Source organism: Candidatus Methylopumilus planktonicus, assembly GCF_000981505.1.
Lineage (GTDB): Bacteria > Pseudomonadota > Gammaproteobacteria > Burkholderiales > Methylophilaceae > Methylopumilus > Methylopumilus planktonicus.
On record NZ_LN827929.1, the window covers coordinates 454,644 to 1,356,428 of the forward strand.

Consider the following 901,785-nt stretch of genomic DNA (forward strand, 5'->3'; position numbering starts at 1 on the left):
GAAGGTGGAATTTCACATGGCCTTGAAAAAGGTTTTTTGATTTAGCTTTTATAGCATTTGTTATATAATTTAATTAACGCCGATTTGATTCAGCTTGCAGGGCGTAAACTGCTAAAGCGATATACCAGAAACCTGCTTTAGCTATTGTGCTAGACAGGTTTTTTTCATTTGGAGAAACGCATATGGGTTATAGAACATCACTTGTAGCAATTAGTTGGTGGCAAAGCGAATATAAAGTGGTAGACCAAACAATAGAGGGCGATATCAGTTTAGATAAGTTAAAAAAGAAAGGTATTGTGCATAATGTGTCTGACGATGTGGGATATATAGATGCAGGAGCAATCATTAGAAAATGTGATTTTCCTGAATATTATCTTCCTGCTAATGACCCATATTACGATGTCACTAAAAAGTGGTTTGAAAAGTTACCTAAACAAACAGAGTTTATCTTTGCTCACTTTGCAGAGTATGGTGACAATTTAACTTTAGCCCTTATGGGTATAAAGTAAATATGGCTGAACTTATTCAACCGATAGAACTATTAGTAGGAATCAAGTCACTAAATGGTCGTGCTGTCGGTTTAGCAAATACAGAAAATGGTGGATTAGCGTCAGTTATCTGGAACGCTTCATCAAAACGCTGGGATAAAGCAGTAGATATACCAGTAGGTGCTGTTGCAGGAGCTTTACCAATGCCTGATTCAGAAATGAAGGAACTAGGTATACGAGAATAATTTTTAAAAAAGGGTGGATTTAACCTCAACTTGCCACACCCAGACAATTGTCAAAGTGGCTAAACAAGGAGAAATAGCATGTCTAAATTATATCAAGACGAAAGTCGTAATCAAACTGCGTGGGAGTATGGATTAGAAAAGCGTTACGCAAATATTCCTGAAGGTGTTCATAATGAAAAAGTTATCAATGATGCAAAAAGTATTGTGGACTATGTATTACCTCAAAGATGGGGTCCTCATGGAACACCATACTATTCATTTAGAACACGAGAGTATGTTTTAAATTTAATCCTATATTTTTATCAAAAACATAAGCGATTCCCTAAAGGGGATGTCTGTTTTGTTAAGTATTGGTATTTAGAGAAGGAACATCCAGCAAAATTCAGTTGGTTTTTTACAGACAGAAAAAAAGCAAGGAATTACTTGCCAGGAACATGGATTCATTTACCTACTTTACGAGAAGTTAAGAAAAGTAAGGAGGTGCAACATGGCTAATTACCCATTTAAACATTGGTATGCCATCGTGGACGGTGGTTGCTGGTATGTTGGATACCACATCAATAGAGAAGATGCTAAAGCACAGGCAATAAGGACATGTAATGTTCACCATTCCAAAGCAGGATATGTGGTGGTGGATAGACAAGTGTTGCAGATTATTGCGAATGATATCAACGACACATTAAGTAAGGACAAAGAATGAATACATTTAAATACAAAGACGATGGTCTATCTGAAGAACATATAAAACAGATATATCGTTTTTTAGACACGTCTTATGTAAAAGGGGAGCATCAGAAATGGCATAAGTTTTCTCAATTCAAGTTCTGGCATAAAAGAGAGATGGATAAGAGAGATGCAGAACTTGCTCTAAAGAAGAAATAGGATGAGAATTGGATGATGAAAAAACAATTAGCAAAACTAACTAAAATTAAGCTGAGAGATGTTTGGCCGCACGAAGCTTTAGATTTTACTAAATGGCTTGCGTTAGAAGAAAATCTTGATGCTCTTAGCGAAGAAATTGGTATTGATATAAAACTAATCGGCACTGAAGTAAGTGTTTATAAATTTAAACGATATGAAGATGTAAGTTTAGAATATGTTGGTATTAATAAACATAAAGGTGAAGATGTGGGTTTATTTAGTACAACGGTTTCAAACACAGAATATCAAGAAATGCCAGGATAATTATGGCTACCCAAAGATACTCAGTAACGCCGCATCCAATTCAAACCCTTCTTACCTGGGTTCAGTCAAATGAAATTGCTATTCCTGAAATTCAAAGGCCCTTTGTTTGGGATGCAACTAAAGTCAGAAATCTATTAGATTCCTTATATCAAGGTTATCCCGTTGGATATTTAATAGCTTGGCGAAATCCCACAATAAAACTTAAAGATGGGACATCTTCTGCTGGTAAAAGAATACTTATCGACGGGCAGCAGAGAGTTACCGCTCTTATGGCATCACTTCTAGGCATAGAAGTATTAAATGATGATTATGAAAACGTCCAAATCAGAATTGCATTTAATCCCCAAGAAGAAGTATTTGAAGTGTCAAATCCTGCAATTCGTAAAAATGTAATCTGGATTCCAGATGTATCAGCGGTATTTAATCCTCAAACTAAGATATTTGATTTAGTTAAAAACTATTGCGAAGCTAATCCAGGTAGCAATCAAGAAACAATATTTTCTGTAATCGAAAAGCTTAAAGGTATCATCCACAATCATGTAGGTATTATTGAATTAGCAGAAGATTTAGACATTGAAACGGTGACTGAAATATTTATTCGGGTGAATTCTGCTGGAGCTCAACTATCACAAGCTGACTTTGCAATGTCTAAGATTGCTGTTAATGAAGTATATGGAGGTAATTTACTTAGAAAGGCAATTGATTATTTCTGTCACCTTGCCGTGTCTCCAGAATTTATTAATAAGATTAAAAAGAATGATACTAAATTCGTTGAATCTGAATTTTATGACAAGATCAAATGGATCGCTGATGTGAATGATGATATTTATGATCCAACCTATACTGATATGTTAAGAGTTGCTTTTACATCAGAATTTGGCAGAGGAAAACTTCAAGATCTTGTAGCTCTTTTGTCCGGTAGAAACTTTGAAACAAAACAATATGAAGATGTAATCGCAGAGGAATCTTTTAAGAAGCTAAAAGATGGCATTTTGGCTTTTGCTAATAAGACACATTTCGACAGAATTACAATGATTCTTCGATCTGCTGGTTTTATTTTAAGTCACTTAATTGTAGGTCGAAACGCTGTGAATTTTGCATACGTTATGTATTTGCGAGGTCGAGCCGAACAACTTCCAGCCGCAGACTTAGAGAAAATCGTAAGGCGTTGGTTTGTAATGTCAATATTAACTGGCAGATATAGCGGATCATCAGAGTCACAATTCGATTTTGATATACGTCAAATTACAAGCCGTGGTGTTATGGACTATTGCCACTCCGTAATAGCCAATGAGTTACCTGAAACATTTTGGACGGGCATGTTGCCACAGTTTATGGATACCTCATCTATTAATAGCCCGTATTTTAATTGTTATCAGGCAGCTCAAATCAATTTAGGTGACAAAGGTTTCTTATCAAGAGATATTAAAGTTATGGATCTCTTGCTTAATCGAGCTGACATTCACCATGTTTACCCTAAAAAGTTTCTTAAGGATCAAGGCCTATCAAAAAGTGTATATAACCAGATAGGTAATTACGTCATTGCGCAAAGTGAAATTAATATTTCTATTGGAGCAAAAAATCCTAACGTTTATTTCAAAGAAATTATTGCTCAATGTGAAAATGGCAATGGAAAATATGGTGGTATTACAAATAAGGAAGAATTGTTAAGCAATTTCAAAATGAACTGTATACCTTTATCAATGCTTAATGAAATAACACCTACATTTGATGAGTTCTTATGTGAAAGAAGAGAGCTTATGTCTCTTAAAATCAAAGAATGGTTTGAAAAACTCTAATAGGGTTAATTCTAAAAACTTATAAAAATATAGGAAGAGGCCTATCTTCATATTTAATAATCTGATCTTTTCCCCCTGGCCCCCTATCCCAAAGAGCCGGCTCTCAGGCTCACTCTATGAGCTAACAAAAAGGCAAAATGATAAGTTTATCTGTAGATTTTTGTGTCTTTGAAGTGCAAACTACTATTAAAAATTTAAGCGCTTAAAAAGGTCAATATGAAAAAAGATAGCATCAATAATTTCATCAATACAGTTATTAGTTATGTAACTACTAAAGACCTAAAGAAGCTTTGGCATTTTTATCTCTTCTTAATCATATTTAATACATGGCTAGAGCTTTTTCTATTTGCTTTGTATAAACCATTAAATATGAATTTAAGTTTGCTCATTACATTTATTATTGGCCTTGTTCCAATTTACGCCTTCTCAATTTACTGTATTAAGTACCATGCTATTAATAAGAAACGTCCATACTGGGTGTTGCCTTTTTTAGCTCTTTTGACATATATATTTTTTATGCCAAACCCAAATCCAATAGAATTTTCAGAAGCACCAACTTTAATAAGACTATATGCAGATAACTGTATATATCTTACTTTCCTAACAGCATTGAGAATTATGTTTGTAGTGAAGGGTAAAAAATGAAGCAATTAATCTTACTACTATCATTTCTCTTGGCTTGTAATGTAACTGCAGAGGTAATCTATAAGACTATTCCTGGCACACCTTTTAAAGACATTACTGAGCCAGTATTAGTTATTGATAAAAATGTTATCTATAAACCAATACCCGGAACTAATATGAAAGATATTACGGAGCCTGTCATGATTATTGATAGGGGTAACCTGTATCCCACCATACCTGGAACTAACTTAAGAGATTATTCAGTCACACCTCAATTCGTTATTGAATAATGTATGGCAAAAAAAGCACCAAAGAAAACAAAAGAGCTTCAGACTGACTTTTGGGAAGACGCAAAGTCATATATTGATATTCGTAATTGTTCTTTTGGATTTAAGTGTAATCAGAAGTGGGAAGATCTCTTAAAGAGAAAAGAAAAGACCATTAAATACTGCCATGAGTGTGAAAAAGAAGTATATTTGATTGAAACAAATGAAGAGCTCAGTCATGCAATTAAGTTTAATCATTGTGTGGCAATTAAAGTACGTCACGATGAAATACCACAAACAAAAAGGCCAGATATTACTGTTGGGATGTTAAGTCCTACTAATTATGATGAACCATCTTATTTAAGGAATAAGAAATGAAGGTATTTTGTTTTAATAAAAAGCTATTTTTCTTTTTGTTACTAATTCAATTTGAAGTTACGGCAGGCCCAATGTATCATGGTACCTCAACGTTTGGTGAAATAGAGGCTAAAAGAGCTAGGCAAAGAATGGCTAGGGAACAAATGTCAACAAACCAAGCTTTATTGCTATTTGGTGGTAATGACCATAAAACTTTTTTAGGCTGCTTAAATTGCGTGAAATCTGATGACGCCTCTATTTGTAACAAATTTGGCACTTACGGTTCAAAGTTCAATGAAGTAAGTATTTGGAATAAATTTGGCACTTACGGTTCAAAGTTCAATGAAGGAAGCCCGTGGAATAAATTCTCAAACTCCGCACCAATAATCGTTGATAAGAATGGGAATACTTACGGATACTTCTCTACAAATAAATTTCATAACAACAGAACTAGAATAAAAAGTTATGTAAATCTTTTAGACTGGTCGGCTGACAATGATGATTTAGAACAAGCTAGAAATGCATCCTGCGGAAACTAAATAAGAAATGAAAAAACTACTATCATCGTTATCTAGGAATATTAGGTTACTAACTAAGAAAACACCTCAAAGAAAATATCTAGTAATTATTGGAGCTCTTGTTATTGCTCTATTTGCTCTAGCTTATTCATATCAAGAAGTTAAATTATTTAATGATTTTCTCGTAGAGAAGCTAGATGAAAAGTTAGGACCTCATAAAGTTACAAAAAGAAACGACTGTTTTCATATCCCAAGCGGTGCTGAAAGACCAGTATTTGTAAATCGTGAAGATGAAATCAAGGCAACAGATTTGGTATGGACTGAAGAGTTTAATAAGCTTCCTGTCGCAGCTAAAAAGTTAATTAGAAAGCAAGTTCCCCAAGGCATTGAAGACTATGACATTAATGTTGCCTTCTTTGATCTTAATAATGATGGTGTTGATGAGGTATTTGTTAATAATAGAAGCATGGGAGGCTCAGGTGGACAAGGATTTTTAATACTTGAAAATCAAAAGGGTAAATGGAAGCAAATAGCTTTATTTACTGGCAGCTTTATTATGATCAATCGTTGGGTGCCAGAGGGTTACGATGGCTATCATGTTATTGTCTATTGGTTTAGAGGTGGTGCAGCTGATACGGATCAAGTTGTCATGGCCTATAAGAATCATGAATATAAAGACTACAGTGTTACACCTGTACCTTTGAATGTCCTGTATTCAAACGACTTCCAGAAAATGATATTAGATCTAAACTGGATGTGCTGGGATTCTTGGAATTAATATATGAAAAAGCTATTATCTTTTTTAGAGAAATATTTTATTTATATTTATTTTGGTTTTCCTTTACTCACAACCTTATTAGGGCATGGAATTTTGGCATATGACTGGGCACCAAATCAGGCATTTAACCCAAGGATTCATGAGGCTATTAACTTCCATGAGATTGAGATTGATAATGGCGTTACTTCTCCAAGGACAGAAATTGTTTATGATGAGTGGAAATCAAAATTAACAGGAGAAATATATTCAAGTGATGATTTTGAGAGTGGCCATTTTAAAAGTAAGTTAAGTGTAGTAATCAGAGTTTTTTTATATGGAATAATCTACTGTTTATTTAATGCTTATCAAAAACTCAAGAAAGAGAAAGAATATTGTTCTGAATGGGAAAGAGCTGTTAAACCGAGGTTCTTCCTAGATAAATTTAAAGAGAACATGATATACAACTTTATTATTTCAGTAATTTTGTTTTTTTATATGAACTAATGAAAATGAATTTATTCATCAACATTAAACCCCTCCTTAAAGATAAAGTTGTTATTGCCTACTTTATAAGTCTTGCCTTACTCCTTGTAGTCGGTATTTACCGATTGCATGTGGGGTGTGCAACAATGTTCGGTAGATGTTATGAAGAACAAAGGGATGATTTAATTGTTTTGTATCTCCCTAGCTTATTTATCTTTTGGACATCCACAGCAATCATTCTCTATCGATTTTTTTTATCAAAGATTATTAAATCTTTATTTGGAAGAAAATAAATCACTGTTAATAATGTATAACCTAGAATTTTAGGTAGATTTTTATACATATTTAATAATGTTGTCTAGGTGTTGTCTATAAATATTTTAATGGTAAATTTTATAAGATCAAACCTTTAAAACCCTTGTCATTATTGGTGGGGGATGCGAGGGTTGAACTCGCGACAAACGGATTAAGAGTCCGCTGCTCTACCAGCTGAGCTAATCCCCCAGAAGGTGATATTTTACAGTATTTGTCTGGGTTGTAGAGGGGGTAGGCTAGGGGATTTTGGCAGGGGTGGAATAGGGGTGTGTTAGAAAACATCCGGAATCCGGAGATTTGGATGATCAAGTTTTAATTGCAAATAAAAAGAAAGCCACTCTAAAGTGGCTTAGGTGAGCATCTATATGATTAAAACTTAATATTACTGACCACTATATTCAGCACCTTGATTAAATGGACCATTGCCACCAATCAATAATGCATCTGTAGGGTGAAATGGTTTAAAATCTGCTTCTGCTTTAACATCATTTCCATATTCAGCACCTTGATTAAATGGACCATTACCACCAATCAACAAGGCATCTGTGGGATGAAACGGTTTAAAGCCTAAATCTTCTTCCGCAAAAAGAGGAACATTTAAGAAGGAAAGTAAAAAAACAAAAGCTAATATTTTTTTCATAATACTTACTCCGGTAATTTAAACAAGTCTAAATGTGCAAAAGATTGAATATTTTTTGACCTTTAGAAAATAATCGTATTCCTGAGTTATGTAGATGTCAACAATGAGTATCATTTTTGTTAAATTATTCTTACTGGGAAGGTTCAAGGCGGGGGGATTTTGGCGGGGTTGGAATAGGGGTGTGTTAGAAAACATCCGGAATCAGGAGATTTTGGATGATATTGAACTTTCAATAATAAAAGCGTATCTTAAAGGTATGAAAGCTATTAGAAATTATCTAGTTTTATGTTTATTGCTTGTAATGCCACTGCAAAGCATTGCAGCTAGCTTTCAGCTCGCTTGTCAAAACAATCATAAAGCTTCAGTGACTGCTGAAACAAAGATGAGCCATTGCCATCAAACTAAAGAACATAAACAATCTAAAGAAGTGCAAAGTCATAATGCTTCTCATCATTGTTTATCATTCTGTGCCCAAGTTGGTATGGCTGCATTAACTCAGGATACTGCTGTTGTATTTTTTCAAGATATCGGCAACGTTTATAACGAGTATTCATATCATTACGATTCTGTAATTTCCCCGAGTATTCAAAGACCACCCATCAGCTTTTCTTAAAAAATAGTTTTAGGCTTTTTTTAAGCCTTATTTTTATTAATTAAGGAAATCTATGTTTACTTGTCACTATAGATTATGGGTCATTCCCTTAATCTTTATATCAAGCCACCTAGTAGTAGCAGCACCTATGGGTTTTGAGGGTTCTGTGATGACTATGGGGGACTTCAATCAAAATTGGCGTGAAGCTGGCTTTAATTATGCGATTACATCTCGTGACGCTTTAGGATTAACTCATCTTGAGTTTCGTTCAGATGATCACAAAGATAAACGTGAAGTTGATACGCTTAATTACACTCGCCTATTGTCTCGTTGGAATTTAACCGATGCTCAAAGTAATCTATGGTTATTTATGGGGTTTGGTGAGATCAGAGGAAGTATTGATAATCAAAGTATTGATAGTAAATTTATTGCATCTCCAGGCTTTCAGTTTGATTATGAGACAACTCGTATTTACTTTGCGACCACTCATAAAATCTACAGAGCTTCAAATTTAAATCACGACACCACATCAATTCGTGCAGGTTTTTCTTTTTACGAAGCTGATTATGAGAAGACACAGCCGTGGTTTATTTTAGAGACAAAATATACCAATCAAATATCTGACAAGATTGAAGTGATACCTATGTTAAGACTGATTAATAAAAATATCTTTGTGGAGGGTGGTGTGAACAATAGTGGCCAACCTCGCTTAAATCTTATGTATACATTTTAAGGAGTTTTTATGAAACATTTATTATTAGTAGTAAGTTTAGGATTATCTTTAACTAGCTTGAGTAGTTTTGCGACACCATCTTATAAAGTCACTGTGAATGGCATGGTATGTTCTTTTTGTGCGCAAGGCATTGAAAAGAAAATGAAAGCCTTAAGCGAAACAAAGGATGTCTATATTGGGCTAAAGAATCGTCTGGTCGTAGTTGAAGTCAAAGATGGTTTAACTTTATCTCAAGATGTTATTAGAAAAATCATCAAGGATGCAGGCTATGAAGTTAAAAGTATTGAAGTAAGCGAGCATCCTATTGAGCATATCAAATCAGGTGCAGATAAATAATGCCGAAAAAATATTTAGATCCTAAATTAATTAAAACCAAGCATATATCCTTGCTAACTCTGTTTTCGTCGGGAGGCACACTGGTTTGTTGTGCCTTACCTGCGTTATTAGTAAGTTTGGGAGCAGGTGCAGTGATGGCTTCAGTGGTAAGTTCTGTGCCGCAAATTGTTTGGTTTTCAGAATATAAATTAGGTGTATTTATATTTGCAGGGATGATGTTATCAATATCTGGATTTCTACAATGGAAAGCCAGATCCCTACCTTGTCCAAGTGATAAAGCGTTAGCGGAACTTTGTAATAAAACTAGAATAAACTCACTGAGAGTTTATTTTTTTTCAGTTAGTGTGTTTTTGATAGGTGGCTGCATGGCTTTTGTGGCACCTTGGTTAATCAGTTAATTTTTAATAAGGAAAAATAGTATGGAACATATGATGGGTGAAGCACACTGTTGGCATATGGTAATTATGTGCTTACTAATGACAACGTTTTTGGTTTTAGGTATTGCGTCATTTATTAAGTATTTGTTTTTTAGTAAGAAGAAATAAAATGTAAAAAGCCACATTCGACTGTGGCTTTTTTTATGTTCGGTATGTTGTGTTAGAAAACATCCGGAATCCGGAGATTTTTGTCACTATTCCCCGTCATAAATATTTCATCATAAATTCACAATCAATAGGTATTGTAGGATTGTTTTCCAAAGAATATTTGCCCTCGTAAAGAGGGCTTTTTTTACTTGAAACATGTATGGATAATTTTGAATATAACTTTGAGCTATTAAAAGCTACACGCCTAAGCAAAAAAGTATCAGCGCAAAGTATTGCTGTTGATTTGTGCTTGGCTGAACGACAGATTAAGTCGCTTGAAGAAAATAGCCTTCAATACTTCCCCTCCCAATCTATCAAATACATAGCTTTAAAAAAATACATAGCAGCTCTTGGTTTAAAAAATGAAGATGTTATTTCAAAGTTTTATGAAGTCGATCCCACCCCAATTTTATTAAAGAAGAAATAGTCGTATGAAAGTTAAATGTATATTTTTATTTATTGTATGTCTTGCATACACATCTTTATCCTTTGCCTCTAATTGGGATGAAATATTAAAACTTATTAAAAATGGCAATGAAACCGAAGCCATTGCAATAGTCAATCAATATATACAAAAATACCCAAACGACCCAGAGTTAATATTTCTTCGCGGCGCTACACTTGATCATTTTGGTAAAACTAGAGAAGCAAAAGAAAACTTTTTAATTTTATGCAATAAATACCCCAAAGACCCTATTATTAAAAATAATCTTGGTGTGCTTTATGCAAAGCTCGGTGAATACCGCAAAGCTAGGGTTTTTTTTGAATTGGCTTTAAAGCTAAAAACTGACTATAAGGAAGCGAAAAACAATCTATCTCTAATTCAAATGCAAGATAGAGTTTATTTAACTTCTAAATAAACTAAAGCTAATAGAATTTAGTTATCTAGTCCGTGTTTGATTCTCCATAAAGCTGTTCTCGTCTTAGGTCCAATTTTTCCGGTTTGCTCTAGATTTTTCGATTTTTGAAAGGCTTTTATTTTTTCTGGTGTTGAAACATCAGGCATCATAACTTGACGCACTTTAACTGATTGAGATTTTGCTTCAATCTCTTCACATAATTTTTTATCTTCAATCACATTTAAAGTTTTACAATTTTTGCCTGATAATTCAGAAATAGCGTGATCAGTTAAGGTTTTTCCCGTCACAGAAGCGCTTCCAATATCTCCTGCAGTCTTAATAATATCAATGGTTTGCGCTATTTGTATTGTAGCTGCTGAGCCGCCTGCAGATGATAAAAGTAATGCACAGCCCTCTAGATTTATTAATAAAAAATTGAGCCAAATAAGTCTGAGTAATATATTCATTTCTCTATAAGACTAAACTTATTTTGTGACTAGTTTGTGATGTCGTCAAAAAACTTTTGACCAAGGACACTAAAATATCCGGAATCAGGATATTTTAGTTAGGCATGAATCGCAAATAAAAAATAAAGCCTCTCGAAAGTGGCTTTTTTTATCTGTGGTGTGCTAAAGAAGTGTCAAAGCCTTTGACGCTTGGTTTAATTAATTAATCTTGAAATTGCGCTCTTAGTTTAATCAGATTCTCTCTCCACTCAGCAAGACATTCATCTCTCAAATACCAATAATTGAGTTCATTAGCTTCGTATTGCTTATAGTCAAAAACTGATGATTTAGCTGTTGAAGTTAGATTTTCAATATCACTCATAATAGATCCCTATGACTTCTTTTTGCCTTTGTTAAAGTGTCGATATAAGCGATTAACGCTTACTGCCCATATAGCTAATACATTTAATGTCATAGGATCTAAATTGCTTAAATTAAAATAAACAGCAAGCCCCCACAGAATACCAATGATTGCATTTACATTTTGTTCTTTAAACATTTAATAAGCCTTTCATTTAGTTTTGTGTGATTGGGCTTTCTTGTGTGGCTGGAGTTTTAGCTGGCGTAGTTTTTTTAATTCTTTTAGCCCTTGGTTTTGCTTTAGTACTTGGTTTTGTTTTAGCTTTTGATTCAACTGGAGCCGCAACACTTAATTTTTTTGCAATACCGCTGAGAGACGATGCTAATGATTTAGCAAGCCTTTCTGCCTCAGCCTTTCTTTTCTTTTGTATCACTTTGTCACCACTCTTGATTGCGTTAATAGATGCTTTTTGCTGTGATTGCATTTCCGCTCTTAGGAACGCATCTAATGCTTTAGCGATATTATTTACCTTCTTATTGTTAGAAGGTTTGGTTTTACTCTTTATTGCTACGGTCTTTTTTACTACTTTTTTTGAATTTTTTTTCATGGCTTTACCTCCCCCTGAGGATAAAAAGACTTTATTAATAAATGTCATACTAATGTCACAAAAAAAGTGTATGCGTAAATTTCCAAAAAATCAATAGTGCTTGCCACTTTTAAAGTACTAAATTTTAGATTTGATTGACGAAGATCCATCTCATTTGATAAAATGCGTGTGCTTTTCATATACGTCTCTGCAGTAAAGCATTACAAGTTCGCATTTAGCCCCAGCAATGGGGCTTTTTTTCGTCTGTAATATTGGCTTCATATTGAGTCTTTAATATAGCTAAACACTAAAAAATATAACAAAGGTTTACGGTATGAAGAAAAAAGGTTTTTATGATTATTTGAAACAACAAGCAGGCGAGGGCATTCACTATATATATTGCGCTCATTGTAAGGTCGATGCAGATTATATTGGTGACAGACTAGAAAGACATTTACCTTCTTGCGAATATCGTATTACTAAACAAAAGACTTTGGATGGAAACTACTCTTTCTAAATTTAATTCGCCATTTACGCTGAATTAATGAAGCAGTTTATAAAAAAGTTCTATGACATAAAAGTTAAATCGATTTTTTTGTCATAAATATTTTATATTCCTAGGGCTAAATACTCCTGAAGCTAAAGGCTTCTCCTAAAAAAATCTTTACTTATGTGTTTAATAACCCCTGCCTAAACATTAAGGGGTTATGCCTTTGTTGAAGGTTAACTTAAAGGAGTATTTAAATGAGCAAACCCATATCAAATACAAACATCCCTAATGCTAAATGTTCTTTTTGTGGCATTGATACTGAAATTAGCAATAAATTAGATCGTCATCTGCCTAGTTGCGAATATAGAAAAAATACCGAGCATTATATTGAAAAGATTGATCCACATTTTGATTTTCATAATTGGACAGAAGACTAATTCACTCTGGAATTATTCAAAAAGATAGAAAAATTATTATTTGGGGCAATAAAAAACCCATTTAATCAGACTCAATCAAATGGGCGGTAGACTAAAACGCAATTTGCAGTAGTTCTTTTAGGAGAAACTACAGGCTCACTTTAAACAAACACTGTTAAATAAATATGACAAAAAGTTAATTAGGTTTTATTTTCATACGGTTTATTTTTATACAAACTTCACTTTCAGACGCTTGAATCATCCCTGTAAGATCTTTAGCATGAAAGTCCGCTTCATCTAAAGCATTCCTTGCCTCACCAAGAGCCTTGCAAGCAAGTAACTTATCCCCATTATTCAATGCAATCACAGCTAGGTTCTCTAATCGAAGACTGTGTTCTAACTCAAAGTGGGAATCAAGCATTTTTATGTAAAAATATACGGCTGTTCCAATAGCTAAAAGCGTTACCCCAATCAATATTAAATTGATTCTTTTTAGTTTCTTTCTTTTCATTTTCATAATGATCGTACGCCCTTTAATTTTAGATAGTACGAGTCTAAACATTCAATATGAAGTAGATGTTATCTTTGAGTTAAATATTTATTACATAGAAGCATTTCAAATTTATTAGTAGAGGTATTCATCTTTGTCATAAAAGTTTTATATTCATCGTGTTTAATAGAGTTAGATTTCGTAATACGCCTTAACATAACCTTCCTAAAGGTTAGCATTTAATAGGCCCTGAATTTTTAAAGGGGTTATGCCTTAATTTTAATGAAAAACTTTCAATATGATTTTGCGCTTCTCAAAAGGACGCGTGAAGATAAACACATGAGCAAGCTTAAAATAGCTCATCAGCTATGTTTGTCTGTAAATCAAATTGAATCCATTGAAGAGAATAGCTTTAAATACTTTCCGGCAGAATCTATAAAGTTTGCAGCTGTCAAAAAATATGCCTTGGCACTTCATTTAGACTTAAACCTGGTGATAATAAATAGGGAAGATGAAGTGGTTCCATTGAATCTCCCTGCAGTGACTTCTCCATTGCTCTCAAAAGAAAAGCATAAGATTAAAAAAGGCACTTATAGAAATAAAGCCATTTATCTAAGAAAAGCATGGCAAGACTTGTTACGTAGATTGCTTAAAAATTAATCGAATGACAATTTCCCATATAAATCATAGTGGTTTTATAGTTATCAAAAATTTACACACAGACTTATCCACAGATTTTGTGGATATAGGTATTCAAACGAATATTAATCCTTTGTCATAATTCTAAAGAGCTTTTTAGCCCCGTAATCAAGACTTCATAATTCCTTCTCTAAAACATCACAATTCATTACTAATATAGGTATTGCTGACTAATTAACTTTAAAGGCTCCTACCTATGACAACCCTTGCTGAAATACTACTCAATTCCAAACTAAAATTCTTTAATAATGTGATCCGTCAGGAATTAGATCATTTCCCAATATCACCAAAACTGATTCAAGAAATCGATGATGTATATACGCTTGATTTTTTAGATCCAAGCTTTAAAGATCTCGAGAAGATTAAACAACCTACACCATATATGATTGTTGAAATGATGGAAGAGTGGGTAGCGGTTTCTAATCTAGATGATTACCTGTATGACAACTATCCAAAAGACTGGTCAGCCATACAAGATATTATTTTCTTTAACTTAAGAGATGAGTTATTGAATGCACATCATATCTTCCACCAAGAGTCAAAATCCGAAGATGATTACGGATTAAATGAAATGGCTTTTTACTTCTAAGTGGAGTCTTTAGCCAAACTTCTAATCAAGCATAAAAATAAATACTTCATGCGAGAGTTAGAGGGCGAGTTATCTGAGTTCAAGGCTTCAAAGAAATTGATGAAAGAAATCGATGAAGCCTACTCAAAAGATTTGTTAGAAAAATGTTTTAGTGGACTTGAGCATAAGAAACATTTCTCTCAAAAAAGTGCAGATCTTATGATTGAGCTTTGGTTTGATCTATCAGGTTTTCAGAAATACATTCAAAAAAATTATAGTGATGATTGGGTAGCTATTCAGGACGTGATTCATCTTAATTTAAGTGAAGAGCTCATGAATGCGCATTATGATATTCATAATTAAATGAATTAAGTCATCTTGTTTTTATTTTATAATGATTAAATGGAATTACAGTTCTTAGATAGCATAGAAATACTAGCTCATCGCTTGGGCACTTCTATGACTTCACTCTTTAAGATCACAGCTATTATTGTGATCGCTCTTATTTTAACTAACCTTATTCGTCGCGCAATTAACTTGTTTAGTTATGAGATAGCCAAGAATTCCTCAGGACGCGATGCTGCAACAAGGGTAAATACTCTAAGCCGAGTTTTTAGATATATCGCATCTGTTACCGTTTACTTAATCGCTTTTATGCTGATCTTAAGTGAATTGAAGATTAATATCGCTCCAATCTTAGGTGCTGCAGGTATTGTTGGTATAGCGATTGGATTTGGCGCACAGTCTTTAGTTAAAGATTATGTAGGTGGTTTATTTATTCTGATCGAAGATCAAATAAGACAAGGTGATACGATAAAAGTTGAAGGTTACGAAGGCACAGTGGAGGAAATTACACTCCGCTATGTAAGACTCAGGGATTACGATGGATTTGTGCACTTTATTCCTAATGGACAAATTCGTATTGTCACCAATATGGGCCGAGATTTTTCATATGCAACATTTGATATTACTTTAGGTTATGAAGTTAATCTCGATAAAGCAATTAAGCTTATGCAAGAGGCAAGCGAAAAACTAAGAAAATCTCTAACATACAAAACTATAGTGCTATCTGATATTGAGATTTCTGGTATAGATCGTCTTAATGAATCTAATCTGGTAATTAAAGCTAGAATTAAGACACAAGCTATGGAGCATTCAAATATTAAACGTGAATATTTACGCTTAATGAAACTAGCATTTCAAAAAGCAAAAATTAAACCACCTTATGCTCAAATTGTTATTCATCGATCAAGGTAATTAGCGTCAAAACTTTTAACGCTCGGTGTGCTTAGGCGTGCTAGAGAGCTTAATTACACTTCCAAATTGTAAATTCATTTTCTGGACTATTTGGGGTAATTAAAACTGTAAATTGATTCGAGGTGGCTTGAGTTACTAAAATGCCATAGTCAATTAAAGAGTTTTTTGCTGCTAATTTTTCGGCAGTTTCCCAAACATACTCCAAATTTTTTACATATGTAAAAATATATGCATTAAGTTTATTTTTTACTTTGGGATCAATTCGAACCAAATGAACATGCAGCTGATTTTGACTGCGGCGAGATTTTGGATTTACTGCTAAAGCTATTAAATCAGCCTCAATAATTTTTTTAGAGGTATCCCACGCAAATTGCCAGATTTCTTCTCGTCGCCTTATATCTTCAATCCCTGTTACCTCTGATCTGGGCATTGCCAAACCGTGAATAAAGTCGTTAGAACAACCACACATTTTGATGTCTCGTATAGCAACAAATTGTTCATTTTCAGACCAAACCTCAGTAGTATTTTTGCAGTCTCGAGGATTTCCACAGCTACTATCAATTCTAGGAGATACACATTGATTGCAATAATCTTGAGTTTTGGGATTTATGCATTGCGTGGCGATATTTAATAGGATATCGCTTCTAGAAATTTCTAGCGCAAAACTTGGATAAATTGATCCAAGTAAAAGAATAAGAATGAGTTTTTGAAATTTTTTAATTATCTAATTTCCTTTTAAAAACAGATAATCTTATTAAATTTATGTTTGTATTATGAGGCTAAGGGCTGGGAGTAGCTGTTGGGGTTGTAGTGGAAGTCGAGGAGGTAGAAGCAGGATTAGGCGTTATTACTGGTGTCGCTACTACTGATTGCGGCGTATTACTCACTGGACCAATAGAGACTGCTGTTTTTGCAGCTTCAGCAGTCCAGCCTTGACCAACAAGATCTAAAACTTTTTGAAAAAGTGGCAGAGCCTCTTCCTTAGTTAAGTTAAAGTTTGTGTATGTTTCACAAAGCCTGTAGAAAAGCTCCCTAGTAATAAGAACTGCCGGTGATCTTCCGTTCATCTCGTTACCTCCCTCAGCCATAGACGCTCCCGCTCCATCCGAGGAATTTTTAGAATTATTAACAAGCGCAATACTTAATGAATCTGAATCTGATGAATTAAATGTGGCGTCAGGAGATGGTGCAGCACACATTTGCTTGAGACTATTTTTTTGTTTAAATGTCGTAGCACTTGTTTCTGCTGTTGTACTTACTGTAGTGATATCTTCCCCGATTTTATTAATTTGGGGTTTTGGTGTTTGGATAGTGGAGCAGCCATTTAGCACTATAGAAAAAATACCTATTAGAAATAAATTTTTACTTTTTGACATGGTTAAGAGCTTTAAATTACTTTTTAAAAATTGTTTTGATTTTTACTTAATTCTGTAATATTTACTAAGAATAATAATATAAGAAAGTATTTTTGTTATTAAAAAATTTTCTTGGAGGGTATCATTATGATGAAATTATCAAAACTCTTTCTGTGTTTAACCCTTCTCTTAGGATTTAACTTCAACGCTTTGGCAGATAATAGCAAAGGCGATTATTTCTGGAATGGTAAAAACTATGGTCGTGGTGCTGGTCAGGCCGCACCTCTGAAGTGTGACGGCGGTTCAGAAATGAACGGTGGCTTATGTTACAACTCATGTAGAGATGGATATCACGGCGTTGGTCCAGTTTGCTGGCTCAATCAGGCTAGTTATGGAAGGGGCGCGGGTTCAATTCCTCACCTTGTTAAATTTAAACAAGTCTGTCGGGATGGTAAACACATGGAAGATGGCATGTGTTATGTCCCCTGCAGAGGCGGATTCCATGGTGTTGGACCGGTATGTCATGCAGATTCAAGTGGCAGCTATGGTCGCGGTGGAGGTCATGCTGCTAAATTAATATGTGATGGCGGCAAAGAAATGGATGCTGGCCTTTGCTATAAATCCTGCAGAGCTGGCTTCACAGGTAAAGGTCCAGTATGTTGGGGGACAGCACCTGCGGGTTATCATTCTTGCGGAATGGGCGTAGCTATTAATGAGTCTGTGTGCGCAAGCGTAACCGAAAGCCAGGTTCAGGCAGTAGCTGAGTTGATCGCTTTTGGTGTAACAATGGGAGGCTCGGGGGCGGCGAAAGTTGCTATTAAAGATGCTACAAGAATCGAAGAGGGAGAAAAAGCTGCTTCAATAATGGGCAAATTCTTTAAGTCGCTAGAAGGTAAGTTGAAAGAATTAAACGATGTAACAAAGCCTGTAACTAATACTCTTGCGGACCTAAAGGCTGAGTATAAAAATTTTCTTTCACCTGAAGTTAAGAGACAAATTAAGGCTGCAAATTTTACTTTTGCCGCGGGCAATGCTTCATTACAGTTATTTTTAGATTCTCAACAAAATTTAGATGAGGTAACTATGTTAACTTTGGTTAGAGATCTTGCGTCTTTAACTAGCCTTGTTGATCCTTCGCCTGTGTCTGATGTAATTTCAGCTTATGCTTACCCAGCTTTATAAATATAACCAGCTTACTTTTAAAGATTTAGGCTGTAGGTGCTTAGTTTTTTTCAATTACATTAATTAAGCTATTACTTTATTTGTTTCATAAAAAGCCACTCTTAGTAGTGGCTTTTTTTATGTCCGGTGTGCTTAGGTGTGCAGGCTGATTTTAATTTCAAAAAACTTCTACGTCTGCCACTGTTAGGATCTTGCAGGGTGAGATCTCTTGATATTTAACTGATACTAGGAAGTGGGAGAGTTGCACAAATTAATTCACAGAGTATAGTTGTCTTACCTATGAGATATTTCGCTTTATTTTTGTATCTTTATTCGATAGCAACAAGTAATGCTGCGAATGATTCACATTGCTACTCAATCAAAAGCTCTGACCAAAAAAATTTCTGTCTTGCCCTTGTAAAAAAACAAGATACCTATTGTTATTCAATTCATGAGCCTGACTCAAAAAACTTATGTTTGGCACAAATCAAGAATCAGAAAAGTTATTGCTATAGTATTAAAACTAGCGATATTAAGAATCATTGTTTAGCCATACAAAAATAGTATAGAAATGAAAAAACTAGCAATCAGTAAGAGGGTTTCAAAAGTTTTTTTCTGTAAGCTATAGACAAAGTAATGGTTTAGAATTTAGAATAAGTCATGTCAAAAAATCAAAAACTCTATATAACAATTAGTTTAATCCTAATTGGATCTTGGCTTTATGCCACGCCCTACCTAACCATCTACACCATGAAAAAAGCAATTGAAAATAATGATGCAACCAAATTTTCATCTCATGTGAATTACCCATCATTACGAGAAAGCTTCAAAAATATCTTTAAAGCGGCTATCAATAAAGAAATGATGAAAGATTCAGATAAGGATGGTCTCGGGAAGGCATTTAGCATTGCTTTTGCTTCCGCTATTATCGATCCTTTAGTGGATAGTTTTGTGACACCAGAAAGCCTTGTAATGATGATGGAAGGCAAAAAACCAAAAATTAATGAAAGTAACAAAAAAACAGCCACAAGTAGTAGCGAAAAAAAATCTAACATATCTATGGGATATGACGGAATAGATTATTTTGTTTTAGATGCCAAAGACGAAAAAAATGAAATTCAATTTTCATTTGTTTTTAAAAGGAAAGGTATTTGGGACTGGGAACTCACTTCCGTTAGAAATTTAAAAACCTAGTTAAAAGTAATCTAATTTTCAATTTAAGATATTTGTTTTATAGCAAAAAGAAATAAGATTTTAAAAGCCACATTCAACTGTGGCTTTTTTTATGTCTGGTGTGCTTTGGTGTGCTAGGTGATTTTAATCGAAAAAAAACTTCTATCTCTGCCACTGCCTGGGTCATCTAGGGTGAGATCTCTTGATATTTAACTGATACTGCGAGTCCGCTGCTTGACCTTTTGAGCTAATCCCCCAGAATGAGATATTTTACAGTATTTGTCTAGGTTGTAGAGGGGGTGGGCTCGGGGATTTTGGCAGGGGTGAAATAGGGGTGTGTTAGAAATATCCGGAATCAGGAGATTTTATGGGATGCGGGTACCATAATGATGCTGACAAATGGCTCGAAGAGTGCTTTTCAGAAGAGCAATAACTTATTTTTTGATATACTGTTGGAACTATGAAAAGTGCATATAAAAAAATAGGAAGTTGGATTGCAATCTTCACAATGCTTTTAACATCCTTTATGCCATTAATTTCACACGCAGTTGAATCACAAAATAACCTTCAGAATTTAGAGGTGATTTGTACTTCTCAAGGCTTTAAATTTGTTTCGACGCAAAATCATAGTCCGGATAAAAGTCCTATAAATATCAAACATGACCATTGTATTTATTGTTCCATCTCTTCAGATAAGACTTATTTACTTCCAATAAACACGCAATTGGGTTCAGCGGTAATTCCTACCTCTGCGAAATTTTTTCTAGATTACGAATCTCCAATACTTCAATCTTACTTTAGATCCTCCCACCCTCCTCAAGCCCCACCAGTTATTTAATCTATCTATTAATGCATTACTTGTGCATAAATTTGCACAACTTTTATCTATTTTTCGAGATTGATTAAATGATTTTAAAGAGGATTATTCCTGCCATTTTATACTTATTTTTTATAGAGTCAGCATTGTCTGAAGAGCCTTCTGATTTAGTGTCCGGCACTATTACAGTAAAAGATTCTTTTATAGATAGCCGCATCATTAAATTTCCTGCTACGGTTGAAACTTATGACAAAAAGCAAATTGAAGAAAGTATTAATGCTGCAACGCCTGCTCAAACATTAAAATACTTACCAAGTATTCAGGTGCGCGAAAGATCGATTGGTGACCTGAACGGAATTATTGCATCGAGAACGATTGGTTCAATATCTAGTGCTCAAAGTATGCTTTATATGGACGGCATACTTTTATCTAATTTATTAGGCAATTCATTTTCCTTTCCACCTCGCTGGGGAATGGTTAGCCCTGAAGAAATTCAAAATATAAGCATGATGTATGGGCCTTTTTCATCTATCTATGCAGGTAATTCATTAGGTGGCGTAATAAATATCAACACTCGTATGCCAGCGAAATTTGAAAGTCATGTTAGCGCTCAAGGATTTCATCAGAATTTTAAACTTTATGGCACCAATCAAACTTCAATTGGGAACCATGAAACAGCTTCATTTGGAAACAAGATAAATGATTTAAGTTTTTGGTTTGGCGTTAATCGCCTAGAGAACAGAGGTCAGCCCTTAGATTTTTCCGTCTTAAATCGTTCTACTACCGCTGCTGGCACAGAGAGTTTAATTACAGGGGCGTATCAAGATATTAGTGAAAAGAATACAAATAGGGTGGTATTTGGTGCCACGAATATAACCGACTCAACTCAAACAAATATTAAATTCAAAGCTACTTATGACCTAGCTAATCAAACTAAACTAAATTATACGATCGGGATTTGGGATCTTGATAGCAAAACAGATGTGCAAAGCTATATAAAAGATTTAAACGGCAACTCTATTTATTATGGCGATGTAAATTTTAATAACAAGAAATATACAGTTGGAGCAATGAACCCTGCAAAGGCAGAAGCGTTGCATATTATGCAAGCGCTTGATTTTAAATCTGATGCAAAGGGCTTTTATGATTGGCAGTTTACACTTTCAAATTACAACTATAGTAAAGACTTAAGTAATAGTTCAGATTTAGCTACCGCTGGCCAAGTTAATCCTTATACGCAAACTACCGTAGGTAAACTGACAGATCAAAATGGAACGGGCTGGACAATACTTGATGCAAGAGGAACATTTAGACCAAAAGATCATACGATTGATATTGGTTATCATATCGATGTCTATCAATTAAGAACTACAACAAATTTCACTAGTGATTGGACGGTAAATCAAAAAGGAGTATTAAACACAGCCTCAACTGGGAATACACAAACGCAAGCTCTTTATATTCAAGATAAATGGCAGCTTTCCCCGCTATGGTCTCTAACTTTAGGGGGTCGCGAAGAGTATTGGAAGGCTTATGAAGGGTCAAATTACAATAGTGCAAGTACTCCAATTTTAACTAATTATTCAGACAAATCGGATGCAAAATTTTCGCCTAAAGCATCTTTGAATTACGAACCAGTTCCAGCATGGGGATTTAGAGCTGCTTTTGGTAAAGCCTACAGATTTCCTACAGTAAATGAGCTTTATCAACAATTAACTTCAACAACTGGTAATAATGCCATTCAAAATAACCCTAATTTAAAGCCCGAGGAAATATTCTCTGCAGAACTTACTGCTGAAAGAAGATTTTTGAATGGCTTAGTAAGAGTGAGCTTTTTTAATGAACATAAATATGATGCACTACTTTCTCAAACAACTACAGTGAATGTAAACACAAATTGTCCATCAGTGGGTGCAACTCAACAGTGTACTTATATTCAAAATGTGGATCATATAAGAACATATGGGGCTGAGCTATCAACTCAATGGCAAAATGTTTTTATTTCCGGACTTGATTTGAATGCCAATGCAACCTTAACTGATGGAAAAGTTTTACAAGATTCATTAACGCCTACAAATATAGGTAAAAATGCCCCGAGACTTCCCAAGCAACTTTATAAAGCTGTCGCAACTTATCACGTTGATAATAATTTGACTTTGAGTTTAGCGACTCGCTATAGTGGAAGACAATATATTAATTTAGATAATAGTGATACGAATCCAGAGACTTACAAAGCGGCTAGCCAATTCTTATTCGTTGATGTCAAAGCAAACTATAAATTCAAAGATAGGTGGGCAGCATCATTGGGAGTAGATAATATTTTTAATGATCAAGCGTATGTTTCTCATCCTTATCCACAAAGAACCGGTTATGTACAAATTAAATTTAATTATTAAGAGGTGTGCTTAGGTGTGCTTGCAGAAATTACTTCCAAAAAAACTTCTTGGACTGCCACTGCCTGGGTCATCTAGGGTGAGATCTCTTGATATTTAACTGATCTGCGAGTCCGCTGCTCTACCAGCTGAGCTAATCCCCCAGAAAGTGATATTTTACAGTATTTGTGGGCGTTGAAGAGGGCTTGGGTGGGTCAAAAGTAGCGGGGGTGGAATAGGGGGGTGTTAAAAAACATCCGGAATCCGGAGATTTTGGTTGTTTATACTTTTTCTTTTTTGTTGCGAGCACGAATGTTTAGAACTTCTACCGCAAGAGAAAAAGCCATTGCAAAATAAACATATCCTTTTGGAATATGAACATCAAGACTTTCAGCAATTAAAACAAAACCAACAATCATCAAGAAAGACAGCGCCAAGACTTTAATCGATGGATGGCGATGCACAAAATCACCAATAGATTTGGCAGCCCAAAGCATAAAAAAGACAGACGCTAAAACAGCAGCAATCATGATTGAAATTTCATCAACTAAGCCAACTGCAGTAATGACACTATCTAGTGAGAAAACTATATCTAGAATCCCAATTTGGACGATAGCACCCCAAAAAATCTTCTGAATAGATTTTGACTTGAGATTTGAGGTGTTGATTTCCTTGGTAGTTTCTTCTTCTGCTTCAACCTCAAGATAAATTTCCTTACTGGCTTTCCATAAAAGAAATAAGCCCCCAAAGAGCAAGATTAAATCTCTACCACTAATTTCTTGGTTGTAAAAAGCAAAAAGCGGTTCTGTTAAGCCCATTACCCACGATAAACTCAGCAGTAATAAAACGCGTGTAATTAATGCGAATAATAGACCAAATCGACGGACCGATTCGCGTATTTCTAATGGTAGACGATTGGCAAGAACGCTAATGAAGATAATGTTGTCAATGCCCAAAACAATTTCAAGTGCTGTAAGTGTTAAAAAAGCAATGATTGTATTTGGGTCAAGAATGAATTCAAGCATTCTTTAAGTCTATCAGGGGAATAAAAGCTTTGGAATAGGGGTGTATTGCAAAAAATCCGAATTCGGAGAATTATTTTATGAGGGTATTAATAAATCTTCGCTGAGCAAATAGGGCAGGAACATTTCCAAGAATGCACAAACCACTCAAATACTTCATTTTTATTCTTATTTTTCATAGTTTACTCACAAGTAATTAAACGCAATCAGTCATTGCGGATGTATATCTTTGCCAACATACCGTATCACCCTGTTTACATACGAAAACATCACCGTCTGTAGTTTTTAAAACTTTGAGTTGAGTATTTTTAGAAGCTTTATGTGTTTTAAGTTTCCGCGATGCTTTAACTAATTGTCTTGATTTTGTAAGCATAACTATCCCCTTTAAATTTTAAAGAAAATTAATAATGTCTAGTTTATTAATTTACCAGTAACACGCAACTTTACTTGTTAAATGAATCTACTTTTATGAGCAAAACTCTATAGGATTAGTTCACTTAATATTGGCTAAGTAAATTCATGAAGAAAAATTAAAAAATTGGCTCTAAATGATTCAGGGGGCAAGCAGAGTTTGCGGTTTGAAAAAGATGAGGGTAAATAAAAAAACACCTAGAAAGGTGTTATAAGTTGCTGTAATTATTACAGGCAGTTTAGTCAAAATGATGCACTTTTATTATAAGTCGCCGAATCGGTTTTTCCAATTTTAAAAAGAAGAGTAAATCAGAATGCACACCGATTGTTTTAGCGCTCTTCAATAGTTAAATAAGCTGCATTTTTAAAGTACACTTTTACACTACGCCTTAATTTAATGCATTTCAAGTAGTTTTTAAGTTGTTACTCATTAGAGTTGTTATTTTAATTACACGACTGGGTTCTAGGCGTCAAAAGTTTTGACGAAGGACATTCGAAATATCCGGAATCCGGAGATTTTGCTATCAAATCTCCTTAATTGCGGAGGTAATGACCCGATAAGACGATTTAAGTAAAAAGACGGAAAGCACTAACCCTACTAAAGTATCTGCCCAACCATTATTTGTATACCAAACCAAACCTGACGCAATAATGACTGCAACATTATTCCTAATATCATTTCTTGAGCATTCCCATACTGAAGACATATTGATATCTTGATCTTTATGTTTAGTCAGTAAAAATAAGCAGGCAGCGTTACCAAGTAAAGCTATGAAACCTACAATGCTCATGACTTCAAATATAGGAATCGTGTGATTGATAATATGTTGGATAACCTGAAATAAAACGAATAACGCACCGACTAATATTAATAGTCCTTTAAACAAAGCCACTTTAGCTTTAGCTTGATTGCTCTTGTAGATGACAAATAAACTTAAAGCATAAGTAATCGCATCACCTAAATCATCTAAGCTTTCTGACATCAAGCCTGTTGAATGTGACATCCAACCAGAACTAAAAACAATCAAGAACAAGAACACGTTAATCGCTAAAACGATTTTTAATGTTTTTGATTGATTTACTTTTAAGGCATCAACAGCACAGCTTTTATTTTCGCAACAATCTGACATTTGGTATCTTATTAAGTTGAGTCTTAGCTGCTTGACCAGCTGAGCTAATCCCCCAGATAGTGATATTTTACAGTATTTGTCTGCTAGACAGAAGGTTCAGGCTAGGGGATTTTGGCAGGGGTGGAATAGGGGTGTGTTATAAAACATCCGGAATCCGGAGATTTTACTTGCCAACATAAAATGAATTTTTATATAGTAGATTAATGAATAGATTATTAGCCTTTTTAATTTTTATCTTTTTGAGTCTTGCTTCATCACGGTCTTTTGCAGAATGGATTGAGATAAACAAATCCGTATCTGGGAATACATTTTATATGGATACCGCAAAGATAAAAAATAATAATGGTAAGGTGTATTACTGGACAATACAGGATTACTTAAAACCTGCTGATGGGATTTTTTCAGGTAAAAGTTATATTGAAGCAACCTGCAAAACCCCATTGAAACAAAGATATCTTGCTGTAACTTTATATGCTGGCCCTATGGCAACAGGTCAAAGTTTTAGTGTTTCAGCGAAAGAAATTGAGGCGGTAGGTTGGAGAACTCCGCACCCAGGTTCTGCTGAGGAAGGAAATCAAAAATATGCCTGCAAGTTCAAGTGAAGCCGCAGCAATGGGGGTATTCTATGTGTAGTGTGCTTAGGTGTGCTATAAAACATCCGAAATCCGGAGATTTTTGTCACTATCCCCCATCATAAATATTTCATCATAGTTTCACAATCAATAGGTATTGTAGGATCGTTCCCCAAAGAATATTTGCCCTCGTAAAAGAGGGCTTTTTTTACTTGAAACATGTATGGTTAATTTTGAATATAACTTTGAGCTATTAAAAGCTACACGCCTAAGCAAAAAAGTATCAGCGCAAAGTATTGCTGTTGATTTATGTTTGGCTGAACGTCAAATCATTTCTATCGAAGAAAATAGCGCTCAATATTTCCCATCTAAATCTCTTAAATACGCCAGCTTAAAAAAATACATATTAGCGCTTGGATTAAAAAATGAGGATGTCATCTTCAATTTTAATGAAGTCGATCCCATCCCTAGCTTACTGAAGAAGGAATAGATTATGCAGAGATTAAGCAATCTATCTATTATCTTAAGCGCAATCATTGCAATACTATTTGGACTTGAGTATTTTTCTGAAGCAAAATCTGTGATCGTAGCATTTCCTTTGTATCTCACAGGGCATTATATTAAACATAATTTTACCTATCGCAATTTTAAGATAAGCACACGATCAAAACCTTTTTTTAAATCTATATTAAAAAATTCAATTCATGCTATCGCTTATATAACCATCTTTATTTTTCTAGGGTATTTACTGCTAGCCATCTCAAAAACTGATTTTTATCTAAATAATCTCCAGAGTTTGACTCAAGGCACTATTAGTTTAATGGATGAAGTTATTAAATTTTGGATCAACTTACCTTATCGATTGATGAAATATGGACAATAAGCACCCTGCACTACAAAACGCCTGTGATTTTGTTAAAGCCAATCTGCATCTTAAAATTTCGATGCTAGATCTAAAGCACCATACTAAATACTCTGAACGATCTTTACAGTTGATATTTAAGAAACACTTAAATAAAAGTCCATTTGAATATATTGAAGAGCAAAGATTGTTAAAGGCTCACGAATTGATTAAGCAGCATAAACAATCAAAGAAAACTACTCACATTGCTACAGAAGTAGGATTTAGGCATTTAGGAAGATTCTCTGTGAACTTCAAAAAAAGGTTTGGCATTCATCCTTCAGTTTTAGCTCGATCTTAACTTAGAGATCACCGTCAAAACTTTTGACACTTGGTGTGCTTAGGTGTGCTGTCAGAAATTACTTCCAAAAAACTTCTACCTCTGCCACTGCCTGGTTCTTACAAGGTGAGATCTCTTGATATTTAACTGATCTGCGAGTCCGCTGCTTGACCAGCTGAGCTAATCCCCCAGAAAGTGATATTTCACAGTATTTGTGGGCTAATCAGTTTCGTCTGCCCCTCGAATTTGATTCACATCAATATGTGACTTCTGCGATATGGTTTGCCTATAAGTTTTTTCTTGTTCTATTCTAAAAGTGCAATCTTCTTCGTGATTTTCAATGAGCCCGTTAATGGCTGTTGTTTCAATTTTGCAATAACTGCATCGATACTTATACATTTCGCCTTCAATATGTTCTTGCGGGTAATCAATCCAGAATTTAGGTTCCACGAATTACTTTAAGTTTGATACATGGGTAGGAGAGACACCCTGACACGTTATTTCTGCCGTCACTTTCGGCTTATGCCAATCCTGGCTCTTGAGGACTGATGAAGTACGTCCAGTATTCTTTGAAGCGAGTCTTAAAATGGGACGTTTAATTTTTATATGGACCACAGTCATAAGAAAATTTTCTTTAATTCATAATTAGAGCAATTAGGACATCGATGTAATTTTATGATTTCATCAAAAAAAGTTTCGACAATACCGCCATCCCAGTTACAGCTTGTAAATTCGTAAAGTATTCTATTATTCTGCGATTGCTTAATTTTAAGCATATCTATATTTTTTAATTTCATGATAGCTATAGCCTACTCTTAATAATGTGATATTCCACCTATTTTTGAAGTTTTTAAAACCATAAGAGTAGTAGTGTTTATTGAGTGTCGTTGAAACTTTTAACTCAGTTTCTAAAAGTCGTTTAAAACGACTTTTTTTGTCATATATAAAATATTCAGAATTCTGAGATTTTAAGTGTTGGCATTTGATGAAGATAAAAAGAAAGCCACTCTAAAGTGGCTTAGGTGAGCATCTATATGATTAAAACTTAATATTACTGACCACTATATTCAGCACCTTGATTAAATGGACCATTACCCCCAATCAATAATGCATCTGTAGGGTGAAATGGTTTAAAATCTGCTTCTGCTTTAACATCATTTCCATATTCAGCACCTTGATTAAATGGACCATTACCACCAATCAACAAGGCATCTGTGGGATGAAACGGTTTAAAGCCTAAATCTTCTTCCGCAAAAAGAGGAACGCTCAAGAAAGAAAGTAAAAAAACAAAAGCTAATATTTTTTTCATAATACTTACTCCGGTAATTTAAACAAGTCTAAATGTGCAAAATATTGAATATTTTTTGACCTTTAGAAAGTTAGCCTATGCCTATATTGTAGGGATGTCAACGATAAACAACAATTTGATTGAATATGTCTCTTTAAGATGTTTAGGCTATGTGTTTTTGGCAGGGGTGGAATAGGGGTGTGTAAAAAAAAGCCCAACAAAATTGCTGGGCTTTTTTAATTCTATTAACTTAGAAATTAGGCTGGTAAAATTACTGCATCAATTACATGTATCACGCCATTTGTACATTCAATATCTGTTGTGATTACATTTGCAGAACCATTAAGCTTAACGCCACCATCAGTACTAATTGCTATATCAGCCCCATTAACAGTTGTTGCACTTTTACCATTTAAGCTAACAACATCACTCGCCATTACTTTACCAGCAACTACGTGATAAGTTAGGATAGCTGTTAATTTTGGAATATCTGCTAATAGTGCTTCAACAGTGCCAGCGGGGAGATTTGCAAATGCCTCATCCGTAGGTGCAAAAACTGTAAACGGACCTGAACCCTTTAATGTATCTACTAAACCCGCTGCTGTTACTGCTGCTGCTAGGGTATTAAATTTACCTGCCGCAACTGCGGTGTCAATAATATCGTGCATGTGATTCCTTTTAAAAAAATTTAAATATAGTGTTTTGAAATTTCCTGCATAAAAATAAAATAGGGCACTTAACTTCATGCCCTATTAGGGTATTACTAATTAATTTTTTCGATTACAAAGTCAATTATTATTTAGGCATTAAAACGGAGTCAATAACGTGGATCACACCGTTAGAGGCATCAATATCCGTTGCCGTAACCTTTGACATATTAACTACAACACCATTAGCAGTTGAAATTTTGATTGTTTTGCCATTCACTGTTGCCACATCACCAGTTTTTACATCCTTAGCCATGACCTTACTTGGCACAACATGGTAAGTTAATACTGCTGATAACTTTTCTTTGTTAGCTAATAATGCATCTAAGTCAGCTTTTGGTATTTTTGCAAATGCTTCATCTGTTGGTGCAAAAACAGTATATGGGCCTTTACCCTTTAAAGTATTTACTAAATCAGCAGCTTTTAGCGCTACGACTAATGTTTTAAAATTACCAGCTGCAACAGCAGTGTCTACAATATCCTTAGCAGCAAAAGCTGTTAGAGATGAAATAGCGAAGATTGAACCTACGAGAATTGATACTAAAGTACGTTTCATTAATTTACTCCAAAAAATAAAGTCTTTCACTGAAGTAGCAACATTGCAACTTCAGAAGACAACACTTGGAGCTAACTATGCAACTTACGTTCGCTAAAATATTAATTTATTTTTAAAAATTGTCATATTCACGTCACAGACCCTTTACTTTTTAAGTACTGAAAAGTCTACCGCTCTAACAGCTGAGCTTACAACCCAGAGACAAGTATTTTGGGGTATTTGTCTGTGTTGAATAGAGTTCAACACGGGGTGCCACTAATTTAATCGCCATATTACACACAATCAGTCATTGCGGATGTATATCTTTGCCAACATACCGTATCACCCTGTTTACATACGAAAACATCACCATCCGACGTTCTTAACACTTTTAGTTCAGAGTCTTCAGGAGCTTTAAGTGTTTTAAGCTTTTGAGACGCTTTAACTTGTTGCCTTGTTTTTGAAGGCATATATTTCCCCTCTAAATTTTAAATAAAATTAATAATGTCTAGTTAATTAATTTACCAGTAACACGCAACTTACTTGTTAAATGAATCTACATTTATGAGCAAAACTCTATAGGATTAGTTCACTTAATATTGACTAAGTAAATTCATGAAAAGACTGTGTGGATGAGGCGAAGCTGATTAGAGAAATAAGATTTGATTGATATAAAAAAGCACTCAACACAGTGGTTTTTTTATATTCGGTGTGTTGTGTTAGAAAACATCCGGAATCCGGAGATTTTGAATTGAACTCGCTAAGTTAAATTAACTCTTATAAAATATGTTAAAAAAAGTTATTGTCCGTAAAATATAAGAATTAAGGAGAGCAACATGAGTCGTATATTAAAAAATTATTGGAAGATCCTACCTGACTTTTATTGGAGTTCAATTTTATTAAGAGTACCTTTAGCTACTCTGTTTATCACATCTGGACTAAGTAAATTACCTTATCATGCCGCAGATGGTATGGCCCTTGGTATGCCAGCTTTAGTATGGTTATTGGTGATTGTCAGTGAAATTGGCTCAGGTGTGGGATTGATGATAGGAGGCCTCACTACGCTGCCTCGAATAAGGGACAATGCCTTGTTGGCTGGATTGGGAGATATGTTGACTAGATTCAGCGGTATTGTGATGTGTTGTGTTATCACCGGGATAATTTGGACTGTTCTAAAACCAGACAATCTTTGGCGGTTTATTACCACCGACTACCTTCATTTTAGTCTTTGGGTTGGTGGGTTATATTTTGCCCTGCGTGGCAACTGGGCTGTGCGTGCAACTCAACTAAATTCTAATTAAATATAACTGTTGAAAGAGACCGCTCCTCTGCCAGCCGAGCTAATTACCTAGAGCGCGATTTAATAATGAATATTTTGATAATATAAAATTATAAAAAAGCTTATTTTTTCTTAGCTTGCCAGTATGTCACTTTTTGTTCTTTGCTAAAGAAATCAAACATGGCCTTTCTTCGTAAGGTTTCTTCCGCTTCTTCTTCTGAAATTTTTTCGGTTGTAGCTTTTATTTGTATCACGGATTTCATTTGATTGGACCACTGAGAATGAACCTCAAACCCATTTTCGTCCATACATCTTTCCATAATAAGAATCTTATCGCTTAGAATTTCATACTTTTGAAATTCCACAATGGCCTCCCTATTCGCAACTGCATTTTCTGCAACTCCAGTGCACATGTCACCTTTTTCTTGTAAGAAAGTTCTGGGACCCGCTGCACCTCTATCATCTCCCGCAGTAAAATTGGCCCTAAAATAAGCAGCCAAAAGAATTCCAATAACGCCTATCAAAATAGTTATCTTTCTTGCCATGCTATTAATCTTATTATTTGAATATTCCTTATCATAAAACTTTTTTTTCACTGGTTCAAATTAAATAAAATTGGCGGAATGAAAGTTATAATAAATTTAAAACAAAATTAATGAAGCGACATCTTAATTCTTGAATTACAACCTAGAATCTCATGATAAAAAGGTAAACGATGCATACAGAGATCACCTCGCTCCAAGATATTCATGAGCACCTATGGAAAGAATTGGGCCGCGCTTGCGTTGATCGCCATCATGAATGGCGTGCATTTACCCTCGCCTCGATTGGGATGGATCATCAAGTAAATGCCAGGACTGTAATTTTAAGACGTGTGGATAGGATTTCTGCAAAACTCGAGGCATACTCCGATAGTCGCAGTCCTAAAGTCAGTGAGCTTATAAAAGACCCGCATGCACTTTTTCTTTTTTGGAGTAAACGTTTAAATTGGCAACTCCGTATCAAAGTAACTATGACAGTCTTAACCTCAGGTCCTTACGTGGAAAATTTATGGGAACGGGTCAAACAATCTGCCTCAGCTCGTGACTATATGTCTCACTCCACTCCAGGATCAGCACTAAATGATAGTTCATCCCAAAAAATGAAAGACAATGATTCAAACTTTTTTGCAGTTTTGCAAGGCCATGTATCAGAAGTGGATTGGCTTGAGCTTTCAAAAAAAGGTCACCGCCGAGCGAAATTTATAGGAACATCCTCTGAATGGATAACTCCATAAAAAGGAGTGAGTTACAAAATATCCGGAATCCAGAGATTTTGTATAAGCTTATCTACTTTTCTTAGAATTATATTGACGCGCATAGTGCTAATATTCAATGTTAGGAACTACTAAAGGAACTTGATTATGACTATACGTATAGGTGATGAAGCCCCAAACTTTACTGCAAACACTACCGAAGGCAGCGTCAATTTTCATGAATGGATTGGAAATGGCTGGGCTATTCTTTTTTCTCACCCAAAAGATTTCACTCCTGTATGTACTACTGAATTAGGTTATGTTGCGAAATTAAAGCCAGAATTTGATAAGCGAAATACTAAAGCTATTGGATTAAGTATTGATCCTGTGAGTGATCACGAAAGATGGGTTGGTGACATCACGGAAACTCAAGGTTACGCTGTAAATTATCCGCTAATTGGGGATGATGACTTAGTGGTAGCAAAACTCTACGACATGATTCACCCTAATGCGAGTGGAGGTTCAAGAACAGCTCAAGATAATGCAACCGTTAGATCAGTCTTTATTATTGGGCCAGATAAAAATATTAAAGCTATTCTTATCTACCCAATGAGTGCAGGAAGAAACTTTGATGAAATCTTAAGGTTACTTGACGCAATACAACTAAATGCTAAACATCAGGTTGCAACACCTGTGAATTGGAAAAATGGTGATGACGTGATTATTCCACCAACTGTTTCCAATGAAGAAGCACAAAAGAAATATCCAAGCGGATTTAAAACAATTAAACCCTACTTAAGAACAGTGCAACAGCCAAAGTAATTTCAAATAACAAAAAGCCCACAATATTGTGGGCTTTTTGTTTTAGTTCAAGAGACTTATATATTGAAGAAGATCTGCAGTTGATTCTTTGGCCCCAAACCATTCTGGTTAGACATGAGTGACACCTTAATTAAAACATTTGGAATCCGGGGATTTTTGACTATGACAGTCTAAAAACTCTAAGAAATATTTAGTTTTTTCGGAATTATTACTTCTCAATATCTAAGGCTTTCCCTTGAAGAAGATGAATTGCTTGAACATATTGATAATCAGCTTTTGTCCCTGTTTCAAATGAAGATTTATCTGAAAATATTTTTTTATTTTGTTCGGAAAGCTTTACAATTTTCGCAGAAGTTTCCTGAAGAGTGCTCTCTTTCTCATTTTCTAGATGATTCTTATAAGACGATTCGAATGTTTTAGCGACTGGCGTATCTGATATATCTGATGGATCTTCAGCAATGTAGTTAGGCAAAATGCCTTTTGCTTGTATTGATTTTCCGCTAGGGGTGTAATATTTTGCTATTGTTATTTTGATAGCTGACCCTGTTTTAAGAGGAAATAATTGTTGTATAGTACCTTTCCCAAAAGTTTGGGTACCTAAAATTATAGCTCTCTTGTGATCTTGTAAGGCCCCTGCAACAATTTCAGCAGCAGAAGCTGATCCATTATTAACCAATACAACTATAGGTATTTTTTTATATTCTTCTGAAATATCTTTTAAATAATCATTTTTTTCGCCACCTTCAACATAATTGTATGGGTTAGCAAATAATTTCATTTTTGCGTTATTAGTTTTACCATCTGAATATACAATTAGCTTGTCCTTTTCTAAGAAAGCAGCTGCAACTGCTACCGCAGAGGAAACCATACCTCCTGGGTTATTTCTCAAATCAATCACCAATCCCTTTAAAGGCCCTTTATTCTGTTCAGTAATAAGCTTCAAATTTTTTGCCAAATCAACCCCAGTGTTTTCTTGGAATTGTGTAATTCTTAAATATGGATAGTCTTGATTTGATAATTTAAATTTGATACTTGGATTTTTTATCGTTTCTCGAACAATGCTGAAAGATAAAGGCGCAGCTGTTTTTTTACGAAGTACTGAAAGTTTAACTGTCGTACCTTTAGGACCCCGAATTTTATTGATAGCCTCACTCAAGGTCATTCCTTTAACATTTTTGCCATCAATTTCAAATACAAGATCACCTGTTTTAAGACCTGCTTTGTATGCTGGAGAATCCTCAATAGGAGAAACTACTCTCACTAAACCATCTTCCATACCGGTATCAATACCTACACCTGAAAATTCTCCACTTGTAGCAGCAGTGAAATCTTTTTGAGCATCAATATCCAGATAAGAAGAGTGAGGGTCTAAATTGGTTACAAGACCATTTATGGCTCCTTCCATCAATTTTTTATCATCAATATTATCTACATAATCAGATTTAATTTTTCCATAAACCTCTTCTAATTTTTTTTGTAGTTCCGGAGGAATAATTGATTCATTCTTGGTTAATGCAAATGCATTGGTATATATGAAGCATGTAAGTATTATTAATACACTTAGTTTTTTATAAAATTGGTTCATTTGATCCTCTATAAATAATAATCTTTATATTTTCCTTAGTATCTTATCTGTAAGAATAAATAGGTACAAAGCCTTAAGTGTTACTTGAAATTCTTTTCGATATACGCAAATAACTTATGATCAGGATTTGCAATGCCACACGAAATAACGCTAGCGTCATACCCTGCTTTTGGAATATCTTTTATTCATAAAATTTTGTTCCAAAATCTACTGAAATCATCAGAGGTTTAATCAAATTACAAGCTTTATCCATTTTTCTATATGTCCCTGTAAAACTTACATCAGATTTCTTCGTGACATTTGCATGCTCAATCGTGACTGTATCTGTATCATCAATAACAGTTTATAGCTCTGCTTCAGCGAATGAAATAAAAGAGAAAGCAAGGGATGCTAAAAGGGCTTCTGTAGTAAAACTTTCATTAATTTTACTCAGTAATGAAAATTAAAACTAAGTGTTTCCGTTAAGATATAAATAAAAGTACATGAATACTACTACTTTATTCACAACCTTACACACAATCTGTCATTGCAGATGTATATCTTTGCCAACATACCATATCACCCTGTTTACATACGAAAACATCACCATCTGTTGTTTTTAATACTTTTAGTTGGGTATTTTTGGAGGCTTTATGAGCTTTAAGTTTCTGTGATGCTTTAACTAATTGTCTTGATTTTATTAACATAACTATCCCTTTAAAATTTTAAAAAAATTAGTAATATTTTTTTATGGCCACTTATTAAAAACAGGTAACTTTAATTATTCTATTAATCAGATTTATTTTTGAGACTAGCTTACTCTTAGAATAATTCACTTAATTTTAACTTTAAGTAAATTCATTAAGAAAAATCTGTTGAGAGAAAAACTATTAGAAAGTAATAATTATTGAACTAATTGTGATAAAAACTATAGACAGTTTTTTTAAAATCTAACTTTCAAGAACTAAAATAAGTAATTTTTGTCGTAAAAATACTTTATTTCAATACTAATTAAGGAAAAATCATGAAAAAAATGTCAGTTATTCTTGTAGGGCTATTTGCAACTTCAGTCTATGCAGATGAATGTGATATTAATATCGAAGCAACAGCAGCTATGGCCTATAACACAAAGGAAATTACAGTTAAAAAATCTTGTGAGGAAGTCACGCTTAATTTTAAAGTTAATGGTACTCTGCCTAAGGCTGTAATGGGACATAATGTTGTAATCACAAAAAAACCTGATATGGATGCTGTTTTAAAAGATGGAATAGCAGCAGGATTAAATAGTAATTATGTAAAAGCGAAAGACGCCCGCGTAGTTGTTGCGACTAATGTTATTGGCGGTGGTGAATCAACCTCAGTTAAATTTAAATCAACCGTATTTAATACCAATGAGCCGTATGTTTTTGTTTGTAGCTTTCCAGGACATTCTTCCGTCATGAAAGGCAATGTTAAATTTAATTAAGGAGTTTTATGTTTCTAAACAGCTGCTTATACCCATTTGCTATTACTCTTTTAGCTGTTTTTTGGCTTTTTGTTAATAATACTTTGCTTAGCCAAACAATCAGTTCAAATTTAAGTAGCAATGCCACGTTTACTATCCTTAATTCATTAAGACATCAAAACGCAGCTTTGATTAACTTTGCTATGTTCATTCCAGCACTTTGGATCTATGCATCATTCTTAAGTACCAAAGGTGCTGGCGATTCTGGCCTTATTTGGATTTTTGCTAGCGTATGGGATTCCTATGCGCACAGTAAATATCCAAGCCAGAAGAGATGGGGACATTTAATTTCTCTCTTAGTTGTAACTGGATTATGGCTAGGTGGAGCTTATGGATTATTTTTAGGCTATCAGATTCATAGTTAATCTTAATTAGATTCACCTCAAGTTAATATTTTTAAGAGCTTAAAAGGTGCAAATATGAAAAAAGTATTAATCACAGGTGCAACTGGTGGCTTAGCTCAAGCTTTGGCTGAAAACTTAACTAAAAATAACTGGCAACTAGTTTTAGTGAGTAGAAATTCAGAAAAACTTCAAGAGATTTATGGGGATAAGCACATTCAAATTACTGCAGACTGCTCGAGTTTCCCGGGAGTTAAACAAATATTTGATGAAATTGTAGAAAGAAACATCACCATAGATAGCTTAGCGCATTGTGTTGGCAACATCAGACTTGGATCACTTCATAGAACTTCTGAAGCTGATTTCTTTGATTGCATGTCAGCAAACCTATTTAGTGCATTATTCACATTGTCAGGTTTTGTAGATCATTTAAAAAAAGCAGCTATTCATGGGTCAGCAGTTTTTGTTTCATCAGCAGCTGCTAGCATAGGCATTTCCAATCATGAAGTCATATCAGCTGCAAAGGGAGGGCTTGAGGCGCTTGTAAGGAGCTCCGCTGCTTCATATGCTGCTTCAAATATCCGTATTAATGCAGTTTCCCCTGGAATTTTGGATACTCCCGCATCAGCAAATCTTTTAACAAGTGATCTAATGAGAGAGATAGCTGCGAAACAGTACCCAATTAAAGGTATTGGAAGTCCTGAAGAAGTTGCTGATTTAATGGCTTGGCTGTTGTCTGAAAAAGCCCAAAGAGTCACAGGTCAAGTTTGGTCTATTGATGGCGGCTTTTCAAGTATCAGACCTTTAGTAAAATAGCTTTTTAGTAACTATCAAACCGAAAATAATTTAATAAACCTAGCAATATATTTTGATCAAAAAAAGTAAGCCAAAAATAGCTATTATCGGCGCAGGAATTGCTGGACTTAATTTAGCAAGACTATTGGGTGAATTGGCTGATGTTATTGTTTTTGAAAAATCTAATAAGCTAGGTGGCAGGCTTTCCACTCTTAATGAGCAAGGATTTTCTTTTGATCACGGAGCTCAGTTTTTTACTGCTAAGAATCCAGCATTTCAGACATTTGTTAAAGAGCTCGAGTTGCATCACGCAGTAGAACAATGGAATGCAAGATTTGTTGAGCTAAAGTTTGGTGAGATTCAAAGCGAGAGGACTTGGGACAAAGATTTTCCTCACTATGTAGGGTCGCCATCAATGAACTCAATCGCTCAATATTTGGCTCAAAATATTGACATTCGCTTCAATCAAACGATTACTGGGATTAAAAAAATTAAAGCCAATTGGTTGTTAGAAACAGCTAATTCTGAAATTGGCCCTTTTGATTGGTTGATAATTGCTGTTCCAGCAGAACAGGGAAATGATCTCTTACCTAAAAACTTATCCCCAAAAATGATGTTACAGGACGTGAAGATGCAGCCTTGCTTTACTTTAATGTTAGGCTATGAAATTGAAAACTTTTTTGATTGGGATGCAGCATTCGTTTCAGATTCAATTTTGAGCTGGGTTTCAGTGAATAGCTCAAAACCAAATAGAGGAAAGCCCCTTTCAATCATAGCAATGAGTACTAACGAATGGGCTAATCAAAATTTAAGTAAGCCTGACTCAATCATTATTAATGAAATGCTTAATGAGCTTGCTAAAATCAGCGGTAAAACTTTAAATAAGGCTTCTTTTATTAAATTGAAGAGGTGGAAGTATGCTAATGCTTCCAGACAGGAAAAAGCTCTAGAGATAATCGATTACCCATTAAAATTGGCTCTTTGTGGCGATTGGTGTATCAGTGGAAGAATTGAAAGTGCTTTCATGTCTTCCTTAAACTTAGCAAACAAATTAAAAAACTTGACCACATAAATGTTATCCAACTATATTTTATTAGATCTTGAAACAACAGGTGCGATACCGCTTAGGGATCGAATCACGGAGATCGCGCTAATTCATTTCAAAAATGGTATTGAAGTAGACCGATGGCAAACTCTAGTTAATCCAAAAATAAATATTCCTGATTTCATTCAGTCTTTAACAGGTATTACAAATCAAATGGTCCAGGATTCCCCAACGTTTGAAGAGACCTCAGGAAAACTTTTGGGCTATTTGGATGGCGCTGTTCTATGTGCGCATAACGTAAGATTTGATCATGGGTTTCTTAAAGCGGAGTTTAAACGTATTGGTATTGATCTAAAACAAAAAGTACTTTGTACCGTAAAGTTATCAAGAAAACTCTATCCGCAATATAAAAGCCATGGTTTAACTGCCATCATGGAACGACATAAATTCAATTGTACAAATCGGCATCGAGCTATGGGAGATGTAGAAGTGATGTTGCAATTAATTGATCTTGCAAAAAAGGAGCATGGATTAGAGAATTTAGAAATAGCTGTAGCTGAGCTTTGTAAAAAGCAGACTTTACCTTCAGGAATTGATGGACATTTAATTGATGATATGCCAGAAACTTCCGGGGTTTATCTCTTTTATGGGGAGAATAATTTACCACTTTATATTGGTAAAAGTATTAATTTGAGATCTCGTATCATGTCTCATTTTAGTTCGGATCACAGCTCGACTAAAGAAATGAGGATTAGTCAACAAATCAAACATATTGAGTGGGTAGAGACCGCTGGTGAATTTGGTGCACTTTTACTTGAATCTAGATTGATTAAAGAGCTTCAGCCAATTCATAATCGCAAACTTAGAAGAGAAAGACAGCTATGCTCGTGGCTTTTATCGAACAATCCTGAAACTTTACCGTTGATATCTTTGGTAAGTGAAGATCAAATTATCCCTAAAAATATGAATAATCTATTTGGAACATTTCGATCTAAAAAACAAGCGACAGACATTATTTTAAAAATTGCGGATGAATACTCCCTTTGTTTAAAAGTGCTGGGAATTGAAGTTGGAAAAGGCTCATGTTTTCGATCACAAATCAAACGCTGTAAAGGAGTCTGCGTTGGTCAAGAAGATAAAGAACTTCACTTCTTGAGGACAAAACAAGCCTTTCATTCTCTCAAATTGAAGTCATGGCCTTTTAAAGGCAGAATAGCTATAAAAGAATTTAATTTAAAGAATGAAAAAATAGAATTACATATATTTGATCAGTGGCGGCATCTTGATACTCTTAAAAATGAAATTGATATGTATGATTTTAAGGAATCAAAGCAAATACTAGCATTCGATTTAGATACTTATCAATTGTTGTCAAGACATCTGTCAAATGGTCATGCGAATGTTATTAACTTTTAACTAGTTTTTTTATATTAGAAATAAATTTATAAGGTGACTAATCATGGAAGATAAGCGTTGTTGTGGAAGAGGTGTTTGTATAATAAATGCTCAAGGCATTTGTTGGTGCGGACAAAGATGGGATGGTGAAAAAATGGTTCAAGCAAATTCAGACATCAAAAAAACGAAAGAATTAGATAAAAAAGATTTACCAAAAAAATAACTTACAAATAATCTAAGAAAATCTAAGCAATTTTCTAAAAAACTGCATTATCAGTTGAGCCACATTTTTTTATAGGTATTATTGGGGTCGTATTCGAGGTTCTGCTTTTTTGTGTTAAATTTTCTTCCACCTCTTGGGTCTGTTCCAAGTCCAGCAATATATAGCCAATTTCCTTGATTGCTATATACATCATAATCAATTAATTGAGATTCGAACCATAAGGCTCCTTTTCTCCAGTCACAACCAAGATCATAAATTAAGTAACTTGCTACAATTTGCCTCATTCTGTTAGAAAGATATCCAGTAAATCTTAATTCTTTCATACCTGCATCTATTAAATCATTTCCTGTTTCTCCTTGTACCCATTTATTAAAATTTTCATTATTATGATTTATCAAATTGTTATTATTACTTAGACCATTTTTAGAGTAGAGCTTTTTTCCAAATTTAAAATGAATAAATCTAAAATAATCTCGCCATAAGAGCTCAAACCATATCCAATATGTGCTTTCGTTTGCACCATGCTGATTTTCAAATTCTTTTATTCTGAATGCAATATATCTTGCTGAAATTGAGCCTAAAGATAACCAGGGTGAAAATTTTGTTGAGAAATTTATTCCATAAAGTTGATTACGTGTTTCTTTATATGTGTGAGGTAGTTTTTTTATTAAATAATTTTCAAGATGAGCCAGTGCATTTTTTTCTCCACCATAGAATTGATTCTCGAGGTAAGGAAAAGAAGTACATTCATATTTGATACTTGTAGGAAAATTAACATTTGAAACAAACTCAATATTTATATCAGGAAGAGGCGGAAGCTCCGCTGGAAGTAAGGTTGGTGTTTTAGTTAGAATTTTATTTGCTTCAATTAATTTTCTGAAGTCTGTAAAAATATCTGGCATATTTTTCAGGTTAAATGGTAGTTCTGTTGGCTCTATCATAGAAGACTGCCAAAAAGTTTCAACAGGAATACCTATACTTCTTATTGAATTTTCTTGATCTAGCTCCTCAGGACTTATAATTTTCTCCAAGATAATTTTAGTCGCACCTATTTTTTCTGATATTTTCTTTATTTCCTCATAAATATTGCCATTTACTTCAAGAAGATCTGAATTAAGAGATTTAAGATTGTCTTTTAATTGATTTAATGCCTGTCTTAAAAAAGTTTGCCTATGAATACCAATTCTTTGAATATCATTATGAATTAGCTGATTATTCGGATGACAGAATAAAGGTAATAAAATATCACTTTCAATAGTTGCTTTTAGAAAGGCTGCATTATCGAATAAGCGTAAGTCATTCCTAAAACAGTAAATAGTAATATTCTTCAATTCTTTCCTAGCTTTCTAGCGAATTAATACACAAAAATACATCGGTGTTTAGATTTTTAATATTACTAGATTTATAGGGTTTATAGAGGGGTTGAGTAGGTCAAAAGTAGCGGGGCCATAAAAAGGTGCCTTTAAATCTTAACAATTATATAAAATAAGAGTATGAAAAAAATTATAAGTATTTTTGTATTGGGCATCCTCTTTGCTTGCCAAACAATACCTTCTGCAGATTTACCAATTTCAAATGTAGGAAAAAATCCCCAATTACCTGAGCCAAGCTCATCAATTATCCCTACAGTTAATATTGCAAAAGCTTCTCAATGGCCTGAAGGCATTAAACCGAAAGTCAAAGATAGCTTTATGGTAAATCTTTATTCAAAAGAGCTGTCGCATCCTCGTTGGCTATACGTTTTACCTAACGGGGACGTTTTAGTTGCGCAAAGTAACAAACAACCCCCTAAAAAAACACAGGGCTTAAAAGATCTTATAGCCAGATACATCATGAAACGGGCTGGAGCAGGTAATGATAGCCCAGACAAAATTACGTTGCTTCGAGATGAAAATGACGATGGAGTTGCTGAATTAGCCAGTGATTTTTTAACTAATTTACATTCACCTTTTGGTATGACGTTGATAGGAAATGATTTATATGTAGCTAATACTAATGCAGTTATGCGCTTTCATTATGAGCTAGATGCTTTAAAAATTGACACTAAAAAACATCCACCAGAAAAAGTTGTAGATTTACCAGAGGGGGAAATTAATGGACATTGGACCAGAAATATTGTTGCATCTCTTGATGGTACAAAGATTTATGTAACAGTTGGATCTAATAGTAATATTGGAGAGCATGGATTAGATCAAGAAAAAGATAGAGCTGTGATTTTAGAAATTGATCTTAAAACAAAACAAAAAAGAATTTATGCGTCAGGCCTTAGAAATCCAAATGGCCTTGCATGGCAACCATCTTCGGCTAAATTATGGACAGTGGTTAATGAAAGAGATGAATTAGGTAATGATTTAGTACCTGATTATTTAACTTCCGTTAATGACGGCGATTTTTTTGGATGGCCTTATGTGTATTACAAAGATCATAAAGACCCTCGCGTCAAAGAATCTATGCCAGATAACTTAAAACCTCGTTCACCTGATTATGCATTAGGGGCTCATGTTGCAGCTTTAGGCTTGGCCTTTTCTAATACTTCACAATTCAAAGCCCCTTATAACAGTGGTGTCTTTATCAGTGAACATGGTTCATGGAATAGAAAGCCACGAAGTGGCTATAAAGTTGTTTTTATAGCCTTTAAGAATAACGAACCTCAAGGATTGCCCATAGATATCGTCACTGATTTTGTAATTGAGGACGAAGCTTATGGAAGGCCAGTGGGTTTAGCTATTGATAAAAAAGGAAATCTTCTTATTGCAGATGATGTGGGCAATCGCGTTTGGAGAATTTCTTCAAAATAATAAGTAATTTAAGTATAAAACTTTTGACATTGCTCACCGTTCTAATGTCATTACTAATGATTTCTTGCTTGACAATAGCTAGTTAAAAAATACATGCTAAGATTATCTTTTTTTAAATTATAAGAAAATGGCTTTATGAGTTTTAGAAAAAGTATCGCTCGTGTTACATTTTTATTAGCATTAATTTCACTAGCATGGTTAATTTTAGGGATTTTAGAACTAGCTCCCCTGATATTCCATATACCTGGTGAAACAAATCTAAGAGCCCACGCCTCTGTAACTCTTTTATTCTTGCTTTTAGCTTCATGGGCTTTTTGGGATGAAAAATAGTAATAATTTATTAATGATAAGGAAAAATTATGCTTAAAATGTCTGATATATGTATTTTATTGTCTGTCTTGGTGGCTTTTATTACTACAGCTTATTTGTGGTTTTCTGGCCAACATGAGGAAGGGTTATTTACTTCTTCATGGATTCCTTCTATTTTAACTTTTGCAATTTATTTTAAAGTTATTTCCAGAAAGGAATAAAAATGAATAATACAATATTATTTAGTACAGGTTTATTCTGTTTTTTTCTTGCAATTGTTGGTGTTGTTTTAACAGTGCAAGAATTTAAAAACATGGAATTAAAAGAAAAATTAAAGAAGAAAAAATAATTAGCTTTTTTGACTGACAAAACTTTTGACGCTCGGTGTTAGGTTTGTTAATTATCTTAGGACACTCATATTCTCTAATCAGCTTTTATTTTTTTAGAAATAATTGTATTTAGAATGCTTACCGAAGCTTCTCTAAGATTAGTAGGTTCATAACCACCTTCTAATACAAACAATATACGATTAGAAGCATATTTTTGTGCAATTGTAGATAAAATTTCTGTAGCTTTTTTGTAGCCATTATTTGAATATTCTAATTGCCCTAGCAAATCATTTTCATGCGCATCAAATCCTGCTGACACTAATATAAATTCTGGCTTAAATTTTTCCATAGCAGGAATTAATTGGCTTTTTAAACCATGAATAAATTCTTTATCGCCAGCTCCCTTTGGTAAATCTATATTCAATGTATACCCGTAACCTTCACCACTTCCTTTTTCATCAGGGCGGCCTGTTCCAGGATAGAAGGGGTGTTGATGGATACTGAAATAGAAAACCGTATTATCGCTATAAAAAATATCCTGTGTTCCGTTACCGTGATGAACATCAAAATCAACAATCAATATTCGGTTAAAACCATATTTCATCTGTAGATATTTTGCTGCAATTGCGACATTATTAAAAATACAGAATCCCATACCTCGATCTTTAGTTGCATGATGGCCGGGAGGTCTTGAGAATACAAAGCCACTTGAAGCCTTGCCCTTCATGATTTGATCAACCCCTTCAGTTACTGCCCCGACAGATTTTCTGGCAACTTGATATGAGTGTTTTGATATCACAGTGTCGCCTGTGCTTAGCTTTGCAGTTAATTTAGTAAGTTTTTCAGATTCTTGTTTAACAAGATGAATATATTCTTTTGAATGTACAAGATTTATGACATCTATAGACGCATAACCAAAGCTAGGCCAAATTAAATTAGGTTTTAATTTAGAATCATTTTTGAGAAAGTTTATAGCACTTAACATTCGCTCAGAGTTTTCTGGATGATTAGGTCCAGTATCATGAAGAAGAAATTGCTCATCATAAAGAATTGCAATTTTTAGCGCACTTCTACCTGATTCAGCAATGAGATTCATCGGCTGAAAAAGCAATATAAGAAGCAAGCATTTAAAAAAATATTTCATTGAAATGAATTGTGATATAGGTAGTTCTTGAATTTTTTTAAAATGTATACGTTAGCGTTGCTCGAGCGGTAAGAGGGTAACCATACATAATATTATTATTGTTATGAGCCGACTGATAGTAAGTTTTATCAAGTAAATTTTCTATATTCAATTGAAGTTTAGTTTGCTTGTTAATATTTGCATATATAGCAGCATCTAATCGAGCGTATCCAGGAAGTTTTACTGCAGTTGATACTGTTGGGGTAGCAGCAAACATGTCACTTCGGCTGACAACACCAAGAGCTGCGCTCCATGTATCATTCAATTCATATTTATTCCATAAAGAAAATGTATGTTTTGGTACATGACCTAATGGTGTGCCTGAAGTAATTTGTGCGTCTCCAGTGCCTTGGTTTTTTGTTATTTCTGCATCTTGATAAGTGTAGCCACCATACATACTGTAAGAGTCAAATAATTTACCTGCAACACCCAATTCAAAACCTTTTGTAACTTGACCATCAACAATAATAGTATTTGTAGGACTTGAAGGATCTGTAATTGCCATCTTAGACCTTTCTAATCGATAAATAGAAGAGCTAATTGAAAAACTTTGTAATAAGTCATACTTAATCCCAGCTTCAATGTTTGTAAATTTTTCTGGATCAAATGTTTTAATACTAGACGTGAGCGATGTAAATTGTTCTCCGGTTCTTGGGAGATAACTTAAGCTATAGTTTGTGTATAAAGATACGGGCTCAATAGGCTTATATACTAAACCAACCCTAGGAGAAATAAATTGATCATTTACGTAAGCGCTATTTAAAGTAGTAACGCTATCATTAAATTTAGTTTTAAATTTATCATAACGTAAGCCCGCGATGATTTGAAATTGTTCACTCAAATATATTTGATCTTGTAAATATATAGCTTGATTAGAAATATCAGTGGATGTATTTCGGCTTCTAGAAGAGTTAAATGTGAGCAATGCAAATGGATTGGAAGCATTAACACCAGTTATGGGAGTAGCTAATATTCTGAAATTTTCATTTTCTTGTAATCCGATTTCCAAGCCAATTAGCAGCTTATGTGAAACGGAACCAGTCTTAAAGTTATATGTTAAGTCTGTTTGATTGAAAAAATTTTGTCTTTGTGTATTGTCATAATAACCATCAATCGTAAGAGTGCCGTTAGTTTGAACTGAACTATATGCATATACGTTTTGATAATATTTATCGTAGTCAGAAAATCTTGTGGTGTTTTTAACACTCATACCGTTGTCGAAGATGTGATCAATTATTGCATAGCCATTTTTAACTATGGCTTCATTTGGACTTTGTGATGCGTTTCCAAAAAAAGTTGATCGGCTTGTTGAGTAGGGACGGCTCTGAAGTCCATCACTAACAGAAGGAATGCCTCTATCATTCGTTCTTTTATCGTTAAAGTATTCCATACCTACAACAACTTTTGTTTTGTCTGACGGTTTAAACGTGAAAGTAGGATTAATAGCCTTTTTTTCACTTTCAACTCCCTGCCGAAAGCTGCCTGAGTCTTCAATCATAGCGTTGATTCTTATAGCCAGTGTTTCATTAATGTCGCTGTTAAGATCTATGGATGAGCGTTTATGGTCATAAGTGCCACCTTGCATTCTTAATTCATTCTTATTTTCCCAATGAGCCTCTTTGGTGACGCGATTAATCACTCCACCAACTCCGCCACGACCGAAAATCATGCCATTAGGCCCCATCAATACTTCAACACGATCGATATTGTAGAGATCTCGGTAATATTGAACATCATCTCTTACGCCATCTACAAATAAATCTGATGTACTTTGATTACCTCGAAACCAAACACTATCTCGATTGCCTTCGCCTTGTCCTGCCATAACACCAGGGGAGTATTTAATTGCATCCGTTAAACCTAAAAGAGACTGATCTTTTATTTGCTCTTCAGTAATGACTGAAATTGATTGAGGTATATCTCGAATACGCGTATCTGTTTTTGTTGCACTGCTTATTCTTTTTTTAAGATATGTCTTGGCCATATTGTCTTTAACTTCAATTTCAATCAATTCAATTTTCGTATCATCTAAACTATTTTTTTCGGAAGTACCAGCAATCGAAATACTAGGTATTAAACACCCTAGCAAGATATAAGTAATTGTTTTGATGTGATATTTTGACTTATTGCATATTTCCATACCTAAATGATAATCATTCTCATTTAAAATAGCAAGTAAACTATTTTCCCTTAGGTTTAAAGGTGAGCATTTTATTCACTTAGGATGGGGCTTGTTACATGCGGTAAACAGTATTGAACTTTGAAGGAATGAAAAGCATCCAATAAAAAATTAATAGGTAGGTGAAAAATGGCTAAAAGAAAATGTAAATATAATTGGCATATGGCTTTTACATGCGGCCTTGGGACAGCGTTTTATGTCCTAGGTATTGCAACTTTTATTAAATATTTGTTTTATTAAATATGGCTAAAGAGACGGTATATTTAGCAGGGGGATGCTATTGGGGCCTTGAAGACCTCTTAAGCAAGATACCAGGTGTCATTGAGACGGCTGTAGGTTTCTCTGGCGGACATGTTAAAAATGTCTGTTATCGAGAGGTTACAACAGGGACTACAGGGCATGCTGAAACAGTAAAAGTTATTTTTAATTCTGATGTTTTAAGCTTTACAGATTTACTTAAATTTTATTTCAAAATGCATAATCCAACCACACTGAACCAGCAAGGCAATGATATTGGAACTCAATATCGATCGGCAATTTTTGCGACAACGGACGAGCAAATTTTATTGGCCGAGGAATTAATTAAAAAGATTGATACATCAGGAGTTTTAATAAAAAAAATTACGACTGAAGTTAATAGATTTAATATATTTTTTCTTGCCGAAGATAATCATCAAAAATATTTAGAGAAATACCCAGATGGCTACTCATGTCATTTCATCAGAGATATTAATTTATCTTTCTAATTACTAATACTTGATCAACTCAATCTATTTAAGAAGTAGATGAAGCATTAAGCCAAAGTATAAAAAAGCAAAAATAGCCACAATCCAAAAAACTTTCAGCATATTCGTATTAATGTCTGAGAGTTTTTGATGAATTTTTTCTAGTAGTGCTTCTTGTTTGTTTTTTTTAGTCATATATCTCCTTTTAACTACTAGACACTCTCAATATTTTTGATTATTTTTTTTGCTTGTAATTGAATATCTTTAATTAGATTAGGATCCATATCTCTGATCTGTTTATTGACGATCGCTAATCTTGGGTTTTTACCTAATTGTTTGGACTTCGAAATAAAAAAATTCCAGTATAAGCTGTTGAATGGACATGCTTTGTCACCAAGCCTCTCACTTTTTGAATAATAGCATCCCTCGCAATAGTTACTCATTTTACTAATATAATTTGCCGTTGAAACATAAGGCTTACTTGCTAGCTTGCCTCCATCAGCAAATTGACTCATACCAAGTGTGTTTGGCATCTCAACCCATTCAAATGCATCAATATAGATACCTAAATACCATTCATGAAGGCTTTTAGGATTAATACCCACAAGTAGAGAAAAATTACCAACAATCATAAGTCTTTGGATATGGTGAGCATAAGCATCATCTAGCGATTGGTTGATTGTATATTTAAGGCAATTCATTTTAGTTTTGCCATTCCAAAACCAATTGGGCACTGGCAATTGATGATTAAAATAATTTTGGTCGCCAAATGCTGGCATATGAGCCCAGTAATATCCTCTAATGTATTCTCTCCAGCCAATAATTTGTCTGATAAAGCCTTCAGCAGCATTGATAGATAATTGATTAGAAAGATATGATTTTTCGACAGCTGATACAACTTCTTTAGGTGATAGCATTTTAGTATTCAATGCAAAAGAGATTAAGGAGTGAAACATCCTTGTCTCATCTTTATGCATCGCATCCTGATAGTCGCCGAAGTAAATTAAAATATTTCGAATAAAAAAATCTAAATGCTTTAATGCTTCTTTTCTATTTAAAGGCCAACGAAATTTAGATGCATTGTGATTTCCAAAACTCTTAATTTTAGCTTCTGTAATTTCATTCCATAATTCACTATGATTATGAGTTGGTCTATGATCTTCAAAAACTTTTGGTTCACCCTTCCAGGCTTTTCTATTCTCGTGATCAAAATTCCATTTTGAACCAACAGGTTTACCATCTTCAGACATCAAAACATTGTGCCTTTTTCTCATATAGCGATAAAAAGACTCCATAAGCCACTGCTTCTTATCAGTAAACATTTCGTTTACTTCGGAGCGATGGGTATAAAAATGTTCTGATGAAAAACATTCAGATGGAATAGAGATTTCAGAACAAAATTCCCTTAAATCACGATCAAGCCTGAATTCGTCAGGTTCTAGATACTCAAATTTCTGAATATTGTATTGAGTTAATAAAGGATTTAAATTTAACTTAAAAGATTGTTGATTGGACTTCTCATTTATTTTGAAATAAATGACTTGGTGATTTTCTTTGGTAAGCGTTATTTTAAAATCTCTCATTGCTGCAAAGATAGCTAAAATCTTTTGTGCATGATGAAGCACATAATTTGTTTCTTGTTTTACCTCCATTAAAACGTAAAGGATTTCATCATCTGTATTTTTAAACCACGAATGATTAGGATTGAGTTGATCACCCAGAATAAGTCTAAGAATTTTCATTTTCGAGATCTAATAATATAATTGGCACGTTAAGATTAAATAGCACTTAGATTCCAACTGAGCTACTACGCATAAGTAGATATTTTAATTGAAAACATATGGTTCGAGCAGCATAAGATTGTTGGGTAATGTAAATTTATATTCTCACTCTTATTGCCGCTAAAAATTTTGTCGCTAACAATGATATACAGATATTTGTAAAAAGTTATTGTAAAATCTAAATTAATTTTCAGTCCTCTAAAATAACCTTCGTAACATTATTTAATAGCCCTTTTAATAGGGCTATCTCTAGTCTAATCATTGCAAATGAAACCACTCAAAATCATTCAGAAGTTTATCTCTGACTATCTTCCATTACGAATCTCTAATGAAAATATTAGATTTATTCTTTTTTATTTAATTTTCTTGTTTTTAGTCTTACTTTTGGTAGCTTTTATAGAATACAACCGTCAAAACTTTTAACATTTTGGTGTATTCACTGATTAAAAATCTTTTCTTGAAGCGCCATATGTAAGAGTTACAGAACTTACCCACTCTTGAAGAGGGGTATTAAGATTACACTGCTATTGCGGCTGAGCCAATTCCTCACAAGTGGATATTTTTAGTATTTGTCGTTGTTTTGTTAGATCTAAGTTGGATATTATGTATGGGACAGAATAAGGGTATGCGACAAAAAAATGAATTTTCAATATAATTGAAGGACTTCTTTTATTATCTTAAGAATGGCGGGGTCTACTAAATGAAAGCATTGGTCAAAAAATACGCTAAAGAGGGTTTATGGCTAGAGGATATGCCAGAACCTGACATGGGTAATAACGACGTATTAGTTAAAATAAAAAAGACGGCTATTTGTGGCACAGACATTCATATCTACAATTGGGATGAGTGGGCCCAAAAAACAATCCCTGTTCCTATGATCACTGGACATGAGTATGCAGGAGAAATTGTAGATGTCGGCTCTAATGTAACAGATTTAAAAGTAGGCGATATCGTCTCAGGAGAAGGTCATTTAACCTGTGGTCGATGCAGAAACTGCCTAGGTGGTAGAACACACTTATGTCCTAATACAATAGGTGTAGGTGTAAATCGAACAGGATGTTTTGCTGAGCTCTTGGCAGTGCCAGCTAAGAACATTTTTAAACCAAGTCGTGAAATTTCAACTGACTTGCTTGCTATTTTTGATCCTTATGGAAATGCAGTTCATACAGCACTCTCTTTTAATATGGTGGGCGAAGATGTGCTGATTACAGGAGCAGGTCCAATTGGTATGATGGCCGCTTTGGTTTCAGATCATGCTGGCGCAAGAAATATTGTGATCACAGATGTAAATCAATATCGCTTAGACTTCATCAAAAAAATTCTTCCACGTGTTATTGCAATTAATGTTGAAAAAGAAACAATTAGTCGTGACATGATGAAGTCCGTTGGTATTTTTGAAGGATTTGATGTGGGACTCGAAATGTCAGGCTCCCCTAAAGCTTTTAGTGACATGTTAAGTCTCATGATTAATGGTGGCCATATTGCTATGTTAGCAATCATGCCTGCAGGTTCTGGGATAGATTGGGATATGGTGGTATTCAAAGGCCTCACAATTAAAGGAGTCTATGGACGTGAAATTTTTGAGACTTGGTATAAAGGTACGATGATGGTTCAAAGTGGATTACCTTTAGAAAAAATAATTACACATCGATTTCCTTATACTGAATTTAAAGAAGGTTTTGACATTATGCGATCAGGTAAGTCTGGCAAGATTATCTTAAATTGGGAAAATTAATATTAAGGATCTTTAAATGAGCTTTAAAAAAGCTAAAGAAAGTTTTTCGTCTGATTTAGAAGAAATTAAAAAAGTAGGACTTTGGAAAACTGAACGTATTATTAATTCCGATCAGAAAAGTAAGATTCAGCTTTCTGATAATCAAGAAGTTATTAATATGTGTGCGAATAACTATTTGGGTTTGGCTAATAATCCCGAAGTCATTCAAGCCGCAAAAGATGGTCTTGATCGATGGGGCTTTGGTCTTGCCTCTGTTAGATTTATATGTGGAACACAAACATTACATAAAACGCTAGAAGAAAAAGTGAGTGAGTATTTAGGCATGGAAGATACGATTCTCTATGCGGCTTGCTTCGATGCGAATGGCGGATTATTTGAAACCATCTTAACAGCGGATGATGCTGTTATCTCTGATGAACTCAATCATGCGTCGATTATTGATGGTATTCGTTTATGTAAAGCACAACGTTATCGTTATAAAAATAATGACATGAATGATTTACGTGCAAAACTAGAAGAAGCTAAGAAAAATAACGCGAGACGCATTCTAATTACCACCGATGGCGTATTTTCTATGGATGGCACGATTGCACAATTAGATAAGATTTGTGATCTTGCAGATGAATTTGATGCCATGGTGCATCATGATGATTGTCATGCAACAGGGTTTATGGGGAAAACAGGCCGTGGTATTCATGAATATTGTAATGTAATAGATCGCGTTGATATCATCACAAGTACATTTGGCAAGGCTTTAGGTGGCGCCACTGGTGGCTTTACATCCGGCCGTAAAGAAATTATTGATATGTTAAGACAAAGATCTCGACCTTACCTATTTTCAAATACACTTGCCCCTAATATTTGTACTGCTTCATTAAAAGTTTTTGAGATGCTAGAGAAATCAACTGCACTTCGCGATACATTAGAGAAAAATGTTCATTACTTTAGAGCTGGCATGCAAAAAGCTGGTTTTGATGTAAGCGATGGTGATCATCCTATTGTTCCTATTATGTTAGGTGATGCTAATCTTGCTCAATCAATGAGTAAAAAATTATTAGAAAAAGGTATTTTTGCGATCGGATTTTTTTATCCAGTAGTACCGCAGGGAAAAGCTAGAATTAGAACCCAAATTTCAGCTGCTCATACATTCGAAGATCTAGATAAGGCCATAGATGCTTTTACTACAACTAAAAATCAATTAATTTAATATCAAAAATTTTGTCTTGAATTGATACAAGTTAGAACGTTATTCAAAGCGTTTGATAAACGTCTCTATTTCATTATTCAGTTCATCATGGGCAATTAAGCCATCAATCCAGCGCTTAGGTATGGCTTCAAATCCCAAACTTGCGCCAAGGATGGCGCCTAAGATAGCACCACGGTGACAGTTGTCGCCGCCAACATTAGTATTAGCGATGAGTGCTGCTTCGAAATTATTGGAGTAGCGTGAGGCGAGGTAAAGGACGGACGGAAAAGACTGGTCTATGTAACAAGCAGAACTGAGTAAACCACCAATGACGTCACAATCTGAACTTTGCTTACTGCGCACAGAAGCAACTACTTTCGCCGCAGGGAATCCAAGGCGACTTGCTGCAGCGCAGGCGAGTTCTTCTGTATTTGGATTTGTCTCTTGAAAAATATGAAATAACAATGCGCTAAGTTCGCTAGAGTAGATTTCCAGTGAGGGTGAGCGGTGAGTTAGACGTTGATGGTTTAGGGCTTGAGCGATAGTAGTTGTTAAGTTGCCCTCGCTTAAGCTTGCTATGACAAGCATAGGGAGACTAACCAAGCCGCCTATAGAAGCCGTATCATGACCTTCGGCCCCAGCACACTTTTCAGGAGGGATACCTTTTGCGTAGTTAGCAAAAAAATCTCGATGGTAAGATTCCGCATAAGTATCGTTATGTCGGTCAGGCTCTGTCATAAAACCAATATACTCACGTAAAAAATCAGCGGGATCATAATCGCCTATTGTATTAAGCGAGCGCAACAAAACCCTCGCACACATTAAATTAAGCGTATTTTCGCCTGCTTGCATTCCCTGATGATAATGACGATTAGCTGGACCCCAATGGTGCTTTTTGCCTTTAAGTATAACGCTTCCAACAATATCGCCTTCTTGCGTTCCACGTCCCGCTTTGCTGGTGTTGGCGAGAGACATGATCGAGTTAGGATGATGCGCTTTAGGTGCTTGGAAATCTTTTATCTGACCAAAATCTTGCCAAAGGGTGGCAATACTGTAGTACCAATGCACTGGCATCGCCAGCGCATCACCTACAAACATGCCCCACAGCGCGCCACGCATGCGGTCAGTTTTATTAAGTGGCATAGTATTCATGAGGGCATCCTTAGCCTAATTGAAAAAGTATTATTCATAAAGCAATCTTTAGTGACACTTTTTACAGTATAAGTTTCAATGTTATGTGAATAAAAAATCAAGATTTTGATGTAGCGTATTGAGAACTAATTTTTTGAAACCACATCTGACTAGTACAATTTATTCACTCATAACCTTAAAGGTATTTTTATGCTGACTTGGCAAGATATTGAAAATCGCGTACTTCATGGCAATCCACCCGCGAATCAACGCGTAGAAAAAACAGACGATCAATGGCGCAAAATATTGCCTAGCGATGTCCATGACGTCACGCGCCACGCAGGAACAGAGCGTCCCTTCAGTTCACCCATGTGCGCTCACTTTGAACCTGGCTTTTATGCTTGCGCCTGCTGCGATACCATGCTGTTTGATGCAACACAAAAGTTTGATTCCGGCACAGGCTGGCCTTCTTTTACGCAACCCCTAGAGCCCAATGCGGTAGCTTATTTTAGCGATGGCAGTTTAAGTAGTGTTCGGGTTGAAATCACCTGCAGCACTTGCGATGCGCACTTAGGTCATATATTTCCAGACGGTCCAGCGCCAAGCAAGCTTCGCTATTGCGTGAATGCACTCTCATTAAAACGCATTGCCTGACCTAGCTTCTTCAATACAAGATCTTAATCACAGGACTAACGAATGGATCTGGCTTTGCTGCACACGCCACATTTCGGCATAGCGCTGACCATCCTTTAGAAGTGATTCATGGGTGCCGCGTTCAATAATACTGCCTGCTTCCATGACTAAAATCTGATGGGCATGTGTGATGGTTGAAAGGCGATGCGCGATGATTAATGTCGTGCGATTCTTAGCCAACTCGTTTAATTCTTTTTGAATGCTGCGTTCCGTTTCAGAATCCAACGCCGAGGTGGCTTCGTCAAAGACAAGTAAGGAAGGATTTTTTAGCAGTGTTCTTGCAATAGCGACGCGCTGCTTTTCGCCACCAGAAAGCTTGAGGCCTCGCTCACCAACATTGGTGTTGTAACCATTTGGTAGGCTAGAAATAAAATCATGGATTTGGGCAGATTGAGCTGCTGCTTCTATGGCAGATTGGCTCGCACCGGGCTTACCGTAGGCAATATTAAATCCTATGGTGTCGTTAAACAGCACCGTATCTTGCGGCACTATACCTATAGCCTGTCTAAGACCTGCTTGTTTAACAGTTTTAATGTCTTGGTCGTCCAAATAAATGGCGCCCGATTGCACGTCATAAAAACGGAATATCAGTCGACCTAAGGTACTTTTTCCGGCACCGCTGTGACCAACAACGGCAGTTGTTTGACCTGGCAATATTTCAAACGATACCTGATTTAATATGCCGCGGTTTTTTTCGTAATAAAAACTAACGTCTTTAAAACAAACATGCGGTCCTATCTTTGGAGATTTTATTTGCAATGCTGTTGCGTTTGGTAGATCAGAAATTTCTTGATCCGTTTCTAGTAAACTAAACATTCGGTCTATATCAGTTAACGATTGCTTCATTTCACGGTAGAGCACGCCGAGAAAGTTAAGTGGTATGTAAAGTTGTATCATTAGCACATTCACTAAAACTAAATCACCAATGGTCATTTCTTGTTTTGCAACTCCTTGACTAGCCAAACCTAAAATACATACCAATCCAAAAACGATAATAATTTGCTGACCAAAGTTTAAAAAAGCTAATGACTTTTGCGATTTAATCACAGCGTGTGCATATTTTTTTAGGCTGACATCATAACGTGCAGATTCAAACTGTTCGTTGCCAAAATACTTAACTGTTTCAAAATTAATTAAAGTATCTACAGCACTTTGGTTGGCCTGTGAGTCAAGGCTATTCATTTCTCGTCGAAAGTTTGTTCGCCACTCTGTAACAACCACTGTAAATACCACATAACAAATAAGTGCAATAAACGTCACCAATACAAACCTAACATCGTAAGCAAATAAAAGGTACCCTAACACCATAGCAAGTTCGATTAAGGTGGGAATAATACTGTAAAGAGAATACGAGATAAGCGATTGAATGCCGCGCGTGCCACGTTCAATATCTCTTGTCATACCCCCTGTTTGACGAGACAAGTGGAAACGTAAAGATAAGGCATGGAGATGATTAAACACTTGTAAACCTACTTGCCTTACAGCTTGCTCAGTGACTTTAGAAAAAATTAACTCTCGCAACTCTGCAAATAGGGAGGCTGAAAGGCGCAACAAACCGTAAGCCACAATTAAGCTCACGGGCACCGCCAGTAATGCTTTCGGCGTTGAAGTAATACTCATCGCATCCACTATATTCTTGAGCATAATAGGCACGCCCAAGTTAGCCACCTTCGCTAACACTAAGCATATAAGCGTAAAAATAATGCGTGCTTTGTAAGCCTTTATGTAAGGCAATAAGTTCTTAATGACATTCCAGTCTTGATGACGCTGTTTTTTTTGTTTAACGTTATTTTCTATTTTAGAGGAGTGCATAGGTGCGGTTTAGAGTGTGCAAGTAGAGGTTTATAAAGAAGTTAAAAAAAGCCTTTGTATTAATAAAGTAGGTTCGAGATAAAAGGGTGGTATAACCCTTGTCGTTAAGAGTAGAAAGTAAAAGCATCAAATCACGACAAAGCAGATTTCAAACGATCAAGCGCTTTCATGACATTTGCTCTGGGAGTGCCTATATTCATGCGCATAAAACCCTTACCACCGCATCCAAACATTGCACCACTGGATAAACCTAACTGCACTTCTTGCACAAAAAATAGCGCTAATGCTTTGTCATCTATGTTTAATTTTCTACAATCTAGCCAAAGTAGATAGGTACCTTCTGGGCACACCGCATTTATTTTTGGTATATGCGCACGAATAAACGCAACAGCCTCATCACGCGTCGCTTGAAGGTAAGCCATTAATTCACTTAACCAGTCAGCCCCGCCACGGTAGGCGGCTTCAAACGCAATCATACTAAATGGGTTAGTCACTGAAACAGCGATCTTAGTAAGATGTGATTGGATGGTTTGACGATAAGTGGCATCGGGTATGATTAATGCAGAAAGTCCCAAGCCTGGGATATTAAAGGTTTTACTGGGCGAAACGGCTGTGATGATAGCGTGAGGTGCATCTATGCTTGATGTTGCTGGGGCATTCTTAAAAGCAAGACGACTTAGCGTGTGATGTTGCGTATCGGCATACACCAAATCTGCATGAATTTCATCGGCTAGAATAATTAAATTGTGCTTTTTTGCAACAGCCAATAGGGCCAGTAACTCGTCTTTTAACCAAACCCGTCCGACTGGGTTGTGAGGTGAGCAAAACATTAGTAGGCTCGCTTCTCTAGCGCAGTTATCTAGCTGTGAAAGATCCATTTGGTAATGCAAATTACCCAAATCATCTTCTTCTAAAATCAAGGGGTTTTCTATCAAACGACGATGCTGATCTTTTACCGCAGATAGAAAGGGGAAATATACTGGGGGCTGGACTATCACACCTGCATTTTCTGCTGTTAATGCTGCCACAACCAAGTTTAAGGAAGGCACCACGCCAGGGGTCAGTACTATCCACTCACGTTTTACTGGCCATTGATGCTTTAGAAGTAACCAATCGATTAGAGCTTGATAGAGACTCTCTGGTGCAATTGAATAGCCGTATATGGGATGGCTGGCTCTTGCTTGTAATGCTTCTGTAACAGCATCGGGCACAGCAAAATCCATGTCAGCGACCCACATTGGCAAGATATCATTCGTGCCAAATGTTTCAAGCCTGCCATCATATTTTAGCGATGCACTAGTCTCCCGTGGGATTGTTTTGTCAAAACGTTGCATCAGCGCATGCGTTCCCACAAGGTCACTTCGGACAAGCTGTGTTGGAATTTATGGCGTGTTTCACGAATTACAAAAGGAATTTCAATGGGCGATTGCATAAGCTTAAAGTGCTCACCAAGCAATGCTTTGAGGCCATCTATAGTGCTGACATTTTCGCCGTCTTGCTTGTGGCCGCCTATCCATTGGTCACGCGGCGTGTGTTCTTCTAACCAAGTGTAGGGTGAGGTGATCATTAAGACGCCGCCTATATTTAACCTATGGTGAATATTGCTTAAAAAATCACGCGGGTTGTATAGGCGATCAATTAAATTGGCAGCAAGTATAAAATCGTAGCCAGTAAATTGTGGTTTAAGATTGCAGGCATCACCTTGCCAAAAATCAACCTTGTGCGCCACATCCGTTAATTTAAGATCAGCTAAACTGCGTTCCTGGTAGCTCACTAAATCACCTTCGTTCACCATGGTGTAACGCAGTATGCCTTGTTGGACTAGTTTTAGCGCTAAACCAATAAATCGTGCGGAAAAATCGATACCAGTGACATGGTCAAAATGCTTTGCTAACTCAAACGAAGCGCGGCCAGTGGCGCATCCCAAATCCAAGGCCTTTTTGGCGGGTCGTGTGTGTAAGTGTTGAACTGCAAAATCACTCAGCGCTTTAGGGAAATTTGGCACACCAAAGTAGGTATCACCATAATGAAACTCAGCATATTCTGAAAGTTGTTTATCGGTTTCGTAATGCGAAGCATGAATTTGTAGAGGCGTATCAGTCACAATATAGCGGAATCCTGCGTGTTGAAAAAAATGTCGGCGAAATGCGTAACGTGCATCTTTTAGGGCTTCATTGCCAGAGGCTATCCACGAACCGCCTTTAATGATGTTATGCCGACCATCGAATGTGGGTGTAGAGAAATCATCATATAAGGGGTGCACCTTAAACCCATCAAATGGAAAAATAGGGGTTTCTGTCCATTGCCAAACATTACCAACCACATCATACAAATCACCATGTGCATATGTATTGACCGGGCAAGAAGAAGCGTAATGGTCTAAAAATAGATTTGCATTCATACTACCTCTTACTTTTTCATCTGACAAGCCAGCATGGGCATAGAGGCTATACCACTCTTGCTCTGAGGGCATACGCACTTGCTTTCCCGTACTAGCAGAGTGCCAATTGCAAAAGGCTTTTGCTTCGTGGTAGTTGACTTCGACTGGCCAGCTCCAAGGCATAGCAACTTCTTCCGTCATTAATCTGAGTTTCCAAACATCACCTTGTTGTACCCAGAAAGTTGGATGCATTGCTTGAGCGTAATGCCGCCAAGCTAATCCTTCTTCCTGCCAATATGAGTCTTCTTTATACCCACCGGCTTCGACAAAAGTAAGAAACTCCGCGTTAGAGGTTAAGTATTTTGCTGCCTGAAACGCTGTGCATTCAGTTTCAAAATTACCGTACTCATTATCCCAGCCGTAATGTTCGGGAGATTTACTTAATTTAATTCGTCTAGGCGGTATGTCTACCAAACTATTGGAAGGTGCTGTGGTGTTTATTGCTGAACATGAACGCCAAGCGTCTTTTTTTTGCACATAGTGCAAAGCATGTTGGCGTATTAATACTGAGCTGGTTTCTAAATGAATGCGCTCATGCTCTATGCCCATTAAAATCGTCCACCATTGATTATCCCAATCCATAGGTAGGTTAAGTGGCAATGTACAAATTAATTGATCAACCACTTTGCGCACGCTGGCGCGGTAAGTTTTAACCTCTAAAGGCGTGGGCCAATTATAATTTTGCGCATTGATATCGTCCCAGCCCATTTCATCAACACCCACAGCAAACATCGATTCAAATTGAGGATTGACACGCTCAGTGATTAAGCCTGCTAATGTTAATTTATTAATAAAAAAAGTATTAGTATGGCCATAATAAAAAATCAGCGGATGCCTCAATTTAATAGGGTTCACATAATAGGCTTCATCACTAACTAATGTCTGAAACAAGCTCTCATATAAATCTGCAGTTTGATGAAAATACTGACGAGTTTGCTCACGCAAGGTCGTTGCTTCCTGGGTGTCTAGGAGTGTGCTGCGATTTAAATAGGTACTCATTAAATTTATGGCTTTGCTAATATTGGTTATGATGGATTTAAACTGACGCGCTATTTTATTACAAACTAAAAGCTGGCAATTGCCAGCTTTTAGTTTTCGCTATATTTCTTTTAATTTTTAAAAGCTTTTTTTTGTAAAATATTACAGAGACATCTATTGGTGCAGTTTTCCCTGTATTAGTTCACCATAATTTCCTTAATTTTTTTTGGATCCCAACATGCCATGGCTGTAATAGAGGTACTGGATTAAATTTCAGCCGATTGTGTTTTCGTCTTCATTTTTATATTTCACAGTTTTCTCAACAATAATTAAACGCAATCACCCATTGCTGATGAATACCTATGCCAACAGTCTTTGTCATTGTGCTCGCATACAAAATTATTTTCATCTTTAATTTCATCTATGTTTTTTGACATGTTTGAATTTTCTAAATTTTCATTTTTCTCTAAAATTTTAGATGTTTTAATTTCTTTTTTTGAGTTCATTTTCATTTCCTTACAAATAGTTTGTATGGGTGAATTCTATGTCTCTTATTTAGATAAATCCAATGATTTGTTTTTAAGTATGTGATAAGTATTACTTATCAATAGAAAAATCTATAAGAACTACAGGTAGGCGCTCATTAAGGTTTTTGTTAAGACGGTGATTGGGTTATGTTGCAAAGCGTTAAACTTCTGTGGCTCTTAAGCTGGTTTTCTTTTACTGCTAAGCTTCAAAATATTATTTCTAATTTGGATATACTCTTGTTCGGTTGGTTTGCTCCAATTGCCACCAGAAGAGTTAACCATATAAATTAAAGCCTCCGAGAAATCCTCTAGAGTTAAATCAGGCCTTCCGCCTTTTGCTGGCATTTTTCTGACACCGTTATAAGCTTCAGTAATGACATGAACTTTGCCTTCCTTAATAATAGGCGCCCAAGCGAGATTATTCTGAAATTTAGGAGCCCCATTCATGCCAGAAGCATGACAAGCTATACAAATTGATTTATAGGTAGACTCTCCACCCGCATAAGAAGTTAATGAGATTATTAAAGTCAGTACAAAGAATGAAAAAATTATAGTTTGTCGCAGCATAAGCTTAATTAATGGTAAGTAGTTTCGGTATTTGCAGATGTACTAAAAACAATATTTTAGCTGGGAGTAAAAGGGGTGTGCAAGCAAAAGCTTAATTTTGTGTTAATTTCTAGGTTATGAAGGGTACAAATAAATTACTTGCTTAATGTCTACATCTAATCAATCAGAATTAAATCAATGGTTAAGTAAGGATCTTACTTATACCTACCATTGCTCACCTTTTATAAAAAGGCTATTTGAGGCAGATAACGAGCTAGAGCAATCCTCACTTCAACATATGAGCCATCCATTTAGTCGGCAAGAAATGGAATCATGGTTAGATGACCGCAAAATTTCTGATGAGATAAGTTTAAATAAATCTTTACGTAAACTTCGTCAGCAAGTGATAGCAAATATTATTCTTCGTGACCTGAATAAATTAGCTGATTTAAATGAGATCTTAAAGTCAGTCACTGAGCTTGCTGAAATTACTCTACTTCATGCACATCAATTTCATTTTAATTACCTTAAGTCTATGCACGGTTCTCCGATAGGATTAAACGGACAAGAGCAGCAATTAAGTATTGTCGCCATGGGAAAGCTAGGTGGAGCAGAGCTTAATGTATCGTCTGATATTGACCTAATCTTTGCATATCCAGAAGAGGGAGATACTAAAAGCAATGCGTCTATCAGCAATCAAAGCTTCTTTATTAAACTTTGTAAAAAGATCATATCGAGTCTTAATGATATTACAGAAGATGGTTTTGTATTTCGTGTAGATATGCAATTAAGACCTTTTGGTTCTGAGGGTCAGATTGCATGTAGTTATCAGATGCTAGAAGATTACTATCAAAAATACGGACGAGAATGGGAAAGATATGCATGGGTCAAAGGTCGGGTTATTGTTGGGCCTCAGATAGAGCTTAGTCAAATTATTGAGCCATTTGTTTACAGAAAATATTTAGATTACGGAGCATTGAATTCTATGCGTGATTTAAAAACTCAGATTCAAAATGATGTAAATAAAAAAGGCATTCAAGAAAATATTAAAGTTGGTCGAGGTGGCATTCGAAAGATTGAGTTTATCGCGCAAGTTTATCAGTTGATCAGAGGTGGCCAAGATAAGTCATTAAGACTTAAATCACTTTTACCTACATTAGCAGTTCTTGAAACTAAAAATTTATTATCTAAAGACGGAGTTAAGTTATTAACTGAGGCTTATGTGTTCTTAAGAAATCTAGAGCATAGACTACAATATATGGAAGATATGCAAACACAAGAGTTACCAAAATCAGACGAGGGTAAATTAAGGTTAGTTAAATCTATGCACTACCAAGACTGGAATATGTTTTATCAAGACCTTGAAACTCACAGAGCCAATGTAGAATTTTATTTTGACGAAGTTTTTAAAGAAACAATTAAAGATCAAGATTCACCTCAATTAAATTCAACTAAAGCGCTTTGGAATAGCACTTTAAGTTTAGAAGATGCGCATAAGCATCTAGAGAGCTTAGGCTTTAAATTAACTGGTGAGACCTATCAAGTTATTGACGGATTAAAGCATAGTTCAAGTTATCTTCATTTGCCTGAAGTGAGTCGACAACGATTCGATCTTCTAATACCTTTAATTATCCATGAAGTTTCTTCTACTTCTGATTCGAATTCAGATTCAACGTTCATCAGAATCATTTCAATTTTAGAGAGTATATGTAGGCGTGCGAGTTATCTTGCTATGCTCACTGAAAATCCAAGTGCATTAAAGATACTTATTAAACTATCTAAAGCGGGCCCATGGCTTACACAATATCTTATTCAGCATCCGATATTGATTGATGAATTACTTGATATTAATCATTTTTATACAAAGCCTGATTTTGTAGCAGTAAAAGAAAAGCTTCATAAAGATTTATTGGAGGCTAAAGACGATATTGAGCTGCAAATGAATATCATGCGCAATATTAAGCACGCTAACATTTTTAAGTTGGCTGCCTTAGAAGTGATCGGTGATGTGTCAGTAGAAAATCTCTCTGATTACTTAACCGAACTTGCTGACTTACTTATAGAAGAAACACTTTTATTGGTATGGGGGCATATGTATCCAGAGCAAAATGACCCACCTAAATTTGCTGTCATTGCTTATGGGAAATTCGGCGGTAAAGAAATGAGCTATACCTCGGATCTAGATATTGTCTTTATCTATGATGATAAACGAGATGGCATGGCTGAAAAATATGCAAGATTTGCACAGCGGATCAATAGTTGGCTCAACACCTATTCCTCCTCAGGCGTTCTTTATGATATTGACCTTGAATTAAGACCTGACGGGGCGAGTGGCCTATTAGTGAGTTCCATTGATGCTTTTAGAGACTATCAATTAAAGAGAGCTTGGACATGGGAACATCAAGCAATTACCCGGGCACGCTTTTGTGCTGGAGATGTAGGAATAGGCAATCAATTTGAAAAGGTTCGACTAGATATTCTAGAAACCCAAAGAGATATAAAGCAGTTAAAGATAGATGTGGTGGACATGCGTGAAAGAATGCTCGAAAAACACAAAGTTAATCGTGAGCTTTTCGATTTAAAACAAGATCGCGGAGGAATTATTGATATTGAATTTATTGTGCAATATTTTGTATTAGCTTTTGGTTCTTCAAATAAGGCACTTACTCCTAATATAGGCAATATTGGATTACTTAATCTTTTTAGTGAAAAAAAATTAATTGAAGCTCTCACAGCCAAAAAACTCATCAGTGCTTATCGACGATATAGAGAACTTCAACATCAATTAGGTCTTGAGGCTAAATTAGATGGAAGAATAAAGTATTCTGAAGTTACTGATCACCCGGCTGAGGTTGTATCTATTTGGAAGAGTATTTTTAATGATTAATTTTTTTACGATTGAAAATATTTAATCTCAATATAAGTAATATCGAAATTATTACGGCGTAAATAAGTGGTTCTGTTAAATCTTTTTTGACAAGCCATATAAAATGAAGAACACCTAATATAGCTATGACATAACTAAGACGATGCAATCTTTTCCAATTCACTTTAAGTCTTCTCATCATCTTATCTGAAGAAGTGATAGCTAATGGCAGTAATAAAAGCCAAGCTAAAAAACCTACCAACACATAACGATGTTTAATAATGTCATTTTTGATATCTACCCATGCAAACTGATAATCTAGCCCTATATAACAGAGGAGATGAATTGAGGCATAGAAAAACACAAAAAGCCCTAACATTCTTCTATATAAAATCCACTCACTTATATTTGTTATTCTTCTTAAAGGGGTTATGCTTAATGTTAAGCATAAAAAAATAAGCGCCCACTTTCCAAAATGACGCTCAATAAATTCAACTGGGTTTGCCCCAAGATTGCTTTGAAAGATAGCAATGCCTAATGAAAGAATTGGCCAGAGGCTTGCGATAAAGATTAAACGCTTGACATATGATTGATTCAATTTCAAGGTAGATTAAAAATACCTATTTAAATCCATACCTTGATAAAGATGAGCCACTTCTTTTTGATAACCATTAAACATTTCTGTTTTAAGCCTTGGCGCTAATAGACTTTCTCCAATTCTCCTCTCCGTGGCTTGCGACCATCGGGGATGATCTACTTCGGGATTAACATTGGCATAAAATCCATACTCTTTGGAATTGGCTTTCATCCATGTGGAAACAGGCATTTTTTCTACTAATCTGATTTTGGTGATAGCTTTAATGCTTTTAAAACCATATTTCCAAGGTACAACTAATCTAATTGGTGCCCCATTTTGCTTAGGTAAAACTTTTCCATATAAGCCAACTGCTAAAATAGTAAGCGGATGCATAGCCTCATCTAATCTTAGCCCTTCAGTGTATGGCCAATCTAGCATGTCATCTTTTTGGCCAATCATCTCGCTTGGTCGCTTTAGAGATACAAATTCAACATATTTAGCATTTCCAGTTGGAGATACTTTTTTAAGTAATGAATTTAATGGGATACCTACCCAAGGGATAACCATAGACCAACCTTCAACACAGCGTAGTCTATAGATTCGCTCTTCTATTGGTATAAGTTTAATAAGCTCATCCACATCAAGTTTTAATGGCTTAGCAACAGAGCCTTCAATCGAAATCGACCATGGATCAATTTTTAATAAATCTGCATGATCATGCGGATCTGATTTTGAAGTGCCAAATTCATAATAATTGTTATAGCTTGTAATATCCTTAAGAGAAGTTAGCTTTTCATTGCCATGGTTTTTTGCTTGCGCAAATGATGGAAGGGAATTGAGAGCTCCAAAACTAGTGTTGGCAAATGTAGATAGAGCAGAGGAGCTTAAAATTAAACCTAAATTTTTTATAAAATTTCTACGATCATTATAAATATGTTCAGGTGTAATTTCTGAAGCTGGTATTTTTTTAATGTTAGTCATACATAATTTTAACTATTTTAAATATAGAAAGCTGGGTTAATTTGCTAGAAGTTGATATTTTATAGTATTTGATAGATTGACAGAATTCTAAAGGATAAGTTTCTTGGTCGGATGAAATAGATATGTGTAAGTAAAGACCAAACAGTATTGAACTTTAAAAGAAAGAAACATATCTAGATACTTAAATTAATGCGAAAGACAAAAATGGCAAAGAAAAAATGTAAATATAATTGGCACATGGCATTGAGATGCGGCCTTGGTTCAGCATTTTACGTATTAGGCATCGCTGCTTTTATTAAATACTTATTTAATTAAGCCTTATGTCAAAAAAAGAGATTTTATTAAGTGAAGGGGATATTTCTAGGCTGATTGAAATGGCTTGGGAGGATCGAACACCTTTTGAAGCAATCTTAAAGACATACCAATTAGATGAATCGTCTTTAATGAGGATTATGCAGGCTAACCTTAAGCCTTCATCATATCGGTTATGGAGAAAACGTGTTAAAGAAAAATCAAGCAAGCATTTAAAACTTAGATCACCTGACATTAAGCGAGATCACTGCGTAACTCAATATAAAATTAGTCGTTAAATTATTATGAGAATGGTAAAAAAAGAAAACTTACCAACAAAAATTTGCCTTGTTTGTCAAAAACCTTTTTCTTGGAGAAAGAAATGGCAGCTTGTTTGGAATGATGTGAAATACTGTTCAGAGCGTTGTAAGCGCCATAAAAATTAAGCATGATCGGAAAAATTAGAAAAAAACTTTTACCACTCGTATTTTCAGAGATCATTTCAGATCCAGTCATATGTCCGATATGCGGACGAAGTATTCCAGAATCTCAAAAAGATGCACACCATTTAATACCAAAATCTAAGGGTGGAAAATCTTTTGAATATCTTCACCGAATCTGTCATAAACAGATTCATGCGTTATTTAAAGAAAATGAACTCGCTAAAGTATTGAATACTGCAGAGTCATTAAGAAATCATTCAGATATGCAAACGTTTATTAATTGGGTGAAAAATAAATCAGATGATTTTTACGAGAGAGCTGCTAAAAGTTCACGTATTAAGAAGCAGTAAATTGTATTTTTCTGTATGTCGCATTTTAATTGATGTCATAACATTTATAGGATTTTTTGTAACAAATAAAAAAGTATAATCATGAGTATAGTTACCATAATCAGCGAAGTGAAATATCCGAAGCCATTTTTAAGCATCCAGCTTAATAACGGTAATACTGGCATGACTGGCAATACGTAAATAAAATTTTCATTGGCTAACTTAGCAATTTTGTCGGTATCCTTACTTTCAAACCAAATCATGGTGTAAGCAGTAAAAGAAATAATTGGTAGTGCCAGTAAAAGTGCAGCTATTTTTGTATCTTTCTTACTTAATTCAGTCACAAGTACAATCACCAGGACCGCGATAATAATTTTTATGAAGTAAATCATTAGTAAACGATTTGCATATTTGGTTTTTCTGGTTTTTCTGGTAAATATAAAGCTTGATTATTGACTATCCTTTTTGTGCTCCAAAGAACAACGAGGGCATCTAAAATATCATTATCCATCACGTCTTTTTTTTTATATTTATTTCTGATGGCATCAAAATTAAAGTTTAAAAAATGCTTATCAAGAAGAAACTTTCTTATTTTAAAGCCTTCAGCTGTCTTTTTACTTTCAATGATTACATTTTCATTGTTCATAGCCCTAAAGCTAACTTCTGGATGTATTTCGAATATTTTTATATCCTCATGATGAAGCACAGTTTGGACATCTCTTATTTTAGGAAACAAATACCAAGATTGAAGTGACATTGATTTACCAATCAGTTTTTTTGATACAAGGGATGCTTTTTCATAATTCGGTTGCTCTAACATTTCTGGCGTAGGCGCTGTAAAAATAGAAGAGGCTTTTTTACTTAGAAGCTTTCTAGCTAATTGGTCAGCTTCTCGAGGCATCACTTCAGACAAGACTACAGGTATGTCAATACCGATAATTAACTGATTGGACTTAATAAAAAAATCCTTGAGATTATTCATGCTTTGAAAAATTGCAGTTTCAATAACTTCATCTTGATTTTGCCAAACTGCAAACCAACCAGACTTACATCCATCGATGCCGATAATTAAAGACAACTAGCTCACCTTGCAATATTTCATTTTATTAAAACGCCATTGAGCAAAATATGAGTAGAAAATTTTACTGATAAAGTAAATTAGTGGCAGCTTGATTATAAAACTTAATAATCTCCATCTACTTAAGTTATTCCATATAAGGCAAAATGCATCTATACCCCTATGAATTCTATCTTTGTCGTCGATAGCGTGAAGACTTAATAAAGCATCGTTATAAGTAATGCCGTATTTATGAAGTAATTTGTTGTGTTTATGAAGATTGCACCACATGAAAATACCTTTTGGTGCGATTGATTTATAGTAATTAATCTCTTTTGAACAAAGGCTACAATGTTGATCGTAAAGGATTTTTATCATAATTTTCTTAATCTCAAAATGAGAAAGGCTCCAAACCATTCGGGGGAAAATTTGGAGCCAATCGAGCAATATTTCAGCTTATTGCCTACTTCCTAGACTAAAAATGCTCACAAAAATTCATTTTTTATAAAATATACAAAATATGTAAGCTATTGATAGCATTGAACTTAACGTCAAAAGTTTTTTTAACGCTGTCTCAAGCGACTTTTTTAGATTTAAGGTGAAGGTTGAGTGAGGGGGGGCGAGCTTATGAAAAAATTTATTTCAAAATAAATTTGTAACTTATGGAATTTTTCTTAATTTTTTATAATAATCAATATATTACAGCATGTTTATTTATGCCCACAATTTAATTGTGGGTTATGATTACCATGAATAATATTAAAAGATTTTGAAAAATACAAATCACAGGCTAAACTCATAGACAGATAATTTACTTGAATACCAGTTGATTATTTTTATTTTTTGGAAGTTGTTTTTTATCAACCACTAGGAGGTTCCTATGTTTCAAGATTTTTTTAAATCCGTAAAAAATAAATGCTTATTAGGATTATCTTTATTAGGCTTATCAACTTTAGCTTTTGCAGAGAGCCATGGAGCTCAGGTTCTCCAAGCAAATGATTTCGTTGGTATTTCTTTTTGGCTAATTTCAATGGCATTAGTTGCTTCAACTGCTTTTTTCTTCCTTGAAAGAGATCGTGTAGCAGGTAAGTGGAAAACTTCTCTTACTGTATCCGGTTTAGTTACATTAGTAGCAGCTGTTCACTATTTCTATATGCGTGACGTGTGGGTTGCATCAGGATCAACACCAACAGTGTATAGATATATTGATTGGTTAATTACAGTGCCTTTATTAATGATTGAATTTTATTTAGTTCTTTCAGCAATTACTAAGGTTTCTAACGGTGTTTTTTGGAGACTTTTAATTGGTACTTTAGTTATGCTTGGCGGTGGGTATGCCGGTGAAGCTGGTTACGCAGATGTTATGACATCATTCATTGTTGGTATGCTTGGATGGGCTTATATCCTCTACGAAATTTTCGCTGGTGAAGCAGGTAAGATCAATGCAAACAAAGCTCCAGCAACAGTGCAAAAAGCTTTTAATACAATGCGATTAATTGTTACATTTGGCTGGGCAATTTATCCATTAGGTTATTACTTTGGTTATTTAACTGGTTCAGATCCTGCAAGCAGCATGGCATCATTAAACATCATCTATAACTTAGCTGACGTTTTAAACAAAATTGCTTTCGGTATAATTATTTGGTCTGTAGCAGTATCAGAATCAAAATAAGTATGTAATTTTTTAAAAAACTGTGCAGCTTTGGCTGCACAGTTTTTTTTATTTTTACTGATTAAATTTTATAATATTAATAGCTTAAGACAATAAAATCGATTCACTAATCCCATGAGCATAGACGAGTTTAATTTAGTTTATAACGCGATCTCTTTTGCAATCGCTGCTTTTGGAGCATCAACCGTATTTTTTCTCCTTCAAAGAACACAAGTTTCCCCCGCATACAAAACTGCATTAACTCTTTCGGGGCTTGTTTGTTTAATTACAACCTACCATTACTTAAGAATCTTTGAGAGCTTCAATAGCGCTTATGTATTAAAAGATGGTTTAGTCATACAAACCGGCATGCAATTTAATAATGCATATCGATATGTTGATTGGCTTTTAACCGTCCCCCTGTTACTTCTAGAATTTGTTTTAGTCTTAAGATTGCCTCATGCAGAAACATACAAAAAAGGGCTGGTGCTAACATTAGCTGCTGCGTTTATGGTGATTCTCGGCTATCCCGGAGAAACCCTTACAACTGGATTTGCTAAGGTTATTTGGTGGGTTTTAGCAATGATTCCATTTTCTTATATACTGTACGAAATGATTAAAGGAGTAGGTGCATCAATCAAGACTCAACCTTTAGTTGTGCAGCCATTATTCAAAAAAACAAGATTACTTATTATCCTGTCTTGGTCGTTTTATCCGCTTGTATATATCCTGCCTTTATTTGGGCTGTCGGCATTTGTAAGCATCCAGGTTGGGTTCACTTTTGTTGATATAGTTGCTAAATCAGTTTTTGGTATTTTGATTTATATTATTGCGCAAAGAAAGTCAGAAATTGGCGCTTAGTTAAGTCTTTGACAAACAGATATATTTTCTACATATATTCTTTTAAATAAGACTCATTATGATTTCAAATGAAAGCGATTCACTAGAGAGCGTTAAAAAACATCTAGCCAAGTCTTTTGAGGTGAATGAAAAGAATTTATCTCTATGGCTTAATTGGCACGGGGAATCAGAAGGAAAATTAATCCGCTCGCACTTAGCGCTTTCTACCGGTGAAGCACTAGGACTGTCAAAGCATACAGCAATTATTTGGGCAGTTGTTTGCGAGTTAATTCATAGTGCCTCACTTCTCCATGATGACATTTGTGATAGCGATGAAGTTCGAAGAGGTAAGGTAAGTGTATGGAAAAATTTTGGTATACCCGCTGCTATATGCACTGGGGATTATTTAATAGCAGAGTCCTTTAAAAAAATTACTGAAATTGAACAAGGCTGGCATCAAAACATCTTGTTAGGCTTACTTTCAGGTACTGTGAAGGAAATTGTTTTTGGCCAATCAGGAGATCTCAGCACAAACTTCTTAAACTTAGGTTGGGAAGACTATAAGAATGTTGCTAAGGCAAAAACATCGCCACTTATTTGTTTGCCTATGATGGGAATGTTTAAATGTGCCGAGCTAGGTGAGCCTTACTATATTAATTTAAGAAAAATATCAGACGAAATAGGGCTTGCTTACCAAATTGTGAATGACTTGGAAAATATTTTATTAAATCAAGCCAATGAAATTCCCACAGATATTAAATTTGAAAGAATGAATGCATTGGTAGTTTTAATTAAAGAAAAGTCTTCTGAAAAAGAAATTAATTTTCTTAAAAAAAATAAAGAAGAGCTTAAGCAATTTTTAATTTCTTCAAATATTAAAGATGATTTAATTGATAGGATTCAATTGATATTAGTAAATATAAAAGATTCTTTACACCTTATGCCAATAGTCATAAGACCTATTATTTCTTCTCTTTGTGAAGGAATAGACAAAAAAGCTAGCCAATTTATATATGCAAAATAAAAAAATAATTGTGATTGGAAGTGGTTTTGGTGGCATAGCCGCAGCCTTGCGAATGAGGGCGAAGGGCTATGAAGTGGATTTACATGAAAAATTGGATCAAATTGGCGGAAGAGCAAGGCAGTTTAGTCGAAATGGCTTTGTTTATGACGCAGGCCCCACAGTAATTACTGCGCCTTACCTTTTTAGGGAATTATTTGAAATATTTAATGAAGACATTTTTGATTTTATTAAATTTATTCCTCTAGATCCTTGGTATCGCTTTAGATTCCATGACGGGACATTTTTTAATTATGGCCCAGATCAAGATCAGTTATTAGAGCAAATAAAAGCTATTGAGCCTAAAGACGTCAATGGCTATCTTAAAATGCTTCAGCATGCTGAGAACATATTTGAATTGGGCTATCTCAAGCTTGCTGACCAGCCTTTTCATAAATTAAGTAGTTTAATTAAATATACCCCCGATATTATTAAATTAAAGGGCTATCAATCAGTTTATCAATTTGTTTCAAGCTATCTAAAACATCCAAATCTAAGGCAAGCATTCTCAATTCAGCCATTGCTTGTTGGAGGAAACCCTTTTAATACCACTTCAATTTATGCTCTTATTCATGCGCTTGAAAAAAAATGGGGAGTATTTTTTGCCAAAGGAGGCACTGGAGAAATCATATCTCAGCTAAAGATGCTCATGGAGCGTAAGGGTATAAACATATTTCTCAATAGCGAAATTAAGAAAATTATTACTACAGACAAAATGGTTGAAGGTATAGAAACTGAGGAGGGTAAATTTTTCAAAACTGATTATTTAATTACAAATGCAGACCCTATTCATACAAACAGCAATTTAATAGGGCATAAGAAAATTTCGCTTCATAATAAATTTGTACAAAAAACAGCAAAGCACTCAATGGGTTTATTTGTTCTTTTCTTTGGAACAAAAGTCAAATATGACAATATTGCTCACCATACTATTTGGATGGGACCTCGTTATAAAGAATTGCTGAGCGACATCTTTGACCGCTACAAGCTATCCGAGGATTTTTCTATTTATCTCCACAGGCCAACAGCAACTGATCCTGATTTTGCACCTATAGGCTGCGATAGTTTTTATGCGCTAGTACCAGTGCCAAATTTAAAAGGAAATATTCGCTGGAAAGATGAGGCGTCGGCATTTACACAATCTATTATTAAGGCTCTAGAGCAAACCATGATGCCAAAACTCAGTGAAAATATTTGCGAATCATTTGTTATGACCCCTGAGGATTTTTTACAGGATTACAACACACCTTTTGGCTCAGGATTTTCTATAGCGCCGTTATTTAGGCAATCAGCATGGTTTAGAACGCACAATCAAGATGATTTATATCAGAACCTTTTTTACGTAGGTGCTGGGACTCACCCGGGAGCAGGTGTTCCGGGTGTTCTCAATTCAGCCAAGGTCATAGATAAATTGATTCCATAGTATGGAGAATAATTTATTGATGCGTAAGCATGGAAAAACCTTTTATTGGGCATCTTTTTTTCTTGATAACGTAAAAATGCAAGCGATTTACTCTATCTATAGCTTCTGTCGAAAAATAGATGACATGGTCGACGAAGCTAAAAACTTAAATATTGCAAAAAAAAAACTTCTCATATTTATTGATGCCTGGAATAAAGGTAGGTCTCATCCGGTCATTAATGTATTAAATAATATCCCAAAGGAAAATTGGCCGAACCAAAAGCTCGTAAAAATGTTTTTGAATGGACAGATATCTGATATTAAATTTACCTCATTCAAATCAGAAAAGGCTTTAATAATTTATTGTTACCAAGTTGCAGGTACCGTTGGATTGATGGTTTGTGACATTTTTGGTGTAAAAGATAAAAAAATGCGATATTTTGCAATCGATTTAGGCATTGCAATGCAATTGGTTAATATTTCTCGAGATATTTATGAAGATAGTGCGCGAAATAGGATTTATCTTCCTGAGAGTCTCATTGGTAAACACTCACCCGAAGACATAGCTCATCCAACAAAAAAAACTGCCGCAAAAATAGATTTAACGCGAAAAAAAATGATTAATTTAGCAAATATTTACTTTGCTAGCGCCAGTCAAGCAATTGATCATCTTCCCCGGGGTGCAGCTCTTGCAGTTAAATTAGCTTCTTCTCTCTACCAACAAATTGGATATCAATTAATTCAGACTCAATATCAGCATAAAGAAAAAAGGTGCTATGTAAGTAATATTTATAAGTTACTGATAACATTGAAGATTATTGCTAAATTCCTTATCACTTTTAAAGTTAAATTAAAACCGCATAATAAGAGTCTGCATAAATTTATAACGACTCTTCCAGACTGCCACTTTTAATATATGAAACAAAAATTTGATATTGGAATTATTGGTGCTGGTTTATCTGGATTAACTCTTGGCAACTCTCTTCTTAGTAAAAAAATTAACAATTTCATTTTATTTGAAAAAGATATCAATACAAAAAACGATAAAACATACAGCTTTTGGTCAGGCCCAGGATTGTTTGATATCAAAAAAAGTTTCAGTGTAAAACCTAAAAAAGAATGGTCACAAATAGAAATTAAGGTAAAAAGTAAATCTTATAAGATTGATCTGGGTGAATATAGATATGCTTGTTATAGCTCAGAATCAATTCTTGGTGAACTATACAAAAACCTTACTAAAAAGGGTATTCAAGTAAGGCAGGGGCAATCAGTCAAAGATATTAAAAAAAAACAAGATGGTTGGGAAGTCAAATTAAAGAGTAAAAAAATATTACTCAAAAATATAGTCGATAGCAGACCTAATAAAACATTTGATGATAAATATCCATCATTGAAGCAAGTTTTTGTTGGCTCCGAGATCATATCGAATCAAAAGATATTTGATGAGAATGTCGTGACATTGATGGATTTCGCCGAGTCTAAAAAAAATGTAATTTTTACCTACATTCTTCCATTCTCAAAAACTAAAGCATTAATTGAAACAACTTTTTTTTCTTCTGAGATAGATTTTAAAGCAGTTGAAAAGATTCATAAACTTACTTTATTGAAGTTTAATGTCAAAGAAATAACAAGAACTGAGAAAGCCGTGCTTCCAATGTCACCATACATTGATAGAAGAATGAAAAATCAATATTTTAAAATTGGGAACTTTGCTGGAGCTTCAAGACCTGCTTCTGGATACGCCTTTACTCGAATCGCTCTATGGGCTCACCAAATTAAAACAAAAAAAGAATTTAACTATGAAATGATTGCTCACAAAGAAAATTACCTTACAAATTGGTTAGATAAAATCTTTCTTTCTGTTTTAAGATCTAACCCTCAAATTGCCCCTGAAATATTTAGGATTTTTTTTACAAAAGTCCCAACTTCATCTGCTATAAGATTTTTATCTGACCAATCACGGATATTCGATTATTTAGCAATTATTTTGAAATTACCAAAATTAGTAATGCTTAGGGGTTTGATTAACTTATATGTTAAATAAGGTTAGAATTCACCAGTTTTTTTATTTGATATTAAGTCTTTTTTTAATATTTGTTACTCAACGAGATACAGCTTTCAATATTGCTGACGTTAATTCATCCCTAGCAATCCTATTCCTAATTATTATGTCATTTGGTGTTTCCCACGGCGCAGCGGACTCTATTGTTATATGGAAAACTTTTCCCAAGCTTAAGATGAAAGCCCTAGCTTTCTTAATTTATTTAATAATTGTGCTTTTAGGGCTGATTCTGTGGTTCCAAAGTCCCATGATAGGCTTAGTTCTTTTACTTTTAATGTCAATGGCCCACTTTGGCCATAGTGATCTTTCATACTTAAGTCGAGCTACTCAAGGCATTAAAATTTCTTGGGGCTTTGTCATGACATTGCTTCCTGTCATTTTTTTTGAAAATGATGTTAAATTAATTTTCGACAGTTTAACAAATTCAGATTTAAACCTTAAAGTATTTGAGATACTTAAATTTATTACAATTATCTTTATCGGTAGTTTTTTATTTTTAATTTATATTCATAAGGGTATTGCTAAAAAAGATAAATTTTTTCTTGTCCTCGAGTTATTAGTTACAGTTGTTCTCGCCAGTCTTTTAAGTCCAATTTATTGGTTTACCTTCTATTTCTGTTTTTTACATGGCCTTAGAGCTTTAATTAATATTGGAATTAAATCTTTAAGAGACCTAATGTTTCTAGTAGCCTTCACTTTGCCAGTTACCTTTTTTTCCTACTTTTTTCTTTTTTATAATTTGCAGATTAGTTACTTAACCATCATTTTTTCTTTTTTAATGGCTCTTACAATTTCCCATATGTTTTTGCCGTTAATCAACCGTTTACTATTAAGTAACTTTAAGAATCGGTAAAATTTTGACAGTTAGCTAATCTGCTACAATCTAATTACAAACAATAACTTGCCATTTAAAAATTATGCTTAGCGCTCTCATTATTATTTTTGTAATAACATATGCCGCAATTACGCTTGAACATTCTATAAAAATCAATAAGTCAGCTACTGCACTATTGGGCGCAGGATTGCTATGGACCATTTATGCGGTTTCAACAGGCGATCATTTACTTGTGGGTCATCAATTAAGTGAGTCTATTTCTTCTACTGCAGAAATTGTTTTCTTCTTAATTGGGGCGATGACCATTGTCGAGGTCATAGATGCGCATAATGGTTTTGAAGTTATTACATCTCGTATTAAAACTAAAAAGCTTTCACATTTATTATGGATAGTTGGGTTTCTATCCTTTTTCCTAAGTGCAGTTCTAGATAATTTAACTACCACAATCGTGATGATTTCACTCACAAGGAAACTATTACAAAAACAAGAAGATAGGCTTCTATTTGCAGCAATAGTAGTGATTTCTGCTAATGCAGGCGGTGCTTGGTCTCCTATCGGCGATGTTACAACGACAATGTTATGGATAGGCGGGCAGATAACATCACTAGCCATTATTAAAGGGTTGTTCCTAGCTTCATTAGCTAATCTCATTGCACCATTATTGTTTGTCAGTCATGCCATGCGAGGCAAACTTATTTCATCTCAAACTAAAACATATAACGCCTCTTTAATGCTGACTTCTAATTTTGAGCGAAATACGATGTTTTATTTAGGACTCGGTATTTTAATACTAGTGCCTGTGTTTAAAACACTGACTCATTTACCACCTTTTATGGGAATACTTTTTGGTTTAGGCTTGCTTTGGCTGGTTGGAGATTTAATACATTATAAGAAAGAAGATGCTGATAAACAGCAATTCACTTTAGCCCATGCATTGCATCGCATCGATATGACATCGATTGTCTTTTTCATTGGTATTTTATTGGCTGTCGCAACACTCGAGCATAGCCATATACTTCACTCACTCTCTGAGTTTTTAGATAAAACGGTGGGTCGTCAGGATTATATTGTGACGTTATTGGGATTGCTGAGTGCAATTGTAGATAATGTGCCCCTTGTCGCAGCTTCAATGGGGATGTATGACTTAGCAAAATATCCAGCTGATAGTTTCTTATGGGAATTTATGGCGTATTGTGCAGGAACGGGTGGGTCGATACTAATTATTGGTTCAGCTGCAGGTGTTGCAGCAATGGGTTTAGAAAAAATACCATTCTTTTGGTACGTTAAAAAGATTAGTTGGTTAGCTTTAATTGGTTATTTTGCAGGAATAGCTGTTTATATCACTCAATATAATCTAACTCATTAAAAATGTTGGTTCACCTTTTAGTTTTTCATGAGTATCAAGAATTTCGACGCTCATTCAAATTGTGTTCTCAACCTCATCTATCAAAGTACTTGGTTTTAATTTCAAAGCCTCTGCTAGTTTAAATACAGTGAATAAGCTTGGGTCTTTTTTACCTATTTCTAAATCACTGATATAAGCGCGAGATAAATTAGCTTCTGTAGCTAAAACTTCTTGAGTTAATAATTTTGCTAACCTTCTCTTCCTTAAGGTCTTTCCAAAAGCGGCATCTAATTTAATTAATGATATCAAGATCGGACTCAAATTGAGTAATCACAGTATTTAAATCAATACTTAATAATTCAGCATAGCGTCTTATGACAATCTGTCTTAAGAACCCATAGGAAGTTGCACTATTTAATTCAATATCACTTATTTGGTGGCTTGAAGAGCAGAGGGTATATGCAATATCGCCAATACTTTTATTTTGCGCGATTCTTGCTTGCCTTAAAATATTCCCATCGTAGATAAGCTTTGTTGGCATTATTAATTTCATCTTTTGTTAATATCTTTTTATTGGCTAATAAGAGATAATTTTTTGCAAATCTAAAGGAAGAAAACTTTAAAGTTTTATTTAAATGCACTTAAACTCTCTTAATTTATTTAAATTAGGATTAAATAATGCGCTTAATTTAATTGCAAACTGCCACTTTTAAAGCACTAAATTTTAGCTAAGAATTGACGTTCAGAAATTTCTTGATGGGAAATGGTGAGACATTGGTTTTCTTTTTCATGAAAAGAGGAAAGCTCTGCTATAAACCAATGTTTTTTAGAGGGGGCATGACAAGAGTATTTAAATACAAACTTTTTCCCAGGATTTTTCGCTAGATCTCGAATTGCAGAAGCTGTTTCCTTTGCATCTTCTTTTTCCAGACCCTTGACCTTATCTAATATCTCTAGATAATTTGCACCTTCACAAAAAGCGGTCGTTTTATGTAAAGGTGGATTGCGATTAGCCGCTGCTCTCCAAGCCTCATTGACCAGAATAATGATGCCGTCTTTATCCATGATAGCTATACGAGGGGAGACAAAATTTAAAGCATTACGTGCAAAAACTTCTCTTTTTCTTAAACGCTGTATTTTACTTGGTGGATAATTTTCGTCATCAACTTCTATTGAATTTAGATACACATAATCAGAATTTAGATTCAACCATTGAATAAGCGTAAGAAGTCGTTCGGATTCCGGCATGACTAAGCCATTAATCCATTTTCTTGCAGTTTCCCTTGTGATTGAATTTACTGAGCGTAAATTGAACTCATCAGAGAATTTTTGTGCAGTTGGAATGCGACTATACTTATTCACTAAACCTGAGCGCAGGGCAATAGAAAATCTTTCCAACATATTTGCTTTGGTATTCACAATAACTTTGTTCTTAAGATAGCCTTTATAAACTTTAATATAGAGTGACTATATTCTATTTATGGAGTGCAAAGGGTTATTGTATGTAAAGATCTCGTTACAATTGCCACTTTATAATTGCTATTTCAATTGCGGGATTTGATTCTAATGATCAAAAATTCTGATGCTTTAGATTTAGTGCGCGATGATTAACTGATCCCAGTTAGTTGTGTAGTTTCTTGATTTAAAGTTAGCTTTCATTTCCCATTCTTTTGTAATACCTTCACTGCCTAACTTTAATTTACCTTTCCATCTTTGATTGATGCTATCCATCACCCTCATGCGAGAATTTGAAATTGTGTCGCTGAATAAATTGCCTTGTACTTTATCTTTGGAAGTTAAATTACACAATGTAATACCAGCTTTTTGATAGTCAAAACCATCGCGATAAATATAATCCAATCCCAATAAGGCGGCATTTGTTAATATTATGGTGTCATCACTCAGTTGAAATAATGGAATGTTGACCCCATTAGCATATTGTTTTTTATCATTATGGGGGCTTGTTCTTATATAGATATATAAAGAGGTGGCTACAGAATTTTGCTTTCTCATTCTTTCAGCAGCACGGCTGGTATATGAAGTCACAGCTTCTATGAGTTCTTGTTTGTCTCTCACTCGTCTACCAAAAGAACGGGATACGATAATCTCTTTATTAGGCTCTTCTACATCCTTTAATTCTATACACATCACACCATTGAGTTCACGCACCGTCTTTTCAAGAACAATACTAAATTGCTGACGTATATAGTCTGCATCTGCATGTTTTAAATCTAGGACAGATATGATGCCAAGTTGATTAAGTTTAGGCGCTAATGATCTACCAACCCCCCAAACATCAGAAACAGGAAAATGACTCATCCAGGTTTCAAGCGTATCTTCATCCATGACATTTAAATTACATACACCTTTAAATGATGGATTCTTTTTTGCAATGTGATTAGCTAATTTTGATAATGTTTTAGTAGAGCCAATACCAATAGAAACAGGTAATCCTGTCCATTGTTTGATTTTAGTTTTAATTTGCTGACCATACTTAATAAGATCTTTAGATTTGAATGAGGTTAGGTCTAGGAAAGATTCATCCACGGAATAAATTTCTTGGTCAGGGCTAAATTTGGATAACAATGTCATTACGCGATGACTCATATCTAAATAGAGTGTGTAGTTGGATGAGAGAGCTGTAACATTCTCTTGTTTGGCAAACTCTTTAAATTTAAACCAAGGTGTTCCCATTTTAATACCAAGCTCTTTAGCTTCATTAGAGCGAGAGATAGCACAACCATCGTTGTTACTTAATACCACCACTGGTTTATTTTCTAACTTAGGATTAAACACTCTTTCACAGCTAACGTAGAAGTTATTAACATCAATAAGGGCGATGGATTTCATAAGTTTATTTTACTTGAAAATAGGGAGTTCGAGCAGCTTCAGGAGTGGTGATTTTGGTGGGGTTGGAATAGGAATGTGCTACACTATTCCTATGTTTAAGCGCCTTTATAGTACTTTATGTCTAATCTTTTTGTTTGCTTTTAGTCAGCAAGCAGCGATTGCGCATGAAATTTCTCATATACAGGACCATACCCAAAAGACCCAATCTCATAAGTCAGACCTGAATTCTTGTAGCCAATGTATTGGTTTCGCAAAACTTCAGCATATTAATGATAGTGAATTTACTTTCACTCTTGAAGAGTTAAATCATTACACGGTATTTGTAGTCCAATCTAATTCATACGAATCTCTTACAGCAATTCACTTTGCTGCTCGCGCCCCACCTCAAACTTCAGTATTAAATTAAATTTAATTTACTTCCTTAAATCTTTTAAGGAGGCTTTTATTACTAATTTTTTATTGAAGAGGTTTCAAAGTGAAACTTAAAAAAATAACATTTGCTCTACTTTTTATATTTACTTATCCAGCGATCGGTGCGGATAAAGGAACTTTAACTATACCCACCACAGCGGTGACTGGTAATCCTTTGGGTGTTGGCTCTGATCAAATGGTGATACCGATTTCTATCCTTAATGGTCGAGAGCTGTCATTAAGGCGAGAAAATACATTGGCCGAGACGTTAAATAGCATTCCGGGTGTAAGTAATAGCTCCTTTGGCCCCTCAGTTGGACGCCCCATGATCCGAGGTATGGATAGCGATCGCATTAAGATCTTACAAAATGGCGTCAATAATTTAGATGCTTCTAACTTAAGTTTTGACCATGGTGTATCGATTGACCCTTTAATTATTGAACAAATTGATGTCATTCGGGGGCCTGCCACACTTCTTTACGGGGGTGGTGCAGTAGGCGGTGTAGTAAATGCCATTGATCATCGAATTCCTAAAGAGAAATTTGAAGGTATTACAGGTCGAGGTGAAGTGCGTTATGGCGGAGCTAATTTAGAGCAAAGCAATGCTGCAGTGGTGGATGTGGGTACAGGTAATTTTGTGATGCACTTCGATGCCTATAATCGAGACGCTAAAAATTTACGTATTCCAGGCAATGCGGTTTCGAATAGAAAAAGAGATACTCGATCTTGGCAGATCGGAGAGGATGGCGCAGGGGGCTTCGCTCCAAGTGGTGAATACGGTATTCATAAGCTTATTAATAGTCAATCAGAAACTAAAGGAGGCGCTATAGGAGCGTCCATGATTTTTGATAGGGGTTATGCTGGGGCGAGTTACGCCAAACATCAAACACAATACGGGAGCCCATTAGAATCAGCAGTTTCTATTGATATGGATAATGATCGTTTTGATTTTGCATCTGAAATTAGAGATCTCGGTAATTTCTTTGATCGTGCTAAATTTCGAGCCGCTTATACGGATTATATGCATAAAGAAATTGAGAACGGCTCAGTTAACACAGCATTTAAAAACCAATGTATTGACGGCACATTTGAGTTAGGCCATCAACCATTACTAAGTTTGAAGGGTGTTGTGGGCTTACAATTTGAAAGCGGAAAGTTCCAAGCTCTTGGAGCGGAGGCTTTCGTACCTTCATCTAAAACCAATAGCCAGTCAATTTATCTCTATGAAGAATTGCCTATCGACAAACATAAAGTAACCTTTGGTTTAAGACATGGTCAGCATGATGTTGATTCCAAAGGAGGCGGGAATTTTATAGCTGCTAACAAGAATTTCAAAACGAATAATAGTGCGATTGGGGGTCTTTACACCTTAAATTCTCAATGGTCTTTAACTGGAAACTTAAGTCACAATGAGCGCGCACCTTCTTACTTTGAGCTATATGCGAATGGTGTGCATGCAGCAACTGGAACCTATGAGCAAGGACAAGCTAATTTAAAGATTGAAAAATCAAATGGGTTAGATGGTCAGATACGTTGGAAATCAGGACAAGATAGTTTGACTTTAGGAGCTTATTACACAAATTTTTCAAATTACATTGGATTAAGATCAACGAATGATACTCAACCTGTTGGCTTAATTAAAACTCACAAAATATCTCAATTTTCTGCTATCAAAGCTGAATTCAAAGGTGTTGAGTTAGAAGGTAAGAGTATGCTCACTGATACCTTGCAGTTGAATGTAAGAGGTGATTATGTGGATGCTAAAGATAAAACGAATGGTGGTTACGTACCTCGTATATCACCGCTTAAATTAGGCGCAGGCCTTAAGTATGAATTTGATCGTTTTGGCGCAAGGTTAGATGTGCTTCATGCTTTCAAACAAGATCGTGTTGCATCAAATTATAATTACGAAGGAGGTAAAGAGCTTATTACAGACGCATATACAAACGTCAGTATGATGGCGACTTATAAGTTACCTGCACAATATAATTTAGAAGCTTTTACAAAAGCTAATAATTTATTGGATGAAGAAATTCGTGAGCATGCATCTTTTTTAAAAGATATAGCACCAATGGGTGGACGGTCAATCATGTTTGGACTGCGAGGAGACTTTTAAAAAAGAATTTTGCCTAAGCTGGTAAAGGGCGTGACGCAAAAATATCAAAAAATTTAACTCTTGAACAACCTATTTAGTTAGCTGGTTTATTGTTCTTGTCTAACGACTTAGATTTGTACAATGTTTTAGATTTAACGTCACCATTTCTTTCCCAATAAGTTTCGTACCCAACTTTTTCACCATTTGCAAAATTTGATTCAGATCGTTTGCTGCCGTTGTCATAAAAAAGTGTAAATAAACCATCTTCTTTTCCATTTTTGTAATGCGCTTCTAGCTTTAATTGGCCATTTTCGAACCACTGATTCCAAATACCATCTTCTTTATCATTTTTATAAGTTGTCTGAATATATTTTCCACCACTGATATACCAGAAAATTTCTAGACCCTCTTTTTTACCATTAACATAATTAACTTCATATTTTAAATTTCCATTGTGAAACTTTTCGGTATATTTACCAGTTAATGGTTTTTCTGGTGAGTCTTTAGCCTGCGTGGCAAAAGAAAAGAAGAGAATAATTAAAAGATAAAATATCTTAAAGTTTTTAATAGATAACATATTGAAATATTACCTTATTATCATCATTAGCAGCAGATAGGTGCAAGCTTAAGACTGGACGTAAGAAAATAAGAGGTTTCATAAAAATAGCCACATAAATTTATTGATTTTTTGTCAAATATTATTGGAAAAAGTTCACAATAAAAGCCAATAAGAATTCAAATTGGAATAATATAAAATATTAAGAATCTGAAATTTTTGGATTAAACTCAAGAGGTTAAATTAACCTGTTAAAAACAATATGATAAAAAGAATAATTCATCATGAAGCCGAAAGCCCCTCCGATTACTTCGCTTTGGTTTGTACTAAATTTCTACGCGTCTTTGCCGATACTTTTTTTGCAGGGCGTTATGGACATAGGGCAGTAGTTTTAGAGAAGGTTGCAGGTGTGCCAGGGATGGTGGGCGGCACATTACAGCACCTGAAGTCTTTAAGGCGTATAGAAAATGATCAAGGATGGATAAAGACACTTCTAGAAGAGGCCGAGAATGAACGTATGCATTTAATGACCTTCATTGAAATTGCCAAACCCAATAGCTTTGAGAGACTTTTGATTATTCTAGCGCAAGGTATTTTCTATAATTTATTCTTTTTGCTTTATTTGATATCGTCCAAAACAGCCCATCTTTTAGTGGGCTATTTTGAAGAAGAGGCTGTTTATAGCTACACAGAATATTTGCAGGGAATTCGAGAAGGTAAATATGAAAATATTCCAGCCCCTCAAATAGCTATTGATTACTGGCATCTAAAAAATGATGCACGGTTAAGCGATGTGATTCTAGCTGTTAGAAAAGATGAGATGAATCATAGAGATGTAAATCATTCTTTTTCAAATCAGCTCACTTAATAATAATTTTACATAGAGGTATTCACTGATGAAAATAAAAGCTCTTTTATTTGTAAGCGTATTAACCCTTCTTTTTTCCTTAAATATTTTCTCTTACCCAAGAGATGGGGGGTCATTGAGCAAGCCTTCAGTGAATTTTGCTAACCTAAAAGATGGAGATAAAGTAACAAGCCCTTTTAAGGTGATCTTTGAATTAAATGGCATGCTGATTAGCCCTGCAGGAGAATATGTAGAAGGCTCAGGCCATCATCATTTATTGATTAACCAGCCATATATAGCAAAAGGGCTCACAATCCCCGCAGATTTAAATCATTTACATTTTGGTAAAGGACAGAAAGAAGTCGAGCTCAACCTAACATCTGGCATCTATACACTTACCCTTCAGTTTGCAGATGGTTATCATCGCTCGTATGGCATGGAGTTGAGTAAAACTATAAAAATTGAAGTGCAATAATTATTTTTAATTTATGACTTTTGATCATAAACAAGATGCGCAATTTGCAAAATCAGTTTTATTTGTTGCATTTGCTAATTTAGCTTATTTCTTTGTAGAGTTTATAGTCGCAAACAACATACATTCAACCTCTCTTTTTGCAGACAGCATTGATTTTCTCGAAGACGCCTCAATCAATATTCTTATTTTTTTAGCGCTTGGATGGTCAGTAAAAAATAAAGAAAGATTGGGTAAATGTTTAGCAGTTATTTTGGTTGTACCTGCAATTGCTTTTTTATATACAACCTGGCAAAAGTTTAATATGCCTTCAATTCCAGATCCATCTATTCTGTCTTTGACGGGGTTAGGGGCTCTCCTGGTTAACCTTGGCTGTACTTTTGTTTTAATTCGATTTAGAGATTATCAGGGCAGTTTAACAAGAGCCGCTTTTCTTTCTGCACGAAATGATGCATTAGCTAATATAGGTATTATTATTGCGGGCTTAATAGGATTCATTTGGTTATCGATGTGGCCAGACCTCATTGTGGGGTTCTTTATTATGGCCATCAATCTTGATGCTGCAAAAGAAATCTGGGAGGCTTCAGAGCATCACAAAATACCTTTGAAGCCGTAATTTTTTTTTAAGACTGGGTTAATAAGGCTAAATTAAGGAACAAAAAATAAATTATAAGGTCGTATTGATATGAAATTTTTCTTCTTGTTACTTAGTCTTCTTTCATTAATAAGCATTAGTGGTTGTCAGAGCCTTGCAGAAAAAAATCCCGTACTTAAAGGTGAGCTTACTGTATTCCATGAGCTTCCTAATGATTTCAAACCTCCTACTATTGCGATAGTACCATGGCACCAATCACAAAAAGGTTCTTTGGAGTTTAAAAATTATGTAGCAATCCTTAAAGATCGTATCGAAAAATTAGGCTTTACTGTTATTGATCACTCCAAAAAACCAGAATTACTACTTTTCTTTGATTATGGCGACGACATGGGAAAAGAGATGACTGAGACTTACACCGTCCCTGATTTCGGCATGATAGGTTATTCGGGATATTCACTAAATTCATGGGCTATGTATCCAGGTTTGCCTATGTATGGATATCGTGGCTATCAAACCCATACTAACAAATATACTTTGTATACAAGATATATCCATATTGATATAGCAAAACCTAAATCTAAAGACAAAGAGCTCGATAAAGTTTACGAGGGGAGTTTAAGAAGTAAAGGAACATGTTCAAAACTCACTGCGACACTTCCATATTTGATTGATATGTATTTCAATAATTTCCCGGGAAAAAATAATGAGACTCAATCATTAGAAAAATCTTGGAATGGTGTTTGTTAGTTTTTTTTATGAAAAATTACTCTTTTAAAAAATTTAGTCTTATTTTGCTTTTTTTCCCAATTTTTTGTTTCGCAAAAGACTGGAATTTTGACGTGCTTATGGATGGTAAATTGATTGGCGAACATACCTTTCAATTAAAAGAAGAAGAAAAATTTCATCAGCTGACGAGTAATGCAAACTTTAAAGTCACACTCTTATCTATTCCTGTGTATAAGTATAAACATATATCGCAAGAGCTTTGGAATAAAAACTGCCTTCACTCAATAAACGCTTCAACGCAAGATGGCGGTGACACATACAAAGTGCTCGGAAAATTTGAAGTCAATACGTTCAAGCTGATTGAGCCTGCAAAAGAAGCCTTTTCTGCAGAGTGCCCTATGACTTTCAGCTATTGGAATCCACTCATGTTAAAACAAAGTCAATTATTAAATGCCCAGATGGGTGATTATACTGAAGTACAAATTAAAAGTTTAGGTAAGGAAGTTATTAAGGTAAAAAATGAAAATATAGAAGCTGACTCATATCGCATAACAGCCCCTAAAATTAATATTCAGATTTGGTATAAAGATAATAAGGAATGGGTTAAGTTAGAGTCAATTACACCTGACGACCATCATATTTCCTACATCCTTAAGTAGATTTTGGCGGGGCGTAATAGTGTTATGTGACTAAGTGTCAAAATTTTGACTCTTATTAAAGTTAAGATATCAAAAATAATCCTGTTAATTTTGTAATATTTAAAACAGCTTTGATATTTTTTTCTTATTTTATTGGTTAATTAAAAAAGGTCTTTATGAAGTTATTACTAAAAGCGTTATTCGTCACGATAGTATTTTCTAGCAATGTTATTTCGGCTCCAGCCTACATCATTCCCTCTTTACCTGGCTGGCAAGTGCAACCAATTATCACTGTGGGAGAAGTTGCTGCCAACGGCTATGCCATGGCTGGTGTACCAGATGGTTTAGGTGTTTTTACAAATAACGACGGCACTTTTAGTTTGCTGATGAACCATGAGATAGCTCACGATAAAGGTATTGCTCGCGCTCATGGAGAAAAGGGTGCGTTTGTTTCTCGCTGGGTCATTGATATTGAAAGTCTCAAGGTGAAAAGTGGAACGGACTTAATTAAATCAACAGTTCCAGCGGGTTTGAATTTTAATCGATTTTGTTCTGCGGATTTACCCCCGTCCTCGGCTTTCTATAATGTAGCGACTCGGAAGGGATATAACGGGCAGCTCTTTTTAAATGGTGAAGAAGATAAAGCAGGTGGACGAGCTTTTGCTCACAGCCTAGAAGGCATCAGTTATTTAATGCCTGATTTTGGCCATATTGCATGGGAAAATTTATTGGCTAATCCTTCAAGCCAAGATCGCACTTTGGTAATAGGTTTAGATGACATTCAAGATGGTTTGCTATTAGTCTATATGGGCAATAAAACGACGGTGGGAAATCCGGTTGAACAATCTGGATTAATTGGCGGACAGTTGTATGCAATTAAAGTCACTAACGAGCGCTTTAGTTTAGTGCCCTTGAAGGCTATGGCAAGTTTAGATGGCAAAACTCTCAGAGAAGAAGCTAAAAAACTTGGTGCCACAGGCTTTGCAAGACCAGAAGATGGGGCTTGGGATGCTTTAGATGCAAGCAAATTTTGGTTTGCCACTACCGATAAAATCGGAGGCGACAGCCGATTAAATCAATTGATTTTTGATGACATCTCAAATCCTTTGCATGGCGGACGAATTAGTTCTCCACTCAGCGCCCAAAGTATAGGGGCTGAAATGTTCGATAATTTAGTTGTAGATGGCGATGGTCGAGTGTTGGTGCAAGAAGATCCAGGAGAAAATAACCGTTTAGCAGCGATTTGGATGTATGAGCCTGCTGTTAATAAAACCACTAAACTATTTGAATCTAATCCTGAGTTATTTAAACCTGGGGCAGTTGATTTTATGACGATCGATGAAGAACATTCAGGTATTGTTGAAATTACATCCTTATTGCAGAAAGCTTCATGGTTTGATGTTAAACGCAGATATTATCTCGGCACCACACAAGCGCATCTTGATCATAAAGATACAAAGTTAGTTGAGCATGGTCAGCTATGGTTGATATCAGGCCCATCAATAAAAAATTAATCGTTAGATTATTGTGGATACATTAAGTCACGCCTTATGGGGCTATGGATTATTTGGATATAAGAGATATCCTTGGACTGCAATTTTTTTTGGTGCAATGCCAGACTTAATTTCATTTGGCTTATTTTTACTTATGAATGTTGCAACAGGAAATTGGTATTTCGGTAAGCCTTCCTTGGCGTCTATTCCAGACTGGCTCTTCTTAACTTACTCAGTCGGCCACAGTTTCATTATATGTTTGCCGATTATCTATTGTGGTTATCGCTTTAATCGAGCTTTAGCTATGGCTATGCTGGCCTGGCCATTTCATATAGTTCTTGATTTTCCATTTCACTCAAAAGCTTTTTTTGCCACTCCAATTTTTTGGCCCATATCAGATTTTAAGATAGACGGCATTCCATGGACGCATTGGTATATCTGGTATCCAAACATTTTATTTCTTTCTATCTTGCTGATTTATCGCTTTAAGAAAAGATAAATTAAATTAATTTAAGTACGTACTAAATTCATCTTTTATAACTTCTTATTTTTTGTTGACTATTAAGGTTTCAATTTGATAGCTATTACTTTACAATTGCCGAAACCTTAAGCTTAATCTGAATTAGAGGCAATTATCATGTCAGAAAAAAACAACATTGATAAGAAATTATCTAGTATCAAAAATTTGCTAGCCAAGCAAAATTTAGTCGGAAACCTCATTCTTAAGCAAGAAATGTCTCGCCAAGATATTGTCGAATCTTTGGTTCAAAAACAAAATTCCATCGAATTAGAAAGACTCATTAAGAAGCTTGAAGTGAATGAAATCGCTCGGATTCTAGAGGTTTTATTAGAACACGAGCGAATCGTCGTTTGGGATCATATTGAGTCAAGTCGTCGTGATGATGTACTCCTTGAAGTTTCTGATGATATCCGCATGGACCTTGTGTCTGATGAAACTTCAAATAAAGAACAAATTACAGTGATTCGAGTATTCGATCTCTTTAAAGGGCGCTTACGTCAGATACCTATATACAGTAGAAAAGATCTCGAAAAAGCAAGGCCTATATGGGTAGATCTTGTGACACCTGAAATTGAGCAGCTCGAGTGGGCAAGGGAGATTTTTGGTGCTCACATCCCTAATCCTAACGAACTGACCGATCTAGAGACAAGTGCACGTTTTTATATTGAAGATAATGGTGAGATCCATCTACATTCTAATTTCTTACTCGACACAACGAAAGAATCTAAGAATGTCACCGTTGCCTTTGTTCTTAAAGACAAAATACTATTTACAGTGCGAAACGAAGAGTTGCCTGTATTTAGACTACAACGTTTAAGAGCGCGTGCAGAAGCAGGTTACGTGTCACAAGCTAAAGATGTCTTATTAGACTTGTATGCAGCAGATATTGAGTATTCAGCAAACGCACTAGAAGACGTTTACTCAAGATTAGAAAAAGTGGGCAGTCAAGTTGTGAAGTCTTATATGACGAATAGCCAAGCTGCAACCATACTTTCTGATATTGCGATCGAAGAAGATTTAAACGGTAAGATTAGACGCAATGTGATGGATACCAGAAACGCGCTATCTTTTTTAATGCGCTCAAAGCTTTTATCCGCGAGTCAACATGAAGATGTGAAAGAAATTTTACGTGACATTGATTCATTAGATGGCCATACATCATTCTTATTTAATAAGATCAATTTCCAGATGGATGCTACAGTGGGTTTCTTGAACGTAAATCAAAATATTGATTTGAAAAGATTAACGATTATTAGTGTGGTCTTTATGCCAGTGAACATTATTGCAGGTATTGGTGGTATGTCTGAATTTAGCATGATGACCGATGGTATTCCATGGCCATTGGCTTATAGTTGTTTTGTTTTAATCATGATTGCCATCGGAGCGCTCACTTTTATAGGGTTAAGAACATTTGAAAATAAGCGTATTGAACGATTAAGATCTGAAAATAAATAAATTTTTTATACTTTATTTTTCCGAAACTTCTTGATGAGATTAAATGTTATCGAGCACGTTTGAATATTTTTGGTGCAGACGTTTTATTTCTTGCGAATTGATGCATTCGTCTTGAATGGTTTTCAGATAAAGGTTGTCTTGCAGGGATGAGATGTTTTTTGCTATCTCCAATTAAATCAGTTCGACCCATGCGTTGTAATGCTTCACGTAACATTGGCCAATTCTTAGGATCATGGTAACGAATGAATGCTTTATGCAGTCTTCGCACACCACCTGCTCGAGGAATAGGAATTTCTTCACTATCTTTCGTCACTTTTCGTAAAGGGTTTTTGCCTGAGTGGTACATAGCTGTGGCCATTGCCATCGGTGTTGGTGTGAACGTTTGTACCTGGTCTAATTTAAAATCGTGCTCTTTCAACCATAAAGCCAAGTTCATCATATCTTCATCAGTGGCACCTGGATGCGCTGCAATGAAGTAAGGAATTAAGTACTGTTCTTTACCCACTTCTTTTGAGAAGCGATCAAACATTTCTTTGAATTTATTATATGAGCCAATACCTGGCTTCATCATTTTAGATAACACATTTTCCTCGGAGTGCTCAGGCGCAATTTTTAGATAGCCACCCACATGGTGCTGCACTAATTCTTTTACATACTCAGGCGAAGTAACAGCTAAGTCGTAACGAAGCCCTGATCCAATGAGTACTTTTTTAATGCCTTTGGTATTTCTTGCTTTTCGATAAAGCTCTATGAGAGCAGTATGGTCGGTATTTAAATTTTCACAAATGCCTGGATAAACACAAGAAAGTTTTCGACACGAAGCTTCAATTTTTTCTGACTTACAAGCCATGCGATACATATTAGCTGTAGGTCCACCGAGGTCTGAAATAACACCTGTAAATCCATCTACCTTATCTCTAATTTCTTCAACCTCTTTTAGAATACTTTCTTCTGAGCGACTCTGAATAATCCGACCTTCATGTTCTGTAATAGAACAGAAAGTGCACCCACCAAAACACCCACGCATAATATTGACTGAGAAGCGAATCATTTCCCATGCAGAAATTTTCGCATCCCCGTAACTTGGATGTGGTTTCCTTGCGTAAGGGAGGTCGTATACATAATCCATTTCTTTTGTGGTGAGCGGAATAGGGGGGGGATTAAGCCAAACTTCTCTATCACCATGTTTTTGGATAAGCGCTCGCGCATTTCCTGGATTGGCTTCTAAATGAAGTACACGCGATGCATGCGCATAAAGTATTGGATCATCAACCACTTCCTCAAAGCTTGGTAAGCGAACAACTTGCATACTTCGATCGGCTTTTGTTTTTCGAACTATCTTAATGGCCTGTATGCCATCAGGTAATTTTTCTTCACTCGATTTAGCGTTAGTTTCACAATCAGTCCCTGCGCCCATTTTCATTTCGTAAGGGTCGACATGTGTTTCAACTTTTCCGGGACGATCAAGATGTGCGGAAGCTACCTCTTCCCAGCCTTCAGGAATTTTTTTACGCAAGAATGCTGTACCTCGAATATCTTGAATGTCTTCTAACTTTTCGCCATCAGCAATGCGATGTGTAAGTTCAATAAGCGCTCGTTCAGCGTTACCATATAACAAGATATCAGCCTTAGAATCGACAAGAACTGAGCGACGCACTTTATCAGACCAGTAGTCGTAATGTGCAATTCTACGAAGACTTGCTTCAATACTGCCTATCATTAGAGGCACATCAGAATATGCTTCACGACAACGTTGAGTATAAACAAGCACTGCTCGGTCAGGGCGTTTGCCAGCGATAGCTCCAGGGGTATAAGCATCATCCGAACGAATCTTTCTGTCAGCCGTATATCGGTTCACCATGCTATCCATATTGCCGGCCGTGATGCCAAAATAAAGATTAGGTTTTCCTAGCGCCTTAAATGGCTCGGCACTTGACCAATCAGGCTGAGATAAAATACCCACACGGAAGCCTTGGTCCTCCAGCAACCGCCCAATTAAAGCCATACCAAAACTAGGGTGATCAATATAAGCGTCACCTGTCACCAAAATAATGTCACAACTATCCCAGCCTAATACGTCCATCTCCTTACGTGTCATAGGCAGCATATGGGCCGTACCAAAGCGCTTCGCCCAATAAGGACGGTATTTATTAATCGCTTGCGGCGTTAAATGAGTCGTGTTTTGCATAGTTGAGTATTTTACCCTGATAAATCTATTTAACGCTTTATAATTAACTACTTAAAAGAATTTAACTCAGCAAACCAGAGGCTTTATGCACTTTGAATTAATCGATTTAGCGATTAGCGTGTGTTTATTACTAGGCGCAGTCTTATATACATCTGTGGGACATGCGGGTGCTTCAATCTATATTGCGATCATGACATTATTTAATATTCCTAGCGCTGTGATTAAACCCACCGCATTAGTAATGAATATTTTTATTGCCTCATTGACGAGCTGGCGTTTCATACGAAAAGGTTTTTTTGATTTTAAAGTCTTATTACCTATTGCTATAGGTGCTATACCTTTTGCATTTTTAGGTGGTTTTATAAATGCGCCTAGTCATATTTATAAATCTATCGTGGGTATTATTCTTTTAATATCTGCTATTTCTCTTGTTACAAATCTTTCCAATAAAATTGATAAAAAACTTAAGAAACCACCATTTATTTTGGCAATGATTATTGGCGCTTTAATTGGATTTTTAGCAGGCTTGACTGGAACAGGGGGAGGTATATTTTTATCCCCACTTATTTTATTTTTAGGATGGAGTACAACTAAGACAACCTCAGGTATCACAGCACTTTTTATTTTAATTAATTCAAGTTTTGGTTTACTTGGAAATTATTCTTCTGTGCAAAATTTACCCGATCAATTGCCACTATTCATAGTGGCTACTTTGATAGGTGCTTTGATTGGTACAACGCTAGGCATAAAATTTTATACAGCTAATACCATTAAAAAAACATTAGCATTAGTTTTAGTGATTGCAGGATTTAAATTGCTACTTACTTGAAAGTAAAAAACTTAGAAAGGTAATTTTGATTCTGGAGATGCTTTAAAAAGTACTTTTTTAAATGCTTGCTGAATTCTCTCAAGCGCAATTTTATTTTCAGCTTCAAATCTCAAGACAATTACAGGTGTTGTATTGGATGCGCGCATTAAACCAAAGCCATCTTGATATTCAACTCGCAAACCATCAACTTTAATAATTTCTAGCGCATTATCAAATTGCGCTTCTGTTTGCAATTTTTTAATTAAAGCGTGAGGCTCACCCTCATTCATTTTAATTTGAAGTTCAGGTGTGCTAATACTGTTCGGTAGATTATTTAAAATTTCAGATGGATTATCAAAGCGACTTAAAATTTCTAGAAGTCTTACACCAGCGTAAATACCATCATCGAAGCCATACCAGCGCTCCTTAAAAAAGGTATGACCGCTCATTTCTCCTGCGAGCGCTGCATTTTCCTCTTTCATTTTTGCTTTAATAAGTGAATGTCCTGTTTTCCACATCAAAGGCTTACCACCTTTGTCTTTAATCCACTGAAATAAATTGCGTGTTGATTTCACATCAAAAATAATCGTCGCATTTGGATTGCGACTCAATACATCTTCTGCGAATAATAAAAGTTGTCGATCGGGATAAATGATTTGACCATCTTTTGTGACGACACCTAGACGATCGGCATCTCCATCAAACGCAAAACCTAATTCAGCATCACTTTTTTTAAGGTGTGTTATCACATCATTTAAGTTGTTTGGCTCAGAGGGGTCAGGGTGGTGGTTAGGAAATGTGCCATCCACATCACAGAATAATTCTTCTACAGAGCAACCAATGCTCTTATAAACTTGTCTAGCGAAAGCGCCTGCCACACCATTGCCACAATCAATGACAATTTTCATGGGACGTTTTAAATGAATATGATTTTTAATAGCATCAATATAATCGTTAGCAATGTCATATTTCTTTTCTAAGCCCTGGCCTTCATAAAAGGTTTCATCTTCTATGCGGGTATAGAGTTTTTGTATGGCTTCGGTTGACAAGGTGTCACCCCCTAAAACCATTTTTAAGCCATTGTAATCAGGCGGATTATGGCTTCCTGTCACCATGACGCCGGATTGGGTGTTAAGGAAGAATGTAGAGAAATAAACCATAGGCGTTGTCACCATGCCTAGATTAATCACATTGATACCTGTTTTAAGAATGCCTTGAATAAGTGCGTTCGATAGTTCAGGGCCTGAAAGTCTTCCATCAAAACCAATACAGATGTCTTTTTGTTTGCGATCAATCGCTTCACTTCCAATTGCACGACCAATGATCTCTACAAATTCAGGCGTAAGGCTTTTACCCACAATGCCACGAATGTCATAGGCTTTAAAAATCTCTTTGGGAAGTGATGCCATAATTTATTCTGACTCTTCAATCCATGCGAGCTGAATAGCCTCTAGAATTTTTTCCCCACATTTATTAGGATCATCTTGAAAGCCTTCAAGATCTAGGATCCATTGGTATAGATCAGTAAATCGAATTGTCTTGGGGTCTATATCGGGATGTTTATCATATAAAGCCTCAGCAATCCTTTGACTATCAGTCCAGTGCATACAAAACCTCTTCTTCAATTTAGTTGAAAGATTATAACTTTTAGATTTTATCTAAGATAGAACTTCATTGAGAAAGATAGGTCAGACCCATGATAAAATATCGACTTTTCTGAGACAAAAATCTCTAATCTTTTTAAATACATAGCGGATATATAGACATGTTTAGCAAAGCTGAAAAATTAAGTATTGTGGACCCAGAAATTGCACTTCAAGTCACTCATGAAGTGAAGCGACAAGAAGATCATATTGAGCTCATTGCTTCGGAAAACTATACAAGTCCTGCTGTGATGGAAGTTCAAGGTTCACAACTCACAAATAAATACGCTGAAGGATATGTTGGTAAGCGCTTCTATGGCGGTTGCGAATTCGTAGATAACGTCGAACAAATCGCGATCGATCGTCTAAAGAAATTATATGGCGCAGAATATGTCAATGTTCAGCCCCATTCAGGTAGCCAAGCTAATCAGGCTGTTTATTTCTCAATACTTAAGCCTGGCGATACTGTGATGGGTATGAGCCTAGGAGATGGTGGGCACTTGACGCATGGTTCCCCTGCAAACTTATCAGGCAAACTTTTTAATATCGTTGCTTATGGCCTTAATGCAAATGAGGAGATAGATTACGATGCCATGGAAAAGCTCGCGATTGAATCAAAACCTAAACTCCTTATTGGTGGCGCTTCAGCTTATGCCTTGCGTTTTGATTGGGAGCGTATGTCGCAGATTGCGAAAAAAGTGGGTGCCTATTTTATGGTAGATATGGCGCACTACTCAGGACTGATTGCTGCAGGTGTTTATCCTAGCCCAGTTCCTTTTGCAGATTTTGTGACATCCACCACACATAAAACTTTAAGAGGTCCTCGTGGCGGTATTATCTTAGCGAAAGCTGAATTTGAAAAAAGTATTAATAGTTTTGTGTTCCCTGGTATTCAAGGCGGACCTTTGATGCATGTGATTGCAGCTAAGGCAGTAGCTTTCCTAGAAGCATTAAAACCAGAATTTAAAGTGTATCAAACACAAGTGATTAAAAATGCACAAACGATGGCTGATTCATTAAGTAAACGTGGTGTGCGTATTATTTCTGGCCGCACTGAGTCACATGTCTTTTTAGTTGATTTAAGACCTAAAGGTTTAACCGGAAAAGCCGCAGATATTCTTTTGGGGCAAGCTCATATCACGGTTAATAAAAATTCAATTCCTAATGATCCAGAAAGTCCTTTTGTGACTTCAGGGATTCGTATTGGATCCCCAGCAATTACAACACGTGGTTTTAAAGAAAAAGAAGCCTACTTGGTAGCGCATATGATTGCAGACATCCTCGATAATCCTGCTAGTGAAAAAGTCATTAACGAGACCAAAGCCAAGGTGGTTGCTTTAACGGCTCAATTCCCAGTCTATGGGTCTTAATTTCAGATTTAAATATCCCAAGTGAAATGCCCATTCTGCGGAACTGATGATACCCAAGTAGTTGACTCAAGAGTTAACGATGAAGGCAATTCAATTCGCCGCCGCCGCCGTTGTTCGGAATGTGATAAACGTTTTACAACTTACGAATCTGTCGAGCTCACACTTCCTCAAGTGGTGAAACAAAATGGTAAGCGCGAAGACTTTAGTCGAAACAAACTTCACCAATCATTTAGCCGCGCACTTCATAAACGCCCAGTGCCTGTTGAATATATAGAGCAAGCCATTGAACGTATCATTCAAAAAGTTTTAGCTTATGGTGAGAAAGAAATCACCGCAAGAGAGTTAGGCGAAAACGTCATGCATGAATTAAAAAAAATGGATAAGGTAGCTTACATTCGATTCGCATCTGTCTATAGAAGTTTTTCAGATGTCGAGGATTTCCATGATGTTATCCGCGATCTTGATTAAATGAATTCACATTCACCTCAATTTTTCATGAGTGAAGCTTTGAGGCTTGCAGAAAAAGCTTTATTCACCACATCGCCAAATCCAAGAGTTGGTTGTGTCATCGTTAAAGATAATGAAATTATAGGTCGCGGTTTTCACGAAAAGGCAGGGGAGTCTCATGCTGAAGTGATTGCATTAAAAGAAGCGGGCAGTCAGTCGGAAGGCAGTGATGTATATGTCACATTAGAACCTTGTTCGCATAAGGGTAAAACGCCACCATGTGTAGATGCATTAATTGAAGCTAAAGTTAAAAAAGTATTTATTGCGATGCAAGATCCTAATCCCTTAGTTTCAGGCCGAGGCATTCAAAAATTAAAAGATGCTCATATTGAAGTTGAGTTAGGTGTGATGGAAGCCCAGGCTCAATTATTAAATATGGGTTTTATTTCTCGCATGACAAAGCAATTACCTTATGTAAGAGCTAAGCTTGCAGTCTCCTTAGATGGCAAGACTGCACTTCATAACGGCAAGAGTCAGTGGATTACGGGCGATGCAGCGAGAGTAGATGTTCAATACTGGCGCGCTTCTTCCTGTGCAATTATTACAGGGATTGGCACTGTGGTGCATGACAATCCAAAACTCTCCGTACGACTTTATGAGCATGCGCGTCAACCTTTGCGCGTGGTTGTAGATTCGGAATTAAACATTCCCTTAGCGGCAGACATACTCCATGAAAAACCTTTGCTTATCGCTTATGCAAATGATAAACAAAAAAAATTACCACAATTAAAAGCCTTAGGCGTTGAATGTCTTCAATTAGATGATAGTGGTAAAGTTGATTTGACATCACTTCTTAAAGAACTTGCAAAAAGAGAAGTGAATGAAGTTTGGATTGAAGCGGGTGAAGGCCTTAATGGCGCATTCTTAAAAGCTAATTTAATTGATGAACTCATGATTTATTATGCGCCTGTGATTTTAGGTTCAGAAGCTAAGGGTATGTTTACACTGCCTGCTTATGAAAATTTAGAAAATAAAATTACCACGACACTTTTAGATCACCGCTGGGTTGGTCAAGATTTAAGAATGCGATTTAAATTAAAGTAATCATTCAGAATGCTCATCGATAGCCATTGTCATTTAGATGCATTAGAGTTTAGTCATGAGCAAGATGCGATTATTAAAAATGCGCTTCATCATGGTGTTGAGAAAATTATTATTCCCGCAGTTAACCGAAAAAGTTTTGATGATGTCATCGAGCTTAGAAAAAAATTTCCCAATTGTTTTTATGCGCTAGGTTTTCATCCTATGTATATCAGTGACATGAAGGATGGTGATATAGATACGCTAGAAGCTTATTTAAAAACATACGAACCAGTTGCAGTAGGTGAGATTGGTTTAGATTTCTTTGTGACTAAAGACAACAAAACACTTCAAGAAGAAATTTTTGTAGCTCAATTAAAATTAGCAGCTACATTTAATTTGCCAGTCATTATGCATGTGAGACATGCGATTGATGATGTGCTTAAAAATTTAAGACGCTTCCCAGTGAAGGGTGGTATCGCCCACGCTTTTAATGGCAGCATGCAACAAGCAGAAGCTTTTATTGAGTTAGGTTTTAAATTAGGCTTTGGTGGTGCAATGACTTATCCCAGGGCAACACATATTCAAGCGCTAGCTAAATCATTACCTCTAGAGTCTATTGTGTTAGAGACAGACGCTCCTGATATTCCTCCCTCTTGGTTAGGACATAAAGGAAGAAATACACCCGGAGAATTACTTCAGATCGCCACTTTTTTTGCCGAATTACGCGGCATGAATTTAACTTCTGTGATTGAGACGTCGCATCAAAATACGCTCGATGCACTCCCTAAAATAGTGCAGTTATGCACATCTGCTGAGAATTTACATTAAGTGTGACCAAAAATCCTAATGGAATTAGGGACATAAGTTAAGTCATTGATTTTAAAGAAATTTTATTTAGCTTAAAAAATAAGCGATTTAAAAAAACGCTTATAAATTCGAGAGTTATAAATTTATGTCATCTTTATCCACAAAGTTATCCACAGATTTTGTGGAGATGTTTTTTTATTAAAACGGGTTGACAGCTCACTATTTTATCCAATAAAAGAAAGCCTATTTTCTTGATGATTTAGATAAAAAACGTTGAAATCCCTTTCCCTATTTGAGAAACCTCAAACTTCAATTGTGAGATACATAGCTTTAAAGTAAAATAGACTCCCGTCAGCAATTATTTAAAAGCCTTTCCATGACCAAATACGTGTTTGTTACTGGCGGTGTCGTTTCTTCCTTAGGTAAAGGTATCGCAGCCGCTAGTCTCGGGGCAATCTTAGAGTCACGAGGCATCAAAGTGACGATGCTCAAACTCGATCCTTATATTAACGTTGACCCTGGCACGATGAGCCCATTCCAGCATGGCGAAGTCTTTGTGACAGATGATGGTGCAGAAACAGATCTTGACCTTGGCCATTACGAGCGCTTTATCTCAGCGCGTATGGGCAAGAAAAATAATTTTACGACAGGCCAGATTTACGACAGCGTCATTCGCAAAGAGCGCCGTGGCGAATACTTAGGTAAGACCGTTCAGGTCATCCCGCACATAACAGATGAAATAAAATTACATATTAAAAATGGCTCTCATGGTGCCGATGTTGCTATCGTTGAAGTTGGAGGCACGGTAGGTGACATTGAGTCCCTTCCTTTTCTAGAAGCTATTCGTCAAATTGGATTTGAAGAAGGACGTGAAAATGCATGCTACATCCATCTCACTTTACTTCCTTTTATTTCAACAGCAGGCGAATTAAAAACAAAGCCAACCCAGCATTCGGTTAAAGAGTTAAGAGAGATTGGTATTCAACCAGATATTTTAATTTGTAGAGCAGATCGTGCTATTCCTGATGAAGAAAGAAAAAAAATAGCGTTATTTACAAATGTTGCCCCTGAGGCAGTTATCTCATCAGTTGATTCAGATTCCATTTATAAAATACCAAGTTTATTACATCAGCAAATGATTGATGAAATTGTTTGTCACAAATTAAATATTCTAGCCAAGCCTGCAGACCTATCGAGTTGGGAAAAAATTATAGACGCACTTAAAAACAGTAAACATGATATTGACATTGCATTCGTGGGTAAATATGTAGACCTCACTGAGTCCTACAAATCTCTCACAGAAGCATTAATACACGCTGGTATTCATAGATCATCCAAAATAAAAATTCATTATCTTGATTCAGAAGAAATTGAAAAAAGTGGCACTAAGCCATTAGCCAATATGGATGCTATTTTAGTGCCTGGTGGTTTTGGTAAGCGAGGTACTGAAGGTAAAATTAAAGCCATTCAATTTGCACGAGAAAATAAGATTCCATATTTAGGTATTTGTTTGGGTATGCAACTTGCTGTGATTGAATTTGCAAGACATAAAGCTATGCTGAAAAATGCAAACAGTTCCGAATTTGATCAGGATGCCGAACATCAAGTTATTGGATTAATTACGGAATGGAAGTCATCTGAAGGTGCGATTGAGAAAAGAGATGATTCATCAGACTTAGGTGGCACAATGAGATTAGGCGCACAGAAGTGTCCAATTGAATCTGGTACTCTAGCGCATAAAATTTATGGGTCTGAAGTGAACGAACGACATCGCCATCGTTATGAAGTAAATAATCATTATGTAGATCAATTGATCAAAGCAGGGCTGACAATTTCTGCAAGAACGCCTTTTGAGCAGCTCTGTGAAATTATAGAGTTACCAGAAGATCAGCATCCTTGGTTTATTGGCTGTCAGTTCCATCCAGAGTTTACTTCCAACCCAAGAACAGGCCATCCATTATTCAAAGCTTACATTCAAGCCGCGCTTAAATATAAACAGTCTAAAGGAAGTGCATCATGAAATTATGCAACTTTGACGTAGGATTAAATCACCCATTATTTTTAATTGCCGGACCATGTGTCATCGAATCTGAAGGGATGACTTTAGATGTGGCAGGCCAATTAAAAGAAATTACTGCAGCACTTAATATCTCATTTATTTTTAAATCCTCGTTTGATAAGGCTAATCGAAGCTCAAATAAAACTTTTAGAGGTTTTGGTATTGATGAAGGTTTAAGAATTTTATCTGAAGTGAAAAAACAAATTGGTGTACCAGTTTTAACGGATGTGCATGATCAATTTCAGGTTGAGCAAGTTGCAAGTGTTGTAGACGTTCTCCAAACACCCGCCTTTTTATGCCGACAAACAGATTTTATTAATGCTGTTGCAACTTCAGGTAAGGCTGTAAATATCAAGAAAGGCCAATTCTTAGCGCCCGGTGATATGAGGCAAGTAGTCACAAAAGCCAAAGAAGCTAATGGCGGCCTAGATAATATTATGGTTTGTGAGCGAGGCGCATCTTTTGGTTACAACGCGCTTGTCTCTGATATGAGAAGTTTATCTATTATGCGAGAAACAAATTGCCCAGTCGTTTTTGATGCAACGCATTCAGTGCAGCAACCTGGAGGGCAGGGGGATAAAAGCGGTGGTCAAAGTGAATTTGTCCCTGTCTTGGCAAGAGCTGCTGTAGCAAGCGGTATTGCAGGAATTTTTATGGAAACACACCCGAATCCAAAAGAAGCGTTATCTGATGGTCCTAATGCGTGGCCACTTAAAAAAATGAAAGCGCTGCTTGAAGTATTAGCTGAGATTGATAGATCAGTTAAAAAAGCAGGCTTCATTGAAATGTCTTAAATAATTAATTGCAAAAGAAGGACTTAGAATGAGTTTTGTGAAGCAAATCGTTGCTCGAGAAATTATCGATTCGAGAGGTAATCCAACCATCGAAGCTGACGTTTTTTTAGATTCCGGTGTCATAGGAAGAGCGATGGTGCCATCAGGCGCTTCCACAGGGAGTAAAGAAGCGATAGAGCTTCGTGATGGCGATGCAAAACGTTATTTTGGAAAAGGTGTTTTAAATGCTGTGAAGCATGTCAATACAGAAATTGCGAAAGCTGTCATAGGGCTTGATGTTGACGATCAAACATTGATTGATCAAACCATGATTGAATTAGATGGAACTGATAACAAAGGTCGATTAGGAGCTAATGCGATTCTTGCGGTTTCAATGGCATCCGCTGTGGCTGCAGCTAAAAATTCTAATGTCCCTCTTTACCGTTATCTTGGTGGCTCAAGCCCCATGCAATTACCTACACCTATGATGAATGTAATTAATGGTGGTGCGCATGCAGACAATAATGTGGATATGCAAGAGTTTATGATTATTCCAGCTGGAAGACCCACATTTAGAGAGGCCATAAGATGTGGCGCAGAAGTTTTTCAATCTCTTAAAAAAACACTCAGCAAAAAAGGTTTCTCAACAACCGTGGGTGACGAAGGTGGTTTTGCACCAAACCTTCCATCTAATGAGTCTGCTATACAGATGATTATGGAAGCAATCTCGCAGGCTGGATATGAGCCAGGTCGTGATGTGTATCTTGGACTTGATTGTGCAAGCACTGAATTTTATAAAGATGGTAAGTATCATCTTGCTTCTGAAAATTTATCTTTATCAGGCGAGCAATTTACTGATTATCTGGCTACATGGTGTGACAAATATCCAATCATCAGTATTGAAGATGGCATGAGTGAGTTTGATTGGGATGGATGGCATGTCCTGACACAAAGACTAGGTAAACATATTCAGCTGGTAGGTGATGATCTTTTTGTAACCAATCCAAAAATTTTAGATGAAGGTATTAAGCGTAAGGTAGCTAACTCTGTTTTAATAAAAGTGAATCAAATTGGCACACTCACTGAAACGTTTGAGACGATCGCAATGGCAAAAAAAGCAGGTTATACCGCAGTTATTTCTCATCGCTCTGGTGAAACAGAAGATACATCAATTGCTGATTTAGCAGTTGCTACAAATGCAATGCAAATTAAGACGGGCTCACTTTCAAGATCTGAACGTATTGCAAAATACAATCAATTGCTTCGTATTGAAGAAGAGCTTGGGAGTGCCACATCTTATGCAGGCCTTGCTTGTTTTTATCAATTGAGTAAATAATTTTATATGAAATCTTTAACTATCATTTTTGTGGTGCTAGTTGCTTTAATGCAGTACCCGTTATGGTTCGGAAAAGGAAGTTGGTTTCGTGTATGGAGTTTAAATCAGCAAATTGAAATTCAAAAGAAAACAAATAATGATAATCAGATAAGAAATAATGTACTTAATGCAGAAGTATCTGATCTTAAGCAAGGTTTTTCAGCTATTGAAGAAAGAGCGCGCAATGAACTTGGCATGACCAAGCAAGACGAAATATTTTTCCAAGTTACAAATCCAGAAAAAGATAAAAAAGAGACTGAAGTTCTGAATAATACAAAAGCTAAGAACTAATCAAAGATTTTTCTCTCTTCAGGGTTTATTTCAATTAAATAATTTTTAATATAGAGCGCTTCATGCGCTTGATCTACTCTTAGTTCAATCAGCATATTTGTTTTGCTATTATTTTCCACAGCCGATCGTACAAGTTGACCTATGATTTCTTTTTTTTCATTTAAGATTTGGTCGCCAGGCGTCAGAACATCTTGTGATTCAATAAAACCTCGGTACATTCGTCTTTTAACTTTACCTAAGTAGTGCGTTCGCGCAACAATTTCTTGCCCTGTATAGCAACCCTTTTTAAAATTAACACCATCAATAAGGTCCATATTTAATGACTGTGGAATGAACGCTTCCTGTGTACTTGGATAAATATCAGGAATCCCATCTAAAATATTTAAATTATTCCAGGACTCAATACTCATAGAAGTATATTCAGGTAAGTTGAGTTGCATAAATGACTTTACTTTGGAAGCTTCACCCATTAACTGAAAGCGTTCAGTATTTTTTCCTACACGCATAATCATCACGTCATGTGACCGAACAATATCTAAATAGCTTTTTGGTGGCCGAATACCTTGATCTAGAAGAGCTTTGTACCCCATAAAACCTATGCATGTAAATTGATCGCCTAGTAAACTCATAGAAACTTTAGAGCGAAGCACATACATTTTAAGGCGCTTAAGAAAAGACTCCTCAACTGAGCTATCTATTTGTATGTGAATTGATGCTTGATCCATATAACACAACATAAAAGCTAGGACTCTTCCTTTAGGATTGCAGAAGCCAGAAAACAAAGCATGATCAAGTGTAATGAGGTTCATGTCTTGGGTGAGTTGGCCTTGTAAGAATTGAACGCGATCATCACCCTCAACTTTGATCGTTGAATGTGTATTAAGATGAATGAATTTACTTTCTACGTTTAATGACATATTGCTTTATGTGTTTTATCGAAATAAATCGAAGGCTAAAAATGATTCCTGCGAGAGAAGCAAAAAACCATTTGAGATGAAAATCTGCTGTATCTTGCCATGCTGGTTTTTGTTTTTTCATAGCACTTAAAATATTAAGTACAGAATCGCCTCTTACATAGATGCCATCAATTTGTTTAGTAATATCTTTTAAGTAGGCTTCATCAAGTTTAGATATATAGCGATCACTTTCACCACCCGCTACAAGATTATCTCGTGTACCAAGATTAGCTTCAGAGATCTGTGCAATGCCTGGTTGCAATCCAAAGCTATCACTAGACCAATATCCTATTAATTGATTCTTACCGTCGAGTTTTGGGATAGGAGCGCCTTTAAGGCTGCCGACACCTACAATAATCCAGTCATTACCTCCTTGGAATTGGCCCAGATCTCTTGTATTAAATGTATGAAGTTTAGGTGCTTCTTCGCCATCAGTAAAATAAACCACTTGAGAGTTTTCAGGGAAACTTCTAATGAGGCGGGCTAGATTGAAAAAAGATTCTCTTATACGAGAATTGCCAGACCAGCCTGACCGCCAATCTAGATGATCGATGGTATCTTCAATGGCATCAAAATTTTCACAGATTATACCCCAATTTTCAATTGGGGTATAAGATGCTGAAACACTGACACCGACAAAAATTCCAATACTTACCTTCGTACCACAGGGGAGTTCAGACATAATTTCGTGAAGACTATGCTTCATGTGCTCTAGTCTTGTTAAGGGTTTATTCATGACGGACATATCTATTGTGTTCATACTTTGAGAGATGTCAGCCACAAATACATAGTTATAAATATTATGTTTAAGCGGTATCGATGGATTGATAATAGCTAGCACTATTAATACGATCGACAATATAAGTGAGAGGGTGTCCAAATCGAAATTGGATCTCGATTGTATTGTCTTCAGCCACTCTTTCATAATTCTAAGGCAAGCCTACAGGAATATTACCCAAAATAAGTCCAGGTGATTCGGAGTCGCCAACCCCTGGGGCTGGATTAGCAGGAAGTATCATCAGGACGCGATCGAGATTATGTTTCACATCCCACGCTTGGTTATCGATTTTAATAGAGAGCATATAAGCGGCTTTTGCTTGTCTAAATAAATATTCAGTTTCATTTTTTACAGTCATATCTGTGCCATTAATAGCTAATGCGCGCTTAAAGAAAATGTTACCAGTATTGTAGTGAATCGCTGCTTTTTGTGATGGTGAAGCAACAGGCAAAAGATTTGAAAAAAGAAGGCTTGCTTCTTTATATCTTTCTTTGGTTGTGAGCCAGTACGCAGTTGCATATCGCGCTTCAAAACTATTTAGAAACATGCGAGGCGATTTGCCTTCCTTAATATTTTGATTAAACACTTGAATATTTTTTAATTCGATAAATTGCTTAATAAATATACCGAGAGAAGCTATGAGGAGTATGACAAAAAGCCATGTTAGTTTTTTGGTGCTAAAAATATTTTTTGTTATTAAAGCCATGACTTGACCTCTATCAATTTAAGTGTCAGCAAAACAATCATCAAAAGAGCTGCCGTTACAAAGCAATGCGTTGAATAATCCTGACCAGGAATTTTTTCGAAATATTTAATTGGTTTCTTTTCCTTTTGATTAATATCTTCAATCGCTTTTTGGAGTGTTTTCGGGTCTTCAGCTTCGTAAGCCTGGAAGGAAGAAGGAAGTGTCTTAAAGAATTCATTTAATTCGATTTGAGGGGGCAAAGGATCATCATCTCTTGGTTTGTATGATGTATTAAAAATACTGATACCACCAGGCTGCCTTAATACGATCCAATAAAGACTAATTTTAAATCGGCCAAACCAATCTTTAATTTTTTCCTGCGTAGCAGCGTCAATACGACCCCCACCATCTGAAAGTAAGATCACAGCCCTTGAGCCTGAATCAGGTACTTTATTAAATAATTCTGCACCTGTGGTAAGTCCACTACCTATATTAGTTTGAAATAATGCATTACCAGCTGTGGCTCTGACCGCAGAAATAATCGCATTTTTATTATCAGTCAATGGTAAAACATACATCGCAGAGTTACTAAAAGTCACCATCCCAATCATATCATTTGCCCTAGATTGAACGAATTCAATAATAAGTCTTGCAGCAGCAGCAGATTTAATTTCCCCTACTTTTGTTTGATCATTCCCAGCAAAAGGGTCGTCCATACTCGCACTTCGATCTAGCACAAGACCAATTTGAGCACCTATGCCTATTTTTTCAATTTCTTTTTGACGTGAATGCGGACCGCTTAATCCTATAATAATCATGATTAAAATAAGCGTGGCGATAAATTTTAAAATAATTGCAATGATGCTTGAGAGACGATCTTTTGGAATCATTTCGTTCCATGAATAATATTGAAGAGAAGCCTCTTTAAAAATAAGTGGAATAAATGCTAAAGGCATAAACCATAAGACCCATGGAAATGAAAATGTCATTTAGCAACTCCTACCACGAGAGCACTTTTGTCAACGATAAGTTTTCTTTCACAATCTCGACAATGTCTCGAGAAATTTTTAAGCCATTTAAGTATTTCTTCTTGATCATATTTTTTAGATGAGGCGCTAAAAAATACGAGTGTTGAAAGTTTAAAGAACTCGCGAAGTTCTGAGTCAATATTTTCAAATGAAGCATTTTTTATATACAGATGAGGAAGATTGTCTTTAAAAAGTGTTTTTCCTGTCACAAGATCGAAAGCATGATGCATATCAGTTATGGCTTTTTGAACAGAAGCAGGCGTAGCTTTCAGCTTTCCAATCGTACGATGCGTTCTTGCAAATACACCTCTCTTATTAGGTAGCCAAGCATATTGACTATAAATATAAATAAGGCCGATAAATGCGAGAAGTGCGATGATGCCAGAAATTTTTAGAGTTTTAATGGAGGCTTCTTCATCCATTAATAAAACGCCTCTTAATGGGCTCATATCTTCTTCAATTTTAACGTTGCCGAAAATAGAAAGAGGAGAGATTGCGATTCGTCGCTCTGGGATTCTATATTTAAATACTTGTTTTTCAGGGTTATTAGGGTTTAACAGTCGAATATATTCAGAAGGTAAAAATCCTGGTTTAACGACAACCTTATTTGTAAAAATTTGGTAGGTGAGATCAAGTGTTAGCGTAGTTGATGTTTTACTTTCTTTTATTACATGTTTCATGGTGTCTAAAACAATACCCAAATCTTGACCTTGGTATTTTCTTTCGTAGCCCGGAATAGGAAGAGATTCTTTGATAAGAACATAAGGCTTTTTAATCGTGATTTCGATATATCTTGAAGGTTTGTCACCTATGGTATAACCCACTTGCTGGAGAGGCTCTTTTATTTTGATAGAAACGATACCCTCTTCAATATCAGGCCATTCTTGAGCATCCAGCGCAAAGCTCGAGGTTGAAAGTAAAAGTATCCAGAGAGAAATAAGATATTTCATAATCTTAGGCGCCCACAAATTGATTAAAGTACTCAGTCATTTTATTGGCATCGAAATGTTCATCCACAAAAAAAGGTGGAATATCAAAATTCATAAAAGATTTTGTAATAGTTGCTCGCCTTTTTTCAAATGAATCTATAATTTTTTCTTTCAATTCTTTTCTTAAAAAAAGTGTATCTTTTTTGCCACTCTCAGGATCAGTGATGGTCACAATGCCAAAATTAGGTAAGTTGATATATTCTTTCTTATCCCATAGCACGATAGGAACGACATGATGCCTCATAAGATTAGATAAGCAATTTTCCAAATCAACTTCTGGTATATGAAAGTCTGAAATAAAGAAAATAAGCGCACGCTCTCGCGGCATGTATTGATAAAGATCTTTAATTGCTCTGTTTGATTTATTTGTTGATGTAAATTTTTTAAGTTCATTGATGAGTGTCATTGCATGCTGTGATCTAAATGAAATAGGCGCCAACCAATCCTCTCTAATTTCATCATCAAAACCTACAACCCCTAAAGCATCATGACGATCAATCACTGAATGTGCAATGGATTGAGCGACTTCGGCCGCAAGATTAATTTTTTTATTTTTACCACCAAAATTCATACTGGCAGATAAGTCACACACAATCATGACGGGTGTTGCACTTCGCTGGTTAAATATTTTGACGTGAATCTCACCTAAGGGATCTCGAATCGATTGGCGAATATCAATTCTTCTTGGATCTGGATATGAGAGGAGTGTTGCATGACCAGCGAACTCAATACCCATACCTCTTTGGTTACTTTTGTGATGACCAGGATGCTTGCCTTTAGATTTCCAACCGATGTGGTAATCAAATAGTGGAGTTACTTGTGTCATTTTGTTTAGGGTGCTTTAATAACGTTCAAAATACCATTGGTTAAATCCCTAGCAATTACAGTTCTTCGCATTTCATAAACAGGATTAAATACGAGTCGATGTGCAATGGTTTCGTGGAATACCGCATGAATATCTGTTGGAGTCACAGAACTCCGTTCATTTAACCAAGCGTTAACTCGAGCTGCTCTCATCATCATCATCATTCCTCTGGGGCTTGATCCCGATATCATTAATCGATTCATATTAAGATCAGATATCTTAATCCCATAATCAGCAGGACTTTTTGTTGCTTTCCATAGATTAAGTGCATAATTTTTTAGTGCATCTGTTGCAGTAATTGTTTCTTGAATTGTCTTGGCTATATCTTTCAACTTATCAAATTTAAGTAAATTAGGTTTAACTTCACTTACAAGATTGTCAGCATCATGAAACCTTGTTTCAAAAGTTAAACTTTTCATCATGTCATCATTTTTAGGGATGAGTATTGGAATCTCCATCATAAATCGATCACGAGCGGCAGAAGGAATTTCAAAAGTTTCCTCACGTTCTACTTGATTTCTGTCTGCGAACACAATCATGTGCGGAAAGTAATGTTCCTTATTAAATGCTGAGAGTGTTCTTTCAGCCATAATTCTTAAAAGTAATGAATGAACTTGCGGCCTTGCTCGGTTAATTTCATTAAAGAAGAAAATAGATAAATCACTACCAGACATTAAGATAGGGCCGGGGGTTACATGTGGCTTTCCATCTTCACCAAGATAGGTATGATAAATAAGATCGTTTGGCATGAGATCAATCGTACCTTCAATACGTTGATAACCCCCACCAATGGCGCGAGTGAAAGCTTTAAGTAATGTTGTTTTTCCAACACCCACGTCACCTTCTAGAAGAACGTGACCACGTGCAAAAATTGATGTGGTAATAAGCCTTACAGGACGCTCTTGTCCTATAATGACCTTATTAACTTCTGTTTCAAGTTTGACTGCAAGTTTTCTCCAGTCGGCCAGATTTTGGTCGCTCATGTGGATTCCCTAATATATGAAATTGTTTGTTGAGTGTTTTACTATGTTTTTCATATTAGCGTAATAATTTGTCAGGGTAAATAGATAAAAACACGATAAAATAAGTGCGTTACAAAGAATATTTTCCATAATTTTTATTATCAACTGCTTATAAATTCAATGTCTAAAAAAAATAGCTATACAAAAGAAGAGCTTTTGTCTTGTGGTCGAGGAGAGATGTTTGGGTCAGGAAATGCTCAACTTCCGCTGCCCCCTATGCTTATGTTTGATCGCATCGTGGCTATCACAGATGATGGTGGCGAATATGGTAATGGACAGATTATTGCTGAACTAGATGTAAATAAAGACCTTTGGTTCTTTGGCTGCCATTTTGAGGGTGATCCTGTGATGCCTGGCTGCCTTGGACTCGATGCTATGTGGCAGTTGGTCGGTTTTTATCTAGGCTGGAAGGGTGGCTTAGGTCGGGGCCGTGCACTGGGTGGCGGTGAAATTAAGTTCACGGGCCAAGTATTACCTACAGCTAAAAAAATTACCTATACTATTGATTTAAAAAGAGTAATTATGCGTAAACTCATTATGGGTATTGCTGATGCTAAAATGTCAGTCGATGGCCGAGAGATTTACCATGCCAAAGATTTGCGTGTCGGTTTATTTACGCGTACTGATAATTTTTGATCGTTATTTAATGGGAGGCGACGCATGACTCGTCGTGTTGTTGTTACTGGATTAGGGATTGTATCTAGCCTAGGTAATAATAAAAAAGAAGTTCAAGATAGCTTATATCATGCTCGCTCTGGCATTACATTCCAGCCAGATTATGCTGCCATGGGATTACGCTCACATGTTGCAGGCTCCATCAAAAATCTTAATCTTGAAGAATTAATTGATCGAAAATTATTTCGCTTCATGGCAAAAGGTCATGCCTATGCTTGGCTCGCTATGCAAGAAGCGATTGCTGATTCAGCGTTGTCTGAACCTATGGTTTCAAATATACGTACCGGTTTGATTGTGGGCGCAGGAGGCGCTTCACATGAAAGTGTTTTAGAAGGTATAGATACCATACGAGAAAAAGGTATTCGACGTGTAGGACCTTACATGGTCACAAAAGCGATGGCGAGTGGCGTTTCAGCATGTCTTGCAACGGGTGCCAAAATTAAAGGTGTGAACTATGCAATTACTTCAGCATGTTCAACCAGCGCTCATTGTATTGGTGCGGGTGTAGAACAAATTCAGCTAGGTAAACAAGATATTATTTTTGCAGGCGGCGCCGAAGAAGAGCATTGGACACTTTCATTCATGTTCGATAGTATGGGAGCTCTTTCAAGTAAATACAATGAGACTCCAGAAAAAGCCTCACGGACTTACGATGTTAATCGAGATGGTTTTGTGATTTCAGGCGGTGGCGGTATTTTGGTTCTAGAAGAGTATGAGCATGCAAAAGCACGTCATGCAAAAATTTATGCAGAAGTCGTAGGTTACGGCGCGACATCTGATGGGTATGATATGGTGGCACCAAGTGGTGAAGGTGCTGAACGATGCATGGCTCTTGCACTCCAAGGGATCGACCAAGTCGATTATATGAATACACATGGCACAAGTACCCCTGTGGGTGATGTCAAAGAACTTGAAGCGATTCGTGCTGTATTTGGGGATGATAAATATGGCCCTATGCCACATATCGCGTCAACCAAATCCTTATCTGGTCATGCATTAGGTGCAGCTGGAGTCAATGAAGCGATCTATAGTCTTATCATGATGGAAAATAAATTTATTGCGCCATCAGTCAATATTGAAGAATTAGATCCTCTTGCTAAAGGCCTTCCTATTGTGACAAAGCGTATTGATAATATTGAAGTGAAAACAGCTATTTCAAATAGCTTCGGTTTCGGCGGTACAAACGCTTCCCTTGTATTTTCGACAAAAAACCTTTAAAGCATAAGCGCCAGCAATACTTTACGTTCTTCGTTTGCCAAAATATTGTAGGTTCTGCATGCCGATTGATTGCTCATAGATTCAATAGCTATATTTTTCTTTGAAAAATATTCCAAGAGTCTTGGCTCAAGATGTTGTTGCGTGTTGCCAGTACCCAATAAAATAATTTCAATATCTAAAGATTCGATAGCTTCAAAACTATTCTCTTTGATATCATTGATGGTTTTGACTGACCATTCAGGAAAAAGTCGATCAGAGGTCATAATTAAACTTGATTCATGGCGCGTTTGATTGACTTCCACCCAGTTTAAATCGTACCCCGTAATGAGATTTTTATTATCAGATTGAATTAAATGAAATTTCATAACATCGTGTTTTTAAAGAAATAAATTAAACCAAAACCCTCTCATTTGTTGGCGGAATGCGCGTTCACAAGGTAAGATATCATATATTCAAATATAGGTAATTAAATTGGCTCAGCTTAAAAAATCATCGAAATTAAATAACGTCTGTTATGACATTCGCGGACCTGTTCTAGCGCACGCTAAAAAAATGGAAGAAGAAGGGCAGCGCATTATCAAGCTTAACATTGGTAATCCAGCCGCCTTTGGATTTGAAGCGCCTGAAGAGATTGTGCAAGATGTGATTCGAAATATGGGTAAAGCATCCGGCTATACAGATAGCAAGGGGCTTTTTGAGCCAAGAAAATCTATCATGCATTACACACAGGAAAAAAATATTCCAAATGTGGATATTGATGATGTGATTATTGGTAATGGTGTTTCAGAGCTTATCGTGATGTCGATGCAGGCATTGTTAGATAACGATGATGAAGTATTGATTCCCATGCCAGATTACCCGCTATGGAATGCAGCTGTTACATTGGCGGGCGGAAAACCTAGACATTATTTATGTGATGAAGCTTCAAACTGGTACCCAGATCTTAAAGATATCGAAAGTAAAATCACAAGTAAAACAAAAGCGATTTTAGTAATTAATCCGAACAATCCAACAGGCGCACTTTACCCAAAAGAAATTTTAGAGGGCGTTATTCAAATTGCAAGGAAACATAAACTTGTTGTTTTTGCAGATGAGATTTACGACAAGGTGATTTACGACAAGAAGAAACATATTTCAATTGGATCTCTTGCCGATGATATTCTTTTTGTAACATTAAATGGCTTATCAAAAAACTATCGTGCGTGTGGTTATCGTGCAGGGTGGTTAGTCGTGTCAGGAAATAAGAAAGAATCTGCGGATTATATTGAAGGTCTTAACATGTTAGCTTCCATGCGTTTATGTGCAAACGTTCCTGGACAGCTTGCAATTCAAACTGCTTTGGGCGGATACCAAAGTATTGATGATCTTGTCGCCCCCTCAGGACGACTCTTCAAGCAAAGAGAACTTGCTTACGATATGCTTGTTTCGATACCTGGTGTTACATGCGTTAAGCCAGAGGCTGCGATGTATCTTTTTCCTAAATTAGATCCAAAAATATATCCAATTAAAGATGACCAAGAATTTATTTTAAAATTATTGATCGATAAAAAAGTCTTGTTAGTTCAGGGTACAGGATTTAATTGGAAAGATCCTGACCATATAAGAATTGTATTCTTACCCAATGAAGAAGATCTTAAAGAGTCAATCAATCGCATTGCAGATTACCTTGAAAACTTTAAAAAAAATACTGCGCACTAGAAAGCTATAGCCGATGAAAAGAATGAATATAGGTTTATTAGGAATTGGTACAGTAGGTGGCGGTGTATTTGAGCTTTTAAAATCAAACATTACGGAAATACAGCGTAAGACAGCAACTGATATGAAAATTATTGCTGTGGCAGACAAGGATATTGCGCGCGCAAAAGAAATCGTAGGAAGCTCTATCGAAGTGACCAACGACCCATTTAAGTTAGTGGCGGATAAAGAGATTGACGTCATTGTTGAACTTATTGGCGGAACAACCATTGCAAAAGATTTAATTATTAAAGCCATTGAAAATAAAAAACATGTCGTAACAGCAAATAAAGCATTGCTCGCAAATTTTGGCAATGAGCTATTCGAATTAGCCAAAAAGAATAATGTCACCTTAGCATTTGAAGCTTCAGTGGCGGGGGGCATACCTATTTTAAAATCAATTAGAGAAGGTTTGGCTGGAAATAAAATCGAGTGGGTCGCGGGTATTATTAATGGCACTACTAATTTTATTTTGACCGAGATGCGTGAAAAGGGTATTACATTTGCAGAGGCTTTATCTGAAGCACAGTCTTTAGGTTTCGCTGAATCAGATCCTACCTTTGATATTGAAGGTATTGATGCTGCTCATAAATTAACAATTCTTGCTGGATTGTCTTTTGGTATTCCCATGAGCTTTAAAGATGTTTATGTGGAAGGTATAACGACGCTTGAGCAAAAAGATATTCAATACGCTGACGAATTGGGTTATCGCATTAAATTATTAGGCATCGCTAAGAAAAGAGATAAAGGTATTGAATTAAGAGTGCACCCAACTTTAATTCCAGAAAAACGTTTAATTGCTAATGTAAATGGCGTAATGAATGCCGTTGTTGTTAAAGGTAATATGATAGGGCCAACACTTTATTATGGGGCTGGTGCTGGAGCTCTTCCAACAGCAAGCTCAGTGGTTGCTGACCTTATTGATATTTCTAGATCATCTCATGTGCCACCTCATGGCTTTGAAGATAATAAGATTGATAAGATTCCCATCTATAAAATTGATGATGCGATCAGCGGTTACTATTTAAGAATTAGAGTTTCAGATAAGCCAGGTGTTTTAGCTGAAATTACAAAATTATTTGGTGATAAGAAAATTTCAATTGATGCAATGCTTCAAAAAGAACCGAAAGAATATGAATCTGAAGCTGACATTGTTATATTAAGTCATTTAGCTGTTGAGAAAGATATCAATGTTGTGATTCATTCTATTGAATCCTTGCCAGCCACCATTGGGAATGTTATTAAAATTAGATTAGAAGAGCTTAGTAAATAAAGGTTTTTATGAAATACATTTCAACGCGTGGACAATCGAAACCACTTTCTTTTTCAGAAATTTTGTTAGGAGGTCTTGCCCCTGATGGCGGCTTGTACCTTCCCGAGATTTACCCAAAATTTTCAGCCCAAGATTTAAACAGCATGCAAAGCATGAGCTATCCTGGGCTTGCTTTTCACATTATTTCTAGATTTATAGATGACATTCCGAAGGATGATTTAAAGGCGATTATCAATAAAACATATACAAAAGAAGTATATGCATTTTCAAGGCCACAGCAAAAAGCGGAAGACATTACGCCTATTTTAAAAGTTAAAGACAACTTATATATTCTTTCGCTTTCAAACGGACCCACACTGGCATTTAAAGATATTGCAATGCAGTTACTCGGTAATCTTTTTGAGTATGTGCTCAAAAAAGAAAATGCTGAAATTAATATTCTCGGGGCAACATCAGGGGATACAGGTTCAGCTGCAGAGTATGCAATGCGAGGCAAAAAAGGTATCAACGTCTTTATGTTGTCACCCTACCAAAAAATGAGCCGTTTTCAAGCAGCCCAAATGTTTAGTATTCAAGACCATAATATTTTTAATTTAAGTATCAAGGGTGTTTTTGATGATTGCCAAGATATTGTAAAAGCCGTTTCTAATGACTTAAATTTTAAAAGAGATTTTAAAATTGGCGCGGTGAATTCAATTAATTGGGGAAGAATTTTAGCGCAGATCGTTTATTACTTTAAAGGTTATCTCGCTGTTGCAAAGAATAATGAAGAAGTCAGTTTTACAGTGCCTACAGGCAATTTTGGTAACATCTGTGCAGGCCATATTGCCCGCATGATGGGGCTTCCTATTAAGAGACTTGTGGTAGCTACAAACGAAAATAATGTTTTAGATGAATTCTTTAAGACAGGTATGTATAAGCCGCGAGACTCACAGAATACCTTCCATACATCAAGCCCCTCAATGGACATATCCAAAGCATCGAATTTTGAACGTTTTATTTTTGATTTAATTGGACGAGATAGTAAAAAGTTAAATGCATTATGGAAGTCAATCGATCAAGGTGGTAATTTTGATTTAAATCAAGAAGGCGTCTTTGAAAAAATCCAAGCTTTTGGTTTTACATCATCTTCAAGTACACATAAAGAACGTATTCACTATATTAAAGAAATCTTTAATCAATATAAAATTATTATCGATACACATACGGCAGATGGATTTAAAGCGGCCTATGAGCATACAGACGAGAATGTCCCAATGATTGTTCTTGAGACAGCTTTGCCCACTAAATTTGAAGATTCTGTTGTAGAAGCGATAGGTCAAAAACCTGAAAGACCAGAATCATTAAAGCATTTAGAGGATCTTCCGCAAAAGTTTGAGATTTTTGATAATCAAGTGGATCAGGTTAAAACATTCATTAGGCAAAACGTTTAAGACCATGAAGCAATATTTAGATTTACTGAATCACGTTAAAAATCATGGTGACGTCAAACATGACCGAACAGGCACAGGGACTATGTCTGTCTTTGGCTATCAAATGCGTTATGACTTATCAAAAGGCTTTCCTCTACTCACTACTAAAAAAGTCCACTTAAAGTCAATTATTCATGAGCTTTTATGGTTTTTAAGTGGTAGCACAAATATTAAGTACTTAAAAGATCATGGTGTGAGCATATGGGATGAATGGGCTGATGAAAACGGTAATTTAGGCCCTGTCTATGGCTTCCAATGGAGAAGCTGGCCCTCAACTGATGGAAAGCATATTGATCAAATTACAGATCTCATTGAATCGATTAAAAAGAATCCTGACTCAAGGAGACTCATTGTGTCTGCTTGGAACGTTTCGGAAATTTCTAAAATGAAATTACCCCCTTGCCATGCATTTTTTCAGTTTTATGTTTCGAATGGCAAGTTATCTTGTCAGCTTTATCAGAGAAGCGCAGATATATTTCTGGGCGTCCCTTTTAATATAGCTTCTTACGCGCTCCTTACGATGATGGTAGCGCAAGTATGCTCATTAGAGCTTGGTGATTTTATCCACACATTAGGTGATGCACATATTTACTCTAATCATATGGAGCAAGTGAATGAACAACTATCAAGAACACCTAAAACTTTACCTCGCATGAAAATTAATCCCGAAGTTAAAAGTATTTTTGATTTTAAATTCGAAGATTTTGTTTTAGAAGATTATGAACCTGATCCCGCGATTAAAGCGCCTGTAGCAGTCTAGTGTCTAAGTTGTCTATTATTGTCGCTATGAGTTCAAACTATGTCATTGGTGTCAATAACACCTTGCCATGGCATTTAACTGAAGATCTAAAGTATTTTAAATCTTTAACAACAGGCCATACCATTATTATGGGTCGAAAGACATATGAGTCTATTGGCCGTCCTCTTCCTCACAGACGAAATATCGTAATTAGTCGAAATACTGAAACTACTTATGAGGGTGTTGAGGTTGTTCACAGTATCGAGGATGCTTTTTCTATTTCAAAGAATGATAACGAAGTATTTGTTATTGGCGGTTCTAATATATACAAACAAGCGCTAGACTTAGTCGATCATCTGTATGTTACTGAGATTAAGAAAAGCTTTACAGGAGATACTTTTTTTCCTGAGATTGATAAGGAAAAATGGACTGAATTTTCAAGAGAAGATCATGTGACAGCAGATGGCCTTGAGTTTTCTTTTGTAGGTTACCAAAAAAATACTAAATAGAAACACAGTCTACAAAGTAGTGCGCTTTGCCATCAATCTTTTGTTTCACTAATCCATGATTGTCTGTTTCGAATCCAGGAAATTTTTCATTAAAATCTCTCGCAAACTTTAAATAATTTACAATAATATTATTAAAACGCTCGCCAGGAATTAAAAGTGGTATGCCAGGCGGATAAGGAGTGAGTAGCACTGCTGTAATTCTGCCCTCTAGATCATCAATCGCAACACGTTCAATTTCTTTATGGGCCATTTTTGCAAAAGCATCTGCAGGCTTCATTGCGGGCACCATATCCGAGAGATACATTTCTGTTGTAAGTCTTGCAATATTATGTTTTTTGTAAATTTCATGAATTTGTGTACATAAATCTCTAAGACCGATGCGCTCATAACTTGGTTGTTTCTGAATAAACTCAGGCAACACTTTCCATAAAGGTTGATTCTTGTCGTAATCGTCTTTGAATTGCTGAAGAGCAGCAACAAGTGTATTCCAGCGACCCTTAGTGATACCAATCGTAAACATAATAAAAAATGAGTAGAGCCCAGTTTTTTCAACAATAACTCCATGCTCTGCCAAATACTTTGTAACAATAGATGCGGGTATCCCAAACTCTAAAGAAAACTCTCCATCAACATTAAGTCCTGGAGTAATAATAGTTGCTTTAATAGGATCAAGCATATTGAAGCCATCAGCAAGATCACCAAAACCATGCCAATGATCATTAGCATTTAACATCCAAGCATCTCTATCTTCGAGACCTTCATCTGATAAATCGTTAGGGCCCCAAACTTTAAACCACCAGTCAGATCCCCATTCAATATCTACTTTTCGCATAGCGCGTCTAAAGTCTAGCGCTTCCATTAGTGACTCTTCAACAAGAGCCTTGCCCCCAGGTTCTTCCATCATTGCCGCTGCAACATCGCAACTTGCAATAATTGAATATTGTGGACTGGTAGAGCTGTGCATAAGAAATGATTCATTAAAGACTTCACGATCGAGTTTATTTTTTTCTGCATCTTGGACGAGAATTTGAGATGCCTGACTTAACCCTGCTAAAAGTTTGTGTGTCGATTGTGTTGAGAAGATTAAGCTATCTTTGCAGCGCGGACGATCAGCACCAATTGCATGATAATCACCATAAAAATCGTGAAATGTCGCATGAGGCAACCAAGCTTCATCGAAATGAAGTGTGTCAATTTTTCCATCTAACATTTCTTTAATCTCTTCAACGTTATAAAGAATGCCATCATAAGTTGATTGTGTAATAGTCAGTACACGAGGCTTATCTTTTTTGTTAGTGATGAATGGATTTTTTTGAATTTTATCTTGAATATTTTTCCATTCAAATTCTTTTTTAGGAATAGGGCCAATAATACCGAAGTGATTTCGAGTTGGCATTAAGAAGATTGGAATAGCGCCTGTCATAATAATAGAATGCAGTACTGACTTATGACAATTACGATCAACGATTACAATATCACCAGGAGCAACTGTTGAATGCCAAACCATCTTGTTCGATGTCGATGTACCGTTTGTAACAAAGTATAGATGATCAGAATTGTAGATTCGCGCTGCATTTCTCTCGGAAGCACCTACAGGGCCTGTATGGTCGAGTAACTGTCCTAACTCGTCAACTGCATTGCATACGTCAGCTCGCAGCATATTTTCACCGAAGAATTGGTGAAACATTTGACCAACAGGTGATTTTAGAAAAGCTACACCACCTGAGTGGCCAGGGCAATGCCATGAATAAGATCCGTCACCTGCATAATGAGTGAGTGCTTTAAAAAATGGTGGGGCTAGGCTATCTAGATATGTTCTTGCTTCTCGGACAATATAGCGCGCAACGAATTCTGGCGTATCCTCGTGCATATGAATAAAGCCATTTAACTCTCTTAAAATTTCATTTGGGATGTGACGGCTTGTTCTAGTTTCACCGTGTAGAAATATTGGAATTTCTTCGTTGCGATATCTTATTTCATCTACGAAATTTTTTAATTGCTGAAGCGCGGTTTGATTTTCTTCGACAAATTCTTCATCATCAATCGATAGAATAAACGCAGAAGCTCGACTTTGTTGTTGAGCAAATGATGTTAAGTCACCGTAGCTTGTAACACCTAGTACCTCAAAATTTTCTTTCTCGATCGCTTTTGCTAAAACTCTAATACCAAGTCCAGAAGAATTTTCGGATTTAAAGTCTTCATCAATGATGACTACGGGAAAGTTAAATTTCATGTTAACCCTTTATATTTTAGGTAATGTTACTCCTACTTGGCCTTGGTATTTTCCACCACGATCTTTGTAGGATGTTTCACATACTTCATCGGACTCAAAGAATAACACCTGAGCGCAACCTTCGCCTGCATAAATTTTTGCTGGAAGGGGAGTTGTATTACTAAATTCTAAAGTTACATAACCTTCCCATTCTGGCTCGAAGGGGGTGACGTTCACAATAATCCCGCATCGGGCATATGTTGATTTACCTAAACATATAGTGAGCACACTTCTTGGAATTCTGAAATACTCAACAGTTCTTGCAAGTGCGAAAGAGTTAGGCGGAATGATGCAATAATCACCGTTAAATTCAACAAATGAATTAGGATCGAAATTTTTTGGGTCTACTATAGTGCTATTAATGTTGGTAAATACTTTAAATTCATTAGCGCAACGAATGTCATATCCATAACTGGATGCGCCATATGACACAATTTTGTGATTATCTTTCTCGCGAATTAGCTTAGGCTCAAATGGCTCAATCATGCCGTGTTCTTCAGCCATCTTTCTTATCCATTTATCTGATTTTATCGTCATAATTTTCTTGTCTTAAAAAAGAAAAATCCCGTTTGCACAATCTTGACGCTACGGGATTTCTAATGATTTAAATTTTCATTACTTTAGAGCTTATTTTCACCGATTTCAATACTCTGACGCCAAAATTGTTCAGGCTTGTCAAAAATGATTTTGGATTCAGCAGGGTCGGCACTTCCAGCAGGGTAGGTAAAAACCGGGCTCTTATCTTCATTCCAGGCTTTAATCACAGGATCAAGGAGCCTCCAGGACGCTTCGACCTCGTTAATATGCAAGTATAACGATTGATCACCCTGCATGAGATTCAGGAGAAGTGACTCGTAAGCATCAACACTTTCATCACCTGTAATTCTATTCGGAGCATCCATAGCGACTGTTCTTACTTTAGTATCGAGTCCTGGAATTTTCGTTTGGATTTCAAAGCGGGTAAATTCTTTAGGTTGAATGCTAATGACGAGCCAGTTATCTGCTTGATCAGGGAGCGAAAGGGGTGATTTTTTAAATTTAATAGCTATAGCAGTATCAGATGCGTGAAGACGTTTTGCTGTTCGGACAAAGATAGGTACACCCTTCCATCTAGGTGTGTTGATGTAGAACTTCAGTGCTGCATAAGTTTCAACCACACTTGCCGGATTTTCTAATTCTTCTAAGTAGCCTTTTACTTCCTCACCATTGACTTTTCCTCGTCCATACTGTGCTTTAAAAGTGTGTTTTCTAAGCTCATCAAGTGGAATAGGTGTAATCGATTCAAGCACCTTAATTTTTTCAGCACGTATATGTTCAGGGCTTAATGTTACTGGTATTTCCATTGTGGTTAATGCAAGCATTTGCATAAGATGACTTTGAATCATATCTCTTAGGGCGCCTGTCGCATCATAAAATTTAGTTCTCTCGCCGACACCAAGCGTTTCATTATTAGTAATTTGGATATGATCAATGTGTTCGTGTGTCCAAAGTGGATCAAAAATATGATTTGCAAAGCGGGTCAGCAGAATATTTTGTAATGCAGATTTACCAAGATAATGATCGATACGATAAATTTGTGTTTCTTTTAAATGCTTTGTGATTGATTTTTGAAGTGCTTGTGCTGTTTCTAAGTTAGTGCCAAATGGTTTTTCAATAACAACACGACGCCAGGCTTTGCTTTCATCCGTTAAGCCAACGCCTGCAAGTAAATCAACAATAGACGCAAAGTCAGATGGTCTAACGGATAAAAAGAAAGCTAAATTTTGTGGGAAAGTTGATGCATCAGAAAGTCTTTCGCTAAGCCGTTTAAAAGCATTTTCATCATCAGGAGGATTCGCGTGATAAAAATTTCTAGCAATAAAACGGTCAAAAACTTTTGCGTCATAATTTTTTTTAAATTTAATATCAAGCATCGACTTAATGTCATCTCGCCATGCTGATTCTTTCACATCAGATCTTCCAACAGAGAGAATTTTTATTTTTTCAGGGAGTCTACCGAGAGAATCAAGCCTAAAAAGACCTGGAATAAGTTTTATTCTAGAAAGGTTTCCGCTTGCACCGAAGAGGACTAGGGTGCAGTCATCAATTTTTGTCATAGATAATTTGAGATGATATAAAAGTTATTTAGTTTTTTTTACTACATGACCACCAAATGCATTACGCATAACTGATAGCAATCTATAACCATAACCTTGTTTTTCTTGGCTTCTGAATCTCACTTGTAATGCAAGCGTCAGCACAGGTGTTGGAATACCTTGCTCGATGGATTCAACAACAGTCCATCTGCCTTCACCTGAGTCAGCGACATAAGGAGCAACTTCATCAAGTGTTTGATCTTCTTTAAGGGCATCTGCGGTTAAATCTAACAACCAGCTTCTTACCACTGAACCATGTTTCCATAATTCTGTAATTTGCGCTAAATCAAGTTTAAATTCACTTTTCCCTTTAAGGAGTTCAAGGCCTTCAGCGAATGATTCCATCATGCCGTATTCGATACCATTGTGAATCATTTTAGTGAAGTGACCCGAACCTACAGGACCTACATGAGCCCAGCCACGATCTTCGTGCGCCAATGCTTGGAGAATAGGTTTCATGGTTGCTGCAACTTCTTCTTTTGCGCCCACCATTAAGCAGTAGCCATTTGCTAAACCCCAAACGCCTCCTGATGTTCCACAGTCCATAAAGCCAATACCTTTTTCTTCAAGGAATTTACCGATACGCTGAGAATCTTTGTAATTTGAATTACCACCATCAATAATAATGTCACCTTTATTGAGCATGGGGATGAGTTCATTGATTTGCTCTGCGGTAGGGTTACCTGCTGGCACCATAAGCCATACGATTTTTTGACCGTCTAATTTTGTTAAAGCATCAGCAACTGAAGTTGCACCAATCATTTTTGCTTTTTCTTCTAGCGTTTTTACAACTTCTGCACTTCGGTCAAAGCCTACAACAGAAATACCTTTTTGAATGAGACGAGTAGCCATATTGCCACCCATTTTTCCGAGACCAATCATTGCTAATTTCATTTTTTTACCTTTTTATGGAAGATTTGTCATTACTTAATCTTTTGGATTAAAGCAAATTAGTTTAAAGTGCGATACAAGTTAAATTATATCAAACGCAAGCCCCTTCAAGGAATTGATTTCGATATAAAATCTTCATTATTTTGAAAGATTTTCATGAGTTTAAAAAATACTAAATGGCAATCATTTGAAAGCCAAGTTTCCCTTGATCAGGCAGCTATGGATAGGGTTGAAAGGCTTGCTGAGGCTTCAATTAAAGTACGAGGTCAATTCCATCTTGTATTGGCAGGAGGCTCAACACCTAAAAACGTCTATACACTGCTTAAAAACATCAGCGCAGACTGGCATAAATGGCAGATCTACTTTGGCGATGAGCGTTGTCTAGAACCAAATCACCAAGAGCGAAACAGCACTATGGCGTTTGAAGCATGGCTTAATCATGTAGATATACCTGCGCAAAACATTCACGTGATTCCTGCTGAACTGGGACCGGTTGAGGGTGCTCATTTATACAATAAAACATTAAGCCAGCTAGGTGATTTTGATTTGGTTCTTTTAGGACTTGGCGAAGACGCCCATACTGCAAGCTTATTTCCTGGGCATAGCTGGGATAACAGTTTAGATGCTTTAGCGGTCTTTGATGCACCTAAACCACCCCCATTAAGAATATCAATGTCTCCTGCACGTTTAAGCCGATCTAAATCTGTACTTTTTTTAGTAAGCGGAATAGAAAAACAAACGGCGATAAATCAATGGAAGGCAGGGGATGCAATACCCGCAAGTACTGTCACTTGCAATGATGGTGTAGATGTATTTTGTTTTAACGTAAGCTAGGTTTTTTGAATCACAATATTTGGGAACTTATTGCTGTAATCCTGAGCGAGTTTAGATACCTTAATTGCTGTTAAACGAGCAATTTTCTTGTAGGTTTTTGCAGCACTACTTTCAGGCTCCGCCACTACCATTGGGTTACCACTATCAGACTGTTCTCTAATTTTAATATCCAAAGGCAAGCTTCCTAAAAGAGATACACCATAATCTTTACACATTTTTTCGGCGCCACCGGATCCAAAGATATGTTCCTCATTGCCACATTTTGAACAAGTGTGCATGGCCATATTTTCTACAATACCAATAATTGGAATATTTACTTTTTCAAACATTTTTAAACCGCGTCTAGCATCAAGAAGGGCAATATCCTGCGGTGTTGTGACGATAATGGCACCTGTTACAGGCACTTTTTGAGACAGGGTAAGCTGAATATCACCGGTACCTGGCGGCAGGTCGACTACAAGGTAATCAAGATTATCCCATCTTGTTTCTTTTAAGAGCTGCTCAAGTGTGCTTGTCACCATAGGGCCACGCCATACCATAGGCGTTTCTGTATCAACCAAAAACCCAATCGACATAGCTTGAATATTGTGCGCCATGACGGGCTCCATAGATTTGCCATCCTTACTTTCTGGTTTGGTATATATCCCTAACATTTGTGGCTGACTTGGGCCATAAATATCAGCATCTAAGATGCCAACCCGAGCACCTTCGGCTGATAAAGCTAGAGCAAGATTGACAGCAGTAGTAGATTTTCCAACACCACCTTTACCTGAGGCGACAGCAATAATATTTTTAACGCCAGGAATAAGAGCGATACCTTTTTGCGCTGCATGAGAGGTAATCTTAAAATCAACCTCAATATTTAAATTGATTTGAGGTAGTGCTTTTTGAATTTGAGTGGCAATTAAATCTTTAATGTCTTTTAGTTGGCTTTTAGCAGGATAGCCAAGCAGGACTTTGATATCAACATCATTATTTTTAATTGAAATACTCTTGATAGATTTATCATTAACGAGGCTGTCGTTTGTATTAGGATCAACAACGTCCTTTAATAGATCTTTTATTTGTTCTTCTGTGTAAGCCATGAGGCTGTAATTTTAACCTATCTTAGTTAAGGCGTCATTTGATAGAATAGGGACTTAGTTAAATCAATAAAGTTTCTCAATTCATGCGAAAGCTCTTAATTACATCAGCCTTGCCTTATGCGAATGGAAGCATTCATTTGGGCCATTTAGTTGAATATATCCAAACTGATATTTGGGTGAGATTCCAAAAGATGCAAGGCCATGAAGCATACTATGTATGCGCTGACGATACGCATGGAACACCTATTATGCTTAGGGCTGAAAAAGAAGGAGTTACGCCAGAAGAGCTCATAAAAAAAGTGCATATAGAGCATTCAAAAGACTTTTCTGATTTCTTTGTAAATTTTGATAACTTTTATTCTACAAACTCCCCTGAAAATCTTGAGCTCTCTCAAATTGTTTATAAAAAACTTAAACAGAACAACAAGATTTATACGAAAACGATTGAGCAATTTTACGATCCTGCAAAAGAAATGTTTTTACCTGATCGGTTTATTAAAGGTGAGTGTCCAAAGTGTCATGCCAAAGACCAATATGGTGATTCATGTGAAGTTTGCGGTGCAACATATGCACCTACAGAATTAATTAACCCAACATCTTCTGTGTCAGGTGCGGTGCCTTTTAGAAAAGAAACAGAGCATTACTTCTTCAAGCTTTCAGAGTGTGAATCATTTTTAGCCGACTGGACATCTTCTGGAACGCTTCAACAAGAAGCCGCTAATAAAATGAAAGAGTGGTTTAAATCTGGGCTAGCCGATTGGGATATCTCAAGAGATGCACCTTATTTTGGCTTTGAAATTCCAAATGCACCTGGTAAATATTTTTATGTATGGCTCGATGCCCCAATTGGTTACATGGCGAGCTTTAAAAAACTTTGTGAAGATAAAAAAATAAATTTTGACGAGTTCTGGAATGCAGATTCAAAAACAGAGCTCTATCATTTCATTGGAAAAGATATTCTTTATTTCCATGCTCTATTTTGGCCCGCAACACTTGAATTTTCAGGCTACAGAAAACCTACTAAGATTTTTGCTCATGGTTTTCTTACAGTAAATGCAGAAAAGATGTCTAAATCACGTGGCACTTTCATAACCGCCCGAAGTTATTTAGATCATATTAAAAATCCAGATTATCTTAGATATTATTATGCAGCTAAATTAAATAGCACAATGGAAGATATTGATCTTAATTTGGATGATTTCTTATCTCGCGTGAACAGTGATCTTGTAGGTAAGTTTATTAATATCGCAAGTCGAACATCAGGATTTATTCATAAGTATTTTGAAGGTAAACTTTTCCTTGATGATTCAAAAACCGACCAAGAGCATATTTCTGTTTCGCAAAAATGTAAGGATATAGAAAATGAAATTAAAACGTGTTTTGAAGCAAGGGAGTATGGTCATGCGGTTCGTGAAATTATGCGTGTAGCAGATATTACAAATGAGTACGTGAATACTAAAGCCCCTTGGACGCTTGCAAAAGATGAAGCGCAACATAAACCTGGCTCAGAATTACATGTCATATGTAGCCGAAGTCTTGAGGCCTTTAGAAGACTTTCTATTTATCTCACACCAATACTTCCAAAGCTTACGAAAGATATCGCAATATTCTTTAATGAAAAAGAATTCGCATCGTTTAAAGATATTGATAAGAAAGATATTACTGTTAATGAGTATCAACATATATTAACTAGAGTTGAAAAGAAAGATATCGACATGATGATTGAATCAAATAAAGAATCGCTAGACAAACATACTGAACCCCCGAAAAAGGTAGACGACAATCAATCAACTATTTTGATAGATGACTTTTTGAAGATTGATTTAAGAGTTGCACTTATTAAAGAAGCCTCCTTCGTTGAAGGTGCAGACAGTCTTCTGAAGCTAACTCTAGATATTAATGATGGTCGATTAAGACAGGTTTTTGCTGGGATAAAATCGAAATATAATCCTGATCAGCTTGTTGGAAAATTAACTGTTATGGTTGCTAATTTAAAGCCGAGACAAATGAAATTTGGTTTATCCGAGGGTATGGTGTTAGCCGCAAGCAATGAATCTGAAGGACCGTTTGTTTTATATCCAGATCAAGGGGCTAAACCTGGTATGCGTATTAAATAATTAACTTTGGTTAATTTCTAGGTAAATCTTTTCTAAAGTTTTTGATGGATTTTCTGATTGAGTAATAGGCCTTCCAATCACTAAGTGACTTGATCCAGCCTTAATGGCTTCATAAGGTGTCATAGTTCTTCTCTGGTCATTCGCGACATCATCCGTCATTCTTATACCTGGCGTTACAAATAAAAATAATGAGTTAAAGTGATTTTTCAGAAATGATAAATCCTTAGCTGAGCAGACAACACCATTAAGCCCACTTTTTTCAGTTAACTTCGCAAGACGCAAAACCTGATCTTCTAAATTTCTAGATACACCAATTTCTTCTAAAGTCTTTTGTTCCATACTTGTTAAGACAGTGACCGCAATAAGAAGAGGTGATTGCTTGGCTTTATTTACACCTTCTAGAGCAGCCTCTAACATCATACTTCCTCCTGAAGCATGAACATTGATCATCCATACTCCTAAATAGCTTGCAGCCTCGCATGCTTTTTTCACCGTGGAAGGAATGTCGTGAAATTTAAGATCTAGAAATACTTTGAAATTTTTACTGTGCAGATATTCGATGAGAGCAGGGCCGGTTGCAGTGAATAATTCTTTTCCGACTTTAAGATTACAATATTCTGGATTAAGTTTCGAAACTAATGATTTTGCATCTGTAAGATTTGCATAATCGAGTGCTACAGTAATTTTATGATCTGCTGCCATTAACTAATTTCATTCATCTCAGTAGGTTCTGATGGAAGTGCTTCCCAAGCGTTACAAGCAGGACATTGCCAATGATGTTGCTTGGCTTTAAAGCCACAGTCGCTGCATGTAAATAAACGTCTATTACCAATAGCATTTCGAACAGTTTGTTGAATAAGCTGAATATCTTGTTCCTTTTGCTTGCTATTCATAGCACGTGCTTGAAATAATTGATCCAAGGCTTGGAGACTTGGTTTTCTTATAAGCTCTTTTCGTGCAAGTTCTTCAGCCATTTCAGAGCCTTCTAATTTTAATGTCGCTTCATAGATCACATTAAGTAATGATCTTAATTTGTAATTTTCAAAATAAAGATTTAGAAGCGATAAACCTTCTTCAGGTTTTTTGAGCTTTTCAAATGAATTAAGTATTTTAGATGCTACAAGGCCTAGAGACTCTGGATCTTGAAACTCAATTTTTTTCCAGTAATTGATCGCTTTATTATGTTCACCATCTTCTGCATCTAAATCTCCGAGTAGGATATTTGCACGAACACACTTTTTATGAGCATTGAGTGCGTCATTCAGTGATTTAAATGCTGACTTCTTGTCTTTATCTAAAATACCATCAAGTGCAATCTCGCAGTGGTAATGACTAATTTGTAATCTAAATGATACGCCTGATTCTTTTTCTAATTTTGTTGCCATCTTGATTGCATTTTGCCATTCACGTTCTTTCACGTAAATTTCCAAGAGCGCATTAGATGCATATTGTTTATATTTGCCAGATTCTAACTTTAAGAATAATTCTTCAGCGCGATCAAATAAGCCAGCTTTAAGATAATCTTGCGCTAATTCTGCTTTGACGGATTCTTCTTGGGCTGGATTAAGATCGCGATTTTCTAATAAATCTAAGTGCATATTAATAGCTCGATCTATATGGCCTATACGTCTTAAGATGCTGCCTAAAGCAAAGTGCAGCTCAAGTGATTCATTGTTAATACGAACTGCATCCATAAAAGCATCCACTGCTTTTTCGTATTGGTTAGTAATTAAGTAGTTAAGACCTTTAAAGTAGGTCGCAGGAAGGCTCGTAGATTCTTTCATGAGCTGTTTAATATCAATGCGAGCGGCTACCCATCCTAATGCAAAGAAGAAGGGGATAACAAGGAGCCACCAATATTCGAATTGAATCATAATTGATTTATTGTATATCTATTAATTGATAGATCAAAAAAAAGCATACCTTGGTAAGAAGATATGCTTTTAAATGATGTTTAGTCTTATTTATCAACGCGATCTCTAAGTTCTTTACCTGCTTTAAAGTGTGGAACATATTTTTCTGGTACTTCCACTTTTGAACCTGTTTTAGGATTTCTGCCTAAACGAGGTGGTCGGTAATTTAAACTGAAACTACCAAATCCTCTAATTTCAATTCTTTTACCTTTAGAGAGCGTTTCGCCCATAGCATCAAGAATTGTTTTGACGGATAACTCAGCGTCTTTAAAGACTAACTGAGAGAAACGGCTAGCAAGTAAGTTGATTAATTTAGACTTAGTCATAAGGTTAATTATTTTTTACTATCTAATTTTGCTTTTAATAAGGCGCCAAGATTGGTTGTGCCCGCATTATCAGAACTTTCTTCAACCTCTACTTTTTTCTTAGCTGCTTTTGGTTTAGCTACATTTTTAGATTTGAATGAAAGTTGCATTGTTTTTGCTTTTGCGTCGACATTAAGAATTTTAACTTCAATTTCGTCGCCTGCTTTAACAACAGATGAAGCGTCTTCAACTTTATCTTCGCTTACTTCACTAATATCAACTGTGCCTTCAACTTGATCAGCTAAAGTTACTACGATACCTGAAGCATCTGCAGACTTGACTGTTCCTTTAACAAAACTACCTTTGTCATTAGCTTTTGTGAAGCCTGTAAAGTTATCACCTGATAATTGTTTAAGTCCAAGAGAAATTCTTTCTTTTTCAACATCGATTGCCACGATAAGCGCTTCGAGTTCGTCACCCTTTTTAAAGTTTCTAATAGCTTCTTCACCTTTTTTATCCCATGAGATGTCAGACATGTGGATAAGGCCATCTATGCCGCCATCAAGACCAATAAAGATACCGAAGTCGGTGATTGATTTAATCGGCCCGCTAACTTTTTCACCTTTTTTATGTGTTTCAGAGAACTCTGCCCATGGGTTTGATTTACATTGCTTCATGCCCAATGAAAGTCTTCTTCTGTCTTCATCAATTTCAAGAATCATCACTTCAATTTCATCGCCGAGCTGCGCAATTTTTCCTGGGTGAATATTTTTATTAGTCCAGTCCATTTCTGAAACGTGAACTAAACCTTCAATACCTGCTTCAATTTCAACGAATGCACCGTAATCAGTTAGGTTAGATACTTTACCGAACAGACGTGTACTTACAGGATATCTTCTAGATAAGCCCTTCCATGGATCATCATCGAGTTGTTTTAAGCCTAATGAAACACGATTTTTTTCTTGATCAAATTTAAGTACTTTAGCTTCAACTTCATCACCAATATTTAAAATTTCAGACGGATGCTTTACGCGTCTCCATGCTAAGTCAGTAATATGAAGTAAGCCATCAATGCCGCCTAAGTCAACGAATGCACCGTAATCAGTAATATTTTTAATAATGCCTTTTACAGTAGCACCTTCAGTAAGTGTGCCAATAACAGCATCTCTGTCCGCACCTGAAGATTGTTCCATCACTGCTTTTCTTGAAACAACCACGTTGTTTCTTTTCTTATCAATTTTAATAACTTTAAGATCCCATTCTTTATTTTCGAATGGTGTTGTGTCTTTAACTGGTCTTACATCAACGAGTGAGCCTGGAAGGAATGCTGTGATTCCATTTACAGAAACTCTCAAGCCACCTTTGACACGACTACTTACAAAACCTCTGACAACTGTGCCTTCGTTCATTGCATCTTCAAGATCAAGCCATGCTTGCATTTTCTTCGCTTTATCTCTTGAAAGGATTGTTGAGCCGAAACCATCTTCTAATTTTTCAATTGCAACTTTAACAAAGTCACCCACTTTAACGTCAAGTTCGCCTTGGTCATTAAGGAATTCTTCTGCTTTGATAACGCTTTCTGATTTAAGCCCTGCGTTTACAATCACAAAGTCATTATCAATAGATATAACTTCTGCTGTAATTACTTCGCCCGAGCGCATTTCTTGAAGCGCTATGCTTTCTTCAAATAGAGCTGCGAAACTTTCTGTGGAATTTGATTCTATGTTTTTTGCTGTCGTTGCCATTAAATGTTACCTATAAAGTCCTACCTAGCGATAGGGATGTTAAAGTTAGCAATAGATCTTTGAAATCTATTACACCTAAATTGTTGTTTAAGACGTTTGAGACTTTAAACTGAAGAGATGGGTGATGTTATCAACGGCATCAGATATGCTTAATGTGTCTGTGTCTATTTCTATAGCGTCTTTTGTTTTTAAGAGGGGAGAGATTTCTCTTTGTAAATCACGCTCATCTCTTAAAATAATTTCACTTAAAACCGAAGTCATATTAGCAGGGTTTCCTTTTGAGATCAACTGTTTATATCTTCTTTCAGCCCTAATTTGTGCGCTTGCAGTTAAGAATATTTTGATACCAGCATGCGGGAAAACGACCGAAGTCATATCTCTTCCCTCGGCTACCAATCCAGGGTGTTTTTCAAAGCTTCTTTGAAATCCAAGGATTGCTTCTCTCAGACCTCTGTGAACCGCAACTTCTGAGGCTCCGTGGCCTGATTCCTCAGTACGTATAGCTTCAGATACATCTTTACCATTGAGTAAAATTTGATCATTTTTAAAGCTTAAGTTTGCATTTTCAAGAACTTTAAGAAGTAAAGTTTCATTATTGAGGGGTATGTTTTGTAAACGACCTGCATAAGCAATCGTTCGGTAGATTGACCCTGAATCTAGATAGTGAAAATTTAGTTTTTCTGCAATAAGTTTAGCCACTGTTCCTTTTCCAGAAGCAGAAGGACCGTCAATCGCGATAATAGGAATGTGAGATGTCATTTATGTCTTTACTATACTTTCCAAAACCTCAAAGTAAGTTGGAAATGTTTTGTTGACACACGCTGGGTCGTTTATTGTGATTGGGATATTTTTGAGGCTTACCAGTGAAAAACACATAGCCATTCGATGGTCGTCATAAGTATCAATCTCAACATGCTCTTTAATCCTAAGAGGGGGTGTGATTTCAATAAAATCTTCACCCTCAATCACAGCCGCACCTAATTTTCTAAGTTCAGTCGCCATAGCTTTAATGCGATCAGTTTCTTTAACGCGCCAGCTTCCAATATTAAAAAGTTTAGTAGCGCCTTTTGCAAATAGGGCTAATACTGCAAGTGTCATCGCAGCATCTGGAATGTGATTACAATCAAGGCTGATTGCTTGAAGTGTTTCGATTTTTGAAACCTGAATTGATCCTTCAAGAATATTAATATCAGCGCCCATAAGCTCTAAAGCTTCAGCAAATTTTACATCACCTTGAATGCTATTTTTTCCAATACCTTTAACTTCGATATCGCCTGCAAGCGCTCCCGCAGCTAAAAAATAAGAAGCTGATGATGCGTCACCTTCAACAAATATTTCACCTGGACTCACATACTTACTTGAACCCGGAATAATAAAATTTTCCCAGCCTATTTTTTTAACATGTATACCAAATCGCGCCATCAGATTAAGCGTAATATCAATATAAGGTTTTGAAATTAAATCACCCACGATTTCAATAACCACTTCTTTTTTTGTAAGTGGAATCGCCATTAGAAGAGCTGTTAAGAATTGACTTGAAATATCACCCCTAATTTTTATAGGACCTTGAATAACAATTTCAGATGGAGAAATATTTAATGGAGGGTAGCCGTCTTGATTAAGATATTTTATATCTACATTTAATTGCAAGAGTGCGTCGACAAGATCTTTAATGGGGCGCTCATGCATTCGGGGCGAACCGCTTAGTGTGTATTGGCCATTAGAAAAAGACAAAGCTGCAGTTAAAGGTCTAAATGCAGTACCCGCATTACCTAGAAAAATTTCAGCTGATTTATTTTTAAAACTACCCCGTGTGCCATGAATAAGAATGTCACCGTTATCTTTTTGCTTAAGATCAACTTGAAGTTTTACTAATGCTTCAATCATATGACGTGTGTCATTTGATACAAGTGGACCGATCATAGTTGTTATACCATCTGCCATTGCAGACAAAAGAAGAATGCGATTGGTGATACTTTTAGATCCAGGGAGGGTGACTTTGCCAGAAACAGATTGAACAGCTTTTAATTTCTTTTGATTTGCCATGCGCTTAAATTATCGTGACCATTCACTTCGAGTTTTACTTGCGTTTTCGAATAAAGCTAAAATCTTTTTTGCATCTTCTTGCTCAATAGCTTCCTTAAGTAATTTAATTTGATTTTCAAAGTGCTTAATATCTTCAAGAATAAATTCTCTATTTGCGAGTGTAATGTCTTTCCACATTTCAGGAGAGCTCGCTGCAATTCTTGTAAAATCCTTAAATCCACTTGCGGCGAATTTTAAAAGTTCATTTGCATTTGTTCTTTGGGTAATCATATCCACGAGTGAAAAAGCTAACAGATGAGGAAGATGACTAATCGTTGAAAATATTTTGTCATGATCGCCATGGGACATATTTGAAACTATAGCGCCTGCATTTTTCCAGAGCAATTCAATCACTTCTTTTGCTCGAGGAGATGTGTCTTGATCCGGCGTTAAAATGACATTTTTACCTTTAAATAAATCAATATGGGCTGCAGTTGCTCCATGTTTTTCGGATCCAGCAATAGGGTGACTGCCAATAAATTGTGAGTATTGACTACCTAAAATTTCTTTTGCCGATTCAATTACACTTGTTTTGGTGCTTCCAACATCGGTGATAATCGTATGTGAAGATAAATGTGGCTGAATCGTTTTGAGTATTGAGGAAAATTGAGCAACAGGTGTCGCAATAATAATAATATGAGCTTCTGCAATATCTTTATTTAATTCTTGGCTCGTGCGATCAATAAGTTTAAGTTTAATTGCATCATTAAGGTTATCTTGGTTTCTTCCGACGCCTACAATATCAGAAGCGATACCTGATTTTTTTGTGGAGAGTGCAATAGATCCGCCAATAAGACCTACACCAAAAATAAGAATTTTATTCACTGTATATAGTTGATTTATTTGATATTGTTTAACAATTGAATTGTATCATGTTCACTATTAAATGATCGCCATTCGTTATTTATGAAAAGCTCAAAAGGCTTAAAGTGAGTTTTGTAATTCATCTTTTTGCTCTCTTGAATCCAGTAGCCCAAATAAACATAATCTAGTTTTTTTTCAATACACCAATTGATGAGCCACAGTATGGAATAAGTACCATAACTGACAGATTTGTCGCTCGTATCAAAAAATGTATAAACCGCAGAGATACCGTTTTTAACTATATCGACAAAACTAACAATTTTTAAATCGCCTTGATCTTGAAATTGAATTAATCGACTATCAATATTACTTTGTAATAAAAATTCACTGTACTGATTTACGTCTTCATCATTTGCGCTCACTTTTTCATGTCTATTTTTTTGATATTCCAAATAAAGCCTGAAATGATCTTCATGAAAAGAAAGTGGTAGCAGGGAAGCTTGAAGATGCTGATGGTTTTTGATAACTCTCTTGAAGTTTTTTGAGCGCATAAAATTCTTAACATTGATGCGAATAGGAATGCATGCATGACAAAGTTCACAATAAGGTTTGTATGTGAATTTACCACTTCTTCGAAAACCCTTCTTTATAAGATCATCGAAGTGTTTTTGGCTTATGAGGTGATGAGGTGTCGCAACTAATGATTGGGATGCACGACCTTCTATATAACCACAGGCATAACTCGTAGTGACATAGAATTGAATCTTATGACTCGATAATTCGTCAGGAAGGCTCATGTTTTAATGTAAGTATTAAGTAATTGAATAAAACGGTCACGAGAAATCTCTTTAGCACCTAAACTTAAAAGATGATTCGTTTTCATCTGACAGTCTACCATCTTAATACCTATATTTTTTAGATACTGAATGGCAAGAACAAAAGCCATTTTAGAGGCGTCTCTTTCATAATGAAACATGGATTCACCAAAGAAAACCCCATCTAGAACTATTCCATAAAGGCCGCCGACAAGATTTTCATTAAAATAGATCTCAAAAGAATGGGCAACTTTCAGCCGATGTAATTCTGAGTATGCATTAATAATACGATCGTCAATCCATGTACCATCCTGGCCTTTTCTTTTTATTTCACTACAAAATTTAATGACAGATGAAAAATCCTTGTCTATTAAAAATTGATAATTATTTTTATTAATTTTCTTATATAAAGATGATGAAATTTTAAGATCTTCAGGAAATAATATTAATCTTGGATCAGGTGACCACCATAAAATAGGTTCGTGTTTATTAAACCAAGGAAAGATACCTTGTTTATAAGCTTCAATAATTTTTTTAGCTTCAAGTGTTTTGGATATTGCAATAAGACCATTCGGCTCAATAAGGGCTTGATCAGTCTTCGGAAAGGGGTCATGATTACTAAGAAAAGCGATGGAACCAAAATTAGTTTTTATCCATTGATCCATATGTTCTTGTGAGGAATGCTTAATTTAATTTCAAGGTATGAAACGTTTTTTTATATTAGTTATTTTACTCTTAAATATAGTCCCAATCGCTTACGCTAGTGAGCGAGGGTTGTTCTGGAAATTAAAAGCACCCAATGGCTCGACGCATTATTTATTCGGTACTATGCATACTGATGACAATAGAATTATTAAGTTCCTACCTATTGTTAAAAAATCCGTCAATGCATCAGATCTTCTTTTAGTAGAAATTGCGCCCAACGATCACTCACAAAATCTTTTTATGCAGAATCATTCCCTAGTCACGGATTTAAATGAGATAGAGCTGCAGCAAATTAAAAAACTAGCAGAATTTCATGTCATGCATTTTGAGAATGCTATAAGAATGAAGCCTTGGCTCTTAGCTATTATTTTTGATTCACCCAAGCCCCATACCGAATTCAATCAGGACTATCTTTTAACGGCAATGGCAGAGGATTTAGATAAAGAAGTTATAGGGCTTGAGTCATCACAAGAGCATTTTGCTACGATGGATTCTCTCTCTAACGATGAACAATTAATAATACTTAGGGCGGTTTTAAAAAAAACAGAGAAAGAAAAATTATCTGATTACAATTTACTCATGAAACAATACGTCTCAGGTGATGTTGAGCAAATACGAAAAACTGATGAACGATTAACAGGTAAATTAATGCCAGAAGCTATGTGGGCTAAAATTAAAGTTAAGCTTATGGGTGAGAGAAATAAGAAGATGGCCATAAAAATTAAAGAGCTTTCAAAAGATAAACAATTATTTATTGCAGTCGGCGCATCCCATTTAGCAGGTCAGGACGGCTTGTTAAATCAGTTAAGAGATTCAGGCTTTAAAATGTCACCTATAAAAGCATTTGAATAATATGAAACGCCAGTTAATTTCATCTCGTGGCAACCAACATTTTAAGCATTTAAAGAAACTTAGTGAATCCCCTCGTTATCGGTATGAAGTTCAGCAAACCATTCTAGACGGTATACACCTCATTGAGTCTTATGCTCAGCGCTTTGGCTCCCCAGACTCTGTGGCTTTAATTCAAGGTAGTGACATAAATAAGATCTCAGGATATTTAAATGAAGATACGCAAGTCTTAGAATTTCCAGCAGGACTTTTTTCTGAAATAGCTCCTGTTATGTCCCCGACAGGCATTCTTGCATCTATTAACATTCCACATTTAGATGCACCAAAAAAACAGAACTGTATTTTATTGTTGGAAAATATTCAAGACCCGGGTAATTTAGGAAGCATTTTAAGATCTGCAAGCGCCTCAGGCGTAGATCTTGTTTATTTGTCTGATCATTGTGCTGATTTATGGTCACCTAAAGTATTAAGAGGAGGGCAAGGCGCTCATTTTTATTTGCCATGTGTTGAGAATGCTGTTTTTTCTGACATTACAAATACTTTCGAGGGAAAAATTTTTGCAACTGAATTAACTGGAAAATCTATTTTTAAAGAAAACTTAAAAGGGCCCGTTGCTTTTATTTTTGGCAACGAAGGAAGTGGCCTTCAGTCAGAAACTATAAGTTTGACTTCGCATTCCATTCATATCCCTATGGAAATGGGGATTGAATCATTGAACGTTTCTGCTGCTGTATCGATATGTTTATATGAAAAATATAGGCAAGAAAATTTTAGTGATTAACCGAGTTATTCGATTCGTTAAATACAAAATCTACTTCATCTTCTGAATATTGATAGCACTCATTGCAGAAATCGCAGTGAATTGTTATGGAAGCTTGCTCTTCAATGATGGAGTTACATTCTTCCTTTCCAATAAGCTGAAGCATGTTTTCAACACTTTTTTTGGAGCAGCTACAGGCAAAGCCAAGGTGAGTTGGATCGTATAAGCGAATTGTTTCTGATGAAAATACATTCTGAAGAATCTCAGATACTTCTAATTCAGGACGAAGCTCACTAAACGATTGGTTAGCAGATTCAACAATTCTTTCCCAAATATTTTTCATTTCATCTTGATTTAATTCCTCCGCTGAAGAATTAAATGGAAGCTTTTGAATAAGAAGGCCATGAAAAATATCATTTTGAGAATAGATCCAGAGTTTGGTTTGAATCTGCTCTGACCTTATCATATAATTTTCAAGAAGTTCACTGATTGAGTTTCCTTCCATAGGCACGATGCCTTGATAGGGCGTTTTTGCATTTTTTTGAATTAAAGTAATAATGAAGTGGCCTTCTTTAATAAGGTCTATTGGCGTCAGAGATTCAATAGCACCTCTCCATTTAACCGTGCCCCGCATCCCTAAATTTCCATTACATTCAGCGATTAATAATTTGAGTGGTCCATTGGTTTGAATTTGCAACGTCAGTGAGCCGTCAAGCTTGAGTGTTGAAGCGAGGAGAGAGCTTGCCACCATAAGCTCTCCCAATATGGCATGAAGATTCTGAGGTAGCGCTTGATGTTGCGTAGCCTCTTCGATTGCATGACTTAGCCTTACGTAGTTACCCCGAATATCTGTGTTTTCAAAAATAAATCGATGTAATTTGTCTTCTGAGTTATGCATAAAATTAAATTTCCATGCTGATGTAGGGCGGGATATGCCAGTTATGTAAATGCTTTCCTAAGAGGAAAAGATTACATTTGATTCGATCGTTTGTGGAGCTGCTCACCATAAATTCGTAACATCTTAATATGGCAACCTGACCTTTTTCATTTCGTTTTAATGTAATTTTTTCGCATGCAACTGTCTCATCTAAAAACTGAAGATCAAATTGCTTAGATAAATTTTTCCCAAGTTGAATGGCAAGCTCACGTTTTGAGATTGTATCAATCCAAAACCAAACGGTCACAATAAGTAAAACAAGAAGGATATATTCAAGCATAAATGTAATTTTAAAAATGATCTTCATATCTTAAACGTGCTTCAGTGAGACTTTAATGATTATTTTTATGCTTTATTTGTGTGCATTAAAAAAGTATTTCATAGAAATGCACAAAAATAGTGCTTAAAAGTAGATTTTTTTACAAATTTTAAAATAAAAAAATCACAATCTCTTATTTTTATTCATCCTTATATAAAATCAAGTCTAATTTAATACTTATAGATGAGGAAAGCCCTTTATGGATAACTTAATTGGTGCAAATGATGTTTTATTTGTTTTATTGGGCGCAGTTATGGTGCTAGCTATGCATGCAGGCTTCGCATTTTTAGAGGTTGGCACTGTTCGTCATAAAAACCAAGTCAATGCGCTTGTTAAAATCCTTGTCGATTTTTCAGTATCTACACTGGCCTACTTTTTTATAGGCTATGGCATTGCCTATGGCGTGAGTTTCTTGTCACCCGCAGAAACTCTGTCTGCTAAAAATGGTTATGAACTCGTTAAGTTTTTCTTTTTACTTACTTTTGCTGCAGCTATTCCTGCAATTATATCGGGTGGTATAGCTGAAAGAGCTAAATTCAATTCTCAATTAGCAGCTACTTTTGCTTTGGTTGGCTTCGTATATCCATTTTTTGAAGGTATTGCTTGGAATAATCATTTAGGGGTCCAATCTTTCCTTGAAGGTAATTTTGGGTTTAAATTCCACGATTTTGCAGGTTCAGTAGTTGTCCATGCCATGGGGGGTTGGATAGCTTTAGCGGCTGTTTTATTACTTGGGGCAAGACATGGTAGATATGGTAAAGATGGAAGGCTGCATGCTTACCCGCCATCTAATTTCCCCTTTTTGGCTTTAGGTGCTTGGATCCTAACTGTAGGGTGGTTTGGTTTTAACGTTATGTCAGCGCAAACAGCGAATGGTATTTCAGGCCTTGTAGCAATTAATTCTCTAATGGCATTAGCGGGTGGGACTATAGCAGCTCTTGTCGTTGGAAAAAATGATCCCGGTTTTATCCATAACGGGCCACTTGCAGGTCTTGTAGCAGTGTGTGCAGGATCAGATATTTTTCATCCCATTGGCGCTCTGATTACGGGTTTAGTCGCAGGTATTCTTTTTGTATGGACCTTTACTCTTACACAAAATCGTTTAAAAATTGATGATGTGTTGGGTGTGTGGCCATTGCATGGACTTTGTGGTGCGTGGGGCGGTATTGCCGCAGGCATTTTTGGATCAACTTATTTTGGTGGCATGGGAGGTGTTAGCTTTGCATCTCAACTTATAGGAACTTTATTAGGCGTATTGATAGCACTTATCGGTGGATTCCTAGTTTACGGCACCCTTAAGCATTTCTTTGGTATTCGATTAACCCAAGAAGAAGAATTTAATGGTGCTGATATTTCGATTCATAAAACTGCAGCTAACGCAGAAGATTAATCTTATCTCTTAAAAGCATTGTCTGTTGCCATGTTAAAATTTCCCATGGCGAAATTTCATATCATTATTCCTGCAGCAGGCTCAGGTTCCAGAATGGGATTGGACCAGCCCAAACAGTACCTTAAAATTCACAAACAAACTTTCATTGAAAGAGTTATTCGTGTTTTTGAAAATATTCCCCTTGTCGATTCTATTCATATTGCACTTAAGCCAAAAGATGATCTTTGGAACACACTTAATCTTTCTTTGTCATCAAAAGTGAATGTGCATTATTGTGGCGGAGAATCTCGAGCTAAGACAGTTCTTAATACATTAGAAACAATAAAAACTCATATGAACGACAGTGATTGGATTTTAGTTCATGATGCAGCGCGACCAGGCGTCCAAGAAAAAGATGTTATTCATCTAATAGAGACATTAAAAAATGATCCAGTAGGCGGCTTGCTTGCATACCCCATAGCAGACACTATAAAAAAATCTGACAAAGAAGATAGGGTTATTGATTCGCCATTAAGAGATCATTTATGGCAAGCACAAACACCTCAAATGTATAGGTATAAAATGCTAATCGACGCACTTAAGTCATTTGATGGTATTCCAACCGATGAGTCTCAAGCAATCGAACGGTTAGGAATGAAGCCAAAATTAATTAAAGGCGATTTTAAAAATTTCAAAGTAACTTATCAAGAAGATCTTAGTATTCTTGAGCATTTAATCACTGAATAGGTATTTATGATGATAAAAGTTGGACAAGGTTTTGATGTTCATCAGTTAGTGAACGGCAGAAAATGTATTATTGGAGGAGTTGAAATTCCTTTTCATAAGGGATTGGACGGCCATTCAGATGCGGATGTTCTTTTACATGCAATTGCTGATGCAATATGTGGTGCAGCTGGGCTTGGAGATATAGGCAAGCATTTTCCAAATACAGACCCATCTATTAAAAATATAGACTCCAGAGACATTTTGAAGAAAGTAATTTTATTAATTCAAGAAAAAAAATATTCGATTATTAATATTGATGCCACAGTAATTTGTGAATTACCTAAATTAGCAGCGTATATTGACCTAATGAAAAATAATATTGCATTAGATTGTAATATAGATATTCACGCAGTGAATGTGAAAGCAACAACAACTGAAACTCTAGGATTCGCTGGAAGAGGCGAAGGTATTGCAGCTCAGGCTATTTGTTTATTAGAGTCTAAATAGGTTTTTATGTTTCAGCGTTTTGAAAAACTTCTTAATCCTTTTCCTGAGTACTTTTTAACTACACCACCCAAAACCTTGTTGTTGTTTGTATGGTCTTGCACTAAAAATCTTAGATGGCTCATTTTATTTATGGCTCTATTAACAGCTGTCATAGGTAGCTTCGAAGCTATTTTATTCTCATATATGGGCTATTTGGTTGACTTACTAAATCACTCAAACCCAGAAAATTTTTGGTCTGAAAATGCTTCTATGCTGATGTCAGCATTAGCAGTTTTAATTTTAAGTACATTGCTTGTTTTATTCCAAACCTTAATTAAGCATCAATCCCTCGCAGGTGCTTTCCCTATGCGAATGCGTTGGAATTTTCATCGATTACTTCTTAATCAGAGTATGAACTTTTATCATAATGAATTTGCAGGCAGGGTTGCTGCAAAAGTTATGCAAACTGCTCTTGCGGTAAGAGATTTATGGTTCATTTTGGCTGACATTCTGGTGTACGTGATTATTTACTTCTTAACGATGATTTTTGTTGTAGGTAAATTCAATTTAATCCTGATGCTTCCATTTCTTAGCTGGTTTCTTTTTTATATTCTTGTTCTTATTTATTTTGTACCACGCTTAAGTAAATTATCTAGAAATCAAGCTGATGCAAGGTCATTAATGACAGGGCGTATTACAGATGCTTATACAAATATAAGTACTATCAAGCTCTTTTCTCACGCCGGACGTGAAGCGAACTTTGCCAAGGTTGCAATGAATGATTTTTTAGGTGCAGTGAATATGCAAATGCGATTAGTTAGCTGGATTGAAATTATTAATCATTTTTTAAGTATGTTGCTTGTGATTGGAACAGCTATTGTTGCAATTTGGCTTTGGTCGAAGAATGAAATCATGGTTGGAGTAGTTGCAACTTCAACAGCTATGGCTTTGAGATTGAATGGTATCTCGCACTGGGTAATGTGGGAAATGACATCCTTATATGAGCAAGTCGGAACTCTTCAAGACGGCCTAAACACACTTTCAATTCAGCAAGAAATTAAAGATATTAAAAATGCAGAAGATCTCATCATAAAAAAAGCTTCAGTTTCATTTCAAAACATTGTTTTTAATTATCCCAATCAAAAAACATCAGTTATTCATAATTTTTCATTGAATATTAGGCCTGGCGAAAAAGTTGGTCTAGTAGGCAGGTCTGGATCAGGAAAATCTACACTCGTAAATTTGTTATTGCGATTTTATGATCTTAAATCAGGTGTAATTACTATCGACAATCAAGATATATCAAAAGTAAATCAAAATAGCTTGAGAGAAAAGATTGGTATGGTTACACAAGACACATCCTTACTTCATCGATCAGTTAAAGACAATGTGGTCTATGGAAGGCCTAATGCAACACGAAGTGAAATGATTGGTGCGGCGAAAAGAGCCAAAGCCCATGACTTTATTATGCAGTTGGAAGATAACCTTTCTAGAAAAGGCTACGAAGCTCATGTTGGTGAAAGAGGCGTTAAGTTATCAGGAGGCCAAAGACAGCGTATTTCTATTGCAAGAGTCATGTTAAAAGATGCGCCTATATTATTATTAGATGAAGCAACAAGCGCACTTGATTCTGAAATTGAAGTTGTTATTCAACAAAGTCTCTATCAATTAATGGAGGGCAAGACAGTGATCGCAATTGCACATCGCCTATCCACTATTGCTGCAATGGACAGGCTTATTGTGATTGATAAAGGTAAGATTATAGAAGAGGGGCCTCATAATGAGCTTATTAAAAAGAAAGGCTTATATGCGAGACTTTGGAAGCATCAAAGCGGAGGTTTTTTGGGTGAAGCTTAATGTGCGGTTAATAACACAATAACAGCTCCGCTACCTCCATCATGTGCTCGCGCCTGAGCGTATGCGATAACCTCTTCTTTTTGCGCTAACCAATGCTTGAGTTTATTTTTAAGAATAGGCTCTTTGTTTTTAGAGTTATAGCCTTTGCCATGGACAATACGAATACAGCGAATATTATTTTTTTTACATTCCACTATAAATTGAACCACATATGCTTTTGCTTCATCCGAAATCATGCCATGAAGATCAATAGATTTTTGCACCACCCAATAGCCTTTCCTTAGTTTTTTTAATACATCAGGCGAGTGACCTTGTCTGATATAGAATAACTCATCACCATTTTCAATGTCATGAAGTGGTTCGTAGTGATCGCTAATAGAGTCAATCAGCGCTTGTTTTTCATCCCTTATAAAATTTAGAGGGACGGGCTTAGGTTTTTTTTGAGGTACTTTATGTTCTTTTTTTTTCGGACTGATTTGTAAAGGGGTTGCACCTTTAACGGCTTCTCTGAATAAATTAATTTCATCTTTATCATTTTCATTTTTTGCCATAACATTATTTCGTTAAAAATCTCTCTGCATCAAGTGCCGCCATACAACCGCTTCCAGCACTTGTAACTGCTTGGCGATAAATGTGATCTTGAACATCACCTGCTGCAAACACACCAGAAATTGAAGTCGCTGTAAAATTACCATGACGACCAGCATTTGCGATGATATAACCATTCTCCATATCCAATTGACCTTCAAAAATTGAGGTGTTGGGTTGGTGACCAATAGCAATAAAAACACCTTTGAGTTCTATAGATTTACTTTCATTTGTATTTACATCTTTAATTTTTATTCCAGTGACGCCTGAGGCGTCACCTAAAACTTCTTCTAGGGTTTTAAATGTTTCAAGAACGATTTTTCCTTCTTTTACGCGATCGTGAATTTTATCCATCTGAATAGCTTCAGCTTTGAATTTATCGCGTCTATGAATTAATGTTACTTTATTTGCGATATTAGATAGGTAAAGCGCCTCTTCGACAGCTGTATTTCCACCACCAACAACCGCGACTTCTTGATTTTTGTAAAAAAAGCCATCGCATGTTGCGCAAGCAGATACACCCTTTCCTAAAAATGCAGTCTCACTATGCAATCCAAGATATTTTGCTGATGCGCCAGTTGCAATAATAAGTGCGTCACAAGTGTACTCAGATGAGTCACCTATAAGTCGAATAGGTTTTTCTTTAAGGTGTGTCGTATGAATATGATCAAACACAATTTCAGTGTTAAAGCGCTTAGCATGTTTTTCAAAGCGCTCCATGAGCTCAGGACCCATAACGCCATCAGGATCCGCAGGCCAATTATCAACATCTGTTGTAGTCATCAGCTGGCCACCTTGGGCAATCCCAGTGATAAGAACGGGATTAAGGTTTGCTCTAGCAGCATAAACTGCAGCAGAATAGCCTGCTGGACCAGAGCCAAGGATGATAAGTTGGGCATGTTTTGCCATAAAAAATTCCTGAAAAGAGTGTGAAGTTGCAAACGATCAATTTTAGTTTTCATCGCCTGATTAAGCAAACCTATTTTTGACTGAAGTGGCTCTTTTTGAAGCTTTTTTCACCATTTTTTGCCACTTCAAACTGATATAATTGGTGAAACATTCCGAGTGCTTACAACCTTGTTTTTTAAAAAAAAATCAGAAACTGGAAAAGCTAGCCAAACTCCACAGGATAATAAACTTAGTGGGATTAAAAGTAAGCTTACACGCGAAGCTTGGTGGTTAAGTTTAATTTTTTTAGGCCTTTATTTAACCATCACACTTGCGACATACTCTAGCCAAGATCCATCATGGTCTCATAGCGTCAGTGGCTCAAATTCGATTCATAATGCTGGCGGGATTATTGGTTCGTATTTATCTGATTTACTCCTCTATATTTTCGGTTTATCGAGCTGGTGGCTAAGCTTCTTATGTTTCTTTAGCATATGGCTTCTTTATCCTCAATACAATAAAGACTTAAAAGGCTATCGCTCTTTTTTATTTTTTAATTATTTTGGTTTCTGTCTTTTAATTTCTGCCTCGTCTGCTTTTGAAGCAGGACATTTAATAGATCTCCCAGCTCAATTTCCATTAAGCCAAGGCGGCTTACTTGGAAAATTGTTTGATCAAGCATTACTTTCCTCTTTGGGTTATGTAGGCTCAAGTATTTTCTTGATCACATCGATTGCGATCGGATTTAGCTTATTTACAGGATGGTCATGGCTTAAAATTTCAGAGCATTCTGGCCACTTTACTTTCGCTTTATTTCAAAGAGGGCAATATCGATATAGAGATTGGCAAGATCGCAAACATGGGAGAATTATAGAGCAGCAGAGATTAGAGCTCTTGGAGAGTGAGCGCAGAAAATCTGAAAATAGATCGCCATTAAATATTGAAACTTCTGACGTACAAATTAAAAAAAGTGAGCGTGTACAAAAAGAGAAACAAATTCCATTGTTTAATTTTAGTGACAATTTATTACCGCCTCTTCATCTTTTAGATCAGCCATCAGATCAAGTCGAACCGCAATCGTCAGAAACGATTGAGTTTATATCTCGACTCATTGAAAAGAAATTAATGGACTTTGGTATTGAAGCAAAAGTAATTTCAGCTCAACCTGGCCCTGTAATTACCCGATATGAGTTTGAGCCAGCACCTGGCGTTAAAGGCAGTCAAGTGACTAACTTATCGAAAGATTTAGCGCGTGCACTTTCTGTTGTGAGTGTTCGTGTTGTTGAAACCATTCCTGGTAAAACATGTATGGGTTTAGAGATACCCAATCCTAAAAGGCAGATTGTTTACTTGTCAGAAATTATGAGCTCACAAATTTTCGCAGATACGAGCGCTTCTCTCACGATTGCCTTAGGAAAAGATATTTCAGGTCGTCCCGAGGTCGCTGATTTATCTAAAATGCCACATGTATTAATTGCAGGCACTACAGGCTCGGGTAAATCGGTTGCGATCAATGCATTAATCTTAAGTTTACTTTACAAAGCCAACTCTGAAAAAGTGAGGATGATTTTCATTGATCCTAAGATGCTTGAGTTATCTGTCTATGAAGGAATCCCTCACTTATTAGCGCCGGTCGTCACTGATATGCGTCAAGCTGCCAATGCATTAAATTGGTCTGTAGGTGAAATGGAAAGGCGATATAAGCTCATGTCGGTATTGGGCGTTCGAAACTTAGCTGGATACAATCAAAAAATTAAAGATAGTATTAAAGATGGCTCTCCTATTGCAGACCCCATAAATCCAGAAAATACTGAACCATTATCTGAAATGCCACTTATTGTAATTGTGATTGATGAGCTTGCAGATTTAATGATGGTGGTAGGCAAAAAAATTGAAGAGCTTATTGCTAGACTTGCTCAAAAAGCAAGGGCTTCTGGTATCCACTTAGTACTAGCCACACAAAGGCCCTCGGTAGACGTGATCACGGGACTCATCAAAGCTAACATTCCTGCAAGAATAGCATTTCAAGTAGCTAGCAAAATTGATTCACGAACAATCTTAGATCAAATGGGGGCCGAGACTTTGCTTGGGCAAGGCGATATGTTATATCAACCTGCTGGGTCAGGTTATCCACAAAGAATTCATGGGGCATTTGTATCTGATCAAGAAGTTCATAAAGTTGTGAGTTACCTGAAGGCACATGGTGAGCCAAATTATATTGAAGGTATTTTAACCAACGAAACTTCAGAGAGTGGAGATTACGGTGATTCTTCCTCTAATTTCTCAGGCGAGAAAGATCAGCTTTATGATGAGGCTGTTGAATTAGTATTGCGAACTAGAAAACCATCCATCTCTTCAGTTCAAAGACATTTACGCATTGGCTATAACCGTGCCGCAAGAATTATTGAGGATATGGAGAGAGCCGGACTTGTTTCCGCAATGCAAAGTAATGGCAATAGAGATATCCTAGCCCCAAATCAAAATGATTAAACTGTTTTCTGTTTTTCTAATTTTTTCTTTAAATGTATCTGCTGAAGGTATTTCAGATCTTAATGCCTTTTTAAGTAACGTCTCAAGTATGTCTTCTGAATTTAGTCAGGTTGTTTTAGATAAGAAGGGTTTAAAACTCCAAGATGTTGAAGGCGTAATGCTATTTAAAAGACCTAATAAGTTTAGATGGGATTATTTAAAGCCTTATCAAAATCAAATCATTAGCGATGGTGATCGGCTTTATATGTATGACCAGGATCTGAGGCAAGTTTCTATCAATCCGATAGCTAAAGTTGGTGGGTCAACGCCACTTTTAATTATTGCAGGTAAAAATATTGAAAAATATTTCATACTTAAAAATATAGAAGCTCCAGTTGGAGGTGAAGCTAATCAAAATGTCATCTGGGTTGAGGCTATTCCTAAGGAGGAAGGGGCTGGATTTACTAAAATCATGCTTGGTTTAATCGAAAATAAATTATCTGTGATGCAAATTGTTGATGCATTTGAACATATAACAACAATTAGTTTTAAGAATGCAAAATTCAATGTGAGCTTGACTGATAATGATTTTTTATTCAAGTTACCTAATGGCGTTGACGTTTTTCAAAACGGTGGCACATCGAACAACTTTTCGACAACACCAAATCCGAATAAAAATAAAGATGCAGAGTTAATTGCTTTTGCAAATGACTGGGCAAATGCTTGGTCAACTAAAGATATTGATCTTTATTTAAGTAAATACGCACAAGATTTTAAAGCTCCAAATGGTGACGCATTATCTTTGTGGCAAGCCTCAAGAAGGCAAAAAATATCATCACAAGGAAAGATTCTCGTTGAAATTGAAGATATAAAGTTAATTACAAAAGTCGAAAATTTAGCTCGTATACAATTTAAACAAAGATATACTTCTGACAAGGTGTCTGAGATATCCAATAAATCACTTTTAGTTAAAAAAATAGATGGCGAGTGGTTAATTCAAGAAGAGATCTCAGGTAAATAATTCTTATGAATCAAATGTTCGAACCTAATCAGTCTCAATTGCCACTGGCTGAATATTTAAGACCTAAATTTGTCGGAGAAATAGCAGGCCAAAAACATATTTTAGGTGAAGGTAAGTCCTTGCGTGTAGCTATTGAATCTGGAAATTTACCTTCCATGATTTTATGGGGCCCCCCAGGTGTTGGCAAAACAACCATTGCACGTGTAATTGCAAATTCTATTGATGCGGAGTTCATATCAGTATCTGCAGTCCTCTCTGGCGTTAAAGATATCCGAGAGGCTATAGAAAAAGCCCAGCTTAATTTACAGCAATATAATAAAAAGACAATTTTGTTTGTTGATGAAGTCCATCGATTTAATAAAAGTCAGCAAGATGCATTTTTGCCACACGTTGAATCAGGATTGATTACTTTTATTGGAGCTACTACTGAAAACCCATCTTTTGAGGTTAATTCAGCCTTATTAAGTCGATCTCAAGTTTATGTTTTAAAAATGCTAGAAGATGAAGATCTTCTTTTGATTTATGAAAAAGCTAAAATTTATATTGCGCCCGACATTGAGGTAGATCTTGAAGCTAAGCAAGAGATTATTACCCATGTGAATGGCGATGCTAGAAGGCTGCTCAATTTTTTAGAATTACTCTTTAATACAGCCACCTCTTTAAAAGCCAAAAAAATTGATCGAGACTTTTTAAAGAAAACAATTACAAGCAAGGTAAGACGTTTTGACAAGGGTGGGGATCAATTTTACGACCAAATTTCAGCGCTTCATAAATCTGTGAGAGGTTCTGATCCGAATGCTGCTTTATATTGGCTTCATCGGATGTTAGACGGAGGGGTTGATCCACTTTATTTGGCAAGAAGAATTGTTCGAATTGCCGTTGAGGATATAGGTTTAGCTGATCCAAAGGGACAAACTATAGCACTCGAAGCCTACCAAATCTTTGAACGTCTTGGCTCGCCTGAAGGTGAGTTAGCGCTTTCGAACGCAGTAATTTATCTATCGATTGCAGCGAAAAGTAATGCGGCATATATGGCCTTCAATGAAGTGAAAGCATTTGTAGCGGAAGGGGATAATAGTGATGTGCCAGTTCATCTTCGAAATGCCCCAACTAAGCTTATGAAAGAATTAGATTACGGAAAAAACTATCGTTATGCTCACAATGAACCTGAAGCCTTCGCGGCAGGAGAGAAATATTTTCCAGATAATTTAGACCCTATTGAATTTTATAAGCCTACAACTCGAGGATTAGAGAGTAAAATTCTCGAAAAAATGAATTATTTAAAATCTCAGGATAAGCAAAAGAAATAGGTTATTTATGATTGATATTCAAATACTACGAAATGATATTGGGATTGCTAAAGATAAACTTTTAAGTAGAGGCTTTGATCTTGATGTAGCTACTTTTCAATCATTAGAAAATGTGCGAAAAGAACTTCAGGTAAAGACACAAGATCTTCAAGAAAAACGAAATTCTATATCAAAAGAAATTGGTATTTCTAAGTCTAAAAATGAGAATACTGATTTGCTTATGAAGAGTGTGAATGTAATTTCAGAAGATTTAAAAGCAGGCGAATCTGAATTAGCTGAGTTACAAAAAAAGATTAATCAGTTCATGCTTGATATCCCTAATATTCCTCATGAATCAACTCCGATAGGTAAGTCAGAATCTGACAATAAAGTTTTAAAGACAGTCGGCGAGCCTAGAAAATTTACTTTTAAGGTTAAAGATCATGTGGATGTAGGTGCTCAACATGGTCTAAATTTTGATTTAGGTGTAAAGCTCTCTGGCGCGCGTTTTGTAGTCATTGAAGGTAAGCTTGCAAAATTACATCGGGCTATTACCCAATATATGCTTGATACTCAAACTGATAAACATGGATATAAGGAATGCTATACGCCTTATTTAGTTAATAGCGATTCATTAATAGGCACAGGACAACTACCTAAATTTGAAGCTGATCTTTTTAGCCTTTCACATAATGAAAGTAAATTATATTTAATACCAACTTCTGAGGTAACGCTTACAAATTTTGTGCGAGATGAAGTCCTAAAACTGTCTGATCTTCCTATTAAATTGACTGCACATACTCCTTGTTTTAGATCAGAGGCTGGATCTTATGGAAAAGATACGCGCGGTATGATTAGGCAGCATCAATTTGATAAAGTTGAGATGGTTCAGATTGTTCATCCAGACAAAAGTTATGATGCATTAGATGAAATGGTTTCACATGCTGAATTTATTCTTACTTCATTAGAGCTTCCATATCGATTATTATCTTTATGCTCAGGCGATATAGGTTTTGGTGCTGCAAAAACCTTCGACTTGGAAGTTTGGCTTCCGTCACAGAATACGTACCGTGAAATTTCGTCTGTTTCAAATTGTGAAGCTTTCCAAGCAAGACGATTAAAAGCAAGGTTTAAGAGTGAGGATGGAAAAAATTTATTTGTTCACACATTGAACGGTTCAGGACTTGCTGTTGGGAGAACATTAGTTGCTATTATTGAGAACTATCAGAACGAAGATGGCAGTATTACAATACCTAAAGCATTAGTTTCTTATATGGGTGGCATTGAAAAGATTTAGTTTTTCCATATCTCACGGACTTTTCCATTACTACTAATTAAGGCGCCATGCGCTATATTATAAAAAATACCATGCTCTACAATGCCGGGTGTTTGGGATAGAAGTGCATTTAATTCTTCAGTACTTTTTTCAGGATAATTAAAATCGAGAACGAAATTACCACAAGAGGTTATCGCATACCCATCTTTTGCTGCATTAATTCTAATATCGCCTGTACCTTTCTTTATTAAAATATTTTTAACAAGCTCCCATGCAAAGGGTTGAACTTCAGAAGGTATGGGAAAGTTATCCCCAATCTTTTTAACCAATTTAGACTCATCCGCAATGACAATAAATTTTTTAGCAGATCGAGCTAGTAGCTTTTCTCGAACGAGATCATAACCACGCCCTTTCAGCAAAGTAAGGTCAGGTGCAATTTCATCTGCCCCATCAATATAAAGATCTATTTCCTTGATTTGTTCCATGGCTATAATTGGCAAGCCAGCTTCTTTAGCTTTAATCATGCTCACAACAGAGCTCGATACTGCCCTTATCTTTAGATTTTCTTCTTTGTTTCGTTTAGCTAAAGCATCAATAAAGTAGTTAGCGGTTGATCCTGTGCCTAAGCCAACAATCATATTTTCGCTAACATACTGTAAGGCCTGGTGCGCGACTAATTCTTTATCATTCATGATATTCCCTCTTAATGAATATTAGCTTTAAAGCTTATAATATTGCTAATTATTTATACATGCAATATATGCCATTAGAAGCAAATTATCAAAGTAAAGAATCACTATCGACAGCTGAAATTGATGGCTCTGATAGCTTTTCTCTCGTCAAATATATTCATGATGAAATTGTTAAAAGTAAAAAGTCTTTAGCAATTTTTACGGAGACTGCATTCGAAGCAAGGCGTCTTATGGAAGAGATGCTTTGGTTTAGCCCGGATTTGAAAATTAATTTGTTGCCCGATTGGGAGACTCTTCCTTACGATCACTTTTCACCCCATCCAGATCTAATCTCAGAACGACTTCTAACTCTTTACCAAGTGACTCAGAAAAGTTTTGATGTGGTTATTATTCCTGTGACCACAGCACTTCACTTATTGCCTCCTAAAAGTTATATACAACAATTTAGCTTTCATTTTAGTAAAGGGCAAAAAGTTGATATTGAAGCTTTTAAAAACCAATTAACATTAAATGGATATATGAACGTGGTTCGTGTCATGGCCCCAGGAGAATTTTCAGTGAGAGGAAGTCTCATTGATTTGTTTCCTATGGGCAGTATTGTGCCGTACCGCTTGGATTTCTTTGATGACGAGATTGATTCAATTCGAACATTTGATGTTGACACGCAAAGAACACTTTACCCAGTTAATGAAATTAAATTACTCCCGGCCCGTGAATGTCCAATGGATGAAAAGTCCATTAGTTCATTTCGACAAAATTATCGAGAGCATTTTGAGGGCGACCCCTCTCGCTCCTCAGTTTACAAAGACATCAGCAAAGGTATCCCTATTGGAGGCATTGAATGGTACATGCCGTTATTTTTTGAAGAGATGAGTGATATTTTTAGTTATTTCTCAGACAATACGATTATTTATAAGCACGGTAATCTTGACTTGGCTTGCAGTCACTTTTGGCATGAAACTGAAAAACGTTTTCGATTGTTTGCTTATGATGCTGAGAGACCAATTTTAGAACCTCAAAATCTTTTAATCAAGCCAGATCAATTTTTTAAATCCATTAATTCATATAAGAAGTTCGATTTAAAACGTACGGAAGTATATGAAAAAATTCCTGACATATCTATTGATCGGAAAAATATTCAGCCTTTATCAAAGCTTGATAATTTTATTACAGACAATCCTAAAAGAGTTTTTATATTAACGGATAGCTTGGGTCGTCGAGAAACAGTTTCTGAACTTCTGAAGTTGGCTGGTATTAAGTTTAAAGCAACAGATGATTGGTCTTCAGCTGCAGATATTAGTGATCAAGTAGTTTTGACTGTTAGTCCACTTCATCAAGGCTATATTTCATCTCAGCATGTTGTTATTACAGAATCTGAGCTTTATGTAAATACTGTGCGCCAAGTAAGAAGGCGTCATCGAGATAAGAATTTCTCAACGGATGCCATGGTGCGTGACTTATCAGAATTAAAAGAAGGTGACCCTATTGTGCATGAACAATATGGCGTAGGTCGATTTAAAGGATTATTTAATTTAGATTTTGGTGAAGGAGAGAGTGAATTCCTACTTTTACAGTATTTTGGTGAAGATAAACTATATGTACCTGTATCCAATCTAGACCTTATCTCTCGTTACTCGGGAGGGCCAGCTGAAACTGCTCCCTTACATAGGCTTGGTTCAGACCAATGGGATAAGGCGAAGAAAAAAGCCTTAAGACAAATTCATGATACTGCTGCTGACCTCTTGAACATTTATTCGCAGCGCTCCATTAAAAAAGGCTACGCCTTCAAAATTAACTTACAAGATTATGAGAGATTCACTGACGGATTTCCATTTGAGGAGACCGATGACCAATTAACTGCAATTAATGCTGTTATTACTGATATGGAATCTCAAAAGCCGATGGATCGTCTTATATGCGGTGATGTAGGATTTGGAAAGACAGAAGTTGCATTAAGAGCAGCATTTATAGCAGCTAATGATGGAAAACAAGTTGCTATATTAGTCCCGACAACACTTCTTGCTGAACAGCATTACAATAATTTTATGGATCGTTTTTCAGACTCTCCTATCAAGATTGCAGAAATTTCTCGTTTTAAATCTAAAAAAGAACAAGCTGAGTCGCTTGTAAAATTAGCTAATGGTGAAATTGATATTATCATTGGCACACATAGACTTATTCAAAATGACATTAATTTTAAAAATTTAGGGCTGATTATTATTGATGAGGAGCACCGTTTTGGTGTGCGCCAAAAAGAATTACTTAAATCTATGCGAGCTGAGGTGGATGTATTAACACTTACAGCGACTCCAATTCCTCGAACGCTATCTATGGCTATGGAAGGTTTACGAGAGTTTTCTATTATTTCTACTCCACCACAAAAACGTTTATCGATTAAAACATTCGTGAATAACTATTCAGAAGGCATCATTCGTGAAGCAGTTCTTAGAGAATTTAATCGAGGCGGTCAGGTGTATTTCTTACATAACGATGTTGACACTATCACTTCGATGAAAGAAAAATTAGAAAATTTAATACCTGAAGGAGTCATTGAGATTGCTCATGGGCAGATGAGAGAGCGAGAGCTTGAGAGAGTTATGCATGATTTTTATCAACAAAAAGCGAATATTTTACTGTGTACAACAATTATTGAAACAGGCATTGATATTCCATCAGCCAATACAATCATTATGAATCGTGCAGACATGTTTGGACTAGCACAACTTCATCAGTTAAGAGGTCGGGTGGGTAGATCGCACCATCAAGCATACGCATATTTACTTGTTGATCCAGACAGGAAGATCAGCAATCATGCTCAAAAACGGTTGGAAGCTATTCAGCTTCTTGAGGATTTAGGTGCAGGATATTATCTTGCTATTCATGATTTGGAGATTCGAGGAGCAGGTGAGTTGCTAGGTGACAATCAAAGTGGGCAAATGTATGAAATTGGATTCAATTTATATGTAGAAATGCTTAATTATGCTGTTAAGCAGCTGAAAATTGGCAAAAAACTAAGTCTTGATACCCCGCTTCAAAAAAATACAGAAATTAATCTTCATACGCCAGCCATTATTACTAATGCTTATTGTGGTGATATCAATGAAAGGCTTGTGCTCTATAAGCGCTTGTCAGGACTCAATCAGGATGAGCAGTTAGTAGAAATGAAAGAAGAGCTGATAGATCGTTTTGGTGTGATGCCAGAACAAACACAGTCCCTAATTTCTTTTCACGACTTAAGAATTTTTATTCAACATCTTGATATTAAAAAAATAGATGCTAGTGATGTTTCAATTCAAATTACATTTGCAAGTGATAGTAAAATTGACCCACTGAAGCTTATTAAACTTCTAAGTGAAGATAAGCGTTGCCGAATGAATGGCCCAGATAAGATTAAAATTTCCGTTACTCTTCCCGATATCCTAGAGCGTGTAAAATTTATAAAAGATTTCTTGGGTAAAATATTCTTATCTTAATAGCTATAAAAATTAGAAGAATGATTTCTTATATGCTGACTCATCAGGATTACTATTAAATTAACTTCAATCGCATGAGTTTTGGAACGAATTCCTCGATTTTGCCATTCAAAGTCCCTATCTCAGTATTTTCAATGAGTTTTTGCTCATAAAAATTATTGCCGTAAATACCCCAAAGCAGTGATAAGAAAGTACTTGAAGCAGGCTTTATTTCATCCTTATATGTAACCGACCCAACAAGATGAAGCTTTACTCTTGCTCTTGTCATCGCAACATAAAGAAGCCTTTTTAATTCATTTTCTTCTCTATTTTTTTCTATACCATGAATTAAATTATACAAATGAGGTGATTTATTATCAGGCTCACTAAATGCTGTGACGTCATATATAGAGTTATTCTCAGAGAATGTATCAGACATAATCATTTTTTTGTCTGATGCTCGTATTGTTGAATTCAATGATGGAATAATGACTACATCAAATTCGAGACCTTTAGCTTTATGGATTGTAAAAAATTGAATACGCTCTTCAGCTGAAGGAATGTCAGATAAATAAGTTTTTGTAATTTGATGTTCGACTAGTTCAAAATCGATTGATATAGGCGAGCTTGATGTTTGCAATATGTCAAAAAATTTATTAATGTCTACAATATCGTTAGGATTATGAAGGCATAATTCACCTCCTAAATTCATCCAAACTGATTCTATAAGTCTTCTAATATGAGTTTTACTTTGATTATCAAATGCATTTTTTAGGATATCGATAAGTCGTTGAATTCTTTTTCTTCCATCAGAGGAAATTTCATTCATTTTATTTGAATCTTGAATAATTTCCCATACTGTTGAGTTGTGATCATTTTGAAATAGTAGGGCTAGGTCATTCAGCATAACCCCACACCATGGGGCTCGAAGAATTGCAAGCCAGTGAATCCGGTCACTTAAGTCAAGCATGGCGTAGCTTAAGGAAAGAATATCCTGAATAGATTGATGCTTATCTAAAGCATCAATTTCTACTGCATTAAATCTGAAGTTAGGTTTGAATTTTCTAATGTAATTAATTAATTCAGAGAGGTGACTTCTTGATCTTGTGAGAATGGCAATTTTTTCATTTTTAGGAAATGTATCAATAAGATTACATACATACTTTGCTTCTTCGGTATCAATATCAATATTTTCAGTGAATGTTAATGCATGAAATTTGAATTCACTTATATTAAAGTCATACTCTTTCTTTGCAGATACAAAAGGTTTGTAAGATACAGCTCCTTCTTGAATTGAATCTTCTTTTGGTAGTATATTTTCAAATATCTGATTTATCTCATTCACAATAAGAGAAGAAGACCGGTAATTATCTTTAAGTCGTATGGTTTCTAAGGGAATTGTGTTAAAACCATTTTTTTTAGCCTCAATAAAAATACTAACATCAGCTTCCCTAAATTTATATATAGATTGCATAGGGTCGCCTACACAGAAAACAGTTTTTTGTGCTTCTGGTGTCCAGCCATCCACAATTTTCTTTAAGAAATTAAAATGACTTCTGCTTGTATCTTGAAATTCATCTATAAGTAAGTGGGATATTTTGTAATCCAAAGATAATAAAAGATCGCTTGCCGCATCATTTTTACCAAGTGCCTCATTCGCGATCTCTATGATCTCAATAAAATCGACAGTATTTCGTTGCCTAAATAGCTGCCGGAGTTTCTTTTCGCACTGCAGCAGAATATTTGAAATAGATTTTAGTTTTAAGGCGTATGTTTCATTAATAGGTTCCGGAATTGTCTTGATGGCTAATAAAAAGTCGATATTTGGTAGATTGCGACATTTATTTTTGTAGACTTCTCCCTCATCATCATTCTTAAATCCTTCTCGGACTGTAATGTTTTCTCGCCTAGTATTTTTATCTGTAAATAAGATTTTTGCAATCGTTTGCCATAAAGAGATTTCTTCTGTATCAAAATTAAAACTTCTTTTATTTTCTAGCTTTATATCTTTCCTAAGATTTACACTTTCTAAATAGTGAAGAATTTCTATAAGATCATTTAGCTGATCTTGATTTAGTACAGCATTAATTTTTTGATAGATGGTCTGTGTCAAATGTTCAAGATAAGCATTGCCTTCGTCGATAATTTGCTTGGTTGCTTTTTGGGTAAGCGTATGACATCGGTATTTCCACTGATCTCGAATTGACATCATCGCCACTAAACGGCGATTAATCTTTTCATACTCATTGTCATAATGAGTAAAGACAACTTTAATATCTTCGATGCTATCTTTAGCCTGTAAAGTTTGCTTAACTGACTCTTCATAGATTTTTTCAGGTGTATCGGTAATATTAGGCTTTTGCCCCATTTTGCTTAATACAGGAATTTGACTGACCACATTAAGACAGAACTTATCAATAGTCATAACTTTAAGTCGCGAGAGATTATGTTCAATATCCCAGCCTTTTTCTTTCGAGCGCTTTAGAATTGTTTGAGCAAAAGGACTTTGACTTTCTTTAATTCGCTCGATGATCTTAGCTTTCATTTCTGAGGCTGCTTTCTTTGTGAAAGTTATCGCTACAATCTCTTCGGGGGTATCAACAACCGTAAGCAATTTTAAATATCGATCAGTAAGTAAGCTTGTTTTTCCAGAACCTGCTGGCGCCTCTACAATAAATGAGCTTAAATGAAGCGCTTTCTCTCTTAATTCGGCGTCATTCATTGTTTGTTTTGCTCATATTGTAATGTTCGCTCAGGAAGCCTTAGGATAGATTTAACATGACAGTAAGCCATGTCTTTTTCACGTGCAAATCTAACAGTTGCATCACCCATTTCGTAGCTTTTAACCGCATCACTAATGCGACACTTCCAAAAGCCGAGTAACTCATCCCAAGATTGGTATTGGCTAGAGCAGGAAGCATCCTTTATACCTTTAAGAAGCCCGATATCTCGACCGATGCCAATCCATTGAGGCTTTGGTGTATTAATAATGCCAATAGTAATGGCATCAATAGGTTTATCTGAAGCATAGAGGGCATAGAATGGCATTTGAAGCTCTCCATAAGCATTGAGAAACCATTCATTTAAAGTTTTTGTTGCCCCAGATTTATAATCAATAACAATCGTGTTCTTATTAACTTCATCAATACGGTCAATCTTGATATTAAAGTTAAGATAGCCTAAATGGACGGGTATATTTTTTTCTGTCTCTTTAACTTCAAAGTCACCTCGTTTTAACTCATATTGAATCCAATTTTCAAGGTAATGTATTAAGCGCATTTCTTCGATATTAAAAATCTCAGGCAAGATTCTGGGGTACTTTTTCTTTTCAGTTGAAATATTCTTATGTGCAATATCTTTTATTTTATTTAAGAGTTCATTTTTGCTTAAAGCGCTAACTAGAAATGATGATTTATATTCCATCCAAAATTCTTCCAAGGTTTTGTGAAAGAGATTTCCGCGAAGCCTGGTAGTTAAATTTTCTTCATCATCATCTTCTAATTGTTTGGCGCCAAGCCTAAATTCATAGAATGCCCAGGCAGGGCAGATGGACTGTGCTTCAAGTAGTTTAATCCCTGATTTCACGGTCTGTTCAACGGTAATTTTAATTGAAGTATTATCTTCAATATATTCTATAACATCTTGATTAAATGTATTTTTTTTGTAATTAAAATTCATATCTTCATGTGGTTTCGAAGATATGAAAGTGTATAGAATAGGTGACGGAAAGATCTCTTCTTCACCCATTTTTTTGGCGTAAGAGAGTGTTACCAAGGCTGATGTATGGGTAAATTTGTCTAAAATATTTGTAGCATGTAAATGACGTTTTTCATGAGTATTGATATGGCAATCATGCTGAATTTTGATAGGGATAAATGGATTATATTGATGAGGTGCAGGCCAATTATGTTCATTCAAATTCATAATCCACGTAGCATCATAAATTTCATAAGTCGTTTCATGAAAGCCTAAGATATCAATTTTAAAATTACCCTCGTGTTGATGATGATGGGTAGTTTTTTTGAGGTAATACTGAAGTGTGACTAACATATCCTGAATAGATATTTCATCAAGGAGATTGTCTAGCGAACTTAAAGTTTCGGTAATTTTATTCCACGCCTCATAAATACCTTCTTCATAAAGGTCTTTTGGACTTAAAAGGCTAGATTGAATACTCTTTAAATACTCATCAAAGGTCTTAATCCATGCAGAAGGGGTTCTTTTCTTTTTCCATTGATGATGTGAGACTTGTATTTGATCTAAATGCTTCTTTAGAGAAGGAATTAAATCATTTAATCCTTCTGTCGACTCCAGGATTTCAATAAGTTCGTGAACTGAGACATTGCCCCTGCGTTTTCTCTCTAATTGGTTAATAAGTCTATAGCGAAGGCATAGCTCTTGGTTATCTGACCAACCGTTATGGCTCAAGATATTTTTAAGTTCTTTTATATTGAAAAATCCTCGCGCGCTCAGCTCAATCAGCATTATATTTAAATAAATGATGGATAAATGAAATAGAGGTGTATTTAAAGAAAACTGATAAATTCTTTTTTCTTGAGATAGGCTTGGGGTAAACGATTTAGGATGAAATGTTTTGTCAAGTAAGCTTGTAAGGCGATCTATGATTTGATCAAGCTGGGGCGTAACAATAAGTATTTTTTTATTTAGTTCTATTTGCTTTTTGCACCATTCAACAACTTGCACACATTCATGCTCTTCATTAAGAAAAATACGCGACTCTATATAAGGCTCTATTTTGGGCTCTTCAAAAAAGGTCACGTCAATTTGAGTTTTACATGCACCAATAAATGATTCCTCAATAGGTGTTCTAAATCCAAAATTTACAAAATGAATAGGGTAGTCAATAGATATATCCTTATTCGTGATATGTTCAATAGCAATTTTTATAAGACTATTAAAAGTGATGATTTTTTTATCACTGCAATATTTTTTAAAGATTAAACGCCAGGCGTTAAAAAATGCATGCTCTTCGCTGTGCTCTTCACTCTTCAAGGTATTTTCGCCAATAAGAAATTGATCTATGAGACGATTAGCCTGGCTGGCAGTCTCACTTAAGCTTTCAATATTAGATAAATCAAATGAAGATTTTTTGTATTGTTTAATGCTGCTTTCCCATAACAACTTTTCTTCGATACCATTAAGAACTCGGTATTGCATGTTGATGTTTGGATGTTTTTTAAAAAGATTATTAATAAAATCATTTAAAGCCATCACTTTTTCTTTTGAGTTAAAGTGTTGGCTTAATTTAAAAGCTTCTTTTGAATTACGACAGAGATATATAGGCTTTTGCTCAGAATGCATGCTTCTATTGTAAACTTATCCCCGTTAATTATTATTAAAAAATATGGCTGAACGCAAAAATTACATTACTAAACATGGGTACCAGAGCCTAAAAGATGAACTTGATTTTTTAGTTAAAGTTGATCGCCCTAAAGTAGTAGCAGATGTTTCCTGGGCTGCAAGTAATGGTGATCGCAGTGAGAATGGAGATTATATATATGGAAAAAAACGCTTACGTCAGATAGATGCAAGAGCCAAATTCTTATTTGGGCGTATTGATGAGGCCGTGGTAATTGATCCATCCTCACAAGAACAGCAGGACAAGATTTTTTTCGGTGCATGGATCACTCTTCTTAATGAATCAGATGATTCAGAGCATCATTTTCGCATTGTAGGACAAGATGAGATTGATACAGAAAAAGGCTTTATTAGTTGGGTGTCACCTATTGCTAAGGCGCTTTTGGGAAAGAACTTAGACGATGAAGTAAAAGTCGAAACTCCGGGCGGTTTAGTAAATTTTCGAATTATTGATGTGTCATATCATGAGTAACAAAAGCCCTATAGTTTGTCATTTAATATGTAAGGTGATTGATTTTTTTGGGGATATTGGTGTTGCATGGCGCATAGCAAAACAACTTAAAGTTGATTTTAATATTGAGGTACATCTTCTTGTCGATGACCTTATGACCACCCAAAGACTCATACCCTCACTTGATATTTCCTTAAAAAAACAAATGATCGATGGTATTAACATTTATTATTGTGATTTTAGTGACAATTCAAAATCGCTTCCGCCACCTCCAGCTTTTGTATTTAATCTTTTTAATATTGATTTGCCTGCTTTATATAAAGCGCTTATGAAAACTAACAAGTCTAAATATATTGCGATTGAATATTTGTCAGCTGAGCCTTGGGTAGATAATTTTCATTTAAAACCTTCTATAGATCCTGAGTCTGGTCTTATTAAAACTTTTTTCTACCCTGGCTTTACAAGACAAACAGGCGGCCTTATCCGAGAGAGGGATTTATTAGGACGCAAAGAGGCTTTTGTCCAAACTAGACTTGATAAAGTTATTAAGTCATTCGGTGGTAATCCTGACCTCTATTCAATATCCCTTTTTTATTACCCAATACAGAAAATTGAAGCTTTTTTAGATGTTATAGATACTATGAAGAAGCCTATTCAGTTTTTCATACCTCAATATTTGTTAGACATCTTAAAGATAAAAAAGAATTATCAGCATCTTCATATTATTTCCTACCCATTCTTAAGCCATGATGATTTTGATGATCTACTTTGGTCATGTAACCTTAATTTTGTGCGCGGTGAAGATAGTTGGATAAGAGCACTTTGGGCCGGTAAACCTTTTATTTGGCAGCCATATATCCAGGAAAACAATCTCCATTTAATTAAACTAAAAGCTTTTTTGAAGCGCTATTGTGAGGATTGTGAACAAAAGCTGTCAGAGATTTTAATTAAAACGCATGACGATTGGTCGAATAATAAATTTAACGAAGCTTTATGGCGTGATTTTTTCAAAAATCACGCTTCTCTAGAGTCTTTAGCGTTGAAGCGCAGTCATTACTTCTTCAAAGAGCCTTCATTTGTTGAGAGTTTGGTTGATTATTGTTCTGAAACATAATTTTCGAGTATAATTTCTCCCTTTTATTTGGTAAGCATTCCCAAGGATCAATATTATGAAAATCGCTCAAGACCTTCGCGCTGGTAACGTCATTATGGTTGGCACTGACCCCATGGTCATTTTAAAAGCTGAATATAATAAGTCAGGTCGAAATTCAGCTGTGGTTAAGATGAAAATGAAAAATCTTTTGACTGAAGCGCCGAGCGAAAACGTTTATAACGCCAGTGATAAATTTGAAGTGATTGTTTTAGATAAAAAGGATGTCACTTATTCTTATTTTTCAGATCCTGCTTATGTATTCATGGATGGTGAATACAATCAATATGAAATTGATCCTGAAAATATGTCAGAAGCTTTAAATTTCTTAGAAGACGGCATGCCATGTGAGGTTAAATTTTATAATGGAAAAGCTATTTCTGTAGAGCTTCCAAATTCTGTTACGCGTGAAATTACTTATACTGAGCCTGCTGTAAAAGGGGACACTTCAGGTAAGGTTATGAAGCCGGCTAAAATTAATACGGGCTTTGAAGTAATGGTGCCTTTATTCTGTAATACCGGTGACAAGATTGAAATTGATACGCGTACCTTAGAGTACAAAAATCGCGTTTTATAATTTTAAGCAGTTCCCCCTACAACCAAACCGTCAATTTTCATAGTGGGTTGGCCTACACCTACCGGAACACTCTGACCTTCTTTACCGCAGGTCCCTACACCTGAATCCAAAGACATATCATTACCAATCATACTGACTTTCTTTAACACTTCAGGACCGTTCCCTATCAAAGTTGCACCCTTGACTGGATAGAGTAGTTTTCCGTCTTCAATCATCCAGGCTTCAGCTGCAGAAAATACAAACTTACCACTTGTGATATCTACTTGGCCGCCGCCAAAATTAACCGCATAAATCCCTTTTTTTACTGACTTGATGATTTCTTCGGGAGTTTTTGTACCATTAAGCATATAAGTATTTGTCATTCTCGGCATAGGCAGATGTGCATATGACTCTCTTCTTGCATTCCCAGTAATTGGCATATTCATGAGTCTCGCATTTAATGTATCTTGAATGTAGCCTTTTAGAATGCCATTTTCAATAAGTACCGTTCTTTGTGTTTCATTACCTTCATCGTCAATATTAAGTGAGCCTCTTCGATCTTTGATAGTGCCGTCATCAACAACAGTAATATCTTTTGCAGCCACTTGTGTGCCAATTTTATTGCTAAATGCTGAGCTACCTTTTCGATTGAAGTCACCTTCTAGGCCATGACCAATAGCTTCGTGAAGAAGAATGCCAGGCCATCCGGGGCCCAAGACAACTGTCATGCTCCCAGCCGGTGCTGGTTTGGCATCTAAGTTAGTTATGGCTTGATGAACTGCCTCCTGCGCATATTGTTTTAATATGTCGTCTGAGAAATATTCAAATCCAAAACGTCCACCACCACCTGATGAGCCTTGCTCTCTTTTTCCATTCGATTCTGCAATAACATTGATAGATAATCTTACTAAAGGTCTAATATCAGCAGCAATTTTTTGTTCATTATTAATAACAAATATCACTTCATACTCTCCAGCAATTGATGCTGTGACTTTGGTGATTCGCTCATCCATTTTTTTAGCAAAATTTTCTATTTTTTTAAGAATCTTAATTTTTGTTTCTGCAGGCACAGCCGAGAGTGGGTCTTGAGTATTATATAAATTAGAAGTTATTTTTGGTTGATCTAGTTTATGATTTTGATTTAAGTTTTTCGAGGCAATGGCTTTAGCAATATTTGAAGAAGATAAAAGGGCTTCAATAGATATATCATCAGAATAAGCAAAAGCAGATTTGTCTTTGTTAACAGCTCTGACACCTACACCCTGATCGATTGAGAAGCTTCCCGATTTAACTTGACCTTCTTCAAGTCCCCAGTATTCATTTTTAGTGTATTGAAAATAAAGATCTGCATAATCGACACCATGAGACATCATGCCATTGAGTATTTTATTTAGATCATGAATTTCAATACCAGATTGGGCGAGAAGTAAATCTTTTGCATATTCAATTTTATGTTCCATAGAAAATATTATTTTATAGTTCGATGTTTAAGTGCAGGCAAGGATTTCCGGATAGACTTAATATAGTCTTTGTTTAAATACCCAGTGATTACACCCGAGCCGCGCGCGAGTTTGTCTAATATTGTGCCCCAAGGGTCTACAATGATTGAATTGCCATGTGTTTCTCTTCCTGATAAGTGGTAGCCTCCTTGAGCAGGTGCTAATACATAACATTGATTCTCAATTGCTCTTGCTCGAATCAGAATTTCCCAGTGGGCTTTACCAGTTGTCTCTGTAAAAGCTGACGGAATTACAAGAAGATCAATGTCTTTCATAGCTCTGAATAACTCTGGAAATCGTAGGTCGTAACAAATAGCAATACCAATTCTACCAAATGGCGAATCGACAACTACAATTTCAGAACCTGCTTCAATTAATTTATCTTCGCGATAATATTCCTCTCCCATATCAAATCCGAAAAGGTGAATTTTGTCGTAGCGATGAACTAGGTTTCCTTTGTCATCATAAATTAAACAGCTATTTCTGATTTTATTTTTATCTTTTGAGACTAAAGGGATTGACCCGCCAATAATCCATACTTTATGCTTCTTGGCTTGCTTTGATAAGAACGACTGAACAATTCCTTGATCAGGTTTTTCTCTCGCTTTTAATTTCTCTGAATCCTTAGAAGTCATAATAGAGAAATATTCAGGTAGGGCAATAATTTTAGCGCCTTGATTGGCAGCAATTGTAATTAAATTTTCAGCTTCATTAAGATTTGAATTGATATCTGGCCCAGAAGCCATTTGAATGCCTGCAATCTTTACGATATCTTTATTTACTAATCTTGCTTTAGTTGTTTTTATTTTAGATTTAATGGCCATTATTATTTTTTATCATTAAATAAGTTCTTAGTGTTATCAATTGTTGTTTTAATTTTATCAGCCGCTGAATTATTTACCTCTTCTGGTTTTTCCCACGTACCAATAATTCTATACTCAGAGGTTAGTACTTTATTAAGTGGATCTTTGAGTATTTTTTGTGCGATAAATGCTACCGCACCTACAAGCGGGCCCCCTGCAAGTGCTGCAATTGATAAGCTATCACTAATATGAGGCGTTACTTTAAGATTTAAATCCTGCGTCTCCTTGATGATATTTATTTCACCAGACATAAACACTTCAGCAGCTGGACCATCCATTCTAAAGTTACTTGTTTTCATAATGCCATTATTGACTCTAACAGCTACATTCATGGTATCAAGGACAAAGCCACTCCCAAATAAATCCCTAAAGTCTAAGCTGAGCCTTCTAGGTAAGCTTTGCAGGGTCAAGAGTCCAAAGAGCCTTCCTATGCCAGGCTCAACTTTTTGAACTATACCTTTACGCACATCAAGGTTGAAGGACCCATCTACTTTAGTTTTATCAAAAGAAAAAGGATTGCCTGGCCATCTCAATTGACCAGATACATCTGCTTCACCATCCTTTACAAAATTAGGAAAGCCAAGGAAATTAAGTGTTTCACCTAGATTGCTGATCTTCCAGCTAAAATTAATATTAGATATAGGGTTTTTATTCCAGTCTATCCAATCTCCCTCTGCTTGAAAAATATTTTTGTCATTAAAAATTTTAAATTTTTGAATATTAATATTTTGTTTTGAAGTCACAGAAACAAGCTCAAGCTTTCCGATTTTCTTACCATCAACTTCAAGGGAGTCAATTTTGATATCTAAATTAGGTACTTTTTGGCTGCTTGAACTTTGTGTTGAGGATATTTTTTTAATTTCATTTGGAAGCTTAAGTGCATTTAGTCTCGCAGTTAGCTTGTTATCTTTTTCAGTCCATAAAAGATTACCTGATGTTTCGTTTGAGCTAATTTTAAATTTTGTACTGGCATTAACTGGTGCTATTTCTATTTTCATATTATTAAATCGTCTATCAAAGAGGTCAGCATGTTTGAGCGCTATATCTGCTTTATCTATCTTAAAACCACTGCCACTATCTCCTTCGCTATAGACACTTATAAGGTCATCTAAATTTACATAGGGTAAATTAGCATTGAGATAAAGTCCCTTTTGCGTACTTGTTTTAATGTCTGAGTTAATTGATATATAACCCTTGTCAATTGACATAATATTATTTTTTTCGATACGAGTTATTTTTGAACTCACAATATTGCTATATGCAAATTCAATTTGATCTGTTTTTGTATTATTTTGTTTTTTAGTAAAGTAAAACTTTTCTTCCTTATCGCGCGCTTTATTGAATGGAGCAGGGTAGCTCATTTCAATCCCTTTTAAATCAGAAGATAATTGTATATTGAGTAAGGGTTTTTTATATTCCAGTAGACCTTCCCAATTTGCAGAGCCATTTATTTTTGAAAAACTTGTACCTAATTTCTCTTCAATACCTTTGTCAGTAAATTTTCCATTTAATTTAACTTTAATAGCCTTGCTTGAGTCTGCAACGAGTGAAATATTAGTATTGCCGCCAAACATGGTACCAGTTAGATTTTCAGTTTTGACATTTTTTTCGTCAAAAGTGACTAAGCCCTTAATTTTTTCTATTTTTGGAATCCCCACCGCAGGGTTAGTTAGATTGCTATCTAAAAATTGGTAATTACCCTTAAAAGTAATTGCATCAAGATTATCTATAGGGACATCAATATTTACTTTTAGTTTTCCTTCTCCAGACCCAGTGGCTTCATCGAATAAATGTTGAACAGATTCTTTTATGGGACTGTTATTAATAAATTTAATAGCTTCACGTGTTGGGCTATCAAGTGTGCTTTGAAGATTTAGTATAGGATGCTCGATCGCTATTGCAGGAATCTTTGTTTTAAGTTCTTTAATGGTGTTACCTAGAAATTGACCTTTCTTACTTAACAACTCGAAAGTGCCAGCATTAACTGAGGCATTAAAATCGAATTTCTCAATAACCGGCCAGCCTGTGCCATATTCGATCAGGGTATTTTTACCAGTAGTTGTAACAATAAAGGAGCCCTCATTAGGATCGGCACGGTTTTGTGCATCGACGAATGGAAAATCGTCTGACGAACCTTTAATTGAAACTAAAGTATTTTCAAGGCTACCCTCAAGGAGTGAAGTGTCTAGCCAGTGGAGACTTTCGGTACCGATCGTTTTTGGATAATAAGTTTTTGCATGCTTCAAATCTATAAAAGGAATGGAAGCTTGGATATCTAGATAAGCCCCTTTTTCCAGTGAATGTTTAATACTGCCATTAATTGAACCGTTAATAAATGCATTATTAAAGCTAATATTTTTAAACATTAAATAGTTTTTTGTCCATTTCAAGTCGCCATGCAAATCATTAAATTTGAGTTCTTCTCTAAATAATTTATTGTAAGTAAGAGATACATCAGTTGATTTTATTTTTAATGAGCCATCTTTGTCAGTCAGATGAATCGAGCCTGTAAGATTTTCAAAACCTGGTAAATCACCAAAGGCTTTTAGGCTTAACTTATCAAATTGGGCTTTAAGGCTTAATGCAATACTTTTATCATCAACCCACTTAAGATCCACCATAGAAAGAGAACCAGATGGCTTTATTGCATCAATTTTACTTTTAACATCATCAAAGTAAGGAATAGTTTGCAATATTTCACTTGCCGCATCGAGTTGAAGCTTATTTATTTGAAGAGAGAATGCAGTTGGTTTACTAGTTTCAGATGAAATGGTAATAGCCGAATCTGCATTTTCAATATTAATACCATTATTAGTAAGGAGATAAAGATTTTCAAATGTAACATGATGTTCTTTTTTACTAGAATACCAAATAATATTGCCTGAAAAATTCCGAAAATTAACCTCATTTTTATTAGCTTGATTCAATTCAGTTTTAAAATTTGTGAGTTTAATTGATGCATTAATTTTATCAATCACCGCATTGTTAATGCTTGCAGTTAAATTTAGATCACCAGTACCAGCATTAATTTTGATTGGGTAGTCGACCCAGGGTGTATAAGCTGCCAGATTAATATTCCCAGCTTTAATTTTAACTTCAGAATCCCAGGAGTAAATATCTTCAATTTTTTTTGCATAAATATTTCCGCTAAGATCAATAAATTGATTGTCACCATTACTGACTCTAAAATTGAGATTAAATTTGTGTTTACCAATGAGATCGATAATAAAGTGTGTTTTATAACTAAGATTTAAATCTTTTAATGTGAGTGCTGGTGCTTTCCTATACTCATCATGCCAATCAACCTCGCCTTGTTCAATGGATACTTTTTTTTGATTAAGAAGCCAGTTTGTTAATTTATTATTTGACGGGCCATCAATGGGTATGCCACCAATAAAAATTTTATTAGTTGCATCTCGTCTCATAAGAAGTTTAGGCGCCTTCAATTTTATTTCCGAAAGTGTTGGAGCTAAATAAAACGGACTTAACCATGAAAAGTCAGCGCTGATTTCTGCAAGTGCAAGTGTTTTATTATTTTGGCTGTCATAAAATACAACTTCGTTTAAGGCAAACTCTGGATTAATAAAATCCCATCGACCTTCAAGTGAATTTATTTTGATTGTTTGGCCCGTGGCCTCCGAAGCAAGAATTTCAATCCTTGATTTGTAGTTATTTAAGTTAGGCTTAATATAAAATTGAAATGTAAGGCTAGAGATAACGATAAAAAAAACGTAGGTAATGACGAGTGCAATACCTATTTTTTTAACGTAAGGAATTAATTTTTGTTTCATTGGTCTTTCTTAAACTTAAACCACTTACGCTATTTTACTTTAAATTATTGAATTGATTGTTTTAGTTGTTCAAGAATGGATGGGTTATCTAGGGTTGAAATATCAGATGTAATTTCTTCCCCTCTAGCAAGAGAGCGCAGGAGTCTGCGCATAATTTTACCTGAGCGTGTTTTTGGTAAGTTATCTCCAAATCGAATATCGTCAGGCTTAGCAATAGGACCTATTTCTTTTCCAACCCAATCTCTGAGTTGATTAACAATTGCTTTTGCTTCTTCACCTTCAGGTCTTTTGCCTTTGAGTACCACGTAAGCTACGATAGATTCACCTTTAATTTCATGGGGCTTCCCAACCACTGCAGCTTCTGCCACTAGAGGATTTGAAACTAGTGAAGATTCAATTTCCATGGTACCAAGCCTATGACCCGAAACGCTTAATACATCGTCGATACGCCCCATAATAGTGAAATACCCAGTCGTTTTGTCTCTGATAGCTCCATCACCTGCTAGGTAAAATTTTCCACCTAGTTCTTGAGGGTAATAACTCTTCTTGTATCGTTCAGGGTCACCCCAGATAGTTCGAATCATTGAAGGCCAGGGTTTCTTGATAACCAATAAACCGCCTGTACCCCAAGGTACTTCATGCCCTGCTTCATCAACAATTGCAGCATCAATACCAGGGAAGGGAAGTGTGCAAGAGCCTGGAACTAATGGCGTTGCACCAGGCAATGGTGTAATAACATGACCGCCTGTTTCTGTTTGCCAAAATGTATCTACAATAGGGCATCGATGATGGCCAATTTTTTCGTAATACCACATCCATGCTTCAGGATTGATAGGCTCGCCAACTGAGCCTAAAAGACGAAGACTTGATAAATCGTAAGCATCAGGATTAGATTCTTCATTTAATTCAGATGCCTTGATAAGAGATCTGATTGCTGTAGGCGCTGTATAAAAAATACTAATATGATGCTTTTCTATCATCTGCCAAAAGCGACCTGCATGCGGAAAAGTTGGAATGCCTTCATAAATAAGTTGTGTGGACCCCATAGCAAGAGGACCATAAACCACATAGGTATGTCCTGTAATCCATCCTACGTCCGCGGTACACCAATAAATATCATCCCCTTTAATATCAAATGTCCATCTCATGGTGTTCATAGCATGAAGAAGATAACCTGCTGAAGAGTGCTGGACGCCCTTGGGGGTTCCGGTTGAGCCTGACGTGTAGAGTAAAAATAGAGGATGTTCGGCATTAACATATACCGGATCACAATCCGTCGATTGGTTTTTAATAAGCTCATGCCACCAAATTTCTTTAGCTTTTAACTCAATCACTTCTTTTGATTTCTTAAGCACTATAGTGCTAATGACTGTTTCACAACCGCCCAAATTAAATGCTTCATCTACTGCAGATTTAAGGGGGAGTGTTTTACCGCCTCGAAATTGAATGTCTGCTGTAATGACGAGTTTAGCTTGAGCATCTTTAATGCGCTCTTGAATGCTTTTCCCAGAGAAACCACCAAATACGACAGAGTGTGTTAATCCAATTCTGGCGCAAGCAAGCATGGCGACAACTGCTTCAATACCCATGGGAAGATAAATAAGAACTCTATCACCCAGATCTAAATTGAATGTTTTAAGGCCATTTGAAAATTGACATACCTTTTGATAGAGCTCTTTGTAAGAGACTTTGGTGATATCTCCATTGTCAGCTTCAAAAATAATTGCGATTTTATTAGGCTGAGTGATTAAATGCTTATCAAGGCAATTATATGAAACATTCAATTCACCATCTTCAAACCATTTATAAAAGGGGGCGTTAGAATCATTGAGCGTTTTAGTAAACGGTTTTTTCCAAATGATTAACTCGCGAGCAAGATCAGCCCAAAATTTCTCATAATTTTTATTGGCAGAAGTGCACAGTTTTTCGTAAGCAGCCATGCCAGATACATTGGCATGACCTACAAACGCTTGACCTGGATGAAATATTCTATGTTCGCTTGAGACTGACTCAATACTCATACGGTTTAACTTTAAATTTAACTTAAAAAATTAAATCTATTATTAGTAGTAATTTATTTTATGTAAAGCGAAAAAATGACACTTCAATTATTTTCATTATTTAACGCTTGTGAGCTAGGCTTTATGTGTGGTAAAAGTCATCCATTACAATGATTATTAACAGTACATTATGAATTTAAGAGTCAGATTAAATCTTTTAATTACAGCCATCTTGCTGATCTTTTTTGTTTCAATGGGTTACACCATAATGAAGGGATCAAAAGAATCTATTCAAGAAGGGGTAGAGTCAGCCAATCGCGTGACAATGCAGCTATTAGATACAGTTATTATAAGTTCTTCTCAAAATCCAGAATGGGGCTATACTCATGATGTCTTAAAGAGATTTTTAGAAGAGCTAGGCCATGTTAGAAGCAGCAATATTAATTTATACACGCTTCAAGGTGAACTTCTCTACGCCTCCCCCCCTTCCAAATATCGTATAAACGATCCTCCACCTCCCAAATGGTTTGAAACTTCTCTAACACCTAAAGAAGTTATAGATACTAGAGTAATAAGATTTGGTAAGCTTATTGTGAAAACAAATCCCACCGGTGCCATAAAAGAATCTTGGGCCAAGATGAACCACTTCTTCTTGATCGCTTGTGTATTTTTTGTATTATTAAATATCGTGGTGTATTGGATGCTTGGTTTCTGGTTACGACCCCTTGAACCTATGGTTGAGGCAATTACCAAAATGGGTGAAGGTGATTTCGAAGCGAGACTTCCTAATTTTAACTTACCTGAATTTGCAGTCATAGCAGAGAATTTCAATCGCATGGGCGATTCACTCCAATCCAAGATTCGCGAGAATCAAAGGCTCGCATTAATTGCGCAACAAACTGCAGATGCTATTGTTATTCACGATCTTCAATCTAAAATTTCCTTTTGGAATGCTTCAGCTGAAAAAATATTTGGGTATTCTCCAAAAGAAATATTAGGGAAATCTGCTTATGTGCTTACATCTAAAGCACATGAAAATGAATTAAGAAAAAGCTTTCAATTAATTCATACAGGAAAAAATATCCACAATATAGAAACGCAAAGAATTAAAAAAAATAGAGAAGTAGTGGATGTCGCCATATCATTTTCGCCACTTATAGATCCGATTACGAATGAAATTATTGGTGACATATGCAGCATGAGAGATATTAGTGAAAAGAAAATTGCAGAAGAGTCAAAATTGAAACTTGAAGAAAATAGAAAATTCACTCAATTAATTCAAAGTCATATTGAAGATGAAAGAAGAAGTTTGGCAAGAGAGCTTCACGATGAATTAGGTCAGTATGTATCCGCCATTAAGATATTTGCTTCTAACATTTCTAATAAGGCTAAAAAAATATCACCTGAAATTGAAAAAAATGCAGACTCTGTTATTTCTGCTGCAAATCAGATATATGATGGGATGCATAGCATTATTAAGCAATTAAGGCCGGGTGCGCTGGATAACCTCGGTTTAGCAGAAACGCTAAAAGACACTGTAAATACTTGGCAAAAACAATATGAACATTTAAAAATTCATTTGTTGATTAAAGGCGACCTGAATCACCTTAATGAAACTTTAAATATTAATTTTTATCGAATTATTCAGGAAGCTATGAATAATGCTTTAAAACATTCGCAAGCTAAAACGATTAAAATTAATTTGGTTTTAATTAAAAAAGGATTTTTGGAATTAAACTTCAGTGATGATGGTCAAGGTATGGACCTTAAAAAAATTGATCAAACCAAAAATTTTGGCATTCTGGGCATGCAAGAGCGCATTCAATCTTTGAATGGTTCGTTTGAATTAATTTCTAAAAAGAATCAGGGTACGCAGATTTTAATCTCAGTGCCCATTTAAAAAGGATATAGATTGAGTCAAATTAAGATATTACTTGTTGACGATCATGCTGTAGTTCGCATGGGCTTTAAGATGCTTATCGAAGCCGAAGATGATATTACAGTCATCGGTGAAGCTGAAAGTGGAGAAGGTGCTATTAAATTGTTTCAAGAATTGAAACCTGACATTATTGTTATGGATATCACAATGCCTGGTATCGGTGGAATAGAGGCTATTGATCGCATTATGGCGAAAGATAAAAATACCAAAATCCTTGTTTTATCAGCTCATGAAGACTCGGTACATCCTAAGCGAGTACTTAATGCAGGCGCGATGGGCTATTTAACAAAAAGAAGTGCTGCAGAAGAGTTGATCAAAGCAATTAAATCTATTCATCAAGGAAAGCGTTATCTAGAGCCTAGTATTGCCCAACAAATGGCCATTACTCAGCTATCAGGAGAAACAAATCCAATTGAAATTCTTTCAGACCGAGAATTTGAAGTCTTTATAGCATTAGCTAAAGGCAAAAGTACAAATGACATTGCAGATACGCTATGCCTCAGTCCGAGAACAGTTGGTACGCATTTATATAATATTAAGCAAAAGTTAAATGCAAATAATTCAGCAGAGATTGCTTTGATTGCTATTCGCTGCGGCTTAATTAATCCTTGATTTTAAGCTAATATTTGACGCGATAGCGCCACTTATAATAATCATAATTGCGCCCAATATATCCTCAACCCTCATCGTCTCGTTAAAATATAGAAGACTAATAATGCCTGAAAAAACAATTGCTAGATAAGATAGGGTGGCTATAACAAGAGGCTTGCCAAGCCTATATGCGCGTGTCATTGCAATTTGAGCTATGGTGGCTGACAAGCCAAGTGGAATCAGTATCCACATATCGTTCCATACCAACTTTTGATAATCGGTAAAGCTAATCCACAATCCTGCGCCTATTGAAGATATAAGTGTGAAGTAAAAGACAGTTCGCCAATCAGGCTCATTAAGTTTGCTGAGTTGTATGACGTGAATGTAAGCCAAAGCTGCACCAATACCCGAAACTAATCCAATTAAACCTGCAAACCAACTTTGCCATTCGCCGTGTGGATCAAGAATTAATAAAGCGCCAAAAAAGCCCACAATTGTGCATAGTAAAATAGATTTTTTTATTTTTTGATGTGAGATGAAAGGCAAGAAAAATCCAAGAAATATAGGTGAGGTGTAATTGAGGGTCATGGCAGAACCTAAATTGAGATTTGCGATAGCATAAAAGAAAAAAGCTAAAGACAAAAAGCCCACAACACCGCGATCAATCTGTTTTCTAAGGTGTGGTGTTTTAATCTCTTTTTGACTTATAACAATGTAAATAAAAAGAAATAATAAGCTTATAAATGAACGGTAAAACACTAGTTCAACACTAGAAAAACGTGAAGCACCAAGTTTTACAAATGATCCCATAAGGGAAAAAAAGAAGGTCGCTACGATGATCCATAGCATGCCTTTTTTTTGATCTGTCATAAGTGGGAAGACATTTCTGTTTGATACCATTGATGAAAATGTTTTAAACCATCTTCCAATGGCTCGTGATAAGGGCCCATATCTTCTTGTTTGTTTTTGAAAAGTGAACGCCGTCCTTCATGCATCTTTTCACAAATAATTTTATCTTCAAGAGCAGTTTCGTTATAGGCGGCTTGTTGCGCAGCAATATAGTCTTGATCAAAAAGAATGGTTTCTTCTGGGTAATAAAACTCAATAATATTTCTGCAATGATTAACGTCATCGGGAATGAGGTGGGAAACGACGATAACATTTGGATACCATTCGATCATAAAGAAAGGATAGATTGTCAGCCAAATTGCACCAAATTGTGGTTTTGAATGGCCGCTTTGTTCATTAATTTTGGATTTCCAAAGATCATAGACTTCAGAGCTTTGTGATTGATTTTTTTCCCTAAAAGGCACTTTTTGAATAGATGAAAATGCTTTAAATTCCCATGATAAATCATCACAATCCACGATGTTATTAAGACCGGGGTGAAATGCCCAAACATGATAGTCCTCGAGATAAACCTCAATAAATGTTTTCCAATTAAAATCGTAATGATCAATTTTGACGCTATGTAGTTTGTAATCATCAAAATTTAATAATTGATTTAATTGTTTAAACTCCATTGCATCTTTGATATTTATCGATGACTGTTTATGTGTTTGTTTAAAAATGAGGTTATGGATTTCTTCTACTGGAAATGACTCCAAATTTAAACATGGATTTTCCTTAAAGTAGGGCGCACCTTCTAATGTGCCATCAAGACTGTAAGTCCAGCGATGAAGCGGACAGACAATATGGGAAGCCGAGCCTTGATTTTCGAGCATCAGTGCTTGCCTATGACGACAGACGTTACTTAATACGTTAATTTTTCCGTTGTTATTTACAAGAACTGCTGATTTATTAAGCGCTTCTAAAACATGGTAATTACCCTGCTGAGGCGCCATTAGGCGATGCCCTAAATATTTTGGATATTTATCGAAAATTGCTTTTTTTTCTATCTCAAAAATAGAAGGATCAATATAGCTATGAACAGGTAATTGACTAAAAATCTTAGCTTGGGAATCATCCGTCTTGAGTGTCAACATACGAGATTATTAAGTATTAGGAAATGATTTTTAAAAACTAGGGCAATTTTGCCTTAAATCGGTTTTTTTGCAAACTTAATTCGCCTTTTAACCGCGCTATCTTGCTTAAATCGGGTATTTAAGCTACTCTCATCCTTTAAATATTTATGTATTTTTTTGGAGGAGTTTATAGATGAAAAATCCACTGGATTCAATTTTAGGAGCAATCATTTCAGGCTTGGTTCTAACCCTAGTACTTTACGTTTTTCTTAAAAACTTTATTTTGTAGGAGCTTAAATAATGGAATATATACCTGGACTTGCTCGATGGCTCCACGCTGTGGCTGGAATTGCATGGATCGGTTTACTTTACTACTTTAACTTAGTGCAAATTCCTGCATTAAAAGATGCTGCCGCAGATGGTTCAGCGGGCGGCATTACAAAGCATGTTGCACCGCGAGCTCTTTTATGGTTTAGATGGGCTGCTGTAGCAACTTGGTTAGCAGGCGCTGCAATCCTGCAAGAGAACTTCATTTACGCATTTACCTTACAAACCGGTTACGAAGGTATCGGTATCGGCTCTTGGTTAGGCACGATCATGTTATTTAATGTATGGGTTTTAATTTGGCCAAACCAACAAAAGATTTTAGGTATGGTTCAAGCTTCGGATGATGAAAAAGTTAAAGCACGCAGAGTAGCTTTTCTAGCATCAAGAACCAACTTAACGCTTTCTCTCCCCATGCTCTTCTTTATGTCAAACGGATGGAGTCATCGCGCACTAATTGGTCTTTAATTTAATTTAAGCTGAAATAAACGGAGGCTTAAGCCTCCGTTTGTGTTTATAAGTACGGAAAATTGTATGTTAAAAATGATGGATACTTACGCTAGACAACCCGTAACCTTTGAAAAAGGGGAAGGTGTGTGGCTTTGGGCTAAAGATGGTAAAAAGTATTTGGATGCTTTATCCGGCGTAGCAGTTAACGGACTCGGACATGCACATCCTAAATTAGTGAAAGCCATTCATGAGCAAGTATCAAAACTTATTCATGTATCTAATGTTTATCATATAGCTGAACAAGAAAAATTAGCTGAAAAGCTCACAGCTATTTCTCATATGGATAATGTATTTTTCTGCAATTCAGGATGTGAAGCAAACGAAGCTTCTATCAAATTAGCAAGACTTTATGGACATCAAAATGGCATTGAAACACCAGAAATTATTGTAATGGAAAAAGCATTTCATGGGCGTACGATGGCTACGTTATCAGCTACTGGTAATCGTAAATCACAAGCTGGGTTCGAACCTCTTGTGGGTGGGTTTATTCGAGCAGCCTACGATGACCTAGAAGCTGTTCAGCAAATTGCCTCAAGAAAAAATAATGTGATTGCTATTCTTGTAGAGCCCATTCAAGGCGAAGGTGGTATCAATATCCCAAGTAACATTCAAAACTATCTTAAAGGCTTAAGAGAGATTTGTGATCAACATAATTGGCTTTTAATGTTAGATGAAGTGCAATGTGGTATTGGTAGAACAGGAAAATGGTTTGCACATCAACATACTTCGATTAAGCCTGATGTCATGACGCTCGCAAAAGGCCTTGGTTCTGGTGTGCCTATAGGCGCTTGCTTAGCTAGAGGTAAGGCAAGTCATGTATTTACGCCAGGTAAGCATGGATCTACATTTGGCGGCAATCCATTAGCAACTGCAGCAGGCTTCGCAACATTGAATATTATTGAAGAGGAAAAGCTTTGTAACCATGCATCAAAAATGGGCGCACTAATTAATGAAGAATTTACTAAGCAATTAAAAGATTGCCTTCAGGTTAAGGGGGTGCGTAATTTAGGGCTCATGGTGGGCATTGAACTTGATCAGCCTTGTGGAGATTTAACTAAATTAGCATTAGAAGAGGGCCTTCTGATAAATGTCACCGCAGAGAAAGTGATTCGTCTTTTACCAGCACTCATCATAAATGAAGCTGAAGCAAGAGAATTGACTGTGAGACTATCCAAAGTAATCAAAGCCTTTTTAGCAAAGTAACGTTCTAAGTAGAATTGATTTTATGAAAACAAAACATTTTTTAAGATTTAATGATCTCAAGCGAGACGAGTTTGAATATATTTTCGCGAGAGCAAGTTGGATCAAAAAACAATTTAAAGAATACGAACAGTATTGGCCTCTGGTCGACAGAACTTTGGTAATGATTTTTGAAAAGGCGAGCACTCGTACGCGATTATCTTTTGAAGCGGGCATTCAACAGTTAGGCGGCTCCGCAATTTATTTAAATACGAGAGACTCTCAATTGGGTAGAGGTGAGCCTGTAGAAGATGCAGGACAGGTTATTTCTCGTATGTGTGACCTTGTGATGATTAGAACATTTGAGCAAGATATCATTGATCGATTTGCACAAAACTCGAGAGTGCCTGTGATTAATGGATTGACGAATGAATATCATCCTTGCCAAATTCTTGCAGATATTTTTACCTATATTGAACATAGAGGTACTATTCAAGGTAAAACAGTTGCATGGATTGGTGACTCAAATAATGTTTGTAATACATGGCTCCAGGCGGCTGAGGTATTAGACTTTAATGTGCATGTTTCAACACCTAAAGGTTATGAGGTTGAAGTTGAGCGAGCAGGCTTGTACGGCGATAAACATTTTGAAGAATTTGAAGATCCTATGGATGCAGCGAAAGATGCTGAGATTGTAACAACTGACGTATGGACAAGTATGGGTTTTGAATCTGAAAACGAAGAACGTTTAAAAGATTTTGCAGACTGGCAAGTGGATCAGGAGATGATGTCAGTGGCATCCTCGAATGCTTTGTTTATGCATTGTCTTCCAGCACATCGAGGCGAGGAAGTGACTGCAGAAGTAATTGACGGCGCTCAAAGCGTTGTATGGGACGAGGCTGAGAATCGTCTTCATGTTCAAAAAGCATTGATGGAATACCTATTAGTAGGAAAAATGAAAAATGAGTGATATTAAAAAAGTTGTTTTAGCTTACTCTGGTGGATTAGACACGTCAGTTATTTTGAAGTGGCTACAAGAAACCTATCAGTGCGAAGTGGTGACTTTTACAGCCGATTTAGGGCAGGGTGATGAACTAGAGCCTGCAAAAGAAAAAGCTAAAGCTGCAGGTGTTAAAGAAATTTTTATTGAAGATTTGAAAGAAGAATTTGTTCGAGATTTTGTATTTCCAATGTTTAGAGCAAATACGATTTATGAAGGCGAATATTTACTTGGCACCTCTATTGCGAGACCGCTTATTGCTAAACGTTTAATTGAGCTTGCTAGAAAAACGAATGCAGACGCTATTTCTCATGGCGCAACAGGTAAAGGTAATGATCAAGTTCGCTTCGAATTAGGAGCGTACGCACTTAATCCTGATATTAAGATTATTGCGCCATGGCGTGAGTGGAATTTGCTTAGTCGAGAAAAGTTACTTCAGTACGCAGAGAAAAATAATATTCCAGTTGAGATGAAGCATAAGAATGGTGGCAGCCCATACAGTATGGATGCCAATTTATTACATATTTCTTATGAAGGACGTCATTTAGAAAATCCTGGTGCTGAACCTGAAGAGGATATGTGGCGTTGGACTGTAAGTCCTGAAAAGGCTCCAAATGAGTCTGAAACTATTGAGATTCAATTTAATAAAGGTGATCCAGTTAGTATTAATGGCAAAACCATGAAAGCACATGAACTATTAGCGACTCTTAATCAGATAGGCGGTAAGCACGGTATAGGTAGATTAGATCTTGTGGAGAATCGATATGTAGGTATGAAATCTCGAGGCTGTTATGAAACACCCGGGGGCAGTATTTTACTAAAAGCGCATCGAGCCATTGAATCTATAACACTAGATCGTGAAGTGGCACATCTTAAAGATGACTTGATGCCAAGATTTGCTTCTTTAATTTATAACGGCTACTGGTGGAGTCCTGAGAGGCTTGCATTACAAACACTTATGGACCACACGCAAAATAATGTAAATGGCTGGGTGAGATTGAAGCTTTATAAAGGCAATGTCAGTGTGATTGGTAGGGATAGCGCAACAGACTCTCTTTTTGATACCTCTATTGCAACATTTGAAGATGATGGAGGCGCATATGATCAAAAAGATGCAGCAGGTTTTATTAAACTCAATGCTTTAAGAATGAGAATCGCAGCAAAAATTAAAAAATAAGGTGAATTTAAATGGCTCAATTTGATAATGTAAGTGTAAAGAAAAAAGCAAATATTTATTTTGATGGTAAATGTGTAAGCCATACCATTCTTCTTCCAAATGGAACAAGAAGTACGGTTGGCGTAATTTTTCCAAGCACATTAACTTTTAATACACAGGCGGCTGAGGTGATGGAAATTCTCGCTGGGCACTGCCGCGTAAAATTACAGGGCGCTTCTGATTGGAATGAGTATAAAGAAGATCAAAAATTTTCTGTACCCGCAAATTCATCATTTGAAATTGAAACATCAGATACGCTTCACTATGTTTGTCATTTCGAATAAATTTATTAAGTAAGGAGATTCTGTATGCCATCTTTTGATGTTTCATCTGAAGTAAATATGGCTAATTTAACTAACTCTATAGATGTTGCCTCTCGAACGATTATTAATCGATACGATTTTAAGGGCACAACGGCAAAAGTCGAATTTTCAGAGAAAGAATTAACCATTACTCTTTACGGGGATTCAGATTTTCAATTGGGTCAAATTAAAGATATTTTGCTCCCTGCTATGGAAAAAAAAGAGGCTGATAGCTCAAAAAGAATAGAACCTCAAGAGATTCAAACTGTATCTGGAAACAAAGTAAAACAGTTGCTTAAATTAAAATCAGGTATCGATACTGAGCTTGCAAAAAAAATTGTCAAATTGCTCAAAGACAGCGGGCTAAAAGTTCAGTCTGCTATTCAAGGTGAAAGCGTTCGCGTTTCTGGTGCCAAAAGAGATAACTTACAAGATGCTATTGCATTCATTAAAAAAAGCATTTCAGACTTTCCCCTTGAATTTGGAAATTTTAGGGATTAGTAAGACGCATGCAAGCAAAAACACTTTATGAAAAATTATTTGAGAGCCATATTGTTAGAGAAGATGCTGGCACTTATCTCATTTACATTGATCGCCATCTTGTTCATGAAGTTACAAGTCCGCAAGCTTTCGAAGGTTTAAGAATTAATCATAGGCCTGTATGGAGAAATAAATCAGTTCTCGCAGTCCCTGACCATAATGTTCCAACAACAGATCGCTCACTTGGAATTTCTGATCCTATTTCCAAGACACAGATCGAAACACTCGATGAGAATTGTAAACATTTTGGTTTAACACAATTTCCTATGAATGATAGTCGTCAAGGTATTGTTCACGTCATTGGACCGGAGCAAGGAAGCACATTGCCTGGTATGACAATAGTTTGTGGCGACTCTCATACAAGCACACACGGCGCATTTGGCGCTCTTGCTATGGGTATTGGTACTTCTGAAGTTGAGCATGTTTTAGCAACTCAATGTTTGATCCTGAAAAAATTTAAAACAATGGAAGTGCGGGTAGAGGGAAAATTAAACAAAGGCATTACTTCAAAAGATATTGCTTTGGCCTTAATTGGAAAAATTGGAACAGCAGGTGGTACAGGTTATGCGATTGAGTTTACTGGTGAATCTATTCGCACTCTTTCTATGGAAAGTAGAATGACGATCTGTAATATGGCAATTGAAGCAGGCGCAAGAGCAGGTATAGTTGCAGTTGATGAAGTCACGCTATCCTACATTGAAAATAGACCTTTCTCACCTAAAGGTGAAGCGTTTGAAAAAGCAAAAGTCTATTGGAAAACATTACATAGTGATAAAGATGCAAAATTCGATAAAATAATCACGCTTAATGGAAATGAAATTCTCCCTCAAGTGACTTGGGGAACTTCACCTGAAATGGTTGTTGGTATAGATGGTATGACGCCTGATCCCAAAAAAGAAAATGATTTGTCGAAAAGAAAGAGTATTGAAGACGCTCTAATCTATATGGGGCTTGAGCCCAATCTTCCTATAAATCAAATTAGTATCGATAAAATTTTTATTGGGTCTTGTACTAATTCGCGTATTGAAGATCTGCGAGAAGCGGCAAGTGTACTTAAGGGCAAAAAAATCGCCAAAAATATTAAGTTAGCACTTGTAGTTCCTGGATCAGGTCTTGTCAAACTTCAAGCTGAAAAAGAAGGTCTAGACAAAATTTTCATAGACGCAGGATTTGAGTGGAGAGAGCCTGGTTGCTCAATGTGTTTAGCTATGAATGCTGATCGTTTAGACCCAGGAGAGCGTTGCGCATCAACTTCAAATAGAAATTTTGAAGGTCGACAAGGCCAAGGTGGTAGAACACATCTTGTAAGTCCCTCAATGGCAGCAGCTGCAAGCGTTCATGGTCATTTTGTAGATATAAGAGCTTTAAATTAATTTATGAAACCATTTGTAACTCATACAGGTATTTTGGCTCCGCTTGATCGTGCAAATGTAGATACGGATGCAATTATTCCAAAACAATTTTTGAAGTCCATCAAGAAGACAGGTTTTGGAGCTCACCTCTTTGATGAATGGAGATATCTCGATCACGGTGAGCCGGGTATGGATTTAACTCAAAGAGTAAAAAATCCTGATTTTGTTCTCAATCAAGATCGATACGAAAAGGCAACCATTTTGATCGCGCGTGAGAATTTTGGTTGTGGCTCAAGTCGTGAGCATGCGCCATGGGCAATCGAAGACTACGGCTTTAGAGTAATCTTGGCGACTAGTTTTGCTGATATTTTTTTTAGTAATTGTTTTAAAAATGGTTTACTGCCTGTCGTTTTGTCTGGTGAGATAATCGATCGCTTATTTAAATCTACCTATGCAAATGAGGGTTATGCCCTGACAATTGATTTAGAAAATCAATCCATTGTTCTTCCTTCGAATGAAAAAATAAGTTTTCAGATGGATGCATTTAGAAAGCATTGCTTAATGAATGGATTAGATGATATTGGATTAACAATGCAGCATAGCGAAAGCATTAAAGCGTTTGAAATGACTTACTACCAAAAAAATTCATGGCTACTTTAAATTAGAAAGACTTTCTAAATAAAATGAAAATTGCAATATTACCTGGCGATGGAATCGGCCCTGAAATTATAAAACAAGCGGTTGATGTTTTAAGAGCGCTTAATGTAGGTGCAGAATTAATAGAGGCTCAAATTGGCGGTGCTGGTTACGAAAAATTTGGCGATCCGCTCCCAGATTCAACACTTGATCTAGCCATTAAATCTGATGCAGTTCTTCTTGGTGCTGTAGGCGATTGGAAATATGACGCGCTTCCAAGAGAAAAGAGGCCTGAGCGTGGATTGCTTCGTATTAGAAAAGAACTTAATCTATTTGCTAATTTAAGACCTGCAACTTTATATCCCGAACTGGCTGGAGCCTCTTCGCTTAAACCTGAAATCGTATCTAATCTCGATATTATGATTGTGAGAGAACTTACGGGTGATATTTATTTTGGCCAGCCTCGAGGTATTCATGAGAATGAAAATGGTGAGCGTGAAGGTATCAATACAATGCGATATTCAGAATCTGAAATTAAACGCATTGCTCATGTCGCATTTCAGATCGCAATGAAGCGATCAAAAAAATTATGTTCTGTAGATAAGGCCAATGTTTTAGAAACAACCGAGTTGTGGCGTCAAGTTATGATGGACATTTCAAAAGAATATCCCGAGGTTGAATTGACTCATATGTATGTCGATAATGCTGCGATGCAATTGATAAAAAATCCAAAGCAATTCGATGTATTGGTTACAGGAAATATTTTTGGAGATATTTTATCTGATGAAGCCTCAATGTTAACTGGCTCTATCGGCATGCTTCCATCCGCATCTCTCGATAGTAATAATAAAGGCATGTATGAGCCTAGTCATGGGTCAGCGCCTGATATTGCAGGAAAAAATATTGCAAATCCGCTTGCTACAATTTTATCTTTAGCCATGATGTTTAGATATACATTTAATGATGAAAAAAATGCGAATAAAATAGAATCGGCTGTTAAAAAAGCATTAAGCCAAGGTTTCCGAACAGTAGACATTTATTCTGTCGGGGATAAAAAAGTAAGCTGTAGTGAAATGGGTGAAGCAGTGATTGCTTCGCTTAACTAATTAAAGAACGGGAAATCTAATGAATCGAGTTGGTTTTGTCGGTTGGAGAGGTATGGTGGGTTCAGTTCTCATGCAAAGAATGCAAGAGGAACATGATTTTAAAGAATTTGACTCAACTTTCTTTTCTACTTCTCAAACAGGAGACGCAGCGCCATCTTTTTCTGGAAGTCAAAGCACATTAAAAGATGCGCATGATATTAAAGAGCTTGCTGCAATGAATATTATTCTTTCATGCCAGGGGGGAGATTACACATCTGATATTTACCCCAAATTGAGAGATTCAGGATGGCAGGGTCATTGGATTGATGCAGCCTCTTCATTAAGAATGGAAAAAGATGCAGTAATCATTCTAGATCCACTGAATAGCGATCTCATTCAAGAGGCGTATAAAAAAGGTAACAAAAATTGGATTGGCGGAAACTGTACTGTATCACTTATGCTTTTAGCGCTTGATGGCTTGTTCAAGAAAGATCTTATTGAGTGGATTTCTTCAATGACCTATCAGGCAGCAAGCGGGGCTGGGGCTCAGAATATGAGAGAGCTGATTTCTCAAATGGGAAATGTTTACAATCATGCAAAAGATTTAATCGATGAACCTAAGGCATCCATCTTAGATATCGATCGAAATGTTTCGTCTACACTTAAATCTCAAGATTTTCCAATTGATAACTTTGGCGTCCCTTTAGCTGGAAGTTTAATTCCTTGGATTGATAAGGATTTAAATAACGGTCAAAGCAAAGAAGAATGGAAAGGCTCCGCTGAAACTAACAAAATTCTTGGAAGAGAAAATAATCCAATCGTCATTGAAGGATTATGTGTACGTATTGGAGCAATGCGTTGTCATAGCCAAGCCTTAACGATTAAATTAAAAAAGAATATTTCCTTAGAAGAAATTAATCAAACCATAAGCAGCGCTAATCAATGGGTTAAGTTAATTCCGAATGAGAGAGAAGCTTCAATGAAAGAGTTAAGTCCTGCCGCAGTCACAGGCAAGCTTTCTATTACTATTGGTAGAATTAGAAAGCTCAATATGGGGCCTGAATACATTTCAGCTTTCACAGTGGGTGATCAATTGTTATGGGGGGCTGCAGAGCCGCTTAGACGTATTTTAAGAATACTTATCAAATCTATTTAAAAGAAATTTATGAGCCAAAAAATTAAAAAAGTATTTTTATTGTGTATCCTTTTAGGCCCGCTTATTGCTAATGCACTTCAGCTGGGTAAAATCGTTGTGACATCATCTCAAGGACAGCCTCTTAATGCTGAGATTGAAATGATGTTAACACCAGGCGAAGATTTATCAAAACTTAAGACGTCGCTGGCGTCAAAAGAGAATTACGAGTCGCAAGGTATAGAACGCCTTGCTATTCATAATAATATTTCTGTTGAACTGCAAAAAAATGAAAAAGGGCTTACCGTCTTAAAACTGAAAAGTTCTCAGCCTGTTCCGGATCCTTTTTTAGATTTGCTCATTCAAGTCGACTCAGCTAAAGGAAGAAATTACCGTGAATATACGGTACTTCTTGATCCACCAGAAACCCCGATTATTCAACAAGAAAAAATTGTTGCTGTCGATAAAACAGAACCTTTGCCCATTAATGAGAAAAAAGAAGTAAAGGAAAGTACAGATAAAGATAAGACTACTTTCGAAAAAGAAATTAAAAATAATCTTAAAATGCTAGAGAAAAATAAGCCTGCTGATCTATCCTCAAAATCAATTACTGTTAAACCTGCAGATACTATCTATAAAATTGCCAGAGAAAATAAGATACCTGGTATTACTACGGAACAAATGGTAGTTGGTATTTTTAATCTTAATGAGCTTGCTTTCACAAATAAGAACATTAACGGTTTGGAAGTCGGACAGAAGATCGCTCTGCCAACACAAGATGATTTTATGGATTTAACTCATGCAAAAGCGATGGCTGAAATTAAAATTCAGTCTACACAGTGGAATAAATATAGTACGAAAACTGCTGAAGCTGTTGCAAATAGCCCTAAAGTGAGCTCACCGACGTCTGACGTGCCTCTAACTCCTGCAACCGTTGTTCAGAATCCTCCAGTTTCACCAGCTCCACGAATTAAATTGACCGGTGATACATTACCTAATAATAAAAATAGCAGAGAAATTATTCAAAAAGAAATTAATCAGAATAATGATGATAAGACAGCCTTAGAAAAAAATATTAAAGTTGCTGAACAAAAAATTGCACTTCTAGAAAAAGAGCTTGCTGATGCAAAAAAAATATTAACTGTATCTAATCAGGCTTTATTTGACCTTCAAGAAAAAGCAAAGCAAGTCAATCAAACTAAAGATTTAACTTCTAAAGTGCCTGTAGTTGAATCTAAGCCTGAGCTTACTTCTCTCATCGGCCAAGGAAATGAAGTTGATGTTAATAAAAATGATACAACCTCTCCTGCAGATACATCTTTTAAATCTTCTATTTCCGATAGCCCTATTGAGGAAAAAGCTAATGCTCAGTTGGCATCTGACAAGGAGGCCTCTAGTGTGTCATCGTCTATTGGACTATTTATCTTCTTAGGCGTTCTTTTTGCTATCTTAATTATGCTTTTTGTCATCAAAACCAAAAGGCAGAAAGAACAAAAAGAACTTATTGAGTCAATAAGTACTGACAAAGAAAAGCTTTATTCAGAAGTTCATAGTTCCGAAGCTTCTCCGACCATAGAAGAGGATACTATAAAAGATATTAATTTGTCAGATACTACAATCAATTTATCGGATAAGGATCAGAAGCCGACTCATTTTGACTAGGCTATTGAACGATTAAACTATCGTGCATCCATTAGTTAAATTGGTAGGTATTTTATGTGCTTTATTGCTAATCAATAAATATAATTTTTATTTTAATCTTCTTTTATTTTTCTTTATTGTAGCTATTTCTTTTTTTATAAAATTTTCAATACCTAAACTTATTTTTAGGTTAAAATTTTTTCTTATCATCACCTTCTTTCTCTATGTTTTTAATACGCCAGGTGAGTATATATTCCTTTGGCCCTACCTATCACCATCCTACGAAGGACTTTTTTTAGGCTCAACTCAAATTATGCGGCTTATTAATTCAGTTGCCATCATTACGATTATGATTTCATTGATGAGCTATCAAACTTTAATTGAAACTTTTTATTTAATCTTTAAGCCATTAAAACGATTTGGAATTGATGCAAAACGTTTTGCTGTTCGCCTTTATTTAACGATGGAATATGTGAAGACTTTCCAATCAACACGTAAACTTCGCTTTAATCTTAATGATTTGTCTTCAATGCTCTTATATTCAAATAATAAGAATCTTATGAATCTTTCTTACATTCAAATTAACGAAGAGAGAGTTAACAGCTCATCTGTACTTTTAATTGCTTTAATTGTTTCAATTACTTTTTTTTTAATTTTCTGCTTATAAGCTGCCATGAAAATCGCATTGTGTATTGAATATAATGGATCTAATTACTCTGGTTGGCAGAAACAAAATGATGTGGACTCTATCCAAGGCGAAATTGAAAAAGCACTTGAAAGTATTGCGCTAGAAAAATTGGATACTTACGCTTCAGGCCGAACAGATGCTGGTGTTCATGCACTCGTTCAAATGGTTCATTTCGAAACTAAAATTCAAAGACCTATCACCGCTTGGGTAAGGGGCGTTAATGCCTTCTTACCATTATCTATTCGAGTGTTATGGGCACAAGAAGTGGATGATTCTTTTCATGCGAGATATTCAGCCTCACAACGTCATTATGAGTATTTAATTTATAACGCTTCTTTCTCTTCTGCTTTATGGGCTAATAAGGTAGGATGGATTCATGATGAGCTTGATTTCAAAAGGATGAAAGAAGCTATTCAGTATTTTGAAGGTGAGCATGATTTTAGTGCGTTTCGATCCTCTGAGTGCCAAGCTAAAAGTCCAGTGAGAACAATGTCTCGAATATCTCTTACAAACTACCATCCCTTTTATCTCTTTAAGTTTTCAGCGAATGGCTTTCTTCACCACCAAATTAGAAACATGATGGGAGCTATTTTGTATATTGGCAAAGGAAATTACCCAAGCAACTATATTGAAGAATTGTTGTTATCAAAAGACAGAACAAAATCACCACCTACATTTTCACCGGATGGTCTTTATTTGTCTGGTGTGGATTATGACGCGCGCTACGCTTTTCCTTTTATGCGCCGAACTGTCAATATTTTTGACAATAATCATTTATGCCAAGATCGTTAATCCTTATAATGAATATCTTTCATTTTGAATTGATTTTACATTGAGAACACGTACTAAAATTTGTGGTATTACTCGCCTGGAGGATGCAAAAGCTTCTGTCCGTGCAGGATGTGATGCGCTTGGCTTCGTTTTTTATAAAGAAAGCCCGCGCTACATTGCTTTAGATGCTTCAAAGTCATTGTTAAGGAGTTACCTCCATTTGTGACTAAAACTGGCCTTTTTGTAAATGCTGACCCTGCTGAAATAGAAGAAGCAATTCAATCTGGATTAGTGAATGTTTTACAGTTTCACGGCGATGAAACACCTGATTTTTGTAGACAATTCAATTTTCCCTATATCAAGGCAGTTGCAGTTTCGTCTTCAGTAGATTTGATACAATATGCCAAAGATTTTCACGATGCAGAGGCTTTATTGCTTGATGCTTATCATGAGCATCTTAAAGGTGGCACAGGGCAAACATTTGATTGGAATTTAATTCCCCAATCGCTCTCTAAACCAATTGTATTAGCGGGCGGTCTTACTGTGGATAATGTAAAAGAAGCTATAAAGAAAGTAAAACCTTATGCAGTTGATGTCAGTGGTGGGGTTGAAGAATCAAAAGGTATTAAAAATTCTCTTAAAATTCAAGCATTTATAAAGGAAACTCAAGATGCAGCCTTATGATATGCCAGATGAAAAAGGCCATTTTGGTCAATTTGGCGGTGTATTTGTCGCAGAAACTTTAATTGAGGCGCTTGATGAATTAAGAGCGACATATGAAAAGTATCGCCACGACCCTGATTTTCTTACTGAACTTCATCATGATTTAAAGCATTTTGTTGGTCGTCCGAGCCCCATTTACCATGCTAAAAGGTGGTCTGATCGAGTGGGCGGCGCTCAAATTTATTTAAAGCGTGAAGATTTAAATCATACAGGTGCTCATAAAGTCAACAACACTGTAGGCCAGGCTTTACTTGCGAAGCGAATGGGTAAGCCACGGATTATTGCTGAGACTGGGGCAGGGCAGCATGGAGTTGCAACAGCTACTATCTCAGCTCGCTTAGGTCTTGAGTGTGTGGTTTATATGGGATCAGAAGATGTTAAGAGGCAAGCGCCTAATGTATACCGCATGAAGCTTCTTGGTGCTACGGTTGTGCCGGTAGAAAGTGGATCAAAAACTTTAAAAGATGCGCTTAATGAAGCGATGCGAGATTGGGTCACTAACATCTCAACAACTTTTTATATCATTGGCACAGTAGCAGGGCCTCACCCTTATCCTATGATGGTCCGTGATTTTAATTCTGTTGTAGGTGTGGAATGTAAAATGCAAATGAATGAGATGCTTGGCCGACAACCAGATGCAGTAGTTGCATGTGTGGGTGGTGGTTCAAATGCGATGGGTATTTTTTATCCCTACATTGATTTGCGCGAAGTTCGATTGATCGGTGTCGAAGCTGCAGGGCTTGGCATCGAAACAGGCAAGCACGCAGCACCTTTAACAGCCAATAGCCCTATTGGTGTTTTGCATGGCAACAGAACCTATTTAATGCAAAATGAAGAAGGGCAAATTATTGAAACACATTCAATTTCAGCAGGTCTCGATTATCCCGGTGTTGGCCCTGAGCATGCTTGGTTAAAAGATATTAAGCGCGCCGAATATGTTGCTGTGACAGATACCGAAGCCTTAGATGCGTTTCATAGCCTATGCCTTACAGAGGGTATTATTCCAGCGCTTGAAACTAGCCACGCTCTGGCTTATGCAGAAAAGCTTGCTAAAACGATGAAGCCCGATCAAGTGATTCTTGTGAATTTATCTGGCCGAGGTGACAAGGACATTAACACTGTGGCTAAAATTTCAAATATCAATCTATAAAGCTTATATGTCGAGAATTACAAATACATTTAAAAAGCTTAAAGAAAAAAATAAAAAAGCTTTAATCCCTTATATTACAGCGGGCGACCCTCACCCTGATCTAACTCTATCTATGATGCATGCCCTGGTAGATTCGGGTGCTGACATGATTGAATTAGGTATTCCTTTTTCAGACCCAATGGCAGATGGTCCAACAATTCAAAGAGCAAGCGAAAGAGCTCTAGCGCATCATGTAGGTTTATCTCATGTATTTAAAATGGTTAAAGCTTTTAGAGAAAAGGATACTCAAACACCTATTATTTTAATGGGCTATGCTAATCCTATTGAAGCGGTTGGTGCAGAGGCTTTTGTGGAAAGAGCTAAAACTGCAGATGTGGATGGCATTATTACTGTAGATTATCCGCCCGAAGAGTGCATGCAATTTACAAAACTTCTTAAAGAAAAAAATATTGATAGTATTTTTTTACTATCTCCAACCTCCGAATTGAACAGAGTAAAATTAATTATCGAGCAAGCCTCTGGTTTTTTATATTATGTTTCATTGAAGGGCGTTACAGGAGCTGCCAATATTGATATTGAGCAAGTAAAATCCAAAGTGGGTATGATTCGGGAATTAACAGATCTTCCTATTGGTGTTGGCTTTGGAGTGAGAGATGCAGCAACAGCGAAAGAGGTTGCTAAAATTTCTGATGCGGTTGTTGTTGGTAGTCGTATGGTTCAGGAAATTGAGAATTCAAATCAAGAAAATTTAATTCAAAATATTTCGAAGTTAATGCAAGAATTAAGAGAAGCAGTTAACTAATGATTCAGATAAATCTATGAGCTGGCTAAAAGATGTTCTACCTCCAAAAATAAAACGTATTGTTGGAAGCGTATCTAAAAAAAATATTCCCGAAGGTTTGTGGTGCAAATGCCCCTCTTGCCAGGCTGTGCTTTATCGAACAGACCTTGAGCAAAATATGGAAGTTTGTCCAAAATGTTCCTTCCATAATCGAATTTCAGCACGTACACGCATAGATACTTTGTTAGATAAAGACAAAAGGAAAGAAATCGGTGCGTTAATTCAGCCTTTAGATTCTTTGAAGTTTAATGATACGCAAAGTTATGCTGATCGCATTAAGTCATCACAAAAAGACTTGAATGAAAAAGACGCTATAGTTGTGATGCAAGGTTTAATGGAGGGTAAGTCCGTTGTAGTAGCCGCTTTTGAATTTAAATTTATGGGTGGGTCTATGGGCTCAGTAGTGGGGGAAAAATTTGTGCGTGGTGTTCAAGCTGCGATTAAAGCTAAAGCAACATTCATATGTGTCTCTGCAAGTGGCGGCGCCAGGATGCAAGAAGGATTGCTATCACTTATGCAAATGGCAAAAACAAGTGCTGCTTTAACTAAGTTAAGTGAAGCTAAATTACCCTATTTTTCAGTTCTTACTGACCCAACTATGGGTGGTGTATCTGCTAGTTTTGCAATGCTCGGTGATGTAATTATTGCTGAACCTAAAGCATTGATTGGTTTTGCTGGTCCTCGTGTAATTGAACAAACTGTGAGAGAAAAGCTACCTGAAGGATTTCAGCGCTCTGAATTTCTTCTAACACATGGCGCTATTGATATGATTGCAGATCGCCGCGACATGAAGAAGAAGATTACTAATTTAATATCTAAATTATCTAAAAATTAATTTAACTCCCTCTAAGTCTTTGCATAACCACCCTATGAATCTTAACGATTGGATAGGGTATATCGAATCAATTCATCCATCCACGATTGACCTCACACTAGAGCGTATCAAAATTGTTATCGAGCGGTTAAATTTAGACGTTTCTTTCCCTATTCTTACTGTTGGTGGCACGAATGGCAAAGGCTCTACTTGCAGTATTCTAGAATCGATATATAAAGAAGCTGGTTATAAAGTCGCTTGCTATACCTCACCACATTTTTTACATTTTAATGAGCGCATTAAAATTCAAGCGGTTGCTGTTTCAGATGAGCTTATTTGTGAGGCATTTTCAAGAATTGAATCGGCGAGAGAAGGTGTAACACTTACTTACTTCGAATACGGGACAATTGCCGCTATGATTATTTTTTCAGAGGCCCATGTAGACGTAGCTATTCTAGAAGTAGGTTTAGGAGGCAGATTAGATGCTGTAAATGTTTTTGATGCTGATTGTGCCATTGTTACAACTGTTGATCTTGATCATATGGATTATTTAGGGCACACAAGAGAAGCTATTGGATTCGAGAAAGCTGGTATTTATCGTACTGAAAAGATTGCCATTTGTGGCGACTTCGATCCGCCGCAAACTTTAATAAAGCATGCTGAATTTATTCATGCTGATTTAAAAATTATAGGCAAAGATTTTGGTTATGAAGCCCATCATGATTCGTTTGATTTTTTAATTGATTCATCATTTGTAATAAACTTACCCTTGCCTAAATTACAAGGTGATTTTCAGTTAGCCAATGCAACAAATGCGCTTATGGCAGTTAAAGCTATGGAAGATAAATTGCCTTTAACTGAAATTTCAATTCAAAAGGGTATTGCATTGACTTTATTACCAGGCAGATTTCAGGAAGTCAAAAAAATGCCTTCTTTGATTTTGGATGTAGCTCACAACCCCCAGGCTGCAAGATCTTTAAGCCACAACCTCGAAACACATGTTGTGCCCGGTAAAACAATAGCAGTATTTTCGATACTTAAAGACAAAGATATTTCTGGTGTGATTAAGGTATTAAACCTCTGCATTGATGCGTGGTTTATTGCAGAAATTCAAAACGAGAGAGCAGCAAGTATTGAAACTATTTCTAATGCTATCCAAAAAATTAATCCATCTGCTCATATAGAGGCATTTAAGAATATACAGGAAGCTTATCAATTTGCGTCCAAGGAAGTCACGAGAAATGATAGAATAATTGTATTCGGTTCTTTCTTTACCGTTGCAGATATTATGAAAATTATTTCCTAAGCTATGAGCGAAGACAATTCAATACAACCGCAAGAAGACAAACTGATTAGTCAGGCTAAAAAAAGACTCCTTGGTGCAAGTATTATTTTATTTATTCTTCTTATTTCAGCTCCTTTTGTTTTAAAAAATCGTAATGAAGAAGGGCCTACCGAGCCTATTAAAATTTCAATGGAAAGCAGTCCTGAAATTGTCGACGTAAATGTTGAAAGTATTAAACTGCCAGAGATTAAACAAGAGATTCCAGAATCATCAGGCTCTCAAATTAAAAAAGAACCAGTAACGCTCTCTAGTAGCGGTATCTATATTCAATTTGGTATTTTTTCAGATAACGAAAAAATTAAAGCCCTTCAGCAAAAATTAAATCAACTTAACATCCAAACTAAAAGTGAAACGATCAAAGTTAATGGTGCTGATAAGATTAGGTTGATTACCGATGAATTTAAGACTGAAGCTTTAGCAAAAGAAACATTACTTAAAATGAAGAATGCAGGGATCTCTGGCATTATCAAGAAGACTAGTTAATGACTTTTGTTGATTATGGTTTCTTCATTACCATCATCATCTCTTCTCTTCTAGGTTGTTATCGTGGTTTTGTTCGCGAACTCCTTTCTATCATTGCTTGGTTTTTTGCTTTCTACTTAGCGCAATCTTTTTCTCCCGCACTAGCTTCAAATTTGCATTGGGTTGATACTGAATCAGTTCGTGACTTAATTGCTTATTTTCTTATCTTTATATCTGTTCTTGTTTCTTCTATGGGTGTGATTGCTATCTTGAACAAATTTATTAAATACACCGGACTAACACTCCCTAATATTTTATTTGGTGGTATGTTTGGACTTCTTCGCGCTCTCTTTATAGGGCTTGTCTGTCATTTTGTTATTCAGTCAACCTCATTTGAAAAGAATTCTGCTTGGCAGGATGCCCTGATTAAACCTTATTTCGAATCTTTTACAGCTATGGTGGATGTTTATTTGCCACTTGATATCCTTAAGCATGTAAAATATTCTCAACGAACATAATTTTAAGGCGCTGAAATGTGTGGAATCCTTGGAATAGTCGGTAAAAATCCTGTTAATCAGCTACTCTATGATGGCTTATTAGTCCTCCAGCATCGGGGTCAAGATGCTGCTGGTATTGTCACCTGTGACGGCAATACTTTTTTCATGCATAAAAATAATGGTCTTGTGAAAGATGTATTTCATACACGCCACATGCGAAATCTTATCGGTAATGCAGGTATTGCACATGTCCGTTATCCTACAGCAGGTTCCTCCTCAGCTGCAGAAGCCCAACCATTTTATGTAAATTCACCCTTTGGAATTGTCTTAGGTCATAACGGTAATTTAACGAACGCCGAAAAGCTTAAAGAAGATATTTTTAGACAAGACCTTCGCCATATCAATACCACATCAGATTCAGAAGTCTTACTTAATGTGTTGGCTCATGAAATTGAGCAATCAGCAAAGAGCACTTTACTTAATAGCGACGTTGTTTTCGATGCTGTCACTTCGGTTCATAAGCGATGCAAAGGAGCATATGCTGTAGTTTCAATGATTGCTAATTTTGGACTTCTTGCATTTAGAGACCCCCACGGTATTCGCCCACTTGTAATCGGTAAACATGAAACCCCACAAGGTGTTGAATACATGGTGGCATCTGAAAGTGTTGCAATTGATGTATTAGGATTTAAATTAGTAAGGGATGTAGAGCCGGGTGAAGCAGTCTTCATTGATATGAATGGTAATTTTTATTCTAAACAATGCGCTGAACCTAATCATCATCCGTGTATATTCGAGTACGTCTATCTTGCAAGACCTGACTCTGTAATCGATGGTATTTCAGTCTATCAAACACGACTTAATATGGGTAAGACATTAGCGCAAAAAATTAAAAAAGCATGGGCTCATTTAGATATCGATGTTGTAATCCCTATTCCTGATACGAGTAGGCCAAGTGCTTTACAGCTCGCACTCGAATTAGGTCTAGATTATCGTGAAGGTTTTATTAAAAATCGCTATATCGGTCGTACGTTTATCATGCCTGGTCAAGCATTAAGAGAAAAATCAGTACGACAAAAACTTAATCCTATCAAAATAGAATTCCAAGATAAGAATGTGCTTTTGGTAGATGATTCGATTGTTCGAGGCACAACATCAAAAGAGATTGTTCAGATGGCTAGAGAGGCGGGCGCTAAAAAAGTTTATTTAGTCTCAGCAGCGCCACCTGTAAGATTTCCTAATGTTTATGGTATTGATATGCCATCACGCAACGAATTACTAGCACCCAATAAAACAGACGAGGAAATTCGAGAAGAAATTGGTGCAGATGAATTAATTTATCAAGACCTTGACGCGCTTATTGAGAACATTGCATCGATTAATCCAAAACTTAAAAAATTTGATGCCTCTTGTTTTGATGGCAAATATATTACAGGCGATATTGATGAATATTATTTAAAAAACATCGAAACACTTCGTGCTGATTCTAATATGTCTGATAAGCCATCAAATGGCAGCATACAAATGGATTTAAATTTAATTAAAGATGAAGAAGCAGTTTAATGATAAGCATTTCTTGACGTATTTTTTTTATCGTGCATAATTTGAACTGCGCTGATTTGAGTGATAAAGTTATTTCTCAGCTTGCGGGCGCGTTAAAAATACAGCTAAAGCGAGGTCTGTCCCGTTTTAGTTTTTTGTGAAACGGGTTTTTTTGTGCCCAAAAAAAGGTAACAGATTATGAATAACGATACATGGAAATATGATACACAAGCGATTCGAGCTGGCTCATTACGATCTGAGTTTGGTGAGAATTCTGAAGCTATCTTTTTAACTTCAAGCTATGTGTTTGATTCATCTGCCCAAGCTGCTGCTAGATTTGCCGGTACTGAGCCTGGCAATATCTATTCTCGCTTTACGAATCCTACAGTCACAATGTTTCAAGATCGCCTCGCAGCTATGGAAGGTAGTGAAGCATGTGTAGCGACTTCAAGTGGCATGTCAGCTATTTTGGCAATCATTATGGGCCTATGTTCCACTGGGGAACATATCGTGGCCTCTCGAAGTATTTTTGGTACTACCGTACAACTCTTTAGTAATATTTTAAAGCGCTGGGGTTTAGAAATTACTTTTGTATCGCTCACCAATCTTAATGAGTGGGAAGATGCTATTCAAAAAAACACAAAACTTTTTTTTGTAGAGACCCCGTCTAATCCATTGACTGAAGTGACCGACATCAAAGCTCTTTCAAAAATTGCACATCAAAAAGATATTAAATTGATTGTGGATAATTGTTTTTGTTCGCCTGCGCTTCAAAGACCTTTGTTATTGGGCGCCGACATTATTATTCATTCTGCTACTAAGTATCTTGATGGACAAGGGCGTTGTTTAGGAGGCGCAGTATTAGCAGATAAAAAAACGATAGAGCCGATTTATCAATTCCTAAGGTCAGCAGGACCTACAATGAGCGCATTTAATGCCTGGGTTTTTTTAAAGGGTTTAGAAACGTTATCTGTTCGCATGGACGCTCATTCTAAGAATGCACTTCATTTAGCTTCTTGGCTTGAGTCGCAGCCCCAGATCGATCGTGTTTACTATCCCGGATTAGCCTCTCATCCGCAGCATAAACTTGCTTTAACACAGCAAAAAACGGGCGGAGCTATTGTGTCTTTTGAGGTAAAAGGTGGGCAAAAAGAGGCATGGCGCTTAATTGATTCAACTCGATTGATCTCGATTACTGCTAATTTAGGGGATGTTAAATCTACAATTACACATCCGACAACAACGACACATTCAAGAGTTAGCCCTGAAGAGCGTCAAAAAGCTGGCATCAAGGACAATCTTGTTAGAATCGCTGTAGGCCTTGAGGATATAGAGGACCTAAAAGCTGATTTGTCTAGTCTTTCGCCCTAAAAAATACCTTTAGCAGGGCATAAATACAGCCCTGCTGCATGCTAAAATTTGGGTAGTTTTCTACTTAAATTATCGATCTAAATCCTATGAATCAATTTGCTAAAGAGACCATCCCAATCAGCCTTGAAGATGAGATGAAGCGCTCTTATCTTGACTACGCCATGAGCGTCATTGTTGGACGTGCACTTCCAGATGTCAGAGACGGATTAAAGCCTGTTCACCGTCGTGTACTTTTTGCGATGCATGAGCTTAATAACGACTTTAATAAACCTTACAAAAAATCAGCGCGTATTGTTGGTGATGTGATTGGTAAATACCATCCACATGGTGATACAGCTGTGTACGATACGATTGTTCGTATGGCGCAGGATTTTAGCTTGCGATATATGTTAGTCGATGGTCAGGGAAATTTTGGCTCAGTGGATGGCGATAATGCTGCTGCTATGAGATATACGGAAATCCGTATGTCTAAAATTGCACATGAGCTTTTAGAAGATATTGATAAAGATACAGTAAATTTCGGTCCTAATTATGACGGCTCTGAACAAGAACCTCTTATTATGCCGGCGCGTATTCCAAATCTTCTTATCAACGGAAGCTCTGGGATTGCTGTGGGCATGGCGACCAATATTCCACCTCACAATTTAAATGAAGTTGTAGATGCGTGTTTATTACTGCTAGAAAAACCTGAGTCATCGATTGATGCATTGATTAAATTAATACCAGCACCAGATTTCCCTACAGCCGGTATCATTTATGGCACTTCAGGCGTTAAAGAAGGCTACAGAACAGGTCGTGGTCGTGTTGTTATGCGGGGAAGAACGCACGTTGAAAAGCTCGATAAAGGTAACCGTGAAGCATTAATCGTTGATGAACTTCCGTATCAAGTTAACAAAAAAACATTCATCGAGAAGATTGCTGAACTTGTAAACGATAAAAAGATTGAAGGCATTTCAGATTTAAGGGATGAGTCAGACAAATCAGGTATGCGTGTTGTGATTGAATTAAAGCGCGGAGAGAATCCTGATGTTATTTTAAATAATCTTTATAAGCAAACACAGCTTCAAGATAGTTTTGGTATGAACATGGTAGCGCTTATTGATGGCCAGCCAAAACTTCTTAACTTAAAACAAATTTTAGATGCCTTTTTAAGGCACCGTCGTGAAGTTACCACAAGAAAAACTGTATTTGAATTAAGAAAAGCACGCGAACGTGGCCACATGTTAGAAGGTTTAGCAGTCGCATTAGCTAACGTCGATGAAATGATTAAAATCATCAAGGCTGCTCCAACACCGCCAGATGCTAAGAAAGAATTGATAGCGCGCACATGGAAATCTTCTGTTGTAGAGGCTATGTTGAATGGTGCTGCAATGGAGTTTTCTAGACCTGAAGGATTGTCTAAAGAATTTGGATTGACTGATTCAGGCTATAAGTTATCAGATGTTCAAGCACAAGAAATTCTGCAATTAAGATTACAACGCTTAACAGGGTTAGAACAAGAAAAAATTGTTAATGAATATAAAGAGATTATGAATGTTATTACAGATTTCCTTGATATTTTAGAAACACCTGCAAGAGTCACTGCAATTATCGTCGATGAATTGAAAGCGATTAAAGATCAATATGGTGATAAACGTCGAAGTGAAATTGTAGAGAATGCTTTAGATTTATCCACTGAAGATTTAATTACACCTGAGGATGTTGTAGTCACACTTTCTCATACAGGCTATATTAAATCACAAGTATTAGATGAGTATCGTGCCCAAAAAAGAGGTGGCAGAGGCAAGCAAGCAGCAACGACAAAAGATGATGATTTTATCGATAAAATGTTTGTAGCAAATACACACGATAATATTCTATGTTTTTCAAGTCGTGGACAGGTGTATTGGTTAAAAGTTTACGAAGTCCCACAGGGCAGTCGCACAAGTCGTGGTAAACCTATTGTTAATTTATTCCCGCTCCAAGAGGGTGAAAAAATTAATGCGATTCTTCCTATTAAAGAATTTGATGATAAGCATTATATTTTTATGGCCACTGCATTAGGTACAGTTAAAAAAACGCCGCTTACAGATTTTTCAAATCCACGTAAGTCAGGCATCATCGCAATTAATCTCGATGATAATGACTTTTTAATTGGCGCTGAAATTACTGACGGATCCAACGATATTGTTTTAGTCTCAAATGGCGGTAAAGCTGTTTGGTTTGACGAAGAAGATGTGCGGAGTATGGGTCGAAATACCCGAGGTGTTCGTGGTATGAAATTACAAGAAGACCAACAAGTACTATCCCTTCTTATCGCAAGCGATGATCAACAATCTATGCTCGTTGCAACTGAAAATGGCTATGGAAAACGCACTGTTTTATCTGACTTTAGACATTCTGGTCGGGCCACACAAGGGGTTAAAGCGATTCAAGTGAGTGAACGTAATGGCCTTGTTGTTGCTGCAAAACTTGTTAACGACGAAGATGAAATTATGTTAATTACGACAGGTGGGGTACTCATCCGAACACGTGTAAGTGAAATTCGTGAATTAGGTCGTGCGACACAGGGTGTCACATTAATTAATTTAGGTGAGAACGAAAAATTATCAGGCCTCGAGAAGATTGTAGAAGCTGACGTTGATCTAGAGGAATAGCTTTTAATTCATAATGAAATGTACTTATAACTTTTCAGCAGGTCCTGCCGTATTACCTAAGTCAGTAATGCTTCGTGCACAAGGTGAGATGATTGATTGGCATGACTCTGGATTATCTGTGATGGAAATGTCACACCGTGGCAAGCATTACATGTCGATCTTTGAGAAGGTAGAAAGTGATTTTAGATCTCTTTTTAATGTACCTAAAAATTACAAGGTACTTTTTCTTCAAGGTGGGGCGATTGCGCAAAATTCAATGGTGCCTTTGAACCTTCTCAATGGAAAAAAAGCTAATTATGTTGTGAGTGGTTATTGGTCTAAACGCACTTATCAAGACGCTCTTCCTTTTGGTGATATGTCTATTGCGGCCTCTTCTGAATCGATTGGGTTCGCGAAAGCTCCCGATCTAAATGATTGGAAGATAGACCCTTCAGCTTCATACGTTCACTTTTGCTCCAATGAAACCATACATGGTGTTGAATATTTTGATATGCCATCTATTAAGACGATTCCAGTGGTTGCCGACATGTCGTCTCATATTCTTTCAAGACCAGTTGATATTAGCCAGTTTGGTGTTATTTATGCTGGTGCGCAAAAAAATATTGGCCCTGCAGGTCTCACCATTGTGATTGTTAGGGATGATTTATTAGAAGTGGCTTCGCCATTAACACCTTCCGTTTTTAACTGGAAGACGCAAGCCGAGAATCAATCTATGATTAATACACCGACGACCTATAGTATCTATATGGCAGGCCTAGTGTTTGAATGGTTAATTGAACTCGGTGGTCTTAGTGCAATTGAAAAACAAAACATTAAAAAAGCTGAATTGTTATATAACTATATCAATTCAACAGACTTCTACTCAAATCCTATTGATATCAAAAATCGTTCGCGTATGAACGTGCCTTTTAGAATTCAAAATGAAGATTTACATACTTCTTTTGTAACAGGCGCTGAAAATTTAGGTATGATCGGTCTAAAAGGTCATCGACTTGTAGGTGGTATTAGAGCCTCAATTTACAATGCTATGCCGATTGAAGGTATTCAAGCTCTAGTTGATTATATGAAAGATTTTGAAAAGTCACACTAATATATGGCAGATGAATTAAAAAAATTAAGAGATGCAATTGATGAAATCGATAATGAACTTTTAGATCTCATTTCTAAAAGAGCAGCATTAGCATCTAACATCGGAAATCTAAAAACAGACGGGGTGATTTATCGTCCAGAACGTGAGGCTCAAGTCTTACGTCGTTTGGTTGAGCAAAATCAAGGACCACTTTCTAACGAAAGTATTGAAAGCATCTATAAGAGCATTATGTCTAATTGCAGAGCCTTAGAAAAACAAATCACTGTTGCATTCTTAGGGCCGCTTGGCACATTTAGCGAAGAAGCTTCTATGAAGCAGTTTGGTGAGTCCATTGAACCCATTCAAACATCAAGCATTGATGAAGTGTTTCATCTTGTGGAATCTCATAAAGCACATTATGGCGTTGTTCCAGTTGAGAATTCGACTGAAGGCGCTATTAATCGGACGCTTGATCTACTTCTGACATCTAACGCAATGATATGTGCTGAGATTATTTTATCTGTGCATCATAATTTAATTAGTAATGAAAAAGATATATCGAGCATTCAAAAAATCTATTCCCACACACAATCATTATCTCAGTGTCATCAGTGGTTGCTTAAGCATGCTCCAGGCATTGAATTGCAATCTGTTTCTAGTAATGCTGAAGCTGTTAAAATTGCATCAAAAGAAAAGGGTGCCGCTGCTGTTGCAAGTAATAGAGCTGCAGCATTATTTAATGTCCCTCTACTCGCTGAAAATATAGAAGATGATCCCAAGAATTCCACTCGTTTTTTGGTAATATCCAATCACGAAGTTAAACCTTCCGGATTAGATAAAACCTCAATTATTGTGGCTGCAAAAAATCAACCGGGAGCGATTGCTTCCATGATTGAGCCTTTTGCGAAAAATAAAGTAAGTATGACAAAACTTGAATCTCGTCCTTCAAAAACAGGTCTTTGGGAATATGTATTCTTTATTGATATTGATGGGCATATGACTGATTCAAAAGTAGCAGACTCACTCAAAGAAATTGAATCCAAAGCTTCATTCTTAAAAGTTTTAGGATCCTATCCACAGTCTAATTTGACTTAATGGATTTAAGGTCTGGTTTCCCATTTAAGTTTTTTTAATATTTCACTATGTCGATTCAATCTTTAATTCCAACATATATTTGTGATATTGCACCTTATCAAGGGGGTAAACCAATCTCTGAGGTGGCGCGCGAGCATCACTTAGAAGAGTCATCCATTGTAAAGTTAGCTTCCAATGAAAATCCTTTAGGCATGAGCCCCAAAGCTCGCGAGGTAATTTTAAAATCAATTGATCAAATTTATCGTTACCCCGATGGCAATGCTTTTCGGCTTAAAAATGCTGTAAGCCTTAAGTTTAATTTACATCCGGAGAGTTTAATTTTTGGGAATGGGTCAAACGATATTCTTGAATTAGCTTCGCGTACATTTTTAAAAGTAGGAGATGAAGTTATTTTTTCTCAACATGCTTTTGCTGTTTATAGTCTTGTAACCCAAGCAATGGGAGCTATTGGCGTTAAAGTGCCTGCTAAGGATTTTGCACATGATCTTGCAAAAATGTTTGCTGCAATCTCTCCAAAAACGAAGATGATCTTCATTGCTAATCCCAATAATCCTACAGGCACTCTCATCTCTAAAGAGGAACTTAAAACTTTTTTAACAAAAGTACCATCTCATATTATTGTGGTCTTGGACGAGGCTTACGATGAATATTTGGAGATAGAGAATAAGTCAGAGAGTTTTTCCTGGCTTTCTCAATTTTCAAATTTAATTATTTCCAGGAGTTTCTCAAAAGCTTATGGTTTAGCTGGATTAAGAGTGGGTTTTGGGGTATCGGATCCAGAGATTATTCAATTTATGAATCGTGTGAGACAGCCTTTTAATGTGAATAGTCTTGCGCAAGATGCTGCAGTGGCTGCATTAATGGATGAGGCATTTGTCAGTGAGAGTAAAATACTGAATAATAATGGAAAAAAACAACTAGAATCAGCTTTCCAAAGGCTTAAGTTAAGTTTTATTCCTACTTTTGGTAACTTTATTAGTTTTAAAGTAGATAAGGCTCCCCAAGTCTACGAAGCTTTATTAAAGGCGGGTATCATAGTGCGTCCAGTGGCTAATTATGAAATGCCAGATTATTTGCGCGTGAGTATTGGCCTTAAAGAGGAAAACGAAAGATTTATTCAAGCACTAGAAGCGATTATTTAAATAGGATCTAGCATGATTATTGTAATGAGCAACGTTGCAACCGAAGAGCAAATTGAATCGGTAATTAAACGTATAGAAGAAAAGGGACTGGAAGCTAGTGTTTCCCGTGGCACCGAAAGAACCGTCATCGGCGCGATTGGAGATGAGCGAAGTCTTGACCCAGAACTTTTAGAGTCTCTTCCTGGTGTTGAGCAAGCGCTCCATATTGTTAAGCCTTATAAAATTGTTGCGCGCGAATGGCATAAAGAAGACACCGTCATCGATATTCAAGGCAATCTCATTGGCGGCAAGCAAATTCAAATTATTTCAGGCCCGTGTTCCGTAGAAACACCTGATCAGATGGAAAAATCTGCAAAAGCTGTAAAAGCAGCTGGTGTTAGATTGATGCGCGGTGGTGCATTTAAACCTCGCACAAGTCCTTACACATTCCAAGGGACAGGCGTTGAAGGTTTAGAAATGTTTAGAAAAGCTGCAGACAAAGAAGGTTTACCTATTGTGACCGAGCTTATGGATGCAAGACAGCTTGATACATTTATGAAATATAAAGTGGATGTGATTCAAATTGGTACCCGCAGCATGCAAAATTTTGAGCTTCTAAAAGAAGTAGGTAAAGTCAACGTGCCAGTGATTTTAAAACGTGGGATGTCAGCAACGATTTCAGAATGGTTAATGGCTGCAGAATATATTGCAGCAGGCGGTAATCATAATATTATTTTCTGTGAGCGTGGTATTCGAACTTTTGAAACTTATTACAGAAATGTATTGGATGTTACAGCTATCCCAGTGTTGAAGAAAGAAACACATCTTCCCGTTATTGTTGATCCTTCTCATGCAGGTGGTAAAGCATGGATGGTGGCAGCGTTATCCAGAGCGGCGATAGCTGCAGGTGCTGATGGTCTTCTAGTTGAAATGCATCCTAATCCATGCGAAGCATGGTGTGATGCAGATCAAGCCATTAATCCGCAAGAGCTTATTTCACTCATGGGTGAATTAAGAGGTATTGCTAAAGTGATTGGCCGCGAAATTCTTTAACGAACTCATGGATTTCATGAGTTCTATTTAGCTAATTTCCACTATGAGATTAGGTGCTTTTACCTCAGTATCATTTCATTATTAAATATTAGTCTCATTGACAAGGTTCTATGCTTATACACGTATTAGGCGCAGGTGCGGGTGGAGGATTTCCTCAGTGGAACTGTAATTGTCAAAACTGCGACGGTCTTCGAAAAGGTACTATTAAGGCAACAAAACGCACACAGTCTTCTATCTGTGTAAGTTCTGACGGCGTTCATTGGGTGCTCTTTAATACGTCACCTGATGTGTTGCAACAAATTCAAAACTTTCCACCTTTACAGCCCGGTCGAGCTATTCGTGATAGTGGCATTTCAGCCATTATTCTTATTGATGCACAAATTGATCACACAACAGGTTTGTTGATGCTTCGTGAGGGTACGCAAAAACGTGAACTGTATTCTACTGATATGGTGTATCAAGATCTCACTACAGGTAATCCACTCTTAAAAATTTTAGATCACTACTGTGGAATTAATCATCATGAGATTTCGACTGATGGTAAAACTTCCTTTGAAATACCTCAAATAGAAAATCTTACATTCACTGCTGTTGTTTTAAAGAGTGCTGCACCCCCATATTCACCGCATCGAAATAATCCACACCCAGGTGACACGATTGGTATGTTGATCGAAGACAAAAAAACACAGAAGCGATTATTTTATGCACCAGGCTTAGGTGAAATCGAACCTCATTTGCCACCTTTATTTAAAAAAGCAGACTGTATTATGGTGGACGGTACTTTCTGGACGAATACAGAAATGATTGATATGGGTTTAATGACAAAGAAAGCGCGAGATATTGGCCATAACCCTCAATCGGGTGAGGGCGGTATGATTGAAGTATTGGATCGATACCCACAAGCTAAAAAAGTGCTTATACACATCAATAATACAAACCCAATTTTACGAGAAGATTCAAAAGAGCGTGCAATCTTAACTGAGCATGGCATCGAAGTTGCATACGATGGTATGGATATTGTTTTATAAAAGGATTCGTTAGACATGGATAAAATTTGGACAAGAGCAGAGTTTGAAGAAAAGCTTCGTGAGAAGGGTCGGGGTTATCATATCTACCATCCTTTCCATGTGATGATGTACGAAGGAAAGCTCACGAAAGAACAACTCCAGAGTTGGGTACTAAATCGCTTTTATTATCAAATTGGTATTCCACAAAAAGATGCAGCCATTCTTTCTAACTGTCCCGATGTTGAAGTTAGAAAGCAATGGATAGTGCGTATCACTGATCATGATGGTGTGGATGATGCAGTGGGTGGAATAGAAGCTTGGATTAAATTAGGTGAAGCAGTTGGGTTAACGAGAGAAGATGTCACTTCTTTAAAGCATGTAAGTCCTGGTGTTCGTTTCGCAGTCGATGCTTATATTAATTTTGCAAAACAAAGACCATGGCAAGAGTCAGTATGCTCATCACTCACTGAGTTATTTGCACCACATATTCACCAACAACGTATCAGCTCATGGCCTGAAGTCTATCCTTGGATTAATGAATCTGGACTCTCATATTTCAAAAAACGCTTAACGGAAGCAAGGCGCGATGTAGAGCAGGGCTTGTCTGTAACAGTTGATTATTTTAGTCAATCTCGTGCAATGCAAGAGCGTGCATTAGACATTCTTCAATTCAAACTCAATGTGCTATGGGTGATTGCAGATTCCATTATGCTTGCATCTTCAAATATTAAAGTTGAAGATCGCGATTATCTAAGACAGCCTGTATTCTAATCATGACGATTGAACACCAAGATATTTTAAAGATTGCAGCACATCACAGATTCCAGTGGGAAGAAGCGCAGCAGTCACACGTCATTTTATTTCCCGAGGGCATGGTCAAACTCAATGGAAGTGCGGGTGAAGTTTTAAGTTTGGTTGATGGAAAAAACTCAGTCGATCAAATTGTCAGTGCTCTAAAAGAAAAATTTAAAGATGTCGAAGGTATCGAAAAAGATATTTTATCTATGATTCAATTCGCTTTAGATAAGGCGTGGATTGAGAAAGCTAATTAAGAGGAAATACAATGGTAATACAAAATAATGGTGTAGCAGCATCTGTCACACATACACAACCTTTATGGCTATTAGCTGAAATCACATATCGATGCCCACTCCATTGTGCTTTTTGTTACAACCCTACTGATTATGATAAACATACACAGAGTGAATTATCGACAGAACAGTGGATTAATGTCTTACGTGATGCAAGAAAGTTAGGCGCACTTCAACTAGGTATTTCAGGTGGCGAGCCTCTGCTTCGAGACGACATTGAAGAAATTGTGATAGAAGCAAAAAAATTAGGCTACTACAGCAATCTTATTACTTCAGGTGTCGGCTTAACCGAAAAAAGAATTCAGGCATTCAAAGAGGGTGGATTAGACCATATTCAACTCTCAATGCATGATATTACTGAAGAAATTAATAACTTCATTACAAACACGAAAACATTTGAATTAAAGAAAAAAGTTGCCGCGATGATTAAGAACCATGGCTATCCTATGGTGCTCAACGTTGTAATCCATCGCTATAATATTGGCCATATCAAAGAAATCTTAGAGATGGCTGAAGCTCTAGGCGCTGATTATGTTGAATTAGCTAATACGCAATATTACGGTTGGTCGCTTGTAAATCGTAATCAATTAATGCCCACTAAAGAGCAAATTGATCACGCAGAAAAAGTAACCAATGAATTTAGAGAAAAAGTTGGCAACAAAATGAAAGTTTTCTTTGTGGTGCCTGATTATTTCTCGGATCGCCCGAAGAAATGTATGAATGGATGGGGAGAGGTCTTTATGATTGTCACTGCAAATGGCGATGTTCTTCCTTGTCATTCAGCACGCGTATTGCCTAATATGGAATTCCCAAATGTTAAAGATAAAGGCCTCATGTGGGCATGGCAAGATTCTCCAGCATTTAATCGATATCGAGGTGATAGTTGGATGAAAGAGCCTTGCAGAACTTGTCCTGAAAAAGAAAATGATTTAGGCGGTTGCCGCTGCCAAGCATTCTTATTATCAGGTGATGCAGAGAGTGCTGATCCAGTATGTAGTTTGTCGCCTAATCATCACATCATAGAAAAAGCGATTGAAGATGCTAAAAATCCTGTTCTCCAAGCGCAACCGATTCTTTTTAGAAATGATAAAAATTCCAAGAAAATTATTTCTGGCGAAGTAAATGATTTAATTAAAGACTTTCACGCAACACCTTAAAGTCTTTTAGTTTCATCTTTCCTCTATAATCATAAAACTATGAACTCATCTCATATGATGCGTGTATTTGTATTGGCAGGCTTGGCTGCATTAGCGCCATTTGCGATCGATACTTATTTGCCTGCATTCCATGTCATGACGAATGATTTAGAAACAACCCCTCACGCTATTCAGCAAAGTCTTACTTTTTATTTGTTACCCTATGCATTTATGACTTTATTTCATGGCGCCATCTCTGATGCAATTGGTCGCATTGATACCATTAAAATTGGCTTAGGTATTTTTATACTAGGTTCCCTCACGGCTGCATTTGCGAATAGTGTTGAAATGTTATGGTTAGGCCGAATTTTACAAGGCGTAGGTGGAGGAGCAGGTAATGTAGTTGCGCGTGCAATGGTGCGTGATTTATTTCAAGGCCCAGAAGCGCAACGTGTCATGGCGACTATACAAATGCTGTTTGGTATTGCACCTGCAGTAGCACCTATGATTGGCGGGCTTCTATTAGGCATTCATTGGCATAGCATTTTTATATTCTTAGCGATCTATGCATCTATCTCATTAATTGCTGCAATTAAATATTTACCTGAAACAATGCCTCAATCAAATCGCGTTTCTTTTTCTTTCCCAGCAGTCACACATCGATATAAAACTATTTTTTCAGATAAAGAATTTTTACTACTTGTACTTGCATTAGGTGCAAATTTCTCAGGATTTTTCTTGTATGTTTTATCAAGCCCTATATTTATTGTTGACCACTTAGGTCTTAGTTCAGCACAATTTGCTTATCTTTTTATACCCACTGTATCGGGTATGATTTTTGGCTCTTACTTATCAAAAAAAGCGGCCGGAAAATTATCCCATAAAAAAACAATTCAAATTTCCTACATTTGGATGTTTTTGATAGCTTTTCTTAATGTACTTTTTTGCGCTTTTTTTGAAACAAATCTATTGATTAATATTGGTTTAGTGGCTCTTTATAACATTGGTATGTCTCTAGTTATGCCTGTTCTATCTATTGCAGCACTTGACCGTTTTGAAAAAATTAGGGGGACTGCGTCATCAGGGCAAGCTTTTATTCAGATGTTGCTTTCTACAGTTTCTGCGGGTTTGATAGTGCCTTTTCTTTGGTTTTCACCTCTTGGGCTATCTATTGGTATGCTGGGATATTCTATTATTAGTGTTTTGATAATTTCTCAAACAAAATCATTAAGTTAATTATCTAACAAACTTCTTTTATTTGGTTTTCCATTAAAAGAGTCTGCTTCAGGAAGCGGGTCTTTTCTGGAGGAGATCACTGGCCATATTTTTGACATATCTGCATTGATCTTAATGAAGTCCTGTTGATCTGCTGGCACATCATCTTCTGCAAATATAGCTTCAGCAGGGCACTCGGCTACGCATAGAGTGCAGTCAATACATTCGTCAGGATTAATTGCTAGGAAATTAGGACCTTCAACAAAACAATCGACAGGGCAAACGTCAACACAGTCGGTATATTTACATTTAATACAATTTTCAGTCACTACGTAAGTCATATCAGTCCTTTTATCTCTTCAATATAGTTATTTTAATCTATTTTTTTTCTTGATCCAATAATTATGTAATCATGCCGGCGCCTACCGTATGATAAGTGGATTCATCAATAATGATAAAAGCACCAGTAGATCGGTTATTTTGATAGGGGTCGGCCATAATGGGTTGTGCTAATTTAAATGTTACTTGAGCAATATCATTCATACTTAAATTTGAAATAGATTCATGAGCCAATGTTTCGATATTTACTTTAAAATCGATCTTGTCTAATTTAGCTTTTGATTCGCGAGATGTATGGCGAATCAAATAAGTTCTTGATGATGCCATGGGAGTCTCTGATAACCAACATACCGTTGCATTAATACTCTTTGTGGGCTCTATAGCATCATCTGACTTAATAATCATGTCTCCACGTGAAATATCAATTTCATCTTCTAGAAGAATAGTCACGGACTGTTCCGAGATCGCTTTTTTAAGTTCTGTATCACCCAATTGAATTGATTTTATTTTTGATTTGTATTGAGAAGGTAGGACTGTAATTTCGTCCCCAACAGAAATGGATCCAGACTCAACGCGACCCATAAATCCTCTATAGTCATGAAGATTATGATCATCAGAAGCATGAGGACGGCAAACGAATTGCACGGGGAATCTGAAGTCTTTATCTTTTCCTGCATAATCTGCAGTTGTTTTTTCTAAGATATCGAGCAGTGTAGGGCCTTTGTACCATTTTATAGATTCACCGCGATCTACAATCATGTCTCCATTAAGTGCTGACATGGGTACAAATTCGATTGTACGATTTTCTGATAATTTAATTTCTTTTGCGAACGCTTTATAACTTTCACAAATCGCTTTGTATTTGCTTTCATCGTAATCGATTAAGTCCATTTTGTTAATTGCTACAACGATATGAGGAATGCCAACAAGTTTAGCTAAAAAGGAATGACGTCTTGTTTGTGTAAGAACACCTTTTCTAGCGTCGATTAGGATAATCGCTAAATGGGCGGTAGATGCTGCAGTCACCATATTGCGAGTGTATTGTTCATGCCCTGGAGCATCTGCAATAATATATTTACGAGTACCAGTACTAAAGTATCTATATGCAACATCGATCGTAATACCTTGCTCACGTTCCGCTTGAAGTCCGTCAGTAATTAATGATAAATCAACGGCTGTCATACCTCTTTTTTTAGAGGTTTTTTCAATTTGGGTGAGTGTGTCTGTAAGAATTGTTTTAGTATCAAAAAGAAGACGACCGATGAGCGTACTCTTTCCATCATCGACACTGCCGCATGTCATAAAACGTAATAAGCTATCTTGGAAATTTTCTTGTGACATTTTAGAAGTAACCTTCTTTTTTACGTTGTTCCATAGACGCATCTGATGTTTGATCATCTAATCTTGTCGCGCCACGCTCTGTGATTGTGGTACTTGCGGTTTCAATAATAATTTTTTTTACACTATCAGCCACACTTTCAACGGGGGCTGTGCATGTAATATCACCTACCGTTCTATAGCGCACCATAATTTCTTCAACGACCTCATGATCTTTTTTAGGTGTAAGCGATGTAATAGGCACAATGGCACCACCACGTCTCACTATGGGGCGTTTATGTGCGAAGTAGATACTAGGTAAACCTAAATTTTCTCGTTCAATATATTGCCAAACATCCATCTCAGTCCAATTGGAAATAGGGAAGGCGCGAATATTTTCACCCTTATGAACACGAGCGTTAAAAAGATTCCATAACTCAGGTCTTTGGTTCTTCGGATCCCACTGACCAAATTCATCTCTGAAGCTCATGATACGTTCTTTAGCACGTGCTTTTTCTTCATCACGCCTAGCGCCGCCTATACAACAATCAAATTCAAATTCAGCAATGGCTTCTAAGAGTGTGACTGATTGATGTTTATTGCGAGGTTCATCGGGTGTCTTTAAAACTATCGTGCCACGTTTCATGGAATCTTCAAGAGTGCGCACAATTAATCTTTCATTGAGTTCTTTCGCACGAAGGTCTCTAAATTGAATGACTTCGTCATAGTTATGTCCCGTATCAATATGAAGCAGCGGAAAAGGAAAGCGACGTGGTCTAAATGCCTTTTCTGCCAACCTTAATAAACAGAGTGAGTCCTTACCGCCTGAGAAAAGTAATACTGGGTTACTGCATTGGCCAGCGACTTCTCGCAAGATATGAATCGCTTCAGATTCTAGCCAGTCGAGATGCGTAAAATTTGAGAGTGTTGTCATATTATTTTACGTGCAGTCCACATTCTTTATTTTGAGGATCTTCCCACCACCAGCGTCCGGCTCTAATATCTTCACCTTCAGAGATTGGTCGCGTACAAGGAGCACAACCAATACTTGGATAAAATTGATCATGAAGTGCGTTATAAGGCACTTCATTAACTTTGATATAAGCCCAAATTTCAAGTTCACTCCAAGAGCTTAATGGATTCAATTTTTGAGATTGATGGGCTTCATCAAACTCTTCTTCTTTTAATGTCAATCGGGTTTGTGATTGTTCTTGTCTCATGCCTGTAATCCAAGCTTTTTTATCTTTTAAAGCGCGTTTTAAGGGTTCAACTTTTCGAATACCACAACACGATTTTCTTAAATCAAGGGAGTTGTAAAAAGCATTGATGCCATAAACATTGACATAGCTTTCCACTTTTTCTTGGTTAGGAAAATAAAGTTTGATTTTGAATTGATACTTATCTTCTACCTCTTGAATCAAATTGTAGGTTTCAGAAGGCAACCTTCCTGTGTCAATCGAAAAAATCTCAACATTCAGTTTATTTCTTCGGATGAGATCAACAAGAACCATATCTTCTGCACCTAAGCTATTTGCAAAAGCAACAGAATGGAGTTCTTCAATATTCTTTTGAATCAGTGAAATGACTTTTTGTGATTTTCCCTCAATCGTTTTTCTAAGTGCATCATTGATATCGATTGTATCGATATGCTTTTTAGTAAGCTTTATAGGTTGAATGCTCATGAACGCGCCTTCCTTTTCCAGATAGGCTCCTTAACGTCAACTGCGCCTTGATATGGATCACTGAAAGACTGAAGTGCTTTTAATGCCTCATTAGCATCTTTTCCAGTTTTAATAAGGTAGCTATCAAACCCTGAACGTTTTAAGTAAAACAATTGATCTTGTAAGACGTCTCCAAAAGCTCTCAATATATTTTTAAATTGATAACGTGTGCGAAGTAAGTTACCTAATGAAAATATACGCCCATCTTGAAATCGTTCCACAAATACAGCAATCAGTGGAAATACATTAATGTCTTTTTCTAGAACTAATAAAGCATCTAAGGTTTCATGTGTCGCTACCCACAATGCAATTTCTTTATTTTTAACTCTTACCTGCAACGTATCGCGATTTTTTAGATATACACTTAATGGCAAAATAATTTTTCCAGCTTGCGGGATAGCTGTTTCATTAATTTGTAAATCCGTAGGAAGTGATTCACCAGTTAATTTGAATAAAACAACTTTACCGGCTTGTTTTTTTACTTCTTCATTACCACTAGGAAGTGCTACAAATATCCATTCGTCTTCTACAATAGACTGATTAAGAATGAGTTGTGAATTATGCATACACATGCTCTTTAAAAGGATTCACACCTAAGCGTCTTACCGTATCAATAAATCCTTCTTCAGGATTGCGATGTTTGATGTAAACATCAATAAGTTTTTTTACAACCCCTGGCATTTCCTCGGCAGCAAAAGAGGGACCTATCACGGAACCTAAGCTTGCATCATTGCCTTGTTTGCCACCAATAGTGACTTGATACCATTCAGAGCCATCTTTATCTACACCTAATACGCCGATATGGCCAACATGATGGTGGCCACATGCGTTCATACAGCCTGAAATATTAAGCTCTAACTCTCCAATATCATGCAGGTAATCGAGATTATCAAAAGCTTCTTGAATAGACGTTGCAATCGGAATGCTTTTGGCATTAGCAAGTGAACAAAAGTCACCGCCAGGGCAACAGATAATGTCTGTTAAAAGACCAACATTGGGCGTTGCTAATTGATGAGCCTTTGCTTTTTCCCAAACTTTAAAAATATCTTGTAATTTAACATCTGCTAAAATCAGATTTTGTTCGTGCGATACACGAAGCTCACCAAAGCTATATTGCTCTGCAAGTTCAGCCACAATTCTCATTTGGTCTGAGGTCGCATCACCTGGAGCTAAGCCATGCGGTTTTAGGGACAAGGTAATAGCTCGATAACCTTTTTGTTTGTGAAGATGAACAGAGCGTTTTGCCCAAGATGCAAAAGCTTTATTATTTTGAATAGCCTCATTAAAGGCATCATCTTGATCTTTTAATTCTTCATAAGGCATGGCTGTGAAAAATTTTGCAACGCGTTTTAATTCAGCTTCATTAATGGTATTTGGTGAATTTTTTAAATGATGCCATTCCGCTTCCACTTGTTTTTTAAATTCTTCAATACCTAAAGCTTTCGCTAAAATTTTAATGCGCGCTTTATAGATGTTGTCTCGCCTTCCATGGAGGTTATAGACGCGAATAATAGCTTCGCAATAAGTAAGCACATGCTCCCACTCGAGATGTTCACGGATAATAGATCCAAGAATAGGGGTTCTACCTAAGCCTCCACCCACCCATACACGAATAGCCATTTTGTGCTCTTGATCATAATAAAATTCAAGGCCAATATCGTGGGCTTGAACAATCGCACGATCTTGAAGGCTACCTGATACTGCAATTTTAAATTTACGAGGTAGTAGCGAAAACTCAGGGTGGAAGGTGCTCCATTGTCTTAAGATTTCAGCAATCGCTCTTGGATCAATAATTTCATCAGGCGCCACACCTGCAAATTGGTCAGTCGTAATGTTACGAATACAATTACCTGATGTTTGAATAGCATGCATTTCAACTTTAGAAAGCTCTTCTAAGATATCAGGCGTCTCTTCCAACTTAGGCCAATTGAGTTGTAGATTTTGTCTCGTACTAAAGTGACCGTAACCTCGATCAAAGCGATCTGAAATGTCTGCTAACTTACGTAATTGTTTTGATGACAAAAGACCATAAGGAACCGCAATACGAAGCATAGGTGCGTGACGTTGAATATAAAGACCATTTTGCAAACGAAGTGGTCTAAATTCATCATCGGTAAGCTTGCCGCTTAAGTAGCGTGATGTCTGATCTCGGAATTGTGCAACTCGCTCATTGACAATGGTTTGATCGATATTATCGTATTGATACATAATTTTTTTAATACTTAATGAAAAATAAATTTCTGGCCAACATAGATTAAGATTAAAGCCAATACATAGCGGACAGTTTGTTCGCTGACTCTAGAACTTAAATGACTACCAATATAAATACCTGGAATTGAGCCGATCAAAAGCACACCTAGAAGAGAGTAATCGACGGTGCCTAGACTGACATGGCCAAGTCCTGCAACAAGTGTCAATGGTACCGCATGCGCTATATCAGTTCCAACAATTTTTGTAATGCCTATTCTAGGGTAGATCAGTAATAAAGCTGTGACACCAAGTGCGCCTGCACCTACTGAAGTTAGGGTTACCATGCCACCTAGGACTAAACCTAAGAGAATAGTTGCGATTGCGATGGCATTATCTGATTTTAAAAGGGTGACTTTTGATCTTTCAATAAGATAAGGCCTAAAGATCACAGCGATAGAAGTGAGCAATAGGGCGATACCCAGATAAAATTTGATGATATCGACAGCCCCTGTGGATGTTATATCAATCTGTTTTAAATAGAACGTCGTTAAAATTGATGCAGGGATACTGCCAAACATGAGCCTTTTGACAATTTTCCAGTCAATATTGCCCAATTTACCATGGGCAAAAATACCAACAGACTTAGTCACTGATGCATAAAGTAAATCCGTGCCTACAGCAAGCGCTGGTTTAATATGGAAAAATAAAACAAGGATAGGCGTCATCAATGAACCACCGCCAACGCCTGTTAATCCTACAAGAAGACCTACTATAAATCCTGATAATATAAACCCAATATCCATGACGACCCCCTATCAAAAATTAGCTTTTTGGTGCTAAAGTGAACGTGAATATAGCAAATTTTGATATTATTAATTAATAATATAATATTCTACCGTTATACCTTTTAGTTATATTGGAATAAGACATGAAGCTCCAACAGTTGCGCTGTATTCATGAGGTGGTCAAAAATGGTTTTAGCATCTCTAAAGCCGCAGAAGCTCTGCATACATCTCAACCAGGGGTTAGTAAACAAATCCAACTCTTAGAAGAGGAAGTGGGCCTCCATATTTTCTTAAGACATGGAAAGCGTTTAGTAGGCCTTAGCGAACCTGGGCAACATGTTTACCAACGTATCAATGAAGTCATACGAGAAATCAAAAGCATCAAACAAGTTAGCGAAGAATTCAGTCAATCAAGCCTTGGTGTGTTAACTATAGCAACAACGCATACGCAAGCACGATATAAGCTTCCAAATGTAGTACAAGCTTTTATGAGTAAATATCCTGATGTTAAACTTAATATCCACCAAGGAAACCCGACACAAGTCACTGATCAGGTTGTGAAAGGTGAGGCTGATATTGGTATTGCGACCGAGTCCATAAGTCATAATGATAAATTATTTTGCTTGCCCTGCTACACATGGAATCGTTGTTTAGTGATGCCAGCAAAACACCCACTTGCTAAAGAAAAAACAGTGACGCTCGCTAAGCTTGCCACTTATCCCATCATTACTTATGACTATGCTTTTACAGGTAGCACGATTGTGTCAAAAGTTTTTCACGATGCGGGCTTGACGCCCAACATTGTCCTAACAGCGATTGATGCTGACGTGATTAAAACATATGTAAACCTGGGTTTAGGCGTAGGATTAATTGCGCAAATGGCATACGACCCTAAAAGAGACCAGGGTCTAGTAAGTATTGACGTGAGTCATTTATTTCCTACAAGTACAACCTATCTAGGTATAAGGCGCGACGTATTTTTAAGAGGTTTCATGTATGATTTTATTGAAATGTTTATACCAGAATATCCAAAACAGATCGTTAAGAAACTTATGTTAGATCAGGAAAATATTTAATTGGAGGCTTTATGAAATCTGATGGAGAAATTAACCAAGCAGCACCATTAAAGTCGATTGATGAGATAGTCAAGTCACTTGATATCAAAATAGACGACTTAAATTTTTATGGTCCGTATCAAGCTAAATTAAAGCCTTCTTTCATCAACACCTTAAAAGAACCCAAGACAGCTAAATTAATTCTAGTTTCTGCCATGAGTCCTACTCCTGCAGGCGAAGGAAAAACAACCACCACGATTGGTTTGGCTGATGCACTTTTTTTAATTGGTAAAAAATCAGTCGCGTGTCTTCGCGAACCTTCTTTAGGCCCCGTCTTTGGAATGAAAGGGGGTGCAACAGGCGGCGGTTATGCGCAAGTGGCACCTATGGATAATATTAATTTACATTTCACAGGCGACTTTCATGCTATTACATCTGCTAATAATCTTTTAGCAGCTTTGATTGACAATCATATACATCACGGCAATGCACTCAATATTGATACCAACCAAATTTCTTTTAAGCGATGCCTTGATATGAATGACCGTGCTTTAAGACATGTCGAATTAAAGCTTGGGCAAAATCATCGAGATACAGGGTTCGATATTACAAGCGCAAGTGAAGTAATGGCCATTCTTTGTTTAGCAGAGTCATTAGAAGATCTTCAATATCGACTAGGAGAGATTGAAGTTGCAAAAAGAAAAGATGGCGTATCTGTTTGTGCAAAGGACTTAAAAGCAGAAGGCGCAATGACAGCCTTATTGAAAGATGCGTTTCAACCTAATCTGGTTCAAACATTGCATGGGACACCAGCTTTTATTCATGGCGGTCCATTTGCTAATATTGCGCATGGATGTAACTCAGTCATCGCCACAAAAACGGCATTGAAATTAGCTGATTATGTGGTGACAGAAGCAGGCTTTGGTGCAGACCTAGGCGCTGAAAAATTCATTGATATCAAATGTAGACAGTCGGGTATCAAGCCTGACATTATTGTCTTAGTCGCGACCATTCGCGCACTCAAATTTCATGGTGGTATCAGCGTTCCTGAATTAAATCATGAAAACTTAAAAGCACTCGAACTTGGGTTTAATAACTTAAAGCGTCATATCGAAAATTGCTCACAACATTTTGGACTTGATGTCGTAGTTTCAATCAATAAATTTAATTCTGATACAGAAAAAGAAATGACATGGCTTCAAAGCGCAATAGATAAGTTGGGATTTAAAGCAATCCTTTGTTCGCATTGGTCGGATGGCGCTATAGGGGCTAAGGATTTAGCTAATGCTGTTTTAGAAAAATTAGCAAAACCTAAATCTTGTAAATTTTTATATGAAGATCATTTAAGTTTAAAAGAAAAAATTACTACAATCGCTTTAAAATTATATCGTTCAAAAGAAGTTGAGTTTTCTGAAAGCGCCTTACAAAAACTATTATTGCTTGAAAAAAACTATTCAAGCTTTCCTGTCTGTATTGCGAAGACGCCTTTTTCGTTTTCAAGTGATCCTAAAGCACATGGTGCCCCTGAAAATCATACACTCATGATAAGAGAATTAAGGCTATCAAGAGGCGCTGGTTTTGTAGTGGCGATTTGTGGGGATCTTATGACGATCCCAGGCCTTCCTAAAGTCCCCGCAAGTGAAAATATAATTGTAAATGCACAAGGTCTTATCGAAGGATTGAATTGAGGGAATGAATTGTTTTAAAAGTATTGCATCACAAGAACAAACGATTCAAAAGTCTAGGTTTATTGGATATACCTTCATAGGTGAAACAAAACATGATATTTTGCGTACCCTACAATCCATAGCTAGAGAACATCCCCATGGAAGTCACTTAGCTTTCGCTTATCAACTCAAAACAGACCATGGATTTGAGCCTTATTACTCTGATGCAGGGGAGCCCTCAGGTACAGCTGGTAAACCTCTATTGCAATTGATCGATGTCCACCAAATTGTGGGTGGAGGAATTGGCGTAATTCGTTATTATGGCGGCATTAATTTAGGCACAGGAGGCCTCACAAGGGCTTATGGTGGTACAGGAAAACTTGCTTTAGCTCATTCCGTCATTGAGCCATATGTAGAATATATTAAATTAAAATTAACTATAAATTACAATGAGTTAGATAACTATACTCATGTAATTTATTCAATGAATGGAAGTATTTTAGATAAAGTTTTTGATGAAAAAGTAAGTCTTTCGATAAGGCTTCCCGAAGGAGAATTCGGTAAATTAAAAGCACGTTTTCCGACGACAGAAATACATGATTATTAATATGGTTAATCTTATAAAAACCTTAAAAAAACATCCGTTATAATCGATGTATGCTTAATTTTATTCTGATTCTTCTCGTTCTCCTGTGTGCTTTAGCTGCCTATTTGTTATGGCGCTTTCAAAACCAATCTCCTGAAGCGGGAACATTAAAGGCGCTTGAAGAAAAACATCGGGAAATGATTGTAGGTTTGAACGATAGTTTAAATAAGTTGACCGATCGTCTTAACGTGACATTTTCCGAACAAGGAAAGATACAAGGTGAAATTATTCGTGACACCATGGATAACGCCACCAACCAATTGAAAAATTTGCTTAATATGAGATTACAAGATATTGATAGCAAGGTTAAAGAAAGTTTGGAAGAGGGCTTTAAAAAAACTAACGATACATTCGATCGCGTGATGAAACAACTCTCTACGATTGATGAGGCGCAAAAAAAGATCGATGGCCTCACCAGCAATATTGTGAGCTTTCAGGAGTTGCTAGGCGATAAAAAATCTAGAGGGGCATTTGGTGAAGTGCAGCTTGAAGGTCTTGTTCGCAATGCGTTACCACCCGACGCATTTTCAATGCAACATACATTATCGAATGGCAATCGAGCAGATTGCGTTCTATTTTTACCTGAACCAACAGGCAGTGTTGCAATTGATTCTAAATTTCCATTGGAAAGTTATAGAAGAATGCTGGATACCAGCTTACCGCCAGATGAAATTAAAAATGCGCAAAAGCAGTTTAAGCTTGATATCAAAAAACATATTCATGATATCGCGAGTAAATATATTATTTCCAATGAGACTTCAGATGGCGCGGTCATGTTTATTCCTGCTGAGGCCGTTTTTGCGGAGATCCATGCTTACCACTCTGATTTGATAGAGGAGGCAATGAGTCAAAGAGTATGGATTGTATCCCCTACAACACTTATGGCTGTGCTGAATACTGCAAGAGCTGTATTAAAAGATGTTGAAACGCGCAAACAAGTCCATATCATTAAAGCGGAGCTTGGAAGACTTGGGCAGGAATTTGAGCGATTCGATATGCGTATGAAAAAATTAGCTGACAACATCAGGCAAGCTCATGAGCACGCTCAAGATGTTCATGTCACAAGTCAAAAAATATCTAGACGCTTTTCTCAAATTGAACGCGTGGAATTGAAAGATGATCCGAATGCGCTATTAGAATTTGAAGAAGAAATGCTTGCAAAACAAGAAGAGCAAAATAAAGATGAGAGTTAAGTTATTTTATTTTGCAAAAGTGAGGGAAGCGCTTGGTGTTGATCGAGAAGAAATAGATCTCGTGAGCAGTATTGAAACAGTCGCTGACTTAGTAGATTTTTTAAAAGGTAGGGGTAGTGCTTGGCATACTACCTTTAGTGAGGTTTCGTCAATCAGAATGGCAGTCAATCAGGAAATAGTAGAAGATGGTCACGCGATTAGAGCCAATGATGAAGTTGCCTTTTTCCCTCCTATCACAGGTGGTTGATTATGACAGTGCATATTCAAGAAGGCCTATTTGATTTATACACCATCGCCCAAAAACTAAAAAAACTACATAATAGCGGTGCTTCAGTTACCTTTGAAGGTTATGTGAGAGATTTTGATCTGGAGCAGGATAAGTTGGACGTGCTTGAATTAGAGCACTATCCTGGTATGACTGAAAAAGCATTATTAGATATTGAATTATTAGCATCTCAACGATGGAATTTAGATGATGTTTATATTGTGCATCGATATGGCAAATTGAAAGTAGGTGAGCCTATTGTTGGTATTATTGTATTTTCAAAACACCGAAAAGAGGCGTTTCAGGCCTGTCATTTTATTATCGATTTTCTAAAAACGGATGCCCCTTTTTGGAAGAAAGAGATTACCAACCAAAAATCATACTGGGTGGAGGCTAAGAAGTTAGATGATGAAGAAAAGAAGAAGTGGAATTTAATTTTATAATTAATACATATACTTATGTATACAATTTAAAGTTAAATATTAAAAAATAAAAGCCTATGAAAGTGATGTTATACCTATGAAAGCGATTAAAAAAGCTGTATTCCCAGTAGCAGGCCTCGGTACGCGCTTTTTACCTGCAACAAAGGCTAACCCAAAAGAGATGCTTCCTGTTGTGGATAAACCTTTAATTCAATATGCAGTTGAGGAGGCAATTCAATCCGGCATTACGGAGCTTATTTTTGTGACGGGTCGCAACAAAAGATCTATTGAAGATCATTTTGATAAGAATGTTGAGCTTGAAGCTAGCCTCATTGCATCCAATAAAAACTTTCTATTGGAGTCTATTCGATCCATCATTCCTTCTCATGTGAAATGTATCTACACCAGACAATCAGAACCCTTAGGTTTAGGTCATGCCGTTCTTCAAGCAAAAACAATTATTAATGATGAGCCATTCGCTGTTTTATTGGCTGATGATTTAACTGATGCTCATACGCCAGTTTTAAAACAATTGATCTTGCAGCATCAAAAAGAACAATCATCAGTCATTGCCATTGAAGACATCCCAAAAGAAAAAACGGTGCAATATGGCATTGTTGATGTTGGGGACTCTAAAAATAATTTATACAAAATTAATTCAATTGTAGAAAAACCTCAGCCAATAGATGCTCCATCCACTCTGGGTGTCATTGGTCGCTATGTATTTAATCCAGAAATTTTTGATTGTTTAGAAAAAATTAAACCTGGGAAGGGCGGAGAGATCCAACTCACTGACGCTATTCAGATGTTGCTTGGCCAGCAAGCTATCTTTGCATATTTATTTGAAGGTAAGCGTTATGATTGTGGTGACAAATTGGGTTTCATAAAAGCCAATATTGAATTTTCAAAAAAACATCCAGAAATCGGAAAAGAATTCACAGAATTTCTAAAATCAGCATCATGATGCAGTTTATTCGTTGATGGATACCATTCAAGCATTAATTCGTAAATCTTCTGTAATCTACTCAGAAATTGAAATAAAAACAGTAATTAAGAACATTGCAGATCAAGTTAATCAAACAATTAAAACAGACGATCTATACGTTTTATGTGTGATGAATGGTGCATTAATTTTTGCAGGCCAACTTTTACCTCGCCTAGAAAAGAATATTCAATATAGTTATATTCACGCAACGCGCTATGCAGCCTCTTTGACTGGCGGTCCAATTCATTGGCTTGTAAAGCCGCCAATAGACATTGAAGGTAAAACTGTTTTGATTCTTGACGATATCTTGGATGAAGGTATTACTCTTAGAGAAATTGCAGCTACATGCTTAGCAATGAAAGCCAAAGCCATCTATACCGCTGTGTTATTTGATAAAGAGATAGCAAAAGAAAAATCTTATTTCCCAAATTTTATAGGCCTTAAAGTGCCCAATAGGTTTGTATTTGGATACGGCTTAGATTGCAAGGGTTTAGGTAGAAATCTTCCACATTTGTATGCTTTGGATTAAAAGCATCTTATGTTTTCTTAATTTAATGTCACAATGACGCACATATGAGTAAAAAAAATAAATCTATAAGACAAGACGACCCTCAAAAAGAACGCGAGGCTATGTTTTATGAAAAACCCCTTCCAAGTCGAGAATTAATCTTAAAGATCATGGCTGATCAGGGTGTTCCTCTTTCAATTTTAAGGCTTACTGAGTTGCTTGAAATTGCTGATGATGAATCTGAAGCATTTAATAAACGTATTCGAGCAATGGAGAGACAAGGTCAGATTATGCGTAATCGTAAAGATGATTTTTGCATTTCCGAAAAATTAAATCTTATTGCAGGGCGCATACAAGGCCACGCCGATGGATTTGGCTTTCTTATTCCAGATCAAGGAGGAGATGATATTTTCTTGTCTTCTAGGGAGATGATGCAGGTCCTTCATAATGATCGTGTCATGGTTCAGACTGTAGGGCAAGATAGGAAAGGCCGACCTGAAGGTAAGGTGATCGAGATTCTTGAAAGAAAGAATGAAACGTTAGTGGGTAGGGTAGTTCAAGGGCAGGGCGTTACGATCGTTGCAGCTGAAGATAAGAGAATTAATCAAGACTTTCTCATTCCATATCACCTTGATATGGGCGCTAAACCTGGTCAAATAGTTGTCATTGAAATTACTGCTCAACCTTCATTCAAATCAAGACCTATGGGCAAGGTAGTTCAAATTCTTGGTAATTATGCAGACAGCGGTATGGAAATTGAGATTGCCTTAAGAAAACATCAACTTCCTTACAGTTTCTCAGAAGATACAATTCGCATTGCAGAGTCTTTTTCTAAAAAAGTATCAGAAAATGATTTTAAGGGAAGAATCGATTTGCGTGATTTACCTCTTATTACTATTGATGGAGAAACTGCAAGGGATTTTGATGATGCAGTCTATGCGGAAAGTATTGATAAAAATTGGCGTTTAATTGTAGCTATTGCTGATGTAAGTTTTTATGTGCAACCCGATAATACTTTAGACAAAGAAGCTTTTGATAGAGGCAATTCAGTTTATTTTCCAAGAAGAGTGATTCCAATGTTGCCTGAGGCTTTATCAAACGGCCTATGCTCACTTAATCCGCACGTCGATCGATTATGTATGGTTTGTGACATGATCATTGATGACCATGGAAAAGTTATTTCTTATAAATTTTATCCGTCGGTTATGGAGTCAAAAGCTCGTATGACTTATACGGATGTAAGCGCATTATTGAAAGAGACATCACCTGAGCTGACAGAAAAATATAAATCTATCATTCCACACATTAAAAATCTTGAGTCGGTATATAGAATACTTACCAAACAAAGGCATATAAGAGGCGCCATTGAATTTGACTCCTCTGAAACCATTATGATTTTTAATGACCAAGGAAAAATTGATCGTATTGAGCCTGTGATTCGAAATGAAGCACATCGTCTTATTGAGGAGTGCATGTTAGCTGCTAATGTATGTGCAGCTAATTTCTTGATTGAACATGAACATCCAGCGCTTTATAGAACTCACGAAGGCCCAACCGAAGAGCGCTTAGAAAATTTACAAATATTTTTGGCTGAATTTGGATTTATGTTAACTGGTGGTAGTAAGCCATCAATTAAAGATTATGCTGCGTTAATTGAAAAAATTAAAGGCCGGCCAGACGAACATTTATTACAAACAGTTTTATTAAGGTCGATGCAACAGGCTGTATATAGCCCAGATAATAATGGCCACTTTGGTTTAGCTTATGAAGCCTATGCACATTTTACTTCTCCGATACGCCGATACCCTGACCTTTTAATTCATCGTGCCATTAAAGCTACTTTACAAAAGAAGACAATGCCTGCTTCAAATTGGCATGTTTTTGGCCAACATTGTTCAATGACAGAAAGAAGAGCTGATGATGCTACGCGAGATGTTTCATCATGGCTTAAGTGTTATTACATGCAAGATAAAATTGGAGAGATATACGAAGGCACTGTTGCAGGTGTAACAAGTTTTGGTTTATTTGTGTCTATTGATGGTATTTATATTGAAGGTTTGTTGCATGTCACAGAATTAGGTAACGATTATTTTACTTATGACAAAGCAAGGCATGCCATGGTCGGAGAAAGATCGCATGTCGTTTATCGCTTGGGAGATCGATTAAAAGTAAAATTAGTGCGCGTCGATTTGGAACTTAGCAAAATTGACTTTAGCCTTGAAAGTCATCAAGAAGTTCAAAAGCCCCCATTAAAAGATAGAAAACCGAAAAATTTCTTTAAAGAGAAAGCCGCGCATAAAAAGAAAGCTCATCCTGCCAAGCATAAAAGTGGCTCAAAGTTATCTGGACAACCGAGAAGTAAGAAGAAGAAGACAAGAGCAAAATAATATGTCTCAAAGTCAGATTATTTTTGGTTTTCATCCTATTATCAGTCAATTAAGGCAGTCTTCAAGAAGCATACAAGAGATTTATTTGGACAGTGATCGTAATGATCCAAGAGCTAAAGAAATTGTTGAGTTGGCTAAAGACAATAATATTCGAATACTCATGGTTGATCGTGCAAGATTAGATGGCATTGCATCGCAAGCAAAACATCAGGGTGTAGTAGCTAAAATTATCCCTTTAGTAATTCCTTATAAGACGGTTGAGGATATTCTAGAGAGCGATCTTAAAGAACCCCCATTTTTCCTAATATTAGATGGCGTAGAAGACCCTCATAATTTAGGCGCATGTTTGCGTGTTGCAGATGGTATGGGCGTACATGCTGTGATAGCCCCTAAAGATCGAGCAGTGGGATTAAATGCGACTGTGAGAAAGGTCGCTTCAGGCGCAGCTGAATCAGTACCCTTCATTGTGGTCACCAATTTAGCGAGAACCATACGTCAACTCAAAGAGCAAGGTGTGCTTGTGGTTGGAACCGCGGAAGATGGCGCTGAATCACTTTATCAATCAACTTTAAGCGGCCCCATTGCTGTCGTTTTAGGCTCAGAAGGAAGTGGCTTAAGGAGACTCACTCGTGATGTGTGTGACTTATTAATTAAAATACCTATGCTAGGCGCTGTGGAAAGTCTAAATGTGAGTGTTGCTAGCGGGATTGTATTGTCAGAAATTAGACGACAACGTTTTAAATCTTAAATCCAAGTGTTTTGTAAGTAGATCGTCGAGTTTTATTGAACAAAGATGGCTGCTTACTTAAATCTTGATTGTATGATGGCACCATCTTTTCAATTTTATTCTTCCAAACTTTAGAGTTTATTCTTCCCTTAAAGCTTTTTTCAATCACATTTAACATTGAAAAAACAGATGTTGAGGCTCCAGGAGAGGCGCCTAAAAGCGCGGCTAGAGATAAGTCGTCTGACCAAACTACTTCTGTTCCAAATTCTAATTTGCCACCAATTTTTTTATAAGGCTTGATGATCTGAACCCTCTTTCCAGCTGATGCAAGCTTCCAATCTTTTTCGTTAGCTAAAGGATAAAACTCTTTCAATGCATTCATTTTATCTTTGTATGAACTAGCAGACTCTTTAATTAGATAAATTAGAAGATTTAGATTGCAAATAAATACATGTAACATTGGCAAAATATTTTGGATACGAATTGATTTAAATAAATCCAAATACGAGCCCGTCTTCAAAAATTTAAATGTGAAGCTTGCGAATGGACCAAACATAAGCTGTCTTTTACCATTAATAATCCTTAAGTCTAAATGAGGCGCTGACATTGGAGGTGCCCTAGGGCCTGCTAAGCCATAAACCTTAGAAAAGTGTTTTTTTGTAATAGATGATTTCTTGCATATCAACCATTCACCATTGATGGGAAAGCCTGCATAGCCAATTTGATTTTTAATATTACTTTTTTGGAGTAAATGAATAGTTGATCCACCAGCCCCAAGAAAAATAAATTTTGCATTTACTGAAATTATTTTTTTACTCTTCACACAGTAAATTTTTATATCCCAAGTTTTATTATCTGTCTGTGATATTGATTTAATTTCGTGATTTACATGAATGGAGAATTTTTTATTTAAAGATAAAATCTTTAACATTTGATGACTCAGTGATTCAAAATCTACATCACTTCCATACTTAACTCTTGTCATTGCGATATTATCTTTTAAGTCTTCAGCAATAAGTGGCGCCCACTCTTTAATGGTTTCTTTACTGCGAGAGAATTGCATTCCCTTGAATGGAAGAGTTTTACTTAAAACCTCATACCTTTTCTTTAAAAAAGATATATTTTTATCTCCTTTGACAAGGCTTATGTGAGGAACCTGGGTAATAAAGGATTTGGGCTTAAAGCTTTTATATTTTTTGGTTAAAAAACTCCAAAACTGAAGTGAGACTTCAAATTCACTATTTATCTTTAATGCTCTGTCTACACTTACAAGTTGCTGCCTATTCATGGGTGTGTAATTTAATTCACAGAAGCCAGCATGACCAGTTCCAGCATTATTGATTGATTGTGAGCTTTCAAGGGCGCAAGAAGAAAGCTTCTCGTAAATGGTAATATCTAAATCAGGATCTAACTCTTGAAGTAATCTGGCTAATGTGACGCTCATGATCCCGCCACCAATACAAACTACATCTTTTTTAATGTTCACTATCGATAAACCTTACTCTCTTAGTTATATTTTTTGATTTTATTAGTTGTTATAATCTATCGAAATAATTTACCTTTAAATTAACCATTAGTCACTACATTAATGCCTAAACTTTCCGTCATCATCATTACAAAGAATGAATCTCAAAATATTGCTGATTGCATTAAAAGTGCAAATTTCGCTAGTGAAGTTATTGTTCTAGATTCAGGCAGTTCCGATAACACTGTTTCTCTTGCTAAGAAATTAGGGGCTAAAGTTTTTAATAAGCCATGGAAAGGCTATGGTCAGCAAAAAAATATGGCCATTCAATTAACCAAGCACGAATGGATATTTTCTTTAGATGCTGATGAAAGAATTACACCTGCACTTAAACAAGAAATTTTAAAAGTAATTAATCGTTCAGACTTCAATGTTTATGATGTTCCTAGACGATCCTTATTTGTTTCTAGATTTATAAAATACTCAGGGTGGCAGCCAGATAGGACAAAGAGACTATTTAAAAAAGATAGTGCTAAATTTTCGGAACATCATGTGCATGAACATCTTGAGAGTAAATATGAAATCGGCCATTTATTGCAGCCCTTAATTCATTATTCATATAGAGATTTTGAGATGGTATTGAAAAAGATTAATGTCTATTCAAGCTTGGGCGCTAAAGATCTTAAAAGTAAAGGCAAAAAAGGTAGTCTTAAAAAAGCAATTCTTCATGCTTTATGGGCTTTTATTCGAACTTATATTGTAAGGCTTGGTTTTCTAGATGGTCGCGAGGGCTTAATGCTTGCAATCTCTGTTGCAGAAGGTACTTATTATCGTTATATCAAACTTATCTATTTAAAATAAAAAAGCCCATATGCATGGGCTCTTTAAATTTGGCTCCTCGACCTGGGCTCGAACCAGGGACACACGGATTAACAGTCCGTTGCTCTACCAGCTGAGCTATCGAGGAATTGAGAAAGTGATCATAAAACAGTTATTGCTTTAAGGTCAACTTAAACAAGGTGTAAATTATACTTGAATTGACCCCTCATTTAAACAGAGAGCGCGCGTTTGATGCGTTTCATTGCCTCTATGAGATTTTCCATAGAAGTTGCAAATGAAATTCTGAAATAACCATCCGAACCAAATGCAGATCCAGGCACTACTGCAACGCCTTCTTTTTCAAGCAAGTAATCAGCCAAAGCATGATCTGTTTTTTCTTTCAAAACCTTTTGATTGAATAAATATTCGATGGCTTTTCGTGCGTCAGGAAAAGCATAGAATGCTCCCTCTGCTTCGATACAAGACAAACCAGGGATTTCATTAAAGCTTTTTACGACATAAGCATGTCTTTCTCTAAAGGCTTTAATCATAGGATCCATACATGCCTGGTCTCCTGAAAGCGCAGCTTCGGCAGCGACCTGGGAAATGGAGGTAGGATTGGATGTCGATTGTGATTGAAGTATTTCCATGGCTTTAATAATGTAACTCGGTCCCGCTGCATAACCTATGCGCCACCCTGTCATTGAATATGCTTTAGATACACCATTCATAATCACACAGCGATCTTTTAATGCTGGGTTTACATTTAGAATATTATAAAAGGGCATATCTTTTAATTTAACATGCTCGTACATATCATCAGTGCCAATTAAAATATGAGGGTGTTTAACAAGAATGTCTGCAAGCGATGTCAGTTCTTCTTTTGAATAAACAGCACCTGTTGGATTTGAGGGTGAATTTAAGATCAACAGTTTTGTTTTGGATGTAATTGCTTTTTCAAGTTGTGATGCGGTCATTTTAAATTTTTGTTCAATGCCACACTCAACAATGATCGGTTTAGCATCAGAAACTAAAGCTATATCTGCATAAGATACCCAGTAGGGTGCTGGAATAATAACTTCATCACCTGAGTTTAAAACTGCAAGACAAAAATTAAAAATACATTGTTTCCCGCCTACACCAACGATAACTTCGCTAAGAGCGTAGTCGAGATTGTTGTCGCGCTTAAACTTTTCAACAATTGCTTTTTTTAAAGAAGGAATACCTGAAACTGGTGTGTATTTAGTGAAACCATTGTCGATTGCTTTTTTTGCAGCGTCTTTAATATGTTGGGGTGTATCAAAATCAGGTTCGCCAGCTGCAAGTCCAATAATATCCTTGCCTTCTGATTTATAGCGGGCAGCTTTTGCCGTAATAGCAAGCGTTGGAGATTCTTTGATACGTCTGACACATTCAGATAATTTTATGGATGACAATTTTTATCCAGGGGTGATTTATGTATCACCCTATTTTACGCAAAAAGAAGTTGAGTTGAAATAGACTTTTAATCTATTCGCAAGTCACAGAGCACCCAACGAGCTTGTAATAGTCCTCAAGTAGCTCAGGATTAATTTTAGAAATTTTTTCTTGAATCACCTTAATTTCCTTCTTGTCGTCTTTAGATTTGGCAATAAAACCCAACCTCAAAAGTGCATCTGTATTTTGGTCATCTAACAAAACTGATCGGCGATATGCTGTTTCAGCTGCACTTAAGTCATTAAGATGCTCATTTGCCAAACCAAGCTCGAACCAGGCTTCGGCATTATTATTTTCTTTTTTTGTCCACTCTAAAGATATATTTAATAGTTTTTTCCAGTCTTCTTTGATAGTTGGAATTGCTATTTGAAGGAAGAGTGGTTTTTTATTCTCTTCCTCTTCCCAGAGGGCTTTACCGACAACTGGAAAGGTAGTTTCAATGGGTTTATTTTTGAGCGCATTTAGCCATTCAATGGGGAGGGCATAGTAAAAAGAATTTTTTCCGGAGGTTTTAAAGGTGTTAATACCGACAAGCCTTCCTGCTGTATCAAATAAGCCGCTTCCAGAAGCACCCATTCTAAATTGGGCCGTACTTAGAATAACTTTGCCTTGATCTAGATCGTAGGTCGATTTTACAACGCCTGCTGAAGTTAAGGCCACAGGAGCGCCACTCGAGTGCCCAATAGCGATAACTCCTTGACCTTTTTTCAGGTCAGTACTTTTACCTATTAAAGCTGGTTTAGTGGCCATACCAAAAGTTGTGACTAAACACAAATCATGCCAATGATCTACTTTTACACTTGTTGCTGAGTAGGTTTCTTCTCCTTGAGATACCCAAGGTTGTTTTGTTTTTCTTAGCACATGACAATTAGTTATTACTTGATTATCACCCACTACAACACCGGACCCATAAGCAAGACCGCCTGCATCGTTATAACCCCTAATCATGACAACGCTAAAAAATGAACTCATTAATTGATCTTTATCTAATGACCATGCATTTCCCGAATAGAAAAAGGCGCTGACGAGGATAAAGGATATAAATTTAAAGAATGGGTTCATAAGATGAATTTAAAAAGTATAAATTTAAATGACTGGATGCTGCATTAAAAGTTCTTATTAGTTTTCACATATTTTCTTTTCTAAATCTTTTTTTAAGTAGAATATCACTATCTTGTTACTTACATTCCCAAACAGTCCCTATAAGTTATTTCAACCATTTTCTCCTGCTGGGGATCAGCCCCAGGCTATTGATCTTTTAACGAAAGGCATTGTAGATGGAAAAAAATTTCAAACACTTTTAGGCGTTACAGGCTCAGGTAAAACATTTACGATCGCAAATGTCATTGCAAGAACAGGTAAGCCGGCCATTGTTATGGCACCTAACAAAACATTAGCTGCACAACTTTACTCAGAATTTAGAGAGTTTTTTCCTCATAATGCAGTGGAATATTTTGTATCTTATTACGATTATTATCAACCAGAAGCTTATGTGCCTGCGCGAGATCTTTTTATTGAAAAAGATTCGAGTATTAATGAGCATATCGAGCAGATGCGCCTATCTGCAACTAAGGCGCTCCTTGAGCGTGACGACAGTATTATTGTAGCGACAGTATCCGCAATCTACGGTATTGGAGACCCTGTAGATTATCAGGGCATGGTCATGCAACTTGTGCAAGGTGAAAAATTATTACAACGTAATATTATTTTGCGGTTAGTGTCCATGCAATATGATCGAAATGATTTTGACTTTTCACGTGGTGCTTTCAGAGTCAGAGGCGATACGATTGATATATTTCCTGCTGAAAATTCAGAAACTGCAATTAGAGTTACTTTGTTTGATGATTTGATTGAATCTATTACGCTCTTTGATCCCCTCACAGGACAAATGTACAAAAAAGTTAAACATTTTACTGTGTATCCCTCGAGTCATTATGTGACGCCTCGAGACACAGTAGTGAGAGCTATCGAAAAAATAAAAAATGAATTAAGGGAGCGTTCTGATTATTTTGTTAAGGCTAATAAATTAGTTGAGGCACAAAGAATTGAACAGCGCACTCGTTTTGATATTGAGATGTTAAATGAAATAGGTTTCTGCAAAGGCATTGAAAATTATTCGAGACATTTGTCAGGAAGAAATCCTGGCGATCCACCCCCAACTTTAATTGAGTATTTACCTAAAGATGCTTTAATGATTATTGATGAAAGCCATGTCACCGTGCCTCAGGTGGGGGGCATGTATAAAGGAGATCGCGCAAGAAAAGAAAATTTAGTGGGGTATGGTTTTAGATTACCTTCAGCGCTGGACAATCGACCTTTAAAGTTCGAAGAATTTGAAAAAACGATGCGCCAGTGTATTTTTGTATCTGCAACACCAGCAGACTATGAGGCTACTCATACAGAGCAAGTTGTAGAGCAGGTAGCAAGACCTACTGGACTTATTGACCCTGAAATTACTGTGAAACCTGCAGATACCCAAGTGGATGATTTATTGAGCGAGATCAATATTCGTGTTGAAAAAAATGAAAGAGTATTGGCGACTACTTTAACTAAACGCATGGCGGAAGATTTAACTGATTATTTAACTGAGCATCAAATTAAGGTGCGTTACCTTCATTCAGATATTGATACAGTAGAGCGTGTTGAAATTATCCGCGACTTAAGATTGGGTAAGTTTGATGTTGTGGTAGGTATCAATTTATTAAGAGAGGGTTTAGATATCCCAGAGGTATCATTAGTAGCGGTATTAGACGCTGATAAAGAGGGATTTCTAAGGTCTGAACGTTCGCTTATTCAAACTGCAGGAAGAGCAGCCCGAAATCTCAATGGGCAAGTGATTTTCTATGGTAACAAGATCACACGAAGCATGAAGATTGCAATTGATGAAACCAACCGAAGACGCGAAAAGCAAATTGCTTTTAATCTGGAAAATAATATTACGCCAGTGGGGGTGATTAAAAAGATTAAAGATATCATTGAGGGCACCTTTGATAAGGCAGAGGTTGATCTTAATCGAGCCCTCAAAAAAGAAGAAGCTCGTTATGACCATCTTAATGAAAAACAGATGGCCAAAGAAATTCAAAAAATTGAAAAGACAATGCAGACGGCGGCTCGCAATTTAGAGTTCGAAAAAGCGGCTCAACTTCGAGATGAGGCAAAATTTCTTAAAGAAAGGCTTTACGGGGCAGGGCTTAAGGACCGAATTGACCTTTAAAAGTCATTGATTTAATCTAAAAAACACCTATAATACTTGATCTTTCTACCTTGCTTTACAGTGAGTTGCATCACTGAAAGCTTTTAACCATAAGGAGATTTATATGCGACATTATGAAGTAGTATTTATCGTACATCCTGATCAAAGCGAACAAGTGCCTGGCATGATTGAACGCTACAGATCTCTAGTCACATCCAAAGGTGGAAAGCTCCACCGCCTCGAAGATTGGGGTCGCAAACAGCTTGCTTACATGATTGAAAAAATTCATAAAGCTCATTATGTGCTGATGAATATCGAATGCGACATTGAAACGCTTGCAGAATTAGAGCATGCATTTAAGTTCAATGATGCCGTGTTACGTCATTTGATTATGAGCACAAAAACAGCCGTGACTGCACCATCAATTATGATGAAAGAAGAAAAATCAAAATCAGTGCTTGATAAAGATGAGCGCGCTGCACCTGAGGTTGCTGTAGCTTAATCTAGATTGAATTATTTAGAGATTTCTGGGGAAGTGTGCCATGTGGATCCGGTACGTTATACACCCGCAGGAATACCAGCTCTTAATCTTACGTTAAAACATAGTTCGGAGCAGATTGAGGCAAATTTAAAACTGACAATCAATTGTGAGCTAAGCGCAAAAATTATGGGTAATGATGCATTGATACCTTTAAAAATTGGCGACAGAATTAAAACAAAAGGGTTTATTGGAAATAAAAGCGCAAAAAGTAATCAGCTAATTTTCCATATTAATTTTATAGAATATCTATAGGAGTTTATGATGGCTAGAGAAATGTACAAAAGAAGACGTTACTGTAGATTTAGTGCTGAAGGCATTAAAGAAGTAGATTACAAGGATGTTGATTTATTAAAAGACTTTATTACTGAAAATGGAAAACTTATTCCAGCGCGTATTACAGGTACTAAAGCCATTTATCAACGTCAACTCAATATTGCGGTGAAACGCGCTCGTTTTTTAGCGCTTTTACCATACACTGATAAGCACTAAGGAGATTACAAGATGCAAGTTATTTTATTAGAGAAAGTAGCTAATTTAGGAAACCTTGGTGACATTGTTAAAGTTAAGGACGGCTTTGGTCGAAATTTTTTAATTCCACAAGGCAAAGCTAAACGTGCAACTGATTCAAACAAGGCTGAATTTGAGGCAAAACGTGCTGAACTTGAAAAGCAACAAGTGGTGCTTCTTGACGCAGCTAAAGAGAGAGCAAAAGCGCTTTCTGGCTTTACTTTATCTGTAACGCAAAAATCAGGTGTTGATGGCAAACTTTTTGGCTCGGTTACAAACACAGATATTGCTGAAGGCTTAACAGCTAAAAATATCAAGGTTGTGAAAGCTGAAATTCGTATGCCAAACGGACCACTTAAAACAGTGGGCCAACATCAGGTAACTATTGCTTTACATCATGATGTGACAGTTGAAATTTCAATTGACGTGATTGGTGAACCTGCTTAATAAAAAGCAATCTATTTTTTTAAAGGCTGCCTAGAGCAGCCTTTTTTTATTCCGTTATAATTAATCCATGGCCGACGATATTCTTAATAACCTTAAATTACCACCTCATTCTATAGAGGCTGAGCAGTCCTTATTGGGTGGTTTACTGATTGAAAATGAAGCGCTCGATAAAATCGCAGATCTTGTATCGCCAAATGATTTTTATCGTCAAGACCATCGTTTAATTTACCAACACATTATTAAGCTTGTTGAGCAAAATAGCCCAGCCGATATTGTGACTGTTGCCGAATCCTTAGAAAAAAATGCAGAATTGGTCACGGTAGGGGGTATTAGCTATTTGGGCTCCTTGGCACAGAATACTCCAACTTCTGCAAATATACGTCGATATGCGGAGATTGTTCGCGAACGTTCAATTATGAGACATTTAGTTGAGGTGGGTTCTGATATTGCTGATAGCGCATTTGCACCTCAAGGACGAGATGCTCAGCAGCTCCTTGATGAAGCAGAGGCAAAGATTTTCCAAATTGCTGAAAAAGAAAAGCATGACCAATCAGGCTTTAAAGATATCAAAGAGCTCTTACCCCAGGTAGCTCAAAGAATTGATGATTTATTCACCGCGGGTGCTAGTGACGTTACTGGGGTGCCTACAGGGTTTTCAGACCTAGATGCTATGACTTCAGGACTTCAGCCTGGTGACCTTGTGATCGTAGCTGGCCGCCCTTCGATGGGTAAGACCTCATTGGCGCTTAATATGGCAGAGAACGTAGCCCTAGATACAGGGCTGCCGGTTGCCGTATTTTCAATGGAAATGGCATCTACCCAATTAACGATGCGCCTTTTAGGTTCGGTGGGTCGTTTAGATCAGCACAAGATGAGAACAGGACGATTAGAGGATGATGACTGGGAAAGATTAACACATGCATTAGGCAAGCTTAATGAGGCGCCCATTCATATTGATGAAGGGGCTGCTTTAAATTCTTTTGATATTAGAGCCCGTGCGAGAAGGCTCTCAAGACAGTGCGGAAAATTAGGGTTAATCGTAATCGATTATCTTCAATTAATGTCAGCGCCCGGCGGTCGACAAAGTGAAAATCGTGCAACGGAAATTTCTGAAATGTCACGATCATTAAAAGCGCTAGCAAAGGAACTGGATGTACCAGTCGTTGCATTGTCTCAGCTTAATCGAAGTGTTGAGCAGCGGCCTGATAAACGACCTGTTATGTCAGATCTAAGAGAATCAGGCGCAATTGAGCAAGATGCCGATTTAATACTTTTTATTTATCGTGATGAAGTCTACAACCCTGATACACCCGAAAAAGGTGTTGCAGAGATTATTATTGCAAAACAAAGAAATGGTCCTATTGGAAGAGTTAAACTAACATTTTTAGGCGAGTACACACGCTTTGAAAATTTTGCTAATCCAGCTTTTCAATCCTACGACGAATAGACTAAATGCGTCCTCTTAAGGTAATTGTTGATCAGACTTCGCTGCGACATAACCTCGCTATTGTTAAGCAATTAGCCCCTAAATCAAAAATCATGTCCGTAGTGAAAGCTAATGGCTATGGCCATGGCCTTATTAATGTTGCGCAAGGATTAAGCGAGAGTGATGGTTTTGCAGTACTTGCTTTAAATGAGGCCATTGATTTAAGGGAGCATGGTTTTGAGCAAGATATTTTATTACTCGAAGGCGCATTTGAATCTTACGAAATTTCTATTGCAGCAAAAATGCGTTTTAATCTTGTAGTTCATAATCTTCATCAATTACAAATGATTGAAAAATTAAAACTTAATCACCCAATCGACATTCACTTCAAGATCAATACTGGCATGAATCGTTTAGGTTTTAATCCTAACGAAGCAAAAGAAATTCTTAAAACTTTACAAAACAAATCTCATTTTAAATCGATCACACTGATGACTCATTTTGCAACTGCAGATGAGCCGAAGGGCATAGATTGGCAATTGACTGTCTTTAATGATATCGCACAGCATTTTAATTTTTCTCATTCAGTTGCAAACTCTGCATCTATTGTGAATTTTAAAAAGACACATCTTGATTGGGTTCGACCTGGCATTATGCTTTATGGGGCATCACCAATTATGGGGCAAAAAAGTAGCGCACTCAATATCAAGCCTGTCATGCAATTAAAAAGTAAAATTATTGCGATACAAAATTTATCTAAAGATGATTCAGTGGGATACGGTGAAACTTTTAAAGCTAATAATAATATGCGAATTGGTGTTGTTGCATGTGGATACGCAGATGGATATCCGCGGCATGCACCAAACGGCACGCCTGTATATGTAGAAGGAAAAAAAACATCAACTGTAGGAAGGGTGTCAATGGACATGCTCTATATTGATGTCACCAACATACCTCAAGCATCTATTTCAAGTGATGTTGAATTATGGGGGGAACATATACCTGTTGATGATGTTGCAGAAAAAGCTGGCACAGTTGGTTACGAATTGCTCTGCGCTATCTCGGCTTCAAAAAGAGTTCCTATAGAAATTATCCATGGCTAAAAATAAAATTGCATACGTTTGTACTGAATGCGGTGGCCAATCAACCAAATGGCAAGGTCAATGTCCGCATTGTATGACTTGGAATACGATGGTAGAAAGTATTATCGAAGCTTCCGTGCCTAGCCGATATGCGTCTTTGACACAAACTTCAGAATTAAAAAAACTAAATGAAGTGAAAATGTCAGCTGTTTATAAAAGAACGACTTGTATCAGTGAATTTGATCGTGTGCTTGGATGTGGTTTTGTTCCGGGCGGTGTGGTTTTAATTGGTGGCGATCCAGGTATAGGTAAATCAACACTTCTCATTCAAGCACTTTCTCATATGACGAATGACAAAACTCAAACACCATGTAAAGTGATTTATGTTAGTGGAGAAGAATCGCCGCAGCAAATTGCTATGCGAGCAAAACGACTAGAGCTCGAAGTTTCAGATATTTTTATATTGTCTGAAATTAATTTAGAAAAAATTATTCAGTCGATTGAAAAAAATAAACCCGATGTGGTTGTTATTGATTCAATTCAAACAATTTATTCTGAAGAGTTGCAGTCTGCTCCCGGATCCGTCACACAAGTCAGAGAGTGCTCTGCACAATTAACTCGTATCGCAAAACAATTAGAAGTCAGTATGATTTTAGTGGGCCATGTCACAAAAGAAGGTTCTCTGGCAGGGCCTCGCGTGTTAGAACATATTGTTGATACCGTGCTTTATTTTGAAGGCGATCAAAATTCAAGCTTTAGAATGGTGCGTGCATTTAAAAATCGTTTTGGCGCTGTGAATGAACTTGGTGTATTTGCGATGACTGAAAAAGGATTGCGCGAAGTCACAAATCCATCTGCATTATTTTTATCGCATCATCATGAAGAGGTTTCTGGATCGTGTATTACTGTAACTCAAGAAGGTACGAGGCCTTTGCTTATTGAAATACAGGCACTTGTTGATAACGCGCATGGAGCTTCACCTAAACGACTGGGTGTAGGCTTAGAGCAAAATCGACTTTCTATGTTGCTAGCCGTGCTAAATCGACATGGTGGCATTGCATGTTTCGATCAGGATGTTTTTGTGAATGCAGTAGGGGGCGTTAAGATCACTGAGCCAGGTGTCGACCTTGCTATTCTATGTGCCATCGTTTCATCATTTAAGGATCAGCCAATTAATCAAAAGGCAATCATTTTTGGTGAGGTGGGATTGGCAGGTGAGGTGAGACCTATTCAAAGAGGTCAAGAAAGGATTAAAGAAGCAGCTAAATTAGGATTTACGCGAGCTATTATTCCAAAAGCAAATATCGCAAAACAGAAAATTGCTGGGATTGAGGTGTTAGGTATTGAATACCTATCTCAAGCTCTTCAATTACTCAAAGCATAAAGTTTATTTTTAAAGAAGCATAAAAGTATCACGAGTATTTTTCTGAGTGGTGGAAGCAACACTTTGCGATTGAGAGTTTGCTCTGGTTTATCTCTCTTAATTTCAAGAAGTAATGTTTCGTAAATTTTCCCCATAAGTAGTCCTGGAATTTGCTGATTAAGATCTTCTTTAGGAAGTTTTTGATAGGCATTTTTATAAAACACTTCTGCGCGCGCAATCTCATGCATCAACAGGTTTGATAAATTAATACTTTCATGAAATTTTAGAATTTCATCTTCAGATACATTAAATTCCTTGAGTTCGTCGAGCGGAATATAGATTCTATTTTTCCTTGCATCTTCTCCAATATCACGAATAATATTTGTTAGTTGAAGGGCAATGCCTAAATCGTGTGCGTACTTCAAAGTCCCTTGGTTTTTAAAACCTAATATCTTTACACTCAATATACCAACCACCCCAGCTACCCTATAGCAGTAAAGTTGAAGCTGTTTAAAGTTTTCGTAGCGATTAAATTTTAGATCCATTTCCATACCGTCTAGCATCTCAATAAAATAGGCTTCATTAAGTTCATAGATATGAACAAACTTTAAAAGTGACTTTGAGACAGGGTGTTGTGGCGTTTCATGAAATAAACGATTAATTTCAGTTTTCCACCAATTTATTTTTGCAGTAGCTACTTCGATCTCCAAAGTCTCATCCACAATGTCATCAATTTCTCTGCAAAATGCATAAAGTGATATGAGCGCGTCTCGTCTTTCTTTGCTGATAAAGTAAAAAGCCCAAGTAAAATTTGATTTACTCTTTTTGACTTTTTCGTAGCAATATTCAATAGGGGTCATAGTGATCGCAGTGCAACTTTTAAAAAAATGAATATCCAATCTAATGCATTAATTTTAGGCGGGCTAATGAATAAATTACAGTTATTTCTTTCCATTCTTTTTAATAGTAAAAGTGCCGCATGTTCTATCATTTGTATTTCTATACCAAGCTTACCTTTTATAGCTTCTCCTAAACCTAATCCTCTTTGGAGGATTTGATAATTCCGCTTAACCCAATATTTTTTATACTTTACCCACTGACTTGTAAAGTTTCTTTGTTGTATATCTTCAATATTCAAATTAAATTTTTTCATTTCTTCTTTGGGAAAATAAATTCGGCCTTTTTCATAATCTTCCACAACCCCTTGGGCGAAATTAATAAGCGCTAATGCTGTGCAAATTGCGTTGGATTTAAGAATATTTTCTTTGTTATCTTGTTTTACAAGACTTAAAATGAGCTCACCTGCTGGGTTCGCAGCATCGTCACAATATCTGATTAAGCCACTAAATCGAGCATGTTGTTTATAATTAATATCTTGATTAAATGCATTAATAAATCTATATAAGTTATTGATTTTAAATTTATATTTGATATATAATTTTTGTAATATTTTAAAATACCCGTCCTTAATTTTTTGGTTAAATTCAATTTTTTTAAGATGATTGTTGAGGTATCGAATCTCTTTGGTGCGTTGTTGTTTTGACTTATTTCCTTCATCGGCAATGTCGTCACCAAGTCTAGCAAATGCATACAAAGTGATGATTGCTTCTCGTAAATCTTTTCCCAGCACCAAAGTCCCTACGGTAAAATTTTCATAATGGTTTTTTGATTGAGTGATTTTGTAACGGCTGATTATGGATTGTGTCGGCTTCATAAGCTCTAGTATGTTATAGAATAGAAATCTTTAATAGATAAGGTGAGATTCATGTTCGGTATTATAGGTGGTACTGGCTTGGCTTCAATCCAAGAGCTAAAAGTTGTGAAGCGCGAGCTTATCAGAACCCCATACGGAGAGCCATCTCAACCACTTATTTTTGGAACTTTGTCAGGTAAAAATGTTGTTTTCTTAGCTCGCCATGGTTCAGGGCATACAATTCCACCTCATGAAATTAATTATCGCGCCAATATATGGGCATTACAATCAGTCGGTGTTGCAAAGATAATTTCAGTAGCAACAGTTGGTGTGATTGACGACAAAGTAAAGCCTGGGACTATCTGTATTCCCAATCAGATCATTGATTACACTTATGGACGAAAAAATACTTATTTTGATGGCGCTGAAATGCCAGTAAAGCATATTGATTTTACTTATCCTTATGATGAACCTTTGAGAAAAGTTATTATTAATATCGCTCAATCTTCTTTAAATACATTAATAGCTGATGGCGTATATGCGGCTGTTCAAGGCCCAAGATTAGAAACAGCCGCTGAAATTAATCGCCTTGAGAAGGATGGAGTAACTATAGTCGGCATGACTGGAATGCCAGAAGCTGTTCTAGCAAAAGAACTCAATATGGCTTATGCGGCTGTATGTCCTGTGGTTAATCACGCCGCAGGAAGAGGGCAGAGTAAAGACGCTATTTCATTCTCTAGCATTAATGAGCTTTGTGATAATGATGTCTGCCGTTTAATGATGACGGATGTGGTTAAGTTGATTCAAGAAGTCGTTTTAAAAAATTAAATGGCTATTAAACAGGTATTAAAAATGGGGGATCAGTTGCTCTTAAAAGTTGCAGAGCCAGTTCATGATTTTAAAAGCCAAGCTTTAAGAGATCTCATTGAGGATATGCAAGATACGATGCATGCTTTAAATGGAGCAGGTCTTGCAGCACCACAAATAGGTATTAGCTTAAGGGTTGTTATCTTTGGCGTAGAAAAAACACCAAGGTACCCAGATGCGGAAGAGGTACCTTATACAATTTTAATTAATCCAACACTTATTTTAATTGATGATGAAACGGAAGAGGGTTGGGAGGGATGTCTTTCAGTTCCTGGCATGAGAGGAATAGTGCCAAGATTTAAAAAACTTCGCTATCAAGGTTATGATTTGAATCACAATCCAATTGATCGCACAGTGAGTGACTTTCATGCGCGAGTTGTTCAGCATGAGTGTGATCATCTAGATGGCGTTCTTTATCCAATGAGAATTGAAGATTTGAGTAATTTTGGATTTTCTGACGTTTTATTCCCCGATTCAGACCTTCAAGATGATTAAAGGTTATGATAGAATTCACGCTCCGGAAGAGTGGCTGAGCGGTTTAAGGCAGCGGTCTTGAAAACCGTCGAGGGTTCATAGCCCTCCGTGAGTTCGAATCTCACCTCTTCCGCCATACATCTTTATTCTTATTCTGAGCGGCTCCGTTTTATTGGTAAATGATTAAAATCTTCTAGTTACCAATTAAATTCTATTTTTAGTATACTGAACTAAGATCTATCGAACTTGTCACACGTAAGTAATAATAGTATATTCAAATAGAAAATAACTAAGCCCGTTTTGCATTCATAGTAAAAATTGATTGGTTGAAGATGAAAAAAATAGACGTAGTTATTATTGGTTCTGGAATAGCTGGAATAACAACAGCATATTACTTACAAAAAAATTTCCCTAATCTTAGTTATGTGATCATAGAAGCAAGAAGTGATCTTGGCGGAACTTGGGATCAGATGAAGTTCCCGGGGGTTCGTTCAGACACTGATATGTATACCTACGGTTTCAGCTTTAATCCTTGGCAGGGATCAATCGTAGCTCAAGGAAGAGACATTAAAGCCTATTTAACTGATACTGCAAAAAAGTTTAATATCAGAGAGCACATATTATTTGATACAAAGGTCACATCATTATCCTGGAGTGATAACCAGTGGACAGCAAGAACTAGCCGTAATGATTTCACCAGTAAATATGTTATTTGCTGCACTGGTTCGCGTGATTATACATCCCCTAATTTTCCCAAGTTTAAAGATGAAAACAAATACCAAGGAGAGATTGTACATACCCAAGATTGGGGTGATGTGGAGTTTAAAGGTAAAAGTGTAGCTATTATTGGAAGCGGGTGCACGGCTGTTACTATGGCACCGGCAATTGTAAAAGAAGCTAAGAAGGTAACATTAGTTCAACGAAGTGCTGCGTGGATTGTAAATGTAGATGGTAAGGAAAAATCAACACGTCGCAATAAATCGTTTGAAACCTTAATGGATTATTTTCATAGCAGGCTTTTTAAAAAATCATATAAAAAAATGATTATAGCTCGCTACCCTTATTACAATAACACTAACATACCTTCGTATGATTACTGGGATCAACGGCCTGCTTGTAGCTTAGATAATGATTATTTTGATGCTGTAAAACTAAGTAAAGTATCTGTAGAGCACCAAGAGATTAGTAATTTCGAAAAAAATGGTATTAAGTTAAAAAATGGAAAAGTTATTGAATGTGATCTTACCATTATGGCTACAGGTCTTAATGCGCAATTGCTAGGCGGTATTGATATTTTAGTGAACGATAAAAAAATACATATGAATGATACGAGTTGGTACAGAGGGATGATGTTTAGTGGGATACCAAATCTTTTTGCACATACTGGATATATCAATTTTAGCTGGACTGCTAGATGCGAAATAGTTAGTCAGCGTATTTGCCGAACACTCAAGTATATGGAGAAAAAAAGATTAGCGAGTTGCACTCCTAAATACGTAGGTAAAGAATCAAAGCCATCAATAGAAGCAAATTATGTATTGCGATCAGTAGACAAATTTCCTAGTCGAACTTATAAATTTTACAACTCAAATTACTACCTAGATTATCTAATTTTTAAATTGACAAGAATTAATGACGGAGCAGTAGATTTCAAATGATAGTTAAATGGATACTCTTATGAAACTCGAAACAATAGCGCTACATCATGGTTATGATTCAGATAAAAATGACCAAAAATCAGCAAACACCCCAATCTATCAAACCTCAGGGTTCACCATTGACGATACGCAGCATGGCGCAGACTTGTTTGACCTTAAGGTCGAAGGAAATATTTATTCAAGAATAGGTAATCCTACGAATGATGTACTTGAAAAAAGAGTCGCGGCAATGGAAGGGGGTATTGGAGCACTGTCTCTCGCTTCTGGTATGGCTGCAATCACATATGCTATCCAGTGTATTGCAAGATCTGGGGATAATATTGTGAGTACCAATCAGCTATACGGAGGGACATACAACTGTTTTATGCATAGCTTTCCTAAGCAGGGTATTACTGTGAAAATGGTTGATGGCGCAGATTTTAAGGGGTTAGATGAGGCAATAGATGAAAACACTAAGGCTATTTATTGCGAATCAATTGGCAATCCTTTAGGCAATATTATTGATTTAAAGAAGTTTGCAGAAATTGCGCATAAACATGGTATCCCCTTGATTGTCGATAATACTGTAGCCACACCGTATCTTTGCAGGCCTATTGATTTTGGAGCAGACATTGTTATTCACTCCCTTACAAAATATATAGATGGTCATGGGGCGACGATTGGCGGAATCATTGTTGATTCGGGAAAATTTGATTGGGTTAAAGAAGCAAAGAAATATCCAATGCTTAATGAACCAGACCCGTCTTACCATGGAGTTATATATACAGAACATTTTGGCCCTGCTGCCTTTATTGCTTGTTGTCGGGTTGTTCCTTTAAGAGAATCAGGAGCCTGCTTGTCACCTCATAGCGCTTTTTTAATCATGCTAGGGCTTGAATCGTTGGGGGTAAGGATGGAGCGACATTGCCAAAATGCGCTTGCGTTAGCCAAATACCTAGAAAAACACGAACGAGTGGAATGGGTAAATTATGCTGGTTTGCCTAACGATAAATATCATGATGTTTGTAAAAAAATAACGAATGGCCAGGCTTCAGGCATCATCAGTTTTGGTATTAAGGGTGGAAGTGAGGCAGCAGCTAGATTTATTGACGCACTTCAAATAATTTTGAGAGTACTGAGTATGGGAGATGCTAAATCACTCGCATGCCATCCAGCATCAACCTTACATAGACAATTAACCCCAGAGCAAAAAGTTCTGGCTGGTGTTAGTGAAGATTTGATTAGAATTTCAGTAGGTATTGAGCATATTGATGACATCATTGGGGATGTTGAACAAGCAATTGAGGCTTCAAAGTAATAGCACTCCTTGATGTTCTATATTCTTAGTTAGGGTAAGTCGTCTTCCGCTATTTATTTCAACCTAATCTACTTCAAATCTGTTCTTAATAGCTTTATCATAAACTCCCAGAGATGATTTATACATAATGTCTAGCGTAAAAGGCCTGTGTATATTTTTCTTTTGTTTTGTATTGGTAGTTTTCATAGTCTTTAACATTGCTTTTGATAAGAGTTCTGGACTCTTAGGTTTTGTTAATAGAGCTCTTTTGTAGTTCCTGAGAGTTTCTGGAATACCTCCGACAGGACAGCTAATAATAGACAGGCCAACAGACATTGCTTGCAACAATGCTTGAGGAACGCCTTCATTTGCATAGCTTGGCAACACAAAACAATCCATAGCTTGCAAGTAGGGTACGATATTTTGAATATCACCAATAAATTTTATGTTATCAGGGTAATAAGAAGTTTTAGCCAGTTTTTTACAATTTTCCATTTGTGGACCATCGCCTATTATGATTAACGTACACAATGGATTTTTTAATAGATTAAAAGCTTCTATTAAATCGCTGTGTCCCTTCCATGATCTTAATGTTGCCGCAATACCAAAGATGAAATGTTTCTGCGGAAGTTTTAGTAATTTTCTTTGTTTTAATTTATTTCCAGGCACAAATATATCAGTATCAATACCTGTAGGGACAGAGGTAGTAGGGGCGTGAACAAACTTATCGCGAGTTAAATCATCTTTGATAGATTCGCTCGTTGTCATGATCGATTCGCAACCTTTGTTATAAAGCCATTTGGAAGATAGATTTCTATGCACATGAGTACTTATATGTCTCGTTCTTACAATTGCGGGTTTTATATTTAAGGTTAATCGAGCTAAAGCTGAAAGCCAATGATCAGTACTTGAATGACAAGAAATAACGTCTGGCCTCTCTTCCTTGATAAGCTTCCTTAAAGAGAACAAATCAGCAAGTCTCTTTTTTTGAAGATTAATACCATCACACTTTACACCGTAAAGGGGTGCTCGTTTTGCAATCATGCTATTTTTATCTGCGGCGATAATGACTTCATGCCCGTATTTAGAATATATCTTTGCTTCCGTAAGCACTCGAATTTCTTGACCACCCCAGCCTAAGGAAGATTCTGTATGTAAAACTTTTATTTTTTTATTTTTTAATAATTCATTGTATAAATGAAACCATTCTTTGTTTTTACTTTTTATTTCAAACGTCTTAGCAGCTTTTAAAGCATTTTTTGAAAATAATTTTCTTTTCTCCCATGCTTTAATTAAAGCATCAGCAATACTGTGTTTATTCTTTTTGCAAATGACACCAGCAAGATTTTTTTCAATGTGAGGAGCTAAGCCAACATCTTTTGTTAATACAATAGGTAGTCCGCAACATAGCGCCTCAAGCGCTGCATTCGGAAAGCTGTCATAGAGAGAGGGCAGGCAAAATATATCTGCTGCATCTAAATATTTTTGGATATTATTTTGGGGTCCAGTCACAAGAATATTATGGCCGCGAGCTAGATCTCTTAATTGATTTATTTTCTTATCTTGACCTACAATGATGGCTTGAAATTTTGGTAGTAATTTAGTGGCTGCAACAATTTCAAAAGCACCCTTTCTTTCAAAACCTGAGCCAACAAAAAGTACTACAGGTAATTTGGGGTTAAGCGATAATTGTTTTTTAGATGCTTCTTTCTTTGAAGCCGTTGCGGGGTGAAATGACCTTGTATCAATACCATTTTCAATCACTTTAATCCGTGATTCCGGTACTTTGTAGTAATTACATAATTCTTTTTTAACAAGATCGCTATTTGCGACATAAAAAAGATTTTTGTCTTCAGACATCTCTTTTTCGATACGAATAATTTTTTGATGGTAGGGGTCTATGGAAAGCCACGCTTTTTTATACCAAGGGCTAATTTCTTTTAATCTATCGATCCAAGCTGCATGAATGCCATCTCCTAATCTATATATATCCACCCCTGTAAGTCTCTCGTGAGACTGAATGAGGTCGAAATTATTCAGAGCAATAATTTTTCTAACTGATTTTTGGAATCTTATAAATTTAGTGAATCTAAATAAGCCATGGGACTTGGCTTCTATCCACTGAATATTTTTTGATTGATGAGCATTTCGCTTCCAAAGCTCAGAAATGATAAAAAAATTAATGCCAAGCTGACTTAAACCAGACGATGCTCTCAGGATAAAATTTTCTGCGCCACCAAAGGCTGTAAACTTTCGTCTAATAATTGCTATTTTCATATGACAATATCGTATGTAGAAATTGGATTATACGTGATTGAGATCTCACGCTATGACAGCTTTTAATTTTTCAACTAAATCATTTATCTTATTTTGATTCATTTTCAAGTTATTTTTGTATGCGACTAAGAATGTATCTTCAGCTCGCGATCCCAGTGTGTTTATTTTTGCTTGATTGATAGATATATCCTCTTTTGATAATTGGTCAGATATTAGGCTCAAAAGTCCACTCCTATCATCTGTAATAATATCCAACTGGTAAATAGGAGACTGTTCAACTTGAGAAATCGAAATTTTTGTATCAAAAGTGTGGTGTGTTGCTTGTCGGCTTCTTTCCGAAAGTTTTGTTGGTTTAGTTTCTTTGCTATTTTCTAATCGACTTATTAATTCTTTTTCTATAAATTTAAATAAGCCTTCGTAACTTACATTTTTTGGATTCGCATCAAGCAAATCGAAAAGATTGAGGGCATAATTATGCTGAGTTGTGAATATCTTCGCTGCTACTATGTTATATCCGATTTCGTCAAAAAAATTGCAGGTCTTGTTAAAAATATGCATTGTATTTTTTTGATAAATAAGAACCTCAATACCTTCGCCATTTGAGCGATGTCTAACGCGTATGATAGGTTTTTTTGGTGTTGGATGAGTAAACAATAGCCTTGTTTGCCATGCAATTTCTTCTTCTGTATATTTGTAAAAATAGTTCCCACCAAAACTCTCCCAAAGCCCTTTGTAGTGATGATCATTGATATTATATGTATTGAGTATTAAAGCTGCTTTTTCCTTCCGTTTTACAATTGAATCTTCATGGGATAAGTTGTCATGTTCTAAATGATTGAGTGTATATTTAAAAAGATTTTTAAGAAGGGTGGCTTTCCACTGGTTCCAAACATACGGGCTTGTAGCTCTTATATCGGCAACTGTTAATAGATAAAGTGAAGTTAAATTTTCTTTATTGACAACTTTTCTTGCAAATTCTTCAATAACTCTCGGATCTGACAAATCTAATTTTTGCGCTGTGTGAGACATCATCAGATGTGATTTGACTAACCATTCGATGAGCGCCTCATCATGTATTGGCAAATGATTAAGTTTTGAAAATTCACTAACATCTTTAGCCCCAAGGTCGGAATGGTCCCCACCTCTTCCTTTTGCAATATCATGAAATAGCGCAGCAAGGTAAAGAATATGTTTATGCGGGTAATTTTTAAATAAATCATAGCAATCGGGAAACTCATGTTTCAACTCATCTTTTGCGAACCTTCTTAAATTTTGAATGACATTGAGGATATGTTCATCAACAGTATAAATATGGAATAAATCATGCTGCATTTGACTGACTATTTTTCCAAATGCAGGAATATATGCGCCAATTAGATTACATTTATTCATGATTCGAAGCGATCGGTTGACCTTATCATTTGACTTTAGGATGGATAAAAACTTTTCTTGCTGACTCTTATCTTTTCGAAATACTTGGTTTATTTTATTTGCTGCATCGCTGAGGAGGCAGAGAAGGTTCGGACCTAATGATTTCAGGAGTTTATATTTTTGAAAGATAATGAATACATCAAAAATATATGGCGTTATATCTTTATTTTGAAATGTGGGATTTATTTCAAGATAATCATCTTTTATAATTAATAATTTACTATCAGTAATTTTAGTTGTGTTCTTAGTATCTTTTGGATTAAGTTTTTTTAAGAGCACTTCGTTAATGAAAGTTGTAAAATTAATTGCCTCATAAACATCCTTCATAAATAATTCACTTCTCTTCTTATGAGTAGTTTTTTTGTATTTTAATAGTAATGCCAACTCATTTTGATAGTCAAAAAGCAGCCTATCTTCACTTTGTTTTGCAGTGACATGAAGAAGGATTCTCAAATTCTTAAAAAAGATATCGGTTTTAATAAGTTTCTGATAATTTTTCTTATCAAGATATTTTTTTTGATTCAACTTTTCTGGTGTAAATCTTTTAGTACAGCTTTTGCCTATCCATTGAATCATCTGAAGATCCCTTAGGCCTCCAGGACTTTCTTTTATATTTGGTTCTAATTGGTATGCAGACTGATTATATTTTTGATGGCGACGGTCCTGTTCTTTTAACTTGCCTTGATAAAAATGTTCAGGAATAAGTGTGTCATTTATAATCTTTTGTAAGTTTTTATAAAGAACTTTATCGCCATTAAGATACCTGCTCTCCAAGAGGTTTGTTTGTACTGTGATGTCCCTTTTAACTTCAATTTTTGTTTCGTTAATACTTCTGACGCTGTGACCGATTCGTAAGCCAAGATCCCATATCAAACTAATAAACTGTTCAATTTTTTGACTTAGGTGTTTGTTGCGACTCTTTGGGATTAATATTAGTAAATCAACATCCGAATATGGGAAAAGTTCTTGGCGACCATAACCTCCGCAAGCTACGAGAGATGCGGTATTGCCGAATTGAAGATCTTTCCAAATTTTACTTAAAGTTTTATCAATAAGCTGTGAGTGATTTTGGAGGTAGGAAAGACCATCTCTTTTTTTTAAGAATATTTTAATGAGATTTAACTCATTTAAAGCCAATTCTTTTTTAAAGCTGAGTATTTCTTTTTGAATCAAGATTTAATTAGCAAATGCTGGAGGAGCAGGTGTTTTTTCAGAAACTGTAAGGACCTCATAGCCAGTTTCAGTAACTAATATTGTATGTTCCCATTGTGCAGATAGGCTTCGATCTTTGGTGACAATGGTCCAACCATCGGGCATTTGTTTAATATCTCTTTTTCCTGCATTAATCATAGGCTCAATAGTAAAAATCAAACCTGCTTCGAGAGTTAGTCCTGTGCCTGGCTTGCCATAATGAAGAACTTGAGGCTCCTCATGAAAGCGCTTACCAATGCCATGACCACAAAATTCTCGCACCACACTAAATCCATTTTTTTCAGCAAAATCTTGAATGACAAATCCTATATCACCTAATTTTGCACCTGGTTTAACTTGCTGAATACCTAACCACATCGCTTCATAAGTCATTTTACATAAACGCTTGGCTTGGATTGAAGTATCTCCCAAGAGAAACATACGACTTGTATCGCCATGGAAGCCGTCTTTAATAACCGTAATATCTATATTTACAATATCACCATCCTTAAGTGCCTTTGGGCCCGGGACACCATGACAAATTTGATGATTAATAGAAGTGCAAATAGATTTTGGATACGGGGTGTGTCCATCTGGTGCGTAATTTAATGGGGCAGGGATCGTTTTTTGTACATTGACCATAAAGTCATGACAAAGCCTGTCAATTTCTTCAGTGGTAATACCAGGGTTAACAAAAGGCGTAATATAATCAAGTACTTGTGATGCTAACGCACCAGCAATACGCATTTTTTCGATTTCTTGGGAATTTTTGATGTGTATTGTCATGATTACTGCGTTTAGATTACATTTGAACTTGTTTATCGTGCTATTATAACGCGCTTCTTCAAGGTTTTTGAGGAAATAATTTTGCATTACCTAACGTTAGGGTGTCTATGAAAATAGATGTAATTAGGTGATGTTTTTTTAACCCATAACAACGGAGTCAATTATGTCAGTTACTATGCGTCAAATGTTAGAAGCGGGGGTCCATTTTGGCCATCAAACTCGTTACTGGAATCCAAGAATGGCACCATACATTTTTGGTGATAGAAATAAAATTCATATTGTTAACCTAGAAAAAACATTGCCAATGTTTCAAGAGGCTTTGAAATACATCAGAACTCTTGCCGCAAACAAAGGACGTATTCTTTTTGTAGGCACCAAAAGACAGGCTCGAGAAATTCTTAAAGAAGAAGCTTCTCGTGCAGGTGTTTCTTACGTGAATCATCGCTGGTTAGGCGGTATGCTCACAAATTTCAAAACAGTCAGACAGTCTATTAAGCGTCTTAATGATTACGAAGCAATGCTTGAAGACGGAAGCTTGCTTAAGTTTAATAAAAAAGAAGCATTAGGTTATAAGCGTGACTATGAAAAATTACAACGCTCGATCGGCGGCATTAAGGATATGACCGCACTTCCTGATGCGATCTTTATTATCGACGTAGGCCATGAAAGCGGTGCTGTGGTTGAAGCGAATAAGCTGGGTATACCTATTATTGGTGTTGTAGACACTAATAATTCACCTGATGATGTTTCATATGTCATTCCAGGTAACGACGACTCATCTAGAGCGATTAGACTTTATGCAAGAGGCATGGCTGATGCGGTTTTAGAAGGTAAAAGTCAGGCATTAAACGAGCTTGCTAAGTCAGTATCAGAAGAAGAAGAATTTGTAGAAGTGACTGAGGCAGTTGCTGAGTAATTGTTAGACAATCTTTTAAAAGGGGCTTCATGCCCCTTTTTTAATAATTAAGTTTATTCATACAGAATTTAAGGAGTAATTAAATTGGCAGAAATAACCGCAAGTATGGTCAAAGATCTTCGTGATCGAACAGACGCACCTATGATGGATTGTAAAAAAGCACTGACGGAAGCTAATGGTGACAGTGCGCGTGCTGAAGAGATTTTAAGAGTCCGCTTTGGAAATAAAGCTAGCAAAGCTGCTGGAAGATTGGCTGCTGAAGGTATTGTAGTTGCTTTTGTAGCAAAGGATGGCAAAACAGGAACACTTCTTGAAGTAAATTCAGAGACAGATTTTTGTGCAAAAAATGAAGACTTTTTAAAATATACGCATGATCTTATAAATGCTATTAATGAAAAAAATCCAGCCAACATTGAAGCTTTAACAAGCTTAACTATATCTTTAGGCAATGCTGAAGAGGTCAGAGCTCAACTTGTAGGTAAAGTTGGTGAAAATATCACGCCACGTCGATTTGTTCGTTATCAAACGACTGGTCAAATTACAAGTTATGTGCATAGCGGAAGAATTGGTGTACTTCTGGATCTTCAAGGTGGTAACGATGTCTTAGGAAAAGACTTAGCGATGCATATTGCGGCAAACAAACCTAAAGCCCTTAATGCATCAGGTATTGATCCCCAATTGATAGAGGTTGAAAAACGTGTCGCTATTGAAAAGGCAAAAGAAGCTGGCAAACCCGAAGCTATGTTGGAAAAAATCGCAGAAGGTACCGTTCAAAAATTCCTTAAAGAAGTTACTTTATTAAACCAACCTTTCGTAAAAGACGATAAGGTAACTATTGAGCAATTATTAAAGACTAATAATGCGACCATCAACGCATTTAGTATTTATTCTGTAGGTGAGGGTATAGAAAAAGCAGTTGTAGATTATGCCGCAGAGGTTGCAGCAGCAGCTAAGGTTTAATTCAATAGCAATTAATAAAGGATTGTATGTTTTATACAATCCTTTTTTTATGTCCTCTAGTTTAAAAATACGTTAAACTTTAAGAAAATTATGACACGATCAGCCTACAAAAGAGTTCTCTTAAAAATCTCAGGTGAAGCCCTTATGGGTGATGATCCATTTGGTATCAATCAGCATACCATCTCAAATATTGTGCAAGAAATTCAAGAGGCGCTCGATTTAAAAGTTCAAATAGGCATTGTGATCGGTGGTGGAAATATATTCAGAGGTGTTGCGCTAGGAGCTGCCGGCATGGATAGGGCGACTGCTGATTATATGGGTATGATGGCAACAGTCATGAATGCCTTGGCTCTTCAAGATGCCATGAAGCATGCAGGGATTGTAGCTCGCGTTCAGTCAGCGCTCAATATAGAGCAAGTTGTTGAGCCTTATATCCGAGGTAAGGCAATGCGTTATTTAGAAGAAGGTAAAGTCGTTATATTTGCTGCTGGTACTGGCAACCCATTTTTTACAACTGATACTGCAGCAGCCCTTCGTGGTGTTGAGATGAATGCAGATATTATGATAAAAGCCACCAAAGTAGATGGCATTTATTCGGAAGACCCGAAAAAAAATCCAAATGCAAAGCGCTATGAGGTTATAAGTTTTGATGAGGCCATTCAAAAAGATTTGAAAGTGATGGATGCTACTGCACTTACTTTATGTCGAGACCAACAGTTGCCTATCGCAGTATTCAATATATTCAAATCTGGAGCACTTAAAAATATTTTATTAGGGCAAAATGAAGGCACGCTTGTGATGCCCAATGTTCATTGATTAAAGAGGACTGTAATGACTGAAGCAATCAAAATAAATGTAAGTGAAAAAATGCAAAAATCACTGGACTCTTACAAATCTGATCTAGCAAAAATTAGAACAGGTAGAGCGCATACAGGACTCCTAGACCACATTTTTATTGAATATTATGGATCTATGGTGCCCATTAATCAGGTAGCTGGTGTTAATTTAGGTGATGCAAAAACAATCAATGTGCAGCCTTATGAAAAAAATATGGTTGCCAAAGTTGAAAAAGCAATCCGTGACAGTGATCTTGGTTTAAATCCAGCGACATCTGGCGATCTTATTCGCGTCCCAATGCCCTCACTTACTGAGGAACGAAGAAAGGACCTAATAAAAGTCGTGCGGACAGAGGCTGAATCAGCAAAAGTGGCGATGCGAAATATCAGGCGTGATGCAAATGATTCACTAAAAAAATCTCTCAAAGAAAAAGAGATGAGCGAAGATGATGAGCGCAGGTCACAAGATGAGGTTCAAAAGATTACGGATAAATTTATTGCTGAAATCGATAAGCTTCTCCAGTTAAAAGAATCTGAATTACTAGCGATTTAGTGTTTAATTTTTTTCGTTCAGTAAAAACGCAAGACGCATTATCAGTAAAACCTAAACACATTGCTATTATTATGGATGGGAACGGCAGGTGGGCAAAGAAACGTCTCATGCCGCGTATGTCTGGGCATAGAAAAGGCCTGGAGTCAGTCAAAACTGTCATCACTCAATGTCAAAAGTTAAACATTCCCTTTCTTACATTATTTGCTTTTAGCACTGAAAACTGGCTAAGGCCTTCTCAAGAAGTTAAATTTTTAATGTCTTTATTTCAAGATTCAATTAAAAAAGAATCATCAGCTTTGATTAAAAATAATATTCGTTTTAAACTAATTGGGGACCGCAAACCATTTCCAAAGAAGCTCAATGATAAAATAAATAGTCTTGAGAAATTTACTGAAGAAAATACTGGACTTACATTGAGTATTGCAATTAATTATGGCGGAAGATGGGATATTGTTAATGCAGTGAATGAATATAGAAAGCAAAATCATTTCAAAAAAACATTCACTCAAAAAAATCTTATTCAAAACCTTTCTTTAAATTTTGCACCAGATCCAGATCTTTTAATAAGAACAGGTGGAGAAAAACGGATTAGTAATTTCTTGATCTGGCAATTTTCATATACCGAACTTTATTTTACAGAAAAATTGTGGCCGGATTTTAATGAAAAAGCCTTTATGGCAGCGCTCTTTGAGTTCCAAAAAAGAGAACGTCGATATGGCAAGACTAGTGAGCAATTATAAATGTTAATGCCTAGAATTTTTTCTGCGTTCATTATGCTGATAATTTTTTTATCTTCCTTATTTCTATTTTCTGGAAAAATTTTCCCTTTTATTATCTATCTATCTTCACTTTTAGCCCTTTATGAATGGTCAAAGCTTTTAAAATTTAACACCCAACAAAAAAATATTTTTTTAATTACTTCAGTCATATTAATTTACTTTACAGGCAGGTATTCAGGAGATGTTAATGGCCGATTAATACTTTTGTTGTCTTCTATTTTTTGGGTTTGTGTAGCTCCCTTATTTTTAATTTTCAATCCTAAGTTAAAAAACTTCCTCCTAGGGTCACTTATTGGGTGGCTTATCGTCATACCACTTATTATTTCATTTGATTATTTAATCAGCCTAGGACCGTGGATTGTTCTTCTTGTGTTAACTTCGATTTGGCTTGCAGATTCCGGGGCTTATTTCTTTGGTAAGCAGTTTGGAAAAAGAAAGCTTGCTCCATCGATCAGTCCAGGTAAAACCTGGGAAGGCTTTATAGGGTCTATCTTTGTTGTCACTTTATTTTCTATTGCTATGGTTTATTTTAAATTTGTAGACTCTTATTCATCCATCTTATTTTTTAATTTAGTTTTGGTATTAAGTGTTGAAGGTGATCTATTTGAGTCATATATTAAAAGAATGGCTAAGGTTAAAGATAGCGGCGATTTAATCCCTGGTCACGGTGGCGTGCTTGATCGCATCGATAGCCTTTGTTCTAGCCTCCCTTTTGCAACCCTAATGCTTATTTCACCTTCTTTTTTTGGAAGAATAATTTAAGTGGAAAAGATTGTTATCTTAGGCTCGACCGGAAGCATTGGTTGTAATGCACTGGAAGTCATAAAAATTCACAAAGAAAAATATAAAGTTTTTGCACTGACAGCCAATAAGAATGTTGATTTATTAACACAACAGTGTGTAGATTTTGAGCCTGAATTTGTGATTGCCTTAAATCAAGACGCTAATCAACAACTAAAGAAAAACCTTCTCGCATTAAATATAAAAACTATCGTTTTAGACGATGAAAAATCTTTGGATTGGCTTGCTTCTCACAAAGATACAGCCACTGTAATTTCAGCTATCGTTGGAGCGGCAGGCCTTATGCCCACCATGGCTGCTGCAAATAGTGGCAAAAAGATTTTATTAGCAAATAAAGAAACGCTTGTGATGGCGGGTGAGTTATTTGTTAAAGCCGTAAAAAAATCAAATGCAATTTTGATTCCTATTGATAGTGAGCATAATGCGATTCTGCAAGTGCTTCCACAAAGTAAAAAAATGAATTACAAGTCAAATGGCATTAGAAAAATCCTCTTGACTGCATCGGGGGGCCCATTTAGGACTTTCTCTAAAGAAGAGCTCAAGCATGTAACACCAAAGGAAGCTTTAAAACATCCTAATTGGCTAATGGGTAAAAAGATCACAATTGATTCTGCAACCATGATGAACAAAGGCTTGGAAATTATTGAAGCATGCTGGTTATTTGATATTCCAGCATGTGATATTGAAGTGGTTATACACCCTCAAAGTATTATTCATTCTCTTGTTGAGTATATTGATGGAAGCACCTTAGCTCAGATGGGAAATCCCGATATGAGAACCCCTATTGCTTATGCCCTAAGTCATCCAGAAAGAATTGAATCTGGAGTTTCAGGCCTTGATCTTATAAAAACGAAAAGACTTGATTTTGAAGCGCCTGACTTAGATAAGTTTCCATGTCTCGGATTGGCATATAAAGCTTTGCTTATGGGCCAAAGTGCTCCAACTATTCTTAATGCTGCAAATGAAGTCGCTGTCGATGCTTTTTTAGTTGAATCGATTACATTCAATCAGATTGCTGAACTTATTGAGTATTGCATGAGTGCCATGAAACCCCAACCCTTAGACTCTATTGAAATAGTTTTAGAAGTTGATAGCAAGACCCGCCAACTTGCGCTTTCATGGATTAATAGTCACAACTTAACTTCATGACAATCTTTTTAGTCTTTATTCTCACGATTAGTATTGTTGTTGGTATCCACGAGTTTGGTCATTACCAAATGGCTCGATGGTGCAATGTGAAAGTTTTAAAATTCTCAATTGGATTTGGCAGGCCTCTTTTCACCTTCTTTTTTGGAAAAGATCAAACCGCATTTGTTGTATCCTCAATACCCTTAGGAGGGTACGTAAAGCTTTTGGATGAAAGTCATGTTGATGAAAAAGAAAATTTTAAAAAAAGCGATCTTAAAAGGGCATTTAATCGACAACCTCTATTCAAGCGCTTTCTCATTGTCGCAGCAGGACCGCTCATTAACATTATTCTGGGTATCTGCATATTTTGCTTTATTTTCATGCATGGGTCGTCTCAAATTAAACCATTGATTACCGATGTGGCAATAACGAGCCAAGCGCACAAAAAAGGCCTAAGAGCTGGGGACGAAATTGTGTCAATTGATAACGAGAAAATAAAGTCTTTAGGTGACTTGGAAATTTATTTGAGATCCCATAAACAAGAATTTAAAAAATTAAATATTCAACGAGAAGGGCAGCTATTAAGGCTTAAAAACTTCTCATGGGATGAGGATATTAAAACTTTTCCATATGGCGTTCCCATTTTAATTCAGTCGGTAGAGTCTGGAAGCATTGCTGAAAAAATAGGGCTCAAATCTCGCGATCAAATCCTTATGATTGATCAAATTCCAGTCAATAATATCCAAGATTTGGTCGGTAATATCCAAAGTCATTGGCTAAAGTCTTATGATTTATCTATAAAAAGAGAAAATAATATCAAATCTATTCATATAGATAAAGATATTTTTGAAGGTAAAGTCGAGAAAAAGAGAATTGGCGTTGCATTGGGGTATGACGAAGTCGTTATTAAGGCAAATTTAGTTCAGGTAAAGCGAACATTTATTGAGTCTATGAAAAAATCACTGATCCAAATACAAAGCTTTTTTTATTTAACATTAACTACATTCAAGAATTTATTTACCCATAAAGCAGATTTAAAGGATTTGGGTGGGCCCTTAGCCATTGCACATATGGCGTCTTCTTCATTTTTAGAGGGTATTTTTCCTTATATTCAATTTATTGGATTAATTAGTTTAAATATTGGGATATTGAATCTACTGCCTATCCCATTACTGGATGGGGGCCATTTAGTTTATTATCTTATTGAATTTGTAAGAAACAAACCATTATCAAACAAAAATATGATGATAAGTCAAAGGGTTGGAATGTTAATTTTGGGTTTACTTACTGGAATTGCATTGTATAATGACGCCTATCGATACCTATTAGGAAGCTAATGACTTTCAGATCTAAAGTAGCTTTATTCATTTCGCTCCTCACTCTCTCTATAGCAGCATTTGCTATAGAACCTTTCGTCATCAAAGATATTAAAATTGAAGGTCTTCAAAGGACCGAACCAGGCACAGTTTTTAATTATCTGCCTGTTCAAGTAGGTGATACGATGAATGAGGATAAAGCGTCTGAGGCTATTAAGTCCCTTTATCGCACAGGTTTTTTTAAAGATGTCCGTGTAGAGTCTGACCAAAATATTCTTCTTATCACTGTGCAAGAGCGACCTTCGATTGCTGATATTCAATTTGCTGGAAATAAAATGTTTCAAACCGATAAATTGAAAGAAAGTTTAAAAAGTGTCGGGCTAGCCGAAGGTCAAATTTTCGACAAAACAAAGCTCGAATTTATGGAGCAAGAAATAAAAAAACAATATCTATCTCTTGGAAAATACACAGCATCAGTTAAAACAACGACATCGCCTCTCGAGAGAAATCGGGTAACCATAAGATTTGATATTGAAGAAGGTATCATTTCTAGAATTAAAGAAATTAATATTGTTGGAAATCAGGTCTATCAAAAATTAGATCTTACATCTCAATTCCAACTTCAAACAACTAATTGGCTCTCATGGTGGTATAAGGATGACCAATATTCAAAACAAAAATTAACTGCTGATCTTGAAACTCTCAAATCATTTTATATGAATCGCGGGTATCTAGAGTTTAGTATCGATTCTACACAGGTATCGATTACCCCGGATAAAGAGGATGTATTTATTACCATGAATATCACAGAGGGGCCTAAGTACAAAGTTTCTGATGTGAAGCTTGCAGGTGACCTTCAGCAAGTTCCTGAAAGTGAATTACAAAATCTAATCAAAATTAAAAAAGATGAAATTTTTAATCGACAAAAAATTTCTGATTCAACAAAAGCGATGAACAGTCGTTTAGGAAATGATGGCTTTGCATTTTCAAATGTTAATGCAATTCCAGAAATTAATAAGGAAGAACATACAGCCGCCTTTACATTTTTTGTGGATCCTGGAAGAAAAGTTTACGTAAGACGTATTGATATTGAAGGTAATCAGCGCACCCGCGACGAAGTCATTAGACGTGAATTTAGACAAGTTGAATCGGGTTGGTATGCGGCAGATAAAATCGAGCGCTCGAAGGAGCGACTTAAAAGAACACAGTTTTTTAGTGATACTAATATTGAAACTCCTGCAGTGCCTGGAACTACCGATCAAGTCGACCTTAAGGTCAAAGTGACCGAAAGAAACACAGGAAGCATCATGTTTGGTGCAGGGCTTAGTAGCCAGGAAGGCGTGATTGGAAGCTTTAATGTCACCCAAGCTAATTTTCTTGGAACAGGCGACAGGGTTTCAGCGCAGATTAATACAGGGCGTATAAATCGAACTTATGCCTTGAGTATGACCCAGCCATTTTTTACTCCTGAAGGAGTTGCTCTAAGTTATGACCTTTATAGACGAGATTCGAATGCGTCTAAGATTACGTTTGCAACATATGATACGTCATCTATGGGCGCAGGATTTAGGTTTAGTGTGCCTTTTACAGAAAAAAATGCCTTTTCATACGGTCTAACTTATGACAATACGGAAGTTGAGAATTTGACAAGCAATCTATCACCCATAAGATACATTAATTATTGTAATAAAGTGACGGGCGTTTCAAATGCCTCAGGCTGTTCCATGAATTCACTTATTGCGTCACTTGGATGGGTGGAGGACAGTCGTGACGATATTTTATTTCCTAAAAAAGGTGGTTTAAGGAGAGTAAATGCTGAAGTTGCAACGCCAGGCCTTGACGTTCAAATGTACAAGTTAACTTTCCAAGAAAGCTTATATAAGCAAATTACAAATGACGTTACCCTTATGGTGAATGGTCAAGTAGGTTATGCAAATAGCTACGGGGGTAAAGAGTTCCCGTTCTATAAAAACTTTTATTTAGGGGGAGTAAATTCTCTTAGAGGCTATCGATTATCGTCTGTTGGACCCGTATGTCGTGCAGGTGATACAACTTGTGGAACTGCTTCTCAAACAAGAGATATGTTCTTAGGCGGAACAAAACAATTATTAGGAAATATAGAATTATTTATGCCCGTCCCATTTTTAAAAAATAATAATCAATTTCGCTTGAGTGCCTTTATTGATGCTGGTAATGTATATGAAGAATCGGAATCTATCAAGTTATCCTCATTGCGCTATTCTGCAGGCCTTGGGGTAATGTGGATCTCGCCTTTTGGTCCTTTAAAGATTGTAGTGGCTCAACCATTTAATGAAAAATCGACCGATAGAACAGAGGTTTTTCAGTTCCAAATGGGTCAGCAGTTTTAAATTGTTAAATTAAAAAAATATTAGGAGAAAGTAATTGAAATTTAAATTTTTAGCTTTTGCAAGTTTGTTTCTTATAAGTTTAAGTGCGTATGCTGACCTTAAAGTAGGATTTGTTCAGGTCGATAAAATCTTACAAGAAGCGCCACAAACGATTGAGAGTAACAAAAAATTAGAAAAAGAATTTAGTTCGCGGACAGATAAACTCAAGGCAGATATCAAAACATTAAAAGAAAAAGAATCTGCATTTTCAAAAGATGTTTTAACTATGAAAGAATCTGAGCGTGCGACTCGTGAAAAAGGATTAGCGCAATTCAGAGTAGATGTTCAACGCACAGAACGAGAACTCAAAGAAGATATTAATATTAGACGAAATGAAGAGCTTGGTGGTCTTCAAGACCAAATCAATAAAGCTGTGACCGCAGTATCTAAAGCGGAGAATTATGATCTTGTGGTTTATAGTGGTGTAGCTTATGCAAGTCCAAGCATTGATATGACCGATAAGATCCTAAAATCATTAGGTAAAAAATAATAGCTGGCCTAAATTGTTCTTATGGGCCATACAATCACATCTGGTGATCTAGTAAAAAAATTAGGTGGCGAGTTAATAGGTGATTCAAACATACTTATTAACTCCGTTGCCTCTCTTGAGACAGCCCATAAAAATTCAATTTCTTTTTTTAATAATCCAAGATACAAAGATTTATTAAAAACCACAAAAGCAGCAGTTGTTATAATTGATAGAGATGATCTTCCTGATCGTTCAGGCACCTCCATAGTTATAGATAATCCATATTTGTATTTTGCAAAAGTATCTCAGTTACTGAATCCTAGCAAATCCTTAAAAAAAGAAGTTCATAAGTCTGCAATCATTCATCCGAGTTGCAAATTGGGTCAGGATATATATATTGGCCCCAATGTTGTTATTGATGAAAATGTTTCTATTGATGATGATGTTGTTATTCATGCGGGTTCTATGATTGAGGCTGACAGTGTAATTGGCAAAGCTTCAGTTATTCATCCTCATGTTGTCATAAAGGCGAATACAGTTATTGGTAAAAATTGTACCATTTATGCTGGCTGCGTGATTGGCTCAGATGGTTTTGGTTACGCAAAAGGCGATAGCAAGTGGTTAGCTATTCCTCAAATAGGAAGAGTGATTTTAGGCGATAACGTTGATATTGGCTCAAATTCAACCATAGATCGAGGTGCTTTAGATGATACTATTATCTCTAGCGGCGTTAAAATTGATAATTTAGTGCAGATTGGACACAACTGTATGATTGGTGAAAATACGATTATTGCAGGATGTGTCGGTATTGCAGGCAGTGCTAAAATCGGGAAAAATTGTGCTATTGGGGGAGCTGCGATGATCTTAGGACACTTATCAATTACAGATGATGTGACTATCTCACCAGGCTCAATGATTACAAGATCAATCAAAACTTCCGGAACTTATACTGCACTTATGCCTTTCCAAAACCATGAAGCATGGCTTAAAACTGCAGCAAAAATTAGAAGATTAAAATAATGGGAATAGTAAAGATGGCTGAAAATACTGCAATGGACATTCATGAAATTTTAAATCACTTACCCCACAGATATCCTTTTGTGCTTATTGATAGAGTAATTTCAATGGAGCTCGGGAAAGAAATTTTCGCCATCAAAAATGTTTCAATTAATGAACCATTTTTCCCAGGCCACTTCCCATACTATCCTGTGATGCCTGGCGTTTTAATCGTAGAGGCAATGGCGCAAGCTGCAGCAATTTTATCTTTTAAGACGATGGATACAAAACCATCAGATGATTCAGTTTATTACTTTGCTGGAATAGATAGTGCTCGGTTCAAAAAACCAGTTTCCCCTGGTGATCAACTTATTATCCATGTAAAAATAGATCGCGTTTTAAAAGGTATATGGAAATATATTGCAGTCGCTAAGGTTAACGATGAAATTGTTGCTGAAGCTAGCATGATGTGTATTCTAAAGCCTATCGAAAAAAAATAAATTTATAGAGTTGTAATACTATTTTGATTCATCCTACCGCAATCGTTAGTTCCAAAGCTAGTTTAGATTCCAGCGTTAATATTGGGCCGTATTCTATTATTGATGGAGATGTAAAAATTGGAGCGGGCTCAGTCATTGGAAATCATGTGACTATAACTGGGAATACTACAATTGGAAAAAATAATCACATCTACCACTACAGCTCTATCGGCGAAGCACCGCAAGATAAAAAATACAATCAAGAAAAAACATTCCTAGAAATTGGCAATAATAATACGATTAGAGAGTTCTGTACTTTCAATCGAGGCACGGCCCAAGATCAGGGAATAACAAAAATAGGTAATGATAATTGGATTATGGCGTATGTTCACATTGCCCATGATTGCAATATTAAAAATCAAATCATACTTGCAAATAATACATCCCTTGCTGGTCACGTATCAATTGATGATTATGCAATTTTAGGAGGTTTTACTCTTGTACATCAGTTTTGTAAGATTGGCAGCCATATTATTACAGCTGTCAACACGGTGGTCTTTAAGGACATTCCACCTTACGTTATAGCAGCTGGCTATGATGCAAAGCCAAATGGTATTAATGCAGAAGGATTGAAAAGAAGAGGCTTCGATCCAAAGATTATTACAAAAATCAAGGAAGCTTATAAGATTTTATATCGCCAAGGCCTTTCTCTAAATGAGTCTCAAGAAAAAATTAAATTACTAAGTAAGGATACTGAGGCTCTCAATCTTTATATCGACTTTATTGCTAAATCTACCCGCGGTATTATCCGTTAATTATGAAAACGATTGCCATAGTTGCCGGAGAATCTTCCGGAGACTTGCTAGGAAGTCACTTAATTAAGTCGTTAAAATCAACCCGTTCTGATCTTATGTTTATAGGTGTCGCCGGACCAAAAATGATTAAAGAAGGGGCGTTCTCATATTTTCCGATGGAAGAGCTTTCAGTAAGAGGTTATTTTGAAGCCTTCAAAAAGTTATTTCACCTCTTAAAATTAAGAAAAAATCTTTTTAAAAAAATTCTCGATGCGAAACCAGATTTATTTATTGGTGTTGATGCCCCCGACTTTAATTTTTGGATGGAAAGACAGCTAAAGAAAAAAGGTATTCCTGTGATTCATTACGTCAGTCCATCTATATGGGCATGGAGGGGGGATAGGCTTGGAAAGATTAAAAAATCAATAGATCATATGCTTACAATATTTCCCTTTGAGAAAAAAATTTATGCAAAGGCTCATATTGAAGCGACTTTTGTTGGGCACCCGCTTGCTGAGATGATTCCACTTCATCCAAATAAGAAGAAAGCGCAGAATAAACTTAAAATTATTAAAGCTACTAAAGTCATAGCTCTTTTGCCTGGAAGTAGGCAAGGGGAAGTGAAATGGCATGCGCAACTCCTTATTGACTCAGCGATTGAACTCTCAAAAAAAATACGAGATGTGAAATTTTTGGTACCACTGCCTACGAGAGAAACATATAATATTTTTTCGAGAGCTTTATTTAAAAATACGCATGCAGAATTAGATATCCAGCTTCTTATTGGTCATAGCTCAGATGCAATTAATGCAGCTGATCTTGTAATTGTGGCATCTGGAACTGCAACTCTTGAAACTGCGCTTTATAAAAAGCCTATGATAGTCATTTATAAAATGTCATCTATCAGCTGGCAAATTCTTAAACGTATGAGATATTTGCCATATGTAAGCCTCCCAAACATTCTTCTTAATAAATTTTTTGTACCTGAGCTTTTGCAAAATGACGCTACACCAGAAAATATCACTTCAAAAGCTGTTGAAATTTTAAAAGATGCATCTTATAGAAAAAATCTTTTAATTCAATTTACAAAAATACATCACCAGCTAAAGCAAAATACATCATACCGCTTGAATAAAATTATTTTAAAATTTATTAAATAAATGCAGGTAAATTTAATTTGTGGTGTAGATGAAGCGGGCAGAGGTCCTTTGGCAGGTCCAGTTTATGCTGCTGCAGTCATTTTAGGTCCTGATTTTGATACCGAAGGTTTGCGTGACTCTAAAAAACTATCAGAATCTAAAAGATATTCTCTTGCAGTACATATAAAGAAAAATGCTTTAGCTTGGTCTGTGGGTATATGCAGTGCCTCAGAAATTGATGAAATTAATATCCACCAAGCAACATTATTGGCTATGAAAAGAGCCATTGAAGGTTTAGATGGCTATAGATCAATTAAAGTCATGGTAGATGGGTTATTCTGCCCTCAAGTAGATTTTCCAGGTGAGGCGATTGTCAAAGGTGACGATAAAGTTGCTGAAATTTCGGCCGCTTCAATTATTGCAAAAACAGAACGAGATCTTAAAATGATAGAGATTGATAAGATTTATCCTGGCTATCAATTCAAGAAGCATAAAGGTTACCCAACAAAATTACATATAGAAATGATTAAATCTGAAGGCCCTTGTGAGTATCATCGCAAAAGTTTCTCACCTATAAAAGAAATGTTAGCCTTGTAGTAAAAATACACAGGGCTTATTTTTTAAATCTGGCGTCACTTCTTTTTTCCAATCGGCTATTTTTTTCGTCAAAATAAATTCATTTTCTGATGACATGTCTAATGCAATACAAAGTTTTGTTTTGTCTTGCAGTTTACTTATCAAATCATTAAAAATATGCTGGTTTCTGTAGGGTGTTTCAATAAAAATCTGAGTTTCGTGATATTTGCTCGATTCATTTTCAATTGCAATAATTTTTTTTATTCTGTCTTCTTTCTCTAAAGGAAGGTAACCGTGAAATTTAAATTGCTGCCCATTAAGACCTGATGCCATAAGCGCTAAAATGATTGAAGAGGGCCCTGTCATAGGTATGACCCTAATATTTTTTTGATGCGCCAAGGCAACCATCTTAGAACCAGGATCGGCTATTGCTGGACAACCTGATTCTGAAAGCAGCCCGATATCGAAACCTTCTAAAAGTGGTGTTAAATAACTGGTGATGTCTTCTTGGGTTTTGGTTTGATCTATTACTTCAAAATGTAATTGATTAATCGGCTTATGAAGATTAAGAGCGCCTAAGTGAAATCGTGCTGTTTTTTCATTTTCCACAACAAAATAATTTAAGTGCTCAACAATGTTTTTGTCCTTTGATAAAAGAATTGATGTGTTGTCATTCTGATCGATAGGTACTGGGATGAGATACAAATGACCTGTGACTTTCTCTCTCATTCAAAGGTCACACCTTCTTTTTGAAGCATTTCGCTAAGTTTCATGAGAGGTAAGCCAATGAGTGCGGTAGGGTCTTCACCCTTGATATATTCAAGTAAAATAATGCCTAAACCCTCGGATTTGACACTTCCGACACAGTTATAGGGCTGTTCTTTGAGTAAATATGATTCAATTCTTTTTTCAGTTAGTACTTTATACTTGACTTCAAAATCCACTACACATTCCTGCAATGCTTGAGTTTCTGTATTTAATACACAAAGTGATGTATAAAATTTAACTAGGTTACCACTTAAAAATTTAAGTTGCGAGACGGCTTGCGAGTGAATCATTGGTTTTTCAATAATACGACCTTCGCACTCTGCGGTTGTATCAGAGCCAATAATTAATGAATTGCCATAGTGAGGTGCCACATGCACAGCTTTTTCTCTTGCAAGTCTTACTGAAATTTCTTTTGCAGTTTCATTTAAACGAGGCGATTCATCAATGTCTGGATTGACTACATCAAAAGGCAAATTAAAGCGCGATAGTAATTCCCTTCGATAGGGGGAAGATGATGCTAATACAATTTTTATCATGCGTTGTTTCTTTAAGATTCAGGTTGAATTTCTAATAAAGTTTCATCGGGTGATACCGCATCACCTTTTGCAACATGAATCGCGACAATAATACCCGAAGTCGTGGATTGAATTTCATTCTCCATTTTCATGGCTTCAATCACAATAACGCTATCCCCAGCTTCAACCCTGTCACCAATTTTAACCTTCACGTCAATAATAGTGCCTGGCATGGCAGTTGTAATGCATCCGTCATGATTGGGTCTAGGTTTAACTAACTTGGTATTGTCCTGCGCAAGTTTTTTTGAAAAATTTTTTCCTTTTGCGACTTCAACTTCATGTAAAGTTTCCACTAACACCTCTTCCGAAATGCCATCAACGGAAACATAAAATGGACGTTTTGACTCTCCGGTATAGCCTGAACCTGTTAATTTAATATGAAATGTTTCACCATGAAGGGTTACGTTAAATTCACTAGGTGCGTATTTTTGAGCCGATGAAAATACATTGTCTTTTGGAAGTAGTGGTTCGGGTTGAATTCTTCCTGCATTTCTCTCCTGCAAGAAAATCTTAGCAACATCAGGAAACATGGCGTACGTTAAAATATCCTCATCCGATTTTGTAATCTGTTCTGCTTCAATTTTAAGTTTTGCTAGTTCAGGCTCCAAAAGATCGGCAGGTCTTGATGTCAGTGGTTTTTTTTCACCGATGGCCATCATTTGAATTTTTTGATTCACTTTGCCTGGGGCCTTGCCATACTCACCCATAAAATAACTTTTTACCTCATTGGTAATTGATTTATATCTGGCGCCTGTTAAAACATTAAGAACTGCTTGTGTGCCTACAATTTGGGAAGTCGGTGTCACAAGCGGCGGGTAACCTAAATCTTCACGAACTCTGGGAATTTCAAGAAGCACTTCGTTCATGCGATCAAGAGCACCTTGCTCTTTCAGCTGATTAGATAAATTAGAAATCATGCCACCAGGCACTTGATTACTTAAGACACGTGTATCTACACCAGTGTAATCAGATTCGAATTGCCAATACTTTTTTCTAACAACCTTTAGCTGCTCGCTAATTTCTTCAACTTTTTTAATATCAATATCTGTTTTGTAGCCCAAATCCTCTAAGGCAGCAATAATAGATTCTGTCGACGGATGGCTCGCACCTTCTGCAAAGCTTGAATTACATGTATCAATAATGTCTGCACCATTTTCCACTGCAGTTAAAAGATTGATACTAGCCAATCCTGAAGTTGAGTGAGAATGGACGTGAATAGGTAATGAGATTGTTTTTTTTAAAGATGTCACAAGCTCTTTAGTGGCTGAAGGCGTTAAAAGACCTGCCATATCTTTAATAGCGATTGTGTCACATCCGTAACTTTCCATTTCTTTTGCAAGACTCACGAAATAAGGGATGTCATTTACAGGGCTTGTTGTATAGCTTAATGTACCTTCTGCATGTTTTTTATATTTTTTAACTGCTTTAATTGATGTTGTAAGATTTCTGACATCATTCATGGCATCAAAAATTCTGAAAACGTCGACACCATTATTGGCTGATTGTTTGACAAACGCCTCAACAACATCGTCTGAATAATGGCGATAGCCTAACAAGTTCTGGCCACGAAGTAACATTTGTATTCGAGAGTTTGGGAGAGCTTTTCTTAGAAGTTTTAAACGTTCCCACGGATCCTCTTTTAAAAATCTTACACATGCATCGAATGTAGCTCCACCCCATGCTTCAATTGACCAAAAGCCAAGTGAATCTAATTGTGGACATATAGGAAGCATATCTTCAGTACGAAGTCTGGTCGCAATTTGACATTGATGCCCATCTCTTAAAACTAACTCGGTAATATGTATTTTTTTCATAGCTATTTAAATACCTTCATGGGCTGCAATCGCTGCAGAAATAGCTGCAGCCATTAACTCAGGAGGAAATTGACTTTGATAATTTATAAGCTCCGGATGGTCGTCCACAAAACTCGTATTAAAATTTGCTTTTTTAAATTCTCTATTGTTCATAATTTCTAAATAATAAGGGATTGTTGTTTTAACTCCAAATACAACAATATCATTGAGAGCTCTCTTGCCTCGTTGCATTGCACTTTCCCAGTTTAACGCCCATACAGTCAACTTTGCGCACATAGAGTCGTAATAAGGGGGAATGACATAGCCAGTGTATATCGAAGCATCAATTCTAACGCCGGGTCCGCCAGGTGCATAATAACGCGTAATTTTTCCAAAGGATGGCATGAAGTCATACTTTGGATCTTCCGCATTAATACGATATTCAATCGCAAAGCCTCGAAACTGAATTTCTTTTTGTTTGTATTGTAATGATAATCCAAACGCAATTCTTATTTGCTCTTGAACAATATCAATACCAGTAATTGATTCAGTTATGGTATGTTCTACTTGAAGACGGGTATTCATCTCCATAAAGTAAAAGTTATTTTCAGCATCTAAAAGAAATTCTACGGTGCCCGCATTTTCGTAGTTAACAGCTTTTGCAGCTTTAACTGCAAGCTCACCCACATAGTTTCTTTGAGCATTTGTAAGTTGAGGAGAGGGTGCGATTTCAATGAGTTTCTGATTACGTCTTTGAATAGAACAATCCCTTTCAAAAAGATGAACCACATTACCGAAGCTGTCAGCCAGAATTTGAACCTCGATATGCTTCGGCGATACGATACATTTCTCAATAAAAACCTCAGGCTTACCAAAAGCTTTTGTAGCCTCAGAAATCACTCGATCATAATTAGGAATGAGTTCTTTTTCATTATTACAGCGTCTAATACCTCGTCCACCACCGCCATTAGTTGCTTTAAGCATGATAGGGTAGCCAATAGAAGAGGCAAGCTTTTTAGCTTCATCAAGGCTCTCAATATTACCTTCACTCCCAGGAATGACAGGAATTGAAGCTGCAATCATTGCCGTTCTTGCTTGGATCTTGTCTCCCATCTGACGAATAATGTCGGCATTGGGACCAATAAATTTAATATCTCGCCTTGCGCATATCTCGGCTAATTCGGGATTTTCAGATAAAAAACCATATCCTGGATGGATAGCATCACATCCGGAAGTTACAGCAATATTCACAATATTATGTCCATTTAAATAGCCGGCAAGGGGGTCTGCACCTACATTGTAAGATTCATCAGCTTTTTTGACGTGAAGCGCATGACGGTCAGCATCTGAATAAATGGCTACAGAGGTGATATCGAGCTCAGAACAGGCACGAATAAGCCTTACCGCTATTTCACCACGGTTCGCTATGAGTATTTTTTTAAACAATGAAAAGCCTTAGGTTTTTAGCGAAAAATCACTAAATTAGGGTTAATTTATGAAAATTATAGCATGTCATTTCTTATATAATAATGATGTCTTTTAACCCGAAATCTATTGATGGAACAGCATATAGACAATATTGATTTTTCAAGAAAATCGAGAGAAATTCGTGATATAATTCGCCTCTCTGATTTTAAGCGATTGCAAGATTTATGCTTAAATCTCGAAGACTCAATTACTTTTGTTTTAAGAGGCTTCGAAAATAAACATAGAGAAGCTTGTTTAGAGCTATCCATTGAAGGTAAATTTGATTTAATTTGCCAAAGATGTTCAGAAAAATTAGAGCATACGATTTTTTTAAAATCAGGATTTTTAATTAAAGAAGAAACGCAGTTAACTGATTTTCAAGTTGACGATCATGCGGATTACGACTTAATTGAAGGCAGTGCAAAGATGGATGTTTTAAGTCTTATTGAAGACGAAATCTTACTTTCCATGCCTGGTGCACCGAAACATGAAAATGATAAGTGTCGCTATAAAAAAACTGATGACGTGCTAGATCGCACTCATCCGTTTGCTGATTTAAAACAAAAATTATATAAAAATTAAATTTAGGAGTTGCTATGGCTGTTCAGCAGAATAAAAAATCACCATCAAAACGTGGAATGCATCGTTCTCACGATTTTTTATCTAATCCACCACTTGCTTTAGAACCCACTACTGGCGAAGTTCATCTACGTCATCACGTAAGCCCATCAGGCTACTATAGAGGCAAAAAAGTTATTCAGAATAAATCAGAATAGTTCTTCTTAATTATTCTGATTTATTTCTTTCATTCCTCTTAAACGTTAAGAGAACAAATGACAATTACCCTAGCAGTTGACGCAATGGGCGGGGATCACGGTCCCTCGGTCACTATCCCAGCCTCCATAAATGCGCTATCAAAATATGATCAACTTCATATTATTTTAGTTGGCGATAAAGAGCTTATTCAAACAGAGCTCCAAAAAAATAAATATACCAATACCCGTTTATCTATTCAGCATGCAAGTGAAGTGGTTGAAATGGATGAATCCCCTCAAAGTGCTTTAAAAAATAAAAAAGATTCTTCCATGCGTGTTGCCATTAATTTAATTAAGGAAGAAAAGGCCCAGGCTTGCATAAGCGCCGGGAATACGGGTGCCCTTATGGCCACAGCCCGTTATGTATTAAAAATGTTACCGGGCATTGATAGACCAGCCATTGCATCAAGTTTACCCAATCAAAAAGGTACTACTTACATGCTTGACTTAGGTGCGAATACTGACTGTACAGCTGAGAATTTATTACAATTTGCGGTGATGGGCGCCATGCTTGTAAGTTCTGTAACAGGGAAACCAAAGCCTTCCATAGGACTTCTTAATATTGGCTCAGAGGATATCAAAGGTAATGAGGTTGTGAAACAGGCGGGTGAATTACTACGCCGAAGTCACCTTAATTTTTATGGTAATGTTGAAGGTAATGATATTTTTAAAGGCACAACCGATGTGGTTGTGTGTGATGGATTTGTTGGCAATGTTGCATTAAAATCTGCTGAAGGTATTGCACAGCTTATGGGTCGATTTTTAACGCAAGAATTTAAACGTAATTGGATTACAAAATCCATGGCATTCGTTTCTTTACTTGTACTTAATCGATTCAAGAAAAGACTTGATCCAAGAAGATACAATGGCGCTAGCTTTTTAGGTCTTAAAGGTATTGTAATTAAAAGCCATGGTGGGGCTGATAGTTATTCTTTTTACTATGCTATTCGAACAGCCATTGAAGAGTCAAAGAATAATGTATTAGAGAACATACAAAAACAACTTGAATTAGAAGTACCCTTGGATATTTCATCGTCTGAAAATATATGATTTATTCAAAAATCACGGGGACAGGAAGTTACCTACCCGAAAAAATACTAAGTAATCTTGATCTTGAAAAAATGTTTGAGACGACGGACGAATGGATTACAACAAGAACAGGTATTAAAGAAAGACATATTGTGTCAGCGCATCAATATACAAGCGATTTGGCGGTAGAGGCATCTAAACAAGCAATAGAAGCTTCTGGTATTGATTCAAATAAAATTGACCTCATTATTGTCGCGACAACTACCCCTGATAAAATATTTCCAAGTACAGCTTGCATCGTTCAGACCAAGCTTGGTTTGTCTTTATGCCCAGCATTTGATATACAAGCGGTATGTAGTGGTTTTGTATATGCGCTATCTGTTGCAGACAAATTCATTAAAACAGGTTCAGCAAAATGTGTGTTAGTGATTGGTGCTGACACCATGTCTCGCATTACAGACTATTCAGATCGAAGCAATGCTATTCTTTGGGGTGATGGTGGGGGTGCTGTTATTCTAGAAGCGTCAGATCAGCCAGGTATCTTATCTACTCACATTCATGCAGATGGTTCATATGAAAAATTACTCCATGTCCCCAGTGGCGTATCTCATCAAAAGGGTAAATCCACTATTGAAATGCAAGGTAATCAAGTATTTAAAATAGCAGTGAATACATTAGATTCGATTGTGGATGAAACGCTTGAAATGAATCAATTAGATAAGTCAGATATTGATTGGCTTGTTCCCCACCAAGCCAATATTAGAATTTTAGAAGCAACTGCTAAAAAATTAAATATGAGTATGGATCGTGTCATTGTTACTATCGACAGGCATGGTAATACTTCAGCTGCTTCAATACCCTTGGCTCTTGATACAGCGATTCGTGAGCATAAAATAAAAAGAGGGGAAACACTGTTAATGGAGGCTTTTGGTGGCGGATTTACCTGGGGATCTGCTTTAATTAAGTATTAAAAATCATATAGTTAAGAATGATATATCAAGTAAATTATGAATAATTTTTCTTTTATTTTTCCAGGTCAAGGCTCTCAAGCTGTCGGCATGATGGCAGATTTTAATGACCACCCATTGATTAGATCAACCTTCAATGAAGCGTCTCAAATTCTTAATGTTGATTTTTGGAAAATGGCCACTGAGCCTAATGAAGGAATACATCAAACAATTCATACGCAACCTATACTTCTTACAGCAGGCATAGCTACATGGCGCGTCTGGCAATCTAAAACAGATCGCCTTCCAAGTTTTCTAGCAGGGCACAGTTTGGGCGAATATACCGCACTTGTTGCCTCAAATGCGATGGAATTTAAGGATGCTTTAATGCTTGTTAAATATAGAGCAGAAATCATGCAAAAAGCTGTTCCGGACGGTGTGGGTGCTATGGCTGCTATTCTAGGTATGCCTGACTCGGATGTGATGGATACATGCAAGGAAGCTCGAGAAAATGAAGTGGTCGAAGCAGTCAATTTTAACTCACCAGGGCAGGTTGTGATTGCTGGTAATATTTTAGCAGTAGCGCGGGCTATTGACATAGCAAAAACAAAAGGCGCTAAGCGAGCTATTCTCCTTCCCGTGAGCGTTCCTTCTCACTGCTCTCTTATGCAGAAAGCTTCTGAAGAATTAAAAGAATATTTAACCAATATTACAATTAAAAAGCCAAATATTCCTGTAATCCATAATGTGGATGTCATGGAACATCATGATGCAAATGAAATTAAAGACGCGCTTTCAAAACAACTCTGTCATCCAGTAAGATGGGTTGATACTATCGAAAAAATAGCATTGAATAAAATTAGTGATATTGCAGAATGCGGCCCAGGTAAAGTGCTTACAGGTCTCACCAAGCGTATCTCGGCTGAATTAAAAGGCGCTGCTCTTATCAATGAAGGGGCTATAGATGAATTTAAAGCACTTATACAGTAAAACTATCTAGGGAAAATTATGTTTATTAATCTTGAAAATCAAGTTGCACTAGTCACAGGCGCTAGCCGTGGTATCGGGCAATCAATTGCTTTAAGTTTAGGAAAACAAAAAGCTTACGTGATTGGAACAGCAACAACAGAAGATGGCGCTCAAAAAATTTCAACATTCCTTAAAGAACAAAATATTTTAGGTAAGGGTATTAAATTAGATGTAAATAATAATGAAGCTATCTTACAAACGGTAGATGGCATTATTAAAGAGCATGGGGATATTACAATTCTTGTGAATAACGCCGGCATTACGAAAGACATGTTACTCATGCGCATGAAAGAAGAAGAGTGGGATGATGTCATGTCGACTAATTTAAAATCTATTTTCCGTATGAGTCAGGCCCTCATTCGCAGCATGATGAAAAGTCGCTACGGTAGAATTATTAATATCACTTCTGTAGTAGGTCATATGGGTAATGCAGGTCAAACAAATTATGCTGCCGCAAAAGCTGGTGTGACTGGATTCACAAAATCCTTAGCTAAAGAAATTGGTAGTCGAGGTATAACTGTTAATTGTGTTGCTCCTGGGTTTATCGATACAGATATGACAAAAGGATTGTCTGAAGAACAAAAAAAGCAACTTCTTGATCACGTGCCACTGGGAAGGCTAGGAAGTCCTGAGGATATTGGCGCTGCGGTATGCTTTTTAGCTTCAAAAGAAGCGTCTTATATTACAGGTGAGACACTTCATGTCAATGGTGGAATGCTAATGATTTAAGTTATTTTTTTAACTTTATTACAAAATTCTTAACAAGATTTGTTAAAATAACGCATGACTTTTGAGTCATTTCATAAATAAAGGGGTATTTTAGATGTCTGACATTGAACAACGTGTAAAAAAAATTGTTGCAGAACAACTTGGCACTAAAGAAGCTGATGTAAAAAATACATCATCATTTGTAGATGATTTAGGTGCTGATTCACTTGATACAGTTGAACTCGTAATGGCTTTAGAAGAAGAGTTTGATTGTGAAATTCCTGACGAAGAAGCTGAAAAGATTACCACTGTTCAGCAAGCTTTTGATTATATCAACAAAAATCTAAAATAATTCTTATGTTATCTAACCTTTTCTAAATATTGAAAGGGCTGGGTTAATCCATGTCGAAGAGAAGAGTTGTAGTCACCGGTTTAGGTTTGATTACTCCTGTTGGTATAGGAGTAGCAGAATCTTGGGCTAATATCATTAATGGCCAATCGGGCATAGGTAAAATTACCAAGTTTGACTGCTCATCATTTCCTTCGCAAGTTGCAGGTGAAGTCAAAAATTTCGACCCGCTTGCGTACATTCCTCCTAAAGATGCAAGACGTATGGATACCTTTATTCAATTCGGTATCGCAGCAGGCATAGAAGCATTTAAAGATTCTGGGATTGAAGTTAATGACAGTAATAGTGAGCGCATTGGCGTATCAGTTGGGTCTGGTATTGGTGGTATTAATTTGATTGAAGCTACCGGTGAAGTTTTTGATGAAGGAGGTGTCCGAAAGGTGTCACCATTTTTTATTCCAGGCACGATTATCAATATGATCTCCGGTAATCTTTCTATTATGCTTAATTTAAAAGGTCCTAATGTATCTATTGTGACTGCATGTACAACAGGGACTCATTCGATAGGTGATGCAGCACGCATAATTGAATATGGCGACGCAGATGTGATGTTGGCTGGTGGTTCAGAGTCTGCTATTACCGAACTATCAGTTGCTGGATTTTCTTCAGCTAAAGCACTTTCTTCACGCAATGATGATCCAAAAACAGCAAGTCGTCCATGGGACAAGGATCGTGATGGTTTTGTTATTGGCGAAGGCGCTGGAGTCATGGTGCTAGAGGAATATGAGCATGCAAAACAAAGAGGCGCTAAAATTTACGCAGAGCTTTCAGGCTATGGCATGAGTGCTGATGCGTATCATATTACCGCACCCAATATGGACGGACCAAGACGCTCTATTATGAATGCATTGAAAAATGCACATGTGAATACAGATAATGTGCAATACATTAATGCACATGGCACTTCGACTCCTCTTGGCGACCTGAACGAAACTAATGCTATTAAAGCTTCATTTGGAAATTACGCAAAAAAGCTTGTTGTCAATTCTACAAAGTCAATGACAGGCCATTTATTAGGTGGGGCAGGCGGTATTGAATCTATATTCACTGTGCTAGCTATTCACAATCAGATTTCGCCACCCACTATTAATATTTTTAACCAAGATCCTGAATGTGATCTTGATTATTGTGCCAATGAAGCAAGACCAATGAAAATTGAGGTTGCACTCAAAAATAACTTCGGCTTTGGCGGCACTAACGGAAGCCTTGTATTTAAAAGGATATAGATTTTTATCAATGGGTTACATCCAAAATGAACTCATTATTTAATTCACAACTGGCCGTTTAACTTGTCAAAACAATTCCTCATTAACGGTAAATTTAAGAATATAAGTCCCTTTGATCGTGCGTTTCAATATGGCGATGGTATTTTTAGAACTTTTGTGGTTGAGAATAAAAAACCTCGCCACTGGAAATATCACTATAAAAAAATAGTTGAAGATTGTCTTGCGATTAAAATCAAACCCCCAAAAGAAAAAGAATTACTTTCGGATATTCATTCTTTATTTAAAACTAATAAAAAAGCAGTAGGGAAAATTATTATCTCGAGAGGTATTAGTGAGCGAGGTTATAAATTCAATAAGGACATCCTACACAACCGTTTTTTAATTAAAACTAAAATGCCAAGCTACCCAAAGGCAAGCTTTAAGTCTGGCGTCAATCTCTTCGTATGCAAGCATAAACTTAATCCTTCTATTCTTTCTGGTGTTAAACATCTAAATCGATTAGAGAATATTGTGGCAAGGCAGGAGTGGACAAGTGATCAGTATGCTGAAGGTATTCTCCTTGATCACGATGGGCACGTCATTGAATGTATTTCAAGCAATATCTTTATGCGCATCGGTAAAATTATTTATACCCCAAAAATTAGCCATGTTGGCATCAAGGGCGTCACAAGAGGGTTAGTCATTCGAATTTCAGATCAGTTAGGTTTTAAAGTAAAAGAAGTTACATTTAATTTAAATAAACTTTTAGAAGCTGATGAGGTCTTTATAACAAATAGTTTGTTTGGAGTAATGCAGGTTAAAAAAATTAAAAATAGATCTTGGCAGCATCAAGAATCAGCCTCACTATTTAATCAATTACTCGAGAATTTAAATTCATGAAAAAATGGCTTATTCGATTAATGATTATTTTCATCCCTTTATTGGCTTGGATTATTCATTTTTTGGTAACACCGCTTCATATCAATAAGTCAGATTTAGCTATAGAAATTGAACCTGGAAGCAGTCTTAAAGCGATAGCCTTTCAACTCGTTGATGAAAAAATACTTAATGAACCATGGCGGTTTGTTCTCCTTTCTAAAGCTTTGGGTCAATCTACAAAACTAAGGCCGGGTAATTACAATCTTAATCCAAATATTACCCCTTACCAGTTGCTAAAATCATTTGTAGAAGGAAGAGCAACAGAAGGATCAATTACGTTTATTGAAGGACAAGACTTTAATTCGATGTTAGATAAAATAAAAGCTAACGATAACATTAAAAAAACAATGAAGCTTTATGATACAAAAGCTATTGCTTCTGCCGTTGGTATTCCATACGAGTCAGTTGAAGGGCAATTCTTTCCTGATACCTATTATTTCAGTAGAAATACGTCAGACATTGAGATTTTAAAAAGGGCTTATAAAGCCATGCAAAAAAAATTGGATTATGAGTGGGCCCGTCGAGCAGAAGAGGTTCCCTATAAAAATAGCTATGAAGCTCTGACGATGGCATCTATCATTGAAAAAGAGACGGGAAAATCTATAGAGGCCAATCTTATCTCAGGCGTATTTATTCATCGATTAAGTATCAAGATGAAGCTTCAAAGCGACCCCACGGTCATTTATGGACTTGGTAAGAAATTTACTGGGGATATTACAAAAAAAGATTTACTTGCAGACACACCCTATAATACTTATACAAGAGAAGGAATACCTCCAGCTCCTATTACTATGCCAGGTTTGATTTCCATTCGAGCTGCACTGCATCCTACCAAAACAGAAGCACTTTATTTTGTAGGGAAGGGTGATGGTAGCCATTATTTCTCTACCAATTTAAGTGAGCATAATAGCGCTGTTAGAAAGTATCAGATCAAATGACAATTAAAGGTAAATTTATTACATTTGAAGGTGTAGATGGCGCAGGAAAAAGCACACATATAGATGAAGTTATCTCTTTCCTTGAGTCGAAAAATATTTCAGTAAAAAGAACAAGAGAGCCTGGCGGAACAAAACTTGGAGAAAAGTTGAGAGAATTACTTCTTCATGATGAAATGGATCCAGAAACAGAAACACTTCTTATGTTCGCAGCTAGAAGACAGCACATCGCAGAAATTATCAAACCAAATCTTGATGAAGGTATATTTGTAGTGTCTGATCGATTTACTGATGCAACTTATGCATATCAGTATGGTGGAAAACAAGTGGCGTACTCTAAAATTCAAACACTTGAAGCTTGGGTTCATCCCGATCTTAAGGCTGATCTTACTTTACTATTTGATTTGCCTGTCGAAATAAGTATTGATCGCTTAAAAAAGAATAGAACACCTGATAAATTTGAAAAGGAAAGTGAAGCTTTTTTTAATCGACTTAGAAATGTTTACTTAGACCTTGCAAGACAGCATCCTAATCGCTATAAAATTATTAATGCTAATCAATCTATTGAAACCGTATCTCACGATGTCATTGAGGCTATAAAAACTATCTTATGATGGATTCCATTTACCCCTGGTTTAATGATGCTTGGACTGCTATTCATAGAAATGAAAAATTACCCCATGCTATAATTTTTAAGGGCAAGGAAGGGATCGGAAAGTATGATTTTGCGATCACATTTGCAAGGTCTTATTTATGTCAAAACGCGCTTTCCAGTTATTTACCGTGTGAGGTATGTTCAAGCTGCAAATGGTTTCCAGATTCACATCCAGACTTTAAACATATTGCCCCTATTGAAAGCGAAGATGATGAACCTTCAAAAAGAAAAACTATTCGTAAAAAAAATATTGTTATCAATCAAATCCGCGAGCTTTCAGAATATTTAGAACTTTCAGCTCATCAAGAAAAAGGCAAGCGTATTGTTTTAATTGAGCCAGCAGATTCTCTTAATCAGGCTGCATCGAATGCGCTGCTTAAAATTTTGGAAGAGCCACCAGAAAATACTCTATTTATTCTCGTAACGAGTCAAGCACAGAAGTTAATTGCTACCATTCGAAGTCGATGCCAATTACTAGCCCTTCGAGGTCCCTCATTTGATGAAGCTAAACTATTTTTGGATAGACAAAAAATAGCTCATGAAGAAAGTTTGCTTTCATTTACAGGTGGTTCACCATTTAACGCTATTAAAGAATTAGAAAATCAATCAGAGAGAAATGTTATTACACAGCTACTATCCCAGGGTCATAAAATTGATTTCACCAAAATTAATTATGCGATTCTGACTCAAGGGCTGGATTGGACAATAAATATGATTCAAAAATGGATTTTTGATTTATTGCTTAGTTTTCATACGCAGCAAAGTCACTATTTTAAAGGGCAAGAAGCGCAGATCTTCTCACAAACAAAGCAGATTAATTTAAATACTTTGCTCTTATTTGCTAGCGAATTAAATGAATTAAAAAAGATTGCATCACACCCTGTGAATCAGGAACTACAATTGCAAAATATTTTTATTAAATATAAACAAATTTTTGAGCCATCATGACAAACTTTGTAGACTCTCACTGTCATATTAATTTTCCAGAACTCTATCAAAATATAGATGATATTTTTTCTAAAATGTCATTGAATAATGTCACGCATGCCTTATGTGTGAGTGTCACCTTAGATAAATTTCCTGATATTTATAAAATTGCCAATACCTACCCACATATTTTCGCTTCTGTAGGCGTTCATCCCGATTACGAGAATATTCAAGAGCCTACTATTGATGAATTATGCGATTTTGCTAAAGAGAGAAAAGTGGTAGCCATTGGTGAAACTGGTTTAGATTACTTTAGAGTTCAAGGTGATCTTACTTGGCAAAGAGATCGTTTTAGAACACATATCAAAGCTGCTGTTCAATCAAATCTACCCCTTATTATTCATACAAGAAATGCGGCAGAAGATACTCTGAAAATCATGAAAGAAGAGGGTGCAGATAAAGTAGGGGGCGTTATGCACTGCTTCACAGAGTCCCTTGATGTGGCGTTAGAAGCCATTAAGCTGAATTTTTATATTTCATTTTCAGGCATTGTGACATTCAAAAATGCACTTGAACTTAAGGAGGTTGTAAAATCTATTCCTCTTGACCGTATCCTTATCGAAACTGATTCGCCATATTTAGCCCCTGTACCTTACCGAGGAAAAATGAATGATCCATCCAACGTTATTTATGTAGCAGAAGAAATAGCTAAATTAAAAAATATTTCAATAGAAGAGGTAGGCCAAATTACTACAAATAATTTCTTCAGACTTTTTTCAAAATGCAACCCATCGAATTAACTATTCTTGGTGCCGGCTCTAGCGCTGGGACGCCAGTTGTTGGATGTAATTGCCAGACTTGCATGTCAACTAACCCCAAGAATAAACGTACGCGCTGCTCCTCACTTATTAAATTAGGAACAGGAGAGCATATTCTTATTGATACGAGCCCAGACTTACGCTTTCAATCATTAAGAGAATCTATTCCTAGAATTGATGCAGTTCTTTATACACATACGCACGCTGATCATCTTCATGGTATTGATGATTTGAGAGCTTTTTGTCAACTTCATAAAATACAAATACCTATTTTCGGAAAGAAAGAGGCACTTGATCACATTGCCTTAAAATTTGGTTATGCTTTAATTGAGCCAAAGGGTTTTTGGGAAATGCCAGTATTAAAAGCTATGCCCATTCAAGAACCATTCAGTCTTTTTAACGAGCTTGTTGTACCAATTCCTGTTATGCATGGAAAGTTAGAAATATATGGGTATCGGATAGGTAACTTAGCCTATTTGACTGACGTATCTCACATCCCTGAAAATTCAATGAAACTTTTAGAGGGGCTAGATATCTTATTGCTTGATTGTTTGCGCATAAAAGAGCATCACACACATATCAATCTTGAACAAAGTTTGATGTTTGCAAATCAAATAAAAGCAAAGAAAACATATTTGATTCATATGACACATGATTTAGAATACGAGTCACTAAAAAAAGAATTACCTGATCATATCGATGTAGGTTATGACGGGCTTAAAATCACCATTAATTAAAGGTTAATATGTCAACATTATTTAAAAAATTATTATTTATATTCATAGCTTTAGGTTTTTCTTTTCAAGTGCTTGCTGAGGGAAAGAAACTCTATACAGAAAATGAGTTTCTCGATGCATTCGGGGCTAAATCTAAAGAAAAAGTACTACAAATTTTAGGTGAGCCTGCCAGGAAAGAAATGTCTGTAAAGCCTACTAATGCAAGTTCTGTGATTGGAAGGCCTACAGAAAAAGGAGTAGGCTCTAGTAACCGTGTCAATATTGAGATGTGGTACTACGATAATCTTGTGAAATCTGACGCAAAAAATACCTGGAAACAGACTGAGCTCACCATTATGAATGGTAAAGTTAACAATATAGGTTTCTTTAATAACCGATAATATTCATGCCTGGCTCACAAGAAAAGGAGCTGCTGAACCAAGCGATTGATTTCGCGATCAACGATTCGTGGGAGGCTTCTCACAAAATTGTTCAAGACATACACTCCGCAAAGGCTTATTGGATTCATGCTGTCCTTCATAAGATTGAGGGCGATGAATTCAATAGTCGCTACTGGTACGAGAAGGCGCAGCAACCCTTCGAGATTTATAATGACCCAATGCAAGAACTCATTTTCATAAAAAATAACTTATAGGAAATCCCGATGGATGATCAAGACGCTGTAGAGGTGACATGCACTGACAATGGCAAAAAAGTCACGGGATATATCTTAAATTATAGAGCAAAAGATCAATTAGAAATTTCTTTAAATACAGTGAAGGTTCGAATGCAGTATAAATCAGGCATATTTATAGGTTCAATGGCAGGCATGGAATTTGTAGTCCAGGAAGAGGCATTGCCAAGGCAATTTAAAGACTTTCATAGATAGGTTTGAATTAACCTAACTTCGTATAATGTGTATTATGTAAAATAGAAGATACAGTCTAGACTAAATAGTACTAAAAAGCGTTTTTAAGTCCTCTGCTCCAATATCATTGGCAATCTTATTTGCTTCATCCAACTTAGACTTACTAAGATCGATATTTGATTTCTTTTTGTAATACTTACTTTGGGTGAATAAAACTTTAGCAAGATAGTACATTCCCCCATTCTCTCGTGAAAACTTCTCCAATTTCAAAAGCGTTCTCTCAGATGAAGCTAGATCATTAGCCTCTAAATAATATAAAGCAAGATTAATCCCAGATTCTGCATATTCACCTAACAAACCAGTGCGATCGAAAGCCAAATTGGCTTTTAACTCATACTCGATAGCTTTCGTATAATTCTTAAGTAATGCATATGCAAAAGCAGCTCGATCTAAATTAGCCGCACGTTCTTCATCATTGGCAGTTAATGTATAAGCCTCAAGGAATACGTTTGCAGCTTCCTCATGCTTGCTAAGAAGTATTAAAGTTTCACCCATTTCAACTAAATAAAGACGCTTAAATAGTTTATTGACTTTTACATGTGAATAGGAATTTTTAAAATGTAAAAGGGCATCATCTAATCTTTTGGCTTCTTTTAATGTCATGCCCAGAAGCAAATCAGCCATAAAATGATCAGTATCACTTTTTGATAACTTATCCGCTAGCTTAAAGTTATTTATAGCCTCATCGAAATTTTTAAGCCTTAAATTAACTTTCCCATGACAAAAAGTAGATATGAATTCACTTTTTTTTGTTTTTAAAGCATCTTCATATTGGTTATCACTTAATAGCTCATCGCATGATTTGATTGGCTCTTTAGAAAAAGTATTTGTGGAAAAAAATACGCTCAATAGTATTACTAAAAAATGTTTTTTAAGTTTCATAGTTTTTAAATTATAAGTTTCAAAAGCTCTTCTTGTGAAATAATTTTAACACCAAGTTCTTGAGCCGTGGCTAGCTTACTTCCAGCATCTGATCCCGCAACAACATAATCAGTTTTTTTAGAAACACTTCCTGCTACCTTTCCCCCGTTCATCTCAATGATTGATTTAGCATCGTCACGTGACATCGAAGGCAAAGTTCCAGTGAGCACAAAAGTTTTAGTTGCAAATATTCCTGAAGCAGATTTTTTAATATCGTATTTAGGCCAATGAACGCCTAGCTCTATTAAGGATTTAATAACTTCCCTGTTTTTAGTTTGCATAAAAAAATCATTTATCGATTTTGCAACTGTAGGGCCAATATCAGGCACAAGCTGTAAGCTTTCTTCCGTTTGTTTCATAATTTCATTTAAATCACCATAGAAACCAGCAAGATCTTTGGCGGTAGACTCACCTACATTCCTAATACCAAGCGCATAAATAAATCGAGGTAATGATGTTAATTTGCTTTTTTCAATAGCATCTAATAAGTTTTGACCGGATTTTTCTGCCATACGATCAAGACTGACTAATTGTTGAAGTTCTAATTTGAAAATATCAGGTAACCCGTGAATCAGGCCTACGGTAACTAATTGTTCAACAGATTTATCTCCCAATCCTTCGATATCCATAGCCTTTCGAGATGCAAAATGAATAATAGATTGCTTTTGTTGTGCAGGACAAATTAGGCCGCCTGAACAACGAATGATTGCTTCATCATCAATTCTGACAAGAGGTGAGCTACATTCCGGACATTCTGCTGGCATTTTAAATTTCGTAATTGTCTTGGGTCTCTTATCAAGTAACACCCTTACAATTTCAGGAATCACATCCCCTGCTCTTCGAACGCTTACAATATCTCCAATATGAACATCTTTGCGAATCATCTCATCCTCATTATGAAGGGTTGCATTCGTCACAGTTACACCACCTACGAAGACTGGTTTCAATCGCGCTACAGGCGTTATAGCCCCTGTTCGACCAACCTGAACACTGATGTCTAAAATTTCAGTCAATGCTTCTTCGGCCGGAAATTTATGGGCGATAGCCCATCGAGGAGCGCGTGATACAAAACCCAACTCATTCTGATAATTAAAGGAATTAACTTTATATACTACGCCATCGATGTCATAGGCTAGTGAGTCTCTTAACTTTAATACCTTCTCATAAAAACTTTGCAAGCCTTTTATACCTTTAACACTTGTAGATAAATCAGAAATAGGTAAATTAATTTTTTTTAGAAGTTGAATTGTTTCCGTATGAGTTTTTAAATTTAAATTGGGTTCGCTTATGCCCAAACCATAGGAAAAAAATGTAAGTGGTCTTGTTACTGTTATTCTGGGATCAAGCTGCCTTAAACTCCCTGCAGCCGCATTTCTTGGATTTGCAAATTTTTTTTCGCCTAAAGATTCCTGCTTTTGATTTAGTAATTCAAAGTCTTTTTTAAGCATCAAGACCTCACCTCTCACTTCTAAAATTTTAGGTGGATTTATATGATTGAGTTTAGTTGGTATTGAGCGAATAGTTCTTAAATTATGTGTGACATTTTCCCCTGTGTAGCCATCACCCCGTGTCGCACCCTGAACAAAAATACCATCTTCATAAGTGAGTGTGATCGCAAGTCCGTCAAATTTCGGCTCAACTGCATATTCTACTTCATCGATACCAATATCATCTTTAATGCGCTTATCAAAAGCCATAAGCTCAGCCTCTTCGAAAGCGTTATTTAGAGATAACATTGCTTGACGATGAATAACACTCTCAAAAGCAGCTAGTGCCTTACCCCCTACCCTTTGGGAAGGTGAATCAGGTCGAATTAGCTCTGGATTTACATTCTCTAAATCAACAAGTGACCTAAAGATTGTGTCATATTCAAAATCTGAAATAGAAGGATTGTCTAAAACATAATATTGATAATCGAATACGCTTATCTTTTCGATTAGCTCTTGAATTTTTTTCTTAATATTTTCTTTATCAGGCTTCATTTAAGAAAATAGTCTTCGTGCGCATGAGCTTCCAGGTATGATATTTTTAGCTACCATTTGATTTTCAATTTTTTCAACCTGATATCTAATGCGCTCAATATGGTTAACATTTAATTCTTTTTTATTGGAATCAACAAGCATACATTCAAGTTCTTTTTGAAAATTAGTAATCGATTCCAACATTGCGTCAAACGATTCTTTACAACTCAAGGTAAGTGGCAAATCCATTTGAAAAAGAATGCCTTGAATATACGGATCAAGATTAAAACTTAAGGGCTGTTGATTTAAAGAAGTTACCCGAAATAAAGGGTGCTTATCACGACCCTTGAATTCATGATACCCATCTTTGTTTACTTTGAAACCATCTGTTTTTAATGTTTCAATTAGCTTTTCATTATCGAACAAGCTATTATTTTTGGGGATTAGAGTTAAAGTCATCATATGATCGACAAGAGCGCAAAATTGATTAAGCTCTTTTGCATCTTCTTCTATATTTGAATGGGAAAGCCAAATTAGGCTTCCATCTAAATCATTTTTAGTTTTCTCTGAAAGCATTCGAAATGTCTGTGTATGTGCTTGTGAAATTGGGCCTTGGCGATCTACCAACTGAATAGCTATAAGTATTTGATCGAATGATGCTGAGCCAGTTAAGCCCTCTGTAGACTGCCATTCATCTTCATTTCTACGAATGAAACAATGCGCATGAGGAAGTTCAATAAAGTCTCTTAAGTTTAATTTAGAAGTGGCATGGGTTGCTTTGTTAAGCCTTATAAAAGCAATAGCATCAATATCGCGATAGATATCTTTAGGTAAGTTCGAAAGTAAATATTTTTCTGAGATGCTTAAATCATGATCATAAGGATTTTTTTCTTCCAGGCTTAAACCATTTTCATCTTTATATAAAAAAGATTTTTCAGCATGGTTTTGTTTTCGGTACTGGATAAGACGAATCCAGTTAAAAATGATCATAATAAGGATAATTATTACTGCGAGAATCGTCAGGGCAAACTGAATGTCAGACATGCTTGTAATAAGTCCTGTTAACTTAATTTGCTAGCTCCATCTTCTCTACTTCCTCTAATGACACCTCAACAATTCTTGATACACCAGATTCTTGCATCGTGACACCTATAAGTTGCTGAGCCATTTCCATAGCGATTTTATTATGTGATACATAAAGAAATTGTGTATTTTTGGACATCTCAGTAACCATATTTGTGAAACGAAGTGTATTGCTATCATCAAGTGGTGCATCGACCTCGTCCATGAGACAGAATGGTGCTGGATTTAACTTGAATAGAGCAAATACGAGGGCTGTAGCAGTTAATGCTTTTTCTCCACCGGATAATTGACTGATGGTTGTATTCTTTTTGCCTGGGGGCTGAGCTGTAACTTGAATGCCCGTATCTAAAATCTCTTCGCCTAAAAGCTCAAGCTTTGCTTGGCCACCATCAAATAGCACTTTAAAAAACTCTGTAAAGTTCTTATTCACTTCATTAAAAGTAGTAATTAAGCGATCTCGTGTCTCTTTATCAATACGCCTTATAGCGTCCTCTAAAGTATTGCTCGCGGACGTTAAATCTTCAACCTGGCTATCAAGATAACCTTTCCTTTCCTTTTCTGAGGTAAGTTCATGAATAGCAGCTAGATTGACAGGGCCTAATAAATTAATTTCTTCTTGAAGTTTGTTGCACAGCTCTTGCACTTCTTTAACGGTTGTTTTGTCTGTGATTGATTCTGAAAGAACCACCTCATCTAATTGTGACTCATTGATCTCATTTTGAAATTGTTCAAATAGTAATTTTGATTCCTGCTCATTTAAACGAGATTGCTCGAGTTTGTCTCGGATTGGGTGAACCGCTTGCTCAGTTTGCAATCGTTTTTGTTCGCTTTCACGTAAATCTATTTCTTTTTGAGCAAGATTGTCACGCGATGCAATAAGGACTTTTTCTCGTTCGTCTTTAACTGTAAGTTTTTCTCTTAAGGTAGTTTGCAGTGCATCAACATGCTCAGTATTGATTGAGGCCTTAGCAATATCTTTTTTATTATTAAGAGTATTATTATCTTCAGATAATAGACTTACTCTGGTCTTTAATTCGCTAACTTTGTTATCAATAATCTTTAAATTAAAATGGCTTTCTTGAAGTTGTATTTCTGCCTCATTGACTTGCTTTTTAGCGCTTTCGTAATCGAATTCATGGCGTTTTTTAATTTCTTCAGTGGCTGTTTTTTGCTCTAAAAATCTATGTAAATCACCCTCTAAATTTTGAATGAGACTAGACTTGGATTTTTTATCAACCTCAATTTGGGTCAGCTTTACCTTTAACTCATTTTGCTCATGAGAAATATTGCTATGCTTTTCATTAGCGTAAGCTATGCTTTGTTGAATTTTTTCTACTTCTATCTCCGTTTGATGAAGCTCATTTAAGGAGTCCTTTAATTCCTCACTGAAAGAATCTGCTTGCTCTTCATAATCATTTAATTGAAGCTCAGCTTCATTAAGTTTATTTAATACATCTTTATAATTTTTTTCTATGGACGGAAATCTTTCTTGCAGCGCTTTGAGTCTTTCTTGGCGAACAAGAATGCCGTTAAGAGATGCATCTTTGCCATAAAAGGAAACGCTATTTTTAGTAAAAATATCGCCTTGTTGATTTACTAAGAATTCCCCCTGCTCCAAATCACCAATGAAATTTTTGTAGCTTTCGCCCTTTGGAATAAGGTAGCAATCAGATAACCATTCTGATAAGAGATTCATAAGAAGTGGATCGCTAATTTCAATAGTATCCAATGCGGAATTTAATTTATTATTTTTTGGCTTATAAGCATGAGACGCGTTTAAATTAGCAAGGACCATAGACGCAGGTGGCCTATGAGCTATTAATTCATATTGAGCTAAGACTGCATTTAGTTTTCCACCAAGCGCTGATTCGATAGCTGTTACCCAGTCTGTTTTGATTTTTAGCTTTTCCCAAAGACGATTTGAAGTGTTTATATTGTGCTGAGAAGTCCAGCTTTTAAGGCTTTCATTTCCTTGGGTATCATCTTGAATTTGAGCAAGTGTTTTAATTTCACCCTCAATCTGACTTAATTCTTTTTGTATTTCTATCTGATGCTGTCTGAAAGTATCAATTTCTTCTTCAAGGTCGGATGATAGTGATTTATTTTCACTTATCTTTTCTTCAATTTTTTCCACATCTGATCGCTTATCAGTAAGATCAATTTCTTTCTCTTCGAGTTGAGATTTACCAGACAAATCAATATTGTTGATCTCATTACTTAAAAATGAAATGCGTGCATTTGTTTCTTCTTCGGTTTTGTGAATGAAATCTATCGTCGCTTTTTCAAGATTGATTTTTTCTTGCGTTATCTGAAATTGGTTTGCAGATAAGTTAAATTGTTCTGATGATGAAAGGTATTGCGCTTCTACTGACTGAATTGATGATTTAAGTGTATTAAAGCTCTCATCTTTGGTCTTAAAGAGCTCGCTTAAGGCTGTTTTCTCAATTAATGCCTCTTCAATTTCTTTTGTAAATTTAAGCTGATCTTCTGCATTCTTAGTAAGATTAGCTTCAATTTCAACTAATTCTTTTTTGCTGCGCTCTAAAAGCTCATTTTGATTTCTAATGTTATTTTCAATATTGGAAACTTCAGAATTGATTTCGTAAAAGCTTGCTTGGTTCTTATTGATTTCATCAGAAGCATTAATGTGAGCTTGTCTTAAATTTTCTACTTCAGCCTCTATTTTTCTTAGAGCTGCAGTTTGTTGCTCTAATTCATTTACGAGCTTCTCAACCTGAGACTGATGTTTTTTCCAAACAATACTAGCATCGCGTTTTTTTAATACCCAGACTTGTGCTTGATGAAACTTATGCTTCTCAGTGAGTTCGTTATACTTTGTTGCAATCACTGCTTGAGATTCAAGCTTTGCAATCTGCTGAATAATTTCGTTTACGACATCTTGGATGCGACTTAAATTTTCTCGCGTGTCTCTTAGTCTAAATTCTGTTTCACGGCGACGCTCTTTGTATTTGCTAACGCCAGCAGCTTCTTCAAGATAATTTCTTAATTCCTCAGGTTTGGCTTCAATAATTTGTGAGATAGTATTTTGACCGATGATGGCATACCCTCTTCCACCCAAGCCTGTCCCTAAGAAAAGATCAGCAATGTCTTTTCGCCTAACAGCTAAATTATTAATATAATAAGTGGAGCCTTTTTCTCTTTCGATGACTCGTTTTACAGATATTTCTGCATACTGTGACCATTCTGTAGGCGCTTTTCCTAAAGAGTTATCAAAAATTAGTTCGACACTTGCACGAGAAATCGGTTTACGGTTTTCTGATCCGTTGAAAATGACCGAATCCATATTTTCACTTCGCATTTCTTTTGCTGAAGATTCGCCAAGCACCCATTTCACGGATTCCATGATGTTTGATTTTCCGCAGCCATTGGGGCCTACAATACCAACTCTTTGCCCTTGAAGTTGAATGGTGGTGGGGTCTACGAAAGATTTAAAACCAGCTAATTTAAGTTGTATAAGTCGCACAATATTCTTTTGTTGAAGTGAAGTAGGTGATAAGTAATAACAGTATAATAACTTTTTTTACTATCTTATTTTAATCTATGAACGCACTTTCTTTGGGAAAAAAACCAAGCGCAAAACCTACTAAAAAGCTTGAAACTTTCACTAATCCATGCACTTCTCGGGACTTCCATATTCAGATGCAAATTCCTGAATTTACCTGTTTATGCCCTAAGACGGGGCAGCCAGACTTTGCGACTTTATATCTTGATTACATTCCCAATAAAAAATGTGTGGAGCTTAAAAGTCTTAAGCTTTATATCTGGTCTTTTAGGGATGAAGGCTGTTTCCATGAGGCCGTCACTAATCGAATTTTAGATGATTTAGTAAAGGCAACGGAACCACGATTTATGCGGCTTCGTGCCGAATTCTTTGTGCGTGGCGGCGTTTTTACTAACGTGGTCGTCGAGCATAAGAAAAAGGGTTGGAAGCCAGAACCTACAATTGATTTAACGCAATTTTCAAAACAATCAAACACCCGATCTTAAAAGGATTGACTCGCCTATCAGTAGAACTTAAGATGGACGCCTTCGATCAAATATCTGGGGGTATAGCTCAGCTGGGAGAGCGCTTGCATGGCATGCAAGAGGTCAGCGGTTCGATCCCGCTTATCTCCACCAAATACCTTATATCAAACGCTGTTCTATAGTAGAATAGCACCTTCTTTTCTTAGGTCCCCATCGTCTAGAGGCCTAGGACACCTCCCTTTCACGGAGGGAACAGGGGTTCGACTCCCCTTGGGGACGCCAATTACCAAGCTAGCTCTGCAATTCAGAGATAGCTTCAAACATGCTAGAATCACTTTTTTTAAAATTTCCCGTAAAAACTTATGAGCTTAGATAACGTCCTTCCTGGTAAAAATATTCCAACATATTTTAACGTCATTATTGAAATTCCTATGAATGCTGATCCAATCAAATATGAGGTGGATAAAGAGTCAGGTGCGATCTTTGTAGATCGATTTATGGGCACTGCTATGCACTACCCTACTAACTATGGCTATGTACCAAAAACAATTTCGGGGGATGGTGATCCTGTTGATGTGCTTGTCGTTACTCCATTCCCTTTAATTCCAGGCGTGGTTGTAAGTTGTCGCGCTGTTGGCATATTAGAAATGGAAGATGAGCAGGGTCAGGACGCAAAAGTTTTAGCAGTTCCTGAAGATAGAATTCTTTCAATCTATTCGCGCTGGCAAAAACCGGAAGATATGAATCCTTTACGCCTTAATCAAATTCAACATTTTTTCGAGCACTATAAAGATTTGGAAAAAGGTAAATGGGTTAAAGTTAAAGGCTGGAAAGGTCCTCAAGATGCACACAAAGAAATTCTCGAGGGCATTGAAAGATACAAAAAAAGTTAGCTGTTAAAACCCATGACGTCCCACAATCTCGGACGGGTCTTCATCTTTAAGAAATGCATATTCTCCTGTGATATCTATTTCTATCCAATCACATGACAAAGATAAAGTTTCGAAGTTTTCATCAATGACGCAGCAATCTAGCCACTTCTTTTCGCCGTTAATTAAAACAGCTTGAAAGCCAATATCTCTCCAAGCATTCACTAAATTTTCCATATCAATTGGATTCATAGCGCCATCTCTAAACAGATGCTCATCATACCAAACGCGAGTTCCGAGGGAAGAAGCGTGATCGATCAAGCATTGTTCCCATCCGCCAGGATATTTCTCTTCAATAGTTAATCTTCGAACAATAAAATTAATATGCTCTAATGCAATGGCCATTTAAAAATTTTCTTTCTCTTCTAAAAAACGCCACATGCCTGTGGGCAGATCGCCAAGTAAAACATTTCCAATTCTCACCCTTTTTAATCCAGTCACATGAAGCCCAACAAGCTCGCACATTCTTCTAATTTGTCTATTTCGTCCCTCGGTTAAAACAAAGCGCAATTGATCGTCATTTTGCCATTCAACTTCAGCATTTTTTAGCTTGTAGCCATCGAGCGAAAGTCCATGTCTTAATAACTCCAAACCTTGACTCACTAATTTTCCTTCAACTCGAACTAAGTATTCTTTTTCGATAGCGCTCTGCTCACCAATAATTGTTTTAGCAATTCTTCCATCTTGTGTAAGCACTAATAATCCTGAAGAATCAATATCAAGTCTTCCAGCTGGAGCCAACCCATCGGTATTAAATCTTGAATTTCGAGACGATTTCTGTTTAGAAAGTTGAAAATTATCGTGGGTCACTAGACTGGCGGCAGGCGTAAAAGCTTTATCGTCATCAAGATGTGAAATATAACCCACGGGTTTATTTAAGATAACGGTAGCTTTGGAGGACTGCTGAATAGCTGCTTGCTTTTTTAATTCAACTTTTTGTGATCGATAAGCGCGTGTACCTAATTCAGTGACAACCTTACCATCAAGCATGACAAGGCCTTGTTCGATATAAGTATCAGCTTCTCTTCTCGAACAAAGACCAAGCTCAGATAGTATTTTTGAAATACGAACAGCTTCTTCCATTTATATAAGCTTTATGATTATTTAAGTTTGTAAACCAAGATGTTGTCACCTTCTTTGAAACCAAAGATAGAATTACCACCTGCAGCAACAGCAATATATTGCGTTCCATCAATCTCATAACTAATAGGTGGTGCATTAACACCTGCATCAACTTTATTTGTCCAAAGTAACTTTCCAGTTTTAGCATTGTAAGCATTAAAATTCCCATTACCCTCACCCATGAAAACAAGATTACCTTCAGTCGCTAATAAGCCTCCTGTTAATGGTTGATCTGTCTTAACTTGCCATTTAATTTTTTTACTATTTAGATCAATAGCAGAAAGTAGTCCCCATCTCTCATCTTGTGTAGGTTCGGAAGAAGCATATCTAATCGCAGGTAAATCATCACGCGCAGGCTCATCAACTAATGTGTATTTAATAGGTGCATGAATAGCTGAAACAAATGCAATTTGATTTTTTTCATCTAGGGAAGTTGGGCCCCAATTAGCACCGCCTAAAATACCCGGGTATAAAACTGTACCTTCAGCTGTGGCTTTTGCAAAAAGATTTTTTTGTGGCACAAAGGGTTCTGTTTTTGCCAAAAGATCACCCGTGATACGATTGTGAATGTAATACCAACCGGTCTTACTGGCCTGACCTACCGCAGAAATTGTTTTACCATCTTTCTTATATTCAAATAATACTAGGGGGCTAGCAACATCATATCCCCATACATCATGAGGAACTTGCTGATAAAACCATTTTAATTTACCTGAGGTCGCATCAAGCGCTACAAGGGAAACAGTATATAAATTGTCTCCAGGTCTTGAAATGTCATTCATCTGTGGAGAAGGATTACCTGTACCAAAATATAAAGTATTTGCATCTTCATCAATAGCTGGGGTGCTCCATGCTGAGCCTCCTCCATACTTCCAAGCCTCTTTATTATTCTTAAGACTTTCTTTTTCTTGAGCAATGTTACGGTTTAAAGAAATAATACCTTCAATTGTTTCTCTAAATTTACCCTCCCATCCTTCTGATGGAATCGTATCGAACTGCCAGACACGCTTACCTGTTTGAATGTTATAGGCTGCCAAAAATCCTGGGCGCCCAAAACGACCATCCACACCAATCACAGCGCCCATTGGTGCATCTGGTCTGGGGGTGTCGACATGTAATCCATATCCCACCCCTGTAATGCCCACAATTACTAAATCTTTGTAAGTTACTGGGGCCATAGCAATACCTACACCGGTTTGACCATAAACATCCTTTTGACTCTTACTGTCAGACTGACTTAGTGAGTCACTACTTTCAAATTTATTATCATTATCAGCAACATCAATATCCCAGATTTTTTTACCTGTTTTCGCATCTAAGGCAACCAATCTTGCATCAACGGTACCTATAAAAATTTTATTACTTGAATATGCCACTCCTCGATTTGCAGGTCCGCAACACATTCTCCAGCTATCTCTTTTTTTATGGTTATAACGCCATAACTCTTTACCTGTCTTTGCGTCTAATGCCACCACATGGTTATGCGGAAGACTGATAAACATTACATTATTAATAACCAATGGGGATGCTTGAAATGTCGCTGCAACACCCGATTTAAATTTCCAAGCGAGTTCAAGATTTTTGACGTTATCTTGATTAATTTGAGTTAAGGTCGAAAAGCGTTGATTGGTAAGATTCTTACCATATGAAGGCCATTGCTCGTCTGAGCCAAATTTGAATGACGGAAGCTTGGGTAGAGAAATCTTATCTAAAGACAATGAGTCTGGGGAAATAGAATCCATAGAAGCGCAACCTGTGAATATAAGAAAAAAGAAGCTTAATAGAGCCGCTCGAATAGATTTCAACGTATACCCTTTCAAAACGATCGTATGAGATTGCTAGATTAATAAAGCACTTTATGGATAATGCCTAATACTGATATCTTATCGCAAGCAATCTTTTTTTAATACCAGATATAGACTGACAACCTTACATGCAAAAAAATATAGTAATCATTGGAGCTGGTATTACAGGCTGTTCATTAGCACATTTTTTAGCAAATACCGGATGGGATGTCACATTATTAGAGAGCCAAGATGATATAGCGTCTGGGGGTTCGGGAAATCCAGTGGCAGCAATTTATCCCAAATTTATGCTTAACGATAAGGCATACAATGATTTCATGCTAAAAAGTTTTATGTTTACGACAGCATGGATAGATAAATTAGGTCTAAATAAAGATGATTATCGATTTGATGGTGCGATTGAAATTTTAGAGGAAGCATATTCCCATAAATTAGAAATTAATTTTTCAAGTGGAAGTGTAGACCAAGAAAAAATTTTAATATCAATAGATAAACCAATACTTAAAAAATATTTAATGAATCAGGATTTAAGTGGGCTTCTCTTCCATAGAGGAGGCTGGGTAAATCCAATAGCCCTATGTCGGCATTTAGTAAATCATTCAAATATTAAAGTACTCACAAACCAGAAAATAATATCGATTGAAAAATTAAATAATGAATGGACACTTAAGACAAAAAATCAGAAAATTTTCAAAAGCGATCATGTTGCCATTTGTAATGCAGCATATCTGCATCAATTTGACTTAACTCAACATTTACATACCGATGCTTTCCGAGGACAGATCAATTGGGTAAATTCAACACCATTTCAAATGCCTTCTATCGTGATCTGTGATGAGGGATACGTGGCGCCACTCATGCAAAATAAGCATATTTTTGGTGCAACTTATGGCATGAATGACTTTAATAAGGACTTAAGATTAAGCGATACAAAAAAGAATATCGCTTCAATAAAAAAAATACATCGAGAATTTCATAATTATTGTTTAGCGCAAAAAACAATTTCTGGGAGAGTGTCTTGGCGAGCATCTACAAAAGATAGAAAGCCTTATGTAGGTCGCGTATTTAATAATGAATTATTTAAAAAAATGCGTGTGAGAGAGCTGGCTCAGACAGATCAACTCCCATGGCTGGACAATTTGTATGTTGCGAGTGGATTTGGCTCCAGAGGCTTTACGTTTGCCCCCTACTGCACCTTCGTCCTCGCTAATTTAATCAACAAAAAATTATCTAAAGATGATAAAGGAACACTCAATTACACAAATCCGGAAAGATATAGGCTCAAAAAAATGAGTTTAAAAAAAGCAGCAAGTCGTATTTTTAAGGTATAAATTTAATCATGTCAAAATCCCTTATTGATCTTGCAAAAAAATATGAAGAAGAAGGCGATCTTGTAAGTGCCATAGAGGTTCTTACAAAAGCACTTCAAGCTAAACCTAACGATCTGTTTATTCAATTAGAATTAGGGAATCTTTGTACTTTAAACAAACAATTTGTTGATGCAGTAGGATATTTCCGAAATTCCTATATGGCTTTCAAAGATAATCTTGATATTAGAAATGCACTATGTTATTCATTGTCAGAGCTCGGTAATGCATACCAAATCCATTCACAATTTTCATTAGCAGAAGCTTGCTTTGAAGAAGCTATTCAATACGAAAAAAATAATTGGACTTATTATTACAATTTAGCCAATGCAAAAGATAAACTTCAAAAGAGAGATGAGGCTTATCAATGCTACCAAAAAGCATTAAATCTTAACGATGAGGATGCTGACCTCTGGAACAATTTAGGTAATGCAGAGCGTGAATTAGGTCACTTAGATAAAGCCGTAGCCTCTTATGAGCGCGCATTGTCTATCAATCCCCTCTTGTTCCACGCTTACCTTCATCTCGCCCATCAAAAACAGCACATGTGTGATTGGCATGGGATTGATCAGCTTTTTCAAAAAATATGCTCTATTGTGAATACAAATCCCAAAGCGCTCATTTCCCCGTTCGCTTTTATTTCAAATCCATTCTCTTCATCTCAAGAGCAAATGGTATGCGCAAATCAGTGGACGCAAAATCACTACAAAGCCCAGTCATTCCAAAAAGGCAAATGGAAAAGAAAAAATAAAATCCGTATTGGGTATTTGTCATCAGACTTTAAGTTACATCCCTTATATTTTTTAATACGCGACGTTATTAAATATCACGATCGTGATATTTTCGATATTTACGCTTACGATGCGACCCCAAGCGAAAATACAAATGAACGAACTACACTTATTGGTTTATTTGATCATTATCGTGATATCTCATGTACCAATGATGGAAGCGCTGTGACTCTTATCAATCATGATGAAATTGACATATTGATAGATTTAACCGGTTATACGAATAACAGTCGAGCATTTATTGCCCCACAACTTAAAAACACAATCACTATCAATTGGCTTGGTTACCCCGGCACAATGGGTTTGACAGGAGAAAAATCACTCTATGAATTTATCTTGGCTGATAATTTTATTATTCCTGAAGCTGATGAAAAATATTATGCAGAATCTATTCTAAGACTGCCCTTTGCCTATCAACCGAATATAGAAAATCGTAGCCAATCGAATGATAAAAATCGGCAAGATTATGGCATTCCTTCGGACGCTTTTGTATATTGCGCTTTTAATCAATCGTTCAAAATTACAGAAGTCATATTCAAAGCCTGGCTTACGCTTTTACAAAAATATCCAAAAAGCATTCTCTGGTTAACGCATTCCAATAAATGGGCTTCAGATCAACTAAAAAGGTTTGCGGAGACACATAGTATTAAATCTGAAAGAATTATTTTCGCGACACGCGTTCCTAATGAGGAACATATCGCTCGCCATGCCTTAGCAGATATTTATTTAGACACCCTGCCTTATAACGCTCACACTTCAGCCAGCGATGCCTTATCTATGAATTTACCAATTGTGACACTTAAGGGTAAAACATTCCCTTCAAGGGTGGCAGGAAGTTTACTTCATAGCTTAAATCTAGATGAGCTAATTACAGAGGATATTGAGAGCTACATTCGATGCGCTTCGAAGCTCACTGAAGATTCAACATATAGACAGGACTTAATTCACAGACTGAAAGAAGCCAAATCAACTTCACCAAACTTCCAGCCTCGCTTATTTGTAAAAAAATTGGAAAGTATCTATCAAGAAATTATTTAATTTTGCGCAGAAAGAATCACGCCAGCAATAATCAAAATTCCCCCTAGCCACTCTTTAAGTGCAATACTTTCACCTACAAGAAAATAAGATGAAATTGCAGCAACCACAATTTCAAATAGAAAAAAACTAGATGCTTCCACTGCTTTAATTTGCGTGACACCAAATTGTACAAGCAAAGTTGACAAAAATAAGCTTAATGCAATCATCATCATTATCGCAGCATCAACTGGCCTGAAAAAATCTAATGTTGGCATAGTATTTTTATCAAACATGATGCATATCATGGCTACTACGATCACACCAAGCCAAATTGCTAATGCTTTTTGATTGACTGTCATATGTGCATGTTTCCTTGTCATCACATTAGTAATTGCAAAACCTAAGCCGGAGCTAAGAGCTAACCAATCACTCTTTGAATCTAAATGAATGAGATAGCCCGGCTCCCAAAACATAATAAAAGCCCCAATAAGAGAAATAAAGACAGCGATGTAATGACGTTTTTGTGTATCTTCATTCAGCATAAAATGTGCTAAAAAAATAGTCCAAACGGGGGAGAGATAAAATAAAAGCATGACACGCACAACCTCTCCATCGATGACAGCAAGTACATAACTAATATTGGTATAACCTGCAACAAGAGCAAGAAGCCAAAAATCTTTTGACCATATAGGGACCTTTTTCTTAGCAATAAAAAAGTAAGGGAGCGCTATGGCAATCGTCAAAATAAACACATAAAAACTTGAATAAATGCCTGAAACACCGGCATTTGCCATTAAGCGATAGGGATACCAAATGATTCCCCAGACAAAAGCTCCAAAAAGTAGAGAAAATATCGGCAGCCAAGATTTAATCTTCATTAAAGTCTAGCCTTTACGAAAGTTATGACTTCTTTACTTATGAAGTCATTTGAACAATCAAATAGATTAAGATTTTCCATACTCCTCATCCATGTCATTTGCCTTTTTGCCAGCTGTCGTGTTGCAAAGATAATCTTATCGATACATTCTTTTTCTTCAATGTCCCCATTAAAGTACTCGAGGGTTTGACGATATCCCACTGATCTCATGGATGGCATATGGCTTTGAAGTATAGGATATTTTTGAAGTAAAGATCTCACCTCTTCAAATAAGCCGGCCTCTATCATTTCATGAACTCTAAACTCAATGCGCTGATGAAGAATTTTTCTATTGCTTGGCATGAGTCCTAATTTACAAACTGAAAATGGGAATACGTCTTTATTTTCTGATTGATGATAAGAAGATAGAGGTTTTCCTGATGAGTAAAAAACTTCTAAAGCACGACTGATGCGCTGGGCATCGTTAGGATTTAACTTTTCTGCTGTTTCTTTGTCAACGGATTTAAGCTTTTCATAAAGCTTCGGCCAGCCGACTTGACTCGCTTCTATTTCTATATCTTTTCGAAACTGCTCATCAGTCATAGGCATTTGATTAATTCCCTTTTCAAGGCCATTGAAATACATCATAGTACCTCCGACAAGGAGTGGAATATGGCCACGCATGAGAATTTCATCAATAAGTTTTAAAGCGTCTTTCGTAAATTGCGCTACGGAATAAGCCTCGTTAGGCTTCATAATATTAATAAGATGATGAGGTACCTTATCTAGAATATCTTGAGATGGTTTAGCTACACCAATATCCATGTCTTGATATATTTGTGCTGAATCAACACTAATAATTTCAAAAGGGAATGTATTGACAAGCTCAACAGCAAGATTAGTTTTGCCTGAAGCTGTAGGACCTATCAAAAAGAAAACAGCTGGCTTCTCTATAGCCATGCTTTAGAAATTCTTAGCAATATTAGGATTGGAAGCTAAATATTTTTTTATACCAATTAAAATATTTTTAGCTAAAATCTCTTGGTGCTCTTCATTATTTAAAATCTGCTCTTCTTTTGGATTACTTATAAAAGCTGTTTCCACAAGAATAGATGGGATATCAGGTGACTTAAGAACTGCAAATCCAGCTTGCTCTACATTATTCTTATGTAAGTCATTGATTTCGCCTAATTGATCCAATACAAAATTACCAAGCTTGACACTATCGTTGATAGTTGCTGATTGCGATAAATCGAGTAATGTCTTAGCAAGCATCGGATCTTTATCATCCAAACTTACACCGCCAATTAAATCAGACTCATTTTCTTTATTAGCTAAATATTTTGCAGAAGCAGAAGTAGCGCCCCTTTCTGATAAAGCAAATACGGAAGAGCCCTTAGCTTCCGGATTAGTAAAAGCATCGGCGTGTATAGACACAAAGAGGTCTGCTTTTAGTTTTCTTGCTTTAACCACTCGGACATGAAGGGGAACAAAATAGTCATCATCTCGCGTAAGCACCGCTCTTAATTGTTCGTCATTATCAATCTCTTTTTTAAGTTTTCTGGCAATCGACAAAGTAATATTTTTTTCTAAACTACCAGAAGCACCTCTGGCGCCAGAATCCTCGCCACCATGTCCAGCATCAATAGCTATCACGATTTTTTTAGTGAAACTTTTAGTCGTTTGTGATGGTGATGGCACTTCTTGAGATATTTTTTCTTTCTTAATTTCTGGGGGTGTTAACACAATCTCTTTTTTAGGTGGAGTGGGATCTTTTTTTTCTTTATCTTGTACGAACGCCATTAATTCATCAACTCTTGGGTACACATCAATGACCAGACGATGTTTGTATCCTCCTGCGGGCTTAAGAGAAAAAATATTAATTTTAGATTCTGATCTTAATTCGATGACGACTCGAGATACTTGGTTATTAAACTTAGCAACACGAATTTGTTTAATATTAGGATCGCTTGATAAAATTTTTGTGCTTAAGTTTTTTAAGTCGTCATTAAGATCAATATCATGAAGATCAATCACCAAGCGATCTGGATTCTTTAAGATCATTTGATCATTACTAATAGGCTTAGTAGACTCAAGAGTTACTCGTGTATATTCTCTTGCAGGCCATACACGAGCTGACTCAATCGCATTTTTTGCCAAGATATGATTGGGAAATATCACCAACATGAGGATAAAAATAATTTTCAGATAATAGTTTTTAAACATTCACTTCCTATAGGGGTGAAGCCAATCAAGTGAAGATGGCGACCAAATGACTCGTGACTCAGCTCAATTGAAATATCAGGCTCTGGAAGCAAACCCCCTGCTTTTTCTGGCCACTCAATTAAACAAATAGACGTTTCATTAAAATATTCTCTAAATCCAGCATCGTCCCACTCATGATCGCTTTTAAATCGATAAAGGTCAAAGTGATAGATCGTAAATTTTAGAAAGCTATAAGACTCAACCAGTGTGTAAGTTGGGCTTTTAACTTTATCTTGATAACCAAGCCCACGAAGGAGACCTCTTACAAATGTGGTTTTTCCAGCGCCTAATTCACCTTTTAAATATAAATTCATTCCGGGGTGTAAATGGCTCGACATGCTTTCTGCGAAACGAAGTGTTTCACTTTCATCTTTTAAGTCATAATTAGAATCAAACATCATAGACAGTACTTATAAAAAAATAATTAAAACATGGCAGACATTTGGGATCAATTAGCATTGCAAATTAAAGACTGGGGCCAAGAAATTGGTTTTGCTCAAATTGGCATTGCTGATATAGATCTTAATCATACGAAAGATCATTATCTAGAATGGATTAAACAAGGGTTTCATGGTGAGATGCATTATATGGTAAAACATGGTTCTCGGCGATATCAGCCAGATGAGTTAGTGCCTTATACCATTCGAATTATTTCAGCTAGGCTTAATTATTTTCCCCACTCTCACAATTCAGAAGCCGTTTTAAAGGACGATCAAAAAGCTTTCATTTCTCGGTATGCATTAGGTCGCGATTACCATAAAGTCATGCGTGCTAAATTAAAAAAACTTTCAGATAAAATTCAAAAAGAAGCCCATAAAACGCTTGATCAATCATTTGAATTTAGATTATTTACAGATAGCGCCCCCGTTATGGAAGTGGAACTTGCTGAGAAGTCTGGTCTGGGTTGGCGAGGAAAACATACTTTACTTATTAATAAAGAACATGGCTCTTGGTTCTTCCTCGGTGAAATTTATATTAATTTACCTCTACCTGTTGATAAAAAAGTGGAAAATCATTGCGGCACATGCACAAGCTGCATGGATGTATGTCCAACAAAAGCCATCGTAGGACCTTATAAGCTCGATGCACGAAAATGTATCTCTTACCTCACTATTGAACATAAATCCTCTATACCTTTGGAATATAGAAAACAAATTGGTAATCGTGTTTATGGGTGTGATGACTGCCAATTGTATTGCCCTTGGAATAAATTTGGTCAAATGACCAAAGAGGATGACTTTAAGGTAAGGCACGGCTTAGATGATATTGAGCTCGTGGAATGCTTTTTATGGACCGAAGCAGAATTTATCAAATACATGGAAGGTAGTGCAATCCTTCGCATTGGTTATGAACAATGGTTGAGAAATATTGCGATAGGGCTTGGTAACGCTAAAACATCTGAAACTATCGTGAATGCCCTTAAGGTTAGACTAAGTGAAGCCTCTCCACTTGTCAAAGAACATATATCATGGGCGCTCGCGCAACATAATTTTCATATGAATTAAGTATGTCTTTGCTATAATGTGAAGTTATATAGAAATTTTCATCATTAAATCCTTGAGTTGAACGTTATACATGTCGCAAATTAATCAGTCGCCTATCTGGCAAGCGCTAAATCAACATAAAAAAGATATCGAATCCATCTCACTTCGCGAGATGTTCAAATCAGACCCTGAACGTTTCAATCAATTTCACATTCAGTTTAATGATTTACTTCTGGATTACTCAAAACATCATATTTCAAAAGAAACAATTAGCCTCCTAGTTAAGCTTGCAAAAGAAGTGGATGTAGAGAATTGGCGAGATCGCATGTTTGAGGGTGAAAAAATAAACTCCACTGAACATCGTGCAGTGCTTCATACAGCACTTCGAAATCAAAATGAAACACCGATTATGTCCGATGGCGAAGATGTCATGCCTAAAGTTAAAAAAGTACTCAAAAAAATGCGCCGTTTTAGCGAAGAAGTAAGATCAGGCCAATGGAAAGGCTTTACTGGCAAAGCAATTACGAGTGTGATTAATATCGGTATAGGCGGCTCTGATTTAGGACCTGCTATGGTTTGTCAGGCATTGAAACCTTATGGCTCAAAAACTATAACACCCTATTTCGTATCTAACGTAGACGGTGCCGACCTTTCACAGGCATTAGAAAAATGTAATCCAGAAACAACGCTCTTTATTGTTGCTTCTAAAACATTTACGACGCAAGAAACAATGGCCAATGCTTTCTCGGCAAGGGATTGGTTTCTCAAGGCTGCAAAAGATAACCAACATATTAAGAAACACTTTGTTGCGCTGTCGACAAATCAGCATGTCGTATCACAATTCGGTATCGACACAGAAAATATGTTTGAGTTTTGGGATTGGGTAGGCGGTCGCTACTCCCTTTGGTCTGCGATCGGGCTTTCTATTGCGTTATATATTGGTATGGATAGTTTTGAAGAATTGCATAAGGGCGGATTCGAAATGGACGAGCATTTTAAAACAGCGCCCATAGAACAAAATATTCCAATGATGATGGGCTTATTAGGTGTTTGGAACATTAATTTCTTTAACTTTCCAACCCATGCGATCTTAGCTTACGACCAAGGATTATCTAAGCTAGCATCTTATCTTCAACAAGCAGATATGGAAAGTAACGGCAAATTTATCAATCGCGATGGAGAGCGTATTGATTTTCATACAGGCCCTGTCCTCTGGGGTGAGGTTGGCACCAATGGCCAGCATGCCTTCTACCAACTTCTTCACCAAGGTACAGAAATTGTTCCAGCAGATTTCATGATACCGATTGAGTCTCATTATGCGATAGGCAAAGACGGTGATGAACATCATAAAATTTTACTTGCAAACTTTATCGCGCAAACGCAATCGCTCATGCTAGGAAAAACATATGATGAAGCGCGCGCTGAAATTGAAAAACAAGGCTTTGAAGGTGAGGATATTGAAAGCTTTATCCCTCAAAAAACATTTGAAGGTAATCGCCCCACTTCATCCATACTTTTCCAAAAATTAACGCCAAAGACTTTGGGTCAGCTTATTGCCATGTATGAACATAAGATCTTTACCCAAGGCATCATATGGAATATCAATTCATTTGATCAATGGGGTGTGGAATATGGCAAGCAAATTGCAAAACAAGTTTTACCTAAGCTCTCTGAAAAAACACCTACACATGACTTTGACAGCTCTACAAATGGATTAATTAATTACATTAAAAAAAATCAATAACTCTTTGATATTATTTAATAATTAATTTTTGATTTAATATAGCTGTTCGTAAAGATTCATTCATAGAAGACCCTAAACTTGCACCAAATTTACGGGCAAAACGGTCAGCAAAACCTTCATAAGTCGTAAAATCAACCACCTCTTCAGCTTTAATAATTTCACGAGCAACATAATCATAATTACCAAAACCATCAGCCAAACCTAATTTAACAGCAGCCTCGCCATTCCAAAAAAGACCACTGAATGTTTCTGGAGATTCCTTAAGTCGATTACCACGGCCATCTTTAACCACTTTGATAAATTGTTGATGAACCTGATTGAGCATTTCCTGAACAAAGGCTTGTTGCTTTGGATTCACTGGAGAAAAAGGATCAAGCATGGCTTTGTTTGAACCTGCAGTCATCAGTCGTCTTTCAACGCCAGCTTTCTTCATGGTCTCCGTAAAACCAAAGCCATCCATGAGAACGCCAATGGAGCCAACAATGCTAGCTTTATCTACAAAAATTTCATCAGCTGCTACAGCAACATAATAACCTCCTGAAGCACAAATATCTTCCACGACTGCATAAACAGGAATAAGAGGATGTAATTTTTTTTGTCGTTTAATTTCATCATTAATCATTCCGGCTTGAACTGGACTTCCACCCGGGCTATTAATTTTTAAAATAATACCTTTTGTACCACGACTTTCATAAGCCCTTTGCACGCTCTCGAAAAAGTCTTTTGCATTAACCTCGTCCTTCTCTCCTATCACACCATTAATTTCAATCAGTGCAGTATGATTGCCAGACCCACCCTTGGTATGCGAGGCACCAAATGCAAAAAATAAAAGCACAAAAAGATATAAAAATGTAATCGATTTGAAAAAAATACCCCAGCGCCTTGCGATTTTTTGCTCGCCTAAAGCTGAAAGCGCAATTTTTTCTAAAGCTTCTCTTTCCCAATGTGCGTTTGTTTTACTTTCTGTCTTTTTTCTAACTGCCATTTGTCATACTCCATAAATGCTTTAAAAAATTTCAACCCATAATACATTGTTTGATTCTGTAACATTTAATTTTTGTAATGTTTCACCGCGACAAGGCCCTGAAATACATTCTCCTGAAGCAGGATGGTAAATAGCGCCATGGGTAGAACATACAATCCACTCTTTTTCATCATCCATAAATTCATTTGGTTTGTAATCAAGCTCAATCGGCATGTGCTGACATTGGTTAAGATAAGCATGGTACTTGCCCTCAAAAAGAACTGCAAAGCCTGATTGTGTTGCAGACGCTTTTTGATATTCAAATTTAACGGTTGAACCCTCACCTTGAAATTCTTTTTTATCTATTTCAATTTTTACGTTTGAACTCATGGTAACAAGAAATCGACAACCTCTGTAAAAGAATCAAGGCATGCCAAAGGCTCATAAGTGAGCAACACATCTTTAGGTTGGGCTCCATAGGTCACCGCGATACTTTGAATACGGGCGTTCCTTCCCATCTCAAGATCGTAGTGAGTATCTCCTACAATCACGGCGCGATCAGCTGGAATCTTAGTTTCCTCCAAAATAGCCTCTACCATATGAGGGTGAGGTTTTGAAAAGCACTCATCTACTGTTTTAGTAGATACAAAATATTTATTTAATTCAGTATCTTGCAACGCAAACTTCAACCCTTTTCTACTTTTTCCGGTGGCTACTGCAAGCTTACATTTATGCTGATAAAGTTGACCGATTCCCTCTTTCACGCCATCAAAAAGATATGAATTACCCTCATTTGCATGATAATGCGAGCGGTAACCTTCGGCTACTTTCTCTAATAATTCGGTAGATAAATGAGGGAACAGTTTAAGTAATAATTGATTTAAACCCAATCCTAAAGTTTTTAAAATTAATGCTCTAGGTGGCGCTATCACACCCGCACCTTCAGCTGCTGATATAACTGCATCTACAATGATGCCTGTCGAATCTGCAACCGTGCCATCCCAGTCCAAAATAACTAAATCAAAGCGAGGTGATTTCATGAGGCTTGCTGACTTAAAAATGCATCAAGCTCCAGGGGCAAAGGGGCTCGTAACTCCAAAGGCTCCTCAGTTAAAGGGTGTTTCATTTTCATAGAGAATGCATGAAGAAACATCCGTTTTAAGCCCTTTTTTTGGAGCGCCTTGTTTAAGGAAAAATCTCCATATTTGTCGTCACCTAAAATAGGGAATCCTAGGTGGGCGAGCTGAACTCTAAGCTGATGGGTTCTTCCGGTAATAAGTTTAGCTTCAAGGAGGGTGTAAGGCCCTAAAGATTTTTTTAAGTAAAAGATCGTTTTGCTCATTTGATTTTGGCTATCATCATCTTCATCCTCAGTCACGTTGACCCGTCTCTCGCCTCCTTGTGTGAAGGTTTTTTTGAGCATAAGTTCGACTGTTTTCTTGGATTCAGTCCACTCACCTTCAACCATCATGGTGTATTTTTTTTCAATACGATTATGTCGCATCATATCGTGCATATTAACAAGTGCTGAACGCTTTTTGGCAATCAATAAAATGCCGGAGGTTTCCCTATCAATACGATGAACGAGCTCTAAAAATTTGGCTTTAGGTCTTACATGTCGAATCAGTTCTATGACACCAAAGTTAAGTCCACTACCCCCGTGGACAGCATAGCCGCTTGGTTTATTAATCGCCAATAACGCATCATCTTCGTAAATAATATTAGTGTCTAACCAGTCGGTTTGTTGCTGTTTGGGTTCAATAACGTGCGGCGTTCTCTCAACCTCTATGGCAATAGGAGGGATTCTTACTTGATCCCCGATCATCAGACGATAAGTAGTGTCGACTCGCTTTTTATTCACCCTCACCTCACCACTTCTAAGAATTTTATAAACATGGCTTTTAGGCACATTTTTTAAAATTTTTAAGAGAAAATTATCGATTTTTTGTGTCTCGCTTGCTTCATCCACAAGGACAAATGTAGCTTTTTCATCAGAAAAAAGATTTTTAAGGTTTGTATTTTGAGCCATATTTTGTGTAATTTGATTTATACCCTATACTAGGTCTGTTCAGATGCTCTTAATCAATTGAATTAAAGAGATAATTTAAGCTGAATTATACCGTGACAACAAATTACTATGGCTTTTTCCGCTCGCCTTATTTTAAGTAGCGGCCTTGAATCAAGGTTTAAAAATTTAAAGAATATTTTAGTTTTATTGCACATGTTCACAACAAAGATTAATAAATATATTGCTCAACAATCTTACTAATAAGATTTGTGATTAAGTAAATAGTTTAAAAAAACTTTTTGACAAAAAAGTTTTAACTCAAGGAACGCTAACCTTTCCTAAGGTTAGGTGTGCACCTGAACAGCTGAAATACATTCTTTATCTTAAAACCTACTTGTAGGAGTTTTAGATAATGAAACGTATGCTTTTTAATGCAACCCAATCAGAAGAATTACGAGTTGCGATTGTAGATGGTCAAAAATTAATAGATCTAGATATTGAACGCGGAAGTCGCGCTTTAAAGAAAAGTAATATCTATAAAGGCATTGTGACTCGAGTGGAACCTTCGCTTGAAGCTGCTTTTGTAAACTACGGTGCAGAGCGTCATGGCTTTCTTCCTTTCAAAGAAATTTCACCGCAATACTTTAAAGACTCAACTCAAAATCTCCCTCGCATTCAAGACGTCATTGAAGAAGGTCAAGAAATCATTGTCCAAGTTACAAAAGAAGAACGTGGCAACAAAGGTGCCGCGCTTTCAAGCTACCTTTCTCTTGCAGGACGATATATCGTATTAATGCCCAATAATCCCGATGGCGGAGGTGTTTCAAGACGTGTTGAAGGTGAAGAGCGCAAAGAATTCCGCGATCATATTTCAAACTTAGATATCACAGAAGGTATGAGTGTTATTGGTCGAACTGCGGGTGTGGGTTCCTCTCTTGAAGAGCTGCAGTGGGATTTAAATTATTTAAAACAACTGTGGACAGCGATTGAAGAAGCATCTCAAGGCCAATCAGGCGCATTCCTCATTTATCAAGAAGGCAATCTTGTTATTCGTGCCATCAGAGACTACTTTCATCCTGAGATAGGTGAAATTCTCATTGATGCTCAAGAGATTTATGATCAAGCGACACAATTTATGAATCATGTGATGCCAAATTATGTAGATCGCGTAAAACTCTATGAAGATGAAGTTTCTTTATTTTCTCGCTTCCAAATTGAACATCAAATTGAATCTGCTTTTTCAAGAGAAGTGAGATTACCTTCTGGTGGCGCTATTGTGATTGACCATACAGAAGCTCTTGTTTCTATAGATGTGAACTCATCAAGAGCCACTAAAGGAAGCGATATTGAACACACGGCATTTAATACAAATATTGAAGCTGCTGAAGAAGTAGCTAAACAGTTAAGACTTCGCGACTTAGGCGGCCTAATTGTCATTGACTTCATTGATATGGAAAGCCAAAAAAATCAACGCGAAGTAGAAAACCGATTTAGAGATGCACTTCATCACGATCGCGCACGAGTCCAAACTGGAAAAATTTCACGCTTTGGATTACTCGAGCTTTCTCGTCAGCGACTTCGTCCAAGTATCGGCGAATCAAGCAATAGTTTATGTACTAAATGTAATGGTACTGGCTCAATTAGAGATATTCAATCATCGGCATTACATATTCTTCGTATGATTCAAGAAGAAGCCATGAAAGAACATAATGCAACTATTTCAGCTCAATTGCCTATTGAAGTTGCTACATTCCTTCTAAATGAAAAGCGCTCAGATATATACAGTCTCGAACAGCGCTTAAAAGTTGAAATTATTTTAATCCCTAATAAGCATCTTGAGTCCCCAAATTATTCAATCTCAAGTGCTAAACAAGAAGATATTGCTAATCAATCTAAGCCTAGTTACCAAATGATGGAGTCTCTTAATGAAGGTAACCAAGTTTTAAATTATAAACAAGCCTCTAGTGAACCAAAACAAGAGCCTTTAGTAAAAGGCATCGTTCCTGATACCCCTGCTCCAACAGGATCGGGAAAACCAAATAAAACATTATTTGGATTCTTTAAAAATCTTATTGCTGGTGATGATGAAAATACTCAAAATTCTAGTGAAGAAAAAATAGAAGTTTCAGAAACGACAGAAAATAATCGTCCACGTCCGCAAAATAATAATCGAGGACGTAATAATCGCAATCAAAAATTTAAACAGCAGCATAATAATAAAAAACCTCAAGGAGAGGCAAAACCTTCTGAAACAGATTTAACGCTTCCTTCAGAAAAAACATCTCCTCCTGAAACACGACCTAATCAAGATAACAATAGACGTGGACGAAACAATCACAATAGTCGCGGTCGTTTTAACAAAGATCGCGGAACAAGATCGAATCAAGGTCCAAATGATTTTGAGAAAAAAGCTTTAGCATCTCAAGATGCGCCAACTTTAAATAAATCTGCTCCTGAAGCAAGGGTCCCTCAGGTCACAAAATCAGAGCCTAAGCCAATTGAAGCATCCAAAAAACCTACTCCTCCCAAACCTAGAAAAAGAGTAGAAGAAAAACCAGTTGATCTAAAAGCAGTCGGTCTTGAGCTTGTTGAGACAAAAGCTAAATCGAAACCTAAGGCTAAAAAAGAAGTCGAAGAAAAACCGAAAAAAGTAGCGCCAAAGAAAACAGCTGCTTGGCAAAAGAAAGAAAAAGCCAAAGATGAACCTATCGTAATGGTTGAAACAAAGGCTACAAAGAAAAAACCTGCTAAATAGACTGTTTAATAAAGCCTATTGTCAACCAACCAAGGTAAGCCATTAATATCGATCCTACGACATGAAGCGCAATAAGGGTGAGCGAGGAGACGAGCTCATTCTTTTGCAACAACTGAAAGATCTCAGCAGTAAATGCAGAGAATGTAGTAAGGCTTCCTAAAAAACCTATATTAATAATAAGTTTCAAGTCTGGGCTAAGGTCACTAAAAAATTCAAAAGCTCCCATCGATACACCCATTAAAAAGCCACCCACAAGATTGATTGTTAATGTTCCTATCGGAAATATCGGATGAAGTGAATTTAATAATATACCTATACCCCAACGACTCCATCCGCCAATAGCCGCAGCAAAGCCTATATATAAAAAATTTTTCAAGATAATTTTAAGAAATGCTCGCGATAATATTTCAATTCGTCGATTGAATCATATATATCTGACAAGGCTTCATGTTTGCTTGTTTTTTTAAAACCTTGGTAGAGTGAAGGTCTCCATCGACGAGAAAGTTCTTTAAAAACACTGACGTCTAGATTTCTGTAATGAAAATAACTTTCTAAATTAGGCATATGTTTTGCCATAAAACGTCGATCTTGGCAGATTGAATTGCCGCACATCGGTGATTTACTTGGTGCAATATGTTTTTTTAAAAACTCAATGGTCGCTTCTGAGGCGTGGGCCTCATCAAAAGATGATTGCTTAACCCTTTCAATCAATCCTGATTTTAAGTGGGTAGATTGATTCCATGTATCCATACCATTCAATACCTCATCTGACTGATGAATAACAATAACTGGGCCTTCTGCAATGATATTTAAATGAGGATCAGTGACTACAGTTGCTATCTCAAGCACCTTATCGGTCTCAGTATTAAGGCCACTCATTTCCATATCAAGCCAAATTAAATTATCGTCCGAAGAACTCATCATGATTTCCATTAAAATAGTACTAATTGATTAAAACAATCTACAACGTGAGATTGTTTTCATACAGAATACTAGAATATTAACTTAATTCAGAGACATTATGGACGAAATACTACGCAACGCCTTTATTGCTGTTCTCACCTTAAGTACAGGCATTCACCTATGGCTTGCGATAAGACACATTAATTTTATATCTGATCATAAAAATAAAGTGCCTGATGCCTTTAAAAAAAATATCACTCTTAAAGATCATCAAAAAGCTGCGCATTATGCAATCGCAAAAAGCGAATTAGGCTCAAAAGATACAATCGTTCAAGCTTCCTTTCTTATTCTCCTTACTTTGGGCGGATTGATTAGTGGAATCTCTCATCTTTTTGATTCAATTTCATCTCCGCTCTTAAAAGATATTGCATTAATCTTAAGCGTTATGTTTTTAAGTAGCCTCATTGATCTACCTTTTAGTTATTACAAAACATTTAAGATTGATGAAGCGTTTGGTTTTAATCGCATGACAAAGAAACTATTTTTTTCAGATCTATATAAACAGATGATTTTAGTTTTATGTCTTGGTCTACCTATTCTATTTGTTGCATTGTGGATGCTACAAAATGCTGGGGCATATTGGTGGTTTTATCTATGGGCAGTTTGGAGTTTATTTAATCTTTTAATTCTTGCAATTTACCCTACTTGGATTGCTCCTTTTTTTAATAAATTCTTACCTTTAAAAGATAAAACTTTAAAAACTAAGATTATTGCGCTCTTAAAAAAATGTGGTTTTAAATCTCAAGGATTATTCGTAATGGATGGTTCTGCAAGAAGCAACCATGGCAATGCTTACTTCACAGGCTTTGGTAAAAATAAACGTATTGTATTTTTTGATACGCTTTTAGAGCGTCTTAATCATAACGAAATCGAAGCTGTCCTAGCTCATGAGCTAGGCCATTTCCATCATAATCATGTTAAAAAAAGAATTGTCATGATGCTCCTCGTAAGTTTTATTGGCCTTGCTATTTTGGGATATTTAAAAGATCAATTATGGTTTTATAATGCGTTAGGTATTGCCGAACCTACAAATGGCAGCGCCTTACTTCTTTTTATGTTGGTTGGCCCTACTTTCATTTTTTTCATAAGACCCATCATGGCATTCTATTCAAGACAAAATGAGTTTGAAGCTGATCGTTATGCTAAAACACACTCAAGTGCCAAGTATCTTAAAGAGTCACTCGTTAAACTATATCGAGATAATGCATCAACTTTGACGCCTGATCCTTTATATTCAGCATTTTATGATTCTCACCCTCCTGCGTTACAGCGTATCGCAAGACTTTAAAATTTCAAGAAAGCTTTTTTACCATTAACCAATGGTAAAATATCAGCAACTTATATGGCATAGCGCTCATAAATATGGACATTACAACCCGCCTAGAATTTGATGCAGGGCATCGCATACCGAATCATAAAAGTAACTGTAAAAATTTACATGGTCACCGTTATGCAATTGAGGTCACGGTAACGGGCCCCATTCATGACGACAGAAAAAGTTCAGATTTTGGGATGGTGATTGATTTCTCTGATGTAAAGCAAATCATTAAGGATTTAGTCGTAGAGCCTTGGGATCATGCATTTATTGTTTATCATGACGATAAAGATATTGTGAATTTTTTAAATACACTACCAAATCATAAAACTGTCATATTTCCAGTTGTACCAACAGCAGAAAATATGGCATCAGAAGCTCACCGAATTTTAAATAGTGAATTTAATAAACGCTTTAATGGCCAACTTAAAATAAAACAAATTCGCATGTATGAAACACCCAACAGCTGGGCTGACGCTGTATAACATAGATTACCAAATAAGCTTTTTTTCGCCCTTCATTTTATTTAAGTAAGCTTCATGACTTTTAAGTTCTTCGTCGTTTGCTTTAACGACGAAGAGATTAGCTGGCCGATGAGTATTTTTTTCTCCTGCAATATCTGATCCGCTATATTGAAAATCAATCATTAAGTCTTCTTGTCCACGGGTCATAGCAAGGTAAACTTCAGCTAAAAGTTGAGCATCTAGTAAGGCGCCATGAAGACTTCTTTGCGAATTATCTATATTATAAAAACGACATAAAGCATCTAAGCTATTCCGCTGCCCTGGCCTCATGTCCTTTGCCATTTTTAATGTATCAATAATATTATCAACCACACCTTCAATAGGCGGTCTTTCAATCAACCCTAGCTCCATATTAATAAAACCTACATCAAATGGTGCATTATGAATAATCAGGGTTGTGTCTTTTATGAACTCAATAAAATCAGAAGCAATTTCTGTAAATTTTGGCTTATCTTGCAAGAAATCTAGCGTAATGCCATGAACCTCTTGCGCTGCAGGGTCTATTTCCCTATCTGGATTTAAATAGAAATGAAAAGAGTTACTTGTAGGGCGGCGGTTTACAATTTCAACCGCAGCAATCTCAATAATTCGATGGCCTTGATTCGCATATAAGCCAGTTGTTTCTGTGTCTAAAAAAATATGTCTCACTACAGTCCCTTTAATAAGTTATCAACACCTTGATTTGCAAGTTGATCAGCTTTCTCATTGCCATCATCTCCGGAATGGCCCTTGACCCAAAACCACTCAATAGTGTGACCAGAAGCTAGCTCATCGAGTCTTTGCCATAAGTCTACATTCTTAATAATTTTCTTACTGCTATTTTTCCAGTGATTACGTTTCCATGAATGAATCCACTCGGTAATACCTTTTTGCACATAAGTTGAATCGGTATATATTTTAATTTCTGATGTCTGTTTGATGATTTCAAGTGCTTTAATTACAGCCAATAATTCCATACGATTATTTGTAGTATTTTTTTCACCACCACAAATAGATTTCTTATTAGCTCCTGATATTAATAAAGCCCCCCATCCACCATCACCTGGGTTGCCTCTGCATGCCCCGTCAGTATAAATAGTGATTGTAGACTTCATGGTTTTAGCCTAAAAGTTCTAGATCTCTGTGCTGAATATACCGGGGTTTTAATCAATTTCTTTTTCCATAAAGGTTGGATCGCATTCATACCATGCACCCTCTTTTGTATCACAAGAGAATAAAAACCTCCTAACATAGGCCACCATCGATCTCCTAGTTTCTCCATAGCATGTATTTTTCTTAACCACGATTCTTGCTGAATGGGGGGGACATAACATCCCATTTTTCCTTCAATCATTTCTAATCCCACGATAGGAAGCCATTCTTTAATTTTACTAAGTGATATAAATTTTGTATTCCAAGGGTAATCAATATCAAAGCTTAAAAGTCTTTTTATCCCCCATAAGCTTACTGGATTAAATCCAGTGATGATGAGACGACCTTCAGGCATAAGAACCCGGTGAATCTCTTTAAGTAATTCGTAAGGCTCGATCATTTGTTCTAATATATGTGGAGCGATAAGTAAATCTACCGAGGCTTCATCAAAAGGTAGCGCTTCGTTTGAGGTCATTAAATCAGGATGATTTGAGTTTAATGAAAACTTATTTTGAATACGTGACTGATCTAAAAAATCAATATCGAAGTTACCCATTTGAATGGCATAGAATCCAAACGTATCCATAACAACAGGATTTATATAATCATATTCTAACGCAAGTAAATATTGGCCTAAGGGGCTTTTAAACCATTCTTGTGGTGAAATTTTAGGCATAAAAATATCCTATAATGATCTAAATACTTTACTATGAATACAAATGACAGGCTACAAAGAAAATCAATTAATTCACATCGATCCCATTGAAGCCTTTCAAGATAATTATATTTGGTTAATTCATAACGATCAAAATAGTATAATCGTTGACCCAGGCGACGCTGGTCCAGTCATAAGTGCTCTAGAGAGAAAAAATCTTAATCTAGTCGCCATCTTAATCACCCACCATCATGCCGATCATATTGGCGGGGTTATGGCGCTTCAAGAAAAATACCCACATATTAAGATCTTTGCGCCACAAAAAGATAAATACGATTTTGTCAATATAAGCCTTAAAAATGGGGACGAAATTAATATTCCAGAACTTCAAATAAACTATAAAATAATTGAAATTCCCGGACATACCCGAGGGCATATCGCCTATTACGATAAGAAAAACCTTTTCTGCGGCGATACGCTTTTTGCCTGTGGTTGCGGCAAAATATTTGATGGAACCCATGAGCAAATGTATAACTCGTTAAAAAAAATTAGCGCCCTACCTAAGGATACAAAAATCTATTGTGCGCACGAATATACTAAAAAAAATATTACATTTGCCTTGTCACTTGATCCAGATGATACAAATCTAAAATTAAGAAAAGCACTTGTATCCAACATGAAAAATACTATTCCATCCTCACTCGAGGAAGAATTAAAAACCAACCCTTTTTTAAAATGTACTTCACTAGAAGCATTTAAGCGTCTTAGAGATCTTAAAGATCAGTATTAATATGACATCGCCATTTAAATATACCTTACTTTTTATATGTATTTCAGCAGCAATGATGCCAAGTGCTTTTGCTGAGGAAAATATTCTAGGAGAGGAAATTAGTATTCTAGATATCGATGTACTTGATCAAGAAATTAATAAGCTTAATTCGTTAAACCTGAACTCGGCTGCTTCATCCAGTAAAACACAAAATTACCAAGCTAATAAAGCTGAAATAAATCTGTGGCAACGTATTTATTCTCGATATGACATTAAGAATAAAAACAATTCAAGGTCTAAGAAATATGAAGATTGGTTCTCCGCTCGACCTGAGTATGTAGAAAGGATGATGGATCGCAGCCAGAAATATTTATTTTATGTTGTGGGTGAAGTAGAAAAAAGAGGTATGCCATCAGAAATAGCTCTTCTTCCGATGATAGAAAGCGCTTACAACCCCATTGCAAATTCAAGAAGTAAAGCTGTAGGTATATGGCAGTTTATTCCCTCCACAGGTAGGCTTTACGGTTTGAAACAAGACTGGTGGCATGATAAAAGACGTAATGTGGTGGAAGCGACAAATGCAGCACTTGATTATCTTCAAAAGCTTCATACATTATTTGGCTCATGGGATCTTGCTTTGGCTGCTTATAATGCTGGTGAAGGTACTGTCGGTCGCGCTATAGCTAAAAATAGAGCGAAAGGCCTGCCAACGGATTATGCAAACCTAAAACTTCCGCGTGAGACGAAAGATTATGTGCCGAAGCTACAAGCTATTAAAAATATTGTTTCAAACCCGACTCAATACGGACTTTATATAGATCCAATACCGAATAAACCTTACTTTACATCTGTGGAAGCCCCTGCCATGATTGATGCAGATCTTGCTGCAAATCTTGCTGAAATTTCTTATGATGAATTTTTACTTTTAAATGCTGAACATAGAAGACCTCTTATTAGAACAAACGATAAAACACAACGACTTATTTTACCGATTAATGCGGCAGATACATTTGTAAAAAATCTTAGTCAAAATGAAAAACCTTTAGTGTCCTGGAATATATACCAACCAAAACATAATGAAAAAATTAGAGCGATTGCAAATAAATTCGACATGCAAGAAAGTGATCTCATAAAAGCTAATGATCTGAATCCTCAAAAAGCAATCAAGACCTCTACCATGATGTTAGTAGCCAAAAAAGAAGGTACAGAGTCAAATGCAGATCAAAATATTGATGAGTCAAAAATTCAAAATGATAAGAACGCTGAAGAAACAGTGAAGCCTGCTAAGCACAAAGTAAAATCAGGAGATACGCTTAATAAAATTGCTAAAAGATATGATATACGTATCGATGAACTAAAAGACATTAATCAAATGACTTCCACAGACATTCAAATCGGATCCATACTTCAACTTCAAAGAAATAATTAACTTAATTACGCATAATATGTATTTTAAATATATTTTCCTCTTCTTTGTTTGGCTTAACTTAACTTCGTGTAGCGACAAAAAAGAAATCGCTTACAACTTTGATGGTACTTTTAGTAGTGAAAAAGGTGGCACACTAAACGATGCAATGTCTGGTGAGCCAAGCAATCTCATTTCGATGATTGCTGGAGATTCAGCATCATCAGCCATCTCAGTAAATATTTTTAATAAACTTATTAAATATGATAAAAATTTAGAGCTAGCTCCTGAAATAGCAGAAAAATGGACAATTTCAAGCGACCAAAAAACAATTACTTTTCAATTAAAGAAGGATCTTAAATGGTCTGATGGTCATAATTTAACAAGTGAGGATGTCCTTTTCACATGGAAACTTGTTACCGACGACAAAACGAGAACTCCCTATGGCTCTGATTACAAGTTAGTTGAAAGGGCTGAAGTTCCAGATCCTCATACATTCAGAGTTGTATATAAAAAAGCATATGCACCAGCCCTAGACAGCTGGGCGACCCTTCAAATTCTTCCGAAACATATCTTGAAAGACGAAGATATTAATCGCACTTTTTTCTCAAGAAAACCCGTTGGCTCTAGTTACTACAAATTAGCACAATGGGTTAATGGTGAAAAATTAACTTTGGAAGCTAGCCCCTCTTCAGTCATGGGCGAACCTAATATAAGTAACCTAACTTCACGCTTCATCCCTGACACATCTTCTCAATTTTTAGAACTGATCGCTGATAATATTGACCTTATGAATATTAATCCTATTCAATTTGCACGTGTGATTCCCTCTAGACCAGATCTAAAAAATAAATTAGCGCTTTATAAGGAACTTGGAAATAGTTACACCTACCTTGGTTTTAATTCAAAACATCTCCCATTTAATGATATAAAAGTAAGGCAAGCGATTAACTACGCAATTGATAAGCAGGAAATTATTGATGGTGTGCTTTTAGGATTAGGGGAGCCTGTTGCATCCCCATATAAACCTGGAACTCGATGGAGTAATAAACAACTTCAACCCTACCCTTACGATAAAAATAAGGCACTTAAGTTACTTAGTGAAGCAGGCTTTAACGACACTAATCAAGATGGTGTTTTAGAAAAAGATGGCAAACCTTTCTCGTTTGAGATTCTCACGAATCAAAATAAGCAAAGAGAAATGACCGCAGTCCTTATTCAAAGAAGGCTTAAAGATGTAGGTATTGATGTAAAAATTCGGGTAATTGAATGGGCAAGCTTTGTAAATCAATTTATTAAAACTGGTGATTTTGATGCTGTCATTCTTGGCTGGAGTTTATCGCTTGATCCTGATCAATATAATATTTGGCATTCGTCACAACAAAAACCTGGTCAATTTAATTTCATTGGATACAACAATAAAGAAGTCGATCAATTGCTTGAAGAAGGTCGTACCGAATTAAATCCTGACAAACGAGAAAAAATATATCATGCTTTTTCAAAAATCTTATTAAGTGATAGTCCTGTGATTTATTTATATGCTGGGTATGGTCTCACCGCTATGAGCAAACGTATCAAAGGAATTGAGTCCCCTACGCCGCCTGCTGGAATTGCGTATAATTCATACGAATGGTTTATTCCCTCTACAGTCAGAAGAAATGAAATAGCTCAATAAAATGCTTAACTATTTAATTAAACGGTTGTTATGGATGATCCCAATGCTCATTGGTATTAGTCTTATTTCATTTTTTATTATGCACCTAGCACCAGGTGACATTACCGCATCAGAATCAGCCTTCAATCCAAAAGCATCTGAAGAGTCTCGTCAAAAACTAAGGGCGCTTTATAACTTAGATAAACCCTTGGTTACGCAATATAGCTTATGGTTAAAACGGATTGTTAAATTAGATTTTGGTAATTCATTTGCTTCGCATCAGCGTCCTGTTTTATGGGAAACAAAAGATGATAAAGGCAATATCACTAAAGGTATGATTCAAGATGCTCTTCCTATAACCCTGATGATTAATTTGATAGGGTTACTTATTATTTTTGTGCTTTCAATATTTCTTGGCGTTGTTTCGGCAGTCAATCAAAATCGATGGCCAGACCGACTCATTACCATAATTGTATTCATAGGCTTCGCGGTACCTGGATTTTGGTTAGCGCTTTTATTAATGTATTGGACTGGGGTCACTCATTCTTGGCTCCCTATTTCAGGCTTACATAGCGTAGGGTATGAAAAGATGGGGCTAATGGCTCAATACCTAGATTTAATTAAGCATCTAATATTACCAGTCTTTGTTTCAAGCTTAGGCGGCCTCGCAAGCATTTCACTTTACGTCAGAAATGGAATGTTAGATGTACTTCAACAAGAGTTTATTACAACAGCGCGCGCAAAAGGACTCACAGAAAATAAAGTAGTTTATGGCCATGCCTTGAGAAATACATTATTACCTCTCATCACTATAGTAGGTCTATCTATTCCAGGCTTGATTGGTGGCTCTGTCATTGGGGAGTCAATTTTTGCAATTTCTGGCATGGGTAAATTATTTTTTGACGCTGTATTAATGAGAGATTTTCCAGTGGTAATGGGAATCCTTACGATCGGATCTGTCTTAACGTTGTTTGGAAATTTAATCGCAGATATTGGTTATGCTTGGGCAGATCCAAGAATTAGGCGAGGTATTACAAATTGAAAATCCTTACGCAAAATCCACTCGCTTTAAGTGGTTTCATTATTATTGTATCTGTTCTTTTTATCGCAATATTTGCTCCATGGTTATCGCCTTACGATCCAAATTACATTGATATTCAATCCATACTTCTACCCCCTTCTGTCTCGCATCTTATGGGAACTGACGGATTAGGAAGAGATGTTTTCTCACGCATGCTTTATGGATCTAGAATTTCGCTTTTAGTAGGTATAGTAGCTGTAGGTATCGCTACTGTCATTGGAACATTTTTAGGTGCTGTTGCTGGATTTTATCGAGGCTATATCGACTCTATTATCATGCGCTTTGTAGATATTATGTTATCCATTCCTACTTTCTTTCTGATACTTGCAGTCATTGCATTTTTAACGCCGTCAATTTGGAACATTATGATTGTGATTGGATTGACTTCCTGGATGGGTGTTACTCGTCTTGTTCGTGCAGAGTTTTTAAGTCTCAGAAATCGAGAATATATATTAGCAGCAGAAGCTATGGGCGCTTCAGATTACAGGCTTATTTCAAAGCATCTACTCCCCAATAGCCTAACACCTATCATCGTAACTTCAGTTTTAGGTATTGCAAGCGCGGTGTTAACTGAATCTGGATTGAGTTTTCTTGGGCTTGGGGTTCAAGCACCACAGTCCTCATGGGGTAATATTTTGACTGATGGCAAAGAGTATATTCAGTTTGCTTGGTGGCTATCATTATTTCCAGGGCTGGCTATTTTGATTACAGTCCTAGGTTATAATTTACTTGGTGAAGGCTTAAGGGATTTACTTGATCCTAAAAACAAGAATCAGCAAAAATAAAGGATTACATGATGGGGTTTTTAACTGGGAAACGAGTTTTAATTCTTGGTCTTTTAAGTGACCGATCTATTGCATATGGTATTGCTACTGCAATGAAACGTGAAGGAGCTGAATTAGCTTTTACTTACCAAATGGAAAAGCACGATGAGCGCGTAAAAAAACTTGCTCAAGATTTTAATTCAAATATTGTTCTACCTTGCGACGTTTCATTTGATGAGCAAATCGACAATCTCTTTCCTTTATTAAAAAAACACTGGGATAAATTAGATGTTATTGTTCATTCGCTAGCCTTTGTTTCAAAAGAAGCTTTAAAGGGAGATTTCGTTGAAGCAACGACCCGTGAAAACTTTAGAGTAGCTCATGATATTAGTTCTTACAGCTTTACAGCCCTAGCTAAAGCAGCACTGCCGATGTTAAGCGAGCATGCAAGTTTACTTACTTTAAGCTATCTTGGCGCTGAGAGAACAATGCCTAACTATAATGTGATGGGACTTGCCAAAGCAAGTTTAGAGGCTAACGTAAGATATATGGCTCAGAGCTTAGGACCAAAAGGTATTAGGGTTAATGCAGTTTCAGCAGGGCCTATTAAAACACTTGCCGCGTCTGGCATTGCTGACTTTGATCGCATGATAGACTTTAATGAGAAACATGCCGCTTTAAGACGAAATGTGACAATTGAAGAAGTTGGAAATGCAGCTGCTTTTCTATGTAGCGATCTTGCTTCAGGCATCACGGGCGAAATTACATATGTAGATGGCGGCATGAATATTACTGCCGCAGGTTCAATCGATTAATTCTTTTGTGTTGTCTCGAAGAATTTTTGATTCACTGATACATTGGCCTTCGCTTTTAACCCTTTCAGATAAGCACTCAAATATTCATTAGATAATGCATCTGTATAACTAGATGCGAATTCTTTTTTATTTTCTTCATTCTCATCATTCGGAAATGCTACTTTACTGACTTTAACAATCACGTAACCGTTATTGCCATCAATAAAACCGCTGTAACTAGGAAGCCTGTCTGTAGGCATTTTGTAAGCCTGATTAATGACAGCCTCGCCCAAGCCTTTTGTATTTTTTCGGTCGACTAAAACTACAGGTTGCCAAACAATTTTACGTGAAGAATCACTAATAGACTTCAAGGCTGCTTCACCATCGGTAGCCACTAATTTCTTTGCAGCTTCAAATTTTAAATATTCTTCAATATCGGCTTTAACTTCAGTAAATGGTTTTGTAGATTGCGCTTTGTAATCAACAACACGGGCAGAAATTAAGTTGTTAGGCGTGACTTCGATCGCTTCAGTATTTCGATGGTCCTTAATTGATTCTTTCGTATATATAGCGTTCATCAATGTTTCATTTTTAAAGAATTTATCTGTGTCGCTACGGCTAATCCATTCAGTTTTTTGAATAGGCAAATTAAATTTTTTCGAAACCCCATCAAGACTTGATGACTGCTCATACACTTTATTACTAAAATCTTCAGCAAGAGTTGCAAATTTATCTTGTGCTTTTTGGTAGATTATTTCAGCTTTAATTTGTGACTTGATGGCGTCAAAACCACCGCCTTCACCAATGATTTTTGTCAGTTTAATAATGTGGTAACCAAAATCAGATTCAACAATACTACTAATCTCGTTAACTTTCATTGAGAAAACAGCATCATCAAAAGGCTTAACCATCATGCCACGATCAAAGGTACCTAGCTCCCCACCTTTTCTGGCAGATTCAGGATCTTGTGAGTGTTTTGTTGCTAATTCTTCAAATTGCTTAGGATTCTTTTTAACCTGATTTAAGATGTCTTCAGCCTTTGCTTTAGCCTTAGCTTTTTCTGCTGGAGCGGCATTCTTAGATGAAGCTATTAAAATATGACTTGCTTCTCTTTGCTGCTTATTTTGATATTTATCTGCATTTGTTTTATAAAAAGCTTTCACTTCATCTTCGGATACATTGATGGTCGGTAGAATGCTTGTTAAAGAAAATATAACAAACTCGGCTTTCACTTGTTCAGGTGCTAAAAACTTAGATTTATTTTTGTCATAAAAATCTTGCATATCTTTTTCGGAAATATTTGCTTTAGCCATATATTCTTTAGTTTTAAATTCAGCAACAGTAACTTCCCTTTGTTGTGATGTTACTTTCAATGTTTCCGTTAAATTATTAGGCGGAATAAATGTAAGTTTTTGCAGTCCATCACGCACTTGCTGAATGAGTAAATCATTCCTAATGCTTTCTTCAAATTTCTTAGGGTTGAGTTGATTATTTTGCAAGACTTTATCGTAAAGTTCTTGTGAAAATTTTCCATCTTTTTGAAAATCAGGCATACCTATAATGTATTGGCTTAATTGTTGATCTGTGATTCTAAATTTAGATTTTTTAATATCATCATTTATTAATTGTTTTGTGATGAGTCCATCGACTACAGACTCTTTAAATTCTAATGAATCAAACATTGCAGGATCGTTTTTTTTACCTTCACTCATAATCCGATTACGAACATTTTCAATCGCACGATTATATTCTGGTAGTGTAATTTTATAGCCATCAACTTTGGCGATACTTAAATTATTGCCAGCTTGGTTGAGATATGAATCAATTCCAAACAATGCGAAAGGAATAAGAACCAGCGCCAAAATAACTTGTGCCGCTTTAGTTTGAGCATAACTTCTAAATTTATCTAACATTGGATTTATCCTATTATCTTTATAATTTTTTGATAAAAAAAGTTGCCAAAAAGTTCTCACTTAATGAACAAAAAGGCGAATCTTAAGATTCGCCTTAATGATATTGGCGGAGTGGACGGGACTCGAACCCGCGACCCCCTGCGTGACAGGCAGGTATTCTAACCAACTGAACTACCACTCCAAAACTTGTTACAAAAATTGGTGGGTGCTGACGGGGTCGAACCGCCGACATTCGCCTTGTAAGGGCGACGCTCTACCAACTGAGCTAAGCACCCATGCACACTCATTAGTAAGGCGGCTATTTTACAACATAGTCCTTACCAACGCTAGGTTTACGCTAATGTGTAATGGATTTTGTAATAGTGCTGGCGTTCTTATGAGGCACAGGAGTGGATTTTTGGTCCTTTGTAGCTATATTTTTTGGCATTTTAGTCAAAGCAAGCTCTAAAACTTCATCAATCCAACGTACAGGATGGATATCTAAGGCATTTTTAACTTCATCAGAAATTTCAGTTAAATCTTTTACATTTTGCTCAGGAATAAGAACAGTTTTAATGCCTCCCCTATGAGCTGCAAGCAACTTCTCTTTTAGGCCGCCAATTGGTAAAACTTCACCTCTTAAGGTTATTTCCCCTGTCATAGCAACATCAGCACGCACTGAAATATTGGTTAAAGCCGATACAATTGCTAAAGTAATGCCTATACCAGCACTTGGACCGTCTTTAGGTGTTGCGCCTTCGGGTAAATGAATATGAATATCATTTTTTTCGTAAAAATTTTCAGTTATACCTAGTTTTTTAGCGCGGCTTCTTACAACACTCATGGCAGCATGAATAGACTCCTGCATGACCTCGCCTAATTTACCAGTAATGATTGTTTTTCCTTTGCCTTGTAAAACCACAGCTTCAATAGTCAATAATTCCCCGCCTACCTGAGTCCAAGCGAGCCCTGTGACTTGACCTATTTGGTTTTTCTTTGAAGCAAGACCAATGTCATAGACTTTAACGCCTAGATAAGCCTCTAGATTCTTGCTATTTACAATAACTTTTTTAAGAGATTTTTTGCTCAATAACTCTTTCACTGCTTTTCGACATATTTTGGCGATTTCTTGTTCTAATTTTCTAACGCCCGCTTCTCTAGAATAATATTGAATAATCTCTCTTACAACTTTAGCGGTAATGCTAATTTCAGATTTTTTTAAACCATGCATTTTAAGTTGTTTAGGTAATAAATAATGCATCGCAATATTAAGCTTTTCTGCTTCCGTATAACCCGACAAACGAATAATTTCCATGCGATCCAAAAGTGGTTCAGGAATATTCATTGAGTTAGCAGTAGCCACAAACATCACATCAGATAAATCGTATTCAACTTCTACATAATGATCTGTAAAAGTGTGATTCTGCTCAGGATCCAAGACCTCTAAAAGCGCTGAAGCCGGATCACCTCGGTAATCTTGACCCATTTTATCCACTTCATCTAGTAAGAATAATGGGTTAGTCACTCCTGCTTTAGTCATGCTTTGTAAAACTTTACCAGGCATCGAGCCAATATAAGTTCTTCGATGACCGCGAATCTCAGATTCGTCTCTTACACCACCTAGAGCCATACGAATAAATTTACGATTTACAGCTTTAGCAATGCTTTGTCCTAGAGAAGTTTTTCCAACTCCTGGGGGGCCTACCAGACATAAAATAGGCGCTTTGAGTTTATCAACTCGCTGTTGGACTGCGAGATATTCAATAATACGCTCTTTGACTTTTTCGAGGCCGTAGTGATCTTCATCCAAGATCTTTTCTGCAAGCGCCAATTCGCGACTAATTTTAGTTTTTTTCTGCCACGGTAATCCTATTAATGTATCAATGTAGTTTCTAACTACTGATGCTTCAGCCGACATGGGCGTCATCATTTTCAATTTTTTAAATTCAGAAGTGGCTTTATCAAGAGCCTCTTTTGACATACCAGATTCTTGGATACGTTTCTCAAGTTCGTCTAAATCTACACCTTCATCTTGCTCGCCTAATTCTTTCTGAATGGCTTTGACTTGTTCGTTAAGATAGTATTCCCTTTGGCTTTTTTCCATTTGGCGCTTAACGCGACCACGAATTCTTTTTTCGACTTGAAGAATATCAATTTCAGACTCCATGATCTTCAAAAGATGATCTAAGCGATTTTTAATTTTCAATGTCTCTAAAATCGTTTGTTTCTCTTCTAGTTTTAACGTGAGATGCGCTGCGATCATATCTGCTAATCTGCCAGGGTCTGTAATAGCAGCAAGAGAGGTTAAGATTTCAGGAGGAATTTTTTTATTTAATTTAACGTATTGATCAAATTGTGAGAAAACCGTTCTCATTAATGCTAATGATTCTTTATCTTTAGGTTCAGGGATATTGATCTCATCGAATCGAGCAACGAAACAAGCTTCTTGATCAAGCACTTCCTTAATTTTTACGCGGCTTAAACCTTCAACTAAAACCTTCACAGTACCATCAGGTAATTTAAGCATCTGGAGAATAGATGCTACGGTGCCATACTCGTAAAGATCTTTGGCATCAGGCTCATCTTTACTTGCAGATTTTTGAGCTACTAAGATTATTTTTTTATCTTTATCAGATGCAATTTCCAAAGCTTTTACAGATTTCGTACGTCCAACAAAAAGTGGGATCACAAGATGAGGGTAAACAACTACATCCCTTAAAGGCAAAAGGGGCATGAAATCTTGCTGGGGGTCTTTAAATTTAATTTCTTGAGCCATTAGGATGCTTTCATAAGCGTTAATTAATCTAGAACATTGGGTCAGTTTATAATATTTCAAGGCCTTACTGACCAACTACGAAGCTTATTTTTTTCCTGAAACTTGTTTCTTTTCTGAGAATAAGAGTATAGGTTTGCTTGATTGTTCAATCACACCATCATCAATGACAACCTTTTCGAGATTCTTAATGGAGGGTAATTCGTACATGGTATCTAATAAAACATGCTCCATAATTGAGCGAAGACCCCGCGCGCCCGTCTTTCTTTCTAACGCTTTTTTGGCGATTAACCTTAGTGCTGAAGTTCTAAATTCTAGCGATACGTGTTCCATAGCGAAAAGTTTAATGTACTGTTTGGTTAAGGCATTTCTCGGCTCAGTAAGAATCTGCACTAGAGCATCTTCACTTAAAGATTCAAGAGTTGCAACAACAGGAAGCCTTCCTATAAATTCAGGAATTAAACCAAATTTTATTAAATCTTCTGGTTCGACATCTTTAATGACATCGCCGATCACTTTAGCATCTGCTTTGCTATTTACTTGAGCCCCAAAACCAATGCCGCCTTTTTCAGACCTTTGTTTAATAATTTTTTCTAGCCCATCAAAAGCACCGCCACAAATAAATAGAATATTTGTAGTGTCAAGCTGAACAAATTCTTGATTTGGATGTTTGCGGCCACCCTGAGGCGGAACTGAAGCGACAGTACCTTCGATAAGTTTTAAAAGCGCTTGCTGGACACCCTCTCCTGAAACGTCTCTTGTGATTGAAGGGTTTTCAGATTTTCTTGAAATCTTATCGACTTCATCAATATATACAATTCCCCTTTGAGCTTTTTCAATATCGTAATCACATTTTTGTAATAATTTTTGCATGATGTTTTCAACATCTTCGCCAACATAACCAGCTTCAGTAAGCGTTGTAGCATCTGCCATCACAAAAGGAACATCAAGTAATTTTGCGAGCGTTTGTGCTAAAAGTGTTTTACCAGAGCCCGTGGGACCAATAAGAAGAATATTACTTTTTGAAATTTCAACATCTTTGTGTTCAATATCTATCTCAGAATTACTATCTCTAAGTCTTTTGTAATGATTGTAAACAGCCACAGCTAAAGTTCTTTTAGCGCTTGTTTGTCCTATGACATGCTCATCAAGTTGATCACAAATTTCTTTAGGAGTGGGGAGCTGATCGTGGTCTTTAGCTTCTTTCGAAGGGCTCTTAACTTCTTCTTTAATAATGTCATTGCATAAATCAACACACTCATCACAGATGAATACTGAAGGGCCTGCAATTAGTTTTTTTACTTCGTGCTGACTTTTGCCGCAGAATGAGCAATAGAGTAATTTTTCGTTATCGCTTTTAGTGGCCATAAATAGATAGGATCAAATGACTTGGGATCTCTTCGAAATAACTTGGTCTACCATACCATAATCTACAGATTGCTCGGCGCTTAAGAAGTTATCTCTATCAGTATCAGCAGCAATTTTTTTAAGTGTTTGGCCAGTATGGGTTGCTAAGATTTGATTTAGCTTTTCTTTTAAAAATAAAATTTCTTTTGCGTGAATTTCTATGTCTGATGCTTGCCCTTGGAATCCACCTAAAGGCTGATGAATCATTACGCGAGAATTGGGTAAGCAGAAACGTTTTCCTTTTTCCCCGGCCGCAAGTAATAGCGCTCCCATGCTGGCGGCTTGTCCGATACATAAAGTGCTTACGTCAGGCTTGATAAATTGCATTGTGTCATAAATAGCCATCCCAGCGGTGACAGAGCCGCCTGGTGAATTGATATATAAAGAGATGTCTTTATCAGGATTATCTGCTTCGAGAAAAAGTAACTGGGCAACAATAACATTTGCTGTCATATCATCTACTGGCCCTACTAGAAAAATAACACGCTCTCTTAAGAGTCGCGAATATATATCGTAAGCCCGCTCACCTCGGCCGCTTTGCTCAATGACCATAGGCACATAGCCTAAATTATTTGGGGATGTATAAGCCATGATTAAGCTGGAGCTGGCCCCGTCATAAGCTCATCGAATGTTGTTTTTTTGTTCTGCACTTTACATTGCGTGATAAACCATTCAACAACATTGACTTCAGTTGCAAGTGCTGTTGGCTCTTCAAGTCTTGAAGGTTCAGCATAAAACCATTGAACAGCTTCTTCTGTATCATCAAAATTAAGTGCAAACTCATTGACCATAGCTTTAATTTGATCTGCAGATGCGCGCAAATTATTTTTAACAACAATTTCAGCGAGAACTAGCCTGAGCTTGCATGTTTTTTTTGCTTGCTCTTCAAACATTGAAGGATCTAGCTTAAATTGTTTTAAATCAGCACCACGCTGTTTTAAATTAGCGTAAGTGGATTGAGCCATGCGATTGATTTCAAGATTAATCAGTGCTTTAGGTAAGTCTGCATTACAGACCTCTAATAACTGAGTGAAAACCTGTTCTTTTAATTTAATTTTTACTCTTTTATCAAGTTCTTGCTCTAGGCTTTGTTTAATTTCATCACGCATTTGATCTACATTGCCATCAAGAACACCAAGAGATTGAGCAAACTGAGAATTAACTTCAGGAAGCTTAGGTTTTGCAACTACAATAAAATTCACATTATATTGAACTGTTTTTCCTGCTAATTCTTTAGGGTTATGCGTTTCTGGGTAATTCACTTCAAATGTTTTGGACTCACCTGCTTTTTCACCTACAAGATGGTCATCAAAAATCGCAAAGCGAGAGTCATCACCTAAGATAATCTGAATCGGTTTATCGCCTGTCGTTTCAACTTGTTTGTCATTTATAAAGGAGGTTAAAGTTAAAGTAAGTCGATCGCCTTTAGCGGAAGCTTCTTTAGACTCTATAAATTGGGATCTTTGTTTAAGAAGGACATCGATAGTTTTGTTAACATCTTTATCGGTAATTTGAGCTTCAGGCTTATCAATTGAGATAGCTTTAAAGTCACCTAAAGTAACTTCAGGGAATACCTCGAATGTCGCTGTATATTCAAAATCTTCTTTGACTTGATTAAGAGGTTTATGTTGAATATTAGGCATGCCAACAACGCGTAGTTTATTTTCTTCAATGGCTTGGCCGAATGAAGTCTCAATAGCTTCAGCAAAGACTTCTTCTTTGACTTGCGGGCCATATTGCTGCTCAATCATCTTTAAAGGTGCTTTACCGGGCCTAAAACCAGGCACTTTTGCTGTTCGAGTTAAGCGTTGAAAACGACTCGACATTTCTTGTTGAAGAGGTTCGACAGGCACCTTAACGGTTATACGTCTTTCTAAATTACTTAATGTTTCAACTGCTGTAGCCATACTTAAAATTCCCTAAAATTCATATCTGTGGTGCGAAAGGAGAGACTCGAACTCTCACGCCTTGCGGCGCTGGAACCTAAATCCAGTGCGTCTACCAATTCCGCCACTCTCGCGATGATTAAAAAAGTTATATATAACAAAAATTTAGCTCTATTTTATAACAATTTAGTCTTTATCTAAAAGGAATAATTCAATGAATCAATGAAATACGTAGATATTTTGATTTAAGATGTCATAAATTATTAGAAACTATTACGCTACAAACCTAAAAGATTCAAATTGAAAACTCGAGCCCTTATATTGCAATTTTTCCCTAGCCTATTTTTTGTATGTTTTGTTGCGATTAGTCTATCGGGCTGCAATTTTAACAGTTACGAGACTAAACCTATTGCTAATCAAGAAGTTATTGAAAAAATCACTACAAAAGACCCTGAAGATCCAAAATTTAAAGAGTTTTTAAGAGTTCAAGGGTTTAAAGAAGATAACCTTTCAATTAAAGAATGGGGACTTAGAGAGCTTATGCTTTGCGCACTTTTTTTTAACCCAAGAATTGAAATTGCAAAGAAAGAATGGGATGTTGCCAAAATTCAAGAAATAATCGCCCCAATTAAAGCACCCTCTTCTATAGGCTTTGAGGGTGGCAGACAAACCACAGGGGTCAAAGAAAGCTCAAGAGATGCTTTTGGCCTCACTTTAATCACATTATTTGAAACAGCCGACAAGGCTAAAATTAGAGAAGAGAAAGCAAGAAATCAGTCATTGATCAAACGGCTAGAACTAAGAAAGCTAGCATGGGATATTAAATCAGATCTCACTTTAAATTTTATTCGCTACCATCAACACCTCCTCAATCTTCAAATAGTAAGGAGTGAAATAAAACTGCAAAGTGAAATTTTAAATATGCTAAAAAAAAGAAAGTCGCTTGGGCTAAGTTCATCAATCGATAGTAATTTTAATCAAATTGAACTGAATAAAAATATACAAAAGTTAAATGAGGAGCAATACCAACTTAATGATACAAAATCAAAATTAGCCTCAATCTTAGGCATTTCAGCAGAAAAATTTAATACGATGCGAGTTGCCAATATAAATTTTGATCAAAATATTGAGGGCTTTAGCAAAATACTTGATGATGAAACAAAACAACAGGATATTATCAATCTTGGCCTGTTTAATCGTATTGATTTAAGAATAGCCTTAGCAAAATATGCGGTTTCAGAATCGCAACTCAAATTAAATATTGCAAATCAATATCCTGATATTAGATTTTCGCCTGCCTATATTTTTGATTACGGATCCAGCAAATGGCTTCTCGGCATAACTTCAATAATTCCAACAGTCGAAAAAAATAAAAACCTCGTTGAAGAAGCAAAAAAACTAAGAGATATTGAAAACCTACAAGTGGAAAGAATCCAAACGTCAATCGTCAATGAATTAGCAAAACTAAGAGATAATTATATAAATGCTAAAGATATGGTTAGGAAAGATACTGAAGACCTATCAGCAGCAAATGAGCTGGAAAATTCAATTGAAAGTAAATTTAATCAAGGTGAAATTGATCGAATTGAATTAACCCAGCAAAAATTAATAACTATGCAATACAAACGAAGATTTTATACAAATAAAATTACATTAATGAAAATAGGTTTTGACTTTGAAGCGCTTTTACAAGAACCCCTAAACAACAAGAAAAATAATGAAAAATAAACTGAATACTTTTCTTGTTATCCAAGTAATACTAATTTTAATTCTAGTATGGCTACTAACTTATTTCGGTCGAGATGAATTTAATAACATAAAACCGAATACAGATAATTCAAAAAATGCACAAAGTTTATTAAAGACAGCTAATGGAGTGAGCTATATAACTCTTAGTTCTGAAATACAGTCTAATAGCGGAATAAAGATCCAACCTGTCCAATCTTCAACTTATATAAAGAACCTTACAAATTATGCAACTGTGCTTAGTATTGACTTATTGATTGAACAAAAAAATAGATTTAATGAAATTAAAAATCAAATAAGCCTCTTATCGAATGAATTAGATAGGGATAAAAAAAATTACGAAAGATTTAAAGCGCTTAACGATGACAATAAAAATATATCAGATAAAGCATTACAAGAAATGAAAGTTAATTTTGACAATACAAAAATAAAATTACAGGCTACTCAAGAACTTATAACTGGAATTAAGCAAAATATCAGGGCTCAATGGGGTGAAATAATATTATCTATGATTGATGTTGGCGCAAGAAAAGAATTATTTGATTTTCTCGTTCAAGGAAAAGCGCGGATTGTAAAGGTAACATTATCTGAGAATGCTAATGATCAACCTCCAAAAAATATTAGCTTAGCTTTAATCGACAATCTAAATGAAAAATTTTTAGCAAACTATCTAGCAGAATCACCCACTTTAGATAAATCGATTAAGGGAAAAACTTACTTTTATATTGTTTACAGTAATCAATTAAGAATTGATTCAAAAGTAATTGCTAGTCAAGTGCAAGATAGTTTATCTTCTGATTCTGGAAAGTATTTAGCAATTCCAAAAGAAGCAGTAGTTTGGAACTCTGGACAAGCATGGGTTTATTTGCAATCAAGTGAAAATAAATTTTTCCGTAAATCTATTGAAACCAATACTGAAAGTCCGAATGGTTGGATTGTTGAAGAAAATCATATCAAAGAAAACGACCTAATCGTAATTAATGGCGCTCAACTCTTGCTCTCAGAAGAATTTAAATATCAAATAAAAAATGAAAACAATGACTAAATTAATATGATGTCGTCTATTGTAAAGTTTTCAATAAGATATACAGGCGTCATCATAGGCCTTGCAGTGATCGCTATCATATTTGGGCTATATCAAATTACCAGAAGTCCTTTAAATGTTTTTCCTGAATTCTCCCCCAACCAAGTAATTATTCAAACGGAATCTCCAGGTCTTTCATCTGATTTAGTAGAATCGCTTGTTACCCTTCCTATTGAGAAAAATTTAGGAGGAACTATTGGCATTGAGACAATAAGATCTCAATCCATACCCGGGCTATCTGTCATCACTATCATTTTTGATGAGCGGACTGATATATTTAGAAATCGGCAAGTGATCTCTGAAAGACTTGCATCAATCACAAGCATCATGCCACAAGGTATTATCCCTAAAATAACACCACTAACATCGGCAGCATCATCAGTTTTGGGTATTGGAATTACATCAAAAACAAAATCTTTAACTGAAATTAGGACAGTGACTGATCGAGTAATTATTCCTCATCTCTTGTCAATCCGAGGCGTTGCAGATGTAAATATATTTGGTGGCAAAGTGAAACAATATCAAATTGAAATCCAGCCAGAAAAATTGATTCAATCAAATATTTCAATTGAACAAATTATTAATGCAGCTAGCAAGTCTTCGGGGGTAAGAGGGGCAGGTTTCATTGAAAATAGTAATCAAAGAATTATTGTTAATACGGAAGGCCAATCTAAATCTTTAGAAGATATTGGTAAAACACCTGTAATTACTAATAAAAATCAGATCATTTATCTTAAAGATCTAGCTGTGATCAAAGAAGGGTCAGTCCCAACAATCAGCGCAGCATCAATCAATGGTGAGGAAGGAATTTATTTATCTGTCCAAGGCCAGTTGGGTTCTGACACTTATAAACTTACCCAGCTAATTGAGGCAGCAGTTTTAGATATGAAACCATCACTTCTTGAGCAAGACATTCAAATCAACCCCGAATTATTTAGGCCTGCAAATTTTATCGATGCTTCGATAAAGGGCGTTCGTCTTGATATATTAATTGGCTCATTGCTTGTTATTATAATTTTATTTTTATTTTTATTTAACCTAAGAACGGCTTTTATATCGGCAACAGCAATACCACTTTCACTTCTAAGTGCAATTATTGTTTTAAGCTATTTTAATCTTGGTTTAAATATTATGGTTTTAAGTGGTCTCGCCATTGCTCTCGGGGAAGTTGTTGATGACGCTATAATTGATTCAGAAAATATCTTTAGACGACTAAAAGAAAATCTTAAATTAGCAAATCCATTGCCTATTGCAAAGGTCGTTTATGATGCCTCAATGGAAGTAAGAAGTTCCGTTGTATATGCCACAATGATTGTTGTAACAGTTTTTCTCCCCCTTCTTTCTTTAAATGGCGTTGCTGGAAAACTTTTTGGACCGCTTGGTTTGGCTTATATTTTTTCTATATTAGCCTCACTGGTAGTCGCGCTTACAGTAACGCCGGCTTTGTCTTATCTGCTGCTTGGGAAACAAAAATTCAAATCGTCTGAATCACCAATGATGTCTTATTTAAAGGCTAGGTATATTAAGACACTTTACTTGATTGAAAAGAAATCAACGGCAATTACGTTATTTACATTTACTTTCATATTGATTGGCTTTTCTCTTGTGCCATTGTTTAAAACACAATTTATCCCTCCTCTTCATGAAGGTCATTTCATTATGCATATGACTACCCTTCCTGGAACCTCAGAAAAAGAATCATTGCGTATTGGAAATGAAATTAGTAAAAAAATTCGTGAAATACCTGAAGTAAAATCTGTTGCTCAATGGGTAGGCAGATCACCAATGGGGGCTGATACGTTTGGGACACATTACAGTGAATTTGAAATCGAACTTAAAAATTCAGATGGGCCAACACAAGATAAGATCTTGGGACAGATTGAAAACTTAACACAAAATAATAACTATGTAGGACTTAATTTTGCTATTAACACATTCCTAACAGAGCGAATTGAAGAAACGATTTCAGGGTACTACTCCTCGGTAGTAGTAAATATTTTTGGTACAAATCTTGATACTATTGACCAAGATACCCAGAAAATATCATCTGCTCTAGCTTCTATTAAGGGTGCAAAAAATATCAATATAGTATCTCCTGCTGGCACACCACAAATTACGATACATTTTTTATCTGAAAAATTGAGTCAGTGGGGCATTCAAAAGACTGATCTGCTAAATGCAATTCGAGCTGCGTTTGAAGGACTTCCAGTAGCTCAAGTATACGAGGGAAATGCAAAAGTAAATATTTCTATTATTCTAAACAAAAACTTTCGGGACGATATTACAGATATTCAAAAATTACCTATCATGGCAGCAGATGGAAAAATTGTTGAACTGGGTCAAGTTGCTTATATAGCTCAAGAAAATGGAAGATCCAAAATTCTTCATCAGGGCGGAAAGCGTATTCAAACTATTACAGCCGATATTGGTGAAAGAGATATTAATGACTTTAATAATGATTTAAAAAGTGAGCTTAACAAGCTTAAGTTAAATCAAGGTAACTACTATGAAATCACAGGTGAAGCCCAAGCAAATACAAAATCACAAGAAGAACTTATAGTTCATTCAGTTATAGCAGGTGCAGGCATCCTCCTGTTGCTTTATATCGCTTTTGGAAATTTAAGGAATTTATTACTTACATTATTTAATCTTCCTTTTGCATTAATTGGAGGTGTGTTTGCTGTTACCTTCAATGCGGGATGGATTTCTATCGGCTCAATTGTAGGATTTGTAACGCTTTTTGGGATTACCTTACGAAATTCAATTATGTTGATATCTCACTACCAGCATTTAATTAACATCGAAAATCGCATCTGGAATTTGGAAACTTGTATAAAAGGTGCTTCTGAAAGATTGCCTTCTATTTTGATGACCGCTATTGTAACTGCATTAGGTTTACTCCCATTAGCCCTAGGAAGTGGTGAACCAGGCAAAGAGATCGAAGGGCCGATGGCTAGTATTATTGTAGGTGGCCTTGTGACATCTACTATATTGAATCTTTTAATACTGCCGAGCATTATGTTGCATTTTGGAAAATTCGAAAAAGAAGAATAAATTACTTTTCTTTAAAAAAATCAATCCACTTTTTAATATTAGAAGCTTTGTAAGCCATTTCTTCAAATTCACTTTTTGCATCAGATTGGGCAACTATGCCACCGCCTGAATAAAAATGAATTTTATTATCTTTTTTAATCAAAGTACGAATTGCAATATTAGTATCCATTTTATGATTAAATCCGATGTAACCTATTGAGCCACAATATACATCTCGTCTATGTGGTTCTAATTCATCAATGATTTCCATCGACCTTATTTTCGGGGTTCCAGTAATTGATCCGCCAGGAAAAGAATCTTTAAGTAGCTTTGTTAAAGATGAGTCAGCTTTTAGTGTTCCTTCAACAATACTCTCCAAATGGTGCACATTGCTATACGACATCAGCTCACATAGTGCTTTAACATGAATACTTCCTGTCATACAGTTTTTACTAAGATCATTTCGCAATAAATCAACAATCATTAAATTTTCTGCCCGATTTTTTTCGCTGCTAAGTAAACGCTCTGCATTTTTTTTATCTATTATATGATTTGAGTCTCTTGGCTCAGTGCCTTTAATTGGCCTTGTTTCAACACGACCTAGACTTGAGTGAATAAATCGCTCAGGTGATCCACATAAAATATCAAAATCTTCATAATGCAAATAAGCCATAAAAGGTGAGCGATTAATTTCCCTTAATTTTTTATATCCAGTCCAGCTATCTCCTTCACATTGAGCATAATATTTATTGGATATATTAATTTGGTAGGCATCACCTGCTTTTATGAATCCTAAAATTTTATTAACAATTCCTTCATAAGATTTATAGTCTAAGAGTGGTTCGATAGATGAATGAATTTTAAATATTTGATTTTTAGGTTTTGCATTTCTAAACTTTTCAACAATCTCTTCCAAATTATTCTCTGTATCTTTATTTTGAAAATGAGATGCAATCCATGTTTTTTTTTCTTGGTGATCTACAATCAAGGCCCAGTCATATATACCAGCCATCATCAGAGGGATACCAATATGATCTTTATTAATCTTAATATGTGACTGTCCTAACTCATAGGAGAAGTAACCTAAGGCACCGCCAGTGAAAGGCAATGAAGAATCCTGAACTTTAAATCGAGTGAGAATTTTTTCTAAAACATCAAAAGCATTTTCCTTGAGAGTCTCTTTTTGATTATTTTCTTCAATGCATACGGTATTTTCATCTGCAACAATTTTTATAAAGGGATCGCTTACTATTATGTCGTACCTAGATTTGTCTGAAATATTTTCATCTAAATCATTATGAATGCCACTATCTAGATAAAAAGACCATGGGTCGTTAGCAATAGCCTCAAAGTAAATGGAGCTATCTGAAAAATAAGGCAAAGAAATGAGATGTGTATTATTCAACGGCTGTTGAGTTTTTAAACTTAATGATATGAAATTATATGCTGATTAAATAATTAAGGGCGCATAAAGCGCCCTTAATTATTTAATACCATACGAGGATTTACTCTAAGTTTGCGTGAATTGCTCGCATACCTTCTTCTGTCAATCCTTTAGTGTGAATTAATTCTGAAATAACTGCTTCAAGATAGATCAGTGTAGATAATTCAAATGAAGTGCCCATAGGCATTCCATTAGTAAGACCGAAAGAATCATCATTACCAATTTGCACAGTTAACTCTGCCATATCCGACATAGGAGATTTATTTTTCATAGAAATCACGACAATCTTAGCGCCTTTTGATTTAGCAGTTTCAAGAAGCGGCAACAGTGTTTTTGTGCCTCCAGAACCTGAAATCACTAAAAATAGATCACCTGCTTTAATTGCTGGCGTCACAATTTCACCCACCATATTAACTTGATAGCCGCTATGCACAAGACGCATTGCAAAAAAGCGCGAAACAAGTCCTGATCGTCCAGCACCACCTACAAAAATACGGCCTGCTTCATCTATGTGCTTGAGAAGCTTAGCCGCATTACTTTGTTCAGTGACTGCTAAAACGCTTGTAATTTTATCTAATAGTAATTTTTGATGCATGTTGAACCCTTTTTATTTAAAAATAAACAACCTATAAAAAAAATCCCGACTCATTGCTAAGTCGGGACTTGATTTAGTTCATCAATAATTGTTTCTTAACAATTATCCATGAGCAATTTTTGTGATTTCTGCAGCAGCAGCAGCTGGATCAGCAGCGCCGTAAATTGCAGCACCAGCAACAATAATAGATGCACCAGCATCTTTAACTTGCTGAGTTGTAGCAGCTTTTACACCGCCAGCAACTGAAATTTTAACGCCAGTTTTTAAACCAGCAATCATAGCTAAGTCAGCAAAAGGTGTGTGACCAGCAGCTTGTGCATCAAGACCAGTGTGAACACCGATAATTTGAACGCCTGCAGCAACACATTCTTTTGTTAAAGCTTCTTTGTTTGCAACGTTGATCATGTCAACTTGAACTTCTTTACCATATTTCTTAGCAGCAGCAACTACGCCCTTGATTGTAGCGATGCCTGAAGCGCCAAGAACTGTACAGATATCTGCACCAGCTTTATAGAATGGCTCAGACTCATACTCACCTGCATCCATTGTTTTTAAGTCAACAAGGATTTGGTTCTTTGGGAATTTAGCTTTTAATGTTTCAAGAAGCTTGATACCGTTATGCTTAATGCATGGTGTACCAATTTCAAGAATGTCTACGTGTGGAGCAACTTTAGCTGCTAATGCAACTGTTGCGTCAAAATCTAGTGAATCTAATGCCATTTGTGTTAAAGCCATGGTTTTTCTCCGTATTTATTACAAGTTTTCTAAAATAGTTCGTTGCTAAAAGGAAGTTTGAACTTCATGAAGCAGGAAACTGATCATATAGGGCTAATCATTTTGTGTCAATAATCAACCCTGCTCACTCTATAGTCATTTAAGGTCATTTTTATGACAATAAATGGCTTATAGTTTTTCGTTTAAAGCTGTTTCGAGTTTGTTTTGATCAACTACGAAACCACGAATACCTTCTGAAAGTTTCTCAGTTGCCATCGCATCTTCGTTTAATACAAAGCGGAATTCATCTTCAGTCATTTTAGCTGGGGCTGATTTTGAAGCACCGCCGTCTTTGAGTAACCGTGGTAAATCTCCCTGTGTTGCTTCAAGCTCTTGAAGAAGATTAGGTGCAATTGTTAAACGATCACAACCAGCTAGTGCTGTAATTTCACCAATATTTCTAAAAGAGGCACCCATTACGACTGTTTTATATCCATGCTCTTTGTAATAAGCGTAAATTTTACGAACAGATATAACGCCTGGATCTTCTTCTGATGTGTAAGTATTGCCAGTTTTAGCTTTATACCAATCAAGGATTCGTCCCACAAATGGGGAAATAAGGAATACGCCAGCCTCAGCGCATGCGCGAGCTTGTCCGAAACCAAAAAGAAGTGTTAAGTTACAGTTAATGCCTTCTTTTTCTAAAATCTCGCCTGCTTTAATCCCTTCCCATGTGGAAGCCAATTTAATAAGTACGCGATCTTTTTTAACACCAGCTTCATCGTAAAGACCAATTAATTTTCTACCCTTTTTAACCATCGCATCAATATTAAAAGATAAGCGCGCATCTACTTCAGTAGAAATACGGCCGGGAATGTGTTTTAGGATTTCAAGCCCTACAAGCACAGCTAACTTGTCAGCTGCATCTTCAACTTGCTGAGCTTTGTTGCTGCTTTTAGATTTGGCGTATGCAATAGCTTCCTTAATCATAGGCTCACATTGAGGGAGCGTACTTGCTTTTAATAACAAAGATGGGTTAGTGGTTGCGTCATAAGGTTTTACTGTTTTAATTGCTTCCACGTCACCTGTGTCTGCAACGATCGTTGTCATGCCTTTTAATTGCTCTAATAATGTTGCCATTGCTTTAAATCTCCAAAAAATGATGTCTTTGAAATCGGATCGTAAATTATATATGAATTGACTCTCAATCCTAAGATTTCAAAACATGTTTTACGCTTTAAATCACTAATTTTGGAGTAAACCTAGCATTTCTTCATAAAAATAAATGTGAATATTACATTTTAATGAAAATTAACAGATTTTAATGCTTTTTAGATACACTTTAAGTATATTTAGCAACATTTTTTATAATATGACGCTTAGTTTTATACCCTTTTCCACCCTCCACAATCGCCAACACATTAAACCAAAACATTAGGATGAGGATTCAGATGACAATAAGGTGTTAATTTGGCAAAATGACGTCTTTTTATGACGCCTCACATTAAAGATTTTTGAAGTTAACCGTCTTTGCCCTAAAAACCAATTAAACTAAAACACCATTACTAAAAATTAAATTCTAAGTTCTTCAAGTTACTAACCTAAGGGCCTTTATGTCAGCACATGTCATTCCACTAGAAAATCTTCGAAATACAGATGTTGGGTCTGTTGGAGGGAAGAATGCATCTCTAGGTGAAATGATTTCTCAACTTCATGCTAAAGGTGTTCGAGTGCCTACTGGATTCGCAACCACAGCGCATGCATTTAGAGAATTTTTAGCCCATAACGCGCTTGACGAAAAGATTGCTAACGAACTTAAAACATTAAATACAGACGATACTTCTGCGCTCGCAATTAGCGGAAAAAAAGTAAGGCAATGGATTATTGACACACCCTTCCCGTCTTCTTTAGAAAAAGCCATTGAAGAAAACTACACACGACTCACAAAGAATTCTGCAGAAGGAATGACTTTCGCAGTGAGATCTTCTGCCACCGCAGAAGACTTACCTGATGCCTCCTTTGCAGGCCAGCAAGAAAGTTTTTTAAATATCCATGGTGTAGAAAATATTAAACATGCGATCAAAGAAGTTTTTGCGTCACTCTATAATGATCGCGCTATTTCATATCGCGTACATAAAGGTTTCGTGCATGCTGATGTTGCAATTTCAGCAGGCGTGCAACAGATGGTAAGAAGTGATATTAGCTGCTCAGGTGTAATGTTTACGATCGACACCGAGTCGGGATTTAAAGATGTTGTATTTATCACCGCCTCTTATGGTTTAGGTGAAACGGTTGTTCAGGGGGCTGTTAATCCAGACGAATTTTACGTCTTCAAACCTCTTTTAAAAGAAGGTAAACCAGCAATCGTCAGACGCTCCATTGGATCTAAAAAAATTAAAATGGTTTTTAGTGACGCAACACAAGCTGGAAAAAGTACACATACGATTGATGTAGATCCTAAAGAAAGTGATTCGTTTAGCTTAAACGATCAAGATATTCTAGAGCTTGCTCAATATGCTGTCACTATTGAATCTCATTATGGATGTCCTATGGATATTGAATGGGGTAGAAATGGTTTAGATGGAAAAATTTATATCCTCCAGGCAAGACCTGAAACCGTAAAGTCTCAATCAAAAAACGCAATTGAAGTTTTTAAATTAAAGGGAACTGGCAAGGCCATTGTTGCTGGACGTGCGGTCACTCAAAAAATTGGTGTTGGTCCTGTTCGCATTGTGAAAGATCCATCTGAAATGCATTCCGTGCAACCTGGTGATGTCCTGGTCGCAGATATGACTGATCCCAATTGGGAGCCTGTGATGAAAAGAGCTTCAGCACTTGTTACTAACCGAGGTGGTCGCACATGCCATGCTGCGATCATTGCGCGCGAACTTGGTATTCCAGCTATTGTAGGGAGTGTCGATGCAACTGAGCTTCTTCAGGAAGGTGAGATTGTCACCGTATGTTGTTCAGAAGGTGAAACTGGATTTGTTTTTCAAGGTGCCCTTGAATATGAGGTGAATACAGAAAAAGAAACTGTCCTTTCTACTCCTCCAGTCAAAATTATGATGAATGTTGGCAATCCAGATATGGCATTTACGTTTGCTCAAACACCAAATGATGGCGTAGGTTTAGCACGTCTAGAATTTGTGATTAATAATATGATTGGGATTCACCCTAAAGCCATTTTAAATTATGCCGCCATGCCGCAAGATATTCAAAAACAAATAGCACATCGTGCGCGCGGCTATGCTAATCCTAAACAATTTTATATCGATAAAGTGGCTGAGGGTGTTGCAACGATTGCAGCAGCGTTTTACCCCAAACCCGTGATCGTAAGAACCTCTGACTTCAAATCGAATGAGTATAAAAAATTAGTAGGTGGAGATATTTACGAGCCAGATGAAGAAAATCCAATGATCGGTTTTAGAGGTGCAGCACGTTATATGTCAGAAGATTTTAAAGAGTGTTTCGTCATGGAATGCCAAGCTATGAAAAAGGTACGTGAAACATTAGGCTTAACAAATGTAGAAATCATGATTCCATTTGTGAGAACACTGGAAGAAGCAAAAGAAGTGACATCAATCATGGCAGCAAACGGACTTAAACGCGGGGAGCACGGACTTCGTTTAATTATGATGTGCGAAGTACCTTCTAACGCGATCTTAGCTGAAGCATTCCTTGAATACTTTGATGGATTCTCAATTGGATCAAATGATTTAACTCAACTAACATTGGGCACCGATCGCGACTCTGGTATTTTGGCGGATGGTTTTGATGAAAGAAATGATGCAGTAAAATTATTAATTCAAATGGCAATTAAAGCCGCTAAAAAAACAAAGAAATATATCGGGATCTGTGGCCAAGGTCCATCAGATCATCCCGACTTTGCTGAATGGCTTGTTAAAGAAGGTATTTCATCTATGTCACTCAATCCTGATACAGTGATCAGTACCTGGAAACGTATTAGCCAAAAATAATGTCACAACAAAAAAGAACAGCGTTCTTTATCTCAGATGGAACAGGCATTACAGCTGGCGCATTAGGCCAACTTTTAGCACACTTTCCAGAAACACAATTCACGCAAATTAGAATTCCATTTACTGATTCCGACGCTAAAGTGGATGATGCGCAAAAACGTATCGTCAATGCAAGAATGGAAAATGGGCAAAGACCGATTGTCATCATGTCGATTGGTAACCAAAAACTTCGCGCTGAACTTAAAGAAGTTGATGCTTACTACATCGACCTTTTTGATTCATTTATTGAACCTTTAGGTGTTGAATTACAAGAAGAACCACTGACACGACCGGGTGTAGCACATAGTATTTCAGGCGCTATTTATTCAGACAGAATGGAAGCAATTAATTTTGCATTAGGCCACGATGACGGCATGACACATAATGGTTTAAATCAAGCCAATGTCATTTTAGTGGGCGTATCAAGATCAGGCAAAACACCGACAAGTATTTATCTCGCGATGCAATTTGGTATTAAAGCCGCAAACTATCCCCTAACGCCTGAAGATTTTGAAAGAAAAGCGCTGCCGCCTATTTTAGAAGGTTATATTGATAAAATTTTCGGGCTAACAATACAAGCAGATCGCTTATGTAGCCTTCGAAGTGAAAGACGCCCAAATAGTACATATGCTTCGCTTGATAACTGCAGAAAAGAAATTACTGATTGTGAAAATCTTATGAAGCGAGCAGGCATACCTTGGGCAGATTCGACCACACGCTCAGTCGAAGAGCTATCAGCTATCATCCTACAAAAAATTCGCCAACCGAATACTTAAAACGTATTACTTTAATTCTGCCTTAATTTTGTCTAGTATCTCGGGTGAGTCAGGGTTAACAGCGCTCGAAAAAGCAAAGACTTTTTTCCCTTGAGGTAATATTAAATATTTGAAAAAATTCCATTGAGGCATTTGACCCGAAGTTTGAATCAGTTCCTGATAAAAAGGGTTTGCATTTTTTCCTGTTACACTTGATTTTGTTGTCATAGGAAAATCTACTGCGTAGGTTAACTTACAAAAATCTCTCACTTCCTTGTCAGTACTTAATTCTTGATTAAAGTCATTTGAAGGAAATCCAATAACTAACAAACCTTTATCATTATATTTCTTATAAAGCGCCTCTAGCGCATTAAATTGGGGAGTAAATCCGCACTTACTTGCAGTATTGACGACTAAAATAGGCTTCGATTGGTAATCACATAAATTAATTTTTTCACCTTGAAGTGTATTAAACTGATGGTTGTATAGAGGGGGGCAGGCGGCATAAGTCATGGCTGGTATTATCCAAAAAAATAATAATAAAAATGTTTTCATGAAACTAATCTCAAAAATTAAAATCAATTGACATTATATTCCTAACTTAATTCAAAAATGTTTAAAATTCTATTCGCCTTAATAATTTTCTTTACTTTAGCTACTCAAACCATAACATCCGAAGTAAAGGCTAATACTAATTACAATTATCTGATTTATATCAATGAGAGCTTTGATAAGCATCCAATTCGTTTAAGAGGTACTAGGAGCTACACCGGATATTGGGTTCAACAGGCTTCAATTTTAAAAAAATCTGCTTTATCAGGATTGCCTAATAGTGCATGGTGTGAAAAGGGGAATTATGGAAATTTGATTCTGTCTCTAGAGCCACATATTTTTTTCAACCCAATCATGACTACCTATTATGGTACTCTCAAAGCAAAAATTTATAATCAAGATGGAAAAATCATAAAAACAATAAAAGTAGAAGATGAGTTAAGCGGTATCCTAACTGTTTTGTATGAGGTACCTGTTGATAAGCTTTATAAAAAACTTTTATTAGCTCTCGATGAACAAATCAAAAACGATACTGAGACTAATCTTATCCTTAATGATAAAACATCAAAGGGAATAGAAGGTACTTTTTGCCTAATGCTAGACTAAGATTTATTCTTAGGAGTTGATAGGTATAGATTTATTTTTCCATCGAGATGGGGCTTCTGAATAAATAGACTTACCATGGGTATCGATAGATACCATCACAGGCATATCTTTTACTTCAAATTCATAAATGGCTTCCATGCCTAATTCAGGAAATGCAACTATCTTAGATGAAGTAATGGCTTTTGAAACTAGATAAGCCGCACCCCCTACTGCGCTCAAGTAAACGGATTGATATTTTTTGATTGTCTGAACGGCACTTTCACCGCGTTCTGCTTTTCCAATCGTGCCCATGATACCCAACTCAGCTAACATCATTTCCATAAATTGATCCATACGAGAGGCTGTGGTAGGTCCTGCTGGGCCTATCACTTCATTGCGAACAGCATTAACAGGTCCCACATAATAAATAAATTTATTTTTTAAGTTTACCCCAACAGGTAAAGCTTCCCCCTTCTCAAGAAGGTCAGCAATTTTCTTATGCGCACCATCTCTTGCAGTAAGTAATTTTCCAGTTAATAAAAGTAAGTCTCCTTCTTTCCATTCTTCGATTGATGCTTTATCAATAGAATCAAGATTAATTCTTTTAGCATCTTTTTGAGCGGCCCAAGTATCTTGAGGCCATAAATTTAAATCCGGTATTTTAAAATGTGCCGGACCATTGCCATCCAAGATGAAATGTGTGTGCCTCGTTGCTGCACAATTCGGTATTAATGCAATTGGCAATGACGAAGCGTGACACGGATAATCGATGATTTTAACGTCAAGTACTGTGGTTAGACCACCAAAGCCTTGCGCGCCTATACCTAGCTGATTTATTTTATTATAAAGTTCAATGCGTAACTCTTCAGTCTTATTCTTTGCACCACGCTTAACGAGTGACTGAATATCAATCGGTAACATCAGTGACTCTTTTGCCATTAACATTGCTTTTTCAGAAGACCCGCCAATGCCGATACCAATCACGCCAGGTGGGCACCAGCCCGCTCCCATCTCAGGAATGACTTTTAAAACCCAATCTACAATACTATCCGATGGGTTGAGTGTTATGAATTGAGCTTTATTTTCTGAGCCTCCACCTTTTGCATTGATAGAGATACTTACTTTGTCCCCTTTGATTAACTTCACGTGCGTGATTGCGGGTGTATTGTCTTTTGTGTTCTGCCTCTTGCCAGCAGGATCTGAGACCATCGACGGGCGGAGAGGATTATCTTGATTTGAATAAGCACGTTTAACACCTTCATTCACCATATCTTCAATTGAAAGATCTGATATCCACTCTACATTCATTCCAACTTCAACAAAGGCAATCACAATGCCTGTGTCCTGGCATATAGGTCTATGGCCTAAGGCACTCATTTTTGAACTCGTAAGAATCTGAAGCATGGCATCTTTAGCAGGAACAGAAGTTTCTTTTTCGTACGCTTCACGCATGGACAAAATAAAGTCTTCTGAATGATAATAAGAAATAAATTGCAAAGCATCACTGATGCTCTCGATAAAATCTTCTTTTTGAATTACAGTCTTCATATATTAGATTTCAGTAATCTCGATTACTTTTTTTGGCTTATATTCTGGCATCTGATCAAAATTTAAATACCGATAAATTGAATCTAAATCTTTTGAAAGTTTTTGATTATTAATAGCAAGATATTCATCAAGCGTTGGAATTTTTCCTAAAGCAGCACAAACTGCTGAGAGCTCTGCAGAACCCAAATACACTTGCGCATCTTTTCCCATGCGATTATCAAAATTTCGTGTGCTTGTTGAAAAAACATGCGCTCCATCACCAACTCTCGCCTGATTTCCCATGCAGAGTGAACATCCAGGTACTTCTGTTCGAGCGCCTACTTTATTGAAGACTTCATATACGCCCTCTTTCTTAAGTTCTGTTTCATCCATTCTAGTAGGAGGCACAATCCATAATCGTGTTGGAATTTTATCGGTATCTTCAAGTACTCTAGCTGCTGCACGATAATGTCCAATATTAGTCATACAACTTCCAATGAATACCTCATCAATTTTATTACCTGCAATCTCAGACAAGGGCTTAATGTTATCTGGGTCATTTGGACATGCAATTAATGGCTCCTTAATTTCATCAAGATTAATTTCAATAATACTTGCGTACTCAGCGTCTTTATCCGCTTCTAATAATGTTGGATTTTTTAACCAATCTTCCATCGCTTTCATACGACGCAATAATGTTCTTTTATCTTCATAATTGTTATCAACTAAATTTTTAATAAGCGCTATATTCGATTTGATATATTCAATAATCGGTTCTTTATTAAGTTTTACCGTGCACCCATTTGCAGATCTCTCAGCTGATGCATCAGCAAATTCAAATGCTTGCTCAATTTTTAGATCAGGCAAACCTTCGATTTCTAAAATACGTCCATTAAAAACATTTTTTTTATTTTGTTTTACAACTGTGAGATCACCATTTTTAATAGCTGCATATGGTATAGCGTTCACCAGATCTCTCAGTGTAATGCCTGGCTGCATCTTGCCTTTGAATCTCACCAAAACTGATTCAGGCATATCAATTGGCATGGCCCCCATGGCTGCTGCAAATGCTACGAGCCCTGAGCCTGCTGGAAATGAAATACCTATAGGAAAGCGCGTATGGGAATCACCACCTGTGCCTACAGTATCCGGAAGTAAAAGACGATTAAGCCAAGAGTGAATAATTCCATCCCCAGGTCTCAAAGTAACGCCTCCTCTGCTCGACATAAACTCGGGAAGCTCGTGTTGTAATTTAAGATCTACAGGCTTCGGATAAGCTGCTGTGTGGCAAAAACTTTGCATGACTAAATCAGCATTAAATCCGAGACAAGCCAACTCTTTTAATTCGTCTCTTGTCATAGCTCCCGTTGTATCTTGAGAACCAACAGATGTAACTTTTGGCTCACAATATGTGCCAGGTCTCACACCAATCCCTGCAGGCAAGCCGCAAGCTCGACCTACCATTTTTTGTGCAAGCGTAAATCCTTTTTTAGAAGAGACTGCTGGTGCAGGAGTTAAGAATAAAGTACTTGGAGATAATTTTAAAAACTCTCTTGCTTTAGAAGTTAATCCTCGACCAATAATAAGAGGTATTCTGCCACCCGCGCGATATTCATCTGCAAGTGTAAATGGCATTAAATTAAATGTAGCAATGGATTCATTTTTACTATTTACAATTTTTCCTTCAAATGGCTGAATAGTAATTTCATCCCCGGTTTTCATCTGGCTGACATCACACTCAATAGGAAGTGCGCCGGAATCTTCTGCTGTATTAAAGAATATAGGTGCAATCTTGTTGCCTAATACAATGCCACCCGTTCTTTTGTTTGGAATAAAAGGAATATCAATGCCCATATGCCATTGAAGAGAATTAATTGCCGATTTCCGAGATGAGCCTGTTCCCACAACATCACCCACATAAGCTAAGGGTAATTGTTTTGCTTTTAAGTCTTGAATTGTTTTAATGCCGTTTGGCATTTTATTGATTAACATCGCTTTTGCATGCAATGGAATGTCTGGTCTCGACCAAGCTTCTTGCGCAGGCGACAGATCATCGGTATTTGTTTCGCCATCCACTTTGAAAATCAGTACTTTTATTTCTTTAGGTAATGCAGGTTTTTTTATAAACCAATCGCCATTCGCCCATGACTCCATTAGGTTCATTGCGGCTTTATTACCTGACTTTACTTTTTCACTCACATCGTGAAATGCATCAAAAATTAAAATGGTATGAGATAAAACTTTTACGACATTATCAGCAAGATTTGAATCTAAAAGAGAAATAAGTGATTGAACGTTATAACCCCCTACCATGGTTCCTAGTAATTCAATTGCATACTTTGGCGAAATAAGCGAAGACTTTTCTATTCCCTTTGCAATATCTGTAAGGTAGGCAGCCTTAATATATGCAGCTTGATCAACACCTGATGGAACGCGATGACAAAATAATTCCATCAGCGTCTGGGTATCTTTTGTATCGGGTGACTTTAATAATGTTACGAGTTCTGCGGTTTGTTTTGCTGTCAAAGGAAGAGGCGGAAGATCCTCTTTTAATCGCTCAGCAGCTTCTTTTTTGTAATCATCGATCATTGGATTTAGATGGGCTTTAAAAAAATAATTTGTATCTCTTAGTATAAAGCTATTACATTGATCTTAAAAGATAAATCAATAGAATATGGCGGCAGGATACTTTAAATAAGGCAACTACAAACCTGTAACACACATCACTTTTTATCAGCTAAAACTTGAACGAAACAGGACTGAAATAGTCTTTTTAAATATGACTTTTTATAATTTACCTCTTTTTCCGCTCAATGTAGTTGTTTGCCCTAAAGGCATTATGAACTTACGTATATTTGAGCCAAGATATTTAGACATGACCAAAACATGTCTTAGAGAAAATACTAGCTTTGGTATTGTTGCAGTGTTGCCAGAAAAAAAGGCAGGTATGACAGATCATTTACCCTTCGCCAGCGTTGGAACCTTAGTAGATATTTTAGACGCAGATGTTTCAAAAGAAGATCTAATTATGATTAGCTGTCAGGGTAGCAACAGGATTAAAGTCAATGGATTTACAATTCAAGAAGATGGTCTAGTTATAGGCGAGGTATCAAACATAAATAATGATTTACAAATTCCAATTCCTGACGATTTAAAAAAAGTAAGTGAAAGTCTTAAACGTTTAATTGAATCATTACCTCAGCAAGGTATATCAGAACGAGATATTCCCATCATGAAACCATATGAATACGAAAATGCCACGTGGGTGTCAAATAGATGGGTTGAATTGTTAGATATACCCCTTATTGATAAACAGCGTTTAATGCAGATTGATAGTCCGATTGTGAGATTAGAGCTTATTAATGATGCAATAAATTAAATTGCAAAAAAGGTTAGCTAGCTATCAGGTGGATCAAGAAATTTGGGCATAAGCCTTAAAAAGTTCTCGAGACTCAAAAATTTAGGTAATTCTGAGGTAAATTGAGAATTACATTCTCTCAAGATTTAATATCTTTTTGCAAAAATGGCAAAAGGGTCAGTATGGCAGGGCTGAAACCCTTAAATTATAAAGTTCTTGACTACATGAACCAAAGAAAATTTAGTTTATGTAATTAATGTGATCACTAAAATTTACTAGGTTGGTTAAAGAGCCATGGATTATTTACTAGCAGGAATAGGGCTACAATATTAGAATGTTCATAACTCTTAAGAGATTTATTTCTCTTTAGCACCCACTAATCATTTGGACGAGAAAGATTTCCAAAAAGATTAGTAAAAGGATTGTTCAGGCTTATATAAATTTGAAAACTAAGCAAATATGCCTAACGAGATACGAGTTGAAAATAACCTCAAAAGAAAAACTACAGTAAATTAAAATTACATTACTAAAGTATTAAAAAAATGGAAATAATTGAAAAAACATTTACTCAACCTTTAAAAATTTCATATGGGGCTAAGCGGGAAAACCTGAAAAATCTCAAAAAGGAGATGATATGGATTAGGGTTAGATCAAAATTATTAAGAGCATGGGTCTATACGACTAATTTAGCCATTGACGGCAAAAAAGGAAATATTGTAAATGAGACTAATGAAATTGAGTTTGGATTCCAGGATAAATCAAAAAAAATAAAATGGCTAAAATGTTCCACAGATAAGATTAAGGATGGTTTTAACTCAGAGAGTGAGGAAAAAAAGTTAATACATAAGATTAGAAAAAAAATTAAACGAAATTCAGGAATTAATGTTAATTCTGATGAGATGATAAAAAGTAAATTACATAACATCACAGCAAAACTAAAAATTAAAGACACTAAAACTCTTATTGAGAAAATCACTTCAGGGAGCCACCCAGAAATTGAAAAGATCGCTTACGACTATTTTACAACTAACGACACCCTATTTTATCGTGATAGAAAAGTATTTGATGAGTTTTTACAAAAAGAGTTAAAAAAATTTTTAGAGGATAATGAAGAAAAAAAAGAAATTAAAATTTGGTCTGCTGCCTGCTCAGACGGGCGAGAACCATATACATTGGCAATGCTTCTTAAAGAATTTTTTTATAATAAGGGTAATTGGAAAATTAAAATTTACGCAACAGATTATTCCGAAGAAATGATACAAAAAGCACAGGCAGGAGTGTATTCAGCTGATGAGATTAACGATTTACCAAAATATTTCCGAGATAAGTATTTAAAGAAATTAAAGGGGAATAATTTTGCAATTGAAAAGAAAATTAAGAATTTTGTGCATTTCGAAACATATAATCTTAAATCTCATGTAGGGGAAAAATTATTTTCCTTTGACTATATTTTTTTAAGAAATGTTTTAGGGTATTTCGACGGAAAAGGGAGAAATAATTTGTTACTTGAATTATCAAAAAGCCTTAGCAATTCTCGAGGTGGTATTATTCTTGGTGCCAGTGAGGACCCTCAAAATATTGAATATAGATGTCGATCGTATTGTCATTTAAATATATATCATTTTCACTAGTCACTTTTTTTCTAGTCTACTATTAATAAAATCTTATCAGATAATGTAAATCCCTACCGAGCAGTTAGGTAACATTATATTAAGTATTTTTAGGTGAATTAGTTGGGTGTAGAAATATTTACCTTTCATATTCTGCGAATCACATTTTTTTTAGGTATTTAGGTTATAGTGAATTTTTTCTCTTTATGTTTTGAATAAGACGAACTATTTCTAGAAGATTTTTGGACATATTTTTATTTTTAAAAAGTTCATCAATGTGGTTGTAGAAGCATTGCTTATGTAATTTATCCCAATGACCACTATCTAATCCCCGTTTAGCAAGAAATGAAGCTCCTTGTGGATTAATTTTATCTAGGGTCAACACGCTTTTTGCCCAAAATTGATATCCACTCCCGTTAAGGTTATGAAAAGCAAAGGTGTTGATGTAAGAGAAGCTAGATAAGAGACTATTAGCACGATTTGGATTTTTGATGTTGAAATCAGGGTGTGCTTGAAGTTTTTTTATTTGGTCAATATAGTCTGGACCTTTTGGCAATTGAGTAGCCTGAACTGAGAACCACTTATCAATCAACATATCAATATTTTTATATTGATGATAGAAATCATCTAGCACTCCTTCAAAGTTCTTACTTGATTGAAGGACCAAAGGACATAATGCAAACCACCTATCATTCATATTGTCTGCTGAAAAATATTGTTTAATTGCAAGATGTTCATACTGATCGATATCACACCAAAGTAACATGTCTAAACATTTATTTTTAAGTGCTCTTCTATTGATCTGATCTGGGGTTAAATCGTATTTTTTACCGTCATTCATTGCATCGAAAAGCTTGAGCCATTCCAACTCAAAAAGTTGAGCCAACTGTTTCTTGTAAAAATGTATATTTTTTAACAGTGCCTCAGGATCATACTCATCGAACTTTTGTGCCAAAAAACTCTCTGTAGGCAAATTAAATAGAGTTGACCTAAATCCTACATCCAAATCCTCTCTCAATAGTATTTTTTTTAAAATAGCTAAAAACTTTTTACCAAATTTTTGTTTATTTAATATGATCAAACAATATGTACGCTGAATAATATCCCAGGTGTTGAAGGTATCATCCTCGTAGGCTAATTGCTCTAACAAATCCTTTTGTGTCTGCTCATATTCAATAATGATCGGTGCCGAAAATCCGCGGTTTATTGATAATATTGGCTTTGCGTTTATCTGTTGAAATTCTATTTTTGTCTTTTTTTTAGTAATATTTAAAATATATTCTTTGTTAAAACTTATGCCATTTTGACAGACTGGTTTTTTCAAATTGGGTGAAATGAATTTAATTTTTACTGGGATATGTAAATCAGGTTTTTTGCTGACATGATTTAACTTATTTGATTGTATAAGTGTCAGCGAATATATATTTTTTTTAGAATCAAAGTTTTCCTGAATACTTAAGATGGGAGTTCCTGGAGTTGAATACCACAACATAAATTGACTCAAATCAATTTGACTTGCATCTTGCATTGCACCAACAAAGTCATCACATGTGACAGCACACCCATCATGTCTCTTAAAATATAAATCCATGCCATGCTTAAATTTGTCCTCACCAAGTATAGTATGTATCATCCGCACTACCTCGGCTCCTTTGGAGTAAACTGTAGATGTATAAAAATTATCTATAGCTTCATATGAATCTGGACGGATAGGGTGAGCCATTGGACCTGCGTCCTCACTAAACTGGCTCGATCGAAGAGAATTTACAAAATTAATTCGTCTCACATCTTTTCCAGATTGTTTTGACAAACGATCCGATGAAAATTCCTGATCTCTGAATACTGTTAGACCCTCCTTAAGGGTTAATTGGAACCAATCCCTACACGAGACTCTATTTCCAGTCCAGTTATGAAAATACTCATGTCCCACAATTCTTTCTGTATAAACGTAATCCTGATCTAAGGAAAGATTCTGATCAGTATATATTGCAGAAGAATTGAAGATATTGAGGCCTTTATTTTCCATAGCGCCCATGTTGAAATCGTCAACTGCAACAATCATGAAGCGGTCTAAATCGAGCTTTAATCCAAATCTTGATTCATCCCAATGAATTGCATTTTCTAGTGTATCCAAGCAAAAAGTGGTTTTTTTTATATTTCCTTTATCAGCCCACACTTGAAGTAGTTTTTTTTCACCATTGGAACAAATTATCTCTTTTTCATTGCATGCTAAATTTCCAGCAACTAGCGCAAATAAATAGGATGGTTTTGGGAAAGGATCATGCCATGTTGCTGAGTGCATTTTATTTGCTAAATTCTCTTCATCGATCAAATTTCCATTTGAAAGAAGAATTGGGTAATCCTTCTTTAAAGCTATTAATTTTACTGTGAACACCGACATGATATCTGGACGATCTATAGAAAAAGTAATTTTTCTAAAACCCTCAGCCTCACATTGGGTTACCATTAAATTATTTGATACGTAAAGGCCTTTTAATGAGGAATTTTGCTCTGGGTGACATCGTGATAAAATTTCAATTTGAAAAGGATCAAGAAAAAGTTTTGATGCAGACTTAATTCTTAATTCGTTATTTTGTAGTGAAAATGACTTAATAATTTTACCATTTACTCTAAGGGCCTCAAGGGAGATATCTTCACCATTTAAAACAATTTCTTCAGCCCTTTGAGTGGAATTAGGATTTGGATAGAAGTACATTCTATTTCTCACTAATGTACTTTTTTTATCTAGGTTAATTTCAAGCTCAATTTTTTGACACAAAAAATCAGGAGCCCTATATTGCTGCCTATAGAAAGTCATTAAGGCTCTATTCCCATATTAATATATTGGGTAATTTTGAATCAATTTGTCTTAACGCAGTGTAGGCAATACCTGCAATGCCTCTGAATAAATTTAGATGAAGCTCACTATCATTGGCACCGCCAAACTGATAGCAGGATTGGTGAGATTCTTGAATAACTTTCGATAATTTTTGAGTAGCTTCCTCTTTGATTTGCTTGCTGTTTTGAAATCTTGCAAACTCATTCAGAAATTCAACATGTCCCATTCTTCCGCAACACATCGAATCACCTGCACAATATTGATGATTCTTGCTAATTGATTCAAAAGATTTTTTTAAATCATTCTCTATGTTAGTTTTATTATGAGAACTAAACTTCAGTAAGCCTATTCTGGATAAACCTACTCCCGCAGCACCATAGCACCACTGACATATATGTTCTTTAAATTTTCTCCGCGAACCCTGCACCTCATTGGAAATGACTGGTAACCAATTAAATTTACTTTCATCATAGAAGGAATTATCGTAATCCAAGGATTCTTGGGACGCTGTAGCAAAATCTTCTCTTTGGGTCACATTAGCAAGCAGGCCTAGTGCATAGGCAAAACCCGAGGCCCCATGAGCAAGACCCGAATAAGGAATTTTTCCAAAGCCCTGAGCCACCCATGATCGATAATTACCATGAGCAGTCCTTTGAGAACGAAGTAAATGCTCTCCACACATGATTGCTTTTGTGAGAATATCCTTATTCTGAGTAATACGATGGAGCTTCAGTAAGGCCAATATACAACCAGCTGAGCCGCCCATTAAATCATACTGAAAGTCAATCTTAATTAAATCATCGGTCAATAAAAGTGCTATTTTTTCTGCATCATCCAAAACAGATTTATCATCCAGTAATTGGCTAATACAGCTAAATGCATAAATAATAGACCCAATTCCTGATCCACCACCAATTCCAATTGAACGCGCATATCGTTGCGCATTACTGTCAGTCAGATCCGATCTGACTGACGCAATAGCTTCTAAGGCTATTTCCTTACTCTCCAAGTGCTTAAATACGGAATAGTGCGCTGCAAAAAATAAAGCGATACCAGATGCTCCACTGTATAAATCTGGTCCAATTGGTGAAAGCTGCGGTACCTCTGAATTTGCTACCCAATCTATGCATAACCATGAGGCTGTCCCACTCTCTCTTATCGCCAATTCTTTGATTGTATCAGCTATCGAATTTACTTCAGTTGAGAAAAACCTATTGACCTCATCAGGGTTAAAAGTCTTTATTTTTTTTGATTTTAAATTCTTAGAGATATTTTTTCGAAATTGAACTTGAGAAAAGGTACTTACTTTTATGATTTCAGATTGCCATTCTATTTCTCTATTAGATAAAGAACTTAATCTTGTCTTAGCTTGAGCTAATCCAGGTATACAGTCAAAATTAAAAATAAATCCCTCGTGATTATAAATTTTGTTGCTTTCAACATGCATAAAAAATACAGGGATGTTTAATTCTACAAGACCCTTCCTTTCTTTTTCTAGAATCGGCCAAATGGGATCATCAGAGATACTCCAATCACTGAATCGAGCAACAAAATCCAAATCTGCACTCCATGTAATACCATCATCCATCAAAGAATTATTTTTAAGACGCCTAATGAGAGTCGCGTAAAATCGAGTGGGTCTAAATACTTTTCGAGCATATAAATTTTTAAAATCTTCAAGAAAAAAAATTAAATTTTTCTTTTTGTATGTCGTCAACAAAAACTTGCTATATTCCTTATAACCCCGGAGAAAAATAGCTGCAAAATCATCTAAATTTTTTGTCTTATTATTTATGTAGGGCAAGTTTGTTGATAGTGGTGCAGGGAATTTTTTTACAGAATATCTTAATTTATCTGTTGCTAAATTATGCCAAATAATTTTCTTCACTGGATCCTTTCTATGGCTCAAACCACCTAAATCCCTGATCATGCCATCCTCTGGTGAGCGCACATAGGATGGTAAGAAACCCACAGACATGACTGAATTTATACTTTTTGTTGTTGCCATGTTTATAGCTTTTTTAGAAGGATCTTTACTAAAAAACTCTGCAAAGGAGCCCTGAAGAATCATCTCAATATCAATGGGTACTGGATGATCGCTATGAGCAATAATATTTTCAAAATGCATATCAGTTCCAGCAAAATTATGAAATAAACTTAATAAAGCCCCTGCTCTATAGTAGTAATCTTCTACCTGATTTAGGTTTGTTGAAGCTGCATGCTCAATAAATTCTGTCCAAGCATATATTTCACGGTCAAATATTTTCGGAAGTCTAAGATTAGTTGGAGGACTAAAGTTATTTAATTTTTTGACTAATTTAGAGAAGGCTTCATCGAGACGACAATCTTTTGGTTTATAAACTAGTTTTAAATGGCCACTAAATTCTAGAATTTGAACAGTGTGGCCAGAGTTATGAGGATCAGAAATTTGACCAGATATAGAATTTAACTTTGGAAATTTATTTTTAAAATCTGGAAAAAAACGTTTCTTAATAGCATCATAATCTTCTAAAAAACGAGAAATAAATTCATTATTTGTATCGACCCATTTTCTGACAAGAATGAAATAAGCCTTAGAAAAACAGGTTTCTCAAGGAAAATTTTTATCATTTCATTGCGAACTAAAAGTTCTTCAATAAATGCTATATAAATTTTATTATCTCTGTATTTTTTATTTTTATTTATTTTTTTAAAGTGTTTAAACTTCTCAAAGAGAAGAGGTGCAGCAAAATCAGTTAAATTTTTATAAAGTTGCTTACGAATACTATCAAGAAAAGTTTTTTGGTTAAAAACGTCATAATGTATATTTTCTGCAATTATTTTTTTTTCGGCTGCATCAACTATTTTTATAAATAATTGTTCGAATGGAAGCTCATAAATGGACTTGGTTATGTCAAAGCTGAGATGCTCATATTCTTGATGGAAGGTCTCCTGAACCCAAATAGAATCATTCACCCAGAGTGGAAAAGTTTTCTCTTGATTGATTTTTACAGTTGCAAAACGAGATAACACAAACTCGTAGTCTAAGCCATCTCTTTTTAAACGATTTGAAAACTGTTTCCAATTTCCATTTGATGATGCCCTGCACCAAGCTGCTAATCTTTTTGCTGCAATGTCAGTATCGGTTTTTTGACTAGGAAGCGTCTCAAAAGAATCGGAGAGGATTTCATCAATAGTGGCAGCTTTTTTAAAAATTTGCTCAGCAGAAAGCATTGTGTTAATTGTTCTCTTCGGTAAAAATCATGTTATTAATTGTTGATTAGAAATATTTAATTATGATGTTTTTGCTATTAATTGATTCTTCAGTGCATTGGGGATAGATTTCAACTCTTTGAAATCTAGACTTCAGTCACTCAGGTGAAGCAGCTATCATTAATCAAAGCTTTACAAGGATACAGATGGTTTTCATTAAACTTTCCCAAGGGTATTCTAGTACTTTATAAGATTGCAGTATAAATAATAGAAAATTGTTATTAATAATTATTATTATTATTAAAAAATGTAGGATTATTTCAATTCTAATTGTTAGTTAAAATTCCTACAGGAACTCTTTCGAAAATGGTAACGAAGTGTCCGACAGCATCACCAAAGCGCCCTGCAATATTAATAACCCCTATTAATAAATTAGTAGGGGTTATTTTACTTGTAGATCCTCAAAAAAAACCCATAAAAAAACTTTTTTTAGAAACAATTAGTCATAGCAAAAAGTCTCAACATGGATCGATTAGAGTGTTCACAACAGTCCAAAATTGTTGACAAGGTTTTGATGACGCCATTAACATTTCTAGAGATTCATCTGTTACGTTAAACATATTAGCTCCAAAATTAAAAAAAAGTGTTAAAGAAATTTATCAACTGCATTATTATTCTATTCGAAAATTTTTAAAAAAACAAAGAAACAAAGAAAAGGTCAATAATATTAAAAACCTCTCTACAATATTCACAAACTTCGAAATAAGGCCATTAAATTTATAAATATATTAACTTTCTGTGCTAATTATTTGAATAATTTTACATACTAATTCACCGCACACCCTTTATGTATTAAGATAGATCCAATTTAACTTAATTATAAAAAAATAGAATTCGCTCAAGGCACCCAATGAAAATTATAGCTATTGCCAACCAAAAAGGTGGTTGTGCTAAAACATCAACCGTCGTCAATTTAGCTGCTGCCTTAGGTGAAAAAAAATTTAAAATTTTAATTATTGATCTTGACCCTCAGGCAAATGCAACTTTTTGGCTTAATGCTGAAACAAATGGTATTTGTTCCTCCAGTCTTTTTTCGATTGATCAAAAAATTAAAAAACTGATTGTGAATACGAGTGCAAATAGCGTTGATATAATACCCGCAAGTGAAAAGCTTTCAGACCTTACTCTATCGGTTTCTCCTAATTTTGAGCAACTTAAACAAAACCTTAGTTTCACAGAGCTAAATTATGATTTTGTAATACTTGATACCCCTCCTACTTTGGGTTTTATAACCCAAAATGCATTAGTTGCTTGCCATAAAATACTAATCCCTGTAACAACACATATCTTGTCCCTTGCAGGGGTTTATCAATTGATGCAGAAAGTAAGTTTCATTCAAGTAAAATACAATAAAAATCTATCAATTTTAGGTTATGTAGCCTCACGTTTTGACACCCGCACCAGACATGCAAAAGATGTACTTAATTCTCTTATTGAAAATTTTGGCGATAAAGTGATGGAAACCATTATTCATGAGAATATCAGATTGGCTGAAGCACCTTCTTTTCAAAAGAGCATCCTTGAATACGCACCAACCTCTCAAGCCGCAAGAGATTATCGAGACCTTGCAGATGAGGTTATTAAAAAAATAATTAATGTTAATGCGCAAAATTTATCGCAAATTTAATCATCACAGGGCGGAAAGCATTTTTTTGTTAAGGTTTTATGACATCTTTTTATCTTTACAAAAAAATATTTATTGTCTTTTAAAAAAATCAGGGATAAGGTTTTATTAGGGTTATAGATATTTTTATATTCCTGCAGCATGTAAATATTTTATAAATTTTTTATAAGGAGTTTTGCGATGTATAACATTTCAGATGACGCTTTAGAAGCTATTGTAACAACATTAGGCGCATGTTCAAAGGTTTACACTATTGTTAATACCTACGATGATCCATGCTTTTAATATTTAAGTCTCTGTAGGAAAAGATAAAATTTAAATTCTGAGGTCAAAAATATTTTTCTCGTATTTCTGGCCTCATTTTTTAAATTTTTTATCAGGAGATTCAAAATGTTTAACGTTTCGGATGATGCTTCAGAAGCAACTGTAATATTCTTGAATTGGTTTGTACCTTATGTCTAGGATGGTGTAATATTTTCTGATGAAAGTAAAAAACACTATAAAAGTTAACCCTTTGGAGAAACTTCCCAATACTCCAAGTAAAGAAAAAGAAGGAAGAGTATTATTGCCAAATCAAAAAGCTTCAATTGATACAGATAACACCATTGGTGACCCAGAAAAATCACCGATACAACCTAAACTGGAGGAGAGAAATATGGCTAACGCGACGCAAATGCTAGATGAGGAGTTAAAACAAGTAACAGTCTCTGAGGATAAATCGCCTCAAACAATAGATTCATTGCAAAAACAATTAGCAATGGAAATGGTAAAAAAGTGGTCTACCTGGTCTGCTGCCGCTGGTTTCATTCCAACGCCGATAATCGATACAGCTGCAATCAGCGCAATTCAATTAAAAATGATACATTCTATTTGTCGTGTCTATGATGTGGAATTTAAGAAAGAAGTAGTAATTGCAATTATAACTTCTCTTGTTGGAGGAACCGTTGCAACTACTCTCGCAGGAGCAACGCAGGGTCAAGTAGCTAAGTTAATACCTGGAATTGGCACCTTTGTTTCGGCTCTCGTCCAACCTGGCACAGCCTATGCCTCAACATATGCTCTCGGCAGGGTTTTCATTGATCATTTTGATAAAGAGGGTACACTATTCAATTTTGACACGTCCAAAGTAAAAAATACTTTTAAAAATCAATATGATAGTGCTAAAAAATTATTCGTAAAAGATAAAACTATAGCTGATGTTCCAGCTTAACCCCAATATTAAATTTTCTTAGAAAAAAATTTTGAAAAATACCCCAAAAAGCTGGGGTATTTTTTCCCCTCTTTAATATGCAATCTATAACAAGTACACATTTATTTGAGTTCTTAAAGCGAGAGGGTTTCATCGAGATGAAATCACTCTTTTTTCTTTCCATGTTTGTCGCTCTCATTGGTACTTTGCTAGTTGCACTCATCAACATTGCTGCGACTAATTTAGGGACAGATAAACCAATTACATTGCTCTTTTTTTTCTACATAGCTCTTCTAATTGTATTTTGGCGCTTCAGCAAAGAGGCAAACCGTAAAAATGTCCAACAGGGCCAAATAATGGTCCATAAATTTATTTTACGCATGATGAGAATGGTTTTACAAACTGAATTATTAAATTATGAAAAAATCGGTGCCACCAGCATCCTCAATGCAATTGGTAGAGAAGCTCAAGTTCTCTCCACTTCAATTCCTCTATTAGTTGGCGCATTTACTAGTCTTTCAATAGTAATTTTTCTTATTATTTATACTGCTTTTATCTCATTTACAGCATTTGTAATCTTATCAATTTCAACATTAATAATCTTCTTGATAACATCACGTGCATTAATGAACTCACATAGAAATATTATGAAAGCTTGGCAAGGTGAAACGGTAAATTTTTCGCTTTACAATGATTTTTTATTTGGATTCCAAGAAGTCAAAGTTAACACTGAGCGCTCGAAAGCCATTACTTCAGAATTAATTCAACTTACAAAAAAATCACTTAAGGAAAAAACGGATGCACTTGTTGACATTACAAATTTTTTCGCATTCCTTCAAACAATGCTTTATATTCTAATTGGAATCATGATTTTTGTGGTGCCGATGCTTAGTGAGCACTTTGGAAATGATATCACGCAAGTTGCAACAACAACCCTCTTCTTAGTTGGTTCACTCAGCGCAACTATACAAATCATACCCTCTATCTCTCAAGCAAATGTTTCCGCAATGCGCTTACTGCTTATTGAAGAAGAATTAAAGAAAGAAGCTAATGATTTTATTGACCAAATAAGTATGGATGAGAAAATTGAAAGTATTACACTTGAAAATATACTTTTTCATTACAAACAAATTGAAAATACCTCTAATTTCACGCTTGGGCCCATAAATTTCCATTTTGCTAAAGGTAAAATATATTTTATTCGTGGTAGTAATGGTTCAGGTAAAACGACCCTACTCAGACTGCTTGTTGGCTTGATTCAACCCGAACATGGTTCCATTTCAGTCAATGGAAAAAAGGTTACAAAAAATATGTTGGAGGCTTACAGAAATAAATTTGCAATAGTTTTTAATAATTTTTACTTATTCAAAAAACTCTATGGGATTGCCAATTTTGAAGATACATATTTCGATGAGATATTAAGTTTGATGGAAATGAAGGAAAAAGTTAGTATTGATAGAGGGCAGTTTAGTGACCTAAAATTATCGACTGGACAGAGAAAAAGAATTGCCCTTATGGTGGCTCTATTTGAAAACAAAGATTTTATTATCCTCGATGAATGGGCTGCTGATCAAGATCCAGAATTTAGAAAAAAATTCTATACAAAAATATTGCCTATGCTGAAAAATCAAGGAAAGACCATTATTGCACTTACACATGACGACGCATATTATGATGTAGCAGACAAGATTATTGTGCTCGACAACGGAAAAATGGCATCATGAAAAAAAATAATGAAAAAAAGATTAGCCTGCTTCACCCTTATGGACTGATTCTTTTCATTCTCAGAACTTTGCTTGATTGGTTCAAGCGATATAGCATTACTATTATCCTTGTGACAATTGTCATCTCTGCATCAACAATTGTTCTATGGCCAAAAATAAGCGTACATGTTAAAGCTGGAGAGGTTGGTGTAATTTTCAGGCCGCTCAGTGGTGGAGTCGATACTTCTGCCCTAGCAGGTGAAGGTATCAACTTTAAATTTCCTTGGAACTCAATTGTTGTTTATAGTACACAGATTCAAAAACATGAGTTAAAAATTGAGATAATTACCAAGGATTTATTAAAGTCAATCGTGACTGTGGCATTTCAATACGAAATCAATAGGGATACAGCTCCACTTGTTCATCGATATGTTGGCGAAAAATATCTTGACAAAGTTATAATTCCTACAGTTGTGGCAATTACCAGAGGACAGATTTCAAGTTTTACTTCAGAGAAAGCATTCTCTGATGAAATATTTAAACTGCAAAAGGAGATTACAGTTCAAGCAGATACGGGAATCATTAATAACATCAGTCCGCCAGGGACCAGTGCCATTCGTTTAATTAAGATTAGTCAAATAGAAATAATAGATATACAGTTTCCTCCAGATGTTCAAAAGTCTATCGAAGAAAAAATTGCTCAAAGATCAAAACTTGAAGCTTACGAATATATTATTGCGACTGAACTTAAAGAGGCTGAAAGAAAAGCAATTGAAGCAAAAGGGATAAAAGATTTTCAGGATATCATTCAGACTGGTTTGACAAATAATTATCTAAGATGGAAAGGGATTGATGCCTCATCAAAATTAGCTAATTCGCAAAATGCTAAAATTGTAATATTCGGTCAAGGAACTGCTTCCCTTCCAATTATTATGGGTGATCTTGAGGGGTCTCCTATTGGTAAAAATCTCCAAAAAGACTTAGAAAAAATTAAAAAAATGGATGAGGGTGTGAAATACTAAGTTATGTATAAAATATTTATTACTTTTATTTGCCTATGCCCTACTTTTCAATATGTTTCATTTGCTTATGCAGAGACCTCTAATCAAATTAATAGCGGCTTTGAACGAAAAAATTTAAGTTCGGAGGTGGTTGCAAAAAATAAAATAAATGACAGGTCTATGACTGACCGACCAAATCCCTCAAACTCAATTGAAAAGGAAGAAACTTCTCAACATACACCGCGCGCTGGTTCAGAAGCAAAAGGAATTGTAGGTCCACGTTTTGTGGAACCAAATAAGGATCTTGTATGTTTTTTCTCTGCACTAAAATTCAATTGGCTTTATTTGGAAAGATTAACCTTCACTACAATGGGGATTTCAGATTGTGATAAGGAAAAGTATTACTCCATCAATGATCAGGGGATCATGGATAGTTTAAAAACAAGATTTAATCCCTATTATGTTAATAAAGAGGGAATTCATCTTATCACTGGGGACTTTCGAGCTGGGGTTAATGCAAATTATGTATATATTGGTACTGTTGCTATTTATCCTCTAGAGGAAACAAAAATTAGTTGGCCTAAATATTTGATGAAACAGTTGAATAGAAGATATCAGGGTACTCCTCCTTTTACACCCACAGCTATGGCAGGTATTAAACATTTCAATTTTGTAGAAGGTAGTAATTTAATAGTCCTTAAAAGTCCTAAAAAAGACCTATTCGTCTTAACCTCTTACGATAATGATCTGAAAAAATCCCTACAAAACATAAACGAAGATTTATTTAAAGTTATAAGTGGTACACAAACTCTAGAGGCTGGTTGGTCCTTTCATAATGTAACTCTTAAAAAACCTATGAGAATTATTACAAGCGGGCCAGATCATTTTATAGAAATAGTTTTAGATCGTTACGAAAACCGATACCAAAAAATTTCATTGGCGCTTAATATAAAAATACTAAATGAAGAAATTAATAACTAAAATAAAAGGTTCTTATGTATAGTAAAAATCAAATGTTTAAAAAGTTCTTTGTTATTCTTGTACCTCTATTTCTCATGGGATGCAAGACTCTCTATCCTCCGACTTTTGATCAACAAACTCAAGCATACACAAAGTCAATCGAACAATATCAAATTAATCAACTTTTCACTAATATCATTCGCGCATCTGAAAGTAGGCCTATTGCTTTTGTTGAGATTCCATCCGTACTCGGCAACGCGTCGTCTGCATCATCTTTAGGAGGCTCCTTTAGTTTGGCTGAAACTCAAGCAAATACAACACTATGGGGCATCTCGAACTTGACTGGTGCAGGTTTGTCTCCGAATCAAAGCTATTCACAAGGTTTTACTTTCACACAATCCTCGCTCGATAATGCTGTCTTTTGGAAAGAGTTTCTCAGCACGCTTAATCTTGAAAAAACAAAATATTTCGGCCTACATACATATCCGAGGGAATTAGTTTTCAAATTACTTATTGAAAATTTCAGCATAGTTGAAAAAAATGGTGATATGGAATTATTTCTGAATAATCCCTTATTTTCTGGTTATAAGAAGTTCGATGATCTGTTTAATTTTCTTATAGATAATGGCTTTACTCTTGCTGAATCAATATCTGAAAAAAATGCACCAAGATTCTGTCTTGCTAGACCCCCTCAGGAAAATTCGCAATACAGATTTGAAAAAGAATATTACTGTTATCCTGATCAGGTAAAATTCCCTGGAGAAAAAAAGTTAGTTATTTATGTCCGCTCTTCAAAAGATATTTTTGATTATGTAGGAAAAGTTGTGAAAGCGCAGCATTTACCCAATCCAGTTTATGTTGAAATTCGAGCAAATACTGAATACGTTTACAATGATGATCCAAAAAATAATAAAATTTTTGTTGCAATTAAAAATCCAAGTATGTTCACTGCAAGATATGCTCAAACTTATGATTTGAGGGGAACTAGCTATATTATCCCTGCTGAAGATAACGGATTTTCTCAGACAGTATTAAGTATCCTACACCAATTAGTTATATTAACTAAAATTCCAGGCTCAGCCGGACAAACGCCAGGTATCTTAGTTAGATGATTAAAATTTACTAATTCAATCAAAATGGAGATTATATATGCCGTACATTGATGTTACCGATGAGATTTTAGAAAATTCAGTACTGACTATAGAGGGGTGTTTGAATGTCCTGTGGACTGTTTATTGCACCTCTGCTGCATAAATCTTCTTGAAATATTGTGACCTTGATAACTCAATGATTAAGGTAGCATAAAATTATTAAACTGAAAGGCATACAAAATGGCTGGTGATATTTTTAGCACTCCAATTGGTTATGCCATTGCTGTTTTACCTATTTTTATTACCACTCGAATGATTATCTTTTTTTTAAGATACTGGACTCATGAACCCATAAAAAAAATTTTTGTAGTATATACTTTGGTAATAATCACAATTTGCATACTTTATGGATCAAGTTTCACGTATATCGGGGTCATGGAATACATGCCTGTGCTAGCTGTCCTTTTTCTAATAGACCTTATCTACATACTTCTAAAGATTAAAGGTTTTAGCTTACCAAATATTAATGATCTTCTCGCAAAGAAAAAATTACCTCCTAAAGATGAAAGATAAAACACAAGTAATTAACCTCTTAATTCAGAATATTTATTGCATATTTATGCCTCTAACAGGTGGTTAAATTTTGTTAAGTGGGCTTTGGAACTGGGATAGGATAATTTTTTTATTATTGAAAATTTAGAGGTCTAAAGCCAAATCTCAAAAAAATACAAACAAAACTGCCAAAAAAATAATAATTGGTGGGTCAAATGGTGGGTACAAAATTTTTACTAAATAACTTATACGATGTTACCTTATGGTTGGTAAATTTAGCCAGATGTTCAAAATACTTTAATTGTTAGTGAAAGTTATACGTCCTAGTTTTTAGGGGTTATAAAAAGGCTATTTATCCCCTCCACCCCTTCGTCTTATATATGGGATGTGGCACTAAAATTTTTGGTAAGAATTAAAGATTAATTAATATTCTTAAGAACACAAATACCAAACTTCTCTGTCTTCTCTTTCAGTCCTAATTTTTTGCATGTATTTTTTGCAATCTCAATTGGGTCTTGACTAGAAGTCTCATTAGGCTCATTTACTGATGAAGTTTGGTCTGTTTTAGGAAAACCGTTTTCATAAATTAACTCAGATATCTTTTCACCTTTATCATTCCATGATGTAACACGTCCATTAATAATATTGTCTTTATAATTTTCCTCAGATTGTTTTATGCCATTTCTATGCCAAGTAGTTCCTAACCCAGTAATCTTGTCCATACTGAAATTAATTTCAGACTTTTTTTGACCATTGTCATACCACCAAATTCTAGGTCCATCATTAATAGCTTCTGAATTAACAAATACGTATGAATACAGATACCCACCGTAATAATTTAAGGTGAATCTACATTTATCATCTTTTGAAATATATGTAATTTTTGGGTTATGGTAATTACTTACAGCTGGATTTTTTATAATTTTAGCTATCTCTTCGGAAGAACAATTTGCATAGCCATTAGTGCAAAAGACGAAAGAGACAAATAAAAATGAAGTTATTTTGTAAGGCATATTAATTTATGAGGATGACCTTATTACCTAGCTTAATAGCGTCCATTTTTTCAACACTAGCAGAATAATAACCATCAAAATGATTAGTGATGGTCGCTGTAATATGTTTTTTATCTGTTAATATTTTGACAGTACTTCCTTTTGATATTTCCTCTTCAATTGTAGATGCAAATACAACTGACTTATCTTTCTTCTTGATTGCAATAACAGTGCCAATTTGACCCATATTTTTATCTTCTGAATCAACTAAATCTCTGGCTTTAGAGGAGTCATCGTAACTTTCACCCTTGAATCTTGCTATACATTCTTTAAACTTTTTTGTTTTTGGCTTAAAGCCAATATCTTCACAAGTTTTATTGTAATCCTCAGTTGTAGTGTATGAAGCTTGAATGGTTGTATTTGAGTTGGTCTCAAATGTTTTTTCCTTATTAAATTTGTTTAGGCAGTTAATAAACAGTGTTGTATCAGGTATGAAGCCAATATCCTCACAAGTCCTTGCATAATTATCTAAATTTCTTTTTTCAGTATATGTATTAGTGGTATTTTGGCTGCTTTTTTCTGAGTAGGCTACTATAGTATTTGTATCATTTGAAGGCGCTTTTCTATATTGAGGATTATTTAGCATTGCAGTTCTAATATTTTCAACTCTAGTATCACTTGATGGATGCGTACTAAAAAAAGAGGAGCTTGCAGGAATAAGATTCTGCAGCCTAATAGCGCCATCAGCAGAATATCCTGCTGCCATCATATATTTAACTCCTTTCACATCAGCTTCAACTTCATCACTTCTTGAAAAGCTTGATTTAGTCAAATTTGAAGTTAATTCTAGCCCCTTCTCATAAAGACCCTTATAAGGATTTCTTGCAGAACCTCCATATGAATAATCAATTGCAATCATTGCTAAGCCTGCAAGTATATCTACGACTGCATTAGAAGTTTGTTGAGAGCCCATATGGTTTAATGTTAAGTGAGCAACCTCATGCGATATTACTGCAGCGAGAGCATCATAATCGTACCCAATTTTTTCTAACATCCCTAATGTATAAAGAGTAACTGGCTGACCATCTTGAAATGTAGCACCTGCATTCACAACGTCACTTGAAGAGATAATGAATTTTGGATAAATATGGGCTTGGTGAGAAATTTCTTTTCTTATTGAATCTAGTTTATTTATATACTCTGTTGTCAGTATAATTTGTCTTCCATTAGTTGTTTTTGCAGTAAGACCTGAATATATTTTTGATTGATGAACAACTGTATCTAAATCCCAAAGCGTATCTGCAAAAGTAAAGTTACTGAAAAGCAAACAAAGAATGAAAACAATTTTTTTCATTTCATAAGCTCCAAAACACAAATACCAAACTTTTCTGTTTTTGGTTTTAAGCCGAAGCTAGTGCATTTCTCTTTAGCATTTTCTAAAGATAGCTTTGTTTCTTTTAACTCTGGGGTACTTTCAACTATTTGACTAGCAAGCTTATCTTTAATTGAACACACATGATTAAAGTGATATAAAAATTGTCTTCCATGAGCTGTATCAAAAGTTGTAGTAAATTGCGAATTTTTCATTAATTTTTTTTCACAATCATAATTTGCTTCACTTGAAGAAAACATTTGTTTAGTTGATGGTTGGTATATGTGAATTTTGAAAGTAACGATAGACCCATGAATATTTTCTTTTGTAATATCCTCTGGACTCCAAGCGTAGAAAAAAATTCGTGGATTTTTTTCGAATTCATTTAAAGTTTGAACTAAAGCCATTATTCCAAAAAAAGATTTGCCATCAAGCTTAAAGCCACAAACTGCCTGTTTTGCAACAGCAGCATTAGTATTTTCAGCGAGTTGCATTTGATTTAACTTGAAGGAAAAAGTTTGTGAAAAAAAACTCTTTTCATATGCACCTAAACTGTCCTGAGTATTATTATCACAATGAACTCTCAACCATTCAATGTTATCTGAAGTTTTATTAGTTTGATATTGGTGTGTGACAGTGGGAATAAATATAAAATTGTCATTTGTTTTTTCTGATTTTGTATAGTCAGCAGAGATGGTCACTTTCTGTCCAAAATCTGCACTGAATGTTGTCCAATTCCAAGATATAGTCTTAGGGTCTTTCTTAACAATATCTGGTATTTCATAGCAATAAACTGAGCTTGAAAATAAACTTATAACAAGCATAAAGAAAAGTCTCATTTTAAAAACTCCAGAACACAAGCACCAAATTTCTCAGTCTTCTCTACAAAACCAAGATTCCTACATTTTATTTTTACCTTTTCTAACTGCTGCTCATTCAAATCTTTTTTTTCAGATTTAAGGAAATCTAATATGTCGTTTTTTCCACATGCTGTATTGTATAAAAATCTTAAATTCTTTGACTTCTCTTCTTTCAAATCATGAAAAATATTTTCTCCCGTACTCTCAAGCTTTTCTGAAGAACAATTCAGTATTAACTTATTCTTAAATCCCAATATTATTTTTCCTTTATTAAAGCCTGAATTGTAAGCATTGAAAGATATTATATTTTTATTTGTATTATCAATTTCAATTTCCTCAGGAATCCATGTAATAAGATGTCCTGTTTTATTATTAGGATTAGCATACAAAGCGAACATTAGTGCTTTTTTTCCATTATCAGCATCTGTAGGGCAAACAAACAATCTAGCTGTGTAATAGGTCATATTAGGGTCATTAGTTCTAGCTAGTGGATTATTCTCATAGGAGAATTTTCCATCTTTGTATGAACCTAAGTTTGTTACAAAATCTTCGTTGCAATTTATACGCATCCATTCAATTGAAGTCTTGAGTTTTTTAGAATTAAAGTCAATTGCATATATTGGAAGATAAATTGTTCCATCATTAGTCCTTTCATACTTATTAAATTCTCCTCTCCATGCTGTTTTATAATCATCCCCCATATTAAAGGTAGTCCATGCACCATTGGGTTCTGCCGCTGAATTTAATGTTTTATCTGAAATTGAATTTGCATTAATGGGTACAAATGCCACTGCAAAAAAAAGAAAATACTTTATTACTAGGGAATTAATTCTTAAGAATTGATAAAAGAGCTTATTCATGGAGTTTTATGTATCCTTAAACCTCTTGATGTTAAACAATCATAAGATATAAATGCTTTCTATTGACTAAGTACTTTTAAGTACATGGTGGACAAAAATATGGACAAAAACTAAATAAATGCACTTGTAAATGTCAGTGTATTCTTATGTAAACTATTGATTTTAAAAAGTTTACATTAGAAAAAACTTATATTAATATGGCGGAAGGGGCGGGATTCGAACCCGCGTTAGGTTATTCACCTAAACACGCTTTCCAGGCGTGCGACTTAAACCGCTCATCCACCCTTCCGGAAAGAGTCGGCATTATAACTGATACCTGACTTTACCTTTAAGAATCATCTTTTCTCTCTTGATTAAAGTGCTTACTCGTATTAAGGTTGTTCTATTGAATTTATTTACCGTACGTCTACCGCAGTACATCCGTTTTAATAATTTCATAACTTATTGATTTATATAGTATTTAATATTAATTAACTATTAACCTAGGGGCGATTCATGGGCTTAGAAACATTAAATAATCTTGGAGTAAAACATCCATTTAAGGCTAAATATGACAATTATATTGGCGGTAAATTTGTACCTCCACTAGACGGGAAATACTTTGAAAATATATCACCAGTGACTGGCAAAGTATTTTGTGAAGTTGCACGATCAAACGAAAAAGATATTAATCTAGCGCTAGACGCAGCGCATGCAGCCAAGGATGGCTGGGCAAAAAAGAGTCCTACTGACCGCGCAAATATATTGATGCAGGTAGCAGACATCATGGAAAAAAATCTTTCAACGATTGCGATTGCTGAAACAATCGATAATGGGAAACCTCTTCGCGAAACAACTTATGCTGACATTCCATTAGCGATTGATCACTTTAGATACTTCGCAAGTTGTGTAAGAGCTCAAGAAGGCAGTATCGGTGAGATTGATCACGAGACAATGGCTTACCATTTTCATGAGCCTTTAGGTGTTGTCGGACAAATTATTCCTTGGAACTTCCCTATTCTAATGGCAGCCTGGAAATTAGCGCCTGCGATTGCTGCAGGAAATTGTGTTGTGATTAAACCAGCAGAACAAACACCTGTATCACTTCTAGTCGTGCTTGAATTAGTAGGACATCTGATTCCTCCTGGTGTATTAAATATTGTGAATGGCTTCGGTTTAGAAGCTGGTAAGCCACTTGCAAGCTCACCACGTATTGCAAAAATTGCATTCACAGGTGAAACGTCAACAGGTCGTTTGATTATGCAATATGCATCACAAAATCTTATTCCAGTAACTTTAGAACTTGGTGGTAAATCGCCTAACATCTTCTTTGAAGATGTGATGGATAAAGACGATAACTTCTTTGATAAAGCACTTGAGGGCTTTACAATGTTTGCGCTTAATCAAGGTGAAGTGTGCACCTGCCCTTCACGAGCTTTAATACAAGAATCTATTTACGATAAATTTATGGAACGCGGACTCAAACGTGTTGCAGCTATCAAACAAGATAATCCTCTTGATATGGCAACCATGATTGGCGCTCAAGCATCGAGTGAACAAGTTGAAAAAATTATGTCTTATATGAAGATTGGTCAAGAAGAAGGCGCTCAACTCCTCATCGGCGGTAACCGTAAAAAATTAGGTGGTGAATTTGCAGAAGGATATTACATTGAACCTACTGTTTTTAAAGGTCATAACAAAATGCGTATTTTCCAAGAAGAAATTTTTGGGCCAGTCGTTTCTGTAACCACATTTAAAGATGAAGATGAAGCGCTTGAAATTGCAAATGATACGCTTTACGGATTAGGCTCAGGCGTATGGTCACGTAATGGTAATCGTGCATTTAGAATGGGCAAAGGTATTCAAGCAGGTCGTGTGTGGACTAACTGCTACCATGCTTATCCTGCACATGCGGCATTTGGTGGATACAAACAATCAGGTATCGGTCGCGAAACACACAAGATGATGCTCGATCACTACCAACAAACTAAGAATCTTTTAGTGAGCTACAGTGAAAATAAACTTGGCTTCTTTTAAGATTCAATTTAACTAAATTAAAGGCAAGACTTTTACGTCTTGCCTTTCTTTTTTATGGAAAAAACTTTTACACGTATAGATACAACCGAAGCTGCAGACACGCTGATTGATTCTTTAAAAGAAAAATATGGTGAAATCATATTTCATCAATCAGGTGGCTGTTGTGATGGAAGTGCACCTATGTGCTATCCCAAAGGTGAATTTTATTTGGGCGGCTCTGATGTCGAGGTAGGTATTACACATGGTATACATTTCTACATGGGTGCCAGTCAGTTCTCCTATTGGGAACATACACATCTAACGCTCGATGCCATCCCAGGCAATGGTGGCCAGTTCTCACTAGAAAATGGAACAGGCATGCGCTTTATTATTCGGTCGCGCTTATATAGCGATGAAGAATGGGCCTATTTAAGCCAACATCCTGCTAAACATTGCGAGTAAAAGGCGTTCCCTTAGGTTAAAATAATCATTGGCGGGCCTCCCCGCATTGTAATTTAGCCAACCTGGTCAGATGCGGAAGCAAGCAGCCACAACTAAAGAAACAAGTGCCGGGGGTCTGGCTCGCCTCTAATTAAATTGGATTGGTTAAAAATTATTCATGAGCTATCAAGTTCTTGCCCGTAAATATCGTCCCCGTTCGTTTGATACGCTTGTCGGTCAAGCGCATGTTGTGCAGGCACTCAAAAATGCACTTGATCAAAAAAGACTACATCATGCTTACCTTTTTACAGGCACACGTGGTGTTGGTAAAACTACACTAGCAAGAATTCTAGCCAAAGCTCTTAATTGCAAAGAAGGTATTAGTTCAAAGCCGTGTGGAACATGCTCTGCATGTGCCGAGATTGATCAAGGCCGCTACGTCGATCTTATTGAAGTTGATGCAGCATCTAATACGCAAGTCGATAATATGCGAGATCTTCTGGATAATGCGCAATACGCTCCGACACAAGGACTATTTAAAATCTATATTATCGATGAAGTCCATATGCTTTCAAAAAGTGCGTTCAATGCGATGTTGAAAACATTAGAAGAACCACCTGAACATGTGAAATTTATTTTAGCAACTACTGACCCACAAAAGGTCCCTGTCACTGTTTTATCAAGATGCCTGCAATTTAATTTAAAACAAATGCCATCTGCTTCTATTTCAGAATATATGGAAAAAATATTAAAAGAAGAAGCAATTAACTATGAAATCAATGCGATTTATTTAATTGCGAAATCTGCGAATGGCAGTATGCGCGATGCACTATCAATTCTTGATCAAGGTATCGCTTATTGCGGCGGCACAATAGAAGAAGCTACGATTAAAAAAATGTTAGGTGCTATTGATCAATCTTACTTATTTAATTTAGTTCATGCAGTCATTGATCAAGATGGTCATAAAGCTATTGAGATTGCGAAACAAATGGATGAAAGAAATCTATCTTTTGATGCAGCACTCAATGATCTAGCAAACCTAATTCAAACAATTAGTGTAACGCAAGCCATACCAGATAGCTTAGATGCCTCTTATCTTGATCGTGACCAAGTAATTGCGCTAACCAAAAAGATAAGTGCAGAACAATTACAACTTTTTTATCAAATTACTATATTAGGTCGACGTGATCTTTATTTAGCGCCCGATGAATATGCAGGCTTCACGATGACTATTCTCCGAATGCTGTCTTTTGCCCCACAAGATACAATCCTTGCAAAAAATTTAACGTCAGTAAAAACTGAACCAGTGCATAACGCAAATAAAATAGAGACTATCACAAAGTCAAACGACGATTCCTCTGAAGCCTTTGAAATTAAAAAAAAAATTGAAGTAACTCACGAGGCTGATGAAAATATATCAGATCAAGATACATCAGATCAAGATATACCGAAAGAAGTAGTCCCATTCAATGGAAATTGGCGTGAACTTGTTGACCAATTAAAACTAGGCTTAGTCAAAGCACTTGCCCAGCAGTCTGAACTAGTCAGTTTTAAAAATAACGAAATAATTTTATCGATTGCAGATGAACACAAGCATCTGCTCAATGAAACCTATCAAAAAAAATTAGAATTGAGTTTGTCTGAACACTTTGCTCAACGCATTAAACTTGTGATCTTACAAAAAGGTGCAAATAATTCACCGCTTAAACAAAAACAAGAAGAACGGTCAACACTTATGAAAGATACTGAAAATGCTATTCTTCAAGATCAATTCGTAAAATCACTACTTACTGAATTTAATGCTGAAATTATTCCATCAAGCATTAAACCTAATCAAACTACATAAGGAGTCATCATATGATGAAAGGCGGCATGGGTAATTTAATGAAACAGGCGCAAATGATGCAAGCTAATATGCAAAAGGCGCAGGATGAACTTGGACTTATTGATGTTGAAGGTTTGGCAAGCAATGGGCTTGTTAAAATTGCTATTTCTTGTAAGCATCAAGTTAAAAAAATATCGATCGATCCTTCTGTCATGAACGATCATGAAATGCTAGAAGATCTTCTCATTGTGGCTTTTAAAGATGCATTACAAAAAATTGAACAAACTACCAATGCCAAGATGGGTAATATGATGCCTCCTGGTATGAAACTACCTTTCTAATTTTACTGCATGAAAAATACTGAAGCACTCGAACAGTTAGTTGATGCCCTAAGGTGCTTACCAGGTATTGGTCCTAAATCGGCCTTACGCATGGCTTACCATCTTCTTCAGCACAACAGAAAAGGTGCCTCACAACTCTCAAGCGCTATTGCTAACGCAATCGAATTGGTGGGTCACTGCTCTTATTGCAATAACTTTTCTGAAGAAGTGGTTTGCTCACTTTGTTCATCCAAAGATCGAGATGCCTCAATTCTTTGTGTGATCGAAATGCCAAGTGATCTCATGATGCTAGAACAAACGCACTCTTATAACGGCATGTATTTTATTTTAATGGGTAAACTCTCACCTTTAGATGGTATTGGTCCAAAAGATATTCATTTAGATAGGCTTTTAAAACGTCTCGATGCTGGAATCGTTAAAGAAGTGATCTTAGCGAATAATTTTACGGTGGGCGGAGATGCTACTGCTCATTATGTCACTGAACTCCTTAAAGCACGCGGCATTCGATTAAGTCGAATAGCAAGAGGTTTACCTATGGGTGGTGAAATTGAATATGTAGATAGCGGGACACTTGCCCAAGCTATGATTGAACGTAAAATAATTAAAGATTGAGATAGTCCAAGAGCTCAGATGGCTTATCAATGATATATTGAGCGCCCCAGGATTTTGCATCATCCCCTACTTCTAAATAACCGTATCGTGCCGCCATACTTACCATACCAGCATCATTTGCTGCCATGACATCACGCCTATCATCACCTAAATAAATAATGTCAGATGGTTCTATTGAGAGCATCTGTGATGCTTTAATAAGCCCTTCTGGTGAAGGTTTCGGCACACTGACATCATCACCTGCAATAAGACATGCTGCGCTCTTTAAAAGCGGATGGGAAGACACAATAGGCTGCGCAAATTTCTTGGCTTTGTTTGTCATAATACCCCAAGAAATTTTTCTAAGGTTTAAAGTATTAATTAATTCTTCAATACCTAACATGCATTGCATATTTAGATTAAATACTTCTTTATAGATATCTAAGAATTCTTGAACACGCGCATCAAAAAGAGGATCATTTTTATCCATGTTAAACCCAGCTTTCAGTAAACCCGCCGCGCCATGCGAAGCGTACGGCCGTCCTACTAAAAAAGGAATGGGGGGTAAATCATACTGCTGTCTTAATTGATTAAGCGCTCCTACAAGTTGCGGTGCACTATCAATCAAAGTACCATCTAAATCAAAAAGAACAGCCTCCATAATTAATCTTTTGTGACTTCAAGAAGATAATTCACCGAAACATCATCGCCCAATTTATACACATCCGTGATTGGGTTATAAGTCATACCTTTTAAGGTAACAACCGTTAGATCTTCTTCTCGACACCAAGAAATGAGTTCAGAGGGTTTAATAAATTTTTCGTAATCATGTGTGCCACGTGGTAATAAATTTAGAATATATTCAGCACCAATCACTGCAAATAAATATGCTTTTATGTTGCGATTAATGGTCGACATAAAAAGTGTGCCACCTGGTTTTAAAAGTTTCGCACATAATGCCACAACTGCTGAAGGTTCTGGCACATGCTCTAGCATTTCCATACATGTGATCACATCAAAAATAGGTTTATTTTTTGAAGTAAAGGCTTCTAGGGAAGTACATTGATAATCAATATCTATCTTCGTTTGCAGCGCATGGAGCTTTGCAATGTTGATCACTTTCTCACCCATATCAATCCCTGTGACATCCGCACCCAGATTTGCCATAGATTCAGAAAGAATGCCCCCTCCGCAACCTATATCGAGCACTTTTTTACGCTTTAAATTAATTTTTTTATGGATAAAATTAAGGCGGAGAGGATTGATATCGTGAAGTGGCTTAAATTCACTCGTTTTATCCCACCATTTATGAGCGAGCTCATTAAATTTAGCGATTTCTTCTTCAGAAACGTTTATATGTTTTGTTTTATCTTGAGTTGCCATCTGAGTGCTATGTCCTTACATGATTGAATATCAATGGATGTTAAGTGTCCCTCTTCATATTGCAATAAACCATTCACCCACACATGACTGACCTCTTCACGCGTGGTTGCATAAACTAAATGACTCATAGGGTCGAACATAGGCAATGTGGATAAGTGATCCATATTAAATACTGTTAAATCTGCAAACTTTCCTTTTTCAATCGACCCAATACAATCTTCAAGCCCTAGTGCTTTTGCAGCATTAATAGTGACCATATCTAATGATATTTTAGCGTCAAGTATCGCAGGATTTTTTGTCATACCTTTAGCAAGCAAAGATGCTAATTGCATATCATGCAATACGTCTTGTTTATTATTGCTGGCACTTCCGTCTGTACCAATACATATATTAATATGGTTTTTTTGTAACGCTTCAATATTAGCGATACCACTGCCTAATTTTAAATTGGATGTCGGGCAATGAATGACCGATGCAGATTCTTTTGAAAGTGTGGATAAGTCTTCATCGTTCAAATAAACAGCATGCACTGCCATAAATTGTGGGCTTATGATCCCAAGACGATTGAGTCTCTCAATGGGTCTTATTTGATATTGTTTTAGGCTCTCACTAATTTCATTTTCTGTTTCATGGATATGCATATGAATCGTGAGATTAAGTTGATTCGCATAAGTTAACACTTGATTTAAGGTTTTATCTGAGATTGAGTATGGTGCGTGCGGGGCTAAGCTTGATGTGATCAGACTTTCATCACGCCAACCATCTCTGGCTTCAAGCCCTTTCATTAGATAATCTTCTCCATCATTTGCGTAATTCGAAGGATAATCCATCACAAAAAGACCGATGTTAGCTCTCATACCACTTTGTTTAATCGCACGAGATGCAGCTTCAGGATAAAAGTACATTTCATTAAATGTAGTCACACCACTCTTTAACATTTCAGCGCATGCAATAAGTGTGCCATCATGCACAAAATCAGGTGTGACCCATTTTTTTTCAAGTGGCCAAATAAAGTCATTAAGCCATGTATCAAGGGGTTGATCGTCGGCAAAACCTCTAAATAAATTCATCGCAGCATGTGTATGTGCATTAATAAGGCCAGGCGTAACGATATGATGATGGAGCTGAAAGTGCTGATTGGATTGATAAAGAGACGCGACTTTTTTAGTCTCAATAATATCGATGATTCGATCCTCATCAATAATAATCGAATGATCCTCGAGTACTTTATTGTGAGGCCTAACGGGACAAATCCATTTGGCAGAAATAATCGTACTGACAGGTTGGATACGCGTATCTGTCATGAGCTATTATTCGAAGGGATGTTTAAGGACGATCGTTTCATCACGCTCAGGGCCAGTCGATACAACATGAATAGGCACTTCGCATAATTTTTCTAATGTCTTGAGGTAAAGCTGCGCATTTTTAGGAAGATCATCCATCGATTTAATACCGAAGGTGCTCTCATCCCAGCCATCGACTTCAATAAAAATTGGTTTACAACGCTCTACTTGATCAGCACCCAAAGGAAGAAGATCAATTTTTTTACCGTCTAATTCATAGCCCACACAGATACCGATTTTTTTAATGCCGTCTAAAACATCAAGTTTGGTGATACATAATCCTGTGAGACTATTAATCATCGCGGAGCGTTTTAATGCAGCTGCATCAAACCAACCACAACGTCTTTTTCGTTTAGTCACTGTACCAATTTCCTTACCTTTGGTTGACATTTGATACCCTGGTGTCTCTTGAGTTTCTATATCAAGTTCACTCGGAAAAGGTCCGCCACCGACACGCGTCGTATAAGCTTTTGTGATACCTAAAATATAATGCAACATATGCGGACCCACACCAGCACCTGCTGCTGCTTGACCTGACACGCAATTTGATGAAGTCACATAAGGATAAGTCCCGTGATCAATATCTAAAAGTGAACCTTGCGCGCCTTCGAATAGTAAATTCTTATTTTTAGCATTTGCTTCATAAAGTTTTTGTGAAACATCAGCAAGATATGGTTTTATTTTTTCTGCATGCGTCATCGACAGATCAAACTGCTGATTGACGTCAATCGGATCTTTTTTTAAGTAATGTTGCAAGACAAAGTTATGGTAATCCATAACTTCTACAAGTTTATTTTTAAAATTATCTGGATTAAGTAAATCGTAAACGCGGAGCGAGCGACGAGCCACCTTGTCTTCATAAGCAGGGCCAATACCTTTACCGGTAGTACCAATTTTAGCTTCACGCATTGCTTCTCGACCTTGGTCGAGTGCTACGTGATGCTTTAAAATTAAAGGGCACCCTGGACTTACAAATAAACGACTTTTGACTTCAATGCCATCGGCTTCAAGCGTCTTGATTTCGTGAAGCAAGTGCTCAATATCGAGTACGACACCATTGCCAATAAAACAATCTACATTTTTACGAATAATGCCTGAGGGTACTAAATTTAGTTTATATTCTTTTTGGCTTGAGCCTTGGCCAATGACTAATGTATGACCTGCATTATGTCCCCCCTGAAAACGAACGACACCTTCTGCGTGATCCGTTAACCAATCGACAATTTTACCTTTACCTTCGTCGCCCCATTGTGTACCAATGACTACTAAATTTTTTGCCATCTTCAATTAAACCGTTTTGACTTTCCACGCTTTGCTCGCGTCTTGAATCAATATGCGATCACAATTATTTTGTATCGCATTCATATGGCCAAATAAATCAATCGCAACAATTTCACCTTGTTGACGTAATGACTCAATTGCATTTTGTAATTCACTATCAATTCCTTGAGGAGCTAAAATGGCTTTCGCTTTTTTACCGCTAGGAAATAAAGTGACAATATTTTTTAAATCCATCGTGAAGCCTGTGGCTGGACGATTACGTCCAAATGATGCGCCAATATTGTCATAGCGACCACCCAATGCAATGGGCGAATAGCACTGATCTGCATATACTGAAAACACTAAACCATTGTGATACTGATAGCCACGAATGTCACTTAGGTCATATGACACTTTAATTTGATTGTGTTTTAAAGCTTGATCAAGTTGGTTTAAAAATTGCAGCGCACTTTTAATAGCCTTATCTTGCGGCAATACTTTCTCAGCTTCTTTTAGGATATTGACATCACCATAAAGGCTTACTAAAGCAATGAGTGCATCTCGATTTTTTTTATCTATTGATTTGGTTAAACTAATCACTTCTGATTTATCTTTTTTCTGCATCGCTTGATACAAAAGATCAAGATGATCACGTGCCATATTGGATGATGCAATTAGGGACGTAAAAATATCAAGATGATTAAAATCAAATACTGGATTTTGAATGCCGATGGTACTCAGTGTTTTAATTAAAAGCGTTTGAATTTCAAGATCAGCTTCGATACCTTTAAACCCATAGAGCTCAGCTCCAATTTGGAATGGCTCTCTTGACTGAAGAAAGCTGGCTGGCTTTGTTCTTAACACCGAGCCTGCATAAGACAATCTTGTGACTTCATCATTTTGAATAAGGTGTGCATCAATACGTGCGACCTGAGGTGTGATATCAGCGCGAACACCCATAAGTCTTCCTGTCAACTGATCGACGACTTTAAATGTATCGAGATCCATATCCTGACCATTACCATTTAAGGATTCAATGTACTCCAGCATAGGAGGAATGACATATAAATAGCTGTGCGTTTGATAGAGATCAAGAATAGATCGTCTTAATGACTCGAGATAGACTGCTTCATCGGGAAGCATGTCTTCAATATAATCTGGGAGTGTCCATTGATTCATCCGCTATCGGCCTAAAAATAAAAAAATTAATCCTAGTGAAAAAGATATAAAACCCATAAAACGAATCTGACCACCTTTCATGGTAATCATTTTTTTGAAAGTATTACGCCAGCCCTCTGGAAGAAAAAGAGGCATGATACCTTCTAAAATCAACATAAGACCAATTGATAATAAAAGCCAACTTTTCATTTTTACTCTTTATTTCTTCTTAGAACTCCGCAAGTATTTTAAAAAGTCAGAGCTTGGGTCAAGGACCATAATGTCACTTTTATCTCTAAAACTATTTTTATAAGCCTCTACACTTCTATAAAAAGCATAAAACTCCGGATTTTTACCATAGGCATTGGCATAAATTTCTGCAGCTTTTGCATCGCCATCACCTTTTAATTTTTGAGCTTCTTTGTATGCTTCTGCAATGATAATATCACGCTGTTTTTCTGCATCTGCACGAATTTTTTCTGATGCAGCAAACCCTTGAGAGCGAAGTTCATTCGCGACAGATTTTCGTTCTGCATCCATACGTTGATACACTGATTCACTTACCTCTTTGGGAAGATCCACTCGTCTTAAACGTACATCTAAAATTTGAATTCCGAGAGAACGTAGATCACGATCCGCGCGCTCAGTTAAAATTTCCATAATTTCAGATCGCTCTCCTGCGACCACATTCTGGATTGTTCTTTTACCGAATTCTGCACGTAAACCATCATTTACAGTTTGTGAAATTCTTCTTTCCGCTTGAACTTCGTCTCCTTTGACTGAAACGTAGTATTTAGCTGGATCAATAATTTTCCACTTGATGAAAGAATCAACCAAAACATTTTTCTTTTCACTCGTAATAAAACGATCAGCTTCTTGCACGTTAAGCGTCAAAATACGATTATCAAAAAACCGTACATTTTCAATAAGAGGGGTTTTAAAATAAAGTCCTGGTTCTTTTTTGATGGATACAATTTCACCCAGCCTAAACACTATCGCATGCTCCCTTTGATCGACAGTATAGGTCGATGTGGCAAGAATCATGATCGTCAGTAGGAAGCCAGCTACTATATAAGGTATTTTTTTCATAGTCATTATCTTATTTCTCGCTCTCTTGATTTAAATGCGTCTCGTGATCTCTCCAAGTTTTGAAGAGATGTTTGGTTCATATCAATTTGAGGGGAGACATTAATGGGAGACGATACGTTGTCTTTAATATTGGCTGAACCTTGTTGAATAAGTTTATCTAGCGGCAAATATAAGAGGCTATTTGAACTCTTTTGATCCACAATGACTTTTGACACGTTCGATAAAATTTGCTCTTGCGCTTCGATATAAATACGATCTCTCATCACCTCGGGGGCGCGATTATATTGTGTCAGTATTTGTTCAAAACGACTTGCATTACCTTTCGCTTCACTTTCAACTCTGACACGATAACCTTGGGCTTCAGAGGCTAATCTTGAAGCTGTACCTTTAGCTTTTGGAATAACATCATTCGCATAAGCTTGTCCTTCATTTTTTTGACGCTCTAAATCTTGTTTTGCTTTGACTGCATCGTCGAATGCGGCTTGAACTTGTTCCGGCGGCTGTGCATTTTGCATCGTGACACTTGTCACATTAATGCCCGTATTGTATCGATCCAAGATTTCTTGCATGAGCTTTTTGGCCTTAACAGCAATCTCTTCGCGACCTTCATATAACGCAAAATCCATTTTACTCTTGCCTACAATTTCGCGGATCGCACTTTCAGCAGCACCTCTCACGGAACCATCTGCAGAGCGGTTATTAAATAAAAAAGCTTCAGCGGATTTGAGGTTATATTGCACTGCAAACTGAAGGTCAATAATATTTTCATCATCCGTTAACATCAATGACTCTCTTAGTTCTTTGGCTCTACCAGCAGCATCGCCTGCGGACCGATAACCCACTTCAATGGTACGCACTTGTTCAAGATTAACCACCTCAGCTGACTCAATCGGATATGGAATATGCCAACGTGGTCCTGGCATGGTCACTTCTGTATTTTTACCAAATCTTAAAACAACACCTCGTGAACCCTGGTCTACAATATAGAAGCCTGTAGCTGCCCAAAGCAGGACCATAATAAGGACAATCGGTACGATAGGAAGTTGGTCATTTCCTGGGTTTGGTGACGCATTGCCTCCGCTAGGTTTGGGTATTTTTTGATCTATTTCTTTTTTACCAAACATGCGGCCTATTTTTTTTCTTATATCGTTTAAAAGCTCGTCTAGATCCGGAGGTCCTTCTTCTTGATTGTTATTTTGTCCAGGGGTTTTTGCCATAAATTTATACTACCTAATTAATTAAGGGGATTTTCTTCAAATATTTCGGTTTCAGCTGAATGCTTTGCAACATATAATTGGAGGATAGCCTCTTTTAAAAGTTCAATACCCTCGCCTGTCTTTGCAGATAACTGAATAGTTGAAATTCTACCATATTCATCTTTTTCATGATTCGCCTTTATATCAAGTCTATCAATCTGATTTAAAACAAGAATTTGTGGTATTGACGCCGCTTTAATCTCTTCTAGAATCTTATTCACCGCAATGATTTGCTCACTATGATTTGGGTTGGCCATATTCACGACATGAAGCAGTAAATCAGCCTCTCTTGACTCTTCAAGAGTCGATTTAAACGCCTCAATCAAGGTGGTAGGAAGCGCCTTAATAAAGCCCACCGTATCTGAGATCACACATTCCACCCCTTCTTGAATGAAAAGTTTTCGAGAGGTAGTATCAAGCGTTGCAAAAAGCTGATTCATCGCTAATGCATTCGCATGCGTTAGCTGGTTAAAGAGAGTGGATTTACCCGCATTGGTATAACCTACAATGGAAATGTTGAGCACATTCGACCGACTTCTTTTTTTTCGCTGCATTGTTCGTTGTCGTTTTAATTTATCTAATTTTTCTTTCAACTGCTTAATGCGAAGTTTTAACATCCGGCGGTCAAGTTCTAATTGCTTTTCACCGGGGCCTCCTCTTACACCAATACCCCCTTTTTGTCTTTCTAAGTGACTCCAGCCTTTAATTAGTCTTGTCGATAAGTGATCAAGCTGCGCTAATTCGACTTGAAGTTTTCCTTCGTGACTTTTAGCACGCTTTGCAAAAATTAATAAGATGAGTGCAGTACGATCAAAGATGCGCGTACTAAAATATTTTTCTAAGTTTCGCTCTTGGGAGGGGCTGAGGTTATGATTAAAAATGACGGTATCAGCTTTTGACTCTTGAATGATGAACTTCACTTCTTCGGCTTTTCCTGAGCCTAAAAAATACTTAGGGTCGGGGGCTGATCTCTTAATATTCACTGTGCTGACAATATTCATGTCAGCACTTAATACGAGCTCTTTAATTTCTTCGACACTCTCTTCGAAATCGTTATCACCAAAGTTAATACTGATTACACAGGCGGACTTTCCTTCGTTCGGACGTTCAAACATCAATCATCGTCTGCTGGAGGCTCTATGTTGACATTACGCATAGGTACGATGGTTGAAATAGCATGTTTATAGACGAGTTGACTCACAGTATTTTTTAATAAAATAGCGTATTGATCGAATGACTCAATATTGCCTTGTAATTTAATACCGTTCATTAAATAAATAGATACTGATACATGTTCTTTTCTGAGTTGATTTAAAAACTCATCTTGTAGATGTGTCGTCTTTTTTTCCATAGAGGATTCCAAATATAGTTATAAGTAAAGATTCAAACGTTTCATCGTTTCATCATGCCCTAAGATTTCCATCACAGCATCAATACTCGGCGATTGTCCGATGCCTGTTAAAAGGACTCGAAGTGGCATCGCAAGTTTTGGAAATTTAATCGCATGTAAAGTCACCACGTCATTCATCACATTATGAATGGCTTCTTTCGTCCAATCAATCTTAATTAAAGCAGCTTGAAAGGATTTGATAAGGTCTAATGCTTCAGCATTAATATGCTTTTCAAAATCTTGCTGATTCGGTTTTTGATATTCAAAAATATAAGCAATATCACCAGCAAGACTTGTTAAATGATTTGCACGTTCGCGATGAATATCAATCGCCTTTAGTAAAAGGTTGGAATCGATCGGCGAATGCATTACTTCTTTTAAATAAGGTTCTATTGCCAAAGCTATGCGGTCAAGTGGCAGAGTTTTGATGTAATGGCTATTAAGCCAATCTAATTTTTCTGTATTAAATTGTGCAGATGAGGAAGTGATATGGTCTAGATCGAACCATTGACAAAAATCAGCCATACTAAAAATTTCATCATCGCCATGACTCCATCCAAGACGAGCTAAATAATTCAAAATCGCCTCAGGCAGATAACCTTGATCGAAATACTGCATCACACTCACAGCCCCATGTCTTTTGGATAGCTTTTGACCATCAGCACCCAATATCATGGATAAATGTGCATATGCTGGAATGGTTGCATTCAAAGCTTTTAAGAGATTAATTTGGCGTGGTGTATTGTTAATATGATCATCACCTCGAATGACATGCGTGACTTTCATTTCCCAATCATCAATGACTACGCAAAAATTATAAGTAGGTGTGCCATCTCCTCTTGCAATGACAAGATCATCGAGTTCCTCATTAGCAATCGTGATCTCACCTTTGACTAAATCATGCCATGTGACAACACCTGATGACGGATTTTTAAAGCGCACGACCGGTTGAATATTCTGAGGAATTGGAGGTAAGCTTTTTCCAGATTCAGGCCGCCACTTCCCATCATACTTTGGCTTTAAGCCAGCTTTCATTTGTGATTCACGTAAAATTTCTAATTCTTCTTTGGATGAATAACAAAGGTAGGCTTTATCTTCCTTAATCAATTGATCAATGTATGTTTTATAAGTTGCCATACGTTTTGTTTGGTAAATAGGACCTTCATCGTAATTAAGATGAAGCCATGTCATACCATCCATAATGGCTTTCACTGCTTCAGGGGTAGATCTTTCTAAATCAGTATCTTCAATACGTAAGATAAATTGACCTTGATGTCTTTTGGCATAAGCCCACGAGAATAATGCGGTTCTGGCGCCTCCAATATGAAGGTAGCCTGTGGGGCTAGGAGCAAAACGTGTGACAACGGTCATAGGGATTTCTTCTTAAACATTAGGGCCTGCAAATAAATCATGTTGATCATAAGATTCAATTTTAACATCGACAAAATCACCTGGCTTCAAAAGCTTGCCATCACGTAAGAAAACTTTGCCATCAATATCAGGTGCGTCTGCCATCGATCTCGCAATCGCATAATCACCATCATGACTATCAACTAAAACAGTGAATGTTTGGCCCACTTTAGCCTGAAGTTTTTTATGGCTGATGCGTGCTTGCGTTTCCATAAATTTTTGTAATCGTTCTTCTTTTATTTCTTCAGGGACATGTCCATCTAAAAGATTTGCACTCGCACCATCGACAGGCGAATATTTAAAACAACCCACGCGATCTAATTGGGCTTGTTCCAGAAAATCTAATAGCGATTCAAATTCAGATTCCGTCTCTCCTGGAAAGCCTACAATAAAAGTACTACGTATCGTGATATCGGGACACACTTCTCTCCATTTATTGATACGCAAAAGATTATTTTCCGAACTTGCGGGTCGCTTCATGAGCTTTAAAATGCGAGGACTTGCATGTTGAAAAGGCACATCCAGATAAGACAAAATCGAACCTTCGGACATCAAAGGAATGATGTCATCGACATGAGGATAAGGATATACATAATGCATTCTGATCCACACACCTAAAGATCCTAGGGCTTCGGCTAAATCATACAGTTTAGTTTTAATGGGACGGCCATTCCAAAAACCACTTCGATATTTGATATCCACACCATAAGCACTTGTATCTTGTGAAATCACTAAAATTTCTGATACACCGCTATTAACTAACGTTTCAGCTTCCTTCATCACATCATCAATGGATCGACTTACGAGATCTCCACGCATCGATGGAATAATACAAAATGAACATCGATGATTGCAGCCCTCTGAAATTTTTAAATAGGCATAGTGTTTAGGTGTTAAACGGATGCCTTGAGGTGGCACTAGATCACTAAAAGGATCGTGCGGTTTTTCTAAATGAGTATGCACAGCCGACATCACTTCATTTAATGCATGAGGTCCTGTGATGGCGAGTAAATTTGGATATTCTTTTTCAATGATGCTTTTTTTAGCACCCAAACAACCCGTGACTATGACTTTGCCATTTTTTTTAACGGCTTCCCCTATGGCATCCATTGATTCTTTAACGGCTGAATCAATAAAACCACAAGTATTCACTACGACTAGATCAGCATCTTGATAGGACTTTGAGATGTCATAACCTTCTGCACGTAATTGCGTTAATATTCTTTCGGAATCTGAACCGGCTTTAGGGCAACCTAACGATACAAAACCTACTTTAGGAATATGTGACGCCATTAGCCTTCTACAATCAGTTGTGTAAGAGCCACAGATGCCACACCTAATACAATGAGTGTGACTTGAAATACAGTGGAAAGTAATTCCGTTTTTTTATGAAGACCTGGAATCAAGTCAGCGATTGATACATAAATCATACTAGACGCTGCGAGCGCTAGAATAAAAGGCACCCAATCCATCATAGACTCCAAAATAAAATAAGCTAAGAGTCCACCTAAAACGGTCGAAAAACTTGCAAGAAGATTAAAAATAAAAGCTTCCTTTTTCTTATAGCCTGAATTAAGGAGAATCAAAAAATTACCTACTTCTTGGGGGATCTCATGCGCAATGATCGCTAACGCTGTCACAATACCTAAGCTGGTACTTACCATAAACGCTGAGCCAATTAAGATACCATCGACAAAATTATGAAATAAGTCACCCACCATAATCATGCTACCGCTTCGTCCTGCATCATGGGTATGTTGATGATCTTTAGAAGTATGACTTTCTTGATGCATATCATGCACTTCACAATGATCGCCATGACAGTGACGCCATAATAATAATTTTTCAAGCACAAAAAATAAAAGTATGCCGAATAAGACGACAAAGGTTGTAGCTTCTATATTATTTGTAAGTTTAAAAGCATGCGGCAATATTTCTAAGAAAACTGCGCCCAACATCGCACCTACTGCGTAACTTACTAAATGCGAAACAAGGTGCGTTCTCGTATTCATGGTCACAAGCGCTGCAGCCGTGACACTTAATAAACCACCAATAAAGCAAGAAAATAGAATCCAAAGAAGTGTGTGCATGGAGTTAAATTATGGTGACAGAATTAAGTATTATAACGAAACTTGAAATGATTGGATGTCTTTATGAGTCAATCCAAATAAGGGAAGCCATCCTACCAGTGATGCCATCACGTCTAAATGAGAAGTAATCGACTTCATTTGCAAAAGTGCAGTAATTGTCCGATACACTGCCCCCATAAATTTGGCTGATACCACATACATGAAGTCTTATTTTGGCAAGCGCATAAATATCTGCTAACCATTTTTGATCTGAGATTAAATGAAAAGCTTTTTCAGCCTCGCTATGTTTTTCGCAAAAACTATTTTTTACATCAAAGCCTACTTCAAAATGCTGTCGGCTGATTGCAGGCCCTAACCATACAAGTAATTCATTGGGTGAGACATTCATCTTCTTAATGGTATTTTCAATCACGCCATTTAAAAGGCCACGCCACCCTGCATGAATAGAAGCCACTATCGTCCCCTTAATATTTGTCACTAATAAAGGTAAACAATCCGCTGTTTGAACAACACATACCGTATTTTTTTCTGTCGTATAAGAGGCATCTCCATTTAACGTGGGTGATGGTAACTTTAAAACATCAACACTATGCGTTTGATTGAGCCAATATGGTGAAGTGGGTAGATATTGATTGAGTAGATCACGATTTGAATGAACAGTATTTGTTTCATCATTCACATGTGTGGCTAAATTAAAACTATTGTATTTACCTTCGCTTTTTCCGCCAGTTCGTAAGGTTTGCATGGATTTAATATGCGGAGGTACTGGCCAATAGGGAATAAAAAAATTACTCATCATCCTCCAGCATGTCGTCATCGATATCATCACTTACCTCATCAAGATAATCATCAAAACTTAAATCTTCTAGAGGTTCTGTTATACCTAATTGCTCAGCTCGAATGATTTCAAGTAAAGCCTTCATATCATCTGGTAAATCAATCGACCATTCCATCGCTTCACCACTTAATGGATGAATCAGTCCTAAGCGAATGGCATGAAGTGCTTGACGATTAAAACTTAAGACATGCTGACGTAATTCATCACTCATGGATTTAATCGGCATGATACTTTTTAAGCCATAGACAGGGTCACCCACTATAGGTGCTTTTAAATATTGCATATGCACACGAATTTGATGTGTACGACCTGTTTCAAGATTGCATCTTAAGTAAGTGTGAACGCCAAATCGTTCTAAAATTTCATAATGCGTAACGGCTGGCCTACCGGATAAATGAATAGCCATACGAGTGCGAATGGATGGATGCCTCCCAATAGGCTGATCCACTTTGCCATTTTTCCAAAGCTGCCCCCACACGATCGCTCGATATTCTCTTTTTACTGTTCTTGCTTGAAGTTGTTGCACTAAATGTGTTTGCGCATTTAAAGTTTTAGCAACCACTAAAAGCCCACTGGTTTCCTTATCTAATCGATGAACAATCCCACAGCGGGGGATGTGTGCGATGTCTGGCATATGATGCAGAAGTGCATTCAGTAGCGTGCCAGACCAATTACCTATCGCAGGGTGAACGACCATGCCGGCGGGTTTATTGATCACAAGCAATGTCTCATCTTCAAAAATAATATGAAGCGGAATTGCTTCAGGTAAAAATGCATTGTTTTCTGGGTTTGATTGAACGACTACTTTAATTTCATCACCTGCATAAACTTTATGTTTCACCGACACATAAGATTGATTCACCAGCACGAATTCATCCTTAATCCATTCTTGCAATTTGGAGCGTGAAAATTCAGGCAAAAGTTGCTGCAAAGCCACATCCACCCTTAAGCCGGCGTGACTATCTGGGACGATCAATAATCTTTCATCATCATTCATAATGCTATAATTCTTCGTATATTTTTATAGTTAAAGGTTAGTATGCGTATTGGTATAGTCGTTATTATGATGCTTTTTCTTGCATCTTGTGCCATTTTTGGCCCACCTACTGAGCTTGACGATACCAAAGGCTTATCAGCTGAACGCATTTATGAAAAAGCATCAGAAAGAATGGCCTCTAAAGATTATAAAAAATCTGTCGAGTATTTAAAAAAATTAGAGTCGCGCTATCCTAATAGCAAATACGGCGCTCAAGCAAAACTTGACATGGCTTATGCCTACTACAAGCAACAAGATGCTGCTCAGTGCGTCTCAACGATTGAGCGTTTTATTAAAATACACCCCAATCATCCGAATCTCGATTATGCCTATTACTTAAAAGGGGTGGCTTACTTTAAGGAAAGAGGCATAGTCGAAAAAGCGACTTTCCAGGATGTCAGTGATCGTGATCCTAAAGTTTTAAGGCAGTCGTTTCTTGCCTTTAAAGACTTGCTGACACTTTACCCCAACACGCGTTATGGCAAAGATGCCACGGAACGTATGATTTATTTAAAAAATAAATTGGCGGATCATGAACTTCATATAGCCCGTCATTATATGAAAGTGAAAGCGTATGTCGCGGCATTAAACCGTGCTAAATATGTCATTGAAAGCTATCCTGATTCTAGTTTCGTGGAGGAGGCGCTTGTGATTATGATCAGCGCTTATGACAATTTAGGTATGGATGATTTGAAAGAAGATAACTTAAGAATTCTAAAACAAAATTATCCTAATAGCCTCATGTTTTCTAAAGGTAAGGATACCAAAAAACAAGATTGGTGGAAATTCTGGGATAAAGACTAGCGTTTCTTAGCTTCTAGTTTATTTTTATCTGTGAGTTTTTTACGCAGTGCATTCTTGCGACGACGCATCGACACAACCCCCTCTTTAGGCTTCCTTTTTTCTTCATCCAGGTAAGGATTTTCCCCTTGCTTAAATTGCACCCTTAACGGTGTACCAATGATTTGAAATGCTTGTCTAAATGCGCTCTCTAAAAAACGCATATAGCTATCCTTAATGGCATTGACATGATTCCCATGAATGACAATCACAGGTGGATTGGACCCGCCTTGATGTGCATAACGTAATTTTGGACGAATGCCTTTTGAGATAGGTGGCTGATGCTGTTGTAATGTATCTATAAGGGCACGTGTTAATTTAGGTGTAGACATTTTAATAAATGCACCACGATAAGCCTCGTCGACTGATTTTAAAATTTCAGTGAGTCCTTTTTTCTTTAAGGCTGATACGTATTGAAATTCAGCAAATTTTAAAAATTGTAATTTACGTTGTATATCTTGTTTCACAATGTCTCTTTCATCTTCTTTTAATCGATCCCATTTATTAATAGCGACCACAAGTGCACGACCTGCTTCCAAGATATAAGCGCCCACGTGTGCATCTTGTTCAGTGATACCCTCTTCCGCATCTACGACTAGAATCGCGACATTCGCCTCTTCAATAGCTTGTAATGTTTTAATGACAGAAAATTTTTCTATCGCTTCAAAGACCCTGCCTTTCTTTCGAATGCCAGCTGTATCAATAAGTATGTAATTTTTATCATTGCGTTCAATTTCAATTTCAATAGAATCGCGCGTTGTACCGGGTTCATCAAAAGCAATCACACGATCTTCACCTAAAAATGCATTGACTAATGTAGATTTGCCGACATTAGGGCGGCCTACAATCGCAATCTTTGGAATTTTTTGGCGTACCTCATTAACTTCAATATCTTCTTTTTTAAAAGGCTCTAATGCTATCTGAATCATATCTCGCACACCTTCACCATGTGCTGACGAAATACCTGAGGGATCGCCTAAGCCTAGTTCAAAAAATTCAGCTGTCGCAATACCTCTTTGCATGCCTTCTGTTTTATTCACAAGAAGATAAATATTACGATTCATTTTACGTAATAGTTCAGCAATGACGCGATCATGAGGAGTCACACCTTGACGTCCATCCACAATAAAAAAAACAATATCGGCTTCATCAATGGCAAGCAGTGTTTGTTTTGCCATTTCCTTTTGAATGCCTTTTTCGATTAAGGGCTCGAAGCCACCCGTATCGATCACAATGTATGGCATATCACCTCCTAAGCCTCGTCCATAATGGCGATCGCGCGTTAGGCCTGGAAGATCTGCCACTAACGCATCACGAGATTTAGTTAAACGATTAAATAAAGTGGATTTGCCGACGTTAGGTCGGCCCACAAGCGCTATGGTGGGTAACATGATTATTGAATAGCGATGGCGTAGAGTCCGCCGTTACGTGTTTGCGCTAAGAACTTACCTGTTTCAAATTCAACCATACGTCGCATCACAGGCAAAGAATCATCGTCTAATTGAATGCGACCTAAAAAAGCACCGGTTTCTTTATCTAAGAAATGAACATAGCCTTCCAAGTCCCCTACAGCCACGTAATCGCCCATACCTAGGGGAGTCGTGAGTTTTCGGTTTAAGAGATCACCTTGACGCCAGTAGGTTTTACCAGATTCAATCGCTAGAGAGTAAAGAGCACCTCCGGTATGTGCTACATAAATTCTCGCACCCTCTATGTTAAGGCCTGTATAACTTGAGATATCACGACTCCATAGCGTTCGTGCATTCACGCGATCGACTGCTGAAATTTTACCTTGATAAGCGACTGTATAGATCGTTAGTCCATCAATGACGGGTACACTTGTGATATCAGATGCACGTTCAATTTCTGTCACACCTTTGGGTTGTGCCACATTAATTTCCCAAATCAACGAGCCATTGTCTTCACGAATAGCCGCTAATTTACCCCCCGGAAATCCTGCATAGATGACACCGTCACTTGCCACAACCCCTACACTTGATCTTAAACTCAAAGGTGGGCCTACTCTTGAGAAAGTCCATTTTTTTAGACCATCTTTAACATTGACGCCATGAATAAGATTGTCTGATGTTCTCACAATCACAAGACCTTCATGGATAGTGGGAGTGCTTAAAATTTGACTCGATAGTCTTGTCTTCCAAAGCAATTTGGCATTTAAATCATAAGCTACTAGTACACCTGTGGATGTGCCCACTGTAATTTCATTGACCCCAACACCCACGCCACCTGATAACTTTTCACCGGTTTTAATGTTCCAGATAGATTTACCGCTTTTTAAATCAAATTTAGCTAAACTTCCATCGGATGATGCAGCGTATGCTTCTTCTCCAATAATGCCAGGATAGAATTCAAATGATTCAGTGCCTTCTAATTTTGCAGACCAAAGTATTTTAGGGTTAAGTTTAGCTTTGAATTCTTTAAGGCTTGCAGGAGGGTCAATGGGGTCTTGACCTACAATGCTCTGTGAAACTTGATCCGTAAAATCTTTTACAGGACCACAAGCTAAAAGCGCAATAGATAAAAATACGAGAAGAAGATAACGAAATAAAATCAAACCTTACACCCCAAGTGATTCTAATTTTTCTTGTGTGAATCTGGCATAAGGATCTTTAGGTCCAAATCGTTTCAATGCTTCTTGATAGGCTTTTTTAGCCTCTTCTTTTTTACCCATCGCATTTAAAATATCACCCTTTAGATCATTCGATAGACCAAGATAACCCTCATTATCGACATTATTTGCTTTCTTTAAAGCCTCTTCATATTTTTTTTCTTCGACTAATATTTGACCTAATTGAATGAGGGCAATCGACTCTGTGGCTGATCCTTTTGCGTGGCTCGATGCCCATTCCAATTTTTCTTTGGCTTTATCTTTTAAGCCTTCAAGATAACTTGCTTTTGCAAATAAAATCGCAGCACGACCTGCGTATGGTGTTCCACCAAAATCATCAATTAGATTTTGAGACTTTTGCATAATCTCTTTGGTATTTTTTTCATCCAACACCACAATGCTTTGATAAAGTTCAGAAGCGGCTAATGATTGCTTGGTTTGGTAATAACCCCATCCTTGATAAAGCCCATATAAAACAAAAAATGCAATGACACCACGCGTGATGTAGTTGCCATATTTTTTCCAAAGCGCTTTAAGTTCGTCTACCTGTTCTTGTTCTTCTAAATCGAGTGCCATAGCTTTTTATTTCCTTTAAAAAAAATTAACTGACTTTAAATTTAAAATGATTACCTGGAATTGCATTTAAGAGTTCACGCGTGTAATTCGCATTTGGTTTTTCATAAATGCCTTTGATAGAACCTTGTTCTACAATTTTCCCTTGATGCATCACCGCAATGTTATCTGCCATATGTCGGACCACTCTTAAATCATGACTAATGAATAGATAACTCAAACCTAATTCTTTTTGTAAGTCTTTAAGTAATAATAAAATCTGTGCTTGAATCGATACATCAAGGGCCGAAACAGGCTCATCACAAATTACGAGCTCGGGTTCTACAATTAAAGCTCTTGCAATACCAATTCTTTGTCTTTGCCCACCTGAAAATTGATGCGGGTATTTATTCAAATCAGACACTTCCAACCCTACTTTTTTAATCATGTCGCGCATCTTTTTATCGCGCACAATTTTATGACCCAAATCATGAATTAATAAGCCTTCTTCTAAAATTTCACTAATCTTCATGCGAGGATTGAGTGAAGCATAAGGGTCTTGAAATACCATTTGTATATGGCGTTTAAGATATTTTTTATCCTTTACATCTAAAGAGTTGAGGTTTTTACCTTTAAAGAAAAGCTCTCCTTCATCAAGCGACAGCAATTGTAACAGACAACGCGCCAAGGTTGACTTACCACTGCCTGATTCACCTACAATCGCTAGCGTTTCTCCTTTTTTAATCGATACACTGACATTATTGAGTGCCTTGATGACTCTTTGTTTTTTTACAAAAAAGCCAGACGTTTGCGTATAGGTTTTATAAAGACCCTTAGCCTCTAACAACACTTCATTTTTAACAATTTTTGCCATGATTAAAATCTATCTCTTAAATGAATGTGCGATGTTGAATAGGTTTTAATTTCTTTATCCCTTTGGCATCTGGCACACATTGCAGCAAAGCTTTTGTATAAGCATGTTTTGGTTTTTTTAACACGTCCTTGACACTTCCTTTTTCAACCATGTGGCCTTGATACATGACAATGACATCATCTGCAATTTCTTCTACTACACCAAAATCGTGCGTTATAAAAAGCATGGCCATGTGTCTTTTTTCTTTTAAGTTTCGAAGAAGTTTTAAAATTTGTGCTTGCACTGTGACATCCAAAGCGGTCGTCGGTTCATCTGCGATTAAAATTAAGGGTTCACACGCAATACTCATCGCGATCATAATGCGTTGCCTTTGTCCACCTGACAGCTCATCGGGATAACTTGAAATACGATCTGCTGCGATGCCCACCTCTTTAAAAAGAGATAGCACTTTTTTATTTAAACTATTGTTATCTAAATTTAAATGCACACTGAGTGCTTCTTTAATTTGATCTCCAACGGTTAAGACCGGATTTAATGATGTCATGGGTTCTTGAAAAATCATCGCCATCGATTTACCGCGAAAAGATCGCATCTCCACATTAGATAATTGAGATATATTTTTTCCTTCAAAATAGATATCGCCAGTTTGTTTGAGTTGCGTGGACAAAAGTTTCATGATGGAGAGTGCCGTTAAACTTTTACCGCTACCTGATTCGCCCACAATGCAAGTGGTGCGACCTGGATATAAATCAAATGAAACATCATCCACTAAAATTTTACGTGGTTCATTTGTGGGAGACACTTTTAAATGTTTGACTTCAAGTATTTTTTTCATGATGTTTGTTTCAACAAGAATTGCGCTAATTCAACTAATGAAATTTTAGATTGTACGTTTTCAACTCTTAAGGATTTGACTTGGGCTACACCCTCTTTCATTTCATCATCACCTAAGATGACTGCATATGCAGCACCGCTTTTATCAGCGCGTTTCATTTGTGATTTAAAGCTACTGCCGCCTGAATTTAATACCACTTTTAATCCGTGACTTCGAAGCGTTTCAGAAAGCTTAAGTGCATACTTTTCAGCAGTCTCACCTAGATTCACCACATAAATATTGGGTTCGTTTTGGAGAACAACACCCATCTCTTCTAAAAGTAAGATGATGCGTTCTAGCCCAATACCAAAACCTGAGGCAGGTGTTTTATCCCCACCTAATCGCTCAATCAAATAATCGTATCTGCCACCCCCTGCAATAGTGCCTTGGCTGCCCAAGCGGTTCGTCACCCACTCATAGACAGTGCGATTGTAGTAATCAAGACCTCTGACTAAGCGATGGTGTAATTTAAAAGAAATCCCTGCTTCTTCTAAATAGCCACACACTGCGTCAAAGTGCGCTTTGGCCTCACTATTTAAGTACTCGGATAATTTAGGTGCCCCTTCAATCATGGTTTGCATGGCAGGATTTTTACTATCCAAAATCCGCAATGGGTTTTGGTGGAGTCGACGTTTCGAGTCTTCATCTAAAGTGTCTTGATGAGTTTCAAAATAACGAATGAGTTCAGTGCGATAGGTCAATCGATCTTCAGGGTCACCTATGGAATTGATATGAAGTTCAACGTCTTTAATATCGAGCGCTTTCCAGAGTCTTGCCAATAATAAGATTTGTTCAGCATCGATATTGGCATCACTAAATCCAAAGGCCTCAACACCCACCTGATTAAATTGGCGTTGACGGCCCTTTTGTACGTTCTCGTGTCTGAACATCGGACCTTGATACCACAAACGAATGGGGCCATTGTAGGTGAGGTTATGTTCAATGACCGCTCTCACACATCCGGCTGTGCCCTCAGGGCGGAGTGTGAGTTGATCCTCATTTAAAGGGTCAATCCAGGAATACATTTCTTTTTCAACAATATCAGTATGAGTTCCCACACTATCGACAAATAATGAAGTCGGTTCAACGATGGGTAAATTGATTTTTTCGTAAGCATAAAGATTTAATACTTCACGAATTTTGTCCTCAACAAAATACCAAAGTGGCGTCTTATCGGGTAAGACATCATAAAAACCTTTAATGCTTTGTAATTTTTTAGGCATAGCTGTTATTTTAACTTTGAATAGTGCGATTCTACATAGCTCATGACAATGGCTTTAAATTCTTTTGCAATATTGTCACCCTTTAAAGTGACCGTCTTTTCACCATCTACAAATACAGGGGCTACTGGAATTTCACCTGTACCAGGAAGACTAATACCAATATTGGCGAGCTTCGATTCTCCAGGGCCATTGACGACACATCCCATTACAGCGACTGACATATCTTCAACACCTGGAAATTGATCTTTCCATTGTGGCATCGAATCACGTAAAAAAGTTTGAATCTCGAGTGCTAACTCTTGAAAATAAGTCGACGTCGTTCGGCCGCATCCAGGACATGCAGTCACTAAAGGTGTGAAAGAGCGAATCCCCATGGTTTGTAAAATTTCTTGCGCGACCACGACTTCATTTGTTCTGGGTTCATTGGATATGGGTGTTAAAGATACGCGAATGGTGTCGCCGATACCTTGTTGTAAAAGAATAGCTAAAGCAGCGGTGGAGGCTACAATGCCTTTCGAACCCATTCCAGCTTCGGTTAAACCAAGGTGGAGTGGGTATGAAGTTCTTTTCGCAAGCTCATGATAAATAAGGATTAAATCTTGAACAACACTCACTTTACAAGAGATCACAATTTTATTTTTTGGTAACCCCCAAGAGACGGCTTGCTCTGCACTTTCTAAAGCGGATTGAATTAAAGCTTCCCGCATGAGCGCATCGCTAGACAATGGATTCTTTAATTTCGCATTCTCATCCATCATCATCGCTAATTTAGCTTGATCTAAACTTCCCCAATTGACCCCAATGCGTACCGGTTTATCATAGGTTTTAGCAATACTGATCATCGCTTCAAACTGTTCATCACGACGACTGCCCTTACCTACATTGCCAGGATTAATACGGTATTTGGCGAGGAGTTTTGCGCACTCAGGGTAGGCTTGTAATAATTTGTGCCCATTAAAATGAAAATCGCCTACGATCGGCACATGACAATTTCTTTGTTTTAGCTCTTCGACAATCTTTGGAATGGCGTCTGCAGAAGCTTCATTATTCACTGTGACTCTGACAATTTCAGAACCGGCTTTCCATAAATCAAAAACCTGTTCTACGGTTTTTTGAATATCTGCCGTATCGGTATTAGTCATGGATTGAACCACAATAGGCGAGCCCCCGCCGACGGGAACTGACCCCACCATCACTTGATAAGTCGGTTTTTTAATTAAGATTTCATTCATTTTTATACAATTAAATCAATAGTTTATTAAGTTAAATTCATTCTTTTTAGAGATCTTGTGGTCTTATCTTTCACCTGCCCTGCGAGCTGCCCACAAGCGGCATCAATATCGTCCCCTCTAGTTTTTCTGACCGTCACAATATAATCTTGATTCATAAGGACTTCTTTAAATTTACGAATTTGCTCGTAAGATGAACACTTATATCCGCTATTGGGGAATGGATTAAATGGGATTAAATTAAATTTACATGGCACATCTTTGACGATTTGAAGTAAAGCTTTGGCATCTTCTATCGAATCATTAATACCATCTAACATGACATATTCGAACGTCACAAAATCTCTGGGTGCTTTTTCTAAATAACGCTGACACCCTGCCATAAGTTCTTTTATAGGAAATTTTTTATTAATAGGTACAATTTCGTCCCTTAATTTATCATTCGATGCATGAAGCGATACGGCCAACGCCACAGGACAATCTTCTTTTAAGCGATCCATGGCGTTGACTAGCCCACTGGTAGAGAGTGTGACACGGCGGCGGCTTAAACCATAAGCCCTATCGTCTAACATGAGTTTCATGGCACTCACCACATTATCATAATTAGCTAAAGGTTCCCCCATACCCATCATGACCACATTACTAATAATGCGTTCTGAGTTCGCTAATGCGTTATAACCGTCTTGTTGGCGAACATAAAAATTAGCTAACCATAGTTGCCCAATAATTTCAGCAGTCGTTAAATTGCGATTAAACCCTTGTCGACCTGTGGAACAGAATGTACATTCAAGCGCGCATCCGACTTGAGACGAAATACATAAAGTACCTCGATCATCTTCGGGAATAAAAACGGTTTCGATACCATTATTGCCACCCACATCGAATAGCCATTTACGTGTCCCATCATCCGACATCGCGTCACTCATAACGGATGGAAATTCAATGGTGGTTTTGTCTTTTAATACATCACAAAATACTTTAGAAATATCAGTCATCTCATTGAAATCAATGAGACTTTCTTGATAAATCCAATGCATCAACTGCTTGGCTCGATAAGGCTTTTCACCGAACGTTTCAATATATGAAACGAGGTGCTCGTAGTCTAAATCGAGCAAGTTAGTCATTTAAAAATTAACCGAAGAAGTATTTGATTTCGATTTTTGCGTTATCTAACGAATCAGATCCGTGCACAGCATTCGCATCAATACTTTCCGCAAAGTCAGCACGAATGGTTCCGGGCGCTGCTTCTTTAGGATTAGTAGCACCCATTAAATCACGGTGTTTTAAAACAGCATTCTCCCCTTCTAAAGCTTGGATCATGACAGGGCCAGAAATCATAAAACCTACTAAATCTTTAAAGAAAGGGCGATCTTTGTGCACAGCATAAAAGCCTTCTGCTTCAGCTTGAGATAAATGTGTCATTTTAGCTTTAATAATTTTTAAGCCTGCATTCTCAAAACGTGAATAGATTTGACCAATCACATTTTTTTTAACTGCATCAGGTTTAATAATCGATAAGGTTTGTTCAATTGCCATTTGTAATGTACTCCGTAAGATTTAACATCGTTGAAAAGACTGTTAAAATAACATTTTTAGAGGTTTTAATAAAGAACAAAGCTCATGCAACGCACCTATTTAACAACTGCGATGTACTATTTTGTAAGCCTTCCTCACTTTAAAACGTTAAGAGAGCCACTTCTCAATTTCTGCATATCTAAAAACATCAAAGGCACCCTTCTTTTAGCTGATGAGGGTATCAACGGCACCGTCGCCGGCTCTGAAAAATCAACCATCGAATTGCTCGACTATTTAAAAACAGATCCACTTTTTGAAGGTCACTTCAAAAACTTAAGCCATAAAGAATCTTGGTCGGATAAACATCCCTTCTATCGCATGAAGGTGAAGCTTAAAAAAGAAATTGTGACTTTAGGGGTTCCGGGTGTATCACCTACTAAAGTGGTGGGGAAATATGTCAAGCCTCAAGATTGGAATAAGATTATTTCAGATCCGGAAGTAGTATTGATTGATACACGCAATGATTATGAATATGCGATTGGGTCTTTTAGAAATGCGATTAATCCAAAAACCAATTCCTTCCGAGAATTTCCTGAATACGTGAGAACACATTTTGATCTTAAGAAATATAAGAAGGTCGCTATGTTTTGTACTGGCGGCATTCGTTGTGAAAAAGCCTCCTCCTTCATGATGAGTGAAGGTTTTGATGAAGTGTATCACTTAGAAGGTGGCATTCTAAAATACTTAGAAGAAGTGAAGCCTGATGAGAGTTTATGGCAAGGCGAATGCTTTGTATTTGATCAACGTGTCGCTATTAAACATGGACTTGAAGTGGGCGATTACGATCAATGCTATGCCTGTCGTTATCCGCTATCTCATGACGATATGAAGAGTGATAAATACACGCCTGGTATCTCCTGCCCTCATTGCTTTAATACACACACCCCAGAAAAGTTAAAGAGCCTAACTGAGCGTCAACGACAAGTAATTTTAGCTAAAAAGCGCGGAGAAGAGCATATAGGTAAAAAACTTGTTTAATTACCTAACCACCTTCTCGTTTCAGGCCCCCCCTTAAATTGAGACTAATACTATGAAAATGTATGTCCAACAATTGTTTCAAGAAAAACCTTTAAAAATACTTGAATTACTTTTTTTAAGTCTTTTTATACTCGCCCTTCCAAGTCTAGAAGCCCCAAAAAATATTTTCTTAGCAGGCTTTATTTTGATAGCTCTATGGAATCAATTTCAAATAAATAAAAAACCATCATGGTCAGCTTGGGATTGGATTTTTTTATTATTCATAACATCCTCTCTCTTGAGTGCTATTTTTTCTGGCATTCATAATGGGGATGAATGGGATGGTTTTAGAACGATTTTATTTATAATTTCATTTGGCTGGGTGATGTCTAGAGCAAACTATCAAAAAAATCAGATTCTTTCATTATTTTTAATGAGTATATGCTCAGCATTTTTAGCCTTAATTTTTGCTTGGTATGAATTGAATATAAGCCATGCAAGAAGACTTTTAGAGCTTCATTCAGTTGGCCATGTCAATCATTCAGCAATTTATCTCACGACTATTATAGGTGCATCCACTGGGATGTTTTTATCCTTAAAGTCTTACAATCTCAAGCATTTTAAATGCACAGCACTTTTTATTATTACAATGCTATTCTTAATAGCAATAGCTATTCAAGCTAGCAGGATTGCCGCTGCAGTTTCTTTTTTAACTATAGCAATTCTTATTACAACACTTCTAAATACCAACAAAATAAAAATATATGCTTTTTTATCTCTCATAACCTTCGTTTGTTTTTTATTTTTAATTAACAGCAATATAGTCAAAAGAACTATGACTACATTCAGAGACGATATGAAAAACGAATACTCAAAAAACTATACGCTGCCTCAGAAATTGCTGGGGGAAAGAACGCGAGTATGGAGGGTTGCTCTTGAGGCATCTCAATTTAATCCACTATTAGGTATTGGTAATAAAAATTGGAGCAAACTCACACCTCAAATGATACAAAATCATGTGGAGGCTAAAGGAAAAATCTTTAATAGCGAAGATTATTTTTTATCAAAACACAGTCATAGCCTTTATCTAACTGCATGGGTTGAAAGAGGATTATTGGGACTTTCTGCAGTCCTAATAATGATGATTTTTTGGCTAAGGGAGCTTATTAGTGATTATAAACGTATTAAAAAATCGAGAGAATTAATCTATTTATGGTCAGGCGCTCTATCTGCTTGGATGTCGATTTTTTTAAATGGAATTTTTAATACATCATTTCAGCATGAAAATGCACTGCTTGCTCTTTTCTTTTTAAGTCTTTACCTCATAGCTAAAAAAAATTAGAGCTTGTATCCAGCAACCACAGCATCATTAAAAAACATCTTTACAGTATCTAGAGAGTACTCATTTAAATCATAGTCGATCATATCGAGTTTTTTAAGAATATCTTGTGTCACTGTAATAATATGACAGCCAATTTGATCCGCTTGAAATATATTTAAAAGTTCTCTTGGACTGGCCCAGATAAGTTCAGTTAGAGGTAATGTTTTTAAAATACTTAAAGATTTCATCATTAAGGGGATAGGGTCTACACCAGTATCAGCAATTCTTCCGGCAAAGATAGAAACATAACTTGGCACCTTGGGATTTAAAACTTTAGAAATCTCTTCAACTTGGTTTAATGTCATTAAAGCCGTGATATTTAATTTAACTTTCTCTTCAGATAGTTTTTTTACTGAGGAGTATGAAGGTATCCTTTTTGTATTCATGATAGGTATTTTCACATAAACATTGCTTCCCCAGCTTGCGATTTCAAGAGCCTGTCTCTCCATGTCATCAAAATCATCGGAGAAAACTTCAAATGAAATTGGTTTGTCTTTTATTTCAGACAATATATCAAGACAAAAAGCTTTGTAATCCTTTATTCCTGCTTTATTCATAAGTGTCGGATTTGTAGTAAGTCCTTTAATAAAAGGCTTGCTATACATTTCAAGCATCTTACTTTTATCTGCTCCATCGGCAAATATTTTCACATTTAAATTGTTAATTTTTTCCATATTAAATATCGCCTAATATAAATTCAGCAGCCTCAAGAAGATCTGAAGCTTTATAACCATAGGTTACGGGTTGCTTTTCTTTGTAACTGTAGTCAATGAAAATTGTTTTACATCCTGCAGATATACCAGCTTCAATATCCCTCCAGCGGTCACCAATCATGTAGCTATTTTTTAAATCAATATTATATTTTTCAGCTGCTTTTAATATGTTACCAGGATTGGGCTTTCTGCATTCGCAATGATCTGAGTCGTCATGGTAGCAGGACTTTATTTCATCAATTGGAAAGTTAGACTTTAGGAAGCTATGAATTAACTCAACTTTATCCTTGGAAATATCTCCTCGTGCCACATCTGGTTGATTAGTTACAACAATTAAATAATATCCGACGTCATGAAGAAGATTAAGAGCTTTTTCCACTCCATCAATAATTTTAAAATCATCTAATGACAATGGAGGGTAAGGCTTGCCATCAATAATTCTTGGGTGATTAATTACACCGTCACGATCAAGAAAAATTGCCTTATTCATCTATTTCTTTGACGATTCCCATTTTGTCTGATTTACCTTTAGCTTAGGATGCGAAACGATAAGGTGCCATACTACCGCCTGAAAAGCCTCAGTATGTGGCGTGATATTTTCTGGATTAACAGTAGGTATAATGACGCATGCATCTGCGACTTGTGCTGTATATCCACCATCTCTTCCAACTACGCCAGTAATTTTAGAGCCAACCTCTTTGGCGTACTGAAGAGCCAAAACAAGATTTGGGCTTATATTTTTTTCTAAACTACCTCCCCCAACCGAAAAGATAAAAATTAGATCCTTAGAATTAAGCTTACTTATCTTAAGCCATGACTCAAAAACAGTAGGCCAGCCCTCATCATTTGTGCGAGCAGTCAGCTCTGAAACATTGTCGGTTGGGGCATAAGACTCAATTTCAACAATTTTACGAAAATCATTTACAGCATGAGAGCAATTGCCAGCGCTACCCCCTACCCCAAGAAAAAAAATTCTTCCACCTGTTGCTTTAACCGTCTGCAAAAGATTAACAACTTTTTCTATCGAGTCAGTGTCAATCTGATTAATTATTTCTATGGCTTCTTTCAAATGAGATTCAGCGTAATTCATAAAATCATCCTAATTTAAAATTATTTAAATAATCTTCAGTTTCTTGTATACCTTTTTGTGAGCCAATTTCATAAAACCTTTCATAAACCTCAAATGCACTTAATTCACTTCTAGAAGACAATAAAGCAAAGAGATCAGAAAGATCAAAGATCTGTTCATTTATGAAATAATTAAAAGCACTTTTATTTAAAATAGATAATCCGTAATCGATATATTTCATATTGGGCTTAGGGTTTCTTTTATTATACTCAATCAATTTACCATCAAGATATAAAACATTACTTAAGTCCCATGCGTTATCATTTTTAATAATCGTCATAAGCCCTAATTTCTTTGCATCGTAAGCTTTTTGTACTTTTTCAAAATTGATAGGTAATAATGAATCTCCATATAAAACAAAAAAATTTGGATCGAGCAAATGCAATGCTTTTGATATGGAGCCCCCGGTTCCTAATTGCTTATCGCCGTCATATGAGTATTTGATACTTAAATTAAAATTGCGCCCATCGCCAACAGCAGACTCAATCATTTCTCCTAAATGACCTACACATAGAACTACATTTTTAACGCCTTGGGATTTTAAAATATCTAATTGATGAAAGATAAAAGGTTTTCCTGAAATCTCTAGCAAAGATTTAGGCAGTTTTTTTGTAACCTCTCCGAGACGCGTGGCCAACCCTCCAGCAAGTATAGCTACAGAATACAATTTAAGATGACAGTACTATCTTAGTACCTTCAAAATCAAACCTGAAGCGAACCTCTTCCAGACCTTCTTTACCCATGGCTTGCCTTAATTTTTCTGGATCTTTTGCCATAAACATTAAGAAACCCCCTCCACCCGCTCCAACAACTTTCCCCCCAATTGCTCCATTTGTAAGTGCTAATTCATACCATTCGTTAATTTTTTCATTGCTCATACTGGATGATCTATTTTTTTTATGCTGCCAATGCTCATGCATTAATTCACCAAAAGAAATTAAATCTCCCTCTTCCAGCGCTTTTTTACTTTTATAGCCAATATCTTTGGTGTAATGAAGGTTATTCAAGATCTCATCTTCATTATTATCTGATCGAATCTTTTGATCTTTTAATATCTCACTAGCGCTTCTTGAAAAGCCAGTGAAAAAAAGAAGTAAATTGTCTTCTAATTGATATAAAGTTTTACTAGATAAATTTAATGCTGAATAAGTAACAGTATCATCCTTATGAAAAGCAAAGCTTGAAATTCCGCCTACCGAAGCAATATATTGGTCTTGCTTGCCTATAGGCTCTCTAAGCTTTTCTATTTCAATAAAACATGCTAATTCTGCTAAGTCCTGTTGAGAAAGATATCTTCTGTTATAGACATATAAGGCTTTTAATAACGCTGTAGTAAAGCTGCCAGAAGAGCCAAGTCCAGTGCCAGCTGGAATATCTGCCATTGAGCTTATTTCAATTTGCAAATTCTTTTCGTCAAATAATTTTAAAGCTTCTCGAATAATGGGATGTTTAATTGAGTCAACATCCTGAGAATTTTCCATAGAAGAATATCTAAAAATACCACCTTTATTAAAAGGCTTATTAATAGCTACATAAATATACTTATCAATTGCAGCAGAAACTAAAAAACCCTCATGTTGCTTATAATAAGAAGGTAAATCTGTACCGCCGCCGCCTAGCGATATTCTTAAAGGACTTCTGGCAATAATCATATAACCCTTCTTTATCTAAAATTATGCAAATAAGAACTCTGCATTTTTAATTAACTCACTAACAGAAAAATTAATAGCTTCTTTTGATGTGTAAGATGGCAACCAGCCTAAAGATTTTATTTTGTCTGAATTCATTCTAACAACAGGCACGTCACCTTTCCAGCCCCTTTTGCCACCAGAATAATTAAAATTACATTTTTGATAATTGCCACCCATTTGCTGGATAACAATGTTTGCAATTTCGGTGACTGTGATATAGCTATCTGGAGCCACATTATAAACATCGAAGATCTTACTCTGTTTATAAAAAGCAATATCTAAGGCTTTAATTACGTCAGAAACGTGAATATAGGGTTTGCTTTGACTACCATCGCCCAATATTGATAACTCGGAAGAATTGTTTTTCAATCGTTTAATAAAATCATATGCAACACCATGTGTTTGACGGCCACCAATAACGTTACCAAACCTAAAAACACATGCTCTAAAATCGAACATGTGGCAATAACTTGAAATTAAGGCTTCACAAGCTAGCTTACTTGCACCATAAGTTGATATAGGCTCCATTGGACCATAATCCTCATACACAACTTTATCGCCAATATCTCCATATACTCCAGAACCTGAAGAGTAAATTAAATTCTTAGCCCCAGCTTTTCTCATCCCCTCAAGAACAATCTGAGTTAAAACAGTGCCTTGTTTAAAATCAATATCAGGCTCTTCTACTGCTTTGGAGATATCAGGATTGGCGGCAAGCAAAAACACTACATCTTTGTCTTTGCAGGCTTTAAAGATTTCATCGTCATAAATATCATTTTCAAAGATATGAAGCCTTTTGTCATTTTGATGATCTTTTAAGTGCCATAGCTTTCCTGAGGAAAAATTATCGTAAACAGCCACTTCAGAAGTTTTTGTATTTGATAAGAGATGGTCAACGATATAACTTCCTATAAAACCTGCTCCACCAATCACTAAATATTTCAATATATTCCCCGGTAAAATTATCTAAGCTTGTTATATCTGTTATAAATTAATCTCTTAAGACGAGAAGGCACAATAATCATTAATAGAGTTAAAAGTATGCCAATATAAGAAGAAAAAAAATAGCGAAAATTAAAATACTTGATTTTTAAATTTAAGGCGCTCACCCAGTTTCTAGGGCTGGATAATCCGTCTTCAGATTGTATTCGGTAATAAGTTAATTTTTCTTTAAGGTTATGAAACTTAGCACCTTGCAAAGACGCTCTTAACCACAGTTCATAATCCTCATTATTTCTCAAATTGGCATAATTACCATATCTCTTAAAAAAAGCAGTCCTTATCATGAGTGAGGGATGGCAAAGAGGATTCCAAATATTTAATTGTGACAGAATATCGTTATGAGATATTGGATAATTTCTAAAACCTGTTATTTTTCCAAAACTATCGATCTTAAAAACAGAAGAGCCAACCAAGCTAATGTCAGGATGGCCCATTAAAAAGTCATATTGAGTTTTTAAACGATTATCACTAGCAATATCATCAGCATCAATTCTCGCAACAAATTGAGATTTAATTTGACATGTGCCAAAAGCCAAAGAGCCTCCAATGCCTAATTTTTTTCTTGGCTTCAAAATTTTAACCTTGAAGCCTAATTTAAGATTTTTAATAAAATTTAAATCAACTGATGAACTCTCATCAACAATCAAAAGATCAAAATCCTTAAAAGTTTGCTTCTTTAGACTTGCAAGCATCTTTTTTAGGTAAATTAGATTTGGATTAAAAGTCGGGGTTAAAACGGTAATAGAAGGCATATTTATTATATTTTAATGTTAACTATTAACGAGCTTTTCCCAAGGAAGAACTAATTTCCTATTGCAATTTAGTTTCCACGATTTTGGGCTCATTGTGATTGATTTCTTGTCGTCAAGAGCGGATGCCCACCATGCAAAAGTGCTAGTGCCAATAACTCTAGACTTCGCATGAAGCAAAATCATAAAGTCATCAAATAAAGACTTTCTTTCATGGTCCAAAGAAAAATTAATATCTTTAAATTTGGGTTTAATAATGTCTAGCAGCGATTTTGAATATTGCAAATCGTCAGTCACGACATATATATTTGTTAACGCATGGCTACCTTTAAGCAATTTTAAGGCATCTATATAGAAATCAACACTATTAAGCGAGTTATCTAAATTAGCTAAAAAATCACCCCCTCTAATATGTATAATGCAATCATATTGACCGTATGGCTCATTATTAAATTGATCTTTTTTTAAGCCTGCTGATAACTGAATTAGTAAGGGCTGAATATGTTCATAACTCCAAGCATCCTGAAAATAGCCATCTAGGTAGACAGAGCTTTTCGATTGGCCAGTATTATTGTTAGAAAGGATCGATGAGAAATTTAAGTCGTTACAGCCAAAAAAAGAAGTAATTTTTGCTAATCTGAATTTAAAGACAACAATAGCAAAAAAACTAACATTAAAATATGTGGTTTGCGGAAGTTCAAAAAAATTTACCAATTCTAAATTTCGGCCAGCCTTGTAACTATTTAAAGCCTGTGTATAAAAATAAATTAGGTCACTTTCTTTCTTAATTAGAAGCGCTGCTGTGTATTGGAATATTTGATTGCCAAGTCCGCCAGCAAGTCTTAGATATATTTTCTTCAAATTAATCTCTAATTCTTAATGGCTACTATGTGATAGCCCATACACAAGCTATTAACTGACACTGGCGTTTTTCTTTTCATTGCATAATAAAGAAATGTCGGAAACAAAATAAGCTTCGCAAGTATGGAATTACTGATTGCTGTGCGTGCGACTTCGACCGACATCCAACTGTAATAATCCCCTACTGGTTCCATTTTCTTTATAGAAAAATTATTTTCACCTAAAATTTTTTCGTAAAACCTGTCTGTAAAGCCAGTATAAAAAAAATATGGGTCCATGTGACGCAAGCAATTGGACGGAGCTGTTAAAATCAAGATACCATTTTTTTTAAGAATTCTAGAAAGTTCTTTGATTGTATCAATGGGGTATGGAATGTGTTCAAGCACCTCTGTACATAAAACAGCATCAAAGGTGTTGTCTTTTGCTTTAATATCCCAAATATTACCAATGTAGTCGATTTGGCTACCGTATGCGTAAGCATCAAGATCTTGGTAAGAAGTATCAATACTTTTTTTAAGGTCGGTGGCATACTCTCCAAAATCCTGTGATTTGTATCTCAAATGAGAACAATTGCCTTTGTATCTTTGGCTTCCGCAACCAGCATCTAAAATTAAAGAGTTTTTCTTTATCTTTTTTAATTCTTGAGCAACAAATACATCCCTTACAAATTGATTATTTAGTTTTTGATAGAAAAATTTAAATGGATAGAAATTGGACAAAAGATGTCTAAGAAGAGAATTAAATTTCATTTAGCGCTAACCATGCTGGAAAAAAAACTTAATATGAAATAAAAAAACCTATGTAAAAAAGATTTTATGGGCGCATTATCCCAGACCTCAAAAGACACATACTCATAATTCAAGTGATTTTTAAATTTACTGATTTTATCAGGGTTATTAAGAACAGAATTACCATATCTAAGCCACTCTCGCTCTATTATATTGATTTCGTAAAAGAAATATTTATTAATATATGTCCCTAGACATTCGTATTCACTAAAACATTGTAATTTAGTTGAGTTAGCCAAATTTGAAATCACAGAAACAAAATTCTCACCCATGTTCTTTTCTATTGCCTTACACATTAATTGAGACCAAGAGGCTTTTAATAAAAAACATTGTGAAATAAATGATTTAGGGATGTTTTTTCTTAAATTTAGTACTTGTAATATTGAAATAAAATAAATTGGGTGATGCTCATCTGAGAGCCGGACATTTATCTTGTTATACTTAAAAAAATCTAACCTCTTCAATGGAACTGTATCACCATCCCAGAGCAAAATAATATCATTTGGTTTTTGTTGATTGCATAATAAAAGTTTAACTACCTGCTGTTTATACCAAGAATATAACTTTTTATTTCTGATATTTAAGTAGCGAAAATTTTCTCCCATAATACTCTGATCAGAAATAATAGAAAAGTTTAGTTTTTTAAAAATTTGAAATTTTTTTACATCTAATTCATCACATACCAAGAAATAAGAACTAGCGCTTATGTTTTTTAAAATAGATGGTAGGGAAAAATAGAGGGTAGGCATATCCTTAGCCGCACCAAAAACAAAAACTTTATCTATTTTCAAATTGATTTCTCGATCTTTTTTTGGATGAATATATATAGGAACCAGAATACCAGAATAAAATTAAAAGATTCTCTTGTAAATGATAACAAAATAAAACATAAAAGGCTGGTCGCAAGTTCATATTCCTTTCTGCGCAATATACTCATAAGGCATTTAAACATAAGAAAACTAGAGCTTAGAATAATTGGAATTGAGAAGATTCCTAATCGTGCAACCGTATAAAAAAAATTATTAGTATAATTCAGCAGCTCTGGGCCAACAATCCTTGTTGGGTAGATCTGATATAAAGGCAAGCTGAGAGAATTTGTATCGCTAATATGTCGCGAAAGTAGGAAATTAATTCTATTTACAGATAATTGATGCGAATCAGGATCAAACCATCTAACAAAAATCCTAGTTAAAGTAGCCTCTGATGTGAGATAGACGGCTATTAAAGTCATTACTAGAATTGATAGTACGATAAAAAAATTAAGTTTCTTTTGAAAAATAGACCAGAAAATGAAGATTAATAAAAATACTGGAACAGCTCCTGACCCAGAAATGATTATTGAAAATAGCGAAATGAAAGCCATTAAATAAAATTCATATTTGAGAAGAATAAAAAAACCACTGGCAATTATCCAAACAAAATCTGAAGGCTCACCAAAATACGAGATGTATCTCGAGGCTTCACCAAGAACTCCTGTTAGGTAATGCTCGTAAACTCTAGGCTGTATCGTGCCTAATTCAACCGTAAAAAAAGGATGTAACCGTAAAAAGTATACTTCAATAAACATTAGAATATTTAAAAAAGAAAGTAAGGCAGTAAAAGTTGAGTAAAATTTTAGAATTTTGTCAGGATTGTTCCCATGACCTGAATTAGCTAGTAACAGATAAATATAGAATATCGGCAGGGTATAAAAATAAGCGGCCTTAAGACATTGGGTATCGTCTTCAGAAATCCAGAAAAAAAGTAATATTAGTGTAATCGAGCAAATGGAAATTAAATAAAAAAGAAGAGCTTTATCAAATTTGAAATACTTGATTTTTAAAAAATTAGAATTTATAAAAATTAATAGTAAGAAAAAAATCGTAGCAATTTCAACTTGTAAATTATTAAGAAACTTAAAACCACGAGTTATATGAAAAAAACTAATAAGCAAAAGACTTAGGATATTAAATCTAGAATTCTCTAAAAATCTACACATTCTTAGAGAATTTACCAAAGAATTCTTTTATTTCAAAAATTGGAGAAACTTTTAGAGTTAAGAAAATAAAGAAAATAAATGTAATCGAAAAAATTACTGCCAAATCAATAAAAGTAAAAAAGTTTTCCTTGAAAATTATTATATAAAAATGTCTCAGAATAAATGAAAAGGCTATATGCATAACTGAACATATTGCTAAGTTTTTAAGAAATAAATAATTTTCTGTATTAATAATTAACTGCCATTGTCCTTTGAAGACATTTAAAAGTAACTTTATAAAAAATAAACACCAGGATAAAACAAACGCAATTGACAATCCAATTACGCCAAAATACTTTGTTAGCATTCCTGATAATCCAAAATAAATAATTGTAATAAATAAGCCAGATGCCGCCGTTGATTTATAATTGCCCTCAGCAAATAAATATCTCAAAAGTACCACTGACCCAGAAAAAAATATACTTGAAAAAATCGAAACTTCTAAAAGTCCAGAAACATTTTTTGTAGCTAATGAATCGAACAAACCCCTTTCCAATAAGATTGAAATAATATTTTCTGAATAAAAGTAAAAAAATACACACTGAAATATTAGCAATGTGGCAGATATTCTGAAAATTTTAATTATGTTTCGCATAGCGTCAGTTTTTTTTCCAGAATTTATGCTATTTGATAGATGTGGTAAGAATACTTGAATAGGCCATGAAATATTTAATGTCGTAAAAGCCACAAGAAATCGCTGCGAATAACTTACGTATGAAAGACTCGATGCTGATAAAAATTTACACCAATAAACGTCGCTAGATTGGAAAATGACATAGCATAGAATTGATAGAATAATTAGTGGAATTTTTTTATAAAATTCTTTTAGGCATTTATAGTCAGTTATGGTGAGCTTGTAAATATTTATTGGATTAATACTGAATTTGACAAGGTAAAGAAGACTAATAATGTTACCTATCAATAGACTATAAGCTAAAAGTGTTAGTCCAAAATTATCTCTAAAGACTAAAAATAAAAATAAGGTGGTTAAGACTGGAATTAAATTCGCTTTACCCACATAATTTACATTATTTCCGACTATGTTTATCGATTGAAAAAGTGAAATAATTGGAATTAGTGATGTCGCTAACCAATATATTTGAGCTATCTTAATAAACTCATCGCTATTAGATGCTCCAAAGTAAGACATTTGAAATGGTGATACTAAATAGCCTGCGCATGCTATAAATAAACTTAAAAATAAAAAACTTAAAAGAATAGAGAAACAAAACTTATTACGGAAATTTTTTTTTGTCTTTTTTGATATTTCAGGAATTAAATAATGATTTAAACTTGTCGTTATCAGTCCTGTAACAAAAAGTGGGTACGTGCTGGCTACTACAAATAAGTCGTAGCTTGACGTTGCGCCGAAGTATTTAGCAGTAAGTATTTGACAAAAAAAACCAACAAAACTCCCTAGAAGTCCCAGTAAGGAAATTTGCAACGCTTTTTTAATCAATACGATTTGACATCTAAACTTAAAACTTGATCTTGAATCCAATGATAGGTTTTTTCAAGCCCCCAAGTTAGAGGTTTAGATGGTCTCCAGTTCAATTTCTCTTGAATTAATTTATTGTCAGAATTTCTACCACGAACCCCTTCAGGCCCTTTTATATTATTAATTTTTATTTTTTTTTCGCTTATATCTGCAATCATAGAAACTAATTGATTGATTGAAACCATTTCTTCTGAGCCAATATTAACTGGGCCGGTATAATTGGATCTCATTAATTTCAATGTGCCTTCAATACATTCATCAATAATCAAAAAAGATCTAGTTTGATTTCCGTCACCCCAAACGTCAATGCTGTCTCCATTTTTTGCTTGCGCAATTTTTCTGCAAATTGCAGCAGGGGCCTTTTCTCTTCCGCCGCGCCAGGTACCTTCAGGACCAAAAATATTATGGTAACGTGCGATTCGTATATCGAAATTATAATTTCTAGCAAATGCTAAAAATAACCTTTCGCTAAAAAGTTTTTCCCAACCGTACTCGCTATCAGGATTTGCTGGGTATGCAGATGACTCTTCACAATTTGGTTTTAAGGGGTCAATCTGATTATGTTCAGGGTAAATACAAGCAGAGGATGAATAAAATATTTTTCTTGAATTACGTCTTAGGCTTGCTTCTAAGACATTGAGATTAATTAATGCCGAATTATGCATAATGTCAGCATCATTGTCACCAGTAAATATAAAACCAGCTCCACCCATATCCGCAGCAAACTGATAAATTTCATCAAACTTCGTATCAATAGCATCTCTGGCAATTATGGGATCGGCGAGATCCGCGCAAATGAAATCATCTGCTTCTGTTTCTGAAAATTCTGGGTATTTTAAATCAACAGATCTAACCCAAAAATTCTCGTTTTTTAACTTTCGAACCATGTGAGATCCTATAAAACCGCCACCGCCAAGAACTAGAGCTTTTTTCACGATTCACCTTTCAAAGGTCTTTGGTAATTATCTTCAAAACGAATAATATCATCTTCCTCCAAATATTCTCCTGTTTGAACCTCAATAATCTCGACTGGGTCTTTAGATTTGTTAAATAATCTATGTTTAATATTTTTTGGAACAAAAAAAGACTCATTTTCTTTCAATCGCAATCTCTTAAAGCCACAAATTACATTTACCTCACCTTTTATAACAACCCAATGCTCAGATCTTTTATTGTGCTTTTGTAAACTTAGAGAAGAATTTGGGTTAATAAATATTTTTTTAACTTTATAGCCGTTCGAGGAGTCCAAGACGTCAAACCAGCCCCAAGGGCGAAATTCTTTTCGATTTAATTTTCCTTCAAGGCGTTTAGTTTTTTTGAGTAATTCTATAATTTCGCCCTGACTCTCAAGGCAGGATTTCTTTCGAATCATTATGGCATCAGGCGTTTCAACTAAAATAATATCATCTAAATTATTAGCTACAACGAGCCGGGATGTTGAATAAATTATTGAATTACTTATTTTTGTGGCAATTACATCTCCAAATATAAGATTAGATGAAAACTTATTTTTAAATAACTGCCAAAAACTATTCCAAGTACCTAAATCATGCCATCTAGATTTTAATTCAACAGCCCTTAAAGAAAATTTCGTATTTTTGCACTTTTGTAAAACTGCATAATCTATAGAATTACTTTTTATTTTTTTAAAAAAAATATGACTTGGACTAATGAAATTAGCACTACATTCTCGATCTTCGAAAGATTTTTTACATAACCCATAAAGTTTAGTGTCGAAAAACTCTATGGCCTCAAGCCATACTTGAGCTTTAACAACAAAAATTCCAGCATTCCATAAAAAATTTCCTTTAGACAAAAAACTTTTTGCAGAATTTTGGGAAGGTTTTTCATAAAAATTAAGGACTTGCAATGCTGATTTATTTTTTAAGTCCTTATTGCACTCAATATACCCAAACTCACTACTAGGATTAGTTGGCTTAACACCTACAAGGACAAAATCATTAGATTTTGCAATTTTAATTGCTTTTTCAATCGTTGAAACAAAATTATTTATATTGGGCAAGAAATGGTCAGAAGAAGAAACTACCATCACTGAGTCTTTATCATTTTGATAGCAATTTAATGCAGCCAAAGTTAAAGAGGGTGCAGTATTTTTACCTTCAGGCTCTAATATATAATCTAAATCAAAATTAGAAATATTCTTTACTTGGTCTTGGGCTAAAAATTTATAGTCCTTGTTCGTAATTACAAGAGGAGTTTTTAAATTAATTCCTTTGAATTTTATTGATAATGAGCGGCTTACTGAGCTCTGGAAGGAAGAGCCTTTTCCGAAAAAATCGTAGAATTGCTTTGGAATAGACTCTCTAGATACTGGCCATAATCTCTTTCCAGACCCGCCGCATAATATGACGGGGTAAACACTGGTACTATTCCTATTTTTGATCATTAAGTAAAGCTCTGCTTAAATTTGTTTCCTATTATAATGTAAATGATAAATATCAAATAGGTCTGAATTCCATGAAAAAACTCAATAAGATCAAAACTCTTGTCAAAAAGGTTCCTTACTTAGCATATTGGGTTAGGGTAATTATCTACCAGTTTATTCTGATGAGAACAAACAAGCATCCTGAGGGCTATTTTTTTTCTGGCACACTCTTAATGGAAAATGGTACTTTTGAAATTGAAGAAACAAATGTTGTTAAAAATCAATTATCAAAAAGTGATAGGATGATTAATATAGGTGCGAATGTAGGCTACTATGTATGTATCGCAATGAAAATGGGCAAAGAAGTTACAGCCTTTGAGCCTTTAATTTCAAATCTCAATATACTTTATAAGAATCTAATTTTAAATAACTGGGTGAAAGGGGTTGAGATTTTTCCAGTTGCATTAGGAAGCACAAGTGAATTAAAAAAACTCTATGGATATGGAACTGGCGCCTCCCTGGTAAAAAAATGGGCTGGTTCAGATTTGCAACACTATAAAATTGTGCCAACGACTCTTTTAGATAATTCTGTTGCCCAGAGGTTTGCTAAAGAAAGACTTTTGATAGTCGCAGATATTGAAGGATATGAACTAGAAATGCTTTATGGGGCAGAAAAAACTCTCCAGCTAAATCCTAAGCCAATATGGATAATTGAAGTTTCATTTAACGAACATATTCCAATAACCAGCAAAAGAAAATTTACAGATGCTAAAAAGCTTTTTCAATTAATGTGGAAAAATGGTTACAAATCATACTTTGCGGATAATAATTACGTTGAAATCACACCGAAAATACTTAACAAAATAATGAATAATAAAGGCAATGGTTTATCATCTAATAATTTTATATTTGCAGATAAAAAACTTACATTAAATTAATCAAAAAATATTGACAAATTTTTTTCTGCATTTGCCAATCTCTCCTTGGTTCCGATATCATAAAATTTTCCTTTTAGAATAAATGCAAAGCAATTTTTTTTTGCAATAATCTCAGGGAATATATCATTTTCTAGTGAAAACGATTTATTTTTATGCGAAAAAAAATTAAAGATTCTTTTATTAAATAAATAAACACCTGCATTTATATATGATGCAACGCATGTAAAATGTTCTTCTTTTTTCTTTTCATGAAAAGAATTAATTCTAGAGTTATCATCTAAAAAAATACTTCCAAAATCTCGATTATTAGAATTTAGATTCTCGACAACTGCAATTGAAATAAACGCTTTCTTTGCAAGATGATACGAATGAAAAAAACTAAAATTAATATCACAAATTGAGTCGCCGTTTAAAACAATAAAACTCTCAGTCTTTATGTGTTTTAATGCATTTTTGATAGCACCACCTGTTCCTAGTGGAATATCCTCTTTGGAAAAAATACATATAAAATCTTTCCGACTCTCATAATGCTCAATTATTTTTTTCGATTCAAATCCTACACAAAAAATAGCTTTAGAAATACCATTTTTTTTTAATTGGTTAATTATAAGATCTAAAAATGGAAGTTCATTAATTCTAGCCATAGATTTAGGAGTATTCCCTAATATATCTTTAACTCGAGTTCCAAGTCCACCGCAAAGAACAAGAACATCAAGATCAAATATTTCTTTTTGAAATTTACTCATTTGCCTAAAAATTTTCAGAGCCTGACGAATATATAATATGGCTTCCATTTAAATCTATATCAACAGGAACATTAATAAGCTTGCTTAATGCGTGAATAATAGTTTTATGACTTGAGGGCTTGGCTAAAAATAATATAAAACCTCCTCCACCCGCACCTAATATTTTGCCACCATAGGCACCACACTGCATCCCTATATCATAAATTGTATTTATTTCATTATTGCTTATATTATATGCAAGTGATTTTTTTACTCTCCATTGCTCATTTAATAAACTTCCGAATAATTTCATATCAATTATTTGACTATTTAGTAGCTTCGTCGCTTCATTGACTTGGAGAATCATTTCCTGGAGAAGGGTTTTATTCTTGGGGATATTTTTAATCTGCTCTTGAGCAACATCGCTCGCTGACCTCATAATCCCAGTGAAAAAAAGCAGCATATGACTAGTAACCTTCGAAATATCATCTAAAAAAATTGGCTTTACTTTAAACCCATCAGAACTACTGAAATCTATTTTATTAAAACCACCATAGGCTGCTGCTACCTGGTCTTGTGAGCCGACATTTTCCATTATTAATTTTTGTTCAATAAAAATTGCATCTTTTGCTAGTTCATATTTATCGCTATTAATATTTTTCAAAGCTCTAAAAGCATTTAAAAGAGAAACAGTAAATGTCGAGCTAGACCCTAAGCCAGATTGGGCTGGAAGGTCTGCATGGTGAACTATATCAACACCATTTTGAACATTCATATATTTTAAAGCGGCTCTTACAACAGGATGCTGTATCTCGTCTATGCTATTTGTTTCTTCTCGCTTGTAATATCTAATACGGTATTTGTAATCAAAAAAAGGTGGTAAATAACGGCAGGTTATATAACAATACTTATTAATAGCCATACTAATAACTGATCCATCATTTTCTTCATACCATGCTGGATAATCTGTTCCTCCTCCGAAAAATGAAATTCTAAAGGGGGTTTTACTTATTATCATTATCTATTGAAGATCGATACCATTTTAAGGTTTTTTTAAGGCCTTCTTCTAAGGAAACCTTCGGCGTAAATCCGAGTTTATTAACAGCTTTTTGATTATCTATCAGTCTTTTTGGAATCATACTGGGCTTCGATGAGTCATAAATGATATTTGCATTTTCATACCCATCTAAATAAACTAATAAGTTAATAATCTCCTTGACAGTGCAGGGATTACTAATTGCTATATTAATAGGATCAAATCCAGTTAATTTTTCCATGGATAGTAGAAGGCCGTCTATAAAATCATCGATATAAATAAACTCCTTTAAATCATTACCATCCCCCCAAACCTCAAGGGGGTCCATTCTTTCCACAACCTTACGAATAAGAGCTGGTATTACGTGAGAAGTTTCCCATTCAAAATCCTCAAACTCACCATACACATTGGCCGGCCTAACTACACATACATCCATAGGCTTAGAAATTTTTTCGGAATACATTTGACAGACAATTTCAGTAAACCTCTTCATCCACGCGACAATAAAATATTTATCATAAAATTCATTAGTAACATCCTCTTCTTTTACAGGAAAGTCCGTCAATGGGTAAACTGTATTACTACTAATAAATAAGAACTTTTTTACATTGTTTTCATACGCTGCATCAAGCATTGAAATATTCATTAAAATATTTGGTGTTAAATGAGCCAAGGGATTTTTGGTCATGACTGCAGCCCCTGACGTGTTAGCTGCACACATAAACACGTAATCCACACTCTTCGTAACTCTTAAACAATCTTCAGGATTTCTAAGGTCGCAACGTAAATAATTAATTTTAGAATCCTTAATAAAAGGTTCTTTGATATGTAATGTAGCGCTAACATTCGCGCCTAATTTTAATAGCCTTAAAATTAAATGACTTCCAATAAATCCTGCGCCACCAGCGACCAAAACATTTTTATTTTTAAACAATTGATACTCCTGTATTAATCGACAAATTGGCCTAAATCATCACGTCTCGATAGAATAGGGTCTTTGATAGGCCACCAAATTGAGAACTCAGGATCATTCCACTTAATTGTAAATTGAGATGATGGGTCGTAATAAGATGTTTGTTTGTAATGAAAAATAGCTGTGTCAGAGATAACTAAGTGGCCATTTCCAAAATTAGGTGGAACTAAAATTTGCAATCGGTTTTTATCGCTAAGTAAAAATGATTGCCATTTTTTATATTGTTCTGATTTTGGATTATTATTAACAACTACGAAATAAAAACTGCCATATAAACATGAAATTAATTTCCATGTTTTATTATCACCATGAATGCCTCTGAGCACATTTTTAGATGAAATTGAAATATCATCTTGAACGAAATTTAAATTTAAATTTTTTAAATTATATGTTTCGTTATTAAAAATTTCGACATATTCACCCCTGTGATCATAGAATGTTTCTGGCTTAATAATCATTACATCTTTAAGAACAGAATCATTGTAGTTAACTTTTTTACTCATAATCTCAATCTTTCTTTATTTTTAGACTTTATCAAAGATTCTTCAATGTCAGAAATTTTATCGTTAAATATATTAAACTCAAAGTAGAGTTCTGCAGCTTTTAAAACTGCTAATCCTGCCATATGCTGAAATTTTCCAGATAAAATAATTTCTTCTAGCTTACCTCTTTTAATTTCTCGAACCTTAATTCCATGCATTTTTTTCGTGACAAAATTCTCTGTAAAACCGAAAAAGCCATATGCATGACTAGTCGATCTGTTAGGCATAATACTAAATTTTCCAACGCAGGACATTTTTGCATACAGCGAAGTCTCTTCGTAAAACTCTCTTTCAGCTGAAGCTAATGGTTGTTCATTATTTTCAATTTGGCCAGCAGGAAACTCTAAGGTCAGCAGACCTATGGCTGGCCTATCTTGCTCTACCAATATAAAACGATCTCTTGATCTAATATACAACAAATAACAGAATCTTTTTCGTTGATTCTATAATAAGAATCATTATTGTCATATTTTTTATTGCTTTGCTCTACAAAAAAATAGTTAGATTCAAAAACTTTTGTAAAATGATCAGACATTATCTAGTTAGTAAGCTTGAACCGTCTTTAACAACTTTTTCTCTCCAGTAGTCAAGCAGATCTCTAATTGTTTTTTCAAAGGGTATATTTGGCTCCCATCCAGTATGGTCACGAAATTTTTTAGTATTAGGGATTTGTAAATCTGCATCAATTGGCCTTAACCTAGAGGCATCTTCTTTAATTTGAATTTTTCCAGCATAGCTTGACAGAGAGATAATTTTATTCAATACATCGCCAATTGTGCACGTGTGAGATCCTCCAATATTATAATATTCGCCAGGAATTGGATTAACAGTAACTAGCAGATAATATGCCCTCACTGCATCTCTGACATCTGCTATCGTTCGTAAACTGTTTAAATTTCCAACTTTTACTTCAGGTGGAATCAACCCTCTCTCTATCATTGCCACTTGTTTAGCAAAGCTAGATTCAGCAAAAACATCGCCTCGTCTAGGGCCGGTATGGGTGAACATGCGAGTTGTCATGATATTCATATGATAGGCTTCAGCATAAAATCTACCTACTAAATCAGTACCAACTTTTGAAATTGCATATGGAGAAGCTGGATGAAAACTGCACTCTTCATCTATAGGCAATTTTTCCTTTGGTACACGCCCGAATACTTCAGAAGAAGCACAAATATGGACAATACAATCATTTTTATATTTCTTTAACGCCTCTAAAACTCTTACTGTGCCTTGTATATTCGTATCTAGGGTGTCCAAAGGCGCTTCAAAGCTGGTTAAAGGATAACTTTGAGCTGCTAAATGAAAAAGATAATCCGGTTTAGTTTTTTCAATAGCTTTATCAATAGACACTGTGTCTCGTAAATCCCCATAAACAAGACTAATTCGATCATTATTATTAATGCGTTTAGTTAAGGAGCTAATATTTTCCAATGGGCTTCTCCATCTAATAAGCCCGACAATATTCCAATCAGTATTTTCAATAATAAAATCAGCTAAATGTGAGCCAACCATTCCTGAAATTCCAGTAATAAATGCTGTTTTTTTAATTTTCATTCCAATCTATTTAGTCTAACTTTAAAAATATAACTCTTTTAAATTTCCTGAAAATTGTTTTAGGTGCTTCAAATGCATATATTTTTAAAAGTTTTAATGGTAAGAGTATTCTTTCAAAAAAAGACAAATGTTTTATTGCTTGAAAATTACCATCTATAAAAATATGTTTTTGAATACCAAAAATTATTGCAAAAAAATAAATATATTGTTTCCTTTTTAGAAGCCAATTGTATTGTATAAAATCGTAAAAACGATTTTTAGTAGTAAGATTATTAGGGTGAGATCTTCCTGCATGCGCTAATTCAGGAATATAAAGAGGCAAAAAACCATTTTTAGTAAAATTAAGAAGAAATTTATATATATATCCTAAGGGATCATTATCTTTTAAACAATATTTATATACATTCTTTTTTACAATAAAATTTAATTCAGGCAGGTATGGATTAAAAAGCCAATATGAGAAATAATCGAATTTATTTGGAGGGTAATTATAAAGATAATGATCACCCCAGACTCCTCTAATAATACCTCGGTCATTAATGTTTACTGCCGATCCCCAGACCAAAGAAATATCTTTATTGGAATCCAATACATTAATTGCTCTTTCTAACCATTTAAAGCTATACAAATAATCTGATGTAGTGGCTAGCATAATATATTCACCTTTTGCTTTTTGAAGCCCAAACAAATGTGCATCCTCTGCACTACATTCCCTAAGAAAGATTCTTGATTTCTTAAAAGACTCAAATAGTTTAATGCTGCCATCTGATGAAAATGAATCAACAACTATTAGTTCAAAGTCCTGAAAGGATTGGGCCTTTAATGCCAACAGCATATCCGGTATATATTTAGCCTGATTTTTACTTGCTACTAAAATAGATAGTTTAATCAAAATATTTCCAATGAAATTAAAATCAAAATGATTTCGTTTGGCCTCCATCAACAGTTATTTGTGAGCCGTTAACAAGAGATGCTTGCTCTGAGCATAAAAAAGTTACTACATTAGCAACCTCTTCTGGCGTTCCCATCCTTCCGAGAGGATATTCATCCTCGATCATTTTTTTAAATTTGATTGGATTTTTAGTAAGCTCCTCCTCAAAACCAGCGCCTTTAATATAAATACCGCCTGGAGCAACTGTGTTAAAAGTAATTCCACTTCTTACAAGATAATTGGTAAGAGATAATGATTTCATTAAAGCAACCTCGGCAGATTTTGCCATTGCAAACCAAGGCCTGCCTCCTCCTTCTTTGCCATATATTGAGGAAATCGTTATAACTCTCCCCCATTTTCTCTTGAGCATGTGAGGAATTAGCTTGGATGTTAAAAGCGCTGCAATCAATGCATTTTTCTGAAAAACTTCACTCCAAACTGAATCATTCGTAATTTCAACTCTCTCATTGCCCCATCGACCGCCGCCGCCAACATTATTAATTAATATATCAACGCCATCCCATCTTTTTTTAATTTCACTAACAATAAAATCTGCTGCATCTTGTTTCAATGCATCGACTTTAATTGTTAAAACTTCAACATTATGTTTTTTTAGAGCTTTAGAGGCGCTTTCGAGATTTTCTTTCGATCTTGAGCAGATGATGATATGAGCGCCTTGTTTTGCTAAAGATTCTGCAATCGAAAGTCCTATACCACGAGAACCGCCTGTAATTAGTGCTATCTTATTTTTAAATCCGTAATCAATCATATTTCTTTTTAGCTTAAAAAGGGCCCTTAAATTTATTTTCATGGCTATAAAAATCTATGCCATCAAGGATAGAAAGAGGTTTATCTAGCATTTTTTCAACTGCGTGAATAATGGTTCCGGCATTTGGGTAAAATTCATCTTCTAATATGCGGACTGTTGGACATGGGCAATCTGCAAAACCGATTCTTACAGGCGAGGAAATCATATATTGAAATAAATGCTCGCTAACTAAGCTGAGAATTTCTGCACTAAAGCCAGAATTTATCCAATCACAATCGGCCACAATTAGCCTTCCAGTTTTTTTAACAGAATTAAAAATTATTTCTGTATCTAAAGGTCTTAATGTTCTTGGATCAATAACTTCTATATCAATGCCTTTCTCAGATAAAATTTTCGCTGCAACCAATGTTTCAACCACCATCCAGGAAATTGCAACAACTGTAACGGCCTTTCCCTTGCGCAAGACTTTACCTTTACCAATTTCAACCAAAGAGAAATTATTATCAACAGATTCTTTAGCCCAATATAGCCATCGATGTTCCAGGAAGATAACTGGGCTATTTGATCTAATAGCTGATTGTAAAAGTCCAAGTGCGTCCGAAGGTGATGTTGGAGCTATAACTATTAATCCTGGAATGTGAGTAAAATAAGAAAATAATGACTTGCTATGCTGATAGCCTTGCCCCCATCCTCTTCCTATAATTGCTCTTATTACCAATGGTAACGAATGATTCCCATTTGTTCCGTAAATGAAACTGGAGGCCATATTTATCAATTGATTCATAGTGAGCAATAAGAAATCAACCCTAATATGAACATGAACAGGCCTAAGACCAGATATTGCAGCTCCAATAGCCAATCCTGTCATAGCATCTTCTGATAAAGGCGAATCAAAACAACGCTTCTTCCCATATTTTTCAAGCAAACCCTTGGTTGTACCAAATATTTTTATCTGATCAGGAACGCCAATGCCAAATACAAAAACAGAGTCATCCCTTTCCATTTCTAGGTGTAATGCCTTGTTTATTGCATCTGAGAAGGTTAACTCAATCAAAATACACTCCGGTTAACAGCTCATTTTTTTTGGGGAAGCTTGATAGTTTAGCTAAGTTAACTGCGGTATTAATTTGCCGATCAATTTCATCTTCAATTTTAATAGCTTCTGCCAATGAAGAAGCATTAATTAGTTTGTTTCTTATTAATTGCAAGGCATCATAATTTACTTGAATATCTTTATCAGAAGAATTTCTATAATAAGCCTCTAAATCATTTTTAATTCCAACATGCTCTAAATATCTTATGCATTTAATATGAAAAAAAACAGGCCTTGAATTTTCTAAAATTTTTTTTGCAATTAAACACTTATTGTAAATGTCTTCGGCATCGTTAGATTCGTCGAATATATAATCACATTCGAAAGATTCGACAATTGATTTTATGGAAGAAAACCCCCTTCTCTCATTTTTTTTAGTATGAACAGCATAATCATTATCCTCACAAACAAACAATAGCGGCAATTGCATTAAAGATGCTGCATTTAATGTTTCCCAAAAAGAACCTTCCTCAATTGCTCCATCGCCGAAATAAACTACACAAACATTATTAGTCAAATTATATTTTTCGGAAAAAGCAACGCCTAGCCCAAGCGGTAATCCAGCAGCAACAATTGCAGTAGAGCAGATATAATTATTTTCAATATCGGCAAGGTGCATAGAACCACTTCTTCCTGCAGCTGTGCCATTATCTTTTCCAAATAATTCACAAAAAAATTTATTAACTTGTTTGGTGTGGGCCAAGAATGGAGCATGGCTTCTGTATGTAGAAATAATTTTTGATTTATCGCCTAATGCTAATGAAATTGCTGCTGGTGCTGCCTCTTGCCCCATTGACATATGCATTGGCGTTTTCATTTCATCTTCATGATAAAGCTCACAAATTTTTAATTCCGAACTACGGATTAAATACATTCGAAAATAAATTTCTTTTAGCATTGGCAGCATTAAAAATTAACCTCTAAAATAATTTTGTTTATTTAGATGTTCTAGTGAATTAGATAAATACCATTTATAAGCTTGCTCTAATCCTTGTTTCAAAGAAATTTGTGGTATAAAATCTATTCGCTTTTTTGCATACGTCATATCCATAATTCTTCTTGGGAATCCAGCTGGTTTTGAGGTATCAAAAAATGCATTAAAGGGTGTTATTAATTGCAAAGTTTCAACTAGATTTTTAATAGTAATACCATAACCACATCCTAGATTTATTGGCTTACCATCGGTACCTTTAAGACAAGCGTAAATTGAGCCTATTGCAGCATCTGTAGCATGAAGAAAATCTCTTTCCGAAGAGCCATCCCCCCATATTTGAACTGGATCATCACCTCTGTGAACTCTTGCAATAAGTGATGGAATAACCATTGCATTTTGCTCATCAAAATTATCTCCAGGCCCATATATATTTGAGGGTCTTACGATTGAAAAATTATTAACCTTGTATTGAATTTGATATGCTTGAATTTGCAATTCAGCCATTCGCTTTGCCCAGCCTGGAAACATATCCATCGGTGGAATATTAAAATCATCATTTTCTTCAATGAAAATCTCAGCTGGCGAATAAGCTCCTATAGAGCTTGTATACAATATTTTAGATACATTATTTCGACGTGCAGCTTCCAACATATTTGTATTCATCATTAATAGAGGTACGAAAAAACTAGCTGGCTTTTCTTTAGTTACCACAACTGAGCCTTTTATCCCAGCTACATGAAAGACAAAATCAATATTAGAAGAAATATCTAAGCAAAATTTTAGATCTGACAAATCACCTTTAATATATTTTGCTCTAGAATCTAATTTTAATTCATCTAGAGAGACGCTTGTTACTTGGCACCCATGATCCAAAAGCAAGCGCACAATTTCACGGCCAATCATACCTGTTCCACCGGTAACTAAAGCTCTTTTTCCCTCTAATTCCCTTGTAATATCTTCAGGAAAATTAATTGCTATATGATTTTCAGCCATAACTAGAACGGTCCTTTAAAATGTTTATAAAAATCTGTCATTGGGGTTTTTATGGGGATGGGAATCTTTTGTGTAGCTTTTTTATCGGTAAGCTCAAGAACCGATAAAACTAAATCATGAACATCAGGATAATACATATCCTCCAATACTTTTGCTGTCGGGCAAGGCGCATATGCCATGCCTAAGGATTTGATAGGTTTTTTTAGAATACTTGGGTCTCTCTCTGAAATAATTCTGCTCATTTCAGCAGCGACCCCATAAGGGAGCCATGAGGTGTCAGCAACTAGTAAACGTCCAGTTTTTTTAACACTATTAAAAATTAATTCTCGATTTGGATGTGAAATCGAGTGTAAATCAATAATTTCTGGATAAATCCCAAATTTCTCTAGGTAATCGCATGCTCTTCTAACCTCAAGAACCATAACCGATGTTGCAATAATTGTAATGTCAGTCCCTTTTCGATCAACTCGAGTTTCAAATGGATGGTTATTTTCATTTCTTTGTTCAAACTCCAGCTCATACATAAGTCGATGCTCAAGCATTACAACTGGGCCTCTATAATGATTTAATGCATAATCATAACTCTCTAAAATAGACTGTGAATTAGAGGGCATTATTACGACAAGGCCTGGAATATGGGCTAATAAAGACTGCAGACTTTGTGAGTGTTGAGCACCCTGACCCCAGCTTCTTCCAATGACTAAACGAAACATCATTGGAATTTCAAATAAACCTCCAAACATATATTTATATTTGGCAATTAGATTGATCAATTGATTAAAAATTAAAAGGCTAAAATCTACTCTAATGTGTGTATTAATTGGATACATACCATTCAATGAAGCACCAAGACAAATACCTGCTATAGCATCTTCAGACAAAGGGGTCTCGATAACGCGATCAGGATATTTTTCTGCAAGACCTAAGGTTGTTCCCCAGATACCTTTATAATCAGTTACACCTTGGCCAATTAGAAGTGTATTAGGCTTCCTCATAGCTTTTGCCATTGCTTCAGTCAAGGCTTCTCTATATTTCAACTTTAAGGGTTCCACTTAAAAAATATCCGTTAATAAATCATCTATTGTAGGAAAAGGAGATTTTTCAGCGAATATAACTGCCATATCTATTTCTTTTTGAATAAACGGAATGAATTTATCTATGAGGGTTTTATCATTTATAAGCGGATCTTTCAATTGCCATTCTCTAACTTCTTGAATACTTCTATATCCAGCATGAAAATCATCAGAAGTACCGACATGCTCTTTATAGCGACAGGTTTTAACTTCAACCAATAAAGGCAAAGAATGTTCTCTTATTTTCTCGATAGATAAAGAAAAAAAATCACTCAATTCAGTAAAATTATAACTTTCTTCAATTAGGGTCGATTCAATTCCGTAGGATCTTGCATGAGCAAGTAAATTGTAAGATTGTCTCTCAGCTAAAGAGGCATGGACAGCAAGGCCGTTATTTTCGCATAAAAACAAAATAGGCAATTTGTGTAAAGAAGCAAAATTTAGTGATTCGTGATAAACACCTTGTTCAGTTGCTCCGTCGCCAAACACTGCAACAAAAACTCTTTTTTCCCCCCGAATTTTAGATGCTAACGCTGCTCCAACAGCATGAGAGATTGTTGAGCCAACAACTGCCGAGGAACCCATTAACCCATGCTTGGGATCTGCAAGATGCATTGATCCGGCTTTACCTTTTGATAAACCAGTTCTTTTGCCAAATAGCTCAGCAAATAATTCTGGCATCGGACCCTTTTTTGCTAAATAAAAAGCATGTCCACGATAATTTATAAATACCCAATCATCATCTCTTAATTGACTGCATAGAGTAACCGCAACAGACTCTTGTCCAATAGATAAATGAACAGGACTTTGTATTTTATCAGATGGATAAAGCTCAATAATTTTTTGTTCTACAAGTCTAATCCTGAGTGACTGATAAAAAAGTTCTTCATATGAAGAATTGAAAGTAATCATGAATATTTATTTAAATTTACTTTATATTAAGTTTAAAGACTTGCTAATTTGATGCGGGTAATTAAGTTAGAAAATAAAAATGGTAAAAAAATAGGATAGCCGTAAAAAACCTTAAACAATCCCTTCAAAAAAAAATTAAATTAAATTATTTTTACGTAACAAAGATTCGTACTCATCAAGAATTTTTTTCCCATTAGGAATATACTTTACCCCGTCAGTAAGTATAAGCCTTGCTAAATCATATGCATTATATGAAGCATGAGCTATTGCTGCAGAATTAAGGATCTTAGCTGGGTCATTTTTAAAATATTCGGGGCCTCTATAAAAAATACCTAAAGAAAAACCAATTTGTTTAGACCAAAAATGATTGTGATAAAATTCTGGACTACCATTACCTAATATTCTTTTAACTCCTGCAAGGCTAAATAAACCTAAACTACCAAAAGAAAAGAAAGTAAATCCTTTAGACTTCATGAAGTTAAAAACCTCGGGAAATAGTGGGGCTCCACCTTCAAACAATTCTATAAAATCTCCCTCAGCCTGAACAAATGAGACGTTTTTTAAAACATCTGCGCCATTTGTAAGCGCTGTAATTTCTGCACCTTGAATATCCAGCTTGATAAAATCAATTGAGACATTTTTAGGAATTAAATCATCAAGTTTTTTTGTTTTAATTCTTTTTACTTTTTTTATTTCAAGTGGCAAACCAATTCGATCCCATACTGGTTTATTGGGCGGGTAGATGCCGCTCGCTGCAGGTGGATTGCAATCGTAAAAATTAGTTTCAGTGCCGTCAAAAACAGCCTCTTGAATGGAAATAAAATTGCTACCCGGCGCTAAAATTTTAAGAGTTTTGTTATCCTGAATATCAAAACAATAAACATTGCATGAATAGTGAGAAATTAAATTTTTATATGAAGCATCCATTTCTCCGGAATAACATTCCGATCCAAGATCTATAATATTTAAATTCTTAGTATATTTGGAAAAAAAATCGCTTGGCAATTTAACTTGGTAATCTTCACTTACAAGAGCCTTGGGGATGTATTTGAGACGTAATTTACTAAGAACTTTCTTCGTTAAAGATTTTATTAATGTTTTATACATGCGTAACCCCTTAATTTTTTTAAACTGAATACGATAGTTATGCTAGCATCTTAAGTAACTTATGAAAACAGCAATTAAAGAATATATTAAACATGCATTTCTTTATATTGGCTTTAATATAACGCCAAAAAGGAAAAATACCTTAATTGAGCATAAAATAGATATTCTTTTCGATGTTGGGGCAAATGTAGGTCAATACGCAAATGATGCAAGAAGAGAAGGTTACAAAGGAAAGATTATTTCTTTTGAGCCTTTGCCCGAGGCACATAAAAAGCTATCAAAAAATTCACAAAAAGATCCTTTATGGATTGTTCATGAAAGAATAGCTTTAGGCTCAAAGAGAGGGGCTGGAATTATAAATGTCTCAGAAAATTCTTACAGTTCATCATTTCTTAAAATTACACAAAGATTATTATCTAATACGCCAGATACAAGATATGTAAAAAAAATAAATGTAGGGGTTACTACATTAGATTCAGTATTTAATTCTTACGTTAAAAAATCCAATAAAGTTTTTTTGAAAATTGATACACAAGGCTTTGAATCTGAAGTGCTCAAGGGATCAATTAAAAACCTAAGGAATATAAGCGGCATTCAATTAGAGCTCTCAACAGAAACGCTCTACGAAAAACAAAAAACTTACGAATATTTTCTAACTTTTTTAAAAAAATATAACTTTCGTTTATGGTCTATCATTCCTGGTTATTGGAATACAAAAACGGGACAGATGTTACAGTTTGATGGCATTTTTATCAAAAAGTCTGATGAATAAAAGCTCTTATTAATTTAAATAAGGATTATATTCTTTTACCCATTTAGTCATTTCTTTTTTAATACGATTTTCGTTGTAAATATTCGTAGATTCAATCCAAGTCAATAATTTTGATAATGAACGAGCATCAAAATGCTTGGCTTTAGCTGTTTTAATTTTCTTATGTGATGTCGGTAGAGAAAGTTCTTGGTCAGCAAGCAATTCTTCGTAGAGCTTTTCGCCTGGTCTGAGGCCTATATATTTAATTGCAATTTCACCTTTCTGGAATCCGGAAAGCTCTATCATCTTATTTGCCAGATCTTTTATCTTAATAGGTTTGCCCATATCCAGCACAAAAATTTCACCTCGATCCCCAATCAGCCCTGCTTGTATAACAAGCTGAGCAGCCTCCGAAATAGACATAAAATAACGTGTAATTTTTGGATGGGTGATGGTAATAGGCCCACCCATTTTAATTTGTTCGCGAAATTTCGGAATTACGCTCCCGCTACTTCCAAGAACATTACCAAAACGAACCATCAAAAACTTTGTGCCACTTTCTTTCTGCATTCCTTGACACACCATTTCAGCCAATCGTTTACTTGCTCCCATAACATTCGTTGGATTAACAGCTTTGTCAGTAGAAACAAGAATAAATTTTTCAACTTTAGCTTTCTGACAAGCTTTAGCTAAAATATAAGTGCCAAAAACATTATTATTTAGCGCTTCAGCAACATTATTCTGCTCCATCATGGGCACATGCTTATAAGCTGCCGCATGAAATAAAAGTGCTGGTCTATAAAGTGATAAGATTTTCTCTAAAGATTTTTTATTTTTAATATCTCCTACTAAGTAAATTGTTTCCGTATTAATTGCCAATCTACTCAATTCTGACTGTAACTGATATAGGGCATACTCAGAGATATCAAAACATATAATTTTATTAGGTTTAAATTTAGCAATTTGTCGGCAGAGCTCAGAGCCAATAGAGCCGCCAGCGCCTGTAACCATAATCACTTTATCTTTTATTAAATTTTTTATGCCAGAATTATCTAAATCGACAGATTCGCGGCCAAGCAAGTCTTCAATTTCAATGGGTCTAATCTGTGAGATTGTTACTTTACCAGTTATCAAATCATCAATTTTAGGAGCTATTAAAACTTTAAGTTTTAATTGATTAGCTAAATTTATTGCTTCAGATCGATCTTGAAATCTTGCTTCCGTCATCAAAATAATAACATTCTTGACCTTGTAGGCATTTGTAATTTTAGGGAGAAGGTTGATTCCTCCATAAACCTTAACTCCCAGGATTTCTCTGCCATGCATTTGAGTAATATTATCTAGGATTCCTATTACATTCCACGCTCTAGCCTTTTGTATATCTTTAATTAATGAAACAGCTGCATCTTCTGCGCCAATTATAATCAGAGGCGATCCAGAAGAATTATGTGACCCATAAGCTATATATTCTTTAAATATTCGATACATAAACCGACTACCGCCTATCACCAATATAAGTAAAATTGGATGTAGGATTAAAATTGATCTAGGTATGTAAAATGAATAACCTGAAAAAAAGAAGGGGGCATTTAAAGCAATTGATGTAGTTATTACTGTAATAAATATACGCTTAAGATCTAAAAGACCTACAAAACGCCAGGTACCCCTATAGAAACGAGAAAAAAGAAAAGCTAAGCCATAAAAAAACAAAACAATCCATAATGATTGATATGCATTTGCATAATGCTCGGCTGGAATATCAAAATTAAAACGAAATGCATAAGCGGCAAACCAAGTAAAAACTACCGCGAAAATATCATGAGTAAAAGCAAATATGCTACGCAAATTTAAAGTTAATTTTTTCATACGCCCATTGAATTAATATCTCTATTAATGTGAAATGCCATCCTGTCCGATTACTTTTAAAAAAGTAATCCATAATATATATAAATCGAAACGAAAAGATTTACGATTCAAATACTCTACATCCAAGTTTACCTTTTGCATAATAGATAAATGATCTCGGCCATTCACTTGAGCCCAGCCAGTTAATCCAGGGAGCAAACGACTAACACCAGCTTTTGATCTTAATTGGATCAAGTCATATTGATTAAACAGTGCAGGCCGCGGCCCAACGAAACTCATATGACCTAAAAGAATACTCCATAATTGGGGGATTTCATCGAAACTACTTTTTCTTAAAAAAGAGCCTATAGGCGTGTAAAAAAACGTCGGATTATCTAACAAATGTGTAGCTACATTTGGTGTTTCTATTCGCATAGTTCTGAATTTAGGCATTTTGAAAATTTTATTTTCAAGCCCAACTCTATCTGACCAGTATAAAGCAGGCCCTTTTGAAGATAACCGAACTGCAATACATAAAGATATAAAAGGTATTAGAAATAAGATAATTGCGAAAAAAACGAGTGCAAGATCAAAAAATCTCTTTTTATTTATAGATAAATGCATCATAGATCTTCAAATATATATGCTTTAGAAAATGCTTCGCTTTTTGAGTCTCTTGGAGAGGTAATAATATCAATATTGGCTGGCCAAGAAATATTTAAAATTGGATCATTCCATAAAATGGATCTTTCGAAATCAGCTTTGTATAAAGATGTTACTTTGTATAAAAATTCAGAGTTCCTAGAGAGCGTTAAAAATCCATGAGCAAAACCTTCAGGTATCCATATTTGTTTTTTATTTTTAGCTGATAGTATATTTATTACATGTTTACCAAAAGTAGGTGAAGATCTCCTTATATCTAAAGCAATATCTAATACCTCTCCTTGAATAACACGGACTAATTTGCCTTGAGCGTGTGGAGGGAGTTGATAATGAAGTCCTCGCAAAACTCCCCTTCTCGAACTTACGTGATTGTCTTGCACAAATGAAACCTTTAATGAAGTTTCTTTTCTAAAAAGATCGTCTCTAAAGCTTTCAAAAAAACAGCCGCGTGAATCTTCAAATACGTGAGGTTCGATTAAAAGCACATCTGGAATACTTAAAGGAGTCACTTTCATATTTAAATAATTTTTCTGATTAAATGCATTTTAAGAATTGTTCAAAGCAATCTTAATTACAGCCGCTACTTCCTCTTCCCAGCTTGGCAATTCTAGCATGAAGGTCGTTTTAATCTTTGTCATATCAAGCCTAGAATTCATAGGTCGTTTGGCTAGCGTTGGATATGCATTACTTAAGATCTTATTAATATCGTGAGAAGTCATTGTCGTTTTTAATCCTAAACGTATTGCTTCATCAGAAATAAAACACGCATATTGATACCAGTTAGCTTCCCCCTCGAGAGCGACGTGGTATGTCCCAAAATCTTTGAAGCTAGTTTTATTTAAAATAGTTTTTACAATGCTATAAGTAGCATCAGCTAAGATAGCTGATGAGGTTGGCGTACCTCTTTGATCACTTACAATATTTAAAGAGGTTTTTTCTTGAATAAGTTTTAATATCGTTTTTAAAAAATTTTGTCCGTGGCTACTAAAGACCCAGCTTGTTCTTAAGATAATATGTTTTTTGTGATTACGAACTGCCTCTTCACCCTTCCATTTCGTCTGACCATAAACAGATTGAGGATTAGTTTGATCAGCTTCTACATAGGGCTCATTTTTTAAACCATCAAATACATAGTCCGTTGAAAAATGAATTATAGGGATATCAAGTTGAGATGCTTTTTCTGCTAAAACCCTAGGGGCTTCTGTGTTTACTTTATGGGCCAATTCAATGTCTGTCTCTGCCTTATCAACTTCTGTATAAGCCGCAGCATTAATAATAATATCAGGTTTAATTTTTTCAATAAATGCTCGAATTGCATCAGGGTTTTCTAAATCAAGTTCATTGCGATTAGTCGCAATAACCTCCCCTACTGACACTAATTTTTTATGTAACGCGAAACCAACCTGACCATCTTTGCCTGTGAGTAAGATTTTCATGGGTACTGTTTTTGAATCCAATCTTGATATTCACCCGTCACAACATGGCCCATCCAGGCTGCATTTTCCAAATACCATAGGACTGTTTTGCGAAGTCCAGTTTCAAAGGTTTCTTGAGGTCTCCAACCTAAATCACGTTCTAATTTCGAAGCATCAATCGTATAACGTCTGTCGTGACCCGGCCTATCTTTCACAAAAGTAATTTGATCTCGATAACTTTTGCCATTTGATTTTGGTTTTAACTCATCTAATATCGCACATAAAGTTTCAACGACTTCTAAATTTGTTTTTTCATTCCGTCCACCAACGTTATAAGTTTCACCAATATGCCCTTGCTTTAAAATTTCACTAATAGCAGCGCTATGGTCTTTCACATAAAGCCAATCACGAACTTGTTGACCATTTCCATAAATAGGCAAAGGTTTACCCTTTAAAGCATTCAAAATACATAAAGGGATCAATTTTTCCGGGAATTGGTATGGGCCATAATTATTGGCAGAATTCACTGTAAGGACTGGCAACTTATAAGTCTGAAACCATGCACGGACTAAATGATCACTCGCGGCTTTGCTCGCACTGTATGGACTATTAGGTTTATATGGGTCGCTTTCGTTTGAAGGGGGATCAGTTAAATCTCGTGATCCATAAACTTCATCTGAGGATATATGTAAAAAACGAAAATCTTGTTTTAAATTTTTATCTAAATCATTCCAATAACTTCTCGCTGATTCAAGTAAGTTGTAGGTACCTACAATATTGGTCTCGATAAAATCTTTTGATTCATGAATTGATCGATCCACATGACTTTCAGCTGCGAAGTTTACAATCGCTCTTACTTGGTATTTTTTTAGGAGGCTTGAAACTAAATTTCGGTCTCCAATATCGCCTTGCACAAAATGATGATGCGGGCTGCCGTTTAAAGAAGATAAATTTTCTAAATTACCTGCATAGGTTAATAAATCCAAAGAGACTACATCTTCTTTTGATTGACTAAACCAATCCAAAACAAAATTTGAGCCAATAAAACCTGCAGCACCTGTCACAAGGATTGTCATGTTGTGAATTTTATCATCAGGATTAAATTTTAAGTCGCTCCTAGATTCTTAAATAAAAAATGATGATTAATCTTAAATGCGCTTACTTTTCTTTAAATATCTGCGATCTATTTTAAAGATTCAGGATATGTAAAGTGAAACTTGACATATGTGATTGATTTACTTGAAATTTTTATTATCGTCCCCATATAAAAAATTCGATTAATTATTCAAGAAAGAAGTGTTGGAAATGTCAACAGAAGCACAAATTAAAGCTAATCAAGAAAATGCTAAAAAATCCACCGGACCTGCAACATCTGAGGGCAAACAAAGATCAAGCATGAATGCCATGATCCATGGCATATTTTCCAAGATCCCTCTTCTTCGTGGTGAAAACCAAGAACAATTTAAATTGCTAGAAGATGAAATTATCAAAGCGTATCAACCAACAGATGCAATGGAATATCATTTAGTCCAGCGTATTTATCTCACCTGCATCCGTCAAATTAGACTTCGCGAAGCTGAAGCTGAAAAATTGGAAATTTCGATGATGCCTGAAGTGATGTGCAAAAGCGTCACGCAACTTTTTGAGCACAATAGCGATAAAAAATTTACCGCAGAAGATATATCAGAACTTACTGAAGCGCACTATATGTTCGCACAAACTTTGGAAAAGGAAATTAAAGAAAGTGGTTATGCATCTTTAGCGTTAACAATCGAAATGATTAAAGAAAAAATGCCGCTGACATCTCGCCATATGAAAGACATAAATGAAGAGGAGTATAAATTAAGTTGGGAGGAATTTATTCAAAAGCCAGGCATGCTTAGAGCAGCGATTTCTATGCTTGCTAAGAGAGTTAAAATTCAATTAGCTTCTACCAAAAACAATCATATTGCTTACACTTTAAAACATAAATTAAAAATTGTGCATCGAATACCGCAAGGTGATGATATGGCACTTTTTACAAAATATCAGGTACAACTTGATACAGATCTCTATCGTGCAATGAAAGCACTTCAAGAGTATCGGAATAACAAATCCAAACTTATTGAGGGAGAAGTAATCGGCGAGATGATTGCATAGCTTTCATCACCATAACTACTATATAAAAAACCACCTCTCGGCGGCTTCTTATCGTACCTTGGATGTGGTGGAGCTGGGGGGAATCAAGTTAAGCCAAATAGCTTCATTTAATCAATATCTTGTGGGTTTTGACAACCCCTCTTACCCACAAAACTACCCACAAAAAATTTAGGGTGGGTTTTGATGCCATGCTCCAAGTGTTAGGTGTATTTTAGCAGAGATAGTGAATATGCTCTTATAAGTCCGAAACTTGATAAACCTTCTATTTTTTCAAGATTTATAGCTATATACAATAGACAGAATTAGAATAATTTCTTAATATAGGCACTGTTAATAGTTCCAAGCACTAAAAGTAATCTACTTTTTAGCCTAATGCTCATCATTCCTGTAAATGAGTTTTTAACTAACACTTACACTTTGCAAGAAATGTTTAGATGAGAAAATTTTTTAGTTTATCCCAATGCTTTTTATTTTGCCTTGCCATACTTTTTAGTTTTAAAAGTTTTGCGACCTGCACTTCTTCTGGTACCCCCATTACTTCCGCTGGATCATATACAGGTAATATTGGGGTATGTGACAGTAGTAAGGGTATTTATTTGAGTAATGGCAACAATAGTATCGTGAATATGACAGGTAATATCACAGCAATTAATGAGGACAATTCAAATTTCAATGTCACTGTGGGTATTTATTTAGAGAATTTCGTTGTTAATCGTAATAGTATCGTCAATTTGACAGGAAATGTCACGACAAGCGGATTCAATTCTTACGGTATTTATTTATATAATGTAGTCGCTACCGGCAGTACTAACATGGTTAATATGACTGGCAATATCTCGATTGCTGGTGGTACTAGTTTTAATGTTAATGCTGGTATTTTAATGGATAATACTTTTAGCCCAAGCAGCAGCAACACTACTAATATCACAGGAAATATTACAGGAAGTGACAATTATTTATTTGGTATCGGTCTCAATAACACAGGTAGTTCCGACAGCAGCAACACTGCCAATATGTCAGGAAATATCATGTTAAGCGGAAATAACTCTCGCGGTATTGATTTGCAAAGACACAACACCTCTAGTATCGACGCCAACACCGTGAATATTATAGGAAATGTCACGACAAGTGGAAATGACTCTCGCGGTATTTCTTTATATACCAGTGGAAGTACTGGTAGCAATATCGTTAATTTGACTGGTCGCATTTCAGCTACTGGTTCAAATAGTTATGCTATTTACGCAAGCAACGCAAGCTCAATGAGTTCCAATATCGTTCAATTGAACAAAGGCTCATCTGTTATCGGTGCCATTAGTGGTGTTGGTGATTACACAGCAAACAATTTCTTAAAACTGAATCTAGGTGCTGGTGCTTCTTATAGTTTTGCGACCACAGGATTTACTGTGCAAGACTTAAATGGTCGTCCTATGGTTACAGGTTCAGCAAATGCGGCAGGTATTGGTAATGTCTCAACCGCTTCACAAAGTTTGTATGAAAGAACATCTCAAATCACACAAAGTTTAGATGACCGTGTCAGAACTTATGATGCCAAGCAAAATACCACACAAGATTTTTGGATTAATACTTACTACAGTGATTCAAGTCGTGGGGGTCAAGGACTATCAGGTTCAAATTTAAGTTTTAATCAATATCGTTCAGGGATTATGGCAGGCTTTAATGTGAAGAACAGTTATACACCGACTGAACTCATTGTGAATTACGAACATGGTCAATTGAATATTGATGAAGGTAATCAAGGTATCTCATTTAATAGTGTCATGGCAGGTGCCTTATTCCCTGATATTAAAAAACTATTCACAGGGACTTTAAGTGCTAAAGCCATGGTGGGTTATTCAGATTTTAATGGTGACAGAAAAGTCTTAACGAATGATGTGGCATTTAATGGTTCAAGAAATGTCACAGCCAGTTATCAATCCTCACATTTAACGATTGGTTCTGCTTGGACCAAGACTTTATATCAAACCGATAAAATCATTTTAGATACATTAGTCGGTATTGATTTAAATACACAACATATCAACTCCTATAGTGAGAGTGATTTGTTTAAATGGAATGGTAGAACCATTAATCAACTTCAAGAACGCGTGACCTTAGGTATGGAAATGAAACCGTTGGTGAAACCACTCACACTTTATGGCAGAGTGGGTGTCGAACGCCGTGATTTAATAAGTGGTGAAAACCAAAACTATGCGATTAATAATACCGCTGTAAGTTATAACGATAGTAATCAAGGCAATACTTATAGGACAATTAATGCAGGTGCTTATTACCCACTCACACCGACAGTCAAAGCATACGCTCAAGTGAGATATTACGATTCCACAAAAGATATTGATTCTCTATCAGGCAGTATTGGGATTTCAGGGCAGTTCTAGCTTATTGCCTGCTACTTTTTGAGAGTATAAAAAAACCACCTCTCGGTGGCTTCTTACTTGTACCTTGGAAGTGGTGGAGCTGCGCAAAATGGGATTGCTTTATTTTCCCGAATTTAATCAATAATTTGTGGGTTTTGACAACCCCTTCTACCCACAAAACTACCCACAAAAAATTAGGGGGGTTTTGATGCCATGCTCCAGATGTTAGGGGTATTTTAGCAGAATTAGTGACTGTCCTCTTAAGGCTTTGAAAGTTGGTTAGGGGGATTTTTCAAGCATCTAGCTGAAGACGACAGACGAAATTAGGATATTAATTTAAAGTCTGATTAATTAAAAATATCGTAATTCACAAAAATGAAAATCAATTAATCAACTTAAATTCTTCCTAGCGGTATTGCTATTTCCACTAAAGGGGCTAGGTTTAAGTTTACAAAATATGGCTAATTTATTATTATTTTGCAATGAAAAAAATATTACTGCTTGTAGTTTTCTTTTTTAATTTTACTTATAACAACATTACTTACGCTTACAATGTTAGTGTTGGAGGTCTGACCTATAGTGTTTCCAGGATCGAAGGTACTTATTCCGATAATATTTCACTCCTTCAATCGCAAATTTGGTGGGGGAATACCTCTTTAGCACATACCTTTGCTCAAGCCACGGGAGGCAATTTTGGTTATCAATATTTCCCAGGATCACCTTCAAATTTCAGTCTTTTATTTATGACCTCCCGCTATATAGATACAAGTCCCTTTTGTGTAGTCTTCTTTATGTGCAGTGACCAAAATAGCGGTGTTGTCATGGAAAATCCATCAGTCTATAGTCCAGCAAATTCAATCGCTGTAAATATGTTTGATTCTACCCTTTACTTTGCAATCGCATCACTTGCTGGCCCCTCCGCTATCAACACCCAATCCTCTATGCAATATCAAGCAAGCCAATTGCGTTCAGCCTTTAATACACAAACGGTAGCTGCTAACTTTGCTTTGAATTACGACTGTACTTTATTTGATGCGAAGGGGATGTGTATTTCAGCAGGTGGCAGATATACAACGATTGATAATCCAAACATTAATAATTCAGCAGCAGTTGTGACTTTAGGTTACAAGGTAAACCCTAACATTCGTATCGGTGCTTATTTAGATCAGAACATGAATATCAGCAAACCTACAGGCATTGATATCGGTAACAACACACCGCTCATGGGCCTATATGCTGTGTGGAATAAAGAACAAAGTGGGTTAGGTTATCAAGTAAGGCTCGCTAATACTTATCAAGATAAAGATGTGACATCGACTCGAACAGTATTTGATACTTCAGAAGCAGGCAGAGGTAAATCAAGTCTTCAATCACAAAGTTATTTAGCCGAACTCTCATACGCATTTCAGTACCAAGATAAAACACTCGTCCGTCCTTATGCAGGACTTCGTTACACACATTTAAAACAAAAAGGTTATACAGAAGCAACCTCAACTACTGTGACAGATCCTTTGACAGTCGCCGCCTTAACAGATAAAAGTGCTACGGCATTATTAGGTGTCAAAGTGCAACGTTCATTGACGGATAAAGCGACCCTCACAGCACAATTAGGATTAGAACAAGATGTGCATCATAAGGTGGATAACTATTCAGCGACCGATTTAAATGGCAGTGATTTAACAGCGATTGCATTTAATTCAAATATTAAACGCACAAGACCAGTAGCAAGTATTGGTGCTTTTTATGATGTTAGTAAAACACAACGCGCATCAGCCACCATTAATTACCAACAATTACCATTTCAATCTACTGGAAGTGCCACAGCTTATTTCAATTACATGATTGGGTTTTAAGGTATAAAAAAACCACCTCTCAGTGGCTTCTTACTCTAACTAGGATGTGGTGGAGCTGGGGGGAATCGAACCCCCGTCCGTAAGCACTCTACAGAAAGTTCTACATGTTTAGCTATCGTTGTTTTTATTTAACGGTTCAATCACCAACGAGCAAGCAATTTCGCCGCGAGTCACCTTAGTTTGATTATTAGTTAAGTGACCCAACTAATAACGAGCTTCTCTTTATGACGCTGCTGTGGTTGCCCACCCGACCGAGAAGCGCTTCGGTGCAGCGTCCAGCTGGATTAAGCAGCTAGAGCGTAAGTTTCGTCGTTTGCGACTATACTTGTTTCTAGATGGATTTACGAGGTAACTAGGCCTCGACATGCCCTCACCTGCTTTGCAACCCACGTCGAAACCGGGTCAGCCCCAAAGCAAGCAGTCATTATACTACTTCTTATTAGCTGCCCGCATGATTCTTGCCTTATCCCGCTCCCAATCGCGCTCTTTTTCAGCGTTACGTTTGTCGTATTGTTTTTTACCTTTAGCCAAACCTATTTCGATTTTAATACGCCCGCCTTTAAAGTGCATGTCGATAGGCACCAAGGTGTATCCAGAGCGCTCTACTTTACCGATGAGTTTTGCGATTTCTTCGCTATGGAGAAGTAGTTTTCGGGTGCGAATCGCATCGGGACGAATGTGAGTTGAAGCGGCTCCCATAGGCGTAATATGGCAACCGATGAGATAAATCTCGCCTCGCTGAATAATGACATAGGCTTCCTTGATGTTGGTTCGATTGTCGCGAATGGCTTTAACTTCCCAACCTTCTAATATAATACCCGCTTCATATTTTTCTTCGATGAAGTAGTCGTGGAAAGCTTTTTTGTTTTGAACAATACTCATGGAAACTAACTAATCCTTTAAAATGTGTATTTTACGCTAATTCAATTTATCTCATGGCTGATGTCAAAAAAAATGTGATTGTAAATCACTCGGTGGACCGGATGTTTAACCTTGTGGATCGTATTGAAGACTATCCCCTATTTTTACCCTGGTGCGGCGGCTCAAAAGTATTAGAGCGAAATAGTGACATCACAAAAGCCTCAATCCTTATTAAATATAGTGGGGTTAATCAAAGCTTCACCACACAGAACACTAAAGATTATCCCCATCGCATTGATTTAAAACTTATCGATGGACCTTTTAAAGTATTAGAAGGCTATTGGATATTTACAAAAATTAATGAAGAGGCATGTAGCATTGAATTTCATTTGCATTACGAATTTTCAAATTTCATTTTAGATAAATTGATTTCCCCAATATTCAGTCAAATTGCGAATACGTTTGTGGATGGTTTTGTAGCCCAAGCTGATAAAATATATACAAAATAACTTAAAGATTAAAGAGTGTTTTATGTCAAATGAAATCTTGATTGAAGTCGCTTACGCACTCCCAAAAAAGCAGCTCATTATTCCTGTCAAAGTGAAACAAGGCATCACGGCGGCAGAAGCGATTCAACTTTCAGGGATCATAAAAAAATTTCCTGAAATTGATTTGAGTGTGAATCAAATCGGTATCTTTGGAAAGCTCACACAATTGGATCATGTGATGCGTGAGCGTGATCGTATTGAGATCTATCGGCCTCTCATTGCTGACCCTAAAGAAATTAGACGTCAACGGGCCGCCGAAGGTAAAGTCATGAAAAAAGGTGGGGATAGCGCATAAAAGCTCGCATTTCTTAGCTATAACGAGACTTTTTCTGTATAATTTCTTTTTGCGCAAAGGATCAAAAGATGCGTTTAATACATCAAGCACTCACTTTCGATGACGTGCTCCTCGTTCCAGCTCATTCCACAGTATTGCCTCGTGAAGTTAATTTAACCACTCAATTAACTCGAAAAATCAAACTTCATATTCCCATTGTATCGGCTGCGATGGATACAGTGACTGAGTCAAGACTCGCGATTGCGCTAGCGCAAGAAGGTGGACTTGGTATCATTCATAAAAATATGACACCACAAGAACAGGCTTACCAAGTATCCCGTGTTAAACGTTTTGAGTCTGGTGTGGTGAATGATCCCATAACAATCAATCCAAATATGTCAGTGCGCGATGTCATGAACCTTACAGCACTTCATAAAATTTCAGGTTTACCTGTATTGGATCGCGGCAAAATTGTCGGTATTGTTACCAACCGAGATTTACGTTTTGAGACGAATCTTGATCAGCCTATTAAAAATATCATGACACCACGTGATCGATTGGTCACTGTCAAAGAGGGAGAATCCAAAGAAGAAGTGATTCGTTTACTTCATCACCATCGTCTAGAGCGTGTATTAGTGATTGATAAAAATGATGCATTAAAAGGTTTAATTACGGTTAAAGATATCCAAAAATCATCCGACCATCCTTATGCATGTAAAGACGATAAAGGTAGGCTCTGTGCAGGGGCCGCGGTGGGTGTGGGTGAAGGTACTGAAGAGCGCGTTGAATTATTAGCTAACGCGGGTGTTGATGTCATTGTCGTTGATACAGCACACGGTCATGCGCAAGGAGTTATTGATCGCGTCACATGGGTTAAAAAACATTTCCCACATATCGAAGTGATCGGCGGCAATATTGCGACAGCGGATGCGGCAAAAGCGCTAGTTGATGCCGGAGCTGATGGTGTCAAAGTCGGTATCGGTCCAGGTTCTATTTGCACCACAAGGATTGTGGCAGGTGTCGGCATTCCACAAATTACTGCGATTAGTAATGTCGCTGAAGCATTAAGTAAACTTAATATTCCATTCATTGGTGATGGCGGTATTAGATTCTCAGGAGATGTCGCAAAAGCGATTGCTGCAGGTGCTAACTCTGTGATGTTAGGCTCCATGTTCGCAGGTACTGAAGAAGCTCCAGGTGAGGTTGAGCTCTTCCAAGGTAGGTCTTATAAATCATATCGCGGTATGGGTTCCATCGGTGCGATGCAAAAAGGCTCATCCGATCGCTACTTCCAAGATTCTGAAAACAATGCCGATAAATTAGTCCCTGAAGGTATTGAAGGACGCGTGCCTTATAAGGGAAGTGTGATTAGTGTCATTCATCAATTGATGGGTGGACTCAGGGCTTCAATGGGTTATGTGGGGGCTAGAACGATTGATGAGATGCGCAATAAAGCTAACTTTGTACAAATCACAAGTGCGGGCATGCGTGAATCGCATGTGCATGATGTGCAGATCACTAAAGAAGCACCCAATTACCGTGTGGATTAATTTAAATCTATCAACCAAAAAGCCTCCGACCAAGGAGGCTTTTTAAATCCTATGGATAAAATTCTTATACTCGACTTTGGTTCGCAATACACACAACTCATTGCACGTCGTGTGCGAGAGTTGCATGTATATTCGGAACTTCATTCGCATGATATGAGCGAAGAAGATATCAAAGCATTTAATCCAAAAGCTATTATTTTGTCAGGAGGTCCTAATTCGGTTTATGAATCGGATACACCTATCGCACCTCCCATTATTTTTGATCTTGGCGTTCCAGTCTTAGGCATTTGTTATGGCATGCAAACGATGGCAGCTCAACTCGGTGGCAAGGTTGAAAATGCACATACACGTGAATTCGGTTATGCAGAAATTAGAGCGCATAACCACTCGCCTCTTCTAGAAAACATCCAAGATAAAACGAATCCAGAAGGTCACGGTCTTCTCGATGTATGGATGAGTCATGGTGATAAAGTGACTGAACTTCCGCCGCAATTTAAAGTAATCGCAAGTAATGCTTCCACTCCCATCGCTGGCATGATGCATGAAACAAAAAAATTCTATGGTGTGCAATTCCATCCTGAAGTCACACACACTAAACAAGGTTTTAACATTCTTAAACAATTCGTTACTTCCATTTGTGAATGTAAATCGAGCTGGACGATGCCTAATTACATTGATACGGCAGTTAAACATATTCAAGAGACTATTCAAGATGATGAAGTGATATTAGGTTTATCAGGCGGGGTGGATTCATCGGTTGCAGCTGCCCTCATTCATCGGGCGATTGGTGATCAACTCACGTGCGTATTTGTTGACAATGGCCTTCTTCGTTTAAATGAAGCGACACAAGTCATGAAAACTTTTCATGACAACTTAGGTGTCAAAGTCATTCATGTGGATGCCTCAGATAAATTTCTAGGTGATTTAAAAGGTGTGACGGACCCCGAACAAAAACGAAAAATTATTGGCCGTGAATTTGTGGAAGTGTTTCAACATGAAGCTAAAAAAATTCCAAAAGCTAAATGGTTAGCACAAGGCACGATCTATCCTGATGTCATTGAATCAGCGTCCGCTAAAACTAAAAAAGCACATACGATTAAGAGTCATCACAACGTCGGTGGCTTACCTGAAACATTAAATTTAAAACTTCTAGAGCCCTTACGCGAACTTTTTAAAGATGAGGTACGTGAATTGGGTGTGGCATTGGGCTTACCTAAAGCGATGGTCTGTCGTCACCCCTTCCCAGGTCCTGGTTTAGGTGTGCGTATCCTAGGCGAAATCAAATCAGAATTTGCAGACTTACTTCGTCGCGCGGATGCCATCTTTATAGAAGAGCTTATGAATTCAGGCTGGTATGACAAAACCTCTCAAGCTTTTGCAGTATTTTTGCCTGTGAAGTCAGTAGGTGTGATGGGCGATGGTCGAACTTATGAATATGTGGTGGCATTAAGGGCCGTTGTCACATCCGACTTTATGACGGCACACTGGGCAGAATTACCTTACGACCTATTAGGTAAAGTATCGAACCGTATTATCAATGAAGTGCGTGGTATCAATCGCGTCGTCTATGACGTTTCAGGTAAACCACCTGCAACGATTGAGTGGGAATAATCCATGAGTCGCGCATTTGTTAAAGAAAATGATTTAGAGCATGCAGGGATTGATATCCCTGAAAGACCCATCAGTGATGAGCCTAATTATGTCACGCCGAACGGTCTCAAATTGCTCAACGCGCAAATTGATGCGTTAGAAATTGAGCGTGAAGAATTAAAGAATAAAAAGGATGATCCTATCGCTAAACAAAAAATTGCTATCGTTGAGCGAGATATGCGTTATTATGCAGCGCGGATTGAGTCAGCGATTCTCACAGCGCCTAAAGAAGAAGATCATTCAATGGTATTGTTTGGTGCCAAAGTGACAGTCGAAGATGAAGATGGTGAATTAAGTACTTATGAGATTGTGGGTGAAGATGAAGCGGACATTCATAAAGGTAAGGTGAGTTACTTATCCCCTCTTGCCGAAGCACTTATTGGTGCAAAATTAAATGATGAGGTGACATGGGAAAAACCGATGGGTGACACCTATCTCATGATACAAAAAATAGAATATTAATTTTTAAAGAAAGAAATAGCATGCAAGTTAAAGAAGCGATACAACAAAGAAGATCGATTAAGCACTTTGATACCAATCACATGATGACTGAAAAAGAGATTCATGAACTTCTCTCGCATGCGATTTTGTCCCCTACGGCTTTTAATATTCAAAACTGGCGATTTGTTGTTGTGACAGATAAAGCTTTACGTCAAAAAATTCGTAGCGTCAGTTGGGGCCAAGCGCAAGTGGAAGAGGCTTCAATTTTGATTGTGTTGGTTGCAGACCTTATGGCGTGGAATAAAGAGCCCGCTCGCTATTGGAAGGATGCACCCAAACCTGTGCAAGATTATCTAGTGCCAGCCATTCAACAATATTATGAAGGCAAAAAAGAAGTACAACGTGATGAAGCGATGCGCTCATGTGGTATGGCGGCTATGAATCTCATGCTCACCGCTAAATCGATGGGCTACGATACCTGCCCTATGGATGGCTTTGATTTTGATAAAGTGGGTGAATTATTAAACTTGCCTTCGGATCACATGCCTGCCATGTTTGTATGTGTAGGAAAAGGTATTAAAGAAGCGATGCCACGAGGCGGTCAACTCCCACTTGATGAAGTCGTCATTCAGAATCAATTTAAATAAAAAATTTTAAGGATCTATCAGCGTGCTTATTAGTAATAACATCACCATTCAGTTTGGTGCAAAACCCCTCTTCGAAAATGTCTCCGTTAAGTTTGGTGACGGAAACCGTTATGGTTTAATCGGAGCTAATGGTTGTGGCAAATCCACTTTCATGAAAATTTTAGCAGGTGTATTAGAACCCACTTCAGGTAATGTCTCGTTAGATAAAAATGAACGTATGTCATGGCTTAAGCAAGATCAGTTCGCTTATGAAGATCAGCGTGTATTAGATGTGGTCATGATGGGTCACGAAGAAATGTGGAAAGCCAATATTGATAAAAATGCGATCTACTTGAATCCGGATGCGACAGAAGAAGATTATATGAAGGCCGCTGAATTAGAGGGTGTATATGCAGAATTCGATGGGTATACCGCTGAAGCCCGCGCAGGTGAATTATTAATTGGTGTAGGTATTCCCATTGAGCAACATCAAGGTCCTATGAGTGCGATTGCACCCGGTTTTAAATTGCGTGTGCTATTAACACAAGCCATTTTTTCAAATCCAGATATTTTGTTACTGGATGAACCCACGAACAACCTAGATATTCATACGATTCAGTGGCTAGAAGATACATTGAATAATCGTAACTCATCCATGATTATCATTTCCCATGATAGACATTTCTTAAATCAAGTATGTACGCACATGGCTGATATGGACTATGGAAAGCTCACAGTGTACCCAGGTAATTATGATAATTACATGGAAGCTTCCACCATGTCTCGCGCACAAAAATTGAAAGATAACGAGAAGGCCAAAGACCAAATTGCAGAGCTTCAAGAGTTTGTGCGACGCTTTTCAGCGAACGCTTCAAAAGCCCGTCAGGCCACAAGTCGTGCCAAACAAATCGACAAGATTAAAGTAGAAGAGTTTGTCCCTTCAAGTCGTCAATATCCTTACATTCGTTTTGATTACGATGATAAAGACAAACTTCACCGCCAAGCGGTGGAAATTAAAAATCTCACACATGGATATGATCACGACTTATTTAAAGATTTCAATCTGCTGGTCGAAGCGGGTGAACGAATTGCTGTCATCGGTGAAAACGGTATTGGTAAAACTACGTTTCTTCGAGCGCTTGTAGGTGACATCAAACCTAACCATGGTGAAATCAAATGGGCTGAAAAAGCTAAGATTGGTTACTTCGCGCAAGACCACGCGACTGATTTTGAAAAAGACGTAACGCTCTTTGACTGGATGAAAAATTGTGCACAATCAGGTGAAGATGATCAGGCCATTCGTAGTATTTTGGGAAGACTGCTTTTTTCAGGGGAAGATACAAAGAAATCTGTAAAAGTATTATCAGGGGGAGAGCAAGGTCGTATGCTCTTCGGTAAATTGATGCTTGCGAAATCCAATGTGCTACTTATGGATGAGCCCACCAATCACATGGATATGGAATCGATTGAATCTCTTAATACGGCACTTGATAAATTTAAAGGCACACTTTTCTTTGTGAGCCATGATAGAGAGTTCGTGAGTTCAATTGCAACAAGAATTATTGAAATCAAGTCAGATCACATTATTGATTTCACAGGTAATTACGAAGAATATCTTTTGACTCAAACGCAAACCGCTTAATTTTTATTTTTTAGGTTTTAGTTTTTAGCGTTGAGTGGATAGATTTTAAAATCATCTGAGGACTCATTTGCACCAAGCACTGACTTATTTTAGTGCCTTCACAACCATCCATGCCACAAGGCCTGCAAGCAAAGGTAGGGTCATCCGCTTTCGATAAAGCAATGACTTGGTATTTCACTTTCCAAGGACGCCAATTGAGATCATTGGTAGGTCCAAAGATACTCACCACGGGTGTTTTCATTGCACTTGCTAAATGCGTTGACATGCTGTCAATGGTGACAACTAAATCAGACATTTCATAAAGTGCTGCCGTATCTTCGATTGAGAAATCATTTGTTAGCATGGGTTTTGATTGGCACAAATCACTAATAGCTTGATTGGTGATTAAATCCACTTTTGATCCAGATAAAACGACATGCATTTTTTTGGATTTTAAGGCATCTATAATATTGGCCCATGTGCTGATAGGAATTTCTTTAAATTTCCAACGTGAAGAAGCGTGAATCACAATCAATGTATTTTTAGAAACCTGTTCCGCTTGCAACCATTTTTTAACTTTAAGTTGATTCTTATGAGGAGCACTTAATTGATAAGAAGGAGCTTCTTTTTTTTGATATAAGTTAGCCGCTCTTAACAAATCGACATCTTGCTCGGCTATTGGTCTATTGTCTTTTAAGGGGGCTATTAAATTAAATGACTGATGCCAGAGAGGTCCTCTTCTTGAGGCTTCTCTTGCAACGCTTAGATCAATATGAAGAAAACGCGCTAAGAGCGCACCTCTCCAATCCACTGAAAACTGCGCTAAGAAATCATAATGATTGGATATGAGCTTTTTAAATATTTTGTAATAGGAAGAATATTTTTGGAATCCTTTTAAATGCCTTGGAATAACAAAGACATCTCTGACTCGTGGATTCATTTTAAATATGGACTCACTTTCAGGTAAACACACAACATCCACATACTTAAAACTTTTCGGCAATGCTGCAATAGAAGACGTCAATATAATCGAGTCTCCGATATTTTTTGTTTTAAGGAATAAAGCAGTTTTGATAATGATTCCCTTATGAGGCTTTCAATAATGCGTTTATATTTTTCATGGTAAATGCTAATGCATCATCAACTTCAGGGCCTTCAAGGTTTTTATATTTATAGACAGACATACATTGCGCTTTGACATAAGGCTCAATAAATGTTCTATCTCTAAAAGAATTTTTATTATCTTTGTGAAGCACGACTGAAGGTATCTTTAACATAGAAGCCATCGTTTTAAACACGCTGTCACTTGCTATCATAAGATCAGACTGATTCACTAAGGATAGATTCTTAATGACATTTTGATCGTGTGCTAGCCTCATTCTTCTATCAGTTTTGATATGAAGCGACTTTAATTCATTTTTTGTACCAAATAAAATGACTTTATATTGTGCAGGTAGAAGTAATGCTAGAAGTTTTAGTACAAAGTCTGGGCTCAATGCCTTACCGGCGGCTAATTTACTCGACCCCATATGAATACCGATCACATATGGTTTTTTAAGCGCTTTCTTTCTTGTGCTAATAAAAGGATTGGTCTTAAAAAAAAGCGTTCGTGGGCAAATATAAGTGTCGGGTAGTTTTTGAAGTCTATCTCTGATCTCTACATAATCTTCCCAATTGGTATAAAAATAATATTTTTTTACATTTATGCCCAAAGCTTTGAAAAAAGCTTCTGCATATAAAAAATGGGTCAGTACAGTATATGAATAAGATTTATGTTTGAGAATAAAAGGGAGGAACTGAAGGAAGTCTCCGATACCGCCTTGGATTTGCAGTGTGATTTTTTTAGGGCTTTTTACGATCGCTTCCGCATACCTGATTTGACTATCCCAAAAAAACGATCGAAATCGTATCGTTTCGGCATAATAAGGTACTGATTTTTGATGCAAACCTACTGAATCAAAAATTCTTGCAAGGAAGTAAAAGTAATATTTTTTAAAATGTCGATTCATAAAAAATATTCTATAGATATTTAATCTATAAGAAAAAACTTATTCTTTAGATGCGCGTTTACGCTCATGCTCTAATAAAAAGCGTTTACGGATACGAATCGATTTTGGTGTAATTTCAACTAACTCATCATCCTCAATAAATTCCACTGCGGATTCTAATGTTAACTGAATGGGTGGCACTAACCTTACCGCTTCATCCGTACCTGATGCTCGCACGTTTGTGAGCTGCTTACCTTTAATCGGATTCACAATAAGATCGTTGTCTCTAGAATGAATGCCAATCACCATACCTTCATACAATTTATCACCCGGGCTTGAATACATACGACCACGGTCTTGCAACTTCCATAAAGCATAAGCCACGGCTTCGCCGTGTTCAGCTGAAATCAATACACCATTTCGACGTCCTGGCATATCAGGTTTCACAGGCGCGTATTCATCAAAGACGTGCGCCATGAGACCAGTGCCTTTCGTCATCGTCATGAATTCACCTTGGAAACCAATGAGTCCTCGTGCAGGAATTTTATATTCTAAACGTGTACGACCATTACCATCGGATTCCATATTTTGCACTTCACCACGACGACGGCCTAATTCTTCCATGACAGCACCTTGTGTATCATCTTCTAAGTCAACCGTTAATACTTCATAAGGCTCACATTTTTGCCCATTGATTTCACGGTATACGACGCGTGGTTTACCCACAGCCATCTCGAACCCTTCACGACGCATGTTTTCTAATAAAATTGTGAGGTGGAGTTCTCCACGACCTGAAACACGGAATACATCTGCGTCTTCTGTATCTTCAACACGTAACGCTACATTCACCAATAATTCTTTTGTTAAGCGATCTCGAATTTGTCGGCTGGTGACAAATTTACCTTCAGTACCTGCAAGAGGTGACGTATTGACCATAAAGTCCATCGTCAATGTGGGTTCATCGACCGCCATGATAGGAAGACCCACTGGGTTATTTGTGTCAGCAATAGTGACCCCAATACCAATTTCTTCAATACCAGAAATAATCACAATATCGCCCGCTTCTGCTTCTTCCACTGGAATTCTATCTAGCCCTTTAAAGCCCAAGACTTGATTGATACGACCTTGAGATACTTGTTTATCACCATGCATAACTACGACAGATTGGCCCGATTTGATCACACCATTTTTAATTTTACCCACACCTAATCGACCGGTATAAGTTGAATAATCAAGAGCTGAAATTTGTAGTTGCAGAGGTTTATCGCGACTCCCCTCTGGAGGTGCGACGTGTTTTAGTACGGCCTCAAATAACGGCTTCATCGTATCTGATTTTTGGTTCATATCGAGTGTTGCAAAACCATTTAATGCAGACGCATACACAATCGGAAAATCTAACTGCTCATCGGTTGCACCTAAGTTGGCGAACAAATCGAATGTATGGTTAATCACCCAATCGGAACGTGCGCCTGGACGGTCTACTTTATTAATGACAACAATCGGTTTTAAACCGAGTGCTAATGCTTTTTTAGTCACGAAACGTGTTTGAGGCATCGGGCCTTCAACTGCGTCAACAAGGAGTACCACCCCATCGACCATACCTAATACGCGTTCAACTTCGCCACCGAAGTCAGCATGTCCTGGGGTATCCACAATATTAATGTGTGTACCTTCAAAATTGACCGCTGTATTCTTAGCTAAAATCGTGATGCCACGTTCTTTTTCAATATCATTGGAATCCATGACGCGTTCCGTGACTGCCTGATGTTGTGCGAAGGTGCCTGATTGCTGAAGAAGTTTATCGACGAGGGTGGTTTTACCATGATCCACGTGGGCGATGATGGCAATGTTTCTTAAATTGCGTGACATAAAAAGTGCTACCGAAATTGAATTGAGGCCGAATTCTAGCATATTATGAAGAAAATAAGCTTTGATATTCATGGATTTATCTATATACTGCGCACTCACATAAAGTAACACCTTGCGCGTTTAAATCTAGTGATTGGAAGTTTTGAATTTTTTAAAAGATTAAATGCACCTAACCCTTTTTTAAGGAGTATGACATTGTCTTTTGAATCATTAAACCTCGACCCACAAATCCTGCGCGCTTTAAGTAGCGTAGGTTATACAACCCCCACCCCAATTCAAGCCAAATCCATCCCTGTCATTATGGAAGGTCATGATCTCATGGCATCCGCTCAAACAGGCACAGGTAAAACAGCTGCATTTATTTTGCCTGCACTCAATTTACTTGCCACACCTCATCCTGTGAAGGATCGTGGCCCACGTATTTTGGTATTAACCCCGACGCGTGAATTGGCAGCACAAATTAACGAAGCCTCACGTAAGTACGGCTCGTTTATTAAGGCTAAAACGACCAGTATCGTAGGTGGCATGCCCTACCCATTACAGAATAAATTATTATCCCAACCGCTAGATATTTTAATCGCGACACCTGGTCGACTCCTAGATCACATGGAACGCGGTCGTATTAATTTGTCACGCCTCCAAATGTTAGTATTAGATGAAGCCGATCGTATGCTTGATATGGGATTTATTCCAGACGTTAAAAAAATATGTGCAGCGATTAATACCAAACATCAAACCTTATTATTTTCAGCAACATTAGATGGTCAGATTAGTAAGATCGCCAAAGATCTTTTACACAATCCAAAAACGATTGAGATTTCTCACTCTAAAGAGAAACATGAAAATATTACACAGCACATGTATTTCGTAGATAACCTAAACCATAAAAATAAACTCCTTGAACATTTGCTCATACAACCAGGTGTGAAACACACAATTATCTTTACCTCAACTAAACGTCACGCAGATTTATTAGCTGATGAACTTTATAACGCAGGTCACAAAACAGGGGCATTACATGGGGATATGACACAAGGCGCTCGTAATCGAACACTCACTAAATTTAGACATAACGATATCAGTGTGTTAGTAGCAACCGATGTTGCAGCGCGTGGTATTGACGTCGATGGTATTTCACACGTGATCAATTACGATCTTCCTAAATTTGCAGAAGATTATGTCCACCGTATTGGCCGCACAGGCCGAGCTAAAAAAGAAGGTGTTGCGATTTCTTTTGTGGCTCCTATGGATGGTAAAGCATTACGTGATATTGAAAAATATACGGGTCACAAAATTGATGCGAAAGTGATGGCAGGGTTTGAACCTAAGGTTCAATCACGCGATCAATTAGGTGAGGAAAGAAAATCTAAATCTCGCGGTGGTAAACGTAGCTTCGGTGACAAGAAATCATTTAGTGATAAAAAGCCTTATGGTGATAAAAAGTCCTTTGGTGATAGAAAACCTTTTGGTGATAAAAAATCATTTGGTGACAGAAAGCCATTTAGTGATAGACCATCTTTCGGGGATAAGAAATCTTTCGGAGATAAAAAACCTTTTGCTGATAAAAAACCATTCCGAAAAGATTTTGGTGCGAGTGATGCACTGAAGCGCGATAGCGAACCCAGAACGCCTAGAAGTCCTTTTGAGAAAAAAGCGACTGAAAAAAGGTTATTCGGAAAAACATCTGATAGAAAACCTAGCTTCAGTAGATCAGATAGCGATAAAAAAACTTTTGGTGATAAAAAATCATTTGGCGATAGAAAACCTTCTGACAGAAAAACAAGTGATCGAAAGCCGGTTGCCAAACGTGAATCTGCGCCAAAAACTTTTGCTAAAAAGCCAACAACGATTAGAACATTCAGATCTTCCGATTCAAAATCGGAAGCACCAAAACGTAAAGTGCACGTTTAAAATAATTACTGATTTCGCATGAAATCAGCGATGGGATAGAGCGTATTCAAAAGCGCTTTTATTTTTACTTCATTCATTTTTAAATTAGATTGATGTTTTAATGAGGGATGAAACTTTTTGCGCTCTTGATCTCGCTTCATCTACATTATCTGCAGAAGCCAATGCAATACCCATACGACGACGTTTGAATGAAGTAGGTTTTCCAAATAATCGCAAATCTGATTCTGGAACCGTAAGCGCTTTGTCAATATTTTCAAAAAGGATTCCATCTGCATCGTAATTGCCATAAATAACAGCGCTCGCAGAAGGACGATTTAGAGATGTATTTACAGGTAATCCTAAAATCGCACGTGCATGTAATTCAAATTCGTTCTGTCGTTGGCTCGCCATCGTCACCATGCCCGTATCATGTGGCCTTGGGCTTACTTCTGAAAACCATACTTGATCATTTTTCACAAAAAGCTCGACACCAAATAAACCTAAACCCCCTAAGGCATCCGTAATTTTTTTAGCAATCTCACGTGCTTTTGTTAATGCCACTTCGTGCATGGGTTGTGGCTGCCAGCTCTCCACATAGTCCCCCTGCTCTTGTTTGTGTCCAATGGGTTCACAGAAATAAGTTTCAATATCACCCTTTTCGTTTTTGGCACGAACTGTTAGTAAAGTAATTTCATAATCAAAATCAATCTGACCTTCCACAATGACGACACCCTTATTCACCCGTCCAGCCGAGGCTGCATAATCCCAAGCGTCTTTCACTTTTGAAGCTTCTGTAATCCGGGACTGCCCTTTGCCGGATGATGACATGGTAGGTTTCACAAAACAGGGATAGCCAATACCACTATCAATGGCCTTTTGTAATTCTTCTAAACTTTTAGCAAACGCAAAAGGAGAGGTTGGAAGTTTTAATTGATTCGCAGCTAAATCACGAATGCCTTCACGATTCATAGTGAGTTGAACTGCTTTAACAGTTGGAATGACAATCGCATCCCCACTTTTTTCGATTTGAGCTAACACGTCAGTATTAATCGCTTCAATTTCAGGGACGATGTAATGAGGTTTTTCAGATTTGACTAGCTTTAAGAGGGCCTGACTATCGGTCATATCAATCACATGAGATCGATGCGCAACCTGATGGCCTGGTGCATTTTTATATCGGTCTACCGCAATCACTTCCACGCCTAAACGCTGCAAAGCAATAATCACTTCTTTACCGAGTTCGCCACTTCCGAGAAGCATGACACGCGTAGCATGCGGCGTTAAAGGAGTTCCAATCTTCATAGCCAAAATCATATCATGAGGAAAGGTATCCGATTAGTTTCTTACTTAAAAAGTAACCTAAAAAAAGAGTTGCTTAAAAATTCTAATTTTTAATGACGCCAGTTTTAATGGCATAGCGAATGAGTTCCACGGCAGTATTGATATTTAATTTTTGTTTAATCATGGTCTGATAATTCGATACCGTTTTGGAGCTTATATTAAGTGTTGCAGCAATCGCATCAATCTCAAGTCCTTCCGCTAATAATCGAAAGATTTCAAACTCACGTGCAGAAAGTTCATCAATCGGATCTTCTGCCCCTGAAATCGATTGCATAGCTATCTTTTTAGCAATCTCATCACTTAAGAAGATCTCGCCTCTCGCAACCATTTGAATAGATTTCACGAGATCATCGCCCAGCGTATTTTTAATAAGATAGCCCTTCGCTCCCAATTTTAAGGCCTGATTCGCAAATGATAAATCCTCATGCATAGATAATACTAAAATCCGGGCACGCTCATGACGCATCAAAATACGTCTTATTGACTCCAATCCACCCATCCCTGGCATGGATAAATCCATTACCATAACATCAGGCTTTAATTCTCCAAATATCTTGTAGGCTTTCTCACCGCTCTCCGCTTCGCCGATCACTTCAAATAAAGTTTCTTGCTCGAGAAGACGTCTTACACCAGCTCTGACCACTGCATGATCATCCACTAAAACAATCGTCACTTTTTGACTCATTTATTTTGGTATTCTTTTTAAAGGGAGTTGAATATCAAGACTTACACCTTGATGCACTTCACTCTTAATTTTTATAGAGCCATTAACTTCATGAATGCGCTCACGCATACCAGATAAGCCAAAGCCATCTCGATGTGATTTTTTGAATCCCACTCCATCGTCTTGCACATGTATATCAATCATTTTGGAAGATACATTTTTTTTGACGAACTGAATCTTTATATCCACATGTTTAGCTTTCGCATGTCTAGAAATATTGGTTAAACATTCTTGAATAATACGATAGGCCGTAATAGAGAGGGTCTCAGTGATCCTTGGTAAACCTTTTAGATCAACTTGATAGTCTAGCCTGATTTTAGGATGTCTTACTTTCCAAGAACGAATTAAGTCAATCAAACCTTCTTCTAAACCTAACTCATTTAATACACCTAGTTTTAATTGATTAAGCATACCGCCCACAAGATTCATGAGATGCTTCGATAGATCAGAAATAGCATGTGCTGATGGTTTAATCTTTGGGTATTCTTTAGTGGCTAAATTTTTTAACACAGCCGCATCAGCGTGAATAGCCGTTAAAGACTGTCCAAATTCATCATGGAGATCGCGCGCTAAACTTTTTTTCTCTTCCTCTTGAACACGAATTAATTTTTGCGAGAGCTTATGGTTTTGTTCAACACTTAATCTTAAAGTTTTCACCATATGATTAAATTTTGAACTAATCACAGATAGCTCTGGTGTTTTTAAGTCAGGCATTTTAACTTTCAGGTTCCCTAATTCTAATTGAGTTAAGGCTTGTAAAATAAATTCCACAGGGCTTAAAGCACGAAATACAATCCATGCAACCAAAATATTCGTTAAGATAAAGAAGGTTCCTGCTAAATAAAAAATACCTGTAAGTTGATTCCATATCTCTCCAAATTCATAACTCGGATCAGGGGTAATAATAATCGTACCCTTCGGCTGCCCCAATATCTCAACAGGTAAACGCTTCGGTTGCCATGGATCAGAAATGAGCCCCATAAAATTCACAAACCAAGGTGGAGCTTGATCCATTGTTTGTGTTCTAGTGTCCGAAATATTACTCTCGATCAACTTACCCTCTAAATTATAAAACTCAATTTTAAGATGTCGCATATGGACCAAAGTCTGAAGATTGAGAGGTTTATATTCACTCTCAATCGAATAGTATTTAGGATTTTTTAACACTCCGATTTCAAATAAATACAATGTGAGTTTCTCGGAGGAAGCAACCTCTGCGCGGACATTTTTTTTGGCCATATCGATTGCTAAAATCGATCCTAAAACTAATATCAGAAGTAATACCGCATTAATAATTAAAATAAGACGAAGCTTTAAGCTCAAAGGTAATTCCTTTTTTTAGTGGCCATTGTGTCGCACATTTATTAAAAGCATATCAGGAAAGCTTTCTAAATTATTTAAGAAAAATTTATATTGGCTAATTCTATGGTGCCAATCATTGGTACCTTTTATTCTGATATAAAAACTTACGCAAGATAAAAATATCAGCTATAAAAAAAGGAGCTTAAAGCTCCCTTTTTTATTCTCCTTAACTAGCATTACTTAGCTTCAGGCGCCCCCCCGAATTCATAACGAAGACCAACCCAAGCCGCGCGAGGTGCGCCTGGAACAACACCAGTAACCCCTCTATCATCAGTACCCCAAGTACCTGTTGGAGAAAAATAGGTCTCAGCTAAACGACCGCCAGAATAGTACTCTTTATCAAAGATATTGACGGCTTTCGCAAAAAGTTTCCAACCTTGTCCCGCATCATACTGTGTATCAAGATTGACCACTGTGTAGCCACTTAATTTACCGTAACATTTCTCATGGCCGTCTGCACTGTCATTACAATCACTCGCCGTGGTATTGCTATTGTGGGCATTGTTTTCATTACCATGAACAAATTGACTTGAGTAATAAACGACGTTACTTCCCACGAACCATTTAGGTAAAATCTCATACTGTGCACGAAGTTTAAATTGATGCTTTGGAATACCTGCTAAATAATTTCCTTTACGGACATTCACCACATCATCATCATTGCTTGAATTAATTTCATTCAACAACTGAATGTCAGAATCATACTTGGCTGAGATAAAGCTATAGCCTGCTCTAAAGAAAAATTTATCGATCGTACCATTAAGCCCTAAGTCAAAGCCTTGACGTTTGGTGCGACCTACATTATCAAAATAACCAAGTGCGCCTGAATTCGTACTTGAATTTATAAAATGAATATCATCATGATTCATCGTGCGATAGATGGAAGCATTCCATTTTAAGCTCTCTGTGAGTTTACCTCTGAGGCCACCCTCATACGTCTTGGCAACCACTTGATCCAACGGTGGATCAGACGCCATCGCATTAGGTAATTTACAAGGTCTTGCAGGGTTGGCGCAACCTAACTCGATTGAGGTTGGAGCTCTATTGGACTCGCTATAGCTGCCAAATACACTGAGATTATCATTCGGTGTATATGTTAGGCCAAGAGATGGATTCACACGATTAAAGTTATGATCTCCTGTGAGGCTTGCATCGCCATACCTTATATGATCTCGATTTCTGACCTTGGTATGGTTGTAACGAGCACTCGCTGTTAGATGCCACTGAGAGTTTAGCGACAAGGTGTCCGTTGCAAAAAGGCTCGCTGTTCTTGATCGACCACCCAACAACACATCAAGCTCGACTTCTTCATCTAAATTAATAGGGCGTCTTGCCGAATCAAACCATGTGCCAGCTGCAATATTCGTTCCGCCACTTGGTACTGGAGATCCATCTGCTTCACCAGCTGTACCAGCACTTACTTCACTAATTTGTTCTGTTTGGGTAAGTTTTGTTCTTGCAAGATCATAGCCAAGCCCTGTTATAAACTGGTTTTTTTTGCCCCAAATGTCTTGATTAAAAGCAGCCTGAAGATTAAATCCAAGGTTTCGTTGTTTGATTCTTGAGCGATTCAAAATACCTGGTGCACAAGCCTCTTTATCATAGTCCTCTCCAAGAGAATCCGTGCCTCTTGGTCGACAAAAGCCGGCAGTATCAACGCCACCGCTTGTTGAAGCTGGATCTAAAGTTTTATAAGTTCTAAAATCATCATTCGCATCACCATTGAGGGTATTTCGATTCGAGGTTCGATAATATGTGTTACCACTTAGCATCACATCTTTATTGAGCCAATGCGCCCCATTTAATGCAAAATGATTTAAGTAATTCTTGGTTTGATCTGGTGTTGTATGAATACCCGTGCGATCACTTCCTAACATGTCAATGGGTGTTAAACCATTACCGATCATATTGTTGTAAGCGCCAATGTAACTCAAATCTAATTTTGAGCTCTCATTCTGCCAACCGATCTTACCGAAGGTTTGATTTATATGGGTCGGTGAATGCTTTCTCCAGCCATCTTCGTCAATATTTTGTGCACCAAAGAAATAATCAACAGAACCATCTTTTGAAACGCCGCCAAATTGAGCAAGAGCTCTTTTTCTTCCCCAAGAACCGCCTTCAACCTCAAGCGCTGCGCCACGATTATTTCGGCCATCTTTGGTTTGAATTGCAATTGCACCGCCAAGCGTATTCATGCCATAAACTGGATTCGAACCAGGCACAACCTGCATATTTTGAATCGCAAAATTAGGTATCAGATCCCAATGGACAGTATCACCAAATGCTTCGTTGACCTTCACGCCATCCACATAAACCGACATACCCTGTGGCGTGCCAGCTAAGGGAGATGCTGAAAACCCTCTAAACATGACATCAGGCTGCCACGGATTACCTTGCGTTTCACTGAATGTCACGCCTTGCGCATTATTAATGAGCTGATCCGCAAAGGTCACACCTGGTTGATTGCGAAGATCTTTGCTATCAAATATTTGGATATTTGCTGGAATAATATTAAGGGGCAAACCAATCGAAGGAAGTGGTGTCGTGCTTATCACGTTGATTGTGCTTGTCGTAAATTTTTCAGCAGCGCCGAGTGATACTGAACTAGCAAGGGCTATAGCCACGATTGCAGAATTTTTTAGTTTCATGCTTACAAAATCCGAAAATATTAAAGATGTTGCGACTTTAATGAGATTCCTGATAAATTTCAATATCTTAGGTGCTTAAAATGCCTAGGAAAACTTCCCGAAGAAAGCCCCCCCTATTTCCCATTAAAAATACCAAAAAAATCAATAAGTTAATATGTTGTTAAAATGCCCAATATGGATGAATTTTGTTGTAAAAAACAACGATTTTTTTATAGCTACAAAATCACCTCCAAACCCACTTCATTGGGTTTGGTTTGGAACTTCATATCAATACCAAAATTTGGTACAAAAGCCAAATGATCACCTATAAAAATTAGAGGTAAAAAGTCTCTTTCCCAAGGAGGCAAATCTGACTCTTGTAAAAGCTGTTTAATTTTTTTGGTTGGTCTTTTTGAATCCGGCTTAAAACTTTCTCCACCCTGGCGGTTTCTAATTATTAAATTTTTACCCTTCAAAAATTTTAATTGGATACCCCTACCTTTTACTTTTTTGAACGTTAATTTTTGCCCATTTGGCAAAATAATTTCCGATTCACCCGCCCAAATAATTTCATAATTTTTATTCGTTTGTAGGTTTTTTGGGACGATATAAATCTCATCCTGATAGCGGCGAATTTCAAATTCTTTTGAGAGCTGAATTTTCAATTCTGCATCTTTTTTGGCCGTTAAAACTTGTCTTAAAAGTTCATCTAAAAGATCTCTAGATGGCATCAATTGATCATTCATTTCAAGCCAAAACCGTAAAGCATTTTTAGCTCTAGCATTTGATAATTTATCTAAAGTTTTTACATTAAGTTTATGTTTATAATTATCTGATTTTAAACTACTTTTTAAATCTATTTGTGCTAAGTCATCGAGCAAATGTTGCGCCTCTGCTAGATGAGAAGATGATCTAGAAATTACTTTAATAATATGATTAAACCTCTCCTTAAGTATAGGTAAAAATTTTGATCTAATGAAATTTCGATCAAAGTCGATATTTTGGTTACTTTCATCCTCAATCCACTTTAATTTGTGCTTTTTGGCATAGCTTTCAATGTCGATTTTTGAGGCATTTAGGAGTGGTCGCCATAGTCGTCGACTGTCATCAAAATGTGCCATAGATGACAAACCTTTGACCCCTGCTCCACGAATGAGTTGTAGTAAAAAAGTCTCGGCTTGGTCATCTTCATGATGTGCTAAAACCACCAAGTCGGATTTAGATTGTAGGAGTTTTTCATAGCGAAGTCGCCTTGCCTCCCCCTCAATGCCGAGGGACTTTTTTTGAGGTAATTTAACGTAATTTACATCGAGGGGAATGGATAATTTTCTGCATAACTTCTCACAAAATGTCACCCACTTATCTGCATTTTTACTCAAACCATGATGCACATGGCTGGCTTTTAAAGTGAATGTTTGTGTCTTTTGAAGTTGATGTATGAGATGTAAAAGAACAACTGAATCGATACCGCCACTTAAAGCGACCGTCATCGATTTCATCTTTTTGTGTGATTTCGATAAAGATACAAAACCTTTCTCGACTACATCGAGTAAGGATAGTGGTTTGGTTTTTTTGGGAGTAGTAGCTGAAACTTTGTTACTTAGCGGTTTCTTTGAAATTGCCATAGCTAAGTAGACGTTCGTATCTTAAATCAAGGAGCTGCTTTAAAGGTTTCTTTTGCAGTTTTGTGAGGTGTTCTTTCAAGGATTTTCGGACGGTTTCCATAAGTTGATTAGGGTCGCGATGCGCACCCCCTAGAGGTTCTGGAAGAATGGTATCGATGAGACCTAAATCTTTTAAGCGGGTGGCTGTAATACCTAATGTTTCAGCTGCCGTTGACGCCTTATCCGCACTCTTCCATAGGATAGAGGCACATCCTTCAGGGGAAATCACAGAGTAAGTCGCAAATTGAAGCATGATGAGCTGATCCACGACACCTAACGCTAATGCACCGCCTGAGCCGCCCTCGCCAATCACAATACCAATCATGGGTACTTTTAACTCGGCCATGACATATAAGTTACGCGCAATGGCTTCAGATTGACCGCGTTCTTCGGCATTAATGCCTGGATAAGCCCCAGGGGTATCTATCAAGGTCACAATAGGCACGTTGAATTTTTCGGCTAATTTATAAAGACGTAAGGCTTTTCTATACCCTTCAGGCTTTGGCATACCAAAGTTGCGGTGTTGTCTTTCCTTCACATCCCGCCCTTTTTGATGCCCTATGACCATGACAGGGATGCCTTCAAATAAAGCTAAGCCCCCTACGATCGCTGGGTCATCGGCAAAGGCGCGATCGCCATGCAACTCTTCAAAATCTGTGAAAAGTTTCTCAATATAATCAAGGGTGTAGGGTCTTTGTGGGTGACGTGAGACTTGGGAAATTTGCCAGGCATTTAAATTGTCATAGATCTCGTGTAACAGTTTTTCGGTCTTACCTTCGAGCTGACTGAGCTCTTTTGAAATATCAAGATTCTTATTCTTGTCATGCGTCTCTTTAAGCTTCTGGGTCTGAGCTTCAAGTTCTGAGATTGGCTTTTCAAAGTCTAAATAACTAATTTTCATTGATACAAAACTTTTAAAATCGGGAAATTAATTATAAAGGATTTTTACGTTTTCTTCGCTCAACCATTGGGTTAAACCGTCTATCAATTCATCATGCAAATCCACCTGCCATTCTCGACCTAAAAGAAGTTCTGCATGACCTAGGTCATTATGGTAATCAATTTTTACGCGGCAACGTTTTAAGTCATGTTGCGGATGACCGCAGTAAGGTTTTAGCATTTCTCTTAATTTATTAGCATCCGATTGACCATTACATGAGATCTTTAAATGGTGTGCGAATTGATTACGAGCGGTGGACAAATCAAAAAGTTTACGCGCAGTCACTCTGATACCCCCTGTGAAGTCGTCATGACTGACACGTCCTTCGACAATTAAAAGCTGATCTTCTTGAACTAGCCTTTGTGATTGGGTAAGAAGATCATTCCCTACCACGACGTCTACGCGAGAAATCGCATCATCTAATGTGACAATCGCCATTTTGCCGCGCGCTGTCATGCGAATTCGAATCGCCACAATCACCCCTGCAATTACATAAGGTTGCTCTTGCGGTTTTAATTCTCTGATCTGAGTTTTGATGAATGGTCGCACACGCTTTTCAAAGAAGGTGAATGGGTGGCCACTAAAATAAAAACCGAGCGCTGCTTTTTCTTCTTGCAGTTTTTGCTGGGGCGTCCATGAGTCCATATGCACCATATCCACTTTTTGCGTTTGCTCTTCGCCAAACAGACTATTTTGTGCAATGTTTGCTTTTCCTTGCTCAGCTGCGGTGATGGCTAAATTAACACTTGCGAGTAATGAAGCACGATTAGATTCAAGTGTGTCGAATGCACCGCCGCGGATAAGAGACTCTACGACACGACGATTCACTTTTCTTAAATCAAGTCTCGCACAAAAATCAAAAAGATTTTTGAATGGGCCTTTACTTTCGCGCGACTCTAAAATAAGTTCAATCGCGGCTAAGCCGGTACCTTTGATGGCACCTAATCCATATAAGATCTGTGTCGTATTGGTTGGAATAAATTCGAAACTACTTTGATTAATATCGGGTGCTAATAATTCGACACTATTTGGTTTACAATCCTCAAAAAATATTTGGATGTTGTCGGTATTATTCATATCAGCCGACATGGAAGCGGCTAAGAATGCTGCGGGATAATGTGTTTTTAAGTAAGCGGTTTGGTAAGCCACCATCGCATACGCTGCTGCATGTGATTTATTAAAACCATAGCCTGCAAACTTTTCGAGCAAGTCAAAAAGTTCACGCGCTTGTCTTTCATTCAATCCATTCTTTAGAGAGCCTGCAATAAATCCTTCGCGCTGCGCATCCATCTCCTCAACTTTTTTCTTACCCATCGCACGACGAAGTAAATCAGCCGCTCCCAATGAGTAACCTGCAACCGCTTGTGCAATCTGCATCACCTGCTCTTGATAAACCGCAATCCCGTAAGTTTCTTTTAAGATCGATTCGGTGGAGGGATGGGGATAGACGATGCGCTGTTGTCCGTGTTTACGTTTACAAAAGTCAGGGATCAAATCCATAGGGCCCGGACGATAAAGTGCTACGAGTGCGACAATATCTTCAAAGCAATCTGGCTTCGCTTGTTTTAACATGTCTTTCATACCGCGTGACTCAAGCTGGAAGACGGCAGTGGTATTTGCACTCTTTAAAAGCTGGAACACTGTTTTATCATCGAGTGGCAAATGATTCAAATCAAGTGGCGGTAGATTTTCATTGATCCGCAAAATATTTGCGTTCTTTAATGCCATCGCAAGAATGGTGAGTGTGCGAAGTCCTAAGAAGTCGAACTTCACTAAACCTAGAGCTTCAATGTCATCTTTGTCGAATTGACTCACCAAACTATCGCCATTCGCCTGACAATAAATCGGTGTGAAGTTTGAAATTTTTCCGGGAGCAATTAAAACGCCACCCGCGTGCATGCCGACGTTTCGCACGACACCTTCTAACCTTAATGCCAGATCAATCAGCTCTTTGACTTCTTCTTCTTTGTTATAACGATCTTGTAATTGTGGTTCTTTGTTTAATGCATCTTCTAATGTGATCCCTAATTCCATGGGGATGAGTTTCGCAATACCATCGACAAAATTAAATGGGAGGTCAAGAACACGACCCACATCTCGAATCACAGCACGTGCTGCCATCGTACCGAAAGTGACTATTTGCGAGACGGAACCTGCGCCATATTTTTGTTTGACATAATCGATCACACGATCGCGACCTTCTTGGCAGAAGTCGATATCAAAGTCCGGCATCGACACACGATCAGGATTTAAGAAGCGCTCAAAAAGAAGTTGGTAGCGGATTGGGTCGAGATCAGTCACACCTAAACTATAGGCTACCAAAGATCCAGCCCCTGAACCTCGACCAGGACCTACCGGGACTTCATTATTTTTAGCCCAGTTAATAAAGTCAGCAACGATTAAGAAGTACCCTGCAAAACCCATCTGGTTAATGATGGAAGTTTCAAAAAGAATGCGTGCATCATAATCATGTCTGACTTCATGACGTTTTACTTCATCTGGAAAAAGTTCTTTTAAGCGAACTTCTAATCCTTTTTTAGATTCTGAAATTAAAAAGTCTTCGAGCTTTTCTTGATTGGGTGTTGGGAAGTCAGGTAAGTAATTTTTACCTAAGGTAAATTCGAAGTTACAACGCCTTGCAATCTCGACAGAATTTTGCAGCGCTTCAGGGATGTCGCTGAATAAAGTAGTCATCTCCACTTCATTTTTAAAATACTGTTCGTGTGAAAATAATTTGGGTCGACGGCTATCTGCCATGATGAAACCTTCAGCGATACAAGTTCTCGCCTCATGGGCTCTGTAATCATCTTGATCCATAAATTGGATGGGGTGGGTGGCTACCACAGGAATTTCTAAGCTTGTCGCTAAGCTCAAAGATTGATTGATAAAACGTGCTTCATTTTTTTTATCATCTCCTTCTGCAATCCGTTGGATTTCAATATAGAAACGATTTTTAAAATGTGTTGCCCAATCTTTCATGGCATGCATTGCGATATCCGTATGCTCTTGAAGGATGGCTTGACCGACATCTCCCATAGCAGCACCTGAGAGAATGATGAGACCTTCATTTTTTTCTAACAACCAAGACTTTTTTACTTCAACGCGACCACGATACTGATTCTCTAAATAGGCACGCGTCAAAATTTCGGATAACGCTAAATAGCCTTTATCGTTTTGACAAAGCGCTAGAATTCGATAAGGCTGATCTCGGTTGACTTCATTTTCAATCCAAAGATCAGCACCTAAAATAGCTTTAATACCTTTTTCTCGCGCCGCCTTATAAAACTTGACCAAACCAAATACATTATTTAAATCCGTGAGCGCCAAGGCTGGCATATTTTGAGATGAAGCCTTATCGATGTAGTCATCAATGCGCACAATCCCATCGGTGATGGAATATTCACTATGGCACCTTAAATGAACAAATGAGACGGGATGGGCTTCAGACATGACTCTATTTTAAAGGATGAATGACTTAAATCTTAGCGTTTAGTCACAAAAAAATTACTTGATCTACCCATAAAAAAATAACTGATGTATATTGTCAAGTATTACTCAATTTAAAAGGAATTTTCATCATGGCAGTGACTCTCAAAGGCGGCCCAGTCAAAATAGGTGGTCAATTTTTAAGCAAGGGACAAAAAGCACCTGACTTTAGTCTAGCAGATAAAACGCGTGCAGATGTCGACTTAGCTCATTTTGCTGGCAAACGAAAAGTGCTCAACATTTTCCCAAGTGTCGATACACCAACATGCGCTACATCTGTGAGGAAATTTAACGAAGCTGCAGCTAAATTAAATAACACAGTCGTCTTATGTATCTCAGCCGACTTACCTTTTGCGCAGAATCGTTTTTGTGGTGCTGAAAAAATTGAGAACGTACAAACACTCTCAACATTTCGTAACACGAAAAAATTTGCCAACGACTTTGGTGTATCCATTGATGATACAAGTTTGGCTGGTTTAACTTCTCGCGCTGTGATCGTGTTGAACGAAAATAACGAAGTACTTCATAGCGAACTTGTTTCAGAAATTACAGAAGAACCTAACTACGAAGCTGCGTTAAATGTACTTTAGTCTTTTGGTTTTCGATTACTACCTGCCACCATTTTAATTTCGAATAAACGACACTCTAAAGCACCGTTATATAACGGTGTTTTTTTTGTGGGCTTTAATCGCATATCTTTTGGCATCTCAAGGTCTGCGGTTAAAAAATAAGTATTCCAACCCCCGAAGGATTCTTTCATATGCTTTGCCCAGGCCGGATACACCTCTTTTAAATCTTCGTCCTCTCCTATGCGCTGACCATAAGGTGGATTGGTTACAAGCGTCCCTTCTGATGCGGGTGGTTCTAATTTTATAAAATCACTTTGCATGACTTTTGCAACCTCTTCCAAGCCTGCAACTTTTAAATTGTGACGCGCAACTCGTACTGCCCTTAAATCCATATCTGATCCATAAATGTCTAAGAACTCAATGGGCTTCATTTTATTCATAGCTTCGTTTTCAATTTTTTTCCAAAGGCCTTCATCGAATGAAGTAAGTTTTTGAAAACCAAATGTACGTTTCATACCGGGTGGTTGATTGACTGCCATCATGGCTGCTTCAATTAAAAAAGTACCACTACCGCACATGGGATCTAAAAATGGTGTGCCTGGTATCCAACCGGACAGCATAATGATGCCTGCCGCTAAGTTTTCACGTAAGGGGGCTATCACACTCACATCACGAAATCCTCTTTGATAAAGTGGGGCACCCGAGGTATCTAAATAAAGTTGATATTGATCATGAGTGAGATAAGCATGAATGCGAACGTCAGGATCTCTCACACTCACTGATGGTCTTAACGCACCCTCTACACGGAAACGATCACATACAGCATCTTTAATACGGAGTGTCACAAAGTCTAAACTTTTTAGGGGGCACTTCACACCTGTGACTTTGACGCGAATCGTTTGATTCACTTTAAACCACGAAGGCCAATTCAGCTTAAACGTCGCCTTATAGATATCTTCTTCGCTGGTATAACTTCCCTGACCTACTCGGGACATAATGCGCGTAGCGATTCGACTATGTAAATTGACGCGATACATCGTCTCCAAATTGCCTTCAAACGATACGCCCCCATCAGTCACTATAATCTTTAATGCATGCTGTGCTAAAAGCTCATCTGCTAGCAAAGCTTCAAGGCCGCGCGGGCAAGTAGCAAAAAATTGAAAATTCAAATGTCTTAACCTTTAAAAATTATTGATCGAATGTAATCATGCTCGATGCTTGGTGATTATGAAGCACAAGCTGATTAAAGAATGATAAAAATTCGAGCCCATAAGTTTTTTCAAGTAACTTCGCTTTTGCTCGCAATGTCTTTACATCCAATTCTTTTGGGATGTCATGAAAACCTAACACAATTTGATTGCCAGGTTTACCTGTAGGAATCACTAAGATAAGCCCTTCGAAAACACCACGCATACGATCAATATAAAGATCGTAATGTGGATCACTCGCCCATATATTCATGACAAAAATACCATGTCGTCTTAAAGTTGCTCTGCATACATCAAAAAAAGAAAGGCTTCTGAAATTTCGCGGAATACCATCGGGGTCAAAAGCATCAATCATTAAAATATCGGCCGACTCCGGATGTTCTTTCATGAAAGGAATGCCATCACCGTGAATAACTTTGAGTGATTTATCGTTAGGAGGAAGATGAAACATAAGATGTGCTACACCAATCACTTTTCGATGAATCTCAACCACAATAGATTTCATATCAGGTAAAAACCGATGAATAAATTTAGGGATAGATGCGCCACCTAAACCAATCAATAAAATTTTACGAGGTCGGGCATGAAAGAGAAGAAACATCATCATGGCTCGTGTATAAGTGAGTTCTAAGTGAAAAGGTTTTTTTAAGCGCATTGAACTTTGGATTGCGTGCGAAGCAAAATGTAAAGAACGTATACCTTCAGATTCACTGACATCAATACTGATGTCATCATCCATCACTTCTTCACGAAATATTTTTTTAAATAAGTCTCTCATGGGTAAAAAGGAATATCATCCAACGCTTTTTCTAATCGTTTCAGTGATACAGGATATGCTGTTTTCAAATCTTGGGCGAATAATGACACATGAAGCTCTTCAATCTGCCATTGAAAATCTTTTAGGGCTTTAGGAGGTGTCATTTTTTTTGAGACATAGGGTTTTAATCGCTCACCAAGCAATTGGTGAATGCGATCAATATCTTTTTGCATGATTGCATCTTTATCTACTCTTGAAGGGTATTTCTCAATACGAATCATAAGTGCTTTCAAGTATCTTGGAAGATGAGAAAATGTATCTGAAGGTGTCGATATAATAAATTCATTATGGATTAAGAAGTTAATTCGACTTGCAAAAATAGATTCCGATCTTTTTTGTATGGGACTTAACGTTTTTAATAATTGTTTAATTTGGTGGTAATAGGTAGCACTCAAATGAATAGTGTCTAATATCGCCTTCATAGCTTGTGGCAGCGCATTTTTGATACGTTTAATTAGTGTAATAAAATCACCTGAAGTCCTTGGCATCAGCTCTTCAGAATTTAATGCTGTGTCTAAAATCATTTCAATCACATCACCTTTTAATTCTTCAGCATCAATCATGTCTCTTAAGAAAAGCTGGGCTTCTTTAAGTTTGCTCAAATCTTTTTCAAGTTGTTTGAGTTGTGGCTTCAATTCAAAACTGAGCAATCTTAAAACACCTTGACGATGCGATACTTTAGCCTCATCCTCTGAGACAAACACACGGATAGCTACTGACTCAACTTCATCAGATAATCCCACAAAACCTTTGTAGTCTTTTTGATGTGTATTTAATTCAATAGCATGTGGTAGTTCGTCAAAATCCCACCGTTTTAAATTGAATCGTTCAACTGCATTGGTCTTATCATTCTTTTTGACATGCACTTGTGGCTTGACTGAACCTTTTAGAAGGTTTAAATCACGACCTTGCGATACAAGTTCATTTTTTTGGTTCACTACTTCAATATTCATAAAACAATGACGAGGCAGACTTTCAATTTCCTCCTCACCTATCATGTAAGGTTCTTTTGTTTTCTTTAAAACAAAATCACTGATCGATTGAAATAAATGGTGATGGGTTTTGTATTGGGTTAAGAATTCAGTCACAGTATCTGTGAGCGGAAAAAGTTGAGTACGAATATTTTTAGGCAATGACTTAAAAATACAATTGAGTTTTTCACGAATCATCCCAGGAACTAACCACTGCATGATATTTAAATCAAGTTGATGAAAATCAATTTCAGATATAACTGCTGTCACACCGTCATCAGGATGACCGGGTTCAAACCGATATTTTAGTGGAATCGTAACACCTTCAATATTTAAAGTTTCTGGGTATTGAACTTCCGTAATCTCATGCGCGTCCCGCCTCATAAGAAGATCTTTGGTGAGGAACAAGACTTGAGGATGCTTGTCCTCTATCTCGCGACGCCAATCTTCAAATCCCACGCCATTGATAATACCCTGCGCTATTTTCTCATCATAAAACTGAAAAAGATCTTCTTCATTGACTAATACATCAAGTCGTCTTGCTTTATGTTCTAAAAGCTCAACCTCTTCTATGAGGCCTTGATTATGTTTCCAAAATAATCCTTTTGAAACGTAACCCCCTGAGACCAGGCCTTGTCTAATAAATATTTCGCGAGCGATTTCTGGATTGATCGGCCCAAAGTGCACATTGCGTTTAGGCACTATCGTTAATCCATAGAGTGTAATTCTTTCATGCGCATTCACGCGAGACAACTTAACATCCCAATAAGGGTCTGTATGGTGATGTTCTACTAAATGTAAGCTTAAGGATTCAATCCATTCCACATCTATTTCAGCCGCTGTTCTCGCATATAGTTTTGTCGTATCTACAAGATCTGCTGCCATCACCCATTTCGATCTTCTCCTCTTAATATTTGATCCTGGGGACAAGTGAAATTCAATGTTTCGAGCGCCCACGTATGAATCATCTTCTAATGCTTTGATACCGATATTTCCTAAAAGCCCGGCGAGTATTGATCGATGAATTTGAACATAATTAGCCGGCTTATCATTCTCTTTATAATTCATATCTAAAATGAGTTCTCGAATTTGATCATGCAAATCTCGCCACTCACGCATTCTAAGATAAGACAAGAAGTGTGCATGACAAAGTTTTCTTAAATTATTTTGTGTTGTCTTCTTCTGAATGGCCTCATCAAAGAATGTCCAAAGTTTTAAAAACGAGACGAAATCAGATTTTTCGTCAAAGAATCGAACTTGCGCTGCTTCACTTTCGGCTTTTTTATCCAAAGGTCGTTCTCTTGGATCTTGGATACTTAATGCACTCACAATAATTAAAAGTTCAGACAGTGCATTTTCTTTTTTTGCCTGAAGCAGCATGCGACCTAATCTTGGATCCATAGGAAGTTTAGCTAGATCACGACCTATGATTGTTAACTCATATTGATCATCCACAGCACCCAATTCTTGCAATAATAAATAACCGTCTTGAATGAATCGTCTGCTGGGTGGCTGAATAAAAGGAAATTGTGAGACATCACCTAAATGTAATGATGCCATTTTTAGAATGACGGAGGCTAAAGATGATCGATAAATTTCAGGGTCTAAAAATAAAGGTCTCGCATTAAAATCATCTTCCGAATAGAGCCTTACGCAAATACCATCAGACACACGTCCACATCGACCGCTTCGTTGCTTAGCTGATGCTTGAGAAATTTTTTCAATTTGTAATTGTTCAACTTTATTTCTGGTGCTATAGCGATTCACTCTGGCAATACCTGGATCAATCACATATTTAATTCCTGGAACAGTGAGTGATGTTTCAGCGACATTGGTGGATAAGATAATACGCCGTCCATTTGAGCCTCTAAATATTTTTTGTTGCTCTTCATTGGAAAGTCTTGAAAAAAGTGGAAGGATTTCGTAATGCGGTGGTAATTTATTTTTTAGAAATTCAGCGATATCTCGAATTTCTCTCTCGCCTGGTAAAAATATTAGAGTGTCTCCTCCTACTTTTGAGAAATCTTTCACAACATCAAGAATAGCCTCTTCAATTTTTTCTACTTGGTCGTCTTCGTCTTTAACTTCTAAAGGTCGATAGCGAATCTCAACGGGATATGTCCTACCTGAGACTTCAATAATAGGTGCATTATTAAAGTGTTTGGAAAAGCTCTCCACATCAATGGTCGCACTGGTAATAATAATTTTTAAATCAGGACGCCTAAGAGTTAGTTGCTTTAAGTAACCTAAAAGAAAATCAATATTAAGACTTCGCTCATGGGCTTCATCAATAATAATGGTGTCGTATTTTTTAAGATCAGGGTCTGTTTGTGTCTCTGCCAACAGAATGCCGTCAGTCATCACTTTAATAAGTGTTTGATTGGAGACTTTATCTGCAAATCGAATCTTAAATCCTACAGCATCGCCTAAGGGGGAATTTAATTCCGATGCTATGCGAGAGGCCACTGATCTCACTGCAAGACGTCTTGGCTGTGTATGGCCTATGAGGCCCTTAATACCTCGGCCTAAATGAAGACAAATTTTGGGGAGCTGAGTTGTTTTACCTGAACCTGTTTCGCCACACAAGATCACGACTTGATGATTAAGAATTGCCTCATTAATCTCTTTAACTCTTTGAGAAATAGGAAGCGCTTCAGGAAACTCAATAGGTAGTATGCTTTCTAGTCGAGCTTGTCTTGATGCTTCAATCGCTAAATTTTTATCTTTGTTTTTTAATGGCTCACTCACAATTTAAAAATTACTGCTTCACGCAATCTTCAAATCCTGAATTACCACCCTTAAATTGTGGTTCAAAATAAAACTTATGGAATTGCCATTGTCCTTTTGCATTTTTACTAAACTGTGAGATGCCTGTGCCAAAATCATGAGTTGATTGGTTTTCTAATGCAAAGTGCATAGCAGCACTCAAGCCATTTGCTGCCATATGGCCTGGGTATTTACCATAACCAGGTACCTCGAGTAAAAAGTCGTAACTTCCATACTGAGCTTGGCTATGCTCTTTTTTTAATTTTAATGTCACTTTCCCTTTGTATTCACCTTCATGCATATCAAGTCCGGTACATTGATAAACGCCTGTAAAATCAGGTCCGGTGAATGCAGGGATTTTGTGCGCAGCAAAACTTAGTGACGAGGCAATCAAAAAAATAAAAGTTAAAATACAACGCATACCGCTCTCCTTTTTTAAATGGTAGGTAAAAATCTAGATCTTAAAGACTCTAGATGACATGTTTTTAAAATTTCTTCTATTCGATCTAAGGCAATTTTTTTAGGCTGATGAATATTCTCAGCCATGATAAGTTCATTTTTCATGGAGTGTTCCCATCCCACTAATTCAGTGACTGTGACCTTGTAACCCATGCCTTCCAGTAATAAGCATCTTAATACATTCGTGAGATGGCTTCCAAATTCTCTTGTATGAATAGGATGTCGCCATAATTCAGATAATGTATATTTTAATTGATCTGACTTGTCAGACCGTAAAGTTTTAGACACCTCTGCCTGACAGCAAGGAATGAGCACAATATATTGCGCCTCCTTTTTGAGTCCAAAAAGAATTGCATCATCTGTAGCCGTATCACATGCATGAAGCGCTGTCACCATATCCACTTTATGCGGAAGGCTAGCATCATCTAATGAATTTTTTATATCAGATGCAAAGAAATGCATGCGATCAAACTTTAAAGTTTCAGCCAATGCTTTAGCTTTCTCAATGAGCTCAGGACGGTGTTCAATCGCGAAGAGTGCCCCGCCTTTGTCTTTTAAAAAAAGGTCATATAGGATAAAGCCCAAATAAGACTTTCCAGCCCCATGGTCTACTAAGGAAAAGTGGGGGTTAGTTACCAATGCTTTTTCTAAATAAGGCTCGATCAGCTGATAGAGATGGTAAACCTGTTTTAATTTGCGTCTTGAGTCTTGATTTAATTTGCCGTCGCGGGTAAGTATATGCAGCGATTTCAAGAGCTCGATTGATTGCTGAGGCTTAATGTCTTTGATTTCTTCCATAACATGATCAGTTTAACGTATACGTGTTCACTTATGACAGAGTAAAATGATGCAGATTTAATGAAAGATCAATCATGAGTATTCAGTGGTTCCCAGGACACATGGTGGCAGCGCAAAAAAAAGCCGCCGAAACTATGGAGTTTACCGATGTGGTCATCGAAGTATTGGATGCCAGAGCGCCTGCTGCATCTCAAAATCCGATGGTGAAAGAGCTTGGAGCAGCTCGGCAAAGAGCCCATCTTAAGATACTCAATAAGTCCGATCTAGCAGATCCTAAAGTGACCGACCAATGGATTCAATATTTCAACAAAATCCCAAAAACTAAAGCCATTGCTATTTCATGTAAAAAGGCAAATGAACCAAAAAAAATTCTATCACTTTGCATGGCTTTGGCACCTCACCGAGGCACCCCATTAAAACCACTTCGCATGATGATTATGGGTGTGCCCAATGTAGGTAAATCTACACTTATGAATGCAATTCTTAATAAAAGAATTGCAAAGGTTGGGGATGAGCCTGCGATAACAAAACAACAACAGCGCCATCAAATTAATGATCATATGATCCTTGTAGATACGCCTGGGATGATGTGGCCGAGAATTGAGCATGAACATGATGGATATTTATTAGCAACAAACAATAATATCGGCAAAAATGCTTACAATGAAGAAGATGTAGCTATTGAACTTGGTGCAATTTTATTAAAGCAATATCCAGAATTGCTTAAAACTCGATATGAAGTAAAAGAGCTTACTTTTGACTCTATCGAATTATTAGAATTTATTGCTAAGAAAAAGAATTTTCCGCTTAGAAACCATCTTCCTGATATAGAAAAAGCAGCAATTATTTTACTTAATGATTATCGCCAAGGCTATTTAGGAAAAATTTCAATAGAATCGCCAGAGTCAAGAAAATTGAAGTTAACCAAATAATTCAAAAAAATCTTTTTCAATCTGCTGTCGATTAATGCCATCAAAGCATAGGCGACTTGGCAAATGACACTCAATCCGAGCACAGGTATTTACCCAATTGATTTTAATCCCATGAAAAGTGTGCTTATCTTGACACTCCAATGGCTCGGTAGCAATTGAACGAGATAATTTAAAATACGGACTCTTCACGCCAAAAAGCTTATTATCACTCTGCCCCATCAAGGAAATATTGGGAACCAAAAATAGTCTTGCCCAATGAATAATGCCAGTGTCTACAGAAACAATACCTTTGGCATTTGAAACTAACTCCAAAAGTTCTTGAAGATTTGTTTGACTCATTAAATTTACAATCTTATTTTTTTGTCTATGCTCATCTACAATTTGATCCAATGCATTTTGATAAGAATCTTCTTGCTTGAATCCAGTTAAAACAATAGTTTTATTGGTAATTTGACATAGAGAAAATAAAAGCTTAATTAAATCTAATGGCCAAAGTCTCGCATGATGACTTGTTCCAATATGAATAATGAGGTACTCACCCAAATCACTAAACCGATTAGAAAGAGAAAGCGAGTTTAAGTGAATATTTTCTGCATCTTTTGAGGATGATTCAAGGAGGTCAAACATAATCATTGAGGCTGGGATAGGCTTTTCAGCAATAGAAATTATTTTACTAATTGCTCTATTTGATCTGGGTTTTCCACCTAAATGACTAATTAATTCTCCATGCGGCAATGCTTCTAATAGTGGGAGCCATTTCCATGAAAAAATATTAATCACTCTTCCATAACCCTCAGGCGAAGCTTTTCTTAATTCACCTAAAATACGCCAATTTAAATAATCAGCGTTAATAACAGTTAATTCAAAAAGATTTGCAGCATCACCTAAATTAAATTTACTTAAAAGTATAATTTTTCTAGATGGGTTTTCTTTCTTAATCTGAATAATAAGCCTTCCTGCCATCGCTAAATCACCAAAAAAAAGATCAGCAACTACTAAAATAGAACCATCACTCTCTTTAATTTTTTTCGCAGGAAACGCTTTCAAAAAGAATAAATAAAGAAGCAAAGACGACTTGTTAAGCCTTCTGAATAATGAATGCATCATTTAGATAAAAAAATCCTAATGGTTTCAGGCATGTGGTTAAAGAAATGAAGTAATGTGATCATTATGAGGTATCTCTGTTAAATATCTAACGAAGCCAGTTTGGGAGCGCTGGGTGAATTATCAGTACAAATCATAGTTTTTAACATGCGCCTTACCAATCAATTGATTAGTATAATGCTACTATTAAATTCCTTAAAAATTACATAATCGTTCACCGAAGCTTAACATATGCGCAATATTGATTTCATAAAACAGCCTTGGCTTAAGTTAGAGCGGTTTATTTTACATTTATGTTACCTAGCCATTCGCAAAAATGTTAAATCAAAAGCTTATCCAAAACACGTTGCGAAAATTCTTATCATAAGAAGAAATCGATTAGGTGACTCAATAAACGTATTGCCTATTATTGAAGCTATAAAGAAAAATTATCCATCCATCAAGATTAGCGTATTAGCCAATCAATACAATGCTGAGATCTTTAATTACTCAACATACATTGATCAAGTCTATTGTATAAATGAAAAATGGGGACTTGGAAGAATCACACTTTACTTAAATCCAGTTATAAGAAAACTCCGCCGTGAAAATTTCGATTTAGTTATAGGACTTGGAGGCTTCGCATCCATGTTGTCTCAGATCAGCTTCTGTATTAAAGGCAAATACAGTGTAGGACCAAAATCATTTGAAGGTAACTTTAACGATCTTTTATTTGACTTTACAGTTAAAAAAATTCAAGGCAAGAACAATCTGCATATCGATGAAATGGCAAATATTGTAAAGGGAGCCAAATTAAAGTTACCGAAAAAACTACCCTTCCCGAAACTTAATGTTTCCATCACAAAGAAAAAAAATTGGCTTGCCATTTGCCCAGATGTAAACAGAAAAGAAAGTCGCTATTCGATAGAAAACTATAAAAAAATTATTGAATACGTAATCTCAAATCAAATAACCAGTAAGGTACTTTTGTTTCTTGGCTCCCCTAACAGTCCTTATATGGCTTTAACTCAATATGGCGCTGAGTTTCAAACAACCAATAATCTAAAAGAATTTATCAAAAAGATAGCAGAATGCAGAATTGCTTTAACAGCAGCGGGCGGAAGTTCTCATATTGCATCTTCTTTAGGCATTAGTGTTGTTGTTATCTCAGGAATAAAAAATCAATCTTTTTGGCGTCCTTATGGAAAAAATATCAAAGTTTTTGAGAATGACATAAATATAAATCTTATTTACCCAGCGGATATTGGAAAAGCATTAAAAATTTTGACTTCGTAGGACGCAGATACAATATAGCGCCCTCGATACGAATCAAACTTAGACAAGCTAAGGAGAGTACTCTAAGCAGTGAGCTCAGTATTTCTGCTTGTAACTTCGAAAATTGATAAACCTTCTACTTTCTCAAATTATCTTTTTTATATAACTTCCATAGAGCTTTAATGCCTTTGATAATAAAAAAAATGATAAAACCTGCGTTGATAATGTAAAAAATAAAAATAGAAATATCAAGCAAATTAATCTTTGAAATCCATTCCAAAAAATCTACTATGATTTGCATAAAAAATTGTACTAACCGACCTTTCGGTCTCCAAGCGTTTTAAATTTTCCTGCAGCATAAGACGCTGCAAATGCATTTGGTTTGACCATTGGGATCACATTACATGTGCCGCGAATATAGCCAATAGCCTCATGAATGACACAATTAGAACCAAACATTTCATCTGGATTGATATCGAGATGAACTTCTACAGCTCTGTCCTCTAATATATCCGCTAATTTAAGGTACAAGTCGGATACTTTATATACTTCGTTCATTAACCTATAGCGAGGTTTATTCTTTTTTTGATCATAGTCTCTCTCACGTGCTACTTCGCCAAAAATTTTGCACCCATTATTACCATTGATATGAACAACAATGGCCATCACATAATCTGCGTACCAATCTTGTCCAATTCTAATTCTTTCAGAATCACAGCCAATATAAATTTTTGACTCGAAAGTTTGCGCCTCAATAAAATCTCGAACTTCTTCTAAATTTATCTTTTTCATTATTTATTCAATAGTATTTAACAAATTAGATCATTCATAACGGTTCTACGTTGGAATTCTTTTTAACGTCTTCGCTTCTTCCAAGTATAATCGGACCCATCGGGACACTTTCCTTCAAGCACAGCATCAACACCAAAGAATCCAATAATTTCAACAGCATCACCTTCAATAGTGACTAGTTCATTCATTTCTTTGGCTAACTTCATCGCCTCATCCAGAGTCACAACTTCACTTATTTTTGTTTTACTCTTAACCTTATACATTCCCACTAAATAGTCTCAAACTTTATAAGAAAAAGTTTAAAAAAATATTTTCCGTGGCAAATCTTCACTTAATTTATGCATGAAGATGGAATACCTTGCTCATGATTTTCCACTCGCCATCCACTTTAAGCAATGTGAAAAAATCTGTAAATTTATGCCCCGTCCAGTTATCTGACTCTAATCTTACTGTTGCGATGGAACCTTCAATATCGACATGTGCAATCTTTGAGATAATATCAGTCGCTGGCCCATTTTCATCATTCCAATCAAAAAGTTTTTGAATCGGTCCTGCAAATAAATCGCTTCCAATGTAACCAAAAATGGTGGCATCTTTATGAAAAGCAGGCTTCATATCATTGCCCTTTCCAGACTTAGCTCCATCAATATAGTGTTGGATTGTGGATTCAATGCGTTTGTAATCATCATTATTCATTTAATCATCCTTTTTTTATCTTTCAAAAGCTTAGTCCTAGGTCACTTCAACCTTTTAGTTTGAATGAATTATACTAAGTACATCATTATTTAATAGGCAATTGATGAAGCTGACTTATTGACGATAGTTTGCTCTATTTCATGCACAGAGTATAGTTATTTTACTTATGAGATATTTCGCTTTTTTCTTTTTTTCGTATCTTTATTTGATAGCAACAAGTGATGCAGCGAGTGATTCACATTGCTTCTCAATCAGAAACTCTGACCAAAAAAATTTATGTCTTGCCCTTGTAAAAAAACAGGGTACCTACTGTTATTCCATACGCGAGCCAGACTCAAAAAACATATGCTTGGCACAAATCAAGAATCAAAAAAGCTATTGTTATAGTATCAAATCTAGTGATATAAAGAATCATTGTCTAGCTATACTAAAATAGGATAAAAATGAAAAACCTAATATTCATTCTTTTGTTATTGCTTTCGCTACTATCATTTGCGGAAGAATTGACGGGGAAAGTGATTAAAGTTTCAGATGGAGATACGATTACTGTGCTTGATAGCAATAATCAGAAATATAAGATACGTTTACAGGGTATTGATGCCCCCGAAACGCAACAAGCGTTTGGTGAAACTTCAAGACAATCACTCGCTAACCTCGTTTATGACAAAGAGGTAATTGTACTTTGGGATAAAAAAGATAAATATGCTCGTATTCTCGGAAAAGTTATAGTTGATGGAAGAGATGCCAATTATGAACAACTTAAAAAAGGCTTGGCTTGGTACTACAAGCAATACGAGAAAGATTTAAGTGATGAAGATAAGCAAAGATATTCAGAAGCAGAAGGATGGGCAAGAAATTATACTGAAGGATTATGGACAGACTCAAAATCAATACCTCCATGGGAATTTAGGCACAAAAGGAAAAATTAATGAATGTTAGATATTGATTTGAAAAAGGAGTATTCAAAAAATGAAAAAACTTACTGAGCATGTAAATACACTAGGAAACGATTTAGTTTTAGGTTTCCACAAACTCGCTCTATTTGCTATTGGAGCAGGAACAGTATGGGCAGCTGGCTGGACATTTTTCGATATGTTTACTAAGCATCACGCCTCGATCGCCGATCTATTATTGATGTTTATCTACTTGGAAATTGGGGCTATGGTTGGTATCTATTTCAACACTAATCACATGCCTGTTAGGTTTTTGTTATACATAGCATTGACGGCTTTGACACGTCACATGGTGGATATTATGAGCCACTCCCCTATAAACATTGATGAAATGTTAGCAGTAGCTGGGGCTATTTTTATCGTATCCGCGAGTGTGCTGATAGTGAGATTTACCAGTGCAAAATTTCCCAGTGATAAAACAGATCAAGTGAAGTGAATTACGACGAGAAATTATTAAAGACTGCCCTCTTATAGCTTTGAAATAGTCTTTTTATCTCTTACAGCTTAATCCTAATTGATTTATCGTAAATCCTAAACTTACATGCGTTGAGACTTTTTGAAGATTACCATTAAATGCCATGTCTTTTCTCCATGCATCAATAATATTGTTATAAGAGGCTTTCCCATCAGAACAATAAAAACCTGATGAGGCCAGGGTATCGATCGTACTAATTAATAAAAGCTCACATTCATTATCTTTATTTACATTGCAAGATTTTGCTTTAGCTAAATCAGCATGTGAAGTCATACTAAAGAAAAGCACAAATACTGGTAAAAGAATTTTCATTTTATTGATAAATACTAGTGAAATTTTAAAACAATGCAAGCTGATCCTTAAAAAAATGTTGAATATGCTTACAATTTGTTACAAAAATAAAATACGAATAAATTTGGAGGATAAAAAGAATCATAACTAATTGATTTAATTGGTGCCCTCGACAGGAGTTGAACCTGTGACCCTCCCCTTAGGAGGGGGATGCTCTATCCACTGAGCTACGAGGGCAAAATTTAAAAATTACTTTTGTAAAACTTTTTTCAAAACCTGAATACCAAAACCTACACCAAAGCCATTCACTTCACTCAACGCCGCACCAAGTCCGCCTTTTCGATTGCTTGATGAAAGGTCGGTATGTAACCAAGGTATATTATTTTCAATAAAACGATTTAAGAAGCGTGCGGCATGAATATGATCAGGGCCGCCTTCAAGCGTGCATTGCTTAATATCTGCAATACCACTGTCAAGATCCTCTTCGTAATCTTCATCAAATGGGAATGCTGCAATGCGTTCCCCTGAATCACTTCCAGCTCCCACGGCTAAACAAGATAATTCAGGTCGATTAGATATCACACCACTATAACGATCGCCTAATGCTGTCGCCATGCTCCCTGTGAGTGTTGCAAAATCCATCATCATGTCAGGCTTCAAACGTGAAGCTATTGTTAACGTGTCGGCTAAGACCATACGACCTTCCGCATCGGTGTGAATGATTTCGATGGAAGTGCCATTAAGAGACTTCACCACATCATTTTGTTTATAAGCTTTAGGTCCAATATGATTTTGCGAAATAGCTAACCAGCAATCAATTTGAACTGGAAGTTTTAAGAGAGTGGTTGCCAATAAAATGCCAAGGGATACTGCAGAGCCATTCATGTCTTCATGCATACCGTACATATAACGTGCTGGTTTTAAATTATGTCCGCCTGTGTCAAAACAAATACCTTTACCAATGACTGCAATATTTTTCTTATATTGCTTAGGCTTGTATGTTAAATGAACGATGGCGGCATCTTGGGGTTCAGAACCTTGACCCACTGCCACAAAAGCACCTGCGCCCATCTTTTTTAATTTCGCCATATCAAACTCTTCGAACTTCCAGCCATGTGACTTCGCGAGTGATTTTATTTTTATGCGATAAATGGATGGCGTTAATTCATTTGGAGGCAACATCGTCAATTCACGTGTCAGTGTATTACCAGCGACAATAGCCATTTCATCTTTAAATTTATCTTTAATTTCAATACCAAATAACTCAATGGACCTGATATTTTTTTTGGTGCTTTCTTTTTTATAACTAGGTAATCTTTGACTGTTCATAAGCGCCACATAGACTGCAGCGCGCGCATTTATCTCTTTTGAATCTTCATCACCAAATACAGCGATATTAAGAACTTCAGGGTTTTCCGCAATTAAAGGCTTGAGTGCTTTTCGAATTAAAGTATGACGCTGAAACGTATTATTTTTTTTGTCTAAGACAACAAAACTTAACAAGCGGCCATCCTGGACCTCAATAGTGACAGGCTCTCTAGTGAGGCTCGACATTTTTTTATGGGCACGTTTTAGTTTTCGATCAAGCTCTGTGATAAAAGGAAATGTCTTTAATGTCGCATCACTTAAAACATAAAGAAAATGAGTGCCTTTGATGTTTTTTTCTGTCGCCACACTTCTTTTTTGTACAATTTGAATTGTCATAAGCCTTAATCCTTAAATATATGTCCTATAAAAAAATATCAATAAAATCAATAGAATATTGCTTTTTTTTAACACTTTTAACTTACTTTTTTACTTGACCCAAACGCTTAAAAACGCCAAACTTGAACCTATATGAGTTCATTCAATGCGTTATCGCTCACAAAATTGGAATACCCTTTAGGCGCTAGGTAAATACAGTCCTTATTATACCGTTAGCGTCCTCATAAAAATTCTGGAGTTATATTAAAACATGGCATCTATACCCGATATCGACAATCAAGAAACGCAAGAGTGGCTTGACGCCCTCAATGCCGTCATTGAAACAGAAGGTATAGAACGCGCCCATTTCTTGATTGAATCCATGATTGATCAAGCACGAAGATCAGGGGCTAATTTACCTTACAAAGCGACCACCGCTTACCTCAATACAATACCTACCCACTTGCAACAACGCCATCCCGGTAACCCCGATATGGAGCGTCGCATCCGTGCGCTCATCAGATGGAATGCCATCATGACGGTATTACGTGCGAATGAAAAATCACCAGGTGTAGGAGGTCATATCGCAAGCTTCCAATCAGCGGCGACTTTATATGATGTCGGCTTCAACCATTTCTTTAGGGCGGCGAATGATAAATTTCAAGGAGATCTTGTGTACTTTCAAGGTCACTCATCCCCTGGTGTGTATGCAAGAGCATTTCTAGAAGGTCGTATCAGCGAAGAACAATTGAGTAACTTCCGCATGGAAACGGGTGGCAAGGGATTATCCAGTTACCCTCATCCATGGCTCATGCCTGACTTCTGGCAGTTCCCAACTGTATCCATGGGATTAGGTCCTATCATGGGTATTTACCAAGCACGTTTTCTAAAATATTTACATGATCGCGGTATTGCAGATACTTCAGATCGTAAGGTTTGGGTCTTCTGTGGTGATGGAGAAATGGATGAGCCTGAGTCGCTCGGTGCTATTTCATTAGCATCTCGAGAAAAACTCGATAACCTTATTTTTGTGGTCAACTGTAACTTACAGCGTCTCGATGGTCCTGTGCGTGGTAACGGTAAAATTATTCAAGAGCTCGAATCAGATTTTAGAGGCTCAGGTTGGAATGTGATTAAAGTGATTTGGGGTTCTTACTGGGATCCTTTAATCGCGATGGATAAAACAGGATTACTCAAAAAACGCATGGAAGAATGTGTCGACGGTGAATACCAAAACTTTAAAGCTAAAGGTGGCGCTTACACGCGTGAACACTTCTTTGGTAAATATCCCGAATTAAAAGAAATGGTGGCTGCGATGTCAGATCAAGATATCTGGCGCTTAAATCGTGGCGGGCATGACCCTCATAAAGTCTTCGCCGCATACGCTGCAGCAACGTCACACAAAGGCCAGCCTTCAGTCGTCTTAGCTAAAACCGTTAAAGGTTACGGTATGGGGGACGCTGGCGAAGGTCAAAATATTACCCATCAACAAAAGAGCATGGATATTGATTCGTTAAAAGCTTTCCGTGATCGTTTTGATTTAGATATTAGTAATGCAGATGTGGAAAAATTATCTTTCTATAAACCTGCATCTGATTCACCTGAAATTAAATACATGATGGAAAGACGCCAAGAATTAGGCGGCTTTGTTCCGCAACGTAAACGTAAAGGCAATCCACTTAAAACACCACTCCTATCCGCTTTTGAAAATATGCTTACAGCGACAGGTGAACGAGAAATTTCTACGACGATGGCGTTTGTGAGAATTTTGTCTACGCTTGTGCGCGATAAAGAGCTCGGTAAATATATTGTGCCGATCGTACCAGATGAAGCACGCACTTTTGGTATGGAGGGTATGTTTAGACAGCTTGGTATTTATTCATCCGTCGGTCAATTGTACGAACCACAAGACTCAGATCAAGTCATGTTTTATAAAGAACAAACAGACGGTCAAATTCTAGAAGAAGGTATCAATGAAGCAGGCTCATTCTCGTCCTGGGTAGCAGCGGCAACTTCATATACCGTTAATGGCATTCAAATGATTCCATTTTATATTTTCTATTCCATGTTTGGTTTCCAACGTATTGGAGATCTTGCTTGGGCAGCCGGTGACTCACGTGCACGTGGATTTTTACTAGGTGCTACGGCAGGTCGAACTACATTGAACGGCGAAGGTTTGCAACACGAAGATGGTCATAGCCAATTAATGGCCGCCATGATTCCTAATTGCGTGTCATACGACCCCACTTTTGCATACGAACTTGCAGTGATTATGCAAGACGGTTTAAAACGCATGATTGAAAATCAGGAAGATGTTTTCTATTACATTACACTTATGAATGAAAATTATAGTCACCCTGAAATGCCTAAAGGAATTGAAGCAGACATCATTAAGGGTATGTACTCATTCTCTACTTCAAAAGCCAAAGGTGAAAAAGTACAGCTCATGGGCAGTGGTGTGATTTTACGTGAAGTGATTGAAGCACAAAAAATCCTAGAGAAAGATTTTGGTGTGTCGGCAGATGTGTGGAGTGTCACAAGCTTTAATGAGCTCCGTAAAGATGCATTAGAAGCGGATCGTTGGAATCGGATGAATCCTGATAAACCACAAAAAGAATCACACGTGGTAAAACTGCTTAAAAAAGTAGAAGGTCCCATCATTGCATCAACCGACTATATGAAATCATTCGCAGAGCAAATCGCGGTCTTCTTGCCGCATAGGTTTGTAGCGCTTGGTACTGATGGTTTTGGACGCTCTGACTCAAGAGAAAAATTACGACACTTCTTTGAAGTGGATCGTCATTATGTGGTGGTGGCAGCGCTTAAAGCATTAAGTGATGAAGGCAAGATTAAATCATCAGTGGTCACTGATGCGATTAAGAAATTTAAGCTTGACCCTAACAAACCGAATCCGGTGACGCATTAATTATGGCTATCGAAAAAATACTCGTTCCTGATATTGGTAACTTCGATAGCGTTGACGTAATTGAAGTTATTGCGAAGATAGGAGATGTCATCAAAAAAGATGACTCGCTCATCACCTTAGAAACAGATAAAGCTTCAATGGATATTCCAGCACCTCATGCAGGTACCGTTAAAGAGATTTTTTTAAAGGTAGGCGACAAGATTAAACAAGGCTCACCTATTCTCATGCTCGATGTTGGGCTTGATGAAAAAAAAGTAGAAACAAAAACTGAAATAAAAGAAACTAAAAAAGAAGAAGCCCCTAAAGCTGCCATACCAGAACCTTCGCGTCCAGCGCCTGAGCCACCACAAAAAATAAAACCACAACATACGCCAGCTCCTATTGGCGATTCTGTCGCGGTTGAGCCTAATAAAAAATCACATGCAAGCCCTTCGGTCAGAAAATTCGCGCGTGAACTTGGTGTTAATTTAGCATTTGTAGAAGGCTCAGGCCCTAAGCATCGCATTCTAGAGTCTGATGTACAAAGTTATGTGAAAGGAGAGTTAGCCCGACCTCGCACAGACAATATGGGCAATGCACCGACCGTCATACCTATGCCAATCATTGACTTTAGTCAGTATGGAGAGATTGAAACGAAGCCACTTTCTAAAATTAAAAAATTATCAGGGGCTAACCTTCATCGCAATTGGGTCACCGCGCCTCACGTCACACAATTTGATGAAGCGGATATTACCGATCTCGAAGCTTTTAGAAAATCAATGCAAGTCGATGCTGAAAAAAAAGGTGTCAAACTAACCCTCCTCGCTTTCCTTATGAAAGCATGTGTCAATGCACTTAAAACTTATCCTAATTTTAATGCGTCTCTCTCAGCAGATGGTGATCAACTCATTTATAAAAGTTATTACAACATCGGTTTCGCATGTGACACACCCGATGGATTAGTTGTGCCTGTTGTGCGTGATGTTCACCAAAAAGATGTACTCGCAATCGCTAAAGATCTCGGTGAGCTTTCCGCCAAAGCGCGTGAGCGTAAACTTAAGATGGAAGAAATGCAAGGTGGATGCTTCACGATTTCAAGTTTAGGCGGTATTGGTGGCACGAAATTTACACCGATTATTAATTGCCCTGAAGTGGCTATCCTTGGCATCTCGAGATCATCGATGGAACCGATATATGATCCTAAAACCAAAACATTTGAAGCAAGACTTATCTTGCCGCTTTCCTTGTCCTACGATCACCGTGTCATTGATGGGGCTGATGGTGCACGTTTTACCAGCCACTTACGCATGATGTTATCTGACGTGCGTCGATTGCTTCTTTAATACTATATGGCTAATACTTTTCAAATTACGGTACCCGATATCGGTAACTTCGACAGCGTTGAAGTCATCGAAGTAATTGTTAAAATTGGTGACATGATCAAGAAGGAAGATTCACTCATCACAGTTGAATCTGATAAAGCATCTATGGATATTCCTTCCACACACGAAGGTAAAGTAACAAAGATTGACTTAAAAGTAGGTGACAAAGTTAAACAAGGATCCAATATTCTTGTGATTGAATTAAGTGGATCGAGTGACAAACCGCAAAAAGTTGAAAATAAAACAGAAACAAAAGAGACAGCAAAAAAAGAAGCTCCTTCTCGGGCACCTTCAGAAACAATCGCAAAAAAACCAGATGTGACATCTACACATGAAACTGAAGTCCTTGTTTTGGGTTCAGGCCCTGGGGGTTACACAGCTGCATTCCGTGCCGCAGATTTAGGTAAAAAAGTAGTACTGATTGAAAGATACTCAACCTTAGGTGGGGTATGTCTTAATGTCGGCTGCATTCCATCGAAAGCACTTTTACATACAGCTAAAGTGATTACTGATGCAGAAGAAACAGCGGCCCACGGTGTCACTTTTGGTAAGCCCAATATTGATTTAGAAAAAATTCGCAACTGGAAATCCAATGATGTTGTCGGTAAATTGACGCAAGGTTTGGGCGCTATGGCTAAACAAAGACAAGTCAGTGTGGTTCAAGGTGAGGGTGAATTTACAACACCCTATCAAATTAAAGTAACAAAGGCTGATGGTGAAATTGAGACGGTAGGTTTTGAGCACTGCATTATTGCGGCTGGCTCACAGTCCACAAAATTTCCTGGTGTCAAAGATGATCCACGCATTATGGATTCCACTGGTGCCCTGGAACTCAAAGACATACCAAAACGTTTACTCATTGTGGGTGGTGGCATTATTGGTTTAGAGATGGGAACCGTTTACGATGCATTAGGCAGTCGTGTCAGTGTCGTTGAATTATCAGACGGACTCATGCAAGGATGTGATCGTGATTTAGTACGTCCATTACAAAAACGTATGGAGCAACGTTTTGAAAAAATTATGCTCAATACTAAAGTCAATACCATCGAACCTAAAGCAGATGGTATTCATGTCAATTTTGAATTTGAAGGTAAATTAGATTCACAAGTGTATGACCGTGTCCTGATTGCAATTGGTCGACGTCCAAATGGTAAAGCAATTAAGGCAGAACTCGCTGGCGTTAATGTCACTGACCAAGGGTTTATTCCGGCAAATAAACAAATGCGTACTAACGTATCCCACATCTTTGCGATTGGCGATATTGTAGGTCAGCCAATGTTAGCTCACAAAGCAACACACGAAGGTAAAGTCGCAGCTGAAGTGATTGCTGGACACAAAGTTGAATTCCAAGCGATTGCTATTCCGTACGTTGCCTATACGGATCCCGAAGTGGCATGGGCAGGGATGACAGAGACGGAAGCCAAAATACAAAATATTGAAATTGAAAAAGCAAGCTTTCCCTGGGCTGCTAGTGGCCGAGCGCTTGCTATGAATCGCTCAGAAGGTACGACGAAACTTATTTTTGATAAAGAAACCCATCGATTGATTGGTGCAGGCATTACAGGGATTAGTGCAGGTGAGCTTATTGCTGAAACAGTGCTAGCAATCGAAATGGGAGCTGATGCACATGATCTTGGTTTAACGATTCATCCGCATCCTACATTATCTGAAACGGTTTGCTTTGCAGCGGAAGTTAAAGAAGGTACGATCACCGATCTTTATATTAAAAAACGCTAAACCGTTTTTTAACTTTTCGCTAATACAAAAAGTCCTTCTAGTACTAAATCTTTTTTGATTGAAACATATTTTCTGAAACCTTCTTCCATATGCTGTTGAATAATTTCAGTATCACCCCCACTTAAAATAATCACGACATCTTTTGATTGATTCGATGCAAGCTCAAAAAAAGATTTGATATTTCCAAGAACACTCAAAATAAATCCAGACTCAATCGCATTGGCTGTATCAATAGGTGGCATTTGAAATATACCCTCGCCATTTTTTAAATCTGCAGTGTCATTGAACAAAGTATTTTTTGTGAGATGAAGTCCTGGCAAAATAACACCGCCTTCGAATGTGTGCCGATTATTTTTTTGATCATAACTCATATAATCAATCGTCACAGCAGTGCCCACTGAAGCAATCACTGCAGCCTTCTTTATATCATGCGATACGCTCAATGCTGATAGCCACCTATCTGAACCTAACCTTGTAGCGTCCTGATAATTATTTAAAAGATCCTTGTAAGTTTTATGTGGCTTAATAAACTCAATCGGACAAGAAAACTTTTTAAGTTTAATTTTTAAAATGGCTTCTTTCTCAAAACCTGCGACGTTTGAAATGAGTATTTTTTTGATCTTCTCACCAAATTCAAAATGATCTTGATCAATATCCTCTGTAAAAAAAGTGTCTTGTTTATAAATGCTCTTATCATCACGGAGCATCCATTTTGTTTTGGTATTACCTATATCAATGAGTAGGAACATATTTATGCTTTTCTTAATGTAATTTCACCAGATGAAAATGTTTCAATACCGTTCGATGGCGTTTCTATCATCAATGCTCCATCCTCAGTGACACCCTGGGCTAAACCTGTCACAGACCTCCCGTCACCTAAAGACAACGTGACTGTCTGATGCTGATACACATGATAGGTCATCCACTCTTCTTTTAACGAACTAAATTTTGAAATATTAAATTGACCCAAAACATCCGCTAAATCTTTTAAGATTTGTCCTAATAGTTCATTAGGGTTAATTTCTTCAACGCTCACACTTGTGAGATCTATCGCTGGCTGATCAATATGACTCAAGCTTTTTTTAGAGAGTTTTAAATTAATGCCAATACCAATGACAGCACTACTCTGCCCTTCCATATCGCCTTGAAGTTCAATGAGAATACCGGCTAATTTTTTATATTGAGACCCATCTTGAATTAATACATCGTTAGGCCATTTCAATAGGGCACCCATCACACCGAATCTATGAAAGCTTCTTATAAGAGCGATGCCAACCGCTAAACTCAGTCCTGAAAGTGTCGCAGCCCCACCATTAAATCGCCATAGAAGTGAAAAAGTTAAACTTTCACCTAGCGCTGATTGCCAACTTCTGCCGCGACGGCCGCGACCTTTCGTTTGAATAAGGGTGGCTGCTACAGAGGCATGGGGATGATCTGCTGAAGCTTTTTCCATAAGGTAACTATTGGTGGACTCCATTACGTCAAAAATTTCTATGTTAAACCAGTGATGAATTTCGCCCATGACTTGTTGGATAGAAGATTTTTTTAAAAGCGTAATGGGTTGAATTAATTTATAACCACGGCCGCGCACAGAATAAATCTCCACACCGAACTCTTCCGCTTTTTTAATTGCATTCCAGATCGAAACACGTGAGATATCGAAAGTTTTAGCAATGGATTCTCCCGAATGAAATTTACCATCGGAGAGCACATCTAAGACTTTAAAAACGAGACTATGCTGCATAAAACTCGTATGACATTAAAAACTTGATCTTATCATATGAGTCTATGTTTTAGCTTTAAGATCAATGGATTGGGGAGAATTAGGCCATCATTTCAGTGTAGAATATTGCCTATATATTATGTCAGATAACAAAACTACATCTCAAGCACCTTCTAATTTTATTCGCGGTGTGATCGAACGCGACTTAACCAATAAAAGTTATGACGGTAAAACCTGGGCAGGATCACCAGGAGACGCATCTCATCATGCAAAAGCACCTATTGATACAGCAAAAATTCGCACTCGCTTCCCTCCTGAGCCTAATGGCTATCTTCATATCGGCCACGCTAAGAGTATTTTCTTAAACTTTGGATTAGCCAAAGATTACGATGGCATTTGTCATTTGCGTTTTGATGACACCAATCCTGAAAAAGAAAATCAGGAATATGTGGATAGCATTAAAAATAATGTGTCGTGGCTAGGTTTTTCATGGGAACAAAATAAAACATCTCACCTTTATTTTGCGAGCCATTATTTTGACTTCATGTATCAAGCCGCTGAATCTCTCATTCAATCAGGTCATGCCTATGTGGATAAACAAACACCAGATGAGATTCGTATACATCGCGGGTCGCTCACCGAGCCTGGTAAAAATTCTCCATGGCGTGATAAATCAACAGAAGAACATCTCGCATGGTTCCGAGAAATGCGTGATGGCAAACACCCTGATGGATCGATGATATTAAGAGCCAAAATTGATATGGCATCTCCTAATATTAATTTGCGTGATCCTGCCATCTATCGAATTAAACGCGCGCATCATCACAACACAGGAGATACATGGTGTATTTATCCTATGTATACTTTTGCACACCCCATTGAAGATGCCTTAGAAAAAATCACACATTCTATTTGTACTTTAGAATTTGAAGATCAACGTCCTTTTTATGATTGGATTTTAGATCGTCTGATTGACAATAGTTTATTATCTAAACCACAACCACGTCAGTATGAATTTGCAAGACTTAATCTCACATACGCTGTTCTTTCAAAAAGAAAACTCATTGAGTTAGTTGAAGGTAAACATGTAACTGGTTGGGATGATCCAAGATTGCCTACACTTGAAGGTGCTCGTCGACGCGGCTATACACCTGAAGGATTTAAACTTTTTATAGATCGCATTGGAGTATCTAAAGCGGATTCCTGGATTGATTACGCAACACTCGAAGAATCCATGCGAGAAGTTTTGAATGTGTCATGCGAAAGGCGAATCGCAGTGCTTGATCCTATTGAGCTTGAAATTACAAATTATCCAGACAATAAAGAGGAGGATTGCTTTGCACCCAATCATCCACTCAAGCCGGAATTAGAAAAGCGAATAGTTAAACTATCTAAGTCACTTTGGATTGAGCGCGAAGATTTTATGGAAGAACCTACCAAACAATTCTTTAGATTATATCCAGGCAATATGGTGAGATTAAGATACGGCTATGTCGTGAAGTGCACATCTTTTGAAAAAGATACAAACGGTAAAGTTACAAAAGTAATATGTGAATACTTACCTGATACTAAATCAGGCACACCCGGAAGTGATAGCATAAAAGTCAAAGGTAATATTCATTGGGTTTCTAATGCACATAGCTATCGAGGCAAAGTTCGTTTGTACGACAAACTTTTTTCAGCCGAACACCCAGGCAGTCATGATACAAATTATCTAGAACAACTAAATCCAAATTCATGTACAGCCATCGAAGCGGAATTGGAAAAAAGTTTAGAGGCTATTCAACCGGGTGATCAATTTCAATTTGAACGTCATGGTTACTTTATTGCAGACGTAAAAGATTCAAAACCTAATCAACCAATTTTCAATCGCACTGCGACGCTTAAAGACACCTCGCAAAAAATATAATCTTATTTTAAAAGCTGTAGACAATAAAAAACCCTAAGCTCAAATCTGAGGTTAGGGTTTTTTAATATAAGAAGCTTGGCAGTGACCTACTTTCGCATGCAAAAAGCATACTATCATTGGCGATAAGTCGTTTCACTGTCCTGTTCGGGATGGGAAGGAGTGGTTCCAACTCTCTATGTCCGCCAAGCAAACTGGTTGAGATAATGATCAAAGATCAATGTCTCGAATTCGGACAAAATTTGAAGAAGTAAAGTTATTGTGTTTCTTGATTACAATGTCAGCTTTAAAAAAATCATATACCTTAAAAAGAACAAGTCTTAAGGTTATAGGATCAAGCCTCACGAGCAATTAGTATCAGTTAGCTTAACGTATTACTACGCTTCCACACCTGACCTATCAACGTCCTGGTCTTGAACGACTCTTTAGTGTGCTTAAAGCACAGGGAAGTATCATCTCGAGGCGAGTTTCGCGCTTAGATGCTTTCAGCGCTTATCTCTTCCAGATTTAGCTACCCGGCTATGCCATTGGCATGACAACCGGTCCACCAGAGATCTGTCCACTCCGGTCCTCTCGTACTAGGAGCAGCCCCCCTCAAACTTCCAACGCCCACGGCAGATAGGGACCAAACTGTCTCACGACGTTTTAAACCCAGCTCACGTACCACTTTAAATGGCGAACAGCCATACCCTTGGGACCGGCTACAGCCCCAGGATGTGATGAGCCGACATCGAGGTGCCAAACTCCCCCGTCGATATGAACTCTTGGGAGGAATCAGCCTGTTATCCCCAGAGTACCTTTTATCCGTTGAGCGATGGCCCTTCCATACAGAACCACCGGATCACTATGACCTGCTTTCGCACCTGCTCGACCTGTCCGTCTCGCAGTCAAGCAACCTTATGCCATTGCACTATCAGTACGATTTCCGACCGTACCTAGGTTACCTTCGCACTCCTCCGTTACTCTTTGGGAGGAGACCGCCCCAGTCAAACTGCCCACCATACACGGTCCCCAACCCCGTTTCGGGGTCTAGGTTAGAACCTCAACAACATCAGGGTGGTATTTCAAGGTTGGCTCCACATGATCTAGCGACCACGCTTCAATGCCTCCCACCTATCCTACACAGATCTTGTCAAAGTCCAATGTAAAGCTACAGTAAAGGTTCATGGGGTCTTTCCGTCTAGCCGCGGGTAGATTGCATCTTCACAAACATTTCAACTTCGCTGAGTCCCAAGAGGAGACAGTGTGGCCATCGTTACGCCATTCGTGCGGGTCGGAACTTACCCGACAAGGAATTTCGCTACCTTAGGACCGTTATAGTTACGGCCGCCGTTTACCGGGGCTTCAATCAAGAGCTTGCACCCCATCATTTAACCTTCCGGCACCGGGCAGGCGTCACACCGTATACGTCCACTTTCGTGTTTGCACAGTGCTGTGTTTTTATTAAACAGTCGCAGCCACCTTTTCACTGCAACCCCATCGGCCTTCGCAAGTAAATTGCTACAACCTACCGGGGCGCACCTTATCCCGAAGTTACGGTGCTAGTTTGCCGAGTTCCTTCTCCTGGGTTCTCTCAAGCGCCTTAGAATTCTCATCCTGCCCACCTGTGTCGGTTTGCGGTACGGTCTCAACTTAACTGAAGCTTAGTGGCTTTTCTTGGAAGCATGGTATCAGTCACTTCATGAGCAAGCTCACTCGTTATCACGCCTTGACATTGACTCTCCGGATTTGCCTAAAGAATCTGTCTACACGCTTGAACCGGGACATCCAACACCCGGCTGACTTAACCTTCTCCGTCCCCACATCGCATTAAATTGAGGTACAGGAATATTAACCTGTTTCCCATCGACTACGCATTTCTGCCTCGCCTTAGGGGCCGACTCACCCTGCACCGATGAACGTTGTGCAGGAAACCTTGGGCTTTCGGCGAGGGTGCTTTTCACACCCTTTATCGCTACTCATGTCAGCATTCGCACTTCTGATACCTCCAGCATCCTTCACAAGACACCTTCGCAGGCTTACAGAACGCTCTCCTACCGTGCATATAAATATGCACCCGAAGCTTCGGTTACGTGCTTAGCCCCGTTACATCTTCCGCGCAGGACGACTCGACTAGTGAGCTATTACGCTTTCTTTAAAGGATGGCTGCTTCTAAGCCAACCTCCTAGCTGTCTATGCCTTCCCACTTCGTTTTCCACTTAGCACGTCATTTGGGACCTTAGCTGTCGGTCTGGGTTGTTTCCCTCTTGACCACGGACGTTAGCACCCATGGTCTGTCTCCCGTAATTGCATTTCTCAGTATTCGGAGTTTGCAATAGTTTGGTAAGGTCTTATGACCCCCCTAGCTATAACAGTGCTCTACCCCCGAGAATGATATACGAGGCACTACCTAAATAGTTTTCGGAGAGAACCAGCTATCTCCAAGTTTGTTTAGCCTTTCACCCCTATCCACAGCTCATCCCCAAATTTTTCAACATTTGTGGGTTCGGACCTCCAGTACGTGTTACCGCACCTTCATCCTGGCCATGAATAGATCACTTGGTTTCGGGTCTACACCCAGCAACTGAATCGCCCTATTAGGACTCGCTTTCGCTGCGCCTCCCCTATCGGTTAAGCTTGCTACTGAATGTAAGTCGCTGACCCATTATACAAAAGGTACGCAGTCACCCTTGCGGGCTCCCACTGTTTGTATGCATACGGTTTCAGGATCTATTTCACTCCCCTTCCGGGGTTCTTTTTACCTTTCCCTCACGGTACTAGTTCACTATCGGTCGATTACGAGTATTTAGCCTTGGAGGATGGTCCCCCCATGTTCAGACAGGATTTCTCGTGTCCCGCCCTACTTGTCGTTACCCTAGTTCCACACGCGGGTTTTCGTATAAGGGGCTATCACCCTCTATGGCCGGACTTTCCATTCCGTTCTACTAACACACGTGCTAAAAATAACAGGCTGCTCCGATTTCGCTCGCCACTACTATCGGAATCTCGGTTGATTTCTTTTCCTCGAGTTACTTAGATGTTTCAGTTCACTCGGTTCGCCTCTTGTCTCCTATGTATTCAGAGACAGATACCCTTGCGGGTGGGTTTCCCCATTCGGACACTTCCGGATCAAAGCTTGTTTGCCAGCTCCCCGAAAATTTTCGTAGACTACCACGTCCTTCATCGCCTGTAATCGCCTAGGCATCCGCCATATGCACTTATTCACTTGACCCTATAACATTAAAACCTGAGCCCTTTTAAACTCAAATTTTGGTGACGCATGAGACGTCTTGTTATAAGTTTTTCTAAAGCAACTTAAGACCCATATTCACATCCTTATAAAAAGCTACATTCATAAGGTATAAACAAAGTCATATGTTGTTTCTGATTTTGCAATCAATTACCCATTTGAATTTATCTGCTCATCACAAGTCAGATAAATTCACTTTACTTCTTCCATTTTGTTAAAGAACATACTTAGCAATAAAGCTAAGCGTTAAAGATTGTGAATCACAACCCTTAAGGCTTGTCTTTAAGTTATCAAAGAATTGGTGGAGGATGACGGGATCGAACCGACGACCCCCTGCTTGCAAAGCAGGTGCTCTCCCAGCTGAGCTAATCCCCCATGTTTCGGAAAAAAAGATTAAATCTGGTGGGTCTGGTTGGGCTCGAACCAACGACCCCCGCCTTATCAAGACGGTGCTCTAACCAGCTGAGCTACAGACCCCTATAAAACGGGCCAATGATTCTTTGATAATGCCTAACAACTGATAAGTGTGAATGCTTGATAGTTCAAGACGTTCTCTAGAAAGGAGGTGATCCAGCCGCACCTTCCGATACGGCTACCTTGTTACGACTTCACCCCAGTCATGAATCCTACCGTGGTAATCGTCTTCCTTGCGGTTAGACTAACTACTTCTGGTAAAACCCACTCCCATGGTGTGACGGGCGGTGTGTACAAGGCCCGGGAACGTATTCACCGCGACATGCTGATCCGCGATTACTAGCGATTCCGACTTCATGCAGTCGAGTTGCAGACTACAATCCGGACTACGATCGGCTTTCTGGGATTGGCTCCCCCTCGCGGGTTGGCAACCCTCTGTACCGACCATTGTATTACGTGTGAAGCCCTGGCCATAAGGGCCATGAGGACTTGACGTCATCCCCACCTTCCTCCGGTTTGTCACCGGCAGTCCCATTAAAGTGCCCAACTAAATGATGGCAATTAATGGCAAGGGTTGCGCTCGTTGCGGGACTTAACCCAACATCTCACGACACGAGCTGACGACAGCCATGCAGCACCTGTGTTACCGTTCTCTTTCGAGCACTTGAACATCTCTGCTCAATTCGGTACATGTCAAGGCCAGGTAAGGTTTTTCGCGTTGCATCGAATTAATCCACATAATCCACCGCTTGTGCGGGCCCCCGTCAATTCCTTTGAGTTTTAATCTTGCGACCGTACTCCCCAGGCGGTCAACTTCACGCGTTAGCTACGTTACTCATAGATTTTACTCTACCAACAACTAGTTGACATCGTTTAGGGCGTGGACTACCAGGGTATCTAATCCTGTTTGCTCCCCACGCTTTCGTGCATGAGCGTCAGTGTTATCCCAGGGGGCTGCCTTCGCCATTGGTATTCCTCCACATCTCTACGCATTTCACTGCTACACGTGGAATTCTACCCCCCTCTGACACACTCTAGCCTTGCAGTTTCGAACGCAGTTCCCAGGTTGAGCCCGGGGATTTCACATCCGACTTACAAAACCGCCTGCGCACGCTTTACGCCCAGTAATTCCGATTAACGCTCGCACCCTACGTATTACCGCGGCTGCTGGCACGTAGTTAGCCGGTGCTTCTTATCAAGGTACCGTCAACCTCATGATTTATTCGATCATAAGTTTTCTTCCCTTGCGAAAGAGCTTTACAACCCGAAGGCCTTCTTCACTCACGCGGAATGGCTGGATCAGGGTTGCCCCCATTGTCCAAAATTCCCCACTGCTGCCTCCCGTAGGAGTCTGGACCGTGTCTCAGTTCCAGTGTGGCTGGTCGTTCTCTCAAACCAGCTACTGATCGTCGCCTTGGTGAGCCTTTACCTCACCAACAAGCTAATCAGATATCGGCCGCTCCATTAACGCAAGGTCTTACGATCCCCTGCTTTCCCCCGTAGGGCGTATGCGGTATTAGCGAATCTTTCGACTCGTTATCCCCCATTATTGGACACGTTCCGATATATTACTCACCCGTTCGCCACTCGCCACCAGAGAGCAAGCTCTCCGTGCTGCCGTTCGACTTGCATGTGTAAAGCATTCCGCCAGCGTTCAATCTGAGCCAGGATCAAACTCTTCAGTTTAATCCAAAACTATTACTTGATCCTTCAATAAAGAAGGATCGGTATATTGCATTTGCTTTATTAAATCTCAAATTCATTGAAAAGGTTATTAGCTCATAAATGAACTAAATGTCTTGTCATAAATTTAAAAAGTGTAAAGCACTTATATTTTGAGATCCTTATGACGAGCAAAGTTTGACCTTTGAAAGCCGTAAGGATTTGTCTTAAAACTATAAGCACCCACACTTATCAGTTGTCTATTTGTTAAAGAACGGTATTTGATCTTGGTTGCGGGGACAGGATTTGAACCTGTGACCTTCGGGTTATGAGCCCGACGAGCTGCCAGACTGCTCCACCCCGCGATCGATCTGCGTACATGACGCAGAGAGGTAAGACTATAGCACTTTTTTTGAAGGGGTGTCAAACATTAAGAGCCCCAAACTACAGGCTATTCGACTAAGAATTGATTAATCTTCTTGACAAAAGCAACGGGGTCTTTGAGCTGGCCGCCCTCAGAAATCAAGGCTTGATCAAAAATCACTTCTGCAAAATCATTGAAACGCCGACTGTCAGTAGTATTTTCAAGTTTCTGAATTAGTTTATGTGATGGATTAATTTCTAAAATCGGTTTTGTGTCTGGTGTTTTTTGGCCTGCAGCTTTGAGTAGGCGCTCTAGATTGCCTGATAAATCATGCTCTCCAGCCACCAAGCATGCTGGTGAATCAGTTAAGCGGTGCGTCACTTTTACTTCTTTAACTTTTTCACCCAATGCTTTTTGAATTTTTTCAATGAGTGATTTTGCATCTTTCTCGATTTTCTTTTTCTCTTCTTTTTCTTTTTCGTCTTCTAACTTTCCTAGGTCAAGATCACCCTTTGCAATGGATTGTAATTTCTTACTTTCAAATTCATTGAAAGTCGAAAGCAGCCATTCATCAACGCGATCACTCAGCAATAAAACTTCAATGCCCTTCTTTTTAAAAATTTCTAAGTGCGGGCTGTGCTTCGCTGCCTCATAGGAGTCAGCCGTGATGAAGTAGATAGCTTCTTGTCCGTCTTTCATGCGACTCACATAATCTTTTAAAGACACCACTTGTGCATCTGTTTCTTCGTGCGTTGAATTAAAGCGAAAAAGTTTTGCAATTTTTTCTCTATTTGCAAAATCCTCGCTGTGTCCTTCTTTCATGACCACACCAAATTCTTTCCAGAAATTTTTATAGTCATCTGGTTTTTTCTCACTCATATCTTCTAAAAGATCGAGGACTTTTTTAGTGGAGCCTGCACGAATTGCTTCGACTTCTTTACTATCTTGTAAAATTTCTCGTGAGACATTTAAAGGAAGGTCGGCACTATCAATTACACCCTTAATAAAGCGTAAGTAATTAGGCATGAGTTTTTCTGATGCTTCCATGATGAAGATACGCTTGACGTACAGCTTCACACCATGATGGCGTTCACGATCAAATAAATCGAAAGGGGCTTTAGTAGGTATATAAAGGAGTGAAATATATTCTTGCTTCCCTTCAATGCGATTATGGGAATAAGTAAGAGGCGGCTCATGATCGTAAGAAAGATTTTTATAAAACTCTTGATACTCTTCTTCCTTGATATCATTTTTATTTCGAGCCCATAATGCTGAAGCTGCATTGACTGTTTCATCTTCATCTGTCGGTACTTCTTCCCCATCTTGCCACTCAGATTTTTTCATGACGATAGGAAGTGTGATGTGATCTGAATATTTCTTGATGATGCTCTTGAGAGTCCAATCACTTAGGAATTCATCCTCGTCTTTTTTAAGATGCAAGATGATGTCAGTGCCGCGGGTATCTTTTTTAACTGCACTAATTGTGTATTCACCCTCACCTTTGGATTCCCACTGAATAGCTTCTTTGCTGCCAGCTCGTCTTGTAATGACAGTGATGAGATCTGCAATAATGAATGAAGAATAAAAGCCCACACCAAACTGGCCAATTAAATTAGCGTCTTTGGCTTCGTCACCAGTTAAGTTATTTAAGAATTCTTTGGTGCCTGATCTTGCAATCGTTCCGATATTGTTAATGACCTCATCTCGATTCATACCAATACCGTTATCTGAGATGGTCAAGGTGCGTGCCTTTTTATCAAAACTTAATCTAATTTTTAATTCAGAATCTTTTTCATAAAGGCTAGCGTCTTTGAGAGCTTCGAAGCGTAATTTATCAGCAGCATCACTTGCATTTGAAATGAGTTCACGAATCACGATCTCTTTATTACTATATAAAGAGTGAATCATGAGATGGAGCAATTGTTTAACTTCCGCTTGAAAGACTAATTTTTCAGATGCATTTTCTTTTGTTGCCATGTTCAATTACCTTTTAAAAAAATATTGGGATGATCTTACAATGGGGGTTGAGTCATGAAATTTCAAGGGCTCTTTTTAGAGTAATTTCCTTAAAGCGACTGATGCTGCCATAAAACCGAAAGTAGCTGTCACCATCACACTAGACCCATACCCACCACAATGAAGACCTGTGAGCGCCTCATCAACTTCACATGCTTCCTCAGGTTTTTTCATGACTTCATCCGTGAAAATAACGTCAATGCCTACTTTTTGCGACTCTTTTAATTGCAGTGCTTTTTTAACGTCATGCCGAATTTTGGCTGTGAGCCTATCGCCATGCGTTAAACTTAAATCAGCTATCTTTATAAATGAGGGATCAATCCGGCCGCCCGCACCGCCCGTCATGACCAGTGGGATTTTTTCATTTAAAGCATGAAGTGCTAAACTTGTTTTAATACCTGCCTGATCAATTGCATCGATCACGACATCAAAATTCTTCTTAATGAGTGCTGCTACATTTTCATTCGAAATAAAGTCATCCACAATATGGACATGACACAGGGGATTAATTTCTTGAATTCTTTCTTTCATAGCTAGCACCTTCGATTTTCCAAGCGTATGACTTAGCGCGTGAATTTGTCGATTGATATTCGATTCGGCAATATGATCCAAATCAATGAGGGTGAGTTGGCCAATCGCATTCCGCGCTAATGCTTCAGCAGCCCATGATCCAACACCGCCAATACCAATGACACAAACATGTGCTTTCTGAAAAAGATCTAAAGCTTTTTTTCCATAAAGCCGTTCGACCCCACTAAAGCGCCGATTAAAATCGATGTCTTCCATTTAATTTTAAGTTTCAAGAACTACAAAGGCAGTCGCAATATTCTTTTCATCTGAAATAGAAATATGCTGACTTAAGATATTTTTTTGTTTTAAGAAGTCTTTTAATTCTTCATCAAATTCTAGAATAGGTTTTCCTAAATCATCATGGCCTACGATGATATATTGAAAACGTACTGGCGATCTAAACCCAGTGCCCAAGGCCTTAGCAAAAGCTTCTTTGGCAGCAAAGCGTTTCGCTAGAAAACGAGATTGAGTTGATGACTTTAAGTAACTTTCAAATTCGGAATCACTTAAAATACGACGCGCAAAAGTATCACCAAATTTTTCAATGGATTCGTGAATGCGTGAAACTTCAACAACGTCAGTACCAATACCAAAGATCATAATAAATTTTTCTTTTTAAAAAATTACTTCGAATACGTACGTAATAGTAATTTCATTTCACGGATCGCATTATCCCACCCTACAAATAATGCGTGCGCCACAATCGCATGTCCAATATTAAGCTCTTCAATGCCAGGAATGGCTGCAATTAAGTTCACATTATGATAATGAAGCCCATGACCAGCATTCACAATAAGCCCTAATGATAACGCATGCGCTGCAGCTTCTTTGACACGTTTTAATTCTTTCTGCTTTGTCACTTCATTTTCTGCATCTGCATAACGACCGGTATGAATTTCAATTACGGGCGCGCCCATCTTTTTCGCTAAATCAATATCTCTTAAATCAGGTGCAATAAAAAGTGATACACGACTACCTTGTTGGGTTAGAGTTTGCGTTGCACGGTGAAGGTGATCATAAGATTCTTTTACATTTAATCCCCCTTCAGTCGTTCGCTCTTCTCGCCTCTCGGGCACGATGCAAACGTCTTGTGGTTTCAAACGGGATGCAATCGCAATCATTTCATCAGTGGCTGCCAGCTCTAAATTCATTTTTGTTTGCAGCAAAGGTCGAATGGCAAAAATGTCTTCATCTTGCATATGACGACGATCTTCGCGAAGATGGAGTGTAATACTATCTGCACCCGCTTGCTCAGCACGAAGCGCTGCCTCGACAACACTTGGATACTTGGTACCACGTGCTTGTCGTAGCGTCGCTACGTGATCAATATTAATTCCGAGCTTTAACATAAAATATCTTATCCTTGTAAATCGACAAAGAGTTGTTTCGAATGTAGTGGTTTATCGCCTAAATAAAAACCTAATAAATAACGCATCAATTGCTTACTTTGTTGTTGTGTTTCTTTGCTTATATATTGGTCACTTGCCATATCAAGTAAGGTCTTGCCTAAGACTTTAATGCCGTGATCGGTTTTCATTAAATCACACGCCCCATATTCAGCCTCATAACGATATATTTTATCAGGGATAATTGGATTTGAATCTTCATCATGATCTAAAGTGACTGCATAGCCTAAGGCTTGTAAAAGCTTGAGTTCAAATCGCCGTAATGTAATAGTGAGCTCACGGCCTTCACTTAAAGCTAAGATAGTTTCATGATAAAAATGAAAGAGGTCGATGTGAGGCTCGTCTCTTTGCAATAAACGCATCATCAACTCGTTAATATAAAATCCGCACATTAATGCGTCACCCTCTAAAATAGTGAGCCTCTCACACCACTCTAATCCATTTAAACTTTTAAGTTCCGACTTGCCTGACCAATTCGCAAGTAAAACCTGAAAAGATTGAAGCATGCCACGAATAGATGATCTTGGACGCCGGGCTCCCTTAGCCACCACTGGAATACGGCCAAATTTTTCAGTGAAAACTTCTGCGATTAAACTTGTCTCTTTGAAAGGGTAAGTGTGCAAAATATACACACGCTGATTTTCTTGACGATGATTGGGAGTCGCCATTTAAAAAATTACAGGCCTAATGATTTTAAAACACGCTGATCTGTCGACCAGCCACTTTTTACTTTAACCCAAGTCTCAAGCCATACTGTACCGCCAAAGAGCTCTTCCATGTCTTGTCTGGACTCAGATGAAATTTGTTTTAATTTCTCACCGTCTTTGCCAATCAACATAGGCTTCTGACTATCTTTGTCAACAATAATGGCGGCAAAAATGCGGCGTAATTTACCTTCGACTTCAAATTTTTCAATTTCAACCGCAATGGAATAAGGCACTTCCTGGCCCGTGAGACGAAAAATTTTTTCTCGAATAATTTCAGACGCAAGGAATCTTTCACTCTTATCGGTAATCTCATCTTCACCATAGATAAAAGGTTGTTCCGGTAAAAAGTCTCGGACGTTAGATAATAAATGATCTAGGTGTTTATTTTTTTTAGCAGACACAGGCACCATGGCTTTAAAAGTATATGTCTCGCTCATGGTTTTGATTTGTTCTAAAAGTGCATTCTTGTCTTTCATTAAATCTACTTTGTTCATGACTAGAATCGTCGGGCGATCTTTTGGAATGAGTTTCATGACCGCATGGTCTTCTTCTGTCATGCCTCGAGACTCAATCACAAAAAGAACCACGTCCACATCGCTTAATACTTGGTGTACGATTTTATTTAAACCCTTATTCATGAGGTTCAAATGTTTAAGCTGAAATCCTGGCGTGTCAATAAATAGAAACTGGGTGTCATCTATCGTTTGAATACCTAACAATTGATAGCGTGTAGTCTGCGCTTTTTTGGAGGTGATACTGATCTTACTACCTACCAAATAATTTAAAAGTGTCGACTTGCCTACATTAGGTCGGCCAACAATTGCAATCGTGCCACAGCGCGTAATTTTTTGTTTGCTCATTAAATTGTCTCCAGCATAAGTTGATAAGCTTTTGATGCAGCCTCTTGTTCTGCAATACGTCGGCTATTACCTATCCCTTGCGTTTTAATATTAGACTTCTTAATGATGCACTCAATCGTAAAGGTTTGGCTGTGTGCCTCCCCTTCAATTGAGACAACTGTATAAATGGGTAAATCACTTTTTTTGCTTTGTAATAATTCTTGCAGTAAAGTTTTTGGATCTTTTTGAATGAGTTTAGGATCAATCTCATTTAACTGCTTTTCAAAAAAACGAAGGATAAATTGATGTGTAGGTTCTATTCCCCCATCAAAATAAATCGCACCAATGATAGCTTCAAAGGTGTCAGCTAAAATAGATGGGCGTCGCCATCCTGCACTTTTTAATTCACCCTCACCTAATCTTATAAAGTCACCTAAACCAATTGATGTTGCTATACCACTCAACGAACTCTCTTTAACAAGTTGCGCGCGTAGACGACTTAAATCACCTTCATCAAGACGTGGAAATCTTTTATAAAGCTCTTCAGCAATAAGGAAACTTAAAACGCTGTCGCCCAAGAATTCGAGACGCTCATTATGTTGTGCTGAATAACTGCGATGTGTGATAGCCATGATCATTAAAGTAGAATCACTAAAGGTATAATGGATGATTCGACTTAACGAGGCTTGACGCTCTTTATCCATTAATGAATGATAGTCCCAATACGTTTTAATTCGCCGAAGTTAAACCAAATAAAAAAAGCACGTCCCACTAAGTTATGTTCAGGCACAAAACCCCATACGCGACTATCGGCACTATTATCTCGATTATCCCCAAACGCTAAGTAATGTCCGTGAGGTACTTCAAATTTAAAATTTTCTCCAGGTAAATCATGAATCAAAATGGAATGATTCACATTACCTAATGCCTCTTTAAATTCCTTGGCTTCAATATGATGACTTTCATTCATCATGTATGGATATTTATCAACGAATGTCTGCTCTATTTTTTTGTCATTGATATAAAGTGTTTTACTTTTATATTCAATTAAATCCCCTGGAAGACCTACCACACGCTTGATATAATCGATCGATGGTTTAGGTGGGTAATGAAAAACAAACACATCACCACGCTTTGGCTTGTCTACTTCTATCATCGTATAGTTCAAAATAGGCACACGAATACCGTAACTAAATTTACTTACTAAAATAAAGTCGCCTGCTAAAAGTGTTGGCATCATTGAACCTGACGGAATCTTAAAAGGTTCTGCCACGAATGAGCGGATAAAGAAGACTAATAAAATGACAGGGAAAAAACTTTTCGAATATTCAACCAGAATAGGCTCTTTTGCATTCGTCGCTCTTTTTTTGCTTAAGATAAAAATATCAAGCAACCAAATCAGTCCTGTGATGGTTAAGACGATGACCATGATTAGCGCAAACATCATTTTTCTTCTACCCTTAAAATGGCTAAGAAGGCTTCTTGAGGAATTTCAACATTACCAACCTGCTTCATACGTTTCTTACCCTCTTTTTGTTTTTCTAATAATTTTTTCTTACGCGAAATGTCACCTCCATAACATTTAGCCAGCACATTTTTGCGCATCGCCTTAACTGTTTCGCGCGCAATCACGTTTGCACCGATAGATGATTGAATCGCCACATCAAACATTTGTCTTGGGATCAATTCACGCATTTTGGACGCCACTTCTCGTCCTCGATAAATACTATTTGAGCGATGTACAATTAATGATAATGCGTCGACACGGTCGCCATTCACCATGATATCAAGCTTCACTAAATCAGCTGCTCTAAATTCTAAGAATTCATAATCCATAGATGCATAGCCTTTAGAAATCGATTTCAATCGGTCAAAGAAATCGAGTACTACTTCATTAAGCGGCATCTCATAGGTGAGCATCACTTGGCGGCCTAGGTATTGCATATTTTTTTGAATACCACGCTTGCCGTTACATAAGGTCATGACAGGGCCTACATAATCTTGTGGCATCAGTAAATTAATTAATATAATCGGCTCACGAATTTCTTCGATACGGGATGTGTCAGGGAGTTTAGAAGGATTTTCAATTTGTGTGACTTCACCATCTCTTTTGAGAAGTTCGTATACAACGGTCGGGGCTGTAGTGATTAGATCCATATCATACTCACGCTCTAAACGCTCTTGCACGATATCCATATGAAGAAGACCTAGAAATCCACAACGAAATCCGAAACCTAAGGCTGTCGAATTCTCTGGCTCAAAACGAAGCGATGAATCATTTAAACTTAATTTTTCTAAGGCCGTTCTTAAAGCTTCGAATTGATTGGATTCCACAGGATATAGCCCTGCAAACACTTGGGGTTTAACTTCTTTAAATCCAGCCAAAGATTCGGATGCGGGTTTATCTGCTGACGTCACCGTATCACCGACCTTAGCACTCGCAAGTTCTTTAATGCCTGCAATAATAAAACCTACCTCACCTGCAGAGAGTGATTCTTTGCTTCTCGATTTTGGTGTGAAGACGCCCACTTGCTCACAAAGATATTGATCACCTGTCGCCATCAGTTTAATTTTATCTTTTGGTTTTAAGCTGCCATCGACTACACGCACTAACATCACAACGCCCACGTAATTATCAAACCAAGCATCAATGATGAGGGCCTTTAATGGCTTAGTTACATCTCCTCTTGGTGGTGGAACACGAGAAACAATTGTTTCCAATACATCTCTGACACCTTCGCCAGTTTTAGCTGAGCAGCGAATCGCATCTGTGGCATCAATGCCAATCACGTCGCCTATTTCTTCGATCACACGATCTGGATCCGCAGATGGTAAATCAATTTTATTTAACACAGGGGTGACTTCAACACCTTGTTCAATTGCGGTGTAACAATTAGCGACTGTCTGCGCTTCAACACCTTGGCTTGCATCAACGACTAAAAGCGCACCCTCACAAGCCGCAAGGGAGCGACTCACTTCATAAGTGAAGTCGACGTGTCCAGGTGTGTCAATGAGGTTAAGGTTATATATTTTGCCGTCAAGTGCTTTATATTGAAGCGCGGCTGTTTGCGCTTTGATGGTAATACCACGTTCGCGCTCAAGATCCATCGAATCTAACACTTGCGCTTCCATCTCGCGATCAGATAAACCACCGCAATATTGAATGATACGATCCGCCAAGGTCGACTTGCCGTGATCGATATGCGCGATGATTGAAAAGTTTCTAATGTTTTCCATGCAGAATTATGATGTCTTTAGTTACCTAATAACAAAGGCGCTTAAAACTCTTTAAGCGCCTTTGATTGAAAGCATGTATTTTACAACAAAGCTCTTATACTAGCTGATTTTATCGCTCATTCGTGATCTTAACCGGCACATAAAGTGTCTCGTCATTTCTTAAAATAAGGAGCGCTACCGTCTTACCGTTAGGAATGGTAGATACATCTTTAGCAAAAGCTTCAGCACTTTCGACTTCGCTATTGTTAAGCGCTAGGACAATATCACCCCTTCGAATACCAGCTGCTGCTGCTGAACCTTGTGCATCAACGACTAGTAGACCTTTTTTACCGTTCATTTTTTTACGTTGTTGTGGTGGCGCTTCTTTTAAAACTAAACCTAAACGATTCACCTCTGCTTTGTCAGGGGCCTTATTACTTGCAATCACTTCAGATTGATCGGATGGCATTTCGCCAACTGTTAAGTTGAGTGTTTTGATACTGCCTTTTCTGAACACTTCAGCGACCACCATTTTACCGGGTTTAGTATTACCCACCGCTTTGGGTAAGTCAGATGAAGACTCAATCAACTTATTATCAAATTTAGTAATAACATCACCCGGTTGAAGGCCACCCTTTTCTGCAGGCGCTCCTTTTTCAATGCCTGCGACTAATGCACCATTGGTATTTTTCATACCAAAGGATTCAGAAAGTTCTTTGGTGATTTCTTGAATCGCAATACCTAACCAACCACGAATCACTTTACCATTAGTCCTAAGTTGACTCATGACGTCCATCGCAACATTGATAGGAATGGCAAATGAGAGTCCCATATAACCCCCGGTGCGGCTATAAATTTGCGAGTTAATCCCTATCACCTCACCTTTTAAATTAAACAAAGGTCCGCCTGAGTTACCTGGATTAATCGCTACATCCGTTTGAATAAAGGGCACAAAATTTTCTTGGGGTAATGCGCGGCCTTTGGCACTCACAATACCGACTGTCATGGTATTTTCTAAACCAAAAGGAGCGCCAATGGCTGCTACCCATTCGCCTACTTTGATCGTGTCAGGATTTCCAATGCTTACTTTCGGTAAGCTATTCGCATTGACTTTTAATACAGCAACATCCGTTCTTAAATCAATCCCAATCACTTTCGCTTTGAATTCGCGCTTATCATTAAGCTTTACCATCACCTCATCTGCGTCTTTGACGACATGCGCATTCGTTAATATGAAACCATCAGTCGTCACAATAAATCCAGACCCTGTGGCAGAAACTTGTTTATCTGGAGCGGGTTGTTGTCCGCGACCATTCTGAGGTGGCATACCCGGCGGCACTGGAATACCAAAACGCTTAAAAAATTCTTGCATCTGCTCATCTTCTGGTGATATTTGACCCATAGCATTTGCACGATTTTTTTGAATAGAGCTGATATTAACCACCACAGGGCTTTGTTTTTCTGCGAGATCAGTAAAGTCCGGAAGTTCTTTTGCAACTAATCCGGTCAGCATTAAAAACTGAAATATGCATACATAAAAAAGACGTCTTATCATGGTCTATATATTCCTTAAATGAATTATTTAAAACGAATTAATTGCGCTTCATTGTAAAACATTTGCATCTTCTCGTTAATGACGCGCTTAATCATCATGACACCTAAAGATAAACCTAAAACTGCACCCATCAACGTATAGAATTCGTTCATATCTTTCGCAAAACTATTGGCAATCATCATACCTAAAAACATTAAAAGAAGCGGGACGCCATAAAGCATGAGCGAACCTTTAAGCATAAACGTTTCATCAATACCTAAGATGACAACATCACCTAACTTCGCATTTAAATCATTTCTTGTTTCAATATAACCTGATCGATGTGAAAAAATTTTTCCCCAAATTGAATTGCCACAACCTCTGACCTGCCCGCATAAACCGCATGGCTTAGTTCGTACCACTTCGAGCGTGACTCGATCTTTTGAAGTTTTAATGACAATGGCTTGTTCTTCGATCATCTAATGCGCTTTCATATCCTGAATCGAATTCGAAATTTTTTGAATAGTTACCTCTGGTACTGAGCCTACCACCATAATTTGATGACCATTCATCACTCTCGCATGAACATGAGATGAGCCCACACGAGTTTCTCCACTGCGAGACTTCTGATCTTTAGGAATGGAATTAACAAATAAAGAGACAAAGGAAAGCCCGTCTGAGAATACCCAGTGATGAACAAGCTGTGGTTTAGTGCCCATGGTTCTTGTGACATGACTCACCTCTTTATAGCCTGCCGGCAAATTAGCAATGGTGCAATATTTTTCGAGGGGTACTTTATTTTCAGGCACCTCATTCATGATATATTTTTTATGTATATCGACATCCGGTTTGAACCAATTTAAATCTTGGCCACTAAATAATCCAATTTGATTAAAGCTTGCTTGTTCAATCATTTTTTGTTGATGGTCTAAAATACTCATCTTCAGAATCAAACCAAATTCTTTATCAAGCCAAAACTTATAAAGGTATCGAAACTGATCTTTAGGCTCCAGATAAACAATTTGTGCTTCGCGACCGCTAATCCTTTCTTGATTAGCAAAACGAAGGGTGTAAATTGCCTTAATACTTTCAATGTCCGCAGGCAAAATAGCAGGAAATAAACTCTGTCCCTGTCTCTGCTGAATGATGACATTGTCTTTATTAGAATTAAACACCGTCATATTATTCCCGCGTGATAACGCTTCACGAGGCTGACCTTCTAAAGTGACCATGCGGGCGAACTCTTCTTCACCATTATTCAGATGGGTGATTTCGATTGAGCGGATATCCTGGGAATTTTGATAGAGAAATATACCTTTGTAACTTAATTTTCTGGCGGCTTGGGAGGCTTTCACTAGATGAAGCCAGGGATCCTCAACACCATGTGCGTTAAAGCTTAAAGCAAGGGTGATTAACCCAATCACTAATCCTTGCATAAAAAAATTACTTAGCTTGTGTTTCAACATAAAACGCGACATTAGTCGGCGCTAACATTTGATGCGCTTCAATATATTCATTCGGAATTTCTTCCGCAATTTCAATGGTATTTGTTGTTTTCATATGAAACGAATTTGGAGTGATCATTGCCCCTACAAAAAGAATAGCAATAAATGATGCCGCAACCGGCCATGACATCCATGAAGATGCTGGGAGTGCAATCGCAGATTGAAGTTTAGATGACTGATTGAACTTTAACTGGATAGGCTCTTTATCAATGGCATCTAAGATCGATTTAGATGAAAAGGTAGCATCACTCAATTCATCTTTAATGGAGTCACGAATCAACTGATAAGTTTCGAAGCGCTCGCGTAAACGGCTATCTTTACTTATCTCTCTTACTGTTTGACTTGAGCTTTTAAGATCGAGCTCATCATCGAGGAGTGTTGAAATTTTTTCATTCATATAACTTTTCCTTTAAAATTAAATTTACCAACGTTTATTATTGTGTTGTGACAAAAGCGGTTTTAATTTTTCCGCAATTGTTTCACGCGCTCTAAAGATGCGAGAGCGCACAGTGCCAATCGGACAATCCATCATCTCTGCAATCTCTTCATAACTTAAGCCTTCAATTTCACGCAATGTAATCGCTACCCTTAATTCTTCTGGTAATGACTCAATCGCGGCATTGACAGTAATACCAATTTCTTTTGTGAGTAATGTGGTCTCTGGATTTTCAAATTCCGCTACTTGGTGTGTCTCTTCAAACTCACCATCTTCATTCTCAAATTCAGTCATGTTGCGCGGGCGTTTGCCCATTGCCACTAAGTGATTTTTTGCGGTGTTGATACCAATACGATAAAGCCAGGTATAAAAAGCGCTATCGCCTCTGAAATTAGGGAGGGCACGATAAGCTTTAATGAATGTTTCTTGAACGATGTCCTCAATTTCGGCTTGATCACGCACCATGCGCGTTAAGATGCGACCGAGTTTGCGATGATATTTTTCAACTAAAAGTCCGAAAGCTTTCTTATCGCCTTGCTGCGCACTTTCGACTAAAACCTGGTCGAGTGCACGATTCGGATTTTCTATTTTCTCACTCACAACGACTGATAGCGAAGATTTTTCATCCACAGGAGTATACACGGACGAATTATTTTCAACGAGTGATAATTTTTTTTGTTCTATGTTATTGTTAAGTCTTGGCATGAGTTATTAGATAAATTTCTTTCGTAAAAAAACATAAACATACTATATATTTACCTAGAGACGCCCTCATTCTAAATTAGTTCATGAAAAATACGCAAATGTTACTTTGTGATGTGCTTATTATAGGTAGCGGTCTAGCTGGGCTTACTTCAGCTTTAAAGTTAGCTGACCATAAAAAAGTACTGATTGTCAGTAAGCGAGAAATTTTAGATAGCTCAAGCCAGTGGGCGCAGGGTGGCGTGGCTGCCGTCATGTCAAATGAGGACTCCATTGACAGTCATGTGAAAGATACCGAATTTGTTGGGGGCGGTTTAACTAACCCTAAGGTCGCGAGCTTTGTCGCGTCTCACGGTAAAGAAGCGATTGACTGGCTTCATGATTTGCATGTGCCTTTTAGCCGGGACGACACAACACACCAATTTCATTTAACTAAAGAAGGTGGTCATAGTCATAGGCGTGTGGTTCACGCTAAAGATGCTACAGGTCGAGCAATTCAGGCGACTTTGAGTGAACAAGTTAAAGCGCACGCCAATATCACGATTTTAGAAAACCATATTGCGGTTGACCTCATTACAGAAAAAAAATCTTTAAAAGTTGATCACATTAAATCCAATCGTTGCTTAGGCGCTTATGTGCTTAATAACAAAACGGGTAACGTCATCACGGTATCTGCACAAGAAACCATACTTGCAGCAGGCGGTGTCAGCAAAGTTTATCTCTACACAACTAACCCTGATGTAAGTACAGGGGATGGTGTAGCCATGGCATGGCGCGCAGGATGCCGTGTGGCCAATATGGAATTTATTCAGTTTCATCCGACGTGTCTTTTCCATCCCAAAGCTAAATCTTTTTTAATCTCTGAAATTGTGAGAGGTGAAGGTGGCCTTTTAAAACTGCCTGATGGATCGCGCTTCATGGATGAGTATGACGGAAGAGGTGAATTAGCTTCCCGCGATATTGTGGCTCGCGCGATTGACTTTGAAATGAAAAAACGTGGGATCGATTGTGTGTATTTAGATATCTCGCACAAATCACCGGACTTTATAAAGTCACATTTTCCGACCATCTATGCCCGGTGCTTAGAACTCGGTATTGATATCACAAAAGAATGGATTCCAGTCGTACCTGCTGCCCACTATAGTTGTGGAGGTGTGATGACGAACCTTGCAGGTCAAACCGATTTAGCGCATCTTTATGCCATTGGCGAAACAGCCTATACAGGACTTCATGGCGCCAATCGTTTAGCAAGTAATTCTCTCCTCGAATGTTTAGTCTTTGGTGAAGCAGTCGCAAAACATATTCTTCAATCAAAAGTTGATTTCACTTCATTTGAATTACCTCACTGGGATGAAAGTCGTGTGACCGATGCGGACGAAGAAATTCTTATCACACATACTTGGAATGAATTAAGACGCTTCATGTGGAATTATGTCGGTATTGTGCGAACCAATAAACGTTTATCACGCGCACTTCATCGTATTCATATGTTGCGCGATGAGGTGCATGAGTTTTATACCAACTTTAAAGTGAGTCACAACCTCATTGAGTTAAGAAATCTTTTACAAGTAGCCGAGCTAATTGTGGAATCAGCCATTGCACGACACGAGAGTCGTGGACTTCATTTTAGTCGTGATTATCCAAAGCAATTAAAAATCGCAAAACCAACGGTCATGACCCCATCTAATTTTTATAGTCTCCTTGATCACAATCACGGACATTAAAATAATTTTAAAAAGTTACACCCTATCTCTTTATATCCTCTATAAAATATTAAAAAAAACATTTGAAGGAATTTTTTATGCAAGTCTCCATGAATACTGTGGTCACGATGACCTACGAACTTAAAGATGCCGACGGCGTTGTTTTAGAATCAAGTGAGCAGCCTGTGGCCTATCTCCATGGAGGCTATGACAATATTTTTCCAAAAGTAGAAGAAGCGATGCACGGAAAAAATATTGGTGACACGATTGAATTAGCATTAGAACCTGCCGATGCTTTTGGTGAATACGATGCTGAACTCGTTCAAATTGAACCGGCTTCAGCTTTCCCTCAAGAAAATTTAAAAGAGGGTTCGCAATTTGAAGGTGAAGATGAGACGGGTGAAGTTATTTTATATACAGTGACGAATGTTGCAGATGGGAAAGTCGTGGTGGATGGTAACCATCCTTGGGCTGGCCAACGTATTATTTTTAAAGCCACGATTAAAGATGTGCGTTCTGCAAATCAAGAAGAAGTGACTCATCAGCACGTGCACGGTGCTGGCGGTCATCACCACTAAACTTTAATATCTTCCGTGAGGTGGGGTGCTAAAGTTTCTAACATGGCATCATAAATTTTAGGTGAGGCTGCCAATACATTTCCAGACTGAAGCCATCCCTCTTTGCCATTTAAGTTTGAAATAATCCCGCCCGCTTCTTGCACTAAAAGTGCACCCGCTGCAATATCCCAGGGTGACAAACCAATCTCCCAAAAAGCATCCAATGACCCATTCGCTACATAAGCCAAATCAAGCGCTGCTGAGCCCGGACGTCTAATGCCTGTGGTTTTTTGCAGCATCGATTTAAACATAGCCAAATAAGTATCAAGATGTTTAAAGTCGCGAAATGGAAAACCTGTCCCAATAAGAGACTCTTTAAGCTTGTCGCATTTTGAAACGCGGATACGCTTATCATTTAAGAATGCACCACGACCCTTGGTCGCCGTATAAAGATCATTTCGATTCGGTTCATAAATAACGGCTTGCGTGATCTCGCCTTTATGCTGAAGCGCTATCGATACACAGTACTGCGGAAAGTTATGCAAGAAATTAGTCGTGCCATCTAAGGGGTCGATGATCCAAATGAAATCACTTGTGTGAGTGGTAGAGCCTGATTCTTCACCCATAAACCCGTGATCTGGATAAACTTCTTTTAAAGTATCAATGATCGCACGCTCAGCGGCTATATCCACCTCACTCACAAAGTCGTTAAAGTTTTTACTCTTCACTGTGAGTGTTCCGATATCTTGCGACGCTCGATTAATAATAGCGCCTGCGCGTCTTGCGGCTTTAACTGCAATGTTTAACATCGGATGCATAAAATGAATTTCTCTCTTTTTAAAAGAACGTGACTATTTATAAGCTTCGTTTTTAAATAGACTTGATAAAATGCTATTTTACATGAAGGAACTCCATGGTCGCCACTTCAGAAGCGTTCGATCGCATCCGCATCATACTCTGTCAAACGAGTCACCCCGGAAATATTGGTGCCACAGCGCGTGCGATGAAGACGATGGGCATTCACACACTCTATTTAGTCAACCCTAAAAAATTTCCACACCCTGAAGCAACAGCGATGTCGTCGGGCGCTGATGATGTTTTAACACATGCGCACGTCGTTCAAAATTTAGAAGAGGCTCTTAAAGGTGTCAAGCTTGCCGTGGGATTATCTGCGAGGCGACGTGAGTTGACACAGCCTTATCTAGAGGTGCGAGAAGTAGCACACGAAATGATGCGTGTCGCAGATCATTCAGATGTCGCTTTTGTCTTTGGAACAGAAATGAGTGGGCTCTCAAATCAAGAGATACACCAATGCCAAGTGTTAAGTTTTATTGATGCAAACCCAAATTATTCATCCCTTAATTTGGCTCAAGCGGTTCAGGTGGTATGTCATGAATTAAGACAGTCGAGTATTTCAAGAAACCCGCCCAAACTCTACACCAAAGACTTAAATCTTTTAGCCGATCACGATAGCTTAATGGGGTTTTTATCGCACTTAGAAGTGGTACTCGAGAAAATAGAATTCTTAGATAAAGTGCAAGGTGAGCGACTGATGCAGCGACTGCATATCCTTTTTGCGAGATCACAACTTGAAGTGGATGAGATCAATATTTTGCGCGGCATCTTAACGCAGATACAAAAAAAATTAAAAGATTGAAGACGGTTTGTATTAACCTAGTAATTTAGTCAAGTTAATCATTTCATGCGATAATTACGCCTATGTTTAAAAAAATTAGAGAAGATATCGCGATTGTTTTTGAGCGTGACCCCGCTGCGAGGTCCACTGTTGAAGTCTTAACGACTTATCCTGGAGTTCATGCCGTACTGATTCATCGGGTGGCGCACGCTTTCTGGGGAATCAAACTTTACTGGCTAGGTCGCTTCATTTCTCATATCGGAAGGTTATTTACTGGGATTGAAATTCACCCAGGAGCGACCATTGGTCGTCGTGTTTTTATTGATCACGGCATGGGTGTTGTGATTGGTGAAACCGCAATTATCGAAGATGATTGCACGCTCTATCATGGCGTGACATTGGGTGGCACTTCTTGGAATAAGGGAAAACGTCATCCGACTTTAAAGCAAGGTGTTGTAGTTGGAGCAGGCGCTAAAATCCTAGGCCCTATTACGATTGGGCGTGGAGCCAAAATCGGATCGAATGCTGTGGTGGTAAAAGATGTGCCAGCTAAAGCTACGGCCGTGGGCATTCCAGCACGTATTGTCGAAGAAGAAGGACAAACTAAACAAAAAAGCGCAGTGCAACTTCCAGCTTTTAACGCTTATGCGGTGGGCCGAGATGAGACTGACCCTATGTATAAACATCTTGATCAATTGATGATAGCCATCAAAAAACAAAATCAAACCATTGAGCGTTTAGAGGGCCAAATTAAATCCTTGAAACCTCCTACCAATGAGGATCTTAAACTCGCCAAAGCCTTCTCGCACAAGAAAAAAGCATCCAAATAATACTTGATTAAATTAATAGGTTATTCTATACTTTAGGCTTCAGAAACTAAATATTTCTTATAAGTCTTAAAGATAAAGGGTCTTATTATGCGTCTTACCACTAAAGGTCGTTTTGCAGTGACTGCTATTTTAGATCTCGCACTGAACGAGACAGAAAAGCCTGTGACCTTAGCTGACATCAGTGATCGACAATCGATCTCTTTGTCCTACCTCGAGCAACTTTTTAGTCGCATGCGTCGCGGAGGCATTGTAAAAAGCATACGTGGGCCTGGTGGCGGGTATCACCTCGCTAAAAAACATCAAGAGATTACCGTGAAAGACATCATCACAGCGGTCGATGAAGAAATTGATGCGACCCAGTGCTCTGGCAAAGAGAATTGTCACGATGGTGGTCGTTGTATTACCCATGATCTTTGGGTGTCCATCAATCATAAAATCTTAGATTATCTTGAAAGTCTAACCTTAGCTCACTTAGTTGAAGCGCAATCTAAAGATAGCAAAAACCGTGAGAGTGCAATTTTTTTCTTAAACGATAAACTCAGTCAAGGTAATTTAGCGAAAGCTGTTTAATAAACATCATGCAAAAAAATTATTTCGACCATAACGCGACGACAGCCTTAGACAAAAAAGTCTTAGGCGTCATGATGCCTTATATTGAGATGCAACAAGGCAATCCTACAAGTCAGCATAGTTTTGGTAGACATGCTAGAACCGCGATTGAAGAAGCGCGCGAACAAGTAGCACTTGCTATTCATGCGCACCCATCTGAAGTGATTTTCACATCAGGGGGTACAGAAGCTAACAACATGATCGTGCATGGGGCTGCTATCAAGGAGAGAGAAAGTACATTGGTCAGAAGTAATATTGAACATCCTTGTATAGCTCGCCCAATGGAAGCTATGAAACATCAGGGCTGGAAGCAGGCATTATTAAATGTAAGTCAAGATGGTGTGGTGACAAAAGAAGCTTACAAGAATATTACGGCTGAGAATGTCAGTCTTGTATCAGTCATGTTAGCGAATAATGAGACAGGTGCTATTCAAGACATGGCGCTCCTACATGATTTCGCAAAAGAAAAAAAAGCACTCTCGCATACAGACGCAGTACAAGCGTTTGGAAAAGTTGATGTACGCTTTGATGAGCTTCACATCGATGCCATGACCCTCTCGAGCCATAAAATATATGGCCCACAAGGTGTAGGTGCATTAATCTTAAATAAACGTAGCGATATTGAACCTTTGATTTACGGTGGTGGGCAGGAAAAGAATTTAAGGAGTGGCACTGAAAATATTGCAGCGATTGTAGGTTTTGGTAAAGCGTGTGAGCTCATTTCAGAATCTGTGAAGACAACTTCAACGCATACACATGAACTTCAAAAAATACTTGAAGTCCATTTAAAAGATTTAGGTGCTGTGATTTTTTCTGAAAAAGTTGCACGTTTAAATAACACGACTTTCTTTGCATTTAAAGATATTGAAGGATCAACATTACTTACTGCTTTAGATAAAAAAGGCTTCGCCATTGCAAGTGGCTCTGCATGTTCAAGTGTGAATAAAGAACCGAGTCATGTGTTGCTTGCGATGGGTATTGATGAAGATTTAGCGCGCGGTGCATTGCGCATTAGTTTTGGACAAAGAAATTCAGTGACTGAAGTCAAAGACTTTATAGAAACATTAAAAAAAGAATTGCAAACCTTAAAACAACTTACAGCGATCGCGGCATAACATATGATAAAAGACAAAGCACGTAAACCGATTTATTTAGATTACTCATCAACGACACCGATAGACGCTCGTGTGGCTGAAAAAATGATTCCATTCATTACAGAACATTTTGGTAATCCCGCATCTCGAAGCCATAGCTTCGGCTGGACTGCAGAAGAAGCTGTTGAAGAAGCGCGCGATGAAGTCGCTAAACTCGTCAATGCGGATCCTAGGGAAATTGTTTGGACATCGGGCGCCACTGAATCGAATAACTTGGCTATCAAAGGTGCAAGTCATTTTTACAGTACGAAGGGTAAACATATTTTAACCGTCGCCACTGAACATAAGTGTGTGATCGATTCATTCCGTGAACTTGAACGTGAAGGATATACAGCGACCTATTTAGAACCAGAGCCGAATGGCTTGGTCGATTTAGAAAAATTTAAAAAAGCGATCCGTCCTGATACGGTGCTAGCCTCTGTCATGTTTGTAAATAACGAGATTGGTGTCATTCAAGATATTGAAGCGCTTGGCAATATCTGTCGTGAACAGAAAGTCATCTTCCATGTTGATGCTGCTCAAGCAACAGGAAAAGTAGATATTGATTTAGAAAAACTGCCTGTCGATCTTATGAGTTTTTCTGCACACAAAACTTACGGGCCTAAAGGTATCGGTGCGCTCTACGTGAGACGTAAACCACGTATTCGTATTGAGGCACAAATGCATGGGGGTGGTCATGAGCGCGGTATGCGTTCAGGCACGTTAGCCACCCATCAAATTGTAGGCATGGGTGAAGCTTTTAGAATTGCGCGTATTGAAATGCAATTAGAAAATGAACGTATCAGAAAATTACGCGATAAATTATTACATGGCCTTCAAGATATGGAAGAAGTCTATGTGAATGGGGACTTGAAACACCGCATTGCACATAACCTTAATATCAGCTTCAACTATGTGGAAGGTGAGTCGCTCATTATGGCGGTAAAAGATATTGCAGTTTCCAGCGGATCTGCTTGTACATCAGCAAGCTTAGAGCCGAGTTATGTGTTGCGTGCTTTAGGGCGCTCAGATGAATTAGCGCATAGCTCTATTCGTTTTTCCATTGGACGATTTACGACAGAAGCTGATGTGGATTTTACGATCCAATTACTTAAAGAAAAGATTTATAAATTAAGAGAACTCTCACCATTGTGGGATATGTTTAAAGACGGTATTGATATTAGTAAAGTTGAGTGGGCTGCCCACTAAAATTTTAAAAGGATATATATGGCTTACAGCGATAAAGTATTAGACCACTACGAAAACCCAAGAAATGTGGGCACACTTGATAAGGATGACCCACATGTAGGGACTGGCATGGTAGGCGCCCCTGCCTGTGGCGACGTCATGAAATTACAAATTAAAGTGAGTGATGATGGCATCATTGAAGATGCAAAATTTAAAACTTACGGCTGCGGATCTGCGATAGCTTCCAGCTCTCTTGTCACTGAGTGGCTCAAAGGTAAAACATTAGATCAGGCCTCTGAAATTAAAAATTCAGCGATTGCCGAAGAACTAGCATTGCCTCCTGTCAAAATTCACTGCTCAGTTTTAGCAGAAGATGCAATTAAATCTGCGATTGCAGACTTAAAGAGTAAACAAGGTAAATTAAACTAAGATGGCAATTTCGTTAACACATAAAGCTGCGGAGCGCGTTGAAAAATATCTCAAGAATCGAGGCAAAGGGTTAGGGCTTAGACTTGGTGTTAAGACAACTGGCTGCTCTGGTATGGCATACACGCTAGAGTTTGTAGACGAAGCTTTGCCTGAAGATCAAGTCTTTGAGTGCTATGGCATAAAGATCATGATAGATCCAAAAAGTTTGGTCTATATTGATGGGACGGAACTTGATTTCGAAAAAGAAGGCTTAAATGAAGGCTTTAAATTTAACAACCCTAACGTCAAAGCAGAATGCGGTTGTGGTGAAAGTTTTACAGTGTGAGCTTAAATTTTTTTACGCTCCTCCAACTTCCGGAAACATTTACTATTGATTTAAAAAAGCTTGATCAGCATTACCAGAGTATCCAAAAAGAAATTCATCCTGACCGTTTTGCTTCCCTTGCTGATGAAGAAAAAATAGCATCTATCAAAAAAACAGCGGAAGTGAATGATGCTTATCAGACTTTAAAATCTCCTATTCGACGTGCCGAATATTTACTGTACTTGTATGACATGAATATTCATGATGAGAAAAATATGGCGGTACCTCAAGATTTCTTAATGCAACAAATGGAATGGCGTGAAGAGCTCGAAACACATAAACAAAATAAAGAAGCGCTTGAAAAGTTAGCGAGTGACATTCAAAAAAATAAAAATGAAATCATGAGTCAGCTCCCAGGATTCTTTGAAAAAAAAAGTAATCTTCATGATGCTATCAAAGTAACGCGTGAACTTAATTTTATTGAGAAAATTGAACAGCATATCAATGATGCTTTAATCGAAATTATTTAAAAATATGGCATTCCTTCAAATCGCAGAACCTGGTCAAAGTTCACTACCCCATCAGCACAAACTCGCAGTGGGTATTGATTTAGGCACAACAAACTCACTTGTAGCTGCTGTACAAAGTGGCTTACCTACAATCTTAAAAGATATGGATGAGCATAAGCTCGTTCCTTCGATCGTCTATTACGGTAAAAATGATACTAAAGTAGGTCATGAGGCATTACCCTATTTATCCACTGAGGCTAAAAATACAATTGTGTCAGTGAAGCGCTTTATGGGTCACGCGCTCTCTGATATTCAATACCGAGAATCACTTCCCTACGAATTTAATGGGGCGAGTTCTGATATTCAGATTAAAACTCCACAAGGATATAAACATCCTATTGAAATTTCATCTGATATCTTAAAAAAGTTAAAAGATACGGCTGAAGTTTCCTTGTGTGGCGAAATTACTGGAGCGGTCATTACGGTCCCCGCCTATTTTGATGATGCGCAGCGGCAAGCCACAAAAGATGCTGCAAAATTAGCAGGGCTTAATGTGTTAAGGCTCATCAATGAACCCACAGCAGCAGCCGTTGCTTATGGTCTCGATCAGAAAAAGGAAGGTACCTTCGTTATTTATGATTTAGGAGGTGGGACATTTGATATCTCTATATTAAAACTTCATAAAGGTGTTTTTGAAGTCCTAGCAACCAATGGTCATCCTCATTTAGGTGGCGATGATTTTGATCAAGCGATAGCCGAGATAATAAGACAAGAGAATCAACTCGATCAGCTTTCGCATGAAGATAAGCGCTCTTTGATCACACATGCTAGAACATTAAAAGAAAAGCTCACAGAAAGTTTCTCTGCCACAGCAATCATTAAGTTTTCAAGCGGTAAGGAAATTACATTCTCACTAGATCAAAATACTTTCTTTAAAACAACTCATGATCTTGTACAAAAAACAATTCAGCCTATCCGTCGTGCTTTAAGTGATGCTAAATTATCAATAGACATGGTTGATGGCGTTGTGATGGTTGGAGGCGCGACGCGGATGCCTCACATACAATCTGAAATTAAAACTTTCTTTAAGAAAGACTTACTTAACGACCTCAACCCAGATGAAGTAGTAGCTTTAGGTGCTGCAAGACAAGCGCATACATTGGCTGGCAATAAATCAGATCAGGATTTACTTCTTCTTGATGTGACTCCTTTATCGTTAGGTATTGAAACTATGGGTGGTTTAGTTGAAAAGATTATCCATAGAAATTCTACAATACCCATTGCTAAAGCACAGGAATTTACGACATATAAAGATGGACAGACAGCAATGTCGATCCACGTATTGCAAGGTGAGCGTGAGCGTGTATCTGATTGCAGATCACTTGCCAACTTTACCTTAACTGGTATTCCGCCTATGGTTGCAGGTGCTGCAAAAATTCGCGTGACTTTTCAGATTGATGCAGATGGATTACTCTCGGTATCAGCCTCTGAGTTATCTACAAACAAAGAAACAACCATGACTGTTAAACCGTCATACGGCTTATCTGAAGAACAAATTACAAGCATGCTAAAACAATCATTTGAAAAGGCTAGTGAAGATAAAGAAATTCGAGCACTTGGTGAGGCTAAAATTGAAGGGGAACAAATTATCACTGCTGTTAAAAATGCATTGAATAAGAATGGAAGTCAATTATTGTCAGATGATGAAATCAAAAAAATTGAATCTGTGATGCTTTTACTTTCATCTTCACTTCAGCTCGATGATCCTGATTTAATCATCAGTCATACAAAGAATTTAAATGCTCTCACAGAATCATTCGCAGCAATGCTCATGAATGAATCAGTGGATAGAGCTCTTAAAGGTCAGTCAATAGATAAGGTAAACTTGTAATATGCCAAAAATTATTATTTTGCCTCATATTGAAATTTGCCCTAACGGTGAAGTTATTGAAGCTAAACCAGGTCTTTCTATTTGTGAGAATTTACTTCAAAACCACATTGACATAGAGCATGCCTGTGATCAAGTGTGTGCTTGTACGACTTGTCACGTGATTGTGCGCGAGGGATTTGATACATTAAATCATGCGGATGATTTAGAAGAAGATCTTCTTGATAAAGCGTGGGGATTAGAACCTAAATCGAGGCTTTCCTGTCAGGCGATTGTCGATCAGCATGACCTCACGATTGAAATTCCTCGCTACACTATCAATATGGCAAAAGAAGGTTAAGTTTTAAGTTTTCTTTTTGCTGGTTGAGCTGCAGCGCTATACTTAAGTAATAAATTCTGTTGGCCCGAGGGCTGGGCATTTTGAGTCAAGATTTTTGATTGCCTATACGTACCATTTGAATTCATAATCCAGGCAGATTTATCTTTCAGAAGCTCATTCAATCCCTCATGAATAGCCTTTTGTTTTAGCGTTTTATCTAACACAGGAAAGGCAACCTCTATGCGTCTAAATAAATTTCTATCCATCCAATCGGCTGAAGATAAATAAAGCGTTTCCTTACCATTAGCATGAAAATAATAAATACGATGATGCTCCAAAAATTGTCCAATAATAGATCTTACATTTATATTTTCAGATAAACCTTTCACTTTTGGCTTAAGAGCGCAAACACCTCTGACAATTAAATCAATTTTGACACCGGCTTGCGAAGCTTTATATAGCTCAGTAATAATAAGCGGCTCTAAAAGAGCATTCACTTTTGCCACAATGCGTGCCGGCTTCCCAGCCTTTGCAGCCTTAGCTTCAGCCCTAATTGACCTCACAATATTATCAAACATCGTAAATGGCGAATTCCATAGCGCTTTTAATTTAATAGAGCGGCTAGTGCCGGTAAGTTGCATAAAGATCTTATGTGCATCTTCACATAAAGATATATTGGAAGTCATTAAGCCAAAGTCTGTATATAGCTTTGCTGTTCTGGGATGGTAGTTTCCAGTGCCTAGGTGGATATATCGCTTTAATATAAATTCAGGTTTTTTTCTTCCTTTAGTTGGTAGCTGCTCTTTACGAACAATCATCATCATTTTGGCATGACACTTATGTTTTACAACACCATACACAACATGTGCACCGACTTCTTCTAGCTTAGCCGCCCAAAAAATATTTGTTTCTTCATCAAAGCGAGCTAAGAGCTCCACTATCACTGTAACTTCCTTACCATTCTTGGCAGCCTCAATGAGAGCATCCATGACTGGTGAGACATTGCCTGTTCGATAAATAGTCTGTTTAATTGCAAGAACATCAGGATCTCTTGATGCCTCTCTTAAAAGATTTAAAACTGGTTCAAAGCTTTCATAAGGATGATGCAAAAGAATATCTTCTTTTTTTAGATGTTCGAAAATAGATCCATTGATAGTGAGTTGTTTAGGAATGTGCGTTGGAAATTTTAGATCTGGTCGTTCCACAATATCAGCCACTTGCATCAGACGATTAAGATTTACAGGACCATCTACGCGGTAACAATCTTCTTGATTAAGCTCGCATGAGCGTCTTAAATATTTCATTAGATGTTCAGGAATATCGGAAGATATTTCAAGTCTCACCGCATCACCTAGGTGCCTTGTAGAGAGCTCGCCTTTTAAAGACTCTCTTAAATCGGAAATATCATCGTCTGATACAAATAAATCAGAGTTACGTGTGACGCGAAATTGATAGCATCCTGTCACGGCCATACCTGGAAACAATTCATGAACAAAAGCTTGCATAAACGTAGATAGGATTACCAAGCTATATGGTGAAGGGCTTATACGTGATGGCATTTGTATCACACGGGGAATAGATCTAGGTGCTTGAACTACAGCTAATTTTGGAGTCCTTCCAAAATCATCTTTTCCCTCTAAAGTTACAAAAAAGTTTAAGCTTTTATTAATCACCTTAGGAAAAGGATGCGCAGGATCTAAAACGATAGGCGTCAATAAAGGCACTAAATCTTTTTGAAAATAAGTTTTAGCCCAGCGAAGTTGGCTTGAAGTCCAATTGTTATGATTAAAATAAAGATGAATGCCTTCATTATTTAATTTAGGAATAATATCTTTTTTAAAGAGAGTATATTTTGTCTCAACTAAAACCTGTGCCTCACTTACAATATCGAGATAAGCATCAGCTAATACTTGGCCATCCACAGTTTTGGATTTAGGATATTTACGAAGTTGCTCTTTAAGAACGGCAATACGAATCTCAAAAAACTCATCTAAGTTACTCGCAACAATACAAATAAATTTTAGACGCTCAAGAATAGGTGCTTTTTGATTTTGCGCTTGCGCTAGCACACGTCGATTAAATTCGATAACGCCTAATTCTCGATTTAATAAATTTAGTTTAGATTTCACGGTATTCATACTATCATTCTGATTAGACAATATGACGATTAAATGACATTTAAAAAAATTGTCATATATACGTCATATATTTACTTTAACTTAACGGCCTACATGATTTTACCAAAACTCAAAACAGAAAAATCTCCAGAACACGTCAACGGCTTATATGCCTCTATTGATCTAGGGTCTAATAGTTTTAGGATGATGATTGCTAAAATCAACCACCTTCCTACAGGTGTTCAATTTCAGACCATCGACACCCTAAGAGACACGGTAAGGCTGGCCGGTGGACTTAATAAAGATAATGAATTAAGTGAAGAATCCATGACTAAGGCACTGGCTGCCATTTTAAGATTTGGTGACCGTCTTCGTAGCTTTAGTCCTAATCAAGTTGTCGCGGTTGCGACCAATACTTTCCGTGTCGCTCGAAATGCCAAAAAATTTGTTGATGAAGCTGAAAAGCTTTTAGGTTTTCCCATCGATGTCATTTCAGGTAATGAAGAGGCAAGGCTTATCTATATTGGAGCTTCTCATATCGCACCGATGTGTGTAGGCAAACGTCTTGTTTTTGATATTGGTGGCGGCTCCACCGAAATCATTATTGGTGATGGCCACGAGCCTAAACTTTTAGAGTCGCTTCCTATTGGATGTGTTTCTTTTAGTCAAAGATTTTTTACGGAAGGTGTCGTTGATGAGGAGAATTTTAAAGCAGCACAAAATGCTGCCTTAAAAGAAATTAAAACGATCGCTCCTTTCTATAGAAAAATGGGTTGGGAGCAAGCTATTGGGTCCTCAGGTACCGCAAGAGCGATTGCAGAACTTATCGCGCTGAATGGTTTAAGTGGAGAGCCCCATGATCTTCCCGTTGAGGAAACGGGCGGTGTCATTACACGTCACGGATTAGATCTGCTCAAAAAAACGTTACTTGAAACAAAACATATCGAACGACTAAGTTTATTAGGATTAAAAGCGGATCGGAAACCTGTGCTTCCTGGGGGTCTTACTATTATGATTTCAGCCTTTGAGGAATTAGGTATTGAGCATATGGAAATTACTGAAGCTGCTCTTCTTTTTGGAGCACTTCATCATTTATATGATCAATCTAAAAATGGGGCACATACCAAGAAAAAAGGCATTCTTAAAACGCTGTTTAACTCATTTGGTAAATTAGAAAATCTAGACAAAAGACACGGGCTAATAGAACAATTAGGTAAGCGCTTTAATGTAGATGAAGCGCAGTTTAAAAGTATTAACGAGACAGCGGATTTTTTTCTAGATCAATTACCTACTTTCAAAAATGAAGATAGGAAAAATAATCGCAAGCTTTTAAGTTGGGCGTCATTCTTGCATGAAATTGGTTTAGCTGTATCTCGCACTGACTATCAAAAACATTCGGCTTATATTATTTCTAATGCTGACCTCCCGGGCTTTTCTAGATTGGACCAAGCAAGGTTAGCTGGGCTTGTGCTGGGTCACAACGGTAAGCTAAATAAACTTCCTATCAGTGCGGGTTATATCGACTGGCATTTATTATTCTGTCTAAGACTTGCCCATGTCGTCTCTAGAAAAAGAGAGAGTGGGGCGTTGCCACTTATAAAAGTGCAACAAAGTGCGAAAGGATTTAAATTAAAAATTTCTAAGACTTGGTTAGATAAAAACCCATTCATTCAATTTGGACTCAATAAAGAGGCGTCGGACTGGAAAAAGATTGAATGGAAATACGAAATCGAACTCTATTAAGTTGATTCTTTAGCGTTACCGATTCTTGTGTCCATGTATCGTGATAAAGAAGACTTTTGATTGATAGTGCTCTTATAAAACTTAGCGACTTTTTTAGCTAAAACACCTGCCCCCCATTTCTCTTGCGCATATTGTCTCCCCTTTTCGCCAATCATCTGACGTTTGGGAGCATCAGAAAGAAGAACACTTACTTTCTCTGCAAAGACATTAATATCATCTTTTGCAATAAGTACGCCCTCACCTTCAATTAAAATAGATTTAGTGCCAAGTTCTGCGATAGCCACGACGGCTGTACCTTGAGCCATTGCTTCTAGGAGGACTAGACCTTGTGTTTCACTTTTTGATGCAAATACAAAAATATCCGCCGCTTTATAACAGGCAATTAATTCATGACTGCGATCAAGATAGCCAATCATTCTGACTTTGTTTGAGATACCTAATTTGTCAATGGAATGTTTAATCGACTCTTCCGCTGGCCCCTCTCCTGTAATGACGAGCAACGCATCAGGATGTTTTTTAATAAGCTCTACATGCATTTCAAGTAGGAACCCAATATTTTTTTCATGTGCCACACGGCCTACAAATAAAAGCATAGGCTGAGTTAAAGGAATGTCATGACTCATACGGAAATGCTCACCATCCACGTTAGCAAAACTCGAGTCATCCAATCCTGTCGCAACTACTTCGGCAGGGGTTTTAATCCCGTACTGTTTTAATACATCTAACATCGGCTTCGAAGGTGAAACAATCCCATCTACCGCATTACATTGTCTTCTTGATATCGTTCTTGCAAGTTTTCTTGAAATGAACCGTGGAATAAAAGGGAGGTAGTGATGGAGATAATCTTCGAAGAACGTATGGTAAGTTTCAACCACAGGGATGTCTAATTTTTTACCAAAGTGAATACCCACGTAATGCGCTGCAAATGGCGTATGAATATGAATGACATCGAAATGTTTGTCCCTGATCCATGGCAGTAATCCTTTTAATTTACCAAAATTCATTAAACGATCTTCGGGATCAAAATAAATCTTACGGGAAGGCACTCTAACAATCCATTCCTCTTGTTTATCTTCATCAGTGTAAGAAGGTGCAATCAGTGTAACTTGATGTCCCAGTGCTTTTAATTCTGTTGCAAAAGTATTAATTGAAGTAGATACCCCGTTGACTCGGGGAAAGAAAACGTCAGAGATAAAAAGTATATTCATTTAAATAATAGAAAAAGAAATAAGTGAGATAAAAATACCAACTAAGGCACCGACCAAAACATCACTTGGATAATGAAGACCTAGGATGGGTCTAGATAATCCAATTAGAATAGTCAATGGAATTAAGCCTACTGAAAGCATTGGATAGTAATGAATAGCAACGAGTGTAAATATCACCGCATGTAATGTGTGGCCTGACGGAAAACTGAATTGGTCTAAAGGAACGCTTCTTAGCGAAATTTGCTGATTAACATTAAAAGGACGAGGACGCAAAGTTCTTGCCTTTAACCACTTATAAATTATAGTGCCTGTAAATCCTGCAACTATCATATGAACCACAGGAGTTACGGCTTGGGCTTGGTCTATAAGCAACATCAAAGCCATGAGGCTGTACCAAAAAACACCGTCGCCAAGTCGGCTCACCGCTTTAAAGAAATTTCTTATGAGAATATTATGGCTGGTTCGATTAAATGTAATGCATAAATGACTATCGACATGATGGAAATGATTCATGTATAACCGAAGCTTATTTGGCATAGTAGTACCCATACATAATAGTTATGCGATAAGAGTAATGTTTAATTGTGAAATTTTTATGACAAATTCTGTGATAAATTTTTATGGATTATTTCTTGTATGTAAACGGCTAATTCTTTCCGGTTTCCCTGAGGTCTTATCGGCTGAAGCACATCTATCTCAACACTGATATCATTTTCATTTTTAATCTTCATAATGGAGTCTACAAGTGACATATCACCCACAAATGCCACCTTATCTGAATAGACGCCCTTCTGTTTATATCTTAGGCACAAAGGTAAAATACTTTTATTTGTGTCAATAGACGACTGAAATAAATTACTTTTAAAAGGTAGTAGATATCGTCCATTTGTCGAAGTACCCTCCGGGAAGATACACACCGACCTCTTCATTAAACGTCGCTTCATTTTCTTTAATGCTTTTTTAATGTCCGACACCTTTTCGCGCTTGATAAATATCGTGCCTGTCATTTGGGCAACCCAGCCAAAGAGCGGCCAAGATGCCACATCAGATTTAGCAACAAAAATTGAGGGTTTAATGGACTGAATCACAATGATATCTATCCATGAAATATGGTTAGCCACCATTAAATATTGCTTTTGGTTGGAGAGGTAACTATCAAGACCTTGTACTTCCAATTTAATTTCAAAAATTGATAAAAGCCTCTTGCACCAAAACTGAATAATTTTTTCTTGTTGTCTTTTTGTGGAAATAAGAATCAGAAAACACAATGGGATGACAAAAAGTATATGTAAAAGTATCTTTAAGGTTTTCATCATCATATATTAATCACCTTCTATGTCATATTTGTGACACTGTTTTGTCACGAAACTTTCACACTCATCATATTTAATGCTCTGTATGAAACGTTATCGTGCGATTTGGATCTCCGATGTACATCTTGGCACCACAGAGTGCAAAGCGGATTATCTCCTCGACTTCCTCAAAAACAACACAGCAGAAACCATATATCTTGTTGGCGACATCATTGATGGATGGGCACTAAAAAAACGCTGGTATTGGCCACAAAAACATAATGATGTCATTCAAAAGCTCCTTCGAAAGGCTCGAAAAGGCTCAAAGGTTATTTATATTCCTGGAAACCATGATGAACTAGGTCGTCAATTTATCAATATGACATTTGGTGATATTGAAATTAAAAATGATTTGATACATACCACGCTCGACGGTCGAAGACTATGGGTCACACATGGCGATTTATTCGACAATATCATTGCATGCGCTAAATGGCTTTCGTTTGTCGGCGACACACTCTACTACGTCATCTTAAGAATAAATCATTTCTCGAATACCCTAAGGCACAAATATGGCTTTCATTACTGGTCTTTTTCGTCTTACATCAAGAATTCAATTAAAAATGTTGTGAAGTATGTTGAGAACTTTGAAGAACTTATGGCTAAGGAAGCTAAACGAAAAAAATGTGATGGCGTCATTTGTGGTCATATTCATAAAGCTGCGATAAAAAAGATTGAAGGTGTTGAGTATTATAACGATGGTGACTGGGTTGAAAGCCTTACAGCACTTGTTGAAACTAGGAAGGGTAAGTTAAAGCTTGTTGATTGGCATAAGAAAACATTGTCATAAAAAATTAAAGCTACCTTCACATAAATGAAATATTGCAGTTTTAAAGTTGTACAAACTTTACAGAGGAACTTGTTATGAGCGAATTAACTTTAGATCCAACATTGCTAAGCGAATTATCAAACCAAAATCAAGAGCAACTTCATTCCCATCACAATCAAAAAGATGCCATACAAATTTCCTGGGCACAAAATGATAACGAGGTTAAAGAAGCTCAACAATTAAGATACAAAGTGTTTGCTGAAGAGATGGGCGCTCACTTAACCTCAAACTATGAAAAAGTAGACAAAGATGTGCTTGATCAATATTGCGATCACCTTCTTATTCGTGATACAGAAACATTAAAAGTGATAGGTACTTACCGCGTTTTACCCCCTCACAAGGCAAGAGAGGCTGGTTTTTATTACTCAGATATGGAGTTTAATTTGGATCGCTTGAGCCATCTCTCAGAAAAAATGGTCGAGGTAGGTCGCTCATGTGTGCATAAAGATTATCGCACAGGTGGGGTCATCATGGCTTTATGGAGCGGATTAGCTCAGTATATGAAAAAACATGGCTATGAAGTGATGATTGGTTGTGCAAGTGTGCCTATGGGTGACGGAGGCCACTATGCGGCTAGCTTAGCTAAAAAAATTAATGCTTCACATCTTTCAAGTCTTGAATATCGCGTGACACCAAAATTACCTTTACCTATTCATGAGCTTGATCAGGATTTAGATGTAGAGCCTCCTGCTTTATTAAAAGGGTACTTACGTATTGGCGCTAAAGTCTGTGGCGATCCAGCGTGGGATCCGGACTTTAATACAGCAGATTTTTTTACAATGTTATTTCTTAAAGATATCAACCCGCGTTACGCTAAGCACTTCTTAAGTTAATTTAATAAATGGCTGTGAAGAATTTTAATGCATTTACTCCATGACCACTGCCGATTTATATTAGACGCAATACTTTTTCGATTAAGTTTTAAACATTTACGAATATTATCCTCCAAATTATTCCCTAGATAACCTGTTTTCCCTTCCTCGACAATGTCTTTAGGCCCTGTAACATTGTATGCTGCAATTGGCAATCCATTTGCCAGCGCTTCAATCATCACAATTCCAAATGTATCTGTTTTACTTGGAAAACAAAATACATCATGCGATTTATAGGTGTCAGCTAATGCTGAGCCAAATCGATAGCCTAAAAAATTAACTTTTGGAAATTTCAATTTTAATTTATTAAGCAAAGGCCCCTCACCTACAATTGTAATTTCAAACTTATCTTGCAACTCACATAAAACTTCTAAATTTTTTTCTTTACTGACCCGGCCCACATAAATAATTTTAGGTGTTTTTGACTTAGGGTAAGATTTTTTACTTATTAAATTTTTTGATACCCCTCTCGTCCATACAAAAACGTGATTAAAGCCCTTTTTATTTAACTCTTCCTTGCATGACTTAGACGGTACCAAGATAGCTTTACTATCATTATGAAAAACTTTTAAGTAGCTGTATGTAATAATAAGTGGGATGTGAGCCAACTTCCAAAGATACTCAGGGAACTTTGTGTGATATCCCGTTGTATAAGGTACCTTATTTAACTTACAGTAAACCCTTGCAGACAATCCTATAGGGCCCTCTGTTCCAATATGTATATGAGTGGGATTTATTTCTTTTATTTTTTTATAGGCCCTAAGAGGCTCTTTACAAATCTGGACTTCAGGATATATGGGGACAGTTTTCCACTTAAATAATCCTGGGTGAATGACGTATGTTTTTTTCCGTGAGTATTTGAGAATATTTCTATAGGTGGTGGAAACACCATTTACTTGATCAAAGGAATCTGTTGCAATGAGAATCTTATGCACAATAGATTATTACAACAAAATATGACATTTTTCTTACAAAATAAGAGATTCATTAAATTAAATTTAATAATGAATAAAGATTGCTTTAGAATTCCTCTTTAAACATTTTAAATTGATAAATTATGAAAAGTCCATATAAGGGTAAAACAGGTCTTCGTCGACTCATGAATGCATTTGGCTATTCGATCTCTGGCACATTTGCAGCATTTAAATATGAGGATGCCTTTAGGCAGGAAGTCTTTTTAAGTTTAGTCCTTATCCCTCTCGCCATTTACTTAGGTGAGAGTGAGATCGAACAAGGCCTTATGATCAGTAGCATCTTACTGATTATTATTGTCGAGTTACTCAACTCATCCATTGAAGCGACTGTGGATCGAATATCGATTAAACGTCATAAGCTTGCTAAACGCGCTAAGGATATTGGAAGTGCGGCTGTGTTTTTTAGTCTTATCAATGCCGCTGTAATTTGGTTCCTGATTCTAGTGAAATAAAAAAATATTTTTACTCTTAACTTTTAAGGTAAAAATGGGAGTGAGATTAATCGTAAGCCAATCGATATATTCTGATCCTCACCCAAATGATTAAAACGATTACCGTAGGTCGTATCAATCTGCACACGATCTTTCTCAATCCAGTAACGTAAACCAAATTGGAAGTAGCTGTACCTTGAAGACTGATTAAAAAGTTCAGTGATGAGTTCAACCTTGTTGCTGTATTTATACTCTGTAGAGATTCCCCAGTTCATCTGCTGTCTCTGCTCATCGGTTAATTGTGTCACCCCTATATTAGTATGAAGCACTAAAAGATCTGAGTACTGATAACTGATAGGGACATTTAAGTACCAATCCTGGACAATTTTTTTATTTATACGTTTCGGGTCACGTCCATTACCTAGTGTTACTCCAAATGCAAGAGGACTCTCCTCTAGAGTTCTTATGAGGGATTTTATTTGATAGGTTTCATTCGCGAAATAGGTATCACCATTCATGCGCTCATAGCTACCACCAATTGTGACCTCAGCATTGGTACCAATATTACACGCAGGATAAGCCCAGAATTCCTTGACCTGCTTTGTATCCTTATACCACGTCTCTAGTTGACAGGCTTTGCTATCAACAATTCTTGCGTCGTCCGTCATCATCGGGCGTGCTGCAAAACTAGGGGTTGCTTTTAATAATACCAAAAACGCGAGAAGTACTCTTTTGTTCATATCTAAAAAAATTTTATTTAGGTCCCGGCAAGAGATAGGGATCTCCTAACTCAATCAAGCCAGAGTCATCTATTTTTTTAGTCATCATTTTTAAAATTTAAGGTTTCAATTACTTTATTTATAGGTGAGCTCCAGTCACCTATATTATCCTGCTCGAAGATCTTCAATGTCGGGTACCACAAACTTGAATCTTGGCAATGGTGCCAATAAAAATGTTTTGCTTTTCCTTTTGCTGACAAAAGATAAGTTGTCTTACCTAAGGCACCTGCTAAATGCGCATTTATATTACTTATAGTGACAATAAAATCACAGGCATCTATTAAAGAACATAATGATTCTATATCATTATAAAGATCTATATCAGGAATGTTTACAATTTCCATTCCCATATTTTTAATTTCTTTTTTTTCTTGCTCGCTAATTTGATACTGCAAATTTATAAATTTAAACTCACTCAATTCTAGGAGAGGTTTTAATTCGCGTAAATCAATACTTTTTAAATTTCCGATCGTTTTATTATTGCTTCTCCATGATAAGCCACAAATTTTTTGCTTTGGATTTGTTTTTATTTTTTTGAATAGCTCTTTAAATTTTTCTTTCTGATTGTCTTCGCTTTTTAAAAAAAAATTTATTTCTTTTTTAAAGGCTTGAATATCTCTTCTTAAATAACCGCCAAGTGAAGCAATAGAAAGCACATGGTCGAATAATTTTTTATCTAGCTGATTTATATTTATTATAAACTTAATTTTTTTAAAAGAGCGTTTCATTAAAGGTAAAATACGCTCATCTGTCTCGACGATTATATTTTTTCCATCCAAGGATAAATCAGAGAGAATACTTGAAAACATAATAAAATCTCCAAGTCCCTGTTCCTTTAATATCAATATGTTTTTAGCGTTTTGGAATTTTTTTTTAGAAAAATCTTGAAATAATTCTGGATTTTGAGTTTTGTATGTCGTATGGCGATATTCATATAGCTTCCAGCCTTCGTTAAAATTTAACATCTTTAGAAGTGCTAATGATTTATTGTAAAGTACCATAAAAAATTTTGGATTGATTTTTAGTGCTAGGTCGTAGAACTTTAGAGCTTTTTTATTTTCATCTATATCAAGATAGATATCCCCTACCGTTCTATAAAAATCTGAGTTTTTATTGTCTATTTGGAGCGCTTTAAAAGCAAAAATAAGTGCTTCAGAATTTTGACCCATCTGATTAAGAGCAATCGCCATACAGTCATAAGGATCTGGAAAGGATTGGTCGAGTTGATTCGCTATTTCGGCCGCTTGGTATGCTTCCTGAAATCTTTTTAATTCATTGAGCGCATAGGCTTTATCAGAATATGCTTCGGCATATTTAGGATTTAGCTTGATTTCTTTATTAAAAGCAATTAGTGCGTCATCAAATTTTTTTATTTTAAAGAATGCCCTCCCAAGAACCTGGTGAGCAAATAAAGCCTCTTGCTGCTGCTCTATAAGGAAATATAATGAATTTATTGTATTTTGGTAATCTTCAAGATTGAAATATGCTATAGCCAAGCGCAGGGATAAGTCACTCTTATCTTTTTTATACTCTCCAGCAAGCTTATAAAGCTCTATCGCTTCTCTATATGCGCCCTGATCAGCGAGTTGATTGGCTGATAAGAACAGCTCATCATAATTATCTAGTCTAGTCATATCTTTCATTGTAAATAAAAAACCCACCATATGAGGTGGGTTTTTTATTTCAACTTTTATTTTAGAACATGTATTGCAATCTTGTCATAAACAAGGATTCTGCACCTACATCAGCTGAGTTAGCGGATCCACTTGATTGCTCAAGGTCAATTGGCGCATAATTATTGCCTAGTTTAGTATAAGCATAATTAACTTTGACAATTGCATTTGGGTTTAAAAGCCAACGAATACCTGCAGTATAAGTTGTTGCCTTAGATGTTACTCCGCTTCCAGTCGGACCAGATAAAGTACCTTGGAATCTACTGCTTGCTGATCCCGAATAGGAAGTGTCGTCAACTCTGTATCCTTCAGCACGGAATGCAAGTTCAATTGCACCTAGACCACCCTTGTCTAAATCAAAGTTATTTTTTGGTTTAAAGCCGCCAAATACACCATTCTTGTAACTATCAGCATACTTTTCACCGGTAAGAAAATAACCAATCTCAACATAACCTGTTTTAGTATCAAAATTCATTTGGCTAACTGTCTGAGATGCTTCGTATTGTCCTCCACTGTACTCGCCCATAACTTTCATAGGGCCTCGGGCAAAAATTCCCTCTAGACCATAGGCTCGTTGTTGGACTTTAGCACCAAATTCTAAGTTACTTGCTAAGCTAGATGCTCCGAGTGATTCACCGTGTATCTGAGCTCTAAAAATATTATTTAAGCCCCGGCCTGCACTCCTAAAGGATTGAATAGTCGCTCGGGCAGTACTAGATAAAGAGGTATCTGTTTGACTTGACGTAGTAGCAGTAGCTGAATAATTATTTTCTAAGCCGGCCACACCTATATGCATCACATTCTCTTTGTCGCCCATGCTCTCAGCAAAGTTAAATGTAAGTCGGCCAGCCCCACTCAAATAACCATCACCATTCAGATCACGCTCATTATCATTATGTTGAAATGTTGATAAGGCATAAGTCAAACCTTTCGCAGGAGATCCCATCACCTGAAGTCCTATTTTTTTACCAGGCACAGTTTGATCGAGATAACTTCTCTCCATCATAGTAATATTATTTGAACTAATAAGCTCTTCTAAACCAAACGGTTGCTTGAACTTACCACCTCGAATTTGGAATGCATCATATTTAGCCCAGTCAAAGTAAGCCACGTCAAGCGTGGCAGTGCCAGGTAAGTTACCCACTATTTCGTATTTGAAATCTTTTGCTATTTTGCCCTTAACACCTAAACGCGCGCGTCTAAGTTCAAACTGATCCGCAACTGATGCTGTGTCTCTGTCATCGGCTCTAGCCATTCCCAAGTCGTCATTGTCAAGACTTGAAGCCCTGAAATCAAGATGCATACGACCTGTGAGTTGAATACTGTTCGCTTCATTAGCGCTTTCCAAAATAAAGGCACCGTCTTTCTCTTTTACTACGGGTACTGCCTTAGTCTTTGATGTATGGCCTTTGTTAATTAACTTACCTTCTTCTTCTGTTAATACACCCTTCATCACTAAAGCATCAACAATATCTGTAGTACTGTCTGCTAAGGCAACTTGACCTGCCATGAGCAAAACCGCGCTTGACACCGCGACTGCTAATTTTTTATTGAAGTTCATTTGTTGCTCCCTTGAGTTTTACTTTAATTTTATTAAATTCGAATTTAGTCAAACTTATAAAGTCTTTTGACATTTGTATCTTACGGATAGAATATGACACTTATGTGACAAACAAATATTACATGTCGTTTTTTTGAATATATTTATGATTTGTTGTAAAAAAACAACAAAAATTCCAACTAAAGCCTACTAAGTCCCTGTTGAAGGGGTTTTCATAGATTATTTTAAATAAAAAATATTATTTAGCAATACCTATATATAAGTATGATTGTGATCAAACTCAACTTCACCCGATGCAAGGTTATACACAGCACCGATCAAACCAATTACTTTTCTATCAATCATCTCAGTTAAAAGCGAGCTTCTTTTTAAGATCCGCTCCATTTGAATCTCGACATTATGAAAGCAAACTTTACCCACAAATACATCGTTCGTGGAATTGCGGTGCTCTGTAATTGTTTTTTCTAAAGTCACAGCGGGATCAATGAGCTCAATAATCTCACCGATATTGCCACCCTTATAATGATCGCATGCCGCTTTGATCGCACCGCAGTTTGAATGCCCCATCACGATCACTAATTTAGAGCCTAAATATTTACAAGAGAGTTCTAGGCTACCAATCGCTTTATTAGATGCAATGTTACCCGCAAGACGCACGCTAAAGATGTCCCCTAAGTTCTGATCAAAAATAAGTTCCACAGTTGTACGCGAATCACTGCAACTTAAGACAGACGCAAAGGGGTGCTGCTTGTCAACAATCTCATCTCGAACACGAAGCATGTCACGCTCTCGCAGTACATTATTTTTGAAACGCTGATTGCCCTCGATTAAAATATCGAGCGCTTGTCTCGGTGTCAATTGATCTCGATCAATGTCTGGATGACGGTACATATCGATCCCCTTTATTGATTCACTTCAGCACGCATGTGCGGAAATAAAATTACATCACGAATCGAAGGGCTGTTAGTGAGGAGCATCACAAGACGATCGATCCCGATACCACATCCACCCGTGGGAGGCATGCCGTATTCAAGTGCGCGAATAAAATCTGCGTCATAGAACATCGCTTCATGGTCACCTCCTTCTTTTGCTTTGGCCTGATTGTGGAAACGTTGCGCTTGATCTTCTGCATCATTCAATTCAGAAAATCCATTTGCAATTTCTCGTCCCGCAATAAAAAGTTCAAAGCGTTCTGTGATGTCTTTATTTTTATCCGATGCACGAGCTAGAGGTGAGACTTCAACTGGGTAATCAACAATATAAGTTGGATTCCAAAGTTGCGCTTCTGCTGTTCCTTCGAAAAGCGCTAACTGCAATGCGCCAAGACCAGCGTGATCGAAAGCTTTGTGATCGTATTTTAAAAGTTCTTCGCGTAAAAATTTTTCATCGTTAAGTTGCGTGTCGATATATTGCGGTGCGTATTTTTTTATAGCGCCCACAATAGAGAGTCGCTCAAATGGGTCTGTGAAATTAATTTCACGGCCTTGATACTCGATGGTAGTTTTTCCTAATGCAATCATCGCTGCATCACGAATACAATCTTCAGTGAATTGCATGAGCCAATGGTAATCGGTATACGCCGCATAAAATTCCATCATCGTGAATTCAGGATTATGTCTCACACTCAATCCTTCGTTTCTAAAGTTACGATTGATTTCAAACACACGATCAAATCCACCAACGACTAATCTTTTTAAATAAAGTTCTGGTGCGATACGCATATACATTTGCATGTCGAGCGCGTTGTGATGTGTGATAAAAGGTTTTGCTGCAGCACCACCTGGAATAGGATGAAGCATGGGTGTCTCAACTTCATTAAAACAATGTTTCACCATGAACGCACGAATGCCACTCATAATTTTTGATCGAGTTATAAATGTTTGTTTTGTTTCATCACTCATGATGAGATCAACATAACGTTGGCGATACTTCACTTCTTGATCAGCTAACCCGTGAAATTTTTCAGGCAAGGGCCGAATCGATTTTGTGAGGAGTCTTAAATGACTTACACGAATAGAAAGTTCACCTGTTTTAGTTTTAAATAAAACACCAGTCGCACCTAAGATGTCACCTAAGTCCCAGTGCTTAAAATTGTCATAAATAGTTTCAGCATTATCACTTTTAATATTTTCTTTTGAAATAAAAAGCTGAATACGTCCTGATCCATCTTGGAGCGTTGCGAAGCTGGCTTTCCCCATGACACGTTTTAGCATCATGCGACCAGCGACTATTACTTCAACAGATCTAGGATCGAGCACTTCATTTTCTAGCGCACCAAATTCTTCGTGAATCGTTTTTGCAAAATGTTTCGGCTTGAAGTCATTCGGAAATGCAACGCCCGCTTCTCTTATTTTTTTTAATTTTTCACGACGTTCTAATATGACGTGATTTTCATTTGGCTCTATCGGTTGATTTTCTTCTGACAACTTTTATACTCCCTGCTTTAAACTTTCACTAATAAATGGATCAAGGTCGCCATCAAGGACGCCTTGCGTATTACCTACTTCAACATTTGTGCGCAAATCTTTGATACGCGATTGATCGAGCACATAACTTCTAATCTGATGTCCCCAGCCTATGTCAGTTTTAGCATCTTCTAATGCCTGCTTTTCTTCGTTACGTTTATTTAACTCTAACGCATAAAGTTGTGCGCGTAACATATTCATGGCCTCTGCCCTGTTGCGATGTTGCGATCGATCGTCCTGACATTGCACGACTGTATTAGTTGGAATATGAGTAATACGAACGGCTGAGTCGGTCTTATTAATATGTTGGCCACCCGCACCCGAAGCTCTATACGTATCAATTCTTAAATCCGCTGGATTAATATCTACTTCAATCGAGTCATCCACTTCAGGATAGACTTGCACACTCGCAAAAGATGTATGACGGCGATTTCCCGAATCAAAGGGGGACTTTCTGACCAAGCGATGCACACCTGTTTCAGTTCTTAAATGCCCGAACGCATAATCGCCTGAAATTTTTAATGTTGCACTTTTAATGCCGGCAATATCCCCATCTGAAATATCGAGCACCTCCACTTTAAATCCTTTTCTTTCTCCATACCTTATATACATACGAAGCAGCATATTTGCCCAATCTTGTGCTTCCGTCCCACCACTGCCTGATTGGAAGTTAATGAAGCAGTTATTCGGATCCATGGGATGAGAAAACATGCGACGGAATTCCATCGCCTCCACACTCTTTTCAAGTGAATGACTTTCGTCTAACAACACTTTAAGTGTCTCATCGTCATTTTCATGACGCGCCAATTCAAATAGCTCACACTGATCTTTTAGGCTCATTGCCAAGTTACTTAAGCCGTTCACGATAAAGTCGAGCTCGCGCTTTTCTTTGCCCAGAATCTGGCTTCTGGCTTGGTCATTCCAAATAGACGGGTCTTCAAGCTCCTTTGAAATTTGGTCTAGACGCGACTTTTTAACGTCAAAGTCAAAGATACCCCCTAAGCGCTTGATGGCGTTCATTTAATCCATCGAGTCGGTGTTGAATCTGGTTAAGGGTTTCTGCGTCCATGGGCTTTTTATCTATGAAAACAACGCATTATACATTTAAATGGCTAGTTAATTTTCTGTCATATATGTGTCACAATTAATCCCTAAACTAGTCCCTGATTCACTTAACTTAAAACAAAACCAGGAGCTTTTATGAAGTCTAACAAAATCAAGAACTTAGGTTTAGCAGCTTTAGTTGCTTCAACCTTTGCTTTTTCATACAACATTTATGCAGCAGATAAAATCATCCCAATTGACGGTTCTTCTACTGTTTACCCAATTACTGAAGCTGTAGCTGAAGACTTCCAAAAGAAAACAGGCACTAAAGTGACTGTAGGTGTTTCAGGTACTGGCGGTGGTTTTAAAAAATTCTGCCGTGGCGAAACAATGATTTCTAATGCATCACGTCCGATCTCTAAAAAAGAAATGGATGCATGTGCTGAGAATGGCATTACTTATATCGAATTAGCAGTTGCCTTCGACGCATTAACTGTAGTGACAAACAAAGGTAACGACTGGGCAAAATCAATGACAGTAGCTGAGCTTAATAAAGTTTGGGCATCAGGTAGCTCTGTAAAAAATTGGAAGGATGTGAATCCAGCTTGGCCTAATCAACCTATGAAATTATTTGGCCCAGGTGCTGACTCAGGAACATTCGACTACTTCACAGAGGCAATTAATGGCCGTGCTAAATCATCACGCTCTGATTACACAGCTTCTGAAGATGACAATGTCTTAGTGACAGGTGTTTCAGGCGACAAAGGTGGCATTGGATACTTTGGTTTAGCTTACTACCTTGAAAACAAAGACAAGCTTAACGCTGTTGCAATCATAGCTAAAGACAAAAAAGACGCTGTCTTACCTTCTGAAGAGACTGTCATGAATGGCACATACCAACCATTAGCGCGTCCTTTATTCATCTATGTCAACGGTAGTAAAGGTGCTTTTGATAAAGATGTGAAAGCCTTTGTGGAATTCTACCTAGCGAACGCACCTAAATTGGTGAAGGAAGTAAAATTCGTTCCGCTGACCACAACTGAGTATGCAGCGGTATCTAAACACTGGCAATCTAAAAAAGCTGGTACTGGCTTTGATGGTAAAAATGAAGTGGGTCTAAAGATCGAAGATCTTATCAAGCGTATTAAAGACTAAGTACTGAAGGGTCTTTAAGAACAAGTAAGTAACGACTAAAAAAGGCGGCACAAAGGCCGCCTTTTTTACCTTTAGTAAAGATACAATCATTAGTAAAGATCCAATCATTTTTAAGCATCTCAATCATAGAAAAAAATAAATTGACAACGACTCAATTAAAAGACCCGCCGATTAGTAAAAGACTCGCTAAAAATATTAAGCGAAACTTTGTTGAGCGCGTCATCGAAATTATTCTGATGTTTGCAGCACTTGCTGCTACTTTTATTACCTTAGGTATTGTTTATATCTTAGTCACTGAAACCTCAGGATTTTTTAAAGAGGTCAGTATTATCGAATTCTTAACGAGTAGGCAATGGAGCCCGCTCTTTGAAGACGCACACTACGGCATTCTTCCCCTCATAGCAGGCACACTCACCACATCATTAATTGCCCTTACTATCGCGATTCCGATTGGAACAGTTGCCGCAATCTACCTTTCTGAATTTGCATCTCACAAGACACGCGAGACTGTGAAGCCTATATTGGAACTTCTAGTGGGTGTGCCTACCGTAGTCTTTGGTTACTTCGCCCTTCTTTTTGTGACCCCTTTACTCCAAAAAATAAATCCTGACTTACCTACCTTTAACATGCTAGGGGCCGGTATCGTCATGGGCGTGATGATTATCCCTTACATTGCATCCGTGGCTGAGGACGCCATGAGGGCAGTGCCTATGAATATGCGCGAAGGCTCTTACGCAATGGGTGCCACCAAATTTCAAACAGCCATTCGTGTCGTGACCCCTGCTGCCACATCCGGTATTATTGCCGCTTATATTTTAGGCATCAGCCGCGCAGTGGGTGAGACCATGGTGGTTGCAATTGCAGCGGGCCAGCAGCCTACTTTTACATTCAACCCATTAGAAGGCGCTGCCACAATCACAGCGTATATTGTGCAAGTAGCTATGGGTGACTTGCCGCATGGAAGCCTGGGTTATCAGAGTATTTTTGCAGCAGGCATGGTGTTATTCGTGATTACCTTTGTGTTTAACATACTAGGTCATATGGCAAGAAAACGATTTGCAGAAAGATATTAATGATGAAAAAAAATTCAGTTTCTGAAGAAAGCCTAATCAAGCCCAAAACGCTCGAAGAAGTGCGTGTCATGATTCGCGCGCATAAGCGGAACGACTTTATTTTTTCATCTATTGGTTTATTGACCATCACGTTCGCACTCCTCACCTTGCTTATTCTGTTTGTGGATCTTGTGATGGATGGCTACCCTAAATTAAATTATCAATTCTTTACCGACTTCCCCTCAAGGCGGGCTGCAAACGCCGGGATCTTGTCGGCATGGGTGGGATCATCCCTTATTATGTTAGTGACCTTTATCACCGCAGTGCCTATGGGGGTTGCAGCAGGCGTATATCTAGAAGAATACGCACCTAAGAATTGGCTCACTGATATTGTTGAGATCAATGTCACCAATCTCGCAGGCGTACCCTCAATCATTTATGGCTTATTAGCGCTTGGATTATTTGTATACACATTCCATCTGGGTCAAACAATTGTTACAGCTGGACTCACACTTGGTCTTTTAATGTTGCCTATTGTGATTGTATCCACACGTGAAGCCATTAGGTCGATTCCTGTTGCGATACGCGAAGCGGCTTACGCTGTGGGTGCCACAAAATGGCAGGTTGTTTTACACCACGTGATTCAATACTCGTTTGGAGGCATCCTCACAGGGATTATTATTGGTATGGCCAGAGCCTTAGGTGAAACAGCGCCTATCATTACCGTAGGGGCTTTAACCTTTATTGCATTTCTCCCGCCAGCCCCTTTAACGAGCGTAGCTCCTTTTATTTCTTTTGAATGGCTCCAATCAGGATTCACGGTATTACCAATTCAAATGTTTAGCTGGCTCTCGAGACCTGAGCATGCATTCCATATTAATGCAGCAGCCGCTGGTGCTGTAATTATCATCCTCACACTTGTGATGAACGGAACAGCAATTTGGCTCCGCTATCGTATTCGCAAAAATATTAAATGGTAAATTTTATCTACAGGAAAAAAAATGGCACAAAATAAACTAAACATCAAAGCTGAAGCAAAGAATCTTAACTTTTTCTATGCAGACGGTACCAAGGCACTAAAAGATGTAAGCCTACCTGTTTATGAGAATAAAATTACAGCGCTTATCGGTCCCTCAGGTTGCGGCAAATCTACATTCCTACGCTGCTTTAACCGAATGCATGATTTATATCCTGGCAACCGCTATGAGGGTCAAATCCTTCTTCATCCAGACAACACAAACGTACTTGCTAAAGGTGTAGATCCGATCGAAGTGCGTATGCGAATCAGTATGGTGTTTCAAAAACCCAATCCATTCCCAAAGTCTATCTATGAGAACGTCGCTTACGGCTTAAGAGTGCGAGGAGAAAGATCAAAATCTGCAGTGGATGACAAAGTTGAGGAGGCATTAAAAGGTGCTTCACTTTGGAATGAAGTTAAAGATCGATTACAGGATTTAGCTTTTAATTTATCGGGTGGCCAACAGCAGCGTCTATGTATTGCGCGCGCACTAGCGACAGATCCTGAAATTATGTTATTCGATGAGCCTACATCAGCGCTCGATCCAATTGCGACGGTTAATATTGAGGAGCTTATGTCAGGCTTAAAAAATAAGCTTTCCATTTTAATCGTGACGCATAATATGCAACAAGCCGCTCGTATTTCTGATTACACAGCCTATATGTATTTAGGTGAAATGATTGAGTTCGATGCCACGGATAAGATTTTCACAAACCCAGGCAGAAAAGAAACAGAAGATTACATTACAGGTAAGTTCGGCTAAGCCTTTTTTAAATTGCTTCAAACTACACAAAAATTCTTCAAAAAAAATCTAAAGTGGTTCGCCACTTTTTTTATTCTGCTAGGACTTCTTCTTACCAACCTGAATCTCTATCCCTACAATATTTTTTCTCATAGCCTAGGTGTTTTGGGTTGGACGTTCACAGGGTATGTCAATAAAGATCGCGCTATCCTGATTAACTTTGGACTTCAAATTCCTTTATTTATGATTGGCTATTTCAAACTCTTTGGAATGAGCTAAGTAGCTTGTTTAACTTTTTCTGCAATAAGGTTAGCGTAACTTTTAACTTCGTCTAAGTCTTGACCCTCTACCATGACACGAATCTTAGGCTCGGTGCCTGAAGCCCTTAAGAGCACACGGCCTTTGGTATTTAATTTTTCTTCTACACTTTTCACTGCATCCTGAATTGATTTATTTTTTTCTAGATCAATTTTTTTATGTGTTTCAACATTAATTAACACTTGAGGATACAGTGGCGAATCTTTAGTGGCCTCATACAGTGATTGATTAAGAAGTCGTAATGATTTTAAAACTTGTAGAGATGCGATGATGGCATCCCCTGTTGAATGCTGATCAAGGGTCAGTATGTGGCCTGAGTTTTCGCCACCAATCGACCAGCCTTTTTCAAGAAGAGCCTCTAGAACATAACGATCCCCTACATGTGTCCTTATAAATTCAATGTCTAGATCATGAAATGCTTTTTCAATCGCCATATTAGTCATTAATGTTCCAACTACGCCACCTTTTAATTGATTTTTTGCTTTTAGGGCTTTTGCGATTACTAAAAGAAGCTGATCGCCATCAACAATATGTCCTAAATGATCAATCATCACGACACGATCTCCATCTCCATCAAAAGCAATACCTAAGTCTGCTTTATTTTTTAAGGTAGCTTCTTTAATCGAGTTGGGATGTGTGGATCCTACATCTAGGTTAATATTAAAACCGTTAGGCTCATTACCTATTGAGATAACTTCTGCACCTAATTCAGAAAATATTTTCGGGGCCACATGATAAGTAGCGCCATGTGCGCAATCCAACAAAATTTTGAGACCTCGAAGGTTAAGTTTTTCTGGAAAAGTACTTTTACAAAATTCGACATAACGACCTTCAGCGTCGTCTATACGCTTTGCTTTTCCAAGCTCACGAGGTAAAACTGTTTTAATAGGTTGGTTCAAAGCTGATTCAACTTCCGCTTCAAATGCATCAGGTAGTTTTTCTCCAGCATCAGAAAATATTTTAATGCCGTTATCAGGAAATGGATTATGTGATGCAGAAATGACAATGCCCGCTTGCGACCTTAATGCTTTTGTAAGGTAAGCAATAGCTGGTGTTGGCATAGGACCCGTTAAATATACATTGACCCCTGCCGCAATAAATCCTGACTCCAGCGCTGACTCCAACATGTAGCCTGAAACTCTTGTATCTTTACCAATGACAACGCTCGGATATTTGATTTTTTCATCTCGATTATTTTTAACTAGGATAGATCCAATCGCAAACCCTAGGCGAATAAAAAAATCAGGTGTAATGGGATCTTGACCCACAACGCCTCGAATACCGTCCGTTCCGAAATAATGTCTTGTCATATTTAAGCCATACTCTGCGCTACTTGAATAATTTTAAAAGCACTTTGTGTTTCTTTTACATCATGAACTCGTAATATTTTAGCCCCTTTTAAGACAGAAAGAATAGCCGCTGAAATACTGCCTGATAGATGATCGTCATAATCACCATTCAAGATTTTTCTAATGAATGATTTTCTAGAAAGTCCGACCAGAATAGGTAAATTTAAAGATTGAAATGATTCAATGTTTTGTAAGAGTTCTATATTATGTTCGAATGTTTTTCCAAAACCAAAGCCTGGATCTAAAATAATACGAGATTTATCGATACCTTCATTCGCAATAAGATTTGCACGCTCCTCTAAAAAAGATCTCACTTCACTCACAACATTTTTATAAGTCGGATTAAGTTGCATTGTTTTAGGCGTTCCTTGCATGTGCATTAAGCAGACGCCTACATTTGATTTTTTAAGTAGATCGATCGCATTTGGTTTTTGTAGGGCAAAAATATCATTGATCATCGCGACATCCATATCAATAACCTCTTTCATAACTTCCGGTTTGTATGTGTCAATTGAGATAGCGATATCAGAGATTTTTTTTATTGCCTCAATAATAGGTACAATTCTTTTTAATTCTTCATCTGTACTTACAGGGTCAGATCCTGGCCGGGTTGATTCTCCACCAATATCAATGATATCAACACCCTCTTCGATCATTTTATCAACGCGTTTTAAAGCCGCATTGGAATCTAAATACATACCGCCATCTGAGAATGAATCGGGTGTGATATTTAAAATACCCATCACGAGTGGGCGCTTTAAATCAAAGGAGTGTTTATTTAACTGGAGCATCATAAAAAACAAAGGCTAGATAAACTAGCCTCGATTTCATTTAGCCCTTGGCGCTCGGCTGGGGAACAACTGCAACCTTTGTGCCTGAAGATCCTTTATCAATCTTCGGAGGATTAGGTGTTTGTTTAGGTTTTGGTGGTCTCGCTTTTTTTCCTGCCATGATGTCATTGATCTGATCGGCATCAATTGTTTCATATTCAAGCAAAGCTTTTGCCATCGCCTCTACTTTGCGGCGATTTTTTTCAATGAGCTTTCTAGCAACACTATATTGTTCATCAAGAATACGGCGAATCTCAGCGTCAACTTTTTGTTGTGTTGCTTCAGAAATTGTTTTTGAAGACATCGCACCAAAGAAAGAATCTTGATCTTGACCCACATAAACCATCGTACCTAATTTATCTGACATACCATAACGCGTCACCATATCACGCGCCAATTTCGTTGCACGCTCAAAATCATTCGATGCGCCCGTTGACATTTGCTTCATGAAAACTTCTTCCGCAATACGTCCGCCAAAGAGAATCGAAATTTCTTCTAGCATCTTATTTTTATAATTACTGATACGATCGAACTCTGGCAGCTGCCATGTAAGTCCCAGCGCCCAGCCACGAGGCATAATCGTCACTTTATGCACAGGATCTGCGTGAGGTAATAGTTTTGCAACCACTGCATGACCTGACTCATGGAATGCTGTATTCATCCGCTCTTCTTCTCTCATCACCATGGATTTTCTTTCAGGGCCCATAAAGATTTTATCTTTGGCATCTTCAAAGTCTTGCATATCGACTGTTCGTTTATTTCTGCGTGCAGCAAACAATGCGGACTCATTCACAAGATTAGCTAAGTCAGCACCTGAAAAACCTGGAGTACCTCTCGCAATGATGCTTGCTTTCACATCAGGATCTGCTGGAATTTTTCTCATGTGCACTAAAAGAATTTCTTCGCGACCTTTAATGTCAGGAAGAGATACCATCACTTGTCGATCAAAACGTCCTGGGCGTAACAAAGCTTTATCGAGGACATCTGCACGATTGGTTGCCGCAATGACGATCACGCCTGAGTTAGGTTCGAAGCCGTCGAGCTCAACTAAAAGCTGATTCAGTGTTTGTTCACGCTCGTCATTACCACCACCTGAACCTTGACCGCGATGACGGCCTACCGCATCAATTTCATCAATAAAAATAATACATGGCGCGCTCTTTTTGGATTGTTCAAACATGTCTCTTACACGAGCAGCACCAACACCTACAAACATTTCTACGAAGTCAGATCCTGAAATGGTATAGAAAGGCACCTTAGCTTCGCCCGCAATTGCACGCGCTAGAAGTGTCTTACCCGTGCCTGGAGGTCCCACCATCAGAACGCCTCTTGGTATGCGACCACCTAATTTATGAAACTTGCTTGGGTCTTTTAAGAATTCAACAATTTCTGTGACCTCTTCTTTTGCTTCATCACACCCCGCTACATCAGCAAATGTTGTTTGATTATTTGTTTGATCAAGCTGTCTAGCTTTACTCTTACCAAATGAAAATGGGCCACCACCTTTGGAGCCGCCCTGCATCTGACGCATAAAGAAAATCCAAACACCTACTAAAAGAATCATTGGAAACCATGAAATAAAGATACTCATCAATACTGACTGCTGCTCTTCAGGCTTCGCTTCAACAATGACATTATTTTTTAGAAGGTCGGATACTAACCAAGGATCCGTTGGAGCATAGGTATTAAATTTCTTACCTTCGCTCGTTGTCCCTTTGATTCTATGATTATCAATCTCAACTTTGGCAATTCTGCCTTCTTTGACCTGCTGCATAAATTGAGAGTAGACAAGTGCTGTGTCAGTTTTCGAAGACCCTGAAAACTGATTAAAAATAGTCATGAGAAGGAGTGCTATCGCAACCCAGATGGCAATACTTTTAAGAGTGTTGTTATTCAATTGGTGGATGACCTCGTATCATCTATTTTCATTAGTTAATTTTAAACCTAATTCCGTGACTATATTATGACTTTTTAAGCTTTTGCAAAGCCCAGCAAATAAACCTCACTACTTCGATCACGTGAAGCTTTAGGCTTTACTGTGATCACTTTTTCAAACTCAGGACGCATCTTTTTCACCAGCTCATCAAAGTCAGCGCCTATAAAAGTTTTGACTAGAAAATGGCCGCTTGGTTTCAACCATTGTAAAGAAAAGTCTAGCGCAAGCTCAGTGAGGTGCATGACACCTGGCTGATCGACTGTCTTTATACCCGTAATATTGGGGGCCATGTCTGAAATTACAAGGTCTATAGCTGAATTATTTAAGTAGGTTTCAAGCTCCTTTAAAGAAGCCTCTTCTCTAAAGTCCCCTTGAATAAAATCGACCCTAGGAATAGGATCCATAGGCAGTAAATCCATAGCGATAATATGGCCTTTACCTTGAAGGAGTTTTGCCACCACCTGAGACCAGCTTCCAGGGCTTGAGCCCAAATCAACGACATTCATACCGGGCTTGATGAGTTTATATTTCTCATGGATCTCCATAAGCTTATAAGCAGCCCGGGATCGAAAGCCATCTTTCTGAGCTTGTCTAACGAAGGCATCATTGACATGCTCTTGCATCCAAGCCTTGCTAGTTCTTGTTCTTTTCATCTGTTAAAATCGATTCTTTAAAGATCTTAAGAAATTTTCTACCTTGAATTCAAAAGCCATTGCATACCTTCGAAGCTTAGCGCACACATTAAATCCAGTGGTGAGAATTGGTAATAAGGGTTTATCGGCATCAGTCATTACGGAAATAGATCTTAATCTTAACGCACATGAGCTTATTAAAATTAAAATTCAAAATAATGATAGATCAGTTCGTGAATCCATGTTAATTGAAATTTGTGGAGCACTTCAGGCAACAGCCGTGCATCATATTGGCTTACAAATTATTGTCTATCGTCAAGCGTCCGAACCTAAGATCGTCATACCCAAATAATTATCTAATTTTTAAGATCACAAAAACGCCTAAGAAACACTCAAGTAAATACGCAATACTTGAAACACCATGCCAAGTTGCAAATCGATCAGCAAATACGCTTTCCATCACATCTTTCGGCATCGCTTCTAATTTGAATTTTTCTAAGAGTGGATTAATCCCTAAATGACTAATCAGAATTAAAACGAACATCAACACAACCAACCAAAAGAAGCTTTGCTTTAGTGCATTCGTGCCAAACTGATACACGCGCTGAATTAATAAATAAATACTAGTGGCCATGCCCACAAAAGCCATCATCCGAAAAAGCTGCCCCGCAATATTACCTGCGAGTTGTGCCTCAGGCATGAGCTTGAATAATTCATAAGCCACAATACCTACCACCCACAATCCACCTATCCAAAAGGTTGCGGCAATCAGTGCTAAATTTTCTAACCATTGTTTCATTATGTTTTTAGTTTAATATAAAAATGGATTGAATTTATAGATACTTGACATCTAATATCTCGTAAGATTTGGCGCCACCTGGTGTATTGACTTCAGCCACATCGCCAACTGCCTTCCCGATAAATGCTTTTGCAATCGGTGAATTGATTGAAATCTTCTTTAGCTTAATATCAGCCTCATCATCGCCCACAATTTGGTAAGTAAAGATATCTTCTGTATCAAGATCTTGTGCTTCAACAGTGGAACCAAATACGCACTCACTCTCACCTACAATTGAAGAAGGGTCAATGACCATAGCGGTAGAAAGTTTGGCTTCAATTTCTGCTATGCGACCTTCAATAAAACTTTGACGCTCTTTCGCAGCTTCATATTCAGCATTCTCAGACAAGTCGCCTTGCGCTCTTGCTTCTGAGATTGCCTGAATGATATGAGGGCGATCAACACTTTTTAAGCGCTGAAGCTCTTCTTTGAGCTGTTCAGCACCTTTAATGGTCATGGGTATTTGTTTAAGCATATTCATTCCTAACAAAACAAAAACCACGCTCTTTAGATGGAGTGTGGTTTATAAAGGTTGAGTGTATTTTAAGTGAGTTCTTTATGCAAGCTTTGGATAGAATTGACCGTAATTTCTTCAACGAAGTTCATGCCAATACATGCGGCTTTAGCGCCTGCAATGGTCGTGTAATAGGTCACCTTGTTTTGTAATGCATATCTTCTGATTTCATAAGAGTCTGAAATAGCACGTTTATCTTCCGTCACATTCACGATAAAAGAAATTTCATTATTCTTAATCATATCCACAATATGAGGCCTTCCTTCTGCTACTTTATTGACCGGCTCAACATTTAAGCCCGCATCCATCAAAGCTTTTGCAGTACCTTTAGTCGCCACAATGGTAAAACCTAATTGATCTAATGATTTTGCAACCTCAACCACTTTAAGATGGTCTTCACGACGCACGCTGATAAATGCTTTCCCGCCTTTAGGTAATTTTGTAGATGAGCCGAGCTGGGATTTAATAAATGCTTCTGCAAATGTTTTACCTAAGCCCATTACTTCACCCGTTGACTTCATCTCAGGCCCCAAAATGGTATCGACTCCCGGAAACTTAATGAATGGAAAGACAGCTTCTTTCACCGAGAAGAATTTCGGCACAATTTCTTTTGTAACTTTTTGTACCTTAAGGCTAGAACCCACCATAGCGCGGGCAGCAATTTTAGCTAACTGTAATCCACATGCTTTAGAAACGAAAGGAACAGTGCGAGATGCTCTCGGGTTCACTTCTAAAACATAAATGACTTCACCTTGGATCGCAAATTGAACATTCATAAGACCTACAACGTTGAGTGCTTTTGCCATCTCAACTGTTTGCTTTCTTAATTGATCTTGAATTTTTTTAGACAAGCTATAAGGAGGAAGTGAGCATGCTGAGTCACCTGAGTGCACCCCGGCTTGTTCAATATGTTCCATAATGCCGCCGATAATGACATCTGTGCCATCTGATAGCGCGTCCACATCAATTTCAAGCGCGTCGTTTAAAAAGCGGTCAAGGAGTACAGGTGAGTCATGCGAAACTTTTACAGCCTCCCTCATATAACGTTCAAGCTGTGCTTGTTCGTGCACGATCTCCATAGCGCGACCGCCTAAAACATAACTAGGCCTCACGACAAGTGGGTAACCAATTTCTTCTGCTAAACGAATGGCATCTTCAGGTGTTCTAGCTGTGCGATTGGGCGGCTGTTTCAGTCCAATCGAATTGAGCATTTTTTGAAAGCGCTCACGGTCCTCCGCCATATCAATAGCGTCTGGAGAAGTGCCAATAATTGGCACGCCTGCTTTTTCTAAATCTTTAGCGAGCTTCAAAGGTGTTTGTCCACCATATTGCACAATGACACCAAGTGGTTTTTCAATAGCAACAATTTCTAAAACATCTTCAAGTGTCACAGGCTCAAAATAAAGTCGGTCTGACGTATCGTAGTCGGTTGATACTGTTTCAGGATTGCAGTTCACCATGATGGTTTCATAACCATCCTCACGCAATGCTAAAGCTGCATGTACACAGCAGTAATCAAACTCGATACCCTGACCAATACGATTAGGTCCACCACCTAAGACAATAATTTTTTTTCTATCCGTGGGTTTTGCTTCGCACTCTTCTTCATATGTGGAATACATATAAGCTGTATTTGTTGAGAATTCTGCAGCACATGTGTCTACACGTTTATATACAGGTCGCACATGATGCTTATGACGATACTGTCTAACGTCCTCTTGTTTAACTTCTAGAAGTGTTGCGAGTCTTCGATCAGAAAAGCCTTTTTGTTTTAAATCAAATAAATTTTTTTTAGATAAATCTTTGAGTGAAGTCCCTGACAAGCTTTCTTCAACATCAATAATATTTTTAATTTGATGGAGGAACCACGGATCAATTTTGGAATGTCCAAATACATCTTCAATCGACATACCCATTCTAAAGGCGTCGCCAACATACCAAATACGCTCGGGTCCCGGCTCTCTCATTTCTTTAATGATGAGATCTTGATCAGTCGTTTTTTCATCTAGTCCATCTACACCAATTTCGAGACCTCTTAATGCTTTTTGAAAAGACTCTTGGAAAGTGCGTCCGATGGCCATAACCTCACCTACAGATTTCATTTGTGTCGTCAGTCTTGAATCTGCTTGTGGAAATTTTTCAAATGCAAATCTTGGTACTTTAGTGACTACGTAATCGACACTCGGTTCAAATGATGCAGGTGTTGCGCCACCTGTAATTTCATTTTTTAATTCATCTAATGTAAAACCTACGGCTAACTTTGCAGCAATTTTTGCAATAGGGAATCCTGTAGCCTTTGACGCTAAGGCTGAAGAACGTGATACACGAGGATTCATTTCAATGACAATCATGCGCCCATCTTCTGGATTGATTGCGAATTGCACGTTCGATCCGCCTGTGTCTACCCCAATTTCTCGAAGCACCGCGATCGATGCATTACGCATGATTTGATATTCTTTATCTGTAAGTGTTTGCGCAGGAGCCACGGTAATGGAGTCGCCTGTGTGCACACCCATTGGATCTAAGTTTTCAATGGAACATATAATAATGCAGTTATCTTTGGAGTCGCGAACCACTTCCATTTCATATTCTTTCCAACCAAGTAAAGACTCTTCTATCAGAAGTTCTTTCGTGGGGGATGCTTCAAGCCCTCTTTCACATATCGCTATAAATTCTTCACGGTTATATCCAATACCACCACCACTACCTCCCATCGTAAATGACGGGCGAATGATCGCTGGATAACCAATGCCTGCTTGAACTTGTATTGCCTCCTCTAAGCTATGCGCAATGGCTGACTTAGCAGATCCTAAGCCAATTTTGTTCATGGCTTCTTTAAATTTTTGCCTATCTTCAGCTTTATCAATGGCTTCTTTTGATGCGCCAATTAATTCGACTTTGTATTTTTTTAATACGCCATACTTGTCTAAATCAAGCGCGCAATTAAGTGCTGTTTGCCCACCCATAGTTGGAAGGAGTGCGTCTGGCTTTTCTTTGGCAATAATTTTTTCGACAATCTGCCAAGTAATTGGCTCGATGTAGGTCGCATCCGCCATCTCAGGATCTGTCATGATAGTTGCAGGATTAGAATTCACGAGAATGACACGATAGCCTTCTTCGCGAAGTGCTTTACATGCCTGCGCACCGGAATAATCAAACTCGCATGCCTGACCTATCACGATAGGACCAGCGCCAATGATGAGTATGGACTTAATATCTTTACGCTTTGGCATAGCTCTTTTTCTTTTTTTCAATGAGATCAATAAAGTGATCAAACAAATAACTCATTTCAGATGGGCCTGGACTCGCTTCAGGGTGTCCCTGGAAACTGAATGCGGGCTGATCAGATCTTTCAATCCCTTGCAAACTGCCATCAAAAAGAGATTGATGTGTAGCTAGTAAATGTTTAGGTAGTGAAGTTTGATCTACAGTGAAGCCATGATTTTGACTGGTAATAAATACGCGTTTTGTTTTTAAATCTTGGACGGGGTGATTGGCACCATGATGTCCAAATTTCATCTTGGATGTTTTAGCGCCACTCGCCAAGGCTAAAAGTTGATGGCCTAAACATATACCAAAGGTTGGGTAGCCATCATCGACTAATTTTTTTATCGCTTGAATAGCATAATCACATGGCTCCGGGTCTCCGGGTCCATTGGATAAAAATACGCCATCGGGTTTTAGGCGAACTACTTCTTCGTAAGAAGTTTCTGCAGGCACAACAGTGACTTTACATCGCCTTGAAACTAGCATCCTTAAAATATTTTTCTTAATACCGTAATCAAATGCAACAACGTGATGATCCGATTCAATCTGATTACTGTAGCCTCTAGATAACGACCACTCGCCTTGATTAAATATATAAGATTTTTTACAGCTCACGACCTTGGCTAAATCCATGCCAGAAAGTCCTGGAAAGGCTTTTGCTTCTTCATGCGCTTTTTTATCGTCTTCTGATTCTGCAATAATGCAACCTGCTTGGGAGCCATGCTCTCTTAAATGTCTTGTGAGTTTTCTTGTATCAATATTTGCGATCGCAACAATATGATTTTCTTTTAAGTAATCTGAAAGGGTTTGTTCGCTTCTAAAATTACTATCAATCATCGCTAAATCACGAATGATTAAACCACTGGTATAGACTTTGTCAGATTCGATATCTGCTTTATTAACTCCTACATTGCCAATATGAGGATAAGTGAGCGTGACTATTTGTTTTGTATAGGAAGGATCAGTCAGAATTTCTTGATAACCCGTCATGGAGGTATTAAAAACAACTTCACCTGCGGTTAAACCTGGAGCCCCAATTGAAATACCTCGAAACTTAGTTCCGTCTGCGAGCACTAACACTGCCGACATATTTCGCGACAAAATGACTCTCCAGTATTTGCGAATTCAAGGGTTTGGGTACTGGATATACAAAACGGGAGAAGTGTTTAGCAGCTCCCGTTTCAAATATCGTAAATATTATAGTCGATTTAGCGCCTTAATTCAACGCACTAAACCTTGATAAATTGTTATTTGTCAGAAAGTCCCAAGACCTGCTGCATGTCAAAAAGACCTGTTTTTTGGCGCGATAAAAATTTAGCAGCCTTTAACGCCCCCTTAGCAAAGGTGGCTCGGCTTGAAGCTTTATGAGTTAATTCAATTCGCTCCCCTGTGCCTGCATACAAAACCGTATGATCACCCACAATATCGCCGCCACGAATTGTTGAAAAGCCAATCGTTGTTTGTTTACGCTCACCTGTATTGCCGAAACGTTCATACTGCGCTTCTTTTTTTAGGTCTCTGCCACTTGCTTTTGCAACAGCTTCACCTAATCTTAAAGCCGTACCTGATGGAGCATCAATTTTATGTCGGTGATGCGCTTCAATAATTTCAATATCAAAATCATCTTTAAGTAATTGCGTTGCTTTTTCAACAAGCGAAATAAGTAAATTAACCCCTACGCTCATATTGGGGGCAAAAACAATAGGTATAGTTTTTGAAGCATCAAGAATCAATTTTTTTTCTTGATCTGAAAATCCTGTTGTACCAATAACATATTTCACTTGATGCGCTTCGCATAATTTCAAATACTCAAGACTTGCTTCAGGCCTCGTAAAATCGATAAGCACATCAGCAGATGAAATTACTTTTACGATGTCATGATCAATGTTAATGCCTGTTGAAATACCAAGAGTCTCTCCTGCATCGCGGCCTAATTTATCACTCGACTTATGATCAATAGCCGCTATAAGTGCTAAGTCTTTATCAGCAGCAATTTCTTGAATAAGGCTCTGGCCCATTCGGCCTGAAGCACCCACGATAAGAATATTTATTTTACTCATACGATTAGAATCCTATTTTTTCTAACATCAAATCAAAATAATTTGGAGTAGTCTTAGATGGCAGTGGTTTCGTATCTTGAACCTTTGGAGCCTCAGGTTTTATATCTACAGGTTCTTTTTTAATGTCTGTTGGAGTGACTTCCGTGACAGGTTTTTTCACATCAGGCTCTATAGCTTTGACTGGCTCTGGCACATCTTTTTTCAGAGTCACGATTTTTTTATCTTCTTCAGGTACTTCTTTTTTAGGTGACATAGCTTTCTCAATTGGTTTTTCATCGTCTTCCCAAAATTTTAATCGATCAAGCATGCTCTTTTCTTTTTGAGCTGGATTTTGTTTGGCCTCATTATTCTTAATTGGCGCTATCTCTTGACGATCTTCATTTCGACTCGCAATAGCCGGCACAACATCGCCTTTTACTTGAGCTAACAAATCTTTTTCAAACATCAAAATGACTCTTCTTTTCTCAATGATTGCACCATCTTTTTCCATCTGATAAAAATAATCCCATTGGTCTTTGTGGAAACTATCTGAAATAAGAGGCGTTCCCATTACAAACCGCACTTGGGTTTTTGTCATGCCTGGCTTTAATTGCATCATCATTTTTGAAGTCACTACATTACCCTGTTGAATTGGCATTTTGTAGGGTTTAATAGAGGGTAATGAAGAAGAGCAGGCAGTGACTAAAAGACTTAAAACTAGAAGAAATATGCGCATTTTTATAACTTTAAACATAATGCGTATTAATATAACATGCTAGACAGTATTCAAAATACTTCCTAAAGCAAATTTTAAGGCGTTTCAATGGCACAAGATCATAAAGATTTAAAAAAATCAGGGCTTAAAGCCACGCTGCCCAGACTTAAAATCTTAAGTCTTTTTGAACACAGCGATGCGAAGCATCTTTCCGCTGAAGATGTCTATAAACTTTTAATTAAATCTGGTGAAGATGTCGGTCTTGCAACGATTTATCGCGTGCTCACTCAATTTGAACAGGCTGGTCTTTTAATTCGCCACCATTTTGAAAGTGATAAAGCTGTCTTTGAATTAAGCGACTCTCAACATCACGATCATCTTGTTTGTATACAATGTGGTCATGTAGAAGAATTTTGTGATGATGAGATTGAAAAAAGACAGAAAATTATTGCGACTAAAAAGGGATTTACTATCCAAGAACATTCGCTTTATATCTATGCTGAATGCAATAAAAACCCCTGCCCCAACAAAGTCTAAGCCTGCAACATTTCTTTCGCGTGCGCCCTTGTTGTATCAGTAATCGATATCCCGCCTAACATCCTCGCAATTTCATCGATTCGCATTTTGTCATCCATCAAATGAATGTGGCTGAGGGTCTGATTATTTTCTTGAGTCTTAGATACTTTGTAATGATGGATAGCCAATGATGCTACTTGCGCTAGATGTGTAATGACTAAAACTTGTCTTTGATCGTGATGACCTAGTTCTTTTAAAAGCTTACCTACAATTTCCGCCACACTTCCTCCAATACCTACATCCACTTCATCAAAAATCATGCAGGGCACATTCGCCTTTGAAATAGATGCAACACGAATCGCAAGACTTAGACGAGAAAGCTCACCACCTGAAGCTGCTTTATGAATTGGTCTTGATTCTGCACCCAAATGAGATGCCACCAAAAATTCAATTTGTTCTAATCCGTGCGCCGTTGGATCTTGAGATGTGAGTTTGACTTCAAAGCTTCCATGGCTGAAGGATAGTTTTTGCATGGCTGCAGTAATATTTTGACTTAAAGTTTCTGATGCGGTCTTTCGTGCCTCACTTAATAATTCTGCGCTTTTGTTAAAAGCTTCAAGGGCTGCTTTTTCTTTGGCATCAACGCCCTCATCTGATTGAAAAGACTCAAGTTCGTCCATACGAGCTTGCCAGGTGAGCAATGTTGATTCAAAATCTTCAGGCTTAATACGATGCTTCCTGCCAAAATTATGAATCGCTTGAATCCGCGCTTCAATATCTTTAAGTCTCTCTGGATCTAAATCGATTTTTTGTAAATATCTATTAAGTGAACGAAGTAGCTCTTCTGTTTGAATATTGATTGAATCAATGAGATCCGAAGATTCTTTTAATTTTTCATCAATACTAAGCGCATGAGAAATTTTCTGCTGCACTAAATGAAGCCTATCAGAAATTGCCGTTTCATCTTTTTCTAAATGCTCGATACAAAGATTAACATCCTCAATGAGTTCATTGCCATGAGACATCATGACATGATCTTGTTGCAAGGTTTCCCAGTCACCCAGGGTGAATGAAAATTGTTTTAATTCTCGTAATTTATCTCTCAATTCTGCAAGTTCATCGCTATAGATTTGCGCATTTTTTTCATACTCAGTTTTTTGCATATAAAGCTTATGCCATGCTTGATAAAGTTGAAAAGTCGTAGCTGCTAAATCTGAGTGGCCACCAAAATTATCTAGAATTTGTCTTTGTGCGCTTAATTTTAAAAGTGAGTGGTGAGAATTTTGACTATAGATATCAACGAGGGATTCGCCTAATTCTTTTAGTTGTTGGAGTGTAGCTACCTTGCCGTTAATAAAAGCCCTTGATTTACCGTCAGCATGAATGACTCTTCTTAAAATAAGTTCAGCGCCATCAGACTCCAGTTCATTTTCCTCTAACCAGTTGATCACTTCTTGATTACGTTTGATATCAAAGATAGCACTGATATCAGCTTTATCTTGATGAAGTCTGACGACTCCACCTTCGTTTCTTTGCCCTAGGGCTAAAGACAAAGCATCAATAAGGATAGACTTTCCAGCGCCTGTTTCGCCAGTTAATGCTGAAAAACCAGATTTAAAATCTAAGCTCATTTTGTCGACAATGACAAAATCAAGGATAGAGAGATTAATTAACATAGCGCTTTATTAACCCCAGTTTAATTTTTTTCTAAGCATCTCAAAATAACAGTAGTCTTTTGGATGAAGAAACGTGATCATTTTTTCTGCACGAATAATTTCCACGCGATCATGAATCTCAAGCGGCACTTTAAGCTGTCCATCAATACTTAAATAAGATTCATCCATGCTCACTACATGAATTTCAATAATACTTTTACTGCTCACTGCAATTGGGCGATTACTTAATGTATGCGGACTAATAGGCACGATAGAAATTGCCTCCAATTCAGGGTGAAGAATCGGTCCTCCAGCTGACAGTGCATAAGCAGTTGTGCCAGTTGGTGTCGTCACAACAAGTCCGTCTGATCTTTGCTTGTGGACAAAACTGCCATTAATAGAAACTTCCAATTCAATTAAGCGGGATCCACTTTTTACTACAACATCATTAAGAGCTAATGATTCATGAATACATTTTGAACCTCTAAAAATTTTAGACTGCAACAGCATTCTTTTGTCTTTATAAGAAGAGCCTTGAAATATTTCATCAATAGATTCAAACATATTGCTTGTATTTAGATCTGCTAAAAACCCAAAACGGCCTTGGTTAATACCTATTAATGGGATGTCAAAATTCACAAGCGATCTTGCAACCCCCAACATCGTCCCATCGCCACCTATAACGATTGCGAGATCAGCTTTTTCCCCAATTTCTTCTAGATCAATAGCCTTAAATGCTTGAAATTTTTCGGACCGGTGTGTTTTAGCCTCAATATAAATATTGATATGCTTATTCGTCAAATATTGAGCGAGCTCTAAAAGCTGAGACTCAATGTCAGAAGATTCACTTCCGCTCGTATATTTTCCGATAATTGCGACTGATTTATAGAGACTTTCCATAATTGAATTAAAGCATACTTAAGATGAAAGAATATATAGCAATTTAATAAAGAAAAACTTAGTATATTAAGCATTCATTTTACAAAAGTACTGCATGCTAGAATGGCTTATTACACTATGAAAACTAGGCTTTATTGACTATTTTAAAGCATATCGATTTATATGAATAACTCTATTTGATGATGCTAGATAAGCGCGCCCAAATTCTTCTAAAAACCCTCATCGAGCAACATATTTATGATGGGCAGCCTGTGGGATCTAGAACCCTCTCTCAATCGTCAGGCCTTGACTTAAGTCCAGCTTCTATTCGTAATACCATGAAAGATCTAGAAGATCTCGGTTTTATCACAAGCCCCCATACTTCAGCAGGAAGAATTCCTACGCAATTAGGTTACAGACTCTTTGTAGATTCTCTTCTAACTGTAAAACCTTTGGACGACAAAGCCATTCGCTCATTAAAAGATCAAATGAATATTGGTGACAATAAAAAAATTATTAGTAATGCTGCGGATATCTTATCAACACTGACTCATTTTGCGGGTGTAGTACTTATTCCTAAGGCTAAGAAAACAACCTTTAAACATTTAGAATTTATAGGCCTATCTGAGAAAAAAATTCTTGTCATCATTGTCACAAATGATGGCAATGTTCAAAACAGAATTGTAATGACAGAAAAGCACTACACTCATGATGACTTAGTTGAGGCTACAAATTATTTTAATCACAACTTTAGTGGCAATACTTTTGCTAAAGTCAAAGATACACTCGTGGACGAATTATCTAAAATGCATGCTGATATGATTAAACTTATGACGGCAGCTATTGAAGTTGGTAATGATGTCATTTCGCCAGAGAGTGAATCGATCGTGATCACGGGTCAAAATAACCTGATCCAATCTGAAGAACTCGCAAAAAATATATCGAGCTTAAGAAAAATTTTTGAGATATTTGAAAAGCGAACAGCGCTTATGAAACTTCTTGATCAAAGCCAGCTTGGGGAAGGCATTCAAATCTTTATTGGAAATGAATCCGGATATTCTTCTCTAGACGAATGTAGTCTTATTACATCGCCATATGAAACAGATGGTGAAATTGTAGGCACCCTTGGTGTGATTGGTCCTACAAGAATGGCTTACGAAAGAGTCATTCCTATTGTCGATATCACAGCAAAACTTCTTTCTAACGCACTGAGTCAACACTAAAAATGAATTACTATACAAAAGAACCACAATATCAACATGGCGATCCGCCAAAAATAGGGATTATCCTCGCAAACTTAGGCACCCCTGATTCTCTTAGCACGCATGCCGTAAGAAAATATTTACAACAGTTTCTTATGGATCGAAGAGTGGTCGAAGTGCCACGATTTATTTGGTGCTGGATACTTCATTTCATTATTTTAGTCTTTAGGCCAGGAAGTTCAGCAAAAAAATATGCAAAAGTTTGGACTAAAAAAGGCTCCCCTCTTTTAGTAAATGCGTCAAATCAAACAAAAGCATTAACCCTAAAAATTAAAAAGTCAGTATCTCAGCCCATTGAGGTTGAATTAGGAATGTCCTACGGCAATCCTTCAATGAAAAATGCGGTCCTCAAATTAAAAGAAAAAAATTGCACTAAAATTCTCTTGCTTCCACTCTATCCCCAGTATGCTGCTTCATCAAGTGCATCTGCAATGGACGCGCTATGGCGCATTCTTCTTAAAACAAGAAATGTGCCTGCAGTGAGAACTATTAGGAATTATCACGACCATCCTCTTTATATTAATGCGCTTAAATTATCTATTCTGCAATTCTGGAAAAAAAATGGAAAGCCTACAAAGTTAGTGATGAGCTTTCATGGGATCCCAAAAAAATCATTAATGCAAGGCGATCCTTATCATTGTGAATGCTATAAAACCGCTCGCTTACTTGCCGAAGCTCTAAAATTAAAAGAGAACGAATATGTGGTCTCATTCCAGTCGCGCTTTGGAAGAGCCGAATGGCTAAAGCCTTATTACGCTGAGATGATGGCTGACCTAGGAAAAAAGAAAGAGAAAAATGTTCATGTTATTTGTCCGGGATTCTCAAGTGACTGCTTAGAAACCTTAGAAGAAATTAATATTGAAGGTAGGCACATTTTCCTAAGTCACGGCGGTAAAAGCTTTAGTTATATACCTGCTCTCAATGACAATTCAGATTGGATTGATGCGATGCAAGGTATAATTCTAGAAAATTTACAAGGTTGGATTGATAAAAACTGGACTGCTAAAAAAGAATCTAACAATTCAGCTATCACTAAAAAAAGAGCTGCGCTTGTTGAAAAGAAACAGCCTTAATTATTTAAAGCCAATCATATTATGATAATACTTACGGGTGGTGCTGGCATGATTGGAAGTGTCATTGCTTGGCATCTTAATAGCATTCTCGATAAAAAAGATATCATCATCGTCGATGATATTCAGCATCCAGATCAACGGAATAATTTAAGCAAGCGAACGTATATTGATTACCTTGATAAAGATGATCTTTTTCCTTGGTTGGAAAAGAAAAAAGAGATTGAAGCAATCATTCATATGGGCGCTATCAGTGCTACAACCGAAACTAATTTTAATAAGCTTTTAAATCAAAATATTCGTTACAGTCAAAATCTATGGCGCTATGCAGCGGATCATGGCGTGCCTTTCCTTTATGCAAGCTCCGCGGCTACCTATGGCGGAGGCGAATTTGGCTATGATGACAATGAATCAGAGCTAAGGAAACTATCGCCTCTTAATGCTTACGGCTATTCAAAACAATTTTTCGACCAATGGGTAGTGCAGCAAGTCACTGCAAAAGAAAAAACACCTCCTCAATGGTGTGGATTTAAATTTTTTAATGTCTATGGTCCAAACGAATATCATAAAGATAGAATGGCAAGCGTTGTATTTCATGCATTTAATCAACTTAAAGCAGAGGGTGAAATTAGACTCTTCAAGAGCGATCGTCCCGATTATAAAGATGGCATGCAATTAAGAGATTTTGTTTATGTAAAAGATGCAGCAGCAGCTGTTTTACATTTTTTAAGTCACAAAAAACATTCAGGTATCTATAATGTAGGTACAGGAAAAGCCTCAAGTTTTAAAGCGCTTGCAGAATCTCTTGTGAAAAGTATTAAGGGCGATCTAAATGCAATTAAATATATTGATATGCCAAATGATCTTAAGGGAAAATATCAATACTTTACTGAGGCTAATATAAAAAAACTAAAGGATGCTGGATATACAAAGCCTTTTCATACGATTGAAGAGGGTATTAAAGATTACGCAATAAATTATTTAACTAAAAGTGATACTTACGCATGAGTAATGAAAATTTAAAAAAAATAGAATCTATTTTTAATGAGCATCAAAAGACGATTCAAAAATTAACCTTGCTCATTCCACAGATAAGTGAAATAGCAGGTCTGATAAAAAAAACACTTCACTCAGGGGGTAAAGTGCTTATTTTTGGAAATGGCGGTAGCGCTTCTGACAGTCAACATATTGCGGCAGAAATTGTAGGCAGATTTGTAAAGGAACGTAAAGGGCTTCCAGCTATTGCACTAACGACAGACACTTCAATTATTACTGCTGTTGCAAATGACTATGGCTATGAGCATATTTTTTCAAGACAAATCGAAGCGCTATGTTTAAAACATGATGTAGTGATTGGCATTTCTACATCAGGTAATAGTAAAAATGTCATTAAAGGACTAGAAAAAGCGAATACATTAGGCGCTATGACGATTGGCCTAACAGGTGGTGATGGCGGTCTCATTAAAAAAATAGCAACACACGCTATTGTTGTAGACTCAAATGAAACAGCAAGAATTCAAGAGGCGCATATTCTCATTGGACATACGATCTGCGAACTCATTGATGAAGGTCAATAGCCCATGAGTGAAATTGATATCATTAAAAATAAATTTAACGCAAAAAATCAGTGGGCTTTAGTGGTTGGTGATTTAATGTTAGATCGCTATTTAATAGGTAGCGTCTCAAGAATCTCTCCCGAAGCTCCAGTGCCAGTTGTCAGATTAAAGGAGTCATTTGATCGCATTGGCGGATCAGGCAATGTCGCAGCTAATCTAGCTCAGTTAGGTATCAAAACAGTTTTAGCTGGCCAAATTGGTGATGATGGTGATGGTAAAAAGTTACTTGATATTCTCAAAAAAAATCATATTGGTGTAGATGGTATTGTCAAAGACAAGAATCCCACAACTACAAAAACACGGATTATTGGCGAACATCAACAAATGATGAGAATTGATCAAGAGGCAACAGCAGATTTGATTGATTCTAAACCACTGATTAAAAGAATATCAACGCTCCTTAATAAAAAGCCTTCTATTGTTATATTGTCAGACTATGCAAAAGGGGTGTTAAGTGAAGCGCTATGTCAGCATGTTATTAAACTCGCAAAATCAAAAAAGATACCTGTGCTAGTAGACCCTAAAGGGATTGACTACAGTAAATATAAAAATGCAACTGCGATAACTCCAAACAAAAAAGAAGCTATCGAAGCTTGCCATATTCATGTCACAAAAAATCCGAACTTTTTAACGCCCCTTCTAAAATTAAAAAAATCTCTTAATTTGCAATTTATTGCCATGACGAAAGGAGAGGATGGTATTGATTTAGTGCAGAAAAATACTATTAAAAATTTGCCTGCCGTCAATCAACAGCAGGTATTTGATGTATCAGGAGCGGGCGACACAGTTATTGCAACGCTTGCAGCGTGCATGATTGCGAGGATGCCTATTGAGAATTGTCTTAATATTGCAAATGTAGCTGCAGGTATAGTAATTGGAAAATTAGGCACTATCCCTATTACGCTTCAAACCCTCATAGAAACTTTAAGTTCTAAGCATTCTGATCAAGAGAAAAAAATTCATTCCCTCTCGCGGCTCATGGAGCAAGTTCTGATTTGGAAAAAACAGAAAAAGAAAATTGTATTCACAAACGGCTGCTTTGATATTCTTCATGCAGGTCACGTGACTTATCTAGAAAAAGCAAAAAAATTAGGTGACATACTTATCTTAGCGCTTAATAGTGACTCGTCAGTCACAAAACTAAAAGGCAAATCAAGGCCTGTGATTCACCAAGAAGATCGAGCGAGAGTTCTTTCAGCCCTCTCTTCTGTAGATAGTATTATCATTTTTAGCGAAACTACACCGCTTCATTTAATAAAAAAAATTCAGCCTGACATTTTAGTTAAAGGTAGTGATTATAAAAAAAATCAAGTTGTAGGCCATAAAGAATTAAAAAAATGGCATGGCAAAGTTGAATTAGTTTCTGTTGTTCCTGGTAGAAGCACGAGTGCTATCATCAAAAAAATCTCTTAAGATTTTGAACCCAAAAAAAATTCTCATCATTGGACCATCATGGCTTGGTGATATGGTTATCGCACAAAAGCTATTTAAGACCATTAAAGATATTTATCCTAATAGCAAGCTTCACGTAGCCTCCCCTGCTTGGACAATTCCCTTAGTATCTAGAATGCCTGAGGTAGATCAATCCATTTCATTACCTTTTTCTCATGGCGAGCTAAATATACTCAAGCGTTATCAGATCGCTAAAGTTTTAAGATTGGAAGGTTATTCGCAAGCTATTGTCTTAACAAATTCATTTAAGTCCGCATTGATTCCATTTTTTGCAGGCATTCCAAAGCGCACTGGTTTTTTGGGAGAAATGCGCTTTGCTTTAATTAATGATTGCATTAAAAAAGATCCTTCACTGTATAGAACAGTTGATCAATTTTTAGCCCTTGCACCAAAATCGAAAAATACGAAAGTTAGTTTGTCTACAAGCTTAATCTCGAAGCCCAGTCAGGGTAAAAGAATTTTGGCAGGTAAATTAAGTAGGTTTAAAAAAGTTCTTGGTATCGCCCCTGGAGCAGAGTACGGTGAATCTAAAAGGTGGCCTATTGAGTATTTTGCAGATGTAGCAAATGAAGCTATACAAAATGGATGGGAAGTTATCTCGTTAGGCTCCGCAAACGATCAAGACTTAGGAAAAACATTAGATCGACTCACAAAAAACAAAGTGATTAATCTCATCGGCAAAACTAAACTCGGAGAAGTAATTGATGTAATAAGTTTGTGCCAATCATTTTTAAGTAATGATTCCGGACTTATGCATGTGGCGGCAAGTTTAAATATTAAACAAGTCGCTATTTTTGGCTCATCTGACCCTAAAAAAACTCCACCATTAAGTCGGCACGCAAAATTAGCTTATCTTGGTCTCTCATGCAGCCCTTGTTTCGAAAGAGTTTGCCCTCTTCAGCATACTAATTGCTTAAAAAATATTAGGCCTAGTGAAATTATTAAAAAACTTATTTAGTGATTCAGATCGTCTAGCTTTTGATGGACTTCAATTTTATTTTCTTCACAGAAATTTTTCCACTCGAAGAAATTTGTCCAGCCACTTAAAAAAATAAAATCTAAATTATTCTTCTTTGCAACTTGGTAATCATATTTTGAATCTCCAATAAACAGAGCGGGCGATTGCCCTGTTGATTTTTTTAATTCACGCGCCACAATTTCTTCTTTTGAATCAGGGCTTCCAAAAATACCAACATCAAAATATTTTAATAATGATTTTCTGGAAAAGAGCCTAATAATTTCTTCTTGATCGCCACCGGATACAATCATCCAGTGAGCCTGTTTTGTTTTTTCTCTGAGCCTTTCAAGGCCTTCAGCAATATCACAATTTTCAAGGAGTCTCTCGACTTCAATGTTCAATTGTTTTAGTAGATGATTCATTGATAACTCATCTACTGGCTTTTTAAGAATGGTTTCTAAGAAATAGGTAAATTTAATATTTCTAGATATGCCGGTATATTCGATGTGATGGTTAACTAACTTCATAACATCTTCTTCAGATGCTCCAAATTCTAATGCGGTTAAGCGATATGCTTCTATTTTTAGGAAGTTTGAATTTAGGACAACCCCATCACAATCAAATAAGATTGTTTTATATTGGGAAATAGGCAGCATTATTTTAAATAATGCTAAAGACGTTTAATCGCACTAGCTTCTTTTGCTAGCTTTGTAATTTCTTCCCAATTTTTATTTGCGACAAGATCTTTTGGGGTCAGCCAGGTTCCGCCACAGACAGGGACATTAGGAAGACTCAAAAAGTCTGATGCTGACTGAACAGTTACACCACCTGTTGGGCAAAACTTAACGTCAGAAAAAGGACCTGCAAATCCCTTTAGAAGATTAATGCCACCCACTGCAACCGCAGGAAAAAGTTTTAAGAAATAATAACCATCATTATTTGCCATCATGACTTCGCTACCTGTAGACACACCAGGCAATAATGGTAATCCAATATCTAAACAATGCTTTCCTAGTTCACTTGTATAGCCTGGGCTCACTGCAAACTGACAACCAATTGATTTTGCAGCTGAAGCATCTGCTTTAGTTCTAACTGTGCCAGCGCCAACAATAGCTTCTGGCAAATGCTTAATAATTCTATCCATGGCATCCATGGCGCATGCAGTTCTTAAGGTTACTTCTAACACTTTGATACCACCTGCAAGAAGAGCCTCTGCCATAGGCACAGCATCTTCAACTTTATCAATCACTATGACCGGTATCACTGGTCCATAATTTGCTAAATCTAATGTCTTCATATTGTCCTTATATTATTAAAGCCATGTGACTGCCCCTTCTTCGGCAGATAGCACATTTTTTCTCATACCAGCAAATAACTCGCGGCCAATATCATGGGCATTATCATTTCTATGTTTGTCTGAGAGTGTTTCATATTCTCTTTCATGCCATGTATCTTCATCAACTAAAACGTTGAGAGTACCTACCAACGCATTCAATCGAATCGTATCGCCATTACGGATTTTCCCAATAGGTCCATTTGCTGAAGCCTCTGGACTTAAATGAATTGCGGCTGGAATTTTTCCTGAAGCGCCACTCATTCTTCCGTCTGTAACTATAGCCACTTTAAACCCTTTGTTTTGAAGCACAGCTAAAGGTGGCGTCAGTTTGTGCAACTCTGGCATTCCATTTGCTTTAGGCCCTTGGAATCTTACGACTGCAACAAAATCTTTTTCGAGCTCTCCTCTATCGAAAGCACTTAGAAGCTCCTCTTGTGTATCAAAAATAATTGCAGGGCCTTCGATAATATATCGATCTTCTGGCACCGCAGAAATTTTAATGACTGATCGTCCAAGATTACCATTTAATAATTTAAGTCCGCCTGACTCGCTGAATGGATGATCTGCAGTTCTGACAATAGTTTCGTCACCACTTTTTTTAGGAAGATCAGTCCAAATAAGTTTGCCCTTTTCTTTACTAGGTTTTTTTGTATATTCTTTCAAGCCGCCTTCGCTGATAGTCATAACATCCGGATACATGCATCCAGTCTCAATGAGTTCACGAATCACAAATGCAGGCCCGCCTGCAGTTTGAAATTCATTTACATCAGCTTTGCCGTTTGGATAAATACTTGCCAATAATGGTGTCGACTTTGCAAGATCATGGAAATCTGTCCAGTCAATAATAATTCCTGCAGCTCTTGCAATCGCAACCCAATGAATAAGATGATTTGTTGATCCACCTGTCGCTAGCAATGCTGCCATTGCATTGACTATGACTCGCTCATCTACCAATTTTCCAATTGGCTTCTTCTGTTTACTTCCAATGATGTTTATTAGAGATCTTACTGACTCTCGAGTAATTTCTTCTCTAATATCTTCACTTGGATGGATAAATGCAGCGCCTGGAATATGAAGTCCCATAGCTTCCATTAACATTTGATTACTGTTCGCGGTACCATAAAATGTACATGTACCCTCCCCGTGATAAGCGGCAGACTCAGAAGCCAGCAGCTCCTCGCGCCCCACTAATCCTTGTGCATATTTTTCCCGTACTTTAGATTTTGAAGTGTTATCAATGCCGGTAGACATTGGTCCTGCGGGTACAAAAATTGTAGGTAAATGGCCAAAATGCAATGCGCCGATTAATAAGCCAGGGACAATTTTGTCGCAAATACCCAACATGAGAGCGCCATCAAATACATCATGTGACAAAGCAATTGCTGATGACATCGCAATGGTATCTCGAGAAAATAAGCTTAACTCCATGCCTGGCTCGCCTTGTGTAATGCCATCACACATAGCGGGCACGCCTCCAGCCACCTGAGCAGTAGCATCGAGCTTATTCGCTTCATCGCGAATAATTGAAGGGTAATTTTCATAAGGCTTATGTGCTGAAAGCATATCGTTATAAGCCGTCACAATCGCAATGTTAGGCTTCTTCTCACTAACAATTCTTAATTTGTCATTTTTAGGTAGAGCAGCGATTGCATGCGCAACGTTAGCGCAGCCGAGGCGATCTGCTCCTCGCTGCCTTTGAAGCATAGCATCTATGCGAGCTAAATAAGCAAGACGTGTTGGTCTACTTTTTTCTTTAATTCTTTCGGTAATTTCGACTATGGAATGTTTCATTAAATAGATTCGTTTAGTTGAATGAATAAAAATTTCTTTCTATAACAGATTATCCTAGAAACACTCAGTAAGCGTCAAACGATTAAATATTAATTAATTATATAAATGATTTATAGGCATTGATTTATATGAGAAAATTCTCTATATGGTTCGTATACTTATCATTAAAACATCCTCACTAGGAGATGTTATTCACTGTTTGCCTGTCATTAATGATATTAAGTATTTTGTCCCTGAGAGCTCTATTGATTGGCTGGTAGAGGAATCCTTCGCAGATGTGCCAAGGCTTCATCCAGGTGTTAACTCTGTCATAACCATCTCTCTTAGATCATGGAAAAAAAATCTTAGAAAAAAATCAACTTGGATTGGACTTTATAAATCAATTAGAGCTATCCGAGAAAATCATTACGATATTATTATTGATTTTCAGGGTCTTTTAAAAAGTGCTTTTTTTACTTTATTTACCCGTGGGGATATTCATGGTTTTGATAAAGCCTCTATCCGAGAAGCTGCTGCCTCTTACTTTTATAAATACACACATCCCGTATCAAAGCAAATTCATGCAGTTGTTCGCAATCGAGAATTAGCTTCCAAATGTTTTCAATACGAATTATTAGATCAGTCAGCTCATTTTGGATTAGAGATTCATAATATCAACAACTTTAATCTTTCTGAGCGCTATGTCGTTCTGATTCATGGATCTAGCAAAAAATCAAAACAATGGCCCATGGAACATTGGCTCAAAGTTATTCAGTTTTTTAATGTCCTAGGCTTAAGAGTTCTTTTACCATGGGGCAATCTTGAGGAATATCATTTCTCTAAATCTCTCCGCAAAGCCTCAACCAATTCTTTGGTGCTGCCTAAAATGAATATTAGTGATCTCGCTAATATTATTTCAGGGGCTAAATGTCTCATAGGCGTTGACTCTGGCCTCACCCATCTTGGCAATGCGTTAGGCATTCCAACTATTGGTCTTTATTTGGACAGCAACCCTTACCTCACTGGAGTTTATCCCAATATTAAGGTGCCATCAGTTAATCTAGGTGAGATAGGTGTGACACCTACCCCCGAATCCACGATTTCTCAAATTGAAGCAATTATTTAACTTCTACCCCTTGAAATTTACTACTTCACCCCCAAATTTATTTTAATACGTAGCATCTTTAAAAGATTTAAAAGGTAAAAATATGAACGCAGAAGAGAAAAACAATTTATCCGCAGACGAATCAGAAAACCATTCAGATCAATCAACTACAAATAATCTAGAAGAAAAACTAAATCTCCTAGAAGAAAAATTAGCTGAAGCTGAAGCACAGGTTCTTTATGTTAAAGCCGAGGGTGAAAACATAATAAAACGTTCTGTTGAAGATATTGATAAAGCTAGAAAATTTGCATTAGAAAGATTTAGTGGCGAATTGCTGTCTGTCAAAGATAGCCTTGATGCTGCCCTTGCTGTTGAAAATGCGAGCCTCGAAAGCTATAAGAATGGTGTTGAAATTACACAAAAACAATTAATTAATGTATTTGAAAAATTTGGAATCAATGAGATTAAAGCATTAGGTGAAAAATTTGATCCTAATCAGCATCAAGCGATTAGCATGGTGGAATCGGAAGAAGAGCCAAATAAAATTTTAACAGTGCTTCAAAAAGGTTATCTATTGAACGAAAGAGTGATAAGACCAGCATTAGTAACCGTTTCTAAAACTAAAAACACATAAGCACTTGAAATATTCAAGATCATCCCAATTATAGATTTAACAAATTAAACAGATTTTTTAAGGAAAAAAAATGGCTAAAATTATCGGAATTGACTTAGGAACAACAAACTCCTGTGTGGCTGTCATGGAAGGCGGAAAGCCTAAGGTGATTGAAAATGTAGAAGGCGCTAGGACTACCCCTTCAATTATTGCCTATCAAGATGATGGCGAAATCTTAGTTGGCGCGCCAGCAAAAAGACAGGCAGTAACAAATCCAAAAAATACACTTTATGCTGTAAAGCGATTAATTGGTCGCCGTTTTGAAGAAAAAGAAGTTCAAAAAGATATTGTTTTAATGCCATATGAAATTTCAAAAGCTGACAATGGTGACGCCTGGGTAACAGTGCGTGATCAAAAAATGGCCCCCCCCCAAATTTCAGCTGAAGTTTTAAGAAAAATGAAAAAAACGGCTGAAGACTATTTAGGTGAAGAAGTCACAGAAGCTGTCATTACAGTGCCTGCTTACTTCAATGATAGTCAACGCCAAGCAACTAAAGATGCCGGCCGAATCGCAGGCCTTGAAGTTAAACGTATTATTAATGAGCCTACCGCAGCCGCACTTGCTTTTGGTTTAGATAAACAAGAGGGTGATCGAAAGATTGCAGTATACGACTTAGGTGGCGGGACCTTTGACGTATCAATTATTGAAATTTCTACTGTTGATGGCGAACATCAATTTGAAGTGCTATCAACAAACGGGGATACATTCCTTGGTGGTGAAGACTTTGACAATCGCTTAATAGATTTCTTGGCAGATGAGTTTAAAAAAGAAAACGGGCTCGATTTAAGAAATGACTTACTTGCTAAGCAACGTCTTAAAGAAGCCGCTGAGAAAGCAAAGATTGAACTTTCAAGCAGTCAACAAACTGAAGTTAATCTTCCCTATATTACAGCTGATGCAAGCGGTCCAAAACATCTTGTCGTAAAAATCACGCGCGCAAAATTTGAATCTCTTGTCGATGATCTTATTGAAAGAACAATTGAGCCCTGCAAAGTTGCAATGAAAGATGCGGGCGTTACTGGTAGCGACATAGCAGATATCATTTTAGTAGGTGGACAAAGCCGTATGCCTAAAGTCCAAGAGAAAGTAAAAGATATTTTTGGCAAAGAGCCTAGAAAAGATGTGAATCCTGATGAAGCGGTAGCTGTAGGCGCTGCAATTCAAGGGGGCGTTCTTCAAGGTGATGTAAAAGATGTATTGCTGCTTGATGTAACTCCTTTAAGTTTAGGGATTGAAACACTAGGAAGTGTCATGACTAAACTTATTAAGAAAAATACAACAATCCCTACGAAAGCATCTCAAGTATTTTCAACAGCGGAAGATAATCAAAATGCTGTGACAATTCATGTGCTTCAAGGTGAGCGTGAGATCGCTTCAGGTAATAAGAGCCTAGGTCAATTTAATTTGACTGATATACCTCCAGCACAAAGAGGTACGCCGCAAATTGAAGTGACATTCGATATTGATGCCAACGGTATCTTGCATGTATCAGCTAAAGATAAAGCTACTGGCAAAGAAAATAAGATCACGATTAAAGCAAATAGTGGACTTAGCGAAGAAGAAATTAAAAAAATGGAAGATGATGCAGTTAAATACGCTGATGAAGACCGTAAAATTAGAGAACTTGTGGATGTTAAAAACGCTGCAGATGGCATGATTCATTCAGTAAAAAAATCAATCACTGACCATGGGGATAAATTAGATGCTGCAGAAAAAGAAAAAATTGAATCTGCTATAAAATCTTTAGAAGAGTCTTTGAAGACTGACAACAAGGAAGAGATTGAGGCTAAAACTAAAGAGCTTATGGAGTCATCGCAAAAACTAGGTGAGAAAATATATGCTGAACAACAAGCCCAACAACCTAACGCTGGCTCAGCACCTCAGGAAGAAAAAACGGTTGATGCTGAAGTTATGGATGCTGAATTTGAAGAAGTAAAACAAGACAAACAAGATAAATAACTTTTAACCACTAAAACAACATCATAAATTCTGATGTTGTTTTGCTTTTTGAAAAAAATATCATGGCGACCAAAAAAGATTATTACGAGACTCTTGGTATATCTCGTGACGCTTCAGAAGATGAAATAAAAAAAGCTTATCGCAAGCTTGCGATGAAATTTCATCCTGATCGCAATCCTGATAATCCAAAAGCTGAAGAAAATTTTAAAGTAGCTAAAGAAGCTTACGAAATACTTTCGGACTCACAAAAAAGATCAAATTATGATCAGTATGGTCATGCAGGTGTAGATCCAAGCATGGGTGGCTCCGGATCTGCAGGGTATTCGAACTTTAATGATGCCTTTGGTGATATTTTTGGTGATATTTTTGGTGGGGGTCGTGGCGGTCAAAAATCTAATGTATATCGTGGAGCTGATCTTCGTTACAACATGGAAATCAGTTTAGAAGATGCGGCAAAGGGCACGGAAACAAAAATACGTATTCCTGTTATGACTTCTTGTGAGCCATGTAAAGGAACTGGCGCTAAACCTGGTACACAACCTGTTTCTTGTGATACATGTAATGGTCATGGCCAAGTTCGAATGCAGCAAGGGTTTTTCTCTGTTCAACAAACATGTCCTAAGTGTCATGGAACAGGAAAAATTATCAAAGAGCCCTGTTCGACTTGTCATGGAGCTAGTCGTGTCAAACAAACTAAAACACTATCCGTTAAAATTCCTTTAGGTGTAGATGAAGGCGATCGAATTCGATTGTCAGGTGAAGGTGAGTCTGGGATTAATGGCGGTCCCCCGGGAGATCTTTACGTTGTAGTTCATCTTAAGAAACATGACTTATTTGAACGTGATGGTGGAAATTTGCATTGCGAAATGCCAATCAGTTTTTCTACTGCAGCCCTTGGTGGCGAAATTGAAGTGCCGACTTTAGACGGACATGCAAAAATGAAAATTCCTGCTGAAACACAAACAGGCGCTGTTTTCAGATTAAAAGGCAAAGGCATTAAGCCATTAAGACAAAATGTGCCTGGCGATCTTCATTGTCATGTTTCTATAGAAACTCCTGTAAAGCTCACAGACAGACAAAAAGAATTATTAAAAGAACTTGAAGAGATTAATCAGTTAGATCGAGGCAAGCACAGCCCAAAATCGAAAGGTTGGCTTGATAAAATGAAAGGTTTGTTTGATTGATTAAAAGGTGCCTGCTTGAATTAATTCAATTTTATAACCATCTGGGTCCTCAATAAAAGCAATGACTGTTGCCCCATGTTGCATCGGGCCGGCTTCTCGAATAACTTTTCCACCCTTACTTTTAATTAGCTCACAACTTTTATACGCGTCTTCAACTTCGATTGCAATATGCCCAAAGGCGTTACCTTTATCATAAGTTGTAACACCCCAATTATAAGTAAGCTCAATGACAGCATGGTCTTTTTCATCCCCGAATCCCACAAAGGCTAATGTAAATTTCCCATCCGGATATTCATGACGCCTTAAGAGTTTCATGCCTAAAATATTAATATAAAAAGCGATTGATTTTTCTAAGTCACTGACACGAATCATAGTATGAAGGACGCGCATTGCTAATTTACTTTGTCTTTTTGCAGGTGATGATATTTGAGCATAAGATCTTCTTTAGACTCCTTATATTCCGGATGGAGAGAAATGCAATCAACGGGACATACCTCCTGACATTGAGGCCTATCAAAATGCCCAACACATTCTGTACATAACTGGGGATTAATTTCGTAAATGTGAATGCCCTGATAAATTGCATTATTTGGACATTCAGGCTCACATACGTCACAGTTAATACATTCGTCCGTAATCATTAAAGCCATGATTAACGTCCAGTTTTTTTCATGGCTTCCTTGACGATTGGAGATACAAATTGCTCTATATTTCCGCCCAAAGTAGCGACTTCCCTCACTAAGCTCGAGGAGACAAAAGTAAATTGCTCGGAAGGTGTTAAAAAAAGCGTTTCAACATTTGGATATAATTTACGATTCATGCCTGCTAATTGAAACTCATATTCAAAATCAGAAACAGCTCTGAGTCCTCTAATTACTACATGTGCATTTTGCGCTTCAACAAAGTCCATTAAAAGCCCGTTAAAACCAATAACTTCAATTGCTTTATGCTCAGAAAATACAGCCTTAACTAAGCCTACCCTCTCCTCAAAAGAGAAAAAACATTTTTTACTTGCATTAGAGGCGACAGCTACGATAATTTTATCGAAAATTCTTGTGGCACGATGGGCAATATTCTCATGACCTAATGTAATCGGGTCAAACGTTCCAGGATAAATGGCAATAGATAGGTTAGATTGAGTCATTATTTTTTAATGTAACAAGATGATAAAAGACATTACCCGCTTTTCTTTTTTTTGCAATATTAAATACGCTATATTCTTTTATGCTAGCTTCTGATTCAAAGTATATTAGCCCATCCTCTGATAAATGGTTAGCTAATTGAGGAAATAATTTATCTTCCCATCTCTCATTAAAAGGTGGATCACAGAAAATAATATCGAACTTAGTAGTATTCTTTTCAAGAAACGTGAGCGCATCCGTGTGGTGAAGAACTGCTCCATCTGCTTGAAGGAGTTTTTGATTTTCTTGAATCATTTTAAAAACTTGAGGAGATTTTTCGATCATAACAACATTTTTAGCTCCCCTAGAGAGAGATTCAAAGCCAATTACACCAGAGCCTGAAAAAAGATCTAAACAAAGTTTACCGGTTAAATCTTGTTCTAACCAATTAAATAAAGTCTCTCTAACTCTTCCTGGGGTAGGCCTTAGTCCGGGGGCGTCAATGAAAGAAACATTTTTTCTTTTCCATGCTCCGCCAATAATTTTGACTTGATTTTTGACTATCTTCAAAAACTATTCTGCACCAACAATAATAGTCGTAAGTTTGTTAGGATCAATCTTATTTTTAAACGCTGTCTTTATTTGACTAATAGTTACTTTTTTAATTTCCTGTATGTAATTATCGATATAAGAAATAGGTAAATCATAAAAAGCAATCATACTTAGATAATCAACAATTTTCGCATTGCTATCTAACCTTAAAGGGAATCCCCCAACCAAATTTTGTTTGGCAGCCATAAGTTCTTTTTCGGATGGTCCCTCATCGATAAATTTTTTAACAGTGCTATTTACAATAGCGAGCGCTTCATCTGCTTGTTCTTTTTTTGTTTGCAACCCAATTTCAAGCGGGCCTTCAGCGTAGAGAGGCATAAAGTAACTATACACACTATAAACTAATCCTTTTTTTTCTCTAACCTCTTCCGTTAGTCTAGATACAAAACCACCGCCACCTAAAATATAATTGCCTACATAAAGAGGAAAATAATCTTTTTCTCCGCGCTTTAATGCAGGCATGCCCATTAAAATATGAGCCTGTTTTGCTGGGTGTTGTATTTTTTTAACGCCAACATAATTTGGGCCTGTCACAGGACTGATATTGTGCTTTGTATTTCCTTGAGGCAATCCTTGACTGATTGATTCACTTACTTTTCTGGCTTCATCAGCGCTAAGATCACCAACAATTACAATCGTAGCTTCAGATGATAAATAATAGTTTTTATAAAATTGTTTCAAATCTTCTTGATTCAGCTTTTGAAGTGTATCTATGCTACCAGCTTCATCATGCGCGTAAGGATGATCACCGTAGATAGATTTCATGAATGTTAAATTAGCAATCGTTTCTGGCTGAGTCATTGATTGCTTAATACTCGCAATAATTCTATTTTTTTCTCTGTCTATGACTGGTAGTGGAAAATCAGGCGAATGAATTATATTTTTAAAAAGAGTAAGCGCTTTATCTTTTTGTGAAGAGGAGCTTAAGGTTCTTAATTTAAAATAGGCTCTGTCAAGATCAACATCCCCTTTAATAACTGCTCCAATATCTGAAATTTGATTGGCTAGTTTTTCCTCATTGATACCTGCAGCTCCCAAACTCATAAGATGGCGAGTTAAGTTAGCAAGACCTTCTTTGCCAACAGGGTCTTGAGCGCTACCTGCAAAAAAATTTATATTGATATCAAGTATAGGAAGATCATGATTCTCAACAAAAAAAACTTTCCCCCCTGCTTGCGTATTCCATGTATCAATTTTTAATGCAGCATAAGAATTTTGCAGAATACATAAGAACAAGAAAGTAATTTGAATAAATTTAATGAACATGAGGCCGCCCTTTCGGTAAGGTGTCTTGGGTCATTGGCTGCGGATCTAGAATGACTATAGATAATTTATCCCGAGTTAAGTATTTCGTAGCTACGTTTTTTATTTGTTCAGAAGTGACACTATTAACTTTTTCAATATAACCATCACTTAAGTGAAATGAATAATCCATTGTTTCAAGCTGACCAATTTCCATCGCCATTCCAAACATTGAGTCTTTTTGGTATACATCGCTTGCGATGACCATAGACTTAACTCTATCTAGCTCTTCCTGAGTTACGCCATCTTTTTTAATTTTCTCAACTTCTTGGAGTAATGCACTTTCAAGCTCATTGATCTTCTTAAAATCATTTGGCGTGCCCTCCAGCTCAAAAAGACTAATTCTTCCTCTCGATGTTGAGTCATATCCAGCGCTCACACTCACTGCCAAACGTTGATTTCTTACAATGTTTTGATTAAGTCTTGATGAGCTATTCCCAGCTAGAATATTAGATAACATCTCTAAAGCGTAAGGCTCCCAAGATGATTCATTATTGCCCAAACGATCCATCAAAGTTGGCGCTTGATAACCCATTAAGAGATAGGATAATTCACTTGGCGCCTTAATAACCGATCTTCTTTCACCAATTTGCTGAGGCTCAACCTGAGGTTTTCTCTCGGGAATTTTTCGTACAGGAATTTTTTCAAAATACTTCTTTGCTAAATTTAGTACATCATTGGCTTGAACATCCCCAACTACAACAAGAATTGCATTGTTGGGTGCATACCAGTTTTGATACCATTCTCTTGCATCTTCTACCGTCATGTTTTCTAAATCATTCATCCATCCAACTACGGGCCTGCTATAAGGGTGGGATTTAAAAACTGTTGACGCAAATTGTTCTTTTACTTGTGAAGTTGGTTTATCGTCGGTCCTCCATCTTCGCTCTTCCATGACAACTTTAATTTCCTTATCGAACTCTTCCTTAGATAAATTAAGGTTTTGCATGCGATCTGCCTCTAATTTAAACGAAAGTTCGAGATTTGATTTCTCAAGTTGCTGGAAATAACACGTGTAGTCGGCGCCTGTAAATGCATTTTCTTTTCCACCTGCCTTAGCTATCAACCTTGAAAATTCACCTGACTTAATTTTCTTGGTCCCTTTAAACATCATGTGCTCAAGAACGTGAGCTACACCAGTTTTACCATTTACCTCATCAAGACTCCCTGCTCGATACCAAACCTGAGACACAACCACAGGTGAGCGATGGTCTTCTCTTACAAAAACTTTTAACCCATTAGAAAGCTTAAATTCTTGAGTTTGTGCTAAGAGCAAACTTGGAAATAACAACAAAAGAAGTAAAATTTTTTTTAACAACGCGTCTCGTCCTTAAATGATTTAGCTATTATAATGAATATCAATGTTTCATAGACTTTTCTTTATCTCATTAAGTTCTTAAAATTTTAAAAAATGTTTGAATTCCTAAAAAAGATCATTAAAAAAAATAGCCCAGAGAAAAAACCTGCGGCAAAAAAAGAAGTTATTAAAAAACCAGAAAAGAAGACTTCCTCAGCACCCAAAAAAATAGTTGCTAAAGCACCTAATCTTCCAAAAAAGAAAAAAGCTTTAAAAACTGAGTCCTCAATTAAGCCCCCTCCAAAAGCTTTAAAAAAGAAACCTCTTGAAATTAAAGAAGAGAAAGCCCCTCCAAAAGAAGAGAAAAAAAGTGGTTTTTTTAGTCTAGCTGACAAGATAAAGAAAGGTCTTACTAAGACTAGAGAAAAATTAACTACCGAACTTACCTCTTTATTTACTGGCAAAAAAATTGACGAAGCGCTTTTTGAAGAGCTAGAGACTATATTACTTACTTCTGATGTAGGTATTTCAGCTACTACCTACCTCCTGGATAGCATTAGGGCCTCCATCAAAAAAAATAAGATTGAAAATGCAGATGAGATTAAAGGCTTACTTAAAGAAAAATTAATCGAACTGTTATCCCCTATTCAAAATCCACTTGTATTAAAAGGCACAAGCCCTTTTGTTATTATGGTGGTTGGAGTCAACGGTGCAGGTAAAACAACCACCATTGGAAAGTTGACTAAAATTTTTCTAGATGAAAATAAATCTGTCCTAATTGCTGCAGGCGACACTTTTCGGGCGGCTGCCACTGAGCAACTTGAGGTTTGGGGCGAAAGAAATAATGTTCACGTTGTTTCGCAAGCTTCTGGCGATCCAAGTGCAGTAATTTTCGATGCGATCAATTCTGCAAAAGCAAAAAATATTGATATTGTTATTGCTGATACAGCAGGTAGATTGCCAACGCAAAAACATTTAATTGATGAAATTACAAAAATTAAACGTGTAATTAATAAATGTCATTTGGAGGCTCCCCATGAAATTCTTCTCGTTTTAGACGCTAATACAGGCCAAAATGCTATCAGTCAACTCAGGATATTTAATGAAGCCTTAGGTATTACAGGTCTTGCTTTAACCAAGCTTGACGGTACAGCCAAAGGCGGTGTAATTGCGGCAATCGCCAAGGAGCAACCCACTCCATTAAGATACATTGGTGTTGGCGAGTCTATAGATGATCTAAGAGTTTTTAATGCCCAAGAATATGTTGATGCACTTTTTTAAAATCGGCTTTTTTCCATGATTAAATTTGACCAGGTCCATAAAAGATATCCAGGAAATTTAGGGGCACTACAAAACATTACTTTTGAAATTAATGCTGGTGAGCTTGTTTTTGTTACCGGTCCATCAGGAGCAGGAAAATCAACGTTATTAAAATTAATCACGGCCATTGAACCCGCTACACATGGAACGATTATTTTCGAGAATCAAAATCTAAGCCAAGTAAAAAGCACTTCTATTCCTTACATTAGGAGAAAGTTTGGTTTAGTTTTTCAGGACCATAAACTTTTATATGATCGCAATTGTTTCGAAAATATTGCTCTGCCATTAGAAATTAATGGTGTAGAAATTAATGATATTAGAGGGCGTGTCCGCGCGGCCTTAGATAAGGTAGGATTGCTAAACAGAGAAAAATCAATGCCAATTAGCTTGTCAGGTGGAGAGCAGCAACGTCTCGCAATTGCAAGAGCTATTGCATGTAGGCCTTCCATTCTGCTTGCTGATGAGCCTACAGGAAATTTAGATAAGAAATATGCGGATGAAATTATGAACCTCTTTTATAGTTTTCAAGAGCTTGGTGTTACCGTGATTATTGCGACACATGAAATGCCAATAATTTCAAAAAAACATAAGCAGCTTTATTTGCAAGACGGCAATCTTATAAAGATGACTGAGCAATAAATGAACTATTTTACTTATCATTATCAGATGTTTCTTAAGGCACTTAAGCGAAGCCATGCGTCATTACTTGCTACCCTTATGATGTTTTTAGTTATAGGTATTACCTTTATATTGCCGAGCATATCTTTTCTTATAGTGCAAAATTTAAAATCTATTTCTGAAAATATTCAGCATGAATCACAAATAAGTATCTTCCTAAAAAAAGACACTTCAGCTGATGCTAAAAATAGAATTGAAAATGAATTAAAAAATCGCTCCGAAATTAATAGCTATCATTTTGTAAAAAAAGAAGAGGCTTGGCCTAAATTGCAAAAATCAATGGGATTTAATGATTCAAACAATGGGCTCTCTGAAAATCCATTACCCGATGCCTTCTTTATCTCTCCCAATACGATGAATCCAAATCAAATCATGGACTTAAAATCATTTGTAGAAAAGCTTGATGGGGTAGATCAAGCAGTTGTTGATACAGGCTGGGTTAAAAAATTGAACTCGGTACTTCACTTGGCAAATAAAGCTATTCTTTTGGCTTCAGTTTTACTTGCTTCCATGCTGACAGTGGTTATTGGAAATACAATTCGCCTTCAAATGACATCTCACCATGAAGAAATTGAACTGAGCAAATTAATTGGCGCTACTGATCAATTTATTAGGCGACCCTTTTTATATAGCGGTTTTATTTATGGGCTTGGAGGTGGATTAACTGCTGTCATCACACTTAAATTAATTGTCATTTTCTTAAATCACACTGTCATTGAGGTTGAAGCTCTCTATGGAGCTCAGTTTAGTATTATTGACTTAAAACCTTTGGAGTATTTATCCATCGTCGGCGGCTCAGTTTTGATCGCTGTTGCAGCATCTTTCATCTCCATTAATCAATCGATTAAGAAATTCTAGCCATATAACCCATTGTATTTATTAGGTTAATTTACTATTTAGGGAACCTTATTGGGCTAGCACTCTCTTACGAAGAGTGCTAAAATTATGTTTATGAACGAACTCTTTACAAAGGTTTTATCAAAATGACTTTAGATTTAAGCTTATCTACATTAGGCTCAATTGATAGCTACGATCGCTATATGCAATCCATTAGAGCTATTCCCTCGCTCACTGCGGAAGAAGAGATGAATCTTGGCATGCGCCTTAAAAAATCAAATGATCTCGAGGCTGCGAAAACACTGATCTTGTCCCACCTAAAATTAGTAGTTAAAGTAGCTAGGGGCTATTCCGGTTACGGACTCCCTCAATCAGACTTGGTTCAAGAAGGCAATATTGGACTAATGAAAGCTGTAAAACGATTCGACCCTGAAAGAGGTGTAAGGCTTGTGTCTTTTGCAATCTACTGGATTAAAGCTGAAATTCAAGAATATATTGTAAAAAACTGGCGTTTAGTTAAAACGGCAACGACAAAAGCGCAACGTAAACTTTTTTTTAATTTACGAAGTATGAAGAAAACTCTTCAGCCTCTTAAATCGGATGAGATTAATTCAATCGCAAAAGAGCTTAATGTCAAACCTGAAGATGTGCGTGAAATGGAATATCGCTTTAATGGTAATGAAATTTCATTAGATTATGGATCTGAAGAATCAGAAGATGACGTTTACAGACCCATTGCTTACCTTAAAGATGAGGCGCCTGAGCCATCAGAACAAATGGAAATAGAACAAGCTGAAAATAATAGTCTATCTTCCCTTAAAAAAGCACTTTTATCGCTCGATGAAAGAAGTCGTCTTATTTTAGAAGAAAGATGGCTTAAGGATAAAGAGGCGTCAACTCTTCACGAGCTTGCAGATAAGCTTGGTGTTTCTGCTGAAAGAATTAGGCAGATCGAACAATCGGCAATGAAAAAAATTAAATCATTACTGCAATCTAACATTCAATAATCTTTTAATTTTTACCAAAAAAGCCAAGAGAACTCCGATAATATAGTTTTTTAGGCTTTCCCACAAAGTGACAACAAGTAACGCTAAAATATACCCTTTAGAAATTAAGCTTCATCAATCATCCAAGCTGTTAGAAATTAAATTTAATAATCTAACCGAATGCATGCTTTCATGCGAATTTCTTAGAGTGTATTCCCCGTCCGCTGAAGTAAGAGGTCACGGACCAGGGCAAGAAACACTTCAAATACATAAAGAAAATGTCGGCATAGAAAATATTGAGCCCATCGGTCAGTACGCTATTAAATTAATATTTTCAGATGGTCATAATACAGGCATCTACTCATGGGATTATCTTTATGAGCTTGCTGCTACTTATGATGTGCTGTGGGAAGAGTATTTAAGAAAATTATCTATCGCAGGTATTCAAAGAACAAAAACAGATGTCGAATAAAAAAACACATTTTGGTTATAGTGAAATAGACGCAAAGGAAAAAGTCAGCAAAGTAGCTTCTGTATTTCATTCTGTGGCATCAAATTATGACCTGATGAATGATCTGATGTCATTCGGCATGCACCATATTTGGAAAAAATTTCTTGTAAATACCTCTAACGTAAAGAAGAATGCACGCATTCTTGATATTGCTGGTGGAACGGCGGACTTGTCTATTCTGCTTGCAAAAAAAATAGGGGTGCAATCAGCTGATTTTAACGGGCAGATAATACATTCTGATATTAATTTGTCTATGCTAAACATTGGCCGTAATAAGTTAATTGACCAAGGTATTTTTATTCCTTCTATTTTATGCGATGCCGAATCACTACCTTTCCCTGATAACTATTTTGACTGTGTCACGATAGGCTTTGGTATTCGCAATATGACAGACAAAAAGAAAGCATTAAAAGAAATTTACCGTGTCTTATCCCCAGGTGGAAAAATTTTAATTCTAGAATTTTCAAAAGTATGGAAGCCATTACAGTTTTTTTATGATCAATTTTCTTTTAAATTACTTCCAAAATTAGGGAAGTTATTTGCAAAAGATGAGTCAAGCTATCAATACCTTGTTGAATCAATAAGGGTGCATCCCGATCAAGAATCATTAAAAACGATGATGGAAGAAGAATCTTTTTTAAAAGTGGAATATCTTAATTTATCTTCAGGTGTAGTTGCTATTCATATGGGGTACAAGTTTTGATCATTGACACAATTAAAACAAAACTCACTAACCATTTATTTCAACAAAATGAGTGGTTAAAAAAAGATCTTATCAAGCACAGATTAAAATCTATCTTATTTAACGTAGGCCCCATTCATTATGTATTAATAGTCAACGATAGCGGTTTGCCAGAATATAGAGATCAGATCGATACATGCGATGCAGAAATTAAATTGTCTATATCGTCAGCAATTGAACTTATGCGTGGAAATAAAAAAGCCGATATTGAAATTAAAGGTGACATCGAGTTCGCCACAGTAATGAGTAACTTACTAAGGGATGTTGAGTGGGATTATGAGGATGATTTAAGTGACATTATTGGTGATATTCCAGCATATCATCTTGTAAAATTTGGCAAAAAAGTTGTAACTACTACAAAAGAAACCTCATTTAATATTGCAGATACTTTTAAAGAGTACTGGCTCGAAGAAAAGCCGCTGATTGCTAAGAAAAGACTGGTGGAGCAATTTAATAATGAGGTGGACCGTTTACGATTCGATGTAGATCGTTTAGAGCTCAGACTTAAAAAGTTATGAAATACTTTAGGCTAATTTACATCATTTATATACTTCTTAAGTATCGCCTTGAGGAGTTCATCACATTTAATCGACAGCTTAATGTTTTTGCTTTTCTTGTCTCGATAATATTTTTCTTTCGATCAGCCAAGGAAAATAGAGGCACAAGGCTCAGGCTTGCGCTCGAAGAATTAGGTCCAATTTTTGTTAAATTTGGTCAAATGTTATCCACCAGAAGGGATCTCATTCCATTAGATATTGCAGATGAGCTAGCTAAACTTCAGGATCAGGTACCCCCTTTCCCTTATAAGAATGTCGAAAAAATTATCACAGCTTCATATGGTATGTCGCCAGATAAAATTTTTAAAACGTTTGACCAAGTGCCTACAGCAAGCGCATCAGTTGCCCAAGTTCATTTTGCAACGCTCCATGACGGCAAAGATGTTGCAGTCAAAATACTAAGGCCTAATATTAAGCGCGTCATTAATAAAGATATAAATTTACTTTATCTCATTGCCTACATGCTTGAATTGACATGGTCAGATGGTAAAAGATTAAGGCCAAGGGAGGTTGTGGCTGAGTTTTCAAGGCATATTCAGTGCGAACTAAACCTTATGCTGGATGCAGCAAATTGCAGTCGTTTAGGTGAGAATTTTAAAGATAAAAAATTACTTATCGTACCGGATGTGTATTGGGATTTCTGTAGTGAGGATGTGATGGTAATGGAAAGAATGTATGGAACTCCTATTAGCCACATCGAAACACTGCGTAAGAAAAAAATTGATATTAAGCAACTCGCGCGCAATGGGGTAGAAATATTTTTTACGCAGGTATTTAGAGATAGTTTTTTTCATGCCGATATGCACCCAGGTAACATTCAGGTAGCTGATGATGGGCGCTATATTGCTATGGATTTTGGCATTATGGGATCCTTAAGTGAGAATGATAAAAATTATCTAGCGCGTAATTTTTTAGCCTTTTTTAAACGCGATTACCATGACGTGGCACTTGCTCATATCGAATCAGGCTGGGTACCTAAGGATACTTCTATAGATGAATTTGAAAATGCAATACGATCAGTATGTGAGCCTATTTTTAATAAGCCCTTAAAAGAAATATCATTTGGTCGTCTTCTTATTAGACTATTTCAAACATCAAGACGATTTAATATGGAAATTCAGCCTCAACTTACCATGCTTCAAAAAACACTTTTAAATGTAGAAGGTCTTGGTCGAAACCTAGATCCTGATTTAGACTTATGGAAAACAGCTGCTCCATTTTTAAAAAAATATATGTCAGAACAAAAAGGTATTAAACATATTCTTAAGAGTTTAAAAAATGAACTTCCACATTGGCTTCATTTAACTCCACAATTACCAAGACTTATTCATGAGTTACTTGAACAAAAAAAACATGAAAATGCTATTCACCAAGAAGACATTGGTCGTTTATTAAAAACTCAAAAAAATCAGAGTCGCTGGTTTAAAATTGTAATTACTTTAATTGGGATTACTTTATTGGTAAATTTAACAGTTTTGTTTTATTTTGTTAAATAAATTTAGGAAGTTTTAATTTGCTTATTTGGTTTGTCTCTCTCTATCTTCTTGTCACAATTGGGATTGGTATTTTTGTATCTTCTCGAGTTAAAACTACCAAAGACTATGCTGTCGCTGGAAGACACCTCCCACTTCCTATTGTAACTGCTACAGTTTTTGCAACTTGGTTTGGTGCAGAAGCAATTTTTGGAGTCTCTTCTACTTTCGTTAAAGAAGGCTTAAATGGGGTTGTGGCCGACCCTTTTGGGTCGAGTCTTTGTTTAATAATTGCGGGTATTTTCTTTTCTTCTAAATTATATAAATTAAATATTATTACTTTAGGGGACTTTTATAGGGCTAGGTACAATAGAACTGTTGAGGTATTAACTACTATTGCAATCGTCATCTCATATTTGGGATGGGTTGCGGCACAGATTAAGGCCCTTGGACTAATATTTAATCTTATAACTCATCAATTTATTAGCGAAGACATGGGCATGGTTATTGGCATTTTAATTGTCCTGACCTTCACTACTTTTGGTGGCATGCTATCTGTTGCGATCCTAGACTTTATTCAAATGATTGTAGTTATTGGTGGGCTTCTTTATATCGCATATGCTATTTCTCACTTAACAGGAGGTATTGTTCCCGTCATTGAGAGTGCCTCAATAAATCATAAGTTAGATTTTTTTCCAAAAGGTAATATCTGGACATGGATAACTTTCTTTGGTACATGGATCTCTATGATGCTGGGATCAGTTCCTCAACAAGACGTTTTTCAGCGCGTAACATCAGCTAAAACTGCAAAGGTTGCCTTATACGGCTCAATACTTGGGGCTACAATTTACTTTATATTTACTTTTGTACCAATGTTTATAGCGTATTCGGCCACCTTAATTGACGCTGAATATTTTAACGGTCTCGTCAATACAAACTCACAGCATGTCCTACCTATGCTTGTGCTTAACTATATGCCCCTCTTCGCTCAAGTAATATTCTTTGGAGCTGTTCTATCAGCAATAATGAGTTGCTCATCAGCAACGCTTCTAGCACCATCCATTTCTTTTGCAGAAAATATTGTTAAAGGTTATTTTCCAACAATTAGTGACAAACATTTACTTAAAATTATGAGAGTCACTCTTGTATGTTTTTCTTCTGTCGTCTTGCTATATGCCCTTAGTTCAAATCTTTCAATTTTTGGTATGGTTGAATCAGCTTATAAAATTACGCTTGCAGGTGCTTTTGTGCCTCTTGTATTTGGTGCATTTTGGAAAAAAGCTAATAGCCAAGGTGCTTTGATGGCGATTATTGGCGGTATAGGATCATGGTTATTCGTAGAATTATTTATAGGTGACAAGGCACTGATCCCTGCCCAATTAATTGGCTTGGGCAATAGTATTATTGGGATGGTTGTAGGGTCTTTGTTACCAAAGATTATTAAAGAAACAAATAAGCTTAGTAATAATTAGCTCTGACACTTAATACAGAAGAAACTTGAGCGCTGTCCAATTTTCTTATTTTCAATAATTGTTTTGCACTTTCGGCAAGGCTTGCCCGTCATTCCATACACATTATAAGTTTGCTGAAAATAACCAGACTGTCCATTCACATTATAAAAATCTTTAAGTGAGCTTCCGCCTAATTCAATCGCTTTTATTAATGTAGTCTTAATATATTTAACAATCTTTGTGCATTCGCTCAGGGAAATATCCTTACCTAGTTTACTTGGCAGCACTCCAGCTTTAAATAATGACTCACTTGCATATATATTGCCAACACCCACAACAATATGGCTATCCATAATGATATTTTTAATAGGTGAATTTTTATTATGCGTTTTTGAAAATAAATAGTCTCTAGTGAATAGGCTTTCCAATGGTTCTGGACCTAGCTTCGAAATTAAAAAATGATTTTTGATATCCCCATCCACCCAGAGTATGGATCCAAATCTTCTTGGGTCTGTATACCTTAAAATATTTTTTGAATTATGAAACGCAATATCAACATGATCATGCTTTTCAGGGGGCGTCTCTTTATCTAAGATTTCAAGTCGACCTGACATGCCTAAATGAATCATGAGGGATGCTTTTTCAAATTGAATAATAATATATTTAGCGCGTCTTTTTATATGTAGTATTTTTTGGTTGGGAAGTGTTTTTTTTAAATGCGAAGGGATTGGCCATCTTAGAGATGGATTTCTAATAATAATATTTGAAATAGATTTTTGAAGTATAGGCTTGAGACCTATGCAGGTAATCTCAACCTCTGGAAGTTCAGGCATAAAAGGATTTATTTTTTAGAATGTTCAATGGGAGGATTCATCATAGTAAATCCAATATCGCTCCCAAAGTGGTAGAGCAAACCTTCATCCACTCTATATAATTTCGTCTCAGGTGATTCTTGCACGCGTAAAAAGGTAATCTTTTTTCCATCTATCGTATGGATATCAAAGCTCTTATATGGAATCCTGAGGTCAATAGATGATTTTTCGACCGACTTTGCTGGATTTTTAACCCATGTCATATCGAACCATTCAGCCATCTCGTTTTGTTTAAATTGACTGCCCTCATTAGCAGACCACTCGTTATTATTACGAGTGACTTTTAATCTTTTAGATTGCCATTGTTCAAGACGAGAAAAATCGAAATATTTAATTTCCTCAGATTTAGTTAAAGGCAACTTATCAATAAGCTCAATAGGCTGGGTAGCAGCAGCTTCCGAATAAGACCCGCTAATAAGGTACACATTTTCTTTATATAAAAGGTATTGGTCTTCTGTTACGGAATTGTATGTGCCAAAAATAAACTCCTCTTCCTGCCCCTTATGAATCAATTTTAATTTCATCGTAGGTTTATCTAAACCGTATTTGGCTAGATCGTTTGAAGGTAATTTTTCGCTGCTTGATGTTGCTACGATGGAAATAATTTTCTGTACTGAAAATTGATCTGCTCTACCTTTTACGGGCTCAATCATATCCCATGACTCAGTAGATTTTTTAAAGATTACTGATGCTCTGGATGGAAAGTCTATCTTTATTGAATCAAAATCACTTAAATTAAATGCACTAATTGAAAATTGTTTTGTTTGCTTTATCTTGGTAGGCTTAAGAAATAAGAAAAGTGATATCGATAAGACCATCACCAACAAGATAATATTAATTAACCACCTATTTTTCATAGTTACAAACTAAGCTTTTCTTCGTTTGAACCAGAACAATATACCTAAAGCAAAAAAACCAATCGGTATGAAGTATTCAAAACTGTGAAATACGGTCCATGCAATAATGAATGACATTTGATTGTCAGGAATGGTGACATTCACATCTTTTAAGGGCATTGGCTGTATTGAAATTAAATTATCATCACCTGATAACCAGTTAATCATATTGATCCCAAGATCTAAATTACCGCCATTTGTAATAAATGTATTAGATAAGAAATTACCATTACCTACCACCACAACTCTCTGGCCTTTTTTCCCGTACACCCTTTGAAGTGCTACTGCTATATTAATTGGGCCAGCCTTATCTTTGCTTTTATCGAAAGTAGGTTTCTGGTTTGTCATTACTTGGGAAGATTCCAGCCATCCATTGGGAGACACTTCTATCAATTTACTAACTTCCCAACCATTATCTAAAGTTCCCTTAGCATTAACTTCGTGTGCATTAGAAAATCGCGTTCCTAGCATAAAGTTTCTAGTAATAGCATGTTCCCCATATGAGGAAGCAGAAGCAATATTTTCATTAACCCCTTCAACCTTCTCTGCTGGATCTATAACTTGTCCGCTTGAAACACTTAATCCAAGATAGGCAGCAATTTCATCTAAGCCACGGAAGTTATTATCATCAAGAAGCCAAAGGAGATTTCCACCCGACTCTAGGAATTTTTTAATTTTTTTCGCTTCAATAGGAGAAATAGTTTTTTGCGGGCTTGCAATCACTAGCATTGAACCATTAAGAGGCACTTCTGATTCAATAGTTAAATTTAAATTAGCAAATTTCAACCCTTTAGATTCTAATTGCTTGCCAAACTCACCCACGTCGTTATTTTTAAGCCCAATTAAGTTTCTTTCGCCATGTCCATCTAAATACATAACGGCCCGTTGGCTTGTTCTTGATAAGCGCATAAAAAGATTTGTCATCTCTTGCTCTGCAAAAGGGGGTTTAATATGCTCAGATCTTTTTTGATATTCAACCACAACTTCGCCGTCTTCTTTAATACCGTTTTCCTGTGCTAACTTCGGCTCTTTTATTGGGCTAATAAATTTAACGTTAATATCAGGTTTCGTTCTCTGATATCTCGCCATAAAATTAATGATGCCCTGTCTAAATGTGTCTCCATTATTCACGTCATCTTCCGAAGCAAAGACAGTAAGAGTTATAGGGCCTTGCATTTGCTTTAATACATTAATACTTCCGATTGTTAATGTATTTCTATTGGCTTGTGTTATGTCTTTAGAAAACTTGTATTGATTTGCAAGGAAGCCTAATAAAAATATTAAAGCAATGAATAAAACTACAAAAAAACTATTTTGTATAAGAATCTGCAATCTTAGTTTTGGATTAACTTTCATAATTATCCACGAAGCCTTTCTGCATCAAGACGTCTTATAGTTAATGTCAAAAATGTTGAAATGAATAAAAAGAAATAAATTAGATCTGAGGTATCAATCAGTCCCCTTGAAAAGCTTTGGAAGTGTTTCATTAAGGATATGTATGCAAACCAGTGATTAGGGTCGCTTGCAAACATACTTTCAAGAAAAATTAAGGCAAATAATGAAATAAAACTTAAGATTGCAGCAATAATAGGCTGCTTTGTTAAGCTTGAAAAATAAATTCCTAAAGCAGAAAAACTTCCTAGGAGAAGCCAAAGGCCAAATGAATTTGCGAGTAGATAGCCGAAATCTATATCCGACCAAATATTAAGCGTTATGAGCATCATAAAAATATAAACAATAAGAATGCTTAAGAAAATAATCAACCCAACAAATTTACCTAAAACAATTTCAGTTAAGGAAATCGGTGCGCTAAATAAAAATGGTAATGTTTGATTACGCCTTTCTTCACTAATAAGACGCATCGTCAAAAGAGGGACGGCGAAAAGCATAATATAGCGCGCTATGCCAAAAACTGTCTGGCCAACAAAAATCGTGACTCCAACTCTTTCAGCAGGTCTTACTGCGCCTGACATCACTTCAAAATATTTATTAACTCCAGTAAGATAAAAGTTACCAAGCAAAGCCATAAGAAGAGCCAATATAGTCCACCCCATTGGTGAAGCAAATAAACTTTTAAGCTCTTTTCTTGCGATATTTATAATCATATTAGCGCTCACTCATATTCATTTAATTTTTCTGTTTCATCTGGGTTAATTGAACAAAGACATCTTCAAGACTCGTTTGATCAGGGGCTATTTGATAAAGTCCCCAGCTATTTTTTACTGATAACTTTACGATAGCCTCTGCAGGAGATTGTTTATTTTTAAAGTGAATACGATACATACGATCCTCTACCTTTTCAACTTTTGTAACTCCTTCAATATCATTAAGTGCTGAGATTGTAGGTGCTTTTGCAAAGCCCACCATAAGCTTGTTACCTTGTCGATGCTGTTTTAATTCATCAATTGACCCATGAAATACTAAATTACCTTTATCAATAATTTGAACGCGGTCACATACCATTTCAACTTCAGGAAGAATATGTGTAGATAAAATTACACTGTGTTTTTGACCAATTTCCCTAATAAGAGCTCTAATTTCTCTAATTTGAATCGGATCAAGACCTACTGTGGGTTCGTCAAGAATCAAAACCAATGGGTTATGAATTATTGCCTGAGCAATTGCTACGCGCTGCTGATAACCATTCGATAAGTTTTCAATTAATCGTTTGCTCATATGGCTTAGCCCACATTTTTGTTTCGCAATTTCTACAGCTTTCTTAATTTGCTTGCTTGGGACTTTATGAAGACGCGCAGCAATGGTTAAAAATTCGTCTACTGTAAGTTCTTTATATATAGGGCGCATCTCAGGTAAATACCCAATTAATGCTTTTGCTTCCTTCGGATTTTCCATCATATCAATACCACAAATTTTTACGGTTCCTATCGAGGGGGCTAAATTTCCCGTAAGCATTCGCATCGTGGTCGACTTGCCAGCACCATTAGGTCCCAAAAAGCCCAAAACCTCACCTTTTTCCAGTTGAAAACTTACATTTTTAACGGCCTCGCGACCCCCAAAAAGGCGCGTCAGCTCTATAGCTTCTAAGGTTAAATTTGACATAGATGTTTTTTTGAATTTTTATTGAAAAAATGAATCATAATTATACATATTAAAATATCTTGTTTTACTTTAATTAAGCTCCGGATCATGGCTGACAGCTAAATTATTAGTCAAGATAGTTTAAACTATTGTAGAAATCAAATCTCAGGAATCTTTATGCATCTGCTTAGAATATTTACCTTTATTATTTTTTTCTTATTCAGTATTTTAACCAATGCAAAGCCTGACACATCCAGTTCGATTAATAATTATACCAATCCTGATCTCGTTTTTAGGCTCTTATTAGCTGAAATTGCTTCTCAACGTGGGGAGCTTAATCTTGCAAGCGAACTCTTTTTAGATTTAGCTAAGCAAACTGATAACGGTTTTTTTGCCGAACGCGCGACAAAACTGACTGGCTACACAAGGAATGCTGCATTGGCTCTAGAAGCTTCCAAAGTTTGGAATGAGCTTAATAAGGATTCTGCTGATGCTCAACAAGCCTTAAGTGAAATACTTATAGCTAACAATAAACTTAGTGAAGCAAAGCCAATTTTACAAAAGCTACTCCTCAAAGAAAAAACAAGAGCGAGTGGCTTTTTATATTTAAATAGCATGCTTTCACGAGTTCCGGATAAGAAAGCTGTATTGACTTTAGTGACCGAGCTCGCTCAACCCTATCCTAGATTAGCAGAAGCGCATTTTGCGGTTGTACATGCAGCTTGGATTAATAAAGATCAAAAAGCTTACGAAAAAGAATTGGCTGCTATCACACAAATTAAACCAGATTGGGAAATGCCAATTTTATTTAAAGGGCAAATCTTGGCTCAAGATAGTCCTGAAAAGGCCCTTAATTTCTACAGCAGTTTCTTAAATAAATATCCAAAATCAAACGACGTAAGGCTTGAATATGCAAAGCTACTAACAAATGGTCGGAAATTTAATGAAGCAAAAAATGAATTTATAAAACTTGTAAACACAGCAAATAGTTCTGCAGAGATTACACTTGCAGTAGGTTTATTGTCAGTTGAACTTGAAGATTACGATCTTGCTGAAAAGTATTTTTTACAAAGCCTTAAAAGAAAGCCAAAAGACAAAGATCAAGTCTTTATCTATCTTGCAAAGATTGCGGATAAAAAGAATCTAAGTGATGTGGCAATTACTTGGCTTAATAAAGTAGGCAATGGAAATCATTTTATTGAATCAAAACTAATTACAGCAGAAATCATTGCTAAAAAAGAATCTGTCGATAAAGCGTTAGAATTTTTAAATGCGATAAAATCTAATTCGCCGGATGAAAAATTAAGCGTCGTTCAGTTAAAAACCTCTTTACTTTCCCGATTCAATCGACATCAAGAAGCATTTGAGCTCATGCAGAATGAAGCATCTAATTTCGCTCAATCTGCTGAATTTAAATTTGACTATGCGCTCCTTGCAGATAAGTTAAATAAATATGATTTAATGGAAAAGCTTTTAAGGGAAGCTATTAAAATTAAACCTGACTACGCTGTAGCTTATAACGCACTGGGCTATTCATTTGTTGATAGAAACATTAATTTAGATGATGCAAAGAAATATATTGAGGTTGCCTTATCAATCTCGCCTAATAATCATTACATTTTAGACAGTATGGGTTGGTTATATTTCAGGCTCGGCAAATTAGATTCTGCTCTTTCTTTCATTCAGAAAGCTTATGACGTTCAAGCAGATCCAGAGATCGCAGCGCATCTTGGTGAAATTTTGTGGGCGCAAGGAAAGAAGAAGGAAGCTGGTGATGTTCTTGAATTGTCGCTTCAATCATTTCCCGATAATGAAGTTCTGAAAGAAACATTTAAAAGACTACGTTAATTCTTAACAGAGCTTTTATTTAATTGAATTTTTTTAGCGCCCTTCTTCTTTTAGCAGCATTTTTTTTCTCAGGCTGCTCAACATTGAATGATCCATTTGAGATATTTAAATCCCACTCACCCGCTATTGAAACCTTACAAGCGATTGACGAAAATCGTTTTATCGAAAAATTTTCCATAAAAGCTAAATTTGCTTACTCGGTCGATTCCAAAGGAGGCTCGGGTCGACTGATTTGGCGATATGAAAACAACCAAGATGAAATTGATATCTTTTCGCCCTTTAATAGCCAAGTCGCAAAAATTATTTATTCATCTAATGACAAACGTATTATTGATGCCAATGGGAAAGTTTTGTCGGGTGATGACTTTGATCGCTACATACAATCTTTGTTTGGTAAAAATATTTCGCCAGATCTTTTTAGACATCTAATTACAAATCATGTTGATCAAATTAAAAATTTACATAAAGACGAAAATCAACTTAATCGTACAACTCATTTTTATAATGATGAGTGGAATATCTTAATCAATGCTTTTAAAACTCAGGATGGCTTGACCATCCCCTCTAAAATATCGATTACCCAAGGTACATTTAGTTTTAATTTTATTGTGGAAGAGATTATTAACATTGCAGGCAAATGAACTTAAAGAAAATGGTTATAAAGAATTTTTGGCGCCAGCAAAATTAAATTTATTTCTTCATGTAATAAATAAAAGGCTTGATGGTTATCACAATATTCAAACAGTCTTTCAGCTCATTGATCTTTATGACAATCTTTTTATTAAAATAAACGAGTCTGGACTTATACGTCGGACTTCTCAGCACGCGAATATTCAAGAAAGTGACGATTTAAGCATTAAAGCGGCTCACTTATTAAAGCCATTTGCAGATAACCAATCAGGTGCAGATATCTTCATTAAAAAATCCATCCCGATGGGCGGCGGTCTTGGGGGAGGTAGCTCGGATGCTGCAACAACACTTATTGCCCTGAATTTATTATGGCAATGCCAATTAACACAGAAAGAATTACAAGGATTGGCTCTAAAGCTAGGCGCAGACGTCCCGTTCTTTATTTTTGGCCAAAATGCCTGGGCTGAAGGTATAGGTGAAAACCTCACCCCTTTCCAGACCCCGCCACAAGATTACCTTGTCATAGCCCCTAAGGAGAAGGTTTCCACGAGAGAGGTTTTTGAGTCACTTGAATTGACAAAAGACCGGATTCCATTGAAAATAGCAGGCTTTTCCAGTGAATTAGGCACTAAAAATTTAGCTAACGATTTGCAAAAAGGCGTCTTAAAAAAATTTAAAGGAATTACCCTTGTTTTTGACTGGTTAAACCAGTTTGGCCACGCAAAAATGACAGGCTCAGGATCATGTTTTTTTATATCTTTGAGTTCGGCAGATGAAGGTAAAAAAATAGCAGAGAAAAGGCCAGAACATACACTAGGCTTTGTAGTTAAAGGGTTAAATAACCACCCTCATTTTAATTTAATGTTGGGAACATAATAATAATAGGGGAGTCGCCAAGCTGGTTAAGGCACTGGATTTTGATTCCAGCATGCGAAGGTTCGAATCCTTCCTCCCCTGCCATTTTAGAGACTGACCATTTATAACCAGGACCGAGACTTTGGATAATAACAGCGTCATGATATTCACGGGCAATGCCAATCCTATTCTTGCTGAGCAGGTTGCAAAGAATCTAGGCATTCACCTTGGACGCGCTGACGTAGGTCGTTTTAGTGATGGGGAGGTCATGGTTGAGCTCCTTGAAAATGTTCGCGGTAGAGATGTATTTGTTCTTCAATCTACAAGCCATCCAACCAACGATAACTTAATGGAAATTATGGTGATTGTAGATGCATTAAGAAGATCATCTGCATCGAGAATTACAGCTGCGATCCCTTATCTTGGCTACTCAAGACAAGATAGAAGACCCAGATCAGCTCGGGTTGCGATTACAGCTAAAGTTGTGGCTAATATGCTTACAAGCGTTGGTGTGAATAGATTACTTACTATGGATCTTCACTCTGACCAAATTCAGGGATTTTTTGATATTCCTGTTGATAATATATATGCAACACCTGTGCTTCTTAAAGATTTGCTTGAACAAAATCATAAAAATCTTGTAGTGGTGTCGCCGGATGTTGGTGGTGTTGTTAGAGCAAGAGCGTGCGCTAAACAACTAGGATCAGATCTTGCGATCATAGATAAACGTAGACCAAAACCGAATGTGTCTAAAGTGATGAATATTATTGGTGAAGTAGAAAATAGAACCTGCGTCATTATTGATGACATGGTCGACACTGCAAACACACTTTGCGAAGCTGCTGCTGCTTTAAAAAAGAATGGCGCTACTAAAGTAGTAGCTTATGCTACACATCCAATTCTTTCAGGGGATGCAGCAAAAATTATTACTGATTCAGCATTAGATGAATTAGTAGTAACAAATACAATTCCACTTAATGAAGTGGCAATGGCATGTAAAAAAATTAGGCAGCTTAGCGTTGCTGAACTCCTAGCAGAAACGATTCGTCGTATCAGCCAAGGTGATTCCGTAAGTTCTCTTTTTATGGAATAAAAAATTTGGTCATGTTGACCAATAAACTGCTGCAGTCTGGTCGCGGAATGCAGATTTAATTTAAGGAGTAGTAAATGAAAATCGAAATTAATGCAACAAAACGTGGTGTGAAAGGTACGGGTGCGAGCCGCCGTCTTCGCCACGCTGGAATTGTTCCTGGAATCTTATATGGTGGAGGCAAAGAACCTGTCTCGCTTGACCTAGAACATAAATCTTTATTTTTACAATTTAGACATGAAGCATTTCATGCATCTATCTTGACGCTCAACTTAGAAGGCGGCAAAGAGTCTGTCTTGTTAAGAGATTATCAAATGCATCCTGTAAGAAACACCATTCAGCATATTGATTTTCAACGCGTCAATGAAAATGAAAAAATTCACGTGAAAGTCCCGTTCCACTTCGCTAATGCCGAAGTATCGCCAGGCGTTAAACTTAACGGTGGTATTGTGGCTCACATTATGACTGAAGCAAATATCTCCTGCTTACCAAAAGATCTGCCTGAATTTATTGAGGTTGATTTGGCAGCGCTTGATATTGGCCAATCGGTTCACTTATCACAAATTAAAGTGGCTGAAGGTGTTGAATTCGTTCAGCTTTCTCATGGTAACGATGCAGCAGTTGCATCTGTAGCTAAACCAAGAGCAGTGGTTGAAGAAGTCGTAGCTAAACCAGTTGAAGGTGCTGCTGATGCAGCTGCTCCAGCAGCTGATGGTGCTAAGCCAGCTGAAGGTGCAGCCCCAGCTGATGAAGCTAAATCAGACAAAGCTAAGTAATTTAACTTTTGATACAAATAAGGCGCGCTTAATTTAAAAAAGTGCGCCTTATTTTTTCATATGAACCTAATTAAATTATTTGTAGGCCTTGGAAATCCTGGCGAAAAGTACTCAGATACTAGACATAATGCTGGTTTTTGGTGGATTGATCTCGTCGCTGATCAACATAATATCAATCTACAAAATAGTGATAAGTTTTCTTCAAGTATTGGAAAGTTATCCAATTCGGATGAAATTTATTTTGCTAAGCCTAGTACTTACATGAATGATAGTGGAAAAGCACTTGCAGCAATCATAAAGTTTTATAAGATAAATCCCGAAGAAATCTTAGTCGTTCACGATGATCTTGATATTGACGTCGGTCAAGCCAAGCTCAAATTTGGTGGAAGTCATGGCGGACATAATGGACTTAAAAGTATATTTGTATCCATCGGCTCTCAGAATTTTTGGCGTTTAAAAATTGGTATTGGTCATCCAGGAGATAAGCATTTAGTCGTTGATTATGTTTTAAAAAATCCTTCATCTAAAGAGAGAAGTCTCATTGATGAATCTATAGAAGAGAGCAGTCAGCTTTTTAATGAAATTACATCAGGGCAATTTGAAAAAGCTATGCTCAATCTTCACACTAACAAATAAAGAAAATATATTATGAAATGTGGCATTGTCGGATTACCTAACGTCGGAAAATCAACGCTATTCAATGCGATTACTAAGGCAAGTATAGCCGCGGAAAATTATCCCTTCTGTACCATCGAACCCAATATTGGGATTGTAGAAGTTCCAGACCTTAGAATCGAAAAGCTAATAGCAATAGTTAATCCAGAAAAAACTCAGCCAGCCATTGTTGAGTTTGTTGATATCGCAGGTCTTGTTGCGGGAGCCTCTAAGGGAGAAGGTCTTGGTAATAAATTTTTAGCTAACATTAGAGAAACAGATGCCATTGTGCACGTAGTGCGCTGTTTTCAAGATGACAACATCGTTCACGTTTCCGGCAAAGTAGATCCTCTATCTGATATTGAAGTCATTAATACAGAACTTATCTTAGCGGATATGGAAACTGTGGACAAAACACTTCACCGCGAAAATAAAAAAGCAAAATCAGGAGATAAAGAAGCTATTCAACTAGTTTCAATCCTGACAAAAGTTGCATCACACCTTGATCAGGGGAAATTAGTTAAAAATTTAAATTTAGATCAGGACGAGCTTAAACTTATTAAGCCTCTTTGCTTAATCACTGTGAAGCCTGTCATGTTTGTTGCTAATGTGAATGAAACAGGATTCACTAATAATCCTATATTGGACTCACTTAAAGCATTGGCTCAAAAAGACAATCTTCCTGTAATTTCTATTTGCGCAAAAATTGAAGCTGAAATTGCTGATCTAGAAGACGAGGATAAAGCAATATTTCTTAGTGAGCTCGGTTTAGAAGAGCCAGGTCTCGATAAAGTTATTAGATCAGCTTATACGCTATTAGGTTTGCAAACCTACTTCACAGCAGGTGTCAAAGAAGTAAGAGCTTGGACTGTAAAAAAAGGTGCAACTGCTCCTGAAGCTGCCGGTGTTATTCATACAGACTTTGAAAAAGGCTTTATTCGTGCAGAAGTTATTTCTTACAATGATTTTATTACTTACAATGGCGAGCAAAAATCTAAAGAGGCAGGAAAAATGCGCTTAGAGGGTAAGGAATATATTGTTCAAGATGGGGATGTGATGCATTTCAGGTTTAACGTTTAACGATCAATCTTTGACTTTAAGTGCTTAAAAAAATATAATTCAACGCTTCGTTTGTTTCAAAAAGGGTGATGTAGCTCAGCTGGTTAGAGCGCAGGATTCATAATCCTGAGGTCGAGGGATCGTGACCCTCCATCACCACCATCTTTTAAATATTTAATTCAGTTTTATACGGTACTCTTTCATTAAGTTCGTTTGTGTATTGATCAATGCCATTCTTTTCTCTTCTTAAAAAATCCTTGATTGCGTGCTCAAATTTTTCATCGAAGATTCTATGAAATGAAAATGTGTTGAAAGGCTCAAACCCCCTTGCCATTTTATGCTCGCCTTGTGCACCGCCTTCAAATATAGAAACCTTATTTTCAATACAAAATTCTTGGCCCTGGTAGTAAGAAAGTTCAAAATGCAAACCAGGATAAAAAGATTTTGAGCCCCAATATCTCCCATACAATTTTTTATCATCATAAATAAAAAATGATCCTGCAATAGGAAGGTCACCTTCGTATGCCAATATTAATAATAAGTTCTCAGGCATACTTTCTCTGATAAGGCTAAAAAAATCTCGTGTGAGGTAGGGGTGTGAATGATGCTCTTGATAGGTATTGCAGTAACAAGCATAAAAAAAATCTAAGTCTGTTTCTGTAATTTCTGGGCCTTTTATTTTTTTGATTTCGAATCCAAGATCTTTGATCTTTTTTCTTTCTTGCTTTATTTTTTTTCGCTTGTCATGAGAAAGTTGAGATAAGAATTCTTCAAAATTATTGTACTGCTTGTTTTGCCATTTGAACTGAACGCCCTCCCTTGGCATCCATTTCGAATCTTTATGCATGTCTCGCTCGCTCTCATCACAAAATAAAATATGAATTGATGACATTTTATTTTTATAAGCCAAATCTTCTAATTGTGTGACTATATTTTTTTTAATAGATTGGTCTAATCCAAAAATTCTAGGCCCTGTAGCTGGAGTAAACGGGATAGATGAAACGATCTTTGGGTAGTAGTTTTTCCCATATTTTTGATAGGCCTCTGCCCAAGACCAATCAAATACATATTCTCCATAAGAGTGTTCTTTTAAAAATATAGGTGAAGCGCCAACGAGCCTGCCGTGATCAGTCATGGTTACAGGAAAAGGCTGCCATCCTGTCCCCTCTCCGATTGACTTTGATGCTTCGAGTGATTGAAAAAATTCAAGCCTTAAAAAAGGATTGGATTTTGTAAGGTCATTCCATTCTTTTTGATTGATATTTTTAAAGCTAGATTGAAATTCTAAAGCCGCCATAGTGATCTATTTTAACGAAGATTCACTAAGGATTAATTTATGGGTGTTTTGTTATTTGAAGAGGCTTGATTGTTTTTACGTTTGTTGGGTTCTGAGTAGGATCTTTCAAATTCTTTTGCTAATAAAGCCAGCTCATCTAATGATATAACTTCATTTTCATCGAGATCAAGGCGGTTAAATTGACGAGCGACTTGGGGTAAACAGCGAGTTGTTTCTGCTAAATCGAGCGTATTGTCATTATCTTCATCGCAAGCAATAAAGCGAGATTCTAGGTTCTTTAACATCTCCCTCTGTTTTTCTTCAATAAAGCTACTTTCTTTACCTGAGGATTTTGCATACTCTGCAAGAGCACGTCTAATTCTTGCGCGTTCTTCTGGGGACAATAAGCTACTGTCCTTTAGCTTATTAAGCGCGCCTGCTACAGAGGTATTAGTTTCTGATTCAACTTTTGGAGATTGGTTGTTTGGTCCGCCCAAAGCCTGGAAAGATATGCCCAGAAACCCAGCGAAACAAAACAAAAAATATCTTAAGAAATTATGCAATTGGTTGATTTTTATTGAGGAAGGAAGGTTATATTCAAGCTTAAATGTAAATAGTTTATTACAAGAAAATGCCAAATTGTTACCAATTGTAACAATAGATCATTTTTAATTTGATGTAAACTAATAAATTAACTTCAAGATGAACCCAGCAATCTAGACTAATGCCATGGCAACCAATTCAGAATCTATTTTAATAGTTGATGATGATCCAAAAATTAGGGATCTTACGACTAAATATCTCATTGATCAGGGTTTAAATGTTCACGCAGCCAGTGGTGGCAAAGAGATGGATAACTTTATTGTGAGCCATCCTGTGAGCCTCATCATTCTTGATCTTATGATGCCTGAGGAAAGTGGGCTTGCTATATGTCAAAGACTGAGGGGGTCTGGAAACTTTACCCCAATTATTATTCTCACCGCGAAAGGGGATGAGATTGATCGCATTGTGGGCCTGGAAATGGGAGCAGATGATTATGTATCAAAGCCATTTAATCCTCGTGAACTTTTGGCCCGCATTAATGCAGTCTTAAGACGAAATGATTTAAAACAAGCGCAGGCCTCAAATTCTGAAAATTTAGCGTTTGGCCCTTTTATATTTAGTTCAGATACAAGAAGTCTCACAAAAAATGGTGTGCCTATCAGTATTACATCTGGTGAATTCGAGTTATTAAAGGTATTTATTGATCGCCCTCGCCAGCCCTTGTCCCGAGATCAGATTATGCAATTAGCAAAAGGGCGTGAACTTGATGTTTTTGACAGAAGTATCGATGTTCAAATTTCAAGATTAAGAAAAATTTTAGAAGAAGATCATACGAGCCCTAAATTTCTTCAAACAATGTGGGGGTTTGGATATATATTTGTTCCAGATGGTGATGCTGTAGATTGAAATTCATTCCAAATACACTTCTCGCTAGATTTCTTATTCTTATCGCAACAGTTCTTATCATTGCGCAGGTTGTGTCAATTCGAATATTTGACTATTTTGAAAGAGGTCCCAGAGCAGAAGCAATCGCTCAGGAAATTGAAACAGTTATTAATTTCACAAGAGCTTCTCTGATATCTTCAAGAGAAGATAAGAGACTTGCACTTATATCCGAGTTATCGTCTAAGGGTGAGATAAGAATTTATCCAGCCTATTATTTTGAAGATATTGAACCCTTACCCCCAGATCCTTTTTTAAAAGTTGTTGCAGGTAAAATTAAAGAAAGGCTTGGTGAAAAGACTATCGTGACTAGTAATCACTATGGCGTGCCAGGTCTTTGGGTCAGTTTCTCTATTGATCAAGATGAATTTTGGGCGGTAATTCCAACCCCAGGTGACAGAGCGTTCCCATGGCATTGGATCGGCTGGGGCATTATTGTTGCAGGGCTTTCAATTATCGGCGCCTATGCAACCGCAACAAGAATAAATCGCCCACTTAATCTTTTAATTCAGGCCACTGAAAAACTTAAAAAGGGTGAAATACCCGAAAAACTTCCTTTGGATAGCGTGACTGAATTCCGCACTATGAGCCAAACCTTTAATGAAATGGCTACGAGCTTGGGTAAGGTAGATCAAGAGAGAAAAGTCCTTTTAGCAGGTGTGTCTCATGACATAAGGACCCCCCTTACGAGGCTCAGGATTGCTATTGAAATGTTGCCTAAAAAAATTGAGAGTGGGCTTAAAAAAAGCATGGAAGAGGATATCTTAGAGATAGATAATATTCTTAATCAATTTATAGATTATGTTCGAGGTTTTAATCAAGAGGCAACAGTTACAACTAATCTCAATGATTTTTTTAGTCATATGAAAAATCAACATCAAATACTTAACCGTCATATTGTTCTTGTGAGTAATTTAAAAATACCAATCTTCTATGACATAAAACCAATCTCATTTAGAAGGTTATTTGATAATCTTATTAATAACGCTTTTTCCTACTCCTCGGGTGAAGTAGTAATCACTATTAGAAAATATAAAGAAAGTATCTCAATTTCTGTTCTCGATGATGGCCCAGGTATTCCGCCAGATCATATCCAAAGACTTCTAAAACCCTTTGAAAGGTTTGATGTGATATCAATAAATAAAAAACAAGTAGATAATAATCGAGAGGGTTGTGGGCTTGGATTAGCAATCGTTGACAAAATTACTGAAGCTCATAATGGTAAATTGGTAATCTCAAATCGCGCTAAAAAAGGTTTAGAAGTGAAAATCATACTGCCTTTAATTAGTGAGGGCTAATTAAACCAATTTAATTTTTTTCGAAGTTTGACTACATTTCCAATAATAATAAGAGAGGGTGATTTTAATTTTTCTCTCTTCACCTTTTGCACAATATTAGAAAGAGCTCCCGTTATCACTCTCTGTTGCGAGGTTGTGCCTTGTTCAACCACGGCGATTGGTAAATCTTTAGGGGCACCATGTTTTACTAATTCAACACATATTTGTGAAAGCGCCAAAAGGCCCATATAAATCACAATAGTTTGATTTGGTTTAGCTAGCGAATCCCACTCAAGTGTCAATCTTTCATCTTTCATATGCCCTGTAACAAATGTGCAAGACTGCGCATAATCTCTATGCGTTAAGGGAATACCTGCATAACTTGAGACGCCATTGGCAGCAGAAATGCCTGGCACAACTTGAAATGGAATTTTATGCTCCATGAGCATTTCTATTTCTTCGCCGCCTCTGCCAAAAATAAAAGGGTCGCCACCCTTTAAACGCAAAACACGCATGCCTTTTTTTGCTAACTTTACGAGTAATTGATTAATTTTGTCTTGTGGCAAGGTATGTCTATCTCTCTCCTTGCCAACGTAAATTAATTCTGCATCACGTCTCACAAGATTTAACACATCTTTACTGACAAGCTTGTCATAAACACATACATCTGATCGCTGCATTAAATGGAGAGCTCTAAATGTAAGCAAATCTGGGTCCCCAGGTCCACCACCAACCAAGAAAACTTCTCCCTGTTTTTTTTGTATGCCATTCTTTTTTACCAATGCTATTAATTGCTGAGTACTCATTTTTTTAGTTTGGTTGAGAAACTGCCTCACTAAAGGATGATCAATAAAATTTTCCCAGAAGATTCTTCTCGATTGCGTAGTTTCATATCTCCCTTTGATGCTATCTCTCATGGAACCCATGATAGATGCAAGCTTACTAAAGTTATGAGGAATTAAGGCTTCAATTTTTTCACGAACAAATTTAGCTAATACAGGGGCATTGCCCTCGCTAGAAATTGCAATTAATAATGGTGATCGATCTATAATCGACCCCATTGTAAATGAACAAAGCGCGGGCTCATCAACTACGTTGACTGGAATATTAAGGGCTTGAGCAGTTTTAGAGACTAGAGAATTAACTTTTTTATTATCAGTCGCTGCAACAACAAGTACCGAATGAGTTATATCATTTTTCTCAAAAGGCTTTATTTTGACTTGAATTTTTTTTAACTTTTGATAATGCTTTAATTCAGTACATAATTTAGAAGCGATGACAGTAATCTTTGCATCAGCCTTAAGAAGCATATCAATCTTTCTTAAAGCAACATCCCCTCCCCCAATAACCAAAACCGGCTTATGTATTAAATTAATAAAAATCGGGAAACTTTTCATAGCATCATTTTACATGTTCATTGAAAGGTAAATCTTATCTAAAATGCAATAATTTACCTGTATTCTTAATCACTTAAAGCCACTATACTTAAAATATTCTAATTTTGATCCACCATCTATTCCTCTAGCTTTATGCTTAAAAAAGTTTTTATTAAAACATTCGGCTGTCAAATGAATGAGTATGACTCATCAAAAATGCAAGATATATTAAATCAGGCCCACGCAAGCTCTAAAACTGAAAATCCCGAAGAAGCAGATCTTATTATTTTAAATACATGTTCCGTAAGAGAAAAAGCTGAAGAAAAAATATACAGCCATCTTGGCGAGTATGAAGCCCTTAAGAAAATTAATCCAAACCTACTGATTGCAATTGGTGGTTGTGTTGGAAGCCAGGAAGGAGAAAATATTCTTAAGCGAGCCCCTTTTGTGGATCTTATTTTTGGCCCACAAACGCTTCATCGATTACCAGATTTAGTAAGCAAAAGAAGATCGGCTGGCTTGTCACAAGTTGATATTTCTTTCCCTGAGATAGAAAAGTTTGATTATTTACCTCCTCCTAGTTTTACCGGTGCTTCAGCCATGGTTTCAATTATTGAAGGCTGCAGTAAATATTGTTCGTTCTGTGTTGTCCCTTACACGAGAGGTGAAGAAATCTCGAGGCCGTTTGAGGATGTATTAGCCGAAGTTGTTCATCTAGCTTCCTTGGGCGCAAAAGAAATAACTTTGCTAGGACAAAATGTGAATGCCTATCGATCACTTACTAAGAATGGAACGCCTGCTGATCTAGCTTTACTTATAGAATATATATCTGAGATTGATGAAATTAAGCGTATTAAATTCACAACAAGCCATCCTAATGAAATGAATGACAGCCTTCTTGAATGTTTTGGAAAGTTTCCAAAACTTGCAACGCACCTTCATTTGCCAATTCAATCTGGCTCAGATCGCATATTGTCAGCCATGAAAAGAAATTACACGGCGTTGGAGTATAAAAATATTGTAAGAAAGTTAAAAAAGAATTGCTCTCAAATCTCAATAAGCTCTGATTTTATTATCGGATTCCCCAATGAAACAGACGCAGATTTTCAGCTGACAAAAAAAATTATGGAAGAAGTGCAATTTGACTTTAGTTTTAGTTTTTTATACAGTCCAAGACCTGGAACTCCAGCCTCATATATTCATGATGAAATTCCACATGAGATAAAATTAAAAAGATTGAATGAATTACAATTAATAAACGAAGCTCAAGGCAAGGCGATTAGCCACCTTATGTTAGGGACTAAGCAGCGCATTCTAATTGATGGTCAGTCATGGAAAAATCCAGCTGAAATGGCTGGTAAAACAGATAATAATAGAGTGGTTGACATTAAAACTGATAAATCATTTATCAATCAATTTGTAGATGTAATAATTACTGAGGTAACTTCGAAAAGACTTCGTGGAGATATTATTTAATATGGGCATGGAATTCAATTTACCTTCTGACAGTAATAGGCAGCTATCTAATTTATGTGGTGCATTGGATCAAAACCTAAAGCAAATTGAAGCGGCTATGGAAGTCGATATTGTAAGACGCGGATCAAATTTCATTGTCAACGGTTCTTCAAAAAATGTAAAAGCTGCGGCCATGCTTATTCAAAAATTTTATAAACAAGCAGGCGATCCTATTGAATTGGAAGATATTCAATTAGGCCTTGTCGAAATAAATAAATTTGAAGAAGTGATAAAAGCAACTGCAAAAATTAATGAGCTCAAAACAAAACGAAGTGACCTAAGAGGTAGAACACCAAGACAAAATGCATATTTAAATAATATACAAGATTTTGATATTACTTTTGGAATTGGGCCCGCAGGCACAGGCAAAACATATCTTGCTGTTGCAAGTGCTGTGGATGCTATTAACCGAGATAAAATTAAACGCATCGTCTTGGTCAGGCCTGCTGTAGAAGCTGGGGAGAGATTAGGTTTTCTTCCAGGCGACCTAGCACAAAAAGTAAACCCTTATCTAAGGCCTCTGTACGATGCGCTTTATGATCTAGCAGGTTACGATAATGTGCATAAAATGATTGATAAAAGTATTATCGAAATTGCCCCATTAGCTTATATGAGGGGGCGTACACTAAACCAAAGTTTTATTATTTTAGACGAGGCTCAGAACACAACCCCTGAACAAATGAAGATGTTTTTGACGCGGATTGGCTTTGGTTCAAAAGCTGTCATTACAGGGGATATTACACAAATTGATTTAGCAAAAGGTCAAAAAAGTGGGCTGATTGAAGCAAAGAAAATTTTATCTAAAGTTAAGGGTATTGCATTCACTCACTTCTTATCTGAAGATGTGGTCAGGCATCCACTTGTCCAAAAAATTATCAATGCTTATGAAAACTTCGAGAAAAAAGAAAGTAAGTAATTAACTTCAAATGGAATCAAAACCGATCATTGCGATACAAGATATGGTGCATACAAAACCGATCTTAAAAAAAACACAATGCCTAAAATGGCTTACGTCTGTCGTTGATAAAAATGCTGAGATAACGATTCGAATCGTAGATAACGATGAGTCACAAAACCTAAACAATATATATCGTAAAAAAAAATATCCTACAAGTGTACTTTCTTTTCTTGTGGATGATGAGGTTCGTTTAATTGGAGATATTGTTCTTTGCGCCCCAGTCATCGAAAAAGAGGCGCTTGAACAATCTAAAAAACTTGAGGCCCATTACGCTCATCTTATTATTCATGGCGCACTTCATTTATATGGTTACGACCATGAAAACAAAAAAGATGCTGATATTATGGAAGCTAAGGAAATAAAAATTTTAACTGGCTTAGGCTATAAAAATCCTTATCTTATAGAAGAGAGTAAATCGTAATGAGTGAATTAAAGAAGTCAAAATTAATCGAACGCCTCAGCCACTTCCTTTTAAGAGGGCCTGAGGATCGCGAACAGCTTTTTGAGTTGCTTAAATCATCATATGAAAAAAATTTAATGGATGCTGATTCGCTTTCAATGATAGAGGGCGTGCTCCAAGTTTCCGAAATGCAAGTAAGAGATATTATGATTCCAAGATCTCAGATAGATGTAATTGATATCTCGCATTCACCGGAAAAATTTATCCCTTTTGTTATGGAAACAGCTCACTCTCGCTTCCCTGTTATTGAAGATGATAAAAATGATGTAATAGGCATTTTGCTTGCTAAAGATCTTCTTAAATATTATGCAGGTGATGACTTTGACATTAGAGACATGTTACGCCCTGCTGTATTTATTCCCGAATCTAAAAGACTTAATGTCCTTCTTAAAGAGTTTAGAGGAAGTAGAAATCACATTGCTATCGTCGTAGATGAATATGGGGGTGTTTCAGGTATGGTCACGATCGAGGATGTATTAGAGCAAATCGTTGGTGAAATTGAAGATGAATTTGATTTTGATGAAACTGAAGATAATATTATTCAAGATAAAAATGGTCACTACAGAGTAAAGGCATCGACAGAAATTGAAGATTTCAATGAATACTTTAATGTCAGCTTTAGTAATGATGAGTTTTCAACCATTGGTGGATTAATTATTCAAGCGTTTGGTCACCTCCCGAAGCGAGATGAAAAAATCACTTTTCAGGGATTTAAGATCACAATACTAAGGGCTGATAGTCGTAAACTCTATTCTGTCCTTCTTGAAATTGACAACCCCATTAATAGCGTGTAATTTTTTGAACTAATCGACTTATTTTTTTTCCAAAAGAATTAGGAGTGTTCCATGAAAAAACTATTTTTAGCTATATGTTTAATCTCATCGCCATATTTATGCGCTTTGGAGATTAATACGGATAGAAGCATGCTCCCGGTAGACGAAAAATCTTTTATTGAAGCTATCAGTCGTTTTAATAAGGATGAAATTCTTAAGGCGCTTGGGGAGCCGGCTTCCAAAGAAGATATTAAGGTGAAATCTTCTGAGCAGATTGTAGGGTCCGTTTGGCGATATCACAATATCAATACTGCAGAAGATGGGCGCTTTTATCCTGTAACTGAGTTAGACTTTCTAGATGAGTTTGTCGAGACTGTTGTTTTTCAAAATAGTACTGAAAAGTCTTCATCAACCCCTTCTCAAACTTATCAAATTCAAAAGCCTTAGTTACTTTTAAGGCTTTATTCTTGATAATTCAGTACAATTGCCCTAAACGGCTTTTGTATATTGAATAAACTTTATCCTCTCTTCTATTTAGTTATTTCTTTTTGGCTCGGAGCTCTTTCAGTTCTGAGCTTTGCTCCCTTTAACCATCATTTCATTTCTCTTATTTCTTTAAGTGGTCTTTTTTTCATCTGGCATAAACTAAAGAATGCCAGGCAAGGATTTTTCTCAGGTCTCTTTTTTGGTCTGGGCTTATTTGGCTTCGGTATTTCATGGATTTATATAAGTCTCAATACATATGGCGGTATGCCCTCATGGCTGTCCTGTTTGAGTACTTTTTTATTTTGCTTTTTCTGTGCTTCTTTTATTGGGATTATTGGATGGTTTTCTTTGCATCGAAAATCGAGCCTTTTTTTAATCCCATTTTTTTGGACATTCATTGAATGGATTAAAGGCTGGCTCTTCACTGGCTTTCCATGGCTCACCATGGGATATTCACAAGTACCTTCGAGCCCTCTAGTGGGGTTCCTCCCTATTATTGGTATTTACGGGCTGACTCTCATACTAACTTCTCTAGCACTGCTGCTCAGCCTTACATTACTTAATCAAGATAAACGCTCAAAGCTTTTAAAGGTTGGTTTAGTTGCTGCTGTATTGGCATCGGGCCAAATTTTAAAATATATTGAATGGACTGAGCCTACAGGCGAGCCCATATCTATATCGCTTGTTCAAGGCAATATTGCTCAGGATATTAAATGGCAAAAAGAAACTGTTATACAAACGCTTCAAACTTATCAAAAGCTTATTCAAAAAACAAAAGGTCAAATTATTCTTCTGCCAGAAACTGCTTTGCCACTCCTTGTAGAATATATTCCGGAAACATTTAAAAAATCTACCTTACTTCATGCCGCAAAACAACGAGGTCACGTTCTTATTGGTGCGATTGAACGCCAAGATACAAAATACTTTAATGTAGTATTAAATTTAGGCAATGATTCATCTCAGGTTTATCGAAAATCACATTTAGTGCCATTTGGCGAATTCATACCATTAAAATTTATCTTTACATATATTTATACGCATTATCTTAATATGCCTATGAATGACTTATCGAGGGGCGGTAATCGTCAAGAGCTCATAGCAATTGAAAATCAGAAAATTGCTTTTAATATTTGTTATGAGGATGTTTTTGGCGAAGAAATTATTCAAGCACTTCCTTCTGCAACAATTTTAGCCAATGTCAGTAACGATGCATGGTATGGAAGATCTATTGCCGCCTATCAACACTTGCAATTTTCTCAAGCAAGGGCGATCGAAACAGGAAGAATGGTAATTCGCTCAACAAATACAGGTGCCACGGCGATTATTGATGAACATGGTATTGTTAAGAAAATATTGCCCGCATTTACTGAAGGCATCCTCGAAGGTTATGTACAAGGATTTAAAAATACAACGCCTTATGTTTTTTGTGGCAATTGGCCTGTCATTATTTTGTGTTTCATTGTGCTTCTTGGATGGTTCATGAGGCATTCAAAGCTTTTATGGGTATTGAAAAAGAAGTAGAATGCTTGAATTAAAGATCAACTCATTATGCAACTAACCTTTCAAGACATTATTCTCAAACTCCAACATTATTGGGCTAACCAAGGATGTGCCATTCTCCAGCCTTATGATATGGAAGTGGGTGCAGGTACTTCACATACTGCAACTTTTTTAAGGTCACTTGGGCCGGAGCCATGGAAGGCAACTTACGTTCAACCAAGTCGACGTCCAAAAGATGGGCGCTATGGTAAAAATCCAAATAGACTTCAACATTACTATCAGTTACAAGTTGTTCTCAAGCCTTCTCCATTAAATATTCTTGAGCTTTATTTAGGCTCACTCAAAGCCCTCGGCTTTAATCTTAAAGAAAATGATATTCGCTTTGTAGAAGATGACTGGGAAAATCCAACGCTTGGGGCTTGGGGTTTAGGATGGGAAGTTTGGCTCAATGGAATGGAAATTACACAATTCACTTACTTTCAACAAGTAGGTGGCATTGACTGCAAACCGATCACAGGAGAAATCACATACGGACTCGAACGGCTGGCTATGTATATCCAAGGGGTTAATAATGTCTACGATCTCACATGGACTAATAATTTAAAGTATGGAGATGTATATCTTCAAAATGAAATTGAACAAAGTGCATATAACTTTGAACATAGTGATGCTGATTTTTTATTTCAAGCGTTTACTGCCCATGAAAAACAAGCCAATCATCTCATAAGCAAGCATTTAGCTCTTCCTGCTTACGAACAAGTATTAAAGGCAGCACACTCTTTTAATCTTCTAGATGCAAGAGGGTCTATTAGTATCACTGAGAGAGCAGAATATATTGGTCGTATTAGAAATTTGGCTCGTAATGTTGCTAGCAGCTACCTACTAAGTCGGGCAAATTTAGGCTTTCCCTTAGCTGATAAAAATCATGCGAAAGAAATTATTGACCAACTCAATACAAAAAAGATGGTTAAATCGTGAAGTTAGATAATTTACTTATTGAGCTTTTAACCGAAGAGCTTCCTCCAAAATCACAAAAGCAGCTCGGCATTGCGTTCGCAAAGAATATAAAAGAATTTCTTACAAAACATCATCTCGTAAATGAAATATCTGAAGATTTAATCTTTTCAACGCCAAGAAGAATCGGCTTACATTTAAAAAATGTTAAAGATGAAGCAGATAACGAGAATGTATCAATCAAACTAATGCCTGCATCAGTTGGATTTGATGCCTCAGAAAAACCAACTGATGCATTATTCAAAAAATTACATGTTATTGGCTTAAACGAAAAAGCCTTGAGTGGCATCGTTAAAAAAAATGAAAATAATGCTGAAATTTTATACATCAATAAAAATGTAGAAGGCGCAAAGCTAAAAGATATTATTGCTGAATGTATTTCTTCAAGCCTCGCGCGTTTACCCATAAAAAAGATGATGTCCTATCAACTTGCGGATGGATGGACGACTGTTAATTTTGTGCGACCAGCTCATGGATTGATAATTCTTCATGGCGCTAATATCATCGACGCAAATGTTCTAGGTATTTCATCGAACAGAACTACATTCGGTCATCGATTCGAATCGAAAAAAGAAATAATTGAGATTCAACATGCAGACCAGTACGAAAAGCAAATGAAAGCCGAAGGTGCTGTGATCGTCTCTTTTGACGAGAGAAAAGCACTAATTAAAAACGCCTTAAATGAAAAAGCAAATCATCTTTCAAATCAACTTACCCCTATTGACGACGAAGATCTTCTTGATGAAGTGACAGCACTAGTTGAATATCCGAATGTTTTAGCAGGAGAATTTGAATCTAAATTTCTTGACGTTCCTCAAGAATGTCTTATTTTAAGCATGAAAGCCAACCAGAAATACTTTCCTTTGATTGATAAAAATAACAAACTAGCTAATCAATTTTTGATTGTTTCAAATATATCGCCAAAAAATTCAGATCTCATTACTCAGGGCAATGAAAAAGTTATCAGGCCAAGATTATCAGACGCAGAATTTTTTTATTCGCAAGACAAGAAAAAGCCACTTAAGGAATATCTCTCGCAACTTGCACATATTGTGTACCACAATAAACTTGGATCACAGGCTGAAAGATCCAAGAGAGTCAAAACTATTGCATCTCTGATTGTAAAAAATTTAAATCAATCCAAATTACTCGATGCTGTAATTCTTGCGTGCGATTTATCAAAGGCAGATTTATCTTCAAATATGGTCGGTGAGTTCCCTGAGCTTCAAGGCATTATGGGAAGATATTATGCGCTTAATGAAAAAATTTCTGATGAAATAGCTTTTGCAATTGAAGATCATTACAAGCCACGATTTTCTGGTGACACACTTCCTAGAAGCACTGTTGGCGATATCGTTGCCATTGCTGACAAAATTGAAACTTTAATAGGTTTATTTAGTATTGGTGAGAAGCCTACAGGTGACAAAGATCCTTTTGCACTTAGGCGTCAAGTTATTGGAATCATTCGTATTCTTACTGAAAAAAATATTGATCTAAATTTAAATACAGTGATCTCCGAATCGATTCAGGCAACTAAATTAGCTGAGTCTAAAGATCTTAATTCTTTCATTTACGATCGCCTCTCCAATTTCTTCAAAGATCAGGGTTATGCTGCTCTTGATATCGAAGCCGTGCTTGCAATTGAATCAGGTTTAATTAATGAAATACCTAAAAGATTAAATGCAATTAAAGAATTTTTATTGCTCCCCGAGTCAGAAGACTTAGCATCAGCCAATAAAAGAGTTGGCAATATTCTTAAAAAAGCTGATGTTAAATCAAGCTTAAAAGTTAACCAATCTTTACTTACAGACGAAGCCGAAATTAATTTATATAACACATTAGATTTTGTAGATGCTGAGTCTAGAAAAGAATATGTGGGAAAAAATTATTCGGGTTCGTTAAAATTACTATGCAAACTTAAAAATCCGATTGATCAGTTTTTTAAAGATGTTATGGTAAACGATAAAGATGAATCACTCAAAATGAATCGGCTCGCCCTCCTCGAAAAACTTTATTCGGCTATGAATTTAGTTGCTGATTTATCTAAACTTTCTTCTTAAATTATGAAATTAGTCATTCTAGATAGAGATGGCGTAATCAATGAAGATAGCGTAAATTTTATTAAAACGCCTAATGAATGGATACCCATCCAAGATAGCCTAGAGTCAATTGCACTCTTAAACCAATCTGGCTTCAAAGTAGTGATAGCGACCAATCAATCAGGAATTGGCCGGGGTCTTTTTGACGTATCAACACTTAATCTCATTCATGAAAAGATGTTTAAATTACTTTCCCAACAAGGCGGGCATATCGATGCCATTTTCTTTTGTCCCCATAGAGCAGAAGAAGATTGTGAATGCCGCAAACCAAAACCAGGTATGTTAAAAGAAATTGCTCATCGATTTTCTATCAATTTAATAAAGGTTCCAGCCGTCGGAGACTCTTTAAGAGATTTACAAGCCTTCGATGCGGCAGGGGCTCAGCCTATCCTTGTCAAAACCGGCAAAGGAGAAGAGACGCTTGCAAAAGGTGGGCTACCCAAAAATACCTGGATTTGTGAAAACCTGGCAGAGGCGGCACAAAGAATTATTACGGAGTATGTTTAACTTAAAATAATGCTTTATTTAAGATCCATTATTTTTTTAATTGGTATGTGGATTTTTACTATTCCATTTACCTTGGTATCCCTTCTTACATTTACGTTTCCAGCCATTACAAGATATAAATTTATTTCAATTTGGGCAAAAACAATGCTATATTGGCTTCGAATTTCCTGTAATCTAAATTTTGTTGTCAAAGGGGAGCAAAACATAGGTTCAACTGCATCGATTGTACTTTCCAAACATCAATCAGCATGGGAAACACTTGCTTTTCAAAAAATATTTCCTCCGCAAGTTTGGGTACTTAAAAAAGAATTATTATGGGTTCCGTTTTTCGGATGGGGCCTAGCCATGACATCTCCAATCGCCATTAATCGTAAAGCAGGACGAAAATCTCTAGAACAAATTCTTACTCAAGGTCTTGATCGACTCAAAAAAGGTTTTTGGATTGTCATGTTTCCTGAAGGCACGCGAACTCATCCAGGACAAAAAGGTAAATATCATATTGGCGGTGCTTGGGTTGCTTCAAAAACAAATACGCAGGTCATTCCTGTTGCTCATAATGCAGGCTTATTTTGGCCAAAAAATTCAATTCTTAAAAAACCAGGAACCATTCAAGTAAGTATCGGCGAAGCTATAGATGTAAAAAATAAAAACCCTGATGAAATTATTAGGCTTACCGAAAATTGGATTGAAAAAGAGGTTTTACATTTAAATGATTAATTTAAAACCTACCAATCTTGAGTTATTTTTACCTAGCGGTAAAAAAATTAAATACCTTCTAAAAAGAAGAAATCGAAGAACCATTGGTTTGAAAGTAGATCACGACGGCCTTGTTATTCATGCGCCTATTCTTATTCCCAGGTCTCGTATTGAAGAACTTATTGCGCCAAAACTTGATTGGATTCAAGAGAAGCTCTCCCTTCAATTAAACAAGAAAAAGAAAATCAATTGGAAAACAGGTGAATTAATTCACATTTTGGGCAATAAAGTTATCCTTAGTCTCAAGGCGAGCAAAACAAACTCAGTTCTGCAAGATAAAGACATACTCCATGTCGATACGAATCGTGTGAATGATCAAATCCATTCGGCTAAGCTCGTATCAAAATGGTTAAAAGAAAAAGCATTGAAAGACTTTGTTCGAAGAGTAGAAGTATTTAGCGTTAAACTTAATGTTCATCCTTCTAACGTTTACCTTTCAAATGCAAAATCTCGATGGGGAAGCTGTAACTCTAAAAAAGAAATTAGACTTAATTGGAGGTTAATCCAAGCACCTCCGCATATTATTAATTATGTGATTTGTCATGAATTAGCTCACCTCAAGGAAATGAATCATTCAAATCGTTTTTGGGAAGAAGTAGAAAAAGTCCTTCCTGAATATCGCTCATCAGAAAAAGAACTCAAAACGCTCTCAAGCGATTTGTATCTTATTGGTTAAATAAGCTTTGCGAGGTCGCTCGCCAAGTCTTCAGGTTTTTGTCCGTGACTTGTATGAAGCTTAATGCTTCCCTTCTTATCAAGCACATATAAACCTGCGCTGTGATCAATCGTATAGCCAGATTTACTTCCATCATTCACTTTTTGATAAAAAATCTTAAATTGACTTATGACTTTATTAATGTCGCTCTCTGATCCAGTAAGCCCGAGAAAAGAACTATTAAATGTAGGAATAAATTTCTTCAAAACATCCTCGGTATCTCGAGCTGGGTCTAAAGTGATAAAGATAACTTGTACGTCTGAAGCCTTATCTTTGAGAAGGGTCATTGTTTTTTTAAGATCGGTCAAAGTTGTAGGGCAAATATCAGGGCAGTGCGTAAATCCAAAAAAAATCACCACTACTTTGCCCTTGAAATCTTCTAATGTTCTTATCTGCCCATTAAAGTCTTTTAACCTAAAAGTCGTGTCAATAGGAACTGAGCTTATATCTGTGCCTACAAAAGTCTGATCATGAGAGTTTTGACAAGAAATAAGACAAATGAGGGTTAAAAATAAAAGTACAATTTTTTTCATAATATATTTCTCAATAAAAGCGATTCATTTTATCATGTTAATAAATGGTAATAAATCTAGAAGAAACATAACAAAGCTTCACCAATTTTAAGGAAAACTATGGCAATCCCAACATCAATGGAAGACCGTGACGGACACATTTGGTTCGATAACAAAATGACGCCTTGGCGCGATGCCAAAACTCACGTGCTCACTCACACGCTTCACTATGGTTTGGGTGTCTTTGAGGGAGTAAGAGCCTATAAAACCAATGAAGGTACTGCCATTTTTAGGCTTAAGGAACATACAGATCGATTCTTTAATTCTGCGCATATTCTTGGAATGAAAATGCCTTATGACAAAAATGTCATTATGGATGCTCACAAAAAAGCCGTTAAAGAAAATAAATTGGAATCTGCTTATATTCGACCTATGGCGTTTTATGGGGCTGAAGCCATGGGAATTTCTGCAAAAGCTTTATCAACGCATGTCATTGTTGCAGCATGGCAATGGGGTGCTTATATGGGCAAAGAAGCACTTGAAAATGGTATTCGTGTAAAAACGTCCTCTTTTTCAAGGCATCATGTCAACGTCACCATGTGTAAAGCTAAAGCAAATGGTAACTATATGAATTCAATTCTAGCTCATCAAGAAGCAATTCAAGATGGCTATGAGGAAGCATTATTGCTTGATGTAAATGGTTTAGTAACTGAGGGTTCAGGTGAGAATATATTTATCATCAAACATAACAAACTGTTTACGCCCGATCTGACTAGCGCACTAGAAGGTATTACCCGCGATACGATCATTCAAATTGCAAATGATTTAAAAATACCAGTGATTGAAAAAAGAATCACACGAGATGAAGTCTATACTGCCGATGAAGCTTTCTTTACAGGCACAGCTGCTGAAGTAACGCCCATTAGAGAACTGGATAGAAGAATGATTGGCAAAGGTGGTCGCGGAGAAATAACCAAAGAATTACAAAGTATTTATTTTGATGCTGTTACAGGAAAATCAAAAAAATATGCAGAGTGGCTCACTCACGTTTAAACCATGAATAATCAAGTGATAAGTGTAGATAAAAAAAGTCTCCCATTGTTTTGTCCTACGGAAAAAGAAAATCTATTTTCATCTCACCCAAGAGTGTTTTTAGATATTACGCAAACGGGCATGGTGTCATGTCCTTATTGCGGCACAACTTATAAACTAAAATAAATTAATCCCAAAGGCCTCTGTAATTATAGCTTTCCGGGTTTTCTCCCCAAAGATCGGCCATAACCTTATCTGCATTTTTATCCAAACTATTTGTCCAGAAATTAGTTGTCCCTGAAGCTATATTTTGGTTTAGTAAATCTTTTTCTACTAAGACATGTTTTAAATAATTTGCTACTGCATTACCTGTATCTACAATCTTAATATGGTCTGGTATTAATGTTTGAATTGCGGGTTTCAAAAAAGAATAATGTGTACACCCCAAAACTAGGGTGTCAATTTTTTCTTTTAAAAGAGGATCAATGTATTTTTTTAAAAGCGCAATAAGCGCTGGACTAACGAGATCACCATGCTCAACAAGCTCAACTAATCCAAAACATGGCTGTGTAATAAAATGAATATCATTACTATGATGCTCGAGAAGTGCTGAAAATTTTGCACTTAACAAAGTGCCTGATGTTGCCAATATGCCAACTATTTTATTTTTAGACATTAATGAGGCGGGCTTAACTGCTGGCTCCATACCTATTATTGGATAACTAAAGCGATCTCTAAGTATCTGAATTGATGCAGCTGTGGAGGTATTACAGGCTATTACAACAGACTTAACATTTTTTTTATTTAAAAAATCAAAAGCAGTTAAGACGCGATGAGTAATTTCTTCGCTTGATTTTTCACCATAAGGCGCAAATTTAGAATCTGCAACATAAATGAGATTCTCATGAAATAAATGCTCTCTTATACACTTAAGTACTGAAATACCGCCTACTCCGGAATCAATCACACCAATAGGATTATTTTGAAATGGAGACATGAGATTAATCTAAAGTTTTGTTCAAATCTAAATATAGATGATAGTAAGCTTAATGTACAATGATTGAAAAGGAAAATCATGGCTAACCGTTTAACAAAAATATTCACGAGGGGTGGGGACAAAGGATCCACAGGCCTTGGCGATGGATCAAGAACTAATAAATTTAGCGATCGAATCGTAGCGCTCGGTGCGATAGATGAGCTTAATTCAATGATTGGGCTTATGCTTACAGAAAGTCTGCCACCCAAAATCATTAAAATGTTAACTGTTATACAGCATCACTTATTCAATCTAGGTGGCGAGATATCAATGCCAGGATATAAAATCATCCAAAAAAATGATGTCCTTGAATTAGAAGAAATCATAACCTCTTATAATAAGGACTTACCTCCCCTGAAAGAATTTATCCTGCCAGGAGGCTCTAAAGCTGCAGCATTTTGTCATATGGCGAGAACGATTTGCAGAAGAACCGAACAGGCTATATTTAAACTCAACTCAAAAGATGCGATTAACGCATACTCCCTGCAGTATATTAATAGGCTCTCAGATCTTTTATTTGTTCTTGCTAGAGTTATCAATAAACATAAAAAAGTTAAAGATGTTTTCTGGAAAAAAGATATTAGTTAATACAGATCTTCATTGATGTCAGCGACCCCTCCCATACTAAAAGCCTTTTTTAAAAAATTTAAAAAAACTAAAAAATCTAATTTTGAAATTGATTTCGAAAAAATTGATATCAGTCTTATCAGCGTTCATGCAATAAAAACTATAGAAGTTCTAGAAGACAATGGCTTTGAGGCCTATCTTGTGGGTGGGGCAGTAAGAGATCTTTTATTTGGGATTAAGCCGAAAGACTTTGACGTAGTTACAAACGCTACTCCTGATCAAATCCATCATTTATTTAGGCGCTCTAGAATGATTGGGCGACGTTTCAAATTAGTCCATGTGATATACGGACGAGAGGTCATCGAAGTCTCCACATACCGCTCTCAACAAAAAGAAATTCCTCAGTCTGATGGTTCCGTGATTAAAGATGATAACCATTACGGCACAATAGAAGAGGACGCAATGCGCCGTGACTTCACTATTAATGCAATGTTTTACAGCCCAACGAATCATAAGCTTGTTGATTTTCATGAGGGGTTAGAAGACCTTAAACATGGGATTATTCGTATGATTGGTGATCCAGAAAAGCGCTATCAAGAAGACCCTATTCGTATATTGAGAGCTTTCCGTGTGTGTGCAAAACTTAATATGACTCTGCATACCCCCTCAAGAAGCCCTATAAAAAAAATTATCCCTCTACTTCATGACATTCCCCATTCAAGACTGTTTGATGAAGTTATTAAATTTTTCTTAACAGGGCATGCATTAAGTAGCTATAAAGTCATGCAAGATGAAAGTATCTTCGCGCAGTTTTTCTTATCACCAGAATTTAAGTCAGAAGAAATTGATCTTTTTATTTCGAATGGTCTTAAAAATACTGACTTAAGAATTAACCAAGACAAGTCATGTAACCCGAGCTTCTTATTTTCATTTTTGTTATGGCATCAAGTTTATGTATTGTGGGACCAATACAAAGCTGAGATTAAACATTCTATAGCGGGTCTTAACCAAGCGATTGATGAAGTGATCGAAAAACAAATTAAACTTTTCCCTATTCATAAACGCTTCACAATTACTATGAAAGAAATATGGCGATTGCAACCGCGATTCGAAAATCAATCTCCAAAAAAAATATACAGGTTATTACTCCATCCAAGATTTAGAGCTGCATATGACTTTATGCTATTGCGATGTCAATCTAACCAGCTCGACCAGAGTATTGGTATATGGTGGACAAATTTTATTGATGCTGATAACCATGAAAAATCGTTAATGGTCAAACAACTTACCCGTAAATAGTCAAAGATGGGCATCTTAGCTTACATTGCAGTAGGAAGTAATCTTGCAAATCCACTAAATCAAGTGACTACCGCATTTAATGAAATTGGAAATATGCCTAAAAGTAAGCTAATAAAAAAATCGAGTTGCTATTCCAGCTCGCCTTTAGGTTATAAAGACCAGCCTGACTTTGTCAACGCTGTGGTTTCGATTGAAACCGAACTTAGCCCTCATGAGCTCTTATTGGAGCTGCAAATGATAGAAAGCTCACATAAAAGAGAGCGTTCATTCCCTAATGCACCTAGAACCCTTGATTTAGATATTCTTCTTTATGGGGACTTAAGAATAGATGAACCTAAACTCACCATACCGCATCCTAGAATGCATGAGCGCACTTTTGTTATTTTTCCTCTTCAAGAAATTAATGAAAATATTTCTGTCCCCCCTTTCGGAGATATCGCTAAAATAGCCAAAGGATTAGATCCAGAAAATACCAAACGCATAACTTTATGAATATTTTTGATAGATTTCCTTACATTGTAGTTGAAGGGCCCATTGGCTCAGGAAAGTCCACGCTAGCAAAAATTTTAGCTGATCGATTTGGGGTAAATTTTATAAGCGAAAAAGCCGAAAAAAATCCTTTTCTGCCAAAATTTTATGAGGACATGAAGCGCTACGCCTTATCGACTCAGTTATTTTTTCTTTTTCAAAGAGCAGACCAGATTCAAAAAATTTCACAGATAGATATGTTTAAAGAATCAACGATTGCTGACTTTTTTCTTGAAAAAGATCCTATCTTTGCAAAAAATAATTTAGATGAGGAGGAGTTTAATCTCTACCATCAAATCTTTTCTCACTTACAATTAAAAGCACCAAAACCAGATCTCATTATTTATATTCAGACATCTATAGAAACTTTAGAAAAAAGAATTAAAGATAGAAGCATTGATTTTGAAACGGATATTTCAACTGAATATTTAGAAGCAATTTCTGAATCATATAGCCAATTTTTTCACAGTTATGATCGCTCGCCTGTTTTAATTCTTAATAACGAAAATTTAAATATCCTCAAAGATAAAAATGCCATTGATCTCTTAATTAGTCGAATTATGAATATCAAAAGTAATCGCGAGTTTTTTAATCCCCAACTGCTATGAATTTAACTTCTCTTAAATCTATGAAAAAAAGTGGTAAGAAAATTACCATTCTCACTTGCTACGACGCATCATTTGCAAGACTCTTAGAGTCAATTGAAGTTGATGCTATTTTAGTGGGCGATTCTCTGGGTATGTTTATTAAGGGTGAAGCTAATACACACGATGTTTCTCTAAACGATATGATTTATCACACTAAATCCGTGTCGCGCGGCGCTCAATCTTCATTTATTATCAGCGATCTACCTATTCACACTTATGAGACGAATGACCTTGCATATAAAAATGCACTAGCACTTATTGAGGCGGGGGCACATATGGTCAAGCTCGAAGGTGGTGCATCACTAACTTCTATCGTTACGCACTTGAAAACAAAAGATATTAAAGTATGTGGGCATATAGGGTATATGCCACAAAGTATAAAAAATATGAATAGCAATGAAATTCAACACGCTCTACAAAAAACGCTGGGCACTATTATTGAGGATGCAAAGGCGCTTGAAAAATCTGGGGCTGATATGCTAGTGCTCTCATCTGTCCCTGAGGATATAGCTAAGCATATTACGCAAGAAATATCTATTCCAACTATTGGATTTCATTCAGGTGGAACATGCGACGGTGAGGTTTTTATTTTGTATGACTTATTAATGAATTCAAATACATCTCAAGATCTTTATTTGGATAATACTGCGTCATCAAATAAAAATACCGACATAAAAAATCTTCTTTTAGAATTTATAAAAAATCGTTCTTAAGTATGCATGTCATTCATATTCAAAACGAATTAATTAAAACTTTAAAGACATTACCCCATATTGCTTTTGTCCCTACTATGGGGAATCTTCATGAAGGGCATATTAAACTTATTCAGGAAGCCTTAAAAAAAACAAAACATATTGTAGTGAGCATTTTTATCAATCCACTCCAATTTAACTCAAAAGAAGATTTTAAAAACTATCCGCGGACATTAGAAAAAGACTTATCTATACTTAAAGGATTGAACGTACCTTACGTATTTGTTCCATCCGAAGAAGATATTCTTGATCAACTAGAAAAAACCGAAATTCATCTACCTCCCATTGCAAATGATTTGTGTGGGAAATTTAGGCCAGGCCATTTTAATGGTGTCGCCACTATTGTATGTAAATTATTTACCCTCATTCAGCCCGATATAGCCTTTTTTGGAAAAAAGGATTTTCAACAGCTCTTTTTAATTAAAGCATTAGTCAAACAACTCAATTATCCTATTGAGATTGTGGGAATCGATACAGTTCGAGACCATGACGGCTTAGCAAAAAGCTCAAGAAACAATTTACTCTCCGAAGAGAATAGAAAAAAAGCACCTCAATTATTACAACAATTGAATGCTATGAAGGAAAAGGTTATACAAAAAACTTCGTCACTTGAGGAAATTGAAGCGCAATCAGTGAGCGCCTTAAATACATCGGGATGGATGGTCGATTATCTATCAATTCGCTCAGCTCAATCACTTGAAAATGCCCTTCATGATGAAAATCAGATAGTTATTTTAGGAGCCGCTACCCTAGGTTCTGTTCGCCTCATTGATAATATTGAATTTTGCATCCAGGATTGAACTGGCTATAATAGGACATCCTTTAAACCTAGTTTTATAGTCAAAAATATGCAAAGAATGATGCTCAAATCTAAACTTCATCGCGTTCAAGTTACGCATTCCGAGCTTGAATATGAAGGCTCATGTGCGATTGACGAAACATTGCTTGAGGCAGCTCACATTAGAGAATATGAGCAAATTGCTATCTACAACATTACAAACGGCGAACGTTTTACTACCTACGCTATTAGGGCACAAAGAAATTCTGGGGTTATTTCGATTAATGGAGCAGCCGCTCACAAAGCTAACCCTGGTGATTTTATTATTATTGCAACCTATGCAAATTATTCTGAGCTAGAACTAGAAAAATACAAACCAGCACTTATTTACGTTAATGAAAAAAACCAAATTATTGCAAAAAAAGATTTTATTCAGATACAGGCTGCTTAGTCGTCAATGACCTTGAATGATATTAAAAAAGCAGTAGTTGAGGCACTTGAAGACATCAAGGCTTTTGATATTGAGGTGATTGATGTAAGAAAAATTACAACGGTTACAAGCTATATGGTGATTGCAAGCGCTAACTCATCGAGACAAACAAAAGCACTCGCTCACAATGTTTGTGAAAAAATGAAATCCCTAAATGTTCACGTTAATGGAGTTGAAGGAGAAAAAGAAGGTGAGTGGGTTCTTGTAGACGTCGATGATGTGATTGTTCATATTATGCTCCCTACCACTCGTGCCTATTATAACCTTGAGGAATTATGGATAGAGCCGGCAAAAAAACAAACTCCAAAAAAAATTAATTCGCTTCGTTGAAAATTAAAATCATCTCAATTGGTAATAAAATGCCAGGCTGGATTAAAGAAGCTTTTGATGGTTATATTTCAAAGCTCAATCATGATTTTTCTCCTCAACTTGTAGAAATAAAACCTGAAAAAAAATTTGATTCGATAGAGCAGAAAAAAATAAGTGAATCTGAAAAAATTTTATCTCATCTTGATAAAGAGTTTTTAATTGTGCTTGATGAAAAGGGAGGCCAGTTCACATCTCAAGAGTTGGCTCTAAAATTAAATCATTGGTCAGAACATTTCAAAGATATTGCTTTTGTGATTGGTGGTGCAGATGGCATTCATGAAAACATTCTTCGCAAGGCCAATCTCACATGGAGCCTCTCTAAATCGACATTTCCCCATGCAATTGTGAGAGTGCTAGTAGCGGAACAGTTATATCGAGCTCACTCGATTTTAGAAAATCATCCTTATCATCGTGAATAAAAAATATAACAACTCACTTGTTTGGTTTAGAAGAGACTTACGTGATTACGATCATGCAGCTCTTTCCCATGCGCTTCAAGAATCTAAGCAAGTTTTTTGTATTTTTATTTTTGACAAAGAAATTTTAGATGTCTTAAAAAATAAAGAAGATAGGCGAGTCGAATTTATTTGGGAAAGTATTAAAGAGCTTAAAGAAAGTCTCATCAAAAAAAAATCTGATTTAATTGTAATACATAGCTTGGCTTCGGAGGCTATTACCCGTGTCATTGATACATTTAAGATCGATGCAATCTATATCAACAGAGATTATGAACCGCACGCGATTAAACGAGATGAAGAAATAAGAAATATTGCGATTAAAAAAAATGTCGATTTTTATGATTTTAAAGATCAGGTAGTTTTTGAAAAAGATGAGATTCTTACAGCGCTAGAAAAACCCTATACTGTTTTTACCCCTTACAAAAATAATTACTTAAAAAAACTTAGCCAAACTTTTCTACCTCGCTTCGATATTGAGCCTTTTATCGAAAATCTTGCTCAATTTAAATCCGATCCGTTACTGAGTCTTGAAGATATGGGATTTAAAAAAACCAACCTTCATCAAATTAAAATTCATACAGGCATGACTGGAGGAAAATTACTCGTTGAAGATTTTAAGGAAAGAATAGCGCTTTACAAAAAAACGCGCGATTTTCCAGCGATTAAAGGTGTTTCTTACCTATCTGTTCATTTGCGATTTGGTACGCTTTCTATAAGGCAACTTTTTCGTTTAACGCAAGAGTCTTTCAGTGAAGGCGCTGAAACGTGGCTTAATGAATTGATTTGGCGGGAATTTTATTTTCAAATTTTATTCCATCGTCCCGACGTGGCACTGGGCAGAGCTTTCAAAAAAGACTATGAATCGATCGCTTTTGAAAACAACCCTGATTACTTTAAAGCATGGACAGATGGCCAAACTGGGTTCCCTATTGTGGATGCTGCAATGAGGCAACTCAATCAAACAGGCTTTATGCATAATCGACTTAGAATGATTGCCGCCTCTTTTTTAGTCAAAGATCTACTTGTCGATTGGCGCTGGGGCGAAGCGTATTTTGCAGAAAAACTTATTGATTTTGACTTAAGTGCTAATAATGGTGGCTGGCAATGGGCTGCTTCTACCGGTTGTGACGCTCAGCCATGGTTTAGGATTTTTAACCCAATTACGCAATCTTTAAGATTCGACCCCCAAGGTAAATTTATTAAAAAATATGTCCCTGAGCTAGATAAGTTTAGTGAGGGTGAGATTCACTCACCATGGCTCAGTCAAAACACCAATAAAATCGACTACCCAAAGCCTATCGTTGACCATGCTGCACAGAGGATTAAAGCTCTAGCCCTCTATAAGTCTGTTAAAAACTAGGATGTTGTTTTGAAGCAACACCAGAGGCCTCTAGGCTTTAATTTCCAATAAGTTATAGACAAAAAAACAACATTAATAGATAATTTTGCTAATCTAATGAATCTTTTTGACATGACAAAACACATAAGTAAATTCCTCGTAGCAATCTTAGTCACTTTCGTCATGTTTGGTTGTGCTTCACAACAAAACAAAGATCCTCTCGAAGGTCTTAATCGTTCAGTGTACAAATTTAATGAAGTCGTCGATAAAGTAGCATTAAAACCAGTGGCTCAGGGATACCAAGCGATTACACCAACCCCTGTTCAAACGGGTGTGAATAACTTCTTTAAAAATATTCGTGACGTAGTCACACTTGTAAACGAATTATTCCAATTTAAATTTAAGCAAGCTGCTAATACAACAGGTCGAATTGCTGTTAATACGACTGTGGGTGTGCTTGGTCTATTTGATGTGCATTCAAAAGCAGGTGGCGCTCGTACAATAGAAGATTTTGGTCAAACGCTTGGTTACTATGGTTTAGATAGTGGCGCGTATTTAGTTCTTCCTATTCTTGGCCCATCAAGCACTAGAGATGGTATTGGTTTTGCGACTGACGCATTCTTCTTCAATCCAATTGGTTATATCGAGGACGACACAACTCGATGGGTGACTATTGCTGCTGCTGTCATTGACAAACGTGCAGAGCTTATGGCTGATTTCGATATTCGAGACAAATCTTTCGATCCCTATGCTTACATGCGAGATAGTTATTTGCAAAACAGAGAAAATTTAGTTAAAGACGGTGTTGAAGATCCGAAAGGCGTTAGTCCTTATAACGTTCCTTTTGGTAATTAATTAGATTTTTATCAACTAGACGCAATACTCATTGTTTCTAGTAAGATCGAACCTGTATGTTTCGATCCGTTTCTGTAAACATCATTTCCAATAGCTAAAATCTGTTTCAACATATCTTTCATATTGCCTGCAATCGTAATCTCCTCCACTGGATAAGCAATCACCCCGTCTTCAACCCAGAAGCCTGCAGCACCTCTAGAATAATCACCTGTCACCATATTTATGCCGTGACCAAGTAGCTCTGTTACAAACAGACCTTTATGCATTTGTTTAATAAGGTCTTGTAGATTTTGATTGCCGGTCTTCACAATGAGATTATGCGCACCACCAGCATTACCTGTTGATTGCATGCCAAGCTTTCTGGCAGAGTATGAAGATAGAAGATATCCATTGATGGTACCTTGATCAACTAACAGTCTCGAATTGGTCGCCACCCCTTCATCGTCAAACATAGAGCTTGCGTCTCCGCGTAAAAGGAAAGGGTCTTCTTCAATCGTTAATTGCTCACTTGCTACTTTTTCTCCAAGCGAGTTTAGAAGAAATGAGGATTGACGATATAAATTACCGCCTGAGATGGCTGAGATAAGAGATGAGATAAGTCCACTTGCTATCGGCGCTTCAAAAATAACTGGCGCATGGCACGTATGAATTTTTTTCGCGCCTAATCGAGAGACTGTTCGTGTGCCTGCTAATTTTCCTACCGATTCAACAGACTCTAAATCTTCAACATGCCTTGCGGACGAATACCAATAATCTCTTTGCATCATCGACTTTTCTTCTGCAATCACAGAGCAACCAATCGAATGCCTAGATGTGGGATAGCCGCCCATAAAACCATGGCTATTAGCATAAATAAAAATGCCCTCAGAAGATGAAACGCTAGCACCTTCAGAATTTGTAATTTTTTGATTTACACCAAGCGCTGAAGCCTCACATGTTTTTGCAAGGTCAATCATATGGTCTATAGAAATATCCCATGCATTATGCAAATCAAGGTCTTGCATGTTTGTCGCCATAAGATTTTTATCAGCCAAGTCAAAGAAAGGATCTGGAGCTGTATAACGAGCAATATTAAAAGCAGCTTCAACAGTATCTTCAATACTTTGTATTGACAGATCAGATGAGCTAGAGCTACCTTTTCGCTGCCCATTATAAAGGGTGACAGAAAATCCTTTGTCGCTATTGATTTCAAGCGTTTCAAGGCTACCTAAACGTACAGAAACATTTTTACCTGTACCATAACTTACCTCAACTTCAGATGCAGTAGCGCCTTTGCTTTTTGCATAATGCATTGTGTGTTCAGCAATTTTTTTTAAATGCTCTAAATCAAATTGATTTTTTTTCATGTCTCTATAGGTGGGAAAGTAAACCCTGTTATCATAACTTAGAAATAGTCACTCTATAAGCTCACTTATATTCATATGGCAAAAGATAAAGATCTCGAAAATACTACCGTCAGCAGAACGCAGCTTAAACTTGAAGCTGAAAAACTTCAATCACTTGGATTGAAATTGTGTGAGTTATCAGTATCCAAATTAAAGGCTTTGACTTTGCCACCCGATTTATTCGAAGCCATTTTAGCTATGCAAAAGATTAAAAGTAATGGCGCCAAAAGGCGTCAAAGTCAATATATCGGGAAGCTCATGAGAAAATTTGATGCAACTGAATTAAATACGATTATGACTTTTTGGGATCAGCAAGAAATCAAAGAAAAGCAACATTTTCATAATATAGAATTATGGCGAAAAAAATTAGTTGAAGAGCCTGGAAGTGTTAATGACTTCTTAATTAAGTTTCCCACTGAAGAAAAATTAATTTTATTAAATACAATCAAAGAAGCGGTTGAAGAAAAGAGTAAAGATAAAGCGCCTAAATATAATCGAGAATTATTTAAGCTTATAAAAAAAATTATAGAGAACTAAAATTATCTACGGTTAAGTTCGGTGAATACGACCTTTTCCTCATCGTCTCTTAAATATTTAATTTTTACTTTGCTGCCTTGCTGTTTAAATACTGATTTAGAAAATTCTTCAGGCGACTCGGTATTCACATCATTTAATACAAGTATTACATCCCCTTTTTGAATGCCTGATTTAAAAGCAGGTGAATCTTTAATCACTGCTACAACTTTCAAGCCCACCTCTTCTTTTTTCTCTTTGGTTTCTGAATTTGTTTTAATTAACTTAATCACATGCAATCCTAAAATCGGCTGAGGTAGCTTTGCCCAATAGGTTGCATAAAAGTCAAATTTACTATTTTTATCTTGTAAGTCTGCTTCACTCACCTCAATCACACTATTTTTTTCACCCGTACTGTTTTTTTTCATTTCAGCATGAAGCTGTCTTAAACGCTCTGGCCTTGTCATTTCATTAATTTTACGATCGTATACTAAAACCACATCTGCCTCGATTGATTGAGCATGCTTAAGCGCTTGATTAGGTTCCGTAAAAGGCCCTTGAAATGCTGAGGTGCCCATGAGGTCATAACCGTCTTCTAACATTCTAATTTTATCTTTTTCTTTATTCATGCCAGCGTATATTTTTGTATCTGGCTTTTTTTGCAAGGAATGAAACTTAGTTGTACTTTGAGTAAGATAATTTTCTTGGAATAAATTAGTTTCTTCAGCAAAAGCCAGCATGCTGAATAAATTAAGGATGATAAAAATAAGTTTAAATTGCATAGAATTCCTTTAAAGCGATAATGTTATGATCGAACTTTCACTAATTATGACTCATCATGAAAAATAAGTTCACTAAAATTGGACTCATTTCAATTAGCGACCGAGCTTCAAAAGGCGAATATGAGGATCAAGGCATTCCTCACCTAAAGGCTTGGCTGCAAAAAGCGCTCATCTCGCCCTTCGAAACCATAGAAAAAATTATCCCTGATGAAAGACCGCTGATTGAATCTTCGTTGATTCATTTTGTAGATGTCGAATTATGCGATCTTATTCTTACCACAGGCGGAACAGGGCCTGCTTTAAGGGACGTAACGCCTGATGCTACCCTAGCCATTGCGGATCGAGAGATGCCTGGCTTTGGCGAGCAAATGCGTCAAATCAGTTTACATTTTGTCCCCACAGCTATTCTATCTAGGCAGGTTGCAGTTGTGCGTAAAAATACACTTATTATTAATTTGCCTGGCCAGCCTAAATCTATTGCCCAAACACTTGAAGGATTGAAAAATGATCAAGGGGAAGTAATAGTGCATGGTATTTTTGCTGGGGTACCTTATTGTATTGATCTTTTAAATGGCTCTTTTATTGAAACACATCAAGATGTTGTGACGGCTTTTAGGCCTAAAACTAAATAATTATGTCCTCAGAATTCGAAATTATTGATCGGTACTTTAAGAAAAAAATGAAACAAACTGCCCTCGGTGTGGGTGATGATGCGGCAATTATTAATATTAAAAAAAATCGTGAAATCGTTATTTCTTCAGACATGCTTGTAGAAAATGTTCACTTTCTAAAAAATACCAATCCAGCTCGTTTAGGCTGGAAATCTCTAGCAGTTAATTTATCTGATATTGCAGCGATGGGTGCTACACCTAGATGGGCAACTTTATCGATATCACTACCTAAAATAAATCATGGCTGGCTAAAAGAATTCTCAAAGGGCTTTTTTAAATGTGCTGATCAATTTGGCATTGATCTTATTGGTGGTGATACCACAAAAGGTCCTTTGACTATTTCAATCACTACCATGGGCGATATTAAAAAAAATAAAAGTCTATTGAGATCTGGCGCAAAAATAAATGACGATATATGGGTGACAGGCCAATTAGGTATGGCCTCCATGGGCTTGGCGAGCCTTCAGGGGACATTAAAACTCGCGCCTAGTTTAAAAGTAAAATGTATAAAAGCACTTGAAACACCCACACCTAAAGTTTTAATCGGCTCACATTTATCTCGCTATGCGAATAGCTGTATTGATATTTCTGATGGTCTCGTTCAAGACTTAAAGCATGTCTTAAAAGCTTCCACAGTTGGCGCTTCTCTTTTGCTCAATGAAATACCGTGTGATCCATTTATTCATGCATCAAAAAAATATCAATTCGCATTAAATGGTGGCGATGACTATGAATTACTATTTACAGCTCAAAAAAAACATAGACTCGCTATAGAAAAAATTGCAAAGAAAACAGATACGGCAATCAACATCATTGGTGTGATTACGAAGAACAAAAACCTAAAGATCATGGATCAAAAAGGCAAATCCATATCATTCAACAAAAGAGGATTTGATCACTTTGCCTAATCTTAAATTTCTAATAAAGCATCCCTCGCATTTTTTAGCGCTAGGTTTTGGTGCGGGACTTTCAAAAAAAGCACCAGGTACTATAGGCACCCTGGTCGGGATTCCAATTTATTTATTGATATCGTCCTATAGTTTTTCCATACAGATGATGATGGCCTTACTTTTTACAATTGTAGGTATCTTTATTTGCAATCAAACAGCGCAAGCACTAAAAGTTAAAGATCCTAGCGCTATTGTGTGGGATGAAATTTCGGCTTTCTTTTTAATGTTAGTCATCGCTCACCCTCTTTTAAATCCCCTTAAAATTTTTGAGTTATTTGTGCTCTTTAGGATTTTTGATATTTGGAAGCCCTTTCCAATCAATTATCTAGATAAGCATGTAGGGGGTGGATTGGGTATTATGCTTGACGATTATGTGGCTGCATTTTTTGCGCTACTTATTTATTTCTCAATTCAATGACGCAATCAATCATTCAAGATATAAGCATTCAGCTCGGCAATGCGCTCATTAAAAATCATTTGCGGATTGCACTTGCTGAGTCATGCACTGGTGGGTTAGTTTGCCAGCATCTCACAAATATTCCTGGGAGCTCCGCCTGGTTCGACCGAGGATTCATCACCTATAGCAATGAAGCAAAAATTGAATTACTTAAGGTCGATCAAACGACACTTTTAAAATTTGGTGCGGTGAGTCAAGAAGTGGCTTCCGAAATGGCCTTGGGCGCCCTTAAAGAGAGTCATGCTCAAATAGCTTTATCAATTACCGGCATTGCAGGCCCCTCCGGGGGGTCAACTGAAAAGCCTGTAGGTAAGGTTTTCTTTGCTATTGCTCAACACAATAAGATCATTTTTAATGCTTCAAAAGTCTTCCCTGGATCAAGGGAAAATATACGTGAATCTTCCTGTCTATTTGCACTAAATCAGGTCTTAGCGCTTACTTTAAACTCCCAAGTATGAAATAATTATTAGTGATAAAAACACTTTAATTAAAGGCAAATTTAGATGGATGACAATAAAAGTAAGGCACTCGCTGCCGCATTAGCGCAGATCGAAAAACAATTCGGAAAAGGTTCTGTCATGAGGATGGATGATTCCGAAGTCATCCAAGATATCCAATCAGTTTCAACAGGTTCCTTAGGTCTTGATATTGCGCTTGGCATAGGTGGTCTTCCTAGAGGGCGTGTTGTTGAAGTATATGGCCCAGAATCCTCAGGCAAGACATCTTTAACGCTATCCGTCATAGCTCAAATGCAAAAGCTTGGTGGTGTGGCTGCTTTTATTGATGCTGAACATGCGCTTGATCCTCAATATGCTGCCAAATTAGGTGTCGTAGTTCCAGACTTACTCATTTCTCAACCTGATACAGGCGAACAAGCCCTTGAAATTGCAGATATGCTTGTACGAAGTGGTTCAGTAGATATTGTCGTCATAGACTCTGTAGCAGCTCTGACGCCACGTGCAGAAATTGAAGGTGAAATGGGTGACTCTCATATGGGTCTTCAAGCTCGCCTGATGTCACAAGCCTTAAGAAAATTAACAGGCAATATTAAAAAAACAAATACGCTTGTCATATTCATTAACCAAATTCGTATGAAGATTGGGGTCATGTTTGGCAACCCAGAAACAACCACGGGCGGCAATGCTTTGAAATTTTACGCTTCCGTGAGACTTGATATTCGACGTATTGGTGCAATCAAAAAAGGTGATGAAGTCGTGGGCGCTGAAACAAGAGTTAAAGTGGTGAAAAATAAAGTGGCACCTCCGTTTAGACAAGCTGAATTTGATGTGCTGTATGGTGAAGGCATTTCAAGAGAAGGTGAAATCATTGAAATTGGTGCTCAATTAAATTTCGTTGAAAAAGCAGGGTCATGGTATAGCTATAACGGCGAGAAAATTGGCCAAGGCAAAGACAATGCAAGAGAATTTCTAAAAGAAAATCCAAAAATTGCTCAAGAAATTGAAGATAAAATTAGGGCAAACTCATCAACTCTAAGTGAAGCGATGACTGCACCTCAGGAAACAGACGAAACTGAGTAACACAAAAAACAATCCATTAGTTTTACTTAAAAAAAAAGCGCTGTATTACCTAGCAAAAAGAGAGTATTCACATCTCGAATTGAAATTGAAATTAAGTGAGTACGCTCATACGCTCGAATTTGATGAAGACGCACTAGATCTTTTTATATCATCTCTAGTGTCAGATGGATGGCTGTCTAATGAGCGGTATTGTGAACAATTTATTCATGCAAAAAAAAATAAATTCGGGCGATATAAGATCATTCGAGAACTTGAAGAAAAAGGAATAGAACAGGCTCTTATAGAGGAGTACATGGGCCCTCTTAAAAACCAAGAATTATTATATGCAAAACAAGTATGGCAAAAGAAATTTAAACTCCCTCCCTCTTCTAAAGAAGAATGGTCAAAACAAGCGCGCTTTTTACAAAGCCGCGGGTTTGATGTTTCGCTTATAAAAAAAATATTGAATGCCAAGGAAGAATAGCTAGCGTATGTCAACTGCATTAAATCATCCCATTATTTCTAGTGAGGAAATTAGAAATATTTTCTTAGATTTTTTCAAGAATAAACAACATCAGATTGTAGCTTCAAGCTCTTTAGTGCCAGGAGAAGATCCTACTTTATTATTTACAAATGCTGGGATGAATCAATTCAAAGATGTGTTCTTAGGATTTGATAAACGTCACTATGCTAGAGCGACTTCAAGTCAAAAGTGTGTCAGAGCGGGTGGCAAACATAACGACTTAGAAAATGTAGGCTATACAGCAAGACATCACACTTTTTTTGAAATGCTCGGCAATTTCAGCTTCGGTGATTATTTTAAAAAAGATGCCATTCAATATGCTTGGGAACTTCTCACTGAAATTTATAAAATTCCTAAAGAAAAACTCCTGGTCACTATCTATAGTGAAGATGATGAAGCATATGATATCTGGGCTAAATCAATCGGTATTCATCCAGACAAAATTATTCGTATTGGCGACAACAAGGGTGCCAAGTATGCATCAGATAATTTTTGGATGATGGGTGACACAGGTCCATGTGGTCCATGTACTGAAATTTTTTATGACCACGGAAGCCATATCCCTGGCGGCCTGCCTGGATCTAAAGATGAAGATGGTGATCGATTCATTGAAATTTGGAATATTGTTTTTATGCAATATAACCGCGATGAAAAAGGCGTCATGCATGTATTACCAAAACCATCAGTCGATACAGGTATGGGCTTGGAAAGAATATGTGCAGTCCTTCAAGGCGTTCATGCAAATTACGAAACTGATTTATTTGTGCCGCTGATTCAATCAGCTGCAAATATTACAAAAACATCAGACATCCATCACCCTTCATTAAAAGTATTGTCAGACCATATTCGTGCTTGTACATTCTTAATTTCAGATGGTGTGATTCCAGGTAACGAAGGCCGCGGTTATGTTTTAAGAAGAATTATCCGTAGAGCCATTAGACATGGCTATAAACTAGGATGTAGACAACCTTTCTTTCATAAATTAGTTGATGATGTTGTGCGTATGTTAGGCAAAGCTTATCCTGACATTGAAAGAAATAAACAAAATATTGCTTTATCACTAAAGCAAGAAGAAGAGCGATTCTTTGAAACCATTGAAAATGGTATGAATATATTAGAAGAATCCATTCAAACACTTATTAAAAAAAATCAAAAAACTTTTGACGGTCAGATTGCTTTTAAGCTCCACGACACTTTTGGATTTCCACTTGATCTCACCGCTGACATTTGTCGCGAGAAAAATATCTCCATCGATCAAAAAGGTTTTGATGAGGCGATGGAAGCTCAAAAATCTATGGCTCGGTCTTCTAATAAATTCAAAATGAAGATAGATGTCGACTATACCGGTGACGCTACACATTTTAGTGGATATGAGGCCATGGAATGTAAGGCAAAAGTTTTAGCTTTATTTCAAGACGATATGTCTAAGAAGGAACTTCTTAAAGGTGAATCTGGCATTGTCATTCTTGACACCACACCCTTCTATGCAGAATCGGGTGGCCAGGTAGGTGACAAAGGTATGATTAAAACTTCTAATAGCTCTTTTAAAGTTGAAGACACCATAAAAATCAAAGCAAAAATTTATGCTCACTTTGGTGTAGTTGAAACGAACAGCTTAAAAGTATCTGATGAAGTCATGGCATCCGTTGAAAATGATTCCCGGAAAAATATTATGCGAAATCATTCAGCAACCCATTTATTACATAAGGGTCTTAAGAACACCTTAGGCTCTCATGTTGAACAAAAAGGTTCGCTTGTTGACGAATCAAAAACGCGTTTTGACTTTTCACACCCCAAGGCTTTAACTTCAGATGAAATTAAATCTGTTGAAATGTTTGTGAACCAAGAAATACTAAACAATACAGATACGGAAGCCAAAACTATGCATCTAGATGACGCCAAAAAAAGTGGCGCCATGATGCTCTTTGGTGAGAAATATGCTGACGAGGTAAGAGTGCTTAGTATTGGATCAAGTAAAGAACTATGCGGCGGCACGCATGTGAAAAGAACGGGGGATATTGGCGCCTTCAAAATTATTTCTGAAACAGGTATCTCCTCCGGTATTCGACGCATTGAAGCGACAACGGGATTTAATGTCATTCATTATATGAACGAGCATGTTTCAATCATTGATCGTTTAGCACATGATCTAAAAGTCCCCTCCTCCGAACTTTTAAGCAAAATTGATCAAATCCAAGATCTCATGAAAGAACAGGAAAAAAATATTCAGCAACTGAAATCAAAAATTGCTTCTTCTGAAAGTGGTAACTTATCTAAAAAAGCGATCTCCATAGGAGACGTTAAAGTTGTGATGGAAAAATTGGGTGCTGCCGATGCGCAGGCATTGAGAGAGACCATTGATAAACTTAAAGCAGAACTCAAAAGTGCAGTTATAATTTTAAGTGGTGTTGATCAAGATAAAGTCACTCTAGCGGTCGGCGTGACGCATGATCTTGTGAACAAAATAAAAGCAGGTGAAATCGCAAATGAACTAGCCCTTGCGATTGGGGGTAAAGGTGGTGGTAAGCCTGATCTTGCAATGGCTGGAGGATCAAAACCAGAACTTCTTGATCAAGCTTTTAGTGATTGCTTAACTCAATTAAAGAAAATAATACTTAACTAAATATCTATGAGTTTAATTGTACAAAAATACGGTGGTACATCAGTTGGAACGCCAGAAAGAATTCGGGCTGTTGCAAGACGTGTAGCTCGATATAAATCGCTCGGACACCAAATCGTTGTGGTGGTGTCTGCCATGTCTGGTGAAACTAATCGACTCATTGGGCTTGCTAGAGAGATTATGATGGAACCTAATCCACGTGAGTTAGATGTCATAGTGTCTACAGGCGAACAAGTTACTATTGGTATGACAACACTTGCTTTAATTGAGCTTGGTATTAAGGCTAAAAGCTATACCGGCTCCCAAGTCAAAATTCTAACGGATGATGCTCACACTAAAGCTAGAATTTTAAAAATTGACCATCACAATATTCAAGAAGATTTAGATCAAGGTTATGTTGTGGTCGTTGCTGGATTCCAAGGTGAGGATGAACAAGGCAATATTACGACCCTTGGACGTGGTGGCTCAGATACAACAGGAGTTGCGCTAGCTGCAGCGCTTAAAGCTGATGAATGCCAAATTTATACAGATGTGGATGGTATTTATACAACCGATCCTAGAGTGGTGCCTGAAGCTAAGAAATTAGATTCAATTACTTTTGAAGAGATGTTAGAAATGGCAAGTCTAGGATCAAAAGTACTTCAAATTAGAGCAGTCGAATTCGCAGGTAAATACAAGGTTAAATTAAGAGTGTTATCAAGCTTTGAAGAAGAAGGTGACGGCACTCTCATTACATTTGAGGAAAAAAATAAAATGGAAGATCCCATTATTTCAGGTATTGCTTTTAATCGTGATGAAGCCAAGGTAAGTATTCTTGGTGTGCCAGATAAGCCAGGTATTGCTTATCAAATATTAGGCCCCATTGCAGATGCCAATATCGATGTTGATATGATTATTCAAAATGTAGGCGCTGTTGGAACAACTGACTTTACATTTACCGTGCATAGAATTGATTTAAATAAAGCCTTAGGCATTCTTAATGAAAAAGTTAAGGGTCACGTGAACGCTAGAGAAGTAAATGGAAACGATAAAATTGCAAAAGTATCCATCGTAGGTGTTGGTATGCGCTCTCACGTTGGCGTTGCAAGCCAAATGTTTAGAACATTGTCCGAAGAAGGCATTAATATCGACATGATCTCAACAAGCGAAATTAAAATTTCAGTACTTATTGACGAGAAATATCTAGAGCTTGCGGTCAGAGCCCTTCACAAAGCTTTTGGACTTGACGCATAAGCACTAGAAATTGATTTTTAAAGCAATTTAGCGTATTGTTCGCGCTTCTGGAGAGCTGGCCGAGAGGTCGAAGGCACTTCCCTGCTAAGGAAGCATACGGGCTTAAACCTGTATCGAGGGTTCGAATCCCTCGCTCTCCGCCATTATTCAATATCATTAAGTTATAATGTCACAACGCGCCCGTAGCTCAGCTGGATAGAGTACTTGGCTACGAACCAAGGGGTCAGGAGTTCGAATCTCTTCGGGCGCGCCACTTTTGTCATCTCTAGTATTTATGCGCCCGTAGCTCAGCTGGATAGAGTACTTGGCTTCGAACCAAGGGGTCAGGAGTTCGAATCTCTTCGGGCGCACCACTTTAATAAAAAGCTAAACAAGAAGTAATTAAAAATAGCGCAAAACGAAATAACAAAAGAGCAAAATATTTTTTTAATTTCTAATCAAATTTAAGTTTAATAAAATTAAAACTATTAGAAACGAAGTGTCTATGAAAATACTAATGCCACTGATTTTATTGTGCAGTCTATACGAAGTTTAAGATGTAATTTGAATTGGACTTTTGAAGGTTAATGCTCCAAAGTCCTTGATATAAATGGTGGGTCGGGCGGGGGTCGAACCCGCGACAAACGGATTAAAAGTCCGCTGCTCTACCAACTGAGCTACCAACCCAGAATAAACAAAACATGGAATTATCCGTTATTGGGCCTGATTGGTCAATAATGATTACGGAAGATTAAGGTCTTAAACTAGGTATTTTGCCCGCCATGCCGCGCATAAGCTTACCCAACCCACCTTTTGAGAACATTTTCATCATCTTTTGCATCTCTTCAAACTGATTAAGGACGCGATTCACATCTTGGACTTGTACACCAGATCCCATAGCAATTCTTTTCTTTCTTGTAGCTTTAATCAATTCAGGCTTTCTTCTTTCAAGAGGCGTCATTGAGCTAATGATCGCTTCTATTTGACGAAGTGATTTATCGCCATCTTCAGGATTAACTTTAGATGCAGCGCTCGTAAATTGAGCTGGCATCTTATCCATCATGGCACTTACGCCACCCATTTTTTTCATCTGCGCTATTTGATTTTTGAAATCTTCTAGATCGAAATTTTTTCCTGATTTAACTTTTTCTGCTAACTTCTCAGCCTCTTTAACATCTAATGTTTTCTGCGCATCTTCGACAAGACTTACAATGTCACCCATGCCAAGAATTCTTGACGCCATTCTTTCAGGATGGAAAGGTTCTAGGCCATTAATTTTTTCACTTGTCCCAATATACTTGATAGGCTTACCTGTAACTTGACGCACAGATAAAGCAGCACCTCCGCGTGTATCACTATCTAGCTTAGTTAAAATAACACCTGTTAAAGGTAATGCGTCACCAAAAGCTTTTGCAGTATTCACTGCATCTTGTCCTTGCATGGCATCGACCACAAATAAAGTTTCTACTGGATTTAATTTTTTATAAAGCGCTGTGATTTCATCCATCATTTCAACATCAATACCTAAGCGACCAGCGGTATCAAAAATCACCACATCAAAAAAATGCTTTTTTGCGTAATCGATCGTTTCTGTTGCAATCTTTAATGGCTTCTGGGAAGGGTTTGAATCAAAGCACTCAATATTAAGACTTTTGGCGAGAACTTTAAGTTGATCAATCGCTGCAGGGCGATATACATCAGCACTCGCAAGTAACACTTTTTTCTTTTTTTCAATAAGCAATTTTGCAAGCTTGGCAGAAGTGGTTGTTTTACCCGAGCCCTGCAGACCTGCCATGAGAATAATAGCTGGGGGAGCAACATTCAGATCTAGAGAAACATTTTGAGCACCCATGAGAACTGTAAGCTCATCTTGGACAATTTTAATAATCGCTTGTCCTGGAGATAGGCTTTGCAATACTTCGACACCGAGCGCTTTAGTTTTAACGCGATCGATAAAATCTTTTACAACAGCTAGGGCAACGTCTGCTTCAATTAAAGCGATTCTAACTTCGCGCATAGCATCACTAATATTTTGCTCAGTAAACCTGGCTTGCCCGCGAATTGTTTTAATGACACTTTGTAGTCGGTCAGTAAGATTTTCTAACATGCGTTCATCCTGTTTTAGGTTAACTCTTCTTAATGTACATGGTATATTAAACCTTTAATTACCAATTAAAAATTATGGAAATTTGGCTACCTATTTTAATCACGTCTTTGTGTTACCTCACACCAAGCCTGTTGCTATTTAAAAAACAAATACCAGACAAAAATCTCACTAATTTAAATGCACTATTGATTGGTATCGGCTTATTAGCTCATTTTACAATTCTTAAAGCCAGCATTTCTTTTAATCCAATTAATCTGGGTTTTTCTAACGCCCTTATTGTCACTTCATTCTTTAGTATTTTGATTTTTTGGATACTTAATTTTAATAAAAATTTTAATTATCTGCAGCCGTTTTTGCTTATTCCATCAGCGTTTTTACTGATCATACATCCCTTATTTGTATCAAATCATTTCCTCACAACTGATTTATCGCCATTATTTATGACCCATATTGCCATTGCTTTACTGGCATATAGTCTATTTACTTTTTCAGCTTACGTGGCCATTTTCATTTTAATTTTTGAAAAAAAATTACATCAGAAAAAGAAAATAGACATGATCTTAAGTGGCTTCCAGCCCCTCATTGAAATGGAAAATTTCCTGTTTAATATTAATAAGATTGGGTTTATTTTACTGACCATCACACTTATCAGCGGCATTCTATTTTCAGAGCAGCTTTTTGGAACCCCGCTTCAGTTTAACCACAAATCAGTTTTCTCAATATTAGCTTGGCTGATTTATGGGCTTCTTTTAGTAGGCAAAAGACTTTATGGTTGGCGTGGTAGAAATTCTATCTATATCTCACTCACCGCTTTTGTATTTCTTTTGTTGTCTTATCTTGGTAGCAAATTCGTTTTAGAAATTATTCTTCATAGATAAGAAATCATCTCAAAGAAATTTGAGGCCAGCCTTTAGATGTTGCATATTCACTTAATATATCGTCGGAATCAACCGCTACAGGGTGTGTGACTTTTTCCATTAAAGGTAAGTCATTATGAGAGTCGCTATAGAAATATGACTTTTCAAAACTAGCTAATGATAAATGTTTACTTTTAAGCCATGCTTCAAGACGTGTGACCTTCCCCTCTTTAAAAGACGGAGTCCCCGAAACTTTTCCAGTAAATTCACCCTCTTTTTCTTCAGGGTCAGTACCTATCAAATTTTCAATACCAAATAATGCGGCGATTGGTTTTGTAATAAAGCTATTGGTCGCTGTAATTACAATAATAAGATCACCTGCTTCTTGATGCTTTTTGACGAGCGCACGAGCCTTTTCAGTAATCATAGGTTTAATCACTTCTTCTACATATTTTTTAAGGAGTTGATTAAGAACACTTCTAGGATTCCTAGCAAGCGGTTTGAATTGAAACTCAACGAATGCAAATATATCTAATGTTCCATCTTTATACTCAGCGTAGAATTTCTCATTTTTTTCAGCATGAATTGCGCCATCTAGATAGCCTTCTTGAATAAGAAATCGGCTCCAGTTGTAGTCACTGTCGCCCGCTAAAATAGTATTGTCTAAATCGAAGAGTGCTAAATTCAAATTAAGCTCTAAACCTGAGGATGGGCACGTTCTAATTTGGAATGGAGTTTATTTAGTCCATTGATGTACGCTTTAGCAGATGCAATCACAATATCGATATCCGCACCTTGACCATTCACAATACGACCGCCCTTGGCTAATCTCACAGTCACTTCACCTTGAGCGTCTGTGCCGCTTGTGATGTTATTTACAGAATACAGTTGAAGTTCTGCGCCTGAGTTTGCAATTTTTTCGATGGCTTTAAATGTGGCATCTACAGGTCCGCCGCCAGAAGATTCGGCCATAACCTCTTTTCCATTTTCGGAAATTTTAATAACCGCATGAGGAGTTGTGCCTGTTTCTGACATGGCCTTTAAATGAATTAATTTGTAATGCTCTATCGCTTCAGAAGTATATTCTTCACTCATAAGCGCATGGATATCTTCATCAAAAATTTCTGATTTTTTATCCGCTAAATCTTTAAATCTTGCAAATGAGGCATTGATAATATCTTCTGACTGAATGTCGATACCCAATTCTTGGAGCCTTGTTTTAAATGCATTACGACCTGACAATTTTCCAAGTGAAATCTTATTTGCACCCCAACCCACATCTTGCGCGCGCATAATTTCATAGGTTTCTCTATGTTTTAAAACGCCATCTTGATGGATACCAGATTCATGCGCAAAAGCATTTGCCCCTACAATCGCCTTATTGGGCTGGACGGGGTAGCCTGTAATTGTGGACACCAATTTTGAAGTCGGGACAATTTGTGTGGTATCAATACCTGTCGTTAAATTAAATAAATCTTTTCTTGTTTTAACGGCCATCACAATTTCTTCTAGGCTTGCATTACCCGCTCTTTCGCCTAATCCATTAATCGTGCATTCAACTTGCCTAGCGCCATTCATCACTGCTGCAAGGGAATTTGCAACTGCCATACCTAAATCATTATGACAATGCGTTGACCATACTACTTTTGAAGAATTTTCAACTTGACTAATAAGGGCCTTCATACGTTCACCCCAAACACCTGGGATCGAATATCCAACTGTATCGGGCACATTGATTGTTTTAGCACCCACTTTAATCACGGCGTTAAACACTTTTACAAGAAAATCCATTTCGGATCGCACCGCATCTTCAGCAGAAAACTCGACATCGTCGGTATATTCCAAAGACCATTTCACGGCTTGAATGGCTCGATCTAATACTTCATCCTCTGACATGCGAAGTTTATTTTCCATGTGAATTTTGCTAGTCGCAATGAAGGTATGGATACGTCCTTTTTTTGCATGTTGGATAGCCTCGCCAGCTTTGCGAATATCGTTTTCAACGGCACGTGCTAGTGAGCAAACAGTTGACTCTTTAATATTTTTCGCAACAGCGCTTATAGAATTAAAGTCTCCAGGGCTTGCTGCTGCAAAGCCTGCCTCAATGACATCGACACCAAGTTTCTCAAGCTGCCTTGCAATGCGCAACTTTTCTTCCTGTGTCATCGATGCACCAGGACTTTGCTCCCCATCCCTTAAGGTGGTATCAAAAATGATGAGTTTGTTATTTTTTATTTCTTGTTGCATTCGCTACTGCCTTATTTTTAAATGTAAAATTTCTAATGAAATTGAAATAGCCTGACAGGAAGTAACAACCCACCACAATAAAAATGGCTTCAGGCGGGCTATAAGAAACTAATACAAATGCCAAAATGACTAATAGAATAGCGACGGATGGAACACTATTTCTTAGATTAATATCTTTGCCACTATAAAATCTAATTTCACTGACCATTGAGAGTGCAATCACTATGGTGAGTGACCAAGAAACCCATTTCATTTTAATCATATTGAAAAAAATCTCGTTGCCACTAAAGCCGTTTTCATTTGATACCCAGACAAAACTTACAAGCAAAGCTGCTGCTGCCGGGCTTGGTAATCCAAAAAAATATTTTTTTTCATCTCGGTCTAGCTTAACGTTGAAGCGAGCGAGTCTAAAGGCTGCACAACAGCAATAAATAAAAGCCGCGATCCAACCCAGCTTACCTAAGGGCTTTAATGTCCATACATATAAGATGAGGGCCGGCGCTACACCAAATGAAACCATATCGGAAAGACTGTCGTATTCGGCTCCAAAAGCACTTTCTGTATGCGTGAGTCGCGCGATACGTCCATCTAATCCATCCAAAATAATGGCAATAAAAATTGCAATAGCAGAGAGCTCATAGTTACCATTCATAGCTTGAACGATGGAATAAAATCCGGAGAATAAAGCAGCAGTGGTAATAAAATTGGGTAGCAAATAAAAAGTATGCTGACCTATTTTATTTCTTAACAAATCTTCTTTATTTTTTCCCATACTTTTTAACTTTTTCATGTGTTATTTTTAGTTGGAAACTCAATCTTTTAGTATAACAAAGCTTTAACGATTTCATTAATTCTAATTTATACTCATTGACTTACCGCTATCGAGAACTAAAAATCAAAGATGCAATTTAAGCTCATTCAAAAAGATGGTGAAGCTAGACGAGGTGAACTCAAGCTTCAACATGGCACTGTCCAAACACCGGTATTTATGCCTGTGGGCACCTATGGCGCTGTGAAGTCTTTAAGCCCTCAAGATCTAGAATCAATTGGTTTTGAAATTATCCTTGGCAATACTTTTCACCTCTGGCTCCGACCAGGGTTAGATACAATTTCAGCCTTTAAAGGGTTGCATGATTTTATCCAATGGCATCGATCGATGCTCACAGACTCTGGTGGTTTTCAGGTATGGAGTCTTGGCAAAATGAGAAAAATTACTGAGGAAGGTGTTGAGTTTAAATCGCCTATTAACGGTGATACTTGTTTCTTAAGCCCTGAAGAATCCATGCGAATTCAAAGAACACTTAACTCAGACATCGTCATGATCTTTGACGAATGCACCCCCTATCCAGCCTCGCATGAGGAAGCAAAAGCTTCTATGGAGCTAAGTTTAAAGTGGGCCTATAGAAGTAAAGTGGCTCACGTAACAAATAAGAATGCTTTGTTCGGAATCATTCAAGGAGGCATGTTCGAAGATCTGAGGGAACATTCACTTGATGAATTAAAAAAAATCAATTTCGATGGCTATGCCATTGGTGGATTATCTGTCGGCGAACCTAAAGAAGAGATGCGCAAAGTGATTGATTTTATCGCGCCTAAAATGCCAGAAGACAAGCCTCGCTATTTAATGGGGGTAGGTACCCCAGAAGACATTATTGAAGCCATTGCTCATGGTATTGATATGTTCGATTGTGTCATGCCAACAAGGAATGCCAGGAATGGTTGGCTATTTACTAAGTATGGTGATCTAAAGCTTAAAAATACGCAGTATAAAAATGATACAAATCCAATCGATAGCGATTGCGGATGTTATACATGCCAAAACTATTCTCGCGCTTATCTTCACCATCTTTTTAGGATTGGGGAAATGCTGGGCTCTCGATTAAATACGATCCATAACTTGTCCTATTATCAAAAAATAATACAAGAAGCTAGGCTTGCTATTGAAAATGGAACATTTGAAACTTATAGAAAAATATTCCATCAAAACCGTCAACGCGGCATTCAATAAATGTCTGCTGTGTTAAAATTAACCTTTAAAATTAATTACCTGTAGGAATATAAATGTTTATAAGTTACGCATATGCCGCTGAAGCGGTACCCACTGATCTCATGAGCTTTTTGCCATTTATCATCATTTTTGTGCTTTTTTACTTCATGTTAATTCGCCCACAAATGAAACAAGCAAAAGCCCATAAGCTCATGATTGACTCACTCAAAAAAGATGACGAAATTGTGACCAATGGAGGCTTCCTTGGTAAAGTGGTCAAAATCAAAGATCAGTATGTAACCATAGAAATTGCAGCTGGCACTCAAATTCATATTCAGAAACAATCCGTCATAACCTTGCTAACTAAAGGCACCATCAAATCTATCTAATTTCTGAAGTGATAGCTTAAGTTCATCATGAATCAATATCCTAAATGGAAGTATGGTCTTGTCTTAGTTGCAATTTTTATTGGCCTTATCTACTCAATTCCTAATTTTTTTGGGGAATCGCCTGCAGTTCAAATCATGCCAACCAAGTCATCAGATAAATTAGATTTATCTATATTGGCGTCGATTGAAGGTAGTTTAAAAGAAGCAAATCTTCCTTTCGATGGCATCGTTCAAGAACCCAATGGCATTAAAATTAAATTTGCAAATCCTGATAACCAGCTTAAAGCAAAAGATATTCTTCAAAATGCTCTGGGCGCTAACTATGTAATCGCACTTAACCTGGTTTCTAAATCGCCTTCATGGCTATCTAAAATTGGTGCTATCCCAATGTATTTGGGTTTGGATTTAAGAGGCGGCGTGCACTTTCTTCTTCAGGTAGATATGAAAGCTGCATCGGAACAAGCAGCTGAAAGTAACCTTAATGATTTTCGCATGGCGCTCAGGAAAGAACGTATTTCTTATATTGGTGCTTCTAGATTAAATGAAATTGTAAAACTTCAGTTCGACAGCCAAGAAGATCTCGAAAAAGCTAAAAAAATTATCAAAGTAAATTATCCAGATTTAATGGTCAATGAATCATCGGTTGGTAAAGATAAAGCGCTTGACATTAGTATGAGTGAAATGGGCAAGAAAAAAATTCAAGAATTTGCGCTTAAACAAAACTTACAAACACTTCATAACCGAATTAACGAACTTGGCGTTGCAGAGCCTATCATTCAACAACAAGGTTTAGACCGAATCGTGGTGCAACTCCCCGGTGTTCAAGACACAGCAAAAGCCAAAGAAATTCTTGGCCGAACAGCGACACTCGAAATCAGATTAGTCGATGAAGATAAAACAGATATCGCTACATTAGAAAGCGCTCAAAAAGGGAATACACCTTTTGGTGACGATCTTTTTAAAGACAGAGACGGTAGACCCATTCTCGTTAAGAAAAACGTATTACTGACAGGTGAAAGAATCACAGATGCTGGGCCTGGTGTTGATCAACAATCAGGAAGATCTGTTGTACATGTCACGCTAGACGGAAGAGGCTCAAACATATTTAAACAAGTCACGCGAGAAAATGTAGGTAAGCGTTTAGCTATTCTTCTTGTAGAAAAAGGACAAACGGAAGTGGTTACAGCGCCTGTCATCCAACAGGAAATTGGTGGTGGTCGAGTACAAATTTCTGGTATGAATAGTCCTCAAGAGGCTACTGATATATCTCTTTTATTAAGGGCCGGGGCTTTGGCAGCACCAATGCAAATTATTGAAGAGCGAACAGTGGGTCCTAGCATGGGGGAAGAAAATATTAAACGCGGTGTTCACTCGACTTTATGGGGTTTTGCAGCTATTTCAATCATGATGATTATTTACTACATGGCCTTTGGTGGCGTTTCTATTTTTGCGCTTGCTGTAAATTTATTATTACTCGTCGCTTTATTATCTATTATTCAAGCGACCCTAACACTTCCTGGACTAGCAGCGATTGCCTTAGCATTAGGTATGGCGATTGATGCAAATGTACTCATTAATGAAAGAATCAGGGAAGAACTTAGAAATGGCAATACGCCGCAAGCAAGTATTCATGCTGGTTATGATCGGGCTTTTGATACTATTCTAGACTCTAATGTCACGACATTAATTGCAGGTCTCGCCTTATTCATGTTTGGTACAGGTCCTATTAAAGGGTTTGCTGTTGTTCACGTATTAGGTATTTTAACTTCTATGTTCAGTGCTATTTTAGTATCAAGAGCGATTGTCAATATTATGTATGGTTATCGTCGCAAAATTGATAAATTGTCTATTGGTCAAATCTATAGGCCAAAAGAAGATTAATTATGGAATTATTTAGAATAAAAAAAGATATTCCTTTTATGAGTTACGGTCGATTAACCACGACCATTTCTCTCATTACGTTTATTATTGCTGTCCTCTTTTTAAGCATTAAAGGCCTTAATCTTGGTGTAGATTTTACTGGTGGCACACTTATGGAAGTAAGTTATAGCCACCCAGCAGATATCGATAAGATTCGTCAAGTCATGGATAAAATTGATCTTAAAGACACGACAGTACAAAACTTTGGTACAAGTAAGGATGTATTAATCCGCTTACCTATTCGACAAGATTTATCTATCGCTCAATTATCAGAAAAAGTATCGGCAGCACTTATTGAAAGTGATAAAGATACAAAAATACAAAGGGTAGAGTCTGTCGGATCGCAAGTTGGGGAAGAGCTCTATGCAAATGGTGCGCTCGCTCTGCTTCTTGTATGTTTTGGAATTATTGCTTATCTTGCATTAAGATTTGAATGGCGTTTTGCAGTTGCTGCAATCATTGCCAATATGCATGATGTCATAATTATTTTAGGCTTCTTTGCATTTTTCCAATGGGAATTTAACCTCACTGTCCTCGCAGCTATCCTTGCTGTATTAGGTTATTCTGTAAATGAATCGGTTGTGGTTTTTGATCGCGTCAGAGAAAACTTTAAAAAAATGAGAAAAGCTAATGTGGTTGAAGTAATTGACAATGCAATCACAAGAACAATGTCTCGCACTATCATCACGCATTTGATGACTCAAACAATGGTGTGCTCGATGTTATTTTTTGGCGGAGAAACGCTTCATAACTTTGCTCTTGCATTAACTATTGGTATTTTATTCGGCATCTATTCATCAGTACTTGTCGCATGTCCAGTTGCAATGTGGCTTGGCGTATCTCAGCGCAATCTCGTTCCAGATCAATCCAAAGAAGATACGTCAAAAGAAATTAATCCATAAGTTTTTTTAAACTTTGAATACCCTTTCTATTAGTTATCAATTTGTCATTCTTATAGCTTTGCTGGCTATTGCTGCTTTTTTCTCGCTTGCTGAAACAAGCTTAATGACACTCAACCGCTATCGATTAAAACATTTAGTCTCTCAGGGCAATCATGCCGCAATACTCACAAATAAATTACTCTCTTCGCCTGCAAAGCTTTTAGGCGTCATTCTCCTTTGTAAAGAATTTGCAAGTGCAGCGTCTGCAATGATTGTGACTATTATTACAGTGCGCCTCTATGGAGAAGGACAAATAGCACTTATGGCTGGAACCTTAGTGACCACATTCTTAATTCTCATTTTTGGTGAAGTATCTCCAAAAGTTATTGCAGCTTCCAAGCCAGAACGATTTGCATTTTTCTGCGGCTATATCCTCTACCCTCTTTTAAAAATTCTTTATCCAATTGTGGCAGTAGTAAACTTTTTTGTATTAAGTTTTGTAAAAATATTTAATGTCAAACTTGATTTGAATAACAATCTTCATGCAATATCAATGGATGAATTAAGAAGTATTATTTCTGAAGCAGGTCAATTCATTCCGAATCAGCATCGCAAAATACTACTTAATGTATTTGAGCTCGAGCGTATCACGGTAGACGACATTATGATTCCGCATACTTTTGTTGAAACAATTGATTTTGACTTAATGGATGAAGAAATTATTCAGAAATTACTTACTTTCCAGCACAGCAGAATACTGGTAAAAACAAATTCGCCTGACAGTATCTTAGGGTTACTTAATACTCAAAAAATTATTAAGCAACTTAATATGCATGATGCTTTAAATAAAATTACAAAGGATGATTTAAAAGAGCTTATTTCAGAACCTTACTTTATTCCATCTGGTACACCTTTATACAATCAAATGCAGCACTTTCAGGACAGGCAAGAAAGAATTGGTTTAATTGTAAATGAGCATGGCGAATTTATTGGCCTTATAAGCCTTGAGGATATTTTAGAGGAAATTGTGGGTGAATTTAACTTAGATTTTCTTTCGAAATCATCTAAATTTACTCAAGACGAAGATGGGGGGTGGATTGTAGATGGCAGTGTAACGATTCGAACACTTAATAAAAAATTGGATCTTCAATTCCCAATTGACGGGCCTAAGACATTGAATGGCTTGGTGTTAGAATACTTTGAAGATATCCCAGAACCGAATACAAGTTTCAAAATTGCCAACCATACTATGGAAGTTCTTCAGTCTCACGACCGAATTGTAAAGAGCATAAAAATCTATCCTCTGTCGTAATTTTTTTAAAATTCTCCTGAAGAATTGCTTGAGTTTTTATTTTTTTTAATCACAATAATAAATAGGGATTAACTCATGCCAAAAGTAAATGCAACTGAAGACCTAAAGCTTAGTCCAAAGAAAGCTAAGACTAAACTTCCTAGCATGTATAAAGTTATTATACTGAATGATGACTTTACGCCTATGGAATTCGTTGTGAATACAATTCAGCGTTTTTTTAATAAAAGTGTTGATGAGGCTACTCGTATAATGTTAAAAATACATACAGAGGGCTTGGGTGTATGTGGAATATTTCCTATAGATATTGCAGAAACAAAAATGAATCAAGTGCTAAACTATGCTAAAGAACACCAACATCCTTTGCAATGTATTATTGAAAGAATTGATTAAATTTAAATTATGATAGCTCAAGAACTCGAAGTAAGCCTGCATATGGCATTTATGGATGCAAGACAAAAGCGTCACGAACTTATTACGGTTGAACATTTGCTTCTTGCTATGCTTGATAATCCTTCTGCAGCAGAAGTACTTAAAGCCTGCGGCTCAAATGTTGAAATTCTCAGAAATGAATTAACTCAATATATCGACGAACATACGCCAACTATATCTGGCGAGGATGAAGTTGATACACAGCCCACGCTTGGATTTCAAAGAGTCATTCAAAGAGCAATGCTTCATGTGCAATCCTCTGGCAAAAAAGAAGTCAATGGAGCAAATGTATTAGTTGCAATTTATGGCGAAAAAGATTCACATGCAGTTTACTTTCTTCATCAGCAAGGTGTAACACGCCTTGATGTCGTTAATTTTATTGCGCATGGAGTATCTAAATTAAATGAGGGTGAAACTCCTAAACCATCTACAGAACAAGAAAGTGATCAAGAATCATCCAGTAGCAAAGCTCTAGAAACTTACACGGTTAATCTTAATAAGATGGTTTTAGCCGGGAAAATTGACCCTCTGATTGGTCGAGATTCAGAAATTGAGCGAGTCATCCAAACTCTCTGCAGAAGAAGAAAAAACAATCCTCTTTTGGTAGGTGAAGCCGGTGTTGGAAAGACTGCAATTGCTGAAGGACTTGCAAAAAGAATTGTAGACAAGGAAGTGCCTACCATCCTAGAAGGGACAACCATATTCTCGCTCGATATGGGCACATTGTTAGCAGGCACGAAATACCGGGGAGATTTTGAGCAAAGACTCAAATCTGTGATGAAGCAACTCAATGAACATAAAGATGCTATTTTATTTATTGATGAAATTCACACGCTCATAGGGGCTGGATCTGCAAGCGGAGGAACGCTCGATGCATCTAACCTACTTAAACCAGCATTATCAAACGGAACTATTAAATGTATTGGTGCGACGACTTATCAAGAATATAGAATGGTTTTCGAAAAAGATCATGCGCTCGCAAGAAGATTTCAAAAAATTGATGTTAATGAGCCAAGCATTCTTGATACGATTAATATTCTTAAAGGCCTTAAAACTAGGTTTGAAAAACATCACAACGTAAAGTATTCTGTTGCAGCAATTCATAGTGCAGCCGAACTTTCTGCAAAATATATTAATGATAGGCATCTTCCTGATAAAGCGATTGATGTCATTGATGAGGCAGGTGCTGCTCAGAGAATACTTCCAAAAAATAAACAGAAGAAAGTAATCACTAATAAAGAAATTGAAGAAGTCGTAGCTAAGATTGCTAAGATCCCTCCAAAAAATATTTCCAATGACGATAAGCATGCTCTAAAAAATCTCGAGCGCGATCTTAAAGCAGTTATTTTTGGTCAAGATAAAGCGATTGAAAATTTATCTAGCGCTATAAAAATGACAAGAAGTGGATTGGGCGTTCCAAATAAGCCTATAGGTAATTTCCTTTTTAGCGGACCAACAGGTGTTGGAAAAACAGAGGTAGCTCGCCAACTGGCTTACATCCTAGGGATTGAACTCGTTCGTATCGATATGAGTGAGTATATGGAAAGGCATGCAGTATCAAGACTTATTGGGGCTCCACCAGGTTATGTTGGATTCGAGCAAGGTGGCTTAATGACGGAAGCTGTCAATAAACAACCTTATTGCGTTCTTCTTCTTGATGAGATTGAAAAAGCGCACCCTGATATCTTTAATATTCTCCTACAAGTGATGGATCATGGATCTTTAACAGACAGTAACGGTAGAAAAACAGACTTTAGAAACGTTACCCTGATTATGACAACCAATGCTGGTGCAGAGTCTTTATCAAAAACTTCTATGGGATTTACACAGTCTAAAAAAATGGGTGACGAGCAAGCGGAAATCAAACGCTTATTTACCCCTGAATTTAGAAATAGACTTGATGCAACTGTATCATTCGCGCCTCTCAGTCATGATGTCATTTTAAAAGTTGTCGACAAATTCCTGATGCAGCTTGAAGATCAGTTACATGAGAAAAAAGTAGACGCAACTTTCACGGAGTCTCTCAAATCATACCTAGCCAAAAACGGCTTTGATCCGAGTATGGGAGCAAGACCCATGTCTCGCCTCATTCAAGATACAATCAGAAAGGCCCTTGCAGATGAACTACTCTTTGGTAAGCTCACTAATGGTGGCAATGTAATCATTGATATTGATAGCAATGACAAAGTGAAATTAATTTTCGAAGAAGAAAATAAAGCCATTCTTCAAGAGTCTTAATTTTTCTTCATCACCTCTTGAAACATTTCGGTGTTTTTAAAATCGTTTAGCCATTTTTTTAATTCTTGATACTTAGAATTTAAAAACCAATCCTCATCTACCAATGCAAATTGTCTTATAAATGGAAAGATTGCTACATCAGCAAAAGTTATTCTTTCTGCCATTAAGTAATGATTAGTTTGTAATTTATCGTTTAATAAATTCAGAAAAATTTCACATTGAGAGCGATAGTGCTCTTTCGAATGCTCTGGAAAACGATCGGCATATTTATATCTATCTAAATTTTTCTTAAAATTAAGATCATTTTCATCAATGAGTTTACGGCTAATATTCTCATCATTTAAAAGCCAACATGCTGGATCGTTTTGGTTTAGAGCCCATAACATAATCTCAAGACTCTCTTCGATGACTTCGCCATTTACATCTACCAATACGGGAACTGTTCCTTTAGGGCTTAATGCTAAGAATTCGCTTGATTTATCTTTGAGTGAAATTTCTATAGATTCATAATCAATATTAGCTTGATGCAAGGCCATTCTTGATCGAATGGCATAAGGGCAGCGCCTATAGGTATATAACCTTGGTTTAATCAATATCATTAACCAATGGAATGGCAAGCATCAAGAATGAGCTTTCTTCCTTGGTAAATTAGGCCTGAATACATTTGAACAAGCTCAGCACCTGCATTTATTTTTTCTGCTGCATCTTCTCCAGAAGATATACCACCCACACCAATAATTGGAACTTCTCCTTGAAGCCTTAAATAAAGCTCGCGAATAATTGAGTTGGACATATTAAATAAAGGCTTGCCTGACATACCACCAGCTTCTTTTCCATTAGAAAGATCACTTACTGAATCTCTATTAATAGTTGTATTAGTTGCTATGACTCCATCAATTCTATTTTTGATGATGCTTTTCGATATTGCATCTAAATGCTTAGATGTTAAGTCAGGTGAAATTTTTAAAGCAATAGGTACATAGCGCCCATAATAATCATTCAATCTAGTTTGCTCTTGTTTAAGTTGGCCTAATAAAATATTAAGCGCTTTGGTTTCCTGGAGATCTCTTAAATTTTTTGTATTAGGTGAGGAAATATTGACTGCAATATAATTTGCGTACTGATATACCTTTTTCATACATAAAATATAATCCTCAGCAGCTCTTTCTATAGGGGTATTAAAATTCTTACCGATATTAATTCCAAGTACGCCTTTATATTTACTCAATCTTATATTTTCAACTGCAGCATCTACACCTATGTTGTTAAAGCCAAAACGGTTAATAATGCCCTGAACCTCGGGCAACCTAAATAATCGAGGTCTTGGATTACCTGGTTGAGGTCTTGGGGTGATGGTTCCAACTTCAATAAAGCCAAAACCTAATTTACCTAAGGCATCAATATGGCTTGCATTCTTATCTAGGCCTGCAGCAAGTCCCACAGGGTTTTGAAAGGGAATCCCCATGACAGTTCTAAGCCTCGAAGGATGAGGGGCTTTTAAGAAACTCAGCAAACCCATTTTATTAGAAAGAGATAGTGCCTTAAGGGTTAAGTCATGCGAAAATTCTGCATCAAACTTAAATAATAGCGAACGAATTAATTGGTGGCTCATAACACTGTTATTTTAACTTAGGAAGTTATAAGGCTAAATAAATATTATGCGATTAGATCGTAAAAATCATATTCTAGGAAAAATATCTAACGATGTCTTCCTAAAAAAATATTGGCAAAAAAAACCTCTTTTAATTAGGGATGCAATTAAGAATTTCAAATCCCCAATTACAGAAAAAGATCTTTTTAGAATAGCGCAAAACGAAAATGCAATATCTCGTCTGATTGAATTCAAACGGGGTATTTGGCAAGTCAAGTATGGTCCTTTTAAAAAATCAGATGTCCCTAAAAAAATTAACACGCCCTGGACGATACTTGTTCAAAATATTAATCATCATCTTCCTTTTGCTGAGTCATTTTTAAATCTTTTCAAATTTATACCTTATGCTCGTCTTGATGATTTGATGGTGAGCTTTGCTACAAAAAAAGGCAGTGTCGGCCCTCACTATGACTCTTATGATGTATTTCTATTTCAAGCGCATGGCGAAAGAGAATGGAAAATTAGTGATCAAAAGAAATTTTCTTTAGATAAAAAATCAGCTATTAAGATCATTACTAATTTTAAGACTAAAAATTCATGGGTACTTAAGCCAGGTGACATGCTGTATTTGCCTCCCAATGTAGGTCACTGGGGTATATCTCAAAGTGATGATTGCCTAACTTATTCAATTGGATTCAGAGCGCCTGGGACATTTGAGATCCAATCTAAATTTTTAGATTTTATTCAAGATAACCTCATTACAAATCAAAATGATCTTTATAAAGATCCGAATTTAAATCTTCAAAAAAATCCTGCTGAAATCAATTCAAATATGATAAAAAAAATTCAGCAGATTGTGAATCAATTGCGCTGGAATGCGAAATCAATTAATACTTTTATTGGTCAACTACTCACAGAGCCAATCGAAGGTGCTATTTTCGAGACTTCTAAATCTATGACAGTTGAAATTTTAATAAAAGATCTTGAAAAAAAACCCCTAAAACTTAATCCAAAAACAAGAATGCTTTTTATAAAAAATAATTTTTACATTAATGGTGAACTGATTGAGGCTGATAAGAAGAGCATCGTGTATCTAAAACAACTTGCAAATGACAGAGAAATCTCAATCAAGTCTAGTTTGAACAAAAAGGATTTGAACGCTTTGGGGATGGTCTTGCTACCCCTCTATCTCTCGGGATTTATTGATTTTATTCAATAATATTAACTTTCTCGCTTATTTTGTTGTAGAATATTTTGTAGGGAGTCGTTTATAGGCCCCGAATTCAACATTAATTTTAAGGATTAAAAATGACACGTTCACTACTTATCGCTTTACTATTAGCTATTGGTTTAACTGCTTGCGGCAAAAAAGAAGAAGCTGCTCCTGCTGCTGATGCAGCTCCAGCTGCTGAAGCTGCTCCAGCTGCTGAAGCTAAATAATAGATAATTAATCTATTGTTTTAATAAAAAAGCCGGTTTCTAACCGGCTTTTTTTATATTACTTGCCACGAAGTCCCATCGGCTTGCGTTGCAATCTTTATCCAATCCCGTTCGCATCCTATTTTTCCTACAATAGCTTCTTTCACTAAATCCTCAGTATTGTTTTTCTCGCTAAGATGAGCTGCCACGAGATGCTTTAATTGTTTGAATTGAATTTTTCCCAAAATATTCGCTGCTGTTTGATTGTCTAAATGGCCCAATTTGCCACTTATTCTCTTCTTAAGGCTAAATGTATATTCGCTTGATTCAAGCAAATTAAGGTCGTGATTAAATTCAATAATGAGAGCGTCGAGGTGCTGGAGCATATTTTCAATGTGAGGCGTTGAAGAGCCTGTATCCGTTAGAATGCCTAATTTACGATTGCCGTCGCTCAATGTAAATTGAGTAGGCTCTCTTGCATCATGAGGAACTGGAAAGGGCTGAACTGTAAAGTCTTCTATTTCAAATGCATTGTGGCTATCAATCATATGAAAATCAATTTCATAAGATTTAATCATATGTTTTTCACACATTTTATATGTGCCATAGGAAAGCCAAATGGGGATCTTAAATTTGTTTGCTAGTTTAAAAGCGCCTTTGACGTGATCTTCATGCTCATGAGTTAAGAGAATGCCTGTAATACTTTCAGGAGTCTCATTAAGTCGATCTAATCTAGATACGACATCTTGAATTGCAAAACCGCAATCCACCATTAATAGTGATTTGTTTTGCTTAACTACAAATGAATTGCCAGCACTTCCGCTACCTAAAGATGCGAATTGCATCTTTATTTTAATTGATCATAAAGAAGCGAGATGATTCGATTTGCGGTAGAAGACGTATTTTTCTTACCGTCCTGGTACTCAATCACAACTTGAGAGCCACCGTTATCTATAGAGATAATTTTAATGCGATATTGTTTTTCTGGATTAGTTTTTTCTTTGTCACTACCACCCCAGAATTTCAGCCTTTCAGATAAAGGCTTTTCTTTGATTTGACTTGTATCTTTAGCTTGCTTATCTTTTTTATCGTCGTCACTCCAGAACATAAGAGAGTCTAGAACGCCTTTTTTCTTCTTAGGACTGTCATCAATATCAACATCAGCATATTTTACAAAATAGATTCCGTTTGATCTGTCTTTATCTTCGATCACAAATCCAATGATATCTAATGCCAAGCCAACTCTGCGCCACGCGCGGTCAAATGGATCTTGAATTTCGACTGAGGAGCTTCCATCTGCCTCTTTTTTAATTTCAGCTCTCTTTTGGCTGATAGGTGCGGCAATAATTTCTTTTGCTCGCTTATCTGCGAGGCCGAGTTTCACCATGAGTCTTCGTAAAAGTTCAGCATCTAACTCATCAGATCTAGAATCGACTTTTGAATCTTCTTTGGATTTTGAGTCATTTTTATAGCCCATATCCACAACTCCGTAGGGCGTCCGAATTTTTTCTTTACCGTCATCTGGAGCAGTATCAATACTTCGGTGTGTCATATAAATTTCAGTTGTCCCATCTTGAAGACCGCGCTCAAGCCGAGTTCTAAACTTTTTACGGTTAGCCGTTCCTGATGCAAGTGAATCAAGCCATGCGTCAAATTTATCAAGTGTTCCCTTATTATCATTGGTCATAAGATCACCTTCTTTAATCCACTCAGTTTCCATGACACCTACTTCTGGATTTTCTTTTTTTACGGCAAATCCCATGTCTATCCAAAAGTCACGAATTAATGGCCAAATTTTCTCAGCAGGCGCATTAACGACGAGCCATCTTTGAGCCCCCGCTTTTACAATCTTCATCCCCTCTGGATTAGGTAAAATTTTTGGCTGGCCATTATCTTGTTGCTGACCATTTTTAAAATCTGAATAACTTGTGGAACCAGGGATTGCGTATGCATCATTTGTTGTAGCTGAAGTTAAATCAGGAGGCACTTCTAGTGGGCGAGATCTACCAGTCGCTTTATAGTCAGGCGCTGTGACTCGCTCTACAAAAGGAATATTTTCGCAGCCATTCAAGAGTAAAAATAACGGTAATGCATAGAACCATTTGCTTTGCGCGAGTAATTTCATTGAATATGAGCTTCCTTCATAGCAGTTTGAATAATTTTGTGATGCTCTTGATTAAGTTCCACTAAAGGTAATCGAATGCCTTCTTTAATAAGACCCATTATTTTAAGTGCCCATTTTACAGGGATTGGATTCGACTCTATAAACAGATTTGTATGAAGGGAAAACAATTGCTGGTTGATTTCGATAGCTTTTTCGTTCTGTTTAGACATGGCACATGCGTACATTTCATGCATTAATTTAGGGGCGACATTTGCTGTGACAGAAATAACACCCTTGCCACCAAGAAGCATAAAGGACAAAGCGGTAGCATCATCCCCACTTAATATTGAAAAATGAGATGGTAATCTCTTAATCAGATCTATACCCCGAGTCATATCTCCTGTTGCATCTTTAACGCCAACAATATTCGGAATTTCGCTCAATTTTAATACTGTATCGTTTTGTAAATCACAGCCTGTTCTGGAAGGAACGTTATAAAGAATTTGATCAATAGCAACCTCATTAGCAATCTTAGTAAAGTGTTGCAAAAGTCCTGCTTGATTCGGCTTGTTGTAATAAGGTGTGACTAACAAACAAGCATCCGCACCTAGGCGTTTCGCTTCTTTTGTAAGGTCTATGGCTTCCTGTGTAGAGTTAGCGCCTGTACCCGCTATGACTGGAATCCTTTTATTAGCGTACTTAACCGTCGTTTCAATAAGCTGGCAATGTTCTTCATAATTCACTGTGGGTGATTCGCCTGTTGTACCCACAATAACAATACCATCTGTACCTTCATTAATATGAAAGTCAATTAACCCATGAAGCGCATCGATATCAAGACTTTCGTCAGGAAACATAGGGGTAACAATTGCAACAATACTGCCTTGAGGTGACATGAGATTGGCTATTAATTAGTAAAGTCGCTATTTTAACTTAAATAGCTAAACACCAAAAAAATTGATCATTTACTATATATAAAATAGTTATATTACTATAAAACTTTATTCTTTGAAGTAATATAGAATTATTGGTATATTTAAGCTATTAAAAAGATCCTAAACTTCCAAAGGACTTAACAGTCAGAGAAATGACCTATCAATATTTTAAGCAATTTTAAACGTATAATTTATCTTTATGATCCAACACTATTTCTTAATTATCATTAGCACGGTATTGGTCAACAATATCGTGTTAGTGAAAATATTAGGGCTTTGCCCTTTTATGGGGGTATCTAAGAAACTAGAAACATCAATCAGCATGTCTGCTGCCACTGCTTTTGTATTAACTATAGGCTCAATGACTAGCTGGGCAATTAATCACTATCTTCTTGAACCTAACGATCTTATCTACTTAAGAACCATTTCATTTATTGTAGTCATTGCAGGCGTTGTTCAGTTTACTGAAATGCTTATGGAAAAAAACTTCCCCTTACTCTATCAAGTGTTAGGTATTTTTCTCCCTCTTATCACCACTAATTGTGCTGTATTAGGCATTCCTCTTTTGAACGCGCAATCAAGTCAGACACTTATAGAGTCAGCATTATTTGGCTTTGGGGGTGCGATTGGTTTTTCAATAGTACTCATTCTATTTGCATCATTAAGAGAGCGCCTAGATGGTGCTGAAATACCAACTGCCTTCAAAGGCACTGCCGTAGCTCTTGTCACAGCGTCCATTATGAGTCTGGCATTTATGGGTTTTGCAGGTTTGGATCGCTAATGTTTACCGCACTTCTTGTTATGATTTTTCTTGCTGTCCTTTTGGGATTGGTCTTAGGTTATTCAGCGATTAAATTTAAGGTAGATGGCGACCCCATGGTCGCAAGAATTGACGCGATACTTCCACAAACACAATGTGGTCAATGTGGCTACCCTGGCTGTAAACCCTATGCAACTGCTATTGCTAAAGGTGAGGCTGATATTAATCAATGTCCTCCAGGGGGCGACACCGGCGCTAAAGCATTAGCAGAGCTGATGGGTGTTGAATTTAAACCGCTCAATCAAGAGCATGGTGTACAAAAACCAAAATCAGTTGCCTTGATTGATGAATCAACTTGTATTGGTTGTACTCTTTGTATTCAAGCGTGTCCGGTTGATGCTATTTTAGGTGCTGCGAAACAAATGCATACCATCATTGCGAGCGAGTGCACAGGATGCGAATTATGTTTACCTCCTTGTCCGGTCGATTGCATCACCATGGAGCCTGTCCTTGAAAATTCTCAATCATGGAAATGGAAATACCCTGTCTATAACATTCAAAACGCTAATGGAGCTTAAGCTATATGCAATTTAAAAATATTTTTAAATTTAACGGTGGCGTTCACCCCAATGAAAATAAATCGCTATCAACAAATTTACCTATTGGAAGATTGCCTATTCCAAAAAAATTAGTACTTCCATTAAGACAGCATGTAGGTCGTGTTGCGAAGCTTAAAGTTAAACCCGGCGATCAAGTCCTTAAAGGTCAAATTATTGCTGAAGCTGATGGTAATATTTCTGCCTCGATCCATGCACCCACATCTGGGAAGATCTTAAAGATTAGCGAAGAAATACTCCCCCATCCATCGGGCCTGCCTGATTTTTGTATCACAATCGAACCGGATTTTAAAGATACATGGGTTGAAAAGAAGCCTATCTCATGGAAAAAACTAGACCGCACTAAATTAATCGAAGCACTTTCTCAGTCAGGGATTGTAGGTTTAGGTGGTGCAGTATTTCCAACCCACATGAAATTAAAAATAAATCAAAGTCAACCCATCAATACTTTGCTCATCAATGCTGCCGAGTGTGAGCCATTTATCACTTGTGACGATATGTTAATGAGAGAAAGAGCTGATGAAATTATTCAAGGAGCATTAATTGCCCAAACTATCCTTGATGCAAAAGAGTGTGTAGTCGGTATCGAAAATAACAAGATTGAAGCCTATGAAGCGCTAAAAAAAGCTGCCCAAAAAACGACTATTGAAATTAAAGTGGTTCCAACTGTTTATCCAAGCGGGGATGCAAAAAGACTCATTTACCTCTTAATGGGTATTGAGGTTCCGAAAGAAAAGCGTTCTATAGATTTAGGTATTCAAGTATTTAACGTAGCTACAGTAGCAGCTATCTATAGATATCTTGAATTAGGAGAGCCATCGATCAGTCGCGTTGTAACAATTACAGGGGCTGTTAAAGCACCTCAAAATTACGAGGTATTATTCGGAACACCTTTATCAGAATTAATAGCTGCTGCAGGTGGTTCTTCTAATAAAACCAAAAAATTTATTATGGGTGGCCCTATGATGGGATTTGATTTGCCATCGATTCATGTGCCTGTGACAAAAGCAATGAATTGTGTCATCGAAAGTTCGCCAGAATTATTCCCTGCTCCAAAACCTGTGATGCCTTGTATTCGATGTGCTCGATGTGCAGACGCCTGCCCGGTAAACTTACAACCTCAAGAACTATATTGGTTTTCAAAATCTTCTCAGCTTGAAAAAGCCAGAGATTACAATTTATTCGACTGTATTGAATGTGGCTGCTGCACTTATGTATGTCCAAGCAACATTCCTCTTGTTCAGTTTTATAGATATGCAAAAAGTGAGATTATTGCTCAAGACAAATCAAAAGAAGCTGCAAACACTGCTAGAGAGAGAAATGACTTTAGGCTTGCAAGAATAGAAAGGGAGAAAAAAGAACGTGCTGAAAGAAATGCACAAAAAGCTTTAGGGGCTAATGAGAAGCAAGCTGATGATGAGAAAAAATCAACAATTGCAGCGGCCATGGAAAGAGTTAAACAAAACCAACAAGAAAATATAAAAAATTAATATGGATAATAGATCGCCTTATATTGTAGATGCTCCCTCAGTAAGCGTCATTATGTTCAAAGTTTTACTCGCCTTAATTCCTGGTATCGCTTTATATGTTTATGCATTTGGGCTTGGCGTCATTTTAAATATTTTTCTAGCGTCACTCACTGTGATATTGACTGAAAGCGCTATTCTTGCAATTAGAAAACTTCCGATCAAGGTATTTATTTTGGACGGCAGTGGTCTCGTAGCTGCGTGGCTTCTTGCCCTGTCTATTCCATCGATCGCCCCTTGGTGGATTATCGTGTTAGGCACGCTTCTTTGCATCACCTTCGGCAAACATGTTTATGGTGGACTTGGCTATAACTTATTTAACCCAGCTATGTTGGGATATGCAATTTTACTTATTTCTTTTCCTTTAATTATGAGTCAATGGCAAATACCCAACTCTTTCATTGAAAATAATATTGAGTGGTTTGATCAAATCAAAATTATTATGAATAGCAGTTTATTATCTAAAGAAACAATTGATGCTATGAGCTCTGCAACGCCTCTTGATTACATTAAGACCCAGCTCACCTTAAACCAACCATTAAGTGTCATTCAGCAAAACAAAATATTTGGCTTTCTTGGGGGTAAGGGTTTGGAATTGATCAGTCTAGGATATCTTGCAGGAGGACTTTATTTGCTTAAAGAGAAAATTATTTCATGGCATTTACCAGTTTCATTCTTAGCAAGTTTATTTATCATAGCGTCAATATTTTATAGTATTGCCCCCGATACCTATGCCTCACCATTATTTCATGTTATGAGTGGTGGAAGTATTCTCTGTGCCTTTTTTATTATTACGGATCCTGTAAGCGGTCCTACAACTCCTAAAGGGAAAATATATTTTGGTATTGCAATAGGGTTATTGGTCTTTATTATTCGAATTTTTGGTGGCTATCCAGAAGGTGTTGCTTTTGCTGTATTGATTATGAATATTTTTGTGCCCCTAATAGACAGCCTAACTCAACCTCGAATTTTCGGTCATAAATAACTTTATGTTTAAAGACTCCTTTAAAAAAGTTTCAATAACTGCATCAGCTATGATTATATTTTCTTTGGTTACTTCAGCAGCTTTGAGTATTTCTTATTTCCTCACAAAAACTCCTATTGAAGAAAGTGATGCAAGAGCAAAGCGTATGTTTTTAAATCAAGTGGTTCCGTCTAATCTTTATGATAATAATTTAGTGAAGGATACAATTTCTGTTGAGCCTAATCCGCTAATCGGAAATAAAAAAAATATTGATATATATCGTGCAAAAAAAAATAATCAGGTTATTGCAGTGATTATTGAAACGATAGCTCCCGATGGTTATAGTGGCGAAATAAAAACCCTTGTGGGTGTTGACCAAAAAGATAAAATATTAGGTGTAAGAGTGATTACACATAAAGAAACGCCTGGTTTAGGGGATTATATTGAAATTGACAAAAGTCATTGGATTAAAAATTTTAATCTTAAATCTCTAGATGAAATGGGAGAAAAAGAATGGGCAGTAAAAAAGGATGGTGGTGATTTTGACTATGTGTCCGGGGCAACCATTACTTCCAGAGCTGTCATTAAATCTACCTATAAAAGTCTTCTTTATGTCAAAGAAAATAAAAAAAGGCTATTTGCATCATGAGTGATATTAAAAAAATTGCAATAGATGGATTATGGAAACAAAATCCCGGATTAGTTCAACTCCTTGGATTATGCCCAACACTAGCAGTGACCACCTCTGTGGTGAATGGCTTGAGCCTTGGTATTGCGACTGCCCTTGTCATGGCTTTATCTAATGGTTCTATATCTCCTATTAGAAAATTTGTACCCACAGAAATTCGAGTTCCTGTTTTTATTCTCATCATAGCGGCGCTTGTAACAATCATTGATTTTAGTATTCACGCTTTTATAGAGCCACTCTATAAAGCTTTAGGCATTTTTATCCCTCTTATTGTAACTAATTGTATTGTGTTAGCTCGCGTTGAATCTTTTGCAGCAAAAAATGATACAGCCCCTTCTTTTTTCGATGGTCTTTATATGGGACTTGGTTTAGCAATGGTACTAGCCGTGCTTGGTGCTTTGAGAGAAATTTTTGGCAAAGGTACTTTGTTATCTGGCATTGACCTTATCTTCGGATCTTCAGCAAGCGGTCTTGTCATTCATTTTTTTAGTGACTACCCAGGATTTCTTTTGGCAATTCTTCCCCCAGGAGCTTTTATTAGTTTAGCTTGTCTCATTGCAGTAAAAAATCATATCGAAGCACGCTAGTAGCTTTCCTCATGAACCCTCAAAAGCGATTTAAGATTTTTGAGTTGCTATCTAAAGCCACACCCCATCCTACGACAGAGCTTATTTATCAGACACCCTTCCAGCTTCTAATCTCAGTCATATTATCTGCCCAAGCTACTGACAAATCAGTCAATAAAGCAACTTTGTTGTTGTTCAATAAAGCACCTAACGCAAAACGACTTGCTCAAATGCAATTAAAGGATATTGAGCTTTGTATAAAAACAATTGGGCTATATAAAACAAAAGCTAAGAACATACTTGAAACTGCAAAGATTATCGATGCCGAATTTGAAGGTCTAGTCCCTCAGGATCGATTAGCACTAGAAGCGCTTCCTGGTGTAGGAAGAAAAACTGCGAACGTAATTTTAAATACTATTTTCCACGAGCCAACTATTGCAGTAGACACCCATATTTTTAGGATCGCAAATCGCATTAATTTAGCACCGGGAGAAAATGTACTTCAGGTAGAAAAAAAATTAATTAAATTAACCCCGAAAGAATTTTTGCAAGATGCGCATCATCTTTTGATACTTCATGGAAGATATACGTGCATTGCAAGACAACCTAAATGCAATGTTTGTGTTATTTATGATTTATGCGAGTATAAGAAAAAACTTAAAAATTAAAACGAAATAAGCTTAATTTGTCTTTCAGACGCCAATTCATTAATCTCTTTTTTTTGATCATCGCTTAACGCTAGCCACTGAGCAATTTCATCTTGGCTTCTGAAGCACCCTTCGCAAAAGTGGTGCTCTTTATTGATGAGACAAACGCCGATACAAGGTGATTCAGTCATCACAATAGTCTTTCTCTAACTATTCTAAAGTGCCGTGGCAATGTTTATATTTTTTATTGCTTCCACATGGGCATGGATCGTTTCTACCCACCTTAGGCAAACCATCTTCTAAGTCGGCTTTTTTGCTTGATGACTTTTTAACTTCATCTTTATTTTTTTTGTCAATCTCATTGACTTCAGCTTCGTCCTTAATCTTTACGACCATCGTAATACGAGTGACCTCAGACTTCACTGTGTCTAGAAGATATCCAAATAATTCAAAGGCCTCTTTCTTATATTCTTGTTTGGGATTTTTTTGCGCATAAGAACGTAAATGTATACCTTGCCTTAAATGATCAAGAGATGATAAATGCTCTCTCCAATGGTGATCTATGCTTTGTAACATAACCGTTTTTTCAAAATGTCTAATAACATCCTGACCCACTAAAGATTCTTTTTCTTGATATTGCTTATTCGCGAGAGTAATGACTCTTTCATAAATTTCCTCAATAGCAATCTGAGGTTCTTTTTCAATCCATCCTTGGATAGAAAGACTTAATCCGTAGTCTAAAAATAAAACTTTTTCTAAGGAAGGGATATCCCACATATCTTCCATACTGCCTTGTGGAATATGACTCTGGGAAAGATTCCGAAGAACATCAGATCTCATTGCTGCAATTGTTTCAGCGGTTTGGTCAGAATCAATCAATTCATTTCTTTGCTCGTAAATCACTTTTCTTTGATCATTCGCAACATCATCATATTCAAGCAACTGTTTCCTAATATCGAAATTACGGCCCTCAACTTTTCTTTGCGCATTTTCAATGGCTTTTGTTACCCATGAATGCTCTATCGCTTCTCCTTCTGGCATTTTTAACTTTTCCATAATGGCTGATACTCGATCAGATGCAAATATTCTTAACAACGAATCTTCTAACGATAGATAGAAGCGACTGGATCCAGGATCCCCCTGTCTTCCTGCGCGGCCTCTTAATTGATTATCTACACGTCTTGACTCATGTCTTTCAGTGCCAATAATATGAAGACCACCTGCTTTAACGACTAAGCTATTTTGTTTTTTCCATGTGTCCTTAATTTCTTTAATTTCTTTTTCTTTTTTACTGTCAGTTAATTTATCGCTTAACTTAATTTCATGAATATCAGCTTCAATACTGCCGCCAAGCACAATGTCTGTTCCTCGACCTGCCATATTCGTCGCGATAGTAATCATCCCCGGACGACCTGCTTGCGCAATAATGTGCGCTTCTTTTTCATGATGTTTTGCATTCAATACTTGATGTTTTAATTTTACTTTTGTAAGTAACGCTGAAATAAGCTCTGAATTTTCAATCGAAGTGGTACCTACTAATACTGGCTGATCAATTTTTTGACATTCTTTAATATCTTCAATTACCGCAGCATATCTCTCTTGTGAAGTGCGATACACTTTATCCATCATATCTTTTCTTTGCGTGGTTCGATGTGGCGGAATAATGATGGTTTCAAGCCCGTAGATTTGATTGAACTCAAAAGCCTCAGTATCAGCCGTACCTGTCATACCAGATAATTTCTCATACATCCTAAAATAATTTTGGAATGTAATAGAGGCTAGCGTTTGATTCTCTTTTTGTATCTCAACGCCTTCTTTAGCTTCAACAGCTTGATGGATACCCTCTGACCATCTGCGGCCAGGCATCATTCTTCCGCTAAATTCATCGACAATAATAATGCCATTGTCTTTCACGACATAATGTTGATCTTTATTGAAAAGGTTTCTTGCTTTTAATGATGCGTTAACATGGTGAACGAGTGAGATATTAGTTGCATCATATAAGCTCGATTGCTCAGATAATAGACCTGCCTTAATTAATAGCTTCTCTACATTCTCATGGCCACTCTCGGATAGAATCACTTGATGTGCTTTTTCATCTATCCAATAATCACCGCTTTCCTCTTCGGTTTTTTGTTTTGAAAGCTTTGCCACAACTAAATTAATTTTAATATAAAGATCTACATTATCTTCGGCCTGCCCAGAAATGATTAAAGGCGTTCTTGCCTCATCAATTAATATCGAGTCAACTTCATCCACTAAACCGTAATGTAGCTTTCTTTGAACACGCTCTTCTTTAGAGAAGACCATGTTATCTCTTAGATAATCAAAACCAAATTCATTGTTTGTACCATAAGTAATGTCGGCCTCATAAGCTTTTTTCTTCTCTTCGCTCGAAATATTAGATAAATTAATACCTACTTCAAGACCTAAGAATCTATAAATTTGGCCCATCCATTCCGCATCTCTTTTTGCAAGATAATCATTAACGGTAATTACATGAACGCCCTTGCCCAAAAGCGCATTAAGATATATTGGTAAGGTTGCAACAAGCGTCTTGCCTTCGCCTGTTCGCATTTCTGAAATTTTTCCATCGTGAAGTGCCATGCCACCGATGAGCTGAACATCAAAGTGACGCATTTCTAATACGCGTCGACTTACTTCTCTCACAACAGCAAAAGCCTCAACTAATAAATCATCTAACTTTTGTCCTTCGTTAAGTCGTTTTTTAAATTCAGTAGTTTTAGCTTTTAAAGCTGCATCACTAAGTTTTTTAGTTGCATCTTCTAATAAATTTATTTGCTGGGCTTTTTTGCCGTAGTCTTTAAGAAGCCTATCGTTTCTGCTTCCAAATAAATTCTTAACAATGGTCTTTAACATAATGTGAATATTCTTAGTCGAAATAATTTGAAATTATTAATATTGAAGATATTTTCGAGGATCTAAGGACTCGCCATTCATTCTGATTTCATAATGAAGATGAGGACCTGTCGACCTTCCAGTATTACCTACTAACGCTACAACTTGATTCTTTTTAATGCGATCACCTTCTTTAACTAATAATTTAGCCGCATGCGCATATCGTGTTTCAAGCCCAGATCCATGAGAAATTCTTACCATATTGCCATACTCAGGCGTTACTTCAGCTGATATCACTATACCTGCAGCAGTAGCTTTAATAGGCTGGCCAGCATCTGCACTAAAATCTAATCCTTCATGAAACGCTTTCACACCTAAAAAAGGGTCCACTCTCCAACCATAACTTGATGAATTAAAAGGTGCGTTGACTGGAGAAGCATTTGGCAAAGTATCTTTAAACACACTTTGTTTTAGATAAATGGCTTCTAAATTATTGTAGTACTCTTCATGCCTTTCAATATCAAGTGTTAACTTATCAATAAATGACTGAAGTTCGGCTTCGGTAAAATTCTTTTCAGGAACAAAAGGACCGCCTTGGCCAGATGATTTTATTGGTGCTGGCTTAGGAATTTTTTCATTTGTTTTTAATTTTTCTTTAGCAAAGTCTTGAAGTCTCTGAGATTGATTATCTATACGCATCAATCGGGCTTGGAGCTCACCAATTTGGGTTGCATAAATATCTAAATTCTTTTGAAAGCTTCCCAAATTAAGGTCAAGCTTCAGGTTAATTAATGATTTTTTTTCTTCCACGTCGCCGTTATATTTTGAATCAAGCCAGCTAATCCCTTGAATAAACCCAATAAAGCACAGAAATAGTATGGCAATAAAAGTTGCTAAATGGACACTTTTTGGCTTTGATGTACTATTTGTTACAAAGATAATTCGCATTGAAATCTAAAATTTAGCTTAAATAATAGATAATTATAACTTATGAAGCCCGTGAACAAGCTTTTGGAAAGTGAAGTATTTTCCTTAATTAGAGAGAAAAATCGCTCTATTTATGGCTATCAAAAGCTATGGTCTAACAAAGCCCCAAGCAAATTAACCCCTTTATCTCATGTCGGCGGGATTCAAGACGACATTTTGACCATTTACGTTGAAAACAGTGGTATTGCGAGCAAATTAAAATTTATTGAGTCCACGCTACTTAAGGACTTGAATGAAGGGATTCAAAAAGAGATACCCTTTGCTAATCCGATTAAATCCTTAAAAATTAAATTAGTAATTAAAAATTCCAAAGTCACTCCTCCTCGATCTAAAAGCTTTCCTGCTCAAGCTAAATTTGCTTTGGAAAATTTATTAAATAACCTCGAAGATTCACCTTTAAGACACCGACTGATTAGATTAATTAAACATCATACAAATGCTGACTGAAGCAATCATCCTCATCCTTGCTGGAAGCGTCATCGGGACTTTATCAGGACTTCTAGGTATTGGCGGGGGCCTTATCATCGTACCTATTCTCACATTTGTCTTAGTCCATTTTCATCAAATTACCTTTGATCAATCGATATTAATGGCCATTGGGACATCGCTTGCTTCTATTGTTTTTGCAGGGGGGGTGTCAAGCTTCTATCATACAAAACGAAATAATATGGACTGGTCGATTGCTACTCAATATATTCCTGGGGTTTTATTAGGTTCAACGATGATGGCTTTTGTTATACCCCATTTAAATATCGCATTCATTAAACATGCTTTTATTGTCTATACTTTTCTTGCTGCCTATGAGATTTTAAAGGCACCTACAATCAAAAGTGTTGTTCAATTACCAGCAGTTTTTTTTGCTAATATTTATGGATTTGCCATCGCTTCTATCTCGACCGTTATTGGAATTGGGGGTGGAACAATGTTTGTCCCTTATTTTATTTATCATAAAGTTAAACCGCGACTTGCGGTCGGACTCTCAAGCTCATTAGGAATATTTATTGGCTTAGGCGCTTCATTCGGATTTATCAAAAATGGCTTACATGTCAGTCAACTCCCTCAATTTAGTATCGGTTACATCTATCTACCTGGGCTTATATTGATAACATCCTCAAGTCTCATTTTTGCTAGATTGGCAACAAAATGGATTCATCAAATTTCTGTTTTGTCATTAAAAAAAATATTTGCTTGTTTATTATTTTTAATCGGCTTGTCAATGCTTTTCGCAGGATAATTTGTAATTAAAATATGTAGTTTTCTAGTCACAAAGTTATTGAATGTGATAATTTATTACATAAGTTTTTCATTTTAAGATTTCAAAATTTAGGAGCATGTATGTCAGAACTTAACCTTATTATTGGCGCAGCGCTATTGGCAATTCTTTATGGTGCAGTGATGAGCGCTTGGATATTTAAACTACCTGCTGGCAATGCAAAAATGCAAGAAATTGCCCTTGCTATCCAAGAAGGGGCAAAAGCCTACCTCACAAGACAATACAAAGCGATATCGATCGTAGGTGTGGTGCTAGCCATTTTAATTGGTTTGTTTATATCCAAAGATACTGCGATAGGGTTTGTCGTTGGTGCTTTTCTATCCGGCGCTTGCGGTTTTATTGGTATGAATGTCTCAGTGAAAGCTAATGTTAGAACTGCACAAGCTGCTACAAAAGGCATCGTTCCAGCACTTGATGTAGCTTTTAAAGGTGGGGCTATTACAGGTTTATTAGTGGTTGGACTTGGGCTTCTTGGTGTCACCGGGTTTTATATGTATCTAGGTGGAGCTGATGCAACTGATTTAAATCCTCTTATTGGGCTCGCTTTTGGTTCCTCACTTATTTCAATTTTTGCCCGTTTAGGCGGTGGTATCTTTACTAAGGGGGCGGATGTAGGTGCCGACTTAGTAGGTAAAGTTGAGGCTGGTATTCCAGAAGATGACCCAAGAAATCCTGCTGTGATTGCAGATAACGTCGGTGATAATGTTGGTGATTGCGCAGGTATGGCAGCAGACTTATTTGAAACCTATGCGGTAACTTTAATTGCAACTATGCTCCTTGGTGGGCTAGTTATTACAAATAATGGTGCAAGCGGAATTATTTATCCACTTCTATTAGGTGCGTCATCTATCGTAACATCGATTGTTGGATGTTTCTTTGTAAGAGCTACACCTAAAATGAAAAATGTAATGCCTGCTTTATATAAAGGCCTCATCGTAGCCGGCGGACTTTCACTTATAGCTTTCTACTATGTAACAAACTTTGTATTTCCTGAAGGCGTTTCAATCCAAAATGTAAACGTTTCCTCTATGGCTTTATTCCAAGCATGTATCGTAGGCCTTGTATTAACAGCAGCCTTGGTATGGATTACGGAATATTATACGGGTACAGATTATGAGCCTGTAAGGCACGTTGCGCGTGCTTCCAAAACAGGTCACGCAACAAACATTATTGCTGGCATTGGCATTTCAATGAAATCAACAGCCTTGCCTGTAATATCTGTTTGTATTGCAATTTTCGTATCTCATCATCTTGCAGGTCTTTATGGTATTGCAGTTGCGGCTACATCGATGTTAAGTATGGCTGGCATTATTGTCGCATTAGATGCTTATGGTCCAATTACCGATAATGCAGGCGGCATTGCTGAAATGGCTGGATTACCTAAGAGCGTTCGTGATGTAACTGATCCATTAGATGCAGTTGGAAATACAACTAAAGCAGTCACTAAAGGTTATGCGATTGGATCAGCCGGCCTTGCAGCGCTTGTTCTTTTTGCAGACTACACACATAAACTAGAGTCTGTCGGTATTGCAACCACATTTGATCTAAGTGACCCACTAGTTATTATTGGATTAATTATTGGTGGTCTTATTCCTTACCTTTTTGCTGCGATGGCCATGGAAGCTGTTGGAAGAGCTGCAGGTGCGGTGGTTGAAGAAGTAAGACGTCAATTCAAAACTATCAAAGGTATTATGACTGGTAAAGGCAAACCTGATTATGCTCGCGCCGTTGATATGCTAACGACAGCAGCTATTAAAGAAATGATCGTGCCTTCATTGCTTCCTGTTGCAGTTCCAATTATTGTGGGCTTAACTTTAGGACCTAAAGCATTAGGCGGTCTTCTTATGGGAACGATTGTTACCGGTTTATTTGTAGCTATCTCAATGTGCACAGGTGGTGGTGCTTGGGATAATGCAAAAAAATATATTGAAGATGGTAATCATGGCGGTAAAGGTTCAGAAGCGCACAAAGCAGCTATCACAGGAGACACTGTAGGTGATCCTTACAAAGATACTGCTGGCCCTGCTATTAACCCGCTTATTAAAATTATTAATATTGTGGCTCTTCTCATCGTGCCACTTCTTTAATTGATGAATAAAAAAAGGCGCCTTGATTAAGGCGCCTTTTTTATTTTATTTAATTTAATTTACTTTTTAATGTCTTGACCTGTAAGTTTTTTAAAGGCTTCCAAATATTTTTCACTTGTTTTTCTAATCACATCTTCTGGTAATGAAGGCGGCGGTGGCGTTTTATTCCATCCACTATTTTCTAGCCAGTCTCTAATAAATTGCTTATCAAAGCTTGGTTGCGAGGCCCCTTCATGATATTGATCTAGTGGCCAAAACCGAGAAGAGTCTGGCGTTAATATTTCATCAATAAGTACTAAATGATTTTCATCATCTAAACCGAATTCAAATTTAGTATCTGCAATAATAATGCCCTTTGTGAGAGCAAAAGTTGAAGCTTCTTGGTATAGCTTAATACTAATTTCTTTAATGCTGGATGCAACATCTTTGCCGACGCGAGCTTCACATTCTTCATATGAAATATTTTCATCGTGCCTGCCAACTGCCTCTTTACTCGAAGGTGTAAATATAGGCTCACTTAATTTTGCAGACTCTTTTAAACCTTGTGGAAGTTTTATGCCACATAGTGATTGTGTTTTTTGATAATCTTTCCAGCCACTGCCTGATAAATAACCTCGAACAATTGCTTCAATAGGTAAGGCCTTTAATTTTCTTGCGACAATGGCACGATTTTTTACCTGAATTACTTCATTTTCAGCTACAACGCTTTCTGGTGAAATTCCAGACAAATGATTGGCGACTACAAAGGAAAGCTTATTAAACCAAAAGTCAGCCATTTGCGTCAGAACAAAGCCCTTAAATGGAATAGGCTCTGCCATCACAACGTCAAACGCAGATAATCGATCTGTTGTAACAATCAATAGATGTTTATCATCAATCGCATAAATATCTCTCACTTTTCCTTTATGAAGCAAAGGAAGACTCTTAATTGATGTTGCTATTAATTGATTTTCGGCCATTTAAAATCTTCTTTCTAGGATTTCAATTGCAGGAAGTTTTTTTCCTTCTGCAAACTCTAGAAATGCACCACCTGCAGTTGAGACGTATGAAATATCATTTGCAACATTAAATTTTTCAATCGCAGCAATAGTGTCGCCGCCTCCTGCCAATGAAAATGCAGACGCATCTGCAATTGCTTTCGTCATTGTTTCAGTGCCTTTTGCGAACTGATCAAACTCAAATACACCGATGGGACCGTTCCAAATAATAGTTTTAGCATTGTGAATACATTTCACAATTTCATCCACCGAGTCCTTGCCTAGATCAAAGATCATGTCATCTTGGCTGACGTCTTTAATATTCTTTGTTATCGCTCTTTCATTTGCATCTAATTTTTTACCACAAACTACATCTGAAATAACAGGTAAAGATGCGCCTCGCTTAGATAGTTTATCTATAATTTTTTTTGCTGCAGGGACTAACTCTTCTTCATACATAGAGCTACCTACTTCAAAACCCATTGCCTTGATGAAAGTATTTGCAATTCCGCCACCAACAATAAGCTGATCAACTTTGTCAGACAATGTATCTAATATACTTAACTTAGATGAAACTTTGCTACCACCTACAATAGCAATCATAGGTCTTGAAGGATTTAGTAAGGCTTTTTCAAGAGCCTCTAGCTCAGCCAAAAATAAAATACCTGCACATGCAATATCTATGTATTCCGCAATACCATAGGTTGATGCCTCTTTGCGATGCGCCGTTCCGAATGCATCCATGACAAAAATATCTGCGAGTGAAGCATATTTTTTTGCTAAAACTTCTTCATTACGTTTTTCACCAATATTAAATCTACAATTCTCTAAAACTATTAGTTGGCCTGGAGTTATATCAAAGGGCTTACTATCCCAATCCGAAACAAGGCGTACAGGATAATCAAGATGATTTTTTAGGAACTCTACTACGAGTTTTAATGAGTCATTGTCATTAAATTTTCCTTCTTCAGGTCTGCCTAAATGAGACGTCACCATAACACTGGCACCTTTTTGAAGGGCAAAGGTAATACTCGGAATGGAAGCTAGAATTCTTTTAGGAGAAGTAATTTTTCCATCTTGAATAGGGACATTTAAGTCAGAGCGAATAAAAACTCTTTTATCTTTAAGATTTAAATCGACTAGTCTTTTGATGTTCATTAATCAAATATTATTTGGCAGCTATCATAGCTAAAGCTGTATCAATCATGCGACAGCTAAAACCCCACTCATTGTCATACCAGCCAAAAACTTTTACGAGTAATCCGTCTTCACTTACTTTAGTGAGATTAGCATCAAAATGAGATGAAGCTTCTGTATGATTAAAATCAACGGATACCAAAGGCTCATCATTGTAAATTAATATGCCTTTTAATATACCTTGGTTAGCCGCTTCTTTCATAATGCGATTTACTTCTTCTTTTGTTGTTGCTTTTTTAGGGGTAAAAGTAAGCTCTACTAATGATACATTTAATGTTGGCACTCTAATCGCAATACCATCAAGTTTACCTTTTAATTCAGGTATCACTAATGCAACACTCTCTGCAGCACCTGTTTTGGTGGGAATCATAGAAACTCCAGCAGAGCGAGCTCTTCTAAGATCTTTATGTTGATTGTCGTTTAAATATTGATCGTTTGTATATGAGTGGATGGTTGTCATAAGTCCTGTGACAATTCCTAGTTTTTCATGCAATGGTTTTACCATTGGCGCCAGACCATGCGTTGTGCAAGAAGCATTAGAGACAATAAGGTCAGAAGCTTTTAAAGTTTGATGATTTACGCCGTAAACAATAGTAGCATCGACATCCTTATCCCCCGGTGAAGAAATCAATACTTTCTTAGCGCCTTGTTTCACATGTATGATCGATTTTTCTTTGCTAGTAAAAGCACCGGTGCATTCCATGACTACGTCTACATTTAATTTACCCCAAGGCAAGCCCTCAGGATTTCTTGTGCTATAAAATTTGATAATATCGCCATTGATAATAATTTCATGATCATTCGTTTTGATATCAGCATTAAATTTTCCATGCGCGCTATCGTATTTTAACAAATGTGCATTAGATGCTGCATCACCGCGACTAGCATTAATGGCAACTACTTTAATATCCTGATGATTTAATTCGTAAATCGCTCTTAATATTAAACGCCCTATTCTTCCAAATCCTGTGATTGCTATCTTAACTGCCATAAAGATTTCCTTTGGTAAAAAATAAGGCATCTCAAGTTTGAGATGCCTTATTAAACTTACTCAATAAAAATTACAGAATTGATTTAACAGTTGAAACGACATTTTCTACTGTAAATCCAAAGTGTTTAAATAATGCGCCACCAGGTGCTGACTCACCAAATGTATCAATACCAACAGCTGCGCCATCTAGACCAATATACTTTCTCCAGAAATCGGTAATACCGGCTTCAATCGATACACGTTTTACACCTTTAGTTAATACGCTATCTTTATATGCCTGATCTTGACGATCAAATACATTTGTTGATGGCATAGAAACAATACGCGCTTTAATATTTTGCTCTTTTAGTGCGACTTGTGACTTCAATGCAAGATCGACTTCTGAGCCAGTTGCTATCAGAATGACATCTGCCTTACCGCCTTCCGCTTCTGCTAATACATAAGCACCCTTGCGAATTAAATCAATTTGCGCATCAGTTCTTTTTGTAAATGAAGTATTTTGTCGGCTTAAAACTAAGCTCGTTGGGTTGTGGATACTTTCAACAGCAACTACCCATGCTACTGCTGTTTCAGTTGAGTCTGCTGGTCTCCATACATCCATTCTAGGAATGTAACGAAGGCCTGATGTAGTTTCGATCGGTTGATGTGTTGGGCCATCTTCGCCTTGACCAATTGAGTCATGTGTTAAAACATAGATTACCCTCTGTTTCATAAGCGCTGCCATTCTCATACCATTCTTCATGTAATCTGTGAATATGTGGAAAGTGCCGCCGAATGGAAGCACGCCACCATGAAGCGCCATACCATTCATAATAGCTGCCATACCAAACTCACGTACACCATAAGAAATATAATTACCTGGTGTTTTGCCGCTTACGTGTTGGAATGACGAACAGCTTGTTAAGTTAGATCCTGTTAAGTCTGCTGAACCACCCACAAATTCTGGCAATATTGGCGCCAGCGCAGCAATAGCGTTTTGTGAAGCTTTACGTGTCGCTAATACTTCACCTTTTTCATTTACTGATTTAATCATGGCATCAGTGGATGCCTTCCAATTTTTTGGAAGATCACCCTTCATACGACGTTTAAATTCAGCGGCTAAATCTGGGAATTCTTTTTCATAAGCTGCGAATTTATCGTTCCATTCTGCTTCAGCTTTAGCGCCTTTATCTTTACCGCTCCATCCTGCATATACGTCTTCAGGAATTACAAAAGGATCGTGCTTCCAACCAATAGCTTCTCTTGTAGCAGCTACTTCAGCATCACCTAATGCTGACCCATGACAATCATGCGATCCAGATTTGTTAGGCGAGCCTTTACCGATAATAGTTTTACAACAAATTAATGATGGTTTATCTGTGATTTTCTTGGCCGCTTCAACTGCTTTGTTAATAGCTTCAAAATCATGGCCATCTACATTTGGAATTACATGCCAACCATAGGATTCAAACCGTTTAGCTGTATCGTCTGTATACCAACCTTCGATATGACCATCGATAGAAATACCGTTGTCATCCCAGAATGCAATTAAATTTCCAAGGCCCCATGTGCCTGCAAGAGCAGAAGCTTCATGAGAAACACCTTCCATCATGCAACCGTCACCCAAAAATACATATGTATGATGATCTACAATTTTATGATTAGGTTTATTAAATTGGTTAGCGAGTAATTTTTCTGCCATTGCAAAACCTACTGCATTACTTATGCCCTGACCTAAAGGTCCTGTGGTTGTTTCTACGCCTGGTGCATAACCGTATTCGGGGTGACCTGCACATTTAGAATGAAGTTGACGGAATGTTTTGATTTCGTCCATCGGCAAATCGTAACCTGTGAGATGAAGCAATGAATAAATCAACATCGATCCATGGCCATTTGAAAGAATAAAACGATCACGATTAGCCCAGTTTGGATTAGAAGGGTTATGTTGTAAATGATGATTCCATAAAACCTCAGCAATTTCAGCCATTCCCATAGGTGCGCCTGGGTGTCCTGAGTTTGCTTTTTGAACTGCATCCATTGATAACGCACGAATCGCGTTAGCTAAATCTTGACGTGTTGCCATTATTGCCTCCCGAAATTGACAGCATTACAAATATTTTTAAATATCTGCGTACTAAATGTAAAGTTAAAAAATTAGTGTAATTTTTAGCTAAATTATTGCTTAAATAGCCCTTTTCAGCAAGGTGAATAGGGTCTTTTTGCCCCTTGATTATTTGAGCTAAATGCTTTTCATTCTCGCCATTTGATTGAGCAACCTATACTCGACTTTTGATCGACAGGGCCCTTCTGAGTCTTAGCAACAAGAAGCATTGCCTCATATAAATCACGCGTATTATTAGGGGGTGGCTCTCCTCGCCCTGTGGCATCGAAGCGTCCACGATATTGCAGCTCTAAATTGCGATTAAAGCCAAAAAAATCAGGTGTACAAATAGCATTATAAAAATGTGCGATTTCTTGACTGTCATCAATTACGTAAGGAAAAGGAAAGTTAAATTGATTTGCAATGAGTTTCATGTTCTCAAATGAATCCTCAGGGTAATTCTCAGAATTATTACTCTGAATGGCAATCGTTTCAATACCTAGATCTTTTAGCGCCAGAACATCACTCACAAGTCTTGGTAAAATTGCTTTCACGTAAGGACAGTGATTACATATAAACATGACGAGTAAGCCATTAGCCCCTTTTGATTTTTCCAGAGTCCAAATGTTATCGTCGACCCCCGGTAAATTAAAATCGATCGCTTTCCAACCAAAATCGCAAAGTGGAGTATTTAAACTAACCATGTTTTATGCCTTAATATAGCTTACCTATTTAATAGAATTGACTATGGAAGAAAATCGATTTTACCACTCCGAAAACCTAGAACTCAAACATGTCGTTGAGTTAGGCGCTCAAACAAATATTCACGCTACAAAAGTTTTAAGGTTAAAGGTGGGGGATCAATTTGCGCTCTTTAATGGTGATGGTTTTGATTACGTCGCAAGAGTAATTGAATTATCCAAACATAAAACCTCTGTTGAGATTATCGATAGGTATGAAGTGAATCATGAGTCGCCCTTAAAAATAACCCTCGCGCAAGGTCTTGCAGCTGGCGACAAAATGGACTGGATTATTCAAAAAGCGGTTGAGCTTGGTATCCAATCCATACAGCCACTATTGACTGAACGATCTATTATTAAGCTGGATCGTGAAAGAGCAGTTAAAAAAATTGAGCACTGGAGAACGGTTGCTATTTCTGCTTGCGAACAAACTGGGCGAAGCTTTATTCCGGATATCTCAAGCCCGACTCATTTAACCCAATGGCTTAGCAATCAAAACCAAACAACTGACAGTTTGAAATTAATCCTTACGCCAGCGAAAGCTCAAAATCTTAATCATTTAGAAAAACCTTCTTCCCCTGTTGTTTTTATGGTGGGGCCTGAGGGCGGTTTTTCAGAAAAAGAAATGGATTTGGCTTTAAGGAGCGGCTTTGTTCCAGTAAATTTTGGTAAGAGAATTCTAAGAACGGAAACAGCCTCCATCGTAGCGCTCTCTATTATGCAAAATTTATGGGGAGATTTTGCATAAAACGCAAAAATTTTGATATTTTTATAAAAATACATGTAAAATATGTATTTTAAACAAATTAGTCACCTATGTCTCTTGGCGAAGCAATCAGAAAAAGAAGGAGGTCTTTAGGGCTAACCCTGCAGACCTTAGCAAAAAAAATTGCGAGCGACCCCGGAAATCTTTCTAGAATAGAAAGGGGCGAGCAAAACATCGGTGAGGCGCAATTATTAAAAATATGTGAAGCACTTAATTGCGCGCCCTCTAGTCTTTTTCAAAATAACGCTCCTGCAAATCCCATTCAAAAACTGGACAGCCAAACATTTGCAAGATGGTTTAGATTAGCAGCTCCGTATATCAACACTTTTAGCAATAAAACATTTGTCATCGCTTTCGGCGGAGAGCTTCTCGATGAGGATCAATTTACGGCACTCTCCCATGACATTAATTTATTAACTTGCTTAAACGTCAAAATTATTCTCGTTCATGGCGCAAGACCTCAAATTGATCAAAGACTTAAAGAGAAAAAAATTTCAACCCAACTTGTAAGAAATGTTCGGGTCACTGACGATTTAAGTATGGAAGCAGTTAAAGAAGCTAATGGCCTCATTAAAATCAATATTGAATCTACACTTTCATCAAGTCTTTTAAACTCGCCTATGGCAGGGAGTGATATTAAAGTCTCTAGCGGAAATTTTATTACTGCAAAACCTTTAGGTGTAATCGATGGTATCGACATGCAACATACAGGGGAGGTAAGGAAAATTGACAGCGCTGCCATCAAGAAAAAATTGGATAATAAAGAGTTGGTAGTGATCTCACCGATTGGTTATTCACCTACAGGTGAAGTATTTAATCTGACAATGGAAGATGTGGCGCTTAAAACCTCTATCGCTTTAGAAGCGGATAAACTTATTCTTCTCATAGATTCTGATGGTATTTTTAATCTAAGAAATGAACTTCTGCACGAGATGACGTTAGAAAAGGCAATTAATCTTTATAAAAGCATTTCAAAAAACTATCCAAAAAAACATGAGCTCATTAACATTAACTCTAATGACCTAGATCTTCTAGATATTGCTATTAAAGCTTCTGAAGCAGGTATAAATAAAATTCATCTCATTAATAGGCATATTGATGGTGCAATTCTACAAGAATTATTTACAGATGATGGTGTAGGAACAGTTATCACCGAAAAAGCCCTGGACGCTATTAGGCCTGCTTCACATAACGACGTTAAAGGCATCCATAAACTTATTAATCCGCTGGAGGCTGGGGGGTATCTTATTAAAAGAGGTAAGGAGAGAATTGATCATGAGATAGAAAACTTTTTCGTGATCGAGCATGATAATAAAATTATCGGGTGTGCAGCTTTATATCCTTATGACGACCATGTTGAATTTGCATGTTTTGCTATTAACAAAAATTACCAGTCTAAAGGTTTTGGCTCAAAGCTATATAATTACTGCGAAGAAATTGCGCAAGAGAAAAATTACAAATATCTCTTTGCCTTAACAACAAGAACTGAACATTGGTTCGTTGAGAAGGGCTTTAAAGAAGAAAATATTCGAAAGCTTCCTAAAAAAAGAATAGAGTCTTATTTGCCACAAAGAAATTCAAAATTTTTTATTAAAAAGCTTTAAAATCTTTAAAAAACTATAGGCATAAAAATGAGTCAAAATATTCAACCAGAACACAAAGCCAAAATATTAAGTGAGGCTTTGCCGTACATCAAAAAATTCTTTGGTAAAACTATCGTTATTAAGTACGGCGGTAATGCCATGATCGACGAAAATTTAAAACAATCATTTGCTAGCGACGTTGTACTTTTAAAATTAGTTGGTATGAACCCTGTTGTTATTCATGGTGGTGGTCCACAAATAAATGAGCACCTGGATAAACTTGGTAAAAAAGGTGAGTTTATACAAGGCATGAGGGTAACCGACACTGAAACCATGGATATTGTAGAAATGGTTTTAGGTGGCCAGGTGAATAAGGAGATTGTAAATCTCATTAATAGACATGGTGGAAAAGCTGTGGGCCTCACAGGCCAAGATGGAAACTTTATTCACGCTAAAAAACTCCTAGTGCAAGATGAGACAGACCCCAAAAAAACAATCGATCTTGGTCACGTAGGTGAAATAGCATCCATCAACCCTAGTATTATTAATTTTTTAGATGATGGAGATTTTATTCCTGTCATAGCCCCGATTGGTGTAGGAGCTAATGGTGAAACTTACAATATTAATGCCGATCTAGTCGCGGGAAAATTATCTGAAGTACTAAATGCTGAAAAATTAATCTTACTAACAAATACACCTGGCGTACTAGACAAAAAAGGTTCACTCCTCACAGGACTAACACCAAATGAGATAGATAAGCTTGTAGAAGATGGGACACTATCAGGTGGTATGCTACCTAAAATAAGTTCAGCACTTGATGCTGCAAGAAGCGGTGTTAGAAGTGTGCATATTATTGATGGGAGAGTGCAACACGCACTTTTATTAGAGGTATTAACTGACGACGGTGTGGGAACTTTAATTAAGGCAAAATAATTGTCCAAAATTTGGATTTTCGATCTAGACGATACGCTTCACGACGCAAGTTCTAAAATATTTCCATACATTAATCAATCTATGACTGCTTATGTAAGTCAAAAGCTTAATATTAGCAATGATGCTGCGCATGAACTACGCGACCAATACTGGAAAGTCTATGGTGCTACATTAAAGGGGCTCATGAAAAATCATGATGTAGATCCAAAAGAATTTTTACTCAAAACACACGATGTGCATGAGCTTTCTAAATTCGTCAAGCAATCTCACGCCTTAAAAAATACTTTAAAAAAACTCAAGGGGAAAAAAATAGTTTTTACAAATGCACCACTTCATTATGCGATCGCAATTATTAAATCTCTAAAAATTGAAAGGTATTTTTCGGCAGTCTACAGTATTGAATCAACGAAATATAATCCAAAACCTTCTCTCTATGCTTTTAGGAAAATTTTAAGGCACCTCGGGGAGAAGCCTCATCAATGCACTATGGTAGAAGATGATCTAGCTAATTTAAAAACAGCTCACAAGATCGGTATGAAGACTGTCTTAGTCTCAAGACAAAATAAAAAAACAGTTTTTGTAAATAAACGAATTACAAAAATTACTCATCTTAACCAGCAAACTAGATAAGCTTGGCTAGTAATTTGAGTCGCGCCTCATAAATAGCAGCCTTAATATCGACACCTCGTTTATTTTGGCTAATTGCACTAAGATTTAATTTGTTAAGATGTTTTAAATACTTTTGAAAGGCTTTTAAAGTAGTTTGGGCATTTTTCCGGCCTAGCTGACCTTCAATATAAGCCTCAAAAATTCGCATTATGTCTGGGAGGATTTCCGGATTCCTAAATAAATCCATTTTATAGATCAAATCTAAAACTTGTTGTGGCTTAAGTTTTTTAAATTGCCTTAAGTCGGATAGATTAAATACTAACTTCTCTGCTATTTTTTTAACAGCATTAGGTACAGAAAGTCTTATGTAAATTTTCTCATTGCATTTAATACCTACTTTTAAAGGGTAAGTATGCATAAAAAATATAGCCGCTCTAATATTGGTCGAGTATTTGTATTTGGCTGCATATTCTAAACTTCTTTTAATAGAGTTTTTATTTTTTGGATAATCTAATTCTGGTAGTAATAATTTAAGCGCACCGCATCGATTAAGCACTTCAAACATCAAATAGGATTTTTTTTCTGTAAATCCCACTGAAAGTTCATGCCAGACTCTCTCGGAGGCAACAGTTTCGATTTCTTTATTTTTTACAATCTGCTTGAGAAGAGCTTCTGTCTTAGGGTGAATTTTAAACTTGTGAAATCGAGCAGAAAATCGAGCAATGCGAAACACTCGAATTGGATCTTCTACAAATGCAGAGCTCACATGTCGTAGAACTTTATTTTTAATATCTTTTATGCCGCCAAAGGGATCAAAAATTTTTCCTTTTTTATCTTTTGCTATTGCATTGATTGTAAGATCTCTTCGTTGCAGATCTTCTTCTAGCGTTACTTCTTTGGAGGCGTAAACTTTAAAACCCTTATACCCTTTTGAAACCTTACGCTCTGTTCTGGCCAGAGCGAACTCTTGATGTGTTTTTGGATGAAGAAAAACTGGAAAATCTTTACCTACAGGTTTATAGCCTAATTTCAGCATTTCTTCAGAAGAAGAGCCTACGACTACATAGTCCTTATCTTTAACTGATAAACCCATGATTTGATCTCGAACTGCGCCGCCTACGAGATATATTTTCATTTATCTGCCAGATTTGGTTCTATAAAAATCATACTTGGAGCGCACTGGAGATATACTTTTCTTACTAGATAGGTAATGCTCTAGACGCTCGAGGGAATATCGGTGGGAGATTTCACGTTGTGTATTCACTACATTATCAACTTCCATAGATCTCCAATTATCGCGAGTTAATATCTTAATTGGCATCATTTCCATAATGAAAGCGAATAGATATGAAAGACTTCTGTTAAGTGGGATGATTATCCGTGTTAACTTTTCTGATCGAATAATAAGCCGAATGATATCTTTGAGCGAATAAACATCGGGCCCTCCTAGATCGTACATTTTTCCATATGTAGTTTTATCAAAAAGTGTCTTAATTAAAATCTTTGACACATCATCAATAAAAATGGGTTGAAATTTAGAATTAGGGGACAGGAGAACTATTGCTGGCAGCCATTTAACTAGAATTTTAAACATATTAATAAAGTTATCTTTTGCTCCAAAGATAATAGAAGGCCTTAATATAGTTAAGTCTAAATCTATTTGTTTGAGTAATTCAGACTCCCCTAGAGCTTTAGATTTAAGATACAAACTAGGAGCCTTGACACTTGCACCTAGCGCGCTTACATGAAGCAATCGCTTAATACCTAAATCTTTCATTACTTTAGCCAAATGACTTGGCCAAATATGATGAATGTTGTCAAAAGACTCTTTTTTAGTCTGATGAAGTATGCCTAAGAGATTAATTATGACATCTGTCTTTTTTAAATCTTTTTTTATTTGTGTAAGATTATTAAGATCTAAGTTAAATATTTGAACGTGTGGATTGACTGTCCATAATTTAATTTTTTCTTTGTTTCGGGAAAACAATTTTAGATTGTGATTAGATTGGCTAAGAGCTAAAACAATGCTAGATCCTAAAAATCCTGATGCTCCAAAAATTGCAATCGTTTTTTTAGATTTAGTCACTTGGAAATTAGAGCAATCTTAAAATAAATATAAGGATTAGAACTAATGTGATATTTGTAGTAAGTTTTAAATACTTTATATATTTTTTATTCTTTGTGTTTAGATATAAAAATGTAAATGCAACTAATACTGCAAGCAATATGAATATCAAAAGCCTTAAAATGTTCATTGGTAAACTCCCGCCATTTCTTGATTTAAAATTCCATTCTTAGAATTGGTATAACGTGTTGCTAAATTAGAGGTCTTAGGATCATGGATATCTAATGTTGTTAATCTCCAACATTTCTTATTGGCAAGTAGTGCAAGCAATAATTTGTTATTTAATTCATGGCCAGATTTGTATGCTTTGAAATTACCTATAATTGAATAACCTAGCATATATAGATCACCTACGGCATCGAGTATTTTATGTCGCACAAATTCATCGTTGTAACGTAATCCGTCTTTATTAATAATTTTGTACTCATCTAAGACAATCGCATTATCGAGTGACCCACCTCTAGCTAAACCATTAGATCTTAAGTACTCAACTTCCTGCATAAATCCAAATGTGCGTGCACGACTAATTTCTGTGATATAGGATTCATCATAAAAATCCAAAGCAACTTTATTAGTCGATGCGTCAAAAACAGGATGAGGAAAATCGATTGTAAAATCAACTTTAAATCCATCGTAAGGCTCAAACCTCGCCCACTTATCTTTATCTTTTACTTCAATTACATCATTAATTAAAACAAATTTTTTCGCGGCATCTTGCTCTTTGATCTTCGCTTTTTGAAGAAGGTAGATAAATGGTATGGAGCTTCCGTCCATAATAGGCACTTCGGATCCATTCAGTTCAATAATAATATTATCGATACCAGTTGCTGATAATGCAGACATTAAATGCTCAACGGTAGCTACACGCGAAGTATCTTGACCAATAGCTGAACACATTTTGGTATCTTTAATAGCCTCAGGACTTACTTTAACCTCATAAATTTTCTTTTGATCAACCCTTCTAAAGACAATCCCTTTATCCACTTCGGCGGGCTTTAAAGTCATGGTCACTTTTTCACCATTATGAAGACCGACACCAGAAGTCTGCACTGACTTTTGAATAGTTCTTTGTTTAATCATTGAGCGCTTACTCGCCTTTTTTTCTTAAGAATGCAGGAATATCATATTCCTCCATACCTGACATTTTCATAATTTCAACTTGGGCCCTATTTTCATTAGAGCTGAATACATCTGGTTCATCATCTAGAGAGGGCTCTTCTTGGGCTGGGCTTTGTTTATTTTGCATGATAGATCTGGGTTCAATACGGGGCATTCTTTGTTTTACGTTTTGAGCTAGTCCTGTCGCTACAACAGTCACTCGAATAGAATCACCCATTGCTTCGTCAATAACGTTACCAACGATCACTGTGGAATCGATAGCAGCAAACTGCTTAATCGTTTCCATAACTTCATGGTACTCCTTAAGTGTAAATTTACTACTTGCAGAGATATTTACTAGTACACCTCGGGCATTTACTAAATTCACATCTTCTAAAAGAGGACTTGCAACTGCAGCTTGAGATGCTTTATATGCACGATGATCGCCTTGTGCAACTCCAGAACCAATCATCGCCATTCCCATTTCACCCATAACAGTCTTAACGTCAGCGAAGTCAACATTCACCAACCCTGGGCTATTAATAATTTCTGAAATACCTGAAACTGCATTATGTAGAACATCATTTGCTGCATTAAAGGCTTCTAAGAATGGTATGTTCTCCCCTAAAACTTCCATTAATTTTTCATTTGGAATGACAATTAGGGAATCTACATGCTGAACTAATTCATTAATACCGTCAGTAGCAATAGCTGTTCTTTTACCTTCAAATAAAAAAGGTTTAGTCACAACTGCAATAGTTAAAATACCTAATTCTTTTGCAATCTGAGCAATTACAGGTGCAGCCCCTGTCCCAGTTCCCCCTCCCATCCCTGCTGTGATAAACAACATATCAGCACCTTTAATAGAGCTAATAATTTTTTCTTTATCATCAATAGCAGCTTGCTTTCCAATTTCAGGCTTGGCACCAGCGCCTAAGCCTTTGGTCATCTCCTGACCAATCTGCAATATATGGCTTGCCCGACTTTTTTTCAGAGCTTGCATATCAGTATTGGCACAGATAAATTCAACACCTGTTAAATTCTTATCGATCATATGATCAATAGCATTTCCGCCGCAGCCACCGACACCAATGACTTTTATGATGGCATTTTGCGACTTGCTATCAACAACTTCAAACATATCCTATCTCCAAGATTTAAAAGTTACCTTGAAACCAATTCTTCATTTTCATAAAGATTTGATTTATTGAATTACCGTCAATTTGATTCATCATTTCTTTCTCTAGCTGTCCTTTGCCCATCAGCAACAATCCAATGCCCGTTGAATACCTAGGATTGTCCACGACTTCAGACAAACCACCTACATTTCTTGGTGTTCCAATTCTGACTGGCATCCTGAATACACTTTCCCCAAGATTGACCATGCCTTTCATCAGTGATGATCCACCTGTAATTACAATTCCAGAAGCTATCATATCTTCCATACCACTTCGTTTCAACTCGTGCGCAACAAGTTCGTAAAGCTCAACTAACCGAGCTTCAATGACCTCTGCTAATGAGAGTGTTGAGATAGTTTTAGACTCTTTCCCGTCTACCACAGGAATTTCAATTTGCTCTGAAGCTGAAGCTAAACTTCTTGCAGCATATCCATGTTTAATTTTTATCTCTTCTGCTGATGGTAAAGGCGTTCTAAATGCCACCGCGATATCATTATTGATCTGATCACCAGCAATCGGGATTACAGCCGTATGTCGAATAGAGCCATGTCTTAGTACAGCAATATCAGTTGTCCCGCCACCAATATCCACCAAACAGACACCCAATTCTTTTTCATCATCCGTGAGGACTGCCATGCTTGAAGCTAGAGGTTGCAGCACTAATTCAGACACTTCAAGTCCGCAACGCTTGATACATTTCACAATATTTTGCGCAGCGGCAATAGCGCCAGTAACAATATGAACCTTAACCTCTAATTTCATACCGCTCATGCCAAGCGGTTGCCTAACATCTTCCTGCCCATCAATCACATATTCTTGCGTCAAAATATGTAGAACTTGCTGATCATTTGGGAGTGTAATGGCGCAAGCAGTTTCAATTACTTTATCAACGTCTAATTGTGAGACTTCGGCATCTTTAATTTTGACCATTCCGTGAGAATTGATACTTTTAATATGGCTACCTGCAATGCCAGTATAAACATCGGTAATCTTACAATTCGCCATCAATTCAGCTTCTTCAATTGCTCTTTGAATTGCCTCCATAGTGGAGTCAATATTAATGACTACACCTTTTCTTAAACCTTTTGAGCTATGTTGACCTAATCCGATCACATTCAATAAACCATCTGGTTGTAATTCAGCAACAATAGCCACAATTTTGGACGTTCCAATATCAAGCCCTACGATGAGATTTTTTTCTTCTTTTTGCTTAATCATATAAGCGGCCTCTCACCACTATCAATTTTTTGGTTTGGTTCAGTAGATTTCTTAATAGCAAAACCATTTGGATATCTTAAGTCGGCAGAGCCAATTCGTTTAACTGAGGCCAAAATATTGTCGTACTGAGCCATAAAGCGAGACAGACTTTCTTCGATGTTATCTTTACTTAAGATAATTTTCATATTGTTAGTGGTTCTAATGTCCCAAGTGTACCTAGGAGATAGGGAAACTTGCGCAATTTTTAATTGTTTTTTATCCAAAATACTTTGCATTTTTTTATACTCCAGTGCTATATAAGTCTCGGTACCTTCTGGACCAAAAAATAATGGGAGATCTTCATCAGATGCTCCATGAAAAATTTCACCATTCTCATTCACCAAAGCAATAGCGCCCCACCTTCCTATGACTTGATGCTCCTCGACAAACACTTCCAATCGATCCGGCCAGACTCTTTTTAAACTTACTTTTCTTATCCAAGGCAGCTTTGTAAAAGCCTCCTTGGCACTATATAAATCTAACGAAAAAAAATTGCCTTTAACAAATCGATCGGAAATCATACCCACTTGATCTGCATCAAGATGCTGATATTGACCCACTACCTTAATCTCTCTAATAGGAAATTTAGCAAAATGCATAAATTGATAACTCAATAAAAAAAGTAATAAAATAATATTAAGTAAAAAAACTAAATTACCTAACCAATAAACTTTTAAATAGTTATTTAACATTTGCAGTTTTTAATATCTCTAAAACTAATTGGTCGAAATTGGTACCCATCTCTTTCGCGGCCATGGGGACCAAACTATGACTTGTCATACCTGGTGACGTATTCACTTCTATAAAATAGTGATCGTTTTTTTTATCCATCATAAAATCAACACGTCCCCAGCTAGAACATCCGATCGAGTTAAAAGCCTCCAGAGCTTCTTGAGCTATTAATGCTTCTTTATTTTTTTCTATCCCTGAAGGACAAATATATTGCGTATCATCTTTAAGATATTTAGCTTCATAATCATAAAACTCGTTAGTTGGCTTTATTTTAATGACTGGCAAGAACTTGCCGTTCACAATACCTACTGTAAATTCCTCACCATCCACAAATTTTTCAACAATCACATTTGGATCAATCTTCGACGTTTTTAAAAAAGCCTCTTTATATTGTTGTTCGTTTTTGATTTTATCAATACCAATACTTGACCCTTCGTTAGATGGTTTAATAAAAAATGGCGATCCAATTAAATTTACGATATCTGCATATGACGTTTTCTCAGTGACTTGATGAAAATCTGGCGTTGCAATATTTAATGCGCGCCATAACAATTTTGTTTTAAGTTTATCTATTGCAATGGCAGAACTGAAAGAATCGCTTCCGGTGTATGCCACATTTTTAGACTTTAAAAAGGCTTGCATGGATCCATCTTCACCGCCCCTACCGTGCAAGGCAATAAAAACCCTGTCGTAACTTTTAATGTCTTCAATATTTCTAAAAGAGGGATCAAAAGCTTCGGCATTTATGCCTAATCGGTTTAGGGCATGAAATACAGCGTCACCACTTAGAAGTGAAACAGCCCTCTCATTGGAGTCGCCACCCATAAGCACTGCAACTTTTCCAAAATCATCCATCAACTTAGAAAATCCCCTAAAATTTTGACTTCTCTTTCGAGCTTAATACCTTTTCTTTTAAATACTTCGGATTCAACATGGTCAATAATATTTTCAATGTCTTTTGCAGAGGCATCACCTAAATTAATAATAAAATTGGCATGTTTGTCTGAAACCTCAGCATTGCCAACTCTAAAACCTTTTAAACCGCAATCTTCAATGAGTTTTGCTGCAAAGGTATCTTTTGGATTTCTAAATGTTGAGCCTGCCGTTGGCCAATTAAGAGGTTGCGTATTTTTTCTATGGTTAAGATATTCTTTTATCTTACTCTCTGGATCAGCTGCCATATCTTTCTTAAAATTAAACCACGCACCTACAAACCATTCTTTTAAATTAGGCTTAATTACTTCGCGATAAGAAATTTTAAATTCATCTTTTAATCTCGTAACTATATTGCCACCTTCATCGATCATATTGACCTTGGTAACAAAATTCCATGTTTCAGAGCCATAACAACCTGCATTCATTGCCAAAGCGCCTCCAACTGTCCCTGGAATACCTGCAAAAAATTCTCCTTCTACATAATGTTCTTTAGCTAGATTTTTGGCAATTTTTGCACATGTATTACCCGCTTCTGAATATACGCCTTGATCAGTCATTTGAATTTCATTTAAAGCAGCATGCATAACAATCACAGTGCCGCGAATTCCGCCATCTCTCACTAAAATATTAGATCCCAATCCAATAAAAGTAAGAGGCTTTAAATATGACTCATGCTTTAAAAAAGATTTTAAGTCTTCTAAATTTTTAGGTGAAAATAAAGCATCAGCTGTCCCACCTACACGCCAACTGTTGTATTTATTTAATGATTTATTTTTTAAAAATAATGCTTTCTTCATGAATTCACAATATTTAAAATATCCTTAGTCACCCTTCCTACCGACCCTGCACCCATCACAATTAAAATTGAATTTTGATTGATATTTTGAAGTGCTGTTTTAGCTAGTTTAGTAATATCCTTCTCAAATGAAACTTTGTTTGTGATCTTATTAATACTATCCATCATTGCTGATGAACTTACCCCTGGAATCATTTTTTCTCCTGCCGAATAAATATCGGTAAGAAGGACTTGATCTGCCTTATGAAGCACCCTTACAAACTCATTAAAATAGTCTCGCGACCTTGTATAGCGGTGAGGCTGAAATATTAGATAAATAGATCTATTTGGATAAGCGTCTCCTGCCGCATCAAGAACTGCTTCGATTTCTACAGGATGATGGCCATAGTCGTCGACTAGGATAAAAGTTTTATCGTTAAAAATTAGATCTTTATATGTTTCAAATCTACGACCCACCCCTTTAAAATTCTTTAGAGCGTCGATTGTTTTTGAAATGGGAATTTCAAGTTCATCAGCAAGCGCTATTGCTGCTAATGCATTTCTTACATAGTGCTTACCTGGAAGGTTTAAGGTGATATCTTTTTTAACTACATCAGAATGTTTAATGGTAACTTTAAAATGCATTTTACCTGCATCTGCATTAACTTCCTCTGCGTGAACGTCAGCATTTTCTGATAAGCCATATGTGATAATAGGTCTAGAAATCTCAGAGATAATTGATTTAATAACAGGATCATCAATGCATAGAATCACCACGCCATAAAATGGTAGTCGATGAATGAATTCAATGTAGGTTTTTTTGAGTTTATCAAAATCATTATCATAAGTTTCCATATGATCTTGATCAATATTTGTCACAATTGAATATACGGGGGTTAGATGCAAGAAAGATGCATCTGACTCATCAGCCTCAACTACAATATACTCACCATTTCCTAATTTTGCATTCGCATTTAAAGAAGAAAGTCTTCCGCCGATCACATATGTTGGATCCATTGAAGCTTCAGCCAAAATAGAAGCGATTAAACTTGTAGTTGTTGTTTTGCCGTGGGTACCTGCTACTGCAATACCTTTTTTAAAACGCATTAATTCTGAAAGCATTTCTGCCCTAGGCATAATTGGTATTTTATTTTTAATAGCTGCTTTTAGTTCTGGATTATCTTGATCAATTGCAGAGGAAATCACAACAACATCAACATCTCGAATATTGTCAGATGAATGGTTAATAAAAATTTTAATGCCGAGATCTTTTAGGCGAGAAGTCACAGGCGATTCTTGAATATCTGAACCAGAAATAAAGTAGCCTAGGTTATGCATCACTTCTGCAATACCGCTCATACCAGAGCCACCTATTCCTATAAAATGAATTCTATTTATATTGTGTTTCATTTTTTAATTAATCGCTCGCATGCTTGAAAAATGACTTCCTCAGGCTTTGTCGCCACATTTTCGAGTGCTGCTTTTGCCATAATCAAACATTTTTTTCTTGTCATTTCTTGAAGTAATCCACTTAATACGTCTGCTGTAAATTCCTCTTGAATTATAAGTCGCGCAGCCTTCTTGTCACTTAAGTATTTTGCGTTATAAAACTGATGGTTATCAACTGCAAAAGGAAAAGGCACTAATAAGCTAGGAATACCAGCTGCCGAAAATTCAGACACTGTCAGGGCGCCGGATCTGGCTATAACAAAATCTGCCCATTCATAAACTTTTTCAATATTGTCTAAATAAGCTCTGCAGTCTACTTTGATATCACTCTTCTTGTATGCTGCTTTCAATTCTTGAAAATGTTTCTCGCCTGACTGATGAATAATCGTTGGTCTATTTTTAGGATGTATTTTTTTTATACTTAATGGAATCGTATCATTAAAAAATTTAGCGCCCAGACTGCCCCCGACTACAAGCAATCTTAACGGTCCCTTTCTATTTTTAAATCTTTTAATTGGTGGCACAATTTGTCTAATAGCATTTCTCACTGGATTCCCAATTTTTTTAGAGGAACGTATAAACTTAATTGGAAATGCAGAATATATTTCTGTAGCAATCATCGCCAATAATTTATTAGTAAGTCCTGGGATAGAGTTTTGTTCATGCACAATCAGTTCCTTACCCATGAGTCTTGCCATAACCCCGGCAGGAAATGAAACATAACCCCCCATAGCAATTACCACATCTGGCTTTTCATTTTTAATTGTTATTGCGCATTGTATTAAAGCAATTAAAAGTGTAAATGGCAGTTTTAACCAACTTAAAATACTTTTGCCTCTGACGCCTGAAATATCAATCATTGCTTTTTGATAAGGCTTTTTTTCTATTAACCTATTTTCCATGCCATTTTTTGTGCCAAGCCAAGTGATCAACCAACCTTTAGCTTTTAAATAATCAGCAATTGCGATACCTGGATAGATGTGCCCTCCAGTTCCTCCTGCAACAATCAATATTTTTTTATTGGGTCTCATTAAACTAAATTCCCCTTAGCCCTCTTCGATTTTCCCAATCAATTCGCAGTAATATTGCAAGTGCAATCATATTAGCCAAAATACCGCTACCGCCGTAAGAAAGAAGTGGCAGGGTTAAACCTTTTGTAGGAAGAAGTCCCATATTCACACCCATATTGATAATACCTTGCGTACCAAACCAAATACCAATGCCTTGAGATAATAGGGCTGAGTAATAATTTTCATTAATAATAGCTTCTTTAGCAATTCCAAAAGCCCTGATTACCAACCATGAAAACAATCCAATAACTATAAGTACGCCAAAGAAACCAAACTCTTCAGCTAATACAGCCAAAATAAAATCAGTGTGAGCTTCTGGTAAGTAAAGTAATTTTTCGACACTGCCACCTAGCCCTACTCCAAAAAATTCACCTCGTCCAAAGGCTATAAGTGCGTGTGATAATTGATAACCTTTTCCATAAGGGTCGGCCCATGGATTAAAAAAACCTATCAACCTTTGGTATCTATAATCAGAGCTGTAAATTAATGCTGTCATACCAATAGGTGCAACAATAGTAAGACCCATCAGTATTTTTTTGTCTATGCCACCTAAAATTAATGTACACATTGCAATGACTAAGATTACTGCAAATGCGCCAAAATCTGGTTCAAGCAATAGCAATGCACCTAACAACATAATTACTGATGCCATCGGAAGAAAACCTTTTAGAAAACTACCAATTTCTTTTGATTTTCTTAAAACATAATCTGAGGCATACATGGCTGTAAATAATTTCATAAATTCCGAGGGCTGCATATTCAATACAAATAATGAAATCCAACGCCTACTTCCATTCACAACATGGCCAATACCAGGAATGAGAACAAGGATAAGTGAGACCATGCCTGCCATAAATAAATAAGGGGACATCTTTTGCCACCAGCGAATTGGGATTTGGAAAATAATAAATCCGACAATAAATCCCAGTGAAATATAAATTGATTGCCTTACTAAGAAAAAGTAATTTTGATGTTTAGTTAATTTACTAGATTCAGCAAAAGAAATAGAGGATGAATACACCATGATAAGGCCAATTGCAATTAATATTAGCGAAACCCAAAACAGGCCTTGATCAAAAGAAGGCTTATCTATTGTCGATTTATTAGAAAATTTATCAATCATGATTTATTTTTTAACTTACTCACACAATCTTTAAAAACTTCTCCGCGATGTACATAATTTTTAAACATATCTGTACTTGCACATGCTGGGGAAAGGAGAACTACATCTCCTGCTTCAGCTAACTCATACGATTTGATAATTGCTGATTCAAGATTTTTTTCAACATTTGTCGGAATGGCACTGCCGCTAAATACCTCTTGCATTATTTTTGCGTCTTTACCAATCAATGTAATATTTTTAACTTTACCTTTAGACGGGCCAATTAGTGGTTTAAAATTCTGACTTTTTCCATCTCCTCCGGCAATAAGTAGGATTGGTTTAGTCATGCTTTGAATTGCGGCAATTGTAGCTCCAACGTTGGTGCCTTTTGAATCATTATAAAAATCAATTCCTGATATAGAGTTAATAAATTCAACTCGATGAGGCGGTGCCTTAAATTGACTTAGTACTTTTTTAATCACATCTTTTGAAATCATAAATGGCTCACAAAGCGCTAAAGCAGCCATTATATTTAGAATATTATGTGCGCCCTTTAGTTTAATTTCATCTAAGGAAATAATTTCAGCATTGCCTTTTGCGATGAAATATTGATTCCCATTTTTTTTAATACCATAATTTTTCTCGTCCAAATGATTTCCAAATGTCACCGAGCTTTCATTAATTTTAGATTTAAGATAATCATCATCTCTATTTATGATCGTATTTTTAGCATGATTAAATATTCTATATTTTGCTTTGGCATACTCTTCGATTGATCCGTATCGATCCATATGATCTTCCGAAATATTTAAGACTACTGCTGCTTCAAGCGCTAATGAATATGTCGTTTCTAGTTGATAACTAGAAAGTTCAAGAACATATGCCTCTGGCGCTTTTTGATTTAAGGTATTTAATATGGGGATCCCAATATTTCCCCCGACAATAGCTGATATACCAGCTGCTTTCAATAAATCTCCCACAAGAGATGTAACGGTCGTTTTACCATTTGATCCTGTAATACCAATCACTTTTGAACTCACCGGTTTGGCTAGCGCAAAGATTTCAATATCGCCAATTACAGGTATGCCTCGATTCAGAGCCGTTTGTATATAACTTTCTCTCAATGACACGCCTGGGCTAATAATAATTAATTCAACATCATTAATGATGCCATCGTTAAATTTTTCTCCAATAGAAAATTTAACATCTTTAAATTTTTCTTTTATTTCATCAAAATTATCAATAGCTAGTCTTGTATCAATAGCTTGAATATCACATTCTTTGTTCGCTAAAAAATGTAAGACAGATTGGCCTGTGTCTCCAAGACCAACTACCAGAATTTTCTTTTTATTAAAATTGATGCTCATCTAATCTTCAGTGATGAGATCCCTATTAATACAAGCATCATTGTTATGATCCAAAATCTAACAACGACCTGGGTTTCTTTCCATCCTTTTTTCTCATAATGATGGTGAAGAGGTGCCATAAGGAAAATTCGCTTACCAATTCCATATTTAAATTTTGTGTATTTAAAATATATGACTTGGATGGCAACAGAAAAAGTCTCGATCACAAAAATACCACCCATAATAAATAAAACGATCTCTTGTCTCACAATTACTGCGACTGTGCCAATAGCAGCACCCAGAGCAAGTGCGCCTAAATCACCCATGAATACTTCCGCAGGATAAGTGTTGAACCATAAAAACCCCAAGCCGGCACCAGCCATTGCAGTACAAAATATAGCTAACTCACCAGCGCCACTGATATAAGGAATGCCTAAATATTTAGCTATGACATAATTACCTGCGACATAAGCAAAAACACCCAATGCACTTGCAACCAATACAGCTGGCATAATGGCAAGGCCATCTAGCCCATCTGTAAGATTGACTGCATTACTGCTCCCTACAATGACGATATAACTTAAAAGTATAAAAGTAGGCCCACTCATCGTAAAACTTACATTCTTAAAGAATGGAAGAATAAGCGAAGTCTGTTCAGGAGTTACAGCGTTGGACCAAAGATATATAGATGCCCCAAGACCTATGATTGATTGCAATAAATATTTTTGCCCCGCACTCATACCATTAGGATCCTTATAAATCACTTTTTTTAAATCATCCATAAATCCAATAAGGCCAAAACCAAGCGTGACAATCAACAATAGCCAAATATAGTTATTACTTATATCCGCCCACAATAAGGTCGACATAATAATCGATACCAATATTAAGCCACCGCCCATTGTGGGTGTGCCTATTTTAATTAAATGATCTTTAGGGCCATCTGATCTTACAGCCTGTCCTATATTGAACTGATTAAGTTTCTTAATTAGCCAAGGGCCAAAAGCGAAAGAAATAACTAATGATGTGATAGTCGCCATCACGGCTCTTAATGTAATGTAATTAAATACATTAAACCCATGGATCTCTTTTGCTAAAAACTTAAATAATTCGAGCAACATAATTTTTATCTTTCTTAAAAATTTTAGGAAAGTGCCTCTACAACCTCTTCCATTTTCATAAATCGAGAGCCTTTAATAAGCACACATGAATTCTTTTTTATCTTAGTTTTGACGTACCTAATAAGTGCTTTTTTATCTTCAAACCATTTTGCATTACCTTTACAATGATCTATCAAATGCTTGGTTAATTTCCCCGTTCCAACTACGTCTTGTATTTTGTTTTTTTTAATATAAGCCCCTATTGATTTATGGTACTCAACCTCCTTTTTGCCTAGCTCGCCCATATCGCCAATAATTAATATTTTTTCACAATCCTGGTTTGCAAGAACATCAATTGCAGCGCGCATCGAAGCAGGATTTGCATTGTAGGTATCATCAATCAAGACACAGTTATGAAGTCCTTTTTTGAGTTCTAGTCTTCCATGCACTGACTTAATAGATTCGATACCACGTTTAATAGCTTTGAATGGTATTTTTAGCGCGATAGAAGCGGCAATAGCTGCTAATGCATTTTTTAAATTATGCTCGCCCTTTAATTTGACTTTAATTTCTAGGATTCCTTTTGGCGTTTTAATTTGAGAAATGCCTTGAACTGTCTTCTTTACATATACATCAGATTTTGCAGTTAATCCAAATGTAATAACTTTTTTACGGAGTGCAGCAGTCTTTAATAGACTATAAAAGTCATCCTCTCTATTAATAACCGCAATACCATTACTCTTTAGCCCTGAAAATATTTCTGATTTCGCTTTTGCAATACCTTCTTTTGAGCCAAAAAATTCAATATGAGCCTCTCCTATATTTGTAATCACTGCGACATCTGGTTTTGCAATCTCACTTAAATATTTAATTTCGCCCTTATGATTCATGCCCATCTCAACTACAGCAAATTTTTGAGTTTTTTTAATATTTAATAAGGAAAGAGGGAGTCCTATATCATTATTGAAATTTCCTTGGCTCATCAGGACTTTTAATTTGCTGTTAACATGGCAAGAAAGAATACTGCCAATCATTTCCTTTGTTGTTGTTTTACCATTGCTGCCGGTAATAGCAATAAGAGGCAGCCTAGATTGAGCTTTCCAATACTGAGCTATCTTACCTAAAGCCTCTCTCCCATTTTTAACGATTATTTTATTTTCTAAATTTTTAATGTCTCTAGAGACTACTGCGACTAATGCACCTTTTTTAATAGCACTTATTGCAAAATTATCTCCGTCAAATTTTTCACCCTTGATACCTAAAAATAAATCATTCTTTTGAATATCTTTACTATTAATTGAAATATTCTTAATGGTTTTTTGAAGTAAAGAAGTATCACCATAGTATTTACCAGAAACAATTTTTTTAATCTTATTTAAAGTAATTTGCATTCAGATCGCCTTATAAGCTTTGAGTGCTTTTCTTGCAAATAGTTGATCGCTAAATGGATATTTAACGCCTTTAATTTCCTGATAGGTTTCATGTCCTTTTCCAGCGATAAGAATGACATCATTTTTTTTGGCACTTTTAATTGCTTTTTGTATTGCCTTATGTCGATCAATTTCTACACGATAATGCCCTTCCATATACTTGCTAATTTCTTTAATAATTTTTCCAGGGCTTTCATTCCTTGGATTGTCTGACGTAATAAAATTAATGTCAGCTATATTAGAAGCTACTTCTGCCATATCTTTTCTTTTTCCATTGTCTCTGTCTCCTCCGCACCCAAATACACAGATGAGATTCCCATCAGTTTGTTTCTTAAGAGTTTGAAGCGCTTTTTTTAAGGCGTCTGGCGTATGAGCATAATCAATAAAGATCTTGGGAGTATTTTTAGATCCTAGTCTTTCCATTCTCCCTGGAACCTGGGATATAAAACTTATTTGTTTTACTATTTTTTGTATTGAATAGCCAGATGCTATCAATGAAGCAATGACTGCTAGTAAGTTATATACGTTAAACTCACCTACTACTGGTGCTTTAACTTTGTATGTTTCTTTTTTATATGCAATTTGGAAATATGTGTGCGAATTTGAATATTCAATATGGGTCGCTCTAATATCGCCATTTTTTATTCCATAACTTAAAACTTTAGTTTCATTCTTTGTAAGAAAAGTAATAAGTTTTTTTCCATAAGGATCATCAATATTTATAACTGCAACTTTTAACGATGGAAATTGAAATAACTTCTTTTTTTCATTGAAATAATTCTGCAAGTTAAGATGGTAATCTAGATGATCTCTAGATAAATTCGTAAAAACAGCAACATCAAAAAGAATTCCATTCACTCTTCCCTGAGACAATGCATGAGATGAAACTTCCATTACAACTGATTCTATTTTTTTATTTTTAAATTGTCTTAAAATACGATGATTTGATATCGCATCAGGGGTTGTGTACGAATGAGATTTCAATTTTTTGTATCCAAATCCTAGAGTGCCTATTACTCCTGATTTTTTACCTAAGAGATTTTGTATTTCGGCTGCCCAGTATGCACATGATGTTTTTCCATTGGTTCCAGTAATACCTATAGTGAGCATTTGCTTCGAAGGCTCTTTAAAAAAAGAGTGGGCAATTTCACCTTCTTTATTTTTTAATTCTGCTACAGCATAATGGTTTGTACTCCATGTTTTTTTCCAAACAAAATTTTTCTTTTCATAAAGAATTGCTTTGGCTCCTTTTTTAATAGCCGCTTCAATATAAGCTCTTCCATCATCATGTATACCGGGATAGGCTAAAAATAAAGAATCTTTTTTTATATTTCTACTATCGTTTGATATATCAGAGATGTGATGTCCAATTTTTTTTAACACACTCTTCATATCGTTTCTTTAGAGTCTTTGTTATCTTGCGGCATAACTTTATTTTTAGTTTTTATGTCTTGAGGAATTTTTAATATCTTCATGACGTCAGCCATCACGCTGCTAAAAACTGGTGCTGCAACCGCTCCACCGTAATGACTCCCAAGACTTGGCTCATCTATCATCACTGCCATAATAATTCTTGGATTCGAAACTGGGGCAAGACCTACAAATGAACCGATATTTTTATTTTTTTCATAAACTCCATTTGCTCCAATTTTCTCAGCGGTACCTGTTTTGCCTGCAACTCTATATCCTATAATTTTTGCATTGCCTCCCGTACCTTCCTCAACAACTTGCTCCATCATTTCTACCATTAATCTTGCTGTTTGCTTTGAAAATACTTTAGTACCCATTGAAATTTCATCTTTTTTGAATAATGTAACAGGCTTCATTTCTCCGTCATTAGCGAACACTGTATAAGATTGAGCCAATTGAAGAAGAGTTAAATTAATCCCATGTCCGAAGGATATGGTTGCCTGATCTACTTTCCCCCAGTTTTTATAATCTCGAAGTCTTCCAGATGCTTCTCCCGGAAATCCAGCCTCTGTTTGCATTCCAAATCCTACTTTATTTAAGGTAGACCATAAATTCTTAGGTGTTTGCATCAATCCAATTCTTGCTGCACCCACATTTGAAGATTTTGCAATCACTTCTGAGACAGTCATAAAAGGTTTACTTCCATCAGTATGTGCATCATGAATGGTGGCTGATCCAATTTTCATCAATCCTGATGAAATTTCTACCAATGAACTTGGATTAAGGATTCCAGCCTCTAATGCTGAAGATACCGTAAATGGCTTGATCGTAGATCCAGGCTCAAATACATCTGTCACTGCTCGATTTCTTGTAGGGCCGCCTCCTTCCCTAAAATTATTGGGGTTATAAGAAGGTAGATTTGCCATAGCTAGCACCTCTCCCGTTTTTGCATCGAGCACAATAGCCGACCCTGCTTTAGCTTTATGAATATCAATTGATTTAGCTAATTCCCTATACGTTAAATATTGAATTCTTGCATCAATTGAAAGTTTTATGTCATGCCCGTCTTGAGGCAATTTCACTTCCTGGAGATCATCAACAATCTTGCCAGCACGGTCTTTAATAACTTTTTTACTGCCAAGCTTACCGGAAAGAAATTTATTTTGAGAAAGCTCAATACCTTCTTGCCCTATATTATCTAGATTAGTAAACCCAACTAAATTAGCTGCGATATCAGCGGCCGGATAAAATCTTTTAAACTCTTTCTGAAAAAATACTCCTGGTATTTTCAGGGCTTGTAATCTTCTTGCATCTTCAGGAGAGATTTGTCTTTTGAGATATATAAATTCTTTTTTATTGTTTAGTAATTTTTGATCAACCTCATTTGCACTTAACTTAAGAATATCTTCTAGTTCTAATTTTTGATCTTTTGTTATTTTGACATTTGGTGGGTTTACCCAAACTGACTCTACCGGGCTACTGATTGCTAAGATATCTCCATTCCTATCGGTAATTTTTCCCCTATCTGCGTAAAGAGAAATTACTCGAGTGCTTGTAGCATTTCCTTTCGATTGTAAAAATTTTTTATCTAAACTTTGTAAATAGAATGCTCTTAAAATAAGCGTTACGAATCCAGCTAAAAATAGAAGTAAAATTAGTCTTCTTCGAATACCCGAGAGCTCAAAAAATGTTTTCTCGACTTTGTTGTTAATAAATAAACTCAAGGCCGCTCCAATAAAATAATTTTTTTTGGTTCGGGAGTTTTCATCTTTAACAATTTTTTTGCAACTTCTTCGATTCTTCCGTGCATTGCCCAAGTGCTTTGCTCAAGCTGCAATTGGCTATACTCAGAATTTAGCTTTTGGCTAATCTCTTTTTGTTGATCAAGTTCAAAATAAAGCTTTCTTGATTGATGCTGTGAGTTTATTTTTGCAAGAGCCATAAGTAGGATTACAAAGAATAAAATAAAATTCACTTTTGTCATTTAATGCGCAGTCCTTTCAGCAACTCTCATAATTCCGCTTCTTGCTCTTGGATTACGCTTTACTTCAGCCTCGCTAGGCCTTATAGGTTTTGTCACAATATTCAATCGGGGTTTTGGTAACTCATCACTTCTAATAGGAAAATTAGAGGGTAAAGTATCTCTATTTTTCTCATCGTTAATAAATTGCTTCACAATTCTGTCTTCGAGCGAGTGGAAACTAATCGCTACCAAGATGCCGTCTTTTTTTAATAGCTTTAAAATTTTAGGCAACACTTCTTTCAACTCTTCCAGTTCTCGATTTATATAGATTCTTAATGCTTGAAATGTTCTTGTCGAAGGGTCTTGTCCAATTTCTTTTTTGGGCATATGGTCTGCGACAATTTTTGCAAGTTGTTTTGTCGTTTCAATCGAACCTACTTCATCTCTCTCTTTAATAATCGCAGTCGAAATTCTTCGTGCAAATTTTTCTTCGCCATATTCCTTTAAAATCTTTTCTAATTCTTTTTGTTCAATTTTTTTTAAAAGTTCAGCCGCTGTCACGCCCTTTGATTGATCCATACGCATATCTAGGTATGCATCAAATCTAAAACTAAAACCACGATCACCCTCGTCAATTTGTGGTGATGAAATACCCAAATCAAGCAGTACACCATCTACTTTTGAAATACCTTTTGCCTCTAAAACTTCATCAATTTCAGAAAAATGTGCACGCACAATTTCAAATCTCATATCTTTAATTTTCAAACCTTCTTCGTACGCAGATTTATCTCGATCAATTGCAATTAATCTGCCTTCTCGGTTTAATTTTTCTAAAATTAACTTACTATGCCCACCTCGCCCAAAGGTGCAATCCACATAAATGCCATCTTTTTTTAAAACTAAATGTTCAACTGCTTCGCTTAAAAGGACAGTAATGTGCTCATGTTTAAAATTAGGTTGCGCTTGATTCATGAGGTATTAAATTAAATTGCATCTTTAAAGAGAGAATCCTTCTAGTTCAATTGGCATAGTTGAGGCTTCTTGTTTTGTAGCTTGCTGCATCTGCTGATCCCAAGCTTCTTTATCCCAAAGTTCAAAATGACTTCCCTGTCCGACTAACATGGCTTGCTTATCTACCTTTGCAAATTCTCTTAATACTTGAGATAGGAGTAATCGGCCTGCTGTATCTAGAGATATGTCTTCTGCATAACCCACGAGTAATCTTTGTAATGCACTCGATTTTTTATCAAAACTTGAAAGCGCCATAATCTTGGACTGGATAGGCTCCCAAGCCATTTGGGGATAAATGAGTAAACATCCATGGGGGTGCGCTGTAATGACTAAATCGCCTGAAGATTGGGTGAGCAAATCCTCTCTATGTTTTGTCGGCATTGCCATTCTGCCTTTAGCATCAATATTCAAGAGATTAGCGCCTCTAAACATAATTCCCGACCTAGTTATTTAATTCAAAAAAAGTGGGAAATTACTAAATACCCTTAGTTCTACTTAGAAATTTCCCACAAAAAACCACTTTTTTCCACTAATGACACTATAGATAATAAAAAAGAGCTCTGCAAGCTCTTTTTTGAAGGTTTTTTCATATATGACAAGGGTTTGGACGGATAAAACTAGAAGATTTTTAAGAAAAAGTTGAAGCCAACCGATAAGCCGGGTTCTGTCGTGGACAGTCATTCATCTAGGCACATGATTACTCATGCACTCAAGCAGTCTACCCGGTAGCAGCACGAGCCGTGCTATTACTACCCTATTTGACTTTGCTCCGAGTGGAGGTTACCGCGTTTCACCGTAACTAAATACGCTCGTCTCTGTGGCCCTATTCCTCGTTTCGCAACGTACGGCCGTTAGCCGTCACTCCGCTCTGTGGAGCCCGGACTTTCCTCTCCTTGAGTTAACAAGCAGCGACTGTCTAGTCAGCTTCGCATAGATTTTAACACACCTATCAAATATCACTTTTTGATGGATTTAACTGAAGAAGAATTCAACACATAATCAAACTTTTCTAATACATTAAACGCCAAGAAATTTTTCTTCCAGCATATAGCGGAACAATAGCTTCATCACCTACAGTAATTTTTTCAGGAACAATCCAATCCTCTTTAACAAGTTTAATTGATGATTTATTTCTTTCTAGCCCGTAGAAATCTGCGCCATAGAAACTTGCAAAACCTTCAAGTTTATCCAGTGCATCGAGCTCATCAAACACAGCAGCATAAAGTTCAATAGCGCTTGCTGCAGAAAAAATACCTGCACAACCACAAGCATTTTCTTTTGTTGATTTTAAGTGAGGCGCACTGTCGGTACCTAAAAAGAATTTCGTATTGCCCGATGACACTGCATTTAAGAGGGCTTGTCGATGTGTCTCTCTTTTTAAAACAGGAAGGCAATAATGGTGAGGATTGATGCCACCTATAAACATATGATTTCTATTTAATAAAAGATGTTGTGGTGTAATCGTAGCTGCCACTTTTTTGGAGCTACTTAAAATAAAATCAGCGGCATCTTTTGTAGTGATATGCTCCAACACAATTCTCAAATTGGGAAATGTTTTATGTAGCTTTAATAAATGTTGATCAATGAATACTTTTTCACGATCAAAAATATCAATTGCTGGATCGACGACTTCGCCATGAAGTAAAAGTGGCACGTCTAATTTTTCCATGAGCTCAAATACATCGTAACGATTATCAATATTTTTAACACCTGAATCTGAATTAGTTGTGGCGCCTGCTGGGTAATATTTAATGCCTATAATGTCTTTATGTTCAGGAATCTTTTTAATTTCTTCAAGTGAAGTTTTATCTGTGAGATACAAAGTCATCAGAGGCTGGAGGTGGTTACCGCCTTTCAAAGCTTTTTTAATTCTGGATTCATATTGAATTGCTTGATCTGCAGTTGTAATTGGTGGTTTTAAATTGGGCATCACAAGCGCTCTCGCAAATTGCTTTGCGGTATAAGGCACAACAGATGCCATAAGCGCGTCATCTCTTAAGTGCACGTGAAAATCATCCGGAGTAGTAATCGTTAAAGTTTTAGTCATCTTTTTTTATTTTCAAAGCTTCATCATATAAATAATTTTTGTTGATACTTAATATTTCTACACCTAATTTCACAGCGGCATTGGTTGGCATATGCTTGAGTAATATTTTTAATATTCTATGCTGATCTTCGCTCAGTAATTCATTTTTTTCATGATGCATAGGAGATACTAAAATCACAAATTCACCTTTTTGAAAATTACTATCACTTTCAATAATCTCTCTAACCTTTGAAACTTCACCTCGGTAAATGCTTTCGAAAGTTTTGGTGAGTTCTCGTGCCACTACAATATGATGTTTGTCCCCAAAAAAATCAGCCATATCATTCAAAGTTTTGATGATGCGGTGCGGTGCTTCGTAAAAAAGTATAGGGCATGATTGCGTTTGAAGATTTTCAAACGCCTTAATTCTTTGACTACTCGTCGTCGGCAAAAATCCGTAAAAATGAAAGCTTGTATGTTCCATCCCTGAAACTGAATAAGCTGCTGTGACCGCAGAAACCCCTGGAATAGGCACGACTTCAAAACCAGCAGCTGCTACATCTTTGACAATAAGACCTCCAGGGTCGCTAATATTAGGGGTACCTGCATCTGATACCAACGCAATATGTTTGCCGTCTTTTAAATATTCAATGATTTTTTGTGCGGAAGCTTTTTCGTTATGCTGATGAACTGCAAACTGTTTTTTTTCAATAGAGAAATGAGACAAAAGTCCTTGGGTATGTCTTGTATCTTCTGAAGCAATGAGATCTACTGATTTGAAAGTTTCAAGCGCTCTAAAAGTAATGTCATTTAAATTGCCTATAGGAGTTGCAACTACATACAATATTCCACTCATCATCAAAGGCCCAATTATTTTTCAAGCACTTAAAATCTCTTTTAAGTCGCTTACTCAATACCTCTTTAAAAGAGATATAATCATTTTGTCATATATCAATGCTAAGTTAATAAAACTTTAGAGGAAAATATGCTTAAACATCTCAAATTATTTTTTATTTCATTTGTCTTATTGCAACTCTTAGGATGCCCTGCTGCCATTATTGGCGGAGGCGCTATAGGCATTGATACTATTGCAGATCGCAGAACGCCAGGCGTCATTCTTGAAGATTCTAATATTGAATTAAAAGCTTTTGCTGGCATTCAAAAACTCCAAGGTGACATTCATACGAATGTCACAAGTTATAACGCGCATGTGCTTGTTTTAGGTCAAGTACCAAGCGAGGAAATTAAATCAACTATTACCAATCAGATTAAAGCGTTAGCTAACGTCAAATCCGTGATGAATGATCTCACGATTGAGCCTGTAAATTCACTATCAGCAAGAGCTGAAGATACTTTAATAACCTCCAGTGTGAAGGCACGCTTTTTTAAAGAAAATAAGGTTTCGCCTTTTTTCGTCAAAGTCATAACTGAAAATAAGGTGGTCTACCTTATGGGTATTTTGAACGAAAAAGAGGCCAAAGAAGCTGAAGAGATTGCCAAAAATACAAATAAAGTTGCAAAAGTAGTGAAGCTTTTTGAATATATCAAAAACTAGATTAAGTATTTCCTTCTTAAGTTGTTGAAAATAAAAGACTATTAAATAGCTGGAGACTATCTTAACCGCGGCCTCACACGCCATTTGATTTAATTAAAGATGTTGTTATAATGTTTTTCATAGTTTTTTCAAAAAATTCAAGTTAGTTCTAAATCCCAAATTAAATTGCCGTAACACTAGCTAGCTTAATTACAGAATTAATCCATTAAAGGTCATCATGAGTAAAAATATTATCCATTTATCAGACGCATCATTCGAAACTGAAGTACTTCAATCCACTGTTCCTGTTCTTGTTGACTACTGGGCAGAGTGGTGTGGCCCTTGCAAGATGATTGCACCTATTCTTGATGAAATATGCAAAGACTACGATGGTAAGTTAAAGATTGCTAAACTTAATATCGATGAAAATGCGCAAACACCAGCTAAGTTTGGCATCAGAGGCATTCCTACCTTAATGATTTTTAAAAATGGCAATGTCGAAGCAACTAAAGTCGGCGCCTTATCAAAGTCCCAATTAACAACATTTATCGATAGCAACATCTAAAGTTAACCCCTCCCCTTAAAGCCCCTCAACGTAACACTAATCGGAAAACCCCAAACATGCATTTATCTGAATTAAAACACCTCCCCATTGCACAACTAGTAGAAATGGCGATCACAGACGAAATCGAAAATGCGAGCCGTATGAGGAAGCAAGATTTAATCTTCGCAATCTTAAAAAACAAAGCAAAAAAAGGGGATAGTATTTACGGGGATGGCACCTTAGAGGTCTTGCAAGATGGGTTTGGATTCTTAAGATCGCCTGATACTTCCTACCTTGCAGGGCCTGATGATATTTATGTGTCACCTTCACAAATTCGTCGTTTCAATCTTCATACTGGCGACACTATTCAAGGTGAAATCAGAACGCCTAAGGATGGGGAGCGTTACTTTGCACTTGTAAAAGTAGATGAAGTTAACAATGAAGCGCCAGAAAATACAAAGAATAAAATTCTTTTTGAAAACTTAACGCCCCTATTTCCAACGATACCTCTCACGCTAGAAAGAGATATTAACGGCGAAGAAAATATTACAAGTCGTGTCATTGATATGATTGCTCCGATTGGGAGAGGTCAGCGCGGCTTGATTGTAGCGAGTCCTAAAAGTGGCAAGACTGTCATGATGCAAAATATCGCACATGCCATCACATCAAATCATCCTGACGTATCTTTAATTGTGCTTCTCATTGATGAGAGACCAGAAGAAGTAACTGAAATGACGAGGTCTGTAAAAGGTGAAGTTGTTGCATCAACATTCGATGAACCTGCAACACGTCACGTTCAAGTGGCTGAAATGGTTCTTGAAAAAGCGAAGCGTCTTGTTGAACATAAAAAAGATGTAGTGATTCTCTTGGATTCCATTACACGATTGGCAAGAGCTTACAACACAGTCATCCCTTCATCCGGTAAAGTGCTTACCGGTGGTGTCGATGCCAATGCCCTTCAAAAACCAAAGCGTTTCTTTGGGGCAGCCCGTAATATTGAAGAAGGTGGCTCGCTTACAATCCTTGCAACAGCTTTGATTGATACAGGCTCACGCATGGATGACGTGATTTACGAAGAATTTAAAGGTACTGGTAATATGGAAATTCACCTAGATCGTAAAATGGCTGAAAAAAGACTCTATCCAGCAATTAATGTGAATAAATCAGGCACCCGTAAGGAAGAGCTTCTTATCCCTAAAGATAATTTACAAAAAATATGGGTACTTAGAAAACTTCTACACCCTATGGATGACTTGGAAGCGATGGAATTCTTGCTAGACAAGATTAAAGCCACTAAAAATAATAATGACTTCTTTGACAGTATGCGAAGGGGTTAAGACGTAAAATTGATTGATTTTTGGTCCTCAATCATTGATAATACGCATCTATTGAATCAAAGTTGGAAAAATTATGAAAGCTGATACACACCCAAATTACTCTGAAATTAATATCACATGTAGCTGTGGTAATAAATTCAAAACACAATCAACAGTTGGAAAAGACATGAACATTGAAGTTTGCTCACAATGCCATCCTTTCTATACAGGTAAACAAAAGATTTTAGATACTGCAGGCCGTGTTGAGAAATTCAAACAAAAATATGGCATGTAAGGATTCATTCTTATATCAAAAGGCAGCATAGGCTGCCTTTTTTTTTAAATATGCGATTTCAACTTGAACACGACTGGCAAGATAATATGGCTACCCCTAGAAGTCGTTTGGGTGAGCGTGCCAAAATTCATTCTTTTGTCGTTTTATGTATTATTTGGGTATTTGCAGGGCTCTTCGGCCATGCGCCTTGGAAGGGCTATGAAACACAAAGTATCAGTGCGATTCATGCAGTACTGAATGGTCATTTATTGGCACCTCTGGCTGCCAGTGAAGATACACTTATCAATCCACCCCTTTACTACTGGACAGGGGCCATCTTTGGCAAACTTTTCACACCTTTAATTTCCCTTCATGACGCGAGCAGGATGATCAATGCTTTGTGGATGGGGCTTACCATTCTGATGATAGGTATGCTGAATCGAGAGTTATGGGGCATCGGCTTTGGAAGACAAGCGGCTCTCATTTTTATAGGGTCAGTGGGCCTCATATTTAATGTGCATACGCTCATGCCTGGTATTGCAACATTAACAGGCCTCACCATGGCATTTTATGGCTTAGCCCTTTCTAAAAGACGCCCTTTTAGATCCGCCATACTTTTAGGTTTTGGTTTGGGTGTGAGCTTTTTATCAGGCGGGATTGTACCACTTCTTATTCCTATACTTTCAGCCCTTCTCTTACCTACATTTTTTCAATTATGGCGAACACGTCGCTATGCTCTAGTTCTAAGTTTAAGTCTTCTTGTGAGTCTACCTTTTTTAATTATATGGCCAACACTTCTATGGTGGTATCAACACGACATATTTATGAAATGGATTAACCATTTCAAATTATTTCCAGTGCAAAATTATATTTTTTATATGAAAAATCTTTCCTGGTTTGCTTGGCCAGCTCTCCCTCTTGCAATCTGGGGCCTATGGAAATTTAGAGGCAAGATATGGTCTCAACCTAAATTTCAATTGCCAATTATCTTTTTTGTATCTACATTTATTCTTACTGCTTCTTGTGGGAAAACAAACCAAGCTTTTTTAATGCCATTTCTAATTCCGCTATCAACAATTGCAGCAGGTAGTATTGAAAATTTAAGAAGAGGTGCTGCAAGCGCACTTAACTGGTTTGGCATCATTTTATTTTCAACCATTCTTTTTCTCATTTGGCTCGGCTGGAATGCCATGCTCACAGGCTTTCCTAAAAAAACATATGAGCGTATGCAATTTTTAGCACAAACCAACGAGTCACATTTCAACATTTTTATTTTAATTATTGCGATACTTTTGACGCTGGTTTGGATTTTTTCTTTGGTTAAAACAAGAATTACAAATCGCTCATGTACCACGAATTGGTCTATTGGCCTCACTGTGAGTTGGGCGCTTCTTATGGCTTTATGGCTTCCCTGGATTAATCATAAGAAAGATTTCAGTCCACTTTTTTTATCCATGGGAAAAGTAATGCAAGATAAAACTTGTCTCACGACACACAACATCAATAACGCACAAATTGATTTGATTGATTATTATTTAAATATAAAGTCGACCAGAGATGGTGACCGAGGCAATTGTAATTATTTACTTATTTATCAATTGCACAAAAAAGATCTACCGCCGATTGGAGAAAATTGGAAATTGGTTTGGAATAAGAGACAGCCGGGCGATAAAAATAATTACAAATTATTTTATAAAGAGTAAAAACTCAAAGATGCTTTTGGATTGCATCAATCACAATCACTTCTAGCCCTTTTCCCGCATTTTTTGAGACATGCTCTTTAATTTGATTACGCATAGGTGGGGCCCAAAATTTAGTTAGATGATTTGCAATCTCTTCTTTCGCTTTTCCTTGGTCCGGATAGGATTTAAAAAAAGAACCAATTTGGTTAGCCATCGTGACAAGTTGATCAATATTCATAATTAATTTTTTGTAACTCTTTCAGTATAAGTATAAATCACATAATGAGGAGCTCTTGCAAAGCCAATCAAACATAGCCCATATTTTAATGCAGATCGAATCGCAAGTCCCGTGGGGGCTGATATGGCAATCAGAGTTGATGCGCCTAGCATCACTGTTTTTTGAACCATCTCATAACTCGCACGACTTGTAGTAATCACAAAGCCTTTATCATTAAAGCTTTTCTTTTGAAGGGCTCCAATTAGCTTATCTAGAGCATTATGTCGGCCTACATCTTCACGTACCAATTGAATTTCGCCCTGCTCATTTGCCCATGCGCATGCATGAGTGGCACCTGTTTTTTTTTGGAGCGATTGAGTTGCATGAAGCGTGTCGAGTGCTTTTATTATTGCACTCTCTTTAATGGTTAAAGTGTTATCTATCTTTTTTTGAGGGAGTCTTAAGGCTTGATCTAAATTTTCAGCACCACATAAACCACACCCAGTTCGACCAAGAAGATTTCTACGTTTATCTTTTAGTGATTGGAAACGCGCTGATGCAATTTCAATTTGAAGTTCAATACCCTTTGGCTGATGAATGACTTCAATACCATAAATATCACTTTTATTTTCAACAATGCCTTCTGAAAAAGAAAATCCTAAAGCAAAATCTTCAAGGTCTGAGGGAGAGGCTAGCATCACGGCATGTGATATGCCGTTATAGACGAATGCAATCGGCACTTCTTCTGCAATGTCATCTTTTTCCATTGCTTTTGCATTACTTTTTAAGACTTCATATGTCTTAAAACTATGTTCTGTGTCAATAAAAAGATCTTGTGCCACTTGTTAAATCTAATGAATTTTTAATTCTTTAGATTTACCTGCAAATTCAATTTGCTCTTCACTAAAATGTTGGTATTGTTTTTGCCAATCAGATAATTGTGTCACTTTATTTACCTGCACAGCTGTCACTTTAAATTCAGGGCAGTTTGTTGCCCAATCTGAATTATCAGTCGTGATGACGTTAGCACCTGATTCAGGATGATGGAATGTAGTGTAAATCACGCCAGGTTGAACACGGTCTGTAATTTGAGCCCTTAATACAGTCTCGCCTGATCGACTCACAACACCAACCCAATCGCCTGATTTAATAGCTCTTTCTTCAGCATCATGTGGGTGAATTTCAACTAAATCTTCTTCATGCCACGCTGTATTTTTTGTTCTTCTCGTCTGAGCACCTACATTATATTGAGAGAGTATTCTGCCCGTCGTTAGAATAAGTGGATATTTTGGTGTCACTTTTTCTGAAGTGGGCACATATTCAGTAATAATAAATTTACCTTTGCCGCGCACAAATTCATCAATATGCATTGTCGGTGTACCGAGAGGATGCTCATCATTACAAGGCCATTGAATACTTCCTAATTCATCTAACTTCTTATAACTCACACCGCTAAATGTCGGCGTGAGATTTGCAATCTCATCCATGATGTCTGATGCGTGGCTATAGTCCATTTTGTAACCTAGCGCATTAGAAAGCATCTGTGTGATCTCCCAATCTTCATATCCATTCTTAGGGGACATTACTTTTCTCACTCTAGAAATACGTCTTTCAGCATTTGTAAATGTGCCATTCTTTTCTAGGAATGAAGAGCCTGGTAAGAATACGTGCGCATACATCGCAGTTTCATTTAAAAATAAATCTTGCACAATGACACACTCCATCGACTCCAATGCATGTGTTACATGCTGCGTATTAGGATCTGATTGTGCGATGTCTTCGCCTTCACAATAGAGCGCTTTAAATTGTCCTTCGATCGCGACATCTAACATATTAGGAATTCTTAAACCGGGTTCATTTTGTAATTTAACATCCCAAGCTTTTTCAAATAGAGCCAAAGTCGCTTTATCAGATATATGTCGGTAACCTGGGAATTCATGAGGAAACGATCCCATGTCGCAAGCGCCTTGTACATTATTTTGTCCTCTTAAAGGGTTAACTCCTACACCCTCTCGGCCAATGTTACCTGTCAACATAGCAAGATTAGCAATGCCCATGACCATCGTTGAACCTTGGCTATGTTCAGTCACGCCTAATCCATAATAAATCGCAGCATTACCACCTTTAGCAAAAAGTTTTGCAGCAGCCCTTACATCTTTAGCATCCACACCAGTAAATTCACTCATCGCTTCAGGTGAATTTTCAGGCTTAATAATAAAATCTTTCCATGCTTTAAATGCATCGTCTTCACAACGCGATTTAATGAAAGAATCATCCATGAGTTTTTCAGTGACAATCGTGTGAGCTAATGCATTCACGATAGCAACGTTGGAGCCAGGCTTAAGTTTTAAATGATAATCAGCTTTAATGTGAGGCGAGCTATCGACAAGATCAATAGCGCGAGGATCAACAATGATAAGCTTGGCACCTTCTCTTAAGCGTCTTTTCATTTGTGATGCAAATACAGGATGGCCATCTGTTGGGTTAGCCCCAATAATCATAATCACATCCGAATGCATAACTGAATCAAAATTTTGCGTACCTGCAGACTCGCCAAGTGTTTGCTTAAGTCCGTAACCTGTAGGTGAATGGCATACACGTGCGCAAGTATCAATATTATTATTACCTAATGCTGCACGGACTAATTTTTGCACTACATAAACTTCTTCATTCGTACAACGTGAAGATGAGATAGCACCTACTGAATCACGTCCATATTTCTTTTGGATACGCTGCATTTCACTTGCTGCATAATTTATAGCTACATCCCATGTGACTTTTTCCCAAGGATCATGAATACTTTTACGAATCATAGGTGTCGTAATGCGATCTTTATGTGTCGCGTATCCCCAAGCAAATCTTCCCTTAACACACGAATGTCCATGATTAGCACCGCCATCTTTATTGGGTGTCATACGAACTACTTCTTCGCCTTTCATTTCAGCATGAAATGAGCAGCCTACACCGCAGTATGCACAAGTTGTTGTGACGCTATGTTCTGGAACGCCTGCTTCGATAATCGTATTTTCAATAAGGGTTGCCGTTGGGCACGCTTGCACACATGCGCCGCATGAGACGCATTCTGAATCTTTAAAATCTTTATTACCGGCTGATACTTTGGAATCAAAACCTCGACCTTGAATGGTGAGGGCATAAGTACCTTGAACTTCTTCACATGCTCTAACACATCTTGAACATACAATGCATTTAGACGGATCAAAAGTAAAATATGGATTCGAAGTATCTTTTTCACTCTTTAAATGATTTTTACCTTCGTAGCCATAACGTACATCTCTTAAACCGACAGCGCCAGCCATGTCTTGAAGTTCACAGTCACCATTTGTTGCACAAGTTAAACAATCCAAGGGATGGTCTGAAATATAGAGCTCCATAACACCGCGTCTAATATCAGCAAGTTTAGGCGTTTGTGTACGTACCCTAATACCTTCAGCAACAGGCGTAGTGCATGAGGCTGGATAACCGCGACGACCTTCAATTTCGACCAAGCAAAGACGACATGAGCCAAAGGGTTCCAGGTTGTCTGTAGCACATAACTTAGGCACAGTGACCCCTGAAATAGAGGCTGCATGCATGATGGACGTCCCTTCAGGCACCGAGACAGATACGCCATCAATGGTTAACTGAATAGTCTTGTCTGAAGTTCTTTTGGGCGTTCCAAAATCTTTTACATCATCCATATATTGTCTCGAAATAAATCATTAAATCAACCTGTTAGTCTATGCCTTGGTCTGTTTTACATCAACCCCAAAGTCTTTAGGGAAATGATTTAAAGCACTTAACACAGGGTAAGGCGTCATCCCGCCTAACCCACATAAAGAGCCATTAAACATCGTGTCTGAAAGGTCTCGAATTAATGTAGTATGTTTTTCAACATCTTTACCCGCGAGGATATGGTCCATCACTTCCACGCCACGAGTGGAACCTACGCGACAAGGGGTACATTTTCCGCAAGATTCAATTGCACAAAAATCAAAGGCATAACGCGCCATCTTTGCCATATTGACTGTCTCGTCAAACGCCACAATACCGCCATGGCCTAAAATGGCCCAAATTTCAGAAAATTTTTCATAGTCGAGTGGCGTATCAAATTGAGACTCGGGCAAATAAGCGCCCAAAGGTCCGCCAACTTGCACTGCTTTAATTGGCTTGCCTGATAAAGACCCCCCACCAAAATCATATAAAAGTTCTCTTAAGGTGACACCAAAAGCTTTTTCAACAAGCCCTGTCCTTTTTAAATTACCGGCGAGCTGAATAGGAAGTGTGCCTCGAGATTTGCCCATACCAAAATCTTGGTAATACTTAGCACCCTTCGCCAAAATAATCGGAATAGTGGCTAATGAAATCACGTTATTGACTGCGGTAGGCTTACCGAATAAACCTTCGATTGCAGGGAGGGGTGGTTTAAATCTAACCAGTCCTCTTTTGCCTTCCAAACTTTCTAGCAGCGAAGTTTCTTCGCCACAAATATATGCGCCTGCTGCTCGTCTGACTTCTAAATGAAATACATGGCCACTCTTTAAAATATCATCACCTAAATAACCTGCGCTTTTAGCTTTTTCTATAGCTTCATTTAAAGTTTTTAATGCGTGAGGATATTCAGAACGTAAATAGATATAACCTTGTGAAGCACCTACAGCGAGGCCTGCAATGATCATCCCTTCAATGAGCACGAAAGGATCGCCTTCCATAATCATCCGATCTGAATAGGTTCCAGAATCACCTTCATCTGCATTACAGACAATATATTTTTGTGTCGCTTTGGTATCTAAGACTGTTTTCCATTTAATACCCGTCGGAAAAGCAGCGCCACCTCGGCCTCGCAAACCAGAATCTGTCACTGTTTGAACAATCGCTTGTGGATCTAAATTCAGTGCATTTTTTAAACCTTCAAATCCGTCATGCTCAATGTATTGATCAATACTGGTGGGTTCAGTAATACCCATGCGTGCAAAAGTTAAGCGTTCTTGTTTTTTTAACCAATCGATTTCTGATACAAGACCTAATGCAAGAGGATGCTTACCACCTTTAATAAAATCTGCGTCAAATAATGATTTCACTTCATTTGGATTGATAGGGCCAAAACCTATGCGACCTTGAACTGTTTCTAATTCAACCAATGTTTCTAACCAAAATAATCCACGTGAACTATTTCGTACGATTTGAATATCTAGTTTTCTAGCTTGGGCTTCTTTTGCTATCTCTGCTGCAACTTGATCTGCGCCAAGAGATAATGCTGCGGAATCTTTCGATACGAAAATTTTAATGCTCATGATGCGCGCTTTAAATCTGAAATAAGTTGATCTATTTTTTTACTATCTACACGTCCATAAACCTCTTCATCGATCATCACTGAAGGAGAACATGCACAGTTCCCTAAACAATAAATGGGTTCTAAGGTAATTGCGCCATCAGATGTGGTTTCATGAAAATCAATGCCAAGATGCTTTTTAATATGTAATTCAAGGATCTCACTACCCATTGCCTGGCAAGATTCTGCGCGACAAACTTGCAGGATATGGCGGCCGGGTTTGTTCGATCTAAAATGATGGTAAAAAGTCACAACACCATGGACTTCTGCAACTGACAAACTAAGTGCGCTGGAAATTAAAGGGTAGGCGATTTCTGGCACAAACCCTAGGTCGTCCTGGATAGAGTGTAAAAGAGGTAATAAGGCGCCAGGCATAGATTGATACTGCAAAATATGCTGATTAATGATTTTATAGTCCTGAGGATTTAAGACAAAGTCTTCCAAAGATATCTCCAGATTTTTCCTGAACGCTTGCTTCAATAGCTAAAACTAGTATTATAAATTACCAAGATGTTTTTCACTTAAGTAATTTCATGATTGAGGAGCTGAAAGATGGAAACACAAAAAGAAAGCAAATATTTTCATGGGGGCTGTCCTCATGATTGTCCTGACACTTGCTCAATGGTTTATGAGGTACAAGACAGTAAACTCATAGGCGTCAAGGGCAATGTGGATCATCCAATGACGCGTGGCGGACTGTGTGTGAAGCTTCAAGATTATGAAAAACGTCACTACCATCCAGATCGCCTTCTATACCCTATGAAACGAATTGGTCCAAAGGGAACAAAACAATTTCAAAGAATTTCCTGGGATGAAGCGCTTGATACCATAACTGATAAATGGCAATCCATTATCAAAGAATTTGGTTCGGAAGCTATTATGCCCAACAGCTACTTAGGCAATCAAGGTTTGGTGCATGGCATGAACGGAGGGGACTCTTTCTTTGCCCGATTAGGAGCAACTGTGACTGAAAGAACATTCTGTGGTGAGGGCTCGGCCACGGCTTGGTTGCTAACTCTTGGCCCCACTGCAGGGGTAGACCCAGAGAGCTTTATTCATTCTAAATTTATTATTATTTGGGCTTGTAATTCAGTAAGCACCAATATCCATCATTGGCATATTGTCAAAGAAGCGCAAAAAAAAGGCTCGAAGGTTGTAGTAATTGACGCTTATGCTTCAAGAACTGCTAAAGAAGCAGATTGGCATATCTGTCCTAAGCCCGGCACTGACGGTGCTTTGGCGATGGCAATGATGCATGTCATTATTGAAGAAGGATTGGTTGATCAGGATTATGTAGATAAATACACAGTGGGCTTCCCTGAATTAGCAGAACTGGCAAAAAAAAGGAGCCCTGAGTGGGCAGAAGAAATCACAGGCGTCTTAGCGAATGATATTCGAAAATTAGCCAGAGAATATGCATCGACCCAACCATCCGCTATCAGAATTGGTGTAGCTCTTGAAAAAAGCTGGGGTGGCGGTCAGGCTATTAGGGCCGTTGCATCCCTTCCAGCTCTAACTGGAGCTTGGCGTCATGTCGGTGGAGGCATCCTTCAATTCCCAGTATGGGAACAGCCTTACAAATTTGATGTAATTTGCAGGCCTGACTTAATTCCTGAAGGAACACAGGTGGTTAATAATCTTCAGCTAGGACGCGTTTTAACAGGTGAGCAAAAACTCAAAGTGCCTATCAAGTCAATGATGTGTTGGAACACAAACCCTGTGACGCAATCAACAGAAAGCGAAAAAATATTAGAGGGCTTGAAGCGCGAAGATTTATTTCTTGTCTCTGCAGAGCATTTTATTTCTGATACTGCTGCCTATGCCGATATTCTTCTTCCCGCATCCATGGGGGCAGAACAAGAAGATATCATTTTATCTTGGGGTCATTTATACCTCACCTACAATACAAAATGTATTGAGTCCCCAGGTGAAGCATTACCAAATTATGAAATTTTTAGACGTCTTGCTAAAAAATTTGGTTTTAAAGAAGAATGTTTTAAATGGTCTGACAGTGAATGTCTTGAACATTATATTGATTGGAATTCACCAGCCTGCAAGGGTATTGATTTAGACTATTTGAAAAAAAATGGTTATGCGAGAATTAATGTCGGAACAAAAGATAATCGAGCGCCTCATAAAGAAGGAAAATTTCCAACACCATCCGGTAAATGTGAATTTAGAATAGTTGGGGCTAAGAATTTTGTTGCTGGGCCGTTCAGACAAATGTACGAGGCTTTTCAGCCAGGCGATGATATTCCTGAATTACCTGATTATGTTCCCTCAAAAGAAACAGCATCAGCAAATCCTGCCTTAGCTAAAAAGTATCCATTAAATATTTTGGCGCCAAAAAGTCATGGCTTCATTAATTCGAGTTATGCCAATATTGAAAATAAACTTAAGGCTCAAGGAGAACAGTTTGTGATGATTCATCCACTGGATGCCGAAGAAAGAGGTATTAAACATGGTGATCGAGCCAAAATCTTTAATGATCGAGGCTTTTTTGAAGCTGTATCGAAAGTAACGACTGACGTTAATAAAGGTATCGTAGTGACAACCTTAGGTTACTGGAGACAGTTAAATAATGGGGTTGTCAATTCAGTGAGTTCCAATGCTTTTGGTGACATGGGAAACTCACCAACTTCTCATGATTGTTTAGTCGAAGTTCAGTTGGCCTGATTAAATTGTCGGCGCAGAATCCTCCTCCTCTTACATTAATAGATCAATTTAATCGAAAGATTAATTATCTTCGGTTATCCATTACCGATCGATGCGATTTTCGATGTGTGTATTGTATGAGCGAAGATATGAAATTTTTGCCTCGCGATGAAGTTCTCTCACTAGAAGAGTCTGCAAGAATTATAAGAATTTTCGCTTCTCTTGGCGTCACAAAAGTAAGGATCACGGGCGGAGAGCCCTTAGTTAGAAAAAATATTTCCTGGCTTTTTCATGAAATATCAACTATTCAACCTCTAAAAGAAATTGTCATAACAACTAATGGCAGTCAGCTAGCACAGCATGCGCATATGCTCAAAATGTCTCAGGTTAAACGTATCAATATTAGCCTTGATAGTCTTGACCCCGTTCTTTTCAAAAAAATCACACGCACGGGCGACTTAAATAAAGTGATGCTTGGTATCGATGAGGCTATCAAAGAAGGTTTTTCGAATCTCAAACTTAATACCGTTTTAATGAAAGGTATCAATGATCACGAAGCAATCGATTTAGTTAACTTTGCGTTACATAAAAAGATGGGTATTTCTTTTATTGAAGAAATGCCTTTGGGTGATATTGACCATAAAAGAAAAGATACTTTCGTAAGCAATAACGAAGTCTTAAAAAAATTACAGGTTCATTTTAATTTAATCCCCACCACTTTCTCCTCTGGTGGCCCTGCTAAATATTGGCAAATTGCAAATCAATCCACTAAGATTGGTTTTATTTCTCCTCACAGCCATAATTTTTGCGACACGTGTAATCGCGTTAGGGTTTCATCTAAAGGCGAATTATTTTTATGCTTAGGACAGGAAGAAAAGATTGAGCTCATGCCTCTTTTACGTCAGTATCCAGATGAAGACTGGCCTATTCAAAAAGCCATTATAGAAAGCATGACCATCAAACCAGAAGCACACGACTTTAATCTTGATACAACCAAACCTGCTGTAGTGCGATTTATGTCGCATACCGGAGGGTAAATTCACGTGAATCACTCTGTCACTGTGGTCATTTTAGCCGGTGGCCAATCAAAACGTATGCAGGTTCAAAATAAAGCAACTGTTTTACTTGAAGGTAAACCTTTAATAACTCATGTCATTGATCGCATGAAGACTCAGGCAAAACATACCGTCATCAACACGCATCGAAATCAAAAAGATTTTGAAATATTTCATTTACCTCTCATTGATGACATATTAGATATTCAGGAGGGTCCACTTTTGGGAATCTTAACCAGCCTTCAGGCAATCAAAACTGATTGGATACAATTTGTACCTTGCGATACGCCGAATCTGCCAAACGATCTCATTGCAATCTTAATGAAAGAAGTCGAAGCTGAAAAAACTTTAGTTGCGGTGCCTGAAACTTCTGATGGCTTACAATCAACTTGTCTTTTATGTCACTCATCAACATTAAATAATCTTCAGATTTTTTTTAATCAAGGGGGTCGGAAAATTGAAGACTGGATTCGTCAGTTAGCTTTTTCAATTGTGCAGTTTAATGATGAGTCGCAATTTTTAAATGTAAATACTCAAGAAGAATTGAAAAAAGCATATTCATGAAAAAAGATATTCATTTAAGTGATTTAATTTCGGACTCCAGCATGGTGGATGATTACGATCCTAATGCGATGTCTGTTGAAAACACCAAAGCTTGGATTGCTAATTTTTTAAATCCGATCGATCAAAAAGAAACGATACATATTAAAGATGCGCTCAATCGTATAGTTGCTGAACCTATCATAGCAACAATGAATGTGCCTAATCATGACAATTCAGCAATGGATGGCTATGCCATAAATATAGATTTGCTTACCGATCATGGGCCCTTCAAACTCAAGGTTACGGGCAAACTTTTTGCAGGGAACGCACTAGACGGAAATATAGAAGGAGCTGTGCGCATTATGACCGGAGCAACAATTCCCTCTGGATTAAATGCTGTCATTCCTCAAGAGCATGTTGAACTCTATGAAGGCGTCATTACATTTAAAACAAAACCTCTTACAAATCAAAACATTCGCCGCACGGGTGAAGATATTAAAAGGGGGCAAACAGTATTTCAAAATGGCCGATCCCTAGAGCCTTGCGATTTAGGCCTACTTGCCTCGTTAGGTATAGATTCGATTAAAGTTTACCGAAAAATTAAAGTAGCTTTTTTTTCTACGGGCGACGAAATTATTTCACTCGGCAAATCTTTACTCCCTGGCCAAGTGTATGACAGCAATCGCTATAGCCTCATTGGTTTATTAAAACGTCTTGATGTAAACATGCTCGATCTTGGGGTTATCCCTGACGATAAAAAAGCTATTGAAGATACATTGCTCAAGGCCAGCAATATCGCTGATATTGTAGTTACCACAGGAGGTGTTTCTGTGGGTGAAGCTGACTACATGAAAGACATCTTAAAAAAAATAGGTGAAATTTTATTTTGGAAAATCTCCATGAAGCCAGGCAAGCCGCTAGCTTATGGAAAAATTGGTCAGTGCCATTATTTTGGGCTTCCGGGAAATCCTGTATCGACGATGGTTACTTTTTATCAATTTGTAAGAGAGGCTATTCTGACTTTATCTGGCCAAACTCCCATCCCTAAAATACCACTCATTAAAGCAAAGCTTCTAGGGCCCATTAAAAAAATTCCCGGTCGAACAGAATTTCAAAGAGGCGTTTATGAGCAAGATGATCAAGGTACATTTAAAGTAAATCCTTTAAAAGATCAAGGGTCAGGTATTTTAAGATCCATGAGCGAAGCTAATTGCTTTATTTTACTTCACGAAGATCTCGCTCATTTAGAAAAAGATATGTGGGTCGATATTCAATTATTTGATAGTCTCTTTTAAGTTTTTATCACTGCAATTTTATTCACACGAAAGTTCCTTAAACGTTTAAATATTTTTCTAAAATCCCATCACTTTTTTATTAAAAATCGCTTAATATAGGTACGTGGAAATCAATAAAAAAGTACCCTTACTTAAGCTTCCTGGCACCAGTGATCTTCAATTTAATCTATCGGATTACAAAGGTCGTTTTCTCGTTATTTATTTTTACCCTAAAGATGCAACCCCAGGCTGTACCGCGCAAGGCGTTGACTTTAGAGATGCTTATAAAAAATTTCAGGCACTTGATACGGAGATATTTGGTATTTCTCGTGACACATTAAAGTCCCACGAAAACTTCAAGGCAAAATTTACATTTCCCTTTGAGCTTCTAAGTGATGAAGAAGAAAAAGCATGTGAATTATTCGGTGTCATAAAAATGAAAAATATGTATGGTAAACAGGTAAGAGGTATCGAACGAAGTACATTTGTAATTGATCCAGATGGTAAATTGATTAAGGCTTGGCGAGGCGTCAAAGTCGAAGGTCACATCAAAGAAGTTTTGCAATTTATTAAACAACACAACTCTTAAGTAACTATGGCCAAAAAAAATAGTACGACCAAACTTTTTGTATTAGATACCAATGTATTAATGCACGACCCCTCAAGTATTTTCCGATTTGAAGAACATGATATTTACCTTCCTATGGTGACCTTGGAAGAGTTAGACAATAATAAAAAAGGTGTTAGTGAAGTTGCCCGTAACGCAAGACAAACGAGTCGCAATTTAGAAGAGATTATAGGCACCAAAGAAGAAAGTTTAGAAAAGGGCCGTTCACTAGGTATCAAAGGCAACACACATGTCACAGGTAAACTTTTCTTACAAACAACAGCTCTCCCCCATGATTTACCGATGCTCGCAGGTAGCAAAGCCGACAATCAAATTTTAGGGATCGTTGCATATCTCAAAAAAGAACACGCTGATCGCCAAGTCATTCTCGTCAGTAAAGATATCAATATTCGAATTAAAGCGAGAGCCCTAGGCATCGCTGCCGAAGATTATTTTAATGATAAGGTGCTTGAAGATACCGAGATGCTCTACACCGGCATCACTGAACTTCCAGAAGATTTTTGGGAGAAGCACAGTAAAGATATGGAATCATGGCAAGAACATGGAAAAATGTTTTATCGACTGACAGGGCCTATGTGTCTTAATTTCTCAGTCAATGAATTTATTTTTTACGAATTCGATAAACCCTTCCACGCTATAGTTAGAAAAATTACCGGTAAAACAGCGACACTCGAAGTCATTAAAGATTTTATTAATGGCAAACATAATATCTGGGGCATTAACGCTAGAAATCGAGAACAAAATTTTGCATTAAATCTCCTCATGGATCCTGATATTGATTTTGTGACCCTTCTGGGTCAGGCAGGTACAGGCAAGACGCTCCTTACGCTTGCTGCAGGTTTAGCGCAAACACTTGATAAAAAAATCTACAATGAAATTATTATGACGCGTGTCACGGTTCCTGTAGGCGAAGATATTGGCTTCTTGCCGGGTACTGAGGAAGAAAAGATGACACCATGGATGGGCGCACTAGAAGATAACTTAGATGTACTTAATAAAACAGATGAAGAAGCAGGCGAATGGGGAAGGGCTGCGACACAGGATCTTATTCGCTCACGTATCAAAGTAAAATCACTTAATTTTATGCGAGGCAGGACATTCCTTCATAAATATCTCATTATTGATGAAGCACAAAATTTAACACCTAAACAAATGAAAACGCTTATTACGCGCGCAGGTCCGGGGACTAAGGTTGTATGCCTGGGCAATATTGCGCAAATTGATACACCCTATTTAACTGAAGGTAGCTCAGGCTTAACTTATGTCGTCGATCGCTTTAAAGGTTGGGATCATAACGGTCACATTACACTTGTGCGCGGTGAACGCTCTCGCTTAGCTGATTATGCTGCTGAAACACTTTAAGCTAAATGTTTCAAAAGGTTTTGTTCCTTTACTGATTGCACAGTTTTTATCAGCACTTGCTGACAATGCGCTTTTATTTGCAGCTATTGCATTACTCGCGCAACTCAATTCCCCTCATTGGCACCAGCCTCTTCTGCTTCAATTTTTTGTGATCTCTTATATTATTTTAGCGCCCTTCGTAGGTGGCATCGCAGACGCTTATCCTAAAGGTCGTGTCATGTTTTATTCCAATGCTATTAAATTTATTGGGAGCTTATCTATGTTGCTAGGTATGCAGCCCCTTTATGCATATGCGATTGTAGGCGTAGGGGCTGCAGCTTACTCTCCTGCAAAATATGGTATTTTGACTGAACTTCTGCCGCCTAAAGAACTTGTCATGGCAAATGGATGGATGGAAGGTTCAACAGTCTTCGCAATTATTTTAGGGTCTATTATTGGGGGTGCGCTCGCTCAATTTGATCCTCTTGTTGCCATCATTATAATTACAGGACTTTATTTGCTTGCGGCTGTTTTTAATCGTTACATTCCATTATTTCCTATCGATCATAAACTGACAAAAAAGAATCCTCTATTTATGATAAAAGATTTCTGGCATGCATTTAAAGTATTATGGAATGATCCTCAAGGTCAGTTATCACTTGCAGTGACCACCCTCTTCTGGGGTGCTGGTGCTTCATTAAGATTGATTGTCATTGCATGGGCAAGCTATGCATTGCAATTTAATTTAGAAGAGGCAACACGCTTAACAGCTATGGTTGCTTTTGGTATTGCCATTGGATCAGTCATAGCAGCTCGCTATATCAGTCTTAAGGATTCAGTGAGGGTTCTTCCAGCCGGCATTCTTATGGGTGGCTTTGTGATGACTATGGTTGTGATCCATGATTGGCATATTGCGGCTCTTATCTTTTTACTGATTGGCGCATTAAGTGGATTCTTTATTGTTCCATTGAATGCACTCCTTCAACATCGAGGCCATTTACTTATTGGTGCAGGCCACTCTATTGCAGTACAAAACTTTAATGAAAATATTGGAATTCTTTTATTAAGTGGCACTTACACTTGGATGGTAAGAGAAGAATTTTCTATTAATACTATTATTATTCTTTTAGGTTTATTTGTGAGTATCACGATGCTTGCAATCTATAAGCATTATAAAAAAATAATATAAAACTCACAGGCTTAATCTATTGCTTTAACAATATCATCAGTAACTTTTTTTGCGTCTCCAAATACCATTATAGTTTTATCTAAATAAAATAATTCATTATCCAGTCCTGCATAACCTGGAGACATTGAACGTTTATTTACAATGATAGTCTTCGCTTTAAATGCTTCTAGAATAGGCATGCCATAAATAGGGCTTCCAGGTTTTTTCGCTTGTGGATTAACGACATCATTCGCTCCAATCACAAGGACAACATCTGTTTCAGCAAACTCATTATTAATATCTTCCATTTCGACAATCATCTCGTAAGGAACATCTGCTTCGGCCAAAAGCACATTCATGTGCCCAGGCATTCTCCCTGCAACTGGATGAATTGCGTATTTAACCTTAATACCTTTACTGATAAGTTTTGTAGTTAATTCTTGTAAGGCATGCTGAGCTCTTGCCACGGCTAAGCCATACCCAGGTACAATAATTACTGAATCTGCATTCGATAATAAAAATGCAACATCCTCAACCGAGCCTGATTTTGATATTTTTTGACTTTGAGAAGCATCGTCTACAGCAGCAGTGTCTGAACCAAAACCTCCTAACAACACAGAAACAATAGAACGATTCATTGCTTTACACATAATATAAGAAAGAATTGCGCCTGAAGCCCCCACACACGCGCCTGCGATGATTAAAACAGAGTTGTTAAGAGAAAACCCGATACCTGCCGCAGCCCATCCTGAATAACTATTCAGCATCGAGACTACAACCGGCATATCTGCACCACCGATTGGAATAATAAGGGTTACTCCAAGTGCAAATGCAATAAAGCACATCAAAAGAAATATAGAAGTATTGTGTGTACTATAAAAGAAGATTCCTGCTGAAATCATTGCAATAAATAAGAATAGATTTAAAAGATGCTGACCTTTAAATTGAATCATTTTTGCACTGAATTTTCCAGAAAGCTTTCCAAATGCAACGACTGAAGCTGAAAACGTAATAGCGCCAATAAAAGCGCCAATACATAACTCAACTCTCTGAGCATCACTATGAACATCGCTTGTATTAAAAACTGCAGCAATTGCAATAAGCACCGCTGCTAAACCTACAAAGGAATGCATTAAAGCCACAAGCTCAGGCATGCTCGTCATCTCAACTTTTTTGGCTGCAAAAATTCCAATCAAGGCACCAATCAATATTGCAATACCTACCATAGGAACAATTAAGTTATGCCCAATATTAAATGTAGTTAAAATTGCAACTGCCATTCCAATCATACCGAGTGTATTTCCTAATCTCGATGTTTTAGGTGAAGAGAGTCCTTTAAGAGAAAAGATAAATAATACTGCTGAAAATAAATATAATAATGAAGCCATGATTTAATCTTTGTTGGTACGTTCTTTCTTTTTAAACATATCTAACATTCTTTTTGTCACCATAAAACCCCCAAAAATGTTCACTGACGTAAGTAATATCGCAGTGAATGCTAATACACTCGTTAGGTTAATTTCATGATCATCGATAGGGACAGCTTGTAAAATTGCACCTACAATCACAATGCCAGAAATAGCATTAGTTACAGACATAAGAGGTGTATGTAAAGCAGGTGTGACATTCCACACAACGTGATAGCCAACAAATATAGCTAATACAAAAATTGAAATATTTTGGATGGTCATTAAATCCATTATGAGTTTACCTTTCTTTCATTAAATAGCTTACCTTCACGAGTCATTAACGATGCGCTCAGTAATTCATCATCATAATTAATCTCTAACTTTCCATCGGTATTGATTAATAATTTTAAAAATTCATATACATTCTTTGCAAAAAGCACTGATGCATCATGGCTCACTAAACTTGGAAGATTTGTATAGCCCACAATAGTAACGCCTTTATGTTCAATGACTTGATCTGCTTGAGTTAATGGACAATTTCCACAACCACCTTGTCCTGTTCCTGCAGCAAGGTCAATAATGACGGAACCTTGCTTCATACCCTCTACAGTATCCTTAGAAATGAGCTCTGGGGGAAACATGCCAGGGATAAGTGCTGATGTAATGACAATATCTGCTTTCATTGCATGTTCTGATACAACACCTGCCTGCCTTTTTAACCATGTTGCAGGCATTTTTTGAGCATACCCACCTTGTCCTGACGCAATATTTTTTTCTTCTTCTGTTTCAAATGGAACATCGATAAATTTTGCACCTAGTGATTCGATTTGTTCTTTCACTGCAGGCCTCACATCAGAGGCTTCCACAATAGCGCCTAATCTTTTTGCGGTTGCAATCGCTTGAAGTCCAGCAACACCTGCACCTAAAACCAATACTCGGGCTGCTTTCACTGTGCCTGCTGCTGTCATAAGCATAGGCATAAATTTTTTATAAAATTGGGTAGCTAATAATATAGATTTATAACCAGAGATATTTGCTTGTGAAGATAAGACATCCATGCTTTGAGCTCTCGAGTTTCTTGGAAGTGCTTCGAGCGCAAAACATGTTAAGCCTTGATTAGCCATGATTTCTTTAAGTGGGTAATTAAAAGGCTCTAGTAAACCAATAATTATAGTGTCTTTTTTTAGAGATTTAATTTCATCGTGACTTGGTGCGCGTACCTTAAGAATAATTTCTGTGTCGGTGACCTTGCTCTTAGATTCCACGATTGCACCTTCATTTATAAAGGCCTGATCTGAAATATGAGCTTTTACTCCTGCATCTTTTTCAATAAACACTTGGCATTTCATTTGAATTAATTTCTTAACAATTTCAGGCGTGATAGCTACACGATTTTCTCCATCAACTATTTCTTTAAGAATACCAATTTTCATTTATGACTTCTTTTATAAATTAACTAATGAAGTTTTACTTGGGCTTCTGATCTACGCGTAATCATTCGAGCCAATGACTGCAATGCCATACTCGTAAATCCATGTAAGGCCATTAAATGCATTTTGTAAAGTGATTGATACATCAATCGTGCAATTATACCTTCAATAAACATAGAATCTCCTATGAGAGAGCCCATTAAATTACCAACGGTTGAATATGTCCCCAGGTTGACAAGTGAGCCATAGTCTTTATAAACGTAGCGAGGTAAATGTGTTTTTCCTTTAACACGTAACTTCATACTTTTAAAAAGAAGATTTGCTTGTTGATGGGCAGCCTGCGCTCTTGGCGGAACATATTGATCAGTACCATCGATCGGACATGCAGCACAGTCTCCAAAAGCAAAAATTGAATCATCCTTAGTTGTTTGTAATGAACTATTCACCATTAATTGATTGATACGATTAGTTTCTAACCCATCAATATTCTTTAAGAAATCTGGTGCCTTCACTCCTGCTGCCCAAACCACAAGGCCTGAAGAAATAATTTTTTTAGTGTGTGTCTTAATACCTTTTGCAGAAACTTCAGTCACACGCTCACCCAAATAAAGATGTACATTTAACTTACGTAATTCCAACGCTACAGAGTTAGATAATTTTTTTGGTAGCGCTGGAAGTAAGCGAGAACTTGCTTCAATGATAGATATTTTTATGTCACGATCAGGATTGACGCGATCAATACCGTATACAGTCATTTCGCGTGTGGCTTTATGAAGTTCTGCTGCAAGTTCAACGCCTGTAGCTCCTGCGCCTACAATCACCACTTCAAGCTGACCTGGCTGAATCGATTTCTTTTGTGTTTGTGCTTTTAAAATAGCATGATGTAATTTTTGATGAAATACTTCGGCTTGCTCTTGTGTATCTAATGCAATCGAGTGTTCTGCTGCACCTTTAATACCAAAATCGTTCGTAGTGCTGCCTACAGATATAACTAATGTGTCGTAATGAAAACTTCTTCTTGGAATAATTTCTTTACCATCTTCATCTATATATGATGCGATCGATATTTCTTTCTTACGACGGTTGAGTCGATCCATACGGCCTAAGCGGAAACGAAAGTGGTGCCAATGAGCTTGAGCCATGTATTCCAATTCATGCTTATCAGGGTTCATACTCCCTGCAGCAATTTCGTGAAGGAGTGGCTTCCATACATGTGTCTTCGTGCAATCAATCAAAGTGATTTCGGCTTTTTTATTTTTACCTAATGTATCGCCTAATTTAGTGGCAAGCTCTAAGCCGCCTGCACCCCCACCTACTATCACAATCTTATGCATTTCACTTCCTTAAATACAGACAATAAAAAAACCACTACAGCAATTATACAGGAGTGGTTTTTTATTATTTTCCAGAAACTATCTAGATGATTTCAAATTACTCGTTACCTGTAAGTCCTTTTCCTTGCGTACGAACCCAGGCAATAACCTTTAAAAGTTCATCCACCTTAAGTCCGTTTGTAGGATCCGTAGCATCCATAATACCTAAACCTTTTCCACCCATACCACCGTTTGTCCCATGCCATAAAGTTTCAAACATACCTTTGTTTGTTGCATCTTTAGGATAGCGGAATGTAGGGCCTACTAGACCCGGGCCTACTTGACCCTTTGCATCTCCACCATGGCACTGAGTGCATGAGTAAAGTCCGAAAAGCTTTTTACCTTTTGCTTCTGCTTCTGCATTACCAACATATGAATTTTTACCAGTAGCTAAAAATTCTTTTGCTGCTGGCGTATCAAAGAGAGCTGCGTCAAGTTTAAACGTACTTCCATCTGTTGTTTTTACAAACGTAACATCAGCAGATGCCACACTTACAATTGTCATCATAGAAACTAAAAGTGATGACATGAGTACTTTTTTTACTAACATAATTTCTCCTAAAAATTGCGTTAACCTTTAAGGCTGTTCGCTCCTAAATATAAATTCTACAAAGCTGTTTTATTTTCCAAAAATTCTAAGAAAACATACAATAATATTACTCATTTTTTGTTATAAAGTCACCCTTTTGGAGTGACTTTTTTTTGAACTTTACTTGCCTGTCTTGTCGCCCATCACCACTGGCACATGAGGGATGCCGTAATCATCTAAAATCTTCATAATTTTAGATTGGTTTCGATCAAGGGCACCTTGAATCATTTCCATTCGGTCTTTATCTTTCTTTCTTACTGCGAGAGAAACATTAAATTCTGATTTGCCTTTTTGAGTATCAAATGAATTTCGTTCAGATTTAAATTCAGGAAGTGGGACAATTACTAAAGGCTCCTTGGCGGCTTTTGCATAGTAGCCTCCTATAGGTCCCCATATAATAGCAACATCAATTTTTCCCGCGACTAAATCATCGATCATATGACCTGGTGGTAAATTTAGATCTCTTTGTAATCGGTAAGGACGAGCATTCCCCATAAGATCATGATCGCGCAATGCAATGGTGGGTGGGCTTTCACCTACAATACCAATAATACCTTTTCTTAAATCTTCTGAATCCCAATCTTTAATATTGTAGTTACTTGATTTTCGATACACGAATACATAACCGGAGCGATAATAAGGCTTTGAAGTGCGCAATGAATCGACATCTGATCCCATCCCAATAATCACATCACAGCGTTGCGCATTAATCGTGTTTCTTAAATAGCCCTGACGATCAAGCCAAAATTCATAACCCAGCTCCTTGCCTAAATCTTTTGCTAAAACTTCTGCAATTTTATTTTCAAAGCCCTCACCTTTTTGATTTGAGTAAGGTAAATTTTCTGGGTCAGCACACACTCTAAATTCTTTATCTACAGGGGTTCGATATGGCATACCAGGTAAACCATCTTCACGCTCCTGTCCTGCAGCAAAAGCATTCCCCATAAAAGCTATATTCATTACATACAAAAACATCATTATTTTTTTAAACATTTTTTTCCTTACCAGTTAAATATCATGGGCCCTATAAAAAAACACCCCACTCGAAAGTGGGGTGCTTATAGGACATACTAACTAACAGTTAGTTCTATAAAAAATCTTTCGATTAATTATAGGCTAAATACTGTTAAAGCACCGCCGCCAGGAGCAGCATTGTACTTAGTAAGTTCAGCATAACCACCAGCAGCGCCAAGAGCGTCTGTTGGGTTAGTTAAGCCAAGGTTCATTGCAACGCCAGCCCAACCACCGATGCCTGATAAAACGCCAACGTGTTGTTTGCCACCGTTTGTGTATGTGAATGCATTACCAATCACACCTGAACCAACTTGGAATTTCCAAAGTTCTTTACCTGTCTTAGCGTCAAGAGCTTTGAACCAACGATCAAGAGTTCCGTAGAACACTAAGTCTGTAGCAGTATTTAAAGAACCGCCCCAAGCTGAGAACTTCTCTTTGTTGTACCAAACTTTTTTGTTAGTCATTGGATCATAAGCGCCGAAGCCACCCATTACACCGTCTGGACCAGCAAACATAGTTAATGTTGCACCAACCCATGGTTGACCTGCTACATACTTAGACTCAACTGGTTCGTATGTCATACAAACGTGGTTAAGTGGTGAGTAGATAAGGCCAGTCTTAGGTGAGTAAGAAGCTGGTTGTTGATCTTTTGTACCCAATGCAGCTGGGCATACACCCTTAGCATTGTAGTCTTGGTGCGTAGAAGCTGTAGCTAACTTGTTAGGTACACCAGATTTCATGTCAACGTCAGTTGCCCAGTTAACAAATGGATGTACTTTTTCTGCAGCAACTAAGACGCCGTTGTCAGCTTGCCATGTATAAGCAAAACCGTTACGGTCATGGTGCCATGCGTATGTCTTGCCACCATTGTCAAATAAGATCACTTCGTTAATACCGTCGTAATCCCACTCATCATGTGGTGTCATTTGCATACCCCAGCGTGCCATACCAGTGTTTAAGTCACGTGCGAAAACAGTCATAGACCATTTATTGTCGCCTGGACGTACATCTGGATTCCAAACTGATGGGTTACCTGTACCGTAGTACACTAAGTTTGTTTTTGGATCGTACGGATACCAACCCCATACAGAGCCTCCACCATGTTGCCAACCATCTTTAACTGCTTGTGGTTTCAACCATGTTTTAAGACCTAGATCTTTTTCGCCACCTTTTAACTTAGCAGTATCAATTTTCTTGAATGAACCGCCTTGTTTGTTACCACCATTAACGTCTTCATAGACTGATAATGCTGAGTAAAGTGGTGTGTCTTTATTGAAGTCTTTGCCGATTAATACTTCAGCATCAGGACCTGTTGAGTATGCTTTCCAAGCTAATGAACCGTCTTTAAGGTTGTAAGCTGCCATAAAGCAACGTACACCAAATTCAGCACCAGAACAGCCTGTTAAGATTTTATCTTTAATCACGTGCGGAGCGTTTGTATTTGTAGCACCAACTTTTGGATCTACGTTTCTAACGTCCCAGATTTTTTTGCCGGTTTTAGCATCTAAAGCAACTACCATACCGTCATTTTGATTTAGGATAATTTTACCGTCACCGTAACCAAGACCACGGTTCACGTTATCGCAGCAAAGAACTGCTTGAACTGAAGGATCTTGTTTTGGGAAGTAAGACCAAACGATTTTTTGATTGTCGTTTAAGTCAAGCGCGTAAACGTTGTTTGGGAATGCTGTATGTACATACATCATGTTACCAACAACAACTGGAGAACCTTCGTGACCACGGTTTACACCGGTTGCGAATGTCCAAGCTGCTTTAAGGTTTTTTACGTTACCTTGGTTGATTTGAGATAATGTGCTGTAAGCTTGATTTGAGTAGTTACCGCGAGGTGCTGCCCAGTTATCAGCATTAGCCATTGCTTTTTCTTGATCAGCAGCTGCTGAAGCAATCATTGGCATTGCCACTGATAGACCAGCTACTAAACCAAGAGCTAACTTGATTTTGTTAATTTTCATATAAATCTCCATAGTTTTTACTAAGGGTTTTAAAAGAAGTAAACTCTCTTGTCACTTTAAAATTTAAAGTGTTTCGCTTTAAAGACTTTTAAGGTGCTTCGAAGGCTTACTTTCAGCACAATTTGACTCGTGCTTGAGTAGTAATATATGCCTCTTTTTTTTAAATTGCAACACTTTCGTTACAATTTGTTAACATTTTTTTAGGGCTTTTTTGACAAAAAACCTGATTTCAGTAATTTTTGTTAAAATAGTCAATAAAATCAATAAGAAAGACAATTATTTCCTATGCCTAGTAACTCTTTATATACCTTATACCCAGAGATTTCACCGTATCATGCCACCTGGATAGATAGGCCTCATGGACACAAAGTTTATGTCGAGATTTCCGGAAACCCCCATGGAAAACCGATTATTTTCCTTCATGGCGGGCCTGGTGGAGGCACTAATCCTAAACAGCGTCAGTTTTTTGACCCCAAACACTACCAAATCATTCTTTTTGATCAAAGGGGTTGTGGTCAAAGTAAACCTTTAGGTGAAGTCAATGGTAATACAACGGCAGATCTTATATCTGACATGGAAGCCATTCGAGAACATCTTCATATTAAGCACTGGATTATTTTTGGTGGCTCCTGGGGTAGCGCCTTAGCGCTAGCTTACGCCAATCAATACCCACAAACTATCAAAGCACTTATATTGCGAGGTATTTTCTTAAGTCGCGAAACTGAACTTAATTGGTTTCTAGATGAGGTCAAAGCTTTTTTCCCGGAAGCGCATCGAACTCTTCTTCATTACTTGCCAGAAGATAAACGTGACGATCTTATAAAAAATTATAGTGCGCTTGTATTTTCAAACGATTTAAAAATCAGCGGGCCGGCTTCCATTGCATGGAATCAATTCGAAGGCGGTCTTTTAAAATTACTACCTCAAGTCGAAGAAAATAAGACGCTCACAGATGACGATATACAAAATGAAATTGCGCGCGCACGCGTTCAGCTTCATTACATCAAAGATAAATGTTTTATTGATGGAAAGAAGATATTAGAAGAAGTGAAAAAATTAAAAGATGTTCCTACAACGATCATTCAGGGACGTTACGATATGGTCTGTCCGCCGATCACGGCTTATGAGCTTCACCAACATATGCTTCATGCCGATTTTATTATGGTGCCTGATGCAGGACACTCTGCATCTGAACCATCAATGACGCATGAACTCATAAAAGCTACAAATAATTACAGAATATTATCGTGATAATAAAACTTCATCCTCTTTTTAAAAATCTTTATCAAAAAAAAGATGAGTCTCTTCCTATTTTCATGATGAAAGAAACATTGGCAGGATGTAAACGCCATAATGTGTTTGGTTTAACTGCGTCTCTTTCTTTTTTCTCTCTTTTTGCTTTAATACCAATGATTCTTCTCATTTTCTTTTTCTTGAGTCATTGGTTAGTCAATTCAGAATTTGCCTTAGGGAAATTAGCACTTCTCACGAGCAATCTTTTACCGCAAATTAGTAAAAAAATTATGCTTGAAGTCTTCAAGATATCAAGCCACACGAAAGCATGGGGCATCTTAGGCACCCTTATTTTATTATGGGCAGCAACGCCGCTTACCAGCTCGCTGCGCGCCAGTCTGCTTATTATCTCAGCCACTGAAGAAAATCCATCATTCTTAAAAAGTAAGATTCGAGATATCGTCTCTATCATTGGGATTCTTTTTCTTTTCTTTCTTTTCACTCTGTCAGGCATGGTCATACAAAAAACCGCTGTCTTTTTTAGTGAGTATTTAAGTTTTTTTAATTCACAAATGATTTATTTTATAAGCTCATTTTCGTTTGTTGTTTTATCACTCACACTTTTTAATCGATTTTTCTTTCCAATCAAGGTAGATGTAAAACATATTATTTTAGGTTCACTACTGACAGCATTCTTGTGGCTTATGCTCCGCTCAACGTTTGACATCTTTCTATCTTTAAGTCATTCATACGGAACCTTCTTTGGCGGGATGCGAAATCTTTTCATTTCGCTCATTTGGCTATATTTGAATATTGCTTCTTATTTAGTTGGGGTAGAACTGATGGCGACACTTCACAAAAAAGATATGTTGTTATTAAAAAAATTATTTGACGACTCCATTCCGCTTTCAAGCTCTTTCATTCATTATCTTGCTTCACGTTACGGAAAAATATACCGACAAAATGAAATGATTTTTGAGCAAGGTAATCGCGAACATAATGTATATTTTATTGTTCAAGGCTCAGTGGATTTAATTCAAGATAGTCGCGTGATAAGGTCTTTAAAGGCTCATGAATACTTTGGTGAAATGGCAGTCTTAAATGAAACACCAACGATTGCTTCAGCGATGTCAACTGCTAACGAATCTGAGATCATTGCGATTCCAAAAGTGCATCTTGAAATGATGTTGGCTGATGAACCTAAAGTAGCGATGAAATTTTTAAGGAAAATGTCTTTGCGATTGCAGCAACGTTAAAAGTTAGCAGGTTTTAAATCAAAAGCAATACAAATCCTTTCTTCATTAGAGCTAAAAGGTATCGTTCGGTGAAAAACGGAGGATGGGAAGAAAACAACATCCCCGACCTGCGGTAAGTATAGTTTTTTTTCAAAGTCATCATGCATTCTCGGATAATCATCACCATCGATACTTAATTCAATACCACCTTCATCAGGATGTTTTTTTTGTTGCGGAATTGACAAATAAACAGCGCCACTGATCCAACCTTCCTCATGAATATGTGATGCAAGATGCCCGCCTGTTTGCATTTTGACAAACCATGAACTACTAAACTCAATCGTTTTTGGAAAAGCTTTAATAAACATCGAATCTTCATGCTTATAGTGGTCATAGTATTTTTTAATAAGCAGTGTAATTTCTTGCGACAATCTTTTAAATGATGGATCTTTACGTTTAAAAAGATTGCCAGATGATTGAATGCCATTGACTAAGCGACTTTGCATACGCTCAGAAATATCAGCTTCAGTAATATCACTTAAGAGTGATTGCAATAAATTATCCTTAGGATCTTTTAATGCATCCACTTGACCATGAAACACAAAATGAAGTGGGTCTGGACAAAAATTGTAGCGATCTTTTTTAGCAAAGTTTTTTGCATAATGTGTTGAAAGCGTTGCTAAAAGAGGTGAGGTATTCTTTTTACCCATCGCCACACTTAATTCTTTGTCGAAGATATCGAATTGCTTTGTCTTATATAGGCAGTAAAGCGATCGCTCTTCCCAGTCGTTTAATTGAGAGGCTTTATAAAACTCATAAGCATCTTGAAATTTTTTGTTGTCATGAAGAAATGTTGCAAGATTGTAATTAGCGATTGGGTTTTCTGGGTTGATTGATACAGCTTCTCTTAACCAACGATTAGCTTGCACAATTTCACCTTGGTGCCATAACGCATCACCGATGACTGAACAAACTTCAGCATCTTGCGGATTCTTCTCTAACGCTTTTCGGTAAGATTGGATAGCCTCTTCTAAATGTCCCTGATTACGATATGCATTACCTAAATTAAAATGACCTCGGGCGTGATCTTGAATTTTGAGTGATTGCTTAAAAGCCTGAATAGCTTCATCAAATTCACCTTGTAGCAAATAGACAGCCCCTAAACTGCCATGTGCCTCATAAAAGCCTGGCTCCAATTCAATCGCTTTTTTATAAGCACTTAGAGCTTTGTCAAATTGTGATTGACTTTGAAAAGCTATGCCAAGATTAAAATAAGCCACTACTAAATCTGGTTTAATCTGAATTGCTTTTTGATAATTTAGAATTGCGCCTTCGCTATCGCCCATCTGATATAAGACTGAACCTAAATTAAATTGTATTTCTGCAAATTGTGGTTGAATCTTTAAAATATTTCGATAGCTATCTGCGGCCTCTTTAAATTTGTTTTGTGCCTCTAAAGATACACCTAAGACATTATGCAAAATTAGTTCTTTTGGAAAATCTTCTAATAAAGCTTTCGCTTTTTTTTCCGCTAAAGCGAATTGATTAGATTGATGAAGTTGAATTAAATCATTAGCATCTGATGATTTGAATACCTTCATATCAATCTTGTTTAATGATGCGGTGTATCTTCTGCAATTTTATCCATAATCGCAAAAAGAACGCCTGAAACAATAAAGGTCAAATGTATGCCCACCATCCATGCCATTTGTGTATTCGTTAATATTTGTCCTGGTGTAGATGCATGCATAAAAGCTTTTAAAAGATCAATCGCTGAAATAGCTACAATCGAACCAATTAATTTAAGTTTTAACCCTGAGTAATCCACTTTCCCCATCCAATGGGGTTTATCTTCGTGGTTGTCCACATCAATTTTAGACACAAAATTTTCATAGCCACTAAAAATAACCATAATGAGAAGATTGGCCACAAGCGTCATGTCAACTAAAGCAAGTATAGATAAAACGATTTCTCGTTCTGGAGTGTCAACCACGGTCATAACTATATGAAAAAATTCTTGCCCAAATTTTACAAACAAACATAAGAGACCACCCACTAAACCCAAGTACATAGGCGCTAGAATCCAGCGACTCTTAAATACGACTTTCTCTAGAATTTCTTCAATTTTCATGCAAGCTCCATTGGCTATCGTTAATTGGATAAATCATATCATTACTCAGTCTTCTATATATTTGAGTAATGATTGAAAAAAACTACTATTAGGATACTATTTTATCTTTACTTTCGTAAGTCATGTGATGTCGAACGATTCAATTATTATCCATGGTCATCTTTTAAAAGAAGCGCGGGAAGATTTAAATCTTTCTCTTGAAGATGTCGCTCGCCATTTAACCTTAAACGTTAAACACATTACCTCGATGGAAGAAAATAAGAAAGATGGGTTTGTATCTACCTCAATTAAACTGATTTCTATTAGAAAATATATAGCCTTTCTTGAACTAGATATTGATACGGTTATTGAACATAAGAAAAATAAAGCAAAGTCTTTGTTACTGCCTGAGCCGGAAATTGAAAAAGATGTTGGTGTGGCGGAGCATCCGTCGAATAAACAAATACTTTTTCTATCATCAAAAATAAAATTATTCTTTTTGTGGGCAAAAACACACATTAGAGTACGGTATATTTTTTACTTCATTACTTTCCTTTTTATTTCTAACTTTTTGATTGGCGTATATCAAAAATATGCTGTCGCTCACAAAAACTTTGAAGGGCGAGAAGTCGATTTGCCCAATATTGAATCACTCCCAAACGATATTGCCACTTATGAAATTAAACCCGGTGAACAAACATCAGAAGCGCACGAATCACTGCCCATTCAAATCAAAAAGGCTGAAGAAAATAAAAGGGAGATGAAAGATGTTGCAATTAAAATGTGTGGACAAACAGTTTCAAAACCACTTACACAAATCTCATCCCCTACAGACCCTCTGAAGCCTAGCGATTACTTCCATATCATCTCAAAAGGCCAGCAAACGATTTGTATATTAGATAGCCAGGGCAAAGAGGATAAGTATCTGATGACTGAAGGTCAAAAATTAACTTACCGAGGTGGAAAGGCTCCTTTTAAACTTTTGATTAATCCCGAACTTAGTGAAATTTTTTATGAAGGCTGGCTAGTTAAACTCAAACTTGATCAAAGCTATATTCAACTGAATCCTAAAACCTATAATTGAATTAAGCTTATTTAAATTTTCTCACAGCGCCTGTTACTACACCCCATATTTGAAACTGAACCCCTTCTAAAACTTCAATAGGGCTGAATGCTTCGTTTGCAGGAATTAAGCGAGGAGAGCCATTTTTATTTTTAGCTAAAGTCTTGACCGTAAACTCACCATCTAACGATGCCAATACAATATCGCCAATAGAAGCTTCCTGAGATCGATCTACAATCACTACATCGTTGTCATGGATACCAGCGTTATCCATCGAATTTCCTTTAATGCGTACAAAAAAGGTCGTATCAGCTTCTCGAATAAGATAATCATTAAGATCCATTCTTTTCTCAACATGATCATCTGCTTGGGACGGAAGCCCTGCGGGCACCTTGTGTTCAAATAAAGGAATCTTAGCTTTAGTCATCACCTCATTCACTAAATCAATCGATACCACATTTGAAATTTCTTGGATCTTCCTTTTGGCGTAAGCCTCTAGGATATTTGAAATTACAGCAGTTTGGCTTTCTGGCACTCTGACTAAAGTTGTCTTCTCACCAAATTTTCCGGTGCCTAATTTTCGTCCAGCGCCTGCTCTTTTACCGCCTCGAATAGGAACAATTTTTTTCATTTGAATATTGTAACAAGAATCAAATGAAAAGAAAGCTTTATTTTTAATTAAGTAGATATCGATAGAACCCTTATCTATTGCGAAAAAAATTGAATATGACTGTTGACAAGGCTTAAAAATCAATGCAAAGTACGCCTAGACCTTCTATGACGCTGTCATTTCAATGGTCTTACATATCTTAATTTACATTTGGAGGAATTATGAATAAAGGCGAACTAATCGAAGCAGTTGCAAAAGCAGCAGGTTCAACAAAAGCAGACGCTGGTCGTGCGATTGATGCAACACTTGCAGCTATCACTAAAGCACTTAAAAAAGGTGACGTAGTAACGCTCATCGGTTTTGGTACTTTTAAAGTTTCTAAACGCGCTGCACGAGTTGGTCGTAACCCACAAACTGGTAAAGAACTTAAAATACCAGCACGTAAGGCTCCAACATTCAAAGCGGGTGCTGCACTTAAAGCGGCAGTTAACTAAGCTTAGAATTAGTTATTCATTTAAAAGCGCTTGGGTTTAAACCCAAGCGCTTTTTTTATGGCTTAAAATAAAGCGCTATGCCTTATTACATCAAAGGAAATAAGATTGAATTGCTTAAAAACGGTAAAGATTATTTTGCTGCCGTTATTCAATCTATCAAAAAAGCCCGAAAAAGTATTTTTATAGAAGCCTATATATTTAGTCATGATATGACGGGCAAGAAAATACTAACCGTACTTAAAGAGGCTAGTCAAAAAGGTATAAAGGTCTATTTATTACTGGATGGATTTGGAAGTCGCGATCTTTCACTAAAAGTGATTAATGAAATTAAAGCTTCAAAAATCTACTTCCTTTTTTATCACCCAAAAATTGCGCCCTATCAAATGAAGCGCATTTCATTAAGACGACTTCATCGCAAAATGATTTTAATCGACCATGAAATTGCTTATATCGGTGGCATCAACATTATTGACGATATGCATGTACCTAATGGAAAAGCGCCACGTATTGACTATGCAGCTCAAATAAAAGGGCCTGTCGTTCATCTTATCAGCCGAAGCATGGTAAAACTTTGGAAAAGAGTGTCATGGTCACATTTCGAAAAATCATTTATTCCAAAAGATTTCTACAAGCAAATAGTAGAGTATCCGAATGGCACAAAACTAAATTTTATAGAGCGCGATAATTTCCGCCATAGAAGAGATATTGAAAAAGCTTATTTAGATGCCATCGAAAATGCTCAAGATGAAATACTTATTGCAAATGCTTACTTCATTCCAGGCAAAAGATTTGAGAGAGCTCTAATTGCAGCAGCTCATCGAGGAGTATCGGTAACACTTCTCTTAAAGGGTGAAATAGATTATTTCTTATCGAATGCTACACGAGCTTTTTATGGGAAATTTTTAAAAGAGGGTATTACCATCTTTGAATACACTAAAAGTTTTATGCATAGCAAGGTGGCAGTGATTGATGATACTTGGTCGACTGTAGGGTCTTCTAATATCGACCCTTTCAGCCTTTTGCTGGCTAGAGAAGCAAATATTTTTATATGGGATAAATCTTTTGCGACTCAACTTAAGAAAAATATCAAAGAAGATATTCGATTAGGGGGCACTGAGATTCTCTTAAAAGACTGGGATAAATCACACTTAGTTAAAAGAATAAAATCCCGTATTGCATATTTTATTATTCGTATAAGTTTAGGTGTCGCTAATATTTAAGGCATTCCACAATCGAAGCATTTACCTTTGACTGTTGAAAATCCTTTTACCGTTGACAACCCTTTAACATTGGTAAAAATGGCACCATCTACAATAGCATCCGTTAAATTTGCATTTGTAAGATCAGCGCCTGTTAAATCTGCTTGACTCAGGTCAGCACGATACATATTCGTATTTTTTAAATTTGCTTCCCTTAAATCACCAAATAAAAAACTCGCAATATTTAAATCAGCGCCTTCAAAATTTGTTTTATAAAATTTACCGCCCACTGAATCAAATTTCATTTGTCCCATCGGCTGATTGCCGACGTCTAAACCAAATTGACCATATTTGATGGTAGCGCCTGACATATTGACCGCGCCTAATGTGCCAATCATACGAGCCCTTGTTAAATTAGCACCCTTAAAATTAGTATCACCAAAAATCGCTTGAAAGATGGTTGCTTCAGTTAAGTTAGCGCCTGAAAAGTTTGCTTTTTCAAGACGCGCTAAATTCAAATAGGCTCTCTGCATATTACTGTTTGCTAAATTAGCACCTATTAGATTGGCTCCAAAGACACTCGTATTAAGCATGTTACAGTGGCTCAAATCTAAGCCATTCATATCTAGATAGCCTAAATCTTTATTCGAAAAGTCACAGTCAGGACTCTGGATTTGTTTCAGGACGTCCTCTTGAGATATTTTTTTACGGCCTACTTCTTTATTTTTTTCGTAAAAAACTTCAGCTTTTTTAATAAGCTCATCTGGTGTTTTTAAAAAGATGTCTTTACTCATCTCACTCCCAAAGCAATAAACCTTACCTTGATAATTTGCATTGACTGAGCAATCAGTTTTAAGGAAATTCCCTTCAGACAAACTTAAGAGGCAGTAATTACCAGACTCGCCTGCGAAAGCTAAATTGGCAATAAGGAGTAGAAATAATATCCAATACCTTTTTAATAACATGACAATACATCCTAAAGATTTTGATTTATTATAAACCTTTATCATTTCATATTTTTTATTATGTCTAACAACAAATATACAGTTCTTATCACTGGGGCGAATAGGGGATTAGGCCTTGAGTTCGTCAAACAGTATGCTTTAGATAATTATGAAGTCATCGCTTGCACCAGAAAGATAAATAAAAAAGATGCTCTTCATCGACTTCAAGCCTCTTTTGAAAATATCTCTATTCACACTCTCGATGTTGAAAATTTTCTATCAATTGATCAATTTGCTAAAACGTTAACAAAACCTATTGATATTTTGATTAATAATGCAGGTCTTTATCCCAATAGCTCATTCGATGATATTAACTATGAAGCGTGGCTTAACGCTTTCAAAATCAATACACTTGCCGCTTTTAAAATGACAAAAGCTTTTCTACCCCACCTTAAAAAGGGCGAATTAAAAAAGATAGCATCACTCACAAGCAAGATGGGAAGTATTGATGACAATTCGGGTGGCGGTGCATATCTTTATCGATCCAGCAAAACTGCACTTAATATGGTGATGAAAAGTTTATCCATTGATTTAAAGCCTCACGACATGAGTCTTATTACGCTTCATCCAGGATGGGTGAGAACTGACATGGGAGGACCCAACGGACTTATTGATGTGGATGAGAGTGTGACTGGTATGAAACGTCAAATTGGTAAGCTTTCAATTAAGACTACGGGTCAATTTATTGCTTACGATGGCAAAAAAATTCCTTGGTGATAGAAACGCTTTCAATTCATCACGCTAAAAGATCTGTCGAGTTTTTATCTAACCTCGATAGAAACTAAAAAGCCACTTACAAAGTGGCTTTTTAGTGATGAAAAATTAATCTTTATTTATACTATCCTCAATGACTGCACCTGATTCTGCGTCACATTCAATTTCCCAATATTTACCGTCAGCACCTTGAATATCAATATCAAATATAGGTCGACCATCCTCTGTTTCCATTTGAATTCCTATAATCGCACCAGGATGTTTTGCTAACGCTGTTTTCATACAACCGCTCATTACCTCATTATGTTTTTTAAAGTCCACAATCACTGGCTTATCCTTATCCTTATAATCGTTGCCATAGAATAAAACTGCACCAACCAGAACCCCCACAATTACAAGGGCTAATATAGCTAAATATTTTCTCAAAATAATCTCCTTAATTTAAATGTATTATAACAATAGGCTAAAATTAAGATTTCATTTAAAAAAGTAGTCTTTTAAAAAAACTCAGGCTTAATTTTTATCTGTCTTATTTTTTTAAATGGGTTTATGAAGAAATTTTCTACCCTGCGTATCAACTGCCATGACTTTTAACTTGCCTGTAATTTTTGGTGAATCAAAAGTAAAAAATGGATTTTCAGAAGTACTGCCTCCACCAAATTCAGCACTCCAAATTTCTTTCTCATTATCTGTGACACTTATATAACTCAAATGCCACTCTTGCAATATAAAAAGGCCTGTATGATTACTCAAATTAGCTTGGAATCCGTTATGCTGGGGGTGTCTAATAGATATAGAGGCTCTATTATATGTTTGCAACACTTTCATGGCCCCAATTTCTTTATTAACTGCTTCGACGTCATAAATAGTCCCCGCAGAACAGCCACCTGCTGATCGAATTGCTACTTGATTGTAAAAGAATTTACCATTTTCATCTTCTGCGATCACATCCACATAACTGTCTTGCTCCATGCGAATATGAGTTTTAAAAGTAAATGGCGCAGTTTTAGGGTACATCGTCAATGCAAGAGATCCGATGCCAGGTAATTGATGTGGATTACCTTCAACGACTACTGAAATTTTTTTATATTTATTCTTCACTGTAAAATTAAAAGGGACTTGAGTTCCATCTAGGGCCCTTTTAGAGACGTTAAATGTGATGTCATCTGTTTTAGTTAAAGATTTACCTTTGAAGTATTTATCTATAACACCATTTAAATGATTAGGCGTTTCGGCCTGAGCATTAAAAGCTGCGAAACTGCTGATAATGAACATAGAAATTAAAAAAACTACTTTTTTCATCATTTTGCTTTCCTTAAGATTTTCATTAAGCGACCAAATATAATGCTCTCAAATGTCTAAAAGTTCAAGAAAATAGACCTTTTATTTTATTAATTACGATATCCGGGCTTTACCAATTTAAGATGAATATCACTGATAACTTTTTCTTTGAAACCCCCTTCGCAATAAGCCAGGTAAAAGTGCCACATTCTAATAAATACGTCATCAAATCCTAAAGCCCTGACCTCTTTTATATGGGCAAAAAAAGCCTCTCTCCACAAGGCCAACGTTCTAGCGTAATGATCACCAATATCTTCCACATTATAAATTTTCAAATCAGAAGACTCCACAATACTATTTTGTAGAGCAGTCAGAGAAGGAATACAGCTCCCAGGGAAAATATACCTTTGAATAAAATCAACTGATCTTTTAGCTTTTTCGTAGCGTTGATCAGCAATTGTAATAGTTTGTATGAATGCAATGCCATGAGGTTTTAATAAATCAGCACACACCTCAAAATAGGTGTCGAAATACTGATAGCCGACAGCCTCTAACATCTCAATAGAGACTAATTTGTCATAACGACCTTTTAAATGCCGATAATCTGAAAGTAACACCTTAATCTTATGCGTTAATTTTAATTCTTTAATTTTTTGTTTTACATAAAGGAACTGTTGTTTTGAAATAGTTGTAGTAGTGACTTTGCATCCATAATTTTGCGCGGCATAAATGGCAAAGCCTCCCCAGCCAGAGCCAATTTCAATAACATGGTCTCGCGCGGACAACTCAAGCCCTTGACATACTTTTTCTAATTTATGAATAGACCCTTTATAAAGAGAGTCTTGAGGATTTTTAAACACCGCAGACGAATACATCATGGTTGCATCTAAAAATAGTGAGAAAAAATTATTACCTAAATCATAATGCTTAGAAATGTTAACGCGGCTTCCTTTAACCGAATTTTGATTTAGAAAGTGCAAACATTTAAGAATGGGTTTCAGAAAAACATTAAATAAGCCTTCTAACTGATCCATTGCATTTTGATTGATCGCCATAATACGAATGAGCTTAGTTAAATCATTTGCAGACCAAAACTTTTGCATAAAAGCCTCACTAACACCAATAGAGCCACCAAAAGCGAGCGCCCCATAAAATCTTGGATCGTGGACAGTTATATGAGCACTTAAACTTCCCTTGCTTCCGAAAGAAAATTTTTTACCCCCCTCTTCGATAGAGATGTGGCCTATATCTATTTTCTTTAACTGATTGAAAACAAGTGATCTCGCAAAATGATGTAAAAGATTTTTCATAGTCATAATTAAAATTTTAGGGATGTGAAAAAAAAGCAATGCCTTTTATCTTCAAGCATAAAGCTTGCCAATAAATTGAAAAAATTGTCTTAAAAGTTTCAGGGGGGAATTTCAAAAGTAAAAAAGTAAGTGATTGCGTCGTTAATGGTTTTTTTTGAAGTCTCATGGATGCATTGAAAATATGTTGTTTATCATGAATGTTGTTCATAGACACTGCTATCTCTTGCCCTGGCTCTTTAAAGCTCCACTGATATTGAATATCCATAGGCATGAAAGGTGATACATGAAAACTCTTACTAAATTCGAAAGTTTTGATCGGACGCTTTATATTTCTACAGTCATGAACATAAGCATGATTTTCATTCCAAGGCGTATTGGTAATATGCGACACAATAGCTTCTAACTTGTTTTTTGTATTAAAGCAGTAATAAAAACTCACCGGATTAAAACAATACCCAAAATAACGTGGACTTGTAAGTAAATATATCTTGCCCTGATGATTGAAATGAAGCTCTTTTCTAATTTCATCTTGTATAGATTTTTTTAAGTTAGTTTTTTTGTTCCCAAAATAATCTGATCTCAAAAAGCAGCCAAAATTAAAACGGTTATAACTCCAAAAAAAATTATCTGAAAATACACCTTTTAAATTGTCTAAATCAAGATAAAGCAAGCGGATCTGGTACTCGAAGGCATGCTTTTTAGGCTTTGTCCGCGTATGTTTGAGTGTACCTTCATAAATGGCATTCATTCTATAGTCCATGCAAGTCATTAAACTGCTGAATCGCATCTAAGGCACTTTTGACGCCATCCTCATGAAATCCGTTGCCCCAATAAGCCCCCGCAAAAGAGGTGCGATTCATGCCAGAAGTAAGATGATAATTTGATTGGGCCACTATACTTTGTAAACTATATTGTGGGTGGGCATAGGAGAGCTTCTTAATAATTTTCTTCTTATTAATTTTTTCCTGCGGATTTAATGTCACTAATATCGGCACAGTTGTTACTAAATTTTGCAAAATATTCATATTGTATGTAAGAGATACAGGTGAATGAATGTTTTGATTAATATGATAATTCCATGCCGCCCATGCAAGCTTCCTTTTTGGCATAAAGCTCTCGTCATAGTGCAAAATGACTTCATTATCTGTATAGGGTATTGCTCTTAAAGTATTTTTTTCATCTTGAGTAGGGCTTTTAATTAACTTTAATGCTTCATCGCTATGGCATGCAAAAAATACCCAATCAAATTTTTCAGCACGATCGTGAAATTGAATTACCACATGATCACTTTTTCTATCAATCGACTGAATTTTTTCATTGAGTTTAATTTTACTCGCAAAAGATGCAATCAACTTTTGCACATAATTCACTGAACCACCGCTTATGGTTAGCCACTGCGGCCTATCATTAACATTCAACATGCCATGATTATCGAAAAAACGTATAAAAAATTTTGCAGGGAACTCCATCATAGTTTTATAGTTTGATGACCATATAGCAGAACCCATAGGCAATATATAGTATTTTTTAAAAAAATCTGAGTAAGCTTCTTGATCAAGATACTCACCTAAACTTATTTCTTCATTACTATTTAAAAGTAATTTTGAGCTTTTATTAAATCGAAGGATTTCTTTGATCATCTTATAAAAGATTGGGCTTATAAGATTTTTTCTTTGCGCAAAAAGTGTATTCAAATTTGTTCCGTTATATTCAAAATCTTTTTGGCTATCTTTGACACTAAAACTCATAGCGCTATTTTCATATGGCACTTTAAGTTCATCTAAGAGATTTAAAAAATGAGGGTATGTTTTTTTATTGAAGACAATAAAACCTGTATCTACATGAAACTTATTGCTAAACAACTCGACTTCATGGGTGTGGGAGTGTCCACCCACTCTTGAGTTGGATTCAAATAGTGTAATTTGATGATGCGGGTTTAAGTGATAAGCAAGTGTATTACCAGAAATACCTGATCCTATAATTGCTATCTTCATAACTAATGATGAAGATGTTCTATCTTTTTAGATTCTCGGATATTGTCAGAAATAGTGCGAACATCCCATATCACACCCATCATTGATAGAAATTTCAAAATATAATAAGTTAAATCTACTTCCCACCAATAAAAACCTTGTCTTGCAGAGCCTGGGTAGTGGTGGTGGTTATTATGCCAACCTTCGCCGAAGGTCAAAATTGCAATAATAAAATTGTTGCGACTCGTGTCTAGAGTTTCATATCTCTTTTTCCCCCATTGGTGCGCCACAGAATTCACTAGAAAAGTAGCGTGATAAAGCATCACTGTAGAGAGTGAAAATCCCCAAATTAATAATTGGAATCCATTCGTATTTAATTGTGGCTCATATTGATTCAAATAATAGCCAATCACAAATAAGCCGATAGATAATGCTAAAGGCATTAAAAGATCAAACCGATCAATGATTCGTAATTCTGGAAATCTTATGAGTTCTCGAATAAATTTTGTATTGGTCACAAAATTTGATTTGGTTAGAAACCATCCCATATGACTCCACAAAAATCCATGCTCTTTAGGAGAGTGCTTATCCTCCGGCGTATCTGAGTGCATATGATGACCCCTGTGATGAGCCGCCCACCAGAGAGGGCCTCTTTGCACCGCAGTAGCGCCAATCATGGCGAAAATAAGCTGAACGAAACGAGAGGTCTTAAAAGTTTTGTGAGAAAAGTAGCGATGATAGAAACCTGTGATCGCAAACATGCGAATGGCAAATAGAAATATACATACTGTAAAGGCAGTCCAACTAAATCCTACGATCACAATTAGTAAACAAGACAAATGAAGAAGAATGAATGGAATCACTCTCATCCAATCAATTTCCCTGCCAGATGTGATTGATGCATACTTTTCTTCAAGAAAAGAATTATCAAACCAGTAAAATAATTTTTTAAAAAATTTACGCATCATTAATTTGAATGCTCAATCCAGCGTATTTTGTTAATATCATAACCGTCATCTTCGATTTTTTTTACTAAGTTTTTTAATGTATCTTGATCTATCTTTTTTTGGCGTGACATGATCCACACATAATCACGATCATCTCTTGCAATAATAGTATTTTGATAATCTTGATCTAAATAGACGATTTTATACTGTGCTTTGATAGGCCATATAAATTGCATGCCCCATAAAGCATTGCCAGAACCTTTCACCACAAAACCTTTTGGATGGTATGTTTTAATGGGTCCAGTCAAAGATCCTTCATTGAAAGTGAAAGTCGTACCGATCGTGCCATCTTCATTTAACTCATAAGACTCAATGGCATTAAATGCATTTTTTTCAATAAAGGTTGGAATATGGCCAATAACAAACCATGGCCCCATAAATGACTTTAAATTAACTTCGGAAACCGTTTTGATGGGAGCTTGAGTCATACATCCATTCAATAATAGAAAAAATGCTACTAATAGGGTAAATTTATATCGCATATTATGCCTTCCAGAATCGAGGAATTAAAGTATTTACTTTTTTCTTGTAAGTTTGGTACTCATCAAATTTTTTCATGAGATTAGCCTCAAGAAGAGTCACGCCTGAAAACCTTAATATTAAAAAGGTCATAAAAAGTGGCGCTACCAAATTTAAATGAACCCCTGTCACAAGGGTTGTCATAAAAAACCCCCACCATACCAAAAGCTCACCAAAATAGTTTGGATGGCGACTAAATTTCCATAACCCTGATTGTAGGAGCTTTCCACGATTTTTTATGTCGTTCTTAAATAGCATTAATTGATAATCAGCAATTGATTCATACACAATTCCAAATAGCGTCAATGAAAAACCTAATATATCCAACCCAGTTAAAGGATGATCATTTTTTATGGCAATAAAGAGAATCGATCCTACAATCCATGAAAGAATGGATTGAAGTCCAAAAATAATATATACACTTTTATATCTAAAATTAGGTTCGTTATTTTGTCTAATTTTCAAGTAACGCGCATCTTCTGATTTTCCCCAATTTCTTATCGTCAGATAAACCGCAAGACGGGCCCCCCACAAAAAAACTAATAAAAGAACTAAAGCAGACCTTAATGATGGTGCAAATGCTGTATAAAAATAAAGCGCATTGAATACAAAAAATAAACTCCACATAATATCAACATGATTAACATTATTTTTTTTAAGACTGATAAGCCAGCCAAAGTAAGCAAATAAGATATTAATAAATAATGCATTTAAATATATCATGTGCGAAATCCATTCCATTTTTGGGCAATGTATAAACAAACCGGGGTCAGGATCGCCCAACCAAGCGCTAGAGCATATATTGAAAAAGGATTCGTAAGTTGAACAGCATTTAATTGCTCTGCCGCAAAATAAGCTGCAGGGCCGCCGATAAACCCAAATAAAACAGCTAGCACTCTATTAGATTTAAGCCAGCTCAATGAGAGATTAAGCGTGGTTGCGAATAATCCCCACATAGCAACTATCCAAATGGGTACAAGATAATCAATGAATTGATTCTCATAAGTCACTAAATTTGTAATTAATAGTAACTGATCAAATATTGAGCCTAATAGCATGATAATAAATAGCAGAATCGTGGCTTCTTTTTTCTGCGACGCTTGCATGATATGAACTAATAAAATCAAAGCAACAACTGTCATAGATAAAGGGAGTTTTTGCTGAGCAGCTCCCCATACCGAAACAAACCAGCCGAACTGAAAAAGTACAAAATTAATTAATTTCATTTATTTCTTTGGTCTCTCAAATTGATAATGAGCGACCCACCACTCTTGGCCATGTCGGTATCCAAACAATTCAGCACAGGCCATATAAAAAATACGCCATCGATTAAACCATTGCGTCGCATGTTGATTGCCGTAAGTTTTTTTGAGGATAGGATAAATATGTGACTTCTTTTGATCCATATTGTCTAACCAAGCATTTGCTGTCTTTTCATAATGCGTTCCATCCCAGCACCATTTTTGATTCAATTTTAAATGCTCTTGAAAATGTAACGGCAGATCATCGCTTGGCATCATTCCCCCTGAAAAGAAAAATTTGCTCATCCAGTCATCCTTATCTTTTACTTCAAAAGGGTAAGGGGTATGTTGATGCACGAAAATATGCATAAAGAATTTACCACCTGGCTTTAGCCAATCATGAAGCATTCGATAAAGTTTTCTATGATTTCGCATGTGCTCGAACATTTCAATTGAGACAATGCGATCAAAAACTTTTGGAATCTTAAAGTTTTTAGGTTGGAATCGATTCATATCGCATGTGATGACATGAATATTGTTAAGCCTTCTTTTTTTGGCCTCAGTTTCAATAAAAACTCTTTGGCTATTTGAATTAGATACTGCAAATATTCGACTTTTCGGATATTTTTTTGCCATAAAAAGCGTTAATGAGCCCCAACCACATCCAAGCTCTAAAATAGTTTGTCCATTTTTTAAATCAGCATGTTCAGCGCTGATGTTAAGCGCATTAAATTCTGCATCATCTAAATGATTTGTGTTGCTGTCCCAATAGCAACTACTATATTTTTTATGTTTGCCTAAACAAAAATCAAAAAAAGAAGATGGCACTTCATAGTGTTGTTTGTTTGCAAGGTGCGGCACGAGAGCGATAGGCGATTGATCCATGCTTTTTAAAAAGATACTTTTAAAATCTTGTGATGTTTCTGTATCTTGATAGCTGATTTCATCAAGGCGTTTCTTTAAAAGCTGTCTAATTCCGAAACGGATAAGTGAATCTGGAAGCAACCCTTTTTCAGCAAGTAATAGAGCTTGTTTTAACATAGTGAAATATTTTTTTAAAGTTGTAGGTGATAAATCTTACTTTAACTTATCTAGTTTATTCAAAATAACTTCTGCGAGACTTGTATTTAATTGATTGACCTTTTTTTGAATATTTTGTAGGGCAGCTAAATCTTTTTCAGATTCGGCTATTTCTGCTAACCCCATCATGGCATCCGCATGTCTAGGGTTTATTTTTTCAGCCTTCGAAAATGCTTCTTTTGCAGCTTTCAGATCTTTTTTCCCTTGGCTAGCTAACCCCAAAAAATACCAAGCATCAGATGAATTTGGCTCTTCTTTGATCCACAAGTCTGAAATGGACTTCAGCGTATCCCATTCTTTATTCTGGTAGGGAATTACTACTTTCATAAAATAAGGCTTTTGTTCGAATGGCATAGCCCAAAAAGGAATATCTAAAGTTTTAAGTGATTTAGTATTGGGCTCCTTCATAAGCTTTTTAATCCATTCCACTGGCAAGCTGTAAAAAAATCCCTGTGGTCCTGGACTTTTAAATGTTGTAATCCCAATTAGATTATATTTTTCATCGAATAGGCCGCCGCCACTTGAACCAAGAGAAAAGGCAGCATCTGACCTAATAATGACACTGCTATCTAAGCGATGCATCGCCTTAACGGACCCATAAGATGGCTGTGGCACACTAGTTCCATTAGGATAACTAATACTAAATACATCTTCTTCATATTGCAGTGTTTGACTGTCGCGAAGAGGCACTGGCGTAAATGGTAACTCTTCAAACTTTAATAAACATAAATCATGTTTCCAATCTGCCTTAAATGCGATTGGCTTATATGTATCATCATATTTAGAAATATTAGCGCCCAATGTATTCGCAATCACATGGCAGTCAGTTGCAACATATTCCTTACTCACAACAACACCTGTTCCAGTGCCTGAGGAGCCATCGGGAAAATCAACATTAACGACAACAATTGAATTATTAAGCTCTAATAATTTTGCAAAAGTGGGGATTGCTTGTGCTTGTGTCGCAATAAGCAATAAAAATAAACTTATAGTGTTTTTCATGGTCTTACTGACTCTTAGATTTAAATATCGTTCACAGTGGTGTCTTAGAAAATGGCAATTAAAAATGTTCTCGGAACAAAATTAGAACTTTGTAACCTTAACCCTATCACAGGATTCACTCGAAGTGGATGCTGTGAAACAGGCCCCGAAGATGTTGGCCAGCATACAGTATGCGCAGAAGTCACCGAAGAATTCCTCCAATTCTCTAAATTAAAAGGCAATGACTTAACGACTCCAAGACCTGAGTATGAGTTTGTGGGACTTAAAAAGGGAGATCGTTGGTGTTTATGCGCCAACCGATGGCTAGAAGCCTTAGAAGATGGTGTTGCACCTCCTGTCGTTTTAGAGGCGACACATGAAAAAGCTTTAGAAATTATTGATCTTGCAGAACTTAAATACCACCAACTAAGGTAATCCATGGCTTATAACGCAAAAGAAATAGAAGAAAAATTAAAACATAAGTGTACATTTTGGTCTTATATTTTTCCTTCGATTGAAAGAAAATTCTTCACACAGAATTTTGATGATTCGATTCGAATAGCAAATGAAATTGCAAAAATTGCGAATCAACTAAATCACCATCCGGAACTCGTATTTAAGCATAATGCCCTGATCATCAGAATTCATACCCATAGCGCGTCAGGGATTACAGATAAAGATTTTGAATTAGCTGAAAAAATCGATCAATTACTACTAGCTTAAATTTGTTGTTTAAGCGTTTTTAAATCCTCAATAATTTCTTGGCTATGTTTTGAGGTATCTATACTGAGATAAATTTTTGCAATCTTGCCTTGAGGATTAATCAGATAGGTGTATCTCTTCGCAAGCTTTATCACTAAAAAGTTATTCAATGCTCCGTAGCGACTTGCAACCTCGCCTGAACTATCTGACAGTAGAGGGAAGGGTAAATTATATTTTTCAGCAAATTTCTTATGTGAAAAACTATCATCAATACTCACGCCGACCACTTTGGCACCCAAGCTCTCTAGAAATTTAAAATCATCCCGAAAGTGGCAGGCCTCAGTAGTGCAGCCAGGCGTGTCATCTTTTGGATAAAAATACAGAACAAGCCATTTGCCTTTATAGTCAGTTAAATTAACTTGATTGCCTTGGCTATCTGGAAGTGTAAAAGTTGGTGCGTCATCGCCTATCTTTAAAATAGGCGCTGCCATAACATTTGCTCTAAGCAAATAAAACACTATAGCGATACCAATTAAAATAAAAATCTTCATATAAATATATTTATCTGTAAATGAACGAATCTTCCAAATAAGCTGGATTTATAAGGGTCTTACAACATCTACTTCAAAGCATGTCGTCTAAGAATGACAGAATTAATTTTTTAAATACTGCATAGTAGCTATGTGAACAAACTTTCAAAAATAGATAGCACCTTCGGTACAGTTCTTCGAAAAAAAAGGCTTACTAAAAAACTCACACAAGAAGCCTTGTCAATTGAATCCAGTCTTTCGCGAGCTTATATCAGTGAATTAGAAATGGGTCATAAAGACCCGAGTCTCTTCACGATATTTAAGTTAGCTACCGCTTTAAAAATTAAGCCTTCCACTATGATCGACGAAGTCGAGCGTCAGATTTAATTTAAATTACTGAGGCGGTGCTGCAGGTGCTTTTCTGCCTGGCGCTGCTGGCGGTGTATAGCCTGCGATACGACACTGAATACCTTCAACGAGTTTACCTTTAGCGCCATGTTGAATAATGGTACATGTCTGAATTAAATTCTTGCTTTGTAATTCTGAAATCGTTTTTCTTAACTCTTTTAAATCAATCCCCGTATCTTTGACGATCTCGTGATCAATTTTTTGTCCGTGTTTTTGTAAATATTTTAATACTACTTCTTTTGTCATATTATTACCTTCCTTTTTGCTTACTTTTTAATTCTAATTTGGTGGGCCCACCTGGACTCGAACCAGGGACCAAAGGATTATGAGTCCTCTGCTCTAACCAACTGAGCTATAGGCCCTCTGATAGATTGGTTTACTCTTTTCCGTTTTCTAAAAAGCTACGTAATCTTTCGGAGCGTGTTGGATGTCTTAATTTTCTCAAAGCCTTCGCTTCAATTTGTCGAATACGTTCACGTGTCACATCAAACTGCTTACCCACTTCTTCTAATGTATGGTCTGTATTCATTTCGATACCAAAACGCATACGCAAAACTTTAGCTTCCCGCGGTGTAAGAGACTCTAAAATTTCTGCTGTCACATCACGAAGTGATCCATAGACGGCGGCATCAATCGGTGTCAATGTCGCTGCATCCTCAATAAAGTCACCAAGATGAGAATCTTCATCATCACCAATCGGTGTTTCCATCGAAATAGGCTCTTTGGAAATTTTTAAAATCTTACGAATCTTATCTTCAGGCATTTCCATTTTTTCAGCGAGTACTGATGGGTCAGGTTCAGCACCTGTGGATTGTAAAATTTGTCGTGAGATACGATTCATCTTATTAATCGTTTCAATCATATGCACTGGAATACGAATTGTTCTTGCTTGGTCGGCAATCGAGCGTGTAATCGCTTGTCGAATCCACCAAGTCGCATACGTTGAAAATTTATAGCCACGACGATATTCAAATTTGTCGACTGCTTTCATTAAACCGATATTGCCTTCTTGAATGAGATCTAGGAATTGAAGTCCACGGTTGGTGTATTTTTTTGCAATCGAAATCACAAGGCGTAAGTTAGCTTCAATCATTTCACGTTTAGCACGGCGAGCTCTGGCTTCACCTGTTGTCATTTGCTTATTGATTTCTTTTAAATCTTTAATTGATAAGCCCGCTTCTTTTTCAATCGCAATCAATTGATCTTGCTGGTCTACAATGGAATGCTTAAAGCGTTCTAATTTTGCGTTATAAGCTTTGTCTAGCTTTAATTCATCGGTAAGCCAATTGAGATTTGTTTCATTGCCTGGAAAACTCTTAATAAAATGTGTGCGAGGCATACCTGATTTTTCTACACTGAAGTCCATCAATTTTCTTTCGTGTATACGAATTTGATTCACGCGATTTCTAACGGAGTCACAAAGGGCTTCCACTTGTTTCGCCGAGAATCTAAATTCCATAAGTTCTTTTAAAACAGATTCATGAAGTTTTTTGTACGCAGGAGCGTCAATGCCTTTTTTAATACGAATATCATTCATCTTCTGATTGGTTTTTCGAATCTTAGCAAAGCGGGTTAAAACTTCTTCACGCAACTTGGCAAGTGCTTCAGCTGAAATTGCAGCGGCCTTGGCGCCATCTGCATCATCATCTTCTTCTACATCAATCTCTTCTTCGACTTCCTCTTCGGCTTCGGCAGCCACGATCGGAGCTTCGACTTCTACATCGATTAAGCCATCTACCACTTCATCCACACTTAATTCATTAGCTTCAACTTTATCTACCATCGCAAGAAGTTCAGTGATAGTCGTAGGACATGCCGCAATCGCTTGCACCATGTGTTTTAAACCGTCTTCAATACGTTTTGCAATTTCGATTTCACCTTCACGGGTCAATAGATCTACAGTACCCATTTCGCGCATATACATTCTTACAGGATCTGTTGTTCTTCCAAATTCAGAATCTACAGTCGCAAGCGCTTGCTCAGCTTCTTCAGCTGCTTCTTCGTCTGTGACAGGAGGTGGCACATCTGCCATGAGGAGCGCTTCTGCATCAGGCGCTTGTTCATAAACCATGATCCCCATGTCGTTGATCATGCTGACAATACCTTCGATTTGTTCTGACTCTTGAATTTCGTCAGGTAAGTGGTCGTTGATTTCAGCGAAAGTCACATAGCCTCGCTCTTTACCAAGGACGATTAAGGTTTTAAGACGGGCACGTCGCTCTTCAACAGCTTGCGGATTTGCGTCATTCGCATTTCCGTAGAAATCTTTCATTTTGGGGTTCTTTTTTTGCGACGGGTCTTTTTTTGGTCTGGCCATGCTTTACCTCTTCTTGTTAGGGCTTATTTTGCCTTATAAATCAACAAAATATAAATAAACACGTAACCTTCAAGTGTACCAAAAAGGGTCTTTTTGGTCAATGAAAGGCTTAAGTTTTAGGGGGCGTTTTGGGTCTTTGGGTCAGGGTTTTAAGGTGCTCTTTTTCTTCATTTGTTAAGCTACTTAAAGGCTTGTCTTTTAAAGCGCTAAAATGGGCCTTCGTTTTAGACGCTTTACCTTGCTCAAGCAGGGTTTTTCTTGCCCCCTCAATTTCAGACTCAAAATGGATCTGGTCATCAAAGTGGGTCAGCTCTTCATTGACCAAATCCATCACCATATTATCTACCTGTGACCTTAGACCATGAAGGATTGAAGAAGGTTTCGATTCAGGTTGATTTAAGGCAATCTCTAAGACTTTTTTAAGTAAATCGTCTTCAAAAGATTCTGTTTGGGCCAAAACCAAGTCTTCGCTGATGGCGAGCTTAGGCTTTAGGATGAGAAGTAAAATAAATTGCCGTTTAACTGATGAAGGCAGTTTTCCCTTCGTTTTAAATTGTGCTTTATTAGATTGAAATTGAGGTTGCGCCACATGAAGTAATTGATCTATTTCTTTATCATTTAAATGTAGTAATTCCGCAAAGCGTTTTCGTAAAAGTAAGCTTAATTTAGGGGCCGTGATTTCTTTTAAGATAGGTTCTGCTTCATTTAAAAATTTTACTTTGTCTTCTTGGGTCGCTAAATGATTTTTTTCAGTTAAGTGCTGCATTAAGTATTGTGATAAAGGCATTGCATCCTGCATCATTGATTCAAAAGCTTCCTTGCTATGCAATCTAATAAAACTATCAGGATCATGTTCTTCAGGTAAAAATAAAAATTTCAAAACAACTTTATCATTAAGGCTCGGTAGTGCATTTATCATGGCGCGCCACGCTGCTGCCTTACCTGCATTATCGCCATCAAAACAAAAAATAATCGTATCAGTTTGACGCATTAATTTTTTAATATGGAATGCAGATGTGGCGGTACCCAATGTGGCAACCGCATGCATCACACCAAATTGCGCGAGACCTACGACATCCATATAACCTTCAACTACAAGCACACAGCCTTTTTCACGAATCGCTCGACGCGCTGCAAAAAGACCATAGAGCTCTTGGCTCTTTTGAAAGAGCGGTGTTTCAGGTGAGTTGTAATATTTAGGTGTATCTTCAGGATTAATCACACGCCCACCGAATCCAATAATTTCACCCTTCATATTATGAATAGGGAACATGATGCGATCTCGGAATCGATCATAGCGTTTTCCTTGATCATTTTTTAAAACAAGACCTGCAATATTTAGCGCCTCATCATCATATTTTTTAAATACACTTTCTAAGTTTTGCCAACCTTCGGGGGCATATCCTAACTGAAATGTTTTAGCAATTTGTCCTGTAAGCCCACGTTTTTTTAAATACTCAATCGCGCGTTCTGATTTTTTTAACGCACTTTGATAATACTGAGATGCAAGCTCTAAGGCTTCACCAAGCGCTAAATTTTTTTCTTTAACCTCGGGTGAAATTTTTTGTGAATCTTGCGGTACAGTGAGACCCACTGATTTAGCGAGATCTTCTACCGCATCTACAAAGCTCATACCTTGATATTCGATTAAGAAACTTAAAACTGATCCATGCGCGCCGCAACCAAAGCAATGGTAAAACTGTTTTGAAGGGCTGACTGTAAATGAGGGTGACTTTTCTTGATGAAAAGGGCAACAAGCCACATAGTTACTACCGGCTTTTTTTAAAGGCACACTTTTATCAATCACATCAATCACATCGACGCGATTTAAAAGTTCTTGGATGAATGACTCTGGAATCATATGCGTTTAATCATAGCTTAAAAATAAAAAGGAGCCTTAAGCCCCTTCATCATTTTTTTAAATTTTTATATTGAGTTTTTCGAAGGTTTATTGACCGAGCTTTTGTTTGATGAGGGCTGATAATTTACCCATATCTGCTCGACCGACTACTTGCGGTTTAACGATCGCCATCACTTGACCCATCTCTTTAATGCTTGTGGCGTTTGCAGATTTAATCGCGGCATCTAAAATGGCACTCACCTCCTCGTCACTAAGGGCTTGGGGAAGATAGCTTTGTAAGATCACCCCTTCAGCTTTTTCAACATCAGCTAAATCTTGTCTTTTTGCAGATTCATAGGCTTCAATGGAATCACGACGTTGCTTTAACATTTTTTCAATAACAGCCATGACATCTTGATCAGTCAATTCAATACGCTCATCGACTTCACGTTGTTTAATAGCTGATTGAAGAAGTCTAATCGTGCCAAGACGAACGACATCTTTAGCGCGCATAGCATCCTTCATGTCCTCAGTAATTTTTACTTTTAAGGACATCTTGAAAAAATTAGAATAATTTGGGGGGGAGCATTTGATTGCGAAGACGACGGTACTGACGCTTCACTGCGGCGGCAGCTTTACGTTTACGTTCCCACGTTGGCTTCTCATAGAACTCACGCGCACGTAAGTCGTTGATAAGACCGGTTTTCTCAATTAAGCGCTTGAAACGACGAAGTGCTACGTCGAATGGCTCGTTTTCTTTTACACGTACTGTTGACATTAAACTCTCTTATTTTAAATAATGCGTTTTTGTGTGTGTTTTCCCAAATAGAATTTCGGAAAAGCCCGTTATTTTAATGCTAATCTACTCATTTATCAATCTTTTTTGAGCCTTAAACCCATGTTGGTACTTGGTATTGAAACTTCCTGTGACGAGACTGGACTCGCCCTTTTTGATAATGAAAAAGGTCTTTTAGGTCATGTCCTTCACTCTCAGGTCGACCTTCATGAAGCTTATGGTGGGGTAGTTCCCGAATTGGCGTCGCGAGACCATATTAGGCTTATTTTACCCCTACTTGAAAGTCTTTTTAAAAAGACGGGAGTTAAAAAAGAGGATGTGGATGCGATTGCTTATACGCAAGGACCAGGTCTATCTGGGGCTTTATTGGTCGGAAGTTCGCTCGCTGAAGCGCTAGCTTTTTCACTTCAAATCCCTACGATCCCGATCCATCATCTAGAGGGTCATTTATTAGCCCCCTTATTAGAAGGAGATCCACCCACTTTTCCTTTTTTAGCCCTTTTAGTTTCTGGCGGTCACACACAAATTATCCATGTGAAAAAAATCGGACAATACGAAATTATTGGCGACACTTTGGATGATGCCGCAGGGGAAGCTTTTGATAAAACAGCGCAATTATTAGGCTTAGGTTATCCAGGCGGATTAGCCTTGTCACTTTTAGCTGAAAAAGGAAAGCCTCGTTTTGATTTACCAAGACCGCTCATGCATAGCAAAGATTTAAATTTTAGTTTTAGTGGATTAAAGACGGCAGTGTTACATTTAATCCGCGCACAGGAATATCTAACAGATGAAATCAAAGCTGATATTGCTTTTGCATTCCAGGAAGCGATCACTGATGTCTTAACTAAAAAATGTCTCATAGGGCTCGATCAAACACACTTAAAAAATCTGATCGTATCAGGCGGTGTTGGAGCTAATAAGCAATTGCGACAAAAATTAAAAACTGAATTATCTAAAAAAAATTATGAAGTCTTTTTTCCGCGCTTAGAATTTTGCACAGACAATGGCGCCATGATTGCATTTACAGGTGCGATGCGATTAAAAACTTCTTTAAAATCTGATCTTAGATTTGCAGTGAAACCAAGGTGGCAACTCGCTTAAAAAAATTATTTCTTATCCTTAAAGCTTGATTCGGTGCCATTGATTAAGCGTTTAAGATTATCAATATGACGAAGAATTAAAATGAGAGCAATGATGGATGAAGCAATCAATTGATAAAAATCAATCTCATAAAAAAAGCCAATCACAGGGGATAAGCTTCCAGCAATGATGGCCGCCAAAGACGAATAACGCCAGATCATAAACACACCGAACCATATAGCCAAGACAGTGAATCCCATTACCCACGAAAACATAAAGAGAATACCTGCAGCCGTTGCTACACCCTTGCCACCTTTGAAACCATAATAGATAGGAAAAATATGTCCTAGGAGTGTGGCAATCGCAACGAGCGCTACCATCAGCGGAGATAATTCAAAATATTGCGCTAAGCCAACTGTCAATGTGCCTTTAAGCGCATCGCCTAATAGAGTTAATAAAGCGGCTAATTTTTTCCCTGTTCTTAAGACATTCGTCGCTCCTGGATTTTTAGAGCCTATGGTTCGAGGATCAGGTAGAGAAAATAAATGACTCATCACGATGCCAAATGAAATGGCGCCGATCAGATAACTAAAAAGAATGTAAATCACGTTCATCATTTGAAAATCACTTTATAATGAAAGCTCTATTTTACAATTTTTTGAAGCACTCATGACGGCCCCACTTATTTTTATAGAAGAGATGAAAGTTGAAACTATTATTGGCGTTTCGGATTGGGAACGCGCACTCCCTCAAATACTGTTGGTCGATCTTGAAATGGCGCTACCACAAATCACTTCAACGACTTCCGATTTAGTTGGAGATACCATTGATTACGCAATGGTTGCTGAGCGCATTAAATCTATCACATCAAGTCACACGTTTAAACTTCTAGAGCCTTTAGCTCATCTCATTATTGAAACATTAGAAAAAGAATTTAAGTCGCCTTGGTTGAAACTGAAAATTTCAAAACCGCACATCTTGCCTCAAGTGAAAGCGCTGGGCGTGATCTTTGAAAAAGGGAGTCGCCCTTAACCCCTCGGGTGATGTGTTTCGTGAAGTTTCTTTAAGCGCTCGCGTGCCACATGGGTATAAATTTGTGTCGTTGAAATATCTGCATGTCCCAATAGCATTTGAACGACTCTTAAATCTGCGCCATGATTAAGTAAGTGTGTAGCAAATGCATGTCGCAACACATGCGGAGACAATGTTTTTTGAATGCCTGCGATCAATGCGTAGCGTTTAATTAAATGCCAAAACGATTGGCGCGTCATACATTCTCCGCGATGTGTGACAAACAAATCATCCGACATATGTTGATTAAGAATATGAGATCTTCCTTCTTTTAAATAGCGATCAATCCATTCGACAGCCACTTCGCCCATGGGAACTAGTCTTGTTTTACTACCCTTCCCTGTGACGCGAATCACGCCATCACTTAAACTCACTTCAGTCACTCTTAAGCTAATGAGTTCTGTGACGCGTAAACCGCACGCATAAAGAAGTTCTAACATCGCACGATCACGAAGACCCAAAGGTGTTTCAATCTCAGGCGCTTTTAAAAGAGATTCCACCTCAGTTTCATTCAAACTTTTAGGTAGTGATTTCGGTAATTTCGGCGCTTCAATATGAAGGGTAGGATCTTCATTTATATGAAACTCACGTAAGTGGAAACGATAGAAACGTCTAAGTGTTGCGATCAATCTTGAAATGCTTCTCGCTTTGACATGACTAAATTTATTGGCAAGATAAGCTTGAATATCACTTTGATTAGCCTCCAATAATATTTTTTTAATATTTCCATTTAAAAATTCGGAGAACTGCATTAAATCAAAACGATAACTCTCTAAAGTATTTTTAGCTAAACCGTCTTCAAGCCATAGATGATCAATGAATTGATCGATGACTTTTTTTTCGTCATCAGAAATAACAATGGGATCTCGTGTCTTTTTCATGAATATAAAAAGATTAGCACAAATAAAAAAGCCCCGCTTTAACGGGGCTTTTTAAATTACTCAGCTGCCTTATCGGGAGCTGCCTCAGGCGCTGCCGCCTTAGGTGTTTCTGTTTTTGGAATATCTTGAATAATTTCTTTTTCGCGTGCATCTAATTTTTCACGGATACGCGCAGATTTACCTGAACGTTCACGTAAGTAATAAAGTTTTGCACGGCGTACATCACCGCGACGCTTTAATTCGATCGATGCGATGAGTGGAGAATAAGTTTGGAATGTGCGCTCAACACCTTCACCTGATGAAATCTTTCTCACAGTGAATGCTGAATTAAGCCCGCGATTTCTTTTTGAAATCACAACACCTTCGTAAAGCTGTACACGTTTTCTTGTACCTTCAACTACATTTACACCCACTACGACTGTGTCGCCTGGTGCAAAGTTGGGGATGGTTTTACCTAGACGAGCAATTTCTTCTTGCTCTAATAATTGAATAATATCTGCCATAATCCGTTCCTTTTAGTTATATAGAGTCTTGTTCCTGCTTATCAATTTCTTGAAGCAGCCGAGTCTCTTCTTTAGTCAACAGCCTTGCGGCTAACAAATCAGGTCGTTTGACCTTGGTTAACGCTAACGATTGCTGTAATCGCCAGGCGCTAATTCTAGCATGGTTACCCGACAATAATACATCCGGAACCCTGGATCCTTCATACACCTCAGGTCTCGTATAGTGAGGGCAATCAAGTAAGCCATTCACAAACGAATCCTCAATAGCTGAGTTATCATCACCTAACACCCCTGGTAGCTGCCTAATAATGGCATCCATCACCACCATGGTGGGCAATTCTCCCCCACTTAATACGTAGTCCCCAATTGAAATTTCTTCATCAACACTACTTTCAATCAGTCGCTCATCAACCCCTTCATAACGACTCGCTAAAAAAATGAGCCCTGAAGCTTTTGACAATTCCATTACTTTTTGATGTGTGAGTGGCAATCCTCTTGGGGATAAATGAATCACTCGCACATCTTGAATACCTTTATTCATTTGCGCTTTTTTAGCCGCATCGATCGCCTTCTTTAAAGGCTCAATCATCATCAGCATGCCAGGGCCGCCGCCATAAGGCCTATCATCCACTGTACGATGTGTATCACTCGTAAAATCTCTTGGATTCCATAACGTTAAATCTACAAACGCTTCATGAAATGCGCGAGAGGTAATACCGAAATCCTTTAATGCTTGAAACATCTCAGGAAAAAGTGTCACCACATCAAAAGATAAAGGTTTCATTTAAAAATCTTTATCCCAGTCGACTTCAATTTCTTTTTTTTCCATATCCACATTTAAAATTACATGAGGAATAAAAGGGATTAAATACTCTTTGTCGCCCTTAACGACTAAGACATCGTTCGCTCCTGTTTCCAGAAAAGTTTGAACAACACCTAAATGTTCTTGTTTCTGGTTGATGACGGCATGTCCCATCAAATCATTCCAGTAATATTCGCCTTTTTCTAAGGCGGGTAACTCATGCTTGGGTATTAAAATTGTTTTATTTCTTAACCCAAATGCTGCATCTCGATCATCGATATTTACTAACTTAGCAACGATACTATTGCCGTGTATTTTTGATGTTTCGATCGGATAACTTATGGATGATTTTTCATCCCCAATAAGCCACTCTTTTTTGTTCAGAAGTTGATTGATATCTACCGTGAAGGGCTGGATCTTGATCCAACCTTTGACACCATATGGCCCACTGATGCGTGCCATGATAAATTTTTCACTCTCAGTCATATCACTTGTATCAACAAGTGAATCAAAACATTAAGCGCTTTCAGCTGGTGGTTCAGTCGCCTCTGCTGGAGCTTCTTCAGGAGCTACTGCTTCTGTTGGAGTTGCTTCAGGAGCTGCTGCTTCTGGGGCTGCCTCAACTGGAGCTGCATCTGTGGTTACTTCAGGAGCTGCTGCTTCTGCAGGAGCCGCCTCAGGTGCAGGTGCAGCTGCTGCTGCCTTAGCTTTTTCTTCCGCTTCTTTAGCGTCCATCGCTACTTTTAATTCTTCAGCTTTCTTAGCAGCTTCTTTAGCTTTTCTCACCTCTACTTTATCTGCATCTTTTTTCTTTAAAGCCACAATTGCCTCTGGGCCTTTTGCATGAAGCTTAACTAAACGATTCACTGAATCTGAAAGGAGTGCGCCATGACCTTTCCAATGCGTCACACGTTCGTTATCAATACGAAGTGCTTCGGTGCCAATCTTAGCCATTGGGTTATAAAAACCAATACGCTCAATAAAGCGTCCGTCGCGGCGATTTCTTGAATCTGCCACTACTACATTGTAAAAAGGGGTCTTTTTTGAACCGCCTCTAGAAAGTCGAATAATTACCATAATTTACACTCTTCAATTAGTTAAAAATTTTCTTAAGAAAGGGGCGGATTTTACGCTATTTTTGGCATATTTGGCAAGCACAATCACTTTAAAGACAAGAATTTAAAGTCTCTTTTAGTCTATTGGTAAGAGGTGGGATCATCAACCCCAGCCGCTTTAAAGCCGTTTTGTCTTAAGCGACAAGAATCGCAGACGCCACATGCATAGCCATCTTGATCAGCCTGATAGCACGAAACAGTTAACCCGTAATCCACACCTAATTTCATGCCCTGAAGAATAATGGCTTCTTTGGATAGATGAATCAACGGGGTGTGAAGATGAATATTTTGGCCTTCTACACCCGATTTAGTCCCTAAATTAGCCATTTTCTGAAATTGTGCAATGTATTCCGGCCTGCAATCAGGGTAACCTGAATAATCGACGGCATTAACCCCTATAAAAATATCATGCGCACCAATGACCTCTGCCCAACCTAGCGCCAAGGTGAGCATTAAAGTATTCCGCGCAGGCACATAAGTAATCGGGATATGAGAAGTTAATTCAGTTGGCATTTTTAAATCAGGATTAGTAAGAGCAGAAGTGAGCATCCAACTTAAATCCATCTCCACCGTTTTATGATCTTTCACTTTAAACAGCAAAGCGATTTTTTTAGCAGCATCGAGTTCTGCAATATGGCGCTGGTGATAATTAACACTCAAGGCATAACATTCATAACCTTCGCTTTTCGCAATCGCTAAGGTAGTGGCTGAATCAAGGCCCCCTGATAAGAGAACTACGGCTTTAGACACCAGGTTTTTCTCCCCAGAGGAGTTTATGTAATTGAATTTGCATACGCACATGAAGCTGATCTTTTAAAATCCAATCTCCTAAATCAGTGACATCTAATTTTTGATAGACAGGGGAAAACAAAACGCTACATTTTTGAGTGAGTTTATATTGATCAAGTATTTTTTTAGCCCAGTCATAATCTTCACGACTACAAAGCACAAATTTAATTTCATCTTTTGAACTAATCATATCTAAATTTTCCCAATGATTTTTTTTCTCCTCACCTGACTCGGGCGTTTTGATATCTAAAATAATTTTAATGCGCGGATCAACTTCTTTAATAGAAAGCCCGCCGCCAGTTTCAATTGACACTTCGTAATTGCTATCAGCCAAGATTTTGAGAAGATGGATTACTTCTTTTTGTGCAAGCGGCTCGCCACCTGTCACTGTGACATAGTGCGTGTCATATTTTTTGATGGATGCCATGATGTCCTCGATATCCATCATAGATCCTCCTTGAAAAGCATAAGCCGTGTCGCAATAATGGCAACGCATCGGACAACCACTTAAGCGAATAAAAATCGTAGGCAATCCCATACGAGAAGATTCACCTTGCAGCGAATAAAAAATTTCAAAGATTTTAAGTTGTGTCACGTTAAGAATTTAAGGCTAAAGAAATTAAGATGTAAAAATTTTAGGGCTTGATACTCTCTAAAACTTTTAAGCGCTTTTGTGCATTTTGAATCACATCGCTCTTAGGATATTTTTTAATTAAATCCTTCAAGCTTTTTTTAGCTTCAGGGATAAGCGCTAATTGAATTTGTGCATTAGCTAAACCTAATAAAGCTTCTGGATTTTTTGAAAAATCAGGGTGCTGATCGAGTAATTTTTGATAGGTACCAATCGTTGCTTTGTAATTTTTTAAATTAAATTGCGCATTGGCTAAAGCATATTTAGCATCAGGCAATAATGCGCTATTAGGGAATTGTTTAATAAAATCAGTAAAGGCCTGGAAAGCTTCTTTATTTTTTAAGCCATCTAAAAGAACACTTGCTTGATCAAAAACCTCTTGATCTGAAGGTGCTTTTATCTCAGGCGTTGGAGGTGTTTCTGTAACCTTGTTAGTTGTTGCAGGCGAGTCTGCAGTTGATTTTTCTTCAATCTTTCGAAGTCTGCCATCCAAATCTTGATAAAGATCTTTTTGGCGTTGTTCAACCGTAGCATCCAAATGGCGTAAGGTTTCTATATCACCACGCAATTTGGAAACATCTTGTTTCATTAATTCGATTTGATTCAACATGTCATTGAGGCTGCCACTTTTTACGACAGCCTCAAGATTGACAATACGTGTTTCTAACTCTATTTCTTTTAATTGCATCTCTTGAAGTTTTTTTCTAGCATCCGTATCTTCAAAGAGTGCCGCATGTAAAGGTGTAACAAATAAACATGCTAAAAGAATAAGTTTTTTCATTAAAACTTAACTATTTACTCTTTTTCGTAAGAGATATCGACGCGACGATCTTTTCCATAACATGCGTCATCTTTACAATTTGTATCCGCACGCTCTTCACCGAAACTCACTGTTTCGATTTGTCCATCTTGCGCACCTAATACATTCATAGATTTCTTAACCGACACAGAACGTTTTTGTCCAAGTGAGACATTGTATTCACGTGAGCCTCGATCATCCGTATTGCCAGTTAAAGTCATTTTAGCTTTTGGATGTGACGCTACATATTTAGCATGCGCTGCTAAGAGGTCTTTATATTCAGCTTTAACGACATCTTTATCATAGTCAAAGTAGATGCTACGTTTAGACAAGATATTATTTGGATCACGTAAGCTTGCTAAATCGAGATCTTTTTCATCGCTTTCATCTTTCGATGCAGAAGGGCCAGCAGGTTTTGATACATCAACAATTGGTGTTGAGCTACAGCCTATCAAAAGTAATGAGAGTAATGATGCAAGTAATAGTGATTTTTTCATTTTCCAAATCTCCAGTGAAGTTAATTTATTTTACAAAAGGTGCCCATGCGGGCTCTCTAATATCATCGGCGTTAATATTAAATGATTGACGAACCACGCCATCAATCGATACGGTAGAAAGTTCGCCCGATCCGTTGATCTTATGTGCATATAGTATCACATGCCCATTCGGGGAAAACGTAGGCGCTTCATCAAAAGGACCATCGGTAATTTTCGTAATTTGTCCTGTTTGAAGATCGTGAAGCACCACTCTAAAGCGACCTTCATCTTGCGTTACATAAGAAAGTATTTTGGCATCGGGTGACACGTTAGGATTTAAATTTTGGTTCCCTTCAAACGACACACGCTGTGGCTCACCTCCACTTGATGAGACTTTGTAAATTTGTGGGCGACCCCCGCGATCGGATGTGAAATAAATCAATCGACCGTCAGGCGACCAGACGGGCTCCGTATCAATATGCGCACTCTGGATAAGGGGTTTTAAATTAGATCCATCAGCATCAATGAGATAAATTTGTGAGTTTGCGTTATACGTTAAAACAATCGCTAGACGTCTCCCGTCAGGCGACCATGAGGGTGAGCTATTATTACCTTTAAAATTAGCTAAGACCGTTCTTTGTCCTGTCACTAAAGACTGAATATAGATAATAGGTTTTTTCTTTTCAAAAGATACGTAGGCAATTTTTGTGGCATCTGGTGACCATCTCGCAGAGATAATAGGCTGAGGAGAGCCCACTATCGACTGTACATTAAATCCATCTGCATCGGCCACATTTATAGAGTAGCGGCCTTTATTTTTTGTGATGTAAGAAATTTTGGTACTGAAGACCCCTGGAATACCAGTTAATTTTTCATAAATGGTGTCAGAAATTTTATGAGCAATTGCACGGTATTGTGCGACTGGACCTGAGTATTCCATAGTGGTTAAAATCGTTTTTTTATTGGTGTCGACTAAAAACCAATTCACCTTCATACGGTTATTACTGATCGCCACCTGACCTAGGGTCATAACTTGTGCCTCAATAGCACTCATTTCTGAATAATTTATTTCGCTTAAAGCTGATGGCTTATTCACTAATCCATTCACTTCTAAAGGCCTAAAAAAACCTGAACGATAAAGATCCGCTGCAATGATTTGATGCATACGACTATTGGCTTTATCACTCACTATTTCTTTGTAAGGCATAACTGCAATATTGATTTGCTTGGTACCGCCTCCAGAAATCTCAATCGTTTCAGTTGCAAATGCATGAATAGATATCAAAAAAAGTAAGCATAGGGAAGTAAATGTTTTTAACATATGTACATTATATTTTTTCATTGGGTCTAAAGTTAAGTTTTAAATTTTTAAATTTCGAAAATAAATCGGTATCTGTTGGCACTGGCAATGGTTGTGATTGAAAAATAGCACGCTCTACCGATTCATCACATACCGGAATACCACTTGATTTTAACATTTTAGGGTTACCAATCAATTCTCCTGTAGGCATTAATCCAATTTCAAACTGAAGCTCCACAGGACTCGTGCCACATAACTGCTTATTCACATTCTGTTGAATTTTTCTTTGAATCAATAATTTATATTTATCTATTTCACCTAATTTAGCACCTCCTTGGGTAGGATTAGCATTTGATTGTTTCACGTCTTCATGACGATTTAATGAAGGCTTTGATTTGTCTTGTAATAATTCTTGTTGAAGTTTAGCCAATTGATCTTGCTTTAAAAGTTCTTCCTGAATTTTTTTCAAATCATCTTTCTTTTTTTGATCTTCTAATTTTTTACGATCCTCTTCTTCTTTTTTTTGTTTCAAGCTAATTTCGGCCTTATCACTAGTCAGTGATTTAATAATTTCTTCTACCTTAGATGGTTTAGGCTCAGGCTTTGGCGGTTCTGGCTCAATCTTCTTTTCAACAGGCGGTGTGTCAACTGCTTTAACACTTGCCGCAGGAATCGAATCCCATAATTCCACTTCAGCTACTTGGGGTAACTTTACTCTCCATTCAAAACTGACAATCATGATCACGATTAAAATAATATGCACACTCGCTGCATAGATCGCAGCTCTTGTTGCTATGATTTTTTCTTGAGGTCTAATCACGTCTAAAGTTATTTTTGTGGCTTAAGAAGTAAGCCCACTTTAGAAACGTTATTTTGTTTTAAGAGATCCATGACACTTATCACTTCATCGTATTTCACATTCTTGTCAGCCGCAATCACAAGCGCTCGATCAGGGGTTGTTTTAATTAAAGACTGCACATGGCTTAATAATCGATCGCGCGTATAACTCTCACCCTCAATCTCAATGGTGCTATTAAGTTTTATGGTAATCACGATAGGCGCTCCTGTTTGTTTTAAAGTTTCACCCACCTCAGGTAACTCCACGACACCAGGATTCGTCATGGGGGCTGTCACCATAAAAATAACAAGTAAAACTAAAGTCACATCAATGTAAGGCACCACATTGATCTGATTCATTAAGCGACGTTTACGCATCACTTATCCTTTTCTTTGTAAGATATTAACGAACTCTTCCATGAAGCTTTCATACCTCACCGATAAACGATCAACTGAAGTTGCAAAACGGTTATAGGCAATAACCGCTGGAATCGCTGCAAATAAACCAATGGCAGTTGCGATTAATGCCTCTGCAATGCCAGGAGCCACTTGAGTTAAAGTCGCTTGTGCCACATTGGCTAATCCTCTAAAGGCATTCATGATGCCCCATACTGTTCCAAATAAACCAATGTAAGGACTTACAGATCCCACTGATGCTAGAAAAGGTAGATGCGCATCTAAGAAATCAAGTTCACGATTGTAAGTGGCTCGCATGGCTCGCCGCACTCCTTCAATCACATCACTCATGTCACTTTTTGATGTTTTATGACGATTAAATTCTTTATAGCCTGCTTCAAAAATAGTCGCTAAGCCCTGGTTCTTGATGCGGCCACTATGAATGCTGTCATGAAGCTTATTAAGATCCCCACTTGTCCAGAATGTATTTTCAAATTCATCCACTGCAAGTTCTGCACTCTTTAATACAGAGACTTTAATAAAGATATACCACCAAGAAAAACCAGAAGCAGCTAATAAAATTACCATGACAAGCTGAACAGGAATGGTCGCCCCTGTAATTAAACTTAAAAAAGATAAATCATTCACTACATTCATAAAGACTCCATAATTTCTTTAACGGTGGATGGGATTCTGACAGGTTTAAATTTTTCACTATCAATACAAGCAATATCGACAGTTGCATCAATCAACATTTCATTTTCACGATAAATCATTTGTCTAAACTCAATTTTGCTAGAGCCTATATCTTTAAGCTCACTCTTGACGATTAAATCATCATTAAAACGTGCAGGAAGTTTGTATTGAATATTAATGCGATGGACCACAAACATAATATGGTCATGACATTTTAAATGATGTTGATCAATGCCAACACTTCTCAACCATTCCGTTCTCGCGCGCTCCATAAATTTTAAGTAGTTAGAGTGGTATACAACACCACCACTATCGGTGTCTTCGAAATAAATACGCACAGGTAACGAAAAAATTTTTAATCCTGCCATAAGGTATCAGTCGGCTCTTGTGAAGGTGGCTTCATACCAAAATGAAGATATGTCGCTTGTGTCACAACACGTCCTCGCGGAGTGCGCATGAGATAACCTTGTTGAATAAGATAGGGCTCTAATACATCTTCAATGGTTTCCCGCTCTTCACCAATCGCTGCAGCTAAATTATCAATACCCACGGGACCACCATTAAATTTTTCTAGAATCGCTTGGAGTAGTTTTCGGTCCATGACGTCTAGCCCTAATAAATCCACATCCAACATTTTGAGTGCGTCGTCTGCAATTGACGCGGTAATTTTTCCATTTGATTTTACTTGTGCGTAATCACGTACACGTCTTAATAAACGGTTTGCAATGCGAGGCGTGCCTCGTGAACGTTTTGCAATTTCTAATGAGCCTGAGGGATCAATATCAGCTTCTAAAAGACTGGATGATCGATCCACAATTTTTGCTAATTCGATTTCGCTATAAAATTCTAATCGGGAGACAATACCAAAACGATCACGGAGTGGATTGGTGAGCATACCTGCTCGTGTGGTAGCACCCACTAATGTAAAAGGTGGCAAATCAAGTCGCACTGATCTAGCCGATGGGCCCTCACCAATCATAATATCAAGACGGTAATCTTCCATGGCAGGGTATAAAATTTCTTCAATGACGGGTGATAAACGATGAATCTCATCAATAAATAAAACGTCATTAGGCTCTAGATTAGTAAGAAGTGCTGCGAGGTCACCTGCTTTTTCTAAAACAGGGCCTGATGTTTGGCGAAGATTGACACCCATCTCTTTTGCAATGATGTGAGCTAAAGTCGTTTTGCCTAAACCAGGTGGGCCAAAAAGTAATACATGGTCTAACGCTTCGTTTCTATTTTTAGCCGCCGAAATAAAAATCTCTAATTGGCTTCTGACTTTTTCTTGACCGACATATTCTTGAAGTTCTTTAGGGCGAAGTGCGCGCTCAATAGATTCCTCAACAGGCTCATTCACCGTACTTGCTACAAAACGATCAGATTCAATCATGCGTCTTCATTAGCCTTTAGATAAATATTTTAAAGCTTGTTTAATACCATCATTCACAGTGAGATTCATATCTAAACTTTTGACTGCATTTAAAGATTCGCGTTCATTGTAGCCTAATGCAATGAGCGCATTGAGAACATCTTGGCTGATCGATGTGATACCAGAACCCTTAATACTTAGCGCTGAATCAAGCGTGAATTTATCTTTAAGCTCTAGAAGCAATCGTTCGGCTGTTTTTTTGCCGATACCGGGTACACGGGTTAGGAGCCCTGCTTCTTGCAATGACACCGCTTGAATCAATTCATCAATCGATAAACCGCTTAAAATCGCGAGTGCGGACTTAGCTCCAATACCGTTTACTTTCAAAAGCTGTCGAAACATTAAACGTTCTTGGTTGGTACCAAAACCAAATAAAAGCTGTGCATCTTCACGAACGACAAAGTGCGTGAGTAATGTGACTTTATCTCCCACCTGAGGAAGTAAATAAAAAGTACTCATAGGGACTTCGCATTCATAGCCCACTCCATTGCAGTCAATTAAAGCCAAAGGTGGCGTTTTATCTAAAAGAATGCCGGAAATTCTTCCAATCATACAAGCCTACCTTTTTTCATACGGTAACTTAAAGCATCCATGCTTTGCAATTGGTTATAAGCATGCGCGTGACACATCGCACATGCAAGAGCATCTGCAGAATCGGCTTGCGGTAATTCGGGTAATTTTAAAAAACGTTTGACCATTTCTTGCACCTGCTCTTTTTTGGCATGTCCTGAACCTACCACTGATTTTTTAACTTGTAAGGCTGTATATTCATACACAGGTAATTTTTTGATCACAGCAGCGCTGATAGCAGCACCTCTTGCTTGACCTAATAAAAGAGTGGATTGCGGATTTACATTCACAAAGACTTTCTCAATAGCAACTTGTTTTGGCTCATATTGATCGATCACTTCAAAGAGTCCTTCTAAAATAATTTGAATGCGCTCAGACAAACTATCACGCGCTTCTACTTTAGCGCTGACAGTTTTTATTACGCCACTTCCAAGATAAAGAATCTTGTCACCACTTTTTTCCAAGACACCGAATCCAGTCATTCTTAAACCAGGATCAATACCAAGGATGATAATAGGATCACTCAATGATAAATTTAATCTTCAATCACTGCGGTGGTATAAACTTCCTGAACATCATCTAAGTCATCAAGCGTATCTAGAATTTTTTGCATTCTAATACCATCATCTCCACTCAAAGCATTTTCTAATTTAGGACGCATCGCGACTTCTGCTAATTCTATTTTTAAACCTGCATTTAAAAGCGCTTCTTTAATATGAATAAATTCTTGAGTGGGAGTGATCACTTCAATACTGCCATCTTCGTCATTGATGATATCTTCAGCACCTGCCTCTAAAGCCAGTTCCATCACTTTATTTTCATCTGTGCCGGGAGCAAAAAAGATGCGTCCACAATGCTTAAATAAAAAAGCGACGGATCCATCGGTGCCTAAATTGCCGCCATTTTTAGTGAGCGCATGTCTTACGTCAGCAACAGCTCTTTGTTTATTATCCGTTAAGCAATCAATAATAATGGCAGCCCCACCAATGCCGTAACCTTCGTATCTTACTTCCTCGTAACTCACGCCCTCCAATTCTCCCGTACCTTTTTTAATTGCACGCGTGATATTGTCTTGTGGCATATTTTCTTCTTTGGCGAGTGCCACAGCAGCTCTCAATCTGGGATTGAAGTTGACTTCTCCGCCACCGAGTCTTGCTGAAACCGTAATTTCTTTAATGATTTTTGTGAATACTTTTCCGCGCTTGGCGTCTTGGCGACCTTTGCGGTGTTGGATATTTGCCCATTTGGAATGTCCTGCCATGCTTAGCCCTTTCTATACTTTGATTTTATCATGGGTTCTTTTCTAAGCCACGGCTGGACAAGCTCTTCTTTGTGTTTTTTAATACGATCGTAAGAAATCATCAGAAGAGAGACTCCAATGAAAGACATACCCAATAACTCAAAAGATTTAATGACTTCATGAAGTTCTATCGATGATGCAATGACCGCTATAACAGGACAAACCGTTGTGGTCATGGTCGCTATGCCTGCGGATAAATGTCTTAATGCATAAAGCCATAATAGCCATGCAATCGCATTCCCAAAGACTGCGTTATAAATGAGCGCTCCTATAAAATAACTATCCCATTCAATCGAGACTGTATGTGTCATGAAAGCCAATGCCACAATAGGTATGGAGCCAAAAAGCATTTGCCATGCGGTTAAGGAAATCAAATCAAGATTAGGAGAACGAGCTTGAAGTTTTTTAGCTAAAATCACAGCCAACGCCCATGAAATGCCAGACACAATGGCTAATATCATGCTGAATACATCGGTGCCCAAATGAAGGGGATCCAAAATAAATAAAATGCCCATCAATGAAAAAAAAGCTGCGGGCCATTGCCATCCTCGCAATTTTTCCCCTAAAAGTGGCCAGGCCAAAAGCATGGTCCAAAAAGGCATGGTATAGGTAAGTACCGCTGTTTTACCAGCACCACCTTCAACCAAAGCCCATACTAAAAGCCCTGTAAAGCCAGCAGTTTGAAGAAGACCTAAAGCAATCAGACTTGGAATTTCTTTGATGCTAAAAGGTTTTTTTAAGATAAGCATCACAATGAATAAACAAAGTGCCCCTAAAATAGTGCGAAGAGCCGCAAAATCAAAAGGACCAGCAAAATGAAGGGCATTTTTCATAACGACCCAGTTATAACCCCAAATCAGACATAAGAGCATAAGGGCTAAAAAAGCCATCAGGCTTTGATTTTTTTTAAGAAGCATTTTTATACTTGTTTAATGTAGAGTCATTATTATAAAGTGTATATTTAGATTCTAAGATTTCAAAAAAGGTACCTTATGAAAACAGCTGCTCAACTTATTGCTGATAAAAAGCATAAAGAATTAATTACTATTGCCCCAAATCGTCCCGTGATTGATGCGCTCATTATCTTAGCCGAATATAAAATTGGCGCGCTCATTGTGATGGACAAAGACAAAATGGTCGGTATTTTTTCTGAGCGCGATTACGCGCGTGAAGTTGTTCTAAAAGGTAAGTCATCTAAAGTCACTTTAATTGAGGAAGTGATGACTAAAAATGTACTCGTGGGGCACGGTAAAGATACTTTTGAAAAAGCAATGTTGCTTATGACCGAAAAGCATATTCGTCACTTACCCATTATTGATGGCACCAAAGTCATTGGTATGTTGTCCTTAGGTGATGTGGCTAAAGAAATGATTGTGTATCAAAAAAACCTAATCAAGGAGCTAGAAGCTTACGTTAAGCAATAATTGCCTTTAAAAATTGGGTTCGTTTTGTAAAATGGCTATTTTACAAATTTTGAATTAAACTCAGTTCCATGAAAAAACTCCTATCTCTTTTAGCTTTTCTTCTCGTCACTGGCTGTGCCACTACTGATAATCTAGGCGACTTAAGTAAGCGCTTTGATGATATTAAAAAGATAGAAAGTTTATTTTTTAATCAAATGCCTCTTCCTAAAGATGCGCGCATCTCACCAGATAAATCTTTAATTTTAGGTGAGGGTGATAATTGGGCGGGTCGCATTGAATTGTCATCAAGTATGGAGTCTTTGGAGGCAAGTGCTTTTTTTGTGAAGGAATACCCAAAACATAATTGGCAGCTTATTTCATCAACTAAAGCTAGATTAAGTATTTTAGTATTTACGGGTAGCACACGAACACTCACCATAGAAATAACTGAAGGTGGTCCATTGGCAGCTAAATCTATGATTGTAATGACCGTTGCACCTAAGGTACAAAATCAAGCAACACCTGATTCAAAAAAATAAATTTATTTTTCGATATTTAATTCTTTGACTTTTCGGGTTAAGGTATTTCTTCCTAAGCCTAACATTTCTGCTGCCTCAATGCGTCTTCCTTTTGTGAACGAAAGCGCTTCTTCGATTAAAATCTTCTCAAATGTTTGATTGAGATCGGTCAAAATATCTTTTTGATTTTTATTTAAAGCTAATTGCACTTCTTGCTTTAATGCATCTTTCCAATTAGCTAATACTTCTTTATGCACATCATGATTTTTCAATTCAGGTGGCAAATCTTTAATGTCGATATTTTGACCTGGTGCCATGACGGTTAACCAATGACACACATTTTCAAGTTGGCGGACATTGCCACTCCAATGAAGGTGCGATAAATAACTTAAGGTATCTTCAGATAGAATTTTTGCTTCAACCCCTAATTGCTGTGCACTTTGTTGCAAGAAGTGGCGTGCTAAATCTGGAACGTCTTCTGCGCGCTCACGTAATGCTGGTAAACGTAAGCGAATGACATTAAGTCTATGAAACAAATCTTCACGAAAGAGTCCTGCTTTAACTCGTTCTTCCATATCTTGATGAGTCGCTGCAATCACACGTACATTAACTTTAATTGGATTATGCCCACCGACACGATAAAACTGACCATCACTTAAAACACGTAAAAGTCTTGTTTGAAGGTCCGCTGGCATATCACCAATCTCATCTAAAAAAAGTGTACCGCCATCCGCTTGTTCAAAACGGCCTTTGCGCAAAGCTTGCGCTCCTGTAAATGCACCGCGCTCATGGCCAAAAAGTTCAGACTCTAATAAATCTTTTGGAATAGCGGCTGTATTAATCGCGATAAAAGGTTTATCTGCACGAGGGGAATGCTTATGAAGTGCACTTGCAACCAACTCTTTACCACTACCTGATTCACCATTAATAAGAACCGTGGCGTGAGAACGGCTCAGTCGTCCGATCGCACGAAAAACTTCTTGCATCGATGGCGCATGTCCAATCATTTCGGTTGAGTTTTCAAATAAGACTTCTTGATTCGTTTGCTTTAAAGATTCATCAATCGCACGATGAATAATTTCAATCGCTTGATCGACATCAAAAGGTTTAGCTAAATACTCAAACGCTCCTCCTTGAAATGCGGCGACCGCACTTTCCAAATCAGAATAAGCTGTCATGATGATGACAGGAATATGTGCATACTTTTCTTTGATGACCTGAAGGAGTTCTAAACCGGAACCTTGTGGCATTCTAATATCACTCACAATCACTTGCGGCTCTTCATCTTTGATGGCGGCAAGTGCCTCCTTATTCGAACTAAATGTTTTAAAATTTAAATCAGTTCGTGCGAGTGCTTTTTCAAATACCCATCGAATGGATTTGTCATCATCGATAATCCAAATTGCTTTCATAGTTAAGATCCTTGTGATTCTTGATTGTGAATAGAAACGTCTTTTACATCTAAATCTTTAATCGGTAATAAAATCGTAAAAGTTGTTTGTCCCGGCTCACTCTTACACTCAATCATGCCCTGATGCTGACTTAAATAGGTTTGCGCTAAAGATAAGCCGAGCCCTGAGCCGCCTTCACGACCAGAGACAAGTGGATAAAATATTTTGTCGCGAATGCCTGCAGGTATTCCAGGTCCGTTATCAATGATGTCGAGTTTAATACCGACACGGTAACGTTTTTTGGCGAGCATAATTTGTCGCTCTGCTCTTGTTTTAAAAATAATTAAACCTTGCTGTTGTGTCTCATGCATCGCTTGTACGGCATTCCGCGCAATATTAAGAACCGCTTGAATCAATTTTTCTCGGTCGCCAATAATGTCAGGCAGGCTCGTATCGTAATCACGTTGAATTTTTATTTCATCAGGGGATTCTGCCAATAATAAACTTCTAACGCGCTCCAAAACCTCATGAATATTTGTCGGTTCATATTTGGGTTTTTGATGAGGAACGAGCAGTCGATCCATAAGAGACTGCAGACGGTCTGCTTCTTTAATGATAACTTGTGTATATTCTTTTAGAGAAACATCTGGGAGCTCATGCTCTAAAAGTTGTGCTGCCCCTCTTAATCCTCCCAATGGGTTTCTAATTTCATGCGCTAAATTACGAATCAATTCTGAGTTCGCTTGTTGTTGAATCAACATGCGTTCTTCTTTTGCAATTCTTAATTGCTGATCCATTTGTTGGAACTCAAGAATGTATCGCATCGATCCAGTTTGAATGGGTGTAATGGTGCATGTCACAGAATAGGACTGATGTTTTAAAGTGGTAATTAAAAACTCATGCTCACGATAAGGTGTATCGTTATTTAAAGCTTGGCTGATGGCTAATTTTAAAATGTCAGAATGAGGAAATGCATCATCCAGCTTCATCTTGTAAATATGTTTAGCGCTGAGTCCAAATAGAATCTCTGCCGATGGGTTCATATACAAAATATGGCCCTCAATATCACATAGCAATACCGCACTTGCTAAGTGTTCAATTCCCTTAAGCTCTGGGGATAAGGATGGCATCGTGGTTTTTTTCATGAATTTTCCATTTTCATTTATATAGCAAGCAAAACTTGAGCCAACTTTGACAGATGGTCTTAAGGCCTATTTACTAGGGTGTATAAGGATATTGTAAGGAATATTAAGCGGTAATGCACTAAAAGAGTGCACATATGTATTAGCCCGAAATGAAGGCATAAAAAAAGACGGCTATAAAAGCCGTCTTTTTAATTGTTTAAACGAATTAGCAGCTGTAATACATGCTGAATTCGATTGGATGAGGCGTCATACGCATCTTAGTCACTTCTTCCATCTTAAGATCGATATAACTATTGATCCAGTCATCGGTAAAGACACCACCGCGCGTTAAGAACTCGCGATCTTTATCTAAATACTCAAGCGCTTGCTCGAGAGATGAACATACAGTTGGCACTTGTGCATCTTCTTCAGGTGTTAAATGGTACAAGTCTTTTGTCGCTGGTTCACCTGGGTGAATCTTGTTTTGAATGCCATCTAAACCTGCCATCATCAATGCGCTGAATGCAAGATATGGGTTTGCTATTGGATCAGGGAATCGCGCCTCAATACGACGCGCTTTATCACCTTCCACGAATGGAATGCGAATCGATGCTGAGCGGTTTTTCGCAGAGTAAGCTAATTTCACTGGTGCCTCATAGCCTGGCACTAAACGTTTATAAGAATTCGTACCCGGATTAGTAATCGCATTGAGTGCGCGTGCGTGTTTAATCACACCGCCAATGTAGAACAACGCGAGTTCACTTAAACCCGCATAACCTGAACCTGCAAATAAATTTTTACCATCTTTCCAAATGGATTGATGCACGTGCATACCTGAACCGTTATCGCCTAGGATTGGTTTTGGCATGAATGTCGCTGTTTTGCCATAGTTATGTGCCGTGTTTAATACCACGTATTTAAGAAGTTGCGTCCAATCGGCACGTTGTGTGAGCGTACTAAATTTAGTACCGATTTCACATTGGCCTGCAGTGGCGACTTCATGGTGATGCACTTCAACTGGAACACCCATTGCTTCTAGTGTAATCGACATTGCTGAACGCACATCTTGAAGTGAGTCCACGGGTGGTACTGGAAAGTAACCGCCCTTAACCCCTGGACGGTGGCCAGTATTGCCGCCTTCGTGTTGTGTTGCAGAATCCCACGCACCTTCTTCTGAATTAATTTTAACGTGACATCCATCCATACCTTGAGACCAAGTGATGGAATCAAAAATAAAGAATTCTGGCTCCGGGCCAAAGTAAGCTGTGTCACCTATCCCTGTTGATTTTAAATAAGCTTCTGCACGACGCGCTAAGCTTCGAGGGCAACGCTCATAACCTTTACCGTCCGTTGGATCTACGACATCGCATGTCAGGATCAAGGTTGGCTCTTCCATAAATGGATCGATATTAGCCGTATCTGGATCTGGCATCAGCAACATGTCGGATGCTTGAATGCCTTTCCAACCTGCAATCGATGAACCATCGAATGCGTGACCTTGTTTAAATTTATCTTCATCAAAAGCTGAGACAGGCACGCTGACGTGCTGTTCTTTGCCTCGTGTATCCGTGAATCTAAAGTCCACGAACTTAACATTGTTATCTTTGATCTTTTTCATTACATCAGCGATTGCCATTTCATTCTCCTAAAAGCTTCAATTGTGATTCAAACTGTTGTTCATTAATGCATTTCAACATATTAATAGTAAGCATAAATTGTGCCAATCAAATAATGTTGTAAGGCTCTGTTATTACTTGAGATTTAAAAGAGAAATGTCAATAATTGCACCAAAAAAATGCATATATGAGTTTTATGCACTTAATAAGTGCATAAATGAGTTTGATGGCAGTTTTTACAAAAACACTTATACTCAAAACCTTAATCAAATCGATGTGATAGTGGTCCATGACTGAACTTGAAAAACATTTTGCCGTGATTGGTAATCCAATTCATCACAGCCTATCTCCTCAAATCCATAGTGCGTTTGCTAAAGAAGTTGGACTCCATATTGATTACGAAGCCATCCTTTCTCCTCTCGATGAATTTAAAAATACAATTCATCAACTCATCGCACAAAAAGTAAGTGGGGCTAATGTCACATTACCCTTTAAAAAAGAAGCTTATGAATTAGCTAGCCAGCATTCCAATCACGCTAGAATCGCTGAAGCTGTCAACACGCTCGAATTTAAAAACGATGAAATCATTGGTCACAATACAGATGGCATAGGATTAGTAAGAGATCTCGAACAAAACTTAAATGTAGATTTAAAAAGTAAGAAAATTTTACTCATCGGTGCAGGTGGTGCGGCAGAAGGTGTGATTTATTCTATGCTAGAAAAAAAACCATCTGAATTGATACTTACCAATCGTACGATTGAAAAATCAAACGTGATTCAAAATAAAATGGATGTGCATGCAAAAAGTTTTGATGTGAATTTAAACGTCATTGAAATTGCAAAATGTCCGCATCAATATTTTGATGTCATCATCAATGCAACCTCAGCCGGTTTAAATAATACTGAACTTGGAATAGATCATAAAGTTTTTCATGAAGGATCTTTAGCGTATGAAATGGTGTATGGCAAAGAAACGTTCTTTATTGAGCAAGCTCAATCACAAGGGTCTAAAACATCAGATGGTCTAGGCATGTTAGTTGAACAAGCGGCGGAAGCTTTTTTTATTTGGCATCTTATTAAGCCTCAAACAAAATCTGTCATTGAATCTTTAAAAGGGTTTTAATTGCAAGCACGATTAAAAAATCTATGTTGGAGTCATCGATCCTTCAAAGGAAAAGTTTTATCTGTTTCGTTTCTTTTGTTCTTTTTCTATCAGCTCTGGATTTTACTTCACATTATTTTATGGACGGTTGTCAATCCAGGTGAAAGTGCTTTCATGGAATCGAGACTCGAACATCTTCAAGAGAAAGATGAAAAAGCAACGCTGCGTCATCAATGGGTGAATTACAACCAAATCTCGATTCATATTAAACAAGCCGTGATTGCGGCCGAAGATGCCAAGTTTATTGACCATGAAGGTTTTGATTGGGAGGGTATTGAAAAAGCTTATGAAAAAAATAAGCGGCGTAAAAAAATTGTGGCGGGAGGATCTACTATTAGTCAGCAGCTTGCTAAAAATTTATTCTTATCCAACCAAAGAACACCTTGGCGAAAAGCAGAAGAGACGATTATCACGCTCATGCTTGAAACAATTTTAAGCAAACAAAGAATCTTAGAAATTTATTTGAATGTGATTGAGTGGGGCAATAATGTGTATGGAATTGAATCTGCATCCCTTCGTTATTTTTCATCACATGCAAGAGATTTAAATAGTTTTCAGTCGGCTAAGTTAGCCTCCATGATTCCTAATCCTAAATATTATGAGCGTCATCAAGATGCTTCAGGATTGATTGAGCGAAGTGGAATCATCCTATCTCGAATGAATTCGGCTCAAGTGCCGTAATTTATTTTAGGTAAGGTTTTAGGTATTTACCCGTATAACTCTTCTTATTGTTGGCAACTTCTTCAGGTGTGCCTTCCGCAATAATTTCACCACCACCGTCACCACCTTCAGGGCCTAAATCGATCACCCAGTCTGCGGTTTTAATCACATCTAAATTATGTTCAATGATGACAATGGTATTTCCAGCATCACGAAGCTTATGGATCACGTCAAGCAATAACTGAATATCGGCAAAATGAAGTCCAGTGGTTGGCTCATCTAAAATATAAAGTGTTGTGCCTGTATCGCGCTTTGAAAGCTCTAACGCCAATTTAACACGCTGCGCTTCACCGCCCGAGAGTGTCGTCGCATTTTGACCTAGAGTGATATAACCTAAGCCCACTTCAATGAGGGTACGTAATTTTTTTTCAACCGCAGGAATGGCATTAAAAAATTGGTGGGCTTGTTCAACGGTCATCGATAAAACTTCATGGATATTTTTACCTTTAAATTGAATCTCTAAAGTTTCACGGTTATAACGTTTCCCTTGGCAAATATCACAGGGGACATATACATCTGGTAAGAAATGCATTTCAACTTTTATAACACCATCTCCCTCACACGCTTCGCATCGACCGCCTTTAACGTTAAATGAGAAACGGCCTGGCCCATAACCTCGGTTTCGGCTTTCATTAAGCTGTGCAAAAAGTTCTCGCGTGGGGGTAAATAGTCCTGTGTATGTTGCAGGATTGGATCTAGGTGTTCTTCCAATCGGACTTTGATCAACATCGACGACTTTATCAAAAAAGTCTAGGCCTTTAATCGATGCATGCTCAGCAGGCTCAGTATGGCTGCCGTATAAATGATGCGCGACGGCACGATAGAGCGTATCGTTAATGAGGGATGACTTGCCACTGCCTGACACACCGGTAACACATGTGAGAAGGCCAATCGGTAATTTTAAATGTACATTTTTTAAATTATTTCCCTTGGCACCTTTTAACTCTAACCATTTCAAAGTGCGTGGCAATAGGCGTTTATTTTTATATTTGATTTCTTTACGACCACTAATATAGTGACCTGTCAGTGACTTAGGATGTTTGGCAATCATCTTAGGTGTGCCTTCAGCCACTATATAACCCCCATGTTCACCTGCACCTGGGCCAATATCGACCACATGATCAGCGCTCATAATCGCATCTTGATCGTGCTCAACGACGATCACGGTATTACCTAAATCGCGCAATCTCTTTAAGGTTTCAAGTAAACGATCGTTATCACGTTGATGGAGTCCAATCGATGGTTCATCGAGCACATACATGACGCCCGTTAAACCACTGCCAATCTGTGAAGCTAGACGAATACGTTGTGCCTCACCACCGGATAAAGTTTCAGCTGATCGGGAAAGTGACAAATAATCTAAACCGACATTCACTAAAAATTTTAAGCGGCTCGTAATTTCATATATGATTTTTTCAGCAATGGTTTTTTTAGCTCCTTTAAGTTTAAGCGACTCAAAAAAATGTACCGTTTCTTTTAAAGGGGTATTGCATATTTCATGGATATTTTTTTTACCCACTTTGACATGTCTTGCTTCAATGCGTAAGCGTGAACCTTGGCATGCAGGGCAGGTTTGCATATTCAAATATTTTGCGAGCTCATCTCGCACAGTGCCTGAATCGGTTTCGTGATAACGACGTTTTAAATTATTTAAGATGCCTTCAAAGCTATGCATCTTTTTGTTAATTTGGCCGCGCTCATTGAGATAAGAAAAACTAATCTGCTCACTCCCGCTGCCATTCAAAATGACGTCTTGAATTTTTTCAGGAATCTCTTCAAAAGCAATTTCTAAATCAAATTTATAATGCTCACTTAATGATTGAAGGAGTTGAAAATAAAATTGATTGCGCTTGTCCCAACCTTTAATAGCACCAGATGCAAGAGACAAATGTGGGAAAGCCACCACGCGTTTTGGATCAAAGAAATTAATATTACCAAGTCCATCACACTCAGGGCAGGCTCCCATTGGATTATTAAATGAGAAAATACGCGGCTCTAATTCCTCCAAAGAATAATCGCAAAGCGGACATGCAAATTTCGCTGAGAAGAGATGAGATTTATTGGTATCCATTTCAATCGCAATCATCTTGCCATCAGCAAGCCTTAATGCAGTTTCGGTCGACTCTGTAATGCGCTGTTTAATTTCTGGGTTAATTTTAATGCGATCAACCACCACATCAACTTGATGTTTTTTTGTCTTCGTGAGTTTTGGTAGGGCATCAATTTCATAAATCTCACCATCGATGCGCAAACGAATAAATCCTTGCGCTTTTAAATCTTCAAATAAATCTTGTTGCTCACCCTTTCGACTATTGACGATAGGAGCCAACAACATAATTTTTGTATCATTGGGGAGGGCTAATAATGTATCCACCATTTCGGATACCGTTTGTGATTCCAAAGTATGTTCGTGTGTGGGACATTCAGGCTCGCCTGCTCTTGCATAAAGAAGCCTTAAGTAATCATGAATTTCAGTGACCGTACCTACAGTGGAGCGAGGATTATGTGAAGTCGATTTTTGTTCAATGGAAATGGCAGGAGATAAACCTTCGATTAAATCAACATCTGGTTTATTCATGCGCTCTAAGAATTGACGTGCATAAGCCGATAAAGACTCCACGTATCTTCGCTGTCCTTCAGCATATAGCGTATCAAAAGCTAAAGATGATTTGCCGGAACCAGATAGGCCTGTAATCACAATCAATTTATTACGTGGTAAATCGAGTGAAATATTTTTTAAATTATGGGTTCTAGCCCCGCGAATCTTAATCGTATCCATGCAACTTAAGCTTTTTAAAGGTAACCTGCTAATATACGAAATTATTCGAAAATAAGAAATATCTAATTCAAGTTTATGAAGATAGAACAAGGTATGACCCCGCTCGAAATTCGATCCAGCTTAAGCCTGGCATCGATCTTCGGCTTAAGAATGTTAGGCATGTTTTTAATCCTACCTATTTTTGCTATTTACGCGGAAAGCTTACCCGGAAGCCCCTCGGCTTTCCAAGTGGGACTTGCATTAGGGTCTTACGGCCTCACTCAGGCTTTATTTCAATTACCTTTCGGTATGTTGTCTGACCGTTATGGACGGAAAAACATTATCTATATTGGCCTGCTTTTATTTGCTTTAGGCTCATTTGTTTCAGGATACTCAGACGATATCAATATCATTATTTTAGGCCGTGCGATTCAAGGGGCGGGGGCGATTTCCGCGGCGATTACAGCGCTTGTAGCAGATTTAACAAGGGATGAACATCGCACCAAAGCGATGGCCATGATTGGAGCGACAATTGGTATTACTTTTGCCTTATCTTTAATGGGCGCTCCGGTATTAAATCACCTCATAGGTGTGCCTGGTATTTTTATGCTGACAGGTTTTTTATCATTGTCAGCTATTTTAGTCGTACGTTTTGTAGTCCCCACCCCTTTAAATATAAATACTTCCAAAACATTAAAAGAGCCTGCCCCCTCATTTAAATCCATTTTAAAAAATAAAGAACTCTCTCGCTTAAATTTTGGGATCTTTGCACTTCATGCGGCTCAAATGGCGATGTTTATTGTGGTTCCCATAGCACTAGCCACTTCAGGTGGTATGGATGTCAATCAGCACTGGAAAGTTTATCTACCTGTACTTCTAAGTTCTTTCGTCTTTATGGTTCCTATCATTATCCTGAGCGAAAAATTTAATAGAGCGAAGCTTGTATTTATTAGCTCTATTTTTCTGATGCTCATTGCCCAACTGATGTTTGGCATTTTAATTAATGTTTTTTGGGGTCTAGTGGCATCTCTTTTTGTCTACTTCGTAGCTTTTAATGTTTTAGAGGCAAGCTTGCCGAGTTTGATCAGTAAAATTGCCCCGCCAAGCGCTAAAGGGACGGCGATTGGGGTGTATAATACCTGTCAGTCATTAGGTGTTTTTTTTGGCGGTTTATTAGGTGGTTTATTAGCGGATGTTGGTGGTAGTTTTTCAGTATTTTCGTTTTGTGCCATTTTGATGACGTTGTGGGTAGGTTTTGCGTTATCGATGAAAGCACCTCCCGCAATTAAAACCTTAATGTTTATGATTCAAAATAAATCATTACTCAAAAGCCCTAAACAATTAGCAACAGTGCAACAAAAATTAAAAAAAATAAAAGGTGTGCGTGACGTCTTGATCTTGCTTGAAGAGGGCAAGGTGATGGTCAAAGTCAACAAGCACGAAACGATTCATGAAGCATCAATTATTCGGTTACTAGGAGGAAAACATGGCGTCAGTGAATAAAGTGATTTTAATGGGTAATTTAGGCAAGGATCCTGAAGTGCGATTTATGCCCAATGGGGACGCGGTGTGCAATTTTAGTATTGCAACGACAGACAACTGGAAAGATAAGAACGGTGAAAAGCAAGAGCGTACCGAGTGGCATAATATTGTCATGTATCGAAAGTTAGCCGAGATCGCAGGTGAATATTTAAAAAAAGGTCGTCCTGTATTTATTGAAGGCAGACTTCAAACACGCAAATGGCAAACAAAAGAAGGTCAAGATCGCTACACTACAGAAATCATCGCAGATAGCATGCAAATGTTAGGCAGTCGGGATAGCGGCGGTGCTTCAAGTGGCTCATCAAGTGCACCTAGTCAACCAGCATCACAAGGTAATGATGAGTTTAATCAAGCCCCTCAAAGAACAAGTGGCGCACCTCAGGCAGCGGCTGCAACAAACTTTGATGATTTCGAAGACGACATTCCTTTTTAATTCATGCCTATTTTTGATTTCACATGTCAAGCTTGCGGATGTTCTAAAGAATTGCTTCGCAAAATTTCAGATCCGATTTTGATGGCATGTCCTGAGTGCCATAAAAAGACTTTCAAAAAACAAGTCTCAGCACCAAGCTTTCAATTGACCGGCTCTGGATGGTATGTCACAGATTTTAAAAATAAAGCAAAAGAGAGTTCAGCAAAAGCTGATACAAAAACTGAAACCAAAAAAGATGCGAGCGCATCTTCAACCTCGAGTTAATTTTAAATATGTTTAAACGTTATTTTTTAACAGGCTTACTTGTCCTTGTTCCCTTAGCGATTACGATATGGGTGCTTACTTCACTCATTCATTTCCTAGACCAAACACTTATTTGGTTGCCTTACGATTACCAGCCAAAAAACTTTTTTGGATTTGATGTTCCAGGCTTAGGTGTTCTTTTAACGGTCGGTGTGATTCTAGGTATTGGACTCTTAGCGTCTAATTTATTTGGCCGTCAATTTTTAAAGCTATGGGAATTATTGCTTTCAAGACTTCCATTTGTAAATTCTATTTACTCTAGTATCAAGCAAGTATCCGATACTTTATTTTCAGAATCAGGTCGTGCATTTAATAAAGCCGTGCTCATTCATTATCCCAATCGCGATACTCGGACGATTGCATTTTTGACAGGCGAACCTAGCCCTGATATTGCAAAACATTTAAAAGGCAAACACGTGAGTGTCTATGTGCCTACAACACCTAATCCCACCTCAGGATTTTTTCTGATGGTCGCTAAAAAAGATATTGTGGAGCTTGATATTAGTGTCGATCAGGCATTGAAATATGTCATCTCCATGGGAGTTGTTCCTCCTAAGCAAAAAAAACAAAAAATTAATTAATAATTTACTAAAGAGACTTTAAGAATGATGCGCACGCATTACTGTGGTGATTTAAATAAAACACATATTGGAGAGACCGTCACGGTATGTGGCTGGGCTCATCGTCGACGTGATCATGGTGGTGTTATCTTCATTGATCTTCGTGATCGCGAAGGAATCGCACAAATTGTGATCGATCCTGATACAAAAGAAACATTTGCCACTGCAGAGTCAATTCGTAATGAATTCGTATTAAAAGTTATATGTAAAGTAAGATCTCGTCCAGAAGGCACAGTTAATTTAAATATCCCAACAGGTGAAGTTGAATTGCTAGCTTCCGCCATTGAAATTTTAAATCCTTCATTAACACCCCCATTTATGCTCGATGACGATTCCATTTCAGAAATGATTCGTCTTGAATATCGCTTTATGGATCTTCGTCGTCCGATGATGCAAAATAATTTACGTCTTCGCTATCGAGTAGCTAAAGTCTTACGAGATTTTTTAGATGAAAACGGATTTATGGAAATTGAAACACCCATGTTGACTCGAAGCACACCTGAAGGTGCTCGTGATTATTTAGTACCTTCTCGCATTCATGCAGGTGAATTTTTTGCACTCCCTCAGTCTCCTCAATTATTTAAGCAATTGTTAATGGTGTCAGGTTTTGATCGTTACTTCCAAATCACTAAGTGTTTTCGCGATGAAGATTTAAGGGCCGATCGTCAGCCTGAATTTACACAAGTCGATATTGAAACTTCATTTATGAATGAAGAAGACATTATGGCCATGGTCGAAAAAATGATTCGTGAGATGTATAAGAAAGTCGCATCCATTGATTTGCCAACTCGATTCCAGCGTATGACATACCTTGAAGCGATGTATAAATATGGCTCAGATAAACCTGATATGCGTGTGACTCTAGAAATTACTGAGTTGACTGATGTGATGAAGGATGTCGACTTTAAAGTTTTTTCAAGTGCAGCCACTATGAAAGGTGGTCGCGTCGTGGCATTAAGAGTTCCAAACGGATCCGCGATCACACGTTCTGAAATTGATGCTTATACTGAATTTGTCAAAATCTATGGCGCTAAGGGTTTAGCTTATATCAAGATTAACGACGTCAATGAATTAAACGAGACGGGCCTTCAAAGCCCCATTGTTAAAAATATTCATGTGAATGCATTAAAAGCGATCATTGAAAAAACAGGAGCCGCAAATGGCGATATTATTTTCTTTGGTGCAGATAAAGAAAAAGTTGTGAATGAAGCTCTAGGTGCATTACGTCTTAAAGTTGGTCATGAAAAAAATCATGTGGATGGAAGGCTATGGGCACCGCTATGGGTGGTTGATTTCCCCATGTTTGAACATGATGAAGAAACCGATCGATGGGTCGCTATCCATCACCCATTTACGGCCCCTAAAGAAGGTCATGAAGATTTGTTAGTGACTGACCCAGGTAAATGCCTATCTAAAGCTTACGACATGGTGATCAATGGTTGGGAAGTTGGCGGTGGATCGATTCGTATTCACGAAGAAAAGGTCCAGTCTAAAGTATTCGATGCATTAAAGATTTCAAAAGAAGAGGCTAAAGAAAAATTTGGATTCCTGCTTGATGCTCTCCAATACGGAGCTCCTCCGCATGGTGGCCTAGCCTTTGGTCTTGATCGACTTGTGACTTTATTAGCAGGGGCAGAATCAATTCGTGATGTGATTGCGTTTCCTAAAACACAGCGCGCTCAATGTCTTCTTACTAAAGCACCAAATGCGGTCGATGAAAAACAATTACGTGAGCTCCATATTCGTCTTCGCACCCCGCAACCCACTACCTAAAAAAATAGCGGCATGATTTTATCTATCAATCATATTCAGCTTGTCGCAGAAAAAGATTTAGTCATTCAACTTAAAGATTTCTACTGTAATGTGGTAGGACTCACCGAGGGCTTTCGACCCGCATTTGAACGCTTTGGTTTTTGGTTATATATTGGCGACAAAGATGTTTTACATCTCATCACACCTAAAGAGGGTGATGGTCGCTCTCCTCAAAAATCCTCATTCGACCATGTGGCTTTTAAGACAGATCACTATCAAGACGTATTAAAAAAACTTAAAAGGCTTAATATTCCTTTCGATGAAAAACCTATCCCAGGGATGTCTGCACACCAAATTTTTTTAAAAGACCCAGCAGGCAATCGAGTCGAACTAAATTTCGAATCATAAAAATTTTTTAAAATTAATTATGATCAAAATAAGTGCTATAAAAATTCAAAGGCTTCTAAAAGAGTCTTTATTTTTATGTCGCCAAGGAAAAATAGTTGAGGCAAAAAAAATTTATTATAGTCTTCTGGATTCAATACCAAATCACCCTGAAGTACTTGGTAATCTCGGAACGATAGAGTTGCAAGAAGGCAATACTGTCCTTGGTATTTTATATCTTCAAAAGGCAATAATTTCTAGTCCTAATGAAATAAATTTCATTCTCAATCTTGCTAATGGACTCATAGAGACTGGAAGGGCTAATGAGGCTTTAAATTACCTTGAGACGGCAGAAAACCTTAATCCGAATTTAATAAATGTGTTATACAACAAAGCGCGCGCTTTAAAAGCTTTAAACAAATTTACTGATGCAATAGTATGTCTTGATAAATGCTTACAAAAAGAACCAAAAAATTATTTAGCATTAGTTGATCATGGATTTCTGCATAATTTAATTAATAATTATCACTTTGCAATAGAGTCCTATTCTAAAGCTATTCAAGTTAATCCTAATCACTTTATGACATATTATAATCGTGGAATTGCTTATGAAAATTTAAATGATCTTAATGATGCGCTTAAAGATTATAATCTTGCCATTCAAAAAAATCCTCAATTTGAACTTGCAATGTTCAATAAATGCGGGGTTTTTATCAAACAAAAAAAATTCATTGAAGCATTAGATTTAATTAATGATCTAATACATGGTAATAAATTTAATGAACACTATTTCATAAAAAAATCTTTCATTTATGAAGAAATTAAAGATTTTGATAAAGCAATTGATAATTATGACTATGCAATTAAACTTAATACAGAATCAAAAGAAGCCAAAGCAAAAAAAAGTTATCTTTACCTAGCATTGGATTTATTTAAAGATGGCTGGATACTCTATGAAAACAGATTTTGGGATAAAGCTATAAAATCTCAAATTAAACCATTGCTTAGGGAATTTAATACATCAGATAAAACAATCTTTATTTGGGCAGAACAAGGTATTGGTGATCAAATCATTTATGCTAGTTTATTATTCGATGCTTTCAAAACGAAAAAATAAATTTTACGTTTCCGTAGACTCCAGACTTATTAGTCTTTTTTAAACGATCTTTCTCTCAATTTGATAATGTCACTTTTATTTCAGCAGATGAAAAACTATTAGAGTCAAAATATGATTTTCATTTACCCATGGGTAGTTTAGGTAAATTTTTCAGAAATTCAATCCAAGATTTTGATACGCATCCCTTAGCTTATTTAAAAGCAGATCAAAGAGAAGTTGATTCTCTCAAAAAAGAATTAAAAAAAGAGGGTTTTAAAGTATGTGGTATTTCATGGAAAAGTAATAATAAAGAGATTGGGGAAGCTAAAACTTTATCTCTAACACAGCTTCTACCAATACTTTCAATACCAAATACTATTTTTATAGATTTACAATATGATGATAATTTAGAAGAAAAAGAAAAATTTTTTAAATGAATATGGCATTGAAATAAAATCTATCAATGAAATTGATAACTATAATAATTTAGATGGATTAACTTCATTAATCGATGCATGTGATTATATAGTCACAATAAGCAATGCTACTGCACATATTGCAGGTGCATTGCATAAGGAAACTTATTTGCTTTTACCTTATGCTTTTGGAAAAATTTGGTATTGGGGTGAGTCTCGCGATTACTCATTATGGTATCCTGCTGTAAAAATATATCGAAATACTAAATCCCATTCATGGGATGAAACAATTGATGATTTATCAAAAAAAATAAGGGCAAGATAATGGGTGAGTTATCACTTGCTATTCAATATCATCGATCAAATAACCTCTCATTAGCAGAAGAGATTTATCACTCGTTTCTCGAAAGGAATCCGGAGCACCCCCTAGCCCTCTCATTATTAGGGACTGTATATATTCAAAAAAAATTCCCAAAAAAAGCAATTCCCTTATTTAATAAATCAATAGAACTTGATCCTAGCCAGCCTTTCTCTTTTTGTAATTTAGGGATTGCTGAATATGAGTTAAAACGTTATGAGTCGTCATGTAACAATTTAAGTAAGGCTATCTTATTAAAGGTAGATTATTTTGAGGCATTTAACGCACTAGGTAAGACGCATATAAAACTTGGTTTTAATGAAAAGGCTTTTGAAAACTTTACAATGGCACTTAATATCAACCCAAGGTTCTGCGAGGCATATCTCAATAGAGCTGATTTATATAATTCTTTGGAAAATTTTAATAAGGCTCTGGATGACTATAAAAATGCGATTAATATAGATCCGTCAGAGCCATTCTTAATTCAAAAGTATGGGGCCTTTTTAATAAAACTTCACCTATATGACCAAGCTATTTCTGAGTTTGAAAATATATTAGAAATTTATCCAAATAATAAATCTGTACTTTTAAATCTTGGTATTTGCCTCCAAAAGAAAAGAAATTTTTTTAGAGCTTCTGAAATTTATAATACCCTCTTACAGTTGGATAGAAATAATTTGGAAGCACTTAATAATAAGGCTTATATATACCAATGTCTTGGCGAGTATGATGAGGCAATAAATTTATATAAAAAAATTATTAAAATTGATAAGCATTTTCCCTATGCCCATCTCAACACGGCTGTAATTATGCTAAATAAGGAAGAGTTTTTAGATGGCTGGAAATTTTACGAATATAGGACAAAATGTGAGGATATGTTTCGTCTCCTAAAATCTTCAAAACCAGAAGTTCAAAGCTTTAATACATCAGATAAAACAATCTTTATTTGGGCAGAACAAGGTATTGGTGATCAAATCATTTATGCTAGTTTATTATTCGATGCTTTCAAAACGAAAAATAAATTTTACGTTTCCGTAGACTCCAGACTTATTAGTCTTTTTAAACGATCTTTCTCTCAATTTGATAATGTCACTTTTATTTCAGCAGATGAAAAACTATTAGAGTCAAAATATGATTTTCATTTACCCATGGGTAGTTTAGGTAAATTTTTCAGAAATTCAATCCAAGATTTTGATACGCATCCCTTAGCTTATTTAAAAGCAGATCAAAGAGAAGTTGATTCTCTCAAAAAAGAATTAAAAAAAGAGGGTTTTAAAGTATGTGGTATTTCATGGAAAAGTAATAATAAAGAGATTGGGGAAGCTAAAACTTTATCTCTAACACAGCTTCTACCAATACTTTCAATACCAAATACTATTTTTATAGATTTACAATATGATGATAATTTAGAAGAAAAAGAAAAATTTTTAAATGAATATGGCATTGAAATAAAATCTATCAATGAAATTGATAACTATAATAATTTAGATGGATTAACTTCATTAATCGATGCATGTGATTATATAGTCACAATAAGCAATGCTACTGCACATATTGCAGGTGCATTGCATAAGGAAACTTATTTGCTTTTACCTTATGCTTTTGGAAAAATTTGGTATTGGGGTGAGTCTCGCGATTACTCATTATGGTATCCTGCTGTAAAAATATATCGAAATACTAAATCCCATTCATGGGATGAAACAATTGATGATTTATCAAAAAAAATAAGGGCAAGATAATGGGTGAGAAAATTAATGTTGTTGTTGGTTTTGATCAAAAAGAAGCGATTGCTTTTCATACCTTTACACAAAGTGTTATTGAGAAATCCTCACTACCAGTTACTTTTACACCTTTAGCAGTTAATACCTTGAAAGATTATAAAGAGGAGCATACTGATGGGAGTAATGCTTTTATTTACTCAAGATTCTTAACGCCATATCTAAATGACTTTAAAGGCTGGGCTATATTTGCTGATGGCGATATGATTTGTCAGGCTGATATCAAGGAGCTTTGGGATTTAAGAGATGAATCTAAGGCACTTCTTGTTGTGAAACATAATTATAAAACCAAGGCCTCGCAAAAATATCTTGGTAACATCAATGAAAACTATCCTAGAAAAAACTGGTCAAGTGTTGTTCTCTGGAATTGTAGCCATCCGAGTCATAAAATACTTACCCCTGATTTTATTGCTAAGCAAACTGGTAAATATCTCCACCGTTTCTCATGGCTTAATGATAACGATATTGGAGAGCTCCCTATGGAATGGAATTGGCTTGCCATTGAGTATCCTATCAATATAAAAGCTAAACTAATCCACTTTACGCTTGGCACTCCATGTTTTATGAACTACAGAAATACAGAGATGGCAAATTACTGGCTTGAGGCAAACAAACGATCACTTCAAGGTTTTGAATAAATTTTTTATAGAAAATGTTTGCTATGAAAACTTACCGAAAAGAACTTTGGTTCAACGCTCCAGCCAGAATGCACTTTACAAACATCACTCCAGACGTGAGAGAGTGCCTGTTAGCGAGCGGTATCAAAGAGGGGCTAATTCTTGTGAATGCGATGCATATAACTGCGAGTGTATTTATTAACGATGACGAGTCGGGATTGCATCATGATTATAAGGTATGGTTAGAAGCTTTAGCTCCTCATGAGCCCCTGAGCCATTACCACCATAACAATACCGGTGAAGACAATGCTGATGCACACATCAAACGCCAGATCATGGGTCGTGAGGTGGTAGTTGCTGTCACCTCTGGAAAGCTCGACTTTGGTCCTTGGGAACAAATTTTCTACGGTGAATTTGATGGGCGACGAAAAAAAAGGGTGCTTGTTAAGATTATCGGGGAATAGTAAACCACTTTAATAGTAACTTTATTATGGTTGCTAAGTTTTACACTGAAATTTGATCTGACGATGCACACCTGAACTATCAAATTTTTCCTCTAAGACAATATAGCCCTTATCACAAGTATTTTGAGCTTTTTGGTAACAGGAGCCTATTGTTTCTGCCAATCCGCTGCACGTAGTCATATAAATATTATTTTTACGATCGACCAAATTGACAGGCTGTTCTTGCGGATTCATTAAAGACTTGCAGGAAAGAATAGGGATCATTAAAAGTAATACACTAATTTTCTTCAATTATATTTCCTTAAAGAAAAAAACGGCATCCGAAGATGCCGTTTTTATTTTTATACTATTAAGAACTTAGAGATCTTAGAAGAATAAAATAGCACCAAGTGAGCCTGTTGTATTCTCGTTCTTTAGGCCACCGTGTGCTTTAGTTTCAACCTGATTCCATTCAGCCACTAAATTTAAGTGCTTAGTGAGTGGGTGATATAGACCAGCTGTTATTCTTTCATTGCTATCAACTAAAGTATTACTTGCTGAAGACTCACCAGAAGCTAAATCTAGATTAGATCTTCCGAAAGCAAGGCCAAACTTAGTTGCTGTAGGTAACTTATATGTAAGTTGAACATAGCCACCATCAGAGTCTCTCTTACCGCTACCAGTTTTGTAACCTTGAGAGAGGAATGTTGTAGTTCCTAGACCTTCGCCTGAGTAGTAGTAACCTGTAAGACCCACATTTCCAGCATTAACGTTTGCTCCGATATCAGCTGCAGTTGCAGAATATTCGTAAGCTGTTCCGCTTGGAACACCAGCATTGTTGTCAGCTGTCTTTACTTTCATAGAAGCGCCACCAACCCAAATTTTGCCTGAGAAATTATCTGCAGCAAATGAGTAAGAAGCTTTACCTTCTATACCAAAACGATCTTGAAACAATAATGAAGAAGCACTTGCTACTCCAGTTGAAGTTAAGCCTTGATTTGGATTAGTAATACCAACTGTTGCTTGGAAACCATTGAAGTTAGGAGTCGTATAAGCTACTTGACCTTTCCATGCAGCATAAACATAACCAGTACCAATACCACCAAGTGTTGTAGCGCCACCTGAATTAAGTGCACCAGCGCCAACACCTAATAATGTCATGTCATTTAGGATTGCATCGCTAGCAAAAATACCGATATCTTTACCAAGCTTTACGCTACCCCATGATTTGTCACCGAATGTAAGATAAGATTGGCGGAATAAAGGCGTAGCTGTATCACCTGCTGCACCGTTATCTGAAACGTTTGGTTGCATTGAGATTGTAAAAGATACATCTGTATCATTTTGACGTGTTGTACCAGTAAAGCCTAACCATGATGGAAGAAGACCTGTGTTAATACCTTGAGTCTGATCTTCGTTTTGCGAGTCTTTGCCTGCAGCTATACCACCAGTGATAGAAGCTGCATGATCAGTTTTCGTCCAGTTTGCAAAAGCGTTCACGTTACCGTTAACGTCTAGCGTCCATTCACCAGCTGGAATGATGATACCAGCATTAGAAGCATGTGAGCTAAGTGCTAAAACTGCACCCGCTACCGCTAATTTAATATTCTTGTTCATATATTTCTCCTGTTGTTTTTAAAACCTCATCAATTTCTTGATGAGAAAGTTCGCGAACTTTCCCAATGAATAAAAGCTTCAATAAGAAGGTTAAGTGAATTATGCGGTATCAAACTGGGCAATCGCAAGTATTTTTAGTGTTTTTTACGACATTTGTGAAGTTTTATAGATTTTTGTTGTAGATTTACAACAAAACTAATTTAAGCTATGATTTATATGTAATTTTTTATACTCACGAATTGCGAAGCGATCCGTCATTCCAGCAATATAGTCCGCAATCACGCGCGGTTTTTCCTCTTTCCCGATAGATTGATAGTCAGAAGGTATTAGATTGAGATCATCCATGTATACCTTAAACAGACCCTCAATGGTCTTCGCTGCCTTATCTGTCATCTCGGTCACCTTGGGGTGAAGATATAAAGACTTCCTTAAGAACTGTTTTAACTCAAGCTGCTTTTCTGCCATCTCGATCGAAAAATCAATCATGGGGCCATTAAGTCTGACCTCATCGACATTTTTAGGTTTTGATACCTTTATATAGGAGAGGCTAGTTCGACATAAATCATCCACTAAACTATGGATCATTCGGCGGATCGTTTCATGGACAAGTCTTTTTTGAGATAAATCAGGATAAAGGCCTTTGACTTTTAGAGCATGCTCTTTAAAAAGAGAAACTTCCATCAATTGATCGATCGTTAAAAGTCCTGAACGAATGCCGTCATCAATATCGTGATTGTTATAAGCAATCTCATCAGCAAAATTGGCAATCTGTCCCTCGAGCGTTGTTTCGGTTTTATCCAAAAATCTTTGTCCGACATCGCCTAACTTTTGAGCATTTTTAATGGAACAGTGTTTTAGGATGCCTTCTCTTGTTTCAAAGGTCAGATTAAGTCCATCAAATTCAGCATACCTTTGTTCCAAAAGATCCACGACCCGAAGTGACTGAAGATTATGTTCGAATCCTCCATAATCTTTCATGCAACGGTTTAAGGCGTCCTGCCCTGCGTGGCCAAAAGGGGTGTGGCCTAAGTCGTGAGCTAATGCTATAGCCTCGGCTAAATCCTCATGAAGATTTAAAGTGCGCGCAATGCTTCTTGCAATTTGCGCGACTTCCAAGCTATGCGTTAAACGCGTTCTAAATAAATCACCTTCGTGATTAACGAACACTTGCGTTTTATATTCAAGGCGTCGAAAGGCGGTGGAATGAATCACGCGATCTCGATCGCGCTGAAAATCATTTCTTAAAGCTGAGGTTTCTTCTTTTAAACGTCGGCCGCGAGATTGTTCTGGATGTGCAGCATAAGGTGCCAACTTCATCATACTGAAAAGTTTGAATTTTGAAGTGTGGTCTTTAAATGTTTTGAATCGTAATCACTTGTAATAACAGAATCGCCAATCCCTTTTTGAAGAACTAATCTAATTTTTCCATCGACGACTTTTTTATCCATGCTCATGAGTGCCATATATTGATCTTCAGTAATCTTTGGAGGATCAATAGGAAGCTTAGCTTCTTTTAAAAGTTTAACGATACGATTAAATTCATTATCTTTTACCCAGCCCATGAGTTTTGATAAATGCGCTGCCATCACCATACCGGTTGCCACAGCTTCACCATGAAGCCAAACACCATAGCCCATGGCATTTTCAATGGCGTGCCCAAAAGTATGTCCAAGATTTAATGTAGCTCTCACACCTGATTCATGTTCATCCATCTCTACTACATCTGCCTTGTTTTGACATGAGCGCTGGATCGCTTCAATAAGGAGCGATGGATTTAATTTTATTAAACCTTCAATATTTTTTTCAAGCCAATTAAAAAAAGCCTCATCACGAATGAGTCCATATTTAATGACTTCTGCCATGCCTGCTGAAAATTCTCTCTGAGGCAAGGTTTTTAAAGTATCAATATCTGCGATCACACATTGGGGCTGATAAAAAGCACCGATCATATTTTTACCCATGGGGTGATTAATCCCTGTTTTACCACCGACGGATGAGTCCACTTGTGATAAAAGTGTGGTAGGGATTTGTATAAAAGGAACACCTCTTAAATAAGTCGCTGCGGCATAGCCTGTCATGTCGCCTATGACACCACCCCCTAATGCAATAAGTGTGACAGTGCGTTCACATTTTTCTTTTAACAGTACGTCGTAAATAAGATTTAAGGTTTCTTGATTTTTATAAGATTCGCCATCGGGCAAGATAATTGGAAACGCTTTAATACCATGCTCTTTTAAAAGAGTTAGTAATGGATCGAGATATAAAGGTGCGACAGTCGTATTAGTTACAATCGCAACATGCTTTTGTTTTAAATGGGGCTCAATCAATTTGATTTGAGACAGCAAGCCCTCTCCAATATAAATTGGATAAGATCGATTCTCTAGTTGGATATGGAGTGTTTGCATGTGCCTAACTTAATAATGACTCAATTTTATGAATAATCGTTTGTGTTTTTTGTTGCCCTGTATCGACGACGAATGACGCCACATTTAAATACAAAGGGTGCCTATCTTTATACAACTGATTTAAGGTATCCAACATATTGCCTTGTTGTAAAAGTGGGCGATCTTTATCGTAAGCCATACGCTTAGCTAAGTGCTGAGGTTTGGCATTTAAATAAATGACCTTACCTCTTTCTTTTAGAAGTGCTCGATTCTCTGCACTTAATACCGCACCCCCGCCTGTCGCTAAAATAATATCTTTTTTACTCGATAACTCATCAATCATCTGCGTTTCTCTTTTGCGAAAACCTTCTTCACCCTCGAGCTCAAAAATGACCGCCACTTTAACGCCCAATTTTTTTTCAATTTCATGATCAGTATCATAAAAAGTTTTTTTGAGTTTTTTGGCTAACAATTTACCTATGGTCGTTTTCCCAGCGCCCATGAGTCCTACAAAAAAAATATTGTCATTAATCGTTGCCATGACGAACTAGCTTTATATTCAAGAATACTGATTATTTTAAGGGATTAATGAGGTAATGGCTCGAATTGCCTACAAATAATCCTCAACACCTTTTATAATGTGGGCTCATATAAAAATTCAGAGTCATTATTCATTTTAGTTATGGCAAAACCCACTTTTTTTAAACGCCTCATGTTGTGGTTTTTCATAAGCTTAAGTGCGATCGGGGCCTTGGTGGCTTTAACCATAGCACTTGTCATTCCCTCATTACCCTCGCTTGAATCACTGACAGAATATCGCCCTAAACTCCCTTTAAGAGTCTATAGCTCGGATGGTTTTCTCATGGCTGAATTCGGAGAAGAACGCCGCGCCTTCATTAAAATTCAACAAGTGCCCAAAAAAATGAAGAACGCTATTTTAGCTATCGAAGACCGTCGTTTTTATCAACACAAAGGGGTTGATGCCGTGGGTGTTGGGCGTGCGATTGTCAAAAATTTAGCTGGGGCTTCTCATGAGGGGGCAAGTACGATTACGATGCAAGTCGCACGTAATTTTTTTCTTTCATCCGATAAAACTTTAAGACGAAAAATTAGTGAAGTTTTTCTTTCCTATAAAATTGAAAAGAATTTAAATAAGGATCAAATTTTAGAGCTTTATATTAACCAAATTTATTTGGGTCAACGTGCCTACGGTTTTGGTGCAGCAGCTCTCGTCTATTATGGCAAGCCTCTAGAAAAACTCACTTTAGCTGAATGTGCACTTTTAGCAGGCCTGCCAAAAGCGCCTTCGAATTACAATCCATTCACCAATCCAAAACGTGCTATTCAACGCCAACGTGAAGTGTTAAAAAATATGTTGCGTTACGAATTTATTGATCAAAAAGCTTTTGAAGAAGCGATGAATCAAACGCTTCATTTCAAAGAGTCCAGACAATCCAGAGATTTAATGGCTGATCATGCATCTGAAATGGTAAGACAAACACTTTATGATCAATATAAAGAGGATATCTATACGAGCGGCATCAAAGTCTATACCACGATTAAAAAAGCAAACCAAGAAGCAGCTAATGAAGCGGTATTAAGAGGGATCTTAGATTACGATCGTCGTCATGAGTATCGAGGCCCAGAAAAAATCATCGATTTAGAAGGTAAAAAATTTGAAGATCAAAAAGCTAAGATTACAGATACGCTTGATGGCATAGAGGAATACAACGGATTTATTCCAGCCGTGGTGATTAAAGCTGAATCTAAATATGTTCAAGCGTTCACTAAAAAAGGTGACATGGTTGATATTAAAAATGATGGTTTAGCCCTCATTCAAAAAACTTTGATTGACAAAGACCCTAAAAATAGAAAAGTTAAACCAGGCGCTATTATTCGTGTCATTCAAAAAAATAAACAATGGGAGGTGGTACAACTTCCTAAAGTAGAAGCGTCATTAGTCTCAATGGATCCTCAAACGGGAGCGATTACGGCCCTCGTTGGTGGCTTTGATTTCAATCGAAATAAATATAACCATGTCACGCAAGCGAAACGCCAGCCTGGCTCTACTTTCAAGCCCTTCATTTATTCAGCAGCCTTGGAAAAAGGTATCACACCTGCCACCATTGTGAATGATGCACCACTTCATTTCTCAGCAGCTGAAACGGGAAGTGGTATGGATTGGGATCCACAAAATTATGATAATGATTTTGATGGGCATATCAGGCTTCGAAATGGTTTAGCAAAATCTAAAAATTTAGTTGCTATTCGCGTGCTAAAAGCAATTGGTGCGCCTTATGCGCAAGACTATGCATCACGCTTTGGTTTTGACCCTGCAAATCATCCTGCTTACTTATCCATGGGCTTGGGAGTTGGCTCTGCCACACTTATCGAAATGGTAACTGCATATGGTGTATTTGCAAACGGAGGTTATCTCAAAAAACCTTATCTTATTGAAAAGATGGTTGATAGTCAGGGTCAAGTCATCGATCAAACATATACGATGTTCCAAAACGAAGAAATACCGCGTGTCATTGATCCTAGAAATGCGTTTATCATGACGACCCTTTTACAAGACGTAGTCAATAAAGGAACAGCTCAAAAAGCTAAGGCATTAGGTCGATCAGATATTGCAGGCAAAACAGGCACCACAAATAATCAAGTCGATGCATGGTTCGCAGGTTATGCGCCCTCACAGGTCGCCATTGCATGGATTGGATTTGATCAGCCTAAGTCATTAGGTAAAGATGAAACAGGCTCTCAAGCTGCTCTTCCTATATGGATTAAATATATGCAGACCGCTCTCAAAGATACGCCTATACAAAATTTTGTGATGCCTGATGGTGTCATGATTCATAAAATTAAATCAGATACAGGTACGCCGGCTAATGAAAATGAAGAGGGCGTGAATGAATATTTCTATTCGGAATTTCCACCGCACAATGAGATACATCTCCTCAATTAATTTTTAAAAAAGTGTTTTATATGGCAAGACAAAGTAAACACATTCGATTCCAAGTTGCACATAAAGCCGCTCAAATGATGGCCGAAGAAGGTATCAGCGACTACGCATTTGCAAAACGTAAAGCCGCTAAATTTTTTGGGCTTGATGATGGGGACGCTTTACCTTCGAATGAAGAAATTAATGATGCCATTAAAGAACATCAAGCTATTTTTTTTGATGAAGAACATGAGGAGCGTCTTAAAGTATTAAGGCTTGAAGCATTAAGTCTCATGAAAAAATTAAATGCTTTTAATCCACATTTAACAGGTGGTGCATTAGATGGCACTGCTGGTCGATACCCCACACTTCATATTCAACTTTATGCTGACTCCATGAAAGAAGTAGAATTTTTTTTACTGAATCACAATATTGCATACGCAACTCGCGATCGAAAATCTCGCACCAAAGATCCAATGCAAGATAAAAAAAATATTCCAGTGTTAAAACTTGAAGGCTCAATGGGGCCTATTGAACTTTTGATTTATCACATTGATGATTTAAAGATTAACAAAGTAAAAGCCTCTATTAATGAAACTCAAGAGTTAATTGACAGGAATTAATTATGGTTAATAATTTAAAGCTGCAATTTGCTTTTTTTTGGGTGGGTCAAGATATTTTGATTCCTCAGGCTCTTGTAGACTCAATAAGATATGTTTATGGTAATGAAGCTTATATTTATCAATTAAGTGATAATAAAACTGCATCCATAAATGATGTGAATGAAGTTTTGAGAGATGAGTTACCGAATGACATCATGTTAGCTCGCTTGAGGGCATATAGTCTTGTTGTCACTCAAAATACTACTCTTTTTTTAGACGCAGACTCACTCGTAATCCAAAAACTAAAATTACCAGATTTCAATAAATTTATAGCATGTTTAGTAAAGCGTGATGATCAAACATCTATCATTAACCATAACTATCCTGAATATTATCCTGAGTTCGTTAATCAAAAATTTATTGATATCATGCCAATATTTTTTGGCTTAATAATAACTCCTGATGGAGGAAAACTTTTCAATGGTCTCTTTGAGATTGCTCTGAAGCTACCCGAAAGATTTCACAGATGGTATGGCGATCAAATGGTGATAGCTGAAGAATACAAAAAAAATAAAGAAAAATATTTCTTACTTCCACAAAAAGAGTATCTTTTTATTACAAGAAACTCTTTTAATCGAGACGAGTTAGTAGATTTAATAAGAATTGGGGTAAAAATTATAACTTTCAAGGGCCCATACTCAAAAGAATTCATACCACAAACATTGAAGGAGCTATTAGGTGAATGATTTAGAAAAATTAAATTTAGTTGCAAAAGCTAAAAGGAGCCAATTGCCAATAGAAAATAATTTTAATATTAACGATCTATCACTTATGCCGGAGTTCTTTAATTGGGTAAATTGTGATGTAGGATTGAAAGAGCAATTTCAAATGTTTTTGGGTGGTAAAGATGATGGTGTTGCCTTAAGATTTTTTTGGAATGGTTTCTACGAAAAATTTACCTTAAGAACATGGTCAAGGATAGCAAAAAATACTAGTGGATTCGTGCTTGATATTGGTGCTCATACAGGGTCTTATTCACTAGCAGCTCTTACTGCAAATAGAAATCTGAGCCTTTTAAGTTTTGAACCTCATTACATGAACTTTGCAAGGTTAATACTAAATTTTAACGCAAATAAGTTTAACACTAATAATATCTTTATGTGTTGCGTTGGTGATGAAAACAAATTTGTCCCCTTCTCAACTTCTACAAGTGTAAGCTATTTAACATCAGGAGGTTCTGTTGGACAAAAGTCAGGAGCAAAGGTAAATTCTGTTCAACAAGTTGCTTTAGACTCTTTTCTAATTGATGAGGTTATTCAAAATATTCGTTTAATAAAAATTGACGTAGAGGGATATGAGGCAAATGTACTTAAAGGTATGAAGAAAATACTAAATTACAAACCAACTATTTTTTTTGAGTGCATAGAAAAAAATTCTGCAAAATTAGTTCAAGAAATCTTATTTAGTTATGGGTATAATTTTTACGAAATAGACGACTTAACTGAAAAAATAACAAAAGTTAAAAAACTTGAGCCTCAGTTTGATGATGACAATAAATTAGTTATGCATAAGTTAAATCGTATTGCCAGCATTAATGAAACTTTTTAAGTTTCTTTTTTGATCCATCGCGCCACTTCCATGGCGTAGTAACTTAAGATCCCATCAGCCCCTGCGCGTTTAAATGCCAAGAGAGACTCCATCACAACCGCTTTTTCATCAAGCCAGCCGTTTTGTGAAGCTGCTTTAAGCATCGCATATTCACCACTCACTTGATAAGCGTAAGTTGGCACACCAAAAGTGGATTTCACACGATACACAATATCGCATACGAAACACGCGATCGAAAATCTCGTACCAAAGATCCGATGCAAGACAAAAGAGTTACTCCGATATTAAAGCTTGAAGGTTCCATGGGACCTATTGAACTTCTTATTTATCACATCGATGATTTAAAAATAAACAAATTAAAAGCATCAATTGAAGAAATAGAAAAACTTTTAGCAGCTTAAATTATTTTTTTAAATTTCCTTTGAAGTGTTTCATAAACTTTGAGAGTTCGGTAGAAGGCCAAACATTTAGTCCATAAACCCCTTTTGATAAATTATTTTCAGTAAGGCCATTAAATTCTCGTCTTACTACATCAAATACATATGCGTCATGCCATTCTGCAAGGGAAAATACCCTTCCGGAATCAAAGTACCAAAACCATCTTCGAATAAAACTTTTGCCATTATCATTTAAAAAGAATGCAACAAAACCAGATTCTGAATGATGCCAACTTGATCTACCCAGGTAAGTGACATCAAATCCCTCGACTATAGGCAATATATCCTGTTGTGTAATTTTTTTAAAAAATAACACATCTGCATCTATCCAAATTCTGTACCCTTCGTTGGGAAGGATATCATTGTTCATCGCTAAAACTTTTTGGCAAAATTTACTAGCTTGAAATCTATAATCATTTTTAACAGAATCAGGAAAATTAACTAACTCGGACTGCAAAAAATCTTGGACATCTGAGGACAATTTAAAATAAACAACATTTTTTCTTTGTGGATAATTTGAAGGGTCATCTTCTACGCCTATAAATAAATTAATATCATCCGAATCAAATGACTCTATGAAATTTTTTCCATACTCTACAAAACCATTTGGGCTAAAAGAAGAAACAAAAGAAATATTTTTATTGCTCATTTAATTAAATTTTTTGATTAAGCCAATTGGCTACTTCCATAGAGTAGTAGCTTAAAATACCATCAGCCCCTGCACGTTTAAAGGCTAAAAGTGATTCCATTACAACTGCTCTCTCGTCGAGCCAGCCATTTTGTGAAGCTGCTTTTAACATGGCATATTCGCCACTCACTTGATAAGCGTATGTCGGCACACCAAAAGTAGCTTTCACACGATAGACAATATCAAGATAAGGCAGTCCCGGTTTCACCAAAACCATGTCTGCACCTTCATTAATATCAAGCTCGACTTCAGTTAAAGCTTCGTCGGTATTTGCAGGATCCATTTGGTAACTATTCTTATCGCTCTTACCTAAATTTTTTGATGACCCTATCGCATCTCTAAACGGACCATAGAATGAGGAGGCATATTTAGCGGAATACGCTAGAATTTTTGTGTGAACAAATCCTTCTTTTTCTAATGCCTCACGAATTTTTCCAATGCGGCCATCCATCATATCTGACGGTGCCACAATATCAGCCCCAGCTTTAGCATGACTTAAAGCCTGTTTGATTAAGACTTTCACTGTTTCATCGTTGAGGACATAACCTGACGCATCAACCAAACCGTCTTGGCCATGACTTGTATAAGGATCGAGTGCTACATCTGTAATGACGCCAAGTTGGGGTACATGTTGTTTTAATAGCGCTACCACTCTTGGAATAAGGCCTTTTGGGTTATAAGCTTCTTTCGCATCTTCTGTTTTTAGGTTCGCATCAATCACTGGAAATAATGCAATCGCAGGGATACCTAATTTGAAACATTCTTTTGCGGTATCAATAATGAGATCAGCACTTTGACGTTTAATGCCTGGCATGGATGGAATCGCTTCTTCTTTTTGGTGTCCCTCCATGATAAACATAGGGTAAATTAAATCATCTGTTCGCAAATGATGTTCACGCATCAATCGACGCGAGAATTCATCTTTACGCATTCGTCTGGGTCTATTTGAATTTTCCATAATATTTAAAATTGAAATAAATTTTTTAAAGAGTGTCCTGGATCAGATTCTCGCATAAAAGCTTCACCGATGAGAAAGGTATTCACATGATAATCTTGCATCAACTTCACATCATCTGATGTAAAGATTCCTGACTCAGTCACAATAATTTTGTCAGCATTGATATGCTTTAATAAATCAAAAGTGGTGTTAAGCGAAACATCGAACGTTTTTAAATTACGGTTGTTAATACCTAGAAGTCTTGTCTTTAATTGCAATGCCAGATCAAGCTCCTCTTGATTATGCACTTCAACTAATACATTCATGCCTAAAGTGTGTGTAATTTCCTCGAGCTCTTGCATAAGGTCTAAAGAAAGTGCTGCTACAATAAGTAAAATACAATCAGCACCCATAGCATGCGCTTCATAAATTTGATAGGGATCTACCATAAAATCTTTGCGCAGTATGGGAAGGCTACATGCAGCTTTTGCTTCTTTTAAAAAATTGGCATGGCCTTGAAAATATTTTTGGTCAGTGAGCACAGATAAACAAGTCGCCCCACCTTTTTCATAAGAAACCGCAATCTCTTTCGGATTAAAATTTTCTCGGATGACACCTTTAGATGGGCTCGCTTTTTTAATTTCAGCAATGACAGCCGCTTTATTTTTTGAGAGTTGTGATTCAATGGCTTTTATAAAGCCTCTCGGTTGAGGAGTATTTTTTACTTCATCTTTGAGCTGATTCAGTGATTTAATTTTTTGTGATTCTTTAATTTCTTCAAATTTAGTGGCAATGATCGTATCAAGAATATTAGCCATGGGACGCCACCTTGAGTGCTTCTAATTTTTTTAATGCCAAACCTTGGTCAATCACTGATGCAGCTTTCTCAATACCTTCTTTTAAGGAAGACGAAATGCCACTGACATAAATAGCCGCCCCTGCGTTAAGGATTGTGATGTTGCGATGTGAGCCTAGACTACCATTTAGCACATCAAGCATCATAGTCTTCGATGCATCCGCATTTTCCACTTGAATCGTTTTAAGATCTGCTACGTCCAATCCAAAATCATCAGGCTGAATAGTGTAGGTTGTGATTGTTTTGTTTTTTAACTCTGTCACAGTGGTTGGGCTTGAGATAGAAATTTCATCCATACCATCTTCACCATGCACCACCATGACATGCTCACTTCCTAATTTTGATAACACCTCTGCCATGGTTTGTGTGAGCAACTTATCATAAACACCCAATACTTGACGCGTTGCCAATGCTGGATTTGCTAGGGGGCCTAAAACATTAAAAATGGTTCTGATACCTAATTTTTTTCGAACCGGTGCTGCATATCGCATCGCTGGATGAAAGTTAGGGGCAAACATAAACGCAATACCAATCTCATTCACAAGCGATGCCACTTTGTCTGCTGTTAAATTGACATTCACACCTAGAGCTTCTAATACATCAGCACTTCCACATTTAGATGATACTGAGCGACCGCCATGTTTCGCTACTTTCACACCGGCACTTGCGGCTACAATCGCACTCAAGGTCGACACATTAAATGTTTGAATGCCATCCCCTCCTGTGCCGCAGGTATCCACTAAATGTGTTTTATCCTGAATCACCACTTGTTTTGAAAATTGACGCATCACGGTTGCTGCGTCAAAAATATTGTCTGCAGTCACTCCTTTTTCATTGAGAGCTAACACATAAGATTCAATAATGTCGTCACTTAGGACACCTGACATTAAAGACTGCATAAAGTCTTTCACAGATAATTCTTTTGAGCCCATGTTAGCCATATGCTTTTAAAAAATTATTTAATAGATCGTGTCCATGTTCGGTGAGGACAGATTCAGGATGAAATTGAACACCTTCAATCGGAAGTGTCTTATGACGAACCCCCATAATTTCTTCATCATCGGTCCATGCCGTCACTTCTAAGCAATGAGGTAATGTTGCACGCTCAATCACCAGCGAATGATAACGTGTCGCTGTAAATGGATTTTTTATGTCTTTAAATACCCCTTGATCTGTATGATGAATTTTTGAAGTTTTGCCATGCATCAATGTTTTAGCATGAATAATTTTCCCCCCAAATGCTTGGCCAATGGTTTGATGGCCTAAGCAAACGCCTAGAATGGGAATGTCCCCTTTGAATGTATTCACAATTTCTACAGAAACCCCTGCCTCGTTGGGCGTGCATGGGCCAGGAGACAACACAATATACTGAGGATTCTTTTTTTTGATTTCATCAATCGTGATCTCATCATTACGATACACTTCAACCTCTTGTTTGAGCTCAGCCAAATACTGAACAAGGTTATAAGTAAATGAATCGTAGTTATCAATCATGAGCAACATAATTTATTTTCCTGATTGCACAATTTCTGCGGCACGTAATACGGCTTTCGCTTTGTTTTGTGTTTCAACCCATTCGTTATGTGGAATAGAATCGGCCACAATACCTGCGCCCGCTTGTACGTAAAGCATTTTATTTTTTATGACCCCTGTTCTAATGGCGATGGCCACATCCATATCACCATCAAAACCTAAATAACCTACAGCGCCAGCATAAATACCACGCTTGCTAGGTTCTAGTTCATGAATAATTTCCATCGCACGAACTTTAGGTGCACCACTGACCGTCCCTGCTGGGAAAGTGGCTTTCAAAACATCCATGGCATGCATATGGGGTTTTAATGTGCCTTCTACATTAGACACAATGTGCATGACATGTGAATAACGTTCAATGGTCATATTGTCCGTCACTTTCACAGAGCCTGATTGAGAAACACGTCCAATATCATTTCGACCTAAATCCATGAGTTGCACATGTTCTGCACATTCTTTAGGGTCGGCTAATAATTCTTTTTCTAATTTCAAATCTTCTTCTTCAGTTTTGCCGCGAGGTCGCGTGCCTGCAATGGGTCTTACCGTCACCGTTTCATCTTCAAGTCTCACTAAAATTTCAGGGGACGCACCCACTACATGATGATCATCCATATGGTAATAAAACATATAAGGGGAGGGATTTAACGTGCGAAGCGATTCGTAAAGAGCCACTGGGGGAGATTCAAATTTTTGCGACATCCTTTGCGATAACACAACTTGCATAATGTCGCCTTCAAAAATATAAGACTTTGCTTTTTCAACAGCTTTTTTAAATGCTTCTTCGCCAAATTCTGAATGCGCTTCTGTGAGATTTGATGTTTGAAGTGGCTCTGTCTTCATTGACTGATGGAGCTGATCATAAAGTTTATCTAATCTTGCAACACCTAAAACATAAGCATCTTTAATAGATGGATCTGCATAGCTCACAATAAAAATCTTTTTTGCTACATTGTCGACCACAATCAGCTCGTCAGACAGCATCAATAAAATATCAGGTACGCCTAAAATGTCTTTTGTTTTTTTATGTTTTAAACGAGATTCAATATATTGAATCGTCTCATATCCGAAATAACCCGCTAACCCACCTGCAAACCTGGGTAGCTCTATATCGTGAGGCACTTTAAATTGGCTCAAATAATTTTGAATAAAATCGAATGGATTTTGTGTGTTCTCTTTTTTAATCACTTTATTTTGATCAATCACTTCAATCACATCATCACGAATGACAATTCTTTTTTTAGAGGGGAGCCCAATAATCGAATAACGACCAAAGCGTTCGCCACCTTCCACCGATTCCAAAAGATATGAAAAGGGAAGATTAGCTAACTTCTGATAAATCGATAAAGGTGTTTCATGGCCCACATCAAAAGATTTGACTAAAGGAATGAAGTTAAAACCTTCAGCCTTGTAGGTATTAAATTTGTCTGATGTGATTAAAGTAGTCATGTTAGAAACGCACAAACATTTGTTGGTGCGTTTTTAAATTAAACAGTTGCGAGTGATGCGCGTAATGACTTTACCACGGTATCATAATGATTAGGGTCAGTATCTTTACCAGCACCAAAAATAGCAGAGCCCGCAACAAAAGTATCTGCTCCGGCTTTTGCAATTTCTGCGATGTTATTAGCGTTCACGCCTCCGTCCACTTCTAACCAAATTTGACGGCCCGTTTTTTCATAATAGGCATCAATTTTTTGACGAGCGATTCTAAGTTTATTAAGTGTTTCAGGAATGAATTTTTGACCGCCGAACCCTGGATTCACAGACATTAAAAGTATCATATCGATTTTATCCATCACGTGATCAAGGTAATCAAGTGGGGTCGCTGGATTAAATACCAAGCCTGATTTACATCCTGAGTCACGCACCAATGAAAGACTTCGATCAATATGATCTGAACCTTCAGGATGAAAAGTAATGATATTGGCCCCTGCTTTTGCAAAGTCAGGAATAATACGGTCTACGGGTTTTACCATCAAATGCACATCAATAATGGCATCTGTCACTGGGCGAATGGCTTCGCAAACTAAAGGGCCAATCGTTAAATTAGGTACGTAATGATTGTCCATCACATCAAAGTGAACAATATCAGTTCCTGACTTAATGACGTCGGCAATTTCTTGGCCAAGTTTCGCGAAATTCGCTGAAAGAATACTGGGGGCAATTCTAAATGTTTTATCCATATTTCTAGTGATCCCAAATGAAAGTTGAGTGAGATATTGTAAAATAGCTATTTTAACTCTTAAATGGCGTGAAGCTAAAGCGTCGGATTAAGAATATTCACATGCAGCTTTATACCGTAGGCATTAACCACACCACAGCCCCCATTGCGATCCGTGAAAAAGTCGCTTTTGATCCCGATCATTTAAGCCAAGCCTTGCTCGAACTCATGGAACATAAAGTGAGCGAAGCGGCTATTTTATCTACCTGTAACCGCAGTGAAATCTACGCCACAGCGCGGGACCCGAAAATCATCATCGATTGGCTTTGTAAGTATCACGGTATCAAATTAAAAACCATTGAATCCCATCTTTATGTCTATGAAAACCAAGAAGCCGTCCAACATGCATTTCGTGTAGCTTCAGGTTTAGATAGCATGGTGTTAGGAGAGCCACAAATTTTAGGCCAAATGAAACAAGCCATTAAAACCGCTGAAAATACCGGAACCTTAGGCGCTCTCCTCAATAAGCTTTTTCAAAAGACATTCTCTGTGGCCAAAGAAGTCCGAACCAAAACAGATATAGGCATGAGCTCAATTTCGATGGCAGCGGCTTCTATAAAGCTGGCCGAAAGTATTTTTGGGGATTTAAAAACTTCAAAAGTACTTCTTATTGGTGCAGGTGAAATGATTGAACTTTGCGCCGAACATATTAAAAATAGACAACCTAAATCCATGACGGTGGCTAATCGTTCCCTTGATCGGGGACTGAGTTTAGCTAAAAAAATTAAGGGTGATGCCTGTCTTATTTCAGAACTCTCTGATCGCCTTCATGAGTTCGATATTGTTTTAAGCTCTACTGCAAGCCAATTACCTATTGTAGGCTTAGGCATGGTGGAGCGCGCACTCAAAACAAGACGAAATCGCCCTATGTTTATGGTTGATCTTGCGGTACCGCGTGACATTGAACCTGAGGTAGGAAAACTCAGTGATGTTTATCTTTATACCGTCGATGATTTATCTCACCTCATTGAAGAAGGCTTAACCAATCGTCAGTCTGCAGCTATTGAAGCTCAAAAAATCATTGATCATCACGTAAAAGATTTCACGCATTGGCTTAAAACGCGTACTATCGTGCCTACAATTAAAGCGCTTCGCGACCATGCTGAAAGTTATCGCGTCACTGAGCTTAAAAAAGCACAAAAACTTCTAAATCAAGGCATGAAGCCAGAAGAAGTTTTGGAAGTGTTAAGTAAGGCTTTAGCTAATAAGTTTGTCCATCATCCAAGCCAAGCTCTCAATGAAGCTAAGGGTGAAGAGCATGAACTACTCACCAAAACATTAAAGAAAATTTACCCACTTAAAGATTAAATGTCATGAAGCCTTCCATGCAAAAAAAATTAGCAGGATTAAGTGATCGCATTCAGGAGCTTAATACCTTATTAGGTTCTGCAACGATTACTAATGACATGGATTATTATCGCAAAATTACTAAAGAACATTCAGATATCACACCTATTGTGGATGAATATCACGCCTACAAAAAAAATGAAGCTAATTTAAACGAAGCACAAAGTATGCTTTCTGACCCTGAGATGAAAGAATTTGCGCAAGAAGAAATTGAGCAATGTAAATTAAAACTTGTCACGATTGAAGATAATTTACAAAAATTATTACTGCCAAAAGATCCAAGTGATGAAAAAAATATTTTTCTAGAAATTCGTGCTGGTACGGGTGGTGACGAATCGGCTTTATTCGCAGGTGATTTATTCAGAATGTATTCAAGATATACAGAACGCCAAGGCTGGAAAATGGAAATTGTGTCATCGAGCGAATCTGAAGTCGGTGGTTACAAAGAAATCATTATGAAAATAATTGGGCAGGGGGCTTATTCAAAGTTGAAATTTGAATCAGGTGGTCATCGCGTGCAGCGAGTGCCTGATACAGAAACACAAGGCCGTATTCACACCTCGGCTTGCACCGTTGCCGTATTACCTGAAGCTGATGAAATTAGTGATGTCATTATTAATCCAGCCGAAATTAGACTTGATACCTACCGCGCATCAGGTGCAGGTGGTCAACATATTAATAAAACTGATTCAGCTGTTCGTATTACACACTTACCTACAGGGATTGTGGTGGAATGCCAAGACGACAGGTCGCAGCATCGAAATAAAGCGCAAGCCATGAGTGTTTTAGCAGCGCGTATTCGTGATGCACAAATTCGCGAACAACAATCTAAATTAGCATCAGATCGCAGATCTCTCATCGGGAGTGGGGATAGAAGTGAACGAATTCGTACCTACAATTATCCTCAAGGCCGCATTACTGATCATCGTATTAATTTAACGCTTTATAAAATAGAAGCCATTACGGATGGTGATATGGAAGAACTTATTAATGCATTATCCAATGAGCATCAAGCTGATCTTCTTGCAGGCTTTGCAGAGGATTAAAATGTGGCGACCATTCGCGACACATTAAAAAATACTCAAAATAAACTTTATCTAAGCATAGGCTATTCATCAGATGAAGCAAAACTTGAAGCCCGTTTTATTCTAGAGTATGTCTTAAAGATCACTCAAAAAGAAATCATCCAAAAAAGCGATGAAGATATTCATAAAGATAACCAAACTCAGATTAAATACATCACAGAAAAAAGAATGGGTGGCACGCCTCTTCCCTATCTTCTGGGTGAATGGGCTTTTTATGGAAGAGCGTTTAAAGTAAATCCTCATGTACTTATTCCAAGGGCTGACACAGAAACTCTCATTGAAACAGCGCTCTCAAAAATAAATGCGGGAGATCATTTTGACATTTTGGATCTCGGATGTGGTACCGGGATTATCGGCATCACCATAGCCCTTGAAAGATCGCTTTCAAAAGTGACGCTCGTTGATCAATCTGAAGATGCCATACAAAATACAAAAGAAAATCAAATGCTTCATCAAGTAAGCAATATCATGATTCAAAAAAGTGATTGGTTTAGTGCATTAGATCAAACAAGATTTGATGTCATCTTAAGTAACCCACCTTATTTAGAGGATAAAGATCCTCACCTATCACAAGGCTTAGAAAATGAGCCCCTTGATGCTCTCGTTTCAGGTCCCACTGGAATAGAAGCTATACAATATATTATCGAAAATGCTAAAAATCACATCAAACCGTTAGGTTGGCTTTTTATTGAGCATGGTTACAATCAAGCAAAAATATTACAAGATTTATTCGAAAAAAATGGCTATCAGTATATTGAAAATGCCAAAGATATTCATGGTGTTGATCGTGTTACTTTCGCGCAATATTCAATAGTATAATCGTCATCATGAGTGAAAAAAATTCAGTGGGCCTTGTTAAAGCAAAGCTAGTCAAAATTACAAAACCACTTAAGTTAACGAGCGGTAAAAAATTACCGAACTATGAACTCGCCTATGAAACCTATGGCAAATTAAATGCTAAAAAAAATAATGCAGTACTTGTATGCCATGCATTGTCAGGAAATCATCATGTTGCAGGACGTTATAAAAAAGACGATAAATATCCTGGTTGGTGGGATAACCTCATAGGCCCTGGGAGGCCACTTGATACAGATCGCTTCTTTGTCATCGGTGTAAATAATTTAGGTGGCTGCCACGGCACGAGTGGATCTATGAGTATTAATCCAAAAACAAAAAAACGATGGGGTTCTGATTTTCCTATTGTGACTGTGGAAGACTGGGTAAATACTCAAGCGGCTCTCATAGATCAATTAGGGATCGAAAGTTTAGCGGCTGTCATTGGTGGAAGCATAGGTGGCATGCAAGCTATGCAATGGGCACTTTCTTATCCAAAGCGCGTTCGTCACGCCATTGTGATTGCTGCAGCCCCAAATCTCACGGCACAAAATGTCGCTTTTAATGAAGTCGCGAGACAAGCGATTATCACTGACCCTGATTTTTATAATGGGGATTATTACCGTTTTAAAAAGAAACCTAAACGTGGGCTCCGGGTTGCAAGAATGCTAGGTCATATTACTTATCTATCGGATGACGCCATGGATTTGAAATTTGGTCGCAAACTTAAAAATAAAAATATTGAATATTCTTTTGATGTGAATTTTGAAATGGAGTCTTATTTACACCATCAAGGTGATAAATTTGCTGAAGAATTTGATGCAAATACTTATTTAAGAATGACACGTGCATTAGATTATTTTGATCCTGCAAAAGATTACCAAGGTAATTTATCTAAAGCTTTCAAAAAAGTGGAGGCTGATTTTTTAGTAGTTTCATTTACGAGCGATTGGCGATTTTCCCCTCAGCGCTCAAAAGAAATTGTCAAAGCGCTTTTAGATAATGAATTGACTGTCAGCTATGCCGAGGTCACAGCGCAGCATGGACATGATGCTTTTCTGATGTCTGATCCCCATTATCACGGCATACTCACGACTTACTTTAAAAAGATCGCAAATCAATTATGAGTTCTCAATTTAGACAAGACTTTGCCGTCATTGCCAATTGGATCCCGTTCGGTGCCAAAGTCCTCGACTTAGGCTGTGCAGATGGATCTCTTTTAAAGTTTTTAGAAGGCTCTTTAGAAGTAAAGGGATATGGTATTGAAAAAGATGATGCGCATTGGCTTAACACTTTAAAACACGGCCTCAATGTCATTCAAATGGATTTGGAATCAGGGTTATCAGGTTTTGAATCTCAATCATTTGATGTCGTTATTTTATCTCAAACGTTACAAGCCATCCATAACATCGAAAAAATTGCGCATGAAATGTTACGTGTTGGAAAAGAAGTGATCGTGACGTTTCCTAATTTTGGTTATTGGCGACATAGAATACAACTCATTCAAGGTCAAATGCCTAAATCTAAAGCCTTACCTTATGAATGGTATAACACGCCCAATATCCACTTATGCACGGTCAAAGATTTTGATGAATTTTGTATTAAAAATAAAATTGGTATTAAAGAGCGCCTCATTCTGACTCATGGCAAGCCGGTTCATTTCATGCCCAATCTCATGGGCGAATTAGCGATGTATCGTCTCGTTTCCAAATAACTTTTGATGCAAATTAGGAAAAGATTCTGGCAAGATATCCTTTCCAAAAAAATGTTGGTATGTATTTTTACTGGCTTTACTTCAGGGCTCCCTCTTTTTATTCTGATCAGCTTATTACCTGCATGGTTGAGATCGAATCAATTAGATCTTAAAGCGATTGGTCTTTTTGCATTAATCCAACTACCCTATACATGGAAATTTTTATGGGCGCCTTTCTTTGATCGCTTCAGTTGGCCCATGGGTCGCCGTCGTGGCTGGTTATTATTTTTTCAATCGCTTCTTTTAATCAGTATTCCCCTATTGGGTTTTTATAACCCTCAGACTGATCTCACAATGATTGTGATCATTGCCATACTCATTGCATTTTTAAGTGCAAGTCAGGATATTGTGATTGATGCATATCGTCGAGAACTTTTATTAGATAAAGAATTGGGTTTAGGTAATGCAGTCCATGTGAATGCTTATAAGATTGCGAGTCTTATTCCAGGCTCTTTATCCCTTATCTTAGCCGACCATTTTGATTGGAAAACTGTATTTATAGTCACAAGTCTTTTTATGCTGCCGGGTCTTGTTTTAACTTTTGTAATGAAAGAGCCTAAAGTGCCTAAAATGAAAAAGCGTGATTTAGTATCATCACTGCTGCTGCCATTCCAAGAATTCATGCATCGACATGGTTTAAAAAGTGCTTTAACCATTCTTCTTTTTATCTTTTTTTACAAATTAGGTGACAGCATGGCGACTGCATTAGCTACGCCTTTTTATTTGGATCTAGGGTTTAGTAAAACTGAAATTGGTTTGATTGCAAAAAATGCTGGTCTTTGGCCAAGTGTCATAGGTGGACTCGTGGGGGGTATTTGGATGATGAAATTAGGTATCAACCGCGCCTTATGGATCTTTGGCTTTCTTCAGATGATCAGTATTTTAGGTTTCGCGTGGTTAGCGCACATTGGCTATAGCCCGGAATGGCTCGCCATTGCCGTAGGATTTGAGGCTTTCGGGGTAGGTTTAGGTACCACAGCTTTTGTGGCTTTTATTGCAAAAACCACTCATCCACTTTATACCGCCACACAATTCGCACTCTTCACAAGCTTAGCAGCTGTGCCTCGAACACTTGTAAATGCTTCTACCGGCTACCTTCAAAGTCTTTTTGGCTGGGAGAATTTCTTTATTCTTTGTTTTCTACTCGCTATTCCTGGCATGGCATTGCTTTATAAAATCGCACCGATTAAAAATTAAATCGTATAGTCAATGATCAGTGGTGCGTGATCGCTAAATTTTTCTGACTTGTAAATGGAAGCTTTAGCAATCTTATCTTTTATAGATGGGTGAGCAATTTGATAATCAAGACGCCATCCCACATTTTTAGCATACGCTTGCCCTCGATTGCTCCACCAGGTATAAGAAGCATCAGTTGCATCAGGATGAAGCGTGCGATAAGTATCTACCCAACCCACACCTTCAAATAAATCAGTCATCCATTGACGCTCTTCAGGTAAAAAACCTGAATTTTTTTTATTGCCTTTGTAATTTTTTAAATCAATTTCTTTGTGTGCAATATTGATATCTCCACAAAGAATCATCGGCAAATTTTCTTCCCTACGTTTTTTTAAATAAGGGAGTAAATAATCTAAGACTTCAAATTTAAATATTTGTCGCTCTTCACCGCTTGAACCTGAGGGTAGGTAGATTGAAACAATACTTAAATTGTCATACATAAGTTCGAGATAGCGACCTTCGCTATCAAAAAGCGGGAGCCCTATCTCGCGAATAATTTTATTAGGTTTTCTTCTGGCGTAAATACCTACACCGCTATAGCCTTTTTTCTCTGCAAAACTAAAATAGCTCATGTAATTACGATAGTTTTTCATGTCATGGCTTAAATCACTTTCATGCGCTTTCACTTCTTGCATACAAATGAAATCTGCTCCTTGTGAATCAAGCCAAGTGAAAGCGCCTTTATTCGATGCAGATCGAATTCCATTCATGTTTAGCGTTATAATTCTCATAATTCATCTCTACCGATTTATCTATGGATCATTCAAGTCAAGAGTTTATCGAATTTGCCTTAAAAAAACAGGTTTTACAGTTTGGTCAATTCAAAACTAAAGCCGGTCGTCTAAGTCCTTATTTTTTTAATACAGGCCTTTTTAACGACGGTGAAAGCTTAATGAAGCTCGGAATGTTTTATGCTAAATCTATTGAGGCCTCTAAGATTCCATTTGATATGCTCTATGGTCCAGCTTATAAAGGCATTCCGTTAGTCACCTCGATTGTCATTGCATTTGCGAGCCTAGGCCGCAATGTACCTTTTGCATTCAACCGTAAAGAAAAAAAAGATCATGGTGAAGGGGGCATTATTATTGGCGCTCCTTTAAAAGGGCGTGTTCTGATTGTCGATGATGTGATCTCTGCAGGTACATCTGTAAATGAGTCTGTGAATATTATTCTAGAAGAGGGTGCCAAGCCTTCTGGCGTTGCCATTTCCATTGATCGAGAGGAAAAAGGTGCTGGATCGCTCTCAGCTGTCGAAGAAATAAAAGAGATACATCATTTGCCTGTCTGTCATCTCACTTCTTTACAAGAAATTATGCGCTATATTGAACGTCACGAAGAGTTCGCATCTCATATGGGCGCCATGCGCGTCTATCAAAAAGAATACGGTATTACAGCTTAGCTTAATTTTTTCTTGAGCAAGTCATTGACCTGACCTGGGTTTGCCTTACCTTTAGATACTTTCATAATTTGACCTACAAGTGCATTAAAGGCTTTTTCTTTGCCTGATCTATATTCATCTACCATGGCTTGATTATTTTTTAAGACTTCATCGATCATCGTTTCAATGAGGCCGCTGTCTGAAACTTGTTTTAATCCTTCTGACTCAATTAATACATCAATTTGAAGATCAGGGCTTAACCATAACTTTTCAAAAAGTTGTTTAGCGCCGTTATTCGAAATCGTACCATCTTGAATGCGTTTTAAAAGTAAGCTCAATACTTCAGGCTTAATCGGTGAATGTTCAATCGATAAATTATGTTCATTCAGTTTAGAAAATAATTGTCCTAAAATCCAATTGGCAATTTGTTTAGGCTCAGCAGCTTCTTTTAAGGTCGCAAAGAAATAATCTGCGACATGCTTATCACGCGTAATGCCTGCAGCATCATACGATGACAATTGGTAATCACTTTCTAATCTGACTTTCATGAGATGAGGGAGTTCAGTCATGCCCGCTTTAATTTGACTAATTTTCTCATCCGAAATTTCTAATGGTAAAAGATCAGGATCTGGAAAGTAACGATAGTCATTCGCTTCTTCTTTGGAGCGCATCGCTTTAGTTTCTCCTGTTTCAGGATTAAAAAGCACAGTAGCTTGTTGAATCGCTTTTCCTTCTTCTAACATCTCAATCTGCCATTGCGTTTCATAATGAATGGCTTGCTCAATAAATTTAAATGAATTCAAATTTTTAATTTCGCGACGTGTGCCTAATTTTTCTGCGCCCTTTCGCTTTACGGAAACATTAATGTCACATCGGAAACTTCCTTCTTGCATATTGCCATCGCAAATACCAATCCATTGGACGAGCTCATGTAATTTTTTTGCATACGCCACAGCTTCTTCTGCTGAATTCATATCAGGCTCAGACACAATTTCTAGAAGTGGTGTTCCTGCACGATTTAAATCAATACCTGTACCATTTTCAACAGCGCCATGAGATGATTTCCCTGCATCTTCCTCTAGGTGTGCACGCGTAATACGCACTGTTTTTTTAATCTCGCCTACTTCAATTTCAAGCGATCCTTTGCCGACCACAGGTAATTCATATTGGCTAATTTGATAACCTTTAGGCAAGTCTGGATAAAAGTAATTTTTACGAGCAAAAATAGATCTCGACGCTATTTCAGCATTAGTTGCCAATCCAAATTTAATTGCACATTGAACTGCCTCATAATTTAAGACTGGGAGTGTGCCTGGAAGTGCAATTGATAATAAGCATGCTTGTGTATTAGGTTCTGCTCCAAATGCAGTCGATGCACCTGAAAAAATTTTAGTTTTGGTTTGAAGTTGTACATGCGTTTCAATACCAATCACGACATCCCAACTCATGAAAGCGCTCCTTCTGGCATAGCTTTATGCCAATCAGTTGCTTTTTGAAATTGATGCGCCACATTCAACATACGTGCTTCATCAAAATAATTACCAATAATTTGCAAACCTACTGGCAATTTATTAACGAACCCTGCAGGAATGCTCATGCCTGGGAGTCCTGCAAGATTAGTTGCAATAGTATAAATATCTTGCAGATACATAGTGACTGGATCATCAATTTTTTCATTTGCTTTAAAAGCAGTGGATGGTGCCGTAGGTCCCATGATCACATCGCATAACTGAAAGGCTTTTTTAAAGTCTTCAGAAATAAGATGGCGTATTTGTTGTGCCTTTAAATAATAAGCATCGTAATAACCAGCACTTAATACATAAGTGCCAATTAAGATACGACGTTTCACTTCTTCCCCAAATCCTTCTTGGCGAGTTTTAGAATACATATCCATAAGATCATCATATTGACTTGTACGATGGCCATATCGCACACCATCGTAGCGGGACAAATTACTTGATGCTTCAGCTGGCGCTAAAACATAATAAACAGGAATTGATAGATTGGTATTAGGTAAACTCACATCGACAATCGTGGCACCTAATTTTTTGTATTGATTAATCGCAGCTTCAATCAACTTTGCAACGTCGCCATCTAAACCTTCTGCAAAATATTCTTTAGGCAATCCAATTTTTAAGCCCTCAATCGGCTGATCAATATTTTTTGTGTAATCTTCTTTTTTGTGGTCAATCGATGTGGAGTCTTTGGGGTCAAAGCCTGCCATCACATTCAACATCATGGCGCAGTCCTCGGATGATTTTGCCATCGGGCCTGCTTGGTCTAGGCTTGATGCAAAGGCAATCATACCGAAGCGAGAGACTAATCCATAAGTTGGTTTTAAACCTGTGAGTCCGCATAAGGAAGCTGGCTGCCTAATAGAGCCCCCTGTATCTGTTGCCGTAGCTCCAGGGCACATGCGAGCCGCAATCGCTGCCGCACTCCCTCCTGAACTTCCGCCAGGCACACGTGTAAGATCCCAAGGGTTTTTAACAGCGCCAAAATAAGATGTCTCATTCGATGAACCCATAGCGAATTCATCCATATTAGTTTTGCCTAGATTAACAGCGCCCGCCTCGTTAAATTTCTTCACGACTGTTGCATCATAAGGCGCTATAAAATTATGAAGCATCTTGGAGCCGCAAGTAGTAAGCCAATCTTCTGCACAAAAAATATCTTTTTGCGCTATAGGGACACCTGTGAGAGCATCGCCTTCGCCTTTTTCAATTCTTTCATCTGCAAGCTTAGCCTGAGCTATTGACCGATTTTCATCGACTGTAATAAACGCATTAATCTCGGGGTTCTTTTTTTTAATACTGGCAAGATAGTCTGTCGTGATTTCGACACTTGATGTTTTCTTCTCTCTCAATAGGGTTGAGAGTTCTTTAATACCCCAGTCTTGCATGATTATTCAATCACCTGAGGCACAATATATAAGCCACCACTCACTTCTGGCGCTATTTTTTGTAATTTTTCTCTTTGGTTTGTTTCTGTGACAATATCTTCACGGAGTCTTTGTGTGACCGATTGGCTATGAGACATAGGGGAAATGTTAGTCGTGTCCACCTTTTTCATATCTTTAATAAGGTTTAATATGCCAGATAATTTTTCAATTGTCGCATCCGCCTCTTCTTCTGTAATTTTGATGCGTGCTAAATGGGCAATTTTTTTGATTTCGTCATGTGTAATCGACATACAAATAGAATTCCTGTTTCTCTAGAGAAAAGCTGTTAATTTATTGATCAATATCATGTATTATACCCTGATTCTATTGACCTTTCTTGGGTTTGAAGCACCACTTTTTTAAAGAAATTCTAACGGCAAATATGCTTAAAAAAATATTCAATTTTGATCAATTTATGGCGAATGATATTGCCATCGATTTGGGCACTGCAAACACACTGATCTATATTCGAGGCAAAGGTATTGTCCTAGACGAGCCCTCTGTTGTAGCGATTCGTCATGAAGATGGTCCTAATGGTCCCTATAGTAAAAAATCTTTATTGGCGGTCGGCATCGAAGCTAAAACGATGCTAGGTCGATCACCTCAAAATATTCAAGCGATTCGTCCAATGAAAGATGGCGTGATTGCTGACTTCAATATCACTGAAGACATGATTAAGTTTTTTATTGCAAAAGTTCATGACACAAGATGGTTTGTACCCAGCCCTCGTATTATTATTTGCGTGCCCTATGGTGCCACTCAAGTGGAGCGAAGAGCTATTAGAGAATCTGCCGAAAGAGCTGGTGCTAAGCAAGTATTTCTGATTGAAGAACCTATGGCGGCGGCAATTGGTGCAGGACTTCCTATTAGTGAAGCTACAGGATCCATGGTCATTGACGTAGGTGGTGGTACGACTGAAGTCGGTATTATTTCATTGGGTGGTATTGTGTACGCCAAATCTGAACGTGTCGGTGGTGACAAAATTGATCAGGCCATTATTGATTATTTAAGACGAAACTACGGCACATTGATTTCTGATCCGACGGCTGAAATGATTAAGAAAAAAATTGGCACTGCATTCCCAATGTCTGAAATTTTAGAACTCGAAGTGACGGGTCGAAATCTTGCTGAAGGACTCCCTCGTCGACTCAAAATTAATAGCAATGAAATTCTAGAAGCCCTGCAAGAGCCTTTAAATCAAATTGTTAGTGCTGTGAAATCTGCACTCGAACAAACGCCGCCTGAATTGGGTGCTGATATTGCCGATAATGGCATGGTATTAACTGGTGGCGGTGCCCTATTAAGAAATCTCGATCGCTTACTTATGGAAGAAACCGGCATTCCTGTTGTGACTGCGGATGACCCTCTCACTTGTGTTGCGCGAGGCTGTGGCAAGGCACTTGAATCACTCGATCAATTCTCGACCGTATTTGCTCACGAATAAATTCTTGTTTTTTGCTACTTCATTAATAGTTAAAGCTTAATGATTAAATCTTATCAACGTTCATCTAAGCTTTTTAATAAAGGCCCTTCGCTTTTATCCAAATTATTGTTGCTCATATTCATATCGATTGTATTAATGGGTGCGGATTATCGTTTTCATTATTTAAAAAATATTAGGCAGGTAACGAATGTATTCACCAAGCCTTTTCATACATTACTGAACTTGCCAAGGGATATATTCAATTTCACAACAGAATACTTCTCTAATCAATCTCGTTTGATTGATGAAAATGAAACATTAAAACTTAATATAGACAGCCTTAAAGCTGATCTTCAACGCTTAGATTTTATAGATCAGGAAAATAATCAATTAAAAAATTTACTTGAAGTAAAAAATGCACATAAATTTAAAACTGAGGCTGTCAGTATTATTTATTCACGCTTTGATCCTTTTAATCAAAAAATTATTATTGATGGCGGTCAAAATAAAGATTTTCAAGCAGGGCAGCCTGTCATTAATGCATTGGGCCTTGTAGGACAAATCAGCAGTGTTTATCCAGAAACAAGTGAAGTGACACTCATTATTGATAAAAAAATGTCTGTGCCTATTCAAATACAAAGAAATGGTTTAAGAGCGATTACAAATGGCAATGGCCAAAACGAAACAATTTTGCTCTCGTACTTACCCACTAGTGTCGATGTAATCATAGGCGATGTTTTAAAAACATCAGGTATAGATATGATCTACCCAGAGGGCATTCCCGTTGCTGAAGTATTAGAGATTAACAACAATCCTAATCTACCTTTTGCAAAAATTATTTGTAAACCTACCTCAGCGATTCGTAATCACACCCATGTCCTTGTGGTGATGCCTATCAACAAAATTGCAAATAATGTAGCGCCTATAAAAAATGATCAAAAAAAATAAATTATTTATTATTTCTTTAATCATCGCAGCAATGATTAATCTGATTCACATTAATATTTTTAATGCTGATTTAACCCCTGATTTTATTTTGCTGACACTCATATTTTGGTTCTTTAAAAATCCAAATGCGGTATCTATCTCAACATTTTGGTTTGTAGGCCTCATCAATGATTTCTTTATGGGGGATCTTTTAGGACAACATGCCCTCACTTATGCGTCTTGTTATTTTATTGCGCAATATTTTATAAATAAAATCATGCTTAATAATAAGCATCAGAAATTACTTTATATATTTTTAATATTTTTAAGTGCTCAAATGATTATATTGATCATTAATCTGACACACGATCTTCATTATCCAGGGCTTGGCTATTACCTTCAAAGTATTACCGCCGTTTTTATATGGCATGTATTTTCTAAATTTAAATTTTTTAAATTAGATCGCTAGAGAAATAAGGCTATCTTAAGATGTCTTATACTAAAAATAGTCAAAGTATCTATAAGTCGCGCTTTTTCTTTAAGAAAAGATTAGCACTCCTTACAGCCTTAATATCCATTGCTTTTTTAGTCATCATCGGACGTTTTTTTTTCCTGCAAATTTTTAAATACGATTTTTACAAAGGCTTATCCGAAAATAATCGTATCGCTGTGATTCCAAATATCCCAAATCGAGGAGTGATATTGGATCGCAATGGCATCATCATGGCAGATAACAAGTTTGTTTATAGTTTAGAAATTACGCCTTCAAAACTCACTAATCTCAATAAAACTATTGACGACTTAAAACCTATTGTCGAATTTAGTGCTAGTGATTTAAAACAATTTAGTAGAATTTTAAAAGAAAGTTCTTCCCTAGATAGCATTCCTATCAAAACAAATTTATCAGAAATTGAAGCGGCAAGATTCGCAGCAAATAAATTACGGTTTGAAGGGGTGGAAATTAAATCTAGGCTTCTTAGGCGCTATCCTAAAGGGGCTTTTGCTTCGCATCTTATAGGTCATATTAATCGGATTAATGAAGAGGATAAAAAGGCTATTAAAAAATTAGGCTGGCAACAAAACTATACAGGCACAGAGACTATAGGGAAGCTAGGCATTGAAAAATATTATGAGGCTAGGCTTCATGGGACCACTGGATTTCAAGGAGTAGAAATTGATGCTAATGGTAATTCAGTCCGTATTTTAAATAGCGTTCCTTCTGTTGAGGGAGATACCATTACATTATCGATCGATTCAAACCTACAAGAAATTGCTGAAAATGCTTTCAATAAATATCGAGGTGCGCTCGTCGCTTTAAATCCAAAAAATGGTGAAGTACTTGCATTTGTAAGTCGTCCTAATTTTGATCCCAATCAATTTGTTGGTGGCATTGATGTAGATGAATGGAAGTTACTAAATGAGTCATTAGATAAGCCCATGCTTAATCGTGCCATAAATGGTTTATATCCCCCGGGGTCTACCATCAAACCTTTTGTCGCATTAGCTGCGTTGGAAAATGATATTCGTAAACCACCGTTTAATATTAAGGACCCTGGTTTTTTTACGCTACCTAACTCTGGCCATACTTACAAAGACTGGAAACCCTATGGGCACGGTGTTGTCGATATAGTGATGGCAATTACTATCTCGTGCGATACATTTTTTTATGGGCTCGGTATCGAATTAGGTATTAAAAAATTATCTGAATTTCTATCTCGCTTTGGCTTTGGTGAGGCTACCCACATTGATATGTTTGGTGAAAATGCAGGCTTATTACCTTCACCTGAATGGAAACAGAAACGATATAAACAACCTTGGTATTTAGGTGAAACTGTCATTACCAGTATTGGTCAAGGCTATTTGCTCGTCACTCCAATACAGCTAGCCCAAGCAGTGGCAACAATCGCCAACGGTGGATTAATGATCCAGCCAAGGCTTATCCAATCGATTAAAAATAATCAAACTGGCAAAATAGAAACGTTTAAAAATAAAACAGTTCGAGAGCTACATTTCAAACCTGAGAATTTAGCGCTCGTCAAAGAAGGTATGATGAACGTAACGCAACCCGGTGGAACTGCTGCAAGCGTGGGTGCTGGGGCGTCATATAAAATAGCAGCTAAAACAGGTACCGCCCAAGTTGTTGAGATGAAGCGAAATCAAAAATATGACCCTAATCGTATGAATGAAAGACATCGAGACCATGCACTTTTTATCGCATATGCGCCTGCAGAAGACCCTACTATTGCTATTGCAATCATTGTTGAAAATGGTGGCCATGGTGGATCGACAGCGGGGCCGATTGCAAGAAAATTGATGGATTATCATTTGCTTAAAAAAATAACTTTAAGCAAAGAAGATAATAAAGCAGGCTCTCTTGAATCTGAATATCGTGATTAAAATACAATCATTATGTTAGAACGTTTATTTCTTGGCCTACAAAAAAATATTGATTCTACTTTAATGGTCTTTATTAGCTCGGCATTAGTGGTTGGTCTTTTTACACTTTATAGCGCTTCGGGGCGAAATATTATTTTGGTGCTTAATCAGCTTTTTTATATTGGGCTGGGTTTTATTTTGCTTTGGATCACAGCGAAAATTCATCCTAAATATTATGAGAAATTAGCGCTGCCTATTTATATCCTAGGTTTGTTGCTTCTTCTTGGAGTCATGTTTTTTGGGCAATCGAGTCATGGGGCTAAACGCTGGTTAAATGTAGGTTTATTTAAAATGCAGCCTTCTGAAATTATGCGTATTGCTGTGCCTATTGCTATGGCTTGGTATCTTTCTAAACGAGAAAGTAAACGTCACGCGATCGATTATGTTGTCGCCTCGCTCTTTTTTATTTTGCCCGTCATCCTGATTATCAATCAGCCTGATTTAGGAACAGGGCTCTTAATTGCCTCATCAGGTTTTTATATTCTTTTTTTAGCAGGCTTAAATTGGAAATTTATTGTAGGGGGTAGCATCGGTCTTTTTTCCTTAGCACCCATCATTTGGTCGCATTTACATGATTACCAAAAAAATCGAGTGCTCATTTTATTAGATCCAAGCCAAGACCCTTTAGGCTCAGGCTATCACACGATTCAATCTTCTATTGCAATGGGATCAGGCGGGCTTATTGGTAAAGGCTGGCTTAATGGCTCACAAGGCCAGCTTGATTTCTTACCTGAACGCACAACTGATTTTATTTTTGCAGTCTTTAGTGAGGAGTTTGGTCTTTTAGGAAATTTATTACTTTTAGGACTTTTTGCGCTCATAGTTGGTCGGAGCCTGATGATTGCTTCACAAGCCAAAAATACATTTACACGCCTTCTAGCCGCTAATATTGGGCTTACATTCTTTACCTATATCTTTATTAATATTGCGATGGTAAGTGGCATCATGCCTGTAGTTGGCGTGCCTTTACCTCTTATTAGTTTTGGTGGTACATCGATGACGATTATTTTAATTAGCTTTGGTATATTAATGAGTGTGCATACACATAAAGAACTTGTAGGGTCATCTTAATGTTGAGAGTCAGTTTTCTTGGTTTTCTGCTCCTTTCTGTCTTAACAGGTTGTGCAAGCGGTCCTTCTTCCAAAAAAGATAGTGTATCTGCGCCTGCAAAAAAAGGTGGGGGCTATTACCTCGATGACGGTCCAGGCGATCATCCTCCTGGAGATATGGATGCAATTCCCGATGCAATACCTAAAGTAGAGCCCTTTCATTCACGCGCGAATCAGTCTTATATTGCACTCGATACCAAGTATGTCCCAATGACTTCTTTCTATCCTTATAAAGAGCAAGGTGTCGCTTCGTGGTATGGCAAGCGCTATCACGGAAAAAAAACATCGATCGGTGAAGTCTATGACATGTATAGCATGACGGGCGCTCACACTAAACTTCCTATTCCCTGTTATGTGCGAGTGACAAACACTGAAAACAATAAAAGTGTTATTGTCAGAATTAATGATCGCGGTCCATTTAAAAAAAACCGTATCATCGATTTATCATATGCTGCAGCTTACAAATTAAGATTATCTGATAAGGGAAGTGGTCCAGTAGAAGTGGAGCTTATTGACCCAAGACAATTTAGTGCGCTCAAAAAAACAGCTGATGTCATTAGTGAAAAAATAAAAGAAAAAGATGAGTTACCAACTCAAGCGAAGCTAGCTGAAGTCGTAATATCAAACGAGCATCTTTATATTCAAGCAGGGGCTTTTAAAAATGAAAAGAATGCAGACCTTTTATTAAAACAACTGTCAGACATGGGACTAGAAAATTCGCCATCATTTAAAAAACAATTTTCAGAGGATTTATTCCATGTGGTGATTGGCCCTTTTAATTCGAAAGATGAAGCAAATAACATCGCAAATCTTATTAAATCAAAAATAAAAATTAGTATTTTTGTAGTCACTAAAGAAAAAAATTAAATGTCCGATCATAATATGCCTCCAGAAACCCTGATTGAGTTTCCATGTCATTTTCCGATTAAAGTGATGGGCGAAGTCCATGATGAATTTACATCTACCGTTATTGAAATCATTAAACATAAAAACGATAGTTTTGATCCGAGTACAATCGAGATGAAAGGAAGTCGTGAAGGTCGTTATATCAGTCTTACATGCTTTGTTTATGTCACAAGTAAGCCAGAATTAGATGACATCTATCGATCGCTTTCAACGCACCCGATGATTAAAGTCGTTCTATAAATTTATGTCAATCGATGTGAAATATCTCGGTATCACACCTTACGAATCTACATGGAATAAAATGAAAGTTTTTACTTCCAACAGAGCTGCCTCTACGCAAGATGAAATATGGATTACAGAACATGAGGCTATTTATACAGTAGGTTTAAATCGAAAAGATTTTAACAAACCCTTAAGAACTGATATTGCAGTTCTCCCTGTTGATCGAGGTGGAAAAATTACTTATCACGGCAGAGGTCAGCTCATTATCTACCCCCTTATCGATCTTGAACGTTACCAACTCACAATCAGAACCTTTGTGACTTTAATCGAAAAAAGTATTGTGAGTTTTTTATCCCGTCGCGATATCAAAGCCAGTGCTAAAATAGAAGCTCCTGGAGTCTATATTGAAAATAAAAAAATTGCCTCATTGGGATTGCGTATCAAAAATCATGCTTCATATCATGGTTTGAGCATGAATATTGATATGGATTTGTCGCCTTTTGAAGCGATTGATCCTTGTGGTTTTAAAAACTTACAAATGACACAATTAAAAACATTTACAAATGATGTATCGGTTGAAGCGATAGGTTTCGAAATTGCGAACGATATTAAACATCAGCTACTCAATTTAAAATGATAAAACCTCATACTTCAAAACCCATAGGTGTCAAAGAAATTAATTTTGAGAAAACGTCTAAAAACCCTATCAAAATTATTGAAGCTCCTCTCAAAGCCAAACCGCATTGGATCAAAATGCAGCTGCCTCAAAGTCAGCGATTTAATGAAATTAAATCAATTTTAAGAAAAAATAATCTTCATAGCGTATGCGAAGAAGCCAGTTGCCCCAATATCGGCGAATGCTTTAGTCAAGGTACTGCTACATTTATGATTCTCGGCGATCTTTGCACAAGACGCTGCCCATTTTGTGATGTCGGCCATGGAAGACCATTGCCACCTGATCCGGATGAGCCCAAAAAATTAGCCCAAACCATTCAAGAGCTCAATTTGAAATATGTAGTGATTACCAGTGTAGATCGTGATGATTTACGAGATGGCGGAGCACAACATTTTGTCGATTGCATTAAAGAGATTCGTAGCATTTCTCCCAACACTAAAATAGAAATTTTAGTACCTGACTTTCGAGGCCGCCTTGATAAAGCGCTTGATATTTTAAGCTTGATGCCACCTGATGTGTTTAATCACAACCTTGAGACCATTCCACGGCTGTATAAAAAAGCACGCCCAGGCTCAGATTATCAGCACTCACTTAATTTGCTATTAAATTTTAAAATAAAGTTTCCTGACATACCAACGAAGTCAGGTCTTATGCTAGGGCTGGGTGAAACAAATACTGAAATCATTGAAGTGATGAAGGATTTGCGAGCTCACAAAGTTGAAATGCTAACCCTTGGGCAATATTTACAACCAAGCGTTCATCATCTGCCTGTTGATCGTTACGTCGATCCAAAAGAATTTGATGCTTTAAAAGAAGAAGCGGAACGCATGGTATTTTTATCGGTAGCAAGTGCCCCTATGGTGAGAAGTAGCTATCACGCAGATCTGCAAGCGCATGAGGCCCACAACTAAATGGTTCCTCATTTAAAAACCGCACTCACAGGACCACTTCTTTCATTAGAAAAACATCTCATTCATGAAATGGCAAACATTGAACATTGGTTTCGCATTCAATGGTTAGAGCACGCAGCTCCCTTTTATGCATCTATTGACTTAAGAAATGCAGGATTTAAATTAGCGCCTGTGGACACTAATCTTTTCCCAGGGGGTTTTAATAATTTAAATCCAGATTTTTTATCACTTTCTGTTCAAGCAGCGATGGTGGCAATTGAAAAAGTATGCCCTGAAGCTCATCGCCTTTTAATTATTCCTGAAAATCACACACGCAATATTTATTATTTAAAAAATTTATTTGAATTACAAAATATATTAAGAAAATCAGGTCTTGATGTACGCATTGGTAGTCTAGATACAACAATTTCTGAACCAACAACAATTGCAGTTGAAAATAATAGGTCTTTACTTATTGAGCCTTTAAAACGCATCAAAAATAGGCTAGTACTTGAAAATAAGACGCTCGGTAATTTCGATGCATGTGCCATATTATTAAATAATGATTTGTCTGCCGGTATTCCTGATGTATTAAAAAATATTGAACAAAATTTAATACCCCCTCTTCATGCAGGATGGTCATCACGCAGAAAATCTCAGCATTTTAAAGCTTACGATGAGGTCGTGAAATCATTTGCTGAATTTATTAAGGTAGATCCCTGGCTCATAAACCCTTATTTTGATCAAGCAAGTGGTATTGATTTTCATGCAAGACAAGGCGAAGATGAGCTTGCGATAAAAGTAGAGCAAATTTTAAATAAAATACAATCAAAATATAAAGAATACAAAATTGAGCATGAGCCATTTGTGATTGTTAAGGCGGATGCTGGCACTTATGGTATGGGCATCATGACAGTGAAACATGGGGACGAATTAAGAAATTTAAATCGAAAATCCCGTAATAAAATGTCTGTTGTGAAAGAGGGCTTGGAAGTTTCAGAAGTGATTATTCAAGAAGGCGTCTATTCTGAAGAATGTATTAACGAAGCTGTCGCAGAGCCTGTCGTCTATATGATAGACCATTTTGTTATTGGTGGTTTTTATCGTGTGCATACCACACGAGGCAAAGATGAAAATCTTAATGCACCTGGTATGCATTTCGTCCCTTTAGCCTTTGAAACTTCGTGCTCGACGCCTGAGATAGATGAGTCGCCCCTTTCAACGCCCAATCGATTTTATGCTTATGGTGTAATCGCAAGATTAGCGCTTCTTGCAGCGTCCATTGAACTCGAAACTCATGATCCAATAAATCAGTAATGTTGCCTATTCTCTTTATCATCGACCCACCACAGTCTCTTCATTTAAAGAAGGATTCAACCTTTGCCTTAATGAAAGAGGCTGTTAAACAAAATCATGAAGTTTATTTTTGTTTGCAACATGACTTATATATTGATGCCAACCAATTATTCTGTAGAACGCATCACTTTGATGTAAATATTTTTCCGAATCATGCAAAAACTTATGAAACTCATCCTGTTTCATTTTTTAATGCGCTCTTTATGAGAAAAGATCCGCCAGTTGACCAGGCTTATCTTCATACGACTTTCTTGTTAGATATTGCTAAAAAATCAAATGTGAAGGTATTTAATAACCCTTCTTCTATTAGAAGTTGGAATGAAAAAATATCTATACTCCAGTTTGGTGATCTCATACCTAAAACTTTAGTCACAGCCAATTCAGAGATTGTGAAGCAGTTTTTTAAAGATCATGGCGATATCATTTTAAAACCCCTTGACGGCATGGGTGGCAAAAATATTTTCCGCGTCAGTGAGTTTGAAAAAAATCTTAATGTAATTTTAGAAATCATGACCAACCATGGCCATCAAATGATTATGGCCCAGCAATATATTCCAGAAATTAAATTAGGTGATAAACGTATCGTCATTATTGAAGGAAAACCTTTCCCTTATGCATTGGCTCGAATTCCTATGGAAGGCGAAACACGCGGTAATTTAGCATCAGGGGGCCAAGGCGTCGCACAAGCTTTATCAAAAAGAGATGAAGAAATTGCCATGATTGTAGGTAAAAAACTATTAAGCGAGGGGCTTCATTTTGTGGGGATTGATGTTATTGGTGATTTTTTAACAGAAATCAATGTAACAAGCCCTACCGGTATTGTGGAACTTTTTGAACAGACAAAACAAAATCCTGCAGAACTTATTATTAATGCGCTTCATTAAGTTTTTTTTTATAGTTTTAGGCTTTTCTTTTCTTCAGTCTTGTTCTAATCCATCCTTATACCAATCTAAACATTATGTATTTGGAACCATTGTAGACATTTCTATTTACGGTGAAGATGAAAAAAAAGCAGAAAAAGTCACCAAAGCTGTTCTTGAGGAATTTACAAGGCTTCATAACTCTCTTCATGCTTGGGAAAAAAGTGATCTTACTGATCTCAACGAGTCTATCTCAAAAAATAAGCCTTACAAAAATGCCTCTTCAGAACTTATTGAAATCATCAAAAATGCGAGAGAACTAGAAAGGGCTTCAAACCATCTCTTTAATCCAGCCATAGGTGAGCTCATCAATTATTGGGGATTTCATCAAAATGAATTTAATTCAATGCATCCTAATCAATTGAAAATAAAAAACCTTGTTGCAAGAGGTCCCTCGCTAGACCAACTTCACATTTCAGGATCAACCATTAAGAGCACAAATCCTCACGTAAAAATTGATCTTGGTGGATATGCAAAAGGATATGCGCTTGACCAAGCAAGTAAAATTATTCATGAGCATCATATTAAAAATGCGCTTATAAATATTGGTGGCAATATTATGGCAATTGGCCAACATGGTAATAAACCTTGGCGTGTTGGCATTCAAGACCCTAGAGGCGCGCAAGCGATTGCAAAAGTTGATTTACTTGACGGGTGGGCTATCGGGACATCAGGCGACTATCAACGGTATTTTATAAATGATGGCAAACGCTATTGTCACCTTATCCACCCATTTACAGGGTACCCGGTCCAAGGTGTTTATTCTGCGACAGTCCTGATAGAGCCCTCTCAAAATGCTGGTACTTTATCGGATGTATTATCTAAACCACTATTTATCAGTAAAAAAGAAGATAGAAAAGATATAGCAAAAAAACTTCGAATCTATCACTACTTAATTATTGAAGATAAACACATATCAATGACAAAGGCGATGGCAGATAAAATTCAATTCTTAAATCCCAATACTCAAAAAAATAATCAAATTGAAATTACGCTCTAAATTTTTTCTTGGCGATAGTCTTGTTATTTTAGTAAGTCTTGTCTTTATTATTTTTGCATTTAAGACTTTCTGGCATTTTGAAACAGGCAGTGTTGTGCAAGTGAACTTTCAAGGGAAAACATATGGAAACTTCAGTCTATTTCAAGATAAAAAAATTAGCCTAGCAGGTAGGGAAGGTGAAAGCATGATTGAAATTAAAAATGGTCAGGCTCGCTTTAAGTCTGCTCCATGTAAAAATCAATATTGTGTTCAACAAGGCTGGATTCGTTTCACAGGACAAATACTGATTTGTATCCCGAATGAAATAAGCATTGAAATTTTAGGCAAAACGAAAGCTTATGACTCGCTCAATTATTAAAATTAAAACGACTTTGCTTGATCATCAAATTGCTCAACTAAGTGCGATTGCCATTGGTCTTAGCCTGATTGAATCGGTATTGCCATCCCCCATGCCAGGTGTAAAGCCAGGCATAGCTAATATCATCACGCTTTATGCCTTATATCGTTTTAGTTTTAAAACAGCGATGTGGGTCAGTATCATAAGAGTCTTTGCAACAAGTCTCATATTAGGACAGTTTTTAAGTCCTACCTTTATGTTGAGCCTAACTGGATCAATCCTTAGTCTTTTGACTTTATATTTTGGTATTAAATTACCCTCTAAAATTTTCAGTCCCCTAAGCCTTTCCATTCTCTCTTCTTTTGCTCACATTGCAGGTCAGCTTATTCTTGTTCGTTTATGGCTTATCCCCCATGCCAGCATCTATTATTTGATCCCTATTTATAGTGCAGCTGCACTTTTATTTGGATTCATCAATGGATGGATTACATGCCACTTACTTAAACAGCACAATTCCATATAACACATCTAGAAAATGCTAAAATAAACAAAGTCAAAAAAGGTATAGTCATCATGAAAAAATATCTATGTATTTATATAAGCATCTTCATGCTTCTAAACTTAGTCGGATGTGGCACCAAAGGAGGTTTATATATTCCTGAGAAAAAATATCCGCAAGATACAGCGCCTGAGAAAAAATAAATAATGGGCCAAACGTCATTCATTCATCCTGCCCAAGGTGTCCTTTTTGCAGAGGGCATTTCACTTGAAGCCATTGCGAAAGAATTTGGTACGCCCACTTATGTTTATTCCAAAAATACGCTGATTCAAACTTTTGAGTCTTTTAAAAAAGGCCTTCTCAAGACGGATCATCTTATATGTTTTGCAGTGAAAGCTAACTCTAATATCGCGATTCTTAATCTCTTTGCAAGCTTAGGTGCAGGCTTTGATATTGTGTCGGGCGGTGAACTTGAGCGCGTCATTTATGCTGGTGGTGATCCACAAAAAATTGTTTTCTCAGGTGTAGGCAAAACTGAATCTGAAATTGTTGCCGCTTTAAAAGCGAATATATTATGTTTCAATGTGGAATCTAGAAGCGAACTTATTCGCATTCAAGAAGTTGCAGAGAAAATAAATATCAGGGCATCTATCTCTATTCGTGTCAATCCGGATGTGGATGCCAAAACTCACCCTTACATTTCAACAGGATTAAAAGACAACAAATTTGGTGTCGATTTTAATCAAGCGCTTTCACTCTATCTTGATGCAAAAAGTATGAGTTATATTGATATTAAAGGCATTGATTGTCATATTGGCTCACAGATTATAGAACTTAACCCTTTTATAGATGCACTGGATCGCGTACTTTCTCTTGTAGATCAACTTAAAAAAAATAATATTCATTTAAGTCATATTGATATTGGCGGCGGTATTGGGATTTGTTACCAAGATGAATCTCCTCCTGACTTTGAAATTTATATAAAAGAAATCTTAAATAAGATTAAAGACCTTAATGTCAAAATTATTTTCGAACCTGGTCGAGCGCTTGTGGGTAACGCAGGTGTACTTTTATCTAAAGTAGAATATTTAAAACAAAATGATATCAAACACTTTGCCATCATTGACGCTGCCATGAATGATCTCATGAGGCCTACTTTATATGACGCTTATCATGCAATTAAATTGGTTCGCGAACATGATGCGAAACCTCAATTGTTTGATGTTGTAGGTCCAGTTTGTGAAAGTGGTGACTTTATTGCAAAAAATCGATCTTTGACATTAAAAGAAAATGATCTTATTTGTATAATGTCGGCTGGAGCTTATGGCATGAGTATGAGTTCAAATTACAATTCACGTGGGCGCGCAGCGGAAGTCATGGTAGATCAAGATAAGCTTTATGAAATTAGAACACGTGAAAAATCGAGCGACTTATTTAAGCTCGAAAAGAAGCTACCGCTTTAATCAAAAATAACAGTTTTGTTCCCGTAAATAAGAATACGATTCTCTATATGCCAACGCACTGCTTTATATAAAACGATACGCTCTAAATCTCTGCCTTTTTGAATGAGATCTTCTACTTGGTCGCGATGTGAGATGCGATCGATATCTTGCTCAATGATCGGTCCCTCATCTAAGACTTCGGTCACATAGTGACTCGTGGCCCCAATTAATTTAACCCCCCGCTCAAAAGCTCGATGATAAGGTTTGGCACCAATAAAAGCAGGTAAGAAAGAATGGTGAATGTTAATCACGCATTGTGGGTAACGTTTTACAAAATCTTCACTTAAGATTTGCATATAACGAGCAAGGACTATGAAGTCGACTTGATATTCATCAAATAATGCAAATTGCTCCGCTTCAGCTTCTTTCTTTTTATCTTTTTCAAAAGGGATATGAAAAAAGGGAATGTCATAAAATTCAGCGAGCTTTTGTGCATTTAAATGATTACTAATAATGAGGGGGATATCACATTGAAGCTCATTATTTTTATAGCGATGAAGTAAGTCTGCTAAACAATGATCGTATTGTGACACCATAATCGCCATGCGCGGTTTGTCTGCGGATAGCTTTAATTCCCATGTCATTTTATAAGTTTTAGCGATAACCTCAAAAGCTTGCGCAAAAGAGGCTTCATCTAGAGAAAAATCTTTTAAATCCCATTCAACCCGCATAAGGAAAAGACTATTTTCAGCATCTTGATGTTGGTCAGCATGCAAAATATTTGCATTATGTTGATATAAAAAATCTGCGATAGCTGCCACAATACCTTTAGCATCTGGGCAAGTAATTAATAAGGTCGCTGAATTTTTCATAGGATTATGTGTCTATTTTGAATAAAACGAATTATACATGGACAATCAGGAATAAAATAATAGGCCGTCACTATCAAAACCCCTAAAATATAAACCTATGACAGATAAAATTAATATTCTTTTAGCTAACCCCCGTGGCTTTTGTGCGGGTGTTGAACGTGCCATACAAATCGTAGAAGAAGCGCTTATACAATATGGGAAGCCTATCTATGTGAGGCACGAGGTCGTTCATAATCAATATGTCATCAATGATTTGAAAATAAAGGGTGCTATTTTTGTAGAAGATATTAATGATGTACCGAAGGGTGCACATGTGATTTTTAGTGCGCATGGTATTTCAAAGGTCATTCGCGAGGAAGCGAAGTTACGTGAACTAATTCCTATCGATGCGACCTGCCCATTAGTTACTAAAGTCCATGTAGAAGTAAACAAAATGCTTAATCAAGGTATGGATATTATTATGGTTGGGCACGAAGGCCATCCTGAAGTGGAAGGTACGATGGGTCAAGTCGAAAAACATCAAGCAAACCGAAAAATGTATTTAATCGAAACCATTGAAGATGTCTCGAGTTTGATTGTTGATCGTCCCGATAAACTGGCCTATGTCACTCAAACTACACTTTCAATTGACGATACAAAAATAATAATCGACGCATTAAAAATCAAATACCCAAATATTCAGGGACCTAAAAGTGATGACATTTGTTATGCCACACAGAATAGGCAAGATGCAGTCAAGAAAATAAGTGGCCTTTGCGATCTTATTATTATTGTAGGCTCCAATAATAGTTCTAATTCAAGTCGCCTTAAAGAGTTGGCCCAAAGAGAAGGGGTAGAATCTTATCTGATTGATCATGAAGATTCACTTCAATCATCTTGGCTTCTCAATAAAAAAAATATTGGTATTTCTGCTGGGGCTTCCGCACCTGAGGAAAGCGTTAAAAATATTGTAAATAAAATTGAAAAACTTACAAAAGCATCTATTACTGAACTTTCAGGTATTGAAGAAAATATTATTTTTAAATTGCCTAAGATTTAAACATGTCTTTCAAAAAACCTATTTCATCTCTTGTGCTAATTTATACAGAGGATTTTAAAGTACTTCTTATGGAGCGCGCTGACAAGAGAGCCTTCTGGCAATCTGTGACAGGAAGTTTGGAAGAAAATGAAACACCAATAGAGGCTGCAGCAAGAGAGGTTTTTGAAGAAACTGGTGTCAATACAAATCAATACTTGCTCGAAGATTGGCACCTATCTCACGTCTATGAAATTTATGCCCATTGGCGATATCGTTATGCCCCAGATATCACGCACAATACAGAACATATTTTTGGTCTTAAACTTCCATCTGTCATTCCAATTAAACTATCAGAGCATGAGCATGTTCAATACCTATGGGTAGATTGGAAAGAAGCTATGGATAAAGTTTTCTCTTGGACTAATGTTGAGGCCATTAAAAAATTAGCCGAAATTCATCAACTAAAACTGTAAAATAGATGGCCTATGCAACTTGCTCAAATAAAATTTAATACGTTTGAATCTATCAGCGATGAAGATTGCCAACAAAGAATTATTACAGCTAAAAATAAACTTGGCAAAAATTTAGTTATTTTAGGTCATCACTATCAGCATGAGTCTGTTTATAGACATGCAGACTATACGGGTGACTCCCTTAAACTTTCTCGTGTTGTTGAGTCGCTTGACGCTAAATATATTGTGTTTTTAGGTGTGCACTTTATGGCAGAAGTCGCTAATATTTTATCAAGACCTGACCAATTGACGATTCTTCCAGACTTAGCTGCAGGTTGCTCAATGGCAGACATGGCAAATTTAAGCAAAGTAGAAAGAAGCTACCGAGAGCTTTCAAAAGTACTTTCATTTGACGAGGTTGTCACTCCTGTCACTTATATTAATTCTGCAGCCGACCTTAAAGCTTTTTGTGGTGAACATGGGGGTATCGTTTGTACTTCAACGAATGCAACAAAAATTATTGAATGGTCATTTAAACAACGTGCAAAAGTTTTATTTTTTCCAGATCAAAATCTAGGTCGTTGGAGTGGTCACAAAATGGGTATCCCCTTAGATGAGATGCCTGTATGGGATCCAGATCTCCCACTTGGAGGTCTCACTGAGGCAGAGATTAAAAAAGCTAAGATCTTTTTATGGAAAGGTCATTGTGCAGTGCATCAAATGTTTCGCCTTCAAAACATTGAGCGCTTTAGACAAGAGCATCCGGATGGCAAAGTAATCTCTCACCCTGAATGCCCCTTTGAAGTTTGTGCTCATTCGGATTATGTGGGATCGACTGAATATATTTTAAAAACTGTCACAGAGTCTCCTAAGGGTACTAAATGGTTGGTAGGTACTGAACTTAATTTAGTCAATCGCCTTGCAAATCAAATGAAAGCTGAAGACAAACTTGTGCAATTCATGTCGCATGTCATTTGTGAATGTTCAACTATGGCGCGAATTGACCCTCAACATCTTGCATGGTGTTTAGAAAATATTGTAAATAATGAGCCGGTTAATATTATTAAGGTGCCTGAAGATGAGGCGAAGTTAGCTAAACTTACCCTCGATCGTATGCTTCAGGTGTCATAAATGACCTCATGTACGATTTGTAATCTTATTGAGGGTGAAATCATCTGGAGCGACAACATCATTCGCGTTGTTCTTTTAGACCATCAAGATTACAGAGGTTACTGTCGTGTTGAATTGATTAGTCATACAAAAGAAATGACAGATTTGGATGAGGCGCTTCAATTTAAAGTCATGCGCTGCGTATTTAAAGTAGAAGAGGTTTTAAAAAAAATCTTTAGCCCTGAAAAAATTAACTTAGCAAGCTTAGGCAATAAAACGCCCCACATTCACTGGCATGTTATTCCTCGATTTAAAGAGGACCCGCACTTTCCAAATTCACATTGGGGAGAAAAGTTAAGAGAAGGCATGCATCAAGCTATATCAACAAAAGAAAAAAAAGACTTGATTCAATTATTAAGCCAATCCTTAGGCCAATAAGCGCGTTACTATTTTCCCTTGCTGAATGTGGCTTTTGATAATTTCGTCGATATCTTCCTCATCTATAAAGCGATACCAAGTAGCTTCCGGGTAAATTACAAGCAAAGGTCCTTCACCACATCTATCAAAACAGCCTGCTCGATTAATTCTCACTTTTGATTCACCATTAAGATCAAACGATTTAATTTTTGCTTTCATATACATGAACATATTTTCAGCCCCTTTGTCAGAGCAACACGCCTCACCATCCTCGCGCTGATTTAGACAAAAGAAAATATGATATTTGTAATAATTCATTTATTGGGATGACAAATGTTCATCTTTCGTGAAAGTCCATGTTCTTGTAATGCTAAGTATATCAACTTCTTTTCGAATATCTTCAGGAAATGTTGCATAGGGAGCACCTAGTTCCACAATTTTTTTAGCGGCTTCATCTAGAATTTTAAATCCTGAACTTTGATTAATCTCAATATTATCAATTCTTCCATCAGGCTTTAAAGAAACCGTCATCCTTAGTTGGCCTGAAAATTTCTTTTCACGAGCCTCTTCTGGATAATTCATATTACCTAAAGTTTCTACTTTTTGCCTCCATGCTTCGGCATAAAGCGCATATTTATATTCTTTGGTACGAGCACCAATATATTTTCGTCTAGGTTGTTTTTCAAAATTAGAGATTTGATTTGAAAGTGCTGCATCTGATGCACTAATTTCACTCGCACTTGCTAGAACATCTTCCTTGCTAATTGATTTATTGATAACTTTTGACTCTTTAGGCTGCTGAACTGCTTTAGGCTCATTCAATACTTGAACGTCTTTTTTTACAATTTTTTCTTGTGACAAACTTGAAGCTCTTCCTTCAACTGCTTGATTGCCACGATTATTTAACTGAAAAGTATTTTTATTTTCAGTGACAGTTGGTAGTGGTGTTTTTTTATGAATATCTTTTTCTGTGTTACCCCCCTTATCAGAATTACTTTGCGCTAGAACATCTGCATCTGTTTGATAGTTATCTTTAGAGTTTGTTAAAATAACTTCAATCTGAGAAAACTTATTTTGAAATGGTTTTATAGGCTTAAAATGTATGAGTTGGATCGCAAGGAAATGGAGCATAAAGGATAAAAGAATTGAAAGCTTAAGAATATTATTCTTATAGATACTTTCATCCATAGACATAGATTAAAACAATCCCTTTAATAGGGTTTGATGAATATCGTTAAAACTGCCATTACTCATCACAAGTATATGGTCTCCTGGTTTAGTCTCTTTTAAAATAGCTTCAACAAAAATTTGCATGTCTTGTCCTACAAATGATTTATTTTTTATAGGTGCTAAAGCTTCTTCGGCATTCCAAGTTAATTTCTCACCATAACAAAATACTTGATCTGCATCTTTTAAACTTTCGGGTAGCGCGCTTTTCATCGTGCCTAATTTCATTGTATTAGATCTTGGCTCTAGGACTGCAATAATTCTCGCTTTGCCAACTTTAGCTCGTAATCCTGCGAGGGTTGTTGATATCGCTGCTGGATGATGAGCAAAATCATCATAAATTGTAATACCATTTTTTTTACCGATACATTCCATTCTACGTTTTACATTTTTAAATGTTTGTAACGCTTCTATCGCATCTTCTAACGAAACACCGACGTGGTGAGAAGCCGCAATCGCGGCTAATGCATTCATACGATTATGATGGCCTAAAAGATCCCAAGATAAAGCACCTATCAATTTACCAAGATTTAAGACTTCAAAAGACTGATCTTGATTAACTTTACCAACTGATAAGCCTTGCTTACTCCCGATATAAACTTTTTCAGACCAGCAACCTTTTTCAATCACTCTTTTTAAACTGTCTTCTTCATCATTAATAATGACGCGTCCGATACCGGGTACCATACGCACCATATGATGAAATTGAGTTTCAATCGCATGAAGATCAGGAAAAATATCTGCATGATCATATTCAAGATTATTTAATATCGCAGTCTTTGGGTGATAATGAACAAACTTAGAGCGTTTATCAAAAAAAGCTGTGTCATATTCATCTGCTTCAATCACAAAGAAGGGTGAGGTTTCATTCGATTTATTTTTTTGCGGTAAACGAGCTGAACCATCAAAATTGAGTGGTACGCCACCAATAAGAAATCCTGGTGCATAACCATTAAATTCTAAAATCCAGGCAAGCATGGATGTTGTGGTTGTTTTACCATGTGTCCCTGCAACTGCAAGTACCCATTTGTCCTTTAGAATCGCCTCATAAAGCCATTGCGGTCCTGATATATAAGGCAAGCCTTGATTCATAATTTCTTCCATCAAAGGATTGCCACGTGATACCACATTACCAATTACATAGAGATCTGGCTTTAATGCAGTTTGTTTTTTATCAAAACCTTCGATGAGTTCAATGCCAATACTTTGTAATTGAGTGCTCATAGGTGGATAGACATTCGTATCGCAACCTGTTACTCGATACCCTGAAGCTTTGGCTAAGGATGCTATACCACCCATAAATGTTCCGCAAATACCTAGGATATGAATGTGCATTTTTTTTATGATAAATTAGGTGCCAACCATTTTTTTAAATATTCAATCGATACATCGCGACGCTTAGCCATATCTTTTAATTGGTCATCCCCAATTTTATCAACGCTAAAATATTGCGCTTCTGGATGTGCAAAATAAAAACCTGACACGGAAGCAGCAGGTGTCATCGCGAATGAATCGGTAAGATGCATATCGATTTCATCTAATCTTAGATGCGTAAAAATGTCTTTTTTAACCGTATGATCTGGACATGAAGGATAACCAGGTGCAGGACGAATACCCTTATAAGCTTCTTTAACAAGGCCTTCTTTATCTAAATTTTCTTCTGCTGCATAACCCCACAAATCTTTTCTTACTCGCTCATGCATATACTCAGCAAATGCTTCAGCTAAACGGTCAGCTAAGGATTTAAACATAATACTACTGTAATCATCATTTTTAGTTTGAAATTCTTTTTCATATTTTTCCATGCCTAACCCACTCGTCACTGCGAAGACACCGATGTAATCTTTTATACCTGAGGATTTAGGCGCAATAAAATCTGATAAGCACTGATTGGGTTTTTGTTCATTATTTACTGTGGGTTTTTCAGATTGCTGTCTTAAGCCATAGTATGTAAATAAATTTTTAGTGCGTGACTCATCTTCATAAATTTCGATGTCATCATCAACACTATTAGCTGGATAAAAAGCCACCACACCATTAGCCATGAGCGCTCGATTATTGATGAGTTTTGTGAGCATAGTTTGTGCTTCATTGAAAACTTGTGTCGCACTTTTCCCCACAATAGGATCATTTAATATCGCCGGATAAAAGCCAACCAAATCCCAAGTCTGAAAGAATGGGCTCCAATCGATATAAGGTGCAATTAAATTGAGATCAATATTTTTAAATGCACGTTTACCAATAAATTTTGGTACTTTAGGTGTATATGTTTTATCAAATTGAAGTTTTGATTTATTAAGTCTTGCTTCTTCAAGCGATAATAATTTCACACCTTTTTTATTGGCATGTTGTTCGCGTGCGCGTGCATAATCTTTTTCAATATCAAGAATATATTGATCTTTTTGTTCAGGCGTTAAAAGAGATTGCATGATTGCTACAGATCTTGATGCATCAGGCACGTAAATGACTGGGCCATCATAATGAGGCGCAATCTTTACCGCGGTGTGAGCTCGTGAGGTTGTAGCACCCCCTATAAGAAGTGGCGTTTTTAACCCTCTAAAGTGAGGGTCTCGCTGCATTTCTTTTGCGACATGTGTCATTTCTTCCAATGATGGCGTAATAAGTCCAGACAAACCAATAATGTCAACATTCTCTTTTTTAGCCATCTCTAAAATTTCTGTGCATGGCACCATCACACCCATATTAATGACTTCGAAGTTATTACATTGCAAAACTACTGATACAATATTTTTACCGATGTCATGCACGTCACCTTTCACTGTGGCAATGAGCATTTTGCCTTTAGGTTTTGAAACGACTCCGGTTCTTTTTTCTTCTAATTTTTTTTCTTCTTCAATAAAAGGCACTAAATGAGCGACGGCTTGCTTCATCACTCTCGCAGATTTAACCACTTGCGGTAAAAACATTTTACCTTGGGCAAACAAATCGCCAACCACATTCATACCATCCATTAATGGGCCTTCAATGACATGAATAGGTCTCCCTTCTTTTTGTATTGTTTCTAATCGCGCTTCTTCAGTATCCTCTAAAATAAAATCAGTAATGCCGTGGACCAGCGCATATTCAAGTCTTTTATGGTTACTCATTGGTTCAGTATCTGTCCCTCGCCAGTTGAGTGTTTGAACTTCTTTTTTACCCCCTTTTAAGGTGCCGGCAATTTCGATCATTCTATCTGTAGCATCGAGTCTTCGATTAAGCACAACGTCCTCAACACGCTCTTTAAGTTCAGGATCTAGATCGTCATAGACACCCATCATGCCTGCATTGACAATCCCCATAGATAACCCAGCTTTGATTGCATGATATAAGAAAACTGTGTGAATCGCCTCGCGAGCTGCATCATTCCCTCTAAAGCTAAAACTGACGTTGGATACACCGCCTGAAATTTTTGCATGTGGAAGATTTTCTTTAATCCATCTCGTAGCGTTAATAAAATCAACCGCATAATTATTATGTTCCTCAATGCCTGTTGCAACAGCGAAGATATTGGGATCAAAAATTATATCCTCAGGAAGAAAATGTATCTTTGATGTTAATAAGTCATAACCATGTTTACAAATTTCTATCTTTCTTTGGTATGTATCAGCCTGACCTTTTTCATCAAATGCCATAACGATCACTGCCGCACCGTAGCGTTGACATAATTGTGCTTGACGAATAAATTCAGTCTCACCTTCTTTTAGTGAAATTGAATTAACAATTGCTTTGCCTTGTACACAACGCAATCCTGCTTCAATGACTTCCCACTTGGATGAATCAATCATGATGGGAATCCTGGCTATGTCAGGTTCAGAGGCGACCAAATTTAAAAAATACCTCATGGCTTTTAATGCATCAAGCATGCCCTCATCCATATTGATATCAATGATTTGTGCACCATTTTCCACTTGCTGTCGCGCTACTGATAGCGCCTCATCATATTTTTCATTAATGATTAAATTTGCAAATACCTTTGAGCCTGTCACATTCGTTCGTTCACCCACATTCACAAATAAGGAATCATCTCTAATTAAGAATGATTCGAGCCCTGAAAGTCTAGTCACACTTTCCACGTTTGGAATTTCGCGAGGTTTGATATTTTGTATTTCATCCACAATTGCCTTGATATGCTCAGGCGTTGTGCCGCAACATCCTCCTGCAATATTGACAAAACCACTCATCGCAAAATCTTTAAGTAAGGATGAAGTATCTTTGGGGGTTTCATCAAAACCTGTATCTGACATAGGATTGGGTAAGCCTGCATTGGGATAAATACAAGTATAAGTGTCTGCAATTTTAGACAATTCTTCAGCGTATGGCCGCATGAGTGCCGCCCCTAACGCGCAGTTTAAACCGATCGTCAAAGGCTTTGCATGTCGCACTGAATTCCAAAAAGCTTCCACTGTTTGTCCTGATAAAATACGACCTGACGCATCTGTTACTGTGCCAGATAACATAATCGGCAAACGTAATTTGTTTTCTTCAAAATATGTTTCGATTGCAAAAAGAGCAGCTTTGCAATTCAAGGTATCAAAAATCGTTTCAACTAAAAGAATGTCAACGCCACCTTCAACCAAGGCTTTCACTTGATTAAGATAACTATTTTTTAATTCTTCAAATGTAATATTACGCACTCCAGGATCATTTACATCGGGTGAGATCGATGCAGTTTTAGGGGTAGGGCCAACAGCACCTGCTACAAATCTCGGTCTATCTTGAGTTGAAAATTTTTCCACCGCTTGGCGCGCTAATTTGGCTGATGCCACATTCATTTCATAGGCTAAATCTGACATTGAATAATCGTCTTGCGCTATTTCTGTTGCACCAAAAGTATTAGTTTCAATAATGTCAGAGCCTGCTTCTAAATAAGCTTCGTGAATACTTTGAATGATTTGAGGTTGAGTGAGGCTCAATAACTCGTTGTTGCCTTTAAGGAATAATTCTCGCTGTCCTTTTGGCGCTGAAAATTTTGCAAAACGACCATCACTACCCCCGCGATAATCCTCTTCCGTGAGTTTATGTTGTTGAATCATGGTCCCCATGGCACCATCCATAAATAGAATTCGCTCAGCCAAAAGCTTTCTTAATATTTTTTCTTGATCAGTCATGAAGTCCTGTGACATTAATTTTTTAAAGATGTGTTACGCATATCTGATATGCATAGAGTGTAACAAGAACCCAAAAGGTCATTATTTTTTACGCGCCTCAATCTCGTATAGTTTCTTTTCTAACTCTTCTAATTTTTGACGGGTACGCTTTAAGACTTCCGTTTGAACATCAAACTCTTCTCGAGTTACAAGCTCCATTTTAGTGAACATGCCCTTTAATAGTGCATCGATATTCTTTTCAATATCAGGCAAGGGTGAATCTTTCACTATCTCTCTGATTTTATTAGATATTTCGTTTAATTTTTCATTATTTAGCATGATAAATTTCCTTATGATTCAAGAGTTTATCAGATTTAAAGGCACATTAAGTGCATACAGACCTATTGCTATCTAAGGTGGTATTTACTAACTCATTGATTTTAATATAATAAGTAAGTTGGCACGGTAATTGCTTATATTATTGTGTGAATATAAAAATAACTAATCACATTATTTTCAGGAAATTTTTACTTAAGGGAGTTTTAAAATGCGTAAATGGCTTATTACAACAGCAGTCTTAGGGGCTCTTGCAGCGCCTTCATTTGTTTTTGCAGCTGACGCTGCACCTGCATCTGATTTTACGGCTTCATATAATGTAGGACTTTTTAGTCAATACATTTTCCGTGGCTTAACCCAAACAAATAACAAACCAGCGCTTCAAGGTGGTTTTGATGTAAGTCATAAAAGCGGTCTCTATATTGGTGGCTGGGCTTCCAACGTCAGCTGGCTCAGAGATAATGCGGGAACAAGTTTAGCCCCAGTTTACAGCTCAGGTGGGAGCTTAGAAATTGATCTCTATGGTGGATTTAAAACTGAGGTTCAAGGGATTGGTATTGATTTAGGTGCACTTCAGTATTATTACCCTGGCGCAAGAAATGTTGGTTTTGATAAGGCCAATACGACAGAGTTATATGGCGCTCTTAGCTATGGTTGGCTTCAAGCAAAAATTTCTGGTGTAGTTTCAAAAGATGCCTGGGGATTTGGCAAAAAATATAACGCTGGAACGAATGGGGATGATGAGAGAGGAACTTATTACGCTGAACTTAATGCAAATATCCCGCTTGCAGATACTGGAATTACAGCCCTCCTTCATGTAGGTCGTCAAGAATTTAATCAAGCCAGAGCCAGTTACTCAAGTCCTGATGCAAGTTATACGGACTGGAAAGTTGGGCTCACAAAAGGATTTGATGGGGGCGTAAATATCGGTGCTTTCTATACTGATACAAATATAAGTACCGCAAATGCTGCAGCCAATTGGACTTATGCTAATAAAAATATTGGCGATAGTACTGGCACAGTCTTTGTTCAAAAAACGTTCTAAAAGTAATTGTTAAGACAAAGACCTAAGGCCAAGGCCCTTTCTTAATTTTTTTAAACCTCAAGGGGAATTAACATGAAATTTGTAACAGCAATCATCAAGCCGTTTAAGCTAGATGAAGTTCGTGAAGCTCTCTCCTCCATTGGAGTTCAGGGAATCACAGTGACCGAAGTCAAAGGATTTGGTCGTCAAAAAGGCCATACGGAACTTTATCGCGGCGCCGAATACGTCATCGACTTTTTACCTAAAGTAAAAATCGAAGCAGCTATCCCAAATAAATTACTCAAACGCGCAGTTGAAGCGATTCAAAAATCAGCACTTACCGGCAAAATTGGTGACGGCAAAATTTTTGTGATGGAACTCGAAGAAGTTTATCGCATACGAACCGGTGAAGCCGGGGAGGACGCTCTTTAATCAGAGGAAACAATTATGAAAAAAATATTATTAATATTATCGTTTATGAGCATTCTATGCTTAAGCCTATTAAATTTAAATGTGGGTTTTGCCGCTGAAAATTTAGATGCTACGTCTACTTTTTCTGCAGCCGAGCCAATAATGCTTGCAGAAACATCGCCAGATGTAACTCCTGCTGCTGCAGGTGAAGCCTCCGAACCTGCGCCTGTATTAAGTGAGGGCAATACGGCTTGGATGATCGTCGCAACCGTCCTTGTGATCATGATGTCCATTCCAGGCATTGCTTTATTTTATGGTGGCCTCGTTCGATCAAAAAATATGTTGTCTGTTTTGATGCAAGTGTTTGTTACATTCTCGTTAATCTCTATTATTTGGGTGGTTTATGGTTACTCTTTAGCCTTTTCAGATGGTGGGGCTTATAACGATTACATTGGTGGCTTAAGTAAAATATTTCTAAAAGGGATTGGAACAGACACATTATCTGGAACCATTCCAGAATTTATTTTCTCTACTTTCCAATTAACTTTTGCCGCACTTACACCCGCGTTGATCGTGGGTGCATTTGCAGAGCGCATTAAATTTTCTTCATTACTCGTCTTTATGGTGTTATGGGTCACAGTAGTTTATCTGCCCGTTGCTCATATGGTTTGGGGTGGTGGTGTTCTTGCAACGCTTGGTGCAAAAGACTTTGCCGGTGGTACTGTCGTTCATATCAATGCGGGTATAGCCGCGCTTGTCGGTGCTATCGTTATTGGCAAAAGAATTGGCTACGGAAAAGAAGCAATGCCCCCTCATAACTTGGTAATGACTATGATTGGCGCGTCATTACTTTGGGTGGGTTGGTTTGGCTTTAACGTAGGCAGTGAACTCGCAGCTGATGGCACAGCAGGTTTAGTTTTAATTAATACTCAAATTGCTACCGCAGCAGCTGTGCTTGGTTGGGTCTTTATTGAATGGTTAACTCGAGGAAAGCCATCAATGCTTGGTGGTGCATCAGGTGCCATAGCTGGACTGGTAGCGATCACCCCAGCATGCGCTTTCGTGGGTCCTATGGGGGCAATTGCACTCGGCTTTATTGCAAGTATTGTCTGTTTCTATGCCGTCACATGGCTTAAAAATGCATTAGGCTACGATGACTCACTCGACGTATTTGGCGTTCACGGTGTAGGTGGAATCGTAGGTGCAATCGGCACAGGCATTTTTATGTCACCTGATCTAGGTGGTGTTGGATTTGCCGAAGGTATAACCATGTCAGATCAAGTATATATCCAGGCTATCGCGGTCGGCGTTACAGTTCTCTGGTCAGGGATTGTAAGTTATATACTTTTTAAAGTTATCGATGCGACCATGGGATTGCGAGTCAAACCTGACGCTGAAAGAGAAGGTTTAGATACATCAAGTCATGGCGAAACGGCTTACCATAACTAAAATATCCTGGAAGTAGTGACTTCTCAAGGGCGCTTTATAGCGCCCTTTTTTTATCCATAAAATTTAATCGCTTAAAGTTATAATAGAGCCCATGTTTAAAAAGTTTTCTTTTTTCAATCACGCATTTCTTAGAAATGCTTGTTTACTTATTTTAAGCCCCAAGCTTTTTTTTAATCACGGGCACATTCCACCAAAAAACCATAAAATCCCGAATCGCTTTTTTGGATTAAGCCTTACCATTGAAGATTTAATTGAAGACCCCATAGGTGCTGTTGAAATGTGTCGTCAGCATAAAATAAGAGATGTGACACTTCTTATTCCATCCAATCGTATCAGTGAATTTAGTGCGACGTTTATGGATGACCTCATTGGAAATGATATTAAATTTAATCTCAAACTGGTACTAATAAACGAGGAAGATATCTATCTAGAATGGCGGGAGCTTTTAGACCTTACATTATTAGGCTATCAAGCTCATATTGCATCGATTGAAATTGAGATGACGAGCTTTACTCGGAAAGCATTACATATGTTCTTAAATATTTGGACCATGACGTTTAATATTGCGAGACTAAAAAAGATTAAAGTCGCAGGCCCTTCCATCCCCTCGTTTAGCCCTTTCTTTAATGACATGGTATTTAAGCTTTTAAAAGACAAATATCAACTACCTGATATTCACACGATTAATTTAACCAACGAAATGGATAAAGAGCCTGAGCTTATTTATTCAAATTTCTTAATCCCCAAATTAGGTAAACTTTTTAGATTCAATCTCATAAAAAAATTAGCGCTCATTCAAAGAATTGCGGAAAGTTTTAACATCAAAACCATTTATGGAACAATTGAATTAAAGCGTCATGAAATTACTTCTTACACACTGCGAGCGATTTCTTTACTGACTGCCTCAGGCCGACTCACTAAGCTATACGTGCCCTACAAAAATGCCGAAGGTATTCTATTTCTAGTGGATCGTATGGAGGGCATGACTTATCTGGGTTCTTTATTTCATGATGCATCTTTTGAAATTCATCACTTTAAAAATGAGAGAGAGCAAATGCATGCGATATGGGCGCGAGATGATAAAACTTTAAATCCAGAAAATTTTTATCATATTGAAGATATCTTCTCTGCTAAGATATTCGATAGTCATGGTGACATCATTGATCGTAATGAATTCAAAATTACAGATACCCCCATCTACCTTGTCTGGAGATCGATGAACCCTATTACCTTCATTGATACACCAAAAGCCCTAGATATTAATGTCGCCAATATCATGGCCCTATCATGAAAATCATGAGGTCTAATTCATTACCTGTTCCGTGTATTTAATATAGATGCAGCCTATAGTTTCTCTAATGCATCTTGAATGCAGATCGTTTAACTCTTATAGGAGAAATATTATGTGGACAACTCCAGCAGCTACAGAAATGCGTTTTGGCTTTGAAGTAACTATGTACGTAATGAACAAGTAATTGTTCGTAAACTACGGTTACATAAAAAAGGAAGCTTAGCTTCCTTTTTTTTATTTGGAAGATTCCTCAATACGATTGCGTTTCACGGCAAATTCTTGAGTCGCGATTGGAAATACATAATCCTTAGGGAGTAATGCCCAAATTTTTCCCTGTTGTTTCATCGATCCCGCTTTTCTTCCCGCCTCTTCCCCAGTGCCCCAATAGAAATCTGCGCGAACACCGCCTCGAATTGCCCCGCCTGTATCTTGAGCAACCACTAAGCGATCGAGAGAATCATTGGTATTAGGTTGGGTTGTAGATAAGAAAATAGGCGCCCCTAATGGAATAAATTTAGGATCGATCGCAACACTTCGCTCGGCTTCAATCGATACCCCTAAAGCACCAATCGGACCTGGTAAATCATCTGGTAATTTTCTAAAAAATACATAGCTAGTATTCATGTTTAAAAATGCTTTAAGTTTCACAATATTTTTTCTAGCCCAATCTTTGATGCCTTCCATCGAAGCTTCAGCCATGGTGATTTCTTTTTTCTGAATGAGTGCTGAACCGATCGCTTTAAATGGATGGCCATTTTGATCGGCATACCCAATTTGCATAGTTTCTCCATTATCAAAATGAATAATGCCTGATCCTTGAATCTCTAAAAAGAAAGCCTCTACAGGATCTTCTACCCAAACAATTTCATTTCCTGCCAAAGGGGTGCCTTGCCCATCAATCTCGGCTCTTGATAAGTAGGGGACTAATTTGTTTCCCACTACTTTCCCACGCAAACGTTTTGATTTAAGTTCTGGATAAACTTCACTTAAATCCACAGTAATCAAATCTTTGGGCGTTGTGTAAAGCGGGATTTTGTAATGCGACGTTTTAACCTTACTACCTTTTAAGATAGGCTGATAATAACCAGTAATGATACCGGTTTCAGAGCCATCAATATTACTTGCGATATACACATTAAAATAGTTTTTAAAATAGTTTTTAATATTTTCATCACTTGGCTCTTTAATGTCATCTGCAACATCACATACTTTTTTCCAAGCTTCTTTTTGTTTTAAAGCAGAACAGCTTCTAAGCCATGCTGTCCAAGCAGGAATAAGATTGTCACTTTCAAATGAGGATTCAATCGCGCCCCAGTCTGATTTTTTTAGAAGGCCGTAATCAGGAATTTTTGCTATATCTTCTTTTTCTGTTTTAATTTTTGGGCAATCACAATTAGGTTTTGTAACAGAAACTTTTTCTCCCTTATTGGGAACATCTACGCATGAGACAAGAAATAAAGTAAGTAAGAATACAATGAAATGTCTCATTTAATGGAGCGTCCTTGGCATCGATAAAATAAACATAGGAATTTCTGCATCAAATGATGTGCCATCTTCGGACACCATCTGATAACTGCCGTGCATGGAGCCTACAGGTGTGTTAATTTCAGTCCCGCTAGTATAAGTATACGACTCATGCGGTTGAATCAGAGGCTGTTCACCCACTACCCCTAAACCTTTCACTTCAAAAGATTCTTCATTAGCGTCTGTAATAATCCAATGACGGCTCACAAGCTGCGCTGGAATCAATCCATCATTGCTGATCGTAACGGTGTAATTGAAAAAATAACGGTTATGCTCAATGCTAGATTTTTCTTCTACAAAATGAGTTTCAACATTAATACGAATCGCATGTAATTTTGAAGATCCCATAATATTAGGAAATCATGCCTTGTGTGGGGGAGGTGGGTGATGCTGAATATAATTTCTTAGCCATTCGTCCTGCAAGGTATGCTTCGCGCCCAGCCTCAATGGCTTTTTTCATAGCACTTGCCATCATGATTGGATCATTTGCACTTGCAATTGCTGTATTCATGAGGACACCTTCGCAACCTAATTCCATAGCAATCGCAGCATCTGAAGCGGTACCCACACCTGCGTCTACTAAAACAGGAACTTTTGCATGTTCAATAATAATTTGTAAATTCCATGGATTTAAAATACCCATGCCAGAGCCAATGAGAGAAGCCAAAGGCATGATGGCACAGCAACCAATGTTTTCAAGTTCTTTTGCCACAATCGGATCATCTGATGTGTACACCATCACATCAAAACCTTCTTTAATTAAAATTTCTGCGGCTTTTAAAGTTTCCATCACGTTGGGATAAAGTGTTTTAGGGTCACCTAAGACTTCTAATTTGACAAGCGTATGGCCATCTAATAATTCTCGGGCCAAACGAAGTGTTCTCACCGCATCATCGGCTGAATAACAACCTGCCGTATTAGGAAGATAAGTAAAACGATTGGGTGGCACAAAATCAAGAAGAGATGGCTCACCTTCATTTTGACCAATATTAGTTCGGCGAATCGCAACTGTAATAATTTCTGCACCACTCGCATCAATCGCGAGTCTTGTTTCCTGAAAATCTTTATATTTACCAGTACCTACCAATAGTCTTGATTGGTAACTTTTACCTGCGATGATAAGTGAATCTTTTTTTTGTGCCATCTTAACCACCACCAACTGCGCCAACAATTTCTAATTGGTCGCCATCTTGGAGCAAGATATTTTGGAATTCAGATTTTGAAATAATCATGCCGTTCTTTTCGATTGCAATTCGCTTACCTAAAAGATTAAGTTGTATGACTAATCCTTCGATTGTCATCGAAGTGTCATCAAAAGATTTTATATTACCGTTAATTTTAAGATTCATGGATGTGGCTTTATTCGTCAAACATTGAATTTTTTAATAAATTTAGAGTCGTAATTCAATGGAACACAATTCCATAGAGTTAAATACAATCCCAAAAGGAAAAGCTATATGCAAAATTATAATACAGATTCGCTGAATACATTGCCTCAGAGCAAAGACGAGACAGATCATTTAATTCCGTTGGAAAAGAAAACCACGCCGATTGAATTAACTACCGATGAAAAGCTTCGCCGTAAACGCTGGCTCGAGTCAATCTCAGATTGCGTTTAAGCAAGCTTGCGTTGGAAAAGTTTTAAAGCTAAGTCGTAACCTAAAAGTGCCAACTCAGGATCATAGCGCTCACCTTCGTCACGCATAAAGGCATGTTGGCCATTAAACTCATGCCACGTAAATGCTAATTGAGCATCAAGCATTTTTTCATAAACGACTTTACGGCCTTGTTCTGGAATATGGTTGTCTTGTTTGCCCCAAATCATTAGGAGCTCACCCTTGATATCTTTTAAGCGATTCATGGAATGCTGATTAGGTTTGTTTGGAATCACATTGGTATGTAAATCTGTCGCATAAAAACATGCGGTGGCTTCAATCTCGGGTTGAAGTGCTGCTCTAAAAGCTAAGTGCCCGCCAATACAAAATCCCATAGCCCCGATATGGCCTGAAAACCAAGGTTGTTTTTTGATCCATGCAATCATTGCTTGATTGTCAGCGTCATAACCCTCAACGTCTTTTGCAGACTTATCCGCATTACCTTTATCACGTCCTGCGTCATCGTAAGCTAAGACTGTGCCAATTGGATTTAACTCGTGAAAGACTTCAGGCACTAACACAGTGAATCCATGACCCGCAATGATTTTGGCTGCACGTTCAATCGGACCTGTTTGCTGAAAAATTTCTGAATAAAAAAGAATTGCGGGGGTCTTTTTATGCGTGAGAGGCTTATGCACATAAGTACGCATAATGCCTGTAGGGGTATTTAAATCAACGAATTCTGACTGAATTAACATGCTTCATCCTAAGCTTAATAAGGGGTTAATAGAAAAACGGAATCCCTTATTTTACTTGATTCGAAGCGAGTTTAAAGTGAATTTTAGTAGTCTGAACTGCGGCCTGTAGAGTAATTTAAAGGAGCGTCATTTTGCCACTCACCACAATCGACACACTGGTGATCTTCCATGGTCGGGCAATATTGCAAATGAGTTGCCTGGCACTTATAACAGCTCGCGGCTTTCTCATGGTGATCATGAATCTCCGCAGATACTTTGTCACTTCCAAGACCATACTTATTATCCATAAGACCCTCCCTTAAAAAATCAAATGGTGATGAACCTTTAATGTACGCCTCGTTTTTATGAAGCGCAAGTGGCTATTTTAACTTTTGTATCTGACATTTTTGATAAGTTAAAACATCGCCCTCTTTAATGGATGTCTCAGGGTCATTGATCTCTAATGTGGTCGACTCATTAGTATAAGTATTTTTTAAGGCGTCTACTTGTTTTAAACCAAATTCACGATCCGGGAAAGTCATCCACATCTCTTTACCGCCCTCGAGAGCTTTTATATAAAACTTCTTATTTTTTTCACACTTGTACAAGGAAGCCCCTAGAGGAGCAGTCGAGAGTTCACGATAATCACCGTTAAGCATAGGTAAATTTACTTCGGGCATCTTCACACTCCCACAACTTGAAATGAGAAATGGCATACTTAACAATATCAATTGTTTAAAACTTAGTTTCATTGTGCTTCCTGCAATAGGGATTCATCTAACTGACTTAACAATGTCTCAATCGCCAGAATTTGATTGGTATCATTATTAACTTTTGCAATCTTTAATAAGTAAAACTGTGCACGTGCATGACGAGAATTTTTCTTGACAACCTCGTCTAATACTTTCTTTGCTCCCACATAATCTTTTAGTTCAAATTGAGATAAAGCTTTAGTAAAAATTGCTTCGAGAGATTGAGGTTCACTTTTAAGCCAAAGGCTTGAAATCTCAAATAAACGGCCCCATTGCTTCTCTCGCTCAGCATCATAAGTTTGCATAAAATAAGGACGTTTATCTAAGGGCGCATCCCAGAAAGGCAATTCAGTTTGAGCAGTCAATTCTATATCTTTACCTTGCTGCAATAATTTTTTTACCCACTCCACAGGAATACTATAAAAATAAGCAAAGCGTCCTGGGCTTTTAAAAGTAGTCACTCCAATCAGCTGCCCCTCGTCGTCAAAAAGCCCTCCACCAGAAGCTCCCATAGCAAAGCCAGTTGAGGAGTGAATGATATTTTCATTATCTAGAGAATATAAAGCTTTAATTTGCCCATACGACACAACTGGTTTAACAGCATTGCCACTATAACTTTTTGAAAAAACTGATTGCTCGTATATGAGTTTTTTAGTGTCGCCCAAAACAACCGGCTTAATATTTAAAAACTTAAATTGGAGTATGCATAAATCATGGCGCCAGTCTGCTTTCATGCTGACAGGTGCAAATCGCTCACCATATTTTGCAATTTGTACCCCTTGAGAGTTAGCTATAACATGACAATTAGTTGCAACTTGATCTTCAGCTACAACAATGCCTGAACCAACTCCATGGCCCCCTTTTGAATCAAGCACATGAACCTTCACGATTGAAGGTGAAACAGCAAAAGTAACCTCACTTGAAGCCATTGCAAAGACTATTTGAGGAATAAAAAATAGTAGGGTTAAAAATCGATACATAACGAAAAAAATTTAACTAAGGAAATGATAGATAGCGAACTAAAAAGCTTAGTTCCATAAAAATTCAAAACTTAACCACATTTACTGTCACCACAACTTAAGCATGTGAGACATCCGTCCATCATAATGACTGCTTTCGTTTGGCATTTGCTACAAAGTTGTGAGCCTTTTGGGTATCCTGTACTATCAATTTCTTCAGAATGTTTTTCCATATATTCAGCACGCTTTTCTTCCATCAATTTTTTTTGATGTTCATCAGGTAAGGCTTTTTTAAGCATACCAATATCAATTAAATGTTGCTCAACGACTTCACCGATTTCAGCCACTAGACTCGGCACGTACTTACCGCCTTTTTTAAAGTAGCCACCATTAGGATCAAATACGCTATGAAGTTCTTCGACCAAGAATGTCAAATCGCCACCTTTTCTGAATACAGCAGACATCACGCGCGTCAAAGCTACAATCCATTGGAAGTGATCCATGTTTTTTGAATTAATAAAAATTTCAAAAGGTCTGCGATGTTCTTGCGGCGTACCTTCGTTCATGATGATGTCATTGATCGTGATATAAAGTGCGTGCTCAGTCACAGGTGTTTTCACTTTATAAGTGGAACCTGTAATTTTTTCAGGGCGGCCTAAAGGCTCACCTAATTGCACGACATTTTGATTTTCTCTCTGAGCTAGCGCATTCGCTTTATCTTCTTCAGAAACGACGTTATAACCTACGATCTTTTTTTCAATTTTAATTGCCATTATTTTCCTTTAATTTCTTAAGTCTTAGAACTTACCGTAATAACCTTCTTTGAGTGCGTCATAAAGATTCGCTGCTGAGTGGGTTTCACCATCATATTCAATTTCTTCGTTACCCTTTACTTCAACTTGAGAGCCATCTTCTAAAGTAAATTTATAAGTGGTGTTCTCTAAATCTTTTTCTGTCACCAATACACCTTGGAAAGCCTCTGGGTTGAATCTAAAAGTTGTACAACCTTTAAGGCCTTTGTCATATGCGTATAAATAAATATTTTTAAAGTCTTCGTAATCGTAATCCGTTGGCACGTTGATGGTTTTAGAAATCGAACTATCAATCCACTTTTGTGAAGCCGCTTGAATATCGACGTGTGCTTTCGCTTGAATTGTTGAAGAATCTAAAAAATAATCCGGTAATTTTTCATCTTCTTTTTCTGAGAACGGCATCGCATTTGAATTAATCAATTCGCGATACGCTAATAATTCGTATGAGTAGACATCCACTTTTTCTTTTGATTTCTTACCTTCACGAATCACGTTACGACTATAGTGATGTGCAAAAGAAGGTTCAATCCCGTTACTTGCATTATTAGCTAAAGACAATGAAATCGTGCCTGTCGGTGCAATTGAACTATGGTGTGTGAAACGCACACCTTGTTTAGCAATCTTATTACGAAGTCCCTCAGGGAATTGCTGCATATAGCGACTATATTTACCGAGCAATACTTTGCCTTTAACTTTAGCACCCACTTTAATACCATCGGCTGCCATCTCAGGACGCTTAGCTAACATGTCGGCAGTCACTACAAACTCTTCGTCCATAATGGGAGCGGCACCTTTTTCATCGGCTAAATCAATCCCTGCTTCCCAACCCACCTCGGCCAAAATACGGCTCACTTCGTCAGTGAATTTTAAAGAAGCATCATCACCATATTGCATCTTAAGCATCGTGAGTGATGAACCTAAACCTAAGTAACCCATGCCGTGACGACGTTTACGTACAATTTCTTTGCGTTGCTCTTCTAAAGGTAGGCCATTAATTTCAACCACGTTATCTAACATACGTGTAAAGATCGCAATCACTTCTTTATATTCAGCCCAATCAAAAAATGCTTCATCGGTGAAAGGTTTTTTAACAAATTTTGTTAAGTTCACGGAACCTAATAAACAAGCACCGTAAGGTGGGAGAGGTTGCTCGCCACATGGGTTGGTAGCGCGAATGTTTTCGCAGAACCAGTTGTTGTTCATTTCGTTCACGCGATCAATCAAAATAAAACCAGGCTCAGCAAAATCGTAAGTTGATGACATGATGATGTCCCACAAACGTCTTGCTTTAATAGTTTTGTAAACGCGGCATGCAACTTTACCAGCGTCAATACCTTCCGCCTTAGTGAGGTATTTCCCTTTAACAGGCCACTCTCTCCAAACTACTTGGCTTTCGTCATTCACATTTAAACCATCAACGATGGATTCTTTTTCCGTGACAGGGAATGCTACTTTCCAATCGCTGTCAGCCTTGACCGCCTCCATAAATTCTTTAGTGATCAAGCATGAAAGATTAAATTGACGGAGTCGACCGTTTTCACGTTTTGCTTTAATAAAGTCAGTAACATCTGGGTGGGCAATATCGAAAGTTGCCATTTGTGCGCCACGGCGGCCGCCAGCAGATGACACGGTGAAACACATCTTGTCGTAGATATCCATAAATGAAAGTGGGCCACTTGTATAAGCGCCTGCGCCTGCCACAAAAGCACCTTTAGGTCTTAAGGTCGAAAATTCATAGCCAATACCGCAACCTGCTTTTAAGGTGAGCCCTGCTTCATGCACTTTATCTAAAATGCCAGACATGCTGTCCTCCACGATGCCTGATACTGTGCAGTTAATCGTCGAGGTCGCTGGCTTATGTTCTAGGGCACCCGCATTCGAAGTAATACGACCTGCTGGGATAGCGCCGTGTCTTAATGCCCATAAGAATTTTTCATACCATTCTTCTCTTTTAGCTGGAATTTCAACATCCGCTAAAGCTCTAGCCACACGCTTAAAAGAATCATCGATATTTTTATCAACATGCTCGCCCTGTTTTGATTTCAAACGATACTTTTTGTCCCAGATATCTAGTGAAACATCTTGAATTGGTATTTCGTGGTCTTGATGGTCACTTAATGCGGACTTTGGACGAACAGCTTTGAGCATGGATTTCCCCTGAATTATTCTTTACTTATGTATATTTACTAAATTTGGTGTTACATGGTATTTTTGCTTAAAACCACAATATATAGTGGTTTTGTAGATATATTATCCATGACCTAGTAGTCCGTCAATTGAAATATATGCACAAATTTAGGGAAAAAGTTAACCTCTATTTTTCGAGCTTAACTTTTAAAACTTAAGCAAGGCCTTTCTTTAAAAATAAATTAAACACAAGTTCATCAAGATGGTTTATGCGAAAATATCCGCATGATTCGCTTTTTCTATAGTCTTTTAGTCTATTTTCTTCTCCCATTCACCTGCTTTAAGTTGATTTACCGGGGTTTTAGACAGCCTGACTATCTAAAACATTGGAGTGAGCGCTATGGTTTTTATAGTGCTTCTACAAAAAAAATCTGGGGCAAACGAAAAATACTTTGGATTCATGCTGTTTCTGTGGGCGAAACAAAAGCTGCGATTCCATTCATTAAACTTTTTTTAAAAAAATATCCGCGTCATAATTTACTCATCACACATGGCACACCTACCGGGCGAGTGACTTCAATTGACATTAAACATTCTCGTATCCACCGCATCTATCTTCCTTTTGATACCCCCGATGCGACAAACAGATTTTTAAATACCTTTAAACCAGAAATCGGTCTCTTACTTGAAACAGAGCTTTGGTTTAATTTAATTCATCAAGCTTTTCAAAAATCTATCCCACTTTATTTAGTGAATGCGCGTTTGTCTGAAAAATCCTTCCAGCTTTATAAAAGAATTTCGCTCCTTGTGAAACCATCGCTTCAAGAACTAACAGGCGTGCTAGCGCAAACAAGAAACGATGCGAAACGCTTTGAAGCGCTTGGTGCAAGAAACCTTGAAGTGATGGGCAATTTAAAATTTGATGTGGGCCCTCCACGTGATACAAATAAACAAAGTACAGCACTCAAAAAACATTTACATTTAAAAAATCAGTTGGTACTTTTGATTGCGAGCTCAAGACAAGATGAAGAAGAAATTATTTTGCAGCGCTTATTAAAGCTGCAATATAAAAACCTCGTCACAATTTTTGTCCCACGACATCCGCAACGTTTTAAAGAAGTTGAACTGATGTTAAAAAAATATCGTGCGTCATTTATTAAACGCAGTGATAAAAAAATAAAGGTTAAACCTTACCAATTTATTTTAGGCGACTCTATGGGTGAGATGTACAGTTATTACAACTTAGCGAATATTGCACTCATGGGTGGCACGATATTGCCTTATGGCGGACAGAATCTTATTGAATCTATGGCCATGAACGTGCCAGTGATTTTAGGTCCTCATACTTATAACTTTCATGATGTATCGAATGAAGCCATCCGCACAGGTGCAGGATTGAGAATTCAAACATTAGATGAATTAGAAAAAGTGTTACCTCAGATGCTTCACTCATCTTCTCAGTTAAAAATGAAGAAAGCTTGCAGCGAAATGATGCATTCCCATCAGGGTGCTACATTAAGAATCTTAAATAAAATAAAACCTACGCTTTAATGAGTTTTGCGATCGCTTTAAAGTGATCACCTTCGGCCACGCGTAACCATTCAAAAATCACGGACTCTATATTCGTGATTACAATACCTTCGGATCTTAATCTTGCGATCGCATTTTGATGATGAAGGCTCGATCTTGAGAGAGTTGCATCTTCTACGACAAAGACTGCTTTGCCCGCTTCTTTTAAAGCTAATGCTGTTTGCAAAATACAAATATGTGTTTCTAATCCGCATAAAATAATTTGTGGTCTTGATTTTACTAAGGCACTTTTAAATTTAGATTCATCAAGACATGAGAATGCCTTTTTTTCAATGGCACTGTGAGGCAGTAGCGTTTGTAATTTTTTGACTGTTGTGCCCAGACCTTTTGGATATTGCTCCGTATAAAGGCAAGGGACTTCTAAAATTTTTGCTGCTTGAATGAGCATGCTTGATACGTCGACGACTTTTTCAATGTCACTTTTAGGCATCACATCCACAAGCTTGTCTTGGATATCAATGATCACAACCTGACTTAAAAGTTGATCATTTATCATAAGAAGTTAAAACACAAATGTATTTTCATGTTTCACGTACAAAGAGGGTACAACTGTTTCAAATAAAATTTCTTCTTCAAAATCTTGATGGCTTGATCTTGTAATTAAAGTTGCATGCATCGAGGGTGCTTCGCCCAAAATGACTAAGAGTCTTCCATTCACATTTAGTTGATTTCTAACACCTTCTGGAAGATGAGGTAAAGAACCCGCAAATAAAATAGCATCGTAAGGTTGATTTTTTAACCAGCCTAATGAACCATCACCTGTCACAAATTCAATATTGTTAAGTTTTATTTTTTGACAGTTTTGTTTAGCGAGATTTGTGAAATAAGGATTGATGTCTACTGACACCACGTTTTTAACTAAACTTGCCGTGAGCGCAGTGAGATAACCACTTCCAGAGCCTACCACTAAGACATGATCTTTTTTTTGAAGTGATAAGGATTGAATGAGTCTTGCTTCTAATTTAGGCGCCAACATGCTCACATCATCATGCAAAGGAATTTCAGTATCTGCGAAAGCTATCCCCTGATATTCAGTCGGTACAAATTTTTCACGCGGTACTTGATGAAGCAAATTAAGCACTTCGGGATCTAAAACTTCCCAAGTGCGGATTTGCTGCTCAATCATATTAAAACGATGTTGTTCAATGGCATTCATTGTCATGTGCCCATTATAACCAAAGAAAAGTTCATCATTTTGATATAGTTTAAATATAAATCTAACTTGCATTTCATGGGGGTTTCGCGTAATTTTATGGGGTGCTAGGGGTCCGCTTTACAAGGTGGTGAGAAAAACCCTTTGAACCTGATGCGGGTAATGCCGCCGTAGGGAATGCAGTCCTCTAAAAGACTCCTTACGGCATGACAAAAAATTTAAGGAGTAATTCATGAATGCGACCGACAAACAATTAAAAAAAAATATTGATCAATTTTTAAACGAAACAGCGTCACTCGATCCTGAAGCGCTCAAATCTTTTGCAAAATCAAAAAAGGTCTACATCACAGGTTCGCGTCCTGATTTAAAAGTTCCTTTTAGAGAAATATCTTTATCGGATACCCCTTCATCTTTTGGTGCTGAAAAAAACCCACCGGTCATGGTCTATGACACTTCAGGCCCTTATACCGACCCTGATTATCAAATTGATATTCGTAATGGACTTCCCTCATTAAGATCTCAATGGATTGAAGAAAGAGATGACACTGAATTTTTAGAAGGTCCTACATCTATCTTCGGACATGAACGCAAGACAAATCCTGAGCTCGCCAAAATGCGTTTCAATTTATTAAGACAACCACGACGCGCTAAGATAGGTAAAAATGTGTCGCAAATGCATTACGCTAAACAAGGGATTGTCACACCCGAAATGGAATATATTGCCATTCGAGAAAATCAAAGACGTGAAGACATGTCTGCTTTATTACAAACACAACATCCAGGTCATGATTTTGGCGCAGCCATTCCCAAACAGATCACACCAGAGTTTGTAAGAGATGAAGTGGCTCGGGGTCGCGCTATCATTCCTGCCAACATTAATCATCCTGAAACAGAGCCCATGATTATTGGTCGTAATTTTTTAGTGAAAATTAATGCCAACATCGGTAATTCTGCACTAGGCTCTAGTATCAGTGAGGAAGTTGAAAAAATGGTGTGGGGGACACGTTGGGGTGCAGATACCGTGATGGATTTATCCACGGGAAAAAACATTCATGAAACACGTGAGTGGATTATTCGTAATAGTCCCGTACCGATTGGAACCGTCCCCATTTATCAAGCGCTCGAAAAAGTAGATGGCAAAGCTGAAGATCTGACTTGGGAAATTTTTAAAGACACACTCATCGAACAAGCAGAACAAGGTGTCGATTATTTTACGATTCATGCGGGCGTGAAATTAAGTTATATACCGATGACGGCAAAACGTATGACGGGTATTGTGAGTCGCGGTGGGTCAATTATGGCGAAATGGTGTTTAGCACATCACGAAGAATCATTCCTTTACACACACTTCGAAGAGATTTGCGAAATCATGAAAGCTTATGATGTCAGCTTTAGTTTAGGGGATGGCTTAAGACCTGGCTCCATTTATGACGCAAATGATGAAGCCCAGTTTGCAGAACTTAAAACTTTAGGCGAGCTTACACAAATTGCATGGAAACATGACGTGCAATGCATGATTGAAGGCCCAGGACATGTGCCGATGCACCTCATTAAAGAAAATATGGATCTTCAACTTGAACATTGCGGCGAAGCTCCTTTTTATACATTGGGCCCGCTTACCACCGACATTGCTCCAGGTTACGATCACATCACATCCGGCATTGGTGCTGCGATGATTGGTTGGTATGGATGTGCAATGTTGTGTTACGTCACACCTAAAGAACATCTAGGTTTACCTGATAAAGAAGATGTCAGAGTAGGCATCATCACTTATAAGATTGCAGCGCATGCGGCCGATCTTGCTAAAGGTCATCCAGGCGCACAAATCCGTGACAATGCTTTATCGAAAGCACGTTTCGAGTTCCGCTGGGAAGATCAGTTTAATTTAGGTTTAGATCCGGAAAAAGCAAAAGAATTCCACGATGAAACCTTGCCGCAAGAAGGCGCTAAACAAGCACACTTTTGCTCCATGTGTGGTCCGCATTTCTGTTCCATGAAAATCACACAAGACGTAAGAGACTATGCAGCAGCAAAAGGTATGAAAGAAGATGAGGCCTTGAAAAAAGGTATGGAAGAAAAATCCATTGAGTTCATTAAGAAGGGCGTTGAAATCTACCAAAAAACTTAAATGGATTTCTCACTTTATTTTTCAAGTTTGATTCTAGGTCTTATTGAAGGAGCCACTGAATTTTTACCTGTGAGCTCTACAGGGCATCTGATTATTGCGAGTGAGCTTTTAAATTTTAACCATGCCTCCGCCAATGTTTTTGAAATCTTCATTCAATTAGGTGCCATTTTAGCGATTGTGGTCGAGTATCGCAAAACACTTTTTACAGTCGCGAGTGGAGCCCTTCATGATAGAACTTCTCAAGACTTTGTCTTACGTCTTTTCATTGCATTTTTACCAGCCGCGATCTTAGGTCTTTTATTTCATAAAGCGATTAAAGCTTATTTATTTTCACCGCTTTATGTGTCATTAGCCCTCATCTTAGGAGGTGTTGTCATGATAGCCATTGAAAAACGTCCATTGAAAGTGAATACAAAAAGCACAAACGACATCAATATGATGCAGGCATTTAAAATTGGCTGTGCACAATGTTTATCGTTAATTCCTGGAGTATCAAGGGCGGCTGCAACAATCATGGGCGGCATGCTCACAGGATTAAATCGTAAAACAGCGACTGAATTTTCTTTTTATCTTGCGATCCCCATCATTACAGCAGCATCCCTTTTTGATTTACTCAAAAATTTCCATGATTTAACCCCCCAAGATCTGCCTATTTTTGCCATTGGCTTTGTCACCGCATTTTTGAGCGCCTATGCCGTCATTAAACTTTTTATTCGCTTTGTCGCCACACATACCTTTATTTCTTTTGCCTGGTATCGCATTATCTTAGGCATCATCGTCTTCACTTATTTTAATGGCCAAGTCTAATCATCGCGCACTCATAGAGGCTCTCCACCGGATCGTTAAAAGCGCTGAGCATCGTCCTGTGAGCATCAAACAAGGCTTATTAAAACTAAATCATTTTGGTTTTTCATTTATTAGTTTTTTATTAGTCTTGCCGTTCATGCAACCCTTCCCTATAGGCCCTATAAGTGTCTTAGGAGGAGTTACCTTCGCAGCATTTGGGTGGCAAATTTTAAAAGGGTACGCCACACCCCATCTGCCGCAAAAGATTGATGACATCACTTTAAGTGTTGATAATTGGAGACGCATTACCAATGCAGCGATCAAACTGATTCAGTGGACAGAAAAATTCACTAAACCTCGTTTACTCATATTAATTCAAGGCCCTTTAGGTGTTCGAATTGAAGCCTTATGCCTTATTTTCGCAGGAATTTTAATGGCTGTTCCTTTTGGTATTCTTCCTTTAAATAATTTTTTTCCTGGCCTTGCCATTTTATTTTGCGCACTAGGTCAACTTCATAAAGATGGGCTTTTTGTTCTGATTGCTTTCTTTTGGATTCTTTTTACTATTTTTTATTTTTCATTATTTTTTATAAGTCTTTACCTCCTTGGTCTTGAAGGTTTTCAGAATTTCAGCCACTGGCTACACCAACTCTTTTCATGAAATCACTTGCTGATCGATTAATTACTTGGCATGCCAAGTCAGGTCGACATCATTTACCTTGGCAGCAATCAAAAGACCCTTACGACGTTTGGGTATCAGAAATCATGTTGCAACAAACACAAGTAGCCACTGTGATTAATTATTACCATCGCTTCATGAAAAAATTCCCGACCATCAAAGCATTGGCAGATGCCGATGAAGAAGAGGTCATGCGATTATGGAGTGGTTTAGGATATTACCGACGTGCGCGTTTTTTGCATGAAGGTGCGCAAATGATTATGGAAGAGATGGAAGGAGTCTTTCCTTCTCACTTTGACATGATGATGAAAATACCTGGCATTGGACGCTCTACCGCAGGGGCCATTTCAGCATTTTCGTTCAATCAAAAAAAAGCAATTCTCGATGGCAATGTGAAGCGTGTCTTAAGCCGTTATTTTTTAATTACACAATGGACGGGATTACCTAAAACAGAAAAAAAATTATGGGATTATGCTGAGTCAATTCTTCCAGATAAAAACATCGCGACTTATACGCAAGCACTGATGGATTTAGGCGCTACGATATGTAATAAAAAACCTATGTGTGAAAGTTGCCCATTAAAAAAAACATGCCTCGCATTTCAGAAAAATAAAGTGCATCTGGTACCAACCCCTCGACCTCGAATAAAAATTCCAACTGAATCAACGCATATGGTCATTATTAAACATCACGATGAGGTTTTACTTATTAAGAGGCCTCAGGGTGGCATATGGAGCGGGCTATGGTCACTCCCTCAATATGAAAATAAATCTGCAACACCTCGTGCATGGATTAAAAAAAATTTCGGATTAGATGTGAGTTTGATAGAAAAAGATCTTAAAGCTTCAACGATATTTACCCATTACAAGCTCGATATTACTTATAGTATTTTGGAAGCTAGATCACAGCGTGCGAAATCTCCTCACGCGTGGCTATCCTTAAATACGATAGAAGGAGCAGCCATACCAGCCATCACCAAGAAAATACTTTTAAAACTCTAATGTCATATCACGATGCGGAATTTCAGCATCCAAATAGATATCGCTCATAACTTCAAATCCAAACTTCACATAAAAATCGATGGCGTTACATTGAGCACTGATATGGATGGCAGAGAGTTGATTGAGTTTCGCAGTCACAATCGACTTTTCTATTAAAGCGCTTCCAATGCCTTGGCCGCGATGCTCTTTTAATACTGCCATGCGTCCTAATTGCATATGACTTTGAATCACAATGGCCCTCGCACATCCAATAGCCTCCTCATCTTTAAAAACTAAAAAGTGAATTGCTTTTTCATCCATGCCATCCCACTCTAATTGAGGCGTCACTTTTTGTTCTTGAATAAATACTTTCTCACGAATATTCTTGAGTTGTGTATGGCCATCTATCCACTTTACGATCTCAACTTTCAGATTATTTTTCATAAGTGAAACGCTTGCATCTTGATACTGTTAGAGGCATGATGTGTTTACTATCTCTAATTTTAAGGATTGTATGAATAAATTTTTACCTGCTATTGGGCGTGTATTTATTGCACAAATTTTTCTTGTATCCATTCTCATATCACTTAACGGCATTATGAATACGCCTGATGGTTATATTGCTTACCAAAATGGATTGATGAGTCATGGTCTTCCAGGTATTTTTGCACCGATCTCGGTCATTGTGCAACTCTTAGGTGGCTTTGCTCTTTTTGTGGGGTTTAAGACAAGACTTTCGGCACTTATATTAACCATTTATACATTCATCAATGCACTGTCTTATCTATATACCTCTACAATACTGCCTTCTCCTATATACCTCATTCCGCTCCAACAAGCTCTTCAGTACATAGCGATTACAGGCGGACTTATCATTTTAATGCAAAATCCAGTCACCACATTTGCACTTGATAATGTAACAAAAACAAAAAAACGTAAATAAGTTTTTTAGCATTCATAAAAGCAGCCATCGGCTGCTTTTATGTTGATCTAAGTCACATATTGTAATCAATCATGGTTAGCATTAAAATAATTCATAAGAATACTCAATGCTTTTTAGTGAGTTAAAATGAAATTGATGTTTTACTAATTTTAAGGAATTCAAGATGGCAACAGCATCCACAAAATATACAAAGACCGCAATCATTCTTCACTGGCTCATAGCAGTGGCTATTATTTTTATGTTTATATTAGCTTGGTTTATGACAGACCTTCCCAAAGAAGCTCCTAAGTCTGCGAGCTTTGATCTCTTCAATTTAGGATTTTATACTTGGCATCTAAATGAAGAAGCTTCACCAAGAAGTTTTTATTTCAATCTCCATAAATCTGTTGGTGTTACTCTTTTAGGATTAATTTTGTTTCGAGTTTTTTGGCGCCTGACGCACCCTGCACCTGCACTTTTAAAATCAATGAAAGTATGGGAAAAAAAATTAGCCAAAGGGTCGCACCATGCTTTCTATCTCGCGATGGTTCTTCTTCCTCTCTCTGGGGTCATAATGGCAACGTATAGTAAATACGGAATTAAATGGTTTGGAATCCCCATGATAGAAGGGCTAGGCAATGACGAAATGAGAGAAGTTTTCAAAATGATACATGATTATATGGGCTATATTATGCTCGCTTTATTTGCTCTCCATCTTCTTGGTGTAATCAAGCATACTTTTATTAATAAAGATGGTGTTCTAAAACGTATGACCTTTAAATAAACTCTTGTGAATTTTATATATAAGCCAATAGTTAAATCATATTTCCAGCATGTTCGATCAAAATACGATGGTTTGGATTCCTAAAAATAGTATCCCAGAATTGCTGCTTCTCAAATAAATATTTACTGATACCTTAAAGCTTCGATTGGGTGAAGCTTGGCGGCCTTACTTGCTGGATAATAACCAAAGAAGACACCCACACTCGTAGCCACTGAAAAAGCTAATACGATGGATTGCATTGAAATTAAAATTTCAGCGCCCACCATTTTTTTTACAAGCATTGCGCCACCTAATCCAAGCGCGACCCCAATCACGCAACCTACAATAGAAATCACACACGCCTCTAAGAGAAACTGAAGCAGAATATCTTTTTCACGCGCGCCTATCGCCATACGAATACCAATTTCACGAGTGCGCTCGGTGACCGATACCAACATGATATTCATAATACCGATACCACCTACAAGAAGTGAGATAGAAGCAATGGCTCCCAATAGCATCGACATCGTTTTTGCGGTTTCACTTGCAGTTTTGGCCATAGCCGTTAAATTTCTCACTGAAAAATCACTTTCCGCATTTTCACGAATATTATGTCGCTGACGAATCAAATCATTAATCGCATCTTCAGCAACTTCCATATATTTTTCTGATTTGGCTTGCGCCATGATCATGCGCACACTTCCTGGAATTTGATTACCAAATAATTTTCTCTGCGCTGTTGTGATGGGGACGATAATGGTATCGTCCTGATCTCGGCCATCAAAGCTTTGTCCTTTGCTTTCTAATACACCCAAAATTGTAAATGGGTTTTTTTTGATGCGAATCGTTTTGCCGATAGGGTCTATATCATCACCAAATAAATTTTCGGCAACTGTTTTTCCAATGAGAGCCACACGGTTTGCAGAGCGTACATCAGCATCTGAAAATAATTCGCCGCTATCGACATTCCATCCGCGAATGGAAAAGTAGGTAGGGGAAGTGCCAATAATCGATGTATTCCAATTGTTCCCTGAAAAAATGATTTGTGCATTGCCGGTACTTATCGGAGCAATGACTGCAATATCTTCCAAGTCCCCAACAGCATTCGCATCATTTATATTGAGCGCTGAAGAATTACCTGACCCACTTCTCAAGCCTGAGGCGCTTGAAGAGCCCGATAAAATTACGAATAGATTACTACCCATCGAATCAATCGATCTTTTAATAGATTGTTGGGCGCCTTCCCCGATGGCCATCATCAATATCACAGCGCCTACACCAATGACCATACCTAACATAGTTAAGAATGTGCGAAGACGATTTGCACTCATAGCATGCCAGGCTTCACTCAACATGGAAAAAAACATTTAAGCCTCTACCTTTTCTTTTGTATTACGGGAATCTTCCACAATTTTTCCATCTAAGAAACGCACTTGTCGGCTCGTGTGATCTGCAATATCGTTTTCATGAGTGACAATAATAATGGTGTTTCCAATTTGATTAAGCTCATCAAATATTTTCATAATTTCACCGCTCGTTTTACTATCTAAATTACCTGTAGGTTCATCGGCTAAAATAATGCGCGGTTGATTAACAAGAGCTCTTGCAATAGCAACTCGCTGCTGCTGTCCTCCTGAAATTTGACTCGGCTTGGAATCAAAATAATTACCTAATCCCATTCTTTCTAAAATATTTTTAGCTATCTTTGTTCTTAATTCTTTTTGATCTTCAGCATAAACTAATGGTAATGATACATTTTCAACTAAGGTTGATCGCGCAAGTAAATTAAACCCCTGAAAAACAAACCCAATGGTTTTGTTACGAAGTTTTGCTAGCTCATTACTACTTAAAGATTTAACGGAATGACCATCGAGCATGTATTCACCTTTGGTAGGGCGATCTAGACAGCCTAAGATATTCATGAAAGTCGATTTACCTGAGCCTGAAGGGCCCATGATTGCAACATATTCGCCATCATCAATCGTTAGATTCACATCTTTGAGAACAGGAAAAACGCCTGCAGCAGTATCGTAATCTTTATAAAGACCTTGAATCTCAATGACTTTTTTTGTCATAGATTAAAAGACTCGTGGCGGACGACTCGGGCCTTGTGCATTTGAACCGCCCGGTTTTTGATCTGTTGACATGTCAGCCGTAATCACAAATTCATTCGGCTTAATATCTGAAGACACTATCTCAGTAAATTTGCCATTCGTAATGCTTGTTTTAACCCTAATCATTTCAGGCTTGTTGTTTCTTAAGACATAAACTTTGCCAGAACCTAAACCGTCGTTGTTTGTTTTAGCTTTATTGTCATCTGGTTTTTTATCTTTCTTCATGGCTAATTTCATTTCTTCATTTTTAGGTCGATAACGTAAAGCTGCGTTAGGTACCAACAAAACATTGTCATGTTTTGCAAAATTAATATTCACGTACGCTGTCATGCCTGGTAATAAAAGTTGATCTGGATTATCCACTGAAATCACGACGTCATAAGTCACAACATTCGCTGTATTTGTTGGATTGAGTCTAATTTGTTTAACCATACCTTCAAAATTTTGATTAGGAAATGCATCTACATTAAATTTAGCTGTTTGGCCGACTCGAATACGGCCAATATCTGCTTCTGCATAACTTGTATCGATTTGCATCTTGGATAAGTCTTGCGCAATTTTAAACAAGGTCGGTGTTTGTAAGCTTGCTGCCACCGTTTGACCGACATCCACCACACGGTCCACAACAACGCCTGCCACAGGTGACTTAATAATGGAATAGCCATAATTCGTTTGATCACGTTTGAGTTGTGCTTTGGTCGTACTTAATTGCGCTTCGGCAGATTTTAAAGCTTGAATCGCTTGATCAAGCTCTTGTTTAGATACATATTCTTGTTGTAATAAGTTTCGCATTCTTGCTTCATTCGCTTTGGCTAATTCGAGCGAAGCTTCATTATTTTTTACATTACCTAGCGATTGTGCAATTTGTGCTTTAAATAATTCATCTTCAAGCTCTAAAAGGATTTGGCCTTTTTTTACCTGATCGTTATAGTCCGCGTAGATTTTTTTAACACGACCTGAAACTTGGGTACCCACATTCACAAGCGTCACAGGATTGATCGTACCATTCGCTGTCACATTTTGTTCAATATCGCCCATCGTGACTGGCTGGAGTCGATATAAATCTTCAGGTTTCTTTTTATTCGAGAGTTGATACACATAATAAGCACCAAATAGAAAAGCTAAAATTAAAGCAATATTAATTAAATGAGTGGCTAACTTTTTCATATATTTTATTATCTTTTCTTTTCAGGCAATTTTTGAATCATTGCATTATCAAGGACGCCTATCGATTGAGCAAGAGTTGTTCTTGCAATATTCCAATTTAAAACCGATTGTATTTTTTGTTGTTTTGCATTGGCTAAAGCGCTTTGTGCATTGAGCGTATCAATGATATTTCCAACGCCTTCTTTGTAACGTCCTAATGCTACGCGCGAAGATTCTTCAGCACTCAAAAGTAAGACATTAGACGCAGTAATCGATTCATTTGCTGTCTTTAAATTTTGATAAGCCGTCCATACATCAAGGGATACTTGAAGTTTTAGCTGGTCTCTTTTTGAAGCATTCAGTTCTGCAGTGGCTTCAGCTGAACGAATAAGATAAGTAGGTTTATATCCTTCAAAAAGAGGAATACTTAAAAAAATGCCGAGTTGCGAAGTATTTTGAGAGGTTTGTCCTAATAGATTTTCATCATATTGATTGGAAGCGTCAATCCTAACTTTAGGCTTAGCATCTGCTTTGACGGACTCAATTTTAGCTAATGAAGCCTTTAATTGTGCTTCACTAGCCATTAAGTCAGGTCTTTGGAGCCTTGCCTGCTCAATTAAAGCATCAATATCTTGATCTATTAATTCAGGAATATCATCAAGCTTGCTGTCAGCAATTTGAAAATTAATATTTGCAGGCGCTCCCATGACGTTAGCAAGATTTCCATAAGCCACTTTCAATGTGCCTTCGTTTCTGAGTTTAGTAAGTGTGGCATTGGCAAATGAGGTTTGCGCTTGAAGTTTGTCTGCAGGGGTTGCAATGCCCGCAATATACTTAGCCTCTGCTGATTTAAAACTTTCTTGAGAAAGACGCTCAGTCTCAATCGACGCATTGAGAATTGCTCGACTTGCATGAACTTGATAAAAGCCATTCACTGCAGCTAATAGCACAGTTTGGACTGTTGCATTTTGAGTGGCACTTGCTGCCCTTAAAAGCTGATTGGCATTTTCAAAATTAGCATCGCGACTGCCGAAATCATACAAAAGATAAGATGCAACAATTCTGTTTGTAGCATTCGAATAGTTTGTTGTCCGATTTTTATTTTCTGTTACTGACAAAGTGTCTGTCACTGATGGAAAGAATAGTGATCGCGCTACGCCAACTTGAGCTGATTGAACTTTAGCGTTTGCATAAACTTCTCTTGTTTGAGGGTTACGACAAAGGGCCGCTTCGGTGACTTCGACCAAAGATAAAGGTTTGTCATAAGACTTCTGACTGCATGGGTCGCTTACTGACGGGTCGATATACCCTTGGGGAATAAGTTGAATATTCTCTTCTTTTAAATCTTTATCTGAATACCATATTGATTCAAGCGCGAAGGCTGGAATAAGGGTCCCTAATAAAGAAAAGGTAAGAAAAAAACGAGAAAAATTCAAATGTAAAAATCTTTATAAAAAACAGCTTGTTAAGTGCCTCATAATGGACAAAATTTTATCATGAGAGCACGTTGGGTAGACTAGGTTCAAGCCTATTTAATTCAAAAAATAAGGGAAAATTATTTGGCTAAACTTAAATAGCGGTCTTGCGTAATTAAGTCGATTCACAATGACGTACAATTCGATACAATTATTATAGCCGACAAGACAAAAAAGGCACCCGTTTTTATATCTATTTTGATGCGATTGTATCAAAATAATCACGCTTAAATCTCTGATTTTTATAATAGTTTTAGTATTCAGATTTTATAAAAAATTACGCTTAATACAGTATAATTTACCTATGCGCTCTTACCTTTTTTTAGTCATTTGGGGATTCATTTGCTTGAATTCCACTGCCTCACAAGCGATTGGCGCACCTCAATTTTCTTTAGAGCAATTATTGCAACTTGCTGCACAAGAAAATCCCATCATGAATATATTAAAAGCACAGGAAGATGCTGCACGCTCATCAATTAAAACAGCAGAGTCTTTTTTAAATCCTGAAATTGAAGCAGGATCAGGCCCCAGCAAAGACAGAATTACATCGCAAGACAGAAAAGATAATTGGGGCGTTACAATTTCCCAGCCACTTGAATTTCCTAATGTAAGAAGTGCAAGACGCGCAATTGCGGAATCTAAACTGCAATATTCAGAATCTAGTTCGTTGGCTACTAAAGTAAATTTGAATTTACAAATTAAAAAACGTTTTTATAATGTCATTCAAAATCAAGAAATATTAAGAATTGCAGAAAATGATCGAGATTCTTTACGTGATATTCGTGGACGCGTAGCGCTTAAAGTAGATGTGGGAGACTCGCCTCGTTATGAACTTATTAAAGCTGACACTGAACTCATTTCGGCAGAGCGAGATGCACAAGCTGCTAAATTAAAAATTTATGAAAGTAAGCTTTACTTAAAAGGGCTTGTTGGGAAATCGATTCCCGATGAATTCGATGTGATTGGTATCATGCCTGACTCAAGCATCAAACTTGATATCAATCAAATACGTAATGAAATTAACAATAGCCCTAGAATAAAGCAAATTAAAGCCGCTTCTGAAGTGGCGGAAAATCGTTTACGTCTGGAAGAAAAATTAGTCACCCCTGGCGTCACTTTAAAAGCAGGCGTTAATCAGGATCCTGATTTAACAAGTTATCGCTTTGGATTAAGTATCCCTTTACCTTTATGGAATCAAAGACAAGGACAAATAGGTGAAGCGAGTGCTAACTTTCAAGAAGTTCAAGCGCAATTGAGCGATCAAGAACTTACCTTAACCCGCGATGTTGAATCTGCTTATCAAAGATATTTAATTGCACAACAACAAGTAACTATCTTTGAATCAAGTTTACTTAATCAAGCTGAATCTGTATTAAAAGTAGTGGAGGCGGCTTACCGATATGGTGAGAGAGGTATTCTAGAATATCTTGATGCACAACGCACTTTCCGACTTGTTAAAAAAGATTATTTAACGGCACGTCATGATTATGTTGTAGCTATTTTAGACATTGAACAATTACTTGGTATTGAACTCATGAGGAATCAAATCTAATGAAAAAGTGTTTATTTTATTTATTGCTCATTTTATCTCTGCTGACGGTTGGGCTTGTTGGCTGCTCAAAAAAACAAGAAGTTGCAAAAGAAGAGAAGAAAGACCCGCTCGAAATAGTTATTACGCCTATCATTCAAAGCCAAATCAAAATTGATAAAGCAGATAAGGCTGAAATTAGTGAAGCAGTGAATGTGCCCGGTCGTATCGAAGTTCAACAAAATCGACTCGCTAAGATTGGCTCTCCTGTGACCGGACGCGTCAGTGAAATTCAGGTGTCTTTAGGGCAAATTGTCAAAGCAGGTCAAATTCTAGCCAAAGTAAATAGCGTTGAACTCACCCAAACACAATTGATTTTCATTAAAGCTAAGCAACAAATTGGCCTTAAAACAAAAGCAGTGGTTCGCGCAAAACTTTTATTTGAAGCTGATGTGATCAGTAAAGCTGAAATGCAACGCATTGAAGCTGAACTTGATTCAGTCACAGCGGAATTTGATGCCACAGAAGATCAATTAGAAATTTTAGGCATGACAAAAGCTGCTATTCAAAAACTATCGAACTCTAGCACTGTTAATTCTTATAGTGATGTCACAAGTCGCATTGCAGGTATTGTGATCTCTAAACATGTCAATATTGGTCAAGTAGTTCAGCCTGCGGATGAACTTTTTTCTGTGGCAGACTTAAATCATCTTTGGGCGGTGGCTGAAGTGCCAGAGCAACAAGTGGCTTTTATTCAAAAAGATCAAGAAGTGGCCATCGACATTCCGGCGCTTGATGATACACGCGTCAAAGGGAAAATTATTTATGTAGGTGATATTGTCAACCCAGAAACAAGAACCGTATTAATCAGAACTGAGATAGATAACTCAAATCAAATGTTAAAACCGGATATGTTGATTACCGTAACCGTGCAATCTAAAAAAATATCGAAACTTGCCGTTCCATCCTCAGCCGTTGTCCGAGAAAATGATCGTAGTTATGTTTTTGCGCAAATAGGTCCTAATAAATTCCGTCTAAGAGAAATTGAAATTGGTTCTCGTGATGGCAACATGATCAGCGTCTTAAGCGGTATTACCATCGGAGAAACTATTGTGGTGGACGGTGCATTCCATCTTAATAATGAGCGCAAAAAGAAAGAACTTGAATAAAGATGATTGAATCGCTTGTTAGAGGGTCCATTCAACAACGACTAGTTGTGCTTGTGATTGCATTAATGCTGATGCTTGCCGGCGTTTTTGCAGTTAAAAAACTTTCCGTTGACGCATTCCCAGATGTGACCAACATTCAAGTCTTAATTGCAACGAATGCCTCCGGCAAATCGCCCGAAGAAGTTGAACGCTTTATTACAGTTCCCATTGAAATCGGTATGACAGGATTGCCTGGCTTAACTGAAATGCGGTCTCTTAATAAAAATGGACTCTCACTCATTACATTAGTATTCACTGATGACACAGGCGTCTATTTCGCAAGACAACTCGTGATGGAACGTTTAGCAGAAGTTATGTCAAAAATGCCAGATGGGGTGACGCCTGTTTTAGGTCCAGTTTCAACAGGCCTGGGCGAAATTTATCAATACACATTAGATAAGTCTTCTGATGGCACTAAAGAGCTTTCTCAAGAAGATTTAACTGAAAGACGCAGCGCGCAAGATTGGGTCGTAAGACCGTTGCTTCGAAGTATTCCAGGCGTTGCTGAAATTAATTCACAAGGCGGTTATGTCAAACAATACCAAACGCTTGTCGACCCAGATCGTTTAAGTCATTACGGTTTAAAACTGAGCGATGTTTATTTAGCACTCGCTAAAAATAATACGAATAGTGGCGCAGGTGTTCTTCCTCAATATGAAGAACAATATCTCATACGAGGTGTAGGCCTTATTCAACATCTTGATGATATCCGTGCCATCGTTTTAAAAGAACGTAATGGTGTGCCTGTCTATATGCGAGATGTAGCTGAGGTAAAGCTTGGTCACGAAGTTCGTGTGGGATCCCTCATTAAAAATGGTGATACTGAAGCCGTGGGAGGTGTTGTCATGATGATGCGAGGTGGCAATGCCAAAGAAGTCGTTACTCGAATTAAAGCGCGCGTTAAAGAAATCAATGAAAAGAAAATGCTCCCTGGCAATCTAGAAATTAAACCCTTCTACGATCGAAGTGAACTTGTCGATGCAGCTCTGCTTACCGTCATTAAAGTCCTCATCGAGGGTGTGATTCTTGTGATTGCAATTCTTTTCTTATTCTTAGGTGATGTACGTTCAAGTCTTATCGTGGTGGTGACCTTATTATTGACCCCTCTCATGACATTTATGGCGATGAATTACTATGGTATCTCAGCTAATCTTATGTCGCTCGGAGGACTTACTATTGCGATTGGTCTTATGGTCGATGGATCTGTCGTGGTCGTTGAAAACACTTTTCATAGGCTGGGTCATGACAAAAGTACGGGAAAACTTCGAATTATTTTAGAGTCAGCGACTGAAGTAGGTAAGCCTGTTTTATTTGGTATTGGTATTATTATTTTAGTGTTTTTACCGCTTATGACTATGCAAGGCATGGAAGGTAAAATGTTCGCACCTCTGGCAGTGACGATTGCGATTGCTTTATTTATTTCGTTAATTTTATCTTTTACCTTAACGCCTGTCTTATGTTCTTATTTTTTAAAAGGAGGCAATGGTGATGATACAAAAATTATCCAATGGATTAAAAAGCCTTACCTTCTTTTACTTCAAAAATCATTACACAATGAACGTAAAACAATGTTGATTGCGGTTAGCGCCTTTGTTTTTTCAATTTTCATTATTCCTTTTTTAGGTACATCATTTATTCCAGAAATGAAGGAAGGCTCAATTGTGCCGGGCATTCTTCGTGTGCCTAATATCTCTCTGGAAGAGTCGAATGAAATGGAAAAACAAGCCATGAAAGCGATCATGACTGTGCCTGGTGTGAAGTCAGCTATATCTTCTGTGGGCCGAGGAGAAAGTCCAGCAGATCCTCAAGCACAAAATGAATCCACGCCTATCGTAAGCTTAAAACCAAAAAATGACTGGCCCAAAGGTTGGACACAAGATGACATCGCCGATGCCATTCAAGAAAAACTGAAATTCTTGTTAGGTGTTCAAGTGATTATGATGCAGCCTATTTCAGATCGCGTTGATGAACTGCTTACGGGAGTTAGGGCTGATGTGGCTGTTAAAATCTTCGGTGAAGATTTGCGGTTACTTAAAAGTAAAGCCGATGAAATTGCAAAACGTGCCTCTAAAATTCCAGGGGCTACAGACATTAAAATTGAAAAAATTTCAGGCCAACAATACCTTAATATTAATTTAGATCGTCAAGCAATTGCACGATATGGATTTAATGCCTCTGACATCAATGATTTTATTGAAACAGCTATTGGTGGCAAGATTGCAACGCGCGTTTTCGAAGGTCAGCGAAGTTATAGTGCCGCAGTCAGATTTCCTGAAAATCATCGTAATGATGTCGAAGCTATTAAAGATATGCTCATGACAGCGCCAAATGGCTCAAAGATTGCTTTAAAAAATCTTGCACAAATTGAATTACGAGATGGACCTGCACAAATCAGTCGTGAATTTGCAAAGCGTAGAATTGTGGTTGGTATTAATGTAAAGGATCGTGACTTGGGTGGTTTTGTAGCAGAGCTCCAAAAAATGATCAATGACGAAGTGAAATTACCTGGTGGCTATTATTTTGAATACGGCGGTCAATTTGAAAATATGCAGCGCGCTTTAAGTCATTTGGCCATGATCGTTCCTATTACGATAGCTGCTATTTTCTTCTTACTCTTTTTGCTTTTTAATTCACTTCGTTACGCCACCATGATCATTACGGTGCTTCCTTTTGCAGCAATTGGCGGTGTGTTTGGTTTAGCAATTACTGGTGAATATTTATCTGTACCAGCATCGGTTGGATTTATAGCACTTTGTGGTATCGCCGTTTTAAATGGTGTGGTACTTATCACATGCATCCAGGGCTTAAGAAGAGATGGTATGAATCAATTAGAGGCTATTACCGAAGGCTGTAAACAACGCTTGCGACCCGTGCTAATGACAGCTACAGTGGCTTTACTAGCGCTTGTTCCATTCTTATTTGCCACAGGTCCTGGGTCTGAAGTACAGAAGCCGCTAGCCATTGTAGTGATTGGTGGCTTGATTACGTCAACCATACTAACGCTTCTTGTATTACCTACGCTTTATAAGAAATTTGAAGAGCCTCACATTGAAGCTTAAATTCATAGGATAACAATCATGAAAGAAATTAAAGCCATTATTCCACCACACCGCTTACCCAAGATTCGGTCTGCCATGAGGAATCTTAAAAATTTCCCTGGCATGACAGTCACTAAGGTTGATGGCTGTGGTCACGGCTTAAAAAAAGTCACTGATGATTTAAAACAAGAGTTAACAGACTACACACCAAAAATTCTCATCCAAATGCTCACACCTGATGATCTGGTAGAAGGTGTTTTACAAATTATTGTCGAAGTGGCACATACAGGTCAACAAGGCGATGGTTTGGTATGGGTGACCCCCATTGAACGTATGATTCGTCTTTCCGAAAAAATTATTATAGAAGAAGATTAATTTTTTATAGAATGGAACTTAAGGTAATAATGAGTTATCTTAACAATTTTCAACATAAGGAAATGTCATGAAAAAAATCGCGATTGTTTTATCACTTCTTACAAGCACTTTAGGTTATGCCGCTGATTTTTCAGATATGGCAACTGTTAAGCGAGTGACACCTCGCTATATCGAAGTCAATCGCCCTATTTCTTCATGCCAAACAACCACTGCAGCTGCTCCTCCAAAAGAAAAAGGTATTGCAGGGGCCATTATTGGTGGCGTCGCGGGTGGCTTACTTGGTAGCCGTGTAGGCAAAGGGAGTGGAAAAGTAGCTGCGGGTGCAGTAGGTGCCGCAGTAGGTGCGGTCGTAGGTGACCGTATGCAAAATGACGATACAACAGCGGATACTGGCAATGCTGAACGTTGCACACAACGTGACAATTACCAAAGAGTTCAGGAAGGCTATATTACTGTATTTTCATATAACGGTCATGAGTTTGAAGAAGAGACAGAAACAAAATACCGTGTAGGTCAAAAGGTACCAGTGCAAGTGAACGCAATTGTTGATCAAACTAACTAACGAAAGCTTATTTTTAACATGAAACGTATCTTTTATTTTCTGGTTACCAATCTTGCAATTGTTTTAGTACTTTCAGTTACCATGCGACTGCTTGGTGTAGAGCCTTTTCTTAATGCGAATGGACTTAATTTAAATAGTCTATTAATTTTTGCAGCCGTCATGGGCTTTGGCGGTGCTTTCATTTCTCTCGCTATTTCAAAATGGTCAGCCAAACGAATGTCGGGCGCTGTGACGATTGAAAACCCAAAGACGCTTGATGAAATTTGGCTAGTGAATATAGTCAAAAAACAATCTCAAGCCGTTGGTATTCAGATGCCGGAAGTTGCCATATTTAACTCTCCAGCTGTCAATGCGTTTGCAACAGGCATGAGTCGCAATAGCTCTCTTGTAGCTGTTTCGTCGGGTTTACTTGAAATGATGACAAAAGACGAGGCAGAAGCAGTCATAGGTCATGAAATATCACATATTGCAAATGGCGATATGGTCACACTCACTTTAATTCAAGGTGTCGTAAACACTTTTGTATTATTCTTTTCTCGTGTCATCGGTTATACGGTGGATAAAGTCGTTTTCAAAACTAGACAAGGCACTGGTCCTGCATTTTTTATTACAATGATTATTTCGGAATTACTGTTGGGTGTTCTAGCTTCAATCGTTGTCATGTGGTTTTCTCGTCAACGCGAATATAGAGCTGATATTGGCGGCGGGCAACTTGCAGGAAATCAAAAAATGATTGCAGCACTTCAACGCCTTAAATCACAATACGAATCAAGCGCTTTACCAAAATCAATCGCAGCATTTGGCATTTCAGGCGAACAAGGGATGGGACTTAAAGAATTATTTTCGACTCATCCAAGCCTAGATGATCGTATTGCTAGACTTCAGCAAAATACAAATTAATTATTGAGCGTGAAACTGTTGGCTATATTCGTGCACAGTATTGAGCATGACATCTACATGTTCAGGTGGCGTGTGCTCTGAAATACCGTGGCCTAAATTAAATATATGGCCATGCCCATGACCATATCCATCTAATATTCGTTTTACTTCTTTTTCAATAGCTTCCGGTTTCGAGAGCAGAATGGCTGGATCTAAATTACCTTGTATGGCCAAGCGATTGCCCACTTTTTCTCTTGCTATTTTAATATCGGTTTGCCAATCTAAGCCTAAGGCATCTGATCCTGCTGAGACTTGATCTTCTAACCAGAGACCACCACCTTTAGTAAACATAATAGATGGAATTTTTTTGTCGCTCATCATTTTTAAGCTCGACAAAATCACTTTCATATAAGGTAATGAAAATTCTAAATAGCCTTGATGAGATAGTGCTCCACCCCATGAATCAAAAATCATAATCGCATCGACACCGGCTTCAATTTGCGCATTTAAATACTGCGTCACTGCTTCTGTCGTTGTTTTTAAAATGTGATGGAGTAAATCAGGACGGCTATAAGCCATTTTTTTAATGGTTAGAAAATCAGTTCCACCTTGGCCTTCTATCATATAAGTTGCTAGCGTCCATGGACTTCCAGAGAAACCAATTAAAGGTACGCGTCCTTGCAATGCTTTTTTAATTTGCGACACAGCATCAATCACGTACTTCAAATCTTTACCGATATCAGGAATTTTTAATTTATAAATATCTGCTTCTTCACGTAACGGCCTTTCAAACTTAGGCCCTTCACCAGCCACAAAATATAAACCTAATCCCATCGCATCAGGTACTGTCAAAATATCTGAAAATATAATAGATGCATCAAGAAGTGGATATCGATCAAGTGGTTGTAATGTCACTTCAGTTGCAAAATTTGGATTTTTACAAAGACTTAAAAAGTCTCCGGCTTTTTGACGTGTGGCTCGATACTCCGGCAAATAACGACCCGCTTGACGCATCATCCACACAGGTGTGTATGTTGTAGATTGTCGATCAAGCGCTTTTAAGAAAGTGTCGTTTTGAAGTGTAGTCATAAATTATTTTTAAAACTTTAAAAGTAAAGTTTTAAAAATTAACGTGGAAGAGTAGATGTTCCCATTAAGAATTCATCTACAGCGCGAGCACATTGGCGGCCTTCACGAATAGCCCACACAATTAGGGATTGTCCGCGACGGATATCGCCTGCTGCAAATACTTTAGCTTTAGATGTAATGTAAGCTTCCTTACCTTCGGTTGTTGCTTTTACATTGCCACGTTGATCTTTATCTACACCAAAAAGGTCTAACATTTTTTGTTGGGGACTTACAAATCCCATTGCGAGCAATACGAGATCTGCTTTCATTTTAAATTCTGAATTAGGTACTTCTGTAATCTTGCCGTCTTTCCATTCAACACGTGCTGCGATGATTTCTTTGACATTACCATTTTCACCTACAAAACTTTTTGTGGTGACTGACCAATCGCGCTCACAACCTTCTTCATGTGAACTTGATGTGCGGAGTTTTAAAGGCCAATTAGGCCACACCATTTCTTTATTTTCTTTGACTGGAGGCTGTGGCATCAATTCAAACTGTGTGACTGATGTTGCATGATGACGATTCGATGTGCCCACACAATCAGAACCAGTGTCACCACCGCCAATCACGACCACATGTTTATCTGTCGCTAAAATTTGGTTTTGCAATTTATCCCCTGCCACTACTTTATTTTGTTGTGGTAAGAAATTCATCGCAAACATGACACCATTAAGTTCGCGTCCAGGAACAGGGAGGTCACGCGGATGCTCGGCACCGCCGGCTAAAATGACTGCATCATAATTATTTGTAAGTTCATCAGGCTTCACATTTTCACCAATGTTTTGGTTCACTTTGAAAACAACGCCTTCAGCTTCCATTTGTTTCATTCGGCGGTCGATGTGTGTTTTTTCCATTTTGAAGTCAGGGATACCGTAACGAAGCAGTCCGCCAATACGATCATTTTTTTCATACACAGTCACTGCATGCCCGACGCGAGCAAGTTGCTGTGCCGCTGCCATGCCTGCCGGACCAGAACCCACGATAGCAATTTTTTTATTAGTTTTATGTGTTGGAATTAAAGGTTTTACCCAATTATTTTCCCAAGCCTTGTCAATAATGGCATGTTCAATCGATTTAATGCCAACGGCATCATCATTAATATTTAGTGTGCAAGCGGCTTCACATGGGGCCGGACAAAGACGGCCCGTAAATTCTGGAAAATTATTTGTGGAATGTAAAACCTCTATTGCTTCTTCCCAATTTTGGTTATAAATTAAATCATTCCAGTCAGGGATGATGTTATTAATTGGGCAACCTGTTGTGCAAAATGGAATACCACAATCCATACAACGCGCACCTTGTTTTTTAGCTTCATCGTCACTAAGGTGAAGTACAAATTCTTTATAATTTTTTAGGCGTTCTTGTGGTGGTATATTTTGTTCGCTAATGCGATCAAATTCCATGAAGCCGGTGACTTTTCCCATTATGCAGCTTCCTTTGTAAGTGACGCATGAAGTTCATTCAACGCACGTTTATATTCATTTGGCATCACTTTAATAAATTGCGCTCTTTCCTTATCCCAGTTATCTAAAATAAATTTTGCACGTTCACTGTCAGTATATTTGTGATGTTTTTCAATGAGTGTTTTTAAAATCACTTCATCGGGTTGATTTAAATGCTGAGGCACATGAGCCTGAACTTGTTGTGTCTCTACTTTTTCTAATGACACCATAGATGGATTGCAACGTTTTGCAAATAAACCATCTTCATCATAAACATAAGCAACGCCGCCTGACATACCTGCTGCAAAATTTTGTCCAGTATTACCTAATACGACCACGGTACCACCTGTCATGTATTCGCAACCATGATTTCCTACACCTTCAACCACTGCAGATGCTCCTGAGTTACGCACACAGAAACGCTCTCCTGCTACACCACTAAAATAACTTTCTCCTGAAGTAGCACCGTACATGACCGTGTTACCTACAATAATATTTTCATGTGACTTCACTTTAAATGCTTTCGGAGGTCTAATTACGACACGTCCGCCACACAAACCTTTAGCTACATAGTCATTGCCTTCGCCAATAAGTTCCATAGAAATACCTTGTGCCAGGAATGCTGAAAAGCTTTGTCCAGCGGTACCATTTAAAGTAATTTGAATGGTGTCTTGCGGTAAACCTTCATGACCATAACGTTTAGCAATTTCATGAGACAACATGGTGCCGACGGTACGATTTGTATTTTGAATCGGTAAATTAATGGTTACTTTTTCACGTTTTTCTAATGCGGATTTTGATAATTTAATAAGTTCGTTATCAAGTGCATGTTCAAGGCCGTGTGATTGCTCTTCGCTATGTCGACGAGACACTTCTTTTTCAATATTTGGCTGATAGAAAATTTTACTAAAATCAAGTCCTTGAATTTTCCAGTGCTCAATACTAGCCTGTGTATCGAGTAAGTCAGTACGACCAATCAAATCATCGAATTTACGGATACCGAAAGATGCCATCAGTTCACGCACCTCTTCGGCGACGAAGAAGAAATAATTCACCACATGTTCAGGCTGACCTGTAAAACGTTTTCGCAATTCTGGATCTTGTGTGGCTACACCTACTGGGCATGTATTTAAATGACATTTACGCATCATAATACAACCTTCAACAACGAGCGGTGCTGTCGCAAAACCAAACTCATCTGCACCTAAGAGTGCGCCAATCACTACATCGCGACCTGTCTTCATTTGTCCATCCACTTGAACAGTGACACGTCCACGTAAACGGTTTAGTACTAACGTTTGTTGTGTTTCAGCGAGTCCAATTTCCCAAGGCGTCCCTGCATGTTTAATCGATGATATAGGTGATGCACCTGTGCCGCCGTCATGGCCTGCAATCACAATGTGATCAGATTTTGCTTTTGCAACCCCTGCAGCCACAGTTCCCACACCCGTTTCAGATACTAGCTTGACTGAGATACTTGCACTTGGATTTGCATTTTTCAAATCATGAATAAGTTGTGCTAAATCTTCGATGGAATAAATGTCGTGGTGCGGTGGTGGTGAAATAAGACCCACGCCCGGGACTGAGAATCGAAGTTTTGCAATATAAGCGCTCACTTTATGGCCTGGGAGCTGTCCGCCTTCACCAGGTTTTGCACCTTGTGCCATTTTGATTTGGATTTGATCGGCTGAACTTAAATATTCTGCAGTCACACCAAAGCGACCTGAGGCTACTTGTTTAATCCGTGAACGCAGTGAATCGCCTTTTTTAAGTTTAATATCACTTTCAATTAAGTTAAGACCAATGACATTTGCCACCGTATTATCTTTGTCTAAAGTCAGGAAACGTTTTGCGTCCTCGCCACCTTCGCCAGTATTTGATTTGCCACCGATACGATTCATAGCAATTGCTAATGTGGTGTGCGCTTCTGTTGAAATCGACCCTAATGACATCGCACCAGTTACAAAACGTTTAACGATTTCTTTTGCAGATTCCACCTCATCTAATGCAAGCGGTTTGTCATTCGTTTTTAACTTAAATAATCCGCGCAAGGTCATCTGACGTTTTGTTTGGTCATTAATTAAGGCTGCATATTCTTTATACGTGTCGTATTGATTAGTTCTTGTCGCATGTTGTAATTTGGCAATCGAATCAGGTGTCCACATATGATCTTCACCGCGCACTCTAAATGCATATTCACCACCTGCATCTAATGCATGGGCTAATACGGGATCAGATCCAAAAGCAGATTGATGAATGCGCATAGTTTCTTCTGCAACTTCTTCAATGCCAATACCTTCAATATTCGTAGCTGTTCCTTTAAAGTATGCGTTAATGAGTTGAGAGTTAAGTCCTACTGCTTCAAAAATTTGAGCGCCACAATAAGATTGGTAAGTTGAGATGCCCATCTTAGACATCACTTTGTAGAGGCCTTTGCCAATCGATTTAATAAAGTTCTTGTGAGCAAGAGCATGATCAGACGACATAGCATTCATCGATTCATATGCCAACCACGGACAAATAGCTTCTGCGCCATAACCACCTAAAAGTGCAAAGTGGTGGACTTCACGGGCAGAACCAGTATCTACCACTAAACCTGTATTCGTTCTTAAACCTTCACGCACAAGATATTGATGCGTCGCCGAAGTCGCTAACAATGCTGGAATCGCAATACGATCTTTGGATTGATTGCGATCAGATAGGATCAGAATGTTATAGCCATCCTTCACAGCCTTATGTGCATCATGACTGAGTGTATCGATGGCTTTTTTCATGCCATAAGCATCATCTTTTTTAAGGCCTTTCACATCGTATGTAATATCAAGGACGAGTGATTTATATGCATCTTTTGTGAGCTTAGAAATATTTTTCAACTGTTCTAAGTCATCGAGTGTTAAAACTGGCTGACTTGTCTCAAGGCGAGTAGTGGGTTTTGTTTCTTCCACCGCTAATAAATTCGGTTTGGGTCCAATGAATGTTACAAGCGACATCACTAACTCTTCACGGATCGGATCGATCGGTGGGTTAGTCACTTGCGCAAATAATTGTTTGAAGTAGTTGTAAATAAGTTTTGGTTTTTTTGATAAAACAGGAAGGGCTGCATCGTTACCCATGGAACCTGAATTCTCTTCACCGTTAGCTACCATAGGTTGCAAAATAAATTTGATATCTTCTTGTGTATAACCAAAACTTTGTTGCGTATCGAGAAGTGTAGCTTTAAGTTCTATCTTGCAATTTGTTTTTGGGAAGTCGCCTAAGAAATAACGTGAGCTATCAATCCACTGACGATAAGGTTTATGTGCAGCTAATTCTTTTTTGACTTCCTCATCATCAATAATGCGGCCTTTTTCAATGTCTATAAGAAGCATTTTGCCTGGTTGCAAACGCCACTTCTTAATAATTTTTTCTTGAGGGAATTGCAACACACCCATTTCAGATGCCATCATGACGACTCCATCGTCGGTCATTAAATAACGTGCAGGACGTAATCCGTTTCGATCTAATGTCGCACCAATCATTCGGCCATCCGTAAATGCAACAGCCGCTGGGCCATCCCATGGCTCCATGAGTGCAGCGTGATATTCATAGAATGCTCGACGATTTTCATCCATCATAGGATTGCCCGACCATGCTTCTGGAATCAACATCATCATCGCATGCGGAAGACTATAACCACCAGCGACTAACAACTCTAAACAATTATCAAAACATGCGGAGTCAGACTGGCCTTCGATAATGAGTGGCCATAACTTTTCTAAGTCATCACCCAGTAATTGGGACTGCATACTTTCATGTCGTGCACGCATCCAATTCACATTACCTTGCACCGTATTAATTTCACCATTGTGCGCAATCATTCTAAATGGATGTGCTAAATCCCAAGCGGGAAATGTATTCGTTGAGAAGCGCTGATGCACTAATGCTAATGCTGATGTGACACGCTCATCTTTTAAATCTAGGTAATAAGTATCCACTTCATTTGCAAGGAGCATACCTTTATACACAATCGTGCGACTTGAAAGTGAAGGAATATAAAACTGTGCGGGATCATCGAGCCCTAATTTTTTAGTACTATGTTCGATTCGTTTACGAATGACAAAAAGTTTTCGTTCAAAATGATTTTGATCTTTGACTTCCTTGCCTTGAGCAATGATCACTTGTTTAATATTCGGCTCGAGAGCTTTCGCAGCATCTGCGATATTAGAATTATTGGTGGGCACATCACGCCAAGTTAAAAATGTTTGGCCTTCTTCTTTGATAATGTCAGTGATGATCTTTTCACATTGATTGCGATGCTGAGTTGATTGTGGAAAGAAAATAAGACCGCATGCGTATTGCCCTGAGACGGGTAAATCGATAGCTAATTTTTTAGCCTCATCTCGAATGAGGGTGTCTGGCATTTGAATTAAGATTCCGGCGCCATCGCCCAATTTTGAATCATAACCAGTCGCACCTCGGTGCGTTAAGTTGGTTAAGATCTGAAGTCCCTGCGACACAATGGTGTGACTTTTTGTGCCATGAATGTTCGCGACAAAACCCAGGCCACAGGCATCATGCTCATTTTTAGGGTTATAGAGACCTTGTTGCTCAGGTCTTTCGAATTGAGTCATAAACTACATTAAAATGATTAAACGGAACCTTTAATAATAAAGCCTTACGCCCTGTAATTCAACAATTATTGGGCTTATTTAAGAACTTTAAAGGCTTTTTTTGCGGCTTCAATCGTTTGATGAATATCCTGATCTGTATGGGATATAGATACGAAGCCTGCCTCAAATGCGGACGGGCCAAAGTAGAAACCAGAGGAAAGCATATGATGGAAAAATTGATTGAACTGTTCTTTGTTGCTTTGCATGATTTCATCAAAGCTTGTGGGTGCTTTTTCACTAAAGTACATACCAAACATGCCGCCTACTGATTGTGCACTGAATTTAACATCTAAATCATGTGCGGCTTTTGTTAAACCATCCACCAGTGATTTGGTTTTCTTAGTTAATTCTTCATAGAAATTTGGAGCTTGCACGAGTTTGAGTGTTGCAAGTCCTGCCGCTACTGCCACGGGGTTTCCAGACAATGTACCCGCTTGGTATACAGCACCTATGGGTGCCAAACATTGCATAATATCTCGTCGCCCCCCAAATGCACCAACAGGCAAACCGCCACCAATCACTTTACCAAGTGTCGTCAAATCAGGCGTAATGCCATAGAGCGCTTGAGCACCACCTAGATGCACTCTAAAGCCTGTCATCACTTCATCAAAAATAAGCACCGCACCATGTTTGGTGCATAACTCTCGTAATGTTTTTAAGAATTCCATATGAGGAATAATGAGATTCATGTTGCCCACAACTGGCTCAATAATCACGGTTGCAATGGTGTCACCTTTTTCTTTAAAAAGCGTTTTTAATGCATCGATATCGTTATAAGGTAACGTCAATGTATGTTTAGCGACATCTTCTGGAACCCCTGCGGAACTTGGTTCTCCAAAGGTTAGGAGTCCTGAACCTGCCTTCACTAATAGCGCATCTGCATGACCGTGATAACAACCCTCGAATTTAACTAAAGTATCTCGCTTGGTGAATCCTCGTGCGACACGAATCGCACTCATCGTCGCTTCCGTGCCTGAACTCACGAGTCGAACTTGTTCGATACTAGGGACAAGTTTGACGAGTAATTCCGCCATCTCAAGCTCTCTTTTTGTTGGAGCACCAAATGACAAACTATCAAATGAAGCTTCTTGAACCGCTTTTAAGACTTGCGGGTGTGCGTGGCCCAATATCATGGGGCCCCAGGAATTGATGTATTCGATATATTCGCATCCATCTTCATCCCATAGTTTGCTACCCAAACCTTTTTTGAAAAAAATTGGTGTACCGCCGACAGACTTAAATGCGCGCACAGGCGAATTGACGCCTCCTGGGATGACTTTTTGTGAGCGTTCAAATAGCGTTTTATTTTGACTCATATCGATTTAATGAAACATCTTTAAAAATGTTTCTGCAGTTTCCTTAATTGATTTAGCTTCGTAAAGACTTGTAATGACAGCAATCGCGTCGATCCCTGTCTCAATCACATCATGAGCATTATTCACGGTGATGCCCCCAATTGCAACGATGGGGATATGAATTTCAGATTTAGCTTCACTTAGAAGTTCTAACGTGGCTCTGGTGGCGTTAGGCTTTGTGAGAGTTGGGAACATCGCACCAAAAGCGACATAGTTCGCACCCTCTTTCTGGGCCTGTTTTGCGCGACTTAACTGGTCATAACATGAGCTTCCAATGATGGCATCTTCGCCTAAAATAAGCCTAACTTCGGCGATATTGTCATCATTTTTGCCTAAATGAACACCATCTGCCTCCAAATTAAGGCACATGCCTACATCGTCATTCACAATACATGGCACAGCATATTCGCGACAAAGACGTAAAATAGCACCACATTGCTGCATTTTAACGTCACGATCTTGTATTTTACTGCGATATTGCACCATAGAAGCCCCACCTTCAATGGCTAATTGCGTTTTATGGATAAGTGTATTTAAGTCAGCCGTATCAGGAGTGATGGCGTATAAACCTTTAATGATGAATGAATCGCGCATATTCCAATTCATCATCATGAGCCCAAAAGAGTCGATCCGGAATAAATTGGCCCATACCAGGCTTATACCCATGCTTTAAAGACTGCCAAGTAAAGCGCTGTCCTTCTTGAATGGCTTCTTCTAATGTGGAACCTAATGCCATACAACCAGCGATGGCTGAAGCTAATGTACAGCCTGAGCCGTGATAGCTGCCTACTAATCTTTCCCAGTTGTAACTCTTCACTTTGCCGTTCTCGTTATATAAAGTATTAATAACTTCGGTCGTCACTTCATGAGTGCCTGTAATTAAAGCCAGTTGGCACCCCGTATTAAGAAGTCGCTCAGCACATTCATCTAAACTTGCTTCACCAAAATCGTCACCATCTTTAAATGCTAAGCGTCTTGCTTCAATACTATTTGGAGTAATAAGGGTTGCTTGTGATAACAATAAGTCTGACATCGCATTAATCATTTCATTGGTGACTAATGCATCCCCTCGACCCGAGGCCAATACAGGATCGATGATGAGCGGAATTGTGGGATAGTCCGCCACAATTTCTGCAATCATCGCAATCGTTTCAACGTTGCCTAATAAGCCTAATTTAAATGCGGCGACTTCCATATCCTCTAATAAAGTGCGCGCTTGATCATTCACCCAGTCCGCATCAAAAGCCATCATGCTTTCAACGCCGGAGGTATCTTGCACAGTAATGGCTGTGGTGATAGACAAAGGATGGCAACCTAAACTGGCTAGCGTTAAAACGTCAGCTTGAAGTCCGGCGCCGCCCGTAGGATCGGTCGCTGAAAATGTCATGACGCATGGAGGATTTTTTTTCATGATTTAGTGTGTTTTAGAACTTATAGTTTCAGTAGTATTATGAGTTAATTAAACACTCAAAAGTTTAAAGATAAAAATTATTTTCTATGTTGTGTGCTTTATCCTTTTTACAATTGTATTCACCGCATACATTGCTGGCAGAGTCAGAAACATCTCAACACCTGGCTCTAACTTAATCTTAATGGTAACGCTTTGGGGGCTCTTTGCTACTTTTGCCAAATCAAAAATAAATTAAATAATTAATTTAATTCAAAGTTATTTATAATTTTGCAATAAACTATTTTAAAAGGGCTATTAAAATGAATATCAAATACATTCTAATATTAATTACAGCGATTTTTATATCTGCCTGTAGCTCTATGACATACACAACCAAACAAGAATCATCTGAAAAAAATAAACCGGTAATTCATGAAATTAAATGTGTGGCTCTCAGTGGATGTGAAGCAAAAGCAGCTGAATTGTGCGCTGATGGGTATAACATTCTCAACACATCTGAATCAGTGCCATATGTATTAAATAAAATGGAAATTTCATGTAAAACAAAAAAACCTCCTGTGATAGATAAGAAGGAGGACTCAAAGCTAAATGATGCAATCATCGATATTGAAAAAGAAATGAAAAAATAAATTTACATTTTCTCATAAAGGTCTTAGGGGCAACATTCCGCTCGAAGGCTCTAAAATTACTAAAATAAAAAAATAGCTTCTTAAAATTCCAATGGGTCAACATCAACGACCCATTTCACTCTCTGGCCTAATTTGTTTTCACGCAAATAAGACACCCAACCATCTAGGAGTTTTTGCAATGCCACACGGGAATTTGCCTGTAAAACCAATTGGGCTCGTTCCATGCCTTTCAAACGCTCCATAATAGGGCGCACTGGATTATAAACAGTAACTTGTGTGCTTAAATTTTGGGCTTTTGTCATCGCTTCATTTAAGAATTGCATCACATGCGTTAATTGATGTGCCTCGGCTTTTAAGAGAACTAAGAATGCAAAAGGGCTTAGCTCTGCCAATTCTCTTTCTTTTAAAAGTTCATTGGCAAAGTTTTCATAGTCGTGCGTTTTCAAGGCTTCAAATATAGGGTGGTTTGGGAAAGCGGTTTGAATATATACCTCGCCCTTGATGTTGGCTCTCCCAGCTCGACCACTTACTTGCATCAGTTGAGAAAACAAACGCTCGCTCGCTCTAAAGTCGGGGCTATATAAAGCCTGATCCGTATCTATCACACCGACTAAACTTAAATGTGGAAAGTCGTGACCTTTAGATAGCATTTGAGTGCCAATGAGAATATCAATTTCACGATTTTTCATTTTTAAGAATAAATCATTTAGCGCTTCTTTAGTTTTTGTTGAGTCTCGATCTACTCTTAAAATACGCGCTTCAGGAAAAAATTCTTTTAATGTTTCTTCTATGCGCTGTGTCCCTAATCCTGTTGGATATAAATCTGTATTGCCACATGATGGACACTGCTGTGGCATTTTTTCATCATGGCCACAGTGGTGACAACGTAATCGTTTTTGATTTAAATGAACCACTAGACGACTGCTGCATCGATGACAACGTCCTGTCCACTGACACGACGAACAAAGAAGCACAGGTGCGAAACCACGTCTATTAATAAAAATAAGGCTTTGTTCTTTTTTATGTAAACGGTCCCGAATCGCTTCAATGAGATAAGGTGAGAAACCTTTTGAAACTTTAGACTTTGCAACATCAATACATTTAATTTCAGGGAGTGCTGAGTCGTCAACCGCGCGGGATGTTAATTTTAGAAAGCCAAATTTTTTGGTGTCTTTGGTTTTAGTCGCGTTAAACCAAGTCTCAAGCGATGGCGTTGCCGTTCCCATCACGATCGGAATGTTTTCGGATTTTGCACGGAAAATCGCGACATCCCTTGCGTGATAACGTAACCCCTCTTGTTGCTTAAATGACGCATCGTGCTCTTCATCAATGATGATGAGGGATAAATGTGGCATGGGTGTAAAAACACTTAAACGTGTCCCAATGACAATTTTAGCTGCGCCCTCTTTAGCAAGTCGCCAATGGGTTAAACGTTCGTTATCCGTTAAGTGACTATGGAGTGTCACGAGCGTATATTTTTCAAAACGAGATCTAAAACGACTCTCGAGCTGGGGTGTTAAATTAATTTCAGGGACGAGGACTAAGACTTGTGTATCTTCTTTTTTTAATGCCTCTTCAATTAAACGAATATAGACTTCGGTTTTACCGCTTCCTGTAATGCCATAAAGTAACCAAGCTGCAAAAGTTTTATTTGTTTTTGAAATCTCATCGAATGCTTTTTGTTGTTCATCATTCAATGATGGAATGGGCGCTTGCCTATAGGCTTTATCGTCTGAAGTTACCTCTTCTTTTGCAATCCAACCCATCTCATCCAACGTTTCGATTGACTTTTTCCAAGTGCTACTGATCGAGCGTAGACTTGATTCGTCAAGGAGGGTCGCATCAATTAAAGCCATCACGATACGTTTTAGTATCGTTTGGCGAGGTGGTAATTGATCGACACCTAACTCAATGGCTTTGGGGGTTAGGCGATATAGATATTTTTTCGCCATCGCCTTTGTATTTAATTTTTTTAATCTAGATGGCACAGCGGACAAAATCGTTTGCCCTAAGGGGTAGTGATAATACTGACTACAAAATTGAAAAAGCTTAAAACTTTGCTCATCAAAAATCACTTCAGGATCTAAACGGATAATAGACTTTAATTTTTTAGATTCAATGGCTGTCGTATCAGAAATGCCGACCACGACACCGATCATTTTGCGAGCACCAAAAGGGACCACGACATACTGTCCAATTTGAGTATTGGGTTTGTCCGTCCTATAGTCAAACACCCGATCGAGTGGCACATCGAGAGCGACTTTTAAAATATGAAGTGCATCAGTCATGGTATTAGTTTTTAAGGGGAGTCCATCAATTCTAAGTTAAAATAAACGCTTTAATCCTTACCTATCATTCTAAGACGTGAAATCACATCTTCTACAATTATTGTTGCCCGTTGCACAATCGATACATCCTGAGATTTTATCGAATTCTATTCAATTAGATCGTCCTAAATTGATCGAGCATGGAGATTTTTCGAGTAACTTGGCGATGGTACTCGCAAAGACTTTGAAAAAAAATCCGCGTGAATTAGCTTCCCTCATTATTGAGAAGTTGCCTGCCTCACCTTTTATTGAAAAAGTTGAAATTGCGGGTGCGGGTTTTATTAATTTCTACTTGAACGAAAAAGCACGCACCTTCATTATCCATGAGATTTTAAAAAATCCTGACGTCTACGGACAAAATACTTCAGGGCATGATGAAAAGGGCAAGCCTCAAAAAGTCCAAATCGAATTTGTATCTGCTAATCCTACAGGTCCTCTTCATGTGGGTCATGGTCGAGGCGCTGCGATTGGAGATTCATTAGCGAGGCTTTTGAAATTTAATGGCTGGGACGTGACGCGGGAATTTTACTACAATGATGCAGGTGCGCAAATTGATAATCTCACAAAATCTGTGCATGCCAGGTGTCACAATATAGACCCCTCGGATCCTGCATTTCCTGAAGATGGTTATCGCGGTGAATATATTGTCGAAATTGCGAATGCTTTTTTGAACAAAAGTAGCATTGAATGCGAAGGTAAAACGATTCATGCATCTGGCCAAATTGACGACTTAGAATCTATTCGACAATTCAGTGTCGCTTACTTAAGACATGAACAAGATCAAGATTTAAATGCCTTCCAAATTCAGTTTGATGTGTTCACATTAGAATCTTTGTTCTACCAAAATGGTCACATTGAAAAGGTAGTCGCGTCCCTCACACAAAATGGTTTTACCTATGAGGAAGACAATGCCCTTTGGTTAAAAACGACGGATTTTGGGGACGACAAAAATCGTGTTATGAAAAAATCTGATGGAAGTTATACCTATTTCGTTCCTGATGTGGCTTATCACTTCAATAAATGGGAGCGAGGATTTAAACGTGTTATTAATGAACATGGTTCTGATCATCACAGCACCATTACCCGTGTCAGGGCTGGTCTTCAAGCTTTAAAAATCGGAATCCCTGAAAGCTATCCTGAGTATGTGTTGCATCAAATGATCACAGTGATGAAGGGCGGGGAAGAAGTAAAACTTTCTAAGCGCGCGGGTAGTTATGTCACATTACGCGATCTTATTGATGAAGTGGGTTGTGATGCCACACGCTTCTTCTTAATTGCTCGTAAATCTGATTCACAACTCGTTTTTGATATTGATTTAGCCAAAACACAAAATTCAGATAACCCTGTGTATTACATTCAATATGCACATGCGCGTATTGCAGGCGTTTTAAGACAATGGGGTGGAGATATTAATCAATTAAATCACGTTAATATTGATGATCTTAAGTCGACACAAGAACTCGTTCTGGTTAAACGCTTAAGTGAATTTCCAGAAATGGTTTTACATGCCGCTTCTGAATTAGCACCGCATACGATTGCAAACTATTTAAAAGACTGTGCAGCCGATCTTCATAGCTATTATAATGACACTAAGTTTTTGGTTGAAAATGAAGATGAAAAGTTAGCACGATTAAGTTTAATTCGTGCCACACAAATTGTATTAAAAAATGGTCTATATCTTCTTGGTGTGAACGCTCCGGAAAACATGTAGCTTAAAAGGTAAATATGGAAAAAGGAAAATCAGGTAGTTCTTTTATGAACGGTCTTTTTATGGGCGTTCTAGTAGGTATTGGATTATCGATTGCTATTACCGTCTTTATTACTAATGGCAAAAGTCCTTTTGTAAGTAAAGATACGAATGGGGCTTGTATTGAAATTCAGGGGGCTAAACCTGAAGGAGAGGTTGCAGCAGATAATGCTATCCAAGATCAACCGACTAAATTTGATTTTTATAATATCCTGCCTAATAACGATAAAGATATCTCAGACCGAGAAGCAACACAGGCTTTAAAAAATCCAGCCAGCATTCCACAAAAAGAAGTGTACTTCTACCAAGTGGGTGCATTCAATTCGGATAAGGATGCTGATAACACTAAAGCAAAATTGGCACTTTTAGGATTTGAGGCAGTCGTACTCACAGCCCCTTCACAAAATAATGAAGTGGATCATAAAGTAAGAGTGGGCCCTCTAACCGATGATGCACAAATTATGAAAACCAAAAATGATCTCATTAAAAATGGCTTTAAGCCCATTTTAGTGAGGGCAACACTTAACAATACAAATAATTAAGGATAATTTATGAAAAAAATCTTAATCACTTTTTTAATGCTTTTTAGCTCACTTTCCTTTGCCGTAGCGCCTGAGATTGGTGTTAATTTTGATAAAACAGCACAGTTAGTTCCAACAGATAACAAAGATAAAATTGAAATCACGGAACTCTTTTGGTATGGATGTATTCACTGTTACCAACTGGATCCTATGTTGAGTGACTGGGTAAAAAAATTACCTAAAGATGTTTACTTTAAACGTATGCCTGCCATTCCACGTCCTGATTGGGCGCCGATGGCGCGAGCCTTTTATGCCATGGAAACATTAGGTGTAGCTGACAAACTTCATACAGCGATATTTGAGGCTGTGCATAAAGACCGCACACTTAACCCAAGTGACGAAAAAGCAATTCTTCAGTGGGTTACATTAAAGTCAGGTCTTGATCGAAAAAAAGTGGAGGATGCTTTTAATTCATTTTCGATGAATGCTGCTTTAAATAAGGCAGTGCAAGTCTTCAAAGCATCAGGAGCCACAGGTGTGCCCACGCTCATGATTGATGGTAAATACATCACCTCAAGTACGATGGCGGGTGGCAATAATGAAGCATTGCAAATTGCTGACTTCATCATCAGCAATGTCAGAAAAGATCGCAATAAAAAATAAACCTTTAAAAGTTTTTATCACCGGTGCCTCAAGCGGTATCGGTGAATCATTGGCTCATCAGTATGCTAAAGAAGGTGCAACCTTAGGTTTGGTGGGGCGACGTCTAGAACTTCTCACAAAAATAAAATCAAATATCAAAACCGATTGTGAAATTTATGCAGTCGATGTCTCAGATCAAAAAAAACTTCAAAAAGCTGCAAATCATTTCATTAAAAAATATGGTCCGCCTGATATTGTGATTGCCAATGCAGGTGTGAGCACTGGAACCCTTGCCGGTGAAAAGAAAGACCTTGACACATTTAAACGTGTCATTGAGATTAATTTGTTTGGTGTCATACACACCTTTCTTCCTTTTATTGAAATTTATAAAAAGAAGAAGTCGGGTCAGTTAGTTGGAATTGCAAGTGTGGCTGGCATTAGAGGCTTACCTGGTTCGGGGGCTTATAGTACTTCAAAAGCGGCTTTAATCAATTATCTGGAAAGTCTGCGTATTGAGATGAGGCCTTTTGGTATTCATGTGACAACGATTGCACCAGGCTTCATTCATACGCTCATGACAAAACATAATTGCTATACCATGCCTTTTATTTTAGATGTGGATGTTGCGGTATCTCGCTTCAGGAAAGCCATTCATAATAAAAAATGCTTTGTCATCATTCCTTGGCAGATGAAAATCGTAGGCACTATCATGAAATTTTTACCTGCACCTTTATGGGACTTTTTAGCTAAAGGAGGTCCTAAAAAAATCAGGAAAATGATTCAATAATTATCCCAAATTCCCTGTATCCACAAAACGTAAAATAAATTAAAATCTTATTTATGTCAAACCTCGAATACAACGGCCAAGTCCTAGCAACGTCTCGTGGTGAACTCAAGCTTAAAGCAGTCGATATCGCAACAGAGCTATGTTTATCTGTTGAGCAAGTCAACTCGCTTGAAAATAATTTAAGCGCTTTTTTTCATTCAAATAAATTAAAACAAGCAGTCATCAAGCGCTATTGTCGCCTCCTTAATATTGATGTAAATGCTGTCATTACTCAATATGAAATAGATATTACCGACAATAGTTTTCGAGAAGCTAAAAAGAGTAATCTAGGTAAGAGCTTTAAAAAATATCTTTATATTTCTATTGCGGCATTTATGACAACAATGTTTTGGAAACTTTTTGCGTAATGTTAAAAAAGGCAAAAGAATTATTTTTCAGATTTAGGACTCGACATTTTAAATTTATAGAATGCAGAAAGTCGTTGCGTTTTGATACGTCTGGCTATTATCCTTATCAAATCATGGAGATTGGTGAGAGCTTTTTAATTGATAATGTAAATGTAGAGACAATTCAAAAAAAACATGAAACGATTAATAAAGAGTTAAGTAAAATTTTTTAGCTAAAATAGAAGCTGACGCTGTCCGAATAACCCGTATTAAATGATTAAGGAAAACAAAATGGAATTTGATCAAAAAGAAGAAACGCCTTTTAATATCCCTGAAAAAAAGAAAACAGACAAAAAAACTTTGGCTGTTTACATTGGAGCAGGTGTAATAACAGTTAGTTCGCTCATTTTTGGTTACGCAAACTACCAAGCGACTTATTTCAAAGACATGGAAATTAAAAATCTTAAAACACAGTTAGAGGATGCCAACACTAAATTACAGCGGATTGATGTACTTGAAACTCAAGTTAGGGAATTGGAAGTGTCCTTGGCTGCTAAAAGTGCAGTTAAACCAGCTGCAGTTAAAAAAACAAAAGTATTACTGAAAAAAGAGACTAAAAAATTAGCGCCTGCTAAGAAGGTGATCAAGAAAACAAAACTGGTTAAATCGAAAGAAAAGAAGCCACTAAAAAAATAAAGTTATTAAAGTCGCCCCGAAAAAAAACTTTTTATGGGGCACTGAAAAAGGCTATGCCAATTACTCATTTTATAGCGGCTAGGTAATTTTATTTTTTGTAGGTTTTCTTACTAAAGTTTTTTTAGGTTCATCACCTAAATGAAGATCAACACCTTTCACTAAATTCTTAAATTCATTCGTATAGGTAATTTTTTTATCTTGAGGTGGTCTGCCATAAAGTGAAATGGCAGAAAAAATAATGGTATATAAAAGAATCACTGTCACAACAACCGTAGTCTCAGAAAAATAATCACGTACTAGGGTCAAAACAGGATCTAACCAGGCCCACCCTTGCTTAACTTGGTACTCAAGATTGTCTACCCAAACCAATTGAATGGCATGTAAATATTCAAATAAAGCCGTCATGATGAACTCCTCTTATATTCTTTAAATTATAAGTGAATTCCGTATCTAGAAAAGACAAGCCTTTAACAAAAGAGGTAAAATATGGCTTTAAATACAACGAATTATTATGAAAATTACTGTTGTTGGTGCAGGATATGTAGGTTTAGTGGGTGCTGCATGTTTAGCCGAGGTGGGTAATCACGTTTTAGGTCTTGACGTAAATGCAGAAAAAATTCGTATTCTAAAAGAAGGTGGTATTCCTATTCACGAGCCAGGCCTTTTAGAAATTGTTCGTCGTAATGTTGAAAATGGTCGTCTTTCTTTCACCACCAATGTCGAAGAAGCGGTAGGCTTTGGTGAAGTCCAATTCATAGCCGTTGGCACTCCTCCCGATGAAGATGGTTCTGCTGATCTGCAATATGTGACAGAAGCTGCTCGTAGTATTGGTCGCTTTATGAATTCAGCCAAAGTGATTGTAGATAAATCAACCGTTCCAATTGGAACAGGTGACATGGTCAAAGCGGCAGTAGCTGAAGAACTAAAGAAAAGAAATGTCGATATTCATTACAGTGTCGTTTCTAATCCAGAATTCTTAAAAGAAGGCGCTGCAGTTGAAGATTTTATGCGCCCTGATCGAATTATCATTGGGACTGAAGACCCAAAAGCGATTGAAGTTATGAAACAAGTTTATGCTCCCTTTCAAAGAAATCACGAAAGGCTTGTGGTCACCAACCTTAGAAGTGCTGAGCTTATTAAATATGCAGCTAATTCAATGTTAGCTACTCGCATTAGTTTTATGAACGAATTGGCTAACTTAGCTGAAATTGTGGGCGCTGATATCGAAATGGTGAGACAAGGTATAGGTTCTGATCCACGTATTGGTTATCACTTTTTATATCCGGGGTGTGGTTATGGCGGTTCATGTTTTCCAAAAGATGTGAAGGCTTTAATCAAAACTGCTAAAGATGTTGCTGGTTTCGATTTGAAATTACTTAAAGCAGTTGAAGAGGTGAATGACCTTCAAAAATTTGTATTGCCTAAAAAAATTAAAAAGCAATTTGGTGAAGATTTAAAAGGTAAACATTTTGCATTATGGGGTTTGGCTTTTAAACCTAACACCGATGATATGCGAGAAGCTTCAAGTCGTATACTGATTAATGAATTGATCAAAGCAGGAGCCTCGATCACAGCTTACGATCCTGTAGCGATGGATGAAGGAAAGCGTATTTTTAAAGATGAAAAACATTTAACTTTTGCTGATACACAAGATGAGGCTCTTAAAAATGCGAATGCGCTTATCATTGTCACAGAATGGACAGAATTTAGAAGTCCAGATTTTGCATTAATTAAATCTTCACTAAAATCTCCCATGATTTTTGATGGTAGAAATCTTTATGATCCAAAAGCTGTTCGAGCACTTGGATTTAATTACTATCCTATTGGACGTTAAATGAAAATCTTGGTGACAGGTGTAGCCGGTTTTATTGGCATGCATTGCGCCAAAAAACTTCTTGATGATGGTCATGAGATTATTGGTATCGATAATCTGAATGATTATTACGATGTGGCTTTAAAAAATGATCGGCTTAAAATATTAAAAAGTTATAAGCATTTTCGTTTTCTAAAGCTTGATATTAAAGACCAAAAAGACGTTCTTAATCTTTTTAAAAAAGAAATACCTCAACGAGTTCTTCATCTTGCAGCACAAGCAGGCGTGCGTTACTCCATTCAAAATCCGCATGTTTACATTGATTCCAACATACAAGGATTTATTAATATATTAGAAGGTTGTCGCACAATTAAAGCTGAACATCTTGTCTTTGCAAGTAGTTCGAGTGTATATGGTGGAAACGAGAAGGTGCCATTCAGCGAACACGACAATGTAGATCATCCAATAAGTCTCTATGCTGCGACTAAAAAAGCCAATGAACTCATGGCCCATACTTATAGTCATCTTTATCAAATTCCTACAACAGGTTTACGTTTTTTTACGGTGTATGGTCCATGGGGAAGGCCTGATATGTCACCTTTATTATTCACGAAAGCTATTTTAGCTAATGAGCCTATTCAGGTATTTAATCATGGCGATATGATGCGTGACTTTACTTATATTGACGACATCATAGTATCTGTCAAAGAAACATTATTTAAGTCTGCAACACCTAGTACCAATTTTGATTCGAAAAATCCTGATCCAGCTTCAAGTCATGCACCTTATCGTATTTTTAATATCGGCAATAGTCAGCCCCTGCCCTTGATGCACTTCATTGAAACACTTGAGGATGCTTTAGGTAAAAAAGCAATTATGAAAATGATGGATATGCAAGCAGGGGATGTCAAAGAAACTTCAGCAGATACCTCGGAACTTAATCGTTGGGTCAATTTCAAACCTAACACCTCCATCAAAGAAGGCGTTAAGCAATTTGTTGACTGGTATAAAACCTACTACTAAGTTATTTCTTTTTAGAAGCCTTATGCGCTTTATGAGCTTTTTTATTAGTCTTAGTTTTAGCTGAAGCTTTAGCTTTTGCAGTCGCTTTTGTTTTTGTCGCTAATTTTGTTTCTAAATTTTTCACTTCCATTTGAAGCGCTTTATTTTGATTGATCAGCTCTTCATTTTGAGCTGCCTGATCAGTTAATACGGCCACTTGATTTTGTAATGCTTTAATTTCACTTGCTTGACCGGTAATTTTATCTTGTGCATTGTAAGCCACGAATAATGAACCTACTACGATAACGCCAGCGACTACATACTGCACAATTGTTTTAGTTTCCATTTAAATTAATGTCCTTTTTGATGTAAATAAACTTCTAGTTAATATTTTATCCTTTTTACGAAAAGACTTTAATTTATATTTTTAATATTTTCTATAGGTGACATATTAAGTTTTCATTACTCAACCGTGACAGACTTTGCTAGGTTACGAGGTTTATCTACATCTGTACCTTTAATAAGTGCGACATGATAAGCCAATAACTGAACTGGAATAGAGTGAATAATTGGAGACAATACACCAGTATGTCTTGGCGTTCTGATCACACGAACACCAGGACTTTCCGAAAAATGACTGTCAGCATCTGCGAACACAAAAATTTCACCGCCGCGCGCTTTGACTTCCTGCATATTAGATTTTACTTTTTCGAGTAAATTATCGTTTGGTGCAATCACTACGACTGGCATATCATGATCCACCAAGGCTAAGGGTCCATGCTTTAATTCGCCTGCAGGATAAGCTTCTGCATGAATATATGAAATCTCTTTTAATTTCAGCGCTCCTTCCATAGCAATCGGGTAATGAATACCTCGACCCAGGAATAGTGCATGGTGTTTATCAGCAAATAACTTTGCCCACTCTTTAATTTGCGGTTCTAAGTTAAGCGCTTGTTGGATGCTACCTGGTAAATGTCTTAAACTTTCTAGATAATTTTTTTCTTCTGTCTTGGTAATAAGCTTTTTAAAAGTAGCAATCGCCACAGCTAAACTAAAAAGGGATACCAGTTGTGTTGTAAAAGCTTTAGTAGATGCTACGCCAATTTCTACACCCGCCCTTGTATATAGAATAAGTTTTGATGCACGCACAATCGCACTTTCCTGCACATTACAAATTGCTAAACTTAAATGCTGACCTAAAGACTGGGCATGCTTTAAAGCTTCCATCGTATCTAAAGTTTCGCCTGACTGAGAAATAGTCAGGATCAATTGGTTGGCATTAGGTACTGAGTCGCGATACCGATATTCGCTTGAGATTTCTACCGTGGTTGGTATTTTTGCAATACTTTCTAACCAATACTTAGCCGTGACTCCTGCGTAATAACTTGTCCCTGCCGCCAAAATTAAAATACTATCTATTTTAGAAAATACGTCCTTTGCATTTTGCCCGAACAAGCTTACGTCAAAATGACCTTGATCAATGATGGCTTCAATCGTATCAGTCAAAGCGCGAGGTTGCTCATAAATTTCTTTTTGCATAAAGTGATCATATGGACCTAATTCCATGGAGGATAAAGTTACTTCACTAATATGTGTTTTGCGTGTAATCACCTTTTTATCTTTATCAAAAATTTGAATGCCATCTTTTTTTACTTGAACAATATCACCGTCTTCAAGATAGATTACCTTTCTAGTGACGGCTAAAAGCGCTGAAATATCTGATGCAATGAAATTTTGTGTATCTCCTAATCCTATGATAAGAGGGCAGCCTAGACGTGCACAAATCATTTCATCAGGATTTTTAAGCGAGATCACAGCAATTGCAAATGCACCCCTTAATTCTTCACCCAGCATTTGAATTGCTTCAAGAAGAGTTTTACTTTTATGTTTGATAAAATAATGAATGAGATGTGCAATGACTTCCGTATCTGTTTGTGATTCAAAGTGGTAACCTAATTTTTTAAGGTGCTCACGTTTTTCTTCATAATTTTCAATAATCCCATTGTGAACAACTGCAATCTCGCCCTCTGACACATGCGGATGTGCATTAAGTTCAGTGACACCGCCATGTGTTGCCCATCTAGTATGACCAATACCTAAAAATCCTTCCAATTCCTGATCTTTAACCATTGCTTCAATCTCAGAAACACGTCCTACGGAACGAACTCGCTCAATGCCATTTCTTAACACTGCAATACCGGAAGAATCATAACCACGATATTCGAGACGACTTAATCCTTCGATTAAATGTGGAACGATATTTTTATTTGAAATTGCACCTACAATGCCGCACATATATATTTCTCTCTTTATTTCTTTGTAGGTTTTTTCCAGCCAGAAATGCTGGTTTGTTTTCCACGTGACACGGTGAGATCTCCTGGTGGAGCATCTTTAGTAATCGTCGATCCTGCTGCAATCGTAGCCCCCTTACCAATTTTAACGGGTGCTACTAATGCTGTATTTGATCCTATAAAAACATCATCCTCAATGGTAGTCGGATGTTTATTTGCACCATCATAATTGCATGTAATAGTTCCCGCACCTATGTTGACTGATTTGCCTACAAGGCTATCGCCGACATAGCTTAAGTGATTGATGTTGGTGTGGTCGTTCACTTCACTATTTTTAATTTCTACAAAATTACCAATGTGAACGTGATTTTGAAGCTGGGTGCCAGGTCTTAATCTTGCAAAGGGTCCAATACGACAATGGTTCCCCACTTTACTTTCAACAATATGTGAATAGGGTTCGATCGAGGAATGGTCTCCAATGATGCTATCTTTGATATGCGAATAAGCTGCAACTTTCACATGACTCCCCAGAACGACCTTGCCTTCAAAAATACAACCTACATCAATTGTCACATCTTGTCCTGCTGTGACTTCGCCACGGATATCAATTCGGCTCGGATCTATAATGGTGACACCCTGTTCCATCAATGTTTTTGCTGTCATAAGTTGATAGTTCCTTTCCATGGTTGCTAATTCATATTTTGAATTAATTCCGGTAATGGATTCTTCATTATCCGCAGATTCGCTTAATACTTCAATGTTATCTTCAATGGACAGCCCTACAATATCTGTCAAATAATATTCTTTTTGGGCGTTCTTATTGGTCAGTCTTGTAAGCCAATTTTTTAAGAGATGATTGGGGGCGCACATAATGCCTGTATTAATTTCTTTAATATTTTTTTGTGATTCATCACAATCTTTTTCTTCTACAATTTTTTGTATTCGGCCGTCTTTTCTTACAATTCTACCGTAGCCTTTTGGATCCTCTTTTAAGTAAGTTAAAACAGCTAAATTTTTTTGGCCTTTTATAATTAGGCGTTCAATCGTTTTTTGATCAATTAAAGGTACATCACCATATAAAATGAGCGTATTACCCCTGTCATTAATTAAAGGAAAAGCTTGTTGCAAAGCATGGCCTGTACCTAATTGTTCTTTTTGCTCTACCCATTGAATATCGGGCGATGGAAATGTTTTTTTGACGAGATCGCCGCCATATCCATAAACCACCACAAGCTCTCTAGGTTTGAATGACATAGAAGCATCAATGACATAACCGAGAAGAGGTTTATGAGCAAGCGGTTGCAAGACTTTGGGTAAATCAGAACGCATCCGCGTCCCTTTGCCTGCAGCTAAAATCACAATAGATAAAGACATCTTTGCTATTTTATCGTCTATTTGTGATCAGATGACATAAAAAAAGCAGCTTAAAAGCTGCTTTTAATAGTTTTGTAAGCTTTGTAATTTAATGTTTTTGGCGTAGTTTTTGAATCGCTTGAATTTGAGCAATCGCTTCAGCTAATTCAGCTTGCGCTTTTGCATAATCCACATCGGATGATCGATTTTTCATTGCTTCTTCAGCCGCTTTTTTAGCTGCATTCGCTTGCGCCTCATCAAGATCATGACCACGAATCGCTGTATCCGCTAACACAGTCACTACCCCTGGTTGCACTTCTAAAATACCGCCTGAAATATAAATGAGTTGTTCTTCATTTTTATCCGCTAATTTGATGCGCAACGCGCCTGGTTTTATCGATGTAATCATCGGTGCATGATGCGGATAAATACCCACTTCACCCATTTGTGCGGGTGCTGCTATAAATTCAGCTTCTCCTGAAAAAATAGATTCTTCAGCGCTTACTACATCAATATGAACCGTTGCAACCATGTTTTTTTACCTAATCAATTAAGATAATGTTTTTGCTTTTGCTACAGCTTCTTCGATGCTGCCAACCATATAGAACGCTTGTTCTGGTAAATGATCATATTCACCACTCACGATTGCTTTAAAGCCTTTGATCGTATCTTTCAATGTAACATATTTACCAGGAGCGCCTGTAAAGACTTCAGCAACGTGGAATGGTTGTGATAAGAAACGTTGAATTTTACGTGCACGACTCACCGCTAATTTATCTTCCGGAGATAATTCGTCCATACCAAGAATCGCAATAATGTCGCGTAATTCTTTATAGCGTTGCAATGTAGATTGAACAGAGCGTGCGACTTGATAATGTTCTTCACCCACTACGAGCGGATCAAGCTGACGTGATGTTGAATCCAATGGGTCCACCGCTGGATAAATACCAAGAGAAGCAATGTCACGAGACAATACAACTGTTGAATCCAAATGTTGGAATGTTGTTGCAGGTGATGGATCAGTCAAGTCATCGGCTGGGACATAAACCGCTTGAATCGAAGTAATCGAACCTGTTTTTGTTGAAGTGATACGTTCTTGTAAGCGACCCATTTCATCAGCGAGTGTTGGTTGATATCCTACCGCTGAAGGCATACGTCCAAGAAGTGCTGATACTTCAGTACCTGCGAGCGTATATCGATAAATATTATCTACGAAGAAAAGAACATCACGACCTTCGTCACGGAATTTTTCGGCCATGGTTAAACCTGAAAGCGCTACGCGTAAACGGTTGCCTGGTGGCTCGTTCATCTGGCCAAACACCATCGCTACTTTAGATTCTTCCATGTCATCTAATTTAATAACGCCTGCATCTGACATTTCATGATAGAAGTCGTTACCTTCGCGAGTTCGTTCACCCACCCCTGCGAATACAGATAAACCTGAGTGTTGTTTAGCAATATTGTTAATGAGTTCCAACATGTTCACAGTCTTACCTACACCGGCACCGCCGAAGAGACCAACTTTACCGCCTTTAGCGAACGGGCAAACTAAGTCAATGACCTTAATGCCTGTTTCAAGAAGATCAACAGAAGGTGACAGGTCTTTGAAGTCTGGTGCTTTTTGGTGAATGGAACGGAATTCTTTAGATTTAATTGGGCCTAATTCGTCAATCGGGCGACCAAGCACATCCATGATACGACCTAGAGTACCTGTACCTACTGGCACATTGATCGCAGCGCCCGTAGATTTAAATGCTGTACCGCGTGCCAGTCCGTCAGACGAACCCATCGCAATCGTTCTAACAATTCCGTCACCTAGCTGCTGTTGCACTTCGAGTGTCAATCCTGCTTCAGCTTGTGAGTCTTTGTCATCTATAATTAATGCATCAAATACTTTTGGCATTTGATCGCGAGGAAACTCAACGTCAACGACCGCTCCGATACACTGAACTACTTTTCCGATTTGTTTACTAGCCATTTTTTTATCCTTGAAGACTCTAAATAATTAATTCAATGTTATGCAACCGCAGCTGCACCACCCACAATTTCTGAAATTTCTTTTGTAATTGCCGCTTGACGCGCTTTGTTATAAACCAATTTCAATTCGCCAATTACATTCTTCGCATTATCTGAAGCAGACTTCATTGCAACCATTCGTGCGGATTGTTCTGACGCCATATTTTCTGTGACGCCGTGATAAATCAATGATTCGATATAACGTGTTAATAATTGATCAATCACACTTTGTGCATCTGGCTCATAGATGTAATCCCATGGGCCTTCTGGACTTCCGATTTTTTCACCTGAGAGTGGTAACAATTGATCCACAACAGGGTCTTGTTTCATCGTATTAATAAATTTGGTATAGCAAATAAAGAGCTGATCAACTTCACCATTCACATAAGCATCTAACATCACTTTGATTGCGCCAATTAGTTTTTCAACATGCGGCGTATCACCTAAACCTATGATATGTGATTTCACATTCGCGTTAATACGCGTCATGAAACCTAAACCTTTATTACCTAATGCACTCACGTGTACTTTTTTACCTTGTGATTCCCATTGTTTCATCTGATTGACAGACATTCTTAAAACGTTGGTATTAAGGCCGCCACATAAACCTTTATCTGAAGTGACTACAATCAAACCAATATTTTTTACTTGGTCTTTTTTCACGAGAAATGGATGTTTATACTCAGATTGGGCGTAAGACAAATGTGCTGCCACGTTTCTGATTTTCTCAGCATAAGGTCGAGCTTGACGCATACGCTCTTGCGCTTTACGCATCTTAGATGCTGCAACCATCTCCATCGCCTTGGTGATCTTTCGTGTATTTTCTACACTCTTGATCTTGGTTCTGATTTCTTTACTACTGGCCATAATGACTCTTTATATTAGTAAGCGTTACTTGATTTGAAATCTTCAATCGCCTTTTCAAGTGCTTTTTCATTGTCACCCGATAAGTCAGTTGTTTTTTCGATGTCTTGCATAATCTTTTTATATTTAGAATTCATGAAGCCATGCAATGCATTTTCAAATGCCAACACTTTAACCGTTGGAACATCATCAAAGTAGCCTTTGTTTGCTGCAAATAATGTCACAGCCATTTGTGAAACACTCAAAGGTGCATATTGTGCTTGCTTCATAAGTTCTGTAAACATGCGGCCGCGATCAAGTTGTTTACGTGTGGCTTCATCAAGATCAGATGCAAATTGTGCGAACGCTGCTAACTCACGATATTGAGCTAGAGCTAAACGTACACCACCACCTAATTTTTTAATCACTTTAGTTTGTGCAGCCCCACCCACGCGAGACACAGAAATACCTGCGTTAATCGCTGGACGAATACCTGCGTTAAATAAGTCTGTTTCAAGGAAGATCTGACCGTCAGTAATCGAAATCACGTTTGTTGGTACGAATGCTGATACGTCACCTGCGGCTGTTTCGATGATTGGCAATGCAGTGAGTGAACCTGTTTTACCTTTCACTTTTCCTTTTGTAAATTTTTCTACATAGTCTTCATTCACGCGTGCTGCACGCTCAAGTAAACGTGAGTGAATATAGAAAACGTCACCAGGATATGCTTCTCGGCCTGGAGGACGGCGCAAGAGCAATGAAATTTGACGATAAGCAATAGCTTGCTTTGTTAAGTCATCATAAATAATAAGCGCATCTTCACCACGATCGCGGAAATATTCACCCATCGTACAACCCGCGTAAGGCGCTAAGAATTGCAACGCTGCTGAATCAGAAGCTGTAGCTGCAACGATGATTGTGTATTCCATCGCGCCGTGTTCTTCAAGTTTTCTAACGACGTTAGCGATAGTGGATGCTTTTTGACCAATCGCCACGTAGATACAGGTCATGTTTTGACCTTTTTGATTAATAATCGCGTCAGTCGCTACAGCTGTTTTACCCGTTTGACGATCGCCAATAATCAACTCACGTTGGCCTCGTCCGACTGGCACCATAGAGTCGACAGATTTCAAACCTGTTTGAACTGGTTGGGATACAGATTTACGTGCAATCACACCTGGTGCAACTTTCTCAAGCTTGTCAGTAAGTTTAGTTTTAACTGGGCCTTTACCATCGATGGGTTGACCAAGTGCATTTACCACACGGCCAATCAATTCTGGGCCTACAGGCACTTCTAAAATACGGCCTGTACATTTACATACATCACCTTCTGTAATGTGTTCGTAATCACCTAGCACCACAGCACCTACAGAGTCACGTTCAAGATTCAAAGCAAGCCCATATGTGTTTCCTGGGAATTCGATCATTTCACCAGACATCACATTTGACAATCCGTGAATACGCACAATACCGTCGGTCACTGATACGACCGTACCCTGTGTTCTCGCTTCAGCGGTTGTCGAGAAATTCTCTAATCGACTTTTAATGAGTTCACTAATTTCTGATGTTGATAACTGCATTACTATCTCCTGATAATGATTAGCTTACGACTTCAATGCGTAGGCTAAATTTTGTAATTGCTCACGAACTGAAGCATCAATCACGGTGTCGCCCACAATCACTTTAATACCACCAATGATTGCTTCATCAATCGTTACTTTTGCGTCAATTTTTTTACTAAATTTCTTTTCTAAACTTTTCACTAATGTGTCGACTTCTTTATCTGTCGGTTTTGATGCAACAATAATTTCAGCATCGAGCGTTCCTTCATCCGTTGCTTTTAGTGTTTCAAAAAGCTCGCTGATTTGAGGTAGCACATTAAGTCTTTTATATTCAATCAAAAGCTTAATGAGATTTTCTCCATAAGCATTAAGTTTTTTTCCAGCGATTTTAATGAGCGCTTTTTCGCGATCCTCATCAGATACCTTTGAATCGTTAATGAAAGCATGCATACTCTCATCTAAAGACACCTTTGCTAAAAATTCCAACATCTCAGACCACTCTGTAAGAGATTTTTTTTCTTTAGCAAGATTAAATGCTGCAACAGCATAAGGTCTTGCGATGGTTGAAATTTCTGCCATATAGATCCTATAGTTCTTTCGCTAATTTACTTAACATATCGCTATGTGCTTTCTTATCAATTTCTTTTGATAAGATTTTTTCAGCACCGGCGATGGCAAGTGTTGACACTTGTTCGCGTAAAGATTCTTTAGCACGATTCACTTCTTGGTCAATCTCTGCTTTAGCACCTAAGATGATACGATCCCCTTCAGTTTTCGCTTGATGTTTCGCTTCTTCTAAAATTTCAGATGCTCTTTTTTCAGCTTGAGAAATAATTTCAGAGGCTTTCTGTTTGGCTTCGTTAAGTTGCAGGGTCGTTTTCTTTGCAGCGACTTCTAAAGAAGCTTTTCCTTCTTGCGCTGCAGCTAAACCGTCGGCAATTTCTTTTTGTCGCGTTTCAATCGCGTTTAAAAGAGGTGGCCACACATACTTCACGGTAAACCAAATGAGAATCGCAAAAGCAATCGCTTGGGCAATTAACGTAAAATTAATATTCATTTTTGCTCCTGTCTAAGTTCGGTTAAAAGAACCTAAACAATTATTTTGCGATTGCACTTAATAATGGGTTTGCAAATGCAAACATCATCACGATACCAACGCTAATAATGAAAGAAGCGTCAATCAAACCTAAAAGTAAGAATACCTTACCTTGTAATTGAGGAATCATTTCAGGTTGTCTTGCTGCGCCTTCTAAGAAACTCGCACACATAATACCGATACCGATACATGCGCCTAAAGCTGCTAAACCAATCATCAAACCTAGACCAATTGCTGTATAAGATTGAATCATTGCTAAATATTGTATATGTTCCATGTTTACTTCCCTCTCAGTTAAAAATACTTAAATAAAAAAACTAATGGCCTTCATGCGCCATCGATAAATACACCACCGTTAACATCATGAAGACAAATGCTTGTAGCCCCACAATTAGAATATGGAATATGGACCAACCTGCGCCCAACAATGCTCCAAAAAATACGCCTGTCACACTCGTTGACGCTAATAAGCCGAGTAACAAGAAAATTACTTCTCCTGCATACATGTTTCCGAAAAGCCGGAGTGAGTGAGATAAAGGTTTAGAAATGTATTCGATGATATTGAATAAAAAGTTTGCAGGCCATACCCAAACTTTGCTACCAAAAGGGGCTGTAAATAATTCGTGAATCCAACCACCAAAACCTTTTACTTTAATACCAAAATAAATCATAAGGATCCACACTGCGATCGCAAGTGCAAATGTTGTATTAATGTCTGAAGTTGGCACGCTTCGCCATTCGTGAATGCCTAAAGGTGCGTAAATAAAATGTGCCATCACATCGATAGGTAGAAAGTCCATGGAGTTCATCACAAGGACCCAGATAAAAACTGTTAATGCAGCAGGTGCGATAAAAGCGTGGCGATCGCCATGGAATATATTTTTAACTTGATCGTCAATGAAACCAAACATGAGCTCTACAAATGCTTGGCCTTTAGAAGGAACGCCAGCTGTTGCTTTACGAGCAACCATCCATATCAATGCCATTGAAATAATACCAAGCAATACACCCATTACAAGTGAGTCAATATTAATTGCCCAGAACGCACCTTCACCAATAGCCTTCGTATTAAAGGTTAAATGGTGGGTGATATATTCACTCGCTGTTAATGTGCCTTCAGTTGCCATAGCTTTCAATATTTCCTAATAACTTTTATTTGTCTTCATTTAATTTTGTAATCGATGCGCCTGAAATAATGGCTGACAATACAAGCCCTGCAATCAGTGCAAATGGTACAAGCGCTGTATAAAACTTAAACGCAGACCAAAGCGATACAAGTACTACAAAAATTTTTACGGCTTCAGCTTTTAATACGTTAATAATGATAGCTGCGGGCTCTTTACTCAAAGCCGTTTTGTGAGCAATTTTTGAGGCGAGAAGTACACCGAATATTACGGAGACACTACCGATCAACGCAGACACACCTGCATGCTTTCCAAACACTACTGCAACTAAAACCGTTAATATACCAGCGGCTTTAACCTGCAAACTCAACATTTTTTGAATGATTTGAGGGAATCGCTTCATTCTTTCAGTGATTTCATCAATATCGGACATTTATGCTCACTGAATGCAACATCTTTGAGTTACAAAGGCATGAATTTTCCCTGTAATTAGCCGTTCCGTCAAGGGTAAAGCATACTTTATCCTTTGATTTTTTTAAGAATCTCATCCAATTGCTCCAAATTACGGTAATGCACTTTTAAAATACCCGAACCATTCTTTTTGGCGTCAATAGTGACCGATGCCCCAAGTGTTTCTGCTAAAGATTCTTCAAGCTGACGCACATCTGCATTCGTCTTTTTAGGAGAGATTTTTTGACTATCGATTTTGTAACTATTTTGTAGATTTTTAACGAGCGCCTCAACTTCTCGCACAGATAGATTTTTTTGAATCACTTCTTCGCATAATATAATCTGTTGGCTGCCTTCTAAGCCAATCAAAGCTCTTGCATGTCCCATATCAATTTTGCCACTTAATAGTCGATCTTGAACAGGCTTCGTTAAAGTTAACAGTCTTAATAAATTAGAAACAGTGACGCGCGATTTACCAACCGCATCTGCCGCTTCTTCATGCGTCATATTAAATTCATCGATTAAACGTTTAATGCCAATCGCTTCTTCTAATGGATTTAGATCTTCGCGTTGAATATTTTCAATAAGCGCCATCGCGAGCGCTGATTCATCAGGAATATTTTTAATGATGACTGGTACTTCACTAAGATTTGCTAATTTTGCAGCACGCCATCTTCTCTCGCCTGCAATGATTTCATATTGATTGTTCCCCACAGGCCGGACAATAATGGGCTGCATGACACCTTGTTTTAAAATAGATTGTGAAAGCGCATGTAAAGCCTCTTCTTGCATAATGCTTCGAGGTTGATATTTACCAGGCTGTAATTCACTAATTAATAAAGTCTGAAGTGTGCCTTCGTTTTTTTGAACGTCTTCTTCGCCACTTAATAATAATGCATCGAGTCCGCGACCTAATCCTTTAGCTTTAACCATGTGACTTCCTCATTTGTTTTTCTATAATTTCTTCGGCAAGTTTTAAATATGCTACAGCCCCTTTAGATGAGCGGTCATACATTAAAATAGGCATGCCATGACTTGGCGCTTCTGCCAATCTTACATTTCTCGGAATAATGGTTTCATACACCTTGTCACCAAAGTGCGCCGTTAATTGATCCGACACTTGTTGAGCTAACATATTGCGCTTATCAAAGAGTGTTTTTAATAAACCTTCAATTTCAATTTTAGGATTTAAATTGCTTCTCACTTTTTTGATAGTGTTAACTAAATCTGATAAACCTTCTAATGCATAATATTCACATTGCATAGGAATTAAAACGGCATCAGCAGCAGTCAACGCGTTTACTGTCACTAGATTAAGTGCGGGGGGGCAATCTAATACTACATAGTCGTAATCTTTTTTTAAATGTTGCAATGCTTCTTTTAATCGAGTTTCGCGTTTGCTTTCATTGACAAGTTCAACTTCAGCACCAGCAAGATTTCGATTCGCAGGAGCTAAATCAAAACCTCCACGCTCACAATGAATCACAATATCGTTAAATGATTTACTTTGAATCAACACATCATAAATTGATGTTTTAATAGTTGATTTATTAATACCTGAGCCTGTCGTTGCGTTGCCTTGTGGATCAAGATCAATGAGAAGCACAGATTTATTTTTTGCAGCTAGGCTTGCAGCTAAATTTACCGATGTGGTGGTTTTTCCGACACCGCCTTTTTGATTCGTCACCGCTAATATACGCATAACTAAAAAATTTCTTTCTTCAATTGAACTAAATATCGTTCAGCATTAATAAATGGCACTTCAAGCGGAATCAGCGTGTATTGATTCTTTTCAAATGCTTCTAATTCTTCTTTGACATCTTTTGATTTCATCGCTAACCACACACCATTTTTTTGTAATGTATGTTGTGTCAGTGACATCATATTTTGTAAATTTGAAAACGCTCTTGTGATCACGCTATCAAAAAGTATGATCGGTTGATATTCTTCAACGCGCGCATTTATCACATTTAAATTAGTCAGCGATAACTCACTTTTCACTTGTTGCATAAATGTTGTTTTTTTATTCACCGAATCCATCACAGTCACTTTTAATTCGGGTTTTATAATCGCCAATACAATGCCAGGAAATCCTGCACCACTTCCAACATCCAACACATGTTCCATCTCTACATGATTCAAAATAGATAAGCTATCAAGAAAATGTAATTTAATCATTTCGTCTCGCTCGCGAATCGCTGTTAAGTTATATACGCGATTCCACCTTTCAATTAAATTTAAATACGCCATTAGTTGGTCTATCATTTGATCAGACAAATTTAAACTCATGCGATGTAAGCCCTCGACCAATAGATCGCGGTCTTTTTTTATGGCTTCATTCATGCTGCTTTTGCTGGGCGTTTCGCTGTCATTTTTTTAGGTTTATTTTTACGTTTAATAAACACTAAAAGTAATGAAATAGTCGCGGGTGTTATGCCGGAGATGCGCGACGCTTGTCCTAAATTCTCAGGCTTGTGAAGATTTAATTTTTGTTGCGCCTCTGCACTTAGCCCGTGCACATCTTTGTAATCAAGGTCTAAAGGCAAAGGAAAGTCTAATTGATCTCGGCTGCGATCTACTTCTTCTTGTTGTCTTACGATGTAGCCTTTATATTTCGCTGAAATTTCGACTTGCTCTCTGACTGCTGGATCAATAAGATCCGCATCTTCTTTCATCAATTCTTTTACGCCTGCAAAACTGACTTCAGGTCGTCTTAATAAATCAAACAAGCTATATTCGTGATCAATTGCTTTTCCAATAATAGCTTCTTGTTTTTCAATTGAAATATCTTGTGGTCTTATAAAGAATTTTTTTAAGCGCGCTTCTTCTGAGTGGATCGTTTCTTGTTTTTTATTAAACATGGTCCAGCGCTCATCATCCACTAAGCCTAGATTACGGCCCATAGAAGTTAATCTTAAGTCTGCATTGTCTTCTCTTAACATCAAACGGTATTCTGCTCTGCTTGTGAACATGCGGTAAGGCTCAGTAACACCTCGTGTAATGAGGTCATCTACTAAGACGCCCAAATAAGCTTCATCTCGCTTAGGACACCAAGCATCTTTATCTTGCGTCATCAAAGCCGCGTTTGTACCTGCCAGGAGTCCTTGAGCCGCCGCCTCTTCATAACCCGTTGTACCATTAATTTGTCCTGCAAAAAATAGGCCCTGAATGGATTTGGTTTCTAAACTCGACTTTAAATTACGCGGATCAAAGTAATCATATTCAATCGCATATCCCGGTCTTAAGATGTGTGCATTCTCTAACCCATTAATTGAACGGACTAATTTGTACTGTATGTCAAAAGGGAGGCTTGTTGAAATACCATTTGGATAAATTTCGTTGGTGTCTAGGCCTTCTGGCTCTAGAAAAATCTGATGTGAATCTTTATCTGCAAAACGATGGATTTTATCTTCAACAGATGGACAATAACGTGGGCCTACACCTTCAATTACGCCCGTATACATGGGGGATCGATCGAGACCGCTTCTAATAATGTCATGTGTCGATTCGTTAGTATGCGTAATCCAACAAGAAACCTGTCTTGGATGTGTTGTTTTTTTGCCATAAAAAGAGAGATAAGGAGTGGGGTTGTCACCAGGCTGTTCCTGCATCACGGCATAATTAATGGTGCGCCCGTCAATTCTTGGCGGCGTTCCAGTCTTAAGACGGCCTACAGGCAAGCCAATCTCTCTTAATCGGTGTGCTAAAGACATAGAAGGTGGATCACCTGCTCGGCCTGCTTGATAATTTTTTAAGCCCACATGCACAAGGCCGCCTAAAAAAGTACCCGCCGTTAAAACGACAGTTCTAGACTTAAACTGGATACCAATTTGCGTCACAACGCCTGCAACATGGTCTTTCTCTAAAAGAATATCGTCAACTGCTTGTTGAAAAAGCCAAAGATTAGGTTGGTTCTCAAGACGATGCCGAATCGCAGCTTTATATAAAATACGATCAGCTTGCGCACGAGTCGCTCGCACGGCAGGCCCTTTGCTACTATTTAAAATGCGAAATTGAATACCCGCTTCATCAGTGGCAATACCCATAGCCCCGCCTAAAGCATCGATTTCTTTAACTAAATGCCCTTTGCCAATACCACCAATAGATGGATTGCACGACATCTGACCTAAGGTCTCGATGTTATGGGTTAAAAGTAAAGTCTTTTGCCCCATGCGAGCGGAAGCAAGAGCCGCCTCTGTACCAGCATGCCCTCCTCCAACCACAATCACATCGAAATTATTTGGAAATTCCATGGTTTTACGCCAATTATAAAGGTGTAATTTTACTTTAATCTACTGATAATCACTATGAAAACCATTGTTTCACGTGAAACATTTGCTTAAAGAGGAAAAAAACTGTTCCACGTGGAACAAAGAATTACTTGCCGATACAAAAACGGCTAAAAATCTCCCCCAGGAGATCGTCTGGGGTAAATTCGCCAGTAATAGAAGCCAATGAAGTTTGCGCTTGTCTAAGCTCTTCGGCTATCAATTCAGGCGACTGAATCTGATTCACTGACTCATTCAAACGTTTTGAGACTATATCGAGCGCATCTAAATGTCTTTGTCTGGCCATAAAAATGCCTTGGTTGCCATCCTTACTAAATTCAACACCAGCCATTTTTAATAAAACATTCTTGAGTTGGGCCAAACCTTCTCCATTTTTTGCGGAGATAAAAAGATGATGCTCGCCTTCAATTATTTCAGATGATGCTTTTTTAGACATCAAATCAATTTTATTGTGAACCCACACCTTAAAAACGTCTTTTGGAATGCGATTTAGAATGATTTTCTCGTAATCGGTAATACCTTTGCCAGCATCTACTAAAAATAATGCGATATTGGCCTTTTCTATCGAAATCCATGTTTTTTCAATACCCATTTTTTCAATTTCATCGTTGGTATCTCTTAACCCGGCTGTATCAATCACATGAATAGGGATACCATCAATTTGAATTTCACTTTTAATGGGGTCGCGCGTTGTGCCTGGAATGGAAGTCACAATGGCTTGATCATTTCCAGATAATTGATTGAGCAAACTCGACTTGCCCACATTGGGTTGACCCACCAACACCACTGTAAAGCCTTCACGCAATAAGCGTCCTTGTTTAGCAGATAAAGTTACTTCATCCATGCGAAGCTTCAGGCTTAAAAGCTTTTCCTTTACTTTGCCAGTCGTAATGAAGTCGATTTCTTCCTCTGGAAAATCTAAACAGGCTTCAATATACATACGTAAATCAATAAGCTCTTTAAGTAAGTCATTGATTTTATTCGAAAAATAACCACTTAGGGAAAGCATAGCACTTTTAGCTGCCTCGGCTGTTGAAGCATTAATTAAATCTGCAACAGCTTCTGCCTGAGTTAAATCAATTTTGTCATTAAGATAAGCGCGCTCAGTAAACTCTCCAGGCTTTGCAAGTCTCGCACCACATTCAATACAGCGCGCCAATAAAAGTTGCATCACAGCAATGCCGCCATGGCCTTGAAGCTCTAAAACATCTTCACCGGTATACGAGTGTGGGGATTTAAAAAAAAGTGCGATGCCGCGATCTATTACTTGGCCATTACGATCCAAAAACGGCAGGTATGAAGCTAAACGATTTTCGGGGCAAACACCTAAAAGATATTTCGCAACATCGCGCGCTTGAGATCCTGAAACTCTCACAACACCAATGCCGCCAGCACCCGAGGGTGTAGCAATAGCAGCAATGGTGTCTAAATTATTTGCGAGCTGCATTGCCTTTCTTAGCTAATGCGGCTGCATGAATGGATCGATTGATCATCCATTGTTGAAGAATAGACAATATGTTATTAATCACCCAATAGAGAACTAAGCCAGCGGGGAAAAAAAAGAAAAATACACTAAATACCACCGGCATGATCATCATCAATTTTGCTTGCATCGGATCCGTAGGCGCTGGATTAAGTTTTGTCTGAATGATCATGCTGATGCCCATAATAATAGGCAATACATAGTAAGGATCTTTTACAGAAAGATCGGTAATCCATAACATGAAAGGTGCGTGTCTTAATTCAACGGCACCCATCAACACCCAATAGAGGGAAATGAAAACAGGGATCTGAATAAGAATAGGTAAACAACCGCCCATCGGATTAATTTTTTCTGTACGATAAAGCTCTAACATAGCTTGCTGAAATTTAGCTTTGTCATCTCCAAATTTTTCTTTCATGCTTTGTAAGCGCGGAGTTAATTCACGCAATTGAGCCATTGATTTATAACTTGCAGCTGAGAGCGGATAAAAAAGAATCTTAATTAAAACAGTCAAAAGAATAATTGCGCCGCCCCAATTATTCACTAATTTATGAATCCAATGAAGCACCATAAACAAAGGTGAGGCAATAAAAGTTAACCAACCGTAATCAACTGTATAACTAAGTCCTGGCGCTGCTTTTTCAAGTTCTTCCTGAATTTGCGGTCCCGAATAAAGTTTAGTTGAAAATTCTTTTTTCTCGCCAGGTTGAATAGATGGAAGCTGAGTCAACACGCCTGATGAATAAATATTTTCTGCAACTTCTTTTGTATAAAATTCACGCTTTTGATTTCCAGGCAGAATCCACGCGCTCGCAAAATAATGTTGTACTACACCAATCCAGCCATCAACCGAAATCAATGACAGATCTCGTTTTTTCATGTCACTGAAATTAATTTTTTTAAACTTATCAGCTTCGTTATAGTAAGCGCCACCAATAAATGTAGGCGTAATTTTACTTTCTTGAGCAGAGCCATCATCATGCACAAGCTGGAAATAAGCTGATGGCGTAATCGCTGATTTTCCATGATTCGTAATTTCATAACGCACTGCTATTTGATAGCTACCGCGATCAAAAGAAATAATTTTTGAAACTTCAACATCTTGATTTTTGTAACTCAACTTAACATCTAAATGATTTTGTCCATTTTCTAAAACATAATTAGTTTTTTCAGATGTAAACATTGACTTATGTGTTGGCAAATCATTACCGATGAGTCCAGTTTGTGCAACATAAAATAATGGTTTTTGTGAGTCGTCTAATAGCACAAATTTATCTTGCGCATTATCAGCCAAATGATTATTTAAAAGTAATCGACGAATGTCGCCGCCGACTGTATCAATTTCAATCTGGTATAAATCAGTAGCCACTTTAATACGCGAACCTGTTTCTAATTTAAAATTAGAATCGAGTGCGATGGTTTTAGTATCAATAGAATTTAATTTTTGTGAAGATGGAACGCTTGCATCTTGTTGGGTTGCAACTTCAGCCACTGGAGTATGTTTACGTTGCCAGGTGTCCCATAGCAAAAGAATTGAAAAAGAAAATACAACAAACAGTATTAAACGCTTCGTATCCATAAATTATAAAATTCCAAAATTAAATAACAGGGTCATGACCACCCTTGCACCATGGATGACATTTACCTATTCGTTTTATTGATAAAAAAATACCTTGTATTAAACCTTTTTTATGTATCGCATCTATGGTGTATTGCGAACATGTAGGTGTAAAACGACATTGCTGACCAAAAGAAGGACTTAATAATAGTTGGTAACATCTCACAAATAGAATTGCGATTGATTTCACTTTTTTAATCTTGCAATCATTTGATCAACTTCAGTTTCAATGTCTACAAAATCGTTGCGATAAAACGATTTTTGAATGCGTATCACTATATCAAAATTTAAGAGTTGTTCTTGTTTTTTTCGCATTAATTCACGTAAGACGCGTCTCATGTAGTTGCGTTTCACAGCCAATTTCTGTGTTTTTTTTCCCACGACCATACCTAAACGAAATAAGGACAACGCATTGGGTTGGTAGTGAAAACTGAGGTGCTGAGAGGAAAGTCGCTTACGGAAATTAAAAACGGATGAAAATTCATCCGTTTTTGTAAGTTTGGTTAATTTAGTTTGCAAATTATGGAGAATTTGCCAAATAGGTCTTTATAGACCGATACGAGCACGGCCTTTAGCACGGCGAGCTGATATTACAGCGCGTCCTGCACGAGTCTTCATGCGTACTAAAAAACCATGCGTGCGAGCACGTTTTACTTTGGATGGTTGATAGGTACGTTTCATTGTATTTCTCCAGCTATAATTCGATAAGGATCGCGCAATTTACCGTACATACCCCTCTATGT

902 protein-coding genes, 20 tRNA genes, 3 rRNA genes, 3 other RNA genes, 1 pseudogene and 1 riboswitch (1 of these 930 cut by a window edge) are annotated in these 901,785 nt (G+C 37.1%); of the genes and pseudogenes, 472 read left to right on the plus strand and 457 right to left on the minus strand.

Annotated features, from left to right (window positions below; all coding sequences use genetic code 11):
• The 15 genes from BN1208_RS02550 to BN1208_RS02620 form a co-directional block, all read left to right on the plus strand.
• Nucleotides 1-45 carry the 3' portion of a Bpu10I family restriction endonuclease gene (locus tag BN1208_RS02550; RefSeq protein ID WP_046487589.1) on the plus strand. 825 nt of this gene lie to the left of the window's left edge, so the window shows 45 of its 870 coding nt (coding positions 826-870); the start codon falls outside the window, past its left edge; its stop codon occupies nucleotides 43-45.
• 137 nt (nucleotides 46-182) lie between these two features.
• Nucleotides 183-509 (plus strand): hypothetical protein, encoded by a 327-nt coding sequence (locus BN1208_RS02555; protein ID WP_046487591.1) that lies wholly within the window; start codon nucleotides 183-185, stop codon nucleotides 507-509.
• Nucleotides 510-511: 2 nt separating this feature from the next.
• Nucleotides 512-733 carry a hypothetical protein gene (locus tag BN1208_RS02560; protein WP_046487595.1) on the plus strand — a complete coding sequence of 74 codons (222 nt, stop codon included), beginning with the start codon at nucleotides 512-514 and terminating at the stop codon, nucleotides 731-733.
• Between the two features lie 78 nt (nucleotides 734-811).
• A complete protein-coding gene (locus BN1208_RS02565; protein WP_046487597.1) occupies nucleotides 812-1,228 on the plus strand; it encodes a hypothetical protein in 417 nt (138 codons plus the stop codon).
• The gene (locus BN1208_RS02570) at nucleotides 1,221-1,433 is read left to right on the plus strand and encodes a hypothetical protein (protein ID WP_046487600.1); all 213 of its coding nucleotides are present in this window, start codon (nucleotides 1,221-1,223) and stop codon (nucleotides 1,431-1,433) included. The genes BN1208_RS02565 and BN1208_RS02570 overlap by 8 nt, the downstream gene beginning before the upstream one ends.
• Entirely contained in the window at nucleotides 1,430-1,615 is a 186-nt protein-coding gene (locus BN1208_RS02575) for a hypothetical protein (protein ID WP_046487603.1), read from the plus strand. Before BN1208_RS02570 ends, BN1208_RS02575 begins: the two co-directional genes overlap by 4 nt.
• A 12-nt stretch (nucleotides 1,616-1,627) precedes the next feature.
• Complete coding sequence (locus BN1208_RS02580) at nucleotides 1,628-1,918, plus strand: hypothetical protein (RefSeq protein WP_046487609.1); 291 nt, start codon at nucleotides 1,628-1,630, stop codon at nucleotides 1,916-1,918.
• 2 nt (nucleotides 1,919-1,920) lie between these two features.
• On the plus strand, nucleotides 1,921-3,717 hold the full coding sequence (locus BN1208_RS02585; RefSeq protein ID WP_046487612.1) for a GmrSD restriction endonuclease domain-containing protein: 1,797 nt from the start codon (nucleotides 1,921-1,923) through the stop codon (nucleotides 3,715-3,717).
• Nucleotides 3,718-3,933: 216 nt separating this feature from the next.
• On the plus strand, nucleotides 3,934-4,362 hold the full coding sequence (locus BN1208_RS02590; protein ID WP_046487615.1) for a hypothetical protein: 429 nt from the start codon (nucleotides 3,934-3,936) through the stop codon (nucleotides 4,360-4,362).
• Nucleotides 4,359-4,631 carry a hypothetical protein gene (locus tag BN1208_RS02595; protein WP_046487617.1) on the plus strand — a complete coding sequence of 91 codons (273 nt, stop codon included), beginning with the start codon at nucleotides 4,359-4,361 and terminating at the stop codon, nucleotides 4,629-4,631. The genes BN1208_RS02590 and BN1208_RS02595 overlap by 4 nt, the downstream gene beginning before the upstream one ends.
• 3 nt (nucleotides 4,632-4,634) lie before the next feature.
• Nucleotides 4,635-4,985, plus strand: a complete 351-nt coding sequence (locus BN1208_RS07115; protein ID WP_052734617.1) for a hypothetical protein — start codon at nucleotides 4,635-4,637, stop codon at nucleotides 4,983-4,985.
• Nucleotides 4,982-5,503 (plus strand): hypothetical protein, encoded by a 522-nt coding sequence (locus BN1208_RS02605; protein ID WP_052734618.1) that lies wholly within the window; start codon nucleotides 4,982-4,984, stop codon nucleotides 5,501-5,503. Before BN1208_RS07115 ends, BN1208_RS02605 begins: the two co-directional genes overlap by 4 nt.
• Before the next feature lie 7 nt (nucleotides 5,504-5,510).
• Nucleotides 5,511-6,260, plus strand: coding sequence for a hypothetical protein (locus tag BN1208_RS02610; RefSeq protein ID WP_046487620.1), 750 nt, complete (start codon nucleotides 5,511-5,513; stop codon nucleotides 6,258-6,260).
• Nucleotides 6,261-6,263: 3 nt separating this feature from the next.
• Nucleotides 6,264-6,743 carry a hypothetical protein gene (locus BN1208_RS02615; protein WP_046487623.1) on the plus strand — a complete coding sequence of 160 codons (480 nt, stop codon included), beginning with the start codon at nucleotides 6,264-6,266 and terminating at the stop codon, nucleotides 6,741-6,743.
• Between the two features lie 5 nt (nucleotides 6,744-6,748).
• Nucleotides 6,749-7,015, plus strand: coding sequence for a hypothetical protein (locus BN1208_RS02620; protein ID WP_156157767.1), 267 nt, complete (start codon nucleotides 6,749-6,751; stop codon nucleotides 7,013-7,015).
• 135 nt (nucleotides 7,016-7,150) lie between these two features.
• On the opposite strand, the gene BN1208_RS02625 is transcribed toward BN1208_RS02620, so the two are convergent.
• Together BN1208_RS02625 and BN1208_RS02630 are read right to left on the minus strand one after the other, a co-directional pair.
• Nucleotides 7,151-7,226: transfer RNA gene (locus BN1208_RS02625), tRNA-Lys, on the minus strand.
• A gap of 193 nt (nucleotides 7,227-7,419) precedes the next feature.
• The gene (locus BN1208_RS02630; protein WP_046487631.1) at nucleotides 7,420-7,677 is read right to left on the minus strand and encodes a hypothetical protein; all 258 of its coding nucleotides are present in this window, start codon (nucleotides 7,675-7,677) and stop codon (nucleotides 7,420-7,422) included.
• Between the two features lie 211 nt (nucleotides 7,678-7,888).
• On the opposite strand from BN1208_RS02630, the gene BN1208_RS02635 reads away from it, so the two are divergent.
• The 6 genes from BN1208_RS02635 (at nucleotide 7,889) to BN1208_RS02660 (ending at nucleotide 10,782) form a co-directional block, all read left to right on the plus strand.
• Entirely contained in the window at nucleotides 7,889-8,290 is a 402-nt protein-coding gene (locus tag BN1208_RS02635) for a hypothetical protein (RefSeq protein ID WP_156157768.1), read from the plus strand.
• A 52-nt stretch (nucleotides 8,291-8,342) separates the two neighbouring features.
• A complete protein-coding gene (locus tag BN1208_RS02640) occupies nucleotides 8,343-9,002 on the plus strand; it encodes a hypothetical protein (RefSeq protein WP_046487637.1) in 660 nt (219 codons plus the stop codon).
• Between the two features lie 9 nt (nucleotides 9,003-9,011).
• Nucleotides 9,012-9,338 carry a heavy-metal-associated domain-containing protein gene (locus BN1208_RS02645; RefSeq protein WP_046487640.1) on the plus strand — a complete coding sequence of 109 codons (327 nt, stop codon included), beginning with the start codon at nucleotides 9,012-9,014 and terminating at the stop codon, nucleotides 9,336-9,338.
• Nucleotides 9,338-9,736 (plus strand): hypothetical protein, encoded by a 399-nt coding sequence (locus BN1208_RS02650; protein ID WP_046487643.1) that lies wholly within the window; start codon nucleotides 9,338-9,340, stop codon nucleotides 9,734-9,736. The genes BN1208_RS02645 and BN1208_RS02650 overlap by 1 nt, the downstream gene beginning before the upstream one ends.
• A gap of 346 nt (nucleotides 9,737-10,082) precedes the next feature.
• On the plus strand, nucleotides 10,083-10,349 hold the full coding sequence (locus tag BN1208_RS02655; protein ID WP_046487647.1) for a helix-turn-helix domain-containing protein: 267 nt from the start codon (nucleotides 10,083-10,085) through the stop codon (nucleotides 10,347-10,349).
• 4 nt (nucleotides 10,350-10,353) lie between these two features.
• A complete protein-coding gene (locus BN1208_RS02660; RefSeq protein ID WP_052734619.1) occupies nucleotides 10,354-10,782 on the plus strand; it encodes a tetratricopeptide repeat protein in 429 nt (142 codons plus the stop codon).
• A 17-nt stretch (nucleotides 10,783-10,799) separates the two neighbouring features.
• On the opposite strand, the gene BN1208_RS02665 is transcribed toward BN1208_RS02660, so the two are convergent.
• From BN1208_RS02665 to BN1208_RS02670, 4 genes are all read right to left on the minus strand, one after another.
• Nucleotides 10,800-11,228, minus strand: coding sequence for a peptidoglycan-binding domain-containing protein (locus BN1208_RS02665; RefSeq protein ID WP_046487650.1), 429 nt, complete (start codon nucleotides 11,226-11,228; stop codon nucleotides 10,800-10,802).
• Between the two features lie 202 nt (nucleotides 11,229-11,430).
• Nucleotides 11,431-11,589, minus strand: coding sequence for a hypothetical protein (locus tag BN1208_RS07260; RefSeq protein WP_156157769.1), 159 nt, complete (start codon nucleotides 11,587-11,589; stop codon nucleotides 11,431-11,433).
• A 9-nt stretch (nucleotides 11,590-11,598) separates the two neighbouring features.
• Nucleotides 11,599-11,766: a hypothetical protein gene (locus BN1208_RS07265; RefSeq protein ID WP_156157770.1), complete on the minus strand. Its 168-nt coding sequence runs from the start codon at nucleotides 11,764-11,766 to the stop codon at nucleotides 11,599-11,601.
• 16 nt (nucleotides 11,767-11,782) lie between these two features.
• The gene (locus tag BN1208_RS02670; protein ID WP_156157771.1) at nucleotides 11,783-12,175 is read right to left on the minus strand and encodes a hypothetical protein; all 393 of its coding nucleotides are present in this window, start codon (nucleotides 12,173-12,175) and stop codon (nucleotides 11,783-11,785) included.
• 313 nt (nucleotides 12,176-12,488) lie between these two features.
• Between BN1208_RS02670 and BN1208_RS02675 the strand changes: the two genes are divergently transcribed.
• Nucleotides 12,489-12,671: a hypothetical protein gene (locus BN1208_RS02675; protein ID WP_046487655.1), complete on the plus strand. Its 183-nt coding sequence runs from the start codon at nucleotides 12,489-12,491 to the stop codon at nucleotides 12,669-12,671.
• A gap of 227 nt (nucleotides 12,672-12,898) precedes the next feature.
• Nucleotides 12,899-13,081 (plus strand): hypothetical protein, encoded by a 183-nt coding sequence (locus tag BN1208_RS02680; protein WP_046487658.1) that lies wholly within the window; start codon nucleotides 12,899-12,901, stop codon nucleotides 13,079-13,081.
• A 175-nt stretch (nucleotides 13,082-13,256) separates the two neighbouring features.
• Here BN1208_RS02680 and BN1208_RS02685 read toward each other — a convergent pair whose 3' ends face one another.
• Entirely contained in the window at nucleotides 13,257-13,571 is a 315-nt protein-coding gene (locus tag BN1208_RS02685) for a hypothetical protein (RefSeq protein ID WP_162197758.1), read from the minus strand.
• A gap of 261 nt (nucleotides 13,572-13,832) precedes the next feature.
• Between BN1208_RS02685 and BN1208_RS02690 the strand changes: the two genes are divergently transcribed.
• The 4 genes from BN1208_RS02690 (at nucleotide 13,833) to BN1208_RS02705 (ending at nucleotide 16,074) form a co-directional block, all read left to right on the plus strand.
• Nucleotides 13,833-14,210, plus strand: a complete 378-nt coding sequence (locus tag BN1208_RS02690) for a helix-turn-helix domain-containing protein (RefSeq protein ID WP_046487663.1) — start codon at nucleotides 13,833-13,835, stop codon at nucleotides 14,208-14,210.
• Nucleotides 14,211-14,445: 235 nt separating this feature from the next.
• Nucleotides 14,446-14,838 carry a hypothetical protein gene (locus tag BN1208_RS02695; protein WP_046487666.1) on the plus strand — a complete coding sequence of 131 codons (393 nt, stop codon included), beginning with the start codon at nucleotides 14,446-14,448 and terminating at the stop codon, nucleotides 14,836-14,838.
• A 48-nt stretch (nucleotides 14,839-14,886) separates the two neighbouring features.
• On the plus strand, nucleotides 14,887-15,180 hold the full coding sequence (locus BN1208_RS02700; RefSeq protein WP_156157772.1) for a hypothetical protein: 294 nt from the start codon (nucleotides 14,887-14,889) through the stop codon (nucleotides 15,178-15,180).
• Nucleotides 15,181-15,219: 39 nt separating this feature from the next.
• A complete protein-coding gene (locus tag BN1208_RS02705) occupies nucleotides 15,220-16,074 on the plus strand; it encodes a mechanosensitive ion channel family protein (protein WP_046487671.1) in 855 nt (284 codons plus the stop codon).
• 49 nt (nucleotides 16,075-16,123) lie between these two features.
• Here BN1208_RS02705 and BN1208_RS07195 read toward each other — a convergent pair whose 3' ends face one another.
• Both BN1208_RS07195 and BN1208_RS02715 read right to left on the minus strand, forming a co-directional pair.
• Nucleotides 16,124-16,798, minus strand: a complete 675-nt coding sequence (locus BN1208_RS07195) for a CDP-diacylglycerol diphosphatase (RefSeq protein ID WP_082092824.1) — start codon at nucleotides 16,796-16,798, stop codon at nucleotides 16,124-16,126.
• A gap of 55 nt (nucleotides 16,799-16,853) precedes the next feature.
• Nucleotides 16,854-17,450 carry a hypothetical protein gene (locus BN1208_RS02715; protein ID WP_046487675.1) on the minus strand — a complete coding sequence of 199 codons (597 nt, stop codon included), beginning with the start codon at nucleotides 17,448-17,450 and terminating at the stop codon, nucleotides 16,854-16,856.
• Nucleotides 17,451-17,576: 126 nt separating this feature from the next.
• Here BN1208_RS02715 and BN1208_RS02720 point away from each other — a divergent pair, with 126 nt between their 5' ends.
• The 5 genes from BN1208_RS02720 to BN1208_RS02735 all read left to right on the plus strand — a co-directional run bounded on the left by BN1208_RS02720 (nucleotide 17,577) and on the right by BN1208_RS02735 (nucleotide 22,976).
• Nucleotides 17,577-18,611 carry a hypothetical protein gene (locus BN1208_RS02720; RefSeq protein ID WP_156157773.1) on the plus strand — a complete coding sequence of 345 codons (1,035 nt, stop codon included), beginning with the start codon at nucleotides 17,577-17,579 and terminating at the stop codon, nucleotides 18,609-18,611.
• A 279-nt stretch (nucleotides 18,612-18,890) separates the two neighbouring features.
• Nucleotides 18,891-19,154 carry a hypothetical protein gene (locus tag BN1208_RS07270; RefSeq protein WP_156157774.1) on the plus strand — a complete coding sequence of 88 codons (264 nt, stop codon included), beginning with the start codon at nucleotides 18,891-18,893 and terminating at the stop codon, nucleotides 19,152-19,154.
• 96 nt (nucleotides 19,155-19,250) lie between these two features.
• Nucleotides 19,251-19,784, plus strand: a complete 534-nt coding sequence (locus tag BN1208_RS02725) for a DUF2939 domain-containing protein (RefSeq protein ID WP_046487680.1) — start codon at nucleotides 19,251-19,253, stop codon at nucleotides 19,782-19,784.
• A 439-nt stretch (nucleotides 19,785-20,223) separates the two neighbouring features.
• On the plus strand, nucleotides 20,224-20,601 hold the full coding sequence (locus tag BN1208_RS02730; protein WP_046487682.1) for a DUF2946 domain-containing protein: 378 nt from the start codon (nucleotides 20,224-20,226) through the stop codon (nucleotides 20,599-20,601).
• A 68-nt stretch (nucleotides 20,602-20,669) separates the two neighbouring features.
• Nucleotides 20,670-22,976, plus strand: coding sequence for a TonB-dependent receptor (locus BN1208_RS02735; protein ID WP_046487685.1), 2,307 nt, complete (start codon nucleotides 20,670-20,672; stop codon nucleotides 22,974-22,976).
• 257 nt (nucleotides 22,977-23,233) lie between these two features.
• On the opposite strand, the gene BN1208_RS02740 is transcribed toward BN1208_RS02735, so the two are convergent.
• From BN1208_RS02740 to BN1208_RS02745, 3 genes are all read right to left on the minus strand, one after another.
• Nucleotides 23,234-23,977 carry a TerC family protein gene (locus BN1208_RS02740; protein WP_046487688.1) on the minus strand — a complete coding sequence of 248 codons (744 nt, stop codon included), beginning with the start codon at nucleotides 23,975-23,977 and terminating at the stop codon, nucleotides 23,234-23,236.
• Between the two features lie 193 nt (nucleotides 23,978-24,170).
• Complete coding sequence (locus BN1208_RS07275; protein ID WP_156157775.1) at nucleotides 24,171-24,347, minus strand: hypothetical protein; 177 nt, start codon at nucleotides 24,345-24,347, stop codon at nucleotides 24,171-24,173.
• 562 nt (nucleotides 24,348-24,909) lie between these two features.
• Entirely contained in the window at nucleotides 24,910-25,515 is a 606-nt protein-coding gene (locus BN1208_RS02745; protein ID WP_046487690.1) for a cation efflux transmembrane domain-containing protein, read from the minus strand.
• Nucleotides 25,516-25,718: 203 nt separating this feature from the next.
• On the opposite strand from BN1208_RS02745, the gene BN1208_RS02750 reads away from it, so the two are divergent.
• From BN1208_RS02750 to BN1208_RS02765, 4 genes are all read left to right on the plus strand, one after another.
• Nucleotides 25,719-26,117, plus strand: coding sequence for a surface-adhesin E family protein (locus BN1208_RS02750; protein ID WP_046487693.1), 399 nt, complete (start codon nucleotides 25,719-25,721; stop codon nucleotides 26,115-26,117).
• Between the two features lie 193 nt (nucleotides 26,118-26,310).
• On the plus strand, nucleotides 26,311-26,577 hold the full coding sequence (locus BN1208_RS02755; protein ID WP_046487696.1) for a helix-turn-helix domain-containing protein: 267 nt from the start codon (nucleotides 26,311-26,313) through the stop codon (nucleotides 26,575-26,577).
• 3 nt (nucleotides 26,578-26,580) lie between these two features.
• Nucleotides 26,581-26,970 carry a hypothetical protein gene (locus tag BN1208_RS02760; RefSeq protein WP_046487697.1) on the plus strand — a complete coding sequence of 130 codons (390 nt, stop codon included), beginning with the start codon at nucleotides 26,581-26,583 and terminating at the stop codon, nucleotides 26,968-26,970.
• Nucleotides 26,960-27,289, plus strand: a complete 330-nt coding sequence (locus BN1208_RS02765) for a helix-turn-helix transcriptional regulator (RefSeq protein WP_046487698.1) — start codon at nucleotides 26,960-26,962, stop codon at nucleotides 27,287-27,289. The genes BN1208_RS02760 and BN1208_RS02765 overlap by 11 nt, the downstream gene beginning before the upstream one ends.
• A gap of 198 nt (nucleotides 27,290-27,487) precedes the next feature.
• On the opposite strand, the gene BN1208_RS02770 is transcribed toward BN1208_RS02765, so the two are convergent.
• The 6 genes from BN1208_RS02770 to BN1208_RS07280 all read right to left on the minus strand — a co-directional run bounded on the left by BN1208_RS02770 (nucleotide 27,488) and on the right by BN1208_RS07280 (nucleotide 30,268).
• The gene (locus BN1208_RS02770) at nucleotides 27,488-27,718 is read right to left on the minus strand and encodes a hypothetical protein (RefSeq protein ID WP_046487699.1); all 231 of its coding nucleotides are present in this window, start codon (nucleotides 27,716-27,718) and stop codon (nucleotides 27,488-27,490) included.
• 167 nt (nucleotides 27,719-27,885) lie between these two features.
• Nucleotides 27,886-28,044: a hypothetical protein gene (locus tag BN1208_RS02775; RefSeq protein ID WP_156157776.1), complete on the minus strand. Its 159-nt coding sequence runs from the start codon at nucleotides 28,042-28,044 to the stop codon at nucleotides 27,886-27,888.
• Nucleotides 28,045-28,319: 275 nt separating this feature from the next.
• Nucleotides 28,320-28,577 (minus strand): hypothetical protein, encoded by a 258-nt coding sequence (locus tag BN1208_RS02780; protein WP_046487703.1) that lies wholly within the window; start codon nucleotides 28,575-28,577, stop codon nucleotides 28,320-28,322.
• A 236-nt stretch (nucleotides 28,578-28,813) separates the two neighbouring features.
• Entirely contained in the window at nucleotides 28,814-29,224 is a 411-nt protein-coding gene (locus BN1208_RS02785) for a fasciclin domain-containing protein (RefSeq protein WP_046487705.1), read from the minus strand.
• A 127-nt stretch (nucleotides 29,225-29,351) separates the two neighbouring features.
• Entirely contained in the window at nucleotides 29,352-29,819 is a 468-nt protein-coding gene (locus BN1208_RS02790; RefSeq protein ID WP_046487707.1) for a fasciclin domain-containing protein, read from the minus strand.
• Nucleotides 29,820-30,091: 272 nt separating this feature from the next.
• Nucleotides 30,092-30,268, minus strand: a complete 177-nt coding sequence (locus tag BN1208_RS07280; protein ID WP_156157777.1) for a hypothetical protein — start codon at nucleotides 30,266-30,268, stop codon at nucleotides 30,092-30,094.
• Nucleotides 30,269-30,634: 366 nt separating this feature from the next.
• On the opposite strand from BN1208_RS07280, the gene BN1208_RS02795 reads away from it, so the two are divergent.
• Nucleotides 30,635-31,099 (plus strand): DoxX family protein, encoded by a 465-nt coding sequence (locus tag BN1208_RS02795; RefSeq protein WP_046487709.1) that lies wholly within the window; start codon nucleotides 30,635-30,637, stop codon nucleotides 31,097-31,099.
• 100 nt (nucleotides 31,100-31,199) lie between these two features.
• Here the strand turns inward: BN1208_RS02795 and BN1208_RS02800 are convergent, their stop codons facing one another.
• The gene (locus BN1208_RS02800) at nucleotides 31,200-31,622 is read right to left on the minus strand and encodes a hypothetical protein (protein ID WP_046487712.1); all 423 of its coding nucleotides are present in this window, start codon (nucleotides 31,620-31,622) and stop codon (nucleotides 31,200-31,202) included.
• A 170-nt stretch (nucleotides 31,623-31,792) separates the two neighbouring features.
• Here BN1208_RS02800 and BN1208_RS02805 point away from each other — a divergent pair, with 170 nt between their 5' ends.
• Together BN1208_RS02805 and BN1208_RS02810 are read left to right on the plus strand one after the other, a co-directional pair.
• Nucleotides 31,793-32,353, plus strand: coding sequence for a pyridoxamine 5'-phosphate oxidase family protein (locus BN1208_RS02805; RefSeq protein WP_046487714.1), 561 nt, complete (start codon nucleotides 31,793-31,795; stop codon nucleotides 32,351-32,353).
• Between the two features lie 126 nt (nucleotides 32,354-32,479).
• Nucleotides 32,480-33,133: a peroxiredoxin gene (locus BN1208_RS02810; RefSeq protein ID WP_046487716.1), complete on the plus strand. Its 654-nt coding sequence runs from the start codon at nucleotides 32,480-32,482 to the stop codon at nucleotides 33,131-33,133.
• 208 nt (nucleotides 33,134-33,341) lie between these two features.
• Here BN1208_RS02810 and BN1208_RS02815 read toward each other — a convergent pair whose 3' ends face one another.
• Together BN1208_RS02815 and BN1208_RS07285 are read right to left on the minus strand one after the other, a co-directional pair.
• Complete coding sequence (locus tag BN1208_RS02815) at nucleotides 33,342-34,718, minus strand: S41 family peptidase (RefSeq protein WP_046487718.1); 1,377 nt, start codon at nucleotides 34,716-34,718, stop codon at nucleotides 33,342-33,344.
• Nucleotides 34,719-35,227: 509 nt separating this feature from the next.
• Nucleotides 35,228-35,404: a hypothetical protein gene (locus tag BN1208_RS07285; protein WP_156157778.1), complete on the minus strand. Its 177-nt coding sequence runs from the start codon at nucleotides 35,402-35,404 to the stop codon at nucleotides 35,228-35,230.
• Nucleotides 35,405-35,721: 317 nt separating this feature from the next.
• On the opposite strand from BN1208_RS07285, the gene azu reads away from it, so the two are divergent.
• From azu to BN1208_RS07325, 6 genes are read left to right on the plus strand one after another with little or no spacing between them, the layout of a single operon-like run.
• On the plus strand, nucleotides 35,722-36,162 hold the full coding sequence (gene azu, locus BN1208_RS02820) for an azurin (protein WP_046487720.1): 441 nt from the start codon (nucleotides 35,722-35,724) through the stop codon (nucleotides 36,160-36,162).
• A gap of 8 nt (nucleotides 36,163-36,170) precedes the next feature.
• The gene (locus BN1208_RS07120) at nucleotides 36,171-36,566 is read left to right on the plus strand and encodes a hypothetical protein (protein WP_052734620.1); all 396 of its coding nucleotides are present in this window, start codon (nucleotides 36,171-36,173) and stop codon (nucleotides 36,564-36,566) included.
• Between the two features lie 54 nt (nucleotides 36,567-36,620).
• Nucleotides 36,621-37,358, plus strand: a complete 738-nt coding sequence (locus BN1208_RS02830) for an SDR family NAD(P)-dependent oxidoreductase (RefSeq protein WP_046487722.1) — start codon at nucleotides 36,621-36,623, stop codon at nucleotides 37,356-37,358.
• Between the two features lie 52 nt (nucleotides 37,359-37,410).
• Nucleotides 37,411-38,409, plus strand: a complete 999-nt coding sequence (locus tag BN1208_RS02835) for an NAD(P)/FAD-dependent oxidoreductase (protein WP_082092825.1) — start codon at nucleotides 37,411-37,413, stop codon at nucleotides 38,407-38,409.
• Nucleotides 38,410-39,798 carry an exonuclease domain-containing protein gene (locus BN1208_RS02840; RefSeq protein WP_046487724.1) on the plus strand — a complete coding sequence of 463 codons (1,389 nt, stop codon included), beginning with the start codon at nucleotides 38,410-38,412 and terminating at the stop codon, nucleotides 39,796-39,798.
• Between the two features lie 43 nt (nucleotides 39,799-39,841).
• Nucleotides 39,842-40,000, plus strand: a complete 159-nt coding sequence (locus BN1208_RS07325; RefSeq protein WP_173424742.1) for a hypothetical protein — start codon at nucleotides 39,842-39,844, stop codon at nucleotides 39,998-40,000.
• A gap of 50 nt (nucleotides 40,001-40,050) precedes the next feature.
• Here the strand turns inward: BN1208_RS07325 and BN1208_RS02845 are convergent, their stop codons facing one another.
• Nucleotides 40,051-41,331 (minus strand): DASH family cryptochrome, encoded by a 1,281-nt coding sequence (locus BN1208_RS02845; protein ID WP_197540436.1) that lies wholly within the window; start codon nucleotides 41,329-41,331, stop codon nucleotides 40,051-40,053.
• A gap of 162 nt (nucleotides 41,332-41,493) precedes the next feature.
• Here BN1208_RS02845 and BN1208_RS02850 point away from each other — a divergent pair, with 162 nt between their 5' ends.
• The 4 genes from BN1208_RS02850 (at nucleotide 41,494) to BN1208_RS07425 (ending at nucleotide 43,456) form a co-directional block, all read left to right on the plus strand.
• A complete protein-coding gene (locus BN1208_RS02850) occupies nucleotides 41,494-42,798 on the plus strand; it encodes a PQQ-dependent sugar dehydrogenase (protein WP_046487726.1) in 1,305 nt (434 codons plus the stop codon).
• A gap of 135 nt (nucleotides 42,799-42,933) precedes the next feature.
• Nucleotides 42,934-43,128, plus strand: coding sequence for a hypothetical protein (locus tag BN1208_RS02855; protein ID WP_046487728.1), 195 nt, complete (start codon nucleotides 42,934-42,936; stop codon nucleotides 43,126-43,128).
• 29 nt (nucleotides 43,129-43,157) lie between these two features.
• Complete coding sequence (locus tag BN1208_RS07330; protein WP_173424743.1) at nucleotides 43,158-43,328, plus strand: hypothetical protein; 171 nt, start codon at nucleotides 43,158-43,160, stop codon at nucleotides 43,326-43,328.
• Between the two features lie 2 nt (nucleotides 43,329-43,330).
• The gene (locus BN1208_RS07425; RefSeq protein WP_269446959.1) at nucleotides 43,331-43,456 is read left to right on the plus strand and encodes a hypothetical protein; all 126 of its coding nucleotides are present in this window, start codon (nucleotides 43,331-43,333) and stop codon (nucleotides 43,454-43,456) included.
• Nucleotides 43,457-43,530: 74 nt separating this feature from the next.
• On the opposite strand, the gene BN1208_RS02860 is transcribed toward BN1208_RS07425, so the two are convergent.
• Together BN1208_RS02860 and BN1208_RS02865 are read right to left on the minus strand one after the other, a co-directional pair.
• Nucleotides 43,531-44,532 carry a histone deacetylase family protein gene (locus tag BN1208_RS02860; RefSeq protein ID WP_046487731.1) on the minus strand — a complete coding sequence of 334 codons (1,002 nt, stop codon included), beginning with the start codon at nucleotides 44,530-44,532 and terminating at the stop codon, nucleotides 43,531-43,533.
• Nucleotides 44,533-44,617: 85 nt separating this feature from the next.
• Entirely contained in the window at nucleotides 44,618-46,759 is a 2,142-nt protein-coding gene (locus tag BN1208_RS02865; protein ID WP_046487732.1) for a TonB-dependent receptor, read from the minus strand.
• A gap of 281 nt (nucleotides 46,760-47,040) precedes the next feature.
• Here BN1208_RS02865 and msrA point away from each other — a divergent pair, with 281 nt between their 5' ends.
• Nucleotides 47,041-47,544: a peptide-methionine (S)-S-oxide reductase MsrA gene (msrA, locus tag BN1208_RS02870; RefSeq protein WP_046487734.1), complete on the plus strand. Its 504-nt coding sequence runs from the start codon at nucleotides 47,041-47,043 to the stop codon at nucleotides 47,542-47,544.
• 24 nt (nucleotides 47,545-47,568) lie between these two features.
• On the opposite strand, the gene BN1208_RS07335 is transcribed toward msrA, so the two are convergent.
• Entirely contained in the window at nucleotides 47,569-47,718 is a 150-nt protein-coding gene (locus BN1208_RS07335) for a hypothetical protein (protein WP_173424744.1), read from the minus strand.
• A 17-nt stretch (nucleotides 47,719-47,735) separates the two neighbouring features.
• Complete coding sequence (locus BN1208_RS02875) at nucleotides 47,736-49,265, minus strand: cryptochrome/photolyase family protein (RefSeq protein WP_046487736.1); 1,530 nt, start codon at nucleotides 49,263-49,265, stop codon at nucleotides 47,736-47,738.
• 739 nt (nucleotides 49,266-50,004) lie between these two features.
• Here BN1208_RS02875 and tdh point away from each other — a divergent pair.
• Both tdh and kbl read left to right on the plus strand, forming a co-directional pair.
• Nucleotides 50,005-51,039, plus strand: coding sequence for an L-threonine 3-dehydrogenase (tdh, locus tag BN1208_RS02880; RefSeq protein ID WP_046487738.1), 1,035 nt, complete (start codon nucleotides 50,005-50,007; stop codon nucleotides 51,037-51,039).
• A gap of 16 nt (nucleotides 51,040-51,055) precedes the next feature.
• The gene (kbl, locus tag BN1208_RS02885; RefSeq protein WP_046487740.1) at nucleotides 51,056-52,246 is read left to right on the plus strand and encodes a glycine C-acetyltransferase; all 1,191 of its coding nucleotides are present in this window, start codon (nucleotides 51,056-51,058) and stop codon (nucleotides 52,244-52,246) included.
• Nucleotides 52,247-52,285: 39 nt separating this feature from the next.
• On the opposite strand, the gene BN1208_RS02890 is transcribed toward kbl, so the two are convergent.
• Nucleotides 52,286-53,377 (minus strand): ADP-ribosylglycohydrolase family protein, encoded by a 1,092-nt coding sequence (locus BN1208_RS02890; protein ID WP_046487742.1) that lies wholly within the window; start codon nucleotides 53,375-53,377, stop codon nucleotides 52,286-52,288.
• Between the two features lie 189 nt (nucleotides 53,378-53,566).
• Here BN1208_RS02890 and msrB point away from each other — a divergent pair, with 189 nt between their 5' ends.
• Nucleotides 53,567-54,010 (plus strand): peptide-methionine (R)-S-oxide reductase MsrB, encoded by a 444-nt coding sequence (gene msrB / locus BN1208_RS02895; RefSeq protein WP_046487744.1) that lies wholly within the window; start codon nucleotides 53,567-53,569, stop codon nucleotides 54,008-54,010.
• Nucleotides 54,011-54,037: 27 nt separating this feature from the next.
• Here msrB and BN1208_RS02900 read toward each other — a convergent pair whose 3' ends face one another.
• The 5 genes from BN1208_RS02900 to BN1208_RS02920 form a co-directional block, all read right to left on the minus strand.
• Nucleotides 54,038-55,861 (minus strand): ABCB family ABC transporter ATP-binding protein/permease, encoded by a 1,824-nt coding sequence (locus tag BN1208_RS02900; RefSeq protein ID WP_046487745.1) that lies wholly within the window; start codon nucleotides 55,859-55,861, stop codon nucleotides 54,038-54,040.
• A 131-nt stretch (nucleotides 55,862-55,992) separates the two neighbouring features.
• Entirely contained in the window at nucleotides 55,993-57,195 is a 1,203-nt protein-coding gene (locus BN1208_RS02905; protein WP_046487747.1) for a MalY/PatB family protein, read from the minus strand.
• Nucleotides 57,195-59,300 (minus strand): 5-histidylcysteine sulfoxide synthase, encoded by a 2,106-nt coding sequence (gene ovoA / locus BN1208_RS02910; RefSeq protein ID WP_046487749.1) that lies wholly within the window; start codon nucleotides 59,298-59,300, stop codon nucleotides 57,195-57,197. Before ovoA ends, BN1208_RS02905 begins: the two co-directional genes overlap by 1 nt.
• A 308-nt stretch (nucleotides 59,301-59,608) precedes the next feature.
• Nucleotides 59,609-59,785 (minus strand): hypothetical protein, encoded by a 177-nt coding sequence (locus tag BN1208_RS02915; protein WP_156157779.1) that lies wholly within the window; start codon nucleotides 59,783-59,785, stop codon nucleotides 59,609-59,611.
• Between the two features lie 198 nt (nucleotides 59,786-59,983).
• A complete protein-coding gene (locus BN1208_RS02920) occupies nucleotides 59,984-60,373 on the minus strand; it encodes a c-type cytochrome (protein ID WP_052734621.1) in 390 nt (129 codons plus the stop codon).
• Between the two features lie 145 nt (nucleotides 60,374-60,518).
• Here BN1208_RS02920 and glnE point away from each other — a divergent pair, with 145 nt between their 5' ends.
• Nucleotides 60,519-63,239 carry a bifunctional [glutamate--ammonia ligase]-adenylyl-L-tyrosine phosphorylase/[glutamate--ammonia-ligase] adenylyltransferase gene (glnE, locus tag BN1208_RS02925; protein WP_046487753.1) on the plus strand — a complete coding sequence of 907 codons (2,721 nt, stop codon included), beginning with the start codon at nucleotides 60,519-60,521 and terminating at the stop codon, nucleotides 63,237-63,239.
• Here glnE and BN1208_RS02930 read toward each other — a convergent pair.
• Nucleotides 63,229-63,816: a protein-methionine-sulfoxide reductase heme-binding subunit MsrQ gene (locus BN1208_RS02930; RefSeq protein WP_046489242.1), complete on the minus strand. Its 588-nt coding sequence runs from the start codon at nucleotides 63,814-63,816 to the stop codon at nucleotides 63,229-63,231. The two genes, glnE and BN1208_RS02930, sit on opposite strands and share 11 nt — an antisense overlap.
• A gap of 12 nt (nucleotides 63,817-63,828) precedes the next feature.
• Nucleotides 63,829-64,776: a protein-methionine-sulfoxide reductase catalytic subunit MsrP gene (gene msrP, locus BN1208_RS02935; RefSeq protein WP_140016925.1), complete on the minus strand. Its 948-nt coding sequence runs from the start codon at nucleotides 64,774-64,776 to the stop codon at nucleotides 63,829-63,831.
• Nucleotides 64,777-65,096: 320 nt separating this feature from the next.
• Here msrP and BN1208_RS02940 point away from each other — a divergent pair, with 320 nt between their 5' ends.
• The 3 genes from BN1208_RS02940 to BN1208_RS02945 are packed head-to-tail and all read left to right on the plus strand — an operon-like array spanning nucleotide 65,097 to nucleotide 65,860.
• Complete coding sequence (locus tag BN1208_RS02940) at nucleotides 65,097-65,366, plus strand: TIGR03643 family protein (RefSeq protein ID WP_046487755.1); 270 nt, start codon at nucleotides 65,097-65,099, stop codon at nucleotides 65,364-65,366.
• Between the two features lie 12 nt (nucleotides 65,367-65,378).
• Complete coding sequence (locus BN1208_RS07200) at nucleotides 65,379-65,513, plus strand: DUF2256 domain-containing protein (RefSeq protein WP_082092869.1); 135 nt, start codon at nucleotides 65,379-65,381, stop codon at nucleotides 65,511-65,513.
• A gap of 2 nt (nucleotides 65,514-65,515) precedes the next feature.
• The gene (locus BN1208_RS02945; protein ID WP_156157780.1) at nucleotides 65,516-65,860 is read left to right on the plus strand and encodes an HNH endonuclease; all 345 of its coding nucleotides are present in this window, start codon (nucleotides 65,516-65,518) and stop codon (nucleotides 65,858-65,860) included.
• A 44-nt stretch (nucleotides 65,861-65,904) separates the two neighbouring features.
• Here the strand turns inward: BN1208_RS02945 and BN1208_RS02950 are convergent, their stop codons facing one another.
• From BN1208_RS02950 to BN1208_RS07450, 3 genes are read right to left on the minus strand one after another with little or no spacing between them, the layout of a single operon-like run.
• Nucleotides 65,905-66,231, minus strand: coding sequence for a DUF3147 family protein (locus BN1208_RS02950; protein WP_046487757.1), 327 nt, complete (start codon nucleotides 66,229-66,231; stop codon nucleotides 65,905-65,907).
• A complete protein-coding gene (locus tag BN1208_RS02955; protein ID WP_046487759.1) occupies nucleotides 66,231-66,917 on the minus strand; it encodes a DUF429 domain-containing protein in 687 nt (228 codons plus the stop codon). Before BN1208_RS02955 ends, BN1208_RS02950 begins: the two co-directional genes overlap by 1 nt.
• Nucleotides 66,918-67,313: a thiol-disulfide oxidoreductase DCC family protein gene (locus BN1208_RS07450; RefSeq protein ID WP_420885851.1), complete on the minus strand. Its 396-nt coding sequence runs from the start codon at nucleotides 67,311-67,313 to the stop codon at nucleotides 66,918-66,920. It lies immediately after the preceding gene.
• A gap of 463 nt (nucleotides 67,314-67,776) precedes the next feature.
• Between BN1208_RS07450 and BN1208_RS02965 the strand changes: the two genes are divergently transcribed.
• The 8 genes from BN1208_RS02965 (at nucleotide 67,777) to nhaD (ending at nucleotide 76,112) form a co-directional block, all read left to right on the plus strand.
• Complete coding sequence (locus tag BN1208_RS02965) at nucleotides 67,777-68,568, plus strand: bacteriorhodopsin-like (protein WP_046487761.1); 792 nt, start codon at nucleotides 67,777-67,779, stop codon at nucleotides 68,566-68,568.
• A 114-nt stretch (nucleotides 68,569-68,682) separates the two neighbouring features.
• Entirely contained in the window at nucleotides 68,683-69,408 is a 726-nt protein-coding gene (locus BN1208_RS02970) for a bacteriorhodopsin (RefSeq protein ID WP_046487763.1), read from the plus strand.
• A gap of 58 nt (nucleotides 69,409-69,466) precedes the next feature.
• Complete coding sequence (locus BN1208_RS02975) at nucleotides 69,467-70,411, plus strand: polyprenyl synthetase family protein (RefSeq protein ID WP_046487765.1); 945 nt, start codon at nucleotides 69,467-69,469, stop codon at nucleotides 70,409-70,411.
• Entirely contained in the window at nucleotides 70,401-71,870 is a 1,470-nt protein-coding gene (gene crtI, locus BN1208_RS02980; RefSeq protein ID WP_046487767.1) for a phytoene desaturase family protein, read from the plus strand. Before BN1208_RS02975 ends, crtI begins: the two co-directional genes overlap by 11 nt.
• Nucleotide 71,871: 1 nt before the next feature.
• On the plus strand, nucleotides 71,872-72,762 hold the full coding sequence (locus BN1208_RS02985; protein WP_046487768.1) for a phytoene/squalene synthase family protein: 891 nt from the start codon (nucleotides 71,872-71,874) through the stop codon (nucleotides 72,760-72,762).
• 3 nt (nucleotides 72,763-72,765) lie between these two features.
• Entirely contained in the window at nucleotides 72,766-73,893 is a 1,128-nt protein-coding gene (locus BN1208_RS02990; RefSeq protein WP_046487770.1) for a lycopene cyclase family protein, read from the plus strand.
• Complete coding sequence (locus tag BN1208_RS07455) at nucleotides 73,883-74,764, plus strand: Brp/Blh family beta-carotene 15,15'-dioxygenase (protein WP_046487772.1); 882 nt, start codon at nucleotides 73,883-73,885, stop codon at nucleotides 74,762-74,764. Before BN1208_RS02990 ends, BN1208_RS07455 begins: the two co-directional genes overlap by 11 nt.
• A gap of 64 nt (nucleotides 74,765-74,828) precedes the next feature.
• Nucleotides 74,829-76,112, plus strand: a complete 1,284-nt coding sequence (nhaD, locus tag BN1208_RS03000; protein WP_046487773.1) for a sodium:proton antiporter NhaD — start codon at nucleotides 74,829-74,831, stop codon at nucleotides 76,110-76,112.
• A 54-nt stretch (nucleotides 76,113-76,166) separates the two neighbouring features.
• Here nhaD and BN1208_RS03005 read toward each other — a convergent pair whose 3' ends face one another.
• The 4 genes from BN1208_RS03005 to BN1208_RS03020 form a co-directional block, all read right to left on the minus strand.
• Nucleotides 76,167-76,400, minus strand: a complete 234-nt coding sequence (locus BN1208_RS03005) for a helix-turn-helix domain-containing protein (RefSeq protein WP_197540438.1) — start codon at nucleotides 76,398-76,400, stop codon at nucleotides 76,167-76,169.
• Entirely contained in the window at nucleotides 76,384-76,632 is a 249-nt protein-coding gene (locus BN1208_RS03010) for a helix-turn-helix domain-containing protein (protein WP_162197759.1), read from the minus strand. Before BN1208_RS03010 ends, BN1208_RS03005 begins: the two co-directional genes overlap by 17 nt.
• A 176-nt stretch (nucleotides 76,633-76,808) precedes the next feature.
• The gene (locus BN1208_RS03015; protein WP_156157781.1) at nucleotides 76,809-77,510 is read right to left on the minus strand and encodes a hypothetical protein; all 702 of its coding nucleotides are present in this window, start codon (nucleotides 77,508-77,510) and stop codon (nucleotides 76,809-76,811) included.
• 174 nt (nucleotides 77,511-77,684) lie between these two features.
• Nucleotides 77,685-78,941 (minus strand): Y-family DNA polymerase, encoded by a 1,257-nt coding sequence (locus BN1208_RS03020; protein ID WP_046487779.1) that lies wholly within the window; start codon nucleotides 78,939-78,941, stop codon nucleotides 77,685-77,687.
• A 130-nt stretch (nucleotides 78,942-79,071) separates the two neighbouring features.
• Here BN1208_RS03020 and BN1208_RS07125 point away from each other — a divergent pair, with 130 nt between their 5' ends.
• Both BN1208_RS07125 and BN1208_RS03030 read left to right on the plus strand, forming a co-directional pair.
• Nucleotides 79,072-79,347: a hypothetical protein gene (locus BN1208_RS07125; protein WP_162197760.1), complete on the plus strand. Its 276-nt coding sequence runs from the start codon at nucleotides 79,072-79,074 to the stop codon at nucleotides 79,345-79,347.
• Between the two features lie 69 nt (nucleotides 79,348-79,416).
• On the plus strand, nucleotides 79,417-81,468 hold the full coding sequence (locus BN1208_RS03030) for a TonB-dependent receptor (protein WP_052734624.1): 2,052 nt from the start codon (nucleotides 79,417-79,419) through the stop codon (nucleotides 81,466-81,468).
• 73 nt (nucleotides 81,469-81,541) lie between these two features.
• Here BN1208_RS03030 and BN1208_RS03035 read toward each other — a convergent pair whose 3' ends face one another.
• Complete coding sequence (locus BN1208_RS03035; protein ID WP_046487781.1) at nucleotides 81,542-82,024, minus strand: toxin-antitoxin system YwqK family antitoxin; 483 nt, start codon at nucleotides 82,022-82,024, stop codon at nucleotides 81,542-81,544.
• A gap of 241 nt (nucleotides 82,025-82,265) precedes the next feature.
• On the opposite strand from BN1208_RS03035, the gene BN1208_RS03040 reads away from it, so the two are divergent.
• From BN1208_RS03040 to BN1208_RS03075, 8 genes are all read left to right on the plus strand, one after another.
• Nucleotides 82,266-82,871 carry an alternative oxidase gene (locus tag BN1208_RS03040; RefSeq protein WP_046487783.1) on the plus strand — a complete coding sequence of 202 codons (606 nt, stop codon included), beginning with the start codon at nucleotides 82,266-82,268 and terminating at the stop codon, nucleotides 82,869-82,871.
• Between the two features lie 28 nt (nucleotides 82,872-82,899).
• A complete protein-coding gene (locus tag BN1208_RS03045) occupies nucleotides 82,900-83,325 on the plus strand; it encodes a DUF4399 domain-containing protein (RefSeq protein WP_082092828.1) in 426 nt (141 codons plus the stop codon).
• A 13-nt stretch (nucleotides 83,326-83,338) separates the two neighbouring features.
• Entirely contained in the window at nucleotides 83,339-83,938 is a 600-nt protein-coding gene (locus tag BN1208_RS03050; RefSeq protein WP_046487785.1) for a cation efflux transmembrane domain-containing protein, read from the plus strand.
• A gap of 69 nt (nucleotides 83,939-84,007) precedes the next feature.
• Nucleotides 84,008-84,664 carry a DUF4136 domain-containing protein gene (locus BN1208_RS03055; RefSeq protein WP_046487787.1) on the plus strand — a complete coding sequence of 219 codons (657 nt, stop codon included), beginning with the start codon at nucleotides 84,008-84,010 and terminating at the stop codon, nucleotides 84,662-84,664.
• A gap of 8 nt (nucleotides 84,665-84,672) precedes the next feature.
• Complete coding sequence (locus tag BN1208_RS03060) at nucleotides 84,673-85,302, plus strand: DUF6134 family protein (protein WP_052734625.1); 630 nt, start codon at nucleotides 84,673-84,675, stop codon at nucleotides 85,300-85,302.
• A 155-nt stretch (nucleotides 85,303-85,457) separates the two neighbouring features.
• On the plus strand, nucleotides 85,458-86,795 hold the full coding sequence (locus BN1208_RS03065) for a hypothetical protein (protein ID WP_046487790.1): 1,338 nt from the start codon (nucleotides 85,458-85,460) through the stop codon (nucleotides 86,793-86,795).
• Nucleotides 86,796-86,808: 13 nt separating this feature from the next.
• On the plus strand, nucleotides 86,809-87,273 hold the full coding sequence (locus tag BN1208_RS03070) for a hypothetical protein (protein ID WP_046487792.1): 465 nt from the start codon (nucleotides 86,809-86,811) through the stop codon (nucleotides 87,271-87,273).
• A 138-nt stretch (nucleotides 87,274-87,411) separates the two neighbouring features.
• Nucleotides 87,412-88,749, plus strand: a complete 1,338-nt coding sequence (locus BN1208_RS03075; protein ID WP_046487794.1) for a CorA family divalent cation transporter — start codon at nucleotides 87,412-87,414, stop codon at nucleotides 88,747-88,749.
• A 46-nt stretch (nucleotides 88,750-88,795) separates the two neighbouring features.
• On the opposite strand, the gene BN1208_RS03080 is transcribed toward BN1208_RS03075, so the two are convergent.
• Nucleotides 88,796-90,937, minus strand: a complete 2,142-nt coding sequence (locus tag BN1208_RS03080; protein WP_046487795.1) for a YgiQ family radical SAM protein — start codon at nucleotides 90,935-90,937, stop codon at nucleotides 88,796-88,798.
• A gap of 85 nt (nucleotides 90,938-91,022) precedes the next feature.
• On the opposite strand from BN1208_RS03080, the gene BN1208_RS03085 reads away from it, so the two are divergent.
• Complete coding sequence (locus BN1208_RS03085) at nucleotides 91,023-91,766, plus strand: sulfite exporter TauE/SafE family protein (RefSeq protein ID WP_046487797.1); 744 nt, start codon at nucleotides 91,023-91,025, stop codon at nucleotides 91,764-91,766.
• 11 nt (nucleotides 91,767-91,777) lie between these two features.
• On the opposite strand, the gene BN1208_RS03090 is transcribed toward BN1208_RS03085, so the two are convergent.
• Nucleotides 91,778-93,154 (minus strand): phosphomannomutase/phosphoglucomutase, encoded by a 1,377-nt coding sequence (locus BN1208_RS03090; RefSeq protein WP_046487799.1) that lies wholly within the window; start codon nucleotides 93,152-93,154, stop codon nucleotides 91,778-91,780.
• Between the two features lie 3 nt (nucleotides 93,155-93,157).
• Complete coding sequence (gene iscX / locus BN1208_RS03095) at nucleotides 93,158-93,352, minus strand: Fe-S cluster assembly protein IscX (protein ID WP_028817852.1); 195 nt, start codon at nucleotides 93,350-93,352, stop codon at nucleotides 93,158-93,160.
• A 158-nt stretch (nucleotides 93,353-93,510) separates the two neighbouring features.
• Between iscX and glyA the strand changes: the two genes are divergently transcribed.
• The 8 genes from glyA to ftsB all read left to right on the plus strand — a co-directional run bounded on the left by glyA (nucleotide 93,511) and on the right by ftsB (nucleotide 101,593).
• A complete protein-coding gene (glyA, locus tag BN1208_RS03100; RefSeq protein WP_046487801.1) occupies nucleotides 93,511-94,758 on the plus strand; it encodes a serine hydroxymethyltransferase in 1,248 nt (415 codons plus the stop codon).
• Between the two features lie 21 nt (nucleotides 94,759-94,779).
• Entirely contained in the window at nucleotides 94,780-95,226 is a 447-nt protein-coding gene (nrdR, locus tag BN1208_RS03105; protein WP_046487802.1) for a transcriptional regulator NrdR, read from the plus strand.
• The gene (gene ribD / locus BN1208_RS03110) at nucleotides 95,227-96,309 is read left to right on the plus strand and encodes a bifunctional diaminohydroxyphosphoribosylaminopyrimidine deaminase/5-amino-6-(5-phosphoribosylamino)uracil reductase RibD (RefSeq protein WP_046487804.1); all 1,083 of its coding nucleotides are present in this window, start codon (nucleotides 95,227-95,229) and stop codon (nucleotides 96,307-96,309) included.
• Nucleotides 96,310-96,318: 9 nt separating this feature from the next.
• A complete protein-coding gene (locus BN1208_RS03115; protein ID WP_046487805.1) occupies nucleotides 96,319-97,116 on the plus strand; it encodes a TatD family hydrolase in 798 nt (265 codons plus the stop codon).
• Nucleotides 97,117-97,471: 355 nt separating this feature from the next.
• Entirely contained in the window at nucleotides 97,472-99,115 is a 1,644-nt protein-coding gene (locus tag BN1208_RS03120; RefSeq protein ID WP_046487807.1) for a CTP synthase, read from the plus strand.
• Entirely contained in the window at nucleotides 99,112-99,948 is an 837-nt protein-coding gene (kdsA, locus tag BN1208_RS03125) for a 3-deoxy-8-phosphooctulonate synthase (RefSeq protein WP_046487808.1), read from the plus strand. The genes BN1208_RS03120 and kdsA overlap by 4 nt, the downstream gene beginning before the upstream one ends.
• 28 nt (nucleotides 99,949-99,976) lie before the next feature.
• Nucleotides 99,977-101,263 (plus strand): phosphopyruvate hydratase, encoded by a 1,287-nt coding sequence (gene eno, locus BN1208_RS03130; RefSeq protein ID WP_046487809.1) that lies wholly within the window; start codon nucleotides 99,977-99,979, stop codon nucleotides 101,261-101,263.
• Nucleotides 101,264-101,269: 6 nt separating this feature from the next.
• Nucleotides 101,270-101,593 (plus strand): cell division protein FtsB, encoded by a 324-nt coding sequence (gene ftsB / locus BN1208_RS03135; protein ID WP_046487810.1) that lies wholly within the window; start codon nucleotides 101,270-101,272, stop codon nucleotides 101,591-101,593.
• Here ftsB and ygfZ read toward each other — a convergent pair.
• Genes ygfZ through BN1208_RS03170 form a run of 7 tightly spaced genes read right to left on the minus strand, consistent with a single transcriptional unit; the run spans nucleotide 101,590 to nucleotide 107,877 of the window.
• A complete protein-coding gene (gene ygfZ / locus BN1208_RS03140) occupies nucleotides 101,590-102,510 on the minus strand; it encodes a CAF17-like 4Fe-4S cluster assembly/insertion protein YgfZ (RefSeq protein ID WP_052734626.1) in 921 nt (306 codons plus the stop codon). The two genes, ftsB and ygfZ, sit on opposite strands and share 4 nt — an antisense overlap.
• Nucleotides 102,488-103,474 carry a vWA domain-containing protein gene (locus BN1208_RS03145; protein WP_046487812.1) on the minus strand — a complete coding sequence of 329 codons (987 nt, stop codon included), beginning with the start codon at nucleotides 103,472-103,474 and terminating at the stop codon, nucleotides 102,488-102,490. Before BN1208_RS03145 ends, ygfZ begins: the two co-directional genes overlap by 23 nt.
• A 4-nt stretch (nucleotides 103,475-103,478) precedes the next feature.
• Nucleotides 103,479-104,033: a hypothetical protein gene (locus BN1208_RS03150; RefSeq protein ID WP_046487814.1), complete on the minus strand. Its 555-nt coding sequence runs from the start codon at nucleotides 104,031-104,033 to the stop codon at nucleotides 103,479-103,481.
• Nucleotides 104,024-105,001: a vWA domain-containing protein gene (locus BN1208_RS03155; protein WP_046487816.1), complete on the minus strand. Its 978-nt coding sequence runs from the start codon at nucleotides 104,999-105,001 to the stop codon at nucleotides 104,024-104,026. The genes BN1208_RS03150 and BN1208_RS03155 overlap by 10 nt, the downstream gene beginning before the upstream one ends.
• Nucleotides 104,998-105,990: a hypothetical protein gene (locus tag BN1208_RS03160; RefSeq protein WP_046487817.1), complete on the minus strand. Its 993-nt coding sequence runs from the start codon at nucleotides 105,988-105,990 to the stop codon at nucleotides 104,998-105,000. Before BN1208_RS03160 ends, BN1208_RS03155 begins: the two co-directional genes overlap by 4 nt.
• A gap of 4 nt (nucleotides 105,991-105,994) precedes the next feature.
• Nucleotides 105,995-106,855 carry a DUF58 domain-containing protein gene (locus tag BN1208_RS03165; protein ID WP_046487818.1) on the minus strand — a complete coding sequence of 287 codons (861 nt, stop codon included), beginning with the start codon at nucleotides 106,853-106,855 and terminating at the stop codon, nucleotides 105,995-105,997.
• 5 nt (nucleotides 106,856-106,860) lie between these two features.
• Nucleotides 106,861-107,877: an AAA family ATPase gene (locus tag BN1208_RS03170; protein WP_046487819.1), complete on the minus strand. Its 1,017-nt coding sequence runs from the start codon at nucleotides 107,875-107,877 to the stop codon at nucleotides 106,861-106,863.
• Nucleotides 107,878-108,036: 159 nt separating this feature from the next.
• Here BN1208_RS03170 and fabA point away from each other — a divergent pair, with 159 nt between their 5' ends.
• Both fabA and fabB read left to right on the plus strand, forming a co-directional pair.
• Complete coding sequence (gene fabA / locus BN1208_RS03175) at nucleotides 108,037-108,552, plus strand: 3-hydroxyacyl-[acyl-carrier-protein] dehydratase FabA (RefSeq protein ID WP_046487821.1); 516 nt, start codon at nucleotides 108,037-108,039, stop codon at nucleotides 108,550-108,552.
• A 24-nt stretch (nucleotides 108,553-108,576) separates the two neighbouring features.
• Nucleotides 108,577-109,809 carry a beta-ketoacyl-ACP synthase I gene (gene fabB, locus BN1208_RS03180; RefSeq protein ID WP_046487822.1) on the plus strand — a complete coding sequence of 411 codons (1,233 nt, stop codon included), beginning with the start codon at nucleotides 108,577-108,579 and terminating at the stop codon, nucleotides 109,807-109,809.
• On the opposite strand, the gene BN1208_RS03185 is transcribed toward fabB, so the two are convergent.
• On the minus strand, nucleotides 109,806-110,174 hold the full coding sequence (locus BN1208_RS03185) for an Mth938-like domain-containing protein (protein ID WP_046487823.1): 369 nt from the start codon (nucleotides 110,172-110,174) through the stop codon (nucleotides 109,806-109,808). The two genes, fabB and BN1208_RS03185, sit on opposite strands and share 4 nt — an antisense overlap.
• Nucleotides 110,175-110,280: 106 nt before the next feature.
• Here BN1208_RS03185 and BN1208_RS03190 point away from each other — a divergent pair, with 106 nt between their 5' ends.
• The 5 genes from BN1208_RS03190 to BN1208_RS03210 are packed head-to-tail and all read left to right on the plus strand — an operon-like array spanning nucleotide 110,281 to nucleotide 115,536.
• Nucleotides 110,281-111,507: a pyridoxal phosphate-dependent aminotransferase gene (locus tag BN1208_RS03190; protein WP_046487825.1), complete on the plus strand. Its 1,227-nt coding sequence runs from the start codon at nucleotides 110,281-110,283 to the stop codon at nucleotides 111,505-111,507.
• Between the two features lie 13 nt (nucleotides 111,508-111,520).
• Nucleotides 111,521-112,816: a homoserine dehydrogenase gene (locus tag BN1208_RS03195; protein ID WP_046487826.1), complete on the plus strand. Its 1,296-nt coding sequence runs from the start codon at nucleotides 111,521-111,523 to the stop codon at nucleotides 112,814-112,816.
• An 8-nt stretch (nucleotides 112,817-112,824) separates the two neighbouring features.
• Nucleotides 112,825-114,249, plus strand: coding sequence for a threonine synthase (thrC, locus tag BN1208_RS03200; RefSeq protein ID WP_046487828.1), 1,425 nt, complete (start codon nucleotides 112,825-112,827; stop codon nucleotides 114,247-114,249).
• Between the two features lie 4 nt (nucleotides 114,250-114,253).
• Nucleotides 114,254-115,048, plus strand: coding sequence for a thymidylate synthase (locus tag BN1208_RS03205; RefSeq protein ID WP_046487829.1), 795 nt, complete (start codon nucleotides 114,254-114,256; stop codon nucleotides 115,046-115,048).
• A complete protein-coding gene (locus BN1208_RS03210) occupies nucleotides 115,048-115,536 on the plus strand; it encodes a dihydrofolate reductase (RefSeq protein ID WP_046487830.1) in 489 nt (162 codons plus the stop codon). The genes BN1208_RS03205 and BN1208_RS03210 overlap by 1 nt, the downstream gene beginning before the upstream one ends.
• On the opposite strand, the gene BN1208_RS03215 is transcribed toward BN1208_RS03210, so the two are convergent.
• The 4 genes from BN1208_RS03215 to gnd all read right to left on the minus strand — a co-directional run bounded on the left by BN1208_RS03215 (nucleotide 115,529) and on the right by gnd (nucleotide 120,837).
• Nucleotides 115,529-117,769 (minus strand): arginine/lysine/ornithine decarboxylase, encoded by a 2,241-nt coding sequence (locus BN1208_RS03215; protein WP_046487832.1) that lies wholly within the window; start codon nucleotides 117,767-117,769, stop codon nucleotides 115,529-115,531. The two genes, BN1208_RS03210 and BN1208_RS03215, sit on opposite strands and share 8 nt — an antisense overlap.
• Nucleotides 117,770-117,778: 9 nt before the next feature.
• On the minus strand, nucleotides 117,779-118,345 hold the full coding sequence (dcd, locus tag BN1208_RS03220; protein WP_046487834.1) for a dCTP deaminase: 567 nt from the start codon (nucleotides 118,343-118,345) through the stop codon (nucleotides 117,779-117,781).
• 83 nt (nucleotides 118,346-118,428) lie between these two features.
• Entirely contained in the window at nucleotides 118,429-119,904 is a 1,476-nt protein-coding gene (zwf, locus tag BN1208_RS03225) for a glucose-6-phosphate dehydrogenase (protein WP_046487836.1), read from the minus strand.
• A gap of 24 nt (nucleotides 119,905-119,928) precedes the next feature.
• On the minus strand, nucleotides 119,929-120,837 hold the full coding sequence (gnd, locus tag BN1208_RS03230) for a phosphogluconate dehydrogenase (NAD(+)-dependent, decarboxylating) (protein ID WP_046487838.1): 909 nt from the start codon (nucleotides 120,835-120,837) through the stop codon (nucleotides 119,929-119,931).
• Nucleotides 120,838-120,990: 153 nt separating this feature from the next.
• Here gnd and pgl point away from each other — a divergent pair, with 153 nt between their 5' ends.
• Nucleotides 120,991-121,668, plus strand: coding sequence for a 6-phosphogluconolactonase (gene pgl, locus BN1208_RS03235; RefSeq protein WP_046487840.1), 678 nt, complete (start codon nucleotides 120,991-120,993; stop codon nucleotides 121,666-121,668).
• Here the strand turns inward: pgl and apbC are convergent.
• Nucleotides 121,665-122,753 (minus strand): iron-sulfur cluster carrier protein ApbC, encoded by a 1,089-nt coding sequence (gene apbC / locus BN1208_RS03240; RefSeq protein WP_046487841.1) that lies wholly within the window; start codon nucleotides 122,751-122,753, stop codon nucleotides 121,665-121,667. The two genes, pgl and apbC, sit on opposite strands and share 4 nt — an antisense overlap.
• Before the next feature lie 83 nt (nucleotides 122,754-122,836).
• Between apbC and metG the strand changes: the two genes are divergently transcribed.
• A complete protein-coding gene (gene metG, locus BN1208_RS03245) occupies nucleotides 122,837-124,870 on the plus strand; it encodes a methionine--tRNA ligase (protein ID WP_046487842.1) in 2,034 nt (677 codons plus the stop codon).
• Here the strand turns inward: metG and pyrF are convergent, their stop codons facing one another.
• From pyrF to aat, 9 genes are all read right to left on the minus strand, one after another.
• Nucleotides 124,871-125,572, minus strand: a complete 702-nt coding sequence (gene pyrF, locus BN1208_RS03250) for an orotidine-5'-phosphate decarboxylase (RefSeq protein WP_046487843.1) — start codon at nucleotides 125,570-125,572, stop codon at nucleotides 124,871-124,873.
• On the minus strand, nucleotides 125,572-126,744 hold the full coding sequence (gene lapB / locus BN1208_RS03255; RefSeq protein ID WP_173424745.1) for a lipopolysaccharide assembly protein LapB: 1,173 nt from the start codon (nucleotides 126,742-126,744) through the stop codon (nucleotides 125,572-125,574). Before lapB ends, pyrF begins: the two co-directional genes overlap by 1 nt.
• Nucleotides 126,745-126,830: 86 nt before the next feature.
• On the minus strand, nucleotides 126,831-127,109 hold the full coding sequence (locus BN1208_RS03260) for an integration host factor subunit beta (RefSeq protein WP_046487847.1): 279 nt from the start codon (nucleotides 127,107-127,109) through the stop codon (nucleotides 126,831-126,833).
• 8 nt (nucleotides 127,110-127,117) lie between these two features.
• Entirely contained in the window at nucleotides 127,118-128,833 is a 1,716-nt protein-coding gene (gene rpsA, locus BN1208_RS03265) for a 30S ribosomal protein S1 (RefSeq protein ID WP_046487848.1), read from the minus strand.
• Nucleotides 128,834-128,920: 87 nt separating this feature from the next.
• The gene (gene cmk, locus BN1208_RS03270; RefSeq protein ID WP_046487850.1) at nucleotides 128,921-129,592 is read right to left on the minus strand and encodes a (d)CMP kinase; all 672 of its coding nucleotides are present in this window, start codon (nucleotides 129,590-129,592) and stop codon (nucleotides 128,921-128,923) included.
• Entirely contained in the window at nucleotides 129,593-130,879 is a 1,287-nt protein-coding gene (aroA, locus tag BN1208_RS03275; protein ID WP_046487852.1) for a 3-phosphoshikimate 1-carboxyvinyltransferase, read from the minus strand.
• Between the two features lie 9 nt (nucleotides 130,880-130,888).
• On the minus strand, nucleotides 130,889-131,743 hold the full coding sequence (locus BN1208_RS03280) for a prephenate dehydrogenase (protein ID WP_046487854.1): 855 nt from the start codon (nucleotides 131,741-131,743) through the stop codon (nucleotides 130,889-130,891).
• A 14-nt stretch (nucleotides 131,744-131,757) separates the two neighbouring features.
• A complete protein-coding gene (locus BN1208_RS03285) occupies nucleotides 131,758-132,519 on the minus strand; it encodes an arginyltransferase (RefSeq protein ID WP_046487856.1) in 762 nt (253 codons plus the stop codon).
• Nucleotides 132,516-133,202, minus strand: coding sequence for a leucyl/phenylalanyl-tRNA--protein transferase (gene aat, locus BN1208_RS03290; protein ID WP_046487857.1), 687 nt, complete (start codon nucleotides 133,200-133,202; stop codon nucleotides 132,516-132,518). Before aat ends, BN1208_RS03285 begins: the two co-directional genes overlap by 4 nt.
• Before the next feature lie 37 nt (nucleotides 133,203-133,239).
• Here aat and BN1208_RS03295 point away from each other — a divergent pair, with 37 nt between their 5' ends.
• Entirely contained in the window at nucleotides 133,240-134,094 is an 855-nt protein-coding gene (locus BN1208_RS03295; protein ID WP_046487859.1) for a TraB/GumN family protein, read from the plus strand.
• Between the two features lies 1 nt (nucleotide 134,095).
• Nucleotides 134,096-134,872 carry a TrmH family RNA methyltransferase gene (locus tag BN1208_RS03300; protein WP_046487861.1) on the plus strand — a complete coding sequence of 259 codons (777 nt, stop codon included), beginning with the start codon at nucleotides 134,096-134,098 and terminating at the stop codon, nucleotides 134,870-134,872.
• On the opposite strand, the gene hslO is transcribed toward BN1208_RS03300, so the two are convergent.
• Complete coding sequence (gene hslO, locus BN1208_RS03305) at nucleotides 134,862-135,749, minus strand: Hsp33 family molecular chaperone HslO (RefSeq protein WP_046487863.1); 888 nt, start codon at nucleotides 135,747-135,749, stop codon at nucleotides 134,862-134,864. The genes BN1208_RS03300 and hslO overlap by 11 nt on opposite strands.
• A 4-nt stretch (nucleotides 135,750-135,753) precedes the next feature.
• Nucleotides 135,754-136,095, minus strand: a complete 342-nt coding sequence (locus BN1208_RS03310) for a DUF3301 domain-containing protein (RefSeq protein WP_231854589.1) — start codon at nucleotides 136,093-136,095, stop codon at nucleotides 135,754-135,756.
• Between the two features lie 211 nt (nucleotides 136,096-136,306).
• Here BN1208_RS03310 and BN1208_RS03315 point away from each other — a divergent pair, with 211 nt between their 5' ends.
• From BN1208_RS03315 to BN1208_RS03330, 4 genes are read left to right on the plus strand one after another with little or no spacing between them, the layout of a single operon-like run.
• Nucleotides 136,307-137,497 (plus strand): ammonium transporter, encoded by a 1,191-nt coding sequence (locus BN1208_RS03315; RefSeq protein WP_046487865.1) that lies wholly within the window; start codon nucleotides 136,307-136,309, stop codon nucleotides 137,495-137,497.
• A gap of 30 nt (nucleotides 137,498-137,527) precedes the next feature.
• Entirely contained in the window at nucleotides 137,528-138,223 is a 696-nt protein-coding gene (ispD, locus tag BN1208_RS03320) for a 2-C-methyl-D-erythritol 4-phosphate cytidylyltransferase (protein WP_231854590.1), read from the plus strand.
• A 9-nt stretch (nucleotides 138,224-138,232) separates the two neighbouring features.
• Nucleotides 138,233-138,709, plus strand: coding sequence for a 2-C-methyl-D-erythritol 2,4-cyclodiphosphate synthase (ispF, locus tag BN1208_RS03325; RefSeq protein WP_046489271.1), 477 nt, complete (start codon nucleotides 138,233-138,235; stop codon nucleotides 138,707-138,709).
• A 6-nt stretch (nucleotides 138,710-138,715) separates the two neighbouring features.
• Entirely contained in the window at nucleotides 138,716-140,545 is a 1,830-nt protein-coding gene (locus BN1208_RS03330) for an ABC transporter ATP-binding protein (protein WP_046487866.1), read from the plus strand.
• Here the strand turns inward: BN1208_RS03330 and BN1208_RS03335 are convergent.
• Nucleotides 140,542-141,096, minus strand: a complete 555-nt coding sequence (locus tag BN1208_RS03335; protein WP_046487868.1) for a Smr/MutS family protein — start codon at nucleotides 141,094-141,096, stop codon at nucleotides 140,542-140,544. The two genes, BN1208_RS03330 and BN1208_RS03335, sit on opposite strands and share 4 nt — an antisense overlap.
• Before the next feature lie 4 nt (nucleotides 141,097-141,100).
• Nucleotides 141,101-142,042, minus strand: a complete 942-nt coding sequence (gene trxB / locus BN1208_RS03340; protein WP_046487869.1) for a thioredoxin-disulfide reductase — start codon at nucleotides 142,040-142,042, stop codon at nucleotides 141,101-141,103.
• A gap of 168 nt (nucleotides 142,043-142,210) precedes the next feature.
• Here trxB and BN1208_RS03345 point away from each other — a divergent pair, with 168 nt between their 5' ends.
• The 4 genes from BN1208_RS03345 to serS are packed head-to-tail and all read left to right on the plus strand — an operon-like array spanning nucleotide 142,211 to nucleotide 148,097.
• Nucleotides 142,211-144,511 carry a DNA translocase FtsK gene (locus BN1208_RS03345; RefSeq protein ID WP_046489273.1) on the plus strand — a complete coding sequence of 767 codons (2,301 nt, stop codon included), beginning with the start codon at nucleotides 142,211-142,213 and terminating at the stop codon, nucleotides 144,509-144,511.
• Nucleotides 144,504-145,511 carry an outer membrane lipoprotein periplasmic chaperone LolA gene (gene lolA / locus BN1208_RS07130; protein WP_052734627.1) on the plus strand — a complete coding sequence of 336 codons (1,008 nt, stop codon included), beginning with the start codon at nucleotides 144,504-144,506 and terminating at the stop codon, nucleotides 145,509-145,511. Before BN1208_RS03345 ends, lolA begins: the two co-directional genes overlap by 8 nt.
• A 5-nt stretch (nucleotides 145,512-145,516) precedes the next feature.
• Nucleotides 145,517-146,821, plus strand: a complete 1,305-nt coding sequence (locus BN1208_RS03355; RefSeq protein WP_046487871.1) for a replication-associated recombination protein A — start codon at nucleotides 145,517-145,519, stop codon at nucleotides 146,819-146,821.
• A 7-nt stretch (nucleotides 146,822-146,828) separates the two neighbouring features.
• Nucleotides 146,829-148,097, plus strand: a complete 1,269-nt coding sequence (gene serS, locus BN1208_RS03360; RefSeq protein ID WP_046487873.1) for a serine--tRNA ligase — start codon at nucleotides 146,829-146,831, stop codon at nucleotides 148,095-148,097.
• Here the strand turns inward: serS and rpiA are convergent.
• Nucleotides 148,094-148,768 (minus strand): ribose 5-phosphate isomerase A, encoded by a 675-nt coding sequence (rpiA, locus tag BN1208_RS03365; RefSeq protein ID WP_046487874.1) that lies wholly within the window; start codon nucleotides 148,766-148,768, stop codon nucleotides 148,094-148,096. The genes serS and rpiA overlap by 4 nt on opposite strands.
• Nucleotides 148,769-148,836: 68 nt before the next feature.
• Here rpiA and mfd point away from each other — a divergent pair, with 68 nt between their 5' ends.
• Nucleotides 148,837-152,241 carry a transcription-repair coupling factor gene (gene mfd / locus BN1208_RS03370; protein ID WP_420885852.1) on the plus strand — a complete coding sequence of 1,135 codons (3,405 nt, stop codon included), beginning with the start codon at nucleotides 148,837-148,839 and terminating at the stop codon, nucleotides 152,239-152,241.
• A gap of 55 nt (nucleotides 152,242-152,296) precedes the next feature.
• Here mfd and BN1208_RS03375 read toward each other — a convergent pair whose 3' ends face one another.
• On the minus strand, nucleotides 152,297-154,942 hold the full coding sequence (locus tag BN1208_RS03375; RefSeq protein WP_046487878.1) for a UvrD-helicase domain-containing protein: 2,646 nt from the start codon (nucleotides 154,940-154,942) through the stop codon (nucleotides 152,297-152,299).
• Nucleotides 154,939-157,542 (minus strand): PD-(D/E)XK nuclease family protein, encoded by a 2,604-nt coding sequence (locus BN1208_RS03380; RefSeq protein WP_046487879.1) that lies wholly within the window; start codon nucleotides 157,540-157,542, stop codon nucleotides 154,939-154,941. Before BN1208_RS03380 ends, BN1208_RS03375 begins: the two co-directional genes overlap by 4 nt.
• Before the next feature lie 43 nt (nucleotides 157,543-157,585).
• Between BN1208_RS03380 and greB the strand changes: the two genes are divergently transcribed.
• The 3 genes from greB to efp are packed head-to-tail and all read left to right on the plus strand — an operon-like array spanning nucleotide 157,586 to nucleotide 159,777.
• Complete coding sequence (greB, locus tag BN1208_RS03385) at nucleotides 157,586-158,071, plus strand: transcription elongation factor GreB (protein ID WP_046487881.1); 486 nt, start codon at nucleotides 157,586-157,588, stop codon at nucleotides 158,069-158,071.
• Nucleotides 158,064-159,164 (plus strand): elongation factor P maturation arginine rhamnosyltransferase EarP, encoded by a 1,101-nt coding sequence (earP, locus tag BN1208_RS03390; RefSeq protein ID WP_052734628.1) that lies wholly within the window; start codon nucleotides 158,064-158,066, stop codon nucleotides 159,162-159,164. Before greB ends, earP begins: the two co-directional genes overlap by 8 nt.
• 55 nt (nucleotides 159,165-159,219) lie before the next feature.
• Nucleotides 159,220-159,777, plus strand: coding sequence for an elongation factor P (gene efp, locus BN1208_RS03395; RefSeq protein ID WP_046487883.1), 558 nt, complete (start codon nucleotides 159,220-159,222; stop codon nucleotides 159,775-159,777).
• A gap of 2 nt (nucleotides 159,778-159,779) precedes the next feature.
• Here efp and tldD read toward each other — a convergent pair whose 3' ends face one another.
• From tldD to acs, 4 genes are read right to left on the minus strand one after another with little or no spacing between them, the layout of a single operon-like run.
• Nucleotides 159,780-161,216 carry a metalloprotease TldD gene (gene tldD, locus BN1208_RS03400; RefSeq protein WP_046487884.1) on the minus strand — a complete coding sequence of 479 codons (1,437 nt, stop codon included), beginning with the start codon at nucleotides 161,214-161,216 and terminating at the stop codon, nucleotides 159,780-159,782.
• A gap of 8 nt (nucleotides 161,217-161,224) precedes the next feature.
• Entirely contained in the window at nucleotides 161,225-162,079 is an 855-nt protein-coding gene (locus BN1208_RS03405; protein ID WP_046487886.1) for a carbon-nitrogen hydrolase family protein, read from the minus strand.
• 2 nt (nucleotides 162,080-162,081) lie between these two features.
• On the minus strand, nucleotides 162,082-165,909 hold the full coding sequence (locus BN1208_RS03410; RefSeq protein WP_046487887.1) for a YhdP family protein: 3,828 nt from the start codon (nucleotides 165,907-165,909) through the stop codon (nucleotides 162,082-162,084).
• 44 nt (nucleotides 165,910-165,953) lie between these two features.
• Nucleotides 165,954-167,930, minus strand: coding sequence for an acetate--CoA ligase (gene acs, locus BN1208_RS03415; RefSeq protein WP_046487889.1), 1,977 nt, complete (start codon nucleotides 167,928-167,930; stop codon nucleotides 165,954-165,956).
• Nucleotides 167,931-168,099: 169 nt separating this feature from the next.
• On the opposite strand from acs, the gene BN1208_RS03420 reads away from it, so the two are divergent.
• A complete protein-coding gene (locus tag BN1208_RS03420) occupies nucleotides 168,100-169,809 on the plus strand; it encodes a PAS domain S-box protein (RefSeq protein WP_046487891.1) in 1,710 nt (569 codons plus the stop codon).
• Nucleotides 169,810-169,821: 12 nt separating this feature from the next.
• Nucleotides 169,822-170,460 (plus strand): response regulator, encoded by a 639-nt coding sequence (locus BN1208_RS03425; RefSeq protein ID WP_046487892.1) that lies wholly within the window; start codon nucleotides 169,822-169,824, stop codon nucleotides 170,458-170,460.
• Here the strand turns inward: BN1208_RS03425 and BN1208_RS03430 are convergent.
• Nucleotides 170,446-171,309 carry a DMT family transporter gene (locus BN1208_RS03430; RefSeq protein ID WP_052734675.1) on the minus strand — a complete coding sequence of 288 codons (864 nt, stop codon included), beginning with the start codon at nucleotides 171,307-171,309 and terminating at the stop codon, nucleotides 170,446-170,448. The genes BN1208_RS03425 and BN1208_RS03430 overlap by 15 nt on opposite strands.
• On the minus strand, nucleotides 171,306-172,424 hold the full coding sequence (locus BN1208_RS03435) for an aromatic ring-hydroxylating oxygenase subunit alpha (RefSeq protein WP_046487894.1): 1,119 nt from the start codon (nucleotides 172,422-172,424) through the stop codon (nucleotides 171,306-171,308). Before BN1208_RS03435 ends, BN1208_RS03430 begins: the two co-directional genes overlap by 4 nt.
• 279 nt (nucleotides 172,425-172,703) lie before the next feature.
• On the opposite strand from BN1208_RS03435, the gene BN1208_RS03440 reads away from it, so the two are divergent.
• The 32 genes from BN1208_RS03440 to BN1208_RS03595 all read left to right on the plus strand — a co-directional run bounded on the left by BN1208_RS03440 (nucleotide 172,704) and on the right by BN1208_RS03595 (nucleotide 204,968).
• Entirely contained in the window at nucleotides 172,704-173,195 is a 492-nt protein-coding gene (locus BN1208_RS03440; RefSeq protein ID WP_046487896.1) for a urate hydroxylase PuuD, read from the plus strand.
• Between the two features lie 66 nt (nucleotides 173,196-173,261).
• Nucleotides 173,262-174,440 carry an aspartate aminotransferase family protein gene (locus BN1208_RS03445; RefSeq protein WP_046487898.1) on the plus strand — a complete coding sequence of 393 codons (1,179 nt, stop codon included), beginning with the start codon at nucleotides 173,262-173,264 and terminating at the stop codon, nucleotides 174,438-174,440.
• Between the two features lie 22 nt (nucleotides 174,441-174,462).
• Nucleotides 174,463-175,386, plus strand: a complete 924-nt coding sequence (argF, locus tag BN1208_RS03450) for an ornithine carbamoyltransferase (RefSeq protein ID WP_046487900.1) — start codon at nucleotides 174,463-174,465, stop codon at nucleotides 175,384-175,386.
• The gene (locus BN1208_RS03455; protein WP_046487902.1) at nucleotides 175,379-176,593 is read left to right on the plus strand and encodes an argininosuccinate synthase; all 1,215 of its coding nucleotides are present in this window, start codon (nucleotides 175,379-175,381) and stop codon (nucleotides 176,591-176,593) included. The genes argF and BN1208_RS03455 overlap by 8 nt, the downstream gene beginning before the upstream one ends.
• A gap of 11 nt (nucleotides 176,594-176,604) precedes the next feature.
• Entirely contained in the window at nucleotides 176,605-176,916 is a 312-nt protein-coding gene (gene ppnP / locus BN1208_RS03460; protein ID WP_046487904.1) for a pyrimidine/purine nucleoside phosphorylase, read from the plus strand.
• Nucleotides 176,917-176,940: 24 nt separating this feature from the next.
• Nucleotides 176,941-177,435 carry a YajQ family cyclic di-GMP-binding protein gene (locus tag BN1208_RS03465; RefSeq protein WP_046487906.1) on the plus strand — a complete coding sequence of 165 codons (495 nt, stop codon included), beginning with the start codon at nucleotides 176,941-176,943 and terminating at the stop codon, nucleotides 177,433-177,435.
• 8 nt (nucleotides 177,436-177,443) lie between these two features.
• Nucleotides 177,444-178,847, plus strand: coding sequence for a 3-isopropylmalate dehydratase large subunit (gene leuC / locus BN1208_RS03470; protein WP_046487907.1), 1,404 nt, complete (start codon nucleotides 177,444-177,446; stop codon nucleotides 178,845-178,847).
• Nucleotides 178,848-178,850: 3 nt separating this feature from the next.
• A complete protein-coding gene (leuD, locus tag BN1208_RS03475; protein ID WP_046487909.1) occupies nucleotides 178,851-179,486 on the plus strand; it encodes a 3-isopropylmalate dehydratase small subunit in 636 nt (211 codons plus the stop codon).
• Nucleotides 179,487-179,509: 23 nt separating this feature from the next.
• Nucleotides 179,510-180,568: a 3-isopropylmalate dehydrogenase gene (gene leuB / locus BN1208_RS03480; RefSeq protein WP_046487911.1), complete on the plus strand. Its 1,059-nt coding sequence runs from the start codon at nucleotides 179,510-179,512 to the stop codon at nucleotides 180,566-180,568.
• Between the two features lie 19 nt (nucleotides 180,569-180,587).
• Nucleotides 180,588-181,703: an aspartate-semialdehyde dehydrogenase gene (gene asd, locus BN1208_RS03485; RefSeq protein ID WP_046487913.1), complete on the plus strand. Its 1,116-nt coding sequence runs from the start codon at nucleotides 180,588-180,590 to the stop codon at nucleotides 181,701-181,703.
• Nucleotides 181,704-181,712: 9 nt separating this feature from the next.
• Nucleotides 181,713-183,341: a FimV/HubP family polar landmark protein gene (locus BN1208_RS03490; protein ID WP_046487915.1), complete on the plus strand. Its 1,629-nt coding sequence runs from the start codon at nucleotides 181,713-181,715 to the stop codon at nucleotides 183,339-183,341.
• 292 nt (nucleotides 183,342-183,633) lie between these two features.
• Nucleotides 183,634-183,987 (plus strand): hypothetical protein, encoded by a 354-nt coding sequence (locus BN1208_RS07290; RefSeq protein ID WP_140005241.1) that lies wholly within the window; start codon nucleotides 183,634-183,636, stop codon nucleotides 183,985-183,987.
• A 6-nt stretch (nucleotides 183,988-183,993) separates the two neighbouring features.
• Nucleotides 183,994-184,800, plus strand: a complete 807-nt coding sequence (gene truA, locus BN1208_RS03500) for a tRNA pseudouridine(38-40) synthase TruA (protein ID WP_046487918.1) — start codon at nucleotides 183,994-183,996, stop codon at nucleotides 184,798-184,800.
• Between the two features lie 201 nt (nucleotides 184,801-185,001).
• On the plus strand, nucleotides 185,002-185,463 hold the full coding sequence (locus tag BN1208_RS03505; protein ID WP_320408757.1) for a phosphoribosylanthranilate isomerase: 462 nt from the start codon (nucleotides 185,002-185,004) through the stop codon (nucleotides 185,461-185,463).
• A complete protein-coding gene (trpB, locus tag BN1208_RS03510) occupies nucleotides 185,450-186,652 on the plus strand; it encodes a tryptophan synthase subunit beta (RefSeq protein WP_046487920.1) in 1,203 nt (400 codons plus the stop codon). The genes BN1208_RS03505 and trpB overlap by 14 nt, the downstream gene beginning before the upstream one ends.
• A 7-nt stretch (nucleotides 186,653-186,659) precedes the next feature.
• Complete coding sequence (gene trpA, locus BN1208_RS03515; protein WP_046487922.1) at nucleotides 186,660-187,454, plus strand: tryptophan synthase subunit alpha; 795 nt, start codon at nucleotides 186,660-186,662, stop codon at nucleotides 187,452-187,454.
• Nucleotides 187,455-187,470: 16 nt separating this feature from the next.
• Nucleotides 187,471-188,328, plus strand: a complete 858-nt coding sequence (gene accD, locus BN1208_RS03520) for an acetyl-CoA carboxylase, carboxyltransferase subunit beta (protein WP_046487923.1) — start codon at nucleotides 187,471-187,473, stop codon at nucleotides 188,326-188,328.
• 34 nt (nucleotides 188,329-188,362) lie between these two features.
• On the plus strand, nucleotides 188,363-189,613 hold the full coding sequence (folC, locus tag BN1208_RS03525; protein ID WP_046487926.1) for a bifunctional tetrahydrofolate synthase/dihydrofolate synthase: 1,251 nt from the start codon (nucleotides 188,363-188,365) through the stop codon (nucleotides 189,611-189,613).
• A gap of 3 nt (nucleotides 189,614-189,616) precedes the next feature.
• Nucleotides 189,617-190,135 (plus strand): SPOR domain-containing protein, encoded by a 519-nt coding sequence (locus tag BN1208_RS03530; protein WP_046487927.1) that lies wholly within the window; start codon nucleotides 189,617-189,619, stop codon nucleotides 190,133-190,135.
• The gene (locus BN1208_RS03535; RefSeq protein WP_046487929.1) at nucleotides 190,135-190,632 is read left to right on the plus strand and encodes a CvpA family protein; all 498 of its coding nucleotides are present in this window, start codon (nucleotides 190,135-190,137) and stop codon (nucleotides 190,630-190,632) included. Before BN1208_RS03530 ends, BN1208_RS03535 begins: the two co-directional genes overlap by 1 nt.
• Nucleotides 190,633-190,647: 15 nt before the next feature.
• Complete coding sequence (purF, locus tag BN1208_RS03540; RefSeq protein ID WP_046487931.1) at nucleotides 190,648-192,174, plus strand: amidophosphoribosyltransferase; 1,527 nt, start codon at nucleotides 190,648-190,650, stop codon at nucleotides 192,172-192,174.
• 177 nt (nucleotides 192,175-192,351) lie between these two features.
• Nucleotides 192,352-193,524: an O-succinylhomoserine sulfhydrylase gene (locus BN1208_RS03545; RefSeq protein WP_046487933.1), complete on the plus strand. Its 1,173-nt coding sequence runs from the start codon at nucleotides 192,352-192,354 to the stop codon at nucleotides 193,522-193,524.
• Nucleotides 193,525-193,610: 86 nt separating this feature from the next.
• Complete coding sequence (gene gyrA, locus BN1208_RS03550; RefSeq protein ID WP_046487935.1) at nucleotides 193,611-196,160, plus strand: DNA gyrase subunit A; 2,550 nt, start codon at nucleotides 193,611-193,613, stop codon at nucleotides 196,158-196,160.
• Nucleotides 196,161-196,173: 13 nt separating this feature from the next.
• Nucleotides 196,174-197,250 (plus strand): 3-phosphoserine/phosphohydroxythreonine transaminase, encoded by a 1,077-nt coding sequence (serC, locus tag BN1208_RS03555; protein WP_046487937.1) that lies wholly within the window; start codon nucleotides 196,174-196,176, stop codon nucleotides 197,248-197,250.
• Between the two features lie 3 nt (nucleotides 197,251-197,253).
• Nucleotides 197,254-198,324, plus strand: a complete 1,071-nt coding sequence (gene pheA / locus BN1208_RS03560; protein ID WP_046487939.1) for a prephenate dehydratase — start codon at nucleotides 197,254-197,256, stop codon at nucleotides 198,322-198,324.
• Nucleotides 198,325-198,371: 47 nt separating this feature from the next.
• Nucleotides 198,372-199,466 (plus strand): histidinol-phosphate transaminase, encoded by a 1,095-nt coding sequence (gene hisC / locus BN1208_RS03565; protein ID WP_046487941.1) that lies wholly within the window; start codon nucleotides 198,372-198,374, stop codon nucleotides 199,464-199,466.
• Nucleotides 199,467-199,478: 12 nt separating this feature from the next.
• A complete protein-coding gene (gene aroF / locus BN1208_RS03570; protein WP_046487942.1) occupies nucleotides 199,479-200,498 on the plus strand; it encodes a 3-deoxy-7-phosphoheptulonate synthase in 1,020 nt (339 codons plus the stop codon).
• 110 nt (nucleotides 200,499-200,608) lie between these two features.
• A complete protein-coding gene (pqqB, locus tag BN1208_RS03575; protein ID WP_046487944.1) occupies nucleotides 200,609-201,526 on the plus strand; it encodes a pyrroloquinoline quinone biosynthesis protein PqqB in 918 nt (305 codons plus the stop codon).
• A 15-nt stretch (nucleotides 201,527-201,541) separates the two neighbouring features.
• Nucleotides 201,542-202,276: a pyrroloquinoline-quinone synthase PqqC gene (pqqC, locus tag BN1208_RS03580; protein WP_046487945.1), complete on the plus strand. Its 735-nt coding sequence runs from the start codon at nucleotides 201,542-201,544 to the stop codon at nucleotides 202,274-202,276.
• 2 nt (nucleotides 202,277-202,278) lie between these two features.
• The gene (gene pqqD / locus BN1208_RS03585) at nucleotides 202,279-202,557 is read left to right on the plus strand and encodes a pyrroloquinoline quinone biosynthesis peptide chaperone PqqD (RefSeq protein ID WP_046487946.1); all 279 of its coding nucleotides are present in this window, start codon (nucleotides 202,279-202,281) and stop codon (nucleotides 202,555-202,557) included.
• An 11-nt stretch (nucleotides 202,558-202,568) separates the two neighbouring features.
• Nucleotides 202,569-203,753, plus strand: a complete 1,185-nt coding sequence (pqqE, locus tag BN1208_RS03590; protein WP_046487947.1) for a pyrroloquinoline quinone biosynthesis protein PqqE — start codon at nucleotides 202,569-202,571, stop codon at nucleotides 203,751-203,753.
• Nucleotides 203,754-203,792: 39 nt separating this feature from the next.
• A complete protein-coding gene (locus BN1208_RS03595) occupies nucleotides 203,793-204,968 on the plus strand; it encodes a multidrug effflux MFS transporter (RefSeq protein ID WP_046487948.1) in 1,176 nt (391 codons plus the stop codon).
• Here BN1208_RS03595 and fdxA read toward each other — a convergent pair.
• The 7 genes from fdxA to BN1208_RS03630 form a co-directional block, all read right to left on the minus strand.
• Nucleotides 204,965-205,288: a ferredoxin FdxA gene (gene fdxA / locus BN1208_RS03600; protein ID WP_046487949.1), complete on the minus strand. Its 324-nt coding sequence runs from the start codon at nucleotides 205,286-205,288 to the stop codon at nucleotides 204,965-204,967. The two genes, BN1208_RS03595 and fdxA, sit on opposite strands and share 4 nt — an antisense overlap.
• A gap of 61 nt (nucleotides 205,289-205,349) precedes the next feature.
• The gene (locus tag BN1208_RS03605; RefSeq protein ID WP_046487950.1) at nucleotides 205,350-206,627 is read right to left on the minus strand and encodes a sulfate adenylyltransferase subunit 1; all 1,278 of its coding nucleotides are present in this window, start codon (nucleotides 206,625-206,627) and stop codon (nucleotides 205,350-205,352) included.
• A 1-nt stretch (nucleotide 206,628) separates the two neighbouring features.
• Nucleotides 206,629-207,537 (minus strand): sulfate adenylyltransferase subunit CysD, encoded by a 909-nt coding sequence (gene cysD, locus BN1208_RS03610; RefSeq protein WP_046487953.1) that lies wholly within the window; start codon nucleotides 207,535-207,537, stop codon nucleotides 206,629-206,631.
• Between the two features lies 1 nt (nucleotide 207,538).
• Nucleotides 207,539-208,285 carry a phosphoadenylyl-sulfate reductase gene (locus BN1208_RS03615; protein ID WP_046487955.1) on the minus strand — a complete coding sequence of 249 codons (747 nt, stop codon included), beginning with the start codon at nucleotides 208,283-208,285 and terminating at the stop codon, nucleotides 207,539-207,541.
• The gene (locus BN1208_RS03620; RefSeq protein ID WP_046487958.1) at nucleotides 208,282-208,890 is read right to left on the minus strand and encodes a DUF934 domain-containing protein; all 609 of its coding nucleotides are present in this window, start codon (nucleotides 208,888-208,890) and stop codon (nucleotides 208,282-208,284) included. The genes BN1208_RS03615 and BN1208_RS03620 overlap by 4 nt, the downstream gene beginning before the upstream one ends.
• On the minus strand, nucleotides 208,883-210,532 hold the full coding sequence (locus BN1208_RS03625; protein WP_046487959.1) for a nitrite/sulfite reductase: 1,650 nt from the start codon (nucleotides 210,530-210,532) through the stop codon (nucleotides 208,883-208,885). The genes BN1208_RS03620 and BN1208_RS03625 overlap by 8 nt, the downstream gene beginning before the upstream one ends.
• Before the next feature lie 14 nt (nucleotides 210,533-210,546).
• Nucleotides 210,547-211,317, minus strand: a complete 771-nt coding sequence (locus BN1208_RS03630; RefSeq protein WP_046487961.1) for a sulfite exporter TauE/SafE family protein — start codon at nucleotides 211,315-211,317, stop codon at nucleotides 210,547-210,549.
• Between the two features lie 125 nt (nucleotides 211,318-211,442).
• Between BN1208_RS03630 and BN1208_RS03635 the strand changes: the two genes are divergently transcribed.
• The 10 genes from BN1208_RS03635 (at nucleotide 211,443) to rlmB (ending at nucleotide 221,175) form a co-directional block, all read left to right on the plus strand.
• On the plus strand, nucleotides 211,443-212,375 hold the full coding sequence (locus BN1208_RS03635) for a CysB family HTH-type transcriptional regulator (RefSeq protein ID WP_046487962.1): 933 nt from the start codon (nucleotides 211,443-211,445) through the stop codon (nucleotides 212,373-212,375).
• 11 nt (nucleotides 212,376-212,386) lie between these two features.
• Nucleotides 212,387-214,042 carry a formate--tetrahydrofolate ligase gene (locus BN1208_RS03640; RefSeq protein WP_046487965.1) on the plus strand — a complete coding sequence of 552 codons (1,656 nt, stop codon included), beginning with the start codon at nucleotides 212,387-212,389 and terminating at the stop codon, nucleotides 214,040-214,042.
• Nucleotides 214,043-214,046: 4 nt separating this feature from the next.
• Nucleotides 214,047-214,628 (plus strand): IMPACT family protein, encoded by a 582-nt coding sequence (locus BN1208_RS03645; protein WP_046487967.1) that lies wholly within the window; start codon nucleotides 214,047-214,049, stop codon nucleotides 214,626-214,628.
• 50 nt (nucleotides 214,629-214,678) lie between these two features.
• On the plus strand, nucleotides 214,679-215,860 hold the full coding sequence (locus tag BN1208_RS03650; RefSeq protein WP_046487969.1) for a DNA recombination protein RmuC: 1,182 nt from the start codon (nucleotides 214,679-214,681) through the stop codon (nucleotides 215,858-215,860).
• Nucleotides 215,850-216,107, plus strand: coding sequence for a molybdopterin converting factor subunit 1 (gene moaD, locus BN1208_RS03655; RefSeq protein WP_046487970.1), 258 nt, complete (start codon nucleotides 215,850-215,852; stop codon nucleotides 216,105-216,107). The genes BN1208_RS03650 and moaD overlap by 11 nt, the downstream gene beginning before the upstream one ends.
• 2 nt (nucleotides 216,108-216,109) lie before the next feature.
• Complete coding sequence (locus BN1208_RS03660) at nucleotides 216,110-216,568, plus strand: molybdenum cofactor biosynthesis protein MoaE (protein ID WP_046487973.1); 459 nt, start codon at nucleotides 216,110-216,112, stop codon at nucleotides 216,566-216,568.
• Between the two features lie 76 nt (nucleotides 216,569-216,644).
• A complete protein-coding gene (gene galU / locus BN1208_RS03665) occupies nucleotides 216,645-217,511 on the plus strand; it encodes a UTP--glucose-1-phosphate uridylyltransferase GalU (protein WP_046487974.1) in 867 nt (288 codons plus the stop codon).
• Between the two features lie 16 nt (nucleotides 217,512-217,527).
• Nucleotides 217,528-218,061 carry a hypoxanthine-guanine phosphoribosyltransferase gene (locus tag BN1208_RS03670; RefSeq protein WP_082092830.1) on the plus strand — a complete coding sequence of 178 codons (534 nt, stop codon included), beginning with the start codon at nucleotides 217,528-217,530 and terminating at the stop codon, nucleotides 218,059-218,061.
• A gap of 44 nt (nucleotides 218,062-218,105) precedes the next feature.
• Nucleotides 218,106-220,427 carry a ribonuclease R gene (rnr, locus tag BN1208_RS03675; protein WP_052734629.1) on the plus strand — a complete coding sequence of 774 codons (2,322 nt, stop codon included), beginning with the start codon at nucleotides 218,106-218,108 and terminating at the stop codon, nucleotides 220,425-220,427.
• Nucleotide 220,428: 1 nt separating this feature from the next.
• Nucleotides 220,429-221,175: a 23S rRNA (guanosine(2251)-2'-O)-methyltransferase RlmB gene (rlmB, locus tag BN1208_RS03680; protein WP_046487976.1), complete on the plus strand. Its 747-nt coding sequence runs from the start codon at nucleotides 220,429-220,431 to the stop codon at nucleotides 221,173-221,175.
• On the opposite strand, the gene mqo is transcribed toward rlmB, so the two are convergent.
• Nucleotides 221,165-222,640: a malate dehydrogenase (quinone) gene (gene mqo, locus BN1208_RS03685; RefSeq protein WP_231854592.1), complete on the minus strand. Its 1,476-nt coding sequence runs from the start codon at nucleotides 222,638-222,640 to the stop codon at nucleotides 221,165-221,167. The genes rlmB and mqo overlap by 11 nt on opposite strands.
• A gap of 102 nt (nucleotides 222,641-222,742) precedes the next feature.
• Here mqo and BN1208_RS03690 point away from each other — a divergent pair, with 102 nt between their 5' ends.
• Nucleotides 222,743-223,480, plus strand: coding sequence for a glycosyltransferase family 2 protein (locus BN1208_RS03690; protein ID WP_046487977.1), 738 nt, complete (start codon nucleotides 222,743-222,745; stop codon nucleotides 223,478-223,480).
• A 30-nt stretch (nucleotides 223,481-223,510) separates the two neighbouring features.
• Here the strand turns inward: BN1208_RS03690 and BN1208_RS03695 are convergent.
• The 3 genes from BN1208_RS03695 to BN1208_RS03705 all read right to left on the minus strand — a co-directional run bounded on the left by BN1208_RS03695 (nucleotide 223,511) and on the right by BN1208_RS03705 (nucleotide 225,886).
• Nucleotides 223,511-223,586 (minus strand) — tRNA-Asn (locus BN1208_RS03695).
• Nucleotides 223,587-223,668: 82 nt separating this feature from the next.
• Nucleotides 223,669-224,874 (minus strand): pyridoxal phosphate-dependent aminotransferase, encoded by a 1,206-nt coding sequence (locus BN1208_RS03700; RefSeq protein ID WP_046487979.1) that lies wholly within the window; start codon nucleotides 224,872-224,874, stop codon nucleotides 223,669-223,671.
• Nucleotides 224,875-224,947: 73 nt separating this feature from the next.
• Nucleotides 224,948-225,886 (minus strand): trypsin-like peptidase domain-containing protein, encoded by a 939-nt coding sequence (locus BN1208_RS03705; RefSeq protein ID WP_231854567.1) that lies wholly within the window; start codon nucleotides 225,884-225,886, stop codon nucleotides 224,948-224,950.
• 202 nt (nucleotides 225,887-226,088) lie between these two features.
• Here BN1208_RS03705 and uvrB point away from each other — a divergent pair, with 202 nt between their 5' ends.
• The 8 genes from uvrB (at nucleotide 226,089) to radA (ending at nucleotide 233,494) form a co-directional block, all read left to right on the plus strand.
• On the plus strand, nucleotides 226,089-228,128 hold the full coding sequence (uvrB, locus tag BN1208_RS03710) for an excinuclease ABC subunit UvrB (protein ID WP_046487986.1): 2,040 nt from the start codon (nucleotides 226,089-226,091) through the stop codon (nucleotides 228,126-228,128).
• Between the two features lie 103 nt (nucleotides 228,129-228,231).
• Complete coding sequence (rpsF, locus tag BN1208_RS03715; RefSeq protein ID WP_046487989.1) at nucleotides 228,232-228,609, plus strand: 30S ribosomal protein S6; 378 nt, start codon at nucleotides 228,232-228,234, stop codon at nucleotides 228,607-228,609.
• A gap of 6 nt (nucleotides 228,610-228,615) precedes the next feature.
• A complete protein-coding gene (gene priB / locus BN1208_RS03720) occupies nucleotides 228,616-228,900 on the plus strand; it encodes a primosomal replication protein N (RefSeq protein ID WP_046487992.1) in 285 nt (94 codons plus the stop codon).
• 9 nt (nucleotides 228,901-228,909) lie between these two features.
• Entirely contained in the window at nucleotides 228,910-229,137 is a 228-nt protein-coding gene (rpsR, locus tag BN1208_RS03725; protein WP_046487999.1) for a 30S ribosomal protein S18, read from the plus strand.
• 12 nt (nucleotides 229,138-229,149) lie between these two features.
• Nucleotides 229,150-229,602 (plus strand): 50S ribosomal protein L9, encoded by a 453-nt coding sequence (gene rplI / locus BN1208_RS03730; protein ID WP_046488002.1) that lies wholly within the window; start codon nucleotides 229,150-229,152, stop codon nucleotides 229,600-229,602.
• Between the two features lie 67 nt (nucleotides 229,603-229,669).
• Nucleotides 229,670-231,049: a replicative DNA helicase gene (dnaB, locus tag BN1208_RS03735; RefSeq protein WP_046488005.1), complete on the plus strand. Its 1,380-nt coding sequence runs from the start codon at nucleotides 229,670-229,672 to the stop codon at nucleotides 231,047-231,049.
• 5 nt (nucleotides 231,050-231,054) lie between these two features.
• A complete protein-coding gene (gene alr / locus BN1208_RS03740; protein ID WP_046488008.1) occupies nucleotides 231,055-232,131 on the plus strand; it encodes an alanine racemase in 1,077 nt (358 codons plus the stop codon).
• Nucleotides 232,124-233,494, plus strand: a complete 1,371-nt coding sequence (gene radA / locus BN1208_RS03745) for a DNA repair protein RadA (RefSeq protein WP_046488010.1) — start codon at nucleotides 232,124-232,126, stop codon at nucleotides 233,492-233,494. The genes alr and radA overlap by 8 nt, the downstream gene beginning before the upstream one ends.
• On the opposite strand, the gene hpnD is transcribed toward radA, so the two are convergent.
• Both hpnD and BN1208_RS03755 read right to left on the minus strand, forming a co-directional pair.
• Nucleotides 233,476-234,333 carry a presqualene diphosphate synthase HpnD gene (gene hpnD / locus BN1208_RS03750; protein WP_046488013.1) on the minus strand — a complete coding sequence of 286 codons (858 nt, stop codon included), beginning with the start codon at nucleotides 234,331-234,333 and terminating at the stop codon, nucleotides 233,476-233,478. The genes radA and hpnD overlap by 19 nt on opposite strands.
• Entirely contained in the window at nucleotides 234,330-235,187 is an 858-nt protein-coding gene (locus BN1208_RS03755) for a squalene/phytoene synthase family protein (RefSeq protein ID WP_046488016.1), read from the minus strand. The genes hpnD and BN1208_RS03755 overlap by 4 nt, the downstream gene beginning before the upstream one ends.
• Nucleotides 235,188-235,238: 51 nt before the next feature.
• Here BN1208_RS03755 and BN1208_RS03760 point away from each other — a divergent pair, with 51 nt between their 5' ends.
• The 5 genes from BN1208_RS03760 (at nucleotide 235,239) to BN1208_RS03780 (ending at nucleotide 239,462) form a co-directional block, all read left to right on the plus strand.
• Nucleotides 235,239-235,994, plus strand: coding sequence for an S-methyl-5'-thioinosine phosphorylase (locus tag BN1208_RS03760; protein WP_046488024.1), 756 nt, complete (start codon nucleotides 235,239-235,241; stop codon nucleotides 235,992-235,994).
• Entirely contained in the window at nucleotides 235,995-236,528 is a 534-nt protein-coding gene (gene def, locus BN1208_RS03765; RefSeq protein ID WP_046488027.1) for a peptide deformylase, read from the plus strand. It abuts the gene before it with no gap.
• A 24-nt stretch (nucleotides 236,529-236,552) separates the two neighbouring features.
• Nucleotides 236,553-236,643 (plus strand) — tRNA-Ser (locus BN1208_RS03770).
• A gap of 196 nt (nucleotides 236,644-236,839) precedes the next feature.
• Complete coding sequence (locus tag BN1208_RS03775) at nucleotides 236,840-238,165, plus strand: flavin-containing monooxygenase (RefSeq protein ID WP_046488029.1); 1,326 nt, start codon at nucleotides 236,840-236,842, stop codon at nucleotides 238,163-238,165.
• Between the two features lie 19 nt (nucleotides 238,166-238,184).
• Nucleotides 238,185-239,462: an O-acetylhomoserine aminocarboxypropyltransferase/cysteine synthase family protein gene (locus BN1208_RS03780; RefSeq protein WP_046489282.1), complete on the plus strand. Its 1,278-nt coding sequence runs from the start codon at nucleotides 238,185-238,187 to the stop codon at nucleotides 239,460-239,462.
• A gap of 63 nt (nucleotides 239,463-239,525) precedes the next feature.
• Here the strand turns inward: BN1208_RS03780 and BN1208_RS07135 are convergent, their stop codons facing one another.
• From BN1208_RS07135 to map, 3 genes are read right to left on the minus strand one after another with little or no spacing between them, the layout of a single operon-like run.
• Entirely contained in the window at nucleotides 239,526-241,718 is a 2,193-nt protein-coding gene (locus BN1208_RS07135; protein ID WP_052734630.1) for a glycosyltransferase family 4 protein, read from the minus strand.
• 45 nt (nucleotides 241,719-241,763) lie between these two features.
• Nucleotides 241,764-244,322 (minus strand): [protein-PII] uridylyltransferase, encoded by a 2,559-nt coding sequence (gene glnD / locus BN1208_RS03790; RefSeq protein WP_052734631.1) that lies wholly within the window; start codon nucleotides 244,320-244,322, stop codon nucleotides 241,764-241,766.
• A gap of 3 nt (nucleotides 244,323-244,325) precedes the next feature.
• The gene (map, locus tag BN1208_RS03795; protein ID WP_046488036.1) at nucleotides 244,326-245,126 is read right to left on the minus strand and encodes a type I methionyl aminopeptidase; all 801 of its coding nucleotides are present in this window, start codon (nucleotides 245,124-245,126) and stop codon (nucleotides 244,326-244,328) included.
• Nucleotides 245,127-245,289: 163 nt separating this feature from the next.
• Here map and rpsB point away from each other — a divergent pair, with 163 nt between their 5' ends.
• The 15 genes from rpsB (at nucleotide 245,290) to rnhB (ending at nucleotide 259,297) form a co-directional block, all read left to right on the plus strand.
• Nucleotides 245,290-246,042 (plus strand): 30S ribosomal protein S2, encoded by a 753-nt coding sequence (rpsB, locus tag BN1208_RS03800; protein WP_046488038.1) that lies wholly within the window; start codon nucleotides 245,290-245,292, stop codon nucleotides 246,040-246,042.
• An 84-nt stretch (nucleotides 246,043-246,126) separates the two neighbouring features.
• Nucleotides 246,127-247,002 carry a translation elongation factor Ts gene (gene tsf, locus BN1208_RS03805; RefSeq protein ID WP_046488040.1) on the plus strand — a complete coding sequence of 292 codons (876 nt, stop codon included), beginning with the start codon at nucleotides 246,127-246,129 and terminating at the stop codon, nucleotides 247,000-247,002.
• Between the two features lie 90 nt (nucleotides 247,003-247,092).
• A complete protein-coding gene (pyrH, locus tag BN1208_RS03810; protein ID WP_046488041.1) occupies nucleotides 247,093-247,818 on the plus strand; it encodes a UMP kinase in 726 nt (241 codons plus the stop codon).
• A 15-nt stretch (nucleotides 247,819-247,833) separates the two neighbouring features.
• The gene (gene frr, locus BN1208_RS03815) at nucleotides 247,834-248,391 is read left to right on the plus strand and encodes a ribosome recycling factor (RefSeq protein WP_046488042.1); all 558 of its coding nucleotides are present in this window, start codon (nucleotides 247,834-247,836) and stop codon (nucleotides 248,389-248,391) included.
• Complete coding sequence (locus tag BN1208_RS03820) at nucleotides 248,391-249,131, plus strand: isoprenyl transferase (RefSeq protein ID WP_046488044.1); 741 nt, start codon at nucleotides 248,391-248,393, stop codon at nucleotides 249,129-249,131. The genes frr and BN1208_RS03820 overlap by 1 nt, the downstream gene beginning before the upstream one ends.
• Nucleotides 249,132-249,137: 6 nt before the next feature.
• A complete protein-coding gene (locus BN1208_RS03825) occupies nucleotides 249,138-249,932 on the plus strand; it encodes a phosphatidate cytidylyltransferase (protein ID WP_269446951.1) in 795 nt (264 codons plus the stop codon).
• On the plus strand, nucleotides 249,933-251,120 hold the full coding sequence (gene ispC / locus BN1208_RS03830) for a 1-deoxy-D-xylulose-5-phosphate reductoisomerase (RefSeq protein ID WP_046488047.1): 1,188 nt from the start codon (nucleotides 249,933-249,935) through the stop codon (nucleotides 251,118-251,120).
• Complete coding sequence (gene rseP, locus BN1208_RS03835; RefSeq protein ID WP_046488049.1) at nucleotides 251,117-252,436, plus strand: RIP metalloprotease RseP; 1,320 nt, start codon at nucleotides 251,117-251,119, stop codon at nucleotides 252,434-252,436. Before ispC ends, rseP begins: the two co-directional genes overlap by 4 nt.
• A complete protein-coding gene (gene bamA / locus BN1208_RS03840; protein WP_046488051.1) occupies nucleotides 252,436-254,784 on the plus strand; it encodes an outer membrane protein assembly factor BamA in 2,349 nt (782 codons plus the stop codon). The genes rseP and bamA overlap by 1 nt, the downstream gene beginning before the upstream one ends.
• A gap of 34 nt (nucleotides 254,785-254,818) precedes the next feature.
• On the plus strand, nucleotides 254,819-255,313 hold the full coding sequence (locus BN1208_RS03845; protein ID WP_046488053.1) for an OmpH/Skp family outer membrane protein: 495 nt from the start codon (nucleotides 254,819-254,821) through the stop codon (nucleotides 255,311-255,313).
• A gap of 21 nt (nucleotides 255,314-255,334) precedes the next feature.
• A complete protein-coding gene (gene lpxD, locus BN1208_RS03850) occupies nucleotides 255,335-256,312 on the plus strand; it encodes a UDP-3-O-(3-hydroxymyristoyl)glucosamine N-acyltransferase (RefSeq protein ID WP_046488055.1) in 978 nt (325 codons plus the stop codon).
• Nucleotides 256,313-256,326: 14 nt separating this feature from the next.
• Nucleotides 256,327-256,788: a 3-hydroxyacyl-ACP dehydratase FabZ gene (gene fabZ / locus BN1208_RS03855; protein ID WP_046489284.1), complete on the plus strand. Its 462-nt coding sequence runs from the start codon at nucleotides 256,327-256,329 to the stop codon at nucleotides 256,786-256,788.
• Between the two features lie 20 nt (nucleotides 256,789-256,808).
• On the plus strand, nucleotides 256,809-257,582 hold the full coding sequence (gene lpxA / locus BN1208_RS03860; RefSeq protein WP_046488057.1) for an acyl-ACP--UDP-N-acetylglucosamine O-acyltransferase: 774 nt from the start codon (nucleotides 256,809-256,811) through the stop codon (nucleotides 257,580-257,582).
• A 2-nt stretch (nucleotides 257,583-257,584) separates the two neighbouring features.
• Nucleotides 257,585-258,721: a lipid-A-disaccharide synthase gene (gene lpxB / locus BN1208_RS03865; RefSeq protein ID WP_046488059.1), complete on the plus strand. Its 1,137-nt coding sequence runs from the start codon at nucleotides 257,585-257,587 to the stop codon at nucleotides 258,719-258,721.
• Complete coding sequence (gene rnhB, locus BN1208_RS03870) at nucleotides 258,722-259,297, plus strand: ribonuclease HII (protein ID WP_046488061.1); 576 nt, start codon at nucleotides 258,722-258,724, stop codon at nucleotides 259,295-259,297. It begins immediately after the preceding gene.
• Here rnhB and BN1208_RS03875 read toward each other — a convergent pair.
• Genes BN1208_RS03875 through BN1208_RS03890 form a run of 4 tightly spaced genes read right to left on the minus strand, consistent with a single transcriptional unit; the run spans nucleotide 259,286 to nucleotide 263,858 of the window.
• Nucleotides 259,286-260,005, minus strand: a complete 720-nt coding sequence (locus BN1208_RS03875) for an SAM-dependent methyltransferase (RefSeq protein ID WP_046488063.1) — start codon at nucleotides 260,003-260,005, stop codon at nucleotides 259,286-259,288. The genes rnhB and BN1208_RS03875 overlap by 12 nt on opposite strands.
• Nucleotides 260,002-260,580, minus strand: a complete 579-nt coding sequence (locus tag BN1208_RS03880) for a Maf family protein (protein WP_046488064.1) — start codon at nucleotides 260,578-260,580, stop codon at nucleotides 260,002-260,004. Before BN1208_RS03880 ends, BN1208_RS03875 begins: the two co-directional genes overlap by 4 nt.
• Before the next feature lie 11 nt (nucleotides 260,581-260,591).
• Nucleotides 260,592-262,433 (minus strand): sodium-extruding oxaloacetate decarboxylase subunit alpha, encoded by a 1,842-nt coding sequence (gene oadA / locus BN1208_RS03885; protein WP_046488066.1) that lies wholly within the window; start codon nucleotides 262,431-262,433, stop codon nucleotides 260,592-260,594.
• 6 nt (nucleotides 262,434-262,439) lie between these two features.
• On the minus strand, nucleotides 262,440-263,858 hold the full coding sequence (locus tag BN1208_RS03890) for an acetyl-CoA carboxylase biotin carboxylase subunit (protein WP_046488068.1): 1,419 nt from the start codon (nucleotides 263,856-263,858) through the stop codon (nucleotides 262,440-262,442).
• A 111-nt stretch (nucleotides 263,859-263,969) separates the two neighbouring features.
• Between BN1208_RS03890 and BN1208_RS03895 the strand changes: the two genes are divergently transcribed.
• The 17 genes from BN1208_RS03895 (at nucleotide 263,970) to BN1208_RS03975 (ending at nucleotide 275,900) form a co-directional block, all read left to right on the plus strand.
• Nucleotides 263,970-264,461: a YceD family protein gene (locus BN1208_RS03895; protein WP_046488069.1), complete on the plus strand. Its 492-nt coding sequence runs from the start codon at nucleotides 263,970-263,972 to the stop codon at nucleotides 264,459-264,461.
• 14 nt (nucleotides 264,462-264,475) lie between these two features.
• Nucleotides 264,476-264,655 carry a 50S ribosomal protein L32 gene (gene rpmF / locus BN1208_RS03900; RefSeq protein ID WP_046488070.1) on the plus strand — a complete coding sequence of 60 codons (180 nt, stop codon included), beginning with the start codon at nucleotides 264,476-264,478 and terminating at the stop codon, nucleotides 264,653-264,655.
• A gap of 57 nt (nucleotides 264,656-264,712) precedes the next feature.
• On the plus strand, nucleotides 264,713-265,744 hold the full coding sequence (gene plsX, locus BN1208_RS03905; protein WP_046488071.1) for a phosphate acyltransferase PlsX: 1,032 nt from the start codon (nucleotides 264,713-264,715) through the stop codon (nucleotides 265,742-265,744).
• Nucleotides 265,741-266,694 carry a beta-ketoacyl-ACP synthase III gene (locus tag BN1208_RS03910; protein ID WP_046488072.1) on the plus strand — a complete coding sequence of 318 codons (954 nt, stop codon included), beginning with the start codon at nucleotides 265,741-265,743 and terminating at the stop codon, nucleotides 266,692-266,694. Before plsX ends, BN1208_RS03910 begins: the two co-directional genes overlap by 4 nt.
• A 36-nt stretch (nucleotides 266,695-266,730) precedes the next feature.
• Complete coding sequence (gene fabD / locus BN1208_RS03915) at nucleotides 266,731-267,660, plus strand: ACP S-malonyltransferase (protein ID WP_046488073.1); 930 nt, start codon at nucleotides 266,731-266,733, stop codon at nucleotides 267,658-267,660.
• 18 nt (nucleotides 267,661-267,678) lie between these two features.
• Nucleotides 267,679-268,428: a 3-oxoacyl-ACP reductase FabG gene (gene fabG, locus BN1208_RS03920; RefSeq protein WP_046488075.1), complete on the plus strand. Its 750-nt coding sequence runs from the start codon at nucleotides 267,679-267,681 to the stop codon at nucleotides 268,426-268,428.
• A 94-nt stretch (nucleotides 268,429-268,522) separates the two neighbouring features.
• The gene (gene acpP, locus BN1208_RS03925) at nucleotides 268,523-268,759 is read left to right on the plus strand and encodes an acyl carrier protein (RefSeq protein ID WP_046488077.1); all 237 of its coding nucleotides are present in this window, start codon (nucleotides 268,523-268,525) and stop codon (nucleotides 268,757-268,759) included.
• Nucleotides 268,760-268,809: 50 nt separating this feature from the next.
• Nucleotides 268,810-270,042 carry a beta-ketoacyl-ACP synthase II gene (fabF, locus tag BN1208_RS03930; RefSeq protein WP_046488078.1) on the plus strand — a complete coding sequence of 411 codons (1,233 nt, stop codon included), beginning with the start codon at nucleotides 268,810-268,812 and terminating at the stop codon, nucleotides 270,040-270,042.
• A gap of 63 nt (nucleotides 270,043-270,105) precedes the next feature.
• Nucleotides 270,106-270,921 carry an aminodeoxychorismate lyase gene (pabC, locus tag BN1208_RS03935; RefSeq protein ID WP_046488080.1) on the plus strand — a complete coding sequence of 272 codons (816 nt, stop codon included), beginning with the start codon at nucleotides 270,106-270,108 and terminating at the stop codon, nucleotides 270,919-270,921.
• A complete protein-coding gene (gene mltG / locus BN1208_RS03940; RefSeq protein WP_046488082.1) occupies nucleotides 270,918-271,898 on the plus strand; it encodes an endolytic transglycosylase MltG in 981 nt (326 codons plus the stop codon). The genes pabC and mltG overlap by 4 nt, the downstream gene beginning before the upstream one ends.
• Complete coding sequence (gene tmk / locus BN1208_RS03945; protein ID WP_046488084.1) at nucleotides 271,895-272,509, plus strand: dTMP kinase; 615 nt, start codon at nucleotides 271,895-271,897, stop codon at nucleotides 272,507-272,509. The genes mltG and tmk overlap by 4 nt, the downstream gene beginning before the upstream one ends.
• Nucleotides 272,506-273,498 carry a hypothetical protein gene (locus BN1208_RS03950; RefSeq protein WP_046488085.1) on the plus strand — a complete coding sequence of 331 codons (993 nt, stop codon included), beginning with the start codon at nucleotides 272,506-272,508 and terminating at the stop codon, nucleotides 273,496-273,498. The genes tmk and BN1208_RS03950 overlap by 4 nt, the downstream gene beginning before the upstream one ends.
• Entirely contained in the window at nucleotides 273,495-274,277 is a 783-nt protein-coding gene (locus BN1208_RS03955; protein WP_046488086.1) for a TatD family hydrolase, read from the plus strand. Before BN1208_RS03950 ends, BN1208_RS03955 begins: the two co-directional genes overlap by 4 nt.
• Nucleotides 274,268-275,032 carry an MBL fold metallo-hydrolase gene (locus BN1208_RS03960; protein ID WP_046489285.1) on the plus strand — a complete coding sequence of 255 codons (765 nt, stop codon included), beginning with the start codon at nucleotides 274,268-274,270 and terminating at the stop codon, nucleotides 275,030-275,032. Before BN1208_RS03955 ends, BN1208_RS03960 begins: the two co-directional genes overlap by 10 nt.
• Before the next feature lie 8 nt (nucleotides 275,033-275,040).
• Nucleotides 275,041-275,412: a hypothetical protein gene (locus BN1208_RS03965; RefSeq protein ID WP_231854569.1), complete on the plus strand. Its 372-nt coding sequence runs from the start codon at nucleotides 275,041-275,043 to the stop codon at nucleotides 275,410-275,412.
• A 5-nt stretch (nucleotides 275,413-275,417) separates the two neighbouring features.
• A complete protein-coding gene (locus tag BN1208_RS03970; RefSeq protein WP_046488088.1) occupies nucleotides 275,418-275,666 on the plus strand; it encodes a hypothetical protein in 249 nt (82 codons plus the stop codon).
• Nucleotides 275,667-275,675: 9 nt separating this feature from the next.
• On the plus strand, nucleotides 275,676-275,900 hold the full coding sequence (locus tag BN1208_RS03975; protein WP_046488090.1) for a hypothetical protein: 225 nt from the start codon (nucleotides 275,676-275,678) through the stop codon (nucleotides 275,898-275,900).
• A 60-nt stretch (nucleotides 275,901-275,960) separates the two neighbouring features.
• On the opposite strand, the gene BN1208_RS03980 is transcribed toward BN1208_RS03975, so the two are convergent.
• From BN1208_RS03980 to smc, 4 genes are all read right to left on the minus strand, one after another.
• On the minus strand, nucleotides 275,961-276,821 hold the full coding sequence (locus BN1208_RS03980; protein WP_046488091.1) for a tetratricopeptide repeat protein: 861 nt from the start codon (nucleotides 276,819-276,821) through the stop codon (nucleotides 275,961-275,963).
• 5 nt (nucleotides 276,822-276,826) lie between these two features.
• Nucleotides 276,827-278,842: an NAD-dependent DNA ligase LigA gene (gene ligA / locus BN1208_RS03985; RefSeq protein ID WP_046488092.1), complete on the minus strand. Its 2,016-nt coding sequence runs from the start codon at nucleotides 278,840-278,842 to the stop codon at nucleotides 276,827-276,829.
• Entirely contained in the window at nucleotides 278,843-279,811 is a 969-nt protein-coding gene (locus tag BN1208_RS03990; RefSeq protein WP_162197763.1) for a cell division protein ZipA C-terminal FtsZ-binding domain-containing protein, read from the minus strand.
• 76 nt (nucleotides 279,812-279,887) lie between these two features.
• Nucleotides 279,888-283,388 (minus strand): chromosome segregation protein SMC, encoded by a 3,501-nt coding sequence (smc, locus tag BN1208_RS03995; protein ID WP_046488096.1) that lies wholly within the window; start codon nucleotides 283,386-283,388, stop codon nucleotides 279,888-279,890.
• A 77-nt stretch (nucleotides 283,389-283,465) separates the two neighbouring features.
• Here smc and queF point away from each other — a divergent pair, with 77 nt between their 5' ends.
• The 4 genes from queF to ppa all read left to right on the plus strand — a co-directional run bounded on the left by queF (nucleotide 283,466) and on the right by ppa (nucleotide 284,784).
• Nucleotides 283,466-283,912 (plus strand): preQ(1) synthase, encoded by a 447-nt coding sequence (gene queF, locus BN1208_RS04000; RefSeq protein WP_046488099.1) that lies wholly within the window; start codon nucleotides 283,466-283,468, stop codon nucleotides 283,910-283,912.
• A gap of 56 nt (nucleotides 283,913-283,968) precedes the next feature.
• Nucleotides 283,969-284,044, plus strand: a tRNA-Ala gene (locus BN1208_RS04005).
• 53 nt (nucleotides 284,045-284,097) lie between these two features.
• Nucleotides 284,098-284,173, plus strand: a tRNA-Glu gene (locus tag BN1208_RS04010).
• 80 nt (nucleotides 284,174-284,253) lie between these two features.
• A complete protein-coding gene (gene ppa, locus BN1208_RS04015; RefSeq protein WP_046488102.1) occupies nucleotides 284,254-284,784 on the plus strand; it encodes an inorganic diphosphatase in 531 nt (176 codons plus the stop codon).
• A 3-nt stretch (nucleotides 284,785-284,787) separates the two neighbouring features.
• Here ppa and BN1208_RS04020 read toward each other — a convergent pair whose 3' ends face one another.
• From BN1208_RS04020 to BN1208_RS04030, 3 genes are read right to left on the minus strand one after another with little or no spacing between them, the layout of a single operon-like run.
• Nucleotides 284,788-285,165, minus strand: coding sequence for a hypothetical protein (locus BN1208_RS04020; RefSeq protein ID WP_046488107.1), 378 nt, complete (start codon nucleotides 285,163-285,165; stop codon nucleotides 284,788-284,790).
• On the minus strand, nucleotides 285,166-285,903 hold the full coding sequence (locus BN1208_RS04025; RefSeq protein WP_046488110.1) for a pseudouridine synthase: 738 nt from the start codon (nucleotides 285,901-285,903) through the stop codon (nucleotides 285,166-285,168).
• Nucleotides 285,904-285,920: 17 nt separating this feature from the next.
• Nucleotides 285,921-287,684 carry a pyrroloquinoline quinone-dependent dehydrogenase gene (locus BN1208_RS04030; protein WP_046488113.1) on the minus strand — a complete coding sequence of 588 codons (1,764 nt, stop codon included), beginning with the start codon at nucleotides 287,682-287,684 and terminating at the stop codon, nucleotides 285,921-285,923.
• A gap of 191 nt (nucleotides 287,685-287,875) precedes the next feature.
• Here BN1208_RS04030 and mnmC1 point away from each other — a divergent pair, with 191 nt between their 5' ends.
• Nucleotides 287,876-289,078 carry an FAD-dependent 5-carboxymethylaminomethyl-2-thiouridine(34) oxidoreductase MnmC1 gene (mnmC1, locus tag BN1208_RS04035; RefSeq protein WP_046488114.1) on the plus strand — a complete coding sequence of 401 codons (1,203 nt, stop codon included), beginning with the start codon at nucleotides 287,876-287,878 and terminating at the stop codon, nucleotides 289,076-289,078.
• Between the two features lie 8 nt (nucleotides 289,079-289,086).
• On the plus strand, nucleotides 289,087-290,943 hold the full coding sequence (locus BN1208_RS04040; protein WP_046488117.1) for an O-linked N-acetylglucosamine transferase, SPINDLY family protein: 1,857 nt from the start codon (nucleotides 289,087-289,089) through the stop codon (nucleotides 290,941-290,943).
• Here the strand turns inward: BN1208_RS04040 and BN1208_RS04045 are convergent.
• Genes BN1208_RS04045 through tsaE form a run of 4 tightly spaced genes read right to left on the minus strand, consistent with a single transcriptional unit; the run spans nucleotide 290,940 to nucleotide 294,444 of the window.
• Nucleotides 290,940-291,800, minus strand: coding sequence for a DMT family transporter (locus BN1208_RS04045; RefSeq protein WP_046488120.1), 861 nt, complete (start codon nucleotides 291,798-291,800; stop codon nucleotides 290,940-290,942). The two genes, BN1208_RS04040 and BN1208_RS04045, sit on opposite strands and share 4 nt — an antisense overlap.
• Nucleotides 291,800-292,738, minus strand: a complete 939-nt coding sequence (miaA, locus tag BN1208_RS04050) for a tRNA (adenosine(37)-N6)-dimethylallyltransferase MiaA (protein WP_046488123.1) — start codon at nucleotides 292,736-292,738, stop codon at nucleotides 291,800-291,802. The genes BN1208_RS04045 and miaA overlap by 1 nt, the downstream gene beginning before the upstream one ends.
• 3 nt (nucleotides 292,739-292,741) lie before the next feature.
• On the minus strand, nucleotides 292,742-293,965 hold the full coding sequence (locus BN1208_RS04055; protein ID WP_231854570.1) for an N-acetylmuramoyl-L-alanine amidase: 1,224 nt from the start codon (nucleotides 293,963-293,965) through the stop codon (nucleotides 292,742-292,744).
• Nucleotides 293,966-293,982: 17 nt separating this feature from the next.
• Nucleotides 293,983-294,444, minus strand: a complete 462-nt coding sequence (gene tsaE / locus BN1208_RS04060; protein WP_046488129.1) for a tRNA (adenosine(37)-N6)-threonylcarbamoyltransferase complex ATPase subunit type 1 TsaE — start codon at nucleotides 294,442-294,444, stop codon at nucleotides 293,983-293,985.
• Between the two features lie 30 nt (nucleotides 294,445-294,474).
• Here tsaE and queG point away from each other — a divergent pair, with 30 nt between their 5' ends.
• Entirely contained in the window at nucleotides 294,475-295,548 is a 1,074-nt protein-coding gene (gene queG, locus BN1208_RS04065; RefSeq protein WP_046488133.1) for a tRNA epoxyqueuosine(34) reductase QueG, read from the plus strand.
• 70 nt (nucleotides 295,549-295,618) lie between these two features.
• Nucleotides 295,619-297,271, plus strand: a complete 1,653-nt coding sequence (gene pgi, locus BN1208_RS04070; RefSeq protein ID WP_046488136.1) for a glucose-6-phosphate isomerase — start codon at nucleotides 295,619-295,621, stop codon at nucleotides 297,269-297,271.
• A gap of 10 nt (nucleotides 297,272-297,281) precedes the next feature.
• Here the strand turns inward: pgi and BN1208_RS04075 are convergent, their stop codons facing one another.
• From BN1208_RS04075 to BN1208_RS04090, 4 genes are read right to left on the minus strand one after another with little or no spacing between them, the layout of a single operon-like run.
• Nucleotides 297,282-298,256, minus strand: coding sequence for a S49 family peptidase (locus BN1208_RS04075; protein ID WP_046488138.1), 975 nt, complete (start codon nucleotides 298,254-298,256; stop codon nucleotides 297,282-297,284).
• A gap of 21 nt (nucleotides 298,257-298,277) precedes the next feature.
• Complete coding sequence (locus BN1208_RS04080; protein WP_046488140.1) at nucleotides 298,278-298,625, minus strand: Rieske (2Fe-2S) protein; 348 nt, start codon at nucleotides 298,623-298,625, stop codon at nucleotides 298,278-298,280.
• Nucleotides 298,622-299,275, minus strand: coding sequence for an HAD family hydrolase (locus BN1208_RS04085; protein WP_046488142.1), 654 nt, complete (start codon nucleotides 299,273-299,275; stop codon nucleotides 298,622-298,624). Before BN1208_RS04085 ends, BN1208_RS04080 begins: the two co-directional genes overlap by 4 nt.
• Entirely contained in the window at nucleotides 299,272-300,264 is a 993-nt protein-coding gene (locus tag BN1208_RS04090) for an RluA family pseudouridine synthase (protein WP_046488144.1), read from the minus strand. The genes BN1208_RS04085 and BN1208_RS04090 overlap by 4 nt, the downstream gene beginning before the upstream one ends.
• Nucleotides 300,265-300,655: 391 nt before the next feature.
• Here BN1208_RS04090 and BN1208_RS04095 point away from each other — a divergent pair, with 391 nt between their 5' ends.
• Entirely contained in the window at nucleotides 300,656-302,998 is a 2,343-nt protein-coding gene (locus BN1208_RS04095; protein ID WP_046488146.1) for an Rne/Rng family ribonuclease, read from the plus strand.
• Here BN1208_RS04095 and crcB read toward each other — a convergent pair.
• On the minus strand, nucleotides 302,991-303,374 hold the full coding sequence (gene crcB / locus BN1208_RS04100) for a fluoride efflux transporter CrcB (protein ID WP_052734632.1): 384 nt from the start codon (nucleotides 303,372-303,374) through the stop codon (nucleotides 302,991-302,993). The genes BN1208_RS04095 and crcB overlap by 8 nt on opposite strands.
• Nucleotides 303,371-303,931, minus strand: a complete 561-nt coding sequence (orn, locus tag BN1208_RS04105) for an oligoribonuclease (protein WP_046488152.1) — start codon at nucleotides 303,929-303,931, stop codon at nucleotides 303,371-303,373. Before orn ends, crcB begins: the two co-directional genes overlap by 4 nt.
• An 88-nt stretch (nucleotides 303,932-304,019) precedes the next feature.
• On the opposite strand from orn, the gene BN1208_RS04110 reads away from it, so the two are divergent.
• Both BN1208_RS04110 and queD read left to right on the plus strand, forming a co-directional pair.
• Nucleotides 304,020-305,249, plus strand: a complete 1,230-nt coding sequence (locus tag BN1208_RS04110; RefSeq protein WP_046488155.1) for a M48 family metallopeptidase — start codon at nucleotides 304,020-304,022, stop codon at nucleotides 305,247-305,249.
• A gap of 74 nt (nucleotides 305,250-305,323) precedes the next feature.
• The gene (gene queD / locus BN1208_RS04115; RefSeq protein ID WP_046488157.1) at nucleotides 305,324-305,761 is read left to right on the plus strand and encodes a 6-carboxytetrahydropterin synthase QueD; all 438 of its coding nucleotides are present in this window, start codon (nucleotides 305,324-305,326) and stop codon (nucleotides 305,759-305,761) included.
• A gap of 6 nt (nucleotides 305,762-305,767) precedes the next feature.
• Here queD and dnaQ read toward each other — a convergent pair whose 3' ends face one another.
• Genes dnaQ through BN1208_RS04130 form a run of 3 tightly spaced genes read right to left on the minus strand, consistent with a single transcriptional unit; the run spans nucleotide 305,768 to nucleotide 307,607 of the window.
• Complete coding sequence (gene dnaQ / locus BN1208_RS04120; RefSeq protein WP_046488160.1) at nucleotides 305,768-306,448, minus strand: DNA polymerase III subunit epsilon; 681 nt, start codon at nucleotides 306,446-306,448, stop codon at nucleotides 305,768-305,770.
• Nucleotides 306,448-306,894 (minus strand): ribonuclease HI, encoded by a 447-nt coding sequence (gene rnhA / locus BN1208_RS04125; protein WP_046488162.1) that lies wholly within the window; start codon nucleotides 306,892-306,894, stop codon nucleotides 306,448-306,450. The genes dnaQ and rnhA overlap by 1 nt, the downstream gene beginning before the upstream one ends.
• Nucleotides 306,891-307,607 (minus strand): class I SAM-dependent methyltransferase, encoded by a 717-nt coding sequence (locus BN1208_RS04130; RefSeq protein ID WP_046488165.1) that lies wholly within the window; start codon nucleotides 307,605-307,607, stop codon nucleotides 306,891-306,893. Before BN1208_RS04130 ends, rnhA begins: the two co-directional genes overlap by 4 nt.
• A gap of 43 nt (nucleotides 307,608-307,650) precedes the next feature.
• Between BN1208_RS04130 and gloB the strand changes: the two genes are divergently transcribed.
• The 6 genes from gloB to BN1208_RS04160 are packed head-to-tail and all read left to right on the plus strand — an operon-like array spanning nucleotide 307,651 to nucleotide 314,074.
• Complete coding sequence (gloB, locus tag BN1208_RS04135) at nucleotides 307,651-308,376, plus strand: hydroxyacylglutathione hydrolase (protein ID WP_046488166.1); 726 nt, start codon at nucleotides 307,651-307,653, stop codon at nucleotides 308,374-308,376.
• A 1-nt stretch (nucleotide 308,377) separates the two neighbouring features.
• Nucleotides 308,378-309,784 (plus strand): transglycosylase SLT domain-containing protein, encoded by a 1,407-nt coding sequence (locus BN1208_RS04140; protein ID WP_046488168.1) that lies wholly within the window; start codon nucleotides 308,378-308,380, stop codon nucleotides 309,782-309,784.
• Nucleotides 309,785-309,800: 16 nt separating this feature from the next.
• Nucleotides 309,801-311,435, plus strand: coding sequence for a peptide-binding protein (locus BN1208_RS04145; RefSeq protein ID WP_082092834.1), 1,635 nt, complete (start codon nucleotides 309,801-309,803; stop codon nucleotides 311,433-311,435).
• 1 nt (nucleotide 311,436) lies between these two features.
• The gene (locus tag BN1208_RS04150) at nucleotides 311,437-312,456 is read left to right on the plus strand and encodes an ABC transporter permease (protein ID WP_046488171.1); all 1,020 of its coding nucleotides are present in this window, start codon (nucleotides 311,437-311,439) and stop codon (nucleotides 312,454-312,456) included.
• Nucleotides 312,453-313,280: an ABC transporter permease gene (locus tag BN1208_RS04155; RefSeq protein ID WP_046488173.1), complete on the plus strand. Its 828-nt coding sequence runs from the start codon at nucleotides 312,453-312,455 to the stop codon at nucleotides 313,278-313,280. Before BN1208_RS04150 ends, BN1208_RS04155 begins: the two co-directional genes overlap by 4 nt.
• A gap of 11 nt (nucleotides 313,281-313,291) precedes the next feature.
• Nucleotides 313,292-314,074, plus strand: a complete 783-nt coding sequence (locus BN1208_RS04160) for an enoyl-ACP reductase FabI (RefSeq protein WP_046488176.1) — start codon at nucleotides 313,292-313,294, stop codon at nucleotides 314,072-314,074.
• Here BN1208_RS04160 and BN1208_RS04165 read toward each other — a convergent pair.
• The 8 genes from BN1208_RS04165 to BN1208_RS04200 all read right to left on the minus strand — a co-directional run bounded on the left by BN1208_RS04165 (nucleotide 314,071) and on the right by BN1208_RS04200 (nucleotide 322,145).
• Nucleotides 314,071-315,966, minus strand: a complete 1,896-nt coding sequence (locus tag BN1208_RS04165; protein ID WP_046489288.1) for a SurA N-terminal domain-containing protein — start codon at nucleotides 315,964-315,966, stop codon at nucleotides 314,071-314,073. The genes BN1208_RS04160 and BN1208_RS04165 overlap by 4 nt on opposite strands.
• Before the next feature lie 104 nt (nucleotides 315,967-316,070).
• Nucleotides 316,071-316,147: transfer RNA gene (locus BN1208_RS04170), tRNA-Asp, on the minus strand.
• An 18-nt stretch (nucleotides 316,148-316,165) separates the two neighbouring features.
• Nucleotides 316,166-316,241, minus strand: a tRNA-Val gene (locus BN1208_RS04175).
• 62 nt (nucleotides 316,242-316,303) lie between these two features.
• Entirely contained in the window at nucleotides 316,304-318,721 is a 2,418-nt protein-coding gene (gene lon / locus BN1208_RS04180) for an endopeptidase La (protein WP_046488177.1), read from the minus strand.
• Between the two features lie 84 nt (nucleotides 318,722-318,805).
• A complete protein-coding gene (gene clpX / locus BN1208_RS04185) occupies nucleotides 318,806-320,086 on the minus strand; it encodes an ATP-dependent Clp protease ATP-binding subunit ClpX (RefSeq protein WP_046488178.1) in 1,281 nt (426 codons plus the stop codon).
• A 12-nt stretch (nucleotides 320,087-320,098) separates the two neighbouring features.
• Nucleotides 320,099-320,716, minus strand: coding sequence for an ATP-dependent Clp endopeptidase proteolytic subunit ClpP (clpP, locus tag BN1208_RS04190; protein WP_046488180.1), 618 nt, complete (start codon nucleotides 320,714-320,716; stop codon nucleotides 320,099-320,101).
• 2 nt (nucleotides 320,717-320,718) lie between these two features.
• On the minus strand, nucleotides 320,719-322,032 hold the full coding sequence (tig, locus tag BN1208_RS04195; RefSeq protein WP_046488182.1) for a trigger factor: 1,314 nt from the start codon (nucleotides 322,030-322,032) through the stop codon (nucleotides 320,719-320,721).
• A 28-nt stretch (nucleotides 322,033-322,060) separates the two neighbouring features.
• Nucleotides 322,061-322,145 (minus strand) — tRNA-Leu (locus BN1208_RS04200).
• Nucleotides 322,146-322,311: 166 nt separating this feature from the next.
• On the opposite strand from BN1208_RS04200, the gene BN1208_RS04205 reads away from it, so the two are divergent.
• Genes BN1208_RS04205 through BN1208_RS04215 form a run of 3 tightly spaced genes read left to right on the plus strand, consistent with a single transcriptional unit; the run spans nucleotide 322,312 to nucleotide 327,895 of the window.
• Nucleotides 322,312-323,739 (plus strand): TolC family protein, encoded by a 1,428-nt coding sequence (locus tag BN1208_RS04205; RefSeq protein WP_046488185.1) that lies wholly within the window; start codon nucleotides 322,312-322,314, stop codon nucleotides 323,737-323,739.
• A complete protein-coding gene (locus BN1208_RS04210; RefSeq protein WP_046488186.1) occupies nucleotides 323,729-324,802 on the plus strand; it encodes an efflux RND transporter periplasmic adaptor subunit in 1,074 nt (357 codons plus the stop codon). The genes BN1208_RS04205 and BN1208_RS04210 overlap by 11 nt, the downstream gene beginning before the upstream one ends.
• Nucleotides 324,803-324,808: 6 nt before the next feature.
• Nucleotides 324,809-327,895 carry an efflux RND transporter permease subunit gene (locus BN1208_RS04215; RefSeq protein WP_046488189.1) on the plus strand — a complete coding sequence of 1,029 codons (3,087 nt, stop codon included), beginning with the start codon at nucleotides 324,809-324,811 and terminating at the stop codon, nucleotides 327,893-327,895.
• A 1-nt stretch (nucleotide 327,896) separates the two neighbouring features.
• On the opposite strand, the gene BN1208_RS04220 is transcribed toward BN1208_RS04215, so the two are convergent.
• The 4 genes from BN1208_RS04220 to tal form a co-directional block, all read right to left on the minus strand.
• Nucleotides 327,897-329,279: an anthranilate synthase component I family protein gene (locus BN1208_RS04220; RefSeq protein WP_046488191.1), complete on the minus strand. Its 1,383-nt coding sequence runs from the start codon at nucleotides 329,277-329,279 to the stop codon at nucleotides 327,897-327,899.
• A 100-nt stretch (nucleotides 329,280-329,379) separates the two neighbouring features.
• Entirely contained in the window at nucleotides 329,380-329,913 is a 534-nt protein-coding gene (gene hxlB, locus BN1208_RS04225) for a 6-phospho-3-hexuloisomerase (protein WP_046488194.1), read from the minus strand.
• A 102-nt stretch (nucleotides 329,914-330,015) separates the two neighbouring features.
• A complete protein-coding gene (gene hxlA / locus BN1208_RS04230; protein ID WP_028818081.1) occupies nucleotides 330,016-330,648 on the minus strand; it encodes a 3-hexulose-6-phosphate synthase in 633 nt (210 codons plus the stop codon).
• A 168-nt stretch (nucleotides 330,649-330,816) separates the two neighbouring features.
• Nucleotides 330,817-331,767, minus strand: coding sequence for a transaldolase (gene tal, locus BN1208_RS04235; RefSeq protein WP_046488198.1), 951 nt, complete (start codon nucleotides 331,765-331,767; stop codon nucleotides 330,817-330,819).
• Between the two features lie 473 nt (nucleotides 331,768-332,240).
• Between tal and ppsA the strand changes: the two genes are divergently transcribed.
• Both ppsA and BN1208_RS04245 read left to right on the plus strand, forming a co-directional pair.
• A complete protein-coding gene (gene ppsA, locus BN1208_RS04240) occupies nucleotides 332,241-334,604 on the plus strand; it encodes a phosphoenolpyruvate synthase (protein WP_082092835.1) in 2,364 nt (787 codons plus the stop codon).
• Nucleotides 334,604-335,419 (plus strand): pyruvate, water dikinase regulatory protein, encoded by an 816-nt coding sequence (locus BN1208_RS04245; RefSeq protein WP_046488200.1) that lies wholly within the window; start codon nucleotides 334,604-334,606, stop codon nucleotides 335,417-335,419. Before ppsA ends, BN1208_RS04245 begins: the two co-directional genes overlap by 1 nt.
• Nucleotides 335,420-335,425: 6 nt before the next feature.
• Here the strand turns inward: BN1208_RS04245 and BN1208_RS04250 are convergent, their stop codons facing one another.
• Nucleotides 335,426-335,953, minus strand: coding sequence for a glutathione peroxidase (locus tag BN1208_RS04250; protein WP_046488202.1), 528 nt, complete (start codon nucleotides 335,951-335,953; stop codon nucleotides 335,426-335,428).
• A 57-nt stretch (nucleotides 335,954-336,010) separates the two neighbouring features.
• Between BN1208_RS04250 and BN1208_RS04255 the strand changes: the two genes are divergently transcribed.
• Complete coding sequence (locus BN1208_RS04255) at nucleotides 336,011-336,556, plus strand: hypothetical protein (protein WP_046488204.1); 546 nt, start codon at nucleotides 336,011-336,013, stop codon at nucleotides 336,554-336,556.
• 9 nt (nucleotides 336,557-336,565) lie between these two features.
• On the opposite strand, the gene BN1208_RS04260 is transcribed toward BN1208_RS04255, so the two are convergent.
• Both BN1208_RS04260 and acnB read right to left on the minus strand, forming a co-directional pair.
• On the minus strand, nucleotides 336,566-338,083 hold the full coding sequence (locus tag BN1208_RS04260) for a fumarate hydratase (protein ID WP_046488206.1): 1,518 nt from the start codon (nucleotides 338,081-338,083) through the stop codon (nucleotides 336,566-336,568).
• Between the two features lie 3 nt (nucleotides 338,084-338,086).
• Nucleotides 338,087-340,651 carry a bifunctional aconitate hydratase 2/2-methylisocitrate dehydratase gene (acnB, locus tag BN1208_RS04265; protein ID WP_046488208.1) on the minus strand — a complete coding sequence of 855 codons (2,565 nt, stop codon included), beginning with the start codon at nucleotides 340,649-340,651 and terminating at the stop codon, nucleotides 338,087-338,089.
• A 190-nt stretch (nucleotides 340,652-340,841) separates the two neighbouring features.
• Here acnB and BN1208_RS04270 point away from each other — a divergent pair, with 190 nt between their 5' ends.
• The gene (locus BN1208_RS04270) at nucleotides 340,842-341,441 is read left to right on the plus strand and encodes an LON peptidase substrate-binding domain-containing protein (RefSeq protein ID WP_046488210.1); all 600 of its coding nucleotides are present in this window, start codon (nucleotides 340,842-340,844) and stop codon (nucleotides 341,439-341,441) included.
• A 521-nt stretch (nucleotides 341,442-341,962) separates the two neighbouring features.
• The gene (locus BN1208_RS04275; RefSeq protein ID WP_046488212.1) at nucleotides 341,963-343,051 is read left to right on the plus strand and encodes a CheR family methyltransferase; all 1,089 of its coding nucleotides are present in this window, start codon (nucleotides 341,963-341,965) and stop codon (nucleotides 343,049-343,051) included.
• Between the two features lie 163 nt (nucleotides 343,052-343,214).
• Here BN1208_RS04275 and pepN read toward each other — a convergent pair whose 3' ends face one another.
• Genes pepN through BN1208_RS04290 form a run of 3 tightly spaced genes read right to left on the minus strand, consistent with a single transcriptional unit; the run spans nucleotide 343,215 to nucleotide 349,082 of the window.
• Nucleotides 343,215-345,848: an aminopeptidase N gene (gene pepN / locus BN1208_RS04280; protein WP_046488214.1), complete on the minus strand. Its 2,634-nt coding sequence runs from the start codon at nucleotides 345,846-345,848 to the stop codon at nucleotides 343,215-343,217.
• Nucleotides 345,849-345,855: 7 nt separating this feature from the next.
• Entirely contained in the window at nucleotides 345,856-348,432 is a 2,577-nt protein-coding gene (gene lanM / locus BN1208_RS04285) for a type 2 lanthipeptide synthetase LanM (protein WP_082092836.1), read from the minus strand.
• The gene (locus tag BN1208_RS04290) at nucleotides 348,378-349,082 is read right to left on the minus strand and encodes a hypothetical protein (RefSeq protein WP_046488218.1); all 705 of its coding nucleotides are present in this window, start codon (nucleotides 349,080-349,082) and stop codon (nucleotides 348,378-348,380) included. The genes lanM and BN1208_RS04290 overlap by 55 nt, the downstream gene beginning before the upstream one ends.
• 889 nt (nucleotides 349,083-349,971) lie before the next feature.
• Here BN1208_RS04290 and BN1208_RS04300 point away from each other — a divergent pair.
• The 7 genes from BN1208_RS04300 to BN1208_RS04330 all read left to right on the plus strand — a co-directional run bounded on the left by BN1208_RS04300 (nucleotide 349,972) and on the right by BN1208_RS04330 (nucleotide 357,262).
• A complete protein-coding gene (locus BN1208_RS04300; RefSeq protein WP_046488222.1) occupies nucleotides 349,972-350,748 on the plus strand; it encodes a ParA family protein in 777 nt (258 codons plus the stop codon).
• A 478-nt stretch (nucleotides 350,749-351,226) separates the two neighbouring features.
• Nucleotides 351,227-351,955 carry a YcjF family protein gene (locus BN1208_RS04305; protein WP_052734634.1) on the plus strand — a complete coding sequence of 243 codons (729 nt, stop codon included), beginning with the start codon at nucleotides 351,227-351,229 and terminating at the stop codon, nucleotides 351,953-351,955.
• 137 nt (nucleotides 351,956-352,092) lie between these two features.
• Nucleotides 352,093-353,658, plus strand: coding sequence for a cyclic peptide export ABC transporter (locus BN1208_RS04310; protein ID WP_046488224.1), 1,566 nt, complete (start codon nucleotides 352,093-352,095; stop codon nucleotides 353,656-353,658).
• Nucleotides 353,655-354,659 (plus strand): prohibitin family protein, encoded by a 1,005-nt coding sequence (locus BN1208_RS04315; RefSeq protein ID WP_046488226.1) that lies wholly within the window; start codon nucleotides 353,655-353,657, stop codon nucleotides 354,657-354,659. The genes BN1208_RS04310 and BN1208_RS04315 overlap by 4 nt, the downstream gene beginning before the upstream one ends.
• Before the next feature lie 3 nt (nucleotides 354,660-354,662).
• Complete coding sequence (locus tag BN1208_RS04320; RefSeq protein ID WP_046488228.1) at nucleotides 354,663-355,619, plus strand: hypothetical protein; 957 nt, start codon at nucleotides 354,663-354,665, stop codon at nucleotides 355,617-355,619.
• A 14-nt stretch (nucleotides 355,620-355,633) separates the two neighbouring features.
• Nucleotides 355,634-356,710, plus strand: coding sequence for a hypothetical protein (locus tag BN1208_RS04325; RefSeq protein ID WP_046488229.1), 1,077 nt, complete (start codon nucleotides 355,634-355,636; stop codon nucleotides 356,708-356,710).
• A 219-nt stretch (nucleotides 356,711-356,929) separates the two neighbouring features.
• Nucleotides 356,930-357,262 (plus strand): hypothetical protein, encoded by a 333-nt coding sequence (locus BN1208_RS04330; RefSeq protein ID WP_046488231.1) that lies wholly within the window; start codon nucleotides 356,930-356,932, stop codon nucleotides 357,260-357,262.
• Nucleotides 357,263-357,660: 398 nt separating this feature from the next.
• Here BN1208_RS04330 and BN1208_RS07140 read toward each other — a convergent pair whose 3' ends face one another.
• From BN1208_RS07140 to BN1208_RS04355, 5 genes are all read right to left on the minus strand, one after another.
• A complete protein-coding gene (locus BN1208_RS07140) occupies nucleotides 357,661-358,254 on the minus strand; it encodes a toxin-antitoxin system YwqK family antitoxin (RefSeq protein ID WP_052734635.1) in 594 nt (197 codons plus the stop codon).
• 1 nt (nucleotide 358,255) lies between these two features.
• Nucleotides 358,256-359,587, minus strand: a complete 1,332-nt coding sequence (locus BN1208_RS04340; protein WP_046488233.1) for a M48 family metalloprotease — start codon at nucleotides 359,585-359,587, stop codon at nucleotides 358,256-358,258.
• A complete protein-coding gene (locus tag BN1208_RS04345) occupies nucleotides 359,584-360,444 on the minus strand; it encodes a hypothetical protein (protein WP_046488235.1) in 861 nt (286 codons plus the stop codon). Before BN1208_RS04345 ends, BN1208_RS04340 begins: the two co-directional genes overlap by 4 nt.
• The gene (locus BN1208_RS04350) at nucleotides 360,441-361,325 is read right to left on the minus strand and encodes a hypothetical protein (RefSeq protein ID WP_046488237.1); all 885 of its coding nucleotides are present in this window, start codon (nucleotides 361,323-361,325) and stop codon (nucleotides 360,441-360,443) included. Before BN1208_RS04350 ends, BN1208_RS04345 begins: the two co-directional genes overlap by 4 nt.
• A 198-nt stretch (nucleotides 361,326-361,523) precedes the next feature.
• Nucleotides 361,524-361,614 (minus strand) — tRNA-Ser (locus BN1208_RS04355).
• 206 nt (nucleotides 361,615-361,820) lie between these two features.
• On the opposite strand from BN1208_RS04355, the gene adh reads away from it, so the two are divergent.
• The 6 genes from adh to recR all read left to right on the plus strand — a co-directional run bounded on the left by adh (nucleotide 361,821) and on the right by recR (nucleotide 366,539).
• Entirely contained in the window at nucleotides 361,821-363,341 is a 1,521-nt protein-coding gene (gene adh / locus BN1208_RS04360) for an aldehyde dehydrogenase (RefSeq protein ID WP_046488239.1), read from the plus strand.
• A gap of 54 nt (nucleotides 363,342-363,395) precedes the next feature.
• Nucleotides 363,396-363,782, plus strand: a complete 387-nt coding sequence (locus BN1208_RS04365) for a DUF779 domain-containing protein (protein ID WP_046488241.1) — start codon at nucleotides 363,396-363,398, stop codon at nucleotides 363,780-363,782.
• A gap of 30 nt (nucleotides 363,783-363,812) precedes the next feature.
• Nucleotides 363,813-363,910, plus strand: an RNA gene (gene ffs, locus BN1208_RS07205) — signal recognition particle sRNA small type.
• Nucleotides 363,911-363,939: 29 nt separating this feature from the next.
• Complete coding sequence (gene dnaX / locus BN1208_RS04370) at nucleotides 363,940-365,607, plus strand: DNA polymerase III subunit gamma/tau (protein ID WP_046488243.1); 1,668 nt, start codon at nucleotides 363,940-363,942, stop codon at nucleotides 365,605-365,607.
• Nucleotides 365,608-365,618: 11 nt separating this feature from the next.
• A complete protein-coding gene (locus tag BN1208_RS04375) occupies nucleotides 365,619-365,927 on the plus strand; it encodes a YbaB/EbfC family nucleoid-associated protein (protein WP_046488245.1) in 309 nt (102 codons plus the stop codon).
• 9 nt (nucleotides 365,928-365,936) lie between these two features.
• Nucleotides 365,937-366,539, plus strand: a complete 603-nt coding sequence (gene recR / locus BN1208_RS04380; protein ID WP_046488246.1) for a recombination mediator RecR — start codon at nucleotides 365,937-365,939, stop codon at nucleotides 366,537-366,539.
• Here the strand turns inward: recR and BN1208_RS04385 are convergent.
• The 15 genes from BN1208_RS04385 to rluD form a co-directional block, all read right to left on the minus strand.
• A complete protein-coding gene (locus tag BN1208_RS04385; RefSeq protein WP_052734636.1) occupies nucleotides 366,529-367,179 on the minus strand; it encodes an HAD family hydrolase in 651 nt (216 codons plus the stop codon). The two genes, recR and BN1208_RS04385, sit on opposite strands and share 11 nt — an antisense overlap.
• Before the next feature lie 2 nt (nucleotides 367,180-367,181).
• Nucleotides 367,182-367,901 (minus strand): bifunctional 2-polyprenyl-6-hydroxyphenol methylase/3-demethylubiquinol 3-O-methyltransferase UbiG, encoded by a 720-nt coding sequence (gene ubiG, locus BN1208_RS04390; RefSeq protein ID WP_046488248.1) that lies wholly within the window; start codon nucleotides 367,899-367,901, stop codon nucleotides 367,182-367,184.
• Nucleotides 367,871-369,205: a TRZ/ATZ family hydrolase gene (locus tag BN1208_RS04395; RefSeq protein ID WP_046488249.1), complete on the minus strand. Its 1,335-nt coding sequence runs from the start codon at nucleotides 369,203-369,205 to the stop codon at nucleotides 367,871-367,873. The genes ubiG and BN1208_RS04395 overlap by 31 nt, the downstream gene beginning before the upstream one ends.
• Before the next feature lie 6 nt (nucleotides 369,206-369,211).
• Nucleotides 369,212-370,525, minus strand: a complete 1,314-nt coding sequence (locus tag BN1208_RS07345; RefSeq protein WP_046488250.1) for an adenylosuccinate synthase — start codon at nucleotides 370,523-370,525, stop codon at nucleotides 369,212-369,214.
• A 6-nt stretch (nucleotides 370,526-370,531) separates the two neighbouring features.
• Entirely contained in the window at nucleotides 370,532-371,683 is a 1,152-nt protein-coding gene (locus BN1208_RS07350; protein ID WP_046488252.1) for an ATP phosphoribosyltransferase regulatory subunit, read from the minus strand.
• Between the two features lie 3 nt (nucleotides 371,684-371,686).
• Nucleotides 371,687-371,872 (minus strand): DUF2065 domain-containing protein, encoded by a 186-nt coding sequence (locus tag BN1208_RS04410; RefSeq protein WP_046488254.1) that lies wholly within the window; start codon nucleotides 371,870-371,872, stop codon nucleotides 371,687-371,689.
• Nucleotides 371,873-371,881: 9 nt separating this feature from the next.
• The gene (hflC, locus tag BN1208_RS04415; protein ID WP_046489292.1) at nucleotides 371,882-372,751 is read right to left on the minus strand and encodes a protease modulator HflC; all 870 of its coding nucleotides are present in this window, start codon (nucleotides 372,749-372,751) and stop codon (nucleotides 371,882-371,884) included.
• A 5-nt stretch (nucleotides 372,752-372,756) separates the two neighbouring features.
• Nucleotides 372,757-373,968 (minus strand): FtsH protease activity modulator HflK, encoded by a 1,212-nt coding sequence (gene hflK, locus BN1208_RS04420; protein WP_046488255.1) that lies wholly within the window; start codon nucleotides 373,966-373,968, stop codon nucleotides 372,757-372,759.
• 17 nt (nucleotides 373,969-373,985) lie between these two features.
• Entirely contained in the window at nucleotides 373,986-375,122 is a 1,137-nt protein-coding gene (gene hflX, locus BN1208_RS04425; RefSeq protein WP_046488256.1) for a GTPase HflX, read from the minus strand.
• Nucleotides 375,122-375,358, minus strand: coding sequence for an RNA chaperone Hfq (hfq, locus tag BN1208_RS07300; RefSeq protein ID WP_046488257.1), 237 nt, complete (start codon nucleotides 375,356-375,358; stop codon nucleotides 375,122-375,124). Before hfq ends, hflX begins: the two co-directional genes overlap by 1 nt.
• 18 nt (nucleotides 375,359-375,376) lie before the next feature.
• On the minus strand, nucleotides 375,377-376,768 hold the full coding sequence (gltX, locus tag BN1208_RS04435) for a glutamate--tRNA ligase (RefSeq protein ID WP_046488259.1): 1,392 nt from the start codon (nucleotides 376,766-376,768) through the stop codon (nucleotides 375,377-375,379).
• A 12-nt stretch (nucleotides 376,769-376,780) separates the two neighbouring features.
• Nucleotides 376,781-378,100: a 30S ribosomal protein S12 methylthiotransferase RimO gene (gene rimO / locus BN1208_RS04440; protein ID WP_046488260.1), complete on the minus strand. Its 1,320-nt coding sequence runs from the start codon at nucleotides 378,098-378,100 to the stop codon at nucleotides 376,781-376,783.
• Entirely contained in the window at nucleotides 378,100-378,897 is a 798-nt protein-coding gene (locus tag BN1208_RS04445; RefSeq protein WP_046488261.1) for a ZIP family metal transporter, read from the minus strand. Before BN1208_RS04445 ends, rimO begins: the two co-directional genes overlap by 1 nt.
• 61 nt (nucleotides 378,898-378,958) lie before the next feature.
• Nucleotides 378,959-379,693, minus strand: coding sequence for a peptidoglycan editing factor PgeF (gene pgeF, locus BN1208_RS04450; protein ID WP_046489293.1), 735 nt, complete (start codon nucleotides 379,691-379,693; stop codon nucleotides 378,959-378,961).
• Nucleotides 379,686-380,732 (minus strand): 23S rRNA pseudouridine(1911/1915/1917) synthase RluD, encoded by a 1,047-nt coding sequence (gene rluD / locus BN1208_RS04455; protein WP_046488263.1) that lies wholly within the window; start codon nucleotides 380,730-380,732, stop codon nucleotides 379,686-379,688. Before rluD ends, pgeF begins: the two co-directional genes overlap by 8 nt.
• A gap of 42 nt (nucleotides 380,733-380,774) precedes the next feature.
• Here rluD and BN1208_RS04460 point away from each other — a divergent pair, with 42 nt between their 5' ends.
• Nucleotides 380,775-381,575 (plus strand): outer membrane protein assembly factor BamD, encoded by an 801-nt coding sequence (locus tag BN1208_RS04460; RefSeq protein ID WP_046488265.1) that lies wholly within the window; start codon nucleotides 380,775-380,777, stop codon nucleotides 381,573-381,575.
• Here the strand turns inward: BN1208_RS04460 and der are convergent.
• From der to ndk, 9 genes are read right to left on the minus strand one after another with little or no spacing between them, the layout of a single operon-like run.
• Nucleotides 381,572-383,002: a ribosome biogenesis GTPase Der gene (gene der / locus BN1208_RS04465; protein ID WP_046488267.1), complete on the minus strand. Its 1,431-nt coding sequence runs from the start codon at nucleotides 383,000-383,002 to the stop codon at nucleotides 381,572-381,574. The genes BN1208_RS04460 and der overlap by 4 nt on opposite strands.
• A gap of 2 nt (nucleotides 383,003-383,004) precedes the next feature.
• Complete coding sequence (bamB, locus tag BN1208_RS04470; protein ID WP_046488269.1) at nucleotides 383,005-384,183, minus strand: outer membrane protein assembly factor BamB; 1,179 nt, start codon at nucleotides 384,181-384,183, stop codon at nucleotides 383,005-383,007.
• A gap of 3 nt (nucleotides 384,184-384,186) precedes the next feature.
• The gene (locus tag BN1208_RS04475; RefSeq protein WP_046488271.1) at nucleotides 384,187-384,813 is read right to left on the minus strand and encodes a YfgM family protein; all 627 of its coding nucleotides are present in this window, start codon (nucleotides 384,811-384,813) and stop codon (nucleotides 384,187-384,189) included.
• 25 nt (nucleotides 384,814-384,838) lie between these two features.
• Nucleotides 384,839-385,663, minus strand: a complete 825-nt coding sequence (locus BN1208_RS04480) for an ATP-binding cassette domain-containing protein (protein WP_052734637.1) — start codon at nucleotides 385,661-385,663, stop codon at nucleotides 384,839-384,841.
• Between the two features lie 16 nt (nucleotides 385,664-385,679).
• Nucleotides 385,680-386,498 carry an ABC transporter ATP-binding protein gene (locus tag BN1208_RS04485; protein ID WP_052734638.1) on the minus strand — a complete coding sequence of 273 codons (819 nt, stop codon included), beginning with the start codon at nucleotides 386,496-386,498 and terminating at the stop codon, nucleotides 385,680-385,682.
• Nucleotides 386,495-387,760 (minus strand): histidine--tRNA ligase, encoded by a 1,266-nt coding sequence (gene hisS / locus BN1208_RS04490; protein ID WP_046488273.1) that lies wholly within the window; start codon nucleotides 387,758-387,760, stop codon nucleotides 386,495-386,497. The genes BN1208_RS04485 and hisS overlap by 4 nt, the downstream gene beginning before the upstream one ends.
• 5 nt (nucleotides 387,761-387,765) lie before the next feature.
• Nucleotides 387,766-388,992 (minus strand): flavodoxin-dependent (E)-4-hydroxy-3-methylbut-2-enyl-diphosphate synthase, encoded by a 1,227-nt coding sequence (gene ispG / locus BN1208_RS04495; RefSeq protein WP_082092838.1) that lies wholly within the window; start codon nucleotides 388,990-388,992, stop codon nucleotides 387,766-387,768.
• Between the two features lie 26 nt (nucleotides 388,993-389,018).
• On the minus strand, nucleotides 389,019-390,113 hold the full coding sequence (rlmN, locus tag BN1208_RS04500) for a dual-specificity RNA methyltransferase RlmN (RefSeq protein WP_046488274.1): 1,095 nt from the start codon (nucleotides 390,111-390,113) through the stop codon (nucleotides 389,019-389,021).
• 7 nt (nucleotides 390,114-390,120) lie between these two features.
• On the minus strand, nucleotides 390,121-390,525 hold the full coding sequence (gene ndk, locus BN1208_RS04505; protein WP_046488276.1) for a nucleoside-diphosphate kinase: 405 nt from the start codon (nucleotides 390,523-390,525) through the stop codon (nucleotides 390,121-390,123).
• 84 nt (nucleotides 390,526-390,609) lie between these two features.
• Here ndk and trhO point away from each other — a divergent pair, with 84 nt between their 5' ends.
• Nucleotides 390,610-391,542, plus strand: coding sequence for an oxygen-dependent tRNA uridine(34) hydroxylase TrhO (trhO, locus tag BN1208_RS04510; protein WP_046488278.1), 933 nt, complete (start codon nucleotides 390,610-390,612; stop codon nucleotides 391,540-391,542).
• 52 nt (nucleotides 391,543-391,594) lie between these two features.
• Entirely contained in the window at nucleotides 391,595-392,863 is a 1,269-nt protein-coding gene (locus tag BN1208_RS04515; protein ID WP_046488280.1) for an O-antigen ligase family protein, read from the plus strand.
• Here the strand turns inward: BN1208_RS04515 and BN1208_RS04520 are convergent.
• The 13 genes from BN1208_RS04520 to BN1208_RS04585 form a co-directional block, all read right to left on the minus strand.
• A complete protein-coding gene (locus tag BN1208_RS04520; protein WP_046488282.1) occupies nucleotides 392,860-393,576 on the minus strand; it encodes a transaldolase in 717 nt (238 codons plus the stop codon). The genes BN1208_RS04515 and BN1208_RS04520 overlap by 4 nt on opposite strands.
• A 1-nt stretch (nucleotide 393,577) precedes the next feature.
• The gene (locus tag BN1208_RS04525) at nucleotides 393,578-394,105 is read right to left on the minus strand and encodes a D-glycero-alpha-D-manno-heptose-1,7-bisphosphate 7-phosphatase (RefSeq protein WP_046488284.1); all 528 of its coding nucleotides are present in this window, start codon (nucleotides 394,103-394,105) and stop codon (nucleotides 393,578-393,580) included.
• On the minus strand, nucleotides 394,106-394,705 hold the full coding sequence (locus tag BN1208_RS04530) for an SIS domain-containing protein (protein ID WP_046488285.1): 600 nt from the start codon (nucleotides 394,703-394,705) through the stop codon (nucleotides 394,106-394,108). It lies immediately after the preceding gene.
• 4 nt (nucleotides 394,706-394,709) lie between these two features.
• On the minus strand, nucleotides 394,710-395,411 hold the full coding sequence (locus BN1208_RS04535; RefSeq protein WP_046488287.1) for a nucleotidyltransferase family protein: 702 nt from the start codon (nucleotides 395,409-395,411) through the stop codon (nucleotides 394,710-394,712).
• A 1-nt stretch (nucleotide 395,412) separates the two neighbouring features.
• Nucleotides 395,413-396,396, minus strand: coding sequence for a GHMP family kinase ATP-binding protein (locus tag BN1208_RS04540; protein WP_046488289.1), 984 nt, complete (start codon nucleotides 396,394-396,396; stop codon nucleotides 395,413-395,415).
• Between the two features lie 21 nt (nucleotides 396,397-396,417).
• Nucleotides 396,418-397,380 (minus strand): NAD-dependent epimerase/dehydratase family protein, encoded by a 963-nt coding sequence (locus tag BN1208_RS04545; protein WP_046488290.1) that lies wholly within the window; start codon nucleotides 397,378-397,380, stop codon nucleotides 396,418-396,420.
• Between the two features lie 17 nt (nucleotides 397,381-397,397).
• On the minus strand, nucleotides 397,398-398,189 hold the full coding sequence (locus BN1208_RS04550; protein ID WP_046488292.1) for a glycosyltransferase: 792 nt from the start codon (nucleotides 398,187-398,189) through the stop codon (nucleotides 397,398-397,400).
• Nucleotides 398,190-398,207: 18 nt separating this feature from the next.
• Nucleotides 398,208-399,047: an alpha-1,2-fucosyltransferase gene (locus BN1208_RS04555; RefSeq protein ID WP_046488294.1), complete on the minus strand. Its 840-nt coding sequence runs from the start codon at nucleotides 399,045-399,047 to the stop codon at nucleotides 398,208-398,210.
• An 8-nt stretch (nucleotides 399,048-399,055) separates the two neighbouring features.
• Nucleotides 399,056-399,796, minus strand: coding sequence for a class I SAM-dependent methyltransferase (locus tag BN1208_RS04560; RefSeq protein WP_052734639.1), 741 nt, complete (start codon nucleotides 399,794-399,796; stop codon nucleotides 399,056-399,058).
• A complete protein-coding gene (locus BN1208_RS04565; RefSeq protein WP_046488296.1) occupies nucleotides 399,793-400,626 on the minus strand; it encodes a DUF6492 family protein in 834 nt (277 codons plus the stop codon). The genes BN1208_RS04560 and BN1208_RS04565 overlap by 4 nt, the downstream gene beginning before the upstream one ends.
• A 1,179-nt stretch (nucleotides 400,627-401,805) precedes the next feature.
• Nucleotides 401,806-403,311, minus strand: coding sequence for a lipid II flippase MurJ (locus BN1208_RS04575; protein WP_046488300.1), 1,506 nt, complete (start codon nucleotides 403,309-403,311; stop codon nucleotides 401,806-401,808).
• Nucleotides 403,308-404,285, minus strand: coding sequence for an NAD-dependent epimerase/dehydratase family protein (locus BN1208_RS04580; RefSeq protein ID WP_046488302.1), 978 nt, complete (start codon nucleotides 404,283-404,285; stop codon nucleotides 403,308-403,310). Before BN1208_RS04580 ends, BN1208_RS04575 begins: the two co-directional genes overlap by 4 nt.
• Entirely contained in the window at nucleotides 404,282-405,757 is a 1,476-nt protein-coding gene (locus BN1208_RS04585; RefSeq protein ID WP_046488304.1) for a mannose-1-phosphate guanylyltransferase/mannose-6-phosphate isomerase, read from the minus strand. Before BN1208_RS04585 ends, BN1208_RS04580 begins: the two co-directional genes overlap by 4 nt.
• Nucleotides 405,758-405,828: 71 nt before the next feature.
• Here BN1208_RS04585 and BN1208_RS04590 point away from each other — a divergent pair, with 71 nt between their 5' ends.
• Entirely contained in the window at nucleotides 405,829-406,674 is an 846-nt protein-coding gene (locus BN1208_RS04590; RefSeq protein ID WP_046488305.1) for an FkbM family methyltransferase, read from the plus strand.
• Here the strand turns inward: BN1208_RS04590 and BN1208_RS04595 are convergent.
• The 14 genes from BN1208_RS04595 to BN1208_RS04660 form a co-directional block, all read right to left on the minus strand.
• Nucleotides 406,671-407,468, minus strand: a complete 798-nt coding sequence (locus tag BN1208_RS04595) for a sugar phosphate nucleotidyltransferase (RefSeq protein WP_046488307.1) — start codon at nucleotides 407,466-407,468, stop codon at nucleotides 406,671-406,673. The two genes, BN1208_RS04590 and BN1208_RS04595, sit on opposite strands and share 4 nt — an antisense overlap.
• A complete protein-coding gene (locus tag BN1208_RS04600; RefSeq protein ID WP_046488309.1) occupies nucleotides 407,425-408,417 on the minus strand; it encodes a GHMP family kinase ATP-binding protein in 993 nt (330 codons plus the stop codon). Before BN1208_RS04600 ends, BN1208_RS04595 begins: the two co-directional genes overlap by 44 nt.
• Nucleotides 408,404-409,369 (minus strand): NAD-dependent epimerase/dehydratase family protein, encoded by a 966-nt coding sequence (locus BN1208_RS04605; RefSeq protein ID WP_046488312.1) that lies wholly within the window; start codon nucleotides 409,367-409,369, stop codon nucleotides 408,404-408,406. Before BN1208_RS04605 ends, BN1208_RS04600 begins: the two co-directional genes overlap by 14 nt.
• Before the next feature lie 14 nt (nucleotides 409,370-409,383).
• The gene (rfbC, locus tag BN1208_RS04610) at nucleotides 409,384-409,911 is read right to left on the minus strand and encodes a dTDP-4-dehydrorhamnose 3,5-epimerase (protein ID WP_046488314.1); all 528 of its coding nucleotides are present in this window, start codon (nucleotides 409,909-409,911) and stop codon (nucleotides 409,384-409,386) included.
• The gene (locus BN1208_RS07145; protein ID WP_162197765.1) at nucleotides 409,908-410,366 is read right to left on the minus strand and encodes an NUDIX hydrolase; all 459 of its coding nucleotides are present in this window, start codon (nucleotides 410,364-410,366) and stop codon (nucleotides 409,908-409,910) included. The genes rfbC (BN1208_RS04610) and BN1208_RS07145 overlap by 4 nt, the downstream gene beginning before the upstream one ends.
• A gap of 118 nt (nucleotides 410,367-410,484) precedes the next feature.
• Nucleotides 410,485-411,507 carry a GDP-mannose 4,6-dehydratase gene (locus tag BN1208_RS04620; RefSeq protein WP_046488317.1) on the minus strand — a complete coding sequence of 341 codons (1,023 nt, stop codon included), beginning with the start codon at nucleotides 411,505-411,507 and terminating at the stop codon, nucleotides 410,485-410,487.
• A gap of 10 nt (nucleotides 411,508-411,517) precedes the next feature.
• Nucleotides 411,518-412,399 carry a glycosyltransferase family 2 protein gene (locus BN1208_RS04625; protein WP_162197766.1) on the minus strand — a complete coding sequence of 294 codons (882 nt, stop codon included), beginning with the start codon at nucleotides 412,397-412,399 and terminating at the stop codon, nucleotides 411,518-411,520.
• Nucleotides 412,400-412,421: 22 nt separating this feature from the next.
• The gene (locus BN1208_RS04630) at nucleotides 412,422-413,249 is read right to left on the minus strand and encodes an SDR family NAD(P)-dependent oxidoreductase (protein ID WP_046488323.1); all 828 of its coding nucleotides are present in this window, start codon (nucleotides 413,247-413,249) and stop codon (nucleotides 412,422-412,424) included.
• Nucleotides 413,221-414,261: an alpha-ketoacid dehydrogenase subunit beta gene (locus tag BN1208_RS04635; protein WP_046488325.1), complete on the minus strand. Its 1,041-nt coding sequence runs from the start codon at nucleotides 414,259-414,261 to the stop codon at nucleotides 413,221-413,223. Before BN1208_RS04635 ends, BN1208_RS04630 begins: the two co-directional genes overlap by 29 nt.
• Nucleotides 414,254-415,207, minus strand: a complete 954-nt coding sequence (locus tag BN1208_RS04640) for a thiamine pyrophosphate-dependent dehydrogenase E1 component subunit alpha (RefSeq protein WP_046488327.1) — start codon at nucleotides 415,205-415,207, stop codon at nucleotides 414,254-414,256. The genes BN1208_RS04635 and BN1208_RS04640 overlap by 8 nt, the downstream gene beginning before the upstream one ends.
• A gap of 6 nt (nucleotides 415,208-415,213) precedes the next feature.
• A complete protein-coding gene (locus BN1208_RS04645) occupies nucleotides 415,214-416,227 on the minus strand; it encodes an NAD-dependent epimerase/dehydratase family protein (RefSeq protein ID WP_052734641.1) in 1,014 nt (337 codons plus the stop codon).
• Between the two features lie 2 nt (nucleotides 416,228-416,229).
• Nucleotides 416,230-417,264 carry an alpha-ketoacid dehydrogenase subunit beta gene (locus BN1208_RS04650; RefSeq protein WP_156157786.1) on the minus strand — a complete coding sequence of 345 codons (1,035 nt, stop codon included), beginning with the start codon at nucleotides 417,262-417,264 and terminating at the stop codon, nucleotides 416,230-416,232.
• A gap of 15 nt (nucleotides 417,265-417,279) precedes the next feature.
• Complete coding sequence (locus tag BN1208_RS04655) at nucleotides 417,280-418,212, minus strand: thiamine pyrophosphate-dependent dehydrogenase E1 component subunit alpha (RefSeq protein WP_046488331.1); 933 nt, start codon at nucleotides 418,210-418,212, stop codon at nucleotides 417,280-417,282.
• A gap of 135 nt (nucleotides 418,213-418,347) precedes the next feature.
• Complete coding sequence (locus tag BN1208_RS04660; RefSeq protein WP_046488334.1) at nucleotides 418,348-419,319, minus strand: FkbM family methyltransferase; 972 nt, start codon at nucleotides 419,317-419,319, stop codon at nucleotides 418,348-418,350.
• Between the two features lie 61 nt (nucleotides 419,320-419,380).
• On the opposite strand from BN1208_RS04660, the gene BN1208_RS04665 reads away from it, so the two are divergent.
• Nucleotides 419,381-420,091, plus strand: a complete 711-nt coding sequence (locus BN1208_RS04665; protein ID WP_052734642.1) for an FkbM family methyltransferase — start codon at nucleotides 419,381-419,383, stop codon at nucleotides 420,089-420,091.
• A 9-nt stretch (nucleotides 420,092-420,100) separates the two neighbouring features.
• Here BN1208_RS04665 and BN1208_RS04670 read toward each other — a convergent pair whose 3' ends face one another.
• From BN1208_RS04670 to rfbB, 5 genes are read right to left on the minus strand one after another with little or no spacing between them, the layout of a single operon-like run.
• On the minus strand, nucleotides 420,101-421,936 hold the full coding sequence (locus BN1208_RS04670; protein ID WP_046488335.1) for a polysaccharide biosynthesis protein: 1,836 nt from the start codon (nucleotides 421,934-421,936) through the stop codon (nucleotides 420,101-420,103).
• 24 nt (nucleotides 421,937-421,960) lie between these two features.
• Entirely contained in the window at nucleotides 421,961-422,542 is a 582-nt protein-coding gene (locus BN1208_RS04675) for a sugar transferase (protein WP_082092843.1), read from the minus strand.
• On the minus strand, nucleotides 422,539-423,093 hold the full coding sequence (gene rfbC, locus BN1208_RS04680) for a dTDP-4-dehydrorhamnose 3,5-epimerase (protein WP_046488339.1): 555 nt from the start codon (nucleotides 423,091-423,093) through the stop codon (nucleotides 422,539-422,541). Before rfbC (BN1208_RS04680) ends, BN1208_RS04675 begins: the two co-directional genes overlap by 4 nt.
• 30 nt (nucleotides 423,094-423,123) lie before the next feature.
• On the minus strand, nucleotides 423,124-424,014 hold the full coding sequence (rfbD, locus tag BN1208_RS04685; RefSeq protein WP_046488341.1) for a dTDP-4-dehydrorhamnose reductase: 891 nt from the start codon (nucleotides 424,012-424,014) through the stop codon (nucleotides 423,124-423,126).
• Nucleotides 424,011-425,069, minus strand: a complete 1,059-nt coding sequence (gene rfbB, locus BN1208_RS04690) for a dTDP-glucose 4,6-dehydratase (RefSeq protein WP_046488343.1) — start codon at nucleotides 425,067-425,069, stop codon at nucleotides 424,011-424,013. The genes rfbD and rfbB overlap by 4 nt, the downstream gene beginning before the upstream one ends.
• A 229-nt stretch (nucleotides 425,070-425,298) precedes the next feature.
• On the opposite strand from rfbB, the gene BN1208_RS04695 reads away from it, so the two are divergent.
• From BN1208_RS04695 to BN1208_RS04705, 3 genes are all read left to right on the plus strand, one after another.
• Nucleotides 425,299-426,132, plus strand: coding sequence for a hypothetical protein (locus BN1208_RS04695; protein WP_046488345.1), 834 nt, complete (start codon nucleotides 425,299-425,301; stop codon nucleotides 426,130-426,132).
• A gap of 434 nt (nucleotides 426,133-426,566) precedes the next feature.
• A complete protein-coding gene (locus BN1208_RS04700; protein ID WP_046488347.1) occupies nucleotides 426,567-428,528 on the plus strand; it encodes a hypothetical protein in 1,962 nt (653 codons plus the stop codon).
• A 461-nt stretch (nucleotides 428,529-428,989) separates the two neighbouring features.
• Nucleotides 428,990-430,360, plus strand: a complete 1,371-nt coding sequence (locus tag BN1208_RS04705; protein ID WP_052734643.1) for an autotransporter outer membrane beta-barrel domain-containing protein — start codon at nucleotides 428,990-428,992, stop codon at nucleotides 430,358-430,360.
• 47 nt (nucleotides 430,361-430,407) lie between these two features.
• On the opposite strand, the gene ssrA is transcribed toward BN1208_RS04705, so the two are convergent.
• Nucleotides 430,408-430,770: a transfer-messenger RNA gene (gene ssrA, locus BN1208_RS07210) on the minus strand.
• A 19-nt stretch (nucleotides 430,771-430,789) separates the two neighbouring features.
• A complete protein-coding gene (smpB, locus tag BN1208_RS04710) occupies nucleotides 430,790-431,242 on the minus strand; it encodes an SsrA-binding protein SmpB (protein ID WP_046488349.1) in 453 nt (150 codons plus the stop codon).
• A gap of 53 nt (nucleotides 431,243-431,295) precedes the next feature.
• On the opposite strand from smpB, the gene BN1208_RS04715 reads away from it, so the two are divergent.
• The 7 genes from BN1208_RS04715 to BN1208_RS04745 all read left to right on the plus strand — a co-directional run bounded on the left by BN1208_RS04715 (nucleotide 431,296) and on the right by BN1208_RS04745 (nucleotide 437,952).
• Entirely contained in the window at nucleotides 431,296-431,730 is a 435-nt protein-coding gene (locus tag BN1208_RS04715; protein ID WP_046488350.1) for a type II toxin-antitoxin system RatA family toxin, read from the plus strand.
• Nucleotides 431,731-431,752: 22 nt separating this feature from the next.
• A complete protein-coding gene (locus tag BN1208_RS04720) occupies nucleotides 431,753-432,064 on the plus strand; it encodes an RnfH family protein (protein WP_046488351.1) in 312 nt (103 codons plus the stop codon).
• Between the two features lie 68 nt (nucleotides 432,065-432,132).
• Nucleotides 432,133-433,593, plus strand: a complete 1,461-nt coding sequence (gene guaB / locus BN1208_RS04725) for an IMP dehydrogenase (RefSeq protein ID WP_046488353.1) — start codon at nucleotides 432,133-432,135, stop codon at nucleotides 433,591-433,593.
• Nucleotides 433,594-433,644: 51 nt separating this feature from the next.
• A complete protein-coding gene (gene guaA / locus BN1208_RS04730; protein ID WP_046488355.1) occupies nucleotides 433,645-435,204 on the plus strand; it encodes a glutamine-hydrolyzing GMP synthase in 1,560 nt (519 codons plus the stop codon).
• A 3-nt stretch (nucleotides 435,205-435,207) separates the two neighbouring features.
• Entirely contained in the window at nucleotides 435,208-435,705 is a 498-nt protein-coding gene (locus tag BN1208_RS04735; protein WP_046488357.1) for a GreA/GreB family elongation factor, read from the plus strand.
• 20 nt (nucleotides 435,706-435,725) lie between these two features.
• Nucleotides 435,726-436,331: a nitroreductase family protein gene (locus tag BN1208_RS04740; protein WP_046488359.1), complete on the plus strand. Its 606-nt coding sequence runs from the start codon at nucleotides 435,726-435,728 to the stop codon at nucleotides 436,329-436,331.
• Between the two features lie 22 nt (nucleotides 436,332-436,353).
• The gene (locus tag BN1208_RS04745) at nucleotides 436,354-437,952 is read left to right on the plus strand and encodes an ABC-F family ATPase (RefSeq protein ID WP_046488360.1); all 1,599 of its coding nucleotides are present in this window, start codon (nucleotides 436,354-436,356) and stop codon (nucleotides 437,950-437,952) included.
• A 10-nt stretch (nucleotides 437,953-437,962) separates the two neighbouring features.
• Here the strand turns inward: BN1208_RS04745 and BN1208_RS04750 are convergent, their stop codons facing one another.
• From BN1208_RS04750 to typA, 3 genes are all read right to left on the minus strand, one after another.
• Nucleotides 437,963-438,955, minus strand: coding sequence for a glycosyltransferase family 9 protein (locus tag BN1208_RS04750; protein ID WP_046488362.1), 993 nt, complete (start codon nucleotides 438,953-438,955; stop codon nucleotides 437,963-437,965).
• A 61-nt stretch (nucleotides 438,956-439,016) separates the two neighbouring features.
• Complete coding sequence (locus tag BN1208_RS04755) at nucleotides 439,017-439,940, minus strand: glycosyltransferase family 9 protein (RefSeq protein WP_046488363.1); 924 nt, start codon at nucleotides 439,938-439,940, stop codon at nucleotides 439,017-439,019.
• Between the two features lie 39 nt (nucleotides 439,941-439,979).
• Nucleotides 439,980-441,788, minus strand: a complete 1,809-nt coding sequence (gene typA / locus BN1208_RS04760; RefSeq protein WP_046489310.1) for a translational GTPase TypA — start codon at nucleotides 441,786-441,788, stop codon at nucleotides 439,980-439,982.
• A 195-nt stretch (nucleotides 441,789-441,983) separates the two neighbouring features.
• On the opposite strand from typA, the gene BN1208_RS04765 reads away from it, so the two are divergent.
• Complete coding sequence (locus BN1208_RS04765; RefSeq protein ID WP_231854601.1) at nucleotides 441,984-443,699, plus strand: DEAD/DEAH box helicase; 1,716 nt, start codon at nucleotides 441,984-441,986, stop codon at nucleotides 443,697-443,699.
• Between the two features lie 84 nt (nucleotides 443,700-443,783).
• Here BN1208_RS04765 and purT read toward each other — a convergent pair whose 3' ends face one another.
• The 7 genes from purT to dnaE all read right to left on the minus strand — a co-directional run bounded on the left by purT (nucleotide 443,784) and on the right by dnaE (nucleotide 455,786).
• On the minus strand, nucleotides 443,784-444,980 hold the full coding sequence (purT, locus tag BN1208_RS04770) for a formate-dependent phosphoribosylglycinamide formyltransferase (RefSeq protein WP_046489314.1): 1,197 nt from the start codon (nucleotides 444,978-444,980) through the stop codon (nucleotides 443,784-443,786).
• Between the two features lie 82 nt (nucleotides 444,981-445,062).
• Entirely contained in the window at nucleotides 445,063-445,704 is a 642-nt protein-coding gene (locus tag BN1208_RS04775) for a response regulator (protein ID WP_046488366.1), read from the minus strand.
• On the minus strand, nucleotides 445,705-447,066 hold the full coding sequence (locus BN1208_RS04780) for an ATP-binding protein (RefSeq protein ID WP_046488367.1): 1,362 nt from the start codon (nucleotides 447,064-447,066) through the stop codon (nucleotides 445,705-445,707).
• A gap of 215 nt (nucleotides 447,067-447,281) precedes the next feature.
• Nucleotides 447,282-449,753 carry a TonB-dependent receptor gene (locus BN1208_RS04785; protein WP_052734677.1) on the minus strand — a complete coding sequence of 824 codons (2,472 nt, stop codon included), beginning with the start codon at nucleotides 449,751-449,753 and terminating at the stop codon, nucleotides 447,282-447,284.
• A gap of 215 nt (nucleotides 449,754-449,968) precedes the next feature.
• A complete protein-coding gene (gene tilS, locus BN1208_RS04790; RefSeq protein ID WP_046488369.1) occupies nucleotides 449,969-451,357 on the minus strand; it encodes a tRNA lysidine(34) synthetase TilS in 1,389 nt (462 codons plus the stop codon).
• Entirely contained in the window at nucleotides 451,329-452,297 is a 969-nt protein-coding gene (locus BN1208_RS04795; RefSeq protein ID WP_046488371.1) for an acetyl-CoA carboxylase carboxyltransferase subunit alpha, read from the minus strand. The genes tilS and BN1208_RS04795 overlap by 29 nt, the downstream gene beginning before the upstream one ends.
• A 27-nt stretch (nucleotides 452,298-452,324) precedes the next feature.
• Nucleotides 452,325-455,786 carry a DNA polymerase III subunit alpha gene (gene dnaE / locus BN1208_RS04800; RefSeq protein WP_046488373.1) on the minus strand — a complete coding sequence of 1,154 codons (3,462 nt, stop codon included), beginning with the start codon at nucleotides 455,784-455,786 and terminating at the stop codon, nucleotides 452,325-452,327.
• A 125-nt stretch (nucleotides 455,787-455,911) separates the two neighbouring features.
• Between dnaE and tpx the strand changes: the two genes are divergently transcribed.
• On the plus strand, nucleotides 455,912-456,412 hold the full coding sequence (gene tpx, locus BN1208_RS04805) for a thiol peroxidase (RefSeq protein WP_140017190.1): 501 nt from the start codon (nucleotides 455,912-455,914) through the stop codon (nucleotides 456,410-456,412).
• On the opposite strand, the gene BN1208_RS04810 is transcribed toward tpx, so the two are convergent.
• The 5 genes from BN1208_RS04810 to BN1208_RS04830 are packed head-to-tail and all read right to left on the minus strand — an operon-like array spanning nucleotide 456,409 to nucleotide 463,410.
• On the minus strand, nucleotides 456,409-457,560 hold the full coding sequence (locus tag BN1208_RS04810; protein WP_046488377.1) for a THUMP domain-containing class I SAM-dependent RNA methyltransferase: 1,152 nt from the start codon (nucleotides 457,558-457,560) through the stop codon (nucleotides 456,409-456,411). The two genes, tpx and BN1208_RS04810, sit on opposite strands and share 4 nt — an antisense overlap.
• 19 nt (nucleotides 457,561-457,579) lie before the next feature.
• The gene (locus BN1208_RS04815; protein ID WP_046488379.1) at nucleotides 457,580-458,377 is read right to left on the minus strand and encodes a fused MFS/spermidine synthase; all 798 of its coding nucleotides are present in this window, start codon (nucleotides 458,375-458,377) and stop codon (nucleotides 457,580-457,582) included.
• On the minus strand, nucleotides 458,374-462,135 hold the full coding sequence (hrpA, locus tag BN1208_RS04820) for an ATP-dependent RNA helicase HrpA (RefSeq protein WP_046488381.1): 3,762 nt from the start codon (nucleotides 462,133-462,135) through the stop codon (nucleotides 458,374-458,376). The genes BN1208_RS04815 and hrpA overlap by 4 nt, the downstream gene beginning before the upstream one ends.
• A gap of 10 nt (nucleotides 462,136-462,145) precedes the next feature.
• The gene (locus BN1208_RS04825; RefSeq protein ID WP_046488384.1) at nucleotides 462,146-462,574 is read right to left on the minus strand and encodes a hypothetical protein; all 429 of its coding nucleotides are present in this window, start codon (nucleotides 462,572-462,574) and stop codon (nucleotides 462,146-462,148) included.
• A 14-nt stretch (nucleotides 462,575-462,588) separates the two neighbouring features.
• Entirely contained in the window at nucleotides 462,589-463,410 is an 822-nt protein-coding gene (locus tag BN1208_RS04830) for a class I SAM-dependent methyltransferase (RefSeq protein ID WP_046488386.1), read from the minus strand.
• A 74-nt stretch (nucleotides 463,411-463,484) separates the two neighbouring features.
• Between BN1208_RS04830 and ylqF the strand changes: the two genes are divergently transcribed.
• Nucleotides 463,485-464,342: a ribosome biogenesis GTPase YlqF gene (ylqF, locus tag BN1208_RS04835; protein ID WP_046488387.1), complete on the plus strand. Its 858-nt coding sequence runs from the start codon at nucleotides 463,485-463,487 to the stop codon at nucleotides 464,340-464,342.
• On the opposite strand, the gene BN1208_RS04840 is transcribed toward ylqF, so the two are convergent.
• Nucleotides 464,331-465,449 carry a glycosyltransferase family 9 protein gene (locus BN1208_RS04840; protein ID WP_082092845.1) on the minus strand — a complete coding sequence of 373 codons (1,119 nt, stop codon included), beginning with the start codon at nucleotides 465,447-465,449 and terminating at the stop codon, nucleotides 464,331-464,333. The two genes, ylqF and BN1208_RS04840, sit on opposite strands and share 12 nt — an antisense overlap.
• 228 nt (nucleotides 465,450-465,677) lie before the next feature.
• Here BN1208_RS04840 and BN1208_RS04845 point away from each other — a divergent pair, with 228 nt between their 5' ends.
• Complete coding sequence (locus BN1208_RS04845; protein WP_046488392.1) at nucleotides 465,678-466,721, plus strand: glycosyltransferase family 9 protein; 1,044 nt, start codon at nucleotides 465,678-465,680, stop codon at nucleotides 466,719-466,721.
• Between the two features lie 291 nt (nucleotides 466,722-467,012).
• On the opposite strand, the gene BN1208_RS04850 is transcribed toward BN1208_RS04845, so the two are convergent.
• The 3 genes from BN1208_RS04850 to BN1208_RS04860 form a co-directional block, all read right to left on the minus strand.
• Entirely contained in the window at nucleotides 467,013-467,492 is a 480-nt protein-coding gene (locus BN1208_RS04850; RefSeq protein WP_046488394.1) for a ribonuclease H-like YkuK family protein, read from the minus strand.
• Between the two features lie 62 nt (nucleotides 467,493-467,554).
• Nucleotides 467,555-467,755 (minus strand): hypothetical protein, encoded by a 201-nt coding sequence (locus BN1208_RS04855; protein ID WP_046488395.1) that lies wholly within the window; start codon nucleotides 467,753-467,755, stop codon nucleotides 467,555-467,557.
• Between the two features lie 73 nt (nucleotides 467,756-467,828).
• Complete coding sequence (locus tag BN1208_RS04860; protein WP_046488397.1) at nucleotides 467,829-468,188, minus strand: nuclear transport factor 2 family protein; 360 nt, start codon at nucleotides 468,186-468,188, stop codon at nucleotides 467,829-467,831.
• Nucleotides 468,189-468,703: 515 nt separating this feature from the next.
• Between BN1208_RS04860 and BN1208_RS04865 the strand changes: the two genes are divergently transcribed.
• Both BN1208_RS04865 and BN1208_RS04870 read left to right on the plus strand, forming a co-directional pair.
• Nucleotides 468,704-469,117, plus strand: coding sequence for a thermonuclease family protein (locus BN1208_RS04865; RefSeq protein ID WP_231854572.1), 414 nt, complete (start codon nucleotides 468,704-468,706; stop codon nucleotides 469,115-469,117).
• 40 nt (nucleotides 469,118-469,157) lie between these two features.
• A complete protein-coding gene (locus BN1208_RS04870; protein WP_046488401.1) occupies nucleotides 469,158-469,577 on the plus strand; it encodes a phosphate-starvation-inducible protein PsiE in 420 nt (139 codons plus the stop codon).
• A gap of 54 nt (nucleotides 469,578-469,631) precedes the next feature.
• On the opposite strand, the gene BN1208_RS04875 is transcribed toward BN1208_RS04870, so the two are convergent.
• The 3 genes from BN1208_RS04875 to BN1208_RS04885 all read right to left on the minus strand — a co-directional run bounded on the left by BN1208_RS04875 (nucleotide 469,632) and on the right by BN1208_RS04885 (nucleotide 471,611).
• Entirely contained in the window at nucleotides 469,632-469,928 is a 297-nt protein-coding gene (locus BN1208_RS04875; RefSeq protein WP_046488403.1) for a hypothetical protein, read from the minus strand.
• A gap of 140 nt (nucleotides 469,929-470,068) precedes the next feature.
• A tRNA-Arg gene (locus BN1208_RS04880) sits at nucleotides 470,069-470,144 on the minus strand.
• A 12-nt stretch (nucleotides 470,145-470,156) separates the two neighbouring features.
• Nucleotides 470,157-471,611, minus strand: a complete 1,455-nt coding sequence (locus BN1208_RS04885) for a M17 family metallopeptidase (RefSeq protein ID WP_046488405.1) — start codon at nucleotides 471,609-471,611, stop codon at nucleotides 470,157-470,159.
• A 250-nt stretch (nucleotides 471,612-471,861) separates the two neighbouring features.
• On the opposite strand from BN1208_RS04885, the gene aceE reads away from it, so the two are divergent.
• From aceE to lpdA, 3 genes are read left to right on the plus strand one after another with little or no spacing between them, the layout of a single operon-like run.
• The gene (gene aceE, locus BN1208_RS04890) at nucleotides 471,862-474,516 is read left to right on the plus strand and encodes a pyruvate dehydrogenase (acetyl-transferring), homodimeric type (RefSeq protein ID WP_046488408.1); all 2,655 of its coding nucleotides are present in this window, start codon (nucleotides 471,862-471,864) and stop codon (nucleotides 474,514-474,516) included.
• Nucleotides 474,517-474,518: 2 nt separating this feature from the next.
• Nucleotides 474,519-475,838, plus strand: coding sequence for a dihydrolipoyllysine-residue acetyltransferase (aceF, locus tag BN1208_RS04895; protein WP_046488409.1), 1,320 nt, complete (start codon nucleotides 474,519-474,521; stop codon nucleotides 475,836-475,838).
• Between the two features lie 6 nt (nucleotides 475,839-475,844).
• Nucleotides 475,845-477,614, plus strand: coding sequence for a dihydrolipoyl dehydrogenase (lpdA, locus tag BN1208_RS04900; protein ID WP_046488412.1), 1,770 nt, complete (start codon nucleotides 475,845-475,847; stop codon nucleotides 477,612-477,614).
• 8 nt (nucleotides 477,615-477,622) lie between these two features.
• On the opposite strand, the gene BN1208_RS04905 is transcribed toward lpdA, so the two are convergent.
• On the minus strand, nucleotides 477,623-478,363 hold the full coding sequence (locus tag BN1208_RS04905) for a type III pantothenate kinase (RefSeq protein WP_046488414.1): 741 nt from the start codon (nucleotides 478,361-478,363) through the stop codon (nucleotides 477,623-477,625).
• Between the two features lie 2 nt (nucleotides 478,364-478,365).
• Entirely contained in the window at nucleotides 478,366-479,358 is a 993-nt protein-coding gene (locus BN1208_RS04910; protein WP_046488415.1) for a biotin--[acetyl-CoA-carboxylase] ligase, read from the minus strand.
• Nucleotides 479,359-479,476: 118 nt separating this feature from the next.
• Here BN1208_RS04910 and BN1208_RS04915 point away from each other — a divergent pair, with 118 nt between their 5' ends.
• Nucleotides 479,477-481,246: a glutamine--tRNA ligase/YqeY domain fusion protein gene (locus BN1208_RS04915; protein ID WP_046489318.1), complete on the plus strand. Its 1,770-nt coding sequence runs from the start codon at nucleotides 479,477-479,479 to the stop codon at nucleotides 481,244-481,246.
• 73 nt (nucleotides 481,247-481,319) lie between these two features.
• Here the strand turns inward: BN1208_RS04915 and rrf are convergent.
• The 20 genes from rrf to rpoE all read right to left on the minus strand — a co-directional run bounded on the left by rrf (nucleotide 481,320) and on the right by rpoE (nucleotide 499,846).
• A 5S ribosomal RNA gene (rrf, locus tag BN1208_RS04920) occupies nucleotides 481,320-481,433 on the minus strand.
• A 140-nt stretch (nucleotides 481,434-481,573) separates the two neighbouring features.
• A 23S ribosomal RNA gene (locus BN1208_RS04925) occupies nucleotides 481,574-484,454 on the minus strand.
• Nucleotides 484,455-484,771: 317 nt separating this feature from the next.
• Nucleotides 484,772-484,847, minus strand: a tRNA-Ala gene (locus tag BN1208_RS04930).
• Nucleotides 484,848-484,872: 25 nt separating this feature from the next.
• Nucleotides 484,873-484,949, minus strand: a tRNA-Ile gene (locus BN1208_RS04935).
• Between the two features lie 81 nt (nucleotides 484,950-485,030).
• Nucleotides 485,031-486,572 (minus strand): 16S ribosomal RNA (locus tag BN1208_RS04940).
• The 16S, 23S and 5S rRNA genes sit together here with 3 tRNA genes alongside, the layout of an rRNA operon.
• A gap of 264 nt (nucleotides 486,573-486,836) precedes the next feature.
• Nucleotides 486,837-486,913: transfer RNA gene (locus tag BN1208_RS04945), tRNA-Met, on the minus strand.
• Nucleotides 486,914-486,999: 86 nt separating this feature from the next.
• Complete coding sequence (gene htpG, locus BN1208_RS04950) at nucleotides 487,000-488,889, minus strand: molecular chaperone HtpG (protein ID WP_046488417.1); 1,890 nt, start codon at nucleotides 488,887-488,889, stop codon at nucleotides 487,000-487,002.
• A gap of 75 nt (nucleotides 488,890-488,964) precedes the next feature.
• Nucleotides 488,965-489,714 carry a tRNA threonylcarbamoyladenosine dehydratase gene (locus BN1208_RS04955; protein ID WP_046488418.1) on the minus strand — a complete coding sequence of 250 codons (750 nt, stop codon included), beginning with the start codon at nucleotides 489,712-489,714 and terminating at the stop codon, nucleotides 488,965-488,967.
• 6 nt (nucleotides 489,715-489,720) lie between these two features.
• Nucleotides 489,721-490,098 (minus strand): holo-ACP synthase, encoded by a 378-nt coding sequence (gene acpS / locus BN1208_RS04960; protein WP_046488420.1) that lies wholly within the window; start codon nucleotides 490,096-490,098, stop codon nucleotides 489,721-489,723.
• A 23-nt stretch (nucleotides 490,099-490,121) separates the two neighbouring features.
• Entirely contained in the window at nucleotides 490,122-490,847 is a 726-nt protein-coding gene (gene pdxJ / locus BN1208_RS04965) for a pyridoxine 5'-phosphate synthase (RefSeq protein ID WP_046488422.1), read from the minus strand.
• A gap of 8 nt (nucleotides 490,848-490,855) precedes the next feature.
• Nucleotides 490,856-491,572 carry a DNA repair protein RecO gene (recO, locus tag BN1208_RS04970; RefSeq protein WP_046488424.1) on the minus strand — a complete coding sequence of 239 codons (717 nt, stop codon included), beginning with the start codon at nucleotides 491,570-491,572 and terminating at the stop codon, nucleotides 490,856-490,858.
• 8 nt (nucleotides 491,573-491,580) lie between these two features.
• On the minus strand, nucleotides 491,581-492,471 hold the full coding sequence (gene era / locus BN1208_RS04975) for a GTPase Era (protein WP_046488426.1): 891 nt from the start codon (nucleotides 492,469-492,471) through the stop codon (nucleotides 491,581-491,583).
• Complete coding sequence (rnc, locus tag BN1208_RS04980) at nucleotides 492,471-493,154, minus strand: ribonuclease III (protein ID WP_046488428.1); 684 nt, start codon at nucleotides 493,152-493,154, stop codon at nucleotides 492,471-492,473. The genes era and rnc overlap by 1 nt, the downstream gene beginning before the upstream one ends.
• Complete coding sequence (gene lepB, locus BN1208_RS04985) at nucleotides 493,154-493,897, minus strand: signal peptidase I (RefSeq protein WP_046488430.1); 744 nt, start codon at nucleotides 493,895-493,897, stop codon at nucleotides 493,154-493,156. The genes rnc and lepB overlap by 1 nt, the downstream gene beginning before the upstream one ends.
• Nucleotides 493,894-495,687 carry a translation elongation factor 4 gene (gene lepA, locus BN1208_RS04990; RefSeq protein WP_046488433.1) on the minus strand — a complete coding sequence of 598 codons (1,794 nt, stop codon included), beginning with the start codon at nucleotides 495,685-495,687 and terminating at the stop codon, nucleotides 493,894-493,896. The genes lepB and lepA overlap by 4 nt, the downstream gene beginning before the upstream one ends.
• Before the next feature lie 109 nt (nucleotides 495,688-495,796).
• Complete coding sequence (locus tag BN1208_RS04995; RefSeq protein ID WP_046488435.1) at nucleotides 495,797-497,221, minus strand: DegQ family serine endoprotease; 1,425 nt, start codon at nucleotides 497,219-497,221, stop codon at nucleotides 495,797-495,799.
• Between the two features lie 23 nt (nucleotides 497,222-497,244).
• Entirely contained in the window at nucleotides 497,245-497,679 is a 435-nt protein-coding gene (locus BN1208_RS05000) for a SoxR reducing system RseC family protein (protein ID WP_046488437.1), read from the minus strand.
• Nucleotides 497,680-498,636, minus strand: a complete 957-nt coding sequence (locus BN1208_RS05005) for a MucB/RseB C-terminal domain-containing protein (protein WP_052734644.1) — start codon at nucleotides 498,634-498,636, stop codon at nucleotides 497,680-497,682.
• Nucleotides 498,637-498,643: 7 nt separating this feature from the next.
• A complete protein-coding gene (locus BN1208_RS05010) occupies nucleotides 498,644-499,102 on the minus strand; it encodes a sigma-E factor negative regulatory protein (RefSeq protein WP_046488439.1) in 459 nt (152 codons plus the stop codon).
• Nucleotides 499,103-499,126: 24 nt separating this feature from the next.
• The gene (gene rpoE, locus BN1208_RS05015; protein WP_082092847.1) at nucleotides 499,127-499,846 is read right to left on the minus strand and encodes an RNA polymerase sigma factor RpoE; all 720 of its coding nucleotides are present in this window, start codon (nucleotides 499,844-499,846) and stop codon (nucleotides 499,127-499,129) included.
• An 83-nt stretch (nucleotides 499,847-499,929) separates the two neighbouring features.
• Here rpoE and nadB point away from each other — a divergent pair, with 83 nt between their 5' ends.
• Both nadB and BN1208_RS05025 read left to right on the plus strand, forming a co-directional pair.
• Nucleotides 499,930-501,567, plus strand: coding sequence for an L-aspartate oxidase (gene nadB / locus BN1208_RS05020; protein ID WP_420885844.1), 1,638 nt, complete (start codon nucleotides 499,930-499,932; stop codon nucleotides 501,565-501,567).
• A 77-nt stretch (nucleotides 501,568-501,644) separates the two neighbouring features.
• Entirely contained in the window at nucleotides 501,645-502,124 is a 480-nt protein-coding gene (locus BN1208_RS05025) for an FKBP-type peptidyl-prolyl cis-trans isomerase (protein WP_046488441.1), read from the plus strand.
• Here the strand turns inward: BN1208_RS05025 and BN1208_RS05030 are convergent.
• Nucleotides 502,121-502,921: an inositol monophosphatase family protein gene (locus BN1208_RS05030; RefSeq protein ID WP_046488447.1), complete on the minus strand. Its 801-nt coding sequence runs from the start codon at nucleotides 502,919-502,921 to the stop codon at nucleotides 502,121-502,123. The genes BN1208_RS05025 and BN1208_RS05030 overlap by 4 nt on opposite strands.
• Nucleotides 502,922-503,016: 95 nt before the next feature.
• On the opposite strand from BN1208_RS05030, the gene BN1208_RS05035 reads away from it, so the two are divergent.
• The 10 genes from BN1208_RS05035 (at nucleotide 503,017) to fdx (ending at nucleotide 510,969) form a co-directional block, all read left to right on the plus strand.
• The gene (locus BN1208_RS05035) at nucleotides 503,017-503,760 is read left to right on the plus strand and encodes an RNA methyltransferase (protein ID WP_046488449.1); all 744 of its coding nucleotides are present in this window, start codon (nucleotides 503,017-503,019) and stop codon (nucleotides 503,758-503,760) included.
• Between the two features lie 62 nt (nucleotides 503,761-503,822).
• Nucleotides 503,823-504,569 carry a serine O-acetyltransferase gene (gene cysE / locus BN1208_RS05040; RefSeq protein WP_046488451.1) on the plus strand — a complete coding sequence of 249 codons (747 nt, stop codon included), beginning with the start codon at nucleotides 503,823-503,825 and terminating at the stop codon, nucleotides 504,567-504,569.
• Between the two features lie 87 nt (nucleotides 504,570-504,656).
• Complete coding sequence (iscR, locus tag BN1208_RS05045) at nucleotides 504,657-505,139, plus strand: Fe-S cluster assembly transcriptional regulator IscR (RefSeq protein ID WP_046488454.1); 483 nt, start codon at nucleotides 504,657-504,659, stop codon at nucleotides 505,137-505,139.
• 8 nt (nucleotides 505,140-505,147) lie between these two features.
• The gene (locus BN1208_RS05050; RefSeq protein WP_046488456.1) at nucleotides 505,148-506,293 is read left to right on the plus strand and encodes a cysteine desulfurase family protein; all 1,146 of its coding nucleotides are present in this window, start codon (nucleotides 505,148-505,150) and stop codon (nucleotides 506,291-506,293) included.
• A gap of 3 nt (nucleotides 506,294-506,296) precedes the next feature.
• A complete protein-coding gene (locus tag BN1208_RS05055) occupies nucleotides 506,297-507,520 on the plus strand; it encodes an IscS subfamily cysteine desulfurase (RefSeq protein WP_046488458.1) in 1,224 nt (407 codons plus the stop codon).
• Nucleotides 507,521-507,538: 18 nt separating this feature from the next.
• Complete coding sequence (iscU, locus tag BN1208_RS05060) at nucleotides 507,539-507,928, plus strand: Fe-S cluster assembly scaffold IscU (RefSeq protein ID WP_046488461.1); 390 nt, start codon at nucleotides 507,539-507,541, stop codon at nucleotides 507,926-507,928.
• A 1-nt stretch (nucleotide 507,929) separates the two neighbouring features.
• A complete protein-coding gene (iscA, locus tag BN1208_RS05065; RefSeq protein WP_046488465.1) occupies nucleotides 507,930-508,253 on the plus strand; it encodes an iron-sulfur cluster assembly protein IscA in 324 nt (107 codons plus the stop codon).
• Nucleotides 508,250-508,762 carry a Fe-S protein assembly co-chaperone HscB gene (gene hscB / locus BN1208_RS05070; RefSeq protein WP_046488468.1) on the plus strand — a complete coding sequence of 171 codons (513 nt, stop codon included), beginning with the start codon at nucleotides 508,250-508,252 and terminating at the stop codon, nucleotides 508,760-508,762. Before iscA ends, hscB begins: the two co-directional genes overlap by 4 nt.
• 4 nt (nucleotides 508,763-508,766) lie before the next feature.
• Nucleotides 508,767-510,632 (plus strand): Fe-S protein assembly chaperone HscA, encoded by a 1,866-nt coding sequence (gene hscA, locus BN1208_RS05075; RefSeq protein WP_046488471.1) that lies wholly within the window; start codon nucleotides 508,767-508,769, stop codon nucleotides 510,630-510,632.
• A 1-nt stretch (nucleotide 510,633) separates the two neighbouring features.
• A complete protein-coding gene (gene fdx, locus BN1208_RS05080; RefSeq protein WP_046488474.1) occupies nucleotides 510,634-510,969 on the plus strand; it encodes an ISC system 2Fe-2S type ferredoxin in 336 nt (111 codons plus the stop codon).
• Here the strand turns inward: fdx and ppk1 are convergent.
• Nucleotides 510,966-513,086 (minus strand): polyphosphate kinase 1, encoded by a 2,121-nt coding sequence (gene ppk1 / locus BN1208_RS05085; protein ID WP_046488478.1) that lies wholly within the window; start codon nucleotides 513,084-513,086, stop codon nucleotides 510,966-510,968. The two genes, fdx and ppk1, sit on opposite strands and share 4 nt — an antisense overlap.
• 93 nt (nucleotides 513,087-513,179) lie before the next feature.
• Between ppk1 and BN1208_RS05090 the strand changes: the two genes are divergently transcribed.
• A complete protein-coding gene (locus BN1208_RS05090; protein ID WP_046488481.1) occupies nucleotides 513,180-514,808 on the plus strand; it encodes a Ppx/GppA phosphatase family protein in 1,629 nt (542 codons plus the stop codon).
• Here BN1208_RS05090 and BN1208_RS05095 read toward each other — a convergent pair.
• The 3 genes from BN1208_RS05095 to BN1208_RS05105 are packed head-to-tail and all read right to left on the minus strand — an operon-like array spanning nucleotide 514,805 to nucleotide 517,335.
• A complete protein-coding gene (locus tag BN1208_RS05095) occupies nucleotides 514,805-516,016 on the minus strand; it encodes a glycosyltransferase (RefSeq protein WP_046488482.1) in 1,212 nt (403 codons plus the stop codon). The genes BN1208_RS05090 and BN1208_RS05095 overlap by 4 nt on opposite strands.
• Entirely contained in the window at nucleotides 516,017-516,553 is a 537-nt protein-coding gene (locus BN1208_RS05100) for a phosphatase PAP2 family protein (RefSeq protein WP_046489325.1), read from the minus strand.
• 56 nt (nucleotides 516,554-516,609) lie between these two features.
• On the minus strand, nucleotides 516,610-517,335 hold the full coding sequence (locus tag BN1208_RS05105) for a lysophospholipid acyltransferase family protein (protein WP_046488485.1): 726 nt from the start codon (nucleotides 517,333-517,335) through the stop codon (nucleotides 516,610-516,612).
• Between the two features lie 79 nt (nucleotides 517,336-517,414).
• Between BN1208_RS05105 and BN1208_RS05110 the strand changes: the two genes are divergently transcribed.
• Together BN1208_RS05110 and BN1208_RS05115 are read left to right on the plus strand one after the other, a co-directional pair.
• Nucleotides 517,415-518,158 (plus strand): UDP-2,3-diacylglucosamine diphosphatase, encoded by a 744-nt coding sequence (locus BN1208_RS05110; RefSeq protein ID WP_046488487.1) that lies wholly within the window; start codon nucleotides 517,415-517,417, stop codon nucleotides 518,156-518,158.
• A 74-nt stretch (nucleotides 518,159-518,232) separates the two neighbouring features.
• The gene (locus tag BN1208_RS05115) at nucleotides 518,233-519,030 is read left to right on the plus strand and encodes a GNAT family N-acetyltransferase (protein WP_156157787.1); all 798 of its coding nucleotides are present in this window, start codon (nucleotides 518,233-518,235) and stop codon (nucleotides 519,028-519,030) included.
• On the opposite strand, the gene BN1208_RS05120 is transcribed toward BN1208_RS05115, so the two are convergent.
• Nucleotides 519,027-520,004, minus strand: a complete 978-nt coding sequence (locus BN1208_RS05120; protein WP_046488490.1) for a glycosyltransferase — start codon at nucleotides 520,002-520,004, stop codon at nucleotides 519,027-519,029. The two genes, BN1208_RS05115 and BN1208_RS05120, sit on opposite strands and share 4 nt — an antisense overlap.
• 122 nt (nucleotides 520,005-520,126) lie before the next feature.
• Between BN1208_RS05120 and BN1208_RS05125 the strand changes: the two genes are divergently transcribed.
• The gene (locus tag BN1208_RS05125; RefSeq protein ID WP_046488492.1) at nucleotides 520,127-520,495 is read left to right on the plus strand and encodes a diacylglycerol kinase; all 369 of its coding nucleotides are present in this window, start codon (nucleotides 520,127-520,129) and stop codon (nucleotides 520,493-520,495) included.
• Between the two features lie 23 nt (nucleotides 520,496-520,518).
• Here BN1208_RS05125 and BN1208_RS05130 read toward each other — a convergent pair whose 3' ends face one another.
• The 6 genes from BN1208_RS05130 to prfB form a co-directional block, all read right to left on the minus strand.
• Nucleotides 520,519-521,214 carry a hypothetical protein gene (locus BN1208_RS05130; protein WP_046488496.1) on the minus strand — a complete coding sequence of 232 codons (696 nt, stop codon included), beginning with the start codon at nucleotides 521,212-521,214 and terminating at the stop codon, nucleotides 520,519-520,521.
• Between the two features lie 77 nt (nucleotides 521,215-521,291).
• Nucleotides 521,292-522,887, minus strand: a complete 1,596-nt coding sequence (locus BN1208_RS05135) for a tetratricopeptide repeat protein (RefSeq protein WP_156157788.1) — start codon at nucleotides 522,885-522,887, stop codon at nucleotides 521,292-521,294.
• 61 nt (nucleotides 522,888-522,948) lie between these two features.
• Nucleotides 522,949-524,487 (minus strand): OprO/OprP family phosphate-selective porin, encoded by a 1,539-nt coding sequence (locus BN1208_RS05140; protein ID WP_046488502.1) that lies wholly within the window; start codon nucleotides 524,485-524,487, stop codon nucleotides 522,949-522,951.
• A 252-nt stretch (nucleotides 524,488-524,739) separates the two neighbouring features.
• Entirely contained in the window at nucleotides 524,740-525,378 is a 639-nt protein-coding gene (locus BN1208_RS05145; protein WP_046488504.1) for a carbonic anhydrase, read from the minus strand.
• Nucleotides 525,379-525,389: 11 nt separating this feature from the next.
• Nucleotides 525,390-526,913, minus strand: a complete 1,524-nt coding sequence (lysS, locus tag BN1208_RS05150) for a lysine--tRNA ligase (protein ID WP_046488506.1) — start codon at nucleotides 526,911-526,913, stop codon at nucleotides 525,390-525,392.
• A gap of 3 nt (nucleotides 526,914-526,916) precedes the next feature.
• A protein-coding gene (gene prfB, locus BN1208_RS05155; RefSeq protein ID WP_156157789.1) for a peptide chain release factor 2 occupies nucleotides 526,917-528,021 on the minus strand; the annotation gives its coding sequence in 2 pieces (ribosomal slippage) (nucleotides 526,917-527,939 and nucleotides 527,941-528,021; 1,104 coding nt in all).
• Between the two features lie 131 nt (nucleotides 528,022-528,152).
• Between prfB and BN1208_RS05160 the strand changes: the two genes are divergently transcribed.
• From BN1208_RS05160 to BN1208_RS07460, 5 genes are all read left to right on the plus strand, one after another.
• Entirely contained in the window at nucleotides 528,153-529,151 is a 999-nt protein-coding gene (locus tag BN1208_RS05160; RefSeq protein WP_046488509.1) for a PstS family phosphate ABC transporter substrate-binding protein, read from the plus strand.
• A 140-nt stretch (nucleotides 529,152-529,291) separates the two neighbouring features.
• Complete coding sequence (pstC, locus tag BN1208_RS05165; RefSeq protein ID WP_046488512.1) at nucleotides 529,292-530,224, plus strand: phosphate ABC transporter permease subunit PstC; 933 nt, start codon at nucleotides 529,292-529,294, stop codon at nucleotides 530,222-530,224.
• Complete coding sequence (pstA, locus tag BN1208_RS05170) at nucleotides 530,224-531,183, plus strand: phosphate ABC transporter permease PstA (RefSeq protein WP_231854573.1); 960 nt, start codon at nucleotides 530,224-530,226, stop codon at nucleotides 531,181-531,183. Before pstC ends, pstA begins: the two co-directional genes overlap by 1 nt.
• 21 nt (nucleotides 531,184-531,204) lie before the next feature.
• Complete coding sequence (pstB, locus tag BN1208_RS05175; RefSeq protein WP_046488514.1) at nucleotides 531,205-531,984, plus strand: phosphate ABC transporter ATP-binding protein PstB; 780 nt, start codon at nucleotides 531,205-531,207, stop codon at nucleotides 531,982-531,984.
• A 12-nt stretch (nucleotides 531,985-531,996) separates the two neighbouring features.
• Entirely contained in the window at nucleotides 531,997-532,242 is a 246-nt protein-coding gene (locus BN1208_RS07460; protein WP_046488518.1) for a DUF6552 family protein, read from the plus strand.
• Here BN1208_RS07460 and glmM read toward each other — a convergent pair.
• From glmM to BN1208_RS05200, 4 genes are all read right to left on the minus strand, one after another.
• Complete coding sequence (gene glmM / locus BN1208_RS05185; RefSeq protein ID WP_046488521.1) at nucleotides 532,239-533,591, minus strand: phosphoglucosamine mutase; 1,353 nt, start codon at nucleotides 533,589-533,591, stop codon at nucleotides 532,239-532,241. The genes BN1208_RS07460 and glmM overlap by 4 nt on opposite strands.
• A gap of 2 nt (nucleotides 533,592-533,593) precedes the next feature.
• Nucleotides 533,594-534,424: a dihydropteroate synthase gene (gene folP, locus BN1208_RS05190; RefSeq protein WP_046488524.1), complete on the minus strand. Its 831-nt coding sequence runs from the start codon at nucleotides 534,422-534,424 to the stop codon at nucleotides 533,594-533,596.
• 37 nt (nucleotides 534,425-534,461) lie between these two features.
• Nucleotides 534,462-536,357 (minus strand): ATP-dependent zinc metalloprotease FtsH, encoded by a 1,896-nt coding sequence (gene ftsH, locus BN1208_RS05195; RefSeq protein WP_082092848.1) that lies wholly within the window; start codon nucleotides 536,355-536,357, stop codon nucleotides 534,462-534,464.
• A gap of 74 nt (nucleotides 536,358-536,431) precedes the next feature.
• Nucleotides 536,432-537,049, minus strand: a complete 618-nt coding sequence (locus tag BN1208_RS05200; protein WP_046488530.1) for an RlmE family RNA methyltransferase — start codon at nucleotides 537,047-537,049, stop codon at nucleotides 536,432-536,434.
• A gap of 43 nt (nucleotides 537,050-537,092) precedes the next feature.
• Here BN1208_RS05200 and BN1208_RS05205 point away from each other — a divergent pair, with 43 nt between their 5' ends.
• Nucleotides 537,093-537,380 (plus strand): YhbY family RNA-binding protein, encoded by a 288-nt coding sequence (locus BN1208_RS05205; RefSeq protein ID WP_046488534.1) that lies wholly within the window; start codon nucleotides 537,093-537,095, stop codon nucleotides 537,378-537,380.
• Here the strand turns inward: BN1208_RS05205 and BN1208_RS05210 are convergent, their stop codons facing one another.
• The 6 genes from BN1208_RS05210 to BN1208_RS07150 form a co-directional block, all read right to left on the minus strand.
• Nucleotides 537,381-537,827, minus strand: a complete 447-nt coding sequence (locus BN1208_RS05210; protein WP_046488536.1) for a DUF4149 domain-containing protein — start codon at nucleotides 537,825-537,827, stop codon at nucleotides 537,381-537,383.
• A gap of 34 nt (nucleotides 537,828-537,861) precedes the next feature.
• Complete coding sequence (gene greA / locus BN1208_RS05215; protein WP_046489335.1) at nucleotides 537,862-538,341, minus strand: transcription elongation factor GreA; 480 nt, start codon at nucleotides 538,339-538,341, stop codon at nucleotides 537,862-537,864.
• Nucleotides 538,342-538,409: 68 nt separating this feature from the next.
• A complete protein-coding gene (gene carB, locus BN1208_RS05220) occupies nucleotides 538,410-541,613 on the minus strand; it encodes a carbamoyl-phosphate synthase large subunit (protein WP_046489336.1) in 3,204 nt (1,067 codons plus the stop codon).
• Nucleotides 541,600-542,748, minus strand: coding sequence for a glutamine-hydrolyzing carbamoyl-phosphate synthase small subunit (gene carA / locus BN1208_RS05225; protein ID WP_046488539.1), 1,149 nt, complete (start codon nucleotides 542,746-542,748; stop codon nucleotides 541,600-541,602). The genes carB and carA overlap by 14 nt, the downstream gene beginning before the upstream one ends.
• A gap of 146 nt (nucleotides 542,749-542,894) precedes the next feature.
• Nucleotides 542,895-543,707, minus strand: coding sequence for a 4-hydroxy-tetrahydrodipicolinate reductase (dapB, locus tag BN1208_RS05230; RefSeq protein WP_046488542.1), 813 nt, complete (start codon nucleotides 543,705-543,707; stop codon nucleotides 542,895-542,897).
• A gap of 4 nt (nucleotides 543,708-543,711) precedes the next feature.
• The gene (locus tag BN1208_RS07150) at nucleotides 543,712-544,440 is read right to left on the minus strand and encodes an outer membrane protein assembly factor BamE (RefSeq protein ID WP_082092849.1); all 729 of its coding nucleotides are present in this window, start codon (nucleotides 544,438-544,440) and stop codon (nucleotides 543,712-543,714) included.
• Between the two features lie 69 nt (nucleotides 544,441-544,509).
• Between BN1208_RS07150 and fur the strand changes: the two genes are divergently transcribed.
• Nucleotides 544,510-544,938: a ferric iron uptake transcriptional regulator gene (gene fur / locus BN1208_RS05240; RefSeq protein ID WP_046488546.1), complete on the plus strand. Its 429-nt coding sequence runs from the start codon at nucleotides 544,510-544,512 to the stop codon at nucleotides 544,936-544,938.
• Here the strand turns inward: fur and recN are convergent.
• Both recN and BN1208_RS05250 read right to left on the minus strand, forming a co-directional pair.
• Complete coding sequence (recN, locus tag BN1208_RS05245; RefSeq protein WP_046488549.1) at nucleotides 544,935-546,593, minus strand: DNA repair protein RecN; 1,659 nt, start codon at nucleotides 546,591-546,593, stop codon at nucleotides 544,935-544,937. The genes fur and recN overlap by 4 nt on opposite strands.
• Nucleotides 546,594-546,602: 9 nt before the next feature.
• Nucleotides 546,603-547,472, minus strand: a complete 870-nt coding sequence (locus BN1208_RS05250; protein ID WP_046488551.1) for an NAD(+)/NADH kinase — start codon at nucleotides 547,470-547,472, stop codon at nucleotides 546,603-546,605.
• 182 nt (nucleotides 547,473-547,654) lie between these two features.
• Between BN1208_RS05250 and hrcA the strand changes: the two genes are divergently transcribed.
• From hrcA to waaF, 6 genes are read left to right on the plus strand one after another with little or no spacing between them, the layout of a single operon-like run.
• Nucleotides 547,655-548,674 (plus strand): heat-inducible transcriptional repressor HrcA, encoded by a 1,020-nt coding sequence (gene hrcA / locus BN1208_RS05255; protein ID WP_046489342.1) that lies wholly within the window; start codon nucleotides 547,655-547,657, stop codon nucleotides 548,672-548,674.
• A gap of 2 nt (nucleotides 548,675-548,676) precedes the next feature.
• Nucleotides 548,677-549,786 (plus strand): ferrochelatase, encoded by a 1,110-nt coding sequence (hemH, locus tag BN1208_RS05260; protein WP_046488554.1) that lies wholly within the window; start codon nucleotides 548,677-548,679, stop codon nucleotides 549,784-549,786.
• Nucleotides 549,787-549,807: 21 nt separating this feature from the next.
• Nucleotides 549,808-550,791 (plus strand): ADP-glyceromanno-heptose 6-epimerase, encoded by a 984-nt coding sequence (rfaD, locus tag BN1208_RS05265; RefSeq protein WP_046488557.1) that lies wholly within the window; start codon nucleotides 549,808-549,810, stop codon nucleotides 550,789-550,791.
• Nucleotides 550,788-551,360 carry a D-sedoheptulose 7-phosphate isomerase gene (locus tag BN1208_RS05270; RefSeq protein ID WP_046488560.1) on the plus strand — a complete coding sequence of 191 codons (573 nt, stop codon included), beginning with the start codon at nucleotides 550,788-550,790 and terminating at the stop codon, nucleotides 551,358-551,360. Before rfaD ends, BN1208_RS05270 begins: the two co-directional genes overlap by 4 nt.
• A 3-nt stretch (nucleotides 551,361-551,363) precedes the next feature.
• Nucleotides 551,364-552,812, plus strand: coding sequence for a D-glycero-beta-D-manno-heptose 1-phosphate adenylyltransferase (rfaE2, locus tag BN1208_RS05275; RefSeq protein ID WP_046488562.1), 1,449 nt, complete (start codon nucleotides 551,364-551,366; stop codon nucleotides 552,810-552,812).
• Nucleotides 552,813-552,816: 4 nt separating this feature from the next.
• Nucleotides 552,817-553,809: a lipopolysaccharide heptosyltransferase II gene (gene waaF / locus BN1208_RS05280; protein ID WP_156157790.1), complete on the plus strand. Its 993-nt coding sequence runs from the start codon at nucleotides 552,817-552,819 to the stop codon at nucleotides 553,807-553,809.
• On the opposite strand, the gene BN1208_RS05285 is transcribed toward waaF, so the two are convergent.
• Genes BN1208_RS05285 through edd form a run of 3 tightly spaced genes read right to left on the minus strand, consistent with a single transcriptional unit; the run spans nucleotide 553,806 to nucleotide 556,936 of the window.
• Entirely contained in the window at nucleotides 553,806-554,465 is a 660-nt protein-coding gene (locus tag BN1208_RS05285; RefSeq protein WP_052734647.1) for an HAD family hydrolase, read from the minus strand. The two genes, waaF and BN1208_RS05285, sit on opposite strands and share 4 nt — an antisense overlap.
• 14 nt (nucleotides 554,466-554,479) lie before the next feature.
• On the minus strand, nucleotides 554,480-555,106 hold the full coding sequence (locus BN1208_RS05290) for a bifunctional 4-hydroxy-2-oxoglutarate aldolase/2-dehydro-3-deoxy-phosphogluconate aldolase (RefSeq protein WP_046488570.1): 627 nt from the start codon (nucleotides 555,104-555,106) through the stop codon (nucleotides 554,480-554,482).
• Between the two features lie 15 nt (nucleotides 555,107-555,121).
• Complete coding sequence (gene edd / locus BN1208_RS05295) at nucleotides 555,122-556,936, minus strand: phosphogluconate dehydratase (RefSeq protein ID WP_046488574.1); 1,815 nt, start codon at nucleotides 556,934-556,936, stop codon at nucleotides 555,122-555,124.
• Between the two features lie 145 nt (nucleotides 556,937-557,081).
• Here edd and waaC point away from each other — a divergent pair, with 145 nt between their 5' ends.
• The 4 genes from waaC (at nucleotide 557,082) to dnaJ (ending at nucleotide 561,837) form a co-directional block, all read left to right on the plus strand.
• The gene (waaC, locus tag BN1208_RS05300; protein ID WP_046488577.1) at nucleotides 557,082-558,041 is read left to right on the plus strand and encodes a lipopolysaccharide heptosyltransferase I; all 960 of its coding nucleotides are present in this window, start codon (nucleotides 557,082-557,084) and stop codon (nucleotides 558,039-558,041) included.
• 82 nt (nucleotides 558,042-558,123) lie between these two features.
• Nucleotides 558,124-558,654, plus strand: coding sequence for a nucleotide exchange factor GrpE (gene grpE / locus BN1208_RS05305; protein WP_046488580.1), 531 nt, complete (start codon nucleotides 558,124-558,126; stop codon nucleotides 558,652-558,654).
• Nucleotides 558,655-558,724: 70 nt separating this feature from the next.
• Nucleotides 558,725-560,653, plus strand: coding sequence for a molecular chaperone DnaK (gene dnaK, locus BN1208_RS05310; RefSeq protein WP_046488582.1), 1,929 nt, complete (start codon nucleotides 558,725-558,727; stop codon nucleotides 560,651-560,653).
• A 62-nt stretch (nucleotides 560,654-560,715) separates the two neighbouring features.
• Nucleotides 560,716-561,837, plus strand: a complete 1,122-nt coding sequence (gene dnaJ / locus BN1208_RS05315; RefSeq protein ID WP_046489345.1) for a molecular chaperone DnaJ — start codon at nucleotides 560,716-560,718, stop codon at nucleotides 561,835-561,837.
• Here the strand turns inward: dnaJ and gloA are convergent, their stop codons facing one another.
• The 6 genes from gloA to BN1208_RS05345 are packed head-to-tail and all read right to left on the minus strand — an operon-like array spanning nucleotide 561,838 to nucleotide 566,190.
• Nucleotides 561,838-562,227 (minus strand): lactoylglutathione lyase, encoded by a 390-nt coding sequence (gene gloA, locus BN1208_RS05320; RefSeq protein ID WP_046488586.1) that lies wholly within the window; start codon nucleotides 562,225-562,227, stop codon nucleotides 561,838-561,840.
• A 2-nt stretch (nucleotides 562,228-562,229) separates the two neighbouring features.
• On the minus strand, nucleotides 562,230-562,487 hold the full coding sequence (locus tag BN1208_RS05325) for a YfhL family 4Fe-4S dicluster ferredoxin (RefSeq protein WP_046488588.1): 258 nt from the start codon (nucleotides 562,485-562,487) through the stop codon (nucleotides 562,230-562,232).
• Between the two features lie 2 nt (nucleotides 562,488-562,489).
• Nucleotides 562,490-562,981, minus strand: coding sequence for a pantetheine-phosphate adenylyltransferase (gene coaD, locus BN1208_RS05330; protein ID WP_046488590.1), 492 nt, complete (start codon nucleotides 562,979-562,981; stop codon nucleotides 562,490-562,492).
• Nucleotides 562,968-563,528, minus strand: a complete 561-nt coding sequence (gene rsmD / locus BN1208_RS05335; protein ID WP_046488592.1) for a 16S rRNA (guanine(966)-N(2))-methyltransferase RsmD — start codon at nucleotides 563,526-563,528, stop codon at nucleotides 562,968-562,970. The genes coaD and rsmD overlap by 14 nt, the downstream gene beginning before the upstream one ends.
• Before the next feature lie 3 nt (nucleotides 563,529-563,531).
• Nucleotides 563,532-564,836 carry a M16 family metallopeptidase gene (locus BN1208_RS05340; protein ID WP_046488594.1) on the minus strand — a complete coding sequence of 435 codons (1,305 nt, stop codon included), beginning with the start codon at nucleotides 564,834-564,836 and terminating at the stop codon, nucleotides 563,532-563,534.
• Nucleotides 564,826-566,190 carry a M16 family metallopeptidase gene (locus BN1208_RS05345; protein ID WP_046488596.1) on the minus strand — a complete coding sequence of 455 codons (1,365 nt, stop codon included), beginning with the start codon at nucleotides 566,188-566,190 and terminating at the stop codon, nucleotides 564,826-564,828. The genes BN1208_RS05340 and BN1208_RS05345 overlap by 11 nt, the downstream gene beginning before the upstream one ends.
• A gap of 93 nt (nucleotides 566,191-566,283) precedes the next feature.
• On the opposite strand from BN1208_RS05345, the gene ftsY reads away from it, so the two are divergent.
• The 9 genes from ftsY (at nucleotide 566,284) to BN1208_RS05390 (ending at nucleotide 574,744) form a co-directional block, all read left to right on the plus strand.
• Nucleotides 566,284-567,450: a signal recognition particle-docking protein FtsY gene (gene ftsY / locus BN1208_RS05350; protein WP_046488597.1), complete on the plus strand. Its 1,167-nt coding sequence runs from the start codon at nucleotides 566,284-566,286 to the stop codon at nucleotides 567,448-567,450.
• 15 nt (nucleotides 567,451-567,465) lie between these two features.
• Nucleotides 567,466-568,128 carry a cell division ATP-binding protein FtsE gene (gene ftsE / locus BN1208_RS05355; protein WP_046488598.1) on the plus strand — a complete coding sequence of 221 codons (663 nt, stop codon included), beginning with the start codon at nucleotides 567,466-567,468 and terminating at the stop codon, nucleotides 568,126-568,128.
• A complete protein-coding gene (gene ftsX, locus BN1208_RS05360; protein ID WP_052734648.1) occupies nucleotides 568,129-569,025 on the plus strand; it encodes a permease-like cell division protein FtsX in 897 nt (298 codons plus the stop codon).
• 125 nt (nucleotides 569,026-569,150) lie between these two features.
• Entirely contained in the window at nucleotides 569,151-570,011 is an 861-nt protein-coding gene (gene rpoH / locus BN1208_RS05365; RefSeq protein ID WP_082092850.1) for an RNA polymerase sigma factor RpoH, read from the plus strand.
• 67 nt (nucleotides 570,012-570,078) lie between these two features.
• Nucleotides 570,079-570,462, plus strand: coding sequence for a gamma-butyrobetaine hydroxylase family protein (locus tag BN1208_RS05370; RefSeq protein ID WP_046488600.1), 384 nt, complete (start codon nucleotides 570,079-570,081; stop codon nucleotides 570,460-570,462).
• Nucleotides 570,452-571,204 carry a class I SAM-dependent methyltransferase gene (locus tag BN1208_RS05375; RefSeq protein WP_046488602.1) on the plus strand — a complete coding sequence of 251 codons (753 nt, stop codon included), beginning with the start codon at nucleotides 570,452-570,454 and terminating at the stop codon, nucleotides 571,202-571,204. Before BN1208_RS05370 ends, BN1208_RS05375 begins: the two co-directional genes overlap by 11 nt.
• A complete protein-coding gene (locus BN1208_RS05380) occupies nucleotides 571,201-571,761 on the plus strand; it encodes a ubiquinone biosynthesis accessory factor UbiJ (protein WP_052734649.1) in 561 nt (186 codons plus the stop codon). Before BN1208_RS05375 ends, BN1208_RS05380 begins: the two co-directional genes overlap by 4 nt.
• Entirely contained in the window at nucleotides 571,758-573,296 is a 1,539-nt protein-coding gene (ubiB, locus tag BN1208_RS05385) for a ubiquinone biosynthesis regulatory protein kinase UbiB (protein WP_046488604.1), read from the plus strand. Before BN1208_RS05380 ends, ubiB begins: the two co-directional genes overlap by 4 nt.
• A gap of 17 nt (nucleotides 573,297-573,313) precedes the next feature.
• Nucleotides 573,314-574,744, plus strand: a complete 1,431-nt coding sequence (locus BN1208_RS05390; RefSeq protein WP_046488605.1) for a high affinity choline transporter 1 — start codon at nucleotides 573,314-573,316, stop codon at nucleotides 574,742-574,744.
• Here the strand turns inward: BN1208_RS05390 and mutM are convergent.
• The 5 genes from mutM to BN1208_RS05415 are packed head-to-tail and all read right to left on the minus strand — an operon-like array spanning nucleotide 574,741 to nucleotide 579,551.
• Nucleotides 574,741-575,556, minus strand: a complete 816-nt coding sequence (gene mutM / locus BN1208_RS05395) for a bifunctional DNA-formamidopyrimidine glycosylase/DNA-(apurinic or apyrimidinic site) lyase (RefSeq protein ID WP_046488608.1) — start codon at nucleotides 575,554-575,556, stop codon at nucleotides 574,741-574,743. The genes BN1208_RS05390 and mutM overlap by 4 nt on opposite strands.
• 8 nt (nucleotides 575,557-575,564) lie before the next feature.
• On the minus strand, nucleotides 575,565-576,452 hold the full coding sequence (locus tag BN1208_RS05400; protein WP_046488609.1) for a DUF4340 domain-containing protein: 888 nt from the start codon (nucleotides 576,450-576,452) through the stop codon (nucleotides 575,565-575,567).
• Between the two features lie 9 nt (nucleotides 576,453-576,461).
• On the minus strand, nucleotides 576,462-577,847 hold the full coding sequence (locus tag BN1208_RS05405) for a GldG family protein (RefSeq protein ID WP_046488611.1): 1,386 nt from the start codon (nucleotides 577,845-577,847) through the stop codon (nucleotides 576,462-576,464).
• 2 nt (nucleotides 577,848-577,849) lie between these two features.
• Nucleotides 577,850-578,596 (minus strand): ABC transporter permease, encoded by a 747-nt coding sequence (locus BN1208_RS05410; protein WP_046488614.1) that lies wholly within the window; start codon nucleotides 578,594-578,596, stop codon nucleotides 577,850-577,852.
• A 22-nt stretch (nucleotides 578,597-578,618) separates the two neighbouring features.
• Complete coding sequence (locus tag BN1208_RS05415) at nucleotides 578,619-579,551, minus strand: ABC transporter ATP-binding protein (protein ID WP_046488616.1); 933 nt, start codon at nucleotides 579,549-579,551, stop codon at nucleotides 578,619-578,621.
• A gap of 156 nt (nucleotides 579,552-579,707) precedes the next feature.
• Here BN1208_RS05415 and BN1208_RS05420 point away from each other — a divergent pair, with 156 nt between their 5' ends.
• The 9 genes from BN1208_RS05420 (at nucleotide 579,708) to BN1208_RS05460 (ending at nucleotide 586,604) form a co-directional block, all read left to right on the plus strand.
• The gene (locus tag BN1208_RS05420; protein WP_046488618.1) at nucleotides 579,708-581,378 is read left to right on the plus strand and encodes a tetratricopeptide repeat protein; all 1,671 of its coding nucleotides are present in this window, start codon (nucleotides 579,708-579,710) and stop codon (nucleotides 581,376-581,378) included.
• A 23-nt stretch (nucleotides 581,379-581,401) separates the two neighbouring features.
• The gene (locus tag BN1208_RS07155; RefSeq protein WP_052734650.1) at nucleotides 581,402-582,019 is read left to right on the plus strand and encodes an outer membrane lipoprotein LolB; all 618 of its coding nucleotides are present in this window, start codon (nucleotides 581,402-581,404) and stop codon (nucleotides 582,017-582,019) included.
• Nucleotides 582,006-582,884, plus strand: coding sequence for a 4-(cytidine 5'-diphospho)-2-C-methyl-D-erythritol kinase (ispE, locus tag BN1208_RS05430; RefSeq protein ID WP_046488620.1), 879 nt, complete (start codon nucleotides 582,006-582,008; stop codon nucleotides 582,882-582,884). Before BN1208_RS07155 ends, ispE begins: the two co-directional genes overlap by 14 nt.
• 7 nt (nucleotides 582,885-582,891) lie before the next feature.
• Nucleotides 582,892-582,968 (plus strand) — tRNA-Gln (locus BN1208_RS05435).
• A 55-nt stretch (nucleotides 582,969-583,023) separates the two neighbouring features.
• Nucleotides 583,024-583,956: a ribose-phosphate pyrophosphokinase gene (locus BN1208_RS05440; protein WP_046489357.1), complete on the plus strand. Its 933-nt coding sequence runs from the start codon at nucleotides 583,024-583,026 to the stop codon at nucleotides 583,954-583,956.
• Nucleotides 583,957-584,030: 74 nt separating this feature from the next.
• On the plus strand, nucleotides 584,031-584,729 hold the full coding sequence (locus BN1208_RS05445; protein WP_082092852.1) for a 50S ribosomal protein L25/general stress protein Ctc: 699 nt from the start codon (nucleotides 584,031-584,033) through the stop codon (nucleotides 584,727-584,729).
• Between the two features lie 60 nt (nucleotides 584,730-584,789).
• A complete protein-coding gene (pth, locus tag BN1208_RS05450) occupies nucleotides 584,790-585,365 on the plus strand; it encodes an aminoacyl-tRNA hydrolase (RefSeq protein WP_046488622.1) in 576 nt (191 codons plus the stop codon).
• Nucleotides 585,366-585,377: 12 nt separating this feature from the next.
• The gene (ychF, locus tag BN1208_RS05455) at nucleotides 585,378-586,463 is read left to right on the plus strand and encodes a redox-regulated ATPase YchF (RefSeq protein WP_046488624.1); all 1,086 of its coding nucleotides are present in this window, start codon (nucleotides 585,378-585,380) and stop codon (nucleotides 586,461-586,463) included.
• 64 nt (nucleotides 586,464-586,527) lie between these two features.
• Nucleotides 586,528-586,604, plus strand: a tRNA-Met gene (locus BN1208_RS05460).
• Between the two features lie 4 nt (nucleotides 586,605-586,608).
• Here BN1208_RS05460 and BN1208_RS05465 read toward each other — a convergent pair.
• The gene (locus BN1208_RS05465) at nucleotides 586,609-587,739 is read right to left on the minus strand and encodes a GNAT family N-acetyltransferase (RefSeq protein WP_046488625.1); all 1,131 of its coding nucleotides are present in this window, start codon (nucleotides 587,737-587,739) and stop codon (nucleotides 586,609-586,611) included.
• A gap of 32 nt (nucleotides 587,740-587,771) precedes the next feature.
• Nucleotides 587,772-588,215, minus strand: coding sequence for an EF-hand domain-containing protein (locus BN1208_RS07160; protein WP_156157792.1), 444 nt, complete (start codon nucleotides 588,213-588,215; stop codon nucleotides 587,772-587,774).
• A gap of 232 nt (nucleotides 588,216-588,447) precedes the next feature.
• On the opposite strand from BN1208_RS07160, the gene BN1208_RS05475 reads away from it, so the two are divergent.
• Together BN1208_RS05475 and BN1208_RS05480 are read left to right on the plus strand one after the other, a co-directional pair.
• Nucleotides 588,448-589,167 (plus strand): response regulator, encoded by a 720-nt coding sequence (locus tag BN1208_RS05475; RefSeq protein ID WP_046488627.1) that lies wholly within the window; start codon nucleotides 588,448-588,450, stop codon nucleotides 589,165-589,167.
• Nucleotides 589,164-590,501 (plus strand): ATP-binding protein, encoded by a 1,338-nt coding sequence (locus BN1208_RS05480; protein ID WP_046488629.1) that lies wholly within the window; start codon nucleotides 589,164-589,166, stop codon nucleotides 590,499-590,501. Before BN1208_RS05475 ends, BN1208_RS05480 begins: the two co-directional genes overlap by 4 nt.
• On the opposite strand, the gene cysG is transcribed toward BN1208_RS05480, so the two are convergent.
• Nucleotides 590,498-591,877 (minus strand): siroheme synthase CysG, encoded by a 1,380-nt coding sequence (cysG, locus tag BN1208_RS05485; RefSeq protein ID WP_046488630.1) that lies wholly within the window; start codon nucleotides 591,875-591,877, stop codon nucleotides 590,498-590,500. The genes BN1208_RS05480 and cysG overlap by 4 nt on opposite strands.
• Before the next feature lie 132 nt (nucleotides 591,878-592,009).
• Here cysG and miaB point away from each other — a divergent pair, with 132 nt between their 5' ends.
• The 11 genes from miaB to BN1208_RS05540 are packed head-to-tail and all read left to right on the plus strand — an operon-like array spanning nucleotide 592,010 to nucleotide 602,600.
• Nucleotides 592,010-593,332 (plus strand): tRNA (N6-isopentenyl adenosine(37)-C2)-methylthiotransferase MiaB, encoded by a 1,323-nt coding sequence (gene miaB, locus BN1208_RS05490; protein ID WP_046488632.1) that lies wholly within the window; start codon nucleotides 592,010-592,012, stop codon nucleotides 593,330-593,332.
• Between the two features lie 7 nt (nucleotides 593,333-593,339).
• Complete coding sequence (locus BN1208_RS05495; RefSeq protein ID WP_046489364.1) at nucleotides 593,340-594,287, plus strand: PhoH family protein; 948 nt, start codon at nucleotides 593,340-593,342, stop codon at nucleotides 594,285-594,287.
• A gap of 10 nt (nucleotides 594,288-594,297) precedes the next feature.
• Nucleotides 594,298-594,750 carry an rRNA maturation RNase YbeY gene (ybeY, locus tag BN1208_RS05500; protein ID WP_231854574.1) on the plus strand — a complete coding sequence of 151 codons (453 nt, stop codon included), beginning with the start codon at nucleotides 594,298-594,300 and terminating at the stop codon, nucleotides 594,748-594,750.
• On the plus strand, nucleotides 594,750-595,583 hold the full coding sequence (locus tag BN1208_RS05505) for an HlyC/CorC family transporter (protein WP_046488634.1): 834 nt from the start codon (nucleotides 594,750-594,752) through the stop codon (nucleotides 595,581-595,583). Before ybeY ends, BN1208_RS05505 begins: the two co-directional genes overlap by 1 nt.
• A 51-nt stretch (nucleotides 595,584-595,634) precedes the next feature.
• Nucleotides 595,635-596,009, plus strand: a complete 375-nt coding sequence (locus tag BN1208_RS05510; protein WP_052734652.1) for a hypothetical protein — start codon at nucleotides 595,635-595,637, stop codon at nucleotides 596,007-596,009.
• A 60-nt stretch (nucleotides 596,010-596,069) separates the two neighbouring features.
• Entirely contained in the window at nucleotides 596,070-597,569 is a 1,500-nt protein-coding gene (lnt, locus tag BN1208_RS05515) for an apolipoprotein N-acyltransferase (RefSeq protein WP_082092853.1), read from the plus strand.
• Between the two features lie 27 nt (nucleotides 597,570-597,596).
• Nucleotides 597,597-598,526, plus strand: coding sequence for a glycine--tRNA ligase subunit alpha (gene glyQ / locus BN1208_RS05520; RefSeq protein WP_046488639.1), 930 nt, complete (start codon nucleotides 597,597-597,599; stop codon nucleotides 598,524-598,526).
• Nucleotides 598,523-600,622 carry a glycine--tRNA ligase subunit beta gene (glyS, locus tag BN1208_RS05525; protein WP_046488641.1) on the plus strand — a complete coding sequence of 700 codons (2,100 nt, stop codon included), beginning with the start codon at nucleotides 598,523-598,525 and terminating at the stop codon, nucleotides 600,620-600,622. Before glyQ ends, glyS begins: the two co-directional genes overlap by 4 nt.
• 3 nt (nucleotides 600,623-600,625) lie before the next feature.
• Complete coding sequence (gene gmhB / locus BN1208_RS05530) at nucleotides 600,626-601,168, plus strand: D-glycero-beta-D-manno-heptose 1,7-bisphosphate 7-phosphatase (RefSeq protein ID WP_046488643.1); 543 nt, start codon at nucleotides 600,626-600,628, stop codon at nucleotides 601,166-601,168.
• Between the two features lie 9 nt (nucleotides 601,169-601,177).
• Nucleotides 601,178-601,885: a lysophospholipid acyltransferase family protein gene (locus tag BN1208_RS05535; RefSeq protein WP_046488645.1), complete on the plus strand. Its 708-nt coding sequence runs from the start codon at nucleotides 601,178-601,180 to the stop codon at nucleotides 601,883-601,885.
• Nucleotides 601,878-602,600: a M48 family metallopeptidase gene (locus BN1208_RS05540; RefSeq protein WP_046488646.1), complete on the plus strand. Its 723-nt coding sequence runs from the start codon at nucleotides 601,878-601,880 to the stop codon at nucleotides 602,598-602,600. Before BN1208_RS05535 ends, BN1208_RS05540 begins: the two co-directional genes overlap by 8 nt.
• Here the strand turns inward: BN1208_RS05540 and BN1208_RS05545 are convergent.
• Nucleotides 602,597-603,172, minus strand: a complete 576-nt coding sequence (locus BN1208_RS05545; RefSeq protein ID WP_046488648.1) for an SCO family protein — start codon at nucleotides 603,170-603,172, stop codon at nucleotides 602,597-602,599. The two genes, BN1208_RS05540 and BN1208_RS05545, sit on opposite strands and share 4 nt — an antisense overlap.
• A gap of 99 nt (nucleotides 603,173-603,271) precedes the next feature.
• Between BN1208_RS05545 and BN1208_RS05550 the strand changes: the two genes are divergently transcribed.
• Together BN1208_RS05550 and BN1208_RS07215 are read left to right on the plus strand one after the other, a co-directional pair.
• Nucleotides 603,272-604,204 carry a branched-chain amino acid transaminase gene (locus BN1208_RS05550; RefSeq protein WP_173424747.1) on the plus strand — a complete coding sequence of 311 codons (933 nt, stop codon included), beginning with the start codon at nucleotides 603,272-603,274 and terminating at the stop codon, nucleotides 604,202-604,204.
• Between the two features lie 3 nt (nucleotides 604,205-604,207).
• Nucleotides 604,208-604,369 carry a zinc-finger domain-containing protein gene (locus BN1208_RS07215; RefSeq protein WP_082092854.1) on the plus strand — a complete coding sequence of 54 codons (162 nt, stop codon included), beginning with the start codon at nucleotides 604,208-604,210 and terminating at the stop codon, nucleotides 604,367-604,369.
• A gap of 1 nt (nucleotide 604,370) precedes the next feature.
• On the opposite strand, the gene murI is transcribed toward BN1208_RS07215, so the two are convergent.
• On the minus strand, nucleotides 604,371-605,180 hold the full coding sequence (gene murI, locus BN1208_RS05555; protein WP_046488649.1) for a glutamate racemase: 810 nt from the start codon (nucleotides 605,178-605,180) through the stop codon (nucleotides 604,371-604,373).
• A 78-nt stretch (nucleotides 605,181-605,258) separates the two neighbouring features.
• On the opposite strand from murI, the gene BN1208_RS05560 reads away from it, so the two are divergent.
• The 11 genes from BN1208_RS05560 to BN1208_RS05610 all read left to right on the plus strand — a co-directional run bounded on the left by BN1208_RS05560 (nucleotide 605,259) and on the right by BN1208_RS05610 (nucleotide 613,301).
• Nucleotides 605,259-605,807 carry a cob(I)yrinic acid a,c-diamide adenosyltransferase gene (locus BN1208_RS05560; protein WP_046488651.1) on the plus strand — a complete coding sequence of 183 codons (549 nt, stop codon included), beginning with the start codon at nucleotides 605,259-605,261 and terminating at the stop codon, nucleotides 605,805-605,807.
• A gap of 15 nt (nucleotides 605,808-605,822) precedes the next feature.
• Nucleotides 605,823-607,085, plus strand: coding sequence for a polynucleotide adenylyltransferase PcnB (gene pcnB / locus BN1208_RS05565; protein ID WP_052734654.1), 1,263 nt, complete (start codon nucleotides 605,823-605,825; stop codon nucleotides 607,083-607,085).
• A gap of 6 nt (nucleotides 607,086-607,091) precedes the next feature.
• Nucleotides 607,092-607,577, plus strand: coding sequence for a 2-amino-4-hydroxy-6-hydroxymethyldihydropteridine diphosphokinase (gene folK / locus BN1208_RS05570; protein ID WP_046488653.1), 486 nt, complete (start codon nucleotides 607,092-607,094; stop codon nucleotides 607,575-607,577).
• Nucleotides 607,574-608,221, plus strand: a complete 648-nt coding sequence (locus tag BN1208_RS05575; RefSeq protein ID WP_046488655.1) for a deoxynucleoside kinase — start codon at nucleotides 607,574-607,576, stop codon at nucleotides 608,219-608,221. The genes folK and BN1208_RS05575 overlap by 4 nt, the downstream gene beginning before the upstream one ends.
• Nucleotides 608,218-608,973 (plus strand): 3-methyl-2-oxobutanoate hydroxymethyltransferase, encoded by a 756-nt coding sequence (gene panB / locus BN1208_RS05580; RefSeq protein WP_046488656.1) that lies wholly within the window; start codon nucleotides 608,218-608,220, stop codon nucleotides 608,971-608,973. The genes BN1208_RS05575 and panB overlap by 4 nt, the downstream gene beginning before the upstream one ends.
• Nucleotides 608,974-608,975: 2 nt before the next feature.
• A complete protein-coding gene (gene panC / locus BN1208_RS05585) occupies nucleotides 608,976-609,812 on the plus strand; it encodes a pantoate--beta-alanine ligase (RefSeq protein ID WP_046488658.1) in 837 nt (278 codons plus the stop codon).
• A 48-nt stretch (nucleotides 609,813-609,860) separates the two neighbouring features.
• Complete coding sequence (gene panD / locus BN1208_RS05590; protein WP_046488659.1) at nucleotides 609,861-610,241, plus strand: aspartate 1-decarboxylase; 381 nt, start codon at nucleotides 609,861-609,863, stop codon at nucleotides 610,239-610,241.
• Nucleotides 610,242-610,247: 6 nt separating this feature from the next.
• Complete coding sequence (gene rsfS / locus BN1208_RS05595) at nucleotides 610,248-610,610, plus strand: ribosome silencing factor (RefSeq protein ID WP_046488661.1); 363 nt, start codon at nucleotides 610,248-610,250, stop codon at nucleotides 610,608-610,610.
• On the plus strand, nucleotides 610,607-611,068 hold the full coding sequence (rlmH, locus tag BN1208_RS05600) for a 23S rRNA (pseudouridine(1915)-N(3))-methyltransferase RlmH (RefSeq protein ID WP_046488663.1): 462 nt from the start codon (nucleotides 610,607-610,609) through the stop codon (nucleotides 611,066-611,068). The genes rsfS and rlmH overlap by 4 nt, the downstream gene beginning before the upstream one ends.
• Nucleotides 611,061-612,467, plus strand: a complete 1,407-nt coding sequence (locus BN1208_RS05605) for a cryptochrome/photolyase family protein (protein ID WP_046488664.1) — start codon at nucleotides 611,061-611,063, stop codon at nucleotides 612,465-612,467. The genes rlmH and BN1208_RS05605 overlap by 8 nt, the downstream gene beginning before the upstream one ends.
• A gap of 111 nt (nucleotides 612,468-612,578) precedes the next feature.
• A complete protein-coding gene (locus BN1208_RS05610; protein ID WP_046489375.1) occupies nucleotides 612,579-613,301 on the plus strand; it encodes an MlaA family lipoprotein in 723 nt (240 codons plus the stop codon).
• Between the two features lie 11 nt (nucleotides 613,302-613,312).
• Here BN1208_RS05610 and pmbA read toward each other — a convergent pair whose 3' ends face one another.
• Nucleotides 613,313-614,647 (minus strand): metalloprotease PmbA, encoded by a 1,335-nt coding sequence (gene pmbA, locus BN1208_RS05615; protein ID WP_046488666.1) that lies wholly within the window; start codon nucleotides 614,645-614,647, stop codon nucleotides 613,313-613,315.
• Between the two features lie 75 nt (nucleotides 614,648-614,722).
• Between pmbA and yjgA the strand changes: the two genes are divergently transcribed.
• Nucleotides 614,723-615,223, plus strand: coding sequence for a ribosome biogenesis factor YjgA (yjgA, locus tag BN1208_RS05620; RefSeq protein ID WP_046488668.1), 501 nt, complete (start codon nucleotides 614,723-614,725; stop codon nucleotides 615,221-615,223).
• A gap of 2 nt (nucleotides 615,224-615,225) precedes the next feature.
• Here the strand turns inward: yjgA and BN1208_RS05625 are convergent, their stop codons facing one another.
• On the minus strand, nucleotides 615,226-615,981 hold the full coding sequence (locus BN1208_RS05625) for a PDZ domain-containing protein (RefSeq protein ID WP_052734655.1): 756 nt from the start codon (nucleotides 615,979-615,981) through the stop codon (nucleotides 615,226-615,228).
• A 56-nt stretch (nucleotides 615,982-616,037) separates the two neighbouring features.
• Here BN1208_RS05625 and mog point away from each other — a divergent pair, with 56 nt between their 5' ends.
• From mog to BN1208_RS05680, 11 genes are all read left to right on the plus strand, one after another.
• Nucleotides 616,038-616,613 carry a molybdopterin adenylyltransferase gene (mog, locus tag BN1208_RS05630; RefSeq protein ID WP_046488670.1) on the plus strand — a complete coding sequence of 192 codons (576 nt, stop codon included), beginning with the start codon at nucleotides 616,038-616,040 and terminating at the stop codon, nucleotides 616,611-616,613.
• Between the two features lie 2 nt (nucleotides 616,614-616,615).
• Entirely contained in the window at nucleotides 616,616-617,560 is a 945-nt protein-coding gene (gene thiL, locus BN1208_RS05635; RefSeq protein ID WP_046488672.1) for a thiamine-phosphate kinase, read from the plus strand.
• The gene (locus tag BN1208_RS05640) at nucleotides 617,553-618,020 is read left to right on the plus strand and encodes a phosphatidylglycerophosphatase A family protein (protein ID WP_231854575.1); all 468 of its coding nucleotides are present in this window, start codon (nucleotides 617,553-617,555) and stop codon (nucleotides 618,018-618,020) included. Before thiL ends, BN1208_RS05640 begins: the two co-directional genes overlap by 8 nt.
• Nucleotides 618,017-618,517 carry a CinA family protein gene (locus tag BN1208_RS05645; protein WP_046488676.1) on the plus strand — a complete coding sequence of 167 codons (501 nt, stop codon included), beginning with the start codon at nucleotides 618,017-618,019 and terminating at the stop codon, nucleotides 618,515-618,517. Before BN1208_RS05640 ends, BN1208_RS05645 begins: the two co-directional genes overlap by 4 nt.
• 45 nt (nucleotides 618,518-618,562) lie before the next feature.
• A complete protein-coding gene (gene recA / locus BN1208_RS05650; protein ID WP_046488677.1) occupies nucleotides 618,563-619,597 on the plus strand; it encodes a recombinase RecA in 1,035 nt (344 codons plus the stop codon).
• A 79-nt stretch (nucleotides 619,598-619,676) separates the two neighbouring features.
• Complete coding sequence (locus BN1208_RS05655) at nucleotides 619,677-620,060, plus strand: regulatory protein RecX (protein WP_223260016.1); 384 nt, start codon at nucleotides 619,677-619,679, stop codon at nucleotides 620,058-620,060.
• 7 nt (nucleotides 620,061-620,067) lie between these two features.
• Nucleotides 620,068-622,722: an alanine--tRNA ligase gene (alaS, locus tag BN1208_RS05660; protein WP_046488680.1), complete on the plus strand. Its 2,655-nt coding sequence runs from the start codon at nucleotides 620,068-620,070 to the stop codon at nucleotides 622,720-622,722.
• Nucleotides 622,723-622,728: 6 nt separating this feature from the next.
• Nucleotides 622,729-623,952 carry an aspartate kinase gene (locus BN1208_RS05665; protein WP_046488682.1) on the plus strand — a complete coding sequence of 408 codons (1,224 nt, stop codon included), beginning with the start codon at nucleotides 622,729-622,731 and terminating at the stop codon, nucleotides 623,950-623,952.
• A 49-nt stretch (nucleotides 623,953-624,001) separates the two neighbouring features.
• Nucleotides 624,002-624,095: transfer RNA gene (locus tag BN1208_RS05670), tRNA-Ser, on the plus strand.
• Nucleotides 624,096-624,128: 33 nt separating this feature from the next.
• Nucleotides 624,129-624,205: transfer RNA gene (locus tag BN1208_RS05675), tRNA-Arg, on the plus strand.
• A gap of 23 nt (nucleotides 624,206-624,228) precedes the next feature.
• Nucleotides 624,229-624,305 (plus strand) — tRNA-Arg (locus BN1208_RS05680).
• Between the two features lie 237 nt (nucleotides 624,306-624,542).
• On the opposite strand, the gene BN1208_RS05685 is transcribed toward BN1208_RS05680, so the two are convergent.
• A tRNA-Lys gene (locus tag BN1208_RS05685) sits at nucleotides 624,543-624,618 on the minus strand.
• Nucleotides 624,619-624,682: 64 nt separating this feature from the next.
• A complete protein-coding gene (ffh, locus tag BN1208_RS05690) occupies nucleotides 624,683-626,038 on the minus strand; it encodes a signal recognition particle protein (RefSeq protein WP_046488685.1) in 1,356 nt (451 codons plus the stop codon).
• Between the two features lie 74 nt (nucleotides 626,039-626,112).
• Here ffh and BN1208_RS05695 point away from each other — a divergent pair, with 74 nt between their 5' ends.
• On the plus strand, nucleotides 626,113-626,916 hold the full coding sequence (locus BN1208_RS05695) for a cytochrome C assembly family protein (protein WP_046488686.1): 804 nt from the start codon (nucleotides 626,113-626,115) through the stop codon (nucleotides 626,914-626,916).
• Nucleotides 626,917-626,920: 4 nt separating this feature from the next.
• Here the strand turns inward: BN1208_RS05695 and BN1208_RS05700 are convergent, their stop codons facing one another.
• From BN1208_RS05700 to pssA, 3 genes are read right to left on the minus strand one after another with little or no spacing between them, the layout of a single operon-like run.
• Nucleotides 626,921-627,583, minus strand: a complete 663-nt coding sequence (locus BN1208_RS05700) for a histidinol-phosphatase (protein WP_046488688.1) — start codon at nucleotides 627,581-627,583, stop codon at nucleotides 626,921-626,923.
• Between the two features lie 8 nt (nucleotides 627,584-627,591).
• Nucleotides 627,592-629,142 (minus strand): 2-isopropylmalate synthase, encoded by a 1,551-nt coding sequence (locus tag BN1208_RS05705; RefSeq protein WP_046488690.1) that lies wholly within the window; start codon nucleotides 629,140-629,142, stop codon nucleotides 627,592-627,594.
• Complete coding sequence (pssA, locus tag BN1208_RS05710; protein WP_223260053.1) at nucleotides 629,120-629,914, minus strand: CDP-diacylglycerol--serine O-phosphatidyltransferase; 795 nt, start codon at nucleotides 629,912-629,914, stop codon at nucleotides 629,120-629,122. Before pssA ends, BN1208_RS05705 begins: the two co-directional genes overlap by 23 nt.
• A gap of 129 nt (nucleotides 629,915-630,043) precedes the next feature.
• Here pssA and tgt point away from each other — a divergent pair, with 129 nt between their 5' ends.
• The 7 genes from tgt (at nucleotide 630,044) to clpA (ending at nucleotide 638,298) form a co-directional block, all read left to right on the plus strand.
• Nucleotides 630,044-631,150, plus strand: coding sequence for a tRNA guanosine(34) transglycosylase Tgt (gene tgt, locus BN1208_RS05715; protein WP_046488694.1), 1,107 nt, complete (start codon nucleotides 630,044-630,046; stop codon nucleotides 631,148-631,150).
• 53 nt (nucleotides 631,151-631,203) lie between these two features.
• On the plus strand, nucleotides 631,204-631,518 hold the full coding sequence (gene yajC, locus BN1208_RS05720) for a preprotein translocase subunit YajC (protein WP_046488696.1): 315 nt from the start codon (nucleotides 631,204-631,206) through the stop codon (nucleotides 631,516-631,518).
• 27 nt (nucleotides 631,519-631,545) lie between these two features.
• Complete coding sequence (gene secD / locus BN1208_RS05725) at nucleotides 631,546-633,399, plus strand: protein translocase subunit SecD (protein ID WP_046488698.1); 1,854 nt, start codon at nucleotides 631,546-631,548, stop codon at nucleotides 633,397-633,399.
• 2 nt (nucleotides 633,400-633,401) lie between these two features.
• A complete protein-coding gene (gene secF, locus BN1208_RS05730; RefSeq protein ID WP_046488700.1) occupies nucleotides 633,402-634,340 on the plus strand; it encodes a protein translocase subunit SecF in 939 nt (312 codons plus the stop codon).
• A gap of 13 nt (nucleotides 634,341-634,353) precedes the next feature.
• Nucleotides 634,354-635,631: an HlyC/CorC family transporter gene (locus BN1208_RS05735; protein ID WP_046488702.1), complete on the plus strand. Its 1,278-nt coding sequence runs from the start codon at nucleotides 634,354-634,356 to the stop codon at nucleotides 635,629-635,631.
• A 75-nt stretch (nucleotides 635,632-635,706) separates the two neighbouring features.
• Nucleotides 635,707-636,021 carry an ATP-dependent Clp protease adapter ClpS gene (gene clpS, locus BN1208_RS05740; RefSeq protein WP_046488703.1) on the plus strand — a complete coding sequence of 105 codons (315 nt, stop codon included), beginning with the start codon at nucleotides 635,707-635,709 and terminating at the stop codon, nucleotides 636,019-636,021.
• A 9-nt stretch (nucleotides 636,022-636,030) separates the two neighbouring features.
• The gene (gene clpA, locus BN1208_RS05745) at nucleotides 636,031-638,298 is read left to right on the plus strand and encodes an ATP-dependent Clp protease ATP-binding subunit ClpA (RefSeq protein WP_046488704.1); all 2,268 of its coding nucleotides are present in this window, start codon (nucleotides 636,031-636,033) and stop codon (nucleotides 638,296-638,298) included.
• On the opposite strand, the gene BN1208_RS05750 is transcribed toward clpA, so the two are convergent.
• Nucleotides 638,295-638,897 carry a glutathione S-transferase gene (locus tag BN1208_RS05750; protein ID WP_046488705.1) on the minus strand — a complete coding sequence of 201 codons (603 nt, stop codon included), beginning with the start codon at nucleotides 638,895-638,897 and terminating at the stop codon, nucleotides 638,295-638,297. The two genes, clpA and BN1208_RS05750, sit on opposite strands and share 4 nt — an antisense overlap.
• Complete coding sequence (locus BN1208_RS05755; protein ID WP_046488706.1) at nucleotides 638,897-639,910, minus strand: quinone-dependent dihydroorotate dehydrogenase; 1,014 nt, start codon at nucleotides 639,908-639,910, stop codon at nucleotides 638,897-638,899. Before BN1208_RS05755 ends, BN1208_RS05750 begins: the two co-directional genes overlap by 1 nt.
• Nucleotides 639,911-639,956: 46 nt before the next feature.
• On the opposite strand from BN1208_RS05755, the gene BN1208_RS05760 reads away from it, so the two are divergent.
• Together BN1208_RS05760 and BN1208_RS07430 are read left to right on the plus strand one after the other, a co-directional pair.
• Entirely contained in the window at nucleotides 639,957-641,108 is a 1,152-nt protein-coding gene (locus BN1208_RS05760; protein WP_046488707.1) for a JmjC domain-containing protein, read from the plus strand.
• An 89-nt stretch (nucleotides 641,109-641,197) separates the two neighbouring features.
• Entirely contained in the window at nucleotides 641,198-641,329 is a 132-nt protein-coding gene (locus BN1208_RS07430) for a hypothetical protein (RefSeq protein WP_262981973.1), read from the plus strand.
• Between the two features lie 53 nt (nucleotides 641,330-641,382).
• Here the strand turns inward: BN1208_RS07430 and BN1208_RS05765 are convergent, their stop codons facing one another.
• Genes BN1208_RS05765 through dapA form a run of 3 tightly spaced genes read right to left on the minus strand, consistent with a single transcriptional unit; the run spans nucleotide 641,383 to nucleotide 644,308 of the window.
• Nucleotides 641,383-642,153 (minus strand): MBL fold metallo-hydrolase, encoded by a 771-nt coding sequence (locus BN1208_RS05765; RefSeq protein WP_046488709.1) that lies wholly within the window; start codon nucleotides 642,151-642,153, stop codon nucleotides 641,383-641,385.
• Between the two features lie 2 nt (nucleotides 642,154-642,155).
• The gene (gene bamC / locus BN1208_RS05770) at nucleotides 642,156-643,433 is read right to left on the minus strand and encodes an outer membrane protein assembly factor BamC (RefSeq protein WP_046488710.1); all 1,278 of its coding nucleotides are present in this window, start codon (nucleotides 643,431-643,433) and stop codon (nucleotides 642,156-642,158) included.
• The gene (gene dapA, locus BN1208_RS05775; RefSeq protein WP_046488713.1) at nucleotides 643,430-644,308 is read right to left on the minus strand and encodes a 4-hydroxy-tetrahydrodipicolinate synthase; all 879 of its coding nucleotides are present in this window, start codon (nucleotides 644,306-644,308) and stop codon (nucleotides 643,430-643,432) included. The genes bamC and dapA overlap by 4 nt, the downstream gene beginning before the upstream one ends.
• Before the next feature lie 238 nt (nucleotides 644,309-644,546).
• Here dapA and rsxA point away from each other — a divergent pair, with 238 nt between their 5' ends.
• The 7 genes from rsxA to nth are packed head-to-tail and all read left to right on the plus strand — an operon-like array spanning nucleotide 644,547 to nucleotide 650,136.
• A complete protein-coding gene (gene rsxA / locus BN1208_RS05780; protein ID WP_046488715.1) occupies nucleotides 644,547-645,128 on the plus strand; it encodes an electron transport complex subunit RsxA in 582 nt (193 codons plus the stop codon).
• Nucleotides 645,128-645,685 (plus strand): electron transport complex subunit RsxB, encoded by a 558-nt coding sequence (gene rsxB, locus BN1208_RS05785; RefSeq protein ID WP_046488717.1) that lies wholly within the window; start codon nucleotides 645,128-645,130, stop codon nucleotides 645,683-645,685. Before rsxA ends, rsxB begins: the two co-directional genes overlap by 1 nt.
• A 5-nt stretch (nucleotides 645,686-645,690) precedes the next feature.
• Nucleotides 645,691-647,214, plus strand: coding sequence for an electron transport complex subunit RsxC (rsxC, locus tag BN1208_RS05790; protein WP_046488719.1), 1,524 nt, complete (start codon nucleotides 645,691-645,693; stop codon nucleotides 647,212-647,214).
• Between the two features lies 1 nt (nucleotide 647,215).
• Complete coding sequence (locus BN1208_RS05795; protein WP_046488720.1) at nucleotides 647,216-648,235, plus strand: RnfABCDGE type electron transport complex subunit D; 1,020 nt, start codon at nucleotides 647,216-647,218, stop codon at nucleotides 648,233-648,235.
• A 4-nt stretch (nucleotides 648,236-648,239) separates the two neighbouring features.
• Entirely contained in the window at nucleotides 648,240-648,863 is a 624-nt protein-coding gene (gene rsxG / locus BN1208_RS05800; RefSeq protein ID WP_046488722.1) for an electron transport complex subunit RsxG, read from the plus strand.
• Nucleotides 648,860-649,489, plus strand: a complete 630-nt coding sequence (locus BN1208_RS05805) for an electron transport complex subunit E (protein WP_046488724.1) — start codon at nucleotides 648,860-648,862, stop codon at nucleotides 649,487-649,489. The genes rsxG and BN1208_RS05805 overlap by 4 nt, the downstream gene beginning before the upstream one ends.
• 11 nt (nucleotides 649,490-649,500) lie before the next feature.
• Entirely contained in the window at nucleotides 649,501-650,136 is a 636-nt protein-coding gene (gene nth / locus BN1208_RS05810; protein WP_046488725.1) for an endonuclease III, read from the plus strand.
• On the opposite strand, the gene BN1208_RS07220 is transcribed toward nth, so the two are convergent.
• From BN1208_RS07220 to BN1208_RS05820, 3 genes are read right to left on the minus strand one after another with little or no spacing between them, the layout of a single operon-like run.
• Nucleotides 650,133-650,306 carry a DUF1289 domain-containing protein gene (locus BN1208_RS07220; protein ID WP_082092855.1) on the minus strand — a complete coding sequence of 58 codons (174 nt, stop codon included), beginning with the start codon at nucleotides 650,304-650,306 and terminating at the stop codon, nucleotides 650,133-650,135. The two genes, nth and BN1208_RS07220, sit on opposite strands and share 4 nt — an antisense overlap.
• Nucleotides 650,307-650,325: 19 nt before the next feature.
• The gene (gene secA, locus BN1208_RS05815) at nucleotides 650,326-652,995 is read right to left on the minus strand and encodes a preprotein translocase subunit SecA (protein WP_046488727.1); all 2,670 of its coding nucleotides are present in this window, start codon (nucleotides 652,993-652,995) and stop codon (nucleotides 650,326-650,328) included.
• A gap of 36 nt (nucleotides 652,996-653,031) precedes the next feature.
• Entirely contained in the window at nucleotides 653,032-653,922 is an 891-nt protein-coding gene (locus BN1208_RS05820; RefSeq protein ID WP_046488729.1) for a M23 family metallopeptidase, read from the minus strand.
• Nucleotides 653,923-653,964: 42 nt separating this feature from the next.
• Here BN1208_RS05820 and BN1208_RS05825 point away from each other — a divergent pair, with 42 nt between their 5' ends.
• The 3 genes from BN1208_RS05825 to BN1208_RS05835 all read left to right on the plus strand — a co-directional run bounded on the left by BN1208_RS05825 (nucleotide 653,965) and on the right by BN1208_RS05835 (nucleotide 657,321).
• Nucleotides 653,965-654,408: a DciA family protein gene (locus BN1208_RS05825; RefSeq protein WP_046488730.1), complete on the plus strand. Its 444-nt coding sequence runs from the start codon at nucleotides 653,965-653,967 to the stop codon at nucleotides 654,406-654,408.
• A complete protein-coding gene (locus BN1208_RS05830; protein WP_046488732.1) occupies nucleotides 654,398-655,195 on the plus strand; it encodes a sulfite exporter TauE/SafE family protein in 798 nt (265 codons plus the stop codon). Before BN1208_RS05825 ends, BN1208_RS05830 begins: the two co-directional genes overlap by 11 nt.
• 101 nt (nucleotides 655,196-655,296) lie before the next feature.
• Nucleotides 655,297-657,321 carry a sodium-translocating pyrophosphatase gene (locus BN1208_RS05835; protein ID WP_046488734.1) on the plus strand — a complete coding sequence of 675 codons (2,025 nt, stop codon included), beginning with the start codon at nucleotides 655,297-655,299 and terminating at the stop codon, nucleotides 657,319-657,321.
• 59 nt (nucleotides 657,322-657,380) lie between these two features.
• Here BN1208_RS05835 and BN1208_RS05840 read toward each other — a convergent pair whose 3' ends face one another.
• The 5 genes from BN1208_RS05840 to BN1208_RS05860 all read right to left on the minus strand — a co-directional run bounded on the left by BN1208_RS05840 (nucleotide 657,381) and on the right by BN1208_RS05860 (nucleotide 663,270).
• Entirely contained in the window at nucleotides 657,381-658,280 is a 900-nt protein-coding gene (locus tag BN1208_RS05840) for a phosphoribosylaminoimidazolesuccinocarboxamide synthase (RefSeq protein ID WP_046488736.1), read from the minus strand.
• The gene (locus BN1208_RS05845) at nucleotides 658,281-659,456 is read right to left on the minus strand and encodes a phosphoglycerate kinase (protein WP_046488738.1); all 1,176 of its coding nucleotides are present in this window, start codon (nucleotides 659,454-659,456) and stop codon (nucleotides 658,281-658,283) included.
• A 10-nt stretch (nucleotides 659,457-659,466) separates the two neighbouring features.
• Nucleotides 659,467-660,486 carry a type I glyceraldehyde-3-phosphate dehydrogenase gene (gene gap, locus BN1208_RS05850; protein ID WP_046489378.1) on the minus strand — a complete coding sequence of 340 codons (1,020 nt, stop codon included), beginning with the start codon at nucleotides 660,484-660,486 and terminating at the stop codon, nucleotides 659,467-659,469.
• Between the two features lie 70 nt (nucleotides 660,487-660,556).
• Nucleotides 660,557-662,548: a transketolase gene (gene tkt / locus BN1208_RS05855; protein WP_046488740.1), complete on the minus strand. Its 1,992-nt coding sequence runs from the start codon at nucleotides 662,546-662,548 to the stop codon at nucleotides 660,557-660,559.
• Nucleotides 662,549-662,715: 167 nt separating this feature from the next.
• Nucleotides 662,716-663,270, minus strand: coding sequence for a thioredoxin family protein (locus BN1208_RS05860; protein ID WP_046488742.1), 555 nt, complete (start codon nucleotides 663,268-663,270; stop codon nucleotides 662,716-662,718).
• Between the two features lie 43 nt (nucleotides 663,271-663,313).
• Between BN1208_RS05860 and BN1208_RS05865 the strand changes: the two genes are divergently transcribed.
• From BN1208_RS05865 to BN1208_RS05880, 4 genes are all read left to right on the plus strand, one after another.
• Nucleotides 663,314-664,054, plus strand: coding sequence for a 16S rRNA (uracil(1498)-N(3))-methyltransferase (locus BN1208_RS05865; protein WP_046488744.1), 741 nt, complete (start codon nucleotides 663,314-663,316; stop codon nucleotides 664,052-664,054).
• Nucleotides 664,055-664,122: 68 nt separating this feature from the next.
• A complete protein-coding gene (gene argA, locus BN1208_RS05870; protein WP_046488746.1) occupies nucleotides 664,123-665,676 on the plus strand; it encodes an amino-acid N-acetyltransferase in 1,554 nt (517 codons plus the stop codon).
• Between the two features lie 27 nt (nucleotides 665,677-665,703).
• Nucleotides 665,704-666,588, plus strand: a complete 885-nt coding sequence (gene argB, locus BN1208_RS05875; protein ID WP_046488747.1) for an acetylglutamate kinase — start codon at nucleotides 665,704-665,706, stop codon at nucleotides 666,586-666,588.
• Nucleotides 666,589-667,218, plus strand: a complete 630-nt coding sequence (locus BN1208_RS05880; protein ID WP_046488749.1) for a pyrimidine 5'-nucleotidase — start codon at nucleotides 666,589-666,591, stop codon at nucleotides 667,216-667,218.
• On the opposite strand, the gene BN1208_RS05885 is transcribed toward BN1208_RS05880, so the two are convergent.
• From BN1208_RS05885 to rsmI, 22 genes are all read right to left on the minus strand, one after another.
• Nucleotides 667,211-668,332, minus strand: a complete 1,122-nt coding sequence (locus BN1208_RS05885; protein ID WP_046488751.1) for a tRNA nucleotidyltransferase/poly(A) polymerase-related protein — start codon at nucleotides 668,330-668,332, stop codon at nucleotides 667,211-667,213. The two genes, BN1208_RS05880 and BN1208_RS05885, sit on opposite strands and share 8 nt — an antisense overlap.
• Nucleotides 668,333-669,283: a complex I NDUFA9 subunit family protein gene (locus BN1208_RS05890; protein WP_052734658.1), complete on the minus strand. Its 951-nt coding sequence runs from the start codon at nucleotides 669,281-669,283 to the stop codon at nucleotides 668,333-668,335.
• Nucleotides 669,284-669,448: 165 nt separating this feature from the next.
• Entirely contained in the window at nucleotides 669,449-670,402 is a 954-nt protein-coding gene (lpxC, locus tag BN1208_RS05895; protein ID WP_046488752.1) for a UDP-3-O-acyl-N-acetylglucosamine deacetylase, read from the minus strand.
• A gap of 7 nt (nucleotides 670,403-670,409) precedes the next feature.
• Complete coding sequence (ftsZ, locus tag BN1208_RS05900) at nucleotides 670,410-671,561, minus strand: cell division protein FtsZ (protein WP_046488754.1); 1,152 nt, start codon at nucleotides 671,559-671,561, stop codon at nucleotides 670,410-670,412.
• A 16-nt stretch (nucleotides 671,562-671,577) separates the two neighbouring features.
• Nucleotides 671,578-672,816, minus strand: coding sequence for a cell division protein FtsA (ftsA, locus tag BN1208_RS05905; protein ID WP_046488756.1), 1,239 nt, complete (start codon nucleotides 672,814-672,816; stop codon nucleotides 671,578-671,580).
• Nucleotides 672,813-673,547, minus strand: coding sequence for a cell division protein FtsQ/DivIB (locus tag BN1208_RS05910; RefSeq protein ID WP_046488758.1), 735 nt, complete (start codon nucleotides 673,545-673,547; stop codon nucleotides 672,813-672,815). The genes ftsA and BN1208_RS05910 overlap by 4 nt, the downstream gene beginning before the upstream one ends.
• Entirely contained in the window at nucleotides 673,537-674,442 is a 906-nt protein-coding gene (locus tag BN1208_RS05915) for a D-alanine--D-alanine ligase (protein ID WP_046488759.1), read from the minus strand. Before BN1208_RS05915 ends, BN1208_RS05910 begins: the two co-directional genes overlap by 11 nt.
• Nucleotides 674,442-675,320 carry a UDP-N-acetylmuramate dehydrogenase gene (gene murB, locus BN1208_RS05920; protein WP_046488761.1) on the minus strand — a complete coding sequence of 293 codons (879 nt, stop codon included), beginning with the start codon at nucleotides 675,318-675,320 and terminating at the stop codon, nucleotides 674,442-674,444. The genes BN1208_RS05915 and murB overlap by 1 nt, the downstream gene beginning before the upstream one ends.
• The gene (gene murC / locus BN1208_RS05925; protein ID WP_046488763.1) at nucleotides 675,317-676,708 is read right to left on the minus strand and encodes a UDP-N-acetylmuramate--L-alanine ligase; all 1,392 of its coding nucleotides are present in this window, start codon (nucleotides 676,706-676,708) and stop codon (nucleotides 675,317-675,319) included. Before murC ends, murB begins: the two co-directional genes overlap by 4 nt.
• Complete coding sequence (murG, locus tag BN1208_RS05930) at nucleotides 676,705-677,778, minus strand: undecaprenyldiphospho-muramoylpentapeptide beta-N-acetylglucosaminyltransferase (protein WP_046488765.1); 1,074 nt, start codon at nucleotides 677,776-677,778, stop codon at nucleotides 676,705-676,707. The genes murC and murG overlap by 4 nt, the downstream gene beginning before the upstream one ends.
• A 4-nt stretch (nucleotides 677,779-677,782) precedes the next feature.
• The gene (gene ftsW, locus BN1208_RS05935; protein ID WP_046488767.1) at nucleotides 677,783-678,940 is read right to left on the minus strand and encodes a putative lipid II flippase FtsW; all 1,158 of its coding nucleotides are present in this window, start codon (nucleotides 678,938-678,940) and stop codon (nucleotides 677,783-677,785) included.
• On the minus strand, nucleotides 678,937-680,286 hold the full coding sequence (gene murD / locus BN1208_RS05940; RefSeq protein ID WP_046488768.1) for a UDP-N-acetylmuramoyl-L-alanine--D-glutamate ligase: 1,350 nt from the start codon (nucleotides 680,284-680,286) through the stop codon (nucleotides 678,937-678,939). Before murD ends, ftsW begins: the two co-directional genes overlap by 4 nt.
• Nucleotides 680,283-681,386 (minus strand): phospho-N-acetylmuramoyl-pentapeptide-transferase, encoded by a 1,104-nt coding sequence (gene mraY, locus BN1208_RS05945; RefSeq protein ID WP_046488770.1) that lies wholly within the window; start codon nucleotides 681,384-681,386, stop codon nucleotides 680,283-680,285. Before mraY ends, murD begins: the two co-directional genes overlap by 4 nt.
• A gap of 23 nt (nucleotides 681,387-681,409) precedes the next feature.
• Nucleotides 681,410-682,756: a UDP-N-acetylmuramoyl-tripeptide--D-alanyl-D-alanine ligase gene (locus BN1208_RS05950; RefSeq protein WP_046488772.1), complete on the minus strand. Its 1,347-nt coding sequence runs from the start codon at nucleotides 682,754-682,756 to the stop codon at nucleotides 681,410-681,412.
• Nucleotides 682,757-684,187: a UDP-N-acetylmuramoyl-L-alanyl-D-glutamate--2,6-diaminopimelate ligase gene (locus tag BN1208_RS05955; RefSeq protein ID WP_046488774.1), complete on the minus strand. Its 1,431-nt coding sequence runs from the start codon at nucleotides 684,185-684,187 to the stop codon at nucleotides 682,757-682,759. It lies immediately after the preceding gene.
• Nucleotides 684,184-685,929, minus strand: coding sequence for a peptidoglycan D,D-transpeptidase FtsI family protein (locus tag BN1208_RS05960; protein WP_231854576.1), 1,746 nt, complete (start codon nucleotides 685,927-685,929; stop codon nucleotides 684,184-684,186). Before BN1208_RS05960 ends, BN1208_RS05955 begins: the two co-directional genes overlap by 4 nt.
• Complete coding sequence (ftsL, locus tag BN1208_RS05965) at nucleotides 685,926-686,189, minus strand: cell division protein FtsL (RefSeq protein ID WP_046488777.1); 264 nt, start codon at nucleotides 686,187-686,189, stop codon at nucleotides 685,926-685,928. Before ftsL ends, BN1208_RS05960 begins: the two co-directional genes overlap by 4 nt.
• A complete protein-coding gene (gene rsmH / locus BN1208_RS05970; RefSeq protein ID WP_046488779.1) occupies nucleotides 686,190-687,140 on the minus strand; it encodes a 16S rRNA (cytosine(1402)-N(4))-methyltransferase RsmH in 951 nt (316 codons plus the stop codon).
• Between the two features lie 24 nt (nucleotides 687,141-687,164).
• A complete protein-coding gene (gene mraZ, locus BN1208_RS05975) occupies nucleotides 687,165-687,611 on the minus strand; it encodes a division/cell wall cluster transcriptional repressor MraZ (protein WP_046488781.1) in 447 nt (148 codons plus the stop codon).
• Between the two features lie 205 nt (nucleotides 687,612-687,816).
• Nucleotides 687,817-688,107, minus strand: an RNA gene (gene rnpB, locus BN1208_RS07165) — RNase P RNA component class A.
• A gap of 81 nt (nucleotides 688,108-688,188) precedes the next feature.
• Nucleotides 688,189-689,226, minus strand: a complete 1,038-nt coding sequence (pyrC, locus tag BN1208_RS05980) for a dihydroorotase (RefSeq protein WP_046488783.1) — start codon at nucleotides 689,224-689,226, stop codon at nucleotides 688,189-688,191.
• Entirely contained in the window at nucleotides 689,219-690,064 is an 846-nt protein-coding gene (rsmI, locus tag BN1208_RS05985) for a 16S rRNA (cytidine(1402)-2'-O)-methyltransferase (protein ID WP_046488785.1), read from the minus strand. Before rsmI ends, pyrC begins: the two co-directional genes overlap by 8 nt.
• A gap of 126 nt (nucleotides 690,065-690,190) precedes the next feature.
• On the opposite strand from rsmI, the gene BN1208_RS05990 reads away from it, so the two are divergent.
• The 5 genes from BN1208_RS05990 to BN1208_RS06010 all read left to right on the plus strand — a co-directional run bounded on the left by BN1208_RS05990 (nucleotide 690,191) and on the right by BN1208_RS06010 (nucleotide 694,576).
• Nucleotides 690,191-690,760, plus strand: a complete 570-nt coding sequence (locus BN1208_RS05990; protein ID WP_046488787.1) for a BON domain-containing protein — start codon at nucleotides 690,191-690,193, stop codon at nucleotides 690,758-690,760.
• A gap of 217 nt (nucleotides 690,761-690,977) precedes the next feature.
• On the plus strand, nucleotides 690,978-691,304 hold the full coding sequence (gene trxA / locus BN1208_RS05995; protein WP_046488789.1) for a thioredoxin TrxA: 327 nt from the start codon (nucleotides 690,978-690,980) through the stop codon (nucleotides 691,302-691,304).
• A 56-nt stretch (nucleotides 691,305-691,360) separates the two neighbouring features.
• Nucleotides 691,361-692,620: a transcription termination factor Rho gene (gene rho / locus BN1208_RS06000; protein WP_046488791.1), complete on the plus strand. Its 1,260-nt coding sequence runs from the start codon at nucleotides 691,361-691,363 to the stop codon at nucleotides 692,618-692,620.
• A 73-nt stretch (nucleotides 692,621-692,693) separates the two neighbouring features.
• Nucleotides 692,694-692,894: a 50S ribosomal protein L31 gene (rpmE, locus tag BN1208_RS06005; RefSeq protein ID WP_046488793.1), complete on the plus strand. Its 201-nt coding sequence runs from the start codon at nucleotides 692,694-692,696 to the stop codon at nucleotides 692,892-692,894.
• 50 nt (nucleotides 692,895-692,944) lie between these two features.
• A complete protein-coding gene (locus BN1208_RS06010) occupies nucleotides 692,945-694,576 on the plus strand; it encodes an ArnT family glycosyltransferase (protein ID WP_046488794.1) in 1,632 nt (543 codons plus the stop codon).
• A 4-nt stretch (nucleotides 694,577-694,580) separates the two neighbouring features.
• Here BN1208_RS06010 and BN1208_RS06015 read toward each other — a convergent pair whose 3' ends face one another.
• Genes BN1208_RS06015 through BN1208_RS06035 form a run of 5 tightly spaced genes read right to left on the minus strand, consistent with a single transcriptional unit; the run spans nucleotide 694,581 to nucleotide 700,545 of the window.
• Entirely contained in the window at nucleotides 694,581-694,793 is a 213-nt protein-coding gene (locus tag BN1208_RS06015; protein ID WP_046488796.1) for a formate dehydrogenase subunit delta, read from the minus strand.
• Between the two features lie 2 nt (nucleotides 694,794-694,795).
• The gene (gene fdhD, locus BN1208_RS06020; RefSeq protein ID WP_052734659.1) at nucleotides 694,796-695,614 is read right to left on the minus strand and encodes a formate dehydrogenase accessory sulfurtransferase FdhD; all 819 of its coding nucleotides are present in this window, start codon (nucleotides 695,612-695,614) and stop codon (nucleotides 694,796-694,798) included.
• Nucleotides 695,615-695,623: 9 nt separating this feature from the next.
• On the minus strand, nucleotides 695,624-698,470 hold the full coding sequence (gene fdhF, locus BN1208_RS06025; RefSeq protein ID WP_046488798.1) for a formate dehydrogenase subunit alpha: 2,847 nt from the start codon (nucleotides 698,468-698,470) through the stop codon (nucleotides 695,624-695,626).
• 39 nt (nucleotides 698,471-698,509) lie between these two features.
• Entirely contained in the window at nucleotides 698,510-700,063 is a 1,554-nt protein-coding gene (locus BN1208_RS06030; protein WP_046488800.1) for a formate dehydrogenase beta subunit, read from the minus strand.
• Complete coding sequence (locus BN1208_RS06035) at nucleotides 700,060-700,545, minus strand: formate dehydrogenase subunit gamma (protein ID WP_046488802.1); 486 nt, start codon at nucleotides 700,543-700,545, stop codon at nucleotides 700,060-700,062. Before BN1208_RS06035 ends, BN1208_RS06030 begins: the two co-directional genes overlap by 4 nt.
• A 108-nt stretch (nucleotides 700,546-700,653) precedes the next feature.
• Between BN1208_RS06035 and BN1208_RS06040 the strand changes: the two genes are divergently transcribed.
• The 7 genes from BN1208_RS06040 to lplT all read left to right on the plus strand — a co-directional run bounded on the left by BN1208_RS06040 (nucleotide 700,654) and on the right by lplT (nucleotide 708,786).
• A complete protein-coding gene (locus tag BN1208_RS06040; protein WP_156157794.1) occupies nucleotides 700,654-702,777 on the plus strand; it encodes a molybdopterin-containing oxidoreductase family protein in 2,124 nt (707 codons plus the stop codon).
• A 5-nt stretch (nucleotides 702,778-702,782) separates the two neighbouring features.
• Nucleotides 702,783-703,793 (plus strand): GTP 3',8-cyclase MoaA, encoded by a 1,011-nt coding sequence (gene moaA, locus BN1208_RS06045; protein ID WP_046488804.1) that lies wholly within the window; start codon nucleotides 702,783-702,785, stop codon nucleotides 703,791-703,793.
• A 6-nt stretch (nucleotides 703,794-703,799) separates the two neighbouring features.
• Nucleotides 703,800-704,375: a molybdenum cofactor guanylyltransferase MobA gene (mobA, locus tag BN1208_RS06050; protein ID WP_052734660.1), complete on the plus strand. Its 576-nt coding sequence runs from the start codon at nucleotides 703,800-703,802 to the stop codon at nucleotides 704,373-704,375.
• Entirely contained in the window at nucleotides 704,372-705,649 is a 1,278-nt protein-coding gene (gene moeA / locus BN1208_RS06055) for a molybdopterin molybdotransferase MoeA (RefSeq protein WP_046488806.1), read from the plus strand. The genes mobA and moeA overlap by 4 nt, the downstream gene beginning before the upstream one ends.
• A 103-nt stretch (nucleotides 705,650-705,752) precedes the next feature.
• On the plus strand, nucleotides 705,753-706,217 hold the full coding sequence (locus BN1208_RS06060) for a peroxiredoxin (protein ID WP_082092856.1): 465 nt from the start codon (nucleotides 705,753-705,755) through the stop codon (nucleotides 706,215-706,217).
• A 6-nt stretch (nucleotides 706,218-706,223) separates the two neighbouring features.
• Complete coding sequence (locus BN1208_RS06065; protein ID WP_046488808.1) at nucleotides 706,224-707,618, plus strand: PhoH family protein; 1,395 nt, start codon at nucleotides 706,224-706,226, stop codon at nucleotides 707,616-707,618.
• Nucleotides 707,599-708,786, plus strand: a complete 1,188-nt coding sequence (gene lplT / locus BN1208_RS06070; protein ID WP_046488810.1) for a lysophospholipid transporter LplT — start codon at nucleotides 707,599-707,601, stop codon at nucleotides 708,784-708,786. The genes BN1208_RS06065 and lplT overlap by 20 nt, the downstream gene beginning before the upstream one ends.
• Nucleotides 708,787-708,797: 11 nt before the next feature.
• Here the strand turns inward: lplT and BN1208_RS06075 are convergent, their stop codons facing one another.
• The 7 genes from BN1208_RS06075 to BN1208_RS06105 form a co-directional block, all read right to left on the minus strand.
• On the minus strand, nucleotides 708,798-710,153 hold the full coding sequence (locus BN1208_RS06075; RefSeq protein WP_046488812.1) for an NAD(P)(+) transhydrogenase (Re/Si-specific) subunit beta: 1,356 nt from the start codon (nucleotides 710,151-710,153) through the stop codon (nucleotides 708,798-708,800).
• 3 nt (nucleotides 710,154-710,156) lie between these two features.
• Entirely contained in the window at nucleotides 710,157-710,465 is a 309-nt protein-coding gene (locus BN1208_RS06080; protein ID WP_046488814.1) for a proton-translocating transhydrogenase family protein, read from the minus strand.
• Nucleotides 710,465-711,607 carry a Re/Si-specific NAD(P)(+) transhydrogenase subunit alpha gene (locus BN1208_RS06085; protein WP_046488816.1) on the minus strand — a complete coding sequence of 381 codons (1,143 nt, stop codon included), beginning with the start codon at nucleotides 711,605-711,607 and terminating at the stop codon, nucleotides 710,465-710,467. The genes BN1208_RS06080 and BN1208_RS06085 overlap by 1 nt, the downstream gene beginning before the upstream one ends.
• Nucleotides 711,608-711,630: 23 nt before the next feature.
• The gene (locus BN1208_RS06090; RefSeq protein ID WP_046488817.1) at nucleotides 711,631-712,938 is read right to left on the minus strand and encodes an NAD(P)/FAD-dependent oxidoreductase; all 1,308 of its coding nucleotides are present in this window, start codon (nucleotides 712,936-712,938) and stop codon (nucleotides 711,631-711,633) included.
• A 97-nt stretch (nucleotides 712,939-713,035) separates the two neighbouring features.
• Complete coding sequence (locus BN1208_RS06095; RefSeq protein WP_046488819.1) at nucleotides 713,036-713,527, minus strand: c-type cytochrome; 492 nt, start codon at nucleotides 713,525-713,527, stop codon at nucleotides 713,036-713,038.
• 159 nt (nucleotides 713,528-713,686) lie between these two features.
• A complete protein-coding gene (locus BN1208_RS06100) occupies nucleotides 713,687-714,559 on the minus strand; it encodes a quinoprotein dehydrogenase-associated putative ABC transporter substrate-binding protein (protein WP_046488821.1) in 873 nt (290 codons plus the stop codon).
• Between the two features lie 116 nt (nucleotides 714,560-714,675).
• On the minus strand, nucleotides 714,676-716,553 hold the full coding sequence (locus BN1208_RS06105; protein ID WP_046489388.1) for a methanol/ethanol family PQQ-dependent dehydrogenase: 1,878 nt from the start codon (nucleotides 716,551-716,553) through the stop codon (nucleotides 714,676-714,678).
• Nucleotides 716,554-716,838: 285 nt separating this feature from the next.
• On the opposite strand from BN1208_RS06105, the gene pip reads away from it, so the two are divergent.
• Nucleotides 716,839-717,804 (plus strand): prolyl aminopeptidase, encoded by a 966-nt coding sequence (gene pip, locus BN1208_RS06110; protein ID WP_046488823.1) that lies wholly within the window; start codon nucleotides 716,839-716,841, stop codon nucleotides 717,802-717,804.
• Nucleotides 717,801-719,042 (plus strand): YhjD/YihY/BrkB family envelope integrity protein, encoded by a 1,242-nt coding sequence (locus BN1208_RS06115; RefSeq protein WP_046488825.1) that lies wholly within the window; start codon nucleotides 717,801-717,803, stop codon nucleotides 719,040-719,042. The genes pip and BN1208_RS06115 overlap by 4 nt, the downstream gene beginning before the upstream one ends.
• Here the strand turns inward: BN1208_RS06115 and BN1208_RS06120 are convergent.
• A complete protein-coding gene (locus BN1208_RS06120; RefSeq protein WP_046488827.1) occupies nucleotides 719,039-720,622 on the minus strand; it encodes a 2OG-Fe(II) oxygenase family protein in 1,584 nt (527 codons plus the stop codon). The two genes, BN1208_RS06115 and BN1208_RS06120, sit on opposite strands and share 4 nt — an antisense overlap.
• An 11-nt stretch (nucleotides 720,623-720,633) precedes the next feature.
• Nucleotides 720,634-721,152, minus strand: coding sequence for a TIGR00645 family protein (locus tag BN1208_RS06125; RefSeq protein ID WP_046488828.1), 519 nt, complete (start codon nucleotides 721,150-721,152; stop codon nucleotides 720,634-720,636).
• 127 nt (nucleotides 721,153-721,279) lie between these two features.
• Here BN1208_RS06125 and BN1208_RS06130 point away from each other — a divergent pair, with 127 nt between their 5' ends.
• Nucleotides 721,280-722,215 carry a helix-turn-helix domain-containing protein gene (locus BN1208_RS06130; RefSeq protein ID WP_046488830.1) on the plus strand — a complete coding sequence of 312 codons (936 nt, stop codon included), beginning with the start codon at nucleotides 721,280-721,282 and terminating at the stop codon, nucleotides 722,213-722,215.
• Between the two features lie 7 nt (nucleotides 722,216-722,222).
• Here the strand turns inward: BN1208_RS06130 and BN1208_RS06135 are convergent, their stop codons facing one another.
• Entirely contained in the window at nucleotides 722,223-722,825 is a 603-nt protein-coding gene (locus tag BN1208_RS06135) for a LexA family protein (RefSeq protein ID WP_046489392.1), read from the minus strand.
• A gap of 200 nt (nucleotides 722,826-723,025) precedes the next feature.
• Here BN1208_RS06135 and BN1208_RS06140 point away from each other — a divergent pair, with 200 nt between their 5' ends.
• A complete protein-coding gene (locus tag BN1208_RS06140) occupies nucleotides 723,026-723,298 on the plus strand; it encodes an HU family DNA-binding protein (RefSeq protein ID WP_028818039.1) in 273 nt (90 codons plus the stop codon).
• A gap of 77 nt (nucleotides 723,299-723,375) precedes the next feature.
• On the plus strand, nucleotides 723,376-724,518 hold the full coding sequence (gene clsB / locus BN1208_RS06145; protein WP_046488832.1) for a cardiolipin synthase ClsB: 1,143 nt from the start codon (nucleotides 723,376-723,378) through the stop codon (nucleotides 724,516-724,518).
• Here the strand turns inward: clsB and BN1208_RS06150 are convergent.
• Nucleotides 724,515-725,462, minus strand: coding sequence for a pentapeptide repeat-containing protein (locus tag BN1208_RS06150; protein ID WP_231854577.1), 948 nt, complete (start codon nucleotides 725,460-725,462; stop codon nucleotides 724,515-724,517). The two genes, clsB and BN1208_RS06150, sit on opposite strands and share 4 nt — an antisense overlap.
• 60 nt (nucleotides 725,463-725,522) lie before the next feature.
• On the opposite strand from BN1208_RS06150, the gene BN1208_RS06155 reads away from it, so the two are divergent.
• Nucleotides 725,523-726,218, plus strand: a complete 696-nt coding sequence (locus BN1208_RS06155; protein WP_046488835.1) for an SDR family oxidoreductase — start codon at nucleotides 725,523-725,525, stop codon at nucleotides 726,216-726,218.
• A 105-nt stretch (nucleotides 726,219-726,323) separates the two neighbouring features.
• Here the strand turns inward: BN1208_RS06155 and BN1208_RS06160 are convergent, their stop codons facing one another.
• From BN1208_RS06160 to BN1208_RS06210, 11 genes are all read right to left on the minus strand, one after another.
• Nucleotides 726,324-726,641: a PepSY domain-containing protein gene (locus BN1208_RS06160; RefSeq protein ID WP_052734661.1), complete on the minus strand. Its 318-nt coding sequence runs from the start codon at nucleotides 726,639-726,641 to the stop codon at nucleotides 726,324-726,326.
• 111 nt (nucleotides 726,642-726,752) lie between these two features.
• Nucleotides 726,753-727,520, minus strand: a complete 768-nt coding sequence (locus BN1208_RS06165) for a thiosulfate oxidation carrier protein SoxY (protein WP_046488838.1) — start codon at nucleotides 727,518-727,520, stop codon at nucleotides 726,753-726,755.
• An 86-nt stretch (nucleotides 727,521-727,606) separates the two neighbouring features.
• The gene (locus tag BN1208_RS06170; RefSeq protein WP_052734680.1) at nucleotides 727,607-728,806 is read right to left on the minus strand and encodes an SAM-dependent methyltransferase; all 1,200 of its coding nucleotides are present in this window, start codon (nucleotides 728,804-728,806) and stop codon (nucleotides 727,607-727,609) included.
• A gap of 16 nt (nucleotides 728,807-728,822) precedes the next feature.
• Nucleotides 728,823-729,554, minus strand: a complete 732-nt coding sequence (locus BN1208_RS06175; RefSeq protein ID WP_162197767.1) for a DUF1365 domain-containing protein — start codon at nucleotides 729,552-729,554, stop codon at nucleotides 728,823-728,825.
• Between the two features lies 1 nt (nucleotide 729,555).
• Nucleotides 729,556-730,800, minus strand: a complete 1,245-nt coding sequence (locus tag BN1208_RS06180) for an NAD(P)/FAD-dependent oxidoreductase (protein ID WP_046488841.1) — start codon at nucleotides 730,798-730,800, stop codon at nucleotides 729,556-729,558.
• A 2-nt stretch (nucleotides 730,801-730,802) separates the two neighbouring features.
• Nucleotides 730,803-731,744 (minus strand): acyl-CoA desaturase, encoded by a 942-nt coding sequence (locus tag BN1208_RS06185; protein WP_173424754.1) that lies wholly within the window; start codon nucleotides 731,742-731,744, stop codon nucleotides 730,803-730,805.
• Nucleotides 731,745-731,746: 2 nt separating this feature from the next.
• Entirely contained in the window at nucleotides 731,747-732,214 is a 468-nt protein-coding gene (locus BN1208_RS06190) for a lipocalin family protein (protein ID WP_231854578.1), read from the minus strand.
• A gap of 55 nt (nucleotides 732,215-732,269) precedes the next feature.
• A complete protein-coding gene (locus tag BN1208_RS06195; RefSeq protein WP_046488846.1) occupies nucleotides 732,270-733,028 on the minus strand; it encodes a DUF1295 domain-containing protein in 759 nt (252 codons plus the stop codon).
• Nucleotides 733,025-733,531, minus strand: coding sequence for a DUF2878 domain-containing protein (locus BN1208_RS06200; RefSeq protein WP_046488847.1), 507 nt, complete (start codon nucleotides 733,529-733,531; stop codon nucleotides 733,025-733,027). The genes BN1208_RS06195 and BN1208_RS06200 overlap by 4 nt, the downstream gene beginning before the upstream one ends.
• Nucleotides 733,532-734,587 carry an SAM-dependent methyltransferase gene (locus BN1208_RS06205; protein ID WP_046488849.1) on the minus strand — a complete coding sequence of 352 codons (1,056 nt, stop codon included), beginning with the start codon at nucleotides 734,585-734,587 and terminating at the stop codon, nucleotides 733,532-733,534.
• Nucleotides 734,588-734,623: 36 nt separating this feature from the next.
• Nucleotides 734,624-735,628 carry a S1 family peptidase gene (locus BN1208_RS06210; RefSeq protein WP_046488851.1) on the minus strand — a complete coding sequence of 335 codons (1,005 nt, stop codon included), beginning with the start codon at nucleotides 735,626-735,628 and terminating at the stop codon, nucleotides 734,624-734,626.
• A gap of 51 nt (nucleotides 735,629-735,679) precedes the next feature.
• Here BN1208_RS06210 and BN1208_RS06215 point away from each other — a divergent pair, with 51 nt between their 5' ends.
• The gene (locus BN1208_RS06215; RefSeq protein WP_046488853.1) at nucleotides 735,680-736,042 is read left to right on the plus strand and encodes a DUF2237 family protein; all 363 of its coding nucleotides are present in this window, start codon (nucleotides 735,680-735,682) and stop codon (nucleotides 736,040-736,042) included.
• Between the two features lie 3 nt (nucleotides 736,043-736,045).
• A complete protein-coding gene (locus tag BN1208_RS06220; protein WP_046488855.1) occupies nucleotides 736,046-736,330 on the plus strand; it encodes a 4a-hydroxytetrahydrobiopterin dehydratase in 285 nt (94 codons plus the stop codon).
• Here BN1208_RS06220 and BN1208_RS06225 read toward each other — a convergent pair.
• Nucleotides 736,327-736,860: a peroxiredoxin gene (locus BN1208_RS06225; RefSeq protein WP_156157796.1), complete on the minus strand. Its 534-nt coding sequence runs from the start codon at nucleotides 736,858-736,860 to the stop codon at nucleotides 736,327-736,329. The two genes, BN1208_RS06220 and BN1208_RS06225, sit on opposite strands and share 4 nt — an antisense overlap.
• 132 nt (nucleotides 736,861-736,992) lie before the next feature.
• On the opposite strand from BN1208_RS06225, the gene BN1208_RS06230 reads away from it, so the two are divergent.
• Nucleotides 736,993-737,226 (plus strand): helix-turn-helix domain-containing protein, encoded by a 234-nt coding sequence (locus tag BN1208_RS06230; protein ID WP_052734662.1) that lies wholly within the window; start codon nucleotides 736,993-736,995, stop codon nucleotides 737,224-737,226.
• A 6-nt stretch (nucleotides 737,227-737,232) separates the two neighbouring features.
• On the opposite strand, the gene BN1208_RS06235 is transcribed toward BN1208_RS06230, so the two are convergent.
• From BN1208_RS06235 to rpsU, 6 genes are all read right to left on the minus strand, one after another.
• Complete coding sequence (locus BN1208_RS06235) at nucleotides 737,233-737,493, minus strand: transcription initiation factor IIE subunit alpha family protein (RefSeq protein ID WP_028818020.1); 261 nt, start codon at nucleotides 737,491-737,493, stop codon at nucleotides 737,233-737,235.
• 39 nt (nucleotides 737,494-737,532) lie between these two features.
• Nucleotides 737,533-737,609: transfer RNA gene (locus tag BN1208_RS06240), tRNA-Ile, on the minus strand.
• A 14-nt stretch (nucleotides 737,610-737,623) separates the two neighbouring features.
• The gene (rpoD, locus tag BN1208_RS06245; protein ID WP_420885853.1) at nucleotides 737,624-739,519 is read right to left on the minus strand and encodes an RNA polymerase sigma factor RpoD; all 1,896 of its coding nucleotides are present in this window, start codon (nucleotides 739,517-739,519) and stop codon (nucleotides 737,624-737,626) included.
• 154 nt (nucleotides 739,520-739,673) lie between these two features.
• Nucleotides 739,674-741,425, minus strand: coding sequence for a DNA primase (dnaG, locus tag BN1208_RS06250; RefSeq protein ID WP_046488863.1), 1,752 nt, complete (start codon nucleotides 741,423-741,425; stop codon nucleotides 739,674-739,676).
• Between the two features lie 87 nt (nucleotides 741,426-741,512).
• Entirely contained in the window at nucleotides 741,513-741,959 is a 447-nt protein-coding gene (locus BN1208_RS06255; RefSeq protein ID WP_046488865.1) for a GatB/YqeY domain-containing protein, read from the minus strand.
• Nucleotides 741,960-741,969: 10 nt separating this feature from the next.
• Nucleotides 741,970-742,182: a 30S ribosomal protein S21 gene (gene rpsU / locus BN1208_RS06260; protein WP_028818016.1), complete on the minus strand. Its 213-nt coding sequence runs from the start codon at nucleotides 742,180-742,182 to the stop codon at nucleotides 741,970-741,972.
• A 120-nt stretch (nucleotides 742,183-742,302) separates the two neighbouring features.
• Here rpsU and tsaD point away from each other — a divergent pair, with 120 nt between their 5' ends.
• Nucleotides 742,303-743,301 carry a tRNA (adenosine(37)-N6)-threonylcarbamoyltransferase complex transferase subunit TsaD gene (gene tsaD / locus BN1208_RS06265; protein ID WP_046488867.1) on the plus strand — a complete coding sequence of 333 codons (999 nt, stop codon included), beginning with the start codon at nucleotides 742,303-742,305 and terminating at the stop codon, nucleotides 743,299-743,301.
• A 5-nt stretch (nucleotides 743,302-743,306) separates the two neighbouring features.
• Here tsaD and plsY read toward each other — a convergent pair whose 3' ends face one another.
• Nucleotides 743,307-743,897, minus strand: coding sequence for a glycerol-3-phosphate 1-O-acyltransferase PlsY (gene plsY / locus BN1208_RS06270; protein ID WP_046488869.1), 591 nt, complete (start codon nucleotides 743,895-743,897; stop codon nucleotides 743,307-743,309).
• Between the two features lie 52 nt (nucleotides 743,898-743,949).
• Between plsY and BN1208_RS06275 the strand changes: the two genes are divergently transcribed.
• A complete protein-coding gene (locus tag BN1208_RS06275) occupies nucleotides 743,950-744,312 on the plus strand; it encodes a dihydroneopterin aldolase (protein WP_046488870.1) in 363 nt (120 codons plus the stop codon).
• On the opposite strand, the gene xerD is transcribed toward BN1208_RS06275, so the two are convergent.
• From xerD to BN1208_RS06370, 19 genes are all read right to left on the minus strand, one after another.
• A complete protein-coding gene (gene xerD / locus BN1208_RS06280; RefSeq protein ID WP_046488872.1) occupies nucleotides 744,309-745,232 on the minus strand; it encodes a site-specific tyrosine recombinase XerD in 924 nt (307 codons plus the stop codon). The two genes, BN1208_RS06275 and xerD, sit on opposite strands and share 4 nt — an antisense overlap.
• Before the next feature lie 56 nt (nucleotides 745,233-745,288).
• A complete protein-coding gene (rplS, locus tag BN1208_RS06285; RefSeq protein ID WP_046488875.1) occupies nucleotides 745,289-745,735 on the minus strand; it encodes a 50S ribosomal protein L19 in 447 nt (148 codons plus the stop codon).
• A gap of 16 nt (nucleotides 745,736-745,751) precedes the next feature.
• On the minus strand, nucleotides 745,752-746,519 hold the full coding sequence (gene trmD, locus BN1208_RS06290) for a tRNA (guanosine(37)-N1)-methyltransferase TrmD (protein WP_046488877.1): 768 nt from the start codon (nucleotides 746,517-746,519) through the stop codon (nucleotides 745,752-745,754).
• Nucleotides 746,520-746,999 (minus strand): ribosome maturation factor RimM, encoded by a 480-nt coding sequence (gene rimM / locus BN1208_RS06295; protein ID WP_028818010.1) that lies wholly within the window; start codon nucleotides 746,997-746,999, stop codon nucleotides 746,520-746,522. It abuts the gene before it with no gap.
• Between the two features lie 54 nt (nucleotides 747,000-747,053).
• Nucleotides 747,054-747,614, minus strand: a complete 561-nt coding sequence (rpsP, locus tag BN1208_RS06300; protein ID WP_046488879.1) for a 30S ribosomal protein S16 — start codon at nucleotides 747,612-747,614, stop codon at nucleotides 747,054-747,056.
• A 119-nt stretch (nucleotides 747,615-747,733) separates the two neighbouring features.
• Nucleotides 747,734-748,405, minus strand: coding sequence for a 7-cyano-7-deazaguanine synthase QueC (queC, locus tag BN1208_RS06305; protein WP_156157805.1), 672 nt, complete (start codon nucleotides 748,403-748,405; stop codon nucleotides 747,734-747,736).
• Nucleotides 748,395-748,979, minus strand: a complete 585-nt coding sequence (gene queE / locus BN1208_RS06310; protein WP_046489399.1) for a 7-carboxy-7-deazaguanine synthase QueE — start codon at nucleotides 748,977-748,979, stop codon at nucleotides 748,395-748,397. The genes queC and queE overlap by 11 nt, the downstream gene beginning before the upstream one ends.
• Before the next feature lie 97 nt (nucleotides 748,980-749,076).
• Complete coding sequence (gene ybgF, locus BN1208_RS06315; protein WP_046488883.1) at nucleotides 749,077-749,853, minus strand: tol-pal system protein YbgF; 777 nt, start codon at nucleotides 749,851-749,853, stop codon at nucleotides 749,077-749,079.
• Between the two features lie 14 nt (nucleotides 749,854-749,867).
• Nucleotides 749,868-750,368, minus strand: coding sequence for an OmpA family protein (locus BN1208_RS06320; RefSeq protein WP_046488885.1), 501 nt, complete (start codon nucleotides 750,366-750,368; stop codon nucleotides 749,868-749,870).
• A gap of 25 nt (nucleotides 750,369-750,393) precedes the next feature.
• Nucleotides 750,394-751,689, minus strand: coding sequence for a Tol-Pal system beta propeller repeat protein TolB (gene tolB, locus BN1208_RS06325; RefSeq protein WP_046488887.1), 1,296 nt, complete (start codon nucleotides 751,687-751,689; stop codon nucleotides 750,394-750,396).
• Nucleotides 751,676-752,467 (minus strand): TonB C-terminal domain-containing protein, encoded by a 792-nt coding sequence (locus BN1208_RS06330; RefSeq protein ID WP_046488888.1) that lies wholly within the window; start codon nucleotides 752,465-752,467, stop codon nucleotides 751,676-751,678. The genes tolB and BN1208_RS06330 overlap by 14 nt, the downstream gene beginning before the upstream one ends.
• An 8-nt stretch (nucleotides 752,468-752,475) precedes the next feature.
• Nucleotides 752,476-752,862, minus strand: a complete 387-nt coding sequence (locus BN1208_RS06335; protein WP_046488890.1) for a biopolymer transporter ExbD — start codon at nucleotides 752,860-752,862, stop codon at nucleotides 752,476-752,478.
• A 3-nt stretch (nucleotides 752,863-752,865) separates the two neighbouring features.
• Entirely contained in the window at nucleotides 752,866-753,537 is a 672-nt protein-coding gene (gene tolQ / locus BN1208_RS06340) for a protein TolQ (RefSeq protein WP_046488892.1), read from the minus strand.
• Nucleotides 753,534-753,944, minus strand: a complete 411-nt coding sequence (gene ybgC / locus BN1208_RS06345) for a tol-pal system-associated acyl-CoA thioesterase (protein ID WP_046488893.1) — start codon at nucleotides 753,942-753,944, stop codon at nucleotides 753,534-753,536. The genes tolQ and ybgC overlap by 4 nt, the downstream gene beginning before the upstream one ends.
• Entirely contained in the window at nucleotides 753,932-754,969 is a 1,038-nt protein-coding gene (gene ruvB / locus BN1208_RS06350; RefSeq protein WP_046488894.1) for a Holliday junction branch migration DNA helicase RuvB, read from the minus strand. Before ruvB ends, ybgC begins: the two co-directional genes overlap by 13 nt.
• 9 nt (nucleotides 754,970-754,978) lie before the next feature.
• Nucleotides 754,979-755,560 carry a Holliday junction branch migration protein RuvA gene (gene ruvA, locus BN1208_RS06355; protein ID WP_046488895.1) on the minus strand — a complete coding sequence of 194 codons (582 nt, stop codon included), beginning with the start codon at nucleotides 755,558-755,560 and terminating at the stop codon, nucleotides 754,979-754,981.
• Nucleotides 755,557-756,105, minus strand: a complete 549-nt coding sequence (gene ruvC / locus BN1208_RS06360) for a crossover junction endodeoxyribonuclease RuvC (RefSeq protein WP_420885845.1) — start codon at nucleotides 756,103-756,105, stop codon at nucleotides 755,557-755,559. The genes ruvA and ruvC overlap by 4 nt, the downstream gene beginning before the upstream one ends.
• A gap of 8 nt (nucleotides 756,106-756,113) precedes the next feature.
• Nucleotides 756,114-756,839 (minus strand): YebC/PmpR family DNA-binding transcriptional regulator, encoded by a 726-nt coding sequence (locus tag BN1208_RS06365; RefSeq protein ID WP_046488896.1) that lies wholly within the window; start codon nucleotides 756,837-756,839, stop codon nucleotides 756,114-756,116.
• Nucleotides 756,840-756,841: 2 nt separating this feature from the next.
• The gene (locus BN1208_RS06370; protein ID WP_046488897.1) at nucleotides 756,842-757,795 is read right to left on the minus strand and encodes a DMT family transporter; all 954 of its coding nucleotides are present in this window, start codon (nucleotides 757,793-757,795) and stop codon (nucleotides 756,842-756,844) included.
• A 75-nt stretch (nucleotides 757,796-757,870) separates the two neighbouring features.
• On the opposite strand from BN1208_RS06370, the gene BN1208_RS06375 reads away from it, so the two are divergent.
• Entirely contained in the window at nucleotides 757,871-758,302 is a 432-nt protein-coding gene (locus BN1208_RS06375) for a CBS domain-containing protein (RefSeq protein ID WP_046488898.1), read from the plus strand.
• Between the two features lie 68 nt (nucleotides 758,303-758,370).
• Nucleotides 758,371-758,820, plus strand: a complete 450-nt coding sequence (locus tag BN1208_RS06380) for a hypothetical protein (RefSeq protein ID WP_046488899.1) — start codon at nucleotides 758,371-758,373, stop codon at nucleotides 758,818-758,820.
• A gap of 2 nt (nucleotides 758,821-758,822) precedes the next feature.
• Here BN1208_RS06380 and ntrC read toward each other — a convergent pair whose 3' ends face one another.
• From ntrC to glnA, 3 genes are all read right to left on the minus strand, one after another.
• Nucleotides 758,823-760,211, minus strand: a complete 1,389-nt coding sequence (ntrC, locus tag BN1208_RS06385; RefSeq protein ID WP_046488900.1) for a nitrogen regulation protein NR(I) — start codon at nucleotides 760,209-760,211, stop codon at nucleotides 758,823-758,825.
• Nucleotides 760,212-760,213: 2 nt separating this feature from the next.
• Nucleotides 760,214-761,335 (minus strand): nitrogen regulation protein NR(II), encoded by a 1,122-nt coding sequence (glnL, locus tag BN1208_RS06390; RefSeq protein ID WP_420885846.1) that lies wholly within the window; start codon nucleotides 761,333-761,335, stop codon nucleotides 760,214-760,216.
• Nucleotides 761,336-761,540: 205 nt separating this feature from the next.
• Complete coding sequence (glnA, locus tag BN1208_RS06395) at nucleotides 761,541-762,950, minus strand: type I glutamate--ammonia ligase (RefSeq protein WP_046488901.1); 1,410 nt, start codon at nucleotides 762,948-762,950, stop codon at nucleotides 761,541-761,543.
• Between the two features lie 269 nt (nucleotides 762,951-763,219).
• Between glnA and aroE the strand changes: the two genes are divergently transcribed.
• Complete coding sequence (gene aroE / locus BN1208_RS06400) at nucleotides 763,220-764,053, plus strand: shikimate dehydrogenase (protein ID WP_046488902.1); 834 nt, start codon at nucleotides 763,220-763,222, stop codon at nucleotides 764,051-764,053.
• Complete coding sequence (mtgA, locus tag BN1208_RS06405) at nucleotides 764,054-764,773, plus strand: monofunctional biosynthetic peptidoglycan transglycosylase (RefSeq protein ID WP_046488903.1); 720 nt, start codon at nucleotides 764,054-764,056, stop codon at nucleotides 764,771-764,773. It abuts the gene before it with no gap.
• Between the two features lies 1 nt (nucleotide 764,774).
• Here the strand turns inward: mtgA and uvrA are convergent, their stop codons facing one another.
• On the minus strand, nucleotides 764,775-767,591 hold the full coding sequence (gene uvrA, locus BN1208_RS06410; protein WP_046488904.1) for an excinuclease ABC subunit UvrA: 2,817 nt from the start codon (nucleotides 767,589-767,591) through the stop codon (nucleotides 764,775-764,777).
• 75 nt (nucleotides 767,592-767,666) lie between these two features.
• On the opposite strand from uvrA, the gene BN1208_RS06415 reads away from it, so the two are divergent.
• The 12 genes from BN1208_RS06415 (at nucleotide 767,667) to BN1208_RS06465 (ending at nucleotide 777,333) form a co-directional block, all read left to right on the plus strand.
• A complete protein-coding gene (locus BN1208_RS06415; RefSeq protein WP_046488905.1) occupies nucleotides 767,667-769,073 on the plus strand; it encodes an MFS transporter in 1,407 nt (468 codons plus the stop codon).
• Nucleotides 769,057-769,545, plus strand: a complete 489-nt coding sequence (locus tag BN1208_RS06420; RefSeq protein WP_046488906.1) for a single-stranded DNA-binding protein — start codon at nucleotides 769,057-769,059, stop codon at nucleotides 769,543-769,545. The genes BN1208_RS06415 and BN1208_RS06420 overlap by 17 nt, the downstream gene beginning before the upstream one ends.
• 3 nt (nucleotides 769,546-769,548) lie before the next feature.
• Nucleotides 769,549-769,809, plus strand: coding sequence for an FmdB family zinc ribbon protein (locus BN1208_RS06425; RefSeq protein ID WP_046488907.1), 261 nt, complete (start codon nucleotides 769,549-769,551; stop codon nucleotides 769,807-769,809).
• An 8-nt stretch (nucleotides 769,810-769,817) separates the two neighbouring features.
• On the plus strand, nucleotides 769,818-770,429 hold the full coding sequence (locus BN1208_RS06430; protein ID WP_046488908.1) for a DUF502 domain-containing protein: 612 nt from the start codon (nucleotides 769,818-769,820) through the stop codon (nucleotides 770,427-770,429).
• Between the two features lie 24 nt (nucleotides 770,430-770,453).
• Complete coding sequence (gene aspS / locus BN1208_RS06435) at nucleotides 770,454-772,241, plus strand: aspartate--tRNA ligase (RefSeq protein ID WP_046488909.1); 1,788 nt, start codon at nucleotides 770,454-770,456, stop codon at nucleotides 772,239-772,241.
• Between the two features lie 12 nt (nucleotides 772,242-772,253).
• Entirely contained in the window at nucleotides 772,254-772,628 is a 375-nt protein-coding gene (locus tag BN1208_RS06440) for a VOC family protein (RefSeq protein WP_046488910.1), read from the plus strand.
• 19 nt (nucleotides 772,629-772,647) lie between these two features.
• The gene (locus BN1208_RS06445; protein WP_046488911.1) at nucleotides 772,648-773,721 is read left to right on the plus strand and encodes a tetratricopeptide repeat protein; all 1,074 of its coding nucleotides are present in this window, start codon (nucleotides 772,648-772,650) and stop codon (nucleotides 773,719-773,721) included.
• 128 nt (nucleotides 773,722-773,849) lie between these two features.
• Nucleotides 773,850-774,137, plus strand: coding sequence for a hypothetical protein (locus BN1208_RS06450; protein WP_046488912.1), 288 nt, complete (start codon nucleotides 773,850-773,852; stop codon nucleotides 774,135-774,137).
• Between the two features lie 148 nt (nucleotides 774,138-774,285).
• The gene (locus BN1208_RS07305) at nucleotides 774,286-774,441 is read left to right on the plus strand and encodes a hypothetical protein (RefSeq protein WP_156157797.1); all 156 of its coding nucleotides are present in this window, start codon (nucleotides 774,286-774,288) and stop codon (nucleotides 774,439-774,441) included.
• Nucleotides 774,441-776,213, plus strand: coding sequence for a tetratricopeptide repeat protein (locus tag BN1208_RS06455; protein ID WP_046488913.1), 1,773 nt, complete (start codon nucleotides 774,441-774,443; stop codon nucleotides 776,211-776,213). The genes BN1208_RS07305 and BN1208_RS06455 overlap by 1 nt, the downstream gene beginning before the upstream one ends.
• A complete protein-coding gene (locus BN1208_RS06460; protein WP_046488914.1) occupies nucleotides 776,213-776,890 on the plus strand; it encodes a glycosyltransferase in 678 nt (225 codons plus the stop codon). Before BN1208_RS06455 ends, BN1208_RS06460 begins: the two co-directional genes overlap by 1 nt.
• Nucleotides 776,891-776,913: 23 nt before the next feature.
• Complete coding sequence (locus BN1208_RS06465; RefSeq protein ID WP_046489405.1) at nucleotides 776,914-777,333, plus strand: secondary thiamine-phosphate synthase enzyme YjbQ; 420 nt, start codon at nucleotides 776,914-776,916, stop codon at nucleotides 777,331-777,333.
• Between the two features lie 33 nt (nucleotides 777,334-777,366).
• On the opposite strand, the gene BN1208_RS06470 is transcribed toward BN1208_RS06465, so the two are convergent.
• The 5 genes from BN1208_RS06470 to BN1208_RS06490 form a co-directional block, all read right to left on the minus strand.
• Nucleotides 777,367-777,624, minus strand: a complete 258-nt coding sequence (locus BN1208_RS06470; RefSeq protein ID WP_046488915.1) for a hypothetical protein — start codon at nucleotides 777,622-777,624, stop codon at nucleotides 777,367-777,369.
• A 75-nt stretch (nucleotides 777,625-777,699) separates the two neighbouring features.
• Entirely contained in the window at nucleotides 777,700-778,929 is a 1,230-nt protein-coding gene (locus BN1208_RS06475) for a porin (RefSeq protein WP_046488916.1), read from the minus strand.
• A gap of 195 nt (nucleotides 778,930-779,124) precedes the next feature.
• Nucleotides 779,125-780,249 (minus strand): deoxyguanosinetriphosphate triphosphohydrolase, encoded by a 1,125-nt coding sequence (locus tag BN1208_RS06480; protein ID WP_046488917.1) that lies wholly within the window; start codon nucleotides 780,247-780,249, stop codon nucleotides 779,125-779,127.
• The gene (gene aroB / locus BN1208_RS06485) at nucleotides 780,246-781,334 is read right to left on the minus strand and encodes a 3-dehydroquinate synthase (protein ID WP_046488918.1); all 1,089 of its coding nucleotides are present in this window, start codon (nucleotides 781,332-781,334) and stop codon (nucleotides 780,246-780,248) included. The genes BN1208_RS06480 and aroB overlap by 4 nt, the downstream gene beginning before the upstream one ends.
• 4 nt (nucleotides 781,335-781,338) lie before the next feature.
• Entirely contained in the window at nucleotides 781,339-781,854 is a 516-nt protein-coding gene (locus BN1208_RS06490) for a shikimate kinase (RefSeq protein ID WP_046488919.1), read from the minus strand.
• A gap of 141 nt (nucleotides 781,855-781,995) precedes the next feature.
• On the opposite strand from BN1208_RS06490, the gene BN1208_RS06495 reads away from it, so the two are divergent.
• From BN1208_RS06495 to BN1208_RS06510, 4 genes are read left to right on the plus strand one after another with little or no spacing between them, the layout of a single operon-like run.
• Nucleotides 781,996-784,278 carry a penicillin-binding protein 1A gene (locus BN1208_RS06495; RefSeq protein ID WP_082092880.1) on the plus strand — a complete coding sequence of 761 codons (2,283 nt, stop codon included), beginning with the start codon at nucleotides 781,996-781,998 and terminating at the stop codon, nucleotides 784,276-784,278.
• A gap of 20 nt (nucleotides 784,279-784,298) precedes the next feature.
• Nucleotides 784,299-784,877, plus strand: coding sequence for a hypothetical protein (locus tag BN1208_RS06500; protein WP_046488921.1), 579 nt, complete (start codon nucleotides 784,299-784,301; stop codon nucleotides 784,875-784,877).
• Between the two features lie 2 nt (nucleotides 784,878-784,879).
• Complete coding sequence (locus BN1208_RS06505) at nucleotides 784,880-785,602, plus strand: hypothetical protein (RefSeq protein WP_046488922.1); 723 nt, start codon at nucleotides 784,880-784,882, stop codon at nucleotides 785,600-785,602.
• Nucleotides 785,595-786,464 (plus strand): FkbM family methyltransferase, encoded by an 870-nt coding sequence (locus BN1208_RS06510; RefSeq protein WP_046488923.1) that lies wholly within the window; start codon nucleotides 785,595-785,597, stop codon nucleotides 786,462-786,464. Before BN1208_RS06505 ends, BN1208_RS06510 begins: the two co-directional genes overlap by 8 nt.
• On the opposite strand, the pseudogene BN1208_RS06515 reads toward BN1208_RS06510, so the two are convergent.
• A pseudogene (locus BN1208_RS06515) lies at nucleotides 786,461-786,679 on the minus strand (porphobilinogen synthase); the annotation flags it as partial. The gene BN1208_RS06510 and the pseudogene BN1208_RS06515 sit on opposite strands and share 4 nt — an antisense overlap.
• Before the next feature lie 42 nt (nucleotides 786,680-786,721).
• On the opposite strand from BN1208_RS06515, the gene BN1208_RS07310 reads away from it, so the two are divergent.
• Nucleotides 786,722-786,865: a hypothetical protein gene (locus tag BN1208_RS07310; RefSeq protein WP_156157798.1), complete on the plus strand. Its 144-nt coding sequence runs from the start codon at nucleotides 786,722-786,724 to the stop codon at nucleotides 786,863-786,865.
• Nucleotide 786,866: 1 nt separating this feature from the next.
• Here the strand turns inward: BN1208_RS07310 and BN1208_RS06520 are convergent, their stop codons facing one another.
• The 7 genes from BN1208_RS06520 to rpe are packed head-to-tail and all read right to left on the minus strand — an operon-like array spanning nucleotide 786,867 to nucleotide 793,098.
• Nucleotides 786,867-787,550, minus strand: a complete 684-nt coding sequence (locus tag BN1208_RS06520; RefSeq protein WP_046488925.1) for a hypothetical protein — start codon at nucleotides 787,548-787,550, stop codon at nucleotides 786,867-786,869.
• 4 nt (nucleotides 787,551-787,554) lie between these two features.
• The gene (gene hemB, locus BN1208_RS06525) at nucleotides 787,555-788,547 is read right to left on the minus strand and encodes a porphobilinogen synthase (protein WP_046488927.1); all 993 of its coding nucleotides are present in this window, start codon (nucleotides 788,545-788,547) and stop codon (nucleotides 787,555-787,557) included.
• Between the two features lie 5 nt (nucleotides 788,548-788,552).
• On the minus strand, nucleotides 788,553-789,344 hold the full coding sequence (trpC, locus tag BN1208_RS06530; RefSeq protein ID WP_046488929.1) for an indole-3-glycerol phosphate synthase TrpC: 792 nt from the start codon (nucleotides 789,342-789,344) through the stop codon (nucleotides 788,553-788,555).
• Nucleotides 789,337-790,323, minus strand: coding sequence for an anthranilate phosphoribosyltransferase (gene trpD / locus BN1208_RS06535; RefSeq protein WP_046488932.1), 987 nt, complete (start codon nucleotides 790,321-790,323; stop codon nucleotides 789,337-789,339). The genes trpC and trpD overlap by 8 nt, the downstream gene beginning before the upstream one ends.
• Entirely contained in the window at nucleotides 790,316-790,885 is a 570-nt protein-coding gene (locus BN1208_RS06540) for an anthranilate synthase component II (protein WP_046488935.1), read from the minus strand. The genes trpD and BN1208_RS06540 overlap by 8 nt, the downstream gene beginning before the upstream one ends.
• 3 nt (nucleotides 790,886-790,888) lie before the next feature.
• Complete coding sequence (gene trpE, locus BN1208_RS06545; protein ID WP_046488937.1) at nucleotides 790,889-792,361, minus strand: anthranilate synthase component I; 1,473 nt, start codon at nucleotides 792,359-792,361, stop codon at nucleotides 790,889-790,891.
• 38 nt (nucleotides 792,362-792,399) lie between these two features.
• The gene (gene rpe, locus BN1208_RS06550; RefSeq protein WP_046488939.1) at nucleotides 792,400-793,098 is read right to left on the minus strand and encodes a ribulose-phosphate 3-epimerase; all 699 of its coding nucleotides are present in this window, start codon (nucleotides 793,096-793,098) and stop codon (nucleotides 792,400-792,402) included.
• A gap of 101 nt (nucleotides 793,099-793,199) precedes the next feature.
• Between rpe and hemA the strand changes: the two genes are divergently transcribed.
• The 6 genes from hemA to BN1208_RS06580 are packed head-to-tail and all read left to right on the plus strand — an operon-like array spanning nucleotide 793,200 to nucleotide 799,352.
• Nucleotides 793,200-794,444: a glutamyl-tRNA reductase gene (hemA, locus tag BN1208_RS06555; protein ID WP_046488941.1), complete on the plus strand. Its 1,245-nt coding sequence runs from the start codon at nucleotides 793,200-793,202 to the stop codon at nucleotides 794,442-794,444.
• Nucleotides 794,445-794,449: 5 nt separating this feature from the next.
• Nucleotides 794,450-795,529, plus strand: coding sequence for a peptide chain release factor 1 (gene prfA / locus BN1208_RS06560; RefSeq protein ID WP_046488943.1), 1,080 nt, complete (start codon nucleotides 794,450-794,452; stop codon nucleotides 795,527-795,529).
• Between the two features lie 3 nt (nucleotides 795,530-795,532).
• Nucleotides 795,533-796,387: a peptide chain release factor N(5)-glutamine methyltransferase gene (gene prmC / locus BN1208_RS06565; RefSeq protein WP_046488945.1), complete on the plus strand. Its 855-nt coding sequence runs from the start codon at nucleotides 795,533-795,535 to the stop codon at nucleotides 796,385-796,387.
• Nucleotides 796,388-796,395: 8 nt separating this feature from the next.
• A complete protein-coding gene (gene metX / locus BN1208_RS06570; RefSeq protein ID WP_046488946.1) occupies nucleotides 796,396-797,529 on the plus strand; it encodes a homoserine O-succinyltransferase MetX in 1,134 nt (377 codons plus the stop codon).
• Nucleotides 797,526-798,116 (plus strand): methionine biosynthesis protein MetW, encoded by a 591-nt coding sequence (metW, locus tag BN1208_RS06575; protein WP_046488948.1) that lies wholly within the window; start codon nucleotides 797,526-797,528, stop codon nucleotides 798,114-798,116. Before metX ends, metW begins: the two co-directional genes overlap by 4 nt.
• A 6-nt stretch (nucleotides 798,117-798,122) precedes the next feature.
• Nucleotides 798,123-799,352: an AmpG family muropeptide MFS transporter gene (locus tag BN1208_RS06580; RefSeq protein ID WP_046488949.1), complete on the plus strand. Its 1,230-nt coding sequence runs from the start codon at nucleotides 798,123-798,125 to the stop codon at nucleotides 799,350-799,352.
• On the opposite strand, the gene BN1208_RS06585 is transcribed toward BN1208_RS06580, so the two are convergent.
• A complete protein-coding gene (locus tag BN1208_RS06585) occupies nucleotides 799,349-800,122 on the minus strand; it encodes an exodeoxyribonuclease III (RefSeq protein ID WP_046488951.1) in 774 nt (257 codons plus the stop codon). The two genes, BN1208_RS06580 and BN1208_RS06585, sit on opposite strands and share 4 nt — an antisense overlap.
• 23 nt (nucleotides 800,123-800,145) lie before the next feature.
• Here BN1208_RS06585 and pyrE point away from each other — a divergent pair, with 23 nt between their 5' ends.
• The gene (gene pyrE, locus BN1208_RS06590) at nucleotides 800,146-800,790 is read left to right on the plus strand and encodes an orotate phosphoribosyltransferase (protein WP_046488952.1); all 645 of its coding nucleotides are present in this window, start codon (nucleotides 800,146-800,148) and stop codon (nucleotides 800,788-800,790) included.
• On the opposite strand, the gene gatB is transcribed toward pyrE, so the two are convergent.
• The 3 genes from gatB to gatC are packed head-to-tail and all read right to left on the minus strand — an operon-like array spanning nucleotide 800,787 to nucleotide 803,961.
• Nucleotides 800,787-802,217, minus strand: a complete 1,431-nt coding sequence (gatB, locus tag BN1208_RS06595) for an Asp-tRNA(Asn)/Glu-tRNA(Gln) amidotransferase subunit GatB (protein WP_046488954.1) — start codon at nucleotides 802,215-802,217, stop codon at nucleotides 800,787-800,789. The two genes, pyrE and gatB, sit on opposite strands and share 4 nt — an antisense overlap.
• Complete coding sequence (gene gatA, locus BN1208_RS06600; RefSeq protein ID WP_046488956.1) at nucleotides 802,214-803,671, minus strand: Asp-tRNA(Asn)/Glu-tRNA(Gln) amidotransferase subunit GatA; 1,458 nt, start codon at nucleotides 803,669-803,671, stop codon at nucleotides 802,214-802,216. Before gatA ends, gatB begins: the two co-directional genes overlap by 4 nt.
• Nucleotides 803,672-803,673: 2 nt before the next feature.
• Nucleotides 803,674-803,961, minus strand: a complete 288-nt coding sequence (gene gatC / locus BN1208_RS06605; protein WP_046488958.1) for an Asp-tRNA(Asn)/Glu-tRNA(Gln) amidotransferase subunit GatC — start codon at nucleotides 803,959-803,961, stop codon at nucleotides 803,674-803,676.
• Nucleotides 803,962-804,092: 131 nt separating this feature from the next.
• Between gatC and BN1208_RS06610 the strand changes: the two genes are divergently transcribed.
• From BN1208_RS06610 to lysA, 16 genes are read left to right on the plus strand one after another with little or no spacing between them, the layout of a single operon-like run.
• Nucleotides 804,093-805,154 (plus strand): rod shape-determining protein, encoded by a 1,062-nt coding sequence (locus BN1208_RS06610; protein WP_046488959.1) that lies wholly within the window; start codon nucleotides 804,093-804,095, stop codon nucleotides 805,152-805,154.
• A 39-nt stretch (nucleotides 805,155-805,193) separates the two neighbouring features.
• Nucleotides 805,194-806,081 (plus strand): rod shape-determining protein MreC, encoded by an 888-nt coding sequence (mreC, locus tag BN1208_RS06615; RefSeq protein ID WP_046488960.1) that lies wholly within the window; start codon nucleotides 805,194-805,196, stop codon nucleotides 806,079-806,081.
• The gene (gene mreD, locus BN1208_RS06620) at nucleotides 806,065-806,529 is read left to right on the plus strand and encodes a rod shape-determining protein MreD (RefSeq protein WP_046488961.1); all 465 of its coding nucleotides are present in this window, start codon (nucleotides 806,065-806,067) and stop codon (nucleotides 806,527-806,529) included. Before mreC ends, mreD begins: the two co-directional genes overlap by 17 nt.
• Before the next feature lie 20 nt (nucleotides 806,530-806,549).
• On the plus strand, nucleotides 806,550-808,457 hold the full coding sequence (gene mrdA, locus BN1208_RS06625) for a penicillin-binding protein 2 (RefSeq protein ID WP_046488962.1): 1,908 nt from the start codon (nucleotides 806,550-806,552) through the stop codon (nucleotides 808,455-808,457).
• 12 nt (nucleotides 808,458-808,469) lie between these two features.
• Nucleotides 808,470-809,567 (plus strand): rod shape-determining protein RodA, encoded by a 1,098-nt coding sequence (gene rodA, locus BN1208_RS06630; RefSeq protein WP_046488965.1) that lies wholly within the window; start codon nucleotides 808,470-808,472, stop codon nucleotides 809,565-809,567.
• Nucleotides 809,567-810,472 carry a septal ring lytic transglycosylase RlpA family protein gene (locus BN1208_RS06635; RefSeq protein WP_046488967.1) on the plus strand — a complete coding sequence of 302 codons (906 nt, stop codon included), beginning with the start codon at nucleotides 809,567-809,569 and terminating at the stop codon, nucleotides 810,470-810,472. The genes rodA and BN1208_RS06635 overlap by 1 nt, the downstream gene beginning before the upstream one ends.
• Nucleotides 810,473-810,751 (plus strand): HP0495 family protein, encoded by a 279-nt coding sequence (locus tag BN1208_RS06640; RefSeq protein ID WP_046488969.1) that lies wholly within the window; start codon nucleotides 810,473-810,475, stop codon nucleotides 810,749-810,751.
• 4 nt (nucleotides 810,752-810,755) lie between these two features.
• The gene (lipB, locus tag BN1208_RS06645) at nucleotides 810,756-811,370 is read left to right on the plus strand and encodes a lipoyl(octanoyl) transferase LipB (RefSeq protein WP_046488970.1); all 615 of its coding nucleotides are present in this window, start codon (nucleotides 810,756-810,758) and stop codon (nucleotides 811,368-811,370) included.
• Nucleotides 811,367-812,320 carry a lipoyl synthase gene (lipA, locus tag BN1208_RS06650; RefSeq protein ID WP_046488972.1) on the plus strand — a complete coding sequence of 318 codons (954 nt, stop codon included), beginning with the start codon at nucleotides 811,367-811,369 and terminating at the stop codon, nucleotides 812,318-812,320. The genes lipB and lipA overlap by 4 nt, the downstream gene beginning before the upstream one ends.
• Complete coding sequence (gshA, locus tag BN1208_RS06655) at nucleotides 812,321-813,616, plus strand: glutamate--cysteine ligase (protein WP_046488974.1); 1,296 nt, start codon at nucleotides 812,321-812,323, stop codon at nucleotides 813,614-813,616. It abuts the gene before it with no gap.
• Complete coding sequence (gshB, locus tag BN1208_RS06660; protein WP_046488976.1) at nucleotides 813,616-814,539, plus strand: glutathione synthase; 924 nt, start codon at nucleotides 813,616-813,618, stop codon at nucleotides 814,537-814,539. The genes gshA and gshB overlap by 1 nt, the downstream gene beginning before the upstream one ends.
• Nucleotides 814,526-815,575: an FAD:protein FMN transferase gene (locus tag BN1208_RS06665; protein ID WP_052734665.1), complete on the plus strand. Its 1,050-nt coding sequence runs from the start codon at nucleotides 814,526-814,528 to the stop codon at nucleotides 815,573-815,575. The genes gshB and BN1208_RS06665 overlap by 14 nt, the downstream gene beginning before the upstream one ends.
• Complete coding sequence (locus BN1208_RS06670; protein WP_052734666.1) at nucleotides 815,559-815,933, plus strand: NusG domain II-containing protein; 375 nt, start codon at nucleotides 815,559-815,561, stop codon at nucleotides 815,931-815,933. The genes BN1208_RS06665 and BN1208_RS06670 overlap by 17 nt, the downstream gene beginning before the upstream one ends.
• A complete protein-coding gene (locus tag BN1208_RS06675) occupies nucleotides 815,914-816,435 on the plus strand; it encodes a Gx transporter family protein (protein WP_046488980.1) in 522 nt (173 codons plus the stop codon). The genes BN1208_RS06670 and BN1208_RS06675 overlap by 20 nt, the downstream gene beginning before the upstream one ends.
• Nucleotides 816,436-816,485: 50 nt before the next feature.
• Complete coding sequence (gene lptM / locus BN1208_RS07400) at nucleotides 816,486-816,614, plus strand: LPS translocon maturation chaperone LptM (RefSeq protein ID WP_223260026.1); 129 nt, start codon at nucleotides 816,486-816,488, stop codon at nucleotides 816,612-816,614.
• A 3-nt stretch (nucleotides 816,615-816,617) separates the two neighbouring features.
• Nucleotides 816,618-817,874, plus strand: a complete 1,257-nt coding sequence (gene lysA, locus BN1208_RS06680; protein WP_046488981.1) for a diaminopimelate decarboxylase — start codon at nucleotides 816,618-816,620, stop codon at nucleotides 817,872-817,874.
• On the opposite strand, the gene purU is transcribed toward lysA, so the two are convergent.
• Nucleotides 817,871-818,725, minus strand: coding sequence for a formyltetrahydrofolate deformylase (gene purU, locus BN1208_RS06685; protein ID WP_046488984.1), 855 nt, complete (start codon nucleotides 818,723-818,725; stop codon nucleotides 817,871-817,873). The genes lysA and purU overlap by 4 nt on opposite strands.
• A 97-nt stretch (nucleotides 818,726-818,822) precedes the next feature.
• On the opposite strand from purU, the gene ispH reads away from it, so the two are divergent.
• Genes ispH through BN1208_RS06705 form a run of 4 tightly spaced genes read left to right on the plus strand, consistent with a single transcriptional unit; the run spans nucleotide 818,823 to nucleotide 821,743 of the window.
• The gene (gene ispH / locus BN1208_RS06690; protein WP_046488986.1) at nucleotides 818,823-819,764 is read left to right on the plus strand and encodes a 4-hydroxy-3-methylbut-2-enyl diphosphate reductase; all 942 of its coding nucleotides are present in this window, start codon (nucleotides 818,823-818,825) and stop codon (nucleotides 819,762-819,764) included.
• A gap of 2 nt (nucleotides 819,765-819,766) precedes the next feature.
• Entirely contained in the window at nucleotides 819,767-820,216 is a 450-nt protein-coding gene (gene nudB, locus BN1208_RS06695) for a dihydroneopterin triphosphate diphosphatase (RefSeq protein ID WP_046488988.1), read from the plus strand.
• A gap of 12 nt (nucleotides 820,217-820,228) precedes the next feature.
• Nucleotides 820,229-821,326, plus strand: coding sequence for a quinolinate synthase NadA (nadA, locus tag BN1208_RS06700; protein ID WP_046488990.1), 1,098 nt, complete (start codon nucleotides 820,229-820,231; stop codon nucleotides 821,324-821,326).
• Nucleotides 821,327-821,743 carry an HIT family protein gene (locus BN1208_RS06705; protein WP_046488992.1) on the plus strand — a complete coding sequence of 139 codons (417 nt, stop codon included), beginning with the start codon at nucleotides 821,327-821,329 and terminating at the stop codon, nucleotides 821,741-821,743. It begins immediately after the preceding gene.
• Here BN1208_RS06705 and BN1208_RS06710 read toward each other — a convergent pair.
• The 5 genes from BN1208_RS06710 to BN1208_RS06730 form a co-directional block, all read right to left on the minus strand.
• Nucleotides 821,732-822,040, minus strand: a complete 309-nt coding sequence (locus tag BN1208_RS06710) for a (2Fe-2S) ferredoxin domain-containing protein (protein WP_046488994.1) — start codon at nucleotides 822,038-822,040, stop codon at nucleotides 821,732-821,734. The genes BN1208_RS06705 and BN1208_RS06710 overlap by 12 nt on opposite strands.
• The gene (locus tag BN1208_RS06715; RefSeq protein WP_046488997.1) at nucleotides 822,041-822,910 is read right to left on the minus strand and encodes an energy transducer TonB; all 870 of its coding nucleotides are present in this window, start codon (nucleotides 822,908-822,910) and stop codon (nucleotides 822,041-822,043) included.
• Nucleotides 822,911-822,919: 9 nt separating this feature from the next.
• Nucleotides 822,920-824,284: a UDP-N-acetylmuramate:L-alanyl-gamma-D-glutamyl-meso-diaminopimelate ligase gene (gene mpl, locus BN1208_RS06720; protein ID WP_046488999.1), complete on the minus strand. Its 1,365-nt coding sequence runs from the start codon at nucleotides 824,282-824,284 to the stop codon at nucleotides 822,920-822,922.
• A 5-nt stretch (nucleotides 824,285-824,289) separates the two neighbouring features.
• Nucleotides 824,290-828,057 (minus strand): methionine synthase, encoded by a 3,768-nt coding sequence (gene metH / locus BN1208_RS06725; protein WP_420885847.1) that lies wholly within the window; start codon nucleotides 828,055-828,057, stop codon nucleotides 824,290-824,292.
• An 81-nt stretch (nucleotides 828,058-828,138) separates the two neighbouring features.
• Complete coding sequence (locus BN1208_RS06730) at nucleotides 828,139-828,375, minus strand: accessory factor UbiK family protein (protein WP_046489001.1); 237 nt, start codon at nucleotides 828,373-828,375, stop codon at nucleotides 828,139-828,141.
• A gap of 208 nt (nucleotides 828,376-828,583) precedes the next feature.
• Here BN1208_RS06730 and BN1208_RS06735 point away from each other — a divergent pair, with 208 nt between their 5' ends.
• The 5 genes from BN1208_RS06735 (at nucleotide 828,584) to pqqA (ending at nucleotide 832,731) form a co-directional block, all read left to right on the plus strand.
• The gene (locus BN1208_RS06735; protein ID WP_046489004.1) at nucleotides 828,584-829,417 is read left to right on the plus strand and encodes a TorF family putative porin; all 834 of its coding nucleotides are present in this window, start codon (nucleotides 828,584-828,586) and stop codon (nucleotides 829,415-829,417) included.
• Between the two features lie 72 nt (nucleotides 829,418-829,489).
• Nucleotides 829,490-829,828, plus strand: a complete 339-nt coding sequence (locus BN1208_RS06740; protein ID WP_046489006.1) for a P-II family nitrogen regulator — start codon at nucleotides 829,490-829,492, stop codon at nucleotides 829,826-829,828.
• A gap of 15 nt (nucleotides 829,829-829,843) precedes the next feature.
• Nucleotides 829,844-831,256, plus strand: coding sequence for an ammonium transporter (locus BN1208_RS06745; RefSeq protein WP_046489008.1), 1,413 nt, complete (start codon nucleotides 829,844-829,846; stop codon nucleotides 831,254-831,256).
• A 91-nt stretch (nucleotides 831,257-831,347) separates the two neighbouring features.
• Nucleotides 831,348-832,547, plus strand: coding sequence for a hypothetical protein (locus BN1208_RS06750; protein ID WP_046489009.1), 1,200 nt, complete (start codon nucleotides 831,348-831,350; stop codon nucleotides 832,545-832,547).
• A gap of 112 nt (nucleotides 832,548-832,659) precedes the next feature.
• Nucleotides 832,660-832,731 (plus strand): pyrroloquinoline quinone precursor peptide PqqA, encoded by a 72-nt coding sequence (gene pqqA / locus BN1208_RS07225; protein ID WP_012777389.1) that lies wholly within the window; start codon nucleotides 832,660-832,662, stop codon nucleotides 832,729-832,731.
• A gap of 50 nt (nucleotides 832,732-832,781) precedes the next feature.
• Here the strand turns inward: pqqA and mltA are convergent, their stop codons facing one another.
• The 4 genes from mltA to thiS are packed head-to-tail and all read right to left on the minus strand — an operon-like array spanning nucleotide 832,782 to nucleotide 835,441.
• Nucleotides 832,782-834,035 carry a murein transglycosylase A gene (gene mltA, locus BN1208_RS06755; protein WP_046489011.1) on the minus strand — a complete coding sequence of 418 codons (1,254 nt, stop codon included), beginning with the start codon at nucleotides 834,033-834,035 and terminating at the stop codon, nucleotides 832,782-832,784.
• The gene (apaG, locus tag BN1208_RS06760; protein WP_046489013.1) at nucleotides 834,036-834,419 is read right to left on the minus strand and encodes a Co2+/Mg2+ efflux protein ApaG; all 384 of its coding nucleotides are present in this window, start codon (nucleotides 834,417-834,419) and stop codon (nucleotides 834,036-834,038) included. It lies immediately after the preceding gene.
• Between the two features lie 4 nt (nucleotides 834,420-834,423).
• The gene (locus BN1208_RS06765) at nucleotides 834,424-835,215 is read right to left on the minus strand and encodes a thiazole synthase (RefSeq protein ID WP_046489015.1); all 792 of its coding nucleotides are present in this window, start codon (nucleotides 835,213-835,215) and stop codon (nucleotides 834,424-834,426) included.
• Nucleotide 835,216: 1 nt separating this feature from the next.
• Nucleotides 835,217-835,441 carry a sulfur carrier protein ThiS gene (gene thiS, locus BN1208_RS06770; protein WP_420885848.1) on the minus strand — a complete coding sequence of 75 codons (225 nt, stop codon included), beginning with the start codon at nucleotides 835,439-835,441 and terminating at the stop codon, nucleotides 835,217-835,219.
• Between the two features lie 87 nt (nucleotides 835,442-835,528).
• Between thiS and BN1208_RS07315 the strand changes: the two genes are divergently transcribed.
• Nucleotides 835,529-835,690: a hypothetical protein gene (locus BN1208_RS07315; RefSeq protein WP_156157799.1), complete on the plus strand. Its 162-nt coding sequence runs from the start codon at nucleotides 835,529-835,531 to the stop codon at nucleotides 835,688-835,690.
• Here BN1208_RS07315 and BN1208_RS06775 read toward each other — a convergent pair.
• From BN1208_RS06775 to BN1208_RS06800, 6 genes are all read right to left on the minus strand, one after another.
• A complete protein-coding gene (locus BN1208_RS06775; protein WP_046489019.1) occupies nucleotides 835,687-836,424 on the minus strand; it encodes a dienelactone hydrolase family protein in 738 nt (245 codons plus the stop codon). The two genes, BN1208_RS07315 and BN1208_RS06775, sit on opposite strands and share 4 nt — an antisense overlap.
• Nucleotides 836,425-836,507: 83 nt before the next feature.
• Nucleotides 836,508-836,711, minus strand: coding sequence for a hypothetical protein (locus BN1208_RS06780; RefSeq protein ID WP_046489021.1), 204 nt, complete (start codon nucleotides 836,709-836,711; stop codon nucleotides 836,508-836,510).
• 72 nt (nucleotides 836,712-836,783) lie between these two features.
• Nucleotides 836,784-837,083 carry a hypothetical protein gene (locus BN1208_RS06785; RefSeq protein WP_156157800.1) on the minus strand — a complete coding sequence of 100 codons (300 nt, stop codon included), beginning with the start codon at nucleotides 837,081-837,083 and terminating at the stop codon, nucleotides 836,784-836,786.
• A 68-nt stretch (nucleotides 837,084-837,151) separates the two neighbouring features.
• Nucleotides 837,152-838,135, minus strand: coding sequence for a S1 family peptidase (locus tag BN1208_RS06790; RefSeq protein ID WP_046489025.1), 984 nt, complete (start codon nucleotides 838,133-838,135; stop codon nucleotides 837,152-837,154).
• A 71-nt stretch (nucleotides 838,136-838,206) separates the two neighbouring features.
• Nucleotides 838,207-838,887, minus strand: a complete 681-nt coding sequence (locus BN1208_RS06795; RefSeq protein ID WP_046489027.1) for a TSCPD domain-containing protein — start codon at nucleotides 838,885-838,887, stop codon at nucleotides 838,207-838,209.
• Between the two features lie 24 nt (nucleotides 838,888-838,911).
• Nucleotides 838,912-841,074, minus strand: a complete 2,163-nt coding sequence (locus tag BN1208_RS06800) for an adenosylcobalamin-dependent ribonucleoside-diphosphate reductase (protein WP_046489029.1) — start codon at nucleotides 841,072-841,074, stop codon at nucleotides 838,912-838,914.
• A gap of 264 nt (nucleotides 841,075-841,338) precedes the next feature.
• Between BN1208_RS06800 and BN1208_RS06805 the strand changes: the two genes are divergently transcribed.
• Entirely contained in the window at nucleotides 841,339-842,604 is a 1,266-nt protein-coding gene (locus BN1208_RS06805) for a 3-deoxy-D-manno-octulosonic acid transferase (RefSeq protein WP_046489031.1), read from the plus strand.
• Here BN1208_RS06805 and BN1208_RS06810 read toward each other — a convergent pair.
• Both BN1208_RS06810 and BN1208_RS06815 read right to left on the minus strand, forming a co-directional pair.
• A complete protein-coding gene (locus BN1208_RS06810) occupies nucleotides 842,594-843,139 on the minus strand; it encodes an isochorismatase family protein (RefSeq protein WP_046489033.1) in 546 nt (181 codons plus the stop codon). The two genes, BN1208_RS06805 and BN1208_RS06810, sit on opposite strands and share 11 nt — an antisense overlap.
• Nucleotides 843,140-843,145: 6 nt before the next feature.
• Entirely contained in the window at nucleotides 843,146-843,799 is a 654-nt protein-coding gene (locus tag BN1208_RS06815; RefSeq protein WP_156157807.1) for a protein-L-isoaspartate O-methyltransferase family protein, read from the minus strand.
• Nucleotides 843,800-843,895: 96 nt separating this feature from the next.
• Nucleotides 843,896-843,991: riboswitch (TPP riboswitch) on the plus strand.
• Between the two features lie 37 nt (nucleotides 843,992-844,028).
• On the opposite strand from BN1208_RS06815, the gene thiC reads away from it, so the two are divergent.
• From thiC to mutY, 4 genes are read left to right on the plus strand one after another with little or no spacing between them, the layout of a single operon-like run.
• Nucleotides 844,029-845,924 carry a phosphomethylpyrimidine synthase ThiC gene (gene thiC, locus BN1208_RS06820; protein WP_046489034.1) on the plus strand — a complete coding sequence of 632 codons (1,896 nt, stop codon included), beginning with the start codon at nucleotides 844,029-844,031 and terminating at the stop codon, nucleotides 845,922-845,924.
• Nucleotides 845,925-846,731, plus strand: coding sequence for an undecaprenyl-diphosphate phosphatase (locus BN1208_RS06825; RefSeq protein WP_046489036.1), 807 nt, complete (start codon nucleotides 845,925-845,927; stop codon nucleotides 846,729-846,731). It abuts the gene before it with no gap.
• Nucleotides 846,718-847,371 carry an exopolysaccharide biosynthesis protein gene (locus BN1208_RS06830; RefSeq protein WP_046489038.1) on the plus strand — a complete coding sequence of 218 codons (654 nt, stop codon included), beginning with the start codon at nucleotides 846,718-846,720 and terminating at the stop codon, nucleotides 847,369-847,371. Before BN1208_RS06825 ends, BN1208_RS06830 begins: the two co-directional genes overlap by 14 nt.
• Nucleotides 847,368-848,390, plus strand: a complete 1,023-nt coding sequence (gene mutY / locus BN1208_RS06835) for an A/G-specific adenine glycosylase (protein ID WP_052734669.1) — start codon at nucleotides 847,368-847,370, stop codon at nucleotides 848,388-848,390. The genes BN1208_RS06830 and mutY overlap by 4 nt, the downstream gene beginning before the upstream one ends.
• On the opposite strand, the gene BN1208_RS06840 is transcribed toward mutY, so the two are convergent.
• Nucleotides 848,379-848,813 (minus strand): GNAT family N-acetyltransferase, encoded by a 435-nt coding sequence (locus tag BN1208_RS06840; protein ID WP_046489042.1) that lies wholly within the window; start codon nucleotides 848,811-848,813, stop codon nucleotides 848,379-848,381. The two genes, mutY and BN1208_RS06840, sit on opposite strands and share 12 nt — an antisense overlap.
• A gap of 70 nt (nucleotides 848,814-848,883) precedes the next feature.
• Here BN1208_RS06840 and BN1208_RS06845 point away from each other — a divergent pair, with 70 nt between their 5' ends.
• On the plus strand, nucleotides 848,884-849,312 hold the full coding sequence (locus BN1208_RS06845) for a DoxX family protein (protein WP_046489044.1): 429 nt from the start codon (nucleotides 848,884-848,886) through the stop codon (nucleotides 849,310-849,312).
• A gap of 163 nt (nucleotides 849,313-849,475) precedes the next feature.
• Nucleotides 849,476-850,075 (plus strand): cytochrome b, encoded by a 600-nt coding sequence (locus BN1208_RS06850; protein WP_046489047.1) that lies wholly within the window; start codon nucleotides 849,476-849,478, stop codon nucleotides 850,073-850,075.
• A 122-nt stretch (nucleotides 850,076-850,197) separates the two neighbouring features.
• On the opposite strand, the gene BN1208_RS06855 is transcribed toward BN1208_RS06850, so the two are convergent.
• The 4 genes from BN1208_RS06855 to BN1208_RS06870 are packed head-to-tail and all read right to left on the minus strand — an operon-like array spanning nucleotide 850,198 to nucleotide 854,750.
• The gene (locus BN1208_RS06855) at nucleotides 850,198-851,421 is read right to left on the minus strand and encodes an ABC transporter permease (protein ID WP_046489048.1); all 1,224 of its coding nucleotides are present in this window, start codon (nucleotides 851,419-851,421) and stop codon (nucleotides 850,198-850,200) included.
• Complete coding sequence (locus BN1208_RS06860) at nucleotides 851,422-852,129, minus strand: ABC transporter ATP-binding protein (RefSeq protein ID WP_046489049.1); 708 nt, start codon at nucleotides 852,127-852,129, stop codon at nucleotides 851,422-851,424.
• Between the two features lie 3 nt (nucleotides 852,130-852,132).
• Nucleotides 852,133-853,335: an efflux RND transporter periplasmic adaptor subunit gene (locus BN1208_RS06865; protein ID WP_046489050.1), complete on the minus strand. Its 1,203-nt coding sequence runs from the start codon at nucleotides 853,333-853,335 to the stop codon at nucleotides 852,133-852,135.
• An 8-nt stretch (nucleotides 853,336-853,343) separates the two neighbouring features.
• On the minus strand, nucleotides 853,344-854,750 hold the full coding sequence (locus BN1208_RS06870) for a TolC family protein (RefSeq protein WP_046489051.1): 1,407 nt from the start codon (nucleotides 854,748-854,750) through the stop codon (nucleotides 853,344-853,346).
• 385 nt (nucleotides 854,751-855,135) lie between these two features.
• On the opposite strand from BN1208_RS06870, the gene BN1208_RS06875 reads away from it, so the two are divergent.
• The 6 genes from BN1208_RS06875 (at nucleotide 855,136) to htpX (ending at nucleotide 862,400) form a co-directional block, all read left to right on the plus strand.
• Nucleotides 855,136-856,341, plus strand: coding sequence for a TolC family protein (locus BN1208_RS06875; protein WP_231854579.1), 1,206 nt, complete (start codon nucleotides 855,136-855,138; stop codon nucleotides 856,339-856,341).
• Entirely contained in the window at nucleotides 856,341-857,486 is a 1,146-nt protein-coding gene (locus BN1208_RS06880) for an efflux RND transporter periplasmic adaptor subunit (RefSeq protein ID WP_046489052.1), read from the plus strand. Before BN1208_RS06875 ends, BN1208_RS06880 begins: the two co-directional genes overlap by 1 nt.
• Nucleotides 857,487-857,488: 2 nt before the next feature.
• A complete protein-coding gene (locus tag BN1208_RS06885; RefSeq protein ID WP_046489054.1) occupies nucleotides 857,489-860,584 on the plus strand; it encodes an efflux RND transporter permease subunit in 3,096 nt (1,031 codons plus the stop codon).
• Nucleotides 860,585-860,602: 18 nt separating this feature from the next.
• On the plus strand, nucleotides 860,603-860,938 hold the full coding sequence (locus BN1208_RS06890) for a P-II family nitrogen regulator (protein ID WP_046489056.1): 336 nt from the start codon (nucleotides 860,603-860,605) through the stop codon (nucleotides 860,936-860,938).
• 67 nt (nucleotides 860,939-861,005) lie between these two features.
• Nucleotides 861,006-861,500 carry a glycine zipper 2TM domain-containing protein gene (locus BN1208_RS06895; protein WP_046489058.1) on the plus strand — a complete coding sequence of 165 codons (495 nt, stop codon included), beginning with the start codon at nucleotides 861,006-861,008 and terminating at the stop codon, nucleotides 861,498-861,500.
• An 18-nt stretch (nucleotides 861,501-861,518) separates the two neighbouring features.
• Nucleotides 861,519-862,400, plus strand: coding sequence for a protease HtpX (gene htpX, locus BN1208_RS06900; protein WP_046489061.1), 882 nt, complete (start codon nucleotides 861,519-861,521; stop codon nucleotides 862,398-862,400).
• Here htpX and hemE read toward each other — a convergent pair whose 3' ends face one another.
• The 6 genes from hemE to thiD form a co-directional block, all read right to left on the minus strand.
• On the minus strand, nucleotides 862,401-863,468 hold the full coding sequence (hemE, locus tag BN1208_RS06905; RefSeq protein ID WP_046489062.1) for a uroporphyrinogen decarboxylase: 1,068 nt from the start codon (nucleotides 863,466-863,468) through the stop codon (nucleotides 862,401-862,403).
• Nucleotides 863,469-863,506: 38 nt separating this feature from the next.
• Complete coding sequence (locus tag BN1208_RS06910; RefSeq protein WP_046489064.1) at nucleotides 863,507-864,934, minus strand: glutamate synthase subunit beta; 1,428 nt, start codon at nucleotides 864,932-864,934, stop codon at nucleotides 863,507-863,509.
• Nucleotides 864,934-869,562: a glutamate synthase-related protein gene (locus BN1208_RS06915; protein ID WP_046489066.1), complete on the minus strand. Its 4,629-nt coding sequence runs from the start codon at nucleotides 869,560-869,562 to the stop codon at nucleotides 864,934-864,936. Before BN1208_RS06915 ends, BN1208_RS06910 begins: the two co-directional genes overlap by 1 nt.
• A 74-nt stretch (nucleotides 869,563-869,636) precedes the next feature.
• Nucleotides 869,637-870,917 (minus strand): glutamate-1-semialdehyde 2,1-aminomutase, encoded by a 1,281-nt coding sequence (gene hemL, locus BN1208_RS06920; protein ID WP_046489068.1) that lies wholly within the window; start codon nucleotides 870,915-870,917, stop codon nucleotides 869,637-869,639.
• A 6-nt stretch (nucleotides 870,918-870,923) separates the two neighbouring features.
• Complete coding sequence (thiE, locus tag BN1208_RS06925; protein WP_046489412.1) at nucleotides 870,924-871,550, minus strand: thiamine phosphate synthase; 627 nt, start codon at nucleotides 871,548-871,550, stop codon at nucleotides 870,924-870,926.
• Nucleotides 871,528-872,367, minus strand: coding sequence for a bifunctional hydroxymethylpyrimidine kinase/phosphomethylpyrimidine kinase (thiD, locus tag BN1208_RS06930; RefSeq protein ID WP_046489070.1), 840 nt, complete (start codon nucleotides 872,365-872,367; stop codon nucleotides 871,528-871,530). Before thiD ends, thiE begins: the two co-directional genes overlap by 23 nt.
• A 299-nt stretch (nucleotides 872,368-872,666) precedes the next feature.
• Here thiD and BN1208_RS06935 point away from each other — a divergent pair, with 299 nt between their 5' ends.
• Nucleotides 872,667-872,996, plus strand: coding sequence for a hypothetical protein (locus tag BN1208_RS06935; RefSeq protein ID WP_046489071.1), 330 nt, complete (start codon nucleotides 872,667-872,669; stop codon nucleotides 872,994-872,996).
• Nucleotides 872,997-873,076: 80 nt separating this feature from the next.
• Here BN1208_RS06935 and BN1208_RS06940 read toward each other — a convergent pair whose 3' ends face one another.
• A complete protein-coding gene (locus tag BN1208_RS06940) occupies nucleotides 873,077-875,284 on the minus strand; it encodes a primosomal protein N' (protein ID WP_046489073.1) in 2,208 nt (735 codons plus the stop codon).
• A gap of 76 nt (nucleotides 875,285-875,360) precedes the next feature.
• On the opposite strand from BN1208_RS06940, the gene argS reads away from it, so the two are divergent.
• From argS to BN1208_RS06975, 6 genes are all read left to right on the plus strand, one after another.
• Entirely contained in the window at nucleotides 875,361-877,034 is a 1,674-nt protein-coding gene (gene argS, locus BN1208_RS06945; RefSeq protein ID WP_046489075.1) for an arginine--tRNA ligase, read from the plus strand.
• Between the two features lie 14 nt (nucleotides 877,035-877,048).
• Complete coding sequence (locus tag BN1208_RS06950; protein WP_046489077.1) at nucleotides 877,049-877,612, plus strand: SPOR domain-containing protein; 564 nt, start codon at nucleotides 877,049-877,051, stop codon at nucleotides 877,610-877,612.
• Between the two features lie 9 nt (nucleotides 877,613-877,621).
• Nucleotides 877,622-878,254 (plus strand): thiol:disulfide interchange protein DsbA/DsbL, encoded by a 633-nt coding sequence (locus BN1208_RS06955; protein ID WP_046489079.1) that lies wholly within the window; start codon nucleotides 877,622-877,624, stop codon nucleotides 878,252-878,254.
• Entirely contained in the window at nucleotides 878,226-879,020 is a 795-nt protein-coding gene (locus BN1208_RS06960) for an SDR family oxidoreductase (protein WP_046489080.1), read from the plus strand. Before BN1208_RS06955 ends, BN1208_RS06960 begins: the two co-directional genes overlap by 29 nt.
• Before the next feature lie 53 nt (nucleotides 879,021-879,073).
• The gene (locus BN1208_RS06965) at nucleotides 879,074-879,427 is read left to right on the plus strand and encodes a helix-turn-helix domain-containing protein (RefSeq protein WP_046489082.1); all 354 of its coding nucleotides are present in this window, start codon (nucleotides 879,074-879,076) and stop codon (nucleotides 879,425-879,427) included.
• 270 nt (nucleotides 879,428-879,697) lie between these two features.
• Nucleotides 879,698-880,102: a hypothetical protein gene (locus BN1208_RS06975; protein ID WP_046489086.1), complete on the plus strand. Its 405-nt coding sequence runs from the start codon at nucleotides 879,698-879,700 to the stop codon at nucleotides 880,100-880,102.
• A gap of 78 nt (nucleotides 880,103-880,180) precedes the next feature.
• Here BN1208_RS06975 and BN1208_RS06980 read toward each other — a convergent pair whose 3' ends face one another.
• Entirely contained in the window at nucleotides 880,181-880,507 is a 327-nt protein-coding gene (locus BN1208_RS06980; protein ID WP_046489088.1) for a hypothetical protein, read from the minus strand.
• Nucleotides 880,508-880,613: 106 nt separating this feature from the next.
• Here BN1208_RS06980 and BN1208_RS06985 point away from each other — a divergent pair, with 106 nt between their 5' ends.
• Nucleotides 880,614-881,936: a UDP-glucose dehydrogenase family protein gene (locus tag BN1208_RS06985; RefSeq protein ID WP_046489090.1), complete on the plus strand. Its 1,323-nt coding sequence runs from the start codon at nucleotides 880,614-880,616 to the stop codon at nucleotides 881,934-881,936.
• On the plus strand, nucleotides 881,937-882,938 hold the full coding sequence (locus BN1208_RS06990) for an NAD-dependent epimerase (protein ID WP_046489091.1): 1,002 nt from the start codon (nucleotides 881,937-881,939) through the stop codon (nucleotides 882,936-882,938).
• A gap of 1 nt (nucleotide 882,939) precedes the next feature.
• Here BN1208_RS06990 and BN1208_RS06995 read toward each other — a convergent pair whose 3' ends face one another.
• From BN1208_RS06995 to rpmH, 21 genes are all read right to left on the minus strand, one after another.
• Nucleotides 882,940-883,263 carry a hypothetical protein gene (locus BN1208_RS06995; RefSeq protein WP_046489093.1) on the minus strand — a complete coding sequence of 108 codons (324 nt, stop codon included), beginning with the start codon at nucleotides 883,261-883,263 and terminating at the stop codon, nucleotides 882,940-882,942.
• A 116-nt stretch (nucleotides 883,264-883,379) separates the two neighbouring features.
• A complete protein-coding gene (glmS, locus tag BN1208_RS07000) occupies nucleotides 883,380-885,212 on the minus strand; it encodes a glutamine--fructose-6-phosphate transaminase (isomerizing) (protein WP_046489095.1) in 1,833 nt (610 codons plus the stop codon).
• Nucleotides 885,213-885,226: 14 nt separating this feature from the next.
• The gene (gene glmU, locus BN1208_RS07005; RefSeq protein ID WP_046489097.1) at nucleotides 885,227-886,582 is read right to left on the minus strand and encodes a bifunctional UDP-N-acetylglucosamine diphosphorylase/glucosamine-1-phosphate N-acetyltransferase GlmU; all 1,356 of its coding nucleotides are present in this window, start codon (nucleotides 886,580-886,582) and stop codon (nucleotides 885,227-885,229) included.
• Nucleotides 886,583-886,670: 88 nt separating this feature from the next.
• Nucleotides 886,671-887,093, minus strand: coding sequence for a F0F1 ATP synthase subunit epsilon (locus BN1208_RS07010; protein ID WP_046489099.1), 423 nt, complete (start codon nucleotides 887,091-887,093; stop codon nucleotides 886,671-886,673).
• Between the two features lie 18 nt (nucleotides 887,094-887,111).
• Nucleotides 887,112-888,539, minus strand: a complete 1,428-nt coding sequence (atpD, locus tag BN1208_RS07015; RefSeq protein ID WP_046489101.1) for a F0F1 ATP synthase subunit beta — start codon at nucleotides 888,537-888,539, stop codon at nucleotides 887,112-887,114.
• A 38-nt stretch (nucleotides 888,540-888,577) separates the two neighbouring features.
• Nucleotides 888,578-889,444, minus strand: a complete 867-nt coding sequence (gene atpG, locus BN1208_RS07020) for a F0F1 ATP synthase subunit gamma (protein WP_046489102.1) — start codon at nucleotides 889,442-889,444, stop codon at nucleotides 888,578-888,580.
• Between the two features lie 14 nt (nucleotides 889,445-889,458).
• Nucleotides 889,459-891,000, minus strand: a complete 1,542-nt coding sequence (atpA, locus tag BN1208_RS07025) for a F0F1 ATP synthase subunit alpha (RefSeq protein WP_046489104.1) — start codon at nucleotides 890,998-891,000, stop codon at nucleotides 889,459-889,461.
• 24 nt (nucleotides 891,001-891,024) lie between these two features.
• Entirely contained in the window at nucleotides 891,025-891,561 is a 537-nt protein-coding gene (locus BN1208_RS07030) for a F0F1 ATP synthase subunit delta (protein ID WP_046489106.1), read from the minus strand.
• A gap of 7 nt (nucleotides 891,562-891,568) precedes the next feature.
• The gene (locus tag BN1208_RS07035) at nucleotides 891,569-892,039 is read right to left on the minus strand and encodes a F0F1 ATP synthase subunit B (RefSeq protein WP_046489108.1); all 471 of its coding nucleotides are present in this window, start codon (nucleotides 892,037-892,039) and stop codon (nucleotides 891,569-891,571) included.
• A gap of 40 nt (nucleotides 892,040-892,079) precedes the next feature.
• On the minus strand, nucleotides 892,080-892,355 hold the full coding sequence (atpE, locus tag BN1208_RS07040; RefSeq protein ID WP_046489109.1) for a F0F1 ATP synthase subunit C: 276 nt from the start codon (nucleotides 892,353-892,355) through the stop codon (nucleotides 892,080-892,082).
• A gap of 40 nt (nucleotides 892,356-892,395) precedes the next feature.
• The gene (gene atpB, locus BN1208_RS07045) at nucleotides 892,396-893,205 is read right to left on the minus strand and encodes a F0F1 ATP synthase subunit A (protein WP_046489111.1); all 810 of its coding nucleotides are present in this window, start codon (nucleotides 893,203-893,205) and stop codon (nucleotides 892,396-892,398) included.
• A gap of 25 nt (nucleotides 893,206-893,230) precedes the next feature.
• A complete protein-coding gene (locus BN1208_RS07050; protein WP_052734671.1) occupies nucleotides 893,231-893,635 on the minus strand; it encodes an ATP synthase subunit I in 405 nt (134 codons plus the stop codon).
• Between the two features lie 86 nt (nucleotides 893,636-893,721).
• A complete protein-coding gene (locus tag BN1208_RS07055; protein ID WP_046489113.1) occupies nucleotides 893,722-894,585 on the minus strand; it encodes a ParB/RepB/Spo0J family partition protein in 864 nt (287 codons plus the stop codon).
• Complete coding sequence (locus tag BN1208_RS07060) at nucleotides 894,578-895,354, minus strand: ParA family protein (protein WP_046489114.1); 777 nt, start codon at nucleotides 895,352-895,354, stop codon at nucleotides 894,578-894,580. Before BN1208_RS07060 ends, BN1208_RS07055 begins: the two co-directional genes overlap by 8 nt.
• 2 nt (nucleotides 895,355-895,356) lie before the next feature.
• A complete protein-coding gene (gene rsmG / locus BN1208_RS07065) occupies nucleotides 895,357-895,995 on the minus strand; it encodes a 16S rRNA (guanine(527)-N(7))-methyltransferase RsmG (RefSeq protein WP_046489116.1) in 639 nt (212 codons plus the stop codon).
• Nucleotides 895,992-897,905: a tRNA uridine-5-carboxymethylaminomethyl(34) synthesis enzyme MnmG gene (gene mnmG / locus BN1208_RS07070; protein ID WP_046489118.1), complete on the minus strand. Its 1,914-nt coding sequence runs from the start codon at nucleotides 897,903-897,905 to the stop codon at nucleotides 895,992-895,994. Before mnmG ends, rsmG begins: the two co-directional genes overlap by 4 nt.
• Nucleotides 897,906-898,029: 124 nt before the next feature.
• On the minus strand, nucleotides 898,030-899,388 hold the full coding sequence (mnmE, locus tag BN1208_RS07075) for a tRNA uridine-5-carboxymethylaminomethyl(34) synthesis GTPase MnmE (RefSeq protein ID WP_046489120.1): 1,359 nt from the start codon (nucleotides 899,386-899,388) through the stop codon (nucleotides 898,030-898,032).
• Nucleotides 899,372-901,003 carry a membrane protein insertase YidC gene (gene yidC, locus BN1208_RS07080; protein ID WP_046489121.1) on the minus strand — a complete coding sequence of 544 codons (1,632 nt, stop codon included), beginning with the start codon at nucleotides 901,001-901,003 and terminating at the stop codon, nucleotides 899,372-899,374. Before yidC ends, mnmE begins: the two co-directional genes overlap by 17 nt.
• Before the next feature lie 19 nt (nucleotides 901,004-901,022).
• On the minus strand, nucleotides 901,023-901,232 hold the full coding sequence (yidD, locus tag BN1208_RS07230) for a membrane protein insertion efficiency factor YidD (protein ID WP_082092861.1): 210 nt from the start codon (nucleotides 901,230-901,232) through the stop codon (nucleotides 901,023-901,025).
• The gene (rnpA, locus tag BN1208_RS07085) at nucleotides 901,229-901,561 is read right to left on the minus strand and encodes a ribonuclease P protein component (RefSeq protein ID WP_223259239.1); all 333 of its coding nucleotides are present in this window, start codon (nucleotides 901,559-901,561) and stop codon (nucleotides 901,229-901,231) included. The genes yidD and rnpA overlap by 4 nt, the downstream gene beginning before the upstream one ends.
• Nucleotides 901,562-901,588: 27 nt before the next feature.
• Nucleotides 901,589-901,723, minus strand: coding sequence for a 50S ribosomal protein L34 (rpmH, locus tag BN1208_RS07235; RefSeq protein ID WP_082092862.1), 135 nt, complete (start codon nucleotides 901,721-901,723; stop codon nucleotides 901,589-901,591).
• Nucleotides 901,724-901,785: the final 62 nt, after the last annotated feature.

Coding starts and splice junctions, on each gene's coding strand:
- ybgC (WP_046488893.1), bottom strand. CDS start 753,944: ATGGCAGGATTAAAAATTTTTTCGTTACCTGTGCGTATTTATTTCGAA.
- rpoE (WP_082092847.1), bottom strand. CDS start 499,846: ATGCCAAGACTTAACAATAACATAGAACAAAAAAAATTATCACTCGTT.
- mutY (WP_052734669.1), top strand. CDS start 847,368: ATGAAATCACTTGCTGATCGATTAATTACTTGGCATGCCAAGTCAGGT.
- BN1208_RS02745 (WP_046487690.1), bottom strand. CDS start 25,515: ATGTCAGATTGTTGCGAAAATAAAAGCTGTGCTGTTGATGCCTTAAAA.
- pyrH (WP_046488041.1), top strand. CDS start 247,093: ATGACACGATCAGCCTACAAAAGAGTTCTCTTAAAAATCTCAGGTGAA.
- panB (WP_046488656.1), top strand. CDS start 608,218: ATGAATTTAACTTCTCTTAAATCTATGAAAAAAAGTGGTAAGAAAATT.
- BN1208_RS05415 (WP_046488616.1), bottom strand. CDS start 579,551: ATGTCAAATTTAACCTTAGAAGCTATAGAGCTGACGCGCCTTTTTGGG.
- gltX (WP_046488259.1), bottom strand. CDS start 376,768: ATGACCGTTGTCACACGTTTTGCTCCTAGCCCCACAGGCTACCTTCAT.
- queD (WP_046488157.1), top strand. CDS start 305,324: ATGGACATTACAACCCGCCTAGAATTTGATGCAGGGCATCGCATACCG.
- BN1208_RS04025 (WP_046488110.1), bottom strand. CDS start 285,903: ATGGAAGAAGCTGTTCGTATTTCAAAAATACTATCTGAGCTTGGTCTT.
- purF (WP_046487931.1), top strand. CDS start 190,648: ATGTGTGGAATCCTTGGAATAGTCGGTAAAAATCCTGTTAATCAGCTA.
- BN1208_RS03760 (WP_046488024.1), top strand. CDS start 235,239: ATGTTCGGTATTATAGGTGGTACTGGCTTGGCTTCAATCCAAGAGCTA.
- rpsA (WP_046487848.1), bottom strand. CDS start 128,833: ATGGCAACGACAGCAAAAAACATAGAATCAAATTCCACAGAAAGTTTC.
- BN1208_RS02990 (WP_046487770.1), top strand. CDS start 72,766: ATGAAACAAAAATTTGATATTGGAATTATTGGTGCTGGTTTATCTGGA.
- BN1208_RS04350 (WP_046488237.1), bottom strand. CDS start 361,325: ATGAATAAGCTCTTTTATCAATTCTTAAGAATTAATTCCCTAGTAATA.
- BN1208_RS05105 (WP_046488485.1), bottom strand. CDS start 517,335: ATGATGATGAAAACCTTAAAGATACTTTTACATATACTTTTTGTCATC.
- rpmE (WP_046488793.1), top strand. CDS start 692,694: ATGAAAGCTGATACACACCCAAATTACTCTGAAATTAATATCACATGT.
- BN1208_RS04385 (WP_052734636.1), bottom strand. CDS start 367,179: ATGGAGGCTGTTCTTTTTGATTTAGATGGTACTTTGATTGATAGTGCA.
- BN1208_RS02565 (WP_046487597.1), top strand. CDS start 812: ATGTCTAAATTATATCAAGACGAAAGTCGTAATCAAACTGCGTGGGAG.
- BN1208_RS06450 (WP_046488912.1), top strand. CDS start 773,850: ATGGGTAGTTTAGGTAAATTTTTCAGAAATTCAATCCAAGATTTTGAT.
- hemH (WP_046488554.1), top strand. CDS start 548,677: ATGAATTACTATACAAAAGAACCACAATATCAACATGGCGATCCGCCA.
- ispG (WP_082092838.1), bottom strand. CDS start 388,992: ATGAATGAAATCTTAATTAAAAAACCGACTTATCAAGTGATGGTGGGG.
- BN1208_RS06205 (WP_046488849.1), bottom strand. CDS start 734,587: ATGTTAAAACAAGCTCTATTACTTGCTGAAAAAGGGTTGCTTCCAGAT.
- lpxD (WP_046488055.1), top strand. CDS start 255,335: ATGGGCCATACAATCACATCTGGTGATCTAGTAAAAAAATTAGGTGGC.
- BN1208_RS06585 (WP_046488951.1), bottom strand. CDS start 800,122: ATGAGAATTATAACGCTAAACATGAATGGAATTCGATCTGCATCGAAT.
- BN1208_RS03545 (WP_046487933.1), top strand. CDS start 192,352: ATGAATAACGATACATGGAAATATGATACACAAGCGATTCGAGCTGGC.
- mreD (WP_046488961.1), top strand. CDS start 806,065: ATGATCAAAAAAAATAAATTATTTATTATTTCTTTAATCATCGCAGCA.
- BN1208_RS05160 (WP_046488509.1), top strand. CDS start 528,153: ATGAAGTCTAACAAAATCAAGAACTTAGGTTTAGCAGCTTTAGTTGCT.
- ispF (WP_046489271.1), top strand. CDS start 138,233: ATGATAAAAGTTGGACAAGGTTTTGATGTTCATCAGTTAGTGAACGGC.
- mltA (WP_046489011.1), bottom strand. CDS start 834,035: ATGAGACATTTCATTGTATTCTTACTTACTTTATTTCTTGTCTCATGC.
- BN1208_RS05115 (WP_156157787.1), top strand. CDS start 518,233: ATGAGCGAATTAACTTTAGATCCAACATTGCTAAGCGAATTATCAAAC.
- BN1208_RS03170 (WP_046487819.1), bottom strand. CDS start 107,877: ATGAGCGACCAAAATCTGGCCGACTGGAGAAAACTTGCAGTCAAACTT.
- BN1208_RS02965 (WP_046487761.1), top strand. CDS start 67,777: ATGTTTCAAGATTTTTTTAAATCCGTAAAAAATAAATGCTTATTAGGA.
- ffh (WP_046488685.1), bottom strand. CDS start 626,038: ATGTTAGAAAATCTTACTGACCGACTACAAAGTGTCATTAAAACAATT.
- BN1208_RS03165 (WP_046487818.1), bottom strand. CDS start 106,855: ATGACACAAGTAACTCCACTATTTGATTACCACATCGGTTGGAAATCT.
- acs (WP_046487889.1), bottom strand. CDS start 167,930: ATGAGTATTGAGTCAGTCTCAAGCGAACATAGAATATTTCATCCAGGT.
- pssA (WP_223260053.1), bottom strand. CDS start 629,914: ATGGGAAAAAATAAAGAAGATTTGTTAAGAAATAAAATAGGTCAGCAT.
- BN1208_RS03040 (WP_046487783.1), top strand. CDS start 82,266: ATGATAAAAAGAATAATTCATCATGAAGCCGAAAGCCCCTCCGATTAC.
- BN1208_RS04160 (WP_046488176.1), top strand. CDS start 313,292: ATGGGGTTTTTAACTGGGAAACGAGTTTTAATTCTTGGTCTTTTAAGT.
- BN1208_RS07060 (WP_046489114.1), bottom strand. CDS start 895,354: ATGCGTATATTAGCGGTGACGAATCAAAAAGGCGGTGTCGGAAAAACC.
- BN1208_RS02790 (WP_046487707.1), bottom strand. CDS start 29,819: ATGAAACGTACTTTAGTATCAATTCTCGTAGGTTCAATCTTCGCTATT.
- BN1208_RS02875 (WP_046487736.1), bottom strand. CDS start 49,265: ATGAAAATTCTTAGACTTATTCTGGGTGATCAACTCAATCCTAATCAT.
- BN1208_RS05695 (WP_046488686.1), top strand. CDS start 626,113: ATGGAAATTTGGCTACCTATTTTAATCACGTCTTTGTGTTACCTCACA.
- BN1208_RS07215 (WP_082092854.1), top strand. CDS start 604,208: ATGAATAATCAAGTGATAAGTGTAGATAAAAAAAGTCTCCCATTGTTT.
- BN1208_RS06420 (WP_046488906.1), top strand. CDS start 769,057: ATGGCGTCAGTGAATAAAGTGATTTTAATGGGTAATTTAGGCAAGGAT.
- lplT (WP_046488810.1), top strand. CDS start 707,599: ATGCTGCTGAAACACTTTAAGCTAAATGTTTCAAAAGGTTTTGTTCCT.
- BN1208_RS05805 (WP_046488724.1), top strand. CDS start 648,860: ATGAGTGATATTAAAAAAATTGCAATAGATGGATTATGGAAACAAAAT.
- BN1208_RS05885 (WP_046488751.1), bottom strand. CDS start 668,332: ATGAAAATATATCTCGTAGGCGGCGCAGTTCGAGATCAAATCATGGGT.
- rpe (WP_046488939.1), bottom strand. CDS start 793,098: ATGGATAAAACATTTAGAATTGCCCCCAGTATTCTTTCAGCGAATTTC.
- ppk1 (WP_046488478.1), bottom strand. CDS start 513,086: ATGAATACCGTGAAATCTAAACTAAATTTATTAAATCGAGAATTAGGC.
- BN1208_RS03620 (WP_046487958.1), bottom strand. CDS start 208,890: ATGCATAATTCACAACTCATTCTTAATCAGTCTATTGTAGAAGACGAA.
- trpB (WP_046487920.1), top strand. CDS start 185,450: ATGCAGCCTTATGATATGCCAGATGAAAAAGGCCATTTTGGTCAATTT.
- hflX (WP_046488256.1), bottom strand. CDS start 375,122: ATGTTTGAACGTCCGAACGAAGGAAAGTCCGCCTGTGTAATCAGTATT.
- BN1208_RS06370 (WP_046488897.1), bottom strand. CDS start 757,795: ATGCTTCTTAAAAAAAATCAAAGCCTGATGGCTTTTTTAGCCCTTATG.
- BN1208_RS03530 (WP_046487927.1), top strand. CDS start 189,617: ATGAGCGAAGACAATTCAATACAACCGCAAGAAGACAAACTGATTAGT.
- BN1208_RS05250 (WP_046488551.1), bottom strand. CDS start 547,472: ATGGAAAGTCTCTATAAATCAGTCGCAATTATCGGAAAATATACGAGC.
- rnhA (WP_046488162.1), bottom strand. CDS start 306,894: ATGAAGTCTACAATCACTATTTATACTGACGGGGCATGCAGAGGCAAC.
- BN1208_RS02860 (WP_046487731.1), bottom strand. CDS start 44,532: ATGAATCTCATTGCTGAATCAGGTAGAAGTGCGCTAAAAATTGCAATT.
- BN1208_RS07325 (WP_173424742.1), top strand. CDS start 39,842: ATGGAAGATAAGCGTTGTTGTGGAAGAGGTGTTTGTATAATAAATGCT.
- BN1208_RS02555 (WP_046487591.1), top strand. CDS start 183: ATGGGTTATAGAACATCACTTGTAGCAATTAGTTGGTGGCAAAGCGAA.
- BN1208_RS06735 (WP_046489004.1), top strand. CDS start 828,584: ATGCGTAAATGGCTTATTACAACAGCAGTCTTAGGGGCTCTTGCAGCG.
- yajC (WP_046488696.1), top strand. CDS start 631,204: ATGTTTATAAGTTACGCATATGCCGCTGAAGCGGTACCCACTGATCTC.
- rpoH (WP_082092850.1), top strand. CDS start 569,151: ATGACTTTAGATTTAAGCTTATCTACATTAGGCTCAATTGATAGCTAC.
- BN1208_RS05665 (WP_046488682.1), top strand. CDS start 622,729: ATGAGTTTAATTGTACAAAAATACGGTGGTACATCAGTTGGAACGCCA.
- BN1208_RS03195 (WP_046487826.1), top strand. CDS start 111,521: ATGAAAAGAATGAATATAGGTTTATTAGGAATTGGTACAGTAGGTGGC.
- BN1208_RS04045 (WP_046488120.1), bottom strand. CDS start 291,800: ATGAAGATTAAATCTTGGCTGCCGATATTTTCTCTACTTTTTGGAGCT.
- BN1208_RS07140 (WP_052734635.1), bottom strand. CDS start 358,254: ATGCCTTACAAAATAACTTCATTTTTATTTGTCTCTTTCGTCTTTTGC.
- hflC (WP_046489292.1), bottom strand. CDS start 372,751: ATGAAAAAAATACCTTATATAGTAGCTGGCTTCCTACTGACGATCATG.
- carB (WP_046489336.1), bottom strand. CDS start 541,613: ATGCCAAAGCGTAAAGATATTAAGTCCATACTCATCATTGGCGCTGGT.
- BN1208_RS06910 (WP_046489064.1), bottom strand. CDS start 864,934: ATGGGAAAAGTCACCGGCTTCATGGAATTTGATCGCATTAGCGAACAA.
- BN1208_RS02720 (WP_156157773.1), top strand. CDS start 17,577: ATGATGAAATTATCAAAACTCTTTCTGTGTTTAACCCTTCTCTTAGGA.
- BN1208_RS06580 (WP_046488949.1), top strand. CDS start 798,123: ATGCAAATTAGGAAAAGATTCTGGCAAGATATCCTTTCCAAAAAAATG.
- BN1208_RS03465 (WP_046487906.1), top strand. CDS start 176,941: ATGCCATCTTTTGATGTTTCATCTGAAGTAAATATGGCTAATTTAACT.
- ispD (WP_231854590.1), top strand. CDS start 137,528: ATGTTAAAATTTCCCATGGCGAAATTTCATATCATTATTCCTGCAGCA.
- BN1208_RS06170 (WP_052734680.1), bottom strand. CDS start 728,806: ATGAAAAATCTTTTACATCATTTTGCGAGATCACTTGTTTTCAATCAG.
- pyrE (WP_046488952.1), top strand. CDS start 800,146: ATGGATCATTCAAGTCAAGAGTTTATCGAATTTGCCTTAAAAAAACAG.
- BN1208_RS06010 (WP_046488794.1), top strand. CDS start 692,945: ATGCGATTTCAACTTGAACACGACTGGCAAGATAATATGGCTACCCCT.
- clpP (WP_046488180.1), bottom strand. CDS start 320,716: ATGGCTTATACATCCCCAAATAATTTAGGCTATGTGCCTATGGTCATT.
- BN1208_RS02920 (WP_052734621.1), bottom strand. CDS start 60,373: ATGCTGCGACAAACTATAATTTTTTCATTCTTTGTACTGACTTTAATA.
- BN1208_RS05465 (WP_046488625.1), bottom strand. CDS start 587,739: ATGGCGGCTTTAGAATTTCAATCTAGCTTTAAAAATATCAATCAAAAA.
- BN1208_RS05050 (WP_046488456.1), top strand. CDS start 505,148: ATGCAAAAAAATTATTTCGACCATAACGCGACGACAGCCTTAGACAAA.
- BN1208_RS05545 (WP_046488648.1), bottom strand. CDS start 603,172: ATGAAAAAAATTGTACTTTTATTTTTAACCCTCATTTGTCTTATTTCT.
- queE (WP_046489399.1), bottom strand. CDS start 748,979: ATGGGATTGCCTACGATTTTTATTCGCTTAAGTGGTTGTCCGATGCGT.
- ovoA (WP_046487749.1), bottom strand. CDS start 59,300: ATGAGTACCTATTTAAATCGCAGCACACTCCTAGACACCCAGGAAGCA.
- glmU (WP_046489097.1), bottom strand. CDS start 886,582: ATGTCTTTATCTATTGTGATTTTAGCTGCAGGCAAAGGGACGCGGATG.
- atpD (WP_046489101.1), bottom strand. CDS start 888,539: ATGGCTAGTAAACAAATCGGAAAAGTAGTTCAGTGTATCGGAGCGGTC.
- BN1208_RS04300 (WP_046488222.1), top strand. CDS start 349,972: ATGAAAATTATAGCTATTGCCAACCAAAAAGGTGGTTGTGCTAAAACA.
- BN1208_RS05475 (WP_046488627.1), top strand. CDS start 588,448: ATGGCAACCAATTCAGAATCTATTTTAATAGTTGATGATGATCCAAAA.
- BN1208_RS02580 (WP_046487609.1), top strand. CDS start 1,628: ATGATGAAAAAACAATTAGCAAAACTAACTAAAATTAAGCTGAGAGAT.
- trpE (WP_046488937.1), bottom strand. CDS start 792,361: ATGACTACTTTAATCACATCAGACAAATTTAATACCTACAAGGCTGAA.
- BN1208_RS02785 (WP_046487705.1), bottom strand. CDS start 29,224: ATGCACGATATTATTGACACCGCAGTTGCGGCAGGTAAATTTAATACC.
- BN1208_RS03455 (WP_046487902.1), top strand. CDS start 175,379: ATGAGTGATATTAAAAAAGTTGTTTTAGCTTACTCTGGTGGATTAGAC.
- BN1208_RS06880 (WP_046489052.1), top strand. CDS start 856,341: ATGAAAAAGTGTTTATTTTATTTATTGCTCATTTTATCTCTGCTGACG.
- BN1208_RS06415 (WP_046488905.1), top strand. CDS start 767,667: ATGAAGATAGAACAAGGTATGACCCCGCTCGAAATTCGATCCAGCTTA.
- BN1208_RS02795 (WP_046487709.1), top strand. CDS start 30,635: ATGAGTCGTATATTAAAAAATTATTGGAAGATCCTACCTGACTTTTAT.
- mnmG (WP_046489118.1), bottom strand. CDS start 897,905: ATGGAATTTCCAAATAATTTCGATGTGATTGTGGTTGGAGGAGGGCAT.
- serC (WP_046487937.1), top strand. CDS start 196,174: ATGAAATGTACTTATAACTTTTCAGCAGGTCCTGCCGTATTACCTAAG.
- BN1208_RS03090 (WP_046487799.1), bottom strand. CDS start 93,154: ATGGCATCACTTCCCAAAGAGATTTTTAAAGCCTATGACATTCGTGGC.
- BN1208_RS06100 (WP_046488821.1), bottom strand. CDS start 714,559: ATGTTTAAAAAAATAATGATGTTTTTGTATGTAATGAATATAGCTTTT.
- BN1208_RS05505 (WP_046488634.1), top strand. CDS start 594,750: ATGAGTGAATTAAAGAAGTCAAAATTAATCGAACGCCTCAGCCACTTC.
- dnaX (WP_046488243.1), top strand. CDS start 363,940: ATGAGCTATCAAGTTCTTGCCCGTAAATATCGTCCCCGTTCGTTTGAT.
- BN1208_RS04095 (WP_046488146.1), top strand. CDS start 300,656: ATGAAACGTATGCTTTTTAATGCAACCCAATCAGAAGAATTACGAGTT.
- BN1208_RS06015 (WP_046488796.1), bottom strand. CDS start 694,793: ATGAATATTGATCAACTTGTCACGATGGCTAACCAAATTGGTTCTTTT.
- BN1208_RS04085 (WP_046488142.1), bottom strand. CDS start 299,275: ATGAAATCACCTCGCTTTGATTTAGTTATTTTGGACTGGGATGGCACG.
- BN1208_RS05100 (WP_046489325.1), bottom strand. CDS start 516,553: ATGCCAAATAAGCTTCGGTTATACATGAATCATTTCCATCATGTCGAT.
- BN1208_RS03075 (WP_046487794.1), top strand. CDS start 87,412: ATGTCAGAAAAAAACAACATTGATAAGAAATTATCTAGTATCAAAAAT.
- lipA (WP_046488972.1), top strand. CDS start 811,367: ATGATAAAACCTCATACTTCAAAACCCATAGGTGTCAAAGAAATTAAT.
- BN1208_RS04850 (WP_046488394.1), bottom strand. CDS start 467,492: ATGAAAAAGATAAATTTAGAAGAAGTTCGAGATTTTATTGAGGCGCAA.
- BN1208_RS05005 (WP_052734644.1), bottom strand. CDS start 498,636: ATGCAAGGATTAGTGATTGGGTTAATCACCCTTGCTTTAAGCTTTAAC.
- BN1208_RS05325 (WP_046488588.1), bottom strand. CDS start 562,487: ATGGCTTTAATGATTACGGACGAATGTATTAACTGTGACGTATGTGAG.
- rnhB (WP_046488061.1), top strand. CDS start 258,722: ATGCAGGTAAATTTAATTTGTGGTGTAGATGAAGCGGGCAGAGGTCCT.
- BN1208_RS04485 (WP_052734638.1), bottom strand. CDS start 386,498: ATGAAAAAAATACTTGAAGTCAAACATTTAAAAGTGTCTCCCACAAAT.
- BN1208_RS04700 (WP_046488347.1), top strand. CDS start 426,567: ATGAGAAAATTTTTTAGTTTATCCCAATGCTTTTTATTTTGCCTTGCC.
- leuD (WP_046487909.1), top strand. CDS start 178,851: ATGAAACCATTTGTAACTCATACAGGTATTTTGGCTCCGCTTGATCGT.
- BN1208_RS04740 (WP_046488359.1), top strand. CDS start 435,726: ATGCAAGTTAAAGAAGCGATACAACAAAGAAGATCGATTAAGCACTTT.
- BN1208_RS02615 (WP_046487623.1), top strand. CDS start 6,264: ATGAAAAAGCTATTATCTTTTTTAGAGAAATATTTTATTTATATTTAT.
- BN1208_RS04905 (WP_046488414.1), bottom strand. CDS start 478,363: ATGTTCCTACTCATTGATATAGGTAATACCAAAACAAAATGGATGCTC.
- ftsL (WP_046488777.1), bottom strand. CDS start 686,189: ATGACAAAAGTGAATTTTATTTTATTCTTTGTAATCCTACTTATGGCT.
- zwf (WP_046487836.1), bottom strand. CDS start 119,904: ATGACAAAAATTGATGACTGCACCCTAGTCCTCTTCGGTGCAAGCGGA.
- BN1208_RS03260 (WP_046487847.1), bottom strand. CDS start 127,109: ATGACTAAGTCTAAATTAATCAACTTACTTGCTAGCCGTTTCTCTCAG.
- rfbC (WP_046488314.1), bottom strand. CDS start 409,911: ATGAGTAAAAAAGTTAACTACAATGATTCTGTTCTTAAAGATGTAATG.
- lpxB (WP_046488059.1), top strand. CDS start 257,585: ATGAAAACGATTGCCATAGTTGCCGGAGAATCTTCCGGAGACTTGCTA.
- rsxB (WP_046488717.1), top strand. CDS start 645,128: ATGTTTACCGCACTTCTTGTTATGATTTTTCTTGCTGTCCTTTTGGGA.
- ubiB (WP_046488604.1), top strand. CDS start 571,758: ATGAAATACTTTAGGCTAATTTACATCATTTATATACTTCTTAAGTAT.
- BN1208_RS02850 (WP_046487726.1), top strand. CDS start 41,494: ATGAAAAAAATTATAAGTATTTTTGTATTGGGCATCCTCTTTGCTTGC.
- BN1208_RS05820 (WP_046488729.1), bottom strand. CDS start 653,922: ATGCGAATTATCTTTGTAACAAATAGTACATCAAAGCCAAAAAGTGTC.
- ybeY (WP_231854574.1), top strand. CDS start 594,298: ATGGAATCAAAACCGATCATTGCGATACAAGATATGGTGCATACAAAA.
- BN1208_RS04695 (WP_046488345.1), top strand. CDS start 425,299: ATGTCAACAGAAGCACAAATTAAAGCTAATCAAGAAAATGCTAAAAAA.
- pgi (WP_046488136.1), top strand. CDS start 295,619: ATGTCGCAAATTAATCAGTCGCCTATCTGGCAAGCGCTAAATCAACAT.
- BN1208_RS05145 (WP_046488504.1), bottom strand. CDS start 525,378: ATGTACCGTCATCCAGACATTGATCGAGATCAATTGACACCGAGACAA.
- ftsW (WP_046488767.1), bottom strand. CDS start 678,940: ATGATTGATAAATTTTCTAATAAATCGACAATAGATAAGCCTTCTTTT.
- BN1208_RS03490 (WP_046487915.1), top strand. CDS start 181,713: ATGAGCCAAAAAATTAAAAAAGTATTTTTATTGTGTATCCTTTTAGGC.
- BN1208_RS06730 (WP_046489001.1), bottom strand. CDS start 828,375: ATGCTAAATAATGAAAAATTAAACGAAATATCTAATAAAATCAGAGAG.
- greB (WP_046487881.1), top strand. CDS start 157,586: ATGGCTGAACGCAAAAATTACATTACTAAACATGGGTACCAGAGCCTA.
- BN1208_RS07275 (WP_156157775.1), bottom strand. CDS start 24,347: ATGCTTACAAAATCAAGACAATTAGTTAAAGCATCGCGGAAACTTAAA.
- BN1208_RS06140 (WP_028818039.1), top strand. CDS start 723,026: ATGAATAAAGGCGAACTAATCGAAGCAGTTGCAAAAGCAGCAGGTTCA.
- BN1208_RS03405 (WP_046487886.1), bottom strand. CDS start 162,079: ATGGCCATTAAATCTAAAATAAAAACAACTAAAGCAAGATTAGTAAAT.
- BN1208_RS04475 (WP_046488271.1), bottom strand. CDS start 384,813: ATGGCACTCGATTTAGAAGAACAAGAACAGGTAGACGAACTTAAAGCG.
- thiL (WP_046488672.1), top strand. CDS start 616,616: ATGTCCTCAGAATTCGAAATTATTGATCGGTACTTTAAGAAAAAAATG.
- BN1208_RS04530 (WP_046488285.1), bottom strand. CDS start 394,705: ATGAATTACGCTGAATCTCATTTGAAAGAAGCCATAGAAATAATTAAT.
- ppnP (WP_046487904.1), top strand. CDS start 176,605: ATGGCTCAATTTGATAATGTAAGTGTAAAGAAAAAAGCAAATATTTAT.
- folC (WP_046487926.1), top strand. CDS start 188,363: ATGAATCTTAACGATTGGATAGGGTATATCGAATCAATTCATCCATCC.
- BN1208_RS04585 (WP_046488304.1), bottom strand. CDS start 405,757: ATGATCAAAAATAGGAATAGTACCAGTGTTTACCCCGTCATATTATGC.
- pstB (WP_046488514.1), top strand. CDS start 531,205: ATGGCACAAAATAAACTAAACATCAAAGCTGAAGCAAAGAATCTTAAC.
- BN1208_RS05410 (WP_046488614.1), bottom strand. CDS start 578,596: ATGATTATAAATATCGCAAGAAAAGAGCTTAAAAGTTTATTTGCTTCA.
- rlmB (WP_046487976.1), top strand. CDS start 220,429: ATGTCTCAAAGTCAGATTATTTTTGGTTTTCATCCTATTATCAGTCAA.
- BN1208_RS06440 (WP_046488910.1), top strand. CDS start 772,254: ATGATTTTATCTATCAATCATATTCAGCTTGTCGCAGAAAAAGATTTA.
- BN1208_RS04525 (WP_046488284.1), bottom strand. CDS start 394,105: ATGAATAAGGCAATTTTTCTTGATCGTGACGGTGTAATTAATCACCCA.
- BN1208_RS07290 (WP_140005241.1), top strand. CDS start 183,634: ATGCGGCTTATTAATTCAGTTGCCATCATTACGATTATGATTTCATTG.
- BN1208_RS04055 (WP_231854570.1), bottom strand. CDS start 293,965: ATGTTGGTGATATTTCCCAATCATATCTTGGCAAAAAATGCGATTGAG.
- purT (WP_046489314.1), bottom strand. CDS start 444,980: ATGAAGATTGGAACTCCTTTAACGCCGCATGCTACGCGTGTCATGCTT.
- BN1208_RS07220 (WP_082092855.1), bottom strand. CDS start 650,306: ATGACTGAATCACCTTGTATCGGCGTTTGTCTCATCAATAAAGAGCAC.
- hflK (WP_046488255.1), bottom strand. CDS start 373,968: ATGGCAAAAACCCCTGGACAAAATAACAATCAAGAAGAAGGACCTCCG.
- hfq (WP_046488257.1), bottom strand. CDS start 375,358: ATGGAAAAAAAGACGACACATCTACAAGATGAGTTTTTAAATCAACTC.
- BN1208_RS05010 (WP_046488439.1), bottom strand. CDS start 499,102: ATGAATGAAAAAATTTCAACACTCCTCGATGATGAGCTCGATCTTAAA.
- BN1208_RS05130 (WP_046488496.1), bottom strand. CDS start 521,214: ATGAACAAAAGAGTACTTCTCGCGTTTTTGGTATTATTAAAAGCAACC.
- murD (WP_046488768.1), bottom strand. CDS start 680,286: ATGAGCATCAATTTTAATAAAAAGAAAATTCTGGTAGTTGGTCTTGGA.
- BN1208_RS04870 (WP_046488401.1), top strand. CDS start 469,158: ATGAAAAAACTTACTGAGCATGTAAATACACTAGGAAACGATTTAGTT.
- aroF (WP_046487942.1), top strand. CDS start 199,479: ATGATTATTGTAATGAGCAACGTTGCAACCGAAGAGCAAATTGAATCG.
- rpmF (WP_046488070.1), top strand. CDS start 264,476: ATGGCTGTTCAGCAGAATAAAAAATCACCATCAAAACGTGGAATGCAT.
- BN1208_RS06985 (WP_046489090.1), top strand. CDS start 880,614: ATGAAAATTACTGTTGTTGGTGCAGGATATGTAGGTTTAGTGGGTGCT.
- tal (WP_046488198.1), bottom strand. CDS start 331,767: ATGGCAACATTATTAGAGCAATTAAAAGGCATGACAACGATCGTTGCA.
- BN1208_RS06255 (WP_046488865.1), bottom strand. CDS start 741,959: ATGTCCTTAAAAGTAAAAATTACTGAGGACATGAAGGATGCTATGCGC.
- BN1208_RS06235 (WP_028818020.1), bottom strand. CDS start 737,493: ATGACAAAAGAAGTAGTATTAAAATATTTACAAAAACACGGACAAAAA.
- hemB (WP_046488927.1), bottom strand. CDS start 788,547: ATGGAAAATTCAAATAGACCCAGACGAATGCGTAAAGATGAATTCTCG.
- BN1208_RS03045 (WP_082092828.1), top strand. CDS start 82,900: ATGAAAATAAAAGCTCTTTTATTTGTAAGCGTATTAACCCTTCTTTTT.
- BN1208_RS02560 (WP_046487595.1), top strand. CDS start 512: ATGGCTGAACTTATTCAACCGATAGAACTATTAGTAGGAATCAAGTCA.
- BN1208_RS07265 (WP_156157770.1), bottom strand. CDS start 11,766: ATGTTTAAAGAACAAAATGTAAATGCAATCATTGGTATTCTGTGGGGG.
- aspS (WP_046488909.1), top strand. CDS start 770,454: ATGATGCGCACGCATTACTGTGGTGATTTAAATAAAACACATATTGGA.
- yidC (WP_046489121.1), bottom strand. CDS start 901,003: ATGGATACGAAGCGTTTAATACTGTTTGTTGTATTTTCTTTTTCAATT.
- aroB (WP_046488918.1), bottom strand. CDS start 781,334: ATGCAAACACTCCATATCCAACTAGAGAATCGATCTTATCCAATTTAT.
- BN1208_RS04395 (WP_046488249.1), bottom strand. CDS start 369,205: ATGACAGATACGCGTATCCAACCTGTCAGTACGATTATTTCTGCCAAA.
- BN1208_RS05400 (WP_046488609.1), bottom strand. CDS start 576,452: ATGAAAAATAGGTGGTTAATTAATATTATCTTGTTGGTGATGGTCTTA.
- BN1208_RS06150 (WP_231854577.1), bottom strand. CDS start 725,462: ATGTTATTAAAAAGGTATTGGATATTATTTCTACTCCTTATTGCCAAT.
- BN1208_RS06750 (WP_046489009.1), top strand. CDS start 831,348: ATGTTTAAAAAGTTTTCTTTTTTCAATCACGCATTTCTTAGAAATGCT.
- mpl (WP_046488999.1), bottom strand. CDS start 824,284: ATGCACATTCATATCCTAGGTATTTGCGGAACATTTATGGGTGGTATA.
- BN1208_RS07425 (WP_269446959.1), top strand. CDS start 43,331: ATGAATAATACAATATTATTTAGTACAGGTTTATTCTGTTTTTTTCTT.
- azu (WP_046487720.1), top strand. CDS start 35,722: ATGAAAAAAATGTCAGTTATTCTTGTAGGGCTATTTGCAACTTCAGTC.
- BN1208_RS03330 (WP_046487866.1), top strand. CDS start 138,716: ATGTTTCAGCGTTTTGAAAAACTTCTTAATCCTTTTCCTGAGTACTTT.
- BN1208_RS07260 (WP_156157769.1), bottom strand. CDS start 11,589: ATGAGTGATATTGAAAATCTAACTTCAACAGCTAAATCATCAGTTTTT.
- purU (WP_046488984.1), bottom strand. CDS start 818,725: ATGAAAAATTCAGCGACCTTATTAATTACTTGCCCAGATGCTAAAGGT.
- BN1208_RS04595 (WP_046488307.1), bottom strand. CDS start 407,468: ATGGAAGCCATATTATATATTCGTCAGGCTCTGAAAATTTTTAGGCAA.
- BN1208_RS05200 (WP_046488530.1), bottom strand. CDS start 537,049: ATGAAAAGAACAAGAACTAGCAAGGCTTGGATGCAAGAGCATGTCAAT.
- BN1208_RS05560 (WP_046488651.1), top strand. CDS start 605,259: ATGGCTAACCGTTTAACAAAAATATTCACGAGGGGTGGGGACAAAGGA.
- BN1208_RS02685 (WP_162197758.1), bottom strand. CDS start 13,571: ATGAAAAGAAAGAAACTAAAAAGAATCAATTTAATATTGATTGGGGTA.
- mraZ (WP_046488781.1), bottom strand. CDS start 687,611: ATGTTTAGAGGCGCTAATCTCTTGAATATTGATGCTAAAGGCAGAATG.
- BN1208_RS04340 (WP_046488233.1), bottom strand. CDS start 359,587: ATGAAAAAAATTGTTTTCATTCTTTGTTTGCTTTTCAGTAACTTTACT.
- BN1208_RS04720 (WP_046488351.1), top strand. CDS start 431,753: ATGTCAAATGAAATCTTGATTGAAGTCGCTTACGCACTCCCAAAAAAG.
- rimO (WP_046488260.1), bottom strand. CDS start 378,100: ATGGCGTCACATATTCCTAAAGTAGGTTTTGTATCGTTAGGTTGCCCT.
- rfaD (WP_046488557.1), top strand. CDS start 549,808: ATGATAATACTTACGGGTGGTGCTGGCATGATTGGAAGTGTCATTGCT.
- BN1208_RS05990 (WP_046488787.1), top strand. CDS start 690,191: ATGCTTAAACATCTCAAATTATTTTTTATTTCATTTGTCTTATTGCAA.
- BN1208_RS06215 (WP_046488853.1), top strand. CDS start 735,680: ATGGCAATTAAAAATGTTCTCGGAACAAAATTAGAACTTTGTAACCTT.
- pheA (WP_046487939.1), top strand. CDS start 197,254: ATGGCAGATGAATTAAAAAAATTAAGAGATGCAATTGATGAAATCGAT.
- rho (WP_046488791.1), top strand. CDS start 691,361: ATGCATTTATCTGAATTAAAACACCTCCCCATTGCACAACTAGTAGAA.
- truA (WP_046487918.1), top strand. CDS start 183,994: ATGAAAATCGCATTGTGTATTGAATATAATGGATCTAATTACTCTGGT.
- BN1208_RS03640 (WP_046487965.1), top strand. CDS start 212,387: ATGAAATCTGATGGAGAAATTAACCAAGCAGCACCATTAAAGTCGATT.
- BN1208_RS06975 (WP_046489086.1), top strand. CDS start 879,698: ATGGAATTTGATCAAAAAGAAGAAACGCCTTTTAATATCCCTGAAAAA.
- BN1208_RS04075 (WP_046488138.1), bottom strand. CDS start 298,256: ATGGCAGTTAGAAAAAAGACAGAAAGTAAAACAAACGCACATTGGGAA.
- cysG (WP_046488630.1), bottom strand. CDS start 591,877: ATGAAAAGTTTCCCGATTTTTATTAATTTAATACATAAGCCGGTTTTG.
- BN1208_RS02900 (WP_046487745.1), bottom strand. CDS start 55,861: ATGCACTCCTCTAAAATAGAAAATAACGTTAAACAAAAAAAACAGCGT.
- BN1208_RS03310 (WP_231854589.1), bottom strand. CDS start 136,095: ATGAAGATCATTTTTAAAATTACATTTATGCTTGAATATATCCTTCTT.
- acpP (WP_046488077.1), top strand. CDS start 268,523: ATGTCTGACATTGAACAACGTGTAAAAAAAATTGTTGCAGAACAACTT.
- lapB (WP_173424745.1), bottom strand. CDS start 126,744: ATGATTCAATTCGAATATTGGTGGCTCCTTGTTATCCCCTTCTTCTTT.
- BN1208_RS04080 (WP_046488140.1), bottom strand. CDS start 298,625: ATGAGTTCAAACGTAAAAATTGAAATAGATAAAAAAGAATTTCAAGGT.
- BN1208_RS05955 (WP_046488774.1), bottom strand. CDS start 684,187: ATGAAGAGTGTGTTAAAAAAAATTGGACATCACATCTCTGATATATCA.
- BN1208_RS04310 (WP_046488224.1), top strand. CDS start 352,093: ATGAAATCACTCTTTTTTCTTTCCATGTTTGTCGCTCTCATTGGTACT.
- BN1208_RS06180 (WP_046488841.1), bottom strand. CDS start 730,800: ATGAAGATAGCAATTATAGGATCAGGTATTTCTGGTAATACACTTGCT.
- BN1208_RS03205 (WP_046487829.1), top strand. CDS start 114,254: ATGAAGCAATATTTAGATTTACTGAATCACGTTAAAAATCATGGTGAC.
- BN1208_RS06105 (WP_046489388.1), bottom strand. CDS start 716,553: ATGAAAATTAACAAAATCAAGTTAGCTCTTGGTTTAGTAGCTGGTCTA.
- xerD (WP_046488872.1), bottom strand. CDS start 745,232: ATGAAAAAGACACGAGATCCCATTGTTATTTCTGATGACGAAAAAAAA.
- BN1208_RS04735 (WP_046488357.1), top strand. CDS start 435,208: ATGAGTCGCGCATTTGTTAAAGAAAATGATTTAGAGCATGCAGGGATT.
- BN1208_RS02890 (WP_046487742.1), bottom strand. CDS start 53,377: ATGAATACTATGCCACTTAATAAAACTGACCGCATGCGTGGCGCGCTG.
- BN1208_RS03775 (WP_046488029.1), top strand. CDS start 236,840: ATGAAAAAAATAGACGTAGTTATTATTGGTTCTGGAATAGCTGGAATA.
- BN1208_RS02775 (WP_156157776.1), bottom strand. CDS start 28,044: ATGCTTAAAATTAAGCAATCGCAGAATAATAGAATACTTTACGAATTT.
- gatC (WP_046488958.1), bottom strand. CDS start 803,961: ATGTCGATTACACATGACGAAATCAAAAAAATTGCCCATTTAGCACGC.
- BN1208_RS06890 (WP_046489056.1), top strand. CDS start 860,603: ATGAAAGAAATTAAAGCCATTATTCCACCACACCGCTTACCCAAGATT.
- BN1208_RS06860 (WP_046489049.1), bottom strand. CDS start 852,129: ATGACAAAAAAAGTCATTGAGATTCAAGGTCTTTATAAAGATTACGAT.
- BN1208_RS06865 (WP_046489050.1), bottom strand. CDS start 853,335: ATGAAAAAGTTAGCCACTCATTTAATTAATATTGCTTTAATTTTAGCT.
- BN1208_RS03660 (WP_046487973.1), top strand. CDS start 216,110: ATGACAGTGCATATTCAAGAAGGCCTATTTGATTTATACACCATCGCC.
- BN1208_RS02670 (WP_156157771.1), bottom strand. CDS start 12,175: ATGAAAAAAAATTCAAAAAAAGTAGTAAAAAAGACCGTAGCAATAAAG.
- BN1208_RS04030 (WP_046488113.1), bottom strand. CDS start 287,684: ATGGATTCTATTTCCCCAGACTCATTGTCTTTAGATAAGATTTCTCTA.
- BN1208_RS06460 (WP_046488914.1), top strand. CDS start 776,213: ATGGGTGAGAAAATTAATGTTGTTGTTGGTTTTGATCAAAAAGAAGCG.
- alaS (WP_046488680.1), top strand. CDS start 620,068: ATGTCAACTGCATTAAATCATCCCATTATTTCTAGTGAGGAAATTAGA.
- BN1208_RS02595 (WP_046487617.1), top strand. CDS start 4,359: ATGAAGCAATTAATCTTACTACTATCATTTCTCTTGGCTTGTAATGTA.
- BN1208_RS04785 (WP_052734677.1), bottom strand. CDS start 449,753: ATGAAACTAAAAAATTCTGCAATCGTGGCTATAGCCCTTGCTAGTTCA.
- BN1208_RS04145 (WP_082092834.1), top strand. CDS start 309,801: ATGTATTTTAAATATATTTTCCTCTTCTTTGTTTGGCTTAACTTAACT.
- BN1208_RS02945 (WP_156157780.1), top strand. CDS start 65,516: ATGATCGGAAAAATTAGAAAAAAACTTTTACCACTCGTATTTTCAGAG.
- BN1208_RS02760 (WP_046487697.1), top strand. CDS start 26,581: ATGCAGAGATTAAGCAATCTATCTATTATCTTAAGCGCAATCATTGCA.
- BN1208_RS04020 (WP_046488107.1), bottom strand. CDS start 285,165: ATGGCCATTGCATTAGAGCATATTAATTTTATTGTTCGAAGATTAACT.
- efp (WP_046487883.1), top strand. CDS start 159,220: ATGAAAATCGCTCAAGACCTTCGCGCTGGTAACGTCATTATGGTTGGC.
- adh (WP_046488239.1), top strand. CDS start 361,821: ATGGGCTTAGAAACATTAAATAATCTTGGAGTAAAACATCCATTTAAG.
- panC (WP_046488658.1), top strand. CDS start 608,976: ATGCATGTCATTCATATTCAAAACGAATTAATTAAAACTTTAAAGACA.
- BN1208_RS03965 (WP_231854569.1), top strand. CDS start 275,041: ATGTCAACATTATTTAAAAAATTATTATTTATATTCATAGCTTTAGGT.
- BN1208_RS06220 (WP_046488855.1), top strand. CDS start 736,046: ATGGCTTATAACGCAAAAGAAATAGAAGAAAAATTAAAACATAAGTGT.
- BN1208_RS02950 (WP_046487757.1), bottom strand. CDS start 66,231: ATGATTTACTTCATAAAAATTATTATCGCGGTCCTGGTGATTGTACTT.
- secF (WP_046488700.1), top strand. CDS start 633,402: ATGGAATTATTTAGAATAAAAAAAGATATTCCTTTTATGAGTTACGGT.
- BN1208_RS06380 (WP_046488899.1), top strand. CDS start 758,371: ATGAAAAAACTCCTATCTCTTTTAGCTTTTCTTCTCGTCACTGGCTGT.
- thiC (WP_046489034.1), top strand. CDS start 844,029: ATGAATGCGACCGACAAACAATTAAAAAAAAATATTGATCAATTTTTA.
- BN1208_RS07345 (WP_046488250.1), bottom strand. CDS start 370,525: ATGGCAAAAAATTTAGTAGTCATTGGTACACAATGGGGCGACGAAGGT.
- pstA (WP_231854573.1), top strand. CDS start 530,224: ATGATGAAAAAAAATTCAGTTTCTGAAGAAAGCCTAATCAAGCCCAAA.
- lptM (WP_223260026.1), top strand. CDS start 816,486: ATGAAAAAATATCTATGTATTTATATAAGCATCTTCATGCTTCTAAAC.
- BN1208_RS06715 (WP_046488997.1), bottom strand. CDS start 822,910: ATGGATGAAAGTATCTATAAGAATAATATTCTTAAGCTTTCAATTCTT.
- BN1208_RS03975 (WP_046488090.1), top strand. CDS start 275,676: ATGGATGATCAAGACGCTGTAGAGGTGACATGCACTGACAATGGCAAA.
- clpA (WP_046488704.1), top strand. CDS start 636,031: ATGATAGCTCAAGAACTCGAAGTAAGCCTGCATATGGCATTTATGGAT.
- BN1208_RS05845 (WP_046488738.1), bottom strand. CDS start 659,456: ATGAACATCAAAAGACTAGTCGATTTAAATCTTAAAGATAAAAGAGTT.
- pqqB (WP_046487944.1), top strand. CDS start 200,609: ATGCTTATACACGTATTAGGCGCAGGTGCGGGTGGAGGATTTCCTCAG.
- BN1208_RS04825 (WP_046488384.1), bottom strand. CDS start 462,574: ATGCGTTGTATTTTAACTTTTATTTTTTTGATTGCCTCGTCACTAAGT.
- BN1208_RS06635 (WP_046488967.1), top strand. CDS start 809,567: ATGTTGAGAGTCAGTTTTCTTGGTTTTCTGCTCCTTTCTGTCTTAACA.
- yjgA (WP_046488668.1), top strand. CDS start 614,723: ATGGCAAAAGATAAAGATCTCGAAAATACTACCGTCAGCAGAACGCAG.
- BN1208_RS04330 (WP_046488231.1), top strand. CDS start 356,930: ATGGCTGGTGATATTTTTAGCACTCCAATTGGTTATGCCATTGCTGTT.
- BN1208_RS03355 (WP_046487871.1), top strand. CDS start 145,517: ATGAATCAAATGTTCGAACCTAATCAGTCTCAATTGCCACTGGCTGAA.
- BN1208_RS06965 (WP_046489082.1), top strand. CDS start 879,074: ATGTCAAACCTCGAATACAACGGCCAAGTCCTAGCAACGTCTCGTGGT.
- rsmH (WP_046488779.1), bottom strand. CDS start 687,140: ATGAATCAAGCGCAACCTAATTTTAAACATGAGCACATTACTGTCCTT.
- gatB (WP_046488954.1), bottom strand. CDS start 802,217: ATGAGTTGGGATGTCGTGATTGGTATTGAAACGCATGTACAACTTCAA.
- BN1208_RS07035 (WP_046489108.1), bottom strand. CDS start 892,039: ATGAATATTAATTTTACGTTAATTGCCCAAGCGATTGCTTTTGCGATT.
- rpsF (WP_046487989.1), top strand. CDS start 228,232: ATGCGACATTATGAAGTAGTATTTATCGTACATCCTGATCAAAGCGAA.
- guaB (WP_046488353.1), top strand. CDS start 432,133: ATGCGTTTAATACATCAAGCACTCACTTTCGATGACGTGCTCCTCGTT.
- BN1208_RS04250 (WP_046488202.1), bottom strand. CDS start 335,953: ATGAAAACATTTTTATTATTATTTTTTTGGATAATACCAGCCATGACT.
- glyQ (WP_046488639.1), top strand. CDS start 597,597: ATGCAACTAACCTTTCAAGACATTATTCTCAAACTCCAACATTATTGG.
- BN1208_RS05110 (WP_046488487.1), top strand. CDS start 517,415: ATGAAACGTTATCGTGCGATTTGGATCTCCGATGTACATCTTGGCACC.
- BN1208_RS04830 (WP_046488386.1), bottom strand. CDS start 463,410: ATGGAAGAAATCAAAGACATTAAGCCTCAGCAATCAATCGAGCTCTTG.
- BN1208_RS02830 (WP_046487722.1), top strand. CDS start 36,621: ATGAAAAAAGTATTAATCACAGGTGCAACTGGTGGCTTAGCTCAAGCT.
- BN1208_RS06895 (WP_046489058.1), top strand. CDS start 861,006: ATGAAAAAAATCGCGATTGTTTTATCACTTCTTACAAGCACTTTAGGT.
- atpA (WP_046489104.1), bottom strand. CDS start 891,000: ATGCAGTTATCAACATCAGAAATTAGTGAACTCATTAAAAGTCGATTA.
- acpS (WP_046488420.1), bottom strand. CDS start 490,098: ATGATCTTTGGTATTGGTACTGACGTTGTTGAAGTTTCACGCATTCAC.
- BN1208_RS03705 (WP_231854567.1), bottom strand. CDS start 225,886: ATGAGTTCATTTTTTAGCGTTGTCATGATTAGGGGTTATAACGATGCA.
- BN1208_RS03285 (WP_046487856.1), bottom strand. CDS start 132,519: ATGAGCCTTCCTGACGAATTATCGAGTCATAAGATTCAATTCTATGTC.
- BN1208_RS04165 (WP_046489288.1), bottom strand. CDS start 315,966: ATGTTAGATAAATTTAGAAGTTATGCTCAAACTAAAGCGGCACAAGTT.
- BN1208_RS04560 (WP_052734639.1), bottom strand. CDS start 399,796: ATGAAATTTAATTCTCTTCTTAGACATCTTTTGTCCAATTTCTATCCA.
- BN1208_RS07455 (WP_046487772.1), top strand. CDS start 73,883: ATGTTAAATAAGGTTAGAATTCACCAGTTTTTTTATTTGATATTAAGT.
- BN1208_RS03970 (WP_046488088.1), top strand. CDS start 275,418: ATGCCTGGCTCACAAGAAAAGGAGCTGCTGAACCAAGCGATTGATTTC.
- BN1208_RS06375 (WP_046488898.1), top strand. CDS start 757,871: ATGAAAACAGCTGCTCAACTTATTGCTGATAAAAAGCATAAAGAATTA.
- BN1208_RS03185 (WP_046487823.1), bottom strand. CDS start 110,174: ATGAAATTTCATTTAATTCAATCTGATAATAAAAATCTCATTACGGGG.
- rfbB (WP_046488343.1), bottom strand. CDS start 425,069: ATGACAATCCTTGTGACAGGTGCTGCAGGTTTTATTGGCTCAAATTTT.
- BN1208_RS04600 (WP_046488309.1), bottom strand. CDS start 408,417: ATGATAATAAGTAAAACCCCCTTTAGAATTTCATTTTTCGGAGGAGGA.
- rpoD (WP_420885853.1), bottom strand. CDS start 739,519: ATGAAAGATTTCTACGGAAATGCGAATGACGCAAATCCGCAAGCTGTT.
- atpB (WP_046489111.1), bottom strand. CDS start 893,205: ATGGCAACTGAAGGCACATTAACAGCGAGTGAATATATCACCCACCAT.
- htpX (WP_046489061.1), top strand. CDS start 861,519: ATGAAACGTATCTTTTATTTTCTGGTTACCAATCTTGCAATTGTTTTA.
- dnaB (WP_046488005.1), top strand. CDS start 229,670: ATGGCCGACGATATTCTTAATAACCTTAAATTACCACCTCATTCTATA.
- BN1208_RS05135 (WP_156157788.1), bottom strand. CDS start 522,887: ATGACTAGACTAGATAATTATGATGAGCTGTTCTTATCAGCCAATCAA.
- metW (WP_046488948.1), top strand. CDS start 797,526: ATGAGTTCTCAATTTAGACAAGACTTTGCCGTCATTGCCAATTGGATC.
- BN1208_RS06130 (WP_046488830.1), top strand. CDS start 721,280: ATGTCGAACGATTCAATTATTATCCATGGTCATCTTTTAAAAGAAGCG.
- BN1208_RS07030 (WP_046489106.1), bottom strand. CDS start 891,561: ATGGCAGAAATTTCAACCATCGCAAGACCTTATGCTGTTGCAGCATTT.
- BN1208_RS05090 (WP_046488481.1), top strand. CDS start 513,180: ATGATTTTACCAAAACTCAAAACAGAAAAATCTCCAGAACACGTCAAC.
- BN1208_RS02705 (WP_046487671.1), top strand. CDS start 15,220: ATGGAATTACAGTTCTTAGATAGCATAGAAATACTAGCTCATCGCTTG.
- BN1208_RS04705 (WP_052734643.1), top strand. CDS start 428,990: ATGAAAAAAATATTACTGCTTGTAGTTTTCTTTTTTAATTTTACTTAT.
- BN1208_RS07335 (WP_173424744.1), bottom strand. CDS start 47,718: ATGACTAAAAAAAACAAACAAGAAGCACTACTAGAAAAAATTCATCAA.
- asd (WP_046487913.1), top strand. CDS start 180,588: ATGAATCGAGTTGGTTTTGTCGGTTGGAGAGGTATGGTGGGTTCAGTT.
- BN1208_RS02630 (WP_046487631.1), bottom strand. CDS start 7,677: ATGAAAAAAATATTAGCTTTTGTTTTTTTACTTTCCTTCTTAAATGTT.
- BN1208_RS02905 (WP_046487747.1), bottom strand. CDS start 57,195: ATGCAACGTTTTGACAAAACAATCCCACGGGAGACTAGTGCATCGCTA.
- mrdA (WP_046488962.1), top strand. CDS start 806,550: ATGTCTTATACTAAAAATAGTCAAAGTATCTATAAGTCGCGCTTTTTC.
- pepN (WP_046488214.1), bottom strand. CDS start 345,848: ATGACTTTCTATAGGCAGCAATATAGGGCTCCTGATTTTTTGTGTCAA.
- BN1208_RS03645 (WP_046487967.1), top strand. CDS start 214,047: ATGAATTGTTTTAAAAGTATTGCATCACAAGAACAAACGATTCAAAAG.
- msrB (WP_046487744.1), top strand. CDS start 53,567: ATGCTGACTTGGCAAGATATTGAAAATCGCGTACTTCATGGCAATCCA.
- ftsE (WP_046488598.1), top strand. CDS start 567,466: ATGATTAAATTTGACCAGGTCCATAAAAGATATCCAGGAAATTTAGGG.
- BN1208_RS06825 (WP_046489036.1), top strand. CDS start 845,925: ATGGATTTCTCACTTTATTTTTCAAGTTTGATTCTAGGTCTTATTGAA.
- BN1208_RS03085 (WP_046487797.1), top strand. CDS start 91,023: ATGCACTTTGAATTAATCGATTTAGCGATTAGCGTGTGTTTATTACTA.
- BN1208_RS05825 (WP_046488730.1), top strand. CDS start 653,965: ATGAAGCCCGTGAACAAGCTTTTGGAAAGTGAAGTATTTTCCTTAATT.
- BN1208_RS05625 (WP_052734655.1), bottom strand. CDS start 615,981: ATGCAATTTAAACTTATTTTTATCATCCTTAATTTATTCAGCATGCTG.
- BN1208_RS03615 (WP_046487955.1), bottom strand. CDS start 208,285: ATGAGCATTCAACCTATAAAGCTTACTAAAAAGCATATCGATACAATC.
- BN1208_RS05140 (WP_046488502.1), bottom strand. CDS start 524,487: ATGAACTTCAATAAAAAATTAGCAGTCGCGGTGTCAAGCGCGGTTTTG.
- BN1208_RS04955 (WP_046488418.1), bottom strand. CDS start 489,714: ATGGAAGACATCGATTTTAATCGGCGCTTTAGTGGGGTCGAACGGCTT.
- recA (WP_046488677.1), top strand. CDS start 618,563: ATGGATGACAATAAAAGTAAGGCACTCGCTGCCGCATTAGCGCAGATC.
- BN1208_RS02800 (WP_046487712.1), bottom strand. CDS start 31,622: ATGGCAAGAAAGATAACTATTTTGATAGGCGTTATTGGAATTCTTTTG.
- BN1208_RS03080 (WP_046487795.1), bottom strand. CDS start 90,937: ATGCAAAACACGACTCATTTAACGCCGCAAGCGATTAATAAATACCGT.
- alr (WP_046488008.1), top strand. CDS start 231,055: ATGCGTCCTCTTAAGGTAATTGTTGATCAGACTTCGCTGCGACATAAC.
- hemL (WP_046489068.1), bottom strand. CDS start 870,917: ATGAGTCAAAATAAAACGCTATTTGAACGCTCACAAAAAGTCATCCCA.
- pdxJ (WP_046488422.1), bottom strand. CDS start 490,847: ATGTTAAAGCTCGGAATTAATATTGATCACGTAGCGACGCTACGACAA.
- BN1208_RS07330 (WP_173424743.1), top strand. CDS start 43,158: ATGCTTAAAATGTCTGATATATGTATTTTATTGTCTGTCTTGGTGGCT.
- secA (WP_046488727.1), bottom strand. CDS start 652,995: ATGTTAAAGACCATTGTTAAGAATTTATTTGGAAGCAGAAACGATAGG.
- BN1208_RS03435 (WP_046487894.1), bottom strand. CDS start 172,424: ATGTTGACACTCAAGACGGATGATTCCCAAGCTAAGATTTTTAGTCAA.
- hisS (WP_046488273.1), bottom strand. CDS start 387,760: ATGCCTAAAAAATTACAAAGCATTAAAGGTTTTTATGATGTCTTACCC.
- lolA (WP_052734627.1), top strand. CDS start 144,504: ATGATTAAACTGTTTTCTGTTTTTCTAATTTTTTCTTTAAATGTATCT.
- BN1208_RS02840 (WP_046487724.1), top strand. CDS start 38,410: ATGTTATCCAACTATATTTTATTAGATCTTGAAACAACAGGTGCGATA.
- BN1208_RS04210 (WP_046488186.1), top strand. CDS start 323,729: ATGAAAAATAAACTGAATACTTTTCTTGTTATCCAAGTAATACTAATT.
- BN1208_RS06765 (WP_046489015.1), bottom strand. CDS start 835,215: ATGGCACAAAAAAAAGATTCACTTATCATCGCAGGTAAAAGTTACCAA.
- murB (WP_046488761.1), bottom strand. CDS start 675,320: ATGAAGAAAGCATTATTTTTAAAAAATAAATCATTAAATAAATACAAC.
- BN1208_RS04860 (WP_046488397.1), bottom strand. CDS start 468,188: ATGAATAATGATGATTACAAACGCATTGAATCCACAATCCAACACTAT.
- rsxC (WP_046488719.1), top strand. CDS start 645,691: ATGCAATTTAAAAATATTTTTAAATTTAACGGTGGCGTTCACCCCAAT.
- BN1208_RS03155 (WP_046487816.1), bottom strand. CDS start 105,001: ATGACATTTTCATTTCCATGGGTCTTATGGTTTATGCCTTTAGCATTT.
- ybgF (WP_046488883.1), bottom strand. CDS start 749,853: ATGAAAAAACTTATTCTTTTAGCATGTTTATTTGTTACACCTTTACAT.
- BN1208_RS07010 (WP_046489099.1), bottom strand. CDS start 887,093: ATGGTTGCAACGGTTCATATTGATGTAGTAAGCGCTGAAGAATCTATT.
- mraY (WP_046488770.1), bottom strand. CDS start 681,386: ATGTTGCTCGAATTATTTAAGTTTTTAGCAAAAGAGATCCATGGGTTT.
- BN1208_RS02680 (WP_046487658.1), top strand. CDS start 12,899: ATGAGCAAACCCATATCAAATACAAACATCCCTAATGCTAAATGTTCT.
- BN1208_RS03950 (WP_046488085.1), top strand. CDS start 272,506: ATGATGGATTCCATTTACCCCTGGTTTAATGATGCTTGGACTGCTATT.
- BN1208_RS06520 (WP_046488925.1), bottom strand. CDS start 787,550: ATGAGCAATAAAAATATTTCTTTTGTTTCTTCTTTTAGCCCAAATGGT.
- gloB (WP_046488166.1), top strand. CDS start 307,651: ATGACAGGCTACAAAGAAAATCAATTAATTCACATCGATCCCATTGAA.
- BN1208_RS06505 (WP_046488922.1), top strand. CDS start 784,880: ATGGTTAATAATTTAAAGCTGCAATTTGCTTTTTTTTGGGTGGGTCAA.
- BN1208_RS03035 (WP_046487781.1), bottom strand. CDS start 82,024: ATGTTATCTATTAAAAACTTTAAGATATTTTATCTTTTAATTATTCTC.
- BN1208_RS04550 (WP_046488292.1), bottom strand. CDS start 398,189: ATGCCTTCTATTACCGTTTTAACCCCGACTTTTAATCCAAATCTAATT.
- nadA (WP_046488990.1), top strand. CDS start 820,229: ATGCAACTTGCTCAAATAAAATTTAATACGTTTGAATCTATCAGCGAT.
- ftsX (WP_052734648.1), top strand. CDS start 568,129: ATGAACTATTTTACTTATCATTATCAGATGTTTCTTAAGGCACTTAAG.
- iscU (WP_046488461.1), top strand. CDS start 507,539: ATGGCTTACAGCGATAAAGTATTAGACCACTACGAAAACCCAAGAAAT.
- BN1208_RS03635 (WP_046487962.1), top strand. CDS start 211,443: ATGAAGCTCCAACAGTTGCGCTGTATTCATGAGGTGGTCAAAAATGGT.
- BN1208_RS04885 (WP_046488405.1), bottom strand. CDS start 471,611: ATGACAATTCAAATTGTACAAAAAAGAAGTGTGGCGACAGAAAAAAAC.
- BN1208_RS06845 (WP_046489044.1), top strand. CDS start 848,884: ATGAATAAATTTTTACCTGCTATTGGGCGTGTATTTATTGCACAAATT.
- pth (WP_046488622.1), top strand. CDS start 584,790: ATGAACCTAATTAAATTATTTGTAGGCCTTGGAAATCCTGGCGAAAAG.
- BN1208_RS06085 (WP_046488816.1), bottom strand. CDS start 711,607: ATGAAAATTGGTATTCTTAAAGAAATAGTTGATGGAGAAAATCGTGTA.
- BN1208_RS05290 (WP_046488570.1), bottom strand. CDS start 555,106: ATGAAGACATTAGATTTAGCAAATTATGGACCAGTGATACCGGTCATA.
- BN1208_RS06090 (WP_046488817.1), bottom strand. CDS start 712,938: ATGCATAAGATTGTGATAGTAGGTGGGGGTGCAGGCGGCTTAGAGCTT.
- BN1208_RS03670 (WP_082092830.1), top strand. CDS start 217,528: ATGGATACCATTCAAGCATTAATTCGTAAATCTTCTGTAATCTACTCA.
- fabF (WP_046488078.1), top strand. CDS start 268,810: ATGTCGAAGAGAAGAGTTGTAGTCACCGGTTTAGGTTTGATTACTCCT.
- tmk (WP_046488084.1), top strand. CDS start 271,895: ATGACAATTAAAGGTAAATTTATTACATTTGAAGGTGTAGATGGCGCA.
- secD (WP_046488698.1), top strand. CDS start 631,546: ATGAATCAATATCCTAAATGGAAGTATGGTCTTGTCTTAGTTGCAATT.
- BN1208_RS04375 (WP_046488245.1), top strand. CDS start 365,619: ATGATGAAAGGCGGCATGGGTAATTTAATGAAACAGGCGCAAATGATG.
- BN1208_RS06125 (WP_046488828.1), bottom strand. CDS start 721,152: ATGAAAATTGAAGAAATTCTAGAGAAAGTCGTATTTAAGAGTCGCTGG.
- BN1208_RS04270 (WP_046488210.1), top strand. CDS start 340,842: ATGACTTTTTATAATTTACCTCTTTTTCCGCTCAATGTAGTTGTTTGC.
- BN1208_RS07050 (WP_052734671.1), bottom strand. CDS start 893,635: ATGTCCGATATTGATGAAATCACTGAAAGAATGAAGCGATTCCCTCAA.
- BN1208_RS04845 (WP_046488392.1), top strand. CDS start 465,678: ATGCGCAATATTGATTTCATAAAACAGCCTTGGCTTAAGTTAGAGCGG.
- BN1208_RS02915 (WP_156157779.1), bottom strand. CDS start 59,785: ATGAACTCAAAAAAAGAAATTAAAACATCTAAAATTTTAGAGAAAAAT.
- BN1208_RS05760 (WP_046488707.1), top strand. CDS start 639,957: ATGCGATTAGATCGTAAAAATCATATTCTAGGAAAAATATCTAACGAT.
- BN1208_RS07450 (WP_420885851.1), bottom strand. CDS start 67,313: ATGGTTTGGAGCCTTTCTCATTTTGAGATTAAGAAAATTATGATAAAA.
- BN1208_RS07430 (WP_262981973.1), top strand. CDS start 641,198: ATGACACGTTCACTACTTATCGCTTTACTATTAGCTATTGGTTTAACT.
- BN1208_RS05210 (WP_046488536.1), bottom strand. CDS start 537,827: ATGAAACAATGGTTAGAAAATTTAGCACTGATTGCCGCAACCTTTTGG.
- grpE (WP_046488580.1), top strand. CDS start 558,124: ATGAACGCAGAAGAGAAAAACAATTTATCCGCAGACGAATCAGAAAAC.
- BN1208_RS06225 (WP_156157796.1), bottom strand. CDS start 736,860: ATGAAGATTTTTATTTTAATTGGTATCGCTATAGTGTTTTATTTGCTT.
- argA (WP_046488746.1), top strand. CDS start 664,123: ATGTCTCTTGGCGAAGCAATCAGAAAAAGAAGGAGGTCTTTAGGGCTA.
- dnaJ (WP_046489345.1), top strand. CDS start 560,716: ATGGCGACCAAAAAAGATTATTACGAGACTCTTGGTATATCTCGTGAC.
- rfbD (WP_046488341.1), bottom strand. CDS start 424,014: ATGAAAATCTTACTCACAGGCAAAGATGGTCAGGTTGGTTTCGCGTTA.
- BN1208_RS03160 (WP_046487817.1), bottom strand. CDS start 105,990: ATGAAATATCTTATTTCTCTCTGGATACTTTTACTTTCAACCTCGAGC.
- BN1208_RS06955 (WP_046489079.1), top strand. CDS start 877,622: ATGAAAAAAATCTTAATCACTTTTTTAATGCTTTTTAGCTCACTTTCC.
- BN1208_RS06810 (WP_046489033.1), bottom strand. CDS start 843,139: ATGATAAATGATCAACTTTTAAGTCAGGTTGTGATCATTGATATCCAA.
- rimM (WP_028818010.1), bottom strand. CDS start 746,999: ATGGCACGCATCAGTGGGCCATATGGTGTCAAAGGTTGGATCAAGATC.
- era (WP_046488426.1), bottom strand. CDS start 492,471: ATGAGCAAACAAAAAATTACGCGCTGTGGCACGATTGCAATTGTTGGC.
- BN1208_RS04670 (WP_046488335.1), bottom strand. CDS start 421,936: ATGAAAAAATTAACTTTAAATTTGCGTAGCATATTTGCTTTTACTCAT.
- BN1208_RS06675 (WP_046488980.1), top strand. CDS start 815,914: ATGACTCGCTCAATTATTAAAATTAAAACGACTTTGCTTGATCATCAA.
- BN1208_RS03990 (WP_162197763.1), bottom strand. CDS start 279,811: ATGATCATTTTTAACTGGATTCGTCTTATCCAGTACCGAAAACAAAAC.
- mreC (WP_046488960.1), top strand. CDS start 805,194: ATGATTAAATCTTATCAACGTTCATCTAAGCTTTTTAATAAAGGCCCT.
- recN (WP_046488549.1), bottom strand. CDS start 546,593: ATGTTAATTAATCTCTCTATCCTTGATTTTGTCATTGTCGACAAAATG.
- BN1208_RS03420 (WP_046487891.1), top strand. CDS start 168,100: ATGAATTTAAGAGTCAGATTAAATCTTTTAATTACAGCCATCTTGCTG.
- thiD (WP_046489070.1), bottom strand. CDS start 872,367: ATGAAAAAAAATCCTCCATGCGTCATGACATTTTCAGCGACCGATCCT.
- BN1208_RS04910 (WP_046488415.1), bottom strand. CDS start 479,358: ATGCAGCATAGTCTCGTTTTTAAAGTCTTAGATGTGCTCTCCGATGGT.
- BN1208_RS05420 (WP_046488618.1), top strand. CDS start 579,708: ATGCATCTGCTTAGAATATTTACCTTTATTATTTTTTTCTTATTCAGT.
- BN1208_RS02675 (WP_046487655.1), top strand. CDS start 12,489: ATGAAGAAAAAAGGTTTTTATGATTATTTGAAACAACAAGCAGGCGAG.
- msrA (WP_046487734.1), top strand. CDS start 47,041: ATGGCTAAAGAGACGGTATATTTAGCAGGGGGATGCTATTGGGGCCTT.
- murG (WP_046488765.1), bottom strand. CDS start 677,778: ATGAGACCCAATAAAAAAATATTGATTGTTGCAGGAGGAACTGGAGGG.
- BN1208_RS06805 (WP_046489031.1), top strand. CDS start 841,339: ATGATTCGCTTTTTCTATAGTCTTTTAGTCTATTTTCTTCTCCCATTC.
- iscA (WP_046488465.1), top strand. CDS start 507,930: ATGGCAATTTCGTTAACACATAAAGCTGCGGAGCGCGTTGAAAAATAT.
- plsX (WP_046488071.1), top strand. CDS start 264,713: ATGACAATTACCCTAGCAGTTGACGCAATGGGCGGGGATCACGGTCCC.
- glnE (WP_046487753.1), top strand. CDS start 60,519: ATGTCTACATCTAATCAATCAGAATTAAATCAATGGTTAAGTAAGGAT.
- lepA (WP_046488433.1), bottom strand. CDS start 495,687: ATGGAAAACATTAGAAACTTTTCAATCATCGCGCATATCGATCACGGC.
- BN1208_RS06490 (WP_046488919.1), bottom strand. CDS start 781,854: ATGGCAACGATTAATGACAATATTTTTTTTGTAGGACTCATGGGCGCT.
- BN1208_RS05755 (WP_046488706.1), bottom strand. CDS start 639,910: ATGAGCCACCAATTAATTCGTTCGCTATTATTTAAGTTTGATGCAGAA.
- smpB (WP_046488349.1), bottom strand. CDS start 431,242: ATGAGTATTGTTCAAAACAAAAAAGCTTTCCACGACTACTTCATCGAA.
- bamA (WP_046488051.1), top strand. CDS start 252,436: ATGACTTTCAGATCTAAAGTAGCTTTATTCATTTCGCTCCTCACTCTC.
- BN1208_RS05000 (WP_046488437.1), bottom strand. CDS start 497,679: ATGATCGAAGAACAAGCCATTGTCATTAAAACTTCAAAAGATCGAGTC.
- BN1208_RS02650 (WP_046487643.1), top strand. CDS start 9,338: ATGCCGAAAAAATATTTAGATCCTAAATTAATTAAAACCAAGCATATA.
- BN1208_RS03120 (WP_046487807.1), top strand. CDS start 97,472: ATGACCAAATACGTGTTTGTTACTGGCGGTGTCGTTTCTTCCTTAGGT.
- ruvA (WP_046488895.1), bottom strand. CDS start 755,560: ATGATTGGAAGAATTTCCGGCATTCTTTTAGATAAAACGCCACCTTTG.
- trhO (WP_046488278.1), top strand. CDS start 390,610: ATGCAACGCACCTATTTAACAACTGCGATGTACTATTTTGTAAGCCTT.
- BN1208_RS05705 (WP_046488690.1), bottom strand. CDS start 629,142: ATGCAACAAGAAATAAAAAATAACAAACTCATCATTTTTGATACCACC.
- BN1208_RS03145 (WP_046487812.1), bottom strand. CDS start 103,474: ATGAAAGAGTGGCTGAAGACAATACAATCGAGATCCAATTTCGATTTG.
- fdx (WP_046488474.1), top strand. CDS start 510,634: ATGCCAAAAATTATTATTTTGCCTCATATTGAAATTTGCCCTAACGGT.
- BN1208_RS06990 (WP_046489091.1), top strand. CDS start 881,937: ATGAAAATCTTGGTGACAGGTGTAGCCGGTTTTATTGGCATGCATTGC.
- BN1208_RS02570 (WP_046487600.1), top strand. CDS start 1,221: ATGGCTAATTACCCATTTAAACATTGGTATGCCATCGTGGACGGTGGT.
- rplS (WP_046488875.1), bottom strand. CDS start 745,735: ATGGCAGATATTATTCAATTATTAGAGCAAGAAGAAATTGCTCGTCTA.
- BN1208_RS02605 (WP_052734618.1), top strand. CDS start 4,982: ATGAAGGTATTTTGTTTTAATAAAAAGCTATTTTTCTTTTTGTTACTA.
- lpxC (WP_046488752.1), bottom strand. CDS start 670,402: ATGATTAAACAAAGAACTATTCAAAAGTCAGTGCAGACTTCTGGTGTC.
- BN1208_RS04815 (WP_046488379.1), bottom strand. CDS start 458,377: ATGAGAGACTTATTTAAAAAAATATTTCGTGAAGAAGTGATGGATGAT.
- edd (WP_046488574.1), bottom strand. CDS start 556,936: ATGAAACATTCCATAGTCGAAATTACCGAAAGAATTAAAGAAAAAAGT.
- BN1208_RS06950 (WP_046489077.1), top strand. CDS start 877,049: ATGGAAAAAGGAAAATCAGGTAGTTCTTTTATGAACGGTCTTTTTATG.
- BN1208_RS02640 (WP_046487637.1), top strand. CDS start 8,343: ATGTTTACTTGTCACTATAGATTATGGGTCATTCCCTTAATCTTTATA.
- dnaK (WP_046488582.1), top strand. CDS start 558,725: ATGGCTAAAATTATCGGAATTGACTTAGGAACAACAAACTCCTGTGTG.
- BN1208_RS06080 (WP_046488814.1), bottom strand. CDS start 710,465: ATGGATTTAATGACCATCCAAAATATTTCAATTTTTGTATTAGCTATA.
- BN1208_RS02660 (WP_052734619.1), top strand. CDS start 10,354: ATGAAAGTTAAATGTATATTTTTATTTATTGTATGTCTTGCATACACA.
- BN1208_RS05575 (WP_046488655.1), top strand. CDS start 607,574: ATGAATATTTTTGATAGATTTCCTTACATTGTAGTTGAAGGGCCCATT.
- fdhF (WP_046488798.1), bottom strand. CDS start 698,470: ATGGATGATGTAAAAGATTTTGGAACGCCCAAAAGAACTTCAGACAAG.
- BN1208_RS04040 (WP_046488117.1), top strand. CDS start 289,087: ATGTCAAAATCCCTTATTGATCTTGCAAAAAAATATGAAGAAGAAGGC.
- BN1208_RS03020 (WP_046487779.1), bottom strand. CDS start 78,941: ATGAAATCCATCGCCCTTATTGATGTTAATAACTTCTACGTTAGCTGT.
- BN1208_RS04715 (WP_046488350.1), top strand. CDS start 431,296: ATGGCTGATGTCAAAAAAAATGTGATTGTAAATCACTCGGTGGACCGG.
- BN1208_RS03595 (WP_046487948.1), top strand. CDS start 203,793: ATGAACTCATCTCATATGATGCGTGTATTTGTATTGGCAGGCTTGGCT.
- BN1208_RS05830 (WP_046488732.1), top strand. CDS start 654,398: ATGCTGACTGAAGCAATCATCCTCATCCTTGCTGGAAGCGTCATCGGG.
- BN1208_RS05840 (WP_046488736.1), bottom strand. CDS start 658,280: ATGGCCGAAAATCAATTAATAGCAACATCAATTAAGAGTCTTCCTTTG.
- gyrA (WP_046487935.1), top strand. CDS start 193,611: ATGAATCAATTTGCTAAAGAGACCATCCCAATCAGCCTTGAAGATGAG.
- BN1208_RS04150 (WP_046488171.1), top strand. CDS start 311,437: ATGCTTAACTATTTAATTAAACGGTTGTTATGGATGATCCCAATGCTC.
- BN1208_RS03380 (WP_046487879.1), bottom strand. CDS start 157,542: ATGCATTCTGAGCAAAAGCCTATATATCTCTGTCGTAATTCAAAAGAA.
- BN1208_RS02985 (WP_046487768.1), top strand. CDS start 71,872: ATGGAGAATAATTTATTGATGCGTAAGCATGGAAAAACCTTTTATTGG.
- BN1208_RS05795 (WP_046488720.1), top strand. CDS start 647,216: ATGGATAATAGATCGCCTTATATTGTAGATGCTCCCTCAGTAAGCGTC.
- ribD (WP_046487804.1), top strand. CDS start 95,227: ATGAATTCACATTCACCTCAATTTTTCATGAGTGAAGCTTTGAGGCTT.
- rsxG (WP_046488722.1), top strand. CDS start 648,240: ATGTTTAAAGACTCCTTTAAAAAAGTTTCAATAACTGCATCAGCTATG.
- BN1208_RS02695 (WP_046487666.1), top strand. CDS start 14,446: ATGACAACCCTTGCTGAAATACTACTCAATTCCAAACTAAAATTCTTT.
- accD (WP_046487923.1), top strand. CDS start 187,471: ATGAGCTGGCTAAAAGATGTTCTACCTCCAAAAATAAAACGTATTGTT.
- oadA (WP_046488066.1), bottom strand. CDS start 262,433: ATGAAAAAAATACATATTACCGAGTTAGTTTTAAGAGATGGGCATCAA.
- BN1208_RS06275 (WP_046488870.1), top strand. CDS start 743,950: ATGACGGCCCCACTTATTTTTATAGAAGAGATGAAAGTTGAAACTATT.
- BN1208_RS04675 (WP_082092843.1), bottom strand. CDS start 422,542: ATGATGCATTTATCTATAAATAAAAAGAGATTTTTTGATCTTGCACTC.
- leuB (WP_046487911.1), top strand. CDS start 179,510: ATGAAAATTGCAATATTACCTGGCGATGGAATCGGCCCTGAAATTATA.
- ligA (WP_046488092.1), bottom strand. CDS start 278,842: ATGAAGCCTGATAAAGAAAATATTAAGAAAAAAATTCAAGAGCTAATC.
- BN1208_RS05540 (WP_046488646.1), top strand. CDS start 601,878: ATGATTAATTTAAAACCTACCAATCTTGAGTTATTTTTACCTAGCGGT.
- BN1208_RS05440 (WP_046489357.1), top strand. CDS start 583,024: ATGATATTCACGGGCAATGCCAATCCTATTCTTGCTGAGCAGGTTGCA.
- BN1208_RS04755 (WP_046488363.1), bottom strand. CDS start 439,940: ATGAATCGACATTTTAAAAAATATTACTTTTACTTCCTTGCAAGAATT.
- frr (WP_046488042.1), top strand. CDS start 247,834: ATGACTGAAGCAATCAAAATAAATGTAAGTGAAAAAATGCAAAAATCA.
- iscX (WP_028817852.1), bottom strand. CDS start 93,352: ATGCACTGGACTGATAGTCAAAGGATTGCTGAGGCTTTATATGATAAA.
- BN1208_RS07200 (WP_082092869.1), top strand. CDS start 65,379: ATGGTAAAAAAAGAAAACTTACCAACAAAAATTTGCCTTGTTTGTCAA.
- rpsB (WP_046488038.1), top strand. CDS start 245,290: ATGTCAGTTACTATGCGTCAAATGTTAGAAGCGGGGGTCCATTTTGGC.
- BN1208_RS02610 (WP_046487620.1), top strand. CDS start 5,511: ATGAAAAAACTACTATCATCGTTATCTAGGAATATTAGGTTACTAACT.
- BN1208_RS04215 (WP_046488189.1), top strand. CDS start 324,809: ATGATGTCGTCTATTGTAAAGTTTTCAATAAGATATACAGGCGTCATC.
- BN1208_RS02765 (WP_046487698.1), top strand. CDS start 26,960: ATGGACAATAAGCACCCTGCACTACAAAACGCCTGTGATTTTGTTAAA.
- guaA (WP_046488355.1), top strand. CDS start 433,645: ATGGATAAAATTCTTATACTCGACTTTGGTTCGCAATACACACAACTC.
- BN1208_RS02735 (WP_046487685.1), top strand. CDS start 20,670: ATGATTTTAAAGAGGATTATTCCTGCCATTTTATACTTATTTTTTATA.
- metH (WP_420885847.1), bottom strand. CDS start 828,057: ATGACTGATCAAGAAAAAATATTAAGAAAGCTTTTGGCTGAGCGAATT.
- BN1208_RS03625 (WP_046487959.1), bottom strand. CDS start 210,532: ATGTATCAATACGATAATATCGATCAAACCATTGTCAATGAGCGAGTT.
- BN1208_RS06830 (WP_046489038.1), top strand. CDS start 846,718: ATGGCCAAGTCTAATCATCGCGCACTCATAGAGGCTCTCCACCGGATC.
- gshB (WP_046488976.1), top strand. CDS start 813,616: ATGTTGCCTATTCTCTTTATCATCGACCCACCACAGTCTCTTCATTTA.
- rnr (WP_052734629.1), top strand. CDS start 218,106: ATGAGTAAAAAAAATAAATCTATAAGACAAGACGACCCTCAAAAAGAA.
- ubiG (WP_046488248.1), bottom strand. CDS start 367,901: ATGGCAACTCAAGATAAAACAAAACATATAAACGTTTCTGAAGAAGAA.
- BN1208_RS04775 (WP_046488366.1), bottom strand. CDS start 445,704: ATGAGTCAAAAAGTGACGATTGTTTTAGTGGATGATCATGCAGTGGTC.
- iscR (WP_046488454.1), top strand. CDS start 504,657: ATGCGTCTTACCACTAAAGGTCGTTTTGCAGTGACTGCTATTTTAGAT.
- BN1208_RS04305 (WP_052734634.1), top strand. CDS start 351,227: ATGAAAGTAAAAAACACTATAAAAGTTAACCCTTTGGAGAAACTTCCC.
- fabZ (WP_046489284.1), top strand. CDS start 256,327: ATGGCTGAAAATACTGCAATGGACATTCATGAAATTTTAAATCACTTA.
- glmM (WP_046488521.1), bottom strand. CDS start 533,591: ATGACAAGACATTATTTCGGAACGGACGGTATTCGAGGCGTTGTGGGT.
- fabG (WP_046488075.1), top strand. CDS start 267,679: ATGTTTATTAATCTTGAAAATCAAGTTGCACTAGTCACAGGCGCTAGC.
- BN1208_RS02810 (WP_046487716.1), top strand. CDS start 32,480: ATGACTATACGTATAGGTGATGAAGCCCCAAACTTTACTGCAAACACT.
- clpS (WP_046488703.1), top strand. CDS start 635,707: ATGCCAAAAGTAAATGCAACTGAAGACCTAAAGCTTAGTCCAAAGAAA.
- BN1208_RS02700 (WP_156157772.1), top strand. CDS start 14,887: ATGCGAGAGTTAGAGGGCGAGTTATCTGAGTTCAAGGCTTCAAAGAAA.
- BN1208_RS03605 (WP_046487950.1), bottom strand. CDS start 206,627: ATGTCACAAGAAAATTTCCAAGATAGCTTATTACGTTTTATGACATGC.
- trxA (WP_046488789.1), top strand. CDS start 690,978: ATGAGTAAAAATATTATCCATTTATCAGACGCATCATTCGAAACTGAA.
- BN1208_RS06855 (WP_046489048.1), bottom strand. CDS start 851,421: ATGTTTTTTTCCATGTTGAGTGAAGCCTGGCATGCTATGAGTGCAAAT.
- pmbA (WP_046488666.1), bottom strand. CDS start 614,647: ATGAAAAAAAATCAATTTGATTTAGAGCATTTAAAAAAAATTGCTGAA.
- hslO (WP_046487863.1), bottom strand. CDS start 135,749: ATGCATAACTCAGAAGACAAATTACATCGATTTATTTTTGAAAACACA.
- apaG (WP_046489013.1), bottom strand. CDS start 834,419: ATGGGATCTTCAAAATTACATGCGATTCGTATTAATGTTGAAACTCAT.
- BN1208_RS02725 (WP_046487680.1), top strand. CDS start 19,251: ATGTCAAAAAATCAAAAACTCTATATAACAATTAGTTTAATCCTAATT.
- BN1208_RS02750 (WP_046487693.1), top strand. CDS start 25,719: ATGAATAGATTATTAGCCTTTTTAATTTTTATCTTTTTGAGTCTTGCT.
- BN1208_RS06495 (WP_082092880.1), top strand. CDS start 781,996: ATGGCAAAACCCACTTTTTTTAAACGCCTCATGTTGTGGTTTTTCATA.
- BN1208_RS02665 (WP_046487650.1), bottom strand. CDS start 11,228: ATGAATATATTACTCAGACTTATTTGGCTCAATTTTTTATTAATAAAT.
- acnB (WP_046488208.1), bottom strand. CDS start 340,651: ATGATCGATGATTACAAAAAAGAAGCTGCTGAGCGATTAAAAGAGGAT.
- BN1208_RS04140 (WP_046488168.1), top strand. CDS start 308,378: ATGACATCGCCATTTAAATATACCTTACTTTTTATATGTATTTCAGCA.
- plsY (WP_046488869.1), bottom strand. CDS start 743,897: ATGATGAACGTGATTTACATTCTTTTTAGTTATCTGATCGGCGCCATT.
- BN1208_RS06445 (WP_046488911.1), top strand. CDS start 772,648: ATGATCAAAATAAGTGCTATAAAAATTCAAAGGCTTCTAAAAGAGTCT.
- fdxA (WP_046487949.1), bottom strand. CDS start 205,288: ATGACTTACGTAGTGACTGAAAATTGTATTAAATGTAAATATACCGAC.
- rnc (WP_046488428.1), bottom strand. CDS start 493,154: ATGGATAAAGAGCGTCAAGCCTCGTTAAGTCGAATCATCCATTATACC.
- glyA (WP_046487801.1), top strand. CDS start 93,511: ATGTTTAGCAAAGCTGAAAAATTAAGTATTGTGGACCCAGAAATTGCA.
- pip (WP_046488823.1), top strand. CDS start 716,839: ATGCCTAGTAACTCTTTATATACCTTATACCCAGAGATTTCACCGTAT.
- argB (WP_046488747.1), top strand. CDS start 665,704: ATGAGTCAAAATATTCAACCAGAACACAAAGCCAAAATATTAAGTGAG.
- BN1208_RS04515 (WP_046488280.1), top strand. CDS start 391,595: ATGAAAATGTATGTCCAACAATTGTTTCAAGAAAAACCTTTAAAAATA.
- BN1208_RS04290 (WP_046488218.1), bottom strand. CDS start 349,082: ATGCTTTCTGCTGAGCAAATTTTTAAAAAAGCTGCCACTATTGATGAA.
- BN1208_RS02755 (WP_046487696.1), top strand. CDS start 26,311: ATGGTTAATTTTGAATATAACTTTGAGCTATTAAAAGCTACACGCCTA.
- tsaD (WP_046488867.1), top strand. CDS start 742,303: ATGTTGGTACTTGGTATTGAAACTTCCTGTGACGAGACTGGACTCGCC.
- bamC (WP_046488710.1), bottom strand. CDS start 643,433: ATGAAATTACTCGCGCAAAGCAAATGGTTCTATGCATTACCGTTATTT.
- gap (WP_046489378.1), bottom strand. CDS start 660,486: ATGGCAGTTAAGATAGCAATCACAGGATTTGGAAGAATAGGGCGTTTA.
- ftsB (WP_046487810.1), top strand. CDS start 101,270: ATGAAATCTTTAACTATCATTTTTGTGGTGCTAGTTGCTTTAATGCAG.
- BN1208_RS04645 (WP_052734641.1), bottom strand. CDS start 416,227: ATGGCTGAAAATCATATAGCAATTAATTTTCCTGAAGATATTACAAGG.
- BN1208_RS04110 (WP_046488155.1), top strand. CDS start 304,020: ATGGACGAAATACTACGCAACGCCTTTATTGCTGTTCTCACCTTAAGT.
- BN1208_RS05270 (WP_046488560.1), top strand. CDS start 550,788: ATGAGTAATGAAAATTTAAAAAAAATAGAATCTATTTTTAATGAGCAT.
- hpnD (WP_046488013.1), bottom strand. CDS start 234,333: ATGACCCCTATTGAATATTGCTACGAAAAAGTCAAAAAGAGTAAATCA.
- atpG (WP_046489102.1), bottom strand. CDS start 889,444: ATGGCCAGTAGTAAAGAAATCAGAACCAAGATCAAGAGTGTAGAAAAT.
- cysD (WP_046487953.1), bottom strand. CDS start 207,537: ATGACAACACTCTCAAATTTTACGCATCTCGACTGGCTAGAATCTGAA.
- hscA (WP_046488471.1), top strand. CDS start 508,767: ATGGCATTCCTTCAAATCGCAGAACCTGGTCAAAGTTCACTACCCCAT.
- thrC (WP_046487828.1), top strand. CDS start 112,825: ATGAAATACATTTCAACGCGTGGACAATCGAAACCACTTTCTTTTTCA.
- BN1208_RS05375 (WP_046488602.1), top strand. CDS start 570,452: ATGTCGAATAAAAAAACACATTTTGGTTATAGTGAAATAGACGCAAAG.
- rlmN (WP_046488274.1), bottom strand. CDS start 390,113: ATGACTAACTTGCTCGATTTAGACTACGAGCACCTCGTTTCATATATT.
- BN1208_RS02690 (WP_046487663.1), top strand. CDS start 13,833: ATGAAAAACTTTCAATATGATTTTGCGCTTCTCAAAAGGACGCGTGAA.
- rsxA (WP_046488715.1), top strand. CDS start 644,547: ATGATCCAACACTATTTCTTAATTATCATTAGCACGGTATTGGTCAAC.
- BN1208_RS06995 (WP_046489093.1), bottom strand. CDS start 883,263: ATGGAAACTAAAACAATTGTGCAGTATGTAGTCGCTGGCGTTATCGTA.
- BN1208_RS04090 (WP_046488144.1), bottom strand. CDS start 300,264: ATGGCTCAAAATACAAACCTTAAAAATCTTTTTTCTGATGAAAAAGCT.
- BN1208_RS06785 (WP_156157800.1), bottom strand. CDS start 837,083: ATGCCCGAAGTAAATTTACCTATGCTTAACGGTGATTATCGTGAACTC.
- BN1208_RS04320 (WP_046488228.1), top strand. CDS start 354,663: ATGTATAAAATATTTATTACTTTTATTTGCCTATGCCCTACTTTTCAA.
- BN1208_RS06095 (WP_046488819.1), bottom strand. CDS start 713,527: ATGTTAGTAAAAAAAGTACTCATGTCATCACTTTTAGTTTCTATGATG.
- dcd (WP_046487834.1), bottom strand. CDS start 118,345: ATGACGATAAAATCAGATAAATGGATAAGAAAGATGGCTGAAGAACAC.
- folK (WP_046488653.1), top strand. CDS start 607,092: ATGGGCATCTTAGCTTACATTGCAGTAGGAAGTAATCTTGCAAATCCA.
- BN1208_RS06155 (WP_046488835.1), top strand. CDS start 725,523: ATGTCTAACAACAAATATACAGTTCTTATCACTGGGGCGAATAGGGGA.
- BN1208_RS07135 (WP_052734630.1), bottom strand. CDS start 241,718: ATGAAAATAGCAATTATTAGACGAAAGTTTACAGCCTTTGGTGGCGCA.
- BN1208_RS06705 (WP_046488992.1), top strand. CDS start 821,327: ATGACCTCATGTACGATTTGTAATCTTATTGAGGGTGAAATCATCTGG.
- BN1208_RS06935 (WP_046489071.1), top strand. CDS start 872,667: ATGAATATCAAATACATTCTAATATTAATTACAGCGATTTTTATATCT.
- rfbC (WP_046488339.1), bottom strand. CDS start 423,093: ATGAAAGTGACTCCTTTAAGTATTCCAGATGTGCTTTTAATCGAACCT.
- recO (WP_046488424.1), bottom strand. CDS start 491,572: ATGGCGACTCCCAATCATCGTCAAGAAAATCAGCGTGTGTATATTTTG.
- BN1208_RS06075 (WP_046488812.1), bottom strand. CDS start 710,153: ATGGCTTCATTATTATATTTATTTTCAGCAGTATTATTTATCTTTTCT.
- BN1208_RS04460 (WP_046488265.1), top strand. CDS start 380,775: ATGCGTATTGGTATAGTCGTTATTATGATGCTTTTTCTTGCATCTTGT.
- crtI (WP_046487767.1), top strand. CDS start 70,401: ATGCAAAATAAAAAAATAATTGTGATTGGAAGTGGTTTTGGTGGCATA.
- murC (WP_046488763.1), bottom strand. CDS start 676,708: ATGAAACACAATATAAATAGAATTCATTTTATAGGAATAGGTGGCTCT.
- BN1208_RS04275 (WP_046488212.1), top strand. CDS start 341,963: ATGGAAATAATTGAAAAAACATTTACTCAACCTTTAAAAATTTCATAT.
- ftsY (WP_046488597.1), top strand. CDS start 566,284: ATGTTTGAATTCCTAAAAAAGATCATTAAAAAAAATAGCCCAGAGAAA.
- trmD (WP_046488877.1), bottom strand. CDS start 746,519: ATGAAACCTTTATCTTTTGATGTGGTGACACTTTTTCCTGAGATGTTT.
- BN1208_RS03055 (WP_046487787.1), top strand. CDS start 84,008: ATGAAATTTTTCTTCTTGTTACTTAGTCTTCTTTCATTAATAAGCATT.
- moeA (WP_046488806.1), top strand. CDS start 704,372: ATGAAAAAAGATATTCATTTAAGTGATTTAATTTCGGACTCCAGCATG.
- hxlA (WP_028818081.1), bottom strand. CDS start 330,648: ATGGCTTTAACACAAATGGCATTAGATTCACTAGATTTTGACGCAACA.
- BN1208_RS04445 (WP_046488261.1), bottom strand. CDS start 378,897: ATGCACACACTTCTTTGGATTCTATTTTCTTGCTTTATTGGTGGTTTA.
- dnaE (WP_046488373.1), bottom strand. CDS start 455,786: ATGTCTGAAGCCCATCCCGTCTCATTTGTTCATTTAAGGTGCCATAGT.
- glnL (WP_420885846.1), bottom strand. CDS start 761,335: ATGAAAAAAACCACGATGCCATCCTTATCCCCAGAGCTTAAGGGAATT.
- BN1208_RS03780 (WP_046489282.1), top strand. CDS start 238,185: ATGAAACTCGAAACAATAGCGCTACATCATGGTTATGATTCAGATAAA.
- BN1208_RS03065 (WP_046487790.1), top strand. CDS start 85,458: ATGAAGTTATTACTAAAAGCGTTATTCGTCACGATAGTATTTTCTAGC.
- BN1208_RS04640 (WP_046488327.1), bottom strand. CDS start 415,207: ATGCTGCCAATGCTAAAAGAAATTTATTTTCGAATGTATTTAATCCGT.
- kdsA (WP_046487808.1), top strand. CDS start 99,112: ATGAAATTATGCAACTTTGACGTAGGATTAAATCACCCATTATTTTTA.
- BN1208_RS06480 (WP_046488917.1), bottom strand. CDS start 780,249: ATGATGAAGTTGGCACCTTATGCTGCACATCCAGAACAATCTCGCGGC.
- BN1208_RS04325 (WP_046488229.1), top strand. CDS start 355,634: ATGTATAGTAAAAATCAAATGTTTAAAAAGTTCTTTGTTATTCTTGTA.
- BN1208_RS04540 (WP_046488289.1), bottom strand. CDS start 396,396: ATGATTATTGCCAGAAGTCCTTTAAGAATATCGCTAGGCGGCGGCGGT.
- pgeF (WP_046489293.1), bottom strand. CDS start 379,693: ATGAGTAATTTTTTTATTCCCTATTGGCCAGTACCTCCGCATATTAAA.
- eno (WP_046487809.1), top strand. CDS start 99,977: ATGAGTTTTGTGAAGCAAATCGTTGCTCGAGAAATTATCGATTCGAGA.
- gatA (WP_046488956.1), bottom strand. CDS start 803,671: ATGCAAGACTGGGGTATTAAAGAACTCTCAACCCTATTGAGAGAGAAG.
- BN1208_RS03755 (WP_046488016.1), bottom strand. CDS start 235,187: ATGAAGCCGACACAATCCATAATCAGCCGTTACAAAATCACTCAATCA.
- BN1208_RS06795 (WP_046489027.1), bottom strand. CDS start 838,887: ATGGCAATTAAAATTGAAAAAAAGATCGTAGGTTATAACGTCGTTTCT.
- BN1208_RS05610 (WP_046489375.1), top strand. CDS start 612,579: ATGACAAAACACATAAGTAAATTCCTCGTAGCAATCTTAGTCACTTTC.
- uvrA (WP_046488904.1), bottom strand. CDS start 767,591: ATGGATACGATTAAGATTCGCGGGGCTAGAACCCATAATTTAAAAAAT.
- BN1208_RS06475 (WP_046488916.1), bottom strand. CDS start 778,929: ATGAACAAGAATATTAAATTAGCGGTAGCGGGTGCAGTTTTAGCACTT.
- pyrF (WP_046487843.1), bottom strand. CDS start 125,572: ATGGCAGCAGATCATAAAATTACTGTAGCACTCGATTATGCAAATCTT.
- BN1208_RS05035 (WP_046488449.1), top strand. CDS start 503,017: ATGGTCGCCACTTCAGAAGCGTTCGATCGCATCCGCATCATACTCTGT.
- BN1208_RS03880 (WP_046488064.1), bottom strand. CDS start 260,580: ATGATAAAAATTGTATTAGCATCATCTTCCCCCTATCGAAGGGAATTA.
- mog (WP_046488670.1), top strand. CDS start 616,038: ATGAAAAATAAGTTCACTAAAATTGGACTCATTTCAATTAGCGACCGA.
- dapB (WP_046488542.1), bottom strand. CDS start 543,707: ATGAGTAAAATAAATATTCTTATCGTGGGTGCTTCAGGCCGAATGGGC.
- BN1208_RS06175 (WP_162197767.1), bottom strand. CDS start 729,554: ATGAATGCCATTTATGAAGGTACACTCAAACATACGCGGACAAAGCCT.
- clpX (WP_046488178.1), bottom strand. CDS start 320,086: ATGGCCACTAAAAGCGATAACGAAAAATTACTCTATTGCTCATTCTGC.
- BN1208_RS07350 (WP_046488252.1), bottom strand. CDS start 371,683: ATGAATCAATGGACACTCCCAGATTATATTGAAGACATGCTTCCCGAT.
- moaD (WP_046487970.1), top strand. CDS start 215,850: ATGAGAGTTAAGTTATTTTATTTTGCAAAAGTGAGGGAAGCGCTTGGT.
- rfaE2 (WP_046488562.1), top strand. CDS start 551,364: ATGAGTGAAATTGATATCATTAAAAATAAATTTAACGCAAAAAATCAG.
- nhaD (WP_046487773.1), top strand. CDS start 74,829: ATGCTTAGCGCTCTCATTATTATTTTTGTAATAACATATGCCGCAATT.
- BN1208_RS02940 (WP_046487755.1), top strand. CDS start 65,097: ATGTCAAAAAAAGAGATTTTATTAAGTGAAGGGGATATTTCTAGGCTG.
- lon (WP_046488177.1), bottom strand. CDS start 318,721: ATGGCTCAAGAAATTAAATTTAAAGACCCCCAGCAAGATTTCATGCCC.
- BN1208_RS06120 (WP_046488827.1), bottom strand. CDS start 720,622: ATGAAGGTATTCAAATCATCAGATGCTAATGATTTAATTCAACTTCAT.
- BN1208_RS03295 (WP_046487859.1), top strand. CDS start 133,240: ATGAAACGTTTTTTTATATTAGTTATTTTACTCTTAAATATAGTCCCA.
- def (WP_046488027.1), top strand. CDS start 235,995: ATGGCTATTAAACAGGTATTAAAAATGGGGGATCAGTTGCTCTTAAAA.
- BN1208_RS02970 (WP_046487763.1), top strand. CDS start 68,683: ATGAGCATAGACGAGTTTAATTTAGTTTATAACGCGATCTCTTTTGCA.
- BN1208_RS06465 (WP_046489405.1), top strand. CDS start 776,914: ATGAAAACTTACCGAAAAGAACTTTGGTTCAACGCTCCAGCCAGAATG.
- BN1208_RS05125 (WP_046488492.1), top strand. CDS start 520,127: ATGAAAAGTCCATATAAGGGTAAAACAGGTCTTCGTCGACTCATGAAT.
- BN1208_RS06640 (WP_046488969.1), top strand. CDS start 810,473: ATGTCCGATCATAATATGCCTCCAGAAACCCTGATTGAGTTTCCATGT.
- rpsU (WP_028818016.1), bottom strand. CDS start 742,182: ATGTCAACAGTACGTGTAAAAGAAAACGAGCCATTCGACGTAGCACTT.
- ppsA (WP_082092835.1), top strand. CDS start 332,241: ATGTCAGCACATGTCATTCCACTAGAAAATCTTCGAAATACAGATGTT.
- ispH (WP_046488986.1), top strand. CDS start 818,823: ATGACAGATAAAATTAATATTCTTTTAGCTAACCCCCGTGGCTTTTGT.
- cysE (WP_046488451.1), top strand. CDS start 503,823: ATGTTTAAAAAAATTAGAGAAGATATCGCGATTGTTTTTGAGCGTGAC.
- BN1208_RS03875 (WP_046488063.1), bottom strand. CDS start 260,005: ATGAGAGAGAAAGTCACAGGTCATTTGTATCTCATCCCAGTACCTATC.
- rsmG (WP_046489116.1), bottom strand. CDS start 895,995: ATGAATGAAGCCATAAAAAAAGACCGCGATCTATTGGTCGAGGGCTTA.
- folP (WP_046488524.1), bottom strand. CDS start 534,424: ATGATGCTCCAGTTAAATAAACACTCCTTTGATTTAAAGCGCCCACTC.
- panD (WP_046488659.1), top strand. CDS start 609,861: ATGCAAAGAATGATGCTCAAATCTAAACTTCATCGCGTTCAAGTTACG.
- tldD (WP_046487884.1), bottom strand. CDS start 161,216: ATGGAACATAAAATTGAATATGCAAAAGATTTACTTCTCGCCCAATCT.
- BN1208_RS06885 (WP_046489054.1), top strand. CDS start 857,489: ATGATTGAATCGCTTGTTAGAGGGTCCATTCAACAACGACTAGTTGTG.
- fabD (WP_046488073.1), top strand. CDS start 266,731: ATGAATAATTTTTCTTTTATTTTTCCAGGTCAAGGCTCTCAAGCTGTC.
- tolB (WP_046488887.1), bottom strand. CDS start 751,689: ATGAAAAAATATAATGTACATATGTTAAAAACATTTACTTCCCTATGC.
- rsmI (WP_046488785.1), bottom strand. CDS start 690,064: ATGATGAGTGGAATATTGTATGTAGTTGCAACTCCTATAGGCAATTTA.
- BN1208_RS06365 (WP_046488896.1), bottom strand. CDS start 756,839: ATGGCAGGACATTCCAAATGGGCAAATATCCAACACCGCAAAGGTCGC.
- BN1208_RS03430 (WP_052734675.1), bottom strand. CDS start 171,309: ATGACAGATCAAAAAAAAGGCATGCTATGGATCATCGTAGCGACCTTC.
- mutM (WP_046488608.1), bottom strand. CDS start 575,556: ATGCCTGAACTTCCAGAGGTTGAGATTACCTGCATAGGTCTCAAGCCT.
- BN1208_RS03150 (WP_046487814.1), bottom strand. CDS start 104,033: ATGGCTTTAATAACAAAAAATATTTTTAGCACCAAAAAACTAACATGG.
- rpsR (WP_046487999.1), top strand. CDS start 228,910: ATGGCTAGAGAAATGTACAAAAGAAGACGTTACTGTAGATTTAGTGCT.
- BN1208_RS03445 (WP_046487898.1), top strand. CDS start 173,262: ATGTTAAAAATGATGGATACTTACGCTAGACAACCCGTAACCTTTGAA.
- BN1208_RS02805 (WP_046487714.1), top strand. CDS start 31,793: ATGCATACAGAGATCACCTCGCTCCAAGATATTCATGAGCACCTATGG.
- BN1208_RS06540 (WP_046488935.1), bottom strand. CDS start 790,885: ATGTTGCTCATGATTGATAACTACGATTCATTTACTTATAACCTTGTT.
- BN1208_RS03825 (WP_269446951.1), top strand. CDS start 249,138: ATGCCTAGAATTTTTTCTGCGTTCATTATGCTGATAATTTTTTTATCT.
- BN1208_RS05645 (WP_046488676.1), top strand. CDS start 618,017: ATGACGCAATCAATCATTCAAGATATAAGCATTCAGCTCGGCAATGCG.
- BN1208_RS02590 (WP_046487615.1), top strand. CDS start 3,934: ATGAAAAAAGATAGCATCAATAATTTCATCAATACAGTTATTAGTTAT.
- cmk (WP_046487850.1), bottom strand. CDS start 129,592: ATGACATCTCACATTCCTATTATCGCGATTGACGGTCCTTCTGCTTCT.
- BN1208_RS06815 (WP_156157807.1), bottom strand. CDS start 843,799: ATGAATGCCATTGAACAACATCGTTTTAATATGATTGAGCAGCAAATC.
- BN1208_RS04130 (WP_046488165.1), bottom strand. CDS start 307,607: ATGCCTAAAATTTCACCACAAGAATGGTTTAAAAGCCCCTTAGGCCAA.
- rpsP (WP_046488879.1), bottom strand. CDS start 747,614: ATGGTAATTATTCGACTTTCTAGAGGCGGTTCAAAAAAGACCCCTTTT.
- argF (WP_046487900.1), top strand. CDS start 174,463: ATGAAAACAAAACATTTTTTAAGATTTAATGATCTCAAGCGAGACGAG.
- clsB (WP_046488832.1), top strand. CDS start 723,376: ATGCCTTATTACATCAAAGGAAATAAGATTGAATTGCTTAAAAACGGT.
- BN1208_RS04620 (WP_046488317.1), bottom strand. CDS start 411,507: ATGAAAATTAAAAAAACAGCATTTATTACTGGAATTTCAGGAATGGTT.
- coaD (WP_046488590.1), bottom strand. CDS start 562,981: ATGACTCAATCTAACCTATCTATTGCCATTTATCCTGGAACGTTTGAC.
- BN1208_RS04660 (WP_046488334.1), bottom strand. CDS start 419,319: ATGTATAAAACATTAATAAAATCTTTAACGAAGAAAGTTCTTAGTAAA.
- lepB (WP_046488430.1), bottom strand. CDS start 493,897: ATGATGTTTGCGCTAATCATGGTCATCGTCTTAACCATCACAGGACTG.
- tsaE (WP_046488129.1), bottom strand. CDS start 294,444: ATGATGTTTGATTCTAATTATGACTTAAAAGATGAAAGTGAAACACTT.
- ndk (WP_046488276.1), bottom strand. CDS start 390,525: ATGGCAATTGAACAAACCTTATCGATTATTAAACCTGATGCAGTTAAA.
- BN1208_RS05835 (WP_046488734.1), top strand. CDS start 655,297: ATGTCAGAACTTAACCTTATTATTGGCGCAGCGCTATTGGCAATTCTT.
- orn (WP_046488152.1), bottom strand. CDS start 303,931: ATGGAAATCATGATGAGTTCTTCGGACGATAATTTAATTTGGCTTGAT.
- BN1208_RS06190 (WP_231854578.1), bottom strand. CDS start 732,214: ATGACTCAAGCTCCCATCAAAACGGTTTCCGAAGTTAATTTAAAGTCA.
- BN1208_RS06030 (WP_046488800.1), bottom strand. CDS start 700,063: ATGAGCATTAAAATTTTCGTATCGAAAGATTCCGCAGCATTATCTCTT.
- aroE (WP_046488902.1), top strand. CDS start 763,220: ATGACTGAACTTGAAAAACATTTTGCCGTGATTGGTAATCCAATTCAT.
- BN1208_RS06135 (WP_046489392.1), bottom strand. CDS start 722,825: ATGAAAAAAATTGTTCCTATTCGAGGCGGTAAAAGAGCAGGCGCTGGA.
- mnmC1 (WP_046488114.1), top strand. CDS start 287,876: ATGCAAAAAAATATAGTAATCATTGGAGCTGGTATTACAGGCTGTTCA.
- BN1208_RS06040 (WP_156157794.1), top strand. CDS start 700,654: ATGGAAACACAAAAAGAAAGCAAATATTTTCATGGGGGCTGTCCTCAT.
- BN1208_RS05915 (WP_046488759.1), bottom strand. CDS start 674,442: ATGGATGATTTTGGAAAAGTTGCAGTGCTTATGGGTGGCGACTCCAAT.
- rluD (WP_046488263.1), bottom strand. CDS start 380,732: ATGAATGATGATGAAAGATTATTGATCGTCCCAGATAGTCACGCCGGC.
- BN1208_RS06320 (WP_046488885.1), bottom strand. CDS start 750,368: ATGAAAAAATCACTATTACTTGCATCATTACTCTCATTACTTTTGATA.
- BN1208_RS03375 (WP_046487878.1), bottom strand. CDS start 154,942: ATGAATGACGCCGAATTAAGAGAGAAAGCGCTTCATTTAAGCTCATTT.
- BN1208_RS05750 (WP_046488705.1), bottom strand. CDS start 638,897: ATGATATTGATTAAACCAAGGTTATATACCTATAGGCGCTGCCCTTAT.
- BN1208_RS04315 (WP_046488226.1), top strand. CDS start 353,655: ATGAAAAAAAATAATGAAAAAAAGATTAGCCTGCTTCACCCTTATGGA.
- BN1208_RS05095 (WP_046488482.1), bottom strand. CDS start 516,016: ATGAATATACTTTTTATCTCTGACGTTTTCTTTCCCCGAGTCAACGGG.
- trpD (WP_046488932.1), bottom strand. CDS start 790,323: ATGGCTAACATGGGCTCAAAAGAATTATCTGTGAAAGACTTTATGCAG.
- aceF (WP_046488409.1), top strand. CDS start 474,519: ATGGCTATCGAAAAAATACTCGTTCCTGATATTGGTAACTTCGATAGC.
- rodA (WP_046488965.1), top strand. CDS start 808,470: ATGTTAGAACGTTTATTTCTTGGCCTACAAAAAAATATTGATTCTACT.
- BN1208_RS04255 (WP_046488204.1), top strand. CDS start 336,011: ATGTTTAAAATTCTATTCGCCTTAATAATTTTCTTTACTTTAGCTACT.
- BN1208_RS05535 (WP_046488645.1), top strand. CDS start 601,178: ATGCTTTATTTAAGATCCATTATTTTTTTAATTGGTATGTGGATTTTT.
- BN1208_RS03690 (WP_046487977.1), top strand. CDS start 222,743: ATGCCTAAACTTTCCGTCATCATCATTACAAAGAATGAATCTCAAAAT.
- BN1208_RS06065 (WP_046488808.1), top strand. CDS start 706,224: ATGGCCAAAAAAAATAGTACGACCAAACTTTTTGTATTAGATACCAAT.
- BN1208_RS06780 (WP_046489021.1), bottom strand. CDS start 836,711: ATGGATAATAAGTATGGTCTTGGAAGTGACAAAGTATCTGCGGAGATT.
- nth (WP_046488725.1), top strand. CDS start 649,501: ATGAACCCTCAAAAGCGATTTAAGATTTTTGAGTTGCTATCTAAAGCC.
- BN1208_RS07310 (WP_156157798.1), top strand. CDS start 786,722: ATGCAAGACAAAAGAGTTACTCCGATATTAAAGCTTGAAGGTTCCATG.
- BN1208_RS06425 (WP_046488907.1), top strand. CDS start 769,549: ATGCCTATTTTTGATTTCACATGTCAAGCTTGCGGATGTTCTAAAGAA.
- BN1208_RS07280 (WP_156157777.1), bottom strand. CDS start 30,268: ATGCCTTCAAAAACAAGGCAACAAGTTAAAGCGTCTCAAAAGCTTAAA.
- typA (WP_046489310.1), bottom strand. CDS start 441,788: ATGTCACGCAATTTAAGAAACATTGCCATCATCGCCCACGTGGATCAT.
- glmS (WP_046489095.1), bottom strand. CDS start 885,212: ATGTGCGGCATTGTAGGTGCAATTTCAAATAAAAATATCGTTCCACAT.
- tolQ (WP_046488892.1), bottom strand. CDS start 753,537: ATGAATGTAGTGAATGATTTATCTTTTTTAAGTTTAATTACAGGGGCG.
- BN1208_RS07115 (WP_052734617.1), top strand. CDS start 4,635: ATGGCAAAAAAAGCACCAAAGAAAACAAAAGAGCTTCAGACTGACTTT.
- prfA (WP_046488943.1), top strand. CDS start 794,450: ATGAAGCCTTCCATGCAAAAAAAATTAGCAGGATTAAGTGATCGCATT.
- BN1208_RS06790 (WP_046489025.1), bottom strand. CDS start 838,135: ATGTATCGATTTTTAACCCTACTATTTTTTATTCCTCAAATAGTCTTT.
- rpmH (WP_082092862.1), bottom strand. CDS start 901,723: ATGAAACGTACCTATCAACCATCCAAAGTAAAACGTGCTCGCACGCAT.
- der (WP_046488267.1), bottom strand. CDS start 383,002: ATGTTACCCACCATAGCGCTTGTGGGCCGACCTAACGTCGGCAAATCC.
- BN1208_RS06740 (WP_046489006.1), top strand. CDS start 829,490: ATGAAATTTGTAACAGCAATCATCAAGCCGTTTAAGCTAGATGAAGTT.
- lpdA (WP_046488412.1), top strand. CDS start 475,845: ATGGCTAATACTTTTCAAATTACGGTACCCGATATCGGTAACTTCGAC.
- BN1208_RS06185 (WP_173424754.1), bottom strand. CDS start 731,744: ATGCGTAAATTTTTTAAAAAATTATTTTACTGGTTTGATAATTCTTTT.
- BN1208_RS06430 (WP_046488908.1), top strand. CDS start 769,818: ATGTTTAAACGTTATTTTTTAACAGGCTTACTTGTCCTTGTTCCCTTA.
- BN1208_RS06745 (WP_046489008.1), top strand. CDS start 829,844: ATGAAAAAAATATTATTAATATTATCGTTTATGAGCATTCTATGCTTA.
- rsfS (WP_046488661.1), top strand. CDS start 610,248: ATGACCTTGAATGATATTAAAAAAGCAGTAGTTGAGGCACTTGAAGAC.
- BN1208_RS03650 (WP_046487969.1), top strand. CDS start 214,679: ATGCTTAATTTTATTCTGATTCTTCTCGTTCTCCTGTGTGCTTTAGCT.
- map (WP_046488036.1), bottom strand. CDS start 245,126: ATGACAATACACATCAAAAATTCCCAAGAAATCGAAAAAATGCGTATT.
- BN1208_RS03535 (WP_046487929.1), top strand. CDS start 190,135: ATGACTTTTGTTGATTATGGTTTCTTCATTACCATCATCATCTCTTCT.
- BN1208_RS03215 (WP_046487832.1), bottom strand. CDS start 117,769: ATGAAATTTAACTTTCCCGTAGTCATCATTGATGAAGACTTTAAATCC.
- BN1208_RS05550 (WP_173424747.1), top strand. CDS start 603,272: ATGGCAATCCCAACATCAATGGAAGACCGTGACGGACACATTTGGTTC.
- BN1208_RS03060 (WP_052734625.1), top strand. CDS start 84,673: ATGAAAAATTACTCTTTTAAAAAATTTAGTCTTATTTTGCTTTTTTTC.
- BN1208_RS04655 (WP_046488331.1), bottom strand. CDS start 418,212: ATGATTACTTTCAATTCTTCATATGAAGAACTTTTTTATCAGTCACTC.
- BN1208_RS06195 (WP_046488846.1), bottom strand. CDS start 733,028: ATGATATATTTAAATGCATTATTTATTAATATCTTATTTGCTTACTTT.
- gloA (WP_046488586.1), bottom strand. CDS start 562,227: ATGCGCGTCCTTCATACTATGATTCGTGTCAGTGACTTAGAAAAATCA.
- BN1208_RS06850 (WP_046489047.1), top strand. CDS start 849,476: ATGGCAACAGCATCCACAAAATATACAAAGACCGCAATCATTCTTCAC.
- BN1208_RS06665 (WP_052734665.1), top strand. CDS start 814,526: ATGCGCTTCATTAAGTTTTTTTTTATAGTTTTAGGCTTTTCTTTTCTT.
- BN1208_RS05495 (WP_046489364.1), top strand. CDS start 593,340: ATGGAATTCAATTTACCTTCTGACAGTAATAGGCAGCTATCTAATTTA.
- BN1208_RS02585 (WP_046487612.1), top strand. CDS start 1,921: ATGGCTACCCAAAGATACTCAGTAACGCCGCATCCAATTCAAACCCTT.
- BN1208_RS05910 (WP_046488758.1), bottom strand. CDS start 673,547: ATGTTAAATAACTATTTAAAAGTTTATTGGTTAGGTAATTTAGTTTTT.
- aat (WP_046487857.1), bottom strand. CDS start 133,202: ATGGATCAATGGATAAAAACTAATTTTGGTTCCATCGCTTTTCTTAGT.
- miaA (WP_046488123.1), bottom strand. CDS start 292,738: ATGGCTATAGAGAAGCCAGCTGTTTTCTTTTTGATAGGTCCTACAGCT.
- fur (WP_046488546.1), top strand. CDS start 544,510: ATGGCACAAGATCATAAAGATTTAAAAAAATCAGGGCTTAAAGCCACG.
- dapA (WP_046488713.1), bottom strand. CDS start 644,308: ATGTCACCTCAAGGCAGTATTGTTGCAATTGTTACCCCTATGTTTCCT.
- BN1208_RS06915 (WP_046489066.1), bottom strand. CDS start 869,562: ATGACTCAATTCGAAAGACCTGAGCAACAAGGTCTCTATAACCCTAAA.
- ygfZ (WP_052734626.1), bottom strand. CDS start 102,510: ATGTCATTAAACGTAGAAAGTAAATTCATTCATCTTAATACACATTCA.
- BN1208_RS03050 (WP_046487785.1), top strand. CDS start 83,339: ATGACTTTTGATCATAAACAAGATGCGCAATTTGCAAAATCAGTTTTA.
- BN1208_RS04345 (WP_046488235.1), bottom strand. CDS start 360,444: ATGAGACTTTTCTTTATGCTTGTTATAAGTTTATTTTCAAGCTCAGTT.
- BN1208_RS02620 (WP_156157767.1), top strand. CDS start 6,749: ATGAATTTATTCATCAACATTAAACCCCTCCTTAAAGATAAAGTTGTT.
- BN1208_RS06500 (WP_046488921.1), top strand. CDS start 784,299: ATGGCAAGACAAAGTAAACACATTCGATTCCAAGTTGCACATAAAGCC.
- BN1208_RS04410 (WP_046488254.1), bottom strand. CDS start 371,872: ATGAAAAGTTGGCTTTTATTATCAATTGGTCTTATGTTGATTTTAGAA.
- BN1208_RS02730 (WP_046487682.1), top strand. CDS start 20,224: ATGAAAAGTGCATATAAAAAAATAGGAAGTTGGATTGCAATCTTCACA.
- BN1208_RS05860 (WP_046488742.1), bottom strand. CDS start 663,270: ATGGTTAGTTTAAATACTCCACTTTGCGATTTTGGTTGGAAAGCGATC.
- BN1208_RS04245 (WP_046488200.1), top strand. CDS start 334,604: ATGTCACAACAAAAAAGAACAGCGTTCTTTATCTCAGATGGAACAGGC.
- galU (WP_046487974.1), top strand. CDS start 216,645: ATGAAAGCGATTAAAAAAGCTGTATTCCCAGTAGCAGGCCTCGGTACG.
- atpE (WP_046489109.1), bottom strand. CDS start 892,355: ATGGAACATATACAATATTTAGCAATGATTCAATCTTATACAGCAATT.
- BN1208_RS03895 (WP_046488069.1), top strand. CDS start 263,970: ATGGAACAGCATATAGACAATATTGATTTTTCAAGAAAATCGAGAGAA.
- BN1208_RS07315 (WP_156157799.1), top strand. CDS start 835,529: ATGCAAAATTATAATACAGATTCGCTGAATACATTGCCTCAGAGCAAA.
- pqqD (WP_046487946.1), top strand. CDS start 202,279: ATGACGATTGAACACCAAGATATTTTAAAGATTGCAGCACATCACAGA.
- radA (WP_046488010.1), top strand. CDS start 232,124: ATGGCTAAAAATAAAATTGCATACGTTTGTACTGAATGCGGTGGCCAA.
- BN1208_RS06980 (WP_046489088.1), bottom strand. CDS start 880,507: ATGACGGCTTTATTTGAATATTTACATGCCATTCAATTGGTTTGGGTA.
- BN1208_RS06200 (WP_046488847.1), bottom strand. CDS start 733,531: ATGAAATTAATTAATTTTGTACTTTTTCAGTTCGGCTGGTTTGTTTCG.
- gshA (WP_046488974.1), top strand. CDS start 812,321: ATGGTTCCTCATTTAAAAACCGCACTCACAGGACCACTTCTTTCATTA.
- hrcA (WP_046489342.1), top strand. CDS start 547,655: ATGCTAGATAAGCGCGCCCAAATTCTTCTAAAAACCCTCATCGAGCAA.
- lysA (WP_046488981.1), top strand. CDS start 816,618: ATGGGCCAAACGTCATTCATTCATCCTGCCCAAGGTGTCCTTTTTGCA.
- ychF (WP_046488624.1), top strand. CDS start 585,378: ATGAAATGTGGCATTGTCGGATTACCTAACGTCGGAAAATCAACGCTA.
- glnA (WP_046488901.1), bottom strand. CDS start 762,950: ATGGCAATCGCTGATGTAATGAAAAAGATCAAAGATAACAATGTTAAG.
- BN1208_RS02815 (WP_046487718.1), bottom strand. CDS start 34,718: ATGAACCAATTTTATAAAAAACTAAGTGTATTAATAATACTTACATGC.
- earP (WP_052734628.1), top strand. CDS start 158,064: ATGAGTAACAAAAGCCCTATAGTTTGTCATTTAATATGTAAGGTGATT.
- trpA (WP_046487922.1), top strand. CDS start 186,660: ATGTCGAGAATTACAAATACATTTAAAAAGCTTAAAGAAAAAAATAAA.
- BN1208_RS07285 (WP_156157778.1), bottom strand. CDS start 35,404: ATGTTAATAAAATCAAGACAATTAGTTAAAGCATCACAGAAACTTAAA.
- BN1208_RS03980 (WP_046488091.1), bottom strand. CDS start 276,821: ATGAAACTTAAAAAACATTTTTTAGTAATACTATTGAGCGTATTTTTT.
- BN1208_RS03410 (WP_046487887.1), bottom strand. CDS start 165,909: ATGAAACAAAAATTAATTCCTTACGTTAAAAAAATAGGTATTGCACTC.
- pqqE (WP_046487947.1), top strand. CDS start 202,569: ATGGTAATACAAAATAATGGTGTAGCAGCATCTGTCACACATACACAA.
- BN1208_RS03335 (WP_046487868.1), bottom strand. CDS start 141,096: ATGGCAAAAAATGAAAATGATAAAGATGAAATTAATTTATTCAGAGAA.
- BN1208_RS02780 (WP_046487703.1), bottom strand. CDS start 28,577: ATGAAAAAAATATTAGCTTTTGTTTTTTTACTTTCTTTCTTGAGCGTT.
- rplI (WP_046488002.1), top strand. CDS start 229,150: ATGCAAGTTATTTTATTAGAGAAAGTAGCTAATTTAGGAAACCTTGGT.
- ppa (WP_046488102.1), top strand. CDS start 284,254: ATGAGCTTAGATAACGTCCTTCCTGGTAAAAATATTCCAACATATTTT.
- lipB (WP_046488970.1), top strand. CDS start 810,756: ATGTCAATCGATGTGAAATATCTCGGTATCACACCTTACGAATCTACA.
- leuC (WP_046487907.1), top strand. CDS start 177,444: ATGCAAGCAAAAACACTTTATGAAAAATTATTTGAGAGCCATATTGTT.
- BN1208_RS06940 (WP_046489073.1), bottom strand. CDS start 875,284: ATGACTGATGCACTTCATATTTTAAAAGTCGCTCTCGATGTGCCACTC.
- BN1208_RS05405 (WP_046488611.1), bottom strand. CDS start 577,847: ATGAAAGTTAATCCAAAACTAAGATTGCAGATTCTTATACAAAATAGT.
- kbl (WP_046487740.1), top strand. CDS start 51,056: ATGAGCTTTAAAAAAGCTAAAGAAAGTTTTTCGTCTGATTTAGAAGAA.
- ntrC (WP_046488900.1), bottom strand. CDS start 760,211: ATGAAAGCAATTTGGATTATCGATGATGACAAATCCATTCGATGGGTA.
- trpC (WP_046488929.1), bottom strand. CDS start 789,344: ATGGCTAATATTCTTGATACGATCATTGCCACTAAATTTGAAGAAATT.
- aroA (WP_046487852.1), bottom strand. CDS start 130,879: ATGGCAAATCAAAAGAAATTAAAAGCTGTTCAATCTGTTTCTGGCAAA.
- BN1208_RS03955 (WP_046488086.1), top strand. CDS start 273,495: ATGACAAACTTTGTAGACTCTCACTGTCATATTAATTTTCCAGAACTC.
- mnmE (WP_046489120.1), bottom strand. CDS start 899,388: ATGCAGCTCGCAAATAATTTAGACACCATTGCTGCTATTGCTACACCC.
- BN1208_RS05765 (WP_046488709.1), bottom strand. CDS start 642,153: ATGCAATTCGCATCTTTAGGTAGCGGAAGTGCTGGCAATTCATTTGTA.
- BN1208_RS07150 (WP_082092849.1), bottom strand. CDS start 544,440: ATGTTTAAAGTTATAAAAATGCGCATATTTCTTCTAGTTTTAAGTCTT.
- BN1208_RS03630 (WP_046487961.1), bottom strand. CDS start 211,317: ATGGATATTGGGTTTATATTATCAGGATTTATAGTAGGTCTTCTTGTA.
- recR (WP_046488246.1), top strand. CDS start 365,937: ATGAAAAATACTGAAGCACTCGAACAGTTAGTTGATGCCCTAAGGTGC.
- aceE (WP_046488408.1), top strand. CDS start 471,862: ATGGCATCTATACCCGATATCGACAATCAAGAAACGCAAGAGTGGCTT.
- BN1208_RS04875 (WP_046488403.1), bottom strand. CDS start 469,928: ATGAAAATTCTTTTACCAGTATTTGTGCTTTTCTTTAGTATGACTTCA.
- BN1208_RS02575 (WP_046487603.1), top strand. CDS start 1,430: ATGAATACATTTAAATACAAAGACGATGGTCTATCTGAAGAACATATA.
- BN1208_RS06710 (WP_046488994.1), bottom strand. CDS start 822,040: ATGAATTATTACAAATATCATATTTTCTTTTGTCTAAATCAGCGCGAG.
- BN1208_RS06210 (WP_046488851.1), bottom strand. CDS start 735,628: ATGAAAAACACTATAAGTTTATTTTTATTGCTTATTGCGACACAAGCA.
- BN1208_RS04855 (WP_046488395.1), bottom strand. CDS start 467,755: ATGTATAAGGTTAAGAGTAAAACAAAAATAAGTGAAGTTGTGACTCTG.
- BN1208_RS04480 (WP_052734637.1), bottom strand. CDS start 385,663: ATGGCAAAAATTGTTAAAAATGAAGTGTTGTTAGAGGCTAAGGGTCTT.
- tkt (WP_046488740.1), bottom strand. CDS start 662,548: ATGGCAACACGTCAAGATTTAGCTAACGCGATTCGTGCGTTATCAATG.
- BN1208_RS05340 (WP_046488594.1), bottom strand. CDS start 564,836: ATGTTCATTAAATTTATTCAAATTACTTTCTTGTTCTTATGTATTCTG.
- miaB (WP_046488632.1), top strand. CDS start 592,010: ATGCTTAAAAAAGTTTTTATTAAAACATTCGGCTGTCAAATGAATGAG.
- BN1208_RS02715 (WP_046487675.1), bottom strand. CDS start 17,450: ATGTCAAAAAGTAAAAATTTATTTCTAATAGGTATTTTTTCTATAGTG.
- tig (WP_046488182.1), bottom strand. CDS start 322,032: ATGGCTACAGCAGTTGAAACATTAAGTAATTTAGAAAGACGTATAACC.
- queF (WP_046488099.1), top strand. CDS start 283,466: ATGAACGCACTTTCTTTGGGAAAAAAACCAAGCGCAAAACCTACTAAA.
- gmhB (WP_046488643.1), top strand. CDS start 600,626: ATGAAATTAGTCATTCTAGATAGAGATGGCGTAATCAATGAAGATAGC.
- BN1208_RS04630 (WP_046488323.1), bottom strand. CDS start 413,249: ATGAAAATAAATTTAAGGGCCCTTTTTAAGCTAAAAAGAAATATGATT.
- metX (WP_046488946.1), top strand. CDS start 796,396: ATGAGTGAAAAAAATTCAGTGGGCCTTGTTAAAGCAAAGCTAGTCAAA.
- htpG (WP_046488417.1), bottom strand. CDS start 488,889: ATGGCAACAAAAGAAAATGCATCTGAAAAATTAGTCTTTCAAGCGGAA.
- BN1208_RS05285 (WP_052734647.1), bottom strand. CDS start 554,465: ATGCTGCCTATTTCCCAATATAAAACAATCTTATTTGATTGTGATGGG.
- BN1208_RS05030 (WP_046488447.1), bottom strand. CDS start 502,921: ATGCATCCGATGTTAAACATTGCAGTTAAAGCCGCAAGACGCGCAGGC.
- ftsA (WP_046488756.1), bottom strand. CDS start 672,816: ATGATTAAGCAAAAAGAAGAAAAAAATCTCATCGTAGGGCTTGATATT.
- BN1208_RS06335 (WP_046488890.1), bottom strand. CDS start 752,862: ATGCGTAAACGTCGCTTAATGAATCAGATCAATGTGGTGCCTTACATT.
- BN1208_RS04365 (WP_046488241.1), top strand. CDS start 363,396: ATGGAAAAAACTTTTACACGTATAGATACAACCGAAGCTGCAGACACG.
- ftsZ (WP_046488754.1), bottom strand. CDS start 671,561: ATGTTTGAAGTTGTTGATAGCAAGTCGCAAAATGCCATCATAAAAGTC.
- ruvB (WP_046488894.1), bottom strand. CDS start 754,969: ATGATTGAATCTGATCGTTTTGTAGCAAGTACGGTGAATGAGCCTGTT.
- BN1208_RS04260 (WP_046488206.1), bottom strand. CDS start 338,083: ATGAAGACTGTAATTCAAAAAGAAGATTTTATCGAGAGCATCAGTGAT.
- pyrC (WP_046488783.1), bottom strand. CDS start 689,226: ATGACTAAAACTTTAACGATTACTACTCCGGATGATTTTCACGTGCAC.
- fabA (WP_046487821.1), top strand. CDS start 108,037: ATGTCTAAAAAAAATAGCTATACAAAAGAAGAGCTTTTGTCTTGTGGT.
- BN1208_RS02865 (WP_046487732.1), bottom strand. CDS start 46,759: ATGGAAATATGCAATAAGTCAAAATATCACATCAAAACAATTACTTAT.
- BN1208_RS03315 (WP_046487865.1), top strand. CDS start 136,307: ATGGATAACTTAATTGGTGCAAATGATGTTTTATTTGTTTTATTGGGC.
- BN1208_RS05445 (WP_082092852.1), top strand. CDS start 584,031: ATGAAAATCGAAATTAATGCAACAAAACGTGGTGTGAAAGGTACGGGT.
- nudB (WP_046488988.1), top strand. CDS start 819,767: ATGTCTTTCAAAAAACCTATTTCATCTCTTGTGCTAATTTATACAGAG.
- greA (WP_046489335.1), bottom strand. CDS start 538,341: ATGCTTAAACAAATACCCATGACCATTAAAGGTGCTGAACAGCTCAAA.
- BN1208_RS05025 (WP_046488441.1), top strand. CDS start 501,645: ATGCAAGTCTCCATGAATACTGTGGTCACGATGACCTACGAACTTAAA.
- BN1208_RS04520 (WP_046488282.1), bottom strand. CDS start 393,576: ATGGAAAAAATTAACAATTTAAATGTGAAAATATTTGCCGATGGAGCA.
- BN1208_RS03300 (WP_046487861.1), top strand. CDS start 134,096: ATGAAACGCCAGTTAATTTCATCTCGTGGCAACCAACATTTTAAGCAT.
- BN1208_RS06840 (WP_046489042.1), bottom strand. CDS start 848,813: ATGAAAAATAATCTGAAAGTTGAGATCGTAAAGTGGATAGATGGCCAT.
- hemA (WP_046488941.1), top strand. CDS start 793,200: ATGCAGCTTTATACCGTAGGCATTAACCACACCACAGCCCCCATTGCG.
- serS (WP_046487873.1), top strand. CDS start 146,829: ATGATTGATATTCAAATACTACGAAATGATATTGGGATTGCTAAAGAT.
- BN1208_RS05055 (WP_046488458.1), top strand. CDS start 506,297: ATGATAAAAGACAAAGCACGTAAACCGATTTATTTAGATTACTCATCA.
- BN1208_RS03115 (WP_046487805.1), top strand. CDS start 96,319: ATGCTCATCGATAGCCATTGTCATTTAGATGCATTAGAGTTTAGTCAT.
- rseP (WP_046488049.1), top strand. CDS start 251,117: ATGACAATCTTTTTAGTCTTTATTCTCACGATTAGTATTGTTGTTGGT.
- pcnB (WP_052734654.1), top strand. CDS start 605,823: ATGTCAGCGACCCCTCCCATACTAAAAGCCTTTTTTAAAAAATTTAAA.
- pqqC (WP_046487945.1), top strand. CDS start 201,542: ATGGATAAAATTTGGACAAGAGCAGAGTTTGAAGAAAAGCTTCGTGAG.
- hisC (WP_046487941.1), top strand. CDS start 198,372: ATGTCGATTCAATCTTTAATTCCAACATATATTTGTGATATTGCACCT.
- BN1208_RS04915 (WP_046489318.1), top strand. CDS start 479,477: ATGTCAGATAACAAAACTACATCTCAAGCACCTTCTAATTTTATTCGC.
- mltG (WP_046488082.1), top strand. CDS start 270,918: ATGAAAAAATGGCTTATTCGATTAATGATTATTTTCATCCCTTTATTG.
- thiE (WP_046489412.1), bottom strand. CDS start 871,550: ATGCGCGATTCATTCATCATTAAAGGTTTATACGCCATCACTCCTGAT.
- murI (WP_046488649.1), bottom strand. CDS start 605,180: ATGTCTCCATTTCAAAATAATCCTATTGGTGTGATTGATTCCGGAGTA.
- BN1208_RS05510 (WP_052734652.1), top strand. CDS start 595,635: ATGAAAAAACTATTTTTAGCTATATGTTTAATCTCATCGCCATATTTA.
- BN1208_RS04665 (WP_052734642.1), top strand. CDS start 419,381: ATGAAAACAGCAATTAAAGAATATATTAAACATGCATTTCTTTATATT.
- BN1208_RS02855 (WP_046487728.1), top strand. CDS start 42,934: ATGAGTTTTAGAAAAAGTATCGCTCGTGTTACATTTTTATTAGCATTA.
- dnaG (WP_046488863.1), bottom strand. CDS start 741,425: ATGATTCCAGAGTCATTCATCCAAGAACTTTTAAATCGCGTCGATGTG.
- hxlB (WP_046488194.1), bottom strand. CDS start 329,913: ATGCATCAAAAATTACTATTAGATAAAATTACAAGCGTTTTAGCAGTC.
- BN1208_RS06800 (WP_046489029.1), bottom strand. CDS start 841,074: ATGCTCAAAGCTGTTCGTCCAAAGTCCGCATTAAGTGACCATCAAGAC.
- BN1208_RS04995 (WP_046488435.1), bottom strand. CDS start 497,221: ATGATAAGACGTCTTTTTTATGTATGCATATTTCAGTTTTTAATGCTG.
- waaC (WP_046488577.1), top strand. CDS start 557,082: ATGGTTCGTATACTTATCATTAAAACATCCTCACTAGGAGATGTTATT.
- fabB (WP_046487822.1), top strand. CDS start 108,577: ATGACTCGTCGTGTTGTTGTTACTGGATTAGGGATTGTATCTAGCCTA.
- BN1208_RS06960 (WP_046489080.1), top strand. CDS start 878,226: ATGTCAGAAAAGATCGCAATAAAAAATAAACCTTTAAAAGTTTTTATC.
- tilS (WP_046488369.1), bottom strand. CDS start 451,357: ATGGCAATTTCAAAGAAACCGCTAAGTAACAAAGTTTCAGCTACTACT.
- apbC (WP_046487841.1), bottom strand. CDS start 122,753: ATGGCTTACACAGAAGAACAAATAAAAGATCTATTAAAGGACGTTGTT.
- tdh (WP_046487738.1), top strand. CDS start 50,005: ATGAAAGCATTGGTCAAAAAATACGCTAAAGAGGGTTTATGGCTAGAG.
- BN1208_RS06455 (WP_046488913.1), top strand. CDS start 774,441: ATGGGTGAGTTATCACTTGCTATTCAATATCATCGATCAAATAACCTC.
- BN1208_RS06610 (WP_046488959.1), top strand. CDS start 804,093: ATGCTTAAAAAAATATTCAATTTTGATCAATTTATGGCGAATGATATT.
- metG (WP_046487842.1), top strand. CDS start 122,837: ATGCGAAAGCTCTTAATTACATCAGCCTTGCCTTATGCGAATGGAAGC.
- queG (WP_046488133.1), top strand. CDS start 294,475: ATGGCAGACATTTGGGATCAATTAGCATTGCAAATTAAAGACTGGGGC.
- BN1208_RS02975 (WP_046487765.1), top strand. CDS start 69,467: ATGATTTCAAATGAAAGCGATTCACTAGAGAGCGTTAAAAAACATCTA.
- mfd (WP_420885852.1), top strand. CDS start 148,837: ATGCCATTAGAAGCAAATTATCAAAGTAAAGAATCACTATCGACAGCT.
- gnd (WP_046487838.1), bottom strand. CDS start 120,837: ATGAAATTAGCAATGATTGGTCTCGGAAAAATGGGTGGCAATATGGCT.
- BN1208_RS03440 (WP_046487896.1), top strand. CDS start 172,704: ATGGAATATATACCTGGACTTGCTCGATGGCTCCACGCTGTGGCTGGA.
- rpiA (WP_046487874.1), bottom strand. CDS start 148,768: ATGAATGATAAAGAATTAGTCGCGCACCAGGCCTTACAGTATGTTAGC.
- BN1208_RS03010 (WP_162197759.1), bottom strand. CDS start 76,632: ATGCCAACAAAGCTTATCTACGATGGGAATATTTTAAGGCAAGCAAGA.
- BN1208_RS05950 (WP_046488772.1), bottom strand. CDS start 682,756: ATGCAAATTACTTTAAATAAGATTAAAAAAATTGTTTCTGGTAAATAC.
- BN1208_RS05865 (WP_046488744.1), top strand. CDS start 663,314: ATGGAAGAAAATCGATTTTACCACTCCGAAAACCTAGAACTCAAACAT.
- BN1208_RS04795 (WP_046488371.1), bottom strand. CDS start 452,297: ATGAAAATTAGTTATTTAGACTTTGAAAAGCCAATCTCAGAACTTGAA.
- BN1208_RS02655 (WP_046487647.1), top strand. CDS start 10,083: ATGGATAATTTTGAATATAACTTTGAGCTATTAAAAGCTACACGCCTA.
- ylqF (WP_046488387.1), top strand. CDS start 463,485: ATGAGTATTCAGTGGTTCCCAGGACACATGGTGGCAGCGCAAAAAAAA.
- BN1208_RS03910 (WP_046488072.1), top strand. CDS start 265,741: ATGATTTATTCAAAAATCACGGGGACAGGAAGTTACCTACCCGAAAAA.
- BN1208_RS04590 (WP_046488305.1), top strand. CDS start 405,829: ATGAAAAAACTCAATAAGATCAAAACTCTTGTCAAAAAGGTTCCTTAC.
- BN1208_RS07120 (WP_052734620.1), top strand. CDS start 36,171: ATGTTTCTAAACAGCTGCTTATACCCATTTGCTATTACTCTTTTAGCT.
- BN1208_RS07270 (WP_156157774.1), top strand. CDS start 18,891: ATGAGATATTTCGCTTTATTTTTGTATCTTTATTCGATAGCAACAAGT.
- BN1208_RS04840 (WP_082092845.1), bottom strand. CDS start 465,449: ATGATGCATTCATTATTCAGAAGGCTTAACAAGTCGTCTTTGCTTCTT.
- pgl (WP_046487840.1), top strand. CDS start 120,991: ATGAGTTTAAAAAATACTAAATGGCAATCATTTGAAAGCCAAGTTTCC.
- BN1208_RS06775 (WP_046489019.1), bottom strand. CDS start 836,424: ATGTTAATTCAGTCAGAATTCGTTGATTTAAATACCCCTACAGGCATT.
- tgt (WP_046488694.1), top strand. CDS start 630,044: ATGCAATTTAAGCTCATTCAAAAAGATGGTGAAGCTAGACGAGGTGAA.
- nadB (WP_420885844.1), top strand. CDS start 499,930: ATGAAAAATACGCAAATGTTACTTTGTGATGTGCTTATTATAGGTAGC.
- trxB (WP_046487869.1), bottom strand. CDS start 142,042: ATGGCAAAACATGCCCAACTTATCATCCTTGGCTCTGGTCCAGCAGGC.
- BN1208_RS02740 (WP_046487688.1), bottom strand. CDS start 23,977: ATGCTTGAATTCATTCTTGACCCAAATACAATCATTGCTTTTTTAACA.
- msrP (WP_140016925.1), bottom strand. CDS start 64,776: ATGACTAACATTAAAAAAATACCAGCTTCAGAAATTACACCTGAACAT.
- BN1208_RS06165 (WP_046488838.1), bottom strand. CDS start 727,520: ATGATGAAAAAAGTAGTTTTTTTAATTTCTATGTTCATTATCAGCAGT.
- hemE (WP_046489062.1), bottom strand. CDS start 863,468: ATGACTACACTTCAAAACGACACTTTCTTAAAAGCGCTTGATCGACAA.
- BN1208_RS02645 (WP_046487640.1), top strand. CDS start 9,012: ATGAAACATTTATTATTAGTAGTAAGTTTAGGATTATCTTTAACTAGC.
- BN1208_RS07055 (WP_046489113.1), bottom strand. CDS start 894,585: ATGGTTAAAGCTAAAGGATTAGGTCGCGGACTCGATGCATTATTATTA.